Source organism: Scardovia inopinata JCM 12537, from assembly GCF_001042695.1.
GTDB lineage: Bacteria > Actinomycetota > Actinomycetes > Actinomycetales > Bifidobacteriaceae > Scardovia > Scardovia inopinata.
This window is the reverse complement of record NZ_AP012334.1, coordinates 403,701-1,326,446: the sequence shown is the minus strand read 5'-3', so window position 1 is coordinate 1,326,446 and position 922,746 is coordinate 403,701. Positions and strand designations below refer to the sequence as shown.

734 protein-coding genes, 24 tRNA genes, 3 rRNA genes, 2 other RNA genes, 10 pseudogenes, 1 CRISPR repeat array and 2 riboswitches (3 of these 776 only partly in view) are annotated in these 922,746 nt (G+C 48.9%); of the genes and pseudogenes, 354 read left to right on the top strand and 419 right to left on the bottom strand.

Annotated features, from left to right (window positions below):
• Window positions 1-27, bottom strand: the 5' end (the start) of a protein-coding gene (locus SCIP_RS05390) for an ABC transporter ATP-binding protein (protein ID WP_006293727.1). 675 nt of this gene lie to the left of the window's left edge; the window shows 27 of its 702 coding nt (coding positions 1-27); its start codon is at window positions 25-27; its stop codon lies beyond the left edge, outside the window.
• Window positions 1-623: the 5' portion of a TetR/AcrR family transcriptional regulator gene (locus SCIP_RS05385; protein WP_006293728.1), read on the bottom strand. The gene continues 1 nt to the left of window position 1, outside the view; only the first 623 of its 624 coding nucleotides appear in the window; its start codon is at window positions 621-623; its stop codon straddles the left edge of the window (only 2 of its three bases are visible, at window positions 1-2). The genes SCIP_RS05390 and SCIP_RS05385 overlap by 28 nt, the downstream gene beginning before the upstream one ends.
• A 398-nt stretch (window positions 624-1,021) precedes the next feature.
• Window positions 1,022-1,294 carry a hypothetical protein gene (locus SCIP_RS07800; RefSeq protein ID WP_231851919.1) on the bottom strand — a complete coding sequence of 91 codons (273 nt, stop codon included), beginning with the start codon at window positions 1,292-1,294 and terminating at the stop codon, window positions 1,022-1,024.
• Window positions 1,295-1,605: 311 nt separating this feature from the next.
• Window positions 1,606-2,541: a tyrosine-type recombinase/integrase gene (locus SCIP_RS05375; protein WP_006293730.1), complete on the bottom strand. Its 936-nt coding sequence runs from the start codon at window positions 2,539-2,541 to the stop codon at window positions 1,606-1,608.
• A 306-nt stretch (window positions 2,542-2,847) separates the two neighbouring features.
• Here SCIP_RS05375 and SCIP_RS05370 point away from each other — a divergent pair, with 306 nt between their 5' ends.
• The 3 genes from SCIP_RS05370 to SCIP_RS05360 all read left to right on the top strand — a co-directional run bounded on the left by SCIP_RS05370 (window position 2,848) and on the right by SCIP_RS05360 (window position 8,034).
• Window positions 2,848-3,129 carry a hypothetical protein gene (locus SCIP_RS05370; protein ID WP_050752402.1) on the top strand — a complete coding sequence of 94 codons (282 nt, stop codon included), beginning with the start codon at window positions 2,848-2,850 and terminating at the stop codon, window positions 3,127-3,129.
• A gap of 10 nt (window positions 3,130-3,139) precedes the next feature.
• The gene (locus SCIP_RS05365) at window positions 3,140-4,771 is read left to right on the top strand and encodes a DUF2130 domain-containing protein (RefSeq protein WP_006293731.1); all 1,632 of its coding nucleotides are present in this window, start codon (window positions 3,140-3,142) and stop codon (window positions 4,769-4,771) included.
• Between the two features lie 149 nt (window positions 4,772-4,920).
• Window positions 4,921-8,034 (top strand): SCO7613 C-terminal domain-containing membrane protein, encoded by a 3,114-nt coding sequence (locus SCIP_RS05360; RefSeq protein WP_006293732.1) that lies wholly within the window; start codon window positions 4,921-4,923, stop codon window positions 8,032-8,034.
• A gap of 954 nt (window positions 8,035-8,988) precedes the next feature.
• On the opposite strand, the gene SCIP_RS07790 is transcribed toward SCIP_RS05360, so the two are convergent.
• Window positions 8,989-9,264, bottom strand: a complete 276-nt coding sequence (locus tag SCIP_RS07790) for an integrase core domain-containing protein (protein ID WP_171821036.1) — start codon at window positions 9,262-9,264, stop codon at window positions 8,989-8,991.
• 626 nt (window positions 9,265-9,890) lie between these two features.
• Window positions 9,891-10,211 (bottom strand): transposase, encoded by a 321-nt coding sequence (locus SCIP_RS07785; RefSeq protein WP_081442852.1) that lies wholly within the window; start codon window positions 10,209-10,211, stop codon window positions 9,891-9,893.
• 670 nt (window positions 10,212-10,881) lie between these two features.
• On the opposite strand from SCIP_RS07785, the gene SCIP_RS07535 reads away from it, so the two are divergent.
• Window positions 10,882-11,568, top strand: coding sequence for a DUF6973 domain-containing protein (locus SCIP_RS07535; protein ID WP_050752403.1), 687 nt, complete (start codon window positions 10,882-10,884; stop codon window positions 11,566-11,568).
• Window positions 11,565-12,137 (top strand): hypothetical protein, encoded by a 573-nt coding sequence (locus SCIP_RS05345; RefSeq protein WP_006293735.1) that lies wholly within the window; start codon window positions 11,565-11,567, stop codon window positions 12,135-12,137. Before SCIP_RS07535 ends, SCIP_RS05345 begins: the two co-directional genes overlap by 4 nt.
• Before the next feature lie 65 nt (window positions 12,138-12,202).
• Here the strand turns inward: SCIP_RS05345 and SCIP_RS05340 are convergent, their stop codons facing one another.
• Entirely contained in the window at window positions 12,203-12,403 is a 201-nt protein-coding gene (locus SCIP_RS05340) for a hypothetical protein (RefSeq protein WP_144427352.1), read from the bottom strand.
• Window positions 12,404-12,949: 546 nt separating this feature from the next.
• Here SCIP_RS05340 and SCIP_RS05335 point away from each other — a divergent pair.
• Window positions 12,950-14,233, top strand: coding sequence for a glycoside hydrolase family 3 N-terminal domain-containing protein (locus SCIP_RS05335; RefSeq protein ID WP_006293736.1), 1,284 nt, complete (start codon window positions 12,950-12,952; stop codon window positions 14,231-14,233).
• Between the two features lie 64 nt (window positions 14,234-14,297).
• Here the strand turns inward: SCIP_RS05335 and SCIP_RS08080 are convergent, their stop codons facing one another.
• The gene (locus tag SCIP_RS08080) at window positions 14,298-14,462 is read right to left on the bottom strand and encodes a hypothetical protein (protein ID WP_155810241.1); all 165 of its coding nucleotides are present in this window, start codon (window positions 14,460-14,462) and stop codon (window positions 14,298-14,300) included.
• 163 nt (window positions 14,463-14,625) lie between these two features.
• Between SCIP_RS08080 and SCIP_RS08075 the strand changes: the two genes are divergently transcribed.
• Window positions 14,626-14,778 (top strand): hypothetical protein, encoded by a 153-nt coding sequence (locus SCIP_RS08075; protein ID WP_155810242.1) that lies wholly within the window; start codon window positions 14,626-14,628, stop codon window positions 14,776-14,778.
• Between the two features lie 79 nt (window positions 14,779-14,857).
• A complete protein-coding gene (gene ileS / locus SCIP_RS05330) occupies window positions 14,858-18,256 on the top strand; it encodes an isoleucine--tRNA ligase (protein ID WP_407695017.1) in 3,399 nt (1,132 codons plus the stop codon).
• A gap of 214 nt (window positions 18,257-18,470) precedes the next feature.
• Here ileS and SCIP_RS05325 read toward each other — a convergent pair whose 3' ends face one another.
• The gene (locus SCIP_RS05325; RefSeq protein ID WP_231288069.1) at window positions 18,471-19,922 is read right to left on the bottom strand and encodes an MFS transporter; all 1,452 of its coding nucleotides are present in this window, start codon (window positions 19,920-19,922) and stop codon (window positions 18,471-18,473) included.
• 248 nt (window positions 19,923-20,170) lie between these two features.
• Between SCIP_RS05325 and SCIP_RS05320 the strand changes: the two genes are divergently transcribed.
• Complete coding sequence (locus SCIP_RS05320; protein ID WP_006293739.1) at window positions 20,171-20,551, top strand: DUF488 domain-containing protein; 381 nt, start codon at window positions 20,171-20,173, stop codon at window positions 20,549-20,551.
• 15 nt (window positions 20,552-20,566) lie between these two features.
• Here the strand turns inward: SCIP_RS05320 and murI are convergent, their stop codons facing one another.
• From murI to SCIP_RS05300, 4 genes are all read right to left on the bottom strand, one after another.
• Window positions 20,567-21,358: a glutamate racemase gene (gene murI, locus SCIP_RS05315; RefSeq protein ID WP_006293740.1), complete on the bottom strand. Its 792-nt coding sequence runs from the start codon at window positions 21,356-21,358 to the stop codon at window positions 20,567-20,569.
• Between the two features lie 74 nt (window positions 21,359-21,432).
• Entirely contained in the window at window positions 21,433-22,293 is an 861-nt protein-coding gene (locus SCIP_RS05310) for a patatin-like phospholipase family protein (protein WP_006293741.1), read from the bottom strand.
• Window positions 22,294-22,474: 181 nt separating this feature from the next.
• Window positions 22,475-24,574, bottom strand: coding sequence for a transglycosylase domain-containing protein (locus tag SCIP_RS05305; protein WP_006293742.1), 2,100 nt, complete (start codon window positions 24,572-24,574; stop codon window positions 22,475-22,477).
• An 80-nt stretch (window positions 24,575-24,654) separates the two neighbouring features.
• The gene (locus SCIP_RS05300) at window positions 24,655-25,374 is read right to left on the bottom strand and encodes a Crp/Fnr family transcriptional regulator (RefSeq protein WP_040591328.1); all 720 of its coding nucleotides are present in this window, start codon (window positions 25,372-25,374) and stop codon (window positions 24,655-24,657) included.
• A gap of 207 nt (window positions 25,375-25,581) precedes the next feature.
• On the opposite strand from SCIP_RS05300, the gene SCIP_RS05295 reads away from it, so the two are divergent.
• The 4 genes from SCIP_RS05295 to galK all read left to right on the top strand — a co-directional run bounded on the left by SCIP_RS05295 (window position 25,582) and on the right by galK (window position 30,013).
• Window positions 25,582-26,313 (top strand): polyprenol monophosphomannose synthase, encoded by a 732-nt coding sequence (locus SCIP_RS05295; protein ID WP_048349367.1) that lies wholly within the window; start codon window positions 25,582-25,584, stop codon window positions 26,311-26,313.
• 33 nt (window positions 26,314-26,346) lie between these two features.
• On the top strand, window positions 26,347-27,141 hold the full coding sequence (locus SCIP_RS05290; RefSeq protein ID WP_006293745.1) for a DeoR/GlpR family DNA-binding transcription regulator: 795 nt from the start codon (window positions 26,347-26,349) through the stop codon (window positions 27,139-27,141).
• Window positions 27,142-27,344: 203 nt separating this feature from the next.
• Window positions 27,345-28,598 (top strand): galactose-1-phosphate uridylyltransferase, encoded by a 1,254-nt coding sequence (gene galT, locus SCIP_RS05285; RefSeq protein ID WP_006293746.1) that lies wholly within the window; start codon window positions 27,345-27,347, stop codon window positions 28,596-28,598.
• A 32-nt stretch (window positions 28,599-28,630) separates the two neighbouring features.
• A complete protein-coding gene (gene galK, locus SCIP_RS05280; RefSeq protein ID WP_006293747.1) occupies window positions 28,631-30,013 on the top strand; it encodes a galactokinase in 1,383 nt (460 codons plus the stop codon).
• A 178-nt stretch (window positions 30,014-30,191) separates the two neighbouring features.
• Here galK and SCIP_RS05275 read toward each other — a convergent pair whose 3' ends face one another.
• The 4 genes from SCIP_RS05275 to SCIP_RS05260 form a co-directional block, all read right to left on the bottom strand.
• Complete coding sequence (locus SCIP_RS05275; RefSeq protein WP_040591331.1) at window positions 30,192-31,673, bottom strand: metal-dependent hydrolase family protein; 1,482 nt, start codon at window positions 31,671-31,673, stop codon at window positions 30,192-30,194.
• Between the two features lie 100 nt (window positions 31,674-31,773).
• Entirely contained in the window at window positions 31,774-33,138 is a 1,365-nt protein-coding gene (locus tag SCIP_RS05270) for a PFL family protein (RefSeq protein WP_006293749.1), read from the bottom strand.
• A 29-nt stretch (window positions 33,139-33,167) separates the two neighbouring features.
• Entirely contained in the window at window positions 33,168-33,440 is a 273-nt protein-coding gene (locus SCIP_RS05265; RefSeq protein WP_006293751.1) for an ACT domain-containing protein, read from the bottom strand.
• Window positions 33,441-33,493: 53 nt separating this feature from the next.
• The gene (locus SCIP_RS05260; protein ID WP_081442853.1) at window positions 33,494-34,150 is read right to left on the bottom strand and encodes a tRNA (cytidine(34)-2'-O)-methyltransferase; all 657 of its coding nucleotides are present in this window, start codon (window positions 34,148-34,150) and stop codon (window positions 33,494-33,496) included.
• A 19-nt stretch (window positions 34,151-34,169) separates the two neighbouring features.
• On the opposite strand from SCIP_RS05260, the gene SCIP_RS05255 reads away from it, so the two are divergent.
• Entirely contained in the window at window positions 34,170-35,210 is a 1,041-nt protein-coding gene (locus SCIP_RS05255) for an HhH-GPD family protein (protein WP_231288070.1), read from the top strand.
• A gap of 24 nt (window positions 35,211-35,234) precedes the next feature.
• Window positions 35,235-36,056: a hypothetical protein gene (locus SCIP_RS05250; protein ID WP_006293754.1), complete on the top strand. Its 822-nt coding sequence runs from the start codon at window positions 35,235-35,237 to the stop codon at window positions 36,054-36,056.
• A 68-nt stretch (window positions 36,057-36,124) separates the two neighbouring features.
• On the opposite strand, the gene radA is transcribed toward SCIP_RS05250, so the two are convergent.
• On the bottom strand, window positions 36,125-37,540 hold the full coding sequence (radA, locus tag SCIP_RS05245; RefSeq protein WP_006293755.1) for a DNA repair protein RadA: 1,416 nt from the start codon (window positions 37,538-37,540) through the stop codon (window positions 36,125-36,127).
• A 70-nt stretch (window positions 37,541-37,610) separates the two neighbouring features.
• Between radA and SCIP_RS05240 the strand changes: the two genes are divergently transcribed.
• A complete protein-coding gene (locus SCIP_RS05240; RefSeq protein WP_050752404.1) occupies window positions 37,611-38,414 on the top strand; it encodes a hypothetical protein in 804 nt (267 codons plus the stop codon).
• Between the two features lie 84 nt (window positions 38,415-38,498).
• Window positions 38,499-38,588 carry a 30S ribosomal protein bS22 gene (locus SCIP_RS07780; protein WP_003817716.1) on the top strand — a complete coding sequence of 30 codons (90 nt, stop codon included), beginning with the start codon at window positions 38,499-38,501 and terminating at the stop codon, window positions 38,586-38,588.
• 175 nt (window positions 38,589-38,763) lie between these two features.
• On the opposite strand, the gene rpiA is transcribed toward SCIP_RS07780, so the two are convergent.
• Both rpiA and SCIP_RS05225 read right to left on the bottom strand, forming a co-directional pair.
• Window positions 38,764-39,468, bottom strand: a complete 705-nt coding sequence (gene rpiA, locus SCIP_RS05230; protein WP_040591335.1) for a ribose-5-phosphate isomerase RpiA — start codon at window positions 39,466-39,468, stop codon at window positions 38,764-38,766.
• 58 nt (window positions 39,469-39,526) lie between these two features.
• Entirely contained in the window at window positions 39,527-40,438 is a 912-nt protein-coding gene (locus tag SCIP_RS05225) for a ribonuclease H family protein (RefSeq protein WP_040591337.1), read from the bottom strand.
• A gap of 239 nt (window positions 40,439-40,677) precedes the next feature.
• Between SCIP_RS05225 and SCIP_RS05220 the strand changes: the two genes are divergently transcribed.
• Entirely contained in the window at window positions 40,678-41,553 is an 876-nt protein-coding gene (locus SCIP_RS05220) for an inositol monophosphatase family protein (protein ID WP_040591340.1), read from the top strand.
• A gap of 269 nt (window positions 41,554-41,822) precedes the next feature.
• On the opposite strand, the gene SCIP_RS05215 is transcribed toward SCIP_RS05220, so the two are convergent.
• From SCIP_RS05215 to SCIP_RS05160, 12 genes are all read right to left on the bottom strand, one after another.
• Window positions 41,823-42,101 (bottom strand): HU family DNA-binding protein, encoded by a 279-nt coding sequence (locus SCIP_RS05215; RefSeq protein WP_006293760.1) that lies wholly within the window; start codon window positions 42,099-42,101, stop codon window positions 41,823-41,825.
• A 241-nt stretch (window positions 42,102-42,342) separates the two neighbouring features.
• The gene (locus SCIP_RS05210; RefSeq protein ID WP_006293761.1) at window positions 42,343-44,865 is read right to left on the bottom strand and encodes a lysylphosphatidylglycerol synthase transmembrane domain-containing protein; all 2,523 of its coding nucleotides are present in this window, start codon (window positions 44,863-44,865) and stop codon (window positions 42,343-42,345) included.
• Window positions 44,866-44,870: 5 nt separating this feature from the next.
• Window positions 44,871-46,316: an adenylosuccinate lyase gene (gene purB / locus SCIP_RS05205; protein ID WP_006293762.1), complete on the bottom strand. Its 1,446-nt coding sequence runs from the start codon at window positions 46,314-46,316 to the stop codon at window positions 44,871-44,873.
• A 43-nt stretch (window positions 46,317-46,359) separates the two neighbouring features.
• Window positions 46,360-47,856, bottom strand: a complete 1,497-nt coding sequence (locus SCIP_RS05200; protein ID WP_006293763.1) for a PGAP1-like alpha/beta domain-containing protein — start codon at window positions 47,854-47,856, stop codon at window positions 46,360-46,362.
• A gap of 19 nt (window positions 47,857-47,875) precedes the next feature.
• Complete coding sequence (locus SCIP_RS07965) at window positions 47,876-48,241, bottom strand: hypothetical protein (protein WP_006293764.1); 366 nt, start codon at window positions 48,239-48,241, stop codon at window positions 47,876-47,878.
• A gap of 146 nt (window positions 48,242-48,387) precedes the next feature.
• Window positions 48,388-48,981, bottom strand: a complete 594-nt coding sequence (locus tag SCIP_RS05190; RefSeq protein ID WP_006293765.1) for a DUF6466 family protein — start codon at window positions 48,979-48,981, stop codon at window positions 48,388-48,390.
• Complete coding sequence (locus SCIP_RS05185; protein ID WP_006293766.1) at window positions 48,978-50,054, bottom strand: vWA domain-containing protein; 1,077 nt, start codon at window positions 50,052-50,054, stop codon at window positions 48,978-48,980. The genes SCIP_RS05190 and SCIP_RS05185 overlap by 4 nt, the downstream gene beginning before the upstream one ends.
• A complete protein-coding gene (locus SCIP_RS05180) occupies window positions 50,051-51,169 on the bottom strand; it encodes a vWA domain-containing protein (protein WP_006293767.1) in 1,119 nt (372 codons plus the stop codon). Before SCIP_RS05180 ends, SCIP_RS05185 begins: the two co-directional genes overlap by 4 nt.
• Window positions 51,169-51,693, bottom strand: a complete 525-nt coding sequence (locus SCIP_RS05175; RefSeq protein WP_006293768.1) for a hypothetical protein — start codon at window positions 51,691-51,693, stop codon at window positions 51,169-51,171. Before SCIP_RS05175 ends, SCIP_RS05180 begins: the two co-directional genes overlap by 1 nt.
• Window positions 51,690-52,706 carry a DUF58 domain-containing protein gene (locus SCIP_RS05170; RefSeq protein WP_006293769.1) on the bottom strand — a complete coding sequence of 339 codons (1,017 nt, stop codon included), beginning with the start codon at window positions 52,704-52,706 and terminating at the stop codon, window positions 51,690-51,692. Before SCIP_RS05170 ends, SCIP_RS05175 begins: the two co-directional genes overlap by 4 nt.
• Before the next feature lie 136 nt (window positions 52,707-52,842).
• The gene (locus SCIP_RS05165) at window positions 52,843-53,925 is read right to left on the bottom strand and encodes an AAA family ATPase (protein ID WP_006293770.1); all 1,083 of its coding nucleotides are present in this window, start codon (window positions 53,923-53,925) and stop codon (window positions 52,843-52,845) included.
• A 60-nt stretch (window positions 53,926-53,985) separates the two neighbouring features.
• Window positions 53,986-54,678, bottom strand: coding sequence for a uracil-DNA glycosylase (locus tag SCIP_RS05160; protein ID WP_171821057.1), 693 nt, complete (start codon window positions 54,676-54,678; stop codon window positions 53,986-53,988).
• A 124-nt stretch (window positions 54,679-54,802) separates the two neighbouring features.
• On the opposite strand from SCIP_RS05160, the gene SCIP_RS05155 reads away from it, so the two are divergent.
• The 3 genes from SCIP_RS05155 (at window position 54,803) to groL (ending at window position 57,773) form a co-directional block, all read left to right on the top strand.
• A complete protein-coding gene (locus SCIP_RS05155) occupies window positions 54,803-55,441 on the top strand; it encodes a LytR C-terminal domain-containing protein (protein WP_006293772.1) in 639 nt (212 codons plus the stop codon).
• Between the two features lie 267 nt (window positions 55,442-55,708).
• Window positions 55,709-56,041, top strand: a complete 333-nt coding sequence (locus SCIP_RS07960; protein ID WP_144427351.1) for a hypothetical protein — start codon at window positions 55,709-55,711, stop codon at window positions 56,039-56,041.
• Window positions 56,042-56,156: 115 nt separating this feature from the next.
• Complete coding sequence (groL, locus tag SCIP_RS05150; protein WP_006293773.1) at window positions 56,157-57,773, top strand: chaperonin GroEL; 1,617 nt, start codon at window positions 56,157-56,159, stop codon at window positions 57,771-57,773.
• Window positions 57,774-57,942: 169 nt separating this feature from the next.
• Here the strand turns inward: groL and SCIP_RS05145 are convergent, their stop codons facing one another.
• Window positions 57,943-58,233, bottom strand: a complete 291-nt coding sequence (locus SCIP_RS05145) for a WXG100 family type VII secretion target (RefSeq protein ID WP_006293774.1) — start codon at window positions 58,231-58,233, stop codon at window positions 57,943-57,945.
• 354 nt (window positions 58,234-58,587) lie between these two features.
• On the opposite strand from SCIP_RS05145, the gene SCIP_RS05140 reads away from it, so the two are divergent.
• The 4 genes from SCIP_RS05140 (at window position 58,588) to SCIP_RS05125 (ending at window position 63,284) form a co-directional block, all read left to right on the top strand.
• Complete coding sequence (locus SCIP_RS05140; protein ID WP_006293775.1) at window positions 58,588-59,337, top strand: response regulator transcription factor; 750 nt, start codon at window positions 58,588-58,590, stop codon at window positions 59,335-59,337.
• Window positions 59,337-61,766 carry a HAMP domain-containing sensor histidine kinase gene (locus SCIP_RS08330; protein WP_231288073.1) on the top strand — a complete coding sequence of 810 codons (2,430 nt, stop codon included), beginning with the start codon at window positions 59,337-59,339 and terminating at the stop codon, window positions 61,764-61,766. Before SCIP_RS05140 ends, SCIP_RS08330 begins: the two co-directional genes overlap by 1 nt.
• Before the next feature lie 66 nt (window positions 61,767-61,832).
• On the top strand, window positions 61,833-62,222 hold the full coding sequence (locus SCIP_RS05130) for a cold-shock protein (protein ID WP_006293777.1): 390 nt from the start codon (window positions 61,833-61,835) through the stop codon (window positions 62,220-62,222).
• Window positions 62,223-62,243: 21 nt separating this feature from the next.
• Complete coding sequence (locus SCIP_RS05125; protein WP_006293778.1) at window positions 62,244-63,284, top strand: DUF3027 domain-containing protein; 1,041 nt, start codon at window positions 62,244-62,246, stop codon at window positions 63,282-63,284.
• Here the strand turns inward: SCIP_RS05125 and SCIP_RS05120 are convergent.
• A complete protein-coding gene (locus SCIP_RS05120; RefSeq protein WP_006293779.1) occupies window positions 63,258-64,181 on the bottom strand; it encodes a universal stress protein in 924 nt (307 codons plus the stop codon). The two genes, SCIP_RS05125 and SCIP_RS05120, sit on opposite strands and share 27 nt — an antisense overlap.
• A 272-nt stretch (window positions 64,182-64,453) precedes the next feature.
• Here SCIP_RS05120 and SCIP_RS05115 point away from each other — a divergent pair, with 272 nt between their 5' ends.
• The 4 genes and pseudogenes from SCIP_RS05115 to SCIP_RS05100 all read left to right on the top strand — a co-directional run bounded on the left by SCIP_RS05115 (window position 64,454) and on the right by SCIP_RS05100 (window position 72,965).
• Window positions 64,454-67,102, top strand: coding sequence for an ATP-dependent Clp protease ATP-binding subunit (locus tag SCIP_RS05115; RefSeq protein WP_006293780.1), 2,649 nt, complete (start codon window positions 64,454-64,456; stop codon window positions 67,100-67,102).
• A 932-nt stretch (window positions 67,103-68,034) separates the two neighbouring features.
• A pseudogene (locus SCIP_RS05110) lies at window positions 68,035-69,012 on the top strand (threonine aldolase family protein).
• Window positions 69,013-69,390: 378 nt separating this feature from the next.
• The gene (locus tag SCIP_RS05105) at window positions 69,391-70,446 is read left to right on the top strand and encodes a branched-chain amino acid aminotransferase (RefSeq protein ID WP_231288075.1); all 1,056 of its coding nucleotides are present in this window, start codon (window positions 69,391-69,393) and stop codon (window positions 70,444-70,446) included.
• 698 nt (window positions 70,447-71,144) lie between these two features.
• Entirely contained in the window at window positions 71,145-72,965 is a 1,821-nt protein-coding gene (locus SCIP_RS05100; RefSeq protein WP_231288077.1) for an ATP-binding cassette domain-containing protein, read from the top strand.
• A gap of 95 nt (window positions 72,966-73,060) precedes the next feature.
• Here SCIP_RS05100 and SCIP_RS05095 read toward each other — a convergent pair whose 3' ends face one another.
• Together SCIP_RS05095 and SCIP_RS05090 are read right to left on the bottom strand one after the other, a co-directional pair.
• A complete protein-coding gene (locus SCIP_RS05095; RefSeq protein WP_006293783.1) occupies window positions 73,061-74,428 on the bottom strand; it encodes an FtsX-like permease family protein in 1,368 nt (455 codons plus the stop codon).
• Window positions 74,425-75,198 (bottom strand): ABC transporter ATP-binding protein, encoded by a 774-nt coding sequence (locus SCIP_RS05090; protein ID WP_006293784.1) that lies wholly within the window; start codon window positions 75,196-75,198, stop codon window positions 74,425-74,427. Before SCIP_RS05090 ends, SCIP_RS05095 begins: the two co-directional genes overlap by 4 nt.
• Window positions 75,199-75,509: 311 nt before the next feature.
• Between SCIP_RS05090 and SCIP_RS05085 the strand changes: the two genes are divergently transcribed.
• From SCIP_RS05085 to SCIP_RS05070, 4 genes are all read left to right on the top strand, one after another.
• On the top strand, window positions 75,510-78,530 hold the full coding sequence (locus tag SCIP_RS05085; RefSeq protein ID WP_231288079.1) for a family 49 glycosyl hydrolase: 3,021 nt from the start codon (window positions 75,510-75,512) through the stop codon (window positions 78,528-78,530).
• Between the two features lie 404 nt (window positions 78,531-78,934).
• Window positions 78,935-80,968 (top strand): DNA/RNA helicase domain-containing protein, encoded by a 2,034-nt coding sequence (locus SCIP_RS05080; protein WP_050752407.1) that lies wholly within the window; start codon window positions 78,935-78,937, stop codon window positions 80,966-80,968.
• A 281-nt stretch (window positions 80,969-81,249) separates the two neighbouring features.
• Window positions 81,250-81,747: a DUF2975 domain-containing protein gene (locus tag SCIP_RS05075; protein ID WP_040591343.1), complete on the top strand. Its 498-nt coding sequence runs from the start codon at window positions 81,250-81,252 to the stop codon at window positions 81,745-81,747.
• 18 nt (window positions 81,748-81,765) lie between these two features.
• Window positions 81,766-81,969, top strand: coding sequence for a helix-turn-helix domain-containing protein (locus SCIP_RS05070; RefSeq protein WP_006293789.1), 204 nt, complete (start codon window positions 81,766-81,768; stop codon window positions 81,967-81,969).
• Between the two features lie 191 nt (window positions 81,970-82,160).
• Here the strand turns inward: SCIP_RS05070 and SCIP_RS05065 are convergent.
• From SCIP_RS05065 to xseA, 3 genes are all read right to left on the bottom strand, one after another.
• Window positions 82,161-82,233, bottom strand: a tRNA-Arg gene (locus tag SCIP_RS05065).
• A gap of 173 nt (window positions 82,234-82,406) precedes the next feature.
• Window positions 82,407-82,733 carry an exodeoxyribonuclease VII small subunit gene (locus SCIP_RS05060; RefSeq protein WP_006293791.1) on the bottom strand — a complete coding sequence of 109 codons (327 nt, stop codon included), beginning with the start codon at window positions 82,731-82,733 and terminating at the stop codon, window positions 82,407-82,409.
• A gap of 33 nt (window positions 82,734-82,766) precedes the next feature.
• Window positions 82,767-84,053, bottom strand: coding sequence for an exodeoxyribonuclease VII large subunit (gene xseA / locus SCIP_RS05055; protein WP_407695016.1), 1,287 nt, complete (start codon window positions 84,051-84,053; stop codon window positions 82,767-82,769).
• Window positions 84,054-84,296: 243 nt separating this feature from the next.
• On the opposite strand from xseA, the gene SCIP_RS05050 reads away from it, so the two are divergent.
• From SCIP_RS05050 to glnA (SCIP_RS05030), 5 genes are all read left to right on the top strand, one after another.
• Window positions 84,297-89,036 (top strand): 2-hydroxyacyl-CoA dehydratase, encoded by a 4,740-nt coding sequence (locus tag SCIP_RS05050; RefSeq protein ID WP_040591344.1) that lies wholly within the window; start codon window positions 84,297-84,299, stop codon window positions 89,034-89,036.
• Between the two features lie 132 nt (window positions 89,037-89,168).
• Window positions 89,169-89,750 carry a hypothetical protein gene (locus tag SCIP_RS05045; RefSeq protein WP_231288080.1) on the top strand — a complete coding sequence of 194 codons (582 nt, stop codon included), beginning with the start codon at window positions 89,169-89,171 and terminating at the stop codon, window positions 89,748-89,750.
• A 226-nt stretch (window positions 89,751-89,976) separates the two neighbouring features.
• The gene (locus tag SCIP_RS05040) at window positions 89,977-90,996 is read left to right on the top strand and encodes a hypothetical protein (RefSeq protein WP_040591345.1); all 1,020 of its coding nucleotides are present in this window, start codon (window positions 89,977-89,979) and stop codon (window positions 90,994-90,996) included.
• 207 nt (window positions 90,997-91,203) lie between these two features.
• Entirely contained in the window at window positions 91,204-91,683 is a 480-nt protein-coding gene (locus SCIP_RS05035; RefSeq protein ID WP_006293796.1) for a GNAT family N-acetyltransferase, read from the top strand.
• Window positions 91,680-93,017, top strand: coding sequence for a type I glutamate--ammonia ligase (gene glnA / locus SCIP_RS05030; RefSeq protein WP_006293797.1), 1,338 nt, complete (start codon window positions 91,680-91,682; stop codon window positions 93,015-93,017). The genes SCIP_RS05035 and glnA (SCIP_RS05030) overlap by 4 nt, the downstream gene beginning before the upstream one ends.
• A gap of 23 nt (window positions 93,018-93,040) precedes the next feature.
• Here glnA (SCIP_RS05030) and hrpA read toward each other — a convergent pair whose 3' ends face one another.
• Genes hrpA through SCIP_RS05010 form a run of 4 tightly spaced genes read right to left on the bottom strand, consistent with a single transcriptional unit; the run spans window position 93,041 to window position 98,335 of the window.
• The gene (hrpA, locus tag SCIP_RS05025; protein WP_006293798.1) at window positions 93,041-97,099 is read right to left on the bottom strand and encodes an ATP-dependent RNA helicase HrpA; all 4,059 of its coding nucleotides are present in this window, start codon (window positions 97,097-97,099) and stop codon (window positions 93,041-93,043) included.
• Window positions 97,096-97,827 carry a class I SAM-dependent methyltransferase gene (locus tag SCIP_RS05020; protein ID WP_006293799.1) on the bottom strand — a complete coding sequence of 244 codons (732 nt, stop codon included), beginning with the start codon at window positions 97,825-97,827 and terminating at the stop codon, window positions 97,096-97,098. Before SCIP_RS05020 ends, hrpA begins: the two co-directional genes overlap by 4 nt.
• A gap of 23 nt (window positions 97,828-97,850) precedes the next feature.
• The gene (locus SCIP_RS05015; protein WP_006293800.1) at window positions 97,851-98,060 is read right to left on the bottom strand and encodes a helix-turn-helix domain-containing protein; all 210 of its coding nucleotides are present in this window, start codon (window positions 98,058-98,060) and stop codon (window positions 97,851-97,853) included.
• 2 nt (window positions 98,061-98,062) lie between these two features.
• Entirely contained in the window at window positions 98,063-98,335 is a 273-nt protein-coding gene (locus SCIP_RS05010) for a hypothetical protein (RefSeq protein WP_006293801.1), read from the bottom strand.
• A 560-nt stretch (window positions 98,336-98,895) separates the two neighbouring features.
• On the opposite strand from SCIP_RS05010, the gene hflX reads away from it, so the two are divergent.
• From hflX to argH, 9 genes are all read left to right on the top strand, one after another.
• Window positions 98,896-100,518, top strand: a complete 1,623-nt coding sequence (gene hflX / locus SCIP_RS05005; RefSeq protein WP_006293803.1) for a GTPase HflX — start codon at window positions 98,896-98,898, stop codon at window positions 100,516-100,518.
• Window positions 100,519-100,644: 126 nt separating this feature from the next.
• Entirely contained in the window at window positions 100,645-101,607 is a 963-nt protein-coding gene (locus tag SCIP_RS05000; RefSeq protein WP_006293804.1) for an L-lactate dehydrogenase, read from the top strand.
• 273 nt (window positions 101,608-101,880) lie between these two features.
• Window positions 101,881-102,789: a TrmH family RNA methyltransferase gene (locus tag SCIP_RS04995; protein WP_040591346.1), complete on the top strand. Its 909-nt coding sequence runs from the start codon at window positions 101,881-101,883 to the stop codon at window positions 102,787-102,789.
• 146 nt (window positions 102,790-102,935) lie between these two features.
• Window positions 102,936-104,003 carry a phenylalanine--tRNA ligase subunit alpha gene (gene pheS / locus SCIP_RS04990; RefSeq protein WP_006293807.1) on the top strand — a complete coding sequence of 356 codons (1,068 nt, stop codon included), beginning with the start codon at window positions 102,936-102,938 and terminating at the stop codon, window positions 104,001-104,003.
• A gap of 90 nt (window positions 104,004-104,093) precedes the next feature.
• Window positions 104,094-106,706 (top strand): phenylalanine--tRNA ligase subunit beta, encoded by a 2,613-nt coding sequence (gene pheT / locus SCIP_RS04985; protein ID WP_040591347.1) that lies wholly within the window; start codon window positions 104,094-104,096, stop codon window positions 106,704-106,706.
• Window positions 106,707-106,843: 137 nt separating this feature from the next.
• Window positions 106,844-107,530: a hypothetical protein gene (locus SCIP_RS04980; RefSeq protein WP_006293809.1), complete on the top strand. Its 687-nt coding sequence runs from the start codon at window positions 106,844-106,846 to the stop codon at window positions 107,528-107,530.
• 175 nt (window positions 107,531-107,705) lie between these two features.
• Window positions 107,706-108,287: an arginine repressor gene (locus tag SCIP_RS04975; RefSeq protein WP_006293810.1), complete on the top strand. Its 582-nt coding sequence runs from the start codon at window positions 107,706-107,708 to the stop codon at window positions 108,285-108,287.
• Between the two features lie 259 nt (window positions 108,288-108,546).
• Window positions 108,547-109,845, top strand: a complete 1,299-nt coding sequence (locus SCIP_RS04965) for an argininosuccinate synthase (RefSeq protein WP_006293811.1) — start codon at window positions 108,547-108,549, stop codon at window positions 109,843-109,845.
• Window positions 109,838-111,307 (top strand): argininosuccinate lyase, encoded by a 1,470-nt coding sequence (gene argH, locus SCIP_RS04960; protein ID WP_006293812.1) that lies wholly within the window; start codon window positions 109,838-109,840, stop codon window positions 111,305-111,307. The genes SCIP_RS04965 and argH overlap by 8 nt, the downstream gene beginning before the upstream one ends.
• Window positions 111,308-111,320: 13 nt before the next feature.
• Here argH and SCIP_RS04955 read toward each other — a convergent pair whose 3' ends face one another.
• Window positions 111,321-112,277: a 3-hydroxyacyl-CoA dehydrogenase family protein gene (locus SCIP_RS04955; protein WP_006293813.1), complete on the bottom strand. Its 957-nt coding sequence runs from the start codon at window positions 112,275-112,277 to the stop codon at window positions 111,321-111,323.
• 117 nt (window positions 112,278-112,394) lie between these two features.
• On the opposite strand from SCIP_RS04955, the gene tyrS reads away from it, so the two are divergent.
• The 7 genes from tyrS (at window position 112,395) to recN (ending at window position 120,380) form a co-directional block, all read left to right on the top strand.
• Window positions 112,395-113,723, top strand: coding sequence for a tyrosine--tRNA ligase (tyrS, locus tag SCIP_RS04950; RefSeq protein WP_006293814.1), 1,329 nt, complete (start codon window positions 112,395-112,397; stop codon window positions 113,721-113,723).
• Window positions 113,723-115,183: a tetratricopeptide repeat protein gene (locus tag SCIP_RS04945; RefSeq protein ID WP_006293815.1), complete on the top strand. Its 1,461-nt coding sequence runs from the start codon at window positions 113,723-113,725 to the stop codon at window positions 115,181-115,183. The genes tyrS and SCIP_RS04945 overlap by 1 nt, the downstream gene beginning before the upstream one ends.
• Before the next feature lie 2 nt (window positions 115,184-115,185).
• Window positions 115,186-116,364, top strand: coding sequence for an HAD-IIA family hydrolase (locus SCIP_RS04940; protein ID WP_006293816.1), 1,179 nt, complete (start codon window positions 115,186-115,188; stop codon window positions 116,362-116,364).
• Window positions 116,364-116,630, top strand: a complete 267-nt coding sequence (locus tag SCIP_RS04935; RefSeq protein ID WP_006293817.1) for a hypothetical protein — start codon at window positions 116,364-116,366, stop codon at window positions 116,628-116,630. Before SCIP_RS04940 ends, SCIP_RS04935 begins: the two co-directional genes overlap by 1 nt.
• Window positions 116,631-116,652: 22 nt before the next feature.
• Window positions 116,653-117,483 carry a TlyA family RNA methyltransferase gene (locus SCIP_RS04930; RefSeq protein ID WP_006293818.1) on the top strand — a complete coding sequence of 277 codons (831 nt, stop codon included), beginning with the start codon at window positions 116,653-116,655 and terminating at the stop codon, window positions 117,481-117,483.
• A gap of 65 nt (window positions 117,484-117,548) precedes the next feature.
• A complete protein-coding gene (locus tag SCIP_RS04925; RefSeq protein WP_006293819.1) occupies window positions 117,549-118,598 on the top strand; it encodes an NAD kinase in 1,050 nt (349 codons plus the stop codon).
• Window positions 118,599-120,380: a DNA repair protein RecN gene (gene recN / locus SCIP_RS04920; protein ID WP_006293820.1), complete on the top strand. Its 1,782-nt coding sequence runs from the start codon at window positions 118,599-118,601 to the stop codon at window positions 120,378-120,380.
• A gap of 153 nt (window positions 120,381-120,533) precedes the next feature.
• On the opposite strand, the gene thrC is transcribed toward recN, so the two are convergent.
• Window positions 120,534-122,168 (bottom strand): threonine synthase, encoded by a 1,635-nt coding sequence (gene thrC, locus SCIP_RS04915; RefSeq protein ID WP_006293822.1) that lies wholly within the window; start codon window positions 122,166-122,168, stop codon window positions 120,534-120,536.
• 117 nt (window positions 122,169-122,285) lie between these two features.
• Between thrC and SCIP_RS04910 the strand changes: the two genes are divergently transcribed.
• From SCIP_RS04910 to SCIP_RS04780, 29 genes are all read left to right on the top strand, one after another.
• Complete coding sequence (locus SCIP_RS04910) at window positions 122,286-122,828, top strand: hypothetical protein (protein WP_006293823.1); 543 nt, start codon at window positions 122,286-122,288, stop codon at window positions 122,826-122,828.
• 88 nt (window positions 122,829-122,916) lie between these two features.
• The gene (nadD, locus tag SCIP_RS04905; RefSeq protein WP_171821053.1) at window positions 122,917-123,591 is read left to right on the top strand and encodes a nicotinate-nucleotide adenylyltransferase; all 675 of its coding nucleotides are present in this window, start codon (window positions 122,917-122,919) and stop codon (window positions 123,589-123,591) included.
• Between the two features lie 87 nt (window positions 123,592-123,678).
• Window positions 123,679-124,716: a ribose-phosphate diphosphokinase gene (locus SCIP_RS04900; RefSeq protein ID WP_040591531.1), complete on the top strand. Its 1,038-nt coding sequence runs from the start codon at window positions 123,679-123,681 to the stop codon at window positions 124,714-124,716.
• 100 nt (window positions 124,717-124,816) lie between these two features.
• Window positions 124,817-124,887 (top strand) — tRNA-Gln (locus SCIP_RS04895).
• Between the two features lie 162 nt (window positions 124,888-125,049).
• Window positions 125,050-126,501: a bifunctional UDP-N-acetylglucosamine diphosphorylase/glucosamine-1-phosphate N-acetyltransferase GlmU gene (gene glmU, locus SCIP_RS04890; protein ID WP_006293826.1), complete on the top strand. Its 1,452-nt coding sequence runs from the start codon at window positions 125,050-125,052 to the stop codon at window positions 126,499-126,501.
• 63 nt (window positions 126,502-126,564) lie between these two features.
• Window positions 126,565-127,023 carry a ribosome silencing factor gene (gene rsfS, locus SCIP_RS04885; protein WP_048349270.1) on the top strand — a complete coding sequence of 153 codons (459 nt, stop codon included), beginning with the start codon at window positions 126,565-126,567 and terminating at the stop codon, window positions 127,021-127,023.
• Between the two features lie 3 nt (window positions 127,024-127,026).
• On the top strand, window positions 127,027-127,944 hold the full coding sequence (locus SCIP_RS04880) for a histidine phosphatase family protein (protein ID WP_006293828.1): 918 nt from the start codon (window positions 127,027-127,029) through the stop codon (window positions 127,942-127,944).
• Window positions 127,945-128,013: 69 nt separating this feature from the next.
• Window positions 128,014-128,157: a hypothetical protein gene (locus SCIP_RS08065; RefSeq protein WP_155810243.1), complete on the top strand. Its 144-nt coding sequence runs from the start codon at window positions 128,014-128,016 to the stop codon at window positions 128,155-128,157.
• Window positions 128,158-128,171: 14 nt separating this feature from the next.
• Window positions 128,172-130,268, top strand: a complete 2,097-nt coding sequence (locus SCIP_RS04875) for a bacteriocin-associated integral membrane family protein (RefSeq protein WP_040591534.1) — start codon at window positions 128,172-128,174, stop codon at window positions 130,266-130,268.
• A 1-nt stretch (window position 130,269) separates the two neighbouring features.
• Window positions 130,270-131,049: an ATP-binding cassette domain-containing protein gene (locus SCIP_RS04870; RefSeq protein WP_115672839.1), complete on the top strand. Its 780-nt coding sequence runs from the start codon at window positions 130,270-130,272 to the stop codon at window positions 131,047-131,049.
• A 44-nt stretch (window positions 131,050-131,093) separates the two neighbouring features.
• Window positions 131,094-131,166: transfer RNA gene (locus SCIP_RS04865), tRNA-Ala, on the top strand.
• A 191-nt stretch (window positions 131,167-131,357) separates the two neighbouring features.
• Window positions 131,358-132,329, top strand: a complete 972-nt coding sequence (uriH, locus tag SCIP_RS04860; protein ID WP_006293831.1) for a uridine-preferring nucleoside hydrolase UriH — start codon at window positions 131,358-131,360, stop codon at window positions 132,327-132,329.
• 182 nt (window positions 132,330-132,511) lie between these two features.
• Complete coding sequence (locus tag SCIP_RS08325; RefSeq protein ID WP_006293832.1) at window positions 132,512-133,057, top strand: MFS transporter; 546 nt, start codon at window positions 132,512-132,514, stop codon at window positions 133,055-133,057.
• Window positions 133,005-134,045 carry a hypothetical protein gene (locus tag SCIP_RS04855; RefSeq protein WP_070097785.1) on the top strand — a complete coding sequence of 347 codons (1,041 nt, stop codon included), beginning with the start codon at window positions 133,005-133,007 and terminating at the stop codon, window positions 134,043-134,045. Before SCIP_RS08325 ends, SCIP_RS04855 begins: the two co-directional genes overlap by 53 nt.
• A gap of 389 nt (window positions 134,046-134,434) precedes the next feature.
• Window positions 134,435-135,373, top strand: a complete 939-nt coding sequence (locus SCIP_RS04850; protein ID WP_040591349.1) for a magnesium transporter CorA family protein — start codon at window positions 134,435-134,437, stop codon at window positions 135,371-135,373.
• A gap of 99 nt (window positions 135,374-135,472) precedes the next feature.
• Window positions 135,473-136,513 (top strand): transporter substrate-binding domain-containing protein, encoded by a 1,041-nt coding sequence (locus tag SCIP_RS04845; RefSeq protein ID WP_050752408.1) that lies wholly within the window; start codon window positions 135,473-135,475, stop codon window positions 136,511-136,513.
• Between the two features lie 291 nt (window positions 136,514-136,804).
• Window positions 136,805-139,780 (top strand): leucine--tRNA ligase, encoded by a 2,976-nt coding sequence (leuS, locus tag SCIP_RS04840; protein ID WP_006293836.1) that lies wholly within the window; start codon window positions 136,805-136,807, stop codon window positions 139,778-139,780.
• Between the two features lie 244 nt (window positions 139,781-140,024).
• Window positions 140,025-140,669: a ComEA family DNA-binding protein gene (locus SCIP_RS04835; protein WP_050752409.1), complete on the top strand. Its 645-nt coding sequence runs from the start codon at window positions 140,025-140,027 to the stop codon at window positions 140,667-140,669.
• Window positions 140,670-140,673: 4 nt separating this feature from the next.
• Window positions 140,674-142,362, top strand: a complete 1,689-nt coding sequence (locus SCIP_RS04830) for a ComEC/Rec2 family competence protein (protein WP_006293838.1) — start codon at window positions 140,674-140,676, stop codon at window positions 142,360-142,362.
• Window positions 142,363-142,516: 154 nt separating this feature from the next.
• Window positions 142,517-143,503 carry a DNA polymerase III subunit delta gene (holA, locus tag SCIP_RS04825; RefSeq protein ID WP_231288086.1) on the top strand — a complete coding sequence of 329 codons (987 nt, stop codon included), beginning with the start codon at window positions 142,517-142,519 and terminating at the stop codon, window positions 143,501-143,503.
• A gap of 40 nt (window positions 143,504-143,543) precedes the next feature.
• Complete coding sequence (gene tsaE, locus SCIP_RS04820) at window positions 143,544-144,104, top strand: tRNA (adenosine(37)-N6)-threonylcarbamoyltransferase complex ATPase subunit type 1 TsaE (protein WP_048349360.1); 561 nt, start codon at window positions 143,544-143,546, stop codon at window positions 144,102-144,104.
• The gene (tsaB, locus tag SCIP_RS04815) at window positions 144,101-144,952 is read left to right on the top strand and encodes a tRNA (adenosine(37)-N6)-threonylcarbamoyltransferase complex dimerization subunit type 1 TsaB (RefSeq protein ID WP_040591350.1); all 852 of its coding nucleotides are present in this window, start codon (window positions 144,101-144,103) and stop codon (window positions 144,950-144,952) included. Before tsaE ends, tsaB begins: the two co-directional genes overlap by 4 nt.
• An 8-nt stretch (window positions 144,953-144,960) precedes the next feature.
• Window positions 144,961-145,461 carry a ribosomal protein S18-alanine N-acetyltransferase gene (gene rimI, locus SCIP_RS04810; protein ID WP_231288087.1) on the top strand — a complete coding sequence of 167 codons (501 nt, stop codon included), beginning with the start codon at window positions 144,961-144,963 and terminating at the stop codon, window positions 145,459-145,461.
• Window positions 145,462-145,516: 55 nt separating this feature from the next.
• Entirely contained in the window at window positions 145,517-146,563 is a 1,047-nt protein-coding gene (gene tsaD / locus SCIP_RS04805; protein WP_006293843.1) for a tRNA (adenosine(37)-N6)-threonylcarbamoyltransferase complex transferase subunit TsaD, read from the top strand.
• A 98-nt stretch (window positions 146,564-146,661) separates the two neighbouring features.
• A complete protein-coding gene (locus SCIP_RS04800) occupies window positions 146,662-148,110 on the top strand; it encodes an alpha/beta hydrolase (protein ID WP_040591351.1) in 1,449 nt (482 codons plus the stop codon).
• Between the two features lie 116 nt (window positions 148,111-148,226).
• Window positions 148,227-151,097, top strand: a complete 2,871-nt coding sequence (locus SCIP_RS04795; RefSeq protein WP_006293846.1) for a bifunctional lysylphosphatidylglycerol flippase/synthetase MprF — start codon at window positions 148,227-148,229, stop codon at window positions 151,095-151,097.
• Window positions 151,098-151,201: 104 nt separating this feature from the next.
• Window positions 151,202-151,275, top strand: a tRNA-Arg gene (locus SCIP_RS04790).
• 133 nt (window positions 151,276-151,408) lie between these two features.
• Window positions 151,409-152,689: a Na+/H+ antiporter NhaA gene (nhaA, locus tag SCIP_RS04785; protein WP_006293848.1), complete on the top strand. Its 1,281-nt coding sequence runs from the start codon at window positions 151,409-151,411 to the stop codon at window positions 152,687-152,689.
• Window positions 152,690-152,763: 74 nt separating this feature from the next.
• Window positions 152,764-153,426, top strand: a complete 663-nt coding sequence (locus tag SCIP_RS04780; RefSeq protein ID WP_006293849.1) for an LOG family protein — start codon at window positions 152,764-152,766, stop codon at window positions 153,424-153,426.
• Here the strand turns inward: SCIP_RS04780 and SCIP_RS04775 are convergent.
• The 7 genes from SCIP_RS04775 to SCIP_RS04745 form a co-directional block, all read right to left on the bottom strand.
• The gene (locus SCIP_RS04775; protein WP_006293850.1) at window positions 153,410-154,087 is read right to left on the bottom strand and encodes an O-methyltransferase; all 678 of its coding nucleotides are present in this window, start codon (window positions 154,085-154,087) and stop codon (window positions 153,410-153,412) included. The genes SCIP_RS04780 and SCIP_RS04775 overlap by 17 nt on opposite strands.
• A gap of 40 nt (window positions 154,088-154,127) precedes the next feature.
• Window positions 154,128-155,420: a succinate dehydrogenase/fumarate reductase iron-sulfur subunit gene (locus SCIP_RS04770; RefSeq protein ID WP_081442855.1), complete on the bottom strand. Its 1,293-nt coding sequence runs from the start codon at window positions 155,418-155,420 to the stop codon at window positions 154,128-154,130.
• Window positions 155,421-155,443: 23 nt separating this feature from the next.
• A complete protein-coding gene (locus tag SCIP_RS04765; RefSeq protein WP_081442856.1) occupies window positions 155,444-157,690 on the bottom strand; it encodes an FAD-binding protein in 2,247 nt (748 codons plus the stop codon).
• Window positions 157,691-157,819: 129 nt separating this feature from the next.
• Window positions 157,820-158,890, bottom strand: coding sequence for a DNA-processing protein DprA (locus SCIP_RS04760; RefSeq protein ID WP_006293853.1), 1,071 nt, complete (start codon window positions 158,888-158,890; stop codon window positions 157,820-157,822).
• The gene (locus SCIP_RS04755; RefSeq protein ID WP_006293854.1) at window positions 158,887-160,554 is read right to left on the bottom strand and encodes a YifB family Mg chelatase-like AAA ATPase; all 1,668 of its coding nucleotides are present in this window, start codon (window positions 160,552-160,554) and stop codon (window positions 158,887-158,889) included. Before SCIP_RS04755 ends, SCIP_RS04760 begins: the two co-directional genes overlap by 4 nt.
• A 7-nt stretch (window positions 160,555-160,561) precedes the next feature.
• Complete coding sequence (locus SCIP_RS04750; protein WP_006293855.1) at window positions 160,562-161,020, bottom strand: YraN family protein; 459 nt, start codon at window positions 161,018-161,020, stop codon at window positions 160,562-160,564.
• Window positions 161,021-161,389: 369 nt separating this feature from the next.
• Complete coding sequence (locus tag SCIP_RS04745) at window positions 161,390-162,292, bottom strand: pyridoxamine kinase (RefSeq protein ID WP_006293857.1); 903 nt, start codon at window positions 162,290-162,292, stop codon at window positions 161,390-161,392.
• Between the two features lie 833 nt (window positions 162,293-163,125).
• On the opposite strand from SCIP_RS04745, the gene SCIP_RS04740 reads away from it, so the two are divergent.
• The 3 genes from SCIP_RS04740 to rrf all read left to right on the top strand — a co-directional run bounded on the left by SCIP_RS04740 (window position 163,126) and on the right by rrf (window position 168,467).
• Window positions 163,126-164,667, top strand: a 16S ribosomal RNA gene (locus tag SCIP_RS04740).
• A gap of 380 nt (window positions 164,668-165,047) precedes the next feature.
• Window positions 165,048-168,127: ribosomal RNA gene (locus SCIP_RS04735) — 23S ribosomal RNA — on the top strand.
• Between the two features lie 223 nt (window positions 168,128-168,350).
• Window positions 168,351-168,467, top strand: a 5S ribosomal RNA gene (gene rrf, locus SCIP_RS04730).
• The 16S, 23S and 5S rRNA genes sit together here, the layout of an rRNA operon.
• A 1,176-nt stretch (window positions 168,468-169,643) precedes the next feature.
• Here rrf and SCIP_RS04720 read toward each other — a convergent pair.
• The 3 genes from SCIP_RS04720 to SCIP_RS04710 form a co-directional block, all read right to left on the bottom strand.
• Complete coding sequence (locus SCIP_RS04720) at window positions 169,644-170,012, bottom strand: YccF domain-containing protein (protein ID WP_006293393.1); 369 nt, start codon at window positions 170,010-170,012, stop codon at window positions 169,644-169,646.
• 280 nt (window positions 170,013-170,292) lie between these two features.
• A complete protein-coding gene (locus SCIP_RS04715) occupies window positions 170,293-172,410 on the bottom strand; it encodes a mannosyltransferase YkcB-related protein (RefSeq protein WP_040590685.1) in 2,118 nt (705 codons plus the stop codon).
• Window positions 172,411-172,446: 36 nt separating this feature from the next.
• The gene (locus SCIP_RS04710; RefSeq protein ID WP_231287997.1) at window positions 172,447-173,394 is read right to left on the bottom strand and encodes a glycosyltransferase; all 948 of its coding nucleotides are present in this window, start codon (window positions 173,392-173,394) and stop codon (window positions 172,447-172,449) included.
• Window positions 173,395-173,719: 325 nt separating this feature from the next.
• Between SCIP_RS04710 and purE the strand changes: the two genes are divergently transcribed.
• Together purE and purK are read left to right on the top strand one after the other, a co-directional pair.
• Window positions 173,720-174,259: a 5-(carboxyamino)imidazole ribonucleotide mutase gene (gene purE, locus SCIP_RS04705; RefSeq protein ID WP_115672838.1), complete on the top strand. Its 540-nt coding sequence runs from the start codon at window positions 173,720-173,722 to the stop codon at window positions 174,257-174,259.
• Window positions 174,243-175,403 (top strand): 5-(carboxyamino)imidazole ribonucleotide synthase, encoded by a 1,161-nt coding sequence (gene purK, locus SCIP_RS04700; RefSeq protein ID WP_006293389.1) that lies wholly within the window; start codon window positions 174,243-174,245, stop codon window positions 175,401-175,403. Before purE ends, purK begins: the two co-directional genes overlap by 17 nt.
• 4 nt (window positions 175,404-175,407) lie before the next feature.
• Here the strand turns inward: purK and SCIP_RS04695 are convergent, their stop codons facing one another.
• The 10 genes from SCIP_RS04695 to purC form a co-directional block, all read right to left on the bottom strand.
• Window positions 175,408-176,676: an MFS transporter gene (locus tag SCIP_RS04695; protein ID WP_006293388.1), complete on the bottom strand. Its 1,269-nt coding sequence runs from the start codon at window positions 176,674-176,676 to the stop codon at window positions 175,408-175,410.
• Window positions 176,660-177,205, bottom strand: a complete 546-nt coding sequence (locus tag SCIP_RS04690) for a hypothetical protein (RefSeq protein ID WP_006293387.1) — start codon at window positions 177,203-177,205, stop codon at window positions 176,660-176,662. The genes SCIP_RS04695 and SCIP_RS04690 overlap by 17 nt, the downstream gene beginning before the upstream one ends.
• Window positions 177,202-177,864, bottom strand: a complete 663-nt coding sequence (locus tag SCIP_RS04685) for a hypothetical protein (protein ID WP_006293386.1) — start codon at window positions 177,862-177,864, stop codon at window positions 177,202-177,204. The genes SCIP_RS04690 and SCIP_RS04685 overlap by 4 nt, the downstream gene beginning before the upstream one ends.
• Window positions 177,842-178,654, bottom strand: a complete 813-nt coding sequence (locus SCIP_RS04680) for a DUF6895 family protein (RefSeq protein WP_040590682.1) — start codon at window positions 178,652-178,654, stop codon at window positions 177,842-177,844. Before SCIP_RS04680 ends, SCIP_RS04685 begins: the two co-directional genes overlap by 23 nt.
• 44 nt (window positions 178,655-178,698) lie before the next feature.
• A complete protein-coding gene (locus tag SCIP_RS08060; RefSeq protein WP_155810237.1) occupies window positions 178,699-178,866 on the bottom strand; it encodes a hypothetical protein in 168 nt (55 codons plus the stop codon).
• A 374-nt stretch (window positions 178,867-179,240) separates the two neighbouring features.
• Window positions 179,241-180,533: a phosphoribosylamine--glycine ligase gene (gene purD, locus SCIP_RS04675; protein WP_006293384.1), complete on the bottom strand. Its 1,293-nt coding sequence runs from the start codon at window positions 180,531-180,533 to the stop codon at window positions 179,241-179,243.
• Between the two features lie 126 nt (window positions 180,534-180,659).
• Entirely contained in the window at window positions 180,660-181,691 is a 1,032-nt protein-coding gene (gene purM, locus SCIP_RS04670) for a phosphoribosylformylglycinamidine cyclo-ligase (protein WP_006293383.1), read from the bottom strand.
• A gap of 94 nt (window positions 181,692-181,785) precedes the next feature.
• Entirely contained in the window at window positions 181,786-183,357 is a 1,572-nt protein-coding gene (gene purF, locus SCIP_RS04665; protein WP_006293382.1) for an amidophosphoribosyltransferase, read from the bottom strand.
• 91 nt (window positions 183,358-183,448) lie between these two features.
• Window positions 183,449-187,249: a phosphoribosylformylglycinamidine synthase gene (locus tag SCIP_RS04660; protein WP_006293381.1), complete on the bottom strand. Its 3,801-nt coding sequence runs from the start codon at window positions 187,247-187,249 to the stop codon at window positions 183,449-183,451.
• A 39-nt stretch (window positions 187,250-187,288) separates the two neighbouring features.
• Window positions 187,289-188,056 carry a phosphoribosylaminoimidazolesuccinocarboxamide synthase gene (gene purC, locus SCIP_RS04655; RefSeq protein WP_006293380.1) on the bottom strand — a complete coding sequence of 256 codons (768 nt, stop codon included), beginning with the start codon at window positions 188,054-188,056 and terminating at the stop codon, window positions 187,289-187,291.
• Between the two features lie 21 nt (window positions 188,057-188,077).
• Between purC and SCIP_RS04650 the strand changes: the two genes are divergently transcribed.
• Window positions 188,078-188,350 (top strand): hypothetical protein, encoded by a 273-nt coding sequence (locus SCIP_RS04650; protein WP_040590679.1) that lies wholly within the window; start codon window positions 188,078-188,080, stop codon window positions 188,348-188,350.
• Window positions 188,351-188,393: 43 nt separating this feature from the next.
• Here the strand turns inward: SCIP_RS04650 and purT are convergent, their stop codons facing one another.
• Complete coding sequence (gene purT / locus SCIP_RS04645; RefSeq protein ID WP_081442821.1) at window positions 188,394-189,713, bottom strand: formate-dependent phosphoribosylglycinamide formyltransferase; 1,320 nt, start codon at window positions 189,711-189,713, stop codon at window positions 188,394-188,396.
• A gap of 68 nt (window positions 189,714-189,781) precedes the next feature.
• Window positions 189,782-189,991, bottom strand: coding sequence for a hypothetical protein (locus SCIP_RS04640; protein WP_006293378.1), 210 nt, complete (start codon window positions 189,989-189,991; stop codon window positions 189,782-189,784).
• An 83-nt stretch (window positions 189,992-190,074) separates the two neighbouring features.
• Between SCIP_RS04640 and SCIP_RS04635 the strand changes: the two genes are divergently transcribed.
• The 3 genes from SCIP_RS04635 (at window position 190,075) to SCIP_RS08405 (ending at window position 198,435) form a co-directional block, all read left to right on the top strand.
• Window positions 190,075-195,492, top strand: coding sequence for a type ISP restriction/modification enzyme (locus SCIP_RS04635; RefSeq protein WP_006293377.1), 5,418 nt, complete (start codon window positions 190,075-190,077; stop codon window positions 195,490-195,492).
• Window positions 195,493-196,329: 837 nt separating this feature from the next.
• Entirely contained in the window at window positions 196,330-197,715 is a 1,386-nt protein-coding gene (locus SCIP_RS04630) for an L-cystine transporter (RefSeq protein WP_006293376.1), read from the top strand.
• Window positions 197,716-197,901: 186 nt separating this feature from the next.
• The gene (locus SCIP_RS08405) at window positions 197,902-198,435 is read left to right on the top strand and encodes a methylated-DNA--[protein]-cysteine S-methyltransferase (RefSeq protein ID WP_006293375.1); all 534 of its coding nucleotides are present in this window, start codon (window positions 197,902-197,904) and stop codon (window positions 198,433-198,435) included.
• Between the two features lie 35 nt (window positions 198,436-198,470).
• On the opposite strand, the gene SCIP_RS04620 is transcribed toward SCIP_RS08405, so the two are convergent.
• The 4 genes from SCIP_RS04620 to SCIP_RS04605 all read right to left on the bottom strand — a co-directional run bounded on the left by SCIP_RS04620 (window position 198,471) and on the right by SCIP_RS04605 (window position 202,367).
• A complete protein-coding gene (locus tag SCIP_RS04620; RefSeq protein WP_040590676.1) occupies window positions 198,471-198,845 on the bottom strand; it encodes a hypothetical protein in 375 nt (124 codons plus the stop codon).
• Between the two features lie 60 nt (window positions 198,846-198,905).
• A tRNA-His gene (locus SCIP_RS04615) sits at window positions 198,906-198,978 on the bottom strand.
• Window positions 198,979-199,075: 97 nt separating this feature from the next.
• A complete protein-coding gene (locus tag SCIP_RS04610) occupies window positions 199,076-200,329 on the bottom strand; it encodes a glycosyltransferase (RefSeq protein WP_006293374.1) in 1,254 nt (417 codons plus the stop codon).
• 46 nt (window positions 200,330-200,375) lie between these two features.
• The gene (locus SCIP_RS04605) at window positions 200,376-202,367 is read right to left on the bottom strand and encodes a glycoside hydrolase family 2 protein (protein WP_006293373.1); all 1,992 of its coding nucleotides are present in this window, start codon (window positions 202,365-202,367) and stop codon (window positions 200,376-200,378) included.
• Between the two features lie 132 nt (window positions 202,368-202,499).
• Between SCIP_RS04605 and SCIP_RS04600 the strand changes: the two genes are divergently transcribed.
• The 9 genes from SCIP_RS04600 to dnaG all read left to right on the top strand — a co-directional run bounded on the left by SCIP_RS04600 (window position 202,500) and on the right by dnaG (window position 213,552).
• A complete protein-coding gene (locus tag SCIP_RS04600) occupies window positions 202,500-202,982 on the top strand; it encodes a DUF4854 domain-containing protein (protein ID WP_006293372.1) in 483 nt (160 codons plus the stop codon).
• A 272-nt stretch (window positions 202,983-203,254) separates the two neighbouring features.
• Window positions 203,255-204,859: an ABC transporter substrate-binding protein gene (locus tag SCIP_RS04595; protein WP_006293371.1), complete on the top strand. Its 1,605-nt coding sequence runs from the start codon at window positions 203,255-203,257 to the stop codon at window positions 204,857-204,859.
• A 34-nt stretch (window positions 204,860-204,893) separates the two neighbouring features.
• On the top strand, window positions 204,894-205,934 hold the full coding sequence (locus tag SCIP_RS04590; RefSeq protein WP_006293370.1) for an ABC transporter permease: 1,041 nt from the start codon (window positions 204,894-204,896) through the stop codon (window positions 205,932-205,934).
• A complete protein-coding gene (locus SCIP_RS04585) occupies window positions 205,931-206,887 on the top strand; it encodes an ABC transporter permease (protein ID WP_006293369.1) in 957 nt (318 codons plus the stop codon). The genes SCIP_RS04590 and SCIP_RS04585 overlap by 4 nt, the downstream gene beginning before the upstream one ends.
• A complete protein-coding gene (locus SCIP_RS04580) occupies window positions 206,884-207,690 on the top strand; it encodes an ATP-binding cassette domain-containing protein (RefSeq protein ID WP_006293368.1) in 807 nt (268 codons plus the stop codon). The genes SCIP_RS04585 and SCIP_RS04580 overlap by 4 nt, the downstream gene beginning before the upstream one ends.
• Window positions 207,687-208,526, top strand: a complete 840-nt coding sequence (locus SCIP_RS04575; RefSeq protein ID WP_006293367.1) for an ABC transporter ATP-binding protein — start codon at window positions 207,687-207,689, stop codon at window positions 208,524-208,526. Before SCIP_RS04580 ends, SCIP_RS04575 begins: the two co-directional genes overlap by 4 nt.
• Before the next feature lie 60 nt (window positions 208,527-208,586).
• Window positions 208,587-209,969 carry an alanine racemase gene (gene alr / locus SCIP_RS04570; RefSeq protein WP_006293366.1) on the top strand — a complete coding sequence of 461 codons (1,383 nt, stop codon included), beginning with the start codon at window positions 208,587-208,589 and terminating at the stop codon, window positions 209,967-209,969.
• A gap of 56 nt (window positions 209,970-210,025) precedes the next feature.
• Window positions 210,026-211,357, top strand: a complete 1,332-nt coding sequence (locus SCIP_RS04565; protein WP_006293365.1) for a deoxyguanosinetriphosphate triphosphohydrolase — start codon at window positions 210,026-210,028, stop codon at window positions 211,355-211,357.
• Window positions 211,358-211,461: 104 nt separating this feature from the next.
• On the top strand, window positions 211,462-213,552 hold the full coding sequence (gene dnaG, locus SCIP_RS04560; protein WP_006293364.1) for a DNA primase: 2,091 nt from the start codon (window positions 211,462-211,464) through the stop codon (window positions 213,550-213,552).
• Between the two features lie 34 nt (window positions 213,553-213,586).
• On the opposite strand, the gene lexA is transcribed toward dnaG, so the two are convergent.
• A complete protein-coding gene (gene lexA, locus SCIP_RS04555; RefSeq protein ID WP_006293363.1) occupies window positions 213,587-214,381 on the bottom strand; it encodes a transcriptional repressor LexA in 795 nt (264 codons plus the stop codon).
• A 155-nt stretch (window positions 214,382-214,536) separates the two neighbouring features.
• Between lexA and SCIP_RS04550 the strand changes: the two genes are divergently transcribed.
• A complete protein-coding gene (locus SCIP_RS04550) occupies window positions 214,537-214,875 on the top strand; it encodes a LysM peptidoglycan-binding domain-containing protein (protein WP_050752376.1) in 339 nt (112 codons plus the stop codon).
• Window positions 214,876-215,023: 148 nt separating this feature from the next.
• On the top strand, window positions 215,024-215,509 hold the full coding sequence (gene nrdR, locus SCIP_RS04545; protein WP_006293360.1) for a transcriptional regulator NrdR: 486 nt from the start codon (window positions 215,024-215,026) through the stop codon (window positions 215,507-215,509).
• Window positions 215,510-215,749: 240 nt separating this feature from the next.
• Here the strand turns inward: nrdR and SCIP_RS04540 are convergent, their stop codons facing one another.
• Window positions 215,750-218,077: a HelD family protein gene (locus SCIP_RS04540; RefSeq protein ID WP_006293359.1), complete on the bottom strand. Its 2,328-nt coding sequence runs from the start codon at window positions 218,075-218,077 to the stop codon at window positions 215,750-215,752.
• Window positions 218,078-218,341: 264 nt separating this feature from the next.
• Here SCIP_RS04540 and mraZ point away from each other — a divergent pair, with 264 nt between their 5' ends.
• The 13 genes from mraZ (at window position 218,342) to ssrA (ending at window position 233,724) form a co-directional block, all read left to right on the top strand.
• The gene (mraZ, locus tag SCIP_RS04535) at window positions 218,342-218,899 is read left to right on the top strand and encodes a division/cell wall cluster transcriptional repressor MraZ (RefSeq protein WP_006293358.1); all 558 of its coding nucleotides are present in this window, start codon (window positions 218,342-218,344) and stop codon (window positions 218,897-218,899) included.
• Window positions 218,899-219,924: a 16S rRNA (cytosine(1402)-N(4))-methyltransferase RsmH gene (gene rsmH / locus SCIP_RS04530; RefSeq protein WP_040590672.1), complete on the top strand. Its 1,026-nt coding sequence runs from the start codon at window positions 218,899-218,901 to the stop codon at window positions 219,922-219,924. Before mraZ ends, rsmH begins: the two co-directional genes overlap by 1 nt.
• A gap of 97 nt (window positions 219,925-220,021) precedes the next feature.
• Window positions 220,022-220,453 carry a hypothetical protein gene (locus SCIP_RS04525; protein WP_006293355.1) on the top strand — a complete coding sequence of 144 codons (432 nt, stop codon included), beginning with the start codon at window positions 220,022-220,024 and terminating at the stop codon, window positions 220,451-220,453.
• 54 nt (window positions 220,454-220,507) lie between these two features.
• Window positions 220,508-222,316, top strand: a complete 1,809-nt coding sequence (locus tag SCIP_RS04520; RefSeq protein ID WP_006293354.1) for a peptidoglycan D,D-transpeptidase FtsI family protein — start codon at window positions 220,508-220,510, stop codon at window positions 222,314-222,316.
• A 36-nt stretch (window positions 222,317-222,352) separates the two neighbouring features.
• Window positions 222,353-223,543 carry a hypothetical protein gene (locus SCIP_RS04515; protein WP_006293353.1) on the top strand — a complete coding sequence of 397 codons (1,191 nt, stop codon included), beginning with the start codon at window positions 222,353-222,355 and terminating at the stop codon, window positions 223,541-223,543.
• Window positions 223,543-225,117 carry a UDP-N-acetylmuramoyl-tripeptide--D-alanyl-D-alanine ligase gene (locus SCIP_RS04510; RefSeq protein ID WP_006293352.1) on the top strand — a complete coding sequence of 525 codons (1,575 nt, stop codon included), beginning with the start codon at window positions 223,543-223,545 and terminating at the stop codon, window positions 225,115-225,117. Before SCIP_RS04515 ends, SCIP_RS04510 begins: the two co-directional genes overlap by 1 nt.
• Window positions 225,114-226,244: a phospho-N-acetylmuramoyl-pentapeptide-transferase gene (mraY, locus tag SCIP_RS04505; protein WP_006293351.1), complete on the top strand. Its 1,131-nt coding sequence runs from the start codon at window positions 225,114-225,116 to the stop codon at window positions 226,242-226,244. Before SCIP_RS04510 ends, mraY begins: the two co-directional genes overlap by 4 nt.
• 117 nt (window positions 226,245-226,361) lie before the next feature.
• Window positions 226,362-227,861, top strand: coding sequence for a UDP-N-acetylmuramoyl-L-alanine--D-glutamate ligase (murD, locus tag SCIP_RS04500; protein WP_006293350.1), 1,500 nt, complete (start codon window positions 226,362-226,364; stop codon window positions 227,859-227,861).
• Entirely contained in the window at window positions 227,848-229,227 is a 1,380-nt protein-coding gene (locus tag SCIP_RS04495; RefSeq protein ID WP_040590668.1) for an FtsW/RodA/SpoVE family cell cycle protein, read from the top strand. Before murD ends, SCIP_RS04495 begins: the two co-directional genes overlap by 14 nt.
• 120 nt (window positions 229,228-229,347) lie before the next feature.
• Entirely contained in the window at window positions 229,348-230,520 is a 1,173-nt protein-coding gene (locus SCIP_RS04490) for a UDP-N-acetylglucosamine--N-acetylmuramyl-(pentapeptide) pyrophosphoryl-undecaprenol N-acetylglucosamine transferase (RefSeq protein ID WP_040591182.1), read from the top strand.
• Window positions 230,521-230,568: 48 nt separating this feature from the next.
• On the top strand, window positions 230,569-232,158 hold the full coding sequence (gene murC, locus SCIP_RS04485; protein ID WP_040590666.1) for a UDP-N-acetylmuramate--L-alanine ligase: 1,590 nt from the start codon (window positions 230,569-230,571) through the stop codon (window positions 232,156-232,158).
• Between the two features lie 14 nt (window positions 232,159-232,172).
• Window positions 232,173-233,144, top strand: coding sequence for a cell division protein FtsQ/DivIB (locus SCIP_RS04480; protein WP_006293346.1), 972 nt, complete (start codon window positions 232,173-232,175; stop codon window positions 233,142-233,144).
• Between the two features lie 181 nt (window positions 233,145-233,325).
• Window positions 233,326-233,724, top strand: a transfer-messenger RNA (tmRNA) gene (ssrA, locus tag SCIP_RS07635).
• A 161-nt stretch (window positions 233,725-233,885) separates the two neighbouring features.
• Here ssrA and SCIP_RS04475 read toward each other — a convergent pair.
• Window positions 233,886-234,881 carry a PfkB family carbohydrate kinase gene (locus SCIP_RS04475; protein ID WP_006293345.1) on the bottom strand — a complete coding sequence of 332 codons (996 nt, stop codon included), beginning with the start codon at window positions 234,879-234,881 and terminating at the stop codon, window positions 233,886-233,888.
• A gap of 34 nt (window positions 234,882-234,915) precedes the next feature.
• Entirely contained in the window at window positions 234,916-236,526 is a 1,611-nt protein-coding gene (locus SCIP_RS04470) for an aminopeptidase P family protein (RefSeq protein ID WP_006293344.1), read from the bottom strand.
• A 96-nt stretch (window positions 236,527-236,622) separates the two neighbouring features.
• On the opposite strand from SCIP_RS04470, the gene SCIP_RS04465 reads away from it, so the two are divergent.
• Complete coding sequence (locus SCIP_RS04465; protein ID WP_048349269.1) at window positions 236,623-238,251, top strand: bifunctional folylpolyglutamate synthase/dihydrofolate synthase; 1,629 nt, start codon at window positions 236,623-236,625, stop codon at window positions 238,249-238,251.
• Between the two features lie 3 nt (window positions 238,252-238,254).
• Window positions 238,255-242,028 (top strand): AAA family ATPase, encoded by a 3,774-nt coding sequence (locus tag SCIP_RS04460; protein WP_006293342.1) that lies wholly within the window; start codon window positions 238,255-238,257, stop codon window positions 242,026-242,028.
• Between the two features lie 69 nt (window positions 242,029-242,097).
• On the opposite strand, the gene SCIP_RS04455 is transcribed toward SCIP_RS04460, so the two are convergent.
• The 4 genes from SCIP_RS04455 to SCIP_RS04440 form a co-directional block, all read right to left on the bottom strand.
• Window positions 242,098-243,111: a lipid II:glycine glycyltransferase FemX gene (locus SCIP_RS04455; protein ID WP_040591176.1), complete on the bottom strand. Its 1,014-nt coding sequence runs from the start codon at window positions 243,109-243,111 to the stop codon at window positions 242,098-242,100.
• A 113-nt stretch (window positions 243,112-243,224) separates the two neighbouring features.
• A complete protein-coding gene (locus tag SCIP_RS04450; RefSeq protein ID WP_006293340.1) occupies window positions 243,225-244,253 on the bottom strand; it encodes a lipid II:glycine glycyltransferase FemX in 1,029 nt (342 codons plus the stop codon).
• A 101-nt stretch (window positions 244,254-244,354) separates the two neighbouring features.
• A complete protein-coding gene (locus tag SCIP_RS04445) occupies window positions 244,355-245,647 on the bottom strand; it encodes a carboxylate--amine ligase (RefSeq protein WP_040590664.1) in 1,293 nt (430 codons plus the stop codon).
• Complete coding sequence (locus SCIP_RS04440; RefSeq protein ID WP_006293336.1) at window positions 245,640-247,262, bottom strand: Mur ligase family protein; 1,623 nt, start codon at window positions 247,260-247,262, stop codon at window positions 245,640-245,642. Before SCIP_RS04440 ends, SCIP_RS04445 begins: the two co-directional genes overlap by 8 nt.
• A gap of 158 nt (window positions 247,263-247,420) precedes the next feature.
• On the opposite strand from SCIP_RS04440, the gene SCIP_RS04435 reads away from it, so the two are divergent.
• Window positions 247,421-248,611: a DegT/DnrJ/EryC1/StrS family aminotransferase gene (locus tag SCIP_RS04435; RefSeq protein ID WP_006293334.1), complete on the top strand. Its 1,191-nt coding sequence runs from the start codon at window positions 247,421-247,423 to the stop codon at window positions 248,609-248,611.
• 62 nt (window positions 248,612-248,673) lie between these two features.
• Here SCIP_RS04435 and SCIP_RS04430 read toward each other — a convergent pair whose 3' ends face one another.
• Window positions 248,674-249,522 (bottom strand): exonuclease domain-containing protein, encoded by an 849-nt coding sequence (locus SCIP_RS04430; protein ID WP_006293332.1) that lies wholly within the window; start codon window positions 249,520-249,522, stop codon window positions 248,674-248,676.
• An 81-nt stretch (window positions 249,523-249,603) separates the two neighbouring features.
• Between SCIP_RS04430 and SCIP_RS04425 the strand changes: the two genes are divergently transcribed.
• Together SCIP_RS04425 and SCIP_RS04420 are read left to right on the top strand one after the other, a co-directional pair.
• Complete coding sequence (locus SCIP_RS04425; RefSeq protein ID WP_231287991.1) at window positions 249,604-250,266, top strand: sigma-70 family RNA polymerase sigma factor; 663 nt, start codon at window positions 249,604-249,606, stop codon at window positions 250,264-250,266.
• 179 nt (window positions 250,267-250,445) lie between these two features.
• Window positions 250,446-250,823 (top strand): hypothetical protein, encoded by a 378-nt coding sequence (locus SCIP_RS04420; RefSeq protein WP_006293330.1) that lies wholly within the window; start codon window positions 250,446-250,448, stop codon window positions 250,821-250,823.
• A gap of 137 nt (window positions 250,824-250,960) precedes the next feature.
• On the opposite strand, the gene SCIP_RS08485 is transcribed toward SCIP_RS04420, so the two are convergent.
• The 3 genes from SCIP_RS08485 to gap all read right to left on the bottom strand — a co-directional run bounded on the left by SCIP_RS08485 (window position 250,961) and on the right by gap (window position 253,323).
• Complete coding sequence (locus SCIP_RS08485; protein WP_372656330.1) at window positions 250,961-251,035, bottom strand: 50S ribosomal protein bL37; 75 nt, start codon at window positions 251,033-251,035, stop codon at window positions 250,961-250,963.
• Between the two features lie 96 nt (window positions 251,036-251,131).
• Window positions 251,132-252,091, bottom strand: coding sequence for an aldose 1-epimerase family protein (locus SCIP_RS04415; protein WP_006293329.1), 960 nt, complete (start codon window positions 252,089-252,091; stop codon window positions 251,132-251,134).
• Window positions 252,092-252,267: 176 nt separating this feature from the next.
• Window positions 252,268-253,323: a type I glyceraldehyde-3-phosphate dehydrogenase gene (gene gap, locus SCIP_RS04410; RefSeq protein ID WP_006293328.1), complete on the bottom strand. Its 1,056-nt coding sequence runs from the start codon at window positions 253,321-253,323 to the stop codon at window positions 252,268-252,270.
• A 306-nt stretch (window positions 253,324-253,629) separates the two neighbouring features.
• Between gap and xylA the strand changes: the two genes are divergently transcribed.
• The 10 genes from xylA (at window position 253,630) to SCIP_RS04365 (ending at window position 262,922) form a co-directional block, all read left to right on the top strand.
• Window positions 253,630-254,979 (top strand): xylose isomerase, encoded by a 1,350-nt coding sequence (xylA, locus tag SCIP_RS04405; protein ID WP_006293327.1) that lies wholly within the window; start codon window positions 253,630-253,632, stop codon window positions 254,977-254,979.
• Between the two features lie 213 nt (window positions 254,980-255,192).
• Window positions 255,193-255,432, top strand: coding sequence for a hypothetical protein (locus SCIP_RS08315; RefSeq protein WP_231288027.1), 240 nt, complete (start codon window positions 255,193-255,195; stop codon window positions 255,430-255,432).
• Complete coding sequence (locus SCIP_RS08310; protein WP_231287990.1) at window positions 255,369-255,656, top strand: RDD family protein; 288 nt, start codon at window positions 255,369-255,371, stop codon at window positions 255,654-255,656. The genes SCIP_RS08315 and SCIP_RS08310 overlap by 64 nt, the downstream gene beginning before the upstream one ends.
• A gap of 21 nt (window positions 255,657-255,677) precedes the next feature.
• On the top strand, window positions 255,678-256,196 hold the full coding sequence (locus SCIP_RS04395) for a DUF2087 domain-containing protein (RefSeq protein WP_006293326.1): 519 nt from the start codon (window positions 255,678-255,680) through the stop codon (window positions 256,194-256,196).
• 54 nt (window positions 256,197-256,250) lie between these two features.
• A complete protein-coding gene (locus SCIP_RS04390) occupies window positions 256,251-256,964 on the top strand; it encodes a LytR/AlgR family response regulator transcription factor (RefSeq protein WP_040590661.1) in 714 nt (237 codons plus the stop codon).
• On the top strand, window positions 256,954-258,336 hold the full coding sequence (locus tag SCIP_RS04385; protein ID WP_040590658.1) for an ATP-binding protein: 1,383 nt from the start codon (window positions 256,954-256,956) through the stop codon (window positions 258,334-258,336). The genes SCIP_RS04390 and SCIP_RS04385 overlap by 11 nt, the downstream gene beginning before the upstream one ends.
• 211 nt (window positions 258,337-258,547) lie before the next feature.
• Window positions 258,548-259,654 carry a substrate-binding domain-containing protein gene (locus tag SCIP_RS04380; protein ID WP_006293323.1) on the top strand — a complete coding sequence of 369 codons (1,107 nt, stop codon included), beginning with the start codon at window positions 258,548-258,550 and terminating at the stop codon, window positions 259,652-259,654.
• A gap of 25 nt (window positions 259,655-259,679) precedes the next feature.
• Window positions 259,680-261,269 carry a sugar ABC transporter ATP-binding protein gene (locus tag SCIP_RS04375; protein ID WP_006293322.1) on the top strand — a complete coding sequence of 530 codons (1,590 nt, stop codon included), beginning with the start codon at window positions 259,680-259,682 and terminating at the stop codon, window positions 261,267-261,269.
• A gap of 87 nt (window positions 261,270-261,356) precedes the next feature.
• Window positions 261,357-262,613: a multiple monosaccharide ABC transporter permease gene (gene mmsB / locus SCIP_RS04370; protein WP_006293321.1), complete on the top strand. Its 1,257-nt coding sequence runs from the start codon at window positions 261,357-261,359 to the stop codon at window positions 262,611-262,613.
• Window positions 262,614-262,676: 63 nt separating this feature from the next.
• Window positions 262,677-262,922: a hypothetical protein gene (locus SCIP_RS04365; RefSeq protein ID WP_006293320.1), complete on the top strand. Its 246-nt coding sequence runs from the start codon at window positions 262,677-262,679 to the stop codon at window positions 262,920-262,922.
• 101 nt (window positions 262,923-263,023) lie between these two features.
• Here the strand turns inward: SCIP_RS04365 and SCIP_RS04360 are convergent, their stop codons facing one another.
• Both SCIP_RS04360 and SCIP_RS04355 read right to left on the bottom strand, forming a co-directional pair.
• Window positions 263,024-263,773 (bottom strand): class I SAM-dependent methyltransferase, encoded by a 750-nt coding sequence (locus SCIP_RS04360; protein ID WP_040590656.1) that lies wholly within the window; start codon window positions 263,771-263,773, stop codon window positions 263,024-263,026.
• A gap of 225 nt (window positions 263,774-263,998) precedes the next feature.
• A complete protein-coding gene (locus SCIP_RS04355) occupies window positions 263,999-265,540 on the bottom strand; it encodes a xylulokinase (RefSeq protein WP_040591170.1) in 1,542 nt (513 codons plus the stop codon).
• Between the two features lie 395 nt (window positions 265,541-265,935).
• On the opposite strand from SCIP_RS04355, the gene SCIP_RS04350 reads away from it, so the two are divergent.
• The gene (locus SCIP_RS04350; RefSeq protein WP_006293317.1) at window positions 265,936-267,303 is read left to right on the top strand and encodes an ROK family transcriptional regulator; all 1,368 of its coding nucleotides are present in this window, start codon (window positions 265,936-265,938) and stop codon (window positions 267,301-267,303) included.
• 226 nt (window positions 267,304-267,529) lie between these two features.
• Here SCIP_RS04350 and SCIP_RS04345 read toward each other — a convergent pair whose 3' ends face one another.
• The gene (locus SCIP_RS04345) at window positions 267,530-268,375 is read right to left on the bottom strand and encodes a thiamine diphosphokinase (RefSeq protein ID WP_115672837.1); all 846 of its coding nucleotides are present in this window, start codon (window positions 268,373-268,375) and stop codon (window positions 267,530-267,532) included.
• Window positions 268,376-268,914: 539 nt separating this feature from the next.
• Between SCIP_RS04345 and SCIP_RS04335 the strand changes: the two genes are divergently transcribed.
• On the top strand, window positions 268,915-269,763 hold the full coding sequence (locus SCIP_RS04335; RefSeq protein ID WP_006293314.1) for a Cof-type HAD-IIB family hydrolase: 849 nt from the start codon (window positions 268,915-268,917) through the stop codon (window positions 269,761-269,763).
• Window positions 269,764-270,150: 387 nt separating this feature from the next.
• Here the strand turns inward: SCIP_RS04335 and SCIP_RS04330 are convergent, their stop codons facing one another.
• The gene (locus SCIP_RS04330) at window positions 270,151-271,032 is read right to left on the bottom strand and encodes a DUF5067 domain-containing protein (protein WP_006293313.1); all 882 of its coding nucleotides are present in this window, start codon (window positions 271,030-271,032) and stop codon (window positions 270,151-270,153) included.
• A gap of 524 nt (window positions 271,033-271,556) precedes the next feature.
• Here SCIP_RS04330 and SCIP_RS04325 point away from each other — a divergent pair.
• Complete coding sequence (locus SCIP_RS04325; RefSeq protein ID WP_006293312.1) at window positions 271,557-274,115, top strand: glycoside hydrolase family 3 protein; 2,559 nt, start codon at window positions 271,557-271,559, stop codon at window positions 274,113-274,115.
• A gap of 41 nt (window positions 274,116-274,156) precedes the next feature.
• Here SCIP_RS04325 and dapF read toward each other — a convergent pair whose 3' ends face one another.
• Window positions 274,157-275,185, bottom strand: coding sequence for a diaminopimelate epimerase (gene dapF / locus SCIP_RS04320; protein ID WP_006293311.1), 1,029 nt, complete (start codon window positions 275,183-275,185; stop codon window positions 274,157-274,159).
• 107 nt (window positions 275,186-275,292) lie between these two features.
• Window positions 275,293-275,467: riboswitch (Lysine riboswitch) on the top strand.
• A gap of 195 nt (window positions 275,468-275,662) precedes the next feature.
• Between dapF and lysA the strand changes: the two genes are divergently transcribed.
• The 16 genes and pseudogenes from lysA to xerD all read left to right on the top strand — a co-directional run bounded on the left by lysA (window position 275,663) and on the right by xerD (window position 291,640).
• The gene (gene lysA / locus SCIP_RS04315) at window positions 275,663-276,997 is read left to right on the top strand and encodes a diaminopimelate decarboxylase (protein WP_006293310.1); all 1,335 of its coding nucleotides are present in this window, start codon (window positions 275,663-275,665) and stop codon (window positions 276,995-276,997) included.
• Between the two features lie 134 nt (window positions 276,998-277,131).
• Window positions 277,132-277,887, top strand: coding sequence for a 2,3,4,5-tetrahydropyridine-2,6-dicarboxylate N-acetyltransferase (gene dapD / locus SCIP_RS04310; RefSeq protein ID WP_006293309.1), 756 nt, complete (start codon window positions 277,132-277,134; stop codon window positions 277,885-277,887).
• A gap of 3 nt (window positions 277,888-277,890) precedes the next feature.
• A complete protein-coding gene (locus tag SCIP_RS04305) occupies window positions 277,891-279,060 on the top strand; it encodes an N-acetyldiaminopimelate deacetylase (RefSeq protein WP_219851375.1) in 1,170 nt (389 codons plus the stop codon).
• Window positions 279,057-279,977, top strand: coding sequence for a 4-hydroxy-tetrahydrodipicolinate synthase (gene dapA / locus SCIP_RS04300; RefSeq protein WP_006293307.1), 921 nt, complete (start codon window positions 279,057-279,059; stop codon window positions 279,975-279,977). Before SCIP_RS04305 ends, dapA begins: the two co-directional genes overlap by 4 nt.
• An 84-nt stretch (window positions 279,978-280,061) precedes the next feature.
• Entirely contained in the window at window positions 280,062-280,868 is an 807-nt protein-coding gene (dapB, locus tag SCIP_RS04295; RefSeq protein WP_006293306.1) for a 4-hydroxy-tetrahydrodipicolinate reductase, read from the top strand.
• A 14-nt stretch (window positions 280,869-280,882) separates the two neighbouring features.
• Window positions 280,883-282,076, top strand: coding sequence for an aminotransferase class I/II-fold pyridoxal phosphate-dependent enzyme (locus tag SCIP_RS04290; protein WP_081442819.1), 1,194 nt, complete (start codon window positions 280,883-280,885; stop codon window positions 282,074-282,076).
• Between the two features lie 178 nt (window positions 282,077-282,254).
• Window positions 282,255-283,046: an amino acid ABC transporter ATP-binding protein gene (locus SCIP_RS04285; protein ID WP_407695024.1), complete on the top strand. Its 792-nt coding sequence runs from the start codon at window positions 282,255-282,257 to the stop codon at window positions 283,044-283,046.
• Window positions 283,047-283,056: 10 nt separating this feature from the next.
• Complete coding sequence (locus tag SCIP_RS04280) at window positions 283,057-283,932, top strand: glutamate ABC transporter substrate-binding protein (RefSeq protein WP_006293303.1); 876 nt, start codon at window positions 283,057-283,059, stop codon at window positions 283,930-283,932.
• A 2-nt stretch (window positions 283,933-283,934) separates the two neighbouring features.
• Complete coding sequence (locus SCIP_RS04275; protein WP_006293302.1) at window positions 283,935-284,624, top strand: amino acid ABC transporter permease; 690 nt, start codon at window positions 283,935-283,937, stop codon at window positions 284,622-284,624.
• A complete protein-coding gene (locus tag SCIP_RS04270; RefSeq protein WP_006293301.1) occupies window positions 284,621-285,952 on the top strand; it encodes an amino acid ABC transporter permease in 1,332 nt (443 codons plus the stop codon). Before SCIP_RS04275 ends, SCIP_RS04270 begins: the two co-directional genes overlap by 4 nt.
• A 311-nt stretch (window positions 285,953-286,263) precedes the next feature.
• A pseudogene (gene infC, locus SCIP_RS04265) lies at window positions 286,264-286,950 on the top strand (translation initiation factor IF-3); the annotation flags it as partial.
• A 160-nt stretch (window positions 286,951-287,110) separates the two neighbouring features.
• Window positions 287,111-287,305, top strand: coding sequence for a 50S ribosomal protein L35 (gene rpmI, locus SCIP_RS04260; protein ID WP_006293297.1), 195 nt, complete (start codon window positions 287,111-287,113; stop codon window positions 287,303-287,305).
• 50 nt (window positions 287,306-287,355) lie between these two features.
• The gene (gene rplT / locus SCIP_RS04255; protein WP_006293295.1) at window positions 287,356-287,739 is read left to right on the top strand and encodes a 50S ribosomal protein L20; all 384 of its coding nucleotides are present in this window, start codon (window positions 287,356-287,358) and stop codon (window positions 287,737-287,739) included.
• 510 nt (window positions 287,740-288,249) lie between these two features.
• Window positions 288,250-289,167 (top strand): carbohydrate kinase family protein, encoded by a 918-nt coding sequence (locus SCIP_RS04250; RefSeq protein WP_006293293.1) that lies wholly within the window; start codon window positions 288,250-288,252, stop codon window positions 289,165-289,167.
• Window positions 289,168-289,187: 20 nt separating this feature from the next.
• Window positions 289,188-290,402: an MFS transporter gene (locus tag SCIP_RS04245; protein WP_006293291.1), complete on the top strand. Its 1,215-nt coding sequence runs from the start codon at window positions 289,188-289,190 to the stop codon at window positions 290,400-290,402.
• Window positions 290,403-290,683: 281 nt separating this feature from the next.
• On the top strand, window positions 290,684-291,640 hold the full coding sequence (xerD, locus tag SCIP_RS04240) for a site-specific tyrosine recombinase XerD (protein ID WP_006293290.1): 957 nt from the start codon (window positions 290,684-290,686) through the stop codon (window positions 291,638-291,640).
• A 220-nt stretch (window positions 291,641-291,860) separates the two neighbouring features.
• Here xerD and SCIP_RS04235 read toward each other — a convergent pair whose 3' ends face one another.
• The 6 genes from SCIP_RS04235 to SCIP_RS04210 all read right to left on the bottom strand — a co-directional run bounded on the left by SCIP_RS04235 (window position 291,861) and on the right by SCIP_RS04210 (window position 302,451).
• Window positions 291,861-293,597: an ABC transporter family substrate-binding protein gene (locus tag SCIP_RS04235; protein WP_040590649.1), complete on the bottom strand. Its 1,737-nt coding sequence runs from the start codon at window positions 293,595-293,597 to the stop codon at window positions 291,861-291,863.
• A gap of 535 nt (window positions 293,598-294,132) precedes the next feature.
• Complete coding sequence (locus tag SCIP_RS04230; protein ID WP_006293288.1) at window positions 294,133-295,866, bottom strand: ABC transporter family substrate-binding protein; 1,734 nt, start codon at window positions 295,864-295,866, stop codon at window positions 294,133-294,135.
• Between the two features lie 255 nt (window positions 295,867-296,121).
• Entirely contained in the window at window positions 296,122-297,846 is a 1,725-nt protein-coding gene (locus SCIP_RS04225; RefSeq protein WP_006293287.1) for an ABC transporter family substrate-binding protein, read from the bottom strand.
• Between the two features lie 346 nt (window positions 297,847-298,192).
• Window positions 298,193-300,307 (bottom strand): dipeptide ABC transporter ATP-binding protein, encoded by a 2,115-nt coding sequence (locus SCIP_RS04220; protein WP_006293286.1) that lies wholly within the window; start codon window positions 300,305-300,307, stop codon window positions 298,193-298,195.
• 77 nt (window positions 300,308-300,384) lie between these two features.
• Complete coding sequence (locus tag SCIP_RS04215; protein ID WP_407695023.1) at window positions 300,385-301,440, bottom strand: ABC transporter permease; 1,056 nt, start codon at window positions 301,438-301,440, stop codon at window positions 300,385-300,387.
• Window positions 301,441-301,467: 27 nt separating this feature from the next.
• Window positions 301,468-302,451, bottom strand: coding sequence for an ABC transporter permease (locus tag SCIP_RS04210; protein WP_006293284.1), 984 nt, complete (start codon window positions 302,449-302,451; stop codon window positions 301,468-301,470).
• 414 nt (window positions 302,452-302,865) lie between these two features.
• On the opposite strand from SCIP_RS04210, the gene SCIP_RS04205 reads away from it, so the two are divergent.
• The 6 genes from SCIP_RS04205 to SCIP_RS04180 all read left to right on the top strand — a co-directional run bounded on the left by SCIP_RS04205 (window position 302,866) and on the right by SCIP_RS04180 (window position 308,724).
• A complete protein-coding gene (locus tag SCIP_RS04205; RefSeq protein ID WP_006293283.1) occupies window positions 302,866-303,705 on the top strand; it encodes a ParA family protein in 840 nt (279 codons plus the stop codon).
• A complete protein-coding gene (locus SCIP_RS04200) occupies window positions 303,706-304,545 on the top strand; it encodes a segregation and condensation protein A (protein WP_006293282.1) in 840 nt (279 codons plus the stop codon).
• Window positions 304,542-305,165, top strand: a complete 624-nt coding sequence (gene scpB, locus SCIP_RS04195; protein WP_006293280.1) for an SMC-Scp complex subunit ScpB — start codon at window positions 304,542-304,544, stop codon at window positions 305,163-305,165. The genes SCIP_RS04200 and scpB overlap by 4 nt, the downstream gene beginning before the upstream one ends.
• Window positions 305,166-305,291: 126 nt before the next feature.
• Complete coding sequence (typA, locus tag SCIP_RS04190) at window positions 305,292-307,214, top strand: translational GTPase TypA (protein WP_006293278.1); 1,923 nt, start codon at window positions 305,292-305,294, stop codon at window positions 307,212-307,214.
• Window positions 307,215-307,223: 9 nt separating this feature from the next.
• Window positions 307,224-307,667, top strand: a complete 444-nt coding sequence (locus SCIP_RS04185) for a hypothetical protein (protein ID WP_006293276.1) — start codon at window positions 307,224-307,226, stop codon at window positions 307,665-307,667.
• Complete coding sequence (locus tag SCIP_RS04180) at window positions 307,654-308,724, top strand: prephenate dehydrogenase (RefSeq protein ID WP_048349267.1); 1,071 nt, start codon at window positions 307,654-307,656, stop codon at window positions 308,722-308,724. The genes SCIP_RS04185 and SCIP_RS04180 overlap by 14 nt, the downstream gene beginning before the upstream one ends.
• On the opposite strand, the gene SCIP_RS04175 is transcribed toward SCIP_RS04180, so the two are convergent.
• Window positions 308,715-309,005 carry a DUF6725 family protein gene (locus tag SCIP_RS04175; protein WP_407694981.1) on the bottom strand — a complete coding sequence of 97 codons (291 nt, stop codon included), beginning with the start codon at window positions 309,003-309,005 and terminating at the stop codon, window positions 308,715-308,717. The two genes, SCIP_RS04180 and SCIP_RS04175, sit on opposite strands and share 10 nt — an antisense overlap.
• Window positions 309,006-309,143: 138 nt before the next feature.
• Between SCIP_RS04175 and SCIP_RS04170 the strand changes: the two genes are divergently transcribed.
• The 24 genes and pseudogenes from SCIP_RS04170 to SCIP_RS04055 all read left to right on the top strand — a co-directional run bounded on the left by SCIP_RS04170 (window position 309,144) and on the right by SCIP_RS04055 (window position 332,749).
• Window positions 309,144-310,790: a peptide ABC transporter substrate-binding protein gene (locus SCIP_RS04170; RefSeq protein ID WP_006293273.1), complete on the top strand. Its 1,647-nt coding sequence runs from the start codon at window positions 309,144-309,146 to the stop codon at window positions 310,788-310,790.
• A 10-nt stretch (window positions 310,791-310,800) separates the two neighbouring features.
• Window positions 310,801-311,739, top strand: coding sequence for an ABC transporter permease (locus tag SCIP_RS04165; protein WP_006293272.1), 939 nt, complete (start codon window positions 310,801-310,803; stop codon window positions 311,737-311,739).
• A 6-nt stretch (window positions 311,740-311,745) separates the two neighbouring features.
• Window positions 311,746-312,600, top strand: coding sequence for an ABC transporter permease (locus SCIP_RS04160; RefSeq protein WP_006293271.1), 855 nt, complete (start codon window positions 311,746-311,748; stop codon window positions 312,598-312,600).
• 6 nt (window positions 312,601-312,606) lie between these two features.
• Window positions 312,607-314,346, top strand: a complete 1,740-nt coding sequence (locus SCIP_RS04155) for a dipeptide ABC transporter ATP-binding protein (protein ID WP_006293270.1) — start codon at window positions 312,607-312,609, stop codon at window positions 314,344-314,346.
• Between the two features lie 67 nt (window positions 314,347-314,413).
• Window positions 314,414-315,382 carry a tyrosine recombinase XerC gene (locus SCIP_RS04150; RefSeq protein ID WP_006293269.1) on the top strand — a complete coding sequence of 323 codons (969 nt, stop codon included), beginning with the start codon at window positions 314,414-314,416 and terminating at the stop codon, window positions 315,380-315,382.
• Between the two features lie 55 nt (window positions 315,383-315,437).
• Window positions 315,438-317,186 (top strand): peptide ABC transporter substrate-binding protein, encoded by a 1,749-nt coding sequence (locus tag SCIP_RS04145; RefSeq protein ID WP_006293268.1) that lies wholly within the window; start codon window positions 315,438-315,440, stop codon window positions 317,184-317,186.
• Window positions 317,187-317,403: 217 nt separating this feature from the next.
• Window positions 317,404-318,204, top strand: a complete 801-nt coding sequence (locus SCIP_RS04140; RefSeq protein WP_006293267.1) for a DUF3710 domain-containing protein — start codon at window positions 317,404-317,406, stop codon at window positions 318,202-318,204.
• Complete coding sequence (locus SCIP_RS04135; RefSeq protein WP_006293266.1) at window positions 318,201-318,941, top strand: DUF3159 domain-containing protein; 741 nt, start codon at window positions 318,201-318,203, stop codon at window positions 318,939-318,941. Before SCIP_RS04140 ends, SCIP_RS04135 begins: the two co-directional genes overlap by 4 nt.
• A 16-nt stretch (window positions 318,942-318,957) precedes the next feature.
• On the top strand, window positions 318,958-320,304 hold the full coding sequence (locus SCIP_RS04130; RefSeq protein ID WP_006293265.1) for a class I SAM-dependent RNA methyltransferase: 1,347 nt from the start codon (window positions 318,958-318,960) through the stop codon (window positions 320,302-320,304).
• Window positions 320,305-320,679: 375 nt separating this feature from the next.
• Complete coding sequence (locus SCIP_RS04125) at window positions 320,680-321,834, top strand: glycosyltransferase (protein ID WP_040590643.1); 1,155 nt, start codon at window positions 320,680-320,682, stop codon at window positions 321,832-321,834.
• Window positions 321,835-321,879: 45 nt separating this feature from the next.
• The gene (locus SCIP_RS04120; protein ID WP_006293263.1) at window positions 321,880-322,479 is read left to right on the top strand and encodes an alpha/beta fold hydrolase; all 600 of its coding nucleotides are present in this window, start codon (window positions 321,880-321,882) and stop codon (window positions 322,477-322,479) included.
• A 27-nt stretch (window positions 322,480-322,506) separates the two neighbouring features.
• Window positions 322,507-323,103: a class I SAM-dependent methyltransferase gene (locus tag SCIP_RS04115; protein WP_006293262.1), complete on the top strand. Its 597-nt coding sequence runs from the start codon at window positions 322,507-322,509 to the stop codon at window positions 323,101-323,103.
• Between the two features lie 364 nt (window positions 323,104-323,467).
• Window positions 323,468-323,992, top strand: a complete 525-nt coding sequence (locus tag SCIP_RS08190; protein WP_006293261.1) for a hypothetical protein — start codon at window positions 323,468-323,470, stop codon at window positions 323,990-323,992.
• 115 nt (window positions 323,993-324,107) lie between these two features.
• A complete protein-coding gene (locus SCIP_RS04105) occupies window positions 324,108-324,380 on the top strand; it encodes a type II toxin-antitoxin system RelB/DinJ family antitoxin (protein WP_006293260.1) in 273 nt (90 codons plus the stop codon).
• Window positions 324,377-324,658, top strand: a complete 282-nt coding sequence (locus SCIP_RS04100) for a type II toxin-antitoxin system YafQ family toxin (RefSeq protein WP_006293259.1) — start codon at window positions 324,377-324,379, stop codon at window positions 324,656-324,658. Before SCIP_RS04105 ends, SCIP_RS04100 begins: the two co-directional genes overlap by 4 nt.
• A 106-nt stretch (window positions 324,659-324,764) precedes the next feature.
• Window positions 324,765-325,151, top strand: coding sequence for a hypothetical protein (locus tag SCIP_RS08055; protein ID WP_040590642.1), 387 nt, complete (start codon window positions 324,765-324,767; stop codon window positions 325,149-325,151).
• Between the two features lie 20 nt (window positions 325,152-325,171).
• Window positions 325,172-325,595 (top strand): annotated as a pseudogene (locus SCIP_RS07775) (CPBP family glutamic-type intramembrane protease).
• Window positions 325,596-325,841: 246 nt separating this feature from the next.
• Window positions 325,842-327,095 (top strand): TraB/GumN family protein, encoded by a 1,254-nt coding sequence (locus tag SCIP_RS08185; RefSeq protein ID WP_196792696.1) that lies wholly within the window; start codon window positions 325,842-325,844, stop codon window positions 327,093-327,095.
• Between the two features lie 113 nt (window positions 327,096-327,208).
• A complete protein-coding gene (locus tag SCIP_RS04080) occupies window positions 327,209-328,228 on the top strand; it encodes an NADP-dependent oxidoreductase (protein ID WP_231851917.1) in 1,020 nt (339 codons plus the stop codon).
• A gap of 53 nt (window positions 328,229-328,281) precedes the next feature.
• Window positions 328,282-329,496 carry an alpha/beta fold hydrolase gene (locus SCIP_RS08180; protein ID WP_006293256.1) on the top strand — a complete coding sequence of 405 codons (1,215 nt, stop codon included), beginning with the start codon at window positions 328,282-328,284 and terminating at the stop codon, window positions 329,494-329,496.
• Window positions 329,497-329,753: 257 nt separating this feature from the next.
• Window positions 329,754-330,899: pseudogene (locus tag SCIP_RS04070) on the top strand (MFS transporter); the annotation flags it as partial.
• A gap of 14 nt (window positions 330,900-330,913) precedes the next feature.
• Window positions 330,914-331,114, top strand: coding sequence for an HNH endonuclease family protein (locus SCIP_RS04065; protein ID WP_006293255.1), 201 nt, complete (start codon window positions 330,914-330,916; stop codon window positions 331,112-331,114).
• 94 nt (window positions 331,115-331,208) lie between these two features.
• A complete protein-coding gene (locus tag SCIP_RS04060) occupies window positions 331,209-331,895 on the top strand; it encodes a nitroreductase family protein (RefSeq protein ID WP_196792694.1) in 687 nt (228 codons plus the stop codon).
• Between the two features lie 119 nt (window positions 331,896-332,014).
• Complete coding sequence (locus SCIP_RS04055) at window positions 332,015-332,749, top strand: DUF554 domain-containing protein (RefSeq protein WP_006293253.1); 735 nt, start codon at window positions 332,015-332,017, stop codon at window positions 332,747-332,749.
• Between the two features lie 223 nt (window positions 332,750-332,972).
• Here SCIP_RS04055 and SCIP_RS04050 read toward each other — a convergent pair whose 3' ends face one another.
• The gene (locus SCIP_RS04050; protein ID WP_040590639.1) at window positions 332,973-338,807 is read right to left on the bottom strand and encodes a S8 family serine peptidase; all 5,835 of its coding nucleotides are present in this window, start codon (window positions 338,805-338,807) and stop codon (window positions 332,973-332,975) included.
• Window positions 338,808-339,100: 293 nt separating this feature from the next.
• Here SCIP_RS04050 and SCIP_RS04045 point away from each other — a divergent pair, with 293 nt between their 5' ends.
• From SCIP_RS04045 to SCIP_RS04035, 3 genes are all read left to right on the top strand, one after another.
• The gene (locus SCIP_RS04045) at window positions 339,101-340,006 is read left to right on the top strand and encodes a peptidylprolyl isomerase PrsA (RefSeq protein ID WP_006293251.1); all 906 of its coding nucleotides are present in this window, start codon (window positions 339,101-339,103) and stop codon (window positions 340,004-340,006) included.
• An 83-nt stretch (window positions 340,007-340,089) separates the two neighbouring features.
• Window positions 340,090-340,956: a hypothetical protein gene (locus SCIP_RS04040; protein ID WP_006293250.1), complete on the top strand. Its 867-nt coding sequence runs from the start codon at window positions 340,090-340,092 to the stop codon at window positions 340,954-340,956.
• Between the two features lie 56 nt (window positions 340,957-341,012).
• Entirely contained in the window at window positions 341,013-343,634 is a 2,622-nt protein-coding gene (locus tag SCIP_RS04035) for an HAD-IC family P-type ATPase (protein WP_040590637.1), read from the top strand.
• On the opposite strand, the gene SCIP_RS04030 is transcribed toward SCIP_RS04035, so the two are convergent.
• The 3 genes from SCIP_RS04030 to SCIP_RS04020 form a co-directional block, all read right to left on the bottom strand.
• A complete protein-coding gene (locus SCIP_RS04030) occupies window positions 343,570-344,697 on the bottom strand; it encodes a DMT family transporter (protein WP_006293248.1) in 1,128 nt (375 codons plus the stop codon). The genes SCIP_RS04035 and SCIP_RS04030 overlap by 65 nt on opposite strands.
• A gap of 219 nt (window positions 344,698-344,916) precedes the next feature.
• Complete coding sequence (locus SCIP_RS04025; protein WP_040590634.1) at window positions 344,917-345,870, bottom strand: Bax inhibitor-1/YccA family protein; 954 nt, start codon at window positions 345,868-345,870, stop codon at window positions 344,917-344,919.
• A 179-nt stretch (window positions 345,871-346,049) separates the two neighbouring features.
• Window positions 346,050-346,880 (bottom strand): GTP pyrophosphokinase, encoded by an 831-nt coding sequence (locus SCIP_RS04020; protein WP_006293246.1) that lies wholly within the window; start codon window positions 346,878-346,880, stop codon window positions 346,050-346,052.
• A 141-nt stretch (window positions 346,881-347,021) separates the two neighbouring features.
• Here SCIP_RS04020 and miaB point away from each other — a divergent pair, with 141 nt between their 5' ends.
• The 9 genes from miaB (at window position 347,022) to SCIP_RS03975 (ending at window position 357,389) form a co-directional block, all read left to right on the top strand.
• The gene (miaB, locus tag SCIP_RS04015; protein ID WP_040590632.1) at window positions 347,022-348,488 is read left to right on the top strand and encodes a tRNA (N6-isopentenyl adenosine(37)-C2)-methylthiotransferase MiaB; all 1,467 of its coding nucleotides are present in this window, start codon (window positions 347,022-347,024) and stop codon (window positions 348,486-348,488) included.
• A 31-nt stretch (window positions 348,489-348,519) separates the two neighbouring features.
• Window positions 348,520-349,518, top strand: coding sequence for a tRNA (adenosine(37)-N6)-dimethylallyltransferase MiaA (gene miaA / locus SCIP_RS04010; protein WP_040590629.1), 999 nt, complete (start codon window positions 348,520-348,522; stop codon window positions 349,516-349,518).
• Between the two features lie 64 nt (window positions 349,519-349,582).
• Window positions 349,583-352,603: a DNA translocase FtsK gene (locus SCIP_RS04005; protein WP_040590628.1), complete on the top strand. Its 3,021-nt coding sequence runs from the start codon at window positions 349,583-349,585 to the stop codon at window positions 352,601-352,603.
• Window positions 352,604-352,667: 64 nt separating this feature from the next.
• Window positions 352,668-353,291, top strand: a complete 624-nt coding sequence (pgsA, locus tag SCIP_RS04000; RefSeq protein ID WP_040590626.1) for a CDP-diacylglycerol--glycerol-3-phosphate 3-phosphatidyltransferase — start codon at window positions 352,668-352,670, stop codon at window positions 353,289-353,291.
• A gap of 57 nt (window positions 353,292-353,348) precedes the next feature.
• Entirely contained in the window at window positions 353,349-354,041 is a 693-nt protein-coding gene (locus tag SCIP_RS03995) for a CinA family protein (protein ID WP_006293240.1), read from the top strand.
• 167 nt (window positions 354,042-354,208) lie between these two features.
• On the top strand, window positions 354,209-354,775 hold the full coding sequence (locus SCIP_RS03990; RefSeq protein ID WP_048349266.1) for a helix-turn-helix domain-containing protein: 567 nt from the start codon (window positions 354,209-354,211) through the stop codon (window positions 354,773-354,775).
• Between the two features lie 237 nt (window positions 354,776-355,012).
• Window positions 355,013-355,249, top strand: coding sequence for a DUF3046 domain-containing protein (locus tag SCIP_RS03985; protein ID WP_040591140.1), 237 nt, complete (start codon window positions 355,013-355,015; stop codon window positions 355,247-355,249).
• Window positions 355,250-355,422: 173 nt separating this feature from the next.
• Window positions 355,423-356,529 (top strand): recombinase RecA, encoded by a 1,107-nt coding sequence (recA, locus tag SCIP_RS03980; RefSeq protein WP_006293237.1) that lies wholly within the window; start codon window positions 355,423-355,425, stop codon window positions 356,527-356,529.
• 236 nt (window positions 356,530-356,765) lie between these two features.
• Complete coding sequence (locus SCIP_RS03975) at window positions 356,766-357,389, top strand: regulatory protein RecX (protein WP_231287983.1); 624 nt, start codon at window positions 356,766-356,768, stop codon at window positions 357,387-357,389.
• A 31-nt stretch (window positions 357,390-357,420) separates the two neighbouring features.
• Here SCIP_RS03975 and rnpB read toward each other — a convergent pair.
• Window positions 357,421-357,823, bottom strand: an RNA gene (gene rnpB / locus SCIP_RS07620) — RNase P RNA component class A.
• 244 nt (window positions 357,824-358,067) lie between these two features.
• Between rnpB and hpf the strand changes: the two genes are divergently transcribed.
• The 7 genes from hpf (at window position 358,068) to SCIP_RS03940 (ending at window position 365,730) form a co-directional block, all read left to right on the top strand.
• Window positions 358,068-358,742: a ribosome hibernation-promoting factor, HPF/YfiA family gene (hpf, locus tag SCIP_RS03970; protein ID WP_006293235.1), complete on the top strand. Its 675-nt coding sequence runs from the start codon at window positions 358,068-358,070 to the stop codon at window positions 358,740-358,742.
• Window positions 358,743-359,062: 320 nt separating this feature from the next.
• On the top strand, window positions 359,063-361,927 hold the full coding sequence (secA, locus tag SCIP_RS03965) for a preprotein translocase subunit SecA (RefSeq protein ID WP_231287981.1): 2,865 nt from the start codon (window positions 359,063-359,065) through the stop codon (window positions 361,925-361,927).
• A gap of 15 nt (window positions 361,928-361,942) precedes the next feature.
• Window positions 361,943-362,890: an ROK family glucokinase gene (locus tag SCIP_RS03960; RefSeq protein WP_006293233.1), complete on the top strand. Its 948-nt coding sequence runs from the start codon at window positions 361,943-361,945 to the stop codon at window positions 362,888-362,890.
• A 279-nt stretch (window positions 362,891-363,169) separates the two neighbouring features.
• Window positions 363,170-363,652, top strand: coding sequence for a DUF1310 family protein (locus SCIP_RS03955; protein WP_231851916.1), 483 nt, complete (start codon window positions 363,170-363,172; stop codon window positions 363,650-363,652).
• Between the two features lie 82 nt (window positions 363,653-363,734).
• Entirely contained in the window at window positions 363,735-364,979 is a 1,245-nt protein-coding gene (locus tag SCIP_RS03950; protein WP_006293231.1) for an alpha/beta hydrolase family protein, read from the top strand.
• 57 nt (window positions 364,980-365,036) lie between these two features.
• Complete coding sequence (locus SCIP_RS03945) at window positions 365,037-365,435, top strand: hypothetical protein (protein WP_006293228.1); 399 nt, start codon at window positions 365,037-365,039, stop codon at window positions 365,433-365,435.
• A gap of 10 nt (window positions 365,436-365,445) precedes the next feature.
• The gene (locus SCIP_RS03940) at window positions 365,446-365,730 is read left to right on the top strand and encodes a hypothetical protein (protein WP_040590623.1); all 285 of its coding nucleotides are present in this window, start codon (window positions 365,446-365,448) and stop codon (window positions 365,728-365,730) included.
• Between the two features lie 28 nt (window positions 365,731-365,758).
• On the opposite strand, the gene SCIP_RS03935 is transcribed toward SCIP_RS03940, so the two are convergent.
• A complete protein-coding gene (locus SCIP_RS03935) occupies window positions 365,759-366,241 on the bottom strand; it encodes a hypothetical protein (RefSeq protein WP_040591135.1) in 483 nt (160 codons plus the stop codon).
• Window positions 366,242-366,331: 90 nt separating this feature from the next.
• Between SCIP_RS03935 and SCIP_RS03930 the strand changes: the two genes are divergently transcribed.
• A complete protein-coding gene (locus tag SCIP_RS03930) occupies window positions 366,332-367,087 on the top strand; it encodes a lysophospholipid acyltransferase family protein (protein WP_006293225.1) in 756 nt (251 codons plus the stop codon).
• Between the two features lie 72 nt (window positions 367,088-367,159).
• Here SCIP_RS03930 and SCIP_RS03925 read toward each other — a convergent pair whose 3' ends face one another.
• Window positions 367,160-369,283 (bottom strand): Stk1 family PASTA domain-containing Ser/Thr kinase, encoded by a 2,124-nt coding sequence (locus tag SCIP_RS03925; protein ID WP_048349348.1) that lies wholly within the window; start codon window positions 369,281-369,283, stop codon window positions 367,160-367,162.
• A 108-nt stretch (window positions 369,284-369,391) separates the two neighbouring features.
• On the bottom strand, window positions 369,392-370,570 hold the full coding sequence (locus tag SCIP_RS03920; RefSeq protein ID WP_006293222.1) for a polyprenyl synthetase family protein: 1,179 nt from the start codon (window positions 370,568-370,570) through the stop codon (window positions 369,392-369,394).
• Window positions 370,571-370,812: 242 nt separating this feature from the next.
• Between SCIP_RS03920 and SCIP_RS03915 the strand changes: the two genes are divergently transcribed.
• From SCIP_RS03915 to SCIP_RS03900, 4 genes are all read left to right on the top strand, one after another.
• Entirely contained in the window at window positions 370,813-371,526 is a 714-nt protein-coding gene (locus SCIP_RS03915) for a hypothetical protein (RefSeq protein WP_006293221.1), read from the top strand.
• Window positions 371,527-371,644: 118 nt separating this feature from the next.
• Entirely contained in the window at window positions 371,645-373,411 is a 1,767-nt protein-coding gene (locus tag SCIP_RS03910; protein WP_006293220.1) for an RNA polymerase sigma factor, read from the top strand.
• Between the two features lie 14 nt (window positions 373,412-373,425).
• A complete protein-coding gene (locus SCIP_RS03905) occupies window positions 373,426-375,744 on the top strand; it encodes a DNA gyrase/topoisomerase IV subunit B (protein WP_006293219.1) in 2,319 nt (772 codons plus the stop codon).
• 47 nt (window positions 375,745-375,791) lie between these two features.
• Window positions 375,792-377,006: an MFS transporter gene (locus SCIP_RS03900; RefSeq protein ID WP_006293217.1), complete on the top strand. Its 1,215-nt coding sequence runs from the start codon at window positions 375,792-375,794 to the stop codon at window positions 377,004-377,006.
• A 46-nt stretch (window positions 377,007-377,052) separates the two neighbouring features.
• Here the strand turns inward: SCIP_RS03900 and SCIP_RS03895 are convergent, their stop codons facing one another.
• Complete coding sequence (locus tag SCIP_RS03895) at window positions 377,053-379,728, bottom strand: DNA gyrase/topoisomerase IV subunit A (RefSeq protein ID WP_006293216.1); 2,676 nt, start codon at window positions 379,726-379,728, stop codon at window positions 377,053-377,055.
• 96 nt (window positions 379,729-379,824) lie between these two features.
• Here SCIP_RS03895 and SCIP_RS03890 point away from each other — a divergent pair, with 96 nt between their 5' ends.
• Window positions 379,825-381,036 carry an alkaline phosphatase family protein gene (locus SCIP_RS03890; RefSeq protein ID WP_048349265.1) on the top strand — a complete coding sequence of 404 codons (1,212 nt, stop codon included), beginning with the start codon at window positions 379,825-379,827 and terminating at the stop codon, window positions 381,034-381,036.
• Between the two features lie 25 nt (window positions 381,037-381,061).
• On the opposite strand, the gene sepH is transcribed toward SCIP_RS03890, so the two are convergent.
• The gene (gene sepH / locus SCIP_RS03885) at window positions 381,062-382,240 is read right to left on the bottom strand and encodes a septation protein SepH (protein WP_006293214.1); all 1,179 of its coding nucleotides are present in this window, start codon (window positions 382,238-382,240) and stop codon (window positions 381,062-381,064) included.
• A gap of 147 nt (window positions 382,241-382,387) precedes the next feature.
• Between sepH and SCIP_RS03880 the strand changes: the two genes are divergently transcribed.
• From SCIP_RS03880 to SCIP_RS03870, 3 genes are all read left to right on the top strand, one after another.
• The gene (locus SCIP_RS03880) at window positions 382,388-382,681 is read left to right on the top strand and encodes a DUF4193 domain-containing protein (protein WP_006293213.1); all 294 of its coding nucleotides are present in this window, start codon (window positions 382,388-382,390) and stop codon (window positions 382,679-382,681) included.
• Entirely contained in the window at window positions 382,681-383,160 is a 480-nt protein-coding gene (gene dut / locus SCIP_RS03875; protein ID WP_040590622.1) for a dUTP diphosphatase, read from the top strand. Before SCIP_RS03880 ends, dut begins: the two co-directional genes overlap by 1 nt.
• A gap of 82 nt (window positions 383,161-383,242) precedes the next feature.
• Window positions 383,243-385,603, top strand: a complete 2,361-nt coding sequence (locus SCIP_RS03870) for a RelA/SpoT family protein (RefSeq protein WP_040590621.1) — start codon at window positions 383,243-383,245, stop codon at window positions 385,601-385,603.
• A gap of 158 nt (window positions 385,604-385,761) precedes the next feature.
• Here SCIP_RS03870 and SCIP_RS03865 read toward each other — a convergent pair whose 3' ends face one another.
• Window positions 385,762-387,219: a DUF349 domain-containing protein gene (locus tag SCIP_RS03865; protein ID WP_006293210.1), complete on the bottom strand. Its 1,458-nt coding sequence runs from the start codon at window positions 387,217-387,219 to the stop codon at window positions 385,762-385,764.
• Between the two features lie 84 nt (window positions 387,220-387,303).
• On the opposite strand from SCIP_RS03865, the gene hisS reads away from it, so the two are divergent.
• A complete protein-coding gene (gene hisS, locus SCIP_RS03860; protein ID WP_006293209.1) occupies window positions 387,304-388,698 on the top strand; it encodes a histidine--tRNA ligase in 1,395 nt (464 codons plus the stop codon).
• 78 nt (window positions 388,699-388,776) lie between these two features.
• Complete coding sequence (gene aspS / locus SCIP_RS03855) at window positions 388,777-390,570, top strand: aspartate--tRNA ligase (RefSeq protein WP_006293208.1); 1,794 nt, start codon at window positions 388,777-388,779, stop codon at window positions 390,568-390,570.
• A gap of 164 nt (window positions 390,571-390,734) precedes the next feature.
• Here aspS and SCIP_RS03850 read toward each other — a convergent pair whose 3' ends face one another.
• Entirely contained in the window at window positions 390,735-391,331 is a 597-nt protein-coding gene (locus SCIP_RS03850) for a DUF1349 domain-containing protein (protein WP_006293207.1), read from the bottom strand.
• Between the two features lie 84 nt (window positions 391,332-391,415).
• Here SCIP_RS03850 and SCIP_RS03845 point away from each other — a divergent pair, with 84 nt between their 5' ends.
• Complete coding sequence (locus tag SCIP_RS03845) at window positions 391,416-392,093, top strand: DUF4097 family beta strand repeat-containing protein (protein WP_006293206.1); 678 nt, start codon at window positions 391,416-391,418, stop codon at window positions 392,091-392,093.
• 46 nt (window positions 392,094-392,139) lie between these two features.
• A complete protein-coding gene (locus SCIP_RS03840; RefSeq protein ID WP_040591125.1) occupies window positions 392,140-392,772 on the top strand; it encodes an isochorismatase family protein in 633 nt (210 codons plus the stop codon).
• A gap of 42 nt (window positions 392,773-392,814) precedes the next feature.
• On the opposite strand, the gene SCIP_RS07940 is transcribed toward SCIP_RS03840, so the two are convergent.
• The 5 genes from SCIP_RS07940 to SCIP_RS08045 form a co-directional block, all read right to left on the bottom strand.
• Window positions 392,815-393,516, bottom strand: coding sequence for a DUF3021 domain-containing protein (locus tag SCIP_RS07940; RefSeq protein ID WP_115672834.1), 702 nt, complete (start codon window positions 393,514-393,516; stop codon window positions 392,815-392,817).
• A gap of 59 nt (window positions 393,517-393,575) precedes the next feature.
• The gene (locus tag SCIP_RS03830) at window positions 393,576-394,124 is read right to left on the bottom strand and encodes a LytTR family DNA-binding domain-containing protein (protein ID WP_006293203.1); all 549 of its coding nucleotides are present in this window, start codon (window positions 394,122-394,124) and stop codon (window positions 393,576-393,578) included.
• Window positions 394,121-395,017, bottom strand: a complete 897-nt coding sequence (locus tag SCIP_RS03825; RefSeq protein WP_006293202.1) for an ABC transporter permease — start codon at window positions 395,015-395,017, stop codon at window positions 394,121-394,123. The genes SCIP_RS03830 and SCIP_RS03825 overlap by 4 nt, the downstream gene beginning before the upstream one ends.
• A 17-nt stretch (window positions 395,018-395,034) precedes the next feature.
• The gene (locus SCIP_RS03820) at window positions 395,035-395,943 is read right to left on the bottom strand and encodes an ABC transporter ATP-binding protein (protein ID WP_006293201.1); all 909 of its coding nucleotides are present in this window, start codon (window positions 395,941-395,943) and stop codon (window positions 395,035-395,037) included.
• A 68-nt stretch (window positions 395,944-396,011) separates the two neighbouring features.
• Window positions 396,012-396,155 carry a hypothetical protein gene (locus SCIP_RS08045; RefSeq protein ID WP_006293200.1) on the bottom strand — a complete coding sequence of 48 codons (144 nt, stop codon included), beginning with the start codon at window positions 396,153-396,155 and terminating at the stop codon, window positions 396,012-396,014.
• A gap of 18 nt (window positions 396,156-396,173) precedes the next feature.
• On the opposite strand from SCIP_RS08045, the gene SCIP_RS03815 reads away from it, so the two are divergent.
• From SCIP_RS03815 to SCIP_RS03800, 4 genes are all read left to right on the top strand, one after another.
• Window positions 396,174-398,858 (top strand): DEAD/DEAH box helicase, encoded by a 2,685-nt coding sequence (locus SCIP_RS03815; RefSeq protein ID WP_081442816.1) that lies wholly within the window; start codon window positions 396,174-396,176, stop codon window positions 398,856-398,858.
• A 150-nt stretch (window positions 398,859-399,008) separates the two neighbouring features.
• Window positions 399,009-400,136: a glutamine-hydrolyzing carbamoyl-phosphate synthase small subunit gene (gene carA, locus SCIP_RS03810; protein WP_040590618.1), complete on the top strand. Its 1,128-nt coding sequence runs from the start codon at window positions 399,009-399,011 to the stop codon at window positions 400,134-400,136.
• Window positions 400,129-403,344 (top strand): carbamoyl-phosphate synthase large subunit, encoded by a 3,216-nt coding sequence (gene carB, locus SCIP_RS03805; RefSeq protein ID WP_006293197.1) that lies wholly within the window; start codon window positions 400,129-400,131, stop codon window positions 403,342-403,344. The genes carA and carB overlap by 8 nt, the downstream gene beginning before the upstream one ends.
• A gap of 9 nt (window positions 403,345-403,353) precedes the next feature.
• Window positions 403,354-404,874, top strand: coding sequence for a replication-associated recombination protein A (locus tag SCIP_RS03800; protein ID WP_006293196.1), 1,521 nt, complete (start codon window positions 403,354-403,356; stop codon window positions 404,872-404,874).
• 61 nt (window positions 404,875-404,935) lie between these two features.
• On the opposite strand, the gene SCIP_RS03795 is transcribed toward SCIP_RS03800, so the two are convergent.
• Window positions 404,936-405,610 carry a hypothetical protein gene (locus tag SCIP_RS03795; RefSeq protein ID WP_006293195.1) on the bottom strand — a complete coding sequence of 225 codons (675 nt, stop codon included), beginning with the start codon at window positions 405,608-405,610 and terminating at the stop codon, window positions 404,936-404,938.
• A gap of 152 nt (window positions 405,611-405,762) precedes the next feature.
• On the opposite strand from SCIP_RS03795, the gene SCIP_RS03790 reads away from it, so the two are divergent.
• The 10 genes from SCIP_RS03790 to clpX all read left to right on the top strand — a co-directional run bounded on the left by SCIP_RS03790 (window position 405,763) and on the right by clpX (window position 418,816).
• Window positions 405,763-407,409 (top strand): NAD+ synthase, encoded by a 1,647-nt coding sequence (locus SCIP_RS03790; protein ID WP_040591121.1) that lies wholly within the window; start codon window positions 405,763-405,765, stop codon window positions 407,407-407,409.
• A gap of 53 nt (window positions 407,410-407,462) precedes the next feature.
• The gene (locus SCIP_RS08305; protein ID WP_231287979.1) at window positions 407,463-407,834 is read left to right on the top strand and encodes a hypothetical protein; all 372 of its coding nucleotides are present in this window, start codon (window positions 407,463-407,465) and stop codon (window positions 407,832-407,834) included.
• 167 nt (window positions 407,835-408,001) lie between these two features.
• On the top strand, window positions 408,002-410,359 hold the full coding sequence (gene pflB, locus SCIP_RS03780) for a formate C-acetyltransferase (protein ID WP_006293192.1): 2,358 nt from the start codon (window positions 408,002-408,004) through the stop codon (window positions 410,357-410,359).
• A gap of 213 nt (window positions 410,360-410,572) precedes the next feature.
• Window positions 410,573-411,445, top strand: a complete 873-nt coding sequence (pflA, locus tag SCIP_RS03775) for a pyruvate formate-lyase-activating protein (RefSeq protein WP_081442815.1) — start codon at window positions 410,573-410,575, stop codon at window positions 411,443-411,445.
• A 79-nt stretch (window positions 411,446-411,524) separates the two neighbouring features.
• A complete protein-coding gene (locus tag SCIP_RS03770; protein ID WP_040590616.1) occupies window positions 411,525-412,862 on the top strand; it encodes an HRDC domain-containing protein in 1,338 nt (445 codons plus the stop codon).
• 81 nt (window positions 412,863-412,943) lie between these two features.
• Window positions 412,944-414,317, top strand: coding sequence for a trigger factor (tig, locus tag SCIP_RS03765; RefSeq protein WP_040590613.1), 1,374 nt, complete (start codon window positions 412,944-412,946; stop codon window positions 414,315-414,317).
• A 218-nt stretch (window positions 414,318-414,535) separates the two neighbouring features.
• Entirely contained in the window at window positions 414,536-415,861 is a 1,326-nt protein-coding gene (locus SCIP_RS03760) for a chloride channel protein (RefSeq protein ID WP_006293188.1), read from the top strand.
• Window positions 415,862-416,057: 196 nt separating this feature from the next.
• Window positions 416,058-416,660: an ATP-dependent Clp protease proteolytic subunit gene (locus SCIP_RS03755; protein ID WP_115672874.1), complete on the top strand. Its 603-nt coding sequence runs from the start codon at window positions 416,058-416,060 to the stop codon at window positions 416,658-416,660.
• Window positions 416,660-417,307, top strand: coding sequence for an ATP-dependent Clp protease proteolytic subunit (locus SCIP_RS03750; RefSeq protein WP_040590611.1), 648 nt, complete (start codon window positions 416,660-416,662; stop codon window positions 417,305-417,307). The genes SCIP_RS03755 and SCIP_RS03750 overlap by 1 nt, the downstream gene beginning before the upstream one ends.
• 228 nt (window positions 417,308-417,535) lie before the next feature.
• Window positions 417,536-418,816 (top strand): ATP-dependent Clp protease ATP-binding subunit ClpX, encoded by a 1,281-nt coding sequence (gene clpX, locus SCIP_RS03745; RefSeq protein WP_006293185.1) that lies wholly within the window; start codon window positions 417,536-417,538, stop codon window positions 418,814-418,816.
• Between the two features lie 161 nt (window positions 418,817-418,977).
• Here the strand turns inward: clpX and SCIP_RS08480 are convergent.
• Window positions 418,978-419,181 (bottom strand): annotated as a pseudogene (locus SCIP_RS08480) (M23 family metallopeptidase); the annotation flags it as partial.
• Window positions 419,182-419,193: 12 nt separating this feature from the next.
• On the opposite strand from SCIP_RS08480, the gene SCIP_RS08040 reads away from it, so the two are divergent.
• The 3 genes from SCIP_RS08040 to SCIP_RS03730 all read left to right on the top strand — a co-directional run bounded on the left by SCIP_RS08040 (window position 419,194) and on the right by SCIP_RS03730 (window position 421,677).
• Window positions 419,194-419,472, top strand: coding sequence for a hypothetical protein (locus SCIP_RS08040; protein WP_171821023.1), 279 nt, complete (start codon window positions 419,194-419,196; stop codon window positions 419,470-419,472).
• A gap of 174 nt (window positions 419,473-419,646) precedes the next feature.
• Window positions 419,647-419,719, top strand: a tRNA-Asn gene (locus SCIP_RS03735).
• A 107-nt stretch (window positions 419,720-419,826) separates the two neighbouring features.
• Window positions 419,827-421,677, top strand: a complete 1,851-nt coding sequence (locus tag SCIP_RS03730) for an AMP-dependent synthetase/ligase (RefSeq protein WP_006293183.1) — start codon at window positions 419,827-419,829, stop codon at window positions 421,675-421,677.
• Window positions 421,678-421,747: 70 nt separating this feature from the next.
• Here the strand turns inward: SCIP_RS03730 and SCIP_RS03725 are convergent, their stop codons facing one another.
• Window positions 421,748-423,217, bottom strand: coding sequence for a type 1 periplasmic-binding domain-containing protein (locus SCIP_RS03725; protein WP_006293181.1), 1,470 nt, complete (start codon window positions 423,215-423,217; stop codon window positions 421,748-421,750).
• Window positions 423,218-423,361: 144 nt separating this feature from the next.
• Between SCIP_RS03725 and SCIP_RS03720 the strand changes: the two genes are divergently transcribed.
• The 18 genes from SCIP_RS03720 to SCIP_RS03635 all read left to right on the top strand — a co-directional run bounded on the left by SCIP_RS03720 (window position 423,362) and on the right by SCIP_RS03635 (window position 440,261).
• A complete protein-coding gene (locus tag SCIP_RS03720; RefSeq protein ID WP_006293180.1) occupies window positions 423,362-424,486 on the top strand; it encodes a GuaB3 family IMP dehydrogenase-related protein in 1,125 nt (374 codons plus the stop codon).
• 269 nt (window positions 424,487-424,755) lie between these two features.
• Window positions 424,756-425,307, top strand: a complete 552-nt coding sequence (locus SCIP_RS03715) for an Rv3235 family protein (protein WP_040590605.1) — start codon at window positions 424,756-424,758, stop codon at window positions 425,305-425,307.
• A 31-nt stretch (window positions 425,308-425,338) separates the two neighbouring features.
• A complete protein-coding gene (locus SCIP_RS03710; protein ID WP_006293178.1) occupies window positions 425,339-427,534 on the top strand; it encodes an AMP-dependent synthetase/ligase in 2,196 nt (731 codons plus the stop codon).
• Between the two features lie 101 nt (window positions 427,535-427,635).
• On the top strand, window positions 427,636-428,124 hold the full coding sequence (def, locus tag SCIP_RS03705; RefSeq protein WP_006293177.1) for a peptide deformylase: 489 nt from the start codon (window positions 427,636-427,638) through the stop codon (window positions 428,122-428,124).
• A 261-nt stretch (window positions 428,125-428,385) separates the two neighbouring features.
• Window positions 428,386-429,285, top strand: a complete 900-nt coding sequence (gene rpsB, locus SCIP_RS03700; protein ID WP_006293176.1) for a 30S ribosomal protein S2 — start codon at window positions 428,386-428,388, stop codon at window positions 429,283-429,285.
• A 19-nt stretch (window positions 429,286-429,304) separates the two neighbouring features.
• Entirely contained in the window at window positions 429,305-430,171 is an 867-nt protein-coding gene (gene tsf, locus SCIP_RS03695; protein ID WP_006293174.1) for a translation elongation factor Ts, read from the top strand.
• A gap of 186 nt (window positions 430,172-430,357) precedes the next feature.
• A complete protein-coding gene (pyrH, locus tag SCIP_RS03690; RefSeq protein WP_006293173.1) occupies window positions 430,358-431,089 on the top strand; it encodes a UMP kinase in 732 nt (243 codons plus the stop codon).
• Window positions 431,090-431,136: 47 nt separating this feature from the next.
• Window positions 431,137-431,691 carry a ribosome recycling factor gene (gene frr / locus SCIP_RS03685; RefSeq protein WP_006293172.1) on the top strand — a complete coding sequence of 185 codons (555 nt, stop codon included), beginning with the start codon at window positions 431,137-431,139 and terminating at the stop codon, window positions 431,689-431,691.
• Window positions 431,692-431,777: 86 nt separating this feature from the next.
• Window positions 431,778-432,785, top strand: a complete 1,008-nt coding sequence (locus tag SCIP_RS03680) for a phosphatidate cytidylyltransferase (RefSeq protein ID WP_006293171.1) — start codon at window positions 431,778-431,780, stop codon at window positions 432,783-432,785.
• A gap of 104 nt (window positions 432,786-432,889) precedes the next feature.
• Window positions 432,890-434,080 (top strand): 23S rRNA (adenine(2503)-C(2))-methyltransferase RlmN, encoded by a 1,191-nt coding sequence (gene rlmN, locus SCIP_RS03675; protein ID WP_048349343.1) that lies wholly within the window; start codon window positions 432,890-432,892, stop codon window positions 434,078-434,080.
• A gap of 36 nt (window positions 434,081-434,116) precedes the next feature.
• Window positions 434,117-435,304 carry a prolipoprotein diacylglyceryl transferase gene (gene lgt, locus SCIP_RS03670; protein ID WP_081442813.1) on the top strand — a complete coding sequence of 396 codons (1,188 nt, stop codon included), beginning with the start codon at window positions 434,117-434,119 and terminating at the stop codon, window positions 435,302-435,304.
• Window positions 435,305-435,391: 87 nt separating this feature from the next.
• Window positions 435,392-436,057, top strand: coding sequence for a ribulose-phosphate 3-epimerase (gene rpe, locus SCIP_RS03665; RefSeq protein ID WP_006293168.1), 666 nt, complete (start codon window positions 435,392-435,394; stop codon window positions 436,055-436,057).
• Window positions 436,058-436,087: 30 nt separating this feature from the next.
• Complete coding sequence (locus tag SCIP_RS03660) at window positions 436,088-436,762, top strand: CDP-alcohol phosphatidyltransferase family protein (RefSeq protein ID WP_048349264.1); 675 nt, start codon at window positions 436,088-436,090, stop codon at window positions 436,760-436,762.
• Window positions 436,743-437,864 (top strand): DUF881 domain-containing protein, encoded by a 1,122-nt coding sequence (locus tag SCIP_RS03655; protein WP_048349263.1) that lies wholly within the window; start codon window positions 436,743-436,745, stop codon window positions 437,862-437,864. The genes SCIP_RS03660 and SCIP_RS03655 overlap by 20 nt, the downstream gene beginning before the upstream one ends.
• Window positions 437,865-437,867: 3 nt before the next feature.
• Complete coding sequence (locus tag SCIP_RS03650; RefSeq protein WP_048349262.1) at window positions 437,868-438,200, top strand: small basic family protein; 333 nt, start codon at window positions 437,868-437,870, stop codon at window positions 438,198-438,200.
• Between the two features lie 15 nt (window positions 438,201-438,215).
• On the top strand, window positions 438,216-439,067 hold the full coding sequence (locus SCIP_RS03645) for a DUF881 domain-containing protein (protein ID WP_006293164.1): 852 nt from the start codon (window positions 438,216-438,218) through the stop codon (window positions 439,065-439,067).
• Between the two features lie 5 nt (window positions 439,068-439,072).
• On the top strand, window positions 439,073-439,513 hold the full coding sequence (locus SCIP_RS03640) for an FHA domain-containing protein (protein WP_006293163.1): 441 nt from the start codon (window positions 439,073-439,075) through the stop codon (window positions 439,511-439,513).
• A gap of 67 nt (window positions 439,514-439,580) precedes the next feature.
• Window positions 439,581-440,261: a MerR family transcriptional regulator gene (locus tag SCIP_RS03635; RefSeq protein WP_040590599.1), complete on the top strand. Its 681-nt coding sequence runs from the start codon at window positions 439,581-439,583 to the stop codon at window positions 440,259-440,261.
• Window positions 440,262-440,513: 252 nt separating this feature from the next.
• Here the strand turns inward: SCIP_RS03635 and SCIP_RS03630 are convergent, their stop codons facing one another.
• The 13 genes from SCIP_RS03630 to SCIP_RS03565 form a co-directional block, all read right to left on the bottom strand.
• Window positions 440,514-440,864 (bottom strand): RNA polymerase-binding protein RbpA, encoded by a 351-nt coding sequence (locus SCIP_RS03630; RefSeq protein WP_006293161.1) that lies wholly within the window; start codon window positions 440,862-440,864, stop codon window positions 440,514-440,516.
• Window positions 440,865-440,932: 68 nt separating this feature from the next.
• A complete protein-coding gene (locus tag SCIP_RS03625) occupies window positions 440,933-443,503 on the bottom strand; it encodes a DEAD/DEAH box helicase (RefSeq protein WP_040591111.1) in 2,571 nt (856 codons plus the stop codon).
• Between the two features lie 174 nt (window positions 443,504-443,677).
• Window positions 443,678-444,049: a hypothetical protein gene (locus SCIP_RS03620; protein ID WP_006293159.1), complete on the bottom strand. Its 372-nt coding sequence runs from the start codon at window positions 444,047-444,049 to the stop codon at window positions 443,678-443,680.
• On the bottom strand, window positions 444,049-446,019 hold the full coding sequence (locus SCIP_RS03615; RefSeq protein ID WP_006293158.1) for a helix-turn-helix transcriptional regulator: 1,971 nt from the start codon (window positions 446,017-446,019) through the stop codon (window positions 444,049-444,051). The genes SCIP_RS03620 and SCIP_RS03615 overlap by 1 nt, the downstream gene beginning before the upstream one ends.
• 146 nt (window positions 446,020-446,165) lie before the next feature.
• The gene (locus tag SCIP_RS03610; protein ID WP_006293157.1) at window positions 446,166-447,593 is read right to left on the bottom strand and encodes a UTP--glucose-1-phosphate uridylyltransferase; all 1,428 of its coding nucleotides are present in this window, start codon (window positions 447,591-447,593) and stop codon (window positions 446,166-446,168) included.
• A 275-nt stretch (window positions 447,594-447,868) separates the two neighbouring features.
• Window positions 447,869-448,495 (bottom strand): hypothetical protein, encoded by a 627-nt coding sequence (locus SCIP_RS03605; RefSeq protein ID WP_006293154.1) that lies wholly within the window; start codon window positions 448,493-448,495, stop codon window positions 447,869-447,871.
• Between the two features lie 79 nt (window positions 448,496-448,574).
• A complete protein-coding gene (locus SCIP_RS03600) occupies window positions 448,575-449,744 on the bottom strand; it encodes a hypothetical protein (protein ID WP_231287978.1) in 1,170 nt (389 codons plus the stop codon).
• 3 nt (window positions 449,745-449,747) lie between these two features.
• Complete coding sequence (locus SCIP_RS03590) at window positions 449,748-450,323, bottom strand: hypothetical protein (protein WP_006293150.1); 576 nt, start codon at window positions 450,321-450,323, stop codon at window positions 449,748-449,750.
• Between the two features lie 4 nt (window positions 450,324-450,327).
• The gene (locus SCIP_RS03585) at window positions 450,328-452,850 is read right to left on the bottom strand and encodes a GIY-YIG nuclease family protein (RefSeq protein ID WP_006293149.1); all 2,523 of its coding nucleotides are present in this window, start codon (window positions 452,848-452,850) and stop codon (window positions 450,328-450,330) included.
• Window positions 452,843-454,432 (bottom strand): Eco57I restriction-modification methylase domain-containing protein, encoded by a 1,590-nt coding sequence (locus SCIP_RS03580; protein ID WP_040590597.1) that lies wholly within the window; start codon window positions 454,430-454,432, stop codon window positions 452,843-452,845. The genes SCIP_RS03585 and SCIP_RS03580 overlap by 8 nt, the downstream gene beginning before the upstream one ends.
• Window positions 454,425-455,081 carry a hypothetical protein gene (locus tag SCIP_RS03575; RefSeq protein WP_006293147.1) on the bottom strand — a complete coding sequence of 219 codons (657 nt, stop codon included), beginning with the start codon at window positions 455,079-455,081 and terminating at the stop codon, window positions 454,425-454,427. The genes SCIP_RS03580 and SCIP_RS03575 overlap by 8 nt, the downstream gene beginning before the upstream one ends.
• Before the next feature lie 141 nt (window positions 455,082-455,222).
• Window positions 455,223-455,471: a hypothetical protein gene (locus SCIP_RS03570; RefSeq protein WP_006293146.1), complete on the bottom strand. Its 249-nt coding sequence runs from the start codon at window positions 455,469-455,471 to the stop codon at window positions 455,223-455,225.
• Window positions 455,472-455,681: 210 nt separating this feature from the next.
• The gene (locus SCIP_RS03565; protein ID WP_006293145.1) at window positions 455,682-455,969 is read right to left on the bottom strand and encodes a hypothetical protein; all 288 of its coding nucleotides are present in this window, start codon (window positions 455,967-455,969) and stop codon (window positions 455,682-455,684) included.
• A gap of 101 nt (window positions 455,970-456,070) precedes the next feature.
• On the opposite strand from SCIP_RS03565, the gene SCIP_RS08475 reads away from it, so the two are divergent.
• Window positions 456,071-456,280 (top strand): hypothetical protein, encoded by a 210-nt coding sequence (locus SCIP_RS08475; protein ID WP_407695020.1) that lies wholly within the window; start codon window positions 456,071-456,073, stop codon window positions 456,278-456,280.
• On the opposite strand, the gene SCIP_RS03560 is transcribed toward SCIP_RS08475, so the two are convergent.
• The 10 genes from SCIP_RS03560 to SCIP_RS03515 form a co-directional block, all read right to left on the bottom strand.
• Complete coding sequence (locus tag SCIP_RS03560; RefSeq protein ID WP_231287975.1) at window positions 456,268-456,945, bottom strand: GH25 family lysozyme; 678 nt, start codon at window positions 456,943-456,945, stop codon at window positions 456,268-456,270. The genes SCIP_RS08475 and SCIP_RS03560 overlap by 13 nt on opposite strands.
• A gap of 166 nt (window positions 456,946-457,111) precedes the next feature.
• Window positions 457,112-457,468 (bottom strand): hypothetical protein, encoded by a 357-nt coding sequence (locus tag SCIP_RS03555; protein WP_006293144.1) that lies wholly within the window; start codon window positions 457,466-457,468, stop codon window positions 457,112-457,114.
• A complete protein-coding gene (locus tag SCIP_RS07520; RefSeq protein ID WP_050752372.1) occupies window positions 457,465-458,715 on the bottom strand; it encodes a hypothetical protein in 1,251 nt (416 codons plus the stop codon). Before SCIP_RS07520 ends, SCIP_RS03555 begins: the two co-directional genes overlap by 4 nt.
• A 10-nt stretch (window positions 458,716-458,725) precedes the next feature.
• On the bottom strand, window positions 458,726-459,562 hold the full coding sequence (locus SCIP_RS08035; RefSeq protein ID WP_006293142.1) for a phage tail protein: 837 nt from the start codon (window positions 459,560-459,562) through the stop codon (window positions 458,726-458,728).
• A 29-nt stretch (window positions 459,563-459,591) separates the two neighbouring features.
• A complete protein-coding gene (locus tag SCIP_RS03540) occupies window positions 459,592-460,065 on the bottom strand; it encodes a hypothetical protein (protein ID WP_006293141.1) in 474 nt (157 codons plus the stop codon).
• A gap of 78 nt (window positions 460,066-460,143) precedes the next feature.
• On the bottom strand, window positions 460,144-461,256 hold the full coding sequence (locus SCIP_RS03535) for a hypothetical protein (RefSeq protein WP_040590594.1): 1,113 nt from the start codon (window positions 461,254-461,256) through the stop codon (window positions 460,144-460,146).
• Between the two features lie 34 nt (window positions 461,257-461,290).
• The gene (locus tag SCIP_RS03530; protein WP_040590591.1) at window positions 461,291-461,524 is read right to left on the bottom strand and encodes a hypothetical protein; all 234 of its coding nucleotides are present in this window, start codon (window positions 461,522-461,524) and stop codon (window positions 461,291-461,293) included.
• Window positions 461,525-461,739: 215 nt separating this feature from the next.
• Window positions 461,740-463,185 carry a VG15 protein gene (locus SCIP_RS07515; protein ID WP_050752371.1) on the bottom strand — a complete coding sequence of 482 codons (1,446 nt, stop codon included), beginning with the start codon at window positions 463,183-463,185 and terminating at the stop codon, window positions 461,740-461,742.
• A 74-nt stretch (window positions 463,186-463,259) separates the two neighbouring features.
• Window positions 463,260-464,591: a phage portal protein gene (locus SCIP_RS03520; RefSeq protein WP_231287974.1), complete on the bottom strand. Its 1,332-nt coding sequence runs from the start codon at window positions 464,589-464,591 to the stop codon at window positions 463,260-463,262.
• Between the two features lie 5 nt (window positions 464,592-464,596).
• Window positions 464,597-464,917, bottom strand: coding sequence for a hypothetical protein (locus SCIP_RS03515; RefSeq protein ID WP_006293137.1), 321 nt, complete (start codon window positions 464,915-464,917; stop codon window positions 464,597-464,599).
• Between the two features lie 41 nt (window positions 464,918-464,958).
• Here SCIP_RS03515 and SCIP_RS08295 point away from each other — a divergent pair, with 41 nt between their 5' ends.
• Window positions 464,959-465,207 carry a hypothetical protein gene (locus tag SCIP_RS08295; protein ID WP_231851931.1) on the top strand — a complete coding sequence of 83 codons (249 nt, stop codon included), beginning with the start codon at window positions 464,959-464,961 and terminating at the stop codon, window positions 465,205-465,207.
• A gap of 328 nt (window positions 465,208-465,535) precedes the next feature.
• On the opposite strand, the gene SCIP_RS03510 is transcribed toward SCIP_RS08295, so the two are convergent.
• The 3 genes from SCIP_RS03510 to SCIP_RS03500 form a co-directional block, all read right to left on the bottom strand.
• Window positions 465,536-465,612: transfer RNA gene (locus tag SCIP_RS03510), tRNA-Pro, on the bottom strand.
• 309 nt (window positions 465,613-465,921) lie between these two features.
• Window positions 465,922-468,099, bottom strand: coding sequence for a bifunctional cytidylate kinase/GTPase Der (gene der, locus SCIP_RS03505; RefSeq protein WP_006293136.1), 2,178 nt, complete (start codon window positions 468,097-468,099; stop codon window positions 465,922-465,924).
• Entirely contained in the window at window positions 468,096-468,869 is a 774-nt protein-coding gene (locus tag SCIP_RS03500) for a pseudouridine synthase (RefSeq protein WP_006293135.1), read from the bottom strand. Before SCIP_RS03500 ends, der begins: the two co-directional genes overlap by 4 nt.
• 246 nt (window positions 468,870-469,115) lie before the next feature.
• On the opposite strand from SCIP_RS03500, the gene SCIP_RS03495 reads away from it, so the two are divergent.
• Window positions 469,116-470,159, top strand: a complete 1,044-nt coding sequence (locus SCIP_RS03495) for an MIP/aquaporin family protein (RefSeq protein WP_081442812.1) — start codon at window positions 469,116-469,118, stop codon at window positions 470,157-470,159.
• Between the two features lie 221 nt (window positions 470,160-470,380).
• Here SCIP_RS03495 and SCIP_RS03490 read toward each other — a convergent pair whose 3' ends face one another.
• The 17 genes from SCIP_RS03490 to SCIP_RS03410 all read right to left on the bottom strand — a co-directional run bounded on the left by SCIP_RS03490 (window position 470,381) and on the right by SCIP_RS03410 (window position 484,025).
• Complete coding sequence (locus SCIP_RS03490; RefSeq protein ID WP_040590588.1) at window positions 470,381-470,674, bottom strand: hypothetical protein; 294 nt, start codon at window positions 470,672-470,674, stop codon at window positions 470,381-470,383.
• Window positions 470,675-470,724: 50 nt separating this feature from the next.
• Window positions 470,725-472,320, bottom strand: coding sequence for a bifunctional phosphoribosylaminoimidazolecarboxamide formyltransferase/IMP cyclohydrolase (gene purH, locus SCIP_RS03485; protein WP_006293131.1), 1,596 nt, complete (start codon window positions 472,318-472,320; stop codon window positions 470,725-470,727).
• A gap of 39 nt (window positions 472,321-472,359) precedes the next feature.
• Window positions 472,360-473,970 (bottom strand): cell division protein PerM, encoded by a 1,611-nt coding sequence (locus tag SCIP_RS03480; RefSeq protein ID WP_050752370.1) that lies wholly within the window; start codon window positions 473,968-473,970, stop codon window positions 472,360-472,362.
• Between the two features lie 7 nt (window positions 473,971-473,977).
• The gene (locus SCIP_RS03475) at window positions 473,978-474,559 is read right to left on the bottom strand and encodes an adenine phosphoribosyltransferase (RefSeq protein WP_006293129.1); all 582 of its coding nucleotides are present in this window, start codon (window positions 474,557-474,559) and stop codon (window positions 473,978-473,980) included.
• A gap of 30 nt (window positions 474,560-474,589) precedes the next feature.
• The gene (gene yajC, locus SCIP_RS07745; RefSeq protein WP_081442811.1) at window positions 474,590-475,108 is read right to left on the bottom strand and encodes a preprotein translocase subunit YajC; all 519 of its coding nucleotides are present in this window, start codon (window positions 475,106-475,108) and stop codon (window positions 474,590-474,592) included.
• Window positions 475,109-475,208: 100 nt separating this feature from the next.
• Window positions 475,209-476,312: a Holliday junction branch migration DNA helicase RuvB gene (ruvB, locus tag SCIP_RS03465; protein WP_006293127.1), complete on the bottom strand. Its 1,104-nt coding sequence runs from the start codon at window positions 476,310-476,312 to the stop codon at window positions 475,209-475,211.
• A 1-nt stretch (window position 476,313) separates the two neighbouring features.
• A complete protein-coding gene (gene ruvA / locus SCIP_RS03460) occupies window positions 476,314-476,943 on the bottom strand; it encodes a Holliday junction branch migration protein RuvA (protein WP_006293126.1) in 630 nt (209 codons plus the stop codon).
• 42 nt (window positions 476,944-476,985) lie between these two features.
• Window positions 476,986-477,564, bottom strand: a complete 579-nt coding sequence (gene ruvC / locus SCIP_RS03455) for a crossover junction endodeoxyribonuclease RuvC (RefSeq protein WP_006293125.1) — start codon at window positions 477,562-477,564, stop codon at window positions 476,986-476,988.
• A gap of 3 nt (window positions 477,565-477,567) precedes the next feature.
• Complete coding sequence (locus SCIP_RS03450; RefSeq protein WP_006293124.1) at window positions 477,568-478,326, bottom strand: YebC/PmpR family DNA-binding transcriptional regulator; 759 nt, start codon at window positions 478,324-478,326, stop codon at window positions 477,568-477,570.
• Window positions 478,327-478,385: 59 nt separating this feature from the next.
• Complete coding sequence (locus tag SCIP_RS03445) at window positions 478,386-479,600, bottom strand: glycosyltransferase family 4 protein (protein ID WP_006293123.1); 1,215 nt, start codon at window positions 479,598-479,600, stop codon at window positions 478,386-478,388.
• A gap of 151 nt (window positions 479,601-479,751) precedes the next feature.
• Window positions 479,752-480,693: a phosphatidylinositol mannoside acyltransferase gene (locus tag SCIP_RS03440; RefSeq protein WP_006293122.1), complete on the bottom strand. Its 942-nt coding sequence runs from the start codon at window positions 480,691-480,693 to the stop codon at window positions 479,752-479,754.
• Window positions 480,694-480,705: 12 nt separating this feature from the next.
• On the bottom strand, window positions 480,706-481,362 hold the full coding sequence (gene pgsA / locus SCIP_RS03435) for a phosphatidylinositol phosphate synthase (protein WP_006293121.1): 657 nt from the start codon (window positions 481,360-481,362) through the stop codon (window positions 480,706-480,708).
• Window positions 481,363-481,425: 63 nt separating this feature from the next.
• The gene (gene thrS, locus SCIP_RS03430) at window positions 481,426-483,483 is read right to left on the bottom strand and encodes a threonine--tRNA ligase (RefSeq protein WP_006293120.1); all 2,058 of its coding nucleotides are present in this window, start codon (window positions 483,481-483,483) and stop codon (window positions 481,426-481,428) included.
• Window positions 483,484-483,639: 156 nt separating this feature from the next.
• A tRNA-Val gene (locus SCIP_RS03425) sits at window positions 483,640-483,712 on the bottom strand.
• Between the two features lie 57 nt (window positions 483,713-483,769).
• Window positions 483,770-483,842: transfer RNA gene (locus SCIP_RS03420), tRNA-Val, on the bottom strand.
• A gap of 13 nt (window positions 483,843-483,855) precedes the next feature.
• A tRNA-Cys gene (locus SCIP_RS03415) sits at window positions 483,856-483,926 on the bottom strand.
• 26 nt (window positions 483,927-483,952) lie between these two features.
• Window positions 483,953-484,025, bottom strand: a tRNA-Gly gene (locus SCIP_RS03410).
• 196 nt (window positions 484,026-484,221) lie between these two features.
• Here SCIP_RS03410 and SCIP_RS03405 point away from each other — a divergent pair.
• The gene (locus SCIP_RS03405) at window positions 484,222-485,142 is read left to right on the top strand and encodes a PAC2 family protein (protein WP_006293119.1); all 921 of its coding nucleotides are present in this window, start codon (window positions 484,222-484,224) and stop codon (window positions 485,140-485,142) included.
• A gap of 92 nt (window positions 485,143-485,234) precedes the next feature.
• The gene (locus SCIP_RS03400) at window positions 485,235-486,053 is read left to right on the top strand and encodes a fructosamine kinase family protein (RefSeq protein ID WP_006293118.1); all 819 of its coding nucleotides are present in this window, start codon (window positions 485,235-485,237) and stop codon (window positions 486,051-486,053) included.
• Window positions 486,054-486,102: 49 nt separating this feature from the next.
• Here SCIP_RS03400 and dnaJ read toward each other — a convergent pair whose 3' ends face one another.
• Complete coding sequence (gene dnaJ / locus SCIP_RS03395; protein ID WP_006293117.1) at window positions 486,103-487,251, bottom strand: molecular chaperone DnaJ; 1,149 nt, start codon at window positions 487,249-487,251, stop codon at window positions 486,103-486,105.
• Between the two features lie 114 nt (window positions 487,252-487,365).
• A complete protein-coding gene (gene hrcA, locus SCIP_RS03390; RefSeq protein WP_006293116.1) occupies window positions 487,366-488,529 on the bottom strand; it encodes a heat-inducible transcriptional repressor HrcA in 1,164 nt (387 codons plus the stop codon).
• Window positions 488,530-488,792: 263 nt separating this feature from the next.
• Here hrcA and tkt point away from each other — a divergent pair, with 263 nt between their 5' ends.
• Together tkt and tal are read left to right on the top strand one after the other, a co-directional pair.
• Window positions 488,793-490,889, top strand: a complete 2,097-nt coding sequence (gene tkt / locus SCIP_RS03385) for a transketolase (RefSeq protein ID WP_006293115.1) — start codon at window positions 488,793-488,795, stop codon at window positions 490,887-490,889.
• 125 nt (window positions 490,890-491,014) lie between these two features.
• The gene (gene tal / locus SCIP_RS03380) at window positions 491,015-492,124 is read left to right on the top strand and encodes a transaldolase (protein ID WP_006293114.1); all 1,110 of its coding nucleotides are present in this window, start codon (window positions 491,015-491,017) and stop codon (window positions 492,122-492,124) included.
• A 301-nt stretch (window positions 492,125-492,425) separates the two neighbouring features.
• Here the strand turns inward: tal and secG are convergent, their stop codons facing one another.
• The 7 genes from secG to uvrA form a co-directional block, all read right to left on the bottom strand.
• Window positions 492,426-492,674 (bottom strand): preprotein translocase subunit SecG, encoded by a 249-nt coding sequence (gene secG, locus SCIP_RS03375; RefSeq protein WP_006293113.1) that lies wholly within the window; start codon window positions 492,672-492,674, stop codon window positions 492,426-492,428.
• A gap of 65 nt (window positions 492,675-492,739) precedes the next feature.
• Window positions 492,740-493,543 (bottom strand): triose-phosphate isomerase, encoded by an 804-nt coding sequence (gene tpiA, locus SCIP_RS03370; RefSeq protein ID WP_040590586.1) that lies wholly within the window; start codon window positions 493,541-493,543, stop codon window positions 492,740-492,742.
• 191 nt (window positions 493,544-493,734) lie between these two features.
• Entirely contained in the window at window positions 493,735-494,931 is a 1,197-nt protein-coding gene (locus SCIP_RS03365) for a phosphoglycerate kinase (protein WP_040590585.1), read from the bottom strand.
• Between the two features lie 118 nt (window positions 494,932-495,049).
• Window positions 495,050-496,006, bottom strand: a complete 957-nt coding sequence (gene whiA, locus SCIP_RS03360; RefSeq protein ID WP_006293112.1) for a DNA-binding protein WhiA — start codon at window positions 496,004-496,006, stop codon at window positions 495,050-495,052.
• Between the two features lie 197 nt (window positions 496,007-496,203).
• Window positions 496,204-497,133, bottom strand: a complete 930-nt coding sequence (gene rapZ, locus SCIP_RS03355) for an RNase adapter RapZ (RefSeq protein ID WP_006293111.1) — start codon at window positions 497,131-497,133, stop codon at window positions 496,204-496,206.
• A gap of 6 nt (window positions 497,134-497,139) precedes the next feature.
• Window positions 497,140-499,467 carry an excinuclease ABC subunit UvrC gene (uvrC, locus tag SCIP_RS03350; protein WP_006293110.1) on the bottom strand — a complete coding sequence of 776 codons (2,328 nt, stop codon included), beginning with the start codon at window positions 499,465-499,467 and terminating at the stop codon, window positions 497,140-497,142.
• Entirely contained in the window at window positions 499,464-502,412 is a 2,949-nt protein-coding gene (gene uvrA / locus SCIP_RS03345; protein WP_231288020.1) for an excinuclease ABC subunit UvrA, read from the bottom strand. The genes uvrC and uvrA overlap by 4 nt, the downstream gene beginning before the upstream one ends.
• 270 nt (window positions 502,413-502,682) lie before the next feature.
• Between uvrA and SCIP_RS03340 the strand changes: the two genes are divergently transcribed.
• Entirely contained in the window at window positions 502,683-504,284 is a 1,602-nt protein-coding gene (locus tag SCIP_RS03340; protein WP_006293108.1) for an ABC-F family ATP-binding cassette domain-containing protein, read from the top strand.
• 109 nt (window positions 504,285-504,393) lie between these two features.
• Window positions 504,394-505,317: a LysR family transcriptional regulator gene (locus SCIP_RS03335; protein ID WP_006293107.1), complete on the top strand. Its 924-nt coding sequence runs from the start codon at window positions 504,394-504,396 to the stop codon at window positions 505,315-505,317.
• A 28-nt stretch (window positions 505,318-505,345) separates the two neighbouring features.
• Here SCIP_RS03335 and pyrE read toward each other — a convergent pair whose 3' ends face one another.
• From pyrE to pyrB, 7 genes are read right to left on the bottom strand one after another with little or no spacing between them, the layout of a single operon-like run.
• Window positions 505,346-506,062 (bottom strand): orotate phosphoribosyltransferase, encoded by a 717-nt coding sequence (gene pyrE / locus SCIP_RS03330; protein WP_006293106.1) that lies wholly within the window; start codon window positions 506,060-506,062, stop codon window positions 505,346-505,348.
• Entirely contained in the window at window positions 506,047-507,054 is a 1,008-nt protein-coding gene (locus SCIP_RS03325) for a dihydroorotate dehydrogenase (protein WP_006293105.1), read from the bottom strand. Before SCIP_RS03325 ends, pyrE begins: the two co-directional genes overlap by 16 nt.
• Window position 507,055: 1 nt before the next feature.
• Window positions 507,056-507,898, bottom strand: a complete 843-nt coding sequence (locus SCIP_RS03320) for a dihydroorotate dehydrogenase electron transfer subunit (RefSeq protein WP_006293104.1) — start codon at window positions 507,896-507,898, stop codon at window positions 507,056-507,058.
• 56 nt (window positions 507,899-507,954) lie between these two features.
• Window positions 507,955-508,887: an orotidine-5'-phosphate decarboxylase gene (gene pyrF, locus SCIP_RS03315; RefSeq protein ID WP_006293103.1), complete on the bottom strand. Its 933-nt coding sequence runs from the start codon at window positions 508,885-508,887 to the stop codon at window positions 507,955-507,957.
• A complete protein-coding gene (locus SCIP_RS03310; RefSeq protein ID WP_006293102.1) occupies window positions 508,875-510,395 on the bottom strand; it encodes a dihydroorotase in 1,521 nt (506 codons plus the stop codon). Before SCIP_RS03310 ends, pyrF begins: the two co-directional genes overlap by 13 nt.
• Window positions 510,392-510,820, bottom strand: coding sequence for an aspartate carbamoyltransferase regulatory subunit (locus SCIP_RS03305; RefSeq protein WP_006293101.1), 429 nt, complete (start codon window positions 510,818-510,820; stop codon window positions 510,392-510,394). Before SCIP_RS03305 ends, SCIP_RS03310 begins: the two co-directional genes overlap by 4 nt.
• Window positions 510,820-511,851 (bottom strand): aspartate carbamoyltransferase, encoded by a 1,032-nt coding sequence (gene pyrB, locus SCIP_RS03300; protein WP_040591088.1) that lies wholly within the window; start codon window positions 511,849-511,851, stop codon window positions 510,820-510,822. The genes SCIP_RS03305 and pyrB overlap by 1 nt, the downstream gene beginning before the upstream one ends.
• 180 nt (window positions 511,852-512,031) lie before the next feature.
• Between pyrB and SCIP_RS03295 the strand changes: the two genes are divergently transcribed.
• Window positions 512,032-514,158 carry a cation:proton antiporter gene (locus tag SCIP_RS03295; protein ID WP_006293099.1) on the top strand — a complete coding sequence of 709 codons (2,127 nt, stop codon included), beginning with the start codon at window positions 512,032-512,034 and terminating at the stop codon, window positions 514,156-514,158.
• A 12-nt stretch (window positions 514,159-514,170) separates the two neighbouring features.
• On the opposite strand, the gene SCIP_RS03290 is transcribed toward SCIP_RS03295, so the two are convergent.
• The 11 genes from SCIP_RS03290 to lepA form a co-directional block, all read right to left on the bottom strand.
• A complete protein-coding gene (locus SCIP_RS03290) occupies window positions 514,171-517,392 on the bottom strand; it encodes a bifunctional [glutamine synthetase] adenylyltransferase/[glutamine synthetase]-adenylyl-L-tyrosine phosphorylase (protein WP_006293098.1) in 3,222 nt (1,073 codons plus the stop codon).
• A gap of 3 nt (window positions 517,393-517,395) precedes the next feature.
• The gene (locus SCIP_RS03285) at window positions 517,396-517,953 is read right to left on the bottom strand and encodes a SixA phosphatase family protein (RefSeq protein WP_006293097.1); all 558 of its coding nucleotides are present in this window, start codon (window positions 517,951-517,953) and stop codon (window positions 517,396-517,398) included.
• Window positions 517,954-517,998: 45 nt separating this feature from the next.
• A complete protein-coding gene (locus SCIP_RS03280; RefSeq protein WP_048349335.1) occupies window positions 517,999-519,132 on the bottom strand; it encodes a tRNA (adenine-N1)-methyltransferase in 1,134 nt (377 codons plus the stop codon).
• A 2-nt stretch (window positions 519,133-519,134) separates the two neighbouring features.
• The gene (locus SCIP_RS03275) at window positions 519,135-521,072 is read right to left on the bottom strand and encodes an ABC transporter ATP-binding protein (protein WP_006293095.1); all 1,938 of its coding nucleotides are present in this window, start codon (window positions 521,070-521,072) and stop codon (window positions 519,135-519,137) included.
• Window positions 521,073-522,839 carry an ABC transporter ATP-binding protein gene (locus SCIP_RS03270; protein ID WP_040590582.1) on the bottom strand — a complete coding sequence of 589 codons (1,767 nt, stop codon included), beginning with the start codon at window positions 522,837-522,839 and terminating at the stop codon, window positions 521,073-521,075.
• Between the two features lie 89 nt (window positions 522,840-522,928).
• Window positions 522,929-524,158: a glycogen synthase gene (gene glgA / locus SCIP_RS03265; protein ID WP_006293093.1), complete on the bottom strand. Its 1,230-nt coding sequence runs from the start codon at window positions 524,156-524,158 to the stop codon at window positions 522,929-522,931.
• Between the two features lie 142 nt (window positions 524,159-524,300).
• Window positions 524,301-524,867, bottom strand: coding sequence for a hypothetical protein (locus tag SCIP_RS03260; protein ID WP_006293092.1), 567 nt, complete (start codon window positions 524,865-524,867; stop codon window positions 524,301-524,303).
• A 168-nt stretch (window positions 524,868-525,035) separates the two neighbouring features.
• On the bottom strand, window positions 525,036-526,334 hold the full coding sequence (locus tag SCIP_RS03255) for an MFS transporter (RefSeq protein WP_048349260.1): 1,299 nt from the start codon (window positions 526,332-526,334) through the stop codon (window positions 525,036-525,038).
• 122 nt (window positions 526,335-526,456) lie between these two features.
• A complete protein-coding gene (locus SCIP_RS03250) occupies window positions 526,457-527,848 on the bottom strand; it encodes an MFS transporter (RefSeq protein WP_081442809.1) in 1,392 nt (463 codons plus the stop codon).
• Between the two features lie 264 nt (window positions 527,849-528,112).
• Window positions 528,113-529,372, bottom strand: a complete 1,260-nt coding sequence (gene hemW / locus SCIP_RS03245) for a radical SAM family heme chaperone HemW (protein WP_006293089.1) — start codon at window positions 529,370-529,372, stop codon at window positions 528,113-528,115.
• The gene (gene lepA, locus SCIP_RS03240; protein ID WP_006293088.1) at window positions 529,369-531,240 is read right to left on the bottom strand and encodes a translation elongation factor 4; all 1,872 of its coding nucleotides are present in this window, start codon (window positions 531,238-531,240) and stop codon (window positions 529,369-529,371) included. Before lepA ends, hemW begins: the two co-directional genes overlap by 4 nt.
• A gap of 170 nt (window positions 531,241-531,410) precedes the next feature.
• On the opposite strand from lepA, the gene rpsT reads away from it, so the two are divergent.
• Window positions 531,411-531,671, top strand: a complete 261-nt coding sequence (rpsT, locus tag SCIP_RS03235; protein ID WP_006293087.1) for a 30S ribosomal protein S20 — start codon at window positions 531,411-531,413, stop codon at window positions 531,669-531,671.
• Between the two features lie 342 nt (window positions 531,672-532,013).
• Here rpsT and SCIP_RS03230 read toward each other — a convergent pair whose 3' ends face one another.
• Window positions 532,014-532,931, bottom strand: coding sequence for an L-lactate dehydrogenase (locus SCIP_RS03230; RefSeq protein WP_006293086.1), 918 nt, complete (start codon window positions 532,929-532,931; stop codon window positions 532,014-532,016).
• Window positions 532,932-532,984: 53 nt separating this feature from the next.
• On the opposite strand from SCIP_RS03230, the gene SCIP_RS03225 reads away from it, so the two are divergent.
• The gene (locus tag SCIP_RS03225; RefSeq protein WP_231851930.1) at window positions 532,985-533,863 is read left to right on the top strand and encodes a trimeric intracellular cation channel family protein; all 879 of its coding nucleotides are present in this window, start codon (window positions 532,985-532,987) and stop codon (window positions 533,861-533,863) included.
• Between the two features lie 112 nt (window positions 533,864-533,975).
• Here SCIP_RS03225 and SCIP_RS03220 read toward each other — a convergent pair whose 3' ends face one another.
• Window positions 533,976-534,581: a 50S ribosomal protein L25/general stress protein Ctc gene (locus SCIP_RS03220; RefSeq protein ID WP_006293084.1), complete on the bottom strand. Its 606-nt coding sequence runs from the start codon at window positions 534,579-534,581 to the stop codon at window positions 533,976-533,978.
• A 299-nt stretch (window positions 534,582-534,880) separates the two neighbouring features.
• On the opposite strand from SCIP_RS03220, the gene SCIP_RS03215 reads away from it, so the two are divergent.
• Window positions 534,881-536,932 (top strand): AMP-dependent synthetase/ligase, encoded by a 2,052-nt coding sequence (locus SCIP_RS03215; protein WP_040590580.1) that lies wholly within the window; start codon window positions 534,881-534,883, stop codon window positions 536,930-536,932.
• Between the two features lie 3 nt (window positions 536,933-536,935).
• Here SCIP_RS03215 and SCIP_RS03210 read toward each other — a convergent pair whose 3' ends face one another.
• The 10 genes from SCIP_RS03210 to SCIP_RS03165 all read right to left on the bottom strand — a co-directional run bounded on the left by SCIP_RS03210 (window position 536,936) and on the right by SCIP_RS03165 (window position 545,818).
• The gene (locus SCIP_RS03210; protein ID WP_006293082.1) at window positions 536,936-537,988 is read right to left on the bottom strand and encodes a Gfo/Idh/MocA family protein; all 1,053 of its coding nucleotides are present in this window, start codon (window positions 537,986-537,988) and stop codon (window positions 536,936-536,938) included.
• A 27-nt stretch (window positions 537,989-538,015) separates the two neighbouring features.
• Window positions 538,016-539,047, bottom strand: a complete 1,032-nt coding sequence (gene era, locus SCIP_RS03205) for a GTPase Era (protein ID WP_006293081.1) — start codon at window positions 539,045-539,047, stop codon at window positions 538,016-538,018.
• Window positions 539,044-540,432, bottom strand: a complete 1,389-nt coding sequence (locus SCIP_RS03200; RefSeq protein ID WP_006293080.1) for a hemolysin family protein — start codon at window positions 540,430-540,432, stop codon at window positions 539,044-539,046. The genes era and SCIP_RS03200 overlap by 4 nt, the downstream gene beginning before the upstream one ends.
• On the bottom strand, window positions 540,425-540,949 hold the full coding sequence (gene ybeY, locus SCIP_RS03195; protein ID WP_006293079.1) for an rRNA maturation RNase YbeY: 525 nt from the start codon (window positions 540,947-540,949) through the stop codon (window positions 540,425-540,427). The genes SCIP_RS03200 and ybeY overlap by 8 nt, the downstream gene beginning before the upstream one ends.
• Window positions 540,946-542,064 (bottom strand): PhoH family protein, encoded by a 1,119-nt coding sequence (locus tag SCIP_RS03190; RefSeq protein WP_006293078.1) that lies wholly within the window; start codon window positions 542,062-542,064, stop codon window positions 540,946-540,948. Before SCIP_RS03190 ends, ybeY begins: the two co-directional genes overlap by 4 nt.
• Window positions 542,065-542,073: 9 nt before the next feature.
• On the bottom strand, window positions 542,074-542,463 hold the full coding sequence (locus SCIP_RS03185) for a histidine triad nucleotide-binding protein (protein WP_006293077.1): 390 nt from the start codon (window positions 542,461-542,463) through the stop codon (window positions 542,074-542,076).
• A 30-nt stretch (window positions 542,464-542,493) separates the two neighbouring features.
• Entirely contained in the window at window positions 542,494-543,246 is a 753-nt protein-coding gene (locus tag SCIP_RS03180) for a 16S rRNA (uracil(1498)-N(3))-methyltransferase (protein ID WP_006293076.1), read from the bottom strand.
• A gap of 3 nt (window positions 543,247-543,249) precedes the next feature.
• On the bottom strand, window positions 543,250-544,095 hold the full coding sequence (locus SCIP_RS03175) for a TrmH family RNA methyltransferase (protein WP_040590577.1): 846 nt from the start codon (window positions 544,093-544,095) through the stop codon (window positions 543,250-543,252).
• 163 nt (window positions 544,096-544,258) lie between these two features.
• Window positions 544,259-544,350: transfer RNA gene (locus SCIP_RS03170), tRNA-Leu, on the bottom strand.
• Between the two features lie 91 nt (window positions 544,351-544,441).
• Window positions 544,442-545,818, bottom strand: coding sequence for a uracil-xanthine permease family protein (locus tag SCIP_RS03165; protein ID WP_006293074.1), 1,377 nt, complete (start codon window positions 545,816-545,818; stop codon window positions 544,442-544,444).
• 238 nt (window positions 545,819-546,056) lie between these two features.
• Between SCIP_RS03165 and glgC the strand changes: the two genes are divergently transcribed.
• Window positions 546,057-547,304 carry a glucose-1-phosphate adenylyltransferase gene (glgC, locus tag SCIP_RS03160; RefSeq protein ID WP_006293073.1) on the top strand — a complete coding sequence of 416 codons (1,248 nt, stop codon included), beginning with the start codon at window positions 546,057-546,059 and terminating at the stop codon, window positions 547,302-547,304.
• Between the two features lie 170 nt (window positions 547,305-547,474).
• On the opposite strand, the gene SCIP_RS03155 is transcribed toward glgC, so the two are convergent.
• The 7 genes from SCIP_RS03155 to sufB all read right to left on the bottom strand — a co-directional run bounded on the left by SCIP_RS03155 (window position 547,475) and on the right by sufB (window position 554,278).
• Window positions 547,475-548,194, bottom strand: a complete 720-nt coding sequence (locus SCIP_RS03155; protein WP_006293072.1) for an HAD hydrolase-like protein — start codon at window positions 548,192-548,194, stop codon at window positions 547,475-547,477.
• Between the two features lie 50 nt (window positions 548,195-548,244).
• A complete protein-coding gene (locus tag SCIP_RS03150) occupies window positions 548,245-548,724 on the bottom strand; it encodes a metal-sulfur cluster assembly factor (protein WP_040590576.1) in 480 nt (159 codons plus the stop codon).
• Between the two features lie 13 nt (window positions 548,725-548,737).
• Entirely contained in the window at window positions 548,738-549,364 is a 627-nt protein-coding gene (gene sufU / locus SCIP_RS03145) for a Fe-S cluster assembly sulfur transfer protein SufU (protein WP_040590575.1), read from the bottom strand.
• 97 nt (window positions 549,365-549,461) lie between these two features.
• The gene (locus SCIP_RS03140) at window positions 549,462-550,745 is read right to left on the bottom strand and encodes a SufS family cysteine desulfurase (RefSeq protein WP_006293069.1); all 1,284 of its coding nucleotides are present in this window, start codon (window positions 550,743-550,745) and stop codon (window positions 549,462-549,464) included.
• Between the two features lie 10 nt (window positions 550,746-550,755).
• Entirely contained in the window at window positions 550,756-551,535 is a 780-nt protein-coding gene (sufC, locus tag SCIP_RS03135) for a Fe-S cluster assembly ATPase SufC (RefSeq protein WP_006293068.1), read from the bottom strand.
• A 5-nt stretch (window positions 551,536-551,540) separates the two neighbouring features.
• Complete coding sequence (gene sufD / locus SCIP_RS03130) at window positions 551,541-552,824, bottom strand: Fe-S cluster assembly protein SufD (RefSeq protein ID WP_006293067.1); 1,284 nt, start codon at window positions 552,822-552,824, stop codon at window positions 551,541-551,543.
• On the bottom strand, window positions 552,824-554,278 hold the full coding sequence (gene sufB, locus SCIP_RS03125; protein ID WP_115672904.1) for a Fe-S cluster assembly protein SufB: 1,455 nt from the start codon (window positions 554,276-554,278) through the stop codon (window positions 552,824-552,826). Before sufB ends, sufD begins: the two co-directional genes overlap by 1 nt.
• Before the next feature lie 240 nt (window positions 554,279-554,518).
• On the opposite strand from sufB, the gene SCIP_RS03120 reads away from it, so the two are divergent.
• The 10 genes and pseudogenes from SCIP_RS03120 (at window position 554,519) to mobQ (ending at window position 562,735) form a co-directional block, all read left to right on the top strand.
• Complete coding sequence (locus SCIP_RS03120) at window positions 554,519-556,405, top strand: recombinase family protein (protein WP_006293065.1); 1,887 nt, start codon at window positions 554,519-554,521, stop codon at window positions 556,403-556,405.
• Window positions 556,406-556,531: 126 nt separating this feature from the next.
• Window positions 556,532-557,653, top strand: a complete 1,122-nt coding sequence (locus SCIP_RS03115) for a helix-turn-helix domain-containing protein (protein WP_006293064.1) — start codon at window positions 556,532-556,534, stop codon at window positions 557,651-557,653.
• A complete protein-coding gene (locus SCIP_RS03110) occupies window positions 557,650-557,850 on the top strand; it encodes a PLDc N-terminal domain-containing protein (protein WP_006293063.1) in 201 nt (66 codons plus the stop codon). Before SCIP_RS03115 ends, SCIP_RS03110 begins: the two co-directional genes overlap by 4 nt.
• 62 nt (window positions 557,851-557,912) lie before the next feature.
• Entirely contained in the window at window positions 557,913-558,764 is an 852-nt protein-coding gene (locus SCIP_RS03105) for an ABC transporter ATP-binding protein (RefSeq protein WP_258190545.1), read from the top strand.
• Window positions 558,761-558,961: a hypothetical protein gene (locus SCIP_RS08175; protein WP_196792693.1), complete on the top strand. Its 201-nt coding sequence runs from the start codon at window positions 558,761-558,763 to the stop codon at window positions 558,959-558,961. The genes SCIP_RS03105 and SCIP_RS08175 overlap by 4 nt, the downstream gene beginning before the upstream one ends.
• 33 nt (window positions 558,962-558,994) lie before the next feature.
• A complete protein-coding gene (locus SCIP_RS03100; RefSeq protein ID WP_196792692.1) occupies window positions 558,995-559,525 on the top strand; it encodes a hypothetical protein in 531 nt (176 codons plus the stop codon).
• A gap of 388 nt (window positions 559,526-559,913) precedes the next feature.
• Complete coding sequence (locus SCIP_RS07740; protein ID WP_006293062.1) at window positions 559,914-560,330, top strand: RNA polymerase sigma factor; 417 nt, start codon at window positions 559,914-559,916, stop codon at window positions 560,328-560,330.
• 101 nt (window positions 560,331-560,431) lie between these two features.
• A complete protein-coding gene (locus SCIP_RS03090; RefSeq protein ID WP_006293061.1) occupies window positions 560,432-560,863 on the top strand; it encodes an RNA polymerase sigma factor in 432 nt (143 codons plus the stop codon).
• Window positions 560,851-561,111, top strand: coding sequence for a DUF3847 domain-containing protein (locus SCIP_RS03085; RefSeq protein ID WP_006293060.1), 261 nt, complete (start codon window positions 560,851-560,853; stop codon window positions 561,109-561,111). Before SCIP_RS03090 ends, SCIP_RS03085 begins: the two co-directional genes overlap by 13 nt.
• A 197-nt stretch (window positions 561,112-561,308) precedes the next feature.
• A pseudogene (mobQ, locus tag SCIP_RS03080) lies at window positions 561,309-562,735 on the top strand (MobQ family relaxase).
• Window positions 562,736-562,771: 36 nt separating this feature from the next.
• Here the strand turns inward: mobQ and SCIP_RS03075 are convergent.
• Together SCIP_RS03075 and SCIP_RS03070 are read right to left on the bottom strand one after the other, a co-directional pair.
• On the bottom strand, window positions 562,772-563,062 hold the full coding sequence (locus SCIP_RS03075) for a type II toxin-antitoxin system YafQ family toxin (RefSeq protein WP_006293058.1): 291 nt from the start codon (window positions 563,060-563,062) through the stop codon (window positions 562,772-562,774).
• A complete protein-coding gene (locus SCIP_RS03070; RefSeq protein WP_040590572.1) occupies window positions 563,059-563,337 on the bottom strand; it encodes a type II toxin-antitoxin system RelB/DinJ family antitoxin in 279 nt (92 codons plus the stop codon). The genes SCIP_RS03075 and SCIP_RS03070 overlap by 4 nt, the downstream gene beginning before the upstream one ends.
• A gap of 152 nt (window positions 563,338-563,489) precedes the next feature.
• Here SCIP_RS03070 and SCIP_RS07735 point away from each other — a divergent pair, with 152 nt between their 5' ends.
• Both SCIP_RS07735 and SCIP_RS03065 read left to right on the top strand, forming a co-directional pair.
• On the top strand, window positions 563,490-563,852 hold the full coding sequence (locus tag SCIP_RS07735; RefSeq protein WP_115672902.1) for a cysteine-rich VLP domain-containing protein: 363 nt from the start codon (window positions 563,490-563,492) through the stop codon (window positions 563,850-563,852).
• A gap of 118 nt (window positions 563,853-563,970) precedes the next feature.
• Window positions 563,971-564,177 carry a transposon-encoded TnpW family protein gene (locus tag SCIP_RS03065; RefSeq protein ID WP_006293055.1) on the top strand — a complete coding sequence of 69 codons (207 nt, stop codon included), beginning with the start codon at window positions 563,971-563,973 and terminating at the stop codon, window positions 564,175-564,177.
• Between the two features lie 189 nt (window positions 564,178-564,366).
• Here SCIP_RS03065 and SCIP_RS03060 read toward each other — a convergent pair whose 3' ends face one another.
• The 4 genes from SCIP_RS03060 to aroC all read right to left on the bottom strand — a co-directional run bounded on the left by SCIP_RS03060 (window position 564,367) and on the right by aroC (window position 569,649).
• Complete coding sequence (locus SCIP_RS03060; protein ID WP_006293054.1) at window positions 564,367-566,049, bottom strand: CTP synthase; 1,683 nt, start codon at window positions 566,047-566,049, stop codon at window positions 564,367-564,369.
• 125 nt (window positions 566,050-566,174) lie between these two features.
• A complete protein-coding gene (locus SCIP_RS03055; RefSeq protein ID WP_040591075.1) occupies window positions 566,175-566,606 on the bottom strand; it encodes a type II 3-dehydroquinate dehydratase in 432 nt (143 codons plus the stop codon).
• Window positions 566,607-566,684: 78 nt separating this feature from the next.
• Complete coding sequence (locus SCIP_RS03050) at window positions 566,685-568,424, bottom strand: bifunctional shikimate kinase/3-dehydroquinate synthase (RefSeq protein WP_006293052.1); 1,740 nt, start codon at window positions 568,422-568,424, stop codon at window positions 566,685-566,687.
• On the bottom strand, window positions 568,417-569,649 hold the full coding sequence (gene aroC / locus SCIP_RS03045) for a chorismate synthase (RefSeq protein ID WP_006293051.1): 1,233 nt from the start codon (window positions 569,647-569,649) through the stop codon (window positions 568,417-568,419). Before aroC ends, SCIP_RS03050 begins: the two co-directional genes overlap by 8 nt.
• Window positions 569,650-569,755: 106 nt before the next feature.
• Here aroC and SCIP_RS07510 point away from each other — a divergent pair, with 106 nt between their 5' ends.
• Window positions 569,756-570,271, top strand: a complete 516-nt coding sequence (locus SCIP_RS07510) for a prepilin peptidase (RefSeq protein WP_006293050.1) — start codon at window positions 569,756-569,758, stop codon at window positions 570,269-570,271.
• Window positions 570,272-570,346: 75 nt separating this feature from the next.
• Here the strand turns inward: SCIP_RS07510 and SCIP_RS03030 are convergent, their stop codons facing one another.
• The 8 genes from SCIP_RS03030 to SCIP_RS02990 all read right to left on the bottom strand — a co-directional run bounded on the left by SCIP_RS03030 (window position 570,347) and on the right by SCIP_RS02990 (window position 579,278).
• Window positions 570,347-571,627: a hypothetical protein gene (locus SCIP_RS03030; RefSeq protein WP_006293049.1), complete on the bottom strand. Its 1,281-nt coding sequence runs from the start codon at window positions 571,625-571,627 to the stop codon at window positions 570,347-570,349.
• A 319-nt stretch (window positions 571,628-571,946) separates the two neighbouring features.
• A complete protein-coding gene (gene mltG, locus SCIP_RS03025) occupies window positions 571,947-573,170 on the bottom strand; it encodes an endolytic transglycosylase MltG (RefSeq protein WP_040590570.1) in 1,224 nt (407 codons plus the stop codon).
• Complete coding sequence (ruvX, locus tag SCIP_RS03020) at window positions 573,167-573,667, bottom strand: Holliday junction resolvase RuvX (protein ID WP_006293047.1); 501 nt, start codon at window positions 573,665-573,667, stop codon at window positions 573,167-573,169. The genes mltG and ruvX overlap by 4 nt, the downstream gene beginning before the upstream one ends.
• Complete coding sequence (gene alaS / locus SCIP_RS03015; protein ID WP_006293046.1) at window positions 573,660-576,362, bottom strand: alanine--tRNA ligase; 2,703 nt, start codon at window positions 576,360-576,362, stop codon at window positions 573,660-573,662. The genes ruvX and alaS overlap by 8 nt, the downstream gene beginning before the upstream one ends.
• A 248-nt stretch (window positions 576,363-576,610) precedes the next feature.
• A complete protein-coding gene (locus SCIP_RS03010; RefSeq protein WP_040590569.1) occupies window positions 576,611-576,859 on the bottom strand; it encodes a hypothetical protein in 249 nt (82 codons plus the stop codon).
• 11 nt (window positions 576,860-576,870) lie between these two features.
• Window positions 576,871-577,317 (bottom strand): DUF948 domain-containing protein, encoded by a 447-nt coding sequence (locus SCIP_RS03005; protein WP_006293044.1) that lies wholly within the window; start codon window positions 577,315-577,317, stop codon window positions 576,871-576,873.
• A 90-nt stretch (window positions 577,318-577,407) separates the two neighbouring features.
• A complete protein-coding gene (locus SCIP_RS03000) occupies window positions 577,408-578,181 on the bottom strand; it encodes a histidine phosphatase family protein (RefSeq protein WP_006293043.1) in 774 nt (257 codons plus the stop codon).
• A 212-nt stretch (window positions 578,182-578,393) separates the two neighbouring features.
• On the bottom strand, window positions 578,394-579,278 hold the full coding sequence (locus tag SCIP_RS02990) for a LysR family transcriptional regulator (RefSeq protein WP_006293041.1): 885 nt from the start codon (window positions 579,276-579,278) through the stop codon (window positions 578,394-578,396).
• A gap of 130 nt (window positions 579,279-579,408) precedes the next feature.
• On the opposite strand from SCIP_RS02990, the gene SCIP_RS02985 reads away from it, so the two are divergent.
• A complete protein-coding gene (locus SCIP_RS02985) occupies window positions 579,409-580,620 on the top strand; it encodes a MalY/PatB family protein (RefSeq protein WP_006293040.1) in 1,212 nt (403 codons plus the stop codon).
• A gap of 219 nt (window positions 580,621-580,839) precedes the next feature.
• Here the strand turns inward: SCIP_RS02985 and rpsD are convergent, their stop codons facing one another.
• From rpsD to SCIP_RS02970, 3 genes are all read right to left on the bottom strand, one after another.
• Window positions 580,840-581,466, bottom strand: a complete 627-nt coding sequence (gene rpsD / locus SCIP_RS02980; RefSeq protein ID WP_006293039.1) for a 30S ribosomal protein S4 — start codon at window positions 581,464-581,466, stop codon at window positions 580,840-580,842.
• A 231-nt stretch (window positions 581,467-581,697) separates the two neighbouring features.
• Complete coding sequence (locus tag SCIP_RS02975) at window positions 581,698-583,239, bottom strand: serine hydrolase (RefSeq protein WP_171821031.1); 1,542 nt, start codon at window positions 583,237-583,239, stop codon at window positions 581,698-581,700.
• A 67-nt stretch (window positions 583,240-583,306) separates the two neighbouring features.
• Window positions 583,307-585,970, bottom strand: a complete 2,664-nt coding sequence (locus SCIP_RS02970; protein ID WP_231287970.1) for a UvrD-helicase domain-containing protein — start codon at window positions 585,968-585,970, stop codon at window positions 583,307-583,309.
• A 259-nt stretch (window positions 585,971-586,229) separates the two neighbouring features.
• Between SCIP_RS02970 and SCIP_RS02965 the strand changes: the two genes are divergently transcribed.
• The 3 genes from SCIP_RS02965 (at window position 586,230) to SCIP_RS02955 (ending at window position 589,330) form a co-directional block, all read left to right on the top strand.
• The gene (locus SCIP_RS02965; RefSeq protein WP_006293036.1) at window positions 586,230-586,898 is read left to right on the top strand and encodes a xanthine phosphoribosyltransferase; all 669 of its coding nucleotides are present in this window, start codon (window positions 586,230-586,232) and stop codon (window positions 586,896-586,898) included.
• A gap of 79 nt (window positions 586,899-586,977) precedes the next feature.
• Complete coding sequence (locus tag SCIP_RS02960; protein ID WP_040591056.1) at window positions 586,978-588,294, top strand: nucleobase:cation symporter-2 family protein; 1,317 nt, start codon at window positions 586,978-586,980, stop codon at window positions 588,292-588,294.
• Between the two features lie 121 nt (window positions 588,295-588,415).
• Window positions 588,416-589,330, top strand: coding sequence for an alpha/beta hydrolase (locus SCIP_RS02955; protein ID WP_040590568.1), 915 nt, complete (start codon window positions 588,416-588,418; stop codon window positions 589,328-589,330).
• Window positions 589,331-589,368: 38 nt separating this feature from the next.
• On the opposite strand, the gene pcp is transcribed toward SCIP_RS02955, so the two are convergent.
• The 6 genes from pcp to SCIP_RS02925 all read right to left on the bottom strand — a co-directional run bounded on the left by pcp (window position 589,369) and on the right by SCIP_RS02925 (window position 596,884).
• Window positions 589,369-590,043, bottom strand: coding sequence for a pyroglutamyl-peptidase I (gene pcp, locus SCIP_RS02950; RefSeq protein ID WP_006293033.1), 675 nt, complete (start codon window positions 590,041-590,043; stop codon window positions 589,369-589,371).
• A gap of 5 nt (window positions 590,044-590,048) precedes the next feature.
• Window positions 590,049-592,334: a DEAD/DEAH box helicase gene (locus tag SCIP_RS02945; RefSeq protein WP_006293032.1), complete on the bottom strand. Its 2,286-nt coding sequence runs from the start codon at window positions 592,332-592,334 to the stop codon at window positions 590,049-590,051.
• A gap of 70 nt (window positions 592,335-592,404) precedes the next feature.
• Entirely contained in the window at window positions 592,405-593,718 is a 1,314-nt protein-coding gene (locus SCIP_RS02940; RefSeq protein WP_040590566.1) for an ATP-binding protein, read from the bottom strand.
• A gap of 28 nt (window positions 593,719-593,746) precedes the next feature.
• Window positions 593,747-595,354 carry a TerB N-terminal domain-containing protein gene (locus SCIP_RS02935; RefSeq protein ID WP_040590563.1) on the bottom strand — a complete coding sequence of 536 codons (1,608 nt, stop codon included), beginning with the start codon at window positions 595,352-595,354 and terminating at the stop codon, window positions 593,747-593,749.
• A gap of 124 nt (window positions 595,355-595,478) precedes the next feature.
• Window positions 595,479-596,243: a carboxymuconolactone decarboxylase family protein gene (locus SCIP_RS02930; RefSeq protein WP_006293029.1), complete on the bottom strand. Its 765-nt coding sequence runs from the start codon at window positions 596,241-596,243 to the stop codon at window positions 595,479-595,481.
• A gap of 134 nt (window positions 596,244-596,377) precedes the next feature.
• The gene (locus tag SCIP_RS02925; RefSeq protein WP_006293028.1) at window positions 596,378-596,884 is read right to left on the bottom strand and encodes a flavodoxin; all 507 of its coding nucleotides are present in this window, start codon (window positions 596,882-596,884) and stop codon (window positions 596,378-596,380) included.
• 221 nt (window positions 596,885-597,105) lie between these two features.
• Here SCIP_RS02925 and SCIP_RS02920 point away from each other — a divergent pair, with 221 nt between their 5' ends.
• Window positions 597,106-598,392: a CapA family protein gene (locus tag SCIP_RS02920; protein ID WP_050752368.1), complete on the top strand. Its 1,287-nt coding sequence runs from the start codon at window positions 597,106-597,108 to the stop codon at window positions 598,390-598,392.
• Here the strand turns inward: SCIP_RS02920 and SCIP_RS02915 are convergent.
• Window positions 598,389-598,748: a winged helix-turn-helix transcriptional regulator gene (locus SCIP_RS02915; protein WP_048349259.1), complete on the bottom strand. Its 360-nt coding sequence runs from the start codon at window positions 598,746-598,748 to the stop codon at window positions 598,389-598,391. The two genes, SCIP_RS02920 and SCIP_RS02915, sit on opposite strands and share 4 nt — an antisense overlap.
• Window positions 598,749-599,082: 334 nt before the next feature.
• Here SCIP_RS02915 and SCIP_RS02910 point away from each other — a divergent pair, with 334 nt between their 5' ends.
• On the top strand, window positions 599,083-599,649 hold the full coding sequence (locus SCIP_RS02910; protein WP_006293025.1) for an NADPH-dependent F420 reductase: 567 nt from the start codon (window positions 599,083-599,085) through the stop codon (window positions 599,647-599,649).
• 155 nt (window positions 599,650-599,804) lie between these two features.
• Here the strand turns inward: SCIP_RS02910 and SCIP_RS02905 are convergent, their stop codons facing one another.
• Window positions 599,805-600,530 carry a sugar O-acetyltransferase gene (locus tag SCIP_RS02905; RefSeq protein ID WP_006293024.1) on the bottom strand — a complete coding sequence of 242 codons (726 nt, stop codon included), beginning with the start codon at window positions 600,528-600,530 and terminating at the stop codon, window positions 599,805-599,807.
• A gap of 94 nt (window positions 600,531-600,624) precedes the next feature.
• On the opposite strand from SCIP_RS02905, the gene SCIP_RS02900 reads away from it, so the two are divergent.
• Window positions 600,625-600,981 (top strand): DUF6176 family protein, encoded by a 357-nt coding sequence (locus SCIP_RS02900; RefSeq protein WP_006293023.1) that lies wholly within the window; start codon window positions 600,625-600,627, stop codon window positions 600,979-600,981.
• 39 nt (window positions 600,982-601,020) lie between these two features.
• Here the strand turns inward: SCIP_RS02900 and SCIP_RS02895 are convergent, their stop codons facing one another.
• From SCIP_RS02895 to SCIP_RS08470, 6 genes are all read right to left on the bottom strand, one after another.
• Window positions 601,021-601,827, bottom strand: a complete 807-nt coding sequence (locus tag SCIP_RS02895) for an ion transporter (RefSeq protein WP_231287967.1) — start codon at window positions 601,825-601,827, stop codon at window positions 601,021-601,023.
• A 176-nt stretch (window positions 601,828-602,003) separates the two neighbouring features.
• Window positions 602,004-602,711, bottom strand: coding sequence for a uracil-DNA glycosylase family protein (locus SCIP_RS02890; RefSeq protein WP_006293021.1), 708 nt, complete (start codon window positions 602,709-602,711; stop codon window positions 602,004-602,006).
• Between the two features lie 60 nt (window positions 602,712-602,771).
• Entirely contained in the window at window positions 602,772-603,491 is a 720-nt protein-coding gene (locus SCIP_RS02885) for a DUF1287 domain-containing protein (RefSeq protein ID WP_006293020.1), read from the bottom strand.
• A 91-nt stretch (window positions 603,492-603,582) separates the two neighbouring features.
• A complete protein-coding gene (locus tag SCIP_RS02880; protein WP_040590561.1) occupies window positions 603,583-604,884 on the bottom strand; it encodes an ATP-binding protein in 1,302 nt (433 codons plus the stop codon).
• A 641-nt stretch (window positions 604,885-605,525) separates the two neighbouring features.
• On the bottom strand, window positions 605,526-606,245 hold the full coding sequence (locus SCIP_RS02875; protein ID WP_006293016.1) for a hypothetical protein: 720 nt from the start codon (window positions 606,243-606,245) through the stop codon (window positions 605,526-605,528).
• Entirely contained in the window at window positions 606,242-606,712 is a 471-nt protein-coding gene (locus tag SCIP_RS08470; RefSeq protein ID WP_040590559.1) for a GNAT family N-acetyltransferase, read from the bottom strand. The genes SCIP_RS02875 and SCIP_RS08470 overlap by 4 nt, the downstream gene beginning before the upstream one ends.
• 214 nt (window positions 606,713-606,926) lie before the next feature.
• Here SCIP_RS08470 and SCIP_RS02865 point away from each other — a divergent pair, with 214 nt between their 5' ends.
• On the top strand, window positions 606,927-607,082 hold the full coding sequence (locus SCIP_RS02865; protein ID WP_231287965.1) for a hypothetical protein: 156 nt from the start codon (window positions 606,927-606,929) through the stop codon (window positions 607,080-607,082).
• Between the two features lie 6 nt (window positions 607,083-607,088).
• On the opposite strand, the gene SCIP_RS02860 is transcribed toward SCIP_RS02865, so the two are convergent.
• The 3 genes from SCIP_RS02860 to guaA all read right to left on the bottom strand — a co-directional run bounded on the left by SCIP_RS02860 (window position 607,089) and on the right by guaA (window position 612,436).
• On the bottom strand, window positions 607,089-609,572 hold the full coding sequence (locus tag SCIP_RS02860; protein ID WP_040590557.1) for an excinuclease ABC subunit UvrA: 2,484 nt from the start codon (window positions 609,570-609,572) through the stop codon (window positions 607,089-607,091).
• Between the two features lie 25 nt (window positions 609,573-609,597).
• Window positions 609,598-610,575: a ketopantoate reductase family protein gene (locus SCIP_RS02855; protein ID WP_196792689.1), complete on the bottom strand. Its 978-nt coding sequence runs from the start codon at window positions 610,573-610,575 to the stop codon at window positions 609,598-609,600.
• Between the two features lie 298 nt (window positions 610,576-610,873).
• Window positions 610,874-612,436 carry a glutamine-hydrolyzing GMP synthase gene (guaA, locus tag SCIP_RS02850; RefSeq protein ID WP_006293012.1) on the bottom strand — a complete coding sequence of 521 codons (1,563 nt, stop codon included), beginning with the start codon at window positions 612,434-612,436 and terminating at the stop codon, window positions 610,874-610,876.
• Between the two features lie 276 nt (window positions 612,437-612,712).
• Here guaA and SCIP_RS02845 point away from each other — a divergent pair, with 276 nt between their 5' ends.
• From SCIP_RS02845 to SCIP_RS02830, 4 genes are all read left to right on the top strand, one after another.
• Complete coding sequence (locus SCIP_RS02845) at window positions 612,713-613,558, top strand: SGNH/GDSL hydrolase family protein (protein ID WP_006293011.1); 846 nt, start codon at window positions 612,713-612,715, stop codon at window positions 613,556-613,558.
• A gap of 199 nt (window positions 613,559-613,757) precedes the next feature.
• On the top strand, window positions 613,758-616,235 hold the full coding sequence (locus SCIP_RS02840) for a phosphoketolase (protein WP_006293010.1): 2,478 nt from the start codon (window positions 613,758-613,760) through the stop codon (window positions 616,233-616,235).
• A 207-nt stretch (window positions 616,236-616,442) separates the two neighbouring features.
• Complete coding sequence (gene pta, locus SCIP_RS02835; RefSeq protein ID WP_006293009.1) at window positions 616,443-618,137, top strand: phosphate acetyltransferase; 1,695 nt, start codon at window positions 616,443-616,445, stop codon at window positions 618,135-618,137.
• 61 nt (window positions 618,138-618,198) lie between these two features.
• Window positions 618,199-619,425: an acetate/propionate family kinase gene (locus tag SCIP_RS02830; RefSeq protein WP_040590554.1), complete on the top strand. Its 1,227-nt coding sequence runs from the start codon at window positions 618,199-618,201 to the stop codon at window positions 619,423-619,425.
• 155 nt (window positions 619,426-619,580) lie between these two features.
• On the opposite strand, the gene SCIP_RS02825 is transcribed toward SCIP_RS02830, so the two are convergent.
• On the bottom strand, window positions 619,581-621,047 hold the full coding sequence (locus SCIP_RS02825; protein WP_006293007.1) for a 3-phosphoshikimate 1-carboxyvinyltransferase: 1,467 nt from the start codon (window positions 621,045-621,047) through the stop codon (window positions 619,581-619,583).
• Between the two features lie 136 nt (window positions 621,048-621,183).
• Here SCIP_RS02825 and glgX point away from each other — a divergent pair, with 136 nt between their 5' ends.
• Complete coding sequence (gene glgX / locus SCIP_RS02820) at window positions 621,184-623,502, top strand: glycogen debranching protein GlgX (protein ID WP_115672871.1); 2,319 nt, start codon at window positions 621,184-621,186, stop codon at window positions 623,500-623,502.
• Window positions 623,503-623,516: 14 nt separating this feature from the next.
• Here glgX and SCIP_RS02815 read toward each other — a convergent pair whose 3' ends face one another.
• Entirely contained in the window at window positions 623,517-624,638 is a 1,122-nt protein-coding gene (locus tag SCIP_RS02815; RefSeq protein ID WP_040590552.1) for a hypothetical protein, read from the bottom strand.
• Between the two features lie 111 nt (window positions 624,639-624,749).
• On the opposite strand from SCIP_RS02815, the gene SCIP_RS02810 reads away from it, so the two are divergent.
• Window positions 624,750-624,823: transfer RNA gene (locus SCIP_RS02810), tRNA-Pro, on the top strand.
• A 90-nt stretch (window positions 624,824-624,913) separates the two neighbouring features.
• Here SCIP_RS02810 and SCIP_RS02805 read toward each other — a convergent pair.
• From SCIP_RS02805 to SCIP_RS02790, 4 genes are all read right to left on the bottom strand, one after another.
• A complete protein-coding gene (locus SCIP_RS02805) occupies window positions 624,914-625,798 on the bottom strand; it encodes a Nif3-like dinuclear metal center hexameric protein (protein ID WP_006293004.1) in 885 nt (294 codons plus the stop codon).
• A 144-nt stretch (window positions 625,799-625,942) separates the two neighbouring features.
• The gene (gene polA, locus SCIP_RS02800; protein ID WP_081442805.1) at window positions 625,943-628,963 is read right to left on the bottom strand and encodes a DNA polymerase I; all 3,021 of its coding nucleotides are present in this window, start codon (window positions 628,961-628,963) and stop codon (window positions 625,943-625,945) included.
• 50 nt (window positions 628,964-629,013) lie between these two features.
• Window positions 629,014-629,730 carry an ANTAR domain-containing response regulator gene (locus SCIP_RS02795; protein WP_006293002.1) on the bottom strand — a complete coding sequence of 239 codons (717 nt, stop codon included), beginning with the start codon at window positions 629,728-629,730 and terminating at the stop codon, window positions 629,014-629,016.
• A 134-nt stretch (window positions 629,731-629,864) separates the two neighbouring features.
• Window positions 629,865-629,938 (bottom strand) — tRNA-Leu (locus tag SCIP_RS02790).
• 163 nt (window positions 629,939-630,101) lie between these two features.
• On the opposite strand from SCIP_RS02790, the gene SCIP_RS02785 reads away from it, so the two are divergent.
• Both SCIP_RS02785 and SCIP_RS02780 read left to right on the top strand, forming a co-directional pair.
• Window positions 630,102-630,692: an NUDIX domain-containing protein gene (locus tag SCIP_RS02785; protein WP_006293001.1), complete on the top strand. Its 591-nt coding sequence runs from the start codon at window positions 630,102-630,104 to the stop codon at window positions 630,690-630,692.
• A 145-nt stretch (window positions 630,693-630,837) separates the two neighbouring features.
• A complete protein-coding gene (locus tag SCIP_RS02780) occupies window positions 630,838-632,319 on the top strand; it encodes a L,D-transpeptidase family protein (RefSeq protein ID WP_006293000.1) in 1,482 nt (493 codons plus the stop codon).
• 175 nt (window positions 632,320-632,494) lie between these two features.
• On the opposite strand, the gene pyk is transcribed toward SCIP_RS02780, so the two are convergent.
• From pyk to SCIP_RS02745, 7 genes are all read right to left on the bottom strand, one after another.
• Complete coding sequence (gene pyk, locus SCIP_RS02775) at window positions 632,495-633,937, bottom strand: pyruvate kinase (protein ID WP_006292999.1); 1,443 nt, start codon at window positions 633,935-633,937, stop codon at window positions 632,495-632,497.
• Window positions 633,938-634,051: 114 nt separating this feature from the next.
• Window positions 634,052-635,041, bottom strand: coding sequence for a TerC family protein (locus tag SCIP_RS02770; protein ID WP_006292998.1), 990 nt, complete (start codon window positions 635,039-635,041; stop codon window positions 634,052-634,054).
• Between the two features lie 43 nt (window positions 635,042-635,084).
• A complete protein-coding gene (uvrB, locus tag SCIP_RS02765; protein ID WP_006292997.1) occupies window positions 635,085-637,220 on the bottom strand; it encodes an excinuclease ABC subunit UvrB in 2,136 nt (711 codons plus the stop codon).
• A gap of 67 nt (window positions 637,221-637,287) precedes the next feature.
• Window positions 637,288-637,938 (bottom strand): dephospho-CoA kinase, encoded by a 651-nt coding sequence (gene coaE / locus SCIP_RS02760; protein ID WP_006292996.1) that lies wholly within the window; start codon window positions 637,936-637,938, stop codon window positions 637,288-637,290.
• Window positions 637,939-637,946: 8 nt separating this feature from the next.
• Window positions 637,947-638,450, bottom strand: a complete 504-nt coding sequence (locus SCIP_RS02755; protein ID WP_006292995.1) for a hypothetical protein — start codon at window positions 638,448-638,450, stop codon at window positions 637,947-637,949.
• Between the two features lie 117 nt (window positions 638,451-638,567).
• Window positions 638,568-640,052 carry a 30S ribosomal protein S1 gene (gene rpsA, locus SCIP_RS02750; RefSeq protein ID WP_006292994.1) on the bottom strand — a complete coding sequence of 495 codons (1,485 nt, stop codon included), beginning with the start codon at window positions 640,050-640,052 and terminating at the stop codon, window positions 638,568-638,570.
• A 132-nt stretch (window positions 640,053-640,184) separates the two neighbouring features.
• Window positions 640,185-641,084 carry a bifunctional methylenetetrahydrofolate dehydrogenase/methenyltetrahydrofolate cyclohydrolase gene (locus tag SCIP_RS02745; RefSeq protein ID WP_006292993.1) on the bottom strand — a complete coding sequence of 300 codons (900 nt, stop codon included), beginning with the start codon at window positions 641,082-641,084 and terminating at the stop codon, window positions 640,185-640,187.
• Between the two features lie 279 nt (window positions 641,085-641,363).
• On the opposite strand from SCIP_RS02745, the gene SCIP_RS02740 reads away from it, so the two are divergent.
• From SCIP_RS02740 to SCIP_RS02705, 8 genes are all read left to right on the top strand, one after another.
• Window positions 641,364-642,353 (top strand): metal ABC transporter solute-binding protein, Zn/Mn family, encoded by a 990-nt coding sequence (locus SCIP_RS02740; RefSeq protein ID WP_006292992.1) that lies wholly within the window; start codon window positions 641,364-641,366, stop codon window positions 642,351-642,353.
• 3 nt (window positions 642,354-642,356) lie between these two features.
• On the top strand, window positions 642,357-643,250 hold the full coding sequence (locus tag SCIP_RS02735) for a metal ABC transporter ATP-binding protein (RefSeq protein ID WP_006292991.1): 894 nt from the start codon (window positions 642,357-642,359) through the stop codon (window positions 643,248-643,250).
• A complete protein-coding gene (locus SCIP_RS02730) occupies window positions 643,247-644,083 on the top strand; it encodes a metal ABC transporter permease (protein WP_006292990.1) in 837 nt (278 codons plus the stop codon). Before SCIP_RS02735 ends, SCIP_RS02730 begins: the two co-directional genes overlap by 4 nt.
• A 42-nt stretch (window positions 644,084-644,125) precedes the next feature.
• Window positions 644,126-644,668: a DUF1310 family protein gene (locus SCIP_RS02725; RefSeq protein WP_006292989.1), complete on the top strand. Its 543-nt coding sequence runs from the start codon at window positions 644,126-644,128 to the stop codon at window positions 644,666-644,668.
• A gap of 62 nt (window positions 644,669-644,730) precedes the next feature.
• Window positions 644,731-645,447, top strand: coding sequence for a DUF1310 family protein (locus tag SCIP_RS07730; protein WP_081442804.1), 717 nt, complete (start codon window positions 644,731-644,733; stop codon window positions 645,445-645,447).
• An 8-nt stretch (window positions 645,448-645,455) separates the two neighbouring features.
• Window positions 645,456-646,769, top strand: a complete 1,314-nt coding sequence (locus SCIP_RS02715) for a DUF2974 domain-containing protein (protein WP_006292987.1) — start codon at window positions 645,456-645,458, stop codon at window positions 646,767-646,769.
• A gap of 39 nt (window positions 646,770-646,808) precedes the next feature.
• Window positions 646,809-647,150 (top strand): hypothetical protein, encoded by a 342-nt coding sequence (locus SCIP_RS02710; protein WP_006292986.1) that lies wholly within the window; start codon window positions 646,809-646,811, stop codon window positions 647,148-647,150.
• Window positions 647,151-647,192: 42 nt separating this feature from the next.
• Entirely contained in the window at window positions 647,193-647,465 is a 273-nt protein-coding gene (locus tag SCIP_RS02705; RefSeq protein ID WP_040590550.1) for a hypothetical protein, read from the top strand.
• Between the two features lie 63 nt (window positions 647,466-647,528).
• Here the strand turns inward: SCIP_RS02705 and SCIP_RS02700 are convergent, their stop codons facing one another.
• A complete protein-coding gene (locus SCIP_RS02700) occupies window positions 647,529-648,188 on the bottom strand; it encodes a CarD family transcriptional regulator (protein WP_006292985.1) in 660 nt (219 codons plus the stop codon).
• A gap of 165 nt (window positions 648,189-648,353) precedes the next feature.
• On the opposite strand from SCIP_RS02700, the gene glgB reads away from it, so the two are divergent.
• The 5 genes from glgB to SCIP_RS02675 all read left to right on the top strand — a co-directional run bounded on the left by glgB (window position 648,354) and on the right by SCIP_RS02675 (window position 654,784).
• On the top strand, window positions 648,354-650,594 hold the full coding sequence (gene glgB / locus SCIP_RS02695; RefSeq protein ID WP_006292984.1) for a 1,4-alpha-glucan branching protein GlgB: 2,241 nt from the start codon (window positions 648,354-648,356) through the stop codon (window positions 650,592-650,594).
• 218 nt (window positions 650,595-650,812) lie between these two features.
• Window positions 650,813-651,538 (top strand): response regulator transcription factor, encoded by a 726-nt coding sequence (locus SCIP_RS02690; protein ID WP_006292983.1) that lies wholly within the window; start codon window positions 650,813-650,815, stop codon window positions 651,536-651,538.
• A gap of 74 nt (window positions 651,539-651,612) precedes the next feature.
• On the top strand, window positions 651,613-652,911 hold the full coding sequence (locus SCIP_RS02685; RefSeq protein WP_006292982.1) for a sensor histidine kinase: 1,299 nt from the start codon (window positions 651,613-651,615) through the stop codon (window positions 652,909-652,911).
• Window positions 652,912-653,013: 102 nt separating this feature from the next.
• Window positions 653,014-653,454, top strand: a complete 441-nt coding sequence (locus tag SCIP_RS02680; RefSeq protein WP_006292981.1) for a LexA family protein — start codon at window positions 653,014-653,016, stop codon at window positions 653,452-653,454.
• Window positions 653,447-654,784: a Y-family DNA polymerase gene (locus SCIP_RS02675; protein WP_006292980.1), complete on the top strand. Its 1,338-nt coding sequence runs from the start codon at window positions 653,447-653,449 to the stop codon at window positions 654,782-654,784. The genes SCIP_RS02680 and SCIP_RS02675 overlap by 8 nt, the downstream gene beginning before the upstream one ends.
• Window positions 654,785-654,832: 48 nt before the next feature.
• Here SCIP_RS02675 and SCIP_RS02670 read toward each other — a convergent pair whose 3' ends face one another.
• Both SCIP_RS02670 and SCIP_RS02665 read right to left on the bottom strand, forming a co-directional pair.
• Window positions 654,833-655,384: a ComF family protein gene (locus SCIP_RS02670; RefSeq protein WP_171821030.1), complete on the bottom strand. Its 552-nt coding sequence runs from the start codon at window positions 655,382-655,384 to the stop codon at window positions 654,833-654,835.
• Window positions 655,385-655,621: 237 nt separating this feature from the next.
• On the bottom strand, window positions 655,622-656,440 hold the full coding sequence (locus SCIP_RS02665; RefSeq protein ID WP_006292978.1) for an HAD-IIB family hydrolase: 819 nt from the start codon (window positions 656,438-656,440) through the stop codon (window positions 655,622-655,624).
• 234 nt (window positions 656,441-656,674) lie between these two features.
• On the opposite strand from SCIP_RS02665, the gene SCIP_RS02660 reads away from it, so the two are divergent.
• Window positions 656,675-657,037 (top strand): metallopeptidase family protein, encoded by a 363-nt coding sequence (locus SCIP_RS02660; RefSeq protein WP_407695022.1) that lies wholly within the window; start codon window positions 656,675-656,677, stop codon window positions 657,035-657,037.
• Between the two features lie 109 nt (window positions 657,038-657,146).
• Here the strand turns inward: SCIP_RS02660 and SCIP_RS02655 are convergent, their stop codons facing one another.
• Together SCIP_RS02655 and SCIP_RS02650 are read right to left on the bottom strand one after the other, a co-directional pair.
• On the bottom strand, window positions 657,147-658,826 hold the full coding sequence (locus SCIP_RS02655; protein WP_040590547.1) for a DUF5719 family protein: 1,680 nt from the start codon (window positions 658,824-658,826) through the stop codon (window positions 657,147-657,149).
• Complete coding sequence (locus tag SCIP_RS02650) at window positions 658,826-662,281, bottom strand: hypothetical protein (protein ID WP_006292975.1); 3,456 nt, start codon at window positions 662,279-662,281, stop codon at window positions 658,826-658,828. Before SCIP_RS02650 ends, SCIP_RS02655 begins: the two co-directional genes overlap by 1 nt.
• A gap of 294 nt (window positions 662,282-662,575) precedes the next feature.
• On the opposite strand from SCIP_RS02650, the gene SCIP_RS02640 reads away from it, so the two are divergent.
• From SCIP_RS02640 to SCIP_RS02625, 4 genes are all read left to right on the top strand, one after another.
• Window positions 662,576-663,955: an LCP family protein gene (locus SCIP_RS02640; protein ID WP_040590543.1), complete on the top strand. Its 1,380-nt coding sequence runs from the start codon at window positions 662,576-662,578 to the stop codon at window positions 663,953-663,955.
• A 9-nt stretch (window positions 663,956-663,964) separates the two neighbouring features.
• Window positions 663,965-665,335, top strand: a complete 1,371-nt coding sequence (locus tag SCIP_RS02635; protein WP_115672869.1) for an LCP family protein — start codon at window positions 663,965-663,967, stop codon at window positions 665,333-665,335.
• Window positions 665,336-665,460: 125 nt separating this feature from the next.
• The gene (locus SCIP_RS02630; RefSeq protein WP_006292972.1) at window positions 665,461-667,530 is read left to right on the top strand and encodes an FtsK/SpoIIIE domain-containing protein; all 2,070 of its coding nucleotides are present in this window, start codon (window positions 665,461-665,463) and stop codon (window positions 667,528-667,530) included.
• 238 nt (window positions 667,531-667,768) lie between these two features.
• Window positions 667,769-668,038 (top strand): WhiB family transcriptional regulator, encoded by a 270-nt coding sequence (locus tag SCIP_RS02625; RefSeq protein WP_006292971.1) that lies wholly within the window; start codon window positions 667,769-667,771, stop codon window positions 668,036-668,038.
• Window positions 668,039-668,131: 93 nt separating this feature from the next.
• On the opposite strand, the gene SCIP_RS02620 is transcribed toward SCIP_RS02625, so the two are convergent.
• The gene (locus SCIP_RS02620) at window positions 668,132-669,634 is read right to left on the bottom strand and encodes a sensor histidine kinase (protein ID WP_006292970.1); all 1,503 of its coding nucleotides are present in this window, start codon (window positions 669,632-669,634) and stop codon (window positions 668,132-668,134) included.
• Between the two features lie 87 nt (window positions 669,635-669,721).
• Here SCIP_RS02620 and trhA point away from each other — a divergent pair, with 87 nt between their 5' ends.
• Entirely contained in the window at window positions 669,722-670,624 is a 903-nt protein-coding gene (gene trhA / locus SCIP_RS02615; RefSeq protein ID WP_231287962.1) for a PAQR family membrane homeostasis protein TrhA, read from the top strand.
• A gap of 253 nt (window positions 670,625-670,877) precedes the next feature.
• On the opposite strand, the gene SCIP_RS02610 is transcribed toward trhA, so the two are convergent.
• The 16 genes from SCIP_RS02610 to SCIP_RS02535 form a co-directional block, all read right to left on the bottom strand.
• Entirely contained in the window at window positions 670,878-671,360 is a 483-nt protein-coding gene (locus tag SCIP_RS02610; RefSeq protein WP_006292968.1) for a GreA/GreB family elongation factor, read from the bottom strand.
• Window positions 671,361-671,435: 75 nt separating this feature from the next.
• Window positions 671,436-671,849, bottom strand: coding sequence for an FKBP-type peptidyl-prolyl cis-trans isomerase (locus SCIP_RS02605; protein WP_040590540.1), 414 nt, complete (start codon window positions 671,847-671,849; stop codon window positions 671,436-671,438).
• Between the two features lie 118 nt (window positions 671,850-671,967).
• Window positions 671,968-672,053, bottom strand: a tRNA-Leu gene (locus SCIP_RS02600).
• Window positions 672,054-672,061: 8 nt separating this feature from the next.
• The gene (locus tag SCIP_RS02595) at window positions 672,062-673,084 is read right to left on the bottom strand and encodes a Ppx/GppA phosphatase family protein (RefSeq protein ID WP_040590538.1); all 1,023 of its coding nucleotides are present in this window, start codon (window positions 673,082-673,084) and stop codon (window positions 672,062-672,064) included.
• Window positions 673,081-673,608, bottom strand: a complete 528-nt coding sequence (locus tag SCIP_RS02590) for a DUF501 domain-containing protein (RefSeq protein ID WP_040591017.1) — start codon at window positions 673,606-673,608, stop codon at window positions 673,081-673,083. The genes SCIP_RS02595 and SCIP_RS02590 overlap by 4 nt, the downstream gene beginning before the upstream one ends.
• A gap of 50 nt (window positions 673,609-673,658) precedes the next feature.
• Window positions 673,659-674,363 carry an FtsB family cell division protein gene (locus tag SCIP_RS02585; protein ID WP_006292966.1) on the bottom strand — a complete coding sequence of 235 codons (705 nt, stop codon included), beginning with the start codon at window positions 674,361-674,363 and terminating at the stop codon, window positions 673,659-673,661.
• A 96-nt stretch (window positions 674,364-674,459) separates the two neighbouring features.
• Window positions 674,460-675,755, bottom strand: a complete 1,296-nt coding sequence (gene eno / locus SCIP_RS02580) for a phosphopyruvate hydratase (protein ID WP_006292965.1) — start codon at window positions 675,753-675,755, stop codon at window positions 674,460-674,462.
• Window positions 675,756-675,783: 28 nt separating this feature from the next.
• Complete coding sequence (mfd, locus tag SCIP_RS02575; RefSeq protein WP_006292964.1) at window positions 675,784-679,467, bottom strand: transcription-repair coupling factor; 3,684 nt, start codon at window positions 679,465-679,467, stop codon at window positions 675,784-675,786.
• A 63-nt stretch (window positions 679,468-679,530) separates the two neighbouring features.
• Entirely contained in the window at window positions 679,531-680,133 is a 603-nt protein-coding gene (gene pth / locus SCIP_RS02570) for an aminoacyl-tRNA hydrolase (protein WP_006292963.1), read from the bottom strand.
• A 134-nt stretch (window positions 680,134-680,267) separates the two neighbouring features.
• Entirely contained in the window at window positions 680,268-680,849 is a 582-nt protein-coding gene (locus SCIP_RS02565; RefSeq protein WP_196792688.1) for a GNAT family N-acetyltransferase, read from the bottom strand.
• An 89-nt stretch (window positions 680,850-680,938) separates the two neighbouring features.
• Complete coding sequence (locus SCIP_RS07930) at window positions 680,939-681,271, bottom strand: hypothetical protein (protein ID WP_144427348.1); 333 nt, start codon at window positions 681,269-681,271, stop codon at window positions 680,939-680,941.
• A gap of 473 nt (window positions 681,272-681,744) precedes the next feature.
• Window positions 681,745-682,911 (bottom strand): glycosyltransferase family 4 protein, encoded by a 1,167-nt coding sequence (locus tag SCIP_RS02555; protein ID WP_006292960.1) that lies wholly within the window; start codon window positions 682,909-682,911, stop codon window positions 681,745-681,747.
• Between the two features lie 58 nt (window positions 682,912-682,969).
• A complete protein-coding gene (pepT, locus tag SCIP_RS02550; RefSeq protein WP_006292959.1) occupies window positions 682,970-684,274 on the bottom strand; it encodes a peptidase T in 1,305 nt (434 codons plus the stop codon).
• Between the two features lie 14 nt (window positions 684,275-684,288).
• Window positions 684,289-685,293 carry a restriction endonuclease gene (locus tag SCIP_RS07505; protein ID WP_144427347.1) on the bottom strand — a complete coding sequence of 335 codons (1,005 nt, stop codon included), beginning with the start codon at window positions 685,291-685,293 and terminating at the stop codon, window positions 684,289-684,291.
• 44 nt (window positions 685,294-685,337) lie between these two features.
• Window positions 685,338-686,423, bottom strand: a complete 1,086-nt coding sequence (ychF, locus tag SCIP_RS02540) for a redox-regulated ATPase YchF (protein WP_040590535.1) — start codon at window positions 686,421-686,423, stop codon at window positions 685,338-685,340.
• Between the two features lie 10 nt (window positions 686,424-686,433).
• On the bottom strand, window positions 686,434-687,933 hold the full coding sequence (locus SCIP_RS02535; RefSeq protein WP_006292956.1) for an alpha/beta fold hydrolase: 1,500 nt from the start codon (window positions 687,931-687,933) through the stop codon (window positions 686,434-686,436).
• Between the two features lie 155 nt (window positions 687,934-688,088).
• Here SCIP_RS02535 and SCIP_RS02530 point away from each other — a divergent pair.
• Both SCIP_RS02530 and SCIP_RS02525 read left to right on the top strand, forming a co-directional pair.
• Window positions 688,089-688,162, top strand: a tRNA-Arg gene (locus SCIP_RS02530).
• A gap of 32 nt (window positions 688,163-688,194) precedes the next feature.
• Complete coding sequence (locus SCIP_RS02525) at window positions 688,195-689,388, top strand: SLC13 family permease (protein ID WP_006292955.1); 1,194 nt, start codon at window positions 688,195-688,197, stop codon at window positions 689,386-689,388.
• Window positions 689,389-689,404: 16 nt separating this feature from the next.
• Here the strand turns inward: SCIP_RS02525 and SCIP_RS02520 are convergent, their stop codons facing one another.
• On the bottom strand, window positions 689,405-691,960 hold the full coding sequence (locus SCIP_RS02520) for an ATP-binding cassette domain-containing protein (protein WP_040590533.1): 2,556 nt from the start codon (window positions 691,958-691,960) through the stop codon (window positions 689,405-689,407).
• Window positions 691,957-692,631, bottom strand: a complete 675-nt coding sequence (locus tag SCIP_RS02515; RefSeq protein WP_231287960.1) for an ECF transporter S component — start codon at window positions 692,629-692,631, stop codon at window positions 691,957-691,959. The genes SCIP_RS02520 and SCIP_RS02515 overlap by 4 nt, the downstream gene beginning before the upstream one ends.
• A gap of 286 nt (window positions 692,632-692,917) precedes the next feature.
• Here SCIP_RS02515 and SCIP_RS02510 point away from each other — a divergent pair, with 286 nt between their 5' ends.
• The 5 genes from SCIP_RS02510 (at window position 692,918) to glnA (SCIP_RS02490) (ending at window position 698,989) form a co-directional block, all read left to right on the top strand.
• Window positions 692,918-693,580: a DUF3043 domain-containing protein gene (locus SCIP_RS02510; RefSeq protein ID WP_006292952.1), complete on the top strand. Its 663-nt coding sequence runs from the start codon at window positions 692,918-692,920 to the stop codon at window positions 693,578-693,580.
• 41 nt (window positions 693,581-693,621) lie between these two features.
• Window positions 693,622-694,476 carry a class II glutamine amidotransferase gene (locus SCIP_RS02505; RefSeq protein ID WP_040590531.1) on the top strand — a complete coding sequence of 285 codons (855 nt, stop codon included), beginning with the start codon at window positions 693,622-693,624 and terminating at the stop codon, window positions 694,474-694,476.
• A 290-nt stretch (window positions 694,477-694,766) separates the two neighbouring features.
• On the top strand, window positions 694,767-696,374 hold the full coding sequence (locus SCIP_RS02500; protein WP_006292950.1) for a dihydrolipoyl dehydrogenase family protein: 1,608 nt from the start codon (window positions 694,767-694,769) through the stop codon (window positions 696,372-696,374).
• Window positions 696,375-696,513: 139 nt separating this feature from the next.
• Window positions 696,514-697,341, top strand: a complete 828-nt coding sequence (locus tag SCIP_RS02495) for a DUF4191 domain-containing protein (protein ID WP_006292949.1) — start codon at window positions 696,514-696,516, stop codon at window positions 697,339-697,341.
• Between the two features lie 211 nt (window positions 697,342-697,552).
• Entirely contained in the window at window positions 697,553-698,989 is a 1,437-nt protein-coding gene (gene glnA / locus SCIP_RS02490) for a type I glutamate--ammonia ligase (RefSeq protein ID WP_006292948.1), read from the top strand.
• A 429-nt stretch (window positions 698,990-699,418) separates the two neighbouring features.
• On the opposite strand, the gene SCIP_RS02485 is transcribed toward glnA (SCIP_RS02490), so the two are convergent.
• The 4 genes from SCIP_RS02485 to SCIP_RS02470 form a co-directional block, all read right to left on the bottom strand.
• A complete protein-coding gene (locus SCIP_RS02485) occupies window positions 699,419-702,325 on the bottom strand; it encodes a multicopper oxidase domain-containing protein (RefSeq protein WP_040590528.1) in 2,907 nt (968 codons plus the stop codon).
• 2 nt (window positions 702,326-702,327) lie between these two features.
• On the bottom strand, window positions 702,328-703,695 hold the full coding sequence (locus SCIP_RS02480; protein WP_006292946.1) for an Mrp/NBP35 family ATP-binding protein: 1,368 nt from the start codon (window positions 703,693-703,695) through the stop codon (window positions 702,328-702,330).
• Between the two features lie 143 nt (window positions 703,696-703,838).
• A complete protein-coding gene (gene ligA / locus SCIP_RS02475; protein ID WP_006292945.1) occupies window positions 703,839-706,286 on the bottom strand; it encodes an NAD-dependent DNA ligase LigA in 2,448 nt (815 codons plus the stop codon).
• Window positions 706,287-706,361: 75 nt separating this feature from the next.
• Window positions 706,362-710,177: a tetratricopeptide repeat protein gene (locus tag SCIP_RS02470; RefSeq protein ID WP_050752366.1), complete on the bottom strand. Its 3,816-nt coding sequence runs from the start codon at window positions 710,175-710,177 to the stop codon at window positions 706,362-706,364.
• A 108-nt stretch (window positions 710,178-710,285) separates the two neighbouring features.
• Between SCIP_RS02470 and SCIP_RS02465 the strand changes: the two genes are divergently transcribed.
• Window positions 710,286-712,706, top strand: coding sequence for a hypothetical protein (locus SCIP_RS02465; RefSeq protein ID WP_006292943.1), 2,421 nt, complete (start codon window positions 710,286-710,288; stop codon window positions 712,704-712,706).
• Window positions 712,707-712,732: 26 nt separating this feature from the next.
• Here the strand turns inward: SCIP_RS02465 and SCIP_RS02460 are convergent, their stop codons facing one another.
• Together SCIP_RS02460 and ppgK are read right to left on the bottom strand one after the other, a co-directional pair.
• A complete protein-coding gene (locus tag SCIP_RS02460) occupies window positions 712,733-713,896 on the bottom strand; it encodes a pyridoxal phosphate-dependent aminotransferase (RefSeq protein WP_006292942.1) in 1,164 nt (387 codons plus the stop codon).
• 75 nt (window positions 713,897-713,971) lie between these two features.
• Window positions 713,972-714,742, bottom strand: a complete 771-nt coding sequence (gene ppgK, locus SCIP_RS02455) for a polyphosphate--glucose phosphotransferase (protein ID WP_006292941.1) — start codon at window positions 714,740-714,742, stop codon at window positions 713,972-713,974.
• Window positions 714,743-714,970: 228 nt separating this feature from the next.
• A riboswitch (FMN riboswitch) is annotated at window positions 714,971-715,088 on the top strand.
• Window positions 715,089-715,091: 3 nt separating this feature from the next.
• Here ppgK and SCIP_RS02450 point away from each other — a divergent pair.
• Both SCIP_RS02450 and SCIP_RS02445 read left to right on the top strand, forming a co-directional pair.
• On the top strand, window positions 715,092-715,661 hold the full coding sequence (locus SCIP_RS02450) for an ECF transporter S component (RefSeq protein WP_006292940.1): 570 nt from the start codon (window positions 715,092-715,094) through the stop codon (window positions 715,659-715,661).
• Window positions 715,661-718,087 carry an energy-coupling factor transporter ATPase gene (locus tag SCIP_RS02445; protein WP_006292939.1) on the top strand — a complete coding sequence of 809 codons (2,427 nt, stop codon included), beginning with the start codon at window positions 715,661-715,663 and terminating at the stop codon, window positions 718,085-718,087. The genes SCIP_RS02450 and SCIP_RS02445 overlap by 1 nt, the downstream gene beginning before the upstream one ends.
• Before the next feature lie 124 nt (window positions 718,088-718,211).
• On the opposite strand, the gene SCIP_RS02440 is transcribed toward SCIP_RS02445, so the two are convergent.
• The 3 genes from SCIP_RS02440 to SCIP_RS02430 form a co-directional block, all read right to left on the bottom strand.
• The gene (locus SCIP_RS02440) at window positions 718,212-719,471 is read right to left on the bottom strand and encodes a peptidase U32 family protein (RefSeq protein ID WP_006292938.1); all 1,260 of its coding nucleotides are present in this window, start codon (window positions 719,469-719,471) and stop codon (window positions 718,212-718,214) included.
• 330 nt (window positions 719,472-719,801) lie between these two features.
• Window positions 719,802-720,284, bottom strand: coding sequence for a hypothetical protein (locus SCIP_RS02435; RefSeq protein ID WP_006292937.1), 483 nt, complete (start codon window positions 720,282-720,284; stop codon window positions 719,802-719,804).
• A gap of 200 nt (window positions 720,285-720,484) precedes the next feature.
• Window positions 720,485-720,967: a GNAT family N-acetyltransferase gene (locus tag SCIP_RS02430; protein ID WP_006292936.1), complete on the bottom strand. Its 483-nt coding sequence runs from the start codon at window positions 720,965-720,967 to the stop codon at window positions 720,485-720,487.
• Between the two features lie 198 nt (window positions 720,968-721,165).
• On the opposite strand from SCIP_RS02430, the gene SCIP_RS02425 reads away from it, so the two are divergent.
• Together SCIP_RS02425 and SCIP_RS02420 are read left to right on the top strand one after the other, a co-directional pair.
• Window positions 721,166-722,026 (top strand): type III pantothenate kinase, encoded by an 861-nt coding sequence (locus SCIP_RS02425; protein WP_006292935.1) that lies wholly within the window; start codon window positions 721,166-721,168, stop codon window positions 722,024-722,026.
• Window positions 722,013-722,921, top strand: coding sequence for a shikimate dehydrogenase family protein (locus SCIP_RS02420; protein WP_006292934.1), 909 nt, complete (start codon window positions 722,013-722,015; stop codon window positions 722,919-722,921). Before SCIP_RS02425 ends, SCIP_RS02420 begins: the two co-directional genes overlap by 14 nt.
• 17 nt (window positions 722,922-722,938) lie before the next feature.
• On the opposite strand, the gene SCIP_RS02415 is transcribed toward SCIP_RS02420, so the two are convergent.
• The 14 genes from SCIP_RS02415 to map form a co-directional block, all read right to left on the bottom strand.
• A complete protein-coding gene (locus tag SCIP_RS02415; protein WP_115672866.1) occupies window positions 722,939-724,603 on the bottom strand; it encodes an MDR family MFS transporter in 1,665 nt (554 codons plus the stop codon).
• A gap of 123 nt (window positions 724,604-724,726) precedes the next feature.
• Window positions 724,727-725,530, bottom strand: a complete 804-nt coding sequence (locus SCIP_RS02410; protein WP_048349258.1) for a pseudouridine synthase — start codon at window positions 725,528-725,530, stop codon at window positions 724,727-724,729.
• Window positions 725,527-726,573, bottom strand: a complete 1,047-nt coding sequence (locus SCIP_RS02405; protein WP_006292931.1) for an ADP-dependent NAD(P)H-hydrate dehydratase — start codon at window positions 726,571-726,573, stop codon at window positions 725,527-725,529. The genes SCIP_RS02410 and SCIP_RS02405 overlap by 4 nt, the downstream gene beginning before the upstream one ends.
• 2 nt (window positions 726,574-726,575) lie before the next feature.
• Complete coding sequence (gene glmS, locus SCIP_RS02400) at window positions 726,576-728,462, bottom strand: glutamine--fructose-6-phosphate transaminase (isomerizing) (RefSeq protein ID WP_006292930.1); 1,887 nt, start codon at window positions 728,460-728,462, stop codon at window positions 726,576-726,578.
• A gap of 77 nt (window positions 728,463-728,539) precedes the next feature.
• A complete protein-coding gene (locus tag SCIP_RS02395; RefSeq protein WP_006292929.1) occupies window positions 728,540-729,112 on the bottom strand; it encodes an NADPH-dependent FMN reductase in 573 nt (190 codons plus the stop codon).
• 186 nt (window positions 729,113-729,298) lie between these two features.
• Entirely contained in the window at window positions 729,299-730,129 is an 831-nt protein-coding gene (locus SCIP_RS02390; protein WP_081442803.1) for an amino acid ABC transporter ATP-binding protein, read from the bottom strand.
• Between the two features lie 58 nt (window positions 730,130-730,187).
• Window positions 730,188-731,171, bottom strand: coding sequence for an amino acid ABC transporter permease (locus tag SCIP_RS02385; protein ID WP_048349257.1), 984 nt, complete (start codon window positions 731,169-731,171; stop codon window positions 730,188-730,190).
• 14 nt (window positions 731,172-731,185) lie between these two features.
• Window positions 731,186-732,184, bottom strand: a complete 999-nt coding sequence (locus SCIP_RS02380) for an ABC transporter substrate-binding protein (RefSeq protein WP_006292928.1) — start codon at window positions 732,182-732,184, stop codon at window positions 731,186-731,188.
• A gap of 129 nt (window positions 732,185-732,313) precedes the next feature.
• Entirely contained in the window at window positions 732,314-732,796 is a 483-nt protein-coding gene (gene smpB / locus SCIP_RS02375) for an SsrA-binding protein SmpB (RefSeq protein ID WP_006292927.1), read from the bottom strand.
• A 110-nt stretch (window positions 732,797-732,906) separates the two neighbouring features.
• Entirely contained in the window at window positions 732,907-734,466 is a 1,560-nt protein-coding gene (locus SCIP_RS02370) for a CHAP domain-containing protein (RefSeq protein WP_006292926.1), read from the bottom strand.
• A gap of 237 nt (window positions 734,467-734,703) precedes the next feature.
• On the bottom strand, window positions 734,704-735,627 hold the full coding sequence (gene ftsX / locus SCIP_RS02360; RefSeq protein ID WP_006292925.1) for a permease-like cell division protein FtsX: 924 nt from the start codon (window positions 735,625-735,627) through the stop codon (window positions 734,704-734,706).
• Window positions 735,627-736,940 carry a cell division ATP-binding protein FtsE gene (ftsE, locus tag SCIP_RS02355; RefSeq protein WP_006292924.1) on the bottom strand — a complete coding sequence of 438 codons (1,314 nt, stop codon included), beginning with the start codon at window positions 736,938-736,940 and terminating at the stop codon, window positions 735,627-735,629. The genes ftsX and ftsE overlap by 1 nt, the downstream gene beginning before the upstream one ends.
• A 143-nt stretch (window positions 736,941-737,083) precedes the next feature.
• Window positions 737,084-738,196 carry a peptide chain release factor 2 gene (gene prfB / locus SCIP_RS02350; RefSeq protein WP_048349256.1) on the bottom strand — a complete coding sequence of 371 codons (1,113 nt, stop codon included), beginning with the start codon at window positions 738,194-738,196 and terminating at the stop codon, window positions 737,084-737,086.
• Window positions 738,197-738,292: 96 nt separating this feature from the next.
• On the bottom strand, window positions 738,293-739,087 hold the full coding sequence (gene map / locus SCIP_RS02345) for a type I methionyl aminopeptidase (protein ID WP_006292922.1): 795 nt from the start codon (window positions 739,085-739,087) through the stop codon (window positions 738,293-738,295).
• A 197-nt stretch (window positions 739,088-739,284) separates the two neighbouring features.
• Between map and SCIP_RS02340 the strand changes: the two genes are divergently transcribed.
• The gene (locus SCIP_RS02340; protein ID WP_006292920.1) at window positions 739,285-741,375 is read left to right on the top strand and encodes a M13 family metallopeptidase; all 2,091 of its coding nucleotides are present in this window, start codon (window positions 739,285-739,287) and stop codon (window positions 741,373-741,375) included.
• A gap of 187 nt (window positions 741,376-741,562) precedes the next feature.
• Here SCIP_RS02340 and SCIP_RS02335 read toward each other — a convergent pair whose 3' ends face one another.
• From SCIP_RS02335 to orn, 4 genes are all read right to left on the bottom strand, one after another.
• Window positions 741,563-742,099 carry a single-stranded DNA-binding protein gene (locus tag SCIP_RS02335; RefSeq protein WP_048349255.1) on the bottom strand — a complete coding sequence of 179 codons (537 nt, stop codon included), beginning with the start codon at window positions 742,097-742,099 and terminating at the stop codon, window positions 741,563-741,565.
• Window positions 742,100-742,297: 198 nt separating this feature from the next.
• A complete protein-coding gene (locus tag SCIP_RS02330; RefSeq protein ID WP_006292912.1) occupies window positions 742,298-744,094 on the bottom strand; it encodes a proline--tRNA ligase in 1,797 nt (598 codons plus the stop codon).
• A gap of 92 nt (window positions 744,095-744,186) precedes the next feature.
• Window positions 744,187-745,689 carry a PIF1 family DEAD/DEAH box helicase gene (locus SCIP_RS02325; protein ID WP_040590518.1) on the bottom strand — a complete coding sequence of 501 codons (1,503 nt, stop codon included), beginning with the start codon at window positions 745,687-745,689 and terminating at the stop codon, window positions 744,187-744,189.
• A 1-nt stretch (window position 745,690) separates the two neighbouring features.
• Window positions 745,691-746,419, bottom strand: a complete 729-nt coding sequence (gene orn / locus SCIP_RS02320; RefSeq protein WP_006292910.1) for an oligoribonuclease — start codon at window positions 746,417-746,419, stop codon at window positions 745,691-745,693.
• A gap of 264 nt (window positions 746,420-746,683) precedes the next feature.
• Here orn and SCIP_RS02315 point away from each other — a divergent pair, with 264 nt between their 5' ends.
• A complete protein-coding gene (locus tag SCIP_RS02315; protein ID WP_231851929.1) occupies window positions 746,684-748,528 on the top strand; it encodes a glycoside hydrolase family 13 protein in 1,845 nt (614 codons plus the stop codon).
• Between the two features lie 81 nt (window positions 748,529-748,609).
• The gene (locus tag SCIP_RS02310; protein WP_040590516.1) at window positions 748,610-749,146 is read left to right on the top strand and encodes a peptidylprolyl isomerase; all 537 of its coding nucleotides are present in this window, start codon (window positions 748,610-748,612) and stop codon (window positions 749,144-749,146) included.
• 574 nt (window positions 749,147-749,720) lie between these two features.
• Here SCIP_RS02310 and guaB read toward each other — a convergent pair.
• From guaB to SCIP_RS02240, 13 genes are all read right to left on the bottom strand, one after another.
• Window positions 749,721-751,265 (bottom strand): IMP dehydrogenase, encoded by a 1,545-nt coding sequence (gene guaB, locus SCIP_RS02305; RefSeq protein WP_006292907.1) that lies wholly within the window; start codon window positions 751,263-751,265, stop codon window positions 749,721-749,723.
• 177 nt (window positions 751,266-751,442) lie between these two features.
• Complete coding sequence (locus tag SCIP_RS02300; protein WP_006292906.1) at window positions 751,443-751,892, bottom strand: hypothetical protein; 450 nt, start codon at window positions 751,890-751,892, stop codon at window positions 751,443-751,445.
• Window positions 751,885-752,997 carry an MraY family glycosyltransferase gene (locus tag SCIP_RS02295; RefSeq protein WP_006292905.1) on the bottom strand — a complete coding sequence of 371 codons (1,113 nt, stop codon included), beginning with the start codon at window positions 752,995-752,997 and terminating at the stop codon, window positions 751,885-751,887. Before SCIP_RS02295 ends, SCIP_RS02300 begins: the two co-directional genes overlap by 8 nt.
• Window positions 752,998-753,070: 73 nt before the next feature.
• Window positions 753,071-754,039 carry an L-threonylcarbamoyladenylate synthase gene (locus SCIP_RS07500; protein ID WP_006292904.1) on the bottom strand — a complete coding sequence of 323 codons (969 nt, stop codon included), beginning with the start codon at window positions 754,037-754,039 and terminating at the stop codon, window positions 753,071-753,073.
• A complete protein-coding gene (locus SCIP_RS02280) occupies window positions 754,036-754,722 on the bottom strand; it encodes a YesL family protein (RefSeq protein WP_081442802.1) in 687 nt (228 codons plus the stop codon). Before SCIP_RS02280 ends, SCIP_RS07500 begins: the two co-directional genes overlap by 4 nt.
• Window positions 754,723-754,961: 239 nt before the next feature.
• Window positions 754,962-756,287 (bottom strand): ABC transporter substrate-binding protein, encoded by a 1,326-nt coding sequence (locus SCIP_RS02275; RefSeq protein ID WP_006292902.1) that lies wholly within the window; start codon window positions 756,285-756,287, stop codon window positions 754,962-754,964.
• A gap of 107 nt (window positions 756,288-756,394) precedes the next feature.
• Window positions 756,395-757,234 carry a carbohydrate ABC transporter permease gene (locus tag SCIP_RS02270; protein ID WP_006292901.1) on the bottom strand — a complete coding sequence of 280 codons (840 nt, stop codon included), beginning with the start codon at window positions 757,232-757,234 and terminating at the stop codon, window positions 756,395-756,397.
• Window positions 757,231-758,085, bottom strand: coding sequence for a carbohydrate ABC transporter permease (locus tag SCIP_RS02265; protein ID WP_006292900.1), 855 nt, complete (start codon window positions 758,083-758,085; stop codon window positions 757,231-757,233). Before SCIP_RS02265 ends, SCIP_RS02270 begins: the two co-directional genes overlap by 4 nt.
• 182 nt (window positions 758,086-758,267) lie before the next feature.
• Window positions 758,268-759,032, bottom strand: coding sequence for a hypothetical protein (locus SCIP_RS02260; protein ID WP_006292898.1), 765 nt, complete (start codon window positions 759,030-759,032; stop codon window positions 758,268-758,270).
• 16 nt (window positions 759,033-759,048) lie between these two features.
• Window positions 759,049-759,882, bottom strand: coding sequence for an HAD family hydrolase (locus tag SCIP_RS02255; protein ID WP_006292897.1), 834 nt, complete (start codon window positions 759,880-759,882; stop codon window positions 759,049-759,051).
• Window positions 759,883-760,039: 157 nt separating this feature from the next.
• On the bottom strand, window positions 760,040-760,915 hold the full coding sequence (locus SCIP_RS02250; RefSeq protein ID WP_407695021.1) for a sugar ABC transporter permease: 876 nt from the start codon (window positions 760,913-760,915) through the stop codon (window positions 760,040-760,042).
• A 23-nt stretch (window positions 760,916-760,938) separates the two neighbouring features.
• Window positions 760,939-762,345, bottom strand: coding sequence for a carbohydrate ABC transporter permease (locus SCIP_RS02245; protein ID WP_040590514.1), 1,407 nt, complete (start codon window positions 762,343-762,345; stop codon window positions 760,939-760,941).
• A gap of 119 nt (window positions 762,346-762,464) precedes the next feature.
• On the bottom strand, window positions 762,465-763,697 hold the full coding sequence (locus SCIP_RS02240) for an extracellular solute-binding protein (protein ID WP_006292894.1): 1,233 nt from the start codon (window positions 763,695-763,697) through the stop codon (window positions 762,465-762,467).
• A gap of 243 nt (window positions 763,698-763,940) precedes the next feature.
• Between SCIP_RS02240 and SCIP_RS02235 the strand changes: the two genes are divergently transcribed.
• Entirely contained in the window at window positions 763,941-765,866 is a 1,926-nt protein-coding gene (locus tag SCIP_RS02235) for an alpha-amylase family glycosyl hydrolase (protein WP_081442800.1), read from the top strand.
• 94 nt (window positions 765,867-765,960) lie between these two features.
• Here SCIP_RS02235 and prmC read toward each other — a convergent pair whose 3' ends face one another.
• The 5 genes from prmC to SCIP_RS02210 all read right to left on the bottom strand — a co-directional run bounded on the left by prmC (window position 765,961) and on the right by SCIP_RS02210 (window position 769,020).
• Entirely contained in the window at window positions 765,961-766,935 is a 975-nt protein-coding gene (gene prmC, locus SCIP_RS02230) for a peptide chain release factor N(5)-glutamine methyltransferase (protein WP_050752365.1), read from the bottom strand.
• Between the two features lie 143 nt (window positions 766,936-767,078).
• Complete coding sequence (prfA, locus tag SCIP_RS02225; protein ID WP_006292891.1) at window positions 767,079-768,176, bottom strand: peptide chain release factor 1; 1,098 nt, start codon at window positions 768,174-768,176, stop codon at window positions 767,079-767,081.
• Between the two features lie 110 nt (window positions 768,177-768,286).
• Window positions 768,287-768,502 carry a 50S ribosomal protein L31 gene (gene rpmE / locus SCIP_RS02220; RefSeq protein ID WP_006292890.1) on the bottom strand — a complete coding sequence of 72 codons (216 nt, stop codon included), beginning with the start codon at window positions 768,500-768,502 and terminating at the stop codon, window positions 768,287-768,289.
• A 121-nt stretch (window positions 768,503-768,623) separates the two neighbouring features.
• Window positions 768,624-768,700: transfer RNA gene (locus SCIP_RS02215), tRNA-Ile, on the bottom strand.
• 68 nt (window positions 768,701-768,768) lie between these two features.
• Window positions 768,769-769,020 (bottom strand): helix-turn-helix domain-containing protein, encoded by a 252-nt coding sequence (locus tag SCIP_RS02210; protein WP_006292889.1) that lies wholly within the window; start codon window positions 769,018-769,020, stop codon window positions 768,769-768,771.
• A gap of 199 nt (window positions 769,021-769,219) precedes the next feature.
• Between SCIP_RS02210 and ettA the strand changes: the two genes are divergently transcribed.
• Both ettA and SCIP_RS02200 read left to right on the top strand, forming a co-directional pair.
• Window positions 769,220-770,899, top strand: coding sequence for an energy-dependent translational throttle protein EttA (ettA, locus tag SCIP_RS02205; protein WP_006292888.1), 1,680 nt, complete (start codon window positions 769,220-769,222; stop codon window positions 770,897-770,899).
• A gap of 19 nt (window positions 770,900-770,918) precedes the next feature.
• Entirely contained in the window at window positions 770,919-771,812 is an 894-nt protein-coding gene (locus tag SCIP_RS02200) for an acyl-CoA thioesterase (RefSeq protein WP_006292887.1), read from the top strand.
• 66 nt (window positions 771,813-771,878) lie between these two features.
• Here SCIP_RS02200 and SCIP_RS02195 read toward each other — a convergent pair whose 3' ends face one another.
• From SCIP_RS02195 to SCIP_RS02105, 19 genes and pseudogenes are all read right to left on the bottom strand, one after another.
• Complete coding sequence (locus tag SCIP_RS02195) at window positions 771,879-772,838, bottom strand: carbohydrate ABC transporter permease (RefSeq protein WP_040590512.1); 960 nt, start codon at window positions 772,836-772,838, stop codon at window positions 771,879-771,881.
• A gap of 29 nt (window positions 772,839-772,867) precedes the next feature.
• On the bottom strand, window positions 772,868-773,785 hold the full coding sequence (locus SCIP_RS02190; RefSeq protein ID WP_006292885.1) for a carbohydrate ABC transporter permease: 918 nt from the start codon (window positions 773,783-773,785) through the stop codon (window positions 772,868-772,870).
• An 8-nt stretch (window positions 773,786-773,793) separates the two neighbouring features.
• The gene (locus SCIP_RS02185; protein ID WP_040590510.1) at window positions 773,794-775,125 is read right to left on the bottom strand and encodes an ABC transporter substrate-binding protein; all 1,332 of its coding nucleotides are present in this window, start codon (window positions 775,123-775,125) and stop codon (window positions 773,794-773,796) included.
• Between the two features lie 229 nt (window positions 775,126-775,354).
• On the bottom strand, window positions 775,355-776,431 hold the full coding sequence (locus SCIP_RS02180; protein ID WP_006292883.1) for a LacI family DNA-binding transcriptional regulator: 1,077 nt from the start codon (window positions 776,429-776,431) through the stop codon (window positions 775,355-775,357).
• A 43-nt stretch (window positions 776,432-776,474) separates the two neighbouring features.
• Window positions 776,475-778,538: a glycoside hydrolase family protein gene (locus tag SCIP_RS02175; RefSeq protein ID WP_070097784.1), complete on the bottom strand. Its 2,064-nt coding sequence runs from the start codon at window positions 778,536-778,538 to the stop codon at window positions 776,475-776,477.
• Window positions 778,539-778,614: 76 nt separating this feature from the next.
• Window positions 778,615-779,679 (bottom strand): LacI family DNA-binding transcriptional regulator, encoded by a 1,065-nt coding sequence (locus SCIP_RS02170; protein ID WP_006292881.1) that lies wholly within the window; start codon window positions 779,677-779,679, stop codon window positions 778,615-778,617.
• 17 nt (window positions 779,680-779,696) lie between these two features.
• The gene (locus tag SCIP_RS02165) at window positions 779,697-780,419 is read right to left on the bottom strand and encodes a YesL family protein (RefSeq protein WP_006292880.1); all 723 of its coding nucleotides are present in this window, start codon (window positions 780,417-780,419) and stop codon (window positions 779,697-779,699) included.
• Window positions 780,420-780,485: 66 nt separating this feature from the next.
• Window positions 780,486-780,938, bottom strand: a pseudogene (locus SCIP_RS02160) (carbohydrate ABC transporter permease); the annotation flags it as partial.
• Window positions 780,877-782,238, bottom strand: coding sequence for an extracellular solute-binding protein (locus tag SCIP_RS02155; protein WP_006292878.1), 1,362 nt, complete (start codon window positions 782,236-782,238; stop codon window positions 780,877-780,879). The pseudogene SCIP_RS02160 and the gene SCIP_RS02155, both read right to left, overlap by 62 nt.
• A 162-nt stretch (window positions 782,239-782,400) precedes the next feature.
• Window positions 782,401-783,318 (bottom strand): hypothetical protein, encoded by a 918-nt coding sequence (locus SCIP_RS02150; RefSeq protein WP_040590508.1) that lies wholly within the window; start codon window positions 783,316-783,318, stop codon window positions 782,401-782,403.
• A gap of 76 nt (window positions 783,319-783,394) precedes the next feature.
• Window positions 783,395-783,922, bottom strand: coding sequence for a DUF3180 domain-containing protein (locus SCIP_RS02145; RefSeq protein WP_040590506.1), 528 nt, complete (start codon window positions 783,920-783,922; stop codon window positions 783,395-783,397).
• A complete protein-coding gene (folB, locus tag SCIP_RS02140) occupies window positions 783,919-784,884 on the bottom strand; it encodes a dihydroneopterin aldolase (RefSeq protein ID WP_040590969.1) in 966 nt (321 codons plus the stop codon). The genes SCIP_RS02145 and folB overlap by 4 nt, the downstream gene beginning before the upstream one ends.
• Before the next feature lie 132 nt (window positions 784,885-785,016).
• Complete coding sequence (gene folP, locus SCIP_RS02135) at window positions 785,017-785,976, bottom strand: dihydropteroate synthase (RefSeq protein WP_006292874.1); 960 nt, start codon at window positions 785,974-785,976, stop codon at window positions 785,017-785,019.
• A 177-nt stretch (window positions 785,977-786,153) separates the two neighbouring features.
• Complete coding sequence (gene folE, locus SCIP_RS02130) at window positions 786,154-786,723, bottom strand: GTP cyclohydrolase I FolE (protein ID WP_231288014.1); 570 nt, start codon at window positions 786,721-786,723, stop codon at window positions 786,154-786,156.
• Between the two features lie 62 nt (window positions 786,724-786,785).
• Window positions 786,786-789,110 (bottom strand): ATP-dependent zinc metalloprotease FtsH, encoded by a 2,325-nt coding sequence (gene ftsH / locus SCIP_RS02125; protein WP_006292872.1) that lies wholly within the window; start codon window positions 789,108-789,110, stop codon window positions 786,786-786,788.
• Window positions 789,107-789,670 (bottom strand): hypoxanthine phosphoribosyltransferase, encoded by a 564-nt coding sequence (gene hpt, locus SCIP_RS02120; RefSeq protein ID WP_006292871.1) that lies wholly within the window; start codon window positions 789,668-789,670, stop codon window positions 789,107-789,109. Before hpt ends, ftsH begins: the two co-directional genes overlap by 4 nt.
• A 29-nt stretch (window positions 789,671-789,699) precedes the next feature.
• Window positions 789,700-791,124: a tRNA lysidine(34) synthetase TilS gene (tilS, locus tag SCIP_RS07495; protein WP_006292870.1), complete on the bottom strand. Its 1,425-nt coding sequence runs from the start codon at window positions 791,122-791,124 to the stop codon at window positions 789,700-789,702.
• A 14-nt stretch (window positions 791,125-791,138) separates the two neighbouring features.
• Window positions 791,139-792,455 (bottom strand): glycosyltransferase family 2 protein, encoded by a 1,317-nt coding sequence (locus tag SCIP_RS02110; RefSeq protein WP_006292868.1) that lies wholly within the window; start codon window positions 792,453-792,455, stop codon window positions 791,139-791,141.
• Entirely contained in the window at window positions 792,452-794,035 is a 1,584-nt protein-coding gene (locus SCIP_RS02105; protein ID WP_081442834.1) for an AI-2E family transporter, read from the bottom strand. The genes SCIP_RS02110 and SCIP_RS02105 overlap by 4 nt, the downstream gene beginning before the upstream one ends.
• A gap of 198 nt (window positions 794,036-794,233) precedes the next feature.
• Between SCIP_RS02105 and SCIP_RS02100 the strand changes: the two genes are divergently transcribed.
• Window positions 794,234-795,211, top strand: coding sequence for a glycosyltransferase (locus SCIP_RS02100; protein ID WP_081442833.1), 978 nt, complete (start codon window positions 794,234-794,236; stop codon window positions 795,209-795,211).
• 67 nt (window positions 795,212-795,278) lie between these two features.
• On the opposite strand, the gene SCIP_RS02095 is transcribed toward SCIP_RS02100, so the two are convergent.
• Window positions 795,279-795,350 (bottom strand) — tRNA-Glu (locus SCIP_RS02095).
• Window positions 795,351-795,380: 30 nt separating this feature from the next.
• Window positions 795,381-796,298 (bottom strand): tRNA (guanine(46)-N(7))-methyltransferase TrmB, encoded by a 918-nt coding sequence (gene trmB, locus SCIP_RS02090; RefSeq protein ID WP_006292860.1) that lies wholly within the window; start codon window positions 796,296-796,298, stop codon window positions 795,381-795,383.
• Between the two features lie 139 nt (window positions 796,299-796,437).
• On the opposite strand from trmB, the gene galE reads away from it, so the two are divergent.
• From galE to SCIP_RS02075, 3 genes are all read left to right on the top strand, one after another.
• Complete coding sequence (gene galE, locus SCIP_RS02085) at window positions 796,438-797,448, top strand: UDP-glucose 4-epimerase GalE (protein ID WP_040590503.1); 1,011 nt, start codon at window positions 796,438-796,440, stop codon at window positions 797,446-797,448.
• An 88-nt stretch (window positions 797,449-797,536) separates the two neighbouring features.
• A tRNA-Asp gene (locus SCIP_RS02080) sits at window positions 797,537-797,610 on the top strand.
• 44 nt (window positions 797,611-797,654) lie between these two features.
• Window positions 797,655-797,730, top strand: a tRNA-Phe gene (locus tag SCIP_RS02075).
• A 133-nt stretch (window positions 797,731-797,863) separates the two neighbouring features.
• Here the strand turns inward: SCIP_RS02075 and SCIP_RS02070 are convergent.
• From SCIP_RS02070 to SCIP_RS02055, 4 genes are all read right to left on the bottom strand, one after another.
• Window positions 797,864-798,106: a hypothetical protein gene (locus SCIP_RS02070; RefSeq protein ID WP_040590501.1), complete on the bottom strand. Its 243-nt coding sequence runs from the start codon at window positions 798,104-798,106 to the stop codon at window positions 797,864-797,866.
• A gap of 156 nt (window positions 798,107-798,262) precedes the next feature.
• Window positions 798,263-798,781, bottom strand: a complete 519-nt coding sequence (locus tag SCIP_RS02065) for a low molecular weight protein-tyrosine-phosphatase (RefSeq protein ID WP_006292857.1) — start codon at window positions 798,779-798,781, stop codon at window positions 798,263-798,265.
• Window positions 798,778-799,521 (bottom strand): dihydrofolate reductase, encoded by a 744-nt coding sequence (locus SCIP_RS02060; RefSeq protein WP_006292856.1) that lies wholly within the window; start codon window positions 799,519-799,521, stop codon window positions 798,778-798,780. Before SCIP_RS02060 ends, SCIP_RS02065 begins: the two co-directional genes overlap by 4 nt.
• A 59-nt stretch (window positions 799,522-799,580) precedes the next feature.
• The gene (locus tag SCIP_RS02055; protein WP_006292855.1) at window positions 799,581-800,453 is read right to left on the bottom strand and encodes a thymidylate synthase; all 873 of its coding nucleotides are present in this window, start codon (window positions 800,451-800,453) and stop codon (window positions 799,581-799,583) included.
• A gap of 328 nt (window positions 800,454-800,781) precedes the next feature.
• Here SCIP_RS02055 and SCIP_RS02050 point away from each other — a divergent pair, with 328 nt between their 5' ends.
• Window positions 800,782-801,192, top strand: coding sequence for an OsmC family protein (locus SCIP_RS02050; RefSeq protein WP_006292854.1), 411 nt, complete (start codon window positions 800,782-800,784; stop codon window positions 801,190-801,192).
• A 266-nt stretch (window positions 801,193-801,458) separates the two neighbouring features.
• Here SCIP_RS02050 and SCIP_RS02045 read toward each other — a convergent pair whose 3' ends face one another.
• The 3 genes from SCIP_RS02045 to manA all read right to left on the bottom strand — a co-directional run bounded on the left by SCIP_RS02045 (window position 801,459) and on the right by manA (window position 805,114).
• A complete protein-coding gene (locus tag SCIP_RS02045; protein WP_006292853.1) occupies window positions 801,459-802,562 on the bottom strand; it encodes a universal stress protein in 1,104 nt (367 codons plus the stop codon).
• A gap of 132 nt (window positions 802,563-802,694) precedes the next feature.
• Window positions 802,695-803,663 (bottom strand): CHAP domain-containing protein, encoded by a 969-nt coding sequence (locus tag SCIP_RS02040; RefSeq protein ID WP_040590499.1) that lies wholly within the window; start codon window positions 803,661-803,663, stop codon window positions 802,695-802,697.
• A 119-nt stretch (window positions 803,664-803,782) separates the two neighbouring features.
• A complete protein-coding gene (gene manA, locus SCIP_RS02035; protein WP_006292851.1) occupies window positions 803,783-805,114 on the bottom strand; it encodes a mannose-6-phosphate isomerase, class I in 1,332 nt (443 codons plus the stop codon).
• A gap of 125 nt (window positions 805,115-805,239) precedes the next feature.
• Here manA and SCIP_RS02030 point away from each other — a divergent pair, with 125 nt between their 5' ends.
• The gene (locus SCIP_RS02030; protein ID WP_006292850.1) at window positions 805,240-805,506 is read left to right on the top strand and encodes a DUF2530 domain-containing protein; all 267 of its coding nucleotides are present in this window, start codon (window positions 805,240-805,242) and stop codon (window positions 805,504-805,506) included.
• A 98-nt stretch (window positions 805,507-805,604) separates the two neighbouring features.
• Here SCIP_RS02030 and SCIP_RS02025 read toward each other — a convergent pair whose 3' ends face one another.
• Entirely contained in the window at window positions 805,605-807,014 is a 1,410-nt protein-coding gene (locus SCIP_RS02025) for a sensor histidine kinase (protein ID WP_040590496.1), read from the bottom strand.
• Between the two features lie 125 nt (window positions 807,015-807,139).
• Here SCIP_RS02025 and phoU point away from each other — a divergent pair, with 125 nt between their 5' ends.
• Window positions 807,140-807,826 (top strand): phosphate signaling complex protein PhoU, encoded by a 687-nt coding sequence (phoU, locus tag SCIP_RS02020; RefSeq protein ID WP_006292848.1) that lies wholly within the window; start codon window positions 807,140-807,142, stop codon window positions 807,824-807,826.
• A 196-nt stretch (window positions 807,827-808,022) separates the two neighbouring features.
• Here the strand turns inward: phoU and SCIP_RS02015 are convergent, their stop codons facing one another.
• The 3 genes from SCIP_RS02015 to lysS form a co-directional block, all read right to left on the bottom strand.
• Complete coding sequence (locus SCIP_RS02015; RefSeq protein ID WP_006292847.1) at window positions 808,023-808,763, bottom strand: phosphoglyceromutase; 741 nt, start codon at window positions 808,761-808,763, stop codon at window positions 808,023-808,025.
• A 60-nt stretch (window positions 808,764-808,823) separates the two neighbouring features.
• On the bottom strand, window positions 808,824-809,906 hold the full coding sequence (gene menA / locus SCIP_RS02010; protein ID WP_006292846.1) for a 1,4-dihydroxy-2-naphthoate octaprenyltransferase: 1,083 nt from the start codon (window positions 809,904-809,906) through the stop codon (window positions 808,824-808,826).
• 100 nt (window positions 809,907-810,006) lie between these two features.
• Window positions 810,007-811,653, bottom strand: coding sequence for a lysine--tRNA ligase (gene lysS, locus SCIP_RS02005; RefSeq protein ID WP_040590954.1), 1,647 nt, complete (start codon window positions 811,651-811,653; stop codon window positions 810,007-810,009).
• Window positions 811,654-812,033: 380 nt separating this feature from the next.
• Here lysS and SCIP_RS02000 point away from each other — a divergent pair.
• Window positions 812,034-812,330: pseudogene (locus tag SCIP_RS02000) on the top strand (YhbY family RNA-binding protein); the annotation flags it as partial.
• A 134-nt stretch (window positions 812,331-812,464) separates the two neighbouring features.
• A tRNA-Pro gene (locus SCIP_RS01995) sits at window positions 812,465-812,541 on the top strand.
• A gap of 76 nt (window positions 812,542-812,617) precedes the next feature.
• Here the strand turns inward: SCIP_RS01995 and SCIP_RS01990 are convergent.
• From SCIP_RS01990 to SCIP_RS01975, 4 genes are all read right to left on the bottom strand, one after another.
• Window positions 812,618-814,492: an ABC transporter ATP-binding protein gene (locus SCIP_RS01990; protein ID WP_040590494.1), complete on the bottom strand. Its 1,875-nt coding sequence runs from the start codon at window positions 814,490-814,492 to the stop codon at window positions 812,618-812,620.
• Window positions 814,485-816,419: an ABC transporter ATP-binding protein gene (locus SCIP_RS01985; protein ID WP_006292842.1), complete on the bottom strand. Its 1,935-nt coding sequence runs from the start codon at window positions 816,417-816,419 to the stop codon at window positions 814,485-814,487. Before SCIP_RS01985 ends, SCIP_RS01990 begins: the two co-directional genes overlap by 8 nt.
• 151 nt (window positions 816,420-816,570) lie before the next feature.
• Window positions 816,571-817,269 (bottom strand): sensor histidine kinase, encoded by a 699-nt coding sequence (locus SCIP_RS01980; protein ID WP_006292841.1) that lies wholly within the window; start codon window positions 817,267-817,269, stop codon window positions 816,571-816,573.
• Window positions 817,270-817,345: 76 nt separating this feature from the next.
• Window positions 817,346-818,047 carry a LytR/AlgR family response regulator transcription factor gene (locus SCIP_RS01975; RefSeq protein ID WP_006292840.1) on the bottom strand — a complete coding sequence of 234 codons (702 nt, stop codon included), beginning with the start codon at window positions 818,045-818,047 and terminating at the stop codon, window positions 817,346-817,348.
• Window positions 818,048-818,186: 139 nt separating this feature from the next.
• Between SCIP_RS01975 and SCIP_RS01970 the strand changes: the two genes are divergently transcribed.
• Window positions 818,187-820,220, top strand: coding sequence for a DUF4037 domain-containing protein (locus SCIP_RS01970; RefSeq protein WP_006292839.1), 2,034 nt, complete (start codon window positions 818,187-818,189; stop codon window positions 820,218-820,220).
• Here the strand turns inward: SCIP_RS01970 and SCIP_RS01965 are convergent.
• The gene (locus tag SCIP_RS01965) at window positions 820,207-820,794 is read right to left on the bottom strand and encodes a thymidine kinase (RefSeq protein ID WP_040590946.1); all 588 of its coding nucleotides are present in this window, start codon (window positions 820,792-820,794) and stop codon (window positions 820,207-820,209) included. The two genes, SCIP_RS01970 and SCIP_RS01965, sit on opposite strands and share 14 nt — an antisense overlap.
• Window positions 820,795-820,971: 177 nt before the next feature.
• Here SCIP_RS01965 and SCIP_RS01960 point away from each other — a divergent pair, with 177 nt between their 5' ends.
• Window positions 820,972-822,423 (top strand): NupC/NupG family nucleoside CNT transporter, encoded by a 1,452-nt coding sequence (locus SCIP_RS01960; protein ID WP_006292837.1) that lies wholly within the window; start codon window positions 820,972-820,974, stop codon window positions 822,421-822,423.
• A 158-nt stretch (window positions 822,424-822,581) separates the two neighbouring features.
• Here SCIP_RS01960 and SCIP_RS01955 read toward each other — a convergent pair whose 3' ends face one another.
• Window positions 822,582-823,310: a deoxynucleoside kinase gene (locus tag SCIP_RS01955; protein ID WP_006292836.1), complete on the bottom strand. Its 729-nt coding sequence runs from the start codon at window positions 823,308-823,310 to the stop codon at window positions 822,582-822,584.
• Between the two features lie 135 nt (window positions 823,311-823,445).
• On the opposite strand from SCIP_RS01955, the gene SCIP_RS08030 reads away from it, so the two are divergent.
• From SCIP_RS08030 to gdhA, 3 genes are all read left to right on the top strand, one after another.
• Window positions 823,446-823,589: a hypothetical protein gene (locus SCIP_RS08030; protein WP_006292835.1), complete on the top strand. Its 144-nt coding sequence runs from the start codon at window positions 823,446-823,448 to the stop codon at window positions 823,587-823,589.
• Entirely contained in the window at window positions 823,573-824,310 is a 738-nt protein-coding gene (locus SCIP_RS01950) for a DUF4125 family protein (protein WP_006292834.1), read from the top strand. The genes SCIP_RS08030 and SCIP_RS01950 overlap by 17 nt, the downstream gene beginning before the upstream one ends.
• Window positions 824,311-824,522: 212 nt before the next feature.
• On the top strand, window positions 824,523-825,872 hold the full coding sequence (gdhA, locus tag SCIP_RS01945) for an NADP-specific glutamate dehydrogenase (protein WP_006292833.1): 1,350 nt from the start codon (window positions 824,523-824,525) through the stop codon (window positions 825,870-825,872).
• Window positions 825,873-825,903: 31 nt separating this feature from the next.
• Here the strand turns inward: gdhA and SCIP_RS01940 are convergent, their stop codons facing one another.
• From SCIP_RS01940 to SCIP_RS01930, 3 genes are read right to left on the bottom strand one after another with little or no spacing between them, the layout of a single operon-like run.
• Window positions 825,904-827,292 (bottom strand): hydroxymethylglutaryl-CoA synthase family protein, encoded by a 1,389-nt coding sequence (locus SCIP_RS01940; RefSeq protein ID WP_006292832.1) that lies wholly within the window; start codon window positions 827,290-827,292, stop codon window positions 825,904-825,906.
• Between the two features lie 3 nt (window positions 827,293-827,295).
• Complete coding sequence (locus SCIP_RS01935) at window positions 827,296-828,759, bottom strand: hydroxymethylglutaryl-CoA reductase (RefSeq protein ID WP_040590487.1); 1,464 nt, start codon at window positions 828,757-828,759, stop codon at window positions 827,296-827,298.
• Window positions 828,756-830,066: a thiolase family protein gene (locus SCIP_RS01930; RefSeq protein ID WP_040590485.1), complete on the bottom strand. Its 1,311-nt coding sequence runs from the start codon at window positions 830,064-830,066 to the stop codon at window positions 828,756-828,758. The genes SCIP_RS01935 and SCIP_RS01930 overlap by 4 nt, the downstream gene beginning before the upstream one ends.
• Window positions 830,067-830,974: 908 nt before the next feature.
• On the opposite strand from SCIP_RS01930, the gene SCIP_RS01920 reads away from it, so the two are divergent.
• Window positions 830,975-831,574 (top strand): DNA-3-methyladenine glycosylase I, encoded by a 600-nt coding sequence (locus tag SCIP_RS01920; RefSeq protein ID WP_196792687.1) that lies wholly within the window; start codon window positions 830,975-830,977, stop codon window positions 831,572-831,574.
• A 180-nt stretch (window positions 831,575-831,754) separates the two neighbouring features.
• On the top strand, window positions 831,755-832,813 hold the full coding sequence (locus SCIP_RS01915) for an aldo/keto reductase (protein ID WP_006292830.1): 1,059 nt from the start codon (window positions 831,755-831,757) through the stop codon (window positions 832,811-832,813).
• Between the two features lie 36 nt (window positions 832,814-832,849).
• On the opposite strand, the gene SCIP_RS01910 is transcribed toward SCIP_RS01915, so the two are convergent.
• From SCIP_RS01910 to SCIP_RS01900, 3 genes are read right to left on the bottom strand one after another with little or no spacing between them, the layout of a single operon-like run.
• A complete protein-coding gene (locus SCIP_RS01910) occupies window positions 832,850-833,776 on the bottom strand; it encodes a polysaccharide deacetylase family protein (RefSeq protein ID WP_115672865.1) in 927 nt (308 codons plus the stop codon).
• Complete coding sequence (locus SCIP_RS01905; protein ID WP_006292828.1) at window positions 833,763-834,074, bottom strand: hypothetical protein; 312 nt, start codon at window positions 834,072-834,074, stop codon at window positions 833,763-833,765. The genes SCIP_RS01910 and SCIP_RS01905 overlap by 14 nt, the downstream gene beginning before the upstream one ends.
• Window positions 834,071-835,183, bottom strand: coding sequence for a glycosyltransferase (locus tag SCIP_RS01900; protein ID WP_231287959.1), 1,113 nt, complete (start codon window positions 835,181-835,183; stop codon window positions 834,071-834,073). Before SCIP_RS01900 ends, SCIP_RS01905 begins: the two co-directional genes overlap by 4 nt.
• Window positions 835,184-836,159: 976 nt before the next feature.
• Here SCIP_RS01900 and SCIP_RS08285 point away from each other — a divergent pair.
• Window positions 836,160-837,158, top strand: a complete 999-nt coding sequence (locus tag SCIP_RS08285) for a GmrSD restriction endonuclease domain-containing protein (RefSeq protein WP_006292826.1) — start codon at window positions 836,160-836,162, stop codon at window positions 837,156-837,158.
• A 105-nt stretch (window positions 837,159-837,263) separates the two neighbouring features.
• Here the strand turns inward: SCIP_RS08285 and SCIP_RS01890 are convergent, their stop codons facing one another.
• From SCIP_RS01890 to SCIP_RS01855, 8 genes are all read right to left on the bottom strand, one after another.
• A complete protein-coding gene (locus SCIP_RS01890; protein ID WP_006292825.1) occupies window positions 837,264-837,788 on the bottom strand; it encodes an NAD(P)H-dependent oxidoreductase in 525 nt (174 codons plus the stop codon).
• Between the two features lie 143 nt (window positions 837,789-837,931).
• On the bottom strand, window positions 837,932-838,240 hold the full coding sequence (locus SCIP_RS01885; protein WP_144427346.1) for a MoaF-related domain-containing protein: 309 nt from the start codon (window positions 838,238-838,240) through the stop codon (window positions 837,932-837,934).
• Between the two features lie 169 nt (window positions 838,241-838,409).
• Window positions 838,410-839,369, bottom strand: coding sequence for a LacI family DNA-binding transcriptional regulator (locus SCIP_RS01880; RefSeq protein WP_040590479.1), 960 nt, complete (start codon window positions 839,367-839,369; stop codon window positions 838,410-838,412).
• A gap of 208 nt (window positions 839,370-839,577) precedes the next feature.
• Entirely contained in the window at window positions 839,578-841,074 is a 1,497-nt protein-coding gene (locus tag SCIP_RS01875; protein ID WP_040590476.1) for a glycoside hydrolase family 32 protein, read from the bottom strand.
• 79 nt (window positions 841,075-841,153) lie between these two features.
• Entirely contained in the window at window positions 841,154-842,512 is a 1,359-nt protein-coding gene (locus tag SCIP_RS01870) for a glycoside hydrolase family 172 protein (protein ID WP_006292821.1), read from the bottom strand.
• Between the two features lie 44 nt (window positions 842,513-842,556).
• The gene (locus SCIP_RS01865; RefSeq protein WP_231287957.1) at window positions 842,557-843,348 is read right to left on the bottom strand and encodes a carbohydrate ABC transporter permease; all 792 of its coding nucleotides are present in this window, start codon (window positions 843,346-843,348) and stop codon (window positions 842,557-842,559) included.
• A gap of 43 nt (window positions 843,349-843,391) precedes the next feature.
• Window positions 843,392-844,063: a carbohydrate ABC transporter permease gene (locus SCIP_RS01860; RefSeq protein WP_231287956.1), complete on the bottom strand. Its 672-nt coding sequence runs from the start codon at window positions 844,061-844,063 to the stop codon at window positions 843,392-843,394.
• Window positions 844,064-844,458: 395 nt separating this feature from the next.
• On the bottom strand, window positions 844,459-845,781 hold the full coding sequence (locus tag SCIP_RS01855; RefSeq protein WP_006292818.1) for an ABC transporter substrate-binding protein: 1,323 nt from the start codon (window positions 845,779-845,781) through the stop codon (window positions 844,459-844,461).
• 853 nt (window positions 845,782-846,634) lie between these two features.
• Between SCIP_RS01855 and SCIP_RS08160 the strand changes: the two genes are divergently transcribed.
• The gene (locus tag SCIP_RS08160; protein ID WP_006292817.1) at window positions 846,635-847,867 is read left to right on the top strand and encodes a restriction endonuclease subunit S; all 1,233 of its coding nucleotides are present in this window, start codon (window positions 846,635-846,637) and stop codon (window positions 847,865-847,867) included.
• Between the two features lie 106 nt (window positions 847,868-847,973).
• Here the strand turns inward: SCIP_RS08160 and SCIP_RS01845 are convergent, their stop codons facing one another.
• From SCIP_RS01845 to serS, 9 genes are all read right to left on the bottom strand, one after another.
• Window positions 847,974-848,903 (bottom strand): tyrosine-type recombinase/integrase, encoded by a 930-nt coding sequence (locus SCIP_RS01845; protein ID WP_040590473.1) that lies wholly within the window; start codon window positions 848,901-848,903, stop codon window positions 847,974-847,976.
• Between the two features lie 92 nt (window positions 848,904-848,995).
• The gene (locus SCIP_RS08280; protein ID WP_050752363.1) at window positions 848,996-850,183 is read right to left on the bottom strand and encodes a restriction endonuclease subunit S; all 1,188 of its coding nucleotides are present in this window, start codon (window positions 850,181-850,183) and stop codon (window positions 848,996-848,998) included.
• Entirely contained in the window at window positions 850,176-851,876 is a 1,701-nt protein-coding gene (locus tag SCIP_RS01835; RefSeq protein WP_006292814.1) for a type I restriction-modification system subunit M, read from the bottom strand. Before SCIP_RS01835 ends, SCIP_RS08280 begins: the two co-directional genes overlap by 8 nt.
• A 61-nt stretch (window positions 851,877-851,937) precedes the next feature.
• Window positions 851,938-855,195: a type I restriction endonuclease subunit R gene (locus tag SCIP_RS01830; protein WP_196792686.1), complete on the bottom strand. Its 3,258-nt coding sequence runs from the start codon at window positions 855,193-855,195 to the stop codon at window positions 851,938-851,940.
• Between the two features lie 620 nt (window positions 855,196-855,815).
• Window positions 855,816-857,708: direct repeats of the CRISPR family, unit length 36 nt; unit sequence GCTTGGAATTATCCTCTTCCTCTTCTGATAAAATGG.
• A 50-nt stretch (window positions 857,709-857,758) separates the two neighbouring features.
• On the bottom strand, window positions 857,759-858,091 hold the full coding sequence (cas2, locus tag SCIP_RS01825) for a CRISPR-associated endonuclease Cas2 (protein WP_006292811.1): 333 nt from the start codon (window positions 858,089-858,091) through the stop codon (window positions 857,759-857,761).
• Window positions 858,091-859,002, bottom strand: a complete 912-nt coding sequence (gene cas1, locus SCIP_RS01820) for a type II CRISPR-associated endonuclease Cas1 (protein WP_040590468.1) — start codon at window positions 859,000-859,002, stop codon at window positions 858,091-858,093. Before cas1 ends, cas2 begins: the two co-directional genes overlap by 1 nt.
• Window positions 859,003-859,011: 9 nt before the next feature.
• The gene (gene cas9 / locus SCIP_RS01815; RefSeq protein ID WP_040590465.1) at window positions 859,012-862,524 is read right to left on the bottom strand and encodes a type II CRISPR RNA-guided endonuclease Cas9; all 3,513 of its coding nucleotides are present in this window, start codon (window positions 862,522-862,524) and stop codon (window positions 859,012-859,014) included.
• 418 nt (window positions 862,525-862,942) lie between these two features.
• Window positions 862,943-863,025, bottom strand: a tRNA-Ser gene (locus SCIP_RS01810).
• A 156-nt stretch (window positions 863,026-863,181) separates the two neighbouring features.
• Window positions 863,182-864,468 carry a serine--tRNA ligase gene (serS, locus tag SCIP_RS01805; protein WP_006292808.1) on the bottom strand — a complete coding sequence of 429 codons (1,287 nt, stop codon included), beginning with the start codon at window positions 864,466-864,468 and terminating at the stop codon, window positions 863,182-863,184.
• A 165-nt stretch (window positions 864,469-864,633) separates the two neighbouring features.
• Between serS and SCIP_RS01800 the strand changes: the two are divergent.
• Both SCIP_RS01800 and pgm read left to right on the top strand, forming a co-directional pair.
• Window positions 864,634-865,782: pseudogene (locus SCIP_RS01800) on the top strand (diacylglycerol/lipid kinase family protein); the annotation flags it as partial.
• Between the two features lie 366 nt (window positions 865,783-866,148).
• The gene (gene pgm, locus SCIP_RS01795; protein ID WP_040590462.1) at window positions 866,149-867,825 is read left to right on the top strand and encodes a phosphoglucomutase (alpha-D-glucose-1,6-bisphosphate-dependent); all 1,677 of its coding nucleotides are present in this window, start codon (window positions 866,149-866,151) and stop codon (window positions 867,823-867,825) included.
• A gap of 784 nt (window positions 867,826-868,609) precedes the next feature.
• Here the strand turns inward: pgm and SCIP_RS01790 are convergent.
• From SCIP_RS01790 to SCIP_RS01775, 4 genes are all read right to left on the bottom strand, one after another.
• Entirely contained in the window at window positions 868,610-871,471 is a 2,862-nt protein-coding gene (locus SCIP_RS01790; protein WP_006292805.1) for a polyribonucleotide nucleotidyltransferase, read from the bottom strand.
• A gap of 351 nt (window positions 871,472-871,822) precedes the next feature.
• Window positions 871,823-872,092 (bottom strand): 30S ribosomal protein S15, encoded by a 270-nt coding sequence (rpsO, locus tag SCIP_RS01785; RefSeq protein WP_006292804.1) that lies wholly within the window; start codon window positions 872,090-872,092, stop codon window positions 871,823-871,825.
• Window positions 872,093-872,216: 124 nt separating this feature from the next.
• Window positions 872,217-872,660, bottom strand: coding sequence for a large conductance mechanosensitive channel protein MscL (gene mscL, locus SCIP_RS01780; RefSeq protein WP_006292803.1), 444 nt, complete (start codon window positions 872,658-872,660; stop codon window positions 872,217-872,219).
• A 158-nt stretch (window positions 872,661-872,818) separates the two neighbouring features.
• The gene (locus SCIP_RS01775) at window positions 872,819-873,475 is read right to left on the bottom strand and encodes a hypothetical protein (protein WP_006292802.1); all 657 of its coding nucleotides are present in this window, start codon (window positions 873,473-873,475) and stop codon (window positions 872,819-872,821) included.
• Between the two features lie 110 nt (window positions 873,476-873,585).
• On the opposite strand from SCIP_RS01775, the gene SCIP_RS01770 reads away from it, so the two are divergent.
• Together SCIP_RS01770 and SCIP_RS01765 are read left to right on the top strand one after the other, a co-directional pair.
• A tRNA-Gly gene (locus SCIP_RS01770) sits at window positions 873,586-873,656 on the top strand.
• 66 nt (window positions 873,657-873,722) lie between these two features.
• Complete coding sequence (locus SCIP_RS01765; protein WP_006292801.1) at window positions 873,723-875,741, top strand: DUF6020 family protein; 2,019 nt, start codon at window positions 873,723-873,725, stop codon at window positions 875,739-875,741.
• Window positions 875,742-875,761: 20 nt separating this feature from the next.
• Here SCIP_RS01765 and SCIP_RS01760 read toward each other — a convergent pair whose 3' ends face one another.
• The 14 genes from SCIP_RS01760 to SCIP_RS07490 form a co-directional block, all read right to left on the bottom strand.
• A complete protein-coding gene (locus SCIP_RS01760) occupies window positions 875,762-876,601 on the bottom strand; it encodes a ribonuclease HII (protein ID WP_006292800.1) in 840 nt (279 codons plus the stop codon).
• A 97-nt stretch (window positions 876,602-876,698) separates the two neighbouring features.
• Complete coding sequence (gene lepB, locus SCIP_RS01755; protein WP_231287954.1) at window positions 876,699-877,490, bottom strand: signal peptidase I; 792 nt, start codon at window positions 877,488-877,490, stop codon at window positions 876,699-876,701.
• 171 nt (window positions 877,491-877,661) lie between these two features.
• On the bottom strand, window positions 877,662-878,033 hold the full coding sequence (rplS, locus tag SCIP_RS01750) for a 50S ribosomal protein L19 (RefSeq protein ID WP_040590925.1): 372 nt from the start codon (window positions 878,031-878,033) through the stop codon (window positions 877,662-877,664).
• A gap of 199 nt (window positions 878,034-878,232) precedes the next feature.
• Window positions 878,233-879,822: an NAD(P)/FAD-dependent oxidoreductase gene (locus tag SCIP_RS01745; RefSeq protein WP_006292797.1), complete on the bottom strand. Its 1,590-nt coding sequence runs from the start codon at window positions 879,820-879,822 to the stop codon at window positions 878,233-878,235.
• A gap of 199 nt (window positions 879,823-880,021) precedes the next feature.
• Window positions 880,022-880,333, bottom strand: a complete 312-nt coding sequence (locus tag SCIP_RS01740) for a DUF2469 domain-containing protein (protein ID WP_040590459.1) — start codon at window positions 880,331-880,333, stop codon at window positions 880,022-880,024.
• A 21-nt stretch (window positions 880,334-880,354) separates the two neighbouring features.
• Window positions 880,355-881,467, bottom strand: coding sequence for a GNAT family N-acetyltransferase (locus SCIP_RS01735; RefSeq protein ID WP_081442797.1), 1,113 nt, complete (start codon window positions 881,465-881,467; stop codon window positions 880,355-880,357).
• A gap of 95 nt (window positions 881,468-881,562) precedes the next feature.
• Window positions 881,563-883,062 (bottom strand): Asp-tRNA(Asn)/Glu-tRNA(Gln) amidotransferase subunit GatB, encoded by a 1,500-nt coding sequence (gene gatB, locus SCIP_RS01730; protein ID WP_006292794.1) that lies wholly within the window; start codon window positions 883,060-883,062, stop codon window positions 881,563-881,565.
• 99 nt (window positions 883,063-883,161) lie between these two features.
• Window positions 883,162-884,721, bottom strand: coding sequence for an Asp-tRNA(Asn)/Glu-tRNA(Gln) amidotransferase subunit GatA (gene gatA, locus SCIP_RS01725; RefSeq protein ID WP_040590457.1), 1,560 nt, complete (start codon window positions 884,719-884,721; stop codon window positions 883,162-883,164).
• Window positions 884,722-884,770: 49 nt separating this feature from the next.
• On the bottom strand, window positions 884,771-885,064 hold the full coding sequence (gene gatC / locus SCIP_RS01720) for an Asp-tRNA(Asn)/Glu-tRNA(Gln) amidotransferase subunit GatC (RefSeq protein WP_006292792.1): 294 nt from the start codon (window positions 885,062-885,064) through the stop codon (window positions 884,771-884,773).
• A 45-nt stretch (window positions 885,065-885,109) separates the two neighbouring features.
• Window positions 885,110-885,544 (bottom strand): HIT family protein, encoded by a 435-nt coding sequence (locus SCIP_RS01715; protein ID WP_006292791.1) that lies wholly within the window; start codon window positions 885,542-885,544, stop codon window positions 885,110-885,112.
• 144 nt (window positions 885,545-885,688) lie between these two features.
• Window positions 885,689-887,539 (bottom strand): ATP-binding cassette domain-containing protein, encoded by a 1,851-nt coding sequence (locus SCIP_RS01710; RefSeq protein ID WP_006292790.1) that lies wholly within the window; start codon window positions 887,537-887,539, stop codon window positions 885,689-885,691.
• Between the two features lie 396 nt (window positions 887,540-887,935).
• Window positions 887,936-888,766, bottom strand: a complete 831-nt coding sequence (locus SCIP_RS01705) for a TrmH family RNA methyltransferase (protein ID WP_006292789.1) — start codon at window positions 888,764-888,766, stop codon at window positions 887,936-887,938.
• Between the two features lie 35 nt (window positions 888,767-888,801).
• Window positions 888,802-889,551 carry a type I phosphoribosyltransferase gene (locus SCIP_RS01700; protein WP_006292788.1) on the bottom strand — a complete coding sequence of 250 codons (750 nt, stop codon included), beginning with the start codon at window positions 889,549-889,551 and terminating at the stop codon, window positions 888,802-888,804.
• Window positions 889,552-889,582: 31 nt separating this feature from the next.
• The gene (locus SCIP_RS07490) at window positions 889,583-890,821 is read right to left on the bottom strand and encodes a hypothetical protein (RefSeq protein WP_144427345.1); all 1,239 of its coding nucleotides are present in this window, start codon (window positions 890,819-890,821) and stop codon (window positions 889,583-889,585) included.
• 516 nt (window positions 890,822-891,337) lie between these two features.
• On the opposite strand from SCIP_RS07490, the gene SCIP_RS08275 reads away from it, so the two are divergent.
• On the top strand, window positions 891,338-891,709 hold the full coding sequence (locus SCIP_RS08275) for a cupredoxin domain-containing protein (RefSeq protein WP_070097783.1): 372 nt from the start codon (window positions 891,338-891,340) through the stop codon (window positions 891,707-891,709).
• Window positions 891,710-891,742: 33 nt separating this feature from the next.
• Window positions 891,743-894,262, top strand: coding sequence for an HAD-IC family P-type ATPase (locus SCIP_RS08270; RefSeq protein WP_006292785.1), 2,520 nt, complete (start codon window positions 891,743-891,745; stop codon window positions 894,260-894,262).
• A gap of 112 nt (window positions 894,263-894,374) precedes the next feature.
• On the opposite strand, the gene SCIP_RS01685 is transcribed toward SCIP_RS08270, so the two are convergent.
• The 11 genes from SCIP_RS01685 to SCIP_RS08150 all read right to left on the bottom strand — a co-directional run bounded on the left by SCIP_RS01685 (window position 894,375) and on the right by SCIP_RS08150 (window position 908,920).
• On the bottom strand, window positions 894,375-895,628 hold the full coding sequence (locus SCIP_RS01685) for an MFS transporter (protein WP_006292783.1): 1,254 nt from the start codon (window positions 895,626-895,628) through the stop codon (window positions 894,375-894,377).
• A gap of 72 nt (window positions 895,629-895,700) precedes the next feature.
• Window positions 895,701-896,807, bottom strand: a complete 1,107-nt coding sequence (locus SCIP_RS01680; protein WP_050752361.1) for an Rgg/GadR/MutR family transcriptional regulator — start codon at window positions 896,805-896,807, stop codon at window positions 895,701-895,703.
• 117 nt (window positions 896,808-896,924) lie between these two features.
• Window positions 896,925-899,558 (bottom strand): ATP-dependent chaperone ClpB, encoded by a 2,634-nt coding sequence (gene clpB / locus SCIP_RS01675; protein WP_040590455.1) that lies wholly within the window; start codon window positions 899,556-899,558, stop codon window positions 896,925-896,927.
• 188 nt (window positions 899,559-899,746) lie between these two features.
• A complete protein-coding gene (locus SCIP_RS01670) occupies window positions 899,747-900,862 on the bottom strand; it encodes a nucleoside hydrolase (RefSeq protein WP_006292780.1) in 1,116 nt (371 codons plus the stop codon).
• A 7-nt stretch (window positions 900,863-900,869) separates the two neighbouring features.
• Complete coding sequence (locus SCIP_RS01665) at window positions 900,870-901,925, bottom strand: ABC transporter substrate-binding protein (protein WP_048349317.1); 1,056 nt, start codon at window positions 901,923-901,925, stop codon at window positions 900,870-900,872.
• Between the two features lie 482 nt (window positions 901,926-902,407).
• Complete coding sequence (gene argS / locus SCIP_RS01660; protein ID WP_040590453.1) at window positions 902,408-904,180, bottom strand: arginine--tRNA ligase; 1,773 nt, start codon at window positions 904,178-904,180, stop codon at window positions 902,408-902,410.
• A gap of 55 nt (window positions 904,181-904,235) precedes the next feature.
• Complete coding sequence (locus tag SCIP_RS07485) at window positions 904,236-904,640, bottom strand: hypothetical protein (RefSeq protein ID WP_050752360.1); 405 nt, start codon at window positions 904,638-904,640, stop codon at window positions 904,236-904,238.
• Between the two features lie 203 nt (window positions 904,641-904,843).
• The gene (gene mcrC / locus SCIP_RS01650; protein ID WP_006292776.1) at window positions 904,844-905,908 is read right to left on the bottom strand and encodes a 5-methylcytosine-specific restriction endonuclease system specificity protein McrC; all 1,065 of its coding nucleotides are present in this window, start codon (window positions 905,906-905,908) and stop codon (window positions 904,844-904,846) included.
• Complete coding sequence (locus tag SCIP_RS01645) at window positions 905,905-908,304, bottom strand: AAA family ATPase (protein WP_006292775.1); 2,400 nt, start codon at window positions 908,302-908,304, stop codon at window positions 905,905-905,907. The genes mcrC and SCIP_RS01645 overlap by 4 nt, the downstream gene beginning before the upstream one ends.
• A gap of 14 nt (window positions 908,305-908,318) precedes the next feature.
• Window positions 908,319-908,549, bottom strand: coding sequence for a hypothetical protein (locus SCIP_RS01640; RefSeq protein WP_006292774.1), 231 nt, complete (start codon window positions 908,547-908,549; stop codon window positions 908,319-908,321).
• A gap of 20 nt (window positions 908,550-908,569) precedes the next feature.
• Window positions 908,570-908,920 (bottom strand): hypothetical protein, encoded by a 351-nt coding sequence (locus SCIP_RS08150; protein ID WP_006292773.1) that lies wholly within the window; start codon window positions 908,918-908,920, stop codon window positions 908,570-908,572.
• A 233-nt stretch (window positions 908,921-909,153) separates the two neighbouring features.
• Here SCIP_RS08150 and SCIP_RS08465 point away from each other — a divergent pair.
• Window positions 909,154-910,189: pseudogene (locus SCIP_RS08465) on the top strand (IS1249 family transposase); the annotation flags it as partial.
• Between the two features lie 90 nt (window positions 910,190-910,279).
• Here the strand turns inward: SCIP_RS08465 and SCIP_RS01625 are convergent.
• A tRNA-Arg gene (locus tag SCIP_RS01625) sits at window positions 910,280-910,352 on the bottom strand.
• A 132-nt stretch (window positions 910,353-910,484) separates the two neighbouring features.
• Here SCIP_RS01625 and SCIP_RS01620 point away from each other — a divergent pair.
• Complete coding sequence (locus SCIP_RS01620; protein WP_006292772.1) at window positions 910,485-911,120, top strand: CYTH domain-containing protein; 636 nt, start codon at window positions 910,485-910,487, stop codon at window positions 911,118-911,120.
• 17 nt (window positions 911,121-911,137) lie between these two features.
• Here the strand turns inward: SCIP_RS01620 and SCIP_RS01615 are convergent, their stop codons facing one another.
• The 3 genes from SCIP_RS01615 to SCIP_RS01605 all read right to left on the bottom strand — a co-directional run bounded on the left by SCIP_RS01615 (window position 911,138) and on the right by SCIP_RS01605 (window position 914,941).
• Entirely contained in the window at window positions 911,138-912,148 is a 1,011-nt protein-coding gene (locus tag SCIP_RS01615) for a tetratricopeptide repeat protein (protein WP_006292771.1), read from the bottom strand.
• Window positions 912,149-912,288: 140 nt separating this feature from the next.
• Window positions 912,289-913,362, bottom strand: a complete 1,074-nt coding sequence (locus tag SCIP_RS01610) for a hypothetical protein (protein WP_040590448.1) — start codon at window positions 913,360-913,362, stop codon at window positions 912,289-912,291.
• Window positions 913,355-914,941 (bottom strand): hypothetical protein, encoded by a 1,587-nt coding sequence (locus SCIP_RS01605; protein WP_050752359.1) that lies wholly within the window; start codon window positions 914,939-914,941, stop codon window positions 913,355-913,357. The genes SCIP_RS01610 and SCIP_RS01605 overlap by 8 nt, the downstream gene beginning before the upstream one ends.
• Window positions 914,942-915,121: 180 nt before the next feature.
• Here SCIP_RS01605 and SCIP_RS01600 point away from each other — a divergent pair, with 180 nt between their 5' ends.
• Window positions 915,122-916,090, top strand: a complete 969-nt coding sequence (locus SCIP_RS01600; RefSeq protein ID WP_006292768.1) for an FKBP-type peptidyl-prolyl cis-trans isomerase — start codon at window positions 915,122-915,124, stop codon at window positions 916,088-916,090.
• Between the two features lie 70 nt (window positions 916,091-916,160).
• Here SCIP_RS01600 and nucS read toward each other — a convergent pair whose 3' ends face one another.
• The 5 genes from nucS to SCIP_RS01575 all read right to left on the bottom strand — a co-directional run.
• Entirely contained in the window at window positions 916,161-916,952 is a 792-nt protein-coding gene (nucS, locus tag SCIP_RS01595; protein WP_006292767.1) for an endonuclease NucS, read from the bottom strand.
• 17 nt (window positions 916,953-916,969) lie between these two features.
• The gene (locus SCIP_RS01590; RefSeq protein WP_006292766.1) at window positions 916,970-919,918 is read right to left on the bottom strand and encodes an ABC transporter permease; all 2,949 of its coding nucleotides are present in this window, start codon (window positions 919,916-919,918) and stop codon (window positions 916,970-916,972) included.
• Window positions 919,919-919,927: 9 nt separating this feature from the next.
• A complete protein-coding gene (locus SCIP_RS01585; protein ID WP_006292765.1) occupies window positions 919,928-920,710 on the bottom strand; it encodes an ABC transporter ATP-binding protein in 783 nt (260 codons plus the stop codon).
• Between the two features lie 264 nt (window positions 920,711-920,974).
• Window positions 920,975-922,294, bottom strand: a complete 1,320-nt coding sequence (locus tag SCIP_RS01580; protein WP_006292764.1) for a C1 family peptidase — start codon at window positions 922,292-922,294, stop codon at window positions 920,975-920,977.
• A gap of 191 nt (window positions 922,295-922,485) precedes the next feature.
• Window positions 922,486-922,746 carry the end of a glycoside hydrolase family 5 protein gene (locus SCIP_RS01575; RefSeq protein ID WP_040590445.1) on the bottom strand. Its footprint extends 870 nt past the window's final position, so 261 of the gene's 1,131 nt are visible here — the last part of the coding sequence; its start codon lies off the right edge, out of view; its stop codon occupies window positions 922,486-922,488.

The following is a 922,746-nucleotide window of genomic DNA, read 5'->3' as shown; positions in this document are numbered from 1 at the left end:
CAGATTGATGACGTCAATGAACGACATGGTGTTTCTCCTTGCATAAACTCTAGGATCCCGACTAGCAGTCGCTTGATGGACTGGAAGGTCGGCGTATCCGGTATGGTGTCGGGATTCGCAAATTTCTCACGCAGTATGCCCTTGAGCCCGTATACGATGAAGCATGACAGCTCATGCACATCCACCGCGGCCTCACGCGACGCGACGCCTTTCCTTTCCAGCAATTCGTTGATGATGTGTTCCGCCATAGGAATCTCTTCCGTCATCAGGGTCATGCTGATGGTATCTAGAATCTGCCTGTTATCACCGTGATCCAGAAGATTGCGATACCTGTTGAAGTCGCATTTCACTAATTCGATGAGACGGTCAATCTTCCGTTCGGGATCGAGTGTTTCGTCGCGTACGATGCTCCATCGCTGGTCTAACTGCTGCTTGACGATGTGCTGCATGGCCGCTTCGTAGATATCCTGCTTTGACGCGAAATAGTAATAGAACAGGCCGGGGCCCGACGCGTCAGCCTCCTGAATGATGCTCCGGATGGACAGGCCCTCATACCCTTTCTCCAAAAGCATGCGTGAAGCTATGTCAATCAGCTGCTCTTTGCGTTTGTCGTACTTAAGCATCCAAGCTCCCTGTCCCGCACATTAATTGAACAATGTTCAAAACATTACTACGGCACCATAGTCATGTCAACGCATTGGCTTTATTTCAGCCCTTCTCTCCGCTGTCAGCGTAAATAGAGATGGAAATCGGCGACCGCTGCGCAAGCCGAGAGGTGATCCAGCAACCACCGATTATCTTCCGCGCACTCATCGCAACAGTTCCCGACAGAGGGCGCACGAGCAAGAAACACGCTACGAGCCACCCCCCTCTAGGCCGCTTCGCGTGCCAGCGTCCTGTAACGACGGACGGCTCGACGTCCAACATTCCCATTACGCGACTGCCGTCTCACCTTCGCCTACAGACAGTCCACTGGACTGACTGCTTCACGGCTCAATCGTCTGCGGAGACAGCTCGCCCATTATGGACAATGAATCAACGTCCTCTGGCTCTCGTTCATGTCCGTGGCCGTTATCCACAGGCCGTCCTGCGTAAGCCCGTATCGTTCGCGCAGCATGTCGAACGTGTGCAGTCCCTCGCGCATCGCTGTCCGGTGTGCTTCGCCGTCCGCCGCGTTGCTGAGGCTGGTGGCGACGCCGAACGCTTCGGAGACGAGGCGTTCCATGTCGTGCGTGGACAGGTTCTCCAGGTGCCGTTCGCGGCCGTCATCGAGGCGGGGCGGACGGTTTTCCATCGCGGCGCGCCATTCCTGGAACGCCGACGACCTTGCCTCCCAGGCCGGTATCGATCCCCGGTTTGCCGATGCTCTGCTCCAGCGGGGCGAAGCCCCGATTGAAGCGGTGTTCTCGGCAGCCGATGCGTTGGGGATAGACATAGCCGCGTTGCCGTTTTCCAGCCTTGGGAACACCCGGTGAGGGAACTGGATTAACCCGGCGGGCATGTTATCCGGCCTGATGCCTTCCGCCAACGAGGTCAGACGCCTCTGATACTGGTGCTGGTATGCGCCAACATGTGCAAAGAAGCATGTTGGCGCATACCGTTTGTTCACCCGATCCTCGCGGTACTGAGGGAATACGTGGCAACGCTGCCGGTTGTTCCGACGATCTGGTTCGTGGGCATGGTCAGTCTCATGTCCGTGCGTGTGGCGGATTCCACGGCGTTGCGCATCTCGTCCTGCACGAGGCCGATGTAGCGCATGGTGGTGGCGATGTTGGCGTGCCCCAGCATACGGCTGACAAGCACGATGTTGCAGCCGTTCCGGTAGTAGGCGCAAGTGGCGAACCTGCGGCGCAAGGAGTGTGAAGGATATCCGGTTGCCGTCTTGATGCGTTTCGCCACGTAATCGACGCCGCAGTGCCCCTGCACGTCTCCGGGAAACAGCCACACGCCGGTGCGTTTCCTCAATGTCGCCGAAAGCCTCGCCGGCACGGGAAGTATCCGCTCCTTGTTGTCCTTGCCATGGACGTGGAGCACCATGCCCTCGGCGTTCTCCTCCAGATCGGTCTTCAGGTTGATTCGGGTCATCTCGATACGGCGCAGGCCGCAGAACGCGCCCAGCATGACGGCCAGCCGCGCATCCTCGTCGGGTGACGCGAGTCCTTGTTCGATGTTCTCCTCGGGGCAGATGCAGCCGGAGGGAAGGGTCATGGGCACGGTGGGCACTTCGTCCGCCGGATTGCAGCGGGCGATCCCTCGCTTCATGCTCCATTGGTAGAAGACCTTGACGCAGCTGTGCACCCCACGTCTGCCTTCGGTTCCCATGCCGGCCAGGTAGAATATGAGGTCGTCCTCAGTCACGTCGGTGATGCTTTTATCGACGGCTTTGGAGAATCGAACGATTTGGTACCAGCGGGTACGCAGGGTCTCGTTCGTGCGTCCGATGGCGTCCATCCAGTCGATCCATTTCTCGATGGATTCTTTCCAATCCTCCCGTGGCTCGACGTGTTCGCAGCTCTTCCTGTTGTCGTTCCAATACCTCATGAGGCTCCTTAAGCGCATAGAAAAAGGGAAGTGACTTCTTCATCACTTCCCAAGGAATGCTATTGCGCGTTTCTGGCCGATGCTCTTCGGAAAACCAACTGCAAGGTGAACATGCGCGATGACACGCCGATTTGAAGGAACAGCAAGGCTGGTGTATTGTCTACTCCTGTTGCAAAAAGCCCTACGGCTGCGAGCCAGAACCGTATATCGGACGATAGATGGACTTCCTGTGCTGGACCAGGCTAAAATTGTTCTTTTTTGCTCGGTTACACAGATCTATGAAGACCAGGGAGTGACTCATTTTATGTGACTCATTTTATTGGACAGATTGACCGTCGTCTCCTGGATGATTCTCTTCTGAATCAATCTAGTCGTTTCGTTTATGAAAATTTTGACCCTGTGCTTTATGAGGGTGATACCAGGAGGCGGATGTATCGGTTCATAGAAAACGGGCAGGAGAATCACCCCGGTATCAAGCCTTTTGGCAGCTATATCCGCCAGGCCCTCCAGACTCGCAGTCGAAAGGATGAAAACGAGAATCCGGAAGAACAGGGAAATAAAGAAAATTATGAAAGCCAGAAAAAGTAAGGTGAAAACTATGACTAAGACCACAGACGACAGCAGGACCAACAGCCAGACCGACAGCAGCAGTTTTGACGGCAGCATAGATGGCAGCAGCTTGAGTTCCGGCGACCGGCAGATTGTCTGCCCTCATTGCCATCATGCCTTCACCGTTAACGAAGATGAATATCAGAAGCTGTTGGCTCAGGTCAGGGGCAAGGAATTTGAGAAAGAACTCCATGAGCGCCTTCAAAGGGAAGAGGATGCTCTCAAAGCTGAGCATCAGCTTGAATTGGAAAAAGAGCTGAATAAGAAAAAATCTGAATTTTCTGAGGCAATGGACAATCAGAAGGAGCAGATGGCTGCTTTAGAGAAGAAGATTCAAGATTTGCAATCCCAGAAAGATTTGTCACTTGCCGAAATAAAAAATGAAAAAGATAAGAAAATCGCTTCCTTGGAAGAACAGCTGAAAATCATCAGTGACCAAAAAGATAAAGAGCGTGACCTGGCAATAACAAAGGCTGACAGTGAGTGGGAACGAAAAATTGAAGATTATAAAAGTAAACTGAATGATGAGAAAGCCAAGGGAGAAAAAGAGCTGAGCGACATCCGTCACGCCAAGGAACAGGAAATTTCCCAGCTCAGAGCCCAGCTGGACAAAATCGCCCTAGAAAAAGACCAGGAGAAGGGCAAAGAAATAGCAAGTCTCAGACAGGAGCTGGTGGAAACTACATCGAAGCTGACAAATCAAATTACAGAAGCCAAAAATCAGCTGGAACTGGAGAAACAGAAAGGGGAGAATCAGCTGACTAAAAGTCACACAGAGCTGGTGGAGCAGAAATCTTCCTATGAAGCTCAGCTGAAAGCTGCTCTGGAACAGGTAGCGTTTTATAAGAATTTCAAAGCTACCCAGTCGACTAAGGCTATAGGTGAGGATTTGGAACAGTATTGTTATAACCAGTTCAACAAACTGCGGTCCACTGCTTTCAGGGGAGTCTATTTTGAAAAGGATAACAAGGTTTCCCGTACCGGTTCGAAAGGTGATTTTATTTATCGGGAGAAGGATGCCGACGGTCAGGAAATCCTGTCTATCATGTTCGATATGAAAAATGACAGTGAGACCACGCAAAAATCGCAAAGGCATAAGAATGCCGATTTCTTCAAAGAACTGGATAAAGACCGCAAAGAGAAGAATTGCGAATATGCGGTCCTGGTCAGCATGCTAGAACCTGACAATGATTTTTACAATGACGGGATTGTTGATGTTAGTTACATGAATGATTCCTATAAGAAAATGTATGCCATTCGGCCTCAGTTTTTTATTGTCCTTATAAGTCTTCTGAGAAATGAGGCCTTGAATTCCGTTGATTTGAGACGGCAGCTGGCTGAGGCACGGAATCAGAATATTGATATTACTCATTTCGAGCAGGAGCTTGATGATTTTAAGGACGCCTTCAGCAAGAACTATCTGTCGTACAAGAAGAATTACGAAGAGGCTATCAAACAGATAGATGCGGCAATCTCCCGGATGGAGGCGGTGAAGAAGGCTCTGACTACCAGTGAGAATCAGCTGCGGTTGGCCAACAATAAGCTGGACAAGGTGGAGGTGAAAAAGCTGACGAAGAATAACCCCACTATGCAGGCTAAGTTTGCTCAGCTGGAAGGATGATTCGGCGTGTTTTCCACAACCACTTATTCACAGGGTCTTGCTAACTGTTGCCTGTTTTTGTAACTTATCCACAAATTCTTTCTAATTTTGATTGCTTGCGGCTTTCCTGTAAAATGGAATAAATTGTCACAGAGAAATGAGTGTGAGAAATGAGTGACACGGGTAATCAAGGATTTCAGGGGGCACAGACGTCCCCTCATCAGGCAGACTTTGGGCAGAGGAGCTCCTTTCAGACTGGCCCCGACAAGCCGGTTTATGCCTGGCCGCGTTCGTTATCAGACCTGACAAATCAAGGGCTGAACCCTGATACTCTGACTCCGGCTGATGGGTCTGGCTACACTCCGAATGGAATACGGCTGGATGATCCCCGGATGAAACAGGTGAGAGAGCTGGGGCGGAGAATTGCTGATCTTCTTCTGCGCAGAATTGCTGTTATGGAAGAAATCCGGCATAGTACTGCCGGCGCTGGTAACCAGAATCAGGTCCCGTATGCCTGGCCGCATTCTGTGCAGCAGCTGCGATCGCAGACCCTGTCTCCCGACACCTTTCAGCCGCTAACAAATCCCCGGCTGACTCGGCTGGGTCTTGATCTGACTGATCCCCGGATGCGCGAAGTCAGGGAGTTGTCCCTGAAGGCAGCAGACTTGTTTGAGCAGCGTCTCCGTGTGATGCAGGATATGAGGAAGGATCCTGTACCTGCACAAACACCTTTTCCGAGTAATTATAGTAACCAGTCTGGCATGCCCATAGCTGGAACTGATTCACTGCAGGTCCATCCGGAAACCGGCAAGGCAGTAAATCAGGAACAGAGCAGGAATTCTCTGCAGATTTTTCTTCTTTCCTGCGGGGTAGGGCTTCTCATTCTGGCTGCCATTGTTTTTGCAGCGGTCTCTTATAGGATGATGAACAATGGGGGACGAGCTGTAAGCCTGGCGGTCGTGGGAATTATTTCCCTCCTGTGTGCACTTCTTTCTGCTAAAAAAGTTGCTGTTACGGCTCAGGGGCTGGGCTGGCTGGCTGCAGCAACCCTGGTGGTGGATTCGCTTTTCCTTCAGTATGCGCATGTAATTCCGGCAGTAGGGGATCGTCTCTTGTGGCCGGTTTATTTTCTCTGTACCAGCCTTATTCTCGGACTCGGATATGTGCTGGGACGTTTGATGAAGCGTCCTTTGTGGAGTCTGGCAATGAGCTCCATGATTATTTTTAGTGCAGGCCTGGGATTTCTGCCCTGCATCTTCAATTACAGTAATACCCTTATCTTTGGGAGTATACTGTCTTTTACTGCCGTTATGGTCGCTATGCTGGCACTGCGTCTGTTTGTTTTTCGGCGTCCTTCCAAACAATCATCACCCGCTGAAATCGCTCTTGGTCCCGGTCTTGCTTTTCCTGCTGGGGCCGGTCCTGTTGCTCCTGCCGGTGCTATTCCTGGTCCCCGTCTTGCTTTTCCTGCTGGAATCCCCACCGGTTCCATGCCTCCTCAGCAAAAGCGGCGCAAGTCTGATGAATCCAGGCTCAGCACGACAACCTGGATACTAACTCTGCTTACATTTGTGTGTGCAGTTTGTGTGACGAGTTCGTACATACTAGCGCCTTTGTTTTTCCCTAACAACCATACGTGGGGGAGTTGGTATATTTTTTCCAGTAATGGATGGATTAACTGTGTTGCAACACTTTTACTGATAGTTCCTGCTTTTCTTCTTGCTCTGGTTGAGCCCAATCTTCGCTGGATTCTATTTGTCCTGGGCACCTTCCTGATTCTTAATCTTGCTGCCCTGCCCGGATCCAGTGACCTGGTCAATCTGTCAATTATGATTATTTCTTTTGCCTGGATGTTGCTGGCTGGCAAAGTTCGATCGCAGACCCGTTCCTTTAACGGCAGATGGAATTTGACCAGACCGGAATATCTGGCCTTGATTGGCACAGCACTCATTATGATTCCTCTTCTTCCGGTCTTACGGGCGGTCTTTGCGATGAAGCTGAATTTTGTGATGGGCTCCTTCTATGCAGCCGCTTATCTTGTCATGCTGGTCCTTTACCGCCTGGGCTTGGTGAATTCTCCCAACACCTCCGCTCGTATCCTGACTGATACTGCTCTGACCATGGGCTTTCTCGTTTTTGTTAACAACGTCATCAGCGAATCCACCTCGGGATTCTACTTCAGCTTCGCTCCTGCCGATGAAGCCTCAACGACAATGGATACAATAGTTGCGGATAATGTCGGATTTCTGTTTATTCTTATCTCCTCCTGTCTGCTGTACGCTCTCATAACCATTGTCTTGGGAATTCTCGGCCGATCCATCGACTCCTCGCTTACCGCCGCGGCACCCTTGCCTGTTGGATCGGTAGCCCCTCCTGCTCCTTTTGAGTCTACTCCTGCGGGGCCGGCGCTTACCCCTGCTGGGGCAGTGCCTCCTGCACCAGTTGCTCCTGCCCCTGGTTTCTCCGCTTCGCCGGGCATTACGGGTTTTGCTGCTCCTGCGGTTTCCTCCGCTCCTGCGGTTACTCCTGCCCCAGGAGCTTCCTCTGGCTCCAGGCGATCGCTGCTCACAATAGCTCATATTACCAGCAGGGAACAAGGGGCGCTCGCTATCTGCTTTACTTCTGCCATGACCTTACAGGTTTGTATGTGGGCAATAACAACTGACAGCAAGAAAATACCCCCGATCGTTACACCAGTAGTTACCGTGGTTTTTCTTGTGGTGGTTCTGCTGACAGTCCTCTTCTTTACCCTGGGCAGCAAAACCCTGTCTGCAGCATTAGAATTGCGCCGATCGTATATAATTGCTACGATTATTGCAGCCCTGGGAATATCAATTTATAATGCCAAGGTTAACAGCCCTCTGGGCTATGAAGTTCCTCTGATTTGTCTTGGCGCACTTGCCTTTGCCGATGGAGTTATGCGGATGCGGTCTAATCCTCGCCTATCCAGCTGGGCAGCGGTAGGCTGGGGGAGTGCCCTCCTGGTTATTCCTTCCATGGCCATTTTGATCTATAAAGATTCCATCCTGCGGTCTGTTTATATCCTGCTTATCTGCTTAATAATGATAGTTATAGGAGCCCTCATGCGGTGGAAGGCGCCCCTGTCCATGGGAGCTGTCTGTCTGGTGATTCATGTTCTTGTTAAAACATGGTCTTACCTGGTGATGGTTTCCCAGAATTATTGGTGGATTTGGCTTGCTCTGGGCGGAATTATTCTCATCGCTCTTGCTGCCAGCTTTGAACGGATTAAACGTTTTCGCGATTCTTTCCACCAGATGAGGTAAAAGTTGGAATTTATTGCGTCGATTAGATAAAAATTGCATGTATCATGGATCGAAAACTTCAGGCGAGATATATAAAATAAATTAGTAGTGCGTATATTTTTTCACACTATTCGCATTGATCTCCTTCAAATTCGAAAAAGACTGGTGTCCCCTCGTGTTGATTCGATTTGATCTGTGCACTAATCGAGTTATAGTACCGTCTAACTCTATGGCGAACTGACGAATATCACAATTATTCTAGTTACGGTGATAAAGTAGTTCTATCTTGAGATGGTTGAAGAGGTACTGGCCCATGCAAATCGGCTCTTGAGATCTGGAATGTATCAGACCTGATACCTCCTTAATCTTATTCATTCAAACTTATGATAGTGACAACCTTGATTACTATGAATAATGTGATTTGACGGTGCGGATGAAAAATTGGATGGTTGCGCTTGGTAGGTTATTAGATATACAAAAACAGATTATGGTTGCGTTAGGTAATGCTCCAATCATCAAAATGGCTGGCATCCTATATAGAAAGTTTATGATAGATAATAAATATTCCTTACTAACTTTTTTGAGAGTTCTGTAATTGCTGTCAATCATATCTGGCAAGCCTTATCTTCATATAAGTATCGAACTACAAGGCTACTAATAGTAGATACTTTTCTTCTTAAAAGAGCTACACTTGCCCTTGTACTTGGCTGTAACAGACAGTTCTTTTAGGATGATGTATCGAATAACGTTCTTAGATTACCTTCTCAGTAATACACAGCTGAGTATGTAACCTCGGAACTGGTACACATCCTATGAAATTATTTCATAATAGATTTTTTGCAGGATGCTGTATTTATCTGTATAAGGAAGAACTTTATTTAATCTTAAAAAGTCTAAGTTTTTTGTACACTGCAGTCAGTGAATACATACTTTCAGAGTATCTGATGTGGACTGGTTTTGTTCACACTTTCATAGTTAGTTTACCGGTGGATTGGCTCTGGTAATACTCATGTCTACCTGGACAGGTGTTTTATACCCTAAGCCAACATGTAAACGCTTGGTATTCCGCCAAGAAATCCAACGCATAGTAGCCTGTTCCAGCTCACGAACATCCATGAAAGGCTTACACTGACGTATAAGCTCTGCTTTATACGCTCCATTAACACTCTCATCTAGAGCATTATCATACGAGTCACCAACACTACCAGTAGAGGCAGTAATACCATACACAGATAACACGTCTTGATACACACTACTCGTGTACTGTACCCCATGATCACTATGCTGAATCAGCCTGCTCGTGTCAACATGTTTACAAACCCATGAAACGCTTTGAGTTAAAGCCTTTAACGGTAAATCTTTGAGTACACTATCGTAGGAGAAACAGCCCATCCCACGATACGCTGAGAAAACACATCAGTAACAAAAGCGGTATACGCGAAACGACCAGAGACAAGCTTCACATACGTGATATCAGCCACGTGTAACCGGTTAGGAGCACAAGCAGTAAAATCACGGTTAACGTAATCGTGCCTACCACCTGTTCCTTTCAAACTCCTTGTAGTAATAGGATGTTTACCACGCGTTACACCGTGAATATGAAGTTCACGCATAACACGTGCTGCCTGGTCACGCCCGATATGAATCCACCCTTAATTGATGAGTTGATGAAACATTTTCCGATATCCATACGTTTTCATGAACCGGTCAGCATGAATCACCTGGATATCTCTCGCTACCACCCACTCATAACAGATATAGAACGTTTCCTGGCTTGATAATACGCGCGAGGAGCCATAAAACCATCTTCGAACACGGTATGTAATACCGTGCATATAGGCTCGATACCAAACCGAGACGCGTACACGTGAATAAATTTATGTTTTAATGCGTGGTCTGGTCGAGCCTGGAGGCGAAGAAGCTGAAGCAGTCTGAAGTATCTCGTTAGCACATTTTAACTCACGATTTTCTTTGCGTAATCGTTTAACTTCTTCTTGGGCATGACGCGCAGATAACGACGGAACTGCTCTTGCATCAGCTATTTTGCTCCATCTATGTAGTGTTTCTTGTGCTATACCAAGCGATGAAACTATCGTTGCTACTGCTTCGGATTCAGACTGTGCAGTCGTTCGTGTTTCTTCTAAAAGTTCTATAGCACGTGTTTTAAATTCTGTGCTGTATCGTTTACCTTGTTTCATATTCCTATTATCCTCCCTTTAAGAGTGAGTTTTACTAGGAACAAAAACCAAGCCACATCAATCGATTATCACTGCTATTCTAAACTGTTTCTGAGAGGTGTCTATTGATGTCTGGGTTTTTCAGGGATGTATACTTTCATTAAAAATATTGATTTTGTTTGTATATTCTGCATCTTAGTTTTAGTGGCTTCTAGATCGTTAGCAGAATTTTTATAAAAAATATATCACCTTTCTTCAGGCAATGTCGCTAACGGCAACCGATGGGGAATGCCGTATATTCAATCTTGCCTGATCTGTGCTATACAGATTTGTCATCAACAACGCGACAGCGCATAGTGTCTAATTTCAATCGACAGAAGTTCGAGTGAAATACTTCGATTTTGGAGCAAAGTAATATTCCACATATCGTTTTCTCCGCTTTTACAGCACTGTTCTCTAGGAATACTCCAGCAAAGTAATAACTGCCCAAGGGGTCCAATCGTTTGAAACAATAATAGTATTCCAGCAATCTGTTCTCTAATATGCGCCTTGATAATTTAGGAGGCACAGTCTGATTTTCCGTCCAAACTCACATTATACTAGATAAGTGTAAACAGTTTTAGTGTTTTGGCATTCGGCAGAAAGTGACAAACTAGAAGATTGTTTACGCTTAATATATAAGGAGATAGATATGGAACAGTTAAGCTTGAAGAGGTGCTTGCTTGTAATAATAACCGCGCTCTGCTGCGTATCGTTTATCGCTGTATTTCCTGGGCAATATGCGATGGCATCAGTAAATGATCCTGTAACAATTTTACGTAAATCGCAGGATCCGGTTAAAACACTCGATAAGATGTCAATGGAGCAAAAACACGAAATTTTAAAGTATATCGATCATTCTTCTGACAAAGAAGTAAACAATTTGTTCTTTGGTAAGGATATTGGGTCCAACAAGACACAACTACAAAGTTACCCCGCTTCAGGTTACTATGATCGTTATTTTGCAAGTGCAAAAGAGAAGGTTGCATGTGTCATACAGGTAGGTATTTCAGGATGTAAACAAGGTGCAAAAGATGCTAATACTGCAAGTAATACAGCGGCAAGGTATTTTAAATCATCTCTTCACAATGGTAAAGGTGATGCATTCCGGCATTGTTACTGGAATGCACTTATGACACATCATATCGGCATCCATAATGCAGAGACTATAGCAACTAATCACGAAAAGTATAGTTCTGGTCCACAAAGAGAGAAGAGAATGGATCTTGCTAACAATAAAATTGGACGATCGGTCGGTAAGAAAACCAAAACTGATTCTCAAGCCCTTACAATGAGTAAGAACCTTGCTAACAAAAGGAAGTTGGTGACTCTTAAATGAATAATAATAATACGTCTGGGACCAGTGTCACAGAAGCAAACAAGCCGCTGCAGGAGGCAGAAAACGGCAATCCCCAGAATTCAGACAATCTTACTGCCCGCTTACACACCGCATCCAGTAATAAACTAAATAAACAAGGTAAACTTGCGGCGCTGATTATTGCCCTAGTGATGGTTTTGGTACTTACTGTTGGAATCACCGTATCAACCGTTCATAAGAATCAAGCTGCCGAAGTTCAGAAGAACCTGCAGAGTCAAGTTGCAGCAGGGGATTCAACTGTTGTCCTTCCTGGCAAGGTCAATAATGCGCGCTGGTCCCAGGCGCTGATTGTCTGTCCTTATGCAGATCCAAGCTCTTTCCCACAAGCTTTTCAGTCTGTGTCTGCAAAATTTAATACATCTAACGAGGATACTGAGTGGATTCTTTTCTTAATTACCAAACGCGGGAATAATAATTACCAAGTAATTTCTCAACAAGTGCCTAGGAAGACCATTGATTTTTGCTCTGGATCAAAGCCTTGGATTCTTGTTCATTCGGGTCAGCATCTTCATTATGCAAAAGACAAGTAAGCAGGCAAACTCCAATCAGAAATAATTTCAGCCAGACAACTCCACAAGGCAGCGTGTCTGGCTGGTTATTTTATTTTCGATTTTTCCAGCTTTCTTCTTTTTCGTTTTCTCTGTTTTCTTTTTTGTTTTTCAATTTTCCTGCTTCTCATTATTTTCTGTTTACTTTTATTTTCTTCCTTCTCTTCTGAATTCTTTGTTTTGTGCCGTGCGTGTTCTTTGCCGTATCTATGCTTTCCTGATACATTCTTTGTCTTACTTTGTCTCATAAGTCTTTGTCTCATAAGTCTATAAGGAGGAAGCGCTCTCTAACCTGTAATCCAGGGTATTGGACCATGCTCTTATAAAGGCAGTGGAATGTCGGGATGTCGAAAGGTTACGGAATGTCGAGATGCTACGAGATGTCGGGATGTCGAAACGCTGCGATGCTGAGATCCCGAGAGGAGAGCTCACCCAATTTTCAATTGGTTTTATGGCTAGTTTACTTTCTTTTCATCGTAATCACGGCTCACCCAACGAGATGTTGTGCCTTCGGCGTAGACCTGAGTAGCGCTCACCCAACGCGCAGTTGCAGCCTCAGGCGGATTCGTGCATGAGCGCTCACCCAACGCGTACATACTGAAGATTATAGTGACAATTTCAAGCGTGAGTTTGCCCTATTCGCGCGTTGGGTGAGCGGGGTTGGGGTAAGGGTTGTTGATTGCATTTGCGTGTTGGGTGAGCGGGGTCGGGGTAGAGGCCACTCAAGCATTTCTGCGCGTTGGGTGAGCCAGGCGCTGTCGCCAGGCACTGCCATAAGGTGGGATAATGGAAGCATGAAGAAACCACGGTCTGGTCGAAAAAAGCGTTTCCTGCTTATCACTGCTGTTGCCCTGCTTGTCATTGCCGTCATAGCAGCTGTCAGCCTTTTTCGGTCAGGATTATGGAATGGCTGGCAAATGGGGCAGCTGCCAGAAAATTCCCAGACAGTCTCTCCGCTGGCGTCGCAATCATCCCGAACGACAGCAACAGGTGATTCTTTTCATCTGCCGCGCCGGGGTAGTGTAAAACGTTCTCCGGCGCCGTTTCCCATTCCTCAAACCGCTGAACAAAAGTGGAAGAATAGCTGGACAACAGCAGCGGCTCAAGCTGCTGAACGAGTCAAGTCTATGAGTCTGGAAGAGAAAGTCGGACAGACCATCATGGCACCATTGCAGGCTGGTTATTCAGCTTCGAGTATGAGGACTTTAATCGAGCGGCAGCATGTGGGATCGGTTCTGATTATTGGCAATTGGAATGGAGGGAAGCCTCAGTTGAAGCCGCAGGTCGATGCGCTACAAAACTTTGCCTTGCAGTCTGGCGGCAGCAGACTTATTATTGCCACTGACAATGAGGGCGGGCTGGTCCAGCATGTGAGGGGTCCAGGTTTTGAGAGGATGCCTTCTGCCCTCTACCAGGGGAAGATGTCGGACGATCAGTTGCGGTTGTCAGCAGCTCGATGGGGGAGTCAGCTGAAAGCGGCTGGCATTAATGTGGATCTGGCTCCGGTGCTGGGAACCGTACAGGTACAGCGATCGGCAAATGCTCCTATTGGCGCTTTGAACCGCGATTTTGGTCTGGGCCCGGCTGGTACGGCATCTCATGGATCGGCTTTTGTACAGGGGATGAAAAGCAGCGGTGTTCAGACCGCAATTAAACATTTTCCTGGTCTTGGAGCAGTGACCGGCAACACCGATTTTACAGCTCGTGGCACCGTAGACACTACAACCCGTCTGGATAGCAAGGAAACTCAGCCTTTTATTGCGGTTCTTAAGGATCATCCGGCAATGGTGATGATGTCTTTAGCACAATACCGTCAGATTGATCCCGGTATTCCGGCAGTATTCTCTCAAAAAATTATCAGACAATATTTAAGACAAAAACAGGGGTATCAGGGGATAGTGATTTCTGATTCCCTATCTGCCGGTGCAATCAGCGGGTATCCTATCAACCAGTTGGGAGTTAAGCTGATAGAAGCTGGTGGCGATATGGCCTGTATCGGTGCTCCATCATACGTCCAGCCCATCATCAGCGGACTTCTGGCAAGGGCCCCAGGTCGGACACAAGTTTTTCTGATTTGATGACTCAGGCTATTGTCAGGATAATGACTGTCAAAATCATGATGGGTCTTGCTGGGAGAATTGATTAAGAAGTTTGAATAGTCGTTGGCTGAAGATTTGGTTGATGACTTTGGTTGAGGACTCTGACTGATGACTCTGGTTGAGGAATTCGGTTGGTGAGGATAAGAAAGATCTCCGTCTGAAGAGTCTGACTGGCGAAGAGGGGAGGGAAAAATGCGTGATGAACCATGGTTATCACACTCCTAGCGTAAAAAGATCTTGGTCAGTGCTATAGTAATCCCACAGGGCAATGATCCGTTATCAGCGGGGAGCCTTCGGAAGAAAGGAAAGACTTGCGCTTTCCCAGTAGAACCGACGGGAGAGGCCCGACACAGCCCGCCACAAGTGGATAAATGCGTTACCAGCTTGGGTCTGGCAGAAACAGGAAAGCAGATGTCGCATTTGTCAAGCGAGGTGGTACCGCGGTCATGAGCCGCAGCAGCCAGCAGACAGCAGCAGAGCCACAAGATATTGCTTTTATCGGCAAAGAGCGGGTCGTTGGATGAAGGAGCTCATGCATCGTCCTCGTGACAAGGTCAAAGGTCATGAATCATCATGAAAGATCAGTCATACAGAGGAGTGCATGTGAGCGAGCAGAATAGTAAAACTACGGCCGGTCGTGCAAACGATGCCCAGGCTGCTAAGCTTAGCCGAAATCAGCGCGTTTACCCCCGGGTTGTTACCCGCGATGTTGAACCTGGCGGGGGAGCAATTACCCCTAATCCCAGTTTTCCTGATATGGAGGAATCGGTCCTTAAGTATTGGGATGCAGACGGTACCTTCAAGAAGTCAGTGGAGCAGCGTCCCAGCGGAGACAATTCTGGTAATGAGTTTGTTTTTTTTGATGGCCCGCCTTTTGCCAATGGTTTACCCCATTATGGCCATCTCCTGACCGGTTACGCTAAAGACGTTATTCCCCGCTATCAGACCATGAAAGGGCGCCGTGTCAACCGCGTCTTTGGATGGGATACCCACGGCCTGCCGGCAGAATTGGAAGCCGAGAAAGAGCTGGGGATTGAGAACAAGAGCCAGATTGACAAGATGGGGCTGGCTGCCTTCAATGATGCCTGCCGCAGATCTGTTCTCAAATATACCAACGAGTGGAAGGACTATGTCCACCGTCAGGCTCGCTGGGTTGATTTTGACAATGGCTACAAGACTCTGGATACCACCTATATGGAGTCGGTCATCTGGGCTTTCAAGCAGCTCTATGAGAAAGGGTTGGCATACAAGGGATACAGGGTCCTGCCGTACTGCCCTAAGGATGAAACTCCTTTAAGCAATCACGAACTGCGCATGGACGCGGATGTCTATCAGAATCGGCAGGATATCTCTGTTTCAGTCGCCGTCAAAATGCGGGATGAAGACGCTTATGCCGTTTTCTGGACGACGACCCCCTGGACTGTTCCCGGCAACCTGGCGATTGTGGTCGGTCCTGACATCGATTACAGCCTGGTTCAGCCCACAGAAGGCAGGTTTGCCGGTAAGAAGCTATATTTTGCCACGGCTTTGCTCCCTCAGTTTGCTAAGGAATTGGGCGATAATTACACAGTCCTTAAGGAGCTGAAGGGTTCTGACCTGGTTGGTCGCCGCTACTGGCCCGTCTTCCCCTATCTGGCTGATGGAAAAGCAACCAGTCAGGACGGCGAGCAGGGCGAAGATCCGAATGCTTTCACAATTTATCCTGCAGATTATGTGGAAACAACTGAGGGAACAGGTCTGGTTCACCAGGCTGTCTATGGTGAGGATGATATCAACACCCTCAACAAGTATGGGGTTCGCACAGTAGATTACTTGGATGAGGGTTGCCGTTTTACTTCTCTGGTTCCTGATTATCAGGGAACCCGAGTCTTTGAAGCCAATACCCCCATCGTTCGCGATCTTCGCCACCATACCGGGGCCTTGGCTGATATCCCTGAAGATCATCGTGCCTTCCTGGTACAGGAGCGGTCTTACATCCACAGCTATCCCCATTGCTGGCGTTGTGGGACTCCTTTGATTTACAAACCCGTTTCTTCTTGGTTTGTTGCGGTCAGCAAGATTAAAGATCGTCTCCTGGCTCATAACCAGGAAATTAACTGGATTCCAGACAACGTGAAAGACGGCCAGTTTGGTAAGTGGCTGTCAAACGCCCGCGACTGGTCTATCTCCCGCAACCGCTATTGGGGTTCTCCCATCCCCGTGTGGGTTTCTGATGATCCAGCATATCCGCGGGTGGATGTCTACGGATCTTTAGCAGAGCTGAAACGCGATTTTGGCCGTTATCCTACAGATGACAAGGGCAAAATCAACCTCCACAGGCCATGGGTCGACTCTCTGACCAGACCTAATCCTGACGATCCTACTGGTAAATCTACAATGCGTCGAATTTCTGACGTTCTGGATTGCTGGTTTGAATCAGGATCCATGCCTTTTGCTCAGTTCCACTATCCTTTTGAGAACAAAGAATACTTTGAGCAGCATTTCCCCGGGGACTATGTGGTGGAGTATATTGGCCAGACCCGCGGTTGGTTCTACACTCTTCATATTATGGCCGGAGCCCTTTTTGATTCCCCTGCCTTCAGGAACGTCATCTGCCATGGCATTGTTCTGGGTAGCGACGGGCAGAAGATGAGCAAGCACCTGCGCAATTATCCTGATGTGAATGGAGTTTTCAACAAATATGGATCTGATGCCATGCGCTGGTTCCTGATGAGTTCTCCCATCCTACGCGGGGGCAATCTGATTGTTACCGCCGGGGGTATTCGCGATACAGTTCGGCAGATTATGCTTCCCCTGTGGAGCACCTACTACTTCTTTACCCTCTATGCCAATGCCGCTCACGACGGGCAGGGTTTGGAAGCCCGACAGGTGAAGGCATCTGAAGTCGGCAGTTTGTCAAGGATGGATCGGTATCTTTTGGCCCGTACCCATAACCTGGTCTCCTCTGTGGAGACCAGCCTGGATCAGTTTGCTATTTCCGATGCCTGCGACGCTGTTGCTGATTATATTGATCTGCTGACCAATTGGTATGTTCGTAACAGCCGAGATCGTTTCTGGAACGAAGATGAGACCGCCTTCAATACCCTCTATACGGCTTTGGAAGTTCTGTGCCGGGTGATGGCCCCTCTGGCTCCCATGGAAACAGAGACTATCTGGCGCGGTCTGACTGGGGGCGAATCGGTTCATCTGACTGACTGGCCCTATCTGACTGAGCAAGGGCACAAGGATGCTCCTCAGACTAAGCTTGGGCAGGTTCTGCGCCAGGATGATGGTCTGGTTGCAGCTATGGAGAAGGTTCGCGAGGTAGTTTCAGCTTCTCTGGCCCTGCGCAAAGTAAATCAGATTCGCGTCCGTCAGCCTTTGTCGAAACTGACGATTGTGGTTTCTGACACGGCTGCTATCAAGCCCTGCGAGGACATTTTCAAGTCCGAGCTCAACGTGAAAACTGTGGAATATACCACGGTTGAGGATGCAGGTAAACACGATCTGACCGTTATCAATGAGCTCAAAGTCAATGCTCGTGCTGCTGGTCCTCGCCTGGGCAAACAGGTTCAGCTAGCAATTAAGGCAGCCAAGACAGGCTCCTGGAAGAAGGATCAATCTGGAGCGGTAACAGTGCAAACCCCTCAGGGGGATATTGCCCTGGAGCCTGGAGAATATGAGCTTAACTCCCGGGTTGAAGAGGCTCATGCCAGCGATACCGATTCCATTGTCTCCGCTCCTTTGCCTACAGGCGGTTTTGTTCTGCTCGACACGGAGCTGACTGATGACCTGCTTGCAGAGGGATATGCTCGGGATACTATCCGTCTGGTTCAAGATGAGCGGAAAGCTGCCGGTTTGGATATTTCCGATAGGATTAATCTGACCCTGCTTGTTCCTCCAGCTGACAGGGCTAAGGTAGAGCAGTTTGCCGATCTGATTGCTCAGGAGACTCTGGCTGTGTCCTATGACATTAAGGACACAGCCAGCGACGAAGTTTCCGCTATCGTAGACAAGGCTTAGCAGGCCATCATTCCTGAGCATTCTTGATTATTCTTGATCATTCCTGATAAGAAGGTGTACGTGAATAGTCGAATAGCTGTCAGCAGCTGTCAGATTCTAGTACACCTTCTTTGTATTTTCTTTGTATTTTTAGCCTCTCTTTAGCTTAAGCTTTTCACAGGCTTCCGCTTTAGTTTTTAGTTGTGTTCAGACTTCGGAGCTCAGCCTTCAGGGACTAGGCTGGATTTCTGCTGGTCTGTCTATCAATCGTTGCTAGAACATGCTTCTCTTTATAAGCAACAAAGACCGCTCCACCAATCAGGCAGAGAACAGTGGCCACTAGGGCTGTAGCCCTGTAGCCAAAGCCATTGGTACCCAAGAGGGCAACAGAGGTGAAAATAATCATGGCCAAGGATTGTCCCAGCTTCATGCTGAAAGTACGGGCTGCGTAAAACATACCCTGCCGGTTTTCCCCGGAAATCACCGAATCCGCCTCAGCAATATCTGCCAACACTGCCTGGGGAAGGATTCCTAGAATCGCCATGGGAATGGCTGCTAAAACAGCTATCACGATGGCCCAGGCGAGAGAAGGGATTCCCAGAGTCCCCGCAAAGGCAGTGATGAAGAAATCCAGGCAGAAGAAGAAAAAGGCAAAGGCGACTAACTTCTTTTTGCCGATTCGCTTTGCAAGAATATTCACCGGAGCATAGAAGCAAAGGGAGAGGATAGTCATACCAACAAAGAAGATGGAAGTCATGTTGCTGGAAAATCCCATGAGAACAGTGACATAAAAAGGCATTCCGGTCTGGAAAATAGTCAGAGCAATCCAGTAGAGAATATCAGATCCTATGAAAACCTGGAAATCCTTATTTTTAAAGGTTTTAGACAGACTTTTCCAGACTCCGGAAGTTGACGGAGTGGTTTGGGCGTATTCCTTTTCATTGATAGTAAAGGTAGGCACCAGCATGCAGATGATAGCAATAACAGACAGGATACCGATGGCTGTTCTGAAACCTCCTGCTACTCCCAGGATCGGGGTGAAGAGGGAAGCAATGTTGGGCACTAGATAGGCAAAGGCAGTACCGAAGAAGAAGGTGATCGAAATAGTGGTTGAAACGTTGATTCTCAGCTCCTGAGTCCGTCCTAGTTCAGGTATCAGGGCGTTGAAAGGAGTACAGTAACAGGTCATGCAGAAGTAAAAAGCCAGGACAAGGATTAGAAGGGTGATGTCATTGATCCAGGAGATGTGGTTGAGGGGAGAAACGAAGACCAGGGTGGTGATCAGCCCAAAAGGGACAGCTGCATAACGCATAAAAGGCATCCGTCGGCCCAGACGATGCTTGCAGGAGTCAGATTTGGCTCCAATCCAGGGATCCAGGAAGGCATCTATCAGCCTGCCGGCAGCAGCAATAAGCCCGATCAGGGTGATGCCGGCAAAGAGCGCCCCTTGGGTGATGAAAAGGGTCATCCCACTCTTTTTCATAAACGCACTGGGTTGATAATAATACACCAGCCAGTTGGAAACGATCCCGGACAGAATAGCCCATCCCAGCTGTCCTATGGCAAAACTCCAGATTATTTTTGGGGTTGCCAGCTTCTTGTCACCGTGTTTTTCAACCCGCATAGGCTGGTTGATGTGATCGTTCTGACTTGACTGTGCGACCGGTGAGGCTGTGCCTTCAGCCATAGTCCACCTCCGTCTAGTTTTTCCCCTGCTTCGCCGCAGGGTGAACATCTATATTCTATATGTGTCTCTTGGCAAAGTGCTGCCTCCGTGTTCTTTCTGTCCAGCTATGCCTTCCATCAGAGTTTATGCGGAGTCTATGCGGAGTTTATAATAAACGAGGAGGTGTATTTATGACAGATAAAGCAGAGATAACTGAGAATCCGGCCACTTCAGAGAAGGCATCGGTCCCGGTAAGCGGCAAAAGAGAAGTGGCAATTAAGCGGGCTTATGACCAGCCTGACCCAGCTGATGGATATAGGATTTTAGTGGATCGGCTTTGGCCTAGGGGGATTTCCAAGGCGCGGGCCAGGATTGATTTATGGCTGAAAGATATTGCTCCCAGCAATGATCTTCGCAAATCCTGGGGCCATAATCCGCAGACTTTCGACGATTTTATTGCTGCCTACAGGAAGGAAATAGAGGAGAGGTCACAAGGGCTGACGGTTTTGGAAGAAACTCTTGCAGCTCATCAGCGGGTAACCCTGGTTTATGCCGCAAAAAGCCCGGTATATAACCAGGCAGCTGTATTAAGGGATTATCTGCTGGATCACCCGGAGCTTTTTCCCGGACTGGAGTTGGTCTTAGTGTGACCTGCCATACCCAGCTTACCGAGGCAGGGGAGCTTCCAGGAGGTGGCGGGCCAGAAGATCAAGTTCCTTGGTGTTTTGGGAATTTTCCAGGGTAACCTGTCCCTGATAATTATCCGGCCTGTCGGCCAGATTCCCTGATTCTTCCAGGATCGTCCGCACATGGTGGCTGGTACCGGCGTTGCCATCAATAATTGCAACGGAATCCGGCAGGATCTGACGGAAGTAGTTGCGGTAAAAAATAAAGTGAGTGCAACCTAAAACAACAGAATCCAGGGAATTAAGATCGTAAGGCTTCAGATAAGAAGTAATGGTTTTTATGGCCAGGTCTCTGTCTTCCACCTTGCCAGATTCCACCAAGGACACTAGGTCTGGGCAGGCCTGGGTATGAATAGTGTTATTCCCTCGAACCTGCTCAACCAAGCGGGCAAACTTTTTCTCCCGCAAGGTTAGGGAGGTGGCAAGAACAAGAACGTTTTGAGGCTTGCCTTCGCCCCGGTCGCAGGCAACTTTCAGCGCAGGCTCCATGCCTATGACAGGGAGAGAGAGGCTGCTGCGAAGATCGGGAGCAGCTGCACTGGTTGCGGTGTTGCAGGCGATAACGATGGCTTTAACTCCCCGAGAGAGCAGATGCCGGGTAACGGCGAAACTCAGCTCTTTCACCTGCTCGGTGGGTTTGGTCCCATAGGGCGCATGAGCACTGTCTCCATAAAAGAGAATATCTTCGTGGGGCAGGTCCTGACGTATCTGACGAACAACTGAGATTCCGCCCATTCCTGAATCAAAAACACCAATCGGTGCATTATTCATATTTCTGTAGCCTCCATAAACTTATATTCTTAGAATTTCCCGCAATCTACTGATGGAACCGTTGCCAAGGGTGGCTAGTGGGAAAGAAATTCTTTGATTTTATCAACCTGCTGCATTCCGTCCTGATACATATCAAGCAGCCCCTGGCGGGTCTTCTTCAGCGTATCCAGTCCGTGAAGATCAGTGGGGGCGATGATCAGGGCCTTGCCTTCTTTTTCATACTTTTCAGCTAAGGCAATCTGATCGTTGTAGGTTTTATATCTGGTAAGAATCCGGTCTGACGCCGCTGGATAGCGCTTTTCCAACAACTTGCCCGGCAACCTGTCATGGCCAGGTTCCCGGGGGATGTCTCTCTGCCTGGTCAGCAAAACAATCACCTTGGTACATCCGTCATCGAAAGCCTTCTGGATGGGAATGGGATCGGCTATGCCTCCGTCAAAGTAGGGGACGCCGTCTATCTCATAGGGAGAATTGGCAGCTGGAACGCAGCTAGACGCTTTGAAAACATCGTAATGATCCTGGCTGATATCATCCTTGGTAAAATAATGAGGCTGACCGGTTCTGGCGTCGCAGGCAACAATGGTAAAACTTGCAGGATTATCTCTCAGGGCTGGGTAATTCAAAGGATATTCGCCATCATGCTTGGATAAGTCTCCATAAATATAATCCAGATTAATAAAATCCCGCTGATGGATCATGTTATGGAGACTGGCATACCTGCTGCGGAATGAGTATTCAACGTAGAAGCGGAGGGCTCGCCTGTATTGGCCCGACAGATATCCGGCCAAATCTGCACTACCGGCAGAGACACCGTAACAGCGGTCACAATGAATATTATTCTTCAGACAGGCATCCAGAACACCGGCGTTGAAAACAGCCCGAAAGCCACCTCCCACATCGATAATTCCAATGGTGGATGGTATATTTTCGCTCATCGTTCTTGCCTTCTTGTCATATATGACAGTGCTAGGTATTGTTTCATATGTGATACTGTTTCATGCAACTTTCATGTAACTCTATCTGTTGCAGCCCTGCGTACCCTGGGGGACAGATCCTTAGGGCATATACCTTTGGGGAGGAAAGGTAGACTGAGGACTTTCAAGCGGATACAACCCGTCATCCCATCAGACGGGCGTCAGCTTTGCCGTAAGAGGGATCATCGGGGATATGGGCTGCCTTCACGTAGTCGTTAATAAAACTGGTCAGGATGGGAAGAGAATAGGAACCAAACCATGTGTCATGGGTTTGCCCTCCTATTGTCCTTCTGGTGAAAGATTTCGGCTGTTCCATATTGCCCATGGTGGTGTAAGCAGCCACCCCGTGGGTGAAAATAACACTGTCCATGTACTTATCTTCTGCTGTACCTGTTTTGGCAAAAGTCTTACGATTGTTAGCAAGCTGGGCTCCCTTGGCAGCACCGTCTGTCACATCCTTATTGAGAATATAAGCAGTGGTTTGTGCTACCTCTTTGGAAATAGCCTGTTTGCAATTAGCACTGGGGACTGCAATATCTTTGCCGTTCTTAGTGACTTTTGTGATGGCAATGGGATCGCAGTGAACGCCATTGGCTGCAATAGTGGCGTAGACACTGGCCATGGTGAGGGGAGAAGCATTGAGAGAACCAATGATGATGGCAGGTTCCATGTTGTTCTCAATGTTCGTATTCCCCAGAGCTGCGTTATGGTAGCCCAGGGCGGTTGCTGTTTTGGCGATGGCGCAGAGGCCAATTTTCTGAGCCATGGATGCCTGAGTGGTGTTGTGAGACATAATCAGGGCATGGTAGGGGGTTTCCGGATTAACCGTCCCACCTCCTGAATTAGACACCTGCCAGTAGCCTCCCTTGGTGGCTGAGCAAGGGAAGCTGGCGTTAGGATAACTGGTATACGTTCGCAGAGACTCCATGGCTGTATGGCCGTTAGATAGCCAGGAAACCATGTTAATGGGCTTGAAGGTTGAACCGGTCTGAACTCCAATTCCGCCTCCGTCTGCCTGGTCTACTGCATAGTTAATAGCCGTTGATGTTCCGCCAGCCTTGGTGGTGGCGTTATAGGTGCGATTTTGGGCAATAGCCAGGACCTTTCCTGTTCCGGGCTGAATAGCAGCCATAGCCGCCTCAAAACCCGACGGATCATTAACGGGAATGACCTTGCGGACAGATGCGTTAGCCGCTGTTTCCGCCTTGACATCAAGAGTAGTAATAATAGTCAGGCCGCCCTCGTAAAGGAGTCTGCGGCGTTCGGCTGAAGTCTTTCCAAAGGCTGAAGAATTAAGGATTTTATGAACCACATAATCACAGAAAAATGCTGAGTCTCCTGCTGCCTGGCAGCCGACGCTGACTGCCTTAATCTTGAGCATGTTCTGAAGAGGAACCGACTTAAACTGGGTGGCCTGAGCCTTGGTCAGGAACTTGCAGGTGACCATGAGGTCGAGGACAATGTTGCGCTGATTCTGTGCTTCGGCAACGTTGACAGTAGGATCATATTTCGCCGGATTCTTGGTGATGGCTGCAATGGTTGCTGCTTCACCGGCATTGAGATCCGCTGCTGACTTGGAAAAATAATGTTGAGCGGCTGTTTCCACACCATAAGTAGACGTGCCAAACTGAGCTATATTCAAGTATCCTTGAAGAATATCGGCCTTGGAATAAGTCTTTTCAATTTGCAGAGCCAGGAGCATTTCCTTGATTTTGCGAGCAATGGTGTCTTCCTTAGCGTGATAGGCGCCAATGGGATCATTTTCTGACTGTGCCTGTTCAATCAGCATATTTTTAACATACTGCTGGGTTAGGGTAGAGCCTCCCTGAGTATTTCCCTGATTGACATAGGTTTGGACAAAGGCGCGGAGCACACCCTGGGGATCAACGCCATGATGCTGGAAAAAACGACGATCTTCCCTGGCTACCACTGCCTGCTGCATGACTTTGGACACCTTGCCCAGGGAAACATTAATTCTGTTTTGATCGTAAAAGGTAGCTATAAGTGTTGTCCCGTCCGATGCATACATGCGGGATTGCTGTGGGAGGTCTGACAGGTTGAACGTGATGTTGTCGGTAGTAGTCAGATTAGGAGTCAGTTTCTGTACGGCATTAGATGCAACTACTGCTCCAGGCAGCAAAAAGCCCGAGGTTACAATTCCTCCTGCAATGCAGAAGATGAGGTAGGCCAGAAGGAGTGTAAAAATACGTCCTATACTCTTTTTTGGTTTCTCAGCAGACATACTTCCATTTTAAGGTTAAGCGTCTACCACCGGACTTCGTCCTCCTGAAGAAAAGAGATATCTGGTCAGAAAACGATGCCTTAATGCTTAGAGCGAAGAATGAGTTTTCCCGGACGATAGATAATTATTGTCCGACCATCTCTGGCAATCCACCCTCGGTTGGTGAAATCCATCAGCGCCTTGTTCACTGTTTCCCTGGACGTTCCTACCAGCTGTGCCAGTTCTTCCTGGGTTAAATCATGAGGGACCAATAGGCCTTTTTCTGTGGGCTGACCAAAGCGACGGGCAAGATCAATCAGGGTCTTGGCCAGTCGGCCGGGTACATCCATAAAAACGAAATCGCTGATTTTCTCATTGTTTCTGCGCATACGGTGGGCCAAAACCTGAAGCATGCTGACTGCTACTTCCGGGTGATCATCCAACCATTTCAGCAAGGCTTCATGAGACAGGGAAACGGTCACCGTCTCATCTTTCATGGCAACTGCAGAGGCTGTTCGTGGCCCTCCCTCAGGATCAAAAACCGGAATTTCTCCCAAAACTTCCCCCGGACCATGAATGCTCAGGAGCTGAATACGCCCGTCATGAGATTCCCGAGTCAGTTTCACCTTTCCATTTTCTAATATGAACATGCGGGTATCAGTATCGCGCTCGCGGAAGATAAAATCTCCTTTTGCATACTCGAGCTGGTGAAGGTGGGGAATTAACTGATCAGCATCTGACGGCTTAACATGCTTGAACAAGGCAGTATGCAGGAGTATTGCTTCAGGGTCTATCTGTCGATGCTGATTGGGTGCAATCATGGCGATATCAATTCCTATCTTCAAAACATCATCGTCTGTAGCGGCTTAGCCGGCTCAACGTTTCCATAATAGACATATCGGATGACTGACCCCTGTCTTCAGGTCCTTTGCTTTGCTAGATGTTACTATGGGAACAGATGCAATAAAGGGGGATGCGTGACTGTCCATAAGGCAAATTTTGCTGATAATCTGAAGATTCTCATTGTTATGCCTACATACAATGAGAAGGACAATTTACAGCCTACCCTCAGCGGCATTTTTCGTTGCTGCCCTTCGGTTCATGTTTTGGTTGTTGATGATTCTTCTCCTGACGGTACTGGTCAGGAAGCTGAGAAGATGGCTCAGGCCGACAGGCGGATAATGGTGATACACAGGTCTATCAAGCGGGGACTTGGTCCTGCTTATTTGGCTGGTTTCGAGTGGGCGCTCTTGCATAATTATGACATTATTTGTCAGATGGATATGGATGGATCTCACAGGCCGGAAGACCTGAGGAAGGTTATTGGGCAGCTGGTAAGCCGTCCTGATTGTGATGCCTGTATAGGTTCTCGCAGAGTCCCCGGGGGAGGAACTGAAAACTGGCCTTGGTACAGGCAGGCTATTTCCTGGTGCGGATCTACCTATGCCCGCTTGGCTCTGGGTTTGTCTACTCATGATGTGACAGCCGGGTTTAGGGCGTACAGGGCGGAGGCCTTGCGCCGCTTGCATTTGGATAAAATCCAGGCCAATGGCTACGTTTTCCAGGTTGATATGACTCGTCGGATTGAATATGCGGGTGGAAGAATTATAGAAGTTCCCATTATTTTTGTGGAGCGCACTAAAGGATCCTCTAAGATGGGGGCGGGAATTGTGCTAGAGGCCATGTGGAGGGTTACCGGCTGGGGGATTTATCGGCTTGTGACTGGCAAACGCAAATCCAAGAGGAATTTACTTCGGTAGGATAGAAAAATCAGCTTGTTCTTATCCCACTTTGTGTGCGATAATGTTCATATGATCTCAACTCAACGACAACAGGTGATTCTTTCCAAACTGAGGGACAGCGGAGCTGTTCGGGTCAGTGACCTGTCTGAACAGCTCGGTGTATCGTCTATGACGATCAGGAGGGATATTGAGGATCTGGCCAACAAGGGCCTGCTGAAAAGAGTCCACGGCGGGGCTGTTTCTACCAGCACGCTCCTGTCGGAACCTCTTTTTTCTGTGACCTCCAGGATGGAGACCGGACTGAAGCAGGCTATTGCCCTAAAAGCAGTGGAATATGTCTCCCCGGGAGATGTGATTGCCATCGGGGGCGGCAGCACTGCCTATGTTTTTGCTCAGACCCTTCTGGAAAGTTTTCGCAGCCAGGGGATCACCATCCTTACCAATTCTCTGCCGGTTGCCCAGTTGGCGCAGATAACCGACAGCTCACAGTCTGTAGAGGTCATTATGACCGGAGGAGTGGTAACCCGGTCGCATTCCCTGGTTGGCCCTATCGCCGATAAGGTGATTCAAGGCCTGAGAGTCAATACCCTCTTCCTGGGAGCCCATTCGGTGTCGGTTCCCCGCGGATTTCTCACTCCTAATTCCCTGGAGGCTGCCACTAACTCAGCGCTGATTTCTATTGCAGATATGTCTGTGGTTCTGGCAGACCACACAAAATGGGAGGGAACGTCCCTGTCCCTTTTTGCTGATTTCTCACAAATTGACACCATCATTACCGATTCTGACCTGAGCAGAAAGCAGGAGGCCGCAATCCGTCGAGTTGCTAAGCATCTGGTTTTGGCGTGAAAAGAAAGAGACTCCAGCGAGCCTGGCGGCCACCTTGGGACTGTATGTGAAGACTGACGGATATGGGGGGCTGTGACAGGGTATACGGATATGACCATATATGATCATGTGATAAATGTTTATACATGTTCATAACTCTGATAAAACGAACAAAATCTAACACCGCTGCTAAGATAATATCATCTGACAACAAAGGAGCAACGATGACGGAATTCGCTCATTATCGGCCTGGGGAATATGCCTCAGAGCATATTCGGATTACGCCAACCAAGCTGGCTGACGGACGTCAATTCTTTTATGTGGACGATGACCCTGACTATGTATCAGGAAAGAAAACCAGGCAACTGACTGATCCCAGGAAGCTGGCCAATCGTTTTGAACCGGGAATTGATGGCGAAGGTAATCCTATTCCGGTGCAGGCTCCGCAAATGCGCAGGGATCCTCTGACTGGAGATTGGATTCCCATGGCTACAGCCCGTATGAACCGGCCAATCACTGCCGGACCAGGAGCCACGGCAAGCGGGAATCCTCTCGCTGCCCGTAAACCCGGCAATCCCTACCAGGATGGTGAGATTCCTGACACTGATTATAACGTGGTAGTCTTTGAAAATCGTTTTCCCTCCATGAACCGTCTTCCCGGCCAGGATGATGCTGTCACCTATGTGGATGGGAATCCTCTTTGGCAGCAGAGGCCAGCAGCTGGTCGTTGCGAAGTGGTCTGCTTCGATCCGGGTGAAACCTCTCTTCCTGCTGATCTCCCTGTCTTCCGTCTGAGAACCGTAGTAGAAGCCTGGGCTTTCCGCACGGCTGAAATCTCTGCTATAGAAGGAATAGAGCAGATCTTTCCTTTTGAGAATCACGGTCAGGAAATAGGCGTTTCCCTAGCCCATCCTCATGGTCAGATTTATTGCTACCCCTTTATTGCACCCCGGCTTGAACAGGAACTCAGACAGACTCAGGAGTATCATGAACGCACCGGTGGAAACCTGCTCAGAGATATTCTCCAGGGAGAGCTGGAGGCAGAACAACGAATTATTATGCGCAATTCTACCTGGATTGCGTATGTTCCTGCAGCTGCCCGGTGGCCCCTGGAGGTGCACCTTCAGCCTGTCCGCGGGGGAGTTCTGACTCTGGATCAGCTTACTGATGATGAACGCTGGGGCTTGGCTTATATGTATTCTGCCCTTCTGAAACGGGGCAATGCTTTTTTCGATAGGGGAGATGGGCAGGGTATGGATTTGCCTTACATTGCAGCCTGGCATCAGGCTCCTGTGCGAGACCCCAGGAGGATCAACTACAGTCTTAATCTTCAGTTCTTCTCCTTCCGCAGGGCGGCTAATAAAATCAAGTATCTGGCAGGTTCTGAATCCGGTATGGCGGCCTGGATTTCTGATACAACTCCGGAAAAGATTGCCAGCCGGTTCCGTGCCTTGGGGCCGGTTGATATTGAGGATTAAGGATTAGTTTTTGTTTGTGGAAAGGAAACATCATGAGGCAGAACATCATGAGGCAGGGTATGACAGGTGTGTCAGATTCGTCAGATTCGTCAGATAAGGCGGCTAATCCTGTGGAGAGGAAGCCAGGTTCAGCAGGCACGGCCGGAGCTGCGGCTCCGGCGATAAAATTTATCCCTGCCTTGTCTGATGCACAGGGAGCCCGGCAAGCATGGGATCTTTTTACTGCTGTATTCCAGACCCAACCAGAGGGAGTATGGGATGCCCCCGGCAGAGTCAACCTGATCGGGGAGCATACAGATTATAACGGGGGCTTGTGCCTGCCTATTGCTCTGCCCCACAGGACTTTTATTGCTCTTCGGTCCCGGACTGATACTCAGGTAAACCTGGTTTCTTCCATCAATCCAGATTCGCTTGCCCATGCTGATCTGCAGGGCTTGGAAGCCGGGGGGGTTGAAGGCTGGGCTGCCTATCCTGTAGGTGTTGCTTGGGCAATGCGCCGTCAGGGGTTGCCTGTTCGTGGCTTCGATGCAGCTTTTGTCTCCTGCCTTCCCCTGGGGGCAGGACTGAGTTCATCGGCCGCCATGACCTGTTCCACTGCCCTGGCTCTGGACGAGGCTTTTAACCTGGGGTATGGAAAGAGCGATGAGGGCCGGGTCACCTTGATTTCCATGGCTATTGCTTCAGAGAATGAGATGGCTGGTGCCAGTACTGGGGGCTTGGATCAGAACGCCTCCATGCGCTGTCAGGAGGGTAAGGCCCTGCTTCTAGACTGCAGACCCGGTTTAACTTCTTTCGAGAATGTGTCTCAGCAGGATTGTGATCTTTCTGCTTATGGATTGGAACTTTTGGTTGTGGATACCTGTGCTCCCCACCAGCTTAATGACGGTCAGTATGCCCAGCGCAGGGCTACCTGTGAAGCTGCTGCTCATAAGCTGGGAGTGGCTAATTTGAGGGAAGTGGCAGATACCCTGGCTGCCCAGACAGGGGATGACGAAGAGGCTCGTTTGGCTGCTTTGAAAACAGTGGTGAACAAGCTGGATAATCCGGTTGAAATGAAGAGGGTACGCCATGTGGTCACGGAAATCTGGCGTGTAACCGAGTTTGTTCGAGCGTTTGCTCAGGGAGACATCGAGCGGGCAGGCCACCTTTTTAATGCTTCTCATGTCTCCCTGCGGGATGATTATCAGGTGACTGTTCCCGAGCTTGATCTGGCAGTTGAAACAGCCCGGGCCAATGGTGCTTATGGGGCCCGGATGACCGGTGGCGGTTTTGGAGGATCGATTATTGCCCTTGTTAATCAGGGACAGTCCCAACCCCTTGCCCAGAAGATTGCCACCGCCTTCGCTGATCGAGGTTTTAATCAGCCTCGAGCCCTGACGGCTGTAGCTTCTGGACCAGCGCAAAGAGTCTTATGAGAGTCTTATGAGAGTCTCATAAAACTCTCATGATGTGCATAAAATTATTCTTTTCAGAAGGCTAACGTAAGACTTACCAATGTATTGTGCAAGTTTTACGTTAGCCTTTTACATCAGCCAGAACCCTGCGTTTTCACGCTCTATCGGGCTTTTAATAATTTTTTGATAATTATACTTTTTACAGGGTATCCAAAGCAGCATCTACCTTAGGGAAGTGGGTGGCCTGAGGATGCCAGACCGGTACGCCATTGGCTACCACCAAGTCAGGCTTATCCAGTGCCCGCAGATCCTCCAGGGGGTTGTCATTCACCACCAGGAGGTCAGCACTGAGACCTTCCTTTAAGGCGCCTGTCACTTCGGCCAAGCCCAAGACTTTGGCGTTTTCTGTCGTTGCGGCAAAGAGGGCTTGAGCTTTGGTCATTCCAGCGTAGCGAACCAAGAAGTCAAGTTCACGCCAGGTGTTGTACTGGGTGACGTAAGGCATGGCTGTATCGGTTCCCACCAGAATATTCAGCTTCTCTTTAACTGCCCGCTGTGCCCCTTCGGTCATGGTCTTACCAACAATTTCAGCATTGCCCCTGGCAACATCACTCAAATCCAGCTCTTTAGGATCCAAATCTGTCTCAGGGTAAATAGCAGACAAGGTGGGAGTCAAAGCGCTGTAGCCATTGAGGCTCTTGGGATTGTTGTGGAAGAGGGCAAGGGCCTCATCATCCAGTGCAGCTCCGTGCTCAATGGTATCTACTCCAGCCCGTAGGGCCCGCTTGACCCCCTCCAGGCTTTGAGCATGAGCAGCTACAATGATTCCAGATTTGTGTGCCTCTTCAACGATTACAGCCATGATATCTTCGGTTAATTGTGGGGCGCCGGCATCGCCGATTTTCTTGGCATCGGTCACGCCGCCCGTGGCAGCAATCTTAACAGCGTTGACCCCGTTGTCCAGCAGGGTATGAATGTTTTTCAAGGCCTGCTCTTTATCGGGGCACTCCATAGAGAGCAGGGGAGCTCCATGACCGTTGACGCCTGCCAGCATGGGGCCAGAAGCAAGAATCCGAGGACCGAGTACCTTCCCGTCTTGAACATCATCGCGCAGATCTACGGTGTCAAAGGCGATATCGCCCACAGTTCGTATGGTGGTCACCCCTGAATAGAGAAGTTCATTTGCCATCCGGCGGGTCATACCGCGTAGGGCTACATGACCGGGTCCGCTGAGCATCTTCTGTCTCTGCTCCGCTTGAGCTTCCTTGGTCATGGTGTTGGAGGGGAGGCTCTCTCCTGTGTTGAAAAGATGGGTATGAACGTTAATCAAGCCGGGAAGCAGGTAACGACCTTCTGCATCAAGGGGCTTGTAAGTAGCGGGAATAGCTGAAACCCGATCAGTATCCTTGGTAGGGAAGATGGCTTCAATGGTTCCTTCCTCGGACACCACAAGGGTCATGTCCTTTTTGATTTCGCCCTCTTCCTTGCCCAGACCGCCTTCTCCCGGATAGGTATAGACTAAGTTGGCATGATGGATGGCAAAGGGGGTGTGCTCCACCTTCTGCTGTTTTTGTTCCACCTCTGTTCGTACCGAAGCTACTAAGGAAGAAACCGTATTCTTTACGTTTTTTAGCTTAGCTTCTCCTGCTTCTTTTACATGAGAGATATCAATGTCTGCCATAATCTTCCTTTCTGATTGTGTATAGGTACAGCTTAGCATTAATTTTATTGTTATTATAGTCCGCTAGTGTATAAATACACACAGGTAGATGAGAATTGTCTCAGTTTTTGAAACTATGGACCGGGGCTGGTATGCGTCCCCCTCTGGTTACAAAGGCTGAGCAATCGGTTTTGTTGACAGGAATAATCGGGGCATGCCCAAGTAACCCACCAAATTCAGCCTTATCTCCCACAGTCTTTCCTATAACAGGAATAAGGCGGACGGCTGTTGTTTTTTGATTGACCATACCAATAGCAGCTTCATCGGCAATAATACCGGATATAGTGGAATCACTGGTATCTCCCGGGATAGCAATCATGTCAAGACCTACCGAGCAGACACAGGTCATGGCTTCCAGCTTCTCTATGGTCAGATTTCCTTTGCTGGCAGCATCAATCATGATGCTGTCCTCAGAAACAGGGATAAAAGCCCCTGACAGGCCGCCAACATAAGAAGAAGCCATGATTCCTCCCTTTTTGACCTGATCATTGAGCAGGGCCAAGGCGGCAGTGGTGCCAGGGCCGCCTACCCGGGCCAGCCCCATTTTTTCCAGAATCTGACCGACTGAATCGCCAATTGCCGGAGTAGGAGCCAGTGAAAGATCAATGATTCCAAAAGGAACTCCTAAACGGGAAGAGGCTTCCTGGGCAACTAGCTGCCCGACCCGGGTGATTTTAAAAGCGGTGCGCTTAATGGTCTCACACAGGAAGGCAAAGTCTTTTCCCTGAGCCTGGTCTAGGGCATGAGACACTACCCCAGGGCCTGAAACGCCTACATTAATCACGGCATCCCCCTCGCTAATCCCGTGGAAGGCACCGGCCATAAAAGGGTTGTCATCAGGAGCATTGCAGAAAACGACCAATTTGGTGGTGGCATTGCTGTCATGATCAGCAGTTGCCACAGCTGCCTTTTTTATAACGTGTCCCATAAGCTCTACGGCATCCATATCAATCCCGGTGCGGGTAGAGCCAACGTTGACGGAGGCACAGACCCGATCAGTCTGAGCTAGTGCTTGGGGGAGGGATTCAATCAGTAGACGGTCAGACGGGGTCATAGCCTTGGAAACTATGGCTGAGAAGCCGCCCAAAAAGTTGACTCCTACATCATGAGCAGCCTGATTAAGAACCTGACAGAGACGGACGTAATCCCCGGCGTCAGAGCAGGCGCTTGCACCGATCAAAGAAAGAGGGGTGACAGAAATGCGCTTGTTGACAATAGGAATGCTGAATTCTTGCTCTATCTGCTGGCAGACAGGGACCAGGCTGCCGGCATAAGCAGTGATTTTGTTATAAATGTTCCGGCAGAGGGTGTCCAGGTTGTCACTGATGCAATCCACCAGGCTGATGCCCATGGTGACGGTGCGTACATCCAGCTTTTCTTGGCTGATCATGGCATTGGTCTCGCCAACCTCGGTGAAATTAATCATTCTGATGGTGCTCCTTCAGCAGATTTCCGCTAAATGCGGTGCATGGCGGTGAAAATTTCTTCTCTCTGGCAGTGAATATCAACCCCAATAGTCTTCCCCAGCTCCGTCAGGTGATTGGCTAATTCTTCAAAAGAACTGGTAGATTGGGTATAATCTGCAACCATCATCATGGTAAAAAATCCATCCACAATGGTCTGCGAAATATCTAAGATATTCACCTGGCGTCCAGCTAGATAGGTGCATACCCGTGCAATAATTCCAACCGTATCTTTGCCTACAACGGTAATAATGGCTTTGTTCATGACCTCTTGCTCCTGCTGTGCTTTGTTTATATCTTACAGGAAGCGATCTATTATTATTCTCCCCCGGCAAATCCCATCTGCCTCCACGCCTCGTAGAGAGCTATGGCCGCGCAGTTGGCAAGATTGAGACTGCGCAGGCTGGGCCGCATGGGGAACCGCACTTGTTTATATATATGATCACCTGACATAATATCCATGGGATCGGGAATATTCCCGGGTTCAGGGCCGAAAAGGAGAATATCGTTGGGCTGGTAGTCTACTTCCGTGTAAAGGGTCCGTGCCTGGGCGGTAAAGGAAATAATCCGACTGTCGGGCATGGATTCCACCAGATTGGTGAAATTGGGATGAATAACAACATGAGTCATATCATGATAATCCAGTCCTGCCCTGCGCAGCTTGGTATCTTTTAGGTTGAAGCCCAGGGGCTCCACCAGGTGCAGGATGGTGCCGGTAATGGCGCAGAGGCGGATGGCCGAGCCGGTGTTTCCCGGAATTCTAGGGGAGTAGAAGCATAGATGGGGGGTTGATGTTTCCGCCAGGCTGGCCTGGGAAGGTTGGAGCATGGCATCAGCCACATTGATGGGATTTCCATGGGCGTCGGTGACCAGTTCATCCGGTCCGTAAGATGATTTTCTATACCCGTATTCAAACATGGAATCCACTCCCCGGGGCATAGGGGTGGTGCTTGCAGTCTGCTCATTATCGTCCATATTTGCAACAATAAAGATGATGACAGACAGCAGGCAATCGTTGATGAAGACTCAGGACAGGCATGTTTCCCAAGCTGTTGCTGCGGCTAAAGCAACTGCAGCATATGACCGTCTTTCTTCTTGGTGGCAGGATAATGCCCGTGACCTGCCTTGGCGTTTTGGCCGGACCAGCCCCTGGGGAGTGCTGGTGTCTGAGGTGATGAGTCAGCAAACACCCATGAGCCGGGTTCGTCCTTACTGGTTGGAATGGATGCGGCTCTGGCCGACTCCCCGCGCGCTGAGCAGGGCTGCTGCGGCTGACATCATTGCTGCTTGGGGACGCCTGGGCTACCCCCGCAGGGCCCTTCGCCTGCAAGAATGTGCCCGAGTTCTGGTCTCCTCTTATGGAGGCCAGGTTCCCTCCGTTTACGATCAACTGATTGCCCTGCCCGGAGTGGGGGATTATACGGCTTCAGCTGTCTTGTCTTTTGCCTTCGGGACCCGGGTTCCGGTTATAGATACGAATATTCGCCGGGTCCTATCCCGCTCTTTTGAAGGCAAGGAATCTACCGGGGGGTCTGCAAAGGCGTCTGACAGGCAGCTTGCAGTGGACCTTCTTCCCCGAAAGAAGGAGGAATCAGTCATCTGGAACCAGGCTCTGATGGAAGTCGGAGCTGTAATTTGTACTGCCCATAAGCCCCTGTGCACCCAATGCCCTCTTAAGGATTTGTGTGATTTTTATGCGGCTGGCCTTCCTGGCCTGGGCCAGGGGCCAACTCGTCCTCGTCAAAAATTCCAGGGAACCAACCGACAGATTCGGGGGCGGATTCTGCAGGCTTTGAGGGAAAGCAACCGAAAAGTACAAGAGGGCAGTCAGGGACAGATGGAGCCGCATTTACCATCAGAAAGAGAAGATAGGGGACAGGCGCTTCCCCCTGGCGTGGCCCCCACCCTGACCTATAACCAGCTGCTGGTTTTATGCCCAGATCATGGGCGGCTGGATGAATGCCTGGCTTCTTTAGATGATGACGGACTGATCGTAATTTATAAGGATCATTCCGTCAGTCTTCCCCTGCGGTAACGACTTCAGTTTACACTGGATATTATGGAAACGCGGAAGAATCCACCGAAGAGAAAGCCCAACAAGGCTCAGATGCAGAAGATATACAGGCGGCGCAGAATTATTGCCCTTCTTATTCTGCTGGCAGTCATCGCCGCCCTGGTTGCAGGAATCGTGGGAATTTCCCATGCGCTTTCTCACAGAGCCCCCGCCCCTTCCTCTTCAGCTTCCGTAACTTCTTCCGCTTCGCCTTCAGCCTCCGGCTCGTCTTCAGCCTCCGCTCCTCCATCTACTTCCAGCCAGGAAAATTCCAGCAGAAGCGAAAAAAGCAAACTCTCGGGGATTCCTGACTGTACCTCTTCGTACCTGTCTCTGTCCCTTAATTCCAACACTTCAACAGTGCAGGCGGGATCGTCTATAATTTTCAGCATGACTATGAGTCACCAGGGCAAGAAAGACTGCCTGATCGATGCCTCCGCCAGCTCAAGGGTTTTAGTTATTACCAGCGGGAACGCTACAGTCTGGCGGTCTGATGTGTGTGAGAGTGAGTCCAGGATGCTTCTGATGACGGGGAAAGATAAAGATACTCAGTCTCTTTCCTGGCCAACCACAGCTTCCCAGTCAGTGTGCAAGGCCAGCAAAGATTTGAAAACAGTTAATCCGGGCACCTACAAGGCTTATATTTTTATTAAGTCTGATCCTGCAATTAAATCGAATGAGCTTACCTTAACCGTGACTGAGCCACCTAGTCCTTCCCCCTCACCTTCCACCAGCTCCTCACCCGGCTCCTCTTCCTCACAGTCTTCGTCACCGTCCCCCTCTCACTCATCACAATCCTCGTCGGCTCCCGGATCTACAGGTCGGTAATCTTCCTGTCCGCTACCCTGACTACCTGCTGCCTATCTGGTGGTAGAAGAGGTGGGTTGTCTTCAGGACTACAGAAGCTGTTCCAGGGCTTCTTTCAGGGAGGAGACTTCAACTAGGTCCAGATTCCCGATGTGACGTGAATCTGCTTCCTTATACCACGGCGAGCCTTTTCTGTGCCGAGGAACCAGAGCCCGGGTAAAACCTATCCTAGCTGCTTCGCGCAGGCGGTTTGTTATTCGGGGGACCGGCCGGATCTGCCCCGTCAGGGAGATTTCTCCCAGGCAGAGGGTCTGGCGGTCAATGGGAATCTCCCTGGCAGCTGAGGCCAAGGCAGCGGCGATAGCCAGGTCACAGGCGGGTTCCCTGGCAGAACCTCCGGCAATAGTCGACACATAAATATCATTATTGAGTAACGATATCCTGCCATGCCGGTGAAGAACAGCTACAATCATAGCCAAGCGGTTGTAGTCCACTCCATTGGTGGTTCGTCTGGGAGAGGGCAGGACAGAAGAAGTGACCAGGGCCTGAATTTCAAGAGGAAGACTGCGATGACCATCAACAATAAAAGTCACACAGGTTCCTGCTGATTGTTCCTGAGAATCGCTGACAAAAAGGCCGCTTGGGTCAGCAACTTCCTCTATGCCTTCCCCGCTCATGTCAAAACAGCCTACTTCATCAGTGGGGCCAAAACGATTCTTTAGGCTCCTCAGCAGCCTCAAAGCAGTCTGATTATCACCCTCAAACTGGCAGACTACGTCGACTAGATGTTCCAGGGTTCTGGGGCCGGCAATGGAACCATCTTTAGTTACATGACCTACCAGGAGGATGGGGATTCCCAGACTTTTGGCGCAATCAATGAGACTGACTGCAACCTGCCTGACCTGGGTGCTGCCCCCGGGGATACCGTCCGTTTCCTGATCATAAATTGTCTGCACTGAATCAACTATGGCTAAGGCCGGAGATTCCCGGCGAATCAAAGAGGCTACCGTCGCCAGGTCGGTTGTAGAGGCCAGAAGCAGATTGGCGACAACCGCTCCAATCCTCCTGGCTCGCATACGGATTTGAGCTAGGGATTCCTCACCTGAAATATACAAAATTTTCTTCCCCTCTGTCTGGAGGGCTCTGGAAATATTCCCTGCTGTTTCCAGTAGAAGAGTGGATTTTCCAATGCCTGGTTCTCCTGCCATAAGAATCACAGCTCCAGGCACTATTCCTCCGCCCAGAACCCGGTTAAATTCCTCGAAACCGGTTGACAGGCGAACAACATCGTGCAGGCCTTCGTCGGTAACAGGCTTAAGAATGGCTTCTGTTTCCGCCTGGCTGAGGGAACGAGAGGATGATGCCCTGGAATGGGAGGAGGGCAGGGATGATTCGTGAAATTCCTCGATTGTTCCCCACTGGCCGCAATTGGGACAGCGCCCATACCATTTGGATCCGTCCCATCCGCATTCAGAGCATACATACTTCCTTGGTGACTTTGCCATAGTCCGCAGGCTACTGATCTATACAGACATTGAGCGGGCAGAGTCCCCAAGCCATGCAAAAATAGGAAATATGACGAATGAGCAGCAGAATAATGATGACCCTTTTCGGGGTCTTGCTATGCGCGGGCAGGCACCTGGCAGCCAGGAAGAGGACTACACCAAGACTGATCTGCCTGCAGGCCAGGGTAATGCTGATGAGAATGATGGAGCTGATGATTCTGCTGAGAATGATGAGGCCTTCCAGAGCATGGAGAAAACACTTCGTAACCGCTCTCACCGCAACCGTATTACGGTCTCCATCGTTGCCATTGTCCTCATCCTTGCTGCTGTGATTACTGCTTTCCTGTGGCCTGGCTGGGCTCTGAAAAAGAATGGGGGGGTGGATAATATTATCCACACATCGTCATCGGCTTCGGGGTCGCAAACTGTTGCCAGCCCGACGATTTCGGCCAGTCCTCTGCCGTCCAACGCCTCAGAATTAGTAAAAACCGTTCTTCCCGCCACCGTGGGGGCCTATGCCCGTCAATCGATAAAACCTACTACTGCCTGGGAATCTTCCCAGCCTATCGAGGAATATGTGGTTACCTATTCCACGGGAGATAGGAGTAAAGACATTACTGTGACCCTGGCTCAATGGTCTACCGATGATTATGCCCTCAAACAATATCAGACTGTGACTAATGAGTTAAAGGGCAAACAGCTTGCTCAGGGGAATGTGTCCGTGAAAGGCGCTCAAACTGGCTCTTATGTAGTTAAAGAAGAGTCTGGCAATTCCAGCCAGGCCGTGGTGGTTGAGCAGAATTCTTCTGTTCTTTTTCAGATAACCGGGCCCAAAGATCAGTTGACAGACTTCTTCAATAAGTTTGGGTACTAAGCTCTGTCCCTATTCTTTACTGACCCTGTCCGCTAATAGGGGTAGGATATTGAAAGTTGTGTTCACTAGGAAACGGAGGCTCTGATGGGTTCTGTCATCAAGAAGCGTCGCAAGCGGATGAGTAAAAAGAAGCACCGCAAAATGCTGCGTAAGACTCGTCATCAGCGCAAGTAGTGCGACCGCTTGAAGGCGCCTGCCTTCTAAAGCTAAACAGTCTTGAATAAACTTAAAGCCCCTCAGCAGAGGGGCTTTTTGCTTTTCTACTTGTGCTTTTATATTTTGTTTATGCTTTATTTTTATGACAAAGATATACTCCCGAGTATTCATTCTCTTGAGAGTATATTACATGTTACTTTATCTTCCTAGGGTTGGTCAGAATGCGGGGACCGTGAGGGTCTCCAACAATTACCGTGTCAACCATATTGAGGAAGAGACCGTGCTCCACCACGCCTACTGTGGTGATCAGGTCTTGGGCCAACTCTTGGGGGGCATCAATCTGGCCAAGATGCAGGTCAACCACATAGTTCTTTTCATCGGTCAACACGGGAGATCCCTGCTGATTTAGGCGCAGAACAGGCTTGTACCCTTTGTCTTCAAAGTGCTTAACAACATGGCCGGCACCGAAGGGTATAACTTCAACGGGTAGGGGGAACTTGCCAATAGTGTCCACAACTTTAGACTCATCAACAATCCATACAATTTTATGTGAGTTGATGGCAACAATCTTTTCCCAGAGGAGAGCTGCGCCGCCGCCCTTAATTCCATCGAAGTTTTTATCAACTTCGTCGGCTCCATCAATGGTGACATCAATCCTGTCTACATCATCAATGTTCACAATTTTAATTCCGTAGCTTTCTGCCTGCTCCTGTGTACGGCGGGAGGTAGTCACTCCGGTGAATTTCAGGCCTTCCTCCTGAGTTCTCCTGCCTAACTCGTCAACGAGGAAGCGGACAGTTGAACCTGTTCCCAGGCCGGCGATCATACCATCGGTGACCAGTTTGGCGGCTTCAATGCCTGCTGCTTTTTTGAGCTTATCCTGTGTTTCTTTATCCATCATTGTCTCCTTGTATGAGATTTACTGATTTTTATCGGATGTAAAATAAGATATCCGGTTAAAATAAAGTATCCTGATGATTATTATCCCAACTACTATCGTCAAAACGACGAATTGCCTCGTCAAGGCTGGCAATAGCCTTATCCATATGAGCGCTGGCATTTTCCAGCCTCTGAGCAGCCAGATTAAACTGGTCAGCAGCGGATCTAATCTGGGCTAAAAGCTCATGAGCGACCGTAGTCTCTGTGGTTTCTGTAGTCTCGATAGTTGGCGCTGTTGCTGAATTTGATACCCGGTTTCTGCTGCCTTCCTTGGTGGTATCCTTATCTGCCTCCGGCCTGCTGGTCTGATCGGCTGCAAGATAATCATCAGCCTGCGGAGCCTGAGAGGGATTGTCGGGAATTGTCATGGAGTGTCCGTAAATAGAGGAGATCAGGGACTGCCATCCTTCATAGGGCAGATAGTTAGGTGCGCGGCCTGCCTGACATTTTTCTGCATATCCACGGGCAAGGCTGTCAACCTTCTCATTATACATATTACCTGCGTGGCCTTTTACCCAGGTAAAACTTACCGGTCCTGGCCGCTCAGAAATCTCCCTGTCTATGGCTTTGATCAAAGGGGCATTCTTGACAGGCTCGTGCTTGGAATTCTTCCAACCGTTCTTCTTCCAGCCTTCTAGCCAGATGGTGGAGCATTTGATGGCATATTGGGAATCTGATTCAATAATCAGACAATAAGATCCCCTGTGGGTACGTAAAGCCTGTAATACGGCGCACAGCTCGCCAATCTGGTTTGTTCCATTGCTTGCTCCTCCGCAGTCACAGTCCCTGCCCGTCGACGAAGCTATATGGCCGCCGGTCGTGTCTGTGTGTTCAGCCCATCCCCAGCCCATGGGTCCGTTAGGGTTGGATAAGGCGCTTCCATCTGTGGAGACTGTCACCGTGCCGGTGATTGTTGCTGTATTTTTCATTACTTGCATTCTACCGGCAGGACTGCCATTGCTCCAAGGGAGCCTGTTTTCAGGGCAGTCCTTGCAGGTTAGCGGAGTCAGTGCTGGAAGCAAAAGGCTCTCATAATGGTCGGCAGATCAAATAATAAAAAAAGATCATAAAATCAAATCATAAAAGAAAATCATTTCGTACCACAGTTGTACTATGTCTGCATTACCTTTTACAGAGCATAGGCTAATTTTTACAAAAAAATATGGAGATGGTCCTGGTGGATTTATCAAGTGCGAATTTGCGGCATATTGCCCAGCAGCTTTACGATGCCATAGTCGAAGCGGGCAGGAATGCTTTGCAGGTGCAAATCTCGCCCCGGATCTTCAATGCCAGGGAGGCTTTGTCCGTAGATACCTCTCAGACTTACAGAGAACTGGTTACTGCTTCAGTGGATGAAGATGTCTTACGTTTTATGAGGCATAAGGTGGATTCTATCGCCCCCCTCGACGGATACTGGGAAGAGGTTGGGACTAGCCGCCGGCCCGGTGGACACTACTGGTGTATTGGAAAAGTAGATGGGGCCATTAATTTTGTGCGCAATATGTCGGAATGGACTCTGACTCTGTCTCTTTTTGAAATTAATGAGACGGGCGCTGCTTACCCCATTTTAGGAATTGTCCATGCTCCGGCCCTGGGCATGACTTATCTGGCTGTTCGTTCTGAAGGGGCTATCCGCATTCGTCATACCAGTTCGGGGGATAAGCGGCAGAGGATTATTCCCACCACTACTCGGACTCTGGCAGGGTCAGTCGTTAGCTTTGGTATGTCGTATTTTGCTCAGGAACCTCGCCGGGCTATTGATGCAGTGGCCAGGATGGCCGGTTTGCCAGCAGACATTAAGCGGATTGGACCCGCCTCTCTGGACTTATGCAAGGTAGCAGACGGAACATATGACGCTTATTTTGAACCCACCCTGCACCATTGGGACATTCCTGCTGTCTCTGCCGGGAGCATTATTGTCTGGGAGTCTGGTGCCCGCCTGAGGCGGTGGGATGATAGTGAGATCAACTGGTATGAGAATAACGATATTGTTGCTTCCAATGGTTTAATCACCGATGAGCTGCAGAAATATTTAATTCAATAAAATCTACTTGAAGAGACACAGGTTTATGCAACGTGCAATTTCATAAACAAAACCTGAATAGTTAGATCGGCGCAGAATAAAAATAGGAATAAAATAAAAATAAAAAATAAGTAAGCCTTGGGTAGTGAATATTCCACCCGAGGCTTACTTATCAGGCCTTTGTGCAGATCTTTTATTTATATGTTCCTTTTATATATGTTTTGCACATTGCACAAGACCTTGCTTGATCTACCTAGCGGTAGTCTCGCAAAGATGCATCCTGCAAAAACTTAAGCAACAGCCTTCTTCAGCAGGGAACCTGCCTGCAGCTTAACGCCATAGCCGGCAGGAATGTTGATAGCTTCACCGGTACGGGGGTTGCGGCCTGTACGGGCAGCACGCTTGACGCGGGAAGCGGACAAAACACCTGTCAGACGCAGACCTTCTCCGGATTCGAGGGATTCAACCAGAACTTCCTGGAATGCGTTGATAGCAGCTTCTGACTGAGCCTTGGTCAGGCTTGTCTTCTGAGCAATCTTTGCTACGAGATCAGACTTATTGTATGCCATAGTGGTTGTACATCCTTACTTTATAGGGGGAGTTAAGCGGGATTACTTAACTCAAGGTACAAGTTTGATATTACCGTATTATCTAGAAAAAATCGACTCAGAAGCGCACAAATTAGCGGTTTTTCCCGAAAAATTTGTGAAAATTACAGGGATGTAGTTTCCCATAGGGGTATTTTGGCCTCTTGACAGACGTGTCACCCCTGAGCAAGGACTGTAGCTGGGAGCGCGAAGCAGATGGATATCAGATAAGGTCATGCTTATTTAACCACTGCATAGCGGCAGCTCCCAGAGGGATGCGCAGCCAGTAAGTCATGATCCTGAAAACCAGGGTCGCGGACACTGCTATGGCTGAGGGAACACCTATGCCGGAGAAAGCCAGGGCCAGGGCAGCCTCAATAGCTCCCAGACCGCCGGGGGTAGGAACTGCTGATCCCAGGGTGTTTGCCAGGAGGAAGACAAAAGTTGTTTCTATAGGGTTATTGGCATAACCAAAAGCAAGCAGAGCTGACCAGAATGCCAGGCCCAGACCTACGTTCTGCAGAACGGATCCAGCTGCACACCAGAGGAGTTCCTTTGGCTGTGTCAGGACAGCTGTCAGATCATGGCCAAAGGAGCGAATGATGGGCAGGAAACGCCGGACAATCAGTTTTCGTAAAGGTTTAATTGCCATAACAATGGCAACGAGCAGAGCGATTACTGCCAGCACAATAGCCAGAGTACCAGTGGGAATCATGCCAGACAGGGTGTTGCGGCCTGTAAAAATACCAATAATAATGAGCAGAATGCCGGTTGTAGCTATCTGGACAGCTACAACCGCGCTCATAATGGCCGTAGCTTTAGTGTTTTTATAGCCGGCTTTGCGCAGATATTGAAGGTTTACAAAGGCCGGTCCCACTCCTGCAGGCATGGTGACGGCAGTGAATCCTTGCATAACCTGAGACAGGAAGAGGGGAACCATGTGCCGCTTATCTTTATCTACAAAGACCCCTAGGGAGATGGCTGTTGCAATCCAGGGTATGAAAGTTCCAAACACAAAAGACAGGAGGGCCATCCAGGGATTGGCGCTGGACAGGGCTTTGACCATCTCAGCCGGTTTCATCTGAGTAAAGACAACCAGGGCAGCCACAATAAGAAGTACTGCCCCCACAAAATTTCGCACATTGAAACGAGCCAGGGTGACGGTTTCTGTGGTATTGGCATCATCTTCCGGAATCAGGGCATTCATTGCTGCCCTCAGATCTTTCAGAATCGAGCGGTTCCAGGATGGATCCTGGCGGGTTTCCACCGGAATGGCTGCCCTCTGAATGAAAGGAATAAGGTTATACACATAATCGCGTCCCCAGGCTCTTACCGCGCAGGCAACTGTCCGGTCAATGCCAATCTTGGTGGCAAAAACAGCCAGCATTTGTGCCCGGTCAACACTGGTATTGGCTTCAATACTGGCGAAATCGCCGTTGTCCCAGCCGGCCAGAATAAGATTATCGTCTTTGTCGCGAACAAAGTTAGCAGGGGTAATCCGTCGGTGGGTGTAGCCCCGGCGGTTTGCGGTTTCCAGGTATTTCATGGCGCAGACAGCATCATCATCGCTGACAGATTCCCAGCTGCAGCTCTTCAGGGGATTGTCGGTGTAGTAGACCATGATTCCGGATTCCTGGGCGTCAGCAACGGCGTAAGGGTTGATGGTGGACAGGCCTATATGACGCAGGCCCAGGAGCATGTCCAGGTGATGATGGCAGGCAACACGCACTGTTCTGTCGTGTCGGGTTGCCAGATTGGACATTTGGAACCACTGGAAAAGCTGACGCAGATAGCCGGCTGAGTGTCGACGTTCATCTAAAACGGAAACAGTATAATGTATTCCTTGGGAATCCACAGCGTCGTACAATCGTGAGTTCAGGGTCAGATCATCATCAATGCTTACTGTTTGCTCAGACAAGCGAGTTGAAGCATCGGGTCTTTTCAGACTATTGGCTCTGCTGCGTAGAACGCGGATGTCAAGACCCACTTCCTTCAAAGCTTCAATGACTCCCTTGCCCCAGACCCCCACGTTCAAGGTGCCTACAGCAAAGCGAACCAGGAGGCCAACTGAGCGGCCAAGCAGAAGAGCCAGGAAAACTCCAGTGAAGGAGTCAGCAGAGAGCATGATGAGGATGGCAGCCAAGAGGAAGGTGAGATTCCAGCCCCATATAACACTGGTACGGATTTTCCTGGGGCCGGCTGCGGTTAGAAAGGCAGACAGGGCAGCGAAAACGTCAGGCAGAATTCCCTCGATGGATTGCAGTTCATTGATTAAGACAGGATTGTGAATGGCAATCACTAATTGAGAAACACCGAAAGCTGCTGCAAAGCCACAAATGAGGGCGATGGCGCTCATAGCCAGCTGAGTCCATTCCTCCTTGAATGCCAGGTGGAATACAACAAAGATAATAATTCCAATGGTGGTTATCTGCTGCAGGAGAGAGAGAGGAACAATGTAAAGCCAGTTATTTATAAGAGTTCCTATGCTATGGACATCCCGATTAACTCCTGTTGTCAGTCCTCGTAACTGTACTGAGGCAAAGGCAAAAAGAATAGAACCCAGAAGAAAAAGGATGGCGTTGAGCAGATCCGACAGGTCGTGGACTCTTTTGGGAGGGGTATCTACAATTCGAGTCTGGGGAAGGGACACGGTGTCCATGATCTCCAGACCGCTGTCTGCCGGAATGTCATCATCGGTCTGATCCTGCTTATGGGAGTCAGGGCTGTATGCTGCTTTTTGTTTCATAGAACCTAGGCGTTTCTCAAACTGCTGATTTCTTCAGCTAGACCAGTATAGGAAGCGGGTGTCAGTGCCGACAGACGGCGTGCGGTCTGATCATCGAAGTTGATGCTGGAAATGAAGTCCTCTACGTCGCTGTGACTGATTTTTTTGCCCCTCATCAATTCCTTCACACGTTCATAAGGATTATCCATGCCTTCGCGACCGGCTAAAGCACCTGCCCGCATGGCAGTCTGGATAGGCTCTCCCAGGACTTCCCAATTAGAATCCAATTCTTGGGCCATAACCTCGGTGTTGGGGTGAATTGAATTCAAACCTCCCGCGAGGTTATCCAGGGCAAGAAGACTGTAGCCGAAAGCTGACCCTATATTGCGCTGGGTAGTAGAATCCGTCAGATCCCTCTGCCAGCGGGTTTCAGTTAAGGTAGCACTGAGGCAGTCAAAGAGAGCTGAAGACAGCTCTAGGTTAGCTTCTGCATTCTCAAAGCGGATGGGATTGACCTTGTGGGGCATGGTGCTGGATCCAGTTGCGCCTTTGACCGGTACCTGGGCAAAGACACCCCGGGAAATATACATCCACACATCTACGGCAAGATTATGCAGAATGTGGTTGATATGGCTGATTGTGGAGTAAAGTTCTGCCTGCCAATCGTGAGATTCAATCTGGGTAGTGAGGGGGTTCCAGGTTAGTCCCAGACGGACGGTCACGAAGTTTCTGCTGACCGACAGCCAATCTACCTGAGGAAGTGCCTGGGTATGTGCTCCAAAGGTTCCAGTAGCCCCGTTAATTTTGCCCAGATATTCCTGATTATTCAGAATCCTAAGCTGGCGGTTAAAACGGTAAACATACACCGCCAACTCTTTACCCAAAGTTGTCGGGGTAGCTGGCTGGCCATGAGTCAGGCTGAGCATAGGCAGATTGGCAAATTTCTGGGCAGCTGTATCAAGAAGCTTAACAACCTCACGGAACTGTGGAATCCAGACCTTTTCCACTGCCTGTTTAATGCATAAAGCATAGGAGAGATTATTGATGTCTTCACTGGTGCAGGCAAAATGGACCAGGGGCTTCAGCCTTGTCAGCTGGGTCTGTGTGCCTAGAGCGTCTGCTGCTGCTTCCATGCGGCGGTCGATGAAGTACTCCACAGCTTTCACATCGTGGTGAGTAACAGCTTCAATCTCGGCTAATTCTGCAATTTGATCGGAACCAAAGTCTTCCGGGATTTTCCTTAGATAATCGAGTTCTTCCTGACTAAAAGGCTGAACTCCTGGGATGGACGACTGACCATCGTCATCGTGGCTTCCGTTGGCCAGGTGGATCATCCACTCCACTTCTACCACAATGCGCTGCCGGTTCAATGCAGCTTCGCTCAGATATTCGACCAGGGGGGCGGTTTGCCGGCTGTACCGTCCGTCCAAGGGACTAAGCGCGAGCTCCGGCTTGATATCAGTTAACCTCATGGTTTAAGGTTACGACAAGGTATAAACGCTTACATAATTATTTTTACCTCCCCATACGTCCCTGAAAATAGTATTGTTTGTCCATTCTTCCCGCGATAGTTTGCTGGAAATGTTTGTCGTGGCTGGTTACAGCGTCTGAATGCAATTTTTGAGCGTCATCCCAGGTGGCCCGATGGTAATTAAGGCCATGAGTCAGCTCTTTTTTTCCTCCGGTTTTATCTACAGCAGTTGATTCGTTGTCCTTTCCTTGGTTGCTTGCATGGTCTTCAGGACTGCCTACGCTGCTTCCCCTCACCGTCAAGTGGTGGGGGCTAGCCGCGTTATTCTTACCGTCTAAACTGGAGACTAGCTCATCATTGACTTCTGTGCTTGTCATCCAGGTTTTTTGAGGAACAGGGTGGTTGGCAATAGGCGAGCCTGCTGTAATAACGTGTTTGATGGTGAAATCATGGCTGAGATCGCTGGCAATGGTAGCGGCAATAATTCCTCCCTGAGAGTGCCCTGCCAGGGCGACGGAATCACCGGGTTTGATTCCTGCTTTCTTCATGGCTGCAATCACATAACGGGCACTATCCGCTTTGGCTCTTTGGGAAGCCTGGGAGCTCATCAAATCAACGTTTTGTGTCCAACCAAAGGGAGAATCCTTTTTTCCGTCTGTTCCTGGAATGGTTACTAGCCAGTTATGCTTTCCATTTGCGGTTGTAAAGCGTTGAATGACTACAGTACCGTAGGAGGTACCTGTCTGCCCCCTGCCCAGTTTCTCCTGATTTTTCAGACAATCACTGATGGATTTTGGCTTTGATAGGGGATGAGAAGGGGTGACAGAAGTGATAGTTATTTTATTCCCTTGGAGAAGGTTGGTCAAAGGCTCTGTTTTTTGAGAAATTCCAGTAGCAGCATCGTTCACAGTCCCACCGAAGGAAAGGCGCTTTCCCAGACCTGACATAAAACTTTGATGAAAGTCGGAGCTGTCAGTAATGATTCGAACAGGATTCATTCCGTCAGACAAGAGGTGCAGGTTCGTTGATGCCAAGCCATAAGCCGTCATGGTGAACACGGTGGACAGAGGGTTGAGAGTAGTCTGTGCTTTTACCAGGCGTCCCAGTAGCGAGGTGCTGAACTGTTCTGCATGTGAGTAGGCACCGTATGCCCGCTGCATTTTATCAGCCAGATTCTCCAAGTGCCGTGCCAGGCTCATGCCTGAAGCTGCAAAAGAATCACAGTCGCTGAACAAGGCAGGGAGAGGGACTGGTGTATGGACGGCAGTTTGTGGCGAAGCTTGTCCAGGCAGCAGCATGGATTCAGGAGCGCGAACGGTCTGCATTCTGGTCCCAGGCAGGAGACCTGAGTAGAACGGGCATGTAGGTGACAGTGTAAATGACCGGGCCAAGGCTGCCGGCCTGGCCTGTTTCCATCGACGAGATGCTTCATCCAGCATGTTGGCAAAAGTTGTACAGGCAAAGCAATAGATGGTTAGTTTCTTTAGATCAATGGTGGTAGGACCGGCATAAATATGTGCCCTGACACGTGCTTGAATCATGGTGTATCTCCTGACATTCTTACTGGCACAGACGGCGCATTCTGGTTAGGGCGAGTTCAGCTTCGGATTCCTCTTTCATTAGAGTGCGAAGGCTATTCCTGTAATATTCTCCTGCTTTTCCTTCCCATTTCAGCCTGGATGCTGAGACCAGAGTTTGCCTGATATAATTCAAAACTTTCTGAGTCGAACTGGCTTCGGTGACAACAAAATAGGATAGACTGCTGCCCACCGACAAGCAGGGACAAGCCGGTGAAGGCAGGGTGGGTATGCCCGGCTGAGGTGCATATGTAGGGTGAGCCGGAAGAGACGACCCAGGGGACTGGGCTACTCCCGGCTGGCCGCTGGGGAGCGAAGGGAAAGATGGTAGTGATGTTCTAGCTGTCATGCATATATGATGACAAATTCTCTCACGAAAGAGAAGAGAAAAAAGTAATGTGGTCGAATGTGGAAAACACGCTTAAGGACGAACTTGACAACGTATAAGGAAGAGCATAAAAAGAAAAACGTATAAAGAAGAACGTATAAGGAAAATTACCAAGGTTTCGTCTGAGATGAGGCCGATTTACTGCTGTTTGGTTTGGCTGTCTGCTTGGTTGTATTGCGTTTCAGCAGTTTTTTGGCTTTCTGCTCGTCTTCTGTGTTTTTAGATTGGGAAGATGAGGATGATGAACTGGCTGACGATGAGGGAGCTGGCTTCTGAACTGTATCAATTTTCCTGCCAGTCTTCTTCTCTTTCTCTTTCAGAAGAGTGGCTACTTTCTGGGTAAACTGTCTGGAAATTGCGGCATTGTGAGATATGGACTTTTTCACTCGGCTGGATGCAAGAGATGATCTGCTCTGCAAATCAGACAGAGACTGATCGAGGGATTTTTGTTTTTGAGTCAAGGCCTTCAATTGGTTGATCGACATAGAGGAGGCTGATGAGTTGAAAGAGGCAATGTTGGACTGGAGATCACGGGTAGAGGAGTTGAATGACGACAGGAGGGAAATATTGATTCCCGCTATCACAGCGGCTGCAAGAGCCAGCAGGGACAGAATTCCTATGACGATTCGGGTTGCCAGTGGCATGCGGGCTTGACGCGACGAAGACGATGAAGAATTTGTAGAACGGGTGGGAGTATTCACAGGAGCCTCCTAGACATAATCAGCCATGTGCCAAGTTCCCAGAGGAAAATGAGGAAAAAGACAATAACCAATGGCCAGATAAAGGGAACAGTATGATTCAGGTGTCTGGTCACCGAGCGCAGATGATACGATTGAGAAGTTTTACCAACGTCAGTAATCTCCAGCCCCCGCTTGCTGCTTGTCTGAACATAAAGGCCGGAGAGTTCGTCGGCAATAGCTTTCAGATTTTCTGGATTGAGGCGGGAGATGCCATCCTTGCCACTTGTGGGATCCTTTACCCATTCTGTCTGAGAGCTGTCAGAACCCTGGGAAGCCGTACCCGCATTGGCTTCATCATCCATTGCGTTTATTCCCACCTTGGTTAGGGGGATTTTCCCTCCCGCGGAAGAGCCAACCCCCACAACCACAGCATGAGTTACATATTTACGCAGGGATGAGAAGGTTCGCATGGGCTCATCGGTAGTGCTTTCTCCATCGGAAATATAATAGAGCACTATGGAATCATTGGGATGAGCCTGACGAGTTTTCTCCATGGCCGTGATGAGGGTGTTAATCGGTGCATCAAGGCTGGATCCCCGAGAAGTTGCCGTAGCTTCGGTGACCAGGGTATTGGCCCACTGGGTCACAGCGTTGGAATCAGGGGTCATAGGAAGATCTATTGTAGTGCTGGCTCCAAAACTGATGGCACTAAAACTGGCATCGGAGTACATAGAAGCAATATCGGTGATTGCCTGCCTGGCTGCTGCCAGCCGGGTCAGTGTTTTTTCACTCTTATAATGGGCATCGCTAACAGCCATAGATCCAGTCGTATCAACAGCGATAAACACATCAGTCGCCTTCACCGCTTTGGTCGTGTTCTCTGTCAGCAGACTGGGAGTCATAACCATCAGGGCAGACAGGACAAGAAGAAGAATTCGCCTGATAAGAGAAGCTGTGCTGGCATTGGTCAGGGTGGATTGTTTTTTTGATTGTCGGACCCTGCCAATAATTAGCCAGACAGCAAAACAGACAAGGAGGAGAGCGATAAGAGGGGAGATAATCCAGCCAAACATAGGGTTAAGAGTCAGTTTCATCGGCGAAGCCTCCTTGCAGTCAGCAGGTAGGCTGCTAGAGCCAGAATAAGCAGAAGAACCAAAACCTGAGGCCGATCGATCATGTTAGCCTGCTGGCTTGGCTTCTTTAGCCCAGAGCTGGTTTTTTCTATGGCCTGAACAAGCGAATTAAGATCAGCCGTATTGTTCATATCTACAAAGACTCCGCCTGAATGGGTGATCAGATTCTTCATCTGTATGGCACTGGTGGAGGAACTCCTTGACTGAGGGCCAATATAAAGACCATCGACAGAAATTCCTGATTTGGTCACTACCGACATAGCTTCGGTCAGGCTGTAGGTTCCTTTCCCGCTTTGCACATTGTCAGTAGCGAAAATGATGGAGGCGCTTCTGGCATTCCGGGCTCGGGCAGCGGATCCCTTTTTGTCAGAAGAATCGTTGGCATTGATCGAGAACTGAGGAAGCTGCAGGGCGCAGCTGACCAGGCCATCTCCAATCAGGGAAGAAGAATTGGTGATATTTCTGGTGCCTTCCAACCAATCCTGAATCTGCGCATATTCTTTCTTGGAAATCTTGTTATACGCTCCTGAAGATACTTTTTGCAGAATTGTAAAGCCGTATTTAAGCTGACTCTGAATGACATCGTAGTCGTCGGTCAGGGGGAAGACAGTTCTGGAAGTGGAATCAAAGATACTTAAACCTATGCGTTCTCCCTGAAGCTGATCAATAATTTCCAGATAAGCAGCAATAATCTGGCGATCATAAGCCAGAGCTGATCCTGACACATCCAGACAGAGCACAATATCGCGGGAACCTGAACTGGTATTTTCCCGATCTACCTGTGATGGTCTCCCCATAAGGAGGGCAGTAATCAAGCCAATGACCGCCAGAATAATAGCAGCGAATCTGCTCAGCCTTCGGTAGAGAAGATAGCGGGAAGCAGCTTTGGGCGATTTGAGATCATCACTAACCGTCCAGCTGTAAGCCTGAGATTCTTTTTGAACCGGATGCACTAGCGGTTTATTGGGATATTTTCGCCGTACCCAGATATTTACGGCAATAAGAACGGCAAGAAGAACCAAGACAGCAAGGAGAATGGCCCAGGGCCACCTCCAGGTGATTGATAAGGTTTCCATTAGTCCCACCTTTCAATCAGACCGATTACCCAGGAGGCAGCGTCTTTTACCGTGGACTTCTGGGCAGCAGGGTTGTACCGGCTGTCTGCGAATTCCGGCGGGTAGAGTGCCTCAATTGTTTGACGCAGGGCGATGTACCCTTCAGAGGCCGACGCATCTGAAGGTGTCGTGAGGCCCGGATTCCTGTCGGCAGACCGCTTGATCTCGGTCAGGGTTTGATTTGTTACGTCTTTGCCCATTTTTTCTGAAGCAAACTGCCGAGCCAGGACTGCAAGACGGTGGTAAGCCTGTTTATCAGTCAGCAATCCTCGTGAATAATCCTTGGTCACTGCTGTGATTCTATTTTTCCAATCGGCCCTGGTTTTCTTTTTCACCTGCCGTCTGTTTTTTTCTTGAGTTCCCTGCTGTTTGCTGCCCATAATCAGCAGGACCAGTCCTACCGCTGCCAGAAGGATTAGAATAACCAGAGCAAAAATAAAGAGAGCAGGAGAAATGGGGGAATCGGGAGTGAGAGTAAAAGTCATTGTTGTCCTTCTTCCGCAGACGCGGCCATGTGCGAAGCGGCCAGTACATTTATAGAGCCGGCCCGGGTCAAAGCTGTGGAGATATGCCGGACAAACTGATCAAACATATCTTCGCTGGATCCAGCATGCAGAAGAGCTGCTCCTGCGTGAGATAAGCGCTGTTCCAGGAGTTTGGCTGTGAATTCACGGCGTTCGTCCACATCATCCGCCAGCTGGGGGGTCCGCATGAAAGCAGGAATCATACGGCCGGAAGTGGAATCAACTATGGCAGAGAAGTTATCTGAAACTGTGAAGGAATTGACAGCATCGACATCCACCACGATCATGGGATGAGTCTGAGCCAGAATGCTGACGCTTTCAATGGTGTCTTCAGTCCAGGCTGTGTTGGCGGTAGCAATGATGATCAGAGCGTATCGGTCCCGAATTCGTTTGGCATAGTCCAGCAGGGCCGTCAAGTCCCTGGGGTGAGTCCTTTTGCGCTCGGCAATCCGTTCCGCCAGGTCGTCAAAAGCCAGATATCCTCCGGTCAGTGGCATGCGGGTAATTCGGGCCTTGTCTCCAACGATTACCGACAGCTCATCAGATCGACGCAGAGACAGGGCAGCAAACATGTGTAAAGCGTTGAGAGCCACATCCATCTGGCTTTCCCCGCTTTCGCATGTGCCCAGCATTTGGGCTCCAGAGTCCAGCAGCATCCAGACCCGGCTGATGACATTCTGTTCCTTGTCTACAACCATGGGCCGGCCGGAACGGGCGGAGGCTTTCCAATCAATGGATCTGGCCTCATCCCCTGGTGTGTAGGGGCGGATATCGAGGAATTCATAGCCGGACCCGCGTCGTATCGATTGATGTTCGCCTTCCAACACGCCTAAAGCCCGCTTGACTGTTGGGAGAGTCAGGTGGGTCCCCATAGCTTCAATCCTTTGGCGGATGGCCTGGCCGGACATCTGCTTGTGCCTGGTCAGGCCACCACCTGTGGCACTGTCAGTTTGAATGGTCTCTATATCCTGCATATATCCTGTATATCCATAAGGTAAAAAATTGTTGACAAACTTTAAAGAACCATAAATTCCTGCAACCTCTTATCCCTGTTGTCTCTTATCTTCTGCTGAATCTCCTGCTGAAACTAACAGGGATAAGGAACAAAAACTAGGGAACAGGAACAGTTTCCACAATAGAATCAATAATCTGATCGCTGGTTACACCGTCAGCCAGGGCCTCGAAGGTCATGAGAATCCGGTGGCGCAAAACATCATGGGCGTAGGCCTTCACGTCTTCAGGAATCACATAATCTCGGCCGCTGAGCAGGGCCTGAGCCTGAGCTACCCTCATCAGAGCAATGGAGGCACGGGGGCTTGCGCCAAGGCGGACCAGGGTAGATAAACCATTGATGGGGTGAGAGCCGGCCCCCCGGCTTGTTGCGACAATATCAACAATATATTCCTTGACTGCATCGGAAATATGAACTTTTCTGGCGTTTTGCCTTAAATAGGCCACATCATCCAGAGAAATAGTCTTACTCGGATCGCTGTCTGTAGGGGGAACGTCACTTCCTCTGTCTGATAGCATGGTCAGAATATCAACTTCCTGCTGATCAGTGGGGTAGGTCATAACAGTTTTCATGGTGAAGCGGTCCATTTGAGCCTCAGGTAGGGCGTAGGTTCCTTCTTCTTCAATGGGATTTTGTGTGGCAATGACCATAAAGGGATGGGGTAGAGAAATCCGCTCACCACCAATTGTTGTAGCCCCCTCAGCCATGGCTTCCAGCATGGCAGACTGGGTTTTGGCGCTGGACCTGTTGATCTCATCCAGAAGAACGATATTGGCATTAATGGGACCAATTTGAGTAATCATCTTCTGTGAAGCAAAATCAAAAATTTGGGTACCAATCAGATCTGAAGGCATCAAGTCGGGAGTGCATTGAATCCGTTTAAAAGATCCTGAAACGCAGGAAGCAAGAATGCGTGCAGCTGTTGTTTTTGCCAGACCAGGAACAGACTCAATCAGAATGTGTCCGCCGGCTACCAGAGTGATGATGAGGGATTCTCTCAGATCTTCCTGGCCTACTAAGCCCTGGGCAAAACGAGCCCGCATCCTGTCGGCAAGTTCTTTGCAGTGGCGGGCTTCCTCTGCTCCCAGAGTCGAGTCCTGATCGGACTGGGCAGAATTAGGGTTAGCAGAAGGGATAGTTTCCTGATTTTGGCTATCATCATGCGAAGCGAATAAATCCATAAATAAGATTCTATCTGCTGTTATTGACGGTTTCTGAGAAAGGACTAGAAAATTCCTTTTTTAGGGGAGGTCCCATCTTACTGGTTTTGCCCCCATCTGCTCCAGGTAAGCATTGGTACGGGAAAAAGGCCGGGAGCCGAAGAACCCCCTGTTAGCAGACAGGGGACTGGGGTGAGCTGATTTGATGATGGCGGCATGGGTGAGCAAGGGCTCCAGAGACTGGGCGTTACGCCCCCAGAGAATTGCTACCAGAGGGAGCGGTTTTCCATCCTGATCAAGCCGGTTGTTAAGGACCCGGATAGCCTGCTCGGTTATCTGCTCCCATCCCTTTCCTTGATGACTATTGGGAGCTCCTGCCCGAACAGTCAGGGACCTGTTTAGAAGCATAACCCCCTGATCTACCCAGGGAGTCAGATCACCGTTTGAGGGCTGGGGAACCTGCATATCGTCGACCAGCTCTTTATATATGTTTCGCAGGCTGCCGGGCAGGGGATCCACATCTGGGGCTACGCAGAAGCTGAGTCCTACAGGATGGCCCGGAGTAGGGTAAGGATCCTGACCCACAATAAGGACCTTGACCTGGGCCAGGGGGAGCTGGAAAGCCCGAAAAATATTATTACTGGAAGGCAGGGTGGGATGTCCCTGGGCATGCTCCTGCCGCAGAAAGTCTCCCATAGCCCTAATCTGTGGCTCTACTGGTTTCAGTCCTTCTGCCCAGGCAGGATCCATGATTTGGTCGAGGGGTTTGCGCACTGCTGAAGTAGTCATAGAACCATCATACATTTTTGCAAACATATTGTGGCGATTTAGTATGCCATGCGGACCGCACTGGCAGAGACATTATAAACTCACTGTGTATATATGATGAGGAGGATTTATGACATCCGGCAGTAATCGCGACAATATGTCCATCCAGGATGAATTCACCAGGTCGGCAGGGACTCCTGGGGGAGCGCATCGGGGCCGTAAGAGCCTTGCTGTTCGTCTGCGTCCATATCTTCTTGTGGTTCTGGTTGCCGTTTGCTGCGCCTTGCTTCTCTGGGCATGGATGACTGGGAAGATAGGCGGTCACCAGATGAATTCCTATAACCAGGCAGGTATCTCTACTTCTGCTTCTCAGACGAAATCTTCGGCGAAGACTAACACCCAGGCTTCTTCAAAGAAAAGCGAGTCATCTTCTTCTGCATCTTCTTCGGCTTCTTCATCTCCCTCGCAGTCTTCGTCATCTTCCTCCTCTTCTCCGACTGTGGATAAAACCATACAAGTCATTGTTTACAACGGAGGATATACAGCAGGATTAGCTGCAAGCAACCAAAGCAAACTGACGCAGGCTGGCTACTCTAATGTCAGCGCTCAAAATCCTGCTAACCGCAGTACTCTTCCCTCCGTAGCAACTGTTTGGTATAAAGGTCCTGAAAACAAGGCAACTGCTGAAGATATTGCCCGTACCCTAGGTATATCCAACGTTGTGGAGGTGTCCTCGATTTCTTCCCCTATCGCCGTTATCGTTCGCTAACCTGACAACAGAGTCTTGTATAGCGCTAGTAGATTTATTTTTTGTGCTATACGTACTTTTGAGTCTTCAGACGGATGCGACCCACCAATCATGACTTATTGACTTATAGGGAACAAAGGAGTGCTATGGCTGACCAGATGATTTTAACAAGGCAAAAATGGCTTAATTCTACTTTATAAAGAGAAGCATGGTTTTAATTCTGCTGCTGAGGACGGGAAAACTGGTTGGGGAACAATACATGCTCTTACTTGTGCACTGCACATTGAAATGGGAATTTCTGAGCCTTCGGATAATTTTGGTCCGTCACCAACATCAAAATATTCTGCGGATCCTCTCAAAGTTACCGATACAAAGTCAAATAAAAAGTATATTGTGAGCGATCACAAAGGCGGCGTAATAATTAAATATTACTGTGCATTAAAAACGTATGGTCGTATACCTCCTGATTATCAAACTTGGTTTAATTCTCAAGAATCATTTACTGATTGGAATTCTAATGGAAGTTCGCTTGTTAAGGCGCCGTATGTGTCAGTCACGCTGGAAGCTTATTTTTCAAGGCGTTTCGTAAAAAAGTTGGCACTCGGTCAGGGAGAGTGCTAAGGTCGGTTTTAGCACTCGGAACATGAGAGTGATAATTCGATAGCTGACGGTCGGGTAATCACGGTCATGAACGAGTGGTGACGTACAGCCATTGTTCATAACAAAAGAGGATAGTATGGCAAAAATTATTAAATATGATGAAGAAGCCCGCCAGGGTATGCTTGAAGGCCTGGATGAGTTGGCTAATACCGTCAAGGTAACATTGGGGCCTCGCGGTCGTAATGTTGTTCTCGACAAGACCTATGGAGCTCCCACCATTACTAATGATGGTGTATCCATTGCTAAGGAAATTGATCTGGAAGATCCTTATGCCCGCATTGGTGCTGAGCTGGTCAAGGAAGTTGCCAAGAAGACAGACGATGTTGCCGGCGATGGAACGACTACTGCTACGGTTTTGGCCCAGTCTCTGGTCCATGAAGGGCTGAGGAATGTGACAGCAGGTTCAAATCCTATTGCCCTGCGCCGCGGCATTGAGAAGGCTTCAGATGCAATTGTAGAGCGCCTGTTGTCTAACGCTAAGCCTGTTGAAACTAAGGAACAGATTGCTGCTACAGCTACTATTTCTGCCGGGGATCCTGAGGTTGGCGACAAGATTGCCGAAGCTCTGGACAAGGTGGGACAAGATGGTGTAGTCACCGTTGAAGACAACAATAAGTTCGGTCTAGATTTGGAATTCACCGAAGGAATGCGTTTCGACAAGGGTTATATTTCCCCTTACTTTGTAACCAACGCAGATGAGCAGACAGCAGTACTGGAAGATCCCTACATTCTTTTGACTTCCGGCAAGGTTTCCAGCCAGCAGGATATTGTTCACATTGCTGAGTTGGTCATGAAGTCAGGCAAGCCTTTGCTGATCGTTGCTGAGGACGTTGATGGAGAGGCTCTGCCCACCCTGGTTCTCAACAAGATTCGCGGTACTTTCAACACCGTAGCTGTCAAGGCTCCTGGTTTTGGTGATCGCCGCAAGGCTATGCTGCAGGATATGGCAATCCTCACCGGTGCACAGGTTGTATCCGATGAGCTGGGTCTGAAGCTGGATTCTATCGATGATACTGTCTTCGGACATGCTTCCAAGGTTATTGTTTCCAAGGATGAAACCACCATCGTATCTGGAGCAGGCTCCAAGGAAGATGTTGCTGCCCGGGTCGCTCAGATTCGTTCTGAAATTGAAGATTCTGATTCCGACTATGATCGTGAGAAGCTTCAGGAACGCTTGGCTAAGTTGGCTGGCGGCGTTGCTGTTATCAAGGTAGGAGCAGCTACCGAGGTAGAAGCGAAAGAGCGCAAGCATCGCATTGAGGATGCTGTCCGCAACGCTAAGGCTGCTATCGAAGAAGGTCTTCTTCCTGGAGGTGGTGTTGCCCTGGTCCAGGCAGCTGCAGACGTTCAGAAGAATGTTAAGCTGGAAGGTGATGAAGCAACTGGTGCTGATATTGTTTTCCGCGCTATTGAAGCTCCTCTCAAGCAGATTGCCCAGAACGCAGGTTTCTCCGGCGAGGTAGTCATTGACAAGGTTCGCACCCTGCCTGCTGGAAGCGGTCTGAATGCAGCCACAGGTGAGTACGAAGATCTCCTGTCCGCTGGTGTAACTGATCCTGTTAAGGTAACACGTTCTGCCCTGCAGAATGCAGCCTCAATCGCTGGTCTCTTCCTGACCACTGAGGCTGTAGTTGCCAACAAGCCAGAGCCGCCGGCCCCAGCCGCTGCCCCTAACCCGGACATGGGCTACTAAAATAAATTCCTCATAGATTCCTATAAATTCCTCTTAGCGAATTAACCGGAATTTACCGGAATTAATTGGGCGGCGGACCTTCATATCAAGGTCCGCCGCTTTGTATTTTTCCTTTAGTGTTTTCCTTTTTTATTCTTTAGTGAAAATTCTTTATTAAAATCACCTACGATTATTGAGCAAATAGGTGCTGTGCATCTGTTTCTGCCTGGGCATAGGCAGCGGAGGCCCGGCTCATCGATCGCTGAATACTCTGCAGAGACTGCTCCATTTGTTGCTGAGCAGATCTCCATTGTTCCATGACTCCGGTGAATTTTGTTGCAGCTGCTCCGTGCCAGCTGGACTGAAGATCCTGCAGATTAGCATACATGGTGCTTACTGCCTGTCTTATCTGAGCAGCTGATGAATTTACTGCCGCCCCTGCAGATTGGAGCCTGTCTGAATCAACTTTGTATGTTGCCATGTTTTCCTAACTTTCGTTTATCCTTTGTTTTTCTTTTCTATTGGTGTTTTTGTCAGGCGGTCATTTTATTCACTTACTTTATTCAGTAATTTTTTCTTATGGCCGCCGGTTTGCACGATAGTTTTTCTCATAAACAGTTCTTCCTTACAACAGTGCCCGAAGTTGTGGCTAAAGGTCTGTGTAAGCATCTGTCTTAAAACTTCGTGCAGTGATAATAGTAAAAGAAAAAGAACCAGAGCCGAAGAAAAAACACCCATGTGGTCGAATGTGGAAAACACGCTTTATCATGGAAAAAATAACGAAAGAAAAGGGTAATTCTCAGTTAACCATCAGGAAATTAGTTAGAATAGAGGTATGACTAGAACACCTGAAGCAACCATTGTAGTGGTAGATGATGAGCCTTCCATCCGGGATCTGGTATCAGCGAGCCTGCACTTTTCCGGATTTGATGTGACAACGGCCACCAACGGAACTGAGGCAATAGATGTTATTATGCAGACTAATCCTGACTTGATTGTCATGGATGTTATGCTGCCTGATATCGATGGTTTTACTGTTACCAGACGCATACGGCAGCAGGGCATGGAAGCTCCGGTTCTCTTTTTGACCGCTCGCGATGATACCCAGGACAAGGTCATGGGCCTGACCGTCGGAGGGGACGATTATGTGACCAAGCCTTTCAGCCTGGAAGAGGTTGTGGCTAGAATCCGTGCAATCCTGCGCCGAACAAAGGAGCAGGCTGAAGATGATCCTATCATTCGTGTGGCAGATCTGGAAATTAACGAGGATTCCCACGATGTTACCCGTCATGGAATGCTGATCGATTTGAGCCCGACGGAGTATAAACTTCTACGGTACCTGATGGATAACGAGGGCAGGGTTCTGTCCAAGGCTCAGATCCTCGATCATGTCTGGCAATATGACTGGGGCGGAGATGCAGCTATCGTTGAATCTTATATTTCCTATCTGCGCAAAAAGATTGATGGTGTTGTTTATACAGACGATGAAGGCAATGAGCAAAAAGTTGCACCCATTATTCAGACCAAGCGCGGTATGGGCTATATGATCCGTGCTCCCCGTGAACAGGCTACCTTTGCCCGGTAATGGACACTCATACATCAGAAACGTCCGGGAAACAGTCCAGGCACAAGCCCCAGGCTGTTTCCCGTTTTTCTCGCTGGCGGGATAAGCATCGGCTCCGCGCCAGTTATATCCCTTTGACAGCAAAGCTAACCACTCTGGTTTTCCTGATCATCATGATTGCTGGGATTTTTATGACTTTTGCTGCTCACCAGCTGGTCTATGCTGCTCTTATGGATCAAACGAACACCCAGTTGATTCAAGAGGCAGAATCGGTGAGAAAAAATGTTGCCCTGATTCAGCGGCAGGCTTCCCGGAGAGAAAATATATTCAATCGTCAGGGCTTCTCTGACAGTACGGATAGTTCTGATTCGACTGCCAGCAAGAGAGAGACCCAGCAGGCCTTGAATGATTTTCTGGAAGCGCAGGGAACAAACGGACCCACAGATTATTTTATGCAGATTCGGGATGCTCAATATCGTATCCTGGCCACCCCCTTTACTTCTATTGCCAGCAATAATCTAATCTCCATTCCCCGCTTGTCATCGTCTTCCTTCATTGTCAGCCAGGTTCCGCTTGATGGGGAAGCAGTAATAGTCCCTGCCAGAGTTACGGTACTGAACAAAAAGTATGATCAAGCTGCCTACGTTCGTGCTTCAACGGATTGGTTGGTACGGGCAATCAGCATTCCAGATCCTGACACCGGCGAGACTCAGTATGTGGTTTATATTGCCAAATCACTCTATTGGGTCAATGATGCTGTCAGCCGGATTGTGCGATACTTCATTATTGTTGATGTTGCTGTTATTATCTGCGGTGCCCTCCTGGCTCTTTTGTCCATTCGTCAGGCGCTGAAACCCTTGAAACGCATTGAAAAAACGGCTGCTCAGATCGCCGCAGGAGATCTGTCTCAGCGTGTTCCTGCCGCTCCGACTAACACAGAAATTGGTTCCCTGTCTTCTTCTCTCAATGCCATGCTTTCCAGAATCGAAGGAAGCTTCAAGAAACAGGAAGAAACAACTGAACAGATGAAGCGTTTTGTCTCTGACGCCAGCCATGAACTCAGGACCCCTTTGGCTGCCATACATGGCTATGCAGAACTTTATAAGATGCAGAGGGATACTCCCGGTGCCCTGGAACGGGCTGATACAGCCATCGATCATATTGAGACTTCATCCACCCGTATGTCAAGTCTGGTGGAGGCCCTCTTATCTCTGGCCCGTCTGGATGAAGGCAGGGGAATCGATCTGGGTCAGAAAATGAGGCTGGATCAGATCATCAAGGAAGCTGCTGAAGATCTTCATGCTTTAGATCCTCAGCGGACTATCACCCTGGGTCGAGTTGCGGTAGACCAAACTTCCATGTTGTCGCAAATTGCAGCAGTTGCAGCTGGAACAAGCGTATCAGCCTCGGCAGAGCCCGAGAATTCAGATGACGACCAGACTGATTTTGCTGACAGATTCTCTCGGACTGCCCGCTCCTCCCAAGATTCTCGCTTTTCCCAGGACGCCCGGTCCTATCAGCCGGTCAGAAGGGGTATTGACAAGACCGGTGCTAATAAGACAAACAAGACCGGAGAAAAAGGCAAGGCTGGCGGGAAAGGAAAGACAGGAGACAAAAGCAGGGGCAGAAACCAGAATTGGGGGAGGGGCCATAATCTTAGCCATACTCTTAATGGTAATCTTTCCCGCGGTTTCGCTAGAAAAAATACTGCCTCCTCTGCTGACACTCACCAGCAGACTTTAGCTGTTCCTGTAGAAAAACGTCTGTCTATTGTCCCTGGAACCGTTCCCGAAGTAAGCGTCGGGGGAGATCCCACCAGAATCAGACAGGTAGTGACGAATATTATTGGCAATATTCACCGCTACACTCCTGCCGATTCTCCGGTAGAAATTGGGGTTTCCCTGGTCAAAGCTGTTACTTCGTCAGCTGATTTGAGTAAGTATGATCCTTCCTCTTCCACGCTTGCTGCTTTCCTGGAAGATGTCGCTGTGGCTAAGAAAACCAACTCTGGTCGTGAATTCGCTATCATTCATGTGAGCGATCACGGTCCTGGGGTGAATTCTGAAAAGATGACGAAAATTTTTGAGCGTTTCTATACGACTGACCCTTCCAGAGCCAGGCAAAAAGGAGGAAGCGGACTGGGAATGTCCATCGCCTTGGCTGTGGTTAAGGCCCATCATGGCTTTATCTGTGCGACGACCACCCCGGGGGGAGGACTGAGTTTTACAATCATCATTCCTTCTTCCCAAACCCGCATGTTCCTTGATAATACTGCTGGTTCCGATCAGCCTCACACGTCAGTGGAAGATGCACGGAAGAATCGCCAGGCGCAAAAACGGCGCAGAAAGCAGGAACAGCACCAGCAAGAGCAGATTAGGCAAATTGTTTACAAGCCATTCGATAAGCGGGAAACTGATAAAGCAGGACAGGATAATTCTTCTCAGCAGTGAAACTCTCAAACGTGGGGTAGAATTTGGGTAGCTATTGTTTGGGAAAATGAATATGAGGTGTGCACTATGCCTAGTGGAAAGATTCGGTGGTTTGATGCCAAGAAAGGTTATGGCTTTATTACCAGCGATGATGGTGAGGATGTCTTCCTGCCGAAGACAGCTCTGCCAGCAGGGATTAGTAAACTGCGCAAGGGAGCCAAGGTTGAGTTCTCACGAATCGATAGCCGGCGGGGCCCCCAGGCTATGGATCTGGTAGTTGTTGGTCCTGCTCCTTCTGTTGTCAAAGCAACCAGGCCCAAGGCTGATGATATGGCTGTGATTGTGGAGGACCTTATCAAGCTGCTGGATTCGGCTGGCAACAGTTTGCGCAGGCACCGCTATCCTTCGACCAAAGAATCCCATAAGCTGGCAACTATGCTTAGGGCGGTTGCCGATAATTTCGATGTTCAGGATTAGTTTCCCAAGAGTGCGGTTATAATGGCAGAAAATCAGGTACACACGAGTCACGTCACCCCCAGCCAGGAAGCAGAGGATCTGGCCAGGCAGGTTGCTTTAGAAATGGCTGAAGAGCCGGAAGACGTAGGTGATTTTGTTTCAGCCCAGCTGGTGGGGGAAAACCTGTATGATTATCGCTTTGCCTCCCATATTACCGGCTATGAAGGCTGGCAGTGGTCTGTTACCGTTTATCACGATCAAGATGCTGACCGATGGACAGTCGATGAATCTTCTCTGATACCTACAGGAGAATCTCTTCTCGCCCCCGAGTGGATACCCTGGAAAGACAGGATTTTGCCTGAAGATCTGTCTCCTACTGATGTGTTGGGGACCGCTGAAGATGATTCGCGCTTAGAGGAGGGAGTGACTGATATTTCAGCTGAAACCCGCCCCCTCCATACCGACCGGCCTGCCAACGAGTCTGAACGTGACCTAAATCCTGAGCACAGCCCGCAGCAGGATCGTGAGCAGCAAACGAGTTCCGATTCGGAATCGACATCCACTACATCTCGGGAAGACGTTCTTGATGCAGTCGATACTTTCAGGCTCTCCTGCCGTCATGTGATGACTGCCCAGGCTAAAGGAGAGACCGCCAAGAGATGGCATAATGGTCCTCACGGCCCCAAATCCATGTCAACTCAAACCGCAGGGGGCAATGTTTGCCAGTCGTGTGCTTTTTTTATCCCTCTTCAGGGACAACTGGGAACCATGTTTGGGGTTTGCGCTAACAAATGGAGCCAAGACGATGGTAGGGTTGTTTCTTTGGATCATGGCTGCGGCAGTCATTCTGAAATTGAGCCACCTGATCCTACCCCTCTCTGGGTTCAGTCGGAGCCCCGAGTTGATGATGATGTAGACAGCATCGAAATCATCCCCCAAACTCAGCGCGATGAAAACTCGCAGGTCGAGCTCATCGAAGAATCTTCGCAGACCCCAGAGGAAGAGTCTGATGAGATCACAACCGAGGCTGCTCTGGAATCAGCAGAACCAGATGAGTTAATGAACGATAGTAAGCGGGCATAAACTGCTGTCTATCAACTGTTTACTGACCGATCCCAATACAAAGGCATCCAAGCCTGTTAATCCTCGAGAACCAACAATAAGACGGCGGGCTGTGGCCGATCCATCGGTGAGACCTTTGACAGCTTCAGCGTGGACAGCCTGGCCTTCCACGTGCAGGTCTGCCGGTAAATGAGCTGCCTCAATAATGTCCCTGACAATTTTATTGGCGTAGTCGTGGGCTTCTTCTTTGCTGGGGATGGCGTGTGTTCTGTCCGACAGCTCTCCCAAACTTTTCATTTTCCAGCAATAGAGAACTTTCAGGCTACAACCAGTGCGGGCTGCTTCGGATGCAGCGAATTTCAAAGCCCGTCCTGAGACTGAGGATCCATCAATTCCCACTAGGATTGATGGGGACCCTGTAGCTTCTTGAGTATGCGTATGAGCCTGTGTTTTTGTCTGATCTGGCTGCAGATGCTGGCCTCGTACAACTGTCACGGGAACAGTGGCCTGGTCTATGAGGGAATCAGAAATCGATCCTAAAAACCATCGGGCTAAACGGCTTAGGGACCGACGGCCAACAACAATCTGCTGGGCGTTCTGTCCTAGCTCTAGAAGGGCAGTCGAGCCTGCTGCATGGACGGAAGTTTTTTCTAGGTGAGAACGATCAAAGTCAAGTCCGGCGCTGGCCTTGGCAACCCATTCATCCAGCTCTAAGGAAATAATTTTATGCAGTCTTTCCCATTCTTCATCTGTCTGCGGACGCTCTCCCATGTCCCAGGACTGAGTCCATCCATAGACTGCATTAACCTTCTGTCCAGTTAAGGAAGCTTCTGTTAAAGCCCAGCGCAGAGCTCCAAACGACTCTTGTGAACCATCGACTCCTACTACAAGATCTGCTGTTTTTTGTTCGTTTGCCATCGTTGTCTCCCGAATCATCCACAAGAACTTATACTTAATACTCTTACAGTGTAGCGCATTTCGATTGTTTCCGCCCAGGCGTTCCATGAATCTGCCCACTCTGCCCATTCTGCCAAGGTCCTGTACCTTTCAACCAATAGTTGAGTCGGTTTGGCGCAACTTTTGCGTCATGGGCTGAATTCAGGTGGATTTGGGATTATGGGTCAGACAGAATCTGTATAGTTAACTGTAGATATTTCGTCATGAGATACCGGAAATAAGAGGAATAATTTATGTTCGAACGGTTTACAGACAGAGCCAGGCGCGTTATTGTCCTGGCGCAGGAAGAAGCCCGGTCGCTCAAACACAATTATATTGGTACTGAGCACCTTCTCCTTGGCCTTATCCGCGAGGGTGAGGGCGTTGCTGCCAAGGCGCTCGCCTCTAAAGGGGTAGAGCTTGATGCTACCCGACAGCAAGTGGAAGAGATGATCGGCAAAGGATCGGCTGCTCCTACCGGTCATATACCTTTTACCCCTCATGCTCGGCAAGTGCTGGAGCTTTCTTTGAGGGAAGCTCTGCAGCTGGGGCACAGTTATATTGGTACTGAGCATGTTCTTTTGGGCCTTATCCGCGAGGGTGAGGGCGTGGGAACTCAGGTTCTGGTCAAGATGGGTGTGGATGTTGCTGATCTGAGGACCAGCGTAATCGATGCAATCCGCGATACCAGTGCTGACGCCTCCAAGAATGATATGACAAATGCCGGCGGTATAACAGATAAGTCAGCCAAGAGTGGTTCCTCTCTGTTGGATCAGTTTGGCCGCAATCTTACCGAAGAAGCTCGCGAAGGCAAGCTTGATCCGGTGATAGGCCGCAGCAATGAGATTGAACGGGTTATGGTTATTCTTTCCCGCCGCACCAAGAACAATCCTGTCCTGATTGGTGAGCCTGGCGTGGGGAAGACTGCTGTAGTTGAAGGTCTGGCTCAGAAAATTGTTGCTGGCGATGTCCCAGAGACCTTAAAAGATAAGCAGGTTTATGCTTTGGACCTAGGCTCTATGATTGCTGGTTCCCGCTATCGTGGTGATTTTGAGGAGCGTCTGAAGAAGGTTTTCAAGGAGATCAAAACTCGTGGCGATATTGTTCTCTTCATCGATGAAATCCATACCATAGTAGGGGCTGGCTCTGCTGATGGGGCAATGGGGGCTTCTGATATGCTGAAGCCTTTGCTGGCCAGGGGCGAGCTCCAAACCATTGGTGCAACCACTACCGATGAATACCGCAAATACATCGAAAAAGATGCTGCCCTGGAACGGCGTTTCCAGCCCATACAAGTTGCTGAGCCAACTATCGCTGAAACCATTGAAATTCTTAAGGGTCTGCGTAAAAAGTACGAAGATCATCATCATGTGACCATTACCGATGCTGCCATTCAATCTGCTGCCGAGCTGTCTGCCCGGTATATTCAGGACCGTAATCTTCCAGACAAGGCCATCGATCTGATCGATGAGGCCGGCGCACGTCTGAGAATTAAACGCCTGACCGCCCCCAGTGCTTTAAAGGAGCTGGATGTCAAGGTTGCAAAAGTAAAGGCCGATAAGGATAAGGCTATTGCCGATCAGGACTTTGAGAAGGCTGCTTCTCTGCGTGATGCTCAGGAGAAGCTGGAGCAGGAGCGCAAGGATAAGGAAAAGTCCTGGCGTGAGGGTGAGTCTGATGTATCCATGGTGGTTGATGAAGATACCATTGCTCATGTGATTTCTTCGGCTACCGGAATACCTGTTTTCAAGCTGACGGAGACTGAATCCAAGAAGCTGTTGAATATGGAGGCCGAACTTCATAAGCGGGTTATTGGTCAGGATGAAGCTGTTGAAGCCCTGTCCCGGTCCATTCGCCGTGCCCGCGTTGGGCTCAAGGACCCCAAGCGTCCTTCCGGTTCTTTCATATTCGCTGGTCCTACTGGTGTTGGAAAGACAGAGTTGGCAAAGGCTTTGGCTGAGTATCTCTTTGATGATGAAGACGCCCTTATCCGGGTGGATATGTCGGAGTTCGGCGAGAAGTACTCAACCTCTCGTCTTTTCGGAGCTCCTCCAGGATATGTGGGTTATGAAGAGGGTGGCGAACTGACCGAAAAGGTTCGGCGCAAACCTTTCTCTGTTATTCTCTTCGATGAGATTGAAAAAGCTCATCCTGACATTTTCAATACCCTGCTGCAGGTATTGGATGATGGACATTTGACCGATGGGCAGGGCCGCAAGGTTGATTTCAAGAACACCATCATTATTATGACGACAAATCTGGGGACCAATAAGATTGCCCAGAGTCAAAGCACCGGCTTCAACCTAGGCGGTAACACGGAAACCAGTTATCAGCGAATGAAGGATCAGGTACAGAGCGAGCTCAAGGAGCAGTTCCGTCCGGAGTTCCTCAATCGTCTGGATGACATCATTGTTTTCAAGCAGCTGACGGAATCTCAGGTTCGGCAGATTGTGGAGCTGGATGTTAAGGCCCTCAACGATCGCCTCTTCGAACGGCACATGTCTATGGAACTGACCGATGCTGCCAAGGATTTGCTGGCAGAAAAGGGATTCGACCCTCTGTTGGGAGCTCGTCCTTTGCGCCGTGTTATTCAACGCGACATTGAAGATGCCATCTCGGAAGAAATTCTCATGGGTAAAATTCGCGAGAATGAGCAGATTGTTGTGAATGCTGAAGGTGAAGGAATTCTTGGCGAATTTACCTTCAGCAGCCACCCCTATGAGGTTGGCGGTCCCGATGGAGATGGTACTGATGGAGATTCAGCCCAGGCTGCGGAACCGCTTCCGGTGGGAGCCGAGGTGAATTCTGCTCCCGCTTCTTCTGATTCTTCTTTTGATTCTTCGGATTCTGCTGAAGCAACTGGTCAGGCCGCCTCCTCAGAATCAGGACCAGTGAGTGAGTGATCAGTGGAGGAGTAAGGAGGCAAGGGCACATTTTGCCATCGGTCCTGAGGATATTTCTTTTCCTTGAATAGAAGATCGTGAGGCAGATGCAGTAGATGCAGTTCTTCTTGAGGGGGAGGTTAACTGGAAAGCCAGTTAACCTCCCCTTTTTTTGATCTATTCTCTTGTCGTCTTATTCTTTTGATTTACTCTTTTGGATTATTTGTTCGTTGAATTCTTTCGATGTATTTCGATGTATTCTTTTTGTCTTACCTGTCCTCCTGGATCACCATTGTTGCTGGGTTGTCTTCTTTCCCTACTGAATTAGTGAATTAAGGAACTAGTGAATTAATGTGAATTAATGAACTAATTGAAACAACGAACGACTGAAATGGACTACTGAACCTTACAAAATACGGTTGTCGGTGCTTATGCCATGGCCTTCGATGCCCCTCAACAGCCCCTCAATGCCTCTCAATGGTCTCCCAACAATCCCTGATGCTTCGTGCAAATTGTCTCGTTTCATCAGTTGATTCAAAGTAATCCATGAATCTGCATGCAGAATGCATTCGGAATAGCATCAGAATATTCTCTATGTTTGTTTGCTACTTATCTACCCCTCACCCAACTGCAAAGGGAAAAATGGAAAAACGCTAAATTAAGCCATTTTGATTTTTTTACTATGCAGTTGGGTGAGGGGTAGATAAGTAGAATGCTGTGCTTATTTCTTTCTTTATATAATCCTTATATGATTCTTAGTAATTTTTATTCTATTCTGGTTCTTTCCACACATTTTGTATAATTTCGTTGTAGAGATCTGACTGACGAAGCCGAAAAAGAAGAAATAAAGTAACAAGTAATCGATAAAAATACAATTTAGTCTCTATGCTTTTTACAATGAGGAATAAAACTAATAAAAGTTAAAACGCAGCAACAAATCGGAAAGAAAAACAATGATTTCGTTTGAGAATGATTATTCAGAAGGGGCGCATCCCAAGATTTTGGAGAAATTGGCCCAGACAAATATGATCCAAGAACCGGGGTATGGGGCTGACTCTTTTACTAAGAGTGCGATTGACAAAATCAGGAAAGCAACCGGCCTTCCTGAGGCGGAGATTACTTTTCTTGTGGGAGGAACGCAAACTAACCAGGTAGTTATTGATACCATGTTGGATGATTTCGGAGGAGTGCTGGCAGCAGAGACGGCGCATATTAATATGCATGAAGCCGGAGCGATTGAGTTTTCCGGGCACAAAGTCCTCCCTGCCCAGCGTTGAGGGCAAAGTTGACCCCCGGGATGTATCCACGTACCTTGAAAATTTTTACAGGGATGTAAATCACGAGCATATGGTTTTCCCACAGATGCTTTTTATCTCATATCCCACCGAGTATGGGACAATCTACAGCAAAGCTGAATTGGAAGAGCTGCGTTCTGTCTGCGATCGTTTTGATATTAGTCTATATATTGATGGAGCACGCCTGGGCTATGGTTTGGCGAGTGATCAGGCCGATCTTACCCTGGAAGATATTGCTCGCTTATGCGATGTTTTCTACATTGGAGGCACTAAGATAGGGGCTTTATGTGGAGAGGCAGTCGTTTTTACTAAGAAAAATAGGCCAGCTCACTTTGATACCAGAGTCAAGCAGCATGGGGCCTTACTGGCAAAAGGCCGCCTGCTTGGGTTGATGTTTGACCAGCTTTTTACGGACGATCTTTACTTTCATATTAGCCGTCATGCTGATCGTATGGCGCAGAAAATGAAGCAAGGCTTTCTTGACAAGGGGTACAGGCTTTTTTTGATTCACCCACGAATCAGCAATTCGTGGTGATGGATAGGCAAAAGGCGCGGGAGTTAGCTCAGACCATCCGCTTCAGTGTTTGGGAACATTACAACAAGGATCAGATGGTTATACGGTTCGTCACTTCCTAGGCAAGCCAGCCGGAACAGGTTGACGCCTTGCTGTCAGTTCTTTGATTGTGCTCCATAGGAGGCTTTTTATAGTACCTTTATAGTATGCCTTTGTAGATTTATGCCTTGGTGATCCTTTATAGTCTCTTATAATTCCCTTTGGTTTATAGCCTCTTATAATCCTTCATACTCCTTCATACTCCTTTATTGATAGTCCTTGTGAATTTCCTTTTGACGGTTTAGTTTGCTAAAAATTAGGGCATTTGTCCGTTATGTGAGACTGGTCCTGTGAATTATCTGTTTTTTCAAAAAAAGATGACTATGTCGCGTCTATAATAAACATAACCACTAACTGTGGTATGGCTCTGAGAGCTAAACATAATAATTATAATTCACAATGTGAAAGAGGTGGCAACCATGGAAAAGAAAAATCTTGACTGGGCTAATCTCGGTTTTGCATACATGCCGACTGATAAACGGTATGTTGCCAATTATACGGCAGAAACCGGAGGATGGGACGGCGGCCAGCTCATTGATGATGCCACTATCACCATGAGTGAATGCGCTGGTGTGCTTCAGTATTCGCAATCGGTTTTTGAGGGGCTGAAGGCATATACCACGAAAGATGGTCATATAGTATGTTTCCGGCCGGATATGAATGCTCAGCGCATGTATGATTCAGCGAAGCGTATTGAAATACCGCCTCTGCCAATGGAGCAATTTGTAGATTCCATTCATAAGGTGGTTGAAGCTAATGCAGCCTGGGTCCCTCCTTTTGGGACGGGGGCGACTCTTTATATTCGTCCTTATATCTTTGGAATTAGCCCGGTTATTGGCGTACAGCCAGCAGAAAATTACCAGTACCGCGTTTTTGTTACTCCGGTTGGGCCGTATTTTAAGGGCGGCGCCAAGCCAATTTATGTGCGCGTATCTGATTATGACCGTGCTGCTCCGCATGGGACAGGTAATATCAAGGCAGGTCTGAATTATGCTATGAGCCTTCACGCCATTGTGGAAGCGCATAAGGAAGGATTCGCCGAGAATATTTATCTCGATCCTGGTACACGTACCAAGGTGGAAGAGACAGGCGGGGCAAACATTCTCTTTGTCGATCAGGATGATCATCTGGTTGTTCCTCAGTCTGATTCCATTCTTCCTTCCATTACCCGGCGCAGTCTGGTGTATGTGGCTGAGAAGTATCTTGGTATGACCGTTGATCAGCGCGAAGTATACTTTGATGAAGTCCGTCAGGGAAAGTTCAAAGAGTGCGGGCTGTGCGGAACGGCAGCCGTGATTTCTCCTATAGGACGTATCAATGATCATGGAACTGATATAAATTTTGCATCCGGAATGGAGAAAATGGGTCCCTGGATGACTAAATTACGTGAAACTCTGGTTGGAATTCAGTCGGGAGAAATCGAGGCTCCAGAAGGCTGGATTCATCGAGTTCTGTAAATCTGCAAAGAGGTCTGCGTACCGCGACGGCTTTTTAGCTAAGATTAGCCAGGATTGTCTTGGCGATGGCTGTTATGCGTAGGCGTTGCATAAAAAGCATATATCAATATAAGATCAATATAATTAGTATAATGAGGGCTTCTCCACATTGGGGAAGCCCTTCTTGGTTTGCGTGATCTGAAATATTTATCCACATATACTGTTAGAATGACGATTATGCTTAGGTAAAGATATGTGGTCAGCCCTGCTGAGAAACTGCCAGCGGAGAATGTATATACGCAAATACATAGGTGAGTAACAGCCAGAGGTAAGCGACTAAGTCAGGCATATTCATTAAAAGATGTCCTGCAAAGCGACGGACAAGTGCCCTTATCTGAATCCAACTTTATTCAATTTCCTCTAAGTATGTGCTGTATTCTCATGGTGGAATTTATCATTTCTCAGATCTCAGGGAGCATCAAGAATAAATCCGATAACAAATTTGAGAATGAGTGGGATATCAAAGTAAAAATTAAAAAAAATGAGGAAAAATGACTGAAGAAAATAAAAATAAAAGCGAAAATAAATGCAAAAATAAAAGCGCCGTGATGAGTAGGAAGTCAGTGCAAAACGATAAAACGCCAGCAAGCAGTAAAGCATCAGTTTTTAAGGGTTTAGGGCACCGATTCCTTTCTATTCTGCGATCCTGTTCCTGGAGTATGAAAACGACAGCCCGGGTTGCGCCTATGCCTTTAGCTTCGCTTTTTATTATCAGCTGTATCACCGGAATCATCCCCGGAGCCCAGACCATGATGGTAAGGTCGCTGACAGATTCTCTTATTAAGGGTCATAGAGAGCAGGCTTTTATGTGGGCTTCGGTTGTAGGCGTCTTCGTTTCACTCAATATGGGGACGACTATGCTGATGCAGGCCTGCAACCTTTTTATCGGAGATCGCTTGAGGGCTGCCTGCTTTAGTATGGTGAATTCTACGATAGCATCGGTGAATCCGGTAGAACTGACCCGCAACCGGAAAGCAGAGGAGGCACGTCAGGCCAGAGAGGCCATCCACAATGCGGCAATAACATCCCAGCCAACTGCCGTGTCCTCCTTGTTCTCAGCGGTGGTTGTATGTATATTTTTAACTGTTCCCATCTGGAGGATCAGTCCTTTAGCTGCGATTTTAGTTGTACTTTCCATGTTCCCTATCACATTGGCGGCGGCCATTGTTGCCAATGTTGAATCAAAGATTTGGCCTTCTCTGATGAAAAAGAATCGTAGGGCTGAATACTGCGAAAATCAGATTACATATGAGCAGCAAGCACATGAATTGGCACAACTTCAAGGTCGTGGCTATGTGGCAGACCTAGCGAATGAGAAGCGGCAAGAATTTCTTAAGGGTAGTCTCTATCTTGATTTTGTATACATGTGGGGAATAATTATAGCCTGCATTATAGATATTATATTGATCGTTGGCGCGATTACAGCACTAATTAGCAATAATGCTGGTCCTGCTGTTGTGTCCGGAGTTTTGATTGGTGTGATCTCCGGAATGGTTAATATGGCTAATCTGGGATTTAACCTGGGAAATATGGCAAAAGACTCAGTCTCGATTGAGGCTTTTATTAATTTTGTAGAAGGCAAGCAACCTAAAGAAAGACAACCTAAAGAAAAGCAACCCAAAGGCAAGCTGGCTGCTGGGTCTGCTTTCTCTGCAAGATCTGCTTCTCCTGTAGATTCCAGGTTGACCGAGAAATCATCCTTGGAAAGCAAGTCTTTGATCCTTCCTCAGGATGCATACTCTCTGCGTCTGGAAGATCTTACTGTGACCTACGAAGGAAAGAAGGAACCGGCCGTATCTGGAATCAATCTGGAAGCCAGCCGAGGAGAGACCATCGCTCTGGTTGGCAGGAATGGTGCTGGTAAAACAACGACTTTGCAGTCGATGCTGGGATTAGTGGCGGTTGACAGCGGCCGCCTGCTTCTGAATGGGACTGATATTTCAGGAGAGGATTTTAATCAAAGGATTTCACATTTCGCCGTAATGCCACAGGAATATAACCGATTTGAATTTACCATTCGTGATAGTTTGCAGTTGGGACTTGAACGGTGGAGCGTCAGCGACAAGCAGATGTGGCGAGCCTTGCAGGCAGTTGAGGAAGATGGTCTGGTCAGCAAGCTTCCTCAGGGACTGGATACTCAGCTGGGAGCCGAATGGGGAGGTGTCGGCCTGTCCGGTGGTGAATGGCAACGTTTGGCACTAGCCAGGATGATGCTGCGACCTGCCGCAATCCGAATTCTGGATGAGCCGACCAGCAATGTGGATTCGCAGTCTGAGGAGATGATTTATTCCACTCTTGCCCGCGACGGCAGAGATCATATCACTATTTTGGTGTCGCACCGAGCTTGGACTCTGCAAAAGGTAGATCGGATCTATGTTTTCCGGGAAGGCCATATTGTGGAGACCGGTTCTTACCGAGATTTGAGTAAGGATGGAACGTATTTTTCGCAGCTTTTTGATTACCAGTTGAATCAAGGGTGATGTCTTCCTTCGGAAAGGATTGGTGCCCCAGGCTGAGACAGATCGGGCTAGGCTGGGACAGCCCGGGGCCAGGCTGAGACAGCCCCGGGAATCAATCAGTCATCCTGTCTGACCAGCTGCTTGGTGACCTGCCGGGAAGCTAGGCGAGAAGCCAGGCCGCCGACAATGACCAGGGACAGGCAGGCGGTAACCATGAGTACATACGACAATAGGAAGCCAGATGACATCATGAGGCCGGCCCCGGCTGTGCTCAGAATCAGGAGGCCGCAGCCCGCTGATATGAGACTCACAATCAAGAGGGGAGCAACTGTTTCAACTCGCCGCGCCTGGTCGAGCATAGAGTGATCGGCCCCTTCCATTGTCAAACTGAGGTAGTGATCTTTCTGGTCATAAACCATGGCTGATTGAGTGACCATAGCAGAAACTGCTGCCAGCAAAGCAACAAAGGCAAGGGTGAGCTTTCCTCCGGTGCCTATATCTGCCAAATAAATCCTGGAAGCAGCAGACTGCTTGCCCATACCCTGAGACATTACGGAGGAGGCAGCGGCAATGGCGCAGACAAAAATTGCAAGACCAACCCCGGCACTGGATCTCCAGGCGCGCTTGGGATTGTCAATAATCCTGCGTAACCCTATCAGGTGAGCAGCATTCCGGGGGTGACGAACACGGAGTCGGGCCCAGACGCTGATTATCCACGGACCTACCAGGTTAAGCGCCCCAACAACAGCAGAAAATCCTATAAAAATAGTTGCTAAAACTGCAACAATGCCGATTTGCGAACCAAAGCGGCTGGAAAAGAGAATCATAACAATGATGACAATGAGAATTCCTGCAATCAGCCGAGTTTTGCTCAGGCCACGGGCGCGGGTTCTCATGCTCACTCCCAGGGGGCTGACATTGACCCTGCGCAGGGAAATCCAGGCAGACATCAGGCAGATAAGAGTAACGGCAGCAACAGCGGACAGCATGAGGGGGAAACCTACCCACAGCTGGCTAAAGGTGAAGGGCAGACCTTGAAAAACCAGAAGGCGGACCAGGGGGATGGCACACACATAAAGGAGACAACCGCACAGAGAGCCTGTCAGGGCTTGTGCCGTACTATCTGCCAGCGCAAGGAGGGTTGTTTGGGTCTGAGTTGCCCCAATAAGACGGAGGATTGCTAGTTTCTGGTCTCGCCGCCTGAGGGTTAGTCGTGCTGCCTGTGCGGACAAGGTGGCTAAAGGTGCAATAATCAGGCCCAGGGCAACGGTGGCAAGTAATATGTATTCGTTTGTATACTGGATGGTTTCAGCATCGTGGAAGAGGATGTGAGCGTTGGCGTTCCTGATCCAGAAGGCATGAAAGCCGCCGACGACAGTCAGGCAGACCCCAACCGAAACGGTAAAGGCAATTATGGCAAGCAGGGAAATGCGCTTATCATCTTTGGAAGAGCGCATGAGCCAGGAAAGAGTGCGAAAATTCATGAAATAATCCTTCCATCCTGCATGTGAATACAGTTCTGGCAGAAATTGGCTACATGGGGGTCATGAGTGACGACTATCAGGCTGGCCCCGGATTTAGCGCACCAGGAGGTAAGAAGAGTAATAACCCGTTCACCCGTGGCCTGATCCAAAGCGCCGGTGGGCTCATCAGCAAATACAACCGAAGGATTAATGATCAGTGCCCTAGCTATGGCAACTCTCTGCCTTTGTCCTCCGCTCATTTCTCCGGGTCTGTGGGATTCCATGGACTGCAGACCGACTCTGGCCAGCCAGTCATGGGCCTGCGGAATTGCCTTCTCATAGGAGAGGCCGGAAAGCATGAGGGGAAGGGCAACATTTTCCTCGGCGCTCAGTTCGTCAATCAGCTGACCGGATTGAAAAACAAATCCAAAATCCTTCCGTCGTAGGATGGTACGGCTGGAATCGGGCATAGTGGACAGATCCTGCATCTTGTAGAGGACTCGTCCCTGGCTTGGTTCCTGGATCCCAGCAAGAGTATGAAGCAGGGTAGTTTTCCCAGACCCTGATGGTCCCATGATAGATAGACTGCTGCCGGGCAGGATTTGAAGATTGATATCGGTCAGGGCTCTAACTTGGGTAGCAATGGGATTCACCCCTGCCTCTGCGGTCTTTTTTCTGGCCCTTTTTCTCTCTGATAGGCTATTTTCATGGTTCTGATCCTCCAGGAAATAGTCGACAGTCAGATTTTGCGCAATGAGAACTGGCGCCAGTTCTTCTTTTATGTGGTACATCTGCTCTTTCTCTTTCTTTTAATGGAAATTTCAGTAGCAGTCGATATTGTAGGGGAAATTCGCACTGACATCTATGGGGGATTACCCTGAATTTTCCCTTAAGGGGCGGCCTTGGGGTCAGGTAGGACGGAAAGGCTAGAAACAAAAGGGAGGATGTCTTATTGATGCAAATGGTGATTTTGTATCTCGACTTTCATGTCCACTTCCGTCGAGGAAAGAAAAATTATGAAATATTTCATTAGATTTGCGATCACTTTAATTTTCCTGTAGGATGATTCATTGTGAATACATATAGCAAAGTGGCTATACCTGTGGCCACAAAAATGAGAAAAATAGTTAAAAGCGCTTTGGTTCTGCTCTTGGCGGCCAGTATTGCAGGCAGTCTGGTCATGATTCCCGGCGGTCGATTTGCTGTAGCAGGAACGCAAAAAAACGAAAATATTTCATCTTTTGCTTCCCCGCCATCCACTGACCGTCTGAAAAACGCCGATAGCTCCTATTTGAAGACCTGGTGGCACACTAATGGTGTCAGAAATTCTTCTGGTGCTATCGATGACAATCAGGTGAGGGAATCTCCCTTTTATTCTGTCAGTGTCACCGATCCCTACAAGAGCGAAAAACAGTACCGATCCTTTACCTATTTGAGTATTCCTCGAAACGGCAAGGGAAAACAGGGCTACAGTAAAACAGACGGAGCTGAGTTTGCCAGTGAAGCTACAATGACCATGTCCTGGACCAGCTTTGAGTATACTCAAGATACCTGGGTGAGGGTGAGCCTGGACACAGGTCAGACTATTAAATCAGCTGATGAGGTAACTATCCGCCCAACGACCCTGAAATTCGAAAAGAAGCTTGTAGATAATCATACAGTCGCCATCAAGGTTCCTGCTTCACCGGAGGGCTACCGATTCTCTGTTGAATTTGCTCCCCAGGTGACTACGGTATACGCCAGTTCCAGCTCAGGGCTGACGACCCAGTCAAAGGGAACCATGAAGGTAGAGTCTGAACCGCACAATGCCATGATGGTTTTCGCTCAGCCCATGGTTTCTCACGATGCGTCTTTAATTCCAGAAAAGAAGAGCGGATCTGGGAGATCGACGGTGTCTGAAAATACAGGCACAATTCTGTACCTGAAAGAAGGGAAAGTCCCCAATCTGGACAATACCAAGGCTCAGATTCTGTATTTCAAGCCGGGGACCTACTGGATGGGATCGCGGTATAGAGCCCTTCTCCCTTCCCATGTCAAGTGGATTTATCTGGCTCCAGGAGCGTTTGTTAAAGGGGCTTTTCGCTTTCTGGGTGGCAATCAGAAAAACTACAAGGTAACCGGTTATGGAGTTCTTTCCGGTGAGCAGTATGTTTATGAGGCTGATACGGAAGGAAATTATGACCATTTGGCTGAAGGAAAGGATAATTGTCATTCATCCTGTGTAAAGATGCTTCAATTCGAGTCAACAAAAAAGCAGCAAAAGCTGACTTTGCAGGGTGTGACCATCAAGGAGCCGCCCTATCACTCTTTTGTCGTCTACGGTGATGAGGATTCCTTCAGTATGAATGTCAGCAACTATCAGCAAATTGGCAGCTGGTACTGGCAGACTGATGGACTGGAACTCTATAGAGGCTCACGGATGCGTCATACTTTCTTCCATGCCAATGATGATGTTCTTAAGCTCTATCACAGTGATGTCAGTGTCAAAGATACAGTCATCTGGAAAAATGAGAACGGGCCGGTCGTCCAGTGGGGATGGACGCCCAGGAACATTGACAGGATCAGCGTTGACCAGACGAATATTATTCATAACAGAATGTATTTTAATTCAATTGGTTATAATACCTGCATTTTTAATTCCTCATCCAGCTGGCAGGATATGAATGCCACCAACACAGCGGATCCGGGAACGACTATCAAGAATCTGACCTTCACCAATACCAGGGTGGAGGGGATGACAAATTGCGCTATCCGGATTTACGCTTTGTCGAATATGCAGAATGTAGTGATTAAAAACTTCCATGTTGATGACTGGAACGAGCAGCCCTATACCCTCCAGCAAAACCAGCTGAAACTCTACAATAACCAGGCTGGACAGGCAGTAACCCTGGGAGATTCTGCTCGAGCTATTAAAGGTCTTATTCTGCACAATTATACAGTCGGGAAGGAGACTATCCGTAAGGCAGGAGATAACTGGGCCATTGCTGAACCCGGCAGGATTAATTTCGATAAAAATACCTGGGACATGTGGGATGCTGTAGCTTCCAAGGAACCGGCCGGGCCTGCTCCTCAACTGACTGTAACCGGCCTGACTGATGGAACAATAGCCAGTTCGCGCCTGATACATGTATCTGGTGCCACCACAGCAGCTCGGGTTGTCGCGGATGTTAACGGCCAGAAAACCACTCTGCCCCTGTCATCTGGGAAATTCGAGGGAACTATCACCCTGCCCGATATTGATAATCGGGTAAGGATTACTGCATACGGGGCTAAAGGCTCGACTATCAGCGCCAAGAGTCCCTCAACCTCAGAACGCTACCAAATCACTGCTTTTGGCAATCTGGTCGGTTCTCTGACAGACCCTCAGGGCGATGATGACGGCGATGGAAACTATCTGTACCCGACAGACGGGGCTTTCAACAAGGGGAGTTTCGATATGACCGGGGTTCGTGTGTATTCCGATGGGGACACGATTCGTCTGGTGGCTACCATGGCAGGTGACGTCAGGAACCCCTGGAGCGCCAACCATATGAGCACCCAGCGTCTGAATTATTATCTGAGCGATCCGGGTAATGCCAGCGGGATTTCTGCTGGTGTTGGAGCTTCCGCTGTCCCTCTTCTGCCGGGCACCAATACCAACTCTCGGGGACCATGGCGTTATGCGATTGTTGTTGACGGCCGCAACGCAGCCTCGAAGTACGGCCCCGGTGTGTACGACAAGAATGGAACTAGGCTGGGGCCGATCGATCTGACCGTTGTCGGCGGGCGGCAGATTGTTGCTTCTTTCGATGCTTCTCTTCTGGCTGGTTTCGACTACGCCAAAGCCGGTTATCAGGTATCGATGTTTTCTTCCTCCGAAGATGGAGAAGGAGTTGGCAATGTGAGGCCTGTATATTCTGCTGATTGCTATCACGGGATAGGTTGCGATGCTGGAACAGGCCAGTATAAGTTTGGCGGTGGCAGGGGACAGACCATGAGTTCATCTCCCTTCGATACCGATCTGACCGACAGCAATGCTATTGATGTCATCACCGGCCCAGCCGATCAACATGCACTGATGAAACCGGTTGCCGGCGGCCCTATTTTGCCCTTTGTCCATCTGACCAGGCCAGATAAGGAGTGATAACTTCAGGCAGTCGGTTAGGCCTGGAAGGTTAGATGAGCAGGAGCTGACCTTCCAGGCCTGCTTTTTATGGTCTGTATAGTCCCTCTATCCGCGGGGAACAGCATAATAAAAATATGTCTGACAGAGTCTATATTGCTTCGGTCCCGTACAGTTCTCAGAATCGGACTGTTTTGGAAAAAGAGCTGTATGATATTTTTGAAACATATATAAAGCATAAGCATGCACAATCGCACTGAGAATTAAGCAGACTCTTTGATAATTATAGGGAGAAAATACTCGATTATCCCACTGTTTATGTGATTGCATCTGAGCAGAGAAAAAAGAGCCATGAATTCGCGATCGAGCGAAAAGTATATGTGGGTGAAACTAATGATATAGTGCGCAGAAATAAGCAGCACCTCATGTCTGACGCCAAAAAAGACGCAGACTGGAAAGAGATTAAAGAGAACGTGCAGAAGGCGGAGAATGCCAGGCTGTCAGGGAATACTTTGCAGGAACGCCCAGGGCAGGAGGCAGACGCTGAGCAGACTACAGACGCAGCTGTCACTGAATACATCATTGGGCATGAGCATTTTAATAAATCCTTGACCTTGGATGTGGAGAACCGGCTTATGCATTTTATGACCGGCAACACTAAAGTCAACAAACTAAACAACAGACGAACCAATGCGCAGGGTAAATATTACACTGCTGATGAATTTGACCAGATTTTTTCCAGCATCTGGCTTGAGCTGCATAAGCGAGATCCGGAATTTTTCCCATCAGAGGAAATTATCCGCGATTCTGCCCTTTTCAAGGCATCCCCTTTTCATCAATTAGGAAAGAAACAAAAGCAGGCTGAGGATGCAATTCTTGAAGCCATTGCTGAAAAGCTTTCTCAGGATTGGCGGGAGTCGTCCCAGCCTCAGCTGATATTCCTCCAAGGTGTTGCAGGAACTGGGAAAACTGTCCTTCTTAGTCATCTGTTTTATAGAATTAATACAGAGTTTACTGTCAGCGGCAGCGATGACGAGCTTCTAGATGATTCTGATGATTATTTCGACAAATACTCTGTTGATTCTTCCCCTGCCCAGCCTCAGGGGAAGAATGGTCTATCGACTTTTATGATTATTAATCATCAAGAGCAGGTAAATGTATATAATCAAATCGCAAAAAAGTTGGGTATACAGAATAAAAATGATGAACTTATTGGTAAGGCATCTGTCTTTATAAATCGGATGAGTGAGTCCAAACCTGGCTCTTCCGGCAGGGCGATGGTTGATGCTAATAGACATGCGATTCCCAATAGGAAAAAGCCGGTTGACATTGTCCTTATAGATGAGGCCCATTTGCTGTTCACTGAAGGAAACCAGGGCTATTCGGGTAAGAATCAGTTGCGTGATATTGTCAGCAGGGCAAAAGTGGTGATTGCTGTTTTTGATCCCAATCAAATTTTGCGCAGCTCACAGAGATGGGATGAGCATCTGCTCAGTCGGCTTCTGCCTCCATCGCAGCTCAATAATACCGATCCCCAGACTGAGGGAATGCTGATCTCTCTTCGGGGAGAGGGTATAAAAAATATCATTAACTTTGATGGTGTGGATACCGATGTCAGATATATACATTTGCTGAAACAGTTTAGAATCTCAGCAAGCGATAAGGTCATTGCCTGGATAGATGATTTTGCCAGCGGCAGGAGCATTGGCAAAATTCCTTCCGGTGATTGCAGCATGCATCATAGAGAGGGAAGGGGAGATAAAAATGACAGCCCGTATGAGATTAGAATTTTTGATTCTCCGGTAGACCTTTTTCGGGCTATCAAAAAGAAAGAGGCAGGAGAGCGCAAGAAACTGGACAATGAAAAGGAAGAGAAAGACTACTGCGGTCTGTCTCGGGTTGTAGCAACATATGATTGGAAGTACAGCAGTTCCAGGGCTAATCCTCAGGATCCTCATGGATACTGGAATGTTGAGATGCATAAAGATAAACAAGGGCACTGGCTTATGGGCTTGGAAGTCGGTGATACCCGGGGGTATCTGGCGGATGGCGACAACCTGAGTCCTGACCCTGACAGGTTTTGCCAACCGTGGAATTATCAGATTAAAGATAAGGGCGAGTCTAAGAAGGCTGCTCCTAACCGGACTTTCCATAAGGATGATGCCTGGGCTCAGCAGCCGGCCACAATTGATGAAATCGGCTCGACTTATACTATTCAGGGTTTTGACTTAAATTATGTGGGAGTCATCATAGGGCCGTCCATAAAATTCAGGAAGGGAAAGATAATTATTGATACTGCTGTCAGTAAAAATTATCAGGCAATAACTAAGAATGATCCGTCAGGGTCGAAGGAAAATATTCTGCATGAATTGAATGTCCTGCTCAAACGCGGGGTTCACGGGTTGTATATTTTTGCTTTTGATGAACAGTTACGGATGAAATTGATGGAGAGTCGGTGAGCTTTATCGGGAGCCGATCCAGCGATATCAAGGAATATATAATATATTGAGATTCAATAAAAATATTATGAAATTTAAGAAAAAATAGTTGTACTTCAATATATCTTTTGCTATAGTAGATTCTGTAACCGCAGCGGGGAGTCGACTGGGGATATCACACAGCAGATGCCAGATGGCAAATACTATCTCTTTGCCCTTCCTTGTCGTCCCCTGCCATCTTGAGAGCTCGGACATTGGCCAGGGGCAAAAAGGCGGTCTGCACGAACGGAAGGATCGAAAATATGGAAAAGTCATCGAGTATGAAGACACTGACGCGAATATTACACGGTTTTATTATTGTGGCAACTTTAGTTGGAGCAGTTGTCTTCCTGTTTCTGACCCCCTGGGTTGGACAGGAACTTGCAGAGGAAAATCCAGAGTTCGCTTGGGCTTATTTCCCTTGCCTGATCTGGGCCTGGTTCTTTGCCCTGCCCCTTTTTATTGCTGTCTGGCCGTGTTGGGAGCTGGCTGGAAGTTTATCAACTTCTGAGGGTCCGTTTACCAGGAAGAATGTTCGGTTTCTGCATCTAGTTGCCTGCCTGGCTTTTGCTGATGCCCTGATCTATCTTACAGGCCTTCTCATCCTTGGTTTTATGGGAGCAAGTCAGCCGGGTTTGACCTATATTATTTCACCGATAGTTATCTTTTTATGCCTGGCATTCGGGGTTGTGATGATTGCCCTGAGCCGGATTTTGAATGAATCAGTCGCTCTGCGAGAAGAAAATGATATGACCATTTAGAATGGCAAATGAGGAACGATGATTATTTTTAATATAGATGTCATGCTGGCAAAACGGAAGATGAGTCTGACGGATTTATCAAAGAAGGTCGGAATCACCATGTCTAACCTGTCTATCTTGAAAACAGGAAAGGCCAAAGCTGTTCGGGTTGAGACCCTGGATAAATTATGTCAGGCTCTTGATTGCCAGCCGGGAGATTTACTGGAATATCGTGCCGGTTAAATGAGTAAAGTGAAGAATGGTGGTTTGACCAAGGTGGTTGGTCAATCGGTAGCGATTGAGTCATTTCCCTGAGAATTTTATGCGCGTCGGTAGGGATAAAGTTACGTATAAATATATTTATACGTAAATAAATCTCTGTAAGTCTAAGCATAGTAAGTCTATGCATAAATGGGATGAAAACCCGTAGAAAGTGCCCTGGATGCGATTCGAACGCACGACACCCGCTTTAGGAGAGCGGTGCTCTATCCCCTGAGCTACCAGGGCAACTGATACCAGTGATTGCTGCGGTCGCTGCAATCACCAACCTCTATGATACATGACCCCACAACTTTGACCGGGGACGTGGATTCTGGATGGTTCCGTGGTTTGAGCAGGGGTAACGGGGCACTGGTACCTCGAAATTGGTACCTCGAACTGGTCCCTCTTTTTGCTGGAAATTACTCCAGATTTCCTTGGGTTCCCGCGTCTTTGCCCGCGCTGGCCTGGTCTGCCTGGGCAGCATCGAGCTTGGAACGAACATCATCCAGGACTGCCTGCGCCCGTTTCGCCAGGGCCTCTCCTAACTCCCACTGTTTGACGGAATTCTCCAGGTCCAAACCGCCGGCCTCCAGGGCACGGACTACTTCAACCAGCTGATCCCTGGCCTGCTCATAGCTGAGAGAGTTGATAGTATCCCGCTCTTTCTGGCTGAGTGAAGATGCCGGCGGTGTCTGCTTGGAAGCCGGGGAAGGGGCTGCCTCAGTTGGTGACTTCTTATCTGTCATGGTTATCCTTTGATTGTTTGTCTGATATGAATTTTACTTTTTCGGTTCGATTGATTCGACGGAAGTTATTGCTTTACCCTGCTTGAGGGTCACAGTCAGCTTCTGGTGGAGTGACAGGGATGAAGAGTCGGAAATGACATGACCGTCCGAAGATTGGACCACTGCGTATCCGCGGTTCAGAGTGGACTGGGGGCTGAGGGCGGTCAGACTGGCCTGTAGTTTTTCCACGGAAAATCCTGCCTCATCCAGTAGCCGTCTCATGCTGACATCTAATCTGCGGGCAGACTCGGTAATAAAAAGGTGAGGTTTTTCCAGAATGGTCTGGGGCTGGGTTAAGCTGGGACGATTTTTGTAGGCATCAATCCGCTGCTGTTCACTTTCTACGGTTCTTAGCAGGCGTTCATGAAGTCTGTGGCGGGCTTCTTGAATAATGGTGATTTGTTCCATCACATCCGGCACCACCCGTTTAGCGGCATCGGTAGGAGTGGACGCCCTCATATCTGCAGCCAGATCAATCAAAGTCCAATCATCTTCATGCCCTATTGCAGAAACTATTGGGGTCTGGCAGTCAGCCGTTGCCCGGACCACGCCTTCGTCAGAAAAACCAATCAGATCCTCAAATGAGCCACCTCCCCGGGCAACAATAATCAAGTCAACAGCAGGATCAGCATCCAACTTTTCAATAGCAGCTATGACTTCTGGCGGGCATTGAACTCCTTGAACATGAACGTGCTCAATAGTGAATTGAATAGTCGGCCACCTCAGCTTGGCATTGGTGACAATATCACCTTCAGCCCTGGCCTGGGGGGCACAGATGATTCCAATCCGCTGGGGAAATTCAGGCAGAGCGATTTTGTTACTGTCATCAAAGAGGCCTTCTCCTTTAAGCTTTTTTCTCAGCTCTTCAATCTGCTGACGCAGATCACCTTTACCCACCCGGCGGATGTCATCCCCAATAAAACTCAGGCTTGTTCTTTTCATCCATACATCCGGATGCCCGTGCACAACCACTTTGTCGCCCTGAACAAATTGAGAAGCCTGGGCTGCAAAGGTTCTCCACCCTGAGACCTGCAGGGAGATATCTTCCACATTATCGCGCAGGGTTATATAAGCGGAACCGGCCCGACGGGTATTAATCTCCTGGATTTGTCCTTCAATCCAAGTAGCTGGCCACCGTTCAACGGCTGTATGGTAGGCCAGGCTTAACTTGCTTACCGGCCATGGGTTATCGGGAGTTGTTTCAGAAGCGCGTTCAGGTGGCTGTTTGGCAGGCTGAAGACCAGCATTCAGAGGCGGGGGAGTCATGGGCATATATGGCATACGACTCAGTTTAGTGCGTAAACCCTACGTCACTGTGTGATCGTGGGCAAGGAATTGATCCTAGGTAAGGAATTGATCCTGGGTAAGGAAAGCGGAAAGGGAAAAGAAAAGCTCAGCACACGATTTCACTGCTTTCAGCTTTCAGTGAGATATGGCCGAGTATCTGTTAAAAACTGTGGTTTGAGGATACTCTCTTGGGCTGGTCTTGAGTAAAGTAATACATATATATGCGTAAGGGGGACTATGACTTCAATACGTGTGGGTCTTGATGTTGGTTCAACTACGGTCAAAGCCGTGGTTCTGGACACGGATTATGGAATCGACCAATCTGGCAACCATATTCACCAACCTTTCAATCAGGAAGATCGGTCAGTGCTTTTTGCTGATTATCGCCGTCACCACGCAAATGTGAGAGTAGCAGTTCAGGAACTGCTCATCGATATTGAGTCTGCTCTGAAGGCCCTGGGCCGTCAGAATGAGCCTGTTCAGCTGGCTATTACCGGTTCAGGAGGTCTGACACTGGCTGAAAATATGCAGGTTCCTTTTATACAAGAGGTCATTTCTGAAACCGACGCCATTGAAGATGCCTATCCCCAGGCTGATGTCATTATTGAGCTGGGCGGAGAAGACGCCAAAATAACCTATCTGAAACCAACCCCGGAACAGAGAATGAACGGGTCCTGCGCAGGAGGTACCGGGGCCTTTATTGATCAAACTGCTACCTTGCTGAATACTGATGCCCCGGGTTTGAACGCCTTAGCCAAGGATCACACCACCATTTATCCCATCGCTTCCCGCTGCGGGGTCTTTGCTAAATCTGATCTTCAGCCCTTGATCAACGATGGGGCTGCTAAGTCTGATCTTGCAGCTTCCATCTTCGCCGCTGTAGCCACACAGACTATAGCTGGCCTGGCCAATGGGCGCCCGGTCAGGGGAAATGTTGTGTTTCTGGGCGGCCCCCTCTACTTTATGAGCGAACTGCGTTCTGCCTTTACAACCATGTTGGACGGCCAGGTTGATGAATTTATTACTCCGGCTAGCGCACACCTCTATGTAGCCTATGGGGCTGCCCTGGCTGCCAACAATCCTGATGCTGCTGACATTACAGCCAAGCAGAAAAAAGAGCAGGAGGAGTCGGGCGTGAACATTTTTCGTCCTCGAACCTGCGCTGATCTTATTACTGTCATAGACTCTTTGAAAAATCTGCCATCGGGCAATCATACCTTGCGTCCTCTTTTTCTCACTGAGGAAGAAAAAAAGGAATTTGATTCCCGCCACAGCCGCCAGCAGGTAACTATCGGCAGCTTGGAAGGGGCACAAGGTCCGCATTTTCTGGGGATTGACGCCGGGTCGACCACTATTAAGGCCACGCTTATTAACGATGATCAGGAAATTGTCTGGTCATCATACGGGAATAATGAGGGATCGCCTTTGCTGGCTGCGGCTCGGATTGTCAAGAATGTTGAGACCCTTCTGCCCAAGAACGCTTATATTGCTCGCTCGTGTACGACTGGCTATGGAGAAGGATTAATCAAGGCAGGTTTGCACTGTGATGAAGGGGTTGTGGAAACTATGGCCCACTACCGGGGGGCAGAGCTGGTTAGTCCCGGTGTGACGTCAGTTATAGATATTGGCGGTCAGGACATGAAGTATCTGTCCATCGATCAGGGTGTTATTGAATCCATTTCGGTCAATGAAGCCTGCTCTGCTGGCTGTGGCTCTTTCCTGCAAACCTTTGCCCAGTCGATGAATTTAAGCATAGAGGAATTCACTCAGGCAGCTTTGCGCTCGCAGGCTCCGGTTGATTTAGGATCCCGCTGCACTGTTTTCATGAATTCATCAGTCAAGCAGGCCCAAAAAGAGGGGGCCAGCATTGAAGATATCGCTGCCGGACTCTGCTATTCTGTAGTTCGTAATGCACTGTACAAAGTAATTAAGTTGAGGGACACGGCAGATTTGGGCCAGACGATTGTAGTCCAGGGAGGGACCTTTCTTAACGATGCTGTGCTCAGGGCTTTTGAACTCCTGACAGGGCGCCAGGTCCGTCGACCGAATATAGCCGGTCTGATGGGGGCATATGGCTGTGCTCTGACTGCCCGCATGCACTACGAGGATGGGGACAGGACCCGTATACTCAGTGGCTCTCAGCTGGATAATCTGAGCATGACAACGCAGAGGGACGTTTGCAATTTGTGTCAAAACAAATGCAAACTGACTATTACGACTTTCCAGGACGGGTCCCGTTATGTGACGGGGAATCGGTGTGAGCGCGGGGGAGATAAGAATAAAAAACGGTCTCCTCTGCCTAATATGTATGATTATAAATATAAGCGGGTTTTTAGCTACCGTAGGTTGACGGATAAAAAGGCGACTCGTGGGGCTATTGGTATTCCTCGAGTGCTGAATATGTATGAAAATTATCCTTTCTGGTTTACTCTTCTGACTAATCTGGGTTTCAAGGTTGAATTATCTCGGCGGTCCAGTCATAACCTATTTGAAAAAGGGATTGACTCTATTGCATCCGAGAATATTTGTTACCCGGCAAAATTGGTGCATGGACATATAAAGGACCTGCTTTCTAAGGGTCTGACTACCATCTTTTATCCCTGCGTTTTTTATGAGGAGAATCTTGCACCTGATCAGGATAATAAATATAACTGCCCTATTGTAGCTAATTATCCCGGGGTTATTGGGGCTAACATGGAAGAGTTGCGTGACCCCAAAATCCGGTATATGCATCCTTACTTCAACCTGAGCAACCATGAAAAAATGGTTGACAGGATTGTCGAAGAATTTTCCTGGGTCCATGTTTCCAGGCAGGAGGCTCAGCAGGCAGTATCAGCCGCATATGCAGAAGACAAGATTTTCAAGCATGATGTGCACATGGAGGGACTGCGTGCTCTGACCTATATGAAAGAGCATAAGCTGAGGGGAATCGTCTTAGCTGGACGTCCCTACCATGTGGATCCGGAAATCAATCACGGCATCCCAGAAGCTATTTGTACCATGGGCATGGTGGTTCTGACCGAGGATTCTGTATCCTGGCTGCAGCCTGGCCGTAAACTTAACCTGACCCCCTTTATCGGGCAGGAGGAGGCAAACCCTCGCCTGCATACCCGTGACGGCTTCCGTAAGGTTGACGATGGGTATGATCCTTATAACCTGTCTGGGGCCAGTCTTATATCTGACGGTCAGGCAGCTTTGGGCTTGGGTCGGGTTTTGCAGGCTCAGTCTGTCGGTTCTGCCAGGACCAGGAATGGGCAGACTGCCCTGAAGGCAGATTATGATGATCCTACCCGGGAAGCGACTGACACGACAGCAAATGCGTATGCTGATCATCAAAAAGATCGCAAAGCCTTAAGAGTGTTGAATCAATGGGCCTATCACGCTCGACTGTATGCAGCTGCCCGCTTTGTGTCTCAATACCCAACTTTGGAATTAGTCCAGCTCAATTCATTTGGTTGTGGCCTGGATGCTATCACAACCGATCAGGTTCAGGAAATTCTGGGCGAGAGAGAAGATGTGTACACCGTTCTTAAGATAGATGAAGTCAGCAACCTGGGGGCAGCCAGGATCCGTCTGCGTTCTCTCAAGGCAGCAGTGGAAGAGAGAGTTAAACGAGGGCAGGGGGATGCTGCCGGCAAGACAGAAGTTTCCGATGGCGGTTTCAGACATACAAGCCGGACCGGGGTGAGCATGTCCAAATATTCTCATATCACTCCTTTTACCAAAGATATGAAGAAGACTCACACCATTCTTCTTCCCCAAATGTCTCCGGCTCATTTTGGTCTACTGGAATCTGTTTTTCGTTCAGGTGGGTACAAGGCCGATCTTCTGGAGCATGTCAGCCGGTCGGACATTGAGTTTGGACTGAAATATGTAAATAATGATGCCTGCTATCCTTCCATTTTGGTGGTGGGACAGCTGGTTAATGCTATAGCGGACGGACGATACGATCCTGATCATGTAGCCCTGGGCATTACCCAGACCGGCGGTATGTGCCGGGCAACAAACTATTACAGTCTGATTCGCAAGGCTCTGGCAGATGCAGGGTATCCTCAGGTTCCTGTCATTGCCCTCAGCACCCAGGGCTTTGTCAGCAATCCTGGCTTTTCCATTACGCCTGCCCTGGCACACAGGGCGGTAAAAGCCATATGTCTGGGAGATCTGCTGATGAAGGTCCTTTACCGGACCCGGCCCTACGAGCAGGTCCCTGGCAGTGCTGATCAGCTCTATGAGCGCTGGGAGACTATTTGCCGGGAAACGATCGAGCATCATGGTTTTTCAGTGACTGCCAAGAAGTACTATCATCAGCCTTACCTGACATTTGGGAGACTGTGCAAGAGCCTTGTTCGTTCCTTTGATCAACTCCCTTTGAGGCAGATTCCCCGTAAACCTCGGGTAGGAGTAGTGGGGGAGATCCTGGTTAAATACCATCCCGATGCCAATAACAATGTGGTCAAAGTGATTGAGTCCCAGGATTGTGAGGCAGTGGTGCCGGGAATGATGGAATTTATGACCCAGTCCCTGTATTCCTATAAGTGGAACCAGAAGATGCTGGGAACCCAATACCCTCCGGCAGTCAAAGAAACTGCCAGAATAATCTGCGAAAAATACAGGAAACAGGTGGAAGATGCCCTGGCTCTTGCCGATGGAAAATTTAGCCAGGATACACCCATTCCCCAGCTGATGAAGAAAGCTTCCCAGGTTACTTCTCTGGGAGTACAGGCTGGGGAAGGCTGGCTGCTGACTGCTGAAATCGTTGATTTAATTGAGCACGGAGCTCCTAATGTGATCTGCGCTCAGCCCTTTGCCTGCCTGCCCAACCATGTGACTGGGCGGGGAATGTTCCATGAGATTCGCCGGCAGCATCCTGAGGCAAATATTGTTTCCATCGATTATGATCCTGGTTCATCTGAAGCTAATCAGCTCAACCGGATCAAGCTGATGATTTCCGCAGCTAAGAAGGCTGTTCGCCGCTAGACGGTTCTGGCCTTTTTGACCTTTCTGACCTTTCTGACCTTGATAATCACTATGATAATCATTATTCCCTGATGACTGGTGCCGCTTGACCGCCTGTATTGCTTGACTGCCAGCCTTGCTAAGGTTACAGATATGAGTGCTCACGATGATGCTTCCGCCAATGATTCCCCTGACCGGGACAAAGATCCTGACGACCTGTCTGAGGAAGAGATTGACGCTGCCCTTGAGGACATGGAAACTGATCTTGACGATTTTGACAGTCAGCTTCAGGGGATTCTCGGTAACAAAGCCAAGATGGCAGTCATTATTACCCAACTGCGTTCTGCCCGATTTTTGGCTGCCCTCTGCTCCCTGACCGATATTTCTGCCATCTGCCTCGACTCTGACCGTGGGGCCTGTGCTATTCTGCGCAATCGTGACGGAGACGGACCTGAACACGCTGCTAAGGACCTGACCAGTTCGGTTCGCGGCCTGGGAGTCATTCTAGCCGTAAATAGGGCTGATAAGGTAGAAACCCACCTGTGGATAGGGGGTCAGGAAGGAACAGCCTATGCTCCGCCTGTGATTTTATCTTCTGCTCCGCTTTTTGTTGAGGATTTATTGACAGGGTCTTTGAGCATCAAGGATTTGCAGGATCAGGGAACACCTTTGGAAGACAGTGATTCCATCAGCCAGGTTCAGGCTTATGAGATTATTGGGGAAAATCTGAAGTAGAGTTTGCTTTTCGCCTGGTTTATACAGATTCGGCGGCTAGCTCAGTGAGAATTCGTCAGGGGGAGAAGAAGCATCATAGGCAGGTGAAGGAAATAATACAAATGCAATAATACATGAGTTTCTAAGTATATTTATAGAGTCTGTCTAAGCCTTTCGCGATAATGAAGTGTAATGACAACAAGGTCATTGACGATAGTAATGAATAGATGTGATGAAGGAGAGTGCTATGACGGATCCTTATAGCCAGCCCAATCCACAGGATCAGTATGCCGGTCAAAATCAGCCTTATCAGGATCAGGGCCAGGAGTATACAGGTCAGCAGCAATACCAGGGTCAACCGGCTCAACCGGCTCAAGTACAGCAGCCTCAGGGACAGCCGGTTCAGGGTCAGTATCAGAACCCATCCCAGTCCGGTGCCCAGCAGCAAGGACAGTCTTATCAACCTTATCAGCAGCCTCAAGGAAACCCGACAGGTCAGTTCTCTGCCCAGGGCGGGAGTTTTACTGCAAATCAAAAACCAACGAATGGCTTTATGGCTTTTGTTGGGAAAATGGAGGGTGTTTCAGTTGCTATGGGAAACAAGACTCTGACTCTCAGCGACCTCCTGACCTATATTTTCTCCATCCTCGGGGTCGTTTTCTGCTTCCTTCCTTTTGCCTCTGTACACTTTGGCGGATTAAGCGAGTCCGTCAATTATGTTTCTGACGGACGGGACGGGATTTTCATTATTATCCTCATGGTTGTCGCCTGCGTGCTGACTTTCTTAAGAAAATTCATGTATGCCCCTATTCTTTTCGGCATTAGCCTGATTCTGGAGATTATTGATCTGGCCAGGCTGAATTCTGCTTATCTGAGTCCCGGGGTTGGGGGGATTTTGCTTCTGATTGTTCTGATTGTTCTGGTTTCCCTTTCTCTCGTGAGAACGTTTTATTACAAGGATAAGAAGCCTGTAACTGCTCCTAACGGGCCTCAGAATCAGCCTCAGCAGTATACAGCTTCACAGCCTGTTCAGGGACCGTACGCCGGAGGACCTCAGCCTCAGCAGTACCAGAACCCTCAGTATCAGGCCCAGCCTGCCCAGCCTCAGCAGTACCAAACTGGTCAAACATACCAGCCTCAGGGGCAGGAGCAACCTCAGCAATACCAGGGTCAGCAGGACCAGCCTCAGCCGTATCCTTATCAGTCTAATCAGGACCAGAATCAGAATTCTCAGAATGGGTATAATCCTTCCCAGCAGAACTGGTAAGATTTTTCTTTTCTAAGATTTCTCCATCAGATTCCTCGATGGTGGATGGCGGGGAAATCCGAAAATAGAAAAGGGAATAAAATAGGAAACGACAGAACGACGGTAACTCTGTGCCAGGTTAACTCAAAACCAGGCACAGAGTTTTTTATGTGATGGGAAGATGGGAGCTCCCCAGGGGGCGATTTCGGTCAAAGAAAGATAGCAGTCATGATTATTAGAGAATATACAGAATATCGCCAGGAAGATATTAAGCAACTGTATACATCTGTAGGCTGGACCTCGTGCACGGATAATCTGGAATCGCTGAAGAAAGGTTTTGAGAATTCTCTCTTGGTTCTGGGGGCGTATACAGGAAGTCAGGCCGAAGAGGGCAGACTGGTTGGATTAATTCGGGTGGTGGGGGATGGATATACGATTATTTTCATTCAAGATCTTCTCGTTCTTCCTGAGTTTCAGCGGCAGGGGATTGGGTCGGCTCTGATGAGGGCAGTCCTGGAAAAGTATAAAGATGTCAGGCAGTGTGAGCTGGCAACAGACAACACCCCTAGCAGTATTGCTTTCTATCAGTCACTGGGAATGAAAAAATATTCCGACCTGGACTGCTGCGGCTTTATGAGATTGGGGAAGGAGAAAATCATACAGAAAGTAATGCTTAATCAAGCAGATAATGTTATGCTGGGATTATGAATAAGCAGCAAGAATTTGCCTTGCAGGCAGTCGAAGAAAACGACATCCATTTCATTCGTCTCTGGTTTGCTGACGTCTTGGGGCAGCTGAAATCAGTGGCTATTGCCCCCGGTGAGTTGGAAGATGCGCTGGAAGAGGGAATTGGGTTCGATGGATCTGCCATTGAGGGCCTGACCCGGGTTTCTGAAGATGATATGCTGGTCAGACCTGATGCTTCAACTTTTCAAATTCTTCCTCTTCCTGGTGGGGATCATTCCACTGCCCGCATGTTCTGTGATATTTTGACCCCTGAAGGGGAACCCAGCATGGGGGATTCCCGTCACGTTCTGCGGGCGGCTCTCGATAAGGCTAAGGGGCAGGGCTTCAGCTTTTACTGCCACCCGGAAATTGAATTTTATCTTTTTGAACATCAAACTGATTGGACTCAGCCTCCGGTCCCCATTGATGAGGGAGGTTATTTTGATCAGGTACCCCGTAGCTCCAGTATGGATTTTCGGCGGGCAGCGGTAGGACAGTTGGAACAGTTGGGGATTCCGGTTGAATTCTCTCATCATGAGGCTGGTCCTGGGCAGAACGAGATTGATCTGAGGCATACAGATGCTTTATCTGCTGCCGACAACGTCATGACCTTCCGCACCATAGTCAAGGAAATTTCCCTGGATCGGGGAATTTATGCCAGTTTCATGCCTAAGCCTCTGGTAGATCAGCCTGGATCCGGTATGCACACCCATTTATCTCTCTTTGAAGGTGACTCCAACGCTTTTTATGCTGCCGGAGAGGAATTCAGCATGTCGCAGACAGCGCGTCAGTTTACGGCTGGAATTCTTTATCATGCCCAGGAAATCACTGCTGTTATGAATCAGTTCGTCAATTCTTATAAGCGGCTGTGGGGCGGAGCCGAAGCTCCTTCTTATGTTTGCTGGGGCCACAACAACCGATCTGCCCTCCTGCGGGTCCCTCAATACAAGCCAGGGAAAATTAATTCTGCCCGTGTGGAATTCCGGGCTTTGGACCCAACCTGCAATCCCTATCTGGCGTATGCCCTCCTCCTGGCTTCTGGCTTGGATGGGATTGATAAGCAGCTGGAGCTTGAAGATCCGACCGATGATGATGTCTGGGAGCTGACTGATGCTGAACGGCAGGCCATGGGAATTAAGCCCCTGCCTGGATCGCTGGATTCAGCGCTTAAGCAGATGGAAAAATCAGAATTTGTGGCTTCCGTTTTGGGTGAACACGTTTTTGAATATTTCCTGCGCAACAAGCATGCCGAGTGGGCTCAGTACCGTCAGCAGGTAACCCAATATGAGTTGACCAGGTATCTGCCCCGACTGTAGTCTGTAGGTGTAGCGCGGCGGGTTTAGGTTTCAGGGCTGACCATTTTCCGAAGACGCTGAATACTCACAGACTTTAGCGTGCCCAGTTCCTGAGCCCATAGAGAAATAAGAAACTCCTCATATGCCCAGCGAACTTCCTGAGCTTTTTTACAAGCCTGATCATGCTGAGCTCCGGCAGGAGCCTTTCGAACATTATCCTGGGCTTTTTTCACCAGTTCGTCCGCTTCCTGAGCCTGCCAGGCCCACCGCACATCTCTGGATTTATTTGTTCTTGCTTTGGCCAGACGAAGAGAATCTGCCTGACAGTAAAGGGCAATCCGTGGAAGGAAGGTGGCTGGAGTGGCAGCTATAAAGCCAGGGTAAACCAGGGAAGATAGGTGCTCTGTGATGGACTGGAGAACTGACAGAAGGGGCAGGCTAGCCGGTCCGGAAACCTCTTTCTTAACGGCAGAGTATGCAGTCAGATCAGTTATCACATCTTTCGCTACAGCATAGACTGTATCCTCAAAAACATCTTCAACCTCCGATATTTTTTCTTCCAATTCCTGATCGCTGGAGATCTCTTCCATGGAAGGCAGGAGGCGCTTGACAGCTGCCATTTGCAGGTCAGCCACCAAGTCTGCTGTGGAAGAATAGGGAGCAGAAGCCAAGGCCAGGGCTTCCCTGCTTAGCCAGCGAGACGAAATCCGCTCGGAGGGAAGAGACAACTTTTCCGCCGCAGTCTGCCAGAGCAGCTGAGTCCTGGAGATCGGCGATGCCCCTGACTGAGTGAGCAGATTGGCTCTGGTTACTGCTTTCCCCTGGGCACCGGCTTTCCTGGCCTTGCCTTCTACATGCCGGCGTGCGCTGGCCTGGGCATCACGGGCGAAACGGTGCTGGAGATCAGACAGATTTTTTGATTCTCCCAGGACCTTCCCCCTGTCAAAAGAGGAAGATGAGTAGACTGCTTCCTGATTTTCGGGAGGTTTTCCGCGGTTTTTGCCCTGGTCTTCCTCAACGCTGAAGGTCATACGGAGGTAAGAGGGGAGCCTGTTGATTTGCTCCTGGTTGAAAACTTCAGGATGTATTTGTGCCCCCCGAATGGCTATAGCCGCCTGGGTAAAAACATGGTTGAAATCATCCTGGAAAAGGCTCTTCCCTCCCAGGACCTTCCTCTGCCCCTGCTGCCTATCCTCTTCTTGCTGGCGGGAATCGATCCAGTTGTGGATTTTGCGGGCTGTATCTGGGGCGGGAATCAACTGTACCCTAATTGCTTTAGGCAGTGATTTAATAGTAGCAATAATCAGGTCATCCAGCAGTCCGGGAACATTCCAGCTAAATTCTTCGGGTCGGAGGCGAGACAAGGCTGAGAGGGGAATATGAACGGTCACTCCATCCTTATTGGATCGGGTGTCAAAGATATATGTCAGGCGAAGAGAAATATCAGACCCATCTGTTCCCACTGTCTGCCAATAGGTGGGGTAGGCTTCGGGATCGAAACGAGGTGATTGGATATTTTTGCTCACCAGGGAGGGGTCAAAATCAAGAGCATGAGGATGGACCTGATGCTCTTTTTTCCACCAGGAATTCAAAGCTGCCAGGGAGGTTACATGGTCGGGAAGAACCTGATCATAAAATTCGGCCAGATCATCCTCAGTTGCTGCCGAGCCAATTTGACGGCTTCGATGTGCTTGCTCATCCGCTTCCTGAAGGATTTGCCGGTTGCGCTCCAGAAAAGAATCAAAGGGGAAACGTTGATGAATATCACCCTCAACAAGACCCTGACGAATCAGGAATTCACGGGCTTGGGCAGGATTGACCGAAGACCAGGGGACAATCCTGCCCTGCACAATAGGTAAACCGTAGAGCAGAACCGTTGATTTGGCAACGGCTGCTCCCCTGGTTGCAGACCAATGGGGCTCAGCATAGGTGGTACGGGTCAGGCCTTTGCCCAGCTCCTCAGCCCACTCAGGTTTAATCTGAGCAGCTGACCGAGCCCAGAGCCTGGACGTTTCCACCAATTCTCCCGCCATGACCCAGGCAGGTACTGTCTTATAAACCGATGAGGCAGGGAAGAGGGAAAAACGGATCCCCCTGGAGCCTTGATAGTTATTCTTTGACTGTCTTTGAGCCCGCTTCAATGCCCTGGCTCTTTGCCCTCCTTTTAACCCAGCAAAGTCTGATTCCTTAGGCTCGCGAATAATCTGCATGCCTATGGAACTAAGCAGGCCGCTGAGCATAGCTTGATGAATACTGTCAGAATCCCAGGAACAGCACAAACTGTGGGCTCCTTGCAGCTCCAAACTGAGACCGGCAGTATACTCGTGTGGCCCAGACTGCGGCTTGGGCTCTCCCACTTTCCAGCGGGCTTCCTTGCAGACCTGAACAAGCTGATTATACAGGTCATGCCACTGCTTCATCCGAAGATAATTCATGAACTCAGCCTTGCATTTCTTTCGTAGGGCTGAGTTGCTCAGGGGGGCTTCAGCAGGGAAAAAAGCTGTCCAGATGTTCAGGGCGGTAAGAAAATCACTGGATTCATCGGCATAGCGCTTATGTGCCTGATCTGCCCGCTCTTCCTTGTCTTCTGGCCTTTCGCGGGGATCTTGCAGGCTCATAAAGGCCACAATAACCAGTAGGGCAGCAAGAGTATGGGGAGACATATGGGAAGCCTGGATAATCATCCGTCCCAGGCGGACATCAATAGGTATCCGGGCTAATCGGCGGCCGATAGGGGTAAGAGTTATGGACCCTTTGGTACGGCGAATGGCCCCAAGCTCGGTCAGTTCATTGAAACCATCAGTAACTGACCTGGTATCGGGTGGGTCAATAAAACCAAAGGTGGTAATGTCCTGAGCTGTGCGGGCAACTCCCACTGATAGCATCTGCAGAACAACAGCCCCCAGGGATGTTCTCTGAATTTCCGGATCAGTAAACCGAGGTCTGTTCTGATAATCTTCCTGAGAATACAGACGAATGGCAAGGCCATCAGCAATACGGCCGCAGCGGCCGGCCCTCTGGTCGGCGCTTGCCTGGGAAATTGGCTCAATAGGAAGGCGCTGAACCTTGGCAGTTTTTGAATAACGGGAAATTCTGGCCAGGCCTGGATCAACCACATAACGGATTCCAGGAACAGTCAGGGAGGTTTCGGCAACATTGGTAGCAATAATGATTCTCTGTCGGCTGTGGGCTTCAAAAACCCGATGCTGCTCTTTAGCGCTGAGCCGGGCATACAAACTGACAATCTCCACCGAATCAGGTTTTCTGGGATCATTTCTGGAAGGGCCTAAAGCCTGGCGTATAGCATCCTCATATTCATGAATATCGCGCTCGCCGGCAGCAAAAACCAGGATGTCTCTGGCTGACCGTTCCCGTGTGGATAAGGTAATGAGTTCTATGCAGGCTCGGGCAACAGCAGAAGGCATATCTTCAGAGGCGTCATCCTGATGAGAAGGAAAGCCGGGGACTGAACTCATAAGAGCTGGGGCAGACCCCAGAGGCTCATATACGACTTCTACCGGGTAAGTTCGCCCGGAAACTTCAACAAGAGGAACAGGATGCCCCAGGATCTGACTGAAATGGTCCTGAAATTTCTGGGAATCAATGGTAGCGGAAGTGATGATCAGCTTGAGGTCCTTCCGCTTGTTCAGAAGTTGGCTAAGGTAGCCCAACAGAAAGTCTATGTTCAGACTGCGCTCATGAGCTTCATCTATCATGATGGTGTCATAGGCAGTGAGAAGAGGATCCCTCTGAATATGAGCCAGCAGAATACCATCGGTTGCTACGCAGAGTCTGGTAGAAGGGGAACTGCGGTCAGTAAACCGTACCCGGTAGCCGATTTCTTCCCCCAGGCTGGTGCCCATTTCCTGAGCAATGCGCTCGGCAACGGTACGGGCGGCCAGGCGGCGTGGCTGGGTAAGCATAATCTGTCGGCCATGGCTGCCCCGGCCCAGCTCCAGGAGCATCTTAGGGATCTGGGTAGTTTTACCGGATCCGGTTTGTCCGCTAACAATTACTACGGCAGAGGAGCGAATGGCCTGCATGATGCGATCTTTGGCTTCGCTGACCGGAAGCTCAGTCGGATACGAAAAGGTCAGGCTCATTGCTGATCCTCTGCTGCCCGATGAATCTCAATTATGCGGTAGCCTTTGGCAGATGAATATTTTCTGACAGAAAAACCGTTCCCCAGTTCCTTCGACAGCCAGGACAGGAGGGAATCGGAGCCCAGATTTTTTTGAACAACCAGGTATGCATAACCGTTGGAAGACAAGCGGGGCAGGTAGGTCATGAGAAGATTGTGCAGTGGATCTTTTCCTATCCGGATAGGGGGATTAGACCATATGAGATCAAAAGAAGCATCCGTCCATTCAGCTCCGTAGCGATCTTCCAGATCCTGCCTGGTGCCGGCTGCAATGGTAGTCAGCCCGTTGCGGTTTGCATTAGCTTGAGTCAGCTCGACAGCCCGTTCGTTGCTGTCAAGCGCCCATACCCGGGCCTGAGGGTACTCTCGAGCCAGGGCCAGACTGATTGGCCCCCAGCCGCACCCCAGGTCTAAACAGGTTGCTACCGTTCGGCCCTCAGCCTGATCTGCTGCGGATCCGGGAACATGATCAAACAGAACCTGAGTCCCCGTATCCAGCCGATGAGCGGAAAAAACACCGGCTGCGGTTTCCACCTGGACGGGGATTGATCTGAGGCTCACCTCGATCAGCTCCCGCCTGTCATCGGAGGATGGATGGGCTGAGAAATAGTGATCGGTCATGTGGTGCTCCCCAAAGTCCTGATACTGCTGGCTGTCTGCCGCAGCCTCTTCTTGCTTGTCGGAGTTCATTATAACCGTTACATCATAAGTTTTTACCGCTTAACCTGATAGTTTCCCCTGCCCAATTTGATGATTCTTCCCTCCTGAGCAGCAAGAGTCATCTGCCTGGATAAGGTTTCCGGACTTGTGCCCAGGTATGAGGCAAGCTCTGACAGGCTTATGGGCAGGTGAACCCTGCTTGATTGGTTCTTGTTGGCCAGATCGGTAAAGAAAGCTGTTAACCGGTCTTCCACCTTGGGCATAGTCAGATAATGAATTTGCTTACGCTGTCGGTTGATGTACTGGCTGCTGATTCCTCCACCATACTGAACTGGCGGAACTGATCGGTAACTGTTGGAATCAGATCTCCTTCAGCTGCCAGAGAATCATTGAGTTTTCTGAGGAATTCTGCTTCAGATTTTTCCCAGTAGAGCCCGGTTTTCTCCAGGAATTCAGCGGCCCTTCCCCGGGCAAAGAGACGGGCCCGTTCTATGAGCAGCACATGCAGAACCAGATTTGAGGTGATATGACCAATCATGGCTCCGGCTGTGGGCTGATGATGATCCTTTGTGAGAAAGGGCCAGGGCTGACAGGTCGATTCTTCTTTCTTCCATCAACAGGCGGTTGCCGATCAGCAGGATATGGTGATCGACTTGAGCTTCCAGCCCTCCTGCGGCAGCTGTCACAATCATTCCCCCCGCATAGAGCCAGGAAAGGGAGGCAAACTTCCCCGCAAAGCTAAGGACTACCAGTTAAGGACTACCAGTATTGTCATCATAATGACAAGCTGTTTTTTATATCTGGCAAAGGAATTCTGGACTGTGGTCATGGTTTTCCTTTCTGCCTTTTTGTATAGGTGGTCATTCCTTTGTATAATGATGATGAGGGGCCGGTGACGGCAGCTTTCTGCTGCGCGAATGATTCCCAAGCTCCTGCTCCATGCAGATGAGCCTAAACGATGGGGAATGGAATGTAATTGATATCTGTCAATTAAACGGAGAAAAGTAAACGAAGAAAAGCAGGGAAAAGGCTAAAGAGCAGTGATAAACAGATTGGCTGCTGGCACGTGGGCCGCAGCTAGAACAGATTCGAGGCTGAATGGTACAGGAACATAGTCATAAATCACAGGCAAGCTATAAGAGCGTTAGAAAGGAAGGACGCCGAAATACTCGTTTGGGATCAATTCTTGAGAACAAATCCCAAGTCCTTCTTCAGGATTCTGACCCTGGTGTAAGCGGACGGGATATGGCTGCCGACGACCAAAACCAGCAGGGGGCCGGCAGCCGTGAATGGGAACAGGAAGACTGGCAGGAACGGGAAAGCCGCAATCAACTGAAAAAAGTGTCCGGCCTGGGAGAACTTCAGGATGTGACCGAGGTTGAGTACAGGCGAGTTCGGCTGGAAAAAGTTGTTCTGGTAGGAATTTGGTCCAGCAGGGACAGCAGCCAGTCGCAGGCAGAAGAATCTCTGAGGGAATTGGCTGCCCTGGCTCAAACGGCCGGAGCTCAAGTAATGGAAGGGGTCTTGCAGCATCGGTTTAAGCCAGACCCGGCTACATACATCGGTAAGGGAAAGGCAGGGGAGCTGGCAGCCATTGTTGCCGCAACCCAGGCTGATACCATTATTGTTGATGCTGATCTTCCCCCTTCCCAAAGAAGGGCTCTGGAAGATGTGACCAAGGTGAAGGTAGTGGACAGGACTGCCGTTATTCTTGATATTTTCGCCCAACATGCTACCAGCCGTGAAGGCAAGGCTCAGGTGGAACTTGCTCAGCTGGAATATATGCTTCCCCGTCTGAGAGGTTGGGGTGCAGCCCTGTCCAGGCAGGCGGGCGGTCAAGCAGCCGGAGTTAATGGCGGTATTGGTTCCCGAGGACCGGGTGAAACTCAACTTGAGCTTGACCGTCGGGTGATTCGTACCCGCATGGCCCGCCTGCGCAAGCAGATTGCCCGTATGGCACCTGCCCGTGATATCAAAAGGGGCTCCAGGCGAAGGAACTCTCTTCCTACGGTGGCGGTAGTGGGGTACACCAACGCTGGTAAATCATCCCTGATAAACAGACTGACAAATTCTCATGAGCTGGTGGAGAACGCTCTTTTTGCTACCCTCGACACGGCTGTCAGGCAGAGTAAAACTGCCGACAGCCGCAAATTCATGTATGTGGACACAGTAGGATTTGTCCGCCGGCTGCCGACTCAGTTGATTGAAGCCTTCAAATCTACCCTGGAAGAGGTGGCGCAGGCCAGTCTGATTGTTCATGTAGTTGATATTTCTTACCCTGATCCTTTTTCTCAGATTGATGCCGTGAACAAGGTCCTGGCTGATGTACCTGGGGTGGAAGGGATACCCACCCTGATGGTCTTCAACAAGGTAGACCGGGTCGATAACACGACCAGGCAGAGAATCGAGAATTTGGCTCCTGACGCCTTTTTCGTTTCTGCTGCCACGGGTGAGGGGATTGACCGGCTCCGCCATGCAGTTCAGGCAGGTCTGCCCCGTCCGAATGTGCATGTAGATGCCGTTATTCCGTACTCTCAGGGATCTCTTATTTCTCAGATTCGTCAGTTTGGCTCCCTTGATTCTGCTGACTACATGGATAGGGGAGTACACCTTGTTGCTGATGTTGATGACCGACTCGCCGCGCGTATAATCAGCTGCGCCGAAAACAGTGGTCAGGAAGAAAATCCGGGCGGATCAGGTCAGACTGAGGCGGTACAATAAATGTCGGTTCCGATAGTGCGTCCTGATTTTCGTCTGGTACATAAGACGGAATGTGCAAGGCCATTATTGACGAGAGAATCACAGTTGCACCAGTAATCTGGTACATAATAATTTAAAGAGGTTAATGTGGAAAAAACATATCACCGTCCCACCAAGCTGGCTATCATTGGTGCCGGAGCTGTAGGATCGACGACGGCTTTTGCTGCTGCTCAGCGTGGCATCGTCCGTGAAATTGTTCTTGAAGATATCGATAAGAAGCATGTGGAAGCTGAGGTGCTGGATATGCAGCACGGCTCCAGCTTCTATCCCACAGTCACTTTTGATGGATCTGATGATATTGAGATCTGCCGTGATGCCGATATTGTAGTTATCACTGCGGGAGCCCGCCAGAAGCCTGGACAGACCAGGCTTGATCTTGCCGGAGCTACTATCAACATCATGAAGTCCATTATTCCCGGTGCTGTTGAGGTTGCTCCTAATGCTATCTTCATGCTGATCACCAATCCGGTGGATATTGTCACTTATGTTGCTTTGAAGTTGTCCGGCCTGCCCAAGAACCAGATGTTCGGTTCCGGTACCAACCTGGATTCTGCCCGCCTGCGTTTTCTTATTGGACAGCAGACTGGTGTTAACGTCAAGAATGTTCATGCCTATATCGCTGGTGAGCACGGAGATTCTGAAGTTCCTCTCTGGTCCTCTGCCACTATCGGCGGTGTACCCATGCTTGACTGGAAGGAACTGGATGGGCATCAGCCTTTGACTGCTGAGGTCCGCGAACAGATCCACCAGGATGTCAAGAATGCTGCTTATAAGATTATCGAAGGCAAAGGCAATACAAATTATGCAATTGCCATGTCTGCTGTAGATATTATTCAGGCAATTATGCAGGATTCCAACCGTATCCTCCCGGTCAGCTCCCTCCTGGATGACTTCCACGGTATTTCTGATGTCTGCATGTCTGTCCCTACTCTGCTGAATAGGAATGGGGCTAACAGCCACCTGAACACACCACTGAGCGACGAAGAGCTGGCAGCCCTGAAACGGTCTGCGGAGACTCTCAAGTCTACTGCTCACGAGTTTGGATTTTAGTGAAAATTTTATCCTGCTAAGCCTGCTAAGGGCAGCCGAGGATAACTGAGGGCAAGACCTGGGGATAGTAAGAGCGCAGTCTCCGGGTTTTGCCCTTTTGTGTACAGAGCATTGTTTTTTGTGTACAGAGTACTGCCTTTTGTATATGCAGCATATATATGTAGCATATGTAGGCTTGGCAGAAGTCTGGGCCAGGAAGACAGGAACCAGCGGCATAAAGCAGGGCATGCAGATATGCATGCAGAAGAGAAATAAGAAAACAGGAGGTTGGAGATGGACAGATTTCACCTGAAACCGGTGATGGATAATCCTCATTCTGACCGGGTACGCAGGATTGCTGATTTATCTCGATCGAAAACCAGGAAAAAGACCGGTCGTATTTTGGTGGAAGGTCCGCAAGCCGTGCGGGAGGCTGTTCACTTCGCTTCTGATTTCGTAACGGATTTGTACTATGATGCTGCTGCCGGAGAGGATCCTGTTCTGGGCAAAATTATTTCTGAAGCTCAGAAAAAGATACTCTATTGTCATCCGTGCAGCAGTCAGGTGATGGAGGCGATCAGCAAGGATTGTCAGGGGATAGGGGCCCTTGTCAGAACTGAGGCTGTGACTGGCGGTTTAGCCCCCGATGCCTCTTCTTTCGCTGCTCTTGCTTCCTTGGCTGATTCTGTAAAGTCACCAGGGCCGGTTGAGACAGCTGGGCATCCGGCCAGGCCTCTTTTTCTGGCTTGCTGGCAGCTGAGAGACCCGGGGAATGCAGGGACTATCATTCGAGTGGCTGATGCTGCTGGCTGCCCTGCTCTCATTCTGGTGGATGACTGCGTTGACGTCACTAATCCCAAGGTTGTCAGATCTACAGCCGGGTCACTCTTCCACCTGCCTATAGTGACTTTGTCTACTGATGACTTCTTTACTGAAGCGGCCCGGCTGGGGCTGCCAGTGTGTGCCGCCGATGCTTATGGGACTGATCAGGTGGAGGCCATTCCTTTACCTGATCTGATGGACAGTCTGAAATCTTCCTCTCAGCCCCTGTGCATATTATTCGGCAATGAGGCCAGGGGTCTGGATGACAGCCTGATCAACCGCTGTCAGTCGGCTGTCCGTATACCTCTGTATGGGAGGGCTGAATCCTTGAATGTAGCCATGAGCGCGTCAATTATTGCTTACAGCTTGGCTATGTCGTAACGCGCAGGAATAATATTCAGTAGTACTTATACAAACAGTGGCGTCAGCGGGCTTTCGGTCTTAGCTGGCGTTTTGCCTATGTATACCAATGTTTACATTTCTGGAAGGCGGCTGACGCTTTCCGGCTCGATTAGGAAAGGTGAGCTGTGGCAGAAGCTCTGGTTTTTGACGCCGATGCAGTAACATCAGCAGTCAGCGAAGGTATTGAGAAGATTGCCAACTCTTCCACCCTTGATGAACTGCATGCTGTCAGGACAGCCTATGCCGGCGGAGATTCCCTGCTGGCTCAGGCGAGTAAAGCTATTGGTAGTTTGGATCCCAGCCAGAAAAAGGCAGCCGGGCAGTTGGTAGGGAAGCTGCGGGCAGATTTTGGACGGGCCTATGGAGCTCGGGAAACTGATCTTAGGCAGGAAGAAGAGAACAGAAGACTGGCCGAGGAGACGGTTGACATGACTCAGCCAGTCCGCCGCCACCCCCTGGGGGCCCGTCATCCCTTGCAGAAGCTCTTGGAAGATGTGGAAGATTTCTTCGTCTCTATGGGCTGGCAGATTGCCGAGGGCCCTGAAGCTGAGGCTGAATGGTATGATTTTGATGCTTTGAATTTTGGCCCTGACCATCCTGCACGGCAGATGCAGGATACCTTCTATATCAAGGGAAATCAGGCACGGGATGCGGCCGGTTTCGTGGGGTCTAATATGGTAATGCGCACCCACACCTCTCCGGTTCAAGCTCGGTCTATGCTGGAAAGGGGAGTTCCTCTCTATATCGCCTGCCCGGGCCGTGTGTATCGCACCGATGAACTTGATGCCACCCATACCCCAGTTTTCCATCAGTGTGAAGCTCTGGCTGTTGATAAGAACCTGACCATGGCCGATCTCAAAGGAGTGCTGGATAAGCTAGCTGCGGCCATGTTTGGCCCCGAGTCCAGAACCCGACTGCGGCCTTCCTATTTCCCCTTCACCGAACCCAGCGCTGAGATGGATCTGTGGTTCCCAGATAAGAAAGGTGGTCCAGGCTGGATTGAGTGGGGCGGCTGCGGGATGGTGAACCCCAAAGTTCTTTTGTCGGCCGGTGTGGATCCCGAGGTTTATTCCGGATTTGCTTTTGGAGTAGGAATGGAAAGAACCCTCCTCCTACGTCATGATATTAATGATATGCATGATTTGGTTGAGGGTGACCAGCGGTTTAGCCAGCAGTTTGTCATGGGCGAATAAACGAAACTTCTCCATTCACCGGTAAACAAAGCAGACAAGAGACAATAGACAAAGATAGGGCCGGATGGCCCAGGTAGGAAAGCTGTTACAATGCCATTGATTGATATGGGCTGGCTGCGGGAACATGTAGCTGTGCCGAAAGAGGAAACATACAGCCAGCTAGCCGCAGATCTGGTAAAGGTTGGTCTGGAAGAGGAAGCTATCCATCAGTCGGATGTTACCGGCCCTATTGTGGTCGGCTATGTTCAGGACCTGGTCAAGGAACCTCAGAAGAATGGCAAAACCATCAGCTGGTGCCATATTGATCTTGGTCCTTACAATGGGCAGGATGAAAATGGTCAGCCAGTCCCCCGCTCCATTGTGTGCGGAGCCCCCAATATTGCTCAGGGACAGAAGGTAGTTGTTGCCCTGCCCGGGGCAGTATTGCCTGGAAATTTTACAATTGAGCCTCGCAAGACTTACGGACACCTGTCGGAAGGTATGTGTGCCTCAGCTCGGGAACTGGGACTGAGCAATGATCATACCGGCATTATTGTTCTTGGTGACTATGGTCTCAGTCCTGACCAGTATGAGTCCCTGAAACCTGGTGATGATTTGATGGAAATTCTGGGCTTGGGAGAACCTGTCCTGGAAATCAACATCACCCCTGACCGGGGCTATGCTTTCTCCTATCGCGGAGTTGCCCGTGAATTCCATCACTCAACAGGGGCTGCTTTCCGCGATCCTGTTAAAGCTCTGGATAAGGCTGCTCCTCGCCTGGTGCGGGGGGCAGGAACGGGGCCTGGCCGTGATTTGGATGTTGCTGTGGAAGACGGCAACCCCATTCATGGAGTTTCAGGCTGCGACCGGTATTATCTGCGGGCTGTTCGCGGGGTTGACAACAGTCGTCAGACTCCCAGCTGGATGGCTCGTCGCCTGCAGCGCAGCGGCATGAGATCCTTATCCCCCCTGGTGGATGTGACCAATTACGTTATGCTTGACCTGGGCCAGCCCCTGCATGCTTATGATCTGGATAAGATCGCCCCTCCCATTGTTGTGCGCAGGGCTCAGCAAGGTGAACATCTGACCACCTTAGATGGCAAGGATCATGAGCTGTCTGTGGAAGATTTGGTGATTACTGATTCTCCTGAAGGCAGTCGCGGATCCAGGATTCTGGGAATTGCTGGAGTTATGGGGGGTATGTATGGTGAAGTGACTGCTGAAACCACCAATGTTCTGATTGAAGCAGCACATTTTGATCCAGTCTCTATTGCCCGCTCTGCCCGCCGGCATAAGATTCCGTCTGAGGCTTCACGGCGTTTTGAACGCGGTGTAGATACCAAGCTCCAGGCCGCTGCTGCACAGGAAGCAGTTTCATTGATTTCCCGTCTATGCGGTGGTCATGCTTCTGATACCCCCACAGACTATAAGGCAGTTAAGCCTACCAAGCCTATCCGGTTCAAGACCAGCGAAGTCAAACGACTGACTGCGCTGGATTGTTCTGTCACGAAAATTTCCGATATTTTGATTGACATTGGCTGCCATGTGGGCGGCGGGGGTAATGGGGAACTGGTCGTGGATCCGCCAAGCTGGCGTCCTGATCTGCGGTACCCCTGTGATTTAGTGGAAGAAGTAGCCCGTCTGGTGGGCTACGATCAGATTCCTATTCATGTTCCTGCTGTTGGGGTAAAAGATGTAACCGGTCTGACTGCCGATCAGCTGCGCCGTCGTCAGGTTGCCAATACTTTGGCCGAAGCTGGCATGACTGAGGTTTGGAGCTATCCTTTCGTGGGTAAGCAGGATTTTGATGACTTTCAGCTGGATGCTGCACAGATTGAACCTGTCAGCGTAGAACTGGCCAATCCCCTGGCTGCCGATCGTCCCTATTTGCGCCGAATGATTTTGCATACCCTGGCCCGAACCGTTCAGCGCAATATCCGTAGGGATAATCCTCAGGTCTGCCTGTATGAATCCGGCCATGTCTTTGAGTGGGATCCTCAGGCTCCTGCAGTCCCGGCACTTCCGGGAGCAATTCGCCCTACAGATGATCAGCTTGCTGCTCTTGATGCCGGTCTGCCCTACCAGCCTGAGCATACTGCCGGTATTCTGACCGGCCTGGCTCAGGAAACGGGCTGGCTCCAGGACAATCGTCCTGTGGACTGGACATATGCAGTGGAAGCAGTTACCCGCATAGGCCAGAGAGTAGGGGCAGACTTTAGTTTGTATCAGCCTGCTTCCGAAGCAGTTCCTCCTCAGTGGCATCCGGGTCGTTTTGCTTATGTCCGCCTGTCGGATGGAACTCAGGTTGGTCTGGTGGGTGAGCTTCATCCTCACCTGAATGACCGCATGGGTTTCCCCCAGCATTCTGCTGCTTTTGAGTTGGATATGACTTCTATTTTTGCCAAAGTTTCCAGCGAACCCCTGCAGGCCCGACCCATCTCCACCTATCCTCCTGTGCATCAAGACCTGGCTTTCACCGTCAGCAATGAGGTGACAGCCCAGCAGGTAGAGGAGGCTATCCGCTCCGGAGCTGGTCAAGCCTTGGAATCACTGGAACTTTTCGATGTCTATCGGGGGGATCAGGTCGGCAGCCAGGAAAAGTCTCTGGCCTACTCCCTGACTTTTCGCCTTCCTGACAGGACGTTGAACTCGGCAGACTCCGATGCTCTTCGTTCCGCAATCATCCAGGAGGTTTCCAAGCTGGGAGCTCAATTACGCGCATAAATTAAGCCACTATCTGGAATTATGTGTAATGATATACACTAGTCATGCATGAAGAATTTTTTCCTGCCGGCAACTATGCGCCGTATTGCAGAGCGTGGAAGCTGGCGGGAGAAACCACCTGAGCTGGGAGCCTCACTATGACCGATACTATGGATAAGACAGACAGCACTGATAATAATGCTGCCGACGAATCATCGTCGCCGTCCGCACAGCCTGCCCAGCCGGAATATGGACAGATCAGCGAACCTAAGTATGGGCAGATGGCCAGTAAGTATCCCGATTGGGATCCTTATGTTTTTGGCAGGGAAGAGCAGGATAAGGATTCAGACCAGAAACAGGCCAAGGCCAAAAAGCAGGGGCAAGCTGCTTCTTCGACTGAAACAGGGAATCAGGCACAGTCTAGTCAGCAAGGACAAAAAGGGCAATCGTGGTTCCCCGGATTTACTTCCTCCGCCAACGGAGGCAATCAGGGTAATTTCGGCAACCAACCTTTCTTCTATAACCGTCGGGGCCAGCAGATCCCTCTCTCTGAGTTTGATCCCAACAATCCGGATCTAAATCCCCTCTATGGGCGCTGGTCTGCAATGGCTATTTGGGCTTTTATTCTTACTCTTCTTAACTTTCAGCCCATGGCAGTTTTCCTGGCGTTTTTGGCCATACCCAGGACTAATGCCTTTCATATGAAAGGAAAGGTTCTGGCAATTTTATCAGTGGTTATTTTTGTAGCGGAGCTTATTTTCCTTTTCTGGTGGATTTTAAGTGGGCACAGCGTTGCAGATTTGTATGCTATTCTTGACAGTTTTCTGGAACGTTTGAGGTTTTAGCATCTGACTCATATGCAGCCTTACCATCCCTGCCGGCAGTTTCTGCCGGCAGTATGCTGTGCTAAAACAAAAATTTTCGAATTTTATGTCTTTATGCACATTTTTGGCATAAATGGTTATAGAATATAAATGTAACCTTTGATAAAAAAAATAAAAATATTAGATAGGAACAGATATGCTACAAGGTGATACCCGTCCATCAACCCGTGTCGCTCGCCGCGACGCTATTGAACGCATTCTCAACTCTCAGGATGTTAATTCTCAGCAGCAATTGCAGGTCTTGCTTTCCCAGCAGGGGATTGATGTGACTCAGGCAACCCTGAGCCGAGACCTGGACGAGATGAAGGCTATTAAGGTTCGTCATGATGATGGATCCGTTGCTTACACTCTTCCTACTCAGGATGAAATTAAGCGATTCTCTCGCAAAGCTGAGACTCAGTCAGCATATGGACTGATTTCTCAAGGTAAAAAAGTTGAGAGCTCTGACGACTTCAGCCGGGGGGAGCAGCGTTTGGCTAAGGTAATCAACGGATTGGTGACGTCTGTGGATTATGCTCAGAATCTTATTATTGTCAAGACATCCGAAGGTGCAGCTGAATATGTGGGCAGCGCTATTGATCATCAGATTTTGCCGGATGTTTTGGGCACTCTCGCTGGAGATGACACGGTAATGTTGGTAGCCCGGAGTGAGGAAGCCGCACGCAATCGCAGCATCTGGATTTTGACCCTGGCTTCCGGAGATGCCCGCAAGGAATAAAATTCATTAAACTTCTTTCATTATTTTTCCTCTGATTATCAGATTATACGGTGGCAGCTGCCAACCGTGCCTGTGAGTGTTTATCTGGTATGAACAGGGAAGAAACGCCGCGAAAGCGGCTTTTTTTATGCAAGCCTGTACCTGTCCTCCCGTGGCTCGGAGGAAGATATCCACCGACTCTATTATTATAATAATATGCATAAAAATACTCATATTTGCGATACTATAATTAATATTTTCTCTATGAAAGGCGGGCATGATGACTAAGGGGGAGCAGGGTCAAAATGACTATAATCAGGCTGATAGTCGGAAGCTGGAGCAGAGGCAAAAGCAATATCGGAAGGGGGGACGTATTGTTCTGGCTTATTCGGGCGGCTTAGATACATCAGTAGCAATTCCTTTTCTCACAGAGAGAACCGGCAAAGAGGTAGTTGCTGTTTCCGTTGATGTTGGTCAGGGAGGGGAAGATCTGGAAACCATCAGGGAGCGGGCACTGGCATGTGGAGCCGCAGAGGCTTATGTGGTTGATGCCCGGGAGGAGTTCGCTCGGGATTACTGCATGCTGGCTCTGAAAGCCAATGCGCTTTATCAGGAACAGTACCCCCTGGTATCGGCAATTTCCCGTCCTCTGATTACCAAACACCTGGTAGAAGCTGCTCATCGGTTTGGGGCCGATACCATTGCCCATGGCTGCACAGGCAAGGGGAATGACCAGGTTCGTTTTGAGGTAGCCATTCAGTCCATCGATCCTTCTCTTACCGCCATCAGTCCTATTCGCGACCTGTCCCTTACCCGGGATGTGGAGATTGATTATGCACAAAAATATCATCTTCCTATCACTCAGGATAGGAAGAATCCCTATTCGATTGATCAGAATATGTGGGGGAGGGCCATAGAAACAGGCTATTTGGAAGACCCCTGGAACCCTCCCACCGAAGACGTCTATGCCTATACTGCTGACCCCAGTCAGGATCGGCCAGCCGATCAGGTGATCCTTACCTTCAACCAGGGGATTCCTACCCACATTGACGGGCAGCCTGTCAGCCCTGTGGAGGCGATCAGACAGCTGAATAAACGGGCGGGAGCCCAGGGAATAGGGCGGGTCGACATCATGGAAGACCGGTTAGTGGGGATTAAATCACGGGAATTGTATGAGGTCCCGGGGGCTCAGGTTCTTATTCAGGCCCATCAGGATTTGGAAGATTTGTGTCTGGAAAGGGAGCAGCACAGGATTAAGCGGTTGGTAGATATGCGCTGGGCTCAGTTGGTATACGATGCTCAGTGGTATTCGCCGGCAGTCAAGTCTTTGAATGCCTTCATTGCCGATACTCAGGTTTATGTCAGCGGCCAGATCAGGATGAGCCTTCATTCCGGCAAAGCTGTGATTACCGGCAGAAGGTCGGATACGTCCCTTTACAGTTACAGTCTGGCTACTTATGAAACCGGAGACAGTTTTAACCAGAATGCATCCAACGGATTTATTGAGCTTTATGGACTTCCTTCTAAAATTGCTGCTGCCCGGGATATTGCTTCAGGCAAAGGAGTAAAGCATGTCTGATCGGGATCATCTTGCCCTGTGGGGAGGCCGGTTTACTTCCGGTCCTTCAGCTTCCCTGGCAGCTGTGAGTAAGTCGACTCAGTTTGACTGGCGTTTGGCTGACGATGATATTGCAGGCTCCCGTGCTCATGCCAAGGCTCTGAACCGGGCAGGATTGTTGACTGCCAATGAGCTGCAGGAGATGGAAGAAGCCTTGGATAGGCTGCAGCATCAGGTTGATAAGGGGGAATTTTGTCCCAGGGAGGATGACGAAGATGAAGCAACGGCTCTGGAGCGCGGTTTGCTTACCATCGCTGGGCCCACTGTGGGAGGCAAGCTGCGGGCGGGAAGGTCCCGCAATGATCAGATTGCTACCCTGATTCGTATGTGGCTGCGCCGGCATAGCAGAAAGATATCCCGTCTCCTGCTTCAGCTGGCAGAGGCCCTGCTGGATCAGGCTGTGAAGGTTGACCATGCCCTGATGCCCGGCAGGACACACATGCAGCACGCTCAACCTATTCTTCTCGCCCATCAGCTTCTTGCCCACCTGTGGCCTGTGATTCGAGATATTCAGCGACTGCAGGATTGGGACAGGCGGGCTGATTCTTCTCCCTACGGGTCAGGAGCTTTGGCTGGCAATGCCCTGGGCCTGGATCCTATCATGATTGCGAACGATCTGGGCTTTACATCAGTAACGGAGAATTCCATTGATGGCACATCATCTCGGGATCTGGTGGCTGAATTTGCCTTTATCGCCGCCATGATTGGTATAGACCTGTCCCGTCTGTCTGAAGAAATTATCATCTGGAACAGTCAGGAGTTTGGCTTTGTCACCTTGGATGATGCCTATTCGACCGGGTCATCCATTATGCCTCAGAAGAAGAATCCTGATATAGCCGAGCTTGCCCGGGGAAAGGCTGGCCGTCTCCTGGGGGATCTGACGGGTCTTCTTGCTACTCTCAAAGGTTTGCCCACAGCTTACGTTCGGGATTTGCAGGAAGATAAAGAAGCAGTTTTTGATCAGACTGATAATCTGGAACTTTTGCTCCCAGCTTTCACTGGAATGATTGCTACCATGGTTTTTCACACGGATAGGATGGAAGAAGAGGCCCCCACAGGTTTTGCCCTAGCCACTGATATTGCTGACTGGCTGGTTCGGCAGGGAATTCCCTTCCGCAATGCTCACCAACTGTCTGGTCATTGTGTTGCCTTGGCAGAAAGCAGAGGAAAGGATTTGGCAGATCTTTCGGATAGCGATTTTGCCCGGCTCTTTGCCGACTATCTTCCTGAAGAACAGGCAGTTACAGTTAGGGATGTTCTTTCTGTTCAGGGATCTGTCAATGCAAGAAACCAGGCAGGAGGAACTGCCTATGAACGGGTGCAGGAACAGATTCTCCAGGCAAAAAAAGCCATGAAGGAGGCAGAGGTTTTCGCTAATTCTTCCAGCGATGGCCCGGCTTATAAGGCTCCAGGATCAGTTTAATCGCCTAGGTGCTTTACTCTTCCTCCTGCCTGTCTGAGACCAGGGCTTTCATGAGTTCTTCGTCCCTGCGGGCGATGGTCTCAGCGCCTTTTTGCCCGGTCCATCTGTAAAAACCCTGGCCGCTTTTGCTGCCCAGGTCCCCCTCCGCTACCTTATCTGCCAAGAGTTTGTTGGGCTCGGTGCTGTTATCCAAATCTTGAGGCAGATAAGTACTGATCTTGTAGAAAATATCGAGTCCGCCCAGGTCGGCGCTGATAATCGGGCCGAGAATATTCCAGCGGCGACCCAGAGAATAGGTGACAATAGTATCCACATCTTCTACGGACGCTATGCCTTCTTCCACAATATGCAGGGCTTCGCGAATAACGGCCATCTGAATTCTGTTCCCGACAAATCCAGGGGATTCCCGGTGCAGGCGGGCAGGCTTCTTTCCAATGGCCGTCAGCAAATCTACTGTTGTATTAACTGTTTGTTCCGATGTGTATCTTCCGGGAACTACCTCCACCAGAGGCATGAGATGAGCAGGATTCCAGTAGTGCGCAACCACGAAACGGTCTGGTTTCTCTAAAACGTCAGCAATGGCTGTTGGTGATAAACCGGAAGTATTCGTGGTAAAAATGGCATCTGCGGCGGCCGCTTCTTCTACAGCTTTCCAGAGATCTTTCTTCACCTCCAGATTTTCCGCAACGGATTCAGTAATATAGTCAGCATCTTTTACTCCAGCTGCCAGATCGGTGAAGAGGCTAAACCGTTCCAGAACATCGTCCCTAGTTTCCTCCTTCATCAGGAGCCCGTGCTGATAAAGCTCGTCAAGGTCCCGGCGAATCAGATCCATCCCCTTGGCCAGGGCCTGATCACTTAGGTCGATAAGATTGACATCATACCCGTGGACGGCAAACTCCAGGGCTGTGGCATGCCCCATCGTCCCAGCTCCTATGGCAGCTATGTGTGTGATGGCAGGAAAGTTCATTTTTCTCCTTTGAAAAAAATTGATTATGTCCTTCCCATTCTACCGCTTTTCCTCCGATAGGTACTGTCGTGTATATTTGGCAAAATTGGTAGGTACTTTAAGCCCTAGGGAGTTTGCATGACACAGGTTCGAAATTACAAAGAGGCGGGTTTTGCCACCCTCCTGGAAGAGTTAGAGTGGAGGGGGCTGGTTAATCAGTCTACAGACCGACAGCAGCTGGCCGCAGCTCTTAATGGCAATCCTCTGACCTTTTATGCAGGTTTCGATCCTACTGCAGCTTCTCTTCATATTGGAAATTTGGTGCAGTTGGTGGTCATGAGGCATCTACAGGAGGCCGGGCATCATCCTATTGCCCTGGTCGGAGGGGCAACGGGTCTGATCGGAGATCCCCGCCAGTCGGGAGAACGGACTCTGAACTCCAAGAGCGTTGTTGAAGCATGGGCTAGGCGTCTTCAAGCTCAAATCAGCCGTTTCCTGGTTACCGATGGCAGCAACCCAGTGAGATTTGTCAGTAACTATGACTGGACAGCCTCTATGTCAGTTATTGATTTTCTGCGGGATGTGGGTAAGAACTTCCGTCTGGGAACCATGCTGTCCAAAGATATTGTGGCCAGAAGACTCAACTCTCAGGAGGGGATTTCTTTCGCAGAATTCAGCTATCAGGTGCTTCAGGGCAATGATTATCTGCATTTATACGATGAATGCGGAGTAACTTTGCAGATTGGCGGCGCTGATCAGTGGGGCAATCTGGTTTCTGGTCTTGACCTTATCCGCAAGGTGAGGGGGGTCCAGGTCAATGTCATGACTTCACCGATTATCACTGATTCCCAGGGTAAGAAATTTGGAAAATCGGAGGGAGGGGCAATCTGGCTGGATGCTTCCATGCTGAGCCCTTACCGATTCTACCAGTTCTGGTTTAACCAGCCCGATGATCAGGTTATCAAACTGCTTAAGTACTTTACTTTCCTCCCCAAAGAGGAGATTGAACGCCTAGAGATTGAGGTTGAATCACATCCTGGTGCCAGGGAAGCCCAGCGTACCTTAGCCTGGGAAGTAACCTCCTTTGTCCACGGCCAGGATGCGGCCCAGGAAGCTATCGACGCAGCTGCTGCCCTTTTTGGACGCGGCCAGGTTTCTCTGGAAGATATCGATCAGTCTGTTCTGGAAGCTGCCTTGGATGGATTGAAAGTCAGCGGCCAGACAGGGCAGAAGGAGTTCGCCCAGGCCCGGGTGGGTATGAGGATAACTCAGGCAGCAGTGGCAGCAGGCTTGGTAAAGTCACAGTCTGAAGCCCGTAAGACCATCGCATCCGGTGGAATTTATATTAATAATAAGCGCGTTGAAGATGTGGAGCAGGAACTGGAGCAGTCTGACTTTCTGCACAATCGCTTTGCTCTTCTTCGCCGTGGAAAGAAAGCTCTTGGAGCAGTGGAGGCTCAGCACTAGTGGCAGACGACAATTCTCGTTCAGGCAGATCACAGTCATCTTTTCGTTCAGGATCTCATTCCGGATCCAAGTCCCGTCATGGCTCCACATCTGGATCCCGCTCAGGCTTCCGATCTGGGCACAGGTCAGGATCTAAATCCGGAAGCGGTTCGAGCGGCAAGACTGGCCGGAAGACATATTCCAAATCTTCTCAATCTTCCAAATCTTCTCAATCATTCAAATCCTACGGCCATCATTATGGTAACCATTCTTATCGTCAGGATAAGAAGGCTGACGATAAGCGATCCGATACTTATCAGGGGAATCGGTCAGGTCAGGGAGCTGATTACCGTCATCATGGTGGTTTCCAAGGCAAAACCTCTCAGGTAGACAGGAAGGAAACAGGATCTTCCTCCTTTACCGATAAGCGCTACAGGGGCAATCATCAGGGACGCCAGTCTTCCGCCAATTATGATCATGGCCGTCGCAATTCTGATGGAACTGTCTCTTACCCTTCTCAAAACCCTTATACCGATCGTCGACCCGGAGAACCCAAGATGCCCAAGGGTCTGGAATGGTCCATGCTTTCCAGGGAGGAGAAGGAGCGCCTGCGGGGACTGAGCAAGGAGCATGCGGAAAATATCGGTCTTCATATGCTTGCCGCATATGCCCTGGAAGACAGTGATCCAGAAGCTGCTCTGGAGCATGCCAAGTGGATTGCCCGTCAGGCTTCCCGGATTGATATGGCTAGGGAAACTCTGGCTTTAATTGCTTACCGGGCCGGAAAATATAAGCTGGCTTTGAAAGAATTCCGTACTGCATACAGGATGAACGGGTATGGAGATTATCTTCCCTTCATGGCTGACTGCGAACGAGGGACGGGGAATCCCAAAAAGGCTATTGAACTTGCTACTTCTCGGGAAGCTCAAGAGCTCAGAGGCGAGTCCAAGGCAGAAATGTTTCTTGTGTACGCTGGTGCTTTGGCAGATTTGGAAAAGTATGACAAGGCTATTGATGTAGTTCATACTTTGGCTCATGCCCGAGGTGTTGGCGGTGCCTACAGGATGAGGGCTGTTCAAGCAGAGCAGTATTTCAATGAGCAGGCCGGCCATGAAGAGGCTGCCCGGGCCCTGGATTCTTTGCTCGATAAGCTGGAAGCAGAGTATGCAGACAGAGAGGAAGAGCCTGAAGAGGATGTTGTGGACAACGATATGGAAAATATCGATGATGACATGCTCAAGGGGATGGGAATTGATCCTGCAGATTTTTATCGGCATCCTGATGAGGAGAAGCCACAGGCAGAAGAAGAGTCTGGCTCAGGATCGCGCGAAGAGCCAGATTCGGATCCTCAGTCTGAGCCTGCTTTGACTGAGCCTGCTCCTGCTCAGCTCGAGAATGAAAACTCTCCAGAAAATGGAGACTCTTCCGAGCCCGACGGCCAGGAAGAGCCTCACGAGAATTCCCAGGAAGTGGATGCTTGATTATGACATATCCATCTATTATTGCCGGGACTGATAAGCCTCTGAGCTCTATCTATCAGTTAGCACTCTTGGACCTGGACGGGGTTGTTTATAGGGGTGCCGATCCTGTAGAAATGGCTGCGACAGGTATTGCTCATGCCAAAGAAAGAGGCATGCGCATTGCCTATACCACTAATAATCCCTCCAGATTCCCCTCTCTTGTTGCTGATCAGATCCGCAGCTTTGGGGTAGAATTGAGCCCGGATGATATTATCACGTCCGGCATTGTTGCCGCAGGCATGCTCAGCAAAGAATTGAAGCCAGGTGACACTGTTCTGGTCATCGGGGGAGACCATCTGAGGGATGAACTGAAGAAAAGAGGTCTTCAGGTTTGCGATTTGGCGTCCGACCGTCCTCAGGCAGTCATTCAGTCTTGGTATCCCGATGTTTCCTGGCGGCAGCTGGCTCAGGCAACGTATGCGATTGCTCACGGAGCCCGCTATTTTGCTACTAACAGAGATATGACCCTGCCTCGTGAGGGAGGGATTACTCCCGGGAATGGGGCTATGATCCTGCCTGTTGTTGCAGCTACCGGGGTTGAACCGGAAGCATCGGCAGGGAAGCCTGAGGCGTATATGTATGATATCGCCCGCGATATGTTTGGCCACAACGGAAACCGCCTTCCTGTGGAAGCCTGCCTGCCTGTAGGGGATCGTCTGGATACTGATATTGAGGCTGCAAATAGGGGAGGATATGCCAGTGCGGTGGTAATGACCGGGGTTGCTGGGCCAGATGATATTATGCGGGCTGTTCCCCAGCTGAGACCTGCTTATATCTGTGCAAACCTGGAAGGATTGAATAAAGCCCAGCCCCGGGTTGAGGTTAGTTCTGAGCCTTTTGAGTCTTCTAGCCATGATGAGCAAGGGACTGGTGATACTCTCCGCCGGTTTACTTGTGGTGCTGCCTCTGCTTATCGGAGATCAGTATCCAGTACCCGCGTTCACTTGGAAATAAAGGGGCGGGAGGTGCAATCCGCCTGTGGTAGTCTGGATGCTCTCAGGGCTGCAGCCAGTGCTGCCTGGGATGCAGTTGACCGAGATGGAATTCAGGCTCAGGATCTGAACCTTCCGGTTTTTTCCTCTGATCTGTCTGACTGCGGCGCGACTGAGACCAGTGTATCTGACCAGGAGAAGAAATCCTGATGTCTGCTGATTTTTCTGATTCACTCCCACTTCCTGATTCGGCTTCCTCTTCGCAAGAGGGAAATTCTCCTGATCCTAATCAGTTTCCTAATCAGTCGAATCAGTCGAATCAGACTGCTGCCAACTCGCTTTTTGATCAATTTCCTCAGCTGAAAGATCTGGCTGATGCCGATTTCGATCATGTGATTTCTTCTTATCAAGAGATCCTGGACTCCTTGTCTAATCAGCTCAATAACAAAAATGGCAGCAGGGGTCAGCAAAAATAGATATTGTTGCCTGGAGCGGAAAATGCGTATAGACAAAGCCCTGGTTAGTCGTGGATTATGTCCTTCCAGGACTCGTGCCCAGCGGCTGCTTGAAGCCGGGCTGGTCCTGCTCAATGGTCATGTTTGTACTAAGCCATCCCAGACCGTGGAAGACAAGGATCAGATCAGCCTGCATCAAGCAGTCCGGGAAGGGCATTCTTCCCTGACTTATGTTTCCCGGGCGGCAGCAAAGCTTATGGGGGCGTATGAAGCTTTTGCCACGCAAGGACTTGCCGATCCCAGCGGTCAGCTCTGCCTGGATATTGGTGCTTCAACCGGCGGCTTTACCCAAGTGCTGCTGGAAAAGGGAGGGAAGAAAGTAATAGCTTTGGATGTAGGACATGACCAATTGGATCCCCTGCTTGCAGCCGATCCCAGGGTTATTCCTATGAATGGGGTGAATTTTCGGGAGGTAAAGCCGGAAGATTTACCTTTTCTGCCCTCATATGCAGTTTCTGATGTATCTTTCATCTCCCTCTCTTTTATTATTCCGCCTTTAGCGCAGATAGCACGGGCTTTTCTCGAGCACAGTCAGCCCGGTCCCGATAAAAACAGGCAGATTTTTACTGCTATTCTTCTGATTAAACCCCAATTTGAAGTGGGGAAGGGGAAGTTAGGAAAAGGAGGGATTGTCCGGTCAGATTCTTTGAGGAAGGCGGCTGTGACCAAAATTCTGTCTTCCGCGCAGGATGAAGGATTTGAGATTCGTGGCCTAGCCCCTTCTCCTGTGGAGGGCTCTCATGGTAATCAGGAATATCTTATGTGGATAACTGTGGATAACATGCCGGATAATCAGAGAAAATTTAATACCTGAGGAGCTTTAGAATAGATTGTGAATTTGGAAAGTATGACTCAGACGGTCTGCGGGAGGACTCGACGATGACTGCACGAATAGCTTATATTGTAACCCACAAGCGTTTTGCTGCCTCTTCGCCTATAGTCAACCAGGTTTCAGGGCTTCTTGAATCTTATGGATTTACAGTTTCTACTATTGAGCATGATGATAGTCGCCAGTTTGGCAGGGATGCGCATCCAATCAATAAATCTGCTGAGATTGTAGTTGTCCTGGGCGGAGATGGGACTATTCTGCGGGCTGCTGAACTGGTAAAGGGAACCCAGGTCCCCATTATTGGCATTAATCTGGGGCATGTGGGCTTTTTGGCTGAATTCGAGAGCTTTGAAATTGGCAATGCCATAGAGAAAATCGCTCATAAGGAATATACCATTGAAAAACGTATGATTGCTGATGTTGAACTCTTTCTCCCCGGGGACAGGCAGCCAATCCAGGATTGGGCTTTGAACGATACAGTCGTTTATCACGGTCCTGGTAGCCCCATGGTCCAGGTGGGAATCAGTGTTGATGATGTGGCTGTCAGCTCATTCGGCTGCGATGGGGTTATTGCTTCCACTCCGACCGGATCTACTGCCTATGCTTTTTCTGCCGGGGGACCTATTATCTGGCCTGGGGTTCGGGCTCTGGAATTAGTGCCTATTGCTGCTCATGCCTTATTCACCCGTCCGCTGATTATAGGGGCTGAATCCAATTTTGGGATTCAGGTACTGGAATCGCGCGATGATGATGCGGTAATTACCTGCGACGGCAGGAGGGAACATACTGTTCCCACCGGGTCTCATATAACTATCAGGCAATCTGCTGATTCCCTTCTTCTGGCCAGGCTGTCTGACGCCCTCTTCACAGATCGTCTGGTAACTAAATTTAATTTGCCTGTTGTGGGCTGGCACGAGCAGGCTGAGCAGCGTCTTCATACGGATGGCAATCAGGTTGGTCAGGCAGAGCCGGCAGCCTCGTCTTTTGTTCATTTCCCTCACTATCTGAGTGCCAAGAATAACAGTCAGGCGATTGCTGAGGGTTTGAGCGAAATGGAGCAATACCGGAAATATAACGATCTGCGGGCGGACGAGGATTAGATGCTGGAAGAACTGGAAATTCGCAACTTAGGGCCAATCAGGCAGGCTTCTTTGCGGCCAGACTTTGGGATGACTGCTATTACTGGCGAAACCGGAGCTGGAAAATCCATGCTTTTGAGTGCTGTTCAACTCCTATCCGGCCAGGAATCTCAGTCCAGCAGGGTATCGCCCGGGGCAGATCAGGCTTGGGTGCAGGGAATTTTTGATCTGGCAGATAATCCCCACCTTCAGAAGGCGATGGACGAGGCAGGAGCCCCCTGTCAGGATGATGAGCTTTTCCTGTCCCGCACCATACCGGTCAAGGGACGGTCACGATCTGTTGCCAATGGTAAGAGCGTGCCCCGGTCTGTTCTTTCTGAGGCTGGGGGCAGTTTGATTACTATTCATGGCCAGACCCAGCAGCTGAAACTGTCATCAGCAGCAAGTCAGAGAGAATTTCTGGATCGGTGTGCCCACGACGGCAGGCAGCTGGAGGCATATCAGCAGGCTTACCAGAGCATCAGGCAGATAGATGAGCGCTTGGAAAATCTTGTCCAAGAGCAGTCCCGAGTTCAGGCTCAGGCAGATTACCTTCGCGAAGCCATAGCCAGGATTGAAAAAGTTGATCCCCAAAGGGGAGAAGACCAGGAATTGAAGGAGCAGCGTTCCCGTATAGAAAATGCAGCAGAAATTGCTGAAGCCGTTTCCGGGGCGCTCCAGGCTCTTGATGGCTCCCCGGTGGATATGGACGCAGAATCGGGCAGGAGCGCTGGCGACCTGATTGAACAGGCAAGTGCGCGTCTACAGTCTTCTGCGGCCAGAGAGCTTTTCTCTGATGCAATTGAACGGCTTGAATCTGCCCACGAAGAAATTGAAGATATAATTTTTTCTCTGTCAGATCAGATTCCTCAGGATGTCAGCCCTCACGAGCTGGATGACATCAATTCTCGAATCTACGATCTGGATGATTTAACCCGCCGCTGGGGTCCTGGTCTGGATGATGTGCTGGCCTGGAAGGAAAAAGCTCAGTTTGATCTTGAGGACTTAGATGCTTCTCCTGAGCATCTGGATCAGCTACGGGAGCAGAGAGCGGACCTGGTTTCTCAGGCAGAACTCCTGGCAGCAGATCTGTCTGCCGAGCGAATCCGGACAGCCAAGGCTCTGACAGAAAGGGTCAACCAGGAGCTTGATTCTCTGGCTATGGCTGGATCCTTCCTGCAGATTGAGGTAACCAGTCAGAAAGAATTAGGCCCTTGGGGTGCAGACAGGATTTCCTTCCTCTTTACTCCTTTTCCCGGGGCTTCTGCTCTTCCTGTGGGTAAGAGCGCCTCAGGAGGTGAGCTTAGCCGTCTTATGCTGGCTTTGGAACTAGTGGCTTTCGACTTGCAGCAGACCATGCAGAGCCCTCGTGATTACCAGGAGAATCAGTCGGACAAGATTCCTGGGATGACTTTAATTTTTGATGAGGTAGATGCCGGGGTGGGAGGCAAGAGTGCTGTGGAGTTAGGACGACGCCTGTCCCGCCTTGCTCGGAACGCACAAGTAATTGTTGTTACTCATCTAGCTCAGGTTGCCTCCTGGGCAGACAGCCAGTATGTGGTTCGCAAGGAAACCAAGGAGCTCAGCCCCCACTCAGAATCTCAGTCAAGCGCCGACAGACAGCCAGAAGAGCTGGTTTATACGGAAGTTTCTCGGGTGACAGGCGAGGATCGGGTCGGAGAAATTGCCCGCATGCTGTCAGGAACAGACACCCAGGCTTCCCTGGATCATGCCCGCGAGCTTCTGGAATCCAGCAGGCTGTAGCTTTGGAAATTCGCAGCCCAGAGGATTCCTGCTAATAGACTTGATAACCTCTGACTGTGAAAAGTGACTGTGAAAAGAGCTAAGCTGGAATGCCAGTCAGCTGGAAAGCTAGTTAGAGAACTTGAATCTGTTGTTCTTCTTAGCCGACTCTGTTCAGTCAGCCGAGTCGGAAGGCCAGAATTTCTGAGCAGCCTGGATAACATAGTCCCTCATATCAGACAGGGGGAGGGAATCAGTAAAGCGGACCTGCTTATTCTTCAGATTCTTCAGCTGGTCAGGGGCGGTGAGCCCCGTTACCTTTTCCAGCAGGTCTAAACAATCAAAATCGGACAAAGAACGTAAATGAGACAGGGCCATCGCATCATCTTGTGCCAGTGAAGCCAGTAAATCTGCCTTGTCTGCCAATTTCCCGCTCTCCCTCAGGGCTTCAAGAGCAACACGGGGAAATTTGAAGGGGCTGGCTGTTGCCACGATGATCTGGGGATTGGTAATCTGGCAATTACCTTTTCCCCTTGGTGAATCCACATTTTGTTTTTTCCTCTGCTCCAGGGCATGGTAGGCGCAGGCAGTGTGGGGGTCAAGAAGGTATCCGGTTGACTGATAGCAGGAAGCAATCGCCTCCTGAACCTGGTCCTCATCAGCCCAGAAGCAGTCAAAAACTTCTCTGATAGCCTCCATGAGGCTATCAGGAGCTCTAAAGTGTCCAGTTAGCGCTAAATCTTTCATTAAGGAAGCAACCAGGCTGGTATTTCCGTGGCTGAAATAGTAAAGCATCCTTTCCAGATTGGAAGAAATAAGAATATCCATGCTGGGAGATGTTGTTGTATAAAAATCCCTGTCAGTATCGTACACACCGGTGGTCAGGAAATCATACAGTACCTTATTTTTATCAGAGGCAACAACTAACTTCCCTACCGGCAGGCCTAATACTTTCGCATAATAACCTGCAAGAATATCTCCAAAATTTCCGGTGGGAACAATAAAATCAACCAGATCCCCCCTGCTGATAGTTCCCGCTTCCAGCAAATGGCCATATGCTGCATAATAATACACCACTTGGGGCATCAGGCGGCCTATATTAATGGAGTTAGCGCTGGACAAGACGGCTTTGCTCTGGTTTTGCAGCCTATCAGCCACCTGCTGATCTGTAAAAATGGATTTAACCGCGCTCTGAGCGTCATCAAAATTTCCTTCAACTGCGCATACCTGTACATTGCTGCCGGATTGGGTCACCATCTGAAGTTGCTGAATCCTGCTGACTTTTCCTGCTGGATAAAAGACCACGATGCCAGTATGGGGAGCGTCAGCAAAACCTGCCATGGCTGCCTTTCCTGTGTCTCCGCTGGTAGCAGTCAAAATCAGAATGTGCTCCCGGTTTTTGTCTTTTTCTCCTGTTTGCAATGTCTGCTGAGCCACAGACATCAGACCAGGAAGAATCTGTAAGGCAAGATCTTTGAAAGCACACGTAGGCCCGTGGAAGAGCTCCAGAACATAAGAATTTCCCTGAAGATGACGGACAGGAGTGATCAGGGGGGTATCGAAATTACTGCTGTAAGCCTGGTCAATGCAGGTCTTTAACTCATCAGGACTGAATCCGTCAAGAAGCTGACCCATGATAGCTGCGGCCAGATCCTGGTAAGAGGCACCGGGAACAGCCTGAAGATCCACCTGATGCTTGCCCAGGCTGTCGCTGACAAAAAGGCCGCCATCTGGGCTGATCCCCTGGAGAATAGCCTCTTTGGCAGTATAATTCATATTCTTGCTGCGGGTACTGTGAAAATGCTCCATGCTTCAAGTTTATCTGCACCTGTGCAATTATGACTTTTTTGGCAAGCACCCCTATCTGTGCAATGACGGGCTTTCCTTCCTGTTCTCGTCCGGACTGATTGAAACAATAGGGGTATTATGACTTATTCCAAACTGGACGTGGAGCGTTCGGAGCGAGATCATCCCCGAATGTGGCTGCGGATTATATCTGAACGCTTGAGTACGATCCGCTATATTTTTGTGGTCACCATTGAAGATGAACTGCCTACTGTTGATCAACGGGCGGCTTTGGAGTATGCTGATGCGGTTTTATTGGGGTGGCCTCAGGCGGATTCTCGAGAGGTAAGGAATATTCCAGATCAGGATTTGGAAGCGATGGCTGAAGATATTGAATCCATTGAGTCCCGGGTTGATTCTTTCCGACAAAGTGAAAAAAATTCAGATTCAGATGCCATGGCAGATACCCTGATGAGGATCAGCGAGCTTGTAGCTAATATTCGAAAGGCGTATCAGCCTGATTTTCTTCTGCCCACATACGCTGAAATCCGCAGTTTTGTGGAAAAGGAGTGGAATAAGGACATGGATAAGCTTGAGTCTGATGCTCAGGAATATTTGAATTCACAAGATACCAAACCTTTAGCGGACACTGATGATCATCAGGAGGGAAAGTCCCATGAGTGATGATCAGGATTCGCCACTGTCTGGCAACCAGCCGGGCACGACTGCGCCCCGGGCTGATTCCACCAGTGTTGGGTCTCAGGAACGGAGCATGTCGGATTTAAGTCGGGAGATAGGTGCCCGCCATAAGAGACGGCTGTCTGCCAGGGGGAATGTTCACCCTATTCCCAGGGTAGGCATTATGGGAGGTACCTTTGACCCTATCCATAACGGTCACTTAGTTGCTGCTTCGGAAGTTGCCTGGGTTTATGATCTGGACGAAGTGATTTTTGTTCCCACCGGCCGGCCCGTTTTCAAGTTGGATACGGAAGTGACCAACGCAGAAGATCGGTATCTGATGACCGTTATTGCTACTGCTTCCAACCCTCAGTTCACAGTGTCCCGGGTAGATATTGACCGGCCAGGTGTTACCTACACCATCGATACCCTGAAAGATATTCGCCGCCTCCGTCCCCAGGCTGAGCTCTTTTTCATCACCGGGGCGGATGCTCTGGCAGAAATCATGCTCTGGAAAGATGCTGATGAAATGTGGGAATTAGCCAGATTCGTTGGCGTTTCCCGTCCTGGTTATACTTTGGATTTGAAAGAATCCGAGGTTCCTGACCATGCTGTTGACCTGATGGAAATACCGGCCTTGTCCATCTCATCTACTGATATCCGTCACCGGGCTCACAGCGGTGAGCCGGTCTGGTATCTGGTTCCCGATGGGGTCGTCCAGTACATTAATAAGCATGGATTATACCGCGATTCTCGCAGCCAAGTCTGATCAGCTGACAGCCGACGCACAGAGGAGAGCTTGTGCCCTCTGCCTGTTAATATGGAAAAGTTCCACAACACCGCAAACAATGGAGACATGGTGAGCGTAGTTCTCGAAGGCCAGCCAGACAAAAACCTTATTCTGGTTACGGGTAGAGCAAATCCAAAATTGGCGCAGGACGTCGCAAAGTATCTGGGAATAGATGTTTTAGAAACTACTGCTTATGACTTTGCAAATGGCGAGATGTACGTCAGATATACGGAATCGGTCCGCGGAGCGGATGTATTCGTTATGCAGAGTCATACCGATCCCATTAACAAGTGGATAATGGAGCAGCTGATTATGATTGATGCTCTGAAGAGGGCATCGGCCCGGTCTATCACGGCAGTCTGCCCCATGCTAGGGTACGCCAGGCAGGACAAAAAGCATAGGGGTCGGGAGCCCATTACCTGCCGCTTGATTTTTGATCTGTTTAAAACTGCAGGAGCGGATCGCGTTATGTCAGTTGATCTGCATGCAGCCCAGTCTCAGGGCTTCTTCGATGGTCCGGTGGACCACCTTCAGGCTATGCCTGTTTTGGTTGAATATGTACGTACCCGGGTTCCTCTGGACAATGTAGCTGTGGTGTCTCCTGATGCCGGCCGTATTCGGGTGGCTGAGCAATGGGCCCAGCGCCTAGGCGGATGCCCCCTGGCTTTCATTCATAAGACCCGCGATATCACCCGCCCTAATCATACAGTGGCTAACCGGGTCGTTGGAGACGTTAGTGGCAAGGACTGCGTTCTGGTTGATGATCTGATCGATACCGGCGGCACGATTGCTGAAGCTACCAAGATTATTTTGGAGGCCGGTGCCAAGTCGGTCATTGTGGTAGCCACTCACGGAGTTCTGTCTGATCCAGCGGTTGAACGCCTGAAGAATTGCGGTGCCAGCGAAGTTGTCCTGACTGATACGGTTCCCATTCCTGAAGAGAAGCGGTGGAAGGGTTTGACTGTTCTTTCCATTGCCCCTCTGCTGGCCGGAGCCATGAAGGCTGTTTTCAGCGATGGATCGGTGGCTGAGTTGTTTGAAAATTATCCCCGTTATCATGGGAATGATATTCCTCTGGCATATCCTCGAGCCCTTGACGAGTAAGCTGAGATGAGTAAGTTCACAGTTACCGGGTGGGCGACATGCTGTGACTAGCGTCTGTGTCATAATAGAAAACTGGGTGTCAACACCAGCACCTATTTATTCCCCCATGGTGTAATGGCAGCACACGGGTCTTTGGAACCCTTAGTCTTGGTTCGAATCCAGGTGGGGGAACTGATGATTGCGCAGTCGGCTGACTGCGCAATTTGTTTATCGTCTGCCGTCGGCAGGCTGCCCAGTCTGTATAACCACAATAAAGATAAAAGTAAAAGAAAATAAAAATCAGTTACTTCCGGTAAGTTAGTTACCACCAGTAACAGAGCATAGGAAGACAGAATGGCAAAATTAGATTGCGCAATTATTCTCGCAGCAGGTGAGGGAACCCGCATGAAGTCTCATACTCCCAAGGTCCTTCATGATTTTGCAGGCAAGACTTTTCTGCACAGGGTGATGGACAGTGTCCGAGCCTTAAATCCTGCAAGTACAGCTGTGGTTGTTCGCCATCAGGGGCAGAGGGTAGGTCAGGCTGCGAAGCAGTATAATCCCCAGGCTCTGGTTGTCAAGCAGGACGAGATCTCCGGAACAGGACGGGCGGTACAGTGCGCAGTTTTTGAGCTGGAAAAAATGGGTAAGTTCCATGGAACTGTCTTGATTGTGGCTTCCGATATGCCCCTGCTAGATACGCAGACCCTTCATCAGCTCCTGTCAGATCACGGGGATAGGGGTAATGCGGCGACTGTTCTGACCACAAGCCTGCAGAATCCCTTCGGCTATGGTCGTATCATTCGTGATCCTCAGGGAAATTTGCTCAGAATTGTGGAGCAGAAAGACGCTAATGCCAGCGAATTGGCCGTAAATGAGGTCAATACCTCGGTTTATGCCTTTGACGCGGCGATCCTTTCCCAGGCCATAGCAAGTCTGAACAGCAACAATGCCCAGGGAGAATTCTACTTGACTGACGCTCTGGAGACTGCCCGTCAGATTGGACATGTGGGTGTTTTCCAGGCCCCTGATTATTTGGCGGTGGAAGGAGTCAACGACCGAATCCAGCTGGCGAAGCTGCTCAAAGCTCATAATATGCGGATCTGCCAGGAATGGATGCGGGCTGGTGTCACTATACAGGATCCATCTACAACCTGGATTGACGATACTGTTCATTTGGACAGAGATGTAACTATTTTGCCGGGAAGCTATCTAAAAGGCACTACCAGCGTTGCTTCCGACGCCGTTATTGGCCCCGATACCACTCTGATTGATGCCCAGGTAGATCAGGGAGCTATAGTTGAACGGTCTCGAGTGGAAAAATCGCATATTGGATCTCAATCCACGATTGGCCCCTGGACGTATCTGCGGCCTGGCAACAGTTTGGGTCCCAGGACCAAGGCTGGGGCCTATGTGGAGATGAAGAAGGCTACGATTGATGAGGGAACCAAGGTTCCTCATCTGAGCTATGTAGGTGATGCCCACATCCATGAGAATACAAATGTTGGCGGCGGCACCATTACTGCAAATTACGATGGTGTTCATAAGAACAGAACTGAGATTGGTGCTAACGTTCACATTGGTGCTGGGAATATGATAGTTGCTCCGGTAGAGGTGGGGGACAACGTTACTACTGGAGCCGGCAGTGTAATTCGTCACCAGGTTCCCTCTGATGCCATGGTATATTCTGAGAATACTCAGCATGTGGTCAATCGGTGGAAGCCGGCATGGGAACGATCTGAATTTGAGCATGAGTCTGAGTCTAAGCCTGAATCCGAGTCTGAATCCTCTGATCAAGAGCAGTAGGAAGCATAAACTAGCGTAATCTAGCTTACGCTGAGACAAACAACAAAGGAAGTGAGTTATTCTATGCCAGCCATGCAAGAGTCTATTGATGCAGTACGTTTAGCTGCCAAGGCCGCTGACTCCATGAAGGGGGAGGACATCGTTGCTTTTGATGTGACTGAGCCCCTGGCAATTACTGATATTTTCCTGCTGATTACCGGTGACAATCCCCGTCAGGTTTTGTCCATTGCCGAAGAAGTAGAAAAGCAGTTGTATATACAACTGGGTTTGAATCCCAGAGAACGTGAAGGGGTAACGGAAGGGCAATGGGTCCTGCAGGATTACGGTGATTTTGTTGTTCATGTGATGGACAAGGAATCGCGGAAGTTTTATGATCTGGATCGTCTTTGGAAGGAATGTCCCCGGATTGATCTCCAGCTTCCTGATACTGCAGAGAATGGCGATACTTCTGCGGGTATTGAGAATAAAGTAAGTGCCAAGACCGGTGAGCAGGGTTCAGATTCTGCCAGTTCCCAGGAGTGAATTATGGGGACAGGTGAGCATGTTCATTCAATTTTCCTGATTCGCCATGGACAAACCTCGTACAACAGTCAGCACAGATGGCAGGGACAGATAGATATTCCTCTGAATGATGTTGGCCGCTGGCAGGTGAAACAGACTGCTGCTGAGCTGACCCGCCTCTATGTTCACGGTAGCACAGACAAGACTTTTGATATTCAGGCAGGAATGGGCCAGGAAACAGACAGTGATGGGGAGCGGATTGAGTATTTTGGAAGTCACTTTTCTCCTGCTCCCTCTGAGCCCCAATCTCAATCTCAATCCGGTCCGGCAGCTGCATCCTTGTCTGCCTCAGGCCCTACCTCCTCACTCAAGCTTTCTGAGCGTCGCCAGCTGGTAGTTGCCTCCCACCTCAGCCGTGCTCAGGAGACGGCACATATCTTTGCTGATCCTCTGGGAATTGAGGTTAACACCGATGAGCGAATTGCGGAACGCTCATTTGGAGAGTGGGAAGGCTTGTCCATGGACGAGATCAAGTCTCGTTTTCCTGAAGATTATGCCTCCTGGGAGCATTTTGGCGGCGGTGAACTCAAACACGGGGCAGAGCCCAAGGAACATGTTGGCCGCCGAGGTATGGCTGCTCTGAAAGATTGGGCTTATAAGGCTGGAGATAACACTGATCTGTTTGTGTTTTCGCATGGAGCTTGGATCAATCAAACTCTTCAGATGCTTCTTCGCTTAACTGATGCTCATCCTGATTTTACTAGTCTGGTCTCCATGCGCAACGCCTTCTGGGTGAAGCTCTCCGCTCTTGATCTGCCTGACGGGTCTGTCCGCTGGCGGCTGGAAGAATATGAGCATGGCCCGGTCGCTGCCTATATTACCAATTGGAATAATCCCTGGGAAGGATCAGGACAAATGTCCTCATACCTAGACGAAAAATGAATTCGAGTAAAAAATAATTATGAGAAAGAAGAAAAAAAGAGTTCCTAAATTTTCAAAGGAGTATTGGCCATGGATACTGGTAAAACAGCAAAACGGAGGAGTTTGCTTGCTGCCGCTACATCCCTTCTCATGATGGGAGCTTTGTGTGTTCCGACAACGGTTTATGCTTCTGGAGCAGATGGTGGTAACTTTACCTGCAAATTCTCCAGGTGAGTGAGGTTTCTGCTGTGCATAGAATTTTTAAGGTTTCATGGATTATTGCTTTGATTTTTGGCGTTTTCTTTGCATTTCAGGCTTTTATTGTCATGGATCAAAATCAGCCCTATGGTACTCAGTCATCTTTCACGGTAGAACAAATTTCAGGTAAAAAAAGTGCAGCTCTGACGACTTTTAAAAATCTTGCTCAAGAAGAAAAAATCAATATTTATAAAATTCAACCTGATCCCGAGTCTGCATCGGATAAAAGCATAGCTTTCGTTTTTATTGGTAATCAAGCTGCATTTGCCAGAGCTGGAGGGTATTCATACCCGACTTTTTCGTCTTTATCGGGAAGATACACCATCAAACCTGCCTCTGCTATAACCTATCAGGATTTACGGGGGCAGTATGCAGTTAATGTATCTGGCAGTAAGTTCTCTCAGCTGGTTCACAAGTTGTCAGAGCAGGGGATGAGTATTTCGACAGCGGGATCTTCATATAAATCCAATGCAGCAGCATACTTCATATTCGGGATTGGGCAAAGTAACTCGGCTGCCTTCTTCCTCGCTTTGATTCTGGCTCTGATTCTTTCCATTGCCTTTTCCTGCTCCAGGCAGCGAAAATCCTATGCTTTGCGTGAGCTCCACGGATATTCCCACGGGCAGATTGTCAGAGGGGAGATTGCGGATTTTCTGGCTTTTTCAGGAAAGAGCATGATAATAGTTCTTGCTCTTCTGACCCTGGTACTGGGAATATATAATCATTTCCATCAATATTTTCGTTTTCTTTCCCTGCTCTGTGTTTCCTGGCTTGCTTTGCTAATACTAGGAATTACGGCTGTCAGTTTTATTTCATCTATTTTTATTCGATCGATAGCTATTGTTCCTGTTATCAAAAATCAAAATAATACAACTGCCAGTTTTGTTATTGGTTTTGCTACCCAAATCATTGTGGTAGCTTTGATTTTCGGTGCTTTGTCAGGGACAGTTTTACGGATTTCTGCTGTTAACCAGGCATCAAATGAACTTACAGTGTGGCAGAAAACGGGGCCTCTTTATTCAACCAGTATCTATGTAAATCTACCTCAGGAGAAAATGTTTGATGATGGGGCTCCTTTTCGACAGGTAGCCGGTTCTCTGGAGAGCAAAGATCAAACAGTTTTTATTCACTCTAACGCCCAAGATTCCGAAGCAATTGCACACGGTGAAAGAAGTTACTTCCCAGGTGAAAAAAATTCTCTTTATATCAATAATGGATATTTGCAGAAGAATCCCATCCTTGATGTTCACGGTCATAAAATCACCTATCCCACTGGGGAGCTTAACAAGGTCCTGCTGATTGTGCCTGAAACATATCATGGAAGCATTGAGAAATTGAAGAAGAGTTATGCTTCTGACTTAAAAGGATGGTGTGAAACCTCGGAGTCTGGCTCAGATTCTCCATCGAATAAGGCGGCTTGTAAACCTGAGCTGTCGATAATCAGAGCCAAGGCAGGACAATCCTATTTTCTTTATAACAATGCGCAATTGGACATGCCAGCAGAGGGGCAAAGCGGAACAACAAGCCGAACCGCTTCTTTGAAAGATCCGGTTGCTGCAGTGGCCAATGTTCGATCGCATTTAATTGCTCCAGCAGTCTTCATCTCTTATGCTTCAAGTGGGAATGTTCTTTTTACTAATCCTGCAGCCTTGACCGCGGCTCTTGATAAAGCTGGGATTCTGGGTGATTTCTCAGGAATCAACAATGCCGCTGATATTGTTGCCTATTCCATTCAACTCTCGCAGCGGGAACAGGTGATGGATATACTGGGCATGATTCTCGGTTTTGGTGTTTTTGTTATGTCGATTGGCGTTTTGATAAGTGCATACTGTGAACTCAGGAAAAAACAGAATTTTATAAAACTGACTCATGGATATTCATTCATCAGACGGCATGTGGGAATCATACTGGTTGGGTTTGTTGTCACTGTCGCTGCTCTGGAAATTGCCTCCCGGATTGGGCATATGCGGGATGGGGCCAGTATAGTTCTTGCTCTTATAATTCTTATTCTTCAGGTGAGTATGACAGTGGGAATGCTAAAAACTTTCGAAAGTCAGACCAGGGCAAGTATGATCAAGGAGTCCTAACATGATGGATAACAATAAACAGCAGCTTCCGGCGATTACAGTTAAGGATGCAGCCAAGCGATTTGGCCATCATATCTTGTGGGAAAATTGGTCTTTTACTGTCCCCGCCGAGGCCCTGGTAGCGGTAACCGGTCCGTCCGGTGCAGGAAAGACGACACTTATCAACTGCCTGGGACTCTTGGAAGATTTTACCCAGGGGTCCATGTATTACGGCGACAAGTTGGTTCTTGATATCAAGCCCGGTAAAGGAGGGAAACCGGGCAAAAGCGGCAAAATTACCAGGAAAAAAGACCTGCTGACTGCCAAAGAACGCCGTATGTATTTTCATGATACCCTAGGATTTCTTTTTCAGAACTATGGTCTGGTTGATTCCTGGACTGTTCGTCAAAACCTGATGGTTCCTTTGAAAATTAATAAAAATATACCCAGACGGCAATATTCAGACCTGTGCAGAAAGGTTCTATTTAGGGTTGGCTTGGCGGATATGGAAAAAGAGAAAATCTATACTCTTTCTGGAGGAGAACAGCAGAGGGTGGCTTTAGCCCGGCTGATGCTGAAAAAGCCGACAATTATTCTTGCTGATGAACCTACTTCATCTTTGGACACCGCCAATGGGGATATGGTGATGGCTATCCTGCGGGAATTTGCTGATTCTGGGTCTGTGGTGCTGATTTCTACCCACAGCCAGAATGTGGTGGAACAGTGTGACCTGCAGTTGCAGATTCCTGGAACTGGTGAGGCTGCTCCTGGTTATTCAAACGACACGCACTCAGCCGCATGAGAGATCAAAATTCCCTAGGGTGTGTACAATAGCTTTTGTACTTCGGGGCTATGGCGCAGCTGGTAGCGCATCTCCATGGCATGGAGGGGGTCGGGGGTTCGAATCCCCCTAGCTCCACGATTGCGAAAAGCCGGGATTCGTCTGTGACGGATACCGGCTTTTGTGTATATTTTCTCTTTTTATTTTTGCAGGCTCAGCATGGTGACAAATCGGCTTAAATCGCCTTAAGGGTATGATAGAAGGAAGTTGATAATTGAAGCTGATAATTTTACAAATAATTTTACAAAGCCAACCGCGGAGGTGGCATCATGGCAAGAAAAATTATTCTGGACTGCGACCCTGGGCATGATGATGCAATGGCTCTCATCCTAGCTGCGGGCAATCCGCAGATTGATCTGCTGGGAGTTACCACAGTTGGTGGCAATCAGAGCCTGGACAAGGTCACCTATAATGCCCGTTCCGTCTTGGAAATGGCTGGCGCTCGCTCCACGCCTGTGCATGCCGGTTGTGGCAGACCGCTGGTTAGGCCCCTGTCAGTTGCCGCCGAGATTCATGGGCAGACCGGGCTTGATGGGGTCGATTTGCCTGAGCCAGTCCGTCCTCTGGACTCAGGACATGCAGTGAATTGGATTATCGACACTATTATGTCCAGCGAGCCGGGAACCATCACTCTTGTTCCTACGGGTCCCCTGACCAATATTGCCCTGGCCGTCCGTCTGGAGCCGAGAATTATTGATCGGGTGCAGGAAGTTGTTCTTATGGGAGGCGGCTATCATGTGGGGAATGCCAGTCCGGTTGCTGAGTTCAACGTGAAGACTGATCCTGAAGCCGCTCATATTGTTTTTAATGCAGGCTGGCGTATGGTGACGATGGTAGGGCTGGACTTAACTCATCAGGCTTTGTGCACTCCACAGATCCAGAAACGGATTAATGCTATAGATTCTAATCTGGCCTCCTTCGCCAGCGGTCTGATGGATTTCTTCCGTCAGGCTTACCAGAATAATCAGGATTTTGTAGATCCCCCGGTGCATGATCCCTGCACGGTTGCTTATCTGATTGATCCTACAGTTGTTGCTACCCGGCGCTGCCATCTGGATGTTGAACTGTACGGTCAGCTGACTGCTGGCATGACTGTGGCCGATCTTCGCGGCCCGGAGCCTTCTGCTGATCAATGTCATACTCAAGTCGCTACCAGGCTGGACTTTGATCGTTTCTGGGAGCTGGTCATCGATGCAATTACGAGGCTGAGCGATTCTGCCCGCAGCAATTACCTTGCCTAAACTTAATCCTCGCAGCCAGTGTATTGTATAAAGCAATATATTTGTGATATTTATCACTAATTGTGATAAATATCACTTAAGCGAATAAAAGTTTGATTTTTTTTTCTAATCACTGTATCTTTAATTGTATCTTTATCATAAAAATAAAAGAGCCAACCGTGGAGAGTTTTCCGGAGGCCGAAATGAAAGTCAGGAAAAACCAACTGATACTTGCCATAGCAGTGATTGTGCTCGAACTGATTGGGGGCATGCAAAGCTATGTCAGCCAGCTGATTCTTCCTATTATGTCCGCTGACTTCCACGCTCAACATTTGTATGGCTTGATCACAGGAGTATCATCTATAGCCAGCATGCTGGGACTTCCAACCGGCGCAGCCCTTTTGCAACGGTACAAATTACCTCGTCTCCTAATTATTATGACAGCAATTTTATGCGGGGGATCGGTAATCAGTGCGACCTCAGTAAATATCTGGATGTATGTGGTTGGTCAGTTTATTCGAGGATTTGCTGGTTCGGCCCTGGCAATGGCTTCGATTGGGGCTGTTGCCCTGGGCCTGTCTGGCCGAGCTCGGCAGCTGACCCTTGCCCTTCTCTTCCGCCAGTTGGGTAATTTCTTCCCTGGTGGGACCGGCATACGGAGCTTGGGTAACTCACTTGCTCTCCTGGCGGTGGGCAATGCTGCTCTATCTTCCCTTCCTCCTGGCTGCCCGTTTTGTTATTGCTTTTAGCCTGAATTCTCAGCAGAAAACACAGAAAACTCCTCTGCCGCTGACAGCTGCAATAGGAATGTGCCTTGGTGTGCTGTTGACCATTCTTCCGGCTCGCGGCTGGAGTAAATATCTTCTCAGTATCTTGGGAATACTTATTCTTTGTTGGGTGACTGTGAAGCTGATGCCCCGGGCCACTTTTACTGAAAACGCGCCGCGTAAACGGGCCCTGGCTGGTATGTTCTTCTTGACAGCTGCATATTATTCAGCTAATGAATTAATCACATTAACCGCGCATGATTTATATAATGCCAATGCGGCTCAGCTCGGCTGGATTCAGCTGGCTGGCGGCCTTGGCTGGGCAGTGATGGGACTGATTTGCGGAATGAAACCGGCAACCACTGCAAAAATCTATCGCCTGCGGGCAGGGATTGGAGTGGGAGCAATCATCCTTTCCTCAGTCGCGGCTGCTCTGATGATTCTTGGTCCTTCCCTTGTCTCGTCTCATATGATGATTTCAGACAATATTGCAAGCAATATTGCAAGCAATATTTCAAGCAATATGATTATTTTCTGCCTGATTTTTTGGGCTCTGTGTGGTCTGGGAATGGGTGTTACTTATGTTGATACTCTCAATATTTTCTTTGAAGAGCCTCTGGTTGATGATCATATTTCCATTGAAGAGATTTTCAGCGCATCTGTCATGGTGGAATCTCTGTCCAATGCCACCTTTGTGCCTCTAATAACTTCCTTGGTTTCAATCGCTTTTCAGCGGGCCGCTTCCAAGGGCTCAACTGTCCCCGGTCAGGCAAATTCTGGCCATGCAATTATTGGGATGGGGTTTTCTTCGGGCTCTTTTCTTTACGGCCTTGCCTGGGTACTGATCGTTTTCCTGGCTCTTGTAGCCTGGATTTACCTCCATCAGTCTGGTCCAAAAGCATCCGTCCCTGTGAATTCGAGCGGTTCTTATGCCTCAGATGACTGGAGTGATTCACACCATTCTGGCTGATTACACTGATTTCTGCTGGCATGCCATCAATTGGATAGGAAGGTATCTCCTTTCAGACGTATAGGTGTAAACGAGATGCAGCGAGAGAAAAGATACGGCCGAATAAGCCACTAAATTTTTCTATCTCGGTTTCATATGCACCATCAGAACCTTAAAAGGGGTCTTCTTCAAAACTACCCTTCACCTAACTGCAGTGTCAAAAATAAAGAATGGCTTATTTCTGCGGTTTTTGATTTCAAACCTTGCAGTTGGGTGAGGGCATATCACGCAAAGGAATGCGAAGAGGAGATGGAGGGCGGAGAACGACAGAAACGGTCAGGGCAGAGCTCGCGCGGTATTCACCACAGTATACAATCGAAGACTGTAAGCAGCTGAGGGTGGTGATAACTATGATGCGTATATTTAATACGGTTGATGGGCAGACAGAGCAGATAGCCACACCGGTTCGCGGTTCATGGGTGTCACTGGTCGATCCTTCAGACATGGAACTGTCTACTGTTTCCCAGAATTATAACATTGACCTGGCCGACCTGCGAGCTCCCCTGGATGATGAAGAGCGGTCTCGTACCGATGTGGAAGATACTTATACCATGGTCATTGTAGATATTCCAACTGTGGAAGAGAGGGCGGAACGCAACTGGTACAATACCATCCCCCTGTCAGTGGTGGTAACCAAAGACGTGATTATCACGGTCTGTTCGCAGGATACCCCTTTGCTCCATCCCTTTATGGATGGGACCATCCGCGGATTTAATACTTTTATGCATACCCGCTTTATTCTCCAGGTCCTGTACCGCAATGCAGCCATGTATCTGCGCTATCTGCGCATCATTGACCGGGAGTCAGATAAGCTGGAAAATCGTATGCAGAACTCCACTCAAAACCGCGAAATCCTGATGCTGATGGAGCTGACCAAGTCCCTGCTGTACTTTACTACCAGCCTGAAGTCTAACGAGATTGTTTTAGAAAAGCTGACCACTTTGGACCTGATCAAGCCCTATGAGGATGATAATGATCTCTTGGAGGATGTAATAACGGAAAATAAGCAGGCTATTGAGATGGCCACTATTTACCAGGGAGTTCTTCAGGGCATGACCGATGCTTTTGGGTCCATCGTTTCCAACAATATGAACGGGGTAATGCGAATTTTCACCATTATCACTATCGTTTTGTCCATCCCGACTTTGATTTTCTCCCTCTATGGTATGAATTTCCGCTGGATGCCTTTGCTGAATCAGCCGTGGGGATTCTCGGACATTCTTTTGTTGACCTTGGCAATTACTGTGGGGACCACCTGGTGGCTTATGCACAGCAAATTCTTTAAATAAAAGTACATAAGTCATTCAGCAATGAATAAAATGAATAGAAATAAGTAAAACACATATATGCATAACAGATATAGTACAAACCTGAGGTTTCGAATAAGCATGCAGATTCAGACCGATTTTATCTTTCGTCGCTTTCGCAGCGATAGGCTGGGAAGTGGGGCGGCAGCGCAGGATAAAGCAGCTCCAGGAGGTAAGGCTGCGAAAACAGTTGCGGCAGTCAAAACTGCTAAAGCAGCTAAGGCTGTTAAAGCTGCTGCGGCCATGACCTGCCTTGTAGTGGTAAGCAGTCTGGGATTTTTAAGTGGATGTGGTCCAACCTTGCCGGATGTGACTGGCCCCAAAATTACTATCGGCATAGCCTATGACCGGCCGTATCTCAGCAACCGCCGGGCTGAAAAGTTTTCCGGCCTTGATGTAACAGTGGCAACTTATGTGGCTCATCAGCTGGGGTATTCTGCCGATCAGATTACTTGGGTTGAAGCGCAGAATTCCAATCGTTCTCAACTTTTCGATTCACAGGATGTGGACATGATTGTAGGAGTGCATCAGTTGCTGAACGATTCAGATGATGATATATCTTTTTCCGGTCCTTATATGACAGTTAGGCAGCGTATTCTGGTGAGAAAAATGGATAAAAATAAATATATGAATGTAACTTCACTCAGAGCGACTGATATTTGTGCTATTAAGGGGGAGCTGTCGGCATCAGTAGAAAGAATGCTGATTGGTCAAAAAACTCAGTTTCACTGGCAAGGCCGCTATTCCCAGTGTATCAGCGCCCTTTTCTCAGGAAGCGTTAGCGCTGTTATAGGTGATGAAACAGCTTTGGGCGGGTATGCAACAGCCATGAATAATCATCAGATGGTTCTCACTGGCCCAATTTTGGCAAAAAATCAATATGGAATAGCTTTGCCAAAGGGCGATGACCGATTGCGGGCCTTAGTTGACCAAAGTCTGCACTCTTTGGTGGGGTCTTCGAGCTTCCGCACCGCTGCATCTGCCTTCAGCAAGGCAACACGCATAAAAATACGGACCGCCAACATTCCCCGGGAATCCAGCGATCCCAGCAAGAGAAGCGCCAGCAAGACCAGCAAGAAAAGTATCAGCACAGACGACGAGAGGTCTTCAGAAAATCAGTAGTTCTCAGGTGAGCGGTAATAGGAAAGCAGCAATAGGAAAGCGGAAAGCAGTAAGCGGAAAGCAGCAACCACCTGAAAATCAATGATCTTCTGGGAGACAGTGGCACCGCAACCGGTGCCGATAATTGCTCCTAATCAGGAGCACAGTAATGAGTCAACCGAGAAACTGACCATTGGTCACCATTCATAAAAAGTCGCAAACCCTGACGATAATTCAAACATAACTGTTGTAACTATTCGTCACTTATACCTTAGGAGAATTATGAGCAAGAATTCTGACAAAGCTGCAGCCATGGGGCAGGAAGAGGAAAACGAATTAGCACACGCCCCCAGTTTCAGGTATACTGCTGCTCTGGCCCAGAAGATTGAGAAAAAATGGCAGAAAGAGTGGGACGACCGCGGCACTTTCTGGGCTGCGAATGTTAAAGACGGCCTGGAAGATGGGGAAGGCAGGCATGCTGGAGGGAAGTCCCCCTACTTCGCCATGGCTATGTTCCCTTACCCTTCAGGCAAGGGCCTGCATGTAGGCCATCCCCTGGGGTACATTGCAACCGATGTGATGGCTCGGTATCATCGGATGAAGGGTGAGAACGTCCTGCACACCATGGGATATGATGCTTTTGGCCTGCCAGCTGAGCAGTATGCTGTGCAGACCGGTCAGCATCCAAGAATTACTACTGAACAGAACATTGCCAATATGAAACGGCAGCTGCACAGGATGGGCCTGAGCTTTGACTATCGTCGATCTTTTGCCACTATCGATCCTAGTTATGTTCGTTGGACTCAGTGGATTTTCTCCCGAATTTATGATTCCTGGTACGACCCTGAGGCTGTAAACCCCAGTGGCAGCAAAGGAAGCGCCCGCCCAATCAGCCAACTGATTGACCAGTTCAGGCTGGGACAGCGCCCCATCGATGGTTACGAAGACAGTGGAACTCAGTGGGATGATCTGACTTCTGCCCAGCAGGCTGATATTCTGAATAATTATCGACTGGCTTATATTTCAAAATCGCCTGTAAATTGGTGCCCTGGTCTGGGAACCGTCCTGGCCAATGAAGAGGTAACTGCGGAGGGCCGTTCTGAGCGGGGAAATTATCCTGTTTTTCAGCGGGAACTGAGACAGTGGTCCATGCGGATTACTGCTTATGGACACCGGTTGATTGACGATCTTACTGAGATTGATTGGCCGGAGAAGATTAAGACCATGCAGCGCAACTGGATTGGTGAATCTCATGGTGCTTCAGTGCATTTTGAGGTTTTTGATGATCAGGGTGCAGACCTGAAAGAGGATATGGAAGTGTATACAACCCGTCCGGATACTCTTTTTGGAACGACTTTTGCCGTGGTTTCTCCTGAACATCCTCTTCTGGACCATGTTCCTGATCAGTGGGATGATTCCGTTCCCCAGGTCTGGAAGGGTGGTTTTGATAATCCCCAGACTGCTGTCAGCCAGTATCGTCGGGAAGCTGAGGCTAAAACTGCCCGGGACAGAATTGAAGAAGCAGGGGCCAAGACAGGATTTTTCACTGGTCTTTATGCAAAGAATCCTATCACTGGCGCCATGCTTCCTATTTTTTCTGCAGACTACGTGCTGATGGACTATGGAACCGGTGCTATCATGGCAGTGCCTGGTGGGGATCAGAGAGATTATGAATTTGCTCAGGAGTTTGATCTTCCTGTTATTTATACCTTGAAGCCGCTCGAAGATTCCGGGGATAGTCTGGATAATTATGAAGATAAAAGAGCTTATGCATCCAAGGAAGGCATAGTTATTAATTCTTCCGTTACAAAGACTGCTGTTGGCTCCCAGCCTCTGGATATTAATGGCCTGAGCGTTCCCCAGGCCATTGACACGGTTATTTCCTATCTGGAGAATGATAAGGTTGGTACAGGCAAGGTTTCTTACCGCCTGCGTGACTGGCTTTTCTCCCGTCAGCGTTACTGGGGGGAGCCTTTCCCTATTGTTTATGATGAGGATAATGTGGCTCATCTGCTTCCTGATGATCAGCTTCCCCTGAATCTGCCTGAGGTGCCTGATTATTCTCCTCGTACTTTTGATCCTAATGATAGTGAGTCTAACCCTGAAGCTCCCTTGACCCGCAATCCTGACTGGGTTAATGTGACCCTGGACTTGGGGGACGGGCCCCGCCAGTATCGGCGAGACACCAATACCATGCCCAACTGGGCCGGATCCTGCTATTACTATCTGCGCTATATTGATCCCACCAATACCGTCAGTCTGGTTGATAAGGACGAGGACGCTTACTGGCTGGGACCCAATCATAATGCGACAGCTGGTGCATCCGGTGGGGTAGACCTCTATGTAGGCGGTGTCGAGCATGCGGTTTTGCATCTGCTTTATGCGCGTTTTTGGCATAAGATCCTCTTTGATCTGGGGTATGTCAGTTCGCCTGAGCCTTTCCATAAGCTCTTTAACCAGGGATATATTCAGGCCTATGCTTTCACCGATAGCAGGGGGCAGTATGTTCCAGCTGCAGAAGTGGAGGAGAGAATTACCGAATCAGGTCAGACCGAGTATTGGTGGAATGGGCAGCAGGTCTACCGGGAGTTCGGGAAGATGGGCAAGAGCCTGAAAAATATGATCACTCCCGATGATATGTATGAGCAGTATGGGGCTGATACTTTCCGTCTGTATGAGATGAGTATGGGTCCTCTGGATGAGTCCCGCCCCTGGAACACCAAGAATGTAGTAGGTGGCATGCGCTTCCTGCAGCGTCTGTGGCGTAACGTGATTGATGAGGAAACAGATCAGCTGAATATTACTGAGGATGAACCAGATCTGAAGACCTTGAAAATCCTCAACAATACCATTGCTGAGGTGACTGTAGAAATGGAAGCCATGCGTCCTAATACGGCTATTTCCAAGCTGATTGTATTGAATAATCATCTGACTACCCTGCAGAAGGTGCCCCGCAAAGCGGTAGAGCCTCTGATTCTTATGCTTTCTCCTATCGCTCCCCATATTTGCGAAGAACTGTGGAGCAAACTGGGACATAGTCAGTCTCTGGCTCATGAACCTTGGCCTCAGGCAGATCAGCGGTATGTTGGTCAGGACATGGTCACTGCTGTGATTCAGATTAAGGGCAAGGTCAGAGGAAAGCTGGAAGTATCGCCTGATATTTCTGCTGAAGAGCTGGAAAAGCTGGCTCTTGCCAGTGATGCAGTCACTAGCCGTCTGGGAGGCAAAGCGCCCCGAAAGGTGATAGTGAAGGCTCCGAAGATTGTGTCGATTGTTCCGGCTGACTAGGAGTCGGTGCTGTTGATGCCAGCCCTGGTGAGGGCTGATTTTGGTGACTGAAAACTAGGGGCCAGCCAGGTGTGATCTGATAATCTGACGACCCAGTTGATCGGGGGCGAACGGATGCAGATATGTGACTGCTGGTGGTGTGCGACCTGAAGATGTCAAGTCATCTGTCGGGCGTGTTTTCCACATTCGACCACATTAATGAATTATCGTGTCATGAGAGTGCTTCTTGTGGCACGATATTTTTATGTGGAGAGCGCGTCATCGTCAGCATCAGCAGTATCATTGGCGGCATCAGAATCATCAGAACCCTGATCAAGACCAGGGTGCCTATCATCATGCTCAGCATGCTCCACAACCTGCTGCCAGATTTTTTATGACTCCCTCCCAGGCTGTCTGCATTATTTTGGTTTTGATTACCGCCCTCACCGCCAGCCTGGCTTTGCTGGTTGTTCAATCGTCCAGTTTGCGCTCGCTGCAGCAGGCGGTGGGTTTTCTGTCATCGTCAGCATCGCCAGCATCGTCATCCGCCCCTTCCAGACAGGCACCTGCACCTTCCTCCACTTCAGACCAGCAGTCATCGGCGTCGCCTAATCAGCAGGCTAAAGATGCGCCAGCCGTAAGTCCTTCGTCATCTCCAGCCAGCCCCCAATCTGGCGGTTCACCTCCTGGAAGGTCAGCATCAAGTAGGGATTCGAGGATTAACATCAACACAGCAACCCTCCAGGACCTGGAGACCATCAAGGGGATAGGGCCGGCAAAAGCCCAAAAGATTATTGACTACAGGAATCAGCATGGCCGCTTTTCTTCAGTTGATGATCTTCTTCACGTTTCAGGGATAGGGTCAAAAACGCTTGCATCTATTCGTGATTTCATCACAGTAGGGGGATGAGACTATGCATAATAGACTGTACAAAGATTTTCGTCTTTTTCTGGTCGCCATGATTTTGTGGGGAACCGCACTGATATGGCATGTCTACCCCCAGGGGCTCATTTCCGCTGCAATAGTGGGGTTGGTGTTGCTCATTTTCAGTCTGGGCCTGTGCCTGAACTCTTCTTCCAATCGTTCCAATCATGGGCAGGTACTCATGAATATTGGACTGTATGGCCTGGTCTTGACCGTTGCTGCCCTGTGTATGGTTATCAGCCTAGCTGCTCATCAGTCAGTTGATTTATCGCCTCAGGATCTGCCGGAAGGAACAGATTCCATTCGTTCCCTCCTGGTCCGTGTGCGCTCTCCGGTTATGGCTTCAGACAGACGGGCTTTCGATTGCAAAGTTGACGGTCAGGCTCTGGTGTCAGCCTCTGAATCACAAGTTTTGACTGTTTCCAATTTTCCCTTGCGGATATATGCCTCCGGGCGGGACTGCTCCCTTCGCAATCAGGGGGAATACTGGATTCAGGGGAAGCTTTCCCCTGCCCAATATGGGAAAGTTCCTCTCTGGTTTTCTCTTTCCTCTCAGAGGGAATCGGTCCATTGTCTGAATCCTCCCGGTTGGTGGCGGCAGAAAATTTCAAGGATGCAGGAAGTTTTCCTGGAAGAAACCCAAAAACTGTCTCCTCAGGGTCAGATCCTGGTTCCAGGCTTGACCTTGGGGGTTATGGGAAATGAGGCTTTCGTCTCTGGATCTCGACAGGGAACAGACAAGACCCTGTCAGAAGCATATGTATCTAAGGTGAAGGATTCTTTCCTGAATTTGGGAATTATGCATTTAATGGCTGTCTCTGGCAGTCATTTTGTGCTCCTTGCTTCCTTGATCAGGTGGATTCTGGTTCGCTGTAAAATGGGGAACCGAATCATCGCTGTGGTTACGATCCTGGCGTATTTTGCCTTGTCGACGATGATGTATCCATCGGATTCGCTGATCAGAGCTTTAGTTATGGGTCTCATAGGATCGTTCTGTTTCGGGGTGGGATTGGTTACGAATGCTTTTAACTCGCTCAATCTGACAGTCATAGCGATTCTCCTGTGCAATCCTTCTCTGGCCTGGAGCTACGGTTTTGCCTTATCGTGTTCTGCAGTTTATGGAATCCTTCTTTTCCACCGGCCTTTATGCCGTGCTCTCAGTCGATATGTGCCCAAGCTATGCGCTGAAACCATATCATTGACAGTCTGTGCCCAGGTTTTCAGTCTCCCCATCAGCATATTGATGATACCGGCAGTTCCGCTTCTGTCCCTGCCAGCCAACCTTCTGGTATCTCCTTTGGTATCAGCAGCGACAATTCTGGGCTTGTCTGGTTTTCTCCTGGCTCCGATCTGCAGACAGCTGTCATTTTGTCTGGTTTATGTGGCATCAGGCCTGACTCAGTTGATGAATAGCCTATCTTTAGCTTTATCTGATAACTCGTGGTGCACCATCGCTTGGCCGGCTGGGGGGACAGGTGTACTTATTCTGGCTTTCCTCTATGCCGGCAGCGCACTATTCTATCTGTTTGTCAAAGAAGCGAAGCAAGGAGTCAAGGCTCATAGAGCAAGAGTTCAGGGAGTGAAGATGCAGGGGGAAAATCTGAAGATTACGCTTAAGCAGCGGCTTTCTTATTGGATTGGAGACATCAAAGACCATGTTTTTCAGCAGGATTGGTAACGTATTTTTTCATCAGGATCAAGCTAAGTTTTGTACTGCCCTTGTTCGGCCTCTGCAGGTTGCCTTAGCACTTGCTGTCTTGTCTGTTTCAGCACCTTCCTGCCGCGGCAGAAAGATGAGCTTGTTTGTCCAAGTATGCAGGAACAGTGGAAGCATGCCACACATGCCACAGGGGTTTGTTCATATTGTCTCAGGCGAAGATGATTATTTAAGCGGTCAGCGCGTACAAGAGCTGAAGACCGTCGCCTTCCGCACACTACCTGAGGCAGAGATCATTGAACTGGATGCAGCAACTTGTACGGCTTTTGATTTTGACCAAGCGGTCAGCCCCTCGCTCCTGTCCGACGCTTCCATCGTACTTATGAGCCACGGGGAAAATATGGATGAAGAGGTGGGAACAGCCCTTGTTGAGTATTGCCAGCGCTTTCGGAAGGAATCCAACCCTGTCAGTATAGTGATTGTTCGTCATAATGGCTCCACCAAGGGGAGTGGAATTATTAAACGGGCTCAGAAGGCTGGAGCAGTTCTTGACCCAATAGAAAGTCTTAAAAAGCCTGACTCCAGGAAGAATTTTGTTCTTCACTGTTGTGAAAAACGAAAGAGACGAATCACCCCCGACGCCGCACAGCTTATAGTTGATGTTCTGACTGACAAAACTGGTGAGATTGCCGCCCTGTGCGAACAGCTCTGCGATGATTTTCCCCAGGATCCTATCAGCCGCAATCAGGTAGAAACCTATCTTTCAGCTGATCCCCGAGTGACGGGTTTTAATGTAGCAGACCGGGCTATATCAGGGAATGTGGCTCAGGCTGTGCTGGGCCTGAGATCGGCCCTGGCTCAGGGGGTAGATCCCCTTGCTATTATTGGTGCTATTGCAATGAAAATCCGGGCAATGGCGAAGGCGTCGGCAGTCGACAGGGGAACAATAACTCCTGCCGAGGCTAGAATGGCACCCTGGCAGCTGCGGAATGCCAGGAAAGACGTTCGGGGCTGGACTTCTCAAGGCTTGAGAAAGTGCATTCAGACCGCAGCCTGGGCAGATGAACAGTGCAAGAGCAGCGGCACGGATCCGCTCTATGCTATGGAAATATTAGTGGAAACTCTGGCAAAGAAAGGCAGGATTTCAGCAAGTGACCGCTGATAACACGAGTATTGTTTTTTCCGTTCCTTACGCTGACGATATGCGCAGGTTAGGGCGGAGCATTGGCCGGGCCATGAAAGCAGGAGATGTGCTTGTTCTTTCCGGACCGCTGGGAGCGGGGAAAACGACCCTAACTCAGGGAATAGGACAGGGGCTGCACATTGATGAGCCCATGGTGTCCCCAACTTTTACCATAGCTCGTGAGCTGATAGGCCGCTACCAAGATGGTTCACCGGCCCGTGTAATCCATATGGATGCCTATCGTCTTCCCGGGTCTGACAATGATGATTTGTTAATTGGCCGGGGAGGGCAGTCGGAAGCTGATAGGCAAAGATCGCGGAACAGATTGCTGGATGAGCTAGAATCTCTAGGGCTGGACGAAGAACTGGAAGATCCTGGCCCGGGGACCAGTATAGTGATCGAGTGGGGGTCGCTCATGGCTTCAGCCTTATCTGATGATAGACTGGAGATCTCTATCAGCCGGCCCGCGCATGCTGCCTATTCTGATCGGGGAGAGCTAACCAGTGACGGAGAGAGGACCGTCACTATCCGGGCAGTAGGAACCTCGTGGAAAGAACGACAAGGAGAAATAGATCTATGAGTCACTCTGATCAGGATTCCTGTCTGGTGATTGACACTTCTTTTGGCTCAACTGTAGGCCTGGTAGGGCACGAACCGCTTATCGAGACTGATTCGCGCTCGCATGTGGAAAAACTGGAACCCCATATTCGCCGGGTCATAGAGGCAGCCGGTATTCAGCCGGAAGATCTGGGAACAATCGTTGTAGGAACCGGCCCTGCTCCCTTTACCGGGCTGCGGGCGGGAATAGTAACTGCCCGGGCCTTATCTTTTGTCTGTGGAGCCAACCTTTTGGGGCAGAATATTGTGGAAGCTCAGGCTCTGTGGTATGCCCGCAAGAAGATGTCAGACTCTGGTAAATCATTCCCTCACTTGGTTTTAGCTGTCAATGATGCCCGCAGAAAACAGCTTTATTATGCTTTATATGACGTATCTGGGATCATTTCTGGCAACAACCTGATTCCCCAGCAGCTGACAGACCTCAATATTGCCTCTGCCAGCACCATATCTTTGGAAATAAGCCACTTTCTGGCTTCCCACCCTGCCTATAGGCAGGCCACTCTTGCTATCTCGGGCAGAGGTGCCGGCTCCTACATGCAGGCCTGGGACGATCTGGAAGATCAGCGCAGACGGATGCACAGCGACTCGGGCTGCACAGTCAGCGACTTATCCTGTCTGGTGGACGGAGGAGCCGGGGGAGTGGACTTATTCGCTGCTGTGGCCCGCGCTCATCAGAGCCGGAAGGATCCCTGTTCTACCGATCCTTTATACCTGCGTCGTCCTGATATCACTGTGCCCACAGCTTCCCGGCACAAACTGGGGGAAACTGCCATATCGTTAACTTTGACTGAAAAGAACCAGAAAAAATGATACGACCTATGGTCCAGGAAGATATCGAGGCCGTCTCTAACCTGGAAAAAGAGCTATTCGGCCCGGAAGCCTGGAGTCCTGAAGTTCTTAAAAGTGAGCTGGCGGCAGAGTCTCGATATTATTTTGTGGATGAGGAGTTGACTCCTGAACCCAACGACAAGCCCATCCGTATTCGAGGTTATGCTGGCATCTGGTTTGATGGCAGCGATGCCCAGATCATGACCATTGGGGTTGCGCCAGCAGACCAGGGGCACCATATTGGGCAGGCCCTGCTTGGGGCTGTAATGAATGCTGCGTCTGCTCTTCATGCTCAGCGAATGCTGCTGGAAGTTCGGGTAGATAATGAACCTGCTTTGGCGCTCTATAAAAAGAATGGTTTTCGCTTGATGGGGTTGCGTAAACGGTATTATCAGCCTGAGAATATTGACGCTTATACTATGGAGTGCACTGTATCTGATTGGGCACATGCTTCAAGACATACAGTAAACTTCAATAAGCACATCAAATAAATATGCCACAGGTATTCAGTCACAAAACTGAATATTGCGAGAAAAAGGTTAAGTAATGGCCGAACCGATTGTTCTGGGAATTGAATCAACTTGCGATGAGACTGCAGCAGCAGTTGTTCAGGGGCGGACGCTCCTGTCCAACGTTGTTGCCTCATCCATGGAAGAGCATGCCCGGTATGGAGGCGTTATTCCCGAGCTGGCTTCCCGGGCACACGCTGAAGCCTTTATTCCTGTGGTCTCTCAGGCTTTGGCCCAGGCTCATCTGGATCTGTCCGATCTTGATGCCCTGGCTGTTTCTGCCGGTCCCGGTCTGTCTGGCTGTCTGGCCGTAGGCGTCTCCGGCGCCAAGGCCCTGGCTTATGCTGCTCATAAACCCTTGTATGGGATTAATCATGTTATTGGCCACGTTGCCGTAACTCAACTGCAGTTTGGTTCTTTTCCCTCTAACACCCTGGCTTTGATTGTCTCCGGCGGTCATACTTCCCTCTTGCGCATCAATGATATTGCCAGATCCATTGACCTGGTGGGAACTACCCTCGATGACGCTGCCGGAGAGTGCTTTGATAAGATAGCCCGTCTCCTCGGCTTTCCTTACCCGGGCGGCCCCTTCATTGACCGCCATGCCAAGCGGGGGAATCCTCATGCCATTCGGGTTCCGCAAGGGTTGACTCAGGGGCGGTCCGCTGTTCAGCATCCTTATGACTTCAGTTTCTCAGGAGTGAAGACTGCGGTTGCCCGTTGGCTGGAAGAAGAGAATGGTCAAGGACGCACAATTCCCGTTGATGATGTCTGCGCTTCCTTGGCTGATTCTGTTGCTTCTGTATTGGCCAGAAAAGCTATTAAGGGTTGTCAGAATTATGATTCATCAACCTTAATTGTAGGAGGCGGTTTCAGCGCAAATTCACAGTTGAGAGCAAAACTGACAGAATATGGGCAGAAAGAAGGGATAGAAGTCCGCATTCCCCGGATAGATCTGTGTACAGATAATGGTGCCATGGTAGCCATGCTGGGAGTCAATCTGGTTCAGGCAGGGTGCAAGCCATCGTCCGATGATTTTCCCATTGATTCCTCCATGTCCATGACCACTGTTGTTATGGACTAGACCTTATAAACCTAGCCTCTATAAACTAGAACCCAGGGTGAAAAAGAAAAGCTGGGGAAAGAGTAGAATGATCCGAGGATGATTTCAGGAGAGTACTGATGCAGTTTGATATTAATCTGGAGACCGGGCCTCTTCCAACAACTGTCACTGTATTGATGATTATTATGGCTATCTGTTGCCTTCCTGTGGGAATTCCTGTGGGAAGAAGGCAGGCTGACAGCATGAGGCAGGCCGACAGCATGAAGAAGAAAGGCTCCGGCCGGTCGACCCTGTCTATTTTGCTCAGACAAGTTGCCGGTTTTTGTATCTTCTTTTTTCTGGGTGGTATGTTGACCTACCTCATTTCTGACGTCTGGGTTCTCTTCAATGTCCAGCTGGGCGCTCTGGTGATTCGTACAGTCGCCGTGGGCATGGGAATCCTCGGTTATGCCCTTGTCAGCCTGTCGGTCTGGAAAAAGTGGAGAAAAGCCGCTGCTGTTTTTCTGGTTATTCTTGCCCTGATCTGGTCAACTTTGGGAGTGAATGCAGTCTACGGCCAGTATCCCACGGTAAAATCACTCCTGGGGAAGCGGGTATATCCCCAGCTTAGCGAGAAGCCCCATCGTCCTTCTGTTATGACAGTAAAACGGTGGAAAGCCATGTTCAGCCACAGCAAGTCAGGAGAATCTCTTTCCTCGCGTCCGCTTTCTGTGCGAAAAGAGGGGATCGTAAGAATCGTTCCTATTCCGGGTAAAACATCACATTTCAAAGCTCGTCCTGCAACAATTTATTTGCCTCCTGCTGCTTTGGTCAAAAATCCTCCCCGCTTGCCTCTGCTGATTCTCATGGCAGGGCAGCCGGGAGATCCTGACAGGTTTTTTGCCGCAGGAAAAATCCATAAGATCATGGATGCTTTTGCCAAGAAAAATGATGGCCTGGCCCCAATTGTGATTTCGCCGGATCAGCTGGGAAATCCTTCACATGATACCTTGTGCTCTGATACTCCTGTATATGGGAAAGTGGAGACCTACCTGACCGTCGACGTGACCCGCTGGGTTGTGGCTCATCTGCCGGTTCAAAAACCAGGAGCGTCTTGGGGAATCGGTGGTTTTTCCATGGGTGGTACCTGTGCAACCCATCTGGGCCCCCGGCATCATCAGCTCTATGGCCATATTTTTTCAGTCGGTGGGGAGGAACATGAAACTAATGGGTCAGTCTCGTCCATGATTACTCGCTTTTACCGAGGTTCCCGGGAACAGTACGATGACCATGTGCCGGCGACAGCCATAGCTAAGTATGGGCAACCCAGTCAGACTTTTCTTTTTGGGAATGGATATTACGATACGTTGGGTCAAAAAAATGCCCGCATTATTGCCAGGGCAGCTCTGGCAAAAGGAATGAGCGTTACCGCTGTGGTCGCCCAGGGGACCGGGCATGACTGGAGAACAGTCAGGACTGTGATGAACTTCGGAGTTGCTCTTTTCTGCTATCAGACAGGTCTTAGCTCCCAGCCGGTTGCTATCAAGAATTTTCCTCATGTCAAGCGTATGGCTGGGATAGGTCAGTGAAATATCTGCAAAGATGCTTTCACTTCCAGGCCTGCCCCAGACGTATTCGGTGTGTCTGCTGGGGCCGGAGCTTATTATGGTAACAGACGTGCGAAGAAACAGAGGAGACTGAGATAATGCTACAGACTGGGGATAGTCGGAGAAATCAGCAGAATCAGCTTAATCAAAAGAATGCTGGGGAAAGTAAAACCAGCTCGATTGCCAAGAGCACTGATAGTCAGGCTGGTGAGCATCAGGTTACGAAGAAAGCAAAACGTCCCTTGCTAACGGCTAACAATTCCAGCAGACATCCCTGGAAGCCTTTGATTCGTGATGGTCAGCAGTGGATCGCGCATCATCCGTTAACAATTATTTCCTCTTTTCTTTTTCTTCTGATCAACATTATTCCTCGGATAATTTTCTCGACTCCGGTTGATCTAAGCTTGGCTCAAACAACCGACCGCCTGGGTTTCCTCCAATCCAGCTATGAGAACATTATGCAGGGACGCTGGTATACCGTTCTGACAGCTGTCTTTTTTGTTGATGATTCCTGGCAGATCTTGCTCGGGCTTATAATTATTCTGACTATGATGTCAGTAGCAGAGTCTCGATTGGGGCGAAGGCTGACCGTAGTCATCAGCATAGTTAGTATGTTAATTGGTCTGAGCTCAGGACTGGCACTATGCTTTGCATTCCAAGGGCATCGAAAACGATGGGCGATCCTCTATGTGATGTCCCAGTCGTATGGACCATGTGTCCTGGTTATTGGGGCTTTTATGGCAGCTGCTATTATGATGACCCCACTGTGGCGCAGACGTGTCTATATTTACACCTACGCAGTTATTGCGGCTACTCTGCTCTACAGAGGGGAACCTGTTGACTATGCCCTTCTGGTTTCTGCCTTTGTTGGCCAGGCATGTGGTTTTATTGTTTCCCGCCTATCTCTTCGCGATTTTGACGCTCAACCTGCTCAAACAGCTGAAACTTGGCATATCTTGGGAATAGTTACCCTTATTTCTGCCTGTGGCCCCCTTATCTCAGCCACATCGCCTATCCATGCCGGTCCCTTTTCACAGCTGAGTTTTTTGGTCTCTTCGGCACAGATCAATACCAGGAATTTGGCTCCTTGCATGATGGCCGGCGGATCACGGGCCTCATGCTACCTCCGGTATGGCTTCTTCCACGTCAATTCTTTCAGCCATATTTTGGTATCTCTTCTATCAGTACTGGTAATGGTTCTTATTGCCCGGGGAATATACCGGGGACGACTTTTGGCTGTCGATCTTGCCATCATCTTTAATACTGCTATGGTAATCATTGCCGATCTGTACTATTTTATTTTTCCCTTTCTTCTTCTTAAAATTGATCCCAATAATAAAAATCTGAAAGTATCCTCTTTGATTCAAGTGTCCCTGAGGGAACTCATTGCTACCTGTGTTTTGCCTCTGACACTCCTGATTATCTATGCTTTTCAACGCAGGAATTTCACTATTGTCACCCGTCGGCGACGCAAGGTGATTGGGGGAGCAGTTATTGTTGCGTCTTTTCTTCTTTTGTGCCTCCTTTATGTGATTATTGCCAAAACTACTGGCGGTCAACACCGTCAGTGGGAATCAGATGTCTTCAACGGAGGCTGGCCTCGGGCCAGACGGCCCTACGGAGATTATCAGCGGCAGTATCGGTACTCTTCCTGGTCTTCGACTCATCCAGACGCTGCATCCATCCTTGAGATTGTTCTTTCTCTTACCTACTATTTTCTTCCCACAGGATTTTTGAAGATTCTCCGACATCTGCATTTTACTTTCCTGAGTCCTCTGACTCAGATGACCGGGGCTGTTTTTGGCCCTCTTTTATGGGTGATCATTGTCGTAGTGGTTGCAGTCTGCCTATCGGATACAGGTGTGGTTGGTGTTTCAGAACATCGAAAAGCCGACCAGATCGTAGAGCTGGGAGGAGAATCCATGTCTTTCATGACAACCTGGCAGGGCAACAATTACTGGTTTTCTTCTTCAGGCCGCAGTGCCATTGCCTACCGGGTGTATGTAGGAATAGCGCTTACTGTGACCGGCCCCTTCGGCGACCCTTCTGAATACGAACAGTCTGTTAATGATTTCATTCAATTCTGTCAGAACCGGTCCTGGACCCCGGTCTTCTACTCGATTCATCAGGAGCTGACTGAGTTTTTGGAGAAAAAGCATTGGTCAAGTTTGGATGTCGGCACTGAAATGATTATTGACCCCACTCAGTGGAAGACGACCGGTAAAAAATGGCAGGATATCCGAACTGCCATTAACAAGGCAAAGCGGGAGAACATTACTGATGTTCTGTCTACCTACCAGGACTCAACCCTGGATATCCAATCGCAGATTATGGGAATTTCAGAGGCCTGGAGCGGGCAGAAAGCTCTCCCCGAGATGGGTTTCACCCTGGGGTCAGTTAAGGAGCTGATGGATCCGCGGGTAAAGCTCTTGTATGCAGTAGATCCTCGGGGAGTCGTTCAGGCGGTGACTTCCTGGCTGCCAACTTACCGCCAGGGGAGAGTTATAGGCTGGACTCTTGATTTTATGAGGCATCGGCCGGATGCGTCCAATGGCATAATGGAGTTCCTGATAGCCAGAATGGCTGAGCGCCTTAGGGATGGTCAAGGTGGTCCTGATATGCAGAATGTTGAGTTTATGAGTCTGTCTGCTGCCCCCTTGTCGGGAATCCGGGCCAGTGACAGCGCTTCAGCCAGCCTGACTCACCTGCTCCAGATGACTGCTGATATCCTGGAACCCGCTTATGGATTTCACTCCCTGCTCTTCTTCAAAAAGAAGTTCCAACCCCATCAGGCTCACGTTTATGTAGCATATCCGGATTCCTCCAAGCTGGGGCAGATTGCTCTGGCTGTCGGACATGCCTATCTTCCTTCGGTGAAGGTAAAAGACCTATTCTCCATGGCTGGAAGTCTGACCAGGCATGCACATCCGGCTGAACAGGCTAGGGCAAACGGGGAGCAGGGATCATAGTCAAAGGGAATCTCAGGAATCAGGCTGGACACGCCGGATTCCCTTTTTCTACCCCCCGTGCTTAAATGTATGTTTGTTGTCAGAGAGCAGTTGACGACAACAAGGCGCCAGTAGCCCAACGGATTAGAGCATCTGACTACGGATCAGAAGGTTGCAGGTTCGAATCCTGTCTGGCGCACCGACTAGCCGGAAGCCACTAACTTCCGGCTTTTTTGATATTGATTTCTCCGCTGGGCCGGGGGGATGACAGAGGCCCAGGAGGCGGGTCAAGAGACACTATGTGAGCGAATAGGCCAGGAAAGGATAGGCGAATGGCACAGTCTTCCCGTTTTAGCCGATCGGTTCAGCGCTTAGCCCACTCGGACAGGGCTTCGGGGATTATCATGGTTGCTTTTGCGCTAGCGGGTCTTCTCCTGGCAAATATGCCCTTTTCAGCCTCAATCTATAGGAGAATTTCTGACTATTCTCTGGGAATTCCCGGAACCAATCTGATTCTGGAGATCAGTCACTGGGCTCAGGACGGGTTGTTGACCATTTTCTTTTTGGTCGTGGGTCTGGAGCTGAAGCAGGAACTGTCAACTGGTTCTTTATCAAAACCCAAGGCGGCAGCAGTGCCTATGCTAGCTGCTGTGGGTGGTATGCTGGTTCCTCCGGTAATTTTCCTGGCTACTGTTGGAGCAGGCTATAAGTGTAATCTGCTCCACGGGCTTGATTTTTCTCAGGCAGCTACCGGCTGGTCTGTTCCTACAGCCACCGATATTGCTTTTTCTCTTGCTATTCTGGCCATTTTTGCCCAGGCCCTTCCAGGTTCTATCCGAGCCTTCCTCATGACTCTGGCAACTGTGGATGATCTCCTGGGGATTATTGTTATTGCTGTTTTCTATTCATCTCTCAACGCCTGGTACTGGTTCCTGGGAATCGTGGTCATGGCTCTGTTCTGGTCTTTCCTGGTTCGGCGCGCAAAGGTTCCCTGGCTTCTGGTTGCTTTGGTGGGAATACTTACTTGGATCATGATGTTCGAATCTGGTGTCCACCCTACTTTGGCAGGGGTGCTTGCCGGTCTGCTGACACCTGCACGGCCGTTACACGGTGAGTCCAGCCCTAGGGCAGAGCGGTACCATGATAAACTTCAGCCTTTTTCCTCTCTGCTGGCCCTGCCTGTTTTTGCTTTCTTCGCTACCGGAATTTCCCTGGCTGATTCTGGCGGGGTCAATTTCTTTCTGTCTCCCATTGTTCTGGGGCTGATTTTGGCTCTAGTTATTGGCAAACCGTTAGGTGTTCTAACGGCAACCTGGGTGACCACCCATCTGTTGGGGATGAAGCTTGCACCTGGTCTGAAAGTTAGAACTCTTCTGCCCATGTCAGCCTCCTGCGGGATTGGTTTTACAGTCGCTTTTCTGATTGCCTCCTTGGCCTATAAACACCCTCTGCTGCAAAATGAGGCTCGGATGGGCGTTCTACTGGGGTCGGTTTTGTCTGCCTGTCTTGCAGCTGTGCTTTTGCACAGGCAATCTAACCAGTACAAACGCTTGTCTGTCGAGGAAAGAGACCGGTGGGACGCATCTGACCTGGAATTTAACCGAGAGGATTAGACCATGAAGATGTGCTGTAGACGTGTGGTGTGCTTTTTATTTTTATGATGGTTGATACTAAGGAGTTATAGATAATGACTGAAGCTGATTTTTCTGGTATTCATAGTGGAAATTCTGAGGAATGGATTGAGACTGTTGCCCAGGAGTTTCGAGATGGTTTTAAAGTTCTGTCTGATATTGGACCGGCGATTTCTATTTTTGGTTCTGCCCGTTTAGGGAAAGGAAGCCCTTACTATAAGGCAGCGCAAGATATGGCTTCCCTGGCTGCTGCCCGGGGAAAGGCAGTAATTACAGGCGGCGGACCGGGTATTATGGAGGCGGCTAACAAGGGTGCTCATTTGGCCGGGGGCCGTTCGGTTGGTTTGGGAATTACCTTGCCCAGGGAGCAGGGAATTAACAAATATGTGGACACGTCAATTATTTTCAAGCACTTTTTCGTGCGAAAGATTATGTTTCTTCAGCATTCTCAAGGTATTATTATCTGCCCGGGAGGATTTGGAACTTTCGATGAGATGTTTGAAACCCTGACCATGATTCAGACCCGAAAGGCACCTCGCATACCGATTGTACTCTATCAGGGAAATTACTGGCATGATCTTTTCGACTGGTTGGATACGACCGTCTTGAATAACGGTATGATTTCTCCCCTGGATCCTGGAATTGTCAATTTTACTGATGACGTTGAAGAGGCTGTGGATATTGTAAGTCCGCCCCACACATTTACTTCCTTACACTAAGGAAAACCCCAGAGCCGATAGGAAGTAGAACTGAATTGAAGCTATCATCGTCAGGAAGCTGAGTAATCAAGGCTCTCATATCAACTGCTTTTTCACTGCGGTCTGCTGGGTTAACAACTCCCCCTTTTGATCCCGGTGTTTGTAAGGCCATAACATCGCTGATGACCAGGACTCCTCTGCTTTTCAACAGACGTGCTGACATGCTGATTGCTTTTTGCACGTCGGTAATCCCGTCTTTGAGGACAATCATATCGTAGTCATTTTCATTCAAACGAGGCAGATATTCATTGATGTTGGCGTTGACCATGCGTAACTTAACCGATGTATCGGCCTGGACGGATGAATAAAAGCGGCGAATAGCCTGGCTGGTCTGAGAAGATGGATTGACTATTGTCACCAAAGCCGATGAGGGCAGGGAATAGGCCAGATGAAGGACTTCCATTAGACAAGACGTTCCAATCACAATGACTGAATGCGCATTCAGAATTCTTGCCTCTTGGGCTATAAATTCGCATTCGCTCGCAGATGCTGTCAGCTGCCCTTCCTGGACTAAGACACTGTTTTTGCGGGTATCATGCATAAACTCAGATTCCTGGTCCAGTTCGTGCTGTTCCGTATACTCCCAAATTTTTGAAAGAGATGTGTGAAAATTTTGATCCATACCTAAATAGTAGGGGTATCGTCGGAGAAATTAACCCTGTTTATTGACCGGCTGAACGGGTAATTGCCTGCCAGATAACTTCCCCTACATCAATATTTTGTGGGCAGTTCAGGGAACAAGCTCTGACCGATTGGCAGGCGGATAGGGCATCGTCTTCAGACAGTCGTTTCCATCGTTCAGTCTGTGCACGATCTCGGGAATCCTTAATGAATCTAATCTGGCTGACCAGGGCTGCCGGACCGATGAAGGCTTCCCCGCCGACAAAAACAGGACAGGCTCCTTCGCAGATTCCACAACTGATACAAGTTGAGAGCAGCTCAAATTGTGCTAATTCTTCTGGTTTTTGCAGATATTCAAGAGCGGTGATATTTCCCTTATCTGCTGATGACGAATTTTCCGGATCCTGCAGAGAATCCGGATCCTGCAGATAATCCGGATCCTGCAGATAATAAGGTTTGAGTTTCTTTATCTGGTCAAGCATGGGTTTGATATCTGTTATCAGATCTCTTACCGCAGTAAAACCAGGTAGGGGAGCCAGGTCAATCCACCCGTCTAGGCCTTGTTTTGTGATGTTATCTGTATTGGTATGTGTGCTTTGGGTTGTGCCTTCGTGTGCGTGCGCATGCTCGTATATGTCAGGTCTCTGGTTTGCGTTGTCGCCGAGTCTGTGGCTGCCGGTTTTGCGGAAACCGTTAGGAGAAGAAGCTTTACGAATCCTGTCCTGATCCGGATAATCTGGGTAATCTGGATAACCTGGGTAATCTGTCTGACTTGCCTGGTCTGTTTGGTTTATCTGGTTTATCTGATCTGTCTGTATATTGTCTCCTACTGTCGATGAGCACAGGAGCTTGGGGACAGAATTGATGGCTACAGCATCTGTTCCGCACATTCCATGACCACAGGAATAGCGGAAGGCCAAGGTCGGGTCCTGCTCTCGTTTTATCTGCAGTAAGCAGTCCAGGATAGTCTGATGAGGGGAGACAGTCAGATTGTAAGTTTGGACCCAGGAGCGGGTTTTGGTTTCCTCAGATGAAGGTTCTTTAGGGGCAAATGTAGTAGCGAAAGGACTACGATGTCTCCTACGGGGCAGGCCTCTCGGTCTGGAATTGTTGCCTACACCCGCTGCTGTGTTAACTACTGCATCTGCAGACGCTCTAGCCGCCACATCTGCGGCGCTCTTTGGTTCGGTTGCCACCTGAATATGGCTGAGGCGGTGAACCCGAAAGGCTACTCTAAGCTTATTCATGTGCCTGATTTCCTCATGAGCTATGAAAGTATGACTGCTGCTTCCTCGTCCTGTGACGAGGGTGGATTTTCGGTTGGGCAGACTCATGCCCTGTGTTTATAAAAAATAGTCTAGTAGGAGCGTTTCTCAATGGGAAAGAATCCAACTGTCACAGGTTTGGTCTCAACGTCGCCGGACAAGTTGATGAATGTGTGGTGGAGGAAGTGAGTATCATCACGCTGCGGAAAATCAGTGCGGTATAAAGAACCTCGAGATTCATGACGATTCATCGCGCTGCGAAGCATGGCCCTGGCGACTTCAGCTAAATTTCTCACTTCCAGGATAGCGGTAAGTTCTTGGTTATATTCCTTCTGATCACTGTGAGCACTGAGAGCACGGATTTTCGGGATAAGTACGGATTGAAGGGTATTCAGTGCTTGACTGATAGAGTCCTGATTGCAGCGGATGGCGAATTTGCTTTCCATCAGTGTACCCAACTCTTCCATGAGCTCGTAGGCGTTCTCTTTCCCATCATTGCCCGACTCCTGAAAAAAATTCTGGTCCTGTCCTGAATCCTGTTTTGACCGCTGGACTGACCCCTGTTCTGACTCTGGATAATTTAGATCGTCGCTTCCTTCTTTTTCATGGTTTGCGCTGAGGTCGGAAGATGTGTAGTTCCTTTCTGATCGGATAGCAGACAAATTATCTTGTCTGATACAGTGGTGCAGCAAATGAACAATATCTTTCTGTCGTGTCTGGAAGAGTTCTTCCAACTTCTGTTGGCCCTCGCTGTAAGCTGGTAACTCGCCATTCGAGGCAGTGTGTGATCCATCATGGAAGACATGAAAGATGCCAGACGGGTCATGTGGTGAGTCAGGCTCAGCATTACAAGTACAGTGCTTTTCCAGACAGCTGGTGATATGTTCCCCGGCTCGTTTTCCAAAAACACAGGCATCCAGGAGGGAATTGGCCCCTAACCTGTTGGCACCGTGGACGCTCAGGCAGGAACATTCACCAACCGCATAGAGACCGTGAATCAGAGTTATCGTGCCCTGAGCTTTTATGCCCCGAGTTTTTGTATCTCGAGCATTTGAATCTTCGTCCTTGCCAAAACCTGATTGCCAGGTATAGACCTGTCCATACTCGGTGACGGGAATGCCACCCATGGTGTAGTGGGCAGTAGGTTTGACCGGAATCATATCTTTCCGAGGATCTAATCCCGCGTAACGCTTGATAGTAGCGACAACCTCAGGCAAAAAATTCTGCAGTCGATGGTTATCTATGGCGGTTAGATCTAGCCAGACGCAATCCCGGAGGCCATCAGGACCTTGAGGGTCTGCTACTCCCAGACCTGAGTCAACCTGATCCATGATTGCCCGGGTAACTACATCTCTGGGTGCAAGGTCTTTATGCTCAGGGGCATAATGAACCATAAATGCTTCTCCCTTGCGGTTGCGCAAAACCCCACCTTCACCTCTGGCAGCCTCAGAAAGAAGGATCCCTGTATGGGCCAAACCCGTGGGATGGAACTGGATAAATTCCATATCTTCAACCTGGAGTCCTGCTTCCAGGACAAGACCCATACCGTCGCCTGTTAAATCCCAGGAATTTGACGTAGTGTGAAAAAGCCGCCCTGCTCCACCGGTTGCCAGAACAAGATTAGAGGCGGACACTTTATGAAGAGTTCCAGTGCTTGTATCGAGAGCAACTACCCCCTCCACCTGATTATGGTCAATGGCGAGATCAGTCACATACCAATTTTCGGCAAAGGTAACTCCCTCTTTGATGCACTGCTGCCACAAAGAATAGAGAATCTGGTGACCAATTCTGTCCGCCGCATAAGCAGTTCGTTTAATCGGAGCTTTCCCAAAATCTGAGGTATGTCCACCGAAGCGGCGTTGTGCAATTCTGCCATTCTCTTTCCTGCTGAAGGCGACTCCATCATGTTCAAGGTTTATCACTGTTTGCGGTGCTTCTTGCGCAAGAATACGTGCCTTGTCTTGATCTACAAGCCAGTCTCCTCCTTTCACCGTGTCATACCAGTGCCATTGGTAGGAATCTTTCTCTTCATTACCCAGGCTTGCAGCAATTCCTCCCTCTGCGGAACCTGTGTGCGACCGCAAGGCTGGAAGTTTGGAGATGACGAGCAGGCGAGGCCTGTTACTATTAGATAAGTCAGGCGATGCGGCAGAAGCTGACCGAAGAAGGCCCAGAGCGGCAGATAAACCCGCAGCACCTGCCCCAACAATCACGACATCGTAATCTTCCTTTTTGCGATTGGTTCCTCCGGGAGTATTCCCAGGTTTGGGCTTATCCGATTCATGTGATTCGCCTATCCTGTTTGACCTGGTGGATGAAGATGAAAAAGCAGAAACCATACTGTGATTCTGTCATATCTCTTTAACATTTCTGATTTGATTTATTAATATTGATTCTTGTCCATTTTTTCCTCCTTATGCGTTCGTTACGGTTCACGATTGGTCTTATGAGTTATCAATCTTGTGTTATCAATCATGACTTATCAGAGGATCATGCGGTTCATGACATATGTCTGACAGATCCGTTGAGGTTAGTAGAAGTGACGCCTTTCCTTGAGCAATTAAGCCATTGCAACCGGTGTTATAAGGCTTAATGTTGTCTCCCGGGGCTGCATAAACCATCCGATTGAGATCAGCCGCCCAGGTAGCAGTGTTCAGGGCGCCAGAACGGTGACGGGCCTGAGCCACAATTAATGTTCGTGACAAAGCAGCGATCAGTCTGTTCCGCATCAGAAAACGAAAGCTCTCCGGCAAGGTATCAGGTGGCAACTCACTAATGAGAGCTCCATGATGATTTTCGATTGTCTGGAAAAGGCGTGCATTGCGGTGGGGACCACAGGTATCGAGCCCTCCGGCAAATATGGCTATAGTTCTACCAGCATTATTTCCCAAATCTTGGAAGGCTGACAGGGCTCCCCAGTGGGCTGCACTATCAGCTCCCATGGCCCCTCCTGAAATTACGCAGTGTCCATGGAGAGCCGCATCTCTTCCGCAGTTGAAAGCCGTTGTCTTTCCATACTCATTACAGTCTCTGGAACCTACGATTCCCACGGGAGAAGAGCAGGAAGTCAGGGCTTGCGGGTCTCCTTTCACCCATAAACAGAGGGGAGGGGTATTCCCCAGTATTTGATCCAGATCTTCCAACTGCCAGGGCCAATAGGGACTGGAAGGGGTAATAATGCTATATTCGTTGTTCTGTGTTAAATAAATCCACAGTTCGGAAGAGTCAAGATTCTCAATTTTTTTCATTCTTTTTACCCACCGAAGTAGGACTTGGGCAAAAGCCTTATATGCTTTGTCTTCTTTGTCATACCGATGATAGCGAAGAATCCTTTCTACATACTTATGCTGCACAGCTGATAAAGAAATCCTCTCTGCCAGAAGATACCTGATTTCTCTCACCAGGTCTGCTGCTTCAACGCCGCCTTCTTGAGGTTTAAGCAGGGCATACATAATAGCCTGAGGACTGTTGGCGCAATAGGCTAAAGTCGCCAGGGCTAAAATTTCCTGCTGCTGTTCAGTAAGAATAGTGTGACTCATGTCAGATCACCGGTCCTTAGCATAATAGCTTCTTCCATAGTGGTGCTAGTAGGCTCAGCATGTCCTTCCAAATCAGCTAGAGTCCAGGCTATACGCAGTGTTCTGTCAGCGCCACGCATACTGAGTTCTTCTTTTTCAACCGCGTGACGTACCAGCCGCAGCACTTTTTCTGGTGTATTTTCCCGCATCCACTGTCCTGGGGCCTGTGCATTGGTGGACCAGCGAACCTTCTGAAAACGGCGGGCCGCCCGCTGACGAGCTGTAATCACTCGATCGCGCATGGCGGTAGAAGAGTAGGTTTGGTTGCCATATGCTGTTTTCCCTTCCGCAGCTTTTTCAAAGAATTCCTGAGTAGTTTCTATATCGATGAGTTTGGGGGTATCGACTGCAATATGAATATCAATCCTGTCCATAATCGGCCCTGATAATCGTCCCCAATACCTGCTTCGCTGCCGGGGTGTACAGGTACAGCGTTTGCCGCTTCCCCAATTAAAACCACAGGGGCAGGGATTGGCAGCCATAATAAGCTGAAATCGGGCTGGATAAAACGTTGTTCCTTTTGCTCGAGACAGGCTTATGATCCCTTCCTCCAACGGCTCCCGCAGGGCTTGAAGACATTTTGTTGAGAATTCAGGAGCCTCGTCCATGAATAAGACACCGCAATGCGATCTGGTTGCTGAGCCAGGCTGTGCAAAACCGGCTCCTCCTCCAATCAGAGAGGCAACGGTTGCTGTGTGGTGAGGAGCTTCAAAAGGAGGGAGAAAGTCCAGATCTGCTCCATGGAGGGTGCCGCAAACAGATTTAATCGAAGCAACTTCCAGGCGTTCTTCCTTTGTCAGAGGGGGAAGAATAGTGGGAAGCCGCCGGGCTAGCATGGTTTTTCCTGCGCCGGGAGGCCCCGTCATTATCATGTGATGCCCTCCAGCTGCAGCTACTTCCAAAGCGTGTTTGGCAAAGGTTTGCCCTATTACCTGTGTGAAATCAAGATTTTGCTGGTTGTCAAATCCGCAGCTTGCTGAATCGGAGAACTCTGATAATTCTCTGTGCAGCTGGAAGTGATTGTTATCCAGCTGGACAGACAAACCAGCAAGAGTGCTCCCATCATCCTTCAGAGGCCCGTATCGTTTGATCAATGTTTCCTCCATTTCCGACCGAGGCCTTAAAAGCATCATGAGCTCAGCAATATGGCGGATTCCAATCACCCGCAAGCCAGGGACTAAAGTTGCTTCCTGAAGATTTTCCTGAGGAATAACAACAGTATGCAAATCATTGCGTTGTGCATATAGAAGCATAGGGAGAATGCCTTTCACAGGCATAACAGATCCGTCAAGATTGAGCTCACCAATGAGAAGACACTTGCTGATAACATCGGTGTGGATAGCTTGGCACGAAGCAAGAATGCTTGCTGCTATCGCTAGGTCGAATGAAGACCCGCTTTTCGGAACTGAAGCAGGAGATAGGTTAACGGTTACCCTGGTTTGTGGCCAGGGAAAGCCACAAATTGTGCAGGCAGACTTGACCCTGTCACGGGCTTCAGCCAGGGAGGTATCCGGCAGACCAATTATGGAAAAGAAAGGCAGACCACTGCTGGTGAAAGCCTGTACCTGAATTGTGTATGCTTTCAAGCCCCATAATCCGACAGAAAAGGCAGTTCCAATAGGCATGTGATTCTTAGATTCCTTTCACATGAGAAATGGTGGGTTTTAAGGAATCTTCAAAATCAATTGCTATGGCATCAAAACGAGTCTGTCTTTTGCCCTCCGCCGGATGAGCATCACGCCAGAGAAAACTAGCCCTCCTCATACGCTCGAGTTTCTGCGGGGTGATAGCCTCCATAGGTGTTCCGAAGAGCATGCTCCGTCGGGTTTTCACCTCGGCGATGATCAGTCTCCTGCGAGGTTGAGCAACTGTCGGCGGTGCCAGAGCGACGATGTCCAGCTCTCCATACCGGCATGACCAGTTACGGTCAATTATCCGATAGCCGTTTCGTTCAAGATAGGAACATGCTATTGTCTCTCCGTATGCTCCTAGCTCCTTTGCTGTCATGGAAGCTACGGGCTGGAGACAGTCCTTATGTGGCTTACTTTCCCAAAGTCCCTGCAGGGGCTTTAATACATGTGTTTGACTCATATCTCTACTAAAGCATGCAACGCCTCAGCATGAGAAGTTTTTTGCCCAATGTGGTCAAACGTGAAACACGCCTCAAAATTAAGGACTTTATCACTGCGGATAAAATGTGGAAAAGTGGCAGCAGGCTGGTAATAGCCTGCTGCCACTGCAGTTTATACCTCTACAATTTAGGCCTATACAATATAGGCAGCCTTCCCCGGGTGCTTGGCCATATTGTTTGCAGCAATTTTTGCAGCAAAACTTTCTTTATATGCCTCTGAGCATAGACCTCTGAACCCTATTCCGGGCATGAAAAGTAAGAGCTCTCGATTTTGAGTTCTTAATCATAAACTCTTAATCATGAGCTCCTAATCGTGTAAGAGGAAGCAATTAGTCTTGTACCAATGCAGTCAGCTGAGCAAGATTTAATTCGAAACTGACCCCTCTCTGCTCAAAATTCGGCTGCCGGCGGGTAGAAACCATAGCGTTGCGAACAAAATCGCCAGCAATGTAAGCAGCTTGATCCAAGGGTTTCCCAGCCATAACTGCTCCGCAGAGAGCGGAAGCGAAGGCATCGCCAGTTCCATGAATCATAAAGGGAAGTTTCTCGTGGGCAATCTCAACTTTTCCTGCGGATCCACCTGTCTGAGTTGCCACAAAATTCCTCAGCACCCCATCCTGCCGATCAATACCTTTGAGAACCACATTTTTGGCCCCCAGATCCAGGAGGGAATCTAGAGCAGCATTTACCTGAGTATCGGTAAGATTCTGTCCTTTATACTCTCTTCCAGTCAGTATAGATGTTTCAGTCAAATTGGGCATGAGAATATCTGCCCCATCAGCCAGCCGGCCCATAGCCTGACATAGCTCCTGGGTATAGGTAGGATACATTTTCCCACCATCGCCCATGACTGGATCTACTAATCTCAGAGCCCGAGGATAGTCCTTATATAATCGTTCAATCAAATCAACCTGCTGAGCGTTCCCCAAAAAACCTGAGTATACAGCGTCCAGGTCAACCTCTTCTTCTTGCCAGGCATCAAGATAAGCAGACAGGATATCCGTAGTGTCGTGAAAAGTATAGGTTTTATATTGAGTGTGGGCTGACAAAAGAGCGGTGGGAACGGGGCAGACGTCGCATCCGCTGGCAGAAAGAATAGGAATCGCCGCAGTCAGAGAGCATTTTCCATAACCACACATGTCATGAACAGCAGCAACTCGGGGGATATATGTAGAATCGCGCTGATAAAGAAGTGGACCGGTCGGATCGGTATTTTTTTGGTAGATAGACATAGCAGCTCGCCTCGAATCTGTTTTATTTTTGTTCTAATACTGTTTAATACATCCAATACATCTGCAGCAAACTTCTATTCTATTCAATGCGTCAATATTAGGTGTGTTCTAAAGGTTGTTTTATCCAGGGTGAGCTAGATAAAACAACCTTACCGGTAAAGCTATTATAAAGTGACTTATGTCCCAGATCTCTTAACTGGGGACACTATATGAGACGGTTATGTATTTCTGCTTTGCTATGCCTGTGCTTCGTAATGCCTCTATTCGGCAATACTTCTGTTTCTCCACTCAAGGTGAAAGATAATTCAGATTCAGAACAGTACGTTTATGCTGATGAAGAAATTTTTGACTATTACCAAGGATAATGGAACAAATAATTTGTTTCCATTTCCCATCATGGAGACATCATGGAGAAAGGGACTTTTCGAATAGAGATATGCAAATGCCTTGATTAGCAAGGCATGATAAGAAATTAGTCTTTTGCGACACGCCGGGGGGTTGTGGTGTGGGGTGGGGTGGTGTATTGTTTTTTTTTGCTGCCTGCGGGGTTGCTTCCTTCGTGGTTGGGGGTTGTGGCTGGTTGTGTGGTGGTGGTTTGAGAACTCAATAGCGTGTTTTGTGCTACTTTTTATGCCTGAACTGAAAGTTTGTTTTTGGTTTGGTTTTTGTTTTTTGATTGCCAGTGTGTTTCTCATGGGTGTGCTTGTGTGGTGTGCTTGTGGGGGGCATGTTTTTTGTGTGAGGTGCTTGGCTGCCTGTGGGTGGTTGGGTGTCCTTGTGCTTTTTGTTTTTTTCTTTTTTGTGGGCTTGTTTTGAGTCTTCTGTGAGGTTTTTTTGTGGAGGGTTTGATTCTGGCTCAGGACGAACGCTGGCGGCGTGCTTAACACATGCAAGTCGAACGGGATCCTGCTTGGTTTTTGCTGGGTGGGTGAGAGTGGCGAACGGGTGAGTAATGCGTGACTAACCTGCCGTGTAGTTGGGTATAGCTCCTGGAAACGGGTGGTAATACCGAATGGTCCACTGGGCTGCATGGTCTGGTGGGAAAGTTTTGTGTGCTATGCGATGGGGTCGCGTCCTATCAGCTTGTTGGTGGGGTGATGGCCTACCAAGGCTTCGACGGGTAGCCGGCCTAAGAGGGCGACCGGCCACATTGGGACTGAGATACGGCCCAGACTCCTACGGGAGGCAGCAGTGGGGAATATTGCACAATGGGGGGAACCCTGATGCAGCGACGCCGCGTGCGGGATGGAGGCCTTCGGGTTGTGAACCGCTTTTATTGGGGAGCAAGCTGGCCCTGTGTGGGTTGGTGAGTGTACTTGGTGAATAAGCACCGGCTAACTACGTGCCAGCAGCCGCGGTAATACGTAGGGTGCAAGCGTTGTCCGGATTTATTGGGCGTAAAGGGCTCGTAGGCGGTTCGTCGCGTCTGGTGTGAAAGCTTACTGCTTAACGGTGGGTTTGCGTTGGATACGGGCGGGCTTGAGTGCAGTAGGGGAGACTGGAATTCTCGGTGTAACGGTGGAATGTGTAGATATCGGGAAGAACACCTATGGCGAAGGCAGGTCTCTGGGCTGTTACTGACGCTGAGGAGCGAAAGCGTGGGGAGCGAACAGGATTAGATACCCTGGTAGTCCACGCTGTAAACGGTGGACGCTGGATGTGGGGCCTATTTCCACGGGTTCTGTGTCGGAGCTAACGCGTTAAGCGTCCCGCCTGGGGAGTACGGCCGCAAGGTTAAAACTCAAAGAAATTGACGGGGGCCCGCACAAGCGGCGGAGCATGCGGATTAATTCGATGCAACGCGAAGAACCTTACCAGGGCTTGACATGTGAGCGTTGATCTTAGAGATAGGGTTTCCCTTCGGGGCGCTTTCACAGGTGGTGCATGGTCGTCGTCAGCTCGTGTCGTGAGATGTTGGGTTAAGTCCCGCAACGAGCGCAACCCTTGCCTTGTGTTGCCAGCGGGTCGTGCCGGGGACTCACAAGGGACCGCCGGGGTTAACTCGGAGGAAGGTGGGGATGACGTCAGATCATCATGCCCCTTACGTCCTGGGCTTCACGCATGCTACAATGGCTGGTACAGCGGGATGCGATACGGTGACGTGGAGCGGATCCTGTAAAACCGGTCTCAGTTCGGATCGGAGCCTGCAACTCGGCTCCGTGAAGGTGGAGTCGCTAGTAATCGCGGATCAGCAGTGCCGCGGTGAATGCGTTCCCGGGCCTTGTACACACCGCCCGTCAAGTCATGAAAGTGGGCAGCACCCGAAGCCGGTGGCCTAACCCTTGTGGGGAGAGCCGTCTAAGGTGAGGTTCGCGATTGGGACTAAGTCGTAACAAGGTAGCCGTACCGGAAGGTGCGGCTGGATCACCTCCTTTCTACGGAGATGTGTGCCCCCTGTGTGGGGGTGTTTTTTCTGCCAGTCGTGTGGCTGGTGTGGTGTGGATGAGTCGGAAAACAAGAGGGTAGTGTGGGGCATGCTGTTGGGTTTCCAAACCGCGACTGTGCGGTGTGGGGGCTTCCTGGTGTGTGGTGATTGCTGGTGGGTGGTTGCTGCGTGTCTGGGGTGGTGGTTTGAGAACTGGATAGTGGACGCGAGCGAATGCCTTGCCTGTTGGGGTGGGGTGTTTGTGGTGCATTTTCTTCCCGTGCTTCTCTCTTGTGGGAGGGGGGTGTGGGGTGAATGTTTTAGTTTAGTGTGATCATTATTGTGTGATGACAGTTGTTGTCTGGGGTCGTTAGGCTGGTGAGTGATGTGAGTGTTGCTTGCTGTGGCTTATGGTGGATGCCTGGGCACGCATGACCGATGAAAGACGTGTGGGGCTGCGATAAGCCTCGGGGAGTTGCCGACAGGGCGTTGATCCGAGGGTGTCTGAATGGGGTAACCTACTGGCTGTTGTGGGCTGGTACCGCGTGTGTGCGGGGGGTACGCAGGGAAGTGAAACATCTTAGTACCTGTAGGAAAAGATATTCTGTGAGTAGTGGCGAGCGAAAGCGGAGGAGACTAAACCATGCGCGTGGTAGAGGCGCCTGCTGATGCGTGTGTGGTGTTGTGGGGTTTCCCGTGGGGTGCAGGCGTGCCCCGTGCTAGTGATAAAGTTGGATATGAGGTGAACATGGTTGAATACATGACCGTAGAGGGTGATGGTCCCGTAGCCGAAAGTGTCTGGCCTGGTTGTGGAGTGTCCCCGAGTAGGACGAGACTCGTGGAATCTCGTGTGAATCTGCCCTGACCGTGGGGTAAGTCTAAATATGTGTGCGTGACCGATAGTGGACGAGTACCGTGAGGGAAAGGTGAAAAGTAGCCCGGGAGGGTAGTGAAATAGTTCCTGAAACCATAGGCTGTCAATCCGTCAGAGCCCTTTGTGTGGGGTGATGGCGTGCCTATCGAAAAATGAGTCTGCGAGTCAGTGGCATGTGGCGAGGTTAACCTGTGTGGGGGAGCCGTAGCGAAAGCGAGTGTGAAGAGCGCGTGGTTAGTCGCATGTTCTGGACCCGAAGCGGGATGATCTAGCCGTGAGCAGGGTGAAGCGCGGGTGAGACCGTGTGGAGGCCCGAACCCACCTAGGTTGAAAACTGGGGGGATGACTTGTGGTTAGGGGTGAAAGGCCAATCAAATTCCGTGATAGCTGGTTCTCTCCGAAATGCATTTAGGTGCAGCGTTACCAGGTCGCTTGCTGGGGGTAGAGCTACTGGATGCCGACGGGCCCATGGTGGGTACTAACGGCAACCAAACTCCGAATACCAGTAGGTGTGTGGTGGCAGTGAGTCAGCGGGGGATAAGCTCCGTTGTCGAAAGGGAAACAGCCCAGATCGTCGTTTAAGGTCCCTAAGCGTGTGCTAAGTGGGAAAGGATGTGGAGTCGCATGGACAGCCAGGAGGTTGGCTTAGAAGCAGCCATCCTTGAAAGAGTGCGTAACAGCTCACTGGTCTAGTGGTTCCGCGCCGACAATGTAGCGGGGCTCAAGCACACCACCGAAGACGCGGCAATCAGCTTGAAGGCTGGTTGGGTAGGAGAGCGTTCCCTGCTGGGGTGAAGCATGAGTGGAAGCTTGTGTGGACTGTAGGGAAGTGAGAATGCAGACATGAGTAACGACAGGCGGGTGATAATCCCGTCCGCTGGATGACTAAGGGTTCCGGGGCCACGTTCAACGTCCCCGGGTGAGTCGGGTCCTAAGGCGAGGCCGACAGGCGTAGTCGAATGGATGAACGGGTTGATATTCCCGTACCGGTGGTATACCGTCATAACTTGAGGCGCTGGTAGGGTGGTCCTGCTTGTTTTTTTCCTGTCTTTCGGGGTGGGAGAGAGGCGAGTGGTGTCATTACTGGCTGGTGTAGTAGGGTAGCAGAGGAGTGACACATGAGGATAGCTGTCCAGCCCGGTGGTTGTGGTTGGCTAAGCGTGTGGGGCGTGTGATAGGTAAATCCGTCACGGTGTGCGTCTGAGGCGTGATAGGCATGATCCTGTAAGGGGTTGTGTGATGGTGGGTCCTTGTGTCGAGAAAAGCTTCGCTGTCAGGTGTGCTACCGCTCGTACCCTAAACCGACACAGGTGGTCAGGTAGAGTATACTAAAGCGTTCGAGTGAATCCTGGTCAAGGAACTCGGCAAATTACTCCCGTGCCTTCGGTATAAGGGAGACCCTGCTGGGTGATCTAATGTACGTTAGGGAGCTTGACGGGGTGGCACAGACTAGGGGGTAGCGACTGTTTACCAAAAACACAGGTGCATGCGAAGACGTAAGTCGCGGTATATGCACTGACGCCTGCCCGGTGCCGGAAGGTTAAGAGGATCCATTAACCCTGTGGGTGACGTGGTGAATTTAAGCCCCGGTAAACGGCGGTGGTAACTATAACCATCCTAAGGTAGCGAAATTCCTTGTCGGGTAAGTTCCGACCTGCACGAATGGCGTAACGACTTCCCCACTGTCTCGACCAGGACCTCGGTGAAATTGCAGTACGAGTAAAGATGCTCGTTAAGCGCAGAAGGACGAAAAGACCCCGGGACCTTTACTATACCTTGGTATTGTCGTTCGCTGCTGGTTGTGTAGAATAGGCGGGAGACGGTGAAGCATGGTCGCTAGATTGTGTGGAGTCGACAGGTGAAATACCGTTCTGCTGGCAGTGGGCGTCTAACCTCGAACAGTTATCCTGTTCAGGGACAGTGCCTGGCGGGTAGTTTAACTGGGGCGGTTGCCTCCTAAAGAGTAACGGAGGCGCTCAAAGGTCCGCTCAACCCGGTTGGCAATCGGGTTACGAGTGTAATCATATAAGCGGGCTTGACTGTGAGAGTGACGGCTCGAGCAGGGACGAAAGTCGGAGATAATGATCCGGTGCCGGTGTACGGACGCGGCATCGCTCAACGGATAAAAGGTACCCCGGGGATAACAGGCTGATCATTCCCAAGAGTCCATATCGACGGGATGGTTTGGCACCTCGATGTCGGCTCGTCGCATCCTGGGGCTGGAGCAGGTCCCAAGGGTTCGGCTGTTCGCCGATTAAAGCGGCACGCGAGCTGGGTTCAGAACGTCGTGAGACAGTTTGGTCTCTATCCTCTGCGCTCGTTGGAATCTTGAGGAGCCCTGCCCATAGTACGAGAGGACCTGGGTGGACGAACCTCTGGTATGCCAGTTGTCACGCCAGTGGCATGGCTGGTTAGCTACGTTCGGATAGGATAACCGCTGAAAGCATCTAAGCGGGAAGCCTTCTCCAAGATAAGGATTCCCGAAACCCTTCGAGGTTTGAAAGACCCCCGGTAGAACACCGGGTTGATAGGCCAGACGTGGAAGCATGGTAACATGTGAAGCTGACTGGTACTAACGGTCAAGAGCAACTACTCTCTTTCTCACCATTCTTACCATCAGCTTATACGAGTATGTATGAGCATGCGGGTAAGAACAGTGTAACACTCCTCACAGCAACAAGAGAACACACTACTGTTAGTGACACACTCTCAAACTATATACTACACCACCCAACCTCAAGCAAGCAGCCGCCCCGTCCACTAACCGGTCCCCAACCCACCACACAATAAAACAACAGAATAATAAGAGAATAGAGTCTTGTGGCGGTCATAGCCCAGGGGAAACGCCCGGCACCATCCCGAACCCGGAAGCTAAGACCTGGCACGGCAATGATACTCCATCCGACAGGACGCGGGAAAGTAGCACACCGCCACACACAAACATTAACAGTACGATGAAGGGTTTAACCGGCCACACCAGTTAAACCCCCCACCAATACCTATTAAATTCCTGATTTGCCAATTTAATCGTTACAGTTTGGCGATGTATGAGTCATAAATATTTTGTGTGGTGTTTTATAGTTAGACTCTCACAAGGAATACGATTGCGTTTAGCTGCGACACGACGAATATACCAGGCGTTCACGTTAGTGAAGTCCATAGTTTTAGGCAGCCCACTACGACGTAGCAATCCATTCGAGTTCTCGTTTAAACCACGCTGCCCAGGGCATCCTTGATTAGCAAAGAACACACTTGTATCAGTATCACGAATGGCTTGTTTCCACTGAGCAATTCTAAACCCCGGCCAAAAGTAATAGACTTTACCGTGTTTATTGGCTGTCGTGTAAGCCACTCATGCAGAGATTCTTCTATATCATCTGTTTTACGACCCGTGGTAGGTAGAGTTACGATACGTTTACTCAGTCTTTCTACTAGTGTTATGACACAGCGTATTCTGCCTTTACCCACGATAGTGTTTCCTTCCCAATGTCCAAACACGTGCATGTAGTCAGGAAAGATGCTGCTTCTTTCGTGGATAGACACCGCGCCTATTAACCGGCTCTCTTTTCCTCGTGATGATTCTTCCGTCGTTTCCCCTTCCATTGCAGTAACGCGATAGAGAGAGTTCCTTTCTGAGCAAGCCAGTAGAGACTACGTGTAGAACACCCAACATTCTTCGTGCGAGCGATTACACCAGGACTATACCCATATGACAGATACTGACGAATGCGCGCACAGTCCTAGAAGCCAAACACAAGCGATGTCTTCCTCGAAGACTTCTAGGGATACGAGTGTATTGGAACCATTCAGAAATATTTTACCAGTGTCTACCCACTGATTAATACGATAAATGGTAGGGCGAGACTGATGAGTAATGACGCTAACCTGCATAACTGATAATCCTGAATGAAGGTACCTGTGTATGAGTGCTGCTTCTTGTATGGTAAGTTGTGTATGGGTCATTGAATTTATTCTTTCCTGTAGGATGTGGTAATTCACAGGATATCAATGGCCCTTTTCTTTTACCCACGAGTGTAACGATTAAATTGGCAAATCAGTAAAACTTATTATCTGGATGTTTATACGATAATTCCCGTAAATTGCAGGTGTCTTTATGCGAAAGATACTACTTCAGAGCCAAAGGGCCAGAAAGCCAGTGCTGCCATCTTGAAAGACTGAATACCAAAGGGGATACCTATAATCGTTATACAATTACCAACTCCGGCTGTGATGTACGCTAAGGCCATTACCCAGCCACATGTCAGTGCCCATACAATGTTAAGGATGCTGAATCCTGCTCCCCGGCTATAAACAATAGTCTTTCCAAAAGGAGTGAGGGTAAGGCTGGCCATTTTGAAACATTGCCGGCCAAGGGGGATACCAATGATAGTGATGTAGAAGAGGAGCCCCAGGAGAAACCAGGCGATCGAAATTATCAATCCGCCAAGAATAATCCAAATAATATTACCGAGCAACCGCATAGGTTCTCCTTTCACTGTGTGATCTTTCATCGCTCATTTTTACAGCATAGGTGCAGTCCGTGAGCTGCGGAAGGTTTTCGACGTGTATGCCTGAAAATGATAGATATTCTCTATGCTACACAATGTTACACGAAGCTGGTCATTTCATTTTCATGAAAGGCATTGTGTTGTCACTTGGCTGACATGAATCTCACCTGGCTTTAGCTCGATGGGCTTCCGCCAGGTGAGAATTCATTTCGATTAATCATTTCGATCAATTGCTTCAATGAATCGTGGAGAATCAGGAAGTCAGATCGTACAGGGTTACTCCATCAACTGTAGTTGCTGTGAAGTGAGTTGAGACCCATTGAGCAATCTGAGATGCAGTGGATGACCCTCCATTTTGCTGGCCTCCCATGCCACTGCCTGAAGAAATATAGTAGTGGATTAATCCTTGCCTGACATAGCGCTTAAATTGTGCCAAGGTAGGATAGGCATCAGATCCATTAAATCCTCCTATAGCCATGACGGGCTTCTGGCTGGCCAACTGATAGGTAGCAGCATTCTGAGACCCAGTCGTAGCAGCTGCCCATCTGTAGGAACTGGCATTCTTGGATAACAGGGAGATGAGACGGGAGCTGACTGAATTGCTCCTGCCTCCCAGGAGACCGGAGCCTCCTGTTGCTTGACCTGAATATGCCTGCTGTTTCCTGCTCTCGCCTGAGCTGCTTCCATTGAAGAATCCTTTTCCTCCAGGCCTGCCTCCAGGTCCGATATTTCCTCCTGGGCCGCCGCCCATAGGGGAGCCGCCTTGGGAAGACGGTCCTGCAGAGACGATGGATCCTTGATGGCCGGTAGATACAGTTGCCACTGTCCAGGTGAGGGGGCCGACAAGAACTGCGGCAGAGCTGATGACCAGTGCAAGGATTCTTGCCAGACGCAGACTGATAGATGCTTGACCGTGAGTTTGGAGTAAGCCGGTAATTGCAAGAAGGACTGACCCCGTAATGGTCACGATAAGAGTCAGAGAGGCTAACCAGGAATAAGATCCGGCTGAGGAGATTATTTTCTGCGACCACAGACCGGTGATCAGTATCAGGGCAGAAGCTGTTAGTACCGACCAGCTGCTTTTTCTTTTCATCCATAATCCAGCTATGGCAATGGCTGCCAGGGTAGATATAGCGGGGCTGAGAGCAACAGTATAGTAAGCATGGAAAATCCCGGACATAAAGCTGAAAATCAGCCAGGTAACCAGGAGCCAAGTACCTGTCATTAGAACATGAGCCCGGCGTAGATCTGTCCGTTTCTCCCGGTGAGTGATGATCAGGCCTACGATGATACCGGCAAAGGCAAAAAATGCCAACCACGTAATCTGTCCTGCAAAATCGCTGGTAAATAACCTGTTCCAGCCGGTCTGCCCCCACATTCCGGCCTGGGATCCTCCTGTCCGGGAGCCCCCTGCCCCAGATCCACCAGGGACAACAGAACCAGTTTCGTTTCCTGTTAACCGGCCCAGGCCATTATAACTAAAAGTCAGCTCCAGGAAAGAATTTGACTGAGAACCCCCTATATAAGGCCGCTTATCTGCTGGAACAAGAACGGTAAGAATAACCCACCAGCCAGCACTGACAATCATGGCAATAAGAGCTAGCAAACCATCACCCAATCGGCGGATAAATTTTGTAGGGGAGGCAACTAAGAATGCCATGATCATTCCTGGCAAAACCAGGAGGACTTGGAATTGCTTAGTTAAGAAACCGAAGCCTACTAAGACACCGGATAGAACCATCCACCATGTCCGACGGCGGTTACCTTTTCTGCTGGTGTTGTACTCCAAAGACCGCATGAGGCAGGAGCTGGCAGCAATCATGAGGAAAACCAGCAGGGCGTCGGGATTATTGAAGCGGAACATGAGAGCAGTCACGGGGGTGGTAATAAATATGCCACCGGCTATGATGCCAACCCAGTTGCCCCAATATCGACGGACAGTAGCGTACAGAAGATATGTTGACCCTATCCCCAGCAAGGCTTCCGGAAGAAGAATAGAGAAAGAACTTAGCCCCAGAAGTCGGACTGACAGGCCCATCAGCCAGATGGAAGCCGGCGGCTTATCTACTGTGATGGCATTTCCCGCATCGGAAGATCCCCATAGGAAAGCAGACCAGTTTTGAGAGGCTGCCTGCGCTGCTGCAGAATAAAATTCGTTGGCGTATCCTGATGCTGTTAGATTGATGAAGAAAACGGCACAGGCAGCCACCATGAGCAGGCTCACGGCTATCCAGTCTGATCGACGGCGGTGAGGCAGGATGTAGAGGCTGGTAACTGCTGATGCCTGTGAACCGAGTGCCTGTGTGTCTGGTGCCTGCGGTGGGTCAGCGGCTGATATTTTTGTTTTTGACCCTGCGATTGCTGATGTCATGAGTTGCCTTTCTTAATTTTAATTACGCAGCGATGATTACGCAGTGAAATTTGTGAGGATAGCAGGATGATTTCTTGAGACTGTGGAATTACCCAAGAGGGATATGGGAATCAGGCTTCCGGCGAAGGGGCTGGCGTGAGTCTGCCTATAGGCATCCGCCTGATGACTGAGGATTTGCTCAGGATTGGTGCTGTTTCTGAAAGTTTTCATCCGTTTCATGCCTTGAAGGTCTTTCCAGGCTGTATCAAAGATCTTGACCGTCGTTCCCCTGTCTTCAACCCAGCGAACAGGTATTTCCTTGATTTTCCAGCCTTTATCTTGGGCCAGAAGAAGGAGTTCGGTATCGAAAAACCATTCATTGTCCACAATCAGAGGGAGCAAGTCCTGAAATCTTTGCCGCCGAATTGCCTTAAATCCGCATTGCGCATCGTGAAAACGAGCTCGGGAATATGTTCGAAGAAGAAAATTGTATGAGCGAGAAATAAACTCTCTGCGGGCAGATCGTTTAATCCAAGAACCTGCAAGAAGGCGGGAGCCAATTGCAATATCGGCTTCTCCAGATAAAAGTGGAAGAATTAAAGAGTCGATCTGTTCCAGTCCTGTAGACAGATCGACGTCCATATAGGCACAGACCTGGGACTTAGACTCTCCCCAGGCACTTTTGAGAGCGAGTCCCCGCCCTTTTTCCCTAATTCTCACTGCCCTGATACGGTCGGGGTAGCGGTGGCTGAGTTCGGAAGCAATCGACCAGGTAGTATCAGTGCTGGCATTATCTGCTATGACAATCTGCCAGCTGAAATTTGCCGGAACTCCATCTGCGATAATAGCCCCATATTCATTCACCGTTCCCGATAAATATGCTCCCAGCTGCCTGATAGAAGTCTCCAGCTCTTCCTCTTCGTTATAGACAGGAATGACAAAATCAACGTCACTATCCTGAGGGCTTCCGCAGCGGTCAATGATTTCTGCTGTGTTCTCTGTCATATTCCTTTGGTCCATGATCTTTCCTTTCAGATGGGAATCTTACAAAGAATGAAACTCTCTTTACCTTGCGATGAGATTCCAGGATGGTCATAATGAACCGATAAAATTATCGCAATTTTCTTTTTATAGTCTGGAAAAAATCTAAAAACTCAGATTTTGCTCCTGCTTAGATGGCTGGTGGATGAGGAAAAGCATACCGGAGACAAACAAATACTCCTTGATCGATACAATAAAGAGGAGCAGGCAATACGATTACGCAGTTTATTGGCTGCCGAGATTGAGTTGTCATAAACAGATTACACAGACGATAGGCGAAAGGGCGGCCATGGCAGAAACAGACAGAGATGCACGAGAAGAGGCAAAGAAGCAGGATGGGTCCAAACCGCTTGTTGCTGTTGTCATGGGGTCAGCCAGTGATTGGGAGACCATGAAGAAGGCCTGCGATATTCTGGATCAATTCCAGGTTCCTTATGTAAAACAGGTTATTTCGGCTCACAGGACCCCGGAATTAATGGCAGATTTTGCACATCAGGCTCGAAGCAGAGGCCTTCATGTGATTATTGCTGGTGCAGGTGGGGCAGCACATCTTCCTGGAATGCTGGCAGCGCAAACCACCCTGCCGGTGATAGGCGTTCCTGTGCGCTCGCACGCTTTAAGCGGCTGGGATTCCCTCCTGTCTATTGTCCAGATGCCTGGGGGAATACCAGTAGCTACCACAGCTGTGGGCAATTCCGGCGCTACCAATGCGGGGTTGCTGGCAGTCAGCATTCTGTCTACCACAGATTCACGATTGGCACAGGCTCTGGCTGATTACCGTCAAGGTTTGAAAGACATGGTGGAGGAATCCAATGCCAAGCTTGTATGATGCCACCGGTGGGAAAATTAGGTCTTTGGGCAGAGGAGCCACTATAGGCATTGTGGGCGGCGGCCAGCTGGGACGAATGATGGCCCTTTCCGCTCGCTATATGGGCCTGCGGATAGGGGTTTTAGATCCTACTGATCATTGCCCTACAGGTCAGGTTGCCGATTTTCAGATTGTGGCTGATTATAACGATCAGGCTGCAATTCGGCAATTGGCTCAGCGCAGTGACGTGCTGACCTATGAGTTTGAGAATGTGGATGCCGATGCCTTGGACCAGGTATCTGATTGTGTTCCTATTCCTCAGGGCACTAATTTGCTGAGAATTACTCAAAACCGAGTTCATGAGAAAAGTTTTATTAATAACCTGGGAATTGAAACAGCTCCCTGGCTGCCTGTTAACTCCAGGCAGGATCTGGACCAAGCCTTGCAGAAGATTGGCTTTCCCGCAGTACTGAAAACAGCCAGCGGAGGATATGACGGTCATGGGCAGATTGTTCTGAAGTCTCCTGAAGACTGCCAAAAAGTCTGGCCGGCAGACAAGTGGCCGCAGGCAATTGTGGAAGCCTTTGTTGATTTTGATTATGAAGCCTCCATCCTGGTTTCCGGAAATGGGAAGCACTATGTTACTTTTCCCCTGGTGCGCAATGAGCACAGGCATAATATTCTGCATATGACTCTGGCTCCGGCATCTGTGTCCCCATCTTTGGAAAAGAAAGCAAAGGAACTTGCCCTGGCTTTGGCTGATGGCTTCCAGCTCAGCGGTACTCTGGCTATTGAACTCTTCATTACCAAAGATCAGCGGATTTTGGTCAACGAATTGGCTCCCCGCCCTCATAATTCTGGGCATTACACTATTGAAGCATGTTCTGTCAGCCAGTATGATACTCATATCCGGGGGATTATTGGCTGGGATTTGCCCCAGCCTCGTCTGTTATCGCCTGCGGTTATGGTCAATATATTGGGACAGCACGTTGACCTTACCCAAAAGATTGCTCCCCTTCATCCTGGCTGGAATCTTCATGACTATGGAAAAGCGGAAGTAAAACATAACCGTAAGATGGGGCATATTACTGTTCTGACAGATAACCCTCAGCAGACTGCCAAGGATTTGATGGCAACTGGCTGTTGGGATGATGTAGACCGCTAGGCGGTCAGTTCTTTGCCATCATCTGAGGAGCTTTTCCTCCCCGGACAAAGAGGACAATGGTATCTGCCAGAAGGATGAAGCCGGAAACCAGGAAAAGGTAGCCCGCTGCTACATGGTCAAAAAGAAAACCGTATAGGGCCATGCCTACGGGTGAGAGAAAACTGACCACAGCATTGGACATGGCACTGACCCTGCCCTGCTTATCTTCGTCAATCTGGGTACGGATGTAGATTCCGAAGGGGAGGTTGGTGGCTGTTATGGCCATGCCTATCAGCGCAATGGAAACAGCAAAAATTATCACCAGTATTATTTGTGGAGGCGAAAGCATAAGGTCTGCTGCCATAATGACCAAGCCTATGGTTAATGCGAAACCGGCATATGAGGTCAGACGCAGGTTATTGCCCTTGAGCTTGATAATGCCGAGGAGCAGGCTGGATACTATCATTCCCAGGGCCAGGCAGGACTGAACAATCCCATAAAGACTTGTATTAATTTTCAGTTGATTGAGGAAGACGACGGGTAAGCCAACATTGATTGCTGCCAGAGCAAAATTCGCAATAATAGCGAAGATTAGAAGATTGATGAGTGCGCTATCCGAAGCCATGTATGATAGGCCTGTTTTAAACGATTCCCGCAGCGACTCTTTATGCGAACTATCTGTATCAGTTTCATTTTTCTTTGTACCCGCAACCAGATAAAAATTCAGGCAGGCTATGGCTATAAGAACAACCAGTTCTCCGCACAGCTCTATGACTGCGATAATCTCTACAGATAAGAAGCCATAAAAAACACCTCCCAAGGTCGGGTAAAGAAGTATAACGATGGTAGACATCAGCTGTTCCCATGCTATGAGAGTTTGCTGATGGTTCTCCGCTACCATATGGATAGTTGAGGCCTTGTAGGAGGTTGACTGGAAGCTGTCACACAGAGAAAGAACCACTACGGTAATTCCGATAAGAATAATTTCTCCTGGAGTAGTGAAACGGTCATGCGCGATGAGGAAAATAACCATCATCGCCACGCTGGCAGCCTGGGACAGGAGGGACACTTTTTTGTGATTGAAGGTATCAACAAAATATCCAACAGCAGGACTGAGCAGGGCGGTAATCAGCGGATTAATCAGGAGAATGACGGAAAAGGTGAAGCTTGATCCGGTGAGTTTGAGAACGTACATGCTCAGGACGAAGGAGAAGATGCTGCTGGTCAGGTTCCCAATAAGGTAACTTATGAGAGCGATTGCCAGCTGCATTCGGGATTTATTCTGCACCGTCATGATTTTTCTCCTTCATGTCGAGTATTTTTTTACTCAATAATAGGTATAGAGTTGAATTGAAAATTAATTGTTTCTCGTAATTTGAAATATTAGTAGTCTCACCGAGAAACGGATTTGCATAACCATAGTAGCCATTGCTTCGTTTCTGAGTATCTATAAATTGTAAAATATTTTCTCTTTCTTTTTCCATATGTGGTATTTCTACGATTTTGGTACAAAGAATTGCGAGACATCCGAGATTATATGTCTGACGGTAGTAGGCGGAGAGGCCGGATACTACTGAGGGGTGGAGTACAGCTGTATCAATAAGTAACTTCCATTCTTCTGTGTTATCTTTCTCGGGAGAGAGTAAAAGAAATAGAGTATTTTCTTTTGCTGAAGTATTGGGTAATTTGTAGGAGAGAAAGTTGAGCAGGTAGTCTAAGATAATTTTGTCCGTTTTGGTCAGACTACATTTTGTAAAGTCGAAAGTGTTAGGAATCGGAATTTCTTTAGAAATGCGATGTTTTAATATCTGAGCGGTAGTCACGATATCTCCGAATCAAGCAGGAACAATTTATCTATACTTATATTTTTTAAGAGAGAAGTATCAATACTTTTTGGAAGAATATTTTTTAATCTAGGGACAGCAGTAGCTAGCATAATATAGCTATCTTCGTTGAGAATATTACTGTCTGTTTCTTCTAAAACTTTTTCAGCTTGTTCTTTTAACTCAAAGCATGTCACAAGTCCAAGCTTAGATTTAGCAAATAACAAATCTAAACAGTGAATATAATCATTATTTTTTCGCAAATTAAAGAAATCAGGAGGGAGCTGAAGATTCGGATAAAAATGAGTTAATTCAACGACTTTTAGTACAAGATAATTTTCTAGAGGAATTTCATACGAGTATAAATCACCTGAGAATAAGTCACTTTTAATTAGTCGAAACTGTGCGCAGACAAACTCAATTGGTAGAATTTTTATGAGTAATTTATTGTTCGTTCTTTTTAACGAATCAATATCAAAATAATCTAAGAATTGTTGTAACAACGTTTGAAGAAGTGTCAAGCTGTCTTTAGCTAGCGTGGGGTGAAATAAAATGTACGTTTTACAGATCTGATAAACGGATTCAAGATATTCAAAAAGTTCATATTCATGATTGAACCTGAGCACTATTTCCTTTTCAACCTCTTGTGTTGTTAGCATAGGAGGCCCCCAACATCCCGAGAACTAATGAAATATGATAAGCATCTGTTTTTTTACTAAAGGTGACAGTTGGTTTAGAAAGAAACGGAACTAAACGATTATGATAAAAAAATTCGAATAATTGTTGACATAGTTCTCTCTCTCTTGGACGTAGGTGTTCTTTGATCGATGCAACACAGATAAATAATTCTGCGCATAAATCGTCATGCTTCAGTTTGAGAGCAAACACTATATCTGCCAAGATATTCTGTATCATCTTCTCAATTATTTTTTCTCCTATGAATTTGTGAATATCGGTTTTCCCAAAATCACAAGCAAAAAATATCGAATGGGTCAAATAGTAAAGATCGGCAAAGTCATAATAGTATAAGTCTGTCTGTCTGCTGGCATTACTTTCTAAGAGTGCCTCTTTAATTTTTATTGCTAGATTTTCTGGCTTTGTTTGGTTTAGAATCCATAAGTACTGGATCCTTTCATGTGGTAATAATGAATCGTATTGGCTACGTGTCAATTCTTGGTCGGGTAGTGAAGCACTATTATTATTAAATAATACGCCTTGTAATATAAGAAGTTGTTCATACAAAGAATCATCAATAGATGGCGCAAGGTGCAGATTCATAGGGTTGTTTTTCGAATAAAGTAATTTATTCGATTTATCCTGAGTCACCAATAAGTAGATAAAGAATTCACTGAGAATTTTTATATTCTCTACCTTGCCAGATTCGACAAGAGAGGAATATGAGAAGAAGGGTAGGTTACTCTGGATAATTTTACCCACCAATCCTCTCATATTAGCTAGTACTTGTTTATACGATTGCTGAGACAATGGATAACCTAAATTGTTGCCAGCCTAAAAGTCCGTTTCTTCTGTAGAGTTGGACTTTTATCTAGCATAACAATATCGTGAATAAGGGTAATCACGATGAATGATTTATTGACAATAATAAGCCGGTTATTTGGCTCATTCAGCTCAGCATTGCTTTTCCTAACAGTAATACTCATAATTACTTCTTTCTAGTGTATTTATTTAATACACTAGAAAGAAGTATATCACTAAAAAATAAAGAAGAAAACGGCGTTTCTTTAAAAAAATAGTTTAGCGTATTTGAATTCGTGAATAAATATAGAAATATAAATAATATTTACCTTACTTCTTACAATTGAATATTGCGGGAAAGTTATGGTCTAATTTTCTATTTGGTAGTGAATAAGTAGCTGATGTGGCCTGATTCCACATAGAACAAAAACTAGTCCACATTATACGAACTTCTTTTTTTAGGTTGTAGCGTTTATGCTTGCACAATTGTTCTACTCTTTAAGAATTTGTTTGTAGCATGTAAAGAATTACGTAAAAAGGATGAGTTGCTGCTGATCGCCTAAGCCAGTGCCTTGGCTCCTATATCGTGGCGGTAGAAGAAACCGTCTGTATGGGTAGAATCGAGGATGGAGTAGAGCCGTTCCTGTGCTTCTGGAAGAGAATCTGCTGTTGTTTCTATCAGCAAAACACGGCCAGAGGAGGACAGAAGCTCACCAGCAGCGGAATTTTTTACACCAGCATAGAAAATGTGTGTAGATTCTTCAATACCTGCCTGGTTGATGGCTGATTGCAGGTCGGGTACGAGAGAACCAGTGTGGCTGTGATCAGGATAGCCGTCGGAGGCAAGAACAACGCCCAAAGTGGTGCGTTGATTGTCCTCCCAGGTGAAAACAGGCTCCTGATCGGACAGAATTGCTTCAATTCCTGCACCTAAATCAGAAGTCAGGCGGGGGAGTACAACTTCAGTTTCCGGATCTCCAAACCGGGCGTTGAATTCAATGACTTGAGGGCCGTCAGCTGTGGCAATCAGTCCGGCATAGAGAATACCGGTAAAGGGGATTCCTTCGGCGTTCATTCCCTCAACAGTGGGTTTGACAATGGTATTGATAGCAGTCTGAACAGTTTCGTTGGAAATTTGGGGGAGAGGACTGTAGGCACCCATTCCGCCGGTATTGGGACCCAGATCGCCATCGTAGGCACGTTTATGATCCTGCGAAACCGGCATGGTCCAGAAATGATTCTTGTTGACAAAGCTCATGAGGGAAAATTCCTGTCCCTGAAGGAAATCCTCCAGGACAACGCTGCTTCCGGCAGAACCAAACTTATTGTCAACAAAAATATCGGTCAGAGCTGCCCTGGCCGTGTCCTCATTCATGGCAACTGTTACTCCTTTGCCGGCTGCCAGGCCGTCAGCCTTCACCACAATAGGGGCTCCGTGACTCTTTACATATGCCAGGGCATCGGCCAGATTATCAAAGGATTCGTATTTAGCCGTGGGCACATGATGGCGGTGCATCAGCTGCTTGGCAAAAGTTTTTGAGCCTTCAATCTGAGCAGCCTGGCGGGTAGGTCCGAATGCTTTAATTCCTGCGGCGGTTAAATCATCGACCAGCCCCTCCATCAGAGGGTTCTCAGGGCCAACAAAAACCCAGTCTATGCTTTTATCTTTGACAAAATCAATGATGGCTGCATGATTTGTCTGAGCCAGCTGAATCACAGTAATGCCGTCAGCCACCATTCCAGGGTTGCCAGGCGCACAATAGACCTTACCTACAGTCTGACCCTTCAAAAGAGTATAAGCTATAGCGTGCTCACGGGCACCGGACCCAATTACCAGAACTGTATGTGCCATTTGTTCCTCTTTTTTCTGCTGAGCGTGACTGCTGCAGCTATTATATATATGCCCTGTGTATGAGTGTATCCTGTTCAAACTTTGCCCTGCGGCATTGATTCTGTGAGCATTAGCTATGGGGTACAATCAGTGCAGCTCTACCCGGTCGCCCTTTTGCCGGATGATGCTGCCTACTGTGTAATGCTTCTCATGATGTGCATCGAGAATAGATTCCACCTGGGCCACATCAGCGGGGCGGACCATAAGAACCATGCCAATACCCATGTTGAAAATATTATACATTTCCAGATGATCCACCTGGCCATAGTCTTCAATTACCTGAAAAATCGGGGGAACCGGCCAGGAGTCAATGGAGAAGGAAGCAGCCAGACCCTGGGGGATAATGCGGGGTACTTTTTCCAGGAAGGCACCGCCGGTTATATGAGCTATACCCTGCAGAAGACCCTTACCAAAGAGTGGTTTGAGGGCCTGAGCATAAATTCTGGTTGGAGTCAGTAAGACGTCCCCCAGCCTGCGGCCATCAAGCTGGTCCAGCTGGCTGTCAACGCTTAAGCCTCCGTCTTTGAACAGGGCTTTACGAACTAGGGAAAAACCGTTGGAATGAACTCCTGATGAGGGAAGGCCAATAAGAACATCACCTTCCTGAATAGTAGATCCATCAATAATCTGACTTTTCTCCACAACCCCGGTGGTAAAACCTGCCAGATCGTACTCCTCTTCGGCATACATATCGGGCATTTCTGCCGTCTCGCCTCCGACCAGGGCAGCACCAGCCTGAACGCAGCCGTTTGCAACACCTTTCACTACCTGCTCCAGCAGCTCGGGATTATTCCTTCCGCAGGCAATGTAATCAAGGAAATAAAGAGGCTCAGCGCCTTGTGCCAGAATGTCGTTGACGCACATGGCCACACAATCAATACCGATAGTGTCATGCTTGCCCATCATATGAGCTATTAAGAGCTTGGTGCCTACCCCGTCGGTTCCGGAGACTAAAACCGGTTCTTGTACCTTGAGGGCTGTCAGGTCAAAGAGACCCCCAAAGCCTCCGATACCGCCGGCACCAGGGCGGGCTGTAGCAGCAACATGCTGCTGTATGCGGCGAACAACTTCATAACCAGCCTCTACGCTGACTCCAGCTTTTTCGTATGCTTCTGGCATGAGCACCTTCCTTTTTGTATGGTAATAATGTGTATTTAATAATTTAATAATGTCTGTCTGTTGATTGGTTTGTGTCTGGCCGGCAGCAGGTGGGTCACTGAACCTGCTGGGCTTCCTGAGCTGAATTCGGATAATTATTTGTTGTAATTTCACTACTGTTGGTCAGATCAAGACTTTCATTGAATTCATTGCCATTATAGGCTGAATGCATCATGGCGTATGTGGTAATCCGCTCCCGGTCTTCGGGGCTGAGAGAAGCTAAAAACTCCCGCTGATAGTCGCCCAAGCTGGTAGGGTAGTCACCATTAAAGTAGGCAACGCACAAGCCGCCGTAGGGAGCATCTGCATGCAGCCCGATTGTTTCCACCAGGCCATCAAGGCTGAGATATGCCAAAGAATCTGCTCCAATATAATCGCAGATTTCAGGAACGGTTTTCTTGGCAGCTATTAGCTCCGATGTTCGAGAGATGTCAATCCCGTAGTAACAAGGATATTTGAGAGGAGGAGAAGCGATCCGCATATGGACCTCTTTGGCCCCTGCCTCCCGAAGGAGTTGAACAATCCGTTTGGAAGTTGTGCCCCGAACAATGGAATCGTCAACCACAATAACTCGTTTATCTTTCACCACGCCCCGCACAGCAGATAGCTTCATGCGGACTCCCTGCTCCCGCAGTTCCTGGGTTGGCTGAATAAATGTCCGGGCAACATACTGATTTTTTACCAGACCCATCTCGTTGGGCAGGCCGCTGGCTTCGGCGTAGCCGGAAGCGGCTGAGAGAGAAGAATTGGGAACAGCAATGACCATATCTGCATCTACCGGGGATTCCTGGGCCAGGCGGATACCGGCTCGTTTGCGGGCTGAATGCACATTAACCCCATAGATGTTGGAATCTGGTCGGGCAAAGTAGATGAATTCCATGGAACAGATGGCTTTTTGCGTTTTACTGGTGTAAGAGACAATCCGGTAGTCCTCATCGTTGATGATGCAGATTTCCCCAGGTTCAATATCTCGGATTAGAGTAGCACCGACGATATCGAGGGCACAGGTCTCGGATGCCAGTACATAAGCTCCATTAGTCATCTTCCCCAGGCTCAGGGGGCGAAAACCGTTGGGATCAAGGGCCCCATAAAGGGCGTTGGAGGTCATAAGCAGGTAGGCAAAACCACCGTGAACCGTGTTGAGAGCATCCCTAAGCTTGTCGAGAAAAGTCTGACGGGGAGAGCGACGGATCAAGTGCATAAGGACTTCAGTATCTGAATTCGAGTGGAAAATGGCTCCCTGATCTTCCAGATGAGTCCGTAATGTTGTGCAGTTAGTCAGATTCCCATTATGGGCCAGGGCAACGGAGCCATCATGAAAGGTGAAAAGGAAAGGCTGCACATTGTTGAGAGAACCAGTGCCTGAGGTTGCATAGCGGACATGGCCCAGAGCCCGGGTTCCCTGTAAATCCTCTATGGTTGTGTTATCCTTGAAAACATCGCTCAGCAGGCCCAATCCCCGATGGCTGCGAAGATTGCCTTCATTATTGACAACAATCCCGGCACCTTCCTGCCCTCGATGCTGAAGGGCATGAAGGCCAAAATAGGTCAGACGGGCTGCTTCCGGGTGTCCCCAGACACCAAAGAGGCCGCACTCCTCATGAATTCCTTCAAGTTCTGCTGACATCTGTCATTCCCTGCCTTATTTTTAATCTTTCGTACTGTGACCTGGTACATACTCGGACGCATACTGTGGCGCTGCTCCTTTTAATCTACTTTTAATCCAGGAAGTAATTGACTCCGCCCTGGAAAATAGGCTGCAGGGTAGTGCCGGGAACGTTCCTGAATAAATCTGTACCACTGCGCTCGCTATGTCCCATTTTACCGAAGACTCGGCCATCAGGGCTGGTTATTCCTTCTACAGCTAGAAGGGAGCCATTGGGATTTGCATCCAGAGACAGGGATGGGACCCCCTCCTGGTCTACATACTGAGTAGCAATCTGGCCAGATTTAATGAGCTGGTTGACTACTTCATCAGAAGCAACAAAGCGGCCCTCTCCATGGCTGATAGCAATGGTATGCACATCTCCCACAGTGGTCTGGCTTAGCCAGGGGCTAAGAGTTGAAGCTACCCTGGTCCGAACCAAGCGGCTTTGATGACGGCCAATGGTGTTGAAAGTCAGGGTGGGGCAGTCTGCTTTCATGGGGACAATATCTCCATAGGGCACCAGGCCCAGCTTGATTAAAGCCTGGAAACCATTGCAAATCCCCAACATCAGGCCGTCTCTGTTCTTGAGCAGATCCCGGACGGCATCGGTGACTTCGGGTGAGCGGAAGAAGGCTGTAATGAATTTAGCCGATCCGTCCGGCTCATCCCCGCCTGAAAATCCGCCTGGAATCATAATAATCTGAGACTTGCGAACTTGCTGAGCAAATTCGTGAACACTGTCAGATACGGCGGCAGGGCTCAGATTATTGACAATAAAAGTATCTGCCTGAGCGCCTGCCAGGCGGAAAGCTTTGGCACTGTCATACTCGCAGTTATTCCCAGGGAAAACGGGAATAATGACTCTGGGGCGGCCAAGCCCGTCCCAGCTCTTACTGCCGGGTTTGTCCGATGCCTGGTCGTGAGTATGGGAGACAGGAGTATAGGAGATGAGGGGAACGACCTCTCTTGCCTGATCATTTCCCGCAGCCTTATCTCTGTAAGGAAAAACGGACTCCATTCCACTTTCCCATATTTCCTGGATGAGGGATAGGTCAATGGATTCTTCTGCTGTCTTAATTTGGTAGTTGCTGCTGGTTTGTCCAACAGTTTCCACAGCAATTCCCTGGTCGGCAAAGGCCCGGAGCAAAGAAGAATCATCAACTTCCAGAAGGAAAGAACCGTATCGAGGCAGGAAGAGGCGGTCAAGATTGCTGGCAAAAGAATCATCCAAATCTAAACCGAGGCTGTTCCCCACACATTGGAGGAAGAGGGCCTGAGCAAGACCGCCAAAACCGGGGGTGCTGGCAGCCCGTACATGTCCGGCTTCCATAGCCTTGCTGACTGCTTCCATAACTTTTAGGAGATTATCCGGCTGGGGGGTTATCTCATCGGACTGATAAAGGGGAGAGAGAAGGAGAACTTGATCCCCGGCTTTTTTGAATTCGGGTGAGATAGCATTGGCTGCTTTGCCAGTGGAGACAGCAAAGCTAACCAGAGTGGGGGGAACATCCATGTTTTCAAAGGAGCCGCTCATAGAATCTTTTCCGCCAATGGCCCCCACACCTAGATCGAGTTGAGCCATTAGGGCACCTAAGAGGGCAGCTGTTGGCTTACCCCAGCGCTTGGGATCCTGACGGAGCTTTTCAAAATATTCCTGGAAAGACAGGTAAGCTTTTTCTTTTCTAAAGCCAGTGGCAACAAGTTTAGACAGAGATTCCACCACAGCTGTGTAAGCACCGGTAAATTGATTAGCCTCAGTCAGATAAGGATTGAAGCCCCAGGCCATAGCGCTGGCTGTGGTGGTTTGTCCATCCGTGGGGAATTTGGCCACCATGGCCAGGGAAGGAGTCAGCTGATTTGCACCTCCAAAAGGCATGAGTACAGTTCCTGCTCCAATGGTGGAGTCGAAGCGCTCAGACAATCCCTTATGAGAAGCTACATTAATATCGGAAGTCAGCGCTTTCAGACGGTCTTCCAGGCTGCCTGTCAGCCAGGAAGGATTAACCTGATAAGATCCCTGGCGGGGAACCTGAACCGTCTGATGTTTGGGGGAGCCGTTGGAAGAGAGGAAGCTGCGGCTCAAATCAACAATTGTCTTTCCCCGCCAGCTCATGGTCATTCTGCCTGAATCAGTAACTTCCGCTATCAGGCTTGCTTCCAGATTCTCCTGTCGGGCAATGTCAAGGAAAGTGTTCATATCCTTCGGGTCCAGGACTACTGCCATGCGTTCCTGACTCTCAGAAATAGCCAGTTCTGTGCCGTCGAGCCCCTCATATTTTTTGGGAACTGCATCCAGATTAATCCGCAGGCTGTCAGCAAGCTCGCCTACAGCAACAGATACGCCGCCTGCTCCAAAATCGTTGCAGCGTTTAATCAAACTGGCAGCATCATGACGGCGGAAAAGTCTCTGCAACTTTCGCTCAATAGGGGCATTGCCCTTCTGCACTTCAGCCCCGTCTTTCTCGATAGACTGGGAAGTGTGGGACTTAGAAGCTCCTGTTGCTCCTCCGATTCCGTCGCGGCCTGTCCGGCCTCCCAGAAGGATAACTTCATCTCCTGCCTGGGGCCGCAGACGCTGAACGTTTTTTTGGGGAGCTGCGCCAACAACAGCCCCAATCTCCATCCGTTTAGCTACATAACCGGGGTGGTAGAGTTCCTGCACCTGACCAGTTGCCAGGCCAATCTGATTGCCATAAGAGGAGAAGCCGGCAGCGGCAGTAGTGGAAATTTTGCGCTGAGGGAGTTTACCGGTCAGGGTCTTGCTTACAGGGGTCCGGGGGTCACCAGAGCCGGTAATCCTCATTGCCTGATATACATAACTGCGGCCGGAAAGGGGATCGCGGATAGCTCCGCCCACACAGGTAGCAGCACCGCCAAAAGGTTCAATTTCAGTGGGATGATTATGGGTTTCATTTTTGAACAGGAATAGCCAGTCCTGATCCTGCCCGTCAACGTCCACCGTTACTTTGACTGTGCAGGCGTTAATCTCTTCAGACTTGTCAAGGTTGGTAAGGATTCCCTGCTTTTCCAGCCACTTAGCCCCAATGGTTCCCATATCCATCAGGCAGACAGGCTTGCTGTCCCGGCCTAAAGTATGACGAATCTCCAGATAGCGGTCAAAGGCCCTGCGGACTGTGTCGTCGTCAATTGTCACCTGATCCAGTTGGGTTCCAAAGGTGGTGTGGCGGCAGTGGTCTGACCAGTAAGTGTCTATCACGCGGATTTCAGTAATCGTGGGATCCCTCTGCTCTTCCTGAAAGTAGGTTTGGCAGAAGGCCAGATCTGCCAGGTCCATAGCCAGGTCACGATCTTCGATCATCTCTTCCAGCTGCTGGGACGTCATGGCCCGGAAACCATTAATAATTTCCACCGGGGCGGGCTCAGGGACGGTCATAGTCAGGGTTTGAGGCATATCCAGCCGGGCAGGCCGTGAATCTACCGGGTTAATCACATAAGACTGAGCCGAGGAAATATCGGCAGCAGTCAGCTTGGAGCCCTGGAGTATATAAATCTGAGCTGTACGAACCAGAGGCCGCTCTCCCTGAGAGATCAGCTGTATACATTCGCTGGCAGAAGCAGCTCTCTGGTCGAACTGGCCGGGCAGGGATTCAACCGCAAAAACCCGGGGATCATGAGTATCCAGACCGGCTTCCTCCATATTTGCATACGTCAGATCAGTCTGAGGCTCGCTGAAGACAGTGGGTATACACTGCTGAAAAAGCTGTGGGGATATTCCCTCAACATCATACCGTTTCAGGACCCGCAGTCCTTCCAAATTTTTCAGCCCCAGGATAGTGCGCAGCTCTGTGAAAAGCTGGTGGGAAAGGGTATCAAATTGAGATTTTTTCTCTACATAAATGCGGTCTACCACAGCTGTCCTTTAGTTAAGTTTGAACTATCTGATTTATTTTTAGTGACGTAATTCCCCGGCAGCATTCAGCGGATGGGAAGCGTGAAGCTTTTCCAGACGATCAAGAATCTCTTCGTAAGCGGGGATAATGTTGCCCAAATCCCGCCGGAAAAGATCCTTATCCAGATGCTCTACATGTCCCTGGCTGGTTTTGGCCTTGTCCCACAGGCGGCAGGTGTCAGGAGTAATTTCATCGGCAAGGAGAATGGTGCCGTCTGAGGTCTTACCCATCTCTACCTTGAAATCAACCAGTGTGACATCAATCTCGTTGAATATCGCGGTCAAAGTGTGATTGATTTCCCTGGCCTTGGCAGCAATGATGTCCAGCTCGTCCCGGTTTGCCAGATTTAGGGCTATGGCATCATCATCATTAATAAAGGGATCGCCCAGGGCGTCATCCTTCAGGCAAAGCTCCAGAACAGGGCGGCTGAGAACAGTTCCCTCTTCAACGCCGTAACGCTTGGCAAAACTGCCGGCTGCACGGTTGCGCATGATGATTTCCAGGGGATACATATTCATCTTGCGGACCAGCTGCTCGGTAGGGCTGAGCTGAGAAATAAAATGGCTTGCAATACCGCGGTATGCAAGCTCATTAAAGATAACGGTGGTAATCTGGTTGTTCAGTCGACCTTTGCCCTCAATCTGCTCTTTCTTGGCACCGTTGCCGGCAGTTGCCTGATTCATGTATTCCACCCACAGAATGTCAGGATTATCTGTGGAGTACAACTTCTTTGCTTTGCCTTCGTAGAGCTGCGTTAACTTCTGCATGATTGCTGGTTAGCCTTTCAAATGGACGGCAGAAATAGGGGACGAATTCATCCCTGGCACCTCTCAAATTTACCTGTTGATGACTACAGGGAAGAGGCGAATAATGAACATAAAAATCTCAAAATATGGACGTCTGACAAAGACGAAAAGGGCTGCCGTCGTTCTGCTGAAACAAGAGTTATACTGGGGGAGAGCACAGGAGCTGACATGGATAATAAAAAGCATGATTTAATAGTGAGTTTTGTATATGCCATCATAGGTATGGGGGCTGACCGGGGGTACTTCTGGGTATAGCACTTTTCATCAAGCCATTTATTCAATGGGGCCTATCGTATCCTCAAAAAAGATCATAAGAAAGAGAATCTTCTATCTGTTGTGTGGCCTTGCGGGCTTCCTCTTCGGTAGGGGCATAAGCAAGGGCAACCCCCATTCTTCTGCGGCCATTGACTGAGGGCTTGCCGAAAATGCGCAAGTCGCTGTGAGGCTTTGCCAAAGCTGTACTGACACTGCTGAAAGCAACCTGCCCCTTGCCCTCAATTACCAGGGCCCTGCTGGCGCTAACCTGACCAGGATGAATAAACTCCAGGGATTCCTCGGTCACAGGAATACCCAGAATCGCCCGCGCGTGGAGGGCAAATTCACTCAGATGCTGAGAAATCATGGTGACCATGCCAGTGTCATGCGGGCGGGGAGAAACCTCGTTGAAAAGCACCTGGCCGTCACGGAGAACAAAAAGCTCGACTCCAAAAACACCCCAGCCATGTTCATGTGACCGGCTGGCTTCGGCTGCCAGTCCCTCTACCATCCGCCGGGCAATCTTGTTACCCTTGTGCAGCACTGACTCAGGAACTGCGGCCGGCTGCCAGGATTCCCGGTAATCCCCGTCTACCTGGCGATGTCCTATGGGGGAGCAGGTTACTACTCCGGCACAAGAGAAGACGGTTATTATGGTCAGCTCATAATCCAGAGGAGCCAGGGCTTCAACAATCACCCGGGAAACCTCGCCTTCGTGTGCTGCCCTTCGCCCCAGCTGGGCAGTCTGCCAGGAAGAGTCAAGATCAGCTGCTGACCGCATGATTGACTGACCATGCCCGGATGAGCTCATAATCGGCTTGACAACACAGGGATAGCCAACCGCCTGGGCTCCTGCTTTCAGCTCATCAGGGTTGCTGGCAAACCGATAGGGAGTGGTGGGCAGTCCCAGACCGTCGTGGGCCAGAGTCCTCAAGCGCTCGCGATTCATGCAGATTTGAGCAATCTTTGCGCTGGGCACTACCTGGATGCCTTCGGCAACGGCCTCGGTGAGAACATCGGTGGCTATGGCTTCTACTTCGGGAACAATAATGTCGGGCTGAACCTGATCAATAGCTTCCTTCAGAGCCTGAGGGTCGGTCATATCAAGAACAATACAATCGTGAGCCATCTGCATGGCAGGGGCGTGCTCATAAGAGTCCAGGGCACACACTCGGGCTCCCAGCCGCATGAGTTCCAAAGCTATTTCTTTGCCCAGCTCGCCTGAGCCCAGGAGCATGACCCGCACTGTATGGAGGGGGTCCTGGCGGGAGGAATGAGTTTGTGCGTAGGGGGTCCCGTACCGAAAGGCAAAGGCAGAAGCTTGTGCGGTCGCTGTCTGCCTATTCTGCTTATTCTGCTTCATACATCAATTTTGCCATTGGACTTCGTCATTACAGATTGTGTTTGGCCATTCTCTCTTTAAAAATGTCATTAACAATCCAGACTCATCTGTGATTTCTCATCTTCGCTGGGCTCTTCCTGCTTGGAGAATACCTCATATATCTCTGAGAATTCGCGGGCAATCATTCCGCAGGTTTTGCTGGTGGCGTGAGAGCGAACAAAGAAGGGGATTCGCTTCATATAATCAGGATTGACCAGATCTAAAATCCGCTTATTTGCTACATCATTAACTTCTGCCATGGGTATCCTTTCGTTCGATGAGTATGTTTTCGAAGTGTCGAGATTACTTCGAGTTATTCTTCCAGAACGATATCATAGCAAACATGGCAACGACTACTTTTGACGATGTTCTGGATGCGATTGAAAAACTAGATGCAGTGAAGCTTTCTTCACAAGGAAAAAGAAATCAGCGTGTTCGTGGAACTGCGTTTGAATATGCAGTCAGATACTTTCTCATGCATGATCCGGCATGGGCATCGACTTTTATAAATGTTTGGATGTGGGGAGATGAGGGTAACCCTCTGATTCATGGGGAATATGAAGATTTTCCCAAGAATGATACCGGTATAGATCTTGTTGCCAAAGATCGTTCAGGTGAGTTATGGGCTATTCAATGCAAGTATTACGCAGATGATCGAAAGCTTGATTTTTCAGATGTTTCTACTTTTTTTGCTTCTAGTGATACGCGTGGCATTAAGCGTGGCCATTTTATTATTGCTCATACAGGTGGAGGGCTTACACAAACACTCGAAAAAGAGGCATCTCCCCGTAACGTGGTAGTACTCGATTCGGAACAATTGAATAATGAATTCGTTGACTGGTCTGCATTTTTACCAGAATCGCATTACCATAATCTTAAAAAATTTGAACCTCGTCCTTATCAAAATGAAGCAATACAGGACTGTATTGACGGTTTTAAAACCGACGACAGGGGAAAACTTATTATGGCCTGCGGCACTGGGAAAACCTTAACTGCATTGCGTCTTGCAGAGGAATTAAGGGAAGAAAGAGATAATGAATATTCCGAATCAAAGAATAGTCCTTTCAGAGTGCTGTTCTTAGCTCCGTCAATCGCGCTAGTTTCACAAACTTTTAATTATTGGACGCATCAGAGCAAAGAGCAAATTTCAAGTTTTGTGGTGTGTTCAGACACAACTGCTAATAAAAGAGATAATGATGAATGGGACGGGAGTGTTCTTGATGTCCCATTTCCAACAACGACTGACCCTCGACTTTTGGCTGATCATATTAAAATAGGAGAGCAATCTACCGGCCTGTCTGTAGTTTTTTCAACATATCAATCGATTGATACAATCATCGCTGCTCAGGCGCAAGAAGGACTTCCAGAGTTTGACCTCGTCATTTGTGATGAAGCCCATCGGACAGCAGGTGTTGCTGATAACGTTGGTGTTAAATCAGCGTTTGTGAAGGTGCATGATAATAGTCTTGTTCATGCTAAAAAGCGCTTGTATATGACTGCAACTCCTAGAGTTTATACACAAGCTGCGCAGACTAAGGCAGTTAAAAATGACTTCACTACCTTTTCTATGGACGATGAAGATACATTTGGGAGGGAATTCCATCGTCTGAAGTTCGGCGATGCAGTAGCTAAAGGAATTCTTACTGATTACCGGGTGCTGGTGCTTGGAATTGCTGAATCTCAAGGAACTAACTTTGCAAAGAGAATACAAGAAACACAAACATTCCAGGAACAAATTGATTCGATTGAACAGCTCGAAAGAAGATCGCGTGCTAAAGATAAGGCAGAAAAAGCAGCTCAGGATAAGCTAAAAATTCGAACACAGGCAGAATCTCTTTCCGCGAAAGTTCTTGGTGCTTGGAACGGTTTGATGACTAAGGGGATTCATCGTCAGGAACAGCAGGACATTGATATTGATACGGGGCTTGGAGAACAGGTTCAATTTGCTATCTTAAACGATAATGATGTGGATTCTCATTCTGGTTTAACTTCATCAATCGAGCATATGCATACTGCCGTTGCTTTTACGAGGACTATTCACGATTCGAAAATACTGGCAGATGGTTTTAGCGATGTAATTTCTGAATATATTCAACAATCTGAAAAGCAAGGCGCTTCACTGGAGGGAACAATTATTCCGAAGGTTGAGCATGTAGATGGTTCTATGCCGACCAAGGAACGTCGAAAACTGCTAAATTGGCTAGCTGATCGGCAGGAAGATCCAGATGGATGCCGTATACTCAGCAACGCAAAATGCTTAACTGAGGGGGTAGATCTTCCTCTGCTGGATGCAGTTATTTTCTTCCAGCCCCGGGCCTCGCAGGTTGATATAGTACAGGCGGTAGGGCGTGTAATGCGAAAAGCAGAGAATAAGCATTATGGTTATATTATTCTCCCTGTTGTTATCCCTGATGGCTCAACTCCGGATGCGATTTTATCCACTTCAGATTTTCATACGGTGTGGGATATCTTACAGTCGTTAAGGTCTCATGATGAACGGTTGGACGCTCGTATCAATGCTCTGAGTTTACATAGGAAATCAGTGAAGCGGCGCTATTCAACTAGATCGAACCAGTTTATTGATCAGGATAGCGGCAATGACTCTCTGCTGAATGATCAAAACACCAGTGAACAAGGCGAATTTGATTTTGGAGGTGAGATATCCGAACAGTTCCAAGCACAGCTTGTGCGTAAATGCGGAGATACAACTTATTGGGAGGATTGGGCAGACTCAATTTCTGAAATCGCTATTAAAACAAGTAATATTATTAATGAGCAGATACGGACTGACAAACAGATATCGCAAGAGTTCGATTCATTTTTGCATGGGTTACGAGATACTCTGAATCCTAATATAACCAAGGATGATGCTGTGGGCATGCTGTCCCAGCATATCCTTACTTCTCCTATATTCGATGCTCTCTTCTCGCATGAAAAAGATTCTTCGGGCAAGTCCTTTATTGAGAATAATCCTGTTTCGCAGGCGCTAATGCCGATTACTGAATTGTTACGTCCTAAGATCAAGGCTGCGGATCCCAATGACGATCTTCGCCAACTGTATTCTCAAGTACGAACATCTGCTCAAGCGGTGAGGAATGATGAAGCTGCTCGTCAAACTCTGGTGCGAAATCTTTATGAGTCTTTTTTCCGTACTGCTTTCAAATCAGATGCTGATAAGCTTGGAATTGTTTATACTCCGTTAGAAATCGTCAATTATATTCTTCATTTGGTTGATAACAAACTCACTGAGCATTTTGGTAAGCATCTTGAAGATGATAGAGTGACTATTCTCGATCCGTTCACAGGTACAGGAACATTCATTGTTGAACTTATTAGGTCAGGTCTTATTTCGCCGAATAAGTTACAGCGAAAGTATCGTTCTGAAATATTTGCTAATGAAATAATGCTTCTAGCCTACTACATTGCTATGGTAAATATTGAATCAGAATACTATGCAGTGCAGTTTGATAATTATTCCAAGATCAAAGAGGTGGGGAGTAAAGATAACATCCAACCTCCTGTTTATGAGCCATTTAGTGGTGGAGTTCTGACCGATACTTTCCAAATGACAGAGGACAGTAACAGTATTGATGAATCAGTATTCACCCGGAATAGTGCCCGAGTTATTGAACAGAATAAAAAGCCTATTACAGTGATAATGGGGAACCCTCCCTATTCTGCTGGTCAAAAATCAGCAAATGATAATAATTCAAATGATCACTATGAGAATTTGGATAAACGTATTGCACAAACATACGCTGCTAATACTAAGGCAGTAAATAAAAATGCATTATATGACTCATATATCCGGGCATTTCGGTGGGCTTCAGATCGAATTCTTAGCCGTAACATAAGAGCAGACACTGCAATATCAGGTAAAGGGATCATTTGTTTTGTAAGCGGCGGAGGCTGGCTTGATGGAACTGCCTTTGACGGCTTTAGAAAATCATTGGTTGCAGAGTTTAGTGATATTTATGTATTGAATTTGATGGGAAATAAAGAGTTTCGTCGGTTGCCCAAAGAGGAACTCAAACGGCAGGGTGATAATGTCTTCGGTTCGCAATCGAAGACTCCTATTACCATCACTCTATTAGTTTGTGATCCTGAAGCAGAGCACCAGGGTGTGATTCATTACCATGATATTGGAGATTACCTCAAGCGGTCAGAGAAACTCTCTACGCTTTCAGACATGGTGAAAGAGAACCAGACTGATTGGAAGATTATTATTCCTGATTCTCATGGAGATTGGCTGAATCAGAGAGATGATGCGTTCCAAGGGTTTATACCGCTTGGATTGAAGAGTGTTCATGGTGCCGCTGGAATTTTTTCAGTGTATTCAAACGGCATAAAAACTGGCAGGGACAGCTTTAGCTATGGTTTTGGAAGGCAAACTATTGAGAATCGTACAAAGAAATCAATTGATTGGTACGAGCAAAATCGTATTTTCTGGCATTCAACTTTAAATAAACGGGAAATTGATCCGAAAGATTTTGTTGAATACGATCCTAAGGTTCTAAGTTGGGATCGTGAATTGTTGAATCGGCTTCGAAGAGGTATCAAAATAAAATACTCTGATAAGTTTCTTGTGCAGAGCATGTATCGTCCATTTACAAAGGAATGGCTATATTATGACCCCAGACTTATCGAGATGATGTACAGGAGTGCGATTTTATTCCCATTAAAATTGGTGAGCGAAGCGAACTCCTCTAATCTTGAAGATGATGTACAGGAGTGCGAGAGGATGTACAGGAGTGCTTCCCCCTCCCTCATTGATGATTCTCAGTTTATCAATCGATGCATTGTAACGACGGGGGTAGGAAATAGTGGGTTTTCATGCCTGATGACCCAGACATTAGCAGATCTAAATTCGATGACTGCCGGAGGACAGTGTTTCCCACTGTACTGGTACGAAGAGATTGATAAAGAAAAATCAGACTTGAAAGATGAGCTAGAGCTGGACTTTTCGGAAGCATCACTCAAAAACGGTGATGTCCGCTTCACAACAGCAGATGGCACTACTTTTATTAGACATGATGCAATAACAGATCAGACGCTTGAGGTATTTCGTCAAGTTTACCCTGATGTTTCTGCTTTACATTCAGATAATGTTTCTAAAGCGAAAGAGCAAATTTTTTATTATATTTATGGCATCCTCCATAATAACGAATATCGTCAGCGTTTTACTTATAACCTGAGGAAAGAATTAGCTAGGATCCCTCTGGCAAAAGATTTTTCTACTTTCCAACGCATAGGGAGAGAACTTGCTGAGTTGCATATCAACTATGAATCTTTAGAAGGATATGTTGGGGAAGACCGTATTTCCGAAGAATGGATTAATTCGTCAGCTTACGAGAGCTTATTTTCTAAAGATCCAGAAGAGCTTTATCACATTGATAGACTTACCTTCGGTAAGGTCCCTAAGACCGCTGAAAATCTTAAGGGTGATGATAGGACTACTATTATTATCAATAATTATCTTGTTCTTCATGGTATTCCCGATACAATATATGATTATAAAATTTCTGGAAAATCACCTATTGAATGGGTTATGGATCAATATCGAGTCAAAACAGATAAAAAGAGTGGGATTAAAAAAGATCCAAACGAATGGATAACTGAAACAAAAAATCCAAGGTATGTGGTTGATCTCCTGGAATCGTTGGTTACATTAACTCTAGAAACTCAGAGAATAGTAAACTCTCTTCCTGCTTTGGAAGAATTAGACAAACCGATTAATTGGCCGACTTCGTGGACAAAATAAGGTACTGATACTAGACCAACACATAATATATCTGCATTTTGTATCTTTGTATAACCTATCTACAGAGAAGAACAATATGTCATGAAGCTATTTGAGCTCTCAAGCCTGGTAGAATATTCAGGTATAGGAGCTCTTTCATTCGCCAGCAGAGTAATTTGATAATGCTTTTCTTAGGCAGGCGTGTCCGGTCCGGGCTGTCTTTTACATTGGAAAAGCCTTAAGTAAGCAATAAGCAAATAAGGAACTGATTATGCACGAATTATCATCAGCACGAGAGATCATGACCTGTCTGACCTGTCAGATGGTCTGTATCTGCGCCGAGTGATACTTCACGTCCCCTTGCTACAGTCACAAAAGTCATAAAGAATTCTTCTTCCAAGTCGCTGTGTTATATATATTGATTATATTATAGATATTTATATTTTAGATATAGCGACAGTGAAGAATATATTCAGTTTGACTATTTTATACAAAAGCAGAGTAGTCGCTTTTGCTATCACTATCCAGCAGTTTTCACTAGAGACGGACTCTCAAGGTGGACTCCGCAAGAGATAACAGCAAGTACATGATTTGTTACAGGCATTACTGTGACATTGATGTAACAATGCAGGCGACTAATTGGGTGCAGGCAAGTACGCTCAGGCGATATCAATCAGACAGGATCGGTATAAATCTGATAATGGTAGCACTGCAATGCATATGTGACAATGCATAATTAACAAATAGCAAACACAATTATCATAATTACTGTCTTTATCAAGAGTGCCATCGATAAAACTCACAAGTATACGAATAAATCTATACGAATAAAATTTTACGAATAGAAGGAACTCATTCATGCAAGTATTTATAATTGTTCTTGTAGCGGCGGCTATCCTGGCTGCCCTTATCTTTCTCCACCATAAGCATGTTGGCTTCACCAGGCTGGTCTTTTTGAGCCTGGTAGTGGGTATCATCTTTGGAGTAACCCTTCAACTGCTATATGGAACCAAAAGCGAAATCCTGACCGATGCTATAGACTGGATTAATATTGTTGGAAATGGATATATTTCACTTCTACAAATGGTGATTATTCCGCTGATTTTTGTTTCCCTCGTGGGAGCCTTCACCAAATTGAAAGTAGCAGAAAATTTGCGTCGAATGGCTGCTACCACTGTGGGACTTTTGCTGGGAACAACTGCGATTGCAGCACTGGTTGGAATTGCGTCCGTTCTCATTTTCCGTCTGAACGGAGCTAAGTTTTTGTCGGGGGCGGCAGCTTCTTCCACTGCCTTGGATTCCATTAAAGAGCATCAGGCTGATTTAAAGGGTTTGACTTTGCCCCAACAGATTGTCAGTTTTTTGCCGAATAATATTTTTGCAGATTTCGCTGGTTCACGGGCAAGCAGCACTATTGCTGTAGTTATTTTCTCCCTCCTGATAGGAGTGGCCTTCCTCAGGGTCAAACAACAGTTCCCACAGGAAGCTGCAACCTTCGCCCGCGGGATTGAGGCGCTGGACAGGATTGTCAACCGGTTGGTCAAGATGATTCTGGCCCTGACTCCTTATGGCATTTTTGCTTTAATTACCAAGGCTGCTGCAACCGATAGTTTTGCTGACATGGCTAAACTGGCCGTCTTTATTGTAGCTGCTTATGCCGGAGTTTTGGTTATGTTCCTGATCCATACCATCATTCTGCTTATCGCCCGAATTAATCCAGTCACTTACTATAAGAAGGCCTGGCCTGCTTTGATTTTCGCCTTCACCTCGAGGAGCAGCGCCGGGACCCTGCCTCTGAACGTCCGTATCCAGAACGAATCCATGGGTATCAGCTCTACTGTTGCTAACTTTGCAGCCAGCCTGGGGCTGACTATTGGACAGAACGGCTGCGCCGGACTTTATCCGGCCATGGTGGCAGCTATCATTGCCCCCACCGTAGGAATCAATGTGTTCTCGCCGCAGTTCATTCTGTCTCTGATTGCCGTGGTGACCATCTCTTCCTTTGGGGTAGCCGGAGTGGGAGGCGGTGCCACCTTTACCACTCTTATGGTTTTGGGAACCCTGAACCTGCCTGTGGGCATTCTGGGCGTCCTCATTGCTATTGATCCTATTGTGGATATGGCTCGGACTGCTTTGAATGTGAATGACAGCATTTTGACTGGTCTGATCACCGCCAAATCTATGGGTGAAGTGGATATGCATAAATTTGCAGACCGGGCGGCAGTCGTTTCTAGGGAGCTGTAGGACAGCTGTCTCACCTGCCTTTCCACATATACACCGATCTGGAAGTTAAATCCGAGAGGGGCCTGCCCAGGTGCTATCATGGGCAGCAACAGTACAATTGATATGCAATTGATATGCAATTGATACTGGGAGTGTAGTCTTAAAGAAGAGCATATGCACTAGGAATGCATAAGTGAGGAGACTATCATGAATAATAACTGTGCAGGCCTTTCTATTTTTCACTATGATTCTCCCCTGGGCAGGATGACCGGAACGGTTGAAGGAGAATATCTGACCGGCTTGTGGTTTGACGGGCAAAGGCATTATCCTCCCCAGCTGGGAAATGAAACTGGAGGAGACAGTACGGCTCCTGCTTCGCGGACTATTTCTTCGGTGAAACACTGGCTTGATCTGTATTTTTCTGGTCGCGATCCTGGTTTTGTTCCTCCTACCAAGGCTGAAGGGACTGCTTTTCGACAGTCTGTATGGAAGATTTTGACAACAATCCCTTACGGACAGACCATGACTTATGGGCATATTGCAGCAGAGCTTTCTCGTCAGGAGGGAGGTAAGAAACAATCAGCACGAGCCGTTGGAGGAGCAGTCGGTCATAATCCGATTTCTCTGATTGTTCCCTGCCATCGGGTAATTGGATCTGATGGCAGTCTGACCGGATACGCAGGCGGACTTGACAAGAAGGTTGCCCTTTTAGAGCTGGAGGGGATCCTCTGTGACAATTAAACAATTAAAATAGAACATAGCATAACATAGCATATTTATGCGGATTTTCTATTTTCCCAAAAACCAATAAGAAGACCTATACAGGCTGAGATAGCTATCTCCAGAGGTATTCTCCAATATGCGTTGGAGTGTGATTGTGTTATATCTATAACGCTCATAAGCAGTCCATAAAGAGCCCACTGGATAACTATGCTGGGAATAGGTCTGTTAATATATTTGCTGGTGGAATTTTCCTGAGAGTGTTGATTGAACACATTATCAAGCAGGCAGGAGAGCATTCGTTGTATTGCCAGGCCAACAAGGAAAACGAAGAACAGAATTTTATCGTGAAAAGCAAAGGCAAGAATTACCCCAAAAAAACTGCCCTCAAGTAGTCCTATAAGGCCTGCGGTCACAATATCCATAAGCATAAGGACAGCCGTCCCTCCATCTGAAGTTACTATATTAAGATATTAAGTCAAGAAGAAGGGGGTGGCTGACGCGGCTCGAACGCGCGACCTCCTGAACCACAATCAGGTGCTCTACCAACTGAGCTACAGCCACCATATGCAAGGGTTCCATACCCGTGCAACAGATGAAAACTATACACGACTTAGTGGACGCCGCGCCGGGGTATGTCGGAATGGTCGAGCAAGCCGGGCTAGCGGGGGAAACCAGAAGAACTGTGAGTCAGGTTGAAATCTGCCATTGCTTCCCTTTCCATGGACAGGAACTTTGCGGTGCATTCTTTCAGGGAGTAGCGCTCTGCTGCGGCTGCTGCATATCTTTTGCCCCACAGGTTCAGCATGTGGGGATGCTCAAACCACCAATCCAATTGATCGGCGAGTATGTGAGCATTTCCCGCTGGGAAGAGCGACCTGGAGGTGAGAGCAAAACTTCCAGCTGCGCTCAGGGGAGAGGAAGCAATGACAGGGACCAGTCCGCAGGCCATGGCTTCGAGGACGCTGACTCCCTCAATATCAGCGATGGAAGGATGAACCAGCAGGTCTGCCTGCTGGTAAAAACGCGGCATGCTTTCATGAGGGTAAAAGTTGAAAGAGATGGGGCAATCAGGAATATCAGCGGCCATCCGGGTTAGACGTCTGCGCAGGGGTCCATCACCAGCTATGACGACTGCCATGTCTCGCCGGTGACGGCAGAGAGACACAGCCTTCAGCAGGGTAGCATGGTCTTTTTCTGCTGACAGGCGGCCAGCTGCGGCAATCAGGAAGGTGGGTGAGCCCCGGTGGAGTGGCCCACCGGCAGGTGAGTTATCAGGAAAGGAGTCATTAGCCGAAGACTCGGCAGATGCAGGATGAAAAATCTCCTGATAGCCATTGGAAATAATATGAAACTGGTTGCAATACCCGTGTCTGTGCAAGAGACGGGCTTCTGCCTGAGAAGGAACATGAAGATACCTGATGCCCCGATAAAAATACCGGTTCATTATTCCATAGGTCAGGTTTTCCAGGCCGGGTAAATGGCGAAGAGGCCCCAGAGCGTATGTAATGTTTTCAGGTTGGATGTGGAAGCCGGCGGTAACTGGAAGAGAGTGGGACCAGGCATAATCCCTCGCAGCCCTCCCAAAAATGAAAGGCTCGTAAATATGAACAATATCTGCTCCTGCGAAGGCGCGATAGAAGAGGGCTTTATTGGGTTTTGCCAGACACTCCTGCTGCTGATGGGCTAAGGCTGTGGCAACAGGCAGGTGGAGTTCTTCTGCTCTGTAGGAAGGCTCTGGGGCCTGAACCCCCACCAACCGGACCTGATGGCCCAACCGGGTTAATTCGGCAGCAAGCTGGTTTGCTGAATTAGCTGTTCCGTTGCTTAAGTTGCTCAAAGAATCGATGACCAGGGCAATGGTTAGGTATTTCTTACCCGGATATGTTTGTTTACTGTCTGTTTTTCTGCTCACCGTTCTATCGCACCATCCTTTTACTGGTTTTACAGGTGACTGTGATTTATCCCAGAAGTTTATTGACCCTGCGGTCGTAAGTCATCAATCCGTTAGTTTCTTCTTCTATATCAGATAGCTGGGTATAAATATAGCCGGAAAGCCCTTGACTCTCTAAGGATTGAATCGTGTTGAGGAACTGTTTGACAGCTGTCCTGTAGGTTGCTCCAGACTGGTAGGAGGCATAGCCGTAGGATTGATGAAAACTGCTGTGACCGGGAACAGGGTATGTCAGCCCGCCGCATTCAGAGATAAGAGACGCCCGCTTCCTGCCGAATCTGGGAACGGTCAGGGGGCGAAAATAATTATGTACACTGATAAAATCTCCGCAGTCCTGGTCATACCAGCCGCTGGTGGCATCAATCAGCCGGGTTGGGTCCAGTCTGCCAACCATCGCTGTGGCTTTTCTGGCCTCAAACTGACCCCAGGCTTCGTTGAAGAGCCCCCAGGTCACAATGCAGGGGTGGTTGGACAGGCTCCTGACAACTGTCTGACAGGTTTCGGTCCATTCCCGGCGAAAATCGCGGTTTCTTGCCCCTAAAGCTGCATACAAGCGGGGATTGTTGTCAGGAAGATGATTCCAGGAAAATTGGAAGAAGGTAGGAATTCGGCTGCTGGTCCAGACATTATAGGGGCTGTCTCCGCCACTGACCATATCCTGCCATACTAAGATTCCCATAGTGTCGCACAGATAATACCAGCGGTCGCATTCCACTTTAATATGCTTGCGGAGCATATTAAATCCCATATCTTTTGCAGTTTGAATATCATGTATGAGAGCCTGGTCACTGGGGGCCGTCATCAGGCTCTCGGGCCAATACCCTTGATCCAGAAGACCTTTGAGAAAATATGGCTTATGATTAAGACAAAAACGGACCTGCCCCTGTGAATCTTTATTCAGGCTGATTGTCCGGAAGGCACAGTAACTCGATACGGAATCTGTGTAGTGAAACGGGCTTTTCTGCTCTTGTTTTGCTGGGTCTTCTGGCTGAGATGGTGCCTCTGCTTGGCTGATTCTCTGGTAAGAGACTGAATCTAAGGTGATTTCCAGGTGATAGCAGTAGGGATCATCGGGAGACCACAAGCGGGGGTGTGGATGGGGGAGATTAAGCTCAAGATTAGCGGGAATTGTGGCTGCCTGTGGGTTGAGAGACAGGGTTTTTCTAGCAAGTGGCTGATCCTGAGCGGTCAATAGAACTAGTGACAAAGACAAAGAAGTATGATTATGCACATGATTATGCGCATTTTTATTTGGTTTCGTGTTGATGATTGCTGCTCTTACAGTCAGTTTTCTTTCATCGGGGTTGGGAAGAATTTTTAAAGATCGAATGTATGCAGGGGGTACAATTTCCAGCCAGACAGTCTGCCAGATTCCGCTTTGTGCACTATACCAAATATCGCTGGGATTGAGCCTTTGCTTACCCCTGAGTTGATGCCCCTGATCGCTGGGATCAACGACAGCCAGGGTGAGGGTTAGGGGTTTGCTTTTCTTGGTTGTCTTACTGGCAGCTGCGAGGGAAAGAGCTTCGGTGATGTCGCAGCTGAAGGCCGTGTAACCTCCTCGGTGCTGTGCAACAAGTTTGGTTCCTACCCAACAGGCGCAAGAATAATCAACTGCCTGAAAATGAAGGATGCAGCGTTTCCCTCCCGACAGGTCACAGTCAGGCAGCTGCCTCTGGTACCAGAGTATTTCATCAGGCTTAAGGAGATGATGAGCCTCAGAAGCCGGGGCCTCCGGGCTGAAGGGAACTCGGATGCGATGGCAGAACCGTTTAGCCTCCGGAAGTGGGGGAATAGAATTTTTCTGTCGTAGGTAGGGCTTATTGGTTTTCTGTATATAATAAGTCCACCATCCGTTGAGGCATATCCACTCTTTTCGGATCATCTGAGGTCGGGGATAAGAATCGGTTTCTATAGGCCAGGGAGTAGTTAAATCGGCCATAATACCACGATCGTGCTTACGGGGAGCACTGGATAAAACTCGTCTCACGTCCAGCATGCAGACCTCCTTGTTGCCTCTGCCTTGTATAATATAACTGTAGCATTTGTTGCTTATGTAATTTTTTACAAGTAAAGATGCACAAATGAGACTGAATGTAAATACAGAAGATCATAGAAAGGTTCAAATCATATGATTTCTTCCACCGTAAAAACTGCCACTTCTTCCAAGACCCCGACGTCGAGACTGACCCGAACTATCCTGGCCTTGATTATGGCGTTTGCAGCTTTTTTCAGCCTTTCAGCTTGCACCAGTCCCAGTCTCTGGTTTAAGTCTGATGATCAGAAGATCGATATGGTAGTTAACTCTAAGCAGGTCAAACAAGAAGTGGCCAAGTTTAATTCTTCCAAGAGCTCCGTAGGATCGGTTGCTGTTACTCATAAGGGCAAGACCATTATTTATACCCTCAAGCTGAAGAACCAAGGCTATACGGATGCTGATTTGAAAAAGGCTATGAGTGGGCGTACTGACACCATGTTTGAAGCTATGCATAGCTCCATGTCCCAAATTATTCAGGAATGCAAGGATCAGGTTGGCGTTGACGGTGTCAAAGTGAGGGTTGATGTTTATGCGGAACATGGAACTTTGATTGCTTCCCGAACCTTTGATAATTAATACGGGAATCGCGGTCAGTATGCATATCAATATGCATATTAGTAGGCATAAGTGATTCTTTACTGGAATCGTTTACTGGATTTTTATTCTACCGGTGATCAGCCTAGGGCTGGTCGCCGGTTTCTGCGATGTGGAGGGAGTTCTGCGATGTGGAGGGGAGAATAAAAATTAGTCAGGCTAGAAGGGTAGAATGTTTCTATATGTGAATCACGACAGGCAGCGACCCGGCAGAGGCCAGGCGGTGACCAGTCACGTTCATCAGGAGATGAGTTATGCCTTCTACCAATGGGCAGGAAACAGAATCAAAAACAACAAGTGTCCAGGAACTCCTATCAGAAAACTCAGGGGCAGGGAAAAAGAAAAAATGGTGGATCCCCGTCATCATTATTGTTCTTGTTCTGGCTGTCATCGGTGCGTTTCTGGTCTGGAGCCGCCAAAGATCGGGGCAGACAGGTCAGGAACAGGGAAAAGCGGATAGCGTTACCATCGGCCTCCAACTGGCCCCCACGAATTTGGATATACGAACCCAGTCGGGCAGTAGTTTGGATCAGCTTCTCATTGGCAATGTGTATGAAGGCCTGGTTTCCCGTACTTCTGCGAATAAAATTCAACCCGGCCTGGCCCGATCGTGGACAATATCACAGGATGGGAAAACCTATACCTTCCATCTGAATAAGAAAATGAAGTTTTCTAATGGGCACGTCCTGGACTCTTCCGACGTGGTCTGGTCTATCAGAAGCATGATGAAAGGGAAATATCAGGGATATTCTCTTCTATCTAATTACCAGTCTGTTTCTGCACCGAACCCTCAAACTGTGGTTATCAAACTCAAAGCTCCATACTCCTTACTGTTGTGGAACCTTTCTGGCCGCGCAGGCCTGGTCTTCGATAAAGATGCTTCCTACCAGCCAAAGATTCAGGCTGTGGGATCCGGGCCTTACCTGGTTTCCTCCTACAGACCAGGAACCTCGGTAACCTTGAAAGCCAACAAAAAATATTGGGGCAGTAGGCGTGCAAAAACAAGCACTGTCCGTATTCGTTATTATGCAGACGTCAATGCTGGCTATAATGCGCTCAAAAGCGGTCAGGTAGATGTTCTCGCTCCCCTGGATGACAAACTTGCCCCATCGGTTTCAGCCGATTCTCGTTTTACTGTTTCTGTGGGAGATGATACCGATAAGTATGTGCTGGCTTTCAATAATAAGAAAGCGCCGCTGACCAATAAAAAAGTCCGGCAGGCAATTAGATACGCCATTGATCACGAGGCGATTATTAAATCTCGGGGAAACTATGATCTCCCTCTGGGAGGGCCTATCACCAAACTGGATCCAGGGCATCAAGATCTGACTGGCTTGTACCCTCACAACCTTACTCAAGCTCGAAAACTCATGAAGGAAGCCGGTTATGGGAAGGATAAGAAAATAACCCTGTCGTTGGAATACGCCACGATTTATCCTGCTCAGATTGGGGATCAGCTCAAATCACAGCTATCTCAGATAGGAATTAATCTGACCGTCAACCGGGTTGACTTCAACACGTGGCTGACTGATGTTTACCAGAAACGCGCATACGATTTGTCCCTGGTGGACCATAATGAAAGTCATGATTTTTATCAGTGGGCTAACCCTGACTATTACTATGGCTATAACAATCCTCGCGTACAGACTCTCTACAAACAGGCTCTGGCCTCAAAGTCTGATTCAGAAAGGGATTCCAAGTTGGCTCAGGCAGCGAAGATTGTCAGTCAGGATGCTGCTGCTGACTGGCTTTTCAATTACCGAGTGGTAACAGCTAGTCGCAAAGGGGTTTCTGGTTTTCCGATTACGTTAAACCAATCCTATCTACCTTTGTGGAATCTGACAGCTTCTCGTCAATAGCTTTTCGTCAATAAGGATATGCCAGGATTACACTATGCCACATCTGCATAAATCGGGATTCGGTAAGCCAAGATTCGGTAGGCTGGGAGGCAGAAGAGCCGTAGCCATCATCCGTCGGCTTGCTTTTTTCCTTCTCGCTTTCCTGCTCTTATCGATTCTGATTTTTCTTCTGTTGAGAGTACTCCCAGGCGATCAGGCCCTCTTGGTAGCTGGTATTAATTCGACCCCGGCTGAGGTTGCTGCCGCCAGGAAGCGGTTGGGCTTAGATCAACCGTATATCCAGCAGTATGGGCACTGGTTGCTGGGTATATTCCAAGGAAACTGGGGTACCTCCACCCTGACAGGGGAAGCAGTGGCGTCACAGATTGCTCAGCGGTCGCAGATCACCTTTCCTCTGATTATTCTCAGCTTGATTATTGCCCTGGCCTTAGGCCTGCCCCTGGGAATTTCTTCTGCTTCATCCCAGCACCCGGCGGTTCAAAATGCATACAGAATTGTGGCTATCGTGGCTGCTGCTATTCCGGCCTTATGGCTGGGCCTGCTCCTGATAATGCTTCTGGGGAAGGGGATAGGGCTGATTGGTTTGTTTCCTGTTTCTGGTTTTCCTGACCAGGGTTGGGCTCAGCCAGGACAGGCCTTGCTGAGTTTGATCCTGCCGGCAGCCAGTGTAGGGATTATAACCGCTGCCTCCATTCTTCGGTATACTCGGTCTGGTTTGCTGGAATTAGCTGAGTCCGACTATGTTGCTTTGAGCATGGCAGCAGGAATGACCAGAAAAGAGGCTATTCGAAAAACTGCCCTGCGCTTGATTTTGCCTCAGTTGATCAGTGTCTTTGGGATGACATTTGCCAGTATGGTCACAGGGGTTTTGGTTGTCGAACAGCTTTTTGCCCTGCCCGGCCTGTCAGGAATGCTGATGAGGGATATACAGAATAGGGATCTCCTGGCAGCTCAGAGTGAGATTATGCTTTTGGCCGCTCTCTTCTTCCTGGTTGGTTTGATTGTTGACATTGTGCATTCGCTCCTGGATCCCAGACTCGTTCTGGAAGCTGCTGAAGGGGAGGGGCTGCGATGAGTTTGAAAAAAAAGCACCAGCCTGCGGGCCAGCTTATAAACCAGCCTGCGGATAAGACTCCTGCTCTTAGCCCTGCTGCAAGATCGAGCCCTGTCCGTACTGTCCTTTCCTCCCTGTGGTCAACGGCCAGCGGCTGGTTCTGCAACATTATCCTGATCATCTGGCTTTTAGCCGCTTTGCTTTCCCTGCTGTGGACCCCCTATCCTCTACTGAGACAGGAAAAGAATCATATCCTACAACCCCCGTCCGCAAGTCATCTTATGGGGACTGACGCAGCAGGGGCAGATATTCTCAGCTGGCTGCTCAAAGGAAGCGGTACCGAGCTGTTGATAGTTCTCCTGGTTACTGCGGTGACTTTTCTTTTAGGGTGTGCAGGAACGGCTTTGACTGTCAGCTCCCGTTCCTGGGTCAGCCAGGTGTCAGTGGTGGTCATCGATACACTCATGGCTGTTCCTACCATTGTTATTGCTATGATTGTGGCCGTTCCTCTGGGTAAGTCCGTAGCTATTGTCATTGTTGCCTGTTCCCTGGCTTACTCTTTTACCATCATGAGGATTGTCCGCCCCCAGGCCAGACTGGCTGCCCGATCTGATTACGTTCGGGCTGCCCGATGGGCAGGTGCTGGAGATTGGGAAGTTTTTCGACGCCATATTCTGCCCAGCATTGCTCCTATGATGACCGTTCAGTTGTCTGAATGCGCTGGAACTGCCGTTTTGGCTGAGATTGGTCTTACTTACTTGGGAATAGGCCTCCCTGCTGATATCCCTTCGTGGGGGCATTCCCTGGCAGCCTCCTCCCAACTGATCGGAGTGTATCCCCTGACTGTCATCTGGTCTGGCTTGTGCGCAACTCTGGCTGTAGCAGCACTTATCCTTTGTGGCGATCAGCTGAGAGAATGCCTGGATCCGGTCACTAACCCCCGGTTACGTTCTGCGGTGGAGGCTCAATCATGACTATTCAGATAAGCGATCTTTCAATATATATTGGAAGCAGGGCGGTTGTCAGCAACCTGTCCATGACTGTGCAAGACGGAGAAAGAGTAGGACTGATTGGTGCCTCAGGGTCAGGGAAATCCATGATTATCAAGGCTGTTTTAGGACTGCTCCCTCTTCATGCCAGGGTCCAGGGGTCAATCACAGTGGATGGGGCAGAGCTGGTAGGACTGCCGGACTCTCAGTGTGCGAAACTTCGTGGACCGTATATGGCTATGATCTTTCAGAACCCTGCTCAGGCTCTGAATCCGGTAGCAACCATTGAAAATAATGTCCTCCTCCCCCTTGCGGCCAGGGGGAAGCTATCGGGCTTATCCAAGGGAAAAAAGAAGAACCTAGCTGCCAAGGCCCTGGAATCAGTCGGCTTGAACCCATCCTTAGCAGACAGGTACCCTCATGAATTATCCGGCGGGCAGGCCCAGCGGGCTGCTATCGCTGAAGCCATGATGGATAATCCCCGTTTTATTGCTGCCGATGAGCCCACCACAGCTGTTGATACGATTACTCAGAAGCGTATTCTTGATTTACTGATGAGCAAGGTGGAAAATTCAGGAGCCTCCCTCTTATTTGTTACCCATGATTTTTCCGTCCTATCCCGCATTGCCCAGCGGTGTTATGTTATTGACCAGGGAACTCTTGTCGATCAGGGAACCATTACCGATCTGCTGTCCGGACACTCTTCAGACACCGGTCAGAATGAACAAGATTCCCGGCACCCGATGACCCGGAAACTGGTTGAATCTGCGAAGGAGCTCGCCCTATGACCGACAGTCAGCCATTGTTCTCTATCGCCTCTGAAAATCAGGACATAAAGCCGGCACAGCAGGCGCAGCAGCCGCAGCCTCTTCTGGAAGCCCAGAAGATCAGCAAAACTTTTCCTTCTTTTCCTGAACCGGTAAGAGCTGTTGATTCTCTGTCTTTCTCTCTGGAAAAGGGCCGGTCTCTAGCCCTGGTAGGGGAATCGGGTTCAGGGAAAACGACTGCGATTCAGATCTGCCTGGGTATGCTGGCCCCCGATTCAGGTCAAGTTCTGTGGAAGGGGAAGGATATTGTCAGCGGATCCGGTTTGTCTCTGTTGAAGAAAGGAACGGGTCTCGTTTTTCAAAATCCTTACTCTTCCCTGAACCCCCGGTGGGCTGGGGCAGACATTATTGCTGAACCCTTGCGCCTTTCCGGAATCAAAGACAAAAAAATCCTTGTGGAGAAATCCTCGCATGCTTTGGAAATGGTGGGCCTGGAGTCTGAAGTTTTTCTCAGACGATACCCTCAGGATATGTCGGGAGGTCAGGCTCAGAGAGTTGCCATGGCCAGAGCTCTGGTCACGAATCCTGAACTGTTGGTCGCAGACGAACCTCTCAGTGCTGTCGATGTGAGCGGAAGAGTCCGGATTGTATCTGCTTTTCAGGATTTGCGCACCAGGGGGATGAGCCTGCTCATTGTTCTTCACGATTTGGGGATTGCCCGGCTTCTGGCTGATAATATTATGGTTATGCATCAGGGGAAGATAGTGGAATACGGACCTGCTGGGGAAGTTTTGAAGAATCCTCGCGAAGATTACACTCGCAGGCTTATGGAAGCAGCGGCCTGGGATATATACTGAACAGGAGTACCTATAGAGTGGTGCATATGTGGCGCCGCTTGGTCATGAAAGGACCATAATATGAGTCTATCAGCAGTTCAGTGGGGGGACTTGGAATCGCCTCAGGCAAGAGAAAACTATCAGGCCGCCCTATATCAATATCCTGCTCAGGCGATAGTAGATCTGGCTGCATTGAGAGACAATATGCGTCATTTGACCGATCTGGCTGATGAGGCTGCAAAATCTGGAAAAAATCCGGCACAAGGCCCGGCCCAGGTGATGGGCGTAGTCAAGGCCGATGCTTATGGGCACGGGCTCATTCCTACTGCTTTAGCTGCCCTTGCAGGAGGCGCGACTTGGCTGGGGACAGCCCAGTCCAGGGAAGCTCTTTTACTGAGGAAGCTGGGGATTGGCCCTGACCGGGCTCGGATTCTTACCTGGCTCTACAACGGAAAATATGACCCTTTTGACAAACTGATAGGTCATGATATTGATATTGCCCTGGGCTCTGTGCAGGGGATTGAAGCTGTTGCGGCCGCTGCGCGGACAGCAGGAAAGAAAGCCCGTGTGCATATTAAGGTTGATACGGGTTTTGGACGCAATGGTTTTACTCCTGAAGAATTTGAAGAAGCTCTGAATCTCCTGAAAGAAAAAGTTCACGAAAATCTTTTGGATGTCGTGGGGGTGTGGAGCCATCTTGCTGTGGCTGATAATCCTGCCGACCCTGAATGCCGGGCAGCAACAGAGGAACAAATCGCCAGTTTCTCCCGTTTTGTTGACCGGATGGATAATGCAGGACTTCATCCTTCTCTTCGCCATCTGGCAAACACTGCTGCCACTTTGACCCGGCCACAGATTCATTATGAGCTGGTTAGGCCTGGCGTTGGCTTGTATGGATATGAGCCAGATCCGGCCATGGGAACTGCATCAGACTGGGGGTTAAAACCAGCCATGACTGTTCAGGCCCAGCTGGGAACAGTTAAAAATCTCCCTGCTGGTCACTCAATTTCTTATGGGCGAACCTATATGACTACACAGGCAACCAGCACAGCTGATTTGCCGGTTGGGTATGCTGATGGAATTCATCGGTCTGCTTCTGGTTTTAACAGGGCTGGTTCCTTGGGGGTGGACCATCCAGGGGCCCCTGTTCGCATTATGACTTCCCAGGGGCCAAAGATTGTCCATATCAGCGGACGAGTCTGCATGGACCAGTGCATTCTCGATTTGCAGGGATTCGCCTCTGATTTGGGGGTCTGCGAAGGTGATACTGTGGAACTCTTCGGCCCGGGCAGGGGAGAGCAGTTTGGGGAGCCGACAGCTGATGATTGGGCACGAGCTGCCGGCACTATCAGCTATGAAATTTTTACCTGTCTGCGTAACCGGATTCCCCGCTTATACCTGCATGCGCATGATGTATTGCCGCCGTCGGACTGTGCTCTTCTTGATCAGTCTTGTTTGCTTTGAGCTGTTTTGTTCTTCTTGTGAGTGCGAAATAGGCTGAGTCTGCTAAAGTTCCAACTATGACGGCTCTGGAAAACCATGGAAATCTTGGGAATTCAGCCTCTGATCAGGCTGACTATGATGCCGAGTCTGCTCTTCGCCATGAGGGTTATAGCAATCATGATGAGGAACGCTGGGTCAATGAACCGGAGAAATCCCGATCCAGAACCGAATTTGAACGTGACCGGGCCAGGATTGTGCATTCTTCTGCCCTGCGCCGGCTGGGGGCTAAAACCCAGGTTCTGGTAGCAGGAACGGATGATTTTGCCAGAACCCGTCTGACTCATACCTTGGAAGTAGCCCAGGTTGGGCGGCAAATGGCTAAAATGTTCGGCTGCGATCCCGACCTGGTTGACTGTGCCTGCCTCTGCCACGACCTGGGGCATCCTCCTTTTGGTCACAACGGAGAAAAGGCTCTAGCCCACATAGCCCAAGAAATCGGTGGATTTGAAGGGAATGCCCAGACTTTCCGCCTCCTGACCCGGCTGGAACCTAAAATATTTCACCCCAATGGCACTAGCGCCGGAGTTAATCTGACCCGGGCGGCTCTGGATGCAGCCACCAAATATCCCTGGACTCGGGAGGAAGGGGCCCACCATCCTGATGGCCCCAGGGGAAACAAGTTTTGTGTCTATCCTGACGACCTTCCTGCTTTCCGCTGGCTCAAGCAGGGGGCTCCTGCCTGGGTAAAGCCCATGGAATGCCAGATTATGGATTTATCCGATGATATTGCCTACAGTGTGCACGATGTGGAAGACGCAATTGTTTCCGGTTATTTTAAGCCTCTTGCCCTCAGGGATACCCGTGTAGTGGATGAGATTATTGAGGTTACCCGGCGTTGGTATGGCCAGCGGTGGGATCCTGACCTGCTTCTCGACGCTTTGAACAGGCTGAGAGCTCAGAAGGTTTTTCCCGAGTATTTCACCGGTTCCCGGCAATCGCTGGCAACCTTGAAAAATATGACCAGCCGCCTAATCGGCCATTTCACAGGCTCGGCAGAAAAGGCGACCCGACAACAGTTTGATTCCGGTAATCTGACCCGCTACAGCGCTCATGTGGTTGTTCCGTCAGATACTTGGTATGAGATCACCCTCCTCAAGGGAATTTCAGCCTACTTCGTTATGGAGCCCAGAGAGCACGAGGATTTTCATCAGGAGCAGCTGACCATTGTGAAAGATCTGGTTTCGCTTATGATGGAGAATTCGCCCACAATCAGCGAAGCTATGGAACCAGTCTTCGCTGAAGACTGGTATAGGGCATCCACTGATGGCGAAAGACTGAGGGTAGCCATTGATCAGGTAGCAAGTCTGACAGACGGATCTGCTTTGGCTATGCATTCCATACTCTGTTAGCTGATCCTGCCCCTTCACCTGGTGCAGTGATAGAATAAAACTCCCATGTTGTTCCTCTCATATCGTGAGAGGAAATACTATGAGTTTACAGGGAAAGGACAATCATGCCTGGCTATATTACCAAGGAAAGTGTTGAGGCTGTCCGCTCAGCAGCTGACCTGTATGATATTGTCAGTGCTGATGTAACCCTTAAACCCAGCGGAGCCGGCTCATTTGTAGGACTCTGCCCCTTCCATGAGGAAAAAACCGGAAGCTTTAATATCCGTCCCTCCCTGGGAAGCTGGCACTGCTTCGGCTGCGGTTTGGGCGGCGATGTTTTTGCCTATGTGGAGCAGAAAGAGAACGTTGATTTTGCTCAGGCTGTGGAACTTCTGGCCGATAAATACCACATTGAGCTCAAATATGAGGATTCTGGCTCTTCTTCCAAGAAAAGACAGGGATCGACCCGATCCCGGCTTTTGGAAGTGTGTGAGCAAACCCAAAAATTCTTTGCCTCGCAACTGTCTGCAGACGAAGCCTTGCCTGCCCGGAAACTTTTAGCCGGAAGAAATTTTACTCAGGCGGATTGTGAACGCTTTGGCTGCGGATATGCCCCCCAAGGGTGGGACACGTTGGTTCGGCATCTGGCTTCTTTAGGCTATACCCAACAGGAAATGATTGATGCAGGTGTTGCCCGGCAAGGGCAGAATCAGAGTGTGTACGACTATTTCCGCGGGCGGGCTACCTGGCCCATCAGGGATTCTACCGGTCGGACTCTGGGCTTCGGCGCTCGCCGCCTGTATGACGATGACCGGATTGCGGCCAAGTACATTAATACTCCTGACACTGTCCTCTACCATAAAAATCAGGTTTTGTATGGAATTGACATTGCCAAGCCCCATATTGTGGATAAACGCCAGGTCGTCATTGTGGAGGGATATACCGATGTGATGGCCTGCCATCTGGCTGGGGTAGACGTGGCTGTGGCCACTTGCGGCACGGCTTTTGGACAGGAGCATGCCAAAATAATACGCCGCTTTATTTCTGACGATTCTTTAGGCGCCGTTCAGCTGGTGGGGCCGACCAGGGGGTCTAAGGTCATTTTTACTTTTGATGGGGATGCTGCCGGGCAAAAGGCTGCAATTCACGCCTTTGGGCTCGATGGCGCTTTTTTGACGCAGACTTTTGTTGCTGTTGCTAGGGAGAACTTGGATCCCTGCGATCTACGAATTCAGTATGGGGATGCTGCCGTCAGAAGTTTAATTGCTGATTGTAAGCCTTTGTACGATTTTGTGATTCAGGCAGCTATTCGCTCTTTTGATGCCCAATACACTACCGGTCAGGTGGGAGCAATGAAGGCTGTTGCCCCCATTATTGCCCGTATACGCGATGCTTCTTTGGTCAATGCATATACCAGGAAATATGCCGGTCAAATTGGTGTTGATATTAAAACCCTTCACCAGGAAGTACAGACTGCCCGTCGCCGGATGCGGATACCAACTATTGACGCTTACGCTCCGCGCCGGCGGGCAGAGGAGGATCCTCGGTACAGTTCTCAAAACCAGGACCTTGATTATTCCCGACCGTCAAACCGCCGACAGTTAGATCACAACAATGCCGTTAATCAGGACTATTACAGGATTGATGATACTGTTTTTATAACTGAGCAGCAATTTTTTGGAATTCTTATCCAATCGCCTCTTGCTGTGAGCTCTGCTGGGAACGCGGATTTATTCCAGCGCTTATCCGAACGCTGTTTTATGACTCCTGTTTTCAAATCACTTTTCGCCGGTCTACAGGCTGCCGGAGGATTACCTGATGAACAGACTCCTCAGGGATTGTGGATCCATAATCTTACTAAAGCTTCTGGTCCAATTTTGGAACCTGTCATTAATGAGCTTGCCGTTCTTCCCCTGCCTTTGTCTGCAAAAAACAGGTCCTCTGACCGCCACAACTCTGGTGCCGACGCTGCTGGGAATCAGGCAACAGGTGGAGTGCAGACCCGGCAGCCTACCGAAGCTGAAATCAAGTTTGCTCAGCAACTTTTAACCCGACTGCTTGATGCTGATGCTATGAGGGCTGTGGGTCGGCTGAAGCACCGGATGGCCCGGCTACCTGAGGGGGAGGAGAAGATCGCCATCCTGAATAAGGTGGTGACGATTGAGTCCTGGCGTAAGGAGCTGATGGCTCAAGCTTATGGGAATACTGATTATTAAGGTATGGATTATTAAATTATTAAATGGTATATCTTTATATCTTTCGCAGAACGGTAACTACTTTTCCCATAATAGTGGCATAAGTACCGTCGATCGGCGAATACTCAGGGTTGTGGGGCATGAGCCACAAGTGACCGCTTTTATCCTTTCGGAAAGTTTTGACCGTAGCTTCGTCATCTAAGAGGGCAGCAACAATATCGCCGTTTTCAGCGGTATGCTGTTCTCGGACAACAACAAAGTCCCCGTCACAGATAGCTGCATCGATCATGGAATCACCGTGAACTTCCAGCATGAAAAGATTGCCATCCCCAGTGAGTCTTTGTGGCAGCCTCATCACATCGTCAATGTGCTGTTCTGCAGTAATAGGGGTCCCAGCAGCTATGCGGCCAACCAGGGGGACGTCGGTTGACTGTACAATGGATTCGCTCTGACTGGTTGGAAATGGATAAATTTCTGCTCTTCCATAGGTCCCTGAATCTGTTTCATGATCCTGATCTTTTTCCTGCGCCTGGGGAGAAGCATCTGTAATGGACTCTTCCTCAAGGTGAGTGATGAGTTCTATGGCCCTGCCCTTGTTGGCTCCCAGACGGATAAATCCTTTTTTCTCTAGCACATTCAGTTGATGCTTCACCGATGAGGTGCTTTTAAGACCAACAAGCTGAGCTATTTCTCTGAAAGATGGGATATAACCTTTTGTAGTGCTGTACTCCTCAATAGCTTGAAGAATTTGCAGCTGACGGACGCTGATGTCCATCTGAGCTGCCCGGTCAGCAAGATTGGCAAGATTGGATCGAGGATCGTGCTGGGGTGAAAAAGGCACTGTAGTCATGGCAAATCCTTAGGTTTGTTGCTTTTACTTTTAGTATAGCGTGAATTCTTTGTAAAAGCAAACAGATGTTCGAAAAGAGTGTTGACATAGTCGAACACATGTGCGATAATAAGAACAGATGTTCGAATATAGATGATTGTGGAGGTGGGATCACCATGATGAATGCAGTTGCGCACCAAGGCAGAAAGAGCCATGTGAAACTAAGTGGACTGGGAAGGGCTTTAGTCGGTCTTTTTCTTTCCTTGATTATTGGATTGGGTTTTGGACTGGGAAGGGCAGCTGCTGCCCAGGATCATGCTCAGGATGATACGCACCCTCTGGAGGTCTACAGTTATGTGGTGGGGCCAGGAGATTCCTTGTGGAAGTATGCACAGATGAATGCTCCTCAAGGTGAAGATCTCAACGATTATATTTTCTACTTGATGAAACTCAACCATCTGAACTCTACTACTCTGACGGTGGGGCAGAGGATTGTTGTACCCAAACAGGGCTAAATTGCGGACTTATTGCAGGGGTTAGAGCTTTTATCTGCTCTGTGAAGGTGGCCTTGAGGTGGCTTTTCTGACTTTTCCTCTTTTCGCTCAAAAAGAAAGGAATCAGAACTGTAAAAAATAGGTAGACCATGCACTATGGTATGTAGCTATGCATTGCCCATTTTGTCAAAATCCACATACCCGGGTTCTTGATACCAGAGTCAGCGAAGATGGATATTCCATTCGTCGTCGGCGTGAATGTCTCAAGTGCCATAAGAGGTTTACAACACAAGAAGCTGTTGTTTTGTCCATTGTCAAACGATCCGGTGTCACTGAGCCATTTGATCGCAAAAAAGTCATCTCGGGAGTAAGCCGAGCTTGCCGGGGTCGTAACATCTCAGACGAGGATCTGAACAGGCTTGGCCAAAGGGTCGAGGAAAACCTGAGGTCCCGCGGTCGGGCTGAGATCAAGTCCGAGGAAGTAGGCAAGGCCATCCTGCAGCCCTTGAGAGATTTGGACGTGGTTGCTTATCTTCGGTTTGCTAGTGTTTACCGGCATTTTGATTCTCTGGAAGACTATCAAAATGAGATTGATTCTATTCGTCGGGAAACTCACCCTCAGGAGGGTCAGCCCGAGGATGGGGAAACCAATTAGCCAGGTTAGCCAGATTAGCCAGGTTTTTGTAACCATGCTTGTGTAATCATCAATTTGTAATCATCAATCTTTTTAATCCATTTCCTAGGGGAAGCTCCGAATACCAACGAATACAAAGTCGGCGCTTCCCCTTTTTCTCTAGTGAGATACTTTTACCTGTATCGAGACTTTTCTGCTGTGTGCTGTTCTGCCTGGCACTGCTGTTCTGCTTAACGCTGTCAGTACTCTCATCACAAGAGATTACAGACTGATTAAAGCCTGGTCTTCCTCAGTCTGAATAATGACCAGCTTTTGAGTTGGTCTGGTCATAGCGACATAAAGATCAGAAGCCGCGACTAACCTAGCTGAAGCATTCTCCATGATGAGCCCAGGGTTGGCCAAGATAACAGCATCAAATTCCAGACCCTTCACATCAACCGGGCTGTACACGCTTAGCTGGGCATCCCATTGAGGTTGCGAGGTTAATCGGTTGAACTCTTCACTGGCCAGGAGGGGACTGGTCCTCAAAGCAAGACGCAGGGATTTGTCAACCTCATCTTTGATCTGCTGATCACAGATGACAGCCACCCGACCGCTACCGTCGGAAGAAACAAACCGGCGTACTGCCTCCAGAGATTGATCATTCACGGCCTGAAAGAAGGCTTCGGGCAGTGAAGGAAAGGGGCTGTCAGCTTTTCTCAAGGGAGTCTGATTGGGAACCAGGATCCGACTGACTGAATCAGGAACATGCCGGGCTGCACTAACCGTAGAAACATGCAGGCCTTCGTCGTGGGCAAAGCGGGAAGAGAGGGTGCAGACTTCTTCCGGATTGCGATAATCAATCGTCAGCTCATCAAGCTGCCATCCCTCTTTGCCAAACAAAGGATCCATTGTTCTGGCCCAATAACGGGTTCCTGCCAATGCTGACGTCTGAGCAACATCTCCCACAATGGTAAAAGAACGAGAAGGGCAACGGCGGATCAGCATACGCCAGTCCATAGCAGTTAATTCCTGCGCTTCATCTACCACAATATGACCGTAAGTCCATTGCCGGTCATTGCCAGCCCGGGAAGCGAGAGTGCTTTCATCGCCGCCGGACATTGAATCTACCAGGTCAGAAGCAGAAACTAGAGAAGGATCAACTCCTGCAATCTGCATAGATTGCCGGGCATATTCTTCTTCCCTTTTGCGGGACAGGTCTGCGGCATTTGTCTCCGCCTTCTGGCGGGGATCGGGGCCCAAAAGTTCCATGGCCTCATCCAGGAGAGGAATATCTGACCGCGTGAAGGGGGCATCCTTTGGCCGGGTAAGCTGCTTGATGTCGTCTTCGCTCAGCCAGGGGGCGAACTGCCGCATTCTGTGAGGCTTGGAGAACATATCCTGGATCATCCATTCAGCAGGCATAGGCAACCAGGCAATATTCAGGGTTTTGCGGACAGCATTATTCATTCGTAGAGTTGCCCGAACATTGTCAAGTTCATCTTCAGCAGGCAGATAATCCAGCTGATTTTTGTAGCGATTGGTCATCAAAGAGAGCATGGAATTAATAAAAACTTCCCTGGCCTGGTTGTGGGGCTTGTGGCTGCTGCGGGCATTTCGCTGAGCCTGTTCGATGTCGCTAGCCACCATGGGGACCTTAATGCCGTTGACCGGTATTAAGGGTAGCTGGCTGGGAATGCGAACTCGGGCTGCTACGGCATTTTTGATCATAGAAGCCATACGTTTGTTCCCTTTGAGGGCAGCAGCGTAAGGGTTGTCATCTACCAGGGCGTTAGTACCGGGGATCAGATCCCCAATCGTGCGACTGACTACTCCTGTTTCCCCCAATGAGGGGAGAACTTGATCAATGTAATGAAGAAAAGTCGGGCTCGGGCCAATAATAAGAACCCCTGACCGCTGCAAACTCTTTCGGTGAGTGTAAAGCAGGTAGGCTGCCCTGTGCAGGGCAACAGCTGTTTTGCCAGTTCCCGGACCGCCCTGAACTACCACAGCCTTGGCCAGGTCAGAACGGATGATTTTATCCTGCTCAGCCTGAATGGTGGCAACAATATCGGTCATCTTTCCCGTTCTTCTGCTGGACAGGGAAGCCAGAAGGGCTCCTTCGCCGGTGAGGGTGCCGCTTTGGCTGGCCTTGGATACTTGATCGGAATGGATATCCAGGACTTCATCTTCCAAAGCTACGACTGTGCGTAGATGCAGGGTGATGTGCCGGCGGGCAACAATAGATCCGTGATTCTCCGGAGTGGCCTCATAGAAAGGTCTTGCCGCCTCGGCTCTCCAGTCGGTCAGGATGGGATCATGATTCTGATCCATCAGACCGATGCGGCCGATATGGCGCTGGTTTCCAGAAGCATCATCTAAACGGCCAAACACCAGCCTGTCTTCGACTGCTCTCAACTGCATCAGCCGATCCTCATACATGGTTGCAAAAGAGTCGCGTTCTGACCGTTGAGTGGGAGAGCCATGCCCTCCCCTGGCGCGAACGGATTGCAGGCGTCCCTTGATTTGGGTGCGTAAACTGTCGAGCCTCTTGTAGGCCCGATCTACAAGTTTTTGTTCCTCACGAATCTGATGAGAATAGTCGGTCACCGGCCTGATCCCCTTAGTACAAAATCCTAAAAAAGCAGAAGATACTTTACTCTCTTGGCCCTACAAATTTCTCTGATTTCTCTGAGCGTGAGTGGAGCACAGGTAAGGCTGGCAGAGGAGGGCGAGGAAAGAAAGGTAAGCAGGGAAGAAGTAATCAAGGTGTGAAGAAAGAGGCTGGGGGATAATTTTTTTCGGCTTTTTTCGTGTTAGTGGGTAAAAGTGGAGATTTGTGGGGTAAAGTGGTGAATATCTGGAGGTGATTATATGCGCGAAAAAAACGACAGCGGCCGCGGGGGTGCGGACGCTTCTTCTGATTTTTCTGCCTCTACGAACTCAGCCTCTGAAAATTCTGTATCACCTGCCGGTACTGATTCCCTTCTCCCTCCTCTTCTCCTGGGAACGTACACCCCCAAAATTGATGCCAAAGGAAGAGTGGCTCTGCCGGCTAAATTCCGGCAGCAGCTAGGTTCGGGCTGTGTCTTGGCTCGCGGTCAGGAACGATGCATTTATTTGCTTCCTTTTGCGGAATTTCGCAGAATTGCTGCCCAGATTCAAAGAACTTCCCTGAGCAACAAGGCAGCCCGCAGCTATCTCCGTGTGTTTCTCTCTGGTGCCGTTGACCAGGAACCGGACAAGCAGGGTCGGGTTACTTTGCCCTCCATGCTGCGTGACTATGCCCATATCAGTAAAGATATTGTGGTTATTGGTGTGGGGACCAGGGCAGAAATTTGGAATAAAGCCGACTGGGATACTTATTTGGATCAACAGGAAGATGGGTACAGCGATATAGCTGATGACGTGCTTCCGGAGGTGGCTTTCTGATGACAGATATTGCCTCCATCCATACCCCTGTGCTTTTAGACGAATGCTGCCAACTGGTTTGTGGCGGATTAGATCAGGCTGCAGCTGACCGGACTCCTGTGATTGTGGATTGCACCCTGGGCCTGGCTGGTCATGCCAGTGCTTTTCTGGCTAGGGCTTCCCGGGCAAGGCTGATTGGAATTGATCGCGATCGGGAGGCCTTGGATCTGGCAACTGACAGGATGAAAAATCTGGGTTTTGCCGACAGATTTATTCCCCTCCATGCTGCTTTTGATGATTTTTCTTCCCTGATGGAAAATCAGGGCCTTGACACCGTTGATGCCGTTTTTATGGATTTAGGCCTGTCCAGTTTGCAGATTGATGAAAGCGACCGTGGATTTTCCTACAGCCACGATGCCCCACTGGATATGAGGATGGATACTGATCAGACTGTGACTGCTCAAGATATCCTTCGCGAATCAAGCAAGGAGGAGCTGACCAGGATTTTCCGTCACTATGGTCAGGAGCGGTACAGCAGACAGATTGCCTCCGCCCTGGTTCGGCAGAGGGATAAGGGCCATCCGGTAGAAACTACTGGACAACTGGTTCAGCTAGTTGATCGGGTCGTGCCTAAATCTCATCGTTCGGGAGGAAACCCCGCCAAGCGCGTTTTTCAGGCTCTGCGCATTCAGGTAAACGGGGAACTGGACAAATTGGCAGCAACTTTACCCCAGATAGCCCTGCACCTATCTCTGGGCGGTCGCCTGGTGGTGGAGTCCTACCATTCCCTGGAAGATAAGATTGTCAAATCCTTTATGGCTCAGGGTCTGCAGGCGAATCTTCCTCCTGGTCTTCCTGTTATTCCTGATGATGCTCAACCTTTCTTCACCGATTTGACCCATGGGGCCATAAAGGCAGATCAGGATGAAGCAGAGCATAATTCCCGTTCAACTTCAGTCAGACTCAGGGCAGTATCTCTTTCCCGCCCCCTTCCGGATACGGTTCGAAAACGTTTTCATGATCAGATTCCTTCGAATTATCGATAAACCCGGTTTGAGAAATCTGAAGATAGCAGCCGGCAGCAAAACATACGCAGATAGTAAAAACCAGCACAGATACAGAACAGAAAATAAGGAGTAAAATATGGCCTCCCCAGCCCGCAAACCGCGCACGGTCCGCACCTCGCACCCTCAGACGTATTCTGAGGCTCCTTCTCGACCTCAGCTGAGGGTTATTTCCCATTCGGCATCTGCCGCAGATAGGGGGACGTCTGCCAGCAGGAGTCAGTCCAGGCTCAGGCGTTATATGAATGCCCGAATTGCTCAGGTTGCCCTGGCCCTGACTATTATCGTCTTTTGTGCTGTGGGAGTGCTGGGACTGAGAGTTCAGCTTGTGGAGAATGCCTTCACCCTGTCTCGAATGGAGCAGAATATTTCTGTCCTCACCCAGGACGTTGAGCAGGAACAGGCTCAGCTGGAAAAACTTCAAGCCAGTTTGCCCGATAAGGCACAGAAGTTGGGCATGACAACATCGGACAACTCGATTACAGTTGATATGAAGGGAACAGGAGAATAGTAAAATCATCCTGATTGGAAAGTCGAGGTCACCGTGAAAGAGCGCCTACAAGGTTTGATTAAAACCTTGCACACAGGGTCCAGCGACCCAGCATACAGCAAGACTTTCCGCAGAAGGACTCTGGGATTAACCTTCCTCATTATTGTTCTCGTTGTCATTCTTATTATTCGTTTGACTGTTGTTCAGCTGATTCAGGGCCCTGCTACAGCACAGCAGGCGGCAGCTTTTCGCACAGTGGATTCCACTGTTCAGGCTATTCGCGGTAATATTACTGACACCAACGGAGTCGTCCTGGCCCAGAGCGAGCAGCGCTATACTATCTATGCAGATCAAAAGGGTGCCAGAAACTTCCAGCCCATCGCCTGTAAAGGAACTAATGAATCTTCCTGCCATGCAATAAACGGGCATAATGTTCCAGGGTCCGGACCTGCTGCGGTGGCAAAAATCCTTGCTCCTGTGTTGGGTATGAATACTATGGAGCTTGGCGCCAAGCTGGCTGGGAATAACTCCTACATCGTTCTCAAAAAAAATGTAGCACCTGCAGTTAAACGAGCCATTGACAAACTTAATCTGTCCGGTGTGATTGGTTCAGAGCTGACGGTGAGAAGATCCTATTCCAGCGGCAGCGTAGCCGGGGCATTCATTGGCGGAGTAGATTCCAAGGGGATCGGGGTCTCAGGGATTGAAGCTATGATGAACTCTTCCTTAAACGGGAGCAATGGCAAACAGGTATATCAGCGTGCCGGCAGCGGTCAAAGGATCCCCGGTACTGAAACAGTAATCCAAGGTGCCAAAAATGGGGGGACAGTTCGGCTGACAATTGACAGGGATGTCCAGTGGTATCTGGAAAAAAATCTCAAGTCCCGCAGAAAAGAAATGGGGGCCATGTGGGGCGTGGCCTGTGTGCAGGAAGTCTCAACTGGGAAGATCCTGGCCATAGCAGATACCAATTCTTATCAAGCTGGAAGTTCTCAGGCTATTTTGAAGGGCTCTATGGCCATGAATTCTACCTTTGAGCCAGGGTCCATAGGCAAACTGATTTCGTCAGCCGGTCTCTTACAGCTGGGAATTCATAAGGGGTCAGATCGGTTTGCTGTCCCAGGAACTCTTTTTCTGAACGGGCAGCGGTATAAGGATGTGGAAAGTCACGGTACGGAGCATTTGACCCTGGCTGGGATTCTGAATGAATCTTCCAATGTCGGTATGATCATGGCTTCCACTAAGTATACGGCTGCCGACCGTTATGCTTACCTGAAAAAGTTTGGCATTGGGCAAAGTCTGGGAATTGCTTATCCCGGTATTTCCAATGGGCTTCTCTATCCTGATTCGCAGTGGAACACCAGGACCAAGGAAACTGTTCTCTTCGGTCAGGGGTATACAGTCAACATCCTGCAGTTGTCCAATGTGGTAGCAACCTTGGCACATGGAGGTGTGCGGGTAGGCCAGTCCATTATTGAGAAATCCACAGACAAAGACGGGAAAGACACGACTCCTACTCCCGCTGCCAGCACCAGGGTGGTAAGCAAGGGGACAGCAGCAGACATGATGGATATGATGGAATCCGTCATGGATGAGGAATACAAGAACGTGATTAAGGTCAAGGGGTACAGGTTGGCCGGAAAAACAGGAACGGCTGAAGTCGCTGACAGCTCTGGTGCCCTCACCAGGATCGTAGGCGATACCTCCGTGGTTATCCCGGCTGATAACCCCCGCTATGTTATTACTGTTATGTTTATGAATCCTTCCGAGCATGGCGGTATCGCAACCGGCCCAGTAATCAATGCCATTGGTGAATTCCTTATGCAGAAGTATAAGATTCCCCAGTCAACCCCTCGCAAGAGTGCTATAAGTACTACATGGTAAAGAATGCCTGCCTGCATTCACAGATAGGAGATTGTTATGAGCTTCCTGACTGAGGCGACGTCAGAACACTTCACTGTCAGTGACCTGATTCGCAGGTTTGGTGTAAGTACCGACTTCCCTTATGGCAAAGATATTACTGTTACCTCCCTGTCTGATTCACTGGAAAAAGTTTCCCCCGGCACCCTCTATCTGGGAACTGATCAGGGCCCTCTAGAGCAGATTAAAGAAGCTGAAAGTAAAGGAGCTTACAGCATACTTTTCCCCACTTCGGTTAAAGAAAAACTCCAGCAGGCTTCTGCTTCCTCCTCTTCCTCCTCCTCAGTCTCTACTATTCCCCTGCTTTTTGGAGACCTGGGTCCGGCACAGCTGGGATATCTGGCCTTTCTCCTTGCCGGGCGGCCTACTGACACCTTGGCAACGTTTGCTGTTGTCGGCCAGAAGGCCTCTTATGCTGCTGATTCCCTGGCTCAACTCCTGCACTTGCTGGGCAACCCCATTGGGGTTATTGACTCCAGAAAGTCTTTCTCACTGGAGAGGGAGTTGGACTGTACTTATCCTCTGGGTCCTCTGGAAACCCAGATGATTTTGTCCCAAATGCTGGAAGATGGGGTAAATACGGTCATTCTTACCATCAACAGCAGTACTTTTAATCCTGGAGCCTTAAGCCATGTGGGAATTGATGTCTGTGGACACACTCAGTCTTTTATTGCTTCCGATCTTCAGCCACATACCACACAAACAGAAAGGACTGCACAAACTGATCAGATTAACTCTTCTGATCTGACCTCTGATCCATCGTCTGGCAAAAGAGATGGAAAAATGGGGGAAGAAAAAACAGGGGGGGATTCTGGCAGGGACCATTCCGCTGAATTTGCTGAGGCTGAAGACAACCATCAACCCAGCCGCCCACAAGAGAGGCACTGGTCTCGGTGGATCCCTAATTATCACAAGGGGGAGGGGCATTCATCCCGGCACGATCTCACATCCAGGCTCAGGCAGGAGCTTGCTTCTTTTGGGGCTCGTATTGATGATGATACGCATTGTGTACTTCCCACTGATGCCTCTCGGCAAGTCGCCCGTAGCGTGTTGGATTCCATCCCTGCTGATCAGGAATATGAAGTTTACCTGAGTGCTGCCATGGCAATGAGCGCTGGGGTCCGCAAAAATAATGTTCGCAGCGCCTTGCTCTTGGCGCAGGAAATCAACAAACGTCAGGAGAATAATTAATGATTGCCCTGTCAGTCTTCCAGGCAGCTCAGATACTTTCTGCCACTCTTGTATCCAGTCCGTCCGATTCATCGCAGGCAGGAGACAGAAGCGACAGTTCAACCAAGATTACTTCTGTTGTTACCGATTCCCGTCAGGTGTCTGAAGGGAGCCTTTTTGTTGCCATCAAGGGAGAGCGGGTAGATGGGCATGATTATGTGAATCAGGCTGCCCGGGCTGGGGCTTGCGCAGCTCTGGTGGAGCACCCTGTAGAGGGGGCAGTCCTTCCTCAGCTGGTGGTGACCGATACGATCGGATCTTTGGGCAGACTTGCCCGATACAACATCAGCCGCCGCCGTCAAATTGCCCTGGCAGAAGGGAAAGATTTTACTGTAGTGGGCATTACCGGTTCTGTGGGTAAAACAACTACCAAGGATTTGGTCAAAGATCTTCTGCAGACCGCGGGAACAACCATTGCTCCTGTGGGATCTTTCAACAATGAAATTGGTCTTCCCCTCACCGCTGTGAAGGTAGATGAAACTACCCGCTACTTTGTTGCCGAAATGGGCGCGTCTGCGGCGGGGGAGATCGCTTACCTGACCAGGCTGGTTCCTCCCGATATAGCTGTGGAGCTTAAGGTTGGCGCAGCTCACCTGGGCGGTTTTGGATCAGTTGATGGGATCCGTCAGGCAAAAAGCGAGCTTGTTCAGGCTCTGACTTCCCAGGGAATTGCTGTGCTCAATGCTCAGGATCCCAATATTCGTCTGATGACTGGATCTACCCACGCGTCCACTTTGGTATGGTTTTCCGATGGCAGGATTGATCCCCAAAATTTGCCCGGTGACTCTCGAAAACAGATTTTTATTTATGCGACCGATACCCGTCAGGATCAGGAGGATCACCCTTCTTTTACCCTTCACCTGCCTGATCTTCCCGGCATTCCCGTTACGTTAGGCTTGTCAGGAGTTCATAATGTGATGAATGCCTTGGCGGCAGTCAGCGTTGCCTATTGCCTTGGTGTTCGTCCGCAGACTATTGCTTCTGTGCTGTTTAATCACAAGGCTATGAGCCCGCACCGTATGGCGGTCAGTCTGGTTACGCTCACAGCAGGGGAGAGTTTTACTTTGATTGATGATTCTTTTAATGCTAATCCAGACTCTATGAAGGCCGGCCTGGATGCTTTGAGCGGCTGGAAATCTGCTGAATCTGGCAATGAACCGGTAAAGATTGCCGTTCTGGGATCCATGTTGGAATTGGGACCTCGGGAAGAAGATCTTCACCATTCTCTGGGAGCATATGCGGCCCAGTCTGCTGATTATGTGGTAACAGTGGGCAGCGAAACAGACGACCATCTGGATACTTTGGCATCAGCACTTTGTCAGGGGGCTTGCCAGAGGGCGGAGCAATCGCCTGTTCGCCTGCTGAAGGCCTATGAGGAGCATTCAGCCGGGCAGGCAGCAACACGGGTAGCTCAGCTGGCCAGGCAAAATCCGGGAAGTGTGGTTCTTCTCAAAGGCTCTCATGCCTCCGGCCTGCAAACATTAGCGAATATGTGGTCACAGTCAGACAAGATCAACGGGGAAGTGGAATCATGATAGCCCTTATTATTGGCCTAATCGTTTCTCTGATTGTTATTTTTACTGGCACTCCCATTATGATGCGGATTGTGGAACGGCTCCATTACGGTCAATATATTCGCCAGGATGGGCCGCAAAGCCACCTGGTTAAGAGGGGAACACCCACCATGGGAGGGGTGGTCATTAACCTCGCTATCCTTCTGGGCTGGTTCTCTTCAGCCCTCTACCGCTTCCTTGCCTTTGGCACCTCTTTCTCTATCCCTGCGCTCCTGGTTCTTTTTGCTATGCTTTCCATGGGAGCCCTTGGCTTCATTGATGACTTTGCCAAAGTGTCCAAGAAACAAAACGAAGGCTTGAGCGTGAGGGCCAAATTCATTGGTCAGTTTATTTTCGCTACTATTTATGCCGTCTTATCTCTGATGACGACATCGCCTGGCACCGGGCCAGCCGCCCATCCCGGCATTTCCTTCAGCGAAAATCTGATTATTGATTTTCAGAGTCTGGGCAAGATTGCTGCAACTATTCTGTTTGTTATCTGGGTTAACTTGCTGATGACCGCCTGGACCAATGCTTTCAATCTGACCGATGGTCTGGATGGACTCTGTGCCGGCAGTTCCATGGTGGCTTTTTTGGGATATGGTCTCATTGCTTTCTGGCAGAGTTATCACAGGGCTGGTTTCCACCTGGCTGGCATTGGTCGTCTGGCTTTTCATCAGGGTGGAATGGCCTATACAGTGGCAGATCCTCAGGATTTGGCTATTATTGCCGTCTGCGCCGTAGCCGCCTGCTTTGGTTTCCTCTGGTATAACACCAATCCAGCCCAAATATTCATGGGCGACACCGGCTCCCTTGCCCTGGGAGGCCTGTTTGCTGCCTTGTCTATCGCCACTCATACAGAAGTCTTGGCTATCATCATTGGCGGCCTCTTTGTGGTTGAAACTTTGTCGGATGTCATTCAAGTAGGCTGCTTTAAGGCCACCCACAAGAGAGTCTTTAAGATGGCTCCTATTCATCATCATTTTGAACTCCTGGGGTGGCCGGAAAACAAGGTAGTCGTTCGCTTTTGGATGGTAGAGATGATCTTTGTTATTCTGGGGGTTATTATTTTTTACGGTGATTGGGTTTTTGCTTCAGGTCTTCTTTAGGGTTGACAGAAGTTTTGTCGAGATTGTGACACAGGGAATTCAGATATGATGGCTGATAAACGTACTAGGCAGATTCACAGGATTATAGCTGACAGTCTCTCTGGCAGGACAACGATTATGATTGCTGGTCTTGGCCTTGGAGGTTCCAGTGTGGAGGCTATCCTCAAACAGAGATCAGCTCAGATAGTTACCGTAGACGACAAAAAAGCAGCCTCATACACCTTTGCCCAGGTTATGGCTGATGATTTTGACTGGGAGCCAGTTTCCCTGGTGGTGACGTCTCCTGGATTTTCTCCCCACAGCGACTTTCTGACCAGGGTCGCTGCCCGAGGGATTCCTATCATTTCGGAGGTGGAGTTCGCCTGGCAGATCAGGGCTCGCAACCCGATATCCGGCCAACCCGCGGCCTGGATTGGAATTACCGGTACCAACGGAAAAACATCTACGACTGAAATGACTGCAGAAATTCTGCAGGCTGCATCGTTGGCAGCCCCTGCCGTGGGCAATATCGGGGTTCCTGTCTCCCAGGCTGCTGTCGATGAAAATAATCAGGCCCTGGTTGTAGAACTCAGCTCCTTTCAGCTCCACTATACGTACAGCCTGCAGCTGGAGGCGGCAGCCATAACTAATCTGGCAGATGATCATCTGGATTGGCATGGTGGTTTTGAAAATTATGTAGCTGATAAGGCGAGAGTGTACCAACATGTTAAAAAAGCTCTGGTCTATAATGCCGATGATCCCCGGGTAAGCCAGCTTGCCCGGCAAGCCCGGCAGGCTCAGCTTGCTCAACCTGCTCAGCTTGCTCAGCAGGCGCAATCTGATTCTACCTGTCTTCAGGTTGGATTTACTCTCGGGCAGCCGGCTGACGGCCAGGTGGGAATTGATCAGGGGTGGATTGTATCCCGCACCCCTCTTATTCCTCAGGGCCGCCTGGCAGCTCTAACTGATTTTCCGCATCTGACCGAACCTGATGGGACTGTCTATCCCCATCTGCTGGCTGATGCCCTCTGTGCCCTCTGCCTGTCAGCCGGTTATGGTGTTCCGGCCCAGACAGCCCTGTCTGCCCTTCAAGGTTTTGCACCAGGAGGGCATAGGATACAAAAGGTGGCAGTCTATCACAAGCACTCTGCCAACCCTGATTCTGCGAATTCCCCATCTTCCGGTGACATCCGATTCATTGACGATTCCAAGGCTACGAATGCCCATGCTGCCGCAGCATCCCTGAGCAGTTTTCCCGATCAATCCGTGATTTGGATTGCCGGAGGCCTGTCTAAAGGTGCACATTTTGATGATCTGGTAGCCAAACAAAAAAAGGTTATCAAGGCTGCAGTGATTATTGGGCAGGATCAGTCGCAGATTCTTCATTCCTTACACAGTCAGGCACCGGATATTCCCTATACCTGTATTGATCCTGGTCACAAGAACTCCATTATGAAAGAAGCTGTGGCTGCTGCTGTTTCCTACGCCCAACCGGGCAACGTGGTCTTACTGGCTCCAGCCTGTGCATCGATGGATCAATTTGCTTCCTATGCTGACCGCGGGGATCAGTTTGCCTCCTGCGCTCAAACTTGGGTCGCCCACCAGCAGGAGGTTGAGAATTTCCATGACCAGGACTGACAATCGCAGAAAAAAGTCATCTGATTCCCAGCTCAAAGGTCTAGACAGGGCTGTGGCCATAGTCACGCAGGGTTCCCGCCTGGAAGATGAGAATCTGGGAAGAAAGGCCAAGGGCAGAAACAAAACCAGTGACAGGGTCAGAGGGAACGTGAGCGGTGGAAACGGTAATTCTCCAACCGCAGGTCGGGCGAATTATTCTGGCTGGAGAAATATTTTTAACCCTGTTTTCTGCTACCACGGCATGATTTTTGTTGTGATTGCTCTTACTTTTTTGGGCATTATCATGGTATTTTCCAGTTCCAGCGTCAGTTTGGTTGCGGCTGGTCTCTCCGCATTCAGAGATGCTGGCAAACAGATTATTTTTGCCCTCATTGGACTGGTAATTGGGTTGGGCATAGTGGGTCTTTCCGGCTGGTCAGTTAATCTGATCCGCAACCTGAGCCTGATAATTCTTCTTTTCTCCTGGGGCCTGCAACTGCTGACTTTGACCAAACTGGGAGTAACAATCAACGGCAACCGCGGCTGGCTGTCCATCGCGGGAGTCCAGTTCCAACCTGCTGAAATCATGAAGCTGGCCTTGTGCTTGTGGATGCCTCTTACGGTTACCTTGGCGTCAAGGAAATCCCAGAATCAGGAAGGATCGAGAAAGAAAGCTCTTTCTTACTGGATTCCGGTACTCACTTTGGCTATCTCTTTTATTCTCGTTTTGGCTGGTAAAGATTTAGGAACCTGTCTGGTAATTGCCGCTATCGGGATTGTTGCCCTCTATGTGGGAGGATTCCCCTTGGGCTGGCTTTTTGCTGGTCTGCTTGTGGCAGGAGGAGCAGTTGGATATTTTGCCGTCTTCGGTAGTGAGAACCGTCGGGCTCGTTTTTTGGCTACTTACAGTGGCTGTTTAGGCGGTCCCAGCCAGCTGGGCTGTTATCAGATTGTCCACGGAAAGTATGCTCTGGCCTCGGGAGGTTTGATGGGAGTAGGGCTTGGTGCTTCCCGGGAAAAGTGGAATTATCTGCCCGAGGCCAAGAATGATTTCATTTTTGCTGTGATCGGAGAAGAACTAGGGTATGTGGGGGCTGTTTTAGTTATTCTTCTTTTCCTGATTCTCATCTGGTGCATGATCAATATTGCCCTGCGCAGCACGGATCCGTATGCTCAAACGGTAATCCTCTGCGTTGCTGGCTGGATTGGCTTTCAAACCTTTATCAACATTGGGGTAGTTACTTCTCTTTTACCGGTCATCGGTTTGCCGCTTCCCTTTATTTCCGCCGGAGGTAGTGCTCTGATCATTACCCTGGCTGCAGCTGGCATAGTGATTGGTCTTTCCCGGCGTCAGCCGGAAATTCGGGCAACACTCAAAAAACAGTAACCTAAAACTGACTCAGAAGCGAACAGGTCCAGGCAATACTAGGTCTGGGCAGGATCAAGACCGGGGATGGCAAGGATACAGGATCTACAAGGTTTACAGGGTCTGAGGTATGCTCAAATCATGACACAACCCTTGAGTATTGTTCTTGCTGGCGGCGGAACTGCCGGTCATGTTAATCCTATGCTAAGCATCGCAGATCAGTTATCTATCCTGGATCCATCGGTAAAACTGACTGTTATAGGCACGTCGGTGGGGCTGGAAGCCCGCCTGGTTCCAGCTGCCGGCCTGGAACTGGAGACAATAGCCAAGGTCCCCTTTCCCCGGAAAATTAACGCTGATGCTGTACAGTTCCCAATCCGCTGGGCTAGAGAGCAGCGCAGGGTCAGACAGATTCTTCAGGAGCATCAGGCCAATTTGGTGGTGGGAGTAGGAGGTTACGCTTCTGCCCCTGCCTATTCTATGGCTCATAAGATGAAGCTGCCCTTAGTTATTCATGAACAGAATGCCCGAGCTGGTATGGCCAACAAGTTGGGGGCCAGATGGGCTGATTTTGTAGGAACAGTGTATGAAAATACGGGGCTGAAAGGAGGTGCTCATACCGTTATTGAGCGGGTAGGCCTTCCTTTGAGAAAGGAAATTTCTGACATGGCTGCCAGGCTGGGAGAAAACCGGCAGGCTGCTCAGGCAGAAGCGCGGCGGGAATTGGGATTGAAAGCAGACAAGCCTGTTGTTCTGGTGACAGGCGGATCTTTAGGGGCTCTGAGTCTGAACAAGGCTGTGGCTTCTGCCAGTACTGACCTGCTGAAGAAGGCCCAGATTATCCATCTGACCGGCCGGGGAAAGCTCGATCAGGTTGCGGCCCAGGTCTGTGAGCAAAATGGCAGTCGAGCCCTTTCGTCACTGTCAATGACTGAGACTTTTGAGGGAGACTACCATGCTTTGGAATACTGGGAGCGGATGGATTTAGCCATGTGTGCCTCAGATTTGGTGATATGCCGGTCAGGGGCAGGAACGGTAGCAGAGATCTCTGCCTTGGGTTTGCCAGCTGTCTATGTTCCTCTTCCCATCGGGAACGGAGAACAGAGGCTGAACGCCCAGCCGCTTGCTGCAGCTGGAGGCGGCCTTATAGTGGCCGATAAAGATTTCACCAGTCGATGGGTGAAAGATCATATCCCCGCCCTCTTATCCCATCCTGACAAACTGGCTGCCATGTCCCGGGCTGCCTGGAATTATGGGGTTCGGGATGCAGCAACTGTGATGGCCCGGCACATATTAGACCTTGCACTGGCATAAGCAATTGTCAGTCTGTACAATAGAGAAAGACCCAGGATGCGAGGAGTTATGACAGATTCACCTTTGACTTCACCTAGAGTATTAGATCCCACCAGTCAGCCTATAAATTATGCAGATTTTAGTCTGGATCAGTTGGGGGCCACACATTTTATTGGCATTGGCGGTGCTGGCATGAGTGTTTTGGCTGAGATACTACTGAAAAGGGGAGTCCCCGTTTCTGGTTCGGACAGGCAGGCCAGCGCCAAAACTGACCGCTTACAGGCCCTGGGGGCCACTATTTACCTGGATCAGAAAGGACAAAACCTTCAGGGTGCCCAGACGGTTGTCTGGTCCAGCGCCATTAAGTCGGATAATCCGGAGATTCAAGAAGCCAGCAGACGTGGCCTGCGAATTCTGCATAGAAGTGATATCCTTGCCCTGCTTATGGCTCATTCTCGGTCAGTGACGGTAGCGGGTGCTCATGGAAAAACTACGACCAGCGCCATGATTGCTCAGATTCTTCAGTCAGCTTCTTCATCGGACCTGCATGACCCCAGCTTTGCCATTGGCGGATCTATCAGGACCGACCAGGGGACAGTAGATGGAGGTCATGCAGGTGGGGGTACAGTCTTCGTTGCCGAAGCAGATGAGTCTGACGGAAGCTTTGAAAAATATCATCCCTCCATAGCTGTTATCACCAATGTGGAGCCCGATCATCTGGATCATTATGGCTCTGCTGCCGCCTTTCAACAAGCATTTGTGGACCATGCTCATCATGCCCTGGACCATGTTATTCTCTGTGGAGACGATCCGGGGGCTTTGGCTGTGTTGAAATCTCTCAACCAGGAAGCACTCCACCATGCAGTGGTGTATACAACTCAGGAAGATTTCAGCCTAGCCGGTCTGCCGGCCACCCTGGTCAGGATTGAGCAGGAAGAAACTGCTGAAGCCCAAGTTGAGTCAGGGCAACAAGATCAGGCTGCTGAAAGTTTTAGTCTGCTCCTGCCTGCCAGTCTTCTGGCTCAGTCTGAAGGAGGGCCATCTCAGGATGTTCTTCCCGGCAGGTACCCGGTTAAACTGCGGGTCCCGGGGCTTCATAATGCCAGGAATGCAGCAGCTGCTATTATCTGTTCTATCCTTTTAGGCATGAATCCTCACCAGGCCTGCCAGGCTGCCTATACTTTTTACGGAGCTAAGCGGCGTTTTGAGATTCGTGGAGTGGAACGGGCCGTGACGGTTGTCGATGATTATGCCCATCATCCTACTGAAATTGTAGCTCTTCTGAAAGCTGCCCGCCGTCGCTTCCCTCAGTCGAAAATCCGAGTCATCTTCCAGCCCCACCTGTACTCTCGAACTTTTTATTTTGCCCAGCAGTTTGCTGATGCACTTAGTCTTGCCGACGATGTGATGGTCACCGGTATTTTCCCGGCACGGGAAAAGCAGGAAGACTGGCCTCAGGTATCTGCCGATACTATCGTTTCTCTTATGAAGAAAGAGAATGGACCTGAATTTTCAGCCAGCATTGACGATATGAATCAGGCAGGCCGCCTTATGGCTTCACACTGCGGGCCTGGGGATGTGGTCATTACTGTGGGGGCTGGTTCCATTACGTCCGTTGCAGATGTGGTCCTTTCCGAATTGAAAAAACAGGCGATGTGAGCGGGGACTAGCATATGCCTCATCTTTTTGGACATTCTCATCAGTCAGACTCTGGGAATAAGACGGATTCCGGTCAGCAGTCCGGTTCCCCTTTTCGCTCAAACAGGAAGGTCAGATCTGTTGGCAGTACAGGTGGCCGCTTTACTGATGCCCGTAAACTCTCTTCCCGCCAGGAGAACCAGCCTGATCCGGCCGGTAAACCTGATGTACGGCCCAAAATCATTAGTTTTAGTCAGCGTCAGCAGGAACAGAAGCGGGTTCGCAGCAGACTGATTATTTGGCGAGTCCTTGTGTTTATTGGTATTCTTGCTGTGCTCGCTGCGACTGTCTGGTCTCTTTTCTTTTCTCCTCTGCTGGCTTTGCGCGCTGAATCCATTCAGGTCCGTGGCAGCAACGAGTGGGTGACTGAGCAGCAGGTGGCCGCGATTGCCAGCCAGCAGAAAGGCCGCTCTCTTCTTCTGATCGATTCTCAATCAATCAATGAACAGGTGGCAGCCATCCCCGGTGCTCGAGGTGCTACAGTCAGCAGGAATTTTCCTCATGGGATTACTGTGACTGTCAGTGCTTCCAAACCCGCTGCCATTCTTTGCAACAGTGCCCATGCAACTGAAGCAGTAGATTCACAGGGGAGGGTAATGACCGGCCAGAAGGCTTCAACAGCAGGAATTCCCCTTATCAATGTTTCCGATTTTTCTTCCGCACTGAAAAATAATGCAGTCAAGCAGGCTCTGAAAGTTCTTGCTGCCCTTCCTGACGATATGCGGTCACAAATTACGTCGGTAACAGCAAGGACCCAGGATTCTGTGATCACTGTTCTTCGCTCCGGCTTCACTGTTATGTGGGGAAATTCATCCCAGATGAGTTTCAAAATAGCCATTGTTCAGCGGACTATGGCTAAACTGACAGAAGAAAAGAGTGATAACAGGGTCATTGATGTATCTGCCCCGGATTATCCCATAGCAAAAAAATCGTTGGGAACGAAGTAAGTTGTGAGGCGATGTTGTACGGTAAGTTGTACAGCGAGGTTGTGCAGTGAGGTTGTGCCGCAACCAGGCATATCAGGTTGGACTTTACAAGAGCGAATATATCTGATAGCCTGTATAGGCTGCCTGCAGTGACTACTGTGAGTTGTTCTTGATGCAGCCACCTTGTGTGAAAAGTGAATATGGGGCCGATTGGTTTCGACGGTGATCTGTTCGTTGCTGGGAAGCGTGCCGAGAACGCAGGGGTCCACTCGTTAATGTCCTCCTGCAAGAATTAAGTGCTAAATCTAATCGCACTGAGTTCGCTCTTGCTGCCTAAGCTTCGCGCTAGGAACTAAACAGCGAGTTTGCGACTCCGCCCACCTCTTCTCGTCTTTGGAAGGGAGCTGGACGTCATTAAGAAGACTTGCCTGAAACGTTGAGACTCAAGGCGTTTGAGGGACTATTATTGCGTCTATGCCCGCCGCACGTTGTTTGCGACTGTGCTGGGGCAGACAGATAGCCATCAGGCCAGCAAACTACGCACGTAGAAGACAGTGAGTACGGTTACCGGACCCGGGTTCAATCCCCGGCGGCTCCACGATGACAACACCCCAGGAGTAGGAACACATCTCCTGGGGCGGTGTCATACAGGTCACAATGGTTGGGCGGCTTCTATGGGTGACTTCTATGGGACTAACGAGTTTTGGGTAGGCCCGGAAGGGCAGATAGAAAAGCGTTGTGGGACTACTTAATACCTAGAGCTTATAGCTGCCGCAAATTTTGCCAGGACACATAATCAAGAATAGTCTGCGGGTATTCTGGCCAGGTATCGTTTTGAGTGCAGACATATGCCGCAGCGTTGACTGCTCGTTGATGGGCATCGGACAGGGAAGACCCCTTGAGAAGTTCAGCAGCCAAAGTCCCACTGAACACATCCCCGGCACCAACAGTCCGCATTTCCTTAACTCGCGGGGTATGAATCAGTGAGATCTCTCCATTTCGCCCAGCCACGAAAGACATATCCCTTCCAGCAGTAATAGTCACGCAGATCAGACTGGGGAAATGATCAAAAAGCCATTTGCAGGCTGCTTCATTGTCTCCCTCTATGGAAAAGAGAGCTCTCAGGAAGGAGAATTCACTTGCATTCATCTTCACATGAGTGCTGACCTTGAGCAGACTGGTAATTAAATCCGGTGTATAATAATCTCCCCGCAGGTTGAGATCAAAAAATCGCATGGCCTTTTGCGGCAAGGCTTCTAAAAGGGTAAAAAGGGATTGGCGGGACTGCTCGCTGCGGCAGGCCAGGGTTCCAAAAGTGATGGCATCAACTGTAGCCGCTTTTTCTACCATAGCAGTAGTTGCAGTAATATGATCCCAGGCAACGTTTTCGGCAATAGAGTACGAAGCTGTTCCATCGTCGCTCAAAGTGACTCCCGCAGTCCCCGTAGGGTAATCGCTGCGTTCAAAAAGGTAGGGGACACCTGTTCTGCGGATGGTTTCTTCCAACTCATCACCCAGCTCATCCTTACCTACCGCGCTGATAGATAGGGCATCCACCCCGTTGCGTGAGGCGTGATAGGCAAAATTTGTGGGAGCGCCTCCGGCGATCTTGCTCTCGGGAAGCAGATCCCAGAGCACTTCTCCGAAGCTGATCAGAAGAGGCTTGTGGCCTTGTATGCGATCAGGATGTCCGGTTGACAAACCCCCGTCCGTCGTCGTATCTGATTGGCTGGTAGTGTGCTCTTGCGGATCTGCCATAGCGCTCCTTACTGGGCTTTATAGCCTTTACTTATTATTTTCTGATTGAAGACTGCCGTGCAGCACTATCTGCCATCCAGGCTTCCACATCGTCAATCTGCTTGGGAATATCAATGCTTAACCATTCAGGGCCGTGTTCAGTCATGAGAACATCATCTTCAATTCTGATTCCTACTCCACGGAATTCGGGGGGAACCAGCATATCGTTGTCCTTGAAATAAAGGCCGGGCTCAATGGTGAAAATCATTCCTGGACGCAGGGGAGCTCCCTGATAGTCATCAAAGCGTGCCTGGGAGCAATCATGAACATCCAGACCCAGGTGATGGGCTACGCCGCAGGCGTGCCAGCGACGGTGCTGCTGGCCCTGAGGACTGAGGGATTCCTCCACGCTGACTGGGAGAATTCCCCATTTATGCAGGGCCTGGGCCAAAACCCTCATGCATTCCTTGTGAATCACTGAATAGGTGGCTCCAGGCTTGGCAGCCTCAAATCCAGCCTGCTGGGCGTCGAGAACAACCTGATACATTTCCCTTTGCAGGTCATTGAATTTGCCGTTGGTGGGGAAGGTGCGGGTAATATCCGCCGTGTAGAGGCTGTCTACCTCAACTCCGGCATCAATCAAAAGAAGGTCTCCCGATTCAATCTTTCCGGTATTGCGCATCCAGTGAAGGGTGGGGGCATGAGCGCCAGACGCGACAATAGTTCCATAGCCTTCTGCATTGCCCTCTTCTCGGGCATTGGCGTTGAACTCACCCTCAAGAATTCGCTCTCCTCTGTCTTTGCCTAATGCAGAAGGCAGCGCAGCCAGCATGCGGGTGAAACCGTCCTTGGAAGCAGCAATAGCCTTCCGCATTTCGTTGATTTCATAGGAATCTTTAATCATTCGCTGGAGGGAGGTTGCCTGATAAAAAGCATCATCCTTTTCAGATATGTCAGCAGCATCATCAAAACCGCCAGCAGTCCGAACCTTGTCTGCTTCTTGGGTAATATCGGCATCCACGTTGCGGATTACCCTCACATCAACGTGACCGTCACCGGTTCCCACATTGGCGGCCAAATCGTGATCGAAATCAGCAATATCTGCTGTAGGAATTCCGGTCATGATAGCCAGTTCTTTCAAACCAGGACGGGCTCCCACCCAATACTCACCGTAAGCAGCAGACCTATAGTAGTCGCTTGTAGTTTGGTCGCTGCGGGGATGGGCATACAGGGTAGCCTGGTGAGTTTCGCTCTGTGCAGGTGAACCATCTCCAGCCGCAGTTCCGGCTTCTACAGGTTCCAGGACCAGAACAGCACCAGCCTCGTAATCCTGGCCCAGGCCAGTGTAATAAGCAAAGGCTGAATCAGGGCGGAAGGCATAATCGCAGTCATCATTGCGGACTTTATGCTGGCCTGCAGGAATAATCAGCCGTTGCCCGGGGAACTTTTTCCCCAAAGCTGAACGGCGGGCAGGAGTAAAGGCTGCGGATTCCAGGGGTTTTACCTGATTCTTTTCTTCCCCCCAGCCCGAAAGCATGAATTTTTCGAATGTTGTGGATTCAGGACGAAGAGTGCGATTGTGACTGCGCTTGGTCTGCTGGGATTCAGCTGCCAGAGTCGTTTCATCCGGATGCTGCTGACCTTCATTTTTCTGATTTTCAGCCATATAATCTCCTTAAAAAATGTACTAGCTGTTTTATGCTTTTATCTTAGGCGGGACTGACGATAAACAAGTCCCCTTATTGGCTTAAACTCAAGGATTATGTCACAGGAGTTTCCACAAGATTTCAGCAGAACAATTGATCAGGTGTACAGGGAAATCATGTCTCGCTCGCCTGAGCATGATTTCGACCCATCACTTGACCGTATGAAGATGGTTCTGGACTTTATGGGTCATCCTGAGAAATCTTTCCGTGTAGTTCATATCACAGGAACAAATGGCAAGGGGTCAACCGCCAAGATGGCTGAATCCATCTGCCGTGCGTATGGGCTTCGAACCGGGCTTTATACTTCTCCTCATGTGCAGTCAATAACCGAGCGCATTGCTATTGATGGTCAGCGGGTCAGTGATGAGCAGTTTGCAGACCTGTATGTCCAGGTCAAAGATTTTATTGATATGGTTGATGCTGCAAGCCTTGCTGACAGCGGCCCCCGCATGAGCTTTTTTGAGGTCCTGACCACTATGGCAATCTGGGCTTTTGCTGACGCTCCAGTGGATGTTGCCATTATGGAAGTAGGCATGGGGGGTCGCTGGGATGCCACTAATGTGGTGACTGCAGATGCGGCGGTTATTGGTCCGGTTGATCTGGATCATACCCAGTGGCTGGGGAGTACAGTGGAGGATATTGCCCGGGAGAAGGTCGGCATTATCAAGCCTGGCTCTCTGGTGGTTGTCGGCCCTCAAACCCATGAATCCGTTCTGTCTATTATTGACGACCAGGCTTCAGAAATAGGTGCCAGGGCGGTTCTGCATGACGGGCAGGAGATCCAGGTTCTTTCCCGAGTTCCTGCGGTCGGCGGGCAGATGGCTACCCTACAGACCAGCCAGGGGACATACCAGGATCTTCCTATTTCCCTGTTTGGTTCTCATCAGGCTCATAATGCCCTGGCTGCTTTGTCAGCAGCAGAGGCTGTTATTCCTGTGAGTGGTCAGCTGAATAATGATATAGTTTCCCAGGCTTTGCAGACGGTAAAAGTTCCAGGTAGATTGGAAATTATTCGTTCTTCCCCAACCATCATTCTGGATGGAGGTCATAATGTACAGGCAGTCAGCGCTGTCAGAGAGGCTTTGGAAGAGAACTTCGATTTTAAGCAGATCGTAGGTGTGGTTTCCATGATGAAAGATAAGGATGTGGAAGCTGTCCTGGGAATAATGGAGCCGGTACTGGACAAAATCATTGTAACTGAGAATTCGTGGACACAGAGAGTTATGTCGGTAGATCAGCTGGAAAAGATTGCTCAGGATGTGTTCGGACCCGACAGGGTCATACGTCAGGATTCCCTGCCCGACGCTATACAGACCGCTGTCAATTTGGTAGATGTGGATGATGATCTGGGTGTAGGTTATGGGCACGGGATTGTAATCTTTGGCAGTTTTGTTACTGTGGGAGATGCCCGGACTCTCCTGGAGGAAAAGCCCAATCAGGAGTTGGCTAAAACAGTGGAACAGCGTGCCAGGGATTTGACTGCCAACCAGGAAGACAGGTCTCAGACGGCTGTTTCTGTTGGCCTTACGGCTTCTGCAGGAAGTCAAGAGCCGGGGCAGGGTGATAATATCAGGCAGGGTGCTGATAGCGATGATACCAGTGGCGATGATGATGACACCTTATCTGCCGTGTCTCGGTATCTGCAGGAAGTCTTGCACGATGGTCTGACGGACGGGGATAAATAGCGGATGTATGTCAAAGAGCTGACCCTACGAGGTTTCAAATCGTTTGCCAACGCCACGACCCTGCGCTTTGAGCCAGGAATCACAGCGGTTGTAGGACCTAATGGGTCTGGTAAGTCCAATATTGTGGACGCCCTGGCCTGGGTTATGGGGGAGCAGGGGGCAAAGACTCTGAGGGGAACCTCCATGGAGGATGTAATTTTTGCAGGTACTTCTTCCCGATCTCCCTTGGGGCGTGCCCAGGTTTCCCTGACCATTGACAACTCCGATGGGACTTTGGATATCGATTATTCAGAAGTCACTATCAGCCGGACGATCTTCCGCAATGGAGGGTCCGAATATGCCATTAATGGTTCCCCTGTCCGCCTTCTGGATGTTCAGGAGCTCTTAAGCGATACTGGCCTGGGCTCTCATATGCATGTGGTGGTAGGCCAGGGGAGACTTGATTCCATTCTGAGGGCAACCCCGGCTGATAACCGGGCTTTCATTGAAGAAGCGGCAGGGATTCTTAAACATCGCAAGCGTAAGGAACGTGCTCTGCGCAAACTTCAGGGGACTCAGGAAAATTTAGACAGAGTGGACGATCTTCTTCAGGAGATCCACAGGCAGCTGGGCCCTCTTCGCCGGCAAGCCCGTGTGTCCCGCCGGGCAGACAGCATTCAGATCAGTCTCAGAGATGCCATGAGCCGCCTCTATGCCGATGATGCCCTTCAGATTACCCACAGCAGAGACAGCCTCCGCCATGATCTGGCTGCAATTCGCGCTCAGTTGGCTGAACAGCAGCAGGAACTGGCTGAAATAAAGATTCGTATTGAGCATCTGGAAGACTTAGCCAGCAAATCCAGTCCTGCCATTGATTCCATCAACCGTACCTGGCAGGCTATGTCTCAAATTGAGGAGCGGTTCAAATCTTTGTCAGCTTTGGCAGCAGAACGATCCCGATCCTGGTTGTCTCAGATTGTCCCAATTGGCTCGGAAGACCCCGAAATCCTTCTGAAAAGGGCTGAAGAACTGAATGAACAGGCAGAGGAAGAGAAAAAACTGAGCGAGGATTCCCGTCTGACTTTGGATAAGCAGACCGAGGTGAGAGCAGCAAGAGAGAAGCAACTGGCTTCCCTGCGGCAGATGATCACCCAGCTGCGCAAGAGTGCCCAGGAGAAAGATGCCCATATAGCCAGTATCAGAGAAATGCTGGCCAGGCAGGAAGGGCAGAAACAAGCTCTTGCCTCCCGACGCAAGGATTTGGATAACCAGCGCGAAGCTTTTGCTAAGCAGCTCCAGCAGGCTCAAGACCATATGGCTTCCCTGGATGAGCAGACTGACCAGGACGATAATTCTGCGGAAACTAACCTTCAGGAGATTAGGCAGAAGGTTGATCAGGCCAGGACACGGTTGGATCGCAGTAAGGAAGAGCACAGGCAGGTGGAATCCAGGATTATTTCCTTGAAAGCCAAGGCTGACGCTTTGACCGATACCCTCAAGTCCCGCGGCAGTACTGCTGACTTGGAACACCACCAGGATCTGCCTGTTTTAGGTCGTTTGTCCCAGTATATTCACATAGATCAGGGCTGGGAAGAAGCGGTGTCCAGAGCTTTGGGGCCCTTTGCCAGCGCCATCGTAGTTCCTGATTACCCTGCTGTTTCCCAGACACTGACTGCGGCCAGGAAAGAAGGTATGGGCAGGACTGTTGTTCTTTCTGCCCGGGAAGGGGAAGACAGGGACAGTCACAGAGAAGCAGCTGAACAGGACAGTAAATTCGCTGTTCCTGGTCTTCTGCCTGCTGTGCAGGTTATTCATCCCAATCCTTCTTGTCCAGATCGAACAGTGGCTCAGGGGGTTCTCTCTTCTTTGGCGGTTCTGCTCAGCGATGTAGCTCTTGCTCCTACCCTTGACCAGGCTCAGCAGGCGCTTGAGCTGGCGGAGGTTAAGAGAGATCGGCCACATTCCTGGCCTTTCCAGGTAGCTACTGCCGATGGAGAATTGGTGACTTCCCTGGGCGGGGTAGGCGGTTCTACTAAGTCTCCCAGTGATTTGAGCCTGGCTGCCCGGGCAGAGAGGGCCTTGGCTGAGTGTGCTTCCTTTGAGGAGCGTCTGACTGACCTTGATGCCCATATCACGCAGGAAGATCAAAATTACAGGGATCTGCGTCAGCAGGAAGAACAGGCCAAAACTGTCCTGATTCGTACAAAGGAACGGCGTCAGCAGGCTCGCAGAGATAAGGCGGAAACAGGTCAGTCTATTGACAGCATTAAGCAGAGGATTTCTCAGCTGAGGGATCGTACCCGGTCATTAGATGCTGAAGAAGAGTCCTACGATCAGACTCTTGATGATCTTCGAGGCCAGCTGCAGGCTGTCAGCCAGGCTGATCAGTCTGGTGTATCGACGGATGACCTTGCTGAGCGCGAAAGACAGATGGAAACCCTTTTGTCCCAGGAGAGGGAGAAGGAAGTTGCTGCCAAGATTGCTTGGACTGAAGCTAACCGTAAATATCAGTCCTATCTGAGACAGGCCTCCCTCCTGACCGATAATGCCCGCCAGGCTAAAATCCGCCGGGAGCGGATTGAAAAGGAGAACGCAACCCGCAGGGAGGAGGCGGGTAAGGCCGAACTTCTGGGGCTCCAGGCTCAGGCCGCGGCTCAGGCTTTGCTGGTGCATATAAACCGGGTTTCCCATCGTCGGCAGGATTTGCAGAAAGAGGCTTCCAGCCATGACAGTGAGTTAACCGCTCTTAGATCTCATCGCAACAGTCTGGAACCGGTTGTGGATGATCTGCGCAAGAAAGAACATGATCTGGATGTTCATCGGGAGCGGGTGGCTGCTCAGTATGGACAGATTTCACAGAAGGCGCTGGACGATTTGGGTTTGAGCCTGGAAGAACTTATGCAGTCGTACAATCCTTCTCTCCCCGTTCCTCTTTTAGATGATTCGGGACGACCCATCCCCCTGGAGTCAGGTGACCGGGACGCCACTGGCAGTGATGACCCTGAAGAGGATTCTGACCAGGACAATGGGGAAGGAAGGCTGCAAGAATCGCAGCAGGATTCTCAGCAGGTGGACTTGTCTGATGCTCAGGCTCTGCGCTCTCATTTTAAGACGGTGGATTATGACCGGCAGGAGCAGGAAAAGAGGTTGGCTAAAGCCCGGAGGGATCTGGCCGCCTTGGGGAAGATCAATCCTTTGGCTACAGAGGAGTACGATGCTCTGGAGACCCGGCACCGTTATTTGAATCAGCAGCGCAAAGATGTGGCCTCGTCCCGGGATGATCTTCTTAAGCTAATTTCTGACCTGGATTCCACCATGATTACCGTTTTTAAGGAAGCTTTTGACGACACTGCCGCTGCTTTTGAGAAGGTGTTTGGAACCCTCTTCCCGGGAGGAAAGGGCAGGCTGGTTCTGGAGAATCCGGATGATTTGCTGACAACTGGCGTGATTGTTGAGGCCAGCCCGGCCGGCAAGAGGGTTAAGCAGCTGACTCTCCTGTCCGGAGGGGAGAGGTCATTAACAGCCTTGGCCCTGCTTTTTGCTATCTTCACTGCCAGACCCAGTCCTTTTTACATCCTGGATGAGGTTGAAGCAGCCTTGGATGACATTAATCTGACCCGTCTTCTGGACGCCCTCAATGCCTTGCGTCTGCGGTCTCAGTTGATTATTATTACCCATCAGCAAAGAACGATGAGTATTGCCGATGCCCTTTATGGCGTTACCATGCGGTCGGACGGGGTGACGGCTGTGGTCTCCCAGAAGCTTAAACAGGGAACTATGCCTTTACAGGAAAAGTGAGTCTTTTTGCGCTCGGCTCTTGCCTGAGTCTAATTCTGGCTTGAGTCTAATTCTGGCCATCTGGCTTTTTTAATCTTTGCCTCTGCGGCCGCGCAGCTTTTGCAATCCTGACAGGATAGAGAAGGCAATCTTGTGTATGGGGAAATCGCGTTCCGGACTCACGGCTGTGGTCTCCGTAGTAAACTTGGTCTTGAATTCGTTGAGCCCTTTAAGGCTGGGGGAGAAATCGCTGCCAATCCCCATGAGATCATAGCGGGTAATTCCCCTGCGGGACAAGAGGCAGCATTCTTCAAAGAGCAGCCGGTCGGTTACATGCATTTTACGGGTCTGGGACATCATTGCTGCATAATAGCGCACTGCTCGGTTTCCATTAATGGTTACCAGTGACCAGGCAATAACTTTGCCGTCCAAGCGGGCTGCATACACCCGGCAGTGATTGGGCCCCAGAGCAGAAATCATGGTGGAGTAGTCACTCATTGGTGCTGGTTCGAAACCATCCCTCTGTCCCGTATCTTCTAAAACTGCATAGTAGTCAGAAAAATCCCTGCTTGCCTGCTCGGTCTCATCGGCACAGATTGCCGGGCACTCCCGCAGAGACTTGCGTACATCCCGCCGCCCCCGCCTTTTCATCCTGGACAGAATATCGTCACTGCTTCCTGTGGTGTCAATAACAACAGTCTGATCATACGGTATGCTGGACAGGACAGGCCTGCTTTGCCTCAAGTCACAGCGGGAAGCCATGCGAATAAAAACAGCATCAGAGGCCTCAGAACGAGTGTAAGCCAGGAGGGCATCTGCCAGATTCGATTCCGTGGAGGCACTGGCTTGTTTGTTCTGATCCAGGTAAACCGGTCCGTGTGCTGCCCGCAGGAAATGATAGCCGTGGGTCGAATAGCGGATGAGACTGAGCACAGCTATGGGACGGGTTTTATTATATACAGCCAGAAAACGCCAGGGTTTACGGTCCTGAATAGTGGCTTGATATCTTGCCCAGAGTGGGGTCTGTTCAATGGGGACAGAAACCTCAGCGGCGGAAATTAGCTTCTTATATTCCTGTTCAGACACTGTCCTGACAAGAAACATACTCATAGCTTCCCCTTTTGCTGTTTATATGAGCCTTGTAGTTTTGCACTTATGTATGATGGCGGCTGCTATCAGCCACCTGTGCAGTTATAGCAGAAGCACCTGAAGAAGAATTAATCCGAACTGGTGTTTTTCTGTGCATCATTCCTTTGATTCCATTTGCTGTGGAGACGCATCGCTGTCTTCCACAGGCCTGCAAGGGGTTTGAGGGGATGGTCAAAGGTTCCTATCCACCAGGTGGGTTCCGACACCCAGAGCAGTTTAAAGTCGCTGATGCCATCATTGAGAAGGCCATTGAGATCATACAGACGGGTGCCCCTGTCTTTGGCAGCGCAGATTGCTGTCCATTTGAGGGCATAGTTGGCCCTGAGCTTCTTTCCTTGATCGCTGACCGCTCCCCAGAGTTCAAAAGCAGTATCACCACTGGTGGCATTCCAGAGGAAAGCCTGAATTTTTCCTTCAGCTTCAGCCACAAATACCTGGTTAATTCCATCCAGGACAGACCAGGCTTGGTTGTAAAACTCGTCCGAATGGAGGGCAAAACCATCATTGTTTGCTGTGTGATGGTAAAGGTTAAGAATGTCAGGTAGATCTTCCCTGCGGGCAGGTCGGCAGACAACGCCTTCTCTGGTTGCTTTACGAATATACTGCCGGGCTTTCTTGGAATGAATGCTGTGCATAATTTCATCCTGGCTGCCGGTCAGGGGGATTGTGGCCGTTTTCGCTATCAGGACGGTAGGGGCATTCGACCAGGATGCAGACAGATTTTTTCCTAAGTCAGCTTTGGTGACAGCAGGATCAATTTTCAGACTGACAGCCCTGGTATTTTTTTTACACCAGGCAGCGCAGACATCAGCAATATCAGCTAGGTGAGTTCCTGGAGCAGCCAGAGGGCCGCGGGGAATATAACACATGGCAGTGAAAGGCCAGGGCAGACTGCGGACCAGAATCTGAGCTCCGCCTACCGTTTTGCCTGAATCATCGGTAATAATAATCCGATGAGCATCCCACGGGCCGGTCTGGGTTTTCAGCTGTCCCCATTGCCACGATTGAAGAGGATGGCCGCTGAGCACCTCCCAAGCCTGCTGCCACTTTTCCTTACTGTTTGTTTCTGTTGCCGTAAACACGTGTCCTCCCATCATCTGCGATGATATCCTGCTGTCGCCTGGTGCAGAAGCTTTTCCTGATAATTCCGGGATGGGCTGGCCTAACCGGATATATCTGGATATCTCCAAAATCCTGTCTAAAATCCTGTTGCAGTCGGCTTAGGATAATAGGCATGGAATTTGCGATAGTGGCTTATTCCTGATTCCCAATGATACAGCCTACGCTTGAAAGACCTATCCTTGGGGTTGATAAGAGGGTCGACTGTCCGATGGGAGCGGATCAGGGAATTTACCTGGTTCAGGAGGGCAGGATCCTGAATATATTTCTTTAAGAGTCTGTGGGGAATAAGACAGTAGAGAATTTCCCCGCTGGCTACGCGGGTCTGTCCGTCTGAACTCTGTATCGGGCTCTGCCCCTGGTCTGCTTCCTGGCTGACTTGCAGGAGGTCATCGGTCATTTCTTTCATGGGGTTAATGCCGGCCCCCAGACAGTAGAAGCTGTTACGGCCAATTCGGGGATTGACCTCCAGGAAATAGAAGCGGCCGCTGTGGGGATCCTGTTTTACATCAAAATTGGCGAAGCCGTGGTAATCAACAGATTCAAGCAGGCGCTTGGCTGGCTGAAGAATGTGGCTGATAGGGGTGGTTATCATGGCGCAGGGATTGCCCAGGGTGGCAGGATGGTGTTCTTCCAACAAGACTCGTGCCGAGGCCATGAATGATACGGATCCCTTTTTGTTTACATAGGCAGTGATGGAATACATCTGGGTATCGTCGCCTTCAATCAGCTGCTGGGCAATGAACTTCCCTCTGAATCCTGCCTTTCGCAGGGTAGACCACAGGTGCTCCAATTCTTCCTGTGAGGAGATTCTATACACCTTCTTTCTTCCCTCAAACATCAACTGTTCGTATTCGGCACTTTGGGCCGGCTTGGCTACCAGGGGGAAGGCCAGTTCCTGAGGAAGGGGCTGCGGTTTCCAGTCTGGCTGATCGCTGGCTGAAAAATCTTGATAAAAAGATAGGGGGGTGTCAATTCCTACCTGATGGGCGAGATTCTCAAACGATTCCTTGTCGTTGAGTTTTTCAATCGTCTCCAGGCTGGGAATTGGAATCTGATACCACGTTTCCAGTTTCTGCCGGTTGCGGGCCAGGACCTGAATACGCCATTCGGTGTTGGCCATAAGAATCAAAATCCTGCTGGGATCCTCCTGTTTGAGCTGCTGGCCCAGGCTGGCCAGATCATTCACCAGAGGCTTTTCTTCAGCAGCACCAGGGCAGTAGTGACGGCGGGCAATGGCTGTGTCCCTGATAGGCAGGGGATTGTAAGCGGTCACAAGGATAGGTTTTACCCCATACGCATCATTGAACTCCCGTGCCAGGGCATAAGCACCCACATCACCGCCTAAAATCACGGGAAGAAAATTAATCATAAAGGAGTCCTTTCATAATCCTGTCGTCACCCTGGTAGACAACATGCTTGTTCAGATGTTTAATCCACCGTTCATTTCCCTTACCAATGGCTGCAATCACCGTCGTTTTTCCCTGCCTGGCATGCTCTTTTCCATCTCGAAAGGCTTCTTGTAGAGCCTGGGAACGGCTGAGAATAATTCCATGTTCCACCTGTGGGTTGCTGACTGCTTGATCCATCTGCTGGCAGATATCTATGATGGGTTCAGTATCGGTATCTTCCTCGGTAAAAATAAAGCGAGAAATCCTGTTTTGGGCAGCTTCAACAATTTCCTGACGCCGGTCATAAGCCTTGTTCCCCGCAGAACCGGTAACCAGAATAATGCGGGGGTTCAGCCGGCCGTATGCCTGATCGATATAATCCAGGAGGACTGAGGCACTGACACCATTGTGGGCATAATCAACAATTCCTACTAAAGATTTATCTGGGGAAGAGAAGATCTCCATTCGACCGGCAATCGTGACTTTTTCCATAGCCTGGAGGGCTTGCTGCACATGGGGGTTGGTTAGATCCAGGCCGCAGGCAGATATCAGGGCCAGGGCTGCTGCCGCATTAGCCCCGTTGAAATCTCCGGGAATGCTCAGGCTGAATCTCCCCAGGTCTTTCCCTTTCAGCCTGGCCTGAAACTGTGGAGATTCGCCCTTATCTTCCCTTATCGAGGTCACGGTCAGATCTGCAGTTCTGTCAGCGTTGCTGTTTTCCAGGCGGAAAGTAGTTACCGGAATCCCCCTGAGGCCAGCGTCTTGCGTAACCAGACTGGAATGAACCATGTCAGCGTTGAGGACCAGGGCAGAGGAGTTAAGAGCAATCTGACGCTTGCAGTAGAAATAATCTTCAAAAGACGGGTGTTCGATGGGACTTATATGGTCGGGAGAAATATTAAGGAAAGCCCCCAGAGCAAAAGTCAGGCCATAAACCCGGTCAACCTTATATGCCTGTGAGGAAACCTCCATAATCAGGTATTTCATTCCTTGACTGACTGCCTGCCGCATCATCCTGAAGAGATCCAGGGATTCGGGGGTCGTCAGGTCAGATTCAACAAAAGTATGGCCATCAAGGCAATTATCCACGGAAGACAGGAGGGCAGCTTTTCCTCCTGTATAGGCATTGAGAATGGCATGGGTGAAATAGGCTGTAGTTGTTTTTCCTTTAGTTCCCGTTATGCCAATTACAGTGATCTCTTTGGCTGGATACCGGTAAAATGCGGAACTGAGCAGGGACATGGCTTTTTTGATATCGGTAACGATTATTCCTATAGCCCGGGTTACCTGACTGTAGTCATTTTCTGCCACATAACAGGGCAGACCATCCTGATCTGCCTTATCCAGATAAGAGCTGTGGAAACGGCCCTTGCAAAAGAGGAGGGTATGATCATCAACCTGACGGGTATCATAAGAAATACGGGTAAAAGTCATGCCTGCCGTTTCGGCCGGCCATATCTCAGGAGTATCTGTCCAACTGTCTTGGTGAATTAATTCTTTCAGCAGACCGTGCTGCCTGAGTATGGTGCAGGCTGTGCTTAGGGTCAGACTGCCCGGAACATAGTCAGAGGGGCTGGGAGCAGGTGAATGTGTCATATCATCCTCAAAAAGTGGTAAAACCGTGAAAATCAGTGCATTTTTGGGCACTTCTTACTGTATTTCATCGCGCAGACGACAAAGTCTTTTCTTTTACTCCTGAGAGGCAGGTTTATGCTAGGCTTGATGGTAGAAATCTCGCCGGAAATGAGGATACGATGATAGGTCATACGCAGTCACTCCAGAAAGTTTTGGCACAATATACACACACACGCATAGGGGACTGGTACCTGGTTTTCAAGGCCCGGTATGGGATGGAAGTGGTCTTTGAAGCTCTGAAAAGCGTTCAGGGATCGGGACAGGTTCTCACTCAGACCTTTACCTGCATCACCGCTGTAGATCCCATCATTCAGGCTGGTCTTACTCCGGTCTATGCCGATATTGATCCCAAGAGCCTGAGTTTGGCCAATCCTTTGCCTGTCAACAAGCAAACAAGGGCTGTAGTCCGCCAGCATACCTTTGGGATTATAGATTCAACTGGCATGCAGGAGACAAAGGAAAAAATGGTGGAGGATTTTGGCAATCACCGTCCTTTGCTCATGGAAGACTGCGCTCACTGTGTTGGCCACATGGGACGTGATAAAGCGGGAGATCCCCTGGCCGATATAACTGTGTATTCATTCGGAGTGGAAAAAATGCTCGATACCCGCTTTGGGGGAGCCATCTGGGTCAATCCTCGCCTTAAAGAACGGTCGCCTGAGCTGGACAGGGTTATCAGGATGAAGCTGAGCAGTCTGGAACCAATCAGTCTGAGGATCAATTTAGTAACCCGGGCTTATGTAAATCAGAACCGACTCCTGTCACGAATGGGAACAGTGGGATCTTCCCTGAGGAAGACTCTTACCAATCTGCGCATGTATGAACCTCCCATCAGCGATACTGAAATGAGAGGAGAGCTGGAATACAAGCCCTACCGGTCCAAGCCCTGGATGAACCGGAAGGCAATGAGGCAGCTGAAGAGGCTCAAAGCCAATGAAAATGCCAGAAAGAGTATAGTGTCCACTTACACTTCTCTTCTGCAGAATAAGAAAGGTATTGAAATCCCTGCTTGCGCAGCAGGAGCAGAGGCTGCACCTCTGCTTCGGTACCCTGTTCTTATGGCAAACGAGGAAGTAGCGGAAAGGGCGGTTGCAGCTGTTCGTGCCCGCGGAATTTTGGCTGAACGCTGGTATCGTCCCCAGCTCTTTCCAGGAATAACCAAAGGATTCGAAGGAATTTACCGGATCCCTCTCGACCCCTCTTCCCTGCCTGTCGCTTCCTCTTACAGTCAGCGCATAGTGTGTCTGCCTACTGAAGTCAGTGCCGATCAGGCTGAAAAGGCGGTGTCGGCAATTCTCAATCTGATCTGATGCACGGTCGATGCAACTTCGCTGTAAGGTCGATACAACCTGCGATGGTCTAACTCAAACCTTTATCTGGGGAACCAGGAATCGGTAACCGGTTTCCGGCCCCTGGAGAGCAGATAATCGTTGAACTGCTTCTTCCAGGCCTGGTGAGCCCGCCGCTGCCAGTCCATAAGCTGACCAACGGGAAGATCGCCAGCCTGTGGATAGGCTTCACTGATGGGGGCAATCAAATCAACAGCAGCAATAGTGTCCGCCGTGGCATCGTGGAAGGATCCGTGGGGTTGAACCCCATAATAGTAAGTTGTATCCGTCAGGGTTCGTTTTCCTGATCGGTGGGACAGAGCCCGATCAATAACCAGGGGATCGACAATCAAGAGTTCCCGCTTTTTGTTCTTTTCCTGCTCGTCCTCACTATTGGAGTTACTCTCGGAGTCACTCTTAGAGCTCCAGCTGGAGTCATTGCCGGTCTGATCAGCTACCAGGAGCTGACCAGCCAGAGTTTCCTGGCCAAGCTTCTGCAGATCTCCATTAAGCATGGTGATGTCGAAGGGGGCATTGTAGGCAAGAAGAGGGATATTGCGGATTTGTGCTTTAATAATACTGTTGGCAATAAGGGCAATAGAATCAGCCTGGTTTGCTCCATGCTCTCTCAGATAATCATCGGTAAAACCATTGACCTGGCTTGCTCTGGGATTCATAGGAATACCCGGGTTGATAATCCAATCCTGGGTAGAATCTCCGTTAAATCCCAGGGCTGGATTGCGCAGAACCAGACTGGCTGAGACAATGGCGTCTTTGCCTGCCCGGGTTCCGGTTGTCTCCGTGTCAAATCCGAGGAGGAAGGACTCCTTCAGGGGAGTATCCAGGCTTTGTGCCGGAAGAGAATCAAGTACTTCAGCAATCGTGATTTCCATACTGCTATCCTAGCTGTCTGAGAGGAAGATAATCAGACATGCCCTCTTCAGCTTGGTCACTGAGTGTGAAAGAATAAGAGTGTGGCAGAAAGTACGACAGATAAGCATGAGTCATTCCAAGAGCTGGTCACCCCGCTGATCGATAACCTTTATCGTTATGCCATGAAGTTGACCAACAATCCTGAAGATGCTCAGGATCTGGTTCAGGATACTTTTGAACGGGGGTTCAAACATTTCGATTCCTTCCAGCAGGGAACCAATTTTGCTGCCTGGATGACAACCATTGAGCGCAATCTCTTTTTTAACCAATATCAAAAGGCCAAGCGCAGCCCTAAGAGGGCTAATGGAGAAAGCGGCGAATACAATGACTGGGATATTTACTCCGCTTCAGAGCATACAGGAGAGGGCTTAAAATCAGCTGAAGAAACCTATATTGATGCATACGCTCCTGAAGAAATTATGACTGCTCTGAATAAGTTATCTCCTGAACGCCGTAATGTTTTTATTGCCGCTGCGATTGATGGCAAGAGCTATCAGGAGGTTGCCGATGAGCTGGGGATCAAGATTGGAACCGTGATGAGCCGGCTGAACAGAGCCCGGTCCCAGCTGAAAAAAGAGTTGGAATCCTATGCTATGGAAAGAGGGTATTCCCGGGTACATTTGAAAAAGTCAGGGGCAGCTTCCGGCAAGGACATAAGTAAAGAAACCGATAAGGAAAAGGAGGAGAAGGGAGAGGAGAGGTGATAACTGACTGAGGAAGGTGACAGTTGACTGAGGTGGAAGAGGGTAAATTTTCACTCATTGAGAATAAGAATGTAAACGGGGAAGAAAGAAACACAAGTTCAGTTAAAAAGTAAAAGAAAGTACCGTTATGTCAGGCGTAGAGAGTACGAACAGCTTACAGAACAAGGCGAGGAAAAGAAATGATTACCTATATACGTCAGGGCCGCAAGGTGACTGCCAGTCGGGGATTCCAAACTCAGGTCACCTGTGTTAGACGAGTGAAAACTCATATTGATGACTCTCGTTTTTCCTATGAATGTGGGATAGTTCGGCATGCTGTCCGCCGCAGCACTGTCAGGGGAACCTCTGACGTTCGGTATGTTCCTGCCTCAGCTGTGATTGAGCGGGTCATGTGTGACTGTCAATCCTGTTTTAATGCGCAGGATCTTGATGATATTGCGGAAAAAGTTATGATCGATTGTATGAAGCGGGTTTTACGGCCTGATCAGGTCCCAGAATCCATTCATGATCAGCTGTACAGTCAGCTGGAGCAGCTCTGTTCGGGGGAATGCTGCTAGGAAGAATAAAAACAAGCATAAAGATACATAAGATAAGCATAAGACGCATAAGATAAGGCTCTGTACTACTTGTACAGAGCCTTAAATAGTAGAAACATTAATAACATACATTAATAATGCTGCCGTGAATCACCTGCTTAGGCATTAGGCCTTTTGCCATGATTTGCGGCCTTCTTGCGGCGCTCGCGGCGCATGCGTCCACGCTTTCCCATAGGTCCTCCTTGTGTAAGGGTCAACTGGTAAAAAATCAGCCTTTGGAATTATCACATATAAGTGAGACAGTAAGACTTCTGTCATTTTAGAAAGTCTTACTGCTTAACTGTCGTAGCGCTGAATTGTACCCTGGTTCTTGTTTCTGCACCAGGTTTAATGACAATCAGATCGATTCCGCTGTTGAAGGCGTTGGCATACGCTGTCTGAGGTTCTACGGCTACGCCGGCGGGTTTTGTTGCTTCTGGGAAGCCGCTTCCGGTGCAGACCTGGAAAGATGTGATAGTGTCGTCTCCGGTCAGGCTGACTTCAATGCCATCAGGCCGGGTGAACACAGCAGTCACTGTTCCGTCAGCAGCATGATCCAGATCGGTCCAGGCATCATCAAAAGCCTGACCCTCAAATCTGGCTCCTTCCCGCAGATCGTAGCGGGTTCCATCCACAGATTCGGTACCGATGGGTAGGAGTCGGTCATTAACCCTGACATGGGTGCGGGCTGGCAGCTGGAGTCGGCATAAAGCATTGTCAGCATCAATGGCGTCTCCCACCTTGTGCTTGCCGTTCGCCAGCCAGGGATGAATGGCACAAGCCCAGGGGGCATTGAGCTCTCCATAATTATGAGCCGCAACAGTAACAGAAAGCCCATCAGCAGTCACCTCATAAAGGGCAGTCACGGTCAGGTCAAAAGGATAGCCAGCCATATTGGGAGTCCGCCAGCTGAGCTTTACTCTTGACGGCGTTTTTTCCTCCAGTTTCCACGGGTGGCGATATCCGTACCCATGAATGGCATTGCGGCGCTCATGTTCGTCAAGAGGCAGCTCGTAATGCCTGCCCTCGAAGGTGTATTCTCCATCCTCCACCCGGTTGGGGAAGGGAATCAGGAGCTGACCGTGGCAGGTGGGGACTGGCTTATTGGGATCAAAAGGAACAATAAGCTCCTGACCGCGCCAATCTAGACGGCGCAGGGCAGCTCCCTGTTGGCTAATGACTGCCTGATAATCTCCACAAGAGATGAGATACTGCTCTCCTGAACGGGGAGGTCGTTCTGAATCTGTCATAGATACTTACTCCCTTGTCTAATGTGTATAGCATTGGTGCTGACTACCAGGGCGATGGGAAGATGCCTCTGTAAGGGCCCGTATACAGGAGGGTCCCACCTTGTAGAGTGGGACCCTGATCAGTAAGCTGCGCAGAAAAGTCTGCGGAATTACTGCATCGCTTTGTCAGCTATGGTCTACTCAGCCAGTTCGGCGAAGTAGAGGAGAGTGCGGATCATGTTGCAGGTGAATCCGTACTCGTTGTCATAGAAGGCAACAGTCTGAACCAGCTGATTGTCACCAGCAGTATTGACTACAGTTTGAGTGGGATCGAAAACGCCACCGTGGGTGTCACCAATGATGTCAGAAGAGACGATGCCATCAGCATTGTAACCGTAGTATTCGCAGTTCTCAAACCTCTTTTTGAATTCTGCGTTGATCTCATCTACGGTAACTTTCTTCTCCAGCTCAACAGTCAGCTCGGTGATGGAACCATCGGTAACCTGAACACGCTGAGCGTGGCCCTGAAGCTTGCCGTCAACGGAAGGAACAACCTTGCCAATAGCCTTAGCTGCACCGGTGCTGTGAGGAATAGTGTTCACGGCAGCAGCACGATTGTTGCGGGCCTTGGAATAACGAGGTCCATCAAGAATCATCTGAGTGCCGGTGTAGGCGTGAATAGTGGTCATGAAACCAATCTTGACACCCCAATTATCGTCCAGGGTCTTCACCATAGCTGCCAGAGAGTTAGTGGTGCAGGATCCTGCAGAGACGATGTTATCAGATGCCTTGAGGATATCCTGGTTGACACCGTAAACCACGGTTGGAGTAGTGTCATCCTTGGCAGGAGCAGAAATCAGAACTTTTTTGGCGCCTGCATTCAGATGAGCCTGGCTCTTCTCAGCAGAAGTGTAGAAGCCGGTGCATTCAAGAACGTACTCAACTCCATCGTTCTTGACCCAGGGGATGTTGTTTGCATCCTTCTCAGCATAAACGGGATATTCCTTACCTTCAACCACCAGGGCGGTGTCGGTGGAAGAAACCTTCACCGGGGTTCCGTCAACGTGACGGAAGGGGCCCTGGCTGCTGTCGTACTTGAGCAGATAAGCAAGCATGGAAGGCGTTGTCAAATCATTGATTGCGGCGACTTCAATGTCGTTTGCCTCGCCGCCCTTTTCCTGCAACTCGAAGATGCGGCGGAAAGCAAGACGACCAATACGGCCAAAGCCGTTAATACCAATTTTAACTGTCATATAATCTCCCTTAGGGAATTGTCTCTGACATGCCCCATGACATATCAGGAGTGGGCTTGTGCCAACGCTTTTATTTTACTGTTCGGGCTGTACCGTTCAAGTTGTTTCAGCTCAGGGTGTTCCCTAAAATTAAGGCAACACGACCGACTTAGTTTAATGAATTGACAAAGTCGCTGGGCTGGGGATACAATAGTTCCAGTCCGCTGGAGTTACCCTCACTGCGCAACTCATCATTGCCTTTGAGAGCAGACTGGTGGCACACTGCAGACAAAAATTAACCAAATTCCCTGAGCAAAGGAGCCTTTCATGGATTTGTGGAATGTAGATAAAATCGAGTATGTCGGCCGTTCGCAAGGACCTTCTGAGTCTTTAGGTTTTCATTATTATGACCCGGAGAAGGTAGTGGCCGGCAAAAAAATGAAGGATTGGCTGCGCTTTGCCGTTGCCTGGTGGCATACCTTCAATCAGGAACTGGTCGATCCTTTTGGAACCGGAACTGCCCAGCGGCCCTATTACAAGTACACTGACCCTATGGATCAGGCCTTGGCCAAGGTTGACTATGCTTTTGAGCTCTTCACCAAACTGGGAGTCAACTATTTCTGCTTCCATGACCGCGATCTGGCTCCCGAAGGAGATACCCTCCGTCAGACCAACGCCAACCTGGACAAAGTGGTAGATAAGATTGAAGAGAACATGAAGTCCACAGGTGTTAAGCTCCTGTGGAACACATCATCACTGTTTACCAATCCACGTTTTGTGGATGGAGCTTCCACTTCACCGTTTGCTGATATTTTCGCTTACTCAGCGGCCCAGCTCAAGCACAGCCTGGAAATCGGCAAGAGGCTGGGAGCTGAAAACTACGTTTTCTGGGGCGGCCGTGAAGGTTATGAGAATCTGTGGAATACTCAGATGAAGAGGGAACAGGAACATATGGCCGCCTTCTTTCACATGTGCCACGACTATGCTCAGGAGATTGGCTTTGATGCCCAGTTCCTTATTGAACCCAAGGCCAAGGAACCTACCATGCATCAGTATGATTTTGATGCTTCCACTACTATTGCCTTCCTCAAGACTTATGATCTGGACGATGTGTTCAAGCTGAATCTGGAGGGCAACCATGCCAACCTGGCTATGCACACCTACCAACATGAAATTAGGGTAGCCCGCGAGAATGGCTTCCTGGGATCTCTGGATGCCAACCAGGGCGACAAACTCATTGGCTGGGACATGGATGAATTCCCCACTGATCTGTATGAAACTGTTGCTGTTATGTGGGAAGTCCTGGCTGCTGGTTCTATTGGACCTCATGGTGGTCTGAACTTTGATGCCAAGCCCCGCCGCTCATCCTTCTCTCCTGAGGATCTTTTCCGGACTCATGTTGCTGGTATGGATGCTTATGCTGCCGGCCTTCTGGTTGCTGACCGGATGCACGAAGACAAGTTCATTGAGAATCTTCAGGCTGACCGTTACAGCTCCTTCGACTCCGGTATTGGCAAGAGAGTGGAGGATGGGGCTGCAAGCCTTGCCAGCCTGGAAGAGTATGCTCTGGACAAGCCCCAGGCAGATCTGATTGCTGCAACCAGGTCCGACCACCTGGAGTCTGTCAAGGCTACCATCAACAACTACATTGTTGATACTCTGGCTTCAGTCAAGTAAAAACTACATCGTAACTCTCCTTTCCTTCCCTCAGGCTGCCTGCTGATTAGTAACTAGTCAGCAGGCAGTTTTTTGCTTTCAGAACATGGCTGCTGGCTTATACAGGCTTACTTACTTATACAGGCTTACTCAGTAGTAGACTAAGGGTGTTATCAGATTACAGTGAGACAGATTGCAGTCTTACCGATTTATCTGTACAGTAAGGGGCTGCATATGTGCACGGATGATAATAGTCGAGAGACTGTAAACAGTAAGCGCAGCGAGTATAGTCCCTGGTGGAAGCGGGTCGCTGGTTATCTGCTGCGGATCGTTCTGCCTACTATCCTCATGTCTCAGCTTATAGGGACACTTTTCTTCGGCCGTTCCTGGGTGGATGAGAAGTTTCCGGGTTGGACAGGAGAAAGGATACAGAATCTCATAGTTTTCTGTGCCTTTCTTCTGTTTGTTTTATAGCAGCTCTGTCTGCCAGGGAAGGCCAGAGTTGGGCTCATAAGCTCGTGAGCATACGGGTATGCAAGCTGGACGGGACCCCTTTGACGGCTGGGCAAATGGCTGCCAGGGATCTGCTTCATCTGCTTGACTGCATTTTTTGTCTTGGTTTTCTGTGGCCCCTTTGGGACAGACAGAAACAAACTTTTGCCGATAAGATCATGGGGACGTCTGTCTATAATATGTAGACGATATTTTAAGGAGCACATGTGACTTTTACTACTGATATGCAGGAAGCAGTCAGACAGTGCCAGATTGTGCTGACATGCTTGCGAACTCCCAAACTGAGGGCTCGTTTTATGGAATTGCTGGCGGCACAGGATTCAGAAAGACAAGTCAATCCTGTCAGTGACAGCAGTCTGGATAAGCCTTTTGCTCAGGTCAACTGGCTGAATACCGCCTATGATGATGGGGCTCAGGAAAGTCTTGGCAGACAGATCGATCGATTGAATGATGTGCTGGGGCCGAACACTATTCTTTACGCTGATCTGATTGATGACCTTCCCGTGAATTGGGAAGAAAGAAAGCAGCTGATAGGGACTATCTGCCAGCGGGTTTTCGCTTCTCCTCCAGCACAGAGGAAGTGGCTGACAGAAGCCGAGTATAATGCCCGGCTTGGCATGCTGGTGACAGATCCGGTAACAGTGCGCCGCTATTCGATTGACATGGGCCTTGTCTTCCGGGACAGCCAGGGAAGCCGCTACTGGCTGAACCAGGTCAGCGGCTGACCAGGTCAACTGAGTACGGTATAAAGAAAAGAGGAAAACTGTAAGGAGTTTTTGATGTTGACGGTTGCCATTGTTGAAGATGACAAGGGAGCTAGCAACCGTCTGAAAGCCTGCCTGAAAGAGTATGAGAAGGGGCATGGTATTCAGTTTTCCCTGGAAACTTTTCCCGATCCCAGGGCTTTTCTGGACCCCTATGAAGCCCGGTATGACATTGTTTTTATGGATATAGAAATGCCGGGAATGAATGGACTGGAAGCAGCCCGTCACCTGCGTCAGCTTGATCAGTCTGTTGCCTTAATTTTTGTGACCAACCTAGCCCAGTATGCCTCTCAGGGTTATGAGGTCAATGCTTTGGATTACATCGTTAAACCTTTTACCTATGCTGATTTTGAACGAAAGATGAATCGGGCAGTAAAAACCCGTCAGGACAGTTCCCACAGCATTGTCATCAGCCAGCGCGGATACGCCCAGAGAGTGCTGGTGCGCAACATTGTGTACATCGATGTTCACCGGCATGATCTGCGCTACCATCTGGAGAACCGGACGATTAATTCTCTGGGATCCATGCAGGAGGCAGAGGAATCCCTTTCTTCTTTGGGCTTTCTGCGCTGCGGTCGTCAATTTTTAGTGAATTCACGCCATATAGATTCTATTGAGGGCAGCCAGCTGATTCTATCCACTGGGCAGAAGCTTCCTGTAGGCAGGGCTTATAGGAAGTCTTTCCTGACTGATTTTGCCAGGATTCTGGGGAGCGGTTATGCTGGTTGATCCTTTCGTTTCCTTTATTTCTTTCCTCAATTCCACCGGTTTTGTTTTTGAACTCATGTTGTCTGTAGCCCTCTTCGTCTGGAAAGTAAAACGGCGGCGGAACTTTGCCCTTAAACTTGCCTTTTGCCTGTTGACAATGATCGTCATAGCCCTGGTCTGGTCTGCTTGTGTACCCAGCAATGCACTGACCGCCATGATCCGCTGCATCACCTTCTACCTAGCTTTTTACATCACTTTGCGACTCTGTCTGCGGTTGGACTTCCGCAAATCCCTCCTCTTTCTTGTAGCTGGAGTAACGGCTCAGCATTTTATCTACTGCGGGGCTCAAATCCTGACCTATCTGACTTCTTCTGCCCTTCGTCCGGCCATTCCTGTGCAAGTTGCCGAGACTTATTTTTACCCCCTGATGCTCATTCCCATGTTCTTTCTGGTCTATGGTATGTTTGCCAAACGGATTCAGGCTCAGGCTTTTGACGATATCAGCATCAGCGTTCGCATTCTTCTGCTGATTGTGGGGGTTTTCCTCTGTGTCACTGTTTTTGCCAGTTTATATAATGGGTATCCTTCAGGAACCGGTCAGCCCTCTCTTGTCTTTATCGCCTTTGTTCTTACCCGCATGATTACCTGCGGATTTCTGCTGGAATTGCTGGCAGAAATGGGGGATCGGTTTGCTGCCATCCATGAAAGCGCTGTTCTCCAGCAGTTGCTGAATCAGCAGAAGAACAGACTGGCTGCCGATAAAGAAACCATTGACCTGATTAATATTAAAACTCATGATTTAAAGAAGCAGCTCCAGCTGCTCAATGGGAAAATTTCTCAGGATGAAATCCAGGATTTGAATAAGTTAGTGACCATTTATGATTCCACCATCCGTACCGGCAATGACGCCCTGGATGTTCTTCTGACCAATAAATCCTTAATTTGCGGGCAAAGAGGGATCAGGCTGGAGAGAATGATTGACGGGTCCAGACTCAATTTCATGAAACCTCAGGATATTTATTCCCTTTTTGGCAATGCCCTGGATAACGCGATTGAAGCAGTCAGTAAGATTGCCGATAAATCTCTCCGGTACATCCATATGACCGTTAAGGCCAGCAAAGGTATGGTTATTTTTCATATCGATAATCCTTATCAGGGGGAATTGGCATACCGGGACGGGGATGACCGGGTTGTTTTAGTGGATCGGGTCAACACCAATCCTCATGATGGCTTTGGCAGGCGAACCCTGCGCACCAGCAAAGGGGATGAGCGCTACCACGGTTTTGGGGTCCAGTCCATTAAGCTGGTTGCCCACCAGTATCAAGGAGTAGTCACCATCAACGCTGCTGATGGGATTTTCTCCCTGGATGTTCTGCTTCCCGGAGGGGAATAGAAGGAACTCAGGCAGTATCTTCAGTAACTCAGGCAGCATCTTCCCGTATTTGTGTCTCTTTTTTCTTTGCTTGTGATAGGCAGAACCATCTTTCTTCCTCCCGACATTTTACTCTTGTGAGAGTTTGTTAAATCATTAAACTAATGCTATGATGGCAGAGTGACAAATAGATGTCACCCAATAGGAACCTATCAATGCGGAAGGGATTCTTATGAAAAAATTTATGAAAGGCATTACAGCCTTAGCAGCCTTATCCATGGTAGTGGCTTTCGGAGCCTGCGGAAGCTCCCGCTCCAGGGGAGCATCATCTGGTGGTGATGCCTCCCAGATTACTGTGGGAATTTCCATGCCCGAGCAGCAGCTGGAAAGGTGGAAGCTGGATGGAACGAACCTGAAAAAGCAGCTGGAGGGGTATGGCTATAAGGTCATTCTCCAGTACGCTGACGGAAAAACAGATCAGCAGTCATCGCAGATTCAGAATATGGCCAACCAGGGAGCCAAGTATTTGGTTATAGCCTCTATCGATTCCAATGCCACCGGAACTGCTGCAGAACAAGCCCAGCAGAATGGGGCTACGATTATTGCCTATGATCGCCTGATCATGAATACCAAGGCGGTAGATTATTATACTACTTTCTCTCTGACTGAAGTAGGCAAGCTGCAGGGTGAATACATTGTCAACAAACTGGGTCTGAAAGAAGGCAAGAAAGGCCCCTTCAATGTTGAGCTCATGTCCGGATCTCCCACCGACAACAATGCAAAATATTATTATCAGGGAGCCTGGTCTGTACTGGGGAAGTATTTTAAGGCAGGGATTTTAAAGTCCAAGTCAGGCAAGGTTCCTCAGTCTGTGGACAAATGGCAGTCCATTGGCATTGACAACTGGGATAGGCAGAAGGGCCAGGCAGAAATGGAGAACAGAATCAACTCCTACTACAATGATGGCACCCACCTGGATGCTGTTTTGGCTCCTAATGATGCTATTGCCTTGGGGACTGTCAATGCTGTAGAATCTGCCGGCTGGAAGTATTATCCCATTATCACCGGTCAGGATGCCGAAAAGGCTAATGTGCGCTCAATCCATGAGGGTAAACAGTCTATGACGGTCTACAAAGATACTCGTATTCTGGCTAAAACGACGGCCCAGCTTATCAAGGATCTGGTAGAGAAAAAGAAGCCCAGGACCAATTCAACTTTTGACAACAATACCAAGAAAGTGCCGTCAGAACTTCTGACACCTGTCTCGGTGGATAAAAACAATCTGAAGAAAGAATTAGTCGATTCCGGTTACATTTCTGCCAAAGATGCTGGACTGTGAGGGAGTGCCGGAAAGCGGGACAATTATGGCTATTAACACACATACTGCGAAAGATGATGACATTATTCTCACCATGCGGCATATCACTAAGCGTTTTGGGCCGGTCACAGCCCTGAACGATGTGAATATTACCGTTCGGCGGGGGGAGATTTTTTCGGTCTGCGGTGAAAACGGGGCTGGAAAATCTACCTTGATGAATGTCTTATCGGGTGTATATCCCTATGGAACCTATGAGGGAGATATTATTTATAACGGTCAGGAATGCCGCTTTAAGAGCATTCGTGATTCGGAAAAAGAGGGAATTGTTATTATTCACCAGGAGCTTGCCCTGGTCCCCTATATGACAATTGCCGATAACATCTTTCTGGGAAATCCCATAACCACAGGCATAGCCGTCAATGATAACCAGCAGAGGCGTATTGCTTCTGATGTGATGAAGACAGTTGGTTTGCACGAAGACCCTAATACCCTTATCTCCAATATAGGGGTAGGCAAACAGCAGCTGGTTGAGATTGCCAAAGCCCTGACCAAGGATGTGCGCCTGCTTATTCTGGACGAACCTACAGCCGCTCTGAATGATGAGGATTCCGCCAACCTTTTGAAGCTGATTGACGATCTGAGAAAAAATCGGGGGATTACCGCCATCATCATTTCCCACAAACTCAATGAAATCGCCTCTTCTGCTGACTCTGTTCAGGTGATTCGCGATGGTTCGACAATCTCTCATATGACCATTGACGCTGACCATCCCCTGGATCAGAACGCTCTGATCAGGGATATGGTGGGCCGGCCTCTGACCAATCGATACCCAGAGCATAACCCTCATATTGGCAAGGAAGTCTTGCGGGTGGAAGACTGGCAGGTTTACCATCCTCTCGATACGGGCCGGCGGGTAGTCAAAGGCGTAAGCTTCAATGTTCGGTCAGGCGAAATCGTTGGTTTGGCTGGCCTGATTGGGGCTGGGCGGACGGAAATGGCCATGAGCATTTTTGGACATCAATACGGGGTCAATGCTTCTGGAAAGATTTACCTGAACGGCAAGGAGACCGAATTACCAACCGTTACCTCTGCCATTAAGAAGGGAATTGCCTATGCCACCGAAGATCGCAAGCGCTATGGGCTGAACCTCCTGTCCACCATTCGGGAGAACACCTCCTTGGCCAGCCTGGGGCATTTAAGCAGGCATGGGGTTATCGACCGCAGCCGTGAGGCCCTGCTCGCTGAAAAATACCGAAAGGAATTGAGGACCAAGGCTCCAACGATTGAAATGCCTGCTGGCAATCTTTCCGGAGGTAATCAGCAGAAGGTGGTTCTGGCTAAGTGGATGGCAGCAGATCCCCAGGTGCTTATTCTGGATGAGCCCACCAGGGGAATTGATGTCGGTGCCAAATATGATATCTACGAAATTATTGATTCCCTGGCCGATGAGGGCAACGCTGTGATGGTGATTTCCTCAGAGCTTCCAGAGCTCCTGGGAATTTGCGACAGAATTTACACCATGAGTCAGGGAGTTCTTACTGCCTGCCTGCCGGCCCGTCAGACGAATCAGGAGGAATTGATGCGGTATATGACCTCATCCCTTCCCATGAACAAAGAAGATGCCTTTGCCAGCTGACGGCTGGTTCATAGCTGGCTCATAGCGAAAGAAGGGTGGGACCTTCTTTTACGAGGCAATATCAAATTTGAATGAAAGGATTTACTAATGTCTTCAGCACAGAAAGTGAGCTCTGCTCAGCCGCATGATGGCAGGAAGGATGGCTCCGAGGGCGACACTGTGAAAACTGCAGCGCTTAAAGATATTCTCCTGGGGAATATGAGATCCTATGGCATCTATCTGGCCCTGGTCGTGGTGATTCTCATATTCCAAATTCTTACCGGCAATAGGCTGCTCAACCCTAATAATGTGGTAGCCCTTTTCCAGCAGAATGCTTATGTTCTCATTACAGCTATTGGTATGCTCATGGTCATTATTGGTACTCACATTGATCTGTCAGTAGGATCTGTAGTCGCCTTTATTGGCGGTGTTGGTGCTTTTGCCATGAAGAACTGGGATATGAATTGGTTCCTGGCCATCATGCTTATGATTGCTCTGGGACTGATTATTGGGGCCTGGCATGGCTTCTGGGTAGCCTATGTGGGAGTTCCCGCCTTTGTTACTACCCTGGGTGGAATGCTGATTTTCCGCGGCCTGGCTACGGTGGTAGCAGGAGAGTCAATCCCCTTGTCTTCTCAGCCTTTCAGGGCCATCGCCAAGGATTATCTGCCCAATATTTTCGGTTTCTGGGGGGACCTGGACGGGCTCACCCTGGTAGTCGGGGCCGTTTTTATTCTTCTTTTGATCTGGGTTCAGATAAGGAAGAGGAATAAAACAATCAAGGCAAAGCTGACTGTTGAACCAATCTCCTGGACGATCATCAAGTGCCTGCTGGGCTCGGCTGTCATAGGGTTCCTTACCTATCTGCTGGCCAGCTCAGGCAATGATACCCAGGGGGGTATTCCTATTGTCCTGGTTATTATTGGTCTTTTGATTGGGGTCTACTGGTTTGTTCTCAACCGGATGGTTTTTGGCCGCCAGATTTATGCCGTGGGAGGCAACCGGAACGCTGCTTTGCTGTCTGGAATTAATACCAGGCTGGTTGATTTTAAGATCTTCCTCAACATGGGATTCCTCACTGCCATTGCTTCCATTGTGACTCTTTCCCGATTGGCATCGGCAACCGCTGCTACCGGCCAGGAATTTGAGATGGATGCCATTGCCGCCTGCTTTATTGGTGGAGCTGCCGTGGCAGGCGGTGTAGGTACTATTCCCGGCGCTATTGTTGGTGCCCTGATTATGGGGGTTCTTAATCAGGGTCTGTCAATTATGGGTGCTGATGCAGCAATTGTCAAGACTATTAAAGGCCTGGTTGTTATTGCTGCCGTGGCTTATGATCTGATCAGCAAAAAGCAGAAAGCCTGAGAACGTAGCTCAGCACATCTGAGAGCAGACAGGCTCCTTCCTGTCAGAAAGGCTGGTTAAAAAATGGCATCGGAGGTACCACAGGCATCAGGCAAAACAGACACCAAGTTCAGGCTTCGCCTCTATACTCTGACTTCTCTGGCCTGCTTGGGCTGGATGGTTCAGGATTGTATTCAGTCAGTTCAGGAACATAATTTTCTGCAGCTGGCTAACCTCTTTCTGCTTGCCTGCATTCTGGTCATGGTTCTGTATACGGGGATTAGCGCCCTCAAGCTGTGGAAGGCCAGCAGAAAGGAAGAGGCATCGTAGACTGACCTGTTTTTACATCACTTTCTCACTGCTTCTGCTCAGACAATATCGGCTCCTTCCCGGTCTCACCAACCAGGAGGGAGCCGACGTCTTCCTGCATTTTAGTCTTTTACTGCCCGGGTTCCTATAAAAGAAGGGATATGCAGTTCATGGAGCCGCCCCTCGCCATTGGTATCTTCATAAAGATCTGTTAAACGGAAACCTGCTTTCAGCTGGCCTCCTATCTGTTCTTCCAGGGTGTGGGAAAACTGAATACCGCCGTCATCTTCCTGCAGCTGCTTCAGCTGGTCGGGGTTGGCAAGAGGGTCAAAGGGGAGTGAATTGATAATTCTTTCTTCTGCCTGATCGCACAGGTAGTTAATGCCTGTATCCAATCCGGACAGCAGGGCTCCTCCCTTTTTTAAGATGCGGAAGCATTCCGCAAAGATAGGGATAACCTCTTTGACATAACAGTTGGATACCGGGTGAATAATCAGATCAAAACTTTCATCTGCAAAAGGCAAAGGCTGAGTCATGTCTGCCCGCAGGGCAGCAATAGCATACCCTTCACGGTCAGCTACATACTGATCAGATTCGATTTGCTTTTTTGAATAGTCAAGGACTGTGCACTCGGCCCCTAAAGCAGCCAGGATGGGCATTTGCTGGCCACCCCCTGCAGCCAGGCCCAAAACTTTTTCCCCGGCGACATCGCCAATCCATTCGTGAGGAACTTTTTTGTTGGGGGTGAGCACGATATCCCAGTTCCCCTTGGCGGCTTCCTCAAACTGATGGTGAGAAATAGGCTGTCCCCATTCCCATCCTTCGCTGATCCACCTGTCAATAGTCTCCTGGTTGGTATCCTGATACGGCATTGTTGTCCTCACATAAATTTCTGATGATGTTTTTGACACACCAGCTTACTTTATATTCACAAGCTTACTATTCACAAGCTTACTTTTAATTCGTTACTTTTCTCATCCATAATAAAATAAAGCGAGCATCACAATAGGGAGCATCATAATAAAATGCACAGAAAATGAATGTGCAGAAAATGGATCAGAGATAGAGATTCAGTAAGAGGGCGGCAGGAAGAAAAACTATCCCCGGTAAGCTACATACTGGTGATACACTTGAGGCTGATTCTGGCCAGTCAGAGTCTTTTCAATCGTCACCGGCCAATGTGGTTCCTGGTGCTGAGGAACCTGTCCTGGATTAGCAGCCTCTTCAGCATCTGCAGCATTCCTGCCTTCTTCCAGAAGCCAGGCTGCCTGTCGTGCAGCTCCAATCGCCACATATTCATCAGGCTGGGGGAGCTGGACATTCATCCCTAAAACACAGGGGGCCAAATCTCGCACTGCTTGGGACCTTGCTCCTCCACCAATTAAGAGAATCCGATTGATGCGAGCTCCCAAGCCCCGGACCATTTCCAGGCAATCCCTCTGCGAGCACAGGAGTCCCTCTACGAATGCCCGGGCAAGGTTCTCTTTCTTCGTGTTTGCCAAGGTCATCCCCCTCAGGCTTGCCTTTGCATCCGGTCTGTTAGGGGTGCGCTCGCCATCAAAATAGGGGATAAGGGTTATTCCACCGGCACCGGGCTCGGCCTTTTCTGCTAGTTGGGCTAGACCGTCATAATCCACCCCCAGTGCGCGGCGGCCAGCGTCCAGAATGCGGGAACCGTTGATTGTGCAAGCCAGAGGCAGCCAATGACCAGTGCAGTCAGCAAAACCTGTGACAGCTCCGGTCATATCATAAGCAGGGGCGGGGGAGACAGCAGCTGCTACTCCTGAGGTTCCCAGGGAGACGGATACGTCCCCGACGCTCATGCCTAACCCCAAGGAAGCCATGGCGTTGTCGCCGCCGCCGGGTCCAATCAGGCAGTCTCCTTCAATATCTGAACCGGCAATGGCTGGATCTGCAACAGCCCCTACCTGAGTTGGTCCTAGTACCCGGGGAAGGAGGATATCATGACGTCCCAAGGCAAGGTCAATCAAGTCAGTGCGGTACTGATTACTGGCCGAATTAAAGTAGGCAGTTCCTGAAGCATCTGACCTATCTGTAAAGAGGGCATCTAAATTTGCTCTGCCTGACTTCACCGGACCGTTGCCTCCTATCCTCCAGCTGAGCCAGTCATGGGGCAGGCAAACAGCAGCTATCCGGGATGCATTGTCCGGTTCGTTCTGAGCTACCCAGGCCAACTTGGTGATAGTCAGAGAAGCTACTAGAGACGAGCCCACAGCTTTCACCCAGCGCTTAATTCCTCGAACATGCTGAGCATCATTGGGATCGATGAACTCCGCTTCATGTTCTGCAAGCAAACCCTGACCCTGTTCGGGCAGGCCCAGACGGTCAATCAGCGCCTGTGCCTGGGGAGCGGAAGAAGTATCATTCCAGAGCATGGCATCGCGGATTACTTGCCCTTGCTCGTCAAGCAGAACCATCCCATGTTGTTGACCACCAACCGACAGTGCAGAAATATCTGCAAGACCTCCTGCCTGCTGAGCCGCCTCCTGGAAAGCCTGCCACCAGGCCTCGGGATTGACTCTTGTTCCATCCGGATGCTTTGCCTGACCAAATCGGACCATCTGACCGGTAGCCGCATCGGTTACCCTGACCTTGCAGGATTGTGTTGACGTGTCTATCCCGGCAACTAGAACGCGTTTCCTCGCGGTGCCTGCCTTCTTAGCATTTTCTGTCTTCCGCGCGTTTTTTGCGTTTATTGCGTCCGCTCTGTCCACTATGTCCTCCTTGATACTGGTGTTCCTGGCTGAGTCTGCCTCTAAGACTGAACTTATGTTTGTGTCCTGCCTGCAGTTGAGCTTGACCCCTAACTGCACCTGATTTAAGCCCTGACTGCGCCTGAGTTTGAACTTGTATCTAGCATAAATTTTTTCCAGTTTTTCTCGCCTGTTTCAGCGAAATCTGTTCAGTTTCGCCTGCTGTTTGTCAGGAACAACTTTGTTTAACGACTGAACTAACAAACTCATAGTATCATAAGGAAAGAATAAATAACAGTTCTATACAATCGAGGGATTCTATGAAGGCAGGCACAGCAGGTCAGCCGGCAAGCAGAGGTATCAATCGCCGGCACAGGGAGGGGAAATCATTGCCCAGCATCAACCAGGAGGGTTTGCGTAATCATAATCTTTCTGTCGTTTTGCAAGCCCTGCTCAGCTCGGAAAATCCATTGAGTAGGGCAGACCTGGCTGATATTACAGGGTTGACCAAAGCCACTATCTCCATGCAGACAGCTATCCTGCAAAAAAACCGACTTCTGGAAGATTTGCAAACTCCTGTAAGGAGAGTTTCTTCGGACAAAATTTCTTCGGGAAAGATTTCTTCCGGTGAAGCTTCTTCGGGAAAGATATCCCGGGGAAAGATATCCCCGGTCAAAAAAATGGGCAGGCCATCAGTCCCTCTGGGGTTTGCCCCGGCTTCTTGGGCCGGCTTGGGGGCTCAAATCAATACTGACGGTTATGGCTTTCTTCTCCTGGACTTTACCGGTCAGGTTCTAGCCCAAGAATGGGAAAGCCACCCTATGGTCAATATAGATCCTCAGACAGCGTGTAGGAAGGTGGAAACACTTATTCAGCCAACCCTGTCCCGCTTCAAACGACGCCACTGCCGGATTGTCCCCGGAGGCCTGGCCCTTCCTGGTCTGGTTGCAGATGGTCATCATCTTCTTATGGCTCGAAATCTGGGGTGGGAACAGGTCGATTTGAATAATTATCCACTGGTCTCCCAGTTGAGGTTGTATGGAGCAAATGAAGCTAATCTGGCAGCAATAGCTCAGGTTCCAGGCTATGCAACCCACATGGAGGCAGAAACTTATCAGAATCCTAATTCATTTATTTATATTTCAACTGATATAGGCATAGGCGGTGCATATGTTCGGCAAGGCCAGATTTCTCGCGGGAATCATGGGTTTGCAGGTGAGTTGGGGCATGTGTCTGTTAATTTCAAGGGACCGGTGTGCCTCTGCGGGCGTAGGGGCTGCGTGGAAATGTATGCAGGACGCCGGGCTTTGGTGGAAGCAGCTGGTATTGCTCAGGGCCAGGCAGCGGTTCAGCCTCAGGCTTTGGATGAGCTGCTGGATCGGTGGCATCAGGGCGATCCTCAGGCTCGCAAAGCTATGCGACTTGCTATCCGAGCTCTCAATTCGGTTATTGCCTCGGCCATGAATGTTGTGGATGTGGATACGGCTATGGTAGGCGGGTTCTGGTCTAGAATTGATGATTCCGTTATGGAGGAAATGACTGTTGATGTAGCTGATCAGGTTTTGGGATCTTCGGGAATGTCTGTCACTGTTATGAAGCCCCCGGTCAATGACCATCCTGCCTTGAGAGGGGCGGCAGAACTGGGATTAAGGCGGGTTATTGATAACCCCCTCCAGTATCTGGACTAGTTGTTACTGTTAAACCAGTCAATACTAGACATGCTGATGCTGAGCTGTAATACTCGACTAACTAATGGCAAGACTTCTGCTCATCATCGACTCATCTGAGGGTGTTGAAGCCTGTAAGGTTGCGTTAGTCTTGCCTATGTAGTTGTAAAGCCTTACCGTGTCAGTTTTTCCCTGTCTTCTCTTTGTTCTTTGTCTTCTTTCAGTCTTCCCCTGCCTTCCCCCGTTGCTAATCCTTGTCAGTCGCAGCCAAATGCTGGGAAACCGTCCTGCTCAGATCTCCCAAAGATGGCAAGGGCTTGACCCTGGTAACAATGGTAGGGTAAGGGGCTTCACTGGGATAGGTGATAATCAGGGTGCCAGACCCTACATGAATACTGGATGCTGTATTATTTCTAAACTCATTGCGGGACCCAAAATCACTATGATTAGTTACCGTTTCGTGGCTGAGCTCATAAGCGAGTCCTTTAATAGTTACGTCAGTACAGGTGTCGGACTGGGCAAAAATTGAAATCATCCTTCGGGGAGCTACATATCCCTCAGGAAAAGTCATGGTGGCGTTGCAGATCGCAGTCACGATCGTATGATCTCCATGCAGGAATCCAATCCCTCCTGCCTGTGCTAGCCGGGCCAGGAGCATTATGCTTGACAAGGTATGGTCGATCTGTTTACCTAAGGCCCCATAAATATCAAATTGGCGAATTCCCTGACTCCACCCATATTTCGCTGCTGCCATCAGGTCAGTATCGTCCTTCTGTGCGGGCAGGGGTATAACCGTTGTCTGATCGGACAGCTCCTTCCTGGAGGCTAGATCCATTTGGGAATCGTTGTCTCCAATGAAAACATCAGGAGTCAGGCCCAGAGAGGAAGCATAGTCAAGCCCGCCGTCTGCTGCAATAATCAGGGATGATTTGTCAGTATAAGGGAATTCATCGTAATACTGGCCGGCCGCGAAGATTGTGCACCAGGCTGGATGGGGAAAACGGCCTGATTGCTTGGCCGTCTGTCTGTCCGGGATACTGCCCCGCGAATTGAGCATGTACTCAACGGACTCTGTTTTACTCCGGTTGGTCATAGTACCAGTATAGGGGAGCGGTCCTATCCGACTGCATAATTGCATAATCTGCGGAATATCGCATAGATTTTAACTGGGCATATTGCAGTTTGTGCATAAAGAGCACAAAGGGACATCCAGCGTAAGATTTTATCCATAAATTCTGTCGTGTAGCCTTTCGTGCTGCACTTCGTGTTGTTTTTTGCGCTGCCTTTTTGTGCTACCCTTTTCCTGTTTTGTTGAGAAAATGGTTCTATAACACTACATTTTGAAATATTTTTAAGTAAAACCAAATTTATGTTAAGCATTTTATGAGAATTCATTTTGTTGTCTACTATTAAACACTCAAGTTCAATGAAATTAATGAAGGCTACCAAACTACCCTTCACCCAACTGCATAGATAAATATCAAGAATGGCTATTTTCTGCGGTTTTACTTTTTTGAATGTGCAGTTGGGTGAAGGGTAGTTTGGTAAACCCACCAGGAGGGGTCACTCCAAGACTATATAAGAGAAAAATTTGCCGCTCTGTGGATAGATGTGTCAGTTTAAAATAAAAATATGGAAAAAGACACGACCGTAAAAAACCAGAATACAGGAGAACCGGTTCAAACCCGCATAAATTCGCTCTTTTTTGATATTGATGGGACTTTGACGAGTTTTCAAACTAACGATGTTCCCCAGTCAACTAGGAATGCAATTGCTTACTGCCGCAGCAAAGGTATTAAGGTTGCCATTGCCACCGGGAGATCGCCACATGAGTTTGATGGAGTTCGCGACACTCTACACATAGATTTTGATGCAGTGGTATGTATGACCGGTCAGGTTGTGTATGACCAGCAGACGATTTACCATCAGGAACCGCTGAGCCGGCAGAGTGTAGATGCCTTGCTAGCTTATCTGACAGTGAATCCAGATATTAGTGTAAATTTTTCTGAACGCGAATATGGGTATCTGAATCAGATGAGCAGCGCCGTCCGCCACCTTTACGACCATCTGGGCAAGACGGCACCACATGTTGTTTATGATGATCCATTCTCCCGTTTAAAAAATCATGACCTTTATCAGTTCAGCATGTTCGTGACCCCTGAGATTGAAAAAGAGGTAGTTCAAGCTGTGCCTGGCGTTCGTTCGTTGCGTTGGCATCCTGATTTTGCTGATTTCATTCCGGCTGATGGGGGCAAAGACAAAGGGATTGCAGCTCTTCTGGATGCCTGGGGCTTGGATCGCAGGGGATGCCTGGTGTTTGGTGACGGGGAAAACGACATTGATATGCTTGACTTTGCAGGAATAAGCGTGGCTATGGGCAATGCCAGTGATCTTGTTAAGGCCCATGCTGATTATGTGACGTCCAGCGTTGACCAGGATGGGGTCATGAATGCCTTGAGGCACTTGGGATTAGTGGAGTAAGAGTTTCATGGTTCATGGGCCAGTTGGTCAGTCCGGGCAGTGAATTTTTAGGTCCTGCGATTTGTACTTATTCGTATACAGCGGGTCACGAAGGTATGAGCAGTCTTTCGCGGAAAGGATATAGAGAAAATAATTATTCAGCGCTGAATGTGCCGCTGAATGTGCCGCAGAGAAAACTGCGCCCTGGACTGATAAGAATGGAATTCATTATGAGGAAATCCAGGATTTTCCCTTAAAGAATGATGATTTTTTCGCAGAAATTTAGCGGTTGAATGGTCGGCTGCGCACTAGCAATAGTATACATATTTTTACAGCCGACCATTATTCCCTATATTGATTCTAAGGTATTCCTATAAAATTCTCAGAAGATAGTCTCTCCTCGAGTAATTATTTTGTCAATTCGTAAGTCTTTGTTACTTTCTGAGGATTTTTACTGAAATCTACCGTACCCGTTACTTCAATAGTAACGGGAGATGTTTCATCTTCAAGGACATAACCAATTGTAACAGTAAGAACCCCTCCTGGTTGAATAGTCTTCATAAAAGAACCTGGATCATAGCCTTGGGGCTGATCAAAATAAATTGCTGTATCCAGCTGCCTCTTATTTTGAAAAGCTTCAATATTAATATCTAACGGGTTTGAATTCTTTTTCATGTTATTGATGACTTTATAGGTCAGAAGAACGGTCGGTTTTCCGTCAGAATCAGGAATTGATTTTACCAAAGAAACAAGTTCTACTGTGTACCTGTCACCATCGACGTTTCCTTTACCCTCGGATGTCTTGTCTTCAGTATTCTTGGATGAATCAGATTTTTGGCTTGGTGAAGGGTCTTTGCTTTTTGCAGTGCTGGTTTGTGACGACGAGGCAGTGTTTGAAAACGCTGTATCTATAGCTTTTGAGGTTGCTTGCTGCATAACCAATGTAATGATGATGGAAAGAACGCATAAAATAACACCGGCTACCGCAAGACCTTTTCCTGCTTCATTTTTTGTTTTTCCGGTAGCAACTAATCCGGCTATTGATAAGGCCAGCCCGACCAGAGCAAGAAGAAAAGCAAAATTATTAATAAACGGGATAAAGGAAAGAATGATCGAGATAATTCCCAAAACTAGTGAGCTAACAGCGAGAGCACTTGTTGGTTTCCTTTGAGGAATTTGCTGAGGAAATGGCGGCTGATTCTGTTGATAAGGCTGGAAATTGGGATTTATCTGATTATCAGCGGGGGGGGGGCATTCCTTGATTTGACATTTTGATCCTTTCTTAATCACTAAATCTAATTAGTCAAAGAGAACGTTGTTGTTCTTGTGACAGTCAGAGATTATCATATTCTCTTTACGAACGTGCCCAAATTTTTTAAATGACATGGCAGGAATGAATCAGCGATTCCACAGATGCTGCTGACAGCATAAATAATCCGCAGGGAAAGATGCTTCCTGCATAAACTGCCTGTATAAACTTACTGTATAAACTGCCTGCACAAACCCTTTGGTCCTCAGTGTAAAACACCAATATTCTTCCAGGAGTATACTGAATATCAGGACAGCACAGCGCCTATACGGAGAAGTTCTCCTGGGCTAAGATTGGCTATCAGCTTCGTCCTCCTACCAAGGGATTCCGTGACTTTTACGTGCCCTCATTGGCCGTTTTATGCTGAATCCTCTTTATCAAGTTATCAAGAATGGTAAGAAGAAATTCAATAAATTTAAATTAGAATAGTGTGAAAATGTTAGAATAGTGTGAAGACGTAATAAAAAAATGTAAAAATGCACAGTAAAACAAAAAGGAGTTTGCTATGACTATTCGTATCAACGATCCGGATAAACAAGCTTTCGAACAGGAGCATGAAGATCTGGTCCGCCGTCTGGCACCAGAATGCATGGTTCTTCTGAGAAATGATGGTACACTTCCCTTAACAAACCTGCAGTCAGTAGCCCTCTACGGCAATGGTGCCCGACAGACGATTAAGGGTGGCACTGGTTCTGGTGATGTTAATGTTCGACATTTTGTAACCGTAGAAGAGGGCTTGGAGAAAGCCGGGGTTACTGTCACCACTAAAGATTGGCTCGATGCCTACGATCAGGTCATTAGTGCTGCAAAAAAGGACTTTTATCAAAAGCTGCGCCAAGAGGCTAAAGCAGCTGGTCAAAATCCGATTCTGGCGACAATGGGCAAGATGGTGGTGGAGCCCAACTATCAAATTCCTCTCCACAAGGGAACCGATGCAGACACAGCTGTGTACGTTCTGGCCCGCAACTCCGGGGAAGGGTCGGACCGTCGTCCAGTCCCGGGAGACATTAAACTGACCGAAACAGAACTGAGGGATATTGTCGAACTGAATAAGACTTATCAGCATTTTGCTTTGGTTCTCAATGTGGGCGGATTGATTGATTTAACAGGTTTGGAAGAGATCAAAACCGTTCTCCTCCTCGGCCAGCTGGGATCAGCTACCGGAGATGCCTGCGCCGATGTCTTGACTGGAAAGGCCTATCCTTCAGGAAAACTGACTATGACCTGGGCTCCGATTGAAGACTATCCTTCAACAGAAGGTTTTGGCGACCCCAATAACACTAATTATCGGGAAGGCATTTTCGTCGGTTACCGGTATTTTGACAGTACCAATACCACTCCTATTTATCCTTTCGGATTTGGTTTAGGATACACTACTTTCAAGGTCAGCCCCGGAACTGTAGAAGTCGATGGGGAAACGATAACTGTTAATGCTACCGTTACCAATACGGGTTCTGCCGCCGGCAAGGATGTAGTCGAAGTCTACTATTCTGCCCCGCAGCCAGACCGTTCTTTACCGAAGCCTTACCAGGCTTTGGCTGGCTTTGTCAAGACTCAGGAATTGCAGGGAGGCCAATCTCAGGTAGTCAGCCTTACCTTTAATTTGTCTTCTCTTGCCTCTTATGACCAGAAGTCTAGTGCCTATCTGTTGGAAGCTGGAGACTATGCCCTACGGGTAGGAGACAGCTCCCGATCCACGCATATTGCTGGAATTGTTCGCTTGAGTGACGATGTCGTTACTCAGCAACTTCATGCGGTCGGTGGAGAGAGTGGATTTACGGATTTTGTTCCCTCTGGCCCGGCCTATAGCTACCCGGAGGAAGCACATGAAATTGCGACAGCCACCGTAGTGGAAATTGATGCTGGCAGTATTCCTACGACCGCAGTTTCTTATTCTGATCAACCCGCAGAAATCACCAGAACAGAGCCTTTCTCCTGGAAGGACGTTGCTTCCGGTCAGCGAAGTCTGGATGAGTTTGTAGGGACTTTGTCTGATGAAGATCTGACCTACCTGTGTGTGGGAGCATACAAGGATTCTGATGATTTGATGGAGGTCATAGGCGACGCGTCCACCACTCTGGCCGGTGCTGCTGGTGAGACCACTCATCAAATTGAAGGTCAGGATCTTCCTGTTTTGACCATGGCTGATGGTCCTGCCGGCCTGCGTCTTTCTCAAAGGTATACCCTAGATGGTGGTAAACCTCAGCCTTTGGAGACTTCTATGGGTGCAGACATGCTCTCCATGTATTCGGATGAGGAGCTGGCTGCTATGAAGTCTCGAGCCACTGATTCGGCCCGAGCTCGGACGGTTTACTATCAGTATTGCACTGCTATCCCGATTGGTACTGAGTTAGCCCAGTCATGGGATGATGATCTGGTTCAGCAGTGCGGCGATCTGGTTGGTGATGAGATGGAGCTCTTCGGGGCGAATCTCTGGCTTGCTCCGGCTATGAATATTCAGCGATCTCCCCTGTGTGGCAGAGATTTTGAATATTATTCCGAAGATCCGCTCCTCGCCGGTAGGATCGCAGCAGCCATCACCCGGGGTGTTAGCCGGCATCAGGGATGTGCCACCACGATCAAGCATTTTGCCGCCAATAATCAGGAGACAAACCGCTACTTCCAGAATAACAACATTTCTGAGAGAGCTTTGCGGGAAATCTATCTGAAGGGATTCGAGATTTGCGTGAAGACGTCACATCCCCGAACAGTGATGACCTCCTACAATCTCATTAACGGTGAACACGCCTGCAACAGGTATGACTTGGTGACCGAAATTCTGCGTGATGAGTGGGGTTTTGATGGTCTTGTAATGACTGATTGGCTGGTAACTGGAGGAATGGGACCCTCGGGTGACCAATGGCCGGCGGCTTCTGCTGCTGGGTGTGTGAAGGCTGGTAATGATCTGACAATGCCTGGTATTCCTTCAGATAAGAAAGATATCATGGATGCTCTGAGCAATCCTGAGCATCAGTACAGTCTGACCAGGGCAACGTTGCAGCAGTCTGCCAGGAGGGTTTTGGCTATGATCCTGGAATTGACAGGGGCTGAGAACCAAGACTGAGAGCCAGGACTGTGAATCAAGACTGAGAACCAGCCCAGCCGTCAGTGGTAGGGGAGTTTTGCCACAAAATCTTGGTACGCTGTATTCTCTGCGGTTTCTTTGATTTTTGCTTTCTTTTTTTCGAGGTCAGACCCCTGGGCTGGAGGATGGTAGAGGCAGGATTCGTCGAGTTCAATCAGATGGGTCACTGTGGCATTGCCAATGAGGTTAATCGTATAGGTTCCTTCCTCCTCCTGGTAATGAACACGAGTTTTTACCATACCTCCCGGATTGTATACAGTGATTTCCTGGTTCGCCTCTCCCATCTGAGGGTGGGTAAGGACCAGACAAAGACTAGCTGCAGACATCCCGGTTCCGCAGGCGTTCGTCAGTCCGACTCCCCGCTCGAAAGTACGGACATAGAGGGTATTGCGGCCAAGTATGTGGGCAAAATTAACGTTCACACCATTGGGGAAATACGGGTTGGGAGAATTGAGCCGGTTCCCCAGAGATGAAAGAAGATCAGACTGGACCTGATCTTGAGTCATAAAAGAAACCACATGAGGGTTAGGAACAGACAGGGCAGTAAAACGCAGGTCTGGTAAAAGCTCAGGGACGCTGCAATTAATCAGGCGATTTCGACCCAAATTAGTGAAGGGGAGGCTGCGGCTGTCAAAGGATACGGGTGAGATTTCCACGGAATAGGCTGGCAGGCCAGGAGCAAAATTTCCTACTGATCGTACCTGCAGGTTAGCGTTGAGAGTAGATACATGGAAAGAGCCATCTATCGTATCTCTTTTACCTTCTTGCCCAAATCCATAATGATCATGTAAATAGCGTGCTACAGTACGCAGACCATTCCCACACATGGATGCCTGACTTCCATCAGCATTAATGACGTGTATGGAAGGAGTGGGACTGGCGGTCACCGCTAAAATTCCATCGGCTCCCCCTGTAAGTCCGGTCTTCCTGGGGCAGAGGGCAAGGGCGAGTCTGCTCAACTCATTCTCATTTAAGGCAGAAGGCAGCAGATCTTGGTCCAGAAGAAAAAAACTGTTGCCACTGCCTTGAACTTTCTCTAAGGTAATCATGTAATTCTGCCTCCCAAAAATCTCTGCGCTGCCTGTTAAGTATGCAATAATCACTAAAAAATAACATGCACCCTTTGACAAAGTATACGGTAATGTGTATAGTACTTAGTAATCGAAGAGGTGCGACTGACATCAGTAGCCATCATGAGCCGGCCAGGCTATGACTGATGGTAAAAGGGGAAGCCGCCGAAGCCCCGGGCAGGTACAAGCCCGGGAGCTGGTCTGCTGCTGAATAAGTTTCAGACTGTCGCGAAATCAGATTCGCGGAGCGCTGTCGAAACTCCATAATTCAAAACGTTGCTTCGTGCACGTTGTGTAAGTTCCGGACTGCGCAGACGCAGTCCGTTTTTTGTTCTCTTGTCACAATACAGAAAAATATAAATATAAACGACATACCGACATATAAAAAAACATAAGCGCTATATATAAGCGAAACATAAGTAGAAACATTAGATAGGGGAGGCAACAGTGACAGAGATGATACAGAGAGATCAGATCAGCGCATCCGGTCATTTTATGGTAGGCGGGTGCGACTGTCTTGACCTGGCTGCCACTTATGGTACCCCGGTTATTGCTTATGATGTCAGCCGAATCCGTCGTAATTACCGGGCTTTCAGGCAGGCATTTGAGAAAGCCAAGATCAGATCTGTCATCTCGTATGCGTCAAAGGCTTTTTCCTGCAAGGCTGTTTATAATCTCATCGACCAGGAGGGGGGGCATGTTGATGTGGTTTCTGGAGGCGAACTGGCAACCGCCTTGGCTGCTGGTTTTCCCCCTGAAAGGATCAGCTTTCATGGGAACAATAAATCTCAGGAAGAGCTTACTTTTGCCCTAAAGAGCAAAGTGGGACTTATCATTATTGATAATTTCCATGAGATAGAACTTTTACAAAATATGCTTCCTTCTCCTCGGTCTGCTCATCGTGATCAGGTTGAGCCGGCTCATATTATGCTCCGTATAACTCCTGGTGTCAGTGCCCACACCCATGACTACATCAGCACCGGTCAGACTGACAGCAAATTCGGCTTCGATTTGGCTTCCGGCCAGGCAGACCGGGCTCTTCAGAAGGTTCTTGCTGATTCTCGTTTTTGTATGGAAGGAATTCATGCCCATATTGGTTCACAAATTTTTGATCCTTATGCCTTTCAGGCCCTGGCTCGAATTATGATCAATCTTGCTGCCCGGTGGAGAAGGGATTTTGGTTACTGCGCACAGTCTGTGAATCTGGGGGGAGGCTTTGGCATTGCCTATAATCAGGAAGATGATCCGGATGATGTGGAAGATTTTGTTCAGTCTTTGTCCAGCAGTATCCGTCAGGCTGCAGCTGACTTATCCTTCCCCTTGCCAACAGTGTGGATTGAGCCCGGCAGGTCGCTGGTAGGGTCAGCCGCCTGTACCTTGTATACGGTGGGATCCAGAAAAGATATTCCTGGTTATAATTCATATATTTTTGTGGATGGAGGAATGGGGGACAACATCCGCCCTGCCTTGTACAGGGCCCGCTACCAGGCTTTTCTTGCCAAAAACCCCGTAGGCCGGCCAGCTGAGACTGTGCGAATTGCTGGAAAATACTGTGAGTCCGGAGATGTACTCTGCTGGGATCAGGCTCTGCCCCAAACTCAACCAGGAGACATTTTGGCCATTCCGGCTACAGGGGCATATGGATATTCTATGGCATCAAATTATAACCGCAATCCCCGTCCAGCAGTTGTATTTGTTGAAGATGGCCACCCCCAGCTAGTCATTCGTCGGGAAAGCTATGAAGATTTAATCCGTCTGGATATGGCCTATGATTCTGGTCCACACCGATGAGCGGGCATAAGGACAGGAAAAGCGACAAGCACAGTGACAAGCTCAACGACAAGCACAGCCACAAGAGCAAGAAACGACAGTATACAGCATAAACTCTAACGAGCATAAATATACATAATATATAAGGAGGATATATGACCACAGGTGAAGCAGGAACAGGAGGGCAGGAAAACAGTCTTTCTGCCAGGGAGATTATCTCTTATATAGCTCAGTCCGATAAGAAAACCCCGGTTACCGTCTACATAAGGGGAGTCAGTTCGGAAGAAATGGCTGGCCTGGTTTATCCCGATCAGACCCAGGTTTTTGCAGAAGGTAGGCTGGCTATTGTTTTTGGCGACTGGGCTCTTCTGCAGCCTTTCATCCAAAAGTATGAAGGCAGATTTGAGCAGGTGAGGGTAGAGGCTGGTGCGAGAAATTCTGCCCTCCCTCTCCTGGATCTGACCAGGGTACATGCCCGAATAGAGCCGGGAGCCCTTATCAGAGATCGGGTAACCATAAAAGACGGAGCTGTCATCATGATGGGTGCCATCCTCAATATTGGGGCTTATGTGGGGGAAGGATCCCTGATTGATATGGGGGCTGTTCTGGGTGGCAGGGCAGCTGTAGGCAAGAATTGTCACATTGGGGCTGGGGCGGTTCTGGCCGGGGTTATCGAGCCAGCCTCAGCTCAACCGGTAAGAATTGGGGACCAGGTGCTTATTGGGGCCAATGCCGTTGTTTTGGAAGGTGTTCAGGTGGGGGATCATGCTGTGGTGGCAGCAGGAGCGGTGGTTACCCAGGATGTGGAGCCCTATACCGTGGTTGCAGGAGTTCCGGCCAGGGTTATCAAATCAGTTGATGCTCACACTGAATCCAAAACGGCTATTGAAGAAGATTTGCGAAGGATCTGAGAAATGATGGAAAAGATGTCACCCGTTTTAACCGAGGCAAACCTCATTTCTATTCGCCGGAATCTTCATCAGATTCCGGAACCAGCCTTGAAAGAAGTGAAGACCCAGGCGTACGTGCTGAAAGTTATTTCTGGTATGAATCAGGAATTTTTGCAGGTACGAGTTCCTGAAAATTTGTCCACAGCTGTTCTCGTTTTGGTGTCAGGATTTCGGCCTCGCAGAACGATCGCTTACCGAGCTGATATGGATGCTTTGCCGATTGAGGAAAAAACAGATCTGCCTTTTAGCTCGACAAATCCTGGGTATATGCACGCCTGCGGGCATGACATACACATGGCTGTGGCTTTGGGGGTGCTCAGCTATTTTTCTGTGCACCAGCCCGAGGATAATCTCATTTTCTTTTTTCAGCCCGCGGAAGAGGCTGAGAGCGGAGCTAAAAGAGCGTATGAATCAGGAATTTTTACCGGAGAGTGGAAGCCAGATGAGTTTTATGCCCTCCATGACACTCCCGATCTGCCAGCTGGACAGATCGGTTGCAGGATGGGAACCCTCTTTGCAGGAACTACCGAAGTAACCATAGACATAGAGGGTGTGGGTGGGCATGCTGCCTTCCCCCAGGATTCTAAAGACGCTCTTATGGCCGCAGCAGCCCTTATTATGCAGGCTCAGACCATAATTTCTCGTGGAATTGACCCAGTTCAGGGTGGGGTTCTTACTTTGGGGAAGATTCAGGCAGGCAGGGCAAGAAATATTATTGCCGGCCATGCCCACATTGAGGGGACCATACGAGGGCTGAGCCAAAACACCATTCAGAGGATCGATGATCAGCTCCTGGCCCTGTGCCGGGGGCTGGAAGAAGCTTATTCAGTAACTGTTTCCTGCCGGCTTCATCAAGGTGGCTACCTGCCGGTTGTCAACGATCCCCACCTGACCAAAAATCTGATCCATATTATGAAAGCCTTGCCTGGTGTGGATTACTCCACGGTGGAACCAGCCATGACAGGAGAAGATTTTGGTTACCTTCTTGCCCGTTTCCCTGGGACAATGTTCTGGCTGGGGGTTGATGATGAGTCATGTCTGCATACGGCAACTTTCAATCCTAAAGAGAGTGCCATAGGGAAGGGAGTCGAAGCCGTCTGTTCTTTTATTTCTGAGAGGATGCATGAGGTATGATGCGTATTAAGCAAGCAGATCTATATACGGCCCTAATAACTCCTTTTGGTCAGGACCAGAAGATTAATTATTCTGCCCTGGAAAAATTAAGCAATCATGTGATAGAGCAGGGATCGAACGGTTTTGTTATAGGGGGGACAACAGGAGAAAATCCTGAACTGACTCATGATGAAACAGTGGAATTATACCGGAATTTCAGTTCGATTATTGGCGGCCGGGTTCCCCTTATTGCAGGAACAGGCAGCAACAATCCGGAAGAAACAGTGAGGCTGACTAATGAAGTCGCTGAAATCCCCGGGATTGATGCTGCCCTGGTTGTTGTTCCTCCCTACAATAAGCCTAATCAAAGAGGAATGATTGCCCATTTCACTTACCTGGCCGACCATTGCCATCTGCCTTTGCTCATATACAATATTCCCGGCAGGACCGGGGTTCTGATGGAGCCACAGACGGTGATAAGTCTGTCCCATCACCCGGGAATTGTGGGTATTAAGCAGTGCTCAAGTCTAGAAGACCTTCAAACAATTATTGAAGGAACCGATCCGGACTTTGCCGTTTTTACCGGTGAAGATTCTCAGGCTCTGACCGCCAGACTCCTGGGGGCAGCAGGAGTTGTATCTGTTGCTTCACATATTTATGCTTCTCAGATGCGAGATATGTATGATAATTTATACCGGGGCGACTGGCAGGCGGCAGGAAAACTTCAGCGCTGGCTAATCCCCAGAATGGCTGCCCTGTTCAGGTACCCTTCGCCGTCTCCGGTTAAGGCCGTGCTCAATGCTCAGGGCTACCAGGCGGGCGGCTGCCGTTTGCCTATTCTGTCCTTAACCGATCAGGAAGAAGACAATCTGGCTCATGCTTTGGGCCTTGCAGGACGTTCCCAGCTGAGCCTGGCAGGCTCTGATTGGCCGCAATAAGACCTGCTGTAGGAGACAGGCAGGGACAACGGTAGGGACAGTAGAGACAATATAAATATACGAGATACTCATCGACGGAAGGACATGATGACATATTCCATATTGCTTGCCGGGTATAAAGGAAAAATGGGTCAATCCTGCACAAAATTGATTGATTCTTTACCTGGTTTTACACTTGATGTAGGCCTCACCCCCCGCGAATCGGACCGGGATGAGACTGATCCCGGTTTTTCTTCCGATGTGCTCCCGGATGGGTTCCGGGTTTACCATGACCTGTCTGAAATCCCTGATCATGCTGCTGATATTTGGCTGGATTTTACTACCCCTTCGGCTGTATATTCCAATGTCTCCTATGCTCTTGACCATGGAATGAGGCCCCTGGTAGGAACAAGCGGTCTGACAGATCAGCAGGAGAGAATTCTGGCCCAGCAGGCTGCTGCCGCAGGCTTGGGAGGTATTATCGCTCCTAATTTTGGTTTATCAGCCGTTCTTCTTATGAAGTTTGCCAGACAAGCAGCCGCCTATTTTCCTGATGCAGAAGTAATTGAGATGCATCATGGAGACAAAAAGGATGCCCCTTCAGGGACAGCTTTGGCAACAGCAGGTCTCTTAGCTCAGGCTTCTGATCCTGAGAAGCGCAGCCTGTACAGCGGTCAGACTGAGACCTTGCCTGGGGCCCGGGGAGGCAACTTTGAAGGGATTCACGTGCATTCTATTCGTTTGCCTGGCTATCTGGCCCATGAAGAGGTCTTATTTGGTGGCCCGGGGGAGGCTTTGACTATCAGGCAGGATTCTTTCGACAGGTCATCCTTCATGGGAGGAGTCAAGGTTGCTTTGAATGCAGTCATGGATCTGAATCAACTGGTAATCGGTCTGGAAAATGTTCTCTGATCTGGAGGAAATGAATGACTAGCCTGGATCCTCGTCTGGAAGATTTGTATAATCCTGCCCTATCCGGTGCAGCACCCGCTCTGATTCGTTCTTTTACCAACAAAATTAAAGACATTCCCGGGATTATTTTGCTGACTTTGGGGGAGCCTGATTTTAACACTCCCCAGCATGTAAAAGAGGCAGGAATCCAGTCGATCTCACAGAATGAGAGTCACTATTCACCTGCCTTTGGCACTCTTACCTTCAGACAGGCAGTAGCCGGTTACCTGGAGAGAACAAGAGGATTAGTCTATAATCCTAACCAGGAAATTATTGCCACAACAGGAGCCACCGAGGCTCTGACTGCCGCAGCTTTAGCCCTCCTGGGGCCGGGGGTCAGGGTGCTTATTCCCACTCCGGCTTATCCCTTGTATGGATCTATTGCTCATCTGGCTGGTGCAGACGTTCGTGAAGTTTCTACCAGACCGCACGATTTCAAACTTACTGCCCAGGCCCTGGAAGCAGAGGTTCTTGCCTGTCACCGCCAGGGGAAACCTCTTCGGGCTGTCTTCTTCAATAATCCCACCAATCCCACAGGAGTTGCTTACAGCAAACAGGAGGTGGAGGATCTGGCACGGGTCGTGACCCATTATGGTCTTCTGGTTATCAGCGATGAGGTATATTCAGATCTTACCTATAATCAGGAATACTGCTCTCTTGCATCCTGTGCCCCCAGCGCTACCATTGTGGTCACTAGTCTGTCTAAGTCTTATGCCATGACCGGTTGGAGGATTGGTTTTGTTGCCGGTCCTGGCAAGGTTATGGAAAGGATTGGAAAAATTCACAGTTTACTGGTGACCTCTGCTAGCAATGTAGCTCAAGCAGCAGCAGTGGAAGCCTTAAACCAGGGAAGGGAGGATCCTCCAGCCTTCTGTTCCCGTTTTCGAGAGCGGAGGGACTACTTCCGTAAAAGTCTGGAATCCTGCGGTTTTCAGGTAGTTAACCCTTCTGGTGCTTTCTATCTTTTTGCCCGGATTCCTCTTTCTTACGGGACTGATGATCAGACTTTTGCTCTGGATTTGGCCCGGAAAGGCCTGGTCGGCTCTGTCCCGGGTTCTTGTTTTGGCTCTGATGGCAGGGGGTATGTGCGCTTTTCCTATGCAGCCGGGATGGAACAGCTTTCTCAGGCGGCAGAACGGATAGAGCAGTTTGTTAATCAGCCTGTCTGATTAAGGTCTCGGGTAGTCTGCTATGATAATCGTTTATACATGAGATGACACAAGAAGAACCCCCTGCCTGTTTTTCTATGGCAGAGTTACAATAGCTTGAGAAAACAACAGGTATAAGTTCGAATAAGAAGTATAAATATTTTTGTATAAAAATTAGTCCAGGAGGTGGATGATTACTATGACAGAGACAGAGCAGACCACAGTGCCGGATGAGCAGACAGAAGAGAGAAAAACTCCGACTCTGGTGGAACTAAAACATGTAGAAAAGCACTATGGATCCCTGCATGTATTGAAGGACATCAACCTGGAGGTATCGAAAGGGGAGGTATTGGTGGTGCTGGGTCCTTCAGGATCTGGAAAATCTACCATGTGCCGAACTATCAACCGCCTGGAAACCATTGACTCCGGTCAAATCTTGATTGATGGCCAACCACTTCCGGCAGAAGGCAAGGCACTGGCCAATCTCAGGGCCGAAGTGGGTATGGTCTTTCAGCAGTTCAACCTTTTTGCCAATAAGACAATTCTGGATAACGTGACTCTGGCTCCTATCAAGGTCAGACATATGAAGAAAACGGACGCTCAGGATGAGGCTATGGAACTCCTTGCCCGGGTTGGAGTCGATTCCCAGGCCTCCAAAATGCCTTCCCAGCTGTCGGGCGGCCAGCAACAGCGTGTTGCCATTGCCCGGGCTCTTGCTATGCATCCTAAGGTCATGCTTTTTGATGAGCCGACATCTGCCCTGGATCCGGAAATGGTCAACGAGGTACTGGATGTTATGGTCAGCCTGGCTAAGGAAGGCATGACCATGATTTGTGTAACTCATGAGATGGGTTTTGCCCGCAAGGCAGCAGACCGCATTATCTTTATGGCTGACGGAAAGATTTTGGAATCCGGCACCCCGGATGAATTCTTCGATCATCCTCAGACTGAACGGGCCAAAGACTTCCTTTCCAAGATTTTGGTGCATTAAGGAGGGGAAGATGAGGTATGAGAAAACTGGTCAGATCCGGTCTGCTTTTAGACCTGCTGTAAGATCTGTCCTCATTAAGATTCTGGCTGTTATTGCTGTTCTTGCCAGCGTGGCCTCGGTCAGCGCCTGCGGAAGCACTCAAAGCGGCCATGTTATTCGCATCGGTATTAAATTTGATCAGCCCGGGGTAGGCTACAAGAAGAATGGAACCTACTCAGGTTTTGACGTTGATGTAGCCCGCTACATCGCCCATAAGCTGGGCTACAAGGATTATGAGATTGAATGGACTGAGGCCCCTTCCAAGCAAAGGGAAACCATGTTGCAGAACGGGGATGTGGATATGATTCTTGCCTCGTATTCCATTACCGATGACCGCAAGAAAACTGTTTCTTTCGCCGGTCCCTATCTGGTAGCCGGGCAGGATCTTCTTATCCGCAAAAGCAATACCAGCATAAAAGGACCGGATGATCTGAATGGGAAACGTCTGTGCTCAGTTACCGGCTCTACTTCCGCGACGGTGGTCAAACAGAAATACTCCAACAAGGTTCAGCTGATGGAACAGCCCAGCTATGCTGAGTGTGCCACAGCTCTTTTTTCCGGCATCGTCGATGCCGTGACCACGGATGACATTATTCTGGCTGGTCTGGCCTCTAATTCACGGGGCAAGCTGAAGCTGGTGGGTCATCCCTTTACTCAGGAATATTACGGAGTTGGTATTCAAAAGAACAAAAAAACCAAGGCTTTTGCTAAAAAAATTAATGCAGCCATCAAGGATATGATCAAAACTGGAGCCTGGAAGCGGGCAATATGGAATAACACATCTGGCACTGGGTTTTCTCCCGATACGAAATACAATCCACCCAAACCAACAGAGGGGGAGAAGTAAAAATGGGTAACTTTTTTACAGGTTTCGCTGAACTTTTTCGCGAGTACAATATCCCCGCAGCCTTCTGGGTGAATATTCAGATTACCCTCTGGTCGGCCCTCATCTCCATGATCCTGGGGACTATCCTGGTCATGATGAGGATTAGTCCGGTTTCATCTCTGCGAGGATTTTCCCGGGCTTATACCGAATTCTTCAAGAATATGCCCCTGACCATCATCATGGTTTTTATGGTTCTGGGCGTTTTTGGACAGTTAAAGCTGAAATTCTCCGATAATTTCACCATTAATTTTTTCTGGCTGGCTATTACAGGTCTTAGTCTCTACACGGCAGCTTTCGTATCGGAATCCCTGCGAAGCGGCATTAACACTATTCCTGTAGGGCAGGCAGAAGCCGCTCGGGCACTGGGCTTGACTTTTATGCAGTCCACTCGGTCTATCATTATGCCCCAGGCTCTGAGAGGATCGGTGGCTCCTTTGGGGAATACTCTCATTGCCCTCCTGAAGAATTCAACGGTGGCTGCTGCAGCTTCTGTGGCTACAGAAACCTCCTCCCTGATGAGTGAGATGCTGGAGTATCATCCCAGCCGAATTGTTCAAATCTTCCTCGTCTTTGCCATTGGTTACATCATTTTGATTATTCCTATTGGTCTCCTTACTACTTACCTGTCCAACAGATTGGCGGTGCGTCGATGAATAACAAGAAAAATTCTGAGGATTCAACTACCAGGCTCCTCTTCGATGCACCTGGTCCTAAGGCATTGAAGAAAATCCGTATTGCGAATATTATCGGTTCTATTTTGATTGCTGGGCTTGTTCTGGCCGTCCTGTTCAGACTCCACAATCCTCCTCAGGGAGAGAATCAGCTCAGCTGGGACCTGTGGCGGCCGGCTCTCAATTCTGAAGCCTGGACAGATTTTTATCTGCCTGGTTTAGTTCAAACCCTGGCTGCCTCCGTCGTGGCCATTATTGGGTCCATGCTCTACGGGCTGATTTTTGGTATTGGCCGTCTGCTGCCCAATAGGGTGATTCGCTTTATCTCCGGTATTATTGTCGAGTTCTGCCGGGCTGTACCGGTTCTGCTTATGATGATCTTCATGTGGCGCTGGTTCTCGTCAGTTAATCTTCCTTCTTCCAGCTACTGGGCAGTGACGATCTCTTTGATCCTCTACAACGGTTCTGTGGTAGCTGAGTTGGTCCGCTCTGGTGTTGGCAGTCTGCCCGACGGGCAGAGGGAAGCTGCCCTAGCCTTGGGCTTGACCAGGACCAGGTCTCTGATGCTGATTGAGGTCCCCCAGGCTCTCTATGCTATGCTGCCAGCTGCAATCACTCAGCTAGTAGTTGTTCTGAAGGACACAGCACTGGGGTCCATTATCCTCTATACTGATCTCCTCCAGCAGTCCAGACGTCTGGGGTCCATGTACTTTAATATTCTCCAGGCCCTGACTGTTGCCGCTGTTCTCTACTTCATCATGTGCTTCATCGTGTCCAGAATTGCTGAATGGCTCCCCAGTCGGTTGGCGAGCCGTACTTCCGGTGCTACCACGCCGGACCCGACTGCTCCTCTTGCCATCAATGATCCGACCAATACCGTCCGTATTAAGGTTGCCCGCACTCCCCGCCCCTTTGGCGGTGCTGAGCCTGTTCTTCCTGAGAGCTACGGCGCTTCCGGTATAACTCCACATGGCTGGCAAGGTGATTATCGCGGTTATCTGCATGGGGAGGAGGAGCAGTATCTGCATGGACGCGGCCACTATGGTCAGACCAGTTCGGTAGGAAAACTTGCCGATATGATCACCCAGGAAATCAGGGTGGTACGGCCTCAGAACGGCAAAGGGAAGAAAGACAAGAAGAAGCATGTCTCCTCCCGGGTTCAGCGCCAGTTCCACTCATCTCTCTTCCGCTGGGGCAGGGGGAAGAAGTCGTCCACCGATCATACTGGTATGGATTCTGATCCGTCTGATAAAAATAATACTTCCAGTAATACTTCCCAACCCAGTGACCGCACCAAAGACTGGAAGTAACGGAAAATAGTTGCAGAAGCGAAGGTGCATAGGATAGGCTGATCCCTGCCCGGAGCTTGTCAAGCCCTATGGTATCATCATAGAAGCTTGAGAAATCAAGAAAGTGGATCTCCCCACCTGGGAGCCTTTTATGGCTTCGGGTTAGGCTTATGCCAATCCTGTCATGAATGCTGGGTGACTATGACGCCAGGAATCTGTGCGTTTTGAATAGGTCAACCAGGAATTCATCGAATGAGGGCTGTCTGCGGTTTGGCAGACTGTTCGCTGGGAATGGAGCCTGCCGTGAGTGGAGCCGACCGTGCTCTTCTGGTATCGGTGGGGAAGACCCCAAGGAACGAAAAAGAAATGGAGTCATCATCAGCGAGCAACGTATAAATGATGAGATTCGCGCCTCAGAGGTGCGTCTTATTGGGCCGCAAGGTGAACAGGTTGGTATTGTCAAAACGACAATTGCCCTGAATCTTGCGCGCGAAGCAAACCTTGATCTGGTTGAGGTTTCTGCTCATGCCAAGCCACCTGTGGCAAAGCTCATTGATTATGGTAAGTATAAGTACAACGAGAAAATAAAGGCTCGTCAGGCTCGTCGCAATCAAAGCACCGCAGAGGTTAAGGAAACACGTTTCCGCCTGAAAATCGATGATCATGATTTCGAAGTAAAGAAAAACCAGGTTTCCCGCTTCCTGGAAGGGGGAGACAAGGTTAAGGTCAGTATTATGCTGCGCGGACGTGAACAGTCCCGTCCTGTCGGCGGTATTGAGCTTCTGCAGCGTCTTGCTGATGAGGTTGAGGAGTTCGGTTCTGTTGAGTCTGCTCCCCGCCGTGATGGACGTAATATTATTATGGTCCTGGCCCCTAAAGGCAAGAAGGTGCATAAACAATCCGAGCAGCGCCGGCGCGGTGCTGGGTCCCGTGAAGAACGCCAGGCCCGCCAGCAAGCCCGACTGAGTGCCAAGAAAAAAGCTCAGAAAGCTGCTGCTGCACAGGCAGAGGAGACTCTTAAGTCTCTGGGAATCGATACAGCTGTCCCGACAAGTTCAGCCCCGTCCAAGAATGGCCGATCCGGTTCGAAATCGCAGTCATCGTCTGCTACCAAGACTTCCGCAAAGAAGACTTCTTCCCACCCTCGAGCGAAGAAGGCATCACCTAAGGAGGGCAATAATGCCAAAGATGAAAAGTAATTCAGCCGCTTCCAAGCGTGTGCGCACCACCAGCAAGGGCAAGCTCATCCATAACGGAAGCGCTATGCGGCATAATCTGGAGAATAAGTCTGCTCATAGGCGTCGCCGTATGTCTGACAACAAGGTACTTGCCAAGACTCAAACTAAGAATCTCAAGGGAATGCTGAACCAGTAGTTTTAGTCAGAACATAAGTTTTAAGACGTCAAGAAAGATGAGGAAATAATATGGCACGTGTGAAGCGCGCAGTAAATGCACATAAGAAGCGTCGTACAGTACTGGAACGGGCATCCGGCTACCGGGGGCAGCGGTCCCGCCTTTACCGCAAGGCTAAGGAACAGCTTCTGCACTCCTTTAACTACAACTTCCGTGACCGCAAGGCCCGCAAAGGTGACTTCCGCAAACTGTGGATCTCACGCATCAACGTGGCAGTGCGCGCAGAGGGCATGACCTATAATCGTTTCATCCAGGGCCTGCACCTGGCTGGAATCGAGCTGGATCGCCGGTCTTTGGCTGAGCTCGCTGTTAATGATCACGACACGTTCGTGGCCATTGTCAACGAGGCTAAGAAGGTTCTTCCTGATGATGTTAATGCTCCGGTCGAAAAATAAATAAGCGACAGCAGCAAAAAACATAGTGGGACGGCTTCATGCCGTCCTTTTTTATTGCTTTTGTTTTATTGCACTTGCTGACACTTGCTGATTTTAGGTTTCGCTCACGCCGAGGTATGGGCTTATGGTATGGGCTTATACCTCGTGGCCAGTGTGTTGTGGTCTCTCAAGGAAATGTCAAACGTTTGACACGCCGAATGGTGGGAAAATTCCACATTTACTCGACTTGCTTTCGTGCGTAAATATTATCGTCCTGACATAGAAAAGCTTGAAATTTAGGCGATTACCAGGGATAAACAACATAGATGAATTGCCGGAGACTAGCCGGAGACTAGTTTGAGCACCTGTATCTCTATTAACAACAGCGTGCCTGTTCCTTAGAGTGGTAGAATAAAAGCATGCAGGATGTGACGCAGTCGGTTTTGTTCTGTATAGGTAATAACTCATTCAAGGAAGAGTGACTGCATCTAGGGCAAGCGTGGATGCAAGCATTCATGGAAAGGAATTCAGATGAGTGACTCAGCACAGTCCAGTGGCAAGCATGTTGTTGTCGCGCTTGGTGAACTTTTATGGGATATGCTTCCCGCAGGAAAAAGGGCAGGCGGCGCTCCTGCGAATTTCTGCTATCATGCTATGAAAAATGGGGCAGATGGGTATGCTATCAGTGCCTTGGGCGAAGATGATTTAGGCGATGAACTGGAGAACGAGGTTAATAAAGCCGGTATTAAGCATCTGATTAAGAAGAATGCATATCCAACCGGAACTGTGGAAGTCCATCTTCATGAAGGAATTCCTACCTATGACATTGTCAAGGATGTAGCATGGGATCATATTCCTTACACAAAGGATATGGTTGACCTCGTCAGCACAGCAGATGCGGTTTGCTATGGAACCCTTGCCTGCCGCAGCCAGGAATCTCATGATACTATTATGCGTTTGCTCGACCGGGTTAAGCCAGGTACCATGAAGTATTTTGATATTAATCTTCGTGGTGATTTTTACTCGAAGATTCTGATTGAGGAACAGCTTCAGTCAGCAACGGTTTTCAAAATTAACGATGAGGAGATCACTCAGCTGCAGACCATGTTCAGCGTTCCCGGAACCCCCGAAGAAGTATCCCGTTGGTTCCTCAAGGAATACGATCTCGATTACGTTATTCTGACTGCCGGAAGCGAATATTCACAAGTATTTGCCAAGGACGGTGCTGTATCTAAGGTCAGGACCCCCAAGGTTGAAGTCGCTGATACTGTTGGCGCCGGGGACTCCTTCTCTGGTGTATTCTGCATTGAAATTCTTAAGGATACTCCTCTTCATCTTGCCCATAAGAAGGCAGTAAATGTGGCTGCATATGTGTGCACTAAGGCCGGTGCCTGGCCGGAATACAGCGAGAAGATTCCCGATTATGTTGCCGAGCAGGGGCTTGAATAAATTTATAAAGAGAGGGTTTCATGACTGATAATAACGATAAAAAGGTTTCTGCTTCCATGATGATCCCCATCCTGGTGACTTTCTTCACCATGGGATTCGTCGATTTCGTGGGAACTGCGACCAACTTTATTAAGGAGGATCTGGCACTCCCATCTTGGCAGGCAAGTCTGTTCACGACTATGGTCTTTTTCTGGTTCTTTATTTTTGCAGTTCCTACCAGCTATTGCATGAATAAGTATGGCCGTCGTGTCACTGTGCTCATATCTGTTGCCATTACACTGGCTGCCTGCGTTTTCCCCATATTTGCTTATGGGATTCCGAACGTTCCTAAGGGCGGCAAGCTGACCTTGATGGTCATATCCTTCATTCTTCTTGGAATTGGCAACACCTTTATGCAGGTTTCTCTCAATCCTTTGATTGCTAACTTGGTTTCGGGTGAAAGATATTCCAGTACGATCTCTGCGGGGCAGTTTGTTAAGGCAATTTCATCCTTCTCTGCGCCTTTGGTTGCTGCCTGGCTAGGCAAGGCATTCGGCAAATGGTGGATTATGTACATCATCTTCCTTATCATTTCCATCATTGCCTTTATCTGGCTGGCAATGGATAAGATCCATGAAGAGAAGCAGAATGCCCCCAATATGTCCTTTGGAAAGGTCCTGGGTCTGCTGGGAGACGGCGTTATTCTCCTCTGCTTTATTGGTATTATGTGCCATGTGGGGATTGATGCTGGTGTAAACACCTATGCTCCTCAGTTTTTGATGGGTGCTCACCCTGGCATGGCAGCCTCAGCAGCGGCATATACGACGTCTATTTACTTTGCATTCCGTACCCTGGGGTTCGCTGTGGGGATGTGGGCGTTGCTCAAATTCTCCAACAAGGCTATGGTGGCATTGTGCTCCTCCTGCGTAGGACTGGCTGTAATATGCTTCATTCTTTTTACTACAGTCGCTCCTAATAACTGGGTATTGTATATTGCTCTAGCTTTGGTTGGTTTTGGCAACTCCAATGTGTTCTCGCTCATGTTCTCGATTGCTGGTCTGCATATGCCTGAACGCCAGAATGAGATTTCAGGGCTTATGATTATGGGTCTTATTGGCGGTGCAATCCTTCCTCCTATTATGGGAGCTGCCTCAGGTGCAGCAGGAAGTCAGCTGGGAGCAGCCCTGGTGCTGGTCATCCCTGCCTGCTACCTGATTTTCCTGTCTCTGCATCCCCACCTTCTGGGTGAGAAATAAAACCTGGGTGAGAAATAAAACAGCGGAAAGAAGGGAGGATGACTAATCTCTCCTGATTTCCCGCAGATGAATTAATGGTTCACTACAGCAGCCCATCTCCTATAGATGGGCTGCATTTTAGTGGTTTTATTTTTTTATTTATTTTTCTTATTTCATTTTCTTATTTTTGTGCTGAGGATAATGAGCTGACCAGTCTGATTAGTCTAACCAGTAATGATGGTACATTTGGCGGACATGGGACGTGTAAGTAGGTCTGTGCTAGGAATATTGTGGATATTGTTATGACAGAAATCAAAAAAAATGACAGTAATGGTCTTCCTGAGGCATATTCCACCAGCCTTTCTCTTTTTCTCGGATATATTTCTGTTGAGCGCGGGTTGGCTGCAGCAACTGTTAAGGCGTATGAATCTGATCTGATCAAGTATGTCAGCTGGCTGACTCACAAGAAGGTTACAGATCCGGGTCAGATCAGCCAGCAAAATGTGGAAGATTTCGTAGCATCCTTATCGCTGGCTGGGGAGTCTCAGAAGTCTATTGCCAGACGTCTGGCATCTATCCACGAGTATCATCGTTATCTTTCTTCCCGTGGCCAGATTCAGACAGATGTTTCTCAGACGGTAAAACCCCCTAAAGCTGCTGCCCATTTGCCGGATGTATTGACCATAGATGAGGTCTCCAGAATGATGGAAATGACCAGCACTGAGAGGGATACAGATCCCGTGATCCTCAGGGACAGGGCATTATTGGAATTTCTTTACGCAACCGGTGCCAGGGTATCAGAGGCGGTAGGGCTTAATATGACTGATCTGGATCTAGATTCCCGCTGTGCCCGTCTTATGGGAAAGGGATCAAAGCAGCGCCTGGTCCCCCTGGGATCATATGCCTGTTCAGCCCTGAATCGCTATTTGCATGGTCCCCGCCAGTATCTGCAGGATAAAGCTAGATCAGGGCCAGAGTTGAGAGCTGTTTTTCTTAATAAGCGGGGCAAACGCCTGTCCCGACAGTCGGTCTGGGAAATCGTTCAGGCTGCGGCAAATCGAGCGCATATCAGCAAGGAAGTCCATCCCCATACCTTGCGCCACTCTTGTGCCACTCACTTGATTCGAGGTGGGGCAGACGTCCGTACTGTTCAAGAACTTTTAGGTCATGCATCAGTGACTACAACTCAGCTGTACACTCATATTTCTCCGCAGACTCTGATTGAGACGTATATTACGGCCCACCCCCGGGCTCGATGAGTTTCCAATAATATTGTGATCTTCAATTCTTCAAGTGACTGGTGATAAATCCACGAATGGATAATTCGAAGGACAATGATAATAAGGTATACAAAACAAAATATACAAAAAGGGCGGGTTCCCTGCGGAATCCGCCCTCACTGTGAATTTTATTCTGTTTTATTGTCTTGTCTAGTTAGGTTTCCTCGTTAAGGTGACGAGCTAGGCTAACCTAGACTAACTAGTTCTTCTGCCAGCCAATGTCTTCAACGAGAACTGTCTTCCAGGAAGAAGGTCCGTAGTTGGCAAGTCCCTTGGCGTAGACACCCATGACCGGTGGGTTTGCATAGGGGAGAGTGCCGTAGCACTTAAGAGCCAGCTTCTCGCCCTGGTTCAGGGTGTCAATCTGCTTCTGGGAATCAGCAATGGTGGTAACCTTCTTCAGAAGCTTATCGGCGGCCTTGGAACCAACAAAGGCATAGTTAGAGTCGGAATCAGAACCGTAGAGCTGATATCCGGAGGTGAAACCATCAGTGGGATTAGCGCCGGACCAGCCCATACCTACGATGTCGTAATTTCCGGAAGTGATGGTGTTGGAGAACTCGGAGCTGCCCTTGTTGTCAATGGTGAGTTTGATGCCGATGTTCTTCATCATCTTTTGTACGGCCAGGCCGCGGGCTTTAATCTTAGATCCATCACCGAAAGTGGTGTAAGACACGGCCAGGGTCTTGCCATTCTTGGCGTAGTATCCGTCGCTGCCCAGCTTGTAGCCGTCTGCTTCCAGAGTTTTCTTAGCATTGGCTGTGTTGAAGGCGGCCTCCTTAGGCATATTATCCTCATATCCCTTCTGGGTGGGGTAGAGGAGCTCGCTGCCAGGAACTGGCGTATTCCAGTCAAGACCAGCAAAAGCAATCTTTGTCATCTGATTACGATCGATGCCTTGGACGATTGCCTTACGAACATTGATATCCTTGAGAACGCCTTTCTTGGCATTGAACTCAAATACGCTGACGCTGGAATCATATCCACGGCGGATGGTTGCACCCTTGACTGACTTAACGGTCTTGATGTCATCAGCAGTAGAAAGACCAGTAGCAGCTATTTCGCCGTTCTTGAAAGCGTTGAGGGCTGCCTGATCCTCCAGGGCCTTGAAGGTGACGGTGGTCATCTTGGGCTTGTTTCCCCACCACTTGGGGTTAGGAGTGAAGGTGACCTGGGACGTTGTCTTGTTCTTGACAACGTAGGGGCCGGCTCCCCATTCCTTGTCGTGAGGATTGTCAGTCCAGCCAGAGGTATAGGTCTTAGCATTCACAGCCTGAGGCGGGTAGATGCTAATGAAAGAGGTGGCAGGGTAGTACGGTGTCTTCATGGTGATAACTGCCTGCTTGGCATTATCTCCCTGCTTGACATCTTCAACCTGCTCCCAGCCTGTAGTGCTGGCAGGAGTGTAGTTCTTATCCTTGCCGTTTTGCACAGTCCAGGCTGCTTTGACTGCTGTCCAGTCAATGGCTGTTCCGTCGTTCCACTTGGCCTTCGGGTTGAAATTCAGGGTAATGGTTTGCTTGCCATTGGCCTTAGCAACCTTGTAGGAGGTGACGTAATTCTTGTTGGGTTTAACAGTGGAACCATCAGCGTTATACAGCCAGAGAGTAGGCATATAATAGCTCCACAGGGTGTTCATATACTTGGTGTTGCCGTTGACGCTGAAAGCATTCCAATCAGGGCCAATCTCGTTGATTGACAGGGTCAGCGTTCCATTATCCTTCAGATTGCTCCTTGGCTGGGGATTGTTATAAACGCCGGTTGTTGACGGCATGGGCAGGGTTCCTGTGTAGGTAACAGGAGTGCCACTAGCTGATTCAGTATTCACCTTCTTGGCAGTTCCTGAATTTGCTGTTCCGCATGCTGCAAGAGCAAAGACAGTTGCAGCAGATGCAATCAGAGCTCCCAGTCTGAAGAGTGGTGAAGAATTCTTCATTGCTCTATCCTTCCTATGTATGATGTTGCATGCCAGGAAAATAAGGATGGTATAAACTATATGCCTTTCCTCCTTGCATGTTTCATGACTATACGATTACCTGGGAACAATTTTCTGCTTATCAGTTGGTTCTGAGGCTTATGTGACCCTCTATATATCTTGTATTATTCAGTGCCTGCTGGTGAGTTTGTATGAAAAGACAGGGGAACCATAGAAGGGATGTAAATAAAAGTGTGCTATTTTTTGGCTTAAAATCGAGGATTCGGAAGAGAATTTACGATGATAGAAAATGAATACAGTATAAAACCTCCAAAAAATAATGCATAAAATTCAAAAAATATTCTAAAATAGTTAATTTTTATTATCTTAAAGAATGAGACAGTTCATAAACGATATAAGAAAATGGTATAAATCGATATAAGAAAAAGTAAAGAAAAGCAGACACTGCTTGGATGAATGAGGAATTCATTAATTCATCCAATGCAGTGCCTGCTTACTTATTCAGGCTTGGCCTATGCTGGCTTATATCTTTGCCTTACTTTTCCCAGCCGACATCTTCGACGAGAATAGTTTTATAGCCTGCAGGGCCAACGTTTGCGAGTCCTTTGGAATATGCTCCCATAATAGGACTATTGGCATAAGGCAGCTGTCCATAGAGTTTAAAGGCCGCGCTTTCAGCCTTGTTCGTCTGGGCAATTTGAGCGGAAACCGTGTTGAGGGTGTTCACTTTGGCGAACATGGCATCGATTTTCTTACTGCCTATACCCGAATAATTGGATTCTGACTTCATGCCATAGAGCTGCTTGCCGTAGTTATAACTGTCAGGGGTGCCGCTAAATGACCAGCCCATGCCTAGAATTTGCCAATCACCATCGCTAAGGGTCTTTGAGAAGTCTGATGAAGGACGATTGTCAATGGTGAGTTTGATGCCGATGTTCTTCATCATCTTTTGTACGGCCAGGCCGCGGGCTTTAACCTTAGAGCTGTCTCCGAAAGTGGTGTAAGACAGGGTCAGGGTTGTGCCCTTCTTGGCGTAGTATCCGTCGCTGCCCAGCTTGTAGCCGTCTGCTTCCAGAGTTTTCTTAGCATTGGCTGTGTTGAAGGCGGCCTCCTTAGGCATATTATCCTTATACCCTTTCTGGGTGGGGTAGACGAGTTCGCTGCCAGGAACAGGGGCACTCCAATCCAGACCCGCAAAGGCTAGTTTGGACATCTGCTCCCGGTTGATGCCTTGGACGATCGCCTTACGAACATTGATATCCTTGAGGAAGCTTTTCTTGGCATTGAACTCAAAAATAGACACATCTGATGTGTAACCGCGTCGTATTGTTGCCCCTGTAACAGAACGGATGTTCTTGATGTCATCAGCAGTGGACAGGGAAACCGCATTGATTTCCTTGTTCTTGAAGGCATTGATTGCTGCCTGAGAATCAAGGAGTTTGTATGTGACGGTGGTCATCTTGGGCTTGTTTCCCCACCACTTGGGGTTAGGGGTGAAGGTGACCTGGGAATCGGTCCTGGTTTTGATGACGTAGGGGCCGGCTCCCCATTCCTTGTCGTGAGGGTTGTCGGTCCAGCCAGAGGTATAGGTCTTGACATCTACTGCCTGAGGCGGGTAGATGCTAATGAAAGAGGTGGCAGGGTAGTATGGCGTCTTCATGGTGATAATAGCTTGTTTAGCCGTTGTACCCTTGGTAACGGTGGAAACTTGTTCCCAACCTGTAGTAGAAGCAGCAGTATAATTGGTGTTTTTTCCGCTGGTCACGGTCCAGGCTGCTTTAACTGCTGTCCAGTCAATAGCCCTCCCGTCGTTCCACTTGGCCTTCGGGTTGAAATTCAGGACAATGGTTTGCTTGCCCTTGACTGTGGAAATCTTATAGGAGGTCAGGTAGTTAGGGTTCGGCTTAATTGTAGATCCATCCAGGCTGGACATCCAGAGGCTGGGCATGTAATAGTTCCAGAGGGTGCTCATGTAGACAGTGTTGCCGTTGACGCTGAAAGCATTCCAATTAGGACCAATCTCTGATATGGAGTAGGTAACTGTTCCCTTATCCTTTAACTGATCGCGAGATTTAGGATTGCTGTAGTCTCCAGAAGCTTTTGGCATGGGTAAGGTACCGGTGTAGGTGACCGGAGTCCCTGAGGGGTCTTCGGTCATCGCTGTTTTGCTGGTGCCTGTTGTGGCATTTCCGCAGGCGCTCAGAGCTATTACGGTTATGGCTGATGCTGCCAGAGCTGGCAGTTTTGATATAATTCTCTTCCTTGTCATCGCTCAATCCTTTCCTGCACAAGGGCTAAACCGAATATTATTTATACTGAATCGTTTCTCTATTTCGAAGTTGGTAATGATCAACAATGAATTATAGAGCTGAACCAGTGTCTGATAGTCTAAACAAGGACGACGATATTTGTGTATAGCACGATGCATAAAATGATGAATGAAGCAATAATATACATTATGTATATAAAAAAGCCGGGCTCAGGAGCCCGGCTTGGAATATATTGGAATATATCAGCTGTTTTGTTACTTAACCCAACCGATATCTTCAACCAGGACCGTCTTGAAGCGGGAAGGACCAACATTAGCCAAGCCCTTCTTTACCACATAGGATTGAGGTCCACAGAAGTAAGGAAGCTGAGCGTAAAGTTTAAGAGCTTCCTTTTCTGTCTTATTTGCCTGTTTTACCTGGTCTTCACGCTTAGGCAGAGTCGCGACTTTGGCAAACCCCTGATCAATGGACTTCTTGCCAACAAAGGAGTAGTTGCTTCCCGATTCACTTCCGTAGAGCTGAACGCCATTCATATAGGAGAACTGGTTACCAGACCAGCCCAGACCGCCCATAATGGTCCACTTACCGCTGGTTACAACAGAGGAGAATTCAGACGCAGGATGATTGTCTATTTCTACCTTAACTCCAGCTGCTTTCAGCATCTTTTGAATAGCCAGACCACGAGCCTTGGTGGTGGAGCTGTCTCCGAAGGTAGTGTAAGACAGGGTCAGGGTTTTGCCCTTCTTGGCGTAGTATCCGTCGCTGCCCAGCTTATAGCCGTCTGCTTCCAAAGTTTTCTTAGCATTGGCTGTGTTGAAGGCAGCTTCCTTTGGCATGTTGTCTTCATAACCAGCAATGGTCTGGGTCATCAGCAGAGAGCCGGGAACCTTTTCGGTCCAGTCCAGGCCAGCGAACTGAATTTTAGCCAGCTGGGTACGGTCTACTGCCTGGATGAAGGCTTTACGAACCTGAATATCGTTTAAAGGAGCAACCTTGGCATTGAGAACCAGATCAGCAATGGTCGGAGAGTAACCGCGGCGGATCTGGGCATTTTTCATGGTGCTGACTGATTTGCGATCATCCTGGTTAGAGATTGTCGCAACATCAATTTCGCCGTTCTTGAAGGCGTTGATTTCTGCCTGAGAATCCAAGACCCTGTAGGTGACGGTGGTCATCTTGGGCTTGTTTCCCCACCACTTGGGGTTGGGGGTGAAAACAACTCTGGAATCAGAATGAGTCTTAATGATATACGGACCGGCTCCCCACTCACTATGAGGATTGTCTACCCAGCCAGAGGTATAGGCTTTAACACTTTGTGCCTGGGGAGGATACACGTTTATGAAAGACGTTGCTGGATAATAAGGCTTGGACATGGTCACAACGGCCTGCTTGGCAGAAGATCCCTGCTTGACGCTTTCTACCTGATCCCATCCATTGGTGGCAGCTGGTGTATAGTTCTTATTTTTGCCGCTCTGTACGGTCCATGCTGCTTTGACAGCCGTCCAGTCGATGGCACGGCCATCATTCCACTTAGCCTTGGGGCTAAAGGTGATATAGAGGGTCTGCTTACCGTTGACCTTTGTCTCTTTGTAGGCAGAAATATAGTTTTTATTCGGTGTCATGGTGCCACCGTCAGCACTGGAGATAAAGAGGACTGGCATATAATACGACCAGTAAGTGTTCATATAGGTTGTATTGCCGTTGACGCTGAAGTTGTTCCAGTCGGAGGTGACTTCAGTAGTTCCATAAGTAATGGAACCGTTATCCTTCAATTGATCGCGGGATTTAGGGTTGTTGTATATGCCTGTCAGAGTAGGCATAGGCAGGGTTTCCTTGTAATTTGCCGGAGTGCCGACAGCTGGCTCAGATTTGATTGCGTTCTGACCGCTGTTTGTGCTGCCGCATGCTGCTAAGGCAAAGATGGTAGCAGCGGACACAACCAAGGCACCAAGTTTGGCAAACTTAGATGAATTCCTCATTACTCAATCCTTCCTAAAATTAAGAGGTGAATAATCCCTCCCTCAGTATGTATAAAAACCTTATATATATATACAAAAAGAGAGATACCCTGATAATAGAGGGAAAGGTGGATAGGAAATTATGCAAAAAAATTTCACATTGTGAGATATCGGCAGCTTTTATACGTGATTGCTATTCATCAAAAGCAGTGGATGAAAAAGAGGGGATGGAAAAACAGTGAATAAAAAAGAAGATAAAAAGATAAGGGAATCGATTCCCACCAAGAAGGATAGGAGGCGATTCCCTTTTAACATGATTTTTAAAATGATTTCCTTTTAGAATGAAAACAGCAAATAGATTAGTGCTTTACTGCTGGTTTGCAATTCCCATGTGAGTGCTGTAGGAATCAACCTTACGCAGCCTACCGTCTTCAAAAACGTAACGCTTACGAGTGCGCTCAATAACGGGGTCAGGAATAGGAATAGCAGACAAGAGCGCCTTGGTGTAGGGATGCTGAGGGTTAGTAAAGATCTCCTCAGTCTCTCCCTGTTCCACAATGACACCATGATACATAACGGCTACCCGGTCAGAAATATGACGGATTACAGCCAGATCATGAGCGACAAAGAGGTAGGCAATCTTAAGCTGGGCCTGCAAATCTTCTAGGAGGTTAATAACACCTGCCTGAATAGATACATCCAGAGAGGCAATAGGCTCATCCAGGAGAAGGAGCTTAGGATTGGTGGCCAAAGCTCGGGCAATGGCGATACGCTGGCGCTGGCCTCCGGAAAACTGGGTAGGGAAGCGGTCGACATAGTCGGGGTTAATGCCCACCATGGTCATCAGCTCCCCAATTCGGTTGCTGATATCATGTTTCTTCCAGTGTTGAGCCTGCAGAGGCTCAGACAAAACGTCATAAACTGTCATTCGAGCATCCAGGGAGCTTAGGGGATCCTGGAAAATGATTTGGACGTCCTTGCGGAGAGCTTTGCGTTCCTTTCGCTTCAGATTCGCAATATTCTGGCCCATGATGGTGATGGTTCCCTCTTCGGGTTTTTTCAGTTCCACAATCTGAGTCAAAGTAGTCGATTTACCGGAACCAGATTCGCCCACCAGGGCAACAGTTTCTCCCTCATGAATATCGAAGCTGGCATGATCAACAGCGGCCAGCTTTCCAATGACACGGCCGAAGGAACCTCCCTTGGTGATAGGGAAGGTCTTAGTCAAGTTATCGACAGAAAGAACAATCGGCCTTTGGTCACGGGGAACATCGGCCCACTTGGCTGGGAGATCTTCTGGAGCCGGGAAAACTTCCTTATAGGTTAGGTTCTTCTTAAGAATATCATCAAGGTGAATGCATGAAACCAGATGGCCTGTTCCCTCTTCTGCCAGTTCAAGCTCAGGTTCAATCTGATGGCACTTTTCTGTTGCTAAGGGGCACCGGGGAGAGAAGGGGCACCCTGCCGGAATAGCCACTAGAGAAGGAGGGTTTCCGTTGATAGGCGACAGCCTTTGGCTGGCCGGCATATGAGGCTTGGGAACAGCTCCCAGCAAACCCATGGTATAAGGCATCGTTGGTTTGGCAAAAAGGCGGTCAATACTGGCTCTCTCTACGGCTTTACCCGCGTACATAACCAGAATGTCATCAGCAGTACCGGCAACCACACCCAAATCATGGGTAATCAAAACAACTGCCGCATTCGTTTCTCTTTGAGCTACGGCCAGAAGATCTAGCACCTGGGCCTGAATAGTAACATCGAGTGCAGTCGTGGGCTCATCGGCAATAATAACGTCAGGATTGTTGGCAATGGCAATGGCAATCATGACACGCTGCCGCATACCACCAGAGAATTCGTGGGGGAAGGCAACCAGCCTCTTTTCCTGGTCATCAATACCTACCAGCGACAGGAGTTCCACACACCGATCATGAACTTCAGTTTCAGACATATCGGGGTGATGAATCAGGAGGGCTTCTGCCAGCTGATCTCCAATGGAGAACATGGGGCTGAGGGCACTTAAAGGATCCTGAAAGATCATGGAAATTCGCTCACCTCGAATTTGAGCCATTTCCTCATCAGTCTTGCCAACCAGCTCTTCCCCATCCAGAGTAATGGAACCCTTGATGGAAGCATTGTCATCCAGGAGGCCGATTAGAGACAGGGCAGTGACTGACTTTCCGGAACCGGATTCGCCTACGATACCCAGAGTCCGTCCCCGCCAAAGATCAAAATTGAGACCTCGCACGGCCCTGACCGCTCCCGCCTCAGAGGCAAAAGAGACGTTCAGATCACGTATCTGCATGATGGGATCCCCCTGGGGTGCACCCTTGGGGCCATCTCCCTCCAGAAATTCATAAGCCAGCGTCTGATCTCGTACCAGGTCAACCTTGCGGAAGCCTTCAGAATCCTGGGATTCGTTTTCCTGCTCCTGCTCGCGCGTCAGGTCTTGATCCTTCTGGTCATCAACTGTTGTATTTGCCATTTTTCACCACGAATTTGAGATTGTTTGTATTGTTCTATTATGCTTGATGACGACTACTTTTCCTAGTTGTTTATCTGTCAGGCAGAAACCTGACCGGTAGCACCGGACCGGGGGTCTACGGCATCGCGCAGGGCGTCTGAAATCATCATTAAGCAGACGCAGAGAACAATCAGAGCGACAGAGGGGACACCAATTACCCATGGCGCGGTCTGAAGAGTAGTCTGGCCACCGGCAAGGAGGGTTCCCAATGAAGTGTCAGGAACCTTGATACCCAGCCCCAGGAAGCTCAGGGCTGTTTCCGATCCCACTGAGGAGATGACGCCAAGAATAAGATTAAGAATAATGATAGAAGCCAGGTTAGGAACTAGATGCCGGATAATAATGGTGAAAGAATTTACTCCCATGTATTTGGAAGCTTTCACATAATCGCGTTCTCGCAGGGACAAGGCCATGGTTCTTAGTGTTCGGGCAGGCCCGATCCAGCCAAAGATGGACATGCCGAAGACCAGCCAAAGCCAGCCAGCAGAAGCGTTGGCAGCACGGACCATAAGGGCTATGAGGAGGAAGGCAGGGATGACCATGAGCATATCGAGCAGCCACATGCCTATTTTCTCTACTATCCCCCGGAAATAAGCGATGGCAGTTCCATAGATAGCTGCTATCACCGTGGTAATAACAGAGGAAAGAACACCGATGGTTAAGGACCGGCCCAGGCCGTGGCACAGAGCCGCATACATGTCAATACCAGACGAATCCGTGCCCAACCAGTGATCTGCACTGGGAGCAGCGCTCAGGGCAGTGAAGTCAGGGTCTTCATAGGAAAACTTTGCAAAGCGGCCGCCGAAGAGGGCGATAAGGATAAGGATTACAAAAACAGTGACCCCGATAATGGCCCTAGGCTGGCGGAAGAAACGACGGGCAATAAGGTGCCAGTAGCCAATATGCTTGACTTCTCCTTTGCCGCTCTCTTTTTCAATAGCCTTTTCTGCTTTAATTTCCTCCAGGGCATTGACCACAGTGGATTTTCCAACTTCAGCTGCGGCTGGTGCGGTCTTGCTGGCTTCTGCTGTCGCAGCTGCATCTGCATCTGGCAGGTCGTTTCTATCGGTTTGCATTTCGTTTGTGTTGTTCATGTCTGTCATCTTCCATACACCTCTAATCTAGCTCATCCGAATACGAGGATCGAGAATAGCAGCTGCGATATCAGCCAAGAGAGCACCGACCAGGGTGCAGACACCGCCGAAAGCCATATAAGCTACGGTACCGTAGATATCGTTGTTGTTCAGTGCATTAATGAAATACTTACCCATGCCTTCAATACCAAACATGCTCTCTGTCAGGGTAGCTCCCGAGAAAACGCCTGCAATGGAGAAGGCAATAGAAACGGCTGTAGGGATAAAAGAAGCGCGCAATGCATGCTTACGAATAGCCTGGCGGCGGGTTAATCCCTTCATGCGTGCCGTGCGCACATAATCAGCGCGAATTTCATCCAGCAGGTAGGTGCGCTGGGAAATATGATAACCTACCGCTCCAATAATGGTCAGTACCAGGGTGGGGATAAAGATATGCCTAACAAAATCACCAAACCAGGCAAAAGGATTGCTTCCTGTATAAGAGGAAAGGCCGGTCACGTAGAAAATAGTGGTACCCGACCAGGTGTTGATGTTAATAAAGAAGAAAATAAGCAGGAGAGCGATGACCGGAGTAGGTACGCACATAAGGATGGAAGCCAGTCCGGTCCAGAAAGTGTCCTGCCACTTGTACTGCCGCATGGCTGTATAGACGCCCAGAGAAACTCCCAAGAGGATTCCTAAAACAGTAGCCAAGGTTACCAGCTCTGTAGAAGCGATAATACGGGGGGCCATGATGTTATTGATTTTTTGTCCGCTGGGGGTCTGGCCCCAGTCCCAACGGGTAACGACTCCGGTCAGCCAGCGCCAGTAGCGAACGAAGACGTTGGTATGGTCATTAAGATTGGCATTATCCAGAGCTCTCTCAATAGAGGCTTGTGGGGGTCGGGGCGTCCTTTGTTCATAATTCGAACGGGGGTGCATAAACCAGCTGGATAGGAAGAAAGTCATCGAAATTGCCACGAAGAGCAGGACGATGTATCTCCCCAGCCTCTTAATGATAAACTTGAACATTGTTGGTCCTCAAAATTCCAGAGTGTAGGGCTTCCCCTGCATTCGATCTGTATCCAGTTTCGACTGCCGGGGTCCTTCATCTTTCCTTGTTGTCAGAAGTACGTTCATAATACAATGACCGCCGGTCTAAGAATCCTGAAAATATGCATACATAAGTGATTAATCAGGTAGTATCTGGTTAAAAACCTTGAAAATACGCTAATTTGATGTATAAAAAGTTATCGGTCGTTTATAGCTGGGGATGTTTCTGTTCACAACGTGAACCTGTGTTCACAGTGTAAACTTGTAAAAGACAAAGCAGGAGAGTGAATAGGGAGGATACAGACGGATATAAAGATACAGACGGATATAAATCTGAATCCATATGAACATTCTGTGAAAATGAAAGACAAGTGCTGTTGATACAGTGAAACCATGCCTATCGATATGCTTGGACGTGAATACAAGACATTTCCTGCTCCACAAAGCCTGAAACAGCACGGCCCTGCCAGGGTCATTGCCATGTGCAACCAGAAGGGGGGAGTGGGTAAAACCACCAGCTCGGTTAATATTGCCGGTGCTTTAAGCCAGTACGGCCGAAAAGTTCTGATTGTGGACTTTGATCCTCAGGGAGCAGCCACGGTAGCTTTGGGAATTAACGCGAATCAGGTGGAGAATACCATTTATACAGCTTTATTTAATCCCAGTATAGATGTCCACGAGGTAGTGGTGCACACCCGCTTTCCCAATCTTGATATCATTCCGGCCAATATAGATTTGTCTGCTGCCGAAGTCCAGCTGGTAACCGAGGTAGGGCGTGAACAAGTTCTGGCTTCTACCCTGCGCCGGCTGAAGGACGAGTATGATGCCATTATCATTGACTGCCAGCCTTCCCTGGGTTTGCTGACCATCAATGCTTTGACCGCAGCCGACGGGGTCATTATTCCTGTTGCTGCTGAATTTTTTGCTTTAAGGGGGGTAGCCCTTCTTATGCAGTCCATTGAGAAGGTAAGAACCCGAATCAACCCCGATTTGCAGGTTTATGGGGTCCTGGTAACTATGTATACCAATACCATTCATTCTCAGGAAGTGCTTCAGCGTATTTATGAGGCTTTTGATAAAAAGGTCTTCCATTCCATCATTTCCCGCTCAATCAAGCTTCCCGATGCCACAGTTGCTGCTGCCCCCATCACCATGTTTTCTCCTGAGCACAGGACTGCCAAAGAATATAGGGAGGTAGCCAGGGAGATTATTGCCGAAGGAATTGTTGCATAAGTGGCAGAGCCGTCGGTTGAAGAAGCACAAAAGCCACCTGAGTTCACTGTTGATCTGAGGGTTTATCAGGGGCCATTTGATGCCCTCCTGGCCTTGCTGGCAGACAGGAAGCTGGAATTAAGTCAGATTTCTCTGGCCGAGATTACCGATGATTTTTTGCATTATGTTTCTGGCTTGGATATGGTCAAAGACGCTGACCGAGTCAGTTCTTTCATAGATGTTGCCTCCATCCTCATTGAGGCCAAGAGTGCCAGCCTTCTTCCCCGCAGTCAGGGAGATGACCAGCTGGATCAGAGCATGGAAGCATTGAGACAGAGGGATTTGCTTTTTGACCGGCTGCTCCAGTACCGAGCTTTCAGGGAGGCAGGAGAGAATTTTAGGCAGGCTTTGGCGGCGAATTCAGGCCGATTTGCTCATCCAGGCTATATGGATCAGACTATTTCCCTTATGCTGCCTGAGTTGGCCTGGTCGGTCAGCCCAATTCAGCTGGCTCAGATAGCTGCTGCTGCCTTGGCCAATGCTCCCCTGAAAGAAGTGAGGATTGATCAACTCCATGTGCCCATGGTCGATCTGCAGGTGCAGGCTGATATTGTCCGCAGCAAACTTCGGTCTGCTGGGCGGAAAACGGATGTGACTTTTGATTCCCTGATTGCTGATACCAGCGAAACCATTGAAATCGTGGCCAGGTTTTTAGCTCTGCTGGCATTTTTCAAACAGGGAACTGTCCAATTTAAGCAGGAAGGACCCTTCCAAAGTCTCCATGTGCGCTGGGTGGGTACTGATCAGGAAAATGATGATCGGGCAGAGGCCAGTCCCATAAGTCAGGAGGATTTCGCATGAGTGACGACAAAGAAAATGAAGAAAATAAGGACGCCAAAGAACCGGTAGCAGATACCCCGGTGTCTGACAATGTGACTGCCTGTCTGGAAGCCATTCTGATTGTTGCTGATCAGCCGGTTACTGCTGATCAGGTGGCTCATGCTGTCAATATAACCCCTCAGCAGGCCCAGGATACACTGGCTGCTCTTTCCCTTTCCTACAGCCAGGAGGGGAGAGGGTTTGAACTGAGGGAAACTTCAGGAGGCTGGCAGTTGGCTAACCGGCCTGAGTATGAAACTGTCGTGTCAGCCTTTGTCACCGATGGTCAGACTGCCCGCCTGTCTCAGGCTGCCTTGGAAACCCTGGCTATTATTGCCTACAAGCAGCCTGTTACCAGGGCTCAGATTACTGCCATCCGAGGGGTAAATTCAGACGGGGTTATTCGGTCTCTGACAATGAGGGGCCTTATCCGTCAGGAGGGAGAGGATCAGGAATCACATGCTGCCCTTTTAGGAACATCGGGTCTTTTCCTGGATAAGATGGGGATCAATTCCCTGTCTGAGCTTCCCTCCCTGGCTCCCTTCCTGCCTGATTCTTTTCATGATTCCTCCCTGGAATCAGAATTATCAGAAAGAATATAAGGTGTCAGGTGTCAACTGTATTGTTTTCTTTGGCTTTATGACTAAAACAAGATAATAATCTGCCCTATGGCGGTCAATGCTAGAAAAATCAACAGAAATAAGTAATATAGAGGAAATATAAAGACTATGGCAACTCGCTCAGATATTCGTAACGTAGCAATCGTCGCTCATGTTGATCACGGCAAGACGACCCTGGTGAATGCTATGCTCCAGCAGGCTCACGTTTTTTCCGAGAGGGAAGAGGTCCCTGATCGGGTTATGGATTCTGGTGATATTGAGCGGGAAAAGGGAATCACCATTCTGGCCAAGAACACGGCTATCAAATACACTGGTCCCCTGGCCGAAAAAATGGGTCAGCCTGCGGGCATTACCATTAATGTGGTTGATACCCCTGGTCATGCTGATTTTGGCGGGGAGGTTGAGCGGGGTATCTCCATGGTTGATGGGGTTCTTCTGCTGGTTGATGCCTCAGAGGGTCCTCTTCCACAGACCCGCTTTGTGCTCCGCAAGGCTCTGGAAGCCAAACTTCCTGTTATTCTGGTGATTAATAAGACTGATCGTCCTGATTCTCGAATTTCTGAGGTTGTCAGCGAGACAACCGATCTCCTTTTGGGACTGGCTCAGGATGTGGTAGAAGAAGGTATTGATCTGGATATTGATTCCCTCCTGGACTTACCTATACTTTACTGCGCAGCCAAGGCGGGAATCGCTTCCAGCAGCCAGCCAGCTGACGGCAGCGTTCCTGAAGGAAACGACCTGGAGCCCTTGTTTGAATCTATTATTACCAATATTCCTGCACCTGAATATACAGAAGGTGCCCCCCTGCAAGCCCATGTGACCAACATTGATTCTTCCGATTATTTGGGCCGTTTGGGCCTGGTTCGCATATACAACGGAACTCTGGTCAAGGGAAAGAATTATGGTCTTTCCCGAGTGGACGGATCTGTAGAGAACTTCCGTCTGACTGAAATTTTGAAGACTCACGGTCTGGACAGGGAGCCGGCCCAGGAGGCGGGACCCGGAGATATTGTTGCAGTTGCAGGCGTGAGTGACATCATGATTGGGGAAACTATTGTCGATCCCGACAATCCCCAGCCCATGCCCCTGATTCATGTAGATGATCCGGCTATTTCCATGACTTTTGGTACAAACGATTCCCCTCTGGCCGGTACCGAGGGCAAGGACCATAAGCTGACGGCCCGTATGATTAAGGATCGACTGGACAGGGAACTGGTGGGCAATGTTTCTATCCAGGTTCTTCCTACTGAGCGTCCCGATGCTTGGGAAGTCAGAGGCAGGGGAGAACTGGCCCTGGCTGTGCTGGCTGAAGAAATGAGACGTGAAGGATATGAACTGACTGTTGGCCGCCCTCAGGTAGTTACCAAAACAATTGATGGTAAAGTACAGGAACCTTTCGAAAATACAACTATCGATGTGCCAGAAGAATATATGGGTGCTGTTACCCAGCTGATGGCTTCTCGGAAGGGAAGAATGGAGTCCATGAGCAATCACGGGTCCGGCTGGGTTCGCATGCAGTTCATTGTTCCCTCCCGCGGTCTGATTGGATTCAGGACTCAGCTCTTGTCCAGCACGAGGGGAACGGGTATTTCTTCTTCCATCTCTGCTGGTTATCAGCCCTGGGCGGGGGAAATCAGCCTGAGACAGAATGGATCCATGGTCTCGGATCGTCAAGGTAAGGCCAGCCCCTACGCCATGCAGAAGCTCCAGGCACGGGGTAATTTCTTCGTTGAGCCGCAGAGTCCTGTATACGAGGGACAAGTTGTGGGCGTATGCGCCAAGCCAGGTGATATGGATATTAACGTTACCCTGGAAAAGCATATGACCAACATGAGGTCTTCTACTGCTGATGTGTTAGAAACGCTGACCCCACCCATTCAGATGAGCCTGGAAGAATCCCTGGACTTTGCCAATGATGATGAGTGCGTGGAAGTCACCCCTGAATCTGTTCGGGTACGTAAAATTATTCTGGACAGGGAACAGTGGTATAAGTGGAATGCCCAGCAAAGGCGGCAGGCAAAGAACAAGTAAGGTGACAACATGAGTAATCGGGAAGATCAACAGGCACCTGTCTCCTATTCCTGGCCTGGATGGGTCAGGTTAACCCTAAGTCTGCTTGCGGGTTGCGCTGTTGGTCTGATTGGTACTGTCTCCCACAGGATGGGTGCAGCCTACAACATTCCTTATGGTATGGTTCTTTCCCTTCTGATTGTGCTTGGTTCTGCCTGGTCTGCCCGAGCTCGCAGCGGTTATGCAGACCTGGTCCTTCATTTTGTAAGTTCTACTGCTACTGCCTGGGGTCTGGCCCTGACTTCCAAGGCTTCATCAGCATTGGTGGCCACCGGATCTGTGGCATTCCATACTTACTTTTCCACTCATGTATGGCAGTGGTGGCTGTACGGAATTATTGTAATTCAGGTTGTAGTGGCATTCTTTCCGGCCTCATGGTTCAGCTCTGCCAAGGTGAAGCATGACCGGGGATAAGACAATAGAGGGCGGGGATTCCTGCTCAGAGCAGCTTCCTCAGCTGACTTCTGTCGCTGTTGCCGGTCTGGGCCTGATTGGCGGTTCTCTTGCCCAGCGTCTGGCTTGCCGGGGAATGACCGTCTATGGCTGGGATCTGTCTCAGGATTTTTACCCGCAGGCGGTTAGTTCCGGAATTCGCTGTATGCCTTCTTTGGAAGATATGGTCAGGGCTGATCCTGATCTGCTGGTCATTGCCACCCCCCTGAAGGCAATTGATGATCTTTTGCCTCGGATAAAGAAAGAGATGAACCCTCAAACCACACTGACCGATGTAGGCAGTGTTAAGCAGCAGGTGCTGCACTCTGTGGAAAAAGCCGGTCTGGCTGATTCCTATGTGGGAGCCCATCCCATGGCAGGGAATGAGCAGGAGGGTTTTTATGCATCCAGCAGTGATCTGATGGATAATGCCCTCTGGGCCATTACGGTCGCAGATTCCACCGATTATAGGCGTTTTTTGCAGGTCGGACAGATGATTACTGCTTATGCTTCCAATGAATTTATTACTGTGGATGCTGCCATCCATGATCAGGCAGCAGCCTTGATTTCGCATATGCCTCATGCTGTATCCACTGCTTTGATTAATCGGATGGTAGAATCTCCTGTCGCCAATGTTGCCTACTCGCTGTCTGCAGGATCATGGAGAGACATGACCCGGGTGGCTCTGACAAGTCCTGAGCGAACCAAGGCTATGATTGAGGAAAATCCCCAGGAAGTTTCCTCTTTGCTCAAAACCATGGCAGATTCCCTCAGAGACTTGTCCCGAGCTTTGGATCAGAAGGACAACCGCTACTTGGATCAGTTCTTTGCTTTTGGAAATCCTTACCGTCAGTCACAGTGGGAACAAAGGCGGCTCATGAACCAGTTCGGCCAACGTACCGAACCGGAACACAGGACTTTAACTATTGACCAGTCTGACTGGAAGAATCAGCTAGGGTCCGTTTCCCGGAATGCTCAGTCAGTAGTGAGCATTCTCAGCCCCAGTCAGATGGAAATAAAACAGTATCCTCACCTGTAATCTTCGTCACCTGTTTTCAGCTTATGGGTGGGCCGTCTTTCAGGAATAGGCTTCAGGCGAACGATATCTGCTGCGTTAATGCTGACTTCTTCTTCCGGGCGTTTTCCATGAGCAGCTGCATCCCGCAGGAGGATTAGGATTTTGCCGTCCCAGGATTGAACATGCCCCAGATAATCTCTGTAGAGTTGGTGACCGCTGTATTCATCTTTCCCATCCCGCACACGGACAACTAAGCGGATGCCTGGTGGAATCTGGGATGGTAGCTGCATGGAAGAAATCATAGGTCCAGTCTAAACCAGAGATAAACCAGAGATTGTTCTCTGACTCCATAAAATCGAGAGGGGAGTGTATAAATATATTTTAATTCGCATATAATGCGAAAATTAAAGAATTATTACAATTCATTCTAAGGAGATAGGATGAAGCGTCCTTATAAAATCGTGATTTCGCTCATGGCTATGCCAGCCCTTGCTGCTGGTGTGTCAGCCTGCTCAGCATCAGGAGGAGGGCAGCAGCCAGGAATTTCTTCTGCCAATTCCATTATTACTGCTTATACAACTGAACCTCAAACCAGGCTGACACCAGGAACAACCAATGAAAACGGGGGATACAGGGTACTGACTATGCTCTATTCCAGATTGGTCTCCTTTGATCCACAGGGAAAAGCCCACAATGAAGTGGCACAGAGCATCCGAACAGAAAAAAACAATAGGCGTTATACGATCAAGCTGAAAAAGGGTTGGAAATTCAGTGATGGAACCCCGGTGACAGCGTCTTCTTTTACCCGGTCCTGGAGTTATACGGCCAATTCTGCCAACGGCCAGTTGACTTCCAGCTTCTTTTCCATCATTAAAGGTTATGGTGATCTTCAGAAAAAAGGGATTTCAGCCCACGCCCAGCTGTCGGGTCTGAAGGTGGTCGACAAGACCACGTTTACGGTAGATTTAACCCAACCTTCCCAGGCTTTTCCTGTCATGGTGGGGTATACAGCTTTTTCGCTCCTGCCTCAATCTTTTTTTGCCAACCCCAGGGAATTCGGGGAACATCCCGTCGGTAATGGTCCTTATAAATTTAAATCATGGACCCATAATAAACAAATAGAAATTATAAAAAATCCATATTATAAAGGTAATTTTACAGTCAAAAATGGCGGTATTACCTTTAAGATCTACACTGATCCCAGTTCAGCCTATTCCGATGTGGAAGCAGGAAATCTGGATGTCATGGATACTGTTCCGGTATCAGCCTTGAGAACTTTTCAGACTGACACCACCATCAAGGCATACAATAAAGCCGGGGCTACGACTTTCGGCCTCCGTTTTGCTGCAGGACTCAAGCACTTTGGCGCTACAACAGAGGGCATCCTGCGCCGGAAGGCTGTTTCCCTGGCAATTAACCGGGAAAAACTAACTACGAAGATCCTGGCTGGTGCAGCAACCGCAGCAACTGACTTTATTGCTCCTGGAATCCCCGGACATTCCTCTTCCATAGACAGGGATAAGATCCTATCCTACAATCCGGTCAAAGCCAGAAAGCTCTGGGCACAGGCTAATGCCATCAGTCCCTGGTCTCCCAGCGATACTATCATCCTTTCCTATAACAGCGACAGCGGAAACAAGGAAGTCTTTGATGCCCTGGCAAATCAGCTAAAGAACGTTCTGTCAGTATCGGTGCAAACAGATCCTATTGCTACATCCAGCCAATTCAGCGACCAGATTGATAAACGGACCTTGAAGACGATTTACAAGGCTGGCTGGATTCCTGATTATCCAGCTGCTGAGAATTATTTGAAGCCTTTATATTCGACTTCAGCTGCTCACGGGAATGGATCTAATTATTCCGATTACCAGAACCCTCACTTCGACCGCCTGATTGATCAGGCTGCCTTGGCGAAAACAACCAGTAAATCCATTGAGTTCTACCAACAGGCGGAAAAAATTCTGCTGCATCAGCTGCCGGTCGTTCCTCTCTATTATGTGAATAATTATGGGGTCTGCACGGCTGGAATAGGCGGATTCGTTATAGAGTGGGACGCCATTCCTCCTTATTATCAGCTAACTAAGTGAGGCAGATCGTATGAGGAAGTACTTTCTGCGCCGGCTGCTTCAGATGATCCCTGTCATTGTGGGAGCGACCCTGCTTATTTACTCTCTTGTTTTTGCCCTGCCGGGAGATCCTATAGTAGCTATGTTCGGCGGTAAAACCGTCAACATGGCTGTGGTATCGCAAATCCGGGCGGAATATAATCTTGACAAACCCTTCCTGGTCCAGTACTTCCTTTTCCTGAAGAATGCTCTTACCTTTCACTTTGGCAATACCTTCTCGGGAGAATCGGTTAGTTCTGTGATTTCTCAGGCCTTTCCGGTCACGGCAAAACTGGCTGTGATGGCTTTCATTTTTGAAGCCCTTTTCGGCGTTGTTTTTGGCATCATTTCAGGATTGAATAAGGGACGGTGGTACGATTCGGTCATCCTGGTCATATCTTTACTGCTCATTTCTGTGCCAACTTTTGTAACCGCCTATCTTTTTCAATATTTCCTTGGAGTTAAGTGGAGGATTCTGCCGGTCACGACCGGATCTGACACTGGCTTTCTGGATTTGCTCATGCCCGCCATGGTGGTGGGGACTGAATCGATGGCTTACGTTATCCGTTTGACCAGGACACAGGTAGCATACAACAAAAGAGCGGATTATGTACGGACAGCTATGGCAAAAGGTTTATCCAGCCGTCAGGTTGTCCTTCGTCATATTGTGAGAAATTCCTTGATTCCAGTGATAACTTTTTTGGGCAGCGATCTGGGAGCTCTGATGGCAGGAGCCCTGGTGACAGAAGAAATTTTTAATATTCATGGAATTGGCTATACCCTGTACGATGGGATTGTTCGGGGAAAAACCACCCTGGTTGTTTCTGTGGTTACTCTTTTAGTCCTCATTTTCATTGTCTGTAATCTTGCAGTTGACCTCTTGTATGCAGCTTTGGATCCCAGAATTCGCTCTGCTATGAAAGGAGACTGATCGGGAATGAAATCGTCGCATTTTCTGGCTGATGCTTGGCGAAGCCTCAGAAGAAATCCTCTTTTTATTATTGCTTCCTGCCTGATCGTTCTTATTGCCCTGGCAGCCCTTTTTCCCAAACTTTTTACCAGGACCGATCCTTTCTACTGCACTCTGGATAACTCCTTGGATCCTGCCAGGCCAGGGCATCCCTTCGGTTTTGACATGCAAGGGTGTGATATATACGCGCGAGTCATATATGGGACCCGGACTTCTGTTTTTATTGGGCTTATGACAAGCCTGGTGACTGCCCTGATTGGAGGAATTATCGGCACGATTGCAGGCTTTTTTGGAGGATGGGTTGATTCTCTTCTGTCGAGAATTACCGATATTTTCTTTGCCCTTCCCCTCCTCCTGGGAGCCATAGTAATACTGCAAATGTTTAAAAACCAGGGCGCCGCGTGGAAGATTATTTTGGTCATGTCCCTCTTCGGCTGGGTATCAGAAGCACGGATAGCCAGAGGAGCAGTTATAGAAACCAAAAATCAGGAATATAATATGGCTTCCGCAGCTTTGGGCTCATCTGCCGTAAGAAACCTGACTCATCATATTATTCCCAATTCTCTGGCCCCGATTATAGTTACTGCCACAACGTCATTGGGTACCTACATCGTTTTGGAGGCGACCCTCAGTTTTCTGGGGCTGGGACTGCCCTCCAGCAGTATCAGCTGGGGAGCTGATATTTCCAGCGGAAAAGATCTGCTGAGGACCACTTCTGCTTCAGTTCTCTTCTATCCATCCGCCGCCCTGGCCCTAACTGTTCTGGCTTTTATCATGATGGGGGATGCTGTCAGAGATGCTCTCGATCCCCATCAGAAATAGGTGCATATGAGTAAGACGAAACTAAGAGCGAATGCCGCTTCTGCTTCTGACCCTCTGCTGAGAATATCCGACCTGACCGTGGAATTTTCCCAATCCAGAAGCAGACATCCCCAGTCATTTACCGCAGTGAAAAAGGTCTCCCTGACCGTCAGGCCAGGTCAATGGGTCGCCCTGGTGGGGGAATCAGGTTCAGGAAAATCAACGACGGCAATGTCTGTTTTAGGTCTTTTACCTGACAGCGGCCATATAACTTCTGGCTCCATCAGTTTTCAAGGAAAAGAAATAAGCGGCTACAGCAATAAAGATTTTGAAAAAATCAGGGGACAGTCTATTGGGCTGGTTCCTCAGGATCCTATGACTAACCTCAATCCGGTCTGGACGGTGAAAACTCAGGTTGCTGAAGCTCTGCGGGCTAATGCCGTGAAGCTAAACGCCAGTGGGAGGCAGACCTTGCTGGATAGACTTGACCCACGAAAAAGAGTCGAAGCAGCAAAAGAAACCGACGACAGGGTAATTGCCTTACTTCAGGAAGCCGGTCTGAAGGATGCAGCAGAGAGGGCAGGCCAATATCCCCATCAATTTTCAGGCGGAATGCGACAGCGGGTTCTCATTGCAATGGCTCTGGCTCAGAGACCGGCTCTGCTGATTGCTGACGAGCCCACTTCTGCTCTCGATGTTACTGTTCAAAAGAAAATTCTCGATAATTTGCAGTCCCTGACCAGATCTTTAGGAACTTCTGTTCTTTTCATCACCCATGATCTGGGCCTGGCAGCCCAAAGGGCAGATCAAATTGCCGTTATGCACCAGGGAGAGATCGTTGAATTTGGCCCTGGTCCTGACGTTGTGCATCATCCTCAGCATCCTTATACGCAAAAACTGATACATGCGGCTCCTTCTCTTTCTTCCCAGCGAATAAGATCCGGGAAGCCACAGAGGCCGCCAAACGAACGGGACATCCCCCTCTTGCAGGTCAGAGGACTGAGCAAAAAATTCCCCCTGCCCGGGTCTGCCGGCAGTTTTCAGGCTGTGGACTCTGTTTCCTTTGATCTGTATCCAGGTCGGACGATTGCCATAGTGGGAGAGTCCGGATCAGGAAAATCAACCCTGGCCCGAATGATACTGCATTTAACCAAGCCGACATCAGGTCAGGTCCTCTTTATGGGGCAGCCGACAGACAAGCTGACCCGCGCTCAGCTGCTGGATTTTCGCCGCCAGGTTCAGCCGGTTTTTCAGAATCCTTTTGCTTCCTTGGATCCGATGTATTCTATTTACAGGGTTTTGGAAGAGCCTCTCCGGATTCATCATTATGGAAATCGACGGCAACGACACCAGAGAATTACTCAGCTTCTGGACCTGGTGGCTCTTCCCCAGGAAACAATGAATAAATATCCTCATGAGCTGTCAGGGGGACAGAGACAGCGGGTGGTTATAGCCCGGGCTTTTGCTCTGGACCCTACTGTAGTGGTAGCTGATGAGGCTGTTTCGGCTCTGGATGTGCTGGTTCAGGATCAGATCCTCCATTTGCTGGCAGATGTGCAGGAAGAGAGGGGTCTCGCCTATATTTTTATTACACACGATTTGGCTGTGGTCAGGCAGATAGCTGATGAGCTAATAGTCATGCAGGCAGGACGAGTCCAGGAAAAAGGAGCAACTGAGGATATCTTTTCTCACCCTCAAACCCGATACACACAGGATCTGTTAGATGCCATTCCCGGACGCTCCCTTATACAGTCAGACTCTCACTGAGATTTGATTGGTTGTCTGCATTGACGTCTGAGTTTGAGCTTTGATGAGTTTGAGCTAGAGTAAGAGTATGTGGTATGAGGAAAAGCTGAAAGCATATGAGGACTTTCTAGCCGAAAATCAGGGTTTGAGCCAGCATACAAGGACAGCCTATAGGGGTGATGTAGATCAATGCCTCCATTTTTTGAGCCTGCGTGGGGTAGATTCCATAGAAAAAGTGAATACGGATCTTCTTCGTATGTGGATGGCGTATGAATCCCGTCGGCTGGCAAAATCTTCGCTTGCCAGGAAGATTGTTGCTGTTCGTGGGTTTTTTGCCTACACCTATGTCCATGGGCTTAGTCATTCGGACCCAGCTGCCGATCTGGGGACCCCTCGGCTTCCTCAGACTCTGCCTTCTGTTCTAACTAAAAAACAGGCCTCTGCCTTGATGGATAAAGCAGAAGAAGTGTACCAGACTGATCGGAAAGAGCAATCCGGGCGGACAGCCATCGACCTGCGCAATGATGCCATAGTTGAACTTCTGTACGCTACAGGCATACGAGTGGCCGAGCTGGTCGGATTAAACACCGGTGATATAGATTTTTCCAGCAGAACAGTAAAGGTAACAGGTAAGGGAAACAAACAGAGAGTTGTCCCCTTTGGTGCACCTGCTTCCCATGCTCTGCAGGAATGGTTGAATCGAGGAAGGCCTTCCCTGGTCAGGAAAAACAGTGCCGACGGGAGTAGTGCTGGCAGTAAGAAAAATGAGGACCGGCAGGATTCTGAGGCAGTGTTTGTAGGAAGCAGGGGAGGAAGAATCAATCAGCGTCAGGTCAGGCAAGTGGTGCACAGACTTGCAGCTGAAGCAGGCGTTCCCGATATCAGTCCCCATTCTTTGCGGCATTCAGCTGCTACCCACCTGCTTGACGGTGGAGCTGATCTGCGGGAGGTGCAGGAAATGCTGGGACATTCTTCCCTGGCAACCACACAAAGGTATACTCATGTATCCATGGAACAGCTGACCCGGAAATATCAGCAGGCCTTTCCCCGTGCATAGTAGAATAGCAGGAGTCTGTGCAGGTATGAGTCAGGATTACAGGTAGGTAAAGTATATGCGGACGCATAGGTTTGAAAAAATACGGCTGGGCAGGGCAGGCCGGGCCCTGACTGCTGCGGTTTCTGCCTTGGCCTGCTGTCTGGCCCTGACCGCCTGCGGCTTTGGTTCATCTGTCGCCGAAAAAGAGGGACAGCCTTCATCTCCGTCTTCCTCATCCCCTTCCTCATCCTCTTCTTCTGAAAGAAGTAATCAGGAAGTGACAAACATGATTCGAGCTTATGACACCAAACCTACTGACCCCCTTACTCCCGGCCAGGCAGAGGATAGTTCGAGCACCCGGATTGTGGATCTGATTTTCTCCGGACTGGTCACAACCGACGGCACCGGAAAATGGACTTATGACGCAGCCAAAGACATTGAACCCAACGAGGATTACACCGCATTCACGGTAACCCTGAAGTCTGACCTAGGCTTCAGCAACGGGACTGAAGTCACGTCCAGCTCCTTTACCCGGGCTTGGAGCTATGAAGCCAACATTGCCAATAAACAGCCCAATGCCGGCTATCTGTCCCTTATACAAGGCTATGCTGATCTACGAAAAAAAGGTGTTTCTGAAACGAAACAACTTTCTGGCCTGACTATTCTTGATGATCAGACATTCGTGATTGAATTGAGTAAACCGTGTCTGAACTTTATCTCCCTGCTCAGTCACCGAGCTTTTTACCCTCTTCCCGACTCTTTCTATTCCAATCCGCAAGCCTTCGCCAAACATCCTGTTGGCAACGGTCCCTACCAATTCTGGGAGCGAACAGCTTCTTCCATCACCCTGGTTACTCACCTCAATTACAAGGATGTGAGGAAGGCGAAGAATGATGGGATTATTTTTATCTTCTACACCAGCAGCATCAAAGCCTATCAGGATGTTCAGGAAGGCAAGCTGGATCTTTTGGAAACTGTTCCTTCCCAGGCTTATACCAGCTTTATGTCTGACCCCCTGGTAAAGAATACCAATGCTTCTGGTTCTCAAGTGACCATGCTGGTTGTGGGCAGGAAACAGAAACATTTTGGACTGGATGATGAAGGAGCCCTGCGTCGCCAGGCTATCTCCCGAGCTTTGCGCAGAACCGCCATGATCTCCCAGGCAATGCCTAATCTGGCGCTTCCGGCTACTGATTTCCTCAGTCCCAAAGTCATGGCTTACACTGATAGCCTGTCTGGCGGCCAGGTTTTGACCTACAGTTCTGTTCAGGCCCGGAACTTATGGCAGAAAGCCAACAAAATCAAGGCTTGGTCCAGTAAGGATGTTATCACCATTTCCTACGATGCTCAGGCAGACAATCCGCAACTTTATCAAGCCATCAGCAGGCAGCTGACCAAGGTTTTGGGAGTCACTGTAATCCTTCACGGCTGGACAACCACAACTGCCATGATTCAGAGTCTAAAAAAGCAGACTGTCAACGGTTTTGCCGCCTATACCTGGCGGCCAAACCTTCTCCTTGCTTGGGACTTTCTCATGCCGGTTTTTTCCACTCAAACCCTGGACTCGCCGGCTATTAATATTAGCGGCTATAATAACCAGGAATTCAATGTAATACTGTCTAAAGCCATCACAGCAACAACGGGCAGCTCTGCTTCCAACCTCTACCGCAGTTCTGAGGAGCTGCTTCTCCAAGAACTGCCGGCAATCCCCCTCTTTTACAAGAATTCCTTTGGGGTCAGCTCACTGACAGTGCGGGGATTTTCTCTGAACTGGAACGGGCTGCCCCTCTATACACAAATTCGGCGGATTCCCCAGAGTTCATAAGATTTCGGTAGGGTAGAGGCTACAATACCAATGGTTATGCAAAGCCTTATGCCAAAGGTATGTTAAAGGACAGGATACTGATATAATTCAGCTAACCTACAGGTTGCCTTGGCATAATCAAGGCGTTTGGACAACAAGAGTGAGCAGTCTCCACAGACAGGTTGGTTCTTCATATGATCACCGCTGCGCTCGCACCTCAAATTGATAGGGAAAAAAGATGTTTGGTTTTGGCAAGAAATCAAAGAAAGCACAGGCTTCCGAGCAGAAAAAAGAAGCTGAAAATACAGGTGACAAGCAGGATCAGGCTGATACTGATCAGCTTGACGCTGATCTGGAAGCCGATGATCAGGATATTGCTGATGATCTTCCTCTGGGTCCCTGGGATGTTCATGACGAGGATGCGCCGGATTTTGACGGAATGATTGATATCGGTTCCATGTATCTGCCTTTGATGGAGAACGCTGAGCTGAGGCTGAAAGCAAAAAGGAATCAGGAGGGGGAACAGACAATTGTGGGAGCTACCATCACCGTCAATGATTCCAGCCTGGAATTGGAAGCTTTCGCTGCCCCTAAGACTATGAGTCTGTGGGATGACATTCGCCAGGAACTGATTCAATCCAATTCTCAAGCCAAAGAAGAGGAAGGGGATTTTGGAACTGAAGTCCTGCTTCCTGTAAAGGTCAAGGATAAAACCTTTATGTCCAGGATTGTGGGCGTTGATGGGCCTCGCTGGATGCTCAGGGGTATTTTTACCGGTCCTGCTGCTCAGGAAGATACCGACCCTCGTAAAGATTTTGATGATTTCTTTGCACAGATAGTGGTCAACCGCGGTAATGAGCCCTTGGCTCCCCGCGACCTGATTCCCATGACTATGCCTGAAGAAATTCATGAGGATGACGATGATGCCGATGATCTGGCAGACAAGGTTAAGCGGCCGGTAAAACCCAATGGTTATGATGTTCAGACGACGGTTCAGACAACACTGACCCGAGGTCCTCTTTTCTCGGAAATGCGATGACAGGGCCACTGCAGCCTTTTTCCAGGGATAATTTTGGCGATAACTTTTCCGTCATGAACGCCATAGGTGGAGTGAGGGGAATTATTGAATCGATTCTGCCCGCCCTGGCGTTTATTGTTCTCTTTATTGCTACCCGGTCACTGGGCTGGACTGTTCTGCTCTCAGCCATCCTGGCTCTTGCAGAGCTTCTTGTTCGCCTGATCCAAAAACAGTCTGCCCTGGGTGCTCTGTCGGGTTTGATTGTGGTGGCTGTCTGTCTGCTGTCTGCCTGGCTGAGTAAAGATGCCCGCAATTTCTATTTTCCCGGGTTTGTGATCAACGCCGTATGTCTGCTTATTTTGCTGGTATCGCTGGCGGTTAAGGTTCCTGCTCTAGGATTTCTGATTGAGCTGGGACGGGGGCAGGTGAAAAAAGAAAAGGGGCTTCCGGCTTTTTCTGTCTGGCTTGATTCCTGGAACAACGACAGGGGGCTTCATAAGGCATATGTTCGAGCAACACTTGTTTGGACAGGCCTTTTCCTGATTCGGCTGTTGACGGAAGTTCCCCTTTATTTTCTGTCAGCACTGGGGGCGCTGGGAGCTGCCCGCCTGGTATTAGGCATTCCATTTTTTGCTCTGGCATTGTGGATTACCTGGCTGGTCCTTGCGGATGATCTGCATAGAACCAAGCTGCAGCGTCAGCAGGCTTTTGAGGAAGCGCAGGCAGCTGGTATTCCAGATGAGAATGACAGCAAATGAAGGCCTGGGAGATCTGATGGAAGCTGAAGTTACCATTGAACGCTATGCTGATCAGGGCAGGTGTATAGCTCACATTGATGGTCGGGTAGTTTTTGTTCGTTTTGCTTTGCCGGGGGAGAGGGTAAAAATTCTCTTGGACGAACCCCGTAGGAAGAAAGATCGTTTATGGACTGGGGAAGTAACAGAGGTCCTGGAGGCCAGCCCGGATAGGGTAGAACCAGTCTGGCCTCTGGCCGGTCCTGTGGCTTGGGCAGGCGGTTTGGGCGGAGCTGATCTGGTTCATGTTTCCCGTCAGGGACAGACCCAGTGGAAGCAGACCGTTGTTGAAGAGCAGATGAAGCATCTGGCGGGTTTAGATCTAACAGTGCCCCTGACCCAGGTACCGGAGGATGAGCCGGAAGATGGTCTGCACTGGAGGACCCGTCTAGACCTGGTTGCCGGCAATAATGGACATCTGGCTATGCGTAAAAGGGGATCGCATGATCTTCTCCCTCTTGACACCATGCCGCTGGCTTCCCGGCGGCTGCTGAATCTTGCTCAGGAACAGGGATGGTGGTCACAGACTTTCCAGCTCGGAGATCATATCAGAATCAGCGTACCTGAGCCCAGACCGGGGCAAGAATCCAGTGTGGGGCAGACTCCCGGTCAGGAAGCTGGCGTACAGCAGTCTGCCAGTCAAACTGGGAATTTTGGTTTTTTGGTTAATGGAAAAGTTGTCTCCGGCAGAAGGAATCTGACTGAGAAAGTGGTTGTTACTCTTCCTTTCATACAGAATTCTCCGCTGGATCTCTCCTATACGGTTGATGCCGAGGGCTTTTGGCAGGTCCATAGAATGGCTCCTCAGATACTGGTATCCGAAGCTGTTCAGCGCATGTTCTCAGCCGGTGGGAAGGACTCTTCCCTGATCTGGGATCTCTATTCCGGCTCTGGCCTCTTTACTCTTGCTGCTGCGACGGCTTTTCCTCAGGCTCGTATTCTCAGCGTAGAAGGTGCTCCTGTGGCTGTAAAAAATGCCAGAGAAAACAGTGCCGCCGCAGGGTTGGACACGATCACTTCCCAGGAAGGCGATGTCTATAAAACTCTGAAGAATCTCAGCGACACTACATTGGCTCACCCCCAGATTATTCTTCTTGATCCTCCCCGCTCAGGTGCTGGCCGTAAAGTCTGCAATCTTCTGTCCTCATCCCAGGCGGAAACCATTATTTATATCTCCTGCAATCCTGCCAGTCTTGCCCGGGATATTTCTTATCTCAGGCAGGGAGGATATGAGTTGACCTCCATTCATGCGTATGATATTTATCCCTTAACTCATCACGTGGAGACCATCTGCTTGATGTCAAGACATAACACACCAGAAGTCTGAAAAGCCAGTAAACAAGGGTTATCCGTGAGCTGTGGTTGATTCCAAACAGCCCCGCTTGCCGATATGACTTGTGTTTTTATCGCTCGAAAAGGCTCTGCGCGAACTGCACCAGGAGGCTAGGCAGAGCGGACAGGATTGTTGGCTACTGCGAGGATAGAAAGGGGACTGTGTAAGTAGACTTTTACTAGATTTTATAGTACACTTTGCACAAGAGGTGCATGATATGTATCTCGGAGAAGAAAGCAAATATCAAGAGGTTAAAGAAGGACTCGCACAACTGGATAAAGGTCTGAAATCTCTTGTATTGCCATGAGTAGTAATCAGCTCTAAGCCGTTGCAGACACAATAGGTCAAACGGCGGGAAGAAGGCTCTCTATGAAAATACTCATAGTTCCTATGTTCGCCCGGGCAGCCACAAGCGGACCATGGTCACGAGCACTTGCTATTGGCAGTGCATTTCAAGAATCTGGTCATGAGGTTCTTATGGGGGTTGCTCCAGATGGAAACTGTCATCCACCTGAAGGAATGAATACGTTTCACATACCGGACCCCTCTCCAATGGGTCTTCCGGATTTCGTATCGACGCGTATCCTTCCGGCTGTAAATAAACTGGGACTCCTTGGAAAAATACAAGTAAAAAGTTTCGAGAATGTGCTGCGTTTTAGCGGTGCTCTTGATTATCAGTACATTTGCCGCAGCGTTAGGTCTATTAGAGAAGCAATCCGAGCATTTTCTCCGGATGCAGTCTATTCTGAGGTCAATATTTCTGCGATACTCGCCGCTAAACTCGAAGGAGTACCTGCATTCGGATCGTCTTCATATACGACACGTGCCGAATATGCGAGTGCACCACAGTATGCATCTGGAGTCAGGCGCTTTGTGCGCGAGTTTTCACTGCCTCAGATAGATTCATCGCTGGAGTTGTTTAATTGGTTGGAGCAAAAGTTCATACCAAGTTCCCCGTCTCTTGAACCGATAGATGATACGAAAGTTGTATACTGCGGATTCCTCAAAAAACCAGCGCAATTTGATGAGCAAGAGAAGGATCTTATACTGGCATATATGGGCAGCGGTTCTGTGAGCCCGCATAAATTTGAAAAAATGCTGATAGAAGCTTTTGCAGATTCTGGTTATAAGATAATAGTCGCTGGTGCGAATGTCGAAAAGCAGGTTGACAACATAACTTTTGTGAAAAGAGCAGACTTTTCCAAGCTGCTTCCCAAGGCGAAGGTATTCATCAACCATGGCGGTCAGAATTCTATTATGGACGCTATTAGTTACTGCGTTCCGCCAATCGTATTCCCCGGCAAAGCATTTGAAAGAAAATTTAACGCCCGAAGTATCGAACAAGCTGGTGTAGGAATTAATTTGAGCACTGCTGGGATTAGTGCCGACTCCCTGCGTGAAGCACTGACTGCAGTTGAATCAGACGAGACTTACCGAGACAAAGCACGCAGTCTGAGAGCTGAAATGATTAATCTTGGCGGTACAGACACGATAATTCGCACAATAAGCGATGTATTAGCCTAAATACAGGAGAATCTGCAGAAAATTGAGTTGCTGGAGAAAAATGTTATGAATTCCGTTATTCTATACCTTCACGGACAGGGAGGAATCGCAGAAGAAGCCGAGCATTACGCGTCGCTTTTTACAAACTGCGATGTTGTTGGGCTGGACTATCAAGCAACAACTCCATGGGAAGCAGAGGCTGAGTTTCCGAAGCTCTTTGATGCTGCTTGCGGACAATATGAATCGGTGAAGCTTATCGCAAGCAGCCTTGGCGCTTATTTTGCTATGAGTGCTCTGGCAGAGAAAAATATTGAAGAAGCCTTTTTCATCTCTCCTGTCGTGAATATGCCAAAGCTCATTGAGAATATGATGCGGCTCGCAAATGTGAGTGAGGATGACCTGCGTGAAGCAGGTACGGTTGAAACTTATTTTGGGCAGACCTTATCTTGGAAGTATCTTTCCTATGCAAGGGAACAGGAAATCAACTGGAAGATATCTACCCACATCCTATACGGCGAAAAAGATAACTTTACATCTCTCAAGGACGTTTCTAAATTTGCGGAGAAAATTGGCGCAACACTCACCGTGATGAAAAACGGAGAGCATTGGTTTCATACAGAAGAGCAGATGAATTTTCTTGGCCGGTGGATCATGGACATCAAGTAACAAATTTGAATTTGTAGGGGGTAATTCATGCAAAAACCCAATTATTGGAATCATAATACTGCGTATTATAAATGGTTAAAGGAACAGGTAAAAAATTCTAAAGAAATTCTTGATGTTGGATGTGGAGACGGTTCGCTTGTTGCATTTTTAGATGATAATTCGAAAAATATCACAGGAATTGATCCCGACCAATCTTGTATAAATAAGGCCAATATTTTGAATACAAGTAAAAAAGTACAGTTCATACGGGAGGATTTTGAATCATTTGAGTCTATAAAAAGATATGACTCTATCATCTTTGTTGCTTCAATCCATCACATGGAGATGGGCATGGCGTTGAAAAAAGCTAAGTCTCTTTTGTCTCAAAATGGAAAACTATTAATCGTAGGTTTGGCTAGACCATCAACTATGACCGATTACATTATAGAAATATTAAGGGTCCTACCCTCATCAGTTATCTCAAAAATAAAAAAGATGCATTCAAGCGAGGATGAAAACATCCCAGTGTCCTATAACCTCATGAAGATGAGTGAGGTTAGAAAACTGCTTTTTAATTTATTTCCAAATTCAAAGATTAGACAAGGACTTTTTTATAGATATTTATTTGAAGGATTTAACAGATAAACTTCAGTTTATCGGACTGTAGGACACCAATGGACAACTTCCCTCAAAGCGGTTTTCGTGGACTGTTTCTAAACTCAAAAAAATCGAAAATCTATGACATCAAAGGCATTGTCTCACGGCATGTGGAGACCCTTGTTTCACTGTCACGGCTTGCAAAGGAATAAGCAGAAAAAGGATTATAATATAGGACATTGGACATTAACAAGATTCGCCATTGTAATTGTTGCAAGAGAATAACAGTGAGGTGACGCAGAGTGGACCAAGACCCGTTTAAGGAGTTATATCAAGGAGTTATATCAAGGAGTCTGAGCCGGCTAAGCAGGATAAGGGCTATGTCTGGCATACAGCCATAGGTTTACAGGCAGTGGATGGACTCAAAACATCAGAATATTTGATACAGTATCTGCGCACATTGGGCTTTGATGCAACAAACGATATTTTTGCAGAAAACGCATGGTATTTCCGTAATTCACTGGTCAGGGCAAATTATACTGATGTGAAAAACGGTATCTATGAAACGACGGAATATCTTGAGATATTTCTCCGAAATCTTCTGCTGAATGAAAATCATCCTCTGCATAACCGTACATTGCATGTTAGTGGAGCGTTCAAAGAGATAAAAGAACCGGACATTGAAAACTCAAAACCGGATATTCGTGTTTCAAAACCGGACATTGAAAAATATTTTCAGCCAAAGATGGTAAGCCATATATTGAAGTTGCGAGAGGCTTTTTCCGGTCAGATGATCTTTGGACGTTCTGATGTGATGAAAAGGAAAGTATCGTTTCCTATCGCTGACATTAATTCGGAGCCATCGTGTCGTAAACACAACTGGGGCGTGGCCGCGAAGATGGGATTTTTCAATGTGCGCAGAGAGGTGTCTGATTGAGCTTTGTGCTGTGTTCTCTATGTCTTTATATATTTACAAGTTTTTGTAATGACAATGTATTGACAATAGACGAATCATTACATATAATGTATGTGTCTACGGAGGTGCAGCGCTTATGACAACAACAAATATTAACATACGCATGGATAAGGAAATAAAAGACGAGGCAGAACAGATTTTTTCTGAACTAGGCTTGAATATGACAACCGCTGTCAATATTTTTTTCAGGACCACGATTCGTGAGAATGGCATTCCCTTTTCATTGAAACTCGATATTCCGAATGAGACGACTACTGCGGCAATCGAAGAAGGCAAACGTATTGCTTCGGACCGAAATATCAAGGGGTATGTCAGCATGGATGATCTGAAAGCATCTCTTGACGTATGAAGTACGAAATAAAATATACAAACCAATTCAAAAAAGACCTGAAGCTTGCGAAGAAGCAGGACAAGAACCTGGATAAACTTTTTGACGCAGTGAATATCCTTGCCGAAGGCAGAACGCTGGAGGCAAGATATTCTGACCATGATTTGTCTGGAAATTATAAAGGTACCCGGGAATGCCATATAGAACCAGATTGGCTTTTAATTTATGAGATTATGGATGATATACTTGTTCTGATGTTGTATCGTCTTGGATCGCATTCGGAATTATTTGACAAATGATGAGTATTTCATGTATAGTTATACTGATGCAAAACATCCAGAGTGATCGGCATTGAAAACCGGCCGCATAATTTAATTTATAATCTGCATAGAAGAGGCACATTATATGAAGAAGGTATTAAAAACACTGGTGATCTGTGTTCTTGCGATTCTTGTTTTAGTAGCAGCACAAACACTTGCTGTTCTTGCTGGGCAAGCGACAATCAGAATAGGAATGCCCAAGGCAGTAACGCCTGTTCTTGAAGCCGTGATATATCCGGTGTTGTCATTTTTTGGCCTGAAGCTCATCGCAGGCAAAAAGAACGGCTTTTCGCTGAAAAGTTACCGGATTGATAAACCTCAGGTAAAATGGTACTGGGCACTTACCGCTCTAGCGCTGCCTGTTGCGGTAGTAATGTCATTTGTTTTACTGAATGGTTCCTGGACTGTGATAAGGCATCGGCCTACGATAGGGTTGTACTGGTCCTTTATGGTGTATTGTTCTACAGTTTAGCAGCAGGAATAGTGGAAGAGATGGTTTTCCGCGGCCTTATTATGGGAACCATGGAGAGGGAGTATAATCTTACTGCTGCTGTTCGGATTCGTTCATATTATTGGAAATCAACTTGACTTTGTCAGCATAATTCAGCTGGTTGTTGCCGGAACTTTTGTGGGAATTATGTTCTCGCTCATTGAGTATCAAAGTGGGAATTTTTGGAACAATGCTCTTGTCCACGCTGTTTGGAATATGTCGACAATGGGGATTTGCCATGTTGGGTTCACTGCAGATAAAAAATCGTTGTTCACCCTCATAATTACAACAAAATCGGCAATCCTTAGCGGCGGAGATTTTGGAGTGGAAAGTTCCATTATTTCCATTGCCTGCTATGCGGTGGTAATAATTATTGCCTGCTTGCTGATTCGCCGGTCTCGGGTACTTAAGCTAAGTCAATCCTAAAAAGCTTTCGCGTATCTGTATACTATCTAAGGGGGATATGTATCAATATCAGCTGTCGTCAAGAGCCCAGTCTAGTCGTCCGTCGAAGGGGGATTACAGAAAATAAAACGACGAGAAATTACTGAAAATACCTGAAGGCTAAGTTAAGAAAAGAAGACAAGGAACTGGGTAGTGATACTACCCACATGTAAAATGGTTCAATTATTGATGAAGAATTTCCAGAAATCAGAAAGGGGGACGAGCCCCATGAAAGAAAAAATAAAGGCTGGTATAGCATTTACCATTCTTTCTTTTCTGATACTCGCCGGATTTGTTTTAACCGGTTTGGATAAAAGTACCGATGTATATCCGGGCGATGATACAAAAATCTACCTTTACGGTGAAGCACACGGAAATAAGGAATATTACGACATTGAGTTCACCCTGTGGAAGGGATATTATGATCAGGGTTTTAGGAGTCTTTTTCTGGAATTGCCCTATTACAATGCTGAATTTCTTAATCTGTGGATGAAAGAAGATACTGATAACAGTATCAATCAGCTGTATAAAGAGATGCAAGGTACTCCATCTGGAAATAAATATTATCTTGAATTCTTTCACAAGATAAAAGAAAAATGCCCGGACACAGTATTTTATGGGACAGATGTAGGGCATCAGTTCGATACGACGGGTACACGTTATCTTAGATACCTAAAGAAGAACGGGTTGGCTGATTCGGAAAACTATAAACTGGCGAGAGAATGCATTAGGCAGGGGAAGGAATTTTATGCGCATGATACTGAAGGCAATGGAGTATCGCCAATTCGAGAGTCCTATATGGTATCCAATTTCATCGATGCCTATACAAGATGCGGTCAGAGCAAGATTATGGGGATTTATGGAAGTAATCATACAAACCTTGATAAGTCCAAACTCATGGCAGGCAGACTAAGAGAACACTATGGCGATGTTATAAGCAGTGTTAAGTTAAGCACGCTGGCTTTTGGACAGAATAAACCATATCAGCTTGGCCTCAGCATAACCGGTATAATATTCTTGCTTCTGTTATTCATACCGAATATTCTCTGGGCGAAGATAGGAAAACCTGCAGGGTATAAGGACTTGGCAAGGGGAGAGAACCCGATACTGGTTCTGCTCGAGCGGATTGGTCAGATAGCGGTATCGGTCTCTCTTGTTATTTTTCCCGCTACTAACCCCCACATACGGAAACTATCTGGAGGCGTGTTCCTGGATGCGAAGCTTATTTTTTGGCTGATAGCTTGTGGCCTGATGTTTCTTTATGAGTGCTATTGGATCCGATATTTCAGAAGCAAAAGAAGGCTGAAGGATTTGTATGCTTCATTTGCAGGATTCCCCATTGCTGGAGCCACGCTTCCTGTCCTAGCTGCTCTTCTTCTGGGAATCTATGCGGAAAATATTATTCTGATCTTTGCTTCCGTCATTCTGGGAATCGGGCATATAGGTATACATATGATGCATAGAAAAGAATGCAATATATAGCTGAATCTGTAACTGAAATAGTTATAAAGGACATATCTGAACTTGCAGAATAAAGCAGCTCGACACTTACCAAATATGATAATTTATACAACTAATTACAGTGACTAAGAGAAATGACCATGATGAAAGCTGCACTACTTAAAGGCTATAATAAATCCTCTCTTCACCTGACCTTGGAGGACTATCCTCTCCCTGACCTTCAGGAGGGCGATGTGCTGCTGAAGGTCCTGACATCCGGGGTGAATCCCCTGGACAACATGATTACGCGGGGTGAAGTGAGGATGATTCAAAACTATCATTTTCCCATGATCGCCGGTAATGAGATTGTTGGCAGAGTAGAAAAAACAGGGAAAGGCGTCACCAGGTTCAAGCCCGGCGACAGGGTTTACGGCCGGATGCCCTTGGCTAAACCCGGATCGTTTGCTGAATATGCCGCAGTGCAGGAAGATGCCCTGGCTCGGGTTCCGGATTATCTGACCGATGAGCAGGCTGCAGCAGTTCCGCTAACGGCGTTGACAGCTGCTGAAGCACTGTCAGTTCTTGAGGCAAAATCTGGCCAGACCCTGTTCATCTCCGGGGGAACAGGCGGATTTGGGCAGATGGCCATTCCTCTGGCTGTCAGCAGGGGAATTCATGTCATTACCAATGGCAGCGGATCAAACGAACAGCGAATGCTTGATTTAGGAGTCGAACGTTTTATTGATTACAGGAAAGAAGATTACAGTATGGTTGTCACAGATGTTGACATGGTCATTGATACCCTGGGGCAGAAAGAAACCCTGAAATCGTTCTCTTTGCTTAAGAAAGGTGGTCGCTTGGTTTCCCTGCGGGCAATGCCGAATGGCCGTTTTGCCAGGAGGATGAATATGGATGCATTCAAGAAATTCCTATTCAGCCTGGCAGGAAGCACATTCGACAGGGCTGCACGCAAGTATGGGGCAAGCTATGATTTTCTTTTTGTGCGATCGAATGGCCAGGCTTTGGCAGAAATATCGCAGATACTAGAAGAGCGTCATATCACCCCTGCGGTTGATGCTGTTTTCCCTCTTGACCAGGTAAACGATGCTCTGGATAAGGTTGCCAGCGGTCATTCCAAGGGAAAAACTGTTCTTAAAGTGTCTGACAATCTCTAGGAGTATCTGACAATATCTGATAAATATCAGACCGGGAGAAACACTTAACACTTATGGGACGGCAGAAAGAATTTGATCAGGAGGAGGCCTTAATCAAAGCCCGAAATCTCTTCTGGGATAAGGGTTGTGAGAAGACTTCCCTCAATGATTTGTTGGACGTTATGGGCATTCATAAGAAGAGTTTTTATGATACTTTCGGAAGCAAGAAAGAGATTTTTATTGACGCATTGAAAAATTATCATGATGAGATATACTCTGTCACGCTTTCCAAGGTCAATGAAGAATCTACCAGTAGAGGAAAAATCCGAAAAGTATTCGAAGCCAGCCTGAACTCTGATGGTGGAACCCATCGGGGTTGCATGATAATCAATACTATCGCTGATAGCTATGAAAATGATCTGGAGATTTATAAATTGACCACCGGCTGGATCGAAGAAATCAAAGAAAGTTTCCTGTCATTCCTTGTGGAAGATAAGGGAAAAGGATGGGTTGCGGAATCGGCAGACCCGGCTGCGGAAGCAGAACGGCTGACCAATGCCTTTATTGGCTTCCGTCTCCAGCTTAAGATGCATAAATCTCAGGAAGACCTGACCAGGCTGATTGATCTCATAGCCCAAAAACAGCATGTCATTCTGCTTGATCTGCCCGGTGTGGGTGCTAGCGAAGGAAAGGTTCCCAACACCATCTCAGCTATGGTCCAGGAAGTTATCTCTACCGTGAAAACACTGGGCTATAAGAAGATTAATCTTCTGGACCTGTCTATGGGTGGAATAATAGCTCAGGAAGTAATCAGGACAGATCAGAGTGTGGTGAATAAACTGGTGCTGGTAGGAACAGGACCACGGTCAGGCATCGGTATAGATAAAGTAACAGGGGTAACCTTCCGACACATGGGGCACTCTTTGCTTCATGGGGAAGATATGAAGCGCTACATTTTTTATACCCCTGACTCCCAAGGCAGGGAAGTGGCTCACAAAGTTTTCCGGCGCCTGTCCAGCAGGGCCCCGCACTATGCTGATAAAGCCATGAAAGTTTCCAGATTTCTGCGCCAGCTGAAAGCGATAAACCGCTGGAGTCAGGAGAGAGAAGACGATCTTAGCTGCATTACCATGCCGACTCTGATAGTTAATGGTGACGATGATAGAATGGTGCCGACAAAAAACTCTTATATTCTGGAGATAAAATTAACAACAGCCAGCTCATCATTTATCCTCATGCCGGGCACGGATCGATATTTCAATATCCGCAAAAATTCGCCACGGATTTGACCCGGTTCATCCACGAAAGCTGAAGACAAGGAAGACCAAGGAAGACAAGAGCAAGCACTCATGTACTGCGCCGCAGGCTGAATCTATAGGTAGACAGATACTAGCAGGGAGGCGGTGTGGATATGAGCAAGAAAAAGAAAATCTCGGCAGCTATGCTGTTTATCCTTCTCTTCGGCTTGGTGAGCCTGTTTTCGGATATGACTCACGAAGGCGCTGACAGCATATGAGGAGCCTACCTAACCCTCCTTGGGGCATCCGCGGGTGCCATAGGTTTTATTTCGGGTTTGGGGGAACTGGTCGGTTATTCGCTCCGGTATGTATTCGGCAGATTAACGGATAAGACTAGAAAATACTGGCCTATGGTGATAGCCGGATATGTTATTGATGTGCTGGCAGTGCCCTTGCTCGCTCTTGTTGGTAGCCATGGATGGATTGCTGCCTGCCTGCTTCTCATTATTCAGCGTGTGGGGAAGGCCATCAAAAAACCCGCGAAAGATACGGTAATGTCTTTTGCTGCCACTCAGGAAGGGGTTGGCAAGAGTTTTGGAATACAGGAAGTACTCGACCAGATTGGTGCCTTTTTAGGACCCGTTCTCCTGTATTTGGCCATGCTTTTCAAGACCAGAGGCACAGCATTCGAAAGATATTCTTTCTGTTTTGCCATATTGGCAATCCCTGGCCTTATTACTCTGATCTTGCTGGTGATCACCAGGAGGAAATTCCCTAATCCGGAGAAGTTCGAACCTGAGCCCAAGGAGTATGTGCCTTTTAAGATGAAAAAAGAATTTATTCTTTACATCACCGGTATCAGTCTCTTCGCTTTTGGTTTTATTGATTATTCTTTAATTCTTATGCATGTTTCCAAGGTATATACAGGGATATCTGGTAGTTTGACTGAGACTTCGTCCCTGGTGACTACAGGAACTATTCCTCTTCTTTATGCAGGGGCTATGCTGATCGATGCAGTTTCTGCCTTGGTCTTTGGTTTTCTTTTCGATAAGAATGGGACAGCTGTTCTGGTGATATCAACTATTATTTCTGCTCCTTTCCCTGTTTTTATTTTCGCTTTCAACACTGTTCCTGCTCTGCTGATTGGCATTGCCCTCTGGGGAGTGGGGATGGGGGCGCAGGAGTCCATTCTGAAAGCTGCTGTATCTAGTATGGTTCCCAAAATAAGCCGTGCAACCGGCTATGGCATTTTTGAGTGCTCATTCGGCATCTTCTGGTTCCTGGGCAGTCTTTATGATCGGAGTATTCCTGTTATGATTACTGTGTCCATAGCTGCTCAGCTTGCTGCTATACCCTTCTACCTGGCGTCACGACGGAAAAATAAGGTGCAGCAGGATGCCTTTCACAAAGATATTGAAGAGGATCTGGGCAAACAAGGTGGAAGAGATTCTTAAGTTATATAACCGAGGTGTGGCTGCACTGGAGTGCCAATCTGACTGTGACTGCCTATAACTCGCAGTACAGCACTAGTTCATTCCAGGAGAAAAAGACCGTGGAGAATGGTTATAATGATAGTGGTATTCGTATGAATACTTGGATTGCGGGAAAAGATCGGTGGATGCTGGAACAGCTGGAGGAGCGTAGCCAGTATCTGGCAGATGGGCTCTGAAATTTGGGCTCTACCAGTCACCGACTTATAAGCCTGTAGAAACAGAAATTGAGACTGAAAATAGAAATTGACACTAGAAGGGAATAAATAACAGATGAGTACTTCTGTCATGTCTATGCAGGAAGCGATGAAAGAGCGGCATAGAGTAAGAAAATTCACCGACCGGAAGATTCCCGCCAGCTTGGTAGAAAAGCTGCAAGCCAGGGCGGAAGAAAACAACGAGAAATACGGTCTGTCAATCCGTCTTGTTCTTAATAACCCTCGAGGTCTCACCAGCTTGGCTCGACTGGGATCAGCTAAGAATGCGGTTAACTTTTTTCTCTTGTCTGGTCCGGCTGCAATCGGAGCTACAGAGCTGGATTCCCGTCTGGGATATGCCGGTGCCGACCTAATTCTCTATGCCCGATCTTTAGGCCTGGACACCTGGTGGTGCGGAGGGCTTTTCAGCAAAAAAGAAGCAAGAAGAATTACAGGGCCTGATTTTACAAGCAATGGAATTATTGTCATTGGCTATGGACTCACTCATGGAAGCAACCATAAATCGAAAAGTGCCGAAGAGATCAGTTCCTATCAGGGGCAGGCACCGCAATGGTTCACCCGCGGTGTTGAAGCCCTGCTCCTGGCGCCAACCGCCTTCAATAAGCAGCCTTTTACTGTCACAGGAGAAGGGCAGACCGTTTCTCTTACCAGCGGCGGTGGTATTTATTCCGGGATTAATCTAGGAATAGGGCGTTACTTTTTTGAGCTGGGGGCAGGAAAAGATAATTTTAGATGGGCATAGGAAAATCAAATATTTGTTCCTGGGCTGGTTGATTTTTTCAGAGGTGTTTCTATCATTACTGAGGCAGTTATTTTTCTGCCAGGAATGTACATCGAAGAAAACAGGGAACAAACTGAATCATGATAGGGACTGTGGTTAATGTTCTTGCTGTCTGCTTGGGGACCAATATAGGCTGCTGGGTTAAGGGCGCAATCAGCCAGAAATATGAGAACGTGCTCTACGCAACCATGGGCCTGGCTGCGGTAGGAATAGGGATGGAAAATGTAGTGACCAATATGCCTAAAAGTCACTACCCAGTCATGTTTATTATTGCCCTGGCTCTGGGATCACTAGTAGGGACAGGTCTGGATATTGACGGAAAGCTGAGGCGTCTGATTGGTTCTGACACACGCGTCGACGATTCAGATACTTCGGCAAGCCCTGCGGATGACAATAGTGAAGAAAAAAAGAGCTTGGCCAAAGGCCTGTCAACTGCCTGCCTTCTCTACTGCATAGGTGCCCTGTCTATAGTTGGCCCGGTTATGAGCGCTGTCAAGGGAGACAACACTATGCTTTTTACCAACGCAACCCTTGATTTTGTGACCGCCATGGTCTTTGGCGCATCCTTCGGCTGGGGGATGCTGGCAGCAGCTCCTGTTCTCTTTTGTTGGCAGGGATCTATTTGGCTTGTTGCAAAATTCCTGTCTGCCAGCTTCTTCTCCGCTCCCTTAATTGCTGAGATCTCCATTGTAGGTGGTTTTATGATTGCCTCTTCCGGCCTTTCCCTGCTCAAAATCAAGGATTTAAAGACTGTAAATATGCTGCCTTCCCTGCTCGTTCCCCTAATTTTTTTCCTTCTTAAAGGACTTGTATAAACTCGTTGATTTCTTCTCTTTCTCTCTTCTTCTCTACTTTCCTTTCTGTTCCTTTCCTGTCTTTTCTTCCTCGGCCGATATGTACCTATGCAGATATGACAAGGGACTTACACCAGAAACTGTACTGGTATAAGTCCCTTCTTGTTGCAAGGATCAGACAGGCTGCAGATACTTATCCGTCAGCCTGCCTGGCAATCCTTAATCTGTCATTATTATACGTACCTTACCTGGTTCCCTTCCTGCGGGAGAGAACAATGGCGGCAGATACTGCTGCAACTGCAGCCATGATGCTGACCAGGGCGTAGACTCCCTGACCTGCCGGGCTGGCGGTACTTGCTGAGGCGGATCCTGCTTGATTGGCAGCAGCAGTCTGAGCAGCTTGCCCAGCTGCTGCAGAGCTTCCATCAGCCGCCTGGCCTGCCTGCTTCTGGTCGCCCTTCTGCGTGGCCGACTTGGCCTTGGCATCGGCGGGAGATTTAGCAGCGGCTGCCTGTGCATTCTTCACAGCCTGAGTCAGGATGGAATCAGCGTTTGCTGAAGCTGCCTTGCTATTTCGCTCGGACAGAGTCTGAGCGACTTGGGCACGGGCAGTTGTAGCAGCTGCAGTGGCTGCAGCCTGTGTGCTCAGGTACTTCAACTTTTGTACTGCGGCCAGCTTTTCAGCCGGATCGGTAGCTGCATTGGCAGCGGCTTGGGCAGCAGCGGCCTTCTTAGCAGTTTCTTCAGCCTTCCGAGCGGTCTGGCGATCCGCAAGAGCCCTGCCGGACTGTGCTGCGGCTTTCCCTGGATTCTTGGTCTGGGTAGCCTGGGCCTGTGCCTGGTTGGAGGCTGCCTTCACCCGGGCAGCAGCCTGATTTACTGCTGCTGTGGCGATGGCATTCAGACGGGCTTGAGCCTGCTGAGCTGTTGTGGTCCCGGATGCGACCAAGGAAGCCAGATCATTTAGTTCAGACTGGAAAGTCCGGCCAGTGCTGGCGTCTGCAGTGGTTGCATCAGTGCCAAGAACATCCTTCGCGGAAGAGATCTGATTGATGACATCATCCTGATCATCCTGGCTGATCTTGTTCTGCAGCTGGTTGACAGCTGTCTGCAGCTTGACCTCAGTCTCTGCAAGAGCAGCGGCCTGAGGGTCTGCCTGGTTCAAGGTCTGCTGGGCGGCAGCCAGAACAGCCTTCACGGTAGCCTGGCTGGAATCGCTGTACTTTCCGCTCGCCAGAAGCTTCTGGGCTGCGGCCAGGGATGAGGTCAGGGCAGACTTCTGCTCCGGATTAGCAGCAGTTCCATTGGTAACAATGGTGTCCACTGTGTAAGCGAGGGGAGCAGATTCATTGCCATAGGCATCGGAAGACTTAAACTGCACTGTCCGATTGGCGGTGACAGTAAGTCCTTCAGCTGGAACAGGTCCGTAGGTCTGCCCGCCATCAATGCTGTAGAGAACAGTCTGGCCTTGAGCAGCTGGGGCAGCCTTCAGGGTCACAGCCTTGGTCTTGTCAGCAGACTGGGCATTTACATTCGGCTTAGCCAGGGTTGTCTTGGGACTGTACTCAACCGTGATAGTCTTGCTTGTCTTATTGCCGCCGGCATCAGAAACGGTCACAGTCAGCACATTCTTACCAGGGACCAGGGTAACGGTTTCATCAATCGTCATCTTCCCCTTCTTGGTGCTGTTGTAATCGATATCAGCATACTGGCTCTTGACCTGGCTACCGTTGATGGCCAAGGACAGATAATTGAGATTATCTGTGGCCGTTCCCCTGATCCTGTAAGAAGGATTGGTAGTGTAAACAGTCCGATTGGTAGGATTCTTCAGAGTCAGGGTAGGAGGAACGGAGTCAAGAACAAAGACCAGGGTATCCTGAATTGTCTTGTTCTGGCTGCTGTCTCCGATGATGACGCTGAAAGTCTTCATCCCTTGCTTGCCAACTTTCAGAGTGACGCTAAAGGTGAGGTCATCGTTAATATTGACATTCTTGCCATCCACAGTCAGGGTGGTGGTGGAATGCTTGACCTTGCCTGTAACGGTTACCGTTCCTGCTTTGGCATCATAATACCGGGAATTCGCAGTGATTTCGTTCTGACCGAAAGTAATGCCGTTATAGAAGGTAACTGCATTCGACAGAACATTCGTATCGTAGGAAGAGGTGACAGTCTTGTTGACTGTTGTCCTGTTCCCGTCAGCATCAGCCGCTGTTACGGTAATAGTATTGCTGCCATAAGTTACCGGCACCTGAGCGGTGTAGGTGTGATCGGCTGCAATAGATGCAGTGACTGCTCGGCTGGAAGCGCTGGAGGCGACTGCCACGGCGACGGTGTCATCAGATACTTTGCCTGTGACGGTCACGGTGGACTCGGAAGTTTGTCCGCTTCCATCATCAACAGTAGCTGTTACCTGAGGGGCAGCCAGCCTTACCTGAACTGTGTAGCTCTTGACCAGTTTGGTGTGAGCAGCATTGGTGTACAGGGAGACAGTACTGGTGTAATCTTTGGCTTCCAGGGGGAGTCTGGATGCAAAGAAGTTGTCTTCAGCATCGTAACTCACCGTCAGATTATGGATTACACTTGCCGAATCAGTATAGGTACCGTAAAGGCGGACAGGATAAGTACCGGTGAAGGTGTACGTTCCTCCATTGGTTCCCCCTGTGTATCCAGCTGTAACTGAACTGATCTTTGCAGGCAGTCCTCCCTTGCCCATGACCAGGCTGTAAGAAACCGAATCGGGTTTCTGAGCAGTCGCCACTTCATCAGCAGGGTTTCCAGCGTTGTCAGTCAGGTAAAGCTCCAGCACGTTGCTGCCATCGGCAACAGTCGCTGCCTGGGCTGGGGTCAGAGGAACCTCAATAGTGGTATATCCGTCTTCCGTCGTTCCAGTTTCGGTAAAGGTGGCGTCATTGTTGACAACATGGTTGACAGCAGTTGCTGCCGCCTTATCGGAATTCAGACCGCTTAGGTTGTCCTTGACCTCTGCTGTCACGTAATAGCTGGTCTTACCATTAACTGTCTTGGAAGCCAGATCAATGGACCGCACTTCAGGGGCCTGGGAATCCAGTGTGAAGTTCAGATCATACGTCTGGACCTTATCTCCACCCTGAGGGGTTGCGGACAGCCGGTAGATGTATTTACCATCGGCTGCGGTTACGGTCTTACCCGTGGACTGATCATAATAGGTGCCATCCCAGGTCGGGGGCTTAAAGTAAATATAGCGGCCTCCGTTGGAATAGTAGTAGGACTTGACCTCATCAGTGGAAGTGTAGAGGGTCGTGACCTTCTTGCCTTCGCTAGTGAGAATATCTACCTTTACATCCTTGATGTTGCGCAGGAGATAGTACTGCATGCCAATTTTATTGTAGAGGGCATTGGGGTCTGTAGAGAAGGCAACGGTAGAAGGATCTACCACCAGGTTGCCCTCACTGTCATAAGTCAGACCACCATAATAGATCTTTCCTGCTGCCTTGCTGACCAGGAGAGGAATGGTGCCTGTATTGCCCTCATCGGGGGAGAAGGCGATGCCGTTGACCGGATCCACAATGCTTTCCCGGTTCCAGTCTCCGAAGAATCCCATGTAGGGGATATTCAGCCTGGAGCCGTCATTGCCCTTGAAGTTCAAGTATCCTTCTACAAACTTCTGCTGGTCAAAAGTTGTAGGCAGATTCAGACTAAAGGTGACTTTGCTGGTCTTTCCGGCCTTGACAGAAATCTTCTGCTTGGTCGTGATGGATGCACCGTCAATCTTGACATCATAGAGAACTCCGGTAGAAGGTTCAGTAGCAGACGTATAGACCGCATTGGTATCTTCATTGGAATCCATGGTGTAAGTCAGAGTCTTCTTGGTTGGATTCGTGAAGGTCAAAGTAAAGGTCTTACTAGTGCTGGTAAAATACTTCAACTCAACTGCTGGGTACCCATTAGCGGAAACAACAGTAGAGGGGTTATTCTCCAGGGCATCAATTGCAGCTTTCACATCCACCATGCCGGCTCCCTGCCGTCTGGGTGAAACAATGGCATTGCTATGCTTGCTGTCATTGATCGGCTGAGCAGTGTTCATCTCCACTGTCTTGATGAAGTCAGTTAACTTGCTGCCCTTGAGCTTCGTGTAATAAGAGTAGAACTTATTATTCTTGTTGGTCATGGCCTGTTTGAGCAGGGCCTGAGAACCAGCTACGAAGGGGGAAGCCATGGAGGTTCCAGACATGTTGGTGTAGCCGTTGTTGTTCTGAGTAGACCAAATATTGCCACCAGGAGCAGTGATATCTGGCTTGAAGGACAGGTCAGATACAGGACCATAAGAAGTAAAGGTGGACATGGGGTCTGCAGCATAAACTGCGTTATCCAACAAGGTCTGGGCTATGGTTACGGTCAGGGCATCATCAGGATGTGCTGTCACCCAATCGACAAGTTTTTGACCGGTGACTCCGGACAGGCCAAAGGTGGGGAAGCCAGCATTCAGAAGGATAGACGTCAGAGGAACAGTTGTGTTCTGATTATTGACGATGATCAGTCCTGCTGCGCCGGCAGCCTGAGCATACTGCTGCTTGTCAGTAAAAGTCAGACTTCCTCGCTTGACAATAGCAATCTTACCCTTAACGTCAGCAGTGTAATCAGAGGCATTGCCTGTACTGAGATTTCCGTTGGCATCCTTGACTACATAGAATTTCTTCTTATTGAATGCCTGGGTATAGTCATTGGAGGAAAGCTGAATAGCTTCAGGCCCCAGGGTAAAGGCTGTCCCATCAGAAATCGTTACGGCCTGCGTGGTCACCTTGCTGTTTTCAGCGGAAGCAACTGTGGTTGCGCCACGGGAAGTACCGGGTGAGCCTACAGTTTCCAGATCATCCAAGCCATAGTAGTCTTTGTTGACTCCTTCGGTCTTGGAACCGGTAGTTCCGGAATTGCCTGCAGAAATTACGGCAGCAGTACCCGAATCATTAGCATTCTTAACGGCTGCCTGCTCAGGATCATCGAGAGTTTGATTACCTGATGTGGATCCTAGAGACATGTTCAGAACGTCGGCTCCGATCTTGGCCGAATCTTCTACAGCAGCAACAATGGTTGTGGTTCCGGTAGTAGAAGAGGTGTCGGAATTGGTGAATACCTTCATGGCCAGCAGCTGTGCTTCAGGAGCAACGCCAACAACAGATGTGGCTGGGTTGCTTCCTGTGCCGTTGGCGCCGATTATACCTGCAACATGCATACCATGCTGATCATCCGGGCTGTCATCGGTAATGATGGTATTGTTATCGGCATAATTGAAGCCATAAGGAACTTTGGCTGTGAAATACTTGCCGTGCTTTGCTTTCTTAATGAATTTTGCCACAGAAGATTTAGTCAGCTTTACATTCTTCTCGCTGCTGAGTCTCATATCTTTGTGGTTGGGGTCAATACCAGTATCAATGACGGAGACAACAGTGCCTTCGCCTTTGTATTTGTATGCCGACCAGACTGACTGAACGTTTGCCATGGAATTGGCATTTGCCTCGCTGGGGTAATAAACCGTGTTTACAGTCACGGACTTCACACCAGCTACCTTCTTAATGGCTTCCAGATCGTGGACTTTGGCCTTGGTCGCAAAACCATTGACTACATAGCCGTAACTCTCCGAAGCTGTCTGTCCAGTGATCTTCTGGACGGCTTTTTTGATGCTGTCCTGAGCCGCAATTACCTTCCTTGTTTCTTCCTGAATTTGGGCAGTAGAGGAATACTGCGAAATCAGGCTGCCATTAGTGGAGGCAGGAGCTGCGCTCATTTGAACAACAACATCTACATACACATTCTGCTGCTGTTCCTTGGTCAGCTTGCTGTAATCAATCTTCTTCGCTGCCAACTGAGCCGTAATCGCAGCGTTTATGGATTCTTGCCGGGAATCCACCGCTGATCGTGCTGCTAAGGGGGCTGACACTTTCCTCGACAGGTTCGAGGCTGGCGTCAGCGCGGTAGATGCCGTCCCTTTTTGCTGGTTACCCTGAGCGAACGCTTGCACTCCGCCTAATGGCAGGCTGGCAAGCATACCCACAGTAACTGAAGCAGTAAGGAGAAACGGCAGTTTCTTTACCTTTGTCTGCATCAATGCCCTCCGGTTCTCCAAGAATATCTTGATAAAAGATATTCTTATGAATCCTTATAATTTCGATAAATAATTCACAACTATTTAAAAAATTGTAAAATATTTATGCCTTACTGTAATGGTTAGTGAAGACTGTGTGACGACCAGAAAATTTCAGTTGCTGAGACAGCACCCTTGCCGATTGAATGATAGACGAACTGAGCTTATAGGCTGCCGGTGTTACTATCGGTTACACATAAAACCATGGCAGTGGCCGGATCACTGTGTATCTCACTAACAGAAGGAGACAGCCTGTGAAGAACAAAAAGGTACGTTTTGCAGCCCTTATTGGTCTTATTGCCTCATCATCCCTGATGCTGGGGGCATGTGGGGGAGCCAATACAACAGTTGCTACCTACTCAGGCGGGGATGTGAGCCAAGAAAGTTTTTATCAGGAACTGAAGGAGTCCCCTTCCAGCAAAACTATACTGGCCAATCTCCTCATTTATCGTGCTCTGGACCAGGCTTATGGAAAATCTGTGACAGATAAGCAGGTAGATAAAGCCTATGAAAAATATAAGAAGCAATATGGGAGTGGATTCTCTGCATACTTAAGCCAGAATAATTACACAAAAGCTTCTTTTAAACGCGGGATCAGGACTAACCTTTTGAGTGAGGTTGCCTTAAAGAAACTGAAAAAGCCCAGCCAGGCTCAGCTTAAAGATGCCTGGAAAACTTACCATCCCCAGGTAACAGTTCAGCATATCCTTACCCAGGATGAAGCAACGGCCAGGTCTGTCATTGCTCAGCTTAATGCCGGCAAGGATTTTGCCAGCTTAGCGAAAACTTATTCTCTCGATACTTCTAGTAAGGACGAGGGTGGGAAAATCAGCTTCCTATCAACAGACCGGTCCTATGATTCGACTTTTAAGGATGCAGCTTATAAGCTGCAGAAAGGGAAGTATACCAAAGAGCCGGTGAAGGTGACTGATGGCTATGAGGTCATCAAAATGGTCTCTAATCCGGGCAAAGGTAGTTTTGAGTCTCGGAAGAAAGAGCTGACTGAAACGGTATACGCTTCTTGGCTGCGCAATTCCACCATCATGAAGCAAGTAATCAGCCAGGTGCTGAAAGATCAAAAAGTGTCGATTAAAGACAAAGACTTGGCATCCGCTCTGGATAGTTATAAATCAGCCGAAGCTGTAAAGCAGACTAAGTAATAAGTAAACAGAAGTGAACGGATAAGTACGCACCTGTGTTTTTAACCGACTGATCGAAACAGACTGACTGATACACTGGAAAAGTGCAGACGTTAAGCGTAGAACAGCAAAAGGCAGATTGGGGCCGTGAACTCCGTCTTTCCGGTTCTAGAACGACCAGGCGATTTTGTTGGAATTTCCTTCAGGCTGCCCTGGTCATCCTAGTAAGTTTGTCCCTGCTTTCCGCTTGTTCTCTGGGTATGGGGAAGAAGTCCCGAGCCATAGGCCACAGCTATGATCCAGGCAGTCAGGGCTACACACAGGTTGATGGAATGGACGAGACTGACATTCATATCAGCCTCATTGGCGCCTGTGTAGCAGGGTCTGGCTCGCACCCAACAAGCCGCACTTCGCAGCGCGTCTCGCAGGCGGATCCCGTGATGTCAGCCCTGCTCAGGGCATTAAAGACAACGTCTGCCCGGACAGTATATTCTCCTTTGTCCTGCCCTGATCGAGGAAGGGGGAAAGCTCAGGATCAATCTAACTTTACTGCCCAGGAAGATGAAGTAGATAGTGCTTTGGAAAATCATCAAACAATACTTGTCCTTCATCCTCAGGCTGCGGTGGAGGAATCAGCTGAGGCACTTGTTTCAGTCAAGTCTATGCTCGAAGCAGCCAGAAAACACCGGACTCCCGTCATCCTGGTAAATACCAGCAGACGGCAAGCAGAAAAATGGGGCCTTTCCCCCTCCTCTTATGCGGCTTTATGGCATATCTTTCTCAGGGCTTCTTCCCAAAAACCAGGCCAGGAGCCAGGTCAGAAGCCGGAAAAAAATCTGAATCAGGCTGATAGGAAGAAAAGGTCGAAAGCGCCCGGCCTTGCCGGGAAGAAGACTATGGAGCCTCTGGCAGTTATCACAACAGTTGTTGATGATACTCCGCATGCTACACTCATGTACAGCATCGTGTAAGCATTACCAACCGGTAGTGAATCAGTAAATGGCTCATTGTCAAGTGATAGGGAGCAATGACGGATTTGCAGCAAAATGATCAGCCATCGTCAAAGGCCTCATCGGGTCCAGAAAAGACGACTCGTGCTCTTCCTAAAACGAATCGATCGGGTCTTTCCCCTGAAGGAGTTGCCCAGCGGGTGGAGGAGGGGAAGAACAATGTTCTTGAAGAGAGAACGTCCAGACCCATAAGCCAGATTATCAGGGCTAATGTTTTCACCCTTTTTAACGCTATTATTTTTACTGCCATGATTCTCGTTCTCATAACCGGCAGGTGGAAGGACGCCCTTTTTGGTTTTGTCCTGATTATCAACACGGGCATTGGAATTTTCAGCGAAGTCAAATCTAAGCGAACTCTGGACAAGCTGTCTATTTTGGTGCAGGATACATATGCCGTTCACCGGTCTGGGAAGGATCAGGAAATATCCCGACAGGACATTGTCCTGGATGATTTACTCTGGATTCGGTCAGGTGAACAGGTCCCTGCTGATGGAACTGTTTTGGAAAATTATGGGCTGGAACTGGATGAATCCATGCTGACCGGTGAGTCAAGGACGGTCAGAAAAAATCCTGGAGATCAGGTTCAGTCAGGCAGCACAGCTATCTCCGGACTGGCTTTGATCACCGTCACTGCTGTAGGTGCCCACAGTTATGCAGCTCGGCTGACCGAGCAGGTAAAAAAATTCAGCAAAACACATTCTGATCTGAACGATGGAATTAACAAAATTCTTCGGGTTATGACCCTGGTGGGAATTCCCATGGTTTTCCTCCTGGCTTTCAGCCAGATGAGGGTTTTTGGGGGATTGCAGGCGGCTGTGGCAACAGGAGCCTGGAGGGATGCTGATGTTTCCGCAGTTTCCGGCGTAGTGGGGATGATTCCTGAAGGCTTAGTCTTGCTGACTTCTCTGAATTTCGCTATTGCAGCTATGAGATTGGCCAGGCAGAATACCTTGGTCCAGGAGCTTGATGCGGTAGAGACCCTGGCCCGGGTAGATGCTCTAAACTGCGATAAGACTGGTACTATTACCGATGGGGGTATTGCCTGTGATCAGATAATTTATTTGGATGATGAGTTTGCGGAGGGAAATGCCGGATCTGCAAAAACTCACGGTGCCCCCATTTTTGATCACCGCAGGCTTGATTGGGCCTTGTGGAATGTATGCAGTGAGGAATCTCCCAATGCAACTGGTAAGGCTGTTCTGGAATATTTCAAGAACAAGGCGGCAGCAGAAGGCCGGTCAGAGGAAGGAAAAAGCAGCCTGGCCTTGTCACAGGGGCAGGAATTGACGGTCTGCCAACGTACACCTTTTTCATCTGTCCGTAAATGGAGCTCTCTTACTGATAGTCAGGCACAGCGCTGGTATTTTGGGGCTCCCGAGATTCTTTTGGCTGCATTCCCAGATGATTTTTCTCAGCTGCGTCAGAAAATTGAGAAGCTGACCGAACAGGGGAGCAGGGTTCTTCTTTTTGCTCGGGCAGACAAGTCGAATGCAGGGCCGGAAGATATAGCATCCAGCCTTGTTCCTTCGGCACTGGTTGTCTGCTCCGAATCTATTCGGCCGGATGCTCGGCAGACTTTGCTCTGGTTCAGGCAGCAGGGGGTCAGATGCCGGGTGATTTCCGGTGATAATCCGGCAACAGTATCTGCCATTGCTGCCAAAGTCGGGCTTACAGGAGATTCCCTTCCCCGTTACATGGATGCCCGCAACCTCTCTGACGATCCTGCCACCATGGCAGGCCAGCTGGAAGACATTGATGTTTTAGGCAGGGTTCTGCCCGAACAGAAGAAGGCTATAGTCCAGGCCCTGCACCTGACCGGGCATACAGTTGCTATGACTGGAGATGGGGTGAATGATGCCCTGGCCTTAAAAGAGGCTGATTTGGGTATAGCTATGGGCAACGCTGCACCTGCTACCAAAGCAGTAGCTCAGATTGTTCTGGTTGATTCCAAGTTCTCTCATCTGCCTAGTGTGGTTGCCCGGGGACGTCAGGTTATGGCAAACATGGAACGGGTAGCCAGCCTTTTCCTGGTAAAGACCATCTATTCTGTTCTTATATCCCTGGGGGTAGTCCTGAGCTTCATTCCCTTCCCCTATCTGCCCCGGCATATCACCTATATTGGTGCCCTGACTATTGGAATTCCAGCCTTCATCCTGGCATTGGCACCTAATTCCCGTCGCTATGTTCCTGGCTTCCTTCATAGGGTCCTTGCTTTTGCCTTCCCCGGGGGAATAGCTGCAGGAGGGGCGGTTCTTCTGACTGCCTGGATTGTTCCTGCCCTTATGGGCTGGACTTACCGGGGTGATGATTTATCACAGCTGAGAACAGTATGCTCCATAGTCCTTTTTGCAGTCAGTATTGCAGTCCTGGCCAGGGTTGCTAGACCTCTGAGATCCTGGAGAGGGATTTTGGTTCTGGTCTTTTTTGCTGCTGGAGTTTTAGGCGGATTTATCCCCTATGTCGCACATTTCTTTGAGATACACATTCCTCTAGGACGAAGCGCTGTCATAACGGCAGTCGCAGCCGCCTGTGGGCTTCTTCTCTTAGCTGCCGCATATGCCATTCAGGAATGGATCAGTCATTTTCTTGCTGATCGTCAGAAGAGCCGGTCTTCAGATTCGGCTCGGGCTGTTGACTAGCCAAGTTTTCCATTTCCAGGGTATGCCGGCGGTTGATCCTTAGCCTGATGTTCTCAATAGGAATCTGAGAAACCAGGGTTCCCAAGAAAATCAGAGAACTGCCAAAAATTGCCCGGCTGCTCATGGTCTCGTGCAAAATAAGGACTCCTCCCAGAGCCGAGAAAAGAGACTCCAAAGACATGAGGATGGAGGCCTGGGCCGGCGGAACATAGAGTTGCCCAAAAATCTGAAGAGTATAAGCAACGCCAACGGAAATAACTCCGGTGTAGAAAACCGACATCCACCCATTCCATGCTGCTGCCATATTAATAGAACCGTCGACTGCAGCAGCTATCCAGCTGAGCAGAGCTACAATTGCACTCTGCACAAAGGATAAGACCATGGTGTCCACCCGGTGAACATTGGCGTCAATCAGAATGATATGGGCGGCGAAGAGGGTGGCAGAAATCAGATATATGAGGTCGGCCGGGTTTATGGATGAAAATCCGCCGTGAACCGGAATACTGAGAAAATAAAAACCTATAATAGCCAGAAATATTCCGGAGACAGTGACGAATGATGTTCTCTTACGCAGAAAAATCCGGGCAAGAATGGGAACCACCACAATATACAGAGAGGCTATGAAGCCGGCATGTGCTGCCTGTTTGGATATCTCCAGTCCCAGCTGTTGAACGGAGCTTGCCAAAAAAAGGAAGATTCCGCATAGAATATAAATAAGGATCCGGTTGAGTAAGGTTCCCGGTTTTCTCAAGTCTGACAGGGAAAAAACAAGAATACGGTTCCGACGGCTTCCAGAAGGCCTTTTTGCGCGCTCAAGCAGGCTAAACCTCTTCTCGGCAATCTCATGACGGCCAGGGCCTAAGCGATGGTTGTGAATAAAACTCCAGACAGCAAAGGGAAGAAGGCTTATAGAAGCAAGTGTGAAGCGGACAGCATTGAAGAACCAGAAAGACATGGTTTCCGATCCTTTAACTGAAAAAACAAAGGCAAAACCCCAGCATAAAGCAGCCAGGACCAAAGCGAGTGATCCTTCCACTGCCCGTACCTGGGACTTGCTGCTCATGCCATCCTCCTCACGCATATTATGCAAATTCAAAGAAAAAGTAATGCCCGAAACCTTTGCGATCCCGGACATTATTCATTGTATATTAAATTGTATATTTATGTTGGCTTTTTAGCCTTGTGAGTGTCTCACTCTAGTGAGCATAATTATCAACTGTCTTTATATTAAGTATCGATATTAAGTATCGACCGAATCACGTAGGTCTTAATCACGTAGGTCTTAATTATCGCTTCCTCCCAGAAGGCTGAGAAGATTGATGAAGAAGTTGATAAAATCGAGGTAAAGATTCAAGGCGCACAGGATAGACACTCGCTTAATCATCTCAGGCTGTCCCTGATACTGAGCCAGGAGAGCCCGGCTGGACTGGGCATCATACATGGTAAAACCAGCAAAGAGGACCACACTGATTCCGCTGATAAGCATGGTGGAACCGGAGGCATTGATAATCAGCAGAATGACTTCCACTACCAGAAGGGTGATCAGGGCGGCCATCAGAATGGGACCGGCTTTGAGCAGATTACGTTTGGTTGTCAGGCCAATCATGGTGAGGACCAGGAAGAAGAGGGATGACAGGCCCAGAGCAATTCCAATGGTTCCAATGTTGTAGATGGCAAAAATAGTTGACAGGGTAAAGCCCATAGTGGCAGCATACAGATAAAAGACCAAACGAGCTACCGGAGTGCTCATTTTAGTGACTCTGGTGCTGAGAACGAAAACAATGGCAATCTGGGCAATAAACAATCCCCAGAGGCCAATTGTTCCGGTTGCCTTAGCATAGTAGTAATACCAACCGTTATAGGCAGTGAGGAAAGCCACCACTGCTGTTACGAGAATGCCTAAGAACATTTCAAAGTAAGCCCTGATGACTGACACCCGCTGGGCCTGCGCATCCTGAGTATAACTGGCTGTGGTATCTATGGTATTCTGATAGGCCTGCTGGCTGAATTGCCTGCCTGCCTGTGCGGCATACTGAGGATTATATGCCTGCTGATTCTGACCATACTGCTGGTTCTGGTTAAATTGGTTTTGACCATACTGGGGCTGGCTATACTGGGGCTGTCCAAACTGGCCTTGAGCTGTCTGATTCTGATAATCAGACCCTTGCACGTTCTGCATCGCGGGATTTCCTTGAGGGTAACTCTGAGGCGTATAATCCGGCTGGTTATTCGTCATGACCCTGCTCCTTTTTTTCTTACTGAGGCGCGGCAATCTACCCGCCTTTACTATAAAGTTTAGTCTATAATCCTGACCTGATGATTATCTGAATTAGCCATTTTATTCTTCACTCTTTATCCTTATATATTTATTCGTTATACTCCTATTTTTATTTTTGGTTTATTGTGATTCAGTAGCTATTGTGATTCAGTAGCTTGAAGAATATCGCGGTGAATATCCTGCATGGTCTTTTCCACCTGAGCCAGCGTCCGTGCGCAGTCCTGCAGGGTGTCAGAATGCTGAGAAATGGTGTCAGTACTTAGGGTGCTCTTATAGCGGAGCTTATGTTCCAGACTAGCCCAGTAATCCATCGCAATGGTTCTGAATTGAACTTCCACAGGGGTCGTCTTGACTCCAGTAGTCAGGAAAACTGGAACCCGGTAGATAACGTGAAGACTGCGGTAGCCGCTGGGCTTAGGATGGGCAATATAATCCTTTACCTCTACAATCTCAATGTCGGACTGCTGAGAGAGCATCCGGGAGACGGCGTAGACATCATCTATGTAGTTGCATATAACCCGGATGCCGGCAATGTCAAAGATATTCTTCTGCAAGGCTTCCATTGTCAGGGGCAGTCCTCTTTTCATCAGCTTTCCCAGGATAGACTGGGGGCTTTTCAGCCTGCGTTCCATGTGATGGATAGGGTTATGCTCATAGCGGACGTGATATTCATCATCAAGAATTTCTAGTTTGGTGCTGATTTCCTGCATGGCTCCGCGGTAAACTTGCATGAGATCAATAAAATCGGTCAGATGATCCCTGATAGCACCTCCAGCCTCAGCATGATCAGAAGCATGATTAGGATCTACTTGGGAAACCAGATCATGGATTGTTACATTCTTTGCCTGATTATCAAGGGTGCCTTCTGCTCCATCTTCTGCATATAAATTGGGATTTTGAGCAGCCAGTCTTTCTAATTCCTGCTTTAATTGCGCGCTGTTCAATACCGGCTTATTGTCAAGAATCATGGTTCCCCTTTAAAACGTCTTTTAAGTTTTCTTGTGTCTTATTGAGACGTATTCTGTTGTACTTCGCTTACCTTCTCCTATGATAGGGGAAACACGCCACCGAGTGAAGGTCTTTATCCTCATACCGCTAATATCACAAGTATGAATGAAGACATGATGACAGCAGAAGAAAAGCAGAATCTGGCAGACAAAGACGAAAGCCAGCTTTCGCGGGATTGTCAGGAAACCGGCCGCGGCAGGGGAGTATATTATGTGCATACCCTTGGCTGTCAGATGAATGTTCACGATTCTGAACGGATTGCGGGCGTTCTGGAAGCTGATGGATATGTGAAAGCCACCAGGCGGCAGATCGAGAATAATGATCTTGATCTAATTGTTATGAATACTTGTGCTGTTAGAGAGAACGCATCCAACCGCATGTACGGGACCTTAGGCCAGTGGGCAGAGCTAAAAAGGGAACGCCCCGGCCTGCAGATTGCTGTGGGTGGCTGCATGGCCCAGAAAGACAGGCGTAGGATTGTGCAGAGAGCCCCTTGGGTTGATGCTGTCTTTGGGACAAAGAACATTGGCTCATTGACCGGTTTACTGAAGAAAGCTCGTTTGGAGAATCGCAGCCAGGTCCAGGTGGCAACCGATCTGGATTATTTCCCCAGCCAGCTGCCGGCCGCCAGGGCTTCCCGAGTTTCCTCCTGGGTCGCGATTTCTGTAGGATGCAATAACACCTGCACGTTTTGCATTGTTCCCTCGGTCAGGGGTAAGGAAAGGGACCGACGCCCTGGTGACATCTTAGATGAAATTCAGCGCTGTGTAGATGCCGGGGCCAAGGAAATTACCTTACTGGGGCAGAACGTTAATTCTTATGGGTATTCGACTGGAGATCGCTATGCTTTTTCTAAGCTCTTGCGTGCCTGTGGAAAAATTGATGGTTTGAAAAGGGTTCGTTTTACTTCTCCGCACCCGGCTGCCTTCACGGATGATGTAATTGAAGCCATGGCAGAAACCGATAATGTGATGCATCAGCTCCATATGCCTTTGCAGTCAGGGTCTGACCGAATTCTTAGGGCTATGCGGCGTTCCTACAGGGTTTCGCGGTTCAAAGGAATTATAGATAAGGTGAGGGCTGCCATGCCTGATGCGCAGATTACAACCGATATCATTGTGGGATTCCCGGGAGAAACAGAAGATGATTTCCAGCAGACCATGGATCTGCTCAGGCAAATCCGTTTTTCCAGTGCCTATACTTTTGAGTATTCTCCCAGGCCGGGCACTCCCGCTGCTTTGATGGAGCAAATTCCTCCTGAAGTTATGCGCGATAGGTATACCAGGCTGCATGATATGCAGGAAACGATTACTGCTCAGGAAATGCAGAAGTTCCTTGGACGCACAGTCGAGGTTCTGGTGACAGGGCAGGGACGAAAAGATTCCAATACTCACAGGGTTACCGGCCGGGAAAGGACAGGTGCTCTGGTTCATATTGGAGTCCCCGCTGGTCAGGAAATTCCTCAGACCGGAGATTTCGTTGACTGCACAGTGACGGATTCCTCCAGACACTATCTTTTGGCAGACCCCCAGCCAGAAGCCGGCCAGGTTTACAAGGTTCACCATTAATTCTCTCTTTCGCTAAAAAGAAGGTGAAGTGATGGCTGTGCCTACCAATCGCATGAAGGTCGTATCCATCCTGGGCCCTACTGCTTCCGGCAAGACCAGTTTGGCAGTCAAAATTGCTCAGGCTCTCACTGCCGCAGGAGGTGAAGCCAGGATCATCAATACTGATCCCTATCAGATGTATCGGGGAATGGATATTGGGACCGCCAAGGCAACGGATGAAGACAGGTCGCTGGTTCCTCATTATTTGATTGATATTATTGACCCCGAAGACACCATGACTGTAGCACGTTTTCAGGGTTTGGCCCGCTCCTGCATTTATGATTTGCAGGAAAAAGGAATACGACCAATTCTTGTTGGCGGGTCTGGTTTGTATGCCCGGGCTGCCATCGATGATATTTCTTTCCCCGGAACTGACAGTCAGATCCGCCGTCAGCTGGAAAAGAGGGGAGAAGACATTGGCGCAGACGCTCTTTTCCACCAGCTGAAAGAGAAGGATCCCCTGGCAGCGTCACATATGGATCCTCGCAATATACGCCGAACCATACGAGCCTTGGAAGTTATTGAGCTGACGGGGAAACCCTATTCGGCGACCCTTCCTCACTATCGTTATCTCATTCCTTCTTTGCAGATTGGTTTGGACCTCGATCGGTCTGATCTGGATCAAAGAATTGATCAGAGAACCCACATAATGCGGGAGGCGGGATTCAGCCGCGAGGTGAGGAATATTCGTCCCCGTCTAGGGCCTACTGCAGCACGGGCTCTGGGTTACCAGCAAATTAGCGACTACCTTAATGGGAAGATAAGCGAAGATGAGGCCTATGCTGACATCGCTCAGAAGACCAAACGGCTGGCCCGCCGTCAGATGGGTTGGTTTGGCCGAGATCCGCGTGTCCACTGGCTGAATGCCGTGGATCCGGATTTGCTTCAGGCTGCTCTGGCTCTTATCCATCAGGCTGATTCCGGTGCGTTTGATGATTTTGATGCCGGAGCCGATGATTATGTTCAGCATCATTTGGGTCAGATTCGTTAATTTTGTGGAATTCACCATAAAGTGAGAGCTACCTGCCTGAAAATTCGTTATCCTTGTGTACGTTATGGCAAGAGGAAATTCATCATCACGCAGACCCGGAGACCTGGATTCCGGGAATCAGAAGCGATCCACCGAACGGTCTTCGCAGCGGACCCCTGCACGAAGCGGGTCTGCATCAGCAGGGAACAAGTCGACTGGTAGACAGGAAGAATCCTGGTGGCACAAGGCCCTTCTTTTTATACCCCGGTCCTTGGGGAATCTGCTGCGGTCAGTGACCGGGGTTGGAACTGATGATAATGAAGCAAGCCGGGATGGGCTTTGCTTCATATTGGTGATTTTTGCCATTCTTTTTATTGCCAGTGAGTGGTTTAGGGTTCAGGGAGTCTTCGCCAAAGCACTGCATATCTTTGCTTCCAGTCTGTTTGGTCTGATGAGTGTAGCCCTGCCTATTTTGCTCCTGCTTATTGCCTTCAGACTCCTAATCAACGTGGGGGAGAAATCTGAGTACGACAATGCCCGGGTAGTTTCCGGTTGGTTCCTTCTTATGTGGACCATATGTTCCATCATTGATGCCGTGAAGTCTGCCCCCCTGCATCATTTTGAGTGGGATTCCATTCAGAAATCAGGTGGTCTGTTTGGTTTTGCTCTCGGTTCTCCTTTATCCTGGGGCTTGTCTATTCCTTTTGCCGTTATTGTTTTTGTGGTCATAGGGCTTTTTTCGCTCTTACTGATTTCCAGGACCCATTTGACTGAAATACCACAGCTTCTGCATATGACTTCCTCTGCTCACCAGGCGGATTCAGAAGAGGACTTCCCCCAGGAGGTGCAAGTTGGTGACAGCACTATGCACTTTGCTGATGGGGTTCCTGCTCATGATGGTGGAGATGATCAGGAATCATCCAAACCTAAGCTGATGAACCGTTTTCTGGGATTTTTCCGCAAAAAAAGCAGGGATCAGGGATTAGATGAGTATGAAGGCGATACTGCATTTGACCAGGCTCACAAGCTGGAAGATTCAGAAGACGGTGTAACCCGGCTTATGGAAACTCACGACGAAACTGGTACTATGGCTATGCCAGCTGCAGGTTCTGATTCTGCTCACGGGTACAGGCCACAGGGTAGCCAGGCTACTCTTGCTATTCCGACCGCTTCGTCTGCTTCTCCCTTATCTTCTTCCTCAGCGGCAGCCAACAAGGCTGGGTCAGACAGTCAGGAATTTACAGTGGAAGATGATGGCCGCAGCCTCCCAGGGCAGGAGCAGCCTTATAAACTTCCTTCTTTGGATATGCTGGTTCGCGGTAAGCCTCATGCTACAAAAACTCCAGAAAATGAGCGTGTTATGGCCTCTCTGCAGGCAACCTTCCGGCAGTTTGGGGTGGATGCCCGCGTAATCGGTTTCCTTCGTGGTCCTTCTGTGACTCAGTATGAGGTGGAACTGGGGCCAGGAGTTAAGGTTGAGAAGGTTACCAATCTTCAGAGAAATATTGCTTACGCTGTCGCCAGCTCGGACGTCCGCATTCTTTCCCCCATTCCAGGAAAATCTGCTATTGGTATTGAAATTCCCAATGCTGACCGTGAAATAGTTCATCTAGGTGACGTTCTGAGATCTGATGTTGCCCAAAAGGACCCCAACCCCATGATGGCTGGTCTGGGTAAGGATGTGGAAGGCCACGTCATTACAGCCGACTTGACCAAAATGCCTCATCTGTTGGTTGCTGGTGCCACCGGTTCCGGTAAATCGAGTTTCATCAATTCCATGCTGATGTCGATTGTTATGAGGGCAACTCCGGAACAAGTCCGCCTTATTATGGTAGATCCCAAGAGGGTGGAACTGACTGCTTACGCTGGCATTCCTCATCTGCTTACTCCAATTATCACCGATCCCAAGCGGGCTGCTCAGGCTTTGGAATGGGTCGTCAAAGAGATGGATGCCCGTTATGATGATCTGCAGTATTTTGGTTTTAAGCATGTGAAGGATTTTAATAAGGCGGTTCGCGAAGGGAAAGTCCACGCTCCAGCTGGGTCGGGTAGAAAAGTAGCCCCTTATCCTTACTTACTCGTTGTTGTTGATGAAATGGCAGACATGATGATGGTCGCCAAAAATGATGTTGAAAGCTCTATTCAGCGGATCACTCAGCTGGCCCGTGCCGCAGGCATTCACCTGATCCTGGCAACACAGAGACCTTCGGTTGATGTGGTAACTGGTTTGATTAAGGCGAATATTCCTTCCCGTCTGGCTTTTGCAACTTCTTCAGCAACTGATTCCCGAGTCATTCTTGATGCCACAGGTGCTGAAACTCTGATAGGTCAGGGAGATGCTCTCTTCCTGCCCATGGGGCAGGCAAAGCCGATCCGTGTTCAGGGATCATGGGTAGGGGAATCTGAAATTCATCAGGCTGTTGAGTTTGTCAAGACTCAGCGCAAGCCCAAATATCGTCAGGATATTGAACAGATGGCCGAGCAGCAGGATACCAAGAAAGCCATCGACGAAGAAATCGGAGATGATATGGATGAGCTTCTGCAGGCTGCAGAGCTGGTTGTTAGCGCTCAGTTTGGCTCTACATCAATGCTCCAGCGAAAGCTGAGGATTGGCTTTGCTAAGGCAGGCCGTCTGATGGATCTGCTGGAATCACGGGGAGTTGTTGGACCCTCTGAAGGATCCAAAGCCCGGGAAGTTCTTGTTCAACCTGACCAGTTAAGTCAAGTTTTGGCCTTTATCCGGGGTGATGCTTCCCAAATAGAATCGGCTTCTGCTGCAGGCTCAAATTCCCCTTCAGAACCAGGTCAAGAGGTGCAAACAGAACCTAAGCCGAAGGCAGAATCTAGTTCTGGTGACGTGTCGGATGAGAGATCTAATCAGCTTGGTCGGGAAAATTTTGCCGGTCGGACACCAAACTCTGCAGATCAGGCATCTCAGGCATCTTCTAGCGGTGCCTATCAGCCTCCTGAAAATTCCGAAGCATACTATCCTTCTGCAGAAGCAGTAAAAAATCTGAAACTCAATGATTTCAACACACCGCCTCATGTGGATAATGAAACAGTCCAATCTGATAATGATTATGGCAAGTATTACTCGCGGGAGTAATTTTGACGCCCGTTAGGATTAGTCTTATCTGGTAGAAAACTCCGAAACTCACGGAAGACTGGAAATGAAGAACAACGATAGCTCTGCCAAAAAATCGCTCTTCGATGGATGGAACAGTGCCCCGAATATCGTTACCTATATTCGGATTATTCTGGTTATTATCTTTATTATCCTTACCGCTCAGGCCGGCCCCTTTGGAACTGGGTCCTACACGAAACGCTGGATTGCTGCCCTTTTGTTTATCTTTGCTGCCAGCACCGATAAGCTGGACGGATATTTGGCCAGGAAATATAATCAGGTCACAGAACTGGGCAAGTTGATGGATCCGATTGCTGATAAGCTTCTTATTTGCTCTGCACTAGTTCTCCTTTCTATTTTTGGCGAACTCTGGTGGTGGGTGACTATCCTCTTCCTGATTAGGGAGATTGGCATTACTGTCATGCGTTTCTTTGTGATAGATCAGGGGGGCAAAGTTATTGCTGCCAATCAGGCAGGGAAATATAAGACTGTCTCCGAATGTGTAGGTTTAGGTATGCTTTTGGTCCCTGTTTGGTCTAAAACTGGCCTAGAGGCTGGATGGGTGAAGGTTTATCTTGCCGTTTCTCTGGTGGTGGTACTGATAGCCCTGGTCCTGTGCCTATATTCCGGTTATATGTATGTTCGCTCAGTTGTGAAGGCTCGCCGGTAAATAGGTAAGGCTGTCAGAGTAGTTTCTGCTTCTTTTCTCAGTTGGTGAGGTGTAAGAATGAATCAGCCAGAACAACAAACTCCCATAGAATCAGATCAAGACGAGCGCGATAGGGAAGCAGCCCAGATTCTTGATTTGTGCAGGAAGCGAGGATTATTCCTGGCCTGTGCAGAGTCTTTGACTGCCGGACTGCTTTCTGATGCCTTTGTTCGCATTTCCGGTGCTTCCGATGTTTTTTTGGGTTCGGCAGTAACTTACACAAATGAGGAAAAGGAATCCATCCTAGGCGTCGATAAGGCCTTGTTGGATACCTATGGAGCAGTACATCCCCAGGTTGCCAGGCAAATGGCTCATGGAGCAAGCAGACTCTATTCTGCTGCTGATAAGCGATTTTCCAATAAGGTGATAGGGCTATCGACAACTGGTGTTGCTGGCCCTGGGCCGGACGGAGATAAGCCAGCAGGCTTGGTTTACATTGCCTGTGCCCTGCCTTATGGTCCAAATCACAGCAAACCTGGTATTGAACCTATGTCTGATGAGTCTGACAAGTTTGGCAGCCGTCGCTCTGAGATTCAGTATGAGGATTCGCTGAGATCCCGTGCCTGGGTATCTGCTTCTTACATAAGAGAACTCCGATGCCAGGGTGACAGACAACAGGTTCGGGAACAAACTGTTTCTGCTGTTCTGAGACTGGTCCTTGATCAGCTTTCCGGGCGTGAAAAAGCCGGAAATCAGCTTGCACGATTCTGAACAGTCGATTCTCAACAGGATGAATAAGTTCGTAGACACAGTCTCCCATACTTTCGTATTTTCTGTTACCTGCATCACATAGATTTGAGCTCTTGGAATAAAAGAATGGTTTATGTGTTGTGCTTGGTAATCCATCTGATAACTAAGAAATGAAATGAGGAATAACCATGGCGCAAACAACTATTCAGCTTGTACATCCAACTGGTACTCGACAAACCCCAGCCATGGCTGTGAGGAATACCGAAGCAATCAACAAGAATCTTACCCCGGCTCAGCGCAGGGCGGTAGAGTTGGCTCAGCAGCAGATTATTAAAGCCCGTCAGGCCCGCGCAGCTAAGGATGAAAGGGAGAACACCCTTCACCGGATGTGGGCTAATTCGGAAAGTGACGATGATATGTATACACCTAATCAGAAGGCGTCTAAAAACCGAAGCGGAGACTCTGATGTATCCTTGCGCAAGGTACAGGGTGGAATCCTCAGATCTCTGAGAACAAAAGACCATAAGACTCTCAGGGAAATCAGCGAAAAAGCCGGTGTTTCTTTGGGGTACCTGTCAGAAGTAGAGCGCGGTCAGAAAGAGGCTAGCTCTGATCTGCTGACATCCATCACCGAAGCATTGGGGGTTCGCCTCTCTGACATGCTGATGATGGTGGCAGAAGAGCTGAAAATCGCGGAAGATAAGGCTATGACAGCAGCAGGGCAGGTTGTCGGTCCACCTGTGAATCTTGTGTAAGAAAGCTTGCTTTCGTGTCCCTGGGTCTGTTGATAGAAACTGGTGATGTGTCTGTCGGCAGGCCCTTTTTCTGTTCATAAATTGATTAACAGGGCTTTTCTCTGCACAGGCTTTGTGTAACCGCCCGAGTGAATTATAGGTTAGACAGGATAAACTTGAAAAGGTGCACACTGGCCTAAGTGTCAGGTTAGATGATACATATTGTCTCTTAAAGGGTGTGAGCTGAGCATTATGTCGATGCGGGAACGTGAGTTTTGGGAGCTGCTGGAAGAAGTGTTTGGCCGTGTGTACGGCAGAAGTATAGCGGCTGACCAAAGGCTGGTGAAATTGTCTTCGCAGACCGTGTATGAGGCGCTGGACTCTGGGGTGGAGCCGCGGGTGGTATGGAATGTGCTCTGCGACCAAATGGATATCCCCGATTCGCAGAGATGGGGCAAGAATCATAATGCGCCTCCTCTTCCGGCTGATTCATAATAAGCGTGTTGGAATCGAACATTTGTTCGAACTCTATTGTAATATGAAGATAACAAAAAAAGAAGCCCACCATGCGGTGTGTTATCCACATTTGACCACATTGTTTTTTTGGGGACCTAAAATCACTCAGGAACAGGTATATTAGGTAAGGCACACTCACGTTAGGAGAACAAATGGCACGTACAAAGGATGCGGCAAAAGCGCAGGATGCTCAGAGGCAAGCAGCCTTGAACACTGCACTGGCGCAGGTCGAGAAAGCTTTCGGCAAAGGGTCTGCTATGCGGCTGGGTGACAAACCCGTTACCCATGTTGAGGTTATCCCTACAGGTTCCCTTGCACTCGATATGGCTTTGGGCATTGGAGGGCTTCCTCGGGGCAGAATTGTTGAGATTTTTGGACCTGAGTCATCAGGTAAGACAACCATTGCCCTGCATGCAGTTGCGAATGCTCAGCGCAACGGGGGAGTAGCTGCTTTTATTGATGCAGAGCATGCTCTTGATCCTGAATATGCCCGGAATTTAGGGGTCGACACTGATTCCCTTATAATTTCGCAGCCTGATAACGGAGAACAGGCCCTGGAGATTGCTGATATGCTGATTCGTTCCGGGGCTTTGGACATTATTGTCATAGATTCCGTTGCTGCTTTGGTTCCTAAGGCTGAAATAGACGGGGAGATGGGTGACAACCATGTTGGCTTGCAGGCTCGGCTAATGAGCCAGGCTCTGCGTAAGATGACTGGAGCCCTGTCTCAGTCACATACTACCGCTGTTTTCATCAACCAGCTCCGCGAAAAAATTGGTGTTATGTTTGGCAATCCGGAAACAACCACAGGTGGTAAGGCCCTGAAGTTCTATGCCTCTGTTCGTCTGGATATTCGACGTGTTCAAACTCTCAAAAACGGAGATGAGGCGATAGGTAACAGGACCCGAGTGAAGGTTGTCAAGAATAAGATGGCTCCGCCCTTTAAATCAGCAGAATTCGATATTCTTTACGGAGAGGGCGTTTCCCGCGAAGGTTCGATTATTGATATGGCTTTGAGTACGGGGATTATCAAGAAATCTGGATCCTGGTTTACCTACGATGGTGATCAGCTTGGTCAAGGCCGTGAGCGAGTTCGTCAATTCCTTAAAGATAATCCGGAGTTGGAAACTGAGCTAGAGACTAAAATTAAGGTTGCCTACGGTTTAATTCCCGATCCCAATGCTGCTCAGGAGGAAAAAAATACTGATAGTGAACAAAAGGGGGCTTCTTCTGACAATATCAGCACGGATAAGGCCTAGATATTTGGCTGAATCACCAGAATCATCTTCTTCATCTTGCTATGTGAGTGCTCATGATTTCGGCTGAAGAATTTCTTTCACAACTGCCACAGCAGAATCCTCCAGATCCGCCGTTGCCTGAGTCAGGCTCAGATTCTGACTCAGCAAAATCAATCTCAGAAGAACTACAGACAGGTAGTGATACTGCGGCCGTCCAGAACAGTGATAAATATGCAGCGGGTACAAATGCAAGCAGTGTGACTTCAGAAGAGTGGAATAGTACTGATTCTAGAGCCAGCCGGATGAAATCGCCGGAATCAAACCTTCTTCGCCCTGCTGAAGAGAATCGCTGCCAGGAAGCTGCTCTGCGTTTATTGGATGCGGCTCCCCGTTCTTCTGGAGCTTTGCGCCAACGTCTGATTGATAAGGGATTTGAAGAACACACTGTTGATCGGGTGATTGACAGACTTACTGACTCTCAGCTCATAGACGACGAGACGTATGCCAAAGCTATGGTTCATTACTGTCTGAGCAGACAATTAGGAGAGTTTGGTACCCGAAGGGAGCTGCTGAAGAAAAAAGTCGGGCAAGGGCTCATCGATACCTGCCTGGAGCAGGCTCGGCAGGATGGTTTATTCGATCAGGCCTTGCAGGAACTTGCAGTTAAAATTGCCAAGAAGACTCGCGGATTGGACAGAAAAGTCAGGTTACGGCGCTTTTGGTCAGCAGGAGCCAGAAAAGGCCATAATCTGGAAGCTATTAAACGATATTCTTCTTATGTGTCTGGAACAGATAATATGACAGACGACCTTGCTTCACTAACATCTGACGATTCGCATAACTCACGATTCTCACGCGTCTCACAATTCGACGGAGACTAAAGGAGATTGACGGATACTAAAGGAGACTAAAAAAGTGAGACCTCTTATACCCCGGGTTCTGTCGTTAAACGGATGGTCATCCATCTCGACCTAACGTTGCCGCTAGGCTCCAGCAGCCTACCCGGAGACTCGAACGAGCAGCTCTTATCGTCTCCTACTTGGCCTTGCTCCCGATGAGGCTTGCCTAACAGTCTAATGTTGCCATCGACTTGGTGGTCTCTTACACCGCCGTTTCACCCTTACTATCCTGTCTTCCTCCCTGCTTTCAGCAGTTCCCACACTCGGTGGAAAGGAGAACAAGACAGCGGTTTGCTTTCTGTTGCGCTATCTCTCAGGTTGCCCTGGGCGGACGTTATCCGCCATCGTGCTCTGTGGAGCCCGGAAGTTCCTCAGCATTATACCTTGTATAATGCCGCGACCATCAAGAGGTCTCACAGCAACCATAGCAGGAGAGGGGAACCATGTGAACTATGAAAATCGTGAAAATCAGGGTGAGAATCCGTGTGGGAGAAAGCAATCACAACGAGAGAGGAAAGACAAAAATCTTACAATTATCATAATGTTTATGCGACACGTTAAGTTCTTTCCAAGAAAATGAGCTAGTATAAAAATAACGACAGCGATGTCGTTACCGTTACCAATAAGCGGGACAACCGCTCCCAACCTGAGGAGGTTCACATGGAAATTGCAGTAACAGGAAGGCGAAGTCAGATTTCGCAGAAATTCCGGGATGTTATTGAAAGCAAGATGAATCGTGTGACCGCAATTGCACCTGATGCACAGCGCGCCACCGTGGTTATTACCCATGAAGGCAATCCTCGCCAGGCGGATACAGCAAAACGTGTAGAAATTACCGTATATGCCGGGCGAACTGTCATCCGGGCTGAGGCTTCCAGCAGTGACGAATACAGCGCTCTGGATCTTGCTCTGGATAAGCTGACCCTGCGTCTTCGTAGGTCCAGAGATCGACGCAAGGATCATCGCCGCGGCTATAACGAAGCAGTTCCTGTAGATCTGGGGCCAGTCCTTCTTCCAGAGGAGTCGGAAGCAGAACCTGAAGATGAGCAGGAAAGCAGCAACAGCACCGACGAAGCAGTAGCGGGAGAGTTGGGTCCTGGCGAATCCGTAGAAGTTCGTGTGGGAGATACTCCAGTTACCATTCGGCGTAAGCTCCATATTGCTGAACCCATGACTATTGATGATGCTATCAATCAGATGGAACTGATCGGTCACGACTTTTTCCTTTTCGTTAATATTGATACTCATCGGCCTTCCGTGGTCTATCACCGCCATGGATGGAGCTATGGTGTATTTGAAATTGATACTCCTGAGAACGTCGGGAAAAAGAACTAAATAATAAGCTTTCATATGGCTGCCGTGGTTTCGCCTGTTTACCTCAACTGGAACGAAGCCACGGTTTTTTATGTGACGACGCTGCTGGTACTATCAGTATAAAAGAGAGCTAAAAGAGAACTAAGAGAGAGCGAAAAGGAAAACTAATCGTGAAGTCAAAAAGAATGCAGTCTCTTATCACTCGGTCAATCATAAAATATCAGAGCGATTGGGTACTATAATAAAAGTTTGTCTGTAGCGGATTCACTGTCTGGACAAGTGTGAGTCCGTAAACTATGCACAAGGAGCATGCAGTGTCATTACTTGATAGAGCACTACGTATGGGCGAAGGTCAGCAGCTGCGCAAGCTGAAAAACGTTGCTGATGCTACAAATAAGTTAGAAGACGAGATTTCTGCCCTGACTGATGATGAATTGAAAGGTCAGACGGCTAAATTTAAGCAGAAAATCGACAATGGTGCAAAACTTGATGACATTATGCCTGAGGCTTTCGCCACCGTTCGTGAAGTTTCCAAGAGAACACTAGGGCAAAGGCACTTTGATGTTCAGCTGATGGGCGGTGCCGCACTGCATTGGGGCAATATTGCTGAGATGAAGACCGGTGAAGGCAAGACCCTGGTTGCAACACTTCCGGCTTACCTTAACGCCTTGGAAGGCAAAGGCGTACATGTAGTGACCGTGAACGACTACCTGGCCAGCTATCAGTCTGAGCTCATGGGTCGTATTTTCCGCTTCCTGAACATGGAAACAGGCTGTATTATTACTGAACAACAGCCGGCAGAGCGCCGCAAGCAATATAATGCTGACATCACCTATGGAACCAACAATGAATTTGGTTTCGATTATCTGCGTGACAACATGGCATGGGATAAGAGCGAACTAGTTCAGCGCGGCCATCATTATGCCATTGTGGATGAGGTTGATTCTATTCTAATTGATGAAGCCAGGACTCCTCTGATTATTTCTGGCCCGTCCGAGGGGGATGTTACTCGCTGGTACCGGCAGTTTGCTAAGTTGGCCCCCAAACTAGAGCGGGACGTGGACTATGAAGTCGATGAAAAGAAAAAGACCGTCGGCATCCTGGATCCTGGTATCACTAAAGTGGAAGATTATCTAGGTATTGATAATCTTTATGAACCCAGCAATACAGCTTTGATAGGATACTTGAACAATGCCATCAAAGCTAAGGAACTCTTCCTGCGTGATAAGGATTATGTTGTCCAGGGTGGAGAAGTTCTGATCGTCGATGAACACACGGGTCGCATGCTTCATGGCCGTCGCTACAATGAAGGCCTGCATCAGGCTATTGAAGCGAAAGAAGGTGTGGAAGTCCAGGCAGAAAATCAAACTTTTGCTACCATTACCTTGCAGAACTATTTCCGCATGTATGACAAGCTTGCTGGTATGACTGGTACTGCAGAAACAGAAGCCGCAGAATTTATGAACACCTACAAGCTGGGTGTCATTCCTGTTCCTACCAATCGTCCCATGATTCGCAAGGATCAGGATGACCTGATTTTCCGTACTCGGAAGGAAAAGCTGGTTGCCATTGTTAAGGATGTGGCCGATCGGTATGCTAAGGGACAGCCTGTCCTGCTGGGTACTGCTTCTGTAGAATCATCAGAAGTTGTTTCCTCCCTGCTTGATGTTGCCAAGATTCCTCACAAGGTACTTAACGCCAAGCACCATGAAGCTGAAGCAGCTGTTGTTGCTGTAGCTGGCCGCAAGGGAGCTGTGACTGTGGCTACTAACATGGCAGGTCGTGGTACCGATATTATGTTGGGCGGGAACGTGGAATTCCTGGCAGACCAAAAGCTTAAATCTCAGGGCTATTCTGCTGAGGACACTCCGGAAGAATATGAGCGTCTGTGGGGCAAGACCCTGGATCAGGTTAAGGATCAGGTTAAGGAAGAACATGAGGAAGTAGTTGAGCTGGGTGGCTTATACGTTCTGGGTACAGAGCGCCATGAGTCCCGCAGAATTGATAATCAGCTCCGTGGCCGCTCCGGTCGTCAGGGAGATCCAGGCGAATCCCGTTTTTACCTGTCTCTGGAAGACAATTTGATGCGCCTGTTCAATACTCAGCTGGTTGCTGCAGTTATGCGTAATAATATGCCTGAAGGTGAGCCTCTGGAGCAAAAAAGTATCTCCAAGGGAGTGCGCAATGCACAGAAGTCAGTGGAAGCCCGCAACTACGAGATGCGTAAAAACGTGCTGAAATATGACGATGTCATGAATAAGCAGCGTACCGTTGTTTATAAGGAGAGGATGGAAGTTCTCAAGGGAGCTGATATTGCAGGCGACATCCAGGACTTCATCAGGTCAGTGGTTGAATCTTACGTTCGCGGGGCGTCCCGCGGCGGCGACAAGGTAGCTCAATGGGATTATGAAGGCCTTTGGAATGCAATAAAAAGTATTGTTCCTATTGATTTTGATACCGATGAGATTGAAGACCAGATTGTCAAGCTTAAGGGAGACAAGGCCCGCAAGAAGCTTGTTGATCTTATCTATTCTGATATTAAAGATGATTATGATCAGCGTGAAGATCTGGTTGGCCAGGACAATATGCGAGAAATTGAGCGTAGGGTAGTTTTGGCTACTATGGATCGCAAGTGGCGCGAACATCTGTATGAGATGGATTACCTCAAGGATGGTATTGGTCTGCGAGGCATGGGCCAGCGTGATCCTTTGGTGGAATATCAGCGTGAGGGCTATCAGATGTATAACTCTATGGTGGATTCCATTAAGGAAGAAACCCTCCAGCTTCTCTTCAATCTTGATTTGAAAGCTGTCTTGGCCGCCCAGGAGGCTGAAGAGCAAGAGGGGGATGCTGACCAGGAAGATTTCGAATATTCATCCCCCGTAGATCCGGATTCCACCGAATCGGATGGGTCCGAGCTTGACGAGTCTGATTTGTCAGCAAAGCAGACAGAGAAAGAAAGGGAAGCGTCTGCTGAAGATGAAGAAGAGGGAAGCCGAAGCAAGAGCTATGAAGGCTCTGTTACCGGTATGGCCCCTCTGTCTCATGAGGAACAGAAAGTCCCCGTATCCAAGAGGCCCAAGAGCAACGAGCTCAAGACCCCGTGGGCTGACGGAAGAACTTTCCCCGGAACACCCAAGAATGCTCCCTGCCCCTGCGGGTCAGGACGGAAGTACAAGATGTGTCACGGGAAGAATGAAGCCTGAAAGGAGCGTACCAGCATGCATACTATGGCAGTAGATATAGGCGGAACAAAGATTGCCATTGGGATCTGCGATGAAGATGATTCCATTATCAGATCATGGACAATTCCTACCCCTAAAGAGGCTGAAGATATTGACAAGCATATTGCTGCCACTTACGCCGAAGCCAAGAAAAGTTATTCTGATATTGCCGCCATTGGAATTTCGGCTGCAGGGAATATCAAGGAAGATAGGCGGACTGTTACCTTCTCTGCCAATATTCCTGCTTGGATTGAATATGATCTGTCGGGCCATATTGAAGATCTGATCGACAGAGAAGTTCCGGTTATTGTGGAAAATGATGCTAACTGTGCCGGTTGGGGTGAATATGTTCATGGTGCTGGCCAGGGGCACACCAACATGGTTGCTTTGACTGTCGGTACTGGTTTGGGCGGTGCAATTGTGCTTAACGGCCAACTCTACCGCGGATCTTTCGGAATGGCTGCCGAGCTGGGGCATATCCCCATGGTTCCCGACGGTGATTTTTGCGGATGCGGCCTCAGGGGATGCGCTGAGCGCTATACCTCAGGCAATGCTTTGGAGCGCTTCGCCCGGTCTGCTATCCGCCGCCGCCCTGAAGATGCCAAACGGCTGCTTGAGCTCTGCAATGGCGATATTGACGAGCTGAGAGGCAAAATGGTGTCTCAGGCTGCTAAAGAGGGCGATGCTCTTGGACTCTATGCTTTCAACAAGATTGGAGAGTGGCTGGGGCGGACTATGGCTTCCATCTCAGCTGTGCTGGACCCTGATATTTATGTGATTGGAGGGGGAGTGGTTGCCGTTGGCGATATTCTCCTGGACCCTGCTCGCGCTGCTTACAAGCGTTTCCTCCAGGCTAGTGCCTACCGGTCCCATGCTGACATTGTTCCGGCAACAGCCGGTCAGGATGCAGGTTTGATCGGAGCTGCAAATCTGGCTTTACGCTAGATGGATAGATGACCAATGCCAATCCACAGTGATACCCAACGGTGATAACCCACAGCTGACGATGGATTACAGCGAACACAAACTTTTGCAATGATTCAATGATTAGCTGAATAGCGCCCGTACTCTTTTTGTTAGTAACCATATATGAATAACCGTATATGAGATTATTTATATGAGATTATTTCAAGAAGAGTATGGGGGTTTGTGTATTTTAGGGGGGTGGCAGCAGCAGTGCATAGTCATAAACTGATCTTATTGTGGATAAAAATTATTTCTGTTGTGTTTGCTGCAGTAGGCTTGATGGTGAGCCTCGTTCTTGCGGTTCGTGTGTATAGGGAGTGTGAGGCTGCTGATTTTCGGCAGCAGATGGTTGCTATTGTTCATTCACGGGAGTGTCGGAAGGTTATGGAGGAGGATTTTCGTGAGTTGGATCCTCATGCTTTGACTGATAAAGGTGTTATTCAAACCTATGAGATTGTGGACTCGTCTATTGAGCATAATCCTATGGGTGGTATTGATTATTATGTGATTATTAATCATGATGAGAAGCAGACGGTAAGTTTTAATATGGATCGTTATGACTATGGTGGTGGGTATGGTCCTTTAGAAAGCGACGGACACGCGATTTCTGGAAAGTTGTCTGCACGGCGGTTAGCTCGCTATGGCAAGCAGATTTATGATTATGACTGGGCAAGTAAGTATAAGAAGGCTCACCCGAATGAGTTCCCGCCAGAAAACAACACGCAGAAAAAGGATGAGTAGGAGTTGCGATGACGGAACCGCAGTTTACTGATAAAGATCGAATGCTCATTACTAAAGAGGGATATGGGAAAAAGTTTGGCACGTGGGCACTCGGTCACAGCCAAATGATATTACGATTAAAGGCACCCATAAAGATCAGTACATTGGCACAGTAGTCAAGGTTGTTCGTGGCCGGGATAATGTGAAGGGTGATGATCCGTCGGGTTTGGATGCGGTAGTGTTAAAGGATGACAGGACGAAAACTCTCCGTATTATCTATCAAGGATCCCAGGGAAGTTGGATAACAGGCAAGGATTGGGCTGACAATGACTGGCCTCTATTCTACAGTTTTCTTAATCCTACTGGTGGACAGCAGATGAAAGGTGTAGGAGGTGTAGAGCCTAGTCCCAAGTTCCCGCCTCCACAGAGGCCTCGCCCTACGCCTCAGTTGGTTGCTGCTGCTCGTTTGGCTAAGAGGGTGCTGCGGCAGTATCCTCAGTATCGTCTGGAGATGTATGGTCATTCCTTGGGGTCTATGGATGGACAGTATGCTTTGGCTGCTTTGAATAAGGAGGAAGCAGCCCGGGTGAGGGGAGCTTGGCTGTACGAGGGACCAAACATTAGTTTCCTACTGAATAAGAAGGAGAGGAACCGTGCGAGCAGATACGGGGATAGAGTCCGTCAGTATGTTGATAGTAAAGATGTAGTCCCTTTCGGAGCTTCACGGATGGGAATGGTAGGAAAAATATACCATGTTGATTCAAGATTTCAGTGGAGGATCGATCCCTTTAAACATATTAGTGATCAACATATGTGGGGTGGGTACAAATGGACTAATGATGGTTCTGTAGTTATGGAACAGAAAACTATTGACAGTATATATCAGCAATCGATGGACAGGGTCAGTCGTTTACACTCACGGTGGACTAAAACAGGAAAACACTTGACTAGCTCACAGACCATATACCTTGATTATCAGCAAGTTGTGGTTATAGTCCGTGCTTGTGATGAGCAAATGGACCGGTTCGAATACGAATTAAAAGCAACAAGAGAACGATGGGCTCAGAGTGCAGAAGATTTGTGGAACCGTACCATATCTGATATCGCTAACTTGTCAGCGCTGCACCTATCACATGGTGACATAGTAGACATTGCAACTCAGGAAGGGTATTCCAAGCAGAGATACATTAAGCAAACAACAGAGTCTCTGGTGGCTTGTCAGCATCAAGCATCTGCCATACATAAACGGATGAGCAGTACCGGAGAGAGAATAAATCGAGGAGTGAACCGTTTACTGGAGAAAGATAAGCGGTTAGTTGCACAGTTTAGGCACTGGGATACTTTGTGAATCCTGAGATGTGTAACGCATTCTGACAGAAAAGTCCGGAAGATTATGAGGTGAGTTTTGGTTTCTGAAATGGCAATGACTGAGATTAATCAATGGATCCAGCTTCCTGTGAAACAGAGAATGGGTTTTGACTCATGCCCGTACTGTAATAATTATGTCAGCCATATGACTCATGTTCAGCAAATGGCAGATTTGTTTAAAGAAGTCATGAGTCAGAGGCTGGCTCATGACAATAATTTTCTCGATGCTCTTGAAGAAGAAGGACGTGGCCTTGCTGCTGCTCATCCCTCAGCTTCTCAGGAGATTATGATACGGACCTTGAATACGGTAAGTATGTACAGAGACGAGCTGGCAAAACAGTCAGAACAACTATCCGCTGCTTATAACCACATTATGAATGATATTCATAATGCTCGAATTTATTATAGTGAACTGGAAGCAAGAAACAGGGACTAAGGAGAATATTATGCAGAAGATGATCAGTCCAGGGAGTAATACAGACCAATCTCTCGACCAGCTCGCCATTGAAAAAAATCTTGTTCGAGGGAATATTCGCTCTATTCTCGGTACTGCCCTGGCAGAAAGCAAGCCTAAGCTTCGTCAGGAGATAGAAGAAATGGTGCATAATGCTGATAAAAATGTCAAGTCTGTCCTTCACCGTTTTGCTTCTGCATCTTCCGGAAAATATTCGGATGCTGCAGAAAAAGAATTTATGGATGAGGAGAAAGAGATTCCTCACATCAGCGAATAATCATTCCGTCAGATTTTCTGAGCGTCAATTATCTGCGGGAAGATCTGACTGAATTAACAATCAGTCCCAGACTTAAAAGAACACAGATGGCGCTAAGGGTCGCCAACAAGCTGCTGGCTGATGGCATATTTAGAGATAGAATCAGGAGAACTACTGCCGCAGCCCCGAGAATCAAACCGATGATAGCGGAAAGAGAAAGTGGGGAAGAAAAGTGAGGCGGAGTAAAGTGCGAATCCGCTTCATCAGCATCGAACCAGGATGTCGAGTAGGTCCTGGGGCCGTGAGGATTACCTGCAATAAAAACATTGTTTTTAAAATCAGAAGAGGAAAAACCGCCCTGTGCTTTCTGCGCTTTTTGAGCTTTCTTGATGTGCTTCTCAAACTTCCTGGCGTCTTTCGACTGTTCAAGGTTGTTCAGCTCATCCTGGTGCTCCCGGGCAAAGGTCTTCCAGGAATCATCAGAAGAAGCTGCGGAATCATCATGCCTGGCATCGGTTTTGTTATCGGTCATATCTATACTGTAATAGTTGATGGCGATAGGGGCCGTCAATTGCTGACATGTGTTCGATAGATCACATTTGATGGCTCAAGGGAGTTATGCATGCTGTATTGGTTCTTTGTCAAGACACTGGGAACATGGGCCAGACATCGTTTTTCACCCACAGTTAAGGGGCTGTCAAATATACCTGCTCAGGGACCAGCAATCATAGCAGCTAATCATTTGTCAGTTTTGGATGATGCCATCATTCCTATCACATCCCCCCGCATGGTCCACTACATGGGAAAGAGCGAATATTTCACCGGTAAGGGGATTAAGGGAGCCTTCAAAAAATGGTGGTTCACTTCTGTCGGCGTTTTCCCGGTAGACCGGTCTGGAGGTAAAGCTGCCGCTCAGGCAATGAATACTGCTAAAAAAGTGCTCGATCAGGGGCATATTTTTGGCATACATCCCGAAGGCACTAGAAGTCCTGATGGGAAATTGTATAAAGCTCATACAGGTGCAGCCCGGCTGGCTCTGGAGACCGGCTGTCCGGTTATACCAACCGGTCTTTTTGATACAGATAAGCTCATGGCCATCGGCCAGGCTATTCCCTCGCGCGGTACCTGCATGGTGATTTATGGCCGTCCCTTGTACCCTCCGGTTAATCCGGATGGGCATGAGCTTACCCATGATGAAATTCGGAATTTTGCCAATAAGATTACTGAGGAAATTCAAAAAATTACTGGTCAGGAGTACGTGGATGAATATGCTCAAGTAGTCAAGAAACGCCTGGAGGCCCAGAAGGCTCAGGAGGCGGCTGACCGAGCCCGGAAGGTAGCCGAGGAAACCTATACCCAAGAAAGAGAGACTGACTGATTTTTCAGCATGGACTTATATAAGTTTTTCTCTCTATAGTTCTCTCCTGATTCTTTGAGGGTTATCGAACAGCTACCAGGAAAAGAGAGAAACGGTCAGGACTATAGTGGGGGGATTGCCATTGTCATCTGCCGCTTTGACCCGGGATCCAGCTTTGAGAGACTGATCAATCACAGTGGTTCCCAGTCCTAAAGTATTCTTTTCTTTCACGGTAAATCCCTTGGATTTCAATAAGGACTTCGCCTTATCCACATCCATTCCGACTACATCGGGAACAGTAAGAGTTTCCGGACCCTTGGAAAGAGTCACCGTTACTGTGTCATTCCAGTGAATTTGGGCCCCTGCCTTCAAACTTGCCTTAATGACCACGCCTTTTTTAACTGTCGATGAATACACCTGAACAACCGTTACCTTCAACCTGGCTTCTGCCAGCATGGCTTTGGCCTTGGCCCATTCTTCACCCACGATATCTGGCATAGCGACTGGTTTTGGCCCCAAGGATAGGATTAGGCGAATTCGGGTGTTATGGCTGATTCGCTTTCCTGCAGAGGGATTTATGTAAATCAAACCACCTTTAGGAACGGTAGCGGAGTACTGGTCATCAGACAAGTTATGTGAAATGGAGTCAAACCCCAGGGATTTTAGCGTTTTTATAGGATTTTTCCCATTCTTTGAGTGAGGGTTAATAATATCGGCTGGAATAGTGATCATATGAACACCGCGAGAGACAACCAAGTGAACAGTTCCATGGCGTTTGGAGATATGATCCCCCACAGTATGAGGTGTTCCGGAAATAATTTTCCCCTTGGCGACCGTATCGCTGTACTGGTAAGCGACTGTATACGGGATACCGGAATCGTTGAGAATTGTTCGGTAATCGCTGAACTTACTGCCTACTATGGAACAGGTTTGGCTGGATGACTCCGCATTATTGGTGCAGGTGGCATCCTGAGACAGGGGGAGGGTGTAATAGCTTCCAGGTCCTGATAAAAACCACCAGAGAATAAGGGCAGCCAGTGCCAAGACCAACACAAGGGCACCTGAAATCCTGAGGCGTCCAGAGAACCGTTTCTTCTTGGATGCTGATCTTCTTTTCTCCGTTTTCTCAGCAGTAACCTGACTGGTAGCGGCAATCCTGTCGGCACTGATGGTTTTTTTTACATGGACAATGGCTGTAGGGTCAGATAGAGATTGGGGCACAGAGTAGTTTGCAGCAGCTTCTGGACTATGACTCCTTGCCCCCATGCTAGAGAATCCGTCTGTCTGTTTGCTGGTTTGCTTGACCGGCTTGGTGATACGGCTTTGGTAGTCAGAAGGCCTGATCCGCAGGTTAATTTCGTCGGCAGTCAGACTGGCGCGCATGTCCTTTAAGGCTGTCAACGCCTCCTGACCATTTGCCGGCCGGTGGGCAGGATCTCGTTCTGTCAGATGGGCAATGAAGGAGCTGAATTGCCGGGGAACTGAAGGGTTGACCTTATCTAAAGGAGGGACATCATCATGGACATGCTTGAAAACGACGGTAACGGGATTGGAAGAGACAAAGGGAACCGTTCCCATAATCATTTCCCAGCCCATGATTCCTACAGCATAAAGGTCGCTTTGTGGACTGGAGTAGTTGTTTTCAATAGTCTCCGGTGCTAAATAAGAGGCTGTTCCCAGCAACATTCCGGTACTAGACAGGGTCTCCTGAGAGGTTGCTTTGGCTAAGCCGAAATCGGTAATCTTCACAATACCTTGCCTGGAGATCATAATATTTTCTGGCTTAATATCACGATGTATTACCTGATGTGCATGGGCAGCAGCCAATCCATCAAGAACCTGGCTCAAGATTTCAAGGGACCAGCCAATACTGAAGGTACCATTTTCCTGTATTTTCTGGCGGAGGGTTACCCCATCAATCAATTCCATCACCAGATAACTGCGATTCTGAAAGGTACCGGTATCATAGACAGGAACGATATGTGAATTAGAAACAGAGGCCGCAGACTGAGCTTCCCGTTGGAAACGCTGAATGTATTCTTCGGCGTGAGGGCCTTGTGCCAGCTGAGCATGCATAATTTTCAGCGCCACGGTGCGATTCAGGCGATTGTCAACAGCCTGATAGACTGTCGCCATGCCTCCGTCTGCAATTCTGCGGACAATGCGATAGCGGCCGTCGATGACGGTATTATCAGCCATGCCCGTTATTTCATTCATATGCATTATCCTACGGCTTCCCTTTGAATTCCTGCCCCTTATTCATAATTCATAATAATTCACATAATAATTCATAGGTGGAGCGATAAAATCTAAACTTTATGCCTCTCATACCGTGGAACAAAAAGAATCCATGATCTGCAAAAGGTGATTCATATCTTCTGCATCAGGGGAAAAACCGTGATGGAATTCTCTTCCTCTTTGGCCTTCCTCTTCTGCTGCCTCTAACTGCCTGATCAGTATGCTCTTTGCCTGATGGTTCAAAAGGGCAATGCGGTGCCGAGATTTGTCTATAGCGCCACAGGACTGCATGAGAGAGATAACATCCTGAACGGCATCTGGCTGTGGTCGGCCACTGGAGTAGATGCGAAGAAGAAGGGTTTTCTGTTCTTGGCTGCAGGAGCGCAGAGTATCCGCCAAGAGCACAGTTCTTTTGCCTTCTATAATATCTCCGCCTAAAGGTTTACCTGAGGTAAGGGAGATTATATCAATAACATCGTCATTAAGCTGGAAGGCCAGGCCCAAGGGAGTACCCACCTGATGAGCGATGGAGGAGGCGGTGTGAGGATCGTAACCACATGCTATCAGAGCAAGTCGTAAGGGTGCAATTGTTGTATAGCTGGATGTTTTCCACCAGTAAGTCTGCTTGGCCTGATCTTCGATCAGGTCAGGATCGGTCAGAGGAAGCGATTCCATCGCCAGATCCATGATCTGGCCTTTTTCCACCTGCCGGTGCATATCCAGGAAGGCTTCGAGCAAGGCATAGGACTGCGGAAACTGGCGGGAAGATCGATGGGCAACATCAACGCTGAGAGTTGCCAGAATATCTCCCAGCATAATGCCCAGGCCAATTCCTATATGATTTTTTTCCTCCGAATTATTCTCTGAGTTCTTCTCTAGGTTCTCCTCTGGACCAGTTTCGTTGGCCAAAGCCCTGTGAGCTGAAGGAGCACCGCGCCGAGTGTCAGAATCATCAATAATGTCATCGTGAACCAGTGCAGCTGTTTGAAAAATTTCCAGTGCACAGGCTAGATCCAGGGCAGAGGGCATAAGATCAGCTGATAATCCACAGGCCTGTGCCACAGCACCCAGGAGCTGGGCTCGTAGCCGTTTTCCTCCCTGGCAAGAGCGTACAGCTTGTTCTCGCACAGCATCTACATATGGAGGGAGGGAGGGACGGGTATCTGCATCAGCTTGACTGATGGGTAATCCTTCTGCCGGTGATTCTTTTACGAGTTCAAGCAGACGACTATCAATATCCTCTTTAGAAAATGACAGGCTATTCACCCTGCCAGTTTACGAGACTGGTCCCACAAAGGTCTCCTGAGGTATGTGGTATGTGGAAAAGTTTCGGCGTGTTTTCCACATTCGACCACATTGAGAAAAAATCTTCTCTCCTCCCACGCTGTGCATGCATACTAAGAATAATTCCGTTCCAACTCCAGGCTGGATCATGATGTGATCCGTGAAAAGAAAGGGATACTGTGACTGCACCAATACAGACCAGCATTGTTAGAAAAGAGGACAGTATGGAAATAGAAGAATTTAACCAACAGGTGAGGAGGATCTGTACTGATAAGGCAATTCGCTCCCTTGTCACCTCTCTGCGCCAGGATCGTCGACAGGAAGGGATCGCTGCGAGCGACAAAAAGTGGTTCAGCCAGCCCCTGATTCATCTTCTGACCTTTATGGAGGAGGAAGGTTCCCTTTTTGATACTTCTCCAAAGTCTTTAACAGTGAGTGATGTTCTTGCCCTGATTGTTGGTATGGGAGAGACACTCAGTATTAGAGATGCTATTATTTGCGCCATAGTCAATAAACTGACTCCCGACGAGGTTGTCATGTTGGGTTGTGAACCTTTTCAAGAGAAAAGTGCTGAATTGGTCTGTTTATCACTTGATCCTGCCTTTAATAACCCCTATGTTCCTCGCAGGCGCAAGCAGACAATGAGAATGTATACTCTGATGAAACAGTGGCCGGATGCACTTCCTGATTCTTATACCGTGTACAGAAGTGTTCTTTTTTCCGCACTTGCTTATATTGCTTGGTGGATGGGTGAGCCTGAATTATCACTGGAATATTCATATAGCAGTCTGGAGATTGATCCTGACTGTAATCTTGCTTCTATCATGAATCATGCTGTCTCGTGGGGAGCCATGCCTGCCTGGTGGCGAAAAGAACGAGAGAGAGAAAAAGGGAGAGAAGAAAGAGACCAGCAGGAGGAAAATAGAGAAAAAGGCTGAGGAAACGGGAGGGGATTGACAAATGCGGAATAATTGTCCCTCTTATATGGTTCATTATTGCGTAGTAGTTGCACTTACCCGTATTGTGCCCATTTTCGGGTCAATTTGAGGAGGATATGTGGTCGCCGCAAAAAAGACCGACGCAGGTATTGGTGAAGAGCCTGTTTCTTCAGGTACAACTGTATCGAAAACCGGAAAGAAAGTAAAGAGTTCAGCAAAAAAAAGTTCAGCCAAAACAGGCACAGCTCAGAAAAGCACTGCAAAGACAAGCTCGGCAAAGAAAAGTACTGCGAAAACAGCCTCAACTAAAAAGACAAGTTCTGCTAAAAAAACGGCCTCGACAAGAAAAACCGTAAAGAAAAAACCTGCGGTTGAGGATGACCAGAAGAAGACTTCTCAGAGCACGTCTGCGCATTCGGCAGAAGGGAAGAGTTCCCAGAAGACTGCTTCCAAGTCCAAGAAAGCCGCTTCAAAGAAGTCTTCTGCCATAAAGTCTGCGAATGAAGAGCCCCAGACCTCCTCCAGGAAGACCCATAAGAAACAAGATGACCTTTCTCACGTTCCTGAGAAAGGATCAGAATCTCAGACAGGTACGCACGATGAGGATATCCGGAGTCTCGATAGTCTGGATGCCGGCAATCAGACAGATACTGATATCCCTGTTGAGGATGATGATATTGATGAAGGCATTGGCCCCGGGGACGAGAGGTCCAATGCCTTGGATCATATTGACGATTCAGTGGAGTTGGACGAGAATGGTGATCCCATTTCGCCCGATGACGATAGTGATATTCTTGCCGATGCAGAAGAAAAGGATCTGGAAGAAGAAGAGGAAGACGAAGGAAGAGCAGAGGAAAAGCAACCGGTTGAGGAAGGTGCCTTCGTTGTCAACGAAAAAGAAGATGACGATGATGAGAACCTTACCCCTGCTGGCAATCCCAAGCGCAGAGTTGTCACTACAGGAGCTACAGCAGATCCGGTGAAAGATTATCTGAAGCAGATCGGCAGGGTCAATCTGCTCAATGCCCAGCAGGAAGTGGACCTTTCAGAACGAATAGAGGCCGGACTATATGCCCAGCACCTGCTTGATACCACTGATCCTGATAAATTGAGTTTCCAGCGTAAAAGGGAGCTGAAGTGGGCAGCCAATGATGGAAAGAAAGCCAAAGACCATCTTTTGGAAGCCAATTTGAGGCTGGTTGTCTCTTTGGCAAAGCGTTATACTGGCCGTGGCATGCTCTTCCTGGATTTGATTCAGGAGGGCAACCTGGGCCTAATTCGAGCTGTGGAAAAGTTTGACTGGAAAAAGGGCTTCAAATTCTCTACTTACGCGACCTGGTGGATTCGGCAGGCGATTACCCGGGCTATGGCTGATCAGGCCCGTACCATTCGTGTGCCCGTTCACATGGTAGAGGTCATTAATAAACTTTCCCGGGTTCAAAGGCAGATGCTTCAAGATCTGGGCCGGGAGCCTACACCCGATGAGCTGGCCCGCGAATTGGATATGCCTGTGGAGAAAGTACAGGAAGTGCAGAAATATGGCCGGGAGCCAATTTCACTGCACACTCCTTTGGGAGAGGATGGCGATTCGGAGTTTGGCGACTTAATAGAAGACACCGACGCTATCGCTCCTTCTGAAGCAGTAGCTTTCTCCCTGCTCCAGGAACAGTTTACTCAGGTTTTGGAGACCCTAAGTCCCCGTGAAGCAGGAGTAATTAAGATGCGCTATGGCCTAGAAGATGGTCAGCCCAAGACTTTGGACGACATTGGTCACGTTTATGGGGTGACCCGTGAACGGATCCGTCAGATAGAATCCAAAACCATGTCCAAGCTGCGTCATCCCTCGCGCTCTCAGACCCTACGCGACTTCCTCGATCAGGAATAGGCAGGGATCTCAGGGTGAGTGCTGCGAAGAAAAAATCTGAAGCTTATAATGCTAACAGTCTGTCCGTTCTGGAGGGTCTTGATGCCGTCCGTAAGAGACCAGGCATGTATATTGGAACTACAGACAGCCAGGGTCTTATGCACTGCTTGTGGGAAATTATCGATAATTCGGTAGATGAAGCCCTGGCTGGAGCTTGCAGCCATATTGTAGTGACCCTTCATAAAGACGGATCTATTACTGTTGCCGATAATGGCCGTGGGATTCCGGTTGATATTGAGCAGAAAACAGGTCTGTCCGGCGTGGAAGTTGTTTTAACCAAACTCCATGCAGGCGGTAAATTTGGCAATTCTGCTTACACTGCGGTTGGCGGTCTTCATGGAGTGGGATCGTCCGTTGTTAATGCCCTCAGCTCCCGCTTAGATGTTGAGGTTGACAGGGGCGGAAAAACATATCGAATGGAATTCCATCAGGGACATCCTGGGGTTTATGATGACCCTGACCCACAGAATCCGTCTCCCGATTCACCTTTTGCGCGAACCCGCAAGGGGAGGCCGACAGAGCTGAGGGTAGTAGGCACATATTCCGGTAAGAAGACCGGTACCCGCATCCGGTATTGGGCTGATCCGGAAATTTTTAACAGTACAGCTCGCTTCAACTATGATCAGCTGATAGACAGGGTAAGGCAGACCTCTTTCCTGGTGCCTGGCTTGCGGATTGAAGTCATCGATGAAAATATATCAGAGAACACATATGTGGCTTCAGTCGATGCAGATGCTCAGCGTGAGTTTGAGAACTCGTCTGCTCGGGAGACAAAGCCGGAAAAACAGCTGGATAGCTTGGATAGCTTGGATAGCTCTGCGGCCAGTTCCCCCAGTTCTCTGGAATCATCTGCGGAAGGCCAGGTAAGCGCGGATCCTGTTGCTATCGAGTCTTCCACGATGCCGCATCCTCGGGTAGAAGAATTCTTCCACGAGGGCGGGGTGGTTGATTTTGTGGACTATCTGTCGCATGGGGAGCCGATTAGCAGTATTTGGCATATCGAAGGCGATAATACCTATGAGGAAGAAACTCAGCAGGTGGGACCAGATGGAGATCTGCATCCTGCGATGGTAACCAGAGACTGCCATGTTGACATTGCCCTGCGGTGGATCAACGATTATGAGACTGTTTTGCGCAGCTTTGTCAACGTAGTAGAGACGCCCGGCGGAGGCATGCATGTGGATGGCTTCCTGAATTCGATCACCAGGAACATCCGCCGGAGTGTTGAAGCCAATGCCCGCAAGCTGAAGGTGAATCTGAAAGATTCGTCCATGAAAATTGAGCGGGATGATGTTTTGGCCGGAATTGTCGCTGTGGTTACTGTTCGAATTGCTGAACCCCAGTTCCAGGGGCAGACTAAAGATGTCCTGGGAACGGCCCAGGTTAAGCCTATCGTGGCCAAGATGTGTGATGATCAATTTGGTCAAATGATTACGGGATCTAAACGCGGTTTCAAAGATCAGTCAGCCCGGGTTTTGGAAAAAATTACCGGAGAGATGCATGCTCGTGTTCAGGCAAGGAAAACCAAGGAAGTTACCAGACGGAAGAATGCCCTGGAATCAGCCTCTATGCCTGCCAAACTGTCTGACTGCCAGCCTGGGAATGACGACATAGCCGAGCTCTTTATTGTAGAGGGTGACTCTGCCCTGGGGACAGCGAAAGCAGCCCGAAACTCCAGCTTCCAGGCCCTGCTGCCTATCCGGGGGAAAATCCTCAATGTTCAAAAAGCCTCTGTTGCCCAGATTCTGGCGAATAAAGAGTGTTCAGCCATTATCCAAGTGGTAGGTGCCGGTTCCGGGGCTACTTTTGATCTGAGTCAGTCCCGCTACGACAAGGTCATTATGATGACCGATGCTGACGTGGACGGAGCGCATATTCGTACCCTCCTCCTTACCCTGTTTTACCGCTATATGCGGCCTCTGGTCCAGGCCGGGCATGTGTATGCAGCAGTGCCTCCCTTGCACCGGATAGCCTTGATGGGAAAGCATAAAGGCGAATATGTGTATACTTATTCCGAGGAAGAGCTGGCCAGAAAATTATCTCAGCTTGACAGGCAGGAGATACGGTACGACCCTGATATTCAGCGCTACAAGGGTTTAGGTGAAATGGATGCTGATCAGCTGGCTGACACCACCATGGATCCCCGTTCCCGGATGCTGAGGCGGATCCGTCTGGAGGATGCCCAGAAGGCTTCGGAGATTTTTGAACTTCTGATGGGTGATGAGGTTCCTCCCCGCCGGCAATTCATTATTGATAATGCCGATGATTTTGACAGAACTGCTATAGATGCCTGACAACCCGACAACCTGATAACCTGACAGCCTGACAGAAAGTACCTGCCATGATTGGTCTGCTCCTCTGTGTAATTTATCTTAGTTTTATCAGTTTGGGACTGCCCGACTCCCTCCTGGGAGCAGCCTGGCCCACTATCTATCCTCAGTTTGGAGTACCAGTTTCTTATGCTGGCATCCTGTCTTTTGTTATCTCCCTGGGGACTATTATTTCCGCTTTGATGAGCGACAGAATTACCTATAAAATAGGCCCGGGGAAGGTCACTGCTTTTTCTGTGGGGCTTACTGCCGCTGCTTTGCTAGGATTTTCCTTGTCAGGGAATTTCTGGCTCCTCGTTCTTTTTGCCATTCCCTATGGTCTGGGTGCAGGAGGAGTGGATGCAGCTCTGAATAATTATGTGGCTATACATTATGCATCTCATCACATGAGCTGGCTGCATTGTATGTGGGGGATCGGAGCGTCCATTAGCCCCTCGATTATGAGTTTTGCCCTAACTCACAATCATGATTGGCACATGGGCTATCGCTATATATCCATTCTTCAGCTTATTCTCACCACTATCGTTATTTTCAGTCTTCCCCTATGGAAAGATAGGCAAATAGTGGGTTCCATGCCGGAACGGTCCCAGATGGAGGGGGATCGTGAGAAGGAGGGAGAGGATAAACGACTTAAACCTTTAAAATTCCGGCAGATTTTTGCTATTCGCGGTGCCAGCGAGATTATGGTGATGTTTTTCTGTTACTGCGCTCTGGAAACCACAGCGGGAATGTGGGCGAGCAGCTATATGGTACTGACCAAGGGAATTGAAAGATCTACAGCTGCCCAGTGGGCCAGTTTCTTTTATATAGGAATTACAATCGGCAGAGCTGTCAGTGGCTTCTTGACCATGCGTTTCAATGACCCCACCATGATTCGCATAGGAGAAGGTCTCTTGATTCTCGGTGCTTTAATTCTTATGATTCCTTTTCCCGGAACGGGTTCATCCCTAGTTGGCTTGATCACCGTTGGTTTAGGCTGCGCCCCTATCTATCCCTGTGTTATTCATGCAACTCCCAAGTATTTTGGGGCAGACAAATCTCAGGCCATCATTGGGGTTCAAATGGCCTGTGCTTATACCGGTACATTGGCAGTGCCGTCTGTCTTTGGTCTTATAGCCAAGTCTTGTGGCGCAGCGGTCTTCCCTTTCTTTCTGCTGATTTTTATTCTGATTATGACCTTAATGCATGAAATCGTTCGCAGGAAAACCGGTGTTATTTTTGACTGAATGTCATCCTTATTCGCTGCTTGTTGAATGACGACAGACAATTTTATTACGACAAGTACGCCACTGGGGCACTGAGGTCGGTTCCTGCGGCATCTCGTTTAGCAGTGGGTTCGGGCAGGGAGACAGGAGATCCGGAGCTTGTGGAAGCAAGAACAGGATAGGGGCCGGTCCATGCCTTAATTAAGGTGTTCTCACTCTTATGGAAGCGCTGGGAACGCACTCCTTTCGTGTTACGCCCCTTAGAGGGAAACTTTTCCAATGGAGTTACCTTGGCGCTGCCATTTTCTGTTCCTTCCAGAGCATGAGAATCTCCTGCTATAGTTACTACCACTGCACCAGAAGCTTGCAGGGAGTGAGATTTCGCTTCCTGACCATCACTGCTGGAATCAATCCAGGCAATCTTGCCGGCAGGAATAACGTTGAAGGCCAGGACCTGGCAGTGAGGAGCAAGACGAATTCCGCCCATTCCAGCGGCATTGCGGCCTTGAGGGCGGACGGCACTCGCTTCATAAGTCAGCAGAGAAGAATCGCTGGAAATGAACACCAGTCTGTCCGTATCATCAGCGGGGGCGGCAAAAACCACACGGTCGTCATCCTTCAAATCAATGATTGACCAAGAATCCATCGTTGTGGGAGAATCTCCATTCCACCGTTTAACGATTCCTTTGCGGGTTCCTATGGCTAATAGCTTGATTTTGGTATCGTTAGGGGATGGGAGAGGAAGAATGGTAATCACTTCTTCGTCGTCAGATGATTCGGTGCTTTGAGTGTTGTGGAGCAGCTCCTGAGCCTTGACTGCTCCTTCCATAGTCAGATTTTCCTGTAAAACCAGGTTGGGAAGATCTGCGCTATGGGCCAAGACCATACGGCCATGGGAGGTTATAATCCCATAAGAAGACCGCGTGGTAGACCTGATGATGGCAACAATCTGATCATGAGATCCTCGGGGACGGGCCTCGGTTCGCGATTCCCAGAGGTCTTTTGCTGCTGGAGAGCTGCGGGCAATCAGACCGTCAGCAGTCAGGATTATGGAGCAAGGCTTGTCCTCGAGCTCCAACGACCCGGCTGCCTGAGCAGAAGCCAGGGCTGATGTTTGAACAGACAGAGAAGAAGCAGCATTCTTCGAGGAAGACCCGGCCAAGTCGGCTGCCTGAACAGACTCTGACTTGCCGGACCCTGATCTGGCAGTAGGAACGGCCACATAAGAGCCGGATTCGTCCTGGTCTAAGAGCACCGTCCGTCTGGGAGTGTCCCATTCTTGAACTGCCCTATCCATGGATTTAATCACTTCCATATCACGCACCTGGGTTGAGGAAAGAATCTGATCCAGCTGAGCAATTAATCGTTGAAGGTCATCACGCTCTGATTCCAGCTCAATACGTGACATCTTGGTCAACCTTCGCAGTCGCAGATCAAGAATATACTGAGCCTGAATCTGATCCAAGTCGAAGACTGCCATCAGCCTGGTTTTAGCACTGTCGGCGTCGTCAGATGTGCGGATGACGTCGATTACTTCATCAATGTCTATAAGAGCCAACAGCAGGCCATCAACCAGATGGAGTCTTTCCTCAGCCTTGCGCTTGCGGTATTCGCTGCGGCGGGTGACAACAGTTCGGCGGTGTTCAATCCATACTGACAGCAGTTCCTTGATCCCCATAGTGTGCGGGCGTCCATTAACCAGGGCAACGTTATTGATGGTGAAAGAATCTTCCAAAGGAGTGTACTTAAAGAGCTGACCCAGCACTGCCCGGGGATCGAAACCAGTCTTAATCTCAATAACCAGCCGAGTTCCATTGTGACGATCTGTCAAATCAATGGCACCACTGATCCCCTCCAGCTTCTTGTTTTTAATTCCTTCAGATATACGTTCCAAAACCTTTTCAGGCCCCACCATAAAAGGGAGCTCGGTTACAACAATGGCTTTTTTCCTGGCTGTAACGTTTTCAATATGAGTGGCAGCTCGGGTAAGAAAGGATCCCCGCCCGCTGGTGTAAGCTTCTTTAATCCCCTCCCGGCCCATAATGATGCCGCCGCCGGGAAGATCGGGTCCGGGAAGATAAGTCATCAAGTCCTCAGTAGAGGCATTTGGGTGAGCCATTAAGTACTTGGCAGCAGAAACTACTTCTCCTAAATTATGGGTAACCATGTTGGTCGCCATGCCCACAGCAATTCCTGAGGCCCCATTGACCAGGAGGTTGGGGATGGCAGAGGGAAGAACGGTAGGCTCCTGAAGTTTATTGTCATAATTAGGAGTAAAGTCAACGGTTTCTTCTCCGATCGATTCGTTCATCCCTAGGGCTGCCGGTGCCAGTCGAGCCTCTGTATACCGGGAAGCAGCAGGGCCGTCATCCAGAGAGCCAAAATTACCGTGACCATCCACCAGGGGAAGCCGCATGGCAAAAGGCTGGGCCAGACGGACCATGGCTTCATAAATTGCTGAATCGCCGTGGGGGTGGAGTTTTCCCATAACTTCGCCTACCACGCGGGCAGATTTCATATAAGATTTATCAGGACTTAAGCCCATTTCTCCCATTTGATAAATAATGCGTCTTTGCACTGGTTTGAGCCCGTCGCGGGTATCCGGCAAGGCACGGGCATATATGACCGAATAGGCATAAGCAAGAAAAGAGGTACTCATCTCTTCGCCCAGGGGGGTATCGACAATATTCTGCTTGATAGTACGAGGATCGTAACTGGCTGCATGCTGGCGACGCTTTGGCATAGTTCTCCTTTGGTAACCTTTCTATTATCCCCATCAGTCCCGAAAAGGTTAAAATAGTCGATTTTCACTTATCTGCCAGCGTTTTATAATAGCGGTATGTGTGCAGAAAGTAACGGATCCCCTGGAGCCTTGAAAGGATCTCCCCATTTATACAGCAAGCCTGACCATCTGAGTGCTGTTATGCCTGCTATCAGTGCAGCTATTGGCTGCCCTATTCCTACATCCATCCACCCTTACCCTAACAAAGATAGGCAGGAATTGGGGATTCCTCCTGCGTCATCGCTGGTTCTGGTCCTTGTTGACGGTTTAGGATTTCACAATCTTTCTGAACGCCGTGGGCATACTCCCTATATGAGATCCCTGATCTCCGAGCCGCGATCCGCCAGGCCTATAACTACCTGCTTCCCCAGCACGACTGCCGTAGCCATGGCAACTGTGGGGACCGGAACGTGTCCGGGTTTGACCGCTATAACAGCGTATACGCAGGTCAATCCTCTGACTGGTGGTCTTTCACAGATGATCAGTTTCAGAAATGCCCTCCAGCCCTTGGAAATTCAGCAGGAGCCCACAATTTTTGAGCTCCTTGCTTCCAAAGGAGTGCGGGTAGACAGCTGTGGGATTGCTAAATTTAAAAATTCTGCCCTAACTCAGGCTGCCTTGAGAGGGAGTAAGTACCACGCCCGGGTAACAATGGAAGAAAGGATTGAGCAAACGGCACTTTTGGCCAGGAAACCGGGATTGACGTATCTTTATATTCCTGATGTCGATAAAGCAGGTCATGAGTACGGGCTGGATTCGGACCAGTGGGTCAGTGAATTTGAAAAAACAGACACCTATATTGCCCTTTTGCGTCGCAGCCTTCCATCTGGCACGGTTCTGCTGGTAACTGCAGACCATGGTATGATTAATTCCAACCCCCGGCACAGGATTGATATTGCGGAGAACCCAGATCTGTGCCAGGACGTATCCCTGGTAGGGGGAGAGCCTAGAAATGTTATGCTTTATGTCCACGGTGAGGATGCTGTGCAGAAGCAGGAAAAGGTCGAAAAAGTTGCTGACCGTTATAGGTCTCACTTGGGAGAATCTTTCCGGATTTATAAGAAAGATCAGGCCATTAACTTAGGCTTTTATGGCTTGGTTGGTACCAGGGCATACTCAGTGCTGGGTGATCTTATTGTGGTAGGTCAGGATGATTTCACCCTGGTCGATACCCGCAGTCAGAAAGAAGAGGCTACCCGGTTGCCGTCAATTCATGGAGGGAGCTCAGCCAGGGAGATGGAGATTCCTCTGCTGATTGATCAAGCTTAGTGGCCGGGCAGAAGACACAGAAGACTCAGTCTCCAAAGAGAATTTCATCCCATTGGGGAATAGAGGAGCGTCGGCGTGATTTTTTGCCCTTTTTCTCCTCAGATTGAAGGCTTTTTCCTTCCTGCTCTGGTGCAGGCTTGGAGGTTGTCTCTTCCTGTTTCTTGCCCTGGCTTTGTTTGCTTGTGCCCTTTGACTTGTTCAGAGGAACCTTTGATTTACCAAGAGGAAGAAGACGACTGAAGGTAGAGACACGACCATTTTTATCTGTATGAGCATCTGTGTCAGCATCTGAGCCACCATTCTGGGTTTGCTCTGGTGATTCTTCCTTATGAGATTTATGGGAGTCTGCTAAGGTTGCTTTACCGTTCCTCTGAGTACTGTCCTGAGCAGAACGCTTCTGAGAAACTGAACCATCCTGCGTCACTTGGTCTACAGCCTGGGAGTCAGACATATCTGATGATTCCATATCTGATGATTCATCTTCTACCTTCATCCAACCGGGGGTCAAAGGACCGCGGGTGGTGATGGAAAAATCAGAAGAAGCTTCAGAACTAGAAGGGCCAAAGATCTCATGATCAACCGGTTCTGTGCCTGAACTATACACCCCAAAAAGTTTTTGTGCAGTCTTATTCAGGCAGATAATATCGCTGGTACGGGCGTTATACGACCAGGTGGCGGTTGCCGTCCGGCCTTTGGAATGAAAAGTGGCACTGATTCTCCAGGGGTCACGGTTTACCCTGGTAGCATTCCAGGTCACATCGTCATCATCAATACCATAATTGCTGATAGAAGCGGAAATAACATCGGACACAGTGGTGTGCTGGAAAGCATAGTGAGAATCCTGCTTATTGCTGACGGCACTCTTCAGGAACTGAGAAATGGTAAAACTTTTTTCCTGTTCTACCTGTTGAGCAAAACGACGAATGAGGGGTAAATCAACATTGTATTCCTGATGGATTTCTTCGGGTGTCTTCCCTTCACGAGTCAGCAGCTGAATTTCACGAATAGGCAGGGCCCTGAACTGATGAGGTTGAGCTGGCCCTTTCTGGTCAGACAGAATTTGCCTGGCAGATAAAATTCCCTGCTCGAGCTCATCCGTTACCTCTACCGCAAAGCGTTCATGGCTGTCTTCAGCCTCAAAAATAAGGTTGCCCACAGTATTGACGGTGACGAAAACTGCCTCGCGATGTTCCTCATCAGTCATAAAATTACCTCACTTATACCACATGTACCTTCCTATAGTATCGGTATATTTTTACATTTTCAGCAAAAACACGTCGTGTCGTTCTTGCTAAATCGATAATATCGTGTATTCTATGGCGCGTACCTATTTTTTGACGAAAGGTTGAATATGGCACAAGACTACGATGCACCTCGCTCCAAAGATGAAGACGAAGAGTCGCTGGAGGCTTTGTCTAACAGTACTCGTCAGGAGCAGGCAGCTGACTTGGATGATGATGAGAATGCCATTGCTGAAGATTATGAGCTTCCCGGGGCTGATCTGAGCAATGAGGATGCGTCCGTCACGGTTATTCCCCAGCAGGGCGATGAGTTTGTATGCTCGGAGTGTTTCCTGGTTTACAATCGTCGATTGCTCGATCATTATGAAAACGGAAAACCCATCTGTAAGGACTGCGCCGCCTGATGGCATATGACGATACATATAATGAGCCGGAGAATGCAGAGGTCCTAATTACCTACCTGGATCCTCGGGTTGAAGAGTTGGGGGTTCGTTACGCGCATGCAGGTGATGCTGGGTGTGATTTGCGGTGCAGGCAGGATTTTAATCTTCAGCCCTTTGAACGGGCATTGATTCCTACCGGCATTGCTATTGCTCTTCCTCACGGATATGTGGGATTGGTTCATCCCCGGTCCGGTCTGGCTGTCAAGAGAGGGGTCACAATTTTAAATGCTCCTGGTACCATTGACGCCGGTTACAGGGGAGAAATTAAAGTACCGCTGATCAATCTGGATCCCAAGCAGGCGGTTCATTTTCATGCTGGAGATCGTATTGCTCAACTGGTAATCCAGCGTTTTGTGGTAGCTCGTTTTGTACCGGCTGACAAACTTCCAGGATCTGACAGGTCTGACTCAGGTTTTGGCTCGACAGGGATCTCAGACTGACAGGACTGAGAGGATCGACAGGAAGGGTGCCCACTATTTCCCGTCATCCGTATAGGATGGCGGTAAATATCAAGGAGGCGCCATGAGCAATGCACATCAGCAATTGAGTGATGAAGATTCCCTGGCGCGCCAGTTGGGCGCCGAAATCAGCACGGATCCAACCGATCCGCTTTTGCCTATCTGGCAGTCTGTCCGCTATCATTACCCGCGGGCTGATTTATCTATCATCCGCAAAGCCTATGACCGGGCTGTTGCCCAGCATACGCACCAACAGAGGCGGTCTGGCGAGCCTTATATTATCCACCCTATTGCTGTAGCCCAAATTCTTGCTGACTTGGGTATGAGTCCCAAAGTAGTTGCAGCAGGCCTTCTCCATGATACGGTCGAAGATACGGATTACAGCCTTGATCAATGCCGCCAGGAATTTGGCGATACGGTTGCCGGCCTCGTTGATGGGGTTACCAAACTAACCAAGATGGATGTAGGTGATTCTGCCCAGGCAGAAACCATTAGAAAAATGGTTGTTGCCATGAGCAAGGACGTCAGGGTCCTGGTTGTTAAGCTGGCAGATCGGGTTCATAATGCTCGTACCTGGCGTTATGTCAAGGTGACCAATGCTCAAAAGAAAGCTCGGGAAACGCTGGATGTCTACGCCCCTCTGGCAAATCGCCTGGGCATGAATGCCATTAAAACCGAATTGGAAGAGCTTTCCTTTAAAGCTCTGCATCCTAAGATTTACCATGAAATTGTTCTCCTGGTCCAAAAAAGAGCTGGCCGCAGAGATGTCTATCTGGATCAAATTATTAATGATATCAATCATGATTTGTCCGTTCAGGGAGTCAAGGCTTATGTGACCGGACGACCCAAGGATTATTTCAGTATCTATCAGAAGATGGTTGTTCGTGGCCATGATTTTGAGAGCATTTATGATCTGGTTGGAGTCCGCATTATTGTTGACTCTATTCGTGACTGTTATGCTGCTCTCGGCGCTGTTCATGCCCGCTGGAAGCCCTTGCCTGGACGGTTCAAAGACTATATCGCCATGCCTAAGCTGAATATGTATCAGTCCTTGCATACTACTGTGGTAGGGCCGGGCGGCAAGCCAGTGGAAATCCAGATTAGAACCTGGGATATGCATCGACGAGCTGAATTTGGGATTGCTGCTCACTGGAAATACAAGGCCAACGGTCAGTCAGGAAGGGCCTTATCGAAACCAGACCAGTCAGATAAAGAGCGGGAGAAGCAGCTGGAATCACAGGATGCGTCCACTGAAGAACCGCAGGATTTGACTGAAGCTGATAATCTTCGCTGGATTCAGCAGCTGGCTGATTGGACTAGTGAAACCCCTGACTCAGATGAATTCCTGGGTTCCTTAAAGAACGATCTGGGCGCCTCAGAAGTCTATGTTTTTACCCCCAAGGGCCGTATTATTTCTGTTCCTCAAGGCGGTACTCCGGTTGATTTTGCTTATTCTGTCCATACTGAAGTAGGCCACAGAACTATGGGTGCCAGGGTCAATGGCCGTTTGGTTCCCCTGGATACCCCTCTAGAAACCGGCGATACTGTTGAAATACTCACATCCAAATCAGATACTCAGGGTCCGTCGCGGGACTGGCTGAATTTTGTTAAAAGTCCCCGTGCCCGCAATAAGATTCGGCAGTGGTTCTCCAAAGAGCGACGAAGTGAAATGATTGACGAGGGCCGTACTGAGCTTACTCGGTCCATGCGCAAACGCAACCTGCCTGCTCAGACCCTGATGAGTCCCGAAGCCCTGATAGGGGTAGCTCAGGAACTCAATATGCCCAATGTCGATTCACTCTTTGCAGCTTTGGGTAACGGGCAGATTTCTGCTCAGAATGTGATTTCCCATCTGGTCAAGGACGTAGGAGAAAACGAGGTTGAGGAAGACATTGATCATGCTCTTTTGACATCCCGCAAGCCTCGGAATCGGCGTCACACAGATGCAGGGATCGCGGTCAAAGGAGTCAGCGATATTTGGGTCAAGCTGGCTAAATGTTGTACGCCTGTTCCAGGTGATGCCATTGTGGGTTTTATTACCCGTGGATCTGGTGTGTCCGTCCACCGACAGGACTGCACTAATGCTCTTCATCTCAAGAATTCTCATCCGGAGCGAATCGTTCCTGTTTCTTGGACCGGGAATACGGGTACTTTTCTGGTGAAAATTCAGATTGAAGCTCTGGACAGGGGCCACCTCCTGACGGACATTTCCAAAGTACTCTCAGACATGGGGGTCAACATAATATCTGCCAATATATCGTCGAGCGAGAATCGGGTTGCCTTGTTTCAATTCACTTTTGAAATGGCTTCTCCCAGTCATTTGACCAAAGTCCTGTCTGAGCTCAGAAAAGTGGAAGGTGTCTTTGACGTTTACAGGATCACTGATAACAAGGGATCCATGGATCCCCGCTTTGTGTCAGCTTAGAGGTTCGCTGAAAATCAGACCGGCAAAGAAAAGCATAAAAGGCGAAGAAAATCAGATAGGCAAAAGTAAGAAAAAGTAAGGCTCGGAAAAATCCCTTATCTTTTCCGAGCCTTTGCCTTTATGCCTGCTGAGTATTGGTATCAGCAGGCAGCCTGGGCCTAGTGTTTGATTGCCTTAAGCCAGGCTTCCTTCGCCGCTTTTTCTGCCTCCAAATCTTTCTTTTTGGATTCATCGTTTTCGATTGCAATCTGACGATCCAGCTGGTCAAGCTGAGCTGTCAGCTGAGTTTCAAAGTCAGATTTACGGGCATCGGTTTCAGGATCGGTTTCAGTCCACTGAGCGTCTTCAACAGCTTTGATCTGTTTTTCAACATCGTCCAGGGCACTCTCCAAGCGATGGACATCGGCCCGGGGGACAAAACCTACTGAATCCCATTCATCCTGGATCTTGCCCAGAGCCTGACGAGCCTGTTTAGCCTGATGCACAGTAGTAACAGGCAGGAGCTGCTGAGCTTTAGCCAGAAGAGCTTCCTTTTTGCGGAGATTATCTGTTTCATTCTCGCTGACCTGGTCGCGGTCAGCCTGACGGGCATTGAAGAAAACATCTGCTGCTTGGCGGAACCGTTTCCAGAGAGCATCATCCTCAGAATGACGGCCAACCCGACCCGCTGCCTTCCACTGATCCATCAGATCATTGAATTTGCGAGAGGTCCCGGCCCAGTCAGTAGAATTCTTAATTTCCTCAGCCTCAGCGATAATTCGTTCCTTAGCCGAACGAGCGGCATTTCTCTGGGCATCGCGCTGCTGAATCCAGGCTCGGCGCGCGCTATTAAAGGAACTGCGGGCTGCAGAAAAACGTTTCCATAGGGCTTCTGCCTGAGCCTTGTCAATGCGGACAGAATTCTTTTGATGGTCCTGCCACTGGTTGAACAGATCTTGGAATTTATCGCCTGTCTGGCGCCAGTTAGTATTATCTCCTAAAGATGCTGCCAATTGCTCAGCCTGTACAACAATCTTTTCCCGTTCCTGGGCTGCTTTAGCTACCGCTTCCTTCCGAGCCTGGGCCAGCTCGCCCTTTTTTCTTGCAGCTGCTGTTTTCAGCTCATCCAGACTGGTACGAAGAGCAGAAATATCACCGACCACATCAGGCTTTTCCAGCTCGGTACTCAGCTCGGTTAAGGTACTGTCAATTTCGCGAGAACGAATATGGGAGGACTGTAGACGCTGATTGAACCGGTCCAACTTTGCTTTCAGATCAAGGTAGCGGCGGGCGAAAAAGTCCAGGGCCTTGTCAGCTGTCTCCTGGGGCATTTGCCCAACAGCCCACTCGGTATCGGCATCTTTTACATATACGGTTCCGTCTTCGCCTACACGGCCAAAACCCGCTGCAGTCTTCAAGTCGGCATCATTATAGGTGTTGACAGCACTAGTGCTTTGTGTCCGTCCGGCGAAAGCCTTAGGCGAAGGGATGTGAGGCTTGGGGCCAGGAGCTGGTTTTGGAGCAGATTCCCTGGCCTGTTCACTGGCCTTCAGGGCATCATTGGTGGTGCCAGCTTGGTCTTCGGCACCTTCAGGCGTACTGGTGGATGGGGTAGTGGTGACGTTTTCGTCGGTCATAGCCAACTCCTTGGTTGTAGCAGGGATGCAGGAATCATGCATACCGCGTCATGATTTCCTCAACACCACCTATTATAAAGGATTATGGCTAAAAAAGGTGCATCTATCTCAGGTTTTCCGGAATGGCTGCCTGCAGAGCGTGTTGTCGAGCAAGGCGTGATCGACACTCTTCGTCGAGTTTTTGAGCTTCATGGCTTCCTTGGTATTGAAACACGGGCTGTGGAATCAGGCGCTAGTCTGCTTAAAAAGGGCGAAACCAGTAAGGAAATTTATCTCCTGTCCCGGCTCCAGGAGTTTGGCCAGGATGATGACACGCCAGTAGAAGAACACTTAGGATTGCACTTCGATTTAACTGTTCCCCTGTCTCGCTATGTGGTCGAAAATTCCGGTGACCTAGTCTTTCCCTTCAAGCGCTGGCAGATTCAGAAGGTGTGGAGAGGGGAACGGCCTCAAGAAGGACGCTACCGAGAGTTTACTCAGGCTGACATTGATATTGTAGGAAATGGCTCTTTGCCTGATCATTATGATGTTGATGCTCCTTTGGTTATGGTTGAGGCTTTGGAAGGACTTCGTCCTTTCGGACTTCCTGAGGCCACCGTTCACGCTAATAACCGCAAGCTTTCTGAAGGTTTTTACCGAGGAATCGGTATCGATAATGTGGATGATGTTCTCCACCAGGTTGATAAACTTGATAAAATCCCGGCCATCGAAGTATCTCAGCTGCTGCAATCTGAAGCTGGCTGCACTCCTGACCAGGCTGCAGCATGTCTGGCATTGGCTGAGCTCCAGGCTTCAGATGGTGACCAGCTGCGTCAGACTTTCACCAGCTTATGTTCTCAGCAGGGGATTGATCAGACCTCTGACGCTTATCAGATGGCTGCTGAAGGAATGGAAACCCTGGCCATGATTATTGATGAGGCGGCCAGAATCCGTCCCGGATCTGTTATTGCTGATCTGAGGATTGCTCGGGGCCTGGATTATTACACCGGTTCTGTCTATGAAACTTTTCTTGATGGGGCAGAAAGTCTAGGATCCGTTTGTTCAGGTGGTCGTTATGACAATCTGGCCAGTCAGGGAAGTCGTAAATATCCGGGTGTGGGCTTGTCTATCGGCGTGTCCCGTCTGGTGTCGTATCTCTTGCATTCGGCCGGGGCAACCACTTCCCGTGTATCTGCTGCAGCAGTTTTGGTAGCTGTCTGGAATGAAGAGGAAAGGTCTGTCTCTGACCATATAGCTTCTTCCCTTAGGTCCCGTGGCATTGCTGCTGATGTAGCTCCAACGGCTGCTAAGTTGGGTAAACAGATAAAATATGCAGATAAGCTGGGCATCCCCTATGTTTGGTTTCCTGCTCAGGAAGATGAGCCCGATCAGGTCAAGAATATTGTGACCGGCGAACAGACAGCGGCCGATGTTTCCGTGTGGTCTCCAGCTGACGATTATGCCAGGCAGGCAATAGTTGTGGCGGGGAAAGGCAACTAATACCCCGCATGTTGTAACCTGTGTAAGGTTAAATAAGACCGTACTTAGTACTCACAAAGTTTGAGGTTTATACAGAATATGAGTCAAACAGCTTATCGGACACACCGGGCCGCTGATATTACAGAAGATGTTATTGGTCAGAAAGTCACCATCAGCGGATGGGTAGATCGCCGTCGTGATCATGGCGGAGTAGCTTTTCTGGATGTGCGGGATGCATCTGGCCTGATTCAGGTGGTAGTTTATGATGAGGAAGTTGCCCGCCCCCTTCGTTCTGAATTTGTGGTCCAGGTGACCGGTGATGTTCGCGAGCGACCGGAAGGCAATGAAAATGACCATATAGCCACGGGAAATGTGGAAATTGTGGCTGAAAAAGTAACCGTGCTGGCTCGGTCTGCTGCCCTTCCTTTCCAGGTTTCGACTGCTTTGTCCAATGAGGTCCAGGAAAAGCTTCCTGGGGAAGATACTCGCTTGAAGTACCGTTATTTGGATCTTCGCCGTCCGCAAATGCAGCGTAATCTTAAACTGCGTTCCAACATGTCTAAAGCTGCCCGCAATCAGCTGGATGAACTGGGTTTCACTGAGGTGGAAACTCCCACTCTTATTAAATCTACTCCTGAAGGAGCCCGCGATTTTGTTGTTCCTGCCCGTCTGTCGCCTGGTTCCTGGTACGCTCTGCCGCAATCTCCTCAGCTCTTGAAGCAGCTGCTCATGGTGTCAGGAGTCGAGCGTTACTATCAGCTGGCCCGCTGCTACCGAGATGAAGATTTTCGCGCTGATCGTCAGCCAGAGTTTACTCAGCTCGATATGGAGATGAGCTTTGTCAGCCAGGAAGATGTGATTGCTCTGGCAGAAAAGGTGGTCAAAGCTGTCTGGGAGAGTGCCGGATATCAGGTTACTATTCCCTTCCACCGCATTTCCTGGACTGACGCCATGAATAAGTATGGATCAGACAAGCCTGACCTACGCTTTGAAAATCAGCTTGTTGACCTGACTGATTATTTCAAGAACACTCCCTTTAGGGTTTTTCAGGCGGACTATGTGGGTGCTGTGGTATATCAGGGTGCTGCAGATCTGCCCCGCCGCCAGTTTGATGCCTGGCAGGATTGGGCTCGACAGCGTGGCGCTAAAGGTCTTGCTTATGTTCAGTTCTCTGAAGATGGAATTCTTAAAGGACCTGTAGCTAAGAATCTGTCTGACTCCGAGCGAGACGGCCTGATGGAGGCCGTTCACGCCAAACCAGGCGATGCTGTATTCTTCGCTGCTGGCCATAAGGAATCCTCCCAGCTTCTGTTAGGTGCTGCCCGTGTGGAAATTGCCAAACGCCAGGGGCTTTTGAAGAAGGATGATTTTGCCTTTGTCTGGGTTGTTGATTTTCCTCTTTTCAAACCCACGGATGATCCTGATGACGATGATGTAGCTGTGGGTCATTCCAAATGGACTTCTATGCATCATCCCTTTACTATGCCCAGTGCTGACTGGATTGATACCTTCGACCAGGATCCTGAGCATGCTATGAGTGATTCCTATGACATTGTCTGCAACGGCAATGAGATTGGCGGTGGATCAGTTCGTATTCATCGGGATGATATTCAGGATCGGGTTCTGAACGTATTGGGAATTGGCCAGGAAGAGGCTCAGGATAAGTTTGGCTTCCTTCTGGAAGCTTTCAAGTATGGAGCTCCTCCTCATGCAGGCATTGCTTTTGGCTGGGATCGCTGCGCTGCCATTCTGGCTGGAGAAGACTCTATTCGCGACGTTATCGCCTTCCCCAAGTCTGGTGGCGGCGCTGATCCTCTGACGGGAGCCCCTGCCCCCATCTCCGATGAGCAGAGGGCTGAGACCGGTGTGGACTTCGACCCTGATGAGGAATAAATAAATTTTAATTTATTGAGGTAGGTCCGAAAGCTAGGCCCGATGGGTAAACCCGAAAGCTAGGCGATAGGTTAGATAGAAAAAACGAAATCCTGAAATTGAGCGCTGTTGAATTGCATATCTATCCTATCTGGCCTAGCTTCCAGGCCTATTGGCCTATCAAATTAATCTGGCTGTTGACCATCGTGCGCTGGCCATTGACATTCTGTCAGCTCTAGATGACTGAAAGTAGACTTAAAAGAGGAGTATTCCGGGCTGCAGGCGTAAATACCACAGGTTACATCGCCAACAGCATCCCCCATGTGGCAGATTCTCATTTGCTGAAAATTTTTCCCATCCAGTGAGCAATCGAGTAGAAAATCGTCATTTCTGCGGCTGAGTCGGTACCACATGGACTTGATTGACGCATCTATAGACGTGGTCGCCCAATCGGAATAACCATGGTTGGTAACGACACTTCCCAGATGCTGAAAATCGTCGTTTTCATACTCAATAGATGCCTTTAGCCAGTTTTCACTGTTCAGATACATGGCAAGTCCGCACTGATCAAAACGATGTTTACTGTCAAACTCGGTCTTAACAATAAAGGAGAAAAATTGCCTGCTGGTCTGCATCTGCAGAATAGGGGCAGAGTCATTCCTGAAATGGTAGTAGGTTCGCTGCCACAGATCAGTATAAGGCTGTGTAATAATCTCAACATGATCCGACTGAATTGAAAAATTCTTGGGCTGCCTGGTCCAGAAATATTGTTGAATATCCATGAGATTATTATATTAATTTTTCTGTCAGGTGTGGTAGGCTTTTAGCTATTGCTACTACAAAGCCAGCGAAAAAAGAAGGTTACCATGTCAGTATCCGATGATGAATTACGACAGACCGTGAAGCTCACGGTGAACGCCAAAGCTATGGATGTAATTATCAGGAAGGGCGAGAGCCCTGCGGTTGATTATGAAAACTGCGGTCCTGAAGACTTCGATTGTGTTTTTGATCAGGGCAAACTTAAGATTAAGCTCAATGACGAGGAGTGGAAACGCAAACATCCTCAGTCTTCATACTTAGGCGGCCACCTGGTGATTAAGGGTGTGGGTCATGGTGGCTCAAAGGATAAAATTTATAAAATTACCCTCACTCTTCCTACTTTGGAGCGCATAAAAATCAAGGCCAGTGCCTCTACTGTGACTGTTTCCGGACAGACTCTGCAGAAGGCACGAGTCAGGTGTGATGCCAGCAAGGTGAAATTTGTCAATACTCAGGCCAGGACGATTGACTTTACGGTAAATGCTGGAAAAATTACAGCCCGTGATTTGAATCTGGAAAAAGACAGTACTTTTGAGGCGAATGCCGGAAAAATCAAGCTGACCAGGTGCCTGATACCAGAGGCGGGCTACGATATTCACAGCGTTATGAGCACTGTTACTGTTCCTGGAGGCAATGGGTCTTCATCCGGACACGGACACTATGTCCGCAAGGGTAGCCCGGTTCTAACGGGCACTGCCAACCTTGCTTCTGTTTCCATTTCTTAAACCTTTTAAACAGAAAGCAGGCAAGATGGATAAGAATAGTAAAAATATACGGAAAGCCCTCATTATTGTGGATGTGCAACCTACCTTTTGCGAGGGCGGGCAGCTGCCAGTTGCCGGAGGGAATGCTGTAGCCGAAAGAATAGCCCGGTATGTGGGCGGGCATAAGAAGGATTACACCTACCTGGCCACTACTCAGGACTGGCATATTGAACCAGGGAGGCACTGGTCTGATCATCCGGATTATGTGGACACCTGGCCAGTCCACGGGCAGGCTGGCACAGACAGTGCCGATCTCCATCCTGCCATTGCTGCTTTGGGCTTGCGCCACCACTTTAAGAAGGGTCAGTACATGGCCGCATATTCAGGTTTCGAGGGAATAGAAGATAATTCTGATCATATTCATACCCGTCAGGAATTTGCCGATCTTCAGAATAAGGGCCTGACCCTGGCCCATGCCCTGGAACAGGTTGCCATCACCGACGTGGATGTGGTTGGGCTTGCTGAATCTCACTGTGTGAAGGAAACTGCTCTAGACGCAATCAAGCTGGGGTACACGGTCAGAGTTTTTGAGAATCTCACAGCTCCAACAAGTCAGGAGTTAGGAATCAAGGCGCGGGAAGAGATGGCAGCAGCTGGGGTAGTCCTGGTGGATGCAGATCTGACCCCAGCCAATGCATAAAACAATAAATTATAAAAAGGTTAATGTATAAATTTATAAATTCTATACAAAATCTGTAGAATTTTTAGATTCTTCTTGCAGCCTTTCATTCACTTTCTTAATGTTTTTTCTGTAGGTGTGAATAGAAACCACCCAAAGTACTGAGTAAACGGCAAACCAAATACAGCTGTATATAATCAGCCAGAGAGCATTGAGCGGAAACCAGCCGGCTGCGATTGCCAGAATGGTGAAAAGAATATAACAGTAGAGGCAGTGGACAATTGTTCGTTTAAGCAGGGACCAATTAGTCCGATTCCAGAAATAATTTGCCGAGACAAAAATCAGTCCCATCAAAATCCACAGGAGAAAGCTGACGGACACCGCATCCAGCTGATTGGAGAACCTGTTCACGAAGCGAGGGGGAGAGGGAAAATAATAGCGGCTATGGTAAACATAACTGAAAGTAACTGAGAAAAAAGCCCCGATAAGCATTCCAATCCCTGCACCATGCAGACAGTGACCTATAACAGTGGCTGGAGTAATTGCCGGACGGGCATCTTCTTCCTGGACAACATGGAGATCGGAATCAACTTCACGGGCCGGATCCAGTCCGATTTTTGCTCCGATCGGTTTATCCGGTTTATCCGATTTATCCGATTTCTCTGGTTTCTCTGGTTTCTTCAGTTTATCCTTTTTATTCAGTGTGTGAGGTTGGTCCGGGTTTCCTGACCAATTTGACTGGGTGTGGTCTGCTGGTGATATCATTTTTATTCTCCTTATGTAGGCAAGCAGCTTTGGTGTCAGTATGGGCTGCTGGTGATGTTTTACAAGCCCAGGCGATTCTTGAATTCGGCAACAAATCGCCGTGAGACCTGTATAGTTTGCTTGTTTGTCATGATCACGCTAATGGTTCCGCTAAAACTCATGTCGAGAAACTTGATATATGAGGTATTCAAAGTTGCGTTGCGCGATACATCCAGGAAGTTTTCGGGGAGAAGCTCACGAATCCGATAGAGGCGATCTTTATATTCATACTTGGCCGTAGATGTAGTCACAAAAGTCTTCTCATGCAAAACATAAACTGTATAAATATCAGAAACTTTGACGGGAACCAGTGATGTTCCCAGGGAGCACCAGATAATGGCCTCCCCAGGCCTGGCCCTGCTGTCTGGATGGTAAGGTGAGTCTGATACGTTTTCCTGATTACGGTGGTCCGCAGTCTCTTCCTGGTCGGATTGTTCTGTTGTCTGCTCCCTGTCAATGTTTCTTAACTGATCAACTATTTTTTGGACCTCAGGGCTTAAATCTGACAGATAAAATTCAGCCCTTTCTTTCTCCTTCATAGTCGGATCAATATGAAAAATTGTTTTCATGATTTCTCCCTGACAGTAAGATTCTGGATGACGAAAATCAGCAGACAGATCACCACAGCAGCCATCATAATCAGGACCATGGCGGGCACTGATACGGCATGACCTCTAAAAAGTATGGTATAGTCAGTGCTTTTCTTTATCTGATCAAGTACTGCACCAGGAATTTTCTGCTCACCAGCCTGCTGCAAGGCATCGCCCATGATATGGGTTCTCAGGAGGGCTGTGCCATACGTATTGGGAAGATATGTCAAAACAGTTCGTAAGCCGGACGGAAAAAGGGACATGGGCATGTAGGCTCCGCAGATAAAGCCGTATCCCGCAGAAACAATGGAGCTGACGGCGGAAATTTGGCCATGAGTAGACAGAGGAAAATTAATTATACTGGACAGGACTGTTCCAAAAAAGGTCAGAAGAATAACATCACCTGTTATTAAGGCCAGATTATGAAAGCTAAACTCCCAGCCGGTCCATACCATATAACACAGGCACATGACCATGCCGGTCAGATTGACAATCAGGGTTGACAAGAAGGTTGCAGACAGGTAGGCAATGCCTAAGGTGGTTCTTTTAACAGGGCTGACAGTTAGATCAGTAATAGTTTTGTTGGCCTTGTCCTGAACCATCAGCATGTTGGAAGCGAAAGCAACTGTTATACAGGAAACTGCAAGCAGAGAAGAGGACAGCTGACTGGAGACCAAGGTGTCAAGAACAGCTGAGGGGATAGTAATTCCCCGAGGAATCGCACTGCTGTAGTTGCTTCGATACACTTTCCCCAGGAAGGTGACGTAGAGAACCAAAAGTATTGCAGGAGTAATAAGAGAGCTGTAGAACATTCCCTTATCTTTAAAAAAGAGGGTTATATTGCGCTTGGTAAGCGAAAAATACGTATACATACCTTCCTTATCCTTTCTTAATCCAGGACCGGCTGGGAAGTATGAACAGCATTCAGAAAAACATCGTCCATACTTCCTTTGATAATTTCAAAGTCTGTGAAAAGCTCAGGCTGCTGCCGGATCAGATCGACTGCATGCCTGGGCGAATCCAGCTCTAGAACAAAGCCGTTTTGTACAGGTTTATAAGGAAGACCCAGCTGCTTAACCTCTTCCTGAGAAACACCGTAGAGGTGGAGACTGTCTCGGGCATATTTATTTTTCAGCTCCAGGGGAGTGCCTTGGGCGATGCTTTTGCCTTGATTGATAATTAGGCAACGATCGGCCGTACTGGCTTCCTCCATATAATGAGTTGTCAGAAGAACTGTCAGCCCCTGATCCTGCCGCAGATGTCGAATGATGGTCCACAAATTTTTCCTGGTCTGAGGATCTAGCCCGGTGGTGGGCTCGTCCAGAATAAGTAGGCGCGGGTTGTGAATGATCGCTCTGGCTATATCTGCCCTTCGGCGTTGCCCTCCGGACAGGGTTTTCACTGGTTTGTGTTCGATTTCGTCCAAGCTCAGGCTGCTTGCAACTGCCCGATAGCGCTCGGCAAAGCCTGAACCTCTTAGCCCGTAAAGGGCGGCCCGGTACTTGAGGTTATCTTTTACTGTCAACTCCTGATCAAGCAGAGAATTTTGGAATACCACCCCTAACCAGGAGGCTACTGTCCTCCTTTTTTCTGAAATATCCTGACCAAAGACTGAAATAGTGCCGGAATCGGGTCGAAGCTTGCCGCAGATCATAGATATGGTTGTGCTTTTTCCTGCTCCATTGACTCCCAGGAAGGCAAAGAGATTGCCTTTGCCAACGGTGAAGGATAAATCCTGAACAGCTTTGACCCCGGCAAAACTTTTTGACAGATGGGTGATAGTCACTGCTTCAACCATAAGAAAGAACCTTCCTGTAACGATGTCATGATTTTCTGTAAATTCTGGTGATCTTTATGTTCTATCCGCTACTCTACCATGCCAAATAAATCCGATTCTTCTGTATCTTTCAGTGGCAGGGAATGACCGGTCAGTGGTATCTCTTCATCCGGCGGCCGGTATCCATCGGTATCTACAACTAAGGTAAAGTCAGCAGAATAGAATGTGAACATGATAGATGGGCAGGGACAATGACAGACAAGAAAGAACCTTCTTGCGCAGGTGACAAGAAAACTGACAGCAGGGAGCCTTCTGCTGATCAGGGGTGGAATGATGACTGGGTGAACCAGCCTGCTGCCCTGGGGCATGCGGTCCCTGGCGATTCTTTTACAGTAAACGGCAGTCGGCTGAGCCTCGATGATATATATACTCGTTTCAGTCTCTGGGTCAGCCAGGTTCGGGGGCTGACCATGTGGCCCCATCAAGACGAATCTTTCCTTGCCCTCCTGTCTGGAGATCACGTGATTGTCAATACCCCCACAGGATCAGGCAAATCACTCATTGCTATAGGCATGCATTATATGGCCTTATGCCAGGGGAAAAGATCCTATTACACAGCCCCTATCAAGGCTTTAGTCAGCGAGAAATTCTTTGAACTGGTTTCTATTTTTGGGCCATCTTTTGTTGGCATGATTACCGGAGATACTCGGATTAATCCTGATGCCCCCATCATTTGCTGCACAGCAGAAATTCTAGCCAATCAGGCTTTGCGGGAGGGAGGAAAGACACCTGTAGCCTGCGTTGCTATGGATGAATTCCACTTCTATGGCGATCCAGACCGAGGTTGGGCCTGGCAAGTTCCCCTCATCACTCTGCCCGACACTCAGTTTCTGCTGATGAGCGCTACCTTGGGGGATGTAAGTTCTATTCAGGCTTTGCTGGATGCTCATACCAGCAGAAAAACCGAGATTATAGCCGATGCTGAACGGCCGGTGCCTCTGGAATATCAGTACAAAACAGAACCTTTGCAAGCTGTGGTAAAAAGACTGATCAGCGCAGAAAAGACACCGATTTACATAGTTCACTTTTCTCAAGATGAGGCTATCAATACAGCAGAAAATCTTGCCAGTTTGGGGGTTTCTACTAAGGAAGAACGGGGCAGGATTAAGAAAGCACTGGAGCATACCCGGTTCAGCACCGTATTCGGGAAAACCCTCAAACGATTCCTCATTAACGGGGTGGGAGTTCACCATGCCGGTATGTTACCCCGGTATAGGCGGATTGTGGAGCAGCTGGCGCAGGAAGGTCTTCTGCCCGTGATCTGCGGTACAGATACCCTCGGTGTGGGAATCAATGTCCCCATCCACACCGTGGTCCTTACCCAACTGACCAAATATGACGGTCATCGCCAGCGGAGATTGCGCTCGCGTGAATTCCATCAAATTGCAGGTCGAGCAGGCCGATCTGGTTTCGATACCGAGGGTTTGGTTCTTGCTTTGGCCCCAGAGCATGAAATAGCTAATGCCCAGGCACTGTCAAAGGCAGGAGACGATCCTAAAAAGCTCAAGAAAATCAAGAGGAAGAAGGCCCCTGAAGGCTTTGTTAACTGGAGTCAGGATACCTTTACCAAACTGATTGAATCACAACCTGAAACCCTGAAACCGCATTTGAAAATGACTCATTCCCTGGTCCTCAATGAGATAGTTCAATCAGGAAACGCTTGGAAGAGAATCCGTCAGCTCATCGATTCCAGTGCTCAGTCAGATGCTGAGAAAGCGAAACTCCTGGAATCTGCCGCAGGAATTATGCAGACTTTCATGGACTCAGGAATTGCTGAAAAATGGGAGTTGGATGATGGGTCAATTGACTATTCCCTGGCTGTTGATATGCCTGATGATCTTGCCATGGATCAGCCCTTGTCTCCCTTTCTCATTGCCGCTTTGGAACTGCTCAACCCAGACAGTCCTGACTATGCTCTTGACCTGGTCTCTTTGGTGGAAGCAACCTTGGAGAATCCCCGGCAGATTCTGCGGATCCAGGAAAAAAGAGCTAGGGACGAGGTTATGATCAGAATGAAGGATGAGGGTCTGGATTATGATCAGCGGATGGATAAAATCCAGGAGGTGACGTACCCCCAGCCTCTGAAGGATATTCTTTTACCCGCCTACAACCAGTATCTGCAGGATGTGCCCTGGGCAGCCGATTACAGCATTGAGCCTAAATCTATTCTTAGAGACATGATTGAGAAAGCAGCTGATTTTTCTCAATATATTGCAGATTATGGAATCTCTCGGTCCGAGGGTACCCTGCTCAGGTATTTGAGTGATGCCTATCGGTCTTTGTCCAGAACAATTCCCCCTGATAAGGTAAATGACCAAGTGGCTGATATTATTCAGTGGCTGGGTTACCTTGTCAGAACGGTCGATTCTTCCTTGGTCGATGAGTGGGAGGATTCCTATGGGCAAGAGGAGGCAAACAGCACCAACAGCCAAGCCTTAACTGCCGCTCCCCCTAGCCTGGAGGAAACGGTAGGGGCTCATCGGCGGGCCCTGGTCCTGCTTGTTCGCAATGCCATGTTCCACAGGGTTCAGTTGATGGATCTAGAAAATAGTCAGGCTCTTGCAGATCTGGATAGGGACTATGGCTATGGTTTGCATGAGTGGGAAGAAATTCTCGAAGACTTTTTCGATGAGCACGATGACATTCTGACTACCACCCAGGCCCGGTCTTCTGACTACTTCATTCTGGATGACAGCCAGGAAAAGACCCATCTTACCTGGCGGGTTCGCCAGATAATCTGTGATAGCGACGGAGACAACGACTGGGCCATTGAGGCCTTCGTGGATTTGAAGCGGACTGAAGAAGAAGGGGAACTGGTTTTCTCCACCTATGCCGTGGGAACAGTGGAGGACCTAGCCAGGCAAGATCTGGAATAAAGATGACATATAGCGAAACCTTGTGTTTTGAGATGTGGTGGTTCGTCCTGTCGAGTGATAAGGCTTAAATAAGAGAGAATTCACACAGGCAACACTACTTACATCAGCATGTTGTGGCCACTCTGCAGCATGCGGAGAGGCTGTTTTTCTATGGAACGACTGCTGGTTCTCGAAGATGGAACACTATACCGGGGCAGGGCTTTTGGATCCTCCAATTTTCAGATAGGGGAGCTGGTCTTCAACACTTCCATGACCGGGTATCAGGAAATAATTACCGATAATTCTTACTGTGGGCAGATTATTACCATGACTTACCCCCTTATTGGTAATTATGGGATTAACTCTGATGATAACGAGAGTCTGAGCCCCGCCCTTTTTGGCCTGGTTGTTCGTGACTATTGTGACCAACCCAGCAACTGGCGCAGCCAGGAAAGTCTGGATTCGTATTTGAAGAAAAACTCTGTCCCCGGTATTTACGGGATTGATACCCGGCAGCTGACTTTGAAGATCCGGCAGGGAGGAACCATGAAAGCGGTGATGGCGAATCCAGATGCTGACACTGATCAAATTATTGCCGATTTGCATCAGGCTGATTTTCTCCATGATCAGGTTCGGCGCGTATCTACTTCCAAACCATTCCCGGTTCCCAACAGGGGGCATAAGGTAGTTCTCATGGATTTCGGGGAAAAATTAGGAATTATTCGAGAACTTTCCCGGAGAAATTGTGATTTGATTGTCGTTCCCTGGAATACTCAGGCTGAGCAGATCCTGGACTACCACCCGGATGGAGTCATGCTTTCCAACGGTCCTGGAGATCCAACTGATATTCCGGAAGCTATGGAAACAGTTAAAGGTCTCATGGGGAAAACTGCTCTTTTTGGTATTTGTCTGGGGCATCAGTTGATTTGTCTGGCCTGTGGGGCTACAACGTTCAAACTGAAATTTGGGCACAGGGGAGCCAACCATCCGGTAAAAAATCTGGCAACAGGCAGGGTGGAAATTACCACCCAGAATCATGGTTTTGCTGTGGACAGTGCTTCTTTGGAAGGCACACCCCTGGAATTGACTCATCAGTCCCTGAACGACGGTGCCTGTGAGGGAGTCAGGCACAGGAGCCTGCCTGTTTTTTCAGTTCAATATCACCCCGAAGCTAACGGTGGGCCGCATGACAGTAACTATCTGTTTGACGATTTTATAGATCTTATGGATAAAACCAGTGGCAGACGCATGGAAAACAAGTCTTTCAATATTTATGGCAAGGAGCAGCAGAATGCCTAAACGCACCGATATTCACAAAATTCTTGTTATTGGTTCCGGCCCCATTATTATCGGCCAGGCAGCAGAGTTTGATTATTCAGGCTCTCAGGCCTGCCAGTCCCTGCGGGAAGAAGGCTATGAGGTTGTCCTTATCAACTCAAACCCGGCAACTATTATGACGGACGCCAGCATTGCCGACCGGGTTTATATTGAGCCCTTGACTGTCGATTTTGCCAAACGGGTTATTTATAAGGAAAGACCGGATGCCATTTTGGGTACTTTAGGAGGGCAGACCGGTTTAAACCTGGTGGTCGAACTTCATCAGAACGGCATTCTGGATTCTATGGGAGTGGAAATTCTCGGTACCGATCTGGAAGCTATCAATAAGGCAGAGGATAGAGAGCTTTTCCGATCTTTGATGAATGATCTGGGAGAACCAGTTCCCGAAAGCGACATTGTGCATTCTGTTGAGGCGGCAGTTCAGTTTGCCTCCCAGCTCGGTTATCCCCTGGTCGTTCGCCCGGCTTATACCCTGGGAGGTACGGGCGGCGGCTTTGTCCATAATGAGAAAGAACTCAGGCATATTGCTGATGCTGGTCTCAAAATGAGTCCTGTTCATCAATGCCTTATTGAACGTTCTATCGCTGGCTTTAAAGAAATTGAATATGAGGTTATGCGGGATGCCTCGGACAACGCCATTGTAGTCTGTGCCATGGAAAATATAGACCCGGTGGGTATCCATACGGGAGATAGCGTTGTCGTTGCTCCTGTTCAGACTTTGACTGACCGGGAAAATCAGATGCTCAGGGATGCCTCCCTGCGCATTATCAGAGCTTTGAAGATCTGCGGTGGTTGCAATGTTCAGCTGGCCTTGGATCCACAGAGTTTTTCTTATTATGTGATTGAAGTCAATCCCCGAGTTTCCCGATCATCGGCCCTGGCCAGTAAGGCGACAGGCTATCCTATTGCAAAAATCAGCGCCAAATTGGCTGTTGGCTTGACTCTGGACGAGATTATCAATCCTATTACCAAAACCTCGTTCGCCTGCTTCGAACCTGCCCTGGACTATGTGGTGACTAAATTCCCCCGCTTCCCCTTCGATAAATTCCCTGGAGCAGACCGGCAACTGGGTACCCAGATGAAGGCAACAGGAGAGGTAATGGCTATAGGCCGTACCTTCGAAGAGAGTTTCCTGAAGGCGGTTCGTTCCCTGGAGATGAAACTGGATCATCCCTGTATTCCTGAGTTGGCCACCCTAAACAGGCAGGATCTGGAAGAAAAAATCCGCCATAGGGATGATCAGCGCATTTACGCAGTTATGGAATGGATCCGGCACGGCTATGATCTGGAAACCGTGTATAAAATTACCAAAATTGATCCTTTCTTTCTGGATCACATGGCCAGGATTGTGGACATGGAAAAGAGGCTGGCTGCTAACCGGGCGGATCCGGAATCCCTCAGGGCCGCTAAGCGCTGGGGATTCTCCGATGCTTATATAGCTCGGGTCTGGGGAATGAATGAGAAGGATCTGTCCCAGCTGCGGACAGATTCCGGCATCCTGCCTGCTTACAAGATGGTTGATACCTGTGCAGGAGAATTTGCCAGCGCAACTCCGTATTTTTATTCAACCTATGATGGAGGAAATGAATCCCTGCCTTCCGATCGAAAAAAAATTGTAGTCTTGGGGTCTGGCCCTATTCGTATTGGTCAGGGGGTCGAGTTTGACTATGCCACAGTCCATTGTGTGGAAACCCTGAAAAAAGAGGGGTACGAAGCCATCGTCATTAACAATAATCCGGAGACGGTCTCCACTGACTTTTCTATCAGCGACAAGCTCTACTTTGAGCCTTTAACCACAGAAGATGTCATGAATGTCATTAACCTGGAGCATCCCCTGGGAGTTATTGTTCAGTTCGGCGGACAGACAGCTATCAATATTGCTGCTTCTCTGCAGGAGAGAGGTGTAAAAATTCTGGGAACCAGCCTGAAAAATATCGATAAGGCTGAAGACAGACATGAATTTGAAACTGCCTTACAGGAGTTGGGTATTCCCCAGCCTCAGGGGGACACGGCTGTTACGGTTGACCAGGCCTTGGTGATTGCCAATCAGATTGGATACCCTGTTTTGGTTCGGCCCAGCTATGTTTTGGGAGGCCGAGCCATGGAAATTGTCCATAACGATGATGAGCTCAAAGTTTATATGTCGACAGCAGTCAAGGAAATCAGCCATGATGCCCCCATCTTGGTGGATAGATATGTGGTGGGCAAAGAACTGGAAACTGATGCCATTGCCGATGGAGAAAACGTTTATATTCCTGGAGTAATGGAGCATATTGAACGGGCCGGGATTCATTCAGGCGACTCGATTTCTGTTTATCCAACTCAAATTATTTCTGATCAGGTTAAAGAGACAATCATCGATTATGCAGAACGGATAGGCAGGGGCTTCCACTTTATTGGCCTCTACAATATTCAGTTTATTGTGGATAAAAATAATAAAGTCTATGTTCTGGAGGTCAACCCCCGCAGCTCACGGACTGTTCCTTTTCTCAGCAAAATCACCTCTGTCCCTATGAGTGATATTGCTACCAAAGCAGTGCTTAGCCACAGTCTGGTAGAGCAAGGATTGCATCCTGGCTACCGGCAGGAACCTAGGGGAGCTGTGTTTGTGAAGGCTCCGGTTTTCTCTTTTGCCAAGCTGACTAGTGTGGACACGGTGTTGGGCCCTGAGATGAAGTCGACTGGCGAGGCCCTGGGCTCTGATGCCACCCTGGACAAGGCCCTTTACAAGGCTCTGGTTGCCAGTGGAGTTCATATTCCTGAACAAGGGAATATACTCATTACCGTTGCCGACAGCGACAAGGCTGAGGCCCTTCGGCTTGCTCAACACTTCAGCTCCATTGGTTATGGAATTTATGCAACCCAGGGAACGGCCGCATATTTACAGTCCCACGATCCTTCCCTCTATGTTCAGCAGGCGGCTAAGGTCAGCGAACAAGCTCCTGAATATGAGACAGTGACAGATTTGATCCAGCAGGGGAGGGTGAACTTTGTGATCAATACCATCTCCAGCTCTGACAAGGACCTGCAGAATGACGGCTTTTTGATCCGCAGGACATCAGCGGAAAATGCTATACCCTGTATGACCAGTTTCGACACAGCCTGGGCCCTGCTGGGAGTGCTGGAATCACGCACTTTTTCCCTGGTCGGTATGAATGATATGAGATAAACTGTTTCTATGGCCGGTGATGATAAGACGAGTGATTTGTTTTCTGCAGCAGGTGTCTCCGATGATGCTGTGACTCGCCCCCTGGCTGTCCGCATGCGGCCGACCAGGGTGGAGGATGTGGTTGGTCAGGGGCAGGCTTTGCAGCCCGGTTCACCCCTGCGCCGAGTAGCTCAGCCGCCGGCCCATTCCAGAACAGCTCCTACCTCTATCATTCTTTTCGGCCCTCCTGGTGTCGGCAAGACTACCCTGGCCTATATAGCAGCCAGGCAGTCGGGCCGAGCTTTTGAAGAATTGTCAGCTGTAACTTCTGGTGTTAAAGATCTTCGTCAGGTTCTTCAGCGGGCTCACGAGAGGCTGGTTTCTCAGGGTAAAGAGACTGTCCTTTTTATTGATGAAGTCCATCGCTTTTCCAAGTCTCAGCAGGATGCCCTCCTGCCCAGTGTGGAAAACCGTGATATCACCTTTATTGGTGCCACAACAGAAAATCCTAGTTTCTCCATTATTTCTCCCTTGCTCTCCCGGTCTGTGGTGGTCAAACTGGAAACTTTGTCTGCAGACGATATCAAGGCCATCCTCCTGAGGGCTCTTGCCAGCGAGCAAGGTTTGAATAAAGAGGTTACCCTTCAGGAATCTGCCCTGGAAGACATCATCCGTCTGTCTGCTGGGGACGGACGAAAAGCACTGACTATTCTGGAGGCAGCTGCCGGTGCTGTTTCAGGTGACAAAACTGATACTGCCGATAAGGCCGATGCTTCTGGTATGGATAGGGCTGCCCCTGGGGAGAAAAAGCCCATCATAACCAGTGAGGTAATCTCTCAGGTCATGGATGTTGCCCAACTGGCCTATGACCGGCAGGGGGATGAGCATTACGATGTGGCTTCAGCTTTTATAAAATCCATGAGAGGCTCTGACGTAGATGCATCCCTGCACTATTTGGCTAGAATGATCCGGGCTGGGGAAGACCCACGTTTTATTGCCCGACGAATTATGATTGCTGCCTCTGAGGAGGTGGGAATGGCTGCCCCTCAGGTCTTGGAACTGACCGTTGCGGCGGCTCAGGCTGTTGCTATGGTTGGAATGCCGGAGGCCAGAATTATTCTCTCCCAGGCTGTGATCGCCGTCGCTACTGCTCCCAAATCTAATGCCAGCTACCAGGCTATAGCAGCAGCCTTGGCTGATGTTGATGCAGGAAATATTGGACATGTGCCCCTGCACTTGCGGAATGCTCCTACTAAACTGATGAAGGATTGGGGCAACCACGATGGGTATATTTATGCTCACGATGCTCCCCATGACATTGCCCGTCAGGAATATATGCCTGAAGAATTGAAGGGGCGTGAGTACTACCATCCCAAGGCTAATGGCTATGAGAGGGAACTGGGGCCCCGCCTGGAAACTATCAGAAATATTCTGCATGGTCAGGAGGAGCCCTCTAAGGAGTCCTTGAAGAGGGACTCTTCCGGCGGAACCCCAGCAGAGCCCGATTCTCATAGTGACTCTGAATCTGAATCAGGTTCTGGCTCAGAGTGAACTATTCAGAGGTGCAGTAAAATCCACAGTACCCTCTGTGAATAATTCCGGATCTATGGTCTTAGACTGAGATAGATGTAGAACTGTTGCTGACCTGATCGGAGGAATTCTCCGACTGAGATGAGCTGGATGAGCTCGAGGAATCGTCTGATTTATTCGATTCTCCCGACTCATTCGATTCCTTTGACTTCGTCGAATTATTGGAATTAGTGGAATTATCCTGATCAGTGCCAGGATTTGAGGAGCCTGCCTGTCCTCCGGGCTGAGATTCTTGATTAGACCCTTGTCCAGATCCCTGAGGTCCATTGCCGGGCATCATGTTTGATCCGTTGGAATTGTTTCCTCCGGTTTGTCCTGCCCAACCACCGGCAGGTGAGTTAGATACTGAGGAATTGCCGGACATGGCCGAGTAGAGAGCTCCGCCCCCAACTCCGCCTGCCAGTCCGCAGACTAGAGCCAGACTGGCGGCGATGAGCAAGATTTTATTGGTGGTTTTATTCCCATTCTTCTTCTGAACTGTTCCTGCCTGCACAGAAGGACCATAAAAGGGCTGATTTCCACCGCTATAGCCGGCTTCCGTCTGATAATTTCTCTGATAATTTCCTAATGATTGAGCCTGTTCCTGCTGCTGAGTCTGTTCTTGCGGCTGGGTATGGCCCTGCTGCCCAGACCCCTCTGGTTGCTGTGGATAATTGGTACTCATTGTCATCCTTTCGTTGATAGTGGTAGTCTTCATACAACCCGATCAGTCTGTAGACAAACTCCTGATCGACTGACATGAGACCACCAAAATCCTGAGGGAGGAAAGCATTTTTCCTGAAAAAACCTTAAAATTAACCACGAAACAGGAGAATGATCACAATCCCTTATCAGTATTATCATGGATTTATGAAGGAAAATCAGACTAAGGAAAATCAGAATCTTGTTTTTGCCCTTGCTCAAATTGATACCTGTGTGGGAGATATAGAAGGAAATGCCAGGAAAATTATAGATTTCTCGCGCATGGCACATCAGCAGGGTGCTGATATTGTTCTCTTTCCTGAAATGACTTTAACCGGCTATCCCATAGAAGACCTCGCTTTTAGGGCAACATTTCGCAAAGCCGCTTATCGCACAGCTGATCAAGTCGCTGTTCAACTCCAGGATCAGGGATTAGGATCTCTCTACGTTGTGATTGGCACCGTGGGGGCCGACGTGGATGGTCTGCCCCGCAACCGGCTGCTGATCCTTCACAATGGCAGGGTAGAAGCTTCGTATGATAAGCATTTCCTACCGAATTACGGAGTGTTCGATGAATTTCGTATTTTCTCTGCCGGTCAGGAAACTCTTACCTTAGACATTAAGGGGAAACGGATAGGTTTTGCCATCTGCGAGGATATATGGCAGGAGGGGGGAACGGTCGCGGCCCTGGCTCAGGACCATATTGATGTTCTGGCGACTATCAATGGTTCCCCCTATGAGGAGGGAAAATATCATACCCGGGTCGACTTATGTCGGAAGAGGGCGGGACAGGTTCATGCTCCCGTCATTTATCTTAATCAGGTCGGGGGGCAGGATGATCTGGTTTTCGATGGGGGAAGCTTTGTAGTAGGAACAGATGGTCAGATTCTTGCCCAAGCCGGAAAATTCCAGGAAAGTCTTCTTCTGTGGTCTCTGGGCAACACCAGCCCCACTGATCTGGTTTCTCCCTTGGATCCAGATGAAGAAGTTTATCAAGCCTGTGTAGCTGGCTTGCGTGATTACATGAGGAAGAATCATTTTTCCGGAGTGGTTTTAGGCTTGTCAGGTGGGATAGATTCTGCTCTGGTTGCATCCATAGCTGCTGATGCCTGCGGAGGGGATAATGTATGGGGAATATCCATGCCCAGCCGGTATTCTTCAGATGGTTCCCGCGATGATGCCGCAGACCTGGCTCGTAGGTTGGGGGCTCACTATGACATCCAGCCTATTGAACCACTTTTCCAGTCTTTCCAGCAGGAGCTTAGTTTGGAAGGGATTGCGGCAGAAAATCTTCAGGCTAGAATCAGGGGAGTCATAGTCATGGCTTACTCCAATTCTCATGGTCTACTTGCCCTGGCAACCGGGAATAAGTCTGAATTGGCCTGCGGTTACTCAACTATTTACGGAGACGCTGTCGGAGGCTTTGCCCCCATTAAGGACCTCCTTAAAACGAGAGTATGGCAGTTGGCTAGATGGAGAAACCGAGCAGCTCAAGAAGCAGGGGAAGTTCCCCCCATTCCTGAGAATTCTATTAACAAAGCTCCCAGTGCTGAGTTGCGACCAGGGCAAAAAGATTCCGATTCCCTGCCCGAGTATGCTGTGCTCGACCAGGTTTTGGCCGCCTATATTGAAAAAGCACATGGACGTCAGGATCTGCTTAACGATGGTTTTGACCCCAAAACTGTTGATACTGTTATGCGCTTGGTCGATAAGGCAGAGTGGAAGCGTCGCCAATACCCGTTGGGTCCCAAGGTAACAGCTCTGGCTTTTGGCCGTGATCGTCGGCTGCCAGTAACCTCTGCTTTCAGAGAATAAATCTTTCAGATATCACGAAACAAAATACGGAATACACCAAATCCCAGGTAAATATGATGACATTTTTTCAAAATCTTTCCGACTCTTCAGAGAAGAGGGAAAAGACTGAATCAGAGAATAAGGTCAAAGCTGATATAGAGGCGCTGAAGAAAGATCTTCCTTCGGTTGATCCTCAGGGACTGATGGATATGACTGATCGTAAGCAGTGGTATTACAATTCCCGGACCAAGAAAGTCGAATACGGGAAAATTTCTCCCTACAGTGAACGTATGGGCCCTTATGGGAGTCGAGAAGAAGCTGAAAAAGCCGTAGAGATTGCTGCTAAGCGCAATCAGGTATGGGAGGCAGAAAATAAGCTCTGGAAGGGAATAGGGGAGGAAGAGTCTGAGCAGGACGATAATCCTGCTGGGAAAAAGAGCAAATGATGGCTGGGGTAGCCGGGGCAGGGTCAGTGCGAGCGAACAGTGTGAGCAAGGTCACGCATTTTCTTATCTCAAAGCCTAAAATTACTTGATTTGTGAGTACTCCCAGTAATAAAATAAAAGTATTCGGTGCATAGGTGCATCGTTAGTTATACACGTAAGGAGTATGTATGACAGCAACAGAAAAGGCAGTTGCTTCTGCACAGGAGCTTCAGGCAAAGGCCTGGAAGGACTTCAAGGGTGGCAACTGGCAAAATGAAATCGATGTGCGTGACTTCATCCAGAAGAACTACACGCCTTATGAAGGTGACGAATCTTTCCTTGCTCCGGCTACTGAAAAGACCCATCATCTGTGGAAGAAGCTCGATGATGAGTATCTGGCAGTAGAGCGCAAGCAGCGTGTTTACGATGTTGATACCCATACACCTGCTGATATTGATGCATTCCCAGCTGGTTACATTGATGATCAGGATGATGTTATTGTAGGTTTGCAGACAGATGTTCCCTGCAAGCGGGCTATGATGCCTAATGGCGGTTGGCGTATGGTTGAGCAGGCTATCCGTGAGGCTGGTAAGGAGCCTGACCCAGAAATCAAGAAGATTTTTACCCGTTACCGCAAGACTCATAATGACGGCGTTTTTGGTGTGTATACAGCACGCATTAAGCGGGCACGCCACAACAAGATTCTCACAGGTTTGCCTGATGCTTATGGCCGCGGTCGTATCATCGGTGATTATCGCCGTGTTGCCCTTTATGGTGTCAACAGGCTGATTGAGCTGAAGAAGCGCGATAAGGATTCCATCCCTTACCGCAATGATTTCACCGAGCCTGAGATTGAGCATTGGATTCGCTTCCGCGAAGAACATGATGAACAAATCAAAGCTCTGAAGAAGCTGATTGTTCTGGGTAATGAGTACGGATTGGACCTGACCCGTCCTGCACAGAATGCTCATGAAGCTGTTCAGTGGACCTATATGGGCTATCTGGCATCCGTCAAGAGTCAGGACGGCGCTGCCATGTCTATTGGCCGTCTGTCCGCCTTCTTCGATTGCTATTTTGAGCGTGATCTGAAGGCCGGCCTCATTACCGAAACTGATGCTCAGGAGATTATCGACAATATCGTGATGAAACTCCGTATTGTTCGTTTCTTGCGGACCAAGGACTACGACAATATCTTCTCCGGTGATCCTTACTGGGCCACCTGGTCTGATGCTGGTTTCGGAGATGACGGCCGTACCCTGGTTACCAAGACCTCCTTCCGCCTGCTCAATACCTTGACCCTCGATCATCTGGGACCAGGGCCCGAGCCTAATATCACCATCTTCTGGGATCCTAAGCTGCCTGAGGGCTATAAGCGTTTCTGCGCCAGGATCTCTATTGACACCTCTGCTATTCAGTACGAATCCGATAAAGATATCCGCAGCCACTGGGGCGACGATGCAGCCATTGCCTGCTGCGTGTCTCCTATGCGGGTAGGTAAGCAAATGCAGTTCTTCGCCGCTCGTGTGAATACTGCCAAGGCTTTCCTCTACGCACTTAACGATGGCCGTGATGAAATGACCGGTCTGCGGGTCATTGATGAAGGCGTGCTTGAGCCTCTGAAGTTCAACGAAGATGGTACCTTGAATTTTGATTCCGTTAAGAAGAATTATGAAAAGGCTCTGGAGTGGCTGTCTGAGACCTATGTTGAGGCCTTGAACATTATTCATTATATGCATGATAAGTATGCTTATGAATCCATTGAAATGGCCTTGCATGACAAGGAAGTGTACCGCACCCTCGGTTGTGGTATGTCTGGTCTGTCTATCGCAGCTGATTCCCTGTCTGCAGTTAAGTATGCCAAGGTCTATCCTATCTATAACAAGGATGCCAAGGGTACTCCTGAATATGTCGAGGGTGCTGATGATGATCTGATTGTCAACTTCAGGACCGAAGGTGAGTTCCCCATCTATGGTAACGATGATGACCGTGCTGATGATTTGGCCAAGTGGGTTGTTTCTACGGTTATGGGTCAAGTTCGCCGCCTGCCTGTATACCGTGATGCCGTTCCAACTCAGTCTATTCTGACTATTACTTCTAACGTCGAGTATGGTAAGAACACAGGTTCCTTCCCGTCTGGTCATAAGAAAGGCACCCCCTTTGCGCCCGGTGCTAATCCGGAGAACGGCATGGATACTCATGGCATGCTTCCATCCATGTATTCAGTTGGAAAGATTGATTACGATGATGCTCTTGACGGCATCAGCCTGACCAATACCATTACACCCGATGGCCTGGGCCGTGATGAGGAAGACCGCATTACCAACCTGGTCGGTATTCTCGATTCCGGCAATGGTCATGGTCTCTATCATGCCAACATCAATGTTCTTCGCAAGGAACAGCTGGAGGATGCGGTTGAGCATCCTGAGAAGTATCCTCACCTGACCGTGCGCGTGTCCGGCTATGCTGTCAACTTTGTCAAGCTGACTAAGGAACAGCAACTGGATGTTATTTCCCGCACCTTCCACCAGGGGGCTGTTACTGATTAATTTGCTGCTTAAAGGTGCTGATGATTATAAAGCATTGATGATAGCAATTAAATTAATCAGATAAGTTAAGCAATCTGAATAAACAACCTGAAGCGGGGGGACTGTCCTACAGCCTCTCCGCTTTACATGTTTTTCCCGGTAGGATAAAGATAGAAAGTGGTGCCCGGTCATGTTTGTTCAGATATCTCATTTACTCATTTAAAGGAGACGATGATGTCAGATTTCCGCACAACCAAGCCCCACATGCTCCGCCAGTCCAAAGTATATGAAAGCAGGACTCTCATGGGCGGGTTATCTGGTTTTGAGTCTCCTGTGGGAATGGACAGAAGGGACAGACTCCAGGCCTTGAAAACGGGTGACATAGGTTTTGTTCATTCCTGGGATATCAACACCTCGGTCGATGGGCCCGGTACCCGGATGACTGTCTTTATGAGCGGCTGCCCTCTGCGCTGCCAATACTGTCAAAATCCTGATACTTGGAAAATGAGGGATGGCCAGCCTGTCTATCTGGATGCCATGGTTGCCAAGGTGGAGAGGTACAAGGATCTCTTCCAGCTAACCGGAGGTGGCATTACCTTCTCTGGAGGAGAATCAATGCAGCAGCCCAAATTTGTGACCAGGGTGTTTAGGGCAGCAAAAGAGATGGGAGTTCATACCTGCTTAGATACCTCTGGTTTTCTTGGAGAAAACTATTCTGACGATGACATTCGCGACGTTGATCTTTGCCTTCTGGATGTTAAATCAGGCGATGAGGAAACATATAGAAAGGTAACCGGGGGTTCCCTTCAGCCGACTATAGATTTTGGTAAGCGCCTTTCCCGGCTGGGCACTAAAATCTGGGTTCGCTTTGTTCTGGTCCCGGGTTTGACTGATTCTGAGGACAATGTTGAGAATGTGGCCTCTATCTGTCAGGAATTCGGCGATGCGGTAGAACATATTGACGTCCTGCCTTTCCACCAGTTGGGTCGGCCTAAATGGCACGAACTGCGGATTCCTTATTCTTTGGAGGATACTAAAGGGCCTTCCGCTGCTCTTAAGGAAAGGGTTATGGGCCAGTTTAGGAATCATGGCTTTGTTGTCTATTGATTCTCTAATGACGATATTTCCCGTGGAAATATTTGTGAATAGTACAGCTATGCCCGGGCAGTGATATTCTAAACCTGCTATGAGTAATTCTGCTGTCTACAATGCTGAGCATGATGTGAGGCTTCTATCGGAGCCCAGTGGGGGAGTGCCCGACCTTATTTCTACCCGTGAAGGTTTTGATGATTTTGTGGAGAGATTTGCTTCTGCTTCCGGCCCCTTGGCCGCAGATGCTGAAAGGGCTTCCGGCTACCGGTATTCACAGCAGGATTGGTTAGTTCAGTTTAAGCGCCAAGGTGCAGGAATAGCGCTGGTTGATCCGGTGGCAGTTGCGGAGAAAGGGGCTCAGTGGGAAGATTTTAACCAAGCCCTGGGCGATACTGAATGGATTATTCATGACAGTCTTCAGGATCTGCCTGGTTATTATGCCCTGGGGATGAGACCAAGCAGACTTTTCGATACGGAAAGAGCGGCTCGTTTACTGGGGAATGCTCACTTTGGTCTTGCTGCCGTTACCGAAAAGTATTTGGGTTTGACTCTGGCCAAGGAGCATTCGGCTGCTGACTGGTCTTACCGTCCCCTTAACAGGGATATGCGCAACTATGCTGCTCTTGATGTGGAAGTCCTGATTGAGCTGAGGAATACTCTTTCTGCTGAACTGAGAAGAAGCGGAAAAGAAGAGTGGGCCCAGGAGGATTTCGCCTTCCTTTTGAAGAAAGGATCCCGGCCTCGGCCGGAAAGAATCGAACCCTGGCGTCATATTTCTCGAATAAATTCCCTGGATCGGGATCTGCGGGGGCTGGCAGTTGCCCGTCAGCTGTGGACGGTCAGGGATTATTATGCCAAGCAGTATGATATAGCTCCTAATCTTTTGCTCCAGGACAGTGCCATAATTGAAGCAGCCCAGCGAAAACCGCATAATTCCAGAGAATTTGCTTCTATTCGCTCTCTCAATCAAAGGGTGAGAATGAGAAAAGGGGATGAGCGCGACAAGATGTTTGAACGCTATGCCCCCATTCAGCGCCGGGTCAAGCCTGCTGTCTGGAAACAGGCCATCCGACAGGCTCTTGATTTGCCTGACAATCAGCTTCCATCCAGAAAGAATGTCAGATCTGATGAATCCGGGACCAATGCTCCTAAATCGATGAAACTGTGGAAGAGCCACCATCCTGATAGGTATGCCTGCCTGGAAGCTGCGAAAAGAAGAATAAATCAGATTAGTCAGGATACGCAAACCCCGGCAGACATTCTGCTCAAACCTCAAATTCTGCGGAATCTTTGCTGGCATTCCAAGGACTTACCTCTCAGGAATAGGGAGAGGGAGGGCAGTGACTCAGTGCACACTTTTCTCATAGATCAGGGGGCCCGTAGGTGGCAGGCTGACTTGCTTTCTGAGTCTCTGACTAGCGTTATTATATAAAGGTTGTCTTCGTGTTGTCGTAGGAAAAGACTGCGCACTGTGCGAAGCTGTGTATGAGAATACGATGAATTGGAGCCTAGCGTGAAAATAACCGTGAGGAACGTAGAGCCTACAAGGAAGGTTCTGACCATTACTGTCGACAAAAACGAGCTCGAGCCGCATATGGAAAAGGCCCGTAAGAACATCGCCAACCAGGTCAACATCCCTGGATTCCGCAAGGGGCATGTTCCCGGCAAGCTTATTGAGCAGCGTTTCGGTTATGGGGCTGTAGTTGGTGAAGCTGTTAATGATGCCGTTCCTGAGTTCTATAATCAGGCTATTGAAGAGCGCAAACTTCGCCCTATGGATCAGCCTAAGATCGACATGAAAGATGTCCCTGAATCCCGCGATGACGGCAAGAAGCTGAAGTTCACAGCAGATGTAGAGGTTCGTCCGGAGGTGAAGCTTCCTGATTTCGCCAGCATGACAGTTGATATTCCTGCCCCGGCTGTTACCGAGGATGATGTGAATCAGCGTCTGGATGCTCTCCGTCAACGTTTTGGCACTTTGACCTCTGTTGACCGTCCCGCAAAAAAAGGCGATTTTGCTAACGTTTCCCTGGACGCTCAGATTGATGGCAAGAGTGTTGATTCTCAGGACGGAGTCAGCTATGAGATTGGTTCCGGTACCATGCTAGCCGGAATGGATGAGGCCCTCGATGGCCTGTCAGCCGGAGAGGAAACTACCTTTGAGTCCACCCTGGAAGGGGGCGAGCACGAAGGTCAGAAGGCTCAAATTAAGGTCACACTTAATTCTGTTAAGGAAGAGCAGCTGCCTGATCTGGATGACGATTTTGCCAAGGACGCTTCTGAATTCGATACCTTGGATGAACTCAAGGAAGACATCCGCAAGCAGAGTCAGGTAGATGCCCAGGCTCGGCAGGCAACAGAAGCCAGGGATGCCTTTATGACTCAGATTGAAGAAGCCGAGGAGATCCCTGTCCCCAAGGGTATTCTGGAGAATACCACCAAGGAGCATCTGCGGTCCATGGGAGTGGAAGATCCCAAGAAGGCCACTAAAGAGCAGAAAAAGGAAGCTGAGGACAGCGCCATCAAAGAACTGCGCGATCAGATTGTTCTGGATACTTTAGCTGAGGCTCTTAACGTTCAGGTTACCCAGACCGATGTGACTAACTTCCTTGCTTCCATTGCCCAGCAGTATGGAATGGATCCCAGCAATTTCATTACTTCCATTGTTAAGAATGGTCAGCTGAATTCTGCCGTTCAGGAAGTTGCCCGGTCCAAGGGAATGATTGAGGCCATGAGGCAGGTTACTTTTACTGACCCTGATGGAAAGACGGTTGACCTGGGACAATTCCTGGGTACCGGTGAAGAAGAGTCTGAAGATGACAGCGTTGCAGCAGCTTCTGATGCAGCAGCTGTTGCCGATGAAATCAGCAAGGCTTCCGAAGAGTAAATTTTCATTCGCAAGAGAATAAACAAGGCCCGTTTTATGCGGGCCTTGCTGCTTTTTTTGGTGCTGGATTTTTGTTTCTCACTGCCGGTGTGTTTGGTATTCCCATGGTGGTTTCCATTAGGTAGGTTCCACTAGGCGGGAACCGATTGCAGAATACCGATAGGGGTACCGATAGTATGAGTAAATAAATAAGCAGGTAGCAGGCGAGGCGGTATGAGATGATGGATCTGATTTCTCCTTTCTTCCGAACAATCATGGGAAGAAAAAGAGGAGAAGGGGATGTGCAGGAGGAAGATGAACTGTCTTTCTTCCAACAGCCGGGTGGATTCATCCCAAGTCTGGTCATCATTTTTGGCCTGGGCCTTGTCATTGGGCTCTGCTCTGCGGCCTTGTCCTGGCTCTTGACCGTATTCCAGACCTATCTTCTGGGGTCAGTAGAAACATTGACACATCCCACTGCTTTTGAAGTTCCCTATTGGAGACGAGTAGCCAGTGTAACCATTGCCTGTACGATAGCAGCTGTAGTCTGGTGGTGGATTCGCAGGCGGGAGAGAATACCTTCGGTTGCCGCTGGAGTCGCGGGAGATACAATGCCTGTGGGTGGTACTGTGATTCATGCCCTCCTGCAGATTTTTATTGTTGGTGCCGGAGCCTCAGTTGGTAGAGAGACTGCCCCCAGGGAAATTGGTGCTCTCGTGGGTCAGAAGCTGTCTGCCTGGTGGAAGCTCAGCAGAAAAGATATGGCTTTAGTGACTGCTGTTGGAGCTGGAGCCGGATTTGCTGGGGTCTATAACGCTCCTCTGGCGGGCATGTTCTTTGCTGTAGAAATTTTACTTGCTGATGTTGGAGGACAGACTGTGGTTCTTGCCTTGGGAACTAGTCTGATCTCAGCTTTTGTAGGGTCGAGCATTCATGGAACTGATCGATTTTATATGGTTCGCGGGCTCAATCTTTCCTGGCAGCTTCTTCTTTTTTCCTGTCTGGCAGGTCCGCTGGCAGGGTTAGCGGCTTATCTTTTTCGGTCTCTGACCAGCTGGGCGACAAAACGCAGCGAGAGGAGCGTCCACATTCTTTGGGCCCTGCCTGTTATGGGCCTGGCTACTGGTCTTATTGCCATTGATTTCCCCGAGATTTTGGGCAATGGGAGGTCCTTGGCCCAGACCGCTTTCAACACCACAGTTGTCTCTTCTCTCCCTTTTCTGGCTTTTATGATGGTGATGAAAACTGGCGCTACTGTTATGACCATTCGATCCGGCGCTTCCGGGGGAGTGTTGACCCCTGCGGTAGCTGTGGGAGCTTGTCTTGGGGCGATATGCGGGTTTGGATGGACAGCTGTTTTTCCCACAGTTTCCATTGGGGCCTGTGCCTTAGTTGCGTCTGCTGCTTTTTTGGCAACCTCTCAAAGAGCTCCTCTGATGGCAACTGCTTTCATGCTGGAATTAACCCATGCCAGTATTAGCTTTCTTCTTCCGGTCGGATTGGCTGTTTCTTTATCAGTATTAACCTCCCGACGCATGGAATCATGGTCGCTTCATGAAAAGTAACGTAAAAGTAAAGTAAAAATAAATAAAAGTACCGTTTTGCATCACGAAGGCAAAAACAAAAGTTGATACGAATCGACTCAATTTTTATGCTTATTGCTCAAAGAGGCCCCTCCGTCGGTTATCGGCTGTATTCTAAAATCGTAATAACTCTTATAAAGGAGACAAAGTGACAGATAATCTGCCGATTTCGCCTCGGATGGATGAGGGGCAGGGGATGGGAATACCCGACCCCATTTTTAATCGTCTTCTCAAGGATCGGATCATTTGGCTGGGTTCAGAAGTCAAGGATGAAAATGCCAATGTGATTTGTGCGCAAATGTTGATGTTGGCTGCTGAGGATCCCACAAAAGATATTTGGCTTTATATTAATTCACCAGGCGGATCCATTACTGCTGGTATGGCTATTTATGACACTATGCAGCTAATTGAACCTGATGTAGCAACGGTTGCTGTAGGCATGGCCGCTTCCATGGGCCAGTTCCTTTTGTCTAGCGGAACTAAGGGCAAGCGTTTTATCACCTCACATGCCCGGGTACTTATGCATCAACCGTCGGGCGGCGTTGGAGGAACAGCTACAGATGTGAGAATTAATGCTGAACTTATTATGGATATGAAGAAAACCCTTTCTGAGCTGACAGCGGAGCAGACCGGGCATACCCTGGAAGAAATTTACAGGGATAATGAATATGATCACTGGTTTACTGCCCAGCAGGCTTTGGACTACGGATTTGTTGACAAGATTGTCACTACTCCTGGTTCCATGACAACCCAGGGTCAGGCAGAAGGACAGGGGGAGTGATGATTTCTCAAGAAGCACAGTTTATTTCCCGGGCAGAAAAATTAGCTGGCCCTCAGGCTCGGTATGTAATGCCTCAGTTTGAGGAGAAAACATCATTCGGCTATAAACGGTCCGATCCTTATACCAAACTCTTCGAAGACAGAATTATCTTCATGGGTGTTCAGGTTGATGATGCGTCGGCTGATGACATTATGGCTCAGCTTCTGGTCTTGGAGAGCCAGGATCCTGATCGGGATGTTGTTCTCTACATCAATTCTCCTGGCGGGTCCATGACCGCTATGACTGCGATTTATGACACCATGCAATACATTAAGCCAGATGTTCAAACCGTCTGCCTGGGGCAGGCTGCTTCTGCAGCTGCTATCCTCCTGGCAGCCGGGACCAAGGGCAAGCGGCTGATGTTGCCTAATGCCCGGGTTCTCATCCATCAGCCTGCCATGGGACAGGATTTTGGAAAAGCAACAGAAATTGAGATTCAAGCTAAGGAACTGCTGCGTATGCGTGAATGGCTGGAGAATACTCTGGCAAAGCATACCGGACAGGATGTAGAAAGAATCCGTAAAGACATTGAAACAGATACCATCCTGACCGCTGAACAGGCCAAGGAGTATGGCATGGTTGATGCCATCCTGGAGCACCGCAAGTAAAGGGTTCAATAAAGAACCTCAGGTGTTCCGGACAAAGCTGCCCAGGGGAGTATAGGAAAAGAATTTTTCTTAGCATCTCTTATATGCGGTATAGTTCGGTTGGCTGCCGGGGAGTATACATCCTGCAGGAAGTGTATTTCCCAGCAGCCTTTCTGTTATTTTCTGTTAGTGGTCACGGTAGAATCAACAAGGTCACTACTTATTGCACGGCTGTAAAGGACAAGGTGTATGGGGCAGGTAATTGATTACAACGATGATGTGCCTCGCTGTAGTTTCTGCGGGAAGACTGAACTCCAGGTCAATAAGCTGGTCACTGGGGACGGGGTGGCTATTTGCGATGAGTGTATTGAACTCTGCGTGGAGATTGTCTCGGATGAACGTCAGGCAGATGCTCAGAGCAATTCTCTGACCCTGATGACTCCAGCACGGATTTCCAGCTATCTTGACCGTTACGTTGTTGGGCAGAAGAAGGCAAAACATGCCTTAGCCGTTGCTGTGTACAATCATTACAAGCGGATCAACATGGAGCTGGAAGACTCGGCAGAAAAGCTCAAGCGCAGCCTGTCAGCAGAACATTCAGATTTGGATCAGGTCGTAGTCGCTAAATCCAATGTCCTCCTTTTAGGACCAACGGGAACAGGTAAGACCTACCTGGCTCAGACACTGGCTTCTATCATGGATGTTCCCTTCACTATTGCAGATGCTACCACTCTTACGGAAGCCGGGTATGTTGGAGATGATGTCGAGACAATTCTTCAGCGGCTTATCCAGGCCGCTGATGGCAACATCAATCAGGCCCAAAGAGGTATTATCTATATCGATGAAATTGATAAAATAGCCCGGAAATCAGGGGAGAATACGTCAATAACCCGGGATGTTTCGGGTGAAGGAGTTCAGCAGGCCCTGCTCAAGATCATCGAGGGGACTGTATCGACAGTTCCAGTAAAAGGAACCCGCAAGCACGAAGATCAGGAAATAGTCCGCATTAACACGAAAGATATTCTTTTCATCTGCGGCGGTGCCTTTGTAGGCCTGGAGGACATTATACGCAGGCGCCTGGGAAAGAGAGAAACCGGCTTTGGAACTGACTGGAGCCTTCAGGATACGAGTGATGAAGACATCCTCACCCTGGTCACCCCTGACGATTTGGCCGAATACGGACTGTTACCCGAATTCATTGGCCGTATGCCTGTAGTATCCACCCTCAGTCCCCTGACCGTGGACGATTTGGTGTCAATTTTGACTACTCCGGTTAATGCTCTAACCAAACAGTTTCAAAAAATGTTCGCTGTTGATCAGGTTGACTTATCCTTCACTGATGAGGCCTTACGGTCCATAGCTAAGAAATCTCTTAGCCGGGGGACTGGAGCCCGCGGTTTGCGGTCCATCATGGAAAATCTTCTCCAGGAAACGATGTTTCGAATTCCGGATCGGACTGATGTATGCCGGGTGATTGTGGATGAAAACACAGTTGAAGGCAAATCACAACCCCAGCTGGTTCTGAAATAAGGCATATCTACTCTTTCTTCTACTCTTTCTGTTTTACTGCCGGAAAGGTTAGCTTCCGTTGGTTTCAGCCCGATATGAACCGGCTTGACCAGATGAAGAGGATTTAGATATGTCCGTTTATTCAGGCGGACTCCCCAGTGAAGACAAGTCTTCCCACAGTGGTCGCTTTCCCCGTCGACAAATCCTATCTGCTGCCCTTTACTGACAGCAGTGCCTGCTGTCAGGTCAGAACGAGCAGGTTCAAAAGTATTTACCCGATTAGAGGCGTCTGTCAAACTGATACTATCCTTGCCGGCAACTTTCCCCACAAAGGTAAGCTTTCCTGATATGGGAGCCAGGATCGCCTCCTTCTGAGATACTGCCAAATCAATTCCTCTGTGCCCGGAGGCCCAAGGTTGAGGTGGGGCTTTGAAGGGGGCAAGGATTGTGGGTTCTTTCCGGCCTGCTTGAAGAGCAAGAGGCCAGGAATAGGCAGACCGGCAGACAGATTCAGCACAGGCTTGGGGCCAGATGTGCAGTCCCGCAGGCAGGAAGAGGTAGAAACACGAGGGGAAAATACAGACCAGGAGGGCAATGAAAAGCGGGTTCCGCATATGCAGTATACGGGACATATGCGGCAGGGAAGCTCTGATCTTCGATTTCTTCCTGCTGTTTAGCAGGGACATCACAGTGGTATGTTTCATACTTTTCAGTATGAGGATTACAGACTGAAAAGAAAAGTTATTTTGATAATGTGTATAAGTGTGGGACACGCCAGCCGAAAAGCCCCTTGCTTTTTTCCATGCCTCCTCATATACTGTATGTCTTGTGCGGTGCTTTGCACGACATATTCCCGCATAGCTCAGTTGGCAGAGCGTCTGACTGTTAATCAGAATGTCGCTGGTTCAAGCCCAGCTGCGGGAGCTCACAGGCCGGAATAATTGTTCCGGCTTTTTGCATATGTAGGTGTAAAATAAACATGGTGGTCTGCACAAAGCTTGTCGGCCAAAAATCCAAGATTGGAGAAACTCATGCTGAAGGAGTACGAACACCCTCTGACTAAACCCATAGATAGTGATAAAAATATCTTTTCTCTCTTGGATACCAGAGCTACTGAACGTCCAGATGATGACCTGATAGGGTACAAGGGTGATGATGGGCAATGGGCCTATTTTAAGGCTGATCAGTTCCGTTCGATGGTTATTATGATTGCTAAGGGATTACTGGCAAAGGGGATAAAGAAGGGAGACTCCATTGCCATCCTGGCAAGAACCCGGTGGGAATGGACCTGCTTAGATAATGCCATTCTCAGCATTGGAGCTGTGGTGGTTCCTATATATGAAACAGATTCACCAGCACAAATTAAGCATATTGTTAATGACTCTGCTGTGAAGTTTCTCATTGCAGAGAATGATGAGCAGCTTCATAAGATTGATTCCATTGCCGATGAATGTCCTACTCTGGAAGAGACCTTTGTCATGGATTCCGACGGAGGATCGGATTCTGTCATCGATATTTTCAACGAATTTGGTCACAATAAAACAGATGCTGATTTTTGGGAAGCGGAAAAGGCTGTCCGTGGTAGCGATCTGGCTTCCATTGTTTACACATCTGGATCTACCGGAGTTCCTAAAGGAATTGAGCTGACCCATTCCAACTTTGTCTTCGTTGCCTTGTCCGGAGATCAAACCATGCCTGATATTGGTCATGTCCCGGGAGGATCCAGACTCTTGCTTTTCCTGCCACTGACTCATGTATTTGCTAGGTACATGCAGTTCTTCAGTTTTTGCTCTCCAATGACTCTCGGCCTGTCTCATAATTTTAAGACTGTTATCACTGATTTCAGGGACTTCCAGCCAACTTTTATTCTTTCTGTTCCCCGCATCTTCGAAAAAGTTTATAATGCTGCCTCTCAGCGAGCTGGACGGGGAATCAAGGGGAAAGTTTTCCGAAATTCTGTCAAGCTTGCCCGCCAGTGGTCCTATGCGCAGCAGGAAGGGAAAAAACTCCCTCTTCCTGAACGAATCATGTATTCTATTTACAACAACCTGGTCTACAAGCAGATTCTGGAAGTATTCGGTGGCCGGGTAAGGAATGCTGTGTCAGGAGGAGCCCCTCTGGACGCCGATATTACCCATTTCTTCAATGGGATCGGCATGCCTATTCTGGAGGGCTACGGAATGACTGAGACCTGCGCGCCGGTGAGTGTTAACCCCACTGAGGGCTACAAGATTGGCACGGTTGGACCGACCCTGGAGGGAATCGATGTTGGGATTACCGAAGAAGGTGAAATCTGTCTGAAGGGACCGAATATTTGCCGGGCCTACCACAATAATCCTGAACTGACAAAGCAGCAAATCATAGATGGCTGGCTGCATACCGGTGATCTAGGTCAGGTTGACGATGACGGATTTATTACTATCACCGGCCGCAAGAAGGACATGATTATTACCGCCGGAGGAAAGAATGTATCTCCGGAAATCCTAGAAGCTGCCGTTATGTCTTCACCAGTGGTTGATCATTGTGTTCTGGTGGGAGATAAAAAGCCTTTTGTTTCTGCTCTGATCACCCTTAACTTAGTTGATGCTAACCAGTGGTTGAAGGGGCAGGGAGCCGCTCCTGAAACCAGCTTGGAAGAAGCTGTAGCCAATCCCATTATCCGAGCCGAGGTCAAGCGGGTGGTCGATAAGGCCAATGCACAAGTTTCACGGGCAGAGTCAATCCGTAAATATCTGATTCTTCCTGATACTATCTCCCAAGAAAACGGGATGCTGACAGCCAGTTTGAAGATTCGCCGCAAGGCGATCACCGATCATTATCAGCATCTGATTGATACAGAAATCTATGGCCCCAGGACGGGAAAGAAAAAGACAAAGCGCTGATTGCTGATGAAAGCAACAGGTACCGGCCACCACTGAAACGACTAGATAGTGAAACGACTAGATAGACAAATTAGAGGCCAGCATCTGTTGCTTTAATAAGGCCGCTGTCGATAAGTACGGATTTGATATTGGAAGCGCTCACTGATTGCAGTTGCTCCGTAAGCAGCACATAAGTATTCTTTGCCGTAGAAGCTTTTCGATCAATGGATACTCTTTTTGTGGTTTCTGCTATTGTCTTCATAGAATTCTTACGGGCTATCAGCAGGCTGATTCGGGACAGGTCGCGGCAATAGAGACGCCGATCAACGAAAGCTGTAGACCATTGCTTTCCGTTGACAATATTAGTCAGCTCTGACAGCCGGCTACCGAAACCAGTAATAATCGGCCATTGAGGGTAGTCAGCTGCCTGATAGCGACTGCCATCTGAGCTGGAATGCTGCTGAGAGATTCCAGAGGAAGATTCATCCGGATCCGGCACCTTTTTTCGTTTCAGTGTTGTTCCTCCCGACAGGTTATTGACCACCCCGGTGACCGATATCTGCGGATTAATGGTGGCACTGGTGCCGGTGTAGCCCATGTCGGTCAGACTTGAAATTACTTCTTCCGCCATCCGATCGTTGACAGCCAGCACCCCCCGAATTCGTGTGTGAGTCTTTTTATTCCCAGGGTTGAGACGGGTTTCAAGAGATTGGGCCACGCTTCCTTTACTGTCTGTATCGACAGTCACATTTCTCCAGTCAGCAGCTGAGCTGGACGAATTCAACAGACCGGAAGGAGAATAAACTTTTCCTTTTTTAAAATAGGGTCCCAATACGTCCCAAATACCGCGAAAAAGCTCCTGGGTAAAAACAGTATTACGTAAAAGAGGAAGGAGAATTTCAATACTCTGGGGATGATCAATAGTTGTCTGGCGAAGCTTGAGTTTTCTTACCAGTTGCTCTGCCTGGACCTGTCCTATCCGATAGGCAGTCACCAGGGGTGCATAAAGGTCAGGCTGAAAACCTGCAATTTTTTGGCCAAGAATAATAATTGTAGCCCCCTGAGCCCGGGCAGATTCCAGACTGGCTCTCATCTGTGTGGCACCCTCAGGTTCGGACCTTTGAGAGACGGACAGGTAGGCACCATAGTCTGAGAAAAGCTTCCGGTTCTCAGATATGGGGGCAACGAGGAGAATGGGCTTGACCCTGTCAGCAGCTGAGCTTGATTTCTCTGATTGCTTCAGGGTCTGCATATAATCAGAAATCGCCTCAGCCTGTCTGCTTAAGCTGGTTGACTGAGTGTGGGAAATCCGGCTTTTGGTAAAACCCTGGACCAGCAAATCAGATTGCATGTCGGTATAAAATTCATTCCAGCTGTTGACTGTTCTGTCCATGGTGACGACCAGGGGATCGGTGGGGGTAAAAAGAGCTACATTAGTAACAAAGGAAGTATCAGAATTATTGGAGGATGACTCAGAACTGGAGCATCCCCAAGAAACCAGTATGAAGCATACACAGAGAATGCTTGCTAGAATCCTGGTTAGGCCTCGGCGTTCCGTCACTATAGTATCCTTCCTGTCTTCTTCTAGGATAATAGACGGCTGGTAAAATTGCCTCTGTCAGTCCTGTTTCGTTTTTTCTGTTTCTTTTCCACTATCTGGTCCTTCCTGCATTCGTCGTCTCAAGCTTTGCCTACCCTTAAGGGTATGACTCAGGAAATTGAAATTGGCATGGGTAAATCTGGCCGTTTATGCTATTCCCTCGATGATGTATCTATCGTTCCTTCCCGCCGCACAAGGGATCCTCAGGATGTACATACCAGCTGGCAGGTTGATGCTTATCAGTTTGATATCCCGGTGATTGGGGCTCCTATGGATTCAGTTATGAGTCCACAGACAGTCATAGAGATGGGGAAGTTGGGTGCTTTAGGAGTACTGGATTTGGAGGGGCTGTGGACCAGGTATGAGGATCCCTCTGACTTACTGAATAAAATTCCTCAGATTCCTGACAATCAGGTTACCCGCTACCTTCAGCAGATTTATTCTGAGCCTATTAAGGCCGATCTCATTACCCGGCGGCTTCATGACATTCGTGATGCCGGAGTCATTGTCGCTGGGGCTTTGACCCCGCCTCGTATTCAGGAATTTTATTCCACTGTTCTTGATGCCGGTGTTGATCTCTTCTTTATCCGGGGCTCTGCCGTGTCAGCTGAGCATGTATCAGTCAGCCACGAACCGCTGAATTTGAAAAAATTTATTTATGAACTTGATGTTCCCGTTATTGTAGGCGGGGCTGGTTCCTATCATGCTGCTATCCACCTGATGAGAACAGGGGCTGCCGGCGTTCTGGTTGGCCTTGGTGGAACAGCAGTTTCTTCCTCCCGATCTATCACTGGGATACATGTGCCCATGGCGACAGCTATTGCTGATGTTGCTGCTGCCCGGAAGGACTATATGGAGGAGTCCGATGGCCGCTACGTTCAGGTTATAGCAGACAGCGGTTTGGGTAACTCAGGCAATTTTGTCAAGACTTTCGCCTTGGGGGCTGATGCCGTTATGATGGGGGATCCCCTCGCCAGGGCCAGTCAAGCCCCGGCCCACGGGTCTCATTGGGGGCATGAAGCCACGCACGAGGACCTTCCCCGCGGCAGACGTACCCAGTTCAGCCCTGTCGGCGATCTCAAGGAGATACTGTATGGCCCCAGTCATGTGGCCGATGGGAGTATGAACTACATAGGGGCTCTGAAGAGGGCTATGGCCTCTGTTGGATATGTGAATCTGCGGGAATTCCAAAAGTGCCCCCTGATAGCTGCTCCTTACGAGACTCATTAAAAATTAAGAGAAGACAGAAGAAGGGTCTATGGAGCTATAGAGCTTTCTTATCGTGACCAGCCGAAAAAGAGAGAGTATGCCGCTTATATGCCGCATGATTGTGGATAAGTGTGAATAAGTATGGAGTTATTCACACTGTATTCTCTGTGATTTGACTTTATGAGTACTTTCTGGAAGAGTACTTAGTAAGTCGGGTATAAAAGCCCACCATATGTCAATAGAAAACAGATACGGCGATGTATCTGTGCTGGTTGGAAGAAAGGCTTGTAATGAGCATTACTCCGGATAGTAGTCATGGCCAGGATCATGACAGCTCTTCTTCGGCAGGGGGAAATGAATTAACCCCCTCGGATGATGATGAACCGCATGTTTTCGAATTCGAACGAACTATTGGAGTCACTCAACAGAAGAAAATTCTCTTTCATATTGTTCGCTGTGTACCCAGCGATTTATCGAGGAGAGAAGCTGTTCGTCTGTCGATGATTTCTTGTCAAATCGCCTGTACCGGGATAGATATTATGCGAGGACGGCTGAGTCCTAAGATGCTTTCCAGAATCACGGCACCAGGCGTTGTCGAACGACTGCTGGTAACAGAAGAATTTATGAAAAAATTTGCGGATCCCCATCATTTTGATCCTATCGATTCGCCGCAGACCCATAATCTTCCCGTTATTCCCCGTATTGTTCAGACAATGATAGTCAACGACCATACCTGCGAAGTGACTGTCATATTGGCCCTAGGAGCCAGCTTATGCTGGGCGAACATTGTTATTGCCAAGACTGATGAACGATGGATTTGCACCATGTGCGATATTGGCTGACTCATACCCTCCTGGGGGTAAAGTGGAAGGCATGTTACGTGAGTTTACCTATCCCAACATAACGGTTATCAATGATGCTGATACAATTTATTCCTTCCTCAGGCGTCGAGTCGCCAACAATCCTGACGGTCCTTTGGCGGCATATAAAGAGGGGACACATAAAGCCTGGACTTACGTCAGTGCCACAGAGATGAATCAGCGTGTGCTCCAAACAGCCCGAGGTCTGCTTGCGTTAGGTGTGAAAAAAGGCGACAAGGTTATTATCTATGCTCCCACCTCTTACCAATGGGGGATCGCAGACTTCGCCTGTGCAGCTATTGGAGCAATTTCTGTCCCCATTTATGATACCGATTCTGCGGGGCAGGTCAGCAATATTGTCCGCGAAGTGAAGCCGACCATCGCCTTCACAGCCGGAGACAAGAGGGCGCAGATCTTGGAAACCTTGAAAGCCAGTTCTGCCACCACAGTCACATATGTTTTTAATTTTGAAAAAGACGGGTTAGAAGCTCTGAAAGACTGGGGAGCTAATGTTTCTGAGGATCGTCTGAATGCTGCTATCGATCAGGTGAGAAGCCATGATCCAGCAACCATCGTCTATACATCAGGATCTACCGGTCGGCCTAAGGGAGCTGTTTTAAGCAATAGTAATTTCGCTCATATTGTGATTAACGGCCCCAATATTCTGCCTACCATGCTAAACGCAGACAATACTCGTCTTCTTCTTTTCCTACCCCTGGCCCACTGCTTTGCCCGCTATATTCAGTATTCCACCTTCTATAGCGATAAAGGCGTTGTGGCTTATCAGGCCGATGCTAAGCACCTGCTGACTGATATGAGATCCTTCAAGCCTTCTTATCTTTTGGGGGTTCCTCGAGTATTCGAGAAAGTTTACAATGCAGCTTCCCAGAAGGCAGGAGCTGGCTTAACCGGTCATATTTTTGCCAGAGCAGTCAAGCATTTCACCCAATGGTCCAAGGACGAGGAAGCAGGCTTGAGGCATAGTCTGAAGGATAAAATCGCCCATGCTTTCTTTGAACGCAGCGTGGGAGAATCGATTCGTTCTGCCCTGGGGGGAGACTTGCATTTCCTCGCCTGCGGCGGGGCGCCTATGAATATTGACCTGGCTCATTTCTTCCACGGGATCGACGGAATTACCTTTATCCAAGGCTATGGAATGACGGAAACGGCAGCCCCCTGTGTAATCAATTCAGAGATCCACAACCGGGTGGGATCGGCAGGAATGCCTGCACCTGGTTTTTCTGTCCGCCTAGCCGCAGATGATGAGTTGGAAATAAAAGGTCCCAGCGTTTTCTCTGGTTATTACAACGACCCTGCTAGAACCGATGATGCTTTTGACGGTCCTGACCATTTATGGGTGAAAACTGGAGATTTGGCTCAGATCGATGATGACGGTTTCATTTATATCATTGGCCGCAAGAAGGATATCATTATTACGGCTGGTGGGAAAAATGTATCTCCGGCACCGATGGAGGATACTATCAAGACCTGTCCTATTGTTTCCCAGGCTGTAGTGATAGGGGATGGCCGGCCCTTTATTTCTGCTCTTATTACTCTTGACAAAGATATGCTGTCGGCATGGCTCTCGTCACAGGGCAGGGACAGCTCTGTAACTATGGAAGAAGCGTGCAAGGACGATTCCGTCAGGTCCTTCGTTCAGGAATACGTAGATCAGGCCAATGCAACTGTTTCCAGAGCGGAATCTGTTCGTAAATTTATTATTATCCCTGATGATTTCTCGCAGAAGGACAAGACGATGACCCCTTCTATGAAGGTTGTCAGAAAGGCTATCCTGAAAAAATATGAGAACCTGATCAATACTGATATGTATGCACCCAAACCAAGTACTATGCCCAAGGCTCCTACGGTCAGAATTATGGAGGCTGCGGACACTGTTTCTGAGTCTACTCAAAGGTCTTTGAAACAGGCACAGAAAAAGATTGATCCTGTGATCAACAAGGCCCAGGAAAAGATTGACCCCATGCTTACCAAGGCGAAGGATGCCATTAATGATTCAGTAGGCAAGTATGTCAGGATATCTAAAGACGAAGCTGAGCCAAAAGAAGATCCTGCTTCCCAAGACCAGGATAAGCAGGATAAGGGTAAGCAGGATAAGACTGATGCGCAGTCGGCAGATACTGCTGCTGCAGAAATTTTGACTGAATCAGACTCAGCCGCCTCTTCTCAGGCAGGCTCTTCTGCTTCGTAGAACCAGACAGGAGCTGATTCGACTTACAGCAGTCTGAGGTAAGCTCTTAGCTGTGAATTTATTTGGTGTATCTACATGCACTACCACTATAAAGGAGTATTGTGTCTATTAGGGAAATCCGTTGTGTGCCCGATCCTATTCTTCGCACTGTCTGTGACCCTATCACTACTATCACGCCGGCAATTCGCAGCCTGGTTCGGGATCTGACAGATACAGTTGATGATCCGGGCCGGGCTGGGCTATCGGCCAATCAAATTGGAGTAGGACTCAGGGCCTTTTCCTTCAACATTGAAGGAAAAGTGGACTATATTCTGAATCCGCGTCTGGTTAAAACATCAGGGGAACAGTACGGAGACGAAGGCTGCTTGTCTGTTCCAGGCCTGTGGTACAAAACCAGACGGGCTGACTATGCCCGGGTAGAGGGGATTGATCTGAACGGTCATAAGAAAGTCCTCGAAGGGCATGGGTTGATGGGCAGGATGCTCCAGCATGAATGTGATCATTTGGACGGACACGTTTACCTCGATCGGCTGGAAAAAGAAGAAAGACGAGCCGCTCTCAGATACATGAGGTCTCGGCAGAAGAACTAACATATAATTAACATATGTATGGCAGAGTCGAAAGGAACCGATTCTGGTGGTTTTATCTACTCTGTCCTATACGATTAGTTGTGCGTGTTTTTGATTTTTTCTGCAGTCGCCTGCGGAAAGAATCTGATTTATGGTGTCTACTGCACGTAAATTCGCGCTATGCAAGCGACGCCCTGTGTCGGTCGGCTTTCTGAGGTTTTCCTAGGGAAGTTGTACTCAGGTGCGCATAGCCAGGCAAGAACCGACAAGGAAAGGTATATCATGGCACAAATTACCATGAGCCAGATGCTCAATGCTGGCGTTCACTTTGGTCATCAGACCCGCCGTTGGAATCCTAAGATGAAGCAGTTCATTCTTATGGAACGCAATGGCATCCATATCATTAACCTGTTCAAGTCTTTGGACATGATCGATGCCGCATACACCTTCATCAAGGAGACAGTAGCTCACAATGGTACTGTTCTTTTTGTTGGAACCAAGAAGCAGGCTTCCGAAGCTATTGCTGCTGAGGCAACCAGGGTGGGAATGCCCTATGTGTCTGAGCGCTGGCTGGGTGGTATGCTCACCAATTTCCAGACCGTTTCCAAGCGTGTTGCCCGTATGAAGGAACTGGAAGAGATGGATTTCTCTGACGTTCGTTCCAGCGGTCTGACCAAGAAGGAGCTTCTCCTGCTTGAGCGTGAAAAGGACAAGCTGGTGAAGCAGCTGGGCGGTATTCGCACTATGAACCGTACTCCTTCTGCTCTCTTTGTGGTAGATATCAATAAGGAAGCACTTGCAGTTGAAGAGGCCCACAAACTGAATATTCCCGTGGTAGCCCTGGTTGATACCAACTGCGATCCCGATTCTGTTGATTATGCTATTCCAGCAAACGATGACGCTATTCGTGGTGTCCGTCTCCTGACCTCCCTGATGGCAGATGCAGTTGCTGAAGGCCTGCTGGCTCGTTCCGGCAAGGCAGGCAAGGATGACACTGGTGCTGACGCTTCCGCCCAACCCATGGCTGAGTGGGAAAAGGATCTGCTGACTCAGGATAAGACTGAAGATAAAGAAAATAAGTCTGAAGATAAAACTGAGAAGGCTGATCCCGACAAGGAGTCCGAGGCTTCTGCTCAGGAATCACAGGATGAGAAGCAGGAAACTGCTGACAAGAACGAGTAACAAGCAAGAGGAGTAAATCATGGCACAAATTACCGCTGCTTTGATTAAGCAGCTGCGTGACGCCACCGGCGCAGGCATGATGGACGTCAAGAAAGCTTTGACTGAGGCTGAAGGCGATGTGGAACGGGCTAAGGAAATTATCCGTGCCCGAGGCATCAAGGCTGCCGGTGCCCGTGAAGGCCGTAAGGCTCAGGAAGGGTTGGTAGCTTCCCAGGTTGCCCCAGGTACTGAGGGAGAAGCCGGTTATGCTGTTGAGCTCAACTCTGAGACTGATTTTGTGGCCAAAACCCCTCAGTTTGTAGAGTTTGGCGATGAGGTAATTGCCGACGTGGTCAAGGCTCAGGCTTCCAATGAAGAGGAAGTTTTAGCCGCCCCGTCACAGGCAGGTACAATCAAGGACACTATTGAAGAGGCGGGAGCTCTCTTCCATGAGCATGTCAAGCTTGGCCAGGTAGCCAAGGTTGAAGGCCCGCATGTTGAGGTCTATGCTCATCGAAAGTCTGTTGAACTCCCTCCTTCTATTGTGGCTATGGTCGCTACTGATGAAGCAGGAGCACAGGTTGCTCACGAAGTTGCTCTTCAGATTTCTGCTATGAGTCCACAGTGGCTGTCTCGCGACGATGTTCCTGCTGACGTTGTTGAGCGTGAGCGTCGTGTTGCTACTGAAAAATCCCTTGCAGAAGGCAAGCCGGAGAAGATTGTCCCCAAGATTGTTGAAGGCCGCTTAAATGCTTTCTACAAAGAAGTCTGCCTTCTGGACCAGGCTTATGTCAAGGATACTTCCCGCTCTATTGCCGATCTCTTCAAGAGCGTGGGCGGAAAAGCTCTTGCCTTCGCACGAGTTGAAGTGGGCAAGGGACCAAAAAATGAGGAAGCAGAAAACTAGACAAAAAAGCCACAAGAGCGTACTTGTTCTGACTGCTGTAAAGGCCACTCGCTGATACAATAGGTAAGTAAGGGCTGGAGTCTTAGGACTCCAGCCCTTCTTCTTCTTTTTCAGTCTTTGCCCGCAGTGTTTCACTGTCGCGAATTTCCGATACCATGGCAGAAGCATATAGTCCTGGAGGTAGGTATGACAGACAGCAAGGGAGCACATTCACGAAGGGTTCTTCTGAAACTTTCCGGAGAAGCTTTTGGAGGTGGATCTGTAGGAATTGATACATCGGTAGTACGCCGGATCGCCAGCGAAGTAAAGGCTGGCTGCCAGGCAGGTAACCAGATTGCTATTGTGGTTGGTGGCGGTAACTTCTTTAGGGGGGCCGAGCTCAGCCAGGCTGGTTTAGAGAGATCCCGAGCTGATTACATGGGTATGTTGGGTACAGTTATGAACTGCCTGGCTCTGCAGGATTTTCTGGAACAAGATGGCCAGGCAACCCGTGTCCAAACGGCTATCGCTATGGGACAGGTTGCTGAAGCGTATATTCCACTTCGGGCTATCCGCCACCTGGAAAAGGGTAGGGTTGTCATTTTTGGGGCAGGTGCTGGAATGCCTTACTTCTCCACTGATACTGTTTCCATCCAGCGGGCGCTGGAAATTGGCTGTGATGAGGTTCTCATGGGAAAAAATGGAGTAGATGGGGTCTATTCTGCTGATCCCAGAAAGGATTCGTCTGCTACGCTCTATAAAGCCCTGAGCTATAAGAAGGCTTTGGTTGACAATCTGGCTGTGATGGATGCATCAGCATTGTCGATGGCCAGGGACAATAACATGCCTATTCGGGTCTTTGGCTTGGAAACACCGGGAAATATTACCAGGGTTATCAAAGGAGAACCACTGGGAACCCTGGTTACGGATCACGATTGATAATCAGGGCAACAAATAAAAAATTTCAATCAGAAAGGCAGATAATAATGAGCACAGTTGTTGATGATGCACAAAAGCAGATGAATAAAACCATTGAATCCACTAAGGAGAACTTTGTGGGAATCCGCACAGGCAGGGCCAATCCTGCTCTTTTCAACGGTTTGACCGTGGATTATTACGGAGCTCCCACCCCCTTGAAGGCACTTGCCACTATTGGTGTTACCGACAACCGTACCCTGGCTGTTACCCCCTTTGATGTCTCACAAAGCGCGGCGATTGAAAAGGCAATCAGAGATTCGGATTTAGGCGTTAACCCTCGCAGGGACGGGAATGTTATTCATGTTACCCTGCCTGAACTGACTGAAGAAAGGCGTAAAGATTACGTTAAACTGGCTCATGAGTTTGCCGAAAAAGGAAAGGTTGCCGTCCGTAGTATTCGCCGCAAGGCTAAGGAAGACATTGAATCTGCCACCAAAGACGGTGACTATGGTGAGGATGAGGGCAAAAGGCTGCAGGCAGACCTGGAGAAGGCCACCAAAAAAGCTACTGAAGAAATCGACACCCTTCTGCACACCAAGGAAAAAGAAATTCTGTCGGTCTGATAGGTTACGTGCAGATTGGGTCCTCTGCTAAAAAGACAATTGATCACTTCGTTCATTACATATTTATTCCTTCCGAGGTAGGGCAGATGACGGATGATAATCACAGGCATGAGGGTGGGGAAGAGCTGGAAGAGGCTATGTCCCGCATAAACAGCAGGACAGGCAGAAACATGCCTCAAGCTATAGCTACCGGGGCAGGATTAGTCCTTCTGGTTCTTGCCAGTGTCATTTTCAACCCTCAGCCCTTTGTCTGGCTGGTTCTTGTTTTTATCTGCATTGCCCTCTGGGAATTGCGGGTAGATTTTGCTGTAGCCGGATTGAGGATTCCGGTAGTAGCCCTGTGGATCTGCTCAACTTGTCTGCTCCTATGCACCTATTATGCCCCTGCCGGCTATCATCAAGCTGCTGCTGTTGCCGGAATCCTGCTGACCTTAGTTATTGCTATTATCTGCGCCTCTTTTAACATCAAGGAGTCTGCTTCGGCACTCAAGGCAGCAGCCGGCAAAACCACCACCACAACCCCGGCAAACCCGTCAGCATCAGCTAAACCTTCCCAGCCCCAGACCCCGCAAGTGCCTGCTCCCGGGCGTTTTCGCAACGTTATGGCAACAATTCTGGCCGTTTTTTATGTTCCTTTCCTGGCTACTTTTATTGTTTTGCCTGTAACCATGAAACACTACCTGGCCCATGTGATTCTCTTGGTTTTTGTTCCTGCTCTAGGGGATACGGGCGGTCTCATTTTCGGGGCCTGGCTGGGCAAGCATAAGCTTTCTCCCCGAATTTCTCCCAAGAAATCGGTTGAAGGGTTAATAGGATCTGTCCTTTTTACCCTCGTAGGTACCCTGTTTGTTGGCCTATGCACGTACTCAATCCAGGAGCTGACCTCCAACTGGTGGATCCTTGCCATCTTGGGTATTCTTATTGGAGTAACAGGCCTCTTCGGTGATCTATCTGCCTCCATGCTTAAGAGAGATTTGGGAATTAAAGATATGGGTCACTTGCTCAAAGGACATGGGGGAGTGTTGGATCGAGCTGACTCCATTCTTATGTGTGCCCCCGTAATCTATATCGTTCTCTACTTCTGCGGATTATAAGGCCCGAAAGGAAGAAATCAGTGACTGTAGACCTATCCTTAGGGGAAGGAACTCCTAACGTAGATAAAGATGCGCGCTTAAAACGGGATGAGCCGGAAACTGGTATTACCCCCGGAGGATCCAGCGGAGCCTTCCGGGACGTTCTCTCACCCAGGCATGCCCACCGAGGGAAACCCCCTATTCATTTTACCGATATGGATCAGGAAGAAAGGGCAGCTGCCATGGCTAAGCTGGGGTATCCCTCCTTTCGGGTTAAGCAGCTGGGCCAGCACTATTTTGCTCATTATAACAGGGAAGTATCATCGTATAGCGACTTTCCGCAGCAGCAGGCACAAGTTGTGGAAAATACATTTTTCCCTTCCCTTATACGTCCCCTGGCAGAGCAGGAGGCAGATCAAGGAACTACAGTGAAAACCTTGTGGGGTCTGTTTGATGGATCCAGGATTGAATCTGTACTTATGAAGTACCCTACGAGAACCACCCTTTGTATTTCCAGCCAGGTGGGCTGCGGCATGGGCTGCCCTTTCTGCGCAACTGGGAAGCTGGGCCTGACCCGAAACATGTCTGCGGGAGAAATTTTGGAACAGGTCCGGTATGCCGCCCGACAGGCTCGGGACGGACGTCTGGGGCAGCCATCGCGTTTAAGTAACGTGGTTTTTATGGGGATGGGGGAAGCCCTGGGAAATTATAAGGCTATGATGAAAGCTATCAGGCAGATCAGTGCCCTCCCACCTGACGGTTTTGGCATTTCTGCCCGTAACATAACGGTTTCTACTGTAGGTATTGTTCCAGGAATCCGCAGACTGATGACTGAAGGCATTCCAGTGCGACTGGCTGTTTCTCTCCATGCCCCTAGCGACAGTCTGCGCGATGAACTTGTTCCCATGAATAAAAGATTCGCTATCAGCCAGGTTCTGGATGCGGCTCATGATTATTATGTGGCGACCAAGCGTAGGGTCAGCATAGAATATGCTTTAATGAAGGGAATTAACGATCAGGCCCAACATGCCAGGCTCTTGGCCAAGAGATTGAATCACTACGGTGATGATTGGGTTCATGTGAACCCGATTCCCCTCAATCCTATTGAAGGTTCCCGCTGGACGGCATCTAAACCGGAAGATGAGAAACGTTTCCTGGATATTCTTCATCAGGCTGGGATTGCTGCAACTCTGCGCGATACCAGAGGATCTGATATTGACGGAGCCTGCGGGCAACTAGCTGCTAAGGAGCTTATTCGTCAAGATCAGACAGAAAGTGATCCTCCGCAGGACATCCCCAATTGGACCAAAGACTAAACAATAAGAGGCAAGAAGATCAGTAAAGAGGTTACAATGATTTCTGCATATATTCCATCTCCCAGTATTTCCAGCTTTTCCCTGGGGCCTATAACCATCCGTTTTTACGCGATTATGATCCTCATCGGTATAGTCGCTGCAACCTGGATCACGACGATCAGATGGAAGAAAGTCGGCGGAACCTTCGACCAGGTTTTGGACATAGCGATTGTTGCTGTTCCCTGTGGAATCATTGGGGCTCGGCTCTACCACATCATTACCACCCCCAGTCTCTACTTCGGTCCCGGCAGGAACTGGACGGATATGTTCAAAATCTGGAATGGGGGACTGGGCATTTGGGGAGCTGTCCTTCTGGGAGGCCTGGGTGCCTGGGCCTGGTGCCGGCACAGACGCTATCCTATGGCTCTGCTTGCTGACTGCCTGGCCCCGGCCCTCCTCGTCGCCCAGGCTATTGGTCGTTTAGGTAACTGGTTCAACCAGGAACTCTACGGAAGCTGCACTACCCTGCCCTGGGGGCTCAAATTGAACAGTTCCTCGGCAGCCGTTGCCATGTCTGGCTCCTATTACAATGCTGGTTCTTGCGGAGTTGATGGTCCTTTCCACCCAACTTTCCTCTATGAACTGATCTGGAACCTCATAGGCGCTGTCCTTCTCATAGTTCTTACCCAGCAGGTGCGCAAACGTTTCAAAGCCGGATCCCTGTTTGCACTCTATATTATGTGGTATACCCTGGGCAGGGTCTGGATTGAGAACCTTCGAATTGACTATGCGGTTAAAGTTCTGGGTTTGCGTATCAACGTTTGGGTATCCATCTGCGTTTTCGTGGCAGCTGCCGTGGCTTTTGTGCTTCTCCAGCGGTATTCAGTCTTCACTAAGATCTTGTCCGATCGTCTTCGGGCGGTCACAGCTCTGGAGGCAAAGGTTGATGCCGGGTCGATGACTGCGCAGCAACTCAAGGATACCTATAAGAAGGAACGGAAAAATGAACAGGCTCAGGCACAGGCCAGCCGTGATCTAAAGAAAAAGGAGAGGAGGGAGCATCGGCGCGAGTATGAGGAAGCCAAGGCTAGAGTTTTGGCCAGGAAAAGAATGGAAGAAGAGGACAAATCTCATAATTCTTCCCTTACCACCAGCACCGACTCTGCCAGCAGGTCCTCTTCTTCGTCGTCCTTACCCTCACCTTCAACCTCATCCTCATCCTCTTCTGACTCTTCTGAGGAATAAGACCTGACTGAGGATCTTTGCCCGTTCCCGCCCTGGGTCGGAACGGGCAAAGATCCTCTGTCTGTTCATCTCCCTAAAATAAAGCCTATGAGTATTCAGATTGCCCCCAGTATTTTATCCGCTGATTTCGTTAATTTGGAAAGTGAACTTAAAACCATCCGCACAGCTGACCTGGTGCATGTGGACGTGATGGATCATCATTTTGTTCCTAATCTCACTTTAGGGGAACCTGTTGTTCAACGTATCTGTCAAGTGTCTCCTATTCCGGTAGACGTTCACCTCATGATCGAAGATCCTGACCGGTGGGCGCCTGAATTTGCCCGGTGCGGGGCTGACTCCGTTACTTTCCATATGGGTGCTACCCATGCTCCCATCAGACTTGCCCGTCAGCTTCATGATATGGGTGTAAAAGCCTGCTTTGCCGTCCGGCCTGCTGAACCAGTAGAGCCTCTTTTTGATATCCTCGATGAGTTTGACATGATCCTCATTATGACTGTAGAACCGGGATTCGGTGGTCAAAAATTCCTGTCCAATCAAATGGATAAGGTCCGTCGGCTGCGCGACCAGATTACAGCAAAGGGCCTTGATACCCATATCCAGGTTGATGGGGGAGTCAGCCCTGCCACTGCTGCACAAGTAGCTAAGGCTGGAGCCGATGTGCTGGTGGCCGGTTCTGCTGTTTATGGTGCTGATAATCCGGCAGAAGCCATTGCAGCTATCAGGGAGCAAGCCCAGTCTGCTTTCCGGGCTTAATAGCTGGATAGCAGGGAAGGCAGAAGCAGAATGGCGGCAAAAGAAGACAGAACAGCTGCACCAGAACAGGATGCTGGTTTGAGCGAGCAGGACGAACTCCTGCTGAAACCTAGAAACATCATCCTGACTATTCCAAATTTTATCAGTCTTCTTCGCCTGATTTCTATTCCTCCTATCGCTTATATGATCTCAACTGAGCATATGTGGACAGCCATGATAATTCTTGCCTTTTCTGCTTTATCAGACTGGCTTGACGGCTATCTGGCTCGGAAACTTCATCAGATTAGTAAAATTGGACAACTTCTTGATCCTATTGCTGATCGTCTCCTGATTTTAAGCTCAGTTCTGGCTTTTGCCATGGCTGGTATGCTGCCTTGGTGGCTTCTGATAGTCGTGGGAGCCCGAGACCTGGTTATGCTCATTGAAATTGTGATTATTGCTCAGTTCGATTATGGTCCTCTGCCTGTTCACTTTGTTGGCAAGACGGGAACGGCTCTGCTTATGATGGCAATACCGGCTCTTATCGTGGCAGAACTGGGGGATGGCTATTTCTTTACCGGCCTTCATCTTCTGGCTGTCGCCTGCACCATCTGGGGAGTGGTGCTTTATTGGATAGCTGGTTTTATCTACCTGAAGCAGGGGCATGATATTCTTCATACCCACAAGAAAGAAGCAAAGGTTCAGAATGCCTCGGTCTCCCGGTAAAAAAACAGCTCAGGACAGGGCTCGTGCCCTTAGGCGCAGGGCCGCAAATACCCGTTTTTCTGATCCTTGGGATGCAGATGCCAGCCTTTATGTGCCTATCGATAATGATCGTGAGCAGCCACCTTATCTGCCGGATTTTAACGAGAGTTCAGAGCCTGAGTCTTTTTTGCCTCAGGCACAGATTATTCGTACCCGTTCAGTGTTCTCGGGCAGAGTTGACCAGCTTCTTCACCAGGAAACACTGACCAGGAGGAAAGATGATCCCGCACCGATAAGCGGGAGGAACCGGATCTCTGCCTCATCCCGTCTTCTGGATGATGTGATTAATCATCCTATGGATATGATGTATGAAGATTCCCAACTGGGGCCTAGGCTTCAAACTCCTGCCCAGCGCTGGATGCTAAGAATTATCAGCTTTATTCTTTGCCTGGTTGTTGGGGTTGTAGGAACTCAGGCTGTCCGCCTTTTACAAAATAATACCAGAGCCAAGGTCAGGACTACTTTGAGCAACCAAATCACAGCTGCTGATACGCAACAGAAGGCTCTAAGCTCACAAGTATCTTCCCTGAGACAAAAACTCAATAAGGTAACAGCCCAGGTCAACAATTTCGAACTTTCCCGTAACCAGCGACAGGATAATTTTTCTGATGCCTTAACTGCGGTCGCAGGACGGGGGCTGAAAATCGTTATAACCAATCCTTTCACCGGCGATGGAAACAGATCGGGGACCAAGGATAACCGAATCAAAACGTCAGGCAACAAACAGGCTTTGACTGATGAACAGTTGCAAATCATTGTGTCCCGCTTGTGGGCCTATCAAGCGGAAGCTATCAGCATCAACGGAAATCGGCTTGGTCCGCAAAGTTCCATTCGCCTTGCAGGATCCACACTGCTTATTGGAACCACATCAATCAGCAGCCCCTATACCATAGAAGCCATAGGCGACGTGAATACCTTACGAGCAGCTATAGATAAGGCGCATAATCCACAGTTCAATAGTATGCTGGAGAGCAATGGAATTACGGTTAGTTTGACTAATGTACGATATATGACCTTGGCTGCATCAACTGCAGTGAAAGTCGATTATGCAAAGGAAAAATAAAACATGGCGGCAATTCTTGGAATTATAGCAGGAATTATTGTGGGTGTAATCTTTCAGCCTGATATCCCTATCTGGCTCCAACCTTACCTTCCTATCATGGTGGTTGCTGCCTTGGATGCCCTTCTCGGAGCTGCCCGGTCCTATTTTGAGCGAAATTTCAGCGACAGGGTCTTCATTATTTCCTTCATCGCCAACGTCTTAACTGCAGCCCTCCTTGTTTTTCTAGGGTCCGAGCTTGGAGTAGGATCTCAGCTGACCACAGCAGTGATTGTGGTTCTGGGAATCCGTATTTTCTCCAATGTGTCGGCTATACGCCGCTATATTTTCCGGGCATAGGGGAGGTGACCGAGTGTGGCAGACCATAAGAGATCCTCTAACAAGAAGACGTCAGCTTCTCAGCAGAAAGCTAGCAGTCAGACTGCTTCCGCCGATGAATCTTCTTTTGACGAGGAAGAGCAGACAACCGGGGCTTTTCCTGTAATTCCCAGAAAAAAGAGGAAGCGAATCCCTCATGTTTCCGGCGTTACCAGGAATAAGGCCCTGGCATCTATTCTCATTTTTGTTCTCTGCCTGGCACTTGGTTTTGGTTATATGTGGCAAAGGCATAATACCCCCAACAGCTATTCAAATCTCAGTGAAGATGAGCTGGTTCGTCTTTTGGATGAAACTAATACTCAGATCAGCAAGCTGGAAGCCCAGCGAAATACCCTTACTTCCCAGCTCAATGCCATTCAGCGAGCAGCGAACAAACAGGACGAAATTAATCGGATTGCCAAAGAAAACGAAGAGACTAACGGGATTCTATCCGGCCGCCTTCCGGCTGAAGGGAAGGGGATTCTTATAACGATCCGTCAGGGTAAAACCAGAATCACTTCAGCCATCCTTTTCAGTTTGCTCGAGGAACTGCGAAACGCCGGGGCAGAAGTGATAGACTTCGATGGGGTTCGAATTGTTACCTCCTCTTATATTGTCGATACTGAAGAGGGGCTGGAATGCGATGGAATCCTGATCCGTTCCCCCTTCCTAATCAAGGCTATAGGGAATCCCAGTTCCCTGGAAAACGCCGTTGACATTGCCGGGGGAGTAGGGTCCAAACTCAGGGTCCAGTATGGAGCGACCGTGAAGGTAAAGCAGTCTGATAAGGTTATTATTACCTCCAAGGCACAGAAGAAAACTAATAAGTACGCCAAGACAGTAGAATGAGTAGTATGACTGATCCAATTCCATCCGCAGGTGAAACAACAAGCATAGGAATGCCGGCTATCAACATACCGGTAACAACCACGGGCGAGCGTCCCTTAACCGCTGAAGACATCGAGACCATTTCTAAGCTTGATGCCACCAGTGGCCTTCTGATCTCTACCAGGGGTCCCTTATCCGGTTCTCGGTATCTGCTTGATGAAGATACCGTGACCGTTGGTAGAGAGCCTCATGAAGACATCATGCTAGACGATGGAACAGTTTCCCGCTCTCATGCTATTTTCCGTCGTGTAGACGGACGCTACCATATTGTGGATCAGGGCAGTCTGAACGGAACCTATGTTAACCGGGAACGCGTGGATGATACAGTCCTGCGCAACGGGGATGAGATTATGATAGGGAAGTATCGCTTCGTCTTTTTCACAAAGTCTGCCGTAGTTGCCCAATAATTCTTCACATAAGAGGGTTAAACTACAAATAGGTAGTTTAAGGATTCTGTACAGAAATGAGGGAATCATGGCTGAACCAGGTGGTAAAACCGGACCGACCAAGCCGCAACTGAGTCTGCATGTCAAGCTGAAAGACCGCAGCGACTTGTCGGGTAAGGATGCGGTTCAGGGAGAGCTTTTTGCCCTAGACGGAGAAGAAGATTTTACCAAAGGCTATAAGGGACCAGCTGCAGCGCATGTGGCTGGGATTACTTACAGACAGCTTGATTACTGGGCCCGCAAGCAGATCGTGGTTCCATCTATAACCCAGTCGCACGGATCCGGGTCCAGGAGACTGTACTCGTTCCGTGATGTGGTTATTTTGGCTGTGTCCAAGCGTCTCTTGGATGCAGGAGTCAATCTGCAAAATGTCAATAAGGCTATTTCTTTTCTGATGAAACATAGTTCAGACCAGCTGGAAAGAATGACCATACTCTGTGACGGAGATCAGGTACTAGACTGCTCTGACAGCACACAGATTATGGATCTCATGACCAAGGGACAAGCAGTTTTTGGTGTTTCTGTTACAGCAATCTGGCATAAGGTTGAAACAGACCTTCAGGATCAGGAATCCGTTGATTTGTCTCATACTAAGGTCAAAACTGGCAGCAGTCGGGTCATAGATGAGTTGGCCGAGCTTAGGCTAAGGAAAAAGCTTGATGCTCAGAGAGCAGCCAGACAGGATGTGTCACGGGCAGAGAGTCTCTAGAGTTTTCACAGTTACAAAACTTGTAACAGTAGAACGTATAAAAAGTATAAAAGTAAGGGGTGGATGTCTGACAGACATTCACCCCTTACATGTATGCTTTGTTTTTATATTTTGTATAGGGAAGGGGAAGGAAGAAGAGGGTTAGGGAATGAAAGGGTTTACACAGGCAAGCCGTCAAGCCGTAGGTATCAGAGCTTATATGTCATATATGTAATCTGACATAACGTACATTATCGGCTTTTTACTGATTCTTTATTCGTAATCCGGAATCCATCCTTCTTTATGCATGTCCAGCCGTTTTTCCAACAGAGCTGCCAACTCCTGGGTAGTCCGCCTTTCCATGAGCATATCCCAGTGGGTACGCTGCGGTTTAGCTAAATCATCAGACTCTTCTTGCTCTTCTGTATCCTCCCGGTGGGCAATCTTTCCGCAGCGGCACTCCCAGCTTTCAGGAGCATCGACGTCAGCTGCCAAAGGAAGAATTGTTTTATGACCCTGAGGACATACATAGGTAACATCGCGTCGTGCGGCAAAATCAACGTTATCGTCTGACTCCAAAGATTTTGCGCCAATACTCATACCGCGCAGAGAACGTTCAGCCATTGTTACAACTCCTTACTAGATCTAGCCTTACTGTACCATACCAAAAAGATGTGATCGGTTCGTATTCCTTACTCGTCCTCAATTCCGCTATAAGAAACAATACCCTTGTTGATGAGAGCCCGAGCCTTGTCTGCTGTCTGAGCAGTTTCAGGGTTCGGCAGATAGGCAGACAAAGCCGATATTTGGGTCAAAATATCTACGGTCCGTTTGCAGTTTCTGACGAAATCGCCCCCGGTCATGTCGGTATCATCCAGAACCTGGGTTAAAGGCTTATCACTGACCCAGTCATAAATAATCTGACACATACCAAAATCTGGTTCAGGCAGAGGCTCAAGGCCATAATCCTCACACAAAGCCTGAATTTTGGTATGAGCGACCATAATATGTCCGACTGCCTGGGCAATTTTCCCCTTGCTGCCTCCGGGAAAATGCCTGGGAAGCCCACTGGAATCTGCCCTGGACCGAGGCTCATAAACAAAACCAGAAGCTATGCAGGCAAGCTCTTCGGGATTAAGCCTATCAGTAATTCCCGATAGAAGAACCTGAGCGACGAGGATATCTCTTTCACTATAAATTCGTCGCAGAAGTTGACCCGGTGCGGTGACCCTGTATCCCCTGTCTGGATCTTTTCTGACATAACCAATTACTTCCAGGATGGAGCAAATTCGATCAAACTTTCTGGAAACGCTCCCTGTCCGCGAATGATACCGTTCCTGAAGCCTGTCCATGTGAGCGGTCAAACGTGCCCATTTTTGTCCCCAGGTTAGATGAGCCTGCAGATCCGGACAGAAACGGCAAGGATGATTCCTCTCCTCATGGCGTAAAGCGGCAATCTTTTGATCCAGCTGTTTGACTGCCCTGGCTTTTTCCTTCGGCGAAGAAAAGAGAGCATGCTTCAGCTGTTTTCGGTCATGTCTTTCCGCCTGCGTTAATTCCATGCGCAGACGCATAAAGGAGGCAAAATCTCCCTTATCGCAGGCAAAAGCCTGTTGGTAGTAATTTAGCTTATCAGCTGTCGCTCTTATCTGGGTACGCAGGCTTTGAGCAGATTCAGCTGCCTCCCACTGGGCAAAAGAATGATCCAGGGTCACTCTGACCGTCTCCACATCAGCTGAGTTGAGCAGGTTGACTGCCATATTGAAGCTGGGAGAAAAGCTGGAATGGAGGGGATAGACCCGCTTGGAAGCCAGGGCCACCAAGGTATGGGGACTAAAGCCCCGATGATCGGCAACCACAGCGTAGCCAACGGTATCAATCCCCCGCCTGCCTGCCCGACCGGTCAGTTGGGTGAATTCTCCAGGAGACAAGGGCTCATGAGAGATACCATTAAATTTCTCTAGCTTTTCTACCACCACGCTCCTGGCAGGCATATTGATCCCCAAAGCCAAGGTTTCCGTAGCAAAAACCACCTTGAGCAGGCCCAGCTCGAATAGATGCTCCACGATCTGTCGGTAAAGGGTAATCATCCCAGCATGATGGGCCCCTATCCCCTGTTCCAAAGCAGCCCTGAAAGAGGCAAAGCCCAAAGCTCGGGCATCATCGGGATCCAGCTGGCTATACACCATGGAATCAACAATCCTGCAGATTCGAGCCGCTTCATCCTGTGTGGTCAGTCTCAGACCTGCCTGCATGCATTGCTGAACTGCCCGATCGCAACCGTTACGGGAGAAAATAAAATAAATAGCAGGCAGAAGGCCCAGAAAATCCATCTCATCAACCAGGGCCCACCGGTTGGGAGTATAGTGAGAAACTTCCGCTTGATGAGATCTGTGTCGGCCTGGCCCTGATCTTCCTGTGCCTCCTCGGCGGCGGGATGTACTGGGGAACAATCGACTGTTCCTATCCATTCTCTGACGGCGAAGGGCATCCTTATCCATAGAATCAAGGAAGGAAATCAAGGCAGGATTGATGGTTTTCCTGCCCTCATCCAGATAGAGATCAAAGAGCCGGGGCTCTTTCCTGGCGGATTGCTGCACCATCACCTCCTGAAGAAGAGGAACAGGACGATTTTCTGATACTATTAAGGAGGTCTTTCCTCTGACGGACTCAATCCAGTCGGCAAAATCTTCCACATTGGACACTGTGGCCGATAGACCCACAACCTTGACAGAAGCTGGCAGATGAATAATAACTTCTTCCCAGACCCCTCCCCTCATTCTGTCCGATAGATAGTGGATTTCATCCAGAACGACATACTTCAGGGCACGAAGGCTGGAAGATCCTTCATACAGCATGTTTCTCAGGACTTCCGTTGTCATAACAATAATATCTGCCTGAGAATTGATGGACATATCTCCGGTTAAGAGCCCTACCCTATCAGATCCATATACCTTCACCAGATCATGGTATTTTTGATTGCTTAAGGCTTTAATAGGGGTTGTGTAAAACGCTTTGACATTGTGAAACTGAGCTAGGAAAATAGCGAAGTCTGCTATCACAGTTTTCCCAGCACCAGTTGGAGCAGCAACCAATAGGTTTTTGCCTTCTTCCAGCTCTCTTAATGCCCGTTTCTGGAATTTATCCAGTTCAAACGGGAGGGACTCCTGGAAGCGTCCAGCCAAACTTTTTCTTTCCTCTTGACTTTTCTGGAAAGCCCTGTACCGCTGGGCGGGAGACAGATTTTCCCTATCTATGCTCATATCGACAGGATCGTCCTCCCCCCTATCTTCTTTCTTTTCTGATTCAAACTGATGATTGGCTTTATTATTAGCCTTATGAGCCTTCTTGTGGCGCCAATGGCGGGCCATGAGACCTCCTTATAAGCGGGTGGAGAGAAAAACCAGATCTACACTCTGCTTAGGTCTCCTACAGGTTTAATCCTCATCCTCAGTAATATTAAGTTGTTCTGCCAGCTGATCAATATGCTTCTGATCGGTCTGTGCCCAAGCTTTCCAGGTCTCGTGATGTCTGCTGCGACGCCTGTCCCGACGGGCAATAATGTCACTGTGAGCTCGTGAATATGCCTGAGCAGTCTGTCCTATGGGCTTGGTAAACGAAGGGGTCATATCGCGCTGAGCCAGGTCTCTGCTGTCCTCTTGCATGGCAGAAATTCTCTTGCTGATGGCAGATGCCGTTCCCGAGACAGTGGTCATGGCTTTCTTGAAATGAAGAAGGGCAAAAACTAGTCCCAGAATAAAAATGATTACAGCGGCAAGAACGAGAATTACCCAACCCCAACCTGGCATCAGCGCCTCCTTCTACGATGCTCGCTGCGCTTAGCATCCGCTTCTTCTTGCTGCTCAATATGGGTCAGTTCCCTGTCTGCTCTTGCCACGATCATAGACCTCAGGGTTTCGGGCCCAACCGATGTGATGTGGCGGGCATGGGCAATGCAGAAGGCTACGAACCAGGAATCAGACGAGATGATAAGGTGGACCTTCTGCCCGTCTTCGTAATCATCAACAGTTGCCCCGGGAAGATTCTTTATAAAAGGCATACCTTTTTGGTTGGTAATGAAAACAGCTTCAGTACCATTCTCAAAATTCCATTCCCTGAGCTCCGACAGGGGAACTTCAGGGATAGCAATATGGTGGCTGGGCTCAACAGCCTGCACATTTCCGATTCGGGATAGACGGAGGGTCTGCCAGTGGAAAGATTGAGAATTGCGCCGCTTATGGGGTGGTTCCGGATTTTCTTCCTGAGGTACAGGATTAGTTGGTGGTTCCTTCCGGTCTTTATCACTCACATCGGTCCAGGCAGCCAGATAATAAACACCCTCATCTACAAAAACTTTGGCAGGAGCTACCAAACGACGGCGGGTGCGGCCAGATCCATCCGTATATTCCATATCTAGGAGCTGATCATGCTCAATGGCATGTTTGACCACGGGGAAACTAGCCGGAGCGAGCTCAAAGCCAGTCAGACTCAGCCAGGGAGTCTGACCAGGCTTGGAATAGTTATGCAGTCGATTATAAAGATCAATAGCCTGCTTCCTGTCAATATCAGGCATCAAAGGAGAGTGAGCCAGGTAGCTTACTGAAGCAGTCAGCATACTCATGTACTGAGGAGAAACTCCGGCCAGACGTTCCAGCCCCAAAGAATTTGTGGCGCTGACAATGCCTTCATCTTCTAAAAGCGGCCAATCAATTTCAAAGAACTGACTTCCTGCCACTTCCCCGTCGTCAGACACTGTGGTTAGGGTGCCTATATCTTTGCGAATGGTATTGATATAGCGGCGCTCTTCCTCAGGTGACTTGGGATGACCAATAAAGCGCTCCGCCAGTTCAGATAAAGAATACTCCTCCCCCAGATGGGCAGATAGGAAAAGCATGAGATGCAGACGGCGGTCTACTTCAGTCCCGGTCTGTACTGTTGGCTGTTTCTTGGGCAGCTCATCATCATCTTTCAGGAGCTCTGTAGTGGGAATGACTTCAACTTGAGAGGCGGGAATGGCTGCATCCGTCATCGTCAGATCAGCCGGTTCAAATGCTTTTGCGGCATTCAACCGCCTCTTGTATGCCTCACGGGCTTCTATAGGTTCAATGATCAGAGAGCCGGGATGATCCAGCATATAGGAGGCTAAATCGTCAGAATCAGTATAGGCGACATTAATGTTCTCGCCCTCAAATTCTACTGTTGCAGCAAAACGGCGGGAATCAACAATATTAGTCAGCACTTCAGGAATTTTCTGGGTTCCCAGACCGGGAGCAATGGAGTCCAAGCCCAAACCTGGTGTAGGAGTCTGAGCCAAACGAGGGGTGCTGCGGGATTTATGCTGGCTTTCCTTAGCCCTGAGCATGTTTTCCTGTTCGTTTGCAGATACAGATCTGGCCAGATAATTTGCTGCAGCCAGCAGGGGCATATCCTCTGGCTTGAACTGAGTCATGATACGGGGTTCATCACCAAGCTGGAGGCGGTAGGAGGCAAAATCCTGACCTTCTGATTTAGATGAGTATTCGGGCTGACGAGATTCAATAGCAATGCCCATGGCTGTCAGTTTAGCCCGATCCCGCTGAAATTGCTTGGCAAAAGCTGCCTTGGCTGCCTGATCTGCCAGCTCACCGTATGAATCGGCGTACGCCTTGACGCGCTGTGCAATCTGGCGTGAGGTGAGCCACTGGGGAAAAGCCGACGATAATACGGCTAGCACGTCCAATTCATGCTTTCCCCATTTATCGGAAAATCGACGCCTGCCGTTCGTTGATCCTTCAGCCATAAGTCCTCGTGTTGTTTCTTTCTGTTCGTTCTTAACTTGTTACTGCCTAGGTATACCTGTCAGCCTTGCTTGTGGCATACCTACTCTAGTTTAGTATGTTTTTTCACAAAACACACATTTAATGAAAATTCCCTCTCAGCTTAGTTTTATTGCCAGGAGTCAGGTTCAATTCCCTGGCTGCCTACAAAACTCCCGTTGGGAACGTAGGAGGGCCGTCCCATATCAGACAGGTGAGCATCGGCGAAGCAATGGACATCTTTGCCGAATGTCCAGTCTCCTTCAATGGTCAGCGAATTGGCTGCTGCCAGCGAAGGTACTGAATAGGGGAAGCGCTCATCAAAATCTTCGATATTCTTGTAAAAACGGGTATCGAGGTTAACATCAGGGAAAATATAATTCCCATCTTCCATCTCAAAAGCATCAGTCAAATGGAAGCGGTCAGAGCGCAGAATCAGCAAATCATTCGTGGTCTTGACCGGTAGGAAACGAGATCTGCTGACTTCCACACAGACTGCATCCTCAAAGAGGGAAATAGCGGCCCCCATGGCAGTTTCCAGCTGGATCACACTTTTTGTGGATGAATCTGTGGGGTTGACGGTTTTCATATTGCGAATCACAGGAAGAGGGAGAACTCCCTTGCGCTTTTTTAGCATCTTCTTCAAAGCACTGATTCGAACCCATATGTTGTTGGTATTGAAATAAGGATGTACCTTCACATCGGTAGCTTGATCTTTGTCATCAGGGTGAACCTGAGTCATTTCCCTCAACATGAGGCAACCGGTTTTCTTGTTGCGGACAATCTGTCCTCCCTTCCGGTCGGCGTCAGTCTTGCGGGCTACTTCCACCATAAAGGTCGCACCTGATTGGGCAAAGGCCCCTGACACCGTGCTAGAAGGCCTGGCGCCCAAATTATCGGAGTTGGAAATGAAAAGATATTCCATTCCTTCTGCCTGCAGAATATCCAAGAGTCCAGATTCCCACAGGGCGGTAAAAACATCACCATGACCCGGAGGACACCACTCCAGATCCGGGTTACTGGGATATGACACCGGCAGTCCTGTTGACATTTCTATCTTGGGCTCCCGGTTTTGAAGAATTTCCAGGGGAATCTCATCCTGATGGAAGTTCCTGTTGCGTCTGATTCTGGTAATGGAATCCTTGGAAGTCCGATACGAATTCATGAAGGTGAGGGGAAGCTTGACTCCCTGTTGCTGGCGAACAGTAGTTACCTGACCCAGAATGATATCAAGAAAGTTCATCTGCCGGGCTTTATGACGGCGCACAGGGAGAAGAGATTTTGGCCCCTGCAAACCCATGGACGTTCCCAACCCGCCATTGAGCTTGAGCATAGCTGTTTTGGACAGGGCCCTGCTGGCTACCCGATGATTGATAGTTTCATGAATATCACCAATATGTTTAATCCCTTGGAGCGGCTCCACATCAGATTCACGGATCCACTCGGATTCATCCGTCTGCCAGGACTGGTACAAACGAGTAAATTGGCCAATGGCAGATTCGCCCATATCGAAACTGCGCATTTTCTCGATGCAGGCTTCCAAGGATTTTTCAGTCATAGTTGCCTTTCATAAGGAACAAGTCACCACAATCTTAACGGAAAATAGGAAGATAGGCAAAATTGGTACGACCCCCATGTCGCATCCTATGTTTTCGTAATGCGAGGATATCCTAGTCGGGCCAGCGAGATTTGAACCCGCGACCCCTTGACCTTTTGAAAGGCCGCTTCGTCGATTCCTGTGAGCTTCGTCAGTTGCGTTTCCGCTACAATGACGCCAATTCTATCATCTTCGTGAGATTCGTCAATTGCCGCTGATTTCGCCGTTCTCAAGGGTCATTGTGTCTGAATCGTGTCTGAGCCACAGACACGATTCAGACACGCTTCTCCAACGGCCGGATGGTCGGATGACTGAGGAACAGGTTCTTCATTAGTTTTTGTCCTGATTTGTCTCGGATATTCAAGCACATCGTCTGGCTGGAACCGATGCGAAGTCTCTTTATCGAAGTATGCGTCTATGAACACTTCCGGCCGTTCATCCTTGTCCAACTGACAAGTGATGACAAAGCGCTCCAAGATACCCCATCCGAAGAAGAACTTCCCCAAGTGGTGAGACTTAAGATCCACAGCATGAATGCTTATCGACTTCACTTGGCTACGTGACGGAAGGTCAGGATTGCATATCTTACAGGGACGATATCTCAGACCGGTCTGTGCCAGTTCGTCTCGTGTGACATATGAGGCCTCATACCGGAAAGTGTCCCATCGAGTGGATTCACGATACAGCGATACACCAGTGGAATCCTGACCAATTTCGATAAAGTCCTGACGGGGAAGCTCTTCTCGCACATCTTGCTCAACTTGGTGCCGAATGGCACCACAATCAATTCTATGGACAATAGCCATACCACTGCTACTGTCCTTATTGAGGACAAATCGTTCAGAACCTTGCTTCGGCTGCATTAGGAATCCCCTTCTTTAACAAGGATTACTGGGATCTAATCATTCACGATGTGAGAGTTCTCTATTATTGACCGTTGGCTCAGCCGATAGCTTTCAAGGATTGCACAAGATCGTGAGTGAGGCCTTCCATGCCATGAGTGCTTCTATGGAAAAGCACCGTCCGAATATGCCCTATATCGAAAGGGAGGGTTCCGCTGTCACTGGATATTGGGATGACAATTCGACCGCGAGCGTGGGCCAGTCCCATTTCATAGTAGACATTACGATTTCCGCCGCTTAAATCTGCGATAATAATCTTCGAGCCTTCAATCAACTTGAAAATATCATCCTTGATGTCAGTCGGGGTGTGAATTTCATCAGCCCTAACGCATGAGTAGCCCAACTGCTCCCCGGCCGCCTTGATTGCCCTGTATACGGGGTCGTCATCTGGCGTCATATAGCTGCTATTGAAAGGCATCATAACCGCAATTTGCTTGTCTTCAATAGAAACTTGTGGGAACTGGACTACTGCCGGGTTCTGAATAGCCTGATAGTTTTCCTGCATATTTCCTATCAGACGATAAGGGTCGCCGGCAAACACCATCCAACGAGTACGAGATCCCAGCCAGCCACTCCTAGGAAGAATATCGTTTAATTTTGCCGCCGGAAATGTCTCGATAATCTCACTTAACTGGTGTGCTGGATCCGAACCGAGATACCCCAATCTGGCGACGGCGCTTTCATCTTGATAAAACTCGCGTACCGCAATAGTGGGAAGCGTGCGCAGGAGATCAAAGTTGGGAGAACCGTCGTAGTTTCTAAATCTTGCAGCGATTCGCGGATCTGTTCCCTCAAACATACGATCGGAAGGCATTGCCTGAGATTCGTCTAGTCGGATAATAACGTTAAAGAACATGCCCGCCTCCTTGCTGCCGCCCTGTACTGCTGTCGATGAAAGTATCTTTTTGCAGCGCTTATATAGCCTTTGGTAATCGGCGTCATTGTCATCTTGTTGGATGAAATCATACTCGTAATAATCCATCAAGTCAGAAAACAACTTCATTACAACATTACGAGGCGCCTCATTCGCAAATTTTTCCAAAGACTTGCCCTTGGAAAGGCCGTATCTTGTCAATAAGGGAACTCCGACACTTTCCTGCGTAAAAGCATCAAAGCGAAAATCATTGAAGTCCAAGACATATCCGCCACGGTTAAACAACTTAATGAATGGGTCCTTCTCCATCCACGAAAGCGTACTGCTAGATGCCATGGTTCATCCCCTTTTGATCTTCTGAAACCAAGTAAGCAAACTTTTCTTCTCATTCCTCGCATACAATCGAGTCACATTCGTACGAAAAGCAGACAGACACTTTCTCCATTCTTCCATTGATTCGTCACTTCTATCAGGAAGATTCGTCAATAATGCCCAAGCATCATCTTTGAGTTCAGGAAAGCGCATAATCAAACGTGAATAGCTCTCCTGCAAGTCAAGCAGCATGGCGTCGGCCTCCCGTTCTCGATTCTCAAATGCGATGCGAACATCCTGATTTACCAAGCGGTCATCATACATGCGTTTGTTGTCTTCATATCGACTCTTTGCAGCAATTGCCTCACGCACAGCATCATTATGGGCCAAGCACAGACGAATGAAAGCAGCGAAATCCATAATCAGCTTATCGTTCTGATTGACATAGTATTCATGTCGGATTCGCTTTTTCTCCCGATGACCTTGTGCAAGGCTGACGATAACGGAAGCGCAAGCGCCAAGCAGCGCGCCGAGAAGCACGCTCACACCGGACCACCAGCTTTGCGAAAACAACAAGTTCAGATCTGCAATAATCAAGCCCACCCGTTCACATCTCCTCGAACTCTTGCGCCGGGATGGCGGTGTCGAACAGGCCGACCTGCGCATCCTGCTCGTGCTTGTCGATGCCGGCGTACGAGAGGCTGTCGTCCTCGTAGCGCTTGAACTTGTACACGGCGTCGTTCATGCGCGCCGGGTTGAACACGTTCAGGCTCAGCAGCAGCTCGAAGTCGCCCTTGGTCAGTCCCGCGACCTTCTTGAACAGTTCCGGTTCCAGCTTCGTGATGACGTCCTTCAGCGTCTGCTCGCGGTAGTCCGTCAGGTACATGAAGATCGGGATGCGCGTGGCGAACTTAATGAGCTTCTCCTGCACCTGCTTGCGAAGGCTCTTGGTCTCCTTCTCCGCGTCGCGCAGCTCCTTCTTCTCCTCCTTGGTGGGTTTCTCGTCCTTGCTTTTCATCTCCTTGATCTGTTCGGACTTGTTGATGATCTTCTCCAAGTCGTCGTTCAGGCTGCGGAAGCCCTCGATGCTCATGAGCGCGTCCATCGCCCGCTGATTGTTCATCAGATTGCGCAGGGTCAGGTCGTCCACGTTCACGAGCAGCGCGCTCTCCCAGCGCTTCGCCAGCAGCGTGGCCGAGGTGCCGGAGGATGCGATGTCGAGCACGTCGGTGGCGTTGACCTGCTTCATGCTGCTGCCGTCGTAGGCGAGCACCGGCAGGAAGTGGATGAACTCGCCCACGCTCTGCTCCGGCGAGATCGACTGGTCGGGATGCAGCGAGCAGCTGTAGTCCGCGATCTGCCGCAGGGCACGGGTCGGCGCGAAGTCGAACACGTAGCATTCGCGCTTGAGGATCGCGGTCTCGTTGGGATGCAGCCCGTCCGGGTTGTCGATGGTCCACGGCGACTGCACGCGGAACGCCGCCTGGAAATACGTCTCCGGGCTCTTCAGGTTGCGCAGCATGAGGATGCCGGTCCACGGCTTGACCGTCACGCCCGTGGTCAGCTTGCCGCACGACAGGGTGATGGTCTTCGACTCCAGCGGATCCGCCATCGACGCGCGCACCGGCCCCAATGCCTCCAAACCGATGCCCGCTCCCGCACCGGCGCACACGTTCACCGTGTAGTCGTGGTAGAACACGTTCTGCCGCTGCGCCAGCATGTTCGCCATCGCGTGACAGGACGCAACGGACGGCATGAACCAGAACGTGTGCGTCAGGATGTTCTTCAGACGGGAGTCCGAGTACGGCATGGGCGGTTTCTTCGCGCCCATCTTCAGCATGTCCACCGTGGTCTCGGCGAACCCGCCACGCAGCAGGTCGAGCCACTTCTGCACCTCGTTCGGGTGCTTGAACTCGGCGTCCTCGCCATCGCCCTTCGCGGCGAAGAACTCGTTGAGGTCGAACTCATCGAACTCGCCGCCTGACGCGATCTCGCGGATCTGGTCGGGCATCTGGTACGTCATCAACACCATACGCGGCAAGGATTCATACGGGTTCTTGCCATCCGCCGGCTTCCAGCGTTCCTTGGCGCGCTGCTCGTCGGAGTACGTCCAGTTGAAGATCTGCTCCTCGATGAACTCGCCGTTGGCGATGGCACGGAACGGCGTGCCCGACAGGAACAGGTACGCGCCCGTGGTGATGGGCAGGAAGTCCGTGTCGCCCTGCTCGAAGCTCTCGTCGATGATCTGGGCGACCGAGTTCATGTTGTCGTTCTGCTCGCGTTTGTCCTCTTCCTCGAAGAGTTCGCGGGCGCTGTCTCGCCACGCGCCGAAGTGGTATTCGTCGAAGATGACCAGATCCCAGTTGACCTCGTGCACCCACTCGTTGCGGGCCTTGATGCCACCCATATCGTTCTTGCCCAAGTAGTCCTGGAACGAGCCGAAGCACACGATGGGCCGGGTCTTGTCCGCATGCTCGTAGTCCAGACCGCCTTCTTCGAGCATGGTCTCACGGGAGATGAACTGCCATCCCTCGAAGTCCTTGTGTGACTCTAGATCCTCGCGCCACGAGTTCTCCACGGCCGGCTTGAATGTCAGCACCAGCACACGCTTATAGCCTTGCGCCTTGGCGAACTCGTAGCTGGTGAACGTCTTGCCGAAGCGCATCTTCGCGTTCCACAGGAAGCGAGGCGGTTTGCCGGGATTGTCCTTCTCGAACTGCGCGAAATACGCCCGCGTCTTCTCCACGGCCGCACGCTGCTCCGGGCGCATGCCGAAGCTCTGCGTACGCTGCGTCATCGAATCACGACGCTCACGGACCGCCTCGACGGCGTTCCTCACGTCCTTGACCGAACAGCGGAACCACTCGCCACCCGTACGAGTGAAATTCTGCTCAAGCAGTTTGTGTACGGGATGGTCGTCGAACGCGGAACCGTCATCACGCATCGCGCTTTCCTCCAGCACGATACGGAAGTTCACCTGAGCGGTCTTCGTCTGCTCAAGGATGCGGGTGCGCGCATCACGATCCGTGTATCCGACTTTCAGCTGACCTTGATGGTCAGCATCGTCAATCGCGTAGGCATAGATAGTCGGTGTGAGGGCAAGGCGCTGTGGGAAGAAGTTGTCAGGCATTGCCGTCATCCTCCATCTGCATCGACGGAATGGATTCGTCGATTAGTTTCCTCTCTTCATCGGTCAAGCCATACTTGTCAAACAGTTCGGCATCTGACCAATGTCGTGATACATCGGGCGTTGGCACAAACTCATATGCACGAGGTGCCATGTCCTGAGTAGATGTCCTTAGTGAAATCAGGTACCGCACAAACTTCGTACGAAGATAATCTGCTGCATTAACCGCAGCAGATTCCGAATCGGAGGCCGGGAAGAAAACGACATAAGTGTTTGAACTACAGCTGCCCGGCTCACTAATCTTCGGCTTGCCGATAATGGTGCTACCAGGATTCCCAGATCTCGGAATCAGTACTTTATACCTGCGAATGTCGGATGTGTTGCGGGTTACGTACTTTTCTGCGATCCAGCACTCGCCGTGAGCGATATAAACCTTAATGGGATGCCCTGCGTCTTTGATTTTCGAGATGGAGTACTCACCCTTACCATCTGCCGTTTGCAACGTTCCGAAACGGCCATCCTTATCCCATTTAACTCTTGTATGGAATCCAAAGTAACGGCCTGCATTCAAAGATGCCGACATTGGGCTCTCATTCATGGCCTTCACTTTGTCCAAGATTGCTATAGCGCGTGAGTCTCGGATGAATGTCTCCATTCCCTTTTCCAGCAAAGGACGCGTGCTGCGAATTACATCATCCCCAATATGCGAATAGATCTTGCAGTCGCCATGAGTGTCCCTCTCCCAAAGGAAATAACAGACACCACCCTTAATCTCCTGACCGGGGAAACACTGACTTGCGTCAGAGAAATCGTGCAGTATCCGAATTTGATCGTCATGAAGCATATCGTGACGGAAGAGATCCAATCCCCGCCCTCCGCCGAACCATCGGGATGGGATAATCATCGAGAGGAATCGGGGATTCATCTTTTTTGCCTGCTCGACAAATTTTTGGTAGATAGGAACGGCGCTTGCTCCGGCGCCACCATCACTGAGCTGGTACGGAGGATTGCCGACGATGACATCGAACTGCATGTTCTTGAGGATCCTTTCCGGGTGGAAGGTGTGGATGAATTCGTACGTGTAGCTTTCCAGGGTGCTGCTGCGGTCATACTGTTGCTTACTGGCGCCGCAGTAGACACAATTCTTGCCGTCCCAGAGATGCTCGATAGCCTTGTAATGGATGTGCCCGTCTGGATTGTCGAACAGTGAGTCAATGGAGTACTTGCTGTTGGCCTTCTTCGAGCAGTACAGCGTGCGGCGTGACAGCAGCGCAGTCAGCTCGGTGATGGCGATGCCCCACACCTGATAGTTCAGGATGTGGTTGATGCGGTCCTGAAGATCCGGGAACTCCGGCTCCAAGCCGATCAGCAGACGCTTGGTGATCTCACGCAGGAACACGCCGGTCTTGGTGAACGGGTCAAGGAACGTGATCGAACTGTCCGTCCAGATCTCCTCAGGCAACAGATCCAGCACCTTGTTGGCAAGCTGCGGCGAGGTGAACACCTCGTCGTTGGACAGGTTCGCCAGACACGACAGCACGTCCGGGTTATAGGACTTGTTGCCGAGATCCAGTCGGCTACTCATATTTGGCTACCTCCAGGAAACTCGTCAACGGGTATTCCCTGATCGGTTTCGGGATGACCTTGCCCATCTCGTCCTCGTCGATCTCGTCCAACATGTCGAACGTCGGCTCCTGTGTCGAAACGTTCAGCAACGCGGCGAACGTGAAGTCGCGGCGCTTAACCTTGCTGCCCATCACCAGCGACCACTCCGGGAACACGATCGGCTCGCCTTCGCTGTCGGTCAGGGTCAGCGCGTCGCCGCACAGGATGTTCTTCGACAGCAGGTAGCGGATCGAATCCAACACCTCGGGGCGGCAGCCATTCCTGAAGTGCTGCTCGTACTCGTCCTTGACGATGCCGAACAGTCGCTCGCGGCATTCCTCCACGTTGTCCGCCATGATGTCCACGCCGTAGATGGACGACACCGCCACGAATGTGTATCGCTCGTACTCCAGCTGGCTCTTGCCGTAGCGTTCGCCGACCACGGCGAGTTTGCGGCGCAGGACTTCGGACAGGAAGTTGCCGTCGCCGCACGCCGGTTCGAGGAAACGGCTGTCGATGCGTTCGGTCTCCTGTTTGACCATGTCGAGCATGGCGTTGACCTCGCGCTCGTTGGTAAAGACCTCACCGTGCTCTCCGACGCGCTGTTTCGACTTGACCTGTGCTGCCACTGGAAACCTCCTTGAAGTTCCATACTACGAGCCGAACGGGATGTTTCCGGGAAATACAGAAAAAGCCGGCACCCGACGCCCATAAAGGCGACGAGTGCCGTAAGCGATTACGCTCTTACTGGATCAGGCGCCCGAACACCGTCAGCGGTAGTAAGTCGAGTTGATGGCCTTGCGCGGGTCGTCCGATGAATCCTCAAGAGCGATCCACCAGCCCAGATCGGGACTGTTGTCCGAATTGAAGAACACGTCCTTCACGCGGTAGAACTTGTCGCGCCAATAGAATCCCGCTCCAATCGGCGGCAGCACCCCGCTCAATTCCAACAGTCCACCTCCAGTGTCGATTTCCTCGCCTGAGGGAAGAAGAACATTAAGACGAAACGTCTCGTTCATAGTCGTCCTTTCGCTATTGATTGTTGATGCCTTTCCCGATCGGTTTGTCGAAGCTTCGCTTGCAGGCTATACCCACTTCGCAACTTTTGGCAAAGGTGCGAAACGTTGGAATCAGTGGTAAATCGCGCGCACCCACAGGCGTACGTGCGTTATGCCCGTACGTACATATGAGCATGCGCGCACGCCCGCGAATACACTCCTACCTCGACATCATTCGTTGGTTTTGGCATCTTTGCTCAGCTTGCCGCTGAACGCTTGGTTGACAAGCGTGTAGACGGCCTGTGCGACGCCGATGACGCCGGTGAGGACGATGCCCCATCCGTAGCCGTGGAAGCCGTTGGTGGCGGCGATGGCGAGAACGCCGAGCAGGATACTCACGCCGAGGGACGTCAGGCCCACGTAGTCGGCGGGGATGTACTTCTTGAACGCCTGTACGAGCGCGGGCGCAACGAGAGCGACGATACCGGCTGCGAGGGTGGTTGTTGCGGAAATATCCATAAATGTTCTCCTTGGTTGGTTAGTTTCAGATATGGGAAGCGCGGCCTTCGGCGGTATGCCGAAGGCCGCAGGGACGGTTCAGCGGCCGTCTAGTAGCGCAGTTGCTGTCCGGGATAGATGAGGTTCGGGTTCCTCAGCCCGTTGAGTTGGGCGACGCGCTGCCAGCCGGACGCGCCGAAGATGCCGCTCAGCGTCTCACCGCTCCTGACGACGTGGATCCGCGTGCCGCCTCCTCGGTAGGTGACGGTCTGGCCGGGCCAGATACGGTTGATATCGCCGGATGGCACGCTTCATGCGGTCACGGGCCATAGTCCGGTGCGAGCTGAGGCTGCGGCGTCGGTGCCGGCGTGGGCGTGACGGTGGTGTTGCCGGGGTTGGCGTTCTTGTTCCACTGTGCGGTGGTACCGCGGAAGTAGTTCAGATCCAATGGGCCGGCGTATCCAGGGATGCGGCCGTTGCTGGTGTACTGGCGCATGGCCTCGCCGTAGCGCCCATAGTTCCACGGTCTCGTCTGGTACCCGGTCGCGTTGTTGTTGGCGTACTGCGCGACCCATAGGCCGCAGTGGCTGCGCACGTCGGCCGGGATCTGGTACAGGTAGGCGGCGGACGTGTAGACGAGCGGACATACGTCGGTCCTCGCGTGGACGTGGTTGACGAAGGCGCGCACCCAGTTGGAGTTGCCCCATGCGGCGTTCTGGTAGCCCTCCCAATCGAGCACGAGGACCGCTCGGCCGATGTAGGGGCGCACGGTGTTGACGAAGTAGTCGGCTTCGGCGGTCACGTTGCCGCCGCCGGCGTAGTGGTAGAAGCCGAGGCTCTTGCCTCGTTGTCGCACGCAGTTGTCCTGGCTGGTCATGTACCCGTTGGTGAAGCCGGTGCCTTGCGTGGCCTTGACCACGGCGAAGTCGTAGTCGGCGGTGCAGGTGACGGTCGGAGACTGCCAGCCGCTCACGTCGATTCCATGCATGTCGGCCATAGCGCTGGGCGTGACGGTGAGCATGGCGAGTAGCAGTGTCGTGGCCGCGAGTAGTCGGTGTCTGATTCTGGACATGCCTTTGTCCTCTCTTATGAGGAAAGCCCCATTGCGAGTGGCGTCGCATGGGGCTTTCCGGTTGTGACTGATCGGTCTGTTCTGTTGTTCTTCAGTTATGGGTGTGTGGCTGGTAGTTCCAGTCGTCGGTGTCGAGCCGGTGCCGGTAGTCGTCTTCGAGTTGCTGGCAGCGCACGTGGCCGGGTCCGTTGCCGCCGCGTTCCGCGTACGCCTTGCCGGCTTCGAGCTGGTGTTCGTGCTGCATGCGGCTCGTGGTGGGTAGGAACAGGCTTTGCCGGTAGATCTCCAGTTCGAGCCGGCGGATGGTCGCGGATTCGGCGATGGCCTGTTCGAGGTTCCTGCGTTGGTCGATGCGGCGTAGCAGCCACGAGACGATGCTGGTGACGACGCAGCTGCCGATGACCGTGCACAGGATGAGAATCAGCGGATGCGTAGTTGAAAGATTCATTTCCTTGCTGCGCCCTCGACACGGAACGTGAATGACGGAGAGCAGACGTTGGGACCGCTAGAACCCGTATCCACATACAAGGTGTAGGGGGTCGCCGCTTCCAGACTGTCGAAGAACTCAAGAGAGACGTTGCCGGTACCTTTGACAGGTGTGGCCTTGACACCAACCCGAGAAACACCATCCGTAAGTCCCCGAGAGGAAACCAACATCATTGTGACGAATCTGACGACACGGGTGTCTATAGGTGAGAACTCAAAGGTGTCCGGCAGCACTTGAATCTCCACCGGCCCCTCAATACTAGTCGCACTCCGATATCCCGGATTGGGCGAGAGCGTGATTATCGGATCATAGAAGATGCCCATACCTCTGTAAACAATCAACGTGCCGACATCGAACGGCGATGCGTAAAGCCCCATCTGCGAGTACGAACGGGCGTTATCCTTCAAATACAAAACGCCATCGGAATATATGCTGAAATCAGGCCCCGGCCTGACGATGCCTGCCTTATCAGCCGTTGCAAGACCGCCGGCATCGCCAGGGTCTCCCTTCTCGCCCTTCTCGCCTTGCTTTCCGCGCGGCAATCCGAGTGTGATGGTGGTGTCTCCATTCGAGTCGGTGCCGGTGCTCACGGTCGGGGTGGCGGTGTCGAGCGCCGTGACGGTCACGCTGCTGATCTTGGATCCGCGCGGGATGCCGAGGTTGAGCTTGCGCTTCACACCGGTACCGGTCAACGCTCCGGTCGCTTTCTTGGATGGCGCAAGAGTGGAAACGGTGCCGATATCGATGCTCGCCTCGGCAATCATCTGTTTGGCCTCGTCAATGGTGTCATGCAGATCCCTCAACGGATCCGCGATCTCCGAAGCCTTGGCATTGATGCGGGCAGGTTCGATGATGACGGGGATATTGCGGCTGGCGATCACGTGCCAGTCGGCATCCTGTAGCAGGGCACGTGGCACGGGCGCGGTGAAGCTGACTTTGTAGACGCCGGTCGCGTTATCGGTGCCGGCGGTTTTCGTCATATCGGTGAAGCCGCCGCCGCTGTTCGGGTCGGTGGGGTCGCGATTCCATGTGAGCTTCGCGGGCAGGCCGTTGAGGTCGTCCACGTCGTTGCCGCCGTCGGTGATGTTGAATTTGAGGATGCGCCCATCCGTGTCCCCGGCGTTCAGACGGATGGCGGGCGTGTAGTCGTTGGCGAGGTCGAGCGTGGTCTCGATGGTCCGGTACTTCTCGATTTCATAGCGTGCCAAGATGGCTTCCTTACTCGGTAGTGTCCTGTTTGACGAACGCGCCGTCCGTGAACGTCCACGTGCCCGTGGCGTCGGTGATGCTGATTGAATCACCCAAGGTGATGGCGAGATTTTCGTAATGGAGAGTGACGCCGCTAGTGGATTGGCGGATGGCTTGGGCGTGGTTGGCGGCGATTACGGCCGCATCGTCCCACATCCCGGATTTCGCGGTGACGGTCTCCGCCGTCGTGTCCCACGTAGGCTGCTTGTTGGCGAGAGTTGCGCTGGTGTTGTCCCAGCTGGCGGATTTCTGTTCGAGGGTGGCAGCGGCGGTGTTCCACTTGTCGCTGTTGTCCACGACGGTCTGGGCGACTTGATCCCATTTGGATGCGTTCTGCGTGACCTGTTGGCTGGTGCTCTGCCATGTGGCGGTGCCGGCAATCACCCGGTCGAGGCGTTGCTCGGCGCTGTGGCTTGAGGCGGTGAACCGTTCGATGATATTGCCGATGGTGATGACCGTCAGCGCCGGGTCGAGCAGGTCCTCCTCCAGTTGGAGCACACGGCCCGCGAGCCTGAGGTCCGGGGTGAAGGTGGTATCCACGAGCAGCACGCGGTCGCCCAACGCGACGCCGGCGGTGTCCATGCCGGCCTTGGCGAGGGTAAGCACGTCGGCCTCGTAGCTGACCGTGGGCGTGCTGCGACGTTTGAGCTCGGCCTTGGTTTCGGCGAGCAGTTGTTGCTTGTCATCCATGAATCCGAGCTTGTCCGCCGGGCTCAGGGTGGCAATCGTGGAGGTGTCATGCGCCTTGCCCACCACCGCGAGGCTCACGGACGTGGGCAGCGTCACCTGATTGGTCTGCAAAACCATAAATCGTTTTCCTTACTGTGGGTTGATGTTTACTTGCCGCCGAACAGCTGCTTGAGCAGCCCGACGTTCGGGTTCGCCGCAGCGTCTGGCGTGCCTGCCGGATCCGCGACCTTCGCCGCGGACGGCTTGACCTGCGCGGCCATGTAGGTCTTGATGGCCTGGGCGTGGGCGTTGATCTCCTCGGCCGTCTCGCCACGCAGCAGATCGACTGGGACGCCGGTCTTCCGGGCGACTTCGTCGCGCCATGTGAGACGCTGCTGGGCGGTCTTCAGATCGTTGAGTTTCTTCTCCGCGCGGGTGGCCCGCGCTTCGAGCTTCTGCGTTTCCGTCAACTGGGATTCCTTCAACGCGGCCAGCTCGTCCGCGGCGTTCTTGTTCGCCTCGGCCTTGCCCCGCCATGACTTCGCCCGTTCGAGCTCCGCCTCGTAGCGGGCCTTCCAATCGATGCCCTCCGGCGGCGAATCCTGTTCGCCGGTGTTCCGAGCGTCGTTGTCTTCGGCCATACGGCCTCCTTCCGCCCATCTTCGGGCATAAGAAAAGCCACCACGGAAAACCGTGATGGCTGGTGATTTATGTTCTTATTACACTAAATTAGTGCTGGAATAATTAGTTGCTAGTATCTTACCTAAGAACAAGTCTCCTGGATATTGTCCAATCGGAGCATCTCCAAAAGTACGCTCCATTTTTTTAGTATCAAGATTCCAAGATCTGCTTATGTGATCAATGATCACATCGTCTTCAGGTCGTCGTATCGCCATACATTCTTGAGATATATCAATGTTGAATCCAACATGATCAAAACGAGACTTTTTCAGAAACTCTGCATATTTTTTCACATGCGTTGAACTTAGGAATGTATCTACAAATTCTTTATTGAAGGGCGGTTTAAAGTATCGTATTAGGCCCGCTTCTTCCAAAGTTACGACCTTAGATTTGTAATCTTTAGAAAAAGCCATGCCATTGGATTTAATTTTATCTCCGATATCCATTCCGTTAATGGAATTGATAGAAAGCATGGCAGAAGTAGCTTGAACCTCGCAATCAAGTTCCAGTATGCGAACTTCTTTATCTTTATGCCTTGACTGAAAAACGCTTAATATCTTTGTAAAAGTTTTATGACCTTCAATAAGGCGTTCTGTCGCGCTCCGTGGCACCTCTCGATCGTCGCTGCCAAATGCTTGTCCAATATACTGGATGTCAAAAACACAATAATTACATATAATTCGAGAGAAAGCTTCAGAGGCTTTCTTAATGAGCTTCTTTTTCTTCTTCGGTATTTTATGAGAGCTTTCCCAATTAGGGGCATATAGGAGGAACTCCCTTATACGCTTCAATATATTATTGAGAAACTCATACCCTGACATTGGTAGATTGTCAGCAATCACTGACAATCCATCATCAATAATACTTACTTGAGAGAAGCCGAGATCTCTAGGAATGTCAAGATGATCTCTATTTATACTTTCACCATTTAGCGAAAAGCGATGAAACCAAATTCTGACACCTGCTCCCATTGACTCATATTTGTCAATAATCACATTAGAAGCAGAGCATATAAGATACACATGATTATTGATTGATTGCTCTTTAAAAAAGTCATCATACAAAGTTTCGGTCATAACGCTTGTGGCCTGATAATTACCTACAACCAGCCAAGATCCAGTCATAGACATCATGTTACCATAGGAATCCATGCTATTCCTTGTCAGTTATGGCTTTCATAGCATGCTACCGCCTATTACCGAGGACGTCAGGCATGACAGGTGAACTGTAGAAGCGTTCGGCCTTGCCAGTTTTCTTGTTCACGTACCAGTCGCAGTCGTCGAGCATGACGAAGTCAGAATCCATAGGAACGTGGTAGTACTCGGCATCCTCATGCCCTTCCTCTGCGGTGGGTATGCCGCCGTTGACCTGTTCAACGATTTGCCGTGCCTGATGGTAGCTGGTGACTTTGTTCGTCATTCCGTCCTTCCTGACTTGGTGGCGTGGATTCGGCCCAGTTGTCGTACTCGTTGGAGTGCTGCCGCCATGCGGTATCGTCGCGGTGGGCTCGTTGGAGTTTCCACTCGTTCCAGCTTCGCACGGTGTCGGGATCTGCGACCCATGGCTTCGCGTAGGCTGGCGCGTCCTTGAAGCTCGATCGTCCGCCTTCGAGCAGACTATCGGTGGGTTGCATGTCATCCACGCGCAGGAAACGGAGTAGCCTGTCTTTGATGCCGTCGGGATAGCTGTCGGGAATCTTGCCGTTGGAGTATCCGTATTCCGTGAAGTTGCCCGATTGGTAGTCGTACATGCGCAGGGATTTCCAGCCACTGGGTCTCTGGATGATCTCGGCGTTCCAGATGTGCGCCGCCGTTCTTCCATGGGCCGGCGACGAAGAAGCGGGTGCCGGGCGGGTATTCTCGCATGGCCTTGATCGTCACCGCATTGGAGTGCTTTTGGGTGAACTTGCGGTGGTTGCCGTTCTCGTCCACCCACATGTCGGCGATGTTCCAGTAGTAGCCGTCTGCGGAGTTCCTGTGGTTACCGACCGCCTGCACGTCGTAGCCTCGCAGGCGCAGTTCGGCGGCCTGGACGACCCTCTGGCAGTTGATGCCCCACGGGTTTTTCGAGAAGTTCGGCGCGTACCCATTGTCGAGCTTCTTCTTCATCCACATGTCCCACATCGGATTCACCTCGTCGTGGGTGATCTCCTTGAGAGAAGTACGTGGGGTCATGGTCTTCAACGCACGGATCTTCTCACCGGCCACGCCTTTCCTCTGCTTGCCGGTTTCGGCAAGCTTGTGGCCTTGTCTCACCTTGTCGGGGTGCATATGGCGCATGAAGTACGCGAGCGAGTTCACGTTGTTCGGGTCGTAAGGCCCGTAGAAACCTTGGCCGCGCTTGGGCTCGCGGTAGGGTGCGATGTTCGCGAGCCCGGCCTTGAGATCGTCCGGTATCTCGCCGGTCTCCAATACCTTGCGCGCTGTTTCATAGATTTTGAGGTATTCGTCGGGGTCGTAGCCTTCGATGCGGTTGCTTCCCTTGCCCCATTCGGGGACGATCTCACACTTGCAGTTGCCGCCATGAAAGCTGGTGCCAAAGTCGGCCGTGTCCTCGGACGCGTAGACGTAACCACGGCTCGCGAGCATGATGCAGAACGCGCATGGCTGCCGGCTGTTCGGCACGCGAGCATACCTCGGCCGGTGTGGATCGCGGCGTGCGTTGCGGCGGATGGTCTGGCGGCCGGGGTTCCTGATCTCCCGGTCCATGAGGTTGTTCAGGTAACGCAGCAGCTCGTCGGGGTTCGCCTTCTTCTCCGGCGAATCCCACAGGATGCCGGCCTTCCAGCGGATCAGCTTTCTGACGGCCTCATCGTCATTGGGGTTCTCGACCTCGGCGGTGAACGTATCGTCGAAGTGTTTGGCGTACATGCGTTCGTACCAGTCGGCGGCGGCCGTGCTAGACGCGTCGGCGTGCTTGCGGATGATGGCCGGCACGAGGTCGAGCAGAATGTCACGCTGTCGTGCCGCCGGCAGACCGGAGATTTCCCACCACAGTTCTCCGAGGTCAAGCCTCGCGAGCCTGACCGCCTCCTGTTGGCTCGTTCTCAGCTGGTTCAGATCCTTGGTCGTCACCGGCATTGGCGCTCCTTAGGATCATGTCCAACGTGTCACGTCCGCGGTCACGCGACTGCTGCGATCGCAGCGAGCGAATCTCACTGCCGTCCAATCCGAGCCGGCGCAGGCCGACTTCGCTGGTCGCATACGACTGGTTGACCTGACTGATCTTCACGTACGCGTCGGCGCGCGCCCCATCGCTGATTTCGCGGGTGGGAGCCCACGCGGGCTTTACCCGTTTCAACTTCGTCTGGCGGTTCAGCAAGCCCGTCACTGAGGCATACGGCCATGCGCGCAAGTCGGGTCAGCTGCATGCCGAACAATCGGTTCTGCCGGTCGGCGCGGCGGGTGAGCTTGCGCTCCGCGGCGGCCATCGCCTCCGCGGATGACGGGTTATCCAAGGTGATGCCGAGCGAGTCCACGGGAAGGTCGGTGTCAGATGCGACCACCAAGGCGATGGTCTTCAACATGTCCGAATGGGGCTGCATCGATGCCTGGCTGATCTGTTGCAACGTGGGGTTGTCGCCGTCCTCGTCCTTGCTAATCGCGTTGATTGCGGAGACGAGACTGCTCCATGTGTCGGCGCTGAACGCGTCCTCGTCCATGCCGAGGAACCACAGTTTCGGCACCGCGTAGAACTCCGCGCTGGCCTCCATGCGCACGAGCGTCCTGAAGCCCATGTCGGTCAGGGCCATCACGGGCCGGGTGACGCGTGAAGTCCCCAGCGGCTTCGACAGCTGCGGGTCGCTGATGAGCGGCACCACGGTCGGTTCCGGCCAGTGCGTCTCATACCGTTCGGCGGCCCAGCTGCCGTACGAATCGCGGACTATCTGGTAGACGACGCCGGGAAGGAACACATTGAACGCGGTGACGCGCCCCTTGCTCGTGGCGTCGTTGATGGTCAACGCCGCCGCCAGCCGGTTGCGCCGCCCATCCCAGATCGCGGCCGACCATTCGGCCGAACGGGGTGTTACCAGCAGGTCGCCGGTATCGGGATCGCCGGTAAGGGTGAGGAACGCGCAGCCATGCGTGTAGGCGGATACCACGGTCTGCGGTATCGCCAGTTCAAGAGCGTTCAGATCGGTGAGCTCGTCAAGCCCATATGGGTCCGTGCCATTGGCGTAGACCCAGCCGTCGAACACGGTCAGGTCGGCCAAGGAGCGGACGGCCTTGGCGGGCCAGCCGATGCACGCGCTCACGTTCGCCTTGATGCGGTCGGGAATCGAGATGCCGAAGTCCTTGAAACCTTCCTTCGCGCCGTAGTAGCCGGTGCGGATCAGGTTGCGCGGATACCGTTGCCGCCACACCTTCATCAATGTCCTGACCGTCGGCATGTCGTCATCGGCGACCCCGGTGATGCGGGTAGCCCCGAACGAAGTGACGTCGAGCGGTCGTTTCAATGCGCTGGAAAAGATGCCCTCGTCGGCCATATGGTTCACCTCATCACCCGTTGCTTGCGTCCCGGCCGGCGCCGTGTCGTCCACGCTCCCTGCGTGGCGACGGTCACGGCCACCAAGGGACTGATGTCTATGTCGTTGCCGGTCTTGTTCCAGCCGAACGCGCCCGATCGGCCGATGGGCCGCGTGGTCACGTTCGACACGGCCTTGCCCAGCTGCGGCTGATCCGCGTCGGGCAGATGATGCAGCATGCCGGCCTGTATCAGGTCGAGCATCCTGCCGCACGCCTGGCCCATCTCGTTCGCGGTCACGATCTTCACCGGCACGTGCCGCGCCTTCAGCTCCGGCAGCAGCACCATGGCGGGACGTCACCGACACGGCCCGGAAGGTCAACTGCATCGTGGATCCGCCGGTCACACGGGTGGCGTTCGGCGCATGCCCGTTCTGCGAGCACGGCGTCGTATGGGGAGAGCCCAGAGCCCACATGGGCGAATGCCGTTCCTGCGGCGCGCAGGTGAACCGCACCTACGTGGCCGACCGGCTGCTCGACAGGCTCGCCCGATCCGAGAAGAAGGGCACGCCCAAACAGATCAGCCGAGAATGCGCGAGAGCCGGCATCCGCCTGCCCACCTCGACCATCCGCACGTGAATCCACCAGAAACGGCTCACGCCCGACGAGCACGGGCACGTCACGCTCAGTAGCATCGTGCCCCTGCTACGGCGAAGAGCCGGATGAAGACGACGAAAGCGACCCCGTTTTCCACGATGGGAGAGCGGGACCGCTTATGTAGAAGTTGTGAAAAGTCGCCGGAATCGGATAAGGAAAGTCACCGGGCGAGACCGCGACATGCCGGTGTTCTGAGGTGTGTCACAGGGGCGTCGTGTCTGGTCGTGTCCGAAAATCGTGTCTGAGAGGCCCAGAACAGGGGAGCCGATGGAAACGAAAAAGCCCGGAATCGTTGAAATTCCGAGCTTTCTGGTCGGACCAGCGGGATTTGAACCCGCGACCCCTTGACCCCCAGTCAAGTGCGCTACCAAGCTGCGCTATGGTCCGAATGACTGATTATTCACGTCGTGTCTGAGCGGAAAAAACACCGGAGGTGTTACCGTCACCGTGTCTAATCGTGTCTGTCTTAAATTATGCGGCTTTCGCCGTTGGCCCTCAGCCCAGTTGGTAGTAGACCTCAGGTCAGGTGCCATCCAGATTGACTGGATAACCCCTTGACCTCCAGTCAAGTGCGCTACCAAGCTGCGCTATGGCCCGACATATGCTTCACAGGTATCTGTAAGCACGACTTATAGAGTATCACACCCATTAACGTTTTGGACTTTTCCCACTTTTTGCGAGTGTCTTCCCCGTATTTCAGCCTTTCTTCTTTTCTCGAACATGGACCGAAATCTGAAGAGGGGTTCCTTCGAAACCAAATTCTTCCCTCAAAGATCGCTCAATATATCGGCGGTAACCGTGCTCCAGAAAACCTGTAGTGAAAATCACAAACCGGGGAGGGCGGGTAGCCGCCTGGGTGGCAAAGAGGATCCTGGGCTGCTTACCACCTCTGAGGGGGTGGGGATGGGCTGCCTGCAGTTGCCCCAGGAAGGAATTGAGTTTACCGGTAGGGATCCGCTGCTCCCAGGAGGACAGGGCTTTGTCCATCGCTGTCACCAGGCGGTTGGTGTGCCAGCCGGTCTTGGCAGACAGATTTACCCGCTGAGCCCAGGTAACACGGTTAAATTCGGTTTCCCACAGTCTTTCCAAACGGGCACGGGAAAATTCATCCAACTTATCCCATTTATTAAAGACAAGAACTATAGCCCGTCCAGCATCAACTGCCTGGCTCATGACTTTCAGGTCCTGGTCAGAAATGGGTTCAGACGCATCAAACAGGACCAGGGCCAGTTCGCTGCGTTCAATAGCGGCCTGGGTTCTCAGACTGGAGTAATAATCTGCCCCGGTCTGTTTATGGAGCCTACGTTTAATCCCTGCAGTATCGATAAAAAGCCAGTCTTTACTGCCGATGGTCACCACCTGGTCAATAGGGTCCCTGGTTGTTCCCGCCTGGTCGTTGACAACTGAGCGGTTATCTTGCGCCAGCTCATTCAGGAGGGAAGACTTCCCCACATTGGGGCGGCCAATTAAGGCAACCCGCCTGAGACTGCTGTCAGTCGCAGTCCCGGACAGGGCGGACACTTTTTTCAGCATATCCAGGGACAAGTCCAGGAGATCGCCAACTCCCCTGCCATGCATGGCAGAAATTGGTATGGGCTCGCCTAAGCCCAGTTTCCAGAATTCTGCAGCCTGATACTCTTCCTCTTGAGTGTCGGCTTTATTAACAGCAACCGTAACGGGTTTTCCTGACGAACGCAGGAGGGCGGCAATCCGATCATCAGTCCGGGTGGGACCAACCGTTCCGTCCACGACCAGAATCACAGCATCGGATAGGTTCATGGCTATCTGAGCCTGCTCCGCGATAGCTGATTCTATCCCTTCGACGTCGCTTTCCCAGCCGCCGGTATCAATCACCTTGAAATCAGTCCCTGCCCAGTTGGCATCATAGGAGACCCGATCCCTGGTTACTCCAGGAGTATCTTCCACGATGGCGGCCCGTCGGCCCAGAATACGATTTACCAGGGTTGATTTTCCCACATTAGGGCGGCCAACTACTGCAATTTGGCCTACTTTCCTGCCCCCCTCCTCTTCCTGGATAGCATCCGGATCCTGTAGATCGATCAGAGCCTGATCGGTCTGATCTAGATCGTATCCGTCCAATTGGGCTACATACTCCCGATACAGCTCCTGATCGATAGCGTCGTTGACCAAATCAATCAAGGCATTAAGGGTTTGCTCAAAGGTCAGATCGGAATTATCCAGAGTGACTACCCCTTCTGCAGCCTGATTAAAATTAGTAACCTTCGAATCTTTGGCATCCCGTTGAGCGACATTATCAGACACCTGAGCCTGATTGCCCGTTGGAGTCCCTCCAGTTTGTGATCCTGTCTGGTCGTTTTGCTGGTTCTGCCGGTTTCTTCTTGCCTGCCGAATCTCCTCCCGGGCAGTCAGAAGAACCCTGACCTGGGCATCAGGAGCGACAACGGTGGTGATGTCACGGCCTTCCACCACAATTCCCTGTCCGTGCGAAAAGGAATCGGGGTCATTCTGCTGACTTATGTACGCTCGCTGAGCAGCAATCAGCAAATGACGAACAGGAATAATGGAGGAGACAGCTGAAACATGAGAAGAAACCTGGCTTGAGCGAATCTGCTGGTCTATGCTGACTCCGTCTGAGGACACATCAAAATGTGTCGGATCCAGAGAAATCGAAAAATGATCTTCAGTAAAAAATCGAGAAACCATTTCTGTAATGACAGGTTGATCGGCCTCAGTCACATGATCCAGATCTGCCCCCTGGCTCAGGCACCACCAAGCCGCAGCCCGGTACATGGCTCCAGTGTCCAAATAAGCATACCCAAAATGCTGAGCTAGTGCTCGGGAAGTGCTTGACTTCCCGACTCCTGAAGGACCATCAATAGCAACTGTTATCACAATCCCACCGCCTTATGAAGAGAATTGACCTCGTGTGTGGACAAAATCCTGTACGAGCCGGACTTGAGTTCACCCAGACTGATGGGACCAATCTGAGTGCGGATCAGCCGGGTAACTGGAAAACCAATAGACCCAAAAATCCTGCGAACAATTCGATTACGACCCGAATGGAGCACGACCTTCAGTACGGATCGTTCCCGATTTTGGGTAATAATCGAGCACTGGTCCAGCTTAATCCATCCATCATCCAGCTGAACCCCGGTACGGACCAGACGGTGGCAGACTCCCCCGCCAATGTGGCCTTCAACAGTTGCAATATATGTCTTTTCTATCTCATATTTCGGATGCATAACATGCTGGGCCAGCTCTCCATCATCAGTCATAAGAATCAGGCCTTCAGTATCATAATCCAATCTGCCCATGTGGAAGATCCGTTCGTATCTGTCTCCCACAATATCCCTTAAGGTCCAGCGGCCCTTGGGGTCGTCCATGGTAGATAAAACCTTTCTAGGCTTATTCAGGGCCAGGGTGATATGTTTATTGGAAAGGTGAATGCGGGATCCATCTACACGAATTTCCTGATGTTGGGGGTCAACTCTTACTCCCAGTTCGGTAACCAGCTCTCCATCAACTTCCACACGGCCATCGGTAATCATAACCTCGCATTTGCGACGGGAACCAAAACCGGCTTGAGCAAGTACTTTTTGAAGACGGACTCCGTCATGTGATTCTTGATGTGCTTTTTGTGCACGACTATAGTGATGTGGCATCGTTCTCCCAACGTGACCAGTCAGAAACAAGTTTATAATAATACATCATTCCATCACAGTTCCACACTTGGTGAAACTAATCCCGGAAGACTTTCCAAGTTTATCCAATCCTCTGGCCAAATACTTCTTTTTACTTCTTTTTGACGGCCTGCAATGCTACTATGTGACACAGTCACCAGTCTTATAATCCACTGGCAGTAGCAAAAGCTACGCCATGTGGGTTATAAACCAACACAAAGGAAGTATATGACTGATACATTGGTATATTCATCACATGAGGGCTCTCGCGCTCCTGTCTCCCTCCCGGTGAGGGTGGGAGCAGAATTCGTCGGTTCCTATCTGGTCATCACCGTCATTCTTATTTTCTGGGCATTGGTCCCCCCGGCATCCAGCTCATATCCAGCATCGTTAATTATGGCATCCGGCCTTCTGGCTGCCTTCGCCTATGGTGCTGTTGCCTTTCTCTTTGGCAGAGTATCAGGAGGGCAAATTAATCCCGCTGTTACCTTTGCTGCTGCCTTAACAGCTCGCATTAGCTGGCTTGACGCCATCAGCTATATTATTGCTCAACTGGTTGGAGGTATTGCTGCTGCGGCCACTGTGGTCTATATGCTTCCGGTTTCTACCAACACGTCTTTCCCCTTTAAGACCTTCCTTGCCTATATGACCAACCTCTATGATCAGGGAAATAACCAGTATCTGCTGGCACCTTCTTTGTATAGCTCCCTGAACATGAATTTTGGAATGAACTGGACTATTATCCTGGAAGTACTTGCTGTGATTGCCATTGTAGGAGTTTATCTGGCTACTTCCACCAAGAACGGCCTCTCCTCCCGGGGATATCCCCTGGCTATGGCAATGGCATACGGAAGTGCTACCATGCTGACCTACCCATTTGATCATGCGGGCCTCAATCCTGCCAGGTCTACCGGTATCGCTATCTTTACCCAGATGAAGGGTCTGACCAATCCTTCTGCCCTCAAGCAACTCTGGGTTTTCTGGGTTACTGCCCTACTGGCTTCTGCCATTGTCGCCCTGGTAACTATTATTTATTCTTCTGTGCATGCCAACGATGATGCTATTTACCGCGAAATCCAGCTGGAAGAATCAACTAGGAATCCATATGGCCTGTCACCGGATGAGAATGGCGACAGTGAGCAGAAGCACGAAGAGACCCCATCCTCATATTCAGACCACGAGGAGCAGGGGGATCAGAAAGCTTATAAGCCAGCCATTATCGTGGAATCTATTGATGAGGATAGCTCTGAAAATAGTTTTGAAGAAAAATAAATACATGGTTTAAGGGTATAAGCCCTGGCAGTGTGAGCGGCAAAAGAGTGATCTCAAGATCTCTTCTGCCGCTTTTTTATACTCTCCTTGTAACGATTTACCCTTTGTACCGACTTACCTATTGTAGCGATTTAACCATTGCACGAAGAAGATTTTCAGGAAAGAGATTTTTGGAGGGTCCTTAGAAAGGTAAGCAGAAAGTGGAATCAGGCGGTCACTAATCAGGAGATTAAAAGAATACTGATGTAGACAAGAATCAAGCCAAACCCCAGGCTAAAGCCAATAAAACAGTCGAAGGAGACTGTTCTGACCTTCCAGGGACTCCTGTCACGAAAGATCAATCGGATCAAGGCAGTGATCAGCGAAAAGCCGGCTATGATTCCGGTAGCTAGTTTCATATGTCCTGACAAAACAGTAAGGCAGGCCAGGAGAACAGCCCCGGCTGCCAGCCATTCAAACCAAGGTTTTCCTTCGGTTTTCTCGGAAACCTGAGGCTGCTTTTTCTCTGGGACCATTCCCTGCAAACCGTGCCTTTCCTGTTCTTTTCCCGTTCAAATCATTCAGATCAGTGAAAGAAATGCCTGGTTCCGGTAGTATACATGGTGATCCCGGCTTTCCTGGCAGCCTGGAATACTTCCTCATCTCTGATGGATCCTCCTGGCTGGACTATGGCTGAGACACCAGCCTGGGCGAGTATCTCCATCCCATCGGGGAAGGGGAAGAAGGCATCAGATGCCGCCACTGCCCCCTGTGTACGGTTCCTTCCTTCAGCCAGGGTGTTAGCCCGAGTCACAGCCAATTGACTGGAATCAACCCGATTGACCTGCCCCATGCCAATACCTACTGTTGCTCCATCGTGAGCAATAAGAATAGCGTTGGATTTAACACTGCGGATAGCTCTCCAGGCAAAAACCAGATCGTTCATAGTATCCTGATCGGCAGGATGGCCACTGACCAGGGTCCAGGAAGCTGGGTTGTCTCCTGGAGCATCAACCAGATCCTCCTCTTGGACCAAAAGGCCGCCATTTATCGGCTTAAGCTGAGGGGCTGCCTGTGGGCGAAGAGGAACGCGCAGAATCCGCAGGTTCTTTTTAGTTTGCAGTAGCTCCAAAGCCTGGGGCTCATAATCGGGAGCAACCACAACTTCAGTAAAGATAGGCTTAATCTGTTTAGCCATCTCTTCAGTGATTATCCGGTTGGCTGCAATGACGCCTCCATAGGCACTCATAGGATCGCAAGCATGAGCCTTGCGATGAGCTTGCGCTATGTTCTCTCCTAGAGCCAGGCCACAGGGATTGGAGTGCTTAACCACGGCCACGGCAGGCTGATCCGGGAAATCCCACACGCTGCGCCAGGCGGAGTCTGCATCAACGTAATTGTTGTAACTCATAGGCTTGCCGCCTAACTGCCGGGCATGGGCAAAATCATCTTTACTTAGAGGATTGACATAGAGAGCAGCGCTCTGATGGGGATTTTCCCCATAGCGCAAGGTCCTACCCAGATCCCAGGTCCTGGTTAGCTCGGTGGGATAAGACTGGGCCTGAGGCAGGGTTTGAGGCTGAGGCCAGTGACTGCTGGCCCACTGGACGATGGCCGCATCGTATGCAGCCGTATGGGCAAAAGCCTTCGCTGCCAAATAGCGCCGTTCTTCTAGATTAAACCCCTGCCCTTGAATAACTCGATCAGCAAAAAGCTGATAATCCTGCGGATCAGTAATTACAGTCAGGCAAGCACTGTTTTTGGCTGCACCCCGGACCATAGAAGGACCGCCGATATCAATTTTTTCAATAACCGCAGCCTGATCAGCACCGGAACGGACTGTATCAGCAAAGGGATAGAGATTAACAATGACAGCATCAAAAGGTTTTATCCCCAGATCCTTGAGTTGCCGGGCATGATCAGGATTTGTCATATCGGCTAGAATGCCTGCATGTATATGTGGGTCCAGGGTCTTTACCCTTCCCTCCAGGCTTTCGGGAAATCCAGTTACCTCTCCCACAGGAGTAACCGGAACGCCTAAATCCTTCAGCCTGGAGGCGGTAGAACCGGTAGATACTACTTCTGTTCCCGCCTGAATAAAAGCCTGAGCCAGAACTTCCAGCCCCTCCTTATGAAAAACTGATACGAGAACCCTCTGAAGCGGCCTATAGGTAGAATCCATGTATATCCCTTTCCATGTATGTGCTACTCATATTATGCCCTAGCCCTCGGAACCGGCGTCCACCTGATGAACTTCATCATCTGAGGAATTTATAGACTTTCGCCTTCTTACATACTCATAGGCATAGCGACCACAGACAAGCAGCAACGACAGGAGCCAGGCAGCAATTAACCCCCAGGTAAGAGGTCGGCCGGTAACGTTAAGAGAGTCTGACAAACTGACTCCCACTAAAGATAGATTTTTCTTCCCTAAAGCTCCGGTTGACAGGTTGTAAAAAACAAGGGAGGTAAAAACAGTGACCACAGAGGCAACAATGAAGGAAGCTGCTGCATAGGCAAGATCTATCAGCTTAGATAGGAGGAATTCCCATCCCTGATTCTGCTCATCCTTCTGCCTCCCAGTCTGGCCCTCTACAGATTCTTTTTCTTGATCCTCAGCCTGTTCTTGATCAAGAATCCCGGGCAAAGCGAGGTCTGAGTCTTCTTTTTCCTGGTCGTCTATGCCCTGGAAGGAGAAAATATTGTACCGTCTTCTCGATGCAAGAAGAGATATCCCCAGGAGGAAGGCAGCAAGAATAGGAATAATAAGAATGATGAGGACCAGAGTCTGGCTAGGAACTTCTCGTGGGAAAAGGCCAAAGAGAGGAATGATGGGCAGGGAATCAGACTGGCTCTCCCATAGGGTGAAAGTGCCAGTACTCCCTACGATAAAGCCCGAACCCAGTATCCACGACAGGGCCCAGACAGCAAGATTAGGCAACCAGGCCAGAGACAGCAGACAGGTAATCAGAACTGACCAGGGGCCCATGGAACTGTAGGAAATAACTGTCTTCATGCTGCTGATTCCTGTAATGACCCAAACCAGAAGGGTAAGCAAGGATAGGGCACAGAGGAAAAGAAGAAAGCGGGCAGCAAGGAGCAGACCCCACCAGATGGTTCTCCTTACGGTGGCAGAAATATTATTTTTTATCCAAGCACGCAGGTTTAGCACGGCAGCTGAGCCAGGTAGACTCCCCCAGGCAGAACCGACGAGAAAAACAAGCCAGGATCGTCCCAATGCCGCAGGAAGGGGAAGGAGACTGGGGAAACCATTGTTCTTCAGGAGGATAGAGGTTATCAGCAGCCAGGCAAGACTGCCGGCAAAAAACCCTATCAGATTCATACCACAACGGCGGCTGCAGGAACGGATGAGAAGGAGAAAAAGGAAAGTCAGCCCCAGAGGAATTAGGCTCAGGTTCAAAGAGCTGACAGTAAGTCCTATCCCCTGCGAAAGGAGGATAAAAGAAAAACCTATTGGCAGGATAGACCCGGAAAGGACAGTATGTGTTTCCATGCCTATAATCAGCAGGAAAAGAGTGGTGAGCAGGAGGATGGTTAAGGAGAAAAGCGCATATGCCAGGATTGAAGCGGCCAGTCCTTTGACCAGAGATTTCCAGATATTCTCAGGCTCATTCCTGGATGATGGTGGTGGGGACTGAGAAAGATCAGGGCCGCCTTTTGCCGTTGATTGTGGGTTGGCTGCAGACCGGGAGGAGGATAGACGAGCTGATTTTACAGTTCGTCTGGATCCTGATCCCGAACCTGCTTTACCTGTGACTGCCTTAGCTATAAGCAGATGGCGGTTTGCTGATTGAACTGAGTCACTCATCATAGAAAAATTAGGCTGGCATGGTCATAAGGGTTGAAATAGGATAGTGAGAAATACGATCGTACCCATCCAGACCGTCCAGCTTCATGACAAAACTGAAGCCTGCTACCGGACAACCTACGGATTCGAATAATTTCATGGCTGCCCATGCTGTTCCTCCAGTGGCCACCAGATCGTCAACAATAAGAATCCGGGAGCCTGGATTTGTCAGACTCTGTTCAATCTCCATGGTTGCCTTACCATACTCGAGAGTATAGGATTGGCTGATCACCGGGGGCGGTAACTTACCTGCCTTGCGCACAGCAATGAACCCCTTCCCCAAATGCTGGGCAAGAACAGTTCCAATGAGAAAACCACGGGCCTCCAGCCCAGCGATATAGTCAAAATCATCAACTGAGACAGGAAGAGCTTCTACCATAGCATCCAAAAGAATTTTAGTTCCCCGTGGATCTGCAAAAACAGGCATAAAATCACGGAAGAGAATCCCCTCACTGGGGAAGCCTGGAATAGTCCTGATCAGGGAGATCAGGTAATCAGCATCATCCGATGAGATGCCGTTCAGATGGTTAAAGCTGATATCGTTTGAGGGCATGATCTTCTTTCTTACTGAGCCTTACTAGCCTTACTGAGCTGAATTCTCGAAGCCGGTCTGATCCTCAGCAGAAAGAGGGTTGACGGCAGCCTGGTCTGGCTCAGGAGCATTCTTTGAAGGACCACCTTCAGATTCGTTTTCTATCGATCCTTCCGCAGAATCAGCCGTATACGTTGTGTTGGCTGCATCATCATTGATATCTTCTGCAGCCGTATCAGATTCGGCTGGCAGTGGGTTGCCATCCTCATCAACTTCATCATCAGAAACATAGGCTGGGCGTATAGGAGGCTGAGTGATAGCCTGAATACGCCACTTGGACAGTGACCCCTCAGAATCTATAACAATTTCATCATGAGGAAGATCAACCGAATGAACTGTGCCCAACAGGCCGCTGACGGTTGCGACTTCGTCTCCGGGCTTGAGTGACTCGCGGAAATCCTTGACCTTTTTCTGCTGATTCATCTGTTTGCGGGAAGTCCACCACATAAGAATAATCATGAGGACAAGAAAAACAAGAAGAAAAATCATGGAAGACTGGCTGCCATTCATGGAAACTCCTAAGGTGATGCTTCAGGCGAAGGATGGGTTCAACCCTTCTCGCCATCAGCCGATGGTGACCGCCAAGCGGCCTTTTCTTAACACAGAAAGTCTAAAACAGCCTGGTGACATCATCTTCTTTCTCCGGACTGAGGCCCAGGTGCCGCCAGGCCCGTTCTGTAGCTGCCCTCCCCCTGGGAGTACGAATCAGGAATCCTTCCCTGACCAAATAAGGTTCACAGACTGTCTCTACGGTTTCAGCCTCCTCCCCCACCATCGCTGCCAGATTATTAAGGCCAACGGGACCTCCATGAAACTGTTTGCATAAGGCAGTCAGAACTGCAATATCGAGCCGATCCAGTCCCTCCTTATCGATCTGGTAAAGTTCCAGAGCATCAATTACGGAATCAGCATCTATGGTAGGAAGATCGTGAACAATACCCCAGTCCCGCACCCGCCTCAGCAAACGATTAGCTACTCGTGGTGTTCCCCGCGAACGTACAGCAAGTTCATGAGCAGCCTGATCATCGACAGTTAAATCAAGGACAGAGGAAGATCGCTTGATCAAGCGTTCCAGTTCGGATGTAGGATAATAATCCAGGTGGGCAGTGAAGCCAAAACGGGCTCTGAGCGGCGAGGGAAGCATGCCTTCCCTGGTCGTTGCCCCCACGACGGTAAAACGGGGAAGAGTCAAGGGTATGGACGAAGCGCCCGGCCCCTTGCCAACCATAACATCAACCCGAAAATCTTCCATGGCTATGTAGAGAAGCTCTTCTGCTGCCCGTGGCAAACGGTGAATTTCGTCTATGAAGAGAACTTCTCCTTCATCGAGGGAGCTAAGTATAGATGCGAGATCACCAGCATGCTGAATTGCCGGCCCTGAAGTCACCCTGATGGGAACATCAAGCTCGTGAGCCACGATCATGGCTAGGGTAGTCTTCCCCAGTCCGGGAGGACCGGCCAGGAGAATATGATCAGGAGGCACCTGACGCTTACGAGCCGCATTCAAAAAGAGGCCCAATTGTGCCTTCAGCTGCGGCTGGCCAATAAAAGTCTCCAGAGTCGAGGGCCGTAGTTCCTCATCACTGATGGAATCATCGGCATCTGGATCTGCGGAAATAATGCGGAGGGACTCTTCATGAGCATCCTTGTTGAGAATAGGATCTAAGCCCTGTTCCTTATAGTCCGATGCTGAAAATGATGATGGCTCTGTCATATTACCGTCCCCTGTCCAAGTCACTCAAAGCGGTCCGTAATACTCGGGGAACATCCTGGGCATCCAAAGGTTCTCCTAAACTAAGTTGCTTCATAGCCTCCTTTGTCGCTCCAAAGGCGTCCCTCTGCTGCCAGCCCAAAGACACTAAACCAAGAATAACCTGGCGCATATTGTGATCCTGTTTTTCTGTATCGTGACCGGCAGCCTGCTCCTGATCAGGATCCAGGTTGGTAAAATCAATAGTCCCGTGCAACTCCAGGATGATTTTCTGTGCTCCCTTCCTGCCTAAGCCAGGAGCCCTGGTGAGAGCAGTCACATCATTATCTCTGATTGCTGTGGCCAGCTCCTCTGCAGACAGAGTAGACAGAATGGCCATGGCCACTCTGGGACCTATTCCGCTCACCTTCTGCAGCTGGATAAAAAGTTTTTTGGAGGAGGGATTAAGAAAACCATACAGGGAAAGTGCATCCCGAGAAACAGTCATCAGGGTGATAATCCTTTCATGGCTCCCAGCATGCAACTGAGCCGTATCTCTGGCAGACATGCGAACGCTGAAACCGACGCCATTGACATCAATGACAATCCCATCGGGCTCTATGGAAAGGATATCACCTTCCAGACTGGCAATCATGCTGCCCTCCCCAATAATTTATTCGAACGCATGTTCGATATTCTACATATCTCGATGGACACGGCTGGACTGGGCTTTGCGAGCAGCGTCAGCCCATTGTTTTTGAGCCTGTGTCAAGTGTTCTTCTCTTTCTCCTCCCTGAATGGCCCCTTCCGGCCTCAGCGCATGACAAATTGCCAAAGCCAGAGAGTCTGCAGCATCAGGAGGAGAAGGAAGGGCATTCAGAGACAAAATCTTGGCTACCATTGTTTGGACCTGGGCCTTATTTGCTTTTCCATTGCCGGTTACAGCCAACTTAGCCTCAGTAGGGGTATGCAGGGCCACCGGAATTCCCCTCTGGGCAGCCGCGACCATAGCCAGACCAGCCGCCTGGGCTGTGCCCAAAACAGTATTTCTATTTTCCTGAGCAAACACACGTTCAATGGATACAACATCAGGTAAATAGGTATCCAGTTGCCGACTAAGCCCGTTAAAAATGGCCAAGAGACGGGCATCCTGGGGATCGTGGGGAGAGCTGCGGACCAGATCCACATGAATAAAAGAAAGCCGGTGCGATGCCCCGGCTTCGATAAAGCCAATCCCGCACCTTGTCAGTCCGGGATCAACTCCACAAATTATCATGACTCACTCGTCATCCTCAAGTTGTTGAAGGACCTGATCGGACGCAGTCCAGTTAGCATAAATGTTTTGAACATCATCCAAATCATCCAAGGCATCAATCAGACGGTTAACCTTGCGAGCAGCTTCCAGATCCAGTTCAATTTCATTCAGAGGAACCAGAGAAGTTTCTGCTGAATCATAGTCGACCCCTTCATCCTGCAAAGCTTTACGAACAGTTACCAGGTCGGAAGGAGCAGTAGTAATAATATAGGAGTCTCCATTTTCTTCCACATCTTCTGCTCCAGCTTCGGCAGCTTTTTCAAAAAGGCTGTCATAGTCAGCAGAATCAGCAGGAACGATGATCTGCCCTTTACGCTCAAAATTAAAGCTGACAGAACCATTTTCAGCCAGAGAACCCCCATTCTTTGACAAGGTGGAGCGCACATCTGCGGCTGCCCGGTTACGGTTATCAGTCAGGCACTGAACGATCAGGCCAACACCCCCCGGCGCATAGCCCTCGTAAACAATTTCTTCGTAATTGGCACCGCCTGCTTCTTCTCCGGAACCGCGCTTAACGGCTCGAGTAATGTTATCGGCAGGAACAGAGCTCTTTTTAGCCTTAACGATGGCATCGTAGAGCGTGGGGTTCCCATTGGGGTCTGCGCCGCCAGTCCTTGCAGCAATCTCGATATTCTTAATAAGTTTAGCGAACAATTTGCCGCGCTTGGCGTCGATGGCAGCCTTCTTATTTTTGGTCGTTGCCCACTTGGAATGTCCTGACATGTTTCTCCTGACGGTATCGTGCCATTCAATAACTAAACGTAGTAATTCTATGTTTCCGCTCAGACATCAAGAATGCGGCGGTAAATCTGCAGGATATCATCGGTGACAGTCTTCCAGTCAAAATCCTGAGCCCGGGTCAGTCCTGCTTTGCTTAATTTAAGGGCTTTATTCGGCTGAGACAAAAGGGAACAGACAGCATCGGAAAGGCTCTCTGCCTGACCCGCGGCAAAGAGATCAGCGCAGGCACCATGCTGAGAAACATCAACGAAAGCCTGCAAATCCGAGGCAACGACAGGACAGCCAGCTGCCATGGCCTCAGCCAGCACTATGCCAAAACTTTCTCCTCCTGTCTGAGGAGCCACATACACTGACAGACTCTTATAAAAGCGAGCCTTATCTTCATCGCTAATCCTCCCCAAAAAAGTTACCCGATCTTCCAGGTCCTGATCTGTGCTGTCAGCCAGAGAGTGGATAATCTTCTTTCCCTCCCCTTCCCCATCCCCGGCACAGAGAAAACGAGCTTGGGGAAAAGCAGCCAGAATGCTCGGGATTGCACAGCAGAAAACGGGAAATCCTTTTCTTTCCTCCCCTATGCGCCCCAGGAAACCAATAGTAGGGGCCACCGACGTACCTTGCCAGTCTTCCTTGGGTCGGGCCTGCCGAAAAAATGAAGTGTGGATCCCATTGGGAATCACACTTTGCCTAATGGATGAATTCAGATAATGGCGGGCTATATCTTGAGCGCTGTCAGAGACAAAAATAGCCTGACTGATGCTTATCAAATAACGGTTAAGATACTTTTCGAAAACTTTCAGGGTCAGGGGATATTCCTCAAAAGAGGTATGAAAAGTTGCCACAACGGGAGGATGGTGGAAACCTGCCGTAAAGATTTTATGAGAGAGACTGGGAATCTCTGGCTCATGAACATGAAGAATATCGAACTGCCCCTGCCGGACCCACCGCCGAACCATATTCCCCACAAAACCAAAGTACGAAATGTGAGCCACCGACCCGTTGTAGGGTACGGCAAACGATGTGTTGGTTGTTTGGACCCACAAAGGCATATCCTTAGTTCGGCGGCCGGGTGCCAAAACAGAGACTGAATGCCCGCGCGTAATCAGCTCCTGAGCAAAATCCTTAATATGAGCCTGAACTCCTCCTGGGGTTTCAAACGAATAGGGGCAGATAATCCCTATGGTCAGCGGCTGGCTGTCAGGGATTTCTTCTACAAGAGACAGCTCTTCATGAGACAAGCTATTAGTGGTAACAGTCACGCCTAGTCCTTTTAACGCTTCCTTTGCTCTTATTAAAACAGGCCTGCAGGACCCGGACTAAAATAAGGCAGGAAACAAGGCAAAACCGGGCAGAATCATTCCCGGCGCCTTACAGATAATTAGTAATTAGTGTACTTAATTAGTGCAATACTTAGTGCAGGCGTGATTGGTCCAGATCTTCCAGGAAAAGAGGCTGTAACATGTGCCAGTCCTGAGGATGAGCCTGAATGGCTGATTCTAGGCAGCTAATCCACTCCTGACTTATGGACTGAAGAGCCCCTTCTCTGTCCAATTTCTTCCAGGATTGAGGCTCTATACAACCACAGATATCGAGTACATATCCGTATGAACTGCCTGCCTTCTTTCGTCTGTGTCCTTTAAGACGTTCCCTGTAGATAGCAATAACGTATAAGGGCAGGTTAAGATCGTAAGCCAAAGCTGCCGGCCCCTGGGCAACCCTGATAGTGGAGTTGCAGAAAGAGACAAAAAGGCCATGGTGACTTAAATCCCGATCCGCCAGAAGGGGAACCAATACATGCTTTTCTTGCATAATTTCTTCCAACTTATGCAAGATATGAGTATCTCCTGTAGTAAAAAGCGTGATTCCCAGCTGCTGGCGGATAGCGATAAAGGTAGAGAGAAGATCTTTGTTTTTCAGCTTTTCTGCGACGGTGGTCACGGGGGTCACATGATTTTTCGACCAGAGGGCTGCATAGTCCCAGTTGCCCATATGGCCCAGAGCACCGGGAATAGCCGACATTGTCCTCTGTCTCATGAGCTCATGTGCATAAGGGCCCGCAATCCTCATACTGGCATCAATCTGGCTGGCAGACCGGGACGGAAGGGTCATGGCTTCGGCAAAATAAGCACAGTAAGACTGCATACCTGCCAAAGACAGGCGACGCAGACTTTTATAATCTGACGGTTTGTGAGCAGATTGCTGAACCCTGCTCAGATTCTTCTCCAACTGACGGATAGACGGCAGATGCAGGAACCAAACCGTCCAGGCTATGAGGGCAAAAACCGCCCTGACCAGACACAAAGGAAGAAAACGGGAATGGCGGGCTATAAAAACCAGAAACTTATCCTGCACCTGTATTCCTGTCTATACCGCTGAGCCTGGTCCTTCAGGCCGGGTCAGACCAGCCTGCCGGGCCTGGCGGTGAACAGTGGATAATCTCTGCCAAACTGTAATGAGACCCAGCAGGGCCAGGGCTGCTATAAAGCAGGAGAGAACGGCAACCGGCAATCCCAAACCAGTCAGAGCCAGCCCGACTAGGATAATTATCAGACGGTCAGATCTGGTGGCAATCCCATTCTTGGCATCCAGGCCAATGGCCTGAGCCCGGGCCCGAACATAGGAGGTAACAAAGGAAGTCATCATGGCCAAGAGGGCCGACCAAAAGCCCAGCTGAGGCCAGAAAGTCCAGAAATTCTTCAGGCGGACCAGGTAAATTATAACCCCCATGAGAACAGCCCAGTCAGCTACCCGATCCAGAGAAGAATCAAGGAAAGCACCGAAAGCGGTTCCGCCGCCGCTCAAGGCGGCAACGGAACCATCCAGGGAATCAAACACGACCATAATGGTCATCAGGACTGCACCAGCAAAAAGCCAGCCGGTTAAACCTGTGAGAATGGCAAAAATGGTTGTCCCCACTGCCCCGACTACAGTTACCATATTGGCAGTAAAGCCCATAGTAACTAAAGCTTGAGCAACAGGCTTAATCATTTTCTTCCAAGGACCTCGGAGTTTTTCAAACATTCCCTTACCTGGTCTTTCCTAATCTTTCCAGCTGCAGTCAGCTCTGAGCAGATTCTGCTCAGACTAGTTTTCTTCAGACAAACTGGCGTCAGTGGCCGAGCAAAAATCAGCTGCCGAATTGATCTGCTGATGTGAGGTTATTGCCTGATTAATCCATGCTAATGCATTGTCAACAGCAACTCCATTGAGCTGGCTGCCATCGCGGAAACGGAAGCTGACAGCTCCCCTGGCCTGATCATCATCACCAACGATGAGGATGAACGGCGTTTTGGACTTGGATGCATTGCGGATCTTCTTGCCAAAACGATCATCAGAAGCATCCATTTCGCACCGGACCAGGGATTCATCCAACCGGTCAAGAATCTCTTTCAGGTAATCACTGTTTGCCTCAGAAACAGGTACGCCCAGAACCTGGACGGGGGCCAGCCAGGCGGGGAAGGCACCTGCGTAATGTTCCAGCAAAATAGCGAAGAAACGCTCAATAGCACCGAAGAGAGCCCGGTGAATCATAACCGGACGTTGGCGGGTCCCGTCAGCAGCAATATATTCCAATCCAAAGCGCTCGGGAAGATTGAAATCAAGCTGAATCGTTGACAGCTGCCAGGTGCGGCCCAGAGCATCCCTGGCTTGAACAGAAATCTTGGGTCCGTAGAAGGCGGCCCCGCCAGGATCATCAACGAGGTCCAGACCAGAATCCCTGGCAACTTCTGCCAAAGTCCTGGTTGCTTCTTCCCAGATTTCATCAGAACCTACATACTTGTGTTCATCCTTGGTGGACAGTTCGAGATAAAAATCGTTCAATCCAAAGTCTTTTAAGAGCTTAAGAACAAAGGACAGGAGGCTGGTAAGCTCACCTTTCATCTGCTCTCTAGTGCAATAAATATGGGAATCGTCCTGGGTCAGACCCCTCACCCGGGTAAGACCGTGAACAACACCGGACTTTTCATAGCGATAGACCGTACCAAACTCAAAGAGCCTCAGAGGCAATTCCCGGTAAGAACGCTGCCGGGACTTAAAGATAAGATTATGCATGGGGCAGTTCATTGGCTTGAGGTAGTAGTCAAATCCCTCGCGAATGACTTTTCCATTGGCATCTTTCTCCTCATCCAAATGCATGGGAGGATACATGCCATCCTTGTACCACTGGAGATGGCCGGAAGTCTCATACAGGCCGCCCTTGGTAATATGAGGCGTCTGCACGAAAGAATAATGATTCTTCCTGTGCTCAATCCGGGAGTATTCTTTCATAGCGTTAATAACGGCAGCCCCCTTGGGATGGAAGACTGCCAGACCAGGACCAATCTCATCGGGGAAAGAGAAAAGATCCATCTCGGCCCCAAGCTTGCGGTGATCTCTTTTAGCCGCTTCTTCCAGGCGCTGAAGGTATGCTTTCAAATCCTCTTTGGATGCCCAGGCAGTGCCATAAATACGCTGGAGCATAGGATTTTTTTCGCTTCCCCTCCAGTAAGCTCCGGCAGTTCTCTGGAGTTTAAAGGCTTTAATATAGCGGGTATTAGGCAGATGAGGTCCATGACAAAGATCAGTCCAGACTACAGTTCCCTCCCGGTCACAGTTATCGTACATAGTTAACTGTCCCTGGGAAACTTCGGTATCCTTGCCCTGGTCAATTGCTTCTTCAGCACTGTCAATCAGTTCCAGCTTGTACGGCTGGTCAGCTTCTTCCTGACGAGCCTGGTCTTCAGTCACAATCCGACGGCGGAAGCTTTGGCTGGACTTGATAATGCGTTGCATCCGCTTCTCAATTTCCTTCATATCTTCCGGGGTAAAGGGCTTGTCTACATCGAAATCGTAATAAAATCCATCTTCAATGACTGGACCAATACCCAGCTTAGCCTGGGGATAAATCTCCTGAACAGCCTGGGCCATGACATGGGTAGCTGAATGGCGCATAATCGCCAGTCCATCCTTGCTGTTGATATCAATCGATTCAACAAAATCGCCGGCCTTCAGAGGAGTGTAGAGATCACGGGGCTGACCATTAAGCCGGACGGCAATAACGCTTTTATCACTGTCAAAAAGCTGAACGCCGGTGACTGTAGGTTCCACCTCCCTATGTTCTCCGTTGACAGTTATAGGGATAAGAGAAGATGCTTCTGACATCGCATGTCCTTTACTTTCAGGATACCGCGTTACTGGTGCGGATCATGGACTTATATGACTTTAGTAGATTATGGTGGGATAGGGACAAGGAAAAAATTAAGAAAACCACCAAGACAATAAAAGACAATAAAACATACAACGAATACAGGGCTTTTGTGGGCGATATAGGAATCGAACCTATGGCCTCTTCCGTGTGAAGGAAGCGCGCTAGCCGCTGCGCCAATCGCCCGGTATTTTATTTATTATTCATTCACTAGAGATGATCTAGAGATGATTCACTAGAGAGTGGGCGATACAGGAATCGAACCTGTGACCTCTTCCGTGTCAGGGAAGCGCGCTAGCCGCTGCGCCAATCGCCCAGGAATTTTTCAGAGGTGGGCACGAGAGTCGAACTCGCCTATACGGCTTTGCAGGCCGCTGCCTAACCGCTTGGCTAACCCACCGCATCGGTCAATTCTACTAGACCTCGAGCGGGCAACGGGACTCGGACCCGCGGTCTCGACCTTGGCAAGGTCGCGCTTTACCAACTAAGCTATGCCCGCATTCTGCATTTGTTCATCAGAACACAAGAGATAAATATAACGGGTCCACCCTACATGCGCAAGTCGCGGCGTGTTCCCGCAGGACTCTTTCACGCTCCTGACTTTCACGCTTTGGGCTGAGAAGAAAAAGTAGTCAGGCTGCATGAGCTAATCTGATACCAGCACCACCTTTTATCCACTTTTACAAAGGATTTTTATGGTAGATTCCCAGCAGCCCCTGCGCCAGAAGGGACACGGCTTATCCCAGCACCGGACCGTGCTGGTGGCAGCTTTCGAGGGATGGAATGACGCCGGTCAGGCGGCTTCAGGAACCGTCCGGCACCTCCTTCAGGCTCTGGAAGTGACGGTCCAGGAAGTAGATCATATCTGCTGCTCCACATATTACGATTATCAATATACCCGGCCTCTTATGTGCACAGTGGACGGCCGCAGACAGATCATCTGGCCTGAAGTTACTTTTTCTACTGTAGATGTCAGTGACAATCTGACTTTGCTCTTAGAAGTTGGGCCGGAGCCCAATTTTCGATGGATGGATTTTGCCCGCCAGTCACTGAGCATAGCTGATGATTACGAGATTGACGAAATCATCACCTTAGGATCTATGTTCAACGATGTTCCCCATACCCGTCCCCTTCCTATCAGCGAGCAGGACTCCGCTTTCCCACCAGATCCTTCAACTACCTACAGCGGTCCTGTGGGAATTCCTTCTATTCTTGATTTCACCGCAGCAGAAAGCGGATACAGGACTGAAAGTCTGTGGGTTTCCGTCCCCCAATATGCCGGGGCAGATGACTGTCCCTATGCAATTCTGACATTGGTAAAAGCCCTGTCGCATCATCTGGGAACAGATCTTCCTCTGGGAAATCTGCCTCAGAGATCCAGGCAGTGGAAACAATCGGCAGATACCCTTCTGGTTTACAATGATGATCTGAATCATTACGTTCATCGTCTGGAGAAGATAGCGGATACGGAAGAAACAGAAGAAACAGTTCTTCCCCCAGCTCTGTCCAATCAACTGATCAGAGAAACGGAAAACTTTCTGAAGTCTCTGGATTCCCCCGACAGCCCCTCCCCCGGCTCAGTACCTGATAGCGGGTCTAATCCTGGTTTTTCCTGATCTGGGATATTGGTGGTGCATAATAGAAAGAGACAACAAAGGATGCTCCGTGCCGGCAGTGCTGAGCATTATCACTATCTCAGGAGGTTAAGATGAGTCAGTTTGCTCTGCACCGTAAATCACGGGGATTTGCACCCGACGGTTTCTTTGAGTGTGAGGCAAAAGGCCTTTTGTGGCTGGCTCAGGCCCAGGCTCAGGGGGGACCCAGGGTCGTATCGGTAGATTCCTGGGGAAAAGATTATCTTGATATTGAGCGAATCAACCCTGCTTCTCCCACGGCCAGTGGGGCCTATGCTTTTGGCCGCAGCCTTGCCCACCTCCATGACAGTGGCGCTTCCTGCTTTGGCTGCCCGCCCGACGACTATCAGGGAACCTGTTACTTCGGTCCTTTGCAGGACCCTGTCCCCATGGACACGGGAACTTGGACTGACCCTGTTACCTACCTGAGTCAGGGCAGACTTTACCCCATGGTTCGGCTGGGAATGCAAAGAGGAATACTTAACCAGTCGGATATGGATTTGACCCAAGAGCTGATAGAAGCCCTGCCTGATTTGTTGGGACCAGCCGCTGACGATAAGGCAGCCAGGGTTCACGGGGATTTGTGGAGCGGCAATGTTATGTGGACCAGAACGGGTGCTGACGGCTCACCGCTCGAGGACTCGCAGGCAGTCTTAATTGATCCAGCCGCTCACGGAGGGCACAGGGAAGAAGACCTGGCTATGCTCCAGCTTTTTGGTATGAGCTATATGGACAATATTCTGGATGGGTACCACAGCATTCACCCCTTGAAAAAGGGGTATGCGGATCGGGTTACTCTCTGGCAGCTCTACCCCATTGCCGGCCATTGCGTTTTCTTTGGCGGTGGGTATGTCAGTCAGTACAGGGCAATGTGCCGGTCTTTGCTCAGATAGATTACGATTCTCTACGATAGAATTTTTACATAAAATATCTTTATATTTTTTAGGCGGAAAAAGCGTGCCGCAATCTGTCAAAGAAACCTTTTTGCTCTTTTCCCCGGGGCTGTGAAGACTGGCTGGGACTATAATCGTCGTCTTTCTGTTTACGGGCAAAGTCCTCCATCAATTTCTTCTGGGCGGAGTCCAGGCCGTTGGGAATGGAAATCATTAAGTGAACGATGATTTTTCCTCTTTTACCGGAATCTTTCAGATTAGTGACTCCTAGATTGTCTAGGGAAATGGTTGATTCCTGTTGAGATCCTGCAGGAATGTGAACAGTTTGAGGCCCATCAAAAGTATCAATACTGGTTTCATGACCCAGAACAGCCCAAGTCATAGGGACAGTAATCCAGCAATGCAGGTCATCATCACGGCGGGTAAAGCGTTTATCGGGCTTAATACTGATATCAACATACAAGTCTCCGGCAGGGCCGCCGCCTTCTCCCACTTCCCCTTGGCCAGACAGACGCAGGCGGGTCTCATCTTTCACTCCAGCGGGAATATTGACCCCTACAGTCCTCTGAATGCGAACACGTCCGTGGCCGTTACATGTATGGCAAGGATTTTCAATGATTGTTCCATGCCCCTGGCAGCGATCACACGGTTGAGTAGAAACCATCTGTCCCAGGAGGGTCCGTCGGACAGTCTGGACGTTTCCGCTCCCATGACACTGGGGACATGTCACCGGCTCAGCCCCGTCGGCAGTTCCGGATCCTGAACAGTCCGGGCAAACAGACCAGGTGCGAATATCGACATTCTGAACACCGCCAAAGACAGCTTTCTCCAGGTCAATAGCAACAGATGTCAGGGAATCCCGACCTGGCTGAGTTCTAGGTATAGGGCCTGAAGAACCCGCAGATCCAAAAGCTCCCCCAAAGAAGGTGCTGAAAATGTCGGACATGTCATCGAATCCTCCGGCAGAAGAAGAATAGCCTGTCTGAGGATTCAGAGGGTCAACCCCTTGATCATACATCTGCCGTTTGTCTGTATCAGACAGAACTTCGTAAGCCGTATTAACCTCTTTGAATTTCTCTTCAAACTCCTGACCGGCAATGTCAGGATGATACTTGCGGCTCATCTTGCGATATGCCTTCTTAATCTCATCCTGGCTGGCAGAACGATCTACCCCCAAAACCTTGTAATAATCTGTCACTGTAAAACTCCTCAAATGTATTTGCCCTATTGTGCCACAAGGACCCTATGTTCTTACCTGTCTACCTGTGTGTTTGCCCGCCTGCCGGCACTCCCTCACTGCTTGTGCACAGTCTCAGCTCCTGTCGGTGAGGTAGCGGGTTAAATACTGGGCCACAGCCTGAACAGCCGACATGGTCATGCGGTAATCCATATGAGTAGGACCAATCGAGCCGACAAAGGCAATGGAGTCATGCTCGTCGATCTTATCCTGATCGGAAGCAGAAGGATAATCCGGGTTCAGAGAATCAGAGTCAGGGTGAGCAAGCCCGTAGCCTGCTGTCACAATAGCCGTATGCAGCAACTCAGGCGAATGCGTTTCCGACCCAATGGCAACTCCCACTCCCGTGCCCCCGGATTCCTGGGCTGCGGCAGCCAGATTATCCATCAGATGCATAATGACAATCTGCTCTTCCAGCGCGTCTAAAAGGGAAGCAATATTTTCCACCTGACTGTGTCTTTCATGCGCCAGCTGAGCCGCTCCTGTGGTATACAAGGAATAGGATTCGCTATCATGCGCCAGATCCTCAAAAATAGAAACAAGGTGAGAAATGCAGTCCCTGACTGCGGCGGACAGTCGGCGGATGTCTGCAGGGTCTTTCGGATCCATAGCCTGCAGGCAGTCACGCAGAATAATCTGCTGGTGGACCTGAAGAGCCTGAGCGGAGTGTCTCAGGGAGAGATTACAGCAGTATGAGTTCACCACCTGAGTCAAACAGGAAAGAAAATCATCCCGGCGAGCCAATGAACTAGTTAGGGTTCTCTGTTCTACTCCTCCGGTATCGGTGATGATAACAGTCAATATAGTATCTGTTCCCAGGCGGATAAACTCACATCGGCGAAGGCTGGACCGGGTAATGGCTGGAGTGGCAACAACGGCTACTTGGCCAGTAATCTGAGCTAGCAGACGGGCTGACCGGTGGAGAACATCATCTATGCTGACAGACCCCTTAAGAAAGTCTTCGATTGCCCTCCTCTGCGGACGGGACAGGGGAACAATGGTAGAAAGCTGGTCAACAAAATACCGGTACCCTTTCTCTGAGGGGATGCGGCCGGCTGAGGTATGAGGTTTGATCAGGTAGCCTTCATCTTCCAGACTTGCCATGTCATTACGAACAGTGGCAGAGCTGACGGCAATATGGTGGCGGGAGGCAACGCCGGAAGAACTGACTGGCTCCTGGGTGCGGATATAGTCCTCCACCACAGCCTGCAGAATTTTCATCCGCCTTTCTTGGGCCATATAAGATCCTTTCTGCCTCGCGATGATTCATTCGATGGCTCATTCGATGATTCATTAATGAACCACATGTAGTTTCTCCTTTAGTTCTAGCACTCCTTGCTTACGACTGCTAATTTTCTCCTTCTTTTCTTGCTCCCAACGAAAAAAGAAAGCCAACACTACCCCTTGAAATGGTCTGTAATCGCTTATAGTATTGAAGGGTCACAGGCATGGAACGCGCAGACGTTCATGCCATAACCAATTGGAAGGAAAGTTGATCACTTATGGTCGATTTTGAATGGACTGACTTGGACGAGCGGGCCGTGAAACTCGCAAAAGTTCTCGCCGCTGACGCCGTAGAAAAGGCAGGACACGGACATCCCGGATCCCCTATTTCTTTGGCCCCTATCGCTTACACTTTGTATCAGAAGTTTATGAAGCATGATCCTAACGATCCACAGTGGGAAGGCCGCGACAGATTCATCTTGTCGGGCGGACACGCTTCACTGACTCAATATATTCAGCTCTATTTTTCCGGTTACCAGTTGACTTTGGACGATCTTGAGCATTTCCGCACCATGGACAGCATCACTCCCGGACATCCGGAGTATGGTCTGACCCCTGGTATTGAAGTCACGACAGGCCCTCTGGGTCAAGGCGTAGCAACCGCTGTTGGTTTCGCTTACGGCCAGCGTTTCCAGAGGAACCTGCTGGATCCTGACGCTCCTGCAGGTACTTCTCCCTTCGACCACAAAATCTGGGTGATCTGCGGTGAGGGTGACGTTGAGGAAGGTGTTTCCAGCGAGGCCAGCTCCCTGGCGGGCAACCAAAAGTTGGGCAACCTGACTGTTATTTTCGATGCCAACCATATTCAGATTGAGGGCGACAGCAAGATCTCCTTTGCCGAAGATGTTCTGGAACGCTACAAGGCCTATGGATGGTATACCGATGAATTCAGTTTCGTCCAGCCTGACGGTTCTTACAAGGAAGACGCTGAAGGCTTTGCCCGGGTCCTGGAAAAGGCTGAGCAGGTCACTGACAGGCCAAAGTTCATTAAGGTAGATACCCTCATGGCCTGGCCTACACCGGGAAAGACCAACAACGAATCCGCTCATGGCTCTAAGCTCGGTGCCGAAGCCGTTGCAGGTCTGAAGGAAGCTTTGGGTTATGATCCAAAGCAATCCTTCCAGATTGACCAGGAAGCTCTGGATCATGCACGCAAGGTTGCTGACCGTGGCCGCAAGGCTCATGAAGAGTGGGATAAGAAGTATCAGGCCTGGAAGCAGGCAAATCCCGATAAGGCTGCTCTTCATGACCGTATTCATGAAGGAAAGCTTCCTGAAGAGTTCGACAAGGCCATTGATGACCTGGAAGCAACATTTGAGGTAGGCTCTTCCGTAGCGACCCGTAAAGCTTCCGGCGCCGTAATCAACGCTTTGGCTCCTGTTATGCCTGAACTCTGGGGTGGTTCTGCTGATCTAGGCGGCTCCAACAACACCGTGATCAAGGGTGCAGACTCCTTTGCTCCCTCTGCCTTTGCCACCAAGACCTGGCCTAACGTTTCCGAGGGCGGCCGCATTCTTCACTTTGGTGTTCGCGAATTTGCTATGGGTGCTATCACCAACGGCATCCTCCTCGATTCCGATACCCGGGTTTTCAACGGTACCTTCTTCCAGTTCGCCGACTACGAACGTCCTGCTGTTCGTCTTGCTGCCCTGATGAATGTTCCTAATATTTATGTGTGGACTCACGATTCTGTGGCTCTGGGCGAAGATGGTCCTACCCATCAGCCTATTGAACATCTGACCGCTATGCGGGCCATTCCTCAGCTTGATGTGGTTCGTCCAGCAGATCAGTACGAGACAGCTGAAGCTTACCGCTACACCTTCGAGAAGGAAGATACCCATCCCACTGCTCTTATCCTGACCCGTCAAGGGGTTCCAACCCTGGCTGAAACCAAGGATAAGGCTAAGGACGGCGTTCGCCGCGGTGCTTATGTTCTGGTTGACACGGAGGGAACTCCCGATGTCATCCTTATGGCTACCGGTTCTGAGGTTCAGCATGCGGTTGCTGCTGCTAAGACCCTGGCCGATGAGGGAATCAAGGCCCGCGTAGTATCTGCTCCCAGCTTGGAATGGTTTGAAGAGCAGGATGAGGACTATAAGGAATCCGTCCTGCCTGCAGCTGTTAAAGCCCGCGTATCTATCGAAGCAGGTCTGGCTATGCCCTGGTACAAGTATCTGGGTACATATGGCAAGGCTGTTTCTATCGAACAGTTTGGCCTGCAGGGTAACGGACAGGACAACATGAAGGCTCTGGGCATTACTCCTGAGCACCTTGTTGAGGCTGCCAAGGAGTCCCTGGCTCAGGCTCGCGCCTAACCCTGGCCTATACCTGTTTGAATCTGTACCCTTTACAGTACAGATTTCATTCACCAGTACAGTTTTATAGATAAGTTTTAGGGCTCGCGCCCTAACTGCCCACAATTACCAAAAGGAGTTATTCAATGGCAGAAAATGTACATACCCAAAAGACCAGTGATTCTGGTGTTTCCATCTGGCTCGACGATTTGAGCCGTTCCCGCATTGAATCCGGAAGTCTGCAGGAGCTCATTGCCACCAAGAACGTTGTTGGTGTGACCACCAATCCTTCCATTTTCGCCAAGGCCCTGCACGAAGTTGGACCTTACGATGAGCAGCTCAAGCAGTTGGGCAAGGTGAACGTGGAAGATGCTGTCCGCGAACTGACAACTACCGATGTCCGCAATGCAACTGATATCTTCCGCGAGATTGCTGAATCCACCGACTATGTCGACGGACGTGTCTCCATTGAAGTTGATCCTCGTCTTGCTCATGAAACTGAAAAAACTGAAGAGCAGGCTGAGCAGCTGTGGAAGAAGGTTGACCGCCCCAACGCCATGATCAAGATTCCCGCAACCCTCGAAGGTCTGCCCGCAATCACTGCTACCCTGGCTAAGGGTATTTCCGTCAACGTCACCCTGATCTTCTCCCTGGAACGGTATGAGAAGGTTATTGACGCCTTTATTGAAGGTATTGCCCAGGCCGATGCTAATGGCCATGACCTCAAGCATATTGGTTCTGTTGCTTCCTTCTTTGTTTCCCGTGTCGATACCGCTGTAGACAAACTCCTGGAAGCCAACGGCTCTGCTGAAGCTAAGGCTCTGGAAGGCAAGGCTGCAGTTGCTAATGCCCGCCTGGCTTATGAGCTCTTCGAAAAGAAGTTTGCTGAAGATCCTCGTTGGGCTGCCCTTGAAGCCAAGGGTGCCAAGCGTCAGCGTCCTCTCTGGGCTTCTACCGGCACCAAGAATGCTGCTTATTCCCCCTGCAAGTATGTAGATGAACTGGTCGCTCCTGACGTGGTCAACACCATGCCTGAAAAGACCCTCAACGCTCTTGCCGAGCAGGGTGATGGTGCTCCTTCCATTGCTGGAACTTATGAGGAGAGCCATAAGGTCATGGAGCAGCTTGCTGCTTTGGGCATCAACATTAAAGATGTCACCGATAAGCTCGAGGCAGACGGTGTTGCTCAGTTTATCAACTCCTGGGATTCAGTCCTGGCTGATGTGCAGGCAGGAATTGACCGCGTAAACGGCTGATTCTGGCCCAATTTAGCCTGGGGATTTGATTCTCTCGTATAAATCCCTAGGCGACTTATATAAAACAAGATCCCTGTCACTGAGCAGTTCGCCGCTGCAAAGGTGACAGGGATCTTTTTATGCCTACTTAGTAAGGCAGCTAAAAAATCTGGCTCGCGCCCCTGGCTTGCCCTACCAAGAGGGCTGAAGAAAGAAAGATAGAGAAATGAAGTAAAGGAAATGAAGTAAAGGAAATGAAGTAAAGAAAAAGGAGGAATCATTCTGATTCCTCCACTGTGTGACTTGCAACCTGGACGGTTACTCAGCCCAGATTGTATTTTGCCATAAAATCAAGCCCAATAATAATAGCAACCCAGATCAGGGTAACAATAACGGTTATGCGGTTCAAATTCTTTTCTGCGACACCGGAAGTACCAGCGTTCTGAGTAATGCCGCCGCCAAACATATCTGACAGGCCGCCTCCCTTGCCCCTATGCATAAGAATCAGCATAGTGAGGATAAGACTGAGAATCACCACGATAACTTCGAGCGTGATTTTAAGAGCGTGCATACTCAATTCCTTTCAAACAGGTACCTTTAGTAATATACACCACGTACAGGAAGATTTCGACGTGTTTACCGACCAGCTCGAACCCTGGCAGCTTTTTGGGTCAGCCGAATAATTTTAGAGAATTCTTCCGGGTCCAGGGAAGCTCCTCCCACCAGAAAACCGTCCACATCATGTGCCTGGTTCATCAGATCCATAGCGTTCTGAGAGGTAACAGATCCTCCGTATAAGATGGGAACTGTTTGAGCAATCGAGGCGCCATAAACTTTCTGAAAATGATCCCTGATAGCTTTAGCGGCATCTTGTGCTGCCTGGGCTGTAGCTACCAGACCGGTGCCAATAGCCCAGACTGGTTCATAAGCAACCAGCATCTGCTCAGCTTCTTCTTTGCCTAGATCTCGAGTAATATCATCAACCTGACCTACAGCATAATTAAGCTCAATCCCCCGGCGTCGCTCGGTTATGCCCTCCCCTACGCAGAGAATGGGATGCATACCGGCTGCCAAAACCGCCCTGACCTGATCAACCAGGTTGGCATCATCATCCGGATGATACTTGCGCCTCTCGGAATGCCCCACCAGAACGTAAGTACAACCCAGCTGAGCCAACATATCAGCCGATACATCACCGGTGAAGGCTCCCTGAGAGGTCACTGAAACCGTTTGAGCTCCATAGGAGATAGGAAGTTGATCGGCCTCAACTAAAACCTGTACGCTCCGAATCGAAGTGAAAGGAGGGGTAATAACTACCTGACAGGATGAATAATCAAAATGAGCATCGCGCAGAAGCCAGGCAAGTTTTTGCACAAAATAGGTGGCTTCCAGATGATCCAAATTCATCTTCCAATTACCGGCAACAACAGGCGTGCGCATAGGACCCCCAACAGATGGTAGTTATATGAAGAATGACAAGCATACAAAGCTATAAGTATAAACAATAAGTAAGTATATGTGGCAACGAATTGTTTATGAAAAACCTGCTTTATAATGGCTGCCGCTTACAAAGCCTTACAAAGCCTATCAGCAGCCGAAATAAAGCAGGTTATTTCTCTGATCAGAAACTTTTACTCCAGGACACTCAGGCCAGGAAGAGTCTTGCCTTCCAGGAATTCCAGGGAGGCACCGCCTCCGGTGGAAATGTGGGAGAATCCTGCCTCATTGAAGCCTAGGCGACGTACAGCAGCAGCAGAGTCTCCTCCGCCAACAATGGTGAAAGCTCCAGCCTTGGTAGCATCAATCAGACCCTGAGCAACAGCTGCGGTTCCTTTGGCGAACTCGGGGAATTCAAATACTCCCATAGGTCCATTCCAGACAACAGTCTTGGAATCGACAATCTTGTCGTGGAAGAGCTTCTGAGACTGTGGTCCAATATCGAGTCCCATCTTGTCTGCAGGAATTTGATCAGCAGAAACAACCTGGTAAGGTGAATCTGCCGCGAAGGTATCGGCAGCAACAATATCTACAGGAAGAACAATCTCGACATTATTTTTCTTAGCGGTTTCCAGATATTCCTTAGCCTGATCAACCATATCCTCTTCCAGCAGAGAAGTACCGGTCTCGTAGCCCAAGGCTTTAAGGAAGGTGAAGACCATGCCTCCCCCGATGACCAGGCGGTTGGCCTTATCGAGCAGGTTAGAGATAACGCCCAACTTATCAGAAACCTTAGAACCGCCTAAAACAACGGTAAAAGGACGCTCTGGATTCTCTGTAGCCTTAGACAGGGCTGCAACTTCTTTCTCTACCAAAAGGCCTGCTGCTGATGGTAGATCCGCAGCCACATCGTAATCAGAACCCTGGGCACGATGGACAACGCCAAAGCCATCAGAAACAAAGACATCACCCAGCTGAGCAATCTTCTGGGCATAAGCTGACCGTTCAGCCGCATCCTTGCTGGTTTCTTCAGGATTAAAACGGACGTTCTCCAAAAGAACAACGTCGCCGTCTTTCATAGCAGCAACCTTGGCCTGGGCATCAGGGCCATAGGTATCTGCAGCCAGGGTAACAGGAGTATTCAGGAGCTGCCCCAGACGGGTTGCAACCGGAGCCAGAGACAGGTCAGGAACGACCTTCCCCTTAGGCCTGCCCAAATGAGCCATAACAATGACTTTAGCCCCATCTTGCCGCAGTTTATTGATGGTGGGGAGGGCAGCACGAATACGTCCATCATCGGTGATTGTGGTGCCGTCCAGAGGAACGTTGAAATCAGCACGGACCAAGACACGCTTACCGGCCAAATTTCCCAAATCATTAAGTGTCTTCATAATATCCTTTCTTATGACGACAGAAGAAAAACGGCGTAAAAACGCCGTCTTCCCTGAATGTGACCTTTTTATTCTACCTCAGGGAGTGCCCTTGAAAAAGTGAGAGGGGACGTGCTCTTTACATATTTTTTTGAGACAGGGCTCTCTGTTTTTCTACCTTGTTGGACAGCTGCAGGAGCCGGCGAATGCGGCCGGCAATAGCATCCTTGGTGATAGGTGGATCGGCCAGGCGGCCTAATTCTTCCAGGCTGGCTTCCCGGTGATCCAGGCGAAGCTGACCAGCTGCCCGCAAATTTTCAGGAATATCATCGCCCAGGATCTCAAAAGCTCGGGTTACTTTTTCGCTTGCCTCCACGGCAGCTTTTGCACTTCGACGCATATTGGCATCATCGAAGTTGGCAAGACGATTCGCCTTTCCCCTGGCTTCGCTGTCCAAATGCTTTCCGCTCCATTCCCGGGCCGTGTAGTCAGCACCCATCAGAATAAGCATGCGTTCAATCACGTCGGCATCCCGGAGGGTAACTCTCACCGAGCTCATGACTTTTCGCTGGGAGGCGGAAATGCCCAGCCTGCGAGCCATATAAACCAGATCTTCAGCTGCCTCTACGCTGGGGCACATAATTTCCAAGTAAGGAGCCCGGCCAGGTTCAGACAGAACACCGCGGGAGAGGAAGGCCCCCCTCCAGGCAGCCTTAACCTGGGCGATATTGCCCTGGATGATCTCATCAGGCAAACCTTTAACGGGACGGCGACGGCGGTCAAGCATACCGGACTGAAGAGCCAGAGCGCCGCCGGAACGAAAGACACGAACTGAATACCAGTTCACTGATCCCTTGGGAAGTTCACGAATTGTCTGAACCAGTTCCGCTTCATGACCATAGACAGTGCGGATGGTATTTTGAAGCCACTTGGCTGACTGGGCATTGGAAAATTGGGTAATCACGATGACATGCCTTTGCAGGGTTCGCAAGCCCCCGCCAAAGCGGATCATAGCAGACGCTTGAGCTTTTTTGATGCTGACAGCGTCGTCTGTGATTCCTGCTAATTCGTTCTTGACCTCGTCAACCAGTGCCAAGAGTCCTCCCTTAATTATGACCTACCATGTTCCTTCATATGAAACCCCCGGCTGGTCCGGAGGCCTCCTGTGCCTTGATTTACCCTATTTCCACCTGAAGGCGACACGCCCAACACGCCTACTAACACGCCATCTTCAGCAGGTATAAAGTCTCAATCCAAACTCTGCCATTGTAACGTTACCAGGCGAACAAGAGCTCAGTTCTTTTCCCCGCCAGCGGAATTAATTCCTGCTTTATCCAATTCCCGGGCAGAGACAGTTACGTCAATCCCCTGATCGCGCAGGCGGCGGGCCATTTCCTCGCTTACCGCCACAGACCGATGTTGTCCCCCCGTGCAGCCCACCCCAATGGTGACAAAGTGTTTATCTTCACGGGAATAACCTTCAATGGCAATGAGAAGGGCCCTGAGATAGGAATCAAGGAAGTCCTTTGCCCCTTCACTGTTCAGAACATAATCACTAACCTCTTTGTCTTTTCCATTCAGGTTGCGCAGGTTGGGAATCCAATAGGGATTTGGCAGAAAGCGAACATCCACAATGAAATCAGCATCAGTAGGAGTCCCATGTTTAAATCCAAAACTGAAAATATGCACCTTGACAGTAGAAGCTCCAGATCCAACCAAATTCTCATAAATCTGAGTCGACAGCTGATGAATGCTCATCCCTGTGGTATCGATCACAATATCTGACCGCTCCTTGAGGGAAGAGAGCAGATCCCTTTCCTCATGTATGCCATCTATCAGCCGGCGGCCTTTTTGCAAAGGATGAGGACGACGAACGCTTTCATAGCGCTTGATCAGTTCGGGGTCCGAGGCATCCAAGAAAAGTATCCTGGTTTTAACCCCTAAATCATCCAGATGACTGATAACCTCAGCCAAATCTTCAAAATAATCTCGGGATCTGACATCAATGACGGCAGCCAGCTTATGAACCTGAGCTCCGGAAGTAGTCATCATATCGACCATGGGAATGAGGAATTTGGGGGGCATATTATCCACCACATACCAGCCAATATCTTCCACACAATCAGCTGCATGAGTTCTGCCAGCCCCGGACATACCCGTAATCAGGAGTACTTCAAAAATATCCTTGGGGCTGGGTTTGCCGCATTCAACTTGGTCAGACATCTCTATTTACTCCTTGTTACTTCCTTGGGAAACAAATTCTGTAAGGTGAGGGGAATCATTCCCTAGCTTAGCCGCAACCCTGGTATCTGATTGGTCTTGTATCGGATGGAGAGACTGATAGATGGCTTCAGCCTTCTTGGCCCCTACTCCCCTGACTTCCTGAAGCTCTTGCACTGTTGCCTGTCTCATGGCTTTTACAGAGCCAAAATGATTAAGTAGCCGTTTCTGGTAGGACAAACCTATGCCTTCGATGCTATCCAAAGCTGAACGAAGAGATCCCTTGCTTCGTTTTTTCCTATGATAAGTGATGGCAAAACGGTGTGATTCATCCCTCACCCTCTGCATCAGGTACATGCCCTCGCTTTGCCTCTTCATAATAAGCGGGTATTCTTCATGCGGAAGCCAGATTTCTTCTAATTTCTTGGCCAGGCCACAAACATGAACATCAGTAATTCCTAGGTCTTCCAAAGCCTGTGCAGCGGCATTAACCTGAGGCAGACCACCATCGACGACAATCAAATTAGGCTTATAGGCAAAATGACGGCGGGTCGCAGCCGAGGCAGACCCGGATGCCTGAGCCTCTTGCCTATGGTCTAAGGACTGCGAGGAAAGCAGAGTCTGGGATCTTTTCTCGTCTTCCATGCTCTGGCCTGAATCCCCGGCCACATTGCCATGCTTAAAGCGTCGGGTCAAGGTTTCGTATAAGGCTGAGGTATCATCCAGGGCTCCCTGCCCGTCGGCGCCGCGAATGGCAAAATGCCGGTACTGGCTCTTTTTTGCCATCCCATCTTCAAAAACAACCATAGATGCAACCTGATACCCTCCGCCTGAAGCATTGGAAATATCATAACATTCTATGCGCAGGGGAGCTTCAGCCAGATCCAGTGCCTGGGCAATGTCATTCAAAGCCTGGGTCCTCATTCCAATATCGGTCATTCTGCTCGCTTTGAGTCTGGCTAAGGACTGCTGAGCATTAGTCAGAGCTCGATCCATCAGGGTCTTTTTCTCTCCCCTGCTGGCAGTAGTAATAGACACAGCTGATCCCCTCAGAGAAGTGAGCCATTCCTCCAGTTCCTCTGGACGGTCAGGCTTCACAGGAAGAATGACTTCCCGGGGAACGGCTGATATAGGAGACAAAAGATCATCCCTGCCAGTCTCCTCCTGCCTGCTGCGTCTCCGCCTGGTAGCCTGAGCCCGCGACCTTGCATCGTCTGCGGTAACCTGCTGACTGGGCGCCAGGGCATCCCTGCTGGTGGAGACAGCAATAGATACCCCTTCCTCCCGTTTATTTTCTTCCATCAGGTCGGAATACACCTGTGAAATCAGATCAGCCATCAGCTGGCTGTCGTCAATATCTTCCACTCGTTCCACGCTCCAGCTGCGCTCTCCCCTGATTGTTCCTGCCCTGACAAAGAAACAGTGAACACTGGCCTCCAGTTCATCGGAAGCCAGACCAAAAATATCAGCATCGACATCAGTGTCAAAAACAACAGAATTTTGCTCTAATACGGAAGAAAGAGCAGATATCTGATCTCTGAGCCGGGCAGCTCGCTCAAAATCGAGGTCTGCACTGGCCTGCTTCATATCCGCTGTAAGCTTTTTGGCATAGGAAGGGCCCAAGCGGCCAGTGAGAATGCCCACTACCTGTTCGCACATAGCCCGATGATCTTCCAGGGAAATCCGTCCTACACAAGGGGCAGAACATTTGCCAATATAAGCCAGCAAACAGGGTCGTCCCGTTACTTGAGCCTTGTGAAAAACTGACTGCGTGCATGTTCTCACTGGGTATGCATTCAGCAGGGAGTCAAGGGCGTGCCTCATATTCCACACCTTGGCATAGGGACCAAAATACCGGGTCCCCCGCTTATTTCGATTTCTGGTCACCCAAATGCGGGGGACCTCATCACCTATGGATATAGCCAAATAGGGATACGTCTTATCATCGCGGAAGACAACATTAAAACGAGGATCGAATTCCTTGATCCAGGTGTACTCCAGAGTCAACGATTCCAGTTCAGTACCTACCAGGGTCCATTCCAGGCTGCGGGCAATCAGAACCATGGACTGGGTCCGGGGGTGAAGCCTGTTCAGAGGCTGAAAATAATTGCTCAGCCGATTGCGCAGATTCTTAGCCTTGCCTACATAAATTACCCGGCCGTTAGCATCCCGCCACTTGTAGACACCAGGCTGAGCTGGAATATCTGATGTTTTGGGCCGGAAGAGGTCCCGACTGTCCCCCAGGAGGGGGGCACCGTTCTTGTTGACTCCCCTGGCCTTCTCGGCGCCAGAAACCGAGGAAACCGGGGAAACCGGTCGGAATCCCTGCGTGCTCATGATGTACTGCCTGTATTTCCTTTCTTTTTCCTGCTTTTACCAGCAGGTGGAGTCTTCAGCATATCGCGCAGATAGCGGCCTGTCCAGCTTTTTTCATTCTGAGCAACCTCTTCCGGTGTTCCCTGGGCAACAATAGTGCCGCCTCCATCTCCCCCTTCGGGGCCCAGATCGATAATCCAGTCTGCACTCTTTATCACATCCAGATTATGCTCTATGACGATAACCGTATTCCCCTTGTCTACCAATCCCTGAAGAACAGTCAGTAGTTTGTTGACATCTTCAAAGTGAAGACCGGTAGTGGGCTCATCCAGAATGTAAATAGTCCGGCCGTCAGACCGCTTATGCAGCTCTGTTGCCAGCTTAACTCTCTGACTTTCCCCTCCGGACAAAGTAGGAGCAGGCTGCCCCAGGCGGATATAGCCCAGACCTACATCAACCAGGGTATCAAGATACCGGGCGATGGGGGGATAAGCCTTGAAGAATTGAGCCGCCTGCTCAATAGGCATATCCAGGACATCAGACACAGTTTTCCCTTTATACTGCACTTCCAGGGTTTCTCTGTTATAGCGCTTTCCATGACAGACTTCGCAGTCCACATAGACGTCAGGCAGGAAGTTCATCTCAATCTTCAACGTTCCATCCCCGTGGCAGGCTTCGCATCGGCCTCCCTTGACGTTGAAAGAAAACCGGCCTGGCCCATAGCCCCGGACCTGTGCTTCCGGAGTCTTGGCGAAGAGCTGACGGATCTTATCCCAGACTCCAGTGTATGTAGCAGGATTAGACCGGGGAGTTCGGCCGATCGGATTCTGATCCACATGGATGACCTTCTTCAGCTGGTCAACCCCTTCTACCCTGGTATGCTTTCCGGGGACAATCCTTGCCCCGTTGAGCTTATCAGCCAAAACAGGATAAAGGATCTGGTTGATCAGGGTTGACTTGCCTGAGCCAGATACCCCGGTAACGGCTGTCATAACTCCCAGAGGAAAGTCAACAGTGAGATTCTGCAGGTTATTTTCTCTTGCCCCAACAAGGGTAAGCTTCCTGGAAGAAGCTGTCACTTTTCTCCTCCTGGTTGGAAGGGGAATAGATTTGCGTCCACTGATATAGTCTCCGGTCACAGACCGCTGAGCTTTGACAAGACCGGAAGCTTTCCCTGAGTATACAACCTCTCCCCCGTGCTCGCCTGCTCCTGGCCCAATGTCAACCAGCCAATCTGCAGTTTCAATAGTTTCCTGGTCATGTTCTACCACAATCAGGGTGTTGCCCAAATCTCTCAGATTATGAAGGGTCCGAATCAGCCTCTGATTATCTCTTTGGTGCAGACCAATAGAAGGCTCATCCAGTACATACATAACTCCCACCAGGCCGGAGCCAATCTGGGTAGCGAGCCTAATTCTCTGGGCCTCGCCCCCTGACAGGGTTGCTGCTGCCCGGGACAGGGTCAAATAACTCAGTCCCACATCGTTGAGAAAGGCAAGACGGGCTCTGATTTCCTTCAAGACTTCCTGAGCAATACGGGCTGCGGCTCCTTCAAGAGTCAGGTCCTGCATCCAGCGACCACATTGAGAGACAGGTATATCGCAAAGATCAATAATAGACTGGCCCTTTATGGTTACAGCCAAAACCTCGTTTTTCAATCTTTTTCCATGGCAGACCTTGCAGGGGACTTCCCTCATATAGGCTTCGTAATACTGCTTCATGGCGTCAGAATCAGTCTCATCATGCTTGCGCATCAGGGTACGGACCACTCCCTCGAAGCCGGTAGAGTATTCCCGCATTCGTCCCCAGCGGTTCCGGTAGGCCACTTTTACCGTGAAGTTGTGTCCGTAAAGAATTGCTTCCTGAACTTTTGCCGGCAGATTCTTCCAGGAATCTGTCATAGAAAAATCCATCTCTTGAGACAACCCCTCCAACAGGTGACCGTAATAACTCATCTGCGTTTTGGAGGTGCTCCAGGGTTCAATAGCCCCCTCCTGCAGGGATTTATCCGGGTCAGGCACCACTAGGTCAGGATCTATTTCCAGCTTGTAACCTAGACCAGTGCATTCAGGGCAGGCCCCGTAGGGAGCGTTGAAGGAAAAAGTTCTGGGCTCGATTTCATCCAGTTCCAGCTCGTGTCCGTTAGGGCAGCTGCGCTTTTCTGAAAAAGGCTGCCTGCGCTGGGGATCATCCTCTTTTTTGTCGACATAATCAATGACCAAGATCCCTGTGCCCAGTTTGAGGGCTGTCTCCACAGAATCATTCAGACGCTGGCGGATTCCTTCTTTCATAACCAGACGATCGACTACTACTTCAATGGTGTGCTTCTTTTGCTTGGTCAGCTTGATAGTATCGGACAGGGAGCACAGCCTGCCGTCAATAATGGCACGGGCATAGCCGTCGGACCGCAGAGTTTCCAGAGTTTCAACGAATTCTCCCTTACGACCTCTGGCAACCGGAGCCAGAATCTGAAATCTAGTGCGTTCCGGTAATTTCAGAAGGGTATCAACAATCTGTTGAGCGCTCTGAGCCCTCACTTCTTCCCCACACACCGGGCAGTGTGGGACCCCAACACGGGCAAAAAGCAAACGAAGATAATCGTATATCTCCGTAACGGTTCCCACTGTGGACCGAGGATTGCGGTTGGTGGTCTTCTGATCAATGGAGACAGCCGGACTGAGGCCTTCAATAAAATCGACATCAGGCTTGTCCATCTGGCCCAGGAATTGCCTAGCATAAGCGGACAGAGATTCTACATACCGCCGCTGGCCTTCTGCGAAAAGGGTGTCAAAAGCCAAGGATGATTTCCCTGAACCAGACAGGCCGGTAAAAACAACCATCTGATTACGGGGAATAGCCAAATCAACATTTTTCAGATTATGTTCCCTGGCCCCCTGAATGACGATTTTTCGGTCTGCCGGCAGCTCATCCAAGGTCTGGATAACAGCACCGGGAGCAATCCGCATTTTATGAGTATTGTGCTCAATTACAGCCGTCATAACACCTCACCATATGTTTCAGGCAAAAATTTGTCTGTATTCTTTCCTAGGATTATGCTTGTACCTGAGCCATGGTACAGGCCTCAGTCAGACAACTCATCTCTTTCTTTCTTCTTTCGCTCAAGGCATGGACTCTTTTCTTAATGTTCTTGGTCATCTTTACAATAAGATGGCTGGTTTTTATTATCACAGGTAACTGTACAGGTGCGCCTGACTGCAGGCGGGGATGGGTTGGTTATGACTATCGAAGCTCATGGTCTGGAGATTCGCATTGGGGCACGGCTCCTCCTATCACCAACAGATTTCATAATTTCTCCAGGTGACCGAATTGGTCTGGTTGGACGGAACGGGGCAGGAAAAACAACTCTAACCAAGGTCATTACTGGCGAAACCCTTCCTTCTTCTGGAACTGTACGAGTATCGGGCAAGTTGGGATATCTTCCTCAGGACACCCATGCGGCCGATCAGGAACAGTCAGCTCTTGACCGGATTATGTCTGCCCGCGATATCGCTTCTATTATTTCCCGTCTGAGGAAAGCAGAAAAAGAAATGTCGAGCACCGATCCGTCAGTTATGGAAAAAGCCATGCGCCGCTATGACCGTGCTAACCAGGATTTTGAGAATGCAGGCGGATATAGTGCTCAGTCTGATGCCATTGTTATGGCTGAGAGTCTGGGAATTCCCCAGGATATTTTAAGAAATTCTCTGGGCACCCTATCCGGTGGACAGAGGAGGAGGATTGAACTGGCTCGGATCCTCTTCTCTGATGCTGATACCTTAATCCTGGACGAACCGACCAACCATCTGGATGCCGATTCCATTGACTGGCTGCGGAAATATCTGAAATCGTATGACAAAGGGCTCCTAGTAATCTCTCACTCCAGCGAACTCTTAGGAGAAACGGTCAATAAGGTCTGGCATCTGGATGCGCAAACAGCCCAGATTGATATGTATTCCATGGGCTGGAAGGATTATCTTCATCAGCGGGTGGTTGACGAAGAGCGTCGCAGACGGCAGCGGGAAATTGCTGAGAAGAAAGCAGACCGGCTGATGAAGCAGGGTATCCATCTGCATGCCAAGGCAACTAAGGCAGTGGCGGCTCAGAATATGATCCGCCGGGCTCAGCGGCTCCTGGATCAAACTCATGGCGAAAGCAAGAAAGAAAAGGTGGCTGATCTGCGCTTTCCTACTCCCCAGCCCTGCGGCCGCACCCCCATCATGGCTTCCGATATTTCTAAAGCTTACGGTTCTACCATTGTCTTTGCCGGAATCAGCCTAGCCATTGATAAAGGCTCCCGAGTAGTCATCCTGGGCTATAACGGGGCGGGGAAAACAACTACCCTGCGTATTCTGGCCGGACAGGATCAGCCTGATACAGGCCAGGTTATTTATGGTCATGGGGCAAAAATCGGTTACTTCGCCCAGGAACATGATACCCTGGACACTTCGTCCACAGTCCTGGAAAATATGCAGCATGTGGCTCCGGATCTTGATGATACTCAAACCAGATCCATTCTGGGAAGTTTCCTCTTCACAGGTGATGATGTATTTAAGCCAGCTTCGGTTCTTTCCGGCGGCGAGAAAACCCGGCTTGCTCTAGCCACCCTAGTAACCAGTGGAGCTAATGTTCTCCTTCTGGATGAGCCGACCAATAACTTGGACCCAGCCAGCAGGGAAGAAATCCTCCATGCCATCTCCAAGTACGAGGGAGCCATCGTTCTGGTTACCCACGACGAAGGGGCTGTTCAAGCCCTGAATCCGGAACGGGTTCTCCTTCTGCCGGACGGAGATGAAGATCTGTGGGATGATGAGTATCTGGATCTAGTTGCTGAAGAATAAACCCGGGTAAGCCCAGGCCGACTTTATTCCTCTCCTGTCTTACCTTCCCCCTCCTGTCTCACCTTATAAAATTTTCATCTGTAGCCCCTTCTTGCTATACATATTATTTATGACTCTCCTGCAGCTTAAATATTTGGTAAAAATCGTAGAGTGTGGTTCCATGAACGAGGCTTCCAAGGAACTTTTTATTTCTCAGCCCGCTCTGAGCTCTGCTATCAAGGAACTGGAAAAAGAGATGGGGATTGACATTTTTACCCGCTCCCCCCAGGGAATTGCCCTGACCGTTGATGGCAGGGAGTTTATCACCTACGCCAGGCAAATTCTGGACCAAACTGATCTCCTCGAAAACCGGTACAAGCATACTAAACCTCGCAAGCAGCTCTGCCAGGTAGCGACTCAGCATTATATGTTCGCTATTGAGGCATTTGTGGAGATGATAAAAGAAATTCAGTCGGACGAATATGAGTTTGCCATACGGGAGCTGAGAACCCGGGATATCATTGATTCTGTCGCCAATTTGCAGTCAGAAATAGGGATTATTTATACTTCAGATTTTAACCGGTCTGTTATCAGCCACCTTCTGAAAGAGAAGCACCTGGAATTCCACCCTCTCTTTAAGGCTCAGACACATGTGTACCTGTCCAGAAGCAATCCTCTGGCTCAAAGGTCGTCCGTCTCGCTGAAAGATCTGGAGCCCTACCCCTTCCTTCAATACGATCAGGGAGAAGAAGGCAGCTTCTACTTTTTTGAGGAAGCTCTCTGGCCGACTTATTGCCGCAAAAAAATCAACGTGAGCGACCGGGCGACCATCTTCAACTTCATTGTGGGCCTGAACGGGTACACCATTTGCACCGGAATCAATAACGAAGATCTGGACAGCGAAAAAATAACCGTCGTCCCTTTGGATTCACCAGAGGACATGATTTTAGGCTGGATTGGAAGTGAGCGCACCAACCTGTCCCATGCGGCTCAGGACTACCTGTCCAAACTCAGGCAGGTAGTCCAGTCTCATGGCTACAGCACTCTGGAATAGAGGAAGCGAAGGCTCTGAGGCAGACTTGTCATGCCCCGTATTTTTCCAAATAAGCCAAAGCCTGACTGTAGTGAAGGTCATCCAGGACAGGATTGCCGGAATCGTTCTTCAAGGTTCGAGCAGCAGTCAGGACTTGCTGGATAGTAGCTATGGGGATTACCGGGAACCCGAATTCCTGGCTGATCAAATCAAGGGCCGACCGGTCTGAACCTATAGCTTTTTCCATACGATCTACGCTGAGAATCAGACCGCAGATGGTCACATGAGCGGCGGATTGAATCTTAGGAATAACAGTCCTCACCGCCGTCCCCGCAGTCATGACGTCATCAACCAGCAGGACCTTCATCCCATCAGTCAGCTGGGTTCCTACAAAAAGACCACCATCACCATGGTCCTTGGCTTCTTTTCTGTCGAAGGTATACCCTACTCTCTGACCATGAGCAGCCAGGGCAATGGCAGTAGAAACAGCCAGGGGGATTCCCTTATAGGCAGGTCCAAAAACAGTATCAAAATCTCCGTTCAGGAGACCTTCTTCTATAGCCAGCCTGATGGCCTGAGCATAGAAGGAGCCCAGCCGGGAAACAGTAGAACCGTCATTAAAAGAACCCGCATTAATAAAGTAAGGGGACTTCCTGCCTGATTTCAGGGTGAAGTCTCCAAAACTCAGAGCTGAACATTCCAGGAGGAAGCGGGTAAAATCCTTGCTGAGAATATTCCTGGAATCTGTCTTTACTCCAGCGGCCATGTTTGTCCTTTCTTTAATAATTCAGCTAATTCTGGGCGCGAGTCCAGTTCCTGATCCAGCTGTCTGGCAATGTGCAGGGGAGCAGTAGGGTCAATCAAAGCAGCAGATCCTACCTCTACGGCATTGGCTCCTGCATAGAGGAATTCCAGGGCATCGTCGACCGTGGCGATTCCTCCTATCCCAATAATAGGAATTTTGGGAAGAGCCTGCCGAACCCGGTAAACAAAGGCCAGGGCCATAGGATGAATAGCCGGACCTGATACCCCACCGGTAATATTGGCAATAATGGGTTTACCGGTTTGTGTATTAATCCTCATGCCCACAAAAGTGTTAATCATGCTAAGGGCATCTGCCCCATTGGCTTCTGCAGCCCGAGCTACCTCCGTCATATCGGTAATATTGGGCGTCAGCTTGATAATCATAGGCTTGTCTGTCAGGGGTCTCAGCTTCTTCATCAGCCTTTCCAGGGCATGGGGATCGGAGCCCACAGCCATACCGCCAGAAGACACGTTGGGGCAGCTCACGTTAATCTCCAGCATATCGGCGGGGCTGTCGGCCAGTTTTTCCACTACCTGACAGTAATCCTCATCACTGTGACCAGCTACATTGGTCACGACAGTTGCTCCTAGGTGTTTCAGACGGGGAAGCTCATCATTCAGATAAACGTCTACCCCGGGATTCTGCAATCCCACAGCATTAACCGTTCCTGCAGCACTTTCAGCAGACCGGGGTACTGGATTCCCCTCCCAGGGTACAGGTGACACCCCCTTGGTGCTGACTGAACCCAATTGAGAAACATCATAGAAGCGGCCACAAGCGTCTAAGTTGAAGGTCCCGGATGCTGTCCCCACCGGATTTTTCCAGACGACTCCTGCCAGAACGGTGGGGTGCCTAAAAGAATAGGCACGGTCAGTTGCTGAGGCAAAATTATCGTCTTCCTCTGCCACGTCCTGCACATATCCATGCCTGTTAGACATATCCTGATCTGTCATATTACTCCCATCCCAGATAATCAGCGGTAAAGGAAGGTCCATCCAGACAGACCTTCTTATACCCTGCAACAGTTGGAGTCACGCAAGAGAAACACGAGCCGTAACCACAGCCCATTCTCTCTTCCAGACTAAGGCGGACCGGAACCGAATGTTCCGCCCCCCAATGCGCCACCGCCCGCATCATGACTTCAGGCCCGCAGGCCAGGATCTGCGCTTGATTCTGGACCTGACCCTGGACCTGATGGTACCGGTCCAGTAAGGTCAGGACATTACCGTCAGCGTCATCAATTGAATATACGTTCTTTGTATACTTGCCCATGATGGCATCGGCAAAATGAATATCACGATAGCCAAAAAGAGCCACAGCCTGAGACCCGGACAGGTGATTAATATCTTGTGCAGCTTTGATCAAAGGAGGAACCCCCAATCCTCCTCCTACCAAAAGACAAGAGCGCCCTTCCTCCAGAGGAAAAGGAGTCCCCAGAGGTCCAAGCACAAAGACAGACTCTCCTTCTGACAGAGAACTGAGCTGGCGGGTACCTTCTCCCCTGACAGCAAAGATAAAGGAAACGGCTTCTCCTTCAACATAACCAATGCCAAAAGGACGGGGAAACAACCTTTGCGAATCATGAGTATAAAGGTTGGCAAACTGACCAGCCCGGGCATTAGCTGCAATATAAGGATCAGAAATTGTCAGACAGAAGATTCCCGGCGCCAGCTCCCTGTTGGACAGCACAGAGGCAGGTCTGCGTGAAGGGAGAAAACCATGGCTGTGGGCCAGTCCGGCTGAGGCTGCTGGTTCCGGTGCAGCAGTTCTGGTGCGACTGAAACCTGGGGATGTCATAAGGTGTCCTTTCTACTGAAGATTTATCATGTGTGGTCTGAGTCCTTGCGGACCTGCTAATTCAGAACCGCAGTCAGGTCATCCCTCATCTGGCGGGCAGCCTTCCGGGCAGCCTTCGCCACCAGATCAAGAGCCTGTGTTCTGGACATATCGGGCCGGTATGAAGGATCTTTCTGCCAGGCAGCAATAATCCCCCTCGAAGAGCTGATTGATGCCCCATAAGAGCTGTTGTCGGTAAAGAGGGCAGCCACATCAGCTGCAGTGCCGCCCTGAGCCCCGTATCCAGGAACCAGGAGGAAAGTATGTGGCAAACGGGCCCGCAGATCAGAAGCCCGGTCAGGATGGGTGGCTCCTACCACGGCACCAATCCTGCTGAAGCCATAGCCTCCCCTGCTGTCTTGCCCCCAAAGCTCAATCAGTTCAGCCAGGTGCTGGCTAACTGTCGTTCCGTCAGGACCACAGGGCAAGGCTTGCAGCTGGCTGCTGGAAGGATTTGAGGTTGAGCACAGGACGAAAATATCCTTGTCAGCTTTTTCTGCAGCCTGGAGAAAGGGATGAATCCCGTCATACCCTAAAAAGGGATTAACCGTTATGGCATCCTCGTGCCACAGATCTTCCGTCTCCAGGTCTCCTACAGCAGGAGAACCAGCAAGATGAGAGGCGTAGGCAGCAGCCGTCGTTCCAATATCTCCCCGTTTAACATCGCCCAGCACATAAAGCCCCTTGCTGCTGGCATAGGCAGTGGTCTTGCAGTACACTTCCAAACCAACCGGACCCAGGGCTTCATACATGGCTATCTGTGGTTTGACAACAGCAACAAGACCAGTGACAGCATCAATTATCGACCTGTTGAAATCCAGATAGGACTGAGCCAGTTGCTGAACCGACTCTACCTGAGTCAGCTGCTGAGGCAGGATTTGGGGTTTGGGGTCCAAACCGACAACGCTGGGATTCCCCACTTTTTTCAGGACTGTAATCAATCGGTCCATGAATCCTCCTTTTTGGCTAGGATAGCCATAAGCTCGGGTGAAGCATAAGAAAGACTGCCGGAAAGAATGGTTGCCATGGCTTTACCGGTTACCGTCCACTGATCAAAGGGTGTGTTTCTCGCCTTCGATAGAAAGTCCTTTGCCTCGATAGTCCACGTTTTATCCGTATCAAGAATGACCAGGTCCGGGGCCTGACCCGCCCAGGGGTCATCGAAAGAATAAGACCAGGATTTTAGATCGCAGACCGGGTTCCCTTCTTCCTGAGAAGAAAGATGCACTAAGGGATCATACACATTCTGCCCCAGGAGCCGGGCTGGTTGCACAGACATAAGGTCTATTAACCGATTGTCAGAAATTATGCCTCCATCCACCAAAAGGGTATGAAGAACCGGATAGGCAGTTTCCAGACCAATAATGCCGTTTGGAGCCTCCATCAATCCGGCCTCTTTTTCCTCCAGGCTGTGAGGAGCATGATCAGTGGCAATCATATCGATGGTTCCATCTGCTACTGCCTCCAGCAAGGCCTGGCGGTCAGCCTCAGACCTCAGGGGAGGATTCATTTTAGCCATGGCTCCATAGGTAAGAAGAGCCCTGTCATTTAAAGCCAGGTAATGAGGAGCCGTTTCACAGGTAACTGCCAGCCCTTCAGCCTTGGCCTTTCTGATAGCTTCCACAGAAGCTTTGGTGCTGATATGCTGCAGATGAATATGAACCCCTGTTTCCTTTGCCACTTGTATATCCCGGCTAACGACAGCGATCTCAGTAGACCCGGGAATTCCTGGAACTCCCAAAGTTCTGGACGTGTCCGATTCATTCATAATACCCTGCTCATGATGCTCACAGTGGTCAATGAAAATAATTCCCGCCTTCAACGCCAGGGCGGCAACATGAGAAAGGAGGTCATCAGGGACGGCTGCCCCATCATCACTCAGGGCAAGGGCCGGATGAGATGACCAGGTCAGGCTTTCTTCCCAATCGTGAAAGGAGGAGGCCTTTTTTCCTTGCCGTCCCTGGGAAGCAGCCAGGCAGAGAGCATATTTCACAGGAAGAAGGCATGACTGTGCTTCCTGATAATGGTTCAGGTAATCCAGACTGGTTCTGTAACCCCCTACCCCTCCTGTTACCGGAGCACCGTCCAGGGCAGGAACAGTATTGGGCATAATAAGGAGACCAGTATATCCACCTCGGGCAGCAGCCTGAGCCCCAGAAATCATCGTTTCTTTATAGGTTTGACCAGGATCCCTAAAATGTACATGAGGATCCCTCAACCCAGGAGCCAAAATTTTTCCTTGACAGTCAATAACCAGCGGTCCGGGAGCCTTCTGCTGATAAACTGAAGAATCCAGAGAATCCGGAGAATGCTGTTTCCGGTCTGAATCTGAGCTTAAGGCAGAATCTGAGCCAGCAAGATAAAGATCCATCACCTGATCGCTGTTCCAGGCCTTCAAGTTGGTGAAAAGAAGGTCAGGATGAGAAGGAAAAATCTGGGGAGGATTCTGCTGATTCATAAGTGAGCCTTATCATCGCAGTAATCGCAGCGGTATTCCAAGACTGAAGGATCAGCCGTTTCTACCCGATGAAAAAGCTGGTCAAGTCCGCGCTCGCTGGTGGTTATACAGCGGGGATTGCGGCAAATCACCACATTTTTTACATGATCGGGTACCGAGGGAGTCAGCTTTTTTTCTATCTTCCCCTGATGAACGATATTTACGGTTGCTTCATGGGCCACCAGGGCCAGAACGCTCAGATCTATCTGAGTTTTCCCCTCAATCTTGATGATATCCTTGGTCCCCAAACGGCCGCTGGCGGCATTCATTATCAGGGCCAGGCGGGTAGTCTTTTCGTCAATATTCAAATAGCGAAGAACTTTAAAGGCCCTGCCCGCAGGGACATGATCAATAATGATTCCTTCAGAAATACTGGTAACTTCCATCAGGCCTCCACCTGCCTTTCCTTCTTTTCCTGCTCATCGTCAGAAAATCCCGGAGCCCGGTCCCCTATCAGAGAGCTTTCCAGGGCCATTCTCATGCGCATACCCAGCTTTACCTGCTGGAAATATGCAGCCCGGGGATCTTTATCCACCTGGGGAGAAATTTCATTCACTCTGGGGAGGGGATGGAGAACTGCCATATCTTTCTTAGCTAAACTCATCTTATCTTCATCGAGAATGTAGGTATCGCGCAGACGAATATAATCATCTTCATTGAAGAAACGCTCTTTTTGAACACGGGTCATATAGAGTACGTCCAGATCTCCTATAACCGACTGCAAATCTGTTACCTCACTATAAGAGCAAGATTCGGTCTTGCTGATTCTATCCAGAACATATTGGGGAGTCTTCAGCTCGGGCGGGCTGATAAGGACAAAGCGCACATTGCCAAAGCGGCACAAGGTCTCAATGAGTGAGTGAACAGTACGGCCAAAAGTCAGGTCTCCGCACAGACCCACAGTCAACTGGTCCAGACGACCAAAGCGGGCCCTGATAGTAGCCAAATCTGCCAGTGTCTGGGTGGGATGCATGTGTCCCCCGTCTCCCCCGTTGATCACAGGAACAGTAGAGGCCCGGGAAGCCACCAGGGCAGCCCCCTCCTTGGGGTGGCGTATGGCGATGACATCAGCATAATTGGAAACCGTAGTCACTGTATCTGCCAGGGATTCCCCCTTGGTAGCTGAAGACAGCTGTGCACCGGCAAAACCGATGACCTGACCACCCAAACGAAGCATAGCAGTTTGAAAACTTAAACGAGTCCTGGTACTGGGCTCAAAGAAGAGGGTTGCCAGGATTCTCCCTTGACAGGTAAGCATGGCCTGCTGGGGATGGGAAGCAAAATAATCAGCTTTGCGAAGTAAATAATCAATTTCTTCCAGACTCAGATCATCAAGGGTGACCAGACTTTTGCCCTGAAGACAATGACCGGGAAAAAGAGGGGATGAGGATTGGTGCGAAACCGAAATCTCAGACATAACAATGCCTTTCACAGGATCTTCCAGATGTTCAGGCGGACACATATTCAGTGACCTCATCAAGTTTAGGGTATTTAAAAGACAGTTCGTTGACGACAGACAAGAATAAGTCGTCCGTATGATGAGACTTTTCTTTCTGCTACACTGTTTCCATTACACATGCTGCCCGGGAGGATATTTATGCAACTCATCACCGTCATTGTTATTATTATGGCAGCTGTCCTCCTCTCTTCTCTTGTCAGCCCCTATATTCCCCGTGTTTCTCTGCCCCTAGTGCAGATTGCCCTGGGCTTGGTCTGCTATTATCTTCCTTTTATTCCCACAATCAGTGTGGATGACAGCATCTACATGATTGTCTTTATTGCCCCCCTCCTCTTTTTTGATGCAAAGGAATCATCCTTGCTCACCATCAGAAAAACCCTGGCGGTTTCCCTTTCCCTGGCTGTTGGTCTGGTTCTGCTCTCCGTCGTGGCTACTGGCTTTACTCTCCACCTCCTGTGGCCGGCTATCGGCATCCCTGCCGCTATGGCCTTGGGAGCAGCCTTAGGGCCAACGGATGCAGTAGCCGTATCTGAAATCAGAAAAGAGGCGGATTTAAACGATAACCAGGTATCTATCCTGTCGACAGAAAGCCTTTTCAACGATGCGGCCAGCATTGTCAGCTTCCAGTTTGCTCTGGCTACGGCCACAACCGGAAAATTCTCCCCGACCAGTTTTACCGGCAGCGTTCTTTACAGCTTCCTGGGAGGTGCTGTTTTGGGACTCCTTCTAGGTCTGTTTTTCAGCGGTCTTATGCTTTTCCTGCGCCGAAAAAGTCTGGAAACCACCACCAGCCGGATTACTATGGAGCTCCTCTTCCCCCTTTTATCCTATACTCTGGCTGAGCACATCCATGTGTCAGGAGTAATTGCAGTGGTCGCTGCCGGATTGATTTTGACCAAGGACAGGAAAGATCTGGGCAGCGATGTAGCCAGAACAAATCTGGTCTCCTCTTCCGTCTGGACCTTTGTTACTTTTAGCTTGAATGGAAGCGTTTTTGTTCTTCTGGGCATGGAGCTGCCTGAGGCTTTGAAACACAGCATCTCCAGCCCACTAATTAACACCTGGCTCTTACTTGTTACTGTCCTTGTTCTCACCCTGATTCTTCTCTTCTTCCGATTCTTATGGATTATGGGTGCTATGACTTTCTCTCCAGTTGATAAGCAGGAAGGCGGAAACCAGGAAGGGCAGAGAAACACGAGAGGCAGAAAAAGAGGAATTAGGGCCTGGAAAAAGTCTGAGATCAAATCTGCCCTGACAATGACCGTGGGGGGAGTCAAGGGAACTATTTCTCTGATTCTTGCCTTCTCCCTCCCCTCATCCTTGGGGACAGTCAACAATTTCCCCGTCCACTATGCCCTGCTCTTTATCGCCGGCTCCTTTATTATTATTTCCCTCGTCCTGGCAAACATTGCCCTTCCTTTACTTGCCCCCAAGAATGATGCCAAGCAGGAAGAAAAACTGACTCAGGCTACGCTTCGTGTGCTGAAAAGAACCATGAGCAAACTTTCCTCCCTGCAGCCAGTCGATGCAGGGACAGAATCAGCACAGGCCCTGTCCGCAGTGCTCCACTCTTATTCTCTGAGAATAGCCAGAGAAAATAAGAACCAAAACTCAAGCTCAGACATGTGGGAAGATCAGGTAAAGGATTTGCACATTCAGATGCTGGAAAAAAGACGGCAATGGCTGCTCGATTATCAGGCCAGCCATCCAGATTGTGAATACGCTGTCAGCCATCTGATGGCCCCCATCGAATCTGGCCTGTCTGCCAGCACAAGAAAATTGACAGATAAGCTGGGTATGAGACTGAATTATCTAAGGCTACGCATCCATATCCTTATTTTGCTTCGTTCCCCACACGCCCGGTCAGGAATACCATCTACAGCCAGCCCTGACAGTGTGGAAGATCCTAGTACCGGCAAGTCCATTGTGGAGCTTCAGGAAGAACTGACTGATTACACTATTACGAGCCTCCTCGACATGATGCATCATCTGGATTCTCATTCCTATCCCCCTGATGTTCTTGCCCTAGTTCTAAGCGACTATCAGGCTTTGCGATCGACCTTAACCTTCGCCGGTAAGAGCAGAAGCAGCAGAAACCGGCAGGAATGGGAAAGGGCCCTGTCTCACATGCAGGCCCAGGCTTACCAGATTGAGCTGGAAACCATAACTGAAATGCAGGATCGGGATGAAATAACCTTGTCCCAGGCCCGGAGAATGCGGTCGAACGTCTACATTATGCAGTCAGATGATGCTTTGGATGATTGACAGGATTAGCTGTCACCGACCGTAGAAGAGCCTTTCTGCTACCTTACGGCAACGGCGCATGTCATGAATAAGCTTATTGGCAAACTCCTGCCCCTGATGGGCCTGCCATCCCAGGCAGGCGGCCATTCCTCCCAGAGAAAAAGAGTCATCGGGGATGATATCTGCCTGCTTGACCCTGCCTGTCCACAAATAATGAGCATTCCGGGCCTGAGTGCATAACTGCCAGGTTGATCTGAGTACTTCGGCATCGGCAGGATTAACAGTTCCGTTTTCTTCCAGAGCTTTGAGGGCCTGCAGGGTGGACGTGGTGCGAACGCTGGTAGCATCCTCTTCCTGGCCAGGAGGACAGACTGCTCCGCAGCTCAGCTGAAGCAGTTGAACAGTCCACTCTACATCAGATAAACCTCCGGCGCCTAATTTCAGGTGTCTGTCCCTCTTAATTCCCCGAGGCAGGCGCTCAGCTTCCATTCTGGCCTTGAGGGTACGGATTTCGGTCACTTCTTCATGGGTCAGCCCTCCAGACCTGTATCGCAGCGGATCTGCCACTTGTCGGAGGAAAGTCTCAGCCAGCATCCTGTCCCCCGCTGCGTATCTTGCCCGCAGAAGGGCCTGGTGTTCCCAGGTCTGTGACCAATGAGAATAATAATCCTGATAGGACTCAAAAGATCTGATCAAGGGGCCATTCTTGCCCTCAGGCCGCAGATCAAAATCTAAATCAATCTTGGCTTCAGTTGTCTGTCCACCTGTAAGGACAGCCCTGAGATCTGTCACTACAGCTTGGGCAAAGGCTGCGGCCTGATCAGAGGGGAAGCCCGAATTTTGATCGTAGATCATCATGATGTCAGCATCAGAAGAGAAGTTCACTTCTCTACCTCCATACCGACCCATGGCAATAACTGTAAGAATTGCAGGAGGGTGAGAGGGATCACAGCCAAGCAAAGACAACTGATGGCGAATAGCCCAGGAGAGGCTGGCATCAATAGCAGCATCGTATACATCAGTCATGGCAGAGAGGCTCTGTCCGCTGGTAATAACCGAACTCATCCATCCCAAGCCAATTCTTTCAATTTCCCGTCTTCTCATGGCTCTGATAAGCGTGGAGAAACTTTTGAGATCATCAGGAAAGCGGCTGAGGGCACTGCGGCAGCGGATATCCAGCTGCTGCCTGGTGTGAGGGTACAGATCGCTGTCAGAACCGAGCCAAGTGATGGATTCTACCGATCGGTTCAGGGCGTCGCCCAGGAAACGAGAATTAGACAAAATATGACTCAACCGTCTGGCGGCCACAGGAGAATCTCTCAAAAATCCCAGATAAGGGCCTCCATTGCCGTGGTTCTCCACCAATCGACGCCAGGCCAACAGACCCATATCAGGATTTTGACCGTCCCCCAGCCACAAAAGAACAGCAGGCAGGAGGATCCGATTAATTTTTGCTGCCCGGCTCACTCCCCTGGTCAAAAATTGTACATGTCGGGTCGCAGCCCGGGGATCAGCAAAGCCAATGGATGTAAACCGGTCCAGTAAAGCCTGGGGAGACAGGCGAATGGCATCATCGGACAGATGAGAAATATCGCCCAGCATGGGACGGTAATAAATATCCATATGGAGGCGGCGAATCTGTCGTCGGGTGGAGTCGAAGGTATCGACCAGCTCCTGGTTAGGCATTTTCAGGGCTCGGGCCAGGCGGGTCAAGGCAGGATTGTCCCTTATCTCTTGCTGCTTGAGATTTCTGGGTTTCTCCAGTCCTCCCCTTTTTCCTTGACCCAGGGAAGGAAAAAGATGGGTTCGACGCATAGTCCATAACTGCTGTCTATGTTCCAACACACGCTCAAACCGATAATCCCAGGACAGGGCCTGGGCCTGTTTGCGGGAAACGTATCCTCCCCTGGCCAGGCGGGTCAAAGCTTCCAAGGTGGAAGACACTCTCAGGGATTCATCAGTTCTTCCGTGAACCAGCTGGAGCATCTGCACTGTGAATTCCACATCTCTCAGCCCTCCCCGGCCCAGTTTAATTTCCAGATCTTTCTGGTCGTCCGGTATCAGATTTTCCACCCGTTCACGCATACGACGGCAGTCAAAAACAAAATTCTCCCTAGCCGATGCAGTCCATACCAAGGGCCTGGTTTCTTCTATATACCGTTGGCCTAAATCCCTATCCCCTGCAACGAATCGTGCTTTAAGCAGGGCCTGAAACTCCCAGTTCTGAGCCCATCTGCGGTAATAATCCAAATGAGAGGCAAGAGTCCTGACCAAAGGCCCATCCTTCCCCTCCGGACGCAGGGCACAATCCACTTTCCACAGGGGAGGCTGAGTAACAGAAGGGATAACAGACTGGCATATTTTCTGCAACCAGGTTCCCCAGGCTGTTCCCCTAGCAACCAGTTGGGCCTGGGACAGGGATTCGCTCCTGGGCTCAACGAGATAGATTAAATCAACATCTGACACATAGTTGATTTCCTGGGCCCCCAACTTGCCCATTCCAATTACAGCAAAAGACAGGTCTTCTGAACCAGGAACCATGTCAGCAGCAAGATTCAGGGCAGATTCTAGGGCACAATCAACCACATCGCTGATAGCTGCCGATACGCGGGGCTGGATATGAATGGGATCATCCTGGGAACAATCAGCGGCGGCAAGAGCAATAATCTGTCTCCAGTACTCATGCCTGAGAGCGTTAATCTTAGATGCGCCATTATGCTTCTCTTCCTGGTGGATAGACGTATCAGTCTGCTGACAAGAATGGTAATCTGGAGAATGATGATCCGGCATGTGGCCTGGATCCCGGATCTGAGCCTGATTTATTGCATGACTTATGGCCAGCTGGAAACTTTTTCTCCTTTCTTCTTTAGTCCAAGCGTAGGTTCCATAGTCATCGGGAAGCACAACGGCGGCCAGCAAATCGGGCTGGGACAATAGCAGGCGCGATATTCTTTCCGAGGCTCCGGCAAGTGTAATCAGCCGGCTCAAGGGAGAAGACAAGTCCCACTCCCCCTGTTGATGGCTCTGTTCCAGAGCAGGGACTGCATACGCCCTAGCAATAATATCCCTGTGGACCGGGCTATGCAGAAGGGACTGAAGACAGGCAAGGGCTGAATCCGGATCGCTGGCAGAGGCCAGAGCCTTCAGGAGGGTTGGCTCTTCCTGCAGTCCCATGGTGTTCAGTTCTTCTAAAATCCTTACAGCCACATCGGGCATAGTCACTCCGGAACGAATAAGCTCACTTTCAGTAATCACGCCTTACTCACAGTCTTTAGGCGTGAAAAGACCGATAAGAAACTGCTTCCCTGTATCCCAGTCGGAAAAAGGATCGTTGCTGGCAATCAGGGCAACAGAAGCCGGAGACAGTCCCAACTCAATAGCATCCACATACGATCTTTTGCTGTCTGAGCCTGACAGCCAGTGAGCAGCTGACGATACGGTGGGCTCATGTCCAATCACCATAAGGGTGTGAACCTTTGCGTCACAGGAACCAAGGACATCAATATACGCCTGAAGACCCTGATCATACAAGGCTTTCCGATAAGTGACTTCAGGTTTGTCTCCAAAAACTTTCAGCATCCTGTCTGCCGTCTGCCGAGCCCTCTGAGCACCGGAGCATACCAGACTGTCAGGATTCAAATCCATAGATTTAAGCGCTTTGGCAACTCTTTTGGCCTGTTTGCGTCCCTTGTCCGTCAACTGACGCTCTATGTCTCCACCCTGATTTTCTGCTTCAGTTTTAGCATGACGCATGAGAATAAGACGATATTCATACCCATGGGCTCTCTTGGATATTTTCGAAAGATTAGCACTCACCGTTTCATCACCTCTGACTGGTAAACCGTATCAGAATTTCTGCTTTCATTCTACTCCATCTGTCTGCTGGTCTGACCGGTCTGACTTATCTTCCTGCTCACGGACAGATTTATCAGCAAAAGCCGTCACATTGTCTGCTTGTTCACGCAAATCCCTGAGAACCTTACGAATTTTCCGATCAGACATATCTCTCAATTGGAGGGTCTGCAAATCACGGCGGCTGTCAATATCAGTATGGGTGTCTTTGGAAGCCTTTTCTCTCTTATACAGGGCCGGGTAACCGTCAGCCATAGCCCGGCTGACAATAATAAAACCAGTATGACCGATCATCTGATGCTGTGGACGCACAGCCAATCCGTCAGCCTTCCAGTTACGTTCCAGGGTCTCATGGATTTCTGGTTCAGTCCAGTGCCCTGACTCCCTCAATTTTTCTGCCATTCGGCTCATCTGAGTGGCAGTAGTTACATAGGCAGTGAGTATTCCTCCTGGAGCCAGAACCCGGCCAGCCTGATCCAGCCGATTCCAGGGATCCAGCATATCGAGCACAATCCGATCAAAATAGTGATCTTCCAGCTGGGAACAAGTGCTGTCAAAATCTCCGACCATCAGCTTCCACCAATGAGGAAGAAAGCCATAGAAAATCTGAACATTGCCCCGGTAAATCTGGGAAAAATCTTCCCGGACCTCAACAGTGGTAACCTGCCCCTGAGGGCCAACAGCTTCCAGGAGGTTAATTCCCAGTGCTCCGCTCCCTCCGCCTGATTCCAGGACCCGCATGCCGCTACGGATATCACCCAGCTGAAGAACCTGGGCAATATCTTTGGGATACATTATCTGTGCCCCTCGGGGCATAGATAAAACATAATCATTCAGGCGGGGCCGCATAAGGCAATATGACCAGCCGGACATTTTTCTTCCTGCCGATCGCTCGGATGGTACCGGTTTGACACCTGTTCCCCGTCCTGTTTCTGCTCCTTCTGCCTGTTCATCAGACAAAGAGGAATTGAGCTGGACGGTAGTAACAACAGTTCCCTCGCTGGACCCAATCAGATCATCATGGCGAATATAGCCATGAGCTGTTTGGGTATAGCGACCGGGGACCAGCTGCAGGGTAATCATGGACGATTTCCTATCGGTCAGCTGGACTTTTTCCCCGGCTCTCAGCGGCCCCCGCCTGATAGTCACTCTTCTTGCCCCTGAGTGAACTGAGAATTATACAAGGCAGCATAAGCACCGCCAGCAGCTAGGAGCTGCTCATGATTACCCTGCTCAATGATGGATCCATGATTGACTACCAAAATCAGATCGGCATCCCGAATGGTAGACAGGCGATGAGCAATGACAAAACTGGTCCGCCCTACTCTCAGGGCACTCATGGCATTCTGGACCTTGACCTCTGTCCTCGTGTCCACTGAGCTGGTGGCTTCATCCAGAATAAGAATGTCAGGGTTCGACAGGAGGGCTCGGCAGATGGTCAGGAGTTGCCTCTCCCCCAAGCTCAGTTCCGAACTGTCTTCCGTTAGCACAGTCTCATAGCCTTGAGGCAGTTTACGGACGAATTCATCCACATGAGTAGCCCTGGCGGCCTCAAGTAAACGGTCATCTGTTCTCAAAGAAGGGTCATGAACTCCGTAGAAGAGATTATCTCTGATTGTCCCGTCAAAGAGCCAGGTATCCTGGAGGACCATACCAAAATGAGAACGCAGATTCTGGCGGGTGATCTCCCTGGTCTTGATTCCGTCAATAGTAATCTCTCCCTGATCAACTTCATAGAAGCGCATGAGAAGATTAACCAAGGTCGTCTTGCCGGCTCCAGTTGGCCCTACGATTGCCACAGTCTGACCTGGTAATGCTTCCAGACTCAGATTACCAATCAGCGGATTCCTGGGATCGTAAGAGAAAGAAACATTGTCAAAGCGGACATGACCCTGGATAGGACCGCCTGTCCGTTCGATCAAGCTGGGAGTAGAAGGATCTTCTTTTTCTGCCTCTTCTTCATCCAGGAATTCGAAAATCCGGGAGGTACTGGCCAAAGCTGACTGGAGCATGGAGGCCATGGAAGCAATCTGCCCCAGGGGCTGGGAAATTTGGCGGGAGTACTGAGAGAAGGCCTGAAGATCGCCCAAGCTGAGATTCCCGTTGATCACCCTAATTCCGCCAAAAATGACCACTAAAACAAAGGAAAGGTTGCCGAAGAAACCGGTAGCAGGATTCATAAGGCCGGAAACAAAAGTTGCCTTAAAGCTGGACTCATATAGTCCCTTGTTGTATTCTTCAAACTCTTCCTTGGCTTTCTCCTGCTGTCCGTATGCACGAACAACCATATGACCAGAGAACATTTCCTCAACATGGGAATTAACCTGTCCGGTTTTTTGCCATTGAATAACAAACTGAGGCTGGGTAATGCGAAGAATAACAGCCACAGTCGCCAGTAGGAAGGGAACTACAGCCAGAGCTATCACAGTCAGCAGAGGAGAAACAGACAGCATCATGATGACAGTACCGATAAATTGGAAGCTGGAGAAGAAGAATTCACCCAGGATCTGCTGTAGACTGCCAGAAATGTTATCCATGTCGTTCGTGGTCCGGCTCATAACCTCCCCGCGGGGAACCCGGTCAAAGTAGCGTAAGGGCAGGGAATTTATCTTGGTTTCAATCTGCCTGCGCATTACATAGACACTGTCGGCCACCACCCTGGTCATAAGGAAATTCTGGACCAGGCGGAAAAGGATTGACAGGAGATAAATGCCCACTACTCCGGCCAGAACCCAGGCTAAGGCTGTCCAGTCAATGCCCTGGCCAACATGAATATCGTACTGGGAAATGAGGGAAGCAAATTTCCCCTGACCGCGGGACTGAAGCAGTTTCTGAATCTGGCCGGTACTCATCCCCTGAGGCACCCCCATCCGGGTGAGAAGAACGTCCAGAACTCCTGTAAAGAGAAGATTAGTTGCCTTGGCCAAAACCTTGGGTGCATACACGATCAGTCCTACACCCACGATACCAGCCAGAATCATGCCTATAAAACGAACCTTATCAGCCAGAAGGTAGCGGATCAAGCGGGACAGGGTGTGCCGACGGCTGCCGGTTATTTGCGGTGATGATTGCTGATGTGACATTTACTTTTCTCCTTCAGCCTGGTTAAACTGCAGGGATTCAACGTCCGGCCCCTGTCCTCCCTGGGATTCAACAATTTCCTGATACGCGGGACATGTTTCCATCAGTTGGTCGTGCTTTCCTCTTCCCACAATACGGCCATTGTCCATAACCAAAATCTGGTCAGCTGTCCGAATGGATGAAGCCCGTTGAGCCACAACAATTTGAGTAGCCTGCCGGGTCACCGGAATCAAAGCCTGATGCAGACGCTTGTCAGTGGCCACATCCAGGGCTGAGAAGGAATCATCAAAAGTATATATTTTAGGATTTCGCATCAGAGCCCGGGCTATGCACAGTCTTTGCTTTTGTCCTCCGGAGAAGTTGGTGCCTCCTTCAGCTACCGCCGTATCAAGTCCATCTGGCTCTTCACGCACAAAATCTTCAGCCTGGGCTACCTGCAGGGCCTTCCACATCTGATCGTCCTTGCCCTCAGGATCTCCAAAACTCAGGTTAGAGCGGATAGTACCGGTAAAAAGCAGGGCTTTCTGGGGAACGGTTCCAAAAAGAGTGTTCAGCTGGTCTGGATCATATTCTTTGACATCGTGTCCATCAACCAAAACCTGCCCCTCAGTTACATCAAACATCCTGCTGGCCAGGCGGATGACGGTCGATTTTCCTGACCCGGTGGAGCCAATAATGGCTGTGGTCTGCCCAGGAAGAGCTGTAAAAGAAATATGAGAAAGGACCGGTTCTTCAGCACCGGGATATTGGAAGGATACGTCCTTAAATTCCACTTCTCCCCTGGGCTGATCAGGCCAGTAAGGATGGTCTGGAGCCTGAATCTGACTGACTGCCGTAAGAACCTCATGTATACGGCCGGCAGCCACACTGGCCCGGGGAAGCATAACGGACATCATGGCCGCCATCATGGCTCCCATGAGAATAACCATCAAATACTGAATGAAAGCCTGCAAAGAGCCAATTTCCATATCTCCTGATTCAATCAGCTTGCCGCCAAACCACATGATAGCCACATTGGACATGTTGATAATAAAGAACATGAGCGGAATCATGGTGCTCATTAGACGACCAACAGGAATCAGAATATTGTAAACATTGTTGTTGGCTTTTTCAAAACGATCTGTCTCTGTTTTTTCACGAACAAAAGCTCTGACAACCCTAACTCCGGAGATTTGTTCCCGCACCAGGCGGTTCAGGGTGTCCAGACTCTTCTGCAACCGTTTGAAAAGCGGTCCCATCTGAGACAGGAGAAGCATGGCCACAATCACGACAATAGGAATAATAATTGCAATGGACCAGGTCAGCTTGGCATTCTGACGGATAGCCAGGATCAATCCGCCAATGAACATAATCGGTGCTTGGAGAATGATCAGCAGAGCCTGCATAGTAGCCTGCTGAACCTGAAGAACATCATTGGTAGACCGGGTAATCAGACTGCCGGCTGAGAATTTCTCCATTTCGTTCAGAGAGAAGTTCTCTACAGAAGCAAAAAAGTCCCGGCGTAACTCGTACCCCAGTCTCATACCTATTCTGGTAGATAGATAGGAGGCAGCAATGTTGGCTGCAATCTGAGCCAGTGAAATTCCTATCATGACCCAGCCCAGCTGGTACACCTTGTCAGTATCAGCCGTGGCTACGCCCTTATTAATAATATCAGCCTGCAAATTGGGCAGATACAGATTCAAAATAGTCTGCGCAATTTGGAAGACCACCAGGATGACAATCTGTCCCCAGTACGGAGTCAGATATTTCCGCCATATTTTTAGCATCCTGATCCCCTTTTCCACACCAGTTTAAAATAAGTATAACAAACTCGCTTAGTTTACAACTGATAATGGAAATCAAGATCAGGAATAGCTTACAGCAAACTCTGGTAAACCTTAATGGTTTCGTCGGCTATGGCCTGCCAGGAAAAAACGTCCCTGGCTCGCTGATATCCAGCCGCACCCATCTGCTTAGCCCGGTCAGGGTTGGAAAACATCTGATCAATGGCAGCTGCCATGTCATGAACAAACTGGTCGGGGTTGGTGGGAGTCCCAGTTCCGTCGTGAACCTGATCAAAATGAACCAGAATCCCGGTCTGACCATCAAGAACTACTTCAGGGATCCCTCCGGTGGCACTTCCTATGACCGGTAATCCGCAGACCATGGCTTCCAAATTCACAATCCCCAGGGGCTCATAAATACTGGGGCAGATAAAGGCATCAGATCCGTGCTCCAAGGCATTAAGCTGAGGTCTGGGCAGCATTTCTTCAATCCAAATAATATTGCCCCTCTCCTGATCCAGCTTTTCAAATGCCTGGCGAACCTCTTTCATAATCTGTGGAGTGTCGGGGGCGCCGGCGCAGAGAACAACCTGAATATCCTTGTTAATTAAGGGTAGGGCCTTAAGCAGGTAAGGCAGCCCTTTCTGATTGGTAATCCGGCCCACAAAGAGCAGAGTAGGCTTGGACCGGTCAATATGATACCGGTCAAAAACAGCCCAGCCGGGATCATCGTCAGCTGGCTCAGGGAATTCAGACAAGGTAATACCGTTGTAAACTACCCGTACCTTGCTGGGATCGACGGCAGGATAGGCCTGGAGAATATCCTCCTTCATTCCCTGGGAAACAGCAATAATGGCATCTGCATTCTCATAAGCATCTTTCTCCGCCCAGGAGCTCAAATGATATCCCCCTCCCAGCTGATCAGCTTTCCAGGGACGGAAGGGTTCCAGGCTGTGAGCAGTAATTACCAGAGGAATGTCATTGAGCTGGGAAGCCAGGCGGCCAGCCAGACAGGAGTACCAGGTATGGGCATGGACCAGATCTGCATTCACATCCTTGGCCATCTGCAGGTCCAGATTAAAAGTTTGCAGGGCAGGATTTGCTCCTTTCATGGAAGGATCAACATCGTAGCCCGCAACCTCTAGGGAACCGGCTGCAGACGGAGCAAGAACCGGAACCTGGTCAGGACTGCGGGGACCATCAAAAGCCCGCACGGTTACATCAATCTTTTGAGCCAGGGCAAGGGACAGCTCTTCTACGTGTACTCCTGCTCCCCCGTATACATGAGGAGGAAATTCTCTGGTTAATAAGTCAACATGCATAACTGCTCCTTTGCTTGAACGGTAGCTGGTGACCCATATGCACCATTACCAACAAATCACCGCCTCTTTTATCTTACCCTGATTCGTTATCAAAACGCCAGGCGAGAAGAGAAATCAGCCAAAGAGCAGAGAGATAAGTAGCCTAAATTGCCGTTCCGTTTTCATCCACATTGGGGTTGTCTCTCATAGGACGTGCCAGGAAGAAGATATTGAGAACACCCAGGCAGAAAAGAATAGTAACTATCACAATGACAGTCGTGGTTGTTGGCACCCAAATCATGACAACAAAGGCAATGGCTGTAGCTACCAAGAGAACCCAGTTCAGGAGGGTAAACCACCAATGAATAGGATGGGCGTTCCTGCTGGCAGATCGTCTGCGCCGCATTTCTTCCCGCCTGGCAGCTTCCAAACGAGCCTGCTGCTTAGCTGCTTTATCCTTTTTCTTCTGCTTATTCCTGCCACTTTTTGTGGATGCTACAGGCTCCACAGCAGGGTTAGCTGAAGGGACATCTGATCCATTGTCTGACCGTTGGACACTGCTGGAGGGCTTCCATTCACCCTGAGCCCTCTCCTGCAGATGAACAGATCTTGTATTAAGGTTCTGCTCATCCAAAACTCCAGCTGAACGCTTCTCTTCCTGAAACTGAGCCTTGTCTTTCCCCTGACGCCGACGTTTTTGGGCTGCCCTGCGTTCCCTGCGATTTGCCATGCGAACTCCTCCACCTGAGTCGTCTTTGTACCTTATCTGTTGCTTACGTTGTTCACTACGCTGTTAGCAAGTATAGCCACAGGCTGGAACTAAGATTGAGGCTGTGCTCCACGCTGCCTTACCTGCTGCACTACCAATTCTTCTATCAGTTCTGATTTCAGTGGCGGTCTAGTTATTGGCTGCAGACTTCTGTCTTCTTCCTTCAGGAAGGGCCCTCAGGGCCGGAACAGCAAGAAGTCCCAGTGCAAGAGCGCCAAAGGGAAGATACTGCCACCAGGCAGACAAAAGCAAGCCCAGCCAGGACCCAATAACTCCGGCAAAAGAAGCAATAAAACGGACGAAACCGCTGAAGCGTGCCAGGGCCGGCCCTTTAAAAGTGAGCTGCCGGGCTACAACAACTGACTGTGCCATAGACATCCGTCCCACTTCTGACAGCATATAGCCCAGGCAAATCAGAGGCAGAAAGTGGGTTGCCACCAGGAGGACTCCGGCCATCATAATTCCCAGACCGCTGTAGGTGAGTTTTTTCATAGTCCATTTACTGGAAAAATGAGAGTAAAGGAGGGAACCCAGAATGCTGCCTGCACCATCAAAAGCAGTAATGACAGGCAGGATTTTATTTCCATGAGTATGGCCGATCCCCAGGCTGGTGTAGCTGATCCAGAAGGCAGGAATGAGGACCAGGAAGAAGGACCCGGCCAAAAGACTGGCAAAGGGCAAGTTCTGAGATGAGAAGGGTTTCTTCAGAAAAGCTCCTATGGTAAAAGCAGGTTCTGTATTGACAGCAGACTCAGTCTCCTGGCTGGCTTCTGCATTTTCGGCCGATGAATCTGCAGACGATGTTTCAGGTGAGGAATCAGCCAGGACCTCTTCTGTATGATGATGCGGCATATATCCCCGGGAAAAGAAACGGGTAGCGGCACAGGCAAAAGAAGTCACCGAAGAGAAAATGAGAACAGCGACAACAGAAACAGTAGCAATGGCTGAGCCAGCCACACTTCCCAGCAAAATCACAATGCTGGCAAGAACACTGAGGACAGCACTGTAGTTAACTAATGCCTTGTCATCACCTCCAGCCATATCTACATCGAAAACTTCACCGGCAACGTCAATAATTAATCCGGTGAGCAGAAGAGCGCAGGATAGGGCAAAAAGTGCCCATTTCCACCAGGGCAGAGACGAAGGGATAAGAGCTACAATCAGGCACAGAACCCCTTCCAGATCCTCAGTTGTTGCCAGTGCCTTAAAAGCGCCAACTTTCTCTACTACCCAGGCAGCGGCTGGAGAGAAAAAATCACTGACAACGCTGAAGGTACTGCGGAAAGCCAGCACCCAGGCGGGCAGACTGACAGCAATAATGCTGGGAATCATCGATCCCTCAAAGGCCTGATTCCCCACCATAGAGAAGACAAGTCCCACAATAGCCCAGCGAAAAGCAGGCTTTAAAGCTTGTATTTTTTTAATCATTAGGAGAGATCCCCAAAAACTGTATATTTTTCCATCTCTTTGTGCAGTCTACTCTATAATGGGGGGGGGGAGAAATTGAAGATAACAATTATATAATAATTATTCGGGGAATGACCAAGATCTCAACTTTTCACAGTTAGAGTTTGTGCATAATCATTCCATTTATCAGGAGTGGGTATGTTCCGGAGCAGACTGCTGAAAGATGGCAAAGCAGTAATCAGCATGCCTGTAGCAAAAATCGTCCCGGTAACTCTTAATCCCCAGTATTTCAATCCATATCCCACTACCAGCGACATGAGTGGATTAAAAATGACTCCCAGCAGGGACATAACGGCAAAATAACGGCCAAGAAGATTTTGCGGTATGATCTGCATAATAAATCCTCCTGAACTTGCGTTAGCGGCTGGAAGCATAAGAACAATAGGAAGAAGAAAACAGAGCCGTACAATGTAGTTGGGAGCAAAAACTGCACCAAAAACCAGAGGTACAGGCACCAGGAAGGCAAGAATAATTATTTTCCCTGTATCCACCTTCTTCACCAGGCGGGCTGAAATCAAGGATCCAACCAACAAGCCAAGAGCGGTGGATGATTCCAGCCATCCTGCAGAAAGAGGCGACTTCTCAGTATTGACAGTATAGTAAACCAAAAGGTTAAGAACGGCATTAATAAAAGGGAAAAATAAAACCGAGACCATAACCATACGCCGGAGAATGGGTGTGCGATGTATCAAGGAGAACCCTTTGAATGCTTTGCGGAATTGATCCTTCATACTGTTGGTCGTATGCGAACTGTTTCCAGGGTCATCATGCTTCTCAACCTGCTTGCGCAATTTTATAAACTTGGCAGAGAAAGCTCCGACCAGGTTGAGCACTGTTGCTACGGCAAAAGGAAAAACGGAAGAGACTGTCACCAGAAAACCAGACAGAGGAGAACCCAGAAGGCTGACTGTTGCATCTCTGCCCTGATTGAGAGACATGGCAACGGGCAGCTCTTCAGGTGGGACGACTTCCCTCAGAAGTATGTCTGACACATTCCCCAAAAGGCCTGCCTTGATACCGAGAATAACAGTAATTGCATAAAGAAGGACAACATTTAATCCCCACAGGGATCCCCATATAAAAGTTATGCCATAAACTACAGCCCCAATAAGAGTAGAGAGTATAAGAAGTTTCCGCCGATCATATCGATCAACAATGACACCCCCCATGAGGGCAGTAAGACCAACTAAAAGATACGAGAGGGCACTCATGTATCCGGATTGAACGGTGGATCCGGTAAGGGTCAGCAGAACTACTGAAATAGCGAAGGACCGAATGGATTGACTGAGGGCGGAAGCAGTATCAGCCGTAAACCACCAGGCGTAATTACCAGTCAGACGGGGCTTACCCCCAGCTGATGATTTGCTTTCCTGCACAGAAGTATCCTTCACTGCAGAATCACTGACCGTATCATTATTATCAAGATTATCTACACGTTCCATATGAATTTCTTTCCCCTTAATCAAGATCCACATTGAAAATTTATCCGCAAATTTGCATTTTAACACTCATCGTGTGATACTAGACTGAGTCTATATCATTAAGGTCAAGCATCATTACATTCCAATTCCTTACACAATTCCTTACTTTAGAAACTTAAGTATCTTTTCCGTAGATAGAATTTCCTCGTTACTTAATGAAAATACCATATAGGGTATTACAGAATTTCCTTTCAATTTCACATAATAAGAAATATACATTTCTTCATGCATCTGATATTTAAGATAATTATTGATTAATTATACCTTATATGCATTAAATAGGCGCTCTATAACCAGATCATTCAACAGTCGGCCATTCAGGGTTGGAGTTAGTATTCGGGGCTCTGTGGTCACTGTCACCAGCCCCTCAGATTCTAGATCGTGAATAACAGATTCGTCCAAGGGCTCCAGTCCCTGTCGAACTGCCAAAGAATCAGTAAGATCAAGCGACAGACCATCACGAATCCGCACACCCAGCAGTATGGCCTCTTCTAAATTTTCACTCGGACTGATATTCTCTTGGCCCTGCCAGGGAACCCTTTTATCATCTGTCATCGTTTGTGCCCATGCCCGGGGATGGGCTATATCCCATGCCCGCAACGGCTGGAAATTATAGTGAGAATGAGCACCTGGGCCTATCCCCGCCCAGTCAATGTTATGCCAATACCCTAAATTATGACGGGATTCATCCCCAGGAAGAGCCCAGTTAGATACCTCATACCAAGAAAGACCGGCATCAGTCAACATTCGCTCAGCCAGGCGGTACTTTTCAGCCTGATCGTCGTCATCAGGGGCAGGGAGCTGACCGCGAGAAATCCGCCTTCCCATAGCCGTATGCGGTTCCACAGTAAGGGCATAGGCAGAAATATGAGTGACTCCCAAATCCAGGGCAGCTCGCAGACTGACTTCCCACTGGTCCAGGCTCTCCCCCGGCGTTCCATAAATCAAATCAAGGCTGGTGCGCAGGCCTGCTTTCTGAGCCGCTCTCACCCCCGATTCCACATGTGCCGGAGTATGAGTCCGGTCCAGGGTTGCCAGGACTGATGGTACGGCTGACTGCATGCCAAAGGATATCCGGGTGAAACCGCCATCTGCGAGCTGATGAATGTAATTGCTGTCAACCGTATCAGGGTTGGCTTCAGTAGTAATTTCAGCCCCTTCGCAAATACCCCAGATATCCCGGGCAGCAGACAGGATGGAAATCAGGTCATGGGCAGGAAGAATAGTCGGAGTCCCCCCGCCAAAGAAAACAGTGGACAGGGCAGGCTCTTTAATCCCCTGCTCTTCCTGCCACTGTTTAACCAAAACCATTTCCTGAACGGCCAGGTTAGCATAATTATCCCTGCTGGCTCCCCCACCCAGGTCAGAGGCTGTATAGGTATTGAAATCACAATAGCCACAGCGTCTCATGCAAAAGGGGACATGAATATACAGGCTGAAAGGAGCAACCCGTCCCGCCTGCGAAATTTCTTCTACCGGTGAGGCCGGTGAGATTTGAAAGACCTGGTTCAGTGTCATTGCGATTTTTCCGCTGCCCGAATTTTATCCTTGGTATCCCGGTCTGTGGGCTGATCGGTAGACAAGGCAGCGATAAAAGCCTCCTGAGGAACTTCCACATGCCCCAGCATCTTCATCCTTTTCTTGCCAGCTTTCTGCTTTTCCAGCAGCTTGCGCTTACGGGTAATATCGCCCCCATAGCATTTGGCAAGCACATCCTTGCGAAGAGCCCTGATGTTCTCGCGGGCAATAATGCGAGAACCGATAGCAGCCTGAATGGGAATCTCAAACTGCTGCCGGGGAATCAGCTCCCTTAATTTCTTGGTCATCATAACCCCATAGGAATAAGCCTTATCCCTGTGAACAATGGCGCTGAAAGCGTCAACCGTTTCGCCCTGAATTAGAATATCAACCTTAACCAAATCGGCTTGCTGGGATCCATCATCGTGGTAGTCCAGGCTGGCATATCCTTTGGTTCGGCTTTTGAGCTGATCAAAAAAGTCAAAAACAATTTCTGCCAAAGGCAGGCGGTAATGCATCTCCACTCGGTCAGGGCTTAAGTATTCCATGGTTCCCATTTGACCCCGATGCTCCTGACACAGCTCCATTACCGCTCCAATAAACTCCTTGGGTAGGATAATATCTGCAGTCACTACAGGCTCCGTTACTTTGCGGACTTTGCCTTCCGGAAATTCGCTGGGATTGGTAACACGGTGAGTGCTCCCGTCTTCCATTTCCACCTGATAAGTCACACTGGGAGCCGTGGAAATCAGATCCAGCCCAAATTCCCGGCTCAGACGTTCAGAAACAATTTCCATATGGAGCAACCCCAAAAAGCCACAGCGGAAACCGAAACCTAAGGCAACAGATGTCTCCGGCTGATAAACCAAGGCAGCATCGTTGAGCTTGAGTTTGTCCAATGCCTCTCTGAGTTCGGGGAAATCAGCATTGTCAATAGGAAAGAGTCCGGCATAAACCATAGGCTGAGGGTCTTTATAACCTGGTAAGGCCTGGCTGGCAGGACGTGATTCTTGAGTAATAGTGTCCCCTACCTTGGACTGGCTAACGTCTTTCACTCCAGTAATAATGTAGCCTACTTCCCCGGCAGACAGCTGCTGGGTAGGAATCATATCGGGGCTGATAACACCAAGTTCGATAGGATCATGCACCGTTCCCAGGCTCATCATTCGTATTTTTTGTCTGCTGGGCAAGATTCCATCTACCATACGAATGTAGGTAACAATTCCCCGGTAAGAATCGTAGACGGAATCAAAAATCAAGGCCCGGGCCGGGGCCGCCGGATTCCCCTGGGGCGCTGGAATGTCGGTCACAATCCTGTCCAGCAGTTCTGAAATTCCCTCCCCCGTCTTGCCAGAAACTCGCAGAATTTCAGACTGGGGAATTCCCAGCAGACCGGCTATTTCCTCAGCATGCTTGTCGGGTTCAGCGCTGGGCAGGTCAATTTTGTTCAGAACAGGAATAATCGTTAGATCATGATCCATGGCCATATAAAGATTGGACAAGGTCTGGGCTTCAATTCCCTGAGTAGCATCCACCAGGAGAACCGCTCCCTCGCAGGCAGCCAGAGAACGGGAAACCTCGTAAGAAAAATCCACATGACCAGGGGTATCAATCATGCCCAGGGTATATTCCTGACCATCAAAAGTCCAAGGAACTCGAACGGCCTGAGATTTGATGGTAATTCCCCGTTCCTGTTCAATATCCATCCGATCCAGGAAACGATCTCTCATCTCCCTCTGCTCCACCACGCCGGATAGCTGCAAAATGCGGTCTGCAACCGTTGATTTGCCATGATCTATGTGAGCAATAATACAAAAATTACGGATGAGGGATTGATCAGTAAAACCCGGCTGATTTGTATGCGCCATGATGTCCTCCGATTAATCCACCTGTCTAATAAAGCACATAAGCTTACCTATGCAGTGCCTCATTCTAGCAAGGGATAGGAAATAAGCCGGCTGCAGCGTTGCGTTTTACAGACCCTGTGATAGGATGTGCCTTTGTATGCCGTACAGAAAATAACCGTTTGGAGATAACAGTGGCAAATATTAAGTCGCAGAAGAAGCGCATTCTCACTAACGAGAAAGCTCACCAGCGCAACGTAGCTTACAAGACTCAGCTGAAGCATGCTGTTCGCAAGACCCGCGAAGCAATTGAATCCGGTGATAAAGAAGCCGCTCAGGAAGCTTATGCCCAGGCAGCTCAGAAGCTTGACAAGGCTGCAGGACGTGGCATTATTCACCGGAATAATGCTGCTAACCGCAAGTCTGCTCTTGCTCTTGCCATCAACAAAATGTAGCTTTCTGCCCGCTGATAAGCTGATAATCAGATAAGTAAAACCAGATAATTAAATTATCCGGATTATCCGGCGAGCACAAAAAATCGGACCAGCTCACAGTTTCCTTGCTGGTCCGATTTTTTATACTTTCTTTTATACCTTTTTTATATCTTTTTATGCACTGCCCTTTTACAGTTTTTACAGTCGTATCTTACAGTCCCAACAGTCCTGATCCTGCCATCGAATAGGGCTCTTGCCTTCGTCCTCTCTCCTCAGTAGTCTCCTCTTCCCTCATACAACTCGGGGCAGGACTCGGGACTGGGCTGGCTGAGAAACCTGAGAGATACAGAAGCACCAGGAGCATCAGAAGCCGACCTTGGCGGCATTCTCCTTCAGATAGGTGGCTGTTTTCTCCAGCTGGGCATTTTCATCTGCGGTCAGCTCTAAATCGTGGACCTTAACAACCCCATCTGCTCCCACAAAAGCCGGATATCCTACATAGGTACCGACCTTTTCTACATAGGTAGAAACAGGAGTCAGGAGTCTGGCATCAGAAAAAACCGCTTCCACGAGGCGAACAGCACAGGTGGCAACAGCATAGTTGGTATAGCCTTTACCAGCTGCGGTTACAAAACCGCCCTGGCGGGCAGCCTCTTCCATCTGGGGATAGACTGAAGGATCATCAATAAACTCAGCCAGGGGCCTGGTTCCCACTGTCACTGTTGACCAGGCGGTGAATTGGGAATTTCCATGTTCACCCAGGACATAGCCCCCAATATTGCGGGGATCCTGATCACCCAGATAAGCGGCGACAGCCCTCTGCATTCTGGCTGTGTCCAAAGAGGTACCGGTCCCAAAAACATGATTCCTGGGCAGCCCGCTGGTCTGCTGAAGAATATTCGTTACCACATCGCAGGGGTTAGAGATATCTACGATAATTCCGTGGAAACCGCTGGCTTTGATTTGTGCTCCTACGCTCTGAGCCTGGACTGTATTAAAGTTGAATTCTCCGAACCTATCTCCTGAAGCCACAGTAGCAGCAACATCACCGAAAGCAGTAACGATAACGTCAGCATCGGCTAGCTCTGAATAATCGCCATCGACCACCACCAGATGATGATGGTTACGGGCCAGGGCATCCTTAAAATCGTTGACCTCTGCGGTTGCCTTCTCTTTCTTAGTATCAATCAGGACCAGCTGGTCAGCTCCACCGGAAGTAAAAAGACTGAAAGCAACGGTGACTCCAACATGGCCTATGCCAATAACACCAACTTTTCTCATAATTCCACCTCATTTCGTTATAATCATAATTTTATAATTACATATTTATGTACATGATAGTAAAGACATTGGCCCCTCGCCATGTCGCCATTATCAGACAGGGGGATAAACTAATACTCATGCATCACCCCATAGCCATTGAGAGCAACATCTTTCTCATCATTATCGAATACCTTGGCATGCTCTTCGCAGGTATCAACGGCGGCCTGGTAGCCGTGCATAAAAAGCTCGATATCTTCTCCATCATGGTCTGTGCCTGGGTGACTTCTTTGGGTGGAGGATTTATACGCGACATAGCTATGGGAGATACTCCGCCGGTGGGGATATCCCACTATGGATACATTTTAACCGCTTTTGCGGCGGGGCTCATCGTTGTCATTGCTCATTTGGAGCTGGACAGTATGTATTGGCTTTTGGTTGTCAGCGATGCCTTGGCTACTGCCCTTTTTGCAGTGGATGGAACAGCGAAAGGCCTAACTTTTTCCTTTAACGGAGGAACGGCTATTTTCCTAGGAATGTTTACCGCTTTCGGCGGAGGTACCCTGAGAGATATGCTCTTGGGAGATGTCCCTCTGATTATTCGGGATAAGCATTTTTATGCAGTTCCCACTACCCTGGGCTGCATCTTGACAGTTCTGACCAGCCGGGCTCAATCACACAATTTTATTTCCATTCACGGGGAGATTGCCCTTGACCTGCTCATTGTAGCCTTAGTCATTGCTGTTCGCATCTTATCCGTTAAGTTCAATTTTATGGTTCCTGGAGCCATCCCCCGAAAGACCAACCAGCTCCTGCTTACTCAGGAATTTATGAGCCACCGGATAAAAGATTATGGAACTTCCATGAAACGTCAGTCCGACCGATCAACAAAACGTAGGCGCCGTACTCGTCGGGAAGAAAATAATGACCGGAGGAAAAACACTAAAGACTAACAAAGAAAGACTAGCGCAGAACTGGGAAACCACCACGGTAGCCAGAATATAAAAATAGCCAGGGCAATGATTGTCCTGGCTATTGAGCAGAAATGCAGTTCGTTTTGCTGCTTTACTCTTCTTCAGTAGATTCTGTTGCCTCATCAGGAGCAGCAGCCGGAGCAGCTGGTGCCTCTTCCTCAGCAGGAATCATTACCGAAACAATGGATTCTTCAGGATCATCGATTACCAGTTCAGCATTCTCAGGAAGTTTTACATCCTTCGCAAAAACATGATCGCCTTCTACCAATCCCTCAACAGAAATAGTAATATTTTCAGGAAGGTTGCTCACATCGGCACGCACAGTCAGGTTCTGTACATCAACAAAGGCCACAGCTGCACCCTTAGGATCGCCCTCAATAAAGACCGGAACCTCAACTTCCACCTTTTCACCAGCATGGACTTCGTAGAAATCAATATGCTCAATGGTGCGCTTGACAGGATTTCGCTGAATTTCACGGGCCACAGCCAACTTGCTTTCTTTGCCATACTTGATTTCGATCAAGGCATTCGCATGACGCATAGCCAGGGTAGCCTCCTTCTGAGGAAGCTTAACAAAAGCAGGCTCATTGCCGCCCTCATAAATTGTTGCAGGAATGAACCCAGCAAGACGCATACGGCGGGCAGCACCCTTGCCAAATTCGTTGCGGGCTTCGCCTTCTAGTGTGATATCTGCCATTAAATACTCCTTTCGCTGGCCTTGGGTCTATCGCACACCAACCGGGCCAGAACCCAAAAAGGAGCAGGACCGAAAGCTGAGTCGATTACGGGTATAATCCCCTCGCCAAAGCACTCTAGAACTATAGCAAAAGTCGTAGAAAAAGTACCAGGGAACGCCCGCCCATCTTTTCCTGTTTACAGATTAAACTTGTAAGAGTATAAGCCAGTTTGGAGAATGCCTGAACCTTTGGGCATCCACAAGAAATCAGAAATGGTGTGAGAGCTGACTCTTAGCAATCACGCCCGTTAGGAGTCAGTATGGGATTTTTCGATGAGGTAAAAACAAAGGTGCAGGAGCTGACCGCTTCCAGGAAAACAAGTTCTGCTTCAAATCATTCTTCTTCACCTACTAATCAGCAGCAGTATTTTACCAGTCAGGAAGATCAGCCTGCTCAGGACGAGAATACTTGGACTGCCAACTCTCAGCCTATAGTCCACTACTGGTCCCGGGACTACCCTACCACCACCGGCCCTGATCCCGTCACCGGGCTGCTGACCAGCACAACCGAGGGCGTGAAAAATATACCTGATTCCACTACTATTTACTCTCTTTATGAAGATAGAGCCCGGCGGACCGGCGATGGCCCGCTCTTCCACTTTAAAGATAATGGCCGCTGGGTTACCCGTTCTGCCAACCAGGCTTTGGCTGACATTAGGGCAACAGCAAAGGGCCTGATACATCAGGGCATGAAGAAGGGAGACTGTCTAGCCTTTATGTGCAGGACCTCATATGAGTGGGATATTATCGACGCCGCTGTTCTGTCTATCGGAGGGGTCCTGTCCACCATATACGACACCGATTCTGCAGCTCAAATCCGGGCCATCGTTAATAATTCTGATGCCAAAGTTCTGGTTGTGCAAACTAAAGACATGCTAGAGCGAGCTGATGGAGCTATAGATGACTGCAAAAGCCTGAAAAAAATTTACTGCCTGGAAAATGGGGCCCTGCAGGAAATTCAGGCATATGGACGGGCCGTGTCGGACGATGATTTGGACGAAAGAATCAACTCAGTCAGGCTAGACGACATATGCACTATTGTGTACACTTCCGGTTCAACTTCCGCTCCGAAGGGGGTGGAACTGACCCAGCGTAATTTGGTTGCTTTTGCTCTCAATATCAATGCTTTCATTCCAGATCTTCTGTCCGATCCCGATGGATCCATTCTCATGTTCCTACCCCAGGCACATGTCTTTGCCCGTGCCATTAATTACGGAGTTATCTCCAGTTCTATCCAGGTGCACATTGCCACCGGAATCAGCACCCTTCTGTCAGACCTGCAGGCCTCCCGCCCTACCATTATGATTGGGGTTCCCCGCGTCTTTGAAAAAGTCTACAATGCTGCTTCCCAGAAGGCAGGGCATGGAATCAAAGGGCATATTTTTGCTGCAGCAGCTCATACTGCCCAGGGCTACATGTCTTCCATCTCAGAAACAGGCAAGGCTAAGCCTACTCAAAGTGCCCTCCGCACCCTTTATACTCCCCTGGTGTATTCAGCCCTCAAGGAAGCCTTGGGCGGACGGGCTAAGTGGCTGGTCTGCGGAGGCGCCCCCCTGGATCCTCAGCTGCTCAGCTTCTTCCGAGGAGCGGGAATCCCTGTTTACGAAGGCTACGGCATGACTGAAACCTCAGCCCCCTGTACCTTCAACCCCTTGGGAACCCCCTTCAAAGCAGGTTCTGTAGGAATTGTTTTCCCCGGCTTCTCCATCCGCATCAGTGAAGAAGACGAGATACAAATCAAAGGTGAGGGAGCCTTTAAACGCTACCATAAGAACGATCAGGCGACCAAGGAAGCCTTTACCGATGATGGCTGGATTGCTTCCGGCGATTTAGGCTCCTTCAGCAAGGACGGATTTCTCTACATCACCGGCAGAAAGAAGGATCTGATCATCACTGCCGGAGGTAAAAATGTATCTCCCTCCCCTATTGAGGAAGCTATCCGCCGTTGTTCTCTGGTCTCCCAGGCTGTAGTTCTGGGTGATAAGAGGCCCTTTATTTCCGCCCTGATCACTCTTGATGAGGACAGCGTCAGGAGCTGGCTCGAAGCCAATGATCTGGACAAGAATATGCCCCTGGAAGAAGCAGCAGAGAACGCTGCCGTCCGGGGAGAAATCCAAAAGTATGTAAACCTGGCCAATGAAGGAGTTTCCCGGGCAGAGTCGGTTCGCAAATTCATCGTCCTCCCCGAAGATTTCAGTCAGGACAATGGTCTTCTGACCGCTTCCATGAAGGTCATCCGTCCCCGGGTGATTAAGCGCTACCAGAAGCTGCTCGACACCCAAATGTATGTTCCCCGTAAGAAGGCAGCCTAGCTTTTAACTCCTGGAGTCCTGGGACTCAAAAGGATACCAGACTCCCCAGTTGTGGCGGAGAGCATCCATCAGCCTCATCATGAACACTGTTTCCTGATGAGGCATTTGTGTACACTCTCTCTTCCCCTGGCGAATAGCGTCCACGCTAGCCATGAGCTGATATTCAAATCCAGTGATTTGCGGGGGCGCCTGGCAGGTTTTGGTTAAGGCTCCATCCCTGCCAAAAACTTGAATTTTCTTGGGATTATTAACGTTATCGACAACAATATAGCCTTTTTCTCCCTGAATGACTCCATTCCTGTCTGACATACAGGTCATATCAGATGTAGCGGTAGCCTTGACTCCATTGGCAAGCCAGATAGTAGTTACATTAGACTCATCAACTTTGCGGTCGGTCAGTTTCGCTGCGGTCATAATATCAGTGGGATTCACCTGGGGAAAAAGCATGCGAATAAAATTCAAAGGGTAGACCCCTAGATCCAAGAGAGCCCCTCCTGCCAGGGCCGGATCTGTCATCCTGGCCTTATCCCCTACCGGGTAGGATAAATCTGCATGAACAGCGTGAACAGGTCCAATACCCTGTGACCCCTGATCATTCATCAGATCAAGAATCAGCTGCCGGGACGGCAGATACCGGGTCCATATAGCTTCGGTGCAGAGCAGACCAGTTCTATCTGATGTCTCAAAAACACGGCTGGCTTGCTCTTCTGTAGCAGTGAAAGATTTTTCTACCAAAACATTCTTGCCGTGCTCCATGCATTCAATCGCCTGCGCAGCATGAAAAGCATGAGGAGTAGCAATATAAACCAGATCAACGTCATCATCATCCAGCATGGATTCGTAACTGCCATAGGAATGAGCAAAGCCATAGTCAGAAGCAAATTGAGCAGCCCGGCCCGGATCATCGCGGGTAGCCACAGCATACGGTGTGACTGCACTCTTGTAACGATCGTCCTGCCCCATACCAATCAGGGTTTTAGCCATAGTAACAGCTATCCTGCCTGCCCCCAAAATTGCCACATTGATAGGCTCTTGTCTTCCGTTCCGTTTACTCATAAGAAACTCCTTTGTCTACATATTTGTCTACATAAAACCCAGCCGCTGAATCTTCTTGGGGTCTGACTGCCAGCTCTTGGAGACTTTCACATGAAGATCCAAAGTCGATTTGCAGCCTACAATCCTGTTAACCGGTGTTCGAAGCTTCTTCTTCACTCGGACCAGGTGCTCAGCATTATGTCCAATAATAATAGGTTTCTGTGAATTCCGTTCTACATAGACAGAGACATGAACCAGAGCCTTGTGGTCAGCCTGCCTGTATGAGTCGGCAGTCTGGTCTTCATCCTGTCCCCTGTCATCGCTGTCGGGATATTCTATGGAGTCAACCACTACCGCCAGAGAGTGAGGAAGCTCATCATCCAGCTCCTCCAGGAATACACCACGAATCAGCTCGGCTATGGTCTCCTTTGGCGGTTCCTCGGAAATCTGCTCAACCGGATACATAAGGGGACCTTCAGGGACTGCCTGCCGGAAAACCCGCAGGACCTCATCCACATTGTCTGATTGTAGTGCAGAGACCGGGACCAGCTGGGTGAAATGCCCGAACTGATCAATCTCAATAATTTTGTTCACCAGGTCATTCTTTTTCAGATAGTCAATTTTAGTGATAACTCCAATCAGGGGTTTGCGCCACTGCCACTGGCCAGACTGATCCTTATAGGAAAACTGTTGACGCAGACGAGAAAGGATTCGCCTGTCTCCGGGGCCGATTTCCTGATTGGCAGGAAGAAGGAAAGCAATGGCATCACTGTCCGCCAGAGATTCATCCACAATATCATTCAGTCTTTTACCCAGAACAGTTCTGGGCCGGTGGATTCCTGGCGTATCCACCAGAACAAGCTGACAATCATCTCGGGTGACAATGGCCCTGATAGCCTTTCTGGTAGTTTCAGGCTTAGAAGAAGTGATAGCAACCTGCTTACCAACCAGTGAGTTGATAAGGGTAGATTTGCCCACATTGGGTCTGCCTACAACGGCAATAAAACCAGAGCGGAAAGTCTGGTCGCTGCCTGCTCTTTCGAGTTCCTCGCCTGTATTCTGGCGTGCATCTTCGGTCATGATTCCCCCTGCTCTTCACTGCCCTCACGATCGTGGTTTCCCTCGTGCTGGCGGTCTTCTTCACCTAAGCCTTCTCTTTCGACCACAATAGTGGACACTTTCTTGCGGCGGCCAGCCTGATCCACTGCTGTCAACTCAAGTCCGTGGATTGATGCTGTCGATCCCACAATGGGAACGCTTCCCAGGGCCTTGGTCAGAAGCCCATACGCTGTGTCCACATCGTCGTCGTCAATGTCCATCTCAAACAGTTCTTCAATATCTGCCAAAGAGGTTCTAGCCGGAACCTTCCAGCCTCCGTCAGGCAGCTGTTCAGGTTCCTGGTGCTGCACTCGGTCATGCTCATCTTCCATTTCACCGACTATCTGTTCCAGGGCATCCTCGATAGTCACCATTCCCGCTATGCCCCCGTATTCATCCACTACCATGGCCATATGCTGACGGTAAGTCTGCATATCATGAAAAAGATCATCAACAGGTTTGGATTCTGGAACCAGCATAGGATTACGGGCAATTGTCTGAACCTGCCGGCTGCCAGCAGCCGGATTGAAGGCAACAGATTTGACCGCATCTTTCAGATAAGCAATACCAATCAGATCATCCACAGACTGACCAATAATGGGAACCCGGGAGAAACCTGACCGAGAACACATTTTAAGGAGATCGTTGAGACTGGTGGTTTTATCTATGCAGAACATATCTGTTCTGGGAACCATGATCTCCCTGGTCAGAGTGTCCGACAGGGTCAGAACGTTGCGCAGCATTTCTGAAATTTCCTTATCGAAAATATCATTCTCAGCCAAACGCTCAATAGCTGCCCTACCCTGCTCGATATGGGCTTTTTCAACTTCCTCATCCTCAGACAGGTCCTGGTCAGAGCCCTTCTGAGTCTTGTCCCTGTCTGACCACCTGGTAAAAGGAGTAATGGCTTCAGCAAAGGAAACCAGGTGCGAGTAAGTCATCATAATCTGAACAGAATCAGTATTGGTGGCCTTGGGTCGGGCCAGGTAAGAGATGACAGCAACTATGAGAGCCAGGCAGAAGGCAACCAGGAATTGTCCCCATAGGGGGGCGCCAGCCAGTTGCGCGATGGCCAGGGCCAAAGCACCTTCACAGATGTTGGCCACGATGCGCATAAAAGAGCAGGAAGCTGCTGTAGCGTGTCGATGAGCAACAAACTGCTGTACCCGACGAATTTTTCTCAATTTCCGCCGGCTGATGAAAGCAGATTCATCATTTGTCTGTACTTCCACCACCATGTTATTCAGGGTGGAGCGAGAGATTCTTCCAATTGCTGCCTCGCACACCGCCATGGCAATGGCAAACCAAATAACCGCTGTAGCAATAAGAATCAGCACAACCATAAGGATTACCTGCTCACTAGTCATGATTGATCAACCCCTCAACATCAGTGTCGGGCTCCTGGCCCGGCGGCAGTACATCAACCAGGGCACCCGGCCTTTGAGAGAGAAAAGTCAGCAGCAACTGGCGCTGAAGGGCAAACATGCGCTTTTCTTCATCTGGTTTCTTATGATCATAGCCCAAAAGATGAAGGACCCCATGAATGGTCAGCAGCATCATTTCTTCTATAGTGGAATGGCCAGCGGCAGCAGCCTGCATACTGGCTACCTGGGGACAGAGAATAATATCGCCTAGGAGCCCTTCTGGCCGGTTATCCTCATCTCCGGGCCGGAGTTGATCCATGGGGAAACTCATAACATCAGTAGGGCCTTCCAGGCCCATCCAACGAACATGGAGCTCAGCCATGGGCTGGGGATCGATGAAAGCTATGGAAAGATCACTCTGAGGGCTGACCCTCATCTGGTCCATGGTCCACATGGCCAAATCTGAAAAGACCATGGGCTGGACCTCCCAACCGGTTTCGTTAGTAATGTCTACGCTCATCGTGCCTTACCTGCCTTCTCTTCTCCTACCTGCTGACGGCCGTGGACGTGTCGATCATAGTTCTCATAAGCGGTGACTATGGTTCCCACCAAGGAATGGCGGACTACGTCATCACTTCCCAGATGAATGAAGGCAATGTCAGGAACATCTGCCAGGATATCTTCAATATTTTTAAGGCCAGAATTGCGGACGGCAAAATCAACCTGAGTAGAATCTCCCGTGATGACCATCCTGGTATTAAACCCCAAACGGGTCAGGAACATCTTCATTTGGTGTTGGGTGGTATTTTGTGCTTCATCCAAAATAACATAGGCATCGTTGAGAGTCCGGCCACGCATATAGGCCAAAGGAGCAACTTCAATGGTATTATCAGCCAGGTAACGCTGCATGCGCTCATTACCCAGCATGTCTGACAGGGCATCATAGAGGGGCCGTAAGTAAGGATCGACCTTCTGATCCAGGGTGCCGGGCAGAAAACCCAGAGATTCTCCCGCTTCAACGGCTGGCCGGGTGAGGACAATCCTGCGGACAAGACCATCATCAAAGGCCCTGACTGCTTTAGCTACAGCAAGATAGGTCTTCCCGGTTCCTGCAGGCCCAATGGCAAAAGTAATGGTATGCGATTCAATAGCATTAATGTAAGCAAGCTGGCCGGCAGTTTTTGCCCTGACCGGAACCCCGTGGGCCATGGTAATCACACTGGGGATCCGTCCCGCCATGGGTGCAGATGACCCTGTAGCACCGGGGAAGAAAAAAGTCTGTCCGCGAGACCGGGGACGGTCTGTGAAGACAGGGTTCTGACTCCGCGAACTGCGGCTTCCCTGGCGACCCATCTTCGGCGACATCCTGCGGGAAAGAATGCGGTTCACATCGTCGGCATGCAGAGGAGCCAGATAGGCAGCATCAATGAGCTCATGAATAAAGGCCTCAGCTTCTGCAGCCTGACTTTCAGTTTTGACAGAAGTGGAAACTATGGCTACCCTGTTTCCTCTGACAGCTATGGACAAATCAGGATAAGCTTTCTCCACCAAACGGATAACATCATCCTGGGGGCCAAAAACGGTGACAGGATTCAGTTCCTGCGGAATAACAATGGTTCGTGTGGTAGAAGCCATGCAGAAAATTTACTCCTCCAATTTTTCGCCGGTGAGAACATGGGCATGAACATGGAAAACAGACTGACCTGCGTCTTCACCTGTATTGAATTCAAGCCGAAAATGACCGTGATATTCCTTATCAGCAATGGTCTGGGCAACGTTGATCATATCTACCAGCTCGGCAGGATTGGCTTGAGCTAATTCATAAACATTCCGATAATGCTTTTTCGATACTACCAGCACATGAACTTTAGCCTTAGGGTTAATATCAGCAAAGGCATACGTTGTTTCATTCTCATAAATTGCCCTGCTGGGAACCTGACCAGCAATAATCTTGCAAAAAAGGCAATCTTCCTGACTGTCTGCTGAATTAACCTGTCCTCTGGTCTCTTTCTTGTCCTGTATATTTTCTGTCATGATGACACGCTCCTTGTGGCTTATTCTACACTAAAACCTGCCGAGAGCTCCGGATAAAAGGGCCAGGGCTACCGGACCGGCGCTGGAAGCCCGAAGAATAGTGTGGCCCAAGAGAACCGGCTTGGCTCCTGCGGCAGCGAAAGCTTCAACTTCCTTATCGCTGATTCCTCCTTCGGGGCCAACGATCACAGAAATCATAGGGCTTGTTTCCGGCAGTGAAACCTGACTCCACGACAAGTCTGCATCCTGGTGGAGCAGCAGAACCTGGGAGCCGGCATCGACCTCTTTCCTGATCCATTCTTCCAAACCAGACGATGCCACCAGGGGATTCAGACGGGGAATCCTGGACCGGCGAGACTGCTCTGTCGCCATAATCAGCTGGTCTTGCCACTTGCGCAGTCCTCTGGCTGCTTTGGGACCTTTCCATTGAACAATACTGCGGTCAGCCTGCCAGGGCAAAATAAAATCTACCCCAATTTCCGTAGCCATTTCAATAGCCTGCTCATCCCGGTCGGATTTGGCGAGGGCCTGGACCAGGCCAAGTTTTATAGAAGGCTGAGGCTCATACTGTTCAGACACAATCCTCACCGTGCCCTCCTGAGGATTAACTACCTGTGCTCTCAGACGATTCCCGGCCCCATCGCTGATTTCAAGAAGATCATCCTTGCTCAGACGCATGGCTTTAAACGCATGCTGCCGTGCCGAGGGAGGGAGCTGAAAAAGCTGATTTGCAGAGGCAGCTGTCAAATCATGCGGCTGAATCAGGAAAAGCGGGGCTGTCATAGCTTATTTCCTTCCTGTCATAGTTGCATAAAAAGCAACAGCACTGGATGCTGCCACATTCAGGGAATCTACCTGATGGCTCATAGGGATTTTAACGGTCAGATCTGCCGCAGCCAAAGTCCGCCTGCTCAATCCGTCACCCTCAGTGCCAAAAATCAGGGCCAGTCGATCAATCTTTCTGCTGACCAGCTGGTCAAGACTGATGGAGTCATCAGTCAAAGCCATGGATACTGTGGTGAATCCCAAGTCAGTCAGCTGATGAATCGATGGCTGAGGCCAGGCGTGAGGGTTATCACCCCCAATCCGGGTCCAGGGCACCTGAAAAACAGTTCCCATAGAAACTCGGGCTGCCCGCCGGTAAAGAGGATCAGCACAGGAGGGTGTCAAGAGAACAGCATCCACGTTCAAGGCCGCTGCTGACCGCATAATAGCACCAACATTGGTATAATCTACAATATTTTCCAGAACTGCTACTCGGTGGGCATCCCTGCAGATATCTTCAACTGTCGGCAGTTTCCAGCGGCGCATAGCGCTGAGAGCCCCTCGATGAAGCCGATAGCCGGTAATCTTATGAAGCAGATCGAAACCAGCCACGAAGACAGGAATATCATATCCCCATCTTTTTTCTGCAGCAGAGAAAAGGTCTTTCATAGAATCCAGCCATGATCCCTCAACCAAAAAGGACAGGGGCTGAACTCCGGCAGCCAGGGCTCTGTCTATGACTTTAGGACTCTCTGCAATGAAGATCCCTTTGTCGGGCTCTAAACGGTTGCGCAACTGAACCTCAGTCAGTCGGGTATAGGCCGCCAGGCGGTCATCATCCAGGGAATCAACCGGAATTATTGTCATCGAGTCCATCCTGCCGACTTCTGCTTTCCAATCCTAAGGGGAAAGAAAACAAAGCCGAAATTAGCGAGATTATTGAGTTGTAGTCATTGACGTTTGATTACTGCCAATTGACGCAGACTTAGTTACCAAAAAACCTCTTGATTGGTGAGAATCAAGAGGTTTGTGGTGTCCGGAACGGGAGTTGAACCCGTACGCCCGTTCAAAAATGGGCACTAGCACCTCAAGCTAGCGCGTCTACCATTCCGCCACCCGGACGATGCTTTCGCAACAGTTGGCTATCTTAGCACGGACACTTCCCCAACAGGAAAAAGCCGTGTCTGTGGTCTAGATGGCTATCACAGGGCCGTCAGTCAGTCTGACTTTCTTTCTGAGCCAGATTTTCCTGAGACAGAGTCCCCGACAAGGCAGCCGGGTCAGTTTCTTTACTTGTGATGTAATCTGAGTTGTCAGTTATGACACCGGTCAGCCTGCCCAAAAGCTTGAGAAGATGATAAGCAGCCAGAGCAGTAAGGGACCCGATAGCAATACCATTGAAGCTTACCCCTTGAATGGCAAAAGTAAAATCAGCAATACCAATAATCATGGTGACAGCGCCGACAGTCATATTTACCGGTTTAGCAAAATCAACCCTGTTTTCCACCCAGATACGAATACCCAGCATGCCTATCATGCCATAGAGGAGAGTGGTTACTCCCCCCAAAACTCCGGCTGGAATGGTATTAATCATGGCACCAAACTTGGGGCACAGACTCAGGATCAGGGCAAAGAAAGCAGCAAACCAATAAGCAGCGGTTGAATAGACCTTGGTCGCAGCCATAACTCCAATATTCTCAGCATAGGTTGTGGTACCGGAGCCTCCTCCCAATCCGGCGAAAACAGTACCCAGACCATCGGCAAAGAGGGAACGGCCAATGCGGTCATCATAATTGCGTCCGGTCATGAGGGAGACAGACTTAACGTGTCCAATATTCTCGGCAATCAGAACTAAAACAACAGGCAGAAACATGCTCAGAATGTTTAAATTTGCCTTGGGAGTGTGGAAAGTTGGCAGGCCAAACCAGGCAGCCTGACTGATGGCAGCAAACTTCACCTTATGCCGGAAGCAGGCAACAATATAGCCAACAATCACGCCAAGCAAAATATTGAGTCGTCCAATCAGACCCTTAAAAAGAACAGAAATGAGCATGACCGCCAAAAGGGTTACCAGGGCAGTAATAGGATCTGTCTTGAAATTATTCCAGGCACTGGGAGCCAGATTGAAACCTATAATAGCCACAATAGCTCCGTTGACCACGGGAGGCATGACAATATCAATCCACCTGGATCCTACAAAATGAACAATCAGGCCAATCAGGGCCAGGGCTAGACCGGTGCAGAGAATGCCGAAGGAAGCCAGCTGGAAGCCTTCCAAACCATGATGAGCAGCTGTGACAGCTCCAATAGGAGCGATAAAAGCAAAAGAGCTACCCAGATAACTAGGTAGCTTATTGTTGTTAATTAAAAGGAAGAGAGCCGTTGACAGAGCAGTAAAGAAAAGCGTTGTCGAGGGATCAAATCCTGTCAGGATAGGAACCAGGAAAGTTGCCCCAAACATAGCAATAACATGCTGAGCACCAATCCCTGCTGTCCTAACCCAGGTCAATCGTTCTTCTGGTTCAATAACCTCTCCCGGTGCTATATGCTTGCCGTCTCCGTGAAGTTTCCATATCTTAGTCAAGGCCATATCTCTCCTTATGCATCTATGGGTCCTATAAAAAGTCGCTTTCAGGGTACAGGAACCACCTCCCAACAAGGTCATTGTCTGACTACCACAAGTCCATAATCTGAGATTATCGACTTGTCCCTTTTTCACTTATTTTTCTCTTTTTCCGAAATTTTTCCTTCTTCGACACGCCGAAAATTTTTTTGTGCCACAATAGAAGTACCAATTTCAGGCGAAGAAGCTCATATTGGAGGGAAATATGGCAAAAAAGAACCCAAAGATTCTATCCATTGTTCTAGCAGGGGGCGAAGGAACCCGTTTGATGCCCTTGACTAAGGAACGGGCCAAGCCGGCTGTTCCTTTTGGAGGCATGTATCGACTCATCGATTTTCCACTGAGTAATTTGGTCAACTCAAAATATCGGCAGATTATTGTTCTGACTCAATATAAGTCTCATTCTCTTGACCGGCACATCTCGAAGATGTGGCATTTCTCCTCCCTGCTCAACAATTATGTATCCACTGTACCTGCCCAGCAGCGGCTGGGTAAGCGCTGGTATCTGGGAAGCGCCGACGCCATTGCACAGACTATTAATATTATTGAGGATGTACGCCCCGATATTGTGGTCATCCTGGGGGCCGATCATGTCTATCGGATGGACTACCGGCAAATGGTTCAATCTCATATTGATACCGGAGCAGAGTTCACGGTAGCAGCTATCAGGCAGCCCGTTTCTCAGTCTGACCAGTTTGGGGTAATCAACACAGACCCCAATAACCGCAAGATGATCACTAATTTCGAAGAAAAACCGGCTACTGCTCAGGGTTTGCCTGATGCACCAGATCTGATGCTGGCTTCGATGGGCAATTATGTGGCTAATACCGATGCCCTCTTTGAAGCCCTGAAGCTGGATGCAGAGGATCCGCAATCCAAGCACGATATGGGAACCAATATTGCCCCTTATTTTGCCGCCCGTCGTCAAGCAGGTGTGTATGATTTCCACGACAACGATGTGCCTGGCTCAAACAGCCAGGATCGCGACTATTGGCGTGATGTAGGTACTCTCAAGCAGTTCTACGATGCTCACATGGACCTGATTGCCCATGTTCCTGAGTTTGACCTGTACAACATGGAATGGCCAATTTACAGCAACGTAGGATCCCTGCCTCCGGCCAAGTTTGTCCACGCTAATTCAGGCCGTATGGGACATGCTGTAGAGTCCATGGTTTGCCCTGGGGTCATTATTTCCGGCGGCGAGGTCAATCATTCTGTTATTTCTCGCAGCGTCCGTGTTCATTCCTGGGCTCAGGTGAACGATTCGGTCATTATGGATAGGTGCGATATTCAGCGCTACTCCCGGATTGAGAAGGCCATCCTCGACAAGGATGTAGTCGTTAAAGAACATGCCACCATAGGGGTTAACCGTCAGAAAGATCTGGACAGGGGTATGACCGTTACTCCCGAAGGGATTACCGTTGTTCCTAAGGGGACGGTAGTGGAAGCCTAAAAAAGAAAAACTATCAAACGACAAGGCCGGGAGGAAAGGCAGAGAGCTCTTCCTTCTGGCCCTTTTAATCTTCGGTCTTTTATACCTTGACCCTTTAATGCCTACCTTTTAACGAGTACTGAGTGCTGCCAGTGCTGGGTGCTGCTGAGTGCTAGCAGTCATCAGCACCCTTACCGGCCTGACCCATGAAAAGACTGCTCAACAGCCGAAGGCAAATCTGATACCTTGTCAATAATAATTTCTGCCCCATGCTCAGCCAGCTCTCCCGGATGAGCGTAGCCCCAGGAAACACCCACAGTAGTCAGACCCTGGGCATGCCCGCCGTCAATGTCAGTCCATCGATCTCCAACCATAATGGCCCGATCTCCCCGGTCAGGATTGAAACCCATTCCCTGAAAAGCGTAGGCAATGACCTGATCCTTATGAATCCGGCTGGTGTCTAGACTAGCCCCATAGACACCATCACAATAAGAACCAATATGAAAATAATCGCAGATTTTGAAAGTCTGAGGTTCCGGTTTGCAGGTGGCAATGGCCAGCTGATATCCAGCCTGATGCAGGTCAGTCAGAGCCTGAAAAACTCCCTGATAAACATCAGCCAGATACATAGCGGGAATTTTCTGACCGGGATGATGAGGATCATCAAACATGGCCTCTCCCATATAGGCATGACGATAGGTGTCCACAGCTTCCAGTGCCTGCTGCCGCTGAGGAAAACCATGCAGGAGGAAAGAATCAATCAGGGGCGGCCCAATGAAAGTCTCCAGTTCCTCAGAAGTGGGAATTGGTGTATTCAAAACTCTGTAGGCGTAGCGGACAGCAGTAAGAATCCCCGGATCTGACTTGGTAAGTGTTCCATCCAGGTCCAAAAGAACTAAATTTCGAGACATGTGTCTTCCTCCACCGTCACAATATCAGCAGCGATCCATGGCAGGAGCTCTCAGGCGTAAGCCCGAGGCAGATTATTGACGTTAAACCCCAGGGCTGCCAACTGTTCGGCACCTTCCGGAGTAATCATATCGATATTCCAAGGAGGAGTCCAGGTCCAGTCAACCCGAAACTCTTCCACCAGGCCGGCCAGGGCGCTGGCGCATTCATCTTCTATCAGATCAGTCAGAGGGCAGGCCGGGGTTGTCAAAGTCATGGTAATGATGCAGCGGCCCAGGTAGTCAATTTCAATCCCATAGACCAGGCCCAGATCAATGACATCAATGCCCAGTTCCGGATCCATCACCTGATGAAGGGCCTGCCTGATATCTTCAGCCGTTGCCCTGCCTATGTCATCAAGCGAGGTAATGGTAATCCCCTGGTATTCGGTTTCCACAGGCTGCCTGGCCGTCTGACCGTCACCAGCTGACGCTGTCTGAGTCTCCTGAGATATATGATTTTTCTGAGATTTCTGAGAAGTTTCTTCTGTCATACCTGTCGCCTCCTTAATGCTGAGAACTGCTGTGAGAACCGTTAACGGATGCTGTCTGTTCAATCTGAACCAGGGCATTTGCCATGGAATCTTTCAGTCCCTCCCAGCCCAGGAGGGCGCATTTGATTCTCATGGGGTATTGAGAAGCTCCCTGAAAAACAATGGCATCTTCCAAAGAATCAGCAGCAGCCTCATCGTCCAATCCCCTGCCCCGGGAATTCATCAATTGATGAAAAGTTTTATCCAATTCCATTGCCTGGTCGACAGTTTTTCCGCGAACCAAATCATACATAATAGACAGACTGGCTTGTGAAATGGAACAGCCCTGCCCATCCCAGGCAAGACTCTCAATTCTGATCGGCTTGCCGTCAGATCCATCGGAAAGTTCAACCCTGACCGTTACTTCATCCCCGCAGGTGGGATTAAACTGGTGGGACTGAGCTGGAACACAATATTCATGACTGGCCTGCAGGGTTGTACTGGATCCGCTCAAGGAAGATTCCCCGGCCTGGTCCTCTGAATCTGCTGAGGTGATATCATCTGCGAAATGAGCTTTCCCATGAGGATTTTTAGAAGCTTCCAGAATAACTTCCTGATACATGAGCTCTAAATCGTCACTACTTAAACCAAAATTATCCACAGTCTGCTTCCTTACCCATTCTATGCACGACGACTTTTATTCTATCAGCGCCAAGGTCGTTTCTTGTGCCCGTTTTCTGAACTATAAGTCAAAAATTCTAGGCATGGAAGAATTTCCGCACACGGCTGACTGCGTCAAGAAGAGCATCTACATCAGCTAGAGTGTTGTAGATTCCCACCGATGCCCGATTGGAAGCATAGAGACCGAAATGTCTATGTACGGGCTGAGCACAGTGATGGCCTACCCTAATAGCTATCCCCTGGGAATCGATAAACTGCCCCACATCGTGAGGGTGGACTCCTTCTACTTCAAATGACACAGTAGCAATGCGATTTTCTTCTGTTACCGGTCCCAAAATTCGCACAGAATCAATAGAAGACAGCTGGAGCAGACGGTGTGTCAACTTTTTTTCATGAGCTTCAAAAGTGTCAAGACCAATCTCCTGCATCCATCGGGCTGCAGCCCCGGCCCCTACTACCTGTGCTACAGGCTGGGTTCCAGCTTCAAAGCGAGCAGGAGGGTCCATGTATCGAGCCGGTTTATTCATCCAGGCTAGTTCCACCATTGATCCGCCGAAACTGGCAGGGGGCAGGGCTTCCAGTAGTTCCCGTTTCCCATAGAGGAAGCCGGCTCCTGTGGGACCATACATTTTATGAGCGCTGAAAGCAGCAAAATCTACCTGAAGGGCATGCACATCAAGAGCAAAGTGAGGAACCGCCTGGCAGGCATCCAGAATAGTCAGAGCTCCCACCTGATGAGCCCGCCTGACAATAGGCTCAACGTCAGTAATAGCCCCTGTCACATTTGATACATATGTAAAAGCAACTATTTTTGTTCTGTCAGTTATAACTGACTCCAGCATGTGATCATCGGTGCGAATCCGTCCGTCCTCTGTCAAATCCAACCAGGTCAAACTGGCCCCGGTTCGTTTTGCCAACTCCTGAAAAGGCAGGAGGACAGAATGATGCTCCGCCCTGGTGACCACAATATTGTCACCCGGGTGGAGGGCGAAACGGGAAGCCGGCTTGTTTGACCGGTCCAGGCTGGCATTTCCAAAAGCTGTAGCCAAAAGATTCAAACCAGCCGTTGCACCTGAAGTGACCACTATTTCTTCCTGTCCAGGCTGGCTGTTGGCACCAACCAGTCTGGCAATATCGCCCCGGGCAGCCTCATAGGCCTCTGTGCTTTCGGCGGCCAACGCATGAGCACCGCGGTGAACCCCGGCATTAATGGTTCGATAGAAGTCAGATTCAGCATCTATAACAGCCTGAGGCTTTTGGGCGGTTGCTGCTGAATCCAGGTAAACCAAAGGATATCCGTGAACCTTACGGGCGAGAATGGGAAACTGGTCCCGAATTGAGTCAATGCTAATAGCTGTCATCTTTCCCTTCCTAGGCACGTGCCGACTCAGAATCTGCCCCTTCGGGAAGAAAACGATCATAACCGCTTTCTTCCAGCTGGTCAGCAAGCTCAGGACCAGCTGTTTCCACGACCTTGCCCTGGGCGAAGACGTGAACAATATCGGGTTTAATATACTTCAAAATTCTGGTGTAATGGGTAATCAGCATAATGCCCAGACCTGTGGCAGCCTTCGCCCGGTTAACCCCCTCAGACACGATTCGTAAGGCATCCACATCCAGACCAGAATCAGTCTCGTCCATAATAGCAAACTTAGGCTTAAGCAGTTCCAGCTGCAAAACTTCAGCCCGCTTTTTCTCACCACCGGAGAAGCCTTCATTTACTGACCTTTGAGCAAATTTAGGGTCCATCCGCAGATTTTTCATGGCTTCTGCCAAGTCCTTAGACCATTGACGAATAGCAGGAGCCCGACCATCCACAGCAGTTTTTGCAGTGCGCAGGAAGTTGGTCATAGATACTCCCGGTACTTCCACTGGATACTGCATAGCCAGGAAGAGACCTGCCTGAGCACGCTCGTCAGGGGTCATTTTTAGCAAATCCTGGCCATCCAGCAAGGCCTGTCCCTCATCAACCATGTATTTAGGATGCCCGGCCAAAGTGTAAGCCAAGGTAGATTTACCCGAACCATTGGGCCCCATAATGGCGTGAGTTTCGTTAGAATTCAGGGTCAGATTAACACCTTTAAGAATTTGTTTGCGTCCCTCCTTGGTTTCAACGGACGCATAGAGATCTTTAATTTCCAATGTCGACATAGTATTTATTCCTCGCTGAGAAAAGTAGTGGTTTCTGATATTCCTTGATTAGCAGGTCCGGCAGCATCCAGACGACGATTGACTGCATCCATGAGATGGGCAGCAATGGAGGGAATGCCAATTTCTTCTATCAGCTGGCCGAAGAATCCCCGCACTACCAGTTTGCGTGCTTCAGCCTCAGGCACTCCCCTGGATTGAAGGTAAAAGAGCTCCTCATCATCAAAACGGCCTACTGAGCTTGCATGACCGGCCCCAACAATATTTCCGTTTTCAATTTCCAGGTTGGGCTCAGAATCCGCCACAGCCCCGGGAATCAAAACTAAGTTCCGGTTGAGTTCATAAGAGTCAGTTCCGGGAGCGGTCGGCTGAATAAGAGCATTACCCACCCAGGTGGAATGGGCTTGTTTTCCCTCCAAAGCTCCCTTATAGATAACTCTGGACTTGCAGTCAGGCTGATTGTGCACCACCATGGTTCTGTGCTCCATGTGTTCACCTGGTTCTACAAAATAGATGCCCAGCATGTTGATGTCACCTTCGGGTCCATCAAAATCCTGGTCTATGCGAATCCTGGCCACATCAGCTCCCAAGGTCACCACGCAGTGGCGGAGGCTTGCTCCCTGCCCAAGGTGAATTCGGTGATTGCCCACATGTTTGCTGGCTGGGGACCACTCTTGAATGGAGGCTATGCAGACATGAGAATTGGCTCCAGTAGAAATTTCAATCCCTTCAGCCAGACGAGCATCGCCCTGGTGCTCAATGACCAGATCTCCCCTGGATTCAGGCGCAGCAATAATGGACAGCTGGAAGGCATCCATATCCAAGGACTTGCCCTGAATTTTCAAAACCAGGGGGGTAGTCCAGGTACCCCGAAGAGTAAGGACATACGCATGATCTCTGGAGCTGATCCACTGAACAGCAGCAGCCCGATCACTGGGAAGCAAAACAGTGCCCACCTGAGGATCAGAGGTGGTAGTCTGTCTTAAATCGGCTACCCCGGCTGGAACGGGACTGCCATCCACCGTAGTCAGTGACAGTTCAGTTTTCCCAGACGGATGGAAAACAGAGAAAAACTCCTCCATCCTGTCAAGGGGAGTAAAACGCCAGTCGTCCTGCTTACGGGTTGGCAGAGGGAAATCGTCAGGGTTGAAGGATCGCGGCTCCTTATCTGCGCTGGAGGGCATGGCTGCCGGAATAGCATAAGGGTCAGTGGGATCTGCCTGTGGAAAAGATATCTCCTGATTTTTTACCGGAGACGCCGGTGATGAATAATCTACTGTACTTTCTGTCATCAGCCTACAGATCCTTCCATTTGCAACTCTACAAGTCGGTTAAGTTCCAGGGCATATTCCATGGGGAGCTCCCGGGAAATAGGCTCGACAAAACCTCTGACGATCATGCCCATAGCTTCTTTTTCTTCCACTCCCCTGCTCATCAGGTAAAAGAGCTGATCCTCGGAAACCTTGGAAACAGTAGCCTCATGAGCCATAGAAACGTCATCTTCTCTCACGTCTACATGCGGATAAGTATCGGAGCGGGAAAAATCATCCACCAGAAGGGCATCACAGACCACATTGGAACTGGACCCGTATGCACCATCGATAATTTTTACCAGACCCCTGTATGCAGATCGGCCTCCCCCACGGGAAATAGACTTGGCTACAATGGTTGAGGAGGTGTGGGGGGCCAGATGAATCATCTTGGCACCAGTATCCTGGTACTGTCCTCGGCCTGCAAAACCCAGGGACAGGGTCTCTGCCTTGGCATAGGGCTCAGCCAAAATGCAGGCAGGGTATTTCATGGTTGCTTTAGAGCCAATGTTTCCATCGACCCACTCCATGGTTCCCCCTTCTTTAACATAAGCCCTCTGAGTTACCAAATTATAGACATTATTAGACCAGTTCTGCACCGTAGTATAGCGAACCCGGGCATTCTTCTCCACAATAATTTCCACGTTAGCTGCGTGCAGAGAGTCCTGGGAATAGACAGGAGCCGTGCACCCCTCCACATAATGAACGTAAGAACCTTCATCGGCAATAATCAGGGTTCGCTCAAACTGACCCATAGCCGGAGTATTGATGCGGAAGTATGCCTGTAAGGGAATATCTACATGAACCCCCTTGGGTACATAAACAAAGGATCCGCCCGACCAGGCTGCCGTGTTCAAAGCGGCAAATTTGTTGTCATCAGGGGGAATAACAGTGGCAAAATACTTCCTAACCAAATCAGGGTAATCTCGCACGGCAGCATCGGTGTCAACAAAAATAACTCCCTGCTTTTTTAGATCCTCCCGTATGGAATTATAAATAACCTCCGACTCATACTGGGCAGCAACACCGGAAACCAGACGCTTCTTTTCTGCTTCCGGGATCCCCAAACGATCATAGGTGGTGCGGATATCGGTGGGAAGTTCATCCCAAGAATTGACTGGCTTATCGATGGGTTTGACGTAATACTTGAAGTCATCAGCATTAAAGCCTGACAGATCTACTCCCCATTTAGGCATTGGCTTGTCCAGAAAAGCCTGGTAGCCCTGCAGCCTGAAATCAAGCATCCAGTCAGGCTCTGACTTGTCAGCGGAAATGTCCCGAACTACCTGCTCATCTATTCCTTTTTTTGCCGCCTGACCAGCTGCATCGGAATCATGCCAGCCATAGGTGTAGTCACCAAACTGCGCGATAATTTCGTCATCCTGTTTGAGCTTCTCCTCATTGACGTTCGCGCGGTCCGCAACATACTGATTCATCTCAACATCAGATGAATCCTGCTGCGTTTTATCCGTTACTGTCACGGATACCTCCCCGTTCTTGTGTACTGTACCATCCTAAACCCTCTTAGCCGTAAAGGGAAGAGGTAGGAAAGTCATTTTCCTCACAGAAAAGCAGAAGGCGCCTGGTGTTATATGCTCTAAGAGGCTTATTTATCATGATTTTTGTCATGGTTAATGAGAATACTTAGAGCATTTTACATATAGGAGGACGCAAGCATGGGAAACGGAAAAATCACCCCGTTATATGAACGGCTTTCCCGCGACGACGAGCTACAAGGTGAGAGCAACAGCATATCCCACCAGAAGCAGATGCTGGAGGAATACGCCCGCAGAAACGGCTTTCCGCGCCCGACCCATTTTACCGATGATGGCATAAGCGGCACTCGGTTTGACCGCCCCGGATTTACGGCCATGATGGAGGAAGTCGAGGCAGGGCGTGTAGAAGCTGTCATCGTGAAAGACATGAGCCGCTTGGGGCGTGATTATCTCAAAGTCGGCCAGATTATGGAGATTCTGCGGCAGAAAAACGTTCGGCTGATTGCCGTCAACGACGGCGTGGACAGTGCCAAAGACGATGACGATTTTACTCCCTTCCGGAACATCATGAACGAATTTTTCGTTCGGGATACCAGCCGGAAAATCAAATCTGTTTTCAAGGCCAAAGGCATGACCGGAAAGCACCTGACCGGCACGGTCATTTACGGGTACTTATGGGCAGATGAAAAGCGGGAGCGCTGGATCGTGGACGAGGAAGCCGCCGCCGTCGTGCGCCGCATCTTTGCCATGACGATGGACGGCCACGGCCCGTATCAGATTGCCCAGCAGTTAACCGCCGACAAGGTGGAAATCCCCGCCATCCATTTGGCGCGGCACGGCGAGGGCGTGAACAAAAACAAGGCTTTCAAGGATATTTACGGTTGGGGTTCTTCCACCGTCGTGAACATTCTCAAAAAACGGGAATATCTCGGCCACACGGTCAATTTCAAGACCCGCAAGCACTTTAAGGACAAGAAAAGCCACTATGTGGATGAAACCGAATGGACGATATTCGAGAACACTCATGAAGCCATTATCGATCAGGAAACCTTTGATAATGTGCAGCGCATCCGGGGCAATGTCCGGCGCTACCCGGACGGCTGGGGTGAGACGCATCCGCTTACCGGCCTGATATATTGCGCCGACTGCGGCGGCAAAATGTACGTCCACCGCACCAACAACGGCAAACGCATCCCGCAGTATACTTGCTCGCAGTACAGCAAAGTCCCCGTAGGTACGCTCTGCCCCACCCAGCACCGTATAAACGCCGATGTGGTCATGACCTTGATTGCCGATACGCTCCGTGCTATCGCGGCGTATTCCAAGAATGACCGGGCCGAATTTATCCAGACGGTAAAGGACGCTCAAAGTTCCCAACAGTCCAACGGTATCGCGCAGAAAAAGAAGCGGTTGGCGGAGGCAAAGAAGCGCTCTGACGAGTTGGAAAAGCTTTTGTGCCAGATCTATGAGGATAAAATTCTTGGCAAACTGCCGGATGCACGTTTTGCCACCCTCGACGCACGGTACGCCGATGAGCAGGATGAGCTTTCCGGCGAGATTGAAGAACTGGAGCAGACCGTTTCCGGTTACGAGCGCAAGCAGCAATCCACAGAAAAGTTTATTGCCCTGATCGATAAGTACGAAAAATTCGATTCTTTGACCACCACCATGCTCAATGAATTTGTGGAGAAAATCGTTGTCCATGAGCGAGGCCGCAAGGGCAGTCAGGACACCACGCAGGAAGTGGAAATCTACTTCAATTTTGTGGGGAAATATGTGCCGCCTCACTTTGGGGAAATCAGCTTGACCCCGGAGGAACAGGATGCACTGCGTAAGAAGGAGGAACGCCGGGACAGGCTGCACCGGAACTATCTGCGGCGCAAGGCAAACGGCAAGCAACGGGAGTACGAGAATAAAGTCACGGCAGCGAAAAAAGCTGAGATTGAGGCAAAAAAATTGGTCCTGCGTACCGAGGACATAGCAAAGGGGGTATTTACTCCCGTTAATAATCTACCGAAAGCAGAGCCGCAAAAGGGCATTTCACCAGTATATCCTGTCGCGATCTGAAAAAGCGATCAACGTGCACACTGCAAGTTAACCATTGGTTAATTATTTTTATGATTATTAACTACAAGTCGCTTGTCGCAGCATTTTTCGTGGCCTATACTATGTGTATGAAAGCGAGGGATTCTAATGCAAAGCATTCAAATAGGCCGTAATATTTCTCAGTTAAGAAGGGAAAAAGGAATTACACAGGAAGAACTTGCAGAGTATCTCGGCGTATCCAAACCCGCCGTTTCAAAATGGGAATCTGGGCAAAGCTACCCCGACATTTTGCTACTTCCGATCATCGCATCCTATTTTGATAAAACCGTAGACGACTTGTTAGGGTATCAGCCGCAAATGACCGCCGAGGATATCAAAAAACTATATATTGAACTTGCCGACGCATTTGCCACGGAGCCATTCGACCCAGTGTATCAAAGGTGCAAAGAGATCATAAAAAAATATTATTCTTGTTGGGATCTGCTGTTTGCAATGAGTGAGCTTCTTGTTAATCATGCACAGCAAGCAGGCGATCCCACGAAAACGTCCTCAATTTATGAAGAAGCTTCAGCGCTTTTGGAACGAGTGGAACAAGAAAGTCATGACGCGTCGCTTGCCCAATCAGCACTTTCCATGCGGGCATATTGTTTTCTGGTATTACAGCGGCCCGTTGACGCAATTGATTTGCTGGAAGGAATTAAAGAAAGCCCTGTTACGATAGAGCAGCTTCTTGCTAAGGCATACGCGATGAAAGGAGATACCGAAAAGGCTAAAGATGTACTGCAAAAACAGTTATATCAAAATGTTTTGGCTTTGTTTGGGACCTTCCCGGATATGATCGATTTGTATGCGGATGATCCGGTGAAAATGGACGCCTGCCTGAAAAAAGCGCTGGATTTCGGAAAAGTATTTGATCTTGAGCAGCTTCATCCCTCGTCCTACTTTTCATTTTATCTGATAGCCGCAAGTGCCTATCATTCTATCGGCAAAAACGATCAGGCGTTGAATCTGCTGGAAGCGTATACCGACCTAGCGACCCGAAAAAATGTCTTTCCTCTAACATTAAAAGGTAATGATTTTTTCGATCGATTGGAACCTTTTTTTGCTTCTCTGAATCTTGGGACACACATGCCGCGCAGTGAGACGCTCGTTCGCAAAGACATCGCCTCGACCATTGCACAAAACCCTGCATTTCAAACGCTGCATGAAGACAAACGGTTTCAGCAAATCGTGAACCGTTTGAATCATTGGGAGGAAAACACGAAATGAAAGACATGATGACGTATCTACCGTTTTTAATTCCGGTGGCGATCATAGAATTGGCCCTCGCGGTCACGGCGTTAATTCATGTGCTTCGGCACAAGAACTATCGTTTCGGAAACCGGATCTTCTGGGTCATTATTGTTCTTGTTGTTGAAATCATCGGGCCTATCCTGTACTTCACCATTGGAAAGGGCGATGACTGATGGAGATACTTCAACTTGAGGGGGTATCGAAAAAATTCGGCGATTGAGCCGTACTTCAAGATCTGAAATTCGGCATACCAAAACACAGTATATTCGGGCTGATTGGTAAAAACGGCGCGGGAAAAACGACAACTATGAAATTGATTCTTGGATTTCTCAGACCGGATGCTGGGGAAATAACCGTATCCGGCAAACGAGTGAAGTATGGTAATACGGAAACCAATCAGTACATTGGTTATTTGCCGGATGTACCGGAGTTTTACGGCTATATGCGGCCTCTTGAGTATCTATTGTTCTGCGGAAGGATTGCTGGACTTTCAAGGACAAAAATTCAAGGACGTGCGAAAGAATTGTTGTCAATGGTAGGTCTTGAAGATGAAAGCAGGAAAATCAGAGGATTTTCCAGAGGAATGAAGCAGCGGCTCGGCATTGCCCAAGCTCTGCTTGGAAATCCCGCTTTACTCATTTGCGATGAGCCCACTTCGGCCCTCGATCCTGTGGGGCGTAAGGAAATATTGGATATTTTATCCGCTGCGGGGAATGAAACGTCCATTTTATTTTCTACTCACATTTTATCTGATGTGGAACGCATCTGCGACCATATTGCTATTTTAAACGATGGGAAAATTGCTTTACAAGGACCGCTTGAAGAAGTAAGAGGACATTTTGAAAGAAATGCTCTTCTTATCCATACAGAGCAACAAAAATTGCAGGAATTGGTAGGGCTTTGCAAAACACTTCCGTTTGTAAAATCACTGGATGCAAGCGGAGATTCCATTATTTTAAAGGTTACGGATATTCAGAAAAATGGGTCTGAATTGCTTGGACTACTTTCTCAAAGCCATCTTCCTGTGCTGAAATACGAGGTTTTGGAGCCTACGCTGGAAGATGTATTTTTAGAGGTGATTCAATGAACGGTTTTACCGCTTATCTTAGAAAGGAATTTCTTGAACAGCTGCGCGGATACAAGCTCTTGATTTTGTTCTCCATTTTGATTTTGTTCGGTATGACCAGTCCGCTGTTGGCAAAAATGACACCGGAATTATTGAAAAGCTTATCCGCATCGGGTATTACGATCAAATTGCCTCAAATTACCGCTTCCGATGCGTGAGCACAATTTTTTAAGAACATAAGCCAAATCGGAATGATTGTTTTGATCCTGATATTTGGCACATCACTTCCCCAAGAGATGAATCGCGGCACACTGATCATACCACTTGCCAAAGGCCTTTCGAGGAACACTGTTATACTTGTAAAATATTTAGTGTCGGTTTTGAATTGGACGGCTGGATATGCTATATCCGCATTAATCTGCTGCGGATATACGCAGTATTTGTTTGGCACGTTTGCGGTTCCGCATCTTGCTTTCTCTTTATTCTGTCTTTGGCTGTTTGGAGATTTTTTGTTAGCGCTTGTGCTGTTTGCTGGGACAATAACGACTGGGAATTATGGTGGATTACTGCTTGACGCGGTGAGTTTAGGTGTCTTGCTGGCACTGGATGCTTTCCCAAAATTGCAAAAATGGAACCCTATTTCCCTTGCCTCTCAGAATGCATCCATGTTAGCAAAATCCACTTTATTGGCTGATTTTACGATCACCATCCGGATAACGATTTCCGCCACCGCGATTTGCTTCATATTGAGCGCTTTTGCATTTCAAAAGAAAAAATTATAACTTTTAAACTATGACTGCTTAATGAATCCCACCAAACAAAAAAACACGGGTTTGGCGGGATACTTTCCTTGTTATAAAATCCTTCAAGCTCGTGGGCTTGGAGGATTTTTTATGTCTATTCAGATTGTTATAAAGACTATCCGGCCGCTTTCATGCGGCCGGGCGTGACCGGCGGACAACAGATTTTACCCGATAGGCGTTGATGCCTCAAAAAAAGCCGAATTGCTTATCGGGGCCATTCTGACCTTAATCGGCATTATATAAAATATAACAGCTTTCGTGCTGCCCTTTGGGATGCTCTCCCATTGGGCATTTTTTTGTCCCATTGCCGTTCGCCTCCCGCCGCCTTTTCTGGATTTTCAAGACATTCAGAAAGGGCGGAAAAATTATGGATGTCCATATCAAAATTTACGGACAAAGCGTAAACGTGGAAGTGTCCGTCGAAGTTGGAAAATATCTTGATCGGGTCGACCACAAAACCGAGAACCTGTTTCATGAGCAGCGCCGCCATTGGGACGGACGGGAATTTAATGAACGCATCATCGCTCATGAGTGCAGCCGTAGCTACTATGAAACCCCGGAAGAATGGCTCTGCCGAAAGGAAACCCTGCATGAAATTATGACGTTACTGGAAAGCTGCACGGAAATTCAACGCCAAAGATTTTTTCTTTACGCGCTGGATGGATTCAGTTGTACCCAAATCGGTAACATTTGCGGCTGTTCCAAATACGCCGTCTGGAATTCCATTAAGGCAGTTCATAAAAAATGTAGAAAAGCTTTGAGTTTATTGATCTACGAAACATAATTTTCAGGCTAACTGGTGAAGGGCTTTTGCCCTATCATACACGCAAGAGGGACAGGCAGTTTCGAGCTGTCTGCCTCTCTTGCTGTCTGGAGGTTAGCAGTATGCCTATCATCAATCTGCGCAAATATTACCCATTTCTAAATGAGGATTGTTTTGTTGAGGTCAAGGATGAAGTTGCCGCAGCCTTTTTGTTAGCGAAAAGACAGGAAGACAATTACAATCATCGTGCATGGTATCACAAAGCCTATTATTCTCTGGATCGCGGTGATGGTATCGAAAACAGCATTCTTCATACAGAACCGTCACCCGAAGAAATCCTTATGCAAAAGGTTTCGATGGAACAACTGTACGAAGCTCTTGACCATTTGCCGCCCATTCAGGCGCGGCGCGTGTATGCGCATTATATCCTCGGCATGAAGAAAATTGAGATTGCCCACGCCGAGAGAGTGAACGAAACCGGCGTTTGCGATTCCGTGAAAAAAGGTGTGAGAAATCTCAGACGCTATTTTGAGAAGAAAAAATGGATGGAGTGATTGAGAACGATATGCCAACATCCAAACAGGAGCTGGAAGCTGTGCGGGAGAAAATCCACCAGCTTAAAAACCGGCAGAAAATTCTATTGAACCGGAAAGCCGATGCGGAGCGTAAAGCGCGGACACATCGCCTTATCGAGCACGGGGCTATTCTGGAAAGCGTCTTTCCTGAAATCATCCCTATGACGGGCAAACAGGTAAAGGCGTTTCTTGAAGAAAAACAGGGTTCCCGCAAAGGTACGGGATAGCTCCCTTGGGACAAGGGCGCACTTATACACCCTGACGGGTGCCGTGCGCTCTGCGAGGCTGTTGCGTCCTACGGACGCGATGGAGGGCTACGCCCTCCAAACCTCTTGTGTAACCTCATACCGCGCCACATTTTCTGCGGAAAATCTGACGCGGCTTGAGGTTTTGTTTATGCCTGCCGTCGAAAGGATTTTTGCTTATGGCCATCTACCATTGCAGCATCAAAATTATCAAGAGAAGCCAAGGCCGGAGCGCCGTTGCCGCCGTCGCTTACCGCAGCGGTCAAAAGCTCACAAACGAGTGGGACGGCATTACGCATGACTATATGAAAAAGGGCGGTGTAGTCCATTCGGAAATCATTCTTCCAGCCCATGCCCCGCCGGAATTTTCCGACCGTTCCATCCTCTGGAACAGTGTGGAAAAATCAGAGAAAAGCCGCAATGCCCAGCTTGCCCGCGAAATCGAAATCGCGCTTCCGGCGGAGATCGACCAGTATTCACAAATCCGACTCGTCAGAAAATACGTGCAGGACATTTTTGTCTCCGTAGGGATGTGCGCGGACTTTTCCATCCACGACAAGGGCGACGGAAATCCCCACGCGCATATCATGCTCACTTTGCGCCCACTTAATAAGCGCGGCGAGTGGGGAGCGAAATGCCGCAAGGAATACGACCTCAACGCGCGCGGCCAGCGCATCCGGCTCCCCGGAAGAGTCATCGGGTCAACATCACCGACTGGAACGATCCGGGCAAGGCCGAAGAATGGCGCGCGCAGTGGGCGCGCTACGCCAACTCCATGTTGGAATTTCGCAATTTGCTGCAGCGCGTCGATCACCGCAGCTATATCCGGCAGGGCGTACAGAAAATTCCCACCGTTCATATGGGCGTCGCGGCCACGCAGATGGAGCGCCGGGGCCTTGTCACCGAGAAAGGCACTGTCAACCGGGAAATTACCGCACAGAACCGGCTTTTGAAGGAAATCAAGGCCCGGATTACCCGCCTCTACAACTGGTCAAAGCAGCAAGCCGCCGCGCTGCCTGAGAAAAAACCAAGCATTTGGGAGCAGCTTCAACAGGCGCAGGCCGCAGCACAGCCCACCACCCGATACGGCAAGGTTAAGGCCCTCAAAGAGAGCGCCGCCCTGTTCAACTTTTTACAGGAAAACAGTATTTCCTCCATGCAGGAGCTTTACGTAAAAGTGACCGCTATGCAGACGGAATACTACGGCCTGCGCGGCGAGATTGCCGCCGCCGCCCGCCAGATCGACGGATTGAACAAGCGGCTTTCCATGTGGAAGCAGTATTCCGACAACAAGCCGGTTCGCCAGTGTCTTACCGCTTTGAAACCGCGAGCGCGGGAAAAGTTTCAGGACGCGCACAGCGAGGAACTTGCCTTGTATGACGCCGCCGTGCGGTATCTGAACGAACTGAAAGCGTCCGGCGAGAAGATTACGCCCAAGCATTGGCAGGCCGAAGTGGAACGCCTCACCGCCCAAAACAGCGCCCTGTATCAGCAGATAAAAGCCATGCGCACGGATATTCAGGCCGTGGAGAAAATCCGCAAGACCGCCGATGAACTTGCACGGTCGGAGAAGTCCAGAGATCGGGGGCAGGAACCCGAACGATAAAAAATGCCGTACAGGTTTCCCCCATACGGCACTCCGTTATTTTCCGAATAAGTCGCTGTGCGTCCCGGTTCGGGCCAAAGTCAACACCAGCACATCATCCTCGATGCGGTAAATCAACAGCCAGTCCGGGAGAATGTGGCAGTCCCGATGTCCGGCCCAATCACCGGAAAGCGCATGGTCTTTGTTCTTCTCCGGCAGCGGCGTACCTGTCGCCAGCAATGCAACAACCTCTTCCAGCGATTCGATTTTCAGGCCGCGCTTTATCGCCAACTTGTAATCCTTACGAAATTGCGTGGTGAACTTGACCGTGTACTTTGTTTTCCTCATTTTTTAAGTTCCGCGAACAGCTCATCCAAGTCGCTGTAGCCCTTTACGGACGGGTCTTTCGCAATCCTTTCCGCCTCCAGCATGGCGGCTATCGTTTCCTTGTTGGGCTGATCCAGTTTGATGTCAAAGGGAATGCCGCCCTCCCGGAGCGATTGGCGAACAAAAATATTAAAAGCAGTGGTCAAATTCATGCCAAGCTCACCGAACAGGGCATCGGCCTGCGTTTTCAAATCTGAATCTATGCGGATGCTGATATTCGTTGTATTCCCAGCCATAGTATCAACTCCTTCGTACTGGTATCTATAGTATATGTTATTTGCACGATAAATGCAATACACAGCACGAATAAGCAATAATATTTCGATTTTCGAGGAAAAGAAGCGATCCACCGTTGAAAGCACTCAAACCGCATGAACATAGTCCTGTCATGAGCTACCACCAGTATCGCCGGGCGCGGCGGCTGGTGCATGAGTGCTGCAACTACGATAACGGCAACTGCCTCATGCTGGACGATGGTGAGGAATGTGTCTGCGTTCAGAGCATTTCCTACTCATTGCTGTGCCGATGGTTCCGCGCCGCCGTCCTTCCGATGGACAAGGAGTTGAAAACTGCCATATTTCACCGACAGAGCGGAAAACGCTGTGTCTTATGCGGGGCGTTGTTTCTTCCCGGCTCCAACCGGGCGAAATACTGCCCGGACTGCGCCAAACGGGAGCGCCGCCGCAGGGAAGCCGCGAGGCAGCGAAAACGATACGCGATTTCTACGCATTTAGAAACGGAAAAAACCTGATAAATCAAGGCTTTCCGGGTACGTGTCAACAGGGGGCCTGTGTGGTTGTATTCCAAGACCCGAAAAGCGGCCTCTAATAGTCGGTAAACTCCCATTCGATGATTTGGAAGGAGTATCTATGAATAACAAAGGAACCATTAACAACGCTGCCACGTCTGACCGTGTTGTTCCCCTTGTCGCACAGGAGGACGAGCGTCCCGCACTGGTGGAGAAAATCGGCAAGACCACCTACCGGGTTAAAATCTATTTCAGCACCACCAGCCGGGAAACCATGAGCGACAAAATCAAGCGGATGCTTCGCAACGAGGTACAGCGGATGCAGTAACATTAACGGGCCGGGAATTTGGAAACAGATTTCCGGCATTTTTTTGTCCATTTGATGAAAAAACTCTTGACAACTCGTTTCTGAGGCTGCTGCTTCAAGCGCCTGTCCGGTAAAATTTACCCAGTCAGCCGGGGGCCTTCCCAACAGCCGAGTTTACCGGGCTTACCGAGCTTACCGAGTTTACCAAGCTTACCCTTGGTAAGCTGCTTCCCTCTTCTTTTTGAAATCCAGAGCAGCCTTGACCAGGCCATTGAAAAGAGGATGAGGCTTAGTTGGCCTGGATTTGAATTCAGGATGAGCCTGAGTGCCTACATAGAAGGGGTGAACATTCTGGGGAAGCTCTACAAACTCAGTCAGCTCGCCGTCCGGACTGGTGCCGGAAATAACCAGACCAGCATCTTCCAACTGCTGTTTGTAAGCAAGATTGACCTCGTACCGGTGGCGGTGGCGTTCAGATACCTCGGTGGTGCCATAAAGGCTGGCGACCAGGGAATCAGGCTTAAGACGAGCCGGGTAAGCTCCCAACCGCATGGTGTGACCCATATCTCCTGATCCCTCCACATACTTGCGCTGTTCTTCCATGGTAGCAATGAGGGCGTGGGGGCTATTGGGATCAAATTCGGAGGAATTAGCATCCTTAATACCCATAACATTGCGGGCGTACTCAATGACCATGGACTGCAGGCCCAGGCAGAGGCCCAGAGCCGGGACCTTGTGCTCTCTGGCCCAGCGCAGGGCTCCGATCTTGCCTTCAATACCACGAATACCAAAGCCGCCAGGAATAACAATCCCGTCAACATCCTTCAGATAACGTTCTGCCCCTTCCATGGTTTCACAGGTATCGGCAGCAATCCAACGGACATTGGCCCTGGCCCAGTTGCCAAAGCCGCCAGCCTTGATGGCTTCTGTTACCGACAGATAGGCGTCAGGCAAATCGATATATTTGCCCACAATGGCAATGGTAACTTCTTCTTTAGGATGGTGAACCCGCTCTGTCAGTTGGGCCCAATCTCCCCATTCCACATCATGAGCCTTGTCGAGCTTCAGACAGCGGACTACATAAGAATCAAGACCCTCGTCATAGAGCATGTGAGGAATATCATAAATGCTGGGAACATCCACACAGTTGACGACGGCATCAGATTCCACATCGCACATAAGGGAAATCTTGTCTTTAATATTGTCTCCCAGAGGACGGTCCGACCGCAGAACCAGGGCATCGGGCCGAATACCCACCTGGCGGAGCATCATGACTGAATGCTGGGTGGGCTTAGTTTTGAGCTCATGTGCGGATGCAATATAAGGAACCAAAGACACGTGGACGAACATGCAGTTATCAGGTCCCAGTTCTCGACGTACCTCCCGGGCTGCCTCCAGGAAGGGCTGGGATTCAATATCTCCTACGGTTCCGCCAATTTCCGTGATGATAACATCCACATCATCCTCTGCCTGGGCCCTCATCCGACTCTTAATTTCATTTGTGATATGAGGAATAACCTGAACGCACTGTCCCAGATACTCTCCTGCCCGTTCCTTCCGCAGAACATTCTGATAAATCTGGCCGGTAGTCACGTTCGCCCGCTGGCTGAGAAAAACATCAAGGAAACGCTCATAGTGACCAATATCAAGGTCGGTCTCTGCACCATCCTCGGTTACATAAACTTCCCCATGCTGGAAAGGATTCATAGTGCCAGGATCAACATTGATGTAGGGATCAAGCTTTTGCTGCAAAACATGCAGACCACGGCTGCGCAGAAGACGGCCTAGAGAGGAAGCTGTCAGACCTTTGCCCAGAGAGGAAACAACACCACCAGTAACAAAAATATGCTTTGTTACATGTTTTGAAAGGGAATCACCATGTTCATTAACCATGGAATTTAACCCTATCATTCCTCCCTGACCAGAGACAGGCTTGGCTCACAAAACAATCAGGCTGAATTCTTTATCCGACCCTCTACCCAGATTACGACAGATTTTCTGTCAGACTTTAGGGCAGCCTATGACAGTATATGATGGATTGCTTCCAGGGCAAGGATATATCCATAGAGCCCTTGGCCAGTGATAGTACCGGTGGCAACGGGCGAAATCAAAGAATTTTTCCGGAAGAATTCCCTAGCGGCAGGATTGGAAATATGAACTTCCACCAGGGGCAGGCCGGCCCTGGTCACCTGAACGGCTGCATCAGATAAGGCATAGCTGTAGTGGGTGAAGGCGGCTGGATTCAGGACCACGGGTATATTCTTATCTACAGCCTGATGCATCCAATGAACCAGATCAGTTTCATCATCGCTCTGGACTACCTCCACCTGAAATCCATTATCCCTGCCCCACCGCTGACAGAGAGATTTTAGGTCTTTCATTGTCAGGGAACCATAGATGTCCGGTTCTCTGACTCCCAGCCGCCCTAAATTAGGGCCATTGACCACCATGATAACCGGCAGCAACTGGTCACGGTTCTCCCTGACTTCCCTGCTTTCTGCCTGGCTGTTACTCATCTTTTCCTCCTGTCATGCCGCTGTCTTCCCGACACCTGTCATCGTGACGCTGGTGCTATCCTGGCTGCTGGTGCTGATTCCCCTCAGGGCTTCCCTTATATCCCTTTCATCAGGACCATCCAGATGATCCGGCTGGCCTAAACCATGAAGAACAACAAATCTCATAAGGGGTCCCCGGGCCTTCTTATCCCTGTGCATGAGGGCAATAACCTTATCGGGGTCAGGAACCCGCCAGGAAGTTTGCAAGCCTAAAGAAGCAAGAACTCTGCGGTGACGATCCACTAGATCATCATCTATCAGCCCTTCAATCCTGGCCAACTCGGCAGCAAAAACCATACCAACCGAAACAGCCTGCCCATGGCGGACTGTAAAGCCTTCCATCAGCTCAATCACATGACCCAGGGTATGCCCATAGTTAAGGAATTCCCTGAGACCCTGCTCAGTAAAATCTTTGCCCACATAAGCAGCTTTTACCCTAACCGACCGCTCAATCAGATCAGTTACCACAGCTACCTGATCTTCAGTCAACGTGGCTGGAATGCAGTTTTTCAGCCAGGAAGCGTTATTTTCCAGGATGTCCACCAGGCTTGGATCAGCTATAAAACCGCACTTAACAACCTCACCCAGACCTTCAGTAAAAATATCGGCAGGCAAAGTTTTGAGGGTTTCCACATCAGACAAAACCAAGCGAGGAGTGTAAAAAGACCCTACCAGATTTTTCCCTTGGGCAGTATTAATGCCGGTTTTGCCTCCAACCGAGGCATCAACCATGGCTAAAAGAGAGGTCGGACAATTAATGTACGAAATTCCCCGCATCCAGGTTGCAGCAGCAAAGCCGGCAGCATCGGTTGCCGCTCCTCCACCCAGACCAATCAGGGCATCAGACCGAGTAAAACCCTCCAGACCCAGCTTTTTCCAGACAGTCGACAGGGTCTGAATCGTTTTTCCCTTTTCAGCATCAGGAATTACCATTTCCACTACCTGATAACCATGCTGCCTAAGAATTCCCCGGACTTTATCACTGTGAGCCTGGGTGGGAGCAGTATGGATGAGACCAATTTTATTGGGTTCAGGATGCCAGGAACTCAGTACTTGAGGAATATGCATAAAAAGGTTGCTGCCAACAACCACCTGATAATCCCCATCCCTGTTCTTGACCGTGATTCTCTTTTCTCTGAGGGCATCCATAACGGTAGCCGCGGTTCCCTGGGGAGTTTTCCCCCGGGTAGATACCCGAACCGTAGATAGGCGGATATACTGATCTGACCGCTGCCGATAAAGTTTCATCCAGGTGCCCCTGGGATCATCTTCCAGGAGAGGACGGGCCCCTTTGCGGCGAACAGCATGTTCTATGGCATCATCAGGATCCGTATCCAAATAAACCACGCTGCCTCCCTGGGCTGCAAAATGCTCCACAGCCTGAGCTGTTTGAGGGTGAGTCAGAGCACCTCCTCCTAAAGCCAGAACTTGAGACTTATTTGATTTCAGAGACTGATCAAGAAGCTGATCTATAAGGGTTTGCTCAATAATCCTGAATGCCTCTTGCCCATCCTGAGCAAATATGTCACTGATAGACCGTCCTTCCCGAGCAACGATTTCTTCATCGGTATCGATAAAAGTTGCCCCCAGCATCTTGGAAATTTCCCAGCCAATTCTGCTTTTTCCTGCCCCGGGCATTCCAATGAGGACGACTCGGTAAACCGGTAGATCATGATCCGACTTCTTGCTAGCTTCCTGCTCTTGCTCAGGCATGAGACTCCTCCTGATGATAAGATCCCTGCATAAATTGAGGCCAGGATCTGAGGTATCCGTCTATGTTTCTTCTGACTTCAGCCAGACTGTCCCCTCCGAATTTCTCCAGAACAAACTGTGCCAGGACCAGTCTGACCATGCTTTCGGCAACGAGGGAAGCTGCTGGGACTGCGGTGGTGTCTGATCGCTGATTAATGGCGGTGGCTGCCTGTCCCGTTGCAACATCCACTGTCCGCAAGGCCCGTGGAAGGGAAGGAATGGGTTTCATGGCTGCTCTCACTCGAATGACCTCTCCATTAGACATACCGCCTTCTAAACCTCCGGCCCGATTACTGAGCCGACTGATCTTCCCTTGGGAGTCGTAGACAATCTCATCGTGAGCCTGACTGCCGGGACGGTCAGCTTCAGCAAAGCCATCGCCAATTTCTACCCCTTTAACCGCCTGAATGCTCATGAGGGCTCCGGCTAAAGCCCCATCCAGCCGTCTGTCCGCCTCGGCATAAGTGCCCAGGCCCGCAGGCACCCCGTAGGCAAGGACTTCCACGATTCCACCCAGGGTATCTCCTGACTTTTTTGCCTGATCAATAGCCTGAACCATTTTTTCTTCAGCCTCAGAATCCAGTGTTCTGGTGCGGGACTGATCCAGCCGTCCGCAATCTTCCGGGCGGGGAATTAGGCGGGGATTATTTTTCTGGTTAGCATAAATACCGCCAAGAGAAACAACATGGCAGACCGTCTGAATTCCTGCCGCCTGCTCCAAAAAAGCTGCTGCAACAGCTCCCAGAGCAACCCTCCCGGCGGTTTCTCTGGCGCTAGATCTCTCGAGCACCGGCCGGGCATCATTAAACCCGTATTTGCGCATTCCGGTTAAATCAGCGTGTCCCGGCCGGGGTCGGGTCAGAGGAGCATTCCGTCCCTGAGCATCTGGCCTGTCTTCTGCGGCAAGCTCCAGAGGACTCATTACCTTCTCCCACTTGGGCCACTCGCTGTTAGCAATTTCCAGCGCCAGAGGGCTGCCTAATGTCTTCCCCCACCGCAAACCGGAGAGAATCCTAAGCTTATCCTGTTCAAAAAGCATGCGGGTTCCCCTGCCATAACCCAGCCGTCGCCGGGCCAGGGCTTGGGTAATCATGTCTTCTGAAATCGTTACTCCTGCCGGGAGTCCCTCTATCATGGCTACCAGAGCCTGGCCATGGGATTCCCCGGCTGTCTGCCATCTCAGCATGAAAACTGCCCCTTTCCTGCTGCTGCAATGTTTCTACTGTCGCACCATTTTTTACAGCTGCCTTGTGCCGCTGTGTCTTTAAGGATTCTAGGGTATATATTACGGAGTGCCCTATCTATTCGATTGGATATTTCTTCCCACGCTGATTGCAGGACTTATCCTCTCCTGCATCGATATAGCCAGCCGCCGGGTCCCCCGCCTGCTGGTTGCCCTTGCCTATGTCACCCAGGTAGGAGCTTTTCTTCTCCTGTCTGGCCCATCGGTGCGGGTGATGGAAGCAGTGGCAATTTCCCTGGTTTCTGCCTCTGTTCAATGGATTTTGGCCTTGGTTCGTCCTGGATCTCTGGGTGTGGGAGATGTTACAGCCACAGCTCTGATGACGCTGATTCCTGGGTGGTTTGGATGGACATCCATCGTTTTTTGGTGGTTAATCCTGGGTTTGCTGGGATTGGTGGGCTTGGGAGGTCTCCTGCTGGTGTCTACAATCCGCAGCGTTTATAGGAAGCACAATAACCACAAGCGGCTGGCAAGAGAACGAGTACTGAAAAACAAAAATCTTACTCTTCCTTATGTTCCCTTTATCTCAGCAGCAGCTTTGATTATTCTCTTTCTGCCAGTCTGATTATGGCGTTAACAGCCAGAAAGCTTGTAACAGATTGTCCTGTGTTGGCTTTTTGTGGTGTAGAAAGGAGAAGTTTTAAGGTCTGACAGCAAAACCGCGCAGTATCATATTGTCTGCAATCTTTTTCTCCAAACCTTTAATGCTTACCTGCGAAACTTTTGTACCTGTTTTCAAATCAATGGTATAAATAGTGATATCACGATCAGGCTTAGTCCAATCCTCCACAAGAACAACCATTCTATTCTTGATTACCGTAGGGTGAAAGGCTATATCCTCGATCTTATGTTTCGTATTATGCAAAATTGTACTCACAACAGTTGTAACACCACTCTTCATATCAGTCTTCAATATCCTTCCATCCCCATGTATCCAATAGAGATACCCTTTGTTCAGCGAATTATAAGTTTGAACAGAATAATCAAATCCAAAACGATTAGAAAGAAAAGTTGTGTGATCCTTATTGATGAGAGGAAGACTCTTCCACTCCCCTGTCTGTACATTAATCACTTCAATTGACTCAATCTCTTTCTTGCCATACTCGTCTTTCTGCTGGTGGGCAAGAAGTTTTTTAGTAACTTCTGTGTGCCGAATTTTCTCCCCACTTTCCCTCGAATGCGAACCAAGAAAAACGATGCGATTATTCGCACAAGACCCCTTACCTGTTACCGGACCAGACTCACCAAGAGGATCCGTATACTTCATTACCTTTTTAAAAGAGAATCGTTTGTTCTGCACAATACGATCCACACTCTTATCAAAAACTTTCGATGTCAACGAATCATCAGTTGTCAGTCCATATACATCATTCCCACATGCTGCAACCAGCGAATACTGAAAATGAGACCTAAAACGATGCGACTGCCAATGAGTATCGGATATCACAATCTGTTCATCATAATCCGTATGCTGTGAGTTACTATAGCCACCATTATAAACGCCTACCCGTGTCACTCCATCAGCCAGAGTAACCAACCCATCCTGAAGATAAAACTTTTCAGAAGGAACACGGTGCGGAGCCCTGGAATCTGACAGCCAATAGTCCCGTTTCGAATCTGTATAAAATAGACTATTTTTAGTCCAGGAAATACTCCCATTATCCATACTTCCCTGCCGCTGGACTAGATACTGTCCATTTGGTTTAATCAGCAGCAAGTAACCAATCTTACCCCCGTCATCATCTGTCCACTGAGGGGAAATGAAAAGTGCATACTGATACTCTTTAAGATTAATCTTCTCAAAACTCTTCTTATCAAACCTATCAAGGCCACAAGCACTACAACAACTAAACAGAAAAGCTAGTGCAGATAATACTGCTATTATCTGCACTAGCTTCCGATGGACTATTTTTGTATCCATGCCAAGGTTCTCCGCTTAGAATCTCTTATATGTAGATACTAGCTTTGAATCACGAATATCTGTAGGATAGACGCCGGTGCCTCCATGCAGGCATGTTCACATGCTTCCTTATGCTAATCATGGCACTATCGCCATCCTTTCCGTCCCTCATATGCACCATCGCATACGATCTTAAGGACTACACCTAGTATATCCACAAAGACAAAGGGAAGCAAATCGGAAGAAGACGTGTCTATCTTATGAAAAACTGATTCCGTCTTGCCAAGTCACATTTTCACTGCAGCAGGTACTTGATAATCATGCATAATTTTACACATTTTTACTCACCGTGGGCAGCAGACCACTGCTGATATTCCTTCACATAAGTGTTGAAAGTCTTGGAATTATCGGTAAACTTGGTTTCTCCTGTGTCAAGATTGACAGTCACAAAGTACAGCCAGTTCCCTGCCGGCGGATTAATGGCTGCCTTTATAGCATCATCCCCTGGATTGCTGATGGGAGTGGGAGGCAGACCCTTATGAACACGGGAATTATAGGCATTGCTGGAATCTGCCAACTGTGATTTGGTCAGCTGACTGGCATCATCCAGTCCAAACCCGTAAGCATTAATCGTGTCCATGCCCAGAGTCATGTCTTTTGCAAGCCGATTTTCAATCACTCGAACAACTTTGCCGTAATAATCAGACCTATTAACCTCAGCCTGGGCAATCGATGCCTTGATCAAAATTGTCTCCCGTTTACTTCCCTGGGGAACATTTAAGGAATTTAAATGATCAATGCGGGCATTAACGATTTTTTTCAGTACCGCCTGGGCACTGGTGGCATCCTTGACCTCATAGGTGCCCTCCTGCAGCCAGCCTTCAAAGCTGCCTCCTGCTTCAGCTGGAAGAATGCCTTTGCCTTTATTATCAATAACCTTTTGGTAATCGGCAAGGGTCAGATGATCAGAAGCTGCGGCAGCTTTGGCTATCACCTTCTTGACAGTATCTCCCTGGACGATATTCAGAATAGCTTTGGCCTTGGAGGGATCTACCAGTATTGCCACTACATCAGAAGCTTTCATCTTTTTTTTCAGGCTGAAAGTTCCTGGCTGCAAGGACTGACTGGCTTCGGCTCCGGAAACAGCATTGTTGAAAGCACAGGAAGATTTAACTACTCCGGCTTTGACCAGATCTTCAGCAATTTTCCCTGATCCTTCCCCTCGGGAGACAGTAAACTCAACAGTATCAGTACCAGGACCGGAATAATCAGAGCAATCTTTAACAGCCAGACTAGTATCCTGTTGTTTTTTGGCTTGTTTAATTCCCCGAACCACTATAGTAGCGGTAAAAATCAGGCCAACAATGAGGATGAGGGCAATCAGTGCCTGAAAAAATCCTTGAATTCTCTTTTTCTTCCTGCGCTGAGCAGCCTCCCGCCTGGCCTTTACCCGGAGGGTAGGAGGAAGAGGAGGATCAAGCTGTGATTGATCCGATGAAGAGCCCTCCTGATCCTGACTGAAAAAATCCATCAGATCATTGCTGTTATCGGGTTCGTCTGTCATGCATCCTCCTGATTGTCGGGGAGATTATCGGATATCATCTCCTGTGCTGCCACCTTATTTTTATGACTGTCCAGAGCACTTTGCAGTATGACCACAGCTGATTGAGTATCAACCACAGCCCGGTGCTGACGCGAGCTCATGCCGGCCTGGAGCAGCAGATCATGGGCGCTGACAGTTGTCATACGCTCGTCTGTGAGTTCTATCTGACTGTCTATACCAGCTTCCTCCAGCCTGCGGGAAAGTGCCTGGGCAAAACGGCGGACTTTTTTTGCTGATTTCCCTTCCGCCCCATCCAGGTTTAAGGGGTAACCTAGAACTATGTGGGAAACTTCCCGGTCTTCGATCACATCAACAATCTGATCTATAGCGTAGAAATAATCTCCTCCTGCCTGAATGACCCCCTCAGGATGAGCAAAAGTCAACTCAGGGTCAGATAGGGCAAGCCCAATGCGGGCATTGCCCAAATCCAATCCTAACCATACAGACTTCTTAGTCACGTACTTCTACCTGCCGTTTAATTTCATCCAAGGCCGCTTCCGCCTGGGAGGCATCTTGGCCGCCACCCTGGGCAAAATCAGGCTTGCCGCCGCCGCCCCCTCCAAGAATTTTGGAAGCCGCCCTAGCCAAGTCACCCGCTTTGATCCCATTCTTGCGGGCAGGAGCATTGGTTGCAACGCATATAATAGGCTTGCCTGAATCTGAACTGACCCCGACAAGAGCCACCACTGCCGGCTTATCGTCTCCCAGGCGAGAGCGGGTATCGGTCGCTGCTTTGCGCAGGGCTTCCACCGATCCAAAAACTCCAACATTCTTGCTGGCGACCCACACCGGATCAGCAGATGCCTGGGTCTGAGAAACCAGTTGAGGAATCATATCCTCAATCTGTTTTTCATAAATCTGAGCCAACTTCCGATCTGATTCCTTCAGCCTGTCTTCCAGAGCAGTCAGACGTTCTTCCAGCTCATCAGGGCGGGAATTAAGATCCGAGGCCAGCTTGTTGATCAGACTATGCTGACTGTGGTTGAACTCGTATGACTTATCCCCCACTAGAGCTTCGATCCTGCGAACACCTGTGCCAACCGATGACTCAGACAAGAGAGTAAAAGAGCCAATGGTTCCGGTCCTGGCTGCATGGGTGCCTCCGCACAGTTCCCGGCTCCAGCCATCGGAGCCAATGGTGACCACACGAACAACATCACCATATTTGTCCCCAAATAAGTGCATAGCTCCCAGGCTTAATGCCTGATTAATGGGCATATTCTTCCATGTGACTTCCAAATCGTCCCTGATACGGGCGTTAACTCTCGATTCAATCTGATGCAGCTGAGAGCTGGTCAGGGCTTTGGACCAGTGGAAGTCAAAGCGCAGACGGTCAGGATCCACAACGGAGCCCGACTGAGTCGCTTTCTGACCCAGGACTTCTCTGACAACCTTATGCAAAACATGAGTAGCTGTATGAGCATGCGTCATGCCAATTCGGCGCTGAACATCTATAGCAGAGGAGACCTCATCTCCCAGGCTGATTGTCCCTTCAGTCAGCAGGCAGTGATGAACATAGAGGTCCTTGACCGGCTTCTGAACGTCATCCACATCAAGGCTGGCTCCCTTATCGCTGGAAATCTGACCATAATCGGCCATTTGCCCGCCTTGCTCTGCATAGAAAGGAGTCCTGTCCAAAACCAGTTCTACTGTTGCAGGACCGGTAACAGACTCTACAGAGCCCAGCTCTTCATCGATAATAGCCAAGACCTTCCCCCGGCTGGAATATTCCTTATAGCCGGTGAATTCAATCGGTTCCTTCAAAGCCTTCCTGACATCGTCATACACACTCAGATCCACATTATGTCTCTTCCTGAGAGCATCAGCCCGTGCCCGCCGCTTCTGCTGGGCCATCAAATCACGGAAAGCATTCTGATCTACCTCAACCCCTTTTTCCCTGGCAATTTCTGTGGTCAGCTCAATGGGGAATCCATAGGTATCATGCAGGGCAAAAGCGTCCTTCCCGGAAACACGAGGAGAGTCTGATCCGGCTTTGAGAGCACCGTCCTTTGCCTTGGAAATAGCCAGGTCCAGAATTGAGGATCCCTGGTCCAGGGTACGGCGGAATGCTGCTTCCTCCCCGTAGGCAGTCTCGCAGACTTCATCAAAGCTGTCGTCCAGTTCAGGATAGCTCAGTCTCATCTGGGCCTTAGAAACAGGCAGCAGATGAGGAAAGACTTCATGATCGACCCCCAGCATCTTCATAGCCCGAATACTGCGGCGGATCAGACGACGAAGCACATAGCCCCGGCCTTCATTGCTGGGCCGAACCCCATCTCCCATAATCATGAGGGCAGATCGCACATGATCAGCCACTACCCTAAAGCGCACATCATTGTGGGGATCCTCCCCGTAGGTCAAGCCAGACAAACGTTCGGCCTCTTCAATAACAGGGAAAACTTCATCTGTTTCATAGATGTTTTCTTTGCCCTGCAAAAGGTAGGCCACCCGCTCCAACCCCATGCCGGTATCGATGTTCTTGTTGGCAAGCTCACCCACAATATGCATATCCGTTTTGGACTTTACATTGTCAACTTCAAAATTTTCAAAAACCAGGTCCCATATTTCAATATACCGGTTTTCATCAGCTATGGGACCGCCGTCAGATCCATATTCAGGACCGCGGTCAACATAAATTTCGCTGCAAGGACCTCCTGGCCCAGGTCCGCCTGTGGTCCAGAAATTGTCTTCCATGCCCAGAACCTGCATGTGTTCTGGATCCATACCTTCATTTTTCCACAGGGATCGTGCCTCTTCATCGTCAGTATAAGTTGTGACCCAAAGCTTGTCTTTGTTGAACCCGTATCCGCCCTGATCTTGAGGCAAAGTCAGCAGTTCCCAGGCATAATGGATTGCTTCAGCCTTAAAATAATCTCCAAAGGAGAAGTTCCCCAGCATCTGGAAGAAGGTACCGTGACGGGTTGTTTTACCGACTTCATCAATATCCAGTGTACGAACACATTTCTGATTGCTGGTCACCCGACGGGAAGGTGGAGTCTGTTCGCCCAAAAGATAGGGAATAAAGGGAACCATGCCGGCAATAGTGAACAAAGTGGTTGGATTCGGCGAAATCAGCGATGCTGAAGGCAGCACCAAATGGTCGTGCTTTTCAAAATAAGTCACAAATTGCTTTGCGATCTCAGATGTACGCATGCATTCTCCTTTAAGAATTCCCGTCAGTTATCAAGCCTCTGCCGTTTTACAGACTCATATTGTAACCTATACCGATGATGAGAAGAACAGATTAGTCAGCTCAGAAAAAAGTGGCGGGAAGTTCCCGCCACACCAACTTACCCATGAGGCTACTCACTTGATGCTCATGGGGCTACTCACGACAGGTCCGTATTGCCCGTGGCTGCACAAGCCTCCTAAATATACCTAACACCTACCTCCCGTAACGCCTATCCCTTGCTTCCGGCAAACTTTTTCACGAAATCAGAATTTAGCTGATCTTCTCTTTCAGTCCTGTAGGCATTAAACTCCTGAAAGAGTCCCTGAAGGGTTCTCATTGCAACCCTGTCCTGGTCTTCACCCATGATAAACTCCCTGGCATGCTTGGGAGTGTGATCGCGAACGTATGCGTTTGCCTTGGCAGCAGCAACGACACCGGCTGCAAAACCCAGGCCAAACCAGAATAGTCTTTTCAACACAGTGACCTCCCCTATGCTTTCTGAGAATAATTCTTGTCAGTGCCAGCATGCACACCAGCTGGGGAATTTGCACTTTCTTCCCGCCCTGGCTTCTTCTTGCCCCGCTTGCTGTCAAGAAAGTCCATCATCGTCTGTTTAGCCGCGTAGACAGCAGCAGCAACCTTGATGATGGGCTTGCCCAGAATGGAGCCATATAGGTCGGTTAAAGCAGTGACATTGTTGGTTGTAGTGCTTAAAGCTCCGGTCATAGTATTGGCATCATCCAGACTCTGATTGACCTTCTTAACAGTCGATACTCCTTCATCCAGGGCAGGGATAGTATGATCCCCAGCATCTTTGACCGTTGTTGCCAGCTGATCAAAAAGTTTTCCCAGACGAATCAGGGGATAGATCATAAAACCGGCCAAAATTGCAAAAGCAATAGCAGCAATCAATCCGGCGATTTGTCCAACATCCATCATGACCTCTTTTCTGTGGATAAGCGTCTCAGCCACGAGACCCGCCCATCTCAGATATCGTCTTGTAGTTTCTATCTATAGTATTTTAGCCTAGCATGGTCTACGGTCCGCCGTGTTGGGATCCATGCTGGTGTTGTATTCGATCACCGTTATTGCCTGATCCAGGGGCTTATCTGTCTCAAAATCAAAGCGGGTGAGGCTCCCATTAGCCGGACGAACAGATAGATCATACCCGTGGGGAGCAAAACGATTCATCAGGCTTAGCAGAGTATTGCCATGAGAAATTAGAAGAATATTGTTTCCGTCGTGGAAATTTTTTTCCTCAGCCTGGCTGGCAATAAGATGGAAGCCGGAATCAATCCGCTGCCAGTATTCCTTATCTGATTCAGCATCATGGAAAGGGTCGGCCTCTTTCAGGAAGTCTCGGCTGGCAGCCAGGCCGTATGTAGCAACGATTTCTTTATAGGTGGGGGTTCCATGAGGTGCACCAGCTGCCCACCAGGCCAGACCCATATCCTGACCCTCGAAATACCCATAAAACTGCTCCCTGAAAGATCGGTCAGCAGTCAATTCAGCAGCATCGGTCTGGGCAAGCTCGCAGCTTTCCTCCGGCTCCTGCCCCTGTCCCGACTCTCGCTTCCTCCAGGCTTCATTGGCATCAAGAATGATTCTGGCCGTCTGCTGGGCCCTGCTGGTATCTGAGCAAAAGGCAGCCGCAAATTCAATATGGCTCAAAGCCCTGCCTGCACGCAGGGCATCGGCCCTTCCCTCTTCAGTCAGAGGTGAATTGGACCAGCCCTGCAGGCGGTTGTAGCGATTGAAGTATGTCTGACCGTGACGAATGATATACAGATGAAGAAGCATATTCCTAGTATTCCACACTCAAGATACAGGAGGCAGACATGGGAACACCGGACTTCATCCTTGAATTGCGCAGATACATTGGACACAGACCTCTGTGGCTGATAGGGGTTACTGCCTGTGTTTTCAATAAGCAGGGTCAGGTTCTGCTAGGACAGCGCAGCGATACCCAACAGTGGGAAAGCCATTTTTACCTGCACTCTGGCAGGTCAGTATCATGCAGATACTGACTGAATCAGAGCATTTTTAAATATCTGACCTGCCCTGGTCTCTGTCCTGTGTTTGTTCCAGATCAGGGCAGGAACCGTTGTGATGTCCACATCCAAGGGTTTAAAGGTAAGGCCGCTGCCGGCAGAAGTATCAATTAACCCGTCAATTATCAAGGCATAACCCAAGCCCGCCTTCACCATGCGGGAAGCGTTATAGGCCAGATTGTAAACAGATACAATATTCAGTTTATTTCGTCTGAGCAGGCCCTGACCCGGAATTCTCAGACCTGCCTGGTCCTCCCACTGGCGGGAAACGATAAGAGGAATCTTTAAGAGGACAGCGGCATCAAGACTATCTGCCGCCAGAGGGTCATCAGATTTCATAAGGAGCCCCCACTTCTCCTGGTGAGGAAGTTCCAGATAGTCATAGGTATCAGGAAAATTTGGGCTGAGCAGAAGGCCAAAATCGTACAGTCCCCTGTTCAGATTGTCGATCACCTCGTAAGCATCGGAACTCATGACCCTGAAGGTGATGCCAGGATACTCCTGACGGACCTGGTGCATAGCCCCGGCAAGATAATCAAAGGCCACGGTTTCAGCGCAGCCCAGGCGGATTTCCCCACCGATGTCCCGATCGGATTCTGTCACTTCTTCCCGGGTAGCAGAAACCAGATCCACTATCTGTTCTGCTCTCTTGCGCAGGATCATCCCCTCATGGGTCAGGGTCACCCCGTATCTTCCCCTGTTCAGCAGGGTGACTCCCAGCTCTTTTCCCAGATCGATCAATTGGCGGGACAGGGTGGGCTGGGTTACATGCAGAAGATCAGCTGCTGCGGAAATGCTCTCTTCCTGTACAACAGTCAAGAAATATTCCAGGACACGAATTTCCATGATGGTCTCCATTCATACAGCCATGTATTCATAATCCGTATATTACTATTCTAATATTCATTGTGACAGAAAACGGGCGGTTTTCTTCCTCTCTCTCCAGCCCATCCATATCCGCATCTATGCTAAAAATATGACCGATACTATTTCTCATGCCTCAGAGGCATGTGACCATGATTCCTCCTCCCGGCCTTTTCCTTTTGAAGCCGTAGACCGCAGCCAGATCGATTCAGTGAAATGGAGCACCAAGCCACATGAGCTGCCTATGTGGGTGGCTGATATGGATTTTGCCACAGCCCCTGCAATTGTTGATGCTGTGCGGGAGCGGGTGTCTAACCCTACCTACGGCTATTCCCTGGTTCCTGACGAATTTGGTCAGACCATAGCTGCCTGGTGGCGGCAGGAGTATCAGACACAAATTAATCCAGCAGATGTTATTTTTGCAGCTGGAGTTATCCCCGCTATCTCTTCTGCTATCCGCTCTCTGACCAACCCAGGCGAAAAAATAGTGGTTCAGTCCCCTGTTTACAACAATTTCTATACTTCCATTATTAACAATGGACGTCAGGTCTGCGATGCTCCCCTCATCTATCAAGCTGGCGAGTACTCCATGGATTTTGCTGCTTTAGAGGAGGCTTTTTCTGACCCCCTGACTACCATGATGATCCTCTGCAATCCCCAGAATCCCACAGGAAATATATGGTCTGCGGATGACTTGGCGATTATTGCCCAACTGGCTAAAGATCATCATGTGATAGTAGTCTCCGATGAAATCCACTGCGATATTAGACGACCTGGCCTGGCTCATACTCCCTTTGCATCCGTATACCCGGCTGCCCGAGAAGTGGCTGTGACCTGCAATTCCCCCTCGAAAGCATTTAATATTGCCGGCCTTCATTCGGCTTACCTAGTAGTCAGCACTGACTGGATCCGCCGCAGGGTTCAAGCCCAGCTGATCAGGGATGGAGTTGCAGAGCCCACTGTTTTCTCCTGCCCGGCTGCCATTGCAGCCTATGCCCACAGCCGGGACTGGCTGCGGGCAGTTAATCACTATATTCAGGAAAATAAGGATTATGCAAGAACAAAGCTCAGCAAGAACCTGCCGAATCTGCATATTCCCCGGTCAGATGCCACCTATCTGCTCTGGCTGGACTGCCGTGCCTTCACCAGTGATGCCGACCTCTTAAGCCGTCAAATTCGTGAGCAAACCGGACTTTATCTGTCATCAGGAAAAATGTACGGACCCTCCGGGGCTGCGTTTTTGAGGATGAATTTAGGAACCTCCCGCACCTTGGTGGAAGACGGTACTGACAGGCTGATTCAGGCATTGAGCAGACAGCAGTAACAGAACTAGATAGAACTATATAAGGCAATACAAAACTATACAAAAACCGTCTGCAGGATTTCTCCTGACAGACGGTTTTTTATGCCCTCATCTTTCTTTGCCCAGGCATCTCATGCTTTTGCCACAGTATCTCATACCTAGGCTGATGTACCTCATGCCTTTGCTGAGGCACTTCTGCACAAGGCCAAAAAAGATAAAAGACTTGAAAAAAGACTTTATTTAGCGGGCGTAGTATTCAACCACATACTGAATATTAACCTGAACAGGAATTTCCTCCACTTCGGGAAGACGGGTCAAGGTTGCCTTCAGGGAAGGAAGAGTGACGTCCAGATATCCAGGAACTTGAGGAAGAACATCGCGGTGAACACCCTCGGCAGCAGCCTGGAAAGGCTCCATGGTCTGGCTCTTGGGCTTGACTTGAATAGTCTGGCCGGGCTTGACCCTGTAGCTGGGACGATCAACAATATTGCCGTCTACCAGGATGTGACGGTGAACTACGAACTGACGAGCCTGAGCTGTAGTCCTAGCAAAACCAGACCGGAGAACCAACGCATCCAAGCGGGTTTCCAGCTGAACCTGCATAGAGGTACCAGTCTGACCGGCAGCACGGGTAGCGCGCTCATAAACAGCACGCAGCTGTTTCTCAGAAATACCGTACTGAGCACGCAGACGCTGCTTTTCGCGCAGACGTACGGCGTAATCGGACTCGGCCCGACGACGGTCACGGCCATGTTCACCAGGTCCGTAAGGACGCTTCTCAAAAAGGCGCTGAGCCTTAGGAGTCAGGGCAATGCCCAGTGAACGGGACAGGCGCACCTGACGGCGTGCACGCTGAATTTTTGTCATTATATTATTTCCTATCTGTCGTTGTTTGTACGCAGGCGAAGCACTATGCCCCACCTAAGTCTGGTCTCTCCAACGCTAATGCAGATATCTGCAGTACAGCACAGATAGGGCGAACCCTACATGCCGTATCGAACCGTTGACGGACTATGACTTCAGACGTCTTATGCACATACAACCCTATCTTTTCGGATATGATTTTATGCATAACACAAGTTTTGACTATACACCAGGCTAGGAAGAAATCCCATCCCACCATTGTTGTATGGATGACAGGAACGATTGCCAGGTTTGGTGAAGCCAGGAAGTTGCCGACTTCCACCAGGACGACATGCGGGAACTGATCTTCTTCCACAGGGAGTCCAGCCATCTCTTCCACCCAGGGTCCTGAGATTCCTGAGGCTTCCGGTCAACAGTCTGCCCAGCACTGAGATTAGTAGAAGGAAGAGCCACTACTCCGGTAAAATCTTTTCTCTGGGTAACTGCCAGGGTAGCAAGGACTTTTCCTTTCTTCACGGGAGCTTTTACCTCAGTAAATAGGGTATGGATGACAGGAATGGCAGTATTGGCAAAGGAGGATGTAGAGGGGTCAGTGGCCGATGTAAGGAGTACTTTTTCCTTCTGCGACAAGCAGACAGTCAAATCTGACTGGGCTACCAGGGGGACGCTCTTCTTCTTTCCATCGACAAGAGGCAGGGAGCTGCCTTTGAAAGATTTCCCTTTCCTGACAACTACAACCAGACCATAAGCAGTAAAGCAGTAATCCAGGAGTTTCTTCATGGCTTGAAAGCGGGCTTCCTCATTCCCATCAGCATGAGAGGCATGTTGAATAACGGTAATAACCCTCATCCCATGTCTGACTGCTGTTGCCGCAAAACAGGCACCGGCAATCTCCGTGGTTCCGGTCTTAAAACCATCTAATCCAGGATAAGCCGAGTTCAGCCCCGGAAGCATATGGTCAGTCGAGGTCAGGGGCATGCCGTCAAAAGTGGCATGTGCTTTACTGGTCATAGACAAAACCTGGGGATAATCATGAATAAAATGCCAGACGGCAAGAGCAATATCCCTGGCACTCATCATATTCTCCGCCTTCTTCGATGATCCTGGATAAATATTTTTATCAAGGAAACTATTATTCAGACCCGAAGAATTGTAAAGCTTGGCATCGGTAATCCCCCACTGTCTGACCTGTTTTCTCATCATATCTACAAAACGCGGCTCAGAGCCGGCAATTTTCTCAGCCAGGGATATGGCAGCACTGTTGGCAGATTTTACGAAGGCAGCAGTGACTAAGTCCCTGACCGTGTACGATTTTTTCTTCATGGGCACAGTCGTGGTCAGCCAGTTAGTGGATATGCGGGACGAATAAGACGATATAGGAACTTTGGTGGACCAGCTGATCTTCCCCTGGTCTATGGCTTTATACACAAGATAGAGGGTAATAACCTTAGTCATGCTGGCAATACCGGCTGGTCGGTCTCCATACTGATTAAGCAAAATCCTGCCTGTGGCATAGTCCATGGCAAAGGCATGGGCAGCAGTAATATGGGGTACCCCTTCTGAAGTTGATGATGACGACGATGAGGATGGGGATGGCCCGGATGAAGATATCCGCGATGCCTTGTTATCAGGCAAGTGAGCAGCAAAAACCGAAGCCTGTCCTATCGGTAGACAGCATATCAGGACTGCAAAGGAGAGGAAAAAGGCCAGGAGACGCCTGCTTAGCAGCCTAGCTACAGTCAGTTTATGCGGCTGACTTGTCTCATTGGTTTTCATAGGATCCATTCACGAAAATAATCTGCTCTTTTACCTGATGTGCCCATGGCAACAGGGCCCAGGATTTTCAGAGTTTCTCCAGAGGAGCCAGCCGCAGAAGAAGTCTCTTCACACCTTTAGAGCCAAAATCAACGGTTGCTATTGAATTTGCCCCTTTATCCTGAAGCTCAATCACGGTTCCCAAACCGTGCTGATCATGTATGACTTTATCACCTAGGCTTAACTGATCAATGGATACTGTGGGCCTGGCCGAGGCTGACGATGACGACGGGGAGGATGGGGATCGTCTACTCGTATGCTTTGTCGTAATTTTCCCGCTCTTATGATGCCTATTCTTCCAGCTCGATCCTGGTGCCCCATAAGAACTGCCCCCGTAGGTGCTGCTCCTGTAAGACCTATTCCCATAAGAACTACCTCCGTAAGAACTGCCCCCGTAGGTGCTGCTCCCATACGACCGAGAGTAAGAAGAATAGTCATCATCAAATCCGCCGAATTCAGCCTCATCCCCATCCCAATCATCATCACCTTGGGCCCAGCGACTACGAATCCTCTCCGAAGTTGCTTCCTTGCGGTCCCAGCTGATGAGTTCCTGGGGAATTTCATCCAAAAATCTACTGGGCATCAGCTCTTGGACATTCCCCCACTGAGCCCTGACTGCGGAACGGGTCAGATAAAGACGCCTGCGGGCACGGGTAATCCCCACATAAGCCAACCGTCTTTCTTCTGACAGTTCAGACTCATTTTCCATGCTTCTGGCATGGGGGAAAGTCCCCTCTTCCATGCCTGTAAGGAATACAACAGGGTATTCCAACCCCTTAGCCGTATGGAGAGTCATGAGAGTTACCTGACCTCTATTTTCTCCCTGATCAGGCAAGGCATCAGCATCAGCCACCAAAGAGGTAGTTTCCAGAAATCCCGATAAAGTAGCATCCATAGCAGTCTGTTCAAACTCGGCTGCAACTGACTGCAACTGAGACAGATTATCAACCCGGGACATATCCTGCGGATCCAGAGATTTTTCGAGCTCCCTGAGAATTCCGCTTTCTTGCAAAACCTGCTGAACAATGGCAGCGGGATGGCTGTCATTATCCTGGGCAAAAGTCCTTAAACCTGTCATCAAATCCCTAAAAGCTTGAAGAGGATGAAGGATTCGGCTGGTCATTCCCGGTATCGATTCTGCCCGATTGATAGCCTGCCAAAAAGTAATATCTTCCTGCGAGGCATAGGCATTAAGCATGGATTCTGCTCTGGGACCCAATCCTCGTTTGGGCACATTCAAAATCCGTCTGGTATTCACATCGTCAGCAGGATTAGACAGGCACTGCAGGTAAGCCAGGGCATCCTTAATCTCCCGACGTTCATAAAATTTTGTTCCTCCTACCAACTGGTAAGGAATTCCTGCACTGATCAGGGCTTCTTCCAAGGCCCGAGACTGGGCATTGGCCCGGTACATGATGGCCATATCTGAATACGAGTATTCCCCTTCAGCAGCCAATTGAGCAATCGTACGGGCAACCCACTGTCCCTCCTGCTGGGCATTGTCAGCGGCGAAACCCACAATGGAATCCCCTTGCCCTAAATCTGTCCACAATTTCTTGGGTTTGCGTCCCTGATTCTGGGAAATGACTGCATTGGCTGCATCCAAAATAGTTTGGGTCGACCGATAGTTCTGCTCCAACATGATGGTTTTTGCCTGGGGAAAATCCTTCTCAAAATCCAAAATATTAGAAATATCAGCACCCCGGAAAGCATAAATTGACTGATCAGAGTCTCCCACCACAGTGATCCAGGCAGGCCGTACTGGCGTAGCTTCCGGTCTTGAACTGTCAGTGTCGGTCTGCGTCTGAGAAGTATGGACAGTTTCATCCACTCCGCTCAAGGCCCGGATCAGCTGATATTGAGCATGATTGGTATCCTGATATTCATCAACAAAAATATATAAAAACCGCCGTCGATAGAAATCCAGAGCCTGAGGGCTCCGGCGGAAAAGCTCCACCGTCCGCATAATCAAATCATCGAAGTCCACAGCATTAGCAGAAGCTAACCGATGCTGATACTCTCCGTACACGATGGCATAAACGCGCTCTGCATTCCCCCCATCGCCCAAAGAATGAACAGGTATATCAGGATGGAAATCTGGAGCATATTCAGACAATTTTGTCTGAGCATCTTCCAGGGAATTCTTCCAGTCGGAGATAGTGCTCAATATGGCCCTGGGGGTGTATCGCTTGGAATCAATGTTCAAATCCTGACAAATCAGCTTGACCAGGCGCTGGCAATCGGCCGTATCATAGATGGAAAACCCGCTCTGAAGACCAATATCCTTGCCATGCCGGCGCAAAATGCGCACACAGGCTGAATGGAAGGTAGAAACCCACATCCTGTCTGCCACAGGACCAACAAGAGTAGCAAGGCGCTCTTTCATTTCTCTGGCAGCCTTGTTGGTAAAGGTAATCGCCAAAATCTGACTGGGATAGGCTCCCCACTGGCTCAGAGCCCAGGCTATCCGCCGGGTCAATACCCTAGTCTTCCCCGAACCGGCTCCCGCTCCAATCAAAAGAGCCGGGCCCTGATAGCGAACAGCTTCTGCCTGCTGCTGATTTAGTCCCTCCAGAAGAAAGGCTGAGTCCCGCCTTATCAGATGGTCCCTGCTGTTGTCCTTACTACCAGTGTCCTTACTACCAGCAGTAAAACCTTGAAAAGCCTCGCCAACAGACGGATTCATTGCCATTAATCCTCCAGAAACTCGCTCAGGAAGCTGGCCGCCTCCCTAAATGACATACCTTTTTACCATACTCGGCAGTCAACACCAGAATTAGTTTCTCAACTCTCCGGCCGTTTCTGAACTCTGAAAGCAGAAGAAGGTCCCTCTCTTATCTGCTGTCTCAGTCCACAATATGAGAACCATTTTATTCTCTTCCCTCTTTCGTCATTTCTTCCCGCTAGTATGTGAGCATACTTTCAATTTTCTTTCTTTACAGTGGAGCATTATGAAAATCCTAGAAGATCGTATTAGGCGAGAAGGCACTGTCAAACACGGGAATGTTCTTAAAGTTGATTCTTTTCTGAACCATCAGTGCGATGTGGCCCTATTTGACGCCATGGGTGAGGAATGGGCCCGTTTGTTTAAGGACGTTCGAATTGATAAAATTCTCACCATTGAAGCATCTGGTATCGGGATCGCCTGTTGTGCGGCCCGATATTTTCATAATGTCCCTGTTGTTTTCGCCAAGAAAGCACAGTCTATCAATCTTGATGGTGATCAGTACTGCACATCTATCTATTCTTTCACCAAGCAGAAAGAATTCCCGGTTATTGTAGCCAAAAAATTCCTGGTCCCGGGAGAACATGTTCTGATTATTGATGACTTTTTGGCCAATGGCAATGCCCTGAATGGCCTTCTGTCGATTTGTGAAGAAGCCGGAGTGGTAGTAGAAGGTTTTGGAATTGCTGTGGAAAAAGGCTTTCAGGGAGGCGGTGATGCCTTGCGAGCTAGGGGTTACCGGGTAGAGTCCCTGGCTAATGTACTTTCTATGGATCCGGAAACAGGGCAGATAGAATTCGCCGACTCTGATTCTTCTGAGGATTCCGACTCTTCTGAGAATTCTGACTCTTCTGCCACTTCACGCCAGGGAGAAGGCAGTGACCAGGAAAAATAGCAAAACTCAGGTGAATCAATCCAGTCCATCCGCCAATAATCAATCAGTTGACCAGCAGGCTCAATCGGATAATAGATCAATCGCAACTGCCCTGCGTACTTTCGATGCACCTATTCCCCTGTGGAAGGGGCTCCCTTTTGGCCTTCAGCATGTGATGGCTATGTTCGTTGCGAATTTGACTCCTCTCATCCTGATCGCTTCCGCCGCCGCAATGGATACCAGCCAGCGATCCTGGCTCATCCAGGGAGGCCTACTGGTAGCAGGGTTGGGAACTGTTCTCCAGCTTTTTCCTATCTGGCGCATAGGCAGCCGTCTACCCATGGTAACCGGAATTTCTTTTACCTATTATGCTGCTGCCGCTGCAATTGTTGCTGATAAAGGCTATGGAGCTGTTGTAGGTGCTATCCTCGTTGGCGGACTTTTTGAAGTCTTTTTAGGGCTGACCGCCACCTGGTGGAGACGTCTGGTCCCTCCTATTGTGTCTGCCGTTGTTGTCACCTCTATTGGTTTTTCTCTTCTTTCTGTCGGGGCAAAGTCCTTTGGCGGCGGCGATGGGGCCAAGGACTTTGGCAGCTGGCAGAACATCACCATCGCTACAGTTACCCTGATATGCTGCCTGTCTTTCCAGTTTCTGGCCAAGGGAACCCTGAAGCAGCTGTCAGTGCTCTTTGGCCTGGTAGTGGGCTATATTCTTGCTCTCTGCCTGAGCAAGGTGGATTTTTCTTCCTTCTCTCATCTTTCTTTTGTCTCTTTCCCCCGGTTCATGCCTTTTAAACCTCAGTTTGATTCAGGGGCTATTATCTCCTTTGCCCTGCTCTACCTGGTGTCTGCTGTGGAAGTACTGGGAGATACAGCCGCCTTAACTGATGTTGGTTTTAATCGCCAGCCCACTGCCCGGGAAACGGCTGGTGCTATTGCTGGAGATGGCCTGATTTCTTCCTTCGCCGGCCTCTTTGGGGTTATGCCCCTAACCTCGTTCGCGCAAAACATTGGTCTGGTCGCCATGACCAAGGTAGTTAACCGTAAGGTAATCCTGTCAGGCGGGCTAGTTCTTATTTTGGCCAGTTTCTTCCCGCCGATTGCGGCTGTTTTCAATTCCCTCCCCCAGGCAGTTCTCGGCGGTTGCACCATTGTCATGTTTGGGAATATTGTAGTTTCTGGTTTCCAGATGATTGCTAAAGCCGGGTTTTCCGAGAGGAATATCACCATTGCTGCCCTCTCCCTAACCATGGGAATTGGTTTCACCCAGGTTCCCGCTGTCTTTAGGTATGCTCCTGCCCTGGTGCAGCAGATTTTCGCCAGCAATGCTATTGCTATCGCTTTTGTAATCGCCTTGATCCTGTCCTGGGTTCTTCCAGGACGGTCAAATTCACTGCAGAAGAATCACCAGGAGTAAAAAGCCTCCGTCAAGCGAATTGGCAAGGGTAAAATTTGTAGTATAAAAAAATTTGTAGTATAAACCTGGCGCAGACGAGCACAGGTAATCAAAGATAAGCAAGGATGACAAAGGAGTGGCCATGGTTGCGAGTCCACAGGCTTTGGCAGCGGCTACCGCTATGAATATCGCTGCTAAGAAGAATGATGACAAGCGGGATAAGGGGCTGCCCTTGCAGGTCCCTGGTGTTGTCCGTTATGATGATATCAGTTACGGTCCAGCAGGCAAATGGAATCTCCTGGATATTTATCTGCCCGAAGAATATGCTCCTCAAAAGTCTGATTCTCAGCATCAGAAAGGAGCCCCAGTTATTGTCAGCATTCATGGGGGCGGCTGGGTTTATGGAACTAAGGAAACTTATCAGTTTTATCTGATGAGTCTGGCTCAGATGGGCTTTGCCTGTATAAATTTCAATTATCGTCTTCCTCCTCATTCCCACTTTCCCCAGGAGATGGATGATGTTGATCGAGTTTTTCACTGGCTGGACCATCATGCGGGGGACTACAATCTTGATCTTTCCCGTCTCTTTCTTGTTGGAGATAGTGCTGGTGGCCAGATGGTTGATCAATATCTGACAATCTTGACTAATCCTCAGTTCCGGGCTCTTTTCGGCTATGAACTCCCCAAACTGACGGTAAAGGCTGCTGCTGTTAACTGTGGGGCTTCTTTCCTGACTATGCCAGGAATAATTTCTGGAGCTATAGAAGCATACTTTACCAAGGATTCGCTCCAAGACCGCCAGGACATGATTGCAACTGAAAAATATATGACTGCTGATCTTCCTCCTCTCTTTATTCAAACGGCTAACGACGATTTTATCCGGGATTGCAGCGTCCGCCTGGACGGTTATCTTTCTGGAATTGGAGCCGAGCACGAGTTCCATTCTTATGGGGATAGCAAAAATCCTCAGGGCCATGTTTTTCATTGCGATGTAAGAAATCCTGTGGCTCTGCAGTGTAATAAGGACGAAATTGCCTTCTTTAACCGCTTTTACTGATCATTCCTATTCCCGCACTAAAGACTTCCAGGTTCAGCTCAGTTTCCAGGCCTGGACTGTACTATGCTGAGGCTTTCCAGACACACTGCTATTGCTGTCTGCAATCCCTGGGCCATGGTATCCACCGGCATGGTCGGAGTTCCTTCTGGTTTACCCTTGCCCTGCTCTGTTGAATAGGGAACGTGAATAAAGCCGGAGATATGCGGCGGCTTCCTTTCCGGTCCTTTTTCATCCTGCCTGAGCGCAAGAAGGGTGTACATGACGGCATTGCATACATATGTTCCTGCTGTGTACGACAGCTGGGCTGGAATTCCTTGTTCGTTCATGGATTTAACGATATTTTTGTCAGGCAAAGTGGAAAAATATGCGGTTTGATCTCCCTGAATAACAGGCTGATCATGTGGTTCTTCCCCATCATTATCTGGTATGCGGGCGTCTTCTAGATTGATAGCTACTCTTTCCACGGTAATAGCGGAACGTCCTCCAGCCTGACCAACTGAGATAAACAGGTCAGGATGATAATGATTTTCCAGCTCAGTCACAGCCTGTTTTGATCGGGTAAATGAGGTTGGAATTTCTGCTTTGATCACATCAGCCTGCTGACCCTGACCGTAAACGACTGCATCAGGTAAGAGGGAGACGGCCTGGAAAGCTGGGTTAACAGGCTCTCCTCCAAAGGGGTCGAAGCCAGTAATCACTACTGTTTTATGCATAAAATTCATTCCCCTATCCTACTATCCAGTCCTGTCCTAGCTACAGGTTCCGATTCAATCAGAGAGGAAGTCCAGAGGCTAATTCTTTTTTTCATACCCTCAATATCCAGTATTCCATAAGCAAATCCTTTGCGTACCAAGGAATCAGGAACATATTCATCATACTTGTTGAAGTAAGGAACTTCTCCCTTGTAGACAAGTTCCATGGGATCAAGAGGCCTTTTTACTTCATCAGCCAGAACAGCAAAGAATGTTTTCTCATCAACCTTCATAGTGAACTGCAGGTAGAAAGGTTTGAAAGAATTCAGATTTTTCAATCCCAGTCTATTGGAACACCGGATTTTCAGAAAACGTTCCAGAGCCATAAAAGAGTAAGTTCCCAACCAAGGTAAAAGACACCATGTGCTACCACCTAAATGTATCAGAGGCTTTCGGTCAGTGCCCGAATGGAAGGCTGTAAACCGGGCCTGATCCAGGCGGGCTACCGCGTTCTTCATCAGATAGGGGTAAGACTTGTTCTCTGACAGGACCTTCTGCATCCTCTCTAAAACTCGAGTGTGAATATCCCCGGGGCATTCACCAAAATATGCAGGAACTTTCCCCTTAACCATCTGACAATACACCAGACGCCGTTTTCTATCTATATCAAGGACAGTCCACACATGACCTGCTATAGCAAGTTTTTCTCCCACGGGAGGGGGCGATACAATCGTTCCCAGTTCACGGGACTCACTGCGCACAGTAAATTCTTCACTCTCCTGGAAAACCCCATAGAACTTATAGGTATTGACCACTCTCTCCCCCGCCAGACCAACGATTAATCCACCCTCAGGTGTCTGCTGAATATGCCCGATGGAAATAAGGTGGCGCAGGAGAACCCGGTAGTCTTCCTGGCTGATTCTGTGAAAATACGTCAAAGACAATACCTGAGATGCCAGGGCGGCTGGGGACGTTTCCCCACTGGATGCAAGAATACTCATGGTCTGATGATAGAGAAGACTATATGGCAGTCGTCCCAGATTAGCCGGTTCCACCCATTTCTCCTCCAAATAAAGCTGAACCATGGCAATTCCTTGTAAAAGTTTCCAAGGTATGGTTGCAGGAAGCATAGCCCGGGGTTCTGGCTCATCTTCCCTCATGACAAACCACATTTCCGCAGGCTTGCCCCTGCGGCCAGTACGTCCCATTCTTTGGAGGAAGGAGGAAACTGTCCAGGGAGCATCTAGCTGAAAAGCCCTCTCCAACCGGCCAATATCAATCCCCAACTCCAGGGTCGACGTGGTAACAGTTGTCAGCAGTTGGGAATCATCTTTCATCAGATCTTCTGCTGTTTCTCTAAAAGAAGTAGACAAGTTGCCGTGATGAATCAGGAATCGGTCTCGTTCATGATTTTCCTCACAATACCGTCTTAAATCAGTGGTTATCGACTCACACTCTTCCCTGGAATTCACAAAGACCAGACATTTCTTGCCTCGAGTATGTTCAAAAATGTAGCCTATGCCTGGGTCCGCTTTAGGAGGAGCATTGTCAGTTTTCTGGTCCAGAGGCTGAGCTGCTTGTTCTATTGTCTTCCCCGATGCGGCCTGAGTATCTTTAATATAGAAATGTTCCATAGATAAGCGCCAGGGAGCACGGGGGGAATCAAACTGAGGAATGATCGTTCTTCTTCCAGTTCCTGCAGACAAAAAATCTCCAGTTTTCTGGGGATCCCCAATTGTGGCAGACAGACCAATTCTTCGGGGATTAACTCCAGCCAGGCGGGAGAGACGTTCAATCAGGCAGAGAGTCTGCCCTCCCCGATCTCCCCTGAGAAGTGAGTGAACTTCATCGATGACTATAAATCGCAGATCACAGAAGAGTTGAGGAATGGCGGAATGTTTATGTAGAAGAAGGGCTTCCAGGGATTCCGGGGTAATCTGGAGAATACCGGAGGGGTGCCGTAGAAGCCGGTTTTTATGGGATTGAGCAACGTCCCCATGCCAATGCCAAACGGGAATGTCAGCTTCTTTGCATAAATCCGTTAAACGCGAAAATTGATCGTTGATCAGTGCCTTCAGAGGACCAATATAAATACAGCCCACTGAAGAAGGAGGATTCTCACAGAAGAGGGTAATGATGGGAAAGAAGGCCGCTTCCGTTTTCCCAGATGCCGTAGACGCAGTCAGCAGAACATTATCGTCGGTATGAAAAATAGCCTCAGCTGCGGCTACTTGAACAGCCCGAAGATTCTTCCAGTCATTTCTGTAAATATAGTCCTGTACAAAAGGCGCATACCGGTTAAACACATCCATTTCTGTTTACCTGCTTTCCTGGGTTGATCATTCCACTTCCGTATTTCTCTCTTGCAGGGATTGGGGACAGCTAAATCTCAAATTGGGCAAATTCTTTGGTAGTTTCTTGACTGTCAATAGCAGTACGAGCATAGGTGAAGTCATCAGAGTGAAGAAGGTGGGTTACTGTCAGAGACGGATTCTGATAAATAATATCCAGCACCTCTATGAAATCTCGAATAATTTCCCGGGGTGTGATATGGGAATCAGCTCCCACTCGAGCGAACTCAATTGTGATAAAAGTAACCAGATCATCCTGCTTGAGCATATGCTGGTAGCCGTATAAACCGGCATGAATATCAGCAAGTTTTTCAACCAAAACCAGCATTTCTTCAGCTGTCAGTGGCTGCAAGTCAATGACTGGGGCCAGAAGATCCTTATGCTCGCCAGAAAAATGCCCCTGGGCCAAACGCGAGCGCAGAGCCTCATAGCTGTATACTCCACGACGTCTGTCCTCCATACATTCAGGGGTTCCGCTCATAATTACACCTATATGATGAGCCTTCCCTTGCATGGCATCATTATACATGGTTAATATTTTCTCATAATTATTCTGTCTGGTGATGGCGTTGGGAATTTTATAGATATTGACCAGTTCATCAATCAGGATGAGCATTCCCGAGTACCCAGCATAAGTCAGAAAGTTGGCAAATACTTTCAGGTAATCATACCAGTCATCATCACTGATAATAATTCCTATGCCAAGTTCCTGCCTGGCCTCAGTCTTTGTATCATATTCTCCCCTGAACCAGCGGACAACCTTGGCTTTCTGTTGCTCATCACCTTTCAGATAAGCCTGATAATACAAGGTCAACAGGTGGGAAAAGTCATAACCGTGAATCATATCGGACAGGCTAAAAATGACCTCAGATATCTTCTTATCGACTGCTGGAGCCAGGGCCGGATCACCGAAGTCCAGCCCCAGCTCCTGTCTGACCTGGCCTTGAATACCACTGATCCATCGATCAAGAATCAGGGTTAAGGCGCCACCCTCGGGTCTTGTTTTAGTTGACATGTTTTGTATCAGTTCCCGGTAAGTAGCCAGCCCCTGTCCTTTGGTCCCCTGAAGGCGGCGGTCAGGCGACAAATCAGCATCGACAACTACAAAATTTTTGGACATAACATAGTTACGTATAGTTTGCAGAAGAAAACTTTTTCCACTGCCATACCGGCCTGCAATGAACCGGAACGATGCTCCTCCCTGAGAGATTATCTCGGCATCATGCAGGAAAGCATCGATCTCATTCTTCCTGCCCACAGTTATATATGGCAGCCCAATTCTGGGCACGACGCCGCCTTTAAGTGAGTTGATGACAGTCTGACTGATTCTCTTGGGAATCCTCATGATCGCCTCCAGTAATCGAACATATGTTCTATTCTATCATGGCAATCAGAGATTCCACATCATCCCTGTAATCTTCAATAATCTGCGGCGAGTCGTCACCTTCTATCACTGTATCGAGAAATTGATCATAAAGTTTAGTGTTAATGGAATCGACCAAGAGGGAGACTGCCTCCCCCTCATGCTTGACCCAGTCCAGACTGTCTCCACGCAACAGGCAGGACAGCAGTCTGACTTCCTGGGGGTTTAGCAGGGCAGGGCCAGACGAAATACTCTCTTCTTTATCCTCTTTATCCTCAGATGTCCTAAGACCTTCCTCACCAGGCTGACCGTTTTCCTCAGCCCTCCCCTTCCTGTCGGCTCCAGGGCAATGCTCCTGCATATCAAAATCAGCAGCCTGAAAATTAGCAGCCTGGCTCATAGTCCGATCTACACCGTCTGCCTCAGCCGGAGCATCAGTCTCTTCTTCCACAATCAGCTTATCTCTGGTTACGGCTGCATCAGAACGGATGCTTTCCAGCTGAGACAGGTCCACAGTAACGGTCTGTCTGCGGAGGGCAGCGAGATGCTGATCCCAGCGGACCAGCTCATCATTTATTATTTTATTCATCCATGCCGGCAGCTGAGGAATTCTTTCTGACGCCCTGGTCAAATTGTAATGCAGACGAATGCAGCGATCAAGATTATCCACCAATTTATGCATCTTTATGTTCCGCCCCCGGGGATGGTCATACCCTGTTACTGACCACCAACCATGGGAGGAATGGAAAATTCTGTCACGATCAACAGCATAATCATAATCTCTATTCTTATATTTCTTCGTTTTATACAAGGGCACTGTCTCAAAAATATCATAGGGAACAGTGCCTTTGCTGCCAAAATAGTCAGTAAAAAGAGAGTTCTTCCGCCTGCGTGAATAATGATCCGTCATCTGCCGGAATACTCCAGCCATTACATGAAGTGCAGCGTCAAGAAGATCACCATGTTTTTTATAGACTGATTTGGCAGCAAGATTCAGACCTGAAGCTGCCATCGTAGCTGCCGACAGGGTCTTATCATCTGCCTGAAAAGGATGCTCAAAAGCCCAAAGCTCCTGATCCCAAGCCAGGTCCCATCCAGGCGGAAGAAGCTGGGAATCAAGCTGATAGTAGACCACATAATCCTGCAGCCACTGATCTTTAAATTTAAGAATATGCGGATCCCAGCTCCCATAAAGGGAAAAGAAATCAGTCAATTGGCTGAATCCGTCACGAGGTTCAGATATCCCAATCTGATTAATTATTTCATAAATATACAAATACGCATAGGTCAGGGATTCAGCCTGACCCTGGCCTTTTCTCAGCCTGGTCCTCCAGCCCACATAGCCTCTCAGCTCCTCGTCAGTCAGAGAAGCAAAGGTTGGATAATAATGAATCACCTGATAGGGATAATAAAAATCATCCTCGTATGAGTGTAAGAGCTGAGCCTGGTGGACAAAAACAGACTCTCTTTCCTGGGGAAAAGGCCGTTCAAAGGAAATCTGAAGAGATCGAATAGCCCGAATTTGATGGGGAATTCGATGAATTGGCCTGTCAAGGCTAACAGGCCTGTCTGGTCTGTCAGAGATGGGAACATCCCTGTATATTTTCTCACCAGACATAAGCACTCCTTATTAAGACCGGGCCGGATCGGAAAGCCAGATCCAAAAGAGACCTGGCAGTTAAGCTATTCTATCGTGTATAACCACCTTTCCGACCTGCCCGTTGTCGCCAACCAGCTCTGGCCTACCCTTCCACTGGTTCCAGCCACTCATTGCTCATATCTTTCCCAGGCACCATAAAAGCTAAATGCGAGAACCAGCTGTCCGGAGCTGCCCCATGCCAATGCTTGGTATTAGGGGGAATGAAGGCTGTATCACCAGGTTTAAGTTCCACTGGTTCCCGCCCTTCCAGCTGATAGTAGCCCCGGCCACCAACCGCAATCAGCATCTGACCACCGCCCTGGGAAGCATGATGAATGTGCCAATGGTTGCGGCAGCCAGGCTCAAATGTCACATTGGAGATGTCCAGCCCTTCTGTCTGTATGGGTGCTAGATAGCTCTGACCATCAAAGTATTGAGCATAGGCATCATTAGGGTCTCCAATGGGGAAGAAAATCGTCTTAGCATACTCTTCCAGGGAAGGGTTATCAGCCTTTCCCACCTGCAGACCCTGGTCAGTGTCTTCATCCTCTGTCCATATCTCCTGTGCCATTGTGAAAACAGCCCAGGCAACCGGCCAGCCAGCATAAAAAGCTGCGTGAGTTATGATGGCGGTTATTTCCTTCCGGCTGATCCCATTTTTCTTCCCCATCACAAGATGAGCCTTAAGAGACGAATCAGCCAGTCCCCGTCCCATAAAAACAGAAATGGTAATAATGCTGCGAGTTTTTGAAGATATATCAGCATTATTCCATTCTTCACCAAAGAGGACGTCATCATTAAAATGGGCAAATTGCGGAGCAAAATCTCCCAGTCGATCCCGTCCTGCTGTTTGTATAATCTTAGCCATTGTTATCACCTTTGCTATCACTTTTACTTAAAATATCGCCTGGCGCCAGCGACGACCTGATGACCATCGCCGGTCAGGCGGAAAACAAGGGCATTGCCTACCCGTCCCGAAGCACCTGCACCAAAAAATTTTCATTAGCTTCCTTTCTGATCGGCTTCATTATCTGCTTCTGAAATCATCTTTTCAGCCCATTCTTCCAGCTTTTTTCTGCTGAAGCCATTTACCCTCTGGGCATCAAGAATCTTCGTCTCCGGAAGCAGCTTCTGAAGATCCCTGGCAGACTGATCTGCCGGGCTGGAACCTGACGTTGCAAAAAGGGCAATTTTCTTGTGCTTCAGGTCTGATGCTTCAACAAAAGTATCAACCACCCGGGGAGCGGTTCCCCACCAGAGAGGAAATCCCAGGAAAAGCAGATCGAAGTCCTCGGGAAGTGGCAGGGGCTTTATGCCTGGTCTGGAATATTCATCACCCATCTCTCGATTAGCCCGGCATTTATCATTATGCCAATCTATATCAGCAGTTGTATAGGGCTGCTGAGGCTCAAGACGAATAAGAGGTATTCTCAGAATATCCGAAAGAACCTCCCCCTGCCTGAATGTAATTCCCGTTTGAGAAAAAACTACTAGTGCCAATCTTGCCATGATTAATCCTTTCGCTTCTATTGTAAGTGTAAATTCATTGAAAACAAATGCCTTTCATCTATAGCACCTATACAGAAAGGAAATAGGAAAGACGAGAAATAAGAAAAATCGGAGTTTGTCAGAGACAGAGGAAAAGCTATAGTAAACTAAGGAAACAAGCTTTATATTTTCTTAGCTTTCAACACGAAGGCAGCTTTACGTACAAAGGAGTCCCGGGCATCATGGCAAACGGGAAGAAACAACGGACTGGTGACAATACTGGCAGCCAAGGAAAGCTGTATCAGAAAAAGTTTTCTCCCCTGAAAAAAATTATTATCTGCTTAACCGTTATCGCAATAGTGATTGCAGGTGTCGTCCTTGTCAGGCGCATAGCCGGCCAAATATCTGGGTCAGAGGGAACCAACAGCAGCCAGCAGGTAAAAAGGAAAAGACAGGGAACAAATCCTTCATCGCAAAAGACCCCACAGATAACAGTACGCAAGAACAGTATTTCTCTCTTCCTGGCCGGGGATGCCCTCCTTCATTCCACCGTCTACCAAGATGCTCAAATAGGACCGGATCGTTACAATTTTGATAAGCAGCTTAGCAGCGTTACTTCCATAGCCCGTAAGTATGACCTGGAATATTACAATCAGGAAACCATTCTAGGCGGAAGCTCCCTGGGCCTGTCCGGATATCCTACTTTCAACAGTCCTCAACAGTTTGGCACTTATATGGTCTCTCAGGGTTTCAACTTAGTCTCCACTGCCAATAACCACGCTCTGGACAGGGGGCTGAAAGGAATACAAAATTCCCGTAAATTCTGGAACGCGCAAAAAGGAGTGCTGGCTCAGGGAACCAACAGCAGCCAGGCTGAATATGACCACCTAGCCACCATGAAAGTCAAGGGGATTTCCCTAGCTTTTCTCTCATATACCTATGGGACCAACGGGATTACCCCGCAGTATCCCTGGGAAGTCAACTATTACCCCGGTCATGAGAAAGAAATGTTGGCTAAGGTAGCAGAGGCCAAAAAGCGGGTTGACCTGGTTATTGTAGCCATGCACTGGGGAACTGAGTATGCCCATGAACCTAATGAGGAGCAAAAAACTCTCGCCCGGAAGCTGAGTAAGGCGGGGGCTGGCATCATTATCGGCAACCATGTTCATACTATACAACCCTTTCAGTGGGTAGGAAAAACTCCTGTTTTTTATGCCATGGGAAATTTAATTTCTTCTCAGCTAAAGACGGATAACCTGATTGGCATGATTGGGTCCCTGACCATCACCAAAACAAGCAGAATCTCTAAGACTGGCAGCACCTCTACAGTAACTGTCAGCAATCCCACAGCAGATCTGATTTACACTCATATGGTGGGAACCTACCCGGGAAAGAGGTCGAGGGTCAAAGTATATACTTTCCAGGAGCTCAATAATTCTCTCCTGAAAAACTATTCATCTCTCTACAAAGAGTACAGTGCGAGAGTCAGATCTATGGATAAAAGAATTACCATCGGCCCCCTGACCTAAGATTCCCTGACCTCATTCTCTTTTTTATAATTATTCCCCCAGGCCCTCATACTGTCGATAATAGGTCGCATTGTCTCTCCCAAAGGGCTCAGCTGGTACTCCACCCGAGGCGGGACTTCGGCATAAACGGTTCGGGTCAAGATTCCATCCCTTTCCATCTGTCTCAGATTTTCAGTCAAGACTTTGGAGCTTATGGGTCCCACGCTCTTCTTCAGTTCTCCATACCGCAGCGGCCCGTCCAGCAAATCCCTCATGATAAGAATTTTCCACTTATTACCTATAAGACTCATTGTCAAAACTACCGGACAAATGTCAGCTAGATTCTCAGACTGACAGACCGGTTCACTCACTGCCATGTTATATTCCCACCACCTTACTAAGTAATACCACCCTACTGTGTAATACCACCTTACTAAGTAATATTTTACTTGCTAATATTTTGCTCGCTCAATTCCTGTTTCCTCACTCACCAGGATGAGCATGCTTCCTATCTGCACCTATTGTACAATTTATACGATATCCAATTCATCTCATAGAGAAAATAAAAATATTTTTTCCCAGTTAAAACACTTTTTCTTTCTACCTAGTTATTAGGTTACTATTTGGTTACTAGTTTCTTTTTTCTCCTAATGTGGTAGTATAAAGCTACAACATTTTATCAGCTACATTCACAAACGAAGGGAACATAATATGCAGATAACCATTTTTGGTAAAGGCACCATGGGCAAAGCCATTGCGAAGAATTTCGAGGATGCGGGCAACACCGTGTCTTTCCTGGGACATGAAGACGGGGCCGAGTTGGGCCAGATTGTCATTCTGGCCGTTCCCTATGCCGCTGTCGATAACATCATTGAAAGGTACAAAGATCAACTTGCCGGTAAGATTGTTATTGACATCACTAACCCTGTTGATTTTGCCACTTTCGATTCACTCCTTGTTCCAGCTGGTACCTCCGCAGCTGAAGAATTCCAAGCTAAACTCCCCCAGAGCTCTGTTATTAAAGCTTTCAATACTAATTTTTCCGGTACGCTGACGACAGGCAAAGTAGGCGATAATGAGGTAACGGTTTTCATGGCTTCTGATGATGACCAGGCCAAGGAATCTCTTGCTCAGGCCTTGCAGGGCAGCCCTTTGAACGTAGTTGACGCCGGAAGCCTAAAGCGTGCCCGTGAACTGGAAGCTTTTGGCTTCTTCCAGATGACCCTGGGTGTACGCCAAAAAATCAGTTCACTCGGTGGCTTCTCCCTGAATAAGTAATTAAGCTGAATAAGTAATTAAATTTATAGAAGACTTACCAAGTTTATCGGGACAGTGTTTATTATCACGAAATGTGTTTGGCTCCCGCCTGGGCGGAAACCAAACACATTTTTTATGACCATATAACCACATCGTCAAAGTGCCCACAGGGAAAATCAATCCTCAAAAAGTTCCGGATGATTGCTCAAAGAATCTTCCTGGCTAATAGGACGAATAGGCCGGCAGGGAGATCCGAATGCCAGGTATCCATCTGGAATATCCCTGGTAACTACACTGCCAGTACCAACAACGCAGCCCTCTCCAATAGTCACTCCCCCGCAAACGGTAACATTTCCGGCAATCCAGCAATTATCTCCGATGGTGATTGGCTTGGCATATTCCCGATCAGTTAATTCGCCATCAGCCTTACGATAGAGGTTTCTATCTTCATACCTCAAAGGATGCACCGGAGCGAGCAGAGAGACATTGGGACCAAAAAAGACGTTCTTGCCTATCGTCACTGAACAGCAGTCAACAACGGTAAAATTAAAGTTTGCATAAGTATTCTCTCCAATATGGGTAAAACAACCATAATCAAACTGGATTGGACCTTGCAAGAAAATACCCGGCCCTTGTTGGTCAATCAATTCAGAAAGGATTTGCTCCCGCCTCTCATCTGTATCCGGCAAATCATTGTATTCCTTGCTCAGGCGATGTGCCCGCTGCCTCAGCGATGCCAGCTGAGGATCTGAAGGATCGTATATTTTTCCAGCCAGCATTTTCTCTTGCTCGCTGGAAGCGCAGATAACTCCTGTCGAATTTGCTTTCTCCCCTGCTGACCATGCAGATTTCCCGGTCGAACTGTGGCTTTCAGTCAATTCTTCTTCGATTTGATCACTCATAATTATTATCCTTTATCTGTTATACTTGCTGCCAGCAGCGGTATAAGAATACGCCTTACAAGGTCATAGTAACGAAAGAAATGGATAGATAACCATGATTACCGAACTTAGTAGGTTTACCGTCAAAAAGGGAAAAGAAGAGAAGGCTCTCGAATGGATGACTTTTCTTAATACTCACATGTCCGATACGCTCCTGACGCTCAAGGGCGAGAAAATGTATGTGGAAAATATCTTCTCCGAAGTCCGCGATGATCACATGTACCTTTACTGGTTCACCTTCCAGAAAGAGGGAGGTCAGAATGTTGAGGAATCCACTTCCTGGATAGACAAAAAACACCTGGAGTATTGGGATGAATGCCTAGTCATGACTCCGGAAGATCATGGAGAAGACCTGAATCTGCAAGTCAGCCTGGTCGAGCCTGATTTGACTGACTGGATTAATAACAGATAAAAACACACATCCTGCTGGAAACATGAGACTACCCTGAGACTACAGAGTGCGGCGCGACTCCCTTTTGAGTTCATCAACCAGACCAGCTGTGATAATACCTGAGGGCATAGCCACAACTACTACCCCCATAATGGATGACAGCATAGCAATCACCTTACCCACTTCTGTCGTGGGGTACAGATCTCCGTAGCCAACAGTGGTCAGACTGACTACAGCCCAATACAAGGCATCAAAAAACGAATGAAACGTTTGAGGCTCCACGTTGAAAATGAGTACAGCCGTAATAGCAACATATCCCAGGGAGAAAAACAGAACGATTGCCAAGGATTCTTTTTGCTTGAGAATAACCCTGGCCAGGGCTCGAACGCTCTTTGAATAACGGATAAACTTGAAAGCTCTCACTGCTCTGAACAAACGAAGAGTCCGCAGCGATCGCCAGACCGAATTAAGCGCCAGGAAGGAGGGAAGGATCGATAGAAGATCTATAATAGCCATGGGCCTGAAAGGATACACAAGGAAAGACCAAATTCCTTGCTCATACTGATAATCCGCAGTTATCCACCGCACCAAATAGTCAAGAATAAAAATAGCCGTACAGATATACTCAATTACGGTGAAAATAGGCCAGGTCTGCTTGAAACACAGAGGAATCAGGCTTATGATAATGATAAAACTCATGGACTTTCCATACACGCTGGAGGCTTCACTTTTCCCATTGATAAGATCATGCAGCTTCCACCGAATTCCCTGTTTCTGAGAATTTTTAGCAAGGTCTTCCCTATCATCAGGATCAGCAGTGGTTCCTTCGGAACTGATTTCCTCCAGGAGATTCATATCATCATCCATTGATTCCTCGATTCATGTAGGAGAAAAACACATTCTGCATCATATTTTATCTTACTTTATCTCACTTTATCTCGGGTTCAGGCCAGAAATACTTATAAATGGAATGTCCCGTCAGATTATGTAAGCCATTCATATATTCATATTCTATTCATGCTCATGCTCATTTTATGCTCATTTTATACGGTAAGTGGTAAGTCGAGAGTCTGCCTTACCCGTCTTTTCAATAAAGGCAAGGTTTCCCCAGCAAACCAGGGATTTTTCGTCATCCAGATCTGGTTACGGGGAGAGGGATGGACCAGAGGAAAATAAAGAGGATTCCCCTGATAATCCTTAACCACATCAGTCAGCCTGTCTTTTGGCCTGAGTCCCAGATATTTCCGAACTGCATAAAAACCAATTAAAAGAATTAATTTAACGTTGGGCATTTGTTCCAGAAGCAAAGGATGCCATTTTTCAGCGAATCCGGATCGAGGAGGAAGATCAGAAGAAGGTCCTTTTCTTGGTTTCTTCCCTGCCCCATCTGCACATCTTCTATCACCTTTGCTGCCAGGATAATAAAAATCCATATTCATAATTGCTATACGGTCAGACTGATAAAAAGTATTCTTATCAATTCCCATCCATTGCCGTAACCGATCCCCGCTCCTATCATTCCAGGGAATCATCGAATCCTGAGCTGCCCTGCCCGGTGCCTGGCCAATAAGGACGATTCGTGCTTGTTGATGAATGGATACGAGTGGCTGAATATTCCTGCTAGTGAAATCCTGATTCATGGGATCAGCAATGATGTCATTAATAATGTGCTGGATTTCCGGCGTTTCCTGCTGATCAGCTGCAAAAGGATGCAGCTGAAAATTTTCCTTGCTAATCACATTAGAAATCATCTGGAAATTCTCATGCTATCTCGAATTTGAGCCACATTTCATTGCTCACGAAACTTCCTTTCACGCCAGGCGATAGTGGCCGACGATATCAGTACGACCCGGCAGGTAATCCTGTTCATACGACTTCTGATTCGGATCATGAAGATGAATAACATAAGAAATCCCATGCGAATCACGTTTATTGGAAACAAGAGCAACATGATTGGCAAAAATCACTATGTCCCCTCCCTGCCAGTCCTTGATTTTCTTCACGTCAGTAGTCAGCGATATGAATTGCCCTCTTGCGGCCGCGCGGGGAAAATAAATACGAAGATTTTTTACCCGACGATAATCAATATTGTTGTCTGCTGAAGCAAGGCCATAAATCTTTAAATTCGACCGGATGTCTGCGTCAACCATCAGGCGCAAATCATAGCCAGTTCCCTTAAAAGCTGCTGCCACAACATCGGTGCAGACCCCATAACGGTCAGTTGGATAACCTCCACTGTAATATTTGCTTTTATACCGAGGATGACCAGCAACATAAGCCCTGGCACTTTTCAACATATCTATTTGATCATCAATTCCATCATGATCAGCATCGTGAGAGCTATGCACCTGCGGAATTTTAAACTCTTGCGAATAATCTTTGGTTTCGGATGTAAGACTCGTTCCATGATTGTTCCACCAGGGATTAGCCCAGAGATAATATACAAGTCCAATTATCAAGCTCAGGCAGATGACGGCTGCTGCAATCCTCGTAATCCTAATGACTATCTTTTTCTTACTTCGCTGGCTCATATTTTCTTATTATACCGTCATTATACCGTCAGTTTTTACTTCGTAATATTTTGTATTACTTAGTATTCAAGGGTTGTATGCACTTCCCTCCCTATTTCCATAAATTCACATTCGTGCATTCGTAGAGTGGAATATTGCGCATCCAAGCTCGATCCTTGAACGGAGACAAGCTGAAGCGTAAGGGGTGCATACCGGTATATTTATCAGTAAAAGCGCGCAAACTTTTGGACCTCAAATTCTCTTCTGCTGCGACTTCAATGGGGAAAATGTCAGATCCTTTCTGAACAATAAAATCAATCTCTCCCCGAGAATTATCAGCTGACCAATAAAAGGGTGTGAATCCACCATCAGAAATAAGCTGCTGACACACATATTGTTCGGTCAGCGCTCCTTTAAATCCTGTGAAAATTGTTCTGCTGTCGAGCATACTGCTTGGATCGAGCCCCACCATTGCTCCAAGCAGACCAACATCCAGCAGAAAAAGTTTGAAAACATTATCCTGCGCATAACCTGATAAAGGAATCCCAGGATCAGAAATTCTGGTTACCCTGGTAGCAAGACCAGCTTGACTGAGCCAGGTAATTGCCGAACGATACTCGCGGGCACGAGCCCCTTTCTTAATATGTCCAAAGATAAATTTCTTATTCTCTTGGGCAAGATGTGCGGGAATTGAATTCCATGCAGCTAATGTATATTCTATTTCAGAAGCAGTCATATGCTTCGATATATCCCGCTCATATCCTTGAAGAATATTTTGCTGAGTCCTACGCACTTCGCCAAAATTATTCGTATCAAGAAAAATTTTGACAACTTCAGGCATTCCTCCCACAAAATAATATTGTTTGAGCAAGGGAATAAGTTTAGTTGAGAAACTTTCAGCCATCTCAGTGTGATTGCTTTCGATGAGTTTTCTCAAATTTGTGTTCCCCGTCGCCTCTAAGAATTCCCTAAAATTCAAAGGATAAAGATCCATCGAATCAACTTTCCCTACAGGATATCCACTTCCTGCATGAATGGTAATTCCCAGAAGAGAACCTGCAGCTACAATCATCTGCTCTGGAGCATTCTCAGAAAAATATTTAAGAGAAGTCAACGCTTTGGGGCATTCTTGAATTTCGTCGAGTATGATAAGAGTTTTCCCAGGAACTATCTGCTCACCGGTTTCAACTTCGAAGGCGAGAAGAAGACGTTCAGTATTGAAATCCAGGTCAAACTGACTCATCATACGTGGATTATTGTCAAGATTAATATACGCAGCATTCGTAAAATATTGACGTCCAAATTCTTTCAACAGCCAGGTTTTTCCTACCTGGCGTGCTCCGTTGAGGATCAAGGGTTTCCTGTTCCTGTTTATTTTCCAAGCAACAAGTTTTTTCATGAGAAAACGATCCATAAAGAGCTCCTGATTTCTAGTCTTTTTGTATTTATATATTTAATATAAATACAAAAACCTTTACTCTGTGAATTAATACTCATATTATAGCATGGAACTGGCCAAAGTATGGACGTATTTTAAACACTTGTGGCGAAAATATGGACGTTTTATAGCCATACTTGGATAAAATCAGGACGAACATTGAAGAATATAAGCGGTACTCCGTACTTGTTCAGGTACTCGTTCAATTGTTGAGCACTTGTTGAACCGTTGTTGAATCGTTGTTGAACCGTTGAATTGCTCATTTACTTTTACTTACCTGTTAAATAATCATCTGTACAATTCTTAATCTGACCGGCACAATTTATGCACGAAATTAAACAGAACTACTCGTATAGGAAAGTAGGCCTCACCCAACTGCAACGCTTGAAAAGAGTAAGACTGGAATTCCGCCATTGTTATTTTTTACCATTGCAGTTGGGTGAGGCCTACTTTCCTATAACCCGCTAATCCGCCAATAACCGCAATTATAAAAAATCTGTTTTATGCATATTTGGAGACAGAATCAGTGGAATAACGTGGGACTAGAAATGTATAGAATTATTCTCGTGAATTGCTTTCTGCAGCGATGGCAACTGAGTACTCAAAATTCAGTTATGTTACTTCTTACTTCCCCAATCCGTCGTATCAGCCGCAGTAAATGAACCAGGATTATTCTCCGTGAAGCGCGTATGCCCCTTGTTCGCTTCAAAGTATTCTTTTATTACAAGGTCATTTAGAGCGTGATTAGCCCATCTTTCCACATCGTTTCGATCAAGACCCGCACCCGAGAAGAAATCTTTTGCCGAAATCTGTTTGCGGGCAATACTGTTGTCGCGAAGAAAAGTTATCTCTCTTATAAGGGTGCGATTTGATGCAGTGTACGTCCAGTCGACTTTCACTCCATAACCATTGCCATCTCGCCCGATTGCAAGCCCACTATCTGCATAAATCTCAACCGCATTGCTACGCGGTGAACGTCTGAGACTCAGATACAGACCATCAGACTTGTAAAGTTTACTGGCAAGGAGACGACCCAACTTATTGCCTTCATACGTCCAGCTGCGGTAACTGCTCGAGATACGATCGACACCACCATCATGTGTCTCGAATCCACGCGGCATAGCAATACTACCCTTGCCAGGCAAAGATACATGAAAAGTACATTCTGGCCCCTCCAGAAGGAGTTCATCATAAATATTTTTCACTGAAGCCTCATGCCCCATAACAAGGGTAGCTCCAATAGTTAATACCGTTATGACAAGAATCACCGCTGCGAGCACAAAGGTATGTGCACGAATCAAAAATTTCCAATTACCACTCATAGGCTTATCAATCATTTTTCACTATGCCTGGTGAGATTTTTAATAAAAACCTCATTGCTATTCTTGGATCTGAAACCCATCGCCTTCCAATAGCCACGCCTCTGATAGAACTGAGCTTCTGTATCTGTTGTAAGGATACTTGCAGAATAGTTATGTTGTATGAAGTAATTTTCAGTAAGATTAAGCAGATGAGTACCATTCCCACGATTACGAAATTCTTTTGCAACCCAAAATTCCCTAATAAAACCACACTGAGTCTCAAAAAAATAACTAGTAAAATGTATTCGTCGAAATTGAAGAAACCCTATAATACATTCGTCATCATTAACTCTTGCAAAGGCTTTATTTTCGCATTCATCATTCATTCGTTGAAACAACGAGTCCCAATCTTCCCTGACAATCCCGTACTCGGAAAAATATGTTATAAAAGCTTTTTGAAACCTGGAATCAGTAAAATCTTCGATTACCTGTGTATACGGCATGCCAATCCAATCAATCAATCCACTCAATCCAATCAATCAGTCCGATCTGCTCAGGGTTCTACTTCTTCTGCCACAGATTTACATATTCTCTAGTGATAGTGCACATTATACATTTCAACTAAGATTATTTCCAGTTTTTTGATGCAATGGGGTTCCTCGTACAACAGACGGCGAGTTTAAAGAAGGTTCTGAGGCACCTTTTTCTTCTGAGGGAATGGTCACGTTTGCTCAGGCTATCAGAGAAGGAAAGATGGACACCTTCACCAATGATTTTGAAAAGTTAACAGGCAGCAAGGCTTTAACTGTACGATACATGTTTGAGCATTCAGATGATTTCCAAATTGGAGAACGGCATTCACAAGATAATTAGATTTAATCAGATAGCCAGATATCGACCGGTAACGCTGGCAGGATTGCTAGCAATCTCCTCCGGAGTACCGGAAGCGACAAGGCGACCGCCGGCGGTGCCTCCTCCGGGGCCCATATCGAGGACATAATCTGCATTCCTGATCAAATCCAGATCATGCTCGATAACAATAACAGTGGCACCAGCATCAATCAGTCCCTGGAAAACTCCAATCAGGGAGCGCACATCAAGAGGGTGAAGACCAATGGTTGGTTCATCGAAAATAAAAACGGAATCCTCCTGGCGTCTTCCCATTTCGGAAGCCAACTTCAGACGCTGTGCTTCACCACCGGAAAGGCTGGGGGTCGCCTCCCCTAGGGTCAAATACCCAAGACCCAGATCATTCAACGTTTTAAGCCTTGTATAAACGGACTTCATATCCCTGCAAGCTTCCATAGCTTGGCTGATGTCCATGGCCATAATATCTGGGAGAGAATATTCCTTCCCAGCTTTATTTTTTCTTACAATCGAAAACGCCTCTTTTGAATACCTGGTTCCCCCGCATTCCGGGCATTGGATCTCTACATCAGGAAGGAACTGTACATCAAGACTGATTGTTCCTGTCCCGTCACAATCCGGGCAGCGCAAAGAGCCTGTATTGTATGAAAAATCGCCGGCCCGGAATCCCTTTTTCTTAGCCTCCTGAGTCCGGGCAAAAGCTTTGCGGAGTTCATCATGCACATTCGCGTAAGTGGCTACTGTTGACCGGACATTGATGCCAATAGGAGTGGCATCAATCAGTTTCACGCGAGAGATGCCCTCTGCCAGGCATTTTTTCACATAGTTCGGCAGTTTCCTGTCTTCTATTGCAGCCTGCAAAGCAGGTATAAGACTTTCCAGAATGAGCGTGGTCTTGCCTGAGCCAGAGACTCCGGTCACAGCGGTAAGCCTGCCTTGAGGAATATGGACGTCGAGAGGTTTGACAGTGTGAACAGGTCCGGTTGAAAGATCAATGGATCCCTTGGAAAACAAATCATCTCCTGAGGACTTTTGACGCACGCCAATTGTCTCTTTTCCTGACAAGAATCCTCCAATATTGGAGTTCGTATTCTTCTCCAGTTCTGACAAAGTCCCCTGGGCAATAACCTGGCCGCCGTTTTCCCCCGCTCCGGGTCCAAGCTCTATAAACCAGTCTGCCTGCCGGAGAATCTGTACATCGTGATCCACCAGAACCACTGAATTGCCATCTGCAACAAGATCTTTCATAACTCCGATAAGGCCTTCTATATTTGCTGGATGTAGGCCAATCGAAGGTTCATCCAACACATACAAAACACCGGTAGTTCTGTTGCGCACGGCTCGAGCCAATTGCATTCTCTGCCTTTCCCCTGTAGACAGAGTGGATGACGCTCGGTCCAAAGTCAGGTAAGAAAGTCCTAGATCCATCAGTCTTCTGGCAGCAACGAGGAAAGATTCGCAGATAGACTCAGCCATTGGCCTCATCTCTTCCGGCAGGCTGTCAGGAACTCCCCTAACCCAGGCAAGGCTGTCTTCCAGAGTCATAGAACAAGCCTGATCCAGACCTATTCCTCGCAGTTGTGGCGCTCTGGCTGCTGGAGAAAGACGCGTTCCCTGGCAATCCGGGCAAACATCCTGTCTCAGGAATTTTTCCACCCGCTTCATGCCTTTTTCGTTCTTAACCTTGGACAAAGCGTTTTCCACGGTATAGGTGGCATTGAAATAGGTAAAGTCCATGTCTCCCGAGGCGCCTGAGGTCTTGTTCTGGTAAATGATGTTCTTTTTTACCGCAGGGCCATGAAAGACGATATCTTTTTCTTTCTTTGTAAGATCTTTAAAAGGGACATTTGTCCTCACGCCCATTTGCCGGGCTATATCTTTCATAAGAGACCACATAAGAGTCTGCCAAGGGGCTACCGCACCTTCGTCTATGGTCAGGGAATCATCAGGAACAAGCGTTGATTCATCAACAATCATGACAGTACCGGTTCCAGTGCAGGTCTTGCAGGCTCCCTGGCTGTTGAAGGCAAGCTCCTCAGCCGAGGGTCCATAGAATTTTTCCTGGCAGACAGGACAGGTCATCTCAAGTCCCCCGGCGACGGCCAGGGAGGGAGGAAGATAGTGACCGTTCGGGCAACGATGGGAAGCTAGTCGTGAGAACATCAGACGAAGACTGTTCAAAAGCTCGGTACCGGTACCGAAAGTGCTGCGAATTCCGGGCACTGCAGGACGCTGGTGGAGAGCCAAAGAGGCTGGAACATACAGAATTTCATCCACGTTAGCCGCTGCAGCTCCTGTCATTCTTCTCCTGGTATATGTGGACAGGGATTCCAGATATCTTCTGGAACCTTCGGCGTAAAGAACGCCTAAGGCCAGGGAGGACTTCCCCGATCCGGACAGACCGGAAATTCCCACAATTTTATTCAAGGGAACATTCACGCTGATGTTCTTCAGGTTGTGGACCCTGGCTCCCCTGACTTCAATCTGATCAGGCATAATTCCCACTCTTTTCTGTTAGCAGCTACTTTTTAATAATATTATCCATATGTGAATAAAAGAGCGGCAGATTCAGATTCATACTTTTACCAGAGTCATAGACACTATTGCAGCCATACATAATATCTTTTTCATCATTATGCAATGTCATAATTCTGCGGGTAAGTTCATTGTTGGCAAACATACGTTTCATAATTATACCGGCGATGACAGGAGGGATTTTATAAGGGAGAAGCTCACCGCGATATTTCCTCATATCCACTCCCCTGGCCTGAACGACTGTGATAGTCTCCCTTATTGATTTGGCTGCGATGGATAACTCACGAGAATCCTGCATCAGATTAAGTGCCAGTTGTTTTGGATTATCCATTTTCCCTTCCCGTGCAGCAGTAGAAGTGACGCCTGCGTTAATGGCCATATGAATCCAAATCCACTCCACCATATCAGAGGGAATTTCTGTTTTTATGTCTGCTGATGCGAGAAGTTCCGCCAAATCTCGATAGTTTGGTATCGAAGCTTTTTCTTCACTTTCAAGCATGATATGGTCAAAAAGAACACAGTTCAGCTTTCCATCTGCCATATGTCCGCCCGCAGTGGGAAATCCGATGATAAATTTATAGCCTTCCATTATTTTTTCGATTTCCTGACGGTCATTCCAAAAATTACAAAATAATACAACGGTTCCTCTTATATTATTGCGTGACAATGCTGCCAGCGCATCCTTCAGCTTGCCGCTGCGGACACTCAGAAAAATGAAATCGTAGCTGGTGTTTGGCTTTGCTGGATATGCAGTATATTTATCCCTCTTCTCTTCGCCATGAGAATTATAGCGTCCATCCAATATAGTTACATCCAGTTCAGAGGGAAGATACTCTTGCTTCTTTTCCCTTACTAAATGTTCAACCTGATGCCCGGCCTTCTGAAAGGCATATCCATAGGTTGTTCCAATTACTCCTAAGCCTAAAATACAGATCCTCATAACAGACTTCTCATTTCCTTTCACCTTTGTTTTTTAATATAGCAGTCGCCTTTCGCCGCTCTGTTTCTCCTCTTTTTCCCTTAACTTGCCTCCGAAACTTATAATTATGCTTAATAACTATGCTCTGTTTCTCATTGCTTCCAATACATATCTTACGTTAAGTTACGTTACATCACGTTATCTTATCTGATTATCTTTTTCTGATTGTATTTAACCGGCAGACACTACCTCAAAAATATGCTAACAAAGATCACCGTATCCGTTAAAAAGTACCTGCTCTCAGTGACTTTTCGGTTAATTGGTTTTGGTATTTCCCTCGATCTTATTCCCACTCAATAGTGGCCGGTGGTTTGCTGGTCACATCAAGAACCACGCGGTTAATACCCCGGCATTCGTTAGTTATTCGGGTGGAAATTTGAGCCAGAACATCGTAGGGGACGCGGGACCAATCTGCAGTCATAGCATCTTCAGAAGAAACTGGCCTCAGAACAATGGGGCTGCCATATGTCCGCTCATCGCCCTGAACACCCACGGAATGAACATCAGCCAGCAGAACAACAGGGCACTGCCAGATATCCCTGTCCAGACCGGCACGGCTGAGTTCTTCCCGGGCAATGGCATCGGCTTCCCGCAGAAGTTCCAGACGATCCCGAGTGATAGCACCAATAATCCGGATACCCAGGCCAGGACCAGGGAAGGGCTGACGCCAGACTATGTCGTCAGGCAGACCCAGCTTGGTGCCGATGGCCCGTACTTCATCCTTGAAAAGAGTACGAAGAGGTTCAATGAGCTCAAAATCAAGATCCTCCGGCAGGCCGCCTACATTGTGGTGGCTCTTAATGTTGGCTGCCCCGTCTCCGCCGCCTGATTCCACAACATCCGGGTAGAGAGTGCCCTGGACCAGGAACTTGATTTCTCCTCCCTCATCGTGAGCATCTGCCACAATCTGGCGGGTCGCCTTTTCAAAGGTACGGATAAACTTTTCGCCAATAATCTTGCGCTTACGCTCAGGCTCGGTGACTCCATCCAAAGCAGACAGAAATTCCTCTGAGGCATCAACGGTCACCAGTTTGATACCAGTTGCCTGCACAAAATCATGCTTTACCTGCTCAACTTCTCCCTTGCGAAGCAGACCGTGATCCACAAAAACACAGGTCAGTTGATCACCAACAGCTTTATGCACTAAAGCTGCCGCCACAGCTGAATCCACTCCACCCGACAAGCCGCAAATAACCCGCTTATCCCCAACCTGGGAGCGAATTTTAGCCACCTGTTCATCAATAATTCCGGAAGAATTCCAGGTTCTGGGCAGACCAGCTTCCTTATGAAGGAAAGTCTCAAAAATATCCTGGCCCAAAGGTGTGTGCTTCACCTCAGGATGCCACTGGACCCCGTAGAGCTTGCGGGATTTATCCTCCATAGCAGCCACCGGAGCACCATCTGTGTGAGCAAGAACCGTAAATCCTTCCGGTGCTGTGCGAACAGCAACTCCATGGCTCATCCAGGTAGATTGCTGCTGGGGAGAATTAGCCAGAATTCCCTGAGGCTTATCAATGGTAGCCTCGGTTTTACCGTACTCTCCCAGAGCAGCCTGGTCCACATCTCCTCCCAGCTCATGAGCCATAACCTGGAAACCATAGCAAATTCCCAAAATGGGGATTCCGGCCTGGAAAATCTTTTTGTCAATTGTAGGAGCTCCCGGCTCATAAACGGAGGCGGGGCCGCCGGAAAGAATAATAGCCTGCGGATCCTTGGCCAGCATCTGGTCAACAGGCATAGAATGGGGCACCAGCTCGGAATAAACATTTGCTTCGCGCACACGGCGGGCAATCAGCTGAGCATACTGAGCGCCATAATCGACAACCAAAACCGGGCCCTTGGCCATGTTATCCTCCTGATACACTGTATATTCCATATATATACCGTTCTTAGCTGCATAATGATTGTATAGTAATAGAGCAATACAGTATATGCGGCTTCCCTCATGGGCTGTTTCATTATCCTGATTAACTGGGACATATTTACAGCACAGGAAAAAGAAATTTCTCGATATTCGATATATTTATATTTCTATCCGCTGACTGCCTTGTCCACTGCCAGAAACTAGGATATATCCAAACAAGACGACATTCAGGGCATACAAACACGACGTAGGAATAATATGACTAACGATACTAACGATACCGATAGGACAAAAAGCACTAATCTCAAACTGAACTCTGCAGAAAAAATCATAGCGACTATTGAAGGCCTCTATGCCAGCAAAACAATCCACCTGGCTGAAGAGCCTCAAGGAGAACGCCAGGGAACAGTCCAGCCGCAGAAAAAACAGGAGTCTGAAAAGCTACAGGACGGCAAGGCAGCGGAAAAGACTGATTCCACAGCTGCTCCTCTGCACAGTCCTGTAAATCCCTTGAAATTCCGCCCTTTTAAGACAGCGATGATGGGAGACTCCATGGCTGTTGCCTGCGGAGTTGACAATCAAAGCCAGGGAATGATGCCTCGTATTGCGCAGGGACTTGCCAACAGGCGGCAGCAGGAAGTCTCCTGGGAGACACATGGAAAACTCGGGGCAACCATGCGACGGGTTCGTTTCCGCGAGTTTAACGAAATTACCAGCACTGATTTTGATCTTCTCTACATATGTGCAGGTTCAAATGATTTGATGGCTCAACGATCCCTCGTAGAGTGGCATGATGATCTGGAAGATGTCATCAGCCAGGCCAAGAAAATTGCTAAAAATGTGGTGGTTCTCAGTCCTGGGCAGCTCTATAACAGTCCCTCCTTAGGAAAAAAGCTGCGTAAGGCCATGCTAATTGCTTCAAACAGGCAGACGGCAGAGAGCTCGATAATTTGCAAAAACGCCGGAGTTACTTTTCTTGATGTAACACATGTTGATGTTGATGCCACGATTCCTGAATTTTATGGATCCGATAATTTTCATCCTGGTGTTATGGGCTACCAGATTATCGCTGACTATGTGAGTAAGAACACACCCATGAACTAAATGAATCTAAGAGAACGGTTCCAGAAATTGTATCACCTTTGTGCCCAATCACAAGGAAATAAGCAACATTTCGCGGATAAAATAAGAGCCTGAAAGTCGTATACTTCCCGTAATATTATGAGCGAAAAGAGATAGGTTTCTATCTCTAAATAGTAATATCCGATCGCACCCGAAATGGTGCAAAAGTACAGGAGTATTTATGACGAGTCCTGTTATTGGAACCCCGTGGAAGAAACTGGATCGTCCAGTTACTGATGAGGCTCTTGAAGGCGTAGATAAGTATTGGCGTGCAGCTAACTACATGTCTATTGGACAGATTTACCTTCGCAGCAACCCCCTTATGAAGGAGCCCTTCACTCGCGAAGATGTTAAGCATCGTTTGGTTGGCCACTGGGGTACCACTCCAGGTTTGAACTTCTTGTTCGGTCATATCAATCGTCTTATTGCTGATCATCAGCAGAACACTGTTTTCATTATGGGTCCAGGCCACGGCGGCCCTGCCGGTACTTCCCAGTCCTATCTGGACGGAACCTATACCGAGTACTATCCCAAGATTACCAACGATGAGGCTGGTCTGCAGAAGTTCTTCCGTCAGTTCTCCTACCCCGGTGGTATTCCCTCCCATTATGCACCTGAAACTCCTGGCTCTATCCACGAAGGTGGCGAGCTGGGTTATGCCCTGTCTCATGCTTACGGTGCTATTATGAATAACCCCAGCCTCTTCGTTGCCGCCATCGTTGGCGATGGCGAAGCTGAGACCGGACCTCTGGCAACTGGCTGGCAGTCCAATAAGCTGGTTAACCCCCGCACCGATGGTATTGTGCTGCCAATCCTGCACCTGAACGGCTATAAGATTGCCAATCCTACCATCCTTGCCCGCATTTCCGATGAAGAGCTCCATGACTTCTTCCGCGGCATGGGTTACAACCCCTATGAGTTTGTAGCTGGCTTCGATGATGAAGATCACATGTCCATTCACCGTCGCTTTGCTGATTTGCTGGAGACTGTCTTCGACGAGATCTGCGACATCAAGGCAACTGCTCAGACCAACGATGTTGATCGCCCCTTCTACCCCATGATCATCTTCCGGACTCCTAAGGGCTGGACCTGCCCCAAGTTCATTGACGGCAAGAAGACCGAGGGATCCTGGCGCGCTCACCAGGTGCCGCTGGCTTCCGCCCGCGATACCGAAGAGCATTTCCAGGTACTCAAGAACTGGCTCGAATCTTACAAGCCTGAAGAGCTGTTCGACGAGAAGGGAACTCTGCGTCCAGAGGTGACTGAGTTCATGCCTAAAGGCGACCTGCGCATTGGTGCCAATCCTAACGCCAACGGCGGCCGCATCCGCGAAGATCTTAAGCTTCCTGTTCTTGACGATTACAAGGTTAAGGAAGTTGAAGAGTTCGGCCATGGCTGGGGTCAGCTTGAAGCTACCCGTCGTCTTGGTGTTTACACTCGCGATATCATTAAGCTCAACCCCGATTCCTTCCGCATCTTCGGACCTGATGAGACTGCCTCCAACCGCCTGCAGGCTGCTTACGAAGTAACCAATAAGCAGTGGGACAACGGCTATCTGTCCTCTCTGGTTGACGAGCACATGGCCGTCACCGGTCAGGTTACAGAGCAGTTGTCTGAGCACCAGATGGAAGGCTTCATTGAAGGATACGTTCTGACTGGTCGTCATGGAATTTGGAGCTCCTACGAATCCTTCGTTCACGTGATTGATTCTATGCTGAATCAGCATGCCAAGTGGCTGGAAGCTACTGTTCGCGAGATTCCTTGGCGTAAGCCAATATCTTCTGTGAACCTCCTCGTTTCCTCTCATGTATGGCGTCAGGATCACAACGGATTCAGCCACCAGGATCCAGGCGTTGTTTCTGTCTTGCTCAACAAGACTTTCAACAATGATCATGTTATTGGCATCTACTTCGCCACCGACGCCAACATGCTGCTGGCTATCGGCGAGAAGGCTTACAAGTCAACAAACAAGATCAACGCCATCATTGCTGGAAAACAGCCTGCTGCTACCTGGCTGAGCCTTGACGAAGCCCGTGCAGAGCTTACCAAGGGCGCTGCCGAGTGGAAGTGGGCAAGTACAGCCAAGAACAACGATGAGACTGAGATTGTTCTCGCTTCTGTTGGCGATGTTCCTACTCAGGAAATTATGGCCGCAGCCGACAAGCTCAAGGGATACGGTATCAAGTTCAAGGTTGTCAACGTTGTAGATCTGCTCTCCCTGCAGAATCCTAAGGAGAACAACGAAGCCCTGTCAGACGAAGAGTTCACCGAACTCTTCACTGCTGACAAGCCGGTCCTCATGGCATATCACTCTTATGCTCGCGAGGTCAAGGGCCTGCTCTTCGATCGTCCCAACAATGCCAACTTCAACATTCACGGCTATCAGGAGCAGGGTTCCACCACTACCCCCTTCGATATGGTCCGCGTTAATGACATTGATCGTTATGAGCTTACTGCAGAAGCACTCCGGATGCTGGACGCTGATAAGTATGCTGACGACATCAAGAAGCTGGAAGACTTCCGCCAGGAAGCATTCCAGTACGCAGTAGACAATGGTCACGATCATCCTGACTACACCGACTGGGTATGGTCCGGAGTCAAGACCGATAAGCCTGGTGCTGTTACTGCTACTGCTGCGACCGCCGGCGATAACGAGTAATCTGCTTATCGGGTAATCTGCTTTATCAGATTGGCACCGTGCCATCCTGATAAGAGATAATTTCCAGTCCTCCCGCCTTATGGACGGGAGGACTTTTATATAAATCGGGAATATATAAATCGGGAGATTGACTATACTGAGAAGAGGCGTGACCGCCATCATAGAGGAATCAAACGGGCAGCTTCACACAAAGGAGTAATGAATAGTATGACCGCAATCACCGTCTTTATAGCAAGTCCAGAAGGGGCAAATGGCCGCAATGTCGTTGCAAATGGAGTTACTGCAGCATTGGCCAGGGAGAAGAAAACAGTCATATTCCGACCAATTGCTTGCAAACACAAGGATACCTTTACTGATGTGCTGATTCATACTGCTCACGCAAATCAGACCGCCCACGAAGCGCGGGTTGTTTGCCCGGGGCAGGCGGTGAAAAATCATGAGGATGCCCGGGGAGACATTGTTCGTTCTTGGGAGGAATTCATCCCAGCAACGAAACCAGAAGCCGTAGTGATTGTAGGACAGGATAAAAAGGCAGTTTTCGATCCTGAAGGTTTCGTTCTCGATACGCAAATCGCTGCAGACTTGAAATCCCCTGTTTTCCTTGCAATATGCTGCATTAACCGGGAGCCGAAAGCTGTCGGCAAAACCGTGGACGTCTGCATTCGGCAGGTTGAAAAAGCAGGAAATACGGTTGCTGGAATTTTCGTCACTGGCTGGAATCCATCTGATACCGAAAAAGGAGCAGGAATTAAAGCCCAGTTAGCGGCCTTTGACTATCCATCATGGCTGATTCCAGCCCATGACTGCATGATTGACCAAGAAGCTACTGATTCTCTACCTCTTTTTGAAGAGGCAGCACCAGCAAAGGAAGTGCTGGAGGCCTTGAAGCGGACAGATTTTTCCCGACCTGAGACTCCCTACGCTTTCCAGGCAGAACTCCTGACAAAGGCAAAAGCGCATAAAAAAACGATCGTCCTGCCTGAAGGTTCTGAGCCTCGAATCCTGAAAGCAGCGGATTATCTGCTGGACCGCGATGTTGTGAATCTGATCATTGTGGGCAGGAAAGATCAAGTCCTAAAACAAGCCGAAGAGCTGGGCTTAAAGAACCTTAATAAGGCACACTTCCAACCTATGGATGATGAAGAGATTCTGGCTGATATGATTGACAAGCTCTGTCAATTGCGCGCCAAGAAAGGGATGACAGTTGATAAAGCCCGGCAAAGCTTGCAGGATCCTTCCTATTTTGGTACTATGCTGGTTGTCCTAGGCAAGGCTGACGGTCTAGTTTCCGGGTCAGTAAACACCACTGCTAATACGGTTCGTCCCGCCCTGCAGCTGATTAAAACAAAGCCAGGCGCTTCCTTAGTATCTGGTGCCTTCATCATGTGCTTTGCAGATCATATTGCCGTTTTCTCTGACTGCGCCATCAACTTAAATCCCACCGCCTCACAGCTGGCTGACATAGCCATTCAATCTGCTCAGACGGCCCAGACATTCGGTTTGGATCCCAAGGTTGGCCTGCTGACCTATTCGACTCTGGGATCCGGATCCGGGCCAGATGTAGACCTAGTCACCGAAGCTACAAAAATCGTTTCTCAGAAAGCACCAAACCTACCTGTGGTCGGTCCCATCCAAATGGATGCGGCATGGTCTCCCCAGGTGGCTGCAACTAAAGCACGGGGGAATCCAGTTGCCGGACATGTCAATGTTTTTATTTTCCCCAACCTATCTGCTGGAAATATCGGATACAAGGCTGTGCAACGCTCCTCTGGTGCCCTCGCTATAGGCCCTGTCCTCCAGGGACTGAACAAGCCGGTGAATGATCTTTCTCGCGGAGCCCTGGTGGCTGACATTGTCAACACTATTGCCTTGACTGCTGTCTGTGCCCAGGAAGAGGTATGAGCCGCCGAGTATATTAAAAAGAGTTCATATATCATCAGATTCTATGATTAAAGGAGCCATGATGGCAAAGACCGTTCTGGTCATTAACTCAGGGTCAAGTTCTATCAAGTATCAGCTGGTTAATCTGGAAAGCGGAGAAGGCCTCGCTTCCGGTCTCGTTGAGAAGATTGGAGAACCCACTGACGGCGCTTACACCCACAAATTTAATGGTGAGAAGCACACTTTTACCGAGCCTATTAAGGATCACGAACAAGGTCTCAAGAAGGTATTGTCCTTCTTCGACCAGTATGGTCCTAATCTCAAAGATTATGATCTGGTTGCTGTAGGCCACCGAGTGGTTCAGGGCGGATACATCTTCCCCACCCCAGCTCTAGTTACCCCCAAGACTATTCAGCAGGTCAAGGATTTAGCTGTCTTGGCTCCTCTGCACAATGGTCCGGAAGCTATTGGAGCCGAAGTCATGACTCGGCTCCTGCCCGATGTTCCCCAGGGATTTGTTTTTGACAGTTCCTTCTTCTTCCAGTTGCCCGCAGCCTCCAGCACCTACGCTTTGAATAAGGAAGTTGCTGAAAAGTATCACATCCGTCGCTACGGTGCTCATGGTACCAGTCATGAGTACGTGGGCTCAGTGGTTCCGCAGCTCGTAGACAAACCTGCTGAAGGTCTCAAACAGATTGTCCTTCACATTGGAAATGGTGCTTCTGCTTCTGCTCAGATTTCCGGACGGCCGGTGGAAACATCCATGGGTCTGACTCCTCTGGAAGGACTGGTTATGGGCGGCAGGACCGGTGATATTGATCCAGCTGTCGTCTTCCACCTGATTCGTAATGCTCACATGGATGTGGATCAGCTCGATACCCTCTTCAACAAGCAGTCCGGCATGATGGGTCTGACTGGTCACGGAGACATGCGCGATGTAGATGCTCTGCGCGCGCAGGGAGATAAAGATGCTCAGCTAGCTTTTGACATTTACATCCATCGCATTGTCAGCTATATTGGCGCTTATACTGCTCAGATGAGCGGAGTTGATGTCATTACCTTCACTGCAGGTGTAGGTGAGAATGATTCTTCCGTGCGCCAGGCCGTCTGCGACAAGCTGGCACCGTTTGGGGTCAGACTCGATAAGGAAAAGAACGAAATCCGCAGCAGTCAGCCACGCATCATCTCAACCCCTGACAGCTCGGTAATTATTGCTGTTATCCCGACCAATGAAGAGCTCGCCATAGCCCGTAAGGTTGCGCAACTGGCTGAAGTTGGTGACGAATACGGCAACAAGTTCCAGCGCTGATCTGCTCATATACTGCTGCTACAGCAGATAGGGCCAGAGTGGTGGATTGCCCACTTAATAAGGTACCCACTTAATGCCCATTTAGTGCCCATTTAATAAGGTGGTATAAGTCTTATGCTGACTTATACCACCTTTATGTATGTTAGTGCTGATACTCAGTGCTGATAATTTTGCCGGATCATACTGGTCCACATCCCTGGAAAATCAGGAAGAGTTTTCCTGGTTGCCTCAATGTTGCTGATGGTCAGACCAGGTATAGGAATACTGAGCATAGCTGCAAAAGTTGCCATTCGATGATCAGCGTAAGTTTCCATACAGGTTGGATGTAAATCAGTCAGGGATTGCGGAGGATAGATGGTAATTCCATCCTCCAGTTCTTCAGCATTCGCTCCCACCCGGTGGATCTGATTTACCAAGGCTGCCAACCTGTTGGTCTCATGCCCGCGCAAGTGCCCAATCCCATGAAAGCTGGTAGGCTTGTCTGCAACCACAGCAAGAGCGGCAAGAGAAGGGGCAAGTTCTCCGGCAGCCGACAGGTTATAGTCCCCCAGGCCGTGAGGTCTGGAAGCAGAGGGAAAAGAAGCAGTCAGGGTATATGATCTGCCATCAGCAGCCTGACTGGTTTTATCAATATGAGCACCAAAATCAAGCAAATACTGCGGTAAAAGTCCACCAGGCTGAGTGGTTTCCTCAGGCCAGTCCGGTATACTGACTCTTCCACCAGCAAGAAGAGCCGCTCCCAGGAAAGGGGCAGCATTTGACAGATCAGGCTCTATGCGGATCTCTTCCGGCAGCTGAAGCCCTGTCTTACTTCTCGGTGGAAAAACACTCCACCTGACCACACTCCACCTGACCTGGCTGGAACCTCCGGAATCCGGTTGCGCATCAGCAGACTGCTGACGCATAACAAGACGACAGCCAGCCAGCTTTAACTCATCCATAGTCATCTGAATATGAGGAAGGCTGGGAAGGTGGGAGCCTTTATGGCGGATGATGACTTGGCGGGGATAGCGGCTGGCAGCCAAGAGGAGACCTGATATAAACTGAGAAGAAGCTGATGAATCAATCGTTACTTCCTGCGGTCGGTCTAACTGTGATTCTGTTTCAAACCCTGATTCCTCCCCCGGACTTATCTGTGCAATAAAATTCCGATCAGGAATAATCATAAAAGGAAGATGCCCTTCCTGGCCTAAATATTCAACCCGTGCTCCCAACTGGCACAAGCCATCGAGCAAGGGCTTCATAGGGCGACGATATGCCTGATCATCACCATCAAACACAACAGAACTGTCAGCATACAAAGCCAGGGCAGGTACAAAGCGCATCACCGTTCCTGCCAATCCACAGTTGATTCGACAGCGTCCTTTAAAAATACCAGATTCAGGAGGAATAACGGTCACAGTTGTACTGGTTTCATCCGCAGACAGCACCTGTGCACCTAGTTTTTTCAGGGCCTGTATCATCAGGTTCGTGTCTCTGGAACGCAGGAGACCATGAATAGTTGTCGGTCTGCCAGCGAGGGCAGCTAAAACTAAATACCGGTTGGACAATGATTTACTGCCGGGGATATGGACAGAGGCATCGAGAGGATGAGTTACCGTCGGCGGTTTCCACACAGTCATAATTTACCTCCAGCTAATATCTACAATACAGCCAGCCTACAGCAAGGCTACAGCAAGTACGAGTTCACCAGGGAAAAATATGGGGAGACTGGCGATTCTTAACATTATGTGCAAAAGAGTGTGAGAGAATGGACTTATGCAAATTCGACCTGGTTCTATGTATCCCCTCGGCTCAACTTACGATGGCATTGGCGTTAACTTCGCCCTTTATTCGTCAGCTGCAACAAAAGTTGAACTGTGTTTATTTGACGAGAACGATCATGAAACCCGCATTAATGTCACTGAATGCAATACCTTTATCTGGCATGTCTATCTGGTGGGGGTTCAGCCGGGGCAGAGGTATGGCTACAGGGTGCATGGCGCTTATGATCCTGAGCACGGGCTGCGCTGCGACCCCTCTAAGCTCCTGCTTGATCCCTATGCCAAGGCAATTGATGGCATGATAGATTCCGATGCCAGTCTTTTCTCCTATGACATCATGAAACCCAGCGACACATCTGCCCGCAATACCGAAGACTCAGCTAAACATACTATGAAATCCGTGGTTATTAACCCCTTCTTTGACTGGGGCAACGACCGCCATCCCCACATTGCCTACCATGATAGCGTCATTTATGAAGCTCATGTGCGGGGTATGACTAATCTCAATGAGCAGGTTCCTCCGGAATTGAGAGGAACTTATGCCGGACTTGCCCACCCCCATATGGTAGGTTACCTGAAAAATCTTGGGATTACAGCCCTGGAACTCATGCCGGTTCATCAGTTTATTAACGATTCCTTCCTCCAGGCCAAAGGCTTGAGCAACTATTGGGGTTATAACACTATAGGCTTCTTTGCACCACATAACGCCTATTCCAGCTCCGGTCAGCGGGGTCAACAGGTTAATGAATTTAAATCCATGGTCAAGGCCTACCACGATGCCGGAATCGAAATTATTCTTGATGTGGTTTATAACCATACGGCGGAGGGCAACGATATGGGCCCTACTCTCAGCTTTAAAGGCATTGATAATCATTCTTACTATCGTCTGGTGGACGGGGATGAACGCCACTATTTTGATACAACCGGTACCGGCAATTCCCTTCTGATGCGTTCTCCCCATACCCTCCAGCTGATTATGGATTCCCTGCGCTATTGGGTCACAGAAATGCATGTTGACGGCTTCCGTTTTGATTTGGCTGCTACCCTGGCCCGTCAGTTCTCTGATGTCGACAAGCTGTCTGCCTTCTTTGACATTATTCAGCAGGATCCAGTTATTTCTAACGTCAAGCTTATTGCCGAACCCTGGGATATTGGTTCCGGCGGCTACCAGGTTGGAGGATTCCCTCCCCTGTGGAGTGAATGGAATGGAATGTACAGGGATACCGTCCGTGACTTCTGGAGGTCCCAGCCGTCCAAACTACCTGAATTTGCCAGCCGCCTGATGGGTAGTTCTGACCTTTACCGGGCTGATGGACGCCGTCCTGTAGCATCTATCAACTTCATTACTGCGCATGATGGTTTTACCATGAATGATCTGGTCAGCTACAACAACAAACACAACGAAGCCAATGGCGAAGGCAATAATGACGGAGACAATAATAACCGGTCCTGGAACTGCGGAGTTGAAGGGCCTACTGATGTAACCGATATCAATGAACTGCGCAGCCAGCAGATGCGTAATTTCATTTCCACCATGATGGTCAGTCAGGGCATCCCTATGATTAACGGAGGCGATGAGATTATGCGTACCCAGCAGGGTAACAACAACGCCTACTGCCAGGACAACTCCTTATCATGGACCCACTGGAATCTGACTGATGCTCAGGAAGAGCTCCATGATTTTACCCGTAAGATGATCCATATCCGTCTGACTCATCCTGTTCTCCACCGGCGCAAGTTCTTTAACGCTATCGCTCCCGACGGCTGCTCAGTGCCGGAAGTGGAATGGTTTGATCACACAGGCAATGTGATGGATCAGGAAGATTGGGATAATACCAACGCCTTGACCATGATGGTTTTTCTGAACGGGCACGCCATCCCCGAGTCCGATGTATACGGAAATCAGATTGTTGACAACGATTTTATTCTCATCTTCAACGCCTATTATGAGTCTCTCATGTTCCAGCTGCCGGATGCAAAATATGGTAAGAAATGGAAACTCCTGGTAGACACTCACGACCCCTTCTCCCCCGAACTTGCTTATGAAGCCGGTTTCAACATCATGGCTCAGTCTAGGAGTTTCCTCCTGCTGATCAGCGATGATAATGATGTTCCCCTGGTGACTTCCCAAACTCAGGAGGCGTTCCAGATCGATATGAATCATGGTCAGGCCAAAAAAGTAAAAAAGCAGTCAGAACAATCAGGACAGACAGTAAGGTCTTCGCTGTCCCCTACTTCTTCTGACAATCCTGACAGGGGCATTTCTGATAAATCTTCGCCTGCTGGAGATGACCAGAATAAAGAGGAAAAATAGTCGGCCTCTCCAGCTTAAATCTCCGGATTTATGCGAGACTCTGTGCGTGCTGGCTGTTCTGAGGCCGGTACGAGTAGTGACAGTTCTTCCTGCTGAACCCGATCTGTCTCCATGGCCCCAATCTGTCGAGAGAAAATAATAAACCAGGCCATAAAAAGGAAAACTGCCAGAGCTTCCACATTGGTTAAGGAAGTATATCCCAGGACCCAGGAAATCCCCCTTGCAGCAATAATAACAATAATCAAATCCGAAACCAAATACATAGCCCGGGATAGTTGGGGTGCCAACCAGGGCAGGAGGACCATGAGCAGGGTCAAAGGCAGAGCAATGCCACGGGCACAAATATTATGCAGAACAGGATGGGGAGTATAGCGGAAGAGGCCTACTCCCAAAAAACAAAGAGCAGATAAGAGCAAGAGAAGGAAAAGGAGAAGCATGCGGCGAATAAAATGCTTAATCGGTTTTCGGTTATTATTTATTGTCAGCCGATAATATGTGATCATCTCAGACACAGAAAAATAGCTAATAATAATTATACAAATTCCCGCCATGACGATGGTATAATTAAAAAGCGAGGCAGCAAAGGTAGTTCTATCCCCCAACTGAGAAAAATTATTACGCCACCAATCATGATCATCAGACATAGAACCTGCAGTAGTAACTCCGGAAATCACAAAAAAGGGCAGGAGGGAAGCAACCGTCTTGGCACTGAGCTGGTTGGCCTGAACATAGGTAATATAAGCTCCAACGGCAGCAAAACCACCAACCAGCCAGATCAGATACTGACTAAACTGTGAGCCAAAAACATACGCAACCACAGTTAATGCAGCCAAAACAATGAAGAAGAAAGTCGTGGCATAAACCACAGTCAAAGAGATAATCTCCACAAAACGTCTCAGGGGTATCCACCATCCTTGGCGCAAAACCCAGGAATGCGAATGGCGGGCATAGCCAATAACAAAAGACAGGCTGCTGAAAGCAGCAACAATAGCTGCTCCAATCATCCGCCGACGGGCAGCAACCAGCCAGATAGGTGAAGCCAGATCTGTATAAATTGACATAATAAGGGAAGAAAAGAACATACAGAAAAGCCCCATAACTAATCCGGAATTCTCTGCCTTTTGGTTTTGTCCCATGCTTTGTAGTCTATTAGGGTGTCTGCCCGACTCTTCCAGGTAACCGCATGTCGTTCGAGTCATAGGGTTATACTGTAATGGTTGCCTGCACACGGCGGGCAATTCCCAGTTCGGGCTGTAGCGCAGCTTGGTAGCGCGCCTGCTTTGGGTGCAGGATGTCGTGGGTTCAAATCCCGCCAGCCCGACTTTTTATCTTTTTATTTCTCTTCCCACAATCACAGACAACTAGCATGGGCACCTAATAGGCACCTAATAGGCTAGCAGGCAGCTAGATCTCATATTCTCCAGGTCCAGGGATCGGTCACCAGTTTAGTCAGTATCATGTCAGGTCGGTTCTCTTCCCCGAATTTACAGGCCAGGGCATCAGGAATATCATGAATTCCGTATACAGACAGCCACAGTTTTTCAATGGCTGAGTGAGGAGTATTGATAAATGCCGGCCGGGGAAAAGAATCCTGGCCTGACAGACGGGCTGCATACCTGGCTTGCTGGCAAGCATCAGTAACCGGGTGATGGCGCAAATCGCTGGTTACATAAACATCTGCCCCCGATTCCACAGCCTTTCCTATCAGGGAATCTCCTGACCCTGGCAGGACAGCAACCAGGTTAACAGGCATATCCTTATCTCCAGCGACCGTGATTCCCACTTCTGTCTCAGGTAAGCAGGAAGCTACCCGGTGGGCGAAGCTTTCCAAGCTTTCTGTTTCTTTCAGCCGGCCCAGTCTGCCTAAACCAATCAGACTGGTTGCTTCCGGATCATCCACAGGTTCCAAAGGCCCCTGATCAATCAGCCCCAATTTCTCCACAAAAGCCTGACCCTGGCCGCGGACAGCCACATCGACATTGGTATGACCAACCCAGAGCCCACAGTGAGCCTCGATCAGCATGCGAACCAGATCACCTCTGAACCCCTGCCCTCCTACCGTGTGAACTGCCTGGAAAAAGAGGGGGTGATGGGTAATAAGCAGGTCAGCCTTGTGCATCAGAGCATCCTGGATAACCTCATATGTTGGGTCCACGGCACAGTAGATAGTCCTGACTTTCCAGCGCAGGTCGCCAACAATCAAACCGGGCTGATCCCAGGATTCTGCGTATGTAAGGGGGTAAAGCTCCTCCAAAACTGATACGGTCTGCCCAAGAGTAAGACCAGCCTGGTCCAGAGTATGATCGGCCTGGTCGCCGCCAAGGGCAGAACCTGAATCTGCCTTCCCCACTTTTTTGTCACTCATGCTGTCTCCTGCTTACCAGTTTTCAGAATATCTATCATTTTAATTCTTTTTTATTGCCTGTCGGGCTACAGAGTATCAGTGAGCTGCCAGCTGCCAATCAGAACCTATGCCGGTAGATACGTCAAGAGGCACAGCCAGTTCCACAGCTTCTTCCATGGCATTTTTCACCAGAGCAGTCACTTCCTCCTCTTCTCCGGAAGCCAGTTCCACTACCAGTTCATCATGAATTTGCAGAATGATGCGGCTCTTCACCCCAGCCTCGTCTAAGCTGGTGGCCGCCTTATTCATGGCTATTTTCATAATATCTGCGGCAGATCCCTGAATCGGGGCATTCAAAGCAGCTCTCTGCGCTGCATCCCGCAGTTGTCTGCGGCTGGAAAGCAGATCAGGAAAATAGCGACGGCGGCCGAACATAGTGGTGGTATATCCCCTCTTCTTTGCCTGCGAAACCAGGGATTCCAGGTAATCATGAACCTTGCCGAAAGTAGAGAAATACTTGGCCTTAAGCTGGTCGCTCTGAGCAGGAGAAATCCCCAGCTGCTGAGCCAGACCGTAGGTGCTGAGCCCATATGCCAGACCGTAGCTCATAGCCTTAATATGGCTGCGCTGATCGGGAGTTATCTGATCAAGGGGAACCTGATAGACCAGGGATGCCACATACTTATGGAAATCAGCCCCGGACCGGAAAGCTTCAATCAGGGCTTCATCTCCTGATAGGTGAGCCATGAGCCTAAGCTCAACCTGAGAATAATCGGAACTGAGCAAAGACAGATATCCATCAGAGGGAACGAAAGCCGCCCGAATCTCCCTGCCTTCCACGTTTCGATTGGGAATATTCTGCAGATTAGGATCGGTAGAACTCAACCGGCCAGTGGCAGCAACTGTCTGCTCAAAAGTAGTATGAATACGGCCATCAGACGTATTCACTGAATCCATTAAGGTTTGAACAATTTGTTTAAGCTTGTTGACTTCCCTGTGGCGCAGAAGAGCTCCCAGAAAAGTATTGGCTCTTTCGTTGTGGACAGACCGGATGTACAGTTCCTGCAGGGCTGCCGCGTTGGTGGTTCTTCCCCCGCTTTTGGTCTTACGGGTTGGCTCCAGCCCCATATCATCAAAAAGGACTGCCTGGAGCTGCTTAGGACTTTGTAGGTTGATCTGTTTGCCTGCCTGGTCCCATGCTATATGCTCAGCTTGGGCAGCCTGGGCAGCGAAAGAATCGTACATATTCCTCAACCGGCTGTAATCTACTCCTGCTCCAGTAAGTTCCATCCGGGCAAGAACAGTAGAAACCGGAAGCTCAATGTCTTTCAGCAGGCTGATTTCCTGTCTCTTCTCCAACACCGGGTAGAAAAGCTGATGGAGAGCGAGAATATAGGCACACTCTTTGGCATCACGAGCATCACGACGTGCCTGGGCAGCCTGATCTTCCTGGTCGGGCTGATTGTCTTCATTAGATCCCTGACTGGATAAATCTGAATCATTCCCCAGATCCAGGGCTCCCTGCTGAGGGTGAGGCTGCGGATTTTCTTCAGTTTCCAGATGCAGGAAATACTGAGCATATTGAGCTGCTGTCTCGATTTTTGCTGTAGCATCGGGCTGAACCAGGTATCCTTCCAAACGAGTATCAGACAGGGGAAGAAGAGTCCTGTCGGCGCTGATTTCAGGAAGGATGGAAGTGAGAAGATGAATCAGCCTCTTAAAATCATGAACCACGAGCTGTCCGCAGAAGGACTTGATGGCTGATCCCAAGGCCTGGATTACCTGTGAATTATGCAAATCCGCTTCCTGCAAAACCAAAGCCTGACCCTGGTCAGTCATGACAGACAGGGAGCGCAGGTGGCCGGTCCCCCTGTCTACTTCTCCACGGGCCGAAAGCACCCATACACGTCCTTCTGTCTTCTGGCGGTTGTCGGTCAGAATTGTTGATGTCACGCTGTCTACCAGTCTCTTCGACAAGAAATCATTAATAACCTGGCTGCGCTTATCAGAAGAGGATGGCAGGGTCTGGATCTGCGGGTCAATCACTTCACTGTTGGCAGGATTGATGTCTTCCGTCCCGTCGCTGAAAGTATAGACAGAGGAAGAAACTGGTGCCTTGAGACCAGACGCAGCAACAGCCGCAGCTTTCTCATCCCTGCCCTCGGCAATCGCCATGGCGGTAAGAATTCGTGTTTTAGTATTCTTTCCAAACTGGAGGGAGGAGAAAACCTCATTTACTTTCTCGATATTAGGCTCATGCAGAATAAAGTCATCAAGACTGACAGGCAAATCCACATCTCTGACCAAAGCATTAACCCGGCGGTTCAAACGAACCTGATCGACATTGTCTCTCAAAGCCTGACCCTTTTTCCCCGAAATCTGATCAGCATGGTCAATAATCTCCTGCAGGCTGCCAAACTCATTGATCCACTTCGCCGCATAGCCATCGCCTACCCCGGGAACTCCCGGAATATTGTCCGCCTGCTCTCCTCTCATAGCGGCCAAATCGGGATACTGATTAGGCCACACCTTATATTTGTCAAATACAGCCTGAGGAGTCATGTGCTTTAAATCTTTAAAATGATGCCCCGGGTACAGGACGGTGATGGACTGATCCACCAGCTGAAAAGCATCCCTGTCTCCTGATAGGACGAAAGTTTCATATCCAGCTTTCTCCCCCATAGTTGCCAGGGTAGCAATAATATCGTCCCCTTCAAATCCTTCCTTCTCTACAAAGCTGATATCTAAGGCAGACAGAACCTGCTGAATTAGAGGAAGCTGAGACAAAAGATCTTCCGGAGCAGCGTCCCTGGTTCCTTTATACTGAGGAAGCATCCGGTTACGGAAAGTTCCGCCTTTCACATCAAAAGCTATAGCAACATGACTGGGCTTTTCATCACGCAAAACCTGGGCAAGCATGGTTGTAAAACCGTAGACAGCATTGGTAACCTGACCATCAGAAGTAGAAAAACTGTCAGCGGGCAGGGCAAAATAAGCCCTGAAAGCCAAAGAATGGCCGTCAACCACCAGCAGCCGCCTGTCAGATTGCCCGGCAGAACCAGATGACGATGAGGTTGACAATGAGGATGAATGAGTCGCAGAATTTTGTTCAGCCATGCTCTCCATTCTACGAGCTCAGCCATAAAATACAGCAGCCAGCCGAAAAACTACTCCCTGCTGCCCTCAATTTGCTGAACGACAGCATCAGCTACTTCCATCATGGTTAAACGCCTGTCCATAGACGTTTTCTGAATCCAGCGGAAGGCCTCCTGCTCGGTCAGACCCATATGCTGCATGAGCAGACCCTTAGCCTTATCCACATGCTTCCGGCTTTCCAAACGATTCTTCAATTCATCAACCTGATTGCGAAGTTCTTGAATTTCCTTGTCTGCAGCGGCTTTACTATCAGCCGAAGGCGCTTCTGTATCAAGAGCCGGCATCTGATCAATGTGTTCTCTCAGGGACCTCATCTGCTTGAAACGCTCCTGTGCTACCGCCAGCGCAGGGAAAAGACGCTCAGGGACAAAAGGCTTGACCACATAAGCCATGACGCCGGCGTCTACGGCTTCTGCCACCAAATCTTTTTGAGAGAAAGCCGTCAGCATAACCACAGGAGCCAGAAAATCCTGGTTAATCTCGCGGGCAGCAGTAATTCCGTCTTTCTCCGGCATTTTAATATCCATAACTACCAGATCAGGTTTAAGCTGACGAACCTTGTCCACAGCTTCCTGACCATTTGCTGCTTCGCCTATGACCCTATAACCGTTCTCATTAAGGGCTTCAATAATATCCAACCTATTGAGGGCTTCGTCTTCGGCCACGACGACAGTAGGAAGCTTGTCCCCGCCTGTCGCATCTGTATCTGTATCTTTATCAGTTACCATAACTATTCTGCCTTCCTGGTGGAAGGACCATCGATGAGTCTCTCCACGCTGAGCGAACACCATTTCACTTATTCATGTATATATGGTCACAGTCAGGAAAACTTCCTTATCCTATAATCACACACACATATGCGTGCCTCGGGTGGGACTCGAACCCACACTGCACAGATTTTGAGGCTGTTTCCTCTACCAATTGGGATACCGAGGCATCAGATGCGAAAGGTTTCGCACAACAGAAATGAGTGTACTACAAATCAACGACCGACACACCCAAGCGGTTCCTGGCCTGCGAGGTTACAATTAAAGCAGCAGCTTCCCCACTTTCGGCGAGGGGAAGAGGAGAAAAATAATGACCCCTAAAGGAGTAGGTAATGGCAGACAAAACCTATCGTGAATTTGATCCCTGGCGTGCAGCACCAATTCGTGAGGAAAAGCGTGAGGAAATCCTTGAAACTCACTATTTCGACATCGATCGGGTAGATTTGTTCAGCACCGATATTGGACACTTTGAGCGCTATATTCTTCGAGAAAATGATGGAGATACCATTTGCGTCCTGCCTATCACGGACAAAGAAGAGGTCATTCTGATTGAGCAGTATAGGGTACCGAACCATTCCTGGACCCTGGAGCTTCCTGCAGGTCATGCTACCAATAAGGACCAAAAACCGGAAGAGGTGGCAGAACTCAAACTTGAAGAGGAAGCCGGCTATCAGGCCAGTCAATATTCTCCAGTAGTTCGCTTTGTAAATACTCCCAGTTTTTCCACCCAGCACACCATCATTTACCGGGCTACAGGTCTGACTCAGGTTCAGCGGGGAACTTTGGGACCTGAATCACCGTCTTCTTCTGCCCGGGTTATTCCTTTGACCAAAGCCTACGAGCTCGCCCTGAATGGGACCATTGTAGATGCTAAGTCTATCATTGGCATTCTCAACGAATATACTCGCCGGCACGCGGCGTAGAAAGAGCCCAGCAAGCCCTATCAGAGAGCTTGTGCACCAGTGACGTTTTCCCATTCTTTGTCAGGTGCTTTGTCAGGAGCCGGGGTCCCCTTCTTTCTCTTGAATTTTTGCGATTTTGTAAGCGTTATGGTGTAATCTGCTTTTTATGATTGGTTCTCAGCATGGCAAGAACAAGTCTAAGGCGAGAAAAAAAGGAAAAGCCAGACTTGTTGTCTTTTTTGTAGTTCTTGCCCTTATTCTTACCGTGGGCGGAGGGACGTTTGCCGCCTACCGTTTTTTCCAGGATCGGGTAGCTCCTGGAGTCAGTCTGGGACAGACCAGTTTGACAGGTAAGACTCAGGCAGAGGTCGAAAAACTTGTTTCTCAGCTGAAGGAGAAAACTATTATCTCCATCACCGGTACCGATGGGAAAAAACATCTGGTAAGTCTTGATGATCTAGGGGTAAGGGTAAAAATCAACAAAACTGCCCAGACCGCTGTTGATGCTAAACGCGATAAGTCTGATTTTGAGCGATTCAGCCCTGCTGCTTTGCAAAAACTTACCTTGTCGGCCACCACAGACGAGACAGTCATGCAGAACTATCTTGATAAGACTTTTGTAGGCAACAGTACCGGAGCCCAGGAGCCTCAGGTAATCTACAGCCAATCACAGGCGAAATTTATTGTGCGGCCTGGGAAAAGCGGCAAATCTGTTGTTCTGGATTCAGTCCGGTCAGCAGTGTCCAAAGCCTTGTCTCAGCCTGGGCATACTCAAAAGGCAAAAGCACAAGTGCGCCTCATGCAGCCGGCAATCTCTGATTCTCAGGCGGTAGCAGCCGCTGCCGCTGCCAACGCCCGCCTATCCACAATCATAAAGATTTCCAACGGGTCAACCAAGTCATATACTATTCCTTCTTCTCTCATTGCTTCCTGGATGACTTTTTCCAGCGATAAACAGACGAAAACGATGACTCTATCTTATGATTATGACGCTGTCTATTCAAGTTTAAAGACAGTTCTCCCCCAAAATCTGAATCAGACTCTGGTTAATCAGCAGCAGACTATTGATCATAAGAATCGCCTGGTTGCCGTGCAAGTCAAGGGAATCAACGGAATAACCGTAACTGACACTTCCCAGCCTGCCAGTCAGGTTGTGGCAGCTCTGAAAGCAGGCCGTAATGCTGTCATAACTGCACCGGTACAGACTAAGGCGTACTCTACCAAGAGCACTGTTGTCTATCGGTATGATATCCCTGACGGGGATCCTTGGGCCCTAGTCAATCTGAGTGAGCAGAAGGCATACGCATACAGTGGAACTACTCTAAAGAAGACTTTCAATGTTTCTACAGGAAAACCTTCCACCCCAACGCATCCAGGTACTTATACCGTTTATATTAAATTGAATACGCAGACTATGCGGGGCAAGGATTATGTCACTCCTAATGTCAAGTGGATTAGCTATTTCCATGGTGGCGAGGGTTTCCATGCTGCACCATGGAACCAAAGTGGAATTGCTCAGGGACGTCCCATGTCTCACGGATGCGTCAATATGAACCCCCAGGATGCCAAATGGCTTTATGATTTCCTCCCCATGAAGGCAATGGTTAAGATTACTGGCTCTACCCCAACTAAGGCGGTAAGAGGGTAAATAAGCAAAATATAAATATAAAAAGTATAAAAGAAGAATAAGAATAAAAATAAAATTATCTGCCAGGAGATCTTATCAGAAGATATTAGAATAGAGCAGAATACTAGAAGAGCCCGGATTCCTCAATTCGGGCTCTTCTTTTTCCCTATCGTGGATTCTATCCGCTTAAAAGGTCTCAGTCAGTCTGACCAACCACATGAACGTAGATGGAATCAGTGGATCCAGCCTTAGTCGCGACAGGAGAACAGGAAACGACAACAATGGTATCGCCATCAGCTACCTTGCCGTTATCCTTAAGAGTCTTGTCAACCAGCTTCATCAGGTCAGCACGGTTGAGACCATGATAATCAGTGTCAACGGTAATGCCTTCGGTGCCCCAGCTCATGCCCAGGAAGCACTTGGTGTGCTCATTGGCGGTCAACCCGTAAATCGGTGCCTGAGGACGCTCAGCAGAAATACGGTGAACAGTAGCACCAGTCTGTGTAAAGGCGGCAATGGCCTTGACACCCAACTTCGAAGCCAGCTCTACAGCAGAATGAGCAACAGCAGAAGAAACGGTGAATTTCTCATCCTTAATAGGAGGAATCCGGTCGTAGCCATGCTCAGTAGCATAGGAAGAGACGCGATTCATGGTCTCAACAGTTACCACAGGATAATCACCCACTGCGGTCTCATTGGAAGTCATGGTTGCATCGGCACCATCAAGAACAGCATTAGCGCAGTCGGAAGCTTCAGCACGAGAAGGAATTGGGCTGTGAACCATTGATCCCAGAACCTCTGTAGCTACAATGACCGGCTTGCCGTAGCTGCGAGAGAGCTCAATGCAGCGCTTGGTAATCAGAGGCACTTCCTCAAAAGGCATCTCCACGGCCATATCACCGCGGGCAACCATAATGCCGTCGAAAGCCTTGACAATTTCTTCCAGATTTTCAACAGCCTGAGGCTTCTCAATCTTGGCAATAACAGGAACGCGACGTCCCTCTTCGTCCATAATTTCATGAGCCCGATCTATGTCGGATGCGAAGCGAACGAAAGACATAGCAATAACATCGGCACCGGTCCGAATACCCCAGCGCAGATCTTCCTCATCCTTCTCAGTCAGAGCAGGGATGGAAACAGCAACGCCAGGAAGGTTAATCCCCTTATGAGAGGATACCGGACCAGCAACAATCACCTTGGTATGTACGTCATTACCCTCAACCTTGGTGACTTCCAGACGAACCTTACCATCATCGATGAGGATTGGATCTCCGGGATGGCAGTCAGCCGGCAGGCCCTTGAATGTGGTGGACACACGGTCTTTAGTGCCGGTAATATCATCAGTGGTAATAACGAATTCCTGGCCCTTATCAAGCTGAACCTTGTCTTCGCCCTGCTCATTCTTTTCAATCCAGCCACAACGAATCTTTGGTCCCTGCAGATCCACCAGGACAGCAACATTCTTTCCAGCTGCTTTGCCAGCCTGACGAATGTTGTTATAAATGGCCACGTGCTCTTCAAAAGTTCCGTGAGAACGATTGATTCGAGCGACGTTCATCCCAGCCTTGACGAGCTCGGTCAAGGTTTCCAGAGATGAGGAAGCCGGCCCGATAGTATCAACAATCTTAGCTTTGCGCATGAATGCCTACCTATTTTCTATTAAATGGAACGGGGAAGTCCCGTATTCACAACACACTCATTTTAACCGCAAGCAATGACGCTGTCCAACTACGTTTCTTCCCTGTCAGATTTCCTATCTGTTTGATTCCTTTGCCTGCAGGCTGCGCATCTTTAGGACACTGGCTATAGAAGCCGTGCCCAGGGAGACAATGATGACTATGAGAGAAACCCAGGTAGGGATTTCAGGAACTGAGCTTATCCCCTTGCCTGAATTAATAAAGGGCAAAGTATTGCTATGAAGGGCCTCCATTACCAGTTTGACTCCAATAAAGCCCAGGACCAGGGCAAGGCCATAGGGAAGATAAACCAGCTTGTCGAGCAGGGCACCCAGAAGGAAATAGAGTTGCTGCAGGCCTAAAAGGGCAAAAACGTTTGAGGTAAAAACAATAAAGGGGTCCTTGGTCAGACCAAAAATCGCAGGTATAGAGTCGAAGGCAAACATAACATCAGTAGTGCCGATAGCAACGAAAACAATAAGCATAGGGGTAAAATACTTGACTCCGTCTTTTACAACCCTCAACTTCTCACCGTCGTACTCATCGGAGATTTTCATGACTTTCCTCAGAAGGGTGATGAGTTTATTCTCCTTGTAATCATCGTCCCCATCGTCACCCTTGACCAGGGAAAAAGCCGTATAAATTAGGAAGGCACCAAAAATGAAAAATACCCATGTGAAACGAGTGATAATAGCTGCCCCCAGGAGAATAAAAATTCCTCGCAAAATGAGGGCCAGGGTAATGCCCACGCTGAGAACAAACTTTTGCAACTTTTTGGGAACAGCAAAGTTTGACATAATAATTACAAAGACGAAGAGATTGTCCACGCTCAGTGAGTATTCAGTCAACCATCCTGAATAAAACTCAATTGCCGGTTTGGATCCGGCTACCGCCCACATAATAGCCCCAAAAATCAAAGCAGCAGCCACAAAGAAGCCAATATGCTGCAAACATTCTTTGGTGGTGGGTACATGTGGCTTGCGGCCGACTATAAAGAGATCCACCACAAAGAAGATGGCCAAGACCAGCAGGGTTACGACCATAAAGATTACAGGGGTTTCATGCATAGTGTCCAGCTTAAGAGGAAGTGCTGACCGGGAAAGCAAGCCACTACATCTGGGTCATCTGCCGCAGTTCCTTTTTCAAATCACGGATTTCATCCCGTAAACGGGCGGCCAGCTCGAACTGGAGCTGTTCAGCGGCTGTATGCATTTGATCGCTCAACTGCCGAATCAGATCAGCTAAATCCTGTGCAGGCAGACCGGCATCAATCAGCTGCTTGCGGTTTTTGAAGGCTTTATCCCTGTCCAGTTTAGGCACACCCAGATGAGAATTACCTGCCTTGCCGGAATTGCGATACCCGGTGTCCAGTAATGTCTGGGTATCCACATCTTCTTTAGCCAGCATATCATTCACATCGCTGATCTTCTTGATCAGGGGCTGAGGGTCCACATGATGCTTGGTATTATAAGCGATCTGAACTTCCCGGCGACGATTAGTTTCTGTAATTGCCTGGCTCATAGCCTCGGTTTCTTTATCAGCATACATGATAACCGTACCCGACACGTTACGGGCTGCACGGCCTATGGTCTGGATCAGAGATCGATAGGAGCGCAGGAAGCCTTCCTTGTCCGCGTCCAGGATAGCGACCAGGGAAACTTCCGGCAGATCCAGCCCCTCCCTCAGGAGGTTGATACCCACAATTACATCGATCGTCCCTTCACGCAGCTGCCTAAGAAGCTCAACCCGGCGCAAGGTATCGACATCGGAATGCAAATATTCTACCTTGATTTCCCTATCCAGCAGATAATCAGTTAAATCTTCGGCCATTTTCTTAGTCAGAGTAGTAACCAGGACCCTTTCATTTTTAGCAACCCGATCCTTGATTTCTCCTAAAAGATCATCTATCTGTCCTTCCACCGGCCTTACCTCAACTCGAGGATCCACCAGGCCGGTTGGACGAATAATTTGTTCTACTACCCCATCAGACAAGCCGAGCTCATAATCGCCGGGGGTTGCCGACAGATAAACAGTCTGACCAATGTGCTGCTCAAATTCATCCCACTTCAAAGGCCGGTTATCCATAGCACTGGGCAGGCGGAAACCATACTCAACCAAAGTTCTCTTACGGGAGGCGTCTCCCTCATACATAGCCCCAATCTGGGGAACGGTTTGATGGGACTCATCAATCACCAGAAGAAAATCATCGGGGAAGAAATCCAATAGAGTATGGGGAGGGCTGCCAGGCTGGCGCCCGTCAAAATGACGGGAATAATTTTCCACCCCCGGGCAGGTGCCAATTTGAGAAAGCATCTCCAGATCATAGGTAGTGCGCATTTCCAGCCGCTGCGCCTCCAAAAGCTTATTTTGTTTCTTAAACTCAGCAACCCGCTGATCCATCTCTTCCTTGATAGTTTTCAAAGCCCTGTTCAAGCGGTCGGGACCTGCAACATAGTGGGTTGCAGGAAAAATATGGATACTGGTCACATGATCTATCAGATCCCCGGTCAGGGGATGAAGGGTAGAAATCGAATCAATTTCATCGCCAAAAAATTCAATCCGGATAGCAAGTTCCTCATACACAGGGATTATCTCCACCGTGTCCCCCCTGACCCTAAAGGTTCCCCGGGTAAAAGCAATATCATTGCGTTTATACTGCATCTTAACGAAGGTTCTCAACAGATCATCCCGATTGATTTCATCACCTTCGTGTAAAAAGAGCATCTGCGACGCATACTCTTCAGGAGTTCCCAGACCATAAATACAGGAAACGGTAGATACTACCACCGTATCCCGGCGGGTCAAAAGATTGGCCGTTGCCGCATGGCGCAGACGTTCCACATCATCGTTGATGGATGAATCTTTCTCAATAAAGGTATCAGTTTGGGGAACATAGGCTTCAGGCTGATAGTAATCATAATACGATACAAAGTAAGAAACTGCATTGTCCGGCATAAGTTCACGAAACTCGGCACATAACTGTGCAGCCAGGGTTTTGTTGGGTTCCAAAATCAGAGTGGGTCTCTGCAACTTCTCGATCAGCCAGGCAGTTGTCGCGGTTTTGCCGGTACCGGTAGCCCCCATGAGAACCACGTCACTTTCGCCGCTGTTCAGGCGTTCCGCCAGCTCTTCAATAGCCTGGGGCTGATCTCCTGAAGGCTTGTAGGGGGACTTGACCACAAAAGGCTTGTTCTCCCGGTGTATGAGCTGGTCTAAGGTCTGTTTTTCATCTGCTAGGTGTGACATCTGTTCCATTCCTATAGAATCCTGCTATAGTGTCGTTGTATCAGTCGGTATCGAAAAAATCAAAAAATTATTCCCGGACTGAACATTTCCCCTGCCGACCGCGGATCGAATCAAGAATTCGGTCACAATCTGCTACCATGCGGTCCAGAGGCTGGTCAGAGGAGATACAGTAATCAGCACACTCTCGGCGCACTTTTTGAGGCAGCTGGGCCTGAATCCGTTCCTCAGCCTGACGGCGGCTCATACCACGGGTCTGCACCATACGGTTAATTCGGGTCTGATCATCGGCTTCAACAGTTATGACATAGTCAGGAGCAATATTATATTTCTTCAATTCAGGAAGTGACTCGACCAGCAAGGGAATATCATGAATAATTATGCTTTGCTGAGGAGAAGAGGAGCTCCACTGCCTGTCGAGCATGCGAGCCCGCTGAAAAATAAGGGGATGAATAACCGACTCCAGCTTATGGCGGTTTTCCTGAGCATGGTCACCTGCGAAGACATGCTCCGCCATCCATTTCCTATTCAAAGAACCATCAGGTAAGAGTATATCATTACCGAATAAACCAATAAGAGCAGAAAGGCCTGCACTCCCCGGCTCTGTGACATCTCTAGCCAGCTGATCATAATCAATCACCCGGATTCCCCTTTGTCGGCAATGGGCACTGATGGTTGATTTACCAGCTGCGATGCCACCGGTCAGACCTACACGAACCATAATCCATCTTATCCTTCTTTGGTCTGACCTGATTCTTGAGGTTTGTCCTTGTCTGTTCCCTCAGCAGAGGAATTACCAGAGGAGTCATTCCCTTGGAATACCTCACTGCGGAATCCACACTTCATAGATCTTTCCTTCTTCATGCGCCTGTACTGATTAAGGTTATAAAACCAGTAAGGAATACTGTAATATATACCAGCCATAACCATAATAAGAGGAACGAGAAAGAAAACAATAATAATAATTTTGGATCGGTAGCTTAAGGTCGAAACCCATCTAGTGGTAATAATAAGACCTGTAAGAATACTAAACAGCAGGTAGCCCCCACTAAAGAAGACGCCGATTATAACACCTGCCGGATTATGATTTTCGGCAGTGCAAGCCGACCATATCCCCAGAGGTAGGTAGGTAAAAGCTCCAACAATAAACATAACCACAGTGAAAACAATAAAATCATGACGCTGGCGGTAGGTCACTGCTGTCCGCAGTCTCTCTCCATTTTGTGTTTCCATAAGATTATCTTACGAAATGAGGCGGACCCGGATGTACCGGATCCGCCTCATACTTATGCTCTGTCGCTTTCTGGCAAGGAGCATGCTCTTTGCTGTTGAAGTTGCTGTTCACGCCTCTTATTGTTCGTTGAGCAGCTGCTCGCGCAGGGCGGCAAGCTGATCGTCAGCAGCAAGAGTACCTTCAGCTTTCTCAGTGGAGGAATAGGTAGTAGTAGCTTCTTCTTCCCTATGGGGTTCGGCAGCAGGAGCCTGTCCGTCCTCTGCCGCAGAAGCTGCTGCGTTTTCGAGTTCCTTGGTAGCAAAAGCCTTATGCTCTTCCCATAGATCATGAGCTGCAGCATACTGAGATTCCCACTCTTCGCGCTGCTTCTCATAGCCTTCAATCCACTCATTAGTTTCAGGATCGAATCCTTCAGGATACTTATAGTTGCCGTTCTCATCATATTCAGCCGGCATACCATATAGAGCTGGATCGAAGTCCTCAGAGGTAGGATCAACGGAATCATTGGCCTGCTTGAGGGAGAGGGAAATACGGCGGCGGTCGAGATCCACATCAATAACCTTGACGAAGACTTCTTCACCTGGCTTAACCACAGTCTCAGGATTATCCACATGCCGGTTAGCCAATTCAGAAATATGGATCAGGCCTTCAATGCCATCGTCCACGGATACAAAGACACCAAACTGGACAATCTTGGTAACCTTGCCCTTGACAATCTGTCCGGGAACATGAGTGCGGGCAAACCGCTGCCAGGGGTCTTCCTGGGTGGATTTCAGAGAGAGGGAAATGCGCTCCCGGTCGAGATCCACATCAAGAACCTCAACGGTGACCTTATCTCCAACCTTAACAACTTCTGACGGGTGATCAATATGCTTCCATGACAGCTCAGAAACATGAATCAGACCGTCTACGCCGCCAAGATCGACGAATGCACCAAAGTTGACGATAGAGCTGATAGTACCTTCCCGAATCTGACCCTTCTTAAGCTGGGACAGGAAGGTCTCACGAACTTCGGACTGGGTTTCTTCCAGATACTGGCGACGGGACAGAACCACGTTGTTGCGGTTCTTGTCGAGTTCAAGAATCTTAGCCTGGATTCTCTGACCAATATAAGGAGCTAGATCACGAACACGGCGCATCTCAACCAGAGATGCAGGCAGGAAGCCACGAAGACCAATATCAACAATGAGACCGCCCTTGACGGTTTCAATAACGGTGCCTTCAACCACACCATCTGCTTCCTTAATTTTCTCCACATCACCCCAGGCACGTTCATATTGTGCGCGCTTCTTGGAGAGGATGAGGCGGCCATCCTTATCTTCCTTGGTCACTACCAGGGCCTCGATGGTATCACCAACCTGGACGACATCTTCAGGATCTACATCCTTCTTAATGGAGAGTTCTTTTGAAGGAATAACACCTTCAGTTTTGTAGCCGATGTCGAGGAGAACTTCGTCACGATCGATCTTGACTACCGTCCCCTCAACCAGGTCACCATCATCAAAATTCTTGATGGTGGAGTCGACTGCCTTGATGAAGTCGTCAACGGTACCAATATCATTGATTGCTACCTTCTCGACTTCTTTATTCTTATCTGTCATTGATTGTTTTTCTTGTCGTAATGGATAAAATCGATATTTAGTTATATGTATCTGATCATTCGCAAGGAATGACGCAGTTACAAAGAACCATCATAGGGGAAAGCATAGCCAAAGGGCAGAAAGAAAGGCACATCAGCAGGTTGGCCAAGCTCTGGAAGCCACCAACCGTTCAGCCATATCAACCACGTTGCTCAGCAGCATGGCTCTTGTCATAGGCCCGACCCCTCCCGGATTAGGGGTATAGGCTGAGCTGAGAGGATAGCAAGCGGGATCAAAATCGCCCTGGATTCGCCATTTTTTAGCTTTCGCATCCCACACTCGGGAAACGCCCACATCTACCAAAACAGAATCGGGTTTAATCATATCGGGCTGAATAAAGTGAGCCTGTCCTATAGCTGAAATAACCACGTCTGCTGCCCTGATTTTACTGGCCAAATCCCGAGTTTTGGAGTGGCAGAGGGTCACGGTTGCATCCACTCCCCTGGTAGTTAGCAGCATTCCCATGGTTCGGCCAATGGTAATCCCCCGGCCAACAACGCAAACGTCCTTGCCTTGAAGGTCCCTATGGTATTCGTTCAAGAGCCTAAGAATTCCCCGAGGCGTGCAAGGCATGGGAATGTCAGAGATTCCGTTCGTATGCAGAACCAGCTTTCCCAGATTGTATGGATGCATCCCGTCTGCGTCTTTAGCCGGATCCAGGTGTTCAATAATTCGGTCAGCGTCCATGGAGTCCGGCAGAGGCAACTGAACAATAAACCCGGTACAGTCTTCATTATGGTTCAAGTAGTCAATGGCATCAATAACTTCCTGAGCACTAGCCGTTTCTGGCAAATCGATACGAAGGGACTCAATCCCTACCTCCTGACAATCTCTGTGTTTGCCAGCTACATACTTAACTGATCCAGGATCTTCCCCCACCAGAAGGGTGCCCAGACCAGGTTTATAACCATGCTTTTTTACCTCCTGAACCCTGTGCAACAAATCAGCCTTTATCCGAGCCGCTGCGGCTTTTCCGTCAAGTATTTGTGCCATAATACGTCCTTTGCACACGGTTTTCTTAAGCCAGATTGTTCAGAAAGTATTTTATCTAAGTCTGTCTTCAGCATAGCTTACCCCAAGCACAGCTGACGTCATCGCCTCCTGTTTAATCCTTTTAATCCTCCCGTCTATTCCTCTTCCCACCGTTTCCAGCAACGATAAGGACAGAGCTACCCAACCGCCAGATTTCTACTTTCCTTATCGGTACCCTGTTAGATAATTAAATAATTAAGAGTTTGGGATAATAGGTTATTAGAAAGGTAGTTAAACACTATGACAGGCATCATGATGGCGACTGGACGCAAAGCTGCGCGGACACCTCTGCTTCGTTTTTTTACAGTTCTCTTTACCCTTTTCGCTATCCTCCTGCCCGGAGCATGCTCTGCTGGCCAGTCAGGAGGATCTGCTCCAGGCAAGAAGGAATCATCTTCCGCAACAGGCCTGGCCAAAGGGCCAATTACCGTAGTTGCCTCGGTTAACCAGTGGGGATCTTTGGCTAGTGAACTGGGAGGAAATCAAGTATCAGTCACTTCCCTGTTAAAAAATACTTCCGTTGACGCTCATGAGTTCTCCCCTACAACATCAGATATAGCAAAACTAACCAACGCTCAAGTCGTAATTGTTAATGGTGCTGGCTATGACTCCTGGGCAACCAAGACATCTAACCACGCCCTGGCAACCATCAATGCTGCGTCAACAATCGGAGCCGAAGAAGGAGACAACCCCCACCTGTGGTTCTCAGCCGATGTTCGCGACAAAATGGCTCAATCTATTCGGGACACTTATAGCCGTATCCTTCCTTCCCACAAAAAGTATTTTGCTTCCCTCTACTCTTCTTGGGAGAAAAAGCAGAAAAAACTTTCGGCACAAATCGCGGATTTTGCCTCAAAGCACAAGGATAAATCCTACGGAGCTACAGAATCCGTCGCCTACTACCTCATGGCAGATCTGGGAATGAAAGATGCCACTCCTGCGACATATACTCGAGCCATGCAGAACTCAGGGGAACCTTCAGCTGCTGATTTGCATGCCTTTCAAAAAATTATTGAAAATCATGATATTTCTGTGCTGATTAACAATCCTCAGGAGACTTCAGATATGAGCAATATGCTGACGTCAACCGCAGGGAAATCCTCCGTGCCAGTTGTTGACGTCACTGAACAAATTCCTGCACGTTACACCAGTCTTGATCAGTGGATCAGCAATTTAGTATCTGCCTTTTCCAAGGCTCTGGACCAGGCAGACAAGGGTTCGGAGTCCTGACTCATGACAGCAGATCAGGAGGAATCGTGCATTGTATTCAAGAATGCGGCTATTTCCCGGTCTAACAAAGTTATTTGGTCCCAGGGAAATTTCAGCATACCTGCAGGATCCGTTACTGCTATTGTAGGTACCAACGGAGCGGGTAAAACAACCATGATCTCGGTTGAGCTGGGTCTGCTTCCGCTCGACAGTGGCTCCGTGACTGTATTAGGCAAACCGGCCGGACAGATGAACAGCCGTATAGGCTATGTCCCTCAAAGTTATGAATCGTCCGGCGACAGCAATATTACGGTCATGGAGTCTGTACTCTTAGGCTTAAGTGGAACCCGTTTCGGCTGGCACATCACCAGGGCAAAGGAAAAGAAAAAAGCGCAGGAAGCCATTGATTTTGTTGGTCTACGCCCCTATGCTTCTAGCCGGCTATCCCAGTTGTCTGGAGGGCAAAGGCAGAGGGCTGCCATAGCACAGGCTTTGGTGGGAGATCCCAAACTTCTTCTGCTGGATGAACCCCTGGCCAATCTGGATATGGCCAGCCAGAGTGCTTTGGTTGATCTTTTATCTCTGCTCAATCGCCAGGAAGGCATTGCTATTCAGGTTGTTTCCCACGACCTGAATGTTCTTTTGCCTATTCTCACCGGAGCTGTTTATCTTCTAGATGGGCATCCGCATTATTCCCCCATTGATGGAGTACTCAACTCAGATCTTCTTACTCATTTGTACGGAACCAAGGTTGAGGTTATTACCACTCCTCAGGGTGATATGTTTGTCACTCACGACAGCAGCATTGAACCGCCCAGCCGGTCTCACCATGATTTGCATGACCCGGCCGAAGCTGCTCGGTTCCACACCTCTGCAGATTGCCTAGCAGACAGTGAGCATAGTCAGGAGCAGGAATGAATAATCTCACTTTTTTCCAGTACTCCCCTGTCTGGAGACAGACTCTGACCACACCTTTTATGGCCAACGCTTTTGCAGCGGGTCTTTTAATCGCCCTGGCTTCAGGCATCATGGGCTACTTTACCATTTCCCGACAGTCAACCTTTGCTGCCCACGCCTTGGCTCATATTGGACTGCCTGGAGCAACTCTGGCAGCCATACTCGGTTTGCCCGTGTCCCTGGGCATGGGGGTTTTTGCTCTGGCAGGCGGGCTGATAATTGGAGGCTTGGGTAAAAAAGCTTCTCAGAGAGAAATTGCGACTGGTACAGTTCTTGCCTTTGCTACCGGTTTAGGTTTTTACTTTGCCCGGATGACTTCTCAGGCTACTCAGCAAATGCAAAATATACTTTTTGGCTCCATTCTGACTATAACCAAGGGCCAATTAGCAGGATTCGCAATTTTTGATGCTCTCCTTTTGCTTATTGTCAGCCTGGTTTTCCGCCCCCTTCTGTTCAGCTCCATTGATGAACAGGTTGCCCGGGCAAAAGGAGTACCAATAGCCTTCATGAATGTACTCTTTATGGCTCTGATGGCGGGGGTTATAACAGTTGCCGTTCCTGCTGTGGGCACCCTGCTGGTATTTGCCCTGGTGATAACACCGGCTGCCACTGCAACCATGATTACTAAATCCCCCTTTACCGCGGTGGTAACCGCCACTATTCTTTGCCTGGCATCTATTTGGCTTGGGCTGCTTATCTCTACAATTCTGAATCTGCCGCCCAGCTTTGTGATTGTGACTCTCAGCACCATAGTCTGGCTTATTGTCCGCTTGATTTTCAGTAAGAAACGATAAAAAATTACTAGTGAGGAACAGTGACATATCCGAGAAGGTGCCATGACAGTTTATTGGATAAGGAAAGGCAGACGCTTTCCTGTGTGGCTAACAATACTAGTATCTTCGCTGATTATCTGCGGATTATTAGTAGGTCTTGTATTGGGGGTTCGTGTGTATAGGGAGCGTGAGGCTGCTGATTTTCGGCAGCAGATGGTTGCTATTGTTCATTCACGGGAGTGTCGGAAGGTTATGGAGGAGGATTTTCGTGAGTTGGATCCTCATGCTTTGACTGATAAAGGTGTTATTCAAACCTATGAGATTGTGGACTCGTCTATTGAGCATAATCCTATGGGTGGTATTGATTATTATGTGATTATTAATCATGATAAAAAGCAGACGGTAAGTTTTAATATGGATCGTTATGACTATGGTGGTGGGTACGGTCCTTTAGAAAGCGGCGGTAGTGCTATCTCCGGTGACCTATCAGCCAGATTATATGCTCGCTATGGCAAGCAGATAGACGATTATGACTGGGCCAGTAAGTATAAGAAGGCTCACCCTGACGAATTCCCACCAGAAAACAACACACACAAAAGCAAATGATTCTTTTACTTTTATGCATTTGCTTCCTGGTAACCGTACGATCAAAGAAAAGGGAGGTGGTTATGGTTCCAAACTCAAACGACCCGTCAAATTGGCAAAGCCAAGCAGCCCAATCGAATCATCCTGACCACTCAGCTCAGCCCGTTCAGTCACGGTCTTCTCATTTTGTGCTCAGTGAGCAGGAGACACAACGGCTCATTACTAAAAATGATAATCAAACTCAACTCCTGGAGAAAATCCAAGAGAAAAAACACAAGCAAGCTCTCTCCCAACAAGCAGCCGCTATCAGTGTCATCATCGGCATCATCATAATTACCACAGCCATTGTCTTTGGAGTAATCGTGACCAAGAAAAATCATGAAAAGCAAGAATTCTACAACGAAATGCATGCTATCGTCCACTCACAAGAATGTCAGAAGGTTATGGAGGAGGATTTTCGTGAGTTGGATCCTCATGCTTTGACTGATAAAGGTGTTATTCAAACCTATGAGATTGTGGACTCGTCTATTGAGCATAATCCTATGGGTGGTATTGATTTTGATACGGTTATTAACCATGATAAAAAGCAGACAGTAGGATTTACTCTTAATCGTCGTTATATGGGTGGTGGGTATGGTCCTTTAGAAAGCGGCGGTAATGTGATTTCTGGAAAGTTGTCTGCACGGCGGTTAGCTCGCTATGGCAAGCAGATTTATGATTATGACTGGGCCAGCAAGTATAAGAAGGCTCATCCTGACGAATTCCCACCAGAAAACAACACACAGAAAAATGATGAGTAGGAGTTGCGATGACGGAACCGCAGTTTACTGACTATGATCGTATGCTTATTACGCAAAAAGGATATAAAGATAATACTTGGCACGTTGGTACCCGATCACAGCCAAATGATATTACGATTAAAGGCACCCATAAAGATCAGTACATTGGCACAGTAGTCAAGGTTGTTCACGATAGTTTATCCGGTTTGGACGCCGTGGTACTTAAAGATCCAAAAACAAAGACTATTCGGGTAATATATCAGGGGTCAAGGGGCATCGGGAATGATTGGATTCGCAATAATATACCGGAAGCTTTATCTGCGATGGGAGTAAGCCCGCTGAAGGCTAAGGAGCAGGGTCTGCCCATAAGTAACCAGTTCCGGGCTTCATCCCGCTTGCTGAAACAAGTACTGTCAGACTATCCTGACTGCCACTGTGAGGTATACGGGCATTCCTTGGGATCTATGGTTGGCCAGTATGCCTTATCGGATTTAACCGATAAAGAAGCCGCACGAATAAAAGGTGCCTGGCTGTATCAGGGACCGAATATTTATAATACTTTGGATGTTAACCAGCAGAAAAGAGCTTCCTCATATTCCGGGCGACTTCATAATTACGTAGACACCAAAGACCTGGTCGCTTTTGGGTACACTGTCGCTTTTCACTCAATTTTACGGCCCTCTTATGGAATGAATCCTCTTCATCCGGACCCTGTAGGAACTCTGTCATCGCCTGAAAAAACACCTCATGTGGGAGATTTATATCGGGTAGATTCTCTTCAAACAGACAATATCAAAGATCAGCATATGTGGGGCGGATACCAGTTCAGCAAAAAAGGAATGTTGGCCCTTTACCGCAATAATATTATCAATCGGCAAGCATCTTTATTAAAAGATTTGTCACACGCTGCCGGGCCAGCAGCCGGATCTGCTTCGGGAGAGATCTTTGCCGATGTTGAGCAGGCTCGCATTATCACTCATTCAGCAACTCAGATTGCGGAAGGCCTGATAGCTGTATTGCCAAAGCATGGTGAAAAAATTGTACAATCTCTAGAAGAAGAATGGGATAAAGCAGTAGATTATGTCATGAACTCCTCCATTGGCAATGGCCTATCCCGAGATAAAGTCGAACAGGTATTGGCAGATGCCGGCTTAAGCAAAAAAGAGCTCTCTGACAATCTTCAAACAACGATTGCAGAGGATGTCGCAAGAGTCCGCAGAATAACGGATTCGATTGGACAAACAGGAGACTCTGCAATGAAAGGTATGGCCACACTCCTTGAGCAAGACAAACACCTCGCCCATAAAATTACTGCTTTTGAAAATAAACATCTCTTTCAATAAAATCAACTATTAATACTCGCGAAAGGGCACTTCACCATTATGAATCCAAACTTGCTTATTTACGCACCAGAAGATATAGCAGACTGGAGAAGCTGCGGCTGCGGCGATCCTCAGGAACATATTAGGCACACCCTCGAAGAAATAAGACAGCAGCGGGACTATTATGATCATCTGGCTGGTTCTGTATCCCACCAACTGGAAGAGATGCAAGGTGCTGTTCAATCCATCGCATCCCGCTACCCCGAAGCTGCGGAAGAATTTAAATCTACTACTCTGAGCCATTTGGAAGAACAACAAGCAATAGTCACTGATGACTATCACAAAGTGCAGGAACGATTTAACCAAATCCTCTCAGCATTACGAAACTCACTATACTGTTAGCTTAGATGCATCACAGATTCAGCCGAAAGGAAGGCATCCAGCATGACTACGCACATGTCTGCTTTAGACGAGAGCGGGCTCAATGACATACGACTAAGTACTGCGAACGATGTACTTGTCCCAATTATTAGACAAAAATTCAAAGAAGCAAAAAAGAATTGGTCTGTCTACGTTAAGGAAGAGACTTCAGAAAGCGCTCACACTCTTTCCAGAGCTACATCTTCTATGCGTTCAGCTTTAACAGGCCGTTTCAGCAAGACCGTTCAAGCAGCGTATAAGCAGAAATGCGAAGCATTGCTCAAGTCTGGAGAATAAAGACTAATCAGAAAATTACAGCCAGTAAAACAGTCAGCCAGCCTATTTTACTAACTACTTATTCTAGTTACCAGATTCCCCGGCAGTCTCCTTGCCGGATTCCCTGGCATTCTTTGCAGCCTGCTTAGCCGCAGCTTTAGCAGCACGCTCCTCTTCTTCTACCCGATAGAGAGTCTGATAAGCCGGTTCCTGGGGCGCTTTGGCATGATGCTTGTCGTCTCCCGGCTCCGGATCCTGATAGCCCAGGTTAACATCCAAAAGTCGCTGAGCTTCATCATCGTCAATTCCCTCACTGAGGGCAATCTCTGAAGTTAGGATTCCCCGAGCCTTAGACAGCATTCGCTTTTCTCCAGCAGACAAGCCGTGGTCGTCATCATCCCGCTGAGATAAATCGCGAACCACTTCAGCAATTTTATTAACATCACCTGTGGCGATTTTTTCAACATTCAGTTTATAGCGACGAGACCAGTTTGTTTTTTCTTCAACAATTGGGGTTCTTAAAATTTCAAAAACTTTTGCCACGGCTACCCCATTGACGATCTCCCTAACGCCAACTTTTTCAACCGAGTCTGCGGGGACGCTGATTTCCAAACCATCAGAAGACAAAACGGTCAAACGAAGATAGGTCCGGGTCACCCCACGCAAGGTTCGTTCACTGATTTCTTCAATGCGAGCTGCTCCATGGCGAGGATAAACAACCGTATCACCGACTTTATACTCCATTTGCATGCCCCTTCACGACAAACTTAACTGAATTATTATGCTCTTGCCCATGGACGTCTGTCATCTCCCGAAAGATAAAAGAAAATAACGGAACACACGGGAAATTCTTCTCATATATAGTCTATAATAAGAAGAGGTAACAAAGAGCATAGGTTAGGAGCAAAGATGCCAGTACCCGTACCGCACACCGTACTCGATGAAGTCAGCAATGGCATATATTACAGCCCCCACGAGGTTCTGGGAGCACACCTGGATTTGCAGGAAGGTAAGAGCGCTTCAGAATCTACTAATGGCAAAGCCACAGTCAGAGTGCTTCGGCCCCTGGCCAAAGAGGTAACCATCATAACCCAGACCGGAGAATACTCTGCTAAACATGAGTGGAATGGTATTTTCGTTGCTGATGTCCCAGCTGCACGAGATGAATCCGGCTGGGCTGTTCCTGATTATCGAATCAGAACAGTCTATGAGAATGGAGAAAGCAACGTCCAGGATGATCCCTACCGTTACCTCCCCACCCTGGGGGATGTGGATATCTATCTTTTTAATGAAGGCAGGCATGAGCGGTTGTGGGAAATTCTTGGCGCTCATGTACGTACCTATCTGGATCCTATGGGAGATCCCGATGGATCATCAGATAATTCAGTTACTGGAACTTCTTTTGCCGTATGGGCTCCCAACGCACGAGTCGTTCGAGTCGTAGGAGATTTCAACGGCTGGGGCGGTCGTCAGTATGCCATGAGAGAAGTGGGATCCAGCGGCGTCTGGGAGATTTTCATTCCCGACGTTAAAGCAGGCGAGCGCTATAAGTATGAGATCCTCAATGCCAATAATGAATGGAAGCAGAAGGCAGATCCCATGGAGAAATATCATCAGATTCCTCCCGAGACCGCTTCCATTGTGACTGATTCTCATTATGAATGGAATGATTCCGATTGGATGCATACCAGGGCCGTTAAGAATCCTCATCTGGGGCCTGTAAGCGTTTATGAGGTTCATGCAGGCAGCTGGAAGAAAGGCGAAGGCTTCAAGCAGCTGGCTGATGATCTGGTGCCCTATGTTAAAGATCTGGGCTTTACCCATGTAGAATTCATGCCCTTGGCAGAACATCCCTTTGAAGGATCATGGGGGTACCAGGTAACCGGATACTATGCCCCTGATTCCCGGCTGGGTCAGCCTGATGAACTCAAGTACCTGATAGACCGCTTCCATCAGGCTGGAATTGGAGTCATCATGGACTGGGTTCCCGCCCACTTCCCTAAGGATGACTTTGCCCTGGCCCGATTTGATGGCACTCCCCTTTACGAAGACCCTGATCCCCTGCGAGGGGAACATCCTGATTGGGGAACCTATATCTTCAATTTTGGCCGTAATGAAGTTCGTAACTTCCTCGTTGCCAATGCCTGCTATTGGCTGAGTGAGTTCCATGTGGACGGCCTACGGGTTGATGCTGTTTCTTCCATGCTATACCTAGATTACAGCCGTGAAAATGGTCAGTGGCGACCTAACAAGTACGGCGGCCATGAGAACCTGGAAGCCATTGATTTTCTTAAGGAAGCTACAGCAACCGCCTACCGCAATAACCCTGGAATCATGATGATTGCTGAAGAATCCACTGCCTGGCAGGGAGTCACCAGCCCCACCAGCAATGGGGGTCTGGGCTTTGGTCTGAAGTGGAATATGGGGTGGATGCATGACACTCTTGACTACCTGAGCAAACATCCTTTAGATAGGAAATGGAATCATAACGAAATCACCTTCTCTCTGGTATATGCATATTCAGAACACTATATTCTTCCTATTTCCCACGATGAAGTCGTACACGGCAAAGGCTCTCTCATAGGCCGTATGCCAGGAGATGACTGGCAGCGGTTCGCTGGAGTTCGTGCCCTCTTTGCCTATCAGTGGACTCATCCGGGCAAAAAACTCACCTTTATGGGCAACGAATTAGCCCAATTTGGTGAGTGGAGCGAAAAGTGGAGTATTGATTGGGACAGCCTCAACTGGGAAGACCATCGTGGAGTACAGAAACTGGTTCGGGATCTGAACACGCTTTATAAGGAAAATCCGCAGCTCTGGGAACTTGATTTTGAGCAGCAAGGGTTCCAATGGCTGACCAGTGATGATGCCGACCACAATACTCTTTCTTACATGCGGCTGGACAGCAAGGGAGACCCACTGGTTGTCGTAGTCAATTTCTCCGGAGCAGCGTGGGATAACTATCGGGTTCCCCTCCCCCAGTCGGGTCAGTGGGATGAAATTCTTACCACTGATGATGCCAAATACGGCGGCTCGGACATTCATAATAACGATATTGAAGTTATGGAGGGTGATTTCCACAGCCGCCCTTATTCTGCTTATCTGACGGTTCCGGCCTTGGGAGCTATAATTCTTAAACCTCGCAAGTAAAACCTTACAAGTAAAACCTCGCCTGTGAGGAAGCCGCCAGAAGGTTAAATAGGAAAGTTCGACAGCACTATGAAACAACAATTGGAACTGGGCTAAAAAACCCAGTTCCAATTGTTTGCCAGCTCTTTCATGTGCACTTTGTGAAGGGCTGCCTGTATTATGACAGTATTGCCGTTAGTCAGCACTATTACTGTTAGTCATAGGATGCGAAAGATATTATGATAAGCACTACATCAGGTAAAACAGGACAGTATTCCGTCCTCGTCGTGGAAGATGAGCCTACCCTTGCTACGGCCATAGGCCAGAGACTGGCATCCGAAGGATGGAACACCAGAATTACTGGCGATGGAGCCAGCGCTGTGCACATTGCAGCCAGCTATAAGCCCGATCTGATTCTCATGGATATTATGCTGCCTGTCATGGATGGTCTGGAGGCCACTAAACGTATCACAGCTGCCCGGCCTGTTCCTGTCCTGATGCTTACTGCCCGTGATGATGAAACCGACAAGGTTATTGGTCTGGGAGCCGGAGCTGATGACTATATGACCAAGCCATTCTCTATGCGCGAGCTGGTCGCCCGATGCAAGGCTCTCCTGCGACGGGTGGAAAGGGCTAAAGTCATTGCCAAAAATTCAGAAAATGAGAAAGTTCTTGAATTCAATGGGCTGACTATCGATCCGGCTCAACGCCTGGTTCTGCTTAACGGCCAGGAGGTACATCTGACTCCCACCGAGTTTGATCTGCTTGCTACTCTTGCCCGCAAACCCAAGCAGGTTTTGACTCGAGAGAAATTGCTGGAAGAGGTATGGGATTGGGTTGATGCCTCTGGCACGAGAACAGTAGATTCTCATGTGAAAGCTTTAAGGCATAAATTAGGATCTGAGATGATCCGTACCGTTCACGGTGTAGGTTACGCTTTTGAGCCCCCAGCTGATAAAGCCTGATACTTGTTATCCTTCTTTCTCTTGGTTTTTTAGTTACTGATAGCTTTCTATAGTTTTGTACGTTTTATTTAGCCATGGCCACTTCATCTCTTAAGGATTATGACAGCATCATCAATGGTGATGCATCACCTTCTACTCATGATTCTCTGCCTTCTCAGCACAAGGTTTCTTCCCGTACTCCCAGAACCTCTGCCTCAGCCCCCCACCACACTTCTCCTCACGGGCTTTACAGCAAAGCTGCCTACGATATTTACAGTTCAGCCAAAGAGAAAGAAAAAGAAAAAACCACATCTGCGGTTAGAAAGTCCAAAGATTCAGCCGGCATAAAAGAACCAAGAAAACGGCCTATTGGCATCTTTTCTTCTTTAAAAGCAGAGTTAAGCATTCTAATCGTTCTTGCCACTCTTATTGCTTTCTTCCTGGCTTGGATCCTGCTGAAAGCCAAAGTTAGTCTGTGGATTTCTTTGCCGTTGACCCTGCTTGTGTCTTTGGGAATTACCTACCTTTTTTCCCGCGGACTGACTTCTCCTCTGGGAGAAATCAGGGATGCTGCTGAGCAAATGCAGGAAGGTAATTATGAAGTCCGGGTCAGTTCAGCTTTAACCAGTAAGGATGAAATCGGACAGTTGGCCCGGTCCTTTAATACCATGGCTGAGGAACTGGAACATGCCGATCAGATGAGACGGGATCTGATTGCCAATGTCAGTCATGAACTGAGAACTCCCGTATCCGCTCTCCAGGCTCAGGTGGAGAATATGGCCGATGGGGTCATTGAACCTACCAGCGCCAATTTGGAGGGAATTCTCAATCAGACTCATCGCTTGTCTGATCTCATAGCTTTTCTCCTCGATATGTCCCGGGTGGAAGCCGGAGCAGCCAGTCTGGAAATTACTACTTTCAACGTTAAAGATTTTATTGATGATGTAGTAAGCCCCCTGGAAATTGCTGACGGTGGCCATGGGCACATTATCAGCGTGGATGTTCCAGATAATATCACCATGGAAGGTGACCAGGACAGACTTCGGCAGCTCTATACCAACATTATTTCCAATGCTCTGAAACATTCAGCAGATGGAACAGCCGTTTTAGTAGAAGTCCATGAAGATATCCCACACGGAACAGTGGTGTCGAACATAATAAATTTTGGTTCTCAGATTTCAGCAGAAGAACGCTCTGATATTTTCCGCCGCTACGTTAAGGGGCAAGGAAACCGGCCGGGGACAGGGTCGGGCGGAACAGGTTTAGGCCTATCCATAGCCAGATGGGCAGCCCACCTGCATTCAGGAACGGTTCGGGTAGTTGATGACGTTCGCGGAGCCAATTTTGAGATTACCCTGCCTAAATATCACCTGACTGACGAAGAGCAGAAGTAAGCTGCTCTTTCCTTTTAATTTCCAAGGCGTGTCGAACCTCGCCTTTCTGTCTCATTTGTTTGACATAATAATCGAACAAATGTTCGAAAGAGGTGATGGTGTATGCGTATACCTATGGCATTGGAAGCCGTTCCAGCAGGCTTCCCGTCCGTCGCACAGGACTATTTTGACGGAGATTTCTCCTTTGATGAGAATGTAATTACTCATCCTGACACCACTTTTGTGGTCAGGGTAAGCGGAGACTCCATGGAAGGAGCCGGCATATTCAATGGAGATATTCTTATTGTTGACAAATCTTTGGCAGCCGAAGAAAGCGATATTGTCATTGCGGCCATTAACGGTGAGCTGACAGTTAAACGACTTTTGCTGAATACCGATAATCTTCCCTTTCTTCATCCTGAGAACAGGGCTTATCCTGATATTCCTCTCTATCTGGAGGAAGAAGTTGCTATCTGGGGAGTTGTCATAGGCAACTTTCACTGGCAGTGTCATCGGGCTCGGATTCCTGAAACCGCAGCTGTTCGTAGGGAGAACCATGCTTGACACGTCGATTGATGCTTCCAATCAAACCAACTATCGCAGCGTAGTTTTGGCTGATGCCAACAGCTTCTTTGCCTCCTGCGAACGGGTCTTTCATCCGTCTCTTCAGGGAAAACCTCTGGTTGTTTTGTCTAATAATGACGGATGCGTAGTGGCTCGATCCAGAGAAGCCAAAGCCTTAGGTGTCCGTATGGGAGCTCCCTGGTACAGCATTAAAGAAAAAGCCAGCAAGCAGGGAGTCATAGCCCACAGCTCCAATTATGAGCTCTACGCCAGCCTGTCGGCCCGGATGATGTCTCTGATGAGCACTTTTCTGCCTGACCAGGAGGTATATTCTATTGACGAAAGTTTTCTTCTCAGCCCTTATGACAACGCAACGACCAGGAGCATCTGCCGCCAGATGAGGAAGGTTATTCTTCAAGGCATAGGAATACCGGTATCGGTAGGCATTGCCCCTACTAAAACCCTGGCCAAGATTGTCAACCACTGGGCTAAGGAACATCCCCAGACCGGAGGAATTCTTTCCTGGGATCAAGTCAACCCTAAAATCCTGGAAGAAATCCCTGTAGGCGATGTATGGGGAGTTGGTCGCCGTCTATCCGCTAGGTTTATGAGTCATAACATCCTGACAGCAGCTGACCTGAGCCGGATAGATCCACAGACTATTCGCCACCAGTATTCTATGCCGGTTGAAAGAACGGTACTGGAACTCCAGGGCATTGCCTGCATTGCTGAAGATGACCACGATAATGCAGCCGACGGTGAACGGCATACAGAAATACTGTGTTCCCGTATGTTCAGCCACCCTATCAGTGGATATAACAACCTCTGCCAAGCAGCAAGCGTATATGCTCAAAAAGCAGCACATCGTCTAAAACGCCAAAACAGCCTATGCTCCCTGGTAAGCGTCTTCTGTTCTACCAGTCGCTTTGCCGAAAGTTACTCCCATTCCTGGAAAACCTGCTGCCTCGACTCCCCTACCGACAGTCCCATCCTCATCAGTCAGGCAGCATGCAGGGCCGTTCGATCATCGATTGATCCTACTGCCCGCTATAATCGGGCTGGAGTTGTGCTTCAGGGTCTGCATGACGCCGCTACTTATGTAACCCTTGAAGGAATGGAAGCTCACCGCGATAAGGCTGATTTAGGAACCATTCTTGACCAAGCAGTCAAACGTTTTAGTCCTATGACCGTTGGTATAGGATATGGAGGAATTCGGGGACGGGATAGGCAAGATCACGATACCGGCGGATCCTGGTCCATGAAAAGATCCATGCTATCTGACCGCTGTACTACCCGTTGGAATGAAATGGCCGTCGTCAAAGCTCATTGACCGAAGAAAGTCATTATTAACAGCAAGTCATTATTAACAGCAAGAAAGTCATTGACGAGGACGCGACGAAAGAACTACGGCTGCCACAACGCATCCGCCCGCTTCCTCAATAACCGCCTGGCAGGAGCGCAGAGTGGAACCGGTGGTAACAATATCATCAAGAAGAATTACCGGATGCCCTTGAATACTGGCTGGGCTGCTGATCCGAATACGGCCAGCCAGGCGGGCAAGACGAGATCGTCGATCATTATGAGCAACAGCCTTGCCGGAAGAGCCGTCTATAGAAAGGACAGGAGCAGACCGTAAGTCAAAACCATCAGATTGAAGATTCCGCTCAGCAGCCCTGCACAGGGGTATAAGCTGAGCACGACCGCGTCGGTAAAACGATGCTCGAGTGGAAGGGGCCGGAACAAGAAGAACAGACTTGCCGGCCTTGCTGAACTTACTAGATTTACTGAAAGAAAGGATCTCCAGAACCGATGCCAATAAATCGCAAAGAGCCTGGGAAAAAGGCTTGTCCAACTCTTCATCTCCATGATCTTTCCAGGCTAAAATAGCCTGTCGAACGCAGTCATCATAGGTTGAACAGGCGTAAACCAAGCATGCAGGACAGTCAGGAGAAGAATGATCATAATAATCATGCAAAGGAGAGGTCGACCATTGATAGAATAGATCCGTACAAGACGGGCACAAGATCTGATCTGGCCTGCCGCATCCCGCACAGCACCGGGGAAAAAGAAGATAGCGAAGAAGGGACAACGAATTACTCATACAATGAGCATAACGCTCTTGTCAGGGGAAACGGTCCTTTACCGACTTATGTGGTCAAGTGTGTCTTTACAAGGGTGTTTTCCACATACGAGCAGCCTTAATCAAAGACCGTATAAATTTTTCTGTATCCTCAGGACCTGATACCTGAATGGCTATCGTTCCAGCTAAAGCTGCGGGATAATCGTTGCCTTCCGGACTCATTCTGTCTCCAATAAAGACAATATCTTTCACAGAACACTTCAGCAAATCAGCCAACTTGTTAACAGCATATGCCTTATCCACACCCTTAACAGAAATATCCACACTGGTAGACCCACCGGCCTTAACAGTGAGCTCAGGGAGGTCAGCAGCTACAGCCTCAGCCAGGGCTCTGCGCTTAGATCCATCAGGATCCCAAGCTTCCTTCTCCTCAACCGGAGCCTTTTGCCCAAGGGCGGAGAAAGTAATCTGCGAGCCTCTGTCCTCAATCCGATCTGACCATACCTGATCCTGGGGGTACCATAAACCTAATTCTTCAGCCCTTAACCGCAGGGATTTCAAAGCCTTCTGCTTATCCTGTTCAGCTATGGTGATTTCATACACCATCTGCCAGCGACCAGAGCGCCAAACATAGTATTGGGTGCCGGTCGTAGGCATCAGATGAAGCTGCGATAACTTTGCTGTCGATGAGATCATGGAAAGAATCTGACTGTCAATAAGCTCCCAGCGTCCCCCGGAAATAATAGCCACCGGATAGAGATGGGTAAGGTCACTCAAAAGCTGTGCCACAGGCGGTTTCATAGGCATTTTTGACCGAGCAAGAGTTCCATCAAGATCAAAGGCTACGAGTTTAGCCCGCTTAGATAAATCGAGATAATCTACATGGTCCCAGGTAGGAAGTTCCATATCTGCGGCTCCCCAGCTCAGTTTAGGTAATAGTGATACCCTTGTATTATGCCATTACAGCCCCACAAACCCAACCAATCCAGCGAATCCGGCGAATCCAAGAAAGACCAGGAGCAGAGCGGAACCTATAAACTCAGAGAATCCTGGAAGCAGGAAGCCGGGCGCAACCCTCGTCCCCTGGTATGGGAGCAGCGCCGTTACCGCAACCGACATGGCAGGGGCACCAGACAGCCTATGTATGGTCTTCATCTCCCCTCTTATGCTACAAAAGCAGGTGTCTTTGACTCTCTGGTAGCTGCACAGCTTAAACGCCTGTCCCGAGGGTGGCCCGATCTGATAGAGTCGACTGAGTGCGCCGTTGAAGATGTTCCTCCATCCGACCCCCTGCCCTGGGAAGAGAAAATAATTCAGTTTTCTGCCTCTTTCCCCGCTTCTCATGGTCAAAAAGCCAGGATAGTCCTTTACCGACTACCTCTTCAGTCTGCAGCAAGCTCTCTTTTCCAGTTGGAATATCTGATTCACGACGAGCTGGTCCGCCAGTTGGCCGAGATAAATGGTTGGGATCCACAGGATATAGATCCCTACCCTCTCATTTAGACATACCCCTTATAGACATATCTAAATCCAGAGTAATAGCCAGTCTGACGCACATCCACGCCGGAATCATCCCAGGATCGAAATACTGCCCATTATGAAAACAGAAAAGTCAGAGAACAGGACCACGCTGGATTCGAATTGACTCTGCCGATGAAGCAAGATTCACAGAATTGACAGCTGCTACCTGAGACAGGGATGGTGACAGTCCGGGGACAGAAAGAGACAGGGCCATAGACAAGGCAGATAGCGAGGGCGAGGTTTGCTTCAGGACAAAAGCCACAGGGGAAGAGGCAGAGTCCGCCAGAGAAAAAGATTGAGAGGAGTAAGCGGACAAACTAATTTTTTGAGTCTTCACCAATCGTCCTTTACGATCATACGATTGAAGGTTGGCTTCACAGTCAGTTGACCGCGCGTTAGAAATAACTACTGTACCTTTTGTATCTGCCGGGACGGTAAGAGCCGCATGAGAGCTCGGCTTTCGACCTGTTATCAGGGCGAAATCGCTGCCCCCCTTCTGGGAAGATTCAGCCAGAACAGATGCCCTGATAGGTTGAGAAGAGGTAATGGCTATACCAGCAGCCCCAGAGGGAATCGCTGCCAACCGAATAAGACCAACCTTTCCTCCGGTGAAAGAAATGGTGTTCTGGGAAGATTCTTCCTCCTGCCCATTGGTTCCTAGCCAGGTAAGATGAGCCGTCCCTGACCGGGCCCCATAGAGGAGAAGCGAAACCTGTTTGCTGTTAGCCAGGGTTCCTATAACAAGCCGTTGTGATGCTGCAGGAGAAGGAGAAACATAATCATTACCCTCAGAATTAAGCCCCTGGGAACGAACAGCCTGAATATAACCCGATAAGGGAGAGTCCGAACTGGTTACGGACACAAGAAGTCCATCTTGATTGGCAGCAGAGGCAGACAAATTAATTTTAGCCTGTGAGTGTGCACCTACGGTTACTGAACTGTTGGCAGATAGGGCCAAAGCCTGGGAATTCCCGCTACCATGAACCTTCAGGGTGGCCACTGTGGCTTTAGAAGAAGGATTCACCAGGATTAGCTGCTGAGTCCAGCCAGTGCGGGTTGAAGGGGCCAAGAAAGTTTGAGACAGGGCAACCGGTATGCATGAGGTTGCAGCGACTCCCCTCAGATCTCCCTGACTGGCCCAGGAAGCTACGGAGGCTGCTGCTCCCGTTCCTGCAGATGCTTTTGTCAGCTGACTGATTTGAATAAAAGGATGTGCCGATGCCTGGCCCGATCCGCGGGATAAGACGGCGATTGGCTGCGCATCTTTTCCAGCCGGTGAAACCAGAGCAAGAGGAGAAGACCCATCCAGGTTGGTAATCTGTGATCGATAAACCTTCCCCACAGCTACAGCCCTCATAGAAGAGGTTATGTCCCCCTCACTGACCTGATACTGAGAATCTCCATACGAACCAGAATCAACGAGAGACATACGCCCTGGGCATACCTGTTCCTGTTCAGTCTGGGAAACTGTATACATCTGAGAGGATGTGGAGACCTGAGCATCAGATAACCAGGGCAGGGGCCGCTCTACTAATAAATAGAGGAAGAGGGCAACTACCAGGAAACCTGAAATGACAGCCGCTATAACCGTACCTATCGTTTTCTTTACAGGAGGCTTGCTGTCTGGAGAAACCTTTGCCTTGTATGGTCTTTCTTCAGGAGTCTTCGCCTGGTCAGGCTCAGACTGCAATGCTGCTGCATAATCAAATTCAGAAGAAGAGGCTGATTCTTCATTTGTTTCTTGATCTTTTGCCATATCAGTAGTGGTCATTATGCCTGCTCCAGACTGTAGCGACTACGGCGAGGGAAAGCTACAACGCAATAAATTATGAGGATCAGGGCCAGCAAAACCAGCCATATATATCGTGAGACAGTGTGAGAATAATATTTTTCGGAAGTCTGATTGATGCCTTGTGCAGCAATATCTTCCACAATAAAACGCAGATAGGTCCCCTTCCCCGTTTCTATTACATTCTGCGTATTGTCGCTTGCCACGATATGCGTGACCAGAGAGGACGCTTCCTGGCCAGAGTCAGATAGAACATAAATTCCACCAAAACCAAGATCCACCAAGTTGGCAATTGCACGAGAACTGGAACTGCCCATAAGAAGAGCCAGAGAATGAGCGATTTTTTTATCGGTCTGCCTAGCAGAAACAATAGCCTTGGATGCCTTGTGACCTGCCAGGGCGGCAATCTCCTGAGATTGTGCGCTGGGGTTGACATCTATAATATCTCCCCTGCTGCTGCGCATAACAGCATAGGTTGCTTTCTGCCCTGACGATACCTGCACAGCCAGTATTCTCCTGCTCGAATTTGCCTGAAGATATTCCTGAGCCACAAGAGGAAGCTGGGAATCTGAGGCAGACAGGCGTCCAGACGCAGACGGAAGCAGATAGCCGAAAACTGACCATACCACAGAAAAGACGACGAGCAAAGCAGCGATAAGACCACGGCCAGCAGAAGCCAGAGGATGCCTGCTGAGAGTATTCTCCATCTGACCACTGCTGCCAACCCTTCGAGTCAAAGGCGTGAAGACCTTAACTCCTCTTCCGGCCACCATAGACATACCCATAAGAAGACCCAGAAAACAAAGGGTCATACCAGGCAGAGGAGATCCGTAGACACAGCCGGTAGGGCTTAGGGAAACAGTAATCCTGGAAGAGATCACAGACAGGGCTGCACCAGAAACAATCAGAACCCAGGCTGCCCGAGACAATCGCAGGGTAATGGGCATCAGCAAGGAAACAACAGCAAAAATTCCCATGAGAATCAGGCAGGCGGCCACCAGATAAGAAAAAAGAAGAGCCAGAGGACCGTCAGAGGAAAAGTCGCGGATGGGGAAAGGAAGCCGGCCTGAAAAATCAAGCCCCAAAAGTCTGACCATTCGGCTTATCACCGATTCAGAGCCCACAGGAGTAACAGAGCCGGAGGCAGACTGAGAAGTAACAACCATACTGTCCATAAATAACTGCCGGAGTGCACCTTTATTGGAGTACCGAATGGAATTGATGATTGTAGGAGCCAAAACTGCAATAGTGGGTACAGGAATTAAGAAAAGATATGATCTATGGGCTTTAACAATAAAGAAGAAGGCAACAAAAGCCAAGCCCAGGGCTAAAATCAGCTGAGGCTGGCATAAAGCAACAATCATAAAGCACAAGGCAGCGCAGGCCGCAGACTGAGCTGAGGGAACCGGAACTTCCGGCTCTTCTGTCCTGTACATTCCTAGAGCTTTGAAAGTGAAAGCCAGGCCTGCAGGAAGGAAAACGGTAAGAATCAGCATGGGAAGATTTCCGTTGGCATAGAAACCGGACAGAATACCCAGCCCTACCCAGGCAAGACTAGAGGTCACTCTGACTGCATTAGATCGGGTAGCTATACCGGCCAAAGCCCAAAAAGCCAAAGCTGCACAGGGAGCAGACAAGAAGATAACAATAGTTGGGACATAGGCCACATGCCCTGCAGTAAGAACAGACAAGAGCACCAGGACTAAGAGGAAGGGAGCCGGAGCTGCATGCAGACCCAGTCCTGCCCCATAAGACCAGTTCGTCGTTGCTGCCTGGAAGAGCTGCGACCAGGAAGCGCCAGAAGGTATTAAAGAAGCAGACTGGAGAACACTGCCCGTCAACGCTGGCCGCAAGAGATTGATATTAACAGCCAGGCCCAAGGCAAAAGCCAGCAAAACCATCACCAGAGCCCAGCCATAGCGTACCGCCATCCGAGAGCGCAAATGCGCCTTGGCCAAAGTACTGACTAAGGCTTTATTTTCCTGATTATCTGCAGCCTTAACCCTTTCTTTCCAAGCCGAAACCTGCTGTCTGGTCACAGTCAGCAAAGGCAATTTTCTCATGGAAATTGTGCTCTGAGACGTAACCCTCATACGAGCTGAAATCATGGTGAACAGATGTCCCAGATTCCGCCAGGGAGCTGACAGCTCCACTCCCGCCGGGTAGACTTGTTTACGGCCAAGGAGCCTGGCAAAGAGAAAGAGAGAAAGGAGAAAACGAAGAATCCAGGAGGGAAGCCAGCGAACCACAGGAATATCAGAATAATAGTAAGTATCTCTGGCCCTGACCTGCGCTCCATAGCTGGGAATCGGATTCTTTACACCATCCTGAACCGCCTGCCCCTTAGCTGTTCTCACACCCTCCAAGCGAGCGCGGCGATGACCGGTCCGAGCCTGGGGAACAACAATCACCCGTCCCCCAGACAGGCAGACCCGGCGGCAGAAATCTCTGGATTGCCCAAAAGTGCTGAAGGAATATGTACCGTCAGAAATAGAAAGCCATTCCTGAGTATCAATCAGAGCCCCGGACAGAGAGACGGCAAAAACATCGCCACGGGAATCATACTGTTCCTGATCTTCCTCCCCATCAACGACTAGACTGGCGATTCTGTGCCCAGGAGCAGCGTAATAGCCTACATTATGCAGGCTGGATGCTTCCCAGTCCATCTGTTTGGTACCAATGACAGTAGCATGAGGATTATTGCGCCGGGCTTCCAGCAGAAGTTCCAGATATCGCTCATCCAATGGTCTGGAATCGTCATGAAAAACAGCTAAGCTGCTGACCCGGTTGGAAATAATTCCGTCTTCCCGGGCCGAATTGAGAGCCCCATTAACGGCTGCGGTAAAGGACCTGGCTTTTACTGGGATGACCCACACCGTCACAGATTTTTCTTCCTTCTCGCCCGGCTTTTTTTCTTCCGTCTGCACCTGATCTCCAGCTTTTTCCACCCTAATTTGCTGAGAATTCGATCTGGAGGAATGGTCGTGACTGCAGTCAGCAATAAGAATATTGGCAGGAAGAACTGTCTGCCCCAGAATTGCTTCTAGAGTTTGAGGCAGGAATCTGTGATCATCCTCCACAGTGATGACAGCAGCAACCGTGCCATTGATTGATGATTCCGGGTTTGTGCTGATCGTGGCAATTGTCTGTGAAACAAGGGAAGTTATTGTTTCTTTATGGTCAGAAGAATCTTTATATTCAGAAGAAGGTTGGGAAGACTGAAGTAAGGGAGAATCAGAAGCTGCTTTTTGCTGCCGAGAGCCGGGTTCACGAGGAGGCTCCGGGGGCGGAGGGAGGGGAAGGGAAAGAGAAGAGGGATGGGCCTTATTTGTCTCCCCTGGTATAGGCAGATTCTGACCTGTTCGGGCAGAATTTCCTCTCCCGGTCGGCTCCGGAATCTGTGCTTTCAGGTCATCATCTTCCGCAGAATCTGTCATAACCTCCGCCTTATTCGTCCTGATGCTTTATTGGTCCTGTATATCTTTTCCTACTATAGGAAAAAATTCCCCACTTCCAGCGGAAAATTGCCAAATGGGGACGTTTTCTTTACTTTCTCCTCCCTCTGTGACCATGAAGACCTACTAATTTTCATCCTGAATTGCTTTTTTGCTTCAAGTGTGGGGCTTAAGTGTCTCTTTTTACTATTTTTCATAAGAAAATAAGCCTCTAGCTGTAAAATTAGGTTTGTACTGTTTTCATACATATTGCTGACGCCAACAAGAAGGAAAAATATGGCCGTAAATAAAGACCACCAGCGCAGCCACGCTCTGCTGAGAATCAATTCATATGACTCCCCTCTTCACGCCATTAACTTCGTTACCGGAAAGCGCTTTGCCCGGGCGATCAGCATGATCCTTATCGCAGTTCTCGTCTTCCTGACTGTTGGAGTCTCCGCTCTGTATCTTGATTTGAACTCAGCGATTACCAATGCAACCGTCCCTACCCTGAATTCCCACGGCAAAGTTGTTAAAGCTACTGTAGATCCCAACAAGGGTAAGGCCCTCGATATTTTGGTCATTGGACAGGATGCCCGCGCAGGAAAGAACGGGAGTCTTATTGGAGATACTAATGCTGCCGACGCAACTAATCATCAGGCAGATACCACCATGGTGGTCCATATAGCAGCCAACCGTAAGTTTATTGATATTGTATCCATTCCCCGTGATTCTCTGGTCAGTATTCCTTCCTGCACAACAACTAAGGGGACTATCCCAGCTCAAAACACTATTATGTTCAACTCTATTTTCGCCGGGGCCTATGCTAAGGCTGGGGATATATCGTCAGCAGCCAGCTGCACGATGGCAGCTGTCAATTACCTGACCGGACTGAATATTCAGCAATTTGTGGTGGTGGATTTCTCCGGTTTGAGCACAATGATTACTGCTCTGGGCGGAGTTGATGTGTGTGTAACTCAGGATTTCAGCGACTCTTACACTAACCTCAAACTCAAGAAGGGGCTCCACCATCTCGGGGGACTCCAGGCCACTCAGTATGCTCGTGTCCGTCACGGATTGGGAGATGGCACTGACGTCATGAGAACAGTCCGCCAGCAGTATTTGATCAAAATGCTGCTGAGAGAGGCACGGAACAAGAACTTATTCACCCAGACCAATGAACTCTACCAGATGGCTAAAGCAGCTATCTCTTCTCTAAGTTTGAGCGCCGGTCTGGCCAGTACAAATGTTTTGGTTGGTTTGGCTTCCAGCTTAGCTTCGCTCAATGGATCGTCCATTTACTCCCAAACAGTCCCCGTGCAAACCTCTACTTATAATTCTAACCGAGTTCAATGGGCACCTGCAGCGGGGGCGGTCTGGAAGAAGGTTGCCGCCGATCAGCCTCTGACCAATTCATCTGCGACATCCAAGAAAGCAGCGTCATCCTCGCCATCCACATCCTCCTCGCCCGGGTCCACCTCTTCTGCTTCTTCCCCTGCCAGGAAAGTTGATCCCAACACTGGCCTCATTACCAATGCAGACGGCAGCCTGACCGATCCTGAAACCGGCGGGCGGGTAGACAAGAAATCCGGTGCTATCATTGATCCCTCCACCGGTTGGTATATAGGTCTGGCAGAAAAGTATGTCAACTATACCTTCTGTCGCATCAAGGACTAAGCAGGTAGTATGACTACTAATGATGATTCAATGAATGACGGTTCAAGCTCCGACAACTCAGCTCTTCCTCCGCAGTTTAAGCCCTCATCGACCCCATCCTCATCGACGCGCCGTTCCGGGGCCGACCCAGTTCGCAGAACTAGCGCAGTACACAGAAAGTCTCCCGCCTCACAGGCATTTTCTGCTCCTGAGACGGGAACAGACCATAAAGATTCCCCTCTTCCCCCCTCCTTTAGCCCAGCGAGCGAGCAGAAAAGCTCGAACAGATCAGCTGCCGGACGCAGTACCAGGTCTTCTCACACCAGGATTGTTTCTGCACCCAATTTCTCTTCACCTGCCAATCCTTCTCCGACTCGTTCCTTCGCGAGAAAATCTCTTCCCTCTCTACCTGCAGCTCCTTCACCCTCTTCCCCCTATGAGCAGTCAAAAAAGAGAAAGCCAAGAAAAATCATTCTGAAAGTCATTGCTGCCCTCCTGGCTCTCATTCTGATTTATCTTGCCTGGGTCTGGATCTTTGTTAGCTCCAATTTGGTCCATAAGAATTATTTAAGCTCAGCAGCAGATACTAGCGGCAATACGTGGCTGATTCTGGGATCTGATGCCAGAGATGGCACTACTGGTGGCACTGCGGATCAGGTTCCTGGATTTAGGACAGATACCATTATGGTTTTAACCAAGCCCAGTTCAGGTCCGGCATCGCTGATTTCAATTCCACGTGATTCATATGTTCAGGTAGCTGGTAAGGATTCCAAAATTAATGCAGTGGCAGAACTTTATGGATATACAGCTTTAGTACAGACAGTAGAGGGAATAACTGGACAGAAAATAGACCATGTTGTTTCTGTTGGTTTTGGTGGCTTGCAAACCATTGTCGATGCTTTGGGAGGCGTAAACCTCTGTTATGACCGGACTGTGGATGATTCCAAGTCGGGTTTGAAATGGACCGCAGGCTGCAGGGCAGCTGATGGCCAGACGGCTTTGGCTATGTCACGGATGCGTTATTCCGATCCGGAAGGGGATTTTGGCCGCACTAAGAGGCAGAGAATGACTATTTCCGCCATCATGAAGAAGACAGCTTCTCCAGCTGTTCTCCTTAATCCTTTCCGTTTGCACAAGGTCATGAAAGCAGGGCTATCTGCTCTGACTGTAGACCAAAAAACCTCAACCGGGGACTTGATTTCTCTGGCCCTAGCCTTCAAGAGCGCGACTGGAGACAAAGGGGTCACTGGAACGGTATACTACTCCAGCCAGGATTATCGGCCTACTTCCGGAATCGGCTCCTGTGTTCTCTTGAACACCAATGCCAATCATTCCCTTTTCTCGAAGCTGGCCCAAGGCAGCCAGCCGGCAGGGACTGTCGGCGGATATCTAGCTTCCTGATTGCTTTTTCTCCTGAGATAGATTTATTCACAGTCGCTTTTCTCTTATTTCCCAGGCGTGTCCCACGTTTGTGCACATTCCAAAAATAAGATGACTTTCTCCTTCATTTTTTCCATACTACAGATATGAAAAAAGCCCTATCCTCAAAAAAGCTGCTAGCCTCCTCCACCATGGATTTATTCATGTCCCTGGCTCCAACTGCCGCTGCTATGGCCGGTCAGGCAATCATGATGGCTGCTATGATTGCCGCCCGGCAGTACCTATACCTGGCCTTTCTTCTGCCTGGATTGATTTCTTCTATTGTTTTGACCATCGTGTTCATTATCCGATGGCGTCTGCAAACGCACGGCCAGACCCAGAATTATCAGGAGAATACTGATAATCTACCTTCTACTTCTTTTTCCGGGAAAACGGCCACAGCCCTTCCTGCTCCGGATGCTTGTCTCAACCCCATGGACTACATCAGGCCGCAGGAACTGGGACACTATTTGGCAGCGGAAAAATTCTCTTCCCTTTACCCTCATGGAACCGGATGGAAAAGCATTGTGTCCCAATGGCTTAAACCCAAAAAAGGAGAAACCCTTCAGATTCCTATCGGCTATACCCTGCATGCAGAGGTCACCCAACACTCGCCACATCCCACAGAATCTGCGCAACCGTCTTTACAGGAAAGAAGCCCGACTTTTATACCCAGAATTTATACACTTGATCTCTTGTCTCAAGGCCCTCACGCCTTGATTGGAGGCACAACTGGATCCGGGAAATCTGTCTTCCTGGAAACCTGGTGCCTTTCCATGGCCTGTACCTACCCTCCAGAGCGTCTTTTATTCGTATTTCTCGATTTCAAAGGAGGAGCAACTTTTCGTCAGCTGCAGAAGATCCCGCATTGTGTGGGCAGTGTCAGCGATCTCAACCTAGCTCATGCTTTACGAGCTCTCCTGTCTCTAGAAAGAGAAATCAAGCGGAGAGAAAGTTTGGTTCACTCATATGGGGTAGACAACATTAATCGCCTCCCCCACCCGCCTGCCCATCTGTTGGTGGTCATTGATGAGTTTCATGCCATCAAGGAACTGCTGCCCGATTATATTCCCCGTCTGGTTTCTGTAGCAGCTTTAGGCCGTTCCTTGGGGATACATCTCATAGCCTGTACGCAAAATCCTCTGGGTCAGGTCAATGGAGATATGAAAGCTAATTTATCCCTTCACATTTGCTTTAGGGTCAGAGATTCTCTGCAATCGCTGGAACTCTTGGATGCACCCTTTGCAGCCCTCCTCCATCCTGAGGATCAGGGAATCGGTTTTCTCCATGATGGTGCTCAATGTCTTCCTTTCAGGGCTGCTCAGTGCACCCATCCCGATCAGTTCATCACCAGTGTCCAGACTGCTTATGCTTTCATATGTGCTGCTGGCAAAAATACCGGCAAAAATGCCGGCAAAGGTGGATCTGAACCAGACCAGCCAGTTCTCTTTTCGCCTCCCCTGCCTGAAATTCTTGCAGCTCCCACAAAAAAATCTGGGAAGACACTGCCCATCGGAACCAAAAGAAATCGGATCTATATGGGTCTACGAGATGATGGTATTACTACGTCCGATTGGTTTCTTGACCTGGAGGGACAGAATATTGCCATCGTTGTCCCTCACGGATATGGGAAAACCGAAACTCTGAAGATAATATGCCAAGCATATGAACGATTAAGAGACCCATGCCCTACTACCCTGTCGTCAGATGAACCAGTTCAATCACATGAATCACTGCCAGTAGAAAATACACGCTCTATTGCTGCCCGACTGGCAATATGTGACAACTGCGATCCCTATCTCGATCCTCTGGCTGCCTATTCTGCCGGTTTTCCTGCAGATGCCCCATCTGACAATTCATTCGCGGAACAAAATGCTCAGGATAAGGAGAATGTCCTGGTCCTCTCTTCCCGGCACCAGTTCCAAACCGCCTTAACAGATAGAAAGATAACCGTATTCTATACAGTCAGCGATCCCCGCAACGTTCGATATCCAGAAAATTGTGATGCCAAAATTATTTTTCCTACATTAGATAGGACCACTGATCTCCTGTGGGGCCTGCCCACCGATTTGCTCAATGATGCCAGCTTTTCCGGAAGGCGCATCCCGGGAAGAGGAATATACTGTGGACCGGAATCATATATCTTTCAAACCTACGCTCCCAGTTTTGACACCTAAACCTTTGGACAGGACGAAGAAAGGTTCAATCAGAAAAAATTCATCTTTTTTTCCTAAAACACTTGCAAAAAAGTAAAATTCGTGCTTATCTCTATATAGATAATCTTTTGATCTGCAGTCAGTAAAGACCGACAGCAGGCTGAGTCTGTAAAAATCAGCCGGACAGCCAGATAGCCAGAGAAAACTGAGGCAGCCAGAAGATTCAGCAGTATAATTACACAGGATCGAGGAAATAACAATGAGTAGTTCACAGGATTGGCGAGCCAAGGCTGCATGCCGGGATAAGGATCCTGAGCTTTTCTTCCCGGTTGGCAATACAGGCCCTGCCCTTCAGCAGATTGAAGAGGCAAAAGCCGTGTGCAGAACATGTGAAGTCGTTGATGAATGTCTCAAGACTGCTCTAGATACCAACCAAGATTATGGGGTCTGGGGCGGATACAGCGAAGACGAACGCCGTGCATTGAAGCGCAGGTATATGCGAGCCCGCCGCAGCATGCGTATGCGCTGAAATGATAAGTTCATAGCATATTATTCGGCTTATCTGTCTGCTTGTGGCTTGCCTACATTCTCACCTACCCAGTCTTCTCTAGTTTTCTAGTTTCTAGTTTTCGGCAGCTCTTAGTTTGATGGATATCTCAACCCTTGTTCCATGCGGGTGATTTACCCCCCATTTGATGGTACCGCCAAAGTCATTGGTCACAAAGGTATTAACAATCTGTGTTCCTAATCCAGAGCCGGAAGCCTTGACTGATTTGCCCTTTTCGTCGACTTCTGTTTCCAGACCATTACCATCATCTTCAACAACAACATTCAGATTTTTACCGCTGCGTCCAACAGATATCAAAATGTTGCCTTCTTTACGATTTTCAAAACCGTGTTCCACACAGTTGGTTACCAGCTCAGTCAAAACCAAGGAAAGAGGAGTAGCATCCTGAGCTGGCATCATGCCGAACTGTCCCAGATAAGAAATCTTAATCTCCTGTTCATCGGTACTTGCCACCTCAACCGCCATCCTCAACAGTTTGGCAATCACGGCATCAAAATCCACTACTTCATCAGCCGTCTGACTCAGGCCTTCATGAACAACGGCTATAGTTTCCACCCGCCTCTGGGCTTCCTGGAGTTCCTTGCGAACTTCCTCATTTTTTGTTCGCCTGGCCTGAAGACGGAGCAGGGATGATACAGCCTGCAAATTGTTCTTAATCCTGTGATGGACTTCGGCAATAGTGGCATCCTTAGTTTCCAATTCTCGCTCCCTGCGGCGAACTTCAGTTACATCCCGACAGAGGATAACAGCCCCAGTTCTGCTGCCGCCGGAGAAAAGAGGAAAACAGCGCAGGGCTATAGATGCATTGGATGTGGTAATTTCAGAATCGGCAAAGAATTTTCCTGTGAGAACACCAGGAAGAGATTCCGGCACCTTATCATTCTCCTGAATCCTGTCGGTGATGAACTCACTCAAATAGCGGCCAATCAGATCGGTAACCAAGCCCAGCCGGCGGAAACAGCTAACTGCGTTCGGAGCTGCATACTCCACTATCCCATCTTCTGATAGGATCAGGAAACCGTCCGATACCCTAGGATCATGCCTTTGCTTAGAGAGCAAATCATCCACATAGGGAAAAGTACCATCTCCAATCATCGCAAAGATCTCATGCCCCACCTTAATACTCTCAGATTCGTAATGCCCGTTGACCAGACGGGTCATCATATTAGTCTCCCGCACCAAAACGCCTAAAATCTTGTCATTATGACGGACAGGAACGAAATCATCACAGACAGTGGCCGATCCCACCATCCGATAGTGGTCAATTCCACCATCAACCCGACCATTAAGATTGTCATAAACCGGAGCTACTAAAGACTCAGGCAGATTCTTTCCTACCATATCATCAATCTGGCGGGATACCACTGTGGAAGACCGGCACTGAGCAGCAACTACTAGGCGCTGCACTCCGTTTTCCTGGATGGGTATGACCAGCATCAGATCAGCAAAACTCAAATCTGCAATAACCTGCCAATCGTCCAGAATACGTCGCAGCCAACTTTTATCATCCTTGCTAAGAGTGGCACTGCGGGCAAAAACGTCAGTAAAATCTGTCATAAACGTCATTGTACTCACTCATCGAACTCATCCTTGATTATGCCTGTCGGTAAACTGTAAAGATGTATGAAGGGACAGGTGATACCTATGACTGCTTCTGACGATTCCACGGATATCATTGAAACTACTCAACCATCAACAGATGATCCTGAAGTGAGCAACCAGGCAGTGCAACAAGTGGTACGGGCACGCATCGCCAACGAGCAGGCCAAGGCTGATGCCATCAGGATGAAGGCGAGAGCCAAGGCCGACAGGATCCTGGCAAAAGGTGAATACAAGGCCAGCATCATTGAGCAAAAGGCACGGGGAAGTTATAAGAAAAAAGTCCGTCTCGATGTTCATGGGCGACCGAAACCCCTGCTCAGAGGTTGGATTCACCTGGTCACCGCTCCCCTGGCCCTGGCAGCCGGAATTGTTCTTATCTGTCTGGCTCCCTCTGCCGGCCTCAAGTGGGCTTGCGCTGTTTTCATGACTAGTTCCCTCATTCTTTTTACCAACTCTGCTATTTACCATGTGGGCGACTGGTCCACCAAAGTAACCGGGGTCTTGAGGCGGATTGATCACATGAACATTTTCCTCCTCATTGCCGGCACTTACACTCCCATATCTTTTGCCTTGAGCAGTGGCATGCGAAACATAATTATTGCCACCATGTGGATTTTCACTACCATAGCTTTGATAATTCATGTCATTTGGATTAATGCTCCCCGCTGGCTTTATACCAGCACATACATCGTATTTGGCGTGTCCGGAGTAGCCTTTCTCCGATTCTTCTGGCTGTCCCCCTATGCTGGACCTGCCGTAGTATGGCTGATTGTTGCCGGTGGAATCTGCTATATAGGTGGAGCTATAGTCTACATGCTTCGCAAGCCCGATCCCTGGCCAATGGTCTTTGGTTTTCATGAGATCTTCCACACCGGGACTGTTTTGGGCTACGCCTGCCATGTTGTTGCTATTTACTTTGTCGTTGTTGCCCTGATGCATGCTTAAACTCCATGCCTAGACTGCGCACTGAAACATGGCGCTAAAACAGGGCGCTAAAACTGCATACTAAAACTGGACGCTAGAAAAATCTGCCCCGATCTTTCCGAGTCTGCCAAACATGCCGAGTCTGCCAAACATGCCAGTCCTGTCAAAAAGGTCGCCATACATACAAAAATATACAAAAAATATACAAAAATCCCTGGCACCTGCAGCATCATCGCCAGCTGCTAAGTTGCCAGGGAATTATTTTTCAGAATTTTTATGCCTTCAAAGGCTTTGCTTCTTTAATAGTCACGGTAATATTGCGGCCGTTAGGAGCCGTATAGGAAACAGTATCACCAGTCTTTTTACCATTGATAGCAGCTCCGATTGGAGATTCAGGACTGACAATATCGTAATCAGTAGCAACCGCCAGATCATGAGAACCCAGAACATAGGTCATTTCCCGACCGGCTATCTCGAGCACTACCAAAGAGCCTGGTCCAACTTTTCCTGGGTTGGGAGCCTTCAGAATCTGTGAATCCCGAAGCTTAACAGTCAGCTCCTGGATACGGCCCTCATTCTTTCCCTGCTCTTCGCGTGCAGCCTGGTAGCCTCCATTTTCACTCAGATCGCCCTCTGCGCGGGCAGCGGCAATCTTTTCCTTTATTTCTTCCCGCAGCTCACCTTCACGATAAGTCAGTTCTTCTCTCAGCTTGTCATAGGCTTCCTGTGTAAGCATATAAACCTTATCCTGTGGCATAAGTACCTCCTCGCAATGCGTCCAGGAAAAGACCTGAAAAATTGGATTTTGTTGTCGGCTTATTCTTGGCTAATCTTACCGACGAGTAGAGATGATGTCAATAACGAAAACCAAAGTATCATCGCCACCAATACCAGCAGCTGGCATGCCATTGCGGCCATACCCATACTCTGGAGGAATGGATACCACCAGACGGGAACCAACATTGTGGCCGGGAACCAGCTGATCCCAACCGCGAATTACTTGTCCCACCCCAATTCCGAAAGTTGCAGGCTGATGGCGGTCAAAACTGGAGTCAAATGGGTGGTCGCTCCCCCATACAACCCCGTGATAATTGACTGTTACCATGTCTCCCTTACGAACCAAGGGTCCGTCTCCCTCCACGATCTCCTGGCCTTTCAAACCGGCCGGAGCTTCCTGGATGGGAAAAGTAATCTGAGGCTGGGCACCGAAATCAGCATTCACTTCTGGCATAATTGAGGCAGTCATTATAATCTCCTTTTCCTGATTTTCTGCTGTTGTTATTTCCACTTATCTGATTTCACTTATCCTGCAGTCAGCCCTGACACTAACGAACACTGTAGCACTGCCGCACTTCATAAAACAGTGCCCCGGGCGGGACTCGAACCCGCAAGACCGTTAATAGTCGGCGGATTTTAAGTCCGCTGCGTCTACCGATTCCGCCACCGGGGCAAGCCTCATCAGGTGGATGAGACATCCTCACTATTATGACACGAGGTTAGGAGCTTCATTCCCAGATCGCGTACTATTCCATCCAGCAACCCATGCTCACTGACAGTCAAAGAAGTAAGCTGCTCCCCTCTGGCGGCAAGGCATCTGCGGGTTCGAGCAAGGACCTGTGTCAGAATCAGGGCCCCTCCCCCTATCACATCCAGTCTGCCCGGATGAATAACTCCCAGCTGCCCCCGCTCCTGCCTGGTCATAAACAGAACCTTTTGATCTACCCGGAAAATATCATCCAGACTGAAAGTTACTCCATCAATAGCCTGGCGATTATACTCTTTCAGACCCAAAGCGACCCCGGCCATTGTAGTGACGGTTCCCGAAACGCCAATGAAAGTGCCAGTCTGAGATAAATCGACTGCGGCACAAGCCAGATCAAGACTGCGGTCTATATCCGCACTAGCTTCCTGAATTTGATTGTCTGTGGGAGGATCGGACAACAAATGGCGCTCGCTGACCCTGACCGAGCCCATATCCATGGAATAGGATTGAGCAACCTGATGAGAGGAAAGGCTTCTGCCATCTCCCCCCAGAACCAGTTCGGTAGATCCGCCGCCCAAATCCATGACCAGGTAAGGAGGCCGATGAAGAGAAGCATCGACAACAGAAGTTGCCCCCAAAAAGCTGAACCGGGCCTCTTCCTGCCCGGGGATGACATCAGGATGCACACCCAGACGGTTAAAGACATAGCGATCAAAATCATCCCGGTTTTCTGCATCCCTGGTTGCCGAAGTAGCAACGAACCGCAGAGCATCCGGCTTATGGGCAGACAAAACCTGAGCAAATTCATCAATAGCAGCGAAGGTTCGCTTCAAAGCCTCAGGGCTGAACCTATGAATTTTATCAACATCCTGGCCAAGCCTGACTACCCTCATAATCCGGGGAACTACTACTTCCATGCTGCCATCACTGCTGATCCGGGCAACCATAAGACGAATAGAGTTTGTTCCGCAGTCGATTCCTGCAACAGTTACTGTCATATTTCGCACCTGCATACTTGTGGATCAAAATCATCTTTGATCATAGTCAACACCCTGTCTCCTATAGGATTCACTCCCCGACCCATGACTAAAGACTGGGCAACAAGAGCGTGCAGGCACTTGACCCGGTGAGGCATCCCGCCAGCACTAATCCCTCGGATATGCTCCTGGGAATCACCCAGAATCTGAGCCAGACACTGACGAAAATCAAGATATGCCCCATGCGCCTGCAGATAGCAGGAGGCTAAAGTGTCATCCTCGCCCAGCTCCTGATTAAAGCGAGTCATCATACCCTGAGCCTCAAGCCTGGAAATAGCTTTGGTTGCGGCAGGATGAGATAGGTAAAAAGTGGTGGGGAAAGGAATTTTCCCCTCCAACAAGGGCCTGGTTACTGTTACCAGAGGATGGCCGCGGTTGCAGCGAGCGCCTACAGCCACCATTCCCCGAGGATAGCGACCCAACTGCTTGGTTACCAGGGCAATATCGTTCTGACTGGGCGGCTGAGCCAGGAGTGTACGACACAGGCGGACATGTGCAGAATGACCTGGAGCAGATTGTTCGGGTTTCTGCTGTTTCAGTTCCCGTTTTGTAGGCTCTTCTGCCACTTTTCCTGTTCCTTTTGGGTGGGTATGCGTTTGGATTTGGATGAGTTCGATGATGATGACGGTCCGGTGGAATCAGCCTTCTGCATAGAGTACAGAATCTCCTTGTACCAGGGAAGATTACTACCAGCTTGACCAGCTGATTGTGAATCATTCGAAGACCGGGAGGAAGCGGTCTTGTGTTTGGAATTTTTCAGGGTTATTGACTGCTCACCCGGATAAACAAAGCCCAGTCGTTCCCGTGCTTGAGCGGTAATGTAGGCGGTATCGTTCCATCGGGAAATCTCATTTTTCAAATGTGCCTTTTTTGCGATAAGACTGGCTTCCTGCGATTTCAGGGCACTCAGCTCGGTAGTGTTCTTAATGTACAGCTGCAGAGTTGCAGCAAAATAAATCAGGGCAAAAACTACTAGGCACAGGGAAATGAAGAAAGCAATAGGGTTGCTCTCTTTAAGGGCGGAAGCAAGTTTTGCCGAGGCTCCCCCCTGCTTTCCTGTTCCAGTATGTGACTTTCCTGGCCCGGATTTAGCCACCTTACCTGACCCAGCTGTCATCGCTTCCTTTTTAGCTGGTGCAGTCGGCGAAGAGGCGGATCTGGTCTTCGCCCGTCGACGGTGCTTACCTGGCCCCATAGGGGCAGCGGAATGAGGATGGTCAGCCGGCATTCGAAGAGTCATATATACAAAAATACCTGTCCAACTCGACTCAGGAGCGGACAGGTATCTTTTCTTTTCAGAACTTATGCGTTCAACCTACTTGTCGTACTGTTCACCTTACTTGACGTACTTTTTGCAGGCCTTGAATGCGCTGTACCCGGCATACTGGGCAGTAGAACCAAGCTCTTCCTCGATCTCGAGCAGACGGTTGAACTTAGCAATACGTTCGCCGCGGGCAGGAGCACCAGTCTTGATTTGGCCAGTGTTCTTAGCCACAGCAAGATCAGAAATGGTGGTGTCAGGAGTCTCGCCAGAACGATGAGAAACCATAGAAGTAAACCCATTGCGGGTTGCCAGCTCAATGGCATCAAGAGTTTCGGTCACAGTGCCGATCTGGTTGAGCTTTACCAGCAGAGAATTGGCAGCACCCAGATCAATACCCTTCTGCAGCCGCTTGGGGTTAGTTACCAGGAGGTCATCTCCTACAAACTGGAGACGATCACCCAAGCGCTTGGTAATAGAAGCCCAGTCGTCCCATCCTTCTTCCTGGAAAGGATCCTCAATGGAAACAATCGGATACTCATCTACCAGCTTCTCGTAATAATCAAGCATATATTCGGCGTCGCGGTCCTCTCCGTCGAAATGATACTTGCCGCTTTCCTTGTTATAGAACTCGGAAGAAGCAACATCCAGGCAAATGCCGATCTGCTTGCCAGGCTCATAGCCTGCAGCTTCAATGGCATTGATGATGTACTTAAGAGAATCCTCATTGGACTTCATCTTCGGGGCAAAGCCACCTTCATCGCCCAATCCGGTAGCCAGGCCATCCTTCTTCAAGACACCCTTGAGAGTGTGATAAACTTCAACACCAGCCCGGAGTGCCTCACGGTATGTATCAAAACCATAAGGGGAGATCATGTATTCCTGAATATCGGTAGCGAAATCAGCATGAGCTCCGCCGTTCATAATGTTCATGTTGGGGACAGGAAGAATGTGCCCATTTGTTCCGCCGATGTACCTGTAGAGAGGAAGATCAGCAGACTCAGCAGAGGCGTACAAGGCTGCCAGGGATACGCCCAAAATGGCGTTAGCTCCCAGACGGCCCTTGTTAGGGGTACCATCAAGCTCAATCATGACGTCATCCAGAGCCCGCTGGTCAGTGGCATCCATACCAATGACCTTGGGGGCAATTTCCTCATTAACAGCCTTGACTGCGTCGAGGACGCCCTTGCCCTGATAACGGGACTTGTCACCATCACGGCGCTCCCAGGCCTCGGCTTCACCCGTTGAGGCTCCGGAAGGAACAAGGCCGTGGCCTACTGCACCATCATCGGTTTCCAGAAGCACTTCGACTGTAGGATTGCCACGGGAATCAAGAATCTCGCGAGCATAAATGCTTTCAATAATTGCCACAACTACTCCTTTTGTCTGGTTGTGTGAACTATTCCAGATTACTCGATTTTCTGGACGTGGACAGGCCCTGGCCGCCGGCGTGCCACTGAAGATCAACCAAAACCTGATTAGTCCAGGAAATAATAGCAGCTGATCCCATGGGGGCGGAATCAAACGACCCCTGAAAAGGTGTGGGAATAGTCAGGGTATGTGTCTGCCTGCGGTAAAGGGCACTGCCATAAATCCGTTTTAATCTGAGCATGACAGACTCCCGCGGCTCAGGACCCACAATTCGCATGGTCTTTCCCTGGGCAATGACATCGGTAATGCCCATGTTCTTCGCCTTCATCCTCAGCCTGGCAATAGCAAAAAGAATATCCAGAGATTGCGGCGGCTTGCCATACCTGTCCTGCAACTCATCCCGAATATCGTCAAAGTCTGACTCATTCCGGGCAGCAGCGATCTTCCTGTAGATTTCCAACCGCAATTTGTCGGAATTAATATATGACTCAGGGATCGACGCTTCCACGGGTAAATCCACGCTGGTAGACACAGCCTGAATCCGTTCAGGTTCTTTATACTCCTGGACAGCATCGGATACCATGCGAACATAAAGGTCAAAACCAACACCTTCAATATGACCAGACTGTTCATCCCCCAGTAAATTACCAGTTCCGCGGATTTCCAGATCCTTCATAGCCACGTCGTAGCCCGATCCTAAGGCAGTATTCTGGGCAATGGTTTCTAACCTATCGTGAGCTGTCTGAGTCATAGTCTTGCTGGGATCGTAGAGGAAGTAGGCATAGGCCCGCTCTCGGCCGCGACCTACCCGTCCCCTCAGCTGGTGAAGTTGGGAAAGCCCGAAACGGTCAGCTCTGTCTACAACCAGGGTATTAGCATTGGAAATATCAAGACCGGTTTCCACGATGGTGGTGCAAACCAGAACATCAATATCGCGATGCCAGAAATCACGGATAACAGCATCCAGCTGTTTCTCCCCCATTTTCCCATGCGCTGTACCAATTCTTGCCTCTGGCACCAAGTCATGTATATGGGCTGCAACCTTGCTTATATCCTGAACCCGATTATGCACATAAAATACTTGGCCTCCCCGCAAAAGCTCGCGTCTGATGGCCGCAGTCACCTGGGCATCTTCGTATGCTCCCACATACGTCAAAACCGGCAGTCGATCTTCAGGTGGAGTAGCCAGGGTCGACATTTCCCTGATCCCGGTAACAGCCATTTCCAGAGTGCGAGGAATAGGGGTTGCAGACAGGCTGAGCACGTCCACATTAGTTCTGAGGGCTTTCAAAGTTTCCTTATGCTCTACTCCGAAGCGCTGCTCCTCATCAATGATGACCAGGCCCAAATCTTTAAAGGTAATTTTAGGATTGAGCAGCTTGTGAGTTCCAATGACCAGATCGACTGTTCCTTCACTCAGCTCCTTAACAGTCTGAGCATTTTCGGCAACCGTTTGGAAGCGGCTCATCATCTTAATGGTTACAGGAAAGCCTTCAAACCGTTCAGAAAAAGTCTCATAATGTTGCTGAGCCAGCAAAGTGGTAGGAACTAATACTGCCACCTGCTTGGAATCCTGGATAGCTTTAAAGGCAGCCCTGACTGCAATTTCAGTCTTGCCGAAACCGACGTCACCGCAGATAAGGCGATCCATGGGGATAGGTTTCTCCATGTCTGCCTTCACTTCATCTATGGTAGTCAGCTGATCCGGAGTCTCCTGGTAGGGAAAAGCTTCTTCCAATTCATGCTGCCACGGGGTATCAGGACTGAAAGCAAAGCCCGCTGTCCGCTGGCGCGCGGCATACAACTTTACTAAATCCTGAGCAATTTCTTTAACTCGTTTTTTGGCCCTGGCTTTTGTTGCTGCCCAATCAGACCCGCCCAATTTATTCAGCTTGGGCTCTTCTGCCCCTATATATTTGCTGATCAAATCCAGTTGATCAGTGGGAATATACAGCCGGTCAGGCGGGGCGCCCCTCTTGCTGGGGGCATACTCAATGACCAGGTATTCCCGCATGGACTGAGTATGCTGACCGGCCCCTGCAGATGCCGAGGCTACCAGGGTCCGTCCATGAGAACGCCCTGGAGAAACCGGCCGCTGGACCATTTCCACAAAACGGCCAATCCCGTGCTGCTCATGAACCACATAGTCACCCTTTTTCAGCTCAACCAGATCAATGGCTTTACGGCGGCGGGGCGGGGTTCGGGTTTGAGCGGCAACGGAAGAATGACCGGTAATGTCCCTCTCTGTCAGGACTGCTACTCGAGCAGCAGTATCAACAAAGCCATCGGAAGTCAAAGATAAAAGATAGGAAACTCTTGTTATACCGGTGGTGGTGATGGCCCTTTTCAAACGGCTGAGGGTTCCACGGGCAGCAGCGGTCACCACAACATTCATACCCTGGTCAAGCAGCGCACCTATTCCACTGGCAGCCTTGTTCTCATTTCCCCGGAAGGCAGCAGGAGGCACTGCCTCCAGTCTGGCATGTCCTTCAGCCGACTCATCTACGCCCAAACCCGATAAATCCCAGCAAGCCGAATGGGTCAACTGAAGAGCACGGTGGATCTCTTCAAAATCCATGAAATTCGATTTATCGAAACTAATAGGGGCACCGGCACCGTGACCGCCAGCCGCGACGTGCCAGCTTGCTGCCAAAAATTCATTGGCTGTTTTCAACAAATCCTCTGCTGCCCGTCTCAGCCTTTCCGGATCGCTGAACATTATCACCGACTGAGAATCAAACAGGGAGTAGGCGGGCATCAGATCATCAACTAGGGCTGGAATCAGGGACTCCATGCCTTCAACCGGAATACCCTGAGAAATAGATTCCAGCATATCATCTGCATTGGGAATAGCCCCAATCAATGCCTTAGCCCTAGCTCTGACAGCATCTGTCAGCTGTAGTTCGCGACAGGCCGGAGCCCACATCTGATCAATTTCCTGGCCAAAAGTCCTCTGATCGGCTGCATGGAAAGCCTTTATACTGTCAATCTCATCACCGAAGAAATCAATCCTGACCGGGTGGGCAGCGGTTGGCGGAAAGATATCAAGTATTCCCCCTCGTACAGCAAATTCCCCCCTGTCCATGACCAAATCAGAACGAACATAGGCGTTTTCAATCAGACGCTTTTCGGCCCATTCCAGATCCATCTGCCCACCAGAAGCAAAAACCAGAGGCTGAACATCCTGAATCCCCCGAACCACAGGCTGGATTAAAGACCGGACAGGAACAACCAGGATTTTCAGAACAGAAAACAAACGAGAACCGGCAACAGGATGAGCCAGGCGACGGAAAACAGACATTCTGCGGGCAATTGTGTCGGCCCGGGGCGACAGACGCTCATGAGGCAGAGTTTCCCAGGCAGCCAGCTCATCAATGTCCGACGGATTCCCCCGATACCATGACCGGATGGAAGCAACCGCATCTTCAGCGTCCCGGCTGGAAGGAACAACCAGGACAACTGGCCGCCCAGGCTGTCGGCCTGCTTGCTTGCCTTGTTTGGCCTTACCTGCCTGATCGCTCTGATCAGCCGCAGCAACAGCAGCAGCCAAAGCCGGACGGATGCCTTCAGGGGCACCAATGAGGGTATAGTCGGACCCATCTGCCACCAGCTCAGAAAAGGTTGGGTCCTTCATAAGACTGACCACAAACGGGGCCAAAGTCCCCGTCACCACAGGTGATGATTGTTCGCTGCTATCCTTACCAGAATTCATGTATTCCCCGTTTTACCTTGGTCTGGTAAATTTTCTTTCAGTATTTCTTTCCGTACTTATTATTTATTTCCTGGAATTAAACTGAGTCTGAGCCTTTTGAATTCCCTGAAAAACAATCATTTCAGCAGCATCAGCCCCATCGGAAAGAAAATCATCCATCTGAGATTTTTGTGCAGAGGCAAATCCGCCCAAAACCCATTTAATAGCATTATCATGGGCATGCTGCCCGCGCTGAGAATGACCGGTGCCCAAACGCACCCGATTATACCCACCTGTTCCCAGCGATCGGTCAATGGATTTCAGCCCATTGTGTCCTCCGGGAGATCCGCCGTTTTTCACCTTAATCCGCCCAAAATCCAGATCCATATCATCATGAATAACAATAATATGCTCCGGAATAATGTCGTAATACGAGCTGACAGAAGCCACAGCATCGCCTGAATCATTCATAAAAGTCAGGGGCTTGGCAAGGAAGAATTTTTGCCTCCGTCCCCCCAGATCCATAATACCTTTGCCCAGCTGGGCCAAGCCCTTGTGCTCGCTCAGAGAGACAGACCACCGCTGCGCAAGCAGGTCAGCACACATAAATCCAATGTTATGCCTGGTTCCCTCATACTTTTTTCCAGGGTTGCCCAGGCCCACAATGAGCCAAAAATCTGATGCCATGGCCTTAATTATCCTCACCTATAAATTTGCCTGTATCCTGTATCTGTATTTTATGCATCCGGATCTTTTGTAATGAATATCCCGCGTCTTGCCCGTCTATCCTATACACACCTCTACACAGCCGCAAAAGGAGACTAATTTTTTTCTCTTCGGATCTTCCATTCGTCCAACAGCAGCGACCACACGTTGTGATCCAGATAAGAGCCTCCCACCTTTTCTTCCTGAGGCAGTACCCCATCCAAATGAAAGCCGACACCACGAATCACCGCATTGCTGGGAGCATTCCCTGTGGCGGCTCTGGTCACAATTTTGTTCAGATCATACTCCTCAAAGCCCAGGCGAATAAAGGCTTCAACCGCACGATGCATAATCCCCCGATGGGTAAAATCCGTCCGCAGCCAATACCCGATGTCTGCTGATCCATTCCCGGCAAACTTATTAAAACTGATCATTCCAGCAATTTGGTTCCTATACCAAATCAGGCAATTCAGCGACTTTCCCCTACCAAAATCAGCAAGAAAAGCTTCCAGCGATTCCCTCTCCTTGTCTGCACTGGTTATGAGAGGGACCCAGGGGAGCCATCGCTCCAGTTCCGGACGGCTGTCTTCAATCAGCTGAAAAAGAGCCGGCGCATCAAAGCGGGGCCGGGGAAGGGAGAGGGATATATCGCTGTCAACAACCAGAGAAAACATGTTCTTACCTTCCTTGAAGGTCATAATTTTATATGTACTGCTTATTTTTAAGAATAATTGTAAAAATACTTCTGGAAATCACCATTCTGAGCTGCAGCCCTCTACCCGTGAGTTTATATCTGTCGGAACGCTGGGGACGACAAAGTGTCATCTCTATTAGACTCCGCAGCACCGGGATTTTCCATAAGGGAAACCGTTTTACCACTCATACCGGTATTTTCTCCGCTATGAAGCACGGGAACAGGTATATGGGCATTTCTCTCTGCCGGCATAATAGCAATGTACCAGAGCTGAATGAAGAGATTGATAATCAGCAGAACAAGTGCTATGCGTTCTCCTCGAAGATCAATGTCCATCCAGCTGCGGCATCCTTCACCAAAGCATACACGCTTATCTTGCTGGATTGCCAACAGAATTATCCATATAAGTGTCATTAATGATGACATGGTATAAAGTCTGTCGGTCCAAACAGAATGATCCTTGCACCGAGAGACAAAAGGAAGAGACAAAGAAACAAGAGGCATACCAAGTATTATTACCAAAAGGAAAATTATCACAGCTGCCAGGGGGGAAACTCTCAGCGATAAAAGCAACGAAAGCGCTCCATAATAAAAATTGTTGATTATTACCTCCCAGAATCCAAAGCCCAGCGAACAAGCCAGAAAGAGAAACACGATAATACTACAGGCAAACGCAGAGTAGCTTTCTTCAATTTTATAATATGCGATACAGCTGTAGTTTTCTTCTCACCGATTGCGGATACACCATCTCTGAGTTTCCTTATCAGCCACTGTAGGACTGGAAAAAGTCCGATTGGTACCAAAACATATGGAAGTAAATAAAGAAGCCACATGAACATAACTGTCTCCCTTCTTCTATAGTAGCTTATAGAAGCGCGGACGCATAATAATTCAGTCGTTTAATTCGGACGTTCGGTATCTTTGCCTGTATATACATCGACCAGCTGATCGACAACATGGCGGACATCGTACCGAGGAATGAGAGCCTGTTCCTGCTTGTGCACGCAGGCAGCCAGGCGTGAATCAGTCATCATGAGGGCAATCCGCTCAGCCAGCAAAGCCGCTGAGCGAGTAGTCCCCTGGTCTGGCGAAACATCAAACAAGGCTTGCTCGTTGTCGCCCACAGTAGATCGATAGCCAGGATTATCTCCGGCAAGGACAACGCCAGCGCCAGCTGCAATGGCTTCGACCAGGACGATGCCAAAAGATTCGCCAGAAATACTGGGAAAAACAGCAATATCAGCCGAAGCAAGCAGGGCGGGTTTATCCTTTTCATCCACGAATCCGGGGAAGTCAATAGGAAGATCTATTTGTTCAGCCTGCCGCTGGCAGGTTTCCAGGTCCGGCCCTTTTCCGGCGCAGGTTACATGCATTCCGGAAGGAAAGATTCCATGTGTTGCACCGTATTCCAGTGCATTCATGAGCAGCCGGACCCCCTTGCGCTCAACGAACCGCCCCAGAAAAACAAGATGCTTACCATCGTGGCGGTCAGAGAACCGGTCAGAGGAGAAGCCACCAGCTTCCATCGCCCTGCAATCCACTGGGTTGGGAATCACCAATGGCGTGCAGCCAGCGGTCTTCTGTGCATAGGCAGCTGCAACCGGAGATACAGCAATAACCTGATCAATTTTCCTGCCGCTGAAGGCGTTGACAGCTGCCAGTACCCGGCCTCCAACTTCTGCCGCCTTCGAGTAAGGAGCAATATGATAGGTAGCCACAATTCGGGCATGGGGAGTCACTTCTTTAGCCAGACTAATCACCCGGCCAGCCAGGAAAGGACTGTAAGGGGCCTGAACATGAAGAACATCACAGTGATAATGCTCCAGAGCGGCCCGAATGCGCCTGCGAGAAGCCGGCAGGGGGATTCGCATGACATTGCCGTTAAAGGGCACGGCCACATTTCTTGACAGGGGAACGATTCCTCCAACAGGATGGGTTTTGGTCTCCCCCACAAAGTAGACCACCTGATGACCCCGGCGAACCAGCTCCCTGCCTAAAGTCATAATATGCTGTTGAACCCCGTCAGGAGCATCGAGAGTATCGTCAAAAACAAAACCTATGCGCATAATATTCCGCCTTATACACCGGTATATGTCACCGTCACCAATGCTTTTACTAAAACTTTTACCAATACTTTTCCAGAGGAGCCTCGTCACGACCTTGACGACACTGGCGTACATGCTCCTGGGCCAGGTTCACCAGCACTTCAGCCAGCTGATCAATCTGCTCCACTGTCACATATTCATATCGACCGTGATAATTGCCTCCGCCGTTGAAAAGATTGGGAGTAGGTATGCCTTTGTCAGTAATAAAATTCCCATCGGTGCCGCCTCGGAAAGTTTGGATATGAGCTTTTATACCTAGTTTTCTGTATGTATCCAAAACAAGGTTAACCGTATACGGTTTATCTTTTATGACTTGATAAATATTCTTATACTGTTCTCTGATTGTCAGACTGAAACGTCCGGAACCATACTTTTGATTCATCCTATTAACCAAATCACGAATTATCTGCTCTTTTGCTGCAAATTTCTCCTGATCAAAATCACGAATAATTATGTTGATTGTGGCCCGATCTACACAGCTCTGAGTCTCAGTCACCATAATAAAGCCGTCATGGTTTCTGGATTTCTCAGGAACCTGGTCAGCTGGCAAACAGCTCAAAAAATCAGCCATCAAAGTAGTGGCATTAACCATTAAACCGTACGCTTCACCGGGATGTACCACCGTTCCCTTGATGGCAACGTGAGCAACTGAAGCACTGAAAGTTTCATATTCCAAGTCTCCCGGACGACCATTTTCCATGGTGTAAGCCAGTTCAACACCAGGAAAGTCAGCAGGATCAAAGCGCTGACCTCCAATCCCGATCTCTTCATCTGGCCCAAAGCCCACATAAATATCGCCATGTTCCAGTTGGGGGTTCTGCTGAAAATATCGCAGAGCAGCAAGAATTCCTACAATTCCGGCCTTATCATCCACTCCCAGCAAAGTAGTCCCATCGCTGGTAATCAGTGTTTGCCCCTGGCAACTTTTCAGGGCAGGGAATTGTTCAGGATCCAGGTATATTCCTTCCTGCTCATTCAGAGTCAGTTTGTTTCCCTCATAGTTGCGCCATATGCGAGGCTTGATATTTTCTGCATTGAAATCAGCTGTATCTATATGGGAGAAAAATCCCACACCAGTCACCGGGTTCTGAAAGTCCTGAGAGTCCTGAATATTTGCGGAAAGATGACCTATTGCGAATCCTGTTCTCCTGTTATAGTATGCTTCCAACCCCATCGATTGAAGCTCCTGAACCAGTTCCCTGGCCATAGCTTCCTGACCAGGCGTGGACGGGATCCGATCCCTGCTGGCATAATCAGACCGGGTGTTCTGCTGAGCATAGTGAACAAATCGATCTTCAATAAAATCTAAGTCATAAAAAGCCATAGAATTAATCTCCTCTAATAATAGTATCTACGCATATCTAACGGAATATGAGATAAAATATCATTAGTCGTAAGACGCAATACCTGCTTTGGAATATCAATCTCATAAAGGGGACCGGAAGCATTACCCCACGCACGTTTACACAACTCAACTAGAGCATTACCATTTATCAGTTTCACTCCAACTTTCTGAGCAAAGGCTATTGCTTCTGCAGAAAATTGACTAGTAGTAATTACTATCATTTTCTGCGCGTGTTCGATACTATTAGCCCCATAGAGTTTTTGAATAACTGGACGACCCACATGATTATTTTTTTCATAGCATTTACATTCAACAATAAAAGTCATGCCATCTGATCTTCTCATTCTAAGATCAATTCCACCATCATTTGAAGGGGGTGTGACCTGAACTTGGTAACCTAGTTTCCTGAAAATATCCGCGCAGAATTTTTCAAAATCCGTCGGTCTTTCGCGAAACCGATTCCTGATTCCTTCTATTGTTACTGCTGACTGTCGATTCCTTAATTCTCGAACCAGGTGATTTCGTTTTCGTTTTTCCTCTGCACAATATGCAATAATAACTCCTGCACGACGAAAAGTAGAAACCATGCTATACATAGTAAAGGGATTGTCAGTAGTCAATCGCCAAGAGCCAATCTCTAATATGCTTATACTGTCGATTATCTCTGAATTCTTTACCCGCTGGTCTCGAGTTCCATCTTTTTTGCTTCGTTCCCAATGCGGGTAGCCAAGGATGAACTCTCCAATTTTTCTATCTTTAGTGGTCTTTTTTATAACCACAGTCTTAGGAAGCTCGACACCATATTGCTGACAAATTTGAGCTCTTCTGATTGCACGGGCAGCAGATCGGATAATCTTCTTGAGAAAATAATAAATGAGAATTAATGCAATTATGGCAATAGCAGCAGGAAGAATATAGTGCTCTATCAACGTCAAAAAGTCAGTCCGAGTAAAGAACGCTTCTGACTGTTCCCACCAATTCTCATAATTTTTTCCCATAATAATGTATTGTTTTCTTTCTACCAGCAGCTCATTCCACCAGGTCACACGTTGAACTTGAACTCAACAACATCTCCGTCCTGCATCACATAATCTTTGCCTTCCAGGCGCATTTTGCCTTCTTCCTTAACTTTTGCATAGGAACCGGCAGCAACCAGGTCATCATAAGAGACAACCTCCGCTTTAATAAAGCCGCGCTCAAAATCTGTATGGATTACACCAGCTGCCTTGGGAGCGGTCCACCCTTTATGAATAGTCCAAGCCCTGACTTCTTTCTCGCCGGCAGTCAGGAAGGTTTGCAGACCAAGGGTGTCGAATCCCACCCGAGCCAGTTGGTCCAAACCTGATTCGTTCAAGCCGGCATCAGACAGCATCTCTCGAGCATCTGCCTCATCAAGCTCGGTAAGATCGGATTCAAACTGAGCATTGAGGAAGATGGACTGCGCAGGAGCAACACTGTCAGACAGCTGCTTTTTCAGCTCCTTGTCAGTCAACTGATCATCATCCATATTGAAAACATAGATAAAAGGCTTAGCCGTTAGCAGATGAAGATCATAAATATCATCCTTGTCGATTTTTCCAGCTCCGGCAGCATGATCAATAGTTTCCCCCTCTTCAAGAATAGCCTGGGCCTTCTTGACCACTTCCAGGTATTCAGGGCTTATCTTCTTGCCACGCAGGTCTTTTTCCAGGCGGGGAAGAGCATTCTCCACTGTCTGCAAATCAGCCAAAATCAGCTCAGTATTAATAGTATCGATGTCAGAAGCAGGATTCACGGTGCCATTGACATGAACAATGTCATCATCGGTAAAAACACGGGTAACTTCGCAGATAGCATCCGCCTCGCGAATATTAGCCAAGAATTGATTGCCCAGACCTTCGCCCTCGGAGGCACCTTTAACGATTCCGGCTATATCCACAAAAGTCACGGTTGCGGGGACGATCTTGCTGGTATGCACCAGTTTGGCCAGAACTTGCAAGCGGGAATCGGGCAGGGGAACAATGCCTGTATTAGGCTCAATGGTGGCAAAGGGATAGTTCTCAGCCAGTACGTTGTTGCGGGTCAAGGCGTTAAAAAGTGTGGATTTGCCAACATTAGGCAGTCCAACAATTCCAATGGTGAGAGACATAGAGCCCAGTCTAGGGTCGAGGTTTGACGACAGACCTGTCCAAGTCTCCCCTGTTCAAAGCCTCCTGATACAGATGGGCAAAAACATTCCCGCTTCTTACCCCGTCATGTTCAAACTGATTAGTGACCCAGGGATGAGAATTACCTACTCTGCTGAGGGTATCGAGTTGAAGGCTGGAATCTACATACATATCATCAAAATAGACCGCGCAGTAGAGGGGAACATCGTTGCGGGAAAGCTGATCAGGATCGTAAATAGTTCCCCAATGACTGTCCTGCATCATAAGCTCAACAGCCTGTTTGAAAGGCTTGAGGGAACTATCTTCTTGGAACATCTGAGGCAGGGCAGCCTCTCCAATCAGGGCGAGAGGGCGTGAATCAACAGCAAAACGAGGATCTGAGTTGATAACATCGTATGCAGCCCAATTGGTTGGGCCGCAGTCTCCGTTAGCATATATAAACTCCTGGAGGGTCCAGTAGAGGGGATTGCTGTACGTAGCTGTACAGTTCATAACTTCCTGCAGAAAACCGTCTGTCAGCTCAATTTCCTCGTCTACAGCCGGCTTCTCCCCTTCGCGGTCTTTTTGAATCTGAGTCAGCCTGTCCGACCTCCCAGGGAGACTGCCATCACCGCCCACAAAGGCCTGATCCAGGGTCCAGTGCATCCGTTCGAAACTAGGCTTCATTCCAAAATCTGATCCCATCATCTGCAAACGCCGAACAGACAGAGGATCCCCATTGGGCAGACGTACATCATGATCCTCAACATAGTCAGCAATAGCCGTCAGACGCTCCTTGTCTTCTGGATAGCATTGATAGTACTGCTGAGTTTTAGCAAACATCCTGGGAACCGTATGTTCATAAAGCTCGTGAGCACTCCCAGGAATATGCATAACTCCCCCAGTAATAAAAGATGCCCGCAAAGCTTGAGGGAAAAGAGACAAATAGGTCAAGGTCAGGAAACCGCCATAAGACTGGCCCAGACTTGTCCACTGTGCTCCCCCGAACTGACTGAGACGCAAATATTCACAATCCCGGATAATTGAATCGGCCAGAAAATGATGAAGAAAATCAGCACCAGCACGAGGGTTATCAGCGAAAACACTCATCACATGAGAATCAACCCGGTTGGACCTCCCCGTTCCTCTCTGGTCCGGCAATACAACCCGGTAATGCCTGCAGGCCTCTTCAATCCAGGGTATGGAAGAAAGGCTGTACGGCCTAGGACCGGCTCCTCCTGGACCGCCCTGAAGAAAAATCAGAAGGGGAAGCTCATCATGCGCATGCTCAGCTGAAGCCAGAACACGATAGAAAAACTTAATCGTTGCCCCATCGTCAGACTGAGCCCGGTTAGAATCAGACCTGCCGGCCTGACCAGAGGCGAAACCTGTTACGGTCCCCTGGGGAGGATTAAAAGAAGAAGGATCTTTTCCTTTCCAATCCAGGGGAACATCTATTGAGTAGTCTTGAACAAAAAGTCCTGGCAGATAATAAGAATTCAAAAGCGTCATATTTTTAGTATAGGTTTCCAGCCTGGGAATACACGCTGAATTGTAAGTATTTTCAAATGTTTTGGCCGTGTCGTCCTGCATGATGTTGCACACTTTGCTAAGATATAGATGGTATTTCAAGTGTGTAACTCCGGTTGTGCTTTTGAAGATGCCGCGGCCCCGTAGCTCAGCTGGATAGAGCAGGAAACTTCTAATTTCAAGGTCGTCAGTTCGAATCTGATTGGGGCCACGTTTTATCGTGCACGTTCCACGGAGGATGCGATGCGGCGCTGGGTATTACAGACGCTACGACGGGAAACCATACTGGTTATTGCCAGCATTCTCGCCATAATATCTTGTTTTATAGTCCCACCCGACGCTCAGTATACAAGTTATAGTCATACCCATACCGTGGCACAGCTGGTCTGTTTGATGCTGGTAGTTACTGGCCTACAGCGCATTGGCGTATTCCGCATTATAGGGGCAAAAATGTTGAGTCACGCCCGAACGCCCCGCTTCCTCGTCTTAATTTTTATTTCCCTAACTTTCTTTTCGAGCATGTTCATCACCAACGATGTCGCCTTGGTAACTTTCGTGCCCTTTGCGATAGCCGTACTGATCATGGCAAAAATGGAAGATAGAACAGTTTTTGTGGTTACCCTCATGACTTTGGGTGCCAACCTGGGAAGTATGCTGACTCCCATAGGCAACGCCCATAATTTGTACTTAAAAGCAAAAACTGGGATGCCTATTGCTGATTTTATGCTCATTATGCTTCCCTACTCTTTCCTAGCTGCTCTCCTCCTTATTATTGCCACCTGTATTTTCTTTACTGACAAACCTATTCCCGGTTTTGAAGGGCTGGACGCGGCAACGATTGAACGCAACATCCTGGCTCCTGACGCAAAAACTCCAGCTCCTGACGAAATTCGAATTACCGGCTATGGTGCTGGTTACGGGGGCTGGCGTTTATATGTTTACATTGCCCTTTTTATAATTTGTATTCTGGCTGTAGGCGGGATTATGCCTATGTGGGGAATGATAGCCATTTGCCTGGTAGCTTTTCTTTTTTGCGATCGTAGAGCATTCATCCATGTAGATTGGGGCTTGCCCTTAACCTTTATTGCCTTTTTTATTTTTATTGGCAACATGAAGAGAGTCCCCGAATTTTATACTCTGGCCGCTAATCTGGTTCAGATTGATCCCCTGGATGTGGCTGTGGGGTCCAGCCAGCTAATCAGCAATGTTCCTACTACCCTCCTCCTGGCTAATTTTTCATCAGCCTGGAAACCTCTGATTATTGGGACGAACTTGGGCGGCCTGGGCACCCTGATTGCCTCTATGGCTTCCCTGGTCTCCTTTAAGGCAGTGACCTCTCGTTACCCTCATCTTAAGGGTAAATATCTAGCCGTATACACTGCAACCAATCTTATTTTTCTGGCAATTCTCCTCTGTGAAGCTCATCTGATACTGTGACGGCTTCTGCCAATTTTTAGCCAATGACATGTCCCATGAAGGTAAAAGTCCCTGCTGCCATGGCAGATATCATGGAAATAAGAGGGATAAGAAGACATATCACCAGATAGACCCAATCCCAAGACCGTAATGTGGTCTGTCTCCAATGAGTCCTTTTATGCTTAGACCCAAAACCCCTCGCCTGCATAGCCGTAGCCAGGGCTGTAGATCGGCGGATGGAGAGAACAAGAAGGGCAAAGCTTTGAGAAATAGAATCTCCTATTTTTGACTTTCCTGCAATCCCCCGAGATCGTCTGGATAAGGAAAGAGCTGCCCAGTCATCGGACATAAGAGAGAAAAGCCTCATCCCTGCCAGTCCCCCATAAACAAAACGGTCAGAAAAATGAAACTGCTGGCATAAGGAATCAGCAAGATCGGTAGGATCCATACCCTGCATCAGACAGAGAGCCGGTACTCCCACCGCAATAATCCGTAAAGCTGTAGACCCAGCCAGGGTCAAAGAGCCCTGAGATATGGTAAGAATTCCCCAATGGACGTAGACTGTTCCCCAGGTCTGCCCATACAAACTGACTGACAGAGCAGAAGTCAAAGATCCCAGGAAGATAATCCAGGATGTTGCAAAAATTCTTTTCCCTCCATAACCTATAACCAGAAGGGCGGTCAAAACAAGCAAGACTGCCACCGAAGCCGACACCAGATCAAGACTGAAAATCATCAGCAGACAGATAAGAATCGCCCCCAATAAGCGGAAAGCTGGATTGAGAGAAGCCAGGACGGCAGAAGGGCTGGTTGGTTTTTTCTCCTCCAACCGTTCCTGGACAGGGGTTACCAGTATTGACGGCGAGGAGGCATTCCCTTCTCCTGTCTGATTTCTTTCACTCTTCCGCCCATCGATGTCTTGCTCTTCGATGTCTTGCCTTTTGATACTCTGTCTTTCGATGTTCTGCCCCTCAAGACTCTGCTCTTCGGTACTCTGCTCTTCCATATTTTCGATCTTGCGTTTTTCTATGTCCTGCCTGGTTCCCAAAAAAATACTTCGGCAACCCAGGCAAGAAAGCAGTTCCGAATCATGAGTAACCATGATGATGCAGACTCCCTGCTGGGCTGTCGACCGAATTGTGTCCACGAGCTGAAGCCAGGTCTGTCTGTCCTGTCCAAAAGTAGGTTCGTCCAGGATGAGGATTTCGGGCTGGGCTGCCAGAGCTGCAGCCACAGTCAGACGGCGCTTTTCCCCTCCGGACAGGGTGTAGGGGTTAGCATCCCAAATCTGATCCAGCTGGCAGGAAGAGAGAATCGTGTCGGCCTGATCTGAGGCTGATTCGCCCTTGTCTCCCAAAGAAAGGAGAATTTCTCCCTTCACGGTGGAAGCAGCAAACTGGTGTTCCGGATTTTGAAATACATATTGGATTCGCGGGGCCAGCTGGGCAGAAGTCCACTTAATCGGCTGGGAATCAGACAGATCCCCCTGTACCTGTCGACTTACCTGGACCTGACCGGATAATGGAGGCAATAAACCAGCCATAGTCAAGGCAAGAGTAGACTTTCCTGCTCCGTTGCTGCCTGTCAGGGCAGTGATTTCTCCCTGGTGAAAAGTCAGATTAATGTTCGAAGCAAGAGCAGTTGTGGTATGGCTGATCGACAAATTCGTGGTTTGCAGAACAGTCTCTGTTTTCTTGCCAGGTCTGGGAGCGTGGCTTTGATGACGAAACTGAGAAGGCACCCACAGCCCCAGAGCATCCAGCCGATCAGCCTGGGAGCGAAAGATCTCTGAAGGATCACCATCAGCCACTATTACTGTGTTCCCTGCCTGCTTGCCCAGAACAATCAGACGGTCAGCAAAATCCAGCCATTTATCAGCCTGATGTTCAACCAGGACCAGAGTAGACCCTTCCTCTTCCACTACCTTCCGGACCGCAGCTCGCACTTCATCAGCGCCTGCGGGATCAATCATGGAGGTAGGCTCATCGAGCAGCAGAGCATCTGGCCGCATGGCAAGCACTCCTGCCAAAGCCAGACGCTGAGACTGCCCTCCGCTTAAATGAGCCACGGATCGATGCCACTCTAGCCCGTCAAGCCCTACCATAGCCAAGTTTTGCCTGACCCGGTCGGTAATTTCATCCCGGTCAACTCCCAGGTTTTCAGGCCCAAAGGCCACGTTGTCCGCCAACCGTTGGAAAACCGTCTGTGCATCAGGATCCTGCATGAGGAATCCACAGCGACCCAGGGCCTGACCTGACGGTACTCCATCAATCAGAACCTTCCCCTGGCTGAATCCTCCTTCTTCATCTTGAGAAACCTGCCTAACCTGACCAGGTACAGATTCATCAGACTTGCTAGTGATATTGGTGATATCTGCACTATCTGACTTGCTTTCCTGACCTGCCCGGCCAATCAGACCTACAATTGCCTGAAGGATCGTCGATTTTCCTATTCCTGATGCCCCCATCAGGAGCACTCTTTGTCCTGGAGCGATGGTCAGACTCAGGTTTCTGACGGCCCATTCCCTGCGGAGGGCTGGTTTATATCCCCACTTATCCAGATGGATTGAGCAGGAATGTTTTCCATGGATCATCGAGAATTCTGCCTGATGATACGCCCAGAAGCAAAACGGTCTAATGCTCCTGTACGAGCAATAGCTACATAAAGAAACCACATAACCAGACCGGCAAGAAGAGCCCCAGACACACAGGTGCAGGTTCCCTCAATCATTTTTTTCGTCAGAGAATCACCCTGCAAATAACCCAGGAAAGCGTAGCCAATATAGCAGGCAAGACCTGACAGGAGGCCAGACAGCGTGCAGGTTAGCCAATTCCAGACCCGGTAAAGGCAGAAGAGGAAAATCAGCTCAGCTCCCAGTCCCTGAATGAGGCCGCTGACAATAGTCTCTGCTCCTCCCCAGGCGTTCCCCAACAGGGCCTCCAGGACAGCGCCTACCAGCTCTGCATAAATAGCAGCTCCCGGTTTTCGCACGATGACAGCAGCAAGGGGACCTGCGAGAAGAAAAACCCCATCGACCAGGCCAATAGTTCCGGGAATGAAGGCGAAGAGAGGCTTTAAAGCTTCATAGACCCAGGATCCGCCCCAATAAACAAAAGCAGAAACTACCCCAATCACAGAAGCAACAATAATGTCAACCACTCGCCACGATAAGCGGCCTGTATGCGGGAGATTATTGGTGGAGTTCGGGCTCAACTGGGGATCCTCAGATATCCTCTTATTGTCAGCCATATTATTATCAGTCATAATGTGCCTTTCTATAAACAGTACATGGAAAAGCACGGGTGAAGGGACAATCCGTACGCCGGCATTACCCGGTAAACGTTCTATCGGTCTTTCTCAGCCTTCCGCCTCACGACGGAAAGCACCCGTGTCGTTCTCTATAATGCCACCGAAGGTGGATAAAAGCGGGCTCGGCAAGATGGAATGGTGAGATGAAATAGCGAGATGGAGTGGCAAGTCGGCTTTTCAGGCAGAGTCTGTTTCGCAGAGTCTATTTCAGAGTCTATCGGTAACGGTATGGTAAAAACTCATGGACTGGAACTTTTTCAACAAGAAAAAAAGCAAAAGCGATCAGGCTGATATTTCTGATGAACTCAAGGATGAAACCACACAGAACAAGGGAATCACAGCCAAGAAGGGGCACCCAACCCCCAAGCGGAACCAGGTCCAGCAAAGCAACCTTCATCCCCTGGTTCCCAAAGACCGCAAGGCCAGCCGGAAGGCGGCCAAGGAGCGGAACCGCCGCCGGCAGGACGCTGAGTATGAAGCAATGCGTACTGGCGATATTACTCACATGCCTGCTGCCGAGCGCCTGCCGCTGCGTATTTATATCCGCGACTATGTAGATTCACGCTGGAATATTGCCGAATTCTTTATGCCTTTTATTTTGGTCATGCTGGTCCTGTCTCTGCTTATTCTTAACTGGATGCCGGTTTTGTCAGTGTGGTTCATGGGCATCATGTATCTATATTTTATTGTTGCCATCGTGGATCTTTTTGTTCTCTGGCACGGCTTGAAAAAGCAGCTGATTAAACGTTATGGCCCCTCCAGCGTCGACAAGCGAATGAGGTCTGGAATGTATGCCACTCAACGAGCCATGAATATCCGCCGATGGAGACTGCCTAAGCCTCGTTATCCCAAGCACAGCGACTACAAGCAGTGGCGGGAAAAAAATATCAGCAAAGATTTATAATTTTCTCCCGCATAGTCCTGCCTGTTTGTAGGATTAGGGCTATGTGCAGACTCCTTGGATTCACCCAGCCCGGCTCCCATGCCACCTTAACCAGTCTTTTAGGCCCTGACCAGGTGGCCGAATACCGTAATATTTCCGTTATTCATAACGACGGATGGGGAGCTTCCCTGATCTGTGATTCCCGCCGCCCATCCCATATCAGCGATGGCGGCGCTCCCAGTCCCGAGTTATATACCAATCTGTATAAATCTACTGAACCAGCCTATAGCGATCCAACTTTCCCTGCCTTTGTTAATCAGGATGCCCGCAGCGGTGTCTTTCACTTGCGCCTGGCTTCCTCCCATCTGCCTTTGATTCTGGAAAATCAGCAGCCCTTCAGCTCTGATGGAATCACTTTCTGCCACAACGGAGATATCTCCGGTGATCAGGGAATCAATATAGTACACAATCCTCATTTGGCGGTCAGCGAAGAAGAGTTGAGGGCAACCGGCGGAAAATCAGATTCAGCCATTTATTTTGCTTATATTCTTCATTATGTGTCAGCTGGAAAATCCTTGCCTGATGCCATATCTTGCGCTGTTCATCAGCTGAGAAAAAACTATCCCCTCTCTTCCTACAATTGCCTGGTTCAAACCGATTCCGAGCTGATCTGCTTGAACGCTTATGGTCATCAGGTAACGTCAAAGAGAATTATTGAGGTTTATCAGGCATACGGCGTCGCCCATAAAGCCCAGGATTACCGGATAATTCGCTACAAAAATCTTCCGCAGGGGGGAATTCTGGTAGCTTCCTCGGGATTCAACCAGCCAGGCGATGAGGGATGGAAGGAATTGGAAAACAATCACATGCTGATCGCCTCCAGCCTTACCGGAGACTATGGAATCAGGCACTTATAAAGCCCAATGGGTAAAGCCCAATGCGGATCAGTGGATCAATAGACCAATAGCTCAACCAACAGACCACTATAGGGCCCGGGCATCGATTCCACGACCCTTTTCAGAATCAGGAAAATCTCTCCTGCCCTACCTACCTTCCAGCTGCAATCAGTTCTTCGCTGACCGTGAAGGGAATTTTTCAGAACCGTGCAGACTTGAGGAGGTTATCAGGATATAGGCGAAAAATCAGCAAACAAACGAAACACCAACAAACAAACAGATCAGCAGCAAGCAAACAGTCAGGAGAAACTATGGTCTCGGATGATACCAGTCAAAAAGCAGCGGACTCTCACAATACCGGGGACGGTCTGAAAAAGAACACGAATCAGCAGGGAAGGTATGACTTTGATTTAGCTGTTATTGGGGCCGGTCCCGGCGGTTATGCTACTGCCCTGAGGGCAGCCGAATTAGGCCTGTCCGTTGCCCTGATTGATAAAGATTCATCCCTGGGAGGAACGTGCCTGAACCGCGGATGCATACCAACCAAAGCGTTGCTGACTGCTGCCCATGCTTGGGATGAGATTAAACATGCCAAATATTGGGGGATTTCTGTAAATCAGGATGCAGTCCAGATAGATACTGCTCAACTCCACCGCCAGAAAATGAAAACTGTGGAAACCATGGTGAAAGGATTGACTTCTCTGGTCACAACCAGAGGAATCACTGCTTTTCATCGTTACGCCAGTCTCACCACCAATCATGAAATCAGCTTGGGCGCAAACGACTCGTCATCATCTCCTTCCCCGGATCATACCGATCATATCAGTGCCGATCAGATTGTCCTAGCTCTCGGTGCAGCTCCTATCCCCTTCCCCTCAGTTCCCTTCTCAGAAACTGTCATGGATTCCAACCGAGCCCTGTCACTGCAAGAAATCCCCTCATCCGTTGCTATTATTGGATCCGGAGCTGTCGCCCTGGAATTTGCCAGCTTCTGGAATTCTCTGGGAAGTCAGGTCACCGTTTTTGTCCGCAAGGACCGTCCCCTGTCTCATGGGGACAGCCATATGTCATCAGCAGTTATGAGGGGACTGAAAAGAGTTGGGATTCGTTTTCTTACCCACACCACGGTGAGTACTATCCAGCCCAACCACAGTCAAGACGGGTCTTCCCGGCAAAGCTCGGCAGGAGCTCTAGTTTTTTATAAGAAAGCTGGAAAAGAGGAAGAAGAAACTCTTGAAGCGGAGAAAGTCCTGGTCGCCATTGGCCGCAGACCTGCAACCGAAGCACCCTGGCTCAAGAAAATTGGTCTTGATAGGGACAAGGATGGTTTTATCAGCACCGATTCCTACGGGCAAACAACTGTTTCGAACCTATGGGCAGTGGGCGATATCCGCAGAGGCCACCAATTAGCGCATAGGGCTTTTTCTCAGGGAATTATTGCTGCCGAGGCAATTGCCTGCCGAAAGGGTCTGTATCCTGCACTGCCTCAGGCTCTTGATGAATTCACGGTGCCCCAAGTTGTGTATTCAACAATTGAAGCCGCCAGCGTAGGGTATACAGCAGATCAGGCAGTGAAAGCTGCTAACGAATTGTCTCCTGCCAGTCCCCTTTTCTGCGATATTGAGGAAACTATCCTTCCTCTCCTGTCTAATTCCCGTGTCCTCATGGAACAATCTTCCGGAAGCATCACCCTGGTCACGGCTCGGCGGGTCAGCGATCCAGAGCAGACTACAATTCTCATAGGCGCGCATATCGCCGGCCCCCGTGCCAGTGAACTGATTGCAGAGGCAGAACAAATCATCGGCAACAGAATTCCCCTGTCTCAAGCGGCAAGCCTTATCCATCCTCACCCTACCCTGAGCGAAGCTCTGGGAGAAGCACTCCTGAAGGCGGATGGGCGCCCCCTTCATGTTCGATAGCTCAAATTCCGGATTTATTGGCCTATTCCAGGTCACTACCATGGAGCCAAAATCAGCCGGAAGTAGCCCGATTCAAGTACACTGGTAAAGGTTATATTTTATTGTCCCCAAACAAGTTACGTATCATGCAGAGGTAAGAATGGCAGACTTGAAACCCCGCAACGCACGCAAGAATACATCTCAATCTACTGGAAGATCCACGTCCAGGCAAGCATCCAGGCAGACTGGACAAGGAAAAAAGACAAAAGACAAGAAGCGCAACCTCTTCCAGCAGATAAAGATGATCTACACCTTTACTAAAAAGGAAGACCCTTCTATCACCTGGTGGATGCTGAGCGGATTCCTTATTCCTGCCCTTCTGGTAATTGCCCTGGGCTTCGTGCTCCGTAACGGCTGGCTGGGCTGGATTCTTAACGTTATTACTGCTTTGCTGCTGGGGTTCCTAGTGATGACTATCATTCTGACCAATCGAAGCGAAACAGCAGGATATAGGCGTTTGGAAGGCCAGCCAGGAGCAACGGGAGCAGTGCTTGACAGTCTGTCGAGCGGAAAGCTGACCGGTAAAGTAGTTCAGTTTACCAAGGAGCCCGTCTGGATAGACCCCAGAACCAAGAACGCCATTTGGCGCGGAACTTCTCTGTACGGCGTATTCCTAGTCGCTGAAGGTCCCAAAGATGCTATGGATCGGGCCATGGATAAGGAAGCGCGAAAAGTGCGCAGGGTCACTCAAGGCTCAGATATTCCTATCTACCGAATCTGCGTGGGTAACGGCAAGGGTCAGGTTCCCCTGAGCAAGCTGCGCAAAGAACTGCGCAAACGCCATAAGATTAAGTTCACTATGGATGAGTTGGATCACGTTAATGATCGTCTACGCACTCTCCAGGGCACATCAGGTCTGCCTATTCCCAAAGGGATTGATCCCATGCGGATGAAGAAAGTCAGCCGTAGAGCCATGAGAGGCAGGTAAGCAGGTGCAGGCTTTAGTTACACATTCTCTGGGAGGATATGCATACGCTCATATGCCGAGACAGCCGTTACGCCTGATATAGCTTGCAATCTCACTATTCAATCCGTGTGAGACGATTTTCCTTTTCTTTGTTGTCCCCCGTCAGCTAGACTGGAGAAACGTAGGCACATACAGCATCACTGAGGTGATGCCCTGCGAAAGGAGCGGTCACATGGCCGACATAAACACAAAAGAAGATGTGGAAGCCCTTATCAAGGCAGAAGAAGTTGAGTACGTTTCTGTGCGCTTCACTGACCTCATTGGCGTCCAGCAGCATTTTACAGTTCCCTCCAGCGAGTTTTTAAAGGACGCCTTCACAGACGGCATGCCCTTTGATGGTTCCAGCGTTCAAGGTTTTCAGGCCATCAACCAATCTGATATGAAGCTGATTCCAGATGTGGCAACGTCCTATATTGATCCTTTCCGCAAACATAAAACCTTAAATGTGGCTTTTTCTATTGTCGATCCCATCACCGATGAACCTTATTCCCGGGATCCCCGTCAGGTAGCCCTTAAAGCTGAGGCTTATCTTAATTCCACTGGCATTGCCGATACTGCAGATTTTGCTCCAGAGGCAGAGTTCTTTATTTTCGACAAAGTCCGTTATGAGAATTCAATGCGACGTTCCTTCTACGAAGTTGATTCCGTTGAAGCTCCTTGGAATTCCGGTGAAGAGTACGAGGAAGATGGCAGTCCTAACGTTGGATTCAAGAATAGGGTTAAGAAGGGCTATTTCCCTGTACCTCCTATTGACCACAGTCAGGATTTGCGCGATGACATGGTTGCCAACCTGCAGAAGGTGGGCTTAATTTTGGAGCGCTCCCATCACGAGGTGGGAGCTGCTGGGCAGCAGGAGATTAACTACCGCTACAACACCCTGACTCATGCCGGCGATGATTTGATGAAGTACAAGTATGTTGTTCATGAGACCGCTTTCCAGGCTGGCAAGGCTGCCACTTTCATGCCTAAACCTGTAGCTGGAGACAACGGCACCGGGATGCACTGCCACCAGTCCCTCTGGAAAAATGGCCAGCCCCTTTTCTACAGTGAAAGCGGATACGGTGGCTTGTCAGATATTGCCCGCTGGTATATTGGTGGCCTGATTAAGCATTCTTCTTCCGTACTTGCCTTTACCAACCCGTCATTGAACTCTTATAAGCGGCTGGTTCCTGGATACGAAGCTCCGGTCAACCTGGTTTACTCTGCCCGTAACCGGTCAGCTGCTATCCGTATTCCTCTGGCAGGCACTTCTCCGGCAGCCAAGCGGATTGAATTCCGAGCTCCTGATCCATCCTGCAATCCCTTCCTGGCCTTCTCCGCCCAACTGATGGCAGGCATGGACGGTATTATCAACCATATTGAGCCTCCCGCTCCGATTGATAAGGATCTGTATGAACTGCCTCCTGAGGAACATGCCCTGGTTAAGCAGGTTCCTGCTTCTTTGGATGAAGCTTTGAACGCCTTGGAGGAAGATCATGACTTCCTGAGTGAAGGCGATGTATTCACCGATGATTTAATCCAAACTTGGATTGATCTCAAGCGTGGTGAGATTGATATGCAACGCCTGGCACCTACTCCCTTGGAGTACGAGCTCTACTTCCATATTTAAATCATTCAGTCTACATAAAGTAGACCGTTTCAGCAGGTGGGTGCTCTCTTGAAGAGAGCACCCACCTGCTTTTTCTTCTCTTTTCTTTCCTCTCCTTCTCTCTTCTTCCCTTCACCCCAAAATCGCAATGCAGACCAGAGTAGGCAGGGTCAGTATATAAACTTTTATACACGCTTTACACACTCCAATCTGCCTTTGTACTCACCTACCCTTCACCCAACTGCAGGTTAAATTTTCTAAAACGGCTCATTCCCTATTGTTTCTTTTTTCTCCTGTGCAGTTGGGTGAGGGGTGATTTCAGAATAAACCGTTTGAGCTTCAAAGAGGGGCAGATAGGAGACAAAATATGCAAAAAATTATGAGAAAAGCGTCTATTTTTGAATAAATACTCAAAATAAACCTTTCCTGGTTTCGGCTGCTATCAGCCGGTCATTTCACCCATATATAGCCATGCTGGCCTTTTTCCGCCAGACTCAAAGAGTGGTTGACAATCGGGTATCTGCCCGGAGTCTTGAAAGTCATTTCCACGAACCCTCCCTGAGCAGCCAAAAGTGGCAGGACTTGAGCTCCGGCCCTGGAATTGTCTTTAAATCTGTAGTTTCCCTCGGTCCAGACAGTGGTGAATTGAGTTCCCACAATATGGAAGGAGAGGGGAAGGTTGGGGCCCGCGTTCATGACCCATATGCGAACTTTCTCACCAACCTGAGCAGTAAGAGGGTGGGCATCGTACTGAAAAGCACGACCGTTAAACATGGTGATATCTGGTTGCATGGCGATAATTTTTGCCGGGTCCGCCATACCCCCATTGGGGCCCAAGTATGCCTCTGACGCAATAAGCACATATTCTTTGCTGACACTGGGGAAACCAGCCTTGGGCTCAATGATTACTGCTCCGTACATTCCGTTGGCTATATGGTTGCTCATTGGCATAGTTGAGCAATGATAAAGCCAAATCCCGGCATGAGACGCGTGGAAAACATAGGTCAGCTTGTGACCTGGTTCGATAGACTTCATCGCCTTATTGGGGGCGGCATCATCCCCAGCATGGAAATCAATGGAATGCGTCATGGACCCTTTGTTGATCAGAGTAATGCGGAAAGTATCTCCTTCTTTTCCACGAAGTATGGGTCCTGGGTTTGATGCGTTGTACTGCATCATTTTTTGAGTGACACCGTCTGCAATGGTTACTTTCTGCTCAGTGACCGTCATAGTCAGTGCTCGCACAGTTCCTGTGGAGGATGTAGACGACGTGGAAGATGGGGAAATTCCTGGGGTGTAGCCCGGCATTTTAGGATTGTATACTGCACTCTTTTTTGCCTGTTTCTGAAGGTCTGCATAAGAAGGTGTGGATACATCCTGATGAGATATCGCGGCGTGGGAAGATGAGGATGAAGAAGATGAGGATGAAGATGGCGTCGAGTCTGAGGACCCAGAAATTTCCTGACCAGATGGAGCAATAGCTTTAATCGTCAACGTCATTCCCATCTGCCTGTGTCCAGTTAGGGAACACCAGCCAGTCAGATTATGAGTGACTACTCCGACCAAAATTCGTGCCCGTGACCCCGGAGAAACTTTTCCACTAGTAGCACCAGTTTCCAGCACCAGATCGTGACTTTGCTCAGCAGTATTGGAGAAGACAATGATTAACTTATTTCCTGCAGGAACTGTAATGATCGAAGGACTGAATGACATTCCATCCGCTCCTACGGAAAGAGCAACCTTTGTAGTTTTCCCTGTCGGCCTGACCGTTGAGGAAGAGGAATTAGAGGAGGAAAAGGAAGAGGAAGCGGGGGAAGAAGAGGAAGAAGTACCCAGGCCTGAGGTATTGCTTATCAGGGCGGTCTGCTGAGCAACAACAGCGGGTTTGATCGCTACGAAAGCAGTGCACACAAACAGAACCACAATCACTGCCCAGACCAACTTGCTGGTGACAGAGAAGAAAGTCTTATGAGAATCAGCATAAGCAAGGATATCTGACCGAGTCATAGTTATCCGCTGTCTGGCCCTATCGCGGGTCAAAGGCTTATTTTGAGCCTTTCTAGCAGCGGCACGTTCAATTTTTTCCCGAAGAAGCAAAGCCTCCTCCTGAGTCTGGCTGCTGTCTTCCTGCTCCTGCTTACTGTCTTTTTTCTGCCAATGTTGATCAACATCTCTCTCTTGACGAGCACGCTTTTGGCGAGCGCGGATTTTCCGCCTGTGAGTAACTGCCAGATTCATTCCTAGAACGCAAGCTAGTAGCAAGAAAAGGGCACCAATGGTGAATCCGTCACCAACCTGCCACAGGAGAGTCAGAGCCTGAATCGTTCCCAGCAAACGCAGAAGAAGTCCCAGATGCATAAGGATTAAAGGCAGCCACAATACAGGGCTATATGGCATCTGACGGCGCAGAATGGAAGGAACGATAACACAGACATGGGCAATCACCATGGATACAGCAAAGCCCAGAGCAAAGGCGTGAATGCTGAAATCAGACCAATAGCCACCCAAACGGTATATACCGACAATCCACACGAGGCTTGCAAGCAAAGCCCAGACATAGCCCAAAAGCATGCAAATTCCCATGAAACCAGTTACACCCTTATATTTCCAGGTTTTGATTGCTGTATCATTCATCAGCATGGTTATCAGCAGGACGGCCATACCAATTCCCAGGAGAGGAAAACCAACAGCCGGAACCATAAGCTGAACCGGCAAAGCCAGAATTGTCATGACACTGGAACCAATCAAGGTTGGCTCCACATAAAGACCCACAAATGATACATGAGCCAATTCCAGTCGTTCTCCCACAATCGTCAGGACCAAGAAAACCATCCACCAGGGAGCCAGGGCAGCTGCATCCAATCCACGAGCCCACAAACTCATGCCACACATGCCGGCAACAGAACCTAGAAGTTGAATAAGAACGGAAACCGAGTGTTGGCGCCGCCAAATCATTACATAAACTGAGCCGAGCATAAGCATGCTTAAAGCCCACAGACTTCCTGGTATGGCCTGCCAGACAGAAGTTACCGGAATAATCCTGGCCATGAGGAGGATCATGGCCACCGTGCCTAAGGCTCCAAGGACAGGAGCGAGAAAACCCCATCGCGGTTTGCGGGGCGACCCTGCTCTGAAAGCAACTCCCCTTTCCAGGCACACAGCAGTCCCCAGAAAACCAAAAGTCATCAAGGCCCCGTGAGCATCAGCCAAAGGGAAACGGGTAGCTATGAAGGGAATGTTTGACCGCGCGAAGGCTCCGGCCAAACCAGCTAGGGCTGCAAAGCCTACGAATAAGAGCAAAATCAGCCGCTGCCAGGGGAAGGCCACCTGACGTCCGGATTTATTGAAAGTATTCATTTTTATGCTCCCCGGTGAGATGCGGTTGTCTTCTCGACTTGTGACGGAAAAGAGCGTGCTTTAGCTTTAGCATTAGCTTTAGCTTTAGCATTATCATTAGTTTGGCCATCAACCTGAGAAATGCCCTTGCCTGATCGTTGCTGCCTGTCCCCCTGCTCAACCTCCTCAGATTGAGCCCTCTTCATCAGCTGATTCACAATGCTCGTAAAAGATTCGGCCAGAGGAGAGTTGTCAAGGCTCCCCTTCTCAGTGAGAACAGCAGGACGTCCGCTCTCCCCCTTTTCCCTTATTTGCGGGTCAAGCGGCAGTTGAGCCAGCAAAGGCACGCGATAGCCCAGATCATGGGTCAGCTGGCGGCTAACTCTCTGGCCACCTCCCTGCCCAAAGATCTCCAGTCTCTGACCCTGGTAGTCATACCAGGACATATTCTCAATCACTCCAGCCAGGCGGAGGGGGAGCTGGAGACTGACAAGCCCGGCCCGAACGGCAATATCTGAGGCTGAAGGCTGAGGCGTAGTAACTACAATCATCTCAGCATTGGGCAAGGCTTGAACCACAGTAATAGTCATGTCCCCTGTTCCAGGCGGCAGATCGATTACCAGTACGTCCGGCTGACCCCACCAGACATCAGACAGGAACTGCTCCAGGGATCGCTGCAAACGGGGGCCCCGCCAGAGTATTGCCCGTTCAGACCCGGCGAACATGCCTATTGATATCAGTTTGACCCCCCAGGCTTCCATTGGCATCAGCATCCCATTGAGATTGGTGGGACTGCCGGATATACCGAAAAGTCTGGGCAAAGAAAAACCATAAATGTCCGCGTCAATAACAGCGGTGCTGTAACCCATAGCTGCAAAAGTGGCGGCAAGATTAGCTGAGACAGCTGATTTCCCTACTCCCCCTTTGCCTGAAGCTACTGCAAAAATTCGGGTCTTCACGCCCTTTTTATGGAAAGGATTCTCCTGCCGGGCTTCCTTTAGTTCCGTCACCAGATCGTTGAGCTTTTCTTTGCTCATGGTATCGACCTGGGTGCTTACAGTCAGATGGGCGGCGGTATAGGTATGAACAGCATTTTTTATACCGGCTATAATGGTATCGCTCAAAGGGCAGCCGGGAACGGTCAGCTCAATGTGGACAGTAACCAAGTAGTACGGTCGTTGAGTCTGATATTGAGATTCTGGATCCGAGCGCGGCTGGGGATCTTTATTAAGCTGGCTATTAAGCTGACTAAAGGTTGGTTTGCCTTCACATGGATTTACCTCAATGCCTACAACCATATTCAGATCGGTTATGCTTCGGCCCAGTTCAGGGTCTATAACAGTAGACAGGCGCCGGAAAATATCGTCCTTAATGGTCTGGCGGAATTCCATTTCCTTATCAGACATGTATATACCTCAATCTCATTCGAAAAGTTTCCCCTTGTTCCGAAAAGCAGCCAGGCAGAGCTTACACCTGTCGCCTTCTTTTATAGTTAATAGCTATCCATTTATGCATTATTTACATTTATGGATTTTTATGCTTCCTCATACTGGCCCGTTTCCAGCAGGGCCTTAAACTGATCTTCATCCAGCATTGGTATTCCCAGCTCTTGAGCCTTGACAGCCTTAGAGCCAGCTGATGCCCCCACGACCACATAGGACGTTTTTTTGCTGACCGATCCCGAGGCCTTGCCTCCTCGTTCCTCAATGGCTTCCTTTGCTGATTCCCTGGAAAAGTCTTCCAGGGTTCCGGTAACAACCACTGTTTTTCCTGTCAACGTCTGCTCAGCTGTATTTTCTTCAGCCGCCTGCTGACCTATGCCGGCAGCAGTCCAGGAGCGCAGAATCTTCCCCCTCCAATCCTGAGGGTCCCGAGCATGAGAAAACCAGCGTTCAATCGACTGAGCTATCTCTTCTCCCACTCCATCTACCTGCAAAAGATCCTCAACAGATGCCTGAGACAAGGCCTGAAGAGTCTTAAATTTCCTGGATAGAAGTCTGGCGGTGGGGGCACCTACATGTCGGATGGACAGGGCCACCAGAACCCGCCACAAATCAGCACGCTTAGCCTTGTCAAATTCTTCGAACATGGCCAGAGTGGTGCGTGAAGGCTGAGCGTCGCTGATTTTCTGTCCTTTTTTAGGCAGATTAAAAAAGGCAGGCTGCTGAGTCCACAAACCAGATCCTCCCACATTTCTGTGGATCTTATGGGTCGTCCCCGTCTGGGGATCTTCTACATAGGAAACTTCCACCAGGGGAATTTCGTGCCAAGTACGCACCTGACGGAGATCTTCCGGTTTCAGCGAGAACAGATCAGCTTCGCTGGTCAGAACCGGCTGCTGGGGATCAGGCAGCTGCAAACCCTCCGGAGGCTGATAATCCGGAGTTTCCTGGCCAGGCTTCAACAGAATCTCCTTCTTATCCGGATAGTATTCAGCAACCGAATCAGGCCTGTTATTCTCCGGGTTAGTCAAAGCCAGGGCAGACTGTTCACCTAAGTGCTCAATATCAAAGGCCTGACGTGAAGCTAAATGAAGAACACGGTTAGCGAGCTGAGCCGGGCAGGATTCCACATTGGGACAGCGGATATCCTTGTCTCCCTCCTTCTCTGGAGCCAGGAGGGCTCCGCACGAAGGACAAGTTTTTGGCATAAGAAAGGGCCGCAATTGGCTCTTCCTGTCCGGCCGCGCTGCCACAACCGGTCCCACCAATTCAGGAATTACATCTCCAGCCTTGCGAACCACCACCAGGTCCCCTATCAAAATTCCTTTTCTCTCCACCTCATAAGCATTATGGAGAGTTGTACGGGAAACAGTCGATCCGGCCACTTTCACCGGCTTCAGATGAGCAACAGGGGTAACGCGGCCAGTTCTGCCCACCTGTACCGTAATGTCAATCAGATCGGTGTTAACTTCTTCGGGAGGATATTTATAAGCGGTTGCCCATCGGGGTGCACGGGCGGTAGAACCAAGTCGGCGTTGGAGGGCCAGGTCATCGATCTTGACCACAATCCCATCCAGGGCGTGCTCAATGGAATACCGATGTTCCCCGTAATAGGAGATCATATCAGTAATATCTGTAAAGGACCTTGCTTGCCGTGTATGGGTGGACACAGGAATCCCCCAGGCAGCATACAAATCATAGGCTTGAGACTGGCGCTCAATGCTGGGATGGTTACTTCCCTGAGGCCAAACCAGGGATCCTATCCCGTGGGCATAAAAGCTGAGATGCCTGCTGGCAGTGATGCGCGGATCCTTTTGCCGCAGAGATCCGGCAGCTGCATTGCGGGGGTTGGCAAAAGGAGCTTTGCCTTCCCTTTCTGCCTGGTCATTCAGACGGGTGAAATCATCAAAACGCATAAAGACTTCTCCCCTGATTTCCACCAGATCAGGAATGTCTTCCGCCTTCCCTGTCAGCTGAGTGGGAATGGAAGATATAGTACGAACATTCATGGTGATATCTTCACCAACAATCCCATCCCCCCGGGTCAGGCCCTGTTCCAGGATTCCCTTGCGATATATCAGATTTAGGGCCAAACCATCAATCTTCACTTCACAGGTCATGGGCAGGGGTTGGGAAGAAGGCCATTCCAGATCATCCCTGACCCCCTGGTACCAGGATTTCAATTCTTGCAAGGAAAAAACATCATCCAGACTCATCATGGGGGAAGGATGACGGACAGAAGCAAAATCGTTGGAGAAGGTCCCTCCCACCCTGTGAGTGAGAGACTGGGGATTATCCAGCTGGGGAAAGTGTGCCTCCAGCCTTTGCAGAGTCTTCATGCGCTCGTCATAAGCCGCATCGGAGGAGATAGGAGAATCATTGACATAGTAAGCAAGCTGATCATCCTCAACCCAGGAAGCCACCTTTGCCCACAGATGCGCTGCCTGGCTGGTATCCAGGTCAGCCACATTCAGATCCTTGAGTTTTTGTGCGTCAGCATCGGTACGTTCCAATGAATCGATAAGATCTGTCAGGCTCATGTTTTTATCCTATTCCAAAGGGGACTGAAAATTCAATACCTACCTTGCGTGATTTCTTCACCCGTAGTTTAAAAGTTACGCATTGAGAGAGCGCAATACCTGGATTCTCCTAGCTTTCATGGAATATTCCTCTGCGGAGGCCATGCGGGCGGAAGAGATCAGCAGGGTTTTGGCAGGTACGAAAAGCCGATTATTAACACAAATACGGGCTGCCTGATTGACAATCTGTTGAACCTGAGGATTGGGCCAAATAGGGATATCATGTTCCTCCAGGACTTTTCTAGCCTCTTGCTCATTGTGGGGAAGAATCAGATCCTGAGAACGGGCTCGATCCATCAGCTCATCCAGCTCAACCTGCAAATTGAAACTGCGGCTGCGACTGATATCGGAACTCATAATATAGGCAGCGGCTGCCACATCGAATTCATCTCTCATCCAGGCAGCGTAAGCCATGCGATAGTAGCCAAAAGCAGCATCGCTGCTGTCCTGGGCAATATTGACAGCATTCAGAGTGGCGGCAAAGGCAGAGTCCCAGTCCTCGATCAGAGCCAGTCCCACCGCCTGACGCAGATGAACCATGGTATAGGAAGGAGCATAAGAAACGGCCTTGTTCAGGTGCTTAACCGCCTCTTTGGGCTTGCCCATGGTAAAAAGAACATCTGCAATTCGGTAATGAGCCATAAAGAGTTCATCAGGAATGAGCACTGTTTTTTCATCAGGAAGGGCGAACATATGGTTGTAGATTACCCGATCAGCATATGAATTGAAATACCGGGGAACAATGCCTTCATAAGCAAAATGCTGATCCAGCTTGTCAATTGCTTCCTGCTGATTTTTTAAGGCCTGGCTGAAATCCCCTGCTTGTACAAGATCATTAGATTTTTCTCTGGTTGCTTCAAAATCCCTGACCCACCTTAAGTCAAGCTGAGGAATCTCAGCACCGTCTATCAAGGCCGTAGTCACCTTGCCGGCCTGGCCCTTCAATTCAGGATCGGCAATCCCATCCACATAAGCCATAACAGCCTGTGCCTTGTCCACACTGGACACATGCCTGTTGGCTGTAATTTTGCTGATTTGCTCCTGAGCCCACTGAAGAATATCTTCCCTTTGAATAGCCATGCCCAGGCTGTCAGGAGTAGCTAAAGCCTCTGCCGTCGGAGAGTCAAACTGACGCTCCACCATCTCCGGCTCATCATGAGCACCATGAGGAGAAAACTGATCATCGTGAATATTAACAGTCGGAGGAATCTCCTGAAGTTTGCCCTGATCATCAGGTTCCATAGCAGCGTCAAAATGCTGGTAAAAGCGCCGGGGATCCTGTAAACCCAATTCTTTGAGCAGGGGAAGAAAATCATCCCTGGTGAAAGTAACAGTTGTCAAAGGGATAAGAGGAAGACCACTGTCTTCGCTGGAATCCGCCGAAATAGCCGTTCTCGTTTCAGGACGGAAAGAGATGGTGAACCCTTCCTGATCATCACTGTCGTCAGACTTTCCCCCGCTTGAATCTTCTTGACTACCGGTCATGGGGCTGTCTGAGTTCTGTTCTGATGAACGAGTATCTGATGAAGAATCTGGTTCCCTGTTTATGGCTTCTGCTGCCTGTTTAGCAGACTGATCCTTCCTGTTTTCAGCTAGAGCCTGTTTCTCCATGGCATCAAGATCCACATCCTTCATCATTTGAGCGAAAGTGGAGTTGATTTCTTCTTGGGACTGGCCCAAAGGTTCGTTCATATCTCCCTGCTGACCCTGCCCTGGAATAGCCATCCCAGCCTGAGATCCATGCAGATCGCCATCCTTGGGATCTGACTTCTTCTCTGATTCATCGCTGTCAGTAGTATCCAAAAGAGACAGAGGGAAGGAGTCCTGACCGTGCATGCTGCGCAGCCTTTTCCTCATATTTTCAAAGGAAGCCAGGAGCTTCTCCACCACTCCCTGAGCCATTTGAGCCCGCTGACGGGCTTGTTCTTCCAACCCCAGGGTATCGAGACGGATAGAAACTTCCTTAATATCGTCGCCAGCACCAAAAGCCAGGGTGGCCAGGATGATTCCCAGGCGCAGATTGTAATCAGTGCTCATGGCGTCTCGTTCTGCCTCACTATATTTTTTCCAGGGGCTGCCATCCTTTTCTTGATTGTGAGGATCTGCATAGGTCAGAGGCATGGTCCAGGACGAAGCCACAGTAAAGGCGATGGCTGCCTTGCCTTCTTGACGGTTAGCCCGGAAGGTGGCGTCATAGCGGAAGGGCATCCTCAGATAACTAATAAGGCGGGCCAAAGTCTGCCGGTAGGACCATTCAGTCCCGTCTTCGCTCTGACATTTCCTGGCAGCACCCTGAGCAAGACGGAAAAGGTCTTCCACAGAGTTGACTTCTTCCACAGTCTGGGCCAAATCGTCGGGGTCAGACATCAGATAGAGATGAGAATATGGTTCCTTATCGTCTGAATCATCAGTTCCATGAGAATCGTCCTGATCTGCTGCATTCACAGAGGCGAATCCCTGCACATCTGCATCAGCTTGAGGGTCTTCTGCATAGTCTGAATCCTCAGGGTCGGTATACTCATCAACAGGAAAAGTAGAGAGGGCATTAAAAGCAGGGTTTTTCAGCAAGGCCGCGTCTAAAGCAGCAACCTGGGGGGCAGTCAGGTACTCTTCTGTTGCCCGGTTACCATGATTATCGCTGATTTCAATCACATCGCTAACCAGACGAATCCTGTTGACAGCACTTTCCAAACGAATAGCATCCATGGCCGGGATTAAATCCAACCCATCCCAAACCATGATGAAAAGCTGAGTATCTTTATTGCTGACCAGCTCTTCAGGTTCTTTGCCATGCTCGGCTTCCAGTCCCGGAATCTGCTCAAAAGCTCCTGCATCGGCAAAGAGGGTCAGGGCGTATTCCTGCACTCCGGATACTGTCAGATGAGCTTGATCCAGCTTCTCTACATCCGCTTTTATGCTGCGCATGGCACTAAGGGGAGCCTGCCTGCTCAAGCGGTAAGAGACATCACCCAGTCCGTAAAGAGGATTGATCCCCTGGCTGAGGGGATAGAGAGCAAGCTCGAAATAGGCGATAGTCATAATATCTTTGTAAGGCAGCTGAAATTTCAGATGGTCAGGAAGATCAGCCACAGTCTGTTCCAGAGTAAAATAACCATCGAATTCCAGCCAGTTGGAAGCCCACTGTCCCTCTTGACTGCGGGGATCGGTTATGATGACCACTCCCCTCTGGCACATGAGGGTATCGTCGTCTCCGCCGCTACTGGGAGGCTGGGGACCTTCCAAACGAACACGCTGTATTGGCTGGCGGGACTGACGGACAAAACTCAGCAGGGGTTTCCCGGTAATCAATCCATTGCCAGAGCCATCACTGTCCCCATCGGCAAACTGTTTTTCCGCTCCCTGATCATAAAGAAAACTCTGGCCTAGGGCTGAGTCCCAGTCATGGGCTGTAAAAATATTGCCCTCAGAATCGCAGAAAGCCATGGGAACAATATGGTCTGAGTCCGGGAAAAATCCGAGTATGGCAGGAGCAAAACCGGAAGTGATTCCTAGATCATCAGCGGGATCCTCTCCCCCCTGGGCGGAAGAAGAAGCGAACAAATCCATATCGCACCAACCGGCCTGGTCAAAGGGGAACGAATCCCTGTGCGGAAGATCTGGCATAATATGCCTGTCAACGTCTTGAGGGATGGTAAATGCAGTCCATCGGCTTCCTGGAATGCGGCCAGGAATCTCCACGGCATCAGGAGCGGAAGAAGTATCGGGAGACGGTGAGTCTGAAGGCGGGACGGTGCTGTGGCTGGCCGGTTCCTGGACACGCTCACGCTCAGACCCGTCGTCCGCCTTACGGTCTGGATGATGTCCAAAAAAACTGTGTGAAAATAGAGACATATTCTCCTCTTGGAATACGGGTGGCGCTCGAACCGGCTTTCATTCATTTTCCCAAATTTCCTAGACATCTCAGGTTACAATGTTCCTGTGGCGAAAAACAGACAGAACATGACAGAAAAAAGTAGTAGAGGGATAAAAAGACTCCATCCCTTTCTCCGCTACTGCCTTATTGCTCTTGTCTGTATCCTCCTCTTGGAAGTAAGCCTTTTCCACCTTGATTACTGGTCCAGCCTCATTCAAAGACGGCAGGCATCTGATTCCCCTCAATCTACCTACTCTTTTCTGTCGGCCAATCCTACCTCCACCAGCCACGGTAGTAAATCACCGAGCGAGCATGAGGATTCCAGCACCGGGAAAAACACCAAGTCTGAAGACACCCAGTCAACGAGCAAACATCCGGCAGGTACCTATCTGGCAAAAGGAGCATACCTTGCGGGCGGCGCTCAGTATTCTCGGTCTGCACAGGCCATCACCGTAGATTCCAGCGACCAGGCTTACGTCGATATCCCGGTTAGAGGACAAGTGTCACGGATTTACTGGAACAGCCAGGGGGTATCGCTGAACTTCACCAATGCAGATTCCGGAGATTTGGGGAGCATTAGCATCCGCATTGATGCCCTCCATGGCAGTCATCATGCCATGGGAAAGGTGATCACTTTCAGCCCCCAGGTTTCAGCGACTGCCTATATGTCAACCTCGCAGCAGGTCAGGGATCTTACCCGTACCTACCCCAACGGAACTACCCTGCGCATTTGGTTTCACAGCCCTGCCGGCTCCCGTCTGGCCGTGAAATCCTTGACCATCAACCCGGATCTTCCTTTTAATCTCAATCTCATAAGGATGGGGATACTCTTTATCCTGGCTCTTTTCCTCATCGCCCTGCGGCCCCGGTCCTCCCTCTATCAGATGAGACTGGACCCCTCTTCCGGCAAGCAAAGAGCGGCTTATGCTCTTCTGGTTATCCTTCCCTGTCTGGCACTAGTTCTTGCCAGTGGCTTGATTTTTGGCTGGGTTCAGCCTCCCGCGGTCTACCGAGAGTTTTCCGGCAGCTATACTTATAATTTCAGCCAATACCAGCTGTCTGCCCAGGCTATTCTTCACGGACAGGCCTGGCTCGATCTGCCTGTTGATCCTCTTCTAGCCCAGGCAGCTCACCCCCATTCAGTAGCTGTCCGCAACTCCCTCCTCTCACAGGGAGCTACTATTTATTGGGATTACGCTTTTTACCAGGGCCACTGGTACTCCTATTTTGGCATTGTTCCTGCCCTTCTGGTTTTTCTTCCTTTCCAGTTCTTTACCTCAGGAATTCATGCTGGCGGCCTGTGGCTTAACTCCATTGTTGCCAGCTTTCTTTTCATTGCTGTGGCCATTATTTTCGGATTTCTGGCCATCATACGCTTCCTGAAACGGTATTTCCCACAAGTTTCCCTGGGCATCACTGTCCTGGTCCTCCTCATAGTTCTGGTTGGCAGCACTATTATTTCCCTGATCACCAACCTCAGCTTCTACTGCATTCCCACTGCCAGCGCCACCTTCCTGACAGCAGCGGGCTTTTGGCTTTGGCTGGGAGCAAAACGGGTCTACGATCCGGGCACAAACCGATACAAGGCCTGGACCCGGGCAGACTGCGATCAGGACAAGAAGCAAATTGTCTACTTTTCCTACCCTAGAATTGCCCTGGGCTCTTTCTGCATAGGATTGACTCTGGGCTGCCGTCCTCCTTTTATTCTCTCAGCACTCCTGCTGATTCCCCTCTATGCAGAACTGATTAAATTCAACCATCAGAAAAATAGGACTCGATCTTCAGCCGCCCTGCATGATCTGTGGGGAACCCTGGCAGCCCTTCTTCCAGCCCTGGCCGGAATGGCACCTGCTCTGATTTCCAATAAGATAAAATTCGGCTCTTTCCTGAATTTTGGCAGCATTTATCAGATGACAGTGGAAGACCTTACCACTTATAAACCTGCCCTGTCCTCGGTGGTTCAGGGTGTATTAGTTAATTTTTGGGCCCCCCTGCAAATAACACGAAATCATGTCTTCCCCTTCATCAATTCTTACCGCCCGCATTTTGTCCCCTGGATGTATTCTGACAGCATTATTGCCGGTATTTTTGTTTTTGCCCCCCTGTCTTACCTGGCTTTGGGCTTCCTGCTTCCTCCTGTCAGGCGGAAGCTGAAACAAAGCGGAACTCTGGGTATCTCTTTGATCAGTCTGATTCTCTGCCCTGCTATATGTGCCCTGGAAACCTATATGGGGGGAGTCGACTGGCGCTATATGAATGATTTCTCCTGGATTCTTACCTTGTCGGCAATTCCTGTTTTTGTCATTATCTTCCAGTGGGGACTGGAAAAAGCTAGGTCCACAAGAAAAAACTGGGCAGCTCTGACTCTCTTATGGATTCTTATCCTGCTGGTTCTGGTGGAAATACTCATCTTTGGCTTATCAATTTTCGACCCAGCCAGATCTCACGCGGTGATCACCGTAACTCCTCAAGTTTATTATCTTTTTGCTAGCATCTTTCAGCTCTAGCACCTTTCAACTAAGCTAAAAAGAATTTACCATGCCAGTCTGTTGACTGCCCTATTGAGTGCCTGCAGCTTCTGCAGGAAATCCGGCCTTTCAGGCAGAAGGGACAAAGCCGTATATCCGTTGGAAGGCATATCAAAAAAATAACCAGGCTGAGAAACCAGGGAAAAATCATCGAGCAGGGTCCGGGAAAGCTCATTTTCGTCAATAGTTGAGGGGAAGCGAATGAGAACATTCCATCCGCCTTCAGCATGAAGAACAGTCAGCAGACTGCGATTATCTTCTTTCAAGAAAGAACGCAAAGCAGCATAATTCCCCCGGATCCGCCTACATACCGCTTCTGTCTGGCTAGGGACTTCAGCCAGCAAAGAAGGCAGAGCATCGGAATGGAATTGAGAAAAAGGAAGAAAATCATCGGCGATTACATCCAGCCGCCGCTGGGCTTCTGCCACCTCGTCCCGGGGCCCGCTAACCTGAATCCAGCCCACCTTGGCATGAGGAGCAGCCAGCGATTTGGACAGCCCACCCAAGGCAAAGGTCAGAACCTGATCCTCGCCGGCCAGGCGCCGCCTGTCCTGGGGCGGATCAAGGGCATAATCGTAAAAAACTTCATCGGCAATAAGAGCAATGCCGTGCTCCTGACAGAGGTCAATAATTTCCCGCCTCTCTTCAGCCTTAAGATAAGAACCGGTGGGATTATTAGGGTTAATCAATACCAGGGCTTTAACTTTCCTGCCGGCCTTCTCCTTATCCTCGATCATGCTGCGTAAATACTCCCGGTCAATATTCCACGAACCATCATAAAAAAGCGGATATGGAATCGCCTCAACCCCGGTCAACCGTGCTATGGATTCAATCAGAGGGTAGCCAGGTTTGGGGCCCATTACCAGATCTGTAGGGTTGCATAAAAGCATAAAAAGCCAGGCATAGGCTTCAGATGTAGAGCTGAGCAGGTAAAGCCTGTCCGGATCAGCTCCAATTAAAAAATTTGCCAGAGCCCGGCGGGCAGGGAGATCTCCCCGGGGGTCAGCCAGGTATGTCTGGGGCACAAGCCGGGGGGCCAGGCCAAAATGCGTGGGATTGGAGTCATTCAGACTAGATAGAGAAAAACCCTGAGCCTTCAGCCGGGCAGTTTCCCGGGCAATAGGGTTCAGGGGTGATTCATCAATACGATGAGAGAAGGTAAAGGTCATCCCATCAGTTTACACCGCTAGTCCTTACTGACGGGCATTCTTTCAGACTCCAGACGCATCACATCGCGCGACTGGTCAGAGACTCCTGCCTTCGGCGGCTGAAGCAAAATAGGCTGCTCCAACAATTCCTGCATCATTGAGCAGCTGAGCCGGAACAATGGGGGTATCAATATCAATGTAGGGGAAGAACTTATCGCTCTTCTTGCTCACTCCCCCGCCAACAACAAATATATCGGGACTAAAATAATGTTCCAAAAGACGGTAATACTTAGTTAGTCGCTTGCCCCACTTCTTCCAGGTAAGACCTTTGCGGTCCCGGGCAGCATCAGAAGCATATATCTCTGCATCCTTGCCATCCAAAATCAGGTGTCCAAGTTCCGTGTTGGGGACCAAAACCCCGTCCATAATCAGGGCAGTTCCGATTCCTGTGCCCAAGGTGGTGGCAATGACCAAGCCTTTGGCCCCTTTGGCAGCTCCAAACTGTGCCTCTGCCAGACCGGCAGCATCAGCGTCGTTAACCACATGACAGGTCCGTCCGGTGCGTTCGGTCATCAGTTTATTAATATCGACCCCAATCCACGACTGATCAAGATTAGCCATGAAATCCAAGGGCTTGCCAGGCTTAATAGGAGCCGGGAAGGCGATGCCTACCGGGGTTCCATCCTGAACATCATAGTGGTCCAAAATCTGCTTGACAACACTGGCAACGGCTTCCGGAGTAGATACTTCCGGAGTAGGGATGCGTAAACGTTCTTCAGCAAATTTGCCCTCGTACAGATTGACCGGGGCTCCCTTAATTCCGGAGCCGCCAATATCAATTCCACATGCCTGAGCGGTCTCGATCATAATCCCTCCTTGGATCGGATATTGGTGCCGCCAAGCTTACTCTGTATCTGTGCGGCATATTTTGATTTTACGTCATAGTGGGCATAATACCTGCCGTCAGTCGCACATTTTTGTGATCCACGTTTATGCAACCAAGCTGGAAAGAGATTTGTCTACCCTCTTGATATAGTTTAGGCAAGGTTCACCTGTGCTATCAGCACGGGAACCTCGATAATAAATAATAAAATACATAAGTTTCAGGGTGGGGTGAAATTCCCTACTGGCGGTAAAGCCCGCGACCCGCATAAGCGGTGGATTCGGTGAAATCCCGAAGCCAACGGTATAGTCCGGATGAAAGAAACGAGATAGTATGAGTATTCCTCAGAATAATCATTCAACCAATCGTACCTCAGCTCATGGCTGGAGCACACAGAGAATTGCCATCTATGCCCTTTTTGTTGCCCTGGGCATTGCTTTGAGCTTTATCTCCTTCCCTATTTTCCCAGCAGCACCTTTTTTGGAATATGATTTCAGCGGTGTCATCTGCCTGATTGCAGCTTTTGCATACGGTCCCGCAGCTGGTGTGACTGTCAGTCTACTGATCTATGTGCCTCACCTCTTTAAAAATCCGATTGGGGCTCTCATGAATATGGCCATTATGGTCTCTTTTGCCCTGCTTGCTTCCTTGATTTACCATCACAAGCGCAGCAGGAAACAAGCTCTTCTTGGTTTGATTGCCGGTGCCGTCCTGGCCATCATCGTGGCCTTGACGCTGAATGTGGCTGCAACCCCTCTCTATTATCACATAGCTGTCAGCAAGTATCTGGCAATGATCATTCCTGTTTATCTTCCCTTTAATCTCCTGAAAATGGGCCTGCACAGCATCATTACCTTCCTGTGCTACAAGCCTGTTTCCCGAATGGTCAAGAAAGATCTGTAATGTCCTCTGCCCCTGGGAAACCGGCCATTGAACTGACCTCCATTACTTACCGATATCCCCAATCATCACACTATGCCCTGGATGGGTTGTCTTTGACGATAAGTCAGGGCGAGTGGGTCAGTATTGTTGGGGACAACGGTTCAGGTAAATCCACTGTGGCGCGAATTATGGCCGGACTATCCCACCCAGATCAGGGACAGGTGTCCCTTTTAGGATCGATGGTCTTTGATTCTGAAAAGCAATCCGGACAGTCGTCTGTGAATTATGACGCCTACGATGCTGCCCGAGAAAAAATCAGCATTGTCTTCCAAAACCCCCTGGACCAAATAGTGTCAAGCCTGGTGGATGATGATGTGGCTTTTGGACCGGAGAATCTGGGGCTTAATCCCCGCCAGATCAGTCAACGGGTAACTTCCTCTCTGAATCAAACCGGTATGGCTGCTCACGCCAAGGACGATCCGCTTCATCTTTCTGGTGGGCAGCAACAAAGAGTGACTATCTCCTCTGCCTTGGCCATGAATCCTCAGATTCTCATCCTCGATGAGCCCACAGCCATGATTGATGCTTCAGGCCGGCAAAGCCTGATGAAGACTCTGGCCGAACTGCATAAGCAGGGCTTAACCATTATTATGATTACACATAATAGGGGCGAAGCCTTGCTGTCAGACCGTATTATTGAGCTGGATCATGGGCATCTGAGGCGGGATGAAAACCCTCAATCCTACCGCCAGTATTTGCTGACGACCCAGTATAACCAAGCTGAACTAAGCACCAACTCTGCGTCTGCTCTATCTTATGCTCAGGTTTTTTCTCATACCGATGAGGAAATTACTGATCAGGCGGTAGCTTCCTTAGGAATTCAAGCTGAGCATATATCAACCTGGACAAATTCTTCTGTAGACTTGGGTTTTCAGGATAGAGGAAAGAATCCGGTTCTGTCGTTGTCTGAGGTCAGCTACCGCTACCCCAGCAATAGGTCTGATACTTTGCATAACCTGTCTTTGACCGTGAATCAGGGCGATTACCTGGCTGTGGTTGGCCCCAATGGAGCTGGAAAATCTACCCTGGCTCTCATGATGTGTGCCCTGGGCAAACCCAGCAAGGGGAAGGTTTTTATTAATGGCCTGGATGCTTTCGCCCGCAAAAATAGGAAAATCATCCGCTCTCATATCGGTTATGTGATGCAACACCCGGAAAATCAACTTTTTGCCGAAACGGTTGCCGACGATATTGCTTACGGGCCAAAAAACCTGGGTGTGACTGCCCAAGAAACAGCAGACAGAACTGATCAGGTTCTCCAGCTTCTGGGAATTTCTCACCTGAAAGAGAGAACCCCCTGGGATTTGTCCGGAGGAGAAAGGCGATTGGCTGCTATAGCTGGTGTCCTGGTTAACAATCCTGACATTATTGTTCTGGATGAGCCGACTGTGGGCCTTGATGCCAGGGCCAGCCAGAGGATCCTTTCTCTTTTGAAAACCCTCAGAAGCCAAGGGAAAACCATTATTGTCATTACTCATTCTCTTCCCCTTATTGCCCATAACGCCTCCCGAGTGGTTTTTTTGGACACAAAGGAGAAGAAACCGACAGCACCGGCAGACCGGCGAATTGTCTCAGCAGAAGCTCACGATTCAAAAGAAGCTCACGGCAGCAGAAACAGCGTGTTTTCCTCCTGCGATCCCAGGTCTCTGATCCTGTCAACCATAGCCGTCATGCTCTCTTCCCTGGCTATCTCCAACCTGCCCATGCTCCTGTGGGGCTACCTGCTGATAGCTCTGGCCATTGGTCTCAGTCGGGTTTCCCTGAAAGATTTGTGGCTGCAGCTGCATGGTTTTATGTGGATTTTCCTGTTTATGGGTCTGGTTAATGCCTTCTTTGTTCAAAATGGCAGAAACGTGCTCCAGTGGGGATTTATCAGGATTACCGACCAGGGTCTGTGGACAGCTTTCATTTATCCTATGCGTTTTATTCTCATGATTGCTTTGGGTTTCCTGCTTATTATCGTTATTCCTCCCATGCGTATGTCTGATGCCTTTGAATCCCTGATCAGACCTCTTAGGCTCCTGTCTGTACCCACCCATGATGTGGCTTTCGTCCTGACTCTAGGCCTCCGCTTTGTCCCTATTATCACCGGAGAATTCCTTAATCTCGGACGTGCTCAGATAGCTAGGGGCGGATCAATTGGGACAGGGAGTCTCCTGGCCCGGGTCAGGTCTACTACATCCTTACTGGTTCCTGTTCTCGGAGCCGCTATTCGTCATGCCCATAACCTGTCACTGGCCCTGGACGCCCGCTGTTACAAGGGCCCTCACAAGCGAACCTCCTGGCATCCCCTGGCCTTCAGTTACCGGGACGGTATTGTTGCTGCCCTGGTTGCAGCCTGGATGATTATTCTGGTTTTCTTTAAGCTGCACTTCCCAGGCATATAAGTCCAGATATATAACCAAACGTATAGCCAGGCAGACAAAGCCCACAAAGAGACGTGCGCCTTATTCCCACCCTGTGACGCAAACTGTGACTCACCCTGTGACGCAAAACTTCTGGATGTGAAGCCTACACTTTTTTAGCCTTACGAACCTGAGCCCGCATGAAAATTCCCTGGTCAAAAGCCTGGGGACAGGGAATTGAATATATATACATTGGCCGGTTGGAAGCTTCTACCCGGTTACCATCCTCATCGCGAATATCATTATCAATGATCAGACGGTAAGGCTGACGACCAGTCTGGATAAATTCTACTGTATCTCCGGGCTGAATCAGGTTCCGGGCCCGGAAGGTCAGCCGGCCATCCCGCCAGGAAAGAACATTGCCCACAATCCGCCATTCATTCAGGTAGCCTCCCCTATCCGTAGACTGAGTGACCTGATGATCAGGGTAGTAGAAACCGGTGCTGTAGGGGCGGTGAGTAACCTTGAAAGGTTCCTCTTTCAGCCACTGAGGAAGATCAATGGGTCCCTTATCGCCAGCCTGCCGGCGTTCTACATAGACAGAAGCGGCCATTTTGTATGCATTGGTGACTGTGGATGCATAAAGGGCAGACTTGCCCCGGCCTTCAATTTTCAGGCTGGTGGCCCCGGCATCCAGCAGATCATCAATATGCTCCAGCATATTCATGTCCTGAGAGTTAAACAGATACGTACCCTCATCGCTTTCTTCCACCGGGAAGTATTCCCCCGGACGCTTTTCTTCCACTACCGAGTACTTCCAGCGGCAGGGCTGGGCGCAGTCGCCGTGATTGGCATCCCGGCCAGTCAGATAATTGCTGATCAGGCAGCGGCCGGAAAAAGCCATGCACATAGAACCGTGAACGAAACACTCAATATCCAGGTCAGGAGGGGTATCTTCCCTGATTTCCCGAACTGCATCCAGACTCAGCTCCCAGGCCAGAACAACCCGCCGGGCTCCCAGCTCATACATGGCATTGGCAGTCAGATAATTCACCACCCCAGCCTGGGTAGAGACGTGCAGTTCCAGCTGAGGTGCTGCCTTGTGGGCAGCCATCAAGAGACCAATATCGCTGACAATAACAGCATCGACTCCCATATCATTGAGAGCTCCAACATAGTTCTGAATACCTTCGACTTCAGGATTGGTAGGTAAAACATTACAGGTGATAAAAATCCTTGTATTGCGGGCATGGGCATAGTCCACTGCCTGTGACAGCTCTTCCATAGTAAGATTTTTGGGTGCTGACCGCATGCCAAACATTTTGCCAGCGCAGTAGACAGCATCAGCTCCGGCATCAATCACCGCCTTTACCGTATTCAGATTCCCAGCTGGGGCCAGAACCTCAGGCCGGCGGCGGCGAATCATAGGGCTGCTGGCAGAGAAGGGAGGCAAACTGTCTGTCAAAGGATCGGTAATCTGTATGTGCTGCACATGCGCTACCCTACCATTCAGTCGGTCCAAGAAAGACATGCCAAAATTCTAGGGAATAACTCTCAGAGAAAATCTATAAAATCTGAAAGAAAACACCAAATTATTGTATTGTTTACGATAAAACAATCAATAAGTATTATTTATTCGAATGGATTTAGGAGTCCATAATAAAAACGTACAATAACTGCAGGGTACCATGATCCTTCTCAGTAACAAAAAGTAAGATTCACCTCTACACGGCTTCACCGGGACGACGACTGGCTTTTAGACAAACAGAGGAGGGGTATTGGTGAAATCGATTGTCTGAATATGATGCCTTTTCAGTCGAAATGGACCCGTAAAAGTGATAGCAAAAGAAGCTTTTTGCGGTTTTACACGGTGCATTCTTTCTTCCAAAAAATCAAAGAAAACAAAAGAGGAATTTGCCGGGATAACGGGCATCTGAACAGCATGGAATCTACTGTGCTCCGGGCCATCAATTATCAGAGCCGGAGATTCACTCCCATCAGCGATAAAGGTAATGTCAACATTCCTGGCAGTGCTTTTGCCTACATTTACAGCAACAAGTTCAACCAGAGTAAAAGCATGTGTATACGTCTCGTGCCCTGTAGATATGGTGGATGAACCTCTGCGCCTACGGATACTAATGATTATCTCAGGACGAGAATCATACTGCTGAAAGATAAAAGTCCCCACAGTTATCAGCATGGAGATTACTGCGCATGTTGCTGAAATAATCGCTACCACCGGCAGACCTCACTTTCTGCCCTGACCGGAAAGATTGAATGACAAGAGCACTAGGGAGTTTATATCTTTTGTTCCACAGTAGTCTGAGATTCCAGAAATGACAAATGACAGAATCCTTGGTGAAAAAATCAGCACATTTAATACTGCTGTCTCTATTTTGATGGATTGTTAGACCTAAATCCCACAAGTTGGGATTTAGCTTATAGCTTCAGACTGGCTATAAGCTCTTCTCCGTCCTTTTCACCCGTTTCAGCAAAGCCAAACGACCTGTATAACTGGCGGGCACCATCATTTTCGGGTTCATACGATAGCCAACAATATTCTGCCTCTCCGCAAGGAAGGGTGTTTATAAAATCTAAAGCAAGCCTAACTGCTTTCCTGCCGAGTCCCTTACCCTGATAAGCTCTGTCTATCATGAGCCGCCACAGATTATAATTTCCCTTGGCTATTTTAGGCGCGTCATCCCAGTAATCATCGGTGTCAAATCCTATCATTAAAAATCCTACCGGAACATCATCTTCGTATATGCCAAATGGAAAAGCATAGCCATTTCCGGTAATCGATAGGTAAGCTTCAATAATACTAACATCATTAGCTGCAACAAAGTTTTTCTGGTCCTCAGACACGTGAAGCTTTACAATATCGCAAACATTTTTCCTATTAATTTTTTCCAATCTCAGCATACTTCTGTCCTTTTACGAATTCCAATTTGTTTAGCTCTTTATTACCGTGAAACAACCAATGAAAACTGCGTTATAACCTTTATTCTATTCACCACAGAGACTATAGTCTGCCACTATTCCGCCGGCAGGATCACACGGTGCGGATTGCATGTGCTTGTTGAGGTATGATGAAAGCAGCAGTCGTAAAGGCAGGTTTTTATGCTTATTGCAGTAGATATTGGAAACACCAACATTGTGATTGGATTCATGGATCCCCTTCCCTCTGATCAGGTAGATTCAGCTCACCCCCTGTCTCGGCGGCAGGTGGCAGATACCTACAGGATGACCACTACCCAGACCAGCACCAGCGATGAATATGGGATTGCCCTCCTGCAGTTCCTGGCCTTAAGTTCCTACAAGCCCTCAGACGTGGAAGGGGTTATCATTGCCAGCGTTGTTCCCCAGGTTATGCACTCCTTCAAATCTGCCATTATTAAGGTGGTGGGCACAACCCCCATGATTGTGTCTCCTGGGGTAAAAACGGGAATCAATGTGAAGCTCGATGATCCCAAAAGCCTGGGCTCAGACTGCCTCTGCGACTGCGTTGCAGCCTACTACCTCTATAATTCCCCCAGCCTGGTTGTTGATATGGGAACAGCGACTACTTACAACATTGTGGATTCCGGCGGTACCATTGTCACCGGTTTAATCAGCGCCGGCTTGCAGACCTCTGCCCGAGCCCTGGCTGGAGGAACAGCTCAGCTGCCCCAGGTGGAAATCCGCCGGCCTGGTACTATTACAGCCACCAATACCATCGATGCCATTCAGTCCGGCCTCTATTACAGTTTTTTGGGAGGCCTGCAGATGATAATTAACCAAAGCAGGAAGGAATTCTCCCCTGATCTGACTGTGATTGCCACCGGGGGCCTAGGCCGGGTAGTGGAAGTTGATGCCAAGGATTTGGGCCTGATTGATGTCTATGATCCAGATTTAATTTTTAAAGGTATGGATATTATTTACAATCGAACCACTAGCTCCAAAAATCGCGGCCACAAGAAGGCGTCTCATGCCTCTCGCTGACCTCCCCATTGACGGAAATACCCGGATAGCCGGGCTTATTGCCCACCCGGCCCGGCATTCCCTCTCCCCTCTGATGCATAATTTATCATTTATTTCCCGGGGAATTAATGCCCGCTACTGTGCTTTTGATGTGGAAGCTGACCAGCTGGAAGCAGCCATTGAATCCATTCGAGCCCTAAAAATGCTGGGTGCCAACGTTTCTATGCCTTATAAAGAAGCAGTGATTCCCTTCCTAGATCAGCTTGATCAAACCAGCAGCCTGGTTGGATCAGTCAACACTATTGTTAACCGTCAGGGCATCCTGACCGGTTACACTACAGACGGATTGGGCCTGGTTAATTCCCTGAAAGCCCGGGGATATTCCATAGAAGGCAAAAAAATTACCCTGGCTGGAGCAGGTGGAGCAGGAAGCCCCATAGCCATTCAGGCAGCCTTAAGCGGAGCAGGGCAAATTTCCATTTTTAACCGGGCTTACACAAGTCAGGGGCAGACAAACCCGACTGCCCATAAAGCCAAAGACCTAGTAGAAAAAATCACGTCTATCAGCCAGACACGAGCTAAATTCTTTCCCTTGGAAGATAAAGCTGCCTTCCGCCGGGAACTGCTCTCCTCTGACCTGTATATTGATGCCACATCAGTAGGAATGGGAAGCCAGGAAGGCCAGGAAGGCCAGTCGTTGGTGGACCATCCTTCCTGGCTAAGCAATCTGACAGCCCTGGTAGATACGGTCTATTCGCCGGCCCAGACCAGACTCCTAACTCAAGCTCAGGAAGCTCGGGTTCCTGTGAGAATGAACGGGCTGGGTATGCTGATCCATCAGGGAGCTGCTTCCTTTAAGCTCTGGACCGGTCAAGACATGCCCATCGATCAGGTTGAGAGGGCACTTCCCCTGTAAACGAAGGTTCAAGAGGTTCAAGCTGCCCTATGAGTCTGGATTATATGATGCTTTTCCAGCTCCTGATGGGCTTTTGCCACTGCCCGCCTGGCCACATCATGGGAAGACCCTGCTCCCCGGCCCCTCACTCCAAAGAGAACCATAAGCACCATCATCAAAGCTATAAGAGACGAAATCCTCAACACCCATTTGATAGCGAACACGCTGGAGGGAATTACCTGAGATTGAGCTCCACCCAGAGCAGATAGACGCATTTTTTCAAAAATCTCCATGAGGATAACCAGGATTGGGGCCCCCACTGCACCGGCAATCTGCCGGGATGTATTGGTAACTGCAGAGCCGGCAGACACATCTTCAGGTTCCAGACAGTTAAGAGACCAGGTCGTCACCGGCATCAGGGTAAAGCCCATACCAATCTGCCGGGTAAACTGGCTGATAGATACCCACCAGATCCATGTATGAAGATTAATCATACTCATCATAATGGTGCCTATCATCAAAATAGTTGATCCGGCCAGGGCAACAGGCCGGGCCCCAAATCTGTCCAGCATTTTACCCCCGAAGAACTGGGCAATACACTGGCCAAAAGCACCGGGAAGCATAACTAAGCCGCTCATGGTGGCCGAAAATCCCATGTCATTTTGAATATACAGAGGGATGATAACCGTAATGGAGCTGAAGGCAAAGAAGCTTAAAGAGGCGACAATCGTTCCCATACAGAAACTTCTGTTCTTCAATACTCCTAAATCCAGCAAAGGGGGCTGGGCATTGACAGACGCACCCTGTCCTCTTTTATCGGCTGTCATTTCTCCGGCAGCCTGGGCAGCCTTGAAAATTCGAGCTTGGCTAATCTGACGGAGAATAAACCAAACAATGCCCAGGAGACCCACCAGCATAGGTGCCCAAACAAGTGGGGCCGCAAAAGGATAGGACTCAATGTTGGTAAAGCCAAACATGAGACCGCCAAAACCAAAAACAGACAGGGCCACAGAGAAGAAATCAGCTTTTGCTGTTGTGTCGGTCTTCCCAAAGTTGCGCAGGAGAAAAGTGGCCAGGATAAAGGCGAAAATACCCACCAACGTCAGAGTAAAGAAGATGGACCTCCAGCCGTGACTGTCAGTTTGCCAACCGCCAAAAGTCGGCCCTACGGCTGGAGCCACACTCATAGCCACTCCAACCGTCCCCATAGCTACTCCCCTGCGGGAAAGAGGGTATATGGAGAAGACGGTAATTTGCAGAACCGGCCACATGACGCCAGTTCCCACTGCTTCCAGAATTCGGCCCAGCAAGACCAAAGGAAAAGTGGGACCCAGCCAGGCCAGGGCTGAGCCGAGGACAAAAACTGCCATAGAGGTGAGCACAATCTGTCTGGTAGTAAAACGACGGGTTAAGAAGGCAGTCAGGGGAACCATAACTCCCATGACCAGCTGAAAAACTGAGGTCATCCACTGACCGGTGGTCACGTTGATGTGAAAGTCGCTGACGACGGTGGGCAGGGCTGCTGACAGCTGAAGTTGGGTGAAATTGCCCAGGAAAGTTATGAAAGTCAGGACTGCCAGAGAAACAAAGGCAGTATGGGTTAAACGCCCGTTCCTGTACGATTCTTCCTGTGATAGGGGCTTACTCATCCTCTGCTTCCAGGAGATTTGTTTGTTCACATCTGTGCTCATTCTCTGTACCATCTGCTCCTCATATAACCAGCCTCGTAGCAACCAACCTCATGTAACCAACCGTGTGGCAAGAAATAACGTCTTTTCACTCTAAAAGACCTGGCAGACGAATACCTCAGCTTTCCAGACCTAATCTCATATGATGAACGGCCTGTTTGAACGGATTATTCGCTCTTGCCCGGTCAAAGGATCAGTGAAAGAAATCTCTCGTGCTATCAGCTGAAGAGGGTGGGAAAAGTCATCATACGCTCTTTCTTCAACCTGAGGATACCAGTTATCACCATCAATAGGGAGACCCAGACTGGTCATATGAACCCTGAGCTGATGAGTTTTCCCAGTCAGGGGGTGGAGGGTATAAGCCCTCAGACCCTTATTCAAAGCGTGAGATGACTGATGAGAACTAATAGTAATAAGACTGACAGCATTGATGGCTTCCGCTTCCTCATAGGCTTGAAGAATTCCCCGCTTTTTGGTGATATGAGAAGATCGCAGGAGAGGGAAAGACAGGTTGGTCACATCAACAGTCAGGTTGTTGTCCTCTCCTTTCCTAGACCAAACGTGACCGACCAGCCCTAGTCGGGGCCGAGAAGCCGGTCGGATTGGGGCCAGGCACTGGTAGGTTTTATGCACCTGCCGACTTTGAAAAAGCATCTGATACATTTTGCGATACTGCGGTTCCTTGACTAAAATCAGGACCCCGGCTGTCATCCGGTCCAGGCGATGAGCAGGGATGAGGGAATCATTGCCTGTTCTCTCCCGCATTGTCATTACCGCTGTCGATTTATACCACATTCCCCTAGGCATGGTGGGCAAAAAATGGGGCTTATCCACGGCTATGATTGCCTGGTCTTCGTAGAGAATAGGAAGATCAGCAGGGATAACAGGTTCGTCCAGGACCCAGCGATGGGGCTTGTCAGCCGGCTTCTGACTGTATGTCACTGGAGAAAACCAGGAAGATAGGTATCAGGAAGGTAAGAAGCGGTTCCGGAAAGAAGATCTCCTATAACTGCTGCTTCCTGATCGCAGATATCCAGGGCAGTAATGGGATGGCCGGAAGCACCTGATCTGCTCCCCCCCTCGGTCAGATTGCTGATAGTGGCTCTATCCCCAGCGCTGCGGGCAGCGGCCATAGAGTGAATAAATACAGCAACTGCCGCTACTGTTTGTATATCTATGTCAGATTTATTCATGGCTGATGCATTCGCCGCCAGTAAGGTACCCGTAATTCCTGCCAGCACATCCCCTGTTCCAGCAGTTGCCAGCCAGTGTGTACCCGCAATCTCCACTGCTTCCTTGCTGCTGTGAGAATCATAAATAATGGTGGGGGACCCCTTAAGAACGACCACGCATTCAAGTTCATCGGAGAGAATTTTGGCATACTTGCGTGGGGATGATTCAACATCATGCCTCTCCAAGCTATACCCGCACCGGCTAAGCATAAGAGCCGCCTCTCCCGCATGCGGGGTGACTACCACCCGTCTCAGGGAGCCAGCTTCGGTTAAAGGTCGAGTGGAGGCCAGGAAAGCAAAATAGGACAAAGCCCCGGCATCAATCACGGCATAAGCCTGAGATACAGCGTTCTGGGCAGCCTGCCAATCCTCCTGATTGCAGTCATCTGATCTGTTCCCGGCAAAAGCAGACAAAAGAGCAACTGCCATCTGACAACGATCCTGGCCCAGACTTTCCGGACTTACATCAGGAAATCCAGATCCAATGACCCAGGAATTCACATGTGAAGCTAAATCAAGATGGGCGACAACTTCCGGCCGGGAAGCCAGAACGAGATGGGAACTGACCTGACTGCCGCTGTAGCGCACATAACCGGCACCGGCTTTGGCCGCAGCGGTAACTCCCAGCACGGCAGCACCAGGATACTCGTCGGAACCAGTAATCAGCCCTGTTACCCCCCGAGTGTACTTGGAATCATCGGGGCCAGGATAGGATAATGCCTGAGACAGATCAGACAGATGCAAGCCGTGCATTTTTATTCCACCGTCACCGATTTAGCTAGATTACGTGGCTTATCCACATCGTACCCCTTGAGCTTGGCCATATCCATAGCAAAAAGCTGAAGAGGAATTACATCAACCAGAGGACTCATCAAGGTGGGGCATTCAGGCCGCCAAAAGACGGTATCGGCGTAATCCTTTACATCCTCATCGCCTTCCTCCGCTATAGCAATGCAGTATGCCCCCCGGGCCCTGACTTCCTGGATGGAGGAAATGACTTTGGAATGCAAAATATTTCGCCCCCGGGAAGGAGGGACAATGACCACGATCGGCTCCCCCTCTTCAACCAGGGCAATAGGTCCATGCTTGAGCTCGCCGGCAGCAAAGCCCTCAGTGAAGGTGTAGGCAATTTCCTTCAGTTTCAGTGCGCCTTCCATAGCCACCGGATAACCAACATGACGCCCCAGGAAGAGGAAGGAGCGGGCATTGATCATCTTCTCTGCTGTTTTTTCAACTACAGTCGCCTGCGTATCCAGAATCCTCTGGATTTTAGCCGGCATCTCCTTCAGGGAAGCGATAATCTGTCGAATTTCATCTTTATACATAGTGCCCTTAACCTGAGCCAAATAGAGCCCGAGCAGGTAAGCAGCCGTAATCTGGGCAACAAAGGCCTTGGTCGAGGCAACGGCGATTTCAGGGCCGGCATGAGTATAGAGAACAGCATCAGACTCACGGGGAATACTTGACCCCTGGGTATTACAGATAGCCAAGACCCGGGATCCCTGTTCTCGGGCGTGGCGCAAAGCCATGAGAGTATCCATAGTCTCGCCTGACTGGGAAATAGCTACAACCAGGGTATTGGGAGTCAGAATGGGATCACGGTAACGGAACTCATGCGCCAGCTCGACTTCCACAGGGATCCTTACCCAATGTTCGATGGCATATTTGGCTACCATTCCGGCATAGGAGGCAGTACCACAGGCAACCACAATGATCTTGTCAATGGATCTGAAAGCATCCTCATCAATGTGTACTTCATCCAGGTTCAGGTTGTTATTCCTGTCGAAGCGGCCCAACAAAGTATTCTGTACGGATTCAGGCTCTTCATGAATTTCCTTATCCATAAAAGAGTCCCAGCCTCCCTTCTGAGAGGCACTCACATCCCAGTCCACAGTAAATTCACGGGCTTGGGCAGGATTACCATCAAAATCAGTGACTGTTACAGAATCAGCCGTAATCATAACTGCTTCATCCTGACCAAGTTCCAGGGCCTTCTTGGTATAAGCCACAAAAGCAGCTACATCCGATCCGAGGAAGTTCTCCCCCTGGCCTAGCCCCACAACCAGAGGCGAGTCGTGACGGGCTCCCACCACCGTTTCCGGTTGGCGTACATCCACAGCCAACAGGGTGAAGGCGCCCTCTATCATACGGGCAGTCCGGCGCAGGGCCTCAAACAAATTTGGCCTGCCTGTCTGGTCAATGATCTGATTTTGAATCTTTCCCAGAAGTTTGGCTGCTACCTCCGTGTCGGTAGCCGAAACGAAGCTATACCCTTCCGACTGCAAATCAAACTTAAGCTGAGGCGCATTCTCAATAATTCCGTTATGAATCAAGGCAATTTTGCCGTCTTCGCTTAGATGCGGGTGAGAATTAAGATCGCTGGGAATACCACTGGTTGCCCATCGGGTATGGCCTAAGCCAATAGTGGCATCAGGCAAAGGATTGCGCTCAATTTCGGCAACCAAATTGTCCAGTCTGCCTTCTTTTTTGCGCACAGCAACCCTATCCATCCCGGGGGCTACCAGGGCTACACCAGCTGAATCATACCCTCTGTACTCCAGTCTTTTCAAGCCCTGCAGGCAGACTTCCAAGGGTTTACCGCATTCTACGCCCTTTCCGGCGTATCCAACAATTCCACACATGCCCTTTATTCTACTCACAGCCGGGGCTTAAGACTTATGCGTGCAGAGAATCACCACCAAAGCTCCAACGGAAGAGCCTAGCTGCGGGGGTTAGCCTCAACCAGCTTAACAAACTTGTCAATATAGCCTTTGACAAAATTAAAGGTCGATTCGTTAGCAAAGGTGCCTTCCTGGTTGATCATGGTGGCGGACTTACCCAGGAAAACCTCGGGCTGACCCATCAGAGGCATATCAAAGTACGACAAAGCCAAACGCAACGTCTTCTGAGAAGAATAACCGCCCATAGCACCAACAGAATGGCTGATAATGGCTGCCGGTAAGCCTTTCCAAGCAACATCGCCATTGGGCTTGGAAGCCACATCAATAGCGTTCTTCATGACTGCCGGGACCAGGCGATTGTTCTCGGGTGTGACAAACACCACCCCATCGCTGGCCTTAATGGTAGTGCGGAAAGCAGTATAAGTTTCAGGCAGGGGAGCATACTCTTCCTGAGGATTGTCGTAATCGGCGTTGTAGAGCGGCAGATTGCCAATCTCAACAATGTGAGCTTCATAGTCATCAGGGAACATACCAATGATTGCCTGGGCAATCTTCCTGGCAATGGATTCGCGGCGAAGGCTGCCTACAAGCACTGAAATCTTCTTTGTCATGGTCTACCTCCTTGAAGGATTGATATTTACTGTTATCTACCTAAATTACTGGTACCTTATATAAACGCGCAGATATGCATAGTCCACGCTTATCTTCAAAGGTAACACAGAAAGCACAGACAGGGGAAATAAAGTGAGAAAAATTACAATTACCAAAGCATAATGCACCTAGCGTTGACTCATGCTCTACAGGACTGAATTGAGAAAACCTTTGAACCTTTGTTCCTGAGGATGATCAATAATATCTGGACCTCCTGATTCTACAATCACTCCCCCATCCATAAAGACCACCTGATCAGCGACTTCCTTGGCGAAACCAATTTCATGAGTCACCACCACCATGGTCATCCCTTTTTGAGCCAGATCGCGGATAACAGTCAGAACCTCCCCGACCAGCTCAGGATCCAGGGCGGAGGTAGGTTCATCGAAAAGCATAATATCGGGATGCATGGCAATGGCCCGGGCAATAGCCACCCGCTGCTGCTGGCCTCCGGAGAGCTGGGAAGGATAATGGTCTACCCGGTCGAGCATACCCACGCTGTCCAAGCACTCCAGGGCTTCCTTTTTAGCTACGCTCCTGGGTTGGTGAGCAACATGGATCGGGGCCTCCATAACATTTTCCAAGACTGTCATATGGAGGAAAAGGTTAAAACGCTGGAAAACCATGCCAATAGATGAGCGCTGGCGGGCAATCTCTTTATCATTCAAGGTCTGAAGCACTTTCCTCTTCCCATGACCAACATATTTATACCCGACCAGGTGACCATCTACGGTAATGCTGCCTCCGGTTAAGGTTTCCAGCTGATTGATGAGTCTCAGCAGGGTTGATTTGCCGGAGCCTGACGGACCTAGAATAACTGTCACTGTTCCGGGCATGACAGTCATGCTGACTCCTTTAAGAACATGCAGGTCGCCGTACTCTTTATGCACCTGATTGATGATAATCTGCGGTTTCTGCTTATCCTGCCTTTTTCCTGTATTATTTTCCGTATTCTTATTTCCCGTATTGTTATTCATGATTCCTCTCTTAGCGGCCTGATCGTTGAGCTATTCTTCGTTGTATTCTGCTGCTATCTCAGGCATTCAGACCCAGGTGCTTGGCCTCTACAGCCCGACGTCGGGCTTTCTCTTTATCAGCCTTATACGATTGAGACAGAGAGCTGCCGGAAATACTGTTTGATCTTGCAGCTTCATCGGTGAAGCCCCGGCTGAAATACTTTTCCAGATAATGCTGAATAACCATCAAAATAGAAGTTATGATCAGATACCAGATGGCGGCCACCAGCAGCAAGGGAATGGGTTTATAGGTCTTATAGGTAATGGAATTGGTTACATACTGAAGTTCCATGGTGAAAGGAACAGCCAGCACCAGTGAGGTGGTCTTGAGCAAGCCGATGGCTTCATTGCTCATAGGAGGCACGATTATTCGCATGGCCTGGGGAAGAACAATTCTGTACATGATCTGTCTGCGGTTCATGCCCAGGGCCTGAGAAGCTTCGGTCTGCCCCTTGTCCACTGATTCCAGGCCGGCCCTGACGATCTCAGACAGGTAAGCGGCTTCATTGAGTGCCAGACCGATTAGTGCAGCCCGACCAGCTGTAAAAACTTCCTCCGTGTTGATGCTGAAAAAAGTCGGTCCAAAAGGAATGCCCAGGCTGATTTTGGGAATCAAAACAGCGATTAGTCCCCAAAAAACCAGCTGGGTATATACAGGAGTTCCTCTGAAGAACCAGATATAAAACCAACTGACAGCCTTCAAGACAGGATTGACCGACTGTCTCATAACAGCCAGCACGATAGCCAAAAAAGTAGCAATCAGGAAGGAGCCAAAGGTGAGAATTAAGGTCCATGCAACGCCGCTGAGAACATGCTCATTGAACAGGTAGCGCCAGACCACGTTCCATTCAAAGTTTGGGTTGGTGATTATCCCATGAATCAGCATGGCCGTCACCAGTAGAACGATCAGGCCAGCTATAATGGCTCCGGGCCGCCGCACAGGCCGGGCATGAATTCGATTAGGGATTGGATCTTCTGATGTGGATGTGTGATGATCTGTCATAGTTCCGCCTTTCCTTAGCTGGCAGTGCTTTTCAGCTTAGGGTTAATTACCGCTTTCTTTATAATTCCTGAGGTCACTCCCCAGGATGAGAGGATTTTCCGGTACGTCCCCCTGTCAATCAGAATCTGTAAAGCTGCCTTGATTGCCCGGGCAGTTGCCATATCGTTCTTGGCGATCACGATGCCCATAGGGGCCACACCTTTTGCTTTGCCCAGCATCTGCAGCTTACCCTCAGTTTCTTTGACTGCATACTCGCCCACAGGGGTATCGGTGTACATGGCATCAACCTGTTTGGATATCAAAGCAATGGTAGCCGACGGCTGATCCCGGTAAGAGCGGATGGTTATGGCTGGTTTGCCGCGCGATAGGCATTTCTCCGACATCGTGCCTGCGTCAGTCTCCTGCATAGTCCCGGTCTGAACCGAAATTTTGCGTCCGCACAGATTGTTGACGGTAATCTTCTTTGGATTCCCTTTATTGACTACAAAACTCATCCCTGACCTGTAGTGCTGCACAAAATTGACGCTTTTCTCCCGCTCAGCAGTGATGGTGAAACCAGAAACTCCCACCGTATATTTTTTTCCTACAGCGGGGATAATGCTATTAAAGCTGGCCTGAACAATTTGCGTTTTCAGTCCCATGACCCTGGCAATCCCCTTGATAAGGTCGATCTCATACCCCAGGACTACACGGGAATCCTCTCCCGTATACTCTGCCGGCGCATAGGCAGCATTGGTACCTACGGTCAGCACCCCCTTCTCCCTCAATTCTTGAGGGAGCATAGATTGAATTTTTTTATTCGTTGGAATAGAGCTGAAATCAAAACTCTGTCCTCTTTCATCCAGACCATCAGAGGTTCCGCAAGCAGATGCAGAGAGGAAGAGAGACAGACAAATCAAGAAAATTAAAGGAAATCTGAGAGTTGCCTTCCTCAAGGACAAGCTGTCTTTTAACCGGGCGCACCGGGTCCTGCTGGCATCGATCGTGCAATAATTACTTGTATGATCACGCATAACTATACACTGTACTAGCGCCCCTGGACTTCGCCTTCTTTCGATATATCCTTAGGCTTCCATATCTGATGTGTGCCTAATGCGTTTACGATGTGTACACGATGTATACACGAGGATAAGCGATTATTATTAGCGGTTATTGTGAAGCCGCATCTGCCTGAGGGCTTCACGGTCATCCTGGGCTTTGCGCAAGGCCTGACGCTTGTCATATTCCCGCTTGCCCCTGGCCAGGGCAATTTCCACCTTGGCCCGACCCTGTTTGAAATAAAGAGTAAGAGGAATAATGGTGTAACCCTTGGCTTCAATTCCCCGCTCCAATCGGGCAATCTGATCGGCGTGAAGGAGGAGCTTGCGCTTGCGCTTGGGGGCGTGATTCATCCAGGTACCGTTGAGGTATTCAGGAATATTCGCTCCCTCCAACCACACCTGATGATGAGGATCAATACTGACAAAGGCCTGGGAAAGGGAAGCCCTTCCTTCCCTCAGACTCTTGACCTCGGTACCTTGCAGGACCAGACCTGCCTCCAAAGAATTTTCGATAGTGTAATCGTGTCTGGCCCGGCGATTGGTAGCAATCATATGGATCTCATCCTGCCCCGGATTTTTCGTCATCATATTGTCGCCTTCCTGAAAATAGTTTGTCTGTAGCTACAGCAGGTCCCGGGAACCAGCGGATGCCGGAAACTCAGCAGGTAATCAACAAGTCAGTACTGGCTGAAAACTCAGTAGTGAATGTAATGATAAGCGTTCACGTTACCCAGTATTCTGGTCAGAATGCGTCCGTGGTTCCTGGACCCGCATTCGGAAATCAAAATGGTTCCGTCAGAATTCACTCTTTCTACCACGGCTACGTGACCATAGATTGCAGAAGATCCGGCCTGACCAGGGTTAAAGGAAACAGCTGCGCCCACATGCGGGGTGGTATTAACGTAGTAACCCAGGGCAGCTGCCTTGGTATCCCACTCGCCGCCGTTGCCTAGGTAAGAGCCCACAGGAAGATTGAGTTGGGTTCGACGGATGTAAGCCCACCAGGTGCACTGGCTCCAAGGGTAAGCACTGCCGAGAACGCCCAAAGACCGACCGGTAGGATGGCCGTAGCAATAGGTTGCAGTTGCAGAACAATTGCCAGGAACCGAATAGTTCATACCCATGGCAGTAGCTGCAGAATTTTCGCTATGAGAAGGAGACGATGCCGATCCGCCCGACGAAGTTCCTGAAGAGCGGCCGGCAGAGGAGGATCCACTCCCCCTCCCAGCTCCTGATGAGCTGCCCCAAGACCTGTTGTACGAGTTTGAGGAAGATGACGATGCCCGTGATGCTGCCCTCCTGGCAGCTGCAGCCTGAGCGGCCCGCCTCCCGGCCATAGCGGCATTGTATTGTTCCGCTGCCAATTTAGCTGCCCGAGCCTGCTCCGCAGCCCGCTGTGCAGCAAGTTTACGATTATACTCATTAACTGCTTGCTGGGCTTGAAGAACTGCCACAGCTTCTTTAGCCGCCTGAGTTTTCAGCTGACTTTGCTGGGAGGTCAGAGTCTGTTGCTTTTGTTCAGCCTGGGACTGAAGAGCAGTCAAACTTTCTGCCTTTTGCTGAGCCTCCTGGGCAGCAGCCTGGGCAGCAGCTGCGGAAGAATCAGCTTCTTGTTTAAGAGCAACTATCCTCTGCTCAATAGCCTTCAGCCGTTCCCGCCGATTAGTGGCAGTGCTCAGAGTATTGGCCGCCGAGTTAGCTTCAGCAGCAGCCACTCTGGCCACGGCAGAATTGGTCTGCATATTTTCCACAAAACTATCCGTGCTGCGAGATCTGGTAACCAAACTCATGATCTTGCTGGAGGCAGAACTGTGGAAACTGTCACGGGCAGCCTGGGCTACGGCCGCCTTGGAATCATCATAATCTGCACCTGTCTTTTTGATCTGCGCCTGTAAAGAAGCCTCATCCGTCTGAGCAGCGGCCAATCGCTGTCCAACTTCCTGAGCAGTCTGCTTAGCTTTAGTAGCTGTATCGTCCGCAGCGTTGGAAGCATCTTCCGCGGCCGGAATCTTTTTATTAACCAGATCATTCAACTGCAAGATTGTAGACTTCAGCTGAGCATTCACCCCTGACAGCTTTTTTTCTACATTAGCCTTACTGGTCTGGGCAGCAGTCAAATCCTGATAAGGAGTGGCATAGGCCTGCTGAGAACCGGCAGAAGTAAAGGAAGCCATGGCACCTGTCATCAGTGCTGCGATGGCGACAAAGCCGATCAGCGGTTTGGATCGTACTATCGTCTTCCACTGAAAAGACATAATAACCTCACACTTTTCTGTTTCTATCTGCACTTACTGCTGTGGCCCGAAGACCATACGTTTTTCCATACTAAGCGAAAAAACTGGGAAACCCAAACCTGAAGCCGCCTTCCGTACTTTTTCCTTCACAGGACTCTCACTTTCCCTTGATTTTTCAACCTTTTTCTGTATAAAAAAATTATGAGCCGTAAGCATACACGATGCCACCGTAGTCATCGTTCATTATTCATCATTCTGTCATACCTTCAAGTACCGTCTCAAAGAAACTGTGGAAGCGATAATAGACAAGAGGACAGCACCAACAACCAGGAAAGGAGAAATCTGCAGGACGGTATTCACCGTAATCATAGACATCCAGGAAACCGTTCCTGTTGCCCAATCAGTAATGAAAATCTTGACAATAACGCCCAAAGTCAGGCAGGACAGAAGTGATCCGAGTAAAGAAACAATAACACCTTCCAGAATAAACGGCATACGGATTGTCCAGTTGGAAGCTCCTACCAGACGCATAATTTCCGTCTGAGTTTTGCGGGATGCAGCCGACAACCTGATTGTTGTGCTGGTCAGGAGAATAGCTACCAGAACCATGACAGCAGCCAAAATAGCAGTTACCACGGTAGCGTTATTCATCACAGCCAGGATGGGATCAAACACATCTCTCTGGTCTTCCACACTCTCCACATACTGTTTATTGGACAGAAGCTCAGAAATCACCTTATATTTGCTGGGATCTTTGAGCTTAAGGTGAATGGAGTCCTGCATATCACCGGCCGTCAAAGTCCGCCCGTTGTATACCCCGCCCGGGTAGCGCTTAAGGAAAGTATTCTTGTAGAAATCTTCCTTACTGACAAAGGACATGCTAGCCACTGCCCCATTGGTATCGTCTTGCAGAGAGTTTTCAATAGCAACAATCTGATCCTGACTGGGAGACTTTCCTGTCGAGCAGTTCGCTGATTGACTGCTGCCGTCCGGACACAGCCAGACCACAACTTCGACCTGGGAATACCACTCTCCTTTGGCTTTGTTTACCTGCGCCTGGGTCAGCACGGAAGCGCCGATGAAGAGGAAAGAGATAAAGGTCACCAGGAGAAGAGAAAGGACCATGACGGAATTATGCCGTAGGGAGGACCATGTTTCTGAAAGAATAAGCCGTAACCGCATCAGTTATTACCGTCCTTGTCTGTCTGATTTGTCTGATCTGACTGATTCGTCGCATTCGCCTGATCTGCCTGATCTGCCTGAGCAGCCAACGAATGATTGTCCTCGGTCGGATTGTCTGTCTTGTCCTCATTTTTGTGGGCTTCCACAGAACCCGTGAGCCCTTTGCCCCAGGTCAGCGTATCTTCTACTGACTGGAAGGTTTCAGCGTAACGGCCTGTCCGGCCAGAATGAACACTGTTTGCCAGCCTGCGAAGACCTTCTTCTTGATCATCGTCGACGCCAGGATTGGCAGTGGGTTTTGTCGAAGACAAGCCTGGACGGTCCTTGCCTGATTGTGCCTTATTTGGTGGAGACACAGTGGATAAAGACTGGTCGGATGATGCCTGATTAGAAGAGGCTGCATTTTTCTGATTTTTTTCCTGGCCGTCAGCAGATTCAGACCCATGGGAAGGCTGAGGAATGGTGACAGAATCAGAAGAATCAGAAGAATCAGAAGAATCAGGAGGGAAAGCTGATAGATCAGACTCGGAAGAAGGGACTGCCAGAAGAGGATTCTTCCGTTTCGCCGAGGCAGCCTTTTGAGCCGCTGATTTCTTCTCAGTATCTTCATCTGGAAAATATACCGAGGAGTCATAGCCGCCCCGACGCTCATCCCGAACTATCTGACCGTTGTGCAGCTCAATCACCCGCCGCCGCATGGAGTTGACAATTTCCTCATTGTGAGTTGCCATAACCACGGTAGTACCGGTTCGATTGATAGCGTCCAGAACCTCCATAATACCTACAGAAGTGGTGGGATCAAGATTTCCTGTGGGTTCATCTGCCATAATAATCTGAGGATGATTTACATACGCACGGGCTATGGCTACACGCTGGACCTCGCCGCCGGAGAGCTCATGCGGAAGCCTGTCCTCCTTCCCCTTCAGACCCACTGCATCCAAAACCTGGGGAACGAGAGTCTTAATGGTAGATCGCTTGGTACCAATCACTTCCAGGGAAAAAGCCACATTTTGATAAACAGTTTTATTGGCCAGAAGCTTATAGTCCTGAAAAACAAATCCTATTGTCCGCCGATACTGGGGAACATGACGATTCGGCATCCGCCGCAGATCGTTGCCTGCGACCCGAATATCCCCATCGGTTGCCTCCTCTTCGTGGAGTAGCAAGCTGAGCAGGGTACTCTTTCCAGCTCCTGAAGCTCCCACCAGGAAAACGAATTCCCCCCGGTCAATCTGCAGACTGATATCATCCAGAGCCGGTCTTGAAGCGTGGGGATATATCTTGCTGACGTGCCGTAAAGAAATCAACGCCATAAATATTCATCCTTATCTGTGCGTATTTGTGATCTGTGGTTGTCTGTGCTTTCGTTGCCTGTATCTATCAGGAGGTACCTGTGTTTTGAGCTCTAAAGCCATAAGTCATTGTTTGCTCTTCTATGCCCTGGAGCGGCTGATGCCTATTCTTTGGCCCGTTCCCGATGTCGCCAGCGGATTCCAGCATCAATAAAGGCATCAATATCTCCGTCAAAAACCTTCTGTGGATCGGACGTTTCATAGCCGGTTCGCAGATCTTTGACCATTTGATAAGGATGCAGAACATAGGAACGCATCTGATCGCCCCAGCTTGCCTTGACATCACCGGCCAGTTCCTTCTTTTTCGCCGCTTCCTCTTCCTGCTTCATGACCAGAAGTCTGGATTGAAGCACAGACATAGCAGCAGCGCGGTTTTGAATCTGGCTGCGCTCATCCTGCATAGTCACCACAATTCCAGTAGGAATATGAGTAATTCGGACAGCAGAATAGGTAGTGTTGACCCCCTGGCCGCCGGGACCGTGAGATATATAGGTATCTACCCGAATATCAGAATCAGGAATATCTATATGATCGGTTGGTTCTACCAGTGGAATAACCTCAACCGCAGCAAAGCTGGTCTGTCGCCGTGAGTTATTGTCAAAAGGAGATATTCTCACCAAACGGTGTGTTCCGCCCTCGACTGACAATTTCCCATAAGCATAGGGGGCATCCACTTCGAAAGTAGCCGACTTGATGCCAGCTTCCTCCGCATAGGAAGTATCCATTATTTGTACTTTATAATGATGCCTTTCGGCCCATCGTAAATACATACGCATAAGCATCTGCGCCCAATCAGCCGCATCTACCCCACCTGCACCGGAACGAATGGTAACAACGGCAGCACGATTATCATATTCTCCGTCAAGCAAAGTCTGGATTTCCAGATCAGACAAATCAGAACGAACGGCAGTCAGCTCTTTCTCAGCCTCCGCCTTGCTGTCCTGATCGTCTTCTTCGCTTCCCAGCTCATACAAGGTAGCTATATCGTCAAGCCGTCGTTCCAAATCGTCAAGTCGTTTTGCCTCATTTTGAGTCTGAGAAAGCCTACTGGTAACCAGCTGAGCATTCTCCTGATCGTCCCACAAACCGGGGGCACTAGCCTCCTTTTCCAGGGAAACGATCTTCTCAGCCAGGTTCTGTCGGCCAAGAGCCGAACTGATCGTCTCAAATTTAGAACGAGCTTCGCTCAAATCCTGCGTAAAATCATAGTCTGCCACAAACCTAACAATACTCTAAAAGGAGATAGCGGCGGAAAATCTGCGATTTTTTAACAGGCTCCGCACAAACAAGGCCTGTTTACCCTCTTGCTTACCTTAGTTAAAATCCTTTTCATGCGGCCGTTTGGTCAGAATAACAGGACCATCATCGGTAATAGCAATGGTATGTTCAGAATGAGCTCCTCGGGAATGATCTTCCGATTTCAGAGTCCAGCCATCACGGGGATCTTGATAAAGACGATCTGTTGTCTCAAAGAACCAGGGCTCAACAGCTATGACCAGACCAGGACGCAGGCGGTAACCTCTGCCAGCGCGACCGTCATTGGGAACATAGGGATCTCCGTGCATCACATGTCCCACTCCGTGACCGCCGAATTCCAGGTTAACCGGGTACCCATAATCAGCTGCAACCTGACCGATTGTAGACGAAATGTCGCCTAAGCGGTTCCCCGGAATAGCCTGCTTAATTCCCTCGTGCAGAGCCTCTTCGGTGCACTGGATGAGCCGCAGGTCTTCTGGCCGCTTGTGCTCTCCTACCACAAAACTGATAGCTGAATCGCCAACCCAGCCACCAACGCTGATTGCCAGGTCAAGACTTATCAGATCTCCATCCTTCAAGTTGTAGTCATATGGAACACCATGGAGAACAGCATCATTCACTGAAGTGCAGATGTAATGACGGAAGGGACCAGTTCCAAAGTCGGGAGCATAGTCCACATAGCAGGATTGAGCATCGGGACGTTGATCAATCCTTTGCTTAACATAGCTATCGATCTCCAGTAGATTGGTGCCGACCTTGGTCATGTGGCGCAGATGCTCCAGTATATCTCCTACAAATGCGCCTGCAGGACGCATGGCCTGAATTTCTCTGTCTGTCTTCAGCTCGATCATGTAGCCTCTTTTGCTTACACATCATATGAATGGATAATGCTCATTACTAATACTAATCTGCTAGCATACTCTGCCCCGTACCTGTTTGGTTCATGCATTCAACCACTTGCCTGACAGCAATGAGGGGGAATCTCACAATCCGAACTGTTCCAGACATGATGAAAAACAATAATCCTTGAATGAAGTACCATAGTATTATGTCACAAAAAATATCAGAGCATAATGATGCCGAGCTCAAGGGCATCCTCGATAACCTTTCCACTACAGTTCGTCCTCAGGACGATTTTTTCCGTTATGTCAATGGCCCCTGGCTGGACACTTACCAGCTTCCTGCCGATAAGCCCCGTTTCGGAGCTTTCGATAAGCTCATCGATGATTCTCAGGAGAACATCAAAGATATTCTGGAAAATGCTCCCGAAACTTCCCCTAAGTCTGCTGCCCTCTACCGAGCCTACCTGGACACTCAGGCTAGAGAAAAGGCAGGGCTTGACCCCATCAGGGAAGAACTAAGCCTGATTGACAATGCAGACAGCAAGGATGAACTGGTTCGTGTTCTGGCAAAACTCAATGTTGCCGGAGGCCCCACTCCTTTCGAGTTTTATGTAACAGCAGATTCCAAGAACCCCGACATCAACGTGCTTACTATTGAACAAGGGGGTTTGGGTCTGCCAGATGAAGCTTATTACCGAGAAGACAATTTTGAGCCTATCCGCCAGGCTTACCTCCACATGCTGGGACGCCTCTTGTCTGCTGCTGGCTATGCGGCAGATGACAAGGAGGCAGGCAAACAGGGACAGACCGTGCTTGCTGTAGAGACAGCTATTGCCTCCCATCACTGGGATAATGTGAAAACTCGCGATGTCAACAAAACCTATAATCGATTCACCTACGTCCAGCTGAATGAGACTCTGTCTGACTATTCGATCAGTGCCTGGCTGGATGCCTGGCAAGAGGCTTATAATGACACTCCTGCAGCAGAAAGTTTACCGGTAGATATACGAACAGTATTCTCCCAGGTTGTTGTTGCTGAACCTGACTTCCTTACCGGTCTGAATGCTGAGTGGAAGAAAGCCTCTGTAGATGATCTGAAACTGTGGACCCGGGCCCATCTGCTGATCCATTGGGCTGGAGCCCTGACAAAAGAAATGGATGACATCCAGTTTGACTTCTATGGCAAGGCCTTGATGGGTACAGCCAAGAAGCGCGACCCCTGGAGGAGGGCGGTTCAGCTGGTTGACCGTACCGTGGGAGAAGAAGTAGGCAAGGAATATGTTCGCCGCCACTTCCCAGCTTCCAGCAAGGAACGGATGGAGAAGCTGGTTGCCAACCTGATAGCAGCTTACCGAGTTTCCATTACCGGCAGTACCTGGCTGGGAGAAGATACTAAGAAGAAGGCACTGGAAAAGCTGTCCCTCTTCACCCCCATGATCGGTTACACCGAGCGGTGGCGAGATTACAGCGCGATGGATATTGCCGATGACTACGGCCTGGTGAAGGATCTGAGATCCAGCTATTACTGGCTCAATGGTTACGAACTGGGTAAAGTAGGCAAGCCTGTAGACAAGGGTGAATGGGAGATGACTCCTCAGACTGTCAATGCCTACTACTCCCCCAATACCAACGTCATTGTTTTCCCCGCAGCCATTCTTCAGCCTCCTTTCTTTAACGCAGAAGCTGACGACGCCACCAATTACGGTGGAATTGGTTCTGTTATCGGCCACGAGATCGGTCACGGCTTTGATGACCAAGGCAGCGAATATGACGGCAAGGGGACCCTGGTTAGCTGGTGGACCGAGCAGGATCATGCCAACTTCACTGCCCGAACAGCTGAGCTGATTGATGAGTATAATCATTTCACCCCTCAGATTGTCGCCGACAAGTACAAGGCCGAAGGTAAGGAAGATAAACAGCCTCACGTTAACGGTGCTTTCACTACCGGCGAGAACATTGGTGATTTAAGCGGTGTCAATATCTCGCTGAAGGCCCTGGCCATCTCTCTGGGAGCTAAGGACGATTCCCGGGAAGAAATGGATGCCGCCCTGAACAAGGCAGAAGTTATTGATGGCTGCTCCGCTCTGGTTCGCTTCTTCCTGTCTTACGGACACATTTGGCGCGAAAAAGTAACGGAAAACTACGCAGAACAGATGCTGCAAATTGATCCTCATTCTCCTGCAGAATTCCGCGTCAACGGAATTGTTGCTAACGTGGATCGCTTCTATGAAACCTTTGATGTTCACCAGGGTGACGGTTTGTACATCGAGCCTGATAAGCGAGTCCGCATCTGGTAGCACACCCAGTTGAGATTACCTTTTATGTGATTACACTGGTTGTGTGATTGTGCTGGCAGCCTGGCGGCAGGGTACCCTGCCGCCTTCTTTATGTCTGCTTAAGACTATATAAGTGTCACACACAGGAATCAAGACAGGCATAAAAAGCCAGGCGAGGACAAGTATAACGTTCTTATCGAAGTTTCTATCAGTTGGGAACCATGTCATCCTCCAATTCCTCCCCGACCTGAAACTCTTCTTCTTGCCCAGCCGAAACACCCGGAATAGGGCCAGAAGACAGGTCACGAGGATCTGCTTCCGCTCCAAGGATAGGATCATCAGTATGAGAAGGGGCCTGTTCGTGGGCAGAATCATCGTCTGTGTGGCGTATTCGTATAAAAGCAGCCTTCCCTTGAGATAAATCATGACCAATACTGGAAGCATCAATGACGGTTATGCTGCGTTTGGCACCGTCCTTTTCCCACCTGTCTGTCGTCAGATTGCCCAAAACGATCACCGGATCTCCCACATGGAGAGAGGCCATAACGTTGAGGGCCAGATTTCTATAGCAACGAACGTCCATCCACGTTGTTGACGTTTCTTGCCAGCGATTTTCTCTGCGATTCCAATAATTTCGAGTTGCAGCGACCCTGAAACGGCAGATAGGAATAGTATTGTCTGCAGAGACTCGTTTAGGCTCCTGACCTACAAAACCCACCACTGTTGTTAATGCCTGTTGTACCATAGCTATCCTTTCGAGATTTATCTGCTGGCTGATTCCTGCAGATAAATCCACTATGCACCACAGGGAAGGGAAATGAAAAAGCAAAAGAGGAATGTGGTCAAATGTACCTTCACATTTGAGTTTTCCACATTCCCCGGCACGGGATTGATGGATAAGTCAATCTCCACCTGTCCCTTGTATGTACTCTGCTGCTCTAAATTATTTCAGCTGTCCGACCGTCTCTTTCACAGTGTGAAAAGCCTGTTCCAGCGGCACTATCTGTACCTGACCGCTGCGTCGGTTCCGAATCTCAACAGTACCATTATTCACGGCATCCCGTCCTACAACAAGGACCAAGGGCATTCCCAGAAGTTCGGAATCCTTAAACTTAACACCTGGAGATACCTTAAGACGATCATCATAGAGGACCTCAATTCCCTCTCCCTCCAGCTGATGCAGAAGGTCGTCGGCAATGTGGAAGGCCCGGTCGTCCTTGCCCGTCGCCACCAGATGAACCTGGGCAGGGGCAATAGCTGCAGGCCAGATGAGTCCTTTATCATCATGATGAGTTTCTGCTATGCAGCTCATGACCCGGGAAACACCAATTCCATAGCATCCCATCCATACGGGAACTGCCTGGCCATTCTTGTTAAGAACTTTCAGGCCCATAGCATGAGAATACTTCAGTCCCAGCTGAAAAACCTGACCGATTTCTACTCCCCTCTCAAAACTCAAGGGACCAGACCCATCAGGGCTCATGTCCCCGTGGCGGACTTCGGCAGCCTCAACCGTTCCATCGGCCTCAAAATCACGCCCATACACCAGATTGCATACATGCTTTTCTTCGGCATTAGCGCCAGTAATCCAAGAAGAACCGCGAACCACATGCGGATCCAACAAATAGCGCACTGCCTCTTTATTGCCGGCAGAACGCCCTTGAGGCCCCAAAACGCCAGGCCCAATGTAGCCTTTCACCAGTTCAGGATGCTTCCTGAGATCCTCATCAGTAGCTTCTTCAATTTCAGCCGGAGAAAAGCTTGCTTCCAGCCGCTTCATATCAATCTGACGATCCCCTGCAAGGCCAATAGCCACAATTTCTCTGTTCCCATCAGGATGTTTGACTGCAATAATCACATTCTTTAAGGTGTCATTAGCCTGCCATGGCCGTCCATCCTGCCGAGGGTGAAGAGAATTAAACTGCGATACCAGGCTGTCAATAGTAGTGGAATCCGGGGTGTCTTTTACCTGAGCCGCTGGAATAGAACTGAAATCTAGAGGCTCGGATTCCGGAGTGGTTAGAGCTTCAACATTCCAAGCTTTCCCAGACGGAGCCAGGGCAAACGTATCTTCACCAATCGGCATAGGAGCCAAGAATTCTTCGGATTCAGAACCACCCATAGGACCGGAGACAGCATGAACAATAACATAGTTCAGGTCCAGCCGGTGAAAAATGCGCTCATACGCTCCCCGCTCCTGAAGATAAGCCTTTTTCAGGCCTTCCTCATCGATGTCGAAAGAATAGGCATCTTTCATGACAAACTGACGGCCGCGAATCATACCGGCACGGGGACGAAATTCATCCCTATATTTGCCCTGAATCTGATAGAGGGTTACGGGGAGATCTTTATACGAAGTGTACATGTCCTTAACCATGAGGGTAAACATTTCTTCATGGGTGGGAGCAAGCAGATAATCAGCCCCATGCCGATCTTTAAACCTGAAGATATTATCCCCATATTCTTCCCAGCGATTGGACATCTGATAGGGCTCTCGGGGCATCATGGCCGGGAAATGAACCTCTTGTGCCCCAATCGCGTTGATCTCTTCGCGAATAATAGCTTCAATCTTGTTCAAAACCCTCAGTCCCAGAGGCAGCCAGGAATATAAGCCCGGGCCGATCTTTCGAATATAGCCAGCCCGAATCAAAAGTTTGGCTGAATCGACATCGGCATCAGCCGGGTCATCGCGCAACGTGCGCAGGAACAAAGAGGACATACGTAATGCTTGAGAACTCATAATCCCACACATTACGGTCTTTTGCAGACAAAATAAGCAGTCAGCAGCCGCATAAGATCAAAAGTTTTCGATTAGAAATTCAGGAAAGAAATTTAAAAAAGCTGGCCTTGCCCAAATTCTTCCCTTCCGTCATATTTCTCAATTTCCACGTCCCTTCCCCTTCCTTCCTGAGGATTCTCCCAGATTCCGCCATGGAGATTTGCCTCGTTTGGATTCATATCCTGAGGATTTATGCCCTGGCGATTCTCATCTTTCAGATTTTCCAGATTGGAAATGTGACTGCCCGACATCTGCTGCAGAAGAGCATCTTCCCTAATAGTGTCAAGAGATACATAAAATGCTTGAGAGCTGATTCCCAGCAAATACAGACCTTCCAGGGACTGAACCCGGGAGAGGGCAACATAGCCCATACCAGGCGCAAAGGTTCTCCGTAAATCCATGACAGCCCTATCCAGAGTCATTCCTTGTGATTTGTGAATAGTTATTCCCCAGGCCAGGCGGAGAGGAACCTGGCTGACGGCAGCAAGGACCTCTTCCCCATCCAGCATTTCCCAGGTAGCAGGAGACATGGTGACCGTATTCCCATTATCAAATTCAACAATGGGATAACCGCCCTTCTTTCGATTAAGAAACCCAACAACTTTCCCCAAAGAACCATTCACGAACTGCCGATCCGCATCATTGCGCAGGGCCATCACCGCTGCGCCTTCTTTAAGCACAAGCTGTTCCGGGGCCAGCATATTCTTCTTCAGCCGCTGCACCAGCTGAGCAGATCCTGCCGACTGAGCAAGAAAAATATGCTCATCCTGATGAATTCTGTCTAATTGGCTCTGATTCAAGGCATCAGCAGCACGGTTGAAGGGGAAAAGATGAACAAGATCTGACGAATCAGGGTTAAGGCCTACTCTGCTGGACAGGGATAGAATATCATCGTTTGTGGTTTGTCCTAAACGGATGTCAGTCAGGATTGACAGGAGCTCACCTGCATCCTGCCGATGCTGCTCAGTCAAATAACAAATGACAGGATTCAGTCTCTTCCAGCACAAAGCCTGGGTAATAAATCCCTCAGGATTAAGGCCTTCCTGAGCGTAACACTGTCTGGCTGCAAGAAACTCTGGACTGGGCTCAGCCATGCTGTAAGGGTCAGAATTTGCACGGGTTCTGCTGACCGGAGGCAGCTGGAAGAGATCTCCGGAGAGGATCACCTGGATACCGCCAAAAGGCTGGTCTGACCGTTTTATAGATCGACATACCTGATCGACCATGTCAAAAAGCCAGGCATGGATCATGGATACCTCATCAATAACCAGGATATCCGTGTCTTTGATGGCTCTGCGGCGGCGGGTTTTAATCCGCTTAAGAACCGATGCGGTCAGAACTGTGTCAACCCCAATTCCGCTCCAGGAATGAATAGTCTGTCCATCTATGTGAGTCGCTGCTATGCCTGTTGAGGCTGTTATTGCAACGATCTCCCCCTTGCTGCGGGCTTGGGAAATAAATTGGTTAAGAACATATGTCTTACCCGCCCCCGGAGCCCCAGTCAGAAAGACTGAAGCTCCAGAAGACATGATTTTCAGCGCCTGTGACTGTTTCAGTTTAGTAATCTTTCTTCTCAGCAGAAGTGGTTTCTGTCAACGGATCGCCTTCCCGCTCGTATGTCCGCAGAAGACTTGTCTCCTCAATCTGAGCACAGACGGCAGCTGCCTGATTAGCAGACAATCCCGGCTGGGGCAGGAACATGGACTGACGGTAATATCGCAATTCATCAATGGACTCGATAATATCGGCCAGGGCCCGATGGCCTCCATGCTTGACCGGCCGGTTTGAATATACTTGAGGATACCAGCGGCGGGACAGCTCCTTGAGAGTACTAACATCTATCGTTCTATAATGAAGCAAGCCCATCAGTCCGGGCATGAACTTGTCCAGGAATTTCTTATCCGAACCAATGGTATTGCCTGCCAGATGGGCCTTGCCTTGACCTTCCTCAGGGAGAAAAGGACGGACATACTCTATAACCTGCTTTTCCGCCTGACCCAGAACCAGTCCTTCCTTCATCTGTTCAAGCAGACCAGAAACAGTATGCATATGGCGAACAAAATCTCCCATATGGTCCAGGGCTCCCTGAGAAGGCTTGATTACCAGATCAATCCCCCTGTCTAGCACAGTCAAATTGAAATCTGTAGGGACGACTGAAACCTCGCATAATTCATCATGGTCAATGTCTAGGCCAGTCATTTCGCAGTCTATCCAGATCAGCCGGGATTTGCCTGCATCAAAAATTTGATTATCACTGTGGGCTGTATGATTATCAGTCGCTGTCATGGTTTCTTGCCTTCCTGCCTGTCTCACTGACGACCGTCTGATCATCTTCAGCCCCTGTGACCTACACGATATAATCAACCGAGTCCTGAGACATAACGTTTCATTATGCCATAGGGCCTGCTCAATATTCTGGAAAGACAGTCACCAATATAGGCGCGCAGGCAGCCGCAAATCTCTCCAGGGAGGATAAAAATCTCAACACAGGAGGGCAAGGCCGAAGACAAGAAGAAGGGCTAGACTGACTGTGTCGATTCTTAACCCTTTATGACAACCGTGCAGGAAAGGACTCCCATGGCGCTGGAACCAGAGAACACTGAGGAAATCAAGGAGACAAGCCAGGCCCATGCAACTGAAGGGCCCAAAGCAGCTGAAAGAACGAAAGCAGCTAAGCAACTAAGTCAGTTGTCAGATCCCAATGATTGGTGGAAGCAGGCAGCTATATATCAGATTTATCCCCGTTCCTTCAGCGACAGTAACGGTGACGGTTTAGGGGATTTGCCGGGAATAACCGCTCACATGGACTATGTACACGATCTGGGGATCGATGCCCTCTGGCTCAGCCCCTTCTACCCTTCTCAACTTGCAGACGGAGGGTATGATGTGGACGACTACCGTAATGTGGACCCCCGCCTGGGTACTCTGGATGATTTTGATGCCCTGGCAGATGCAGCCCATCAAAGGGGGCTGAAGGTCATCGTTGATATTGTTCCCAATCATTCCTCCAACCTCCACCCCAGTTTTCAGGCGGCCCTGAAAGCCGAACCTGGTTCTCCCGAGCGCGATATGTATATTTTCCGGGATGGACGGGGAGAAAATGGAGAGCTGCCTCCCACCAACTGGCAATCTCACTTTGGCGGCCCTGCCTGGACCCGGGTGGCAGATGGACAGTGGTATTTGCACCTGTTCGCCAAAGAACAGCCGGATTGGAACTGGAAAAATCCCCGCGTTCGTGAAGATTTTCTGACTACTCTTCGTTTTTGGTCTGATCATGGAGCGGATGGCTTCCGGGTAGACGTTGCTCACGGCCTGGCCAAGGACTTAGATAGGGATGATCTGGATTCCTACTCGGTTATTGAAGCCAGCCTGCCATCCAATGGTTCCCACCCTCTTTTTGATCGGAATGAAGTCCATGATATTTATCGTCAGTGGCGCAAAGTTTTCAATGAGTACAGTCCTCATCGCTTTGCCGTGGCTGAAGCCTGGGTTAACCCTGACCGGCAGTATTTGTACGCCAGTAATGACGAGTTGGGACAGGTTTTTAATTTTGAGTTCGCCAAGGTGAACTGGGCCCGGGATGAGTTCCATCTGGCGATTGAAGAAGGACTGGCTATGGCCCAGCGTGCTCATTCCCCTGCAACCTGGGTTTTGAGCAACCATGATGTTCCCCGGCATGCTACCCGTTTTGCCCTTCCTCAGGTTCCTTCTCCCAGCCTGCATCAATTTGCGCTAGATTGGATTCTGCGCGATGGAAAGTCTTATCCGGAAGATCGCCAAACAGGAACCCGCCGTGCCCGGGCTGCCATTCTTATGGAAGCTGCCCTCCCCGGTTCTATGTATATTTATCAGGGGGAAGAACTGGGACTTTTTGAGGTAGCCGATATCCCCTGGGACCAACTGGAGGATCCTACGGCTTTTAATACCGCTGGATCTGATATACAAAAAGGTCGGGATGGCTGCCGGGTACCGTTGCCGTGGGAGTCAGTGGATACTGTCTCTTATGGCTTTTCTCCTAACGGCTCCACCTCCAGGCCCCACCTGCCCCAGCCACGATGGTTCAAAGACTTCAGCGTGGACGTGGAGGAGCCAAATCCTGAATCTATGCTCCAGCTCTACAGAAAAGCCATGTCTATACGACACAATCTACAGACCGCAGATACATCGTTGCGTTGGCTTGACTGCGATCGCTCCTCTGGCCAGCCAGACGGAGCAAATGGCCTGACGGGAGGAGTTCTTGCTTTTGCCCGAGCCAACGGCTGGGCATCAGTAACCAATTTCAGCTCAGAAGCAGCAGAACTGCCCGCAGGCAGCCTGGTTCTCAGTTCAGGTCCTCTAACGGCTGATGGACATCTTCCACAAGATACCACCGCTTGGGTTATTCTTGACAAGTAAGATTTATGCTTGCTCCAGTAAAGCCAGCTCATGAATAAAAATACAGAAGAACAAAACCAAAAACTAAGAAAGATATTGATTATGACACAGGCAGTAATTCGCACTTCCATGGGTACTATAACCACTGATTTATTTGACCAGGATGCCCCCAAAACCGTTGCCAACTTTGTGGGATTAGCTCAAGGCACTATTGAGTGGACCGACCCTCTGGATGGGATGAAAAGAACCGATCCCTTCTACAATGGCCTGACTTTCCACAGAATTATCAAGGATTTCATGATCCAAGGCGGCTGCCCTCTGGGTGACGGCACCGGCGGTCCCGGTTATGAATTTGATGATGAAATTAATAACCATAAATTCGATAAGCCTTACATCCTAGCCATGGCAAATGCCGGCCAGCGCCGGGGTCGCGATGGGAAAATCCACGGAACCAACGGTTCTCAGTTTTTCATTACTACCGTTCCTACGCCGTGGCTTGACGGTCACCATACCATTTTTGGCGAGGTAACTGACGCCACCTCTCAGGCTGTAATCGATCAGATTGATTCTGTAAAGACCGGCCGCAGCGATGCCCCTTTGGAACCAGTTTTCATCGAAAGCATTGAAGTTACTGAGTAATTTTATATATATATACTTATCTATACTTGCTCTTCCTCTCCAAACAGCTAATGAATAGAAACTGACGAATAATGGTTGGCAAGTATAGATAAGTAACCGGGCTTGTGCAGATACTTATCACGCTTTGCTGAATTTCCATACGATTCAGACAGCAGCATCGCTGGAACGGTTTGACTGCGGTTGCCTGGTTGGTTGCAGGTGGTAATGCTGCGATCTCCGCATATTGTAAGTCTTATTGTTAGAATTAGGAAGTGCTACTCAAATGAGTTGGATAAGAGAGCTTCTTGCTCTTATTGTCGATGGAATAGTTGCGATTAAAGCATGGCATTACGGCAGACAACACAGTAGTGACAAGAAAGATAAGAAATAAGCTTGCTAGCAACAACTCGCCCGCATAAACGTGTATACAAAATTAAGTTACAAAACAGACCCCTTTGCAAGAGAGCACGGGAAAAGTTTTCTATCTTGGTTTGTATACACATGCAGACAGACCTGAGTAAGACCAATAAAAAAGGGATGCCCTGAAGCATCCCCTTTTTATTCACAATTTTTTATTCACAATTTAATAATTGTTTTATTCATGGAATCCCGTATAATTAGGGGCTTCCTTGGTCATCACAATGTCGTGGGGGTGAGACTCCCGCAGCGCAGCATCAGTAATTCGGATGAACCGTCCCTTGGCCTGAAGCTCAGGAATAGTACGGGATCCGGTGTAGAACATGCTCTGGTGGAGACCTCCAACTAGCTCGTAGAGGACATAGCCCAGAGGACCGCGGTAAGGAACTTCACCTTCCACACCTTCGGGAACAACCTTGTCGCTGCTGGTAACATCTGCCTGGAAGTAGCGATCCTTGGAATAGCTCTTCTTACCCCGGGGAGCCATAGCTCCGAGGGAACCCATCCCACGATACACCTTATACTGCTTGCCGTGCAGAAGCACCTTCTCACCAGGAGCTTCCTCTGTTCCAGCCAAAAGACCGCCCAGCATGACCGTTTCAGCACCGGCTACAATTGCCTTGGCAATATCACCGGAGTAGTGAATACCACCGTCGGCAACCAGAGGAACATTGGCGGGCTTGCAGGCGAGGGAGGCATCGTAAACGGCAGTCAGCTGAGGAACACCAACTCCAGCCACCACCCGGGTGGTGCAGATAGAGCCAGGGCCAACGCCAACCTTGACAGCATCCACACCAGCATCGATCAGAGCCTGAGCTCCTTCACGTGTTGCTACGTTGCCACCAATAATATCAACGCCTGCAAAGGCAGGATCGGCCTTAAGCCGTTTGATCATGTCGAGCATAAGTTTGGCGTGTCCGTGTGCAGTATCGACCACCAGAACATCCACGCCTGCTTCCATCAAGGCGGTGCAGCGCTGCCAGGCATCGCCGAAGAAACCAACAGCAGCAGCCACGCGCAGCCGCCCCTGTTCATCCTTGGTAGCGTCAGGGTACTGTTCTGTCTTCACAAAGTCTTTGACTGTAATCAGGCCAGTTAGCTTGCCTTCATCGTCAACCAGGGGAAGTTTCTCCACCTTGTTTTCAGCCAGAAGCCGGTGGGCATCATCCTTGGAAATGTTGGCAGGCCCGGTAATCAGATTATCCTTGGTCATTACATCGCGAACATGGAGGCGATCATAATCTGCAGAATCAATGAAACGCATATCACGATTGGTAATTATGCCTACCAGCCGATTGTCACTGTCAATAACAGGCAGGCCGGAGACATGATAGGTTCCGCAGAGCTTATCGAGATCGGCCAGAGTAGCGTCAGGTGAAACTGTCAGCGGGTCAGAAATCATACCTGATTCTGACCGTTTTACAATGTCAACCTGGCTAGCCTGATCGTCAATGCTCAAATTGCGGTGCAGAACGCCAATGCCACCGTTGCGAGCCATAGCAATAGCCATCTGGGCTTCGGTTACAGTGTCCATGGCGGCAGACAAAACCGGAGATTTCATGGTGATGTTCCGGGTCAGACGGGTAGAGGTATCAACCTCAGAAGGAATCACGTCAGATTCGTTGGGAAGAAGGAGGACATCATCATAAGCCAATCCAAGTTTTTGGAAAGGAGATGGGAGGGGAGAATATGGTTGTTCATCAACAGAATTTTCTAAAGCCATGTTCCAACTTTAAGGTGGTCGCATGACGAATCCATTGTTGCCTTGTGCCGCATATCAGATTGTGAGATTCCCCCGGCAGTATACAGCTTTAAAACCAATCCTTACGCAGCCTTGAAGACAAAATGATCAAACAAGACAGCTGATAAAATCGCCAAACAGCAGGCTCTCCTCCTGCTCTTACTTATTTTTTCTTGCAGCAGGATCCACCAGAGGTATGCGGGCATGAAACATGCCAAAAACGTTGATAGGGGTAACAAGGGCTACTAAAACCACAATGGTAATAGCAAAATCCCTGATAATAACAGATCCAAAGTTGGCAATCAGGAAACCTGCTATGACAACAGCTATAAATTTAAAGACCCAGATCATAAAAAAACCTGAAATAAACGGGGCTCCGGTGAGGTCCATCTGATCCAGAAGAATCATGCTCAAGGGCGTTGATTCGCTGAAAAGCAGAACTATCAAACCTCCAAAAAGCCCTGCTCTCAGTCCAGGAGCAGCATGACGACATGCAAAGAAAATTGTACAAATCAACACAGCTGCCAACCAGGTAAGAAGAGAAGCGATAATGACTGGTTTGATGGCCCGGCTGATGGGATGATCGTCAGAATTACTGTTGTCAATCATGACGACTTTTCTCCTTCTTCCAGGCAGCTTTGTAGCTTGGAGCCAAGGTAGCTACAGTCAGCAAGGCTGCAATAATGAGGAATCCTACGACGACATAGCGAACTCTGACAAAAAGTATCAGGACAGAGCTAAATGATATCAGTGCTGCCCACGACCACAGAATCAAAACAGCAGACTGCACGCTGTGACCTATTCTGAGCATGCGGTGATGCAGATGCATCCGGTCTGGATGCATGGGCGATTGTCCTTTGCTTAGGCGGCGGACTATGGCTAAAATCATATCGAGGAAGGGCAGAAAGAGAACTAAGACAGGCAGGAGGATGGGCATAAAAAGCGGCAGATAAAGGCTGGCATGAATGCTGGCCGGGTCCAGCCGGCCAGTCATCATAATGGATGCACAGGTAATCAAATACCCCAGAAGCATGGAGCCAGCATCTCCCATAAATAGTTTGGCCGGATGCCAGTTATGAAGTAGAAAACCAAGGCAGATTCCTACCAGGATAACATCGAGCAAAGTAGCAACAGAGGCATAGTTTGCCGTGCTCCTGGCAAGGATGTAGGAGTAAGCTCCAAAAGCAACACCTCCTATAGCAACAATCCCTGCGGCCAGCCCGTCAAGTCCGTCAACAAAATTGACAGCATTAATTGAAGCAACCAGAAGGAAAGCAGTCAAAGCCATGGACAGGCTGGGAGATGCAGTCAACATGCTGTTGCCTACGGGCAGAACAATTATTTGAAGTCCGCCCAGAGAAACCATAACCGATATGAGGATCTGGCCCGCCATCTTCAGCATCCAGTCCAAGTCTAAAATGTCATCAACAATGCCTAAAAGGCATATCAAAGCTGCCCCTAAGAGCACCACCCATAAGATGTTGTTCCCCTCAAAAACGCTGGAAATAAAGGGAAGTCGACTGGCGAAGACCAAGGCTGCTGCCAAACCGATCAACATTGCCAGACCACCCATTCGAGGGGTTGGCACGGTGTGAACATCACGGGCCCTTACCTGCCCCACTGCTCCCATAGCTATGGCCAAGTGTCTGACAAGCGGAGTAATGAGCCAGGTAACACCACCAGCGATTGCGGCAATAAAAATATAGACGCGCATCGGGGGGCTACCTCCAAAGATAAAGGATAAGGGACTACGACCTTTTATTTTACGATATAGGCAGTATAGGCGGCTATGACCGGGGAAAAGAGCTGGACAAAAAAGTGACAGAATCGAGCTTTAGACCATGACTTGTGCTCTGTTCCCTTAGCTCTTTCAGGCTTACTATTCCTTCTCTGAGAACAATCAGTCTGGGCAGGGGCAAGGCCTGCTTGTTCCCAGGCAGCGGATTGCCCCAACCACAGGCCAGGGTTCGCATGCTGAATTCGTCGAGACTTATCACCGTGCTAGCTGCCGGTCCTGAGCTTACTCCCCCATCCGCATAAACAGCCGGTTCATCCCCCAACTGATCTAAAGCCTCAGCCGCAGTGGTAGCAGCCTGCCGTCCTGATCGATTAGCACTCGATGCGGCCAAGGGACCAGTCTGGTTAAGAATTGCTTGAGTGGCAGAGTCGGAGGGGAACCGAACAGCCTGGGTACGCAGGATAGGGTTACGACCGGGGCAATTGTAATTCTCTCTGCTACTCCCCTTCCCGGCCTCTCCACTGCTTGCATGAGAATCCTCAGGACAAGAATCCCCAGGGCAAGAATCCCCAGCACCTGCCCTGCTGCCATCTTCTGCCTTGGTGATGTCAGCGCCTGCCATGTCAGCGGCTGTCGCGCTAGCATTGACATCCCCATCACCCCCGCTCACAGTTCGGGTGGTAACCAAAGGACAGGTAGAAATCACCGAGCAAACCAGACATAAAGAGCCAGGCGGAAAAATATCCAGAAGTTGCTCATATATGTGCGGAATGATCAACCCCAGTTTTCGGGCCTGGTCAGGATTCGAGCACAGGATCTGTACTGTCTTTTCCGGCGGACGGTGCTTGGCCCGAAAAATTCCCTGCACAGCACTGACAGACAGCGGATCTGCTACCAATCCATAAACTGTATCAGTAGGGATAACGGCTGTCTTCCCTGACCGAATAGCCTCTGTCACCGTCTGCACCGTCTTTTCCAAAGAGTCGCCGTCATATAAAGGGAGAATTTTGCTGGTCATTTTTCTTCTCCTTGCACACAGGCCTCTGCTGGCACTGCTGTCTCTTTCTGTTTTGAAAGCTCTTTCTGTTTTGAAGGCTCTGCCTGCGTATAAGATTTCAATGCTTGCTCAATCAAAGGAACATGCAGGGCTATCATCATGCCCGGCCCCATAACCATAAGGAGAAAGAGAGACTGAATCCAATACACATATGAAGCATAGGCCAGGAATAAGCAGAGGCCATCAATGACAGCAATAAGCAGGGTGGTTGGCAAATGGGAGAATCCGAAAATAAAAGAATTGGAAATGGTCCTGCCCATAGGATTGGAAAAACGCGACTGCAGGGGGAAAACCCACCAAAAGCACATCAGATAAACGAATGTGAGAACAGCCTTAAAAGGCAAAAGCAGCGGAACCTGAAACCCTATCCAGGCATAGATCAGACCAGCTCCAAGAGCAGCCAGCGGAAGCCATATGATGGTGGCCTGCACAAAATTTGAAGTAAAAGCTTTGAAATAGTTTCGGCTTACATTCCCCCTGGATTCCTGTGATTTTCTGGCTGCATCATAAGCAGCGCTTAAGGCGGCCCCAATGGTGATGACGGGTAGACAGGTCAGAAGAAAATACACATTGATGATAACAATATCAGTAAACCACCACAGTCCCCTCATAAAAGGAGAATCTTGGCTGAAGAAACGACTCATTCTTTCAGCATATACCTCTGTATACAACTTTCAGTTATCGGCAAAGGGAGCAATACCACGTCATTCGCAAAAAGAAAGCACTCGGCCGATTTAGCAGCAGCCGAGTGCACACGCAGTTTGCTTTAACAAGAAGCACACCACAGGAGTAAGCCGAGACAGGCCAGATACCTATATTTTTTGATCTGCCTCTTTTGAATTATCTCATCTGGATCTGAATCAGTAAGATAAATTCAGCTTAATCAGTGGGAAGCATCGTATTCGGTCTTCCAACCATCTACGAATGCCTTCTTAACACCATCCCAGTTTCCAGTTCCTTGGGCATAAGCCAGCAGGGCGGATCCCAGATTATTCTTCCAGTTTTCAGAAGGCATAATGGTGAAGTTCCACGTTACATCCTTCTTCCCAGATTTGGCGTCTTCCTGAGCAACATTTACCAGAGGATTATCAGATTTGATGGAAGCCATAGACTTGAAAGGAGTAACAAAGCCCATATCCTTCGACAGGGCTTTCTTGCCTTTTTCTGTCGTAATCATCCACTTAAGGAAGGCGTCAGTGGCTTTCTGATCTGCCTGGGAAGCCTTGGAGTTAATGCACAGATAGTTTTCAGAGCCAGTGGTCAGACCTTGATGCGCCTCATCACCCACTCCGATGTACAGAGGCATCATACTGATATCAGAAGCCTTAAAACCAGCTTTCTGCAGGTCAGTCCAGGCCCAGGTACCATTCTGGTAGAAAACAGCCTTGCCGGTTGCAAATTCGGAAGTAGCATCATCAGCAGTCTTGCTGGACAGCTGATTCTTTGGCGTGGTGGAATCGGTCAGATACAAATCAAAGATATCCTTATAGTTCTTCAGATAAGTACCCTTAACAGTCTTGGGCTGACCGGTAATCCCATCCTTCTGCATTTCAAAATACAAAGGCATATTGGCCAGGTGGGTCTTGAAACGCCAATCAGAGCTGGAATCAAACCCTGCTGATGTAAAAGCACCCTCTACACCCAGGTCGGACTTATGCTTCTGAATACTGTCTGCGACTGCTTTGAGAGTCTTAAAGGAGTTAATTTCCTTGATAGACTTAACCACAGCATAGGATTTTCCAACATACTTTTGCAGCAAAGCCTTATTGTAGATAATGCCGTATGTCTCCATAACGTAGGGAACAGCTTTAACAGTTCCGTCAGCCTTGAGGGCAATGTCCTTATTCTGCAAATTCTTATAAATATACGAATTACTCATATCTGCAGCATACTTATTCCAGGTAGTCAAACCGATCGGACCATTCACCTGGAAAAGAGTAGGAGCATTGGACTTTGCCATTTCAGAGCGCAGAGTCTGCTCGTAGGTGTTGGATGCTGCAGTTTGAACGGTGACCTTAACACCGGTTTCCTTGGTATAGGTGGCTGCAATCTTCTTCCACGAATCAGCTGCTTCAGGCTTGAAGTTCAGGAAGTATACCTGTCCTTTTCCGTCTGAGCTGCTGCTGCTACCGCATGCAGCTAATGTTCCCAGTGCCAGTACCGATGCAGCGACTGCGCCGATCACTTTTGTAACCGTACGATTCATCATCGAACCTTTCCTTTTTTATTACCTTGTAATTACCTTTTTTATTTTTCCTTCCATACCCGCACCCCTGCTATCGGCGATTACATCACCAATGCAGGGCGCGAATATGACTACCCCTTAACAGCGCCAGCAATCACACCGGAAATGATGTACTTCTGGCAGAAGAGATAGAAGATTATTATAGGGATAATAGCCAGAACCAGGCAGGCCATCATAGCTCCCATATCGACAGAGCCATACCCTCCCCTCAGGTATTGAACAGCGACAGAAATAGTCTTGTATTTGTTCAGATCCAGAGTCAGGTAAGGAAGCAGATAATCATTCCAAATCCACATGGTTTCCAAGATGGCTACAGATATAATACTGGGTCTCATCAGAGGAACGACAATGCGGAAGAAAGTATAAGGCACACTGGCACCATCAATCATAGCTGCTTCCTCAATTTCAGCCGGCAGCCCCTTGACCACTCCGGTGAACATGAAGACAGCAAGTCCTGCGCCAAAACCTAGGTAAATTATCCACAGACCCCAGGGGGTATTGAGACTCAGACTGTCAGCGATCTTAGACAGAGGGAACATGACCATCTGGAAGGGGACAATCATGTTAAAGAGGAAAAGGGTGTAGATCAGCTTGGCGAAGAAGTTGTTTACTCTCACAATCCACCAAGCGCACATGCTGGTGCACAGAAGAATAATGAGGACAGACCCTACAGTCACTACAACAGTCCACCAGAAGGACTGCATAAAGTCAGTTCTAGCCACCCCCAGGGTATAGTTTTCCAAGCCAACATAAGATTTTGAGTTGGGTAATTGGAAAGTATAGGTTGATGAGATGTATGTCTTTGCCTTAAAAGAATTATAGACGATGAGAATAACCGGGAAAATCCATAAGAGCGAAATAAGGATGAAAAATATGACCCAAAAAGGCTCATGCTTGACTTTCTGATTCATGCCTGCACCTCTTTGCTGGTAGTCAGACGATTCTGAAGAAGAGCAATCACGGCAACAATGATGAAGAAGACGACTGCCTTAGCCTGCCCCACACCCTGATAACCAACGCGACCGTAAAATGTATTGTAAATGTTCAGAGCCAACAATTCGCTTTGATGCCCAGGATTACCGTTAGTCAAAGCCAGGTTCTGATCAAAAAGCTTGAATCCATTGGTCACTGTTAAGAAAGAGCAGACCGTAATGCTAGGCATCATCAGGGGGATGATCACCCTGAACATGGTCTGTGTGGGGCTTGCCCCATCGACCTGAGAAGCTTCCAGGATATCGGTCGGCAGGCTCTGCATACCGGCGATATATATCACCATCATGTATCCAATTTGTTGCCAGCAGACCAAAATAACCAAGCCCCAGAAACCATAAGTGGCTGAATAAGTCAGAGACTTGCCCCAGTGAGCCAGCACTCCGTTGAGGAGGATCTGCCAGACCCACCCGAGAATAATACCGCCGATTAGATTAGGCATAAAGAAAATTGACCTGAATAGGGTCGCCCCTTTCATCACCTTGGTGAACATGTAGGCGATGGCGAATGCAACGATGTTAATAATGACTGTTGTTACAATCGTAAAGGCGACAGTAAACAGCAGTGAATGCAAAAACGTGCCGTCGGACCAGATATTCTTGTAGTTTTCGAATCCCACAAATCGCGCATCTGTGACTGTCGTAAAGTCGCAAAAGCTTAAATAAATACCAATGACAAACGGTACGATGAATCCAATGATGAAAGCAACGAAAGTAGGAAGCGTAAACCACGCCCACCACCTTCGTATTGACTTCCCTGTCATAGTAATCATAACAGCTCCCACTCTGCCTTGAGTTTTAATTTATATGTACGACCCCATTATATTGCACGTTCTAATAATTGGAAACATTGGCATGTCGCGCTATATTTGCTTCTTATTTTCCTATTTTTTCAGGCGTGTTGCCTTCCACACCCTTCCTCATATACTTCTTCAGTGTTTTCAATAATTTTACGCTAAGAAAGATATCTGAGAAAGCAAAAAGCTGCCAGAAGAAGAGGATAGGCAATCAGCAGCATCCACCGCCAGGCTGGGGATGGATATCCTTCGGTATCATTGCGTCGGTGAAGGAAGAGCACCCCAATTCCGGGAGTGAGAAGAGAAAGCGCTCCCCAAGCACCGGCAATATAGGTCAAAGTATTTTCTTTGTTGGTAAAACACAGAAAGATAACAACAAAACCTAAAATCACTATTCCTTGGTAAAGAATCTGCTCACGCAGTCCCAGCCGGAAAATATAGGCCCAGGTTAAGGCTCCAATAATAACAATTATCCGCCAAATCCAACGGGTAAACTCTTCCCTGGTCCCCAGCCACTGCCAGGCAGCAATTACCACAGCGCAGACAGGAAGAACCCACAGAGGATTCTGACTGGTCCAATCGATCCACTTTCCTGTGGACACATAATCGTACGGGGCCTCACAAACAGCAGCGAGAAGAAAAAGGATAGCACCATACCTCCAAGGCATATCTGAATCTTCAAAATGCTTGAGAAATATCCATGCCACCAGGGGAAGGCCCAGCCAGGATGACATTTCACAGGCAACAGCAAGAGTTAGCCTGGTCATACCCACCTGTGTCAGGTTAATCTGCCCTGTCCCGGCTATAACGCCGGAAATCATGGATAGGAGCATAAAAAGAATAAGAAACCAGCTGAGCCTAAAATCACTATTCCCTCGGTGACGGCGACGGGACTTTTTTTTCAATTCGCTGCTTGTAGGCATACTTCATCTCCTTTCCTCAGGAATTGACAATAAAGTCATAGACCGCACCATAATCGGGGCTATCTACAACCAAACGAGCGGTAGCAGAGTGAGAATCGATACCAGTATTGAGCAGAATCCCGTCCATGCCCAAAGCATGGGACCCCGCCATATCAGTCTTCTCCTCATTTCCTATCATCAGAGTTTTATCCGCCCTGGCTCCAACAGTTTTCACTATGTACGAAAAAAATCTGGCAGAGGGCTTCTTATAACCAATAGCCGATGAAATAAAAACTCTATCCAGGTGACTGCGCAAAGGATTCAGTTCACTTCTGGTATACAATTCTTGAGCATTGGAGGCCAAAACAGTAACAATCCCCTGTCCCTTCAGGTTGTCAAGAAAATCCTGGACTCCGGGATAGGGTCTGACCCACAGGCGGGAGGCAGATCGAAAAAGTTCTGCTGCTTCATCTATGGGATCCTTCCCTGTTTTTTTCATAAGTCCTTCCCGACCGATACCCATGAGAGAGAAAATTTTCTGGTACACTCTGGCAATATCAATTTCAATCTGGCTGCGGTTGGTTTCCAACCGGCCTTCTGCCTTTTCTATTTTCACCCGACGGCACATTTCTTCCTCTTCCAGCTGGCGAAAAACAGTTTGCAGCTGATCCGGCGAAGTGATACTTTTGGCAGCAGGTACCGCAGGTACAGGACTGTCATCGGGAATAGCCCTCGCTGCTGCGGCGTCTCCCGATTCCGCCTGCAGGGTGGTCAGATAGTCGAATAGGGCCTGCCAGGGCTTAGGTGATGATTCATCGGTACTAATATCCAGCAGGGTTCCGTAAAGGTCAAGGAATACAAACTGATACACAGCATCCTCCAGACTGATAAATTTATGGCCTACCAGTTTCCATTATAAATAATAAAAATAATAATGCCCGCCCAACCGAAGCCGGACGAGCACTAGATACTTACATCAATCTGGTAGAAATTACCCTATCAGAAAGATAAACCAATCCCTTCCTATCCTATCCCTTGACAGAACCAGACATTGCTTCCTGGTAGAAGCGCTGCATGACAATGAAGAGGATGGCGATAGGAATAGACACGCAGACCGCACCCGCTGCGAAACGTGTATACCACTGATAGATATATTCCTTCTGGAGCATGTTCCACAACCCCAGGGCAACGGTCCAACCGTGCTGGTCACGGGCGATAACCCCGGCCATCACAAAGTCCAACCAGGGGGCCAGGAAGCCAGTAATTGCCTGATACACAATCATGGGCTTGCAGATAGGAACAATAATCTTCCAGAAAACCTGCCACCGGGTGCAGCCGTCGAGATAAGCGGCCTCATCCAGAGAAGCAGGAATCGTATCCATGTAGCCCTTCATCACGTAGAAGCCGGCACCAGTACTTGCGGAGTAAACAATAATCAGGGCGATCAAAGTGTTGGATCCGCTGGTTAGGCCCATAGCCTTGAGGATGAAGTAAATAGCTACAACAGCCATAATGGAGGGGAACATGCCCAGGATTAGGGCTATGTTCATGAAAGTCTTACGGAAGTGGAAACGCAGGCGGCTCATGCAGAATGCCACAGACAGCACAAAGAACATGCTGATCAGGCAGACAAAGATGGCCACAATGAAGGTGTTCATGAACATCTGCGGGAAGTTCATGACATCCGTTTCCGTGAAAAGCTTCACATAGTTATCAAAGGTAAACTTTGTGGGGAAGAAAGTGTTCTGGTAGGCACCCTGATTCTTATTAAAGCTTTCCAGAAAAACCCAGACTATAGGGGTAATCCAGATGATACCCATCAGGGCTAGAAAAACGTGAGTAATCACGTCCAGTACCCTGCGGCGAGTCTTCTGATTCTTCAGCCCTTTGGCTCCATTGGCCAACTGATGTTCAGCAGTTGCATTACTCACTGGAATCCCTCCTCATTCTTATACGAACCGGAATTGCGATAGGTAATCAGAGACACCACGGCCAGGACCACGAATGTCAGAATACCAATCACAGCGCCGAGGCTGTAGTTCTGCTTGTCCACAGTCAGCTTGTAAAGCCAGGTAACCAGCAGATCTGTCTTGCCCGCAGTAGCTCCTACAGGGGTAGGATCACCATTAGTCAGTAGGTAGATGACATTGAAGTTATTGACGTTGCCGGTGAAGGTAGTTATCAGATAGGGAGTCATCACAAAGAAGAGATAGGGCATGGTGATCTTGCGGAAAATCTGCCACCAGCTAGCCCCATCGATCTTCGCGGCCTCATACAGCTCTGCAGGAATATTTTGCAGAATACCGGTAACCTGCATAATGGTGAAAGGAATACCAACCCACAGGTTGATCACAATAACAGTGACACGGGCCCAGGTAGCATCGGTCAACCATGGCAGAGGGCCGTTAATCCATCCCCAGGTTTCCAGCAGGCGGTTAATGGCGCCATCAGGCTGAAGCATGGTACGCATGACCAGAAGTGAAACAAACTGAGGAACTGCAATGGACATGGAGAAGATGGCCCTCCAGAATCCCTTCCAGCGGGTTGTGGGACGGTTGATGATCATAGCCATAAACAGACCCAGGAAATAGTTGAGGAAGGTTGCAAAGAAAGCCCAGACCAAGGTCCATACCAGGACACTCATAAACAGGGAAATGTTAATAGTTGAGCCTGTGGTAGAGAAGACCTGCCTGAAACTGTCGAGCCCAACCCAGGAAAACTGATCTACATGTTTATCATCATAATTGGTGAAAGCCATGGAAATCATAAAGACCAAAGGCAGGATCGTAAAGATAAAGATACCCAAGGTAGGCAGGAACATCATGGAGGTTGCCGCATGCTCGTTGGCCAGGCTGCGGAAATCATCAGCCAGTGATGGCGCATGTCCTGTTTCCCTGTCTAAGGTTTCAGCTTTGTAAGCCGAGGACATAGCCAGAGACATAACCCAGATGAAAACTAAAATAAGAACGACGGTAATAACACCATAAAGTAGAACTTCTACTGAAGGTGTTGGAGTATTGTACTTCCAATAACCGTTCACCTTAAATCTCTCGACCTTGCCGTTACCCATCTTAGGCAGTCGAGCCAAATTGTTGCCGCCTGCAACAACCATGAACCAAATGAAGCTTGCCTCTATTGCTAAAAAGGCAATACCTTTAACAAACTGCTTGTGAACCAGGTTGCCCAGCCCCATTATAAAGAAAGAGAGCTTTGCTATAACGCTTCCGTTTTTCAGAGCATGTATAAAGGAAAAACGGGATGGAGGGATATAATCCTTCCTCATCTTCTTTTTCCTTTTCTTCACCCCTGCAGACGCCTGCGCAGTTGCTGTCACAATCCACCTCCTTAAGTGGAATTGAAAAAGCGCCCGCATGGTTGAGTGCGGGCGCCTAATGAATAACTGCTTATATTACTGTAAGACTATATTGCCCGCGAGTAGTACTACACATAATACTACTTCTTGTAGGAATTAAGCCAGGCAGTAGTCTTTGCAGCAGCGTTAGACACTGTGGTCTGCTTCTGAGCAAGGGCCTTGCCAAAGGTAGTAGCAGCATCCCAATAATTGTTCATTGCAGAAATAGTAGGCTGGTTGACAGAAATCTTAGCAACAGTATCAATCTGTGCAATAGCTGCGGGATCTTTCTTCACATCAGCAGAATCTGCCAGAGTCTTGTCTGCAGGAACCACACCGCGCATAGTGTAGTGTGCCTTCTGAGCCTCGGTGCTGCCCAGGTATGCAGCGAACTTGGAAGCCCATTCAGGAGACTTGGAGTTGGGGTTGGCAGCTACAGCCTTGGAACCGGAGAAAGGCTTTATTTGGACTGATTTGCCGTTGAGAGTGTAGGAGGGAGCAGGGGCAGCAGCATAGTTGTTGCCCAAAGCAGCCTTGGCATTCTCAGCATCCCAGGTGCCGGAGAAGAAAACATCAGCCTTGCCAGCCTTCACAGCAGCCAGACCAGAACCATTAGAATCATCAGCAAAATTGGGGTTGGCAATCAGCTTGGCCAGATAAGTGGTGACAGCAGCAGCATCTGGATAGTTGATGCCAGCATCTGCGTCAGTACCATCCTTGCCAAACATGGTTCCATTGTTGCCCATGTAGAAAGCAGGGAAATACCATGCGTTGGAAACAGGGAAGGTTACCTTGCCTTTCTGAAGCATGGTGTCCAGGCTCTTGATATCGCTGGCACTGTACTTGGCCTTGTTGTAATACATGAACCAGGTATTGCCAGTGTAAGGAACACCGTAAAGCTTACCGTCAGAACCGGTAATGGACTGAACCATGGCATCGGAATTCTGTTCCTTGACCTGCTTGGCAGCATCATCAGACAGCTCAGCAATAGCGTTGGCATCCATGAGGGTACTCAGCTGGTCGTTTGCAAACATATAAACATCTGCAGCAGCCTTGGGGTCGTTCTTCACCTTCTTGCTGGCATCTCCTTCGGAGACTACAGCATTCTTCCACGTGAACTTGACCTTGGGATTAGCCTTCTCAAAATTCTTCTCCATTGTCTGCAGCCAGGAATTGTTCTTGGCCTGATCCTCTGAAGGACCCCACACGGTAAGAGCAACATTGCCACCTTCTGTGTTTCCAGCGTTGTTAGAACCGCTGTTGCCACAGGCTGACATACCAAACATCATTGCTGCAGCTGCGGCAATGCTAACTACTCGAGTGAGTTTTTTCATATATAACTCTCCTTAATCGCCCACTGCTTCGCGGGGGCTATTGTTTTGTCACGCTCGTCACAATAACCTACCATGGATGTGATTAAAACGTTCAGTTAATGGTATCAAATATGAAGACCATAAACAAATCGACACGCTTATATGAACAAAAAAATTGTGCAATTCGCCACAAAAGCTGAGTATCAGAAAGCTGAGTACCAGCTCTCACACTCCCGGTAACCCATATAGGTTACAGTAGCACGTATGACTCAAGAAGCTGACCTGACAGACCGCAGGAAGGACCTGACAGACTTAAGTAACCATCTGCCGGCCGATCCTTCTCAGATTGATACTTCCTCTCCCCACCATCCTCAATGGCTGGATGATGCGGTATTTTATGAAATTTATCCCCAAAGTTTTTTCGATTCCAACCAGGATGGGATTGGAGATATACCCGGGATTATCAGCAAGCTCGACTACATCAAATCCCTGGGCTGTACTGCCTTGTGGATTAATCCCTGTTTTGATTCCCCCTTTAAGGATGCAGGATACGATGTCCGCAATTACCGTCAGGTCGCAGCCCGATACGGGACAAATGAGGACCTGATTACCCTGTTTGAGCAGGCCCATTCCCGGGGAATCCATGTCCTGTTAGATCTGGTTCCCGGGCATACCAGCGAGGAACACCCCTGGTTCATTTCCAGCAGTCAGGATTCAACCCAGACTACAGGCCACAATCTGACCGATTATCAGGACTTCTCTCACCGGTACATCTGGACTGACAGTGCGTTCAGCGACGGGGATGGAATGCCGTTTATAGGTGGTGAAGGCCAGAGAGATGCTACCTATATTCTCAACTTTTTTAAATGCCAGCCCGCCTTGAATTATGGTTTCGGAGATCCTCACCGGCCCTGGCAGGAGGCGGCAGGAAGCAATCATCCCCTGGAAACAGAGGCGGCCATGGTAGATATCATGAGATTTTGGCTCTCCAGGGGCTGCGATGGTTTCCGGGTGGATATGGCAGATTCTCTGGTCAAGCGTGATACCGACAGGAAAACATATACTATCGCTGCCTGGAAGCGGATGCTGGCTCCTATTCACCGCGATTTTCCTCAGGCAGCTTTTGTTTCTGAATGGGGACGGCCTGACCAGTCTCTGGAGGCAGGATTTGATATGGACTTTTATCTGGATTGGCGCTGGGACGGCAAGCCCAACGGATACAACCGCCTTCTGCGCAATACAGATACACCCTTATCAAGAAAAGAAGATCTGAGCTATTTTAATGCAGACTCCCCTGTCTGCCCCCTTGACTTTTTGTCCGATTATCTTCCCCAATATCATCAGCTGCAGAAGGCTCATCCCCAGGGAAGCTTCAGCTTTATCACCTGCAATCATGACACCCCTCGGGTTGGAGGCCGACTGGAAAAGGAAGAGATTGCCCTGGCCTGGGCAATGATTTTGACCATGCCTGGAGTCCCTTTTATCTATTATGGGGACGAAATTGGCATGCGGTACCGGAGTCTAGCCACGAAAGAAGGGGGCTACCGCAGGACTGGCAGCAGAAGTCCTATGCAGTGGTCATCTTATGACAAAGACACTAACCCTGCCTGCGGCTTTTCTACGGCAGATCCGAGCGAGCTCTACCTACCCATAGATGCCGAGGGAGCAAGCAGGGGAATTACTGTTGAAGATCAGGATCAGGATCCTGATTCCCTTCTTTCTTTCGTTCGTACCCTTGTATCTCTGCGCCACAGCTATCGAGCTTTGGGCAGATCAGGAACATTCACTCCCCTCTTGGCTTCAGACAAGCACCGCTGTCTGATTTATTCCCGGCAACTACCCGAGCTGAAAGATCAGCTACCAGCCCCAGAAGATTCCGTAAAAAGGAGCGGCACGGAGGCTGAGCGGCTCATATGCGCTCTTAATCCCGGCAGGCAGGCAGAAACAGTATCTTTCTTCCTACAGGATGTGTCTGATGAAGACTGCGATAATTTGTCCCTGTCGACTGTGCTGAGATATCAGAATGGCCGCAAGGAATCTGCTCCGCTTGACTTTTCCCTGTCCCGCCCAATTGACCTGCACCGTTCAACTGAAGAAGGCAATAAATGCCAGAGGACGAGTCAGGCAGGCACAGGTCCCATTCAGGTGACTGTGACTTTGCCCGGCCAAAGTTTTATCCTTCTGAAATAAGCCCTTCTCTCCTGAAATACACTAATGAAATAGAGAAATAAATGGAATACGGCCAAGCTCGGCAGGAATGGGCCTTATGCTGCTCACCAGCCAGCTATGGCCGAAAGGCAGTCAAGAACCGCTCCCTGCCATTTAAATCTTTCACTGTTTCTGCCCGGCAAAAGCCATGGTCTGAAGCAAAAGAGCGAAGGGCAGAGCCCTGGGAAGGATCGTGCTCCAAAATCAGGCAGCCCCCTGGCTTGAGGAGGTTGAATGAGCGAAGAATAATCTGCTCTGGAATCCGCAGTCCGTCTGAAGAACCTCCATACAAAGCCTGAGGCGGATCGTAATCCCGCACTTCCACTTGTTCCGGTATCTCGGATTCTGGTACATAGGGAGGGTTAGTTACCACCAAATCCATGGTTCCATTCACATCTGTAAAAGCAGAAGGATCAGTTGCATCAGCCTGCAAAAGCCGGTATCGGCTTGGATCCGTCATGGAGGACTGGCAGATTCGTCTGGCATTTTTTTCCGTCCAGACAAGGGCTGCCTGATCCTTTTCTACTGCGTAAACTTGGGTCTGTTTATTTTCAGTTAGCAAAGACAGACCTATGACTCCGCTGCCAGCACACAAATCAATGACGAAAAATGGAAGCTCGCCATTTTTCTGTTCCAATCCAGCCAGATAATCCAAACCCAGGCTGACCAGGGTTTCCGTTTCCGGCCTGGGAATAAATACACCTGGACCAAGTGCAACATCTATGTAACGAAAAGGGGCATGCCCTACTATATATTGCAAAGGTTCATGATGGGATCGTCTGATAACTGTAGCGGCAAAGGTATCGGCATAAGCCTGTCGATCGGCAATTCTGTTGGCCCTGCAGCGACCTACCGGCTGCAGATCATTCAGGCTCATTCCCATAATGGATGCCAGAGAAATATCTGACAGGGAAACACCAAAAGCAGAGCCCAGCAAAATTTTGCTCTCATGATCTGCATGCTCAATCCCTGCTTCCTGCAGGAGCCGAGTCGTGCTGAGCAAAACATCCTGGACAGAAGTCATTAAAGAAAAAGTTAAAGGGGACTCCATATATGCTGCTCCTTGCCATAATCGCAGCGGCTGCAGGCCAGTGGACTAGATTAAAGCTTCAGTATTGCCGGCACTAAGCTGGCATTAAGTTAGCAGATAAGCAGAAGACTATCTTAAACCATCTTAAACTATCTTATACTATCTTATTTCTTCTGAGCAGAAGCCAGACGGGCTTCCTCATCTGCCTGAATATCTGAATCAATGACTGCCTGCAAATCGCCATCCAGAACCGCATCCAGATTATACGCCTTGTAATTAGTCCTATGATCAACAATACGATTTTCTGGGAAGTTATAGGTTCGAATTCGCTCCGACCTGTCCAGGGAGCGGACCTGGGAATGCCGCATATCGGCAGCCTCCTGAGCCTCTTCCTCATGCTTCATGGCTAAAAGCCGCGATTTAAGAACCCGCAGAGCGGCGGCCCTGTTCTGAATTTGAGATTTCTCATCCTGCATACTGACCACAATTCCGGTAGGAATATGAGTCATGCGGACGGCTGAATAAGTAGTATTGACTGACTGCCCGCCAGGACCGGAACTCATAAAAATATCAATCTTCAGGTCTTTGGGATCGATCTCAATCTCATCATCGTCATCATCCGCCTCAGGAAAAACAATGACTCCGGCAGCTGAGGTTTGGATTCTCCCCTGGGACTCGGTAACAGGAATCCTCTGAACCCTATGGACACCGCCTTCATACTTCAGGGAGGCCCATACCCCGTCTTCAGGGGCAACCGCGCCCTTGTTGCGGAAGGCGATTTGAATATCTTTTACCCCGCCAAGCTCAGTCATATTCTGACTCATAATCTCGGTTGCCCAGCCCCGTTTTTCGGCATAACGGGTATACATGCGCAGAAGATCACCGGCGAAAAGTGCTGCCTCTTCCCCACCAGCTCCTGCTTTTATCTCCATGATAGTGTCTCTGGCATCATCCGGATCTCGCGGGATGAGGGCTGTCCGCAGTTTTTCTTCTGCGGCAGGCAGCTTTTCTTCTAGTCTTTGAGCTTCAGCAGCAAAACTATCATCTTCAGCAGCGAATTCTTTGGCAGCGTCCAAATCATCAGACAACCGCTTGTAGTCCTGATAGGCGGTCACTATCTGTGCAAGTTCAGCATGACGGCGGCCCAATTTGCGGATTTTATCAGGATTTGAAGCAATCTCAGGCTGACTCATCTGCCTTTCAATGTCATGATATTCGTCAACAGCCAACTGTGCTGCTGGAAAATCCTCAGCTTGTGCCATATCTGGTCCTTACTACTGATATACAGATTTAAAAATAAAGTCAAGAATACAAAAACGCCAGTTCCAGCTCTGCGGAAATCTAGGCTGGAATCTGGCGTTTGAAAGAATAGCTACTTGTTCTTTTTGCCGTAGCGAGCTTCAAAGCGGGCGACACGGCCACCGGTATCAAGAATAATTTGCTTGCCGGTGTAGAAGGGATGGCAGTTGGAGCATACATCAACAGCCATATGTCCGGATGTCACAGTTGAACGTGTCACAAAGTGGTTGCCGCAGGAAGAGCAGGTAACCTCAGTGGGCACATACTGAGGATGGATATCTTTTTTCATATTTCTCCTAGGGATCTAATGGGTCCGGGTCGCCATACCCCTGCGGCAGGCGTGAACCGGAAACCGTAAGGGAGTATACACTAAATTGACGACCTGTCAAGACGCACATAGTCAGCCAGCATGGTGGGGATGCAGGGGCTTGAACCCTGGACCGAACGATTATGAGTCGTTTGCTCTAACCGACTGAGCTACATCCCCAGGAGAACATAGTAGCAAATCATTGGTAGATAAGCCCGCGATCGTGTCATACTAGCAGCTGAAAATTCCTATCTTTCCCATTTATTCTCTATGCCCAAGGCAAGGGTAAATAACTCAACTGGTGTTATGCCCAGGGCGATGCACAGTTGCCAGATCTTATCCAAACTGACAGATTTCTCTCCTCTTTCCACCCTGCCCACATACGAACGATCCATATCTGCCGCCAAAGCCAAATCTTCCTGGCTAAGCTTCTTCTCTTCCCTGTAATATCGGATTGCTTGTCCCAAAGCCAGGCGTTTGCTACGAATATCATTGGTCATGCGGCTTATCGTCCGGCGAAGAAGACATAATATCAACGGTTTATAAGCCGTATTCATAAAATAAAAAACTTAATTTTTCCTGAAACCAGAAGGGAAACTGTAGAAGATCGGGAAAAATCCCCCATACGTCTGAGTCAGACAGGTCCGATAAGATAATCGATGATATAGTGGATTAATCGGCGTAGAGAACGGAACATTAGTGGCTGAATTTATTTATCAAATGATTAATGCCCGCAAAGCTTTTGGCGATCGCGTCATCCTTGACGATGTAACCCTAAGCTTTTTGCCCGGAGCTAAAATTGGCGTGGTGGGTCCTAACGGTATGGGCAAGTCTACCCTGCTGAGAATTATGGCAGGGCTGGACACTGTCTCCGACGGGGAATCAACCCTGACTCCCGGCTATACAGTAGGCATTCTCCAGCAGGAGCCGCCTTTGGACGAAACCAAAACCGTTGGCGAAAACATTGAAATGGCTTTTGGAGATATTCAGCAGAAGGTCCGCCGCTTTAACCAGATTGGCGAAGAAATGGCTAATCCGAATGCGGATTTCGACGCCCTGATGGAAGAAATGGGCGAGCTGCAAACAGCTATCGATGCAGCTAATGGCTGGGATCTGGAAAGCCAGCTCTCACAGGCTATGGACGCGCTCCAGTGCCCGGATCCTGATACTCCTGTAAAAGTGCTGTCAGGAGGCGAACGACGGCGAGTTGCCCTCTGCAAGCTTCTGCTGGAAGCGCCCGACCTTCTCCTCCTGGACGAGCCCACCAATCACTTGGATGCAGAATCAATCCTCTGGTTGGAGCAGTTCCTCCATACCTATCAGGGAGCCGTTCTGGCAGTCACCCATGACCGCTACTTCCTTGACAATGTAGCTGAATGGATCTGCGAAGTTGACCGGGGACACCTCTACCCATACAAGGGAAACTATTCTACCTATTTGGAGACAAAGGCAAAACGTCTGGAAGTTCAGGGCCAAAAGGATGCGAAGCTGGCTCGGAGACTGAATAACGAACTGGAATGGGTCCGTTCTTCTCCCAAAGCCCGCCAGGCCAAGAATAAGGCCCGTCTGGAACGGTACGAACAGATGGAGCAGGAAGCCCGTAACTCCAAAAAACTTGACTTTTCTGAAATTCAGATTCCTCCTGGGCCGCGGCTGGGCTCCAAGGTTTTGGAAGCTTCCCATATTCATAAGGCTTTTGGAGACCGGGTTTTGATTGACGATCTGAGCTTTACCCTCCCCAGAAACGGAATTGTAGGTGTAATCGGCCCCAATGGCGTGGGAAAGACCACTCTCTTTAAGACCATTGTGGGACTGGAACCACTGACGTCAGGCAGCTTGGAAATTGGTGATACAGTAAAGATTTCCTATGTTGACCAGGGCCGCTCTGGTCTGGACCCTGCTAAGAATCTGTGGGAAGCAGTCTCTGACGGGAACGATTTTATTGAGGTTGGCGGGGTAGAAATCCCCACTCGGGCTTATGTGGCCAGCTTTGGGTTCAAAGGATCCGATCAGCAGAAATTGACTGGGGTCCTGTCCGGAGGCGAGCGCAACCGGCTGAACCTGGCCTTAACCTTAAAACAGGGAGGAAATCTGCTCCTGCTCGATGAGCCGACGAACGATTTGGATGTGGAAACTCTGGAAAGTTTGGAGAACGCCTTAATTGCTTTCCCCGGATGCGCCGTGGTTGTTTCTCATGATCGTTGGTTCCTTGACCGAATTGCCACGCATATTCTGGCCTGGGAAGGAACAGATGACAACCCTGCAAACTGGTATTGGTTTGAGGGTAATTTCCAAGCTTACCAGGACAATAAAGTGGCAAGATTGGGAGAAGAGGCTTCGAAGCCTCACCGTCTGCATCGCAAACTTACCCGCGGTTAAAGGGAAAGGAGTAAAAGTTATGTCTCCCCAAACCCCCATCGATCGAATTGTCGATGTTCTCTCTTTATCTGAGCCGACAACCAGTTTGAGACACACTTACATTAAGGGGGAAAGCCTCTACTTCCCTACCGGTCGTGTCTATGGCGGACAGGTCATTGCCCAGTCGGTGGTGGCCGCTTCTAAAACAATCCCTGAAGGCAGACTCCCCCACTCTATTCATGGCTATTTCATTACAGCTGGCGATATTCATCAAAATGTTCTTTTCGATGTGGAAAATCTTCGAGATGGACGCTCCTTTTCATCCCGGAGAGTCAACGCAACCCAAAAAGACGGTGCCATCTTTACCGCCATTACATCTTTCCAGACGCACGGGCAGGAAGGCTTTAATTTCCAGGATCCTATGCCTGATAATGTGACTGAACCAGAGAACCTTCCCAGTGTCAAAGAATTGATGAAACCCTATGAGAAGCAGTCTACCTTTGCTTCCTACTACACTCAAAAATCGCCTTTTGATATTCGCCACGTTACCCGCACTGTCCTTTTAGGAACCGATAAAAGCGATCAGGGCAGGCGCGGTCACCAGTTGGTTTGGATGAAAGCCGATGGTCGGGTGAATGCCGGCCAGGTTATCCATAGGGCTTTGCTGGCCTTGGGGTGCGATCAGATCATGATGGAACCCATTATCCGCCGATCCGGCCTGAGTTATATGACCCAGGGGATCTCCTACGCTTCTCTTGATCACTCTATGTGGTGGTATAACGACGTGGATATGAACGAATGGCTCCTGTTTGTGCAGGACACACCAGTTGCCGGTCATGGCAGAGGCTTGGGTCAGGCCAAGGTGTATTCCAGGACCGGCACACTGGTCGCTGCCATGGTCCAGGAAGCAATGATTCGGGTTCCTGTGGCCTGACAGCTGGCTGCCTTGCATACCGCTATATTGTATGGGTATATTTATTCTTCCTACTCGGCCTCCTGGTCAGCCTTTCACTCCGGATGCAGCGATAGAGCTGACAAACTGCTTTTGGAAGAGAACAAATATAACAATGACAGGAACGGTAATGACCGAGCTGTAAGCCATAATTTGTCCCCAGGAAGTCGTCATCTGCTGGAAGTATTGAACACCAATCATAACCGGCCGTAATTTTTCTGACTGGACAGCCATGAGAGGCCAAATATACTGGTTCCACATAGGCAGGAAAGTCAGGATTACCACCGTTGCTGTGGCAGGTCCGGACAGGGGCATGACAATTCTGGAATAAATCCTGAACCAGCCTGCCCCATCCACCCGGGCAGCCTCATCCAGATCCTGCGGAATCGTTTCAAAGTACTGCATATACAAGTAGATGGAGAAAGCGTTGGCGATGAAGGGGACAATCTGTACCCACAAGGTGTCAGTCCACCCCTTGGTAAAGTAGAGGCCAAACTGATCAATCTGAACCTTAGGCAGTTGATTAACCCACCAGAGCAGGGGGATGGCATAGGTTTCAAAAGGAACCATCAAGGTTGCCAGGATGAAAGTGAAAATAATCCCCTTCCCCTTAACATGAAGACGTTGAATGGCAAAGGCCGCCATGGAATTGACAATCACCCCCAGAACAACGGTAACCACAGTGATGATCACCGAGTTCAGCAGGAAGCGGCCGGCGGGAACTCGGGTGAAAACCTGAGCATAATTATCCATGCTGATGTGTCCTACAGGCAGGAATGCCCTGAGGGAGCTCAGGTCTGCCATGATTTCATCATCAGGTTTGAAACTGGAGGCCACCATAAATAGGAGGGGGAAAGCAAAGATTATTGCGAAGAAAATCCTTACTATCCATCCCCACAGGCTCACATGATTGCGCTTATATTCGCTTTTTTTGATTTCATTGTCTGCCCTCTTGTTCTTCTTTTGACGAGAACCGGCGTCAGCAGACTGAAGTATTGCGTTAGACATCATAAATCCTTTACTTGCAACGAATGAGCTTATGCTTCCCGGGTCAGCCGCCGCTGGATGCCGGAGATAATCATAATAATGATGAAGAAGACCAGGGCGATGGCAGAAGCATACCCCATCTCCTGCTGCTGGAAGCCGGAACGGACAGCCTCATACACCACCGTAGTCGTAGCGTCTCTGGGCCCGCCCTGGGTCATGACATTAATCTGCGTGAACAGGCTCATGGCTGCAATGGTGATAGTAATAAGAATCATGTTCCTGGTTGATCTCAGGCAGGGCCAGGTCACGTTCTTGAACTGCTGCCAGGCAGTGCATCCATCCAGTTCGGCAGCTTCATAGAGCTCTTCGGGAATAGTCTGCAAACCAGACAGCCAAATAAGCATATGCTGTCCAACCGCCTGCCAAATTGACATGACTATAATGGCCCCCAAAGCTGTTTGAGGATTATTGAGCCAGTCGACTGCCTGCCAGTGGTCAAAGGTCAGCTTTGCCATAACCTGATTGAGCATGCCATCATTCTGGTAGATGAACATCCACAAGAGGGCAACTACTACCATGGAAGTAATAACCGGCATGAAATAGATCGTGCGGAAGAAGACTGAACTGCGAACCTTTTTGTTGATAAGAACCGCCAGAAGCAGACCCAGACCAGCCTGGACGGGAACAACCACTACTGAGAAGATCACTACATTGCGTAAAGCGTGCCAGAAGGTGGGATCAGAAAAGAGGCGGGTAAAGTTCTGGAAACCAATAAATTTTGTAGAATTGGGGCTGATGGTCCTGGCATTGGTGAAAGACAGGCCAAAAGCAAGAACCACAGGAATCCCAATGAAAAGAAGGAGAAGAATGAATGCCGGAAGCAGCATTCCCCACCCCACAGCATTCTGATGTCTGATTTCATCGGAGACAGTTTTGGTTTTAGTCTCCGAACTAACTGGTTGTGCCATCTGTCCTCCTAGTTCCGGGCTTTCTGATAGTTATCGGCTCCTGCAATGTTTCCGTCTATATGGTTGACAGCCTTATCAAGCCAGGAATTAGTGTCAGCGCCGTTCATAATATCTCCGATAGTTTTTCTGAATTCTGTGGAAATAAAGTTATAACCGGGGGTTGCAGGCCGCATGACCACATATTTACTGGAGATCTTCGTGAAAATCACCATATCCCCTCCCTTGGCAAACTGGGGAACCATCTGCTGAGCCTTGGCGGAAGCAGGAATGTTCATGCCGGCCTTAGCCATCAGGGCAAGATATTTATCCTGCAGGGAGAAGCGGACGTAGTCTTCGGCTGCGGCCTTGTTGCTGCAGGTTTTGGTTATGCCCACGGTCCAGGAGCCACCACCGGCAACAGATCCATGCCCAAAGTCGGTCAGGGGCATAGCAACAATATCTTTGTAATCCTTGGCATACTTCTGGAAGGTACTCATAGACCAAATGCCCCCATAGAGCAGGCCGGATTTGTTGTTCACAAAATCCAGGGCTGTATCACTGGCACCACGGGAACTGACATACCCCTTATCTACCAGCATTCTCATCCAGTTGGCAAATTTACGGGCAGCTGGACCATTCAAATACCCATCAGAACTGGTATAGGTCTTCCGGTTGATCAGATCTCCGCCAAAAGACTGAAGGATAGGTGCATAAGCATAGGCATACCATTCGCTCTTATTGTCTGCAGTGCCCATTTCAAAGGGATATTGCCATTTGCCCGTTTTCTTCAGCTTGGCCAGGGCTTGATTCATTTCTTTTTCAGTCCAGGGTTTATCCACCGTTGCAATACGGATTCCTAATTTTTTAAGGATGGATTTCCTGGCAAAAAGCGCCGTCGTAGCATCAAAATAACCCACCGTGTAGGTAGAACCGTTCCAGGTACCTTTAGCGGAGGGTATAAGCTCTTTGATTCTGGACGTAAGGGCCGGAGCCGTCATAGGAGCCAGGATATTGGCCCATGCCCAATAAGGAGCGTTAGGCTGATCTACGTCAACCAGACAGGGCAGATTCCCCGCTGATGAGGCTGAAACAACGGAATCATTATAAGAGCTCTGAGGGAAAGCCTGTATCCTTACCTTGGCTTTCCTGCCGGACCACGCATTGTAGTCAGCGACAATTTTTTGAGTCGCCACCAGTTCTGCCTCCGATCCAGCCGTGTGAGTCCATATGGTTATTTCATTAGCAGTAGATTTAGCTTTGGCCCGCTCTGCCTCTCCGCAGGCAGATAAACCAGCTGAACCCATCACTGTTATGGCAGCCGCCAAAAAAGAAGCCACCACTCTTTTAGTTCGAAACAGCATCGTAGCCCTTTCGTTGTTTTCTTCCCGCTCTTTACGCCACCGTAAACAGCAGATATTCTTTTCTTGCTCATGTGAGAGAGAAACGAAGGTTTCTGGAAATCCACCTCAGACACTGAGCCTTACCAAGATAACCTTCGCCTTGCAGTATACAACGTCAATCGATTGACGTCAAAACGGTGTTTTGCCTTCCTTACAATCGCTAATCCTTACCTGCTGTGTTTTACTCAGATTAAGAGACGATCGATTCCTTTTCAATAATGGCGCAATGTATACGAACCGGCGTTTTCGCCTCTAAGGAAGGAATGGGGACGGTTGACACAGGCAAGGCTGTATCCTGCCCGTTACGGTGCAGAATTGAGGAAGAGCTCCTGTTGTCCCCTTCGATAAGACTGATCAATTTGCTGACAGCCCAGTACCCCATCTCATAGTGAGGAAGTTCGACTGTTGTTAGCCTGGGATTTAATGTTTGGGCAAAAACTAAGTGATTATCCACACCAATCACACTAATATCCTTACCAACATACAATCCCCGGCGAGCAGCCTGCTCATAAACATGGAGCGCCCGCGCATCGTTGAAACAGAAGAAACCGTCAGGCTGAGTCTGATCCCACAGCTTACAGACAGCCCGGGAAGCTCCACGCTCGTTCCCCACGGCAATTTCTAAATCTCGGCTAAGGGTTAACCCTCTGTCTGCCAGAGCAGCTTCATACCCCTGCCTGCGGCCATCCTGAGCAAGCATAGGGTCAGAACAGCCAATATAGGCAATTTTTCTGCAGCCGGCATCAGCCAGACGGCAGGTAGCGTCGTAGCCAATCAAAAACTCATCAGGAGAAATGCTGGGAATATTGCCCCGATCTCCATCTAAGGCATCGACTAAAACCGTGGGGTGCCCCTGCAAGTCATCAGGAAGATGAATATATTGGTTATACATTTTGGCATAAAGGAATCCATCGACCCCGTAACTTTTCAGAGCCTCAATTTCTTTTTTCTCACTGGCCAAGCCATCAGTATTGACAGTGAGCATGACATACCCGTTCCGACTAGCAGCATCCTGAGCTCCCAAAATAAGACGGCCGGCATAAGGAGTAGTGGCTACTTCTTCGCTGACAAACCCCAAAATCTTCGTTCGATTCGTCCGCAACGATCGAGCCAACGGATTCATTGTATACCCCATGTCATGGGCTAACTGTCGAATTCTCGCTGCATCCTTAGTATTAACCCGACCGCTATCTTTTCCACTGAGAACTAACGATACGGTGGAAACAGATACTCCCGCTTTATGGGCAATCTCACGCATAGTGACCATACTTCCACCTTAACCTAGCCGCATATCCCCAACCGGAAATTGGTTACAGGTTCATCGCGCGCAGCTCCAGGGAAACAAATGCCTCCCTACCGCTGACAATCTTGAATCCTGTTTGAGCAAGTGTTCCGGAGCCATGAGGATTATCAAACAGAACTGTAGCAGCCTCTTCCCCGCTGTTAGCAAAAAGTTCGCAAACTGTCCCATCCATGAAAACTTCCAAACGCTCCACTGCAGGTAAATCAAGGGCAAGCTTCAGACGATCAGTAGGTAGCCCTTGGGTCGCTAAACGAATCTCCCCTCCCTGCCTTAATAGATGGAGGCTGCACTCTCCCTTGGAAGCCAGCACCAGGTCAAAATCGGGATTGGCATCACTCTTATCAGAAGGCTGAAGGTGCAGATCAGCATAGTAGGATTTACCTGTCTCCTCGGCCATATCTCCATTCGAGGAAAGAGGTAAGACTTGCCCCAGCAGCTCCTGATACACTTCCTCCACCGGGTGGCTGATCAAACGGCCATGACTGTAGTGAAGCTGACGGGGGTAGGTCATAAGTCCATTTGCTGTACTGGTTTCCGGATTGCGAATCCCATACCAGTCGGCAACCCAGCCAATAGCAATGCGACGACCGGAGTCATCAACAAAGGACTGAAATGCATAATAAGAGTCCCCGCTGTCGCACCAGCCAGATGATCCCACTTGCAAGTGCAGACTTTGAACCACATCCGTAGAAGCGGTGGAACGTGTCTGGGCTGCAGACCGGGCCTGGGTGGTAATCTTCCCTGCATACCAGCGCACCGGCTGAAAACGTCCTCCCCTATCCCGGTAATGCATAAGGGCACCAACAACAATTTGCTGTCCATCAAGGTCAAAAACATCAGGGCATTCAAAAGTTTTGGACACCCCATGCTGATAATCCATAAGCAGAGGGCCTGCATAGTGCCAGCTCTCAGCAGAAGACAGATCATCATTGGGGCGAGCCGTATAAGCAACAATGGCGGGTATTGTTGAGTAGGCAGCCTTCTCCCGTCCTCTCTCCAGAGCAGCTTTGGTAGCAAACCAGCCTTGATCCCCGCTCATATGCTCGTCATCCAGCTGATCTACTCCCTGATCCTGGCGGAATTTTTCTCCATAATCGGCCGGTAGATTGGTGGCTGCTACAATCACAGCCTGACCTCGAAAAGCTTCAGGTCCTGACTGAAGAGCAGTTAGGTCAATCTTCGGATCGCGGAAATCTACAGCCAGCCCGGGAGCATCCCGGTTAATAATCACAGTTGGCTGGCTCAGATGGATACCATCGGTGCTCGTGCATGTAGCCTGATATTCCACTTGGTGGGTAGCATCTCCGAGTCTTTCCAAATGATGGGTCAAAAAGAAGCAGATGGCCTGAGCATCATCTCCCCGGCAAGGATGTCCTTGACCATCAACAGGAATAGCCGATCCGGAAAAAGCACCTCCCGCATAGGAAGAGTCTGCATAAATTTCCTCCTGCTGAGGACCCAAAGCTATTGGCAGATGAGTCCAGTGCACCAAATCTTTACTGACCATATGACCCCAGTGCATAGGTCCCCAGGTCCAGCCAAAAGGATTGAACTGATAGAAAAGATGGTACCGCCCCTGGAAACGGCAAAAACCATTAGGATCATTCATCCATCGATAAGGTGGTTCAGCATGAGTAGTAGTTTGAGACTGATACTTTTCCGGTATTCCTTCCTTGCCAGACCCGCTAGACAGATTAACCAGGGCAATTCCCCGGTCAAGAATATCCGGGCATTCACTCAGGTAAGAGTAAGTCACGGTCAGACCCTGAGCCAGAATCTGATAGGTGGTATTATTCTTGATTCTGGTTTGCAGGTGGAAATAAGCATCATGCTGAGAAACAGTAAGGACAATTTGCCGGTCAAGCTGACTTCCCTCCTGCTCATGAGGCTGGCCTGCAGGAAGGGTGGGATGTTCAATCAGCTCCGTGAGTGTAATGCTGGGCTGACTTGCCGCATTACCCAGGTCGGTATGGCCATCAACAATCCCGTAAAAATCGATTTGAGAATAATCTCCACTGGATACCAGAGAAGGGTCTTGCTGCTGAGAAGCTGAAAGAGATGTCTGTGTCATGATATGTCCTTATTGAGAAAAAGCAAGGGTGGGTTAAAGGTAAATTTATTTTCTTGTTGTGGTTAGATAGGTGTTTCTATAGGCTATGTTTGCAGGAATCCCTCCTGATAAGAGCACAGTTTATCAGAGCCTGATGAGGGGAGTCCATTCTCAGCTCAGCTCCATTAGGAAAAACTATCTGGCGATCATTCACCTTTTTCCCCTCACTCTGAGAGATTATTTCTTTCACTGCCCAGTATCCCATTTCATAATGAGGCAGCTCCACTGAGGTCAGACCCTGGTGGAGGGCATCAACGATTAAGGGCTGATTGTCAACGCTGACTATACTAACATCTTTCCCGACGAAAAGATGGTGACGCTCAGCTTCAGCATAGATGTAAGAAGCCCTGATATCGTTGAAACAGAAAATGCCGTCCGGCTGGACGCGATCGAATAAATCGACAGCGCCTTCGGCCAGCTCTTTATCAGCATATTCACTATAGAACGATACCCCTTTCTCAGAGTCTTCACAAGGCAGACCGCCCTCCTTCATGGCCATAAAATAACCCTGGGCCCGCAACTTCTTAGCCCTGATGTCTTCCTTAGCATTAAAAAAAGCTATCCGCCTGCAGCCGGCTTTAATCAGTTCTTGTGTCGACATGTAACCAATTCCGACTTCATTAGGAGCCACGGCCGGGCAGGAGCCCTTACGATCCGATCCATCAATAATAACGGTTGGATACCCGCTAAGAGATTCAGGCAGGTCCACTACCTGGTTATACATACAGGCATACAGGAATCCATCTACTCCGTACCGTTTGAGAGTATCAATTTCTTCCTCTTCCAGGTTTTTATCTCCATTGGTATTGACTGTCAGAATCAGGTATCCTGATTGCCGGGCAGCATCCTGAGCACCTAAAATAATCCTGCCGGCAAAGGGGGTGGTAGCAATAGTGTCACTGATAAAACCCAGAATTTTAGAACTATTGGTTTTAAGACTGCGGGCCACGAGGTTGGATCTGTAACCCATAGAGTGGGCAGTCTCCTTGATGGTCCGGGCTAGCTGGGGATTGACCCTTTTTTTGTCCTTGCCGTTAAGGACCAAAGAGACCGTTGCCGGCGACACCTTAAGCACACGGGCTATATCTTTAATAGTTACCATTAGCGCTCCACTTTCCTTCATTGTATCATTGACAAGTTATGAGAGAAGACACAAATTGTGAAAGCAGTCGGTTGCTTATTCTCCTGATTTTGCAGCAATTTCTTCCTGTTTGCTGGGGGAGAATCCAGGCAAATGACCAAAGAATACACTACAGCCTGACCGGCAAAAACCAGCAGAGAGAAGCCAAAACCCACAAACACTCCTGGCCACCGGCAGCAAACCCAACCTATGAGAAAAATAGTGCAGAGCAGCATGAGGCTGCATAGAGGACGGGCGACGACCATGCCAAGAGAAGTTCGAGCAATCCAGGCCAGGCCTTCATCAAAGTGAGAAGCCATAACCCACGACATCACGGAAAAGAGGAGAAAAACGACCAGAAGCACCGCCAGAAAGCCCGAGAGAACCACTCCTGTCATTCCTGTGCGGGCATTGGTGTTTACAATCCAATAATCATAAGCAAGGAGTATCCCTACCACCAGCTGAAGGTACCCTAAAACCTGAGAACTTTTCAGATTAGACTTCCATTCTCTATGGAAGAGCTTCCAGGTTTGAGATACTGTCCAGCTGCGGTCATCACTCAAAAGCCATGTACGATATGTAGCATTGGCTGCAGCCAGAGAAGGGAAAAGTCCCACAATAATGAGTCCAGCAAGGGTATGCACCAGGATTGCTACGTTGACCACAAAGATGGTCAGAATAGCCCGGCACAATTTCTCATACATTAGTGAAAACTTTGCCATGAGATACTCCTTAATTTTTTTCTTGTTCTTACACGAGTCTATTTATCAGCTACAGGTCTAACAGACTCAGCCTTTAACAGCTCCCAGCATGACTCCCTTATTGAAGTACTTTTGCAGGAAGGGGTAAAGGACGAAGAGGGGAACGGTGGAAACAATAATGATAGCGAACTTGATCTGATCTGCTGCCCTCTGCTGGGCCAAAGACCCCACATTAGCCATCGTTGTGTTCTGATTGACCAGGAGGAGCTGTTGCAGAATATTCTGCAGGGGTTGCTTATCCCAATCAGTCACATAGATCAAGCCTGTCATAAAGTCATTCCAATGTCCGACAAAGTAGTAGAGCCCAATCACGGCCAAAATAGCGCTGGACAGAGGCAGAACTATGCGGACAAAGTAGCCCAGATAGGACATTCCATCCAGCTTTGCTGCATCGAAGAGCTCCTCAGGAATGGAGGTTTCAAAGAAGGACCGGACAACAATCACATTGTAAACACTGACCGCTCCAGGAAGGATGAAGACCCTTAATCGTGACATCATCAGGAATCCACCCAGCAAACCGATCCTGAGCAGAGATTTCGCGGGTATCCACGTACTTCTCATAGACCTTGTCAGAAACAGTGTAGGTATTCCCACTCTTCTTAACATATTGGGGGATATCGCCAAAGTACTGCTGAACCGATACTTCAGGGTCATACATGGCGTTGATAACCTTCCAGATGGCATCCTTGTTGGCTGCCTTCTTGGAAACAGTCAGAGAGTATGCAAACTCAGCCCAGTTCTGGGTATAATCCCACTTCACATCCTTATCTGGAGTAGAAGCCTTTTCCTTCAAAGAAGGCAGGGAAATATACTGACTGCCTAACTTGCCAAACTCAGAATTAGCAGACCAGCCAAATGCAAAACCAGTGATTGCTGTCTTGCCATCGCTGACAGTCTGAGCATCGTACTTAGAGCTGTCCCTGGTAAGAGCATCCTTAGGAATCAGACCTTCGCTCATGAGTTTGTTCAAATACTTCAGCACACGCTTGAGATTATCGCTGGTGTAGTAGCTGGCAACTTTGCCGTTCTTGGCATAATAGCCCTGTGATGAAGCTGAAGCGCCCATGAAAACAGTGGTGACGCCAGTAGAATTCATCAGAGACAGAGGAGACCACAGGCCAAAGCCCAGACCGCGAATGTTCATAGGAACTTCGTCAGCCTTGCCATTGCCGTTAGGATTTTTCTCCTTGAAGGCCTTGAGCACATTCTCCAGCTCATCCCAGGTGGTAGGAACCTTCAGACCAAGCTTATCAAGCCAGGTTTTGTTGATAAACATGTGAGTTCCTGCTACCCTGTAGCCTTTGCCACGATCCGATGGAAGAATCTGAATGTTATTGCCTTCCTTCACCATCTTTTCAGCAATGGGCTTAGCCTTGAAGAATTTCTTTACATTCGGCATCTTATTCAGATACGGCTGCAGGTTCTCAAACTGAGAAGAATACTTGCTTATATCGGTTTTGTCGTACATGGACATGCCAATGTCGGGGAAATCGCCGGCTGCCATCTTGGCTGCCTTCTGCTGTCCCCAGGCATTATCAGTGATTTCAGTCCATTTAATAGTGCAGTTGCACTTCTTTTCCAACTGCTTGGCCCAAGCCGTATTGGCCAGCTTTACAGTTGTAGTGTTACGCCTGACGGAAATATTAACAATAGGCTTCCCGTTGGCATCTGTTGTTGCTGCAGATGATCCTCCGCAGGCGCTTAACCCTGCTGCACCCATTGCTAAGGCACAGATAGCAGCAAGAGCTTTACTGATTTTCACAGTCTTTGTGTGAACCATTTTCTATCCTTTCCTAAGAACCACAGGGGTCTTGGAGGTATGTGGTGGACCACCGTGGTCCTCATACCAGGATTTATTATCCTACGTCAAACGTTTAACTTGTCGGCGTGTCGCTTGAAACGGTAGGAAAAGAAAGGGATATAGAAGGAAAAATCAAAAAAACTAGTTTTCCTGGGCCAAAATTTTTGCTAAACGGCCGACTGTCAGACGTGACTGCGGGGGAAGATAGGAAGGATCCTCTTCCGGCAGGGATGGATCAGGTTCCACAGTTACCTCTACAGGAGTTTCCCGAAAAATTTCCTCTGACCCCCGGGTTTGCTGACGGAGCCAGTTGCTGAAAGATGCATCATTATGAAAAACAATCATATTGGAATCCTCCAGCAAAGCTGCAACCTGCCCATAGGTAGGATAATCAGCATTGTCTTCCATTGCCCTCAGGAAAGCTGCGGCATTCTTGCTTTGAGTCTGATCCTGGCTCTGGCTGAGAGCCTCCAAAGTGGCAGGAAGCCCTCGAAAAGCATAGAAAGAGTCCTTCCGGGGGTTAGACCGGGAGTAGACAGAGATTACCAGCCAGGCCTGAGGATCTGCAGGAACATCTTTAAAGGGCTGATTTCGCTTCCAATTGTGAGAACGCCTGACTTCTACAATAGGGTTATCCTGAGGTCGAACCAATCCCCTGCTGGCGTGGGACTGTATGTTATTCCACAGACTGCGGGCATCCTTAAAGCGGCGGGCATTACCCGAGCCATCGGCAGCCTTGCGCAGGGACCGTTCACACAGGGTCCTCAGATGAACCGTCTTCTCCCCGCCAACCTGGTCAGGTGAGGTCCGGACCTGAGCCGATTCCTTCTGACTGGATGTATCTTCCCAGTCATGACCATCGAGAAGATCAAGAATATCAAGAAAAAGATTAGGACGATCATTGTAATAGCGGTCAGAACCGAGCGGATACTGCTCCTGAGGACTGTAGGAATGAACCAGACGGGAGGTTACTTTACCTCGGGGGCCAAGGGTTATTTTATACAGATTAATCAGGCTGCCCAAGGAGGCAGCTGATTCCTTCAGCTCATACTGCGGCATGAATCGCACCTCCTGGACTTCCTGCTGCTTAATCTTTATATCGTTCTACCTATTATAAGGCAAAATCCGCCTGATCCTAACGTGACTTCTTGGGAGACTGTGCCTGAGAGGCCTGACGACGGCGAGCCTCATCCTTTTTTACCTGAGGATGTTCAGGTCCAGGACTAGGCGGTCTCCTGCACCATCTCTCAGCGATAATTCCGATGACCACATCCAGCAGGCAGACGGCCGTTGCTATGGAACACTGAATAACCGCCGTCTTATAATATGAGATATTCAGATGAGAGAGGCTCATAATCAGCTGACCTCCATACCAGCCCCCCAGAGCAGAGCAGGACAGGGACAAAGCCTTGCTCATAATCAAGGTGTTAATCGCCTGCTGAGGATTAATCTCCTCACGGTCACCATGAGTATAGCGACGGACCTGCCAGGCAAACCAGAGAACAATAAGTCCAAGAGCCAGGAGAAGGGCTGATATAAACCAGGGAACTCCCAAAAGATACAGAGAGGACTGATCGCTGAGAAATTCAAGAAAACCTCCTAAAAGCAATCCAAGCAAGCAGGCAATGGCAAAATACCACCAGGGGGTAAAACGAGCTTTCATACCAAACCTCCTAAAATCCATTTATCTGACGTTTTTTCTACCACATCCTTATCAGGAGCCTTCTTCAGCAAATCAGCCACCGCTCCCCCATGATTCCCAGGCAAAACAGCATGAGGGTCCAAATCCAGCCAGGGAGCAAGAACAAAAGCTCTCTGCCAGGCCCGGGGATGAGGCAAGGTCAGATGAGGGTCAGGGTCAAGGCGACCATCAAAATCTATAATGTCCAGGTCCAAAGGCCGCGAATCCCAATGTACCTTGTGCGATCGGCCATGGGCAGCTTCAATCATATGCAGACTCGACAGGAGTTCTTCTGCTTCAAGACTGGTATCCAGCTGAACCAGGGCGTTGGAAAAATCAGGGGTTCCTTCCGGCATCCCCCAGGCTTTGCTCCTGTAAAGGGGCGATATGCCGGTCACTTGATTCCCGGGAATAGCATCCAAAGAAACAACGGCACTGCGCAAGGTATCTGCCGTATTACCCATATTGGCTCCCAAGGAAATAACTGCGTGATGAACGGCAGGAGCCTGGGTGGTATCAGAAATTTTTGCTGCTGCCTGGGAAGCCTTAGAAACAGAAAGATCCTTTTGAGAACCATCATCAGACAGGGGTGAATCGCGGACAATAGTCACACTGACATCGGCAAACGGCAGCCCCAAAGGAGCCTGGGGTTTATGGACTGTCACAGTAACCCGGCGAATCCGGTAAGACAAAAGAATGGAATCGGCAATCTTCTGGGCCAGACGTTCAATCAGATCCACATGCTCACCTTCTACCACGGACACAATCCGACTGGCAATCTGAGCGTAGCTGACAGTATCCACCAGATTGTCGCTGCGGCAGGCCTGATTCAGATCCACCTCCATGACTGCGTCGACCAGAAAAGTTTGCGCACTTTCCTTCTCCTGATCTAAAACTCCATGAGTCCCCCGGGCTTCTACCCCGGTCAGTGTAATGATGTCCATAGTGTCCATTCTAATGGCTTTGTTCTGAGTCTCTGCTTATTTTTCTGACAATGATTCCTCTTTTTCTTTTCTCTTCTCTTTTTCCCTTTCCTCTCGCTGAGCGTGCATAGTTCCTAACCCGCCCATTTACATTTACTGCTTCAGCCCATTTCCGCCTGATTCTGACCGGATGACTTCTGCCAGATAAGAACCGGCAGCAGCAGCCTGAAGATTCCGAGGAATCTCATGGACCCGCACAGCCCAGGCCTCACGTTCTGCCACCAGGGCAGTCAGGCCTGCGGTAAGAGCATCTCGAGCCTCGAATTCTGCCTGCCCTCCTACCCTGCCAACCGGGTCAATCATACGAGAAGTAAAACGCTTTCGTGAATGACCTATGAGAAGAGGAAAACCTGTTTTCTGAAATTTATCCATATGAGCAATTAGGGGAAGATTGGTATCAGGCCCTGGCTTAGAAAAACCTAAGCCAGGGTCAAGTATAATCTGATCAGGGCTGACCCCCGCAGCCAGGACCGCATCAACCTGATGCATGAGCTCATCATACACATCGATAAGAACCCCGTGGGGATAAACAGAATCAGCAGAAGCAGGGGGCTTGGCAGACTTCCCCTGAAGGCTGCTCTCTTTGCCTGTAAGCCAGCCCCGCCAATGCTGAACAATATAGGGACAGCCATAATCAGCAGCTACTGAAGGCAGGGATGGATCCAACTGACCGCCTGACACATCATTGATAATATCAGCTCCGGCTTCCAGCCCTGCTGTAGCCACTGACGACCGTGTAGTGTCAAGAGACAGGGGAACCCGGCGAGCGGAAGGCTGGGAACTGTCATCATGAGCTTCCCGCTTCCTGATCCCCTCAACAGCCTGAACAATCCGAGTCTTTTCTGTCTCCTCATCCACCCGAACCGCTCCTGGCCTAGTGGATTCTGCTCCCAGATCTATCACATCAGCCCCGGAAGCAATCATGTCCTGAGCATGCTTCACAGCGGCCTGTGGGTGAAGCCAGAGTCCTCCATCAGAGAAGGAATCCTGAGTAATGTTAAGAATTCCCATTACCAGGGTTCTGCTGGCACTAATTCCTAAACGATGATTCATAGCCAGGTTGGCTTCTTTAGGATCACCAGTCATAGACGCTCCTTCACTTATATGCTCTTCAGACAGTTGTCGGACACCAGATCTTCAACACATCTTAGCCTTTCCTGCAGCATAGATCAGCATATATTTACAGGATTACCATGTATATTAATGCAGAACATATTAATGCAGACCATATCAATGCAGGGCAGGAGCATCCAGGATCAGGCGCAGAGCCTCTGACCTGGTATCTGACTGACGCAGATAACCGCGAACAGCAGAGGTGACGGTCCGAGCTTGAGACTGTTTGACTCCCCTCATCGACATGCACATATGTTCACAGTCCGTAATAACAATGGCGCCTTTTGCCTCCAGAACATCCATGAGAGCATCTGCAATCTGCTGAGTCATACGTTCCTGAATCTGAGGGCGGCGGGCATAGACCTGAACCAGACGAGCTAGTTTGCTCAGACCAACTACCTTATCCTTTGTAGGGATGTATCCAATATGAGCCAGGCCATGGAAAGGGAGCAAATGGTGTTCGCAGACCGAAAAGAACTCAATGTCACGAACAACAATCAGATCCTCGGTTTTCACGTCGAATCGGGCACTCAGCACATCCTGGGGATCCTGTCTCAGCCCGGCGAAGAGCTCCTGACTGGCGCGGGCAATTCGGTCAGGAGTCCCCTTCAGGCCTTCCCGGTCAGGGTCCTCTCCAATAGCAATCAGATAATCTCTGACTGCCCGGCGGACCCCCTCAGAATCGATATGCTGTGCAGGAGCTGGGAGTGAGGAAGAAAGAGAAGAATCCTCTGAGTTTGTTGTCCTGCTCACTGAAGGCCTTCAGTCTGTTCAGGATGGTCCGGCTGATCATGGTCCGGCTGATCTAGCTGATCTGATTGACCGGATTCCGGCTGGGTTGACTGGCCATCCTGAGCCGGCTGCCCACTCTCCTTATTCTTCTGCTCTGTGGCGTGTGCAGCTGTGGCATTAACAGCCACAGTCGACCGCAGATTCTCCGGAATAGGAACCGGGGGCAGCTGGGAGTCAGGCCTGCTGGCATCGGACAGCCACAGATCCCTGTCTGGAGCCTTTTTCAGCTGGGAGAAGATGACATCCAACTCCTTCCTGCCCAAAGTTTCCTTAACCAGAAGCTGACGAACTAGCTCGTCCAGGACTTCCCGATTCTCCGAGATGATCTTCCAGGCCTCAGTATGAGCAGTCTCAATAAGAGCGCGAACCTCATCATCAATAACCTGTGCAGTTTCTTCAGAAATCCGACGCCCCTTCAGATCATCGAGACCGCCCTCCTGCTGGCTGTCTTCCCACTTGACCGATCCCAGCTTCGAAGAGAATCCGTATTCCACGACCATGGCCCGGGCAATTTGTGTGGCCTTCTCAATATCGTTGGAAGCACCGGTGCTGGGATCATGGAAAACAACCTCTTCGGCAGCCCGACCTCCCATTGCATAGGCCATCTGGTCCAGCAGCTGATTGCGGGTCTGGGAATAGCGGTCTTCGGTAGGCATAACAGCCGTGTAGCCCAAGGCTCGTCCCCGGGGGAGAATAGTGACCTTAGTCACCGGATCCGTATAATGCAGGGCAGCCGCAACCATGGCGTGACCGCCTTCGTGGTAAGCAGTATTGCGCAGCTCCTCCAAGGCCATACCGTTGGAACGGCGACGGGGACCAGACAAAACCCGGTCAATAGCCTCATCAATAGCCCTGTTATCAATCAAATCAGCGTTGGAGCGGGCAGTCAGCAGGGCTGCCTCATTGAGGACATTGGCCAGATCAGCCCCGGTAAAACCTGGAGTTCGCACAGCAACAGTATGCAGATCAACATCAGGAACAAAAGGCTTGCCTTTAGCATGAACCTTCAGAATCGCCTCACGTCCGGCTAAATCAGGTGCTTCCACCGCTACCTGACGGTCAAAACGACCAGGCCTCATGAGAGCCGGATCCAGCACATCAGGACGGTTAGTAGCTGCAATAACAATCAAATCAGTATCATTATTGAAGCCATCCATCTCTACCAGGAGTTGGTTCAGGGTCTGTTCCCGCTCATCCACACCACCGGAAGCACTAGATCCGCGGCGGCGGCCGACAGCATCAATTTCATCGATAAAAATAATAGCGGGGGCAGTCTTCTTCGCCTCTTCAAACAGGTCGCGGACTCGGGAGGCACCTAGGCCTACGAACATCTCCACGAAGTCCGAACCAGCCATGGAATAGAAGGGGACCCCTGCCTCGCCTGCAATGGCTCGAGCAAGCAGGGTCTTACCAGTACCAGGCTGACCATACAAAAGAACGCCCCGGGGAATCCTAGCTCCGAGTTTCCGGTACTTGGCTGGGTTCTTCAGGAAGTCCCGGATCTCCTCGACCTCCTGAACGGCAGCCTCTTCACCTGCCACATCGGCAAACTTCGTCTTAGGAATCTCACCCTGCAAAAGTTTCTTGTTCTTAGGACTGCCCAGGCCCAGCATGTCACCGGCCCCGTCTCCCATCCTGCGCATAAGCCACCAGAGAGCACCAAAAAGAATAATCAGAGGAAGAAAAGTGGTAATAAAGATAGTCCAGAAATTATTCTCTGTCACCGTAGTGGAATCAAAGCCATAGGTTGACTTAGCGGACTGAATGGCTGTAAGCACCTGCTCGCTTTGAGCGTTGACAAAATAGAACTTAACGTACTTGCCGTAGTTCTTCTGCCTAACAGTTGCGCTGGCTGAATTAGGATTGTAGTTATTGGCCACATAATCCTTGGTCAGCCAAATTTCCACGCTAGGAGAGACACCATTGGTGATCTTGACATACTTGATTCCGTAATCAGCCTTGGCTGATTTCTGGGTGGACTTCTTAGTACCCGTATTCTTCCCGGTCTTGCCAGCGAGAATAGACAAGCCTTGCTCAGTGGTAATGGTAGATCCATTACGATTGCGGTTCATAAAGAAAAAGCTGCCTACTACCAGGACTGCCAAGAGGACAACCCAGATAATAGTATTGGCCCACCAGGGACGGTTGGCATTAGGATCTGGATTCTGGCCCTCCGGTCCCCTTTCCTTGCCATTTTGTCCCCTGCCCGGCTTGCCCCGGTTGCCACCAAGATTATTGGAATTATTGGGTTGCTGCTGGAATGGATTGCCTCCAAAGGTCATGCGTACTCTCCTTTATATACAGCAGGTTTCAGGACGGCTATGGAATCAAGATTACGGTATTTTTCGTCATAATCAAGACCATAACCAACAACAAATTTATCTGGAATCTGAAATCCTTTATATTTCACATCCACAGGGAATTTCAAACGGGCTGGTTTTTCCAGCATGGCAAAGATTTCCACCGATGCCGCTCCCCTCCTTTTGAACTCCTTGACCAGCCAGTCAAGTGTAAAACCTGAATCAATGATGTCTTCCACAATCAAAACATGCCTTCCGGCAATATCGGTGCTTAAATCGTGACGAACCAGAACCTTACCAGTGGACTGTGTACCTGAGCCATAGGATGACAAACTCATATAGTCAATTTCCACAGGAATAGTCATGGCCTGGGAGAAAGTAGTCATAACATTGGCTGCCCCCTTCAGTACAGCAACCAGCAAAGGATTTTTCCCCTTATAATCCTCGCTGGCACGGTGAGCCATCTGTACGATCTTCTCTTCCAGATCATCATGCGAAATAAGTTCCTCTTCAATTGTGTCCTGAACATCTTTGATTTGCATAGGTAATATTTTCGCATGACTGACTGACGTTAAGCCTCTCTTTCGCTGAGAGATTCCTGCATAGATGGATCACCTGCAATCTGATGACAAATCCAGCAGCAGATGTCTGCTTGTTCTTGCTTCCTCTTTCCTCTTTGTTTTCTTTGTTCTTCCTGTTTTTGAGCAGCTTGTCTCCGGCTGACAGGTAGTCGGTTTGCTGGCAGCAAGTCCTCTGCCGGCTGATTTGCTGCCGGCTGATCTTTCAACAATTGGTTCTGCGGCAAGGTCACAGCAAAAAAAGCTTGATTCCCGCTGATTTTTGCGGATTTGCTGCCTGTCAAAAAATCATCGAGACGAAGAATAGACGTGGCTGATGGCTGGATTTTTTCTTTTCCCATGATGGAAGCCAGGACCCGGCGGCGGAGAGCTGGATGGAGGACAGGAAAATTCTCCAGCTGATAGACAGATAAGAAGTTGCCCCCCATGAATCTATTCTGATTCTGCGGCTGAGCAAGGAGTCGATATAAATCCGGCTGGTCTTCCTTGAGAACTGGGAAGGACGAAGGTGAAGAGGAAATTGACTCCTGAACTGAAGCCATCTGGTATGTCTGGTGACTGACATGTTTCCTATAAGCTTCATCTGCCTGAGAATCCAAAAAATCTGCATCGTCCTGATTGACAGGAGCGGAAGATGACCAGAGGGAAACCAGGTCGGAGCCGGTAAAATCAGTCATATAGGGGATGAGGATTTGCCGGATCCGACTGCGCTGAGGCAGACCAGCTGTTACCTGCTGACAGCCTCCCCCGCGAATTTCTGAAGAATCCAGATTGTCAGCATTCGTAGGATCATCCCACCACTGAATCCCGGCTTGCAGGCACAGATCAGTAGTTTCCTGCCGGGTTAGCCCCTGCAGAAAAGGTCGGGCAAAAAGAACCCCTTCCCGACGGATGAAGGTTTGCATACCTGCTAGAGCTGTAATGGAAGGGTTCCTCAGAAATCGAAAAAGAATGGTCTCTGCCTGATCAGACATGGTATGGGCAAGCAGGGTTACCGAAGCAGCCTCGTCATGCGCAGCTGAAATCAGCTGAAGAAAACGGGCATCTCGGGCATCAGATTCCAGCCCGGCCCGGGTTCTGTGCACCTGAGCTCGGCGAATAAGAACCGGGGCCAGGCCATAAGCCGTGCACTGCTCAGCCGCCTTTTGAGCAACAAGGCCGGACCCTGTCTGCAGATGGTGGTCCACAATCACCGCCCCGCAGCGGACCCCCAAACTGGCACAGACAATTTTAGCCGTGTATGCCAATGCCAAAGAATCACGACCTCCGGAACACGCCACTAAGACTAGGGGGGCAGATGGATCGGGCTGGTGAATTCCATGCTCTTTAAACCTGCGGCCCTGCCGGACGATTCCGCAGCCGGCTAAAGTTTTTTTTACCAGCCCTATGGCCTTTTTCATCTCGGGAGAATACGGCATATGCGCACCGATCCTTACTTCTTTTTCATGGTATGTCCAGCACCGTGGGGACTCTTCCCAGAATCCGCCGAGGTCTGGTCCAAGGAGGGCGAGGGCGGCAGGGAGGCTACCCCTGTATGGGCTATGGGCTGCCAGCGAGACTTAGAGAACATGGCAACAAAAGAGATAGGAACATAGCTGAGCATAAACCAAGGGAAACTGAGGCAGTAGGCTACCAGCTCCTTGTTAGTGGCATTGATCTTCTTACGTTCCAGAATGCAGATAAAGGCAGCCAAAAGGATGAAGCCCACAATGGCTCCCACCAAACTTACCCAGTACGTAGAAAAATTTGCCAACTGACTGTGCCAGGAAACATATCCCAAAGCTGCGTAGATAGCTCCCAGGCCAAAACGGATAACAGACAGGACCATGAAGGGGCAAATGGTAAGGGTCATATCCATAGCAGACAGATCCCTCTCGCGGATTGCCCAACGGATCATGCTGAGCCCATAATACCGAAAAACCTGCAGAAAGCCTTTGCTCCACCTGACCCTCTGCTGCCAGGACTGTTTGAAAGACACTGGCTGCTCATCATAGAAAACTGCTGTAGAACAGTAACCAATATGATCACCGCTTAAAATGCAATCCATAGTAAATTCAACATCTTCTGTCAGCAAGTGGAACTTCCAGCCGGCATTGCGCTCCATTATTTTCTTGGAAAACATGAATCCTGTGCCGCCAATCCAGCCATTATTACCTAAAATAGAACGGCCTGAATTCAGCAGGCGAGACTGAAAAATAAACCAGAGGGCTGATCCTGCCGATACCCAGTTTTCCGACAAGTTTGTTGAATTCCTGTAACTGGTGACGGCATCATTCCCTTGCTGGAAAGCCTTGTTCATCTCCTCAATATAGTGAGGATCCAGCAGATTATCGGCATCAAAAATAAAATATGCATCATATATATCGCTGAAACCATTATCCCTTATGTGGTTGAGCAGGAACTTCAGAGCATACCCTTTCCCAACTTCCTGCTTATTAAAGCGTTCCAGCACATGGCAGCTCAAAGATCGACAGACGTCAGCCGTATCATCAGTACAATTGTCAGCCACCACCCAAATATCTACTAGATCCATAGGGTAGGTTTGTTTTTTTAAGGATCCGATCAGATTCCCAATAACCTGAGCCTCGTCCCGGGCTGAAATCAAAACTGCATAATGCTTGTCCTCAGGAGCATCGGGGAAGGTTTGAGGCTTGCTGATAAAGCCCACCAAAAAATAAAGGACCTGGTAGATCATTCCTCCTGCTCCCAGAAGGAAAATAATAAGGTCAAGAAATTGCAGCAGAATCATGACTCCCACTGTCCCCTGGCACCGCGGCCGCCCTCTTTGCCCTGTGTTTTCTGTGTTTTTCTTTCTGGGTCAGCTGCCAGCTGAGCCTGGGGAATGGCCACGGTTGCAGACTCATCCTCCTCTTGGGACGTTTTGTAGGCTGAAGATTGATTTTCTTCGAATTCTTCTTCTGCCAGCTCACCTGCCCGCATTCGCAGTTTAGTCACCTTATCCACCATAACGTTGGCCGAAGATCCCCTGGAAGTTCGAGGTATATGCTCTGACAAGGGCTGGAGAACATTCTTCTCCAGCAGCTCGGCCCCTGTCACCAGGCCGGATTTCCGTTTGGGTTTTGGATCGTCAAGCAGGTCGGAATCAATGAGATCGTAACTACGCATGTAAGCCGACAAAAGGGCCTGAAGACTGGCTGTAATAGGCAGGGCGAGGAAGGCTCCCAAAGCACCAAAAAGATCACCAAAAAAGAAAACAGACAAGAGGGCAATGGCGGGATTCAAGTCCATAGTATCTTTGGAGATACGAGGAGAGAGGATCAGGTTCTCAATCTGCTGGTAGACCACAATGTAAATAAGCAGGTAAACCGCATATTGCCAGCCGTTGGTTCCCCAAGCCGAAACGATGGGAACCAGGCCGCCCAGGTACGTACCGATCGTGGGGATGAACTGTGACACCAGGCCGCAGAAGATAGACAAGGGCAGCCAGTAGGGGATTTTCATGACGATCATGAAAATAGACATACAGATTGCGGAGATAATCGACAAAAGGAATCGGCTGTACAGATAGTTGGAAATCTGAGTCTGAACCGTGGTCCAGACCACAATAAACTTTCTCTGCGACTTGCGGGGCAGCCATTTGCACAGGCTCCGCCTCATCCTAGGGCCGGCAGCACATATGTAATAAGTTACCAGGAGAATGGTCAAAATGGCCAGAAGGCCCGACAGAAAAGAGGAAACTGTGGAATAAGCTTGACTGATATAGCCTTGAGCTCCATTCTTGTTGATTTTATTGAGAAAAGACAACAAATTAGTCCCAAAGTCAAGCTTCTTGGGTAGATGATAACCCGTCCAGGAGATAATATTTCGGCGAATATCTGAATAGGTATTGGGCAAATTCTCAATCATCTTGGTCAGTTGCTGCACCAGCAGGAGACCAAACATGGAAAGGAAAACCACCACAAGAATCACAAAGCTAGCCAGAACCACCAATGAAGCAGCGGACCTTTTCCATCCATGTCTGATTAGACGGAGAATCAATGGTTCCAAGGCCAAAGCTATGAAGAGGGAAACAATAATGTAGAAAACAACACTAGATATTTTGGACCAGGAATTCCAGACAAAAATAGCCAGAAAAACAGCTATAACCGCATAGAGCAGACCCCTGCCTAACCATTCAGGGGGACGACGCGAATCCCCCTTGGAGGGAAAAATCGCAGCCAAATCAAAACGCCGGATAGCGCTGGTGTCAGAGATATTGATGCGATCATCGCTCTTCTCATCGCTGCTGTCCTGATCGCTCCTATAGTGATTGCTCCTATAGGTATTATGACGATCGCCGCTGCGCTGATCTTTGCTGCCATCGCTCATCTGCCGCACTATCCTTCCTGATCCAGGCGGTCTGTTCTGCCCTTTTCCTATTATCTCATAGCCATAGAACTCAGAGCCGTAAAAAGCCATAAAAGGTGAAACAGGAGGATGAAAAGAGGAGATGGGAAAGGCTTGAAGGGAACGTGGTTCTGTGAAATTTCTCCCCAACTTGGCAAGCCCCTGCCTATAATGGAACGCATGGTTTCGGTTTCGATGATTATTCCAGCATGGAACGAGTCTGAGCGCATTGCGCAGTGTTTACTCAATGCTACGACCCAGACAGTTCCTGCGCATGAGGTTATTGTTGTGGATAATCTCTCGACGGATAATACCAGCCAGATTGTGGAAGACTTTATTGCCAACAATCCACAGAGCAAGGTGATTCTTCTGCATCAAAATGCTGAACAGGGCCTTATCCCCAGCCGTAACTATGGATTCAACCATGCCACCGGAGATATCTTGGGCCGCTTCGATGCTGACTGCATGATCAAGCCCGACTGGGTTGAAGTCGTTTCCGAAATTTTTGAGGAGAATCCCAACGCCATGGGGGCAACCGGCCCCTGCACTTACTACGACATGCCCGGAAAGGTCATCAGTCTGGCTGGAGATAATTCTATCCGTAAGCGAATTTATATTGCTGACGGCAAACGCCAGCTCTTATACGGTTCTAATATGGCTGTCCGTCGGTCTGCCTGGGAAGTCATTAAGAATGAGGTCTGCCGTGACAAGGAAGACATCATGCATGAAGATATTGATCTTTCCCTCCATCTGTTTGATCATGATTTCGAGACTGTTTACAGTCCTGACATGATCACTGCTGTCAGTGCCCGCCGGATGGACACCTCCCTATCGTCTTTCCGCTCTTATATGCGCCGGTTCAAGAACACTTTCGATGCCCATCCACAACACTGGCGGGATAAAAAACCGGAATATACCCTAACCGCCCTCTACCCCATGATCCACGCCTTCTACCCCACCTATCAGAAGCACCTGGAGAAACACGACATTGATCCAGCCGAGGAAATGTGGATCAATGAATGGATAAGCCTCGCTGAGCGAGATAAAATGGAGTTGCCTGACCATCTGGCAGAGGCCGGATTTGCTCAGGCAAACCCAGCACAGACTGAATCTTCTCGGACCGGCTCAGCCAAAGCGGAATCTGCACATACACGCTAAGAAGAGGAAACAGCTAACTCAACAGAAAGAAAAGAGTAGAAGAAAAATAAAGAGAAAAGAAAAGAAGTACCCCCGAAGAGAGTCGAACTCTTGTTGTCAGATTGAAAGTCTGGTGTCCTAACCGTTAGACGACGGGGGCATGCGCGTGGCGCACGTCATATACAATATATTACTCCATGGATTTATGGCTGGTCGGCGCGTCATCTGCATGACGAGCGTAAAAAGTGAAATCGTGAATAGTCCGTCCGGCTTTGAGCCCCTTCTTCTCAAAATTGGTCAGGATTCTGCCCTCAAACCTATGAGATTCGCGGAACATGGCATGCGGCAGCTGGTAAGCCATCTGAGCTGTCCCCTTGCTTACATGCTCAGTGGGCAGGCTGACCATCAGCGTTCCTCTGTTGTCAAAATCATCCCGGTTATCCATGATTTCATGCACATGGAGAGCATAATCATCGATGTCTGTGGCTATCCGCCACAGACCCTGATCTACCAAGGCATTGCTCACATCGGCGGCCAAAGGATCCTGAATTATCCTCCGCTTGTGATGCTTGGTTTTAGGCCAGGGGTCAGGGAAGAAGGTCCAGACCTCCTGAGCCACTGATCGGCTGCAAATGGCAAAAAGCTCAGGGGCATTGACCTGGGCAATTTTCAAATTAGTCAGACCGTTGTGCCCTCCCAGAAGCATGGTATGGGCTACTCCTGGAGTGTAAACCTCCAGAGCCAGATAATTATTGTCTGGGTGAGACAGGGCCGCGGCAGTAATGTTTTCCCCCTGGCCGGAACCTATTTCTATGATGAGAGGGTTGGCATTGCCCCAAACAGACTGAACAAAGTTCTGATCAAAAGTCAAATCGTTCGGTACTCCCAATTCATGATCTGCCTGCCCAAAATCCAGAAGGAAAGTGTCCGCAAATTCGTCCCAGGCATGCTGGAGGCGCTTATCAAGCCGGGATGAGCGACGAACGAAGGAGACAATTCCCCGCGAGCGCGAAAAGTTTGTGCGAACAGCCAACTGGTGCTTATTCCGGTTAGAAGACGACTCTGAACCGGTACAGCCGGAGTCAGAGGACGTGTCGTTATTCGTCATAGAAAACATTGTAAAGGTGAGGGCGAATGTGATAGGAGCTTTTCACATTTATGAACATAAATAAACATAAACGAACATTTTCTCTCATGCCTGAGCTATAATGAAGACGTCCATCAAAAATACAACGATTGGAAGAAATATGACAGTTCTTGTCACCGGCGGCTGCGGATATATTGGTGCTCATGTGGTTCACGCTCTTCACCAGACGGGTGAAGAGGTTGTAGTTGTTGATGATCTCAGCTATGGCAAACCCAGCCGCATTGAAGGCTCCCGCCTTTACGGCATGGATATTTCCGCCCCCGGCTCAGATGCCCGCATGGCCGAAATTATGATAGAGAACAAGGTGGATTCAGTCATTCACTTTGCTGCCCGCAAGCAAGTGAGTGAATCTGTAGAAAAACCGCTCTGGTATTATCGGCAGAATCTTAACGGCATGCTGAATGTGCTGACCGCCATGAAGGAATCCGGCGCTAAAAAGCTGGTCTTCTCCAGCTCAGCAGCTACCTACGGAGTTCCTCCCGTGGATGTGGTTCCTGAAGATGTTGTTCCCATGGTTCCCATCAACCCCTACGGCCAGACTAAACTTTTTGGCGAATGGATGGGCCGGGCCTGTGAGAAGGCTTTTGGCATCCGCTTCTGCGCCCTGCGCTATTTCAATGTTGCTGGCTGCGGTCCGGTTGAGCTGGAAGATCCGGCAATTCTTAATCTGGTTCCCATGGTCCTGGACCGGCTCCAGCACGGTCTTGCCCCGGCAATTTTCGGTGACGACTACCCCACCCCGGATGGAACCTGTGTGCGTGACTATATCCATGTTTCCGATCTGGCTGATGCCCACCTGGCAGCCATGCACTACTTGAACCGGGATGAGCGTAAATATGATGCTTTCAACGTAGGAACCGGCAAAGGCACCTCCGTGAGGGAAATCGTTGACGAGATTAAAAAAGTAACTGGCCTGCCGTTCACCGAAACCGTTAAGGCCCGCCGGGCAGGGGATCCTCCTCACCTGATTGGATCTCCTGAACGCATTAACACCGAAATGGGCTGGCACGCCCAATACGATGTTCACGACATTGTAGAATCTGCTTGGAAGGCCTGGCAGGCCAATCCGAATCATCATATTGATCTGGATTCCTGGAAGCAGATTGGCTGAAATCGGCTTGTTATAGTGCAACATGCCGAAGCTTGCAGATGACCAACCTATCCTGTAGTATTTCTACTCGGTTGCGAAATGCAGCTGTGGCTCCGTAGCTCAGTTGGTTAGAGCGCCGCCCTGTCACGGCGGAGGTCACCGGTTCAAGTCCGGCCGGAGTCGCTTGGAGTAAAACCCGGTATAGCCGGGTTTTTTTAACACTCCATGGCTCTGTAGCTCAGTTGGTAGAGCGTACGACTGAAAATCGTGAGGTCAGCGGATCGATACCGCTCGGAGCCACCACTGCACTTATCCCCCTCTTTCCACCTGGGGATAACTTTTTAACCATCTCCCCCATGGTGAATTTTTATAGTTTATTTTTATACTTCTCCTCTGTATTAATTATTTTCTTTCACTGATCGTTGTATGGTATTTTTTACAGTGAACCTTTCTTGATATATTGAAGAGCCAGCGCAACGAGCACGGCTAGAATTGTTATCCCGATCATCTCAAAATAAGCTACTTCTGGTGGAGCACTTGTGACTGGGATTGGGTGCTGCAATTGGAGATACCCCCGGTAAGAGGTTACAAGGCCAAAGAGAAAAATTAAAAATACAATCACCCATTGAATAACTGTTGCAATGACATATAAATTATGCTCATTAAAAAAACCGATCATCAACGATCACCTCCACAAATATCGGCTCTCCCACCCCACAACAAAAACCCGGTGTACACAAATCACAAACCGCAGAGTACTACTTGAAACTTCCCTTCACCCCCTGCCGTTTCCAATCACCCTTGTGCCGTCTCCAATAAGGAGGGTGTAGGAGAGTTAGGCTCTAAGAGCCTGTTTGACCCAATCCACAATAAAAGGTGCAACCTCTTCAATCTGGTCCATTGCAACCTCAAAATCCTCAGGACCTCCATACCAGGGATCCACCAGATCAATCTGGTCCTCCCGGCCGGCTTTGGGAACCGGAAGATTGGGATCAAAGGACCGGTACATATGAACCTTGGAATCATCTGATGCAGGAATCTGCCGTAAAAGAGAACGCATATGAGAGGCGGTCATGGGCAGGAAAAGATCAGTGTTTTTAATCTCTTCCTGGGTAATTCGGTGGGCAAAATGATTGCGGGGCAGCTGGTAGCCTCTCTGCCTAAGAACCCTCTGAGCCCGGGGATCAATGGGATGTCCGTGCTCCTCAGAGCTGACTCCGCTGGATTGAACCTGGACCCGGTCTGACAAACCGGCATCATCAACATATTTCTGCAGGACAATCTGGGCCATGGGTGAGCGGCAAATATTTCCTGTGCAGACTGTTGAAATTGTATATTTTCCTTCAGTAGTCATAGTTCTTCCTCAGCGGAGGGACTCCCCTCCTCTGCCCGGGTCAGGGTTCTGAAACGATAACGGGAGACTGTGCCCGCTGGAGAGTCAGATCCAGTTTGCAAAGAAGCAACAGTCCCTGCTGGCACTAACCAACCGCTGTCGGCACTTACCTCAAAAGTACCAGCTTTTACCAGATCATCAACATTGGGGGCAAAGGAATCTGCCTCCACGGCAAGATCAATATCAGTCACATAAATGTGATCTGCCCGGTCAATCAGCTGGCTGTACAGCTGCGAGCCACCAATAATCCAGATTTCCCCCCGGCGAATCCCATCATCGGGGATAGAAGGCTGAGAAGCCATGTGGAGGGCTTCTTCCAGATTCTCAGCAACAGAAGCACCAGGAGCACGGTAAGCAGGATCGTGGGAAACCACAATATTGTCTCTTTGAGACAGGGGCCGGAATCGTGGATTCAGAGATTCCCAGGTCTTCCTGCCCATTACTACCGGGTGAGAAATCGTCAGCTCCTGGAAATGCTGCAAATCCTCTTTCAAGTGCCAGGGCATAGAACCATGAAAACCAATCGCACCCTGCCGTCCGTCGGGGGTATATCCCTGAGCCCAGATCAAATTTATCTGAGGCTCTTCAAAATAATTTTTATCTTCCTCGAGATCTTCATCCCAAGCAGCACCAGAAAATTCTAGCCCTTCTGGCTTGGGCCGGGGTTGGTGGTAACCGGTGCGGCTACTGTCATGCTCCATATCTGACAATACTCCTTTATTGATGATTTCTTCATCATCATACACTAAGGCCAGCGATTTTACACCGCTACCGGGGCGGTAATTTTAGGATGATGTTGGTAGTTCAGAATATGAAAATCCTCATATTTATAATCAAAAATGGTGTCAGCCTTGTCAATTTTCAGCTGAGGATAGGGATAAGGCTGCCGGGAGAGCTGTTCCAAAACCTGGTCGACATGATTATCATAAATATGGCAGTCTCCCCCGGTCCAAACAAATTCTCCAGGCTTAAGATCAGCCTGTTGAGCCATCATGGCAGTCAGAAGAGAATAGGAAGCAATATTGAAAGGCACACCCAGGAACATGTCAGCAGACCGCTGGTAGAGCTGGCAGCTGAGTTTTCCATCAGCCACGTAGAACTGAAAGAGGGTGTGGCAGGGAGGCAAAGCCATATTTTCCACCTCGGCCGGGTTCCAGGCAGAAACAATCATCCTGCGAGAATCTGGCTGATTCTTGATCAAATTGAGAACAGTGGAGATCTGGTCAATGGTCCGGTTGGGATTGTCCGCCGTGGGAGCAGGCCAGCTGCGCCACTGAACCCCATAGACTGGCCCCAGATTCCCATCAGCATCAGCCCACTCATCCCAGATATGAACCCGATTCTCTTGCAGCCAGCGAACATTGCTGGATCCCTTGAGGAACCACAGAAGTTCGTATGCTATTCCCCGAAAGAAAACAGTTTTGGTGGTCAGCAGGGGGAAAGAATCTTCCAGATTAAAACGCATCTGCCTGCCGAATAGAGAGATGGTGCCGGTCCCCGTTCGGTCTGATTTCAGACTTCCGGTTTCTAGAATGAGACGGACTAAATCCTCGTAAGGAGTGGGGATTCCGTTATCTTTCTTCTGCGGAATGCGGATACGAATGTCTTCGAGCTGCTGCTGTGTAAGTGCCATAAAGATTAATTGTAGAAAAAGCATTAACATCGACGGACACCTTGCTATCTGTTCACTGATAGGCAGACAGATAGGCAGAAAGTCTCTCCCAGCTGCTTCTCGAATAGAAAACGCCAAGCCTGTATAAGAAGCTGTATAAACGTGTATAAAAATATGTATAAAAAGATGCATATTATGCTTACCGTGATGAGGAGGGGTCGACGGGCATATTTTGTCCCTTTCTCTGTTCATCTATTCATAAGGAGTGTTCAAAGAACGCTCACATATATCGCATATACGATAATCTGGATACAGCCTTACGGCTCGAAAACAACAGAAATGAGGAATTATGGCACGTTTATGGGTTGAGCGTAAAGAGGACGGCACCTGGGTCGGCCACAAGGACGATAAGGCAGAGGTCGTTTTTGGACATGGGGATGATGTTTTTTCTCCCGGCGATTTGCTGAAAATCGCTCTGGCTGCCTGCGCAGGTCTGTCCAGTCAGTTCGCTGTTGAATCTGCCTTGGGCCAGGGGAAGGGAGCCCGCATTGTTGTTGATGGAACCTACGATTCCGATGGCGACAAGTATGTGAGCTTCTCTGAGAATCTCGTGGTGGATGCCACCGATGCCAAGCTGTCAGATGATGATGCAGCCAAGCTGGAAGAGCGGATTAAGCGCCATATAGATAAAAGTTGCACAGTCAAGCATACCTTGGTTGAGGCCACTCCAGTTCGGATGGATATCAATATTCGTCATTAAAAACCGCTAAATATCACAACCATAAGATCTAAACAATCACAAGATCTAAATCGTAAGTCTCCCGGTTGGGTTTGAAAACCGGGAGACTTACTTGTACTGGGCTAATAGGCAGGGAGCTGTCTATCAACCCACATCTTTGACATCTGAGACGTCCCAGGCACCTAAGGTGCTGAGTCATCAAGGTATCCGGGACGTCTCTGGCAGGGGAAAAAGTCTGTAAACCGGGGCTTGTCCAGGCGAACGGCTTTCCTACTCCTGTCTGCTGCCTATGACTCCTTGTCCTTATGAGACTCCTTGTTGTCAGAACTCTGAGGATCTATGGTAACAGCAATGTTCATGGCCACATCATCATCTGCCTGAGGCACCAGGACTTCCTGAACGCCTTTGACGTTCTCCAGAGGAACAGTCGGTACATCAGCTGCAGAACGGGGAATAGTATCGAGCTCAGACTCAGCAGCCTCTACATACTTGCGGGGAACCACATAAACAGGGCCAACAGCATGCTGTATCAGGCCCTGACTGACTGACCCAAAGATAAGGCCGGTAAAACCGCCCCGCCCCCTGGACCCGACAACCACCACATCATTAGTCATGCTGGCCTGAGTCAAAGCTTCAATAGCCGATCCTTCCACAACCGATTCTTTAATATCCAAATCCGGATACTTCTGATGCAGGGGTCGCATTCGCACTTTTAGATCATCAAGATAAGACTCCATGACCGTGTTCTGTTCCTCTTCATCTATGGAGTTGACCCCGGCTGGACTGATACTGCTCAAATCAGGGACGGCTGACAGAACCGTGAGGGTTGCCCCCCATTGGTTAGCAAACTCAGCCGCAGTATCAAGCGCCTTAATCCCCCACTTGGATTCATCCGCCCCCACAACGACTCGTTTAATTGTGTTATTCAGATGCATAATTTTGCCGCTGTCATCGGTGTAAGGAATGACGACCACAGGACAGTATGCAGCAGCAGGAAGGCTGGAACTGGTTGTGCCCAGCATGCGCTCTGCCAAACCTCCCTTACCCCTGTTCCCTATAACAATTAAGTTATAATTATGCGACAATTCGATGAAAACACTGGCTGTGTCTCCCGTCACAATCAGGGTTGTTGCCTGCACCCCCTGCTCATCGGCAATAGCTTTTGCTTTGGCCAGAATGGTCTGAGCATCGTTATGAGCAGCCTTGTCATCGCCCATCGATGTATAAGTAACATCAAAAGAAACAGCAGCATAACTAGGCAGAGAGTATGCACACACAATGTGCAGGGTCAATCCGGCATGATGTGCATAATTGGCCGCCCACCAGACAGCCTTGTAGCTGGCGTCTGATCCATCAACGCCCACCAGAATGGCCTTGTCATACTTTGCCATGATTCCTCCTTTGGAGCAAATTTATATGATAAATTCAATTTTACTCTTTTTAACGCATAAAGTCATGCTCACACAGGGTGTGTCCCAGGAAGAAAAGAAAACACAAAAAATAAATCAGCTACGATAAATAGATCAGCTATGAATGTACTGGAAGCTGGAGGCGTTGGAGATAGTGCGAGAAGCGATAATTCCGCGCAAAGCTGCCCCACACTCAGAAACAGTGACTGAGCCGTCAGCATTCACCGATTCAACAATGGCCACATGTCCATATACTGAACTGGCCCCCTCCTGACCGCGGGCGAAGACCATGACGTCACCTACCTGAGGAGTATTGCTGACGGAATAACCCAGAGCCCTGGCCGAATCTGCCCACTGAGCACCATTGCCAAAGTTGGATCCTACAGGCAGGCCCAACTGGTGACGCCGCACATAGGCCCACCAGGTGCACTGAGAGAAAGAGTAATTATTGCCCTTATCGCCGGTAGCGTGGCTGACACTAATGGTAGAGGCATAAGGAAGGGCGTAGCGGTAAGGGGTATCGGTGGTATAGGTAGACAGGGAATTAGCAGAATGAGAAGCAATACCGGCCTTCTGGGCATCAGTTAAGGGAGTGGCTGCCTCCGTAGACGCCACCTTCATTTTCTGGCTGTCTTTGCTCAGATTAGAGGTATCTACATTGGTTGAATTGGTTTCCAGCCCCCAGCTGGAGCTCAGGCTCTGGCTAGTCGATGATTCCTCTTTGGAATTCCATGTTCGTGACTTACCGCGACTGACCAGACCAGTAGCATCCGCCGAAGCTTCAAGAACCTGAGAAGGGTTATCGATGGAGTCCCCACCCGTTGCCCTGCCTGCAGCTGAAGCATAGATAGTTCCAACGGTGCCGACCAGAAGAGTAGCAGCGCCAACCATCATCATCTGAGACTTGCGCTGGGCTTTCTGAGCCCTCAGACGCAAGGCCTTGCGGGTAAGAGGAGCCTGATTAAGCTCCTTCTTCAACAGCTGAGTAATCTCCGGCTGCTGAGGAACATGCTTGCCTGTTTGATGGCTCCGCCTGCGCTTGACGCGTACAGACGCAGCTGGTACGTGTACTCCAGAGGGCATAAACAAAGACTCCTTACACATGGGATACAGGTATCAGCTTAGCAAGAGTAGGCGAATTTGTATTTTTTGTGGAGATATAAGCTGTAAGAACGACCTTGAGAAAAGTTCCCCATCGCCTTTTATAAGGCGGTAGACGCCAATATATAGGAGCCAGGTTCCTCTATTGCTCCACTGACAGACACCGAAGGCTCGCTGGCAGGAATATAGGCAGCTTGGCCACTGCTCAAATCCATAATCTGGCTGTTGCTCCTGCAACGAATTACTCCATCAAGACAGACAATGATGCGGGGGCCAGGCCGGGAAGCAAGCATATGCTGAGGGCCAACAGCCTGGGAGAATTTTGCCTGTGTTCTCCTCAATCTGTCGCTGACCGTCCACCAGCCTTTCGTCGCTCCGGATTTAGGGTCCACATGACCATAAGCCAGCATGAACTCTTCCAGAGGCGGTTTATAGGTAACTACATCTGCCTGAAAGACAAGCTTAAGTAAGCCAGATGAAGGATCAATGGGAGGAGCCGGCGAGCAGGAAAGATTTTCCAGCAGATGGGGAATATCCCTGTGCTTAATGGTCATTCCAGCCCTGAGGACATTATCGGAGTTCGTCATGATTTCAGCTCCTGTCCCCTTCAAGTAAGTATGAACAGTCCCTGCAGGAATAAAAACAGATTCTCCCTGGTCAAGCTCCACAGGGTTCATCATAGCAATACAGAAAATACTGGGGTCAGAGGGGAAAGCTTCGGCAGCGATACGGGCATGATTCAGAGCCAGCGCAATCTGACTGGGGCAACCGTCAGCTTTAGCAGCCCTCTGGCAGGCAGCGGCCAGGGCTGTTACCTCTCCTCCGTCGGTCTCAGAAGTCACAGCCCTGGAAAAAGCCTGGAAAATAGCCCCTTCCCTGCCTGTTTTATCAAAAGCGGCTGCAGGGCCTGTCGCCTGGGAAAGAATGGTCACCATGGAGTCTGCCAAGGGGTGATCAATATACTGCAAGGCTTCAATCTGCCGACGAATCGGCAGAAAACCAACAGAAGCGCTGAAAGGTTCCAGGGCTACCACCATTTCGTGTTTGGCCACAGGGTCTTTGAAAGATCTGACAGGATCATGAATATCAATCCTCCGGGCTTCCTCTTCTGCAAAGCCCTTACTCGCCTTATCCGCTCTGGGGTGGACCTGCAGAGACAAGGGGCGGTCAGCACAAATAATTTTGAAGAGAAAAGGCAGGGTAGCTCCCCAGCGGTCAATAACCGACTGACCTGCCATGAAGGCAGGAGCCCGCTTAATTGCTGTTGCCAGATCAATTTCATCCCCGTCCACATCTAAAAGAGAGGGAGACTGAGGGTGACCGCTGAACCAAAGCTCAGCCAAAGGACCGTCATCAGTCAAGCGAAAGAGCGATTGTAGACGGGAATCCGACCCCCAGGCATAATTGCGGTGAACAGGCCAGATACGATACATGTCACCTCACTTCGTTTGTTGATCCCCAGTATGTCACATCATAGCATTCGCCTGGCCAATAACCGGGTCGAGTCAAGCAATAACCGAACCTATAGCATATACGACTGGGTAGATACAATAAAAGCGTGAAGATAGCCCCTATTTATGATCCCGAAGTAAGGAAACCAGCTCCCCATGCAGTTCAGGTGGACCTGCGCCTTATTTTCGGTCTGGGTACCATTCTGTGGAGTCTGGCTGCCATTGTCTGCTTGGCCCTGCTAATTCTAGGTTTTCATGTTCACAAAGCCCTCTTTGTCTGCCTGTGCGGAGTTCTTATTGGAATCCTCCTACTTATTTGGGAATACCTGCACAGAAAGGACTACCGTCTGTTGGCTCTCTTCCCTCAGAGTTAGGGACTGACCCCAGAGTTAGGGACTAACCTCAGAGCTAGGGGACTCAAAAGAATAATTTGCAGACTCATGCAGGTTTTATTCTCACTTTCTTTTTACTCCTATGCCGTCGCCAGAGGAAGATAAAAGCTGAAGGTACTCCCCTGCCCAGGCATGCTCCATACCCCTATGGAACCATGATGTGTTAAAGCTACATGTTTGGCAATGGCCAGGCCAAGACCAACTCCATCTGACGTTTCCTCAGCCTGATTAGAGCCCCGGTAAAAACGTTCAAAAATTCTTTTTTGATCTTCCCGGCTGATGCCCTTCCCGTGATCTATCACACGGATCAGGGCCAAATCCTTGTTTTTAGCCCTGCTTGCCGAGAGGACAACAGTAGAATTGAGGGGTGAATAAAGGATAGCATTCTCCACCAGCTTGGTAATGGCCGCCTCCACCTGATCTCGGTCAGCGTTGATTTCCAGGGATTCATCCCCCTGAATCAGCACTTTGATATTGCGATTCTGAGCCAGGTTCTTACAAGCCGCACCCACATTCCTTACCAAATCCATAACCCGCAGACGATTACGCTCGGAAGGCTTGATGGTTTGCTGAGCCTTCATCAACAGGATCAAATCTGCCACCAGATGATTCAAATGACGGGTTTCCAAAGCAACTGTCTGCGAATCTGAAAGCAGGGTCTGCCGGGTCACATTCCCTGCCTTCAGACTTTCTTCCAGGTCATGACCAAGCTGAGACAAAGCTTGAGTAGGAATCAGGAGCTGGCGAGAAATATTGGTCACAAAGTCATCCCTCAGCTGGGCAAAACGCCTCTGTTCACTGTTATCTTGGACGAGTACCAGGACTAGGCTGTCACTGATTGCTCTAACTGTTATAGTCAGCCAATTGCGGCGGGAAACCAGCTGCATCTCCCGATCTTCATCATTTTGCTGGCTGGATACACTGTCAGAATCATCGTGACCAGGCGCACCTTGACCGGAGACTGCCTCTGAAACTGCCATATTCGATGGAGTCATGGTTACCAGATCAAAGCTTTCTTTTTCTCCGCTGATTCGCGACCGGTGGACGGCATCCAGAACCTGCTGATTGCTGATCGAATCGTTACTGGCTAAGCCCAGCTCGTAGACTGCGGGGCTGGCTCGAACAATTTCATCTTCCTTGTCTACCACAATTGTGGCGGAATTAATAGTGCTCAGAATACGAATGGAAGACGAATCCAGATCTTCATCATCCCTGTCCTCATTGTCATTATCATCTTCGTCGTCATCATCTTCGTCTTTGTCCTCATCCCAGGCCCGGTGACCCGTCCGGCCCTTCTTGTGTCTGAAAGCATACCGCAGACGAAAAAACCAGTTTTCTACCTCATCAGCAGCCGTCTGACGGGATTTTTTGGACGATTCAAACAAGGGCGAAATCAGCCGGAACAAACCGACAATAATCGCGCCAAGAGCTATTACAGCCATGACTACTATGATTGCCAGCACAGCTAGTGCTACCCCATCGAACTGCATACTCCCATTGTGACACAAGCAGAGGCCAGCAATGAGGAGGATGGCTTAGAATAGAAAGTACCAGACTGGAACAAGCGGTATCAAACAGCAACAGTTTGACATGGCCATGAACGAAGGACATATATATGAGAGTTATTTTTACTCAGGAACTCAAAATGGTCGCTGATAACCTGGATCGCATGAGCAACGGGGTTCATCTGGCGATCGTTAAGGCCGGACAGGCCCTCCTCAATACCGACATTGATGCGGCTCAAGAAGTCATCGATGGTGATGACCAGCTGGATAAGCTGGAAAACAGCATCTTGGAACATTGCGTAAAACTACTGGCTCAACAAAGTCCCGTAGCTACTGATTTACGGGTTGTTGTTGCTACTATTCGCCTGGCTTCTACTTTTGAACGGATGGGAGACCTGGCCCGGCATATTGCTGAAACTACCCGTCGAGCCTATCCTAACAGCGCCATTATTGACCAGACTCGGGAAATTTTCGAAAAAATGCAGGAATTTGATGCCACTGTCTCTGCTGAGCTGACTTCCATTCTTAATACCAGGGACACAGAGCTGGCAGAAAAAATTATTGTCAATGATGATGTCCTTGATAATCTTCACAAGCAGACTTTTGATATTGCCACGTCTGACTCCTGGGAAGGAAGCCGTCAACAGATTATTGATCTGGTCCTCCTGGGCCGTTATTACGAGCGTTTTGGGGACCATGCTGTTTCCGTGGCCAGGATGCTGATTTATATGGTCTCTGGTTTTGACCCGACAAAGCAACCTCAACTTGAAAAGGATCAGGAAGTCAGCAATAAATGAGCAGAATAATCAGGAGTCGGCACAAACAGAAGGACCTGACCTGGCATAAACCGAATCTTCTATAGATAAGAGATAAGTATAGTGAGGGCCTGGCCACAGTGGCCAGGCCCTCACTATATTATGATATTTGTCTATAAATATGAAATATGTCTACACATATCTATCTAAAATTAGAGATAGATGCTTAGCATAATTATTACTTCTGGCCCTGAGCAGCAACTGCAGCAGCACCAGCAGCAGCAGCCTCAGGATCCAGATACTCGCCCCGGGGCTTGATGGGCTTGAAATCTTCATCCAGCTCATACAGAAGAGGAATTGCAGTAGGAATATTGACCTTAGCAATCTCTTCTTCAGTCAGATTATCCAGCATCTTCACAATGGCGCGAAGAGAATTTCCATGAGCAGAAATCAGAACGGTCTTACCCGCCATCAGCTCTGGCTTAATATCAGTTTCCCAATAAGGTGTCACGCGGGCAACCACATTGGACAAGGCTTCAGCCTCGGGGACGTCGGCCTCATTATAGCGGGGATCATGAGCCTGTGAATACTGATCATCAGGATTAATGTCAGGGGGCGGGGTGCCGTATGAACGGCGCCAAATCATAAACTTCTCATCGCCGAACTCCTGACGGATCTCAGTTTTGTTCTTACCCTGCAAGGCACCATAATGACGCTCATTCAAACGCCATGTGCGCTGAACAGGAATCCAGAGGCGGTCAGCCTCATCAAGAGCATAGTTGGCTGTGTTGATAGCACGGCGCAGCAAAGATGTGAAAACAATGTCCGGCAGAACATTCTTCTCCTTGAGAAGCCTGCCTCCTCGCTTAGCCTCTTCCACACCCTGCTCAGTCAGGGGAACGTCCACCCAGCCGGTGAACTGATTCGTTTTATTCCATGCGCTCTGACCATGTCGGAGCAATACTAATTTATAAGTCATGCCTCAATTTTACTCACCCAGTCCGACGAGAAGCGGCCACAGCCTGAGAATCTGCCCGTCCTAGAGTCCCCCAAAGAAAAAGCCAAAAATAGCCGTTATACAGATGGACAAAAGAATAAGAAGAGACATACACTGTAAAGCGCGTTTATACCGTCTTTCTTTGATGGCTGTAGTCATAACAAGGATAATAACAAGACAGGCAACCGTTACAATCAGGGAAAGAACTTCAACGAAAATGAGAAAACCCAGCGAAAACCTCCCTGCTAGAGATTTCCCGTGCAGCAAAGCCCAGAAAGTAAGCGTCTGACTATAAACAAGTAAAGCTAGAAGAATAAAGGCAGACCACAGGAAGAAGATAAGAATCCTCTGGCCGCGGGAAAATCCTATGGAAACCATTAAAGTATTCTTGCCATGAACCTGATCATTCTCCAGATCACGAAGATTATTAATCATCATCAGGCAGACGGCCAGGACTCCAGACAGAAGGGAAGCGCCAACAGCAGCCATAGGCAAATAATTCCAGGGATAGCGGCCAGTCAAAGCCAGCTGGATCCCCAGGCAGGCAATAGGGCCAAAGAAAAGAAAAGCGACAGCCTCACCCCAGCCGGAATACCCGTAAGGATGGGGACCGCCGGTATAAAACCAGACTGCCCCTGCAGACAGTACTCCCAGCAGGAGCAGCTGCCAAAGTCCGGTTATAACCACCACGGCCAAGCCAGCCAGACAAGCGATGCCCAGACTAATCAATCCAGCTGCCAGAACTAATCGAGGGGTGGCTCCCCGAGCAACCAGACGGGCAGGTGCCTCCTGGCCCCTATTCTGGTCTGTTCCCCGGATTCCATCGTGATAATCATTCAAAAGATTGGCAGCAATCTGCAGAAAAAGAACCACAGCCAAACACAAGGTTGCAACCATCCAAAAGCGCGAGGGCTGAACTATACATTCCCCCCACCCTTCTTCATCTCCAGCTGGAGGCCGCAGGCCAAAAATCGGACAGGCTTTCCGGGAAATTGATCCCCCCCTGTTAAAAATCATTAGGGGCTGATAAACAAAGGCTGTGATCGAGACCACTGGTATAACCCCCAGGATTAAAGTCTGGGGACGAATTCCTGATAACCACATTTTTCCTGTATTCTTGCTCACAGGAAAATTTTATCATGCTTTCCAGGGATGCTTCACATTACACAGCCTGCTGGCTCTTTGTGAAAGGTCGATCAGAAGGAAAATATCCTCAGCACACTCCTTATGCCAGGTTCAGGGGCTTGACCAGGGGGAAGGTAATGGTCTCGCGGATAGTAGCCCCTGTCAGAGCAATCAGAAGACGATCAATACCCATCCCCATGCCGCCGGCGGGAGGCATACCGACCCCCAAAGCCTCCAGGAAATCTTCATCTATATCCATAGCTTCAGCGTCCCCTGCCAGGGCCATCCTGGCTTGATCCACAAAACGCTGCCGCTGAACCACGGGATCATTAAGTTCAGAGTAAGCCGTTGCTAGTTCAAAGCCACGAACGTACAAGTCCCACTTTTCTACCTGCCCAGCAACAGATCGGTGAGACTTGGTCAGGGGGCTTGTTTCTACAGGAAAATCACGAACAAAAGTTGGCTCCCAGAGCGTATGAGGATCTTCGGTATAAAAATGCTCCCACAAATGCTCCACCAACTTTCCATGGTTTTCCACTTCGTCCCGCTCGACTCCCAGCTTGTCTGCCAGGGAAGCCAGATAATCGACTGATGTTTCTGGGGTAATTTCCTCCCCCAGCTTTTCTGACAGAGAACCATACATAGTTATAGATGTCCATTCTCCGCCCACATTGTAAGGAGTTCCATCGGCCAGGGTCAGCTCCGTGGTACCAAAAGCATCGAGGGCAGCCTGCTGAACCAGAGACCTGGTCAGTTCAGCCATGGTGTCATAGGTGCCGTAAGCCTCGTAAGCCTCCACCATGGTAAATTCGGGAGCATGAGTTCCATCGGCACCTTCATTGCGAAAATCACGGTTAATCTCAAAGACTTTATCGATTCCCCCTACCAGCAGACGCTTGAGGAAAAGCTCGGGAGCAATACGCATAAAAAGATTGATATCAAAAGCATTCATGTGGGTTTCAAAAGGCCGGGCCGTAGCGCCACCATGATTGGTTTGCAGCATAGGTGTTTCCGCTTCCAAATACCCCCGTTCATCAAAATTGCGGCGGAGAGAGGAAACAACTTTGGCTCGGTTGCGAACCATATCCCTAGCCTTGCTGTCGACAATCATTCCCAGATAGGGCTTGCGGGTCCGCTGCTCTTCGCTCAGCTCCTTATGGAGGGCAGGCAAGGGCTGCAAGGCCTTAGAAGCAATCTGCCAGGAATCCACCATGACTGACAGCTCGCCTGTATTGGAGGAGATGACCTTACCGTGGATATAGAGGTGATCGCCCAAATCTACCAGCTGCTTATACTGTTTCAACGAGTCTGGGCCAACTACTTTTCGGGAAATCATGCCTTGAATACGGGCCCCGTCGCCGGAAGAAAGCTGGACGAAGCAGAGACCTCCCCCATTGCGCAGGAAGAGCACCCGGCCTGCCAGTCCCACAACTTCATCCGTTTCCTGACCCTTTTCCAGGGTCAGGGCACCATCGCTGCCGGTATAGCGCGAGCGCAGATCAGCTATGCTGGTAGTAATGTCCAGCTTGACTGGGTAAGGATTCATGCCGTTCTTGAGCATGAGAGCCCGTTTAGCTACGCGCATCTGAACCTGCTCAGGATGGGCTGACGGCCCGAATTCGCTATTGGACACATCTATGGCTTCATCCAGACTTGCTCCCTGATTAATGCGGTCAGCAATAGCCTGATCCTGCTTTTCCAGCATGTGGGCATGTTCGATGGTTGCCAAACCCGCCTGGACCTGCATTTCTTCCGATGTCTGCTGCTCTCTTCCTGTCTGTGCTTCTTCCTGGCCAAGTGTCAACTGTTCTTCATCCTGTGTCACGTTCGCATTGTTCATAAGGCCACAGTCTACGCAAAGCCCACTACCAGGCGGTAAAGAACGAAACAGGAAGTCACCTACAGACAGATTTCTTCCCTTGCCCCTGTGATATTCTTAATACGTTCCTCATTCATATGTTCTCATATGGTCACTGTACAGTAAGGATTTTTATGACTGATTTCGCTCAAGCTCCCCGGGAAGACCCCACTGCCGGTAATCCCGCTCTTCCCCAAGACGGCTTTCCCCAGGGGGACACCGCGTCTTCCCCTGCTCCTCACCTAGAGCCAGGACGGGTTCGTAAACCTCTCACAAAGTCGCAGATTAAAAGTCTGCGGACCCTGGCTCAACCCCTGAAACCTCTGGTGATTATTGGCAAGAACAATGTGACTGATGCCGTGGCAAACCAGGTAGATCAAACCCTTGAAGGTCGTGAACTGGTAAAGGTTCAGGTTCTGGGAGAATCAGATGTCAGCTCAGCAGAAGCAGCCGCAGCCCTGGCTGACCGACTCCATGCTGCTGTCATTTCCGTCATGGGCAAGCGGGCTGTACTCTATCGTCGCTCCCGCAGAAACGATATCGATCACATTCGCCTGGGGGTCTAGAAATCCACCGGGAAGTTTAAGAGCCCAGAGGCAAAGAGCCTGTGCGGGGAAGGAAGAGAGAAATAACCCTCGGGAGACGACACAGGCCCTGCAAGCTGATTTCCTCTCCATCGGCTAGTATTTTATGGTGGTTACGGGCTGTAGCGCAGCTTGGTAGCGCGCTTCGTTCGGGACGAAGAGGCCGCGGGTTCAAATCCCGCCAGCCCGACCATTGTTTTTTTCTTTGCTTATGCACATCAGCACTGTGATTTTCGATAATTCCCGGAAGCTCACAAAACCCCATAATCTTACTTCACATAATACTGGGCCTGAGCATTCCAGAGCTGATAATATTTACCGGACGAATCTGCCAGCAGCTCTGTGTGAGTCCCCTTCTGAACAACCCTCCCCTGGTCAAAAACAGCAATATCATCGCAGAACTTGCAGGATGAAAGGCGGTGGCTAATGTAGATCGCTGTTTTGCGCCCTGCAATTTCATCGAACTTACTGTATATATCAGCTTCTGCTACAGGATCCAGGGCGGCTGTAGGCTCATCCAGAACAATGAAAGGTGCATCTTTATACAATGCCCGAGCAATAGCAATCTTCTGGGCTTCACCGCCGGAAATATTCACCCCTTCCTTATCCAGATCCTTATACAAATTCGTATCCAATCCTTGAGGCAAGGAAGCGAGGCGATCTGCAAATCCAGCCTTGACCAGGCAATCCATGACTTTGTCCCTATCATAGTGAGTACTGGTGGCCACATTCTGGCCCAGAGGCATGGCAAAAAGCTGAAAATCTTGGAAAACAATGGAGAAAATATTCATATAATCCTGGTACCGGTATTTTCTGATATCAATGCCATTAAGCAATATGTGCCCTTCAGTAGGATCATACAGGCGGCAGAGCAGCTTTATAAAGGTAGTTTTTCCACTTCCATTCATACCCACTACAGCCAAACGGCTTCCCACTCTGAATGACATAGTCACATGCCTCAGGGCATAATCAGATGCCCCGGGATACTTAAAGGACACATCCCTGAATTCAATCTGATACTGGCGGTCTGACCGCTTCTCTGTAGTCAGACTTCCCTTATACATCGTATGAGGAACATCCAAAAATCCATATGTATCAGTCAGGAATTCCCCATTAGTCCTGATTGCCTCCAGATTGGCAATAAACTCACTAATCCCGGTAAAGACTCCAGTTACTGCACCAATATACTGGGTAGCTGAACCTATGGGGAAAGCTCCTCCCCAGGCCTTGAGACAGACAAAAAGATAGATCAGGCCGGACATGATTGACTGTACTCCCCGAGAAGCTGCCGTCAGAAAACCTAGTTTCCCCCTGTAGAGCCTGTCTATCAGAGATCCTTCAGTAAAGATAGGTTTCTTATTCATGTGATATTGACCAATCTTTTCCTGATTATAGAGGCGAATATCCAGGGATCCCTGAGTAGCTTCACTTGCTAAATGCGAATAAGCCTTAAAAAGCCGGTTGCCTAAACGGGCACTGTCAGCAACCCGTGTCACCACTCCATTTTCATATTTGGTAAAAGCCCAGGAGACGGCAATGGCACCGGCAATCAGAGCAAGAATAAGCAGAAGGCAGAGAGGGTTATTCAGGAAGATCAGGTCAGATTTTCTTACAGGGAGGAGGAAAAGCTGGACCGACAGGGCAACTCCGCCAACAATAGATACTACTGACCCTATGAGTTTGGAAGTAATATCCTCAATCAGGGATAAACCCCATCCGCCCCAGTTCATGTTCTGTTCAGCCTGGGATTCCATGTCAGCAACCTGTTGGCTGTCAGCGCTGACAAAATCCATGTCAGCTTTTTTATCAGCAAAGATTTTGAGGGTAACCGACCATATTCCTGCTTTGTTGGTTTCATACCACCGATTGAGCACGTGGGTAATCATAGCCAGAACAGCAGTTACAGTCACAGTAATAACCACCAGGGTCCAGATTTTGGCAGCCGGTTGCCACAGAACCAGGGCATTAAGAATCAATGCAGACAGGTAAATGGTAACGAAGGGAGTTCCCTTGAAAAACAGCTGATAGAGTACAGTGGAAGGAAGTAGTTGTGGTGAATATTTCTGCCAGATGCGCACAGCCCTGCCATACCGCTGAAGAGCTTCCCCCATGGAAATGCGTTTTTTGCTCATTTTTTTACTCATTTTTTTCCTCCCCTTCCTGATAATACTTGCTTTGAACAGTAAAAAGCCTGGCGTAATCCCCACCGAGAGCCATGAGAGAGTCGTGATCTCCTTCCTCGGCAATCTTTCCCTTTTTCAGGTAAAGAATTCGACTGCAGAATCTGGTCGAGGCCAGACGGTGAGAGATAAAAATGGCTGTTTTCCCTTCTGTCATCTGGTTATAGCGGGTATAGACAGAATTTTCAGCTATGGGATCCAGAGCTGCTGTGGGTTCATCCAGGAGGATAACAGGCGAATCACGGTACAGGACCCGGGCCAGCATCAGTCTCTGTGTCTCTCCTCCGGAAAATTCAGTCCCATCCTCATACACTTCTCGGGTTATCTGAGTTTCTTCCGAGTGGGGCAAACTCTGTACTTTCTGAGCCAGATCGGCCTGCTCCAGGCTTTTCCACAATTTTGTTTTATCAACAGTTTCTACTTCCTGGGTTATATTTTCCCTGATTGTTGCCGGCAGGACAGAGAAATCCTGGAATACACCGGCAAAGAGGGAATAATATTCCCGACGGTTAAACTGGCGAATATCCTGACCGTTGAGGAGTACCCGCCCTTCAGTCGGGTCAAGAAAACCTGATACAAGCTTGATCAGAGTTGATTTTCCAGCCCCATTCAGGCCTACAATCGCTATTTTCTCCTGGGGCTTGATAATCAGATTCATGTCATGAATGGTGTCTGCGGATGCACCGGGATACCGATAAGACACATGATCTAAGCACAACTCATATGGAGCCTGCGGCAGGGGCTTTCCTCCGGAGAAGCGGAAAATCTCTGACCATTCCAGGAACTCTCTGACTTTTGACAGGTCCAGACTCTGCCTGTAAAGGGTAAACGTCTGCTCTAAAATTCCACTAACCCAGGTAGTAAAGCCTGTTACTGCAGAAAAATACAGAATAAACTGAGAAACAGTAATATTTTTATGAATCACCATAGTGATTAAAACCAGATAAGCCAGTCCGTTGCGCAGAAAAGTCAAAAGAACATCAACCACGTTCCCCACGAACAGTTTTGTCTGGGCATTTTTGTTGAAATTTCTGAAAAGTCGAAAGTTCTTATTCCACAATTCCTGAACCCAGCCAACCATGCCAAAAATTCTCAGATCCTTGGCATAAGTGCGGTCAGACAGGAGTTTGGTGGCATAATTCACCGCTCCCAAATAGGAGGCTCTTTCATCCTGATGCTCATAAGACCAGCGGCTCATTTTCATATTGACAAAGAAGCCGATTACCGTCAAGGCTGCTGCTATCAGGGCCAGATATATATTCAACCCAGACAGGAGAGCTAGGTAAATAATAAAACCAAGAATATTGGTCAGCAGCTGGGTCAGAGTTTCCCACACTGCTTCTGCTGGCTGGGAATTTCCATATGTTGCCTCATCGGCCTGTTTGCTGTAGTCCAAAAATCGCGTATCCAGCAGGTTAGGATAAGACGTTTGGGATCGTTTAGTGTTGGCGGCCATGATGATGGATAAGCGAACAGAGATCCTGCCTGGCATGGTATCCAGTTTAAAATATTCATACCCGCCGTCAAGAAAAATCAGAATCAGGGTAAAGATGCCAATTGTTGCCAGCAACTGGCTCATGCTTCCTTTGCTTTCGATCACGTTGAGGGCAGCAGGGGCAATGAACATCTGAGCCAGACTCTGACCCACGGCAAAAACGGCGACTGCTATACACAGCCAGAGGACTCTTTTGTGGCCATTCCAGGCAAGCCGGATCATATAAGCCACGTTGCTGGCCATGGAGTATCTGGGCTTAGCCTGTTTTTTAGACTCCTGACCCGGCTTGTCCCCATGCTCTGCCTGGTCCCGCTTATTTTCACTGTCCGGCAGACCCTGGCGCCGTGCCTGGTCTTGGTCATCGGAATTTGTCTGTTCTGCTGTCGTGGATTCCATATTCCTCACCTCACCATTACAGTGGCAACTCTAGCAAGATGATAATTTTTTGGAAGCTCTGGGGGACGAATTGCTATATTCCGGTGATGAATTGCCGAGTGATGAATTGCCGCACTTGTATACCGGCCGCCGGCTGAAATCAGAAATTACCTCAGCCAGAAAGGGAAGAAGAAACAGCAAGCTGTGGGAGCAAAATCTCTGTGGTGAAAGCCCCCTCTTCTGAATTACGGCTGATGTATCCTCCTAGCCTATCAACAATGGTATCAATCCTTTCCAGACCAAAACCATGTCCCAGCCCTTTGGTTGATTGGAAAATCCTTCCTCTCTTTTTCAACTTCTTTCCAGCAGCAAAATTAGTGAAAGAAATATACAGCTGTTGCCCCTTCATATCCATATAGACCCTAACCTGCCGCCGCTCTTCAGGTAAAACTAGAGAAGCATCAATAGCGTTATCAAAAAGGTTACCAATAATGCAGCAGAGATCAATCTCTGACAACCGTAATTTTACAGGAATATGGGCATCAGCTGTGACCGGAATCCTCTTGCTCTTGGCCAGAGAAATCTTTGAATTTAAAATCGCGTCCGTCATAGGATTGCCAGTCTTGATCACTGTATCCACCCGGGCAAGATCAGAATCCAGTTCATCAAGGTATCGGCGAACCGCCTCCAGATCTCCCCGATCTGCAAAAGCTTTCATAGTCTGAATGTGATTTCTGTAATCGTGTCTCCACCCACGCATCTGATGGTACATGGTATCCACTTCAGCATAGTGAGTTTCCAGCAGATCCTGTTGGTAGGCAGAAATTTGCCGATCAATCCTTTTTGATGTCAGATATGAAATCAGTCCCATAACCTCATCCTAGTGCTTTACCCCGTAGATAGTGTTTGTAGTAGGCAGCATTGTGTTGCTCGCTTTGTTGTGTTTCTCACTTCCCCAGACCAATAATTGCCCGGTTAACGCCCTCATAAGCCCCGCGCGGCAAGGGGATTGTGGTTCCATCATCCAAATAAATATCAGTCGTGGTCACCCTGAGGATTTTCGTCAGATTAACAATGTCAGACCTGCCCACCCGGTAAAATCTATCGTCCAGGTTTCGTGCAACCTGGCTCAAAGTCATCTTAACCGTATAATCATGAGCCGCATGAATAGTCACATAATTTCTCCGAACTCCTACAGATACAATCTGGTAGACCGGGATTCTCTGAACTTCAGAACCCGCTTCAAGAGTAAGAACCTGCTCATTCTTGTGAAGTTTGCCCACAGCCCGGTCCAGAACAGAAAAGAGTTTCTCTTTCTTCAGCGGTTTCACTAAGTAATGAAGGGCAGAAACATCATACCCTTCTTCAATGTACTCGGAATAACCGGTGACGAATACAATTTGGACAAGATCATTACTCTTACGAAGCTCCCTGGCCAGGGACAAGCCATCCATACCTGCCATTTCAATGTCCAGAAGAATTATATCCATGGAGTGATCATCCTCATAGTGGAAAAGAAAGCTCTCTGCAGAAGGAAAAGACATAATCTGAATATCATGATCTGTTTGCCGACCCCAGCGACGGACCAAAGATTCCACATACAGGCGGGTGTCAGCGGAATCATCACAGATGGCAATTTTATACAGCATACGTTCATTATAGTTTTGGAACCTACTTAAGAATATGGAATATTCCCGCTGATATCAGGACGTCATAAAGTCATACACACTACACCATAAAATATAATAAAATGAATACAAAATCAGGGAACCAGTTTAGTATAGTTTTATGCTTAATAATGATTCAGAGTCGATTCCAGATATGCACATTGCGGACAAAGAAGAGCAAGATCCCAGTCTTCTCTCCGACTCGGCAGATGACGGTATTCCCCAGGGTTCTCCGACAGCAACAGGCTTTTCACCAGATGCATTTATGGCTGGGCTGGACGATCTTTATTCCCTGCACCCTGGTCCTCAGAAGGTGGAACAGTACCTGACATCGGCACTTGAGCAGACTGTAGAAACCGGCGATGAGGCAGGGCAATTGACTGTAATCAATGAGCTCATGGGATTTTACAGATCGCAGAGCCGACACAGTGAGAATGTCAAACTGGCACAGGCCTCGCTGGATCTTGCCCTGCATTTAGGACTGGAAGGAAGTCCCCAGTGGGTGTCGGTCCTGATCAATGCTGCCACCGCCATGCGGGCAGCCCAGCAGTATGATCAAGCTCTGGAATTATACAAGCAGGCACTTTCTGCTGCTGACCAGGCCCCGCAGACGGATTCCCGAACCATTGCTGCTCTGCATAATAATTTATCGATGCTGTATTCGCAAACTGGTAATTTTACTCAAGCTTACCAAGAACTATACCAAGCGCTGACTATTATGACCAAGGTCAGCCCTGACCCTCAAAACGACATTGACATTGCCACAACAAAAACGAACCTTGCCCTGGTCCTCCTGCAGATTGCCAGTTCTAAGCAGAAAGAATCCGAGCGGAAAGTCTCATCACGCTCATCACGTCCATCACGTTCGTCACGTCCATCGCACTCACTACATGAGACTGCTGCATCTTTACGTGCACAGGCTGTAAGTTATGCGCAGCAGGCGCTGAATATTTATCACCATGATCCTGGCAAACATCTGACAGACAGCGCCCACTATGCCTCGGCTTTGGCTGGTTATGCCCAGGCAGCCTTCTTTGCCGGACAGTTTGAGGAGTCCCGACTTTATTACAGAAAGGCACTGGAACATATCAGGAAAACGTATGGAGCCGATAATGATTATTACCGGACAACACTTGCCAATTCCCGTGCTGTGCAGGAGATTGCAGATTCGCAGGATAAGGCTCCCTTAAAAATCAAAGGTCTGGACCTGGCCCGGCAATTCTGGCAGGAATATGGCGAACCCCTCATCTATCGAAAATATCCTGAATATAGGGGAAGAATCGCAGCCGGACTGGTTGGACACGGATCCGAATGCTATGGTTTCGATGATGACTTGTCACACGATCACGATTTTGGCCCGCGTTTCTGCCTATGGGCTACAAAGGAAGACTATCAAAAAATTGGTCACGATCTGCAAGCAGACTATGACGCCCTTCCTCAGGAGTTTCTTGGCTTTCAAACCCGAAGCTCTACTCCCCGTTCCCAGGGTAGGGGCAGAAGGTCAGGTGTCTTTAAAATCGGCGACTTTTTCGAGTCCATTACTGGTTTATCCCAAGCTCCAGGCCAGGATGAGCCTCTGCTCTGGCTGAACCTGCAGGAGTCAACCCTGGCAGCAGCCACAAATGGGCAAATCTTTGCCGATCCCCTCGGTGCCTTTTCTTCCCGTCGTCAGGGATTCAAAAACATGCCTGATGATGTTCGATTTTCTCTGATTTCACGTCGCCTGGGCATGATCAGCCAGGCTGGTCAGTATAATTATTCTCGCATGATTGCGCGGAAAGATCAGCCTGCAGCACGACTCTGCCTATCTGAATTTGCTAATGCTACCAGCTCCCTGATTTTCCTCATCAATAATCCCCTGATTGTGGGTTATGCACCTTACTACAAATGGCGTTTCGCAGCTTTACGGAACATCAGCAGACGGCCGTCAACCCGGCTGTCTGAAATCTGTGAGCAGCTGGAAAACCTTCTTCTCCTTGATGTTTCACAGGATAATAATCAGATCACCAGCCTGATTACCACTATCTGCCGGGAGATTGTTGAGGAACTCCAGCAGGAAGGTTTGACTTCCAGCAGTGAGGATTTTTTGGAATGGCATCGCCCCTATGTGGAAAGCCACATTTCTGAGAAAAATTCTTTTCTTAGAAGTCTGTAGTTTCAGCAGTTTCTGGGTGGAAATAATGATGCCGACAGACGGGAATATATGATTCATTGCCCCCAATCTGAATCTGCTCTCCTTCATAGACCGGCTTCCCATCAGCCACCCTCAAAACCATAGTTGCCTTGTGGCTGCAATATTGACAAATAGTTTTAATCTCCTCAATTTTGTCAGCCAGAAGAAGCAGGTGGTAGGAGCCTTCAAAAAGTTTGTTCTGGAAATCATTTTTCAGGCCAAAGCACATGACCGGGATTGCCAGATCATCAACTACCGCAGCCAAATCATAAACATTTTTCTTTGATAAAAACTGACACTCATCAACCAAAACACAATAAGGCCGGGGGGATAGGCCTCTGACATAGTCCACCAGATCCATCTGGGGACTGATAGGCACCGCTTCACGGTTAAGACCGATTCTGGAAGAAATATGACCATAGCCTGACCGCGTGTCGAGCATAGAAGTCATGAGGGCAATTGGCTTGCCCTGTTCCTCATAATTATGCGCAACTTTTAAGATTTCTATGCTTTTCCCCGAATTCATTGTGCCGTAACGGTAGTAAAGCTGTGCCATGGTCACCTTTCTCATACATCACCATATTGTCACCACACTTACCATACTCATCTCCCGGTAGCAAGAACCATTTTCAACACGGCATAGTCCCGGAACGTGTTTTATCTCACGAACCTTCGTCTTGATTCGATGCCCCGGTGCCGATACCATAAATAACGTTGTCTCATACGAAAGAAAATGATTATGTATTTAGCACTCAATATTGCTGGAATATTTATTTTCGTGCTTCTTGGCTGGCTTTTCTCCCATGATAAGAAACACGTTGCCTGGGGATCAATTGGAATCATGATTGTTCTCAACATTGTCATCGCCTGGTTCCTGACCTCCTTCTCCTGGGGACGGGCCATAGTCCGGGGAGCTGCTACTGGCTTTAATCAGCTGGTCACCGCAGCGTTCAAGGGTATTAATTTCGCCTTTGCTAACTGGGTTGGACCCACTGGAGTCAACCCTGCCCCGGTTAACTTTGTAGCTTCTGCCCTCCTGCCAATTCTGCTAGTTGTGCCTATGTTCGATATTCTGACCTATGTTGGATTCCTTCCCTGGCTGATCAAATGGGTTGGTCGTGGTCTGAGCTTTATTACCCGTCAGCCTAAGTTTGAAACATTCTTCTCAGTTGAAATGATGTTTTTAGGCAATACCGAAGCCTTGGCTGTATCTAAGCTGCAGCTTCAAAGAATGAAACCGGCCAGAAACCTGACTCTAGCTATGATGTCTATGAGCTGCGTCACCGCATCCATTATCGCTTCCTATACCCAGCTGGTTCCAGGCGAATATGTGCTGACCGCTGTTCCTCTTAACTGCATCAACGCCCTGATCGTGGCCAACCTCCTCTACCCTGTGCAGGTCAGCAAGGAAGAAGATACCATCGCCACACTGGCAGACGCCACAGAAGCTGCACCTGACACCAATGAGACTGTTCCTGCTTCTGCTTCTGCACAGACCACCGCGGCTGTAGCAGAGACCCCAGCCCCTGCTCCCGCCGCAGCCACTGCCATTCCTGCTCCAACCTTTGCCGACCGTCTCCGGGCAATTCTCCCCTGGACAAAGAAAACTGATCAGGCTGCTGCTGATGGATCTGTTGCAGAAGACTCCTCTACCAAGGTTGCCAAGCCAGCCAAACAGAAGAAAGAACCTTTCTTCTCCTTCCTGGGTGATTCCATTCTCGGTGCCGGTAAGCTAATCCTCATTATCACGGCCAATGTCATCGCCTTTGTTGCCCTGGCTGCCCTGATCAATAAACTGCTTGGCCTGATTAATCCCCAGCTGACTCTGGAACACATCCTTGGCGTCTTCCTTTACATCCCATCCCTCCTCCTGGGGCTGGATCCGGCAACTGCCTGGAACATGGCAGGTTACATGGGAATGAAGCTGGTTACTAATGAATTCGTGGTCATGAGCGAAGTCACCAAGACCATCGCCCACTTTGCCCCGCATTACAAGGCCGTTCTAACTGTTTTCCTGACCTCCTTTGCTAACTTCAGCACCATCGGCATGGTGACCGGCTGCTTCAAAGGTCTGGTAGACAAGGAAAAGAATGATCTAATCTCCAAAAATGTGGGCCGCATGCTCCTGTCCGGAATTCTTGTTTCACTCCTGTCCGCCGGCATGGTGGGTCTTTTCGTCTGGTAAGACCTGTACTGTCGTTCCCATCTCAATAAGTAAATAAATAAAATAAGCAAACAAAATAAATACACAAAGCCCCGCAAAAAATGCGGGGCTTTATTCTATGCTTTATCAGTTGTCTCAATACCTATTCAGTTCAGTTTAGTCAATTCAGTTTAGTCAGTTCAGTTCTGGTATCGTTTCTCCTGCAGACGCTCAAACTCAGACTTGCTCAGGGTCCCCACCTCAACCATGGCAGCTTCAATAGTGTCCAGAACCTGATTGCGATCATCCATATTGTTCGCAAAATCATAGTGATTCCCGTCAATCGTCACCATAGCCGAGGCAGAATACCGGTCCTTCCAGTCCGAATAGTAAGAGAGCAGGGTCTTGTAGTAGTTCAGTAAGGAGGGATCTGACTCAACCTGCTCATACTCACGGCCGCGAATCTTAATCCTGGACAACATCGTTTCCAGATTGACATCCAGGAAAATCATCAAATCGGGTGACTTCTTTTTGGCAGCATAAGGGAGCTCCTCAAGCATATTATCGAGAAGTGCTTTATAGATTTTCCACTCTTCCTGAGTGGCATGGCCCTGATCAGTATTCATCTTCATAAAAATCGAGTCCTCGTAGATGGACCGATCCAGAATATTGTTATCTTCCTGCATAGCCTGCTTGATCATGGCAAAGCGGCGATTGAGGAAGAAAACCTGTAGGAGGAAGGCATAAGGGTTAGTCTCAGCCTTTCCCTCTTCCACTAGCTGATTTCCCTTGTAAAACAGGGGAAGAACGGGGTTATCTTCGACGGGTTCAAAATAGGCCTTGGTCCCCAGCTCATCAGATAAAATCTGAGTTAAAGTACTTTTTCCAGCGGAGATTACTCCTGCACACGTCAACAAAATGCGACTCACCTCTTATTTTTCAGTTGTCTGACCCTGGTCCGCCAAAAACATCAAGAACATCTAGGGAAGATGCCACCGGGGATCCACCAAGTCTTGTAGGTAACGAAGTAAGCCTATCAGGCTATTCGGTCCAGGTCGACTAGTGTGGTCAATCTCTCATTTTGGCTTGTCGCTGTCATGACCGCCATGATTGCCCATGCCTTTATTTCCATACTGATTGCCATGATTGCAGCCGGAGCCAAGCATGCGACAGGAGGGCTAAAATATAAGCATGGTCCCAACACATGAATCAGCAAATTCCCCAGATAAGCAGACAGAGGGGAACTCCCAGGAGCAGGCCTCGCCGGTGAAGCTGACCGATCAGGAATTCCTGTCACAAGCAGAAGCCGTGGTAGCTTTGGAATGGAAGCAATTTCAGAAGGTCACCAATGAAGGCGGCCGAGCCCTCTGCCAAGGAAATTGGCCTGTTTTTCATCAGATGCGGCTGAGTCAATTTCTTACATGGACTGCTCCTCTCCTGATCAGCTATCTGCAGGATCTGGAAGAAGCTGAACAAGAGGGAAGAAATTTGCTGACAGAAAAATATGCCCGGATGATGGAATCGACAGACGGTGATTATTACAGGCAGCATCTGGAAGCTTTCATGCCTGCTTTGTCAGACAAGCGGCACAGCCAGCAGGAAAGAATTATTTCACGCCAGGTTGCCTGGGCCAAAGATTTCGTCAGCCGCTACCCCCACCTGGGCTCTCACATGAGAGTCATTACTACCTCAGAAGACACAATAAATAAAACCAGCCTGGAAACATATCTGAGAGGAGAATTAGGGACTTACTCTCAAAGAACCCTGGACCTGTATGACAGCTTTATTGCCGGTCAGGAACAAAAAGGACTGAACGAAACAGAACAAACCATTGGGTGGACAGTACGGATGGCAGGTTTCACTAATCTGACCGCAGCAGAAAAATCTCAAGAAGATTCCATTCAAAAAGAATCCATCCAGGAAGAATAATACTGTATTTTTATACCGCATACTCCACTTTTCCCGCCAAAACTTCAAGGAGTAAGGTCAAAATCTGAGATAAAAATACAGAATAATCTTTTTTAATCGATACCATAAGGACCAGGCAAGCGCTAGTCACCCACTGTGCAGATATCCACTGTATGTGAGACAGCTGCATGGGAGACAGGCGAAGCCGGACACAATGCAATGAAAGGAACATCATGACTGTGACTAATCCCTATCTGAAGCGGGTGTATGACCAGGTGGAAAAGCGGGATGGAGACCAGAAGGAATTTCTCCAGGCCGTCCGCGAGGTTTTTGAGACTCTGGAACCAGCGGTGGAAGCTCACCCCGAGTATGAGGCAAACGGAGTGGTTGAGCGACTGGTTGAGCCCGAACGCGTGATTAAGTTCCGGGTTGCTTGGGTTGATGATCAGGGCGCAATACAAGTGAACCGCGGGTACCGGGTTCAGTTCAACAGTGCCATCGGCCCCTATAAGGGCGGTCTTCGCTTCCATCCCACCGTTACCGAGTCAGTGGTCAAATTCCTGGGCTTTGAACAGATCCTCAAGAACGCCCTGACCACCCTGCCCATGGGCGGAGCTAAGGGAGGATCTGATTTTGATCCCCGGGGACGGTCAGACGGAGAAGTCATGCGTTTCTGCCAGGCTTTCATGACTGAACTGAATAGGCATATTGGTCAATTCACTGACGTTCCTGCTGGAGATATCAACGTTGGCGCCCGTGAAATCGGCTACCTCTTTGGGCAGTACAAGAGGATTCGTAATGAATACAGCGGAACCCTGACAGGAAAAGGTCTGGAATTTGGCGGTTCGCTGATTCGGACCGAAGCCACCGGCTACGGGCTCTGTTATTACACCAGCGACGCGCTGAAAGCCCTGCGCAACGATTCCTTCCAGGGTAAAACTGTGGTTATATCCGGTTCAGGAAATGTAGCTATTTTTGCAACAGAAAAAGCAACACAGCTGGGAGCAACCGTAGTAACTGCTTCTGATTCCAATGGCTACATTTATGATCCAGCTGGAATCAACCTGCATGTAGTGAAAGATATTAAGCTGAATAAGCGCGGCCGGATTAAGGAATATGCCGATCGGGTGCCTGGCAGTGAATACCACGAAGGCAGCGCCGGGGTTTGGAATGTTAAATGCGACATTGCCCTGCCCTGCGCTACGCAGAACGAAATTGACGGAGAATCTGCCCAGAAACTGGTTGACAATGGCTGCACTGTGGTCTGCGAAGGTGCTAACATGCCTTCCACCCCTGAAGCTATTGCAGTTTACCAGGCACATAACGTTCTTTACGGCCCTGCCAAGGCTGCCAATGCCGGAGGCGTGGCTGTTTCCGGTCTGGAGATGAGCCAGAATTCCCTGCGCCTGGCCTGGACTGCCGAAGAGGTAGATGAGCGGCTCAAGGGGATCATGAATTCCATTGTGACCGAAAGTCTGGCTGCGGCCAAGGAATATGGTCTTGAAGGCAACCTGATGGCTGGCGCAAATATTGCCGGTTTCGTCAAGGTAGCTAATGCTATGGTCGCCCAGGGAGTGCTCTAATTTAAAGCTTTTTATGGCCTCTTTACGGCTTTTATAGCCTCCGGTAGATTCGCTCCTGGCCTTCAACCCTATCCAGGATAAAGGGGTTCCAGGGGTCGCGATGGACCTGATCGGTCTGTACATCTCCGGCTTGGTAAGGTATAGCGTCGTTGAATATTTTCTCATATTCGGCGACGCTTACTTTATGCCTTCTATGCAAAAGAGTCTGCGTATGGCTCCTATGCAAAGCGTGACTATATCCATCCTGGAGAATACCGGAAAAGAACTCTCCTACTGCTCCGGATCCATAGGAGAAGAGCCCTAGACGGTCGCCAGAAGACAGACTGCTGTCATGATCCAATAGCGACAGCAGACTCAGATACAAGGACCCTGTATAAATATTCCCAATTTGTCGTGAATAGAGGGTGGATGCCTGGTAACGTTTTTCCAGAGTTTCTTTCAGGAAATGGCCGTGTGCATGAACAGAAATATCACTATCGGCAGAAGCACCAGTCTTATTATTATTATTATCCGCGCTCTTGCTATCTGAAATATCGCTGTCTGAAATATTATTATCTGATATATCGCTATCGAGAACCCCTCGGAATGCCTTCATTCCCATCTTTGTATAGGGAAGATGAAAACAGATGGCTGCAAAGTCCTTGACAGAGCGGCCGGTTTCATTTTTATACTGTTTCCAGACACGATGAAAGAAATTAATATACTCTTCTGTAGAATATTTTCCGCGTGCCAGAGCCATATCCGTATAGACCGGCCGCCAAAAATCGCCGATACTGCGGGAATAGGCTGTCGACTGCGGTTCCAGAGCCAGTATGCGGGGATTTTCAGAGATTACCATCGCAACAGCCCCAGCGCCCTGAGTCACCTCCCCAGGAGTATTCAGACCATACCGGGCAATGTCAGAAGCAATGACCAAGGCCTTTTTACCAGGATGTGTGTGTACATAATCAACAGCAGTCATCAGACCAGCTGTGCCCCCGTAGCATGCTTCCTTAATTTCTATGCTCCGGCACCAGGGACTGAGACCAATAAGATCATGGATAAATAAAGCCGATGCCTTGCTGGCATCAACCCCTGACTCGGTGCCTACAACCAGGAGACCAATATTTGTGTGACCAGTATCTGAAGCACCAGCAGAATCCGCAAAATATAAAGCTTTCAGTCCAGCTGCAGCCCCCATAGTTACAATATCCTGATTGGATGGAGCGACAGCCTGCTGGTCCTGGCCGATCCCAATCGTATATTTATTCGGATCCACTCCCCTAGCCTGTGCCAGCTCGGTCAGATCCAAATAAAAACCAGGTGTATACAGAGCCAAAGAATCAATTCCAACCGGAGGAAAATCAGCAAAACTCTGCTGAGCAGGCAGGGGGACAGACGATGGGGGGAAATTCTCTTCAGAAGATTTATTCTGTAACATGGTTCACTCTCCTTTTCTGCCTTTTTCGCTGTTTCTGTTGTTTTCGCCTTTTTCGCTTTTTTTGCCTGTTTTGCCTGTTTCGCCTGTTTCAGTATTTTTTCTTGCCCGTACTGATTCAAGAATCTGCTTAGCCCTCTCCAGGCTCTTATCGCCATCTTGCAAACGGTTGCTCACCAGGCTGATTTCAGCGCCTTGTGCGCCTGCAGCCATGGCCAAAGACCGGGCGTGAAGAGCCATATGCCCCTGCTGAATTCCCGGCCCGGCCAAAGCTCGCAAAGCAGCGAGATTCTGGACCAGTCCTAAGGCGGCCAGCAGACATTGGAATTGCCCCACTGATTTTGCCCCAGAAACGCGTTTCGCCAGGGCTGCCATGGGCAGAGAATCAGTAGCACCTCCCACAGTCCCCAAACTCAGGGGCATATGTAGGCGCCCCTCCAAGTTTCCTTTCTCGTTCACGGTCCATTCGCTCAAAGGCCGGTAAACTCCTTCCCTGGCAGCATAAGAATGGGCGGCAGATTCCAAAGCCCGGGTATCATTGCCGGTTGCTAAAGCTGAAGCCGTAATCCCATTCATAATGCCCTTGTTGTGAGTTACAGCCCGGTCATAATCGCAGAAAGCCAGATTGGACAGCTTCTCAATCCGTCTGGCAAGAGAAGGCCCATCCAAATCCTTTGTTTTCAAGGTTTTAGGATTAATTTCCAGACTCGCTTTCACTGTCTGCGATTCGTCCACTCGGTTGGTCAGAATTGCCACCAGAGCCTTCCTACCAACCCACGAGCCAGACGCAGACGCCACCGCTTCGCAGATAGTGTTGACTATGTTGGCCCCCATGGCATCGCCGGTATTAATATGCAAAGCCAACTTTACAAAATACTTTCCCCCCAACTGAGATTTCCCTTGAATCTGCTCATAAGGCTGTGCCTGCTCTCGGGGCCAGGTCTGAACTCGCTCCCGGACCTGTACCTGCCCTCGGGGCTGAGCCTGTCTTAAACACTCAATCTGCCACTCGACCAACCCGCCTCCATAAGAGAGAATTGACGGATGGGCCTGATCAGCAATAGCCTTAATCTTGTCCTGATTCAAGCGAAGAATCTGAGCAATTCGATCAGCATCCTGATCTGAATCTGCGCCGAAAACAATCTCACCCGTTACCAGGCGACGCTTCGGGGCAGACGCCACAACAAACCCATTAAGCCTGGCGATTCTGGCTCCGTTGTTGGCTGCTGCTATCACGGATGGTTCCTCTGTCGCCATCAGAACCTGATAATTTCTGCCATTAACCGCTAGATTGCGAACTATTCCCATGGGAAGAGCAAACTGTCCAATTTGGTTCTCAATCAGATTGTTGGCAATGTCATCATCAAGGCCTCGAAAGGTAAGAAGGGCAGAAGCATCCTCAGGGCTGAGAAGATCATCCCCAACCAAAGTCTTTATGCGATCCTCAGGCGAAAGTTGATAGAACTTCACCTCTGCTCTCCCTCATCCTTCTGATCAGACATGCGTATCTGAAGAGCGACTCCGATTCCTCCCCCTACGCACAGGGCGGCAACGCCCGTCTTCTTGCCTGTATCGCGCAAAGCATAAAGAAGAGTCACCAGAATCCGTGCCCCGGAAGCCCCCAGTGGATGCCCCAGCGCCAGTGCTCCCCCATGAATATTTAATTTATTTTCTGGAATTTCCAGCTGGTTCATGACGGCAACGCTCTGAGCAGCAAAAGCCTCATTAATCTCAAAGAGATCGATGCTCTCAATGGTCGAACCCGTTCTCTTCAGCATTTTCTCAATGACTCTTTTAGGCGCATACCCCATAAAATCAGGGTTGATGCCACCTTCAGCATATCCTTGAATTTCTGCCAAATAAGGAATATGTCTCTTCTCAACCAAATCTTTGCGCATAAGAATCAAAGCCGCTGCCCCATCGTTGATTCCGCTGGCATTTCCTGCAGTCACCGTACCTAAAACCTGGGTGCTGTCCAGGGACTGCTCGGTTTTGTCCACAGGCTGTCCGTCCTTCTCCAAAGAACTCTGGCTCTTTGCCGTATAAAGTCTTCCTTCCTTTTCTGAATGGATAAAAACGGTCCGCAGACGGCCAAGCTTTTCCATGTTCGTATCTGGCCGAGGGCTATCATCCTCATCAACAAGAATATCGCCCTTGCGAGTATGAATAACAACCGGAGTCATCTCTTTGTCAAAGGCGCCAGAGCGCTGAGCAGCAACTGCCCTCCTGTGGGAAGAAAGTGCAAATTCATCCTGCTGATGACGAGTAATCCCAAAAGTTCGAGCCACATTTTCCGCAGTCATCCCCATAGGCTGTCCGGTAAAGGCATCAGAAAGACCATCCCGAAAAATACCGTCAACAAACTCTGCATTCCCATATTTATTACCAAAACGCATATGGGGTGCATAATACGGCGCGTTGCTCATACTCTCCGTGCCGCCAACCAGAACAATGTCAGCATCCCCCAGCAGAATCGCTGCTTGCCCTAAGCGAACAGCCTTAAGACCTGAACCGCAGACTTCGTTTACTGTCATCGCACTGCTAGAAGTGTCCATTCCGGATTTGAGAGCAATTTGACGTGCTACGTTTTGCCCGTTATTAGCCTGCAGAACATTGCCAAAAATCGATTGATCAATCTCAACTGGGTCAAGGCCGGACCGCTTAATGGCAGCCTTAGCTGCGATCGTTCCCAGTTCTACTGCCGATACCGATTTAAGGGATCCGCCAAGAGTCCCAATAGGCGTGCGGACAGCACTTACAATTACAACGTCAGTCATACTTTTCACCTAAAGGCATACCATCCGGCAGAGGCCCAGACTATGGAAATATCAACTTTACCGCCTCAACCTTATACTATTGCGCTTATTTCTCTCTTTTAGCACAATAGTTTTACGAGCACAGTTCCAACAAACACTCACAGCGGTTCCAACGAGCAGTCACGGCAGTTACAGCGAGCACTCACAACGGTTACGACGAATCGTTCGGCAAGTTCCCCACTGGTAATTATCCGATTGAAAACACCATACCAATTACACTAATCCAATTGCACAAATCCAATTACTTTAATCCAATTACACAAATTATGGGAGAAAATTATGAATGAACCAAGAATTTACTGCAAACATATTGAGAGACAAACTGGAAAATATCGAAAAAAGACTCGTTTTTCACCCTTTCAATGGAAAGTATACTCACATACCCCTCACCCAACTGCACAAGTGGAAAACAAGAATGGCTATTTTCCACGGTTTTTATTTTTCCGCTGTGCAGTTGGGTGAGGGGTACTTTTTTATCCTTTCTAAAATCACCTTTTTTCCATACCATTATCTGGAAAATACACTGTTAATAATAAGAATATTATGTTCTTATCTTCTGCCGGCACCCAGAAAGCCATCATTTAAATAACGATTCGAATATTCGCTTAAACCGTCGTTTAGATATTCGTTTAACAGGTGTTTTAACAGATGTTTAAGCGAATATCTAAATATCTAAAACGTCATGCAGGCGAGCGCCTAACCGTTTCAAGACTTAAGACGCACCACCGATGACAGAAATGGGCATAGACATGGCTGGTATAAAATTATGACAGGTATAAACAAAATCAATCAATAAAAACTTATTAATAAAAGTCAATCAATACCTAGATACCCTGGAATGAAAGGCATTTCTCATGGAAGAGTCTGGCATGAAAAACGATGAAATCACAGAGATGAGTAAAAGCGCGAAATTCTTCACCTGCTGGGGACCAACTGATGCCCTGTCTGCCGCCTACCACGATCATCGCTGGTGCAGGCCACTGCACAACGATCAGGAACTATTCGCCATGCTGATTTTGGAGGGCCAGCAGGCAGGTCTGTCATGGTCCCTCATTCTCAGGCGAGAGAAGGATCTTCGTCAGGCATATGATAATTTTAATCCGGTTTTAGTAGCGGCGTATACCGATGCACGACTGGAAGAGTTGCATAATAATTCAGCAATTATTCGCAACAAACTAAAAATCCGATCAGCCCGCAATAACGCCCGGCATTTCTTGGAAATTCAAGAAAAGTTCGGAAGTTTCGATTCCTATATTTGGTCCTTCACCCAGGGCGAAGTAGTAGATCATCATTTGGGCGAGACCGACCCTATGCCAACCGAAAACAGCCTATCTCAGCAGATCAGCAGAGATTTGAAAAAGAGAGGATTCACCTTCGTGGGACCTATCATCATATATTCCTATCTGCAAGGGATTGGCTTAATCAATGATCATCGGGAAAATTGCCCTTCCCGTTTGAGCCAAATTTGAAATTACGAATTTGACTTACGAATTTGGATTAAGAACGATAGGCGGCTGCCTTCACCGGGCAGAAACTCGGCTACGAGCAAGACTCATGAACAAGATTCGGACTATACTGGAAGGGTATGATTGGATGGGTACGGTACCGGTATAAACAATCTGAATAATTCAACGATGAATGGAGCACCAATGGATATCACTGAAAAATATACCGCAGATGATAACCGCTATGACGGCCGCATGCCATATTCGCGCTGCGGAAAGAGTGGCTTGAAAATGCCGCAAATTTCACTGGGTTTGTGGCATAACTTTGGCGATATTTCAAATTTTGCAACGATGAGGGCTATGTGCCGGACAGCTTTTGACGCTGGTATCACACAGTTTGATATCGCCAACAACTACGGACCCGATTATGGGGCAGCTGAGACGAACTTCGGCCGCATTCTCACGTTGGATCTGATGCCTTACCGCGATGAACTGCTCATCACCACCAAGGCAGGATTTGATATGTGGCCCGGCCCCTATGGAGACTTTGGTTCCCGCAAATACCTGCTGGCCAGCTTGGATCAATCTTTGAAAAGACTCGGCTTGGATTATGTAGATATCTTTTACAGTCATCGTATGGATCCTGATACTCCTCTGGAAGAAACCATGGGGGCCCTGACTCAGGCGGTCAGGTCTGGCAAGGCTCTGTATGCTGGAATTTCAAATTATGATGCAGCAACGACTCTGAAGGCTGCCGCGATTTTGCGAGACTCCCATACACCTTTTGTGATTAACCAGGTTCGATATAATATTTTTGACCGTCACATTGAGAAGGATTCATCGATAAAAGTTCCTTCCGGCACAGGTTCTTCAGGCGGATTGAAAGCTGCTGCCAAAGAAGCGGGAATTGGCCTAATCATTTACTCCCCCTTAGCTCAGGGCCTGCTGACCAGCCGATATTTAGACGGAATTCCGTCTGACAGTCGGGTTGGTCATGACCCGCGTTTTCTCCATCCGGGAGATGTGCGTCAGAGGCATGATCAGATCTTGGCTCTGAATTCCATCGCCGCCCGTCGAGGACAGAGTTTAGCTCAAATGGCGTTGTCCTGGATCCTGCGGGATGGGGTGGATGGCCCAATCAGCAGCGTTCTGATTGGTGCTTCAAAGCCTTCTCAGATTCTAGACTGCGCCAAGGCAGTGCTCAATACTACATTCAGCGATGAGGAGCTTGCAGCTATAGACAAGATTGCGCCGGCTCATTAGCCCGATCCAGCTATCTGATCAAGTTACCCAATCCAGCTATCTGATCCAGGGCTTAACAACCTTTTTCCACGATTTAACTGTCACCAGGCTTCGCGGAAGGGGCTGAGAGAGGGATGTATACTCGTGAATCACCCCGTCAGTCAGACCAGCAGTAATAATTCCCTTCTTAGTCAGGTATTTCTGCGCACTTTTTGTACTTTCCCCGTAGGGATAGGCAAAGTAACGGGCGGTTATTCCCAGACGCTGAGTCAAAATCTTTTGCGATTCCTGATAATCAGCAGCGAAACGCTCCGTACCCTGCTGTGAAGTCAAAACAGGCTTGTTCTTAACCATAAAATGCATATTATTAGTATGCAGGCCTACAGTTACCAGAGGACTGTCCACCATTCGCCGAATCTGAGACCAGGTAGCCAGGCTGGTGCCCTTATCATAGCTGCCCGTCTGGCTGGTAATGACGAAAACAGTAAAGGGGTAGTTTAAACGCTTCAAAATGGGAAAAGCATTGGCATAGACCGTACTATCCACATCGTCAAAGGTGATCACCGCATACTGCCGGGCAATAGGTTTGCCTGATGCGACCATAGCGACGGCTTTATCCAAGCTGATGATCTCGACCTTGTGCTTTTTCAAATATGCCAGATGGGAGCGGAAGACAGTCGTCGTTATTGCATAATCATGCAGCTGCCTATTATTGGATAGGCTCTGAGCAATGGTGGTAGCCAGGGACGGCTTCAGAATCCGGTGATAACACAGGATCATGATTCCGTTTGTTTTCTTTTCTGATTGTGGCAGGGTGCTGCCCGCCAGTTCTTTATTGATGGCTTGTTCCGCATGTACCCGGCGAATTGAACTGGCTGTAGCAACAATCAGACTGCAGATAATCAGAAGGATAAAGATCCTATGCCAGGTTTTTTCTGCCTGTTTTTTCCTTTTGAGAGCCTTCTCAGACTTATCGCTGTTCATGGCTGTTCTCCTTGTCTGCGTCTGCTGCCTGCTTACTGTTAGTGCGCTTATCACGCCTGATACCCAGATAAATAAGGCGGACAATTCCCAAAGCAAAAATCACAAGTGAAGAAATTCCTATCACTCTCAAAGTTGTTAGAAGAGTAGGAATATCACAATTAAAGACGACATAAAAATTGACCAGACTCTCCTCCTGCTTGCCTGCCAGGAAAAATACCATGAGAACAATAAGCAGAATCTGCAAAAGAGCAGAGATGACTGTAAGGACTACTCCCCACCAGGATGGACGCCGATTCATGCTGCCAACCCCCTGTCTGAGTCTCCCCAGGCCGCATAGGTAATGTGATCAAAAGCGTGATAAAAAGCAACCAGGGTAACAACAATGGTATAAAGCCAGTACACATAAAAATACACAGGAACCAACAAAAGGCTGAGAAGAGGAATGTGCACCAGAGGATCATCATGATTGACAACCTTAGCCATCAAGTAGAAGAGGAGGGTGACAGCAAAGTAGACGATAATAATGTCGAGCCTAAGTTCCAGGTTGCGGGCAAAAATATACTCAGCAATCTGCCTGAAAAAGGAGTAGGAAACCATAATAATCCACAGATAGCTCAGCAGGGCATCCAGACCAATCAGATGGGCACCCATAGTCAGGTTTTTCATGTAGGTAAAGCGCTTGCGGGTTACCTCCACTCCCCCTCGTGCCCAGCGGATTCTCTGTTTAATAAAGCCGCTGATAGTTTCAGGAACATAGATTCTGCACAGGGCTCCCGGCTCGTAGCCACAGGTGTAGCCAGCTTTATAAAACTTCCAGGTAACGTCAATATCTTCGGTCATAGCCGAGGTGTCCCAGCCGTTAACGTCAAGCAGAGCCTGGCGACGGAACATGGTGAGTACTCCGCTGACTGTGAGAATGTGATTGGTAAAAAAGTATTGAGACCGCTTGATGAAGTCAATATTCATCAGGTATTCCAACCACTGCAGCCAGGTGATAATTTTTCCTTTGTTCAGCACTGATGGACGTCCAGTGACCGCAGCACAGTCAGGATGATGCTGAAGAAAGGTAACCAGCCGGCTGATGGCCTGATGGTGGAAAACTGCATCGGCATCCACGCAGAGAATGTAATCTGACTGGCTTGACCGCAGGGCAGTATTAAGCTCCTTAGCCTTACCCAGATTGCGCTGAGAAGCAATGACGATAATATTGTTGTATTCATCCTTAAGCTGGTTCATAATACCCAGAGTTCCGTCTGTGCTCTGATCGTCAATGAGGACCAGCTGATAATTGGGGTAGGTGGATTTTTCCAGGGAATCAACAGCATCTTTGAGGACTGGTTCTTCGTTGTAGCAGGACATGAGCACATCTACCCTGGGATATTCCTCAGCGGCTGCCTTCTGCTCCAAACCGTAAGTTTGTACCAGCCTGCCCTGTATGTTCCTGCTCTTTTGGTGCATCCTAAGCTGTCTGGTAACATCGTGGAAAATCGCACCGATTATCCAAATAAGGGACATAATAATCGGATAATAAACTTCAAAGGCGCCTAACAGGATACAGCCCTCCCCTATTTATAAGCTGTGTATATTCTTAATTTCAAACCCGAGTTATAGGATAACTGCACCCCTAGTCATAAGAAATATCGCGGGGAGCATATTTAGGTTTTTTACCATTTGTGAACAAAATGGTAATTTATAACAGCATAAATACTCTTTTAAATTTCTGTATTTATGCAAAAATAGTGTATATTGTACAACTCAAAAAACCCTACAACTCACTGTTCTTTTTAACCTTCCAAGGTTCCTTTTTCAAGGTTCCTTTCCGAGATTCCTTTCCGAGATTCCTCCCATCTGTCTGAAAGAAAATTATAATAAAAATGAGAATTATTGAGGTATTGTTATGAAAAAATTTTGGACATCGCTGACCACTATCTTTCACCAAGCTCCACTGGGAACGAAGATTATGATGATTGTAGCTGATATAGGCTTGATCATGGCTCTTCTTCCCACAACGACATTGTTGGGCCTTGTCCTGTCTTTCTTTGCCGTTGCCTGGTCAATTATCTCCCTAATCCGGCGCAAAAAGCATAAAACAGATACCTCACGAGCAGCAGCGATAGCCCTGATTATTAGCTTGATCGGCGCTGGAATCGGATATACCCGTACCACAGCCGCAGCCAATCCCGGCTCAGATAGTACTTCTTCTTATAGTGCAGATGACGAAGATTCTTCACCCAGCCCCTCTGATTCTGAGGATACGTCAGATTCTGAAAATGATTCCAATAATGATTCTGATTCTGATAATAATTCTGATTCCAACGACGACTCGGATTCGAATGATGATCCGGACTCCGACACCTCCTCAGCCTCCTCATCACCAGAAAAAGTGAGCGACGGAGCTTCATCGGGAACCCTGGCAACCGTTGTCCTAGCTGCTCTGGCAGTCAAGGGACGGGCTCCCAAAACCGGATATTCCAGAGCCAAATTCAGCAAAGGCTGGGAAGACGTTGATTATAATGGCTGCGACACCAGGAACGATATTCTGGATCGTGATTTGATCGACAAAACCTATAAGGACGGTACCCACGACTGCGTAGTTCTGACTGGAATTCTGCATGATCCTTATACAGGCCAGACTATCCACTTCCGCCGGGGACAGAAAACCAGCAGACAAGTCCAGATTGATCATGTGGTAGCCCTGTCTGATGCCTGGCAGACGGGGGCTCAGCAGATTGACGCAGATCTGCGCAAACAGCTAGCCAACGATCCCTTCAACTTACTGGCAGTCCAGGGAGCAGCCAACGAACAGAAGTCCGATGGGGATGCTGCCACCTGGCTGCCGGCCAATAAAAGCTATCGTTGCAGCTATGTTGCCCGTCAGATCGGCGTGAAGCATAAATATAATTTGTGGGTAACTGCAGCAGAAAAGAATGCTATGAGTGCGGTCCTGTCTTCCTGCCCCAGCCAGACTATCCCCGCCGACAGCGGCCTGACCGACTTCGTTCCCTACAGCCAAAAGAGCAGCAAGAACACTTCTCCCTCTTCTTCTCCTCCGTCGGCATCTAGTAAAGCAAGGACAACTACTGCCCCCAAGCTCCCTCCGGCTCCTCGGCCTACCCCAAAGCCTGCTCAGCCTACCAGGCCAACCCAGCGGTATACTCCTCAGCCTCGTCGCACCTATACTCCCTCAAAGCCAACTCCGCGCCGCACATACATTCCGCCCAGGCGAACCTATACCCCGCCTCGAAGCTCCGGATCCGGTTCAAACGTCTACTATCCCAACTGCGCTGCCGTTAGAGCCGCTGGGAAAGCTCCTCTATACAGGGGCCAGCCCGGCTACAGCGCCAAGCTGGATCGTGATCACGACGGTGTCGCCTGCGAATAGACAGCCTTTGTCCAGGCAGAAGAACCGTTTAGATAAGTCTGCCTGGACAAAATCTCTAATATCTAACACAAGATCCTCAAAATCCTGATTCCAGGATTCCTGGGATCAGTCTTCCTTTACAAGATAGTCAGCATAGCGCTGGGCTGCTTTGTCTAACTCTTCCTGAGAAATATTCAGTGTACCGGAGACAACAAAAAGCGGCAAAAACTTTAATCCCACATAATACGCGGCAGTCTCAAGCGGCTTGAGCAGCTCTTCGTTTGTCGCATGAAAACGCCCTTCCCTGGTGTAGTCCTCCGCTTTTGCTCCCTGGGTGAAAGCCAGGGCCATCTCTTTACCAACCAGGGCCTTGCCGGTGGAACCATACGCCCAGCCATGCACCAGAACTTTGTCTAGCCATTCCTTCAGCAATGCCGGCGTACTGTACCAATACATGGGGAATTGAAGAACAATGCGATCGGTGTCTTCCAGTATTTCTTGTTCCGCCTTTGCATCGATGCGAAAATCAGGATAGAGACTATACTCATCTCTGACCTCGATTCCCTTCTCCTGAGCCTTTTTTGCCAGGACGCGATTGACTATTGATCCAGAGTGAATATCAGGATGGAAGAGAAAGATACGGGTTGTCATCCAGCTGATTCCTTTCGTGCAGAGTGCTTTTTCAATAAAACTTTCAATAAGGCTGGCATCTATTCTACAACAGAACAGAGCTTTCAGCCATTAGCCACTGTCATTCAACTGCGCTGATGTGTTGGATGAAGAATTTCTTTTATTTATTCTTCAGTAATCGTACCCTTTAAGCGCCAGAACTGGCCCGACGACATAGTGGTTATATTGGTATAGCTAACATGAGAAGAAAAATCATCAACATTCACAACCGTATTGCTACTTTCTTTCTCTTCCCAGGTAATCATTACCAAACTATCTCTCAGCTGAGTAATCTCAACAGTACAGTGATTGACTGTACCGGGAGCGAAGAAGCTGTCTTCCACCACCGTGACATCAAGATTCGTATCATCAACAAATGTTAAGCGGTAACGAGCACCTTCTCCAAAGTCATAGAGTAATGACTTGCCGGGCAAGCTATTCTCATGTAACTGATGTAACTGATCAGGTAGTGTATTGCTCAGTCTGACCATTGTCAAGACCTGTTCAGCGTGTTGCCCATAATCGTGTCGCCCATAAGATGGCGTGATAGGAAGGATTTGCCCGCAGGGCAGATGCCCGGCTTTATAATCATCAGCGCTTGGTTCAAACCTTCAAAACAGGAATCGTATATGCTAAATCAGTCAGTGGCTCTTTATTCATTAATTTACATAAAACTTCGACAGTCAGGCGAGATAATTTATCGAATTGCTGACCAATAGTAGGCATAGAAGGGTATACAGCCTCAGACAGAAAAGTACCATCATACCCAAAAATAAAGAGATCCTCAGGAACGCGAATACCTCTAAGCAATGCACTTCTCTGTATAGCGACGGCAACTGAGTCCCCGGAAAAAACTCCATCGAAATTAAAATCTGAGTCTAATATCTCATTCGCTGTTTTAATATATGTTGAAAATTCAAATTGATTGGGAGCGAGCTCTTTGGTAACGACATCTATGCCATGAATGCGCAGTTCTTTGGCGAATACCTCATGCCTTAAGCTGGAAGGAGTCTTGACTTTGGAAGATGCCGAAATCTGAAGAACTCTATGCACTCCTTTTTGAATAAAAGCCTGTGAGGCTATAAGCCCGCCCTGTATATGGTCCGATGAGACTACAGGAATAGTCGGTGCTAAGTAACGGTCAAGTGCAACGATTGGAGCATTAATACGTGAATAATTAATATCTACTGAATGAGATCCAATAATTATTCCATCCACTTTATTGGAAATCAGCATATCTATGTAATTTTTCTCTTTATCAGAAGAATGCAGTGTGTTGCACAGAATCATTCTATATCCACGGCGGTCAAGCTCATCCTCAATGAACGATGTTACCGTAGAAAAGAAGGGATGCGCAATGTCTGGGACAACCAACCCTACTAAATTTGTTCTCTGCGAGTGCAGGCTGCGAGCTAATTGATTAGGCTTGTAATTCAATACATCAATAGCGTTATCAATTGCCTTGGCGGTTTTATCAGAAATATACCCACGGTTATTTAAATACCGGGAGACAGTATTCTTAGAGACTCCTGCAACCCGGGCAACGTCACTCAGAGTAGTCATAAACTTCACCCCTACACCTATTGAGATATCACAATAGCTTGCAAACTCACACTGTGTGTTACTGCTTCGTTAGTCTAAATTATGTAAAGGACTGTTTATGCTCGGAGTGGATAATAATAATAGTCCGCACCTTATGTATTTTTCTCCGAGGAACTCAAAAAGGAACGTTGCCCATTATCCTTTTGCCGCACTAAACTCGCACATGACATTACTCAAAACAAGATTTCAATCCATATCCGTTAACGTCACGCAAGGTAACTATACCGTCATCATTAGCTGTCTTTACAAAAATGCCAGACTGATGGTCGTCTGCAAAAATATTCATAGAGTGAACAATACGTCCTTTATTTATGAAGATTTCTACAGAACTTTGATCACTAAAAATTTCCACATCAATCATCGTATTTTTATCAATTTTGAGCGGACTTCTGGAGATTCCTTTGCTCCAATTATCTCCCTTACTGCGATCAATCCTGAATTCAGAATGGGCAAAATCGAATGAGCATACCACCTCTAGACCTCTTGCATTGTCTACGCGTAACAGCAATTGAAGTTGACGGGCAGTCGTATTCTGCATATCGATTTTAAAATTTACATTAAAAGCAATTCCGTCACCGGCGAGGAGACGAGTCTCCGCATGATCAACACGAACGCGATCCACGTGTGCAGGATTAGTTCGCAGACTCATAATTTCCTGTGCCGGAGTGGTCGAGAGGGTTAAATCGTCATTCATTTTTACTTCACGCGGGATGCCGAAAGAACCGCACCACCCTTCCTGGTATGTCGGCCCCCAGTCCTTCCAAAATGGCATCCAGTCCCATTCGTTGGCCCAGCCGACCATCAGCCGTCGGCCATTACCATCTACGAAGGTCTGAGGAGCGTAAAAATCAAATCCCCAGTCGAGCTCCCCAGTAACTGTGTAGAAAAATTTCCCAGTGTGATAATCGAAATCTCCCACAAAATACACAGTCGTTCGTTCCTTGCAACCCATTGGAGAGCACATAAACACCCATTTATCTTTCATAGGGAAGAAATCAGGGCATTCCCACATGTATCCCCATTCTCCGCGAGATTCAAGGAGAACATTCACATACTGCCAGTGGTATAAATCCTTTGATTTATACAGCAATGCTTGAGCGCAACCACCTCTTTGAGCGCCGCAGACAAGATAATAGGACCCGTCATGCTCCCAAACTTTTGGATCTCTGAAATAATCTGTGGGAACATCCGCAGGTGGAAGAATAACAGGATTATTTTCATATTTCGTAAAATGAATACCATCCTCGCTGAATGCCACATTTTGTGTTTGTACAAAACCGTTGCCATGATTCGCAGTACCTGTATATATGAGATACAGCTTATCATCTTTAATCACTGCGCTTCCTGAGAAACACCCTCCCTCAGGATGGTTATCGTATTCTTCACTCGGGCCGAGCGCTATAGGAAGATACGTCCAATGCACTAAATCTGAGCTGACAGCATGTCCCCAATACATTTGTGACCAAAACCCACTGTATGGATTAAACTGGTAAAAGAAATGATACTGCCCTTTAAAATAGATTAATCCGTTTGGATCATTTATCCAACCGCATTGCCCCATAAAATGGTAACGCTGACGATATTTACCTTTTTGTACCTGTGGGGCATTTTCGCTAATATATTTTTCAGCTTTTTTAATAGAAGCCTGCATTAGTTCGAAAGACATGTCCGCTATCCTCCTGGGGAGTAGGCTATGCTACTCTCCTCTGCCTTAAATTGTGTAGAACTCTATAAATGGAAAACCATTAATTTTTTTGTGACTCGTCAAAGTCTTTACGCAGTTTCCTGGCAAAAACCGTATTAAGCTGCGATTCTCTTCTGGCTTTCTCTTCTTTGATTCTTATTTGTTCCTCGCGTTTAGGCGCATACTCCTTCCATCGATCCTCATATGCCTGAACAGCTTTACGCTGTTCGGGTGTGCTATCGGACGCTGTTGATGGGCGGGCAGGATAATAAGGAACTAAAGGAATCCGTTCCCCCACTGGGGCAATGGTTAGTTTCTCTTGAGTTGGGAGCGTTTGATACCAATAGGCGGTAGAACTCCAATCATCAGAGAGTTGGTTTGCATGCCCATGCTCAATCGAAACCCTAAGATGCTTGGTAAAGCGGACAGGATCAGTTATATGGAATCGATAGGAGACCTGGAATCCATCTGTATCTCCCTCGTGAACGATAGTTCCATAGAAAGGATAGGCATTCCGCTGCATTCCCCATCCATGATTAAAGTAATCCTCTGTGCCAGTTCCATTGAGCGATGGAGCTTCTTCACCATCAATGAAGAACATATCGTTGCCTTCGCCCCACCAGCTGCCCTGGAAATGCTTAACGGTAAGATTACAGCCAACATAATGGCCCTGACCGGAAACATCGAGAATGGTATAATTATCCTTTCCGTCTTTATTAACCACATTATTTACTTCTGGCGAATTCACCTGTATATCTGTTCCCCACCCTGCGCACGGATTCTGGCGCGTCCACGAAGAATGGAAATATGCTGTCTCTTCAGGAAGAGGACTGCTATACATTTCGTAATCAATATTAAAATAAAGAATGAAGGGAAGGTCATTCTCATTAACTATTTCAATTTTTGCTTTCTTGTTGAAAGGCATTGGGAAATAGCACGACACGGCACAGGGGACCCCATACTTGCCGGCCTCTTCTGGCTTAAGAGAAACGTTGAAAGGAAGCGAGGAAAAATTACCAGGATAACTATTCCCAATGCAGAAAAAATCACCCAAGGGAGCTAGAACGCTCGGAGTATCCTGATCATCCCAGGTAATTTTAATAAGAGCCTTCCTATAGTAGAAGGGATCGTATGCATCCCAAATAACCCCAAGTGCAGGATGAATTTCCATCACAGGAGCGGCAGAAGCACCTAATTTTGGATCTATGAGTGAGGGAGCGACAGATTTCCTGCACGACGAGGTCATCCACATATGTGTGATGCATCCTGGACCTTGGATCTCACCTAAAGTAATGCTTTCCTGCGCAGGAATCATCCAATAATCCTGGTTTTTCCCTCTCTGATCCCAGCTTGCAAGCCGTCCATTACGCGCGGAAGAAACCTGTGTTAAATCTTTAAATAATCCTGTAATAGCATTCATTGTACTAATCCTTTTCTTTATGTAATTGAAAAATTAAAATTGACTTAGCCTTTAACTGCACCAGCTACCATGCCGCCAACAATCTTCTTTTGGAAGAGGCCATAGAAGATCAGTTCAGGCACAATAATCATTACCCCAGAGGCAATAATGCCTCCATAATCTACTGTGTAAGTTCCCTTGAAGAAGGAGGCACCCATAGAAAGCGTATAATTGGCCTGCTCTCGAAGCATAACTGATGCAAATGGATATTCATTCCAGATGTATAAAACATTGAAAATTACGACGGTTGCAATAACCGGTTTCGACATTGGCAGAATAATTTTGGTAATCAGATCCCAAAGGGAACAACCATCTATAACGGCTGCCTCATCAATTTCACTTGGCAGTGCCTGCAAGTACCCGACGAAGAGCAGGGTATTAAATGAAATTGATGACGCTACATAGGGAAATATCAACGCCCATAACTCTCGCAGCCCAAAGAAAACATTTATCTTATACACAGGGAAGAGAAGTATGAAGGGAGGAACGCATAATCCCGCCAACAGGAAAACGTAAATTACTCTCTTCAATACTCTGCTGCGAAATATCATTCGTGAGAGTGCAAAAGAGCTGAGAAATGTTATTACCAGCTCAATGACAAGAGAGACAATGCAGACAAAAATATTATTCATATACATTCTTGGATAATTGAGCGTCTGCAGAGCATTCTTGTAATTCGTCATATTGAAGCTTCTTGGAGGAGCTGCTGGATTTGACAGAATCTCAGAATTTGACTTAAGGGACATCACAAGCATCCATAAGAATGGGAAAACCATTATCACAGTAATAAGGACCATAATTACTGTATAAACAGTTCGATTCTCCTTCGACAACATACTATTATTTCCTCTCGGAACTAAAAATGAAATAGATTCCCATGAGAACCAACGAAACCAGGAACGTTACGGTTGCGAGGGACATACCGTATCCATAATTCCCACTTTGAAAAGTCATTGAATAGCTGTAGGTTACGAGTGTTTCGGACATATGATTTGGTCCGCCACCGGTGGTTTGCTGAACAATTTCAAAGATTTTAAAGACCCCGGTAATTATTAAAATAATTACCGTTGATATGGTTGATCGCATAGAAGGGATAATTACATGCCAAATCCGTTGCCATGCATTGGCCCCATCAACTTTCGCAGCCTCAAGAATATCATCAGGAATCATCTTTAATCCAGCGATAAAAATAGTCGTTAGATAGCCAAGCTGCTGCCAAACATAAATGACAGCGATGCTGTAAGGAGATAGGACAGTTCCACCAATCCACTCTTTTGCCCATGATGCATGCCCTAATAGTCTAAGTGTACTATTAATTATTCCAATTTTTGGATCAAGAATATACACCCAGATGATTCCTACAATTATTGGAGCAATAATTGCCGGGGAGAATATAAGGGCCTTAGACATATCCGCAAATTTTAAGCGCTGATTCAGCAAAAGGGCTATGAAGAAAGACAAAACGAGTAATATTACAGAAACCAATACAAAGATAATGGCAGTATTCTTCAATGATTTCCAAAATATATTGTCGTGGAATAAATGAATATAATTCGTGAGACCATTAAAGTGAGCCTTGCCTATTCCATAGTAACTTGTAAAGCTGTAGCCTATAGCGATGAAGATTGGCAGAATTATGAACAGAATATAAACTAAACACGTGGGGATAATAAATCCAATTTTATATCTTGTTTTACTAAGCCAGTACATAAGAACAATACTTTCTCCACATTAGTTTCTGTTCTGGTGAATATTGGAATATCCTGTTGGAATATCCTGCTGGGCAGCTATTGGATAGCTGCTGGATAACTGTTGGATAGCCATTGGATAGCCATTGGATAGCCTATCGAAATGTGGATATTCTTAACCCTTATGGGAATATCCACCAGAACAGATTATTGTGTATATTAATTGTTGTTCTTTTGTGCCTCATCTATTTTTTTCAGAGCCTGATCAGGGGTATATGTTCCCTGAATAACCCCAAAAATAGAATCGTACAGAGCCTGCTGAACCGCAGTAGAAACAGTTAGATCAGGGGCAGCTTCTGGATATGTATAACTTCTATCGCTCAGAGCTTTGACCATCTCTGTCATCGTATACTGATTTTTACGAGGAGACAGCCCCGGATAATTTGTGCCAGGAAAGACTGAATTCTCATACGAGATCTTTGCAGCCTCCTTGCTGTAATAAAACTTCAAGAAAGCGTATGTGGCTTTCTTTACTTCAGCATTATCGGAGATTGAAGAATTTACAGCTATTGGCGCAGAAGGAACTCGCATACCGACTTTTTGGCTATAGTGAGAATCAGTAAAAGTCGGGCCCCACCAAAAGCCGATGTGGGAGCCGAATTTCTTGTCAAATTCGCTATTATCCCATTGACCTGAGCCAAACATTGCGGCTTTGCCATCTTCGAACTGCTGTTTGGCATCAAAATATTCCATCGTAGAAACATTACTGGGAAAAGCCGATGCCTGATGAAGCTTTTCAATTTTCGTAAAAGCATTCCTGAAGCTGGGATTATTAAACTTCTTCTTTCCCTTTAAGATGGATGGAATATTCTCCTGCCATCCGTAACGAGAGAGCCACAAGTTAAATTCCCACATGGCATATGAGCTGTTCTTACTCCCAATCGTGATTGGAGTGACCCCATAATTCTTCAGCTTTGAAACTATGCGCAAAAATTCGTCGTAGGTGGTTGAGTTAGTTGGATAGTGAACCCCTGCTTTGTCAAAGATTTCCTTGTTATAGAAGAATCCTTGCACATTGCTTTGATACGGCAAACCATATTGAACATCATTCGTTTGGAATGCTTTCTCCGCGCCGGAGAGTCCCTTTTTAATGGAAGGATTCTCTGCCAAAAAATCTTTCAGATTGAGGAGTACGTCTGCCTTAAGAAAATCAGTGACCTGACTTCCTTCTACCCAAAAAACTTCAGGCAATGATCCATCAGATGCCTCAAGCTTCATGTTCTTATTATGGGTTTCAGTGTCAGCAGCTTCAAACTTTACCTTATACTTACCTTTGTTTTTCTTATTAAAAGCATTAACAATTGCGTAAGTTGCAGGTTCCTGTTTTTGGGGATTTGCCACATTGATACCAAACTTTATGACAACTGCTCCTGTAGAATCTCTTCTTACCTCACTCTGGTTAGAAGCTCCACAAGCAGCAAGAGCGCCAAAACTCATGGCGATAGTCACTCCAACTGCGACAAACTTTTTAAAAGTTTTCACTCTAGTGCCTCCTTTGCGCACCTTGAACTACGTTGTTACGTTGCTAAGTTTACTCTTGAAGAAGGTTATGTAATAGTATGTTTCTCGATTAGCATAAAAAGAAATAAATTATCTAATAAAATTGGCTGATGATGGGAATTTTTACTATGGTTACTAGCTTCATACCCGATGTAGATTTGTGTTAATGGATATGTTAATCGATTAACATGTTGCGACCTGACCTGATTCCCTATCAGTAATCGCGATAGGCATTAACAGGGCTACAAGATAAGGGCTATAAGATATGCATTGAATGCGTAGAGGAAGATGCTTGAAATGGATGAGAATAATTGAAGTGGATAAGGGTGATAAGAGGTAGTAGTAATAGGGGAATAACAGGGGTATAAAATCAGGGCTATAGATCAGGGGTATAGCCCAGAGTAATAAGATCAGAGCAATAACGGGGCAATAAAATCTCAGAGCAATAAGATCCGTGTGGTCATTGATATCTTGCGAGAAGCCCAGTTACACTCCCCGCAGAAAAAGAATCAATAATTATCGAGCATAGAGAGCCTCAATGCCTCAAATTAAAAAATGGTCTGACACAAGAGAAAGTCTCGCTCAAAAGGAAAAGGAAATCTCGCTGAAGAAAAAATTACTGGGTGAAAAGCTCACTGGATAAAAGCTCACTCGATAAAAGCAGCATAGACAGACCGGCTCATTTTATCAGCATAATGAACTCTCTCTTGCTCTCGGCCGCAGAACATTCCACCCGTTGAAAACAGGTCATTCGTGATACGCAAACGAGTGCATTCTTTGTCGGTTCCGAATGTCTTCAGCAATGTGAACTAAATTGATAAAGGACTTTTATTCTTTGAAAACATCTCTCTTCCAGAAATTACCAAACGTGATACCTACGAAGGAATTTAAGCAAACTGACGCTTGGGAGCAGCGTAAGCTGGGCGATGCAATGCTTGAGAAAGTAGAAAGTGTGACGCCTTTAAGAAGAAACAGTTACGCATTATGGAGTGTCCCGGCTTATACTAATTCTAAACCTGAATTAGCTACTGGAGATAAAATTCAGAGTACGAAGCAGAGAATTCTTGATGGAGATATATTGCTCTGTAAAATTAATCCACGAATCAATAGAGTCTGGGTTGTCGATACAGGTAATCTTGATACTTCTTCTCCTATAGCTTCACTTGAGTGGATAATTTTTAGAACTTCTGGTAAAAGCATGGACCGCCAGTTCCTCGTAGATTTTTTAAGTTCACCAAAATTTAGAAATTTTTTATTATCAGAGACAATAGGTGTCACGGGGAGCCAGAAACGAGTACAACGTAATAGTGTAAAAGAATTTATGTTTCATTTACCGAGTCTTGCTGAACAGTCTCGCATAGGTGAGCTCTTCAAGACCCTGGATAATCTTATCGCTGCCACCGAGCGTAAAAAAGAGCTTCTACAAAAGAAAAAACAAGCATACCTACAACTCATTTTTTCTCAACACCTTAGATTCAAAGGTTTCACAAAACCATGGGAGCAGCGTAAGTTGGGTGATGTGGGAAATTTATATTCCGGCTATGCATTCCCCAATTCTGAGCAGGGTGGGAAGAATGGAATTCTATTTTTAAAAGTGTCAGATATGAACTTGGCTGGTAACGAACTTGAAATTACAAAAGCAAAGAATTATGTTACGAATAAGCAGATTGCAATATATGGGTGGAAACCTGTTATAGACTTGCCAGCAATCATTTTTGCTAAAGTCGGCGCTGCTATTATGTTGAATCGTAAACGTATCTGCACAAAACCTTTTCTGCTTGACAACAATACAATGGCTTATTCGCCTAATCCGATGAATCTGGATATCGCATATACTGTTTCTTATTTTCATACGATTGATTTTTCTTCACTAACCAGAATTGGTGCAGTACCATCAATAGCTGGAAGTGATATTGCTAAATTAGTAGCACCAGTACCTTGTATGAGTGAGCAGTCTCGTGTAGGTGAGCTCTTCAAGACTTTAGATGAACTAATCAAAGCTAATGATAGAAAACTTGAACTCTTAAAAAAGAAAAAGAAAGCATACCTGCAAAAAATGTTCATTTAATTGGTTAATTGCATATTGCTTTCCCCAAACTTACATTTAAAATAACTGTTTGCGAGGGGAAAGCAACGATTCATATTCTTACTGATATTCTTACTGAATTTCTGGTTTACAGACTACCTAAGAATTGCATGATCCTACTATCATCTTGTGTCTCAAGTTCTTGGATGATATGTAGATATGTTGATTGGGTTGTTGCCATATTCGCATGACCAAGTCTCTTTGCAACTGAAGCTATTGAGACCCCTTTATACAAGAGCAAGGAAGCATGTGTATGTCGTAAACCATGAAAAGTGATAACTGGAATTCCGGCTTCAATGCATAAACTTTCTAGACGAGAATTCACAGTTGAGTTATGTATTCTTTTCCCTTGAATGAATAAGAGAGAATCACTCTGCTCACAGTGATCTGACGTATCGATAAATTCCTTAAGTTGCAAAGCGAGTTGCCAGTCAATATGTATTTTTCGGCGAGAAGAATCGTTTTTTGTTGGTGCAAATCCTCCAGCTTTCGTTTTATAATTCCATGTTTTATTCACGTCAATAACGAGCTGTTTAAAATTAATATCTTGAACTGTTAAACCAAGCACTTCAGCAAAGCGTAGGCCTGTCTTTGCAGTTATAAGAATTGTATAATCAAGTAAATGATCGTGGTCTAAGCACAACATGTTTAGTAATTTTTTTAGTTCCGCTTGATTTAAAAATTTTATCTTCTCAGTTTGTTTAGCTTTCCCTTTAATGACAGCCTTCCTAGTTGGATCCTTTCTTAGCAGACCGTCTTCAATAGCATCTGATAAGGCAGCCTTCAGCTGATGATGAAAATCTAATACTGTTTGTCTTTCATGTGTCCGTGCGTAAGTATTTAAAAGATTCTGATACACTATACGATTTAGATCAGCAACTTTTGTGTTGGGGATAAGCAACTTTATCTGTTTCAGTGTCATTAAATACTTGTTAAGTGTTATTTGAGTCACTGCACCACGCTTGTATGTTTCAATCCACTCAGCGAAGTAACGAGAGAATAGTTGTTGAGCGTACATCTTACCCTTTCTATCAACTACGTCTGCAGCCAATAAAAAGGACTTTACTGGATATAATGGCCTTAAAAAATTTGAGCTACTTAATTCAAGCCTCAGATAAACATAAGTTGTAAATAAGCTTTCTTCCTTCGCTTAAGGAGATTGATCTTCTTATCGGTGGCAGCGATAAGATCATCCAGAGTCTTGAAAAACTCACCAATTTTTCGCTGCTCTTCGATTACCGGATAAGGGATCGGCATCTCAAAAAATAACGAATCTTTGATTGAAAAACGATCAGAACGAGCACCAGAATCGCCATAGTAACGCATGAATTTGTGCCAGTCTGAACTTTTGAAGAACCATTCAAGATAATTTGTATCAATACAATGCGTTCTGAATACTGTATAAAGCGGTGATATAATACCTTCTCTTTCCAAATTATTACAGTTTATAGGACCAACTGGTGCAGCAGCAGAAATCCGAGGATTGTAAACAAAATCTTTTGCTCGTACAATATAATAATTTACAATGTTTTCAGCATTTGAAAGATTACGATCAAAGAAATCAAGTTGGCTAACGATTCCTAACTCTGCAGAGTTTGTAAAGGTTTCTCGAATACTAAAATTATTGTTTTTCTCAGTCACTTTATAAGCAATATCGTTGAGTTTGCGCTGCTCCCATGGTTTTGTGAAACCTTTGAATCTAAGGTGTTGAGAAAAAATGAGTTGTAGGTATGCTTGTTTTTTCTTTTGTAGAAGCTCTTTTTTACGCTCGGTGGCAGCGATAAGATCATCCAGGGTCTTGAAAAACTCACCGATTTTTCGCTGTTCTTCGATTACCGGATAAGGAATCATAATTTCCTTCATGCCATCTATATCAATATTTTTCCCATCTCGAATTCCATAGATATATGGTTTCAATAGAATATTAATAAAATTATACGATCTAAAGAAAAGATAATAAAATTTTGAATTAGCCCCTTCTCCATGGAAAGTATGATATGCAGGACTAATAATCCCTCGCTGCTTAGAAATCTCTAAACCACCTTCAAAAGAACGCAAGTGAAGAATAAAATCCCCTTTGTTCACTAGCTTATAATTGCTGAGACTCGCCTTTTTGTACAATAAAACTCTACTAGACTCATCTCTCTGAATAGTCCCACTTCCTTGAAGGACTGTCAATGGAGGGAGATCCCCATGGTTTTTTTCCGAATATTCTTCAAATACATCACCCAACTTACGCTGCTCCCAAGCGTCAGTAAAACCACAAAAGCGCAGTGCTGGCTGTAATTCTTTAGTCATTTTTAGCCTCATTCTCATCGTCATCTATTGAGGTCTCTACAAGATCTGCAACCATAGACTCAAACTGAGTTTGAAGCCGTTCTATCTCTTTATCGACATCAGCGATCTGCTGATTTACCTCGTTAAGGTCAATTGGCTCTTCTTCCTCGAAAGTATCGACATACCGAGGAATGTTAAGATTATACTCATTGTGAATAATTTCATCACGGCTAGCTACATGCGCAAGCTTATCAACGTCTTTTCTATCTTTATACGTTTGAAAGATCAGATTAATGTCTTCGTCTCTCAGAGTATTCTGATTCTTTCTCTTTTCAAAATGTTGGGAAGCATCAATAAACAGGACATTATCAGTTGTTTTATCTTTCCTGAATACTAGTACAACTGTTGCTATACCAGTCGAATAGAAAAGATTACTAGGTAGGCCAATGACAGCATCTAGATAATTCTTCTCTAACAATGCCTTACGGATTATCCCTTCGGCCCCTCCCCTGAAAAGAACACCGTGAGGAAGAACTATTGCCATCCTTCCTGTAAGTTTCATGTGGTACAAGCAATGTTCCACAAATGCAAAATCTGCAGCTGATTTAGGAGCGAGTTTCCCATATTCTTTAAAACGTGGATCCTTCATCTTAGTTGCATTGTTATCCCATTTCTGAGAATAGGGAGGATTCGCTACAACTGCATCGAAAAAGAGTGGATGATTGATCCCCTGGGCATCAACACCATCTGGCCAGTCTGATTCAAGAGTATCAGCATTCCTCAAGAACATGGACTGATAGCCAACACCATGCATGAGGAGATTCATTCGGGCTAGATTAAATGTAGTTCGATTAAGCTCTTGCCCATAAAAATGAACTCTACTCCTATGATCCAAGCCTGTTAATTCTTTTTGAACAGTAAGCAGCAGGGACCCTGAGCCCATTGTCGGATCATAAATGGTAAATGTCGAATCTTCATTGTTAATGACATCTTTAGATTCATCACTTGCGTCAGGTGCTGCGTAAGTTACAAGTTTTGCAAGGACTTTTGATACTTCATGTGGAGTATAGAATTCTCCAGCTTTTTTACCGCTAGAACCAGCAAATTTCTCAATCAGATACTCATAGACATCACCGAGAATATCTCTACCGCCTTCATCGAGAAAGTCAACTTCATTAATTTTCTCTACAATCGCTGCGAGCGCCTTAGCTCTTGCAGCAGTTGAAGTCCCTAATGATGAGTTAGACAAGTTAATGTCATCAAAAACATCGCGAAAATCTTTCTCAGAATTTGGATTAAGAAGTGCATTCCTCTTAAAGTGATCAAAAATATTCTGGAAGTCTTCAGGACGAATTCTCTGATTTTGTATTTTGTCCAGAAGGGATTGCCAAGTGTCAGCAGGGTCTATTGCATAGCCAAGTTCATTAGATAGATCTTCTCTGTAGAGTTCTATTCCTTCACGCTTAGAACACCGAGTATAGGCATCATTAAGACTTTCTCCTTCTTCAATATCAACTGTCCCAGAACTCTCAAGATAATGTTCCTGCCTATCAGAAAGATACCGATAAAAAATAAATCCTAATATATAATCACGGAATTCGCTCGCATCCATTTTCCCACGAAGATCATTAGCCATAGCCCAAAGTTGGGATGACAAATTCCCCGCCTGATTATTTTTCTCTTGTTTTTGTTCTTTTGTTTTCCGGTTATCCATATAACTCGTTTCCTTTTTTGCCTGCCATTAAAGAATATCTAGTGTTTCCCAATCCAAAATTTCACGAATAATTTTGTGCTATATCTTCAGCAAAATCTTTAATAGCTATCCTAAGTAAATCCTTGTATTTCACACCACTGAGTGTACGAATTTTTGGATCAGTTGCATCTGTCTTATAATATTGAGCGTTTGTTGCTTTATTCAGTAGATCACTGCCCTCTTCGAACATGCCAATATCATCTCTACCAGCAACATGCTTTTCTAAAATTTTACTAAGAAGCTGGGAAGCCATTTCCACATCTACAAGTCCCCATTTCTGCCTGAACTGCAGTGCTGCTTCTCGTTTTGTCCGATTACGATGTGCTTCTATAATTCCATGGGTGTCTTGTGCTGTGACTGGGTATTGTTCTTCTGAAAGTTTCAAAGTACCATCCATCGCAGCCTTTGCAGTTGCATTAATACGCTCAGCATCCTGTCTATTATCCATCCGGTCTGTTGCCCGAATAAGATTTGAATAGGTTTCATCAATGCCAGGGAAGTTTTCATGTGCCTCATTGATAACCTGCGCCAACAGTTCATCAATATAGTCATAGTTAACGCTTACATCGGAGACGTGTTCCACCTCGAAGTTCAGACTTGCAACATCAAGTTTGTGACTCTGTGTATTATTCTTTGCCAACCTCATGAGCTCGTTGCGCATTACGGTAACAATATGCTCATGCTCATCTTTGGTAACTCCAACCTTAGAAAATAACTCCTCAGGATTATCGTAATCATATTCAGTATACTGCTTCAAAGCAGCAATTTTAGAATTATAGTCAGAAACTAAGTTAACTGCCTCCTGTTGCTTGGCTTCGCTTGGAGGTGCAGCAAGGGTAAAATCTTCAGATAATTCACGCAGCTGCTCAGCAATCTTATGCGTTTCTTCCAGAACATCAGAGAAATTCTTAGCAATAATCCCATCGTCCTCTGGCAACAACCCACTTTGTACAGCGGCTGAATCACGATTCGCATAAACTCTTATGGCTTCATCCATGAGAACTTTTGAAGTACGCGGGTATCGGAAATTGACAATATGCCCGTATTGTTTCTTCAGATTGTCATCGATTCGATTTGTTCGCGAGTAAGCCTGGATGAGGTTCGCCCCGCTCAACAATCTATCAACGTAAAGGGTGTTAACTTTCGGAGCATCATATCCAGTCAGCAATTGATCAATAACAATAACAATGTCAAGCTTTTCGCCCTTCTCTTGCTCTCCTTTAAGCCTATCCATGACATCATCAAAGTATTCATTTACTGTTTCCGGTCCGAAAGATTGACCAAAAGTATGATTATAATCTTCAATAGCACGACGCAACCCCTGATTCTTCGCAAGCTGTGTTTCACTATTATCAGTGGTCCATGAAAAAGTGACAGCAACATTTAAAGGCTTCTGATTCACCTGTCTCAGGTTTTCGTTGGCTTTTTGGAATTCATCGTAATACTGTAGAGCCATCGGAGCAGAAACTCCATTGCCTCCAACATGAGTAGTCAAAATTGCACCGTATTTGCCTTCAACAGAACGGTTCTTCCAGTTCTTCACAATGTTTTCTACCACAGCATGAACATGCTGAGGATTAGAGTCATAAACTCTTGAATCAACCAATTCTTCAGATTCTTCTGCACTCAAAGATGCTATTTTGTTATCTATCCACTCTTCGTCTTCTGCTTTATCTGGATATTTTTCAGCTAACAATTGTGGGAGAAGTTGCTCGTGTACCTCTTCGTCACTTAAAGTGTGCTCAAAATCCACTTGGAAACCAAGAACATTCTTATCTTGTATTGCTTCCCGAATCGTGTAAGCGTGTAACAAATTACCAAAAACTTGATAGGTTAAATCACCTTTGAAAACCGGCGTTCCTGTATAACCAACCCAAGCAGAGAGAGGGAACTTCTTCTTGACCAGTTCAACTGTTTCCCCATTAGTCGAACGATGCGCTTCATCAACAATGAAAACTACGTTTTTTTGGAAAGGTTGGAATCTCTTTCTACTGGCTAACTCGCCAAGCTTCTGTATGGATGTGACAATAATATTATGGTTGCTGCTTGTACTTCTTAGTTTTTTGTATAAGTCCCGCGTATTCGTAGTATCTGCTACAATTCCCAGACCCTCATCAGTAGCATCTGGATCGTAAGCATGATAGTTATCGTAGGTCTGTTTTGTCAATGCTTTACGATCTACAACAAAAATCACCTTGTTAACGTTCGGTAGTCTAGATGCCAACCAAGCGGTCTTAAAACTGCTGATTGTCTTGCCTGATCCTGTAGTATGCCAAATATATCCAACTTCTTGAGGATCAGTCCCAAACACATGCTTTCGCAATTGTTCTATAACCTTCTCAGTTGCATAAACTTGATAAGGTCTCATGACAATTAATTTTTGACGCTCTTTTTCACCGTCAAGAATCATATACTGTGTGGCCATTCTATGAGCCATTGGGATGGAAAGCATTTTGTCGCAAAACTCTCTCCAGTCCCATACCGGCTTGCTATCTTCTTTTCTTTGCCAACGAAAAGCAAAATCCGTATTGAAATGTTCAGAATCCGTATTAGCCATATACCGTGATTCATGAGGAGTCAATCCAACCAGAATTTGGGTTGTCGAATAAATACCTGTAAAAACTCCCTCATCAATATATTGCTGAATTTGATACAGTCCTTCCAGCGCATCATGTTTATCCCACTTTTCTTCAATATGAATCATGGGCAAACCATTAATCAGAAGAGTAGTATCAAAACGGCGCTTTTTATTCCGAGCGTGTACAGGTTCACGTTGAATTTGATTAACAATCTGGTAAACGGTGTTCCCTGCACCAACATTTGCCTGATCAAAAACATCAAGATAAACATGGTCCTGTACCTTGTGAGCAGTTTCACTATCATCTTGAGCAGTGCGACTGTTGTCCTCAGAATCTCTGGTAATTTCAACTTGTGTGATTCCGTTAATTCCATATATCCAGCGTCCTGCAGAATATGGAGTTCTGCATTCACGGAGGATTTCTCTCTTTACCTGCTCGAATTCTGATGGACTTAGGTGCGGATTTTTACCGAGCTTACCTTGATTATTTCTCTCCAAGATAGCTTTGAAATTAGCCCATAACTGTTCTTCAGTCTTAATATGTGGCTCATATTTCCACTGCTTTGTACCACCTATATTTTGAAGGTACTCGATTAACGCATCTTCAAACTCTTCTTCGCTTCTAAATGAAGTCATACTTTTATCAGAATTCTTCACAGTTGCCGATACGACTCGATCATTGAGTTTTCCAGTTTTAATCATAATGAATCCTTTGGTTAATCTGACTTTATTCTAATCGAGCACAGGACTCAAACAGGATGCAGTGTGGCGTTTTTACCCCCATTATGCTCACAGCCATGAAGCATGATGCAATACAAGTATTTTTCTATCTCTCACCCTTTATAATGCGTCCGCATAGCACGAATTACGATAATTTCTGGTTACTATTCTAACTATATAGTTCTGTTGCTGATCTACTTTATAGACAAGTCGGCTGAATACCAATTCTTTGCGGGCAAAGACCACTTAAAAAGGCCACTTAAATCACCACGAAGCTTCTCATAAGAGGGTTATAAGGCTAATAGGCCTTTCTTCAAACCCTGAGAAACACATCCACATGTTTCATTAAGAGCAAGAAAGAGCGAGAATCTGTTTTATTTTCTCAATGTCTTTAAGCACATGCACAGAAATACGATTCTCATAGGCCATTACTACGCTTTAGTTTCTGCTAAATTAATCACAGTCAGGGAGACGCTGCTGTCTACGCAGAATTCCACACCAATAGAGCGCGGATAATTATGACTAACTTAGCAACATGCTAATGCATATAGGCCTTCCACTTCCGATAAAGTGGGAAAAGCCGATGCCTTACGAAGCTTTTTGCTTGGAATTATCCTCTTCCTCTTCTGATAAAATGGCACATGCTGACGAGTATCCTGTTCGAGGGCTTGGAATTATCCTCTTCCTCTTCTGATAAAATGGTCTTACTGCTTCTTTTGCTGCTCTTGGCGCTTGGAATTATCCTCTTCCTCTTCTGATAAAATGGTCTTACTGCTTCTTTTGCTGCTCTTGGCGCTTGGAATTATCCTCTTCCTCTTCTGATAAAATGGGTTACTAATGAGGCTCTATTTAGCGCCCGCTTGGAATTATCCTCTTCCTCTTCTGATAAAATGGCGAACAGAAGCATATGGGTGGATATCCTGCTTGGAATTATCCTCTTCCTCTTCTGATAAAATGGGTAAATCTCCTCATCCACGCTCATTACGGCTTGGAATTATCCTCTTCCTCTTCTGATAAAATGGTTCCCATAACAAGTTCCTTTCGTTTTGGGCTTGGAATTATCCTCTTCCTCTTCTGATAAAATGGGCGCAGGCAGACTCAGGCGAAGGAGAAGGCTTGGAATTATCCTCTTCCTCTTCTGATAAAATGGCGCTACCTGGTAGTAGCCCGAGATACTGGCTTGGAATTATCCTCTTCCTCTTCTGATAAAATGGGAGCGAAATCAGGAAACTGGAAAGCGAGGCTTGGAATTATCCTCTTCCTCTTCTGATAAAATGGACCATTTCCGAGCATGATCGTCATCATGGCTTGGAATTATCCTCTTCCTCTTCTGATAAAATGGATTACCTGCCCCTGCCATTCTTCCCTTGGCTTGGAATTATCCTCTTCCTCTTCTGATAAAATGGTTAAAAATCAACGATCTTATTACGCGAGGCTTGGAATTATCCTCTTCCTCTTCTGATAAAATGGCAGGCGAGCCAGTATACGCCGGTTTTCAGCTTGGAATTATCCTCTTCCTCTTCTGATAAAATGGTCGCGCCCCCACCAGACTATACTTGTGGGCTTGGAATTATCCTCTTCCTCTTCTGATAAAATGGTGATTGGTGCTGTGGTTGTTGGTGTTAGGCTTGGAATTATCCTCTTCCTCTTCTGATAAAATGGCACAGACAGTTGAGTCATTCTTCTGCCTGCTTGGAATTATCCTCTTCCTCTTCTGATAAAATGGCCATCCGAGCCCGAGACAACAGTGTCTGGCTTGGAATTATCCTCTTCCTCTTCTGATAAAATGGTGACCCGCTTAACACTGGTATCCCCGGAGCTTGGAATTATCCTCTTCCTCTTCTGATAAAATGGATTATAGGTGATGGTCATTATGCGACTTGCTTGGAATTATCCTCTTCCTCTTCTGATAAAATGGCACACTACTGGTGTGCTTAACCAGGCTTTGCTTGGAATTATCCTCTTCCTCTTCTGATAAAATGGTTTTGAAGGATAATTCTGCGGCGTTTCTGCTTGGAATTATCCTCTTCCTCTTCTGATAAAATGGAGGCAAAATGACTGAGACGCGATACTGCGCTTGGAATTATCCTCTTCCTCTTCTGATAAAATGGCATACCCACGAAAATTCCTCGGACAACCGCTTGGAATTATCCTCTTCCTCTTCTGATAAAATGGGTAGCACCATCGCCCACATTCCAAGACTGCTTGGAATTATCCTCTTCCTCTTCTGATAAAATGGGTGCTGCCCGCCGGTTTACGCGGGATCGGCTTGGAATTATCCTCTTCCTCTTCTGATAAAATGGCCATCCGAGCCCGAGACAACAGTGTCTGGCTTGGAATTATCCTCTTCCTCTTCTGATAAAATGGGGGTTTGCGAAAATCGTTGCAATAGAACGCTTGGAATTATCCTCTTCCTCTTCTGATAAAATGGCCCGTTGGGGGAATCCGTGGAAGTATCCGCTTGGAATTATCCTCTTCCTCTTCTGATAAAATGGAGCAATCCCTCAGAAGAGGAAGATTTCAAGCTTTTTTGTACTTTTTACGTTTAAAAAAGTACATACAGATCTGGGGTTTCATCAGTTTTTTCCTTCTTTAAATTAATATATCGGTCTGCACTAGACCACTGATGATCACTGATGTGAAGAATTCGCACCTTTCCTTGTGGCGGTAAATTCCTTTTTATAACTTTCACTGTGGTTCTGTTCCCAGATTGAGTTGGTGTATATCTTGCGTAAACGGAATATTGCACCATTGCATACCCTAAATCCAGAAGAATATTACGAAACTCAGTTGCAGCACGACGCTGTTTTTTTGTTTGAACTGGGAGATCAAACATTACAAGACACCACATTCCGCCACTATCCTCGTCTTTTTTCATTATTCTTCCTTAAACAGCGGAACTGGTAATTTGTCTAATTTCCCTTCCGCATAAAGACCATATTGTTGAGCGAAATCATTCAGGACACTTGGAATAGTGAATCCTGAACCATTAAACTGTCGATTCACTGACTCCACTAAGAAATGTTTCACTTCTTTATCCATGATTTCTTCCGCAGGGCTGAGACTAGCAACTTTTACATCTACTGTTGGGCGAAAAACCTCTATAAGGTCATCTACAAGGCAAAAATAATTTGCACCCGAATGATGATTAACACCAAGTGAAGGATTTAAACCTGCTGAAATTACCGCTTTAGTTGCAAAACCGCGAAGAACCATATACCCATAATCCAGCTGCGCATTCCTTCCTATGCCTTGTCCAGGAAGCCTGCGAAAGTCTTTCTCGCGTGGGAAGATACGTTTCCAATACTCTCTTGCTGCTCGTCCTTCAATATTTCCTGGATCTCCTGATCTGACAGAATTCCCTAATCCACGTAGAGTATTGCCGCCTTCTATAGAAAGGGCATCCAAACATGCCGCTTGACCTAGTATCTTATTCCGAACTATCCTTCCCCAAGCATTTTTCTGTCTAGGCACTGTCATAGACACCTGAGCTCTTTGACGAGAAGTTATCCTGGTGTGAGTCGTTGCCCAAGAATGCATAGCTGCAATAGGAACTCCTCGCCAATCACAGACCATAACGCAAACACCATTCTGTGCGCATTGGTGAAGTAAGCCAGCCGAGCAATTACAATGCAATCCTAAAAGGATAACTGCAATATCAGCAAGAGGTAATTTACTCAGCTGATATTCATCATCTACATCGAATCGATGGACAACCAAGCGCCCACGAACATATTTCAACTGCCCATCTAAGTTGGTACAATCTATAATCCGCCAGGCGCTTTGCATAATATCACCTCATTCTTTGGTTTCAGTGTCCTGCCATCTGTATGAAACAGGAAGCCCCGCATTAGTTTTCCATCTTGGTTCTCCAAAAGCATTACGTCGGAGTACTACAGGACTCTTCTTTGATATTACGTCCACAGACACTCTCCATCCAGTTTTAGAAAGAATATTCTTTATTGCTGCATTCTCCACTAGCTCACTTTTCATATTTTTCAAACCTTCACCAGCAAACATTGAAGGACGTAGACGGAGTTTAGCCTCATCGGGAAAACCATCAACAGTCCACCGATTAACGATTTGAGAATTGACTTTAGAATCTTCTTCAAATTTCTGGACAAATTCTCCTACCTGTCCACTTAGCCTTGAGCCGCCTTCATCATTACTTTTGTCACCTTTTAGATCAAGAACTAGCTCATCACCGACACAGAGATATCCAACATATTCAGCATTCCCAGAAAGAATAGCATGTACCACTTCTTTCTTAGCATACCGCATAGATACTGAAGATCTCTTGAGCGGATATGTAAATAAATCTTCATTCTTCGCGTGAAGCAAATCATGTTGATAAACACGAATCATACCAAAGAAAATTTTCTTCTTACCATTTTTCCCGACAGTCCAGCAACGATAGATGCGGGCATGATGGAAGGCTGTACCGAGTTCGGCTGACCCTCCTTGAATCGCTATTTGTGCAGCATTCGAATTGAAAAATGACACAAGGTCATCTCCGGAATACCTCTCCCCATTAACATTGATTTGGCGAGATGGATCAGCTGGCAACCCATCTTGTTCGCTGAAATCAGGGAGCGAAACCAGCGCCTCATATAAAGCTGGAGTCGAAGCGTGGTTAATATCTATGGCTGATATTTCATGCGATAATGGCAACTTTTTTAATGGATGAATAGTATCTTCATGTGCGGACCTATTCCCTAGTTGAAGCCTTTCCCACCGAACCACGGGAATTTTGTCGTAATCTAGTGCATTATTCATGTACTCTAATAAGGCATGCATTCGATCACTCCATGCTTGGTACTTGTTATATCCCGCAGTATTCTCTGTAGGATAATCTTTCCAGTTAACTTCATCATCTTCAATTCGAGCAGTAAGTCTTTGCGCCTGCCTAAGTTGGTTCCGCTCAGTGAGAATCCTGGCTATCCCAGGCTCCATCATTGCAATTACGCATGCATCAACCGCATGATGCCTGCGATCAAGACGTGTTTTGTATCTACCACCGATGAAATGAATATTTCCACCAAGCCCCGCAGCGTTACGTGCTTCTGCCGTAATACTACCCGGATAGACTACAACCTGGGTCCCGGATAAATTATCCTTATCATCGTTAATCGCTTTCTTAGAAGTCTCATATTGTTCATGGTTAAAGTACCAATCAATTCGTTTATACAATTCATCTGCCATCCAAGAGACAGATTCAATTGAACGATTATCAAGCGGCTCATCAGATGTTTTCTGTTTTAACCGCTCAATCATTGATTTCTTGAAATTGCGTTGAGCCTGCGGTGAATATTCGTTTTTTGTAAAATTGAAGAATCTAACTTGTTTTATAGCTTTGTCTAGAGATACGCCACGGTCCTTTGCTTCTTTTGTTTCTGCCCAGGAGGCGAAAGGAATATTGCTCTTCATTCTGTTGCACTCAGGGCAAACGGCTGCAAAGTTAGTTCTCGTGTTCGTCGATCCAGGCCCCTTTCGAGGAACAATATGATCCATTTCGCACGTTTTAAAGGTGATGTCTCTTCCACAATATAAACATTGCCCATTTTGCCTTTGAACTGCTTCCCAGCGCCTAATATCATATTCATGGACAGACTCTACACCAGCTTCTTCCAATTGTTTTACAATATCTCGCCTATATTCGGCTCTCTTATCACTTATTTTCTGGTGTTCAGTTGCTTGTTTTACTGATGTAAAACCGCTACGAGTATGCTCAATTGTAACGCGTCTTGGCTGGCCCCACCTATTCAAACAATTCATAAGATACCGGTTGGTAATTTTCAATACTCTGTCAACTGCCGGGTTCCCCAATGGCTCACCGATTGGTGGCTGAGGGGGCCTCCAGCTATTGTTAACATGGTATATTCTTTGCCGTGCAGAGAAAAGGTCATCACCTGTATTTAACATGTCTGCAGTCAGCTTATTCAGAGCCTCTTCAGAATAAGCTGCACGGCCACGAGGCAGAGCGATCTTATCTAATTTAGTTAGTTCCTCATCATCAAGTGAGTCAATAAAATCAAGAGCAGAAGCAAAATTCTCATCAACCTCATTGACTCTATCAATATCAACAGTGTTTGAAAGTAGTTTAATCATGCTTTCTCGAGAATCATCATCCGCTTTATCCCACCACTTAGTGAGTTTTTCAGCAAGAGTTCCTTCCGACAATCCATGTATCGCTAAACTTGTCTGAATCACAGGTGGCATGTTGGAAATACGTTCTCCACCCTCGAAGGTTTTCCCGATTCCAGCTAGTTGATACCTGCCAATATGCAAGACCTCTTCGCAGATATCTTCCCACGTTGGAAGGTGATTGTCATCTTGCACACGTAATAAATATGTATAAATGTCGTTAAGTTCTGTTGGGGAAAGCATACGCTCAGAACCAGTACCAGTTTTAATTCGTAGATTCGTAATTGTTGCTACAATTCGATATTTTTGAAATGCTAGCGATGCCTTTAATGCCCGCTTCTTTCCTGTTAAAGGATCCTTCCCAATCCTCTTCTCAGCTGATCCTTTTGGCGATTTAGCCTCAAAAACAGCCATAAGCAATTCTTGAGCCTCATCTCTGCCAATTTTCTGCATATCAAAAATACGCTGTAACTCATATGCATAGTCGGATTGCCTCATTCGTTGAGGAAGAATACCTACCGCATCTCTTCTATTCCCCCGAGGACCAGCTTTTCCTGTTCGAATTCTTGCTGCAGGCTGTCCGGAAAAATTATCAAGATAATCTCTGACTAATTGAGAAGGAGTAAAATTAGGCAGATCCTTTCCGTCATTAATTTGATCTTGTACCTTTTCTTTGAGATTCTTATATTCTTCGGAAAGATCTGAATCATCAATATTTAACAATGCTCGAACATTCTGGTAAGGATTTCTCCAACCTCTATGACGTGCAATATGCCTGATAGCAATGCCTATCATCATTCTGCGCTGTTCGTCATCATTGATGAAGCCGTCAGCCAGTTCCGCTCTGCATATCCAGGGGCCGTAAGGTTCTTCTAAAACCGGTTCCGTATCTGTGTATCCATACTTCTCCAGAATCTGTTCAAGACGGTCCAAGCGCTTTGCCCTTCTCCTCCTCATGCGCCGTGTTCTTCGAGCTATGCCAGAAATAGCTAAGCGTGTTCCCCTCACCTTCGCAGCATCCGGATCCACACCGCCATCGTGGATTACACTCATAGTATTCAGAATACGAATTGGTGCACCATCGTCATCAACTTCGATAGCTGCCAATCCGGTAGAATTCAAACCAACATCAATACCAATTCTATAAGAAATTTTCTTCTTAGCCATATTAGAATTATGGCGCTTTCCCAGAAACTATACAGTAAAAACATAAAAAAATTACACAATATCTCAACATCGATACAGGAATTAATAAGCCAAATCAGAACGGGGTGGAGAGAAATCTCCACCCCTGCAGAAACAAAGCTTCTGCGGAGAATTCAAAACGACAACCTCAATAAATGAGCATCGTTCTTACTTGGAATTATCCAAGTCAGTAGTGTACACCACTTTATTCAAAATTGCAAATGTAATTCTCTGCTAAACCGATACTTTAAGGTATCAAGCAAAAACTGATAATGTGACATTACAAATTTTGGAATATCAGCCGAAGAGCAGCTACAAAACAGACAAGCATAGAAGCCCGCGCGAGGAAAATAATCGGGTTAGAAAAGAAAGGAGGTGATTAGAACCCCCGCGCGGAGAGCGGACAGGGTGGGATTCGAACCCACGGAACTTGCGTTCGACGGTTTTCAAGACCGTTTCCTTCGACCGCTCGGACACCTGTCCCTAACGTGCACCAGGAGGCTCATACGTCCGTTCCCGTTGCACAAGTTTATATAATACCTCACCTGATAGTCAGATTTAGGAGTGCAACACGCAGAAGGCAGACAGAGGGTTGAGCAAAGTTAAGTTCAGGCTACATCTCAACTCACCCTCTAAAGCCTAAGCTTCCCAGGCAACAGGATCAATAACCTGTCGGCCGCCCATATAAGGACGCAAAGCAGCAGGAATCTCAATGGATCCGTCCGCCTGCTGATGATTCTCCAGAATAGCCACCAGCCAACGGGTCGTCGCTAAAGTACCATTCAGAGTTGATACCGGACGGGTAGAACCATCCTCAGTCCGCTCACGAATATTCAAACGACGGGCCTGGTACTCGGTGCAGTTGGAAGTGGATGTCAGCTCGCGATACCTTCCTTGAGTAGGTACCCAGGCCTCGCAATCGAACTTGCGGGCAGCTGAAGAACCCAAATCTCCGGCAGCGGTATCAATAATCCGGTAAGGAACCTCCACTTTTCCCAGCATCTCCTGCTCCATAGCCAGAAGATTCTGATGCTGAGCGTAAGAATCCTCCTGCCGGCAGTAAACAAACATCTCTACCTTATTAAACTGATGAACACGAATAATGCCCATCGTATCTTTGCCGGCGCTTCCGGCCTCCCGCCTGTAGCAGCTGGACCAGCCAGCATACCGCAAAGGTCCCTTGCTCAAATCCAGAATTTCATCTTCATGCATTCCAGCTAAAGCAACCTCAGATGTCCCTACTAAATACTGGTCATCGGGCTCACGAAGACGATAAATTTCATCAGCGTGAGAATTAAGAAAACCTGTACCAGCCATGATTTCGGGACGGACCAGGGTGGGAGTAGTCGTCATAATAAAACCATGAGCCTCTGCCTGGTCCACTCCCATGGTCAGCATGGCAAGCTCCAGACGGGCCACAGCCCCGCGCAGAAAATAGAAGCGAGATCCGGAAACCTTCACTCCCCTCTTCATATCAATTCCTGCAACGCCTTCGCCCAGCTCCAGATGATTCTTAGGATCAAAACCCTCGGCAGCAAAATCACGCAGCTGGCCAACCTTCTTCACCACCACGTAATCATCTTCCCCGCCTTCCGGGGCTTCCGGCTCAACAATGTTAGACAGCTTCCACATGGCGGCCGTGTATTCTTCGGTCGCCTTATCGGCGGCATCTTTGAAAGCCGACACCCGGGCAGACAACTCCTTGGTCCGGGCAATAATAGCCGGACGCTCCTCTGCGGAAGCAGCGGCAACAGTCTTACCAATCCGCTTCTGCTCAGCTCTGGTAGTCTCATACTGAGACAAGGAATCACGGCGCTGTTTATCAGCCTGCAGAACCTCATCAACCAGCTCCACCGATTCGCCTCGCTTACGCTGGGATTCCTTGACAATATCAGAATTTTCACGAATAAATTGAATATCAAGCATGTTTAACAGAATAGCGACCACAGGAGACGCTGGAAAAGCTGAGCTGTTGGACTTATACCCAAAATTTTACTAATAATTCCCATCCAAGCCCTATCGAGAAAAATTAAAGGAAAGATTTCGACATCTTCCAGAAAATTTGAACTACCATGCGCATAATATATAACTATGGATCAAGGGTGGATTATAGCCCTCAGCATTATCGGGGCCATCATAGCGATTGCTCTTATAGTATGCCTATTCATCCTTGCCCGCCGCAAACACCAAGTAATTCAAGCCGAACAGCGGTACGGAGATAAGGTCTCCTATGCTTTTATTATCAATCCTTCCAAACCTCAGGCTGAAGAAACCCGCTCATACATAAAAAAATACTGTTCTGATCATAATATTTCTGACACTATTTTTATTGATACTCAGCTTGATAAAGATGGAAACGCCTGTGCCAAGGAAGCTCTTTCCCTCGGGGCAGATGTGGTTATTGCCTGTGGAGGCGACGGGACCGTCCGTACTGTTGCCAGCGCAATGTCCGGCACTACACATGCTTTTGGCATTATCCCGATTGGAACTGGAAACCTTTTTGCCAGAAACATAGGAATTCCTGTAGATAATCTGGAAGCAGCCATGGCTATCGCCACTTCTCATGGTTCTCGCCGGGTAGATATGGGACGAATGGCCCTCCTGGATTCTGATGAGCCCGAGCATAAACACGGTTTCCTTATTATTGCAGGAGTTGGCTTTGACGCTCAGCTGATTGATGACACCGATCCGAATCTGAAGAAATCCATCAGCTGGTTTGCTTACTTTTGGGGTGCCTTAAAGCATCTTTTTGAAAGCCGTATTCATGGAACAGTCATTTTGACTGAGGCCGACGGCAGCATTCATCAAACCAGGGGAGAAACTTTCCGTACTCTCATGGCTGGCAATTGCGGAAAAATTCCTGGCTTCAGCCTGATGCCCGCAGCCCACTACGATGACGGTCTGCTTGATTTTGAGACAATTGATACTACCCATGGACTTTGGGGTTGGCTTAATCTGCTCATTGACGTCATCCATCAAACCATCACCCGTAAGGCCGAGCAAAGTCCGATTACACAGCGGTCAACAGTTAAGCAATATCAGGGAACCAGTGCAGAGGTCCTGTTGGACAAGCCAATCCTGGCCGAAGTGGATGGGGATATATTAGAGAAAACCCAGCACATTCGGTTTACCATTGATCACCAATCCCTGATCGTCAGGGCTCCTCAGACGGCTAGTGAAACTGCTGCCGGGACTAGAGCCAATTCAGGAATGGGAGCTGATACCAGTGCAAGGGCCGGGGCTGACGCCAAAAACGGAACTTCAAGGGAAGCCTCTGGAAAAGCTGGGAAGCCTGGGAAGACTTGGAAAACTGGGAAAACTGGGAAAACTGGTGTCGACGGAAAGACTGACATCGATTCAGATTCATCTGAAGCAGAAAAATCTGCACCCACTTCAGGATCGGCGGGGGCATCAGCTACGGCATCGTCTACAACACCATCATCTACCACACCATCTCCTACCTCATCTCCTACCTCAGCGTCACACTTGACCGGAGAGACTCCCATCCTCCTCATGTAAACGATCCTTTATAAAATAAATAATTAAACTCAACTGTGCAAGAATCAGACTAAGTATAATATCTTCTCAGCATGGCACAATAGGAGTATGGTTGCAACAAATGCGGGAATGCCCGCCACCGAAAAAGATCTCATTAATGTCACTGAGGTTTTGGATTCTTACTACAACCTCGTTCCTGATGTTTCTGTACCTGAGCAGCGAGTTGCTTTTGGTACCTCCGGGCACCGGGGATCAAGTCTGAAGACTTCCTTCAATGAAGCTCACATTGTAGTAATTTCTCAAGCCATCGCTGAATATCGCAAGAATGCCAAGGTCACCGGTCCGCTTTATCTGGGCCGTGACACCCACGCCCTAAGCCTGCCGGCATGGAAGACCGCCATCGAAGTCCTCGTTGCCAACGGAGTTCGCGTTCGCATTGATTCTCGCGATGATTACACCCCCACACCTACTGTTTCCCAGGCTATCCTAACCCACAATCGCGCCGCAGACGGCAGTCAGCGGTTCAGTGGGGATGACCTGGCAGACGGCATTGTGGTCACTCCATCCCATAATCCTCCAACAGACGGCGGCTTCAAGTATGACCCACCCACCGGCGGGCCTGCCCCGGCTGAGACAACCAATGCCATTGCTCAGCGCGCCAACGAGCTCCTCCCCAACTGGAAGAATGTGGCCCGTGTGCCATACAGCCAGGCCGTCACGTCCGATCTGGTTGAGCGCTTTGATTATCGCGAGCATTATGTGGACGATCTGAAAAACGTTATTGATCTTGATCTGATCAAGAGTTCCGGAGTCCGTTTGGGAATTGACCCCTTGGGTGGGGCTTCGGTGAACTATTGGGAACTGATCAACGAGAAATACGGCCTCAATATTGGCCTAGTAAACCCGAAAGTTGACCCGCAGTGGTCCTTCATGACCATCGATCACGATGGAAAGATTCGCATGGATCCCAGTTCTCCCTATGCCATGAAGGGACTGGTAGACAGGCTCAATGCCGGCGCATGGGATCAGTACGACCTGGTAGGCGGTACCGACCCAGATGCTGATCGGCACGGAATTGTTTGCCCTGGCAGCGGTGTGATGAACCCGAACCATTATATTGCTGTCTGCGTGGAATACCTCTTTGGCGGTAATAGGCCCGGCTGGCCGGAAGGCTCAGGCATTGGCAAGACTCTGGTCTCCTCTTCCCTAATTGACCGCGTTGCCGCTTCTATTAACGCAAAGCTGGTGGAAGTTCCCGTTGGCTTCAAATGGTTCGTGGATCCGCTCTTTAACGGCGAAGTCGGTTTTGGCGGCGAAGAAAGCTCTGGAATGAGCTTCCTGCGTTTCGACGGCCGTGTATGGACAACTGACAAAGACGGCATTATTCCCGATCTTCTCGCGGCAGAGATAACGGCCAAGACCGGTAAGACCCCTGCTCAGCTTCATGATGAGCAGGTTGCACGTTTCGGACAGAGCTGGTACAAGCGGGTTGACACCCCTACCACCCTGGAGCAGAAGCAAAAGTTTGCCAGCCTGACCCCTGATTCCGTGACCGACACCACCCTCGGTGGTGAGGCCATTGAGCAGAAGATGACTGAGGCTCCCGGCAATGGTGCTCCCATTGGAGGAATTAAGGTAACAACCAAGAATAATTGGTTCGCTGCCCGTCCCTCTGGCACGGAGAACATCTACAAGGTATACGCAGAATCCTTCATTTCAGAAGAAACTCTGGACAAGGTTCTCGATGAGGCAACAGCTGTTGTCAACAAGGCCTTAGCCGACTAAGTCAACTAAGCTGACTAGCAACAAGCCAGATTAGACTCTGGAGTATTGCGCCACTAGTGCTAAAGCACTGCGGGAAAGCAGCCTCCAGACAATATTAATATATTAATATTTAAGAGCCCTGTTATTTGGTACAATGAATCAACGTATAGTGCACCAATAACAGGGCTCTTTCTTTTGAAGAGAGCCAATTTTCGTTGGGTTCATTCTTCCAGAATTCTAGTTCACGAGAACCCATTTCATTATTCATTTAGAATTTGTTGAAAATAGGATTGTTTTATGTATGGAAATACATAAAACAAAACCTTTATAAGGGTCGAGCAACCACTGATTTTAGATTATAGAAAACTACCCTTCACCCAACTGCATTGTCTCTAAATAAAAAGGTTGGAATTACGTCACTTTCTTTTTTTCCCTGTGCAGTTGGGTGAAGGATAGTTTATATGAAACCGGTTGGAACAGACTTCAGCACCACTAACTTATATTCCAATAACAGAAATTATGCATAAGGAGAAGCAATTGATAAAAAGATGAAGAGAAACTAGGAAATAGGTAAATTGTAACCCAAAAGTAACTAAACACAAAGTAAAGAGGAAGGGAAACAAGAAGGAAATAGAAAGGAAAATCTCTGGCTGGATGCCTCATCCAGCCAGAGATAGTAAGAATTCAGAGTTTGCGAACTCAAAATTCCGAGTTATTGAATAAAGAATTCGAAGTTATTGAATTAGGAACTCCGAGTTATTCAACGTTATTCAACTCCAAATTACTGAACTGTGAAATCCCAAAATTAATCCTCGTCGAAAGGATCGAAGTCGCGGCGAATACGGCGGCGGGGACGGGCCGTTCTTTCCTCACGACCTTGACGATACTCGTTATAAGCATCTTCATCGGCATAGCGGTCAGAACGACGGCTGTGAGAACCCCAGTCGGACCTGTCATACCTATCGCCACGGTCAGAACGGTCGGAACGATCAGAACGGTCGGAACGATCAGACCTATCGTCCCGATCATCACGGCGGGGACGGCGAGAACGATAATCACGGTCGTCATCCTCATACCGGGAATTATGGCGGTCAGAACGGTCGTCATCGTCATAACGACGGAAACGGGAAGAACGATCAAAGCGATCGTCATCTCCTGCTTCATCTCTACGGTCGTAACGGCTGCCTCGGTCGGCGCGGTCGGAACGATCATTCCGGTCAGAACGGTCGGCGCGGTCGGAACGATCATTCCGGTCAGAACGGTCGGCGCGGTCGGAACGATCAGAACGGTCATGACGGCGGTTATGAGAAGACCGGTCGGCGCGGTCGGAACGATCTCCACGATCGGACCGGTCGCCGCGATCACTACGATCATCACGGTCTCCGCGGTCATACCTATCTCCACGGTTGCCCCTGTCAGAATGGCCAAAACCACGGCCAGCCCCAGAACGGGAGTTGTTTTCCTGATCTTCGAATCCAGGAATTGCCAGAGAAATCTTACCCTTGTCATCCACGCCCTGAACAACTACCTCAACGGTGTCGCCTTCGCGCAAAACATCTTCCACAGCATCAATACGATCACCGTTAGCCAGGTTGCGAATCTGTGAAATATGCAGAAGTCCGTCGGTTCCGGGAGTCAGGTTGACGAAGGCACCAAAGCTAGTGGTTTTCACAACCTTGCCCTGATACTTCTCCCCTTCTTCAGGAATATGAGGATTAGCAATTTGATCAATCAACTTGCGGGCTTCTTCAGCGGCATTACCGCCTTCGGATGCAATGTACACAGTACCATCATCCTCAATGGTGACTTCAGCACCGGTCTTTTCCTGGATTTCGTTAATCATCTTGCCCTTAGGCCCAATGATTTCGCCAATCTTATCCACAGGAACAGTCATGCTGATAATCCGAGGAGCATAGGGGCTCATCTCGTTAACACCATCAATGCACTCGTTGATGACTTCAAGAATAGTGGTTCTGGCCTCATAAGCCTGACGCAGAGCAGCAGCCAAAATATCAGCAGGAATACCATCAAGCTTAGTGTCGAGCTGAAGGGCAGTAATAAATTCCGATGTTCCAGCTACCTTGAAGTCCATATCACCAAAGGCATCTTCGGCACCTAGAATATCAGTCAAAGTTTTGTAGACCATCTGGCCATTGACTTCACCGGAAACCAGCCCCATAGCAATGCCGGCAACCGGAGCTTTCAGGGGAACACCAGCATCCAGAAGGGACATAGTAGAAGCGCAGACCGATCCCATAGAAGTGGAACCATTGGAGCCAATGGCTTCAGACACCTGCCGGATAGCATAGGGGAACTTCTCCCGAGAAGGGAGAACCGGGATCAGAGCCCGCTCAGCCAGGGCTCCATGCCCCACCTCACGGCGCTTGGGAGAGCCCACGCGGCCGGTTTCTCCGGTGCTGTAGGGAGGCATCTCATAATTATGCATATACCGCTTGGTGCTAGGACCGGACAGAGCATCAGTTGTCTGCTCCATCTTCAGCATATTCAGGGTAGTCACGCCCAGGATCTGAGTTTCTCCACGCTGGAAGAGGGCAGACCCGTGAACACGGGGAACTACATCCACTTCAGCAGAGAGGGTCCTGATGTCACGCAGACCACGGCCATCGATTCGGTAATCTTCGGTCAGGATGCGGGTACGGACAATCTGGCGCTGCAATTCCTTGAAGGCATTGCCAATTTCTTTTTCTTTCTCAGCATCGTCCATATCGGTGAACTCCGCAGCCAGAGTGTCAACAACACCCTGCTTAATCTGGGCAATCCGGTCTTGGCGGGGAAGCTTCTCGGCAATAGAGAGGGCATCATTCAGGTCGCTGTGGGCAATCTGATCAATTCGATTGTAAAGATCCTCAGTGTATTCAGGGAAGAGGGGGAAGTCCTTAGTTTCCTTGGCAGCTGCCTTCTTCAGCTCATTCTGAGCCTCGCAGATGGTCTTGATGAAAGGCTTTGCAGCCTCAAGACCGCCGGCAACAACAACCTCATCCGGCTTGGTCATGCCTTCATCATAAATGAGCTTCCATGCGTTCTTACCGGCTCCGGCCTCAATCATAGCTATAGCTACGTCTCCATTGTCGAGCACCCGACCAGCAACAACCAGTTCAAAAACAGCCCGTTCGCGCTCAGACCACCGAGGGAAGGCTACCCACTGATCATCAATCAGAGCCAAGCGGACGCCGGAAACCGGACCTTCAAAAGGTAGCCCGGAAATCATGGTGGATGCCGAAGCGGCATTCATAGCAATCATGTCATAAGAATCATCAGGGCTGATGGACAAAACTGTTTCCACAACCTGGACCTCATTACGCAGAGTGTGAGGGAACAGAGGCCGCAGAGGACGATCAATAATGCGGCAGGCCAGAATAGCCTCGTTGGATGGGCGGCCTTCCCGGCGGAAGAAAGACCCGGGAATCTTCCCGGCTGCATACATTTTTTCTTCAACATCAACAGTCAGAGGAAAGAAATCGAAATTCTCCTTAGGACTGCTTCCAGCCGTAGTCGTTGACAGAATCATGGAATCATCATCAAGATAAGCGGCAACTGCCCCATCCGCCTGCTGGGCGAGACGACCTGTCTCAAAGCGCAGAACGCGCTTGCCAAAATCGCCGTTATCAATAACGGCTTCTACTGCTTTAATATCGGGACCCTCCATGGGTTCCTCCTTTATTTTTTCTTCATACCTAGTCGCAAGACCCTCTTGCGAATCATCATTTTTATCTGTTGCGTATCCGCTCCTGCGCCCCCCTACGTTTAGGAATTAGCTGGAAACTGACACGACTTTCTTATTTCTTTATATTTATTTATATTTATTTTCTGCGTATCTTTGCGTATCTTTATCTGTGTGCATGTATCTTTGCCATCTTTGCTGCCCCGTCCGACTTCCTCTGTTTGATTTTTTCCTGCTTAATTTTCGCTTCGCGTTATTATCCGTTGATATCAAACAGTGAGGGAAAGCAGAAAGCTTATGCAAAAGAGCCCAGGCGACAACCTGGGCGAAAGATTTTTAGTGACGCAAGCCAAGGCGCTCAATCAGAGAACGATAACGATTAATATCCTTATCCTTCAAATAATTCAGCATCCGGCTGCGTTCACCAACCATAAGGAGCAAACCACGGTTAGAATGATTGTCGTGCTTGTGCTGCTTCATATGACCAGTCAGATTGTTAATACGTGCGGTGAGCAGTGCAACCTGGACTTCGGGAGAACCAGTGTCACCCTCATGAGTCGCGTATTCGGAAATGATCGACTGCTTTTCTTCATTACTCAGTGCCATACCGGCCTCCTGTCTTGTTGCGCGGTGCCCTGGCCCGATGCCAAAGCGCTCTCTATCCGCGGGCGATACTCACGCCAATTGGAAACTATAACACTTCGGCAAGAAAAGCCAGGACAGACCAGGACTAAGCCTGTTCAGACTGACTGGGAGAAGAAGGCGCAGTAGGATTATGAGCTTCTGCAGCCAGGAGTTCCTTAATCTCAGACAGGAGCTGGGTCTGTTGGGCCTCATTGTCGAGCTCTTCTTCCTCGTCATCGGCCTTGTTGCGGTTAAGCAAAGCTGTGAATTTATTCATGGGAACTACAATGCAGAAGTAGACAACCAGGGCGATAATCAGGAAGTTGATAATGGCCCCGATGAAGGCACCAAACTTAATGGTGGAACCATTAAGAGTCACATTCCAGACTTTGCTCATGTTGGGCATCTTAAAGATGGCAGCAATCAGGGGGTTGATGATACTCGTAACCAGAGAGGTGACGATGGCAGTGACGGCGGAACCCATAACAAAGGCAACAGCCATTTCAACCATATTTCCGCGGGCAATGAATTCTCTGAATCCTTTAAACATATTTTTCCTTCCAAGAAGTATATAAATAAGAACGTTTTTATTCTACGGGTATAGCAAGATACAGAAGATAAAAAGGTTCTTGATGCCAGATTTATTGTTTCCTCTCTTAAAATGGACAGTTAAAAATGTACAGTTTATTAAAGAAATCGGGGAAATCCCTAAGTCGGGATAAACATGTTCACGAACCCGCCTAAATAAGTCAGAATCATAACCAGAACTTCCACCAGGAAAAAGCTGAGCAGGGCCATCCAACTGCGGGTAAGAATATTGAGAGATGATGTTTTCTTTACAGACACCAGAACCAGCAAGTAGGCGATCAGGAAGAGGGCTAGGCCGATGCCGGAAGAAAAAACACCCACATTAAGGGCATTAGCATAACCAGCAGCCGATCCATAAACGACCTGAGTGCCATACCAAAAACTGGTTTTAACCAGGCCCAATCCGCAGAGAAATTGCTGGGAAGAGAAGAGAAGAAGAGCAATTAAGCCCCACAGGATCCGTTTGGAATCCATGATTACCATGCCCAAAGCCATAAAAACCATGGTGGTGACCGCCCAGGAAAGGAAGGCCATACTTCGGGGATCATAGGGAGCTAGAAGGGACATCAATTCCTTCGTGTGATTCAGGGCCAAACTGCGTCCCCAACCGTAGGGAAGAGTTGCTGCCAGAATAGTGAGAAGCAAAAAGACAACAAAGCGGGAAGGGTGAGAGCGGCTGCGCTGCACATCAGCAACGGAAATATGCGATTCCTCGGCTGACTCTACCAGCTCGTCCTTCACCGACTGGCTGGCTGCTATCGCCTTTTTTTCTGCCATAGCTCATAGCTTAGCAGGGTAAGAGAATTTGACACTTCATGCGACAGGCAGGGAAGGGTTAATTCCATGACTTATGTATAATGTGGTAAGGCTGCTTGATCAGTCTTACCGCGAGCGTAGCTCAATGGTAGAGCCTCAGTCTTCCAAACTGATTACGCGGGTTCGATTCCCGTCGCTCGCTCCCGCGGTTTTCGCATAGGTCATAATATATAAGGCATAACATATAGGGTCAAGCACGAGGTATCGGATGACGAATTCTGACAGGAGCACCAGCATCCGCCCTTTTCCGGTTCATCACTCCCCCGCTGCCACGATTGCCCTTGTCCTCCGCTGGATCCTTGCCGGACTGGTCTGCCTCTGGCTGGCTTTTTGTACCGCAGTTGGGCCCATTTACCGGGCAAACCATTCCATCCTTACCTTTGCCGTCGGTAACTGGCTGATTCTTATCTTTTCCTTCGCCATCTATCTGTCACTGCTTGCTTCCCTGGTAGATCTCAGCCGTCCCCATTCTCGTCTTAAGACGGTTAGCAAACTCTTGGCCGCCCGGGCGAAAAAGCTGAAAAAACCAGTATTAACACGGTTAAAAGGGATGCGATGGATACAACAGATACAATCTAAGCTGACCGTGCATGCGAAAAAATCCACCAGCCGGAAGAATCCACCCGCACTAAGTCTGATCAAAAAAATAACCTCCTCCTGGCGGCCCTGGATCATCACTCACACCCAGTATTCCTGGCAAATTGCCTGTATAGTGGGTTTTTTCTGGCTCATTTTTTTGGCCCTGGTCCCCACGATTTTTGGGGCCGATGCCCTCTCTCAATGGAATGAAGCGAAACGGTGGATTGCCTACCTGAACGGCAGTCGGCCTGACTATATGGAATCGTTCAATGTGGTGGATGTCTACCCCATTGCCCACTACTTATGGCCTACAACGTCGACTTATTTGACTAACCAGCATAACGTTGTTCTCACGATTATTACCGGCAGCCTGCTGGAACTATCCAACCAATGGACAGGTTCGCTGGACCTGGGTTTTATCTTCCTTTCCCTTCTGCAGGCAGCCTTTGCCCTTTTCTGCGTCAGCGTTACCATGGCCAGATTCTTCCGTTTTGCTCGTCCTTCCCGAATTTACCAGGATTCTTCCCACCTGGAGCGGAATTCTACAGCAGGACCGTGGCCCCGGCTGATTATCATCGTATTCTTTTCCTTTAATCCCCTGGTTGTTTTCAGCATGCCAGCCCTGACCAAGTCTCCTCTTTTTGCTTTCGCTTTTCTCTGGTGGTTCGGCCTCTGGTTTGAAATTTTCGCTTCCCCCCACACCAGCAAAATTTCCCGCCGCCGCACTGCCGGCCTCTTCCTCAGCAGCCTGATTATGCTGATATCAGCGAAATATGCCCTCTATATTCTGGCAATCCAGATTATTCTGGTTTTGCTCAGCGACAGAAGCCGGTGGAGAACCTGGCTGGCAGGGCTGGTCCTTCCCCTGCTGATTTTCCAGGTAGGGCTGAATGTGGCAGTTGGCACTGGAGCTATTATAAACGGAGATCCAATTGAAAGCCGTGGAGTTCAAGTCCAGCAAATCGCCAGGGTGATGAAGCTGGATCCCCTGAATATCTCCCCCAAAACAAAGCGCCAACTCCAACCTATTTTCAACCTTTATGCCATGGGAAATACATATTTCCCCGATGATGCCGACAGGGTCAAATCTTCCGGCGGAGACCCAAAAATTGAAACATACAAGTGGGAAACAGTAACAGCCAAGGATATGTCTCACTTAAATGAAGCCTGGCTTGATTTGGGCAAACGGAATCCAGTAATTTATCTGGATGCTTTTCTGGCTAAAATTTATGGGTATTTTGATATTTCCGATCCCCCTTATGTATCTGCTGCTTATTATGTGAAAACCCCACAGATTGACACGCGGACTTCATGGATCCGCTACTGGCTGCCCGGTATTCGGGAATATATCAAAGACAGCTCGTTGAGGGCATCATCCAAGCCGGTTATTGGCCAACTCATGCACGGAAATTTTTATGTGATTATATGTCTGATGATCATCTGTGCTGAATTTATTCTCCGACGCTGGACCTATCTCCTGCGGCATTTTCCCCTTCTTCTGCTGATGGGGGTTATGGTTTTATCTCCGGCCAATAATTTTGACCGGCACATGCTTCCTTTAGCTTTTGTTTGTCTTTTTATGATAATAACTTTTATCCGTGAGTCCCGCAGGCATATTTCTCGCAGTCGCCGGGCCCTGCCTCAGTAAGTTCCCAAGCTGCTCCCAATTTATTCGTTCAGCTTGCACCAGCTCACCCTGTGATAAGAAGTTGGCCCCAAATCTTTTATTGCCCGTCTGTGCTGGGCTGTCCCATACCCTTTATTGCGCGCCCAGCCATATGGTTCCCATTGAGGATTTTTATCAGCCAATCGAATCATATAACGATCCCTGGTTACCTTAGCCATGACAGAAGCAGCAGCTACGCTGGCGCAGGTCTGGTCCCCTTTCACCACAGTCGTCACCGACAGTCTGAAAGCGAAGCGGGAACGAATCTGGTCAGGCAGAAGAATAGATTGAAGTATAGGACTGATGTAATCGTAAGGCCCATCCAAGATCAGGGAGGCAGGAAGCTGGCTCAGGCCTCGGGCCTCCCGGCTGCTGTGATCATCGGTGTCTTCAGTCTCCTCAGACGCATCTACAGCCTCAGAAGAAGAGCCACTGATTGTCTGTCCTATCTGATCCAGGGCCCGAACTGCTGCCAATCCCAAGGCGCTAATAATTCCTACCTGATCTATTTCCTTATTCGAGGCAGATCCCACAGCCCAGGTATCAGACCAGGAAGCAAGAGGATCGTAGAGAGCTTCCCGCTTCTTTTCAGTCAGCAGCTTGGAATCCTTCAAACCACTGGGTATAGAAGCAGTCATGGCTGATTCGTAGTCGGATTCATAATCAAATTTGTGCTCAGATGCATAATCAGGCGGGCGCAGATCCGGCAGGCGGAAAGCACATGCCCCAACCATAACAGGCCCAGCCAGACAGCCACGACCGACTTCATCGCAGCCAATAATCCACTGGGGATTATCCGGACCGGCAGCCAGAGCGGCTTCAACTCGCCAATGAGGACACATCTGGCGGCTGGATTTCCCCGATCCGATAATTTTGGCGGATTTAGCAGATGCGCCAGATGCGTCAGATGCGCCAGATGCGTCAGATGCGCCAGATGCGTTACACACCAGCAAAAACCCCAGTCTCCGACGTCAGGGTCTTCCATTGGGACAAGGGCCATACCACAGCCACAGCCACAGCGGCAACGGCAGAAATGGGGACCAGCCCATTGTTGCCGTCATCGGTGTGGAAACGGGAATCAGCAGAGTTAGAGCGATTATCTCCCATAACAAAAATGTTCCCAGCAGTTACTGTTACCCGAAAGGCCACATCGCTGGGGTTGACCCCGGTTTTTAGATAAGGTTCTTTGATCGGATGTCCATTGACCATAATGGGGTAACCGCTTCCCTTGCAGGAAACCGTATCACCAGGCAGGCCAATGATCCTTTTGATCAGATAGCCCTGACCAGTCTTATCTCCAGTAATCTTTTGGGTCAGCGCTCCCAAAAACCCCTGAGATTGAGAACTCTCAGCCGACGACAGCCAGTTGCGGGTATCGCGGAAGACAATCACATACCCCCTTTTCAGGGATGATTCCTTGCGCATCAGCTTATTGGCAAGAACATGAGAGCCGACAGGCAAAGTATCGGCCATGGAAGCAGAAGGAATAATATACTGAGTCACTACAAACAAACGCAGAGAAACCACAATGACTCCTATAATCAGAATCATGACAAGAGTTTCCACAAAACTCCGGATTGCAGCCCTGCGCTGCGCTGCCCTCTTGCCATATTGAGGAATGATGTAGCCGCCCCGGTGAGAATTCGCATGAGAATCATAATTCCGGGAAAAGGCCTGCCGGGGGGTTCTCTGGTTCTGATCTGCTGAAGAGCTGGTATTTTTATGCTCCATGCTCATCCTCCCGGATTCATAGGCCTGCTATCAAGGGTATAAAATTATTCACTGCTATTTACTAATGCTAATAAAGAAATTGGCTTATAAATTTATTAAAAAGTCCCAAGAATAGTTATTCCTGGGACTCGGTAAATTGCCAGTAGTTGCCGCTAGTTACCATTGAAGGAATTAAGCAGCTTTCTGACTGTTATCACGACGTTCCACAATACGTGCAGCCTTACCACGCAGCTTGCGCAGATAATAAAGCTTAGCACGGCGAACCCGACCGCGGCGCATCAATTCGATGGAATCAATGGACGGGGAATGGACGGGGAACCGACGTTCAACACCTACGCCAAAGCTGACCTTGCGGACAACAAAAGTCTCGCGCAGACCGGCACCGTTGCGGGCGATGACCACTCCCTGGAAGGCCTGAAGACGAGTGTTGTTGCCTTCCTGAATCTTGACGTTCACCTTAACGGTATCGCCAGAGCGGAAAGCGGGGATGCTGTCTGCATCCTTGAGCTGAGCAGCTTCAAACTGTTCTACAGCATTCATAATTATCCTCCATCGCCGCCGCATGCCAGCGCATGATAGAAAACGACTGCCCACAGGTTTGCCTACAGGCAGGTGCACCAATCCGCTGTCAGCCATGGATTCCTCCCGGCTGACCAGCTGGACCTGAAGGGCCTGGCTCCACACGGCAAACCAGACCCGGTGCATAGTACTAGGCCATTATACAAGGGGGGAAGAAAAACTCTTACTTTGACTCGTGATAAGACTTCTCCGTATTGACTTCCCAAACATTCTTCTTGGAAGTCCTGCCTGTCTTAATGTTGTTGACAGCCTCAATGGAGGTTGCCATAGAGTGATCCTGATTATTGTAATGATGCTGACCGTTGCGGCCCACGCAGTAGAGGTTGCCGAAGGAATCCAGGTATTCAATAAGCTGATCAATATCCTGGTAGGTGTCAAAGTAAGCCGGATAAGCCTTTTGGACCCGTTCCCGATGAGCATCCAAAACATCCTGCTTTCCATTGATAACCCGCATTCGGGTTAATTCCTTGATAGCCAAGTCTTCAGCCTGCTCATCGGTCATATTCCAGAAGTCATCGCCCTCATTGCAGAAATATTCCATCCCAATCCAGACAGTACTATCTACATCCTTGACCAGGTAAGGGCTCCAGTTGTTGAAGATCTGGAAACGGCCAACCTTATAGCCAGGATCCTGCACATAAATCCAGTTATCAGGAACAATAGGAGGATGCCCCAGAGTTGGAATATCGGTGTTGTTGCGAATCCGCAGCTTGCGAACCAGAAGACCCACGGTCACAAAATCGCGGTAAGGCAGGCCATTGGCAATCTCCTTCATATCTTCTGGAGCACCGGCTTCAGACTTATCCAAGGCATTGACCAGGTCCTTCAGAGGCATGGAAGAGATGAACTGATCTGCTTCTATCTGATGAGTCTGGCCTGCGGAATCGATATAGGTGACCGAAGAGATTTTTCCTCCTTCCTGATTGATAGCGGTTACCCGGGCATCAGTCAGAACGGTCACGCCTTTATCTTCGGCCTTCTTCTCCACGGTTTCCCAGAGCTGTCCCGGCCCCAGCTTGGGGTACCAGAACTCCTCGATCAGGGAAGTTTCCACCTTGGAATTGTCGGTCTTGTGCTGAGGCATGAGTTTAAGCACAGCATTCTTGAGAACATTCATAATGCTCAAGCCCTTGACCCGCTGGGCGCCCCAGTCAGCAGAAATTTCAGAAGGATGACGACCCCAGAGTTTTTCGGTGTAGTCCTCAAAGAACATGGAGTAGAGCTTACGACCAAAGCGGTTAATATAAAAATTCTCCAGATTGGTTTCCGGCAGCTTATGGAAAACAGAAGCCAGATAGCTGAATCCTGCCTGCATGGTGATCTTTGGACCCATGGCTTTCAAGGTGTTAGGGCTCAGGGTAATAGGATAATCCAGGAAGTGCTGGTTCCAGAAAATGCGTGAAACACGGTGACGCTTGAGCATGACTTCCTCAGTCTGTTCTGGATCTGGCCCACCCGGCTCAAGGTCATGGTGACGACCCAGTTTTTTATCATCGTAGGAAGGAGCCCCTTGAAGAGGAAGAATCTCCTTCCACCAGTTCATAATGCGGTCATCTTTGGAGAAGAAACGATGACCCCCAATATCCATCCGATTGCCATGGTACTTGACCGTGCGGGAAATGCCACCAAACTCTTTGGTAGCCTCAAGAATCGTTACATCGTAGGAGTTTGCATCATCTTTAACCAACTCCCATGCCGCAGTGAGACCGGCAGGTCCTCCACCAATAATAACGACTTTCTTCTTGTCTGCCACATTTCCTCCTTATAGGAATTATTCAGCAGTAATAAATCAAGTTTATTTTAGCTGAATGGGGAGATGATTGCCGGCAGATTATACAAATTTGGGTTATGCAGACTCGGCTTTTACCTTCTGCTGACAGTCTTCTACGCTGACTGTACACTGACAGTCTTGCACCAGTTAAGTTTTTACATGGCGTTCTTACAGAGATTTTTTACATGGACGCGGGAATATCCATATCAGATTTTTGGATCTCTTCAACATTGACATCTTTAAAGGTGACGATCCGGACACTTTTTACAAAACGGCTGGGCCTATATACGTCCCATACCCAGGCGTCAGTAAGCTGAACATCAAAATATACATCCTGACCGGCAGAGCGAACATTGAAATCCACCCGATTAGCCAGATAAAAACGACGCTCTGTTTCTACTACATAGGTGAAAAACTTAATGACATCGCGGTATTCACGGTATAAAGACAGTTCTGCTTCGGTCTCGTACTTATCCAGATCTTCAGCGCCCATCAGTTGTCCTCCACACTGCTTTTACGATTCACGTTTACGGCCACGACCAAGCTTGCGCCACCAGGGAATCTTGCTACTGCTGTCCGACTCGGCATCGGTCTCTGTCTCAGACTCCGCATCAGACTCCGCTTCCTCTGCTCCCATAGTAAAATCGGCGGCATCATCATCGGCTTCGTCTCTTTGGCGGGACTTCCTGATCTGCCCAGAATCCACAGCTTGATCACTGTCTTCATCCGTTTCTGGGTCAAAAGTCATGGATGCTAGATCTGTAATAAAAGACTTTTTGTGTTTTTCGATTTCGATCGAATGCTCATGCATAGCCATAGCTTCCTTCAAGCCTGGATTACTAACTATGGGCCTCATACCAAAAGCTTCCAGGGAAGCAATGGGATCGAACTCATCGGCCAGGGTTCCCAGGACTTCCAGGTCCTGGTAGCGATTATTTTCATTGTCCCACAAGGCGTCACGGGAAATGCCTTCTGGCGTGAATCCCAGAGATTTATACACAGTTGAAGATCTGTTGTTCCTCTGAGGAATCCCCACCCAGATCCGGTGCAGACCCAGGCCAGCAGGCTGCGGAGCAAAACCATAGGTCATCACCCGGGGCATGGCGTCACGGGAAAAACCACGGGATCTGTAGTCCCGGCCCAGAATAACCTGAATTCGGGCGGACTGTGCCCAACCATCAATATCGATCAGAAAAATCATGCCAATAAGAACATACCCCAGGGAATCGCTATGGTCAGAGTCTTTCTTGGCCGTTAAATCCGACTTGACAAAAATAGACCAAGCCATGACTCCCCTCGCTTCAGGGTCGGAAAAACTCTCCTGGCTGCGAAGTTCTCCCCGAGACCAGGACAGGTAGCGGGATACCCAGGAGCGAACCATAGATCGTTCGGCAGATTTACTCTTACCAGTGATGACAACCGAATCGTGATAAGCGTCCAAGGCATCCATCTGTTCGCAGTCCTCCCAGGAGGCAGGCCGCAGAACCATCATTTCGCCTTTAATTTGAGGAAGAGCGATGGATGCCGGCAACTCACGAGGGGAATCATCCTGGGATGGATTCTGAGCAGAAACCTGCTGATCCACAGAAGAATGCTGTGATTGCGCTGTCGAAGCGGATTGTGGCATATTAAATCAAATCCTTACTGTGAAGCGACTGTGCATCGTACATCGCTTCTTATTGTAGTACCGTTTCTACGCGAAATCTGACTGCTGGCTGAGAATCAGCCCTTGACCTTTTTCATGACAATAGCAGTCACGGCCTTAGCATCAGCCTGTCCGCGCGTCGCCTTCATAACGGAACCAATAATAACACCCATGGGTTTCATATTGCCGCTCTTCAGCTTGTCGGCGATATCCGGATGAGCTTCCAGAGCCTTATCTACTTCTGTCTCCAGGGCACCATTATCGGATACAACCTCAAAGCCGTGCTTTTTCACGACTTGGTCAGGGCTACCCTCTCCAGCCAAAACTGCGGCGACTGTCTGCTTGGCAAGTTTATCGTTGAGTTTACCCTGGGCGACCAGCTCTTCCACCCGGGCGATATCATCAGGGGTAATAGACATCTCTTCCAGGCTTTTATCCTCTTCATTGGCGCTACGAGAGATCTCCCCCAGCCACCATTTGCGGGCACCGGAAGCAGTAGCTCCAGCCTTTACCGTAGCCTCAATGAGATCAAGGGCATCAGCGTTCACCACGTCCCTCATCTCCAGGTCAGAGAATCCCCACTGAGCCTGCAGCCGGTTACGGCGCTCCCTCGGCATTTCAGGCATGGTTTTAGCCAAACGATCAATATGATCCTGGGTAACATGCACCATAACCAGGTCAGGGTCCGGGAAATAGCGATAATCATCGGCATCGGTCTTCACTCGGCCTCCAGCAGTGGTCTGGGAAGCTTCATCCCAATGTCTGGTTTCCTGAAGAATCTCGCCGCCTTCATCCAAAATAGCAGCCTGCCGGCGGATCTCATAAATAATAGTCTTTTCAATACCCCTAAAGGAGTTGACATTCTTGGTCTCTGACCGGGTCCCCAAAGGATCGTTGGGGGAAGGCCTCAAAGATACGTTCACATCGGCCCTCATGTTGCCCTGCTCCATGCGGGCATGAGAAATACCCAGGGCACGGACAATGTCACGAATGGTCCTCACATAGGCTCCGGCCACATCAGCAGCCTTAGCCCCTACTCCAGTAATGGGCTTAGTCACAATCTCCACCAGGGGAACCCCGGCCCGGTTGTAATCCACCAGGGAATGATCGGCTCCTTCGATACGGCCGTCTGCCCCACCCACATGCGTGTTCTTGCCTGCATCGTCTTCTACATGGGCCCTCTCCACAGGAACCCGGAAAATGCTGCCATCCTCCAGTTCAACATCCAGGTAGCCTTCCCCGTTTAAGGGCTTGTCATACTGAGAAATCTGATAGTTGCGAGGCATATCAGGATAAAAGTAATTCTTGCGGGAGAACTGTGACCATTCAGCGATGTTGCAGTGCAGGGCCAAACCTAACTTAATGGCATAGTCAATGGCCCTCTTGTTTACTACAGGCAAGCTCCCGGGCAGGCCCAGGGAAACTGGTGTCAGCTGAGTATTGGGTTCACCTCCAAAGTGGACTTCGGCCGGGCAAAAGAGCTTGGTCTTGGTGCTCAGCTCAACATGGACTTCCAGACCGATGACAGGATCAAACTTCCTGACCGCCTCGGCAAATTTCATCAATTTCTCAGCCATAATTCCTATTTCCAATCTTTTTCAGTTGACAACACTACTGAAAAGTTACATCTTTTTTTCTTAATCTCTCGCTGCTCTATCGATGCTTTTGGTTGTTCTCTAGTCTGCATCTGAGGTGGCAGGAGCATTCAGCCATGATGCGTTCAGGGACTTCCAGACCGGGCCTCCCCATTTGTCTTCCAAGGCTGCCTCCAAGGCTGCAGCTGGCTTATACATCTTGTGATCCTGCATTTGGTGAGCAATAAACTGGAATCCAACCGGAAGACCATCATCACTGAGACCGCAGGGAATGGACATGGCAGGAACCCCAGCCAAATTTGCCGGAATAGTTGCGGTATCGTTGATATACATTTCCAGCGGATTATCCATCTTTTCACCAAACTTGAAGGCGGTAGAAGGAGATGTAGGGGATACCAGCACATCAACTGTCTCAAAAGCCTTCTTAAAATCGTCAATAATCAGGGTACGAACCTTTTGGGCAGAACCGTACCAAGCATCGTAATAACCGGCAGACAAGGCATATGTACCCAGAATAATGCGCCTCTTCACCTCATCGCCAAAACCGGCTTCCCGGGTGTAAGCCATCATATTGGCCGCAGTCTGTGGTTCATCGTCCGGAGGCATGACCCGCAGTCCATACCGCATACCGTCGTACCTGGCCAGGTTGCTGGAAACCTCGGAAGGCATAATTACATAATAGGCAGCAAGAGCATACTCAGCATGAGGAAGGGAAATCTCAACTACATCTGCTCCCATGTCTGTAAGCAGCTGAACTGATTCATTAAAGCGGTCTTCGACTCCTTTTTGGAAACCGTCCCCACTTAATTCTTTGATTAGACCAATACGCATGCCTTTCAGGTCCATCTTCTGCCCTTGCCTGGCCTGCTCAGATAAGGCAGGCACCGGCTGAGGAATGGAGGTGGAATCTTTGGGATCATAACCGCCAATAATCTCCTGCAGAAGGGCTGCGTCCAGAACTGTACGGCTGACGGGGCCAATCTGATCCAGGGAAGAGGCCATGGCAATAGCGCCAAAACGGGAAACTCCGCCATAGGTAGGCTTGACGCCCACAGTTCCAGTCAGAGCGCCAGGTTGACGGATAGATCCGCCGGTATCTGTTCCTAGGGCCAGAGGGGCTTCAAAGGCAGCGACAGCAGCAGCAGAACCGCCGCCGGATCCACCAGGAACCCTCTGAGTATCCCAGGGATTATAGGTAGGGCCAAAGGCCGAATGCTCCGTAGATGACCCCTGAGCAAACTCATCAAGATTGGTTTTGCCCAAAATTGGCATACCGACTTTTTTGATCTTCTCAATCACCGTAGCGTCATAAGGAGGAACCCATCCTTCAAGGATCTTGGAAGCAGCTGTAGTTTCAATCCCTTTGGTAACGATCATATCTTTGATAGCAATAGGAACTCCAGCCAGGGGGCCGTCCTGTTCTCCCGTTGCCCGCCGGCGGTCTGCTTCATCGGCCTGGGCATATGCCTGGTCTTCGCTGACCTTAAGAAAGGCATGAATATCGCCTTCTGCAGCGTTGATGACCTCCATATGGGCCTCCACCAGCTGGCGGCTGGATACCTCTCCAGCGGCCAGCTTGTCTGCCATCTGTGATGCGGACAACTGGACCAGCTCTGTGCGCTCACTTGTACTTAATGCCATGCTTATTTGCTCCTCTTAGCAATTATTTTCACAATTCTGCAGCTTTACCCTAATCCGACAAAATCTGCGGGGCCACAAACATGCCCTCCTCCTGCCGGGGGGCACCAGACAGCGCCTCTTCCTGGGTTAGAGGGGCGATTGGCTCATCCTCGCGCATGTAAGCTTCCAGAGGGACAGGGTTGGCTGTTGGAGGAACGTGATCCTTGGCAACTTCCTGGACCTTGTCAATAGAGTCAGTAATAACATTCAGCTCGCCCTGCAGACGCTCAATCTCCTGGTCAGTCAAGGCAATGCGGGACAGATCTCCCAAGTGTTCTATTTCTTGTCGTGTGAATCTAGGCATAGCTCATACTATAGGGTCTCTGGATGACACCTCATATACAAAAAATTATTCATATATATAATTCAGCTCTTGTAATAATTTATCCTTCATCTGAGTAAGCTCGTGAGGCGATGGGCGATTGGAATTTTCATACATTTTTTCCATTGGATACCACCAGACTGGTCCCTTTCCTTTATTCCCATAATTCTCAAGGTCTCCGCTGACCCGCGGGAATAAATGCCAATGTAAGTGGCTATCACCATTTCCCAATAATTCATAATTTATTTTCTCTGCCTGGAAAGCCTGTGCCACAGCCTGTCCAACCACAGACATTTCTTCTAAAAATTTTAGCTTGAAATCCTTGTCTAATTCGAATAATTCATTCTTATGATATTTACATAAAAATAATGTATAACCTTTAAAATGTTGATTATCGCCAATTACTACATATCCAGTTTCCAGCTCCTTAACAAAGTATGGATTTGTCCCCTGCTTAATCATTTCAATTCTGTCACATATAAAGCACACAATTTCTCCTCTTATGTCTGCTCTTATGGTTCCTTGTGGTTCCGTTTTCCATCGATCTTGATCTTATGAATATTTATGGTACTCTTATCTGCCAATCTCGTCGGTCGGACGGTCTCGTCAGTCGGATGCAGCAGACAGAGCCGTATCTGGCAGTGCTACAGGCGGCAAATCGACAATCCTGGTTGCCACTGATTGAGTAAATGTTTGATCGTGCTCAACAAAAATCATGGTGGGCTGGGCCCGCCTTATCAGATTTTCTATCTGAACTCGGGAAAGAATATCTATAAAATTCAACGGTTCATCCCATATATAAACATGGGCCCGCTGGCTGAGAGAAACCGCAAGAAGGAATTTCTTCTTTTGTCCTTCACTGAAATCCTGCAGATTCTTCTCCATCTGACTATCAGAAAAATCAAGCTGTCGAAGAACCTGGACCAGCAGACGGATTCGTCTTTCCAGGCCGTCTTCCAGCAGATCCAACTGATTTCGGTTTGTATAATTTGTTGCAAGACCCAGCTGAGCCCGCTCCTGCTTATATTTATTCCGCATAAAATCTTCCAGATTCCCCTGCATAAAAGACGTATCCTGAGAAAGCAGGGAGATAACCAGGCCGTCAGCCACAAGAATCTGACCACTCAGCAGGCGGCAAGGCTGGACGGACGTATCCTGTGCAGCTGAGCTTTGGGCAGCTTCGCTTTGGGCAGGCGCACTTTGGCCAGGCATGCCCAGGGCACTGGCTCTGCAACAAATCTGACGAAGAATGCTGGTTTTGCCACTCCCGTTCTTCCCCTGCAGGGCGATCCGCTCCCCCGGATGCAGAGTAAAGGACAGGTTCCGACACAGACACTTATCCCCGTAAGCCAAAGACAGGTTGTCAACCCGAATCAAGTCCAGACTGTTCTGCCCATCTCTGCTGCTGTTGCTTCCATCACTACTTCCGCTGCTATCACTAGAGACAGCGGGAAAATCAAGAGGATGCAAGGACAGATCATCTGTCCTCTCCAGATCTTTCAGGAGCTTCTCCTTTTGCTCAATCGCAATATCCCTGTGGCGCTCAACCAATTTTGAGCGTTTCATAAGTTTCGCTGCCTTGTGACCGACATATCCCTTATCGCCAGCCCCTATTTTTGTAGCCTCTTTCAGATCAGACCAATGGCTTATCCTGACTGCAGCAATCTTCATCTGGTCAACTTCTTTCTGCAGTTTCTCATTCTGGGCTAGTTCGTATGCGTCCTTGCGCTTTTTATTGAGCTCCCAGGCCGAAAAATTCCCAGCCTGAATATCGATGCTTGTCTTGTTGATGGACAGAATATGATCGACACATTCATCCAAAAGGGCCCGGTCGTGCGAGACCAAGATAAAGCTCTTCTTCCGCTTCAGATAGTTGCCTACTTCCTTTCTAGTTGGTTCATCCAGATGATTAGTGGGCTCATCAATCAAGAGGAAGGCTCTATCCTTCAAAAAGAGGGCAGCCAGGAGAACTTTAGTCTGCTCCCCATTGGACAGGGTAGAAAAGGGACGGTTGAGGACATCAAGATCAACATTCAGGAGGGAGAGCTCTTTCTCTATCTTCCATGGCTCATAATCCTGCTCTTCAACATATTCTTCCGTATATTCCGTATATTCTTTATATTCTTCCACATGCTCTTTCCATGGTTCTGACTTGATCGATTCCTCAGTCTGCTCCGACCGTCTGCCGCTGATTGTCTGCTGGATTAAGTCAGAAGTAAGAGCGGACCGATCAGGGATATCGAAAGGAAAATAAATAAAATCAACATGCGAAGATATAGACCCTGAATAATCATACTTTCCCATCAGAAGTTTAAGAAAAGTAGTTTTGCCCCGGCCGTTACGGCCGATAAAACCCAGACGCCAGTTGGTGTCAATTTGAAAAGAAACATCTTCAAAAATATTGTCATAACTGCCTTCGTAGGCAAAAGTAAGATGTGAAACATTGATCAAGGACATGCAGCCTCCCTGAATAGTGAATATATGTGGAAATTTATAAATTATGAAACGAGGACGTGTCACCATATGAACTGCGCTTTGTATAATGCACACTTTGTAAAACGTGCGCTTTGTAAAATGTGCTCTTTGTAAAGCGCAGAACTATACAGATTCTTCGACCGCAAACTTCTACCGGAAAGTCAACGAAAAATCCGAAACCAGGAAACTGAGAAGCTGAAAGCCGTGAACCTGGGCCTTAGAAGGATCTTAAAAGGATCACAAAAAATCTCGCAGAGTTCGCAGCGGGACTCAGCTGGATTTATCGAAATCCAGAATTCTTAATCTAGGCTTTAGACAGAAATTATAAAACCATGCTTTTATCTATATCACAAAAATCGTTTAGACACGCAGGGGAAGTTAACCGTGTTGCATCATCCAGGCGTGCATAGCAACAGCGGCGGCAGCACCGGCGTTGAGGGATCGGACAGAACCATACTGAGTAATATAAACAACATCGTCAGCAATTTCCAAAGCTCGGGAAGTCAAACCTGGTCCCTCCGCCCCAAAAAGAAGGATGCACTGTTCAGGAAATTGGTAAGATTCTATCGGAACAGCTCCAGGAACAATATCCAAGGCTATCAGACGGGTATGCTGACCGCTTTCCTGATCACGGGTGCGAACAGCGTGAACAAACTCATCAATACTGGCATAATAATCGACGCTTTGGTAAAGTTCCGTCATCAGGGAGCCCTTTCGATTCCACTTGTGAGGACCAATAATATGCACACCTCTGGCTGTAAATGCATTCGCAGTGCGGACGATAGAGCCAATATTAAAATCGTGAGTCCAGTTTTCTATAGCAACTTCAAATGAGTGACGGCCGCGGCGATCCAGGTCCGCTTTGATGGCATCTACCGTCCAGTAGCGGTAACGGTCCATGATATTCCTGCTGTCCCCGTTGTCGAGAAGATCAGGGTCAAAGACTGAAGGAGATGGAGAAGAAGAATCGGCATTATCCGCAGAAGGCTGGTTGGGCAGCGATTTGTCGGGATGAGATTGGTCAGGACGCAGTTGCTCAGGATGCGGCTGATCAGAATGTGGCTGATCAGGATGCGGCTGTTCGAGAGGATACTGGTCGGGACGAGGCTGCCCCGGATGTTCCTCTTCCCACGGTCCTACCCCAATCTTGCGCAGACCCGGATCGCCGGCAGCCATAACTCGCTTGGTATAATCACTTGGTTCGTACATTATCAGCCTTCAAACCGATCACGTTTCAGCCGAAATCAGCCACGAAATAGGGGGATAAATCTGACGGAACGCTGAACACCTGTAATTGGATTAATAACAGAAATAAAAAGATCCTCATCAGAGGACGAAGCAGCATCGAAATTATCTTGACTGCCTGTTTCATTGCTGCTGCTGCCTTCTGTGCCGGCGCTGCCAATCCCCAAACTGCCAACCAGAGAGGCGATGGCCAGCAAATCTGCCCCCAATTTATCAAGAATGGCGAAATCAAGATTAAGCTCATTCCCATTCTGCAAAGTTACCAAAGATGAGGTCTGAATAAAGGATTTCTCTGACAACCATGCATCCAGCAAAATCACCCGCTTCCCTTCAATTGAGGGACCTTTGATGGATGGATAAACAAAATCCATGACGAAACCGTCTACTGACTGCCCCCTGGAAGCGGCAGCATGCATGACAGCGCTGACCAGGGGAATAGCAGCAGTTGTCAGGGCGCCAACCGCATCGAAATCGTCCACACTGAAACCCTGCTCTTCCAGGGTATCGAGCATAACGTGGCCAGCAAGTTGGGCACCTTCATGATCGTAGGTTACTGCGGTCAGCTCGCTGAAGGGTTTATTGGCAATCTCTCGGTGAACCATACGGGCCAGGCGTTTTCGAGGATCCAGCATGTCATCCGGCAGCTGATCGATCTCATCAAGCAAGTTATCACGAAGATCGGGAGTACCAGTCGCTTTGAAACCGGATGCAGAAGATCGAGACTCGTTGTTTGTCTGCTTGTCAGTCATATGGTTAACTCTAATTCATGGGCAGGAATGTTCATGCGCAGAAACGGCCATCCCACCCCGCCAAAATCAGAGCGTGCTGAATATTTTTTATGAAAATTACAGTTTTACTTGGATTATCAATTATGTTATTCTCAGCAATAAAAATATGCCAGCGGACCGATTGAAGAGAGTTGAACCGCTGCCAGTCATCGGCCCACTGATCATGATGATGAAGACCGTTATATTCCACCCCCACACGAAAAGCAGGATAAGCCATGTCCAGGAAATATTGCGGTTGCGGCTGCAAACGCTGCCGCAAAAACGGAGCATCGGGGCTAACCGGAAAATTTATGCTAGGGTTGGGCAAACCCGATCGGACCATGATCAGTCTGAGCTGCGTTTCCCTGGGTGAATCTGTATTTTCCCGCATCTGTTTGAGGGCTTGTCTACACTTCCGAGAACCACGCATACGCTGACATGATTCAACATATTTATACAGATCTTCTTTCGTGGTGCGCCTTAGAAGTGCATCACGGCAAATGAGAGAATCCCCGAACTCGATCAGTTGATCCAGACTCAGATAGGAAGCCATTTGAGTAAAAAGAAATTCCGGCGAAGAACACAGCAAACCATACACTTCAACTGTCGATCCAAGCTCATCGGCGTTGTTCGAATAATGCGCAGTAACGCCGAATAACCGACAGCGCCTGGTCTTGTTGCGATGAATGATGTGAATTTTCTGCTCCGGTCTAAAATGCCGGGGAATTTCACTCACGGCATCTGTCTCCGCTTTTTTAACTGGTTCAGGCCTAGACTCCGCTTGAGCAAAACCTGCCGTGGGTTGTTGATTCATTCTTCGCACGCTTATTTGTGTTTGTCTCTCTTTAGATTGCTGTTCATCTGTCCGATCCTGATTTACCTGTTCTCCAATAGGAGTGTCTGGAACAAACACCTCTTGTTCTTCCTGATTTATCTGCATCTGCATTCTTGACTTTCTATGACCAAGAAATTCACGCTCATACTGAATGTGATCTGGCACTCCGGGAACAGGGACTCCCAAAAGCGCTGCTGCTGTGTAATGACTGAAAGTCACATCGCGACGAAACCGCTTGCTAAGGTCACTAGCCAGACGTACTGCCTCCTGTTGACGCTGCCAAGCAGCAAACCTCATCAATTCCCTCGCAGAGGGATCTGGATAAATCTCGAACATAGGACCATGGTATATGTTTTTGTATTTTTTTAGGGCAAAAAAGGCGAAATGTGGATAACTTTTTGGGGTATTGAATACCACCCTTCACCCAACTGCATCGTTAATTTTCCGAATCCTTGTTTTTCCGCCAATTTAGAATTTTTGGAGTGCAGTTGGGTGAGGGGTAGTTTCCTATACCATCCCGAAATTGACAAAATTGCTCGTTTTTATACATGTATATCAAGCAAAATTCGTATAATTTTAAGTAATTTTAAGAAAGAATAGTAAAATTGACCGAATTGTCAATAAAGTGTAAGTTTGCTTCCAGTTACTGCGCAATTTCTCTCATAAATTCTCACAGGACTCATTCAAAGTTGCTAAAAAGAATAAAAAGAATAGAAATAATAAAGATAACACGAAGAAAATATGATGTGAGAATAGGCCCGTAGCGAATAGTGGAATGAAATGGTCTGGATTGCAGTTTGCCATACTGCAGGACAAAAGAACTACAAGAACCACAAAATCACAAGAAACTACGAGTCTTAACAGCCGTCTATGACTGTGGGACAAAGAATATTGCCGGGGAAGACACCTGGCAATAAATTGGTTAGGAGAATTATGATTCAGACTATTGCGATCATAGCTGCAGCAGTGGCCATCAGTGCCTTTATTTTGTGGTACTTCTTCTCTCCAGGAAAAGCAGGTTATGCACAGATGCAGGGAAATCGTCAAGTTGCACAGGTAACGGTCAATGGTGGTTACTCCCCTGCGCTGATTCAAATAAAAGAAGGGGTCCCCACTCAGCTTGTCTTTGACCGGCGTGAAACCGGAGAATGCACCTCCCATGTAGTTTTTTCTGATTTGGGGATTGACGCCCACCTACCTGGGAACAAAATTACATCTGTCGACTTGCCGGCACTGAAAGCTGGAGAATACCCTTTCGCCTGTGGAATGAATATGATCCATGGCATGCTCAAAGTTAATAAGTAAACAATTAATAAGTAAACAATAGATTGGGTAATTATGAGCAACATAAGGAGTGCACGGGGCGTGAGCAGTCAAAATAACATAAGCAGCATAGATAGTAACGATAATAACGGCAATAACGGCAATAACGAAGAGTTGGAACGTGCGAAAGAAATCAAGGACCTGAAAAGGCTGATCGTCATTGGTGCAGTCCTGACAACTCCGGTGTTTTTGGTGGGCATGATTGGAATGTTCGTACCCGGGATGCCTATGTGGCTAATGAATCCTTGGTGGCAGGCTGTTCTTATTACTCCGGTTATGTTTTACTGCGGCTGGCCGATCCACCGGGTGGGATGGATGGCTATAGTCCATCGGTCGCCTGACATGAACTCCTTGGTTACTGTTGGCGCTTTTGCTGCTTATCTTTACAGTTTGGTTGTGTGCATTGCTCCGGAAGCTTTGCCGCAGCAGTCGAGAACCGCATATTTTGAATCCGTCGGCGTAGTGATTACCTTGGTTCTGGTTGGCCGCCTGCTCGAAGCTCGTGCGCGCTCAGGCACGGGGAATGCGGTCAAAGCCCTGATAGGTTTACGTCCTCAGACGGCTGTAAAGATTGATAATCAGGCGCTTGCCTCAGGGGTTTGGCAGCGGCCTGATGTAGATAAGCTAGCTGGAGACGCTGTCAACACTACTACTGCCAATGCTGGGGTAAATTTTGGAGGCAAAGGATTCTCTGAAGAAACGGGCAACACGGGCAACATGGGAGACACGACCTCCAAGGATGCAGCCCGCCATCTTGCAGTCGTGGATGCCAATTCACTGGCAGTCGGCGACCTGATTGTTGTTAAAGGCGGGGACACAATTCCCAGCGATGGAATCGTGGCGGCCGGCAGCAGCACTATTGATGAATCCATGATTACCGGCGAATCACAACCAGTCAGGCGCGGAGTTGGGCAGCAGGTGACTGGCGCGACTTTGGTCTTGGATTCCCCTTTAGTCGTGAGAGTTAATAAGGTCGGAAAAGATACAGTCCTCTCCCAGATTATTGATTTGGTCTCCCACGCCCAGGCGACCAAGGCCCCTGTCCAGAAGCTGGCCGATCAGATTTCCCGGATTTTTGTGCCAATAGTCTTTCTTATTGCGGTCTGGACTTTTGTCATATGGTTCACACTTGGTCCCCAGCCGCGGCTGGCTCATGCCATTGTCACCGCGGTCAGCGTCCTGATTATCGCCTGCCCCTGCGCCTTAGGTTTGGCTACTCCCCTGTCAGTAACTGTTGGCATGGGTTTGGGAGCTAGAAACGGAATTTTGATTACAACGGCAAATGCCCTGCAAAATGCCCGAAGGATTAGCACAGTTGTCTTCGATAAGACGGGGACGATTACCAAAGGGATAGCCCACGAAGAAATAAAGACTCAGGAGAGTCAGACTCAGGCAGACACAACTCTTACAGACACAACTCGGACAGAACAAGCTGGGGACAATCATTATGAGTCGCATTATGAGTCACCAGAAACCAGCCTAGCGAGCCGCGTTTCCTACGACAATGATCAAATTAAGCCTTCTGCGCCAGCAGCCATAGCCCGACTACACCAGATGGGAGTCAGGACTATACTTCTTTCTGGAGATAAGCCGGAAACTGCGGAAAAAATAGCACGGCAAGTTGGGATCGATACTGTTATAGCAGGAGTTAAACCGGATGGCAAGGCGGCATGGATTGAACGGATCCAGGCCCAGACTCAGGCTCCAACCATGACTCAGGCTCCAGCCATGACTCAGGTACAAATTCCAGCTCATAAAAATGAGGAAAGCATTCAAAAAGTGAGGGACAACAAGAAAGCATTGGTCCTGGGAAAAGGAAATCATGACAATAATCGACACGGTCTGGTCGCCATGGTTGGTGATGGTATTAATGATGCCCCAGCATTAGCTCAGGCAGATATTGGTTTTGCTATGGGAACCGGCACTGATATTGCCATGAGGTCAGCTGATATTACCCTCATGAATGGAGACTTGTCTGGAGTGGTCAAAACCATTACCCTGTCAAAGGCAACAATGCATAATATTGCGGAGAACCTCTTTTTTGCCTTTGCTTATAACGTGATTGGCATCCCTTTGGCTGCAGGCGTTCTTTACCCAGCCTTCGGCTGGCTCCTCAGCCCAATGATTGCGGGTGCTGCTATGGCTCTATCATCGGTATGCCTGGTGCTCAATGCTAATCGTCTGAATAAGGCTGATATTAATCAGGCTGAAATTAATGCCGATATAAAAGCAAAGATTCGGGCAAGCACAGGTAAAACCACTGCTGCACTTCCTCACCTATACAATGACGAAACTCACCAGGCAGAGCAAGCCGGCATGCGGGGAGAACAAGACAGCGCAGATGCAGAGCAAGCCGGCATGCGGGGAGAACAAGACAGCGCAGATGCAGATAGTTTCCTTGACCCGGTCTGCGGGATGACTGTTGGCAAAGACAGTATTTCCTATGAATACCAAGGGAAAACCTATCATTTCTGCTCTGATCATTGCCTGGCAACCTTCAAAGAGAATCCTCAGAAATTTGCCAATCGTAGCTGAGACCCACCTCAGCAATCCCTTCCCTCCAGCAATCGACGACCGCAAACGTTCTGTTCTCACTTTTTCGTCTTTTCATCTTTTCGTCTTTTCATCTTTTCGTTTTCTCATTTTCTCATCTGTCTACAGGAGTCTTTCCGGCTCTGCGCCTGGTATTGAGACAGAGTACAAGCCCCAACACAGATCCCAGGGTAAAACCTATCCAAGCAGCCTGAAAACTCCATGCAGCCAGAGCGGAGAAAATAATAGTCCCTACAGGCATAGCCATAGTGAAAAGAAGGGAAAGGAAATTGCTGGATTGAGCTAAAAGATTAGCTGGCAGACTGGCCATAAGCAGGGATGACATTTTAGGATTTATTTTCCCTGAAACAAAGCCGGCAAAAGCGTAAATTACGATTCCGACCAGGGGCTCAGCACCCAAAGTATTGACCAAGCCTACAGCGCATTGAGACAGAGAGGAGCAAATCAAGAGAAAAGTAAGCGACTGCCGAGAGAAATAATCATGTGGAGTCAGCGAGCCCAGAACAATGCCTGCTACCAGTATCCCCTGTTCGACGACCAAAGATTGGCTGTAGCTGAGAGAAAAGATGGGACTTTTCAGTAAAGACAAATTATAAATGGCAGAAAAAGCAGCGGACATGCCATTTACCAGGAAGGCAGCAGCCAGAAGGCGAATAAATCCAATCGACTCATGCTCATCAAAAATCTGACGCATATAAGTCATCATCCGTCGAGCCTGTTTTCCCAAGGATATGCTCCTGTCACTCTGAGGAACGGGGTCATGAGTCAGATTCCTGTGAATTATCACCATAACCAGAGAGGCGAGGGCATAAGAAAAAGCATTCATCAGGGCAACGAAAGAGAAATTATTATTCGACATGTGCAAAATCCCAATGCCCAGAGCCTGACCCGCATAATCACACACATATGCCACCACTGTGGTGAAGGAAAAGGCCTCAACCAGATCCTTTTCAGGAATATTCTTCTTGATAATGGGTAACCTCAAGCCTGATGTATAATCTGTCAGCATATCACTGATAACATTGCACAGACAGACAGCAGAAAAGGCAAACCAGGTTGTCTCGTATACAGCGACAGCCACCAGGCTGAAGATGACTGCCTGAATGAAGCCAAGAGCAATGAGCCACCAGGCCTTCTTTTGAGTCCGATCTGCTGCAAGTCCTACAAAGACAGTGAAAATTGTGGGGATAACCACCACAACATTGGCTATGCTGACCGCCAGAGAAGCATGACTCATCTGGGAAGCGAAGACCACGAAAACGATGTTGTACATGGCCGAACCGATAGTGCTGAAAAAGCGGGACAGGGTTAGGAAACCATAAAGTTTATTTCGAAAGATAAGTGTCATGGCTTCAGTCTAAAAATTATTGTTTTTGACTGAGAAAAATTTTCCTATACTCAATAAAGATATATTTCTCTGTCATATATTCTGCTTATTAGCCATATATTCATTTTTGAGACTGGTCACAGTCTGTATCCACCGGGGGTCAGAAATATCCTCATTTTTGAGGAGTTTGCGCATTCCATTCTGATAGTAAGCAGAAGAAACAGAGCAATTCAAGGAAACAAAAACAGCAAGAGCCTTTTTCATCTTTGTCTCTCCTTCAGACCGTCTTCCCTGAGCAAAAGCAGCGTAGCCCTGAGCCCACAAATAGACAGTTCTCAGATAAGCCTCATCTTCTGTGTAGGAGTAGGCGGCAATTTTCTTGTCAAAGAATCCTGCGGCATCAAAATTCCGGTCATCAATACAGCGAAGATAACAGTTAAGAAGAGTAATCTTCAGCATATTTCGATACGACGAAAGATCGTTGAAATAATCGCTTTTTCTAAGCATTTCCCGGGTATAGACTATCAGCAGATTTACCGGCAGTAGGGTGGAGCATACCGAGAAAAGACGCATTTCATACTCGCCCCAAAAAGTAATGCGAAAAAGATAATCGTGAAGAAAATGCTCCTCATCATTGGAAATTTGAACAGATTCATTCACTCCCCGCATATTTGCCTTGATAGTCAGCGCCCGCACCATATGCCAGGCGTATTCTTGTGTACTGGTTTTCCTGCCTATCTGGGAGGAAGACTGCTTCAGCTGCGATTCTTCGGCCGCAGCCCTCTCTCTGCGGTATAGAGTTTTCAGCTGTTCATAGCTCAAAGGATAGGAAGTCATGGCTTCATAGATTTCCCCCTGCAGGGAGGCAAGATCATCGTCTTTGAAACCCCGGGCCAAATAAAAAAGTTCCTGGCTGGTAGCGTGAATATTGGTCAGAGCAACCAGGAGTTTGCTTGATGACAGATCATGGATGCCTCGTTCAAATTTAGACAGCATAGAAGCAGAGAATTGGCCGCCTGTTGCCTCTTCCAAAGAGATATGGCGAGATTGGCGAATTTGTTTGAAGGCCCGGCCCAGGCTTTGGCTGGTAATCTGGCGATCAAGCGGTTGGGGCGGCTCCACAGCAGGTTGGGCCGACGGCGGCTTGGGTTGAACAGAGCTATCGTGGTCTTGTTCCCAACTGGAGGGCGCAGTAATCATACTCTCCAGAATAATGGAGGCCCGGAACGGCAAATAGAAAATCTTAATTGGCAGATTTCCGCGATCTGCGATTTTATTTCTACCGTTCCGAGCCTTCCTAAGGGATCAAATGCCCGATTACACCAGGTTTTCAGTCGGCCAGGACGTCAGTTCCAGATGTTCTCCCCCGGTTTGATCTACCAAAACCGTGTCGCCATCATGAACCTGGCCTGACAGGAGCATACGGGCAAGCTGGTCGCCTACCTCGCTTTGAACCAGGCGGCGCAGGGGACGGGCTCCGTAAGCAGGATCATAGCCGGTATCTGCCAGCCATTCGCGGGCAGAGTCAGTAACATCGAGGGTGATCCGCCGGTCGGTAAGACGGGCGGCGACGCGCGATACCTGAATATCCACAATAGAACCCAGCTCCTGGCGGGTGAGGGGATTGAAAATAATCAGATCATCCAGACGATTAATAAACTCAGGCTTAAAGTGAGCATGAACCGCATCCATGACAGCACTGTGGCGCTGCTCTGGGGACAGATCCATATCCACTAGGAACTGAGAACCCAGATTGGAAGTCATAATCAGGATGGTGTTCTTGAAATCTACCGTTCTGCCCTGACCATCAGTCAGACGCCCATCATCCAGCACCTGGAGAAGAACATCGAAAACTTCAGGATGAGCCTTTTCCACTTCGTCAAAGAGGACCACCGAATAAGGACGGCGGCGGACAGCCTCAGTCAGCTGGCCTCCTTCCTCGTAGCCAATATAACCAGGAGCGGCTCCAATCAGACGGGAAACGGATTCCTTTTCCATGTATTCGCTCATATCTATCCGCACGATTGCCCGTTCATCATCGAAGAGAAAATCAGCAAGAGCCTTAGCCAGTTCAGTCTTTCCCACTCCGGTTGGTCCCAGAAAGAGGAAGCTGGCAGTAGGCCTGTCAGGATCGGAAATTCCTGCCCGGGAACGGCGAACGGCATCAGATACAGCCCTGACAGCTTCTTTTTGACCAACGACCCGCTTGCTCAGCTGGTCTTCCATGGTCAGAAGCTTCTCGTTCTCCCCCTGCATGAGACGGCCAACAGGAATACCAGTCCAGCTGGAGACTATGGAAGCCACAGAGTCAGCGTCTACATGATCAGGAACCATGGGCTCAGACTCATGGTCTGAGCCAGATTCTGAGCCAGATTCCGACCCCGCTGATTTTGCCGTATTTTCTGCCGCAGCCAGTTGCTTTTGAATCTCAGGAATATCACCGTAAAGAATCTTGGAAGCGCTTTCCAAATTACCTTCACGCGTTGCCTTATCGGCCTGGACCCGTAAAGAATCCAACTTAGCCCTTAGGTCACCTACCTTATTGCGATCAGCCTTTTCGGCAGACCACCGGGTATTGAGACCGGCCAGTTTTTCCCGGGCATCAGCCAGTTCTGACTGTATTTTTTCCAGACGTTCTTTGGAAGCGGTGTCTTCAGCCTTCTTCAGCTGCATTTCTTCCATTTCCAAGCGTGTTACCCGGCGCTGAAGTTCATCAATTTCCTCAGGCTCGGAATCCAACTCCATACGCAGATGAGCAGCAGCCTCATCCACCAGATCAATCGCCTTATCAGGCAGCTGACGGCCTGAAATATAACGGTTAGACAAGGTTGCGGCTGCCACCAGGGCATCATCCCCAATGGTTACCTTATGGTGAGCCTCGTAGCGCTGCTTGAGCCCGCGAAGAATCGCCACCGTGTCCTCAACGCTGGGTTCACCCACAAATACCTGCTGGAAGCGGCGCTCCAGGGCTGGATCCTTCTCAATGTTTTCGCGATACTCATCTAGGGTCGTGGCACCGATCAGACGAAGTTCACCCCGGGCCAACATAGGCTTCAGCATGTTTCCGGCGTCCATAGATCCTTCTGTCGCGCCGGCGCCAACGATGGTGTGAATTTCATCAATGAAGGTAATAATAGTGCCATTGGCCTTCTTGATTTCATCCAGAACTGCCTTCATCCTTTCCTCGAACTCACCCCGGTATTTGCTGCCAGCCACCATGGAGCTCATGTCCAGTGAAACGATCTTTTTATTCTTCAGACCAGTGGGCACATCTCCGGCCACAACACGCTGGGCCAGGCCTTCCACAACAGCAGTCTTTCCTACTCCGGGTTCACCGATCAGGACAGGGTTATTCTTGGTTCTGCGGGACAGAATCTGAATAACCCGACGGATTTCTGCATCACGGCCTATCACCGGATCCAGCTTCCCCTCCCTGGCCTGTTCAGTCAGATCTGTGGAATACTTTTCCAAAGCTTTGTATGTTCCTTCAGCGTCCGGACTGGTCACGCGAGCGCCGCCGCGCACCTGGGGCACCGCCTTCCGCAGTTCTTCGGGAGAGGCGCCGGCTGTACGCAGAATTTCGCCAGCTTCATTCTGGCCCATAGCCAGGGCAATCAGCAGGTGCTCTGTTGAAATATAGTCATCCCCCAAGGAGGTCATTTGATTCTTTGCTTCAGACAAGACCACTGACAGCTGACGGCTGGCACTGGGCTGGGTTGTTGACGATCCGCTGGCTGCTGGCAGATTGACCAAAGCCCGGCGTGTATCGCCCCCAATGGCCTGGGGATCAGCCCCGGTTTCTTTGATTAGGCCCTTGACAACTCCCCCATCCTGACGCAGGAGGGCATCCAAAAGGTGAATTGGTTCAACCTGTGGGTTTCCGGCAGCCGATGCCGTCTGTAGGGCATCTCCAATTGCTTCCTGAGCCAGAGTAGTAAATTTTTCGTCCATGCTCATCTCCTTATGACATATGGCGCATATCTTTACTGATCTTATGTACTGATCTTCTTGTCTGTATTTTCAGACATTCTAATGAAATTAACAGGAAACAAAAAGAATTATTCCAAAGTTGAGCGAACTCGACTCAACTTTTATTGACCATTTTTATTGATTGTGCCCGATGACTTATGCTCGATGAATTATGCACGATGATCAGTCTGTGGATAATCCCTCGAACAGATGAATTTCAGACGAGAATACCATAAGTCAACAAATCGGCGAGAATCAACTCCTAGGGCAACCCTGGTCCGGGGACTATGGGTCGGTACATCAGCTGACTGAGAGAAGAAGGCTCCCAGCATGGTTGGATCCCCTATCGTCCTTCCCCGAACACCGTAGCCGTCACCAGTTTGAATCTCCACCCGAAGATTGATAGGAAAGGTGCGAATCAGACTGGGATCAAGAGCCACAGCTGCTGCCAGAGGGTCATGCAGGGGACTGCCCTGAGCAAAAATAGGATCACTGGCCTCATTGGCAGATATATAGTAATCGGTCATTTCATACACAAACTGAGCTAAAGAAGTATCCAGGGCCTTAATAGCATTCATCTGGCTGCGAGTCATCAAGCATTGATAAGTCACATCTAGACCAACCATAGTAATATCCGCCCCTGAATGGAAGACCCGGTTGGCAGCCTCGGGATCGTTAATGATGTTCGTCTCACAAACCAGATCGTAACAATTGCCCGGCTGAGTCAGTGTCCCACCCATCAGAACCAGTTTCATGTCTGACGCCAGGGAGGGGTCTGATTGCAGAGCTAAATCAACGTCGGTCAGGGGACCGGTAGCCAGGATGGTTACTTCCTTGCCATAGCGGCGAACAGCCTGGGCTATGGCTTCTGCACCAGTCACCTTCTGGTTTATGTCAGCAGAAGAGGAGACAGGCAAAACAGCCCCTCCCAAGCCATTATCCCCATGGAAGCGGGTACAGCCGGGATTTACCGAATACGGCCGGCCAGAACGGGCGGGATCATCATTCCAGAAAGAAGGCTGAGAAGCCCCTTGATATACGGGAATATCCTGCCTGCCCAAAAAATCCAGCAGCTGCCGGCTGTTGCGGACTGCCTGGTCAGCCTGAACATTGCCAAAAATCCCGGCAAGCCCAATTAGATCAGCCTGTGGAGACGCTAGCAGAAAAAGAATAGCCAGGGCATCATCAATTCCAGTGTCACAGTCCAGAAAAATTCGTGTCTTCTTCGCTCCGGAAGAGACAGAACCAGCAGGAGAAGCTGTCGTGTCCAAGAATATACTGGCCATTATTCCCTCACTTTATGCCCAAAGCAGCCAGAATATCCTTCTGACTGGTCAGATATTTATCCGTTCCCTGCTCGCTGGCCTGAGGGGCATGAGACACCGGCCTGCCCTTAGAATCCGCATAAGAACCAGACTCAAAGAGAAAATCAAAATACTTCTGCCCGGCTTTAAAATCAATAGCTCCCAAAGTCAACGATCCCTTTCTGATTTGAGCAGGACTCCCCCAATACTGACCCTGGGTAATAACTTTCATACTCCGTCTGACAAAGGCGGGTTTAAGCCCAGCACTCCTGCCTTCAGGGGATGAAACAAGAATCTGAGCAGCATCATCGGGATGAAGATAGGAATAAGTATAGCCTTCCTGAACTGCTTTGATAAATTTTCGAGCTATCTGCGGATGTTTAGACAGATATGAATTGCTGGAGATAATACCCAACTCATCGGCATTACCGGGAATCCCATAATCAGGTTCAGTGAAGCAATTCAGGGCTGGCCCGTACATTTGAGCCTGTACACCCTCCCAGGTGGCATAGAAACCACCAAAATCAGCTTTCCCTGTCGACAAAGTGTTAAAAGTGGAAGTTCCTACCGTAACCTTATCAAAAATACCCTTTCCCCCATCTTTTTGAATCATACGCTTAATGACCGCGTCAGATTCATTGCCACCAAAAGTGGCGAAAGTTTTGCCATCGAAATCCCTGGGAGATTTTATAGATTTGTTGGATTTGAGAGAGCACCAAATAGCCGATGGCTTGCGCTGGATCTGCATCAGAAGAGAGAGTTGACCGTCTTTAATATTGGCATTGGCCACGTTGGACATATTGGACAGGGCAAAGTCGGCAACCCCAGTGGAAACTGACTGTTCCGCACCGGCCTGGCTGGTGGCCAAAATAGTTACATCAAGTCCCAGCTTCTTAAAATACCCCTTATCGCGAGCGGTAAAAACGCCAATATGATTGGTGTCGGGAGCCCAGGACATCATGAAGGTCACCTTGGTCAAAGAAGAATCCGACTTGCTTGCAGCACCCGGGGCAGAACAGGCTGTCAGACCAACTACGGCAGCCATTGACAGGAGACCAGACAGGGAGCGAGAGATCCATGCCTTACTGCTCTTGTTGCCGCTCTTATGACCGTTCTTGCCACAACTTTTCACGATTTTTTTATTACTATATGTATTATTATTCGCAATATTGGTCTTATCTTGGCGATTTTTGCCCCAAAAATGAGTAAGTTTATTCATACCTTTATCAGTAGGAATACCTTGAGCATGATGACTGTCTTGCCTGACAATGCCGGGAAAAAGCATAGCACCACTTCCTCGCCTCTAGCCTTAAGCTGCGGTTGCCTGAAGACGGCAAAGACTGGCAGAGACGATAGGTACAATCCTTGTCGCCCCGATGCCAAGCTGAATTATCCTTACAATTCAGACAGGTGCCACGCACCGGCAGGCATGTTTATTGTGAAACAAGCGTCAGACATATGAAGGCATAACGTGACTGCACCCTGTATTAACCGATTAACGGTCCCATCTCAACGGTCCCGCCTCCCCTACATTTTGTCAGGCGCGGTAACTCCCAGCAAAGCCAGGCCATTCTCGAAAACCTGGCAGGCAGCGTCATTAAGCTTCAGTCTAGCTGATGATCGGGCCGGATCGGGATCCTTGGCAAGCTGAGTCTTACGTGCATCGGAACCTTCCAGTTCAGGCTCAGTCAGTTTCATGGGAACCACCCGTTCGGCTGCATACCACTGATGATACGAGCCGGCCAAATCCTCCAGATAATGAGCAATCCGGTGAGGCTCGTTCAAATCCGCCGCTGTCTGTACCACCGAAGGGTATAGGGCCAGCTGAGACAAAAGCTCAGAATCGGCAGGAGAATCCAAGAGGCTCAAGTCTGCCCCGGCGACGGTAATTCCTGCAGCCTGTGCATTGCGATCCACATTCTTGGACCGGGCATGAGCGTACTGAACGTAATAGACTGGGTTTTCGTTGGAATGTTTGGTCATCAGATCCAAATCAATATCGATGTTCTGATTGTAGGTGGTTCTTTCCAGAGAGTAGCGGGCTGCATCCACCCCCACAGCATCCACCAGATCCTCCATAGTAACCACGTTACCAGCCCTCTTGCTCATTCGCACCGGCTTACCGTCTTTCACCACATTGACCAGCTGACCAATAAGGACCTGCATGTTGTATCCAGGCTTGTCGCCAAAAGCTGCACAAACGGCCTGGAGACGGCGGACATATCCATGATGATCTGCCCCCAACATGTAAATGGCAATATCAGCAGGATTCTTGACCCGGTGCCGCTTATTGAGGTAATAGGCAATATCAGCCATGATGTAAGCCGTCTCGCCATTAGACTTAATGATGACCCTGTCTTTGTCATCCCCGTACTTGGTGGATTGAAACCAGGTTGCCCCATCTTTCTGATAGATATCCCCCTGATCTTTCAACCTGCGGAAAGCCCTGTCCACTTCCCCGTCTTCATACACACTGTTCTCATGGAAGTAAACATCGAAATTTACCCGGAAATCAGACATTGTCTTCTTGATCTGATCAAACATCATCTGGACTCCCCGGTTGCGGAATTCCTCACGCTGGGGACTGTCGCCTTCAGATCCGTCATCTTCACGAACCCGAGGAAGATTCAGAATATCAACCCCATCAGCCTGAGCCTGCCTCGTTACTGCTTCAGCGATTTCAGTAATATATTCCCCCTGATACCCGTCAGCAGGTGCAGGCTCTCCATGGGCAGCAGCGACCAGGGAACGGGCGAAACGATTGATCTGTTCACCGTGATCGTTGAAGTAATACTCACGAACAACTGTAGCCCCATTAGCCTCTAGAACCCGGGCCAGGGAATCACCAATCGCCGCCCAACGGGTTCCACCAATATGAATAGGGCCGGTAGGGTTGGCAGAAACAAATTCCAGGTTCAGAGTTTTTCCTGTTAGATGATCATTCTGTCCAAATTTCCTGCCCTGGCTGAGAATCTGGTCAACAACTGCTGCAGCTGAAGCCGAATCAAGAACAATATTGATAAAGCCAGGACCGGCAACCTCTACGGAAGCAATTCCTTCAGCCTTCCGCAGCCGGTCAGCAAAAAGAGCAGCCAAGTCACGGGGAGCCATTCCCGCTTTTTTACCCAGCTGCATGGCAATATTAGTGGCCCAGTCGCCATGTGTCCGATCTTTGGGACGCATAACCACAATTTTGCTGGTCTCAGGAATAAGATTATCTGTTAAAGTACCGGCCTGACCCTGTGCTGACAGGCCATGGGCAATCTGTGAAATTAATTCTGCAAGTGCTTCTGGGCTCATTCTTGTTAGTTTATATTTAGCGGCATACACCGGAATTTTGCAGGTGCAGAAAAAACTACAAGTTTCTCAAAACGGCTCGTGAATGAATTTCATCAATTGATGAGATAAGCTCATCAATACTCTGCGCCAGGGAAAATTTGTGCTGACTATAGACAAATCCTGAGCCTGTCCTCAAGAAATCCATCAAAGGGTACTCACGGATAGGGGTTGGAATAGCCATATCCTTACAATTCGGATCCGAATCCAAATTCTCCTGAGTCTCAAAAGTCGGTTGTTCTGTTGAACTATTCAACAAAGAATCAAACGTGTAGTCTCGCCGTTTAATTTTATTCCCATTCACAAATGACCATTCAGGAAAAACAATTGCTTTCCTTTCCTTATCGGTAAGAGTCAAAGCATCACCACAGACAATATTTTTCTGTAAAACACTACTAAGTGCTTTAGAGAAATCAGAATTCATACTCTTCTTGAATCTGATGGTATAAGACTTCATTGCAAGTCGGACGGCCTCACCATAGTTCACGAAAGGCCACTGTATAGGATCTCCGGTGTTCCATCGTTTTCTTTATCGATTATCTATTCTCCGTAACTGTCTGTGGCCAATGCGGGAATGAGTGATGTCAGGGATTCATACATGGCACGCACCTTCTCTCGGCGCTTTCCCTATACCACAAAGTGCTCTGCCACAATGTCATCGAGCTGCTTTGCGATTTCCGGGAACTCTTTATTCAAGTCCAGTGTCCGGACGCTGATCTTATTGCCGCTCATCTGGTAGCTGTTGTCCGGCTGCAATTCTTCGTCTGTCTTGGCGTAGAGAAGCATGCCGGATACCGAATGCTCGCCATTGCCCATATCCGTATCTTTGTTTTTCACATAGGTAAAAACCTGATACAGATTTGCCGAGTGAAGCACTCTGGCGTTGAAACGGTTCTCGGCCAACGTATGCGTATAGTACTTCGCATCAATGATTAGCACCTTTTCTCCCGACTGGTTCTCAAGCATGATGTCGGTCTGCATCACCGGAAGCAGTGTGGCCTCGCCATCATCCAGTGCCCACGGTATCTGCGAGGCGCTGGCCTTCAGCTCCGGATGTTCCTTGATGTAGTATTCCAGAATGAACTTCTCGTACAGGCGATTCATTCTCTGGTCGTCAACAAAGGACGCCAGCTTGTATTCTCCGTCGTCGGTCGTCAGGAGCATTCCTTCAATGACCAGCTGGCAAATGCTAAGGAGTACTCGGTATGTCTGATTATTCCTCTGAAATCGAATGGACGACCACTTAATTTCAGTCGGCTCGATCTCGTCTACATTGGAGAAGAAGAGCATTTCCTTCTTCAGGTCATTTTTGTAATCGGCATCCACCTCGGTATGCCGCAGAAGCAGCATAACCGTGGTCTTCAGGATCTGATTCAGCAGATTGTTCTCAGAAAGCTCGTCAAACTCACAAGTAAGACGCTGCTTCTTCTCGATTTTGTTTTTGATGGTACCCAGCATATCGATTTTGCCGCGCATCACCGGCAGGTCTTCTTTACGGTTTACGTACTCACGATAAAGTCCCTGCTTCAGCTGTCGCCCGATTCCTTTTGAGAGAATCGCCGCGAACAGATTATGTATGTTCTCAAATTTCTCCGTGGCGATCTTATCATCATCCGACTGCTGCAATGTAGTGAAGGCGTAAGAGAGCATGTAGTAAATATTCTTGATGAATATGCTCTTATCCTTTGTCATTGAAATACTCCGTGAAGGATATTTTCCCAACGCTGCAGCTCCGCCGTATCATCAAACCAGTATTCACTGAGCATCGGAAGAATATCGAAATCTACAATGGAGTGCAGCCACTCGTCGGTGCAGGTGTCGTGCCCGCAGAAATAGCTGTGTCCGATGCAGAATCCCTTACCGAGAGACTTATCCGATGCGATCTTCTTATTCAGTTCTTTGATCTTCTCGACCAATTCATTAAAGGTCTCCTTGTTCAGGCTCTTCTGGTACTGGATGAATCCGTCAGAATCAAATCCCGGCTCCATTTCCAAGAAGCTGAACCTACGACGCAGAGCATAATCGATCATCGCAAGGCTGCGGTCTGCCGTATTCATCATACCGATGATGTAAAGATTCTCCGGAACAGCAAACGGGAGTCCGTTGTATGCCAGCGTCGCTTTCACCCCACGGTAATCTTTCTCGATGAGCATAAGAAGCTCACCGAAAATCTTACTTATGTTTCCACGGTTGATTTCATCGATGATGAAGAAGTAATCCTTGTCCGGCTGGTTTGCGGCCTTCTGGCAGAAACGATAGAAGATGCCGTTCTTCAGTTCAAAACCATCCTCGACCGGTTTATAACCCATCATGAAATCCTCGTATGAATAGTTCTGATGGAATTGTACGAACTCAATGCGGCTCTCGTCCTTTTCTCCCATCATGGAATATGCGAGACGTTTTGCTGCAAAGGTCTTACCAACACCGGGAGCACCTTGAAGAATGATATTCTTCTTGTTTCTCAAAACGGCCACAAGCTGGTCATACCGGCCTTCAGTCATATACACTTCTTCAAGGAAATCGTCCTTCGTGTATGTATCGATAGCTTTCTCCGGTGCGAGAGGATTTTCTTCACGGATCATGTCCATAATGAAATCGAACTCGCCCTTTGTCAGCTTGAATAGGCTGCCCTGCGGATTGACGAAGTACTCCATCTTTTCCAGCTCCGGGCAGGCCTTGATCGTCTGATAATCAATCGGTGATGTGAGGCCTTCCGTTTTCTCAAAATACAGTTTATCGCCGTCCTGCTCTGCGCTTATCTTAGCGAGCGCCACGATTTGCTTGACCGGATAGGATTCATACCCAATTACCATATCGCCCGGTCTGGCATCGAGGAAGTTCTGGAATATCCTACGTTTATTGCCATTCTCATTATAGAGCGTGTAATCCTGCACCTCACCAACAGCAATACTGGAGAAGCTCCAGATTTTCGGATTGGCATTGAGCCACCAGTAATGGCGATCATCGTCTCCACTTTCAGGTACCGCAAAGAGCTGAACCCGCGAGAGGTCGACCTTATCAAGAGCCTCTGAAAGCTCATCTCTCAGCTTCCAGATGTAGCTGCCTTCTTCATCCTTAGCATTCTTGCCGACATACAGAACAGTCCACCAGCGGGCATTTTCATTGTTCTGCTCCATAACTGGGCAGCCGGTCTTCTCAACGATTCTTCTCGCAAGAGCCACAGAGCCGCTGTTATAGAAGTTCTTTGTCTCACCGTACTTAATGGCAAGCTGTGTGCAGGTGGCCGACCCACCATAATCCTTCATCCGGCGAACAATCTCCAGACTGTTCTCTGTGAACACATCCTTATCTCCGAGAAGAGTAATCCAGTCATCAACTGTCAGGCCGGGTTCGTAATCTTCTGGGAACCATTCTCCGGAAAGAACAGGTGTCTCATCGCTGCTTTTCTGGGAGTAGTACCGGCTGATGTAAAAGCCGACATCCAACGTCAGCGTTTTGAGCTCCGGATCGGGATAACAGGTATCTGTCAGCTGCGAACGAAACAGATTCACCAGCTCTGTATCCAGCTTCAGCTCATCGCAAATCTCATCATAGAACTTGATGGCGTTTCGGATGTTCTCCGCGTAAGCACCCTTCTTAAAGGTATAGTCGCTGCCCAGTTCACCCGCAGCGGTCTTAACCTCACCGTATTTGTAGATGTAATACTTGTCCGGATAGCGGAGCCACAAATAAACGCTGATGGCATTTTCGTGCTGATAATGCTGCGCTGCTCCGTTACCGTACTTTTCGAGTATGATGGAGGCCTGATCCTTAAAGCCCTTGATACGGTCATAGACATCCTTGCTCTCGTCATAAAGAGCGATGAACATAGCGCGGACTTCCTCCGGAGCGGTTTTGGCAAATCCCTCAATCATCCGGCGCGGGAAATTATTCATGGATGCAAGCAGATTGAGCGTCTTACCCAGAGAACGATGCAGCATACCTGCGAAATCCTCCGCGTTCACATCCCAATTATCCTGAAAGCACTTGATGGCTTCCCATTTATATTTTTCGTCTGTCCACTCGTTTGATACAAAGTCCAACTTGTAATCAACGAGCGCTTCCTTCAGACGGAATTTGTCAAACATTACTGCTGCCTCCTTTAATCCTTACGCAGGCTGTCATATATTTCTTCAGCGAAGATGCCAAGCACCTCCCACTTAATCTCATCATTTCCAAGAAGCAGAGAGAAGAAGCCCTGATTCTGGTCGAGACCTTCAATAAGCGCATCGCCGATGTTGTCGAAGTATCTGCACAAAATTCGTCGCCTTGATCTTTCCATCCAGATTGTACCCGCCGCCGGGATGCTTGATATTAATGTAGGCCAGCACATAAAGCATTATACTTCTTGCTTCAATACATTGAGCAAGCTGCCGCGAGCCTTTGTGTCTCTTCGGTATTGATGAGGCTGATAATCGTGTCCTCTAAATCATCCTTATAAATCTTCCTGAGAGTAGTCATCTCGTCCAGCTGCGTATCATTCAGGAACTTAAACAGCATCTCACGGTCAACGGCAAAGAGACGGTCATAGTTTACCGCCTTACGGATCACATAGCCATTATTCTTTTTCAGCCGCTCCATGATGAAGCGCTGATATTCTTTTTCAGACAGAATAGGCGTGTGGCCTGCCAGCCTCTCGGCGTAGGCTTCAATGCGTTCCTTCTGTCCTTTTACTGCTTTTTCGTTTGAAGAATTCTCGCCCATCTATATCAGCCTCCTTCGCGTCCCTTAATGTAAAGTTTCTAGTTTATAGGACATTTTGTGTTGTTATTTTAGGGTCCTTACCATTGTGTTTATTGGTTTTACACACGTTTTAAATAATGGTTTACTTTTTACTTATAGGACAAAACGTGTTGCTAGAAACACTGCGAACACCCGCATTCCCAACGAGGTAGGCACAGTTTAAAAATCATGTATTCATAGACTGTATAAGGTCAATGCAAGGCAGCACGTGTCACAGTAAAAATATCAAGAAAAACAGGAAAACGAGTAACAGCCGCAACGCTATTACTGTCAATACTGTCATGCGAGTTTTACCCATGAGTACGATTCAACACTGAAAGATTTTGCTAAGTTTCTTGCCCAGATTCTTAGTCTTACCCCTCGCAAGAGGCTGCCTTCTCAAGAACGTGATCGGCGCAGACATACCAGTAAATTCTGACAATACTGGCAGCACTGGTCTACCACTCAGAGTGAAAGAACATTACCATATTGTGTTCGTTGATGGTGCCTCTATAAGCCATAAAATTGTTATCCTGATTGCGTGCACGACAGATAAGATTCTTGGCTGGTACGTAACCCGTAGCGAAACAACCACAGCATACTTAGCATTACTCTTTCGTATAGCACCACTCGTGACAGTTGTTTCTGATTGAAGACTAGGTTTTAGAAAAACCTGTAAAATAACCTGACCAACGGCCACTATCCAACGCTGTCTATTCCACGTGTATATGACCATCACGAACGCGGCCACGCTTCACCCACGCTTACTATCAGGCCAACAACTCCTTCATATCGGGAGAAGCCTATTAACAGTAAAAACCTTAGATCACGCGTATTAATGGGTCACCATATATTCTCCATGGCATGAAACCTGGAAAGACTGGTTTAACGAGCAAACCCACGTCGACTCGTATGACCAAAACACCCATACCGCTCTCACAAAACAGCCAGAAGTAGTAACACACTCATCCGTCAAAACCGGCCCTTCACTAACCTTAAACCCACTACCAGTTTACTCATAAGAAAAGTGTTATTACCACACATAACCAGATAGAAGGCGGAGTGAACACTCAACTCAGAAACCTGCTAAGAGCGCATCAGGGTATGAGTCTTGAACACCAGATTAAAACTGTGTTTTGGTATTGCTCCACACATTCCACCGCTACTCACGACCCTCAAAAATACCTGGAAACTATACCTACAAACCAAACCATCACACGTTTATACCAGACCCTGAACGCACATCAACAATAGTTAGCAACCATCCCTAACTAGAGAGATACAATAAATAGTCTATACAGAATCCCATTCCAGCAACACATTCTGTCCTATAAGCCAAAGTGGGCTTGAAGGGATTCGAACCCTCGACCTTCTGTTCCGGAGACAGACGCTCTATCCACTGAGCTACAAACCCGAGCACCTCTACTGTAGCGTATTCAGCGGTCAAATAAAACCTGCGCTTGTCGCGATCAAGCAGTGTACGGCTAAAAGTACCCCTTGCCGCATAAAATAAAGGAAAAGTAGATGTATTTCCAGGAGACAGAGTATGAGTGATCCTTTCTCTGATTTTGAATATGACCGACGATTTTTCTGCTATTCCCTGCCTGCGGACCTGACTGTGAACGAAGAACCAACTCTGATTATTCAAAGTTATTATGTCTACGAGGATAATTATGCCCTGAGAGTGCGGGTCAAAGCTGCTAATACCAAGGTAGACATGACCAGCAAGATTGATCCCCTGGAAACCGTTGACCGCTACAGAGACCGCTTCCATTTTGCTTCTATGACCACCAAAGGGCCTTCCACCAGCGGAACCAGATATGAGGCTGGGCGGGAGATTGATCCAGACATAGCCGTGGAGCTCATCCGTCGGGGCGGTAAAGCCCTGGTCAAAACCCGGTACACAGCCTGGGTGGGAGAAGATGGCTGGAATTTGGACGTTTTCGGAGGCGACAATTATCCCCTGGTAGCAGCGGAAACCAGACGAAATAAGCCCGTTACCAATCTGCTTATACCGGAATTCTGCCTGACTGAGATTACTGATGACTGGCGCTTCTCCAATGATGGTTTAGCTGAGCACCCTTATAGCTTCTGGAAAGACAGCTTTTTAGAGGAACTCAATAAAAAAGGTCCCAGCTTCCATCAAGGATTCGGGACCAATCGCACAGCTTCCGAGGGCTAAACCGACCTCTGGTATATTTAATACATTAGGGTTGCCAGTCTTGCCCTGGCCTGACGGACGCGCTCATCAGATGCTTCAGGAATAGCAAAATACTCCAAGAGTCGCTGCCGGATCAGATCTTTGCTCTCCCTATGCGTAGTTAAAAAGTCCAGGAGTCGATTACAGGCATCTTCCAGATGGCCACCAATCATATCGATATCAGCTACATCCAGCTGAGCCTGGAGATCGTCGGGAGCATCCCCTGCTGCCTTACGGACCGCTCTCACATCAGATTCTCCATTTCTGTCTAAAAGGGCAGCCTTGGCATGCTCCCGCGCGGCAAGAACATCATGAGGGTCAGATTCCATAATCTTGTGGTAAGCCGCAGCTGCCTGATGATACTTGCCCTCCTGAGCCAGCTGATACGCCTCTTCGTGGCCGGCTGGTATCTGAGGATGGGAGGGCCCTCGGTCATTGCCTGAGCTTCCATCCTGACCCTGACCTTCCCGGTTCGCCTGGTCAGACTCATTTCCCATATAAGGAGCGGTGCCAGTAATTCCAGACTGTTGGGCTGCTGCAACCAGCTGAGGCAGAATCTGCTCCTTAATCTGCCGAAGTTCCTCATCCGTTGGCATTCCTTGGACAATAGGCATAGGCCGGCCGCCAATAAAGGCATACAAGGCCGGAGCCCCCTGCATCTGCAAAGCCTGAACAACCTGGGGATTAGAGGCAATATCCATGCGGGCCAGCTGCATCTGCCCCTTCATCTCAGTGACCATATCTGCCAGTTTGCGCGCAAGGTCAAAGTAGCGATTATCATCTTCCTGCCACATGAGCAGGAGAATGGGGTAAGTAGCTGAGGTTCTGACCATGGAATCAAAACCGGCGGTATCTACATCCACCACATAGCCCCCTGCAGCGGGAGCTCCGCCTTCCTGACCGGCAGGAGCCGTGACCTTATGCTTTAATCCTTCTAAATCAACCGCCCCTGCCAGGTTCAAACCCGCAGTAGAGCGCTGGGCTTTGCCGCCCTTATTTATCTGAGTCATAATGCCTTCATATAGATGAAATTATTTGTGATGAAATTATTTGTTGTTCACTTGACGCGATATTCTCTCACTCTCCCACTCAAGCCTGTCAGCCAGGACCTTAGCGAGAAGAATTCGCGAGAGAACTTAGCGACAGAACCTTAGCGAGCTGTGACCGAAACAGGAACCCGTTCAGCACCAACGCACTCGATTTTAGCCTGCGACCCCTGAGATGCATAAGGAACATAGAGGGCAACCACATTAATGTAATTGGCCACTACGGATTGTTTACCTTCCTGTATGCCAAAAAGGGCCTTCTCTGCATCAGAGATAGGCAGAGAAGTCCTGTCCTTCCCCGCGGTTCGTGTCCAGGACGAATCTATTTGAGCAATTACCAGGGCTCCCAGCTTGGCTCCCTTGTTCTTGGACGAGGTGGCCGTTACCAGAACCTTAATAGCTTTCTTATTAAAAGTAAAGGTCTGCTCCTGAGTTCCCCCGTTTTTCTTCACTCCATCGCTGATGGTATTCGTCAGCTTGGTCAACTCGGTCCGCAGAGAATCAGTGGCAAAACGGGAGGCATAGGTACTGGCAGTGCCCTTCTGCAGGACATCGGCATAGGCGGTAACAGCCTTAGTCGGAGTCATAACCAGGCCGCCCTGAGTGGCAGTTCCTGTATGGTTGGGATCGTTGTACTCATCAGAGGTTTTAGTAGCAGGAGTCTGCTGGCGGAAAGTCGGCAGCTGTGCACCGGAGAAGAGCCTGACCAGACCCCAGAGCTTGTAATTTTCCCTGGCTGAATCCTGAGAAAAAACCAGAAGACGGCCAGACTGCTGGTCTGCGGTCGTCGTAGTAATAGAGAAGAAGGACCGAGGCCATGAGGATTCGGTCGGAATCATAATCTGCTGTACCCCTGTGGGTATGGCAGCGGTCTGGTCTAAAGTCTCGGTCGCCTTAGCCACCGTCAGCTGGCTGGTCCTGACAGCCAGTTCAGGGCCTTGGACATACTGCTTAAGTCCTTCAACATCTCTGTCTTCATCCAGGGAAAGAACATTGCGGATGACTCTCCTACGGATTCTTTCTTCCTGAGTAAGGGTTATGACAGTGGTGTTAGACAGATTAGTCTTTTTGGGTTCAGGCACAGACCCGCAGGCTGCCAGTCCTAGTGTGCTGGATGCAGCTAACAGGGCTATAAGAATCTTTCTTATGCCGTGGGAAAGCAGTGATTTTTTAGTCATGATGCTCCTCCTTGGCTTCGGCCGATGGCTGCTCAGAGTCCTTATCGGCCTTATGCTCAGACTCAGAAACCGCTTCCTGAATGTCGGTAATTCTTGTGCTTTCAGAATTTTCAAACAGGTTTTCCTTGGATTTCTTTTCTTTTTCATCGGCCAGAATATCAACGGTATTATCCGCAGGGGGCTTGGAATCTTCTTTCTTTACCCTCTCCAGCCAGGCAGCCATCTCGCTGAAGGAGGCAGTTGTTACAGTTTCAGGGACAGACTGATCCGCCGAAGAATCGCTGCTCGACTCCGTCTGAGAAACCAGATGAGATAAATGAGGAGATGACTGTTTTCTTTGACGATGAGCAGACTTCTTGGCCCTTGCCCTGCGACGAATGTCATCGGCAGATGCCCTGTGTTTGCCTACCGGAGAATCTTCTGAAGAATTTTCCCTATGCTCCCCCGGAATATGGCCAGAGGTGTGCTGACGGCTGCTCGATACCCGGGCAACCATATTGGAATGGGAAGGATCCACAATTGCCGGGGAGCCCGAGGCCTCCTGACTATCAGGTTCATCCTGATCATGGGAAGACAAGGCCTCCTCAGCAGACAGGACCTGGCCCTTACCCAGCCCGAAGGGGGACCACTTTTTCTTAGTAATAGGAGCATGATGAGTGGGAACCACATCCGGCCGCTGATAGTGGAAGTTTTCTTCCACAGGTTCCATAATCTGGGTGCTCATATCATCCTGAGCCTGAGCCTCTTCCACGGCCAGGTTGCGTGCAGCAGAAGCCTTAACCCGCTTTCTGGGCTTAAATGTGGCCAAAAGGGTAGCGCAGAGAATGGAGAAAACAGCCAAAAGGGCAGCAGCCAGATACCAAACCCAAGTATAATTTTCCTGCTTCTGGTTTCTCCAGGAAAGGGATACTGATTGAAGCGGGTCCGAGGAATAGGCCACCAGAGCCTTACCAGACGCATCTGCCAATTTGACCTGAACTGCGCCGTTCCCGCAGGTCACCGACTGCCACAAATCAGAATTCTTAAAAGAAGTCAGACCAGCTTCATCGTCATCTGAAGACTGATCAGACGAGAGAATGGGATCCGTTTCGCTTCCCACAATTTTCCTGGATAAGGCAGCAGAGGAAGATAAACCAGTAAGAACCGTGACCTTTTCTTTGCCCAGCCAAAGCTTAATATCGCGGGCTGTGCCTACTGCCAGACAGACCTGTGAACCGGTTTTACCCGAAACTTTCATGGTCAAGCCCGACCCGCTCAGGGCCGCTACCCCATCTTCCGTATAGAGATACGAAGAAGACAGGCCGGAAGCCGTTGCCTGAAGAATGGGCTTGGGGGCCAAAATGGTAGCAAAAAGAATTCCCATGACCAGGGAAGCCACGGCTGCTACAGCAAAAATAGGGGCAAGAACAAACCGGAAGACTATTCTGCGGGCTCTTCCAGAAGCTGTATGGTTACTGGTCCTGGCATCTTCGGCCGGATCCTCGTGCCTGGTATGCGCACTGTCAGCTTTCAAGTCCTTCCTGGACACAGTTTCAGTCCGGTCAATCGTCTCGCTAGTTTGAGTATCGTCGTTTTTCACTATGAGGCTCCTGATTTTCCTATCAACTAAGCTAGTTTACCGGAACATAGGCACATTTCATCCACAATTGCTTCCCAGATAGTCTCACAGGCTGTCCATAGCTGGCTTTTTCCTACCACATGCAGGCCCATACATGCAGGTCCGCAAGTCGAGTACCCTCGTACCGATAGAGTATGACTTATGGGAAAAACGTTTACTCGAAAAATCACTCCACTCCTTATGGCCCTCATCTGCGTCCTGGCTCTGTGCCTGCCTCTGGCAGCCTGTGGGTCTTCATCAGGAAGTGTCAAAGAAGGCACCAGCAGCAAATTCGAAGAACTGACTGACAAGCCGTTCAGCGCTAAGGGAACACTGGGCAAAAAACCTTCCATCAGCTTCAAAACTCCCTATACGGTAACAAATTATACCTATCAAATTGTCCAGGAAGGCAACGGGAAGAAGGCTTCTGACGGCGATCAGCTTTGCCTGCAGCAGATTGTTCTCAACCCTTCAACCGGCAAAGAAGTCAACTCTACCTGGAAGGGAGACGCCGTTTGCAGCACCTTCCTGACCAAGAAAGGTATACAGGCCGGTTTCTATAAGCTTTTCAAGGGCTTACGGGTTAATTCAACAGTTGTTCTGGCAGTCAGTGAGAACAGTTCTTCCACTACATCAACAGCCTCGGCCAGTAGTTATCTTCTGGCCTTGACCTTGACTGATGCACGAAAGATTCCTCAAAGGGCCAGCGGAACCAAGGTGACCTCACTCGATCCTACCCTGCCCAAAGTTACCCTGGCTAAGAACGGCGAGCCTTCCATTTCTGGTCTGACTACTTACAAGAAGACAGGAAAACTGGTCTCTCAAACCCTGATCCAGGGCAAGGGCAGGAAGATTAAGGCTTCCGACACCATTTCTGTTCAATACAAGGGCTGGGTTCTGGGTGGCAAGGCCGATTCTCCCTTTGACAGTTCCTGGTCCCGGGGAACACCTTTGAGCTTCTCCCTGTCTGGAGGAGTTATTACCGGCTGGACCAAGGGGCTGACAGGAAAGACAGTTGGATCCCAGGTCCTGCTGATTATTCCTCCCAGCCAAGGCTATGGTTCTACCGCTCAGGGTAGTATTCCTGCCAATTCCACCCTGGTCTTTGTGGTCGATATTCTCTCAGCTTAAAACATTCTCTCAGCTTAAAACCAGAAAACCCAAAAAGCAAAACTAAAAACTAAAAACTAGAAACTAGAAACTAGAAAAGGGTAATCTCAGACGAATCCTCATTTTTCATTTGATCATAATCAAGAATGAGGCATTCAAAGCCCCGGTCTTCAGCCAGAGTCCGTGCCTGAGCAGTAATAGTCTGTGCGGCAAAGATTCCACGAACCGGGGCTATTTTTGTATCCCTGTTCAAAAGCTTGCAGTAACGGGTCAGCTGTTCAACCCCATCGATACCCCCATGCCGCTTGATCTCAATGGCCACATGGACCCCGTCGCCATCAATGGCCATAATATCAACCGGACCAATGGCTGTGGGATATTCCCGCCTGACCAGCCGGGCCCCCTTGCCAATCCGTTCTATCTGCTCTGCCAGGTAGTGCTGCAAATGGTCCTCTACCCCGTCCTTACTCAAACCCGGATCCTGACCGAGGTCAAATGTCTGATCAGACAGAACCTGCCATAGGGCAATAATCAAGGTATCAGAACTTTTATCAGCTGTCACCTGGAGGAAGGAATCCGGCTGGGCTTCCCCCTCTTCCAGCTGAAGATCCCCCTCTCCCGGCTGAAGATCTCCCTGTTCTTCCGATTTCAAGGTATCCAAGCCCATATCGGTGATCAGAGAATGAAACCGAGGCTGGTCAGGGCCTACCTGCCGCAAAGTACAGGGTGCCACCATCCAGTTAAGGGGCTTATAGGATCCGAGCTCAGAAAAAATCAGACAACTGCTGTCTTCCTTGATCAGAATAACCCGGCGGGAACGGGGGAGGCGGGCATTAAGCCGGCCCGAATAGACAGCAGAACAGTCCGCAACAATAATTCTCATAGCAGCACCTTTTTATCCTACTCATCGCTGACTGCATTCAGAACGGGAACCTTCAGGGCCCGCCTGGACGGAGACAAGCTGGCCAGAAGACCGATCAGAACAGACAGAATCAGGAAAATCAGCAACTGTTTGAAAGGAATGCTGAGGGTTCCCAGGCCGCTGTCCTTGTAAACCTGCTGAATAACAATCCCGGCAGCCAGACCGGTGACAATTCCCTCAACAGTTCCCAGGACGGAAATCATCACTGTCTCTATGGCGATCATGCCCTGAACCTGGCCATTGCTGGTGCCAATAGCCCTCAGCAGACCAATCTCCCGGGTTCTTTCCGACACCGATAGGGCCATAGTGTTTACCACTCCAAAAATTGCTATAAGGATAGACAGGGCGAGGAGGGCATAAATGATGACCATGATATTGTTGATCAGGGTGGCGATGCTGGATTTAAGCTCCTCTTTGTTCATCACTGTGAGAACATAGTACTTCTTGACCTGCTTTTTCAGCTTCTTTTCCAGACTGGTCAGGTTAGTTCCCGGCTTGGCTGACACATAAAGGGCCAAGGTAACTCCGGCATAACTCTTCCGCAGCTGATCAGATACCTTGCTGGACAGGTAGATTGAATTAGTGTAGGTTGCTGAGTCAGTAATAGCGCCGATTTTGATTTTTCTGGTGGCATCAGGAGACTTCACGGTCAGAACCGTGCCAACCGACCACTTGTTGTCATCAGCAATAGTTTTGCCAACAACCAGCTGATCTTTACTAATGGCTGAGACAGCCGATCCGGATATCATATGAGGCTTGTATACGTCCTTGAAAAGAGTATCTTTGGCCGTCATGCTAAAACCATTAATCTGTTTGCCGTTAAATTTGAGACGGGGAATCATGGTGACTTTAGTCACAGACCTTATCCCCTCTGTTTTTGCTAGTTTCTTATCGAGATCGGTCGGTATGGTCATGGTCTGCGACCGGATAGCAAAATCAGCGGTCATCCCCTCGTCAATCAGACCGGCTGTCGATGCGGTTAAGGTGGATGCCAGCGTTCCTACGCAACTGACGATAGCCAGACCGACAAAGAGGGCAGCTGCTGTATTGGCAGTCCGCCTCTTGGACCTGTCCAGATTGCGGGAGGCCAGTTTCCCTGACACCGGGAAGAGTAGCTGGGGAATAACGCCTAATATCTTTTGGGCAGGGACCACCAAGGAGGGGGTCATAACAATAACTGACAGGATAATAAACAAAGCTCCCCAGCCCAGGGCTGCATCCGGAGAGAAGGAATTAAGCCAGCTCAAGGGTGTGGGGCCCTGGCCTTCCGGACCGTCATAAGCAACCAGGGACAAAGACAGGAACCAAAAAAGGACTCCCAACAGAAAGATTGCCAGACCCAGCCAGCCTCGGCCCCTGGTGGACTTCTGAGGATTGACTGTTTCATTCATGGCTTGAATAGGCGGTGCCAGGGCTGCCCGACGGGCAGGAAGGGCAGCACCAATCAACGATACTGCCAAGCCAACAATCAGGCCAATGATAATGGCATTCAGGCCCGGGCGGGAAGAGCCAGTCAGGGGCGAGCCTGACCGGGAGAGCCCTACCGATATAAGGGACATCATCCCCCAACCTAGGAAGATGCCAAGAACTGACCCGACCAGGCCCATAACCAGGGCCTGAATAATGACCGTAGTGAAAACCTGGCTGGGACTGGCACCTACTGACCTGAGCAGGGCGTACCTCCGCATGGATTCGCGGACAATCATGGAAAAGGTATTAGCAATGATGAAAGTACCCACGAAGAGGGCTATAAAGGCAAAAATCAGAATCATAGGCTGGATAAAGCCCATCATGCTGTTGATGCCGTCTTTCTGCTCTGCCCTCAAAGCATCACCGGTAATTGCAGCAGCCTTGGTTTTGCCTTTGTTGGAGGATTTTGCATCCAACATGGCATTGACTCTCTTCGCCAATGCCTTCTGCTGACTGTCTGTCAGGGGACGTCCCTTACTGCCTGTGCCATAGACGGTGATGACGGAAATATAGGCGTTGGCCTCCTGATAAGCCTTGCGCCGAGCCTGCTCCTGGGCACGGGCCTGCGCCTGGGCTTTAGCCTGTGCTTGCGCGTGGGCTCTTGCCTGCGCCTGTGCCTGAGCTTGAGCCTGTCTCTGCTCTTGGATCTGCCTCTGGTTACCGCCCTGACCTGAAGGAAGGGATGGAGCAGAAGCAGAAGGAGCCGGCGATGAAGGTTTTGCATTAGTAGAAGAAGCAGAAGAAGTAGAAGAAGACGCAGCAGAAGCGGAAGATCCCAAAACCGTATAGACTCTCTCCTGCTTAACAACTTGAGGATCAATACCAACATAAAGAGTTCCCTGGGCAACAGAAGTCAGGGTGAAGATTCCTGAAATCTTTACCTTTTTAGGGCCGCTGGCGTAAACAAAAGTAGTTTTATCCCCCACTTTTAACCCGGCTGCATCCGCCGTCTGCTTAAGAAGGCTAACCTGACCGGCCCCATGGGGATACGTTCCCTTTATAAAAGAAACAGATCTCCAGGTAGCATTCTTTGCCATGGACACTGCCGTGATTCCTGTTGTTCCTGCTCCCACTGCCGTGCCATCCTTGCCGACCAGGGCGGCGTTGGTCATGGTCATCAGGGCAAAGGCACTCTTGACCCCTTTCACTTTCTTGATATCAGAGATCAGAGAAGATGGAATGGAATTATAGTTAGTTCCGGCCGCTAGAGAAGCAGCTGACAAGGAGGAAGAAGAAGATGAAGAAGATGAGGATGATGTGTCTGTTGATTTCTTAACTCCTCTGACGTACACATCTCCCTCAGATGAGGAGGCAAAAACAGAGGTCATCTGGTCCTGAAGCATATTGCGGAAACTGAAGGAACCAACAATAAAGGCAACTCCCAGGCAGATGGCAACGATTGACATAATGAAGCGGGAGAAGTGCGCTCTGGCTTCGCGAAATCCGATTTTTATCATAACGCCCCCTTATTTTTCAGTAGCAAAGACGTCAAGAATCTCCTCGTAAGAGGGCTCATCCATATCCTGGGTAATGCGGCCATCAGCCAGAACAAAAACCCGGTTGGCGTAGGAAGCAGCCCGGGGATCATGAGTCACCATTATGATGCTCTGAGAATTATCGGTGACCGAATTCTTCAGGAAGGTCAATACTTCCCGGGAGGAGCGGGAATCCAGGTTACCGGTTGGCTCGTCAGCAAAGATTACGGCAGGACGGGACATGATGGCGCGGGCGCAGGCCACCCGCTGCTGCTGGCCCCCGGACAGCTGAGAAGGCCTATGATCCAAGCGGTCTTTTAGACCCACCACATCAACCACTTTGTCAAACCAGTCCCGATCAATCTTCTTGTGTCCAATCTGCAAGGGCAGGAGGATATTCTCCTCCGCAGTAAGGGTAGGAACCAGGTTGAAGCTCTGAAAGATGAAACCAATGTGTTCCCTTCTCAGTCTGGTTAGCTCTCTCTGCTTCATGGATGACACTTCAAGATTTTCTACAATCACCTTGCCGGAGGTAGGGGTATCAAGTCCGGCCATGCAGTGCATGAGGGTGGATTTCCCCGATCCCGAAGGGCCCATGATGGCTGTCATCTTCCCTCGCTCAAAATCCACGGTGACATGGTCTAAGGCTGTTACCTGAGTTTCGGCTGAATCTCCATAAACCTTATAGAGATCCACAGCCTGAGCTACCGCATTGGCGATTGTAGTTTCTTCACCCTCAGTCTGATTTTTTTCCCTGGATTCTGCTTCTGCCATTGTGCTTACCCTATCTTCATATATGCTGATTTATTGCAGGTGCGCAGCATCAAGCCGCAGCCGGTCATGCTAGGCATGGGTTTTATTCTACTCGTCCTTGCCTAATATACGATCACAACATGCCCAAAGAGGAAAAAGTACAGCCCCAGCAGCTTATCTGTTGGGGCTGTAGCTTGCGGACACCATGCACCATTATGGCGACATGACCTGGCATTTATGTGTTTGCGCGGCCTGTTCTGCCTGCTTTGACAAAGGCGGACAGTTTTACAGGGGCAGGTAGTAAGGCAGCACTTCAGGCTCAGTCTGGTAGAGCTTAACCTGATCGGCAGTCAGATATTTTTTGTTAATAATGACTTCAAAGGTATACTGATCAAACCAGTCATCTGTCATGACAAAGTAACCTTTTTGACCGTTATCGCTTCCCCAGCTGTTTTCAACCTTCCAGCGAGCAGGCTTGCCGTCGATCACATCAACACCCACCAGGGTCATGGCATGAGTAGCTGAACTTTCCTGGCTGGCAATCCGCTGACCCTTGGTCAGGGTAAAATCAACCCCTACCAGGGTAGACATATCGTAGAGGTCAGTATCCATGACTCCGTTCTTACGGTCGGAAGACTGGTCAACATCGCAGGCAAACCAGACCGGTTCTCCTGCCTGAACTTGCTTAACTGCGGCTGCCTTCAACTCGTCTATCGGTACATTCAGCCAGTGAGGAACCGGGGCTCCCACCATATCACCAACTAATTCATTGGCATAGTGCTTGTTGTAGTTAACGACTTCCTTGAGAGGATAATTATCCAGGGGAATAAAATCATCCACATCAAGATCGCTGTACTTCTTCAGGAAATCTGCCGGAGTCATGACTCCTTCATCGTGATACTTTTTATCCTTATCCTGGTACTGGAAGCGGAACTGCTGAGGAGGGGTACCCAGGGCAACAGAAACGATGTGATAAATCCCGGAAATCATCTGAGAACGCTCTGCCTCTACTTCTTCATCGGAAGCACCGCCGCGGACCAGCTCACGCAGACGAATTCCATCCTGACGAAGCTTACGGTTAAGAACTTCATTCATAGCGGTTGAATTCTCCGTATTGGCAGTCTCCGGCATAGCATTCTTGGGGACAATGCCATACTTCTTAACCAGGTTGACAACGTACTGCCACCAGCCGCCGTCGCTCTCAGGCTCACTAAAAAGAAACTCCACCTTACGGTCGAAAAGATCATCCTTAGCGGTAGCAATTACGTTCTCATAAAAGTAGTTAGACTTTTCCAGCTTGTCATAAAAATACAAAAAGTTCTGCGAAAGCTCAAAGTTCTCCACGTTCAACTTTTTGGCGATGGCAAAACGCAGAACATTGAGACCGGCGAACATCCAGCAGCGACCAGAATGCTTTTGATTAGTCACTTCATCTGAAGTCAGATCCGTTGAATAGGGGTTCTTATTGCGGGCTATGACAAAGGGATCCTCAGCAGCTTTCAGCAAACCATTCGTTGCAGCGGAACGCTGAGCCAATACATTCTTCTTGTCCTGAACAAATTCCTGCTCCATCTTCTGAGCATCGGCGCCGGAAAGAACAGCCATGGCCTTCCTTTCTTACATACATTACTTATATTTATTCAATTACCCATATTAAAATGGGCATGCGTTTAATTATAGAAAGAGGTCGGTATGAGAGGAGGGGAAGCATTTTCCATAATGCGGACAGGGGCCGCTTACCCAGCTGTCTGCTGATGGACGGCTCCTGCTTCGACAGAAACCGCAACCGATACGGCTCAGACAACTCCCTCTTCTGCGCACAGACGCCAATCCCACAAACTCCGCCAGGTTCCCTTCATTTTTTCTCGTAAAGCAGGATCCCTCTCCAGCTGATAGCTCCAAAAGAAGCGACGCTTAAAAATACTCTTCTGCAAATCAGCAATATAAGTGGTAAAATAAGGGGTAAAATCTGCCTGCCTGGCCTCCTGAAACTCATCATCCAGACCCAGCTTTCCCAAGGAACTTTCAGCGCACCATTCCCCCACAATCACCGGAAC

Excerpts from the sequence above, each read along its gene's own strand:
- SCIP_RS02770 (WP_006292998.1), bottom strand. The coding sequence starts at position 635,041 with ATGCATGAAACCCCTGTAATCTTTATGGTCGTAACCCTGCTGGTCTTG.
- SCIP_RS02985 (WP_006293040.1), top strand. The coding sequence starts at position 579,409 with ATGACCGATACTATTTCTCATGCCTCAGAGGCATGTGACCATGATTCC.
- SCIP_RS07740 (WP_006293062.1), top strand. The coding sequence starts at position 559,914 with ATGGATGTCCATATCAAAATTTACGGACAAAGCGTAAACGTGGAAGTG.
- SCIP_RS02505 (WP_040590531.1), top strand. The coding sequence starts at position 693,622 with ATGTGCAGACTCCTTGGATTCACCCAGCCCGGCTCCCATGCCACCTTA.
- SCIP_RS05270 (WP_006293749.1), bottom strand. The coding sequence starts at position 33,138 with ATGATTAATTTCACCGAGGTTGGCGAGACCAATGCCATGATCAGCCAA.
- SCIP_RS03050 (WP_006293052.1), bottom strand. The coding sequence starts at position 568,424 with ATGCCTGAGCAAGAGCAGGAAGCTAGCAAGAAGTCGGATCATGATCTA.
- SCIP_RS04130 (WP_006293265.1), top strand. The coding sequence starts at position 318,958 with ATGGAAGCTGAAGTTACCATTGAACGCTATGCTGATCAGGGCAGGTGT.
- SCIP_RS03055 (WP_040591075.1), bottom strand. The coding sequence starts at position 566,606 with ATGGTGGTCAATGGCCCTAATTTAGGGCGGCTGGGAGTCAGAGAACCG.
- SCIP_RS04635 (WP_006293377.1), top strand. The coding sequence starts at position 190,075 with ATGGCAACGACTACTTTTGACGATGTTCTGGATGCGATTGAAAAACTA.
- SCIP_RS04020 (WP_006293246.1), bottom strand. The coding sequence starts at position 346,880 with ATGATTCTTGACAATAAGCCGGTATTGAACAGCGCGCAATTAAAGCAG.
- typA (WP_006293278.1), top strand. The coding sequence starts at position 305,292 with ATGGCAACTCGCTCAGATATTCGTAACGTAGCAATCGTCGCTCATGTT.
- SCIP_RS08280 (WP_050752363.1), bottom strand. The coding sequence starts at position 850,183 with ATGACTAAAGAATTACAGCCAGCACTGCGCTTTTGTGGTTTTACTGAC.
- SCIP_RS01880 (WP_040590479.1), bottom strand. The coding sequence starts at position 839,369 with ATGACTACTCTGAGTGACGTTGCCCGGGTTGCAGGAGTCTCTAAGAAT.
- SCIP_RS01715 (WP_006292791.1), bottom strand. The coding sequence starts at position 885,544 with ATGATTAAGCAGGGGACAAATCCATACTTTGTTAAGGAGCTGGAAACT.
- SCIP_RS02055 (WP_006292855.1), bottom strand. The coding sequence starts at position 800,453 with ATGGCACTTACACAGCAGCAGCTCGAAGACATTCGTATCCGCATTCCG.
- sufD (WP_006293067.1), bottom strand. The coding sequence starts at position 552,824 with ATGACAGAAAGTACAGTAGATTATTCATCACCGGCGTCTCCGGTAAAA.
- rpmI (WP_006293297.1), top strand. The coding sequence starts at position 287,111 with ATGCCAAAGATGAAAAGTAATTCAGCCGCTTCCAAGCGTGTGCGCACC.
- SCIP_RS05240 (WP_050752404.1), top strand. The coding sequence starts at position 37,611 with ATGACGAATGAGCAGCAGAATAATGATGACCCTTTTCGGGGTCTTGCT.
- ruvA (WP_006293126.1), bottom strand. The coding sequence starts at position 476,943 with ATGATTGCCAGTCTGGAAGGTGATATCCTTTCCATAGAGCCCGATGGG.
- SCIP_RS04165 (WP_006293272.1), top strand. The coding sequence starts at position 310,801 with ATGAGGAAGTACTTTCTGCGCCGGCTGCTTCAGATGATCCCTGTCATT.
- SCIP_RS02625 (WP_006292971.1), top strand. The coding sequence starts at position 667,769 with ATGAGTAGTTCACAGGATTGGCGAGCCAAGGCTGCATGCCGGGATAAG.
- SCIP_RS02880 (WP_040590561.1), bottom strand. The coding sequence starts at position 604,884 with ATGGATCGTTTTCTCATGAAAAAACTTGTTGCTTGGAAAATAAACAGG.
- SCIP_RS03730 (WP_006293183.1), top strand. The coding sequence starts at position 419,827 with ATGCTGAAGGAGTACGAACACCCTCTGACTAAACCCATAGATAGTGAT.
- SCIP_RS02650 (WP_006292975.1), bottom strand. The coding sequence starts at position 662,281 with ATGACAGATTCTGCGGAAGATGATGACCTGAAAGCACAGATTCCGGAG.
- guaB (WP_006292907.1), bottom strand. The coding sequence starts at position 751,265 with ATGGCTTTAGAAAATTCTGTTGATGAACAACCATATTCTCCCCTCCCA.
- gatA (WP_040590457.1), bottom strand. The coding sequence starts at position 884,721 with ATGGCATTAAGTACAAGTGAGCGCACAGAGCTGGTCCAGTTGTCCGCA.
- SCIP_RS04155 (WP_006293270.1), top strand. The coding sequence starts at position 312,607 with ATGAGTAAGACGAAACTAAGAGCGAATGCCGCTTCTGCTTCTGACCCT.
- SCIP_RS03540 (WP_006293141.1), bottom strand. The coding sequence starts at position 460,065 with ATGGCCGAAGACAACGACGCTCGGAACACCGGCGAACAGGATTCGCCG.
- SCIP_RS04830 (WP_006293838.1), top strand. The coding sequence starts at position 140,674 with ATGCATAATAGACTGTACAAAGATTTTCGTCTTTTTCTGGTCGCCATG.
- SCIP_RS04765 (WP_081442856.1), bottom strand. The coding sequence starts at position 157,690 with ATGGTTTCTGCTTTTTCATCTTCATCCACCAGGTCAAACAGGATAGGC.
- SCIP_RS04135 (WP_006293266.1), top strand. The coding sequence starts at position 318,201 with ATGACAGGGCCACTGCAGCCTTTTTCCAGGGATAATTTTGGCGATAAC.
- SCIP_RS04695 (WP_006293388.1), bottom strand. The coding sequence starts at position 176,676 with ATGACGGTGCAGAATAAATCCCGAATGCAGCTGGCAATCGCTCTCATA.
- SCIP_RS04100 (WP_006293259.1), top strand. The coding sequence starts at position 324,377 with ATGAAGTACGAAATAAAATATACAAACCAATTCAAAAAAGACCTGAAG.
- SCIP_RS04710 (WP_231287997.1), bottom strand. The coding sequence starts at position 173,394 with ATGACAGAGAACACAGCAGAAATCATTGACCGCTGCGGAAGCCCTCAG.
- SCIP_RS05140 (WP_006293775.1), top strand. The coding sequence starts at position 58,588 with ATGACTAGAACACCTGAAGCAACCATTGTAGTGGTAGATGATGAGCCT.
- SCIP_RS03825 (WP_006293202.1), bottom strand. The coding sequence starts at position 395,017 with ATGTATACGTATTTTTCGCTTACCAAGCGCAATATAACCCTCTTTTTT.
- SCIP_RS05120 (WP_006293779.1), bottom strand. The coding sequence starts at position 64,181 with ATGGCAAACGAACAAAAAACAGCAGATCTTGTAGTAGGAGTCGATGGT.
- SCIP_RS03655 (WP_048349263.1), top strand. The coding sequence starts at position 436,743 with ATGCCTCGGTCTCCCGGTAAAAAAACAGCTCAGGACAGGGCTCGTGCC.
- SCIP_RS02425 (WP_006292935.1), top strand. The coding sequence starts at position 721,166 with ATGCTTATTGCAGTAGATATTGGAAACACCAACATTGTGATTGGATTC.
- SCIP_RS03815 (WP_081442816.1), top strand. The coding sequence starts at position 396,174 with ATGACAGACAAGAAAGAACCTTCTTGCGCAGGTGACAAGAAAACTGAC.
- SCIP_RS03820 (WP_006293201.1), bottom strand. The coding sequence starts at position 395,943 with ATGGTTGAAGCAGTGACTATCACCCATCTGTCAAAAAGTTTTGCCGGG.
- SCIP_RS02420 (WP_006292934.1), top strand. The coding sequence starts at position 722,013 with ATGCCTCTCGCTGACCTCCCCATTGACGGAAATACCCGGATAGCCGGG.
- rpsO (WP_006292804.1), bottom strand. The coding sequence starts at position 872,092 with ATGGCACTGAGTAATGAAGAAAAGCAGTCGATCATTTCCGAATACGCG.
- SCIP_RS03225 (WP_231851930.1), top strand. The coding sequence starts at position 532,985 with ATGATAGTAAAGACATTGGCCCCTCGCCATGTCGCCATTATCAGACAG.
- dnaG (WP_006293364.1), top strand. The coding sequence starts at position 211,462 with ATGCCTGGCTATATTACCAAGGAAAGTGTTGAGGCTGTCCGCTCAGCA.
- SCIP_RS02725 (WP_006292989.1), top strand. The coding sequence starts at position 644,126 with ATGACAGTTTATTGGATAAGGAAAGGCAGACGCTTTCCTGTGTGGCTA.
- SCIP_RS01585 (WP_006292765.1), bottom strand. The coding sequence starts at position 920,710 with ATGGCAGAAGCAGAATCCAGGGAAAAAAATCAGACTGAGGGTGAAGAA.
- SCIP_RS05095 (WP_006293783.1), bottom strand. The coding sequence starts at position 74,428 with ATGAATTTTCGCACTCTTTCCTGGCTCATGCGCTCTTCCAAAGATGAT.
- SCIP_RS02715 (WP_006292987.1), top strand. The coding sequence starts at position 645,456 with ATGACGGAACCGCAGTTTACTGACTATGATCGTATGCTTATTACGCAA.
- SCIP_RS02655 (WP_040590547.1), bottom strand. The coding sequence starts at position 658,826 with ATGACCACTACTGATATGGCAAAAGATCAAGAAACAAATGAAGAATCA.
- SCIP_RS03500 (WP_006293135.1), bottom strand. The coding sequence starts at position 468,869 with ATGCCACATCACTATAGTCGTGCACAAAAAGCACATCAAGAATCACAT.
- SCIP_RS05165 (WP_006293770.1), bottom strand. The coding sequence starts at position 53,925 with ATGGATTTATTCGCTTCGCATGATGATAGCCAAAATCAGGAAACTATC.
- SCIP_RS04055 (WP_006293253.1), top strand. The coding sequence starts at position 332,015 with ATGATAGGGACTGTGGTTAATGTTCTTGCTGTCTGCTTGGGGACCAAT.
- SCIP_RS02210 (WP_006292889.1), bottom strand. The coding sequence starts at position 769,020 with ATGACCAATGATATTCGTAGCAAACGCCTGGCTTTGGGACAAGCAATC.
- SCIP_RS02875 (WP_006293016.1), bottom strand. The coding sequence starts at position 606,245 with ATGATTGATAAGCCTATGAGTGGTAATTGGAAATTTTTGATTCGTGCA.
- SCIP_RS05210 (WP_006293761.1), bottom strand. The coding sequence starts at position 44,865 with ATGAAACAAAAAGCAGCATACAGCCCTGACTCCCATAAGCAGGATCAG.
- SCIP_RS01580 (WP_006292764.1), bottom strand. The coding sequence starts at position 922,294 with ATGGCTGTTCTTTCCGGCGCCGATGCTCAGAAGATGGAGCAGGAATTT.
- SCIP_RS03565 (WP_006293145.1), bottom strand. The coding sequence starts at position 455,969 with ATGGATATTTCCGCAACAACCACCCTCGCAGCCGGTATCGTCGCTCTC.
- xerD (WP_006293290.1), top strand. The coding sequence starts at position 290,684 with ATGACAGAAATCAAAAAAAATGACAGTAATGGTCTTCCTGAGGCATAT.
- SCIP_RS01760 (WP_006292800.1), bottom strand. The coding sequence starts at position 876,601 with ATGTGTCCTCATTGGCGAGTTGAAGCCGCTCTGGCTGCCGGTCCGGAT.
- SCIP_RS02620 (WP_006292970.1), bottom strand. The coding sequence starts at position 669,634 with ATGACAGATTTTACTGACGTTTTTGCCCGCAGTGCCACTCTTAGCAAG.
- tsaE (WP_048349360.1), top strand. The coding sequence starts at position 143,544 with ATGCGCAGGTTAGGGCGGAGCATTGGCCGGGCCATGAAAGCAGGAGAT.
- SCIP_RS03555 (WP_006293144.1), bottom strand. The coding sequence starts at position 457,468 with ATGAATCTTTCAACTACGCATCCGCTGATTCTCATCCTGTGCACGGTC.
- ligA (WP_006292945.1), bottom strand. The coding sequence starts at position 706,286 with ATGAGCCTGACAGATCTTATCGATTCATTGGAACGTACCGATGCTGAC.
- era (WP_006293081.1), bottom strand. The coding sequence starts at position 539,047 with ATGACCGAAGATGCACGCCAGAATACAGGCGAGGAACTCGAAAGAGCA.
- carA (WP_040590618.1), top strand. The coding sequence starts at position 399,009 with ATGGAACGACTGCTGGTTCTCGAAGATGGAACACTATACCGGGGCAGG.
- SCIP_RS01705 (WP_006292789.1), bottom strand. The coding sequence starts at position 888,766 with ATGTACGAACCAAGTGATTATACCAAGCGAGTTATGGCTGCCGGCGAT.
- SCIP_RS04930 (WP_006293818.1), top strand. The coding sequence starts at position 116,653 with ATGCGTATAGACAAAGCCCTGGTTAGTCGTGGATTATGTCCTTCCAGG.
- SCIP_RS04630 (WP_006293376.1), top strand. The coding sequence starts at position 196,330 with ATGCAAGTATTTATAATTGTTCTTGTAGCGGCGGCTATCCTGGCTGCC.
- SCIP_RS03190 (WP_006293078.1), bottom strand. The coding sequence starts at position 542,064 with ATGGCTTCTACCACACGAACCATTGTTATTCCGCAGGAACTGAATCCT.
- SCIP_RS01985 (WP_006292842.1), bottom strand. The coding sequence starts at position 816,419 with ATGGAATCCACGACAGCAGAACAGACAAATTCCGATGACCAAGACCAG.
- SCIP_RS04995 (WP_040591346.1), top strand. The coding sequence starts at position 101,881 with ATGGACAGATTTCACCTGAAACCGGTGATGGATAATCCTCATTCTGAC.
- SCIP_RS04115 (WP_006293262.1), top strand. The coding sequence starts at position 322,507 with ATGCAAAAACCCAATTATTGGAATCATAATACTGCGTATTATAAATGG.
- SCIP_RS04565 (WP_006293365.1), top strand. The coding sequence starts at position 210,026 with ATGACGGCTCTGGAAAACCATGGAAATCTTGGGAATTCAGCCTCTGAT.
- SCIP_RS03760 (WP_006293188.1), top strand. The coding sequence starts at position 414,536 with ATGATGGATCTGATTTCTCCTTTCTTCCGAACAATCATGGGAAGAAAA.
- pyrF (WP_006293103.1), bottom strand. The coding sequence starts at position 508,887 with ATGGACCGATTGATTACAGTCCTGAAAAAAGTGGGGAATCCCAGCGTT.
- SCIP_RS02395 (WP_006292929.1), bottom strand. The coding sequence starts at position 729,112 with ATGACAAAGAAGATTTCAGTGCTTGTAGGCAGCCTTCGCCGCGAATCC.
- tal (WP_006293114.1), top strand. The coding sequence starts at position 491,015 with ATGGCAGAAAATGTACATACCCAAAAGACCAGTGATTCTGGTGTTTCC.
- SCIP_RS02270 (WP_006292901.1), bottom strand. The coding sequence starts at position 757,234 with ATGAATCAGAAAGTCAAGCATGAGCCTTTTTGGGTCATATTTTTCATC.
- SCIP_RS02535 (WP_006292956.1), bottom strand. The coding sequence starts at position 687,933 with ATGACGCTTTTGAATTCTTATTATCTGCCAGGACTTTTTGTTCAAGAC.
- SCIP_RS02665 (WP_006292978.1), bottom strand. The coding sequence starts at position 656,440 with ATGGAACTTCCTACCTGGGACCATGTAGATTATCTCGATTTATCTAAG.
- SCIP_RS04060 (WP_196792694.1), top strand. The coding sequence starts at position 331,209 with ATGAGTACTTCTGTCATGTCTATGCAGGAAGCGATGAAAGAGCGGCAT.
- SCIP_RS02555 (WP_006292960.1), bottom strand. The coding sequence starts at position 682,911 with ATGCGCATAGGTTTTGTTTTTGACGATACTCTCGATGCTCCTGACGGG.
- SCIP_RS04900 (WP_040591531.1), top strand. The coding sequence starts at position 123,679 with ATGGTGAGCGTAGTTCTCGAAGGCCAGCCAGACAAAAACCTTATTCTG.
- leuS (WP_006293836.1), top strand. The coding sequence starts at position 136,805 with ATGGGGCAGGAAGAGGAAAACGAATTAGCACACGCCCCCAGTTTCAGG.
- SCIP_RS02690 (WP_006292983.1), top strand. The coding sequence starts at position 650,813 with ATGATAAGCACTACATCAGGTAAAACAGGACAGTATTCCGTCCTCGTC.
- SCIP_RS02830 (WP_040590554.1), top strand. The coding sequence starts at position 618,199 with ATGGCAAAGACCGTTCTGGTCATTAACTCAGGGTCAAGTTCTATCAAG.
- SCIP_RS03400 (WP_006293118.1), top strand. The coding sequence starts at position 485,235 with ATGAGTCAGTTTGCTCTGCACCGTAAATCACGGGGATTTGCACCCGAC.
- SCIP_RS05360 (WP_006293732.1), top strand. The coding sequence starts at position 4,921 with ATGAGTGACACGGGTAATCAAGGATTTCAGGGGGCACAGACGTCCCCT.
- recN (WP_006293820.1), top strand. The coding sequence starts at position 118,599 with ATGCTGGAAGAACTGGAAATTCGCAACTTAGGGCCAATCAGGCAGGCT.
- SCIP_RS02510 (WP_006292952.1), top strand. The coding sequence starts at position 692,918 with ATGGACTGGAACTTTTTCAACAAGAAAAAAAGCAAAAGCGATCAGGCT.
- SCIP_RS05265 (WP_006293751.1), bottom strand. The coding sequence starts at position 33,440 with ATGAACAAAGCCATTATTACCGTTGTAGGCAAAGATACGGTTGGAATT.
- glnA (WP_006293797.1), top strand. The coding sequence starts at position 91,680 with ATGAATAAGCAGCAAGAATTTGCCTTGCAGGCAGTCGAAGAAAACGAC.
- SCIP_RS02780 (WP_006293000.1), top strand. The coding sequence starts at position 630,838 with ATGATTGGTTCTCAGCATGGCAAGAACAAGTCTAAGGCGAGAAAAAAA.
- SCIP_RS02185 (WP_040590510.1), bottom strand. The coding sequence starts at position 775,125 with ATGCTGTTTCGAACTAAAAGAGTGGTGGCTTCTTTTTTGGCGGCTGCC.
- SCIP_RS02990 (WP_006293041.1), bottom strand. The coding sequence starts at position 579,278 with ATGGAAATTCGTGTCCTGGAATATTTCTTGACTGTTGTACAGGAAGAG.
- SCIP_RS03185 (WP_006293077.1), bottom strand. The coding sequence starts at position 542,463 with ATGACAGAAAATATACAGGACAAGAAAGAGACCAGAGGACAGGTTAAT.
- SCIP_RS03255 (WP_048349260.1), bottom strand. The coding sequence starts at position 526,334 with ATGATTAAAAAAATACAAGCTTTAAAGCCTGCTTTTCGCTGGGCTATT.
- SCIP_RS03770 (WP_040590616.1), top strand. The coding sequence starts at position 411,525 with ATGAGTAATTCTGCTGTCTACAATGCTGAGCATGATGTGAGGCTTCTA.
- SCIP_RS04935 (WP_006293817.1), top strand. The coding sequence starts at position 116,364 with ATGTCTGCTGATTTTTCTGATTCACTCCCACTTCCTGATTCGGCTTCC.
- gatC (WP_006292792.1), bottom strand. The coding sequence starts at position 885,064 with ATGCCTAGATTCACACGACAAGAAATAGAACACTTGGGAGATCTGTCC.
- thrS (WP_006293120.1), bottom strand. The coding sequence starts at position 483,483 with ATGTCAGAAGCATCTTCTCTTATCCCTATAACTGTCAACGGAGAACAT.
- SCIP_RS03935 (WP_040591135.1), bottom strand. The coding sequence starts at position 366,241 with ATGACCGATAACAAAACCGATGCCAGGCATGATGATTCCGCAGCTTCT.
- glmS (WP_006292930.1), bottom strand. The coding sequence starts at position 728,462 with ATGTGTGGAATTGTTGGATACGCCGGAAAGGGCGTAGAATGCGGTAAA.
- SCIP_RS02900 (WP_006293023.1), top strand. The coding sequence starts at position 600,625 with ATGATTACCGAACTTAGTAGGTTTACCGTCAAAAAGGGAAAAGAAGAG.
- SCIP_RS03630 (WP_006293161.1), bottom strand. The coding sequence starts at position 440,864 with ATGGCTGAACGTTCTCTGCGCGGTATGAGTATTGGCGCAAAATCTTTG.
- SCIP_RS04550 (WP_050752376.1), top strand. The coding sequence starts at position 214,537 with ATGATGAATGCAGTTGCGCACCAAGGCAGAAAGAGCCATGTGAAACTA.
- SCIP_RS03310 (WP_006293102.1), bottom strand. The coding sequence starts at position 510,395 with ATGAATCAGCAGAATCCTCCCCAGATTTTTCCTTCTCATCCTGACCTT.
- prfA (WP_006292891.1), bottom strand. The coding sequence starts at position 768,176 with ATGGCACAAGCTGAGGATTTTCCAGCAGCACAGTTGGCTGTTGACGAA.
- murD (WP_006293350.1), top strand. The coding sequence starts at position 226,362 with ATGATTGCTGGTCTTGGCCTTGGAGGTTCCAGTGTGGAGGCTATCCTC.
- SCIP_RS05375 (WP_006293730.1), bottom strand. The coding sequence starts at position 2,541 with ATGAGGTATTGGAACGACAACAGGAAGAGCTGCGAACACGTCGAGCCA.
- SCIP_RS05335 (WP_006293736.1), top strand. The coding sequence starts at position 12,950 with ATGAAGAAACCACGGTCTGGTCGAAAAAAGCGTTTCCTGCTTATCACT.
- SCIP_RS03220 (WP_006293084.1), bottom strand. The coding sequence starts at position 534,581 with ATGGCAGATATCACACTAGAAGGCGAAGCCCGCAACGAATTTGGCAAG.
- SCIP_RS03635 (WP_040590599.1), top strand. The coding sequence starts at position 439,581 with ATGGCTGAACCAGGTGGTAAAACCGGACCGACCAAGCCGCAACTGAGT.
- SCIP_RS03490 (WP_040590588.1), bottom strand. The coding sequence starts at position 470,674 with ATGGTCCCAGAGAAAAAGCAGCCTCAGGTTTCCGAGAAAACCGAAGGA.
- SCIP_RS01670 (WP_006292780.1), bottom strand. The coding sequence starts at position 900,862 with ATGGCCAGTATATTCTTGGACACGACAGCTTCTCCTGCTGGTTCTGTC.
- SCIP_RS01910 (WP_115672865.1), bottom strand. The coding sequence starts at position 833,776 with ATGAACAGCGATAAGTCTGAGAAGGCTCTCAAAAGGAAAAAACAGGCA.
- SCIP_RS04440 (WP_006293336.1), bottom strand. The coding sequence starts at position 247,262 with ATGACACATTCACCTGCTCCCAGCCCCTCTGACTATGTTCCGGGCAGT.
- SCIP_RS02310 (WP_040590516.1), top strand. The coding sequence starts at position 748,610 with ATGACACAGGCAGTAATTCGCACTTCCATGGGTACTATAACCACTGAT.
- SCIP_RS03870 (WP_040590621.1), top strand. The coding sequence starts at position 383,243 with ATGAGCAATGCACATCAGCAATTGAGTGATGAAGATTCCCTGGCGCGC.
- SCIP_RS02195 (WP_040590512.1), bottom strand. The coding sequence starts at position 772,838 with ATGTCTAACGCAATACTTCAGTCTGCTGACGCCGGTTCTCGTCAAAAG.
- SCIP_RS04305 (WP_219851375.1), top strand. The coding sequence starts at position 277,891 with ATGATGGAAAAGATGTCACCCGTTTTAACCGAGGCAAACCTCATTTCT.
- miaA (WP_040590629.1), top strand. The coding sequence starts at position 348,520 with ATGGCTGTGCCTACCAATCGCATGAAGGTCGTATCCATCCTGGGCCCT.
- SCIP_RS02860 (WP_040590557.1), bottom strand. The coding sequence starts at position 609,572 with ATGCCTGATCAGATTGAAGTCAGGGGAGCCAGGGTCCACAACCTGAAG.
- SCIP_RS03200 (WP_006293080.1), bottom strand. The coding sequence starts at position 540,432 with ATGACTAGTGAGCAGGTAATCCTTATGGTTGTGCTGATTCTTATTGCT.
- SCIP_RS03325 (WP_006293105.1), bottom strand. The coding sequence starts at position 507,054 with ATGACAGATCAGGATATGTCTAACAGGCATGGATATGTGCAGGACGTG.
- yajC (WP_081442811.1), bottom strand. The coding sequence starts at position 475,108 with ATGAATGGCAGCCAGTCTTCCATGATTTTTCTTCTTGTTTTTCTTGTC.
- SCIP_RS08405 (WP_006293375.1), top strand. The coding sequence starts at position 197,902 with ATGAATAATAACTGTGCAGGCCTTTCTATTTTTCACTATGATTCTCCC.
- SCIP_RS02920 (WP_050752368.1), top strand. The coding sequence starts at position 597,106 with ATGGCAAACGGGAAGAAACAACGGACTGGTGACAATACTGGCAGCCAA.
- SCIP_RS02315 (WP_231851929.1), top strand. The coding sequence starts at position 746,684 with ATGACAACCGTGCAGGAAAGGACTCCCATGGCGCTGGAACCAGAGAAC.
- hisS (WP_006293209.1), top strand. The coding sequence starts at position 387,304 with ATGGCTAAAAAAGGTGCATCTATCTCAGGTTTTCCGGAATGGCTGCCT.
- SCIP_RS03850 (WP_006293207.1), bottom strand. The coding sequence starts at position 391,331 with ATGGATATTCAACAATATTTCTGGACCAGGCAGCCCAAGAATTTTTCA.
- SCIP_RS03535 (WP_040590594.1), bottom strand. The coding sequence starts at position 461,256 with ATGGATTCCTATGGTAACATGATGTCTATGACTGGATCTTGGCTGGTT.
- glgB (WP_006292984.1), top strand. The coding sequence starts at position 648,354 with ATGCCAGTACCCGTACCGCACACCGTACTCGATGAAGTCAGCAATGGC.
- SCIP_RS01710 (WP_006292790.1), bottom strand. The coding sequence starts at position 887,539 with ATGTCCTTGATCAATGTTTCACATCTTACTTTTGCCTACGAAGGCAGT.
- aspS (WP_006293208.1), top strand. The coding sequence starts at position 388,777 with ATGAGTCAAACAGCTTATCGGACACACCGGGCCGCTGATATTACAGAA.
- SCIP_RS05170 (WP_006293769.1), bottom strand. The coding sequence starts at position 52,706 with ATGCAGGATATAGAGACCATTCAAACTGACAGTGCCACAGGTGGTGGC.
- ybeY (WP_006293079.1), bottom strand. The coding sequence starts at position 540,949 with ATGAGCGTAGACATTACTAACGAAACCGGTTGGGAGGTCCAGCCCATG.
- purD (WP_006293384.1), bottom strand. The coding sequence starts at position 180,533 with ATGGCACATACAGTTCTGGTAATTGGGTCCGGTGCCCGTGAGCACGCT.
- SCIP_RS01915 (WP_006292830.1), top strand. The coding sequence starts at position 831,755 with ATGGATATCACTGAAAAATATACCGCAGATGATAACCGCTATGACGGC.
- coaE (WP_006292996.1), bottom strand. The coding sequence starts at position 637,938 with ATGGTTCGTGTAGGTCTGACCGGTGGCATCGCAGCTGGTAAATCAACC.
- hpf (WP_006293235.1), top strand. The coding sequence starts at position 358,068 with ATGGAAATTGCAGTAACAGGAAGGCGAAGTCAGATTTCGCAGAAATTC.
- uvrB (WP_006292997.1), bottom strand. The coding sequence starts at position 637,220 with ATGTCACACCTAGCAGATGAAAAACAGACCTTAGACCAGCTCATACAC.
- SCIP_RS08045 (WP_006293200.1), bottom strand. The coding sequence starts at position 396,155 with ATGTTCACATTCTATTCTGCTGACTTTACCTTAGTTGTAGATACCGAT.
- SCIP_RS01790 (WP_006292805.1), bottom strand. The coding sequence starts at position 871,471 with ATGGAGGGTCCCGATATTAAAGCAGTAGAAGCCGTTATTGATAACGGC.
- SCIP_RS04880 (WP_006293828.1), top strand. The coding sequence starts at position 127,027 with ATGGGGACAGGTGAGCATGTTCATTCAATTTTCCTGATTCGCCATGGA.
- nrdR (WP_006293360.1), top strand. The coding sequence starts at position 215,024 with ATGCATTGCCCATTTTGTCAAAATCCACATACCCGGGTTCTTGATACC.
- SCIP_RS04250 (WP_006293293.1), top strand. The coding sequence starts at position 288,250 with ATGAGTGACTCAGCACAGTCCAGTGGCAAGCATGTTGTTGTCGCGCTT.
- pgm (WP_040590462.1), top strand. The coding sequence starts at position 866,149 with ATGGTTGCAACAAATGCGGGAATGCCCGCCACCGAAAAAGATCTCATT.
- SCIP_RS04955 (WP_006293813.1), bottom strand. The coding sequence starts at position 112,277 with ATGAACTTTCCTGCCATCACACACATAGCTGCCATAGGAGCTGGGACG.
- SCIP_RS07780 (WP_003817716.1), top strand. The coding sequence starts at position 38,499 with ATGGGTTCTGTCATCAAGAAGCGTCGCAAGCGGATGAGTAAAAAGAAG.
- xseA (WP_407695016.1), bottom strand. The coding sequence starts at position 84,053 with ATGCCATATATGCCCATGACTCCCCCGCCTCTGAATGCTGGTCTTCAG.
- SCIP_RS05080 (WP_050752407.1), top strand. The coding sequence starts at position 78,935 with ATGTCTGACGCCAAAAAAGACGCAGACTGGAAAGAGATTAAAGAGAAC.
- SCIP_RS04460 (WP_006293342.1), top strand. The coding sequence starts at position 238,255 with ATGTATGTCAAAGAGCTGACCCTACGAGGTTTCAAATCGTTTGCCAAC.
- SCIP_RS04925 (WP_006293819.1), top strand. The coding sequence starts at position 117,549 with ATGACTGCACGAATAGCTTATATTGTAACCCACAAGCGTTTTGCTGCC.
- SCIP_RS02260 (WP_006292898.1), bottom strand. The coding sequence starts at position 759,032 with ATGCCTACAAGCAGCGAATTGAAAAAAAAGTCCCGTCGCCGTCACCGA.
- hpt (WP_006292871.1), bottom strand. The coding sequence starts at position 789,670 with ATGCAAATCAAAGATGTTCAGGACACAATTGAAGAGGAACTTATTTCG.
- SCIP_RS02415 (WP_115672866.1), bottom strand. The coding sequence starts at position 724,603 with ATGGTACAGAGAATGAGCACAGATGTGAACAAACAAATCTCCTGGAAG.
- serS (WP_006292808.1), bottom strand. The coding sequence starts at position 864,468 with ATGCTTGATATTCAATTTATTCGTGAAAATTCTGATATTGTCAAGGAA.
- SCIP_RS04375 (WP_006293322.1), top strand. The coding sequence starts at position 259,680 with ATGGCTATTAACACACATACTGCGAAAGATGATGACATTATTCTCACC.
- SCIP_RS03620 (WP_006293159.1), bottom strand. The coding sequence starts at position 444,049 with ATGCCAGGTTGGGGTTGGGTAATTCTCGTTCTTGCCGCTGTAATCATT.
- pheT (WP_040591347.1), top strand. The coding sequence starts at position 104,094 with ATGCCATTGATTGATATGGGCTGGCTGCGGGAACATGTAGCTGTGCCG.
- manA (WP_006292851.1), bottom strand. The coding sequence starts at position 805,114 with ATGTATCGTATCTGGCCTGTTCACCGCAATTATGCCTGGGGGTCGGAT.
- SCIP_RS05260 (WP_081442853.1), bottom strand. The coding sequence starts at position 34,150 with ATGGACGATAATGAGCAGACTGCAAGCACCACCCCTATGCCCCGGGGA.
- SCIP_RS03450 (WP_006293124.1), bottom strand. The coding sequence starts at position 478,326 with ATGTCAGGACATTCCAAGTGGGCAACGACCAAAAATAAGAAGGCTGCC.
- trmB (WP_006292860.1), bottom strand. The coding sequence starts at position 796,298 with ATGACGAATAACGACACGTCCTCTGACTCCGGCTGTACCGGTTCAGAG.
- SCIP_RS07735 (WP_115672902.1), top strand. The coding sequence starts at position 563,490 with ATGAGCTACCACCAGTATCGCCGGGCGCGGCGGCTGGTGCATGAGTGC.
- SCIP_RS02495 (WP_006292949.1), top strand. The coding sequence starts at position 696,514 with ATGGCAGACTTGAAACCCCGCAACGCACGCAAGAATACATCTCAATCT.
- SCIP_RS02520 (WP_040590533.1), bottom strand. The coding sequence starts at position 691,960 with ATGATCCATGGAAAACATTCCTGCTCAATCCATCTGGATAAGTGGGGA.
- glgC (WP_006293073.1), top strand. The coding sequence starts at position 546,057 with ATGGCAAAAAAGAACCCAAAGATTCTATCCATTGTTCTAGCAGGGGGC.
- SCIP_RS02730 (WP_006292990.1), top strand. The coding sequence starts at position 643,247 with ATGAATAATCTCACTTTTTTCCAGTACTCCCCTGTCTGGAGACAGACT.
- SCIP_RS04360 (WP_040590656.1), bottom strand. The coding sequence starts at position 263,773 with ATGCCGTATCAGGATACCAACCAGGAGACTATTGACAGGTGGATCAGC.
- SCIP_RS03865 (WP_006293210.1), bottom strand. The coding sequence starts at position 387,219 with ATGACCGACGAAAACGTCACCACTACCCCATCCACCAGTACGCCTGAA.
- SCIP_RS03260 (WP_006293092.1), bottom strand. The coding sequence starts at position 524,867 with ATGGCAAATCGCAGGGAACGCAGGGCAGCCCAAAAACGTCGGCGTCAG.
- rpsD (WP_006293039.1), bottom strand. The coding sequence starts at position 581,466 with ATGACAAAAATTCAGCGTGCACGCCGTCAGGTGCGCCTGTCCCGTTCA.
- SCIP_RS03610 (WP_006293157.1), bottom strand. The coding sequence starts at position 447,593 with ATGACTGAAAAATCCTTGGAAGCCTGCATCGAGAAAATGCGCAGTTTC.
- SCIP_RS01600 (WP_006292768.1), top strand. The coding sequence starts at position 915,122 with ATGGGAAAAACGTTTACTCGAAAAATCACTCCACTCCTTATGGCCCTC.
- SCIP_RS02700 (WP_006292985.1), bottom strand. The coding sequence starts at position 648,188 with ATGGAGTATAAAGTCGGTGATACGGTTGTTTATCCTCGCCATGGAGCA.
- SCIP_RS03560 (WP_231287975.1), bottom strand. The coding sequence starts at position 456,945 with ATGGCCGACATGCATGGAATCGACGTGAGCGGCTGGCAGTCTCCGACC.
- SCIP_RS03340 (WP_006293108.1), top strand. The coding sequence starts at position 502,683 with ATGACTATCGAAGCTCATGGTCTGGAGATTCGCATTGGGGCACGGCTC.
- SCIP_RS04795 (WP_006293846.1), top strand. The coding sequence starts at position 148,227 with ATGCTACAGACTGGGGATAGTCGGAGAAATCAGCAGAATCAGCTTAAT.
- SCIP_RS05125 (WP_006293778.1), top strand. The coding sequence starts at position 62,244 with ATGGCAGAAAATCAGGTACACACGAGTCACGTCACCCCCAGCCAGGAA.
- SCIP_RS08035 (WP_006293142.1), bottom strand. The coding sequence starts at position 459,562 with ATGGTTTTGCAGACCAATCAGGTGACGCTGCCCACGTCCGTGAGCCTC.
- orn (WP_006292910.1), bottom strand. The coding sequence starts at position 746,419 with ATGACAGCGACTGATAATCATACAGCCCACAGTGATAATCAAATTTTT.
- SCIP_RS04025 (WP_040590634.1), bottom strand. The coding sequence starts at position 345,870 with ATGACGAATAACCAGCCGGATTATACGCCTCAGAGTTACCCTCAAGGA.
- pgsA (WP_006293121.1), bottom strand. The coding sequence starts at position 481,362 with ATGTTTGAAAAACTCCGAGGTCCTTGGAAGAAAATGATTAAGCCTGTT.
- SCIP_RS02145 (WP_040590506.1), bottom strand. The coding sequence starts at position 783,922 with ATGAAAGCTCGTTTTACCCCCTGGTGGTATTTTGCCATTGCCTGCTTG.
- rsmH (WP_040590672.1), top strand. The coding sequence starts at position 218,899 with ATGACAGATATTGCCTCCATCCATACCCCTGTGCTTTTAGACGAATGC.
- ruvC (WP_006293125.1), bottom strand. The coding sequence starts at position 477,564 with ATGATAATTTGTGGAGTTGATCCCGGACTGACAAGGTGCGGGATTGGC.
- SCIP_RS02845 (WP_006293011.1), top strand. The coding sequence starts at position 612,713 with ATGACTAACGATACTAACGATACCGATAGGACAAAAAGCACTAATCTC.
- SCIP_RS01940 (WP_006292832.1), bottom strand. The coding sequence starts at position 827,292 with ATGTTACAGAATAAATCTTCTGAAGAGAATTTCCCCCCATCGTCTGTC.
- SCIP_RS04125 (WP_040590643.1), top strand. The coding sequence starts at position 320,680 with ATGAAAATACTCATAGTTCCTATGTTCGCCCGGGCAGCCACAAGCGGA.
- SCIP_RS05020 (WP_006293799.1), bottom strand. The coding sequence starts at position 97,827 with ATGAACTCCGACAAGCAAGAAGAGGCTGCGGCAGACAGCCAGCAGTAT.
- SCIP_RS02240 (WP_006292894.1), bottom strand. The coding sequence starts at position 763,697 with ATGAAAAAACTCACTCGAGTAGTTAGCATTGCCGCAGCTGCAGCAATG.
- SCIP_RS04220 (WP_006293286.1), bottom strand. The coding sequence starts at position 300,307 with ATGGCAAATACAACAGTTGATGACCAGAAGGATCAAGACCTGACGCGC.
- SCIP_RS05130 (WP_006293777.1), top strand. The coding sequence starts at position 61,833 with ATGCCTAGTGGAAAGATTCGGTGGTTTGATGCCAAGAAAGGTTATGGC.
- SCIP_RS01645 (WP_006292775.1), bottom strand. The coding sequence starts at position 908,304 with ATGTTTGACAAATTCCGTCTGAAGGAAGCGCTCGTTGATTACAAGTTG.
- argS (WP_040590453.1), bottom strand. The coding sequence starts at position 904,180 with ATGAGCCCAGAAGCACTTGCAGAATTAATTTCACAGATTGCCCATGGC.
- purM (WP_006293383.1), bottom strand. The coding sequence starts at position 181,691 with ATGCCAGAAGCATACGAAAAAGCTGGAGTCAGCGTAGAGGCTGGTTAT.
- SCIP_RS07965 (WP_006293764.1), bottom strand. The coding sequence starts at position 48,241 with ATGACAGCTAGAACATCACTACCATCTTTCCCTTCGCTCCCCAGCGGC.
- SCIP_RS02640 (WP_040590543.1), top strand. The coding sequence starts at position 662,576 with ATGGCCGTAAATAAAGACCACCAGCGCAGCCACGCTCTGCTGAGAATC.
- SCIP_RS02965 (WP_006293036.1), top strand. The coding sequence starts at position 586,230 with ATGAAAATCCTAGAAGATCGTATTAGGCGAGAAGGCACTGTCAAACAC.
- galT (WP_006293746.1), top strand. The coding sequence starts at position 27,345 with ATGACGGAATTCGCTCATTATCGGCCTGGGGAATATGCCTCAGAGCAT.
- SCIP_RS02915 (WP_048349259.1), bottom strand. The coding sequence starts at position 598,748 with ATGGCAGTGAGTGAACCGGTCTGTCAGTCTGAGAATCTAGCTGACATT.
- SCIP_RS04510 (WP_006293352.1), top strand. The coding sequence starts at position 223,543 with ATGATTGCCCTGTCAGTCTTCCAGGCAGCTCAGATACTTTCTGCCACT.
- SCIP_RS02885 (WP_006293020.1), bottom strand. The coding sequence starts at position 603,491 with ATGAGCCAGCGAAGTAAGAAAAAGATAGTCATTAGGATTACGAGGATT.
- SCIP_RS04050 (WP_040590639.1), bottom strand. The coding sequence starts at position 338,807 with ATGCAGACAAAGGTAAAGAAACTGCCGTTTCTCCTTACTGCTTCAGTT.
- SCIP_RS01960 (WP_006292837.1), top strand. The coding sequence starts at position 820,972 with ATGATTATGTATTTAGCACTCAATATTGCTGGAATATTTATTTTCGTG.
- cas9 (WP_040590465.1), bottom strand. The coding sequence starts at position 862,524 with ATGGCTAAGAAGAAAATTTCTTATAGAATTGGTATTGATGTTGGTTTG.
- SCIP_RS05145 (WP_006293774.1), bottom strand. The coding sequence starts at position 58,233 with ATGGCAACATACAAAGTTGATTCAGACAGGCTCCAATCTGCAGGGGCG.
- SCIP_RS04620 (WP_040590676.1), bottom strand. The coding sequence starts at position 198,845 with ATGCTTATGGATATTGTGACCGCAGGCCTTATAGGACTACTTGAGGGC.
- SCIP_RS01680 (WP_050752361.1), bottom strand. The coding sequence starts at position 896,807 with ATGATTACTGCGCCCTCCAGTTGGGAACAAGACCACGATAGCTCTGTT.
- pflA (WP_081442815.1), top strand. The coding sequence starts at position 410,573 with ATGTCAGATTTCCGCACAACCAAGCCCCACATGCTCCGCCAGTCCAAA.
- SCIP_RS04170 (WP_006293273.1), top strand. The coding sequence starts at position 309,144 with ATGAAGCGTCCTTATAAAATCGTGATTTCGCTCATGGCTATGCCAGCC.
- SCIP_RS02445 (WP_006292939.1), top strand. The coding sequence starts at position 715,661 with ATGTCCTCTGCCCCTGGGAAACCGGCCATTGAACTGACCTCCATTACT.
- SCIP_RS05310 (WP_006293741.1), bottom strand. The coding sequence starts at position 22,293 with ATGAGCGAAAATATACCATCCACCATTGGAATTATCGATGTGGGAGGT.
- SCIP_RS03890 (WP_048349265.1), top strand. The coding sequence starts at position 379,825 with ATGTGTGCAGAAAGTAACGGATCCCCTGGAGCCTTGAAAGGATCTCCC.
- SCIP_RS01920 (WP_196792687.1), top strand. The coding sequence starts at position 830,975 with ATGAAAAACGATGAAATCACAGAGATGAGTAAAAGCGCGAAATTCTTC.
- SCIP_RS05060 (WP_006293791.1), bottom strand. The coding sequence starts at position 82,733 with ATGACAGATAAGAAGTCACCAACTGAGGCAGCCCCTTCCCCGGCTTCC.
- SCIP_RS04205 (WP_006293283.1), top strand. The coding sequence starts at position 302,866 with ATGCCTATCGATATGCTTGGACGTGAATACAAGACATTTCCTGCTCCA.
- SCIP_RS02025 (WP_040590496.1), bottom strand. The coding sequence starts at position 807,014 with ATGCAGTTCGATGGGGTAGCACTAGCTGTGCTGGCAATCATAGTAGTC.
- SCIP_RS01620 (WP_006292772.1), top strand. The coding sequence starts at position 910,485 with ATGAGTGATCCTTTCTCTGATTTTGAATATGACCGACGATTTTTCTGC.
- argH (WP_006293812.1), top strand. The coding sequence starts at position 109,838 with ATGTCTGATCGGGATCATCTTGCCCTGTGGGGAGGCCGGTTTACTTCC.
- SCIP_RS02905 (WP_006293024.1), bottom strand. The coding sequence starts at position 600,530 with ATGAGTGATCAAATCGAAGAAGAATTGACTGAAAGCCACAGTTCGACC.
- polA (WP_081442805.1), bottom strand. The coding sequence starts at position 628,963 with ATGGCTGAACAAAATTCTGCGACTCATTCATCCTCATTGTCAACCTCA.
- SCIP_RS03530 (WP_040590591.1), bottom strand. The coding sequence starts at position 461,524 with ATGACGAACAAAGTCACCAGCTACCATCAGGCACGGCAAATCGTTGAA.
- SCIP_RS03515 (WP_006293137.1), bottom strand. The coding sequence starts at position 464,917 with ATGGTGCTGCTGCCGGAGCTGAAGGCGCGGCACGTGCCGGTGAAGATC.
- galE (WP_040590503.1), top strand. The coding sequence starts at position 796,438 with ATGACAGTTCTTGTCACCGGCGGCTGCGGATATATTGGTGCTCATGTG.
- mmsB (WP_006293321.1), top strand. The coding sequence starts at position 261,357 with ATGTCTTCAGCACAGAAAGTGAGCTCTGCTCAGCCGCATGATGGCAGG.
- purE (WP_115672838.1), top strand. The coding sequence starts at position 173,720 with ATGGCAGAAACAGACAGAGATGCACGAGAAGAGGCAAAGAAGCAGGAT.
- tsf (WP_006293174.1), top strand. The coding sequence starts at position 429,305 with ATGGCACAAATTACCGCTGCTTTGATTAAGCAGCTGCGTGACGCCACC.
- SCIP_RS03895 (WP_006293216.1), bottom strand. The coding sequence starts at position 379,728 with ATGCCAAAGCGTCGCCAGCATGCAGCCAGTTACGATCCTCGTACTATC.
- SCIP_RS02485 (WP_040590528.1), bottom strand. The coding sequence starts at position 702,325 with ATGAATACTTTCAATAAATCCGGACGTCAGGTGGCCTTCCCCTGGCAG.
- SCIP_RS02660 (WP_407695022.1), top strand. The coding sequence starts at position 656,675 with ATGTATGGTCTTCATCTCCCCTCTTATGCTACAAAAGCAGGTGTCTTT.
- glgA (WP_006293093.1), bottom strand. The coding sequence starts at position 524,158 with ATGCATGTTGACTTATTAACCAGAGAATTTCCTCCTCATGTATACGGG.
- SCIP_RS02825 (WP_006293007.1), bottom strand. The coding sequence starts at position 621,047 with ATGACTGTGTGGAAACCGCCGACGGTAACTCATCCTCTCGATGCCTCT.
- ftsX (WP_006292925.1), bottom strand. The coding sequence starts at position 735,627 with ATGCGGTTACGGCTTATTCTTTCAGAAACATGGTCCTCCCTACGGCAT.
- carB (WP_006293197.1), top strand. The coding sequence starts at position 400,129 with ATGCCTAAACGCACCGATATTCACAAAATTCTTGTTATTGGTTCCGGC.
- SCIP_RS02840 (WP_006293010.1), top strand. The coding sequence starts at position 613,758 with ATGACGAGTCCTGTTATTGGAACCCCGTGGAAGAAACTGGATCGTCCA.
- recA (WP_006293237.1), top strand. The coding sequence starts at position 355,423 with ATGGCACGTACAAAGGATGCGGCAAAAGCGCAGGATGCTCAGAGGCAA.
- SCIP_RS01685 (WP_006292783.1), bottom strand. The coding sequence starts at position 895,628 with ATGACACTTATCTTTCGAAATAAACTTTATGGTTTCCTAACCCTGTCC.
- ftsH (WP_006292872.1), bottom strand. The coding sequence starts at position 789,110 with ATGACCTTTGGAGGCAATCCATTCCAGCAGCAACCCAATAATTCCAAT.
- SCIP_RS04975 (WP_006293810.1), top strand. The coding sequence starts at position 107,706 with ATGCTACAAGGTGATACCCGTCCATCAACCCGTGTCGCTCGCCGCGAC.
- SCIP_RS03605 (WP_006293154.1), bottom strand. The coding sequence starts at position 448,495 with ATGCAGCCGAAGCAAGGTTCTGAACGATTTGTCCTCAATAAGGACAGT.
- mscL (WP_006292803.1), bottom strand. The coding sequence starts at position 872,660 with ATGTTTAAAGGATTCAGAGAATTCATTGCCCGCGGAAATATGGTTGAA.
- mfd (WP_006292964.1), bottom strand. The coding sequence starts at position 679,467 with ATGAATTCTGGTAAGGATAGCAGCGAACAATCATCACCTGTGGTGACG.
- pta (WP_006293009.1), top strand. The coding sequence starts at position 616,443 with ATGACCGCAATCACCGTCTTTATAGCAAGTCCAGAAGGGGCAAATGGC.
- hflX (WP_006293803.1), top strand. The coding sequence starts at position 98,896 with ATGGTACAGGAACATAGTCATAAATCACAGGCAAGCTATAAGAGCGTT.
- SCIP_RS03060 (WP_006293054.1), bottom strand. The coding sequence starts at position 566,049 with ATGGTTAATGAACATGGTGATTCCCTTTCAAAACATGTAACAAAGCAT.
- SCIP_RS03650 (WP_048349262.1), top strand. The coding sequence starts at position 437,868 with ATGGCGGCAATTCTTGGAATTATAGCAGGAATTATTGTGGGTGTAATC.
- SCIP_RS04870 (WP_115672839.1), top strand. The coding sequence starts at position 130,270 with ATGATGGATAACAATAAACAGCAGCTTCCGGCGATTACAGTTAAGGAT.
- SCIP_RS02330 (WP_006292912.1), bottom strand. The coding sequence starts at position 744,094 with ATGAGTTCTCAAGCATTACGTATGTCCTCTTTGTTCCTGCGCACGTTG.
- uvrC (WP_006293110.1), bottom strand. The coding sequence starts at position 499,467 with ATGAGCACGCAGGGATTCCGACCGGTTTCCCCGGTTTCCTCGGTTTCT.
- SCIP_RS03800 (WP_006293196.1), top strand. The coding sequence starts at position 403,354 with ATGGCCGGTGATGATAAGACGAGTGATTTGTTTTCTGCAGCAGGTGTC.
- pcp (WP_006293033.1), bottom strand. The coding sequence starts at position 590,043 with ATGCATAAAACAGTAGTGATTACTGGCTTCGACCCCTTTGGAGGAGAG.
- SCIP_RS03005 (WP_006293044.1), bottom strand. The coding sequence starts at position 577,317 with ATGGATGTTGGACAAATCGCCGGATTGATTGCTGCTATTGCTTTTGCA.
- SCIP_RS04470 (WP_006293344.1), bottom strand. The coding sequence starts at position 236,526 with ATGGCTGAAAATCAGAAAAATGAAGGTCAGCAGCATCCGGATGAAACG.
- SCIP_RS02465 (WP_006292943.1), top strand. The coding sequence starts at position 710,286 with ATGACAGAAAAAAGTAGTAGAGGGATAAAAAGACTCCATCCCTTTCTC.
- folB (WP_040590969.1), bottom strand. The coding sequence starts at position 784,884 with ATGGACATCATTACACTGACCGGGGTAGAAGCCCGGGGGACTCATGGA.
- SCIP_RS02785 (WP_006293001.1), top strand. The coding sequence starts at position 630,102 with ATGGCAGACAAAACCTATCGTGAATTTGATCCCTGGCGTGCAGCACCA.
- SCIP_RS02190 (WP_006292885.1), bottom strand. The coding sequence starts at position 773,785 with ATGGCACAACCAGTTAGTTCGGAGACTAAAACCAAAACTGTCTCCGAT.
- SCIP_RS04770 (WP_081442855.1), bottom strand. The coding sequence starts at position 155,420 with ATGAGTCTGCCCAACCGAAAATCCACCCTCGTCACAGGACGAGGAAGC.
- lysA (WP_006293310.1), top strand. The coding sequence starts at position 275,663 with ATGATACAGAGAGATCAGATCAGCGCATCCGGTCATTTTATGGTAGGC.
- SCIP_RS08305 (WP_231287979.1), top strand. The coding sequence starts at position 407,463 with ATGATGACATTTTTTCAAAATCTTTCCGACTCTTCAGAGAAGAGGGAA.
- tyrS (WP_006293814.1), top strand. The coding sequence starts at position 112,395 with ATGACACAGGTTCGAAATTACAAAGAGGCGGGTTTTGCCACCCTCCTG.
- SCIP_RS05305 (WP_006293742.1), bottom strand. The coding sequence starts at position 24,574 with ATGTCTGCTGAGAAACCAAAAAAGAGTATAGGACGTATTTTTACACTC.
- SCIP_RS04465 (WP_048349269.1), top strand. The coding sequence starts at position 236,623 with ATGTCACAGGAGTTTCCACAAGATTTCAGCAGAACAATTGATCAGGTG.
- SCIP_RS02045 (WP_006292853.1), bottom strand. The coding sequence starts at position 802,562 with ATGGCAAAGTATGACAAGGCCATTCTGGTGGGCGTTGATGGATCAGAC.
- rimI (WP_231288087.1), top strand. The coding sequence starts at position 144,961 with ATGGTCCAGGAAGATATCGAGGCCGTCTCTAACCTGGAAAAAGAGCTA.
- SCIP_RS02945 (WP_006293032.1), bottom strand. The coding sequence starts at position 592,334 with ATGGATGTGTTTAACCGGTATGCGCCTTTTGTACAGGACTATATTTAC.
- SCIP_RS03845 (WP_006293206.1), top strand. The coding sequence starts at position 391,416 with ATGTCAGTATCCGATGATGAATTACGACAGACCGTGAAGCTCACGGTG.
- SCIP_RS05175 (WP_006293768.1), bottom strand. The coding sequence starts at position 51,693 with ATGACTTTTACTCTCACTCCCGATTCCCCCATTTCTCCTGCTCTCTTT.
- nadD (WP_171821053.1), top strand. The coding sequence starts at position 122,917 with ATGTCGGATTTAAGTCGGGAGATAGGTGCCCGCCATAAGAGACGGCTG.
- SCIP_RS05200 (WP_006293763.1), bottom strand. The coding sequence starts at position 47,856 with ATGATTCAAGCACGTGTCAGGGCACATATTTATGCCGGTCCTACCACC.
- SCIP_RS01930 (WP_040590485.1), bottom strand. The coding sequence starts at position 830,066 with ATGACTGACGTTGTAATTGTAAGTGCTGTCCGCACGCCTATTGGGACT.
- SCIP_RS03070 (WP_040590572.1), bottom strand. The coding sequence starts at position 563,337 with ATGGCTGGGAATACAACGAATATCAGCATCCGCATAGATTCAGATTTG.
- SCIP_RS05255 (WP_231288070.1), top strand. The coding sequence starts at position 34,170 with ATGACAGACAGCAGGCAATCGTTGATGAAGACTCAGGACAGGCATGTT.
- SCIP_RS01980 (WP_006292841.1), bottom strand. The coding sequence starts at position 817,269 with ATGGGACTGATTTCATATCTGACATCAAAAAGGATTGATCGGCAAATT.
- SCIP_RS02585 (WP_006292966.1), bottom strand. The coding sequence starts at position 674,363 with ATGACTCTTCGAATGCCGGCTGACCATCCTCATTCCGCTGCCCCTATG.
- glmU (WP_006293826.1), top strand. The coding sequence starts at position 125,050 with ATGGCAAAATTAGATTGCGCAATTATTCTCGCAGCAGGTGAGGGAACC.
- SCIP_RS02040 (WP_040590499.1), bottom strand. The coding sequence starts at position 803,663 with ATGCCCTCTGGAGTACACGTACCAGCTGCGTCTGTACGCGTCAAGCGC.
- SCIP_RS02895 (WP_231287967.1), bottom strand. The coding sequence starts at position 601,827 with ATGGATGATGATATGAATCTCCTGGAGGAAATCAGTTCCGAAGGAACC.
- SCIP_RS04005 (WP_040590628.1), top strand. The coding sequence starts at position 349,583 with ATGGCAAGAGGAAATTCATCATCACGCAGACCCGGAGACCTGGATTCC.
- prmC (WP_050752365.1), bottom strand. The coding sequence starts at position 766,935 with ATGGAGTCCCCTTTAACTTTTTCTTTAATGACTTCTGTCCAGGATGTT.
- SCIP_RS03570 (WP_006293146.1), bottom strand. The coding sequence starts at position 455,471 with ATGAACGAGACGTTTCGTCTTAATGTTCTTCTTCCCTCAGGCGAGGAA.
- SCIP_RS04450 (WP_006293340.1), bottom strand. The coding sequence starts at position 244,253 with ATGATGGGAGGACACGTGTTTACGGCAACAGAAACAAACAGTAAGGAA.
- aroC (WP_006293051.1), bottom strand. The coding sequence starts at position 569,649 with ATGCTGAGATGGCAGACAGCCGGGGAATCCCATGGCCAGGCTCTGGTA.
- SCIP_RS01640 (WP_006292774.1), bottom strand. The coding sequence starts at position 908,549 with ATGTGCTGGCCTACATTAATATCAAGCATCCCGGCGGCGGGTACAATC.
- SCIP_RS03720 (WP_006293180.1), top strand. The coding sequence starts at position 423,362 with ATGACTCAGGAAATTGAAATTGGCATGGGTAAATCTGGCCGTTTATGC.
- secA (WP_231287981.1), top strand. The coding sequence starts at position 359,063 with ATGGGCGAAGGTCAGCAGCTGCGCAAGCTGAAAAACGTTGCTGATGCT.
- murC (WP_040590666.1), top strand. The coding sequence starts at position 230,569 with ATGACAGATTCACCTTTGACTTCACCTAGAGTATTAGATCCCACCAGT.
- SCIP_RS02295 (WP_006292905.1), bottom strand. The coding sequence starts at position 752,997 with ATGCGCGTCTATATTTTTATTGCCGCAATCGCTGGTGGTGTTACCTGG.
- SCIP_RS04420 (WP_006293330.1), top strand. The coding sequence starts at position 250,446 with ATGATTACCTATATACGTCAGGGCCGCAAGGTGACTGCCAGTCGGGGA.
- SCIP_RS08065 (WP_155810243.1), top strand. The coding sequence starts at position 128,014 with ATGGATACTGGTAAAACAGCAAAACGGAGGAGTTTGCTTGCTGCCGCT.
- purK (WP_006293389.1), top strand. The coding sequence starts at position 174,243 with ATGCCAAGCTTGTATGATGCCACCGGTGGGAAAATTAGGTCTTTGGGC.
- SCIP_RS04850 (WP_040591349.1), top strand. The coding sequence starts at position 134,435 with ATGATGCGTATATTTAATACGGTTGATGGGCAGACAGAGCAGATAGCC.
- SCIP_RS03275 (WP_006293095.1), bottom strand. The coding sequence starts at position 521,072 with ATGTCACATCAGCAATCATCACCGCAAATAACCGGCAGCCGTCGGCAC.
- SCIP_RS02265 (WP_006292900.1), bottom strand. The coding sequence starts at position 758,085 with ATGATTACTATGACAGGGAAGTCAATACGAAGGTGGTGGGCGTGGTTT.
- ruvB (WP_006293127.1), bottom strand. The coding sequence starts at position 476,312 with ATGACAGAGCCATCATCATTTTCAGCATCGGACTATAAGGAACAGGGC.
- SCIP_RS04435 (WP_006293334.1), top strand. The coding sequence starts at position 247,421 with ATGATAGGTCATACGCAGTCACTCCAGAAAGTTTTGGCACAATATACA.
- rsfS (WP_048349270.1), top strand. The coding sequence starts at position 126,565 with ATGCCAGCCATGCAAGAGTCTATTGATGCAGTACGTTTAGCTGCCAAG.
- SCIP_RS05115 (WP_006293780.1), top strand. The coding sequence starts at position 64,454 with ATGTTCGAACGGTTTACAGACAGAGCCAGGCGCGTTATTGTCCTGGCG.
- SCIP_RS02300 (WP_006292906.1), bottom strand. The coding sequence starts at position 751,892 with ATGATTGACAACAGTAATTCTGACGATCATCCCATCAGCCGGGCCATC.
- thrC (WP_006293822.1), bottom strand. The coding sequence starts at position 122,168 with ATGGAGCATTTTCACAGTACCCGCAGCAAGAATATGAATTATACTGCC.
- mcrC (WP_006292776.1), bottom strand. The coding sequence starts at position 905,908 with ATGACAAAGGATAAGAGCATATTCATCAAGAATATTTACTACATGCTC.
- miaB (WP_040590632.1), top strand. The coding sequence starts at position 347,022 with ATGAATGAAGACATGATGACAGCAGAAGAAAAGCAGAATCTGGCAGAC.
- cas1 (WP_040590468.1), bottom strand. The coding sequence starts at position 859,002 with ATGCAAAGCGCCTGGCGGATTATAGATTGTACCAACTTAGATGGGCAG.
- SCIP_RS01905 (WP_006292828.1), bottom strand. The coding sequence starts at position 834,074 with ATGAATCGGCGTCCATCCTGGTGGGGAGTAGTCCTTACAGTCATCTCT.
- SCIP_RS07730 (WP_081442804.1), top strand. The coding sequence starts at position 644,731 with ATGGTTCCAAACTCAAACGACCCGTCAAATTGGCAAAGCCAAGCAGCC.
- SCIP_RS07940 (WP_115672834.1), bottom strand. The coding sequence starts at position 393,516 with ATGATATCACCAGCAGACCACACCCAGTCAAATTGGTCAGGAAACCCG.
- mraZ (WP_006293358.1), top strand. The coding sequence starts at position 218,342 with ATGCGCGAAAAAAACGACAGCGGCCGCGGGGGTGCGGACGCTTCTTCT.
- SCIP_RS07800 (WP_231851919.1), bottom strand. The coding sequence starts at position 1,294 with ATGGAAAACCGTCCGCCCCGCCTCGATGACGGCCGCGAACGGCACCTG.
- SCIP_RS03640 (WP_006293163.1), top strand. The coding sequence starts at position 439,073 with ATGACTGATCCAATTCCATCCGCAGGTGAAACAACAAGCATAGGAATG.
- SCIP_RS04760 (WP_006293853.1), bottom strand. The coding sequence starts at position 158,890 with ATGAGTCACACTATTCTTACTGAACAGCAGCAGGAAATTTTAGCCCTG.
- SCIP_RS03925 (WP_048349348.1), bottom strand. The coding sequence starts at position 369,283 with ATGAATGAAATAACGGGCATGGCTGATAATACCGTCATCGACGGCCGC.
- sepH (WP_006293214.1), bottom strand. The coding sequence starts at position 382,240 with ATGACTGATGAGGAACATCGCGAGGCAGTTTTCGTCACCGTCAATACT.
- SCIP_RS07505 (WP_144427347.1), bottom strand. The coding sequence starts at position 685,293 with ATGGGAAAAAATTATGAGAATTGGTGGGAACAGTCAGAAGCGTTCTTT.
- dapB (WP_006293306.1), top strand. The coding sequence starts at position 280,062 with ATGATGACATATTCCATATTGCTTGCCGGGTATAAAGGAAAAATGGGT.
- SCIP_RS03210 (WP_006293082.1), bottom strand. The coding sequence starts at position 537,988 with ATGAGTAAACGGAACGGAAGACAAGAGCCTATCAATGTGGCAATTTTG.
- gatB (WP_006292794.1), bottom strand. The coding sequence starts at position 883,062 with ATGGCTGAGAAATTGATGAAATTTGCCGAGGCGGTCAGGAAGTTTGAT.
- SCIP_RS02565 (WP_196792688.1), bottom strand. The coding sequence starts at position 680,849 with ATGACCTTCAAGGAAGGTAAGAACATGTTTTCTCTGGTTGTTGACAGC.
- SCIP_RS04145 (WP_006293268.1), top strand. The coding sequence starts at position 315,438 with ATGCGGACGCATAGGTTTGAAAAAATACGGCTGGGCAGGGCAGGCCGG.
- SCIP_RS04685 (WP_006293386.1), bottom strand. The coding sequence starts at position 177,864 with ATGCTAACAACACAAGAGGTTGAAAAGGAAATAGTGCTCAGGTTCAAT.
- groL (WP_006293773.1), top strand. The coding sequence starts at position 56,157 with ATGGCAAAAATTATTAAATATGATGAAGAAGCCCGCCAGGGTATGCTT.
- SCIP_RS04965 (WP_006293811.1), top strand. The coding sequence starts at position 108,547 with ATGACTAAGGGGGAGCAGGGTCAAAATGACTATAATCAGGCTGATAGT.
- dut (WP_040590622.1), top strand. The coding sequence starts at position 382,681 with ATGGCATATGACGATACATATAATGAGCCGGAGAATGCAGAGGTCCTA.
- SCIP_RS02180 (WP_006292883.1), bottom strand. The coding sequence starts at position 776,431 with ATGGTCACTATGCGTGAGATTGCCCATAAAGCGGGAGTATCTGTTTCC.
- SCIP_RS04245 (WP_006293291.1), top strand. The coding sequence starts at position 289,188 with ATGACTGATAATAACGATAAAAAGGTTTCTGCTTCCATGATGATCCCC.
- SCIP_RS03090 (WP_006293061.1), top strand. The coding sequence starts at position 560,432 with ATGCCTATCATCAATCTGCGCAAATATTACCCATTTCTAAATGAGGAT.
- rpe (WP_006293168.1), top strand. The coding sequence starts at position 435,392 with ATGAGTATTCAGATTGCCCCCAGTATTTTATCCGCTGATTTCGTTAAT.
- folP (WP_006292874.1), bottom strand. The coding sequence starts at position 785,976 with ATGAATCATCGTTTAGGAATTAGTGCCAGCAGAACCCTGGTAATGGGA.
- clpX (WP_006293185.1), top strand. The coding sequence starts at position 417,536 with ATGGGGCAGGTAATTGATTACAACGATGATGTGCCTCGCTGTAGTTTC.
- SCIP_RS03000 (WP_006293043.1), bottom strand. The coding sequence starts at position 578,181 with ATGCTTCTTCATCTGTATATCATTCGTCACGGTCAGACATACTTCAAT.
- SCIP_RS03795 (WP_006293195.1), bottom strand. The coding sequence starts at position 405,610 with ATGAAGACTACCACTATCAACGAAAGGATGACAATGAGTACCAATTAT.
- secG (WP_006293113.1), bottom strand. The coding sequence starts at position 492,674 with ATGCACGCTCTTAAAATCACGCTCGAAGTTATCGTGGTGATTCTCAGT.
- SCIP_RS03755 (WP_115672874.1), top strand. The coding sequence starts at position 416,058 with ATGGATGAGGGGCAGGGGATGGGAATACCCGACCCCATTTTTAATCGT.
- SCIP_RS05015 (WP_006293800.1), bottom strand. The coding sequence starts at position 98,060 with ATGCCCAAGGTGGAAGACCGGTTAACAGCTTTCTTTACCGATCTGGCC.
- SCIP_RS08185 (WP_196792696.1), top strand. The coding sequence starts at position 325,842 with ATGAAAGAAAAAATAAAGGCTGGTATAGCATTTACCATTCTTTCTTTT.
- SCIP_RS05010 (WP_006293801.1), bottom strand. The coding sequence starts at position 98,335 with ATGATTGGTCATATCACCTCAAATCTGGTTCTGCATGTGCTGCTCATA.
- SCIP_RS01875 (WP_040590476.1), bottom strand. The coding sequence starts at position 841,074 with ATGTCTTTCGAACTAATGCAGGCTTCTATTAAAAAAGCTGAAAAATAT.
- SCIP_RS03585 (WP_006293149.1), bottom strand. The coding sequence starts at position 452,850 with ATGCCTGACAACTTCTTCCCACAGCGCCTTGCCCTCACACCGACTATC.
- SCIP_RS01865 (WP_231287957.1), bottom strand. The coding sequence starts at position 843,348 with ATGGTCCTTATTACTGTGATAATGGTTTTCCCATTCTTATGGATGCTT.
- SCIP_RS02280 (WP_081442802.1), bottom strand. The coding sequence starts at position 754,722 with ATGAGTCGTTTCTTCAGCCAAGATTCTCCTTTTATGAGGGGACTGTGG.
- SCIP_RS05155 (WP_006293772.1), top strand. The coding sequence starts at position 54,803 with ATGACATCCGGCAGTAATCGCGACAATATGTCCATCCAGGATGAATTC.
- SCIP_RS04750 (WP_006293855.1), bottom strand. The coding sequence starts at position 161,020 with ATGAGTCAAACACATGTATTAAAGCCCCTGCAGGGACTTTGGGAAAGT.
- SCIP_RS03075 (WP_006293058.1), bottom strand. The coding sequence starts at position 563,062 with ATGAGGAAAACAAAGTACACGGTCAAGTTCACCACGCAATTTCGTAAG.
- SCIP_RS03305 (WP_006293101.1), bottom strand. The coding sequence starts at position 510,820 with ATGGAAGTTACCAGTATTTCTGAAGGAATCATTATTGATCATGTCCCT.
- SCIP_RS05220 (WP_040591340.1), top strand. The coding sequence starts at position 40,678 with ATGGTCCTGGTGGATTTATCAAGTGCGAATTTGCGGCATATTGCCCAG.
- clpB (WP_040590455.1), bottom strand. The coding sequence starts at position 899,558 with ATGGACGAAAAATTTACTACTCTGGCTCAGGAAGCAATTGGAGATGCC.
- SCIP_RS03030 (WP_006293049.1), bottom strand. The coding sequence starts at position 571,627 with ATGGATACAAAAATAGTCCATCGGAAGCTAGTGCAGATAATAGCAGTA.
- SCIP_RS07960 (WP_144427351.1), top strand. The coding sequence starts at position 55,709 with ATGGGAATTTCTGAGCCTTCGGATAATTTTGGTCCGTCACCAACATCA.
- SCIP_RS03335 (WP_006293107.1), top strand. The coding sequence starts at position 504,394 with ATGACTCTCCTGCAGCTTAAATATTTGGTAAAAATCGTAGAGTGTGGT.
- SCIP_RS04980 (WP_006293809.1), top strand. The coding sequence starts at position 106,844 with ATGACCGATACTATGGATAAGACAGACAGCACTGATAATAATGCTGCC.
- SCIP_RS02170 (WP_006292881.1), bottom strand. The coding sequence starts at position 779,679 with ATGGTAACTATTAAAGATATAGCCCGTGTGCTTAAGGTGTCGCCGGCA.
- SCIP_RS05275 (WP_040591331.1), bottom strand. The coding sequence starts at position 31,673 with ATGGCAGACATTGATATCTCTCATGTAAAAGAAGCAGGAGAAGCTAAG.
- SCIP_RS03990 (WP_048349266.1), top strand. The coding sequence starts at position 354,209 with ATGGCGCAAACAACTATTCAGCTTGTACATCCAACTGGTACTCGACAA.
- SCIP_RS04120 (WP_006293263.1), top strand. The coding sequence starts at position 321,880 with ATGAATTCCGTTATTCTATACCTTCACGGACAGGGAGGAATCGCAGAA.
- SCIP_RS01970 (WP_006292839.1), top strand. The coding sequence starts at position 818,187 with ATGCTTAATAATGATTCAGAGTCGATTCCAGATATGCACATTGCGGAC.
- SCIP_RS02105 (WP_081442834.1), bottom strand. The coding sequence starts at position 794,035 with ATGAGCGATGGCAGCAAAGATCAGCGCAGCGGCGATCGTCATAATACC.
- mltG (WP_040590570.1), bottom strand. The coding sequence starts at position 573,170 with ATGACAGACGAACCCGATAACAGCAATGATCTGATGGATTTTTTCAGT.
- SCIP_RS02380 (WP_006292928.1), bottom strand. The coding sequence starts at position 732,184 with ATGCGTGATCATACAAGTAATTATTGCACGATCGATGCCAGCAGGACC.
- SCIP_RS02050 (WP_006292854.1), top strand. The coding sequence starts at position 800,782 with ATGGCACGTTTATGGGTTGAGCGTAAAGAGGACGGCACCTGGGTCGGC.
- SCIP_RS08060 (WP_155810237.1), bottom strand. The coding sequence starts at position 178,866 with ATGAGTATTACTGTTAGGAAAAGCAATGCTGAGCTGAATGAGCCAAAT.
- uriH (WP_006293831.1), top strand. The coding sequence starts at position 131,358 with ATGGCAAGAAAAATTATTCTGGACTGCGACCCTGGGCATGATGATGCA.
- SCIP_RS04430 (WP_006293332.1), bottom strand. The coding sequence starts at position 249,522 with ATGGAAATCACGATTGCTGAAGTACTTGATTCTCTTCCGGCACAAAGC.
- SCIP_RS04385 (WP_040590658.1), top strand. The coding sequence starts at position 256,954 with ATGCTGGTTGATCCTTTCGTTTCCTTTATTTCTTTCCTCAATTCCACC.
- SCIP_RS07930 (WP_144427348.1), bottom strand. The coding sequence starts at position 681,271 with ATGTCATCATTAATGACACTTATATGGATAATTCTGTTGGCAATCCAG.
- SCIP_RS02070 (WP_040590501.1), bottom strand. The coding sequence starts at position 798,106 with ATGATCGGTTTTTTTAATGAGCATAATTTATATGTCATTGCAACAGTT.
- SCIP_RS02940 (WP_040590566.1), bottom strand. The coding sequence starts at position 593,718 with ATGAGGATTCCCAAGAGAATCAGTCAGACTGTCATCAACTCACTTAAA.
- SCIP_RS02335 (WP_048349255.1), bottom strand. The coding sequence starts at position 742,099 with ATGGTACAACAGGCATTAACAACAGTGGTGGGTTTTGTAGGTCAGGAG.
- SCIP_RS02165 (WP_006292880.1), bottom strand. The coding sequence starts at position 780,419 with ATGGCAAAGTTTTCACTAATGTATGAGAAATTGTGCCGGGCTATTCTG.
- SCIP_RS04800 (WP_040591351.1), top strand. The coding sequence starts at position 146,662 with ATGCAGTTTGATATTAATCTGGAGACCGGGCCTCTTCCAACAACTGTC.
- tsaD (WP_006293843.1), top strand. The coding sequence starts at position 145,517 with ATGGCCGAACCGATTGTTCTGGGAATTGAATCAACTTGCGATGAGACT.
- SCIP_RS05365 (WP_006293731.1), top strand. The coding sequence starts at position 3,140 with ATGACTAAGACCACAGACGACAGCAGGACCAACAGCCAGACCGACAGC.
- nhaA (WP_006293848.1), top strand. The coding sequence starts at position 151,409 with ATGGCACAGTCTTCCCGTTTTAGCCGATCGGTTCAGCGCTTAGCCCAC.
- SCIP_RS04525 (WP_006293355.1), top strand. The coding sequence starts at position 220,022 with ATGGCCTCCCCAGCCCGCAAACCGCGCACGGTCCGCACCTCGCACCCT.
- SCIP_RS04185 (WP_006293276.1), top strand. The coding sequence starts at position 307,224 with ATGAGTAATCGGGAAGATCAACAGGCACCTGTCTCCTATTCCTGGCCT.
- SCIP_RS04910 (WP_006293823.1), top strand. The coding sequence starts at position 122,286 with ATGACTTATTCCAAACTGGACGTGGAGCGTTCGGAGCGAGATCATCCC.
- SCIP_RS02685 (WP_006292982.1), top strand. The coding sequence starts at position 651,613 with ATGGCCACTTCATCTCTTAAGGATTATGACAGCATCATCAATGGTGAT.
- guaA (WP_006293012.1), bottom strand. The coding sequence starts at position 612,436 with ATGGCCAAGGGCCCGGTTTTGGTTGTCGATTATGGCGCTCAGTATGCT.
- SCIP_RS03140 (WP_006293069.1), bottom strand. The coding sequence starts at position 550,745 with ATGACAGCTATTAGCATTGACTCAATTCGGGACCAGTTTCCCATTCTC.
- SCIP_RS04035 (WP_040590637.1), top strand. The coding sequence starts at position 341,013 with ATGACGGATTTGCAGCAAAATGATCAGCCATCGTCAAAGGCCTCATCG.
- SCIP_RS08325 (WP_006293832.1), top strand. The coding sequence starts at position 132,512 with ATGAAAGTCAGGAAAAACCAACTGATACTTGCCATAGCAGTGATTGTG.
- SCIP_RS04160 (WP_006293271.1), top strand. The coding sequence starts at position 311,746 with ATGAAATCGTCGCATTTTCTGGCTGATGCTTGGCGAAGCCTCAGAAGA.
- rpiA (WP_040591335.1), bottom strand. The coding sequence starts at position 39,468 with ATGGATAAAGAAACACAGGATAAGCTCAAAAAAGCAGCAGGCATTGAA.
- SCIP_RS07500 (WP_006292904.1), bottom strand. The coding sequence starts at position 754,039 with ATGACCAGCAAAATTCTCCCTTTATATGACGGCGACTCTTTGGAAAAG.
- SCIP_RS02795 (WP_006293002.1), bottom strand. The coding sequence starts at position 629,730 with ATGGTAACTGATAAAGATACAGATACAGATGCGACAGGCGGGGACAAG.
- SCIP_RS02815 (WP_040590552.1), bottom strand. The coding sequence starts at position 624,638 with ATGGGACAAAACCAAAAGGCAGAGAATTCCGGATTAGTTATGGGGCTT.
- SCIP_RS04605 (WP_006293373.1), bottom strand. The coding sequence starts at position 202,367 with ATGCTGGACGTGAGACGAGTTTTATCCAGTGCTCCCCGTAAGCACGAT.
- SCIP_RS04150 (WP_006293269.1), top strand. The coding sequence starts at position 314,414 with ATGTGGTATGAGGAAAAGCTGAAAGCATATGAGGACTTTCTAGCCGAA.
- SCIP_RS08075 (WP_155810242.1), top strand. The coding sequence starts at position 14,626 with ATGCGTTACCAGCTTGGGTCTGGCAGAAACAGGAAAGCAGATGTCGCA.
- SCIP_RS07515 (WP_050752371.1), bottom strand. The coding sequence starts at position 463,185 with ATGCCGGTGACGACCAAGGATCTGAACCAGCTGAGAACGAGCCAACAG.
- SCIP_RS04480 (WP_006293346.1), top strand. The coding sequence starts at position 232,173 with ATGCCTCATCTTTTTGGACATTCTCATCAGTCAGACTCTGGGAATAAG.
- SCIP_RS02405 (WP_006292931.1), bottom strand. The coding sequence starts at position 726,573 with ATGCACGGCTTGCATCTGTCTGATCTGTCTCAGGCATTATCCTATCCT.
- SCIP_RS03475 (WP_006293129.1), bottom strand. The coding sequence starts at position 474,559 with ATGCCCTCAAACGATATCAGCTTTAACCATCTGAACGGCATCTCATCG.
- SCIP_RS08080 (WP_155810241.1), bottom strand. The coding sequence starts at position 14,462 with ATGGTTCATCACGCATTTTTCCCTCCCCTCTTCGCCAGTCAGACTCTT.
- SCIP_RS01590 (WP_006292766.1), bottom strand. The coding sequence starts at position 919,918 with ATGATAAAAATCGGATTTCGCGAAGCCAGAGCGCACTTCTCCCGCTTC.
- SCIP_RS04350 (WP_006293317.1), top strand. The coding sequence starts at position 265,936 with ATGAAGGCAGGCACAGCAGGTCAGCCGGCAAGCAGAGGTATCAATCGC.
- rpsB (WP_006293176.1), top strand. The coding sequence starts at position 428,386 with ATGGCACAAATTACCATGAGCCAGATGCTCAATGCTGGCGTTCACTTT.
- SCIP_RS02680 (WP_006292981.1), top strand. The coding sequence starts at position 653,014 with ATGCGTATACCTATGGCATTGGAAGCCGTTCCAGCAGGCTTCCCGTCC.
- purF (WP_006293382.1), bottom strand. The coding sequence starts at position 183,357 with ATGTCAGCAGAACTTGAAGGAATTCATGAGGAGTGCGGCCTCTTTGGT.
- SCIP_RS02430 (WP_006292936.1), bottom strand. The coding sequence starts at position 720,967 with ATGCTGAGATTGGAAAAAATTAATAGGAAAAATGTTTGCGATATTGTA.
- SCIP_RS05295 (WP_048349367.1), top strand. The coding sequence starts at position 25,582 with ATGCCTACATACAATGAGAAGGACAATTTACAGCCTACCCTCAGCGGC.
- SCIP_RS03930 (WP_006293225.1), top strand. The coding sequence starts at position 366,332 with ATGCTGTATTGGTTCTTTGTCAAGACACTGGGAACATGGGCCAGACAT.
- SCIP_RS02610 (WP_006292968.1), bottom strand. The coding sequence starts at position 671,360 with ATGCCACAGGATAAGGTTTATATGCTTACACAGGAAGCCTATGACAAG.
- SCIP_RS03100 (WP_196792692.1), top strand. The coding sequence starts at position 558,995 with ATGATTGTTTTGATCCTGATATTTGGCACATCACTTCCCCAAGAGATG.
- SCIP_RS03940 (WP_040590623.1), top strand. The coding sequence starts at position 365,446 with ATGCAGAAGATGATCAGTCCAGGGAGTAATACAGACCAATCTCTCGAC.
- SCIP_RS04835 (WP_050752409.1), top strand. The coding sequence starts at position 140,025 with ATGTGGAGAGCGCGTCATCGTCAGCATCAGCAGTATCATTGGCGGCAT.
- uvrA (WP_231288020.1), bottom strand. The coding sequence starts at position 502,412 with ATGCGGATTGCTCCCGGTGCTGTTATCCAGACCTTGGATGAGCTGCCG.
- SCIP_RS02925 (WP_006293028.1), bottom strand. The coding sequence starts at position 596,884 with ATGGCAAGATTGGCACTAGTAGTTTTTTCTCAAACGGGAATTACATTC.
- SCIP_RS02525 (WP_006292955.1), top strand. The coding sequence starts at position 688,195 with ATGCGGCGCTGGGTATTACAGACGCTACGACGGGAAACCATACTGGTT.
- pflB (WP_006293192.1), top strand. The coding sequence starts at position 408,002 with ATGACAGCAACAGAAAAGGCAGTTGCTTCTGCACAGGAGCTTCAGGCA.
- SCIP_RS04175 (WP_407694981.1), bottom strand. The coding sequence starts at position 309,005 with ATGATTTCTTCCATGCAGCTACCATCCCAGATTCCACCAGGCATCCGC.
- SCIP_RS08470 (WP_040590559.1), bottom strand. The coding sequence starts at position 606,712 with ATGCCGTATACACAGGTAATCGAAGATTTTACTGATTCCAGGTTTCAA.
- SCIP_RS04515 (WP_006293353.1), top strand. The coding sequence starts at position 222,353 with ATGAGCTTCCTGACTGAGGCGACGTCAGAACACTTCACTGTCAGTGAC.
- SCIP_RS03155 (WP_006293072.1), bottom strand. The coding sequence starts at position 548,194 with ATGTCTCGAAATTTAGTTCTTTTGGACCTGGATGGAACACTTACCAAG.
- SCIP_RS04235 (WP_040590649.1), bottom strand. The coding sequence starts at position 293,597 with ATGAAGAATTCTTCACCACTCTTCAGACTGGGAGCTCTGATTGCATCT.
- SCIP_RS02740 (WP_006292992.1), top strand. The coding sequence starts at position 641,364 with ATGACAGGCATCATGATGGCGACTGGACGCAAAGCTGCGCGGACACCT.
- SCIP_RS03320 (WP_006293104.1), bottom strand. The coding sequence starts at position 507,898 with ATGACATCCCCAGGTTTCAGTCGCACCAGAACTGCTGCACCGGAACCA.
- SCIP_RS02450 (WP_006292940.1), top strand. The coding sequence starts at position 715,092 with ATGAGTATTCCTCAGAATAATCATTCAACCAATCGTACCTCAGCTCAT.
- SCIP_RS04080 (WP_231851917.1), top strand. The coding sequence starts at position 327,209 with ATGACCATGATGAAAGCTGCACTACTTAAAGGCTATAATAAATCCTCT.
- SCIP_RS04715 (WP_040590685.1), bottom strand. The coding sequence starts at position 172,410 with ATGACATCAGCAATCGCAGGGTCAAAAACAAAAATATCAGCCGCTGAC.
- SCIP_RS01975 (WP_006292840.1), bottom strand. The coding sequence starts at position 818,047 with ATGCTGTATAAAATTGCCATCTGTGATGATTCCGCTGACACCCGCCTG.
- SCIP_RS03915 (WP_006293221.1), top strand. The coding sequence starts at position 370,813 with ATGGAAATAGAAGAATTTAACCAACAGGTGAGGAGGATCTGTACTGAT.
- SCIP_RS05075 (WP_040591343.1), top strand. The coding sequence starts at position 81,250 with ATGGAAAAGTCATCGAGTATGAAGACACTGACGCGAATATTACACGGT.
- SCIP_RS03495 (WP_081442812.1), top strand. The coding sequence starts at position 469,116 with ATGACTGATACATTGGTATATTCATCACATGAGGGCTCTCGCGCTCCT.
- SCIP_RS04600 (WP_006293372.1), top strand. The coding sequence starts at position 202,500 with ATGATTTCTTCCACCGTAAAAACTGCCACTTCTTCCAAGACCCCGACG.
- SCIP_RS02470 (WP_050752366.1), bottom strand. The coding sequence starts at position 710,177 with ATGTCTCTATTTTCACACAGTTTTTTTGGACATCATCCAGACCGTAAG.
- SCIP_RS05250 (WP_006293754.1), top strand. The coding sequence starts at position 35,235 with ATGGAAACGCGGAAGAATCCACCGAAGAGAAAGCCCAACAAGGCTCAG.
- SCIP_RS05070 (WP_006293789.1), top strand. The coding sequence starts at position 81,766 with ATGATTATTTTTAATATAGATGTCATGCTGGCAAAACGGAAGATGAGT.
- SCIP_RS02630 (WP_006292972.1), top strand. The coding sequence starts at position 665,461 with ATGAAAAAAGCCCTATCCTCAAAAAAGCTGCTAGCCTCCTCCACCATG.
- SCIP_RS04230 (WP_006293288.1), bottom strand. The coding sequence starts at position 295,866 with ATGACAAGGAAGAGAATTATATCAAAACTGCCAGCTCTGGCAGCATCA.
- SCIP_RS02865 (WP_231287965.1), top strand. The coding sequence starts at position 606,927 with ATGGTCACGTTTGCTCAGGCTATCAGAGAAGGAAAGATGGACACCTTC.
- SCIP_RS04335 (WP_006293314.1), top strand. The coding sequence starts at position 268,915 with ATGGAAAAAGACACGACCGTAAAAAACCAGAATACAGGAGAACCGGTT.
- SCIP_RS01775 (WP_006292802.1), bottom strand. The coding sequence starts at position 873,475 with ATGGCAGAAAAAAAGGCGATAGCAGCCAGCCAGTCGGTGAAGGACGAG.
- SCIP_RS01990 (WP_040590494.1), bottom strand. The coding sequence starts at position 814,492 with ATGAGTAAAAAAATGAGCAAAAAACGCATTTCCATGGGGGAAGCTCTT.
- SCIP_RS07485 (WP_050752360.1), bottom strand. The coding sequence starts at position 904,640 with ATGAATTCTGATTTCTCTAAAGCACTTAGTAGTGTTTTACAGAAAAAT.
- SCIP_RS03995 (WP_006293240.1), top strand. The coding sequence starts at position 353,349 with ATGAATCAGCCAGAACAACAAACTCCCATAGAATCAGATCAAGACGAG.
- SCIP_RS04225 (WP_006293287.1), bottom strand. The coding sequence starts at position 297,846 with ATGAGGAATTCATCTAAGTTTGCCAAACTTGGTGCCTTGGTTGTGTCC.
- SCIP_RS02935 (WP_040590563.1), bottom strand. The coding sequence starts at position 595,354 with ATGTCTGGTGAGAAAATATACAGGGATGTTCCCATCTCTGACAGACCA.
- SCIP_RS05345 (WP_006293735.1), top strand. The coding sequence starts at position 11,565 with ATGAATAATAATAATACGTCTGGGACCAGTGTCACAGAAGCAAACAAG.
- SCIP_RS02735 (WP_006292991.1), top strand. The coding sequence starts at position 642,357 with ATGACAGCAGATCAGGAGGAATCGTGCATTGTATTCAAGAATGCGGCT.
- dapF (WP_006293311.1), bottom strand. The coding sequence starts at position 275,185 with ATGATTACCTTAGAGAAAGTTCAAGGCAGTGGCAACAGTTTTTTTCTT.
- SCIP_RS04775 (WP_006293850.1), bottom strand. The coding sequence starts at position 154,087 with ATGGATCAAAATTTTCACACATCTCTTTCAAAAATTTGGGAGTATACG.
- SCIP_RS04030 (WP_006293248.1), bottom strand. The coding sequence starts at position 344,697 with ATGAGCAGCAAGTCCCAGGTACGGGCAGTGGAAGGATCACTCGCTTTG.
- tsaB (WP_040591350.1), top strand. The coding sequence starts at position 144,101 with ATGAGTCACTCTGATCAGGATTCCTGTCTGGTGATTGACACTTCTTTT.
- SCIP_RS03065 (WP_006293055.1), top strand. The coding sequence starts at position 563,971 with ATGAATAACAAAGGAACCATTAACAACGCTGCCACGTCTGACCGTGTT.
- mraY (WP_006293351.1), top strand. The coding sequence starts at position 225,114 with ATGATAGCCCTTATTATTGGCCTAATCGTTTCTCTGATTGTTATTTTT.
- glgX (WP_115672871.1), top strand. The coding sequence starts at position 621,184 with ATGCAAATTCGACCTGGTTCTATGTATCCCCTCGGCTCAACTTACGAT.
- SCIP_RS02955 (WP_040590568.1), top strand. The coding sequence starts at position 588,416 with ATGGTTGCGAGTCCACAGGCTTTGGCAGCGGCTACCGCTATGAATATC.
- frr (WP_006293172.1), top strand. The coding sequence starts at position 431,137 with ATGAGCACAGTTGTTGATGATGCACAAAAGCAGATGAATAAAACCATT.
- SCIP_RS03175 (WP_040590577.1), bottom strand. The coding sequence starts at position 544,095 with ATGACAATAATTCCGGTTGATTCCCTGGATGATGACCGCCTGGCGGCC.
- dapD (WP_006293309.1), top strand. The coding sequence starts at position 277,132 with ATGACCACAGGTGAAGCAGGAACAGGAGGGCAGGAAAACAGTCTTTCT.
- SCIP_RS05180 (WP_006293767.1), bottom strand. The coding sequence starts at position 51,169 with ATGGAAACCTTATCAATCACCTGGAGGTGGCCCTGGGCCATTCTCCTT.
- SCIP_RS07785 (WP_081442852.1), bottom strand. The coding sequence starts at position 10,211 with ATGAAACAAGGTAAACGATACAGCACAGAATTTAAAACACGTGCTATA.
- SCIP_RS02100 (WP_081442833.1), top strand. The coding sequence starts at position 794,234 with ATGGTTTCGGTTTCGATGATTATTCCAGCATGGAACGAGTCTGAGCGC.
- SCIP_RS04940 (WP_006293816.1), top strand. The coding sequence starts at position 115,186 with ATGACATATCCATCTATTATTGCCGGGACTGATAAGCCTCTGAGCTCT.
- tkt (WP_006293115.1), top strand. The coding sequence starts at position 488,793 with ATGGTCGATTTTGAATGGACTGACTTGGACGAGCGGGCCGTGAAACTC.
- gdhA (WP_006292833.1), top strand. The coding sequence starts at position 824,523 with ATGACTGTGACTAATCCCTATCTGAAGCGGGTGTATGACCAGGTGGAA.
- SCIP_RS03250 (WP_081442809.1), bottom strand. The coding sequence starts at position 527,848 with ATGTGGATCTTGATTAAGGGGAAAGAAATTCATATGGAACGTGTAGAT.
- SCIP_RS04390 (WP_040590661.1), top strand. The coding sequence starts at position 256,251 with ATGTTGACGGTTGCCATTGTTGAAGATGACAAGGGAGCTAGCAACCGT.
- SCIP_RS02500 (WP_006292950.1), top strand. The coding sequence starts at position 694,767 with ATGGTCTCGGATGATACCAGTCAAAAAGCAGCGGACTCTCACAATACC.
- lgt (WP_081442813.1), top strand. The coding sequence starts at position 434,117 with ATGATTTCTGCATATATTCCATCTCCCAGTATTTCCAGCTTTTCCCTG.
- SCIP_RS03520 (WP_231287974.1), bottom strand. The coding sequence starts at position 464,591 with ATGGCCGACGAGGGCATCTTTTCCAGCGCATTGAAACGACCGCTCGAC.
- SCIP_RS03615 (WP_006293158.1), bottom strand. The coding sequence starts at position 446,019 with ATGGCTGAAGGATCAACGAACGGCAGGCGTCGATTTTCCGATAAATGG.
- SCIP_RS02480 (WP_006292946.1), bottom strand. The coding sequence starts at position 703,695 with ATGGAATTCCGCCAGACCATTAAGGACGATATTTTCCGGCGCCTGTCT.
- SCIP_RS02015 (WP_006292847.1), bottom strand. The coding sequence starts at position 808,763 with ATGACTTATAAATTAGTATTGCTCCGACATGGTCAGAGCGCATGGAAT.
- rapZ (WP_006293111.1), bottom strand. The coding sequence starts at position 497,133 with ATGTCTGACCAAGTTGAATGCGGCAAACCCAGCCCCAAGGATATTTTT.
- radA (WP_006293755.1), bottom strand. The coding sequence starts at position 37,540 with ATGGCAAAGTCACCAAGGAAGTATGTATGCTCTGAATGCGGATGGGAC.
- SCIP_RS03120 (WP_006293065.1), top strand. The coding sequence starts at position 554,519 with ATGGGAAACGGAAAAATCACCCCGTTATATGAACGGCTTTCCCGCGAC.
- SCIP_RS03115 (WP_006293064.1), top strand. The coding sequence starts at position 556,532 with ATGCAAAGCATTCAAATAGGCCGTAATATTTCTCAGTTAAGAAGGGAA.
- SCIP_RS05035 (WP_006293796.1), top strand. The coding sequence starts at position 91,204 with ATGATTATTAGAGAATATACAGAATATCGCCAGGAAGATATTAAGCAA.
- dapA (WP_006293307.1), top strand. The coding sequence starts at position 279,057 with ATGATGCGTATTAAGCAAGCAGATCTATATACGGCCCTAATAACTCCT.
- SCIP_RS01610 (WP_040590448.1), bottom strand. The coding sequence starts at position 913,362 with ATGACTAAAAAATCACTGCTTTCCCACGGCATAAGAAAGATTCTTATA.
- SCIP_RS02595 (WP_040590538.1), bottom strand. The coding sequence starts at position 673,084 with ATGACAGTAACTGTTGCAGGAATCGACTGCGGAACAAACTCTATTCGT.
- SCIP_RS02150 (WP_040590508.1), bottom strand. The coding sequence starts at position 783,318 with ATGCCGCAGTATGAGCTGAAGGAATCAGCTGCCTCCTTGGGCAGCCTG.
- SCIP_RS05225 (WP_040591337.1), bottom strand. The coding sequence starts at position 40,438 with ATGAAAAATACAGCAACAATCACCGGCACGGTGACAGTCTCCACAGAT.
- xylA (WP_006293327.1), top strand. The coding sequence starts at position 253,630 with ATGGATTTGTGGAATGTAGATAAAATCGAGTATGTCGGCCGTTCGCAA.
- SCIP_RS04210 (WP_006293284.1), bottom strand. The coding sequence starts at position 302,451 with ATGTTCAAGTTTATCATTAAGAGGCTGGGGAGATACATCGTCCTGCTC.
- murI (WP_006293740.1), bottom strand. The coding sequence starts at position 21,358 with ATGAATAATGCACCGATTGGTGTTTTTGATTCAGGAATGGGCGGAATC.
- SCIP_RS04105 (WP_006293260.1), top strand. The coding sequence starts at position 324,108 with ATGACAACAACAAATATTAACATACGCATGGATAAGGAAATAAAAGAC.
- SCIP_RS02755 (WP_006292995.1), bottom strand. The coding sequence starts at position 638,450 with ATGGAAACACAAAATGGAGAGAGACTGCGGACAGCAGTGACCTACCGC.
- ppgK (WP_006292941.1), bottom strand. The coding sequence starts at position 714,742 with ATGATCGAGACCGCTCAGGCATGTGGAATTGATATTGGCGGCTCCGGA.
- pyk (WP_006292999.1), bottom strand. The coding sequence starts at position 633,937 with ATGCGCAAAGCTAAGATTGTTGATACTATCGGGCCGGCTTCCTCATCT.
- SCIP_RS03715 (WP_040590605.1), top strand. The coding sequence starts at position 424,756 with ATGAGCATTACTCCGGATAGTAGTCATGGCCAGGATCATGACAGCTCT.
- SCIP_RS01950 (WP_006292834.1), top strand. The coding sequence starts at position 823,573 with ATGGTCCCAACACATGAATCAGCAAATTCCCCAGATAAGCAGACAGAG.
- SCIP_RS05340 (WP_144427352.1), bottom strand. The coding sequence starts at position 12,403 with ATGAGACAAAGTAAGACAAAGAATGTATCAGGAAAGCATAGATACGGC.
- SCIP_RS01700 (WP_006292788.1), bottom strand. The coding sequence starts at position 889,551 with ATGACTGACAAGCAGACAAACAACGAGTCTCGATCTTCTGCATCCGGT.
- glnA (WP_006292948.1), top strand. The coding sequence starts at position 697,553 with ATGGCCGACATAAACACAAAAGAAGATGTGGAAGCCCTTATCAAGGCA.
- SCIP_RS08150 (WP_006292773.1), bottom strand. The coding sequence starts at position 908,920 with ATGGGCGAGAATTCTTCAAACGAAAAAGCAGTAAAAGGACAGAAGGAA.
- SCIP_RS02605 (WP_040590540.1), bottom strand. The coding sequence starts at position 671,849 with ATGACTGCCTCAATTATGCCAGAAGTGAATGCTGATTTCGGTGCCCAG.
- SCIP_RS02065 (WP_006292857.1), bottom strand. The coding sequence starts at position 798,781 with ATGACTACTGAAGGAAAATATACAATTTCAACAGTCTGCACAGGAAAT.
- ftsE (WP_006292924.1), bottom strand. The coding sequence starts at position 736,940 with ATGGCGTTGATTTCTTTACGGCACGTCAGCAAGATATATCCCCACGCT.
- SCIP_RS04845 (WP_050752408.1), top strand. The coding sequence starts at position 135,473 with ATGCAGATTCAGACCGATTTTATCTTTCGTCGCTTTCGCAGCGATAGG.
- SCIP_RS02705 (WP_040590550.1), top strand. The coding sequence starts at position 647,193 with ATGACTACGCACATGTCTGCTTTAGACGAGAGCGGGCTCAATGACATA.
- SCIP_RS05040 (WP_040591345.1), top strand. The coding sequence starts at position 89,977 with ATGACGGATCCTTATAGCCAGCCCAATCCACAGGATCAGTATGCCGGT.
- SCIP_RS04270 (WP_006293301.1), top strand. The coding sequence starts at position 284,621 with ATGAATAACAAGAAAAATTCTGAGGATTCAACTACCAGGCTCCTCTTC.
- SCIP_RS08180 (WP_006293256.1), top strand. The coding sequence starts at position 328,282 with ATGGGACGGCAGAAAGAATTTGATCAGGAGGAGGCCTTAATCAAAGCC.
- SCIP_RS03625 (WP_040591111.1), bottom strand. The coding sequence starts at position 443,503 with ATGAGCATAGATAGGGAAAATCTGTCTCCCGCCCAGCGGTACAGGGCT.
- pepT (WP_006292959.1), bottom strand. The coding sequence starts at position 684,274 with ATGGCTTTTTATGACTTAGATTTTATTGAAGATCGATTTGTTCACTAT.
- smpB (WP_006292927.1), bottom strand. The coding sequence starts at position 732,796 with ATGACGAAAAATCCGGGGCAGGATGAGATCCATATGATTGCTACCAAT.
- SCIP_RS05100 (WP_231288077.1), top strand. The coding sequence starts at position 71,145 with ATGAAAACGACAGCCCGGGTTGCGCCTATGCCTTTAGCTTCGCTTTTT.
- tpiA (WP_040590586.1), bottom strand. The coding sequence starts at position 493,543 with ATGCGCACGCCTGTTGTTGCCGGTAATTGGAAGATGAATTTGGATCAT.
- SCIP_RS04680 (WP_040590682.1), bottom strand. The coding sequence starts at position 178,654 with ATGAGAGGATTGGTGGGTAAAATTATCCAGAGTAACCTACCCTTCTTC.
- SCIP_RS02515 (WP_231287960.1), bottom strand. The coding sequence starts at position 692,631 with ATGACTGATAATAATATGGCTGACAATAAGAGGATATCTGAGGATCCC.
- SCIP_RS04595 (WP_006293371.1), top strand. The coding sequence starts at position 203,255 with ATGCCTTCTACCAATGGGCAGGAAACAGAATCAAAAACAACAAGTGTC.
- SCIP_RS02155 (WP_006292878.1), bottom strand. The coding sequence starts at position 782,238 with ATGGTTCACACAAAGACTGTGAAAATCAGTAAAGCTCTTGCTGCTATC.
- SCIP_RS02235 (WP_081442800.1), top strand. The coding sequence starts at position 763,941 with ATGACTCAAGAAGCTGACCTGACAGACCGCAGGAAGGACCTGACAGAC.
- SCIP_RS04180 (WP_048349267.1), top strand. The coding sequence starts at position 307,654 with ATGACCGGGGATAAGACAATAGAGGGCGGGGATTCCTGCTCAGAGCAG.
- SCIP_RS08315 (WP_231288027.1), top strand. The coding sequence starts at position 255,193 with ATGTGCACGGATGATAATAGTCGAGAGACTGTAAACAGTAAGCGCAGC.
- SCIP_RS02440 (WP_006292938.1), bottom strand. The coding sequence starts at position 719,471 with ATGATTCGCCGCCGCCGGCCTGAGGTTCTGGCCCCAGCTGGGAATCTG.
- SCIP_RS03110 (WP_006293063.1), top strand. The coding sequence starts at position 557,650 with ATGAAAGACATGATGACGTATCTACCGTTTTTAATTCCGGTGGCGATC.
- SCIP_RS02390 (WP_081442803.1), bottom strand. The coding sequence starts at position 730,129 with ATGAATAACAATACGGGAAATAAGAATACGGAAAATAATACAGGAAAA.
- SCIP_RS02060 (WP_006292856.1), bottom strand. The coding sequence starts at position 799,521 with ATGGAGCATGACAGTAGCCGCACCGGTTACCACCAACCCCGGCCCAAG.
- SCIP_RS01890 (WP_006292825.1), bottom strand. The coding sequence starts at position 837,788 with ATGACAACCCGTATCTTTCTCTTCCATCCTGATATTCACTCTGGATCA.
- SCIP_RS03750 (WP_040590611.1), top strand. The coding sequence starts at position 416,660 with ATGATTTCTCAAGAAGCACAGTTTATTTCCCGGGCAGAAAAATTAGCT.
- SCIP_RS03215 (WP_040590580.1), top strand. The coding sequence starts at position 534,881 with ATGGGATTTTTCGATGAGGTAAAAACAAAGGTGCAGGAGCTGACCGCT.
- map (WP_006292922.1), bottom strand. The coding sequence starts at position 739,087 with ATGATCGAGCTGAAGACAGACAGAGAAATTCAGGCCATGCGTCCTGCA.
- SCIP_RS05325 (WP_231288069.1), bottom strand. The coding sequence starts at position 19,922 with ATGGCTGAAGGCACAGCCTCACCGGTCGCACAGTCAAGTCAGAACGAT.
- SCIP_RS01615 (WP_006292771.1), bottom strand. The coding sequence starts at position 912,148 with ATGACTCAGATAAATAAGGGCGGCAAAGCCCAGCGCTCTACTGCGGGT.
- SCIP_RS04275 (WP_006293302.1), top strand. The coding sequence starts at position 283,935 with ATGGGTAACTTTTTTACAGGTTTCGCTGAACTTTTTCGCGAGTACAAT.
- SCIP_RS03710 (WP_006293178.1), top strand. The coding sequence starts at position 425,339 with ATGTTACGTGAGTTTACCTATCCCAACATAACGGTTATCAATGATGCT.
- hrpA (WP_006293798.1), bottom strand. The coding sequence starts at position 97,099 with ATGAGCCTGACCTTTTCGTATCCGACTGAGCTTCCGGTCAGCGAAGCC.
- SCIP_RS04280 (WP_006293303.1), top strand. The coding sequence starts at position 283,057 with ATGAGGTATGAGAAAACTGGTCAGATCCGGTCTGCTTTTAGACCTGCT.
- SCIP_RS08175 (WP_196792693.1), top strand. The coding sequence starts at position 558,761 with ATGAACGGTTTTACCGCTTATCTTAGAAAGGAATTTCTTGAACAGCTG.
- SCIP_RS03295 (WP_006293099.1), top strand. The coding sequence starts at position 512,032 with ATGCAACTCATCACCGTCATTGTTATTATTATGGCAGCTGTCCTCCTC.
- SCIP_RS08275 (WP_070097783.1), top strand. The coding sequence starts at position 891,338 with ATGATTCAGACTATTGCGATCATAGCTGCAGCAGTGGCCATCAGTGCC.
- SCIP_RS03580 (WP_040590597.1), bottom strand. The coding sequence starts at position 454,432 with ATGAGTAGCCGACTGGATCTCGGCAACAAGTCCTATAACCCGGACGTG.
- SCIP_RS05050 (WP_040591344.1), top strand. The coding sequence starts at position 84,297 with ATGACTTCAATACGTGTGGGTCTTGATGTTGGTTCAACTACGGTCAAA.
- scpB (WP_006293280.1), top strand. The coding sequence starts at position 304,542 with ATGAGTGACGACAAAGAAAATGAAGAAAATAAGGACGCCAAAGAACCG.
- rpmE (WP_006292890.1), bottom strand. The coding sequence starts at position 768,502 with ATGAAAAAAGATATCCATCCTCAGTATGTGCCCACTGAGGTTACCTGC.
- pth (WP_006292963.1), bottom strand. The coding sequence starts at position 680,133 with ATGGCATCAGATTTTTGGCTCATTGTGGGCCTGGGCAACCCTGGAAAA.
- SCIP_RS02745 (WP_006292993.1), bottom strand. The coding sequence starts at position 641,084 with ATGGCACAAATACTTGACGGAAAAGCCGCAGCGGCTCGGATAAAGGCT.
- SCIP_RS05185 (WP_006293766.1), bottom strand. The coding sequence starts at position 50,054 with ATGAAACTGACTCTTAACCCTATGTTTGGCTGGATTATCTCCCCTCTT.
- lysS (WP_040590954.1), bottom strand. The coding sequence starts at position 811,653 with ATGCAGGTCCAGGCGGGTTTGGCAACCATCGAACATGCCCACATGCTG.
- SCIP_RS02675 (WP_006292980.1), top strand. The coding sequence starts at position 653,447 with ATGCTTGACACGTCGATTGATGCTTCCAATCAAACCAACTATCGCAGC.
- SCIP_RS01845 (WP_040590473.1), bottom strand. The coding sequence starts at position 848,903 with ATGTACGCTCAACAACTATTCTCTCGTTACTTCGCTGAGTGGATTGAA.
- purB (WP_006293762.1), bottom strand. The coding sequence starts at position 46,316 with ATGAGGTTAACTGATATCAAGCCGGAGCTCGCGCTTAGTCCCTTGGAC.
- lepB (WP_231287954.1), bottom strand. The coding sequence starts at position 877,490 with ATGGAGCATAAAAATACCAGCTCTTCAGCAGATCAGAACCAGAGAACC.
- SCIP_RS04495 (WP_040590668.1), top strand. The coding sequence starts at position 227,848 with ATGACCAGGACTGACAATCGCAGAAAAAAGTCATCTGATTCCCAGCTC.
- SCIP_RS05045 (WP_231288080.1), top strand. The coding sequence starts at position 89,169 with ATGAGTGCTCACGATGATGCTTCCGCCAATGATTCCCCTGACCGGGAC.
- SCIP_RS03830 (WP_006293203.1), bottom strand. The coding sequence starts at position 394,124 with ATGAAAACAATTTTTCATATTGATCCGACTATGAAGGAGAAAGAAAGG.
- SCIP_RS04490 (WP_040591182.1), top strand. The coding sequence starts at position 229,348 with ATGACACAACCCTTGAGTATTGTTCTTGCTGGCGGCGGAACTGCCGGT.
- SCIP_RS05300 (WP_040591328.1), bottom strand. The coding sequence starts at position 25,374 with ATGATTGCACCCAATCAGCATCGACAGATAGACCCTGAAGCAATACTC.
- SCIP_RS01740 (WP_040590459.1), bottom strand. The coding sequence starts at position 880,333 with ATGGGCGCTGAAGATCTGGATAAGTACGAGACCGAAGCAGAACTGTCT.
- SCIP_RS01830 (WP_196792686.1), bottom strand. The coding sequence starts at position 855,195 with ATGATTAAAACTGGAAAACTCAATGATCGAGTCGTATCGGCAACTGTG.
- SCIP_RS02370 (WP_006292926.1), bottom strand. The coding sequence starts at position 734,466 with ATGTCTTTTCAGTGGAAGACGATAGTACGATCCAAACCGCTGATCGGC.
- alaS (WP_006293046.1), bottom strand. The coding sequence starts at position 576,362 with ATGCGTACATCTGAGATCGCAAAGCAATTTGTGACTTATTTTGAAAAG.
- SCIP_RS03480 (WP_050752370.1), bottom strand. The coding sequence starts at position 473,970 with ATGATGAGTGACTCAGTTCAATCAGCAAACCGCCATCTGCTTATAGCT.
- SCIP_RS02930 (WP_006293029.1), bottom strand. The coding sequence starts at position 596,243 with ATGGCTAAGATTATACAAACAGCAGGACGGGATCGACTGGGAGATTTT.
- nucS (WP_006292767.1), bottom strand. The coding sequence starts at position 916,952 with ATGAGAATTATTGTTGCGGACTGTTCTGCTGTCTATTCGGGCCGGCTT.
- SCIP_RS04325 (WP_006293312.1), top strand. The coding sequence starts at position 271,557 with ATGACTATTCGTATCAACGATCCGGATAAACAAGCTTTCGAACAGGAG.
- SCIP_RS08270 (WP_006292785.1), top strand. The coding sequence starts at position 891,743 with ATGAGCAACATAAGGAGTGCACGGGGCGTGAGCAGTCAAAATAACATA.
- sufB (WP_115672904.1), bottom strand. The coding sequence starts at position 554,278 with ATGAATCAGTATGTTGCGGACCGCGCGAACGTCAATGAGGAGAAGCTC.
- SCIP_RS04415 (WP_006293329.1), bottom strand. The coding sequence starts at position 252,091 with ATGACAGATTCAGAACGACCTCCCCGTTCAGGAGAGCAGTATCTCATC.
- purT (WP_081442821.1), bottom strand. The coding sequence starts at position 189,713 with ATGAAGCAGAATAAGCAGAATAGGCAGACAGCGACCGCACAAGCTTCT.
- SCIP_RS04365 (WP_006293320.1), top strand. The coding sequence starts at position 262,677 with ATGGCATCGGAGGTACCACAGGCATCAGGCAAAACAGACACCAAGTTC.
- SCIP_RS08055 (WP_040590642.1), top strand. The coding sequence starts at position 324,765 with ATGAAGAAGGTATTAAAAACACTGGTGATCTGTGTTCTTGCGATTCTT.
- SCIP_RS04215 (WP_407695023.1), bottom strand. The coding sequence starts at position 301,440 with ATGAACAACACAAACGAAATGCAAACCGATAGAAACGACCTGCCAGAT.
- SCIP_RS04590 (WP_006293370.1), top strand. The coding sequence starts at position 204,894 with ATGCCACATCTGCATAAATCGGGATTCGGTAAGCCAAGATTCGGTAGG.
- rplT (WP_006293295.1), top strand. The coding sequence starts at position 287,356 with ATGGCACGTGTGAAGCGCGCAGTAAATGCACATAAGAAGCGTCGTACA.
- SCIP_RS02890 (WP_006293021.1), bottom strand. The coding sequence starts at position 602,711 with ATGATTTCTAATGTGATTAGCAAGGAAAATTTTCAGCTGCATCCTTTT.
- SCIP_RS03985 (WP_040591140.1), top strand. The coding sequence starts at position 355,013 with ATGCGGGAACGTGAGTTTTGGGAGCTGCTGGAAGAAGTGTTTGGCCGT.
- SCIP_RS04455 (WP_040591176.1), bottom strand. The coding sequence starts at position 243,111 with ATGTTTCTTGTCAGGACAGTGTCTGAACAGGAATATAAGAAGCTAATT.
- SCIP_RS03365 (WP_040590585.1), bottom strand. The coding sequence starts at position 494,931 with ATGAAGACACTTAATGATTTGGGAAATTTGGCCGGTAAGCGTGTCTTG.
- SCIP_RS02200 (WP_006292887.1), top strand. The coding sequence starts at position 770,919 with ATGTCTCCCCAAACCCCCATCGATCGAATTGTCGATGTTCTCTCTTTA.
- cas2 (WP_006292811.1), bottom strand. The coding sequence starts at position 858,091 with ATGAAAAAAGACGAGGATAGTGGCGGAATGTGGTGTCTTGTAATGTTT.
- SCIP_RS05090 (WP_006293784.1), bottom strand. The coding sequence starts at position 75,198 with ATGTACCACATAAAAGAAGAACTGGCGCCAGTTCTCATTGCGCAAAAT.
- SCIP_RS01835 (WP_006292814.1), bottom strand. The coding sequence starts at position 851,876 with ATGGATAACCGGAAAACAAAAGAACAAAAACAAGAGAAAAATAATCAG.
- gap (WP_006293328.1), bottom strand. The coding sequence starts at position 253,323 with ATGACAGTTAAAATTGGTATTAACGGCTTTGGCCGTATTGGTCGTCTT.
- SCIP_RS01870 (WP_006292821.1), bottom strand. The coding sequence starts at position 842,512 with ATGAATGCTATTACAGGATTATTTAAAGATTTAACACAGGTTTCTTCC.
- trhA (WP_231287962.1), top strand. The coding sequence starts at position 669,722 with ATGACTGCTTCTGACGATTCCACGGATATCATTGAAACTACTCAACCA.
- SCIP_RS01765 (WP_006292801.1), top strand. The coding sequence starts at position 873,723 with ATGACGAATTCTGACAGGAGCACCAGCATCCGCCCTTTTCCGGTTCAT.
- SCIP_RS07535 (WP_050752403.1), top strand. The coding sequence starts at position 10,882 with ATGGAACAGTTAAGCTTGAAGAGGTGCTTGCTTGTAATAATAACCGCG.
- SCIP_RS01965 (WP_040590946.1), bottom strand. The coding sequence starts at position 820,794 with ATGGCACAGCTTTACTACCGTTACGGCACAATGAATTCGGGGAAAAGC.
- SCIP_RS02970 (WP_231287970.1), bottom strand. The coding sequence starts at position 585,970 with ATGGCAATGAATCCGTCTGTTGGCGAGGCTTTTCAAGGTTTTACTGCT.
- phoU (WP_006292848.1), top strand. The coding sequence starts at position 807,140 with ATGAGAGTTATTTTTACTCAGGAACTCAAAATGGTCGCTGATAACCTG.
- SCIP_RS04345 (WP_115672837.1), bottom strand. The coding sequence starts at position 268,375 with ATGACCAACCGGAGTAAAACAGAGTCCGTTGAGTACATGCTCAATTCG.
- pyrH (WP_006293173.1), top strand. The coding sequence starts at position 430,358 with ATGACAGACAGCAAGGGAGCACATTCACGAAGGGTTCTTCTGAAACTT.
- SCIP_RS02340 (WP_006292920.1), top strand. The coding sequence starts at position 739,285 with ATGTCACAAAAAATATCAGAGCATAATGATGCCGAGCTCAAGGGCATC.
- SCIP_RS04745 (WP_006293857.1), bottom strand. The coding sequence starts at position 162,292 with ATGTCTATCTACCAAAAAAATACCGATCCGACCGGTCCACTTCTTTAT.
- holA (WP_231288086.1), top strand. The coding sequence starts at position 142,517 with ATGCCACACATGCCACAGGGGTTTGTTCATATTGTCTCAGGCGAAGAT.
- SCIP_RS03405 (WP_006293119.1), top strand. The coding sequence starts at position 484,222 with ATGGTAGATTCCCAGCAGCCCCTGCGCCAGAAGGGACACGGCTTATCC.
- pyrB (WP_040591088.1), bottom strand. The coding sequence starts at position 511,851 with ATGTCTGAGATTTCGGTTTCGCACCAATCCTCATCCCCTCTTTTTCCC.
- SCIP_RS04650 (WP_040590679.1), top strand. The coding sequence starts at position 188,078 with ATGGACGGCAGAAATAGGGGACGAATTCATCCCTGGCACCTCTCAAAT.
- SCIP_RS04140 (WP_006293267.1), top strand. The coding sequence starts at position 317,404 with ATGTTTGGTTTTGGCAAGAAATCAAAGAAAGCACAGGCTTCCGAGCAG.
- SCIP_RS04780 (WP_006293849.1), top strand. The coding sequence starts at position 152,764 with ATGACTGAAGCTGATTTTTCTGGTATTCATAGTGGAAATTCTGAGGAA.
- SCIP_RS04575 (WP_006293367.1), top strand. The coding sequence starts at position 207,687 with ATGACCGACAGTCAGCCATTGTTCTCTATCGCCTCTGAAAATCAGGAC.
- SCIP_RS04285 (WP_407695024.1), top strand. The coding sequence starts at position 282,255 with ATGACAGAGACAGAGCAGACCACAGTGCCGGATGAGCAGACAGAAGAG.
- SCIP_RS04855 (WP_070097785.1), top strand. The coding sequence starts at position 133,005 with ATGCTGCTCTATCTTCCCTTCCTCCTGGCTGCCCGTTTTGTTATTGCT.
- SCIP_RS03270 (WP_040590582.1), bottom strand. The coding sequence starts at position 522,839 with ATGCTAAAAATATGGCGGAAATATCTGACTCCGTACTGGGGACAGATT.
- rpsA (WP_006292994.1), bottom strand. The coding sequence starts at position 640,052 with ATGACAGATAAGAATAAAGAAGTCGAGAAGGTAGCAATCAATGATATT.
- lexA (WP_006293363.1), bottom strand. The coding sequence starts at position 214,381 with ATGACTACAGTGCCTTTTTCACCCCAGCACGATCCTCGATCCAATCTT.
- pgsA (WP_040590626.1), top strand. The coding sequence starts at position 352,668 with ATGAAGAACAACGATAGCTCTGCCAAAAAATCGCTCTTCGATGGATGG.
- SCIP_RS02175 (WP_070097784.1), bottom strand. The coding sequence starts at position 778,538 with ATGACACAGACATCTCTTTCAGCTTCTCAGCAGCAAGACCCTTCTCTG.
- hemW (WP_006293089.1), bottom strand. The coding sequence starts at position 529,372 with ATGACACTGAACCAGGTCTTTCAAATCTCACCGGCCTCACCGGTAGAA.
- purC (WP_006293380.1), bottom strand. The coding sequence starts at position 188,056 with ATGCAGAAGTTAACGCAGCTCTACGAAGGCAAAGCAAAGAAGTTGTAC.
- hrcA (WP_006293116.1), bottom strand. The coding sequence starts at position 488,529 with ATGGCCCAAGAAAGGCGGATGAAAATTCTGCAGGCTGTGGTGGAGGAC.
- SCIP_RS03680 (WP_006293171.1), top strand. The coding sequence starts at position 431,778 with ATGACGGATGATAATCACAGGCATGAGGGTGGGGAAGAGCTGGAAGAG.
- SCIP_RS04585 (WP_006293369.1), top strand. The coding sequence starts at position 205,931 with ATGAGTTTGAAAAAAAAGCACCAGCCTGCGGGCCAGCTTATAAACCAG.
- SCIP_RS03085 (WP_006293060.1), top strand. The coding sequence starts at position 560,851 with ATGGATGGAGTGATTGAGAACGATATGCCAACATCCAAACAGGAGCTG.
- SCIP_RS02975 (WP_171821031.1), bottom strand. The coding sequence starts at position 583,239 with ATGAAAACCAATGAGACAAGTCAGCCGCATAAACTGACTGTAGCTAGG.
- SCIP_RS02110 (WP_006292868.1), bottom strand. The coding sequence starts at position 792,455 with ATGATTCTGCTGCAATTTCTTGACCTTATTATTTTCCTTCTGGGAGCA.
- SCIP_RS03150 (WP_040590576.1), bottom strand. The coding sequence starts at position 548,724 with ATGACAGAAGAAACTTCTCAGAAATCTCAGAAAAATCATATATCTCAG.
- lepA (WP_006293088.1), bottom strand. The coding sequence starts at position 531,240 with ATGGCGCATACAAATCAGCCGGGTTTTACTGATCAATCCCTCATCCGT.
- ychF (WP_040590535.1), bottom strand. The coding sequence starts at position 686,423 with ATGTCTCTCACCATTGGAATTGTTGGACTGCCTAATGTTGGCAAATCC.
- SCIP_RS03790 (WP_040591121.1), top strand. The coding sequence starts at position 405,763 with ATGAAGGAAAATCAGACTAAGGAAAATCAGAATCTTGTTTTTGCCCTT.
- SCIP_RS04290 (WP_081442819.1), top strand. The coding sequence starts at position 280,883 with ATGACTAGCCTGGATCCTCGTCTGGAAGATTTGTATAATCCTGCCCTA.
- SCIP_RS03600 (WP_231287978.1), bottom strand. The coding sequence starts at position 449,744 with ATGGCATCTAGCAGTACGCTTTCGTGGATGGAGAAGGACCCATTCATT.
- SCIP_RS03230 (WP_006293086.1), bottom strand. The coding sequence starts at position 532,931 with ATGAGAAAAGTTGGTGTTATTGGCATAGGCCATGTTGGAGTCACCGTT.
- SCIP_RS02910 (WP_006293025.1), top strand. The coding sequence starts at position 599,083 with ATGCAGATAACCATTTTTGGTAAAGGCACCATGGGCAAAGCCATTGCG.
- SCIP_RS03660 (WP_048349264.1), top strand. The coding sequence starts at position 436,088 with ATGGCGGCAAAAGAAGACAGAACAGCTGCACCAGAACAGGATGCTGGT.
- SCIP_RS08330 (WP_231288073.1), top strand. The coding sequence starts at position 59,337 with ATGGACACTCATACATCAGAAACGTCCGGGAAACAGTCCAGGCACAAG.
- SCIP_RS04720 (WP_006293393.1), bottom strand. The coding sequence starts at position 170,012 with ATGCGGTTGCTCGGTAATATTATTTGGATTATTCTTGGCGGATTGATA.
- alr (WP_006293366.1), top strand. The coding sequence starts at position 208,587 with ATGAGTCTATCAGCAGTTCAGTGGGGGGACTTGGAATCGCCTCAGGCA.
- SCIP_RS03880 (WP_006293213.1), top strand. The coding sequence starts at position 382,388 with ATGGCACAAGACTACGATGCACCTCGCTCCAAAGATGAAGACGAAGAG.
- SCIP_RS03960 (WP_006293233.1), top strand. The coding sequence starts at position 361,943 with ATGCATACTATGGCAGTAGATATAGGCGGAACAAAGATTGCCATTGGG.
- SCIP_RS04445 (WP_040590664.1), bottom strand. The coding sequence starts at position 245,647 with ATGATTAATTTTCTTCCCGTGATTTTAGGCGGTGATGTGGGTGCTTAT.
- SCIP_RS01665 (WP_048349317.1), bottom strand. The coding sequence starts at position 901,925 with ATGGCTGCCGTAGTTGGTCTGACAGCCTGTTCTGCCCCGGGTGCTGCA.
- SCIP_RS03165 (WP_006293074.1), bottom strand. The coding sequence starts at position 545,818 with ATGGCCTTGACTAAGATATGGAAACTTCACGGAGACGGCAAGCATATA.
- purH (WP_006293131.1), bottom strand. The coding sequence starts at position 472,320 with ATGGATTCTACCTATAGGCCGCTTCAGAGGGTTCTCGTATCAGTTTTT.
- SCIP_RS03180 (WP_006293076.1), bottom strand. The coding sequence starts at position 543,246 with ATGACAGCCCCGCTTTTCCTGATTCAGCCGCATGATTTGACAGCTGCC.
- galK (WP_006293747.1), top strand. The coding sequence starts at position 28,631 with ATGAGGCAGAACATCATGAGGCAGGGTATGACAGGTGTGTCAGATTCG.
- SCIP_RS02275 (WP_006292902.1), bottom strand. The coding sequence starts at position 756,287 with ATGATGAATCGTACGGTTACAAAAGTGATCGGCGCAGTCGCTGCATCG.
- SCIP_RS02710 (WP_006292986.1), top strand. The coding sequence starts at position 646,809 with ATGAATCCAAACTTGCTTATTTACGCACCAGAAGATATAGCAGACTGG.
- SCIP_RS04380 (WP_006293323.1), top strand. The coding sequence starts at position 258,548 with ATGAAAAAATTTATGAAAGGCATTACAGCCTTAGCAGCCTTATCCATG.
- pyrE (WP_006293106.1), bottom strand. The coding sequence starts at position 506,062 with ATGGCCGCTGGAGTAAAGACAGATTCCAGGAATATTCTCAGCAAGGAT.
- SCIP_RS03900 (WP_006293217.1), top strand. The coding sequence starts at position 375,792 with ATGATTGGTCTGCTCCTCTGTGTAATTTATCTTAGTTTTATCAGTTTG.
- SCIP_RS04580 (WP_006293368.1), top strand. The coding sequence starts at position 206,884 with ATGACTATTCAGATAAGCGATCTTTCAATATATATTGGAAGCAGGGCG.
- SCIP_RS04475 (WP_006293345.1), bottom strand. The coding sequence starts at position 234,881 with ATGGCAGATCCGCAAGAGCACACTACCAGCCAATCAGATACGACGACG.
- SCIP_RS02385 (WP_048349257.1), bottom strand. The coding sequence starts at position 731,171 with ATGACAGATCATCACACATCCACATCAGAAGATCCAATCCCTAATCGA.
- SCIP_RS02460 (WP_006292942.1), bottom strand. The coding sequence starts at position 713,896 with ATGACCTTTACCTTCTCTCATCGTATTGATGAATCACCCCTGAACCCT.
- SCIP_RS05215 (WP_006293760.1), bottom strand. The coding sequence starts at position 42,101 with ATGGCATACAATAAGTCTGATCTCGTAGCAAAGATTGCTCAGAAGACA.
- SCIP_RS02635 (WP_115672869.1), top strand. The coding sequence starts at position 663,965 with ATGACTACTAATGATGATTCAATGAATGACGGTTCAAGCTCCGACAAC.
- tilS (WP_006292870.1), bottom strand. The coding sequence starts at position 791,124 with ATGCCGTATTCTCCCGAGATGAAAAAGGCCATAGGGCTGGTAAAAAAA.
- SCIP_RS01735 (WP_081442797.1), bottom strand. The coding sequence starts at position 881,467 with ATGCCACAATCCGCTTCGACAGCGCAATCACAGCATTCTTCTGTGGAT.
- sufC (WP_006293068.1), bottom strand. The coding sequence starts at position 551,535 with ATGTCGACATTGGAAATTAAAGATCTCTATGCGTCCGTTGAAACCAAG.
- SCIP_RS04640 (WP_006293378.1), bottom strand. The coding sequence starts at position 189,991 with ATGGCAGAAGTTAATGATGTAGCAAATAAGCGGATTTTAGATCTGGTC.
- SCIP_RS04755 (WP_006293854.1), bottom strand. The coding sequence starts at position 160,554 with ATGCCTATTGGAACTGCCTTTTCTGTCGGATTATGGGGCTTGAAAGCA.